The organism is Bradyrhizobium sp. SYSU BS000235 (assembly GCF_049747295.1).
Classification (GTDB): Bacteria; Pseudomonadota; Alphaproteobacteria; order Rhizobiales; family Xanthobacteraceae; genus Afipia.
Genome location: NZ_JBMHJM010000001.1, coordinates 4219523 through 5124656 on the forward strand (window position 1 = coordinate 4219523; position 905134 = coordinate 5124656).

At 60.3% G+C, this 905134-nt stretch carries 867 protein-coding genes, 8 tRNA genes and 9 pseudogenes (1 of these 884 only partly in view); 573 read left to right on the forward strand and 311 right to left on the reverse strand.

The features are described 5' to 3' along the window. On the reverse strand, positions 1-956 hold a 956-nt coding region (locus ACP0KA_RS19715; protein WP_424630415.1), incomplete at its 3' end, for an MFS transporter. Positions 957-1265: 309 nt separating this feature from the next. Here ACP0KA_RS19715 and ACP0KA_RS19720 point away from each other — a divergent pair. Then, the gene (locus ACP0KA_RS19720) at positions 1266-2147 is read left to right on the forward strand and encodes an AraC family transcriptional regulator (protein WP_424630416.1); all 882 of its coding nucleotides are present in this window, start codon (positions 1266-1268) and stop codon (positions 2145-2147) included. Between the two features lie 83 nt (positions 2148-2230). On the opposite strand, the gene ACP0KA_RS19725 is transcribed toward ACP0KA_RS19720, so the two are convergent. After that, positions 2231-3715 (reverse strand): FAD-dependent monooxygenase, encoded by a 1485-nt coding sequence (locus tag ACP0KA_RS19725; protein ID WP_424630417.1) that lies wholly within the window; start codon positions 3713-3715, stop codon positions 2231-2233. Between the two features lie 319 nt (positions 3716-4034). Here ACP0KA_RS19725 and ACP0KA_RS19730 point away from each other — a divergent pair, with 319 nt between their 5' ends. Next, on the forward strand, positions 4035-4679 hold the full coding sequence (locus tag ACP0KA_RS19730; protein ID WP_424630418.1) for a glutathione S-transferase family protein: 645 nt from the start codon (positions 4035-4037) through the stop codon (positions 4677-4679). Between the two features lie 6 nt (positions 4680-4685). On the opposite strand, the gene ACP0KA_RS19735 is transcribed toward ACP0KA_RS19730, so the two are convergent. Then, positions 4686-4970 (reverse strand): hypothetical protein, encoded by a 285-nt coding sequence (locus tag ACP0KA_RS19735; protein WP_424630419.1) that lies wholly within the window; start codon positions 4968-4970, stop codon positions 4686-4688. Between the two features lie 228 nt (positions 4971-5198). Between ACP0KA_RS19735 and ACP0KA_RS19740 the strand changes: the two genes are divergently transcribed. Continuing rightward, the gene (locus tag ACP0KA_RS19740; RefSeq protein WP_424630420.1) at positions 5199-5522 is read left to right on the forward strand and encodes a hypothetical protein; all 324 of its coding nucleotides are present in this window, start codon (positions 5199-5201) and stop codon (positions 5520-5522) included. Positions 5523-5611: 89 nt separating this feature from the next. On the opposite strand, the gene ACP0KA_RS19745 is transcribed toward ACP0KA_RS19740, so the two are convergent. The 3 genes from ACP0KA_RS19745 to ACP0KA_RS19755 all read right to left on the reverse strand — a co-directional run bounded on the left by ACP0KA_RS19745 (position 5612) and on the right by ACP0KA_RS19755 (position 7845). Beyond that, the gene (locus tag ACP0KA_RS19745) at positions 5612-6127 is read right to left on the reverse strand and encodes a GNAT family N-acetyltransferase (RefSeq protein WP_424630421.1); all 516 of its coding nucleotides are present in this window, start codon (positions 6125-6127) and stop codon (positions 5612-5614) included. A 142-nt stretch (positions 6128-6269) separates the two neighbouring features. Next, entirely contained in the window at positions 6270-6701 is a 432-nt protein-coding gene (locus ACP0KA_RS19750) for a hypothetical protein (RefSeq protein ID WP_424630422.1), read from the reverse strand. Then, positions 6694-7845 (reverse strand): ImmA/IrrE family metallo-endopeptidase, encoded by a 1152-nt coding sequence (locus tag ACP0KA_RS19755; protein ID WP_424630423.1) that lies wholly within the window; start codon positions 7843-7845, stop codon positions 6694-6696. The genes ACP0KA_RS19750 and ACP0KA_RS19755 overlap by 8 nt, the downstream gene beginning before the upstream one ends. 23 nt (positions 7846-7868) lie before the next feature. On the opposite strand from ACP0KA_RS19755, the gene ACP0KA_RS19760 reads away from it, so the two are divergent. The 3 genes from ACP0KA_RS19760 to ACP0KA_RS19770 all read left to right on the forward strand — a co-directional run bounded on the left by ACP0KA_RS19760 (position 7869) and on the right by ACP0KA_RS19770 (position 10452). Then, positions 7869-8384 (forward strand): hypothetical protein, encoded by a 516-nt coding sequence (locus tag ACP0KA_RS19760; protein ID WP_424630424.1) that lies wholly within the window; start codon positions 7869-7871, stop codon positions 8382-8384. Positions 8385-8657: 273 nt separating this feature from the next. Then, positions 8658-9626: a Bug family tripartite tricarboxylate transporter substrate binding protein gene (locus ACP0KA_RS19765; protein ID WP_424630425.1), complete on the forward strand. Its 969-nt coding sequence runs from the start codon at positions 8658-8660 to the stop codon at positions 9624-9626. Positions 9627-9741: 115 nt separating this feature from the next. Next, a complete protein-coding gene (locus tag ACP0KA_RS19770) occupies positions 9742-10452 on the forward strand; it encodes an HXXEE domain-containing protein (protein ID WP_424630426.1) in 711 nt (236 codons plus the stop codon). A gap of 212 nt (positions 10453-10664) precedes the next feature. On the opposite strand, the gene ACP0KA_RS19775 is transcribed toward ACP0KA_RS19770, so the two are convergent. Next, the gene (locus ACP0KA_RS19775) at positions 10665-11225 is read right to left on the reverse strand and encodes a cupin domain-containing protein (protein WP_424630427.1); all 561 of its coding nucleotides are present in this window, start codon (positions 11223-11225) and stop codon (positions 10665-10667) included. A 389-nt stretch (positions 11226-11614) separates the two neighbouring features. Next, on the reverse strand, positions 11615-11854 hold the full coding sequence (locus ACP0KA_RS19780) for a hypothetical protein (RefSeq protein ID WP_424630428.1): 240 nt from the start codon (positions 11852-11854) through the stop codon (positions 11615-11617). A 347-nt stretch (positions 11855-12201) separates the two neighbouring features. Between ACP0KA_RS19780 and ACP0KA_RS19785 the strand changes: the two genes are divergently transcribed. The 4 genes from ACP0KA_RS19785 to ftsZ all read left to right on the forward strand — a co-directional run bounded on the left by ACP0KA_RS19785 (position 12202) and on the right by ftsZ (position 15668). Then, a complete protein-coding gene (locus tag ACP0KA_RS19785; protein WP_424630429.1) occupies positions 12202-13398 on the forward strand; it encodes a TAXI family TRAP transporter solute-binding subunit in 1197 nt (398 codons plus the stop codon). Between the two features lie 19 nt (positions 13399-13417). Further along, positions 13418-14047 (forward strand): hypothetical protein, encoded by a 630-nt coding sequence (locus ACP0KA_RS19790; protein WP_424630430.1) that lies wholly within the window; start codon positions 13418-13420, stop codon positions 14045-14047. 194 nt (positions 14048-14241) lie between these two features. Continuing rightward, complete coding sequence (locus ACP0KA_RS19795) at positions 14242-14373, forward strand: hypothetical protein (protein WP_424630431.1); 132 nt, start codon at positions 14242-14244, stop codon at positions 14371-14373. Between the two features lie 8 nt (positions 14374-14381). Next, positions 14382-15668, forward strand: a complete 1287-nt coding sequence (gene ftsZ / locus ACP0KA_RS19800) for a cell division protein FtsZ (protein WP_424630432.1) — start codon at positions 14382-14384, stop codon at positions 15666-15668. Between the two features lie 97 nt (positions 15669-15765). On the opposite strand, the gene ACP0KA_RS19805 is transcribed toward ftsZ, so the two are convergent. The 3 genes and pseudogenes from ACP0KA_RS19805 to ACP0KA_RS19815 form a co-directional block, all read right to left on the reverse strand. Then, positions 15766-16053: a hypothetical protein gene (locus tag ACP0KA_RS19805; RefSeq protein ID WP_424630433.1), complete on the reverse strand. Its 288-nt coding sequence runs from the start codon at positions 16051-16053 to the stop codon at positions 15766-15768. Positions 16054-16098: 45 nt separating this feature from the next. Next, positions 16099-16344, reverse strand: a pseudogene (locus ACP0KA_RS19810) (type II toxin-antitoxin system HicB family antitoxin); the annotation flags it as partial. 48 nt (positions 16345-16392) lie between these two features. Then, positions 16393-17049 carry a S24 family peptidase gene (locus ACP0KA_RS19815; protein WP_424630434.1) on the reverse strand — a complete coding sequence of 219 codons (657 nt, stop codon included), beginning with the start codon at positions 17047-17049 and terminating at the stop codon, positions 16393-16395. A gap of 83 nt (positions 17050-17132) precedes the next feature. Here ACP0KA_RS19815 and ACP0KA_RS19820 point away from each other — a divergent pair, with 83 nt between their 5' ends. The 5 genes from ACP0KA_RS19820 (at position 17133) to ACP0KA_RS19840 (ending at position 20406) form a co-directional block, all read left to right on the forward strand. Next, a complete protein-coding gene (locus ACP0KA_RS19820; RefSeq protein ID WP_424630435.1) occupies positions 17133-17456 on the forward strand; it encodes a hypothetical protein in 324 nt (107 codons plus the stop codon). 73 nt (positions 17457-17529) lie between these two features. Further along, positions 17530-18162, forward strand: a complete 633-nt coding sequence (locus ACP0KA_RS19825; RefSeq protein WP_424630436.1) for a helix-turn-helix domain-containing protein — start codon at positions 17530-17532, stop codon at positions 18160-18162. Positions 18163-18322: 160 nt separating this feature from the next. Beyond that, complete coding sequence (locus tag ACP0KA_RS19830; RefSeq protein WP_424630437.1) at positions 18323-18904, forward strand: hypothetical protein; 582 nt, start codon at positions 18323-18325, stop codon at positions 18902-18904. A 102-nt stretch (positions 18905-19006) separates the two neighbouring features. Further along, entirely contained in the window at positions 19007-19444 is a 438-nt protein-coding gene (locus tag ACP0KA_RS19835) for a DUF6932 family protein (protein WP_424631666.1), read from the forward strand. After that, positions 19441-20406 carry a hypothetical protein gene (locus ACP0KA_RS19840; protein WP_424630438.1) on the forward strand — a complete coding sequence of 322 codons (966 nt, stop codon included), beginning with the start codon at positions 19441-19443 and terminating at the stop codon, positions 20404-20406. Before ACP0KA_RS19835 ends, ACP0KA_RS19840 begins: the two co-directional genes overlap by 4 nt. Positions 20407-20425: 19 nt before the next feature. Here ACP0KA_RS19840 and ACP0KA_RS19845 read toward each other — a convergent pair whose 3' ends face one another. Then, on the reverse strand, positions 20426-20941 hold the full coding sequence (locus tag ACP0KA_RS19845; protein WP_424630439.1) for a hypothetical protein: 516 nt from the start codon (positions 20939-20941) through the stop codon (positions 20426-20428). Between the two features lie 116 nt (positions 20942-21057). Further along, positions 21058-21969: an HNH endonuclease gene (locus ACP0KA_RS19850; RefSeq protein ID WP_424630440.1), complete on the reverse strand. Its 912-nt coding sequence runs from the start codon at positions 21967-21969 to the stop codon at positions 21058-21060. A 98-nt stretch (positions 21970-22067) separates the two neighbouring features. Between ACP0KA_RS19850 and ACP0KA_RS19855 the strand changes: the two genes are divergently transcribed. From ACP0KA_RS19855 to ACP0KA_RS19880, 6 genes are all read left to right on the forward strand, one after another. Beyond that, positions 22068-23027, forward strand: a complete 960-nt coding sequence (locus tag ACP0KA_RS19855) for a hypothetical protein (protein ID WP_424630441.1) — start codon at positions 22068-22070, stop codon at positions 23025-23027. Positions 23028-23178: 151 nt separating this feature from the next. After that, on the forward strand, positions 23179-23472 hold the full coding sequence (locus ACP0KA_RS19860) for a DUF3551 domain-containing protein (protein WP_424630442.1): 294 nt from the start codon (positions 23179-23181) through the stop codon (positions 23470-23472). A 241-nt stretch (positions 23473-23713) separates the two neighbouring features. After that, positions 23714-24004 (forward strand): DUF3551 domain-containing protein, encoded by a 291-nt coding sequence (locus ACP0KA_RS19865; protein WP_424630443.1) that lies wholly within the window; start codon positions 23714-23716, stop codon positions 24002-24004. A 206-nt stretch (positions 24005-24210) separates the two neighbouring features. Next, positions 24211-24468 carry a DUF3551 domain-containing protein gene (locus ACP0KA_RS19870; RefSeq protein ID WP_424630444.1) on the forward strand — a complete coding sequence of 86 codons (258 nt, stop codon included), beginning with the start codon at positions 24211-24213 and terminating at the stop codon, positions 24466-24468. Positions 24469-24642: 174 nt separating this feature from the next. Further along, complete coding sequence (locus ACP0KA_RS19875) at positions 24643-25137, forward strand: nucleoside 2-deoxyribosyltransferase (protein ID WP_424630445.1); 495 nt, start codon at positions 24643-24645, stop codon at positions 25135-25137. 90 nt (positions 25138-25227) lie between these two features. Beyond that, on the forward strand, positions 25228-25626 hold the full coding sequence (locus ACP0KA_RS19880) for an LIC_13387 family protein (protein WP_424630446.1): 399 nt from the start codon (positions 25228-25230) through the stop codon (positions 25624-25626). 91 nt (positions 25627-25717) lie between these two features. Here ACP0KA_RS19880 and ACP0KA_RS19885 read toward each other — a convergent pair whose 3' ends face one another. Beyond that, a complete protein-coding gene (locus tag ACP0KA_RS19885) occupies positions 25718-27793 on the reverse strand; it encodes a C1 family peptidase (RefSeq protein ID WP_424630447.1) in 2076 nt (691 codons plus the stop codon). Between the two features lie 423 nt (positions 27794-28216). On the opposite strand from ACP0KA_RS19885, the gene ACP0KA_RS19890 reads away from it, so the two are divergent. From ACP0KA_RS19890 to ACP0KA_RS19900, 3 genes are all read left to right on the forward strand, one after another. Next, positions 28217-28366 carry an XRE family transcriptional regulator gene (locus ACP0KA_RS19890; RefSeq protein WP_424631667.1) on the forward strand — a complete coding sequence of 50 codons (150 nt, stop codon included), beginning with the start codon at positions 28217-28219 and terminating at the stop codon, positions 28364-28366. Between the two features lie 328 nt (positions 28367-28694). Beyond that, positions 28695-28889 carry a hypothetical protein gene (locus ACP0KA_RS19895; RefSeq protein ID WP_424630448.1) on the forward strand — a complete coding sequence of 65 codons (195 nt, stop codon included), beginning with the start codon at positions 28695-28697 and terminating at the stop codon, positions 28887-28889. Positions 28890-28900: 11 nt separating this feature from the next. Then, the gene (locus tag ACP0KA_RS19900; RefSeq protein WP_424630449.1) at positions 28901-29611 is read left to right on the forward strand and encodes a zeta toxin family protein; all 711 of its coding nucleotides are present in this window, start codon (positions 28901-28903) and stop codon (positions 29609-29611) included. Positions 29612-29673: 62 nt separating this feature from the next. Here ACP0KA_RS19900 and ACP0KA_RS19905 read toward each other — a convergent pair whose 3' ends face one another. The 3 genes from ACP0KA_RS19905 to ACP0KA_RS19915 form a co-directional block, all read right to left on the reverse strand. Then, positions 29674-30609, reverse strand: coding sequence for an antibiotic biosynthesis monooxygenase family protein (locus tag ACP0KA_RS19905; protein WP_424630450.1), 936 nt, complete (start codon positions 30607-30609; stop codon positions 29674-29676). 203 nt (positions 30610-30812) lie between these two features. Next, positions 30813-31154, reverse strand: coding sequence for a low affinity iron permease family protein (locus tag ACP0KA_RS19910; RefSeq protein ID WP_424630451.1), 342 nt, complete (start codon positions 31152-31154; stop codon positions 30813-30815). Between the two features lie 145 nt (positions 31155-31299). Then, the gene (locus ACP0KA_RS19915; RefSeq protein ID WP_424630452.1) at positions 31300-32256 is read right to left on the reverse strand and encodes a dienelactone hydrolase family protein; all 957 of its coding nucleotides are present in this window, start codon (positions 32254-32256) and stop codon (positions 31300-31302) included. Positions 32257-32595: 339 nt separating this feature from the next. Here ACP0KA_RS19915 and ACP0KA_RS19920 point away from each other — a divergent pair, with 339 nt between their 5' ends. The 5 genes from ACP0KA_RS19920 to ACP0KA_RS19940 all read left to right on the forward strand — a co-directional run bounded on the left by ACP0KA_RS19920 (position 32596) and on the right by ACP0KA_RS19940 (position 38222). Further along, complete coding sequence (locus ACP0KA_RS19920; RefSeq protein ID WP_424631668.1) at positions 32596-35931, forward strand: CHAT domain-containing protein; 3336 nt, start codon at positions 32596-32598, stop codon at positions 35929-35931. A gap of 47 nt (positions 35932-35978) precedes the next feature. After that, positions 35979-36440, forward strand: coding sequence for a hypothetical protein (locus ACP0KA_RS19925; protein ID WP_424630453.1), 462 nt, complete (start codon positions 35979-35981; stop codon positions 36438-36440). 176 nt (positions 36441-36616) lie between these two features. Further along, positions 36617-37240 (forward strand): hypothetical protein, encoded by a 624-nt coding sequence (locus tag ACP0KA_RS19930; RefSeq protein ID WP_424630454.1) that lies wholly within the window; start codon positions 36617-36619, stop codon positions 37238-37240. 2 nt (positions 37241-37242) lie between these two features. Beyond that, positions 37243-37446: a hypothetical protein gene (locus ACP0KA_RS19935; RefSeq protein WP_424631669.1), complete on the forward strand. Its 204-nt coding sequence runs from the start codon at positions 37243-37245 to the stop codon at positions 37444-37446. 11 nt (positions 37447-37457) lie between these two features. Continuing rightward, a complete protein-coding gene (locus ACP0KA_RS19940; protein WP_424630455.1) occupies positions 37458-38222 on the forward strand; it encodes a hypothetical protein in 765 nt (254 codons plus the stop codon). Between the two features lie 18 nt (positions 38223-38240). Here ACP0KA_RS19940 and ACP0KA_RS19945 read toward each other — a convergent pair whose 3' ends face one another. The 5 genes from ACP0KA_RS19945 to ACP0KA_RS19965 all read right to left on the reverse strand — a co-directional run bounded on the left by ACP0KA_RS19945 (position 38241) and on the right by ACP0KA_RS19965 (position 43439). After that, on the reverse strand, positions 38241-39380 hold the full coding sequence (locus tag ACP0KA_RS19945; protein ID WP_424630456.1) for an HlyD family secretion protein: 1140 nt from the start codon (positions 39378-39380) through the stop codon (positions 38241-38243). Beyond that, on the reverse strand, positions 39377-39565 hold the full coding sequence (locus ACP0KA_RS19950; protein ID WP_424630457.1) for a hypothetical protein: 189 nt from the start codon (positions 39563-39565) through the stop codon (positions 39377-39379). Before ACP0KA_RS19950 ends, ACP0KA_RS19945 begins: the two co-directional genes overlap by 4 nt. Positions 39566-39567: 2 nt before the next feature. Next, on the reverse strand, positions 39568-39954 hold the full coding sequence (locus ACP0KA_RS19955; protein ID WP_424630458.1) for a DUF3302 domain-containing protein: 387 nt from the start codon (positions 39952-39954) through the stop codon (positions 39568-39570). A 47-nt stretch (positions 39955-40001) separates the two neighbouring features. Beyond that, positions 40002-41597, reverse strand: a complete 1596-nt coding sequence (locus tag ACP0KA_RS19960; RefSeq protein ID WP_424630459.1) for an arylsulfatase — start codon at positions 41595-41597, stop codon at positions 40002-40004. A 219-nt stretch (positions 41598-41816) separates the two neighbouring features. Next, a complete protein-coding gene (locus ACP0KA_RS19965) occupies positions 41817-43439 on the reverse strand; it encodes an arylsulfatase (RefSeq protein ID WP_424630460.1) in 1623 nt (540 codons plus the stop codon). Positions 43440-43895: 456 nt separating this feature from the next. Between ACP0KA_RS19965 and ACP0KA_RS19970 the strand changes: the two genes are divergently transcribed. The 5 genes from ACP0KA_RS19970 (at position 43896) to ACP0KA_RS19990 (ending at position 48843) form a co-directional block, all read left to right on the forward strand. After that, complete coding sequence (locus ACP0KA_RS19970) at positions 43896-46208, forward strand: arylsulfatase (protein WP_424630461.1); 2313 nt, start codon at positions 43896-43898, stop codon at positions 46206-46208. 268 nt (positions 46209-46476) lie between these two features. Next, positions 46477-46875, forward strand: coding sequence for a hypothetical protein (locus tag ACP0KA_RS19975; protein ID WP_424630462.1), 399 nt, complete (start codon positions 46477-46479; stop codon positions 46873-46875). A gap of 49 nt (positions 46876-46924) precedes the next feature. Continuing rightward, positions 46925-47257 carry a hypothetical protein gene (locus ACP0KA_RS19980; protein WP_424630463.1) on the forward strand — a complete coding sequence of 111 codons (333 nt, stop codon included), beginning with the start codon at positions 46925-46927 and terminating at the stop codon, positions 47255-47257. 254 nt (positions 47258-47511) lie between these two features. Then, entirely contained in the window at positions 47512-48276 is a 765-nt protein-coding gene (locus tag ACP0KA_RS19985) for a hypothetical protein (protein WP_424630464.1), read from the forward strand. Positions 48277-48540: 264 nt separating this feature from the next. Then, positions 48541-48843, forward strand: a complete 303-nt coding sequence (locus ACP0KA_RS19990; RefSeq protein WP_424630465.1) for a hypothetical protein — start codon at positions 48541-48543, stop codon at positions 48841-48843. 54 nt (positions 48844-48897) lie between these two features. On the opposite strand, the gene ACP0KA_RS19995 is transcribed toward ACP0KA_RS19990, so the two are convergent. Both ACP0KA_RS19995 and ACP0KA_RS20000 read right to left on the reverse strand, forming a co-directional pair. After that, a complete protein-coding gene (locus tag ACP0KA_RS19995; protein ID WP_424630466.1) occupies positions 48898-50145 on the reverse strand; it encodes an MFS transporter in 1248 nt (415 codons plus the stop codon). 426 nt (positions 50146-50571) lie between these two features. Then, positions 50572-51783: an OpgC domain-containing protein gene (locus tag ACP0KA_RS20000; RefSeq protein WP_424630467.1), complete on the reverse strand. Its 1212-nt coding sequence runs from the start codon at positions 51781-51783 to the stop codon at positions 50572-50574. Between the two features lie 339 nt (positions 51784-52122). Here ACP0KA_RS20000 and ACP0KA_RS20005 point away from each other — a divergent pair, with 339 nt between their 5' ends. From ACP0KA_RS20005 to ACP0KA_RS20020, 4 genes are all read left to right on the forward strand, one after another. Then, positions 52123-52269 carry a hypothetical protein gene (locus ACP0KA_RS20005; protein ID WP_424630468.1) on the forward strand — a complete coding sequence of 49 codons (147 nt, stop codon included), beginning with the start codon at positions 52123-52125 and terminating at the stop codon, positions 52267-52269. A 309-nt stretch (positions 52270-52578) separates the two neighbouring features. Further along, positions 52579-54039, forward strand: a complete 1461-nt coding sequence (locus tag ACP0KA_RS20010) for a cytochrome c peroxidase (RefSeq protein WP_424630469.1) — start codon at positions 52579-52581, stop codon at positions 54037-54039. 336 nt (positions 54040-54375) lie between these two features. Beyond that, positions 54376-56175: an alkaline phosphatase family protein gene (locus ACP0KA_RS20015; protein WP_424630470.1), complete on the forward strand. Its 1800-nt coding sequence runs from the start codon at positions 54376-54378 to the stop codon at positions 56173-56175. Between the two features lie 556 nt (positions 56176-56731). Next, positions 56732-57922 (forward strand): serine hydrolase domain-containing protein, encoded by a 1191-nt coding sequence (locus tag ACP0KA_RS20020; RefSeq protein WP_424630471.1) that lies wholly within the window; start codon positions 56732-56734, stop codon positions 57920-57922. A 100-nt stretch (positions 57923-58022) separates the two neighbouring features. Here the strand turns inward: ACP0KA_RS20020 and ACP0KA_RS20025 are convergent, their stop codons facing one another. The 4 genes and pseudogenes from ACP0KA_RS20025 to ACP0KA_RS20040 all read right to left on the reverse strand — a co-directional run. After that, positions 58023-59084, reverse strand: a complete 1062-nt coding sequence (locus tag ACP0KA_RS20025; RefSeq protein ID WP_424630472.1) for a class I SAM-dependent methyltransferase — start codon at positions 59082-59084, stop codon at positions 58023-58025. A gap of 146 nt (positions 59085-59230) precedes the next feature. Further along, complete coding sequence (locus ACP0KA_RS20030; RefSeq protein ID WP_424630473.1) at positions 59231-60046, reverse strand: class I SAM-dependent methyltransferase; 816 nt, start codon at positions 60044-60046, stop codon at positions 59231-59233. Between the two features lie 289 nt (positions 60047-60335). Then, positions 60336-61256, reverse strand: a complete 921-nt coding sequence (locus ACP0KA_RS20035; protein WP_424630474.1) for an MBL fold metallo-hydrolase — start codon at positions 61254-61256, stop codon at positions 60336-60338. 631 nt (positions 61257-61887) lie between these two features. Continuing rightward, positions 61888-62820 (reverse strand): annotated as a pseudogene (locus ACP0KA_RS20040) (alpha/beta fold hydrolase); the annotation flags it as partial. Between the two features lie 477 nt (positions 62821-63297). Between ACP0KA_RS20040 and ACP0KA_RS20045 the strand changes: the two are divergent. Further along, positions 63298-64122 (forward strand): outer membrane protein, encoded by an 825-nt coding sequence (locus ACP0KA_RS20045; protein ID WP_424630475.1) that lies wholly within the window; start codon positions 63298-63300, stop codon positions 64120-64122. Positions 64123-64218: 96 nt separating this feature from the next. Here ACP0KA_RS20045 and ACP0KA_RS20050 read toward each other — a convergent pair whose 3' ends face one another. Next, complete coding sequence (locus ACP0KA_RS20050) at positions 64219-64575, reverse strand: hypothetical protein (RefSeq protein ID WP_424630476.1); 357 nt, start codon at positions 64573-64575, stop codon at positions 64219-64221. A gap of 274 nt (positions 64576-64849) precedes the next feature. Here ACP0KA_RS20050 and ACP0KA_RS20055 point away from each other — a divergent pair, with 274 nt between their 5' ends. Continuing rightward, complete coding sequence (locus ACP0KA_RS20055; RefSeq protein WP_424630477.1) at positions 64850-65719, forward strand: class I SAM-dependent methyltransferase; 870 nt, start codon at positions 64850-64852, stop codon at positions 65717-65719. 87 nt (positions 65720-65806) lie between these two features. On the opposite strand, the gene ACP0KA_RS20060 is transcribed toward ACP0KA_RS20055, so the two are convergent. Both ACP0KA_RS20060 and ACP0KA_RS20065 read right to left on the reverse strand, forming a co-directional pair. Then, the gene (locus ACP0KA_RS20060; RefSeq protein WP_424630478.1) at positions 65807-67219 is read right to left on the reverse strand and encodes a peptidase M15; all 1413 of its coding nucleotides are present in this window, start codon (positions 67217-67219) and stop codon (positions 65807-65809) included. 244 nt (positions 67220-67463) lie between these two features. After that, complete coding sequence (locus ACP0KA_RS20065) at positions 67464-67622, reverse strand: hypothetical protein (RefSeq protein ID WP_424630479.1); 159 nt, start codon at positions 67620-67622, stop codon at positions 67464-67466. Between the two features lie 4 nt (positions 67623-67626). Here ACP0KA_RS20065 and ACP0KA_RS20070 point away from each other — a divergent pair, with 4 nt between their 5' ends. Continuing rightward, on the forward strand, positions 67627-69141 hold the full coding sequence (locus tag ACP0KA_RS20070) for a L,D-transpeptidase (RefSeq protein ID WP_424630480.1): 1515 nt from the start codon (positions 67627-67629) through the stop codon (positions 69139-69141). Positions 69142-70210: 1069 nt separating this feature from the next. Here ACP0KA_RS20070 and ACP0KA_RS20075 read toward each other — a convergent pair. Then, positions 70211-70579: a response regulator transcription factor gene (locus tag ACP0KA_RS20075; protein ID WP_424630481.1), complete on the reverse strand. Its 369-nt coding sequence runs from the start codon at positions 70577-70579 to the stop codon at positions 70211-70213. A gap of 206 nt (positions 70580-70785) precedes the next feature. Then, a complete protein-coding gene (locus tag ACP0KA_RS20080; RefSeq protein ID WP_424630482.1) occupies positions 70786-71445 on the reverse strand; it encodes a response regulator transcription factor in 660 nt (219 codons plus the stop codon). Positions 71446-71845: 400 nt separating this feature from the next. On the opposite strand from ACP0KA_RS20080, the gene ACP0KA_RS20085 reads away from it, so the two are divergent. Both ACP0KA_RS20085 and ACP0KA_RS20090 read left to right on the forward strand, forming a co-directional pair. Then, entirely contained in the window at positions 71846-73711 is a 1866-nt protein-coding gene (locus ACP0KA_RS20085; RefSeq protein WP_424630483.1) for a PAS domain-containing sensor histidine kinase, read from the forward strand. Between the two features lie 394 nt (positions 73712-74105). Further along, on the forward strand, positions 74106-74558 hold the full coding sequence (locus tag ACP0KA_RS20090; RefSeq protein ID WP_424630484.1) for a universal stress protein: 453 nt from the start codon (positions 74106-74108) through the stop codon (positions 74556-74558). Positions 74559-74649: 91 nt separating this feature from the next. Here ACP0KA_RS20090 and ACP0KA_RS20095 read toward each other — a convergent pair whose 3' ends face one another. From ACP0KA_RS20095 to ACP0KA_RS20115, 5 genes are all read right to left on the reverse strand, one after another. Further along, positions 74650-75309, reverse strand: a complete 660-nt coding sequence (locus tag ACP0KA_RS20095) for a L,D-transpeptidase (protein WP_424630485.1) — start codon at positions 75307-75309, stop codon at positions 74650-74652. Positions 75310-75418: 109 nt separating this feature from the next. After that, positions 75419-75910, reverse strand: a complete 492-nt coding sequence (locus ACP0KA_RS20100) for an RlpA-like double-psi beta-barrel domain-containing protein (RefSeq protein WP_424630486.1) — start codon at positions 75908-75910, stop codon at positions 75419-75421. 385 nt (positions 75911-76295) lie between these two features. After that, positions 76296-77615: a DUF2254 domain-containing protein gene (locus tag ACP0KA_RS20105; protein ID WP_424630487.1), complete on the reverse strand. Its 1320-nt coding sequence runs from the start codon at positions 77613-77615 to the stop codon at positions 76296-76298. Positions 77616-77796: 181 nt separating this feature from the next. Further along, entirely contained in the window at positions 77797-78060 is a 264-nt protein-coding gene (locus tag ACP0KA_RS20110; RefSeq protein ID WP_424630488.1) for a hypothetical protein, read from the reverse strand. Between the two features lie 164 nt (positions 78061-78224). Next, on the reverse strand, positions 78225-79172 hold the full coding sequence (locus ACP0KA_RS20115; protein WP_424630489.1) for an alpha/beta fold hydrolase: 948 nt from the start codon (positions 79170-79172) through the stop codon (positions 78225-78227). Between the two features lie 275 nt (positions 79173-79447). On the opposite strand from ACP0KA_RS20115, the gene ACP0KA_RS20120 reads away from it, so the two are divergent. From ACP0KA_RS20120 to ACP0KA_RS20145, 6 genes are all read left to right on the forward strand, one after another. Beyond that, entirely contained in the window at positions 79448-80242 is a 795-nt protein-coding gene (locus tag ACP0KA_RS20120; protein ID WP_424630490.1) for a class II aldolase/adducin family protein, read from the forward strand. Positions 80243-80396: 154 nt separating this feature from the next. Then, positions 80397-80786: an MAPEG family protein gene (locus tag ACP0KA_RS20125; RefSeq protein WP_424630491.1), complete on the forward strand. Its 390-nt coding sequence runs from the start codon at positions 80397-80399 to the stop codon at positions 80784-80786. A 532-nt stretch (positions 80787-81318) separates the two neighbouring features. Then, complete coding sequence (locus ACP0KA_RS20130) at positions 81319-82779, forward strand: acetamidase/formamidase family protein (protein WP_424630492.1); 1461 nt, start codon at positions 81319-81321, stop codon at positions 82777-82779. Positions 82780-82849: 70 nt separating this feature from the next. Further along, positions 82850-83770 (forward strand): metal ABC transporter substrate-binding protein, encoded by a 921-nt coding sequence (locus ACP0KA_RS20135; protein WP_424630493.1) that lies wholly within the window; start codon positions 82850-82852, stop codon positions 83768-83770. Continuing rightward, the gene (locus ACP0KA_RS20140; RefSeq protein ID WP_424630494.1) at positions 83767-85026 is read left to right on the forward strand and encodes a metal ABC transporter permease; all 1260 of its coding nucleotides are present in this window, start codon (positions 83767-83769) and stop codon (positions 85024-85026) included. The genes ACP0KA_RS20135 and ACP0KA_RS20140 overlap by 4 nt, the downstream gene beginning before the upstream one ends. A 115-nt stretch (positions 85027-85141) precedes the next feature. Next, the gene (locus ACP0KA_RS20145; RefSeq protein ID WP_424630495.1) at positions 85142-85852 is read left to right on the forward strand and encodes an SDR family NAD(P)-dependent oxidoreductase; all 711 of its coding nucleotides are present in this window, start codon (positions 85142-85144) and stop codon (positions 85850-85852) included. Positions 85853-86125: 273 nt separating this feature from the next. Here ACP0KA_RS20145 and ACP0KA_RS20150 read toward each other — a convergent pair whose 3' ends face one another. Next, positions 86126-87130, reverse strand: a complete 1005-nt coding sequence (locus ACP0KA_RS20150; RefSeq protein ID WP_424630496.1) for an AI-2E family transporter — start codon at positions 87128-87130, stop codon at positions 86126-86128. 226 nt (positions 87131-87356) lie between these two features. On the opposite strand from ACP0KA_RS20150, the gene ACP0KA_RS20155 reads away from it, so the two are divergent. Next, on the forward strand, positions 87357-88187 hold the full coding sequence (locus ACP0KA_RS20155) for an LssY C-terminal domain-containing protein (protein ID WP_424630497.1): 831 nt from the start codon (positions 87357-87359) through the stop codon (positions 88185-88187). Positions 88188-88542: 355 nt separating this feature from the next. Here the strand turns inward: ACP0KA_RS20155 and ACP0KA_RS20160 are convergent, their stop codons facing one another. Next, positions 88543-89445, reverse strand: coding sequence for a VOC family protein (locus tag ACP0KA_RS20160; RefSeq protein WP_424630498.1), 903 nt, complete (start codon positions 89443-89445; stop codon positions 88543-88545). A gap of 478 nt (positions 89446-89923) precedes the next feature. Between ACP0KA_RS20160 and ACP0KA_RS20165 the strand changes: the two genes are divergently transcribed. From ACP0KA_RS20165 to ACP0KA_RS20200, 8 genes are all read left to right on the forward strand, one after another. Further along, positions 89924-90103, forward strand: coding sequence for a hypothetical protein (locus ACP0KA_RS20165; RefSeq protein ID WP_424630499.1), 180 nt, complete (start codon positions 89924-89926; stop codon positions 90101-90103). Positions 90104-90336: 233 nt separating this feature from the next. After that, complete coding sequence (locus ACP0KA_RS20170; protein WP_424630500.1) at positions 90337-92583, forward strand: TOMM precursor leader peptide-binding protein; 2247 nt, start codon at positions 90337-90339, stop codon at positions 92581-92583. A gap of 94 nt (positions 92584-92677) precedes the next feature. Then, on the forward strand, positions 92678-94102 hold the full coding sequence (locus ACP0KA_RS20175) for a SagB/ThcOx family dehydrogenase (RefSeq protein WP_424631670.1): 1425 nt from the start codon (positions 92678-92680) through the stop codon (positions 94100-94102). Between the two features lie 224 nt (positions 94103-94326). After that, complete coding sequence (locus ACP0KA_RS20180) at positions 94327-94947, forward strand: ParB-like protein (RefSeq protein ID WP_424630501.1); 621 nt, start codon at positions 94327-94329, stop codon at positions 94945-94947. A 112-nt stretch (positions 94948-95059) separates the two neighbouring features. Beyond that, the gene (locus tag ACP0KA_RS20185) at positions 95060-95869 is read left to right on the forward strand and encodes an MIP/aquaporin family protein (protein WP_424630502.1); all 810 of its coding nucleotides are present in this window, start codon (positions 95060-95062) and stop codon (positions 95867-95869) included. Between the two features lie 48 nt (positions 95870-95917). Continuing rightward, positions 95918-96418: an ion channel gene (locus ACP0KA_RS20190; protein ID WP_424630503.1), complete on the forward strand. Its 501-nt coding sequence runs from the start codon at positions 95918-95920 to the stop codon at positions 96416-96418. A gap of 149 nt (positions 96419-96567) precedes the next feature. Beyond that, entirely contained in the window at positions 96568-97641 is a 1074-nt protein-coding gene (locus ACP0KA_RS20195) for a PAS domain-containing sensor histidine kinase (protein ID WP_424630504.1), read from the forward strand. 152 nt (positions 97642-97793) lie between these two features. Then, positions 97794-98414, forward strand: coding sequence for a response regulator (locus ACP0KA_RS20200; RefSeq protein WP_424630505.1), 621 nt, complete (start codon positions 97794-97796; stop codon positions 98412-98414). 184 nt (positions 98415-98598) lie between these two features. Here the strand turns inward: ACP0KA_RS20200 and ACP0KA_RS20205 are convergent, their stop codons facing one another. Both ACP0KA_RS20205 and ACP0KA_RS20210 read right to left on the reverse strand, forming a co-directional pair. Then, positions 98599-99012, reverse strand: coding sequence for a cupin domain-containing protein (locus ACP0KA_RS20205; protein WP_424630506.1), 414 nt, complete (start codon positions 99010-99012; stop codon positions 98599-98601). 366 nt (positions 99013-99378) lie between these two features. Beyond that, the gene (locus ACP0KA_RS20210; protein WP_424630507.1) at positions 99379-100833 is read right to left on the reverse strand and encodes an acetamidase/formamidase family protein; all 1455 of its coding nucleotides are present in this window, start codon (positions 100831-100833) and stop codon (positions 99379-99381) included. A gap of 597 nt (positions 100834-101430) precedes the next feature. Here ACP0KA_RS20210 and ACP0KA_RS20215 point away from each other — a divergent pair. The 4 genes from ACP0KA_RS20215 (at position 101431) to ACP0KA_RS20230 (ending at position 106028) form a co-directional block, all read left to right on the forward strand. Further along, positions 101431-102207: a DUF4239 domain-containing protein gene (locus ACP0KA_RS20215; protein ID WP_424630508.1), complete on the forward strand. Its 777-nt coding sequence runs from the start codon at positions 101431-101433 to the stop codon at positions 102205-102207. Positions 102208-102407: 200 nt separating this feature from the next. Continuing rightward, a complete protein-coding gene (locus tag ACP0KA_RS20220) occupies positions 102408-103727 on the forward strand; it encodes an amidohydrolase family protein (RefSeq protein ID WP_424630509.1) in 1320 nt (439 codons plus the stop codon). A 12-nt stretch (positions 103728-103739) separates the two neighbouring features. Next, positions 103740-104279 (forward strand): DUF1097 domain-containing protein, encoded by a 540-nt coding sequence (locus tag ACP0KA_RS20225; protein WP_424630510.1) that lies wholly within the window; start codon positions 103740-103742, stop codon positions 104277-104279. Positions 104280-104483: 204 nt separating this feature from the next. Next, on the forward strand, positions 104484-106028 hold the full coding sequence (locus tag ACP0KA_RS20230) for a gamma-glutamyltransferase family protein (protein WP_424631671.1): 1545 nt from the start codon (positions 104484-104486) through the stop codon (positions 106026-106028). Positions 106029-106183: 155 nt separating this feature from the next. On the opposite strand, the gene ACP0KA_RS20235 is transcribed toward ACP0KA_RS20230, so the two are convergent. Next, entirely contained in the window at positions 106184-107452 is a 1269-nt protein-coding gene (locus tag ACP0KA_RS20235; RefSeq protein ID WP_424630511.1) for an ABC transporter substrate-binding protein, read from the reverse strand. 359 nt (positions 107453-107811) lie between these two features. Between ACP0KA_RS20235 and ACP0KA_RS20240 the strand changes: the two genes are divergently transcribed. After that, a complete protein-coding gene (locus ACP0KA_RS20240) occupies positions 107812-109590 on the forward strand; it encodes a Spy/CpxP family protein refolding chaperone (protein WP_424630512.1) in 1779 nt (592 codons plus the stop codon). Positions 109591-109908: 318 nt separating this feature from the next. Beyond that, positions 109909-110775, forward strand: a complete 867-nt coding sequence (locus tag ACP0KA_RS20245) for a DUF2306 domain-containing protein (protein WP_424630513.1) — start codon at positions 109909-109911, stop codon at positions 110773-110775. A 129-nt stretch (positions 110776-110904) separates the two neighbouring features. On the opposite strand, the gene ACP0KA_RS20250 is transcribed toward ACP0KA_RS20245, so the two are convergent. Together ACP0KA_RS20250 and ACP0KA_RS20255 are read right to left on the reverse strand one after the other, a co-directional pair. Continuing rightward, on the reverse strand, positions 110905-111900 hold the full coding sequence (locus ACP0KA_RS20250) for a Bug family tripartite tricarboxylate transporter substrate binding protein (protein ID WP_424630514.1): 996 nt from the start codon (positions 111898-111900) through the stop codon (positions 110905-110907). A gap of 356 nt (positions 111901-112256) precedes the next feature. Further along, a complete protein-coding gene (locus tag ACP0KA_RS20255; protein ID WP_424630515.1) occupies positions 112257-112841 on the reverse strand; it encodes a DUF308 domain-containing protein in 585 nt (194 codons plus the stop codon). Positions 112842-113011: 170 nt separating this feature from the next. Between ACP0KA_RS20255 and ACP0KA_RS20260 the strand changes: the two genes are divergently transcribed. The 3 genes from ACP0KA_RS20260 (at position 113012) to ACP0KA_RS20270 (ending at position 115445) form a co-directional block, all read left to right on the forward strand. Next, complete coding sequence (locus ACP0KA_RS20260) at positions 113012-113473, forward strand: MarR family winged helix-turn-helix transcriptional regulator (RefSeq protein WP_424630516.1); 462 nt, start codon at positions 113012-113014, stop codon at positions 113471-113473. A 140-nt stretch (positions 113474-113613) separates the two neighbouring features. Further along, complete coding sequence (gene oxlT / locus ACP0KA_RS20265) at positions 113614-114924, forward strand: oxalate/formate MFS antiporter (protein ID WP_424630517.1); 1311 nt, start codon at positions 113614-113616, stop codon at positions 114922-114924. Positions 114925-115196: 272 nt separating this feature from the next. Next, a complete protein-coding gene (locus tag ACP0KA_RS20270) occupies positions 115197-115445 on the forward strand; it encodes a hypothetical protein (protein ID WP_424630518.1) in 249 nt (82 codons plus the stop codon). 208 nt (positions 115446-115653) lie between these two features. Here ACP0KA_RS20270 and ACP0KA_RS20275 read toward each other — a convergent pair whose 3' ends face one another. Beyond that, positions 115654-118860: an Ig-like domain repeat protein gene (locus tag ACP0KA_RS20275; RefSeq protein ID WP_424630519.1), complete on the reverse strand. Its 3207-nt coding sequence runs from the start codon at positions 118858-118860 to the stop codon at positions 115654-115656. A gap of 349 nt (positions 118861-119209) precedes the next feature. Here ACP0KA_RS20275 and ACP0KA_RS20280 point away from each other — a divergent pair, with 349 nt between their 5' ends. From ACP0KA_RS20280 to ACP0KA_RS20335, 12 genes are all read left to right on the forward strand, one after another. After that, positions 119210-119386 carry a hypothetical protein gene (locus ACP0KA_RS20280; protein ID WP_424630520.1) on the forward strand — a complete coding sequence of 59 codons (177 nt, stop codon included), beginning with the start codon at positions 119210-119212 and terminating at the stop codon, positions 119384-119386. 307 nt (positions 119387-119693) lie between these two features. Further along, the gene (locus tag ACP0KA_RS20285) at positions 119694-121157 is read left to right on the forward strand and encodes an amidase family protein (RefSeq protein ID WP_424630521.1); all 1464 of its coding nucleotides are present in this window, start codon (positions 119694-119696) and stop codon (positions 121155-121157) included. Then, positions 121157-121726, forward strand: a complete 570-nt coding sequence (locus tag ACP0KA_RS20290; protein WP_424630522.1) for a TetR/AcrR family transcriptional regulator — start codon at positions 121157-121159, stop codon at positions 121724-121726. Before ACP0KA_RS20285 ends, ACP0KA_RS20290 begins: the two co-directional genes overlap by 1 nt. Positions 121727-121881: 155 nt before the next feature. Continuing rightward, entirely contained in the window at positions 121882-122439 is a 558-nt protein-coding gene (locus tag ACP0KA_RS20295) for a DapH/DapD/GlmU-related protein (protein ID WP_424630523.1), read from the forward strand. A gap of 855 nt (positions 122440-123294) precedes the next feature. Continuing rightward, the gene (gene kaiC, locus ACP0KA_RS20300) at positions 123295-125010 is read left to right on the forward strand and encodes a circadian clock protein KaiC (protein ID WP_424630524.1); all 1716 of its coding nucleotides are present in this window, start codon (positions 123295-123297) and stop codon (positions 125008-125010) included. Beyond that, positions 125000-125320 carry a circadian clock KaiB family protein gene (locus tag ACP0KA_RS20305; RefSeq protein ID WP_424630525.1) on the forward strand — a complete coding sequence of 107 codons (321 nt, stop codon included), beginning with the start codon at positions 125000-125002 and terminating at the stop codon, positions 125318-125320. The genes kaiC and ACP0KA_RS20305 overlap by 11 nt, the downstream gene beginning before the upstream one ends. Then, the gene (locus tag ACP0KA_RS20310; protein WP_424630526.1) at positions 125317-125631 is read left to right on the forward strand and encodes a circadian clock KaiB family protein; all 315 of its coding nucleotides are present in this window, start codon (positions 125317-125319) and stop codon (positions 125629-125631) included. Before ACP0KA_RS20305 ends, ACP0KA_RS20310 begins: the two co-directional genes overlap by 4 nt. A 7-nt stretch (positions 125632-125638) precedes the next feature. Then, the gene (locus ACP0KA_RS20315; protein WP_424630527.1) at positions 125639-127753 is read left to right on the forward strand and encodes an ATP-binding protein; all 2115 of its coding nucleotides are present in this window, start codon (positions 125639-125641) and stop codon (positions 127751-127753) included. Between the two features lie 194 nt (positions 127754-127947). Further along, the gene (locus ACP0KA_RS20320) at positions 127948-128373 is read left to right on the forward strand and encodes a GFA family protein (protein WP_424630528.1); all 426 of its coding nucleotides are present in this window, start codon (positions 127948-127950) and stop codon (positions 128371-128373) included. A 257-nt stretch (positions 128374-128630) separates the two neighbouring features. Beyond that, the gene (locus ACP0KA_RS20325; RefSeq protein ID WP_424630529.1) at positions 128631-128774 is read left to right on the forward strand and encodes a hypothetical protein; all 144 of its coding nucleotides are present in this window, start codon (positions 128631-128633) and stop codon (positions 128772-128774) included. Between the two features lie 226 nt (positions 128775-129000). Next, entirely contained in the window at positions 129001-129360 is a 360-nt protein-coding gene (locus ACP0KA_RS20330; protein ID WP_424630530.1) for a hypothetical protein, read from the forward strand. 363 nt (positions 129361-129723) lie between these two features. After that, positions 129724-129894 (forward strand): S26 family signal peptidase, encoded by a 171-nt coding sequence (locus tag ACP0KA_RS20335; RefSeq protein ID WP_424630531.1) that lies wholly within the window; start codon positions 129724-129726, stop codon positions 129892-129894. A gap of 42 nt (positions 129895-129936) precedes the next feature. Here ACP0KA_RS20335 and ACP0KA_RS20340 read toward each other — a convergent pair whose 3' ends face one another. The 4 genes from ACP0KA_RS20340 to ACP0KA_RS20355 all read right to left on the reverse strand — a co-directional run bounded on the left by ACP0KA_RS20340 (position 129937) and on the right by ACP0KA_RS20355 (position 132170). After that, positions 129937-130182: a hypothetical protein gene (locus ACP0KA_RS20340; RefSeq protein ID WP_424630532.1), complete on the reverse strand. Its 246-nt coding sequence runs from the start codon at positions 130180-130182 to the stop codon at positions 129937-129939. A 119-nt stretch (positions 130183-130301) separates the two neighbouring features. Then, positions 130302-130949, reverse strand: coding sequence for a hypothetical protein (locus ACP0KA_RS20345; RefSeq protein WP_424630533.1), 648 nt, complete (start codon positions 130947-130949; stop codon positions 130302-130304). A 72-nt stretch (positions 130950-131021) separates the two neighbouring features. Then, on the reverse strand, positions 131022-131951 hold the full coding sequence (locus tag ACP0KA_RS20350; protein WP_424630534.1) for a LysR family transcriptional regulator: 930 nt from the start codon (positions 131949-131951) through the stop codon (positions 131022-131024). A gap of 9 nt (positions 131952-131960) precedes the next feature. Next, entirely contained in the window at positions 131961-132170 is a 210-nt protein-coding gene (locus tag ACP0KA_RS20355) for a hypothetical protein (protein ID WP_424630535.1), read from the reverse strand. Positions 132171-132253: 83 nt separating this feature from the next. On the opposite strand from ACP0KA_RS20355, the gene ACP0KA_RS20360 reads away from it, so the two are divergent. The 3 genes from ACP0KA_RS20360 to ACP0KA_RS20370 all read left to right on the forward strand — a co-directional run bounded on the left by ACP0KA_RS20360 (position 132254) and on the right by ACP0KA_RS20370 (position 137183). Continuing rightward, positions 132254-133897 (forward strand): tannase/feruloyl esterase family alpha/beta hydrolase, encoded by a 1644-nt coding sequence (locus ACP0KA_RS20360; protein ID WP_424630536.1) that lies wholly within the window; start codon positions 132254-132256, stop codon positions 133895-133897. A 69-nt stretch (positions 133898-133966) separates the two neighbouring features. Beyond that, positions 133967-135985 (forward strand): 3-hydroxybutyrate oligomer hydrolase family protein, encoded by a 2019-nt coding sequence (locus ACP0KA_RS20365; RefSeq protein ID WP_424630537.1) that lies wholly within the window; start codon positions 133967-133969, stop codon positions 135983-135985. A 214-nt stretch (positions 135986-136199) separates the two neighbouring features. Continuing rightward, the gene (locus ACP0KA_RS20370; RefSeq protein ID WP_424630538.1) at positions 136200-137183 is read left to right on the forward strand and encodes an alpha/beta hydrolase family protein; all 984 of its coding nucleotides are present in this window, start codon (positions 136200-136202) and stop codon (positions 137181-137183) included. Positions 137184-137192: 9 nt separating this feature from the next. Here the strand turns inward: ACP0KA_RS20370 and ACP0KA_RS20375 are convergent, their stop codons facing one another. From ACP0KA_RS20375 to ACP0KA_RS20385, 3 genes are all read right to left on the reverse strand, one after another. Next, complete coding sequence (locus ACP0KA_RS20375) at positions 137193-138047, reverse strand: transglutaminase domain-containing protein (RefSeq protein ID WP_424630539.1); 855 nt, start codon at positions 138045-138047, stop codon at positions 137193-137195. A 152-nt stretch (positions 138048-138199) separates the two neighbouring features. Further along, on the reverse strand, positions 138200-138721 hold the full coding sequence (locus ACP0KA_RS20380) for a Spy/CpxP family protein refolding chaperone (RefSeq protein WP_424630540.1): 522 nt from the start codon (positions 138719-138721) through the stop codon (positions 138200-138202). Positions 138722-138859: 138 nt separating this feature from the next. After that, positions 138860-139243 carry a hypothetical protein gene (locus ACP0KA_RS20385; RefSeq protein ID WP_424630541.1) on the reverse strand — a complete coding sequence of 128 codons (384 nt, stop codon included), beginning with the start codon at positions 139241-139243 and terminating at the stop codon, positions 138860-138862. Positions 139244-139693: 450 nt separating this feature from the next. On the opposite strand from ACP0KA_RS20385, the gene ACP0KA_RS20390 reads away from it, so the two are divergent. Both ACP0KA_RS20390 and ACP0KA_RS20395 read left to right on the forward strand, forming a co-directional pair. Then, on the forward strand, positions 139694-143944 hold the full coding sequence (locus tag ACP0KA_RS20390) for an autotransporter domain-containing protein (protein WP_424630542.1): 4251 nt from the start codon (positions 139694-139696) through the stop codon (positions 143942-143944). 75 nt (positions 143945-144019) lie between these two features. Then, complete coding sequence (locus tag ACP0KA_RS20395) at positions 144020-147379, forward strand: autotransporter domain-containing protein (RefSeq protein ID WP_424630543.1); 3360 nt, start codon at positions 144020-144022, stop codon at positions 147377-147379. 293 nt (positions 147380-147672) lie between these two features. On the opposite strand, the gene ACP0KA_RS20400 is transcribed toward ACP0KA_RS20395, so the two are convergent. Further along, entirely contained in the window at positions 147673-147906 is a 234-nt protein-coding gene (locus ACP0KA_RS20400) for a hypothetical protein (RefSeq protein ID WP_424630544.1), read from the reverse strand. Between the two features lie 1283 nt (positions 147907-149189). On the opposite strand from ACP0KA_RS20400, the gene ACP0KA_RS20405 reads away from it, so the two are divergent. Next, a complete protein-coding gene (locus ACP0KA_RS20405) occupies positions 149190-150872 on the forward strand; it encodes a phospholipase C (RefSeq protein WP_424630545.1) in 1683 nt (560 codons plus the stop codon). 7 nt (positions 150873-150879) lie between these two features. Beyond that, positions 150880-152232 carry a cytochrome-c peroxidase gene (locus ACP0KA_RS20410; protein WP_424630546.1) on the forward strand — a complete coding sequence of 451 codons (1353 nt, stop codon included), beginning with the start codon at positions 150880-150882 and terminating at the stop codon, positions 152230-152232. A gap of 36 nt (positions 152233-152268) precedes the next feature. On the opposite strand, the gene ACP0KA_RS20415 is transcribed toward ACP0KA_RS20410, so the two are convergent. From ACP0KA_RS20415 to ACP0KA_RS20425, 3 genes are all read right to left on the reverse strand, one after another. Further along, positions 152269-152487 (reverse strand): hypothetical protein, encoded by a 219-nt coding sequence (locus tag ACP0KA_RS20415; RefSeq protein WP_424630547.1) that lies wholly within the window; start codon positions 152485-152487, stop codon positions 152269-152271. Between the two features lie 201 nt (positions 152488-152688). Continuing rightward, positions 152689-152910, reverse strand: coding sequence for a hypothetical protein (locus tag ACP0KA_RS20420; RefSeq protein ID WP_424630548.1), 222 nt, complete (start codon positions 152908-152910; stop codon positions 152689-152691). Between the two features lie 71 nt (positions 152911-152981). Further along, positions 152982-153878: a helix-turn-helix transcriptional regulator gene (locus ACP0KA_RS20425; RefSeq protein WP_424630549.1), complete on the reverse strand. Its 897-nt coding sequence runs from the start codon at positions 153876-153878 to the stop codon at positions 152982-152984. A gap of 533 nt (positions 153879-154411) precedes the next feature. Between ACP0KA_RS20425 and ACP0KA_RS20430 the strand changes: the two genes are divergently transcribed. The 3 genes from ACP0KA_RS20430 (at position 154412) to ACP0KA_RS20440 (ending at position 156379) form a co-directional block, all read left to right on the forward strand. After that, positions 154412-155011: a hypothetical protein gene (locus ACP0KA_RS20430; protein ID WP_424630550.1), complete on the forward strand. Its 600-nt coding sequence runs from the start codon at positions 154412-154414 to the stop codon at positions 155009-155011. Positions 155012-155267: 256 nt separating this feature from the next. Beyond that, positions 155268-155813 carry a class I SAM-dependent methyltransferase gene (locus ACP0KA_RS20435; protein WP_424630551.1) on the forward strand — a complete coding sequence of 182 codons (546 nt, stop codon included), beginning with the start codon at positions 155268-155270 and terminating at the stop codon, positions 155811-155813. Between the two features lie 80 nt (positions 155814-155893). Beyond that, positions 155894-156379 carry a methylglyoxal synthase gene (locus ACP0KA_RS20440; protein WP_424631672.1) on the forward strand — a complete coding sequence of 162 codons (486 nt, stop codon included), beginning with the start codon at positions 155894-155896 and terminating at the stop codon, positions 156377-156379. 273 nt (positions 156380-156652) lie between these two features. Here the strand turns inward: ACP0KA_RS20440 and ACP0KA_RS20445 are convergent, their stop codons facing one another. Further along, positions 156653-156811: a hypothetical protein gene (locus tag ACP0KA_RS20445; protein WP_424630552.1), complete on the reverse strand. Its 159-nt coding sequence runs from the start codon at positions 156809-156811 to the stop codon at positions 156653-156655. A 279-nt stretch (positions 156812-157090) separates the two neighbouring features. Here ACP0KA_RS20445 and ACP0KA_RS20450 point away from each other — a divergent pair, with 279 nt between their 5' ends. The 3 genes from ACP0KA_RS20450 to ACP0KA_RS20460 all read left to right on the forward strand — a co-directional run bounded on the left by ACP0KA_RS20450 (position 157091) and on the right by ACP0KA_RS20460 (position 162565). Then, positions 157091-158185 carry a DNA topoisomerase IB gene (locus ACP0KA_RS20450; protein WP_424630553.1) on the forward strand — a complete coding sequence of 365 codons (1095 nt, stop codon included), beginning with the start codon at positions 157091-157093 and terminating at the stop codon, positions 158183-158185. A gap of 100 nt (positions 158186-158285) precedes the next feature. Next, positions 158286-158783: a ferritin-like domain-containing protein gene (locus ACP0KA_RS20455; RefSeq protein ID WP_424630554.1), complete on the forward strand. Its 498-nt coding sequence runs from the start codon at positions 158286-158288 to the stop codon at positions 158781-158783. 506 nt (positions 158784-159289) lie between these two features. Continuing rightward, on the forward strand, positions 159290-162565 hold the full coding sequence (locus tag ACP0KA_RS20460; RefSeq protein ID WP_424630555.1) for an autotransporter domain-containing protein: 3276 nt from the start codon (positions 159290-159292) through the stop codon (positions 162563-162565). A gap of 8 nt (positions 162566-162573) precedes the next feature. Here ACP0KA_RS20460 and ACP0KA_RS20465 read toward each other — a convergent pair whose 3' ends face one another. Continuing rightward, on the reverse strand, positions 162574-163752 hold the full coding sequence (locus ACP0KA_RS20465; protein ID WP_424630556.1) for a YihY/virulence factor BrkB family protein: 1179 nt from the start codon (positions 163750-163752) through the stop codon (positions 162574-162576). Continuing rightward, on the reverse strand, positions 163752-164264 hold the full coding sequence (locus ACP0KA_RS20470) for a hypothetical protein (protein ID WP_424630557.1): 513 nt from the start codon (positions 164262-164264) through the stop codon (positions 163752-163754). Before ACP0KA_RS20470 ends, ACP0KA_RS20465 begins: the two co-directional genes overlap by 1 nt. A gap of 290 nt (positions 164265-164554) precedes the next feature. Here ACP0KA_RS20470 and ACP0KA_RS20475 point away from each other — a divergent pair, with 290 nt between their 5' ends. The 3 genes from ACP0KA_RS20475 (at position 164555) to ACP0KA_RS20485 (ending at position 166330) form a co-directional block, all read left to right on the forward strand. Further along, a complete protein-coding gene (locus ACP0KA_RS20475; RefSeq protein ID WP_424630558.1) occupies positions 164555-164743 on the forward strand; it encodes a DUF3606 domain-containing protein in 189 nt (62 codons plus the stop codon). A gap of 290 nt (positions 164744-165033) precedes the next feature. Continuing rightward, a complete protein-coding gene (locus tag ACP0KA_RS20480; protein ID WP_424630559.1) occupies positions 165034-165435 on the forward strand; it encodes an EF-hand domain-containing protein in 402 nt (133 codons plus the stop codon). Between the two features lie 601 nt (positions 165436-166036). Continuing rightward, entirely contained in the window at positions 166037-166330 is a 294-nt protein-coding gene (locus tag ACP0KA_RS20485; protein ID WP_424630560.1) for a hypothetical protein, read from the forward strand. 93 nt (positions 166331-166423) lie between these two features. On the opposite strand, the gene ACP0KA_RS20490 is transcribed toward ACP0KA_RS20485, so the two are convergent. From ACP0KA_RS20490 to ACP0KA_RS20500, 3 genes are all read right to left on the reverse strand, one after another. Then, positions 166424-166702, reverse strand: a complete 279-nt coding sequence (locus ACP0KA_RS20490) for a hypothetical protein (RefSeq protein ID WP_424630561.1) — start codon at positions 166700-166702, stop codon at positions 166424-166426. 478 nt (positions 166703-167180) lie between these two features. Continuing rightward, positions 167181-167564: a cupin domain-containing protein gene (locus ACP0KA_RS20495; RefSeq protein WP_424631673.1), complete on the reverse strand. Its 384-nt coding sequence runs from the start codon at positions 167562-167564 to the stop codon at positions 167181-167183. A gap of 107 nt (positions 167565-167671) precedes the next feature. Next, a complete protein-coding gene (locus ACP0KA_RS20500; RefSeq protein ID WP_424630562.1) occupies positions 167672-168334 on the reverse strand; it encodes a VOC family protein in 663 nt (220 codons plus the stop codon). Positions 168335-168757: 423 nt separating this feature from the next. Between ACP0KA_RS20500 and ACP0KA_RS20505 the strand changes: the two genes are divergently transcribed. From ACP0KA_RS20505 to ACP0KA_RS20520, 4 genes are all read left to right on the forward strand, one after another. Beyond that, entirely contained in the window at positions 168758-169186 is a 429-nt protein-coding gene (locus tag ACP0KA_RS20505) for a CBS domain-containing protein (protein WP_424630563.1), read from the forward strand. 71 nt (positions 169187-169257) lie between these two features. Then, the gene (locus ACP0KA_RS20510; RefSeq protein ID WP_424630564.1) at positions 169258-169752 is read left to right on the forward strand and encodes a ferritin-like domain-containing protein; all 495 of its coding nucleotides are present in this window, start codon (positions 169258-169260) and stop codon (positions 169750-169752) included. A gap of 252 nt (positions 169753-170004) precedes the next feature. Beyond that, entirely contained in the window at positions 170005-170400 is a 396-nt protein-coding gene (locus tag ACP0KA_RS20515) for a hypothetical protein (protein ID WP_424630565.1), read from the forward strand. 519 nt (positions 170401-170919) lie between these two features. Then, complete coding sequence (locus tag ACP0KA_RS20520) at positions 170920-171102, forward strand: hypothetical protein (protein WP_424630566.1); 183 nt, start codon at positions 170920-170922, stop codon at positions 171100-171102. Positions 171103-171425: 323 nt separating this feature from the next. On the opposite strand, the gene ACP0KA_RS20525 is transcribed toward ACP0KA_RS20520, so the two are convergent. The 3 genes from ACP0KA_RS20525 to ACP0KA_RS20535 all read right to left on the reverse strand — a co-directional run bounded on the left by ACP0KA_RS20525 (position 171426) and on the right by ACP0KA_RS20535 (position 173402). Then, on the reverse strand, positions 171426-171848 hold the full coding sequence (locus ACP0KA_RS20525) for a DoxX family protein (RefSeq protein WP_424630567.1): 423 nt from the start codon (positions 171846-171848) through the stop codon (positions 171426-171428). A gap of 70 nt (positions 171849-171918) precedes the next feature. Next, complete coding sequence (locus ACP0KA_RS20530; protein ID WP_424631674.1) at positions 171919-172320, reverse strand: tetratricopeptide repeat protein; 402 nt, start codon at positions 172318-172320, stop codon at positions 171919-171921. A 104-nt stretch (positions 172321-172424) separates the two neighbouring features. Continuing rightward, positions 172425-173402 carry an MBL fold metallo-hydrolase gene (locus ACP0KA_RS20535; RefSeq protein ID WP_424630568.1) on the reverse strand — a complete coding sequence of 326 codons (978 nt, stop codon included), beginning with the start codon at positions 173400-173402 and terminating at the stop codon, positions 172425-172427. Positions 173403-173642: 240 nt separating this feature from the next. Between ACP0KA_RS20535 and ACP0KA_RS20540 the strand changes: the two genes are divergently transcribed. Then, positions 173643-174437, forward strand: a complete 795-nt coding sequence (locus ACP0KA_RS20540) for a sigma-70 family RNA polymerase sigma factor (RefSeq protein ID WP_424630569.1) — start codon at positions 173643-173645, stop codon at positions 174435-174437. After that, positions 174434-175234, forward strand: coding sequence for an anti-sigma factor family protein (locus tag ACP0KA_RS20545; RefSeq protein WP_424630570.1), 801 nt, complete (start codon positions 174434-174436; stop codon positions 175232-175234). Before ACP0KA_RS20540 ends, ACP0KA_RS20545 begins: the two co-directional genes overlap by 4 nt. On the opposite strand, the gene ACP0KA_RS20550 is transcribed toward ACP0KA_RS20545, so the two are convergent. Beyond that, the gene (locus ACP0KA_RS20550; protein WP_424630571.1) at positions 175226-176977 is read right to left on the reverse strand and encodes an adenylate/guanylate cyclase domain-containing protein; all 1752 of its coding nucleotides are present in this window, start codon (positions 176975-176977) and stop codon (positions 175226-175228) included. The two genes, ACP0KA_RS20545 and ACP0KA_RS20550, sit on opposite strands and share 9 nt — an antisense overlap. A 267-nt stretch (positions 176978-177244) precedes the next feature. Here ACP0KA_RS20550 and ACP0KA_RS20555 point away from each other — a divergent pair, with 267 nt between their 5' ends. Continuing rightward, on the forward strand, positions 177245-178273 hold the full coding sequence (locus tag ACP0KA_RS20555; protein ID WP_424630572.1) for a class I fructose-bisphosphate aldolase: 1029 nt from the start codon (positions 177245-177247) through the stop codon (positions 178271-178273). Positions 178274-178535: 262 nt separating this feature from the next. Then, entirely contained in the window at positions 178536-178745 is a 210-nt protein-coding gene (locus ACP0KA_RS20560; protein ID WP_424630573.1) for a dodecin family protein, read from the forward strand. Between the two features lie 109 nt (positions 178746-178854). Here the strand turns inward: ACP0KA_RS20560 and ACP0KA_RS20565 are convergent, their stop codons facing one another. Then, positions 178855-179409 carry an NYN domain-containing protein gene (locus tag ACP0KA_RS20565; protein ID WP_424630574.1) on the reverse strand — a complete coding sequence of 185 codons (555 nt, stop codon included), beginning with the start codon at positions 179407-179409 and terminating at the stop codon, positions 178855-178857. Positions 179410-179633: 224 nt separating this feature from the next. Here ACP0KA_RS20565 and ACP0KA_RS20570 point away from each other — a divergent pair, with 224 nt between their 5' ends. From ACP0KA_RS20570 to ACP0KA_RS20590, 5 genes are all read left to right on the forward strand, one after another. Beyond that, the gene (locus ACP0KA_RS20570) at positions 179634-180608 is read left to right on the forward strand and encodes an AraC family transcriptional regulator ligand-binding domain-containing protein (RefSeq protein WP_424630575.1); all 975 of its coding nucleotides are present in this window, start codon (positions 179634-179636) and stop codon (positions 180606-180608) included. Positions 180609-180946: 338 nt separating this feature from the next. Next, the gene (locus ACP0KA_RS20575; protein ID WP_424630576.1) at positions 180947-181180 is read left to right on the forward strand and encodes a hypothetical protein; all 234 of its coding nucleotides are present in this window, start codon (positions 180947-180949) and stop codon (positions 181178-181180) included. A 159-nt stretch (positions 181181-181339) separates the two neighbouring features. Next, positions 181340-181561: a hypothetical protein gene (locus tag ACP0KA_RS20580; protein ID WP_424630577.1), complete on the forward strand. Its 222-nt coding sequence runs from the start codon at positions 181340-181342 to the stop codon at positions 181559-181561. Between the two features lie 292 nt (positions 181562-181853). Then, positions 181854-182609 (forward strand): outer membrane protein, encoded by a 756-nt coding sequence (locus ACP0KA_RS20585; protein ID WP_424630578.1) that lies wholly within the window; start codon positions 181854-181856, stop codon positions 182607-182609. Positions 182610-182931: 322 nt separating this feature from the next. Next, positions 182932-183402 (forward strand): ion channel, encoded by a 471-nt coding sequence (locus tag ACP0KA_RS20590; RefSeq protein WP_424630579.1) that lies wholly within the window; start codon positions 182932-182934, stop codon positions 183400-183402. 644 nt (positions 183403-184046) lie between these two features. Here ACP0KA_RS20590 and ACP0KA_RS20595 read toward each other — a convergent pair. Continuing rightward, positions 184047-184577 carry a hypothetical protein gene (locus ACP0KA_RS20595; protein ID WP_424630580.1) on the reverse strand — a complete coding sequence of 177 codons (531 nt, stop codon included), beginning with the start codon at positions 184575-184577 and terminating at the stop codon, positions 184047-184049. A gap of 301 nt (positions 184578-184878) precedes the next feature. Here ACP0KA_RS20595 and ACP0KA_RS20600 point away from each other — a divergent pair, with 301 nt between their 5' ends. From ACP0KA_RS20600 to ACP0KA_RS20615, 4 genes are all read left to right on the forward strand, one after another. Continuing rightward, positions 184879-185919 (forward strand): c-type cytochrome, encoded by a 1041-nt coding sequence (locus ACP0KA_RS20600; protein ID WP_424630581.1) that lies wholly within the window; start codon positions 184879-184881, stop codon positions 185917-185919. A gap of 152 nt (positions 185920-186071) precedes the next feature. Next, positions 186072-186668: a peptide deformylase gene (locus tag ACP0KA_RS20605; protein ID WP_424630582.1), complete on the forward strand. Its 597-nt coding sequence runs from the start codon at positions 186072-186074 to the stop codon at positions 186666-186668. Between the two features lie 998 nt (positions 186669-187666). Next, positions 187667-188404, forward strand: coding sequence for an MBL fold metallo-hydrolase (locus ACP0KA_RS20610; RefSeq protein ID WP_424630583.1), 738 nt, complete (start codon positions 187667-187669; stop codon positions 188402-188404). 88 nt (positions 188405-188492) lie between these two features. Continuing rightward, positions 188493-189254, forward strand: a complete 762-nt coding sequence (locus ACP0KA_RS20615) for a hypothetical protein (protein WP_424630584.1) — start codon at positions 188493-188495, stop codon at positions 189252-189254. 65 nt (positions 189255-189319) lie between these two features. Here ACP0KA_RS20615 and ACP0KA_RS20620 read toward each other — a convergent pair whose 3' ends face one another. Both ACP0KA_RS20620 and ACP0KA_RS20625 read right to left on the reverse strand, forming a co-directional pair. Further along, complete coding sequence (locus tag ACP0KA_RS20620; protein WP_424630585.1) at positions 189320-189757, reverse strand: DUF1330 domain-containing protein; 438 nt, start codon at positions 189755-189757, stop codon at positions 189320-189322. 9 nt (positions 189758-189766) lie between these two features. Next, positions 189767-190387, reverse strand: coding sequence for a DUF2239 family protein (locus tag ACP0KA_RS20625; protein WP_424630586.1), 621 nt, complete (start codon positions 190385-190387; stop codon positions 189767-189769). A 154-nt stretch (positions 190388-190541) separates the two neighbouring features. Here ACP0KA_RS20625 and ACP0KA_RS20630 point away from each other — a divergent pair, with 154 nt between their 5' ends. After that, complete coding sequence (locus ACP0KA_RS20630; RefSeq protein WP_424630587.1) at positions 190542-190877, forward strand: GIY-YIG nuclease family protein; 336 nt, start codon at positions 190542-190544, stop codon at positions 190875-190877. Position 190878: 1 nt separating this feature from the next. Here ACP0KA_RS20630 and ACP0KA_RS20635 read toward each other — a convergent pair whose 3' ends face one another. Then, complete coding sequence (locus tag ACP0KA_RS20635) at positions 190879-191280, reverse strand: DUF1398 domain-containing protein (protein WP_424630588.1); 402 nt, start codon at positions 191278-191280, stop codon at positions 190879-190881. Between the two features lie 214 nt (positions 191281-191494). On the opposite strand from ACP0KA_RS20635, the gene ACP0KA_RS20640 reads away from it, so the two are divergent. The 3 genes from ACP0KA_RS20640 (at position 191495) to ACP0KA_RS20650 (ending at position 193391) form a co-directional block, all read left to right on the forward strand. Continuing rightward, entirely contained in the window at positions 191495-192565 is a 1071-nt protein-coding gene (locus ACP0KA_RS20640) for an endonuclease/exonuclease/phosphatase family protein (protein ID WP_424630589.1), read from the forward strand. 131 nt (positions 192566-192696) lie between these two features. Then, a complete protein-coding gene (locus tag ACP0KA_RS20645; protein ID WP_424630590.1) occupies positions 192697-193029 on the forward strand; it encodes a hypothetical protein in 333 nt (110 codons plus the stop codon). Further along, the gene (locus ACP0KA_RS20650; protein WP_424630591.1) at positions 193026-193391 is read left to right on the forward strand and encodes a hypothetical protein; all 366 of its coding nucleotides are present in this window, start codon (positions 193026-193028) and stop codon (positions 193389-193391) included. The genes ACP0KA_RS20645 and ACP0KA_RS20650 overlap by 4 nt, the downstream gene beginning before the upstream one ends. Positions 193392-193485: 94 nt before the next feature. Here the strand turns inward: ACP0KA_RS20650 and ACP0KA_RS20655 are convergent, their stop codons facing one another. Further along, a complete protein-coding gene (locus ACP0KA_RS20655) occupies positions 193486-194544 on the reverse strand; it encodes a ketopantoate reductase family protein (RefSeq protein ID WP_424630592.1) in 1059 nt (352 codons plus the stop codon). 1226 nt (positions 194545-195770) lie between these two features. Here ACP0KA_RS20655 and ACP0KA_RS20660 point away from each other — a divergent pair. The 3 genes from ACP0KA_RS20660 to ACP0KA_RS20670 all read left to right on the forward strand — a co-directional run bounded on the left by ACP0KA_RS20660 (position 195771) and on the right by ACP0KA_RS20670 (position 197643). Next, positions 195771-196253 carry a DUF992 domain-containing protein gene (locus ACP0KA_RS20660; RefSeq protein ID WP_424630593.1) on the forward strand — a complete coding sequence of 161 codons (483 nt, stop codon included), beginning with the start codon at positions 195771-195773 and terminating at the stop codon, positions 196251-196253. Positions 196254-196387: 134 nt separating this feature from the next. Beyond that, complete coding sequence (locus ACP0KA_RS20665) at positions 196388-196981, forward strand: DUF1269 domain-containing protein (RefSeq protein WP_424630594.1); 594 nt, start codon at positions 196388-196390, stop codon at positions 196979-196981. A gap of 137 nt (positions 196982-197118) precedes the next feature. Further along, entirely contained in the window at positions 197119-197643 is a 525-nt protein-coding gene (locus ACP0KA_RS20670) for a hypothetical protein (protein WP_424630595.1), read from the forward strand. A gap of 25 nt (positions 197644-197668) precedes the next feature. Here ACP0KA_RS20670 and ACP0KA_RS20675 read toward each other — a convergent pair whose 3' ends face one another. Further along, on the reverse strand, positions 197669-199333 hold the full coding sequence (locus ACP0KA_RS20675; RefSeq protein ID WP_424630596.1) for an MFS transporter: 1665 nt from the start codon (positions 199331-199333) through the stop codon (positions 197669-197671). Between the two features lie 81 nt (positions 199334-199414). After that, the gene (gene glsA, locus ACP0KA_RS20680) at positions 199415-200407 is read right to left on the reverse strand and encodes a glutaminase A (RefSeq protein WP_424630597.1); all 993 of its coding nucleotides are present in this window, start codon (positions 200405-200407) and stop codon (positions 199415-199417) included. A 377-nt stretch (positions 200408-200784) separates the two neighbouring features. Here glsA and ACP0KA_RS20685 point away from each other — a divergent pair, with 377 nt between their 5' ends. Beyond that, entirely contained in the window at positions 200785-202575 is a 1791-nt protein-coding gene (locus ACP0KA_RS20685) for a metallophosphoesterase family protein (protein WP_424630598.1), read from the forward strand. A 169-nt stretch (positions 202576-202744) separates the two neighbouring features. On the opposite strand, the gene ACP0KA_RS20690 is transcribed toward ACP0KA_RS20685, so the two are convergent. Beyond that, positions 202745-203845: an AI-2E family transporter gene (locus ACP0KA_RS20690; RefSeq protein WP_424630599.1), complete on the reverse strand. Its 1101-nt coding sequence runs from the start codon at positions 203843-203845 to the stop codon at positions 202745-202747. A 438-nt stretch (positions 203846-204283) separates the two neighbouring features. Here ACP0KA_RS20690 and ACP0KA_RS20695 point away from each other — a divergent pair, with 438 nt between their 5' ends. After that, the gene (locus ACP0KA_RS20695) at positions 204284-204520 is read left to right on the forward strand and encodes a hypothetical protein (protein WP_424630600.1); all 237 of its coding nucleotides are present in this window, start codon (positions 204284-204286) and stop codon (positions 204518-204520) included. A 120-nt stretch (positions 204521-204640) separates the two neighbouring features. Here the strand turns inward: ACP0KA_RS20695 and ACP0KA_RS20700 are convergent, their stop codons facing one another. After that, positions 204641-205603 carry an aliphatic sulfonate ABC transporter substrate-binding protein gene (locus ACP0KA_RS20700; RefSeq protein ID WP_424630601.1) on the reverse strand — a complete coding sequence of 321 codons (963 nt, stop codon included), beginning with the start codon at positions 205601-205603 and terminating at the stop codon, positions 204641-204643. A gap of 399 nt (positions 205604-206002) precedes the next feature. Here ACP0KA_RS20700 and ACP0KA_RS20705 point away from each other — a divergent pair, with 399 nt between their 5' ends. The 6 genes from ACP0KA_RS20705 to ACP0KA_RS20730 are packed head-to-tail and all read left to right on the forward strand — an operon-like array spanning position 206003 to position 211416. Then, complete coding sequence (locus tag ACP0KA_RS20705; protein WP_424630602.1) at positions 206003-206953, forward strand: aliphatic sulfonate ABC transporter substrate-binding protein; 951 nt, start codon at positions 206003-206005, stop codon at positions 206951-206953. Positions 206954-206991: 38 nt separating this feature from the next. Then, positions 206992-207948, forward strand: a complete 957-nt coding sequence (locus ACP0KA_RS20710) for a sulfonate ABC transporter substrate-binding protein (protein WP_424630603.1) — start codon at positions 206992-206994, stop codon at positions 207946-207948. A gap of 2 nt (positions 207949-207950) precedes the next feature. Further along, positions 207951-209123, forward strand: coding sequence for an FMNH2-dependent alkanesulfonate monooxygenase (gene ssuD / locus ACP0KA_RS20715; RefSeq protein WP_424630604.1), 1173 nt, complete (start codon positions 207951-207953; stop codon positions 209121-209123). Continuing rightward, entirely contained in the window at positions 209120-209935 is an 816-nt protein-coding gene (gene ssuC / locus ACP0KA_RS20720; protein WP_424630605.1) for an aliphatic sulfonate ABC transporter permease SsuC, read from the forward strand. Before ssuD ends, ssuC begins: the two co-directional genes overlap by 4 nt. 8 nt (positions 209936-209943) lie before the next feature. Beyond that, on the forward strand, positions 209944-210792 hold the full coding sequence (locus tag ACP0KA_RS20725; RefSeq protein ID WP_424630606.1) for an ATP-binding cassette domain-containing protein: 849 nt from the start codon (positions 209944-209946) through the stop codon (positions 210790-210792). Positions 210793-210822: 30 nt separating this feature from the next. Further along, the gene (locus ACP0KA_RS20730) at positions 210823-211416 is read left to right on the forward strand and encodes a flavin reductase family protein (RefSeq protein WP_424630607.1); all 594 of its coding nucleotides are present in this window, start codon (positions 210823-210825) and stop codon (positions 211414-211416) included. Between the two features lie 2 nt (positions 211417-211418). Here the strand turns inward: ACP0KA_RS20730 and ACP0KA_RS20735 are convergent, their stop codons facing one another. Next, a complete protein-coding gene (locus tag ACP0KA_RS20735; RefSeq protein WP_424630608.1) occupies positions 211419-212348 on the reverse strand; it encodes a LysR substrate-binding domain-containing protein in 930 nt (309 codons plus the stop codon). Positions 212349-212687: 339 nt separating this feature from the next. On the opposite strand from ACP0KA_RS20735, the gene ACP0KA_RS20740 reads away from it, so the two are divergent. The 7 genes from ACP0KA_RS20740 (at position 212688) to ACP0KA_RS20770 (ending at position 218051) form a co-directional block, all read left to right on the forward strand. Then, positions 212688-213509: a class II aldolase/adducin family protein gene (locus tag ACP0KA_RS20740; RefSeq protein ID WP_424630609.1), complete on the forward strand. Its 822-nt coding sequence runs from the start codon at positions 212688-212690 to the stop codon at positions 213507-213509. A gap of 78 nt (positions 213510-213587) precedes the next feature. Beyond that, entirely contained in the window at positions 213588-214376 is a 789-nt protein-coding gene (locus ACP0KA_RS20745; RefSeq protein ID WP_424630610.1) for a class II aldolase/adducin family protein, read from the forward strand. A 158-nt stretch (positions 214377-214534) separates the two neighbouring features. Further along, positions 214535-215869, forward strand: coding sequence for an MFS transporter (locus ACP0KA_RS20750; RefSeq protein WP_424630611.1), 1335 nt, complete (start codon positions 214535-214537; stop codon positions 215867-215869). Between the two features lie 126 nt (positions 215870-215995). Then, on the forward strand, positions 215996-216475 hold the full coding sequence (locus ACP0KA_RS20755; protein ID WP_424630612.1) for a VOC family protein: 480 nt from the start codon (positions 215996-215998) through the stop codon (positions 216473-216475). Positions 216476-216567: 92 nt separating this feature from the next. Beyond that, positions 216568-216972: a VOC family protein gene (locus tag ACP0KA_RS20760; RefSeq protein WP_424630613.1), complete on the forward strand. Its 405-nt coding sequence runs from the start codon at positions 216568-216570 to the stop codon at positions 216970-216972. Between the two features lie 247 nt (positions 216973-217219). After that, complete coding sequence (locus ACP0KA_RS20765) at positions 217220-217654, forward strand: hypothetical protein (RefSeq protein WP_424630614.1); 435 nt, start codon at positions 217220-217222, stop codon at positions 217652-217654. 34 nt (positions 217655-217688) lie between these two features. Then, positions 217689-218051, forward strand: coding sequence for an HdeA/HdeB family chaperone (locus tag ACP0KA_RS20770; RefSeq protein WP_424630615.1), 363 nt, complete (start codon positions 217689-217691; stop codon positions 218049-218051). A gap of 119 nt (positions 218052-218170) precedes the next feature. On the opposite strand, the gene chrA is transcribed toward ACP0KA_RS20770, so the two are convergent. After that, positions 218171-219412 carry a chromate efflux transporter gene (chrA, locus tag ACP0KA_RS20775; RefSeq protein ID WP_424630616.1) on the reverse strand — a complete coding sequence of 414 codons (1242 nt, stop codon included), beginning with the start codon at positions 219410-219412 and terminating at the stop codon, positions 218171-218173. A 245-nt stretch (positions 219413-219657) separates the two neighbouring features. Here chrA and ACP0KA_RS20780 point away from each other — a divergent pair, with 245 nt between their 5' ends. Continuing rightward, positions 219658-220995 carry a multicopper oxidase family protein gene (locus tag ACP0KA_RS20780; protein ID WP_424630617.1) on the forward strand — a complete coding sequence of 446 codons (1338 nt, stop codon included), beginning with the start codon at positions 219658-219660 and terminating at the stop codon, positions 220993-220995. A 44-nt stretch (positions 220996-221039) separates the two neighbouring features. Here ACP0KA_RS20780 and ACP0KA_RS20785 read toward each other — a convergent pair whose 3' ends face one another. After that, complete coding sequence (locus ACP0KA_RS20785) at positions 221040-221933, reverse strand: LysR family transcriptional regulator (protein WP_424630618.1); 894 nt, start codon at positions 221931-221933, stop codon at positions 221040-221042. A gap of 98 nt (positions 221934-222031) precedes the next feature. Here ACP0KA_RS20785 and ACP0KA_RS20790 point away from each other — a divergent pair, with 98 nt between their 5' ends. Next, on the forward strand, positions 222032-222781 hold the full coding sequence (locus ACP0KA_RS20790; RefSeq protein WP_424631675.1) for an SDR family NAD(P)-dependent oxidoreductase: 750 nt from the start codon (positions 222032-222034) through the stop codon (positions 222779-222781). Positions 222782-222811: 30 nt separating this feature from the next. On the opposite strand, the gene ACP0KA_RS20795 is transcribed toward ACP0KA_RS20790, so the two are convergent. Continuing rightward, positions 222812-223594 carry an IclR family transcriptional regulator domain-containing protein gene (locus tag ACP0KA_RS20795; protein ID WP_424630619.1) on the reverse strand — a complete coding sequence of 261 codons (783 nt, stop codon included), beginning with the start codon at positions 223592-223594 and terminating at the stop codon, positions 222812-222814. 112 nt (positions 223595-223706) lie between these two features. Between ACP0KA_RS20795 and ACP0KA_RS20800 the strand changes: the two genes are divergently transcribed. The 5 genes from ACP0KA_RS20800 (at position 223707) to ACP0KA_RS20820 (ending at position 228909) form a co-directional block, all read left to right on the forward strand. Next, positions 223707-224963, forward strand: coding sequence for an aromatic ring-hydroxylating dioxygenase subunit alpha (locus ACP0KA_RS20800; protein WP_424630620.1), 1257 nt, complete (start codon positions 223707-223709; stop codon positions 224961-224963). Positions 224964-224973: 10 nt separating this feature from the next. Further along, a complete protein-coding gene (locus ACP0KA_RS20805) occupies positions 224974-225444 on the forward strand; it encodes an aromatic-ring-hydroxylating dioxygenase subunit beta (protein ID WP_424630621.1) in 471 nt (156 codons plus the stop codon). Further along, the gene (locus ACP0KA_RS20810; protein WP_424630622.1) at positions 225441-226430 is read left to right on the forward strand and encodes a PdxA family dehydrogenase; all 990 of its coding nucleotides are present in this window, start codon (positions 225441-225443) and stop codon (positions 226428-226430) included. The genes ACP0KA_RS20805 and ACP0KA_RS20810 overlap by 4 nt, the downstream gene beginning before the upstream one ends. Beyond that, entirely contained in the window at positions 226427-227458 is a 1032-nt protein-coding gene (locus ACP0KA_RS20815; protein ID WP_424630623.1) for a 2Fe-2S iron-sulfur cluster-binding protein, read from the forward strand. The genes ACP0KA_RS20810 and ACP0KA_RS20815 overlap by 4 nt, the downstream gene beginning before the upstream one ends. An 86-nt stretch (positions 227459-227544) precedes the next feature. Further along, positions 227545-228909, forward strand: coding sequence for an MFS transporter (locus ACP0KA_RS20820; protein ID WP_424630624.1), 1365 nt, complete (start codon positions 227545-227547; stop codon positions 228907-228909). Between the two features lie 91 nt (positions 228910-229000). Here ACP0KA_RS20820 and ACP0KA_RS20825 read toward each other — a convergent pair whose 3' ends face one another. Further along, a complete protein-coding gene (locus ACP0KA_RS20825) occupies positions 229001-229747 on the reverse strand; it encodes an SDR family oxidoreductase (RefSeq protein ID WP_424630625.1) in 747 nt (248 codons plus the stop codon). A 134-nt stretch (positions 229748-229881) separates the two neighbouring features. Between ACP0KA_RS20825 and gcvA the strand changes: the two genes are divergently transcribed. Further along, entirely contained in the window at positions 229882-230808 is a 927-nt protein-coding gene (gene gcvA, locus ACP0KA_RS20830) for a transcriptional regulator GcvA (RefSeq protein ID WP_424630626.1), read from the forward strand. Positions 230809-230902: 94 nt separating this feature from the next. Here the strand turns inward: gcvA and ACP0KA_RS20835 are convergent, their stop codons facing one another. From ACP0KA_RS20835 to ACP0KA_RS20870, 8 genes and pseudogenes are all read right to left on the reverse strand, one after another. Then, entirely contained in the window at positions 230903-232183 is a 1281-nt protein-coding gene (locus ACP0KA_RS20835; RefSeq protein WP_424630627.1) for a HEAT repeat domain-containing protein, read from the reverse strand. Positions 232184-232529: 346 nt separating this feature from the next. Then, the gene (locus tag ACP0KA_RS20840; protein WP_424630628.1) at positions 232530-233735 is read right to left on the reverse strand and encodes an NAD(P)/FAD-dependent oxidoreductase; all 1206 of its coding nucleotides are present in this window, start codon (positions 233733-233735) and stop codon (positions 232530-232532) included. A gap of 115 nt (positions 233736-233850) precedes the next feature. Beyond that, a complete protein-coding gene (locus ACP0KA_RS20845; RefSeq protein ID WP_424630629.1) occupies positions 233851-234681 on the reverse strand; it encodes an alpha/beta fold hydrolase in 831 nt (276 codons plus the stop codon). Positions 234682-234941: 260 nt separating this feature from the next. Beyond that, positions 234942-235155, reverse strand: a pseudogene (locus tag ACP0KA_RS20850) (AraC family transcriptional regulator); the annotation flags it as partial. Positions 235156-235302: 147 nt separating this feature from the next. Then, positions 235303-237087: an adenylate/guanylate cyclase domain-containing protein gene (locus ACP0KA_RS20855; protein ID WP_424630630.1), complete on the reverse strand. Its 1785-nt coding sequence runs from the start codon at positions 237085-237087 to the stop codon at positions 235303-235305. Positions 237088-237274: 187 nt separating this feature from the next. Next, positions 237275-238225, reverse strand: a complete 951-nt coding sequence (locus ACP0KA_RS20860; RefSeq protein WP_424630631.1) for a helix-turn-helix domain-containing protein — start codon at positions 238223-238225, stop codon at positions 237275-237277. A 157-nt stretch (positions 238226-238382) separates the two neighbouring features. Continuing rightward, the gene (locus ACP0KA_RS20865; protein ID WP_424630632.1) at positions 238383-239333 is read right to left on the reverse strand and encodes a helix-turn-helix domain-containing protein; all 951 of its coding nucleotides are present in this window, start codon (positions 239331-239333) and stop codon (positions 238383-238385) included. A gap of 128 nt (positions 239334-239461) precedes the next feature. Beyond that, complete coding sequence (locus ACP0KA_RS20870) at positions 239462-240364, reverse strand: helix-turn-helix transcriptional regulator (RefSeq protein WP_424631676.1); 903 nt, start codon at positions 240362-240364, stop codon at positions 239462-239464. A 570-nt stretch (positions 240365-240934) separates the two neighbouring features. On the opposite strand from ACP0KA_RS20870, the gene ACP0KA_RS20875 reads away from it, so the two are divergent. From ACP0KA_RS20875 to ACP0KA_RS20895, 5 genes are all read left to right on the forward strand, one after another. Beyond that, positions 240935-244186 carry a PAS domain-containing sensor histidine kinase gene (locus ACP0KA_RS20875; RefSeq protein ID WP_424630633.1) on the forward strand — a complete coding sequence of 1084 codons (3252 nt, stop codon included), beginning with the start codon at positions 240935-240937 and terminating at the stop codon, positions 244184-244186. Further along, positions 244183-244827: a response regulator transcription factor gene (locus ACP0KA_RS20880; protein ID WP_424630634.1), complete on the forward strand. Its 645-nt coding sequence runs from the start codon at positions 244183-244185 to the stop codon at positions 244825-244827. The genes ACP0KA_RS20875 and ACP0KA_RS20880 overlap by 4 nt, the downstream gene beginning before the upstream one ends. Then, a complete protein-coding gene (locus ACP0KA_RS20885; RefSeq protein ID WP_424631677.1) occupies positions 244824-245222 on the forward strand; it encodes a response regulator in 399 nt (132 codons plus the stop codon). Before ACP0KA_RS20880 ends, ACP0KA_RS20885 begins: the two co-directional genes overlap by 4 nt. Before the next feature lie 7 nt (positions 245223-245229). Beyond that, positions 245230-245904 (forward strand): response regulator transcription factor, encoded by a 675-nt coding sequence (locus tag ACP0KA_RS20890; protein WP_424630635.1) that lies wholly within the window; start codon positions 245230-245232, stop codon positions 245902-245904. Positions 245905-246131: 227 nt separating this feature from the next. After that, a complete protein-coding gene (locus ACP0KA_RS20895; RefSeq protein WP_424630636.1) occupies positions 246132-246479 on the forward strand; it encodes an MliC family protein in 348 nt (115 codons plus the stop codon). A 30-nt stretch (positions 246480-246509) separates the two neighbouring features. Here ACP0KA_RS20895 and ACP0KA_RS20900 read toward each other — a convergent pair whose 3' ends face one another. After that, complete coding sequence (locus tag ACP0KA_RS20900; RefSeq protein ID WP_424630637.1) at positions 246510-246698, reverse strand: hypothetical protein; 189 nt, start codon at positions 246696-246698, stop codon at positions 246510-246512. 280 nt (positions 246699-246978) lie between these two features. After that, positions 246979-248250, reverse strand: a complete 1272-nt coding sequence (gene lepB, locus ACP0KA_RS20905) for a signal peptidase I (RefSeq protein WP_424630638.1) — start codon at positions 248248-248250, stop codon at positions 246979-246981. Between lepB (ACP0KA_RS20905) and ACP0KA_RS20910 the strand changes: the two genes are divergently transcribed. The 3 genes and pseudogenes from ACP0KA_RS20910 (at position 248245) to ACP0KA_RS20920 (ending at position 250546) form a co-directional block, all read left to right on the forward strand. Further along, on the forward strand, positions 248245-248706 hold the full coding sequence (locus ACP0KA_RS20910; RefSeq protein ID WP_424630639.1) for a hypothetical protein: 462 nt from the start codon (positions 248245-248247) through the stop codon (positions 248704-248706). The two genes, lepB (ACP0KA_RS20905) and ACP0KA_RS20910, sit on opposite strands and share 6 nt — an antisense overlap. 712 nt (positions 248707-249418) lie before the next feature. After that, a pseudogene (locus tag ACP0KA_RS20915) lies at positions 249419-249541 on the forward strand (adenylate/guanylate cyclase domain-containing protein); the annotation flags it as partial. A gap of 291 nt (positions 249542-249832) precedes the next feature. Continuing rightward, the gene (locus ACP0KA_RS20920; RefSeq protein WP_424630640.1) at positions 249833-250546 is read left to right on the forward strand and encodes a response regulator; all 714 of its coding nucleotides are present in this window, start codon (positions 249833-249835) and stop codon (positions 250544-250546) included. 47 nt (positions 250547-250593) lie between these two features. Here ACP0KA_RS20920 and ACP0KA_RS20925 read toward each other — a convergent pair whose 3' ends face one another. Next, positions 250594-251427 carry a helix-turn-helix domain-containing protein gene (locus tag ACP0KA_RS20925; protein WP_424630641.1) on the reverse strand — a complete coding sequence of 278 codons (834 nt, stop codon included), beginning with the start codon at positions 251425-251427 and terminating at the stop codon, positions 250594-250596. A gap of 579 nt (positions 251428-252006) precedes the next feature. Here ACP0KA_RS20925 and ACP0KA_RS20930 point away from each other — a divergent pair. From ACP0KA_RS20930 to ACP0KA_RS20955, 6 genes are all read left to right on the forward strand, one after another. Continuing rightward, positions 252007-252396 (forward strand): hypothetical protein, encoded by a 390-nt coding sequence (locus ACP0KA_RS20930; RefSeq protein WP_424630642.1) that lies wholly within the window; start codon positions 252007-252009, stop codon positions 252394-252396. 313 nt (positions 252397-252709) lie between these two features. Next, positions 252710-254380 carry a methyl-accepting chemotaxis protein gene (locus tag ACP0KA_RS20935; protein WP_424630643.1) on the forward strand — a complete coding sequence of 557 codons (1671 nt, stop codon included), beginning with the start codon at positions 252710-252712 and terminating at the stop codon, positions 254378-254380. Positions 254381-254645: 265 nt separating this feature from the next. Continuing rightward, positions 254646-255629, forward strand: coding sequence for a putative zinc-binding metallopeptidase (locus tag ACP0KA_RS20940; protein ID WP_424630644.1), 984 nt, complete (start codon positions 254646-254648; stop codon positions 255627-255629). Further along, a complete protein-coding gene (locus ACP0KA_RS20945; RefSeq protein ID WP_424630645.1) occupies positions 255626-256654 on the forward strand; it encodes a D-alanine--D-alanine ligase family protein in 1029 nt (342 codons plus the stop codon). Before ACP0KA_RS20940 ends, ACP0KA_RS20945 begins: the two co-directional genes overlap by 4 nt. 110 nt (positions 256655-256764) lie before the next feature. Next, the gene (locus ACP0KA_RS20950; protein WP_424630646.1) at positions 256765-258366 is read left to right on the forward strand and encodes an ATP-dependent nuclease; all 1602 of its coding nucleotides are present in this window, start codon (positions 256765-256767) and stop codon (positions 258364-258366) included. Then, positions 258350-259423 (forward strand): UvrD-helicase domain-containing protein, encoded by a 1074-nt coding sequence (locus ACP0KA_RS20955; RefSeq protein ID WP_424630647.1) that lies wholly within the window; start codon positions 258350-258352, stop codon positions 259421-259423. The genes ACP0KA_RS20950 and ACP0KA_RS20955 overlap by 17 nt, the downstream gene beginning before the upstream one ends. A 21-nt stretch (positions 259424-259444) precedes the next feature. On the opposite strand, the gene ACP0KA_RS20960 is transcribed toward ACP0KA_RS20955, so the two are convergent. Beyond that, on the reverse strand, positions 259445-260746 hold the full coding sequence (locus tag ACP0KA_RS20960; protein WP_424630648.1) for a PQQ-dependent sugar dehydrogenase: 1302 nt from the start codon (positions 260744-260746) through the stop codon (positions 259445-259447). A 263-nt stretch (positions 260747-261009) separates the two neighbouring features. Between ACP0KA_RS20960 and ACP0KA_RS20965 the strand changes: the two genes are divergently transcribed. The 15 genes and pseudogenes from ACP0KA_RS20965 (at position 261010) to ACP0KA_RS21035 (ending at position 278191) form a co-directional block, all read left to right on the forward strand. Continuing rightward, a complete protein-coding gene (locus ACP0KA_RS20965) occupies positions 261010-262293 on the forward strand; it encodes an MHYT domain-containing protein (RefSeq protein WP_424631678.1) in 1284 nt (427 codons plus the stop codon). Between the two features lie 199 nt (positions 262294-262492). After that, positions 262493-263356: an FAD binding domain-containing protein gene (locus ACP0KA_RS20970; RefSeq protein WP_424630649.1), complete on the forward strand. Its 864-nt coding sequence runs from the start codon at positions 262493-262495 to the stop codon at positions 263354-263356. Positions 263357-263382: 26 nt separating this feature from the next. Then, positions 263383-263883, forward strand: a complete 501-nt coding sequence (locus ACP0KA_RS20975) for a (2Fe-2S)-binding protein (RefSeq protein ID WP_424631679.1) — start codon at positions 263383-263385, stop codon at positions 263881-263883. Beyond that, the gene (locus ACP0KA_RS20980) at positions 263880-266318 is read left to right on the forward strand and encodes an aerobic carbon-monoxide dehydrogenase large subunit (RefSeq protein WP_424630650.1); all 2439 of its coding nucleotides are present in this window, start codon (positions 263880-263882) and stop codon (positions 266316-266318) included. The genes ACP0KA_RS20975 and ACP0KA_RS20980 overlap by 4 nt, the downstream gene beginning before the upstream one ends. A gap of 2 nt (positions 266319-266320) precedes the next feature. Then, on the forward strand, positions 266321-267205 hold the full coding sequence (locus tag ACP0KA_RS20985; RefSeq protein ID WP_424630651.1) for an AAA family ATPase: 885 nt from the start codon (positions 266321-266323) through the stop codon (positions 267203-267205). After that, complete coding sequence (locus ACP0KA_RS20990; protein ID WP_424630652.1) at positions 267205-268395, forward strand: vWA domain-containing protein; 1191 nt, start codon at positions 267205-267207, stop codon at positions 268393-268395. The genes ACP0KA_RS20985 and ACP0KA_RS20990 overlap by 1 nt, the downstream gene beginning before the upstream one ends. A 9-nt stretch (positions 268396-268404) precedes the next feature. Then, positions 268405-269225 (forward strand): annotated as a pseudogene (locus tag ACP0KA_RS20995) (XdhC family protein). A gap of 29 nt (positions 269226-269254) precedes the next feature. Further along, complete coding sequence (locus ACP0KA_RS21000; protein WP_424630653.1) at positions 269255-269881, forward strand: SRPBCC family protein; 627 nt, start codon at positions 269255-269257, stop codon at positions 269879-269881. A gap of 183 nt (positions 269882-270064) precedes the next feature. After that, positions 270065-271279 carry an ABC transporter substrate-binding protein gene (locus ACP0KA_RS21005; protein ID WP_424630654.1) on the forward strand — a complete coding sequence of 405 codons (1215 nt, stop codon included), beginning with the start codon at positions 270065-270067 and terminating at the stop codon, positions 271277-271279. Between the two features lie 124 nt (positions 271280-271403). Then, positions 271404-272453 (forward strand): Bug family tripartite tricarboxylate transporter substrate binding protein, encoded by a 1050-nt coding sequence (locus ACP0KA_RS21010; RefSeq protein WP_424630655.1) that lies wholly within the window; start codon positions 271404-271406, stop codon positions 272451-272453. Between the two features lie 108 nt (positions 272454-272561). After that, positions 272562-273095 carry an RNA polymerase sigma factor gene (locus ACP0KA_RS21015; RefSeq protein WP_424630656.1) on the forward strand — a complete coding sequence of 178 codons (534 nt, stop codon included), beginning with the start codon at positions 272562-272564 and terminating at the stop codon, positions 273093-273095. A 93-nt stretch (positions 273096-273188) separates the two neighbouring features. Beyond that, complete coding sequence (locus ACP0KA_RS21020) at positions 273189-274163, forward strand: FecR family protein (RefSeq protein ID WP_424630657.1); 975 nt, start codon at positions 273189-273191, stop codon at positions 274161-274163. Between the two features lie 247 nt (positions 274164-274410). Further along, positions 274411-276726, forward strand: coding sequence for a TonB-dependent siderophore receptor (locus ACP0KA_RS21025; protein ID WP_424630658.1), 2316 nt, complete (start codon positions 274411-274413; stop codon positions 276724-276726). A 95-nt stretch (positions 276727-276821) separates the two neighbouring features. Continuing rightward, positions 276822-278000: a PepSY-associated TM helix domain-containing protein gene (locus tag ACP0KA_RS21030; RefSeq protein WP_424630659.1), complete on the forward strand. Its 1179-nt coding sequence runs from the start codon at positions 276822-276824 to the stop codon at positions 277998-278000. Beyond that, positions 277997-278191, forward strand: a complete 195-nt coding sequence (locus ACP0KA_RS21035) for a hypothetical protein (protein WP_424630660.1) — start codon at positions 277997-277999, stop codon at positions 278189-278191. Before ACP0KA_RS21030 ends, ACP0KA_RS21035 begins: the two co-directional genes overlap by 4 nt. On the opposite strand, the gene ACP0KA_RS21040 is transcribed toward ACP0KA_RS21035, so the two are convergent. Further along, entirely contained in the window at positions 278179-278958 is a 780-nt protein-coding gene (locus ACP0KA_RS21040; RefSeq protein ID WP_424630661.1) for a DeoR/GlpR family DNA-binding transcription regulator, read from the reverse strand. The genes ACP0KA_RS21035 and ACP0KA_RS21040 overlap by 13 nt on opposite strands. Before the next feature lie 623 nt (positions 278959-279581). Between ACP0KA_RS21040 and ACP0KA_RS21045 the strand changes: the two genes are divergently transcribed. Both ACP0KA_RS21045 and ACP0KA_RS21050 read left to right on the forward strand, forming a co-directional pair. Next, positions 279582-279887: a hypothetical protein gene (locus ACP0KA_RS21045; RefSeq protein WP_424630662.1), complete on the forward strand. Its 306-nt coding sequence runs from the start codon at positions 279582-279584 to the stop codon at positions 279885-279887. Further along, entirely contained in the window at positions 279880-284490 is a 4611-nt protein-coding gene (locus ACP0KA_RS21050) for an Ig-like domain-containing protein (protein ID WP_424630663.1), read from the forward strand. Before ACP0KA_RS21045 ends, ACP0KA_RS21050 begins: the two co-directional genes overlap by 8 nt. Before the next feature lie 98 nt (positions 284491-284588). On the opposite strand, the gene ACP0KA_RS21055 is transcribed toward ACP0KA_RS21050, so the two are convergent. Continuing rightward, positions 284589-285467, reverse strand: coding sequence for an outer membrane protein (locus ACP0KA_RS21055; RefSeq protein ID WP_424630664.1), 879 nt, complete (start codon positions 285465-285467; stop codon positions 284589-284591). Positions 285468-285829: 362 nt separating this feature from the next. Here ACP0KA_RS21055 and ACP0KA_RS21060 point away from each other — a divergent pair, with 362 nt between their 5' ends. Together ACP0KA_RS21060 and ACP0KA_RS21065 are read left to right on the forward strand one after the other, a co-directional pair. Next, positions 285830-286801: an AraC family transcriptional regulator gene (locus ACP0KA_RS21060; RefSeq protein ID WP_424630665.1), complete on the forward strand. Its 972-nt coding sequence runs from the start codon at positions 285830-285832 to the stop codon at positions 286799-286801. A 13-nt stretch (positions 286802-286814) separates the two neighbouring features. Continuing rightward, the gene (locus ACP0KA_RS21065; RefSeq protein ID WP_424630666.1) at positions 286815-287372 is read left to right on the forward strand and encodes an outer membrane protein; all 558 of its coding nucleotides are present in this window, start codon (positions 286815-286817) and stop codon (positions 287370-287372) included. 223 nt (positions 287373-287595) lie between these two features. Here the strand turns inward: ACP0KA_RS21065 and ACP0KA_RS21070 are convergent, their stop codons facing one another. The 3 genes from ACP0KA_RS21070 to ACP0KA_RS21080 form a co-directional block, all read right to left on the reverse strand. Continuing rightward, the gene (locus ACP0KA_RS21070; protein WP_424630667.1) at positions 287596-288588 is read right to left on the reverse strand and encodes a Bug family tripartite tricarboxylate transporter substrate binding protein; all 993 of its coding nucleotides are present in this window, start codon (positions 288586-288588) and stop codon (positions 287596-287598) included. Between the two features lie 317 nt (positions 288589-288905). Beyond that, a complete protein-coding gene (locus ACP0KA_RS21075) occupies positions 288906-289268 on the reverse strand; it encodes a hypothetical protein (protein ID WP_424630668.1) in 363 nt (120 codons plus the stop codon). Positions 289269-289298: 30 nt separating this feature from the next. Further along, positions 289299-290153, reverse strand: coding sequence for a LysR family transcriptional regulator (locus tag ACP0KA_RS21080; RefSeq protein WP_424630669.1), 855 nt, complete (start codon positions 290151-290153; stop codon positions 289299-289301). 103 nt (positions 290154-290256) lie between these two features. Between ACP0KA_RS21080 and ACP0KA_RS21085 the strand changes: the two genes are divergently transcribed. Beyond that, a complete protein-coding gene (locus ACP0KA_RS21085; protein WP_424630670.1) occupies positions 290257-290691 on the forward strand; it encodes an ester cyclase in 435 nt (144 codons plus the stop codon). 233 nt (positions 290692-290924) lie between these two features. Here ACP0KA_RS21085 and ACP0KA_RS21090 read toward each other — a convergent pair whose 3' ends face one another. After that, the gene (locus ACP0KA_RS21090; protein WP_424630671.1) at positions 290925-292688 is read right to left on the reverse strand and encodes a cytochrome c biogenesis protein DipZ; all 1764 of its coding nucleotides are present in this window, start codon (positions 292686-292688) and stop codon (positions 290925-290927) included. A 432-nt stretch (positions 292689-293120) separates the two neighbouring features. Between ACP0KA_RS21090 and ACP0KA_RS21095 the strand changes: the two genes are divergently transcribed. Together ACP0KA_RS21095 and ACP0KA_RS21100 are read left to right on the forward strand one after the other, a co-directional pair. Then, positions 293121-293900: a transporter substrate-binding domain-containing protein gene (locus ACP0KA_RS21095; RefSeq protein ID WP_424630672.1), complete on the forward strand. Its 780-nt coding sequence runs from the start codon at positions 293121-293123 to the stop codon at positions 293898-293900. 115 nt (positions 293901-294015) lie between these two features. Further along, complete coding sequence (locus tag ACP0KA_RS21100) at positions 294016-294825, forward strand: NAD-dependent protein deacetylase (RefSeq protein ID WP_424630673.1); 810 nt, start codon at positions 294016-294018, stop codon at positions 294823-294825. Positions 294826-294864: 39 nt separating this feature from the next. Here ACP0KA_RS21100 and ACP0KA_RS21105 read toward each other — a convergent pair whose 3' ends face one another. Next, on the reverse strand, positions 294865-295824 hold the full coding sequence (locus ACP0KA_RS21105; protein ID WP_424630674.1) for an AraC family transcriptional regulator: 960 nt from the start codon (positions 295822-295824) through the stop codon (positions 294865-294867). A gap of 122 nt (positions 295825-295946) precedes the next feature. Here ACP0KA_RS21105 and ACP0KA_RS21110 point away from each other — a divergent pair, with 122 nt between their 5' ends. The 11 genes from ACP0KA_RS21110 (at position 295947) to ACP0KA_RS21160 (ending at position 306249) form a co-directional block, all read left to right on the forward strand. Next, on the forward strand, positions 295947-296771 hold the full coding sequence (locus ACP0KA_RS21110) for an alpha/beta fold hydrolase (RefSeq protein ID WP_424630675.1): 825 nt from the start codon (positions 295947-295949) through the stop codon (positions 296769-296771). 126 nt (positions 296772-296897) lie between these two features. After that, positions 296898-297863, forward strand: coding sequence for an MBL fold metallo-hydrolase (locus tag ACP0KA_RS21115; protein WP_424630676.1), 966 nt, complete (start codon positions 296898-296900; stop codon positions 297861-297863). 146 nt (positions 297864-298009) lie between these two features. Beyond that, positions 298010-298948, forward strand: a complete 939-nt coding sequence (tehA, locus tag ACP0KA_RS21120) for a dicarboxylate transporter/tellurite-resistance protein TehA (protein WP_424631680.1) — start codon at positions 298010-298012, stop codon at positions 298946-298948. 67 nt (positions 298949-299015) lie between these two features. Further along, positions 299016-300290, forward strand: a complete 1275-nt coding sequence (gene soxC / locus ACP0KA_RS21125) for a sulfite dehydrogenase (protein ID WP_424630677.1) — start codon at positions 299016-299018, stop codon at positions 300288-300290. Then, a complete protein-coding gene (locus ACP0KA_RS21130; protein ID WP_424630678.1) occupies positions 300277-300822 on the forward strand; it encodes a c-type cytochrome in 546 nt (181 codons plus the stop codon). Before soxC ends, ACP0KA_RS21130 begins: the two co-directional genes overlap by 14 nt. A 64-nt stretch (positions 300823-300886) precedes the next feature. After that, complete coding sequence (locus ACP0KA_RS21135; RefSeq protein ID WP_424630679.1) at positions 300887-301288, forward strand: DUF302 domain-containing protein; 402 nt, start codon at positions 300887-300889, stop codon at positions 301286-301288. A gap of 180 nt (positions 301289-301468) precedes the next feature. After that, positions 301469-302074, forward strand: coding sequence for a sulfite oxidase-like oxidoreductase (locus tag ACP0KA_RS21140; RefSeq protein WP_424630680.1), 606 nt, complete (start codon positions 301469-301471; stop codon positions 302072-302074). Positions 302075-302082: 8 nt separating this feature from the next. After that, positions 302083-302829 carry an FAD-binding oxidoreductase gene (locus ACP0KA_RS21145; protein ID WP_424630681.1) on the forward strand — a complete coding sequence of 249 codons (747 nt, stop codon included), beginning with the start codon at positions 302083-302085 and terminating at the stop codon, positions 302827-302829. Positions 302830-302857: 28 nt separating this feature from the next. Then, positions 302858-304168, forward strand: coding sequence for an MFS transporter (locus tag ACP0KA_RS21150; RefSeq protein WP_424630682.1), 1311 nt, complete (start codon positions 302858-302860; stop codon positions 304166-304168). Between the two features lie 289 nt (positions 304169-304457). After that, a complete protein-coding gene (locus ACP0KA_RS21155) occupies positions 304458-305432 on the forward strand; it encodes a zinc-binding alcohol dehydrogenase family protein (protein WP_424630683.1) in 975 nt (324 codons plus the stop codon). 490 nt (positions 305433-305922) lie between these two features. Beyond that, positions 305923-306249, forward strand: coding sequence for a hypothetical protein (locus ACP0KA_RS21160; RefSeq protein ID WP_424630684.1), 327 nt, complete (start codon positions 305923-305925; stop codon positions 306247-306249). Positions 306250-306285: 36 nt separating this feature from the next. On the opposite strand, the pseudogene ACP0KA_RS21165 reads toward ACP0KA_RS21160, so the two are convergent. Continuing rightward, a pseudogene (locus tag ACP0KA_RS21165) lies at positions 306286-306891 on the reverse strand (helix-turn-helix domain-containing protein); the annotation flags it as partial. Between ACP0KA_RS21165 and ACP0KA_RS21170 the strand changes: the two are divergent. From ACP0KA_RS21170 to ACP0KA_RS21180, 3 genes are all read left to right on the forward strand, one after another. Then, positions 306881-307072 (forward strand): hypothetical protein, encoded by a 192-nt coding sequence (locus tag ACP0KA_RS21170; RefSeq protein WP_424631718.1) that lies wholly within the window; start codon positions 306881-306883, stop codon positions 307070-307072. The pseudogene ACP0KA_RS21165 and the gene ACP0KA_RS21170 sit on opposite strands and share 11 nt — an antisense overlap. Before the next feature lie 542 nt (positions 307073-307614). After that, complete coding sequence (locus tag ACP0KA_RS21175; RefSeq protein ID WP_424630685.1) at positions 307615-308058, forward strand: hypothetical protein; 444 nt, start codon at positions 307615-307617, stop codon at positions 308056-308058. A gap of 277 nt (positions 308059-308335) precedes the next feature. Beyond that, a complete protein-coding gene (locus tag ACP0KA_RS21180) occupies positions 308336-310150 on the forward strand; it encodes a hypothetical protein (protein WP_424630686.1) in 1815 nt (604 codons plus the stop codon). A 115-nt stretch (positions 310151-310265) separates the two neighbouring features. On the opposite strand, the gene ACP0KA_RS21185 is transcribed toward ACP0KA_RS21180, so the two are convergent. Next, positions 310266-310874: a hypothetical protein gene (locus tag ACP0KA_RS21185; protein WP_424630687.1), complete on the reverse strand. Its 609-nt coding sequence runs from the start codon at positions 310872-310874 to the stop codon at positions 310266-310268. 1713 nt (positions 310875-312587) lie between these two features. Between ACP0KA_RS21185 and lepB (ACP0KA_RS21190) the strand changes: the two genes are divergently transcribed. Further along, a complete protein-coding gene (lepB, locus tag ACP0KA_RS21190; RefSeq protein WP_424631681.1) occupies positions 312588-313352 on the forward strand; it encodes a signal peptidase I in 765 nt (254 codons plus the stop codon). Positions 313353-313464: 112 nt separating this feature from the next. Here lepB (ACP0KA_RS21190) and ACP0KA_RS21195 read toward each other — a convergent pair whose 3' ends face one another. The 3 genes from ACP0KA_RS21195 to ACP0KA_RS21205 all read right to left on the reverse strand — a co-directional run bounded on the left by ACP0KA_RS21195 (position 313465) and on the right by ACP0KA_RS21205 (position 317340). Next, positions 313465-314406 (reverse strand): S1/P1 nuclease, encoded by a 942-nt coding sequence (locus tag ACP0KA_RS21195; RefSeq protein WP_424630688.1) that lies wholly within the window; start codon positions 314404-314406, stop codon positions 313465-313467. A 390-nt stretch (positions 314407-314796) separates the two neighbouring features. Continuing rightward, entirely contained in the window at positions 314797-316563 is a 1767-nt protein-coding gene (locus ACP0KA_RS21200) for a GMC family oxidoreductase (RefSeq protein WP_424630689.1), read from the reverse strand. A 24-nt stretch (positions 316564-316587) separates the two neighbouring features. After that, the gene (locus tag ACP0KA_RS21205) at positions 316588-317340 is read right to left on the reverse strand and encodes a gluconate 2-dehydrogenase subunit 3 family protein (RefSeq protein ID WP_424630690.1); all 753 of its coding nucleotides are present in this window, start codon (positions 317338-317340) and stop codon (positions 316588-316590) included. A gap of 442 nt (positions 317341-317782) precedes the next feature. Between ACP0KA_RS21205 and ACP0KA_RS21210 the strand changes: the two genes are divergently transcribed. Beyond that, entirely contained in the window at positions 317783-318355 is a 573-nt protein-coding gene (locus ACP0KA_RS21210) for a DUF1127 domain-containing protein (protein ID WP_424630691.1), read from the forward strand. Positions 318356-318911: 556 nt separating this feature from the next. Here ACP0KA_RS21210 and ACP0KA_RS21215 read toward each other — a convergent pair. Continuing rightward, a complete protein-coding gene (locus ACP0KA_RS21215; RefSeq protein WP_424630692.1) occupies positions 318912-319646 on the reverse strand; it encodes a response regulator in 735 nt (244 codons plus the stop codon). 401 nt (positions 319647-320047) lie between these two features. Between ACP0KA_RS21215 and ACP0KA_RS21220 the strand changes: the two genes are divergently transcribed. Beyond that, a complete protein-coding gene (locus ACP0KA_RS21220; RefSeq protein WP_424630693.1) occupies positions 320048-321118 on the forward strand; it encodes a cytochrome-c peroxidase in 1071 nt (356 codons plus the stop codon). Further along, entirely contained in the window at positions 321115-323667 is a 2553-nt protein-coding gene (locus ACP0KA_RS21225; protein ID WP_424630694.1) for a two-component system VirA-like sensor kinase, read from the forward strand. The genes ACP0KA_RS21220 and ACP0KA_RS21225 overlap by 4 nt, the downstream gene beginning before the upstream one ends. Here the strand turns inward: ACP0KA_RS21225 and ACP0KA_RS21230 are convergent. Together ACP0KA_RS21230 and ACP0KA_RS21235 are read right to left on the reverse strand one after the other, a co-directional pair. Next, on the reverse strand, positions 323598-324380 hold the full coding sequence (locus ACP0KA_RS21230) for a hypothetical protein (RefSeq protein ID WP_424630695.1): 783 nt from the start codon (positions 324378-324380) through the stop codon (positions 323598-323600). The genes ACP0KA_RS21225 and ACP0KA_RS21230 overlap by 70 nt on opposite strands. A 75-nt stretch (positions 324381-324455) precedes the next feature. Next, a complete protein-coding gene (locus ACP0KA_RS21235; protein WP_424630696.1) occupies positions 324456-324809 on the reverse strand; it encodes a hypothetical protein in 354 nt (117 codons plus the stop codon). A 595-nt stretch (positions 324810-325404) separates the two neighbouring features. Between ACP0KA_RS21235 and ACP0KA_RS21240 the strand changes: the two genes are divergently transcribed. Together ACP0KA_RS21240 and ACP0KA_RS21245 are read left to right on the forward strand one after the other, a co-directional pair. Next, positions 325405-325602 (forward strand): hypothetical protein, encoded by a 198-nt coding sequence (locus ACP0KA_RS21240; protein ID WP_424630697.1) that lies wholly within the window; start codon positions 325405-325407, stop codon positions 325600-325602. Between the two features lie 24 nt (positions 325603-325626). Next, entirely contained in the window at positions 325627-325869 is a 243-nt protein-coding gene (locus ACP0KA_RS21245; protein ID WP_424630698.1) for a hypothetical protein, read from the forward strand. A 326-nt stretch (positions 325870-326195) separates the two neighbouring features. Here ACP0KA_RS21245 and ACP0KA_RS21250 read toward each other — a convergent pair whose 3' ends face one another. Then, entirely contained in the window at positions 326196-326402 is a 207-nt protein-coding gene (locus ACP0KA_RS21250) for a hypothetical protein (RefSeq protein ID WP_424630699.1), read from the reverse strand. Between the two features lie 351 nt (positions 326403-326753). Here ACP0KA_RS21250 and ACP0KA_RS21255 point away from each other — a divergent pair, with 351 nt between their 5' ends. From ACP0KA_RS21255 to ACP0KA_RS21265, 3 genes are all read left to right on the forward strand, one after another. Then, entirely contained in the window at positions 326754-329270 is a 2517-nt protein-coding gene (locus ACP0KA_RS21255; RefSeq protein WP_424630700.1) for a PAS domain-containing protein, read from the forward strand. A gap of 63 nt (positions 329271-329333) precedes the next feature. After that, the gene (locus tag ACP0KA_RS21260) at positions 329334-329504 is read left to right on the forward strand and encodes a hypothetical protein (protein WP_424630701.1); all 171 of its coding nucleotides are present in this window, start codon (positions 329334-329336) and stop codon (positions 329502-329504) included. Further along, positions 329504-330379, forward strand: a complete 876-nt coding sequence (locus ACP0KA_RS21265) for a hypothetical protein (RefSeq protein WP_424630702.1) — start codon at positions 329504-329506, stop codon at positions 330377-330379. Before ACP0KA_RS21260 ends, ACP0KA_RS21265 begins: the two co-directional genes overlap by 1 nt. Before the next feature lie 42 nt (positions 330380-330421). Here ACP0KA_RS21265 and ACP0KA_RS21270 read toward each other — a convergent pair whose 3' ends face one another. From ACP0KA_RS21270 to ACP0KA_RS21285, 4 genes are all read right to left on the reverse strand, one after another. Continuing rightward, entirely contained in the window at positions 330422-332842 is a 2421-nt protein-coding gene (locus ACP0KA_RS21270; RefSeq protein ID WP_424630703.1) for a PAS domain S-box protein, read from the reverse strand. 193 nt (positions 332843-333035) lie between these two features. Next, positions 333036-333929 (reverse strand): DUF6282 family protein, encoded by an 894-nt coding sequence (locus ACP0KA_RS21275; protein WP_424630704.1) that lies wholly within the window; start codon positions 333927-333929, stop codon positions 333036-333038. A 57-nt stretch (positions 333930-333986) separates the two neighbouring features. Continuing rightward, complete coding sequence (locus ACP0KA_RS21280) at positions 333987-334385, reverse strand: VOC family protein (protein ID WP_424630705.1); 399 nt, start codon at positions 334383-334385, stop codon at positions 333987-333989. Positions 334386-334516: 131 nt separating this feature from the next. Further along, positions 334517-335206, reverse strand: coding sequence for an MBL fold metallo-hydrolase (locus ACP0KA_RS21285; RefSeq protein WP_424630706.1), 690 nt, complete (start codon positions 335204-335206; stop codon positions 334517-334519). A gap of 176 nt (positions 335207-335382) precedes the next feature. Here ACP0KA_RS21285 and ACP0KA_RS21290 point away from each other — a divergent pair, with 176 nt between their 5' ends. Continuing rightward, positions 335383-336354 (forward strand): ATP-dependent 6-phosphofructokinase, encoded by a 972-nt coding sequence (locus ACP0KA_RS21290; RefSeq protein ID WP_424630707.1) that lies wholly within the window; start codon positions 335383-335385, stop codon positions 336352-336354. Here the strand turns inward: ACP0KA_RS21290 and ACP0KA_RS21295 are convergent. Then, on the reverse strand, positions 336351-336521 hold the full coding sequence (locus ACP0KA_RS21295) for a hypothetical protein (RefSeq protein ID WP_424630708.1): 171 nt from the start codon (positions 336519-336521) through the stop codon (positions 336351-336353). The genes ACP0KA_RS21290 and ACP0KA_RS21295 overlap by 4 nt on opposite strands. Before the next feature lie 206 nt (positions 336522-336727). Then, entirely contained in the window at positions 336728-337084 is a 357-nt protein-coding gene (locus ACP0KA_RS21300; protein ID WP_424630709.1) for a VOC family protein, read from the reverse strand. A gap of 286 nt (positions 337085-337370) precedes the next feature. On the opposite strand from ACP0KA_RS21300, the gene ACP0KA_RS21305 reads away from it, so the two are divergent. The 4 genes from ACP0KA_RS21305 to ACP0KA_RS21320 all read left to right on the forward strand — a co-directional run bounded on the left by ACP0KA_RS21305 (position 337371) and on the right by ACP0KA_RS21320 (position 342211). Next, on the forward strand, positions 337371-338654 hold the full coding sequence (locus tag ACP0KA_RS21305; protein ID WP_424630710.1) for a c-type cytochrome: 1284 nt from the start codon (positions 337371-337373) through the stop codon (positions 338652-338654). Further along, entirely contained in the window at positions 338651-339106 is a 456-nt protein-coding gene (locus tag ACP0KA_RS21310) for a (2Fe-2S)-binding protein (RefSeq protein ID WP_424630711.1), read from the forward strand. The genes ACP0KA_RS21305 and ACP0KA_RS21310 overlap by 4 nt, the downstream gene beginning before the upstream one ends. 9 nt (positions 339107-339115) lie before the next feature. Further along, positions 339116-341338, forward strand: a complete 2223-nt coding sequence (locus tag ACP0KA_RS21315; RefSeq protein WP_424630712.1) for a molybdopterin cofactor-binding domain-containing protein — start codon at positions 339116-339118, stop codon at positions 341336-341338. A gap of 390 nt (positions 341339-341728) precedes the next feature. Further along, positions 341729-342211, forward strand: a complete 483-nt coding sequence (locus ACP0KA_RS21320) for a phasin (RefSeq protein ID WP_424630713.1) — start codon at positions 341729-341731, stop codon at positions 342209-342211. Between the two features lie 360 nt (positions 342212-342571). Here the strand turns inward: ACP0KA_RS21320 and ACP0KA_RS21325 are convergent, their stop codons facing one another. Together ACP0KA_RS21325 and ACP0KA_RS21330 are read right to left on the reverse strand one after the other, a co-directional pair. Further along, on the reverse strand, positions 342572-343411 hold the full coding sequence (locus tag ACP0KA_RS21325) for a Crp/Fnr family transcriptional regulator (protein ID WP_424630714.1): 840 nt from the start codon (positions 343409-343411) through the stop codon (positions 342572-342574). 196 nt (positions 343412-343607) lie between these two features. After that, on the reverse strand, positions 343608-344663 hold the full coding sequence (locus ACP0KA_RS21330) for an NAD(P)H-dependent flavin oxidoreductase (RefSeq protein WP_424631682.1): 1056 nt from the start codon (positions 344661-344663) through the stop codon (positions 343608-343610). Between the two features lie 383 nt (positions 344664-345046). On the opposite strand from ACP0KA_RS21330, the gene ACP0KA_RS21335 reads away from it, so the two are divergent. Next, on the forward strand, positions 345047-345739 hold the full coding sequence (locus tag ACP0KA_RS21335; protein ID WP_424630715.1) for a type 1 glutamine amidotransferase domain-containing protein: 693 nt from the start codon (positions 345047-345049) through the stop codon (positions 345737-345739). Positions 345740-345838: 99 nt separating this feature from the next. On the opposite strand, the gene ACP0KA_RS21340 is transcribed toward ACP0KA_RS21335, so the two are convergent. Then, positions 345839-346639, reverse strand: a complete 801-nt coding sequence (locus ACP0KA_RS21340; RefSeq protein ID WP_424630716.1) for a hypothetical protein — start codon at positions 346637-346639, stop codon at positions 345839-345841. A 483-nt stretch (positions 346640-347122) separates the two neighbouring features. Between ACP0KA_RS21340 and ACP0KA_RS21345 the strand changes: the two genes are divergently transcribed. After that, positions 347123-347353 carry a hypothetical protein gene (locus ACP0KA_RS21345; protein ID WP_424630717.1) on the forward strand — a complete coding sequence of 77 codons (231 nt, stop codon included), beginning with the start codon at positions 347123-347125 and terminating at the stop codon, positions 347351-347353. 28 nt (positions 347354-347381) lie between these two features. Here ACP0KA_RS21345 and ACP0KA_RS21350 read toward each other — a convergent pair whose 3' ends face one another. Continuing rightward, entirely contained in the window at positions 347382-347651 is a 270-nt protein-coding gene (locus ACP0KA_RS21350) for a hypothetical protein (protein WP_424630718.1), read from the reverse strand. Positions 347652-347810: 159 nt separating this feature from the next. On the opposite strand from ACP0KA_RS21350, the gene ACP0KA_RS21355 reads away from it, so the two are divergent. Together ACP0KA_RS21355 and ACP0KA_RS21360 are read left to right on the forward strand one after the other, a co-directional pair. Continuing rightward, positions 347811-348887 carry an AI-2E family transporter gene (locus tag ACP0KA_RS21355; protein WP_424630719.1) on the forward strand — a complete coding sequence of 359 codons (1077 nt, stop codon included), beginning with the start codon at positions 347811-347813 and terminating at the stop codon, positions 348885-348887. A 141-nt stretch (positions 348888-349028) separates the two neighbouring features. Beyond that, positions 349029-349676 carry an HAD hydrolase-like protein gene (locus ACP0KA_RS21360; RefSeq protein ID WP_424630720.1) on the forward strand — a complete coding sequence of 216 codons (648 nt, stop codon included), beginning with the start codon at positions 349029-349031 and terminating at the stop codon, positions 349674-349676. Between the two features lie 74 nt (positions 349677-349750). On the opposite strand, the gene ACP0KA_RS21365 is transcribed toward ACP0KA_RS21360, so the two are convergent. Together ACP0KA_RS21365 and ACP0KA_RS21370 are read right to left on the reverse strand one after the other, a co-directional pair. Beyond that, the gene (locus ACP0KA_RS21365) at positions 349751-350101 is read right to left on the reverse strand and encodes a VanZ family protein (RefSeq protein ID WP_424630721.1); all 351 of its coding nucleotides are present in this window, start codon (positions 350099-350101) and stop codon (positions 349751-349753) included. A 42-nt stretch (positions 350102-350143) separates the two neighbouring features. Beyond that, positions 350144-350398, reverse strand: a complete 255-nt coding sequence (locus ACP0KA_RS21370) for a PilZ domain-containing protein (protein WP_424630722.1) — start codon at positions 350396-350398, stop codon at positions 350144-350146. 1234 nt (positions 350399-351632) lie between these two features. Between ACP0KA_RS21370 and ACP0KA_RS21375 the strand changes: the two genes are divergently transcribed. The 16 genes from ACP0KA_RS21375 to ACP0KA_RS21450 all read left to right on the forward strand — a co-directional run bounded on the left by ACP0KA_RS21375 (position 351633) and on the right by ACP0KA_RS21450 (position 364964). Continuing rightward, complete coding sequence (locus ACP0KA_RS21375) at positions 351633-351959, forward strand: hypothetical protein (RefSeq protein WP_424630723.1); 327 nt, start codon at positions 351633-351635, stop codon at positions 351957-351959. A gap of 503 nt (positions 351960-352462) precedes the next feature. Then, complete coding sequence (locus tag ACP0KA_RS21380; protein WP_424630724.1) at positions 352463-353449, forward strand: hypothetical protein; 987 nt, start codon at positions 352463-352465, stop codon at positions 353447-353449. Further along, entirely contained in the window at positions 353450-355663 is a 2214-nt protein-coding gene (locus tag ACP0KA_RS21385) for a portal protein (RefSeq protein WP_424630725.1), read from the forward strand. It begins immediately after the preceding gene. Then, positions 355660-355959 (forward strand): hypothetical protein, encoded by a 300-nt coding sequence (locus ACP0KA_RS21390; protein WP_424630726.1) that lies wholly within the window; start codon positions 355660-355662, stop codon positions 355957-355959. Before ACP0KA_RS21385 ends, ACP0KA_RS21390 begins: the two co-directional genes overlap by 4 nt. A 516-nt stretch (positions 355960-356475) precedes the next feature. Beyond that, the gene (locus ACP0KA_RS21395; protein ID WP_424630727.1) at positions 356476-357435 is read left to right on the forward strand and encodes a DUF5309 domain-containing protein; all 960 of its coding nucleotides are present in this window, start codon (positions 356476-356478) and stop codon (positions 357433-357435) included. A gap of 72 nt (positions 357436-357507) precedes the next feature. Then, a complete protein-coding gene (locus ACP0KA_RS21400; protein ID WP_424630728.1) occupies positions 357508-357873 on the forward strand; it encodes a hypothetical protein in 366 nt (121 codons plus the stop codon). A 1-nt stretch (position 357874) separates the two neighbouring features. Continuing rightward, positions 357875-358171, forward strand: a complete 297-nt coding sequence (locus ACP0KA_RS21405) for a hypothetical protein (RefSeq protein WP_424630729.1) — start codon at positions 357875-357877, stop codon at positions 358169-358171. Beyond that, on the forward strand, positions 358168-358497 hold the full coding sequence (locus ACP0KA_RS21410; protein ID WP_424630730.1) for a hypothetical protein: 330 nt from the start codon (positions 358168-358170) through the stop codon (positions 358495-358497). The genes ACP0KA_RS21405 and ACP0KA_RS21410 overlap by 4 nt, the downstream gene beginning before the upstream one ends. After that, positions 358494-359147, forward strand: a complete 654-nt coding sequence (locus ACP0KA_RS21415; RefSeq protein ID WP_424630731.1) for a phage adaptor protein — start codon at positions 358494-358496, stop codon at positions 359145-359147. Before ACP0KA_RS21410 ends, ACP0KA_RS21415 begins: the two co-directional genes overlap by 4 nt. Then, positions 359147-360571, forward strand: a complete 1425-nt coding sequence (locus ACP0KA_RS21420) for a hypothetical protein (RefSeq protein ID WP_424630732.1) — start codon at positions 359147-359149, stop codon at positions 360569-360571. Before ACP0KA_RS21415 ends, ACP0KA_RS21420 begins: the two co-directional genes overlap by 1 nt. Beyond that, positions 360571-361140: an SGNH/GDSL hydrolase family protein gene (locus ACP0KA_RS21425; RefSeq protein ID WP_424630733.1), complete on the forward strand. Its 570-nt coding sequence runs from the start codon at positions 360571-360573 to the stop codon at positions 361138-361140. Before ACP0KA_RS21420 ends, ACP0KA_RS21425 begins: the two co-directional genes overlap by 1 nt. A 333-nt stretch (positions 361141-361473) precedes the next feature. Continuing rightward, a complete protein-coding gene (locus tag ACP0KA_RS21430) occupies positions 361474-362946 on the forward strand; it encodes a hypothetical protein (protein ID WP_424630734.1) in 1473 nt (490 codons plus the stop codon). After that, on the forward strand, positions 362943-363251 hold the full coding sequence (locus tag ACP0KA_RS21435; RefSeq protein ID WP_424630735.1) for a hypothetical protein: 309 nt from the start codon (positions 362943-362945) through the stop codon (positions 363249-363251). The genes ACP0KA_RS21430 and ACP0KA_RS21435 overlap by 4 nt, the downstream gene beginning before the upstream one ends. After that, entirely contained in the window at positions 363241-363645 is a 405-nt protein-coding gene (locus ACP0KA_RS21440; RefSeq protein ID WP_424630736.1) for a hypothetical protein, read from the forward strand. The genes ACP0KA_RS21435 and ACP0KA_RS21440 overlap by 11 nt, the downstream gene beginning before the upstream one ends. Next, positions 363645-364511 carry a tail fiber domain-containing protein gene (locus ACP0KA_RS21445; RefSeq protein WP_424630737.1) on the forward strand — a complete coding sequence of 289 codons (867 nt, stop codon included), beginning with the start codon at positions 363645-363647 and terminating at the stop codon, positions 364509-364511. The genes ACP0KA_RS21440 and ACP0KA_RS21445 overlap by 1 nt, the downstream gene beginning before the upstream one ends. A 9-nt stretch (positions 364512-364520) precedes the next feature. After that, positions 364521-364964 (forward strand): hypothetical protein, encoded by a 444-nt coding sequence (locus ACP0KA_RS21450; protein WP_424630738.1) that lies wholly within the window; start codon positions 364521-364523, stop codon positions 364962-364964. Between the two features lie 2 nt (positions 364965-364966). Here ACP0KA_RS21450 and ACP0KA_RS21455 read toward each other — a convergent pair whose 3' ends face one another. Further along, positions 364967-365929 carry a hypothetical protein gene (locus ACP0KA_RS21455; RefSeq protein ID WP_424630739.1) on the reverse strand — a complete coding sequence of 321 codons (963 nt, stop codon included), beginning with the start codon at positions 365927-365929 and terminating at the stop codon, positions 364967-364969. On the opposite strand from ACP0KA_RS21455, the gene ACP0KA_RS21460 reads away from it, so the two are divergent. Then, entirely contained in the window at positions 365900-366967 is a 1068-nt protein-coding gene (locus ACP0KA_RS21460; RefSeq protein ID WP_424630740.1) for a hypothetical protein, read from the forward strand. The two genes, ACP0KA_RS21455 and ACP0KA_RS21460, sit on opposite strands and share 30 nt — an antisense overlap. Here ACP0KA_RS21460 and ACP0KA_RS21465 read toward each other — a convergent pair whose 3' ends face one another. Continuing rightward, positions 366968-367192 (reverse strand): hypothetical protein, encoded by a 225-nt coding sequence (locus tag ACP0KA_RS21465; protein ID WP_424630741.1) that lies wholly within the window; start codon positions 367190-367192, stop codon positions 366968-366970. Between the two features lie 212 nt (positions 367193-367404). Here ACP0KA_RS21465 and ACP0KA_RS21470 point away from each other — a divergent pair, with 212 nt between their 5' ends. Continuing rightward, entirely contained in the window at positions 367405-368406 is a 1002-nt protein-coding gene (locus ACP0KA_RS21470; RefSeq protein WP_424630742.1) for a tail fiber protein, read from the forward strand. Positions 368407-368492: 86 nt separating this feature from the next. Here ACP0KA_RS21470 and ACP0KA_RS21475 read toward each other — a convergent pair whose 3' ends face one another. Next, complete coding sequence (locus ACP0KA_RS21475; RefSeq protein ID WP_424630743.1) at positions 368493-369434, reverse strand: NAD-dependent epimerase/dehydratase family protein; 942 nt, start codon at positions 369432-369434, stop codon at positions 368493-368495. A 13-nt stretch (positions 369435-369447) separates the two neighbouring features. Beyond that, a complete protein-coding gene (locus ACP0KA_RS21480) occupies positions 369448-369837 on the reverse strand; it encodes a hypothetical protein (RefSeq protein ID WP_424630744.1) in 390 nt (129 codons plus the stop codon). 74 nt (positions 369838-369911) lie between these two features. Between ACP0KA_RS21480 and ACP0KA_RS21485 the strand changes: the two genes are divergently transcribed. From ACP0KA_RS21485 to ACP0KA_RS21500, 4 genes are read left to right on the forward strand one after another with little or no spacing between them, the layout of a single operon-like run. Next, positions 369912-370607, forward strand: coding sequence for a hypothetical protein (locus ACP0KA_RS21485; protein ID WP_424630745.1), 696 nt, complete (start codon positions 369912-369914; stop codon positions 370605-370607). Between the two features lie 9 nt (positions 370608-370616). Next, positions 370617-371033, forward strand: a complete 417-nt coding sequence (locus ACP0KA_RS21490) for a hypothetical protein (RefSeq protein WP_424630746.1) — start codon at positions 370617-370619, stop codon at positions 371031-371033. Positions 371034-371035: 2 nt separating this feature from the next. Then, a complete protein-coding gene (locus ACP0KA_RS21495; RefSeq protein WP_424630747.1) occupies positions 371036-371422 on the forward strand; it encodes a hypothetical protein in 387 nt (128 codons plus the stop codon). Positions 371423-371431: 9 nt separating this feature from the next. Then, the gene (locus ACP0KA_RS21500; protein ID WP_424630748.1) at positions 371432-371731 is read left to right on the forward strand and encodes a hypothetical protein; all 300 of its coding nucleotides are present in this window, start codon (positions 371432-371434) and stop codon (positions 371729-371731) included. Between the two features lie 11 nt (positions 371732-371742). Here ACP0KA_RS21500 and ACP0KA_RS21505 read toward each other — a convergent pair whose 3' ends face one another. From ACP0KA_RS21505 to ACP0KA_RS21535, 7 genes are all read right to left on the reverse strand, one after another. Beyond that, complete coding sequence (locus ACP0KA_RS21505; RefSeq protein ID WP_424630749.1) at positions 371743-372513, reverse strand: exodeoxyribonuclease III; 771 nt, start codon at positions 372511-372513, stop codon at positions 371743-371745. 305 nt (positions 372514-372818) lie between these two features. Further along, the gene (locus tag ACP0KA_RS21510) at positions 372819-373058 is read right to left on the reverse strand and encodes a hypothetical protein (RefSeq protein WP_424630750.1); all 240 of its coding nucleotides are present in this window, start codon (positions 373056-373058) and stop codon (positions 372819-372821) included. 102 nt (positions 373059-373160) lie between these two features. Then, positions 373161-373361 carry a hypothetical protein gene (locus ACP0KA_RS21515; protein WP_424630751.1) on the reverse strand — a complete coding sequence of 67 codons (201 nt, stop codon included), beginning with the start codon at positions 373359-373361 and terminating at the stop codon, positions 373161-373163. Between the two features lie 395 nt (positions 373362-373756). Beyond that, entirely contained in the window at positions 373757-373939 is a 183-nt protein-coding gene (locus ACP0KA_RS21520) for a hypothetical protein (protein ID WP_424631719.1), read from the reverse strand. 174 nt (positions 373940-374113) lie between these two features. Beyond that, positions 374114-374344 carry a hypothetical protein gene (locus ACP0KA_RS21525; protein WP_424630752.1) on the reverse strand — a complete coding sequence of 77 codons (231 nt, stop codon included), beginning with the start codon at positions 374342-374344 and terminating at the stop codon, positions 374114-374116. Positions 374345-374818: 474 nt separating this feature from the next. Then, positions 374819-375025 carry a hypothetical protein gene (locus ACP0KA_RS21530; RefSeq protein WP_424630753.1) on the reverse strand — a complete coding sequence of 69 codons (207 nt, stop codon included), beginning with the start codon at positions 375023-375025 and terminating at the stop codon, positions 374819-374821. A gap of 141 nt (positions 375026-375166) precedes the next feature. Continuing rightward, a complete protein-coding gene (locus ACP0KA_RS21535; protein ID WP_424630754.1) occupies positions 375167-375895 on the reverse strand; it encodes a Crp/Fnr family transcriptional regulator in 729 nt (242 codons plus the stop codon). A gap of 134 nt (positions 375896-376029) precedes the next feature. On the opposite strand from ACP0KA_RS21535, the gene ACP0KA_RS21540 reads away from it, so the two are divergent. Continuing rightward, positions 376030-376242 (forward strand): hypothetical protein, encoded by a 213-nt coding sequence (locus ACP0KA_RS21540; protein WP_424630755.1) that lies wholly within the window; start codon positions 376030-376032, stop codon positions 376240-376242. Between the two features lie 72 nt (positions 376243-376314). Here ACP0KA_RS21540 and ACP0KA_RS21545 read toward each other — a convergent pair whose 3' ends face one another. From ACP0KA_RS21545 to ACP0KA_RS21555, 3 genes are all read right to left on the reverse strand, one after another. Further along, on the reverse strand, positions 376315-376530 hold the full coding sequence (locus tag ACP0KA_RS21545; RefSeq protein ID WP_424630756.1) for a hypothetical protein: 216 nt from the start codon (positions 376528-376530) through the stop codon (positions 376315-376317). Next, positions 376527-376721, reverse strand: a complete 195-nt coding sequence (locus tag ACP0KA_RS21550) for a hypothetical protein (RefSeq protein WP_424630757.1) — start codon at positions 376719-376721, stop codon at positions 376527-376529. Before ACP0KA_RS21550 ends, ACP0KA_RS21545 begins: the two co-directional genes overlap by 4 nt. A gap of 123 nt (positions 376722-376844) precedes the next feature. Then, entirely contained in the window at positions 376845-377555 is a 711-nt protein-coding gene (locus tag ACP0KA_RS21555; protein ID WP_424630758.1) for a Crp/Fnr family transcriptional regulator, read from the reverse strand. A 446-nt stretch (positions 377556-378001) separates the two neighbouring features. Here ACP0KA_RS21555 and ACP0KA_RS21560 point away from each other — a divergent pair, with 446 nt between their 5' ends. Beyond that, positions 378002-379114: a hypothetical protein gene (locus ACP0KA_RS21560; RefSeq protein WP_424630759.1), complete on the forward strand. Its 1113-nt coding sequence runs from the start codon at positions 378002-378004 to the stop codon at positions 379112-379114. A 357-nt stretch (positions 379115-379471) separates the two neighbouring features. After that, complete coding sequence (locus ACP0KA_RS21565; RefSeq protein WP_424630760.1) at positions 379472-381148, forward strand: methyl-accepting chemotaxis protein; 1677 nt, start codon at positions 379472-379474, stop codon at positions 381146-381148. A 118-nt stretch (positions 381149-381266) separates the two neighbouring features. Here the strand turns inward: ACP0KA_RS21565 and ACP0KA_RS21570 are convergent, their stop codons facing one another. After that, positions 381267-381767, reverse strand: coding sequence for a lysozyme inhibitor LprI family protein (locus ACP0KA_RS21570; RefSeq protein ID WP_424630761.1), 501 nt, complete (start codon positions 381765-381767; stop codon positions 381267-381269). A gap of 245 nt (positions 381768-382012) precedes the next feature. On the opposite strand from ACP0KA_RS21570, the gene ACP0KA_RS21575 reads away from it, so the two are divergent. Together ACP0KA_RS21575 and ACP0KA_RS21580 are read left to right on the forward strand one after the other, a co-directional pair. After that, entirely contained in the window at positions 382013-382432 is a 420-nt protein-coding gene (locus ACP0KA_RS21575) for a hypothetical protein (protein ID WP_424630762.1), read from the forward strand. A gap of 170 nt (positions 382433-382602) precedes the next feature. Beyond that, entirely contained in the window at positions 382603-382791 is a 189-nt protein-coding gene (locus ACP0KA_RS21580) for a hypothetical protein (protein WP_424630763.1), read from the forward strand. A gap of 541 nt (positions 382792-383332) precedes the next feature. On the opposite strand, the gene ACP0KA_RS21585 is transcribed toward ACP0KA_RS21580, so the two are convergent. The 6 genes from ACP0KA_RS21585 to ACP0KA_RS21610 all read right to left on the reverse strand — a co-directional run bounded on the left by ACP0KA_RS21585 (position 383333) and on the right by ACP0KA_RS21610 (position 387512). After that, positions 383333-383668: a hypothetical protein gene (locus ACP0KA_RS21585; RefSeq protein WP_424630764.1), complete on the reverse strand. Its 336-nt coding sequence runs from the start codon at positions 383666-383668 to the stop codon at positions 383333-383335. A 63-nt stretch (positions 383669-383731) separates the two neighbouring features. Continuing rightward, positions 383732-384976, reverse strand: coding sequence for a DUF763 domain-containing protein (locus tag ACP0KA_RS21590; RefSeq protein ID WP_424630765.1), 1245 nt, complete (start codon positions 384974-384976; stop codon positions 383732-383734). 54 nt (positions 384977-385030) lie between these two features. Then, entirely contained in the window at positions 385031-385606 is a 576-nt protein-coding gene (locus ACP0KA_RS21595) for an alpha-ketoglutarate-dependent dioxygenase AlkB (protein WP_424630766.1), read from the reverse strand. Between the two features lie 82 nt (positions 385607-385688). Then, entirely contained in the window at positions 385689-385877 is a 189-nt protein-coding gene (locus ACP0KA_RS21600) for a hypothetical protein (RefSeq protein WP_424630767.1), read from the reverse strand. A gap of 466 nt (positions 385878-386343) precedes the next feature. Further along, complete coding sequence (locus tag ACP0KA_RS21605) at positions 386344-386550, reverse strand: hypothetical protein (RefSeq protein ID WP_424630768.1); 207 nt, start codon at positions 386548-386550, stop codon at positions 386344-386346. Continuing rightward, the gene (locus tag ACP0KA_RS21610) at positions 386550-387512 is read right to left on the reverse strand and encodes a Ku protein (RefSeq protein ID WP_424630769.1); all 963 of its coding nucleotides are present in this window, start codon (positions 387510-387512) and stop codon (positions 386550-386552) included. The genes ACP0KA_RS21605 and ACP0KA_RS21610 overlap by 1 nt, the downstream gene beginning before the upstream one ends. Before the next feature lie 268 nt (positions 387513-387780). On the opposite strand from ACP0KA_RS21610, the gene ACP0KA_RS21615 reads away from it, so the two are divergent. Further along, complete coding sequence (locus ACP0KA_RS21615) at positions 387781-388227, forward strand: DMT family transporter (protein WP_424630770.1); 447 nt, start codon at positions 387781-387783, stop codon at positions 388225-388227. Here ACP0KA_RS21615 and ACP0KA_RS21620 read toward each other — a convergent pair. Then, positions 388224-389822, reverse strand: a complete 1599-nt coding sequence (locus tag ACP0KA_RS21620; protein WP_424630771.1) for an ABC-F family ATP-binding cassette domain-containing protein — start codon at positions 389820-389822, stop codon at positions 388224-388226. The genes ACP0KA_RS21615 and ACP0KA_RS21620 overlap by 4 nt on opposite strands. 407 nt (positions 389823-390229) lie before the next feature. Between ACP0KA_RS21620 and ACP0KA_RS21625 the strand changes: the two genes are divergently transcribed. After that, positions 390230-390305: transfer RNA gene (locus ACP0KA_RS21625), tRNA-Cys, on the forward strand. A 414-nt stretch (positions 390306-390719) separates the two neighbouring features. On the opposite strand, the gene ACP0KA_RS21630 is transcribed toward ACP0KA_RS21625, so the two are convergent. Then, entirely contained in the window at positions 390720-390962 is a 243-nt protein-coding gene (locus tag ACP0KA_RS21630; protein WP_424630772.1) for a hypothetical protein, read from the reverse strand. Between the two features lie 486 nt (positions 390963-391448). Between ACP0KA_RS21630 and ACP0KA_RS21635 the strand changes: the two genes are divergently transcribed. From ACP0KA_RS21635 to ACP0KA_RS21665, 7 genes are all read left to right on the forward strand, one after another. Beyond that, positions 391449-394487: a GAF domain-containing protein gene (locus ACP0KA_RS21635; RefSeq protein WP_424631683.1), complete on the forward strand. Its 3039-nt coding sequence runs from the start codon at positions 391449-391451 to the stop codon at positions 394485-394487. A gap of 109 nt (positions 394488-394596) precedes the next feature. After that, on the forward strand, positions 394597-395517 hold the full coding sequence (locus ACP0KA_RS21640; protein WP_424630773.1) for a helix-turn-helix transcriptional regulator: 921 nt from the start codon (positions 394597-394599) through the stop codon (positions 395515-395517). A gap of 207 nt (positions 395518-395724) precedes the next feature. Further along, on the forward strand, positions 395725-398031 hold the full coding sequence (locus tag ACP0KA_RS21645) for a TonB-dependent siderophore receptor (protein ID WP_424630774.1): 2307 nt from the start codon (positions 395725-395727) through the stop codon (positions 398029-398031). A 42-nt stretch (positions 398032-398073) separates the two neighbouring features. Further along, entirely contained in the window at positions 398074-399204 is a 1131-nt protein-coding gene (locus ACP0KA_RS21650) for a PepSY-associated TM helix domain-containing protein (RefSeq protein ID WP_424631684.1), read from the forward strand. Continuing rightward, entirely contained in the window at positions 399201-399404 is a 204-nt protein-coding gene (locus tag ACP0KA_RS21655; RefSeq protein ID WP_424630775.1) for a hypothetical protein, read from the forward strand. Before ACP0KA_RS21650 ends, ACP0KA_RS21655 begins: the two co-directional genes overlap by 4 nt. A 95-nt stretch (positions 399405-399499) precedes the next feature. Beyond that, entirely contained in the window at positions 399500-400408 is a 909-nt protein-coding gene (locus ACP0KA_RS21660; protein WP_424630776.1) for a formylglycine-generating enzyme family protein, read from the forward strand. A gap of 166 nt (positions 400409-400574) precedes the next feature. Next, positions 400575-400895: an EF-hand domain-containing protein gene (locus ACP0KA_RS21665; protein ID WP_424631685.1), complete on the forward strand. Its 321-nt coding sequence runs from the start codon at positions 400575-400577 to the stop codon at positions 400893-400895. 13 nt (positions 400896-400908) lie between these two features. Here ACP0KA_RS21665 and ACP0KA_RS21670 read toward each other — a convergent pair whose 3' ends face one another. Both ACP0KA_RS21670 and ACP0KA_RS21675 read right to left on the reverse strand, forming a co-directional pair. Beyond that, positions 400909-401355, reverse strand: a complete 447-nt coding sequence (locus ACP0KA_RS21670; protein ID WP_424630777.1) for a PAS domain-containing protein — start codon at positions 401353-401355, stop codon at positions 400909-400911. 127 nt (positions 401356-401482) lie between these two features. After that, positions 401483-402385: a LysR family transcriptional regulator gene (locus ACP0KA_RS21675; RefSeq protein ID WP_424630778.1), complete on the reverse strand. Its 903-nt coding sequence runs from the start codon at positions 402383-402385 to the stop codon at positions 401483-401485. A 134-nt stretch (positions 402386-402519) separates the two neighbouring features. Between ACP0KA_RS21675 and ACP0KA_RS21680 the strand changes: the two genes are divergently transcribed. The 6 genes from ACP0KA_RS21680 to ACP0KA_RS21705 all read left to right on the forward strand — a co-directional run bounded on the left by ACP0KA_RS21680 (position 402520) and on the right by ACP0KA_RS21705 (position 406431). Further along, positions 402520-403218, forward strand: coding sequence for an RNA polymerase sigma factor (locus ACP0KA_RS21680; RefSeq protein WP_424630779.1), 699 nt, complete (start codon positions 402520-402522; stop codon positions 403216-403218). Between the two features lie 198 nt (positions 403219-403416). Continuing rightward, complete coding sequence (locus tag ACP0KA_RS21685; RefSeq protein ID WP_424630780.1) at positions 403417-403941, forward strand: DUF4142 domain-containing protein; 525 nt, start codon at positions 403417-403419, stop codon at positions 403939-403941. A 9-nt stretch (positions 403942-403950) separates the two neighbouring features. Beyond that, positions 403951-404268: a cupredoxin domain-containing protein gene (locus ACP0KA_RS21690; protein WP_424630781.1), complete on the forward strand. Its 318-nt coding sequence runs from the start codon at positions 403951-403953 to the stop codon at positions 404266-404268. A gap of 395 nt (positions 404269-404663) precedes the next feature. Next, positions 404664-406112: an L-lactate MFS transporter gene (locus tag ACP0KA_RS21695; protein ID WP_424630782.1), complete on the forward strand. Its 1449-nt coding sequence runs from the start codon at positions 404664-404666 to the stop codon at positions 406110-406112. 12 nt (positions 406113-406124) lie between these two features. After that, entirely contained in the window at positions 406125-406292 is a 168-nt protein-coding gene (locus tag ACP0KA_RS21700) for a hypothetical protein (protein ID WP_424630783.1), read from the forward strand. A 13-nt stretch (positions 406293-406305) separates the two neighbouring features. Then, a complete protein-coding gene (locus ACP0KA_RS21705; protein ID WP_424630784.1) occupies positions 406306-406431 on the forward strand; it encodes an MFS transporter small subunit in 126 nt (41 codons plus the stop codon). A gap of 21 nt (positions 406432-406452) precedes the next feature. Here the strand turns inward: ACP0KA_RS21705 and ACP0KA_RS21710 are convergent, their stop codons facing one another. Beyond that, complete coding sequence (locus tag ACP0KA_RS21710; protein ID WP_424630785.1) at positions 406453-407337, reverse strand: LysR substrate-binding domain-containing protein; 885 nt, start codon at positions 407335-407337, stop codon at positions 406453-406455. Between the two features lie 112 nt (positions 407338-407449). Here ACP0KA_RS21710 and ACP0KA_RS21715 point away from each other — a divergent pair, with 112 nt between their 5' ends. After that, on the forward strand, positions 407450-408139 hold the full coding sequence (locus ACP0KA_RS21715) for a peroxiredoxin-like family protein (RefSeq protein ID WP_424630786.1): 690 nt from the start codon (positions 407450-407452) through the stop codon (positions 408137-408139). A gap of 52 nt (positions 408140-408191) precedes the next feature. Here ACP0KA_RS21715 and ACP0KA_RS21720 read toward each other — a convergent pair whose 3' ends face one another. Both ACP0KA_RS21720 and ACP0KA_RS21725 read right to left on the reverse strand, forming a co-directional pair. Then, a complete protein-coding gene (locus ACP0KA_RS21720) occupies positions 408192-408401 on the reverse strand; it encodes a hypothetical protein (RefSeq protein WP_424630787.1) in 210 nt (69 codons plus the stop codon). Between the two features lie 97 nt (positions 408402-408498). Then, positions 408499-408891: a hypothetical protein gene (locus ACP0KA_RS21725; RefSeq protein ID WP_424630788.1), complete on the reverse strand. Its 393-nt coding sequence runs from the start codon at positions 408889-408891 to the stop codon at positions 408499-408501. A gap of 293 nt (positions 408892-409184) precedes the next feature. On the opposite strand from ACP0KA_RS21725, the gene ACP0KA_RS21730 reads away from it, so the two are divergent. The 6 genes from ACP0KA_RS21730 to ACP0KA_RS21755 all read left to right on the forward strand — a co-directional run bounded on the left by ACP0KA_RS21730 (position 409185) and on the right by ACP0KA_RS21755 (position 415276). Beyond that, the gene (locus ACP0KA_RS21730; protein ID WP_424630789.1) at positions 409185-409421 is read left to right on the forward strand and encodes a hypothetical protein; all 237 of its coding nucleotides are present in this window, start codon (positions 409185-409187) and stop codon (positions 409419-409421) included. 258 nt (positions 409422-409679) lie between these two features. Continuing rightward, positions 409680-410219: an RNA polymerase sigma factor gene (locus tag ACP0KA_RS21735; RefSeq protein WP_424630790.1), complete on the forward strand. Its 540-nt coding sequence runs from the start codon at positions 409680-409682 to the stop codon at positions 410217-410219. Between the two features lie 111 nt (positions 410220-410330). Then, entirely contained in the window at positions 410331-411308 is a 978-nt protein-coding gene (locus ACP0KA_RS21740; protein ID WP_424630791.1) for a FecR family protein, read from the forward strand. Between the two features lie 124 nt (positions 411309-411432). Beyond that, positions 411433-413928, forward strand: coding sequence for a TonB-dependent siderophore receptor (locus ACP0KA_RS21745; RefSeq protein ID WP_424630792.1), 2496 nt, complete (start codon positions 411433-411435; stop codon positions 413926-413928). Beyond that, positions 413922-415091 carry a PepSY-associated TM helix domain-containing protein gene (locus ACP0KA_RS21750; protein WP_424630793.1) on the forward strand — a complete coding sequence of 390 codons (1170 nt, stop codon included), beginning with the start codon at positions 413922-413924 and terminating at the stop codon, positions 415089-415091. Before ACP0KA_RS21745 ends, ACP0KA_RS21750 begins: the two co-directional genes overlap by 7 nt. Beyond that, complete coding sequence (locus ACP0KA_RS21755; RefSeq protein ID WP_424630794.1) at positions 415088-415276, forward strand: hypothetical protein; 189 nt, start codon at positions 415088-415090, stop codon at positions 415274-415276. The genes ACP0KA_RS21750 and ACP0KA_RS21755 overlap by 4 nt, the downstream gene beginning before the upstream one ends. A gap of 81 nt (positions 415277-415357) precedes the next feature. On the opposite strand, the gene ACP0KA_RS21760 is transcribed toward ACP0KA_RS21755, so the two are convergent. Continuing rightward, positions 415358-416335: a Bug family tripartite tricarboxylate transporter substrate binding protein gene (locus ACP0KA_RS21760; protein ID WP_424630795.1), complete on the reverse strand. Its 978-nt coding sequence runs from the start codon at positions 416333-416335 to the stop codon at positions 415358-415360. 314 nt (positions 416336-416649) lie between these two features. On the opposite strand from ACP0KA_RS21760, the gene ACP0KA_RS21765 reads away from it, so the two are divergent. After that, positions 416650-418503, forward strand: coding sequence for a putative bifunctional diguanylate cyclase/phosphodiesterase (locus ACP0KA_RS21765; protein WP_424630796.1), 1854 nt, complete (start codon positions 416650-416652; stop codon positions 418501-418503). A gap of 27 nt (positions 418504-418530) precedes the next feature. On the opposite strand, the gene ACP0KA_RS21770 is transcribed toward ACP0KA_RS21765, so the two are convergent. The 9 genes from ACP0KA_RS21770 to ccoN form a co-directional block, all read right to left on the reverse strand. Then, on the reverse strand, positions 418531-419724 hold the full coding sequence (locus ACP0KA_RS21770) for a GGDEF domain-containing protein (protein ID WP_424630797.1): 1194 nt from the start codon (positions 419722-419724) through the stop codon (positions 418531-418533). A gap of 343 nt (positions 419725-420067) precedes the next feature. Beyond that, positions 420068-420262, reverse strand: coding sequence for a cbb3-type cytochrome oxidase assembly protein CcoS (gene ccoS, locus ACP0KA_RS21775; protein ID WP_424630798.1), 195 nt, complete (start codon positions 420260-420262; stop codon positions 420068-420070). Beyond that, positions 420259-422535 (reverse strand): cation-translocating P-type ATPase, encoded by a 2277-nt coding sequence (locus tag ACP0KA_RS21780; protein WP_424630799.1) that lies wholly within the window; start codon positions 422533-422535, stop codon positions 420259-420261. Before ACP0KA_RS21780 ends, ccoS begins: the two co-directional genes overlap by 4 nt. Before the next feature lie 45 nt (positions 422536-422580). Beyond that, on the reverse strand, positions 422581-423378 hold the full coding sequence (locus tag ACP0KA_RS21785) for a DUF2189 domain-containing protein (RefSeq protein WP_424630800.1): 798 nt from the start codon (positions 423376-423378) through the stop codon (positions 422581-422583). Next, positions 423375-423629, reverse strand: coding sequence for a hypothetical protein (locus ACP0KA_RS21790; protein ID WP_424630801.1), 255 nt, complete (start codon positions 423627-423629; stop codon positions 423375-423377). Before ACP0KA_RS21790 ends, ACP0KA_RS21785 begins: the two co-directional genes overlap by 4 nt. Continuing rightward, positions 423626-424507: a cytochrome-c oxidase, cbb3-type subunit III gene (gene ccoP, locus ACP0KA_RS21795; RefSeq protein WP_424630802.1), complete on the reverse strand. Its 882-nt coding sequence runs from the start codon at positions 424505-424507 to the stop codon at positions 423626-423628. Before ccoP ends, ACP0KA_RS21790 begins: the two co-directional genes overlap by 4 nt. Then, positions 424498-424668 (reverse strand): cbb3-type cytochrome c oxidase subunit 3, encoded by a 171-nt coding sequence (locus ACP0KA_RS21800; RefSeq protein ID WP_424630803.1) that lies wholly within the window; start codon positions 424666-424668, stop codon positions 424498-424500. Before ACP0KA_RS21800 ends, ccoP begins: the two co-directional genes overlap by 10 nt. Positions 424669-424670: 2 nt before the next feature. After that, the gene (gene ccoO, locus ACP0KA_RS21805) at positions 424671-425402 is read right to left on the reverse strand and encodes a cytochrome-c oxidase, cbb3-type subunit II (RefSeq protein WP_424630804.1); all 732 of its coding nucleotides are present in this window, start codon (positions 425400-425402) and stop codon (positions 424671-424673) included. Positions 425403-425405: 3 nt separating this feature from the next. Next, positions 425406-427064: a cytochrome-c oxidase, cbb3-type subunit I gene (gene ccoN, locus ACP0KA_RS21810; protein ID WP_424630805.1), complete on the reverse strand. Its 1659-nt coding sequence runs from the start codon at positions 427062-427064 to the stop codon at positions 425406-425408. A 345-nt stretch (positions 427065-427409) separates the two neighbouring features. Between ccoN and ACP0KA_RS21815 the strand changes: the two genes are divergently transcribed. Together ACP0KA_RS21815 and ACP0KA_RS21820 are read left to right on the forward strand one after the other, a co-directional pair. Continuing rightward, positions 427410-427838 (forward strand): Rrf2 family transcriptional regulator, encoded by a 429-nt coding sequence (locus tag ACP0KA_RS21815; protein ID WP_424630806.1) that lies wholly within the window; start codon positions 427410-427412, stop codon positions 427836-427838. A gap of 26 nt (positions 427839-427864) precedes the next feature. Continuing rightward, positions 427865-428311, forward strand: coding sequence for a group III truncated hemoglobin (locus tag ACP0KA_RS21820; RefSeq protein WP_424630807.1), 447 nt, complete (start codon positions 427865-427867; stop codon positions 428309-428311). A 110-nt stretch (positions 428312-428421) separates the two neighbouring features. Here ACP0KA_RS21820 and ACP0KA_RS21825 read toward each other — a convergent pair whose 3' ends face one another. The 4 genes from ACP0KA_RS21825 to ACP0KA_RS21840 all read right to left on the reverse strand — a co-directional run bounded on the left by ACP0KA_RS21825 (position 428422) and on the right by ACP0KA_RS21840 (position 433831). After that, positions 428422-430686, reverse strand: a complete 2265-nt coding sequence (locus tag ACP0KA_RS21825; protein WP_424630808.1) for a YfbK domain-containing protein — start codon at positions 430684-430686, stop codon at positions 428422-428424. After that, positions 430676-431299 (reverse strand): RNA polymerase sigma factor, encoded by a 624-nt coding sequence (locus ACP0KA_RS21830; protein WP_424630809.1) that lies wholly within the window; start codon positions 431297-431299, stop codon positions 430676-430678. Before ACP0KA_RS21830 ends, ACP0KA_RS21825 begins: the two co-directional genes overlap by 11 nt. A gap of 373 nt (positions 431300-431672) precedes the next feature. Continuing rightward, on the reverse strand, positions 431673-433541 hold the full coding sequence (feoB, locus tag ACP0KA_RS21835) for a ferrous iron transporter B (protein ID WP_424630810.1): 1869 nt from the start codon (positions 433539-433541) through the stop codon (positions 431673-431675). After that, the gene (locus tag ACP0KA_RS21840; protein ID WP_424630811.1) at positions 433538-433831 is read right to left on the reverse strand and encodes a FeoA family protein; all 294 of its coding nucleotides are present in this window, start codon (positions 433829-433831) and stop codon (positions 433538-433540) included. The genes feoB and ACP0KA_RS21840 overlap by 4 nt, the downstream gene beginning before the upstream one ends. Positions 433832-433915: 84 nt before the next feature. Here ACP0KA_RS21840 and ACP0KA_RS21845 point away from each other — a divergent pair, with 84 nt between their 5' ends. Beyond that, positions 433916-434065 carry a hypothetical protein gene (locus ACP0KA_RS21845; RefSeq protein WP_424630812.1) on the forward strand — a complete coding sequence of 50 codons (150 nt, stop codon included), beginning with the start codon at positions 433916-433918 and terminating at the stop codon, positions 434063-434065. 343 nt (positions 434066-434408) lie between these two features. Here ACP0KA_RS21845 and ACP0KA_RS21850 read toward each other — a convergent pair whose 3' ends face one another. The 4 genes from ACP0KA_RS21850 to ACP0KA_RS21865 all read right to left on the reverse strand — a co-directional run bounded on the left by ACP0KA_RS21850 (position 434409) and on the right by ACP0KA_RS21865 (position 435615). Continuing rightward, positions 434409-434645: a hypothetical protein gene (locus tag ACP0KA_RS21850; protein ID WP_424630813.1), complete on the reverse strand. Its 237-nt coding sequence runs from the start codon at positions 434643-434645 to the stop codon at positions 434409-434411. A gap of 169 nt (positions 434646-434814) precedes the next feature. After that, positions 434815-435054: a hypothetical protein gene (locus ACP0KA_RS21855; RefSeq protein ID WP_424630814.1), complete on the reverse strand. Its 240-nt coding sequence runs from the start codon at positions 435052-435054 to the stop codon at positions 434815-434817. Between the two features lie 31 nt (positions 435055-435085). Then, a complete protein-coding gene (locus ACP0KA_RS21860; protein WP_424630815.1) occupies positions 435086-435265 on the reverse strand; it encodes a hypothetical protein in 180 nt (59 codons plus the stop codon). A gap of 41 nt (positions 435266-435306) precedes the next feature. Further along, positions 435307-435615, reverse strand: coding sequence for a hypothetical protein (locus ACP0KA_RS21865; RefSeq protein WP_424630816.1), 309 nt, complete (start codon positions 435613-435615; stop codon positions 435307-435309). A 463-nt stretch (positions 435616-436078) separates the two neighbouring features. Here ACP0KA_RS21865 and ACP0KA_RS21870 point away from each other — a divergent pair, with 463 nt between their 5' ends. The 3 genes from ACP0KA_RS21870 (at position 436079) to ACP0KA_RS21880 (ending at position 436949) form a co-directional block, all read left to right on the forward strand. Further along, positions 436079-436369 carry a hypothetical protein gene (locus ACP0KA_RS21870; RefSeq protein ID WP_424630817.1) on the forward strand — a complete coding sequence of 97 codons (291 nt, stop codon included), beginning with the start codon at positions 436079-436081 and terminating at the stop codon, positions 436367-436369. A 96-nt stretch (positions 436370-436465) separates the two neighbouring features. Continuing rightward, positions 436466-436687 (forward strand): hypothetical protein, encoded by a 222-nt coding sequence (locus ACP0KA_RS21875; protein ID WP_424630818.1) that lies wholly within the window; start codon positions 436466-436468, stop codon positions 436685-436687. A gap of 19 nt (positions 436688-436706) precedes the next feature. Further along, positions 436707-436949, forward strand: a complete 243-nt coding sequence (locus tag ACP0KA_RS21880) for a hypothetical protein (protein ID WP_424630819.1) — start codon at positions 436707-436709, stop codon at positions 436947-436949. A gap of 137 nt (positions 436950-437086) precedes the next feature. Here the strand turns inward: ACP0KA_RS21880 and ACP0KA_RS21885 are convergent, their stop codons facing one another. Further along, on the reverse strand, positions 437087-437794 hold the full coding sequence (locus tag ACP0KA_RS21885; protein ID WP_424630820.1) for a TetR/AcrR family transcriptional regulator: 708 nt from the start codon (positions 437792-437794) through the stop codon (positions 437087-437089). A 166-nt stretch (positions 437795-437960) separates the two neighbouring features. Between ACP0KA_RS21885 and ACP0KA_RS21890 the strand changes: the two genes are divergently transcribed. The 4 genes from ACP0KA_RS21890 (at position 437961) to ACP0KA_RS21905 (ending at position 442895) form a co-directional block, all read left to right on the forward strand. Then, a complete protein-coding gene (locus ACP0KA_RS21890) occupies positions 437961-438845 on the forward strand; it encodes an FAD binding domain-containing protein (RefSeq protein ID WP_424630821.1) in 885 nt (294 codons plus the stop codon). After that, the gene (locus tag ACP0KA_RS21895; RefSeq protein WP_424630822.1) at positions 438842-439345 is read left to right on the forward strand and encodes a (2Fe-2S)-binding protein; all 504 of its coding nucleotides are present in this window, start codon (positions 438842-438844) and stop codon (positions 439343-439345) included. The genes ACP0KA_RS21890 and ACP0KA_RS21895 overlap by 4 nt, the downstream gene beginning before the upstream one ends. Before the next feature lie 5 nt (positions 439346-439350). Beyond that, positions 439351-441732 carry a xanthine dehydrogenase family protein molybdopterin-binding subunit gene (locus tag ACP0KA_RS21900; protein ID WP_424630823.1) on the forward strand — a complete coding sequence of 794 codons (2382 nt, stop codon included), beginning with the start codon at positions 439351-439353 and terminating at the stop codon, positions 441730-441732. Between the two features lie 182 nt (positions 441733-441914). Beyond that, on the forward strand, positions 441915-442895 hold the full coding sequence (locus tag ACP0KA_RS21905; protein ID WP_424630824.1) for an aldo/keto reductase: 981 nt from the start codon (positions 441915-441917) through the stop codon (positions 442893-442895). Between the two features lie 92 nt (positions 442896-442987). On the opposite strand, the gene ACP0KA_RS21910 is transcribed toward ACP0KA_RS21905, so the two are convergent. After that, entirely contained in the window at positions 442988-444178 is a 1191-nt protein-coding gene (locus ACP0KA_RS21910) for an acetylornithine transaminase (protein WP_424630825.1), read from the reverse strand. Positions 444179-444483: 305 nt separating this feature from the next. Continuing rightward, positions 444484-445914 (reverse strand): aldehyde dehydrogenase family protein, encoded by a 1431-nt coding sequence (locus ACP0KA_RS21915; protein WP_424630826.1) that lies wholly within the window; start codon positions 445912-445914, stop codon positions 444484-444486. Positions 445915-446124: 210 nt separating this feature from the next. On the opposite strand from ACP0KA_RS21915, the gene ACP0KA_RS21920 reads away from it, so the two are divergent. Beyond that, a complete protein-coding gene (locus ACP0KA_RS21920; protein WP_424630827.1) occupies positions 446125-446499 on the forward strand; it encodes a winged helix-turn-helix domain-containing protein in 375 nt (124 codons plus the stop codon). A 13-nt stretch (positions 446500-446512) separates the two neighbouring features. Here ACP0KA_RS21920 and ACP0KA_RS21925 read toward each other — a convergent pair whose 3' ends face one another. After that, a complete protein-coding gene (locus ACP0KA_RS21925) occupies positions 446513-446893 on the reverse strand; it encodes a hypothetical protein (protein ID WP_424630828.1) in 381 nt (126 codons plus the stop codon). A gap of 318 nt (positions 446894-447211) precedes the next feature. Here ACP0KA_RS21925 and ACP0KA_RS21930 point away from each other — a divergent pair, with 318 nt between their 5' ends. After that, positions 447212-447820, forward strand: a complete 609-nt coding sequence (locus tag ACP0KA_RS21930) for a DUF2478 domain-containing protein (RefSeq protein WP_424631686.1) — start codon at positions 447212-447214, stop codon at positions 447818-447820. Here ACP0KA_RS21930 and ACP0KA_RS21935 read toward each other — a convergent pair. From ACP0KA_RS21935 to ACP0KA_RS21950, 4 genes are all read right to left on the reverse strand, one after another. Continuing rightward, positions 447813-448595, reverse strand: coding sequence for an ABC transporter ATP-binding protein (locus ACP0KA_RS21935; RefSeq protein WP_424630829.1), 783 nt, complete (start codon positions 448593-448595; stop codon positions 447813-447815). The genes ACP0KA_RS21930 and ACP0KA_RS21935 overlap by 8 nt on opposite strands. Next, positions 448592-449596 carry a FecCD family ABC transporter permease gene (locus ACP0KA_RS21940; protein WP_424630830.1) on the reverse strand — a complete coding sequence of 335 codons (1005 nt, stop codon included), beginning with the start codon at positions 449594-449596 and terminating at the stop codon, positions 448592-448594. The genes ACP0KA_RS21935 and ACP0KA_RS21940 overlap by 4 nt, the downstream gene beginning before the upstream one ends. Positions 449597-449605: 9 nt before the next feature. After that, the gene (locus tag ACP0KA_RS21945) at positions 449606-450658 is read right to left on the reverse strand and encodes an iron ABC transporter substrate-binding protein (protein ID WP_424631687.1); all 1053 of its coding nucleotides are present in this window, start codon (positions 450656-450658) and stop codon (positions 449606-449608) included. Positions 450659-450830: 172 nt separating this feature from the next. Continuing rightward, on the reverse strand, positions 450831-451868 hold the full coding sequence (locus ACP0KA_RS21950; RefSeq protein ID WP_424631688.1) for an LLM class flavin-dependent oxidoreductase: 1038 nt from the start codon (positions 451866-451868) through the stop codon (positions 450831-450833). Positions 451869-452220: 352 nt separating this feature from the next. Here ACP0KA_RS21950 and ACP0KA_RS21955 point away from each other — a divergent pair, with 352 nt between their 5' ends. After that, positions 452221-452718 carry a DoxX family protein gene (locus ACP0KA_RS21955; protein ID WP_424630831.1) on the forward strand — a complete coding sequence of 166 codons (498 nt, stop codon included), beginning with the start codon at positions 452221-452223 and terminating at the stop codon, positions 452716-452718. Here the strand turns inward: ACP0KA_RS21955 and ACP0KA_RS21960 are convergent. Together ACP0KA_RS21960 and ACP0KA_RS21965 are read right to left on the reverse strand one after the other, a co-directional pair. Beyond that, entirely contained in the window at positions 452713-454125 is a 1413-nt protein-coding gene (locus tag ACP0KA_RS21960) for an ATP-binding protein (protein ID WP_424630832.1), read from the reverse strand. The genes ACP0KA_RS21955 and ACP0KA_RS21960 overlap by 6 nt on opposite strands. Then, positions 454122-454787, reverse strand: a complete 666-nt coding sequence (locus ACP0KA_RS21965) for a response regulator (RefSeq protein WP_424630833.1) — start codon at positions 454785-454787, stop codon at positions 454122-454124. The genes ACP0KA_RS21960 and ACP0KA_RS21965 overlap by 4 nt, the downstream gene beginning before the upstream one ends. Before the next feature lie 102 nt (positions 454788-454889). Between ACP0KA_RS21965 and dsbD the strand changes: the two genes are divergently transcribed. The 11 genes from dsbD to ACP0KA_RS22020 all read left to right on the forward strand — a co-directional run bounded on the left by dsbD (position 454890) and on the right by ACP0KA_RS22020 (position 467109). Beyond that, a complete protein-coding gene (gene dsbD / locus ACP0KA_RS21970; protein WP_424630834.1) occupies positions 454890-456716 on the forward strand; it encodes a protein-disulfide reductase DsbD in 1827 nt (608 codons plus the stop codon). A gap of 31 nt (positions 456717-456747) precedes the next feature. Continuing rightward, positions 456748-457386: a DsbA family protein gene (locus ACP0KA_RS21975; RefSeq protein ID WP_424630835.1), complete on the forward strand. Its 639-nt coding sequence runs from the start codon at positions 456748-456750 to the stop codon at positions 457384-457386. A 302-nt stretch (positions 457387-457688) separates the two neighbouring features. Next, positions 457689-459737 (forward strand): BTAD domain-containing putative transcriptional regulator, encoded by a 2049-nt coding sequence (locus ACP0KA_RS21980; RefSeq protein WP_424630836.1) that lies wholly within the window; start codon positions 457689-457691, stop codon positions 459735-459737. A gap of 132 nt (positions 459738-459869) precedes the next feature. Next, the gene (locus ACP0KA_RS21985) at positions 459870-460988 is read left to right on the forward strand and encodes a helix-turn-helix transcriptional regulator (protein ID WP_424630837.1); all 1119 of its coding nucleotides are present in this window, start codon (positions 459870-459872) and stop codon (positions 460986-460988) included. 116 nt (positions 460989-461104) lie between these two features. Next, positions 461105-462994 carry an autotransporter outer membrane beta-barrel domain-containing protein gene (locus tag ACP0KA_RS21990; RefSeq protein ID WP_424630838.1) on the forward strand — a complete coding sequence of 630 codons (1890 nt, stop codon included), beginning with the start codon at positions 461105-461107 and terminating at the stop codon, positions 462992-462994. A gap of 326 nt (positions 462995-463320) precedes the next feature. Beyond that, the gene (gene secE, locus ACP0KA_RS21995) at positions 463321-463515 is read left to right on the forward strand and encodes a preprotein translocase subunit SecE (RefSeq protein ID WP_424630839.1); all 195 of its coding nucleotides are present in this window, start codon (positions 463321-463323) and stop codon (positions 463513-463515) included. Positions 463516-463534: 19 nt separating this feature from the next. Continuing rightward, the gene (gene nusG, locus ACP0KA_RS22000) at positions 463535-464068 is read left to right on the forward strand and encodes a transcription termination/antitermination protein NusG (protein WP_424630840.1); all 534 of its coding nucleotides are present in this window, start codon (positions 463535-463537) and stop codon (positions 464066-464068) included. Between the two features lie 173 nt (positions 464069-464241). Continuing rightward, entirely contained in the window at positions 464242-464670 is a 429-nt protein-coding gene (rplK, locus tag ACP0KA_RS22005) for a 50S ribosomal protein L11 (RefSeq protein WP_424630841.1), read from the forward strand. Between the two features lie 6 nt (positions 464671-464676). Next, positions 464677-465369, forward strand: coding sequence for a 50S ribosomal protein L1 (rplA, locus tag ACP0KA_RS22010; RefSeq protein ID WP_424630842.1), 693 nt, complete (start codon positions 464677-464679; stop codon positions 465367-465369). 92 nt (positions 465370-465461) lie between these two features. Further along, positions 465462-466412: a 2-hydroxyacid dehydrogenase gene (locus tag ACP0KA_RS22015; protein ID WP_424630843.1), complete on the forward strand. Its 951-nt coding sequence runs from the start codon at positions 465462-465464 to the stop codon at positions 466410-466412. A gap of 73 nt (positions 466413-466485) precedes the next feature. After that, entirely contained in the window at positions 466486-467109 is a 624-nt protein-coding gene (locus tag ACP0KA_RS22020; protein WP_424630844.1) for an FMN-dependent NADH-azoreductase, read from the forward strand. Between the two features lie 3 nt (positions 467110-467112). On the opposite strand, the gene sigJ is transcribed toward ACP0KA_RS22020, so the two are convergent. From sigJ to ACP0KA_RS22035, 3 genes are read right to left on the reverse strand one after another with little or no spacing between them, the layout of a single operon-like run. After that, positions 467113-468006: an RNA polymerase sigma factor SigJ gene (sigJ, locus tag ACP0KA_RS22025; protein ID WP_424630845.1), complete on the reverse strand. Its 894-nt coding sequence runs from the start codon at positions 468004-468006 to the stop codon at positions 467113-467115. Continuing rightward, a complete protein-coding gene (locus ACP0KA_RS22030; RefSeq protein WP_424630846.1) occupies positions 467978-468523 on the reverse strand; it encodes a hypothetical protein in 546 nt (181 codons plus the stop codon). Before ACP0KA_RS22030 ends, sigJ begins: the two co-directional genes overlap by 29 nt. After that, positions 468516-468893, reverse strand: a complete 378-nt coding sequence (locus ACP0KA_RS22035; RefSeq protein ID WP_424630847.1) for a hypothetical protein — start codon at positions 468891-468893, stop codon at positions 468516-468518. Before ACP0KA_RS22035 ends, ACP0KA_RS22030 begins: the two co-directional genes overlap by 8 nt. Positions 468894-469544: 651 nt before the next feature. On the opposite strand from ACP0KA_RS22035, the gene rplJ reads away from it, so the two are divergent. The 8 genes from rplJ to ACP0KA_RS22075 all read left to right on the forward strand — a co-directional run bounded on the left by rplJ (position 469545) and on the right by ACP0KA_RS22075 (position 486543). Beyond that, positions 469545-470063, forward strand: a complete 519-nt coding sequence (gene rplJ / locus ACP0KA_RS22040) for a 50S ribosomal protein L10 (RefSeq protein WP_424630848.1) — start codon at positions 469545-469547, stop codon at positions 470061-470063. A gap of 52 nt (positions 470064-470115) precedes the next feature. Then, the gene (rplL, locus tag ACP0KA_RS22045; RefSeq protein WP_424630849.1) at positions 470116-470493 is read left to right on the forward strand and encodes a 50S ribosomal protein L7/L12; all 378 of its coding nucleotides are present in this window, start codon (positions 470116-470118) and stop codon (positions 470491-470493) included. 398 nt (positions 470494-470891) lie between these two features. After that, complete coding sequence (gene rpoB / locus ACP0KA_RS22050; RefSeq protein ID WP_424630850.1) at positions 470892-475025, forward strand: DNA-directed RNA polymerase subunit beta; 4134 nt, start codon at positions 470892-470894, stop codon at positions 475023-475025. Between the two features lie 122 nt (positions 475026-475147). Continuing rightward, positions 475148-479347: a DNA-directed RNA polymerase subunit beta' gene (gene rpoC / locus ACP0KA_RS22055; protein WP_424630851.1), complete on the forward strand. Its 4200-nt coding sequence runs from the start codon at positions 475148-475150 to the stop codon at positions 479345-479347. 189 nt (positions 479348-479536) lie between these two features. Beyond that, a complete protein-coding gene (locus ACP0KA_RS22060; RefSeq protein WP_424630852.1) occupies positions 479537-480664 on the forward strand; it encodes a helix-turn-helix transcriptional regulator in 1128 nt (375 codons plus the stop codon). Positions 480665-481046: 382 nt separating this feature from the next. Continuing rightward, entirely contained in the window at positions 481047-482162 is a 1116-nt protein-coding gene (locus tag ACP0KA_RS22065) for a helix-turn-helix transcriptional regulator (RefSeq protein WP_424630853.1), read from the forward strand. Positions 482163-482325: 163 nt separating this feature from the next. Continuing rightward, positions 482326-484389, forward strand: a complete 2064-nt coding sequence (locus tag ACP0KA_RS22070) for an FAD-dependent oxidoreductase (protein WP_424630854.1) — start codon at positions 482326-482328, stop codon at positions 484387-484389. A 171-nt stretch (positions 484390-484560) separates the two neighbouring features. Beyond that, on the forward strand, positions 484561-486543 hold the full coding sequence (locus ACP0KA_RS22075; RefSeq protein WP_424630855.1) for an ABC transporter ATP-binding protein: 1983 nt from the start codon (positions 484561-484563) through the stop codon (positions 486541-486543). Between the two features lie 13 nt (positions 486544-486556). On the opposite strand, the gene ACP0KA_RS22080 is transcribed toward ACP0KA_RS22075, so the two are convergent. After that, entirely contained in the window at positions 486557-487726 is a 1170-nt protein-coding gene (locus tag ACP0KA_RS22080; protein WP_424630856.1) for an FAD-dependent oxidoreductase, read from the reverse strand. A gap of 251 nt (positions 487727-487977) precedes the next feature. On the opposite strand from ACP0KA_RS22080, the gene ACP0KA_RS22085 reads away from it, so the two are divergent. The 34 genes from ACP0KA_RS22085 to ACP0KA_RS22250 all read left to right on the forward strand — a co-directional run bounded on the left by ACP0KA_RS22085 (position 487978) and on the right by ACP0KA_RS22250 (position 510276). Then, on the forward strand, positions 487978-489108 hold the full coding sequence (locus tag ACP0KA_RS22085; RefSeq protein ID WP_424630857.1) for a GNAT family N-acetyltransferase: 1131 nt from the start codon (positions 487978-487980) through the stop codon (positions 489106-489108). Positions 489109-489239: 131 nt separating this feature from the next. Continuing rightward, positions 489240-489707 (forward strand): hypothetical protein, encoded by a 468-nt coding sequence (locus tag ACP0KA_RS22090; protein ID WP_424630858.1) that lies wholly within the window; start codon positions 489240-489242, stop codon positions 489705-489707. A 728-nt stretch (positions 489708-490435) separates the two neighbouring features. After that, positions 490436-490807 carry a 30S ribosomal protein S12 gene (rpsL, locus tag ACP0KA_RS22095; RefSeq protein WP_002712306.1) on the forward strand — a complete coding sequence of 124 codons (372 nt, stop codon included), beginning with the start codon at positions 490436-490438 and terminating at the stop codon, positions 490805-490807. 14 nt (positions 490808-490821) lie between these two features. Further along, complete coding sequence (gene rpsG, locus ACP0KA_RS22100; protein WP_424630859.1) at positions 490822-491292, forward strand: 30S ribosomal protein S7; 471 nt, start codon at positions 490822-490824, stop codon at positions 491290-491292. Positions 491293-491324: 32 nt separating this feature from the next. Then, positions 491325-493397: an elongation factor G gene (gene fusA / locus ACP0KA_RS22105; RefSeq protein WP_424630860.1), complete on the forward strand. Its 2073-nt coding sequence runs from the start codon at positions 491325-491327 to the stop codon at positions 493395-493397. Positions 493398-493434: 37 nt separating this feature from the next. Then, the gene (gene tuf / locus ACP0KA_RS22110; RefSeq protein ID WP_424630861.1) at positions 493435-494625 is read left to right on the forward strand and encodes an elongation factor Tu; all 1191 of its coding nucleotides are present in this window, start codon (positions 493435-493437) and stop codon (positions 494623-494625) included. A 111-nt stretch (positions 494626-494736) separates the two neighbouring features. Continuing rightward, a complete protein-coding gene (gene rpsJ / locus ACP0KA_RS22115; RefSeq protein ID WP_002712302.1) occupies positions 494737-495045 on the forward strand; it encodes a 30S ribosomal protein S10 in 309 nt (102 codons plus the stop codon). 49 nt (positions 495046-495094) lie between these two features. Beyond that, on the forward strand, positions 495095-495823 hold the full coding sequence (rplC, locus tag ACP0KA_RS22120) for a 50S ribosomal protein L3 (RefSeq protein WP_424630862.1): 729 nt from the start codon (positions 495095-495097) through the stop codon (positions 495821-495823). Continuing rightward, positions 495823-496443, forward strand: a complete 621-nt coding sequence (gene rplD / locus ACP0KA_RS22125) for a 50S ribosomal protein L4 (protein ID WP_424630863.1) — start codon at positions 495823-495825, stop codon at positions 496441-496443. Before rplC ends, rplD begins: the two co-directional genes overlap by 1 nt. Further along, positions 496440-496739 carry a 50S ribosomal protein L23 gene (locus ACP0KA_RS22130; protein WP_424630864.1) on the forward strand — a complete coding sequence of 100 codons (300 nt, stop codon included), beginning with the start codon at positions 496440-496442 and terminating at the stop codon, positions 496737-496739. The genes rplD and ACP0KA_RS22130 overlap by 4 nt, the downstream gene beginning before the upstream one ends. A 12-nt stretch (positions 496740-496751) precedes the next feature. Next, positions 496752-497585 carry a 50S ribosomal protein L2 gene (gene rplB, locus ACP0KA_RS22135; RefSeq protein WP_424630865.1) on the forward strand — a complete coding sequence of 278 codons (834 nt, stop codon included), beginning with the start codon at positions 496752-496754 and terminating at the stop codon, positions 497583-497585. Between the two features lie 12 nt (positions 497586-497597). Beyond that, positions 497598-497873, forward strand: a complete 276-nt coding sequence (gene rpsS, locus ACP0KA_RS22140; protein WP_012562838.1) for a 30S ribosomal protein S19 — start codon at positions 497598-497600, stop codon at positions 497871-497873. A gap of 19 nt (positions 497874-497892) precedes the next feature. Beyond that, entirely contained in the window at positions 497893-498279 is a 387-nt protein-coding gene (gene rplV, locus ACP0KA_RS22145; protein ID WP_424630866.1) for a 50S ribosomal protein L22, read from the forward strand. A gap of 15 nt (positions 498280-498294) precedes the next feature. After that, complete coding sequence (rpsC, locus tag ACP0KA_RS22150) at positions 498295-499005, forward strand: 30S ribosomal protein S3 (protein WP_424630867.1); 711 nt, start codon at positions 498295-498297, stop codon at positions 499003-499005. A gap of 34 nt (positions 499006-499039) precedes the next feature. Continuing rightward, positions 499040-499453, forward strand: coding sequence for a 50S ribosomal protein L16 (rplP, locus tag ACP0KA_RS22155; protein WP_424630868.1), 414 nt, complete (start codon positions 499040-499042; stop codon positions 499451-499453). A 5-nt stretch (positions 499454-499458) separates the two neighbouring features. Continuing rightward, on the forward strand, positions 499459-499668 hold the full coding sequence (gene rpmC, locus ACP0KA_RS22160) for a 50S ribosomal protein L29 (protein WP_424630869.1): 210 nt from the start codon (positions 499459-499461) through the stop codon (positions 499666-499668). Positions 499669-499677: 9 nt separating this feature from the next. Further along, a complete protein-coding gene (gene rpsQ / locus ACP0KA_RS22165; protein ID WP_002712292.1) occupies positions 499678-499926 on the forward strand; it encodes a 30S ribosomal protein S17 in 249 nt (82 codons plus the stop codon). Between the two features lie 38 nt (positions 499927-499964). Then, complete coding sequence (rplN, locus tag ACP0KA_RS22170; RefSeq protein ID WP_424630870.1) at positions 499965-500333, forward strand: 50S ribosomal protein L14; 369 nt, start codon at positions 499965-499967, stop codon at positions 500331-500333. After that, positions 500333-500647, forward strand: coding sequence for a 50S ribosomal protein L24 (rplX, locus tag ACP0KA_RS22175; RefSeq protein WP_424630871.1), 315 nt, complete (start codon positions 500333-500335; stop codon positions 500645-500647). Before rplN ends, rplX begins: the two co-directional genes overlap by 1 nt. Beyond that, on the forward strand, positions 500640-501197 hold the full coding sequence (rplE, locus tag ACP0KA_RS22180; protein ID WP_424630872.1) for a 50S ribosomal protein L5: 558 nt from the start codon (positions 500640-500642) through the stop codon (positions 501195-501197). The genes rplX and rplE overlap by 8 nt, the downstream gene beginning before the upstream one ends. Before the next feature lie 50 nt (positions 501198-501247). Then, complete coding sequence (gene rpsN / locus ACP0KA_RS22185) at positions 501248-501553, forward strand: 30S ribosomal protein S14 (protein ID WP_424630873.1); 306 nt, start codon at positions 501248-501250, stop codon at positions 501551-501553. A gap of 12 nt (positions 501554-501565) precedes the next feature. After that, the gene (rpsH, locus tag ACP0KA_RS22190; protein ID WP_424630874.1) at positions 501566-501964 is read left to right on the forward strand and encodes a 30S ribosomal protein S8; all 399 of its coding nucleotides are present in this window, start codon (positions 501566-501568) and stop codon (positions 501962-501964) included. A gap of 14 nt (positions 501965-501978) precedes the next feature. Further along, entirely contained in the window at positions 501979-502512 is a 534-nt protein-coding gene (gene rplF / locus ACP0KA_RS22195) for a 50S ribosomal protein L6 (protein ID WP_424630875.1), read from the forward strand. A gap of 11 nt (positions 502513-502523) precedes the next feature. Continuing rightward, positions 502524-502886, forward strand: coding sequence for a 50S ribosomal protein L18 (gene rplR, locus ACP0KA_RS22200; RefSeq protein ID WP_424630876.1), 363 nt, complete (start codon positions 502524-502526; stop codon positions 502884-502886). 53 nt (positions 502887-502939) lie between these two features. After that, complete coding sequence (gene rpsE, locus ACP0KA_RS22205) at positions 502940-503518, forward strand: 30S ribosomal protein S5 (protein WP_424630877.1); 579 nt, start codon at positions 502940-502942, stop codon at positions 503516-503518. A gap of 27 nt (positions 503519-503545) precedes the next feature. Then, positions 503546-503740, forward strand: a complete 195-nt coding sequence (rpmD, locus tag ACP0KA_RS22210; protein WP_424630878.1) for a 50S ribosomal protein L30 — start codon at positions 503546-503548, stop codon at positions 503738-503740. Between the two features lie 11 nt (positions 503741-503751). Beyond that, positions 503752-504237: a 50S ribosomal protein L15 gene (gene rplO, locus ACP0KA_RS22215; protein ID WP_424630879.1), complete on the forward strand. Its 486-nt coding sequence runs from the start codon at positions 503752-503754 to the stop codon at positions 504235-504237. Positions 504238-504347: 110 nt separating this feature from the next. Beyond that, positions 504348-505679, forward strand: a complete 1332-nt coding sequence (gene secY / locus ACP0KA_RS22220; RefSeq protein ID WP_424630880.1) for a preprotein translocase subunit SecY — start codon at positions 504348-504350, stop codon at positions 505677-505679. Continuing rightward, the gene (locus tag ACP0KA_RS22225; RefSeq protein ID WP_424630881.1) at positions 505676-506653 is read left to right on the forward strand and encodes an adenylate kinase; all 978 of its coding nucleotides are present in this window, start codon (positions 505676-505678) and stop codon (positions 506651-506653) included. The genes secY and ACP0KA_RS22225 overlap by 4 nt, the downstream gene beginning before the upstream one ends. A gap of 155 nt (positions 506654-506808) precedes the next feature. Then, positions 506809-507177, forward strand: coding sequence for a 30S ribosomal protein S13 (gene rpsM / locus ACP0KA_RS22230; protein ID WP_424630882.1), 369 nt, complete (start codon positions 506809-506811; stop codon positions 507175-507177). Between the two features lie 104 nt (positions 507178-507281). After that, positions 507282-507671: a 30S ribosomal protein S11 gene (gene rpsK / locus ACP0KA_RS22235; RefSeq protein WP_006021048.1), complete on the forward strand. Its 390-nt coding sequence runs from the start codon at positions 507282-507284 to the stop codon at positions 507669-507671. Positions 507672-507780: 109 nt separating this feature from the next. Further along, positions 507781-508812 (forward strand): DNA-directed RNA polymerase subunit alpha, encoded by a 1032-nt coding sequence (locus tag ACP0KA_RS22240; RefSeq protein ID WP_424630883.1) that lies wholly within the window; start codon positions 507781-507783, stop codon positions 508810-508812. Positions 508813-508921: 109 nt separating this feature from the next. Continuing rightward, positions 508922-509338 (forward strand): 50S ribosomal protein L17, encoded by a 417-nt coding sequence (gene rplQ, locus ACP0KA_RS22245; protein WP_424630884.1) that lies wholly within the window; start codon positions 508922-508924, stop codon positions 509336-509338. A gap of 143 nt (positions 509339-509481) precedes the next feature. After that, the gene (locus ACP0KA_RS22250) at positions 509482-510276 is read left to right on the forward strand and encodes an SDR family NAD(P)-dependent oxidoreductase (RefSeq protein WP_424630885.1); all 795 of its coding nucleotides are present in this window, start codon (positions 509482-509484) and stop codon (positions 510274-510276) included. A gap of 142 nt (positions 510277-510418) precedes the next feature. On the opposite strand, the gene ACP0KA_RS22255 is transcribed toward ACP0KA_RS22250, so the two are convergent. Next, entirely contained in the window at positions 510419-511432 is a 1014-nt protein-coding gene (locus ACP0KA_RS22255) for a zinc-binding alcohol dehydrogenase family protein (RefSeq protein ID WP_424630886.1), read from the reverse strand. Positions 511433-511544: 112 nt separating this feature from the next. Here ACP0KA_RS22255 and ACP0KA_RS22260 point away from each other — a divergent pair, with 112 nt between their 5' ends. Genes ACP0KA_RS22260 through ACP0KA_RS22285 form a run of 6 tightly spaced genes read left to right on the forward strand, consistent with a single transcriptional unit; the run spans position 511545 to position 517158 of the window. After that, on the forward strand, positions 511545-511940 hold the full coding sequence (locus ACP0KA_RS22260) for a winged helix-turn-helix transcriptional regulator (protein ID WP_424630887.1): 396 nt from the start codon (positions 511545-511547) through the stop codon (positions 511938-511940). Between the two features lie 41 nt (positions 511941-511981). Next, positions 511982-513373 (forward strand): DegQ family serine endoprotease, encoded by a 1392-nt coding sequence (locus ACP0KA_RS22265; RefSeq protein ID WP_424630888.1) that lies wholly within the window; start codon positions 511982-511984, stop codon positions 513371-513373. After that, a complete protein-coding gene (locus ACP0KA_RS22270) occupies positions 513370-514701 on the forward strand; it encodes a replication-associated recombination protein A (RefSeq protein ID WP_424630889.1) in 1332 nt (443 codons plus the stop codon). Before ACP0KA_RS22265 ends, ACP0KA_RS22270 begins: the two co-directional genes overlap by 4 nt. Continuing rightward, positions 514698-515960 carry an RluA family pseudouridine synthase gene (locus ACP0KA_RS22275; RefSeq protein WP_424630890.1) on the forward strand — a complete coding sequence of 421 codons (1263 nt, stop codon included), beginning with the start codon at positions 514698-514700 and terminating at the stop codon, positions 515958-515960. The genes ACP0KA_RS22270 and ACP0KA_RS22275 overlap by 4 nt, the downstream gene beginning before the upstream one ends. A 28-nt stretch (positions 515961-515988) precedes the next feature. Then, positions 515989-516369: a hypothetical protein gene (locus ACP0KA_RS22280; RefSeq protein WP_424630891.1), complete on the forward strand. Its 381-nt coding sequence runs from the start codon at positions 515989-515991 to the stop codon at positions 516367-516369. 15 nt (positions 516370-516384) lie between these two features. After that, entirely contained in the window at positions 516385-517158 is a 774-nt protein-coding gene (locus ACP0KA_RS22285; RefSeq protein WP_424630892.1) for an ATP12 family chaperone protein, read from the forward strand. 9 nt (positions 517159-517167) lie between these two features. On the opposite strand, the gene ACP0KA_RS22290 is transcribed toward ACP0KA_RS22285, so the two are convergent. Beyond that, positions 517168-517617, reverse strand: coding sequence for a hypothetical protein (locus ACP0KA_RS22290; protein ID WP_424630893.1), 450 nt, complete (start codon positions 517615-517617; stop codon positions 517168-517170). Between the two features lie 173 nt (positions 517618-517790). On the opposite strand from ACP0KA_RS22290, the gene ACP0KA_RS22295 reads away from it, so the two are divergent. From ACP0KA_RS22295 to ACP0KA_RS22310, 4 genes are all read left to right on the forward strand, one after another. Further along, positions 517791-519782, forward strand: a complete 1992-nt coding sequence (locus ACP0KA_RS22295; protein WP_424630894.1) for a flagellar hook-length control protein FliK — start codon at positions 517791-517793, stop codon at positions 519780-519782. Further along, the gene (locus tag ACP0KA_RS22300; protein ID WP_424630895.1) at positions 519779-520045 is read left to right on the forward strand and encodes an EscU/YscU/HrcU family type III secretion system export apparatus switch protein; all 267 of its coding nucleotides are present in this window, start codon (positions 519779-519781) and stop codon (positions 520043-520045) included. The genes ACP0KA_RS22295 and ACP0KA_RS22300 overlap by 4 nt, the downstream gene beginning before the upstream one ends. 118 nt (positions 520046-520163) lie before the next feature. Further along, on the forward strand, positions 520164-520556 hold the full coding sequence (locus ACP0KA_RS22305) for a nuclear transport factor 2 family protein (RefSeq protein ID WP_424630896.1): 393 nt from the start codon (positions 520164-520166) through the stop codon (positions 520554-520556). A 112-nt stretch (positions 520557-520668) separates the two neighbouring features. Further along, positions 520669-521325, forward strand: coding sequence for a carboxymuconolactone decarboxylase family protein (locus tag ACP0KA_RS22310; RefSeq protein ID WP_424630897.1), 657 nt, complete (start codon positions 520669-520671; stop codon positions 521323-521325). Between the two features lie 15 nt (positions 521326-521340). Here the strand turns inward: ACP0KA_RS22310 and ACP0KA_RS22315 are convergent, their stop codons facing one another. Next, complete coding sequence (locus ACP0KA_RS22315) at positions 521341-521643, reverse strand: DUF3303 family protein (RefSeq protein ID WP_424630898.1); 303 nt, start codon at positions 521641-521643, stop codon at positions 521341-521343. Positions 521644-521669: 26 nt separating this feature from the next. Beyond that, positions 521670-522083, reverse strand: coding sequence for a DUF4260 domain-containing protein (locus ACP0KA_RS22320; protein WP_424630899.1), 414 nt, complete (start codon positions 522081-522083; stop codon positions 521670-521672). 207 nt (positions 522084-522290) lie between these two features. On the opposite strand from ACP0KA_RS22320, the gene ACP0KA_RS22325 reads away from it, so the two are divergent. From ACP0KA_RS22325 to ACP0KA_RS22335, 3 genes are all read left to right on the forward strand, one after another. Further along, on the forward strand, positions 522291-523823 hold the full coding sequence (locus tag ACP0KA_RS22325) for an acyl-CoA carboxylase subunit beta (RefSeq protein WP_424630900.1): 1533 nt from the start codon (positions 522291-522293) through the stop codon (positions 523821-523823). 96 nt (positions 523824-523919) lie between these two features. Beyond that, entirely contained in the window at positions 523920-525119 is a 1200-nt protein-coding gene (locus tag ACP0KA_RS22330; RefSeq protein ID WP_424630901.1) for a CynX/NimT family MFS transporter, read from the forward strand. 54 nt (positions 525120-525173) lie between these two features. Then, positions 525174-525488: a hypothetical protein gene (locus ACP0KA_RS22335; RefSeq protein ID WP_424630902.1), complete on the forward strand. Its 315-nt coding sequence runs from the start codon at positions 525174-525176 to the stop codon at positions 525486-525488. 31 nt (positions 525489-525519) lie between these two features. On the opposite strand, the gene ACP0KA_RS22340 is transcribed toward ACP0KA_RS22335, so the two are convergent. The 3 genes from ACP0KA_RS22340 to ACP0KA_RS22350 form a co-directional block, all read right to left on the reverse strand. Then, on the reverse strand, positions 525520-525804 hold the full coding sequence (locus tag ACP0KA_RS22340) for a hypothetical protein (RefSeq protein ID WP_424630903.1): 285 nt from the start codon (positions 525802-525804) through the stop codon (positions 525520-525522). A gap of 171 nt (positions 525805-525975) precedes the next feature. Further along, positions 525976-526431: a hypothetical protein gene (locus ACP0KA_RS22345; RefSeq protein WP_424630904.1), complete on the reverse strand. Its 456-nt coding sequence runs from the start codon at positions 526429-526431 to the stop codon at positions 525976-525978. 135 nt (positions 526432-526566) lie between these two features. Then, a complete protein-coding gene (locus ACP0KA_RS22350; RefSeq protein WP_424630905.1) occupies positions 526567-526815 on the reverse strand; it encodes a GCG_CRPN prefix-to-repeats domain-containing protein in 249 nt (82 codons plus the stop codon). A 658-nt stretch (positions 526816-527473) separates the two neighbouring features. Here ACP0KA_RS22350 and ACP0KA_RS22355 point away from each other — a divergent pair. Next, positions 527474-527752, forward strand: coding sequence for a twin-arginine translocation signal domain-containing protein (locus ACP0KA_RS22355; protein ID WP_424630906.1), 279 nt, complete (start codon positions 527474-527476; stop codon positions 527750-527752). An 85-nt stretch (positions 527753-527837) separates the two neighbouring features. Here ACP0KA_RS22355 and ACP0KA_RS22360 read toward each other — a convergent pair whose 3' ends face one another. The 4 genes from ACP0KA_RS22360 to ACP0KA_RS22375 form a co-directional block, all read right to left on the reverse strand. Next, the gene (locus ACP0KA_RS22360) at positions 527838-528113 is read right to left on the reverse strand and encodes a hypothetical protein (RefSeq protein ID WP_424630907.1); all 276 of its coding nucleotides are present in this window, start codon (positions 528111-528113) and stop codon (positions 527838-527840) included. A gap of 41 nt (positions 528114-528154) precedes the next feature. Further along, a complete protein-coding gene (locus tag ACP0KA_RS22365) occupies positions 528155-529171 on the reverse strand; it encodes an alpha/beta fold hydrolase (RefSeq protein ID WP_424630908.1) in 1017 nt (338 codons plus the stop codon). Positions 529172-529282: 111 nt separating this feature from the next. Continuing rightward, positions 529283-530143 (reverse strand): hypothetical protein, encoded by an 861-nt coding sequence (locus ACP0KA_RS22370; RefSeq protein WP_424630909.1) that lies wholly within the window; start codon positions 530141-530143, stop codon positions 529283-529285. Positions 530144-530254: 111 nt separating this feature from the next. Beyond that, positions 530255-530944: an ArsR/SmtB family transcription factor gene (locus tag ACP0KA_RS22375; RefSeq protein WP_424630910.1), complete on the reverse strand. Its 690-nt coding sequence runs from the start codon at positions 530942-530944 to the stop codon at positions 530255-530257. A 76-nt stretch (positions 530945-531020) separates the two neighbouring features. Between ACP0KA_RS22375 and ACP0KA_RS22380 the strand changes: the two genes are divergently transcribed. Then, positions 531021-531326: an NIPSNAP family protein gene (locus ACP0KA_RS22380; protein ID WP_424630911.1), complete on the forward strand. Its 306-nt coding sequence runs from the start codon at positions 531021-531023 to the stop codon at positions 531324-531326. A gap of 77 nt (positions 531327-531403) precedes the next feature. Beyond that, a complete protein-coding gene (locus ACP0KA_RS22385) occupies positions 531404-532228 on the forward strand; it encodes an isocitrate lyase/PEP mutase family protein (RefSeq protein ID WP_424630912.1) in 825 nt (274 codons plus the stop codon). 95 nt (positions 532229-532323) lie between these two features. Here ACP0KA_RS22385 and ACP0KA_RS22390 read toward each other — a convergent pair whose 3' ends face one another. Further along, entirely contained in the window at positions 532324-532758 is a 435-nt protein-coding gene (locus ACP0KA_RS22390; protein ID WP_424630913.1) for a hypothetical protein, read from the reverse strand. Between the two features lie 72 nt (positions 532759-532830). Beyond that, on the reverse strand, positions 532831-533055 hold the full coding sequence (locus tag ACP0KA_RS22395; protein ID WP_424630914.1) for a hypothetical protein: 225 nt from the start codon (positions 533053-533055) through the stop codon (positions 532831-532833). A 402-nt stretch (positions 533056-533457) separates the two neighbouring features. Here ACP0KA_RS22395 and ACP0KA_RS22400 point away from each other — a divergent pair, with 402 nt between their 5' ends. From ACP0KA_RS22400 to ACP0KA_RS22445, 10 genes are all read left to right on the forward strand, one after another. Then, a complete protein-coding gene (locus ACP0KA_RS22400; protein WP_424630915.1) occupies positions 533458-536946 on the forward strand; it encodes an indolepyruvate ferredoxin oxidoreductase family protein in 3489 nt (1162 codons plus the stop codon). Between the two features lie 113 nt (positions 536947-537059). Then, positions 537060-538208 (forward strand): thiolase domain-containing protein, encoded by a 1149-nt coding sequence (locus ACP0KA_RS22405; protein ID WP_424630916.1) that lies wholly within the window; start codon positions 537060-537062, stop codon positions 538206-538208. Then, entirely contained in the window at positions 538208-538600 is a 393-nt protein-coding gene (locus tag ACP0KA_RS22410) for a Zn-ribbon domain-containing OB-fold protein (RefSeq protein ID WP_424630917.1), read from the forward strand. The genes ACP0KA_RS22405 and ACP0KA_RS22410 overlap by 1 nt, the downstream gene beginning before the upstream one ends. 29 nt (positions 538601-538629) lie before the next feature. Beyond that, a complete protein-coding gene (locus ACP0KA_RS22415; protein WP_424630918.1) occupies positions 538630-539490 on the forward strand; it encodes a MaoC/PaaZ C-terminal domain-containing protein in 861 nt (286 codons plus the stop codon). A 28-nt stretch (positions 539491-539518) separates the two neighbouring features. Then, on the forward strand, positions 539519-540391 hold the full coding sequence (locus ACP0KA_RS22420) for an SDR family oxidoreductase (protein ID WP_424630919.1): 873 nt from the start codon (positions 539519-539521) through the stop codon (positions 540389-540391). A 22-nt stretch (positions 540392-540413) separates the two neighbouring features. Beyond that, positions 540414-541346 carry a dihydrodipicolinate synthase family protein gene (locus ACP0KA_RS22425; protein ID WP_424630920.1) on the forward strand — a complete coding sequence of 311 codons (933 nt, stop codon included), beginning with the start codon at positions 540414-540416 and terminating at the stop codon, positions 541344-541346. Next, entirely contained in the window at positions 541343-542149 is an 807-nt protein-coding gene (locus ACP0KA_RS22430; protein ID WP_424630921.1) for an NUDIX hydrolase, read from the forward strand. Before ACP0KA_RS22425 ends, ACP0KA_RS22430 begins: the two co-directional genes overlap by 4 nt. A 103-nt stretch (positions 542150-542252) precedes the next feature. Next, the gene (locus ACP0KA_RS22435; RefSeq protein WP_424630922.1) at positions 542253-542993 is read left to right on the forward strand and encodes a DUF3750 domain-containing protein; all 741 of its coding nucleotides are present in this window, start codon (positions 542253-542255) and stop codon (positions 542991-542993) included. Positions 542994-543039: 46 nt separating this feature from the next. Next, positions 543040-543819, forward strand: a complete 780-nt coding sequence (locus ACP0KA_RS22440) for a cobalamin-binding protein (protein ID WP_424630923.1) — start codon at positions 543040-543042, stop codon at positions 543817-543819. 89 nt (positions 543820-543908) lie between these two features. Further along, a tRNA-Arg gene (locus ACP0KA_RS22445) sits at positions 543909-543985 on the forward strand. Positions 543986-544078: 93 nt separating this feature from the next. Here the strand turns inward: ACP0KA_RS22445 and ACP0KA_RS22450 are convergent. Next, entirely contained in the window at positions 544079-547054 is a 2976-nt protein-coding gene (locus ACP0KA_RS22450) for an autotransporter outer membrane beta-barrel domain-containing protein (RefSeq protein WP_424630924.1), read from the reverse strand. Between the two features lie 137 nt (positions 547055-547191). Continuing rightward, positions 547192-547734 carry a GGDEF domain-containing protein gene (locus ACP0KA_RS22455; RefSeq protein WP_424630925.1) on the reverse strand — a complete coding sequence of 181 codons (543 nt, stop codon included), beginning with the start codon at positions 547732-547734 and terminating at the stop codon, positions 547192-547194. 606 nt (positions 547735-548340) lie between these two features. Here ACP0KA_RS22455 and ACP0KA_RS22460 point away from each other — a divergent pair. Together ACP0KA_RS22460 and ACP0KA_RS22465 are read left to right on the forward strand one after the other, a co-directional pair. After that, positions 548341-549741 carry a hypothetical protein gene (locus tag ACP0KA_RS22460; RefSeq protein WP_424630926.1) on the forward strand — a complete coding sequence of 467 codons (1401 nt, stop codon included), beginning with the start codon at positions 548341-548343 and terminating at the stop codon, positions 549739-549741. 32 nt (positions 549742-549773) lie between these two features. Further along, the gene (locus tag ACP0KA_RS22465) at positions 549774-550514 is read left to right on the forward strand and encodes a class I SAM-dependent methyltransferase (RefSeq protein WP_424630927.1); all 741 of its coding nucleotides are present in this window, start codon (positions 549774-549776) and stop codon (positions 550512-550514) included. A 115-nt stretch (positions 550515-550629) separates the two neighbouring features. Here ACP0KA_RS22465 and ACP0KA_RS22470 read toward each other — a convergent pair whose 3' ends face one another. The 9 genes from ACP0KA_RS22470 to ACP0KA_RS22510 form a co-directional block, all read right to left on the reverse strand. Next, the gene (locus ACP0KA_RS22470; RefSeq protein ID WP_424630928.1) at positions 550630-550890 is read right to left on the reverse strand and encodes a hypothetical protein; all 261 of its coding nucleotides are present in this window, start codon (positions 550888-550890) and stop codon (positions 550630-550632) included. Positions 550891-550959: 69 nt separating this feature from the next. After that, positions 550960-552285, reverse strand: coding sequence for an MFS transporter (locus ACP0KA_RS22475; RefSeq protein WP_424630929.1), 1326 nt, complete (start codon positions 552283-552285; stop codon positions 550960-550962). A gap of 298 nt (positions 552286-552583) precedes the next feature. Next, positions 552584-558634, reverse strand: coding sequence for a DUF4082 domain-containing protein (locus tag ACP0KA_RS22480; protein ID WP_424630930.1), 6051 nt, complete (start codon positions 558632-558634; stop codon positions 552584-552586). 203 nt (positions 558635-558837) lie between these two features. Beyond that, positions 558838-558996, reverse strand: coding sequence for a hypothetical protein (locus tag ACP0KA_RS22485; protein ID WP_424630931.1), 159 nt, complete (start codon positions 558994-558996; stop codon positions 558838-558840). A 48-nt stretch (positions 558997-559044) separates the two neighbouring features. After that, positions 559045-560571: a magnesium-protoporphyrin IX monomethyl ester anaerobic oxidative cyclase gene (gene bchE, locus ACP0KA_RS22490; RefSeq protein WP_424630932.1), complete on the reverse strand. Its 1527-nt coding sequence runs from the start codon at positions 560569-560571 to the stop codon at positions 559045-559047. Positions 560572-560587: 16 nt separating this feature from the next. Then, a complete protein-coding gene (locus ACP0KA_RS22495; RefSeq protein WP_424630933.1) occupies positions 560588-561310 on the reverse strand; it encodes a di-trans,poly-cis-decaprenylcistransferase in 723 nt (240 codons plus the stop codon). 33 nt (positions 561311-561343) lie between these two features. After that, entirely contained in the window at positions 561344-561724 is a 381-nt protein-coding gene (locus ACP0KA_RS22500) for a transcriptional regulator (protein ID WP_424630934.1), read from the reverse strand. After that, entirely contained in the window at positions 561711-562331 is a 621-nt protein-coding gene (locus tag ACP0KA_RS22505; protein ID WP_424630935.1) for a hypothetical protein, read from the reverse strand. The genes ACP0KA_RS22500 and ACP0KA_RS22505 overlap by 14 nt, the downstream gene beginning before the upstream one ends. 431 nt (positions 562332-562762) lie before the next feature. Beyond that, the gene (locus tag ACP0KA_RS22510) at positions 562763-563122 is read right to left on the reverse strand and encodes a hypothetical protein (RefSeq protein ID WP_424630936.1); all 360 of its coding nucleotides are present in this window, start codon (positions 563120-563122) and stop codon (positions 562763-562765) included. Between the two features lie 434 nt (positions 563123-563556). On the opposite strand from ACP0KA_RS22510, the gene ACP0KA_RS22515 reads away from it, so the two are divergent. Together ACP0KA_RS22515 and ACP0KA_RS22520 are read left to right on the forward strand one after the other, a co-directional pair. Beyond that, a complete protein-coding gene (locus ACP0KA_RS22515) occupies positions 563557-564006 on the forward strand; it encodes a hypothetical protein (protein ID WP_424630937.1) in 450 nt (149 codons plus the stop codon). A gap of 88 nt (positions 564007-564094) precedes the next feature. Beyond that, positions 564095-564601 carry a YbhB/YbcL family Raf kinase inhibitor-like protein gene (locus ACP0KA_RS22520; RefSeq protein WP_424630938.1) on the forward strand — a complete coding sequence of 169 codons (507 nt, stop codon included), beginning with the start codon at positions 564095-564097 and terminating at the stop codon, positions 564599-564601. Positions 564602-564699: 98 nt separating this feature from the next. Here the strand turns inward: ACP0KA_RS22520 and ACP0KA_RS22525 are convergent, their stop codons facing one another. Next, positions 564700-565827 carry an S-(hydroxymethyl)glutathione dehydrogenase/class III alcohol dehydrogenase gene (locus tag ACP0KA_RS22525; protein WP_424630939.1) on the reverse strand — a complete coding sequence of 376 codons (1128 nt, stop codon included), beginning with the start codon at positions 565825-565827 and terminating at the stop codon, positions 564700-564702. Positions 565828-565931: 104 nt separating this feature from the next. Between ACP0KA_RS22525 and ACP0KA_RS22530 the strand changes: the two genes are divergently transcribed. After that, the gene (locus ACP0KA_RS22530) at positions 565932-566834 is read left to right on the forward strand and encodes a DMT family transporter (RefSeq protein ID WP_424630940.1); all 903 of its coding nucleotides are present in this window, start codon (positions 565932-565934) and stop codon (positions 566832-566834) included. Here the strand turns inward: ACP0KA_RS22530 and ACP0KA_RS22535 are convergent. Next, positions 566831-568294, reverse strand: a complete 1464-nt coding sequence (locus tag ACP0KA_RS22535; RefSeq protein ID WP_424630941.1) for a cryptochrome/photolyase family protein — start codon at positions 568292-568294, stop codon at positions 566831-566833. The two genes, ACP0KA_RS22530 and ACP0KA_RS22535, sit on opposite strands and share 4 nt — an antisense overlap. 146 nt (positions 568295-568440) lie before the next feature. Between ACP0KA_RS22535 and ACP0KA_RS22540 the strand changes: the two genes are divergently transcribed. Then, positions 568441-570177 carry a methyl-accepting chemotaxis protein gene (locus ACP0KA_RS22540; protein WP_424630942.1) on the forward strand — a complete coding sequence of 579 codons (1737 nt, stop codon included), beginning with the start codon at positions 568441-568443 and terminating at the stop codon, positions 570175-570177. Positions 570178-570236: 59 nt separating this feature from the next. On the opposite strand, the gene ACP0KA_RS22545 is transcribed toward ACP0KA_RS22540, so the two are convergent. Continuing rightward, positions 570237-570896: a peroxiredoxin gene (locus ACP0KA_RS22545; protein WP_424630943.1), complete on the reverse strand. Its 660-nt coding sequence runs from the start codon at positions 570894-570896 to the stop codon at positions 570237-570239. A 381-nt stretch (positions 570897-571277) separates the two neighbouring features. Between ACP0KA_RS22545 and ACP0KA_RS22550 the strand changes: the two genes are divergently transcribed. Next, the gene (locus tag ACP0KA_RS22550; RefSeq protein ID WP_424630944.1) at positions 571278-571868 is read left to right on the forward strand and encodes a hypothetical protein; all 591 of its coding nucleotides are present in this window, start codon (positions 571278-571280) and stop codon (positions 571866-571868) included. 97 nt (positions 571869-571965) lie between these two features. Here the strand turns inward: ACP0KA_RS22550 and ACP0KA_RS22555 are convergent, their stop codons facing one another. After that, on the reverse strand, positions 571966-573819 hold the full coding sequence (locus tag ACP0KA_RS22555) for a nucleotide pyrophosphatase/phosphodiesterase family protein (protein WP_424630945.1): 1854 nt from the start codon (positions 573817-573819) through the stop codon (positions 571966-571968). A 177-nt stretch (positions 573820-573996) separates the two neighbouring features. On the opposite strand from ACP0KA_RS22555, the gene ACP0KA_RS22560 reads away from it, so the two are divergent. The 3 genes from ACP0KA_RS22560 to ACP0KA_RS22570 are packed head-to-tail and all read left to right on the forward strand — an operon-like array spanning position 573997 to position 577203. Continuing rightward, a complete protein-coding gene (locus tag ACP0KA_RS22560) occupies positions 573997-576012 on the forward strand; it encodes an acetyl-CoA carboxylase biotin carboxylase subunit (RefSeq protein ID WP_424630946.1) in 2016 nt (671 codons plus the stop codon). A 10-nt stretch (positions 576013-576022) separates the two neighbouring features. Further along, the gene (locus tag ACP0KA_RS22565) at positions 576023-576889 is read left to right on the forward strand and encodes an isocitrate lyase/PEP mutase family protein (RefSeq protein ID WP_424631689.1); all 867 of its coding nucleotides are present in this window, start codon (positions 576023-576025) and stop codon (positions 576887-576889) included. A 14-nt stretch (positions 576890-576903) separates the two neighbouring features. Continuing rightward, entirely contained in the window at positions 576904-577203 is a 300-nt protein-coding gene (locus ACP0KA_RS22570; RefSeq protein ID WP_424630947.1) for an acylphosphatase, read from the forward strand. A 16-nt stretch (positions 577204-577219) separates the two neighbouring features. On the opposite strand, the gene lipB is transcribed toward ACP0KA_RS22570, so the two are convergent. Next, positions 577220-577954 carry a lipoyl(octanoyl) transferase LipB gene (gene lipB / locus ACP0KA_RS22575; RefSeq protein WP_424630948.1) on the reverse strand — a complete coding sequence of 245 codons (735 nt, stop codon included), beginning with the start codon at positions 577952-577954 and terminating at the stop codon, positions 577220-577222. 38 nt (positions 577955-577992) lie between these two features. Between lipB and ACP0KA_RS22580 the strand changes: the two genes are divergently transcribed. Next, positions 577993-578256 carry a FliM/FliN family flagellar motor switch protein gene (locus tag ACP0KA_RS22580; RefSeq protein ID WP_424631690.1) on the forward strand — a complete coding sequence of 88 codons (264 nt, stop codon included), beginning with the start codon at positions 577993-577995 and terminating at the stop codon, positions 578254-578256. A 109-nt stretch (positions 578257-578365) separates the two neighbouring features. Continuing rightward, positions 578366-578450 (forward strand) — tRNA-Leu (locus ACP0KA_RS22585). 129 nt (positions 578451-578579) lie between these two features. On the opposite strand, the gene ACP0KA_RS22590 is transcribed toward ACP0KA_RS22585, so the two are convergent. Next, on the reverse strand, positions 578580-578993 hold the full coding sequence (locus ACP0KA_RS22590) for a YybH family protein (RefSeq protein ID WP_424630949.1): 414 nt from the start codon (positions 578991-578993) through the stop codon (positions 578580-578582). A gap of 232 nt (positions 578994-579225) precedes the next feature. On the opposite strand from ACP0KA_RS22590, the gene ACP0KA_RS22595 reads away from it, so the two are divergent. The 3 genes from ACP0KA_RS22595 to ACP0KA_RS22605 all read left to right on the forward strand — a co-directional run bounded on the left by ACP0KA_RS22595 (position 579226) and on the right by ACP0KA_RS22605 (position 583713). Then, complete coding sequence (locus ACP0KA_RS22595; RefSeq protein WP_424630950.1) at positions 579226-581436, forward strand: DUF3141 domain-containing protein; 2211 nt, start codon at positions 579226-579228, stop codon at positions 581434-581436. Between the two features lie 100 nt (positions 581437-581536). Continuing rightward, the gene (locus ACP0KA_RS22600) at positions 581537-582496 is read left to right on the forward strand and encodes a phosphate acetyltransferase (RefSeq protein WP_424630951.1); all 960 of its coding nucleotides are present in this window, start codon (positions 581537-581539) and stop codon (positions 582494-582496) included. Between the two features lie 5 nt (positions 582497-582501). After that, positions 582502-583713, forward strand: a complete 1212-nt coding sequence (locus ACP0KA_RS22605; RefSeq protein ID WP_424630952.1) for an acetate/propionate family kinase — start codon at positions 582502-582504, stop codon at positions 583711-583713. Between the two features lie 59 nt (positions 583714-583772). On the opposite strand, the gene ACP0KA_RS22610 is transcribed toward ACP0KA_RS22605, so the two are convergent. The 3 genes from ACP0KA_RS22610 to ACP0KA_RS22620 all read right to left on the reverse strand — a co-directional run bounded on the left by ACP0KA_RS22610 (position 583773) and on the right by ACP0KA_RS22620 (position 586142). Next, complete coding sequence (locus ACP0KA_RS22610) at positions 583773-584438, reverse strand: helix-turn-helix domain-containing protein (protein ID WP_424630953.1); 666 nt, start codon at positions 584436-584438, stop codon at positions 583773-583775. 237 nt (positions 584439-584675) lie between these two features. Then, positions 584676-585287 carry an invasion associated locus B family protein gene (locus tag ACP0KA_RS22615; RefSeq protein ID WP_424630954.1) on the reverse strand — a complete coding sequence of 204 codons (612 nt, stop codon included), beginning with the start codon at positions 585285-585287 and terminating at the stop codon, positions 584676-584678. Positions 585288-585305: 18 nt separating this feature from the next. Further along, positions 585306-586142 (reverse strand): alpha/beta hydrolase family protein, encoded by an 837-nt coding sequence (locus tag ACP0KA_RS22620; RefSeq protein WP_424630955.1) that lies wholly within the window; start codon positions 586140-586142, stop codon positions 585306-585308. A 275-nt stretch (positions 586143-586417) separates the two neighbouring features. Here ACP0KA_RS22620 and pflB point away from each other — a divergent pair, with 275 nt between their 5' ends. The 5 genes from pflB to fabI all read left to right on the forward strand — a co-directional run bounded on the left by pflB (position 586418) and on the right by fabI (position 593206). Next, positions 586418-588688, forward strand: coding sequence for a formate C-acetyltransferase (gene pflB, locus ACP0KA_RS22625; protein ID WP_424630956.1), 2271 nt, complete (start codon positions 586418-586420; stop codon positions 588686-588688). A 12-nt stretch (positions 588689-588700) separates the two neighbouring features. After that, positions 588701-589528, forward strand: a complete 828-nt coding sequence (gene pflA, locus ACP0KA_RS22630) for a pyruvate formate-lyase-activating protein (RefSeq protein ID WP_424630957.1) — start codon at positions 588701-588703, stop codon at positions 589526-589528. Between the two features lie 29 nt (positions 589529-589557). Further along, positions 589558-591162, forward strand: a complete 1605-nt coding sequence (locus ACP0KA_RS22635; protein ID WP_424630958.1) for an aspartate:alanine exchanger family transporter — start codon at positions 589558-589560, stop codon at positions 591160-591162. Between the two features lies 1 nt (position 591163). Beyond that, entirely contained in the window at positions 591164-592099 is a 936-nt protein-coding gene (locus ACP0KA_RS22640; protein ID WP_424630959.1) for a formate/nitrite transporter family protein, read from the forward strand. A 324-nt stretch (positions 592100-592423) separates the two neighbouring features. After that, on the forward strand, positions 592424-593206 hold the full coding sequence (fabI, locus tag ACP0KA_RS22645) for an enoyl-ACP reductase FabI (RefSeq protein WP_424631691.1): 783 nt from the start codon (positions 592424-592426) through the stop codon (positions 593204-593206). 76 nt (positions 593207-593282) lie between these two features. Here the strand turns inward: fabI and ACP0KA_RS22650 are convergent, their stop codons facing one another. Continuing rightward, a complete protein-coding gene (locus tag ACP0KA_RS22650; RefSeq protein ID WP_424630960.1) occupies positions 593283-594245 on the reverse strand; it encodes an AraC family transcriptional regulator in 963 nt (320 codons plus the stop codon). 200 nt (positions 594246-594445) lie between these two features. Here ACP0KA_RS22650 and ACP0KA_RS22655 point away from each other — a divergent pair, with 200 nt between their 5' ends. Beyond that, positions 594446-595492, forward strand: a complete 1047-nt coding sequence (locus tag ACP0KA_RS22655; RefSeq protein WP_424630961.1) for an SDR family oxidoreductase — start codon at positions 594446-594448, stop codon at positions 595490-595492. Between the two features lie 35 nt (positions 595493-595527). Here ACP0KA_RS22655 and ACP0KA_RS22660 read toward each other — a convergent pair whose 3' ends face one another. Further along, on the reverse strand, positions 595528-596187 hold the full coding sequence (locus tag ACP0KA_RS22660) for a hypothetical protein (protein WP_424630962.1): 660 nt from the start codon (positions 596185-596187) through the stop codon (positions 595528-595530). Between the two features lie 46 nt (positions 596188-596233). Further along, a complete protein-coding gene (locus ACP0KA_RS22665; protein WP_424630963.1) occupies positions 596234-597178 on the reverse strand; it encodes a LysR substrate-binding domain-containing protein in 945 nt (314 codons plus the stop codon). A 139-nt stretch (positions 597179-597317) separates the two neighbouring features. Between ACP0KA_RS22665 and ACP0KA_RS22670 the strand changes: the two genes are divergently transcribed. Further along, positions 597318-597839, forward strand: a complete 522-nt coding sequence (locus tag ACP0KA_RS22670) for a hypothetical protein (protein ID WP_424630964.1) — start codon at positions 597318-597320, stop codon at positions 597837-597839. A 101-nt stretch (positions 597840-597940) separates the two neighbouring features. Here the strand turns inward: ACP0KA_RS22670 and ACP0KA_RS22675 are convergent, their stop codons facing one another. Then, positions 597941-598390, reverse strand: a complete 450-nt coding sequence (locus ACP0KA_RS22675; RefSeq protein ID WP_424630965.1) for a MarR family winged helix-turn-helix transcriptional regulator — start codon at positions 598388-598390, stop codon at positions 597941-597943. 146 nt (positions 598391-598536) lie between these two features. Between ACP0KA_RS22675 and ACP0KA_RS22680 the strand changes: the two genes are divergently transcribed. The 7 genes from ACP0KA_RS22680 (at position 598537) to ACP0KA_RS22710 (ending at position 606249) form a co-directional block, all read left to right on the forward strand. Then, positions 598537-599709: a substrate-binding domain-containing protein gene (locus ACP0KA_RS22680; RefSeq protein WP_424631692.1), complete on the forward strand. Its 1173-nt coding sequence runs from the start codon at positions 598537-598539 to the stop codon at positions 599707-599709. 296 nt (positions 599710-600005) lie between these two features. Next, a complete protein-coding gene (locus ACP0KA_RS22685) occupies positions 600006-601544 on the forward strand; it encodes an amidase (protein WP_424630966.1) in 1539 nt (512 codons plus the stop codon). Between the two features lie 80 nt (positions 601545-601624). Continuing rightward, positions 601625-602878, forward strand: coding sequence for an ABC transporter substrate-binding protein (locus ACP0KA_RS22690; protein ID WP_424630967.1), 1254 nt, complete (start codon positions 601625-601627; stop codon positions 602876-602878). A gap of 58 nt (positions 602879-602936) precedes the next feature. Continuing rightward, positions 602937-603791 (forward strand): branched-chain amino acid ABC transporter permease, encoded by an 855-nt coding sequence (locus ACP0KA_RS22695; protein ID WP_424630968.1) that lies wholly within the window; start codon positions 602937-602939, stop codon positions 603789-603791. Between the two features lie 7 nt (positions 603792-603798). Further along, positions 603799-604836, forward strand: a complete 1038-nt coding sequence (locus tag ACP0KA_RS22700; protein WP_424630969.1) for a branched-chain amino acid ABC transporter permease — start codon at positions 603799-603801, stop codon at positions 604834-604836. Further along, positions 604829-605551, forward strand: coding sequence for an ATP-binding cassette domain-containing protein (locus ACP0KA_RS22705; protein WP_424630970.1), 723 nt, complete (start codon positions 604829-604831; stop codon positions 605549-605551). The genes ACP0KA_RS22700 and ACP0KA_RS22705 overlap by 8 nt, the downstream gene beginning before the upstream one ends. Beyond that, complete coding sequence (locus ACP0KA_RS22710) at positions 605548-606249, forward strand: ABC transporter ATP-binding protein (RefSeq protein WP_424630971.1); 702 nt, start codon at positions 605548-605550, stop codon at positions 606247-606249. Before ACP0KA_RS22705 ends, ACP0KA_RS22710 begins: the two co-directional genes overlap by 4 nt. Before the next feature lie 16 nt (positions 606250-606265). Here the strand turns inward: ACP0KA_RS22710 and ctaD are convergent, their stop codons facing one another. Next, complete coding sequence (gene ctaD / locus ACP0KA_RS22715) at positions 606266-607873, reverse strand: cytochrome c oxidase subunit I (protein WP_424630972.1); 1608 nt, start codon at positions 607871-607873, stop codon at positions 606266-606268. Between the two features lie 328 nt (positions 607874-608201). Between ctaD and ACP0KA_RS22720 the strand changes: the two genes are divergently transcribed. After that, a complete protein-coding gene (locus tag ACP0KA_RS22720) occupies positions 608202-608330 on the forward strand; it encodes a hypothetical protein (protein WP_424630973.1) in 129 nt (42 codons plus the stop codon). Between the two features lie 60 nt (positions 608331-608390). On the opposite strand, the gene ACP0KA_RS22725 is transcribed toward ACP0KA_RS22720, so the two are convergent. The 4 genes from ACP0KA_RS22725 to ACP0KA_RS22740 all read right to left on the reverse strand — a co-directional run bounded on the left by ACP0KA_RS22725 (position 608391) and on the right by ACP0KA_RS22740 (position 611149). After that, positions 608391-608687 (reverse strand): hypothetical protein, encoded by a 297-nt coding sequence (locus ACP0KA_RS22725; protein ID WP_424630974.1) that lies wholly within the window; start codon positions 608685-608687, stop codon positions 608391-608393. Positions 608688-608692: 5 nt separating this feature from the next. After that, complete coding sequence (locus ACP0KA_RS22730; protein ID WP_424630975.1) at positions 608693-608995, reverse strand: hypothetical protein; 303 nt, start codon at positions 608993-608995, stop codon at positions 608693-608695. Positions 608996-609112: 117 nt separating this feature from the next. After that, positions 609113-610276, reverse strand: coding sequence for a polysaccharide deacetylase family protein (locus ACP0KA_RS22735; RefSeq protein WP_424630976.1), 1164 nt, complete (start codon positions 610274-610276; stop codon positions 609113-609115). A gap of 93 nt (positions 610277-610369) precedes the next feature. Then, positions 610370-611149 (reverse strand): polysaccharide deacetylase family protein, encoded by a 780-nt coding sequence (locus ACP0KA_RS22740; protein WP_424630977.1) that lies wholly within the window; start codon positions 611147-611149, stop codon positions 610370-610372. 127 nt (positions 611150-611276) lie between these two features. On the opposite strand from ACP0KA_RS22740, the gene mgtE reads away from it, so the two are divergent. From mgtE to ACP0KA_RS22765, 5 genes are all read left to right on the forward strand, one after another. Next, positions 611277-612707 (forward strand): magnesium transporter, encoded by a 1431-nt coding sequence (gene mgtE / locus ACP0KA_RS22745; RefSeq protein WP_424630978.1) that lies wholly within the window; start codon positions 611277-611279, stop codon positions 612705-612707. A 431-nt stretch (positions 612708-613138) separates the two neighbouring features. Beyond that, the gene (locus ACP0KA_RS22750) at positions 613139-613537 is read left to right on the forward strand and encodes a hypothetical protein (RefSeq protein ID WP_424630979.1); all 399 of its coding nucleotides are present in this window, start codon (positions 613139-613141) and stop codon (positions 613535-613537) included. A 110-nt stretch (positions 613538-613647) separates the two neighbouring features. Beyond that, the gene (locus ACP0KA_RS22755; RefSeq protein ID WP_424630980.1) at positions 613648-613956 is read left to right on the forward strand and encodes a helix-turn-helix domain-containing protein; all 309 of its coding nucleotides are present in this window, start codon (positions 613648-613650) and stop codon (positions 613954-613956) included. Between the two features lie 106 nt (positions 613957-614062). Beyond that, positions 614063-614881: an aldo/keto reductase gene (locus ACP0KA_RS22760; RefSeq protein WP_424630981.1), complete on the forward strand. Its 819-nt coding sequence runs from the start codon at positions 614063-614065 to the stop codon at positions 614879-614881. 49 nt (positions 614882-614930) lie between these two features. Next, the gene (locus ACP0KA_RS22765) at positions 614931-615782 is read left to right on the forward strand and encodes a YdcF family protein (protein ID WP_424630982.1); all 852 of its coding nucleotides are present in this window, start codon (positions 614931-614933) and stop codon (positions 615780-615782) included. Between the two features lie 6 nt (positions 615783-615788). On the opposite strand, the gene ACP0KA_RS22770 is transcribed toward ACP0KA_RS22765, so the two are convergent. After that, a complete protein-coding gene (locus tag ACP0KA_RS22770; protein WP_424630983.1) occupies positions 615789-616076 on the reverse strand; it encodes a DUF3253 domain-containing protein in 288 nt (95 codons plus the stop codon). Between the two features lie 50 nt (positions 616077-616126). Then, the gene (locus ACP0KA_RS22775; protein WP_424630984.1) at positions 616127-616807 is read right to left on the reverse strand and encodes a DUF599 domain-containing protein; all 681 of its coding nucleotides are present in this window, start codon (positions 616805-616807) and stop codon (positions 616127-616129) included. 122 nt (positions 616808-616929) lie between these two features. On the opposite strand from ACP0KA_RS22775, the gene ACP0KA_RS22780 reads away from it, so the two are divergent. From ACP0KA_RS22780 to ACP0KA_RS22800, 5 genes are all read left to right on the forward strand, one after another. Beyond that, positions 616930-617586, forward strand: a complete 657-nt coding sequence (locus tag ACP0KA_RS22780) for a glutathione S-transferase family protein (protein ID WP_424630985.1) — start codon at positions 616930-616932, stop codon at positions 617584-617586. A 92-nt stretch (positions 617587-617678) separates the two neighbouring features. After that, the gene (locus tag ACP0KA_RS22785; RefSeq protein WP_424630986.1) at positions 617679-618047 is read left to right on the forward strand and encodes a YidB family protein; all 369 of its coding nucleotides are present in this window, start codon (positions 617679-617681) and stop codon (positions 618045-618047) included. Between the two features lie 427 nt (positions 618048-618474). Further along, positions 618475-618666: a hypothetical protein gene (locus tag ACP0KA_RS22790; RefSeq protein WP_424630987.1), complete on the forward strand. Its 192-nt coding sequence runs from the start codon at positions 618475-618477 to the stop codon at positions 618664-618666. Positions 618667-618886: 220 nt separating this feature from the next. After that, entirely contained in the window at positions 618887-619933 is a 1047-nt protein-coding gene (locus ACP0KA_RS22795; RefSeq protein ID WP_424630988.1) for a hypothetical protein, read from the forward strand. Between the two features lie 47 nt (positions 619934-619980). Next, positions 619981-620418 carry a DUF1489 family protein gene (locus tag ACP0KA_RS22800; protein WP_424630989.1) on the forward strand — a complete coding sequence of 146 codons (438 nt, stop codon included), beginning with the start codon at positions 619981-619983 and terminating at the stop codon, positions 620416-620418. 5 nt (positions 620419-620423) lie between these two features. Here the strand turns inward: ACP0KA_RS22800 and panC are convergent, their stop codons facing one another. Next, complete coding sequence (gene panC / locus ACP0KA_RS22805; protein WP_424630990.1) at positions 620424-621278, reverse strand: pantoate--beta-alanine ligase; 855 nt, start codon at positions 621276-621278, stop codon at positions 620424-620426. 194 nt (positions 621279-621472) lie between these two features. On the opposite strand from panC, the gene ACP0KA_RS22810 reads away from it, so the two are divergent. From ACP0KA_RS22810 to ACP0KA_RS22820, 3 genes are all read left to right on the forward strand, one after another. Continuing rightward, positions 621473-622393 carry a division plane positioning ATPase MipZ gene (locus tag ACP0KA_RS22810; RefSeq protein ID WP_424630991.1) on the forward strand — a complete coding sequence of 307 codons (921 nt, stop codon included), beginning with the start codon at positions 621473-621475 and terminating at the stop codon, positions 622391-622393. A gap of 362 nt (positions 622394-622755) precedes the next feature. Next, positions 622756-623604 (forward strand): alpha/beta fold hydrolase, encoded by an 849-nt coding sequence (locus ACP0KA_RS22815; protein ID WP_424630992.1) that lies wholly within the window; start codon positions 622756-622758, stop codon positions 623602-623604. A 202-nt stretch (positions 623605-623806) separates the two neighbouring features. Further along, positions 623807-623986, forward strand: a complete 180-nt coding sequence (locus ACP0KA_RS22820) for a hypothetical protein (protein WP_424631720.1) — start codon at positions 623807-623809, stop codon at positions 623984-623986. Between the two features lie 11 nt (positions 623987-623997). Here ACP0KA_RS22820 and ACP0KA_RS22825 read toward each other — a convergent pair whose 3' ends face one another. Next, the gene (locus tag ACP0KA_RS22825; RefSeq protein WP_424630993.1) at positions 623998-625299 is read right to left on the reverse strand and encodes a hemolysin family protein; all 1302 of its coding nucleotides are present in this window, start codon (positions 625297-625299) and stop codon (positions 623998-624000) included. 172 nt (positions 625300-625471) lie between these two features. Here ACP0KA_RS22825 and ACP0KA_RS22830 point away from each other — a divergent pair, with 172 nt between their 5' ends. From ACP0KA_RS22830 to ACP0KA_RS22840, 3 genes are all read left to right on the forward strand, one after another. Beyond that, positions 625472-626209 (forward strand): VWA domain-containing protein, encoded by a 738-nt coding sequence (locus tag ACP0KA_RS22830; protein WP_424630994.1) that lies wholly within the window; start codon positions 625472-625474, stop codon positions 626207-626209. Between the two features lie 150 nt (positions 626210-626359). Further along, positions 626360-627094, forward strand: coding sequence for a DnaJ domain-containing protein (locus ACP0KA_RS22835; protein WP_424630995.1), 735 nt, complete (start codon positions 626360-626362; stop codon positions 627092-627094). Positions 627095-627697: 603 nt separating this feature from the next. Continuing rightward, the gene (locus ACP0KA_RS22840; protein ID WP_424630996.1) at positions 627698-629362 is read left to right on the forward strand and encodes a phospholipase C; all 1665 of its coding nucleotides are present in this window, start codon (positions 627698-627700) and stop codon (positions 629360-629362) included. 225 nt (positions 629363-629587) lie between these two features. Here the strand turns inward: ACP0KA_RS22840 and ACP0KA_RS22845 are convergent, their stop codons facing one another. Further along, entirely contained in the window at positions 629588-631615 is a 2028-nt protein-coding gene (locus tag ACP0KA_RS22845; protein WP_424630997.1) for a serine hydrolase, read from the reverse strand. Between the two features lie 397 nt (positions 631616-632012). Here ACP0KA_RS22845 and ACP0KA_RS22850 point away from each other — a divergent pair, with 397 nt between their 5' ends. After that, positions 632013-632354, forward strand: coding sequence for a phasin family protein (locus ACP0KA_RS22850; protein WP_424630998.1), 342 nt, complete (start codon positions 632013-632015; stop codon positions 632352-632354). A 128-nt stretch (positions 632355-632482) separates the two neighbouring features. On the opposite strand, the gene ACP0KA_RS22855 is transcribed toward ACP0KA_RS22850, so the two are convergent. Next, positions 632483-633862 (reverse strand): pilus assembly protein TadG-related protein, encoded by a 1380-nt coding sequence (locus ACP0KA_RS22855; RefSeq protein ID WP_424630999.1) that lies wholly within the window; start codon positions 633860-633862, stop codon positions 632483-632485. A 654-nt stretch (positions 633863-634516) separates the two neighbouring features. Between ACP0KA_RS22855 and clpS the strand changes: the two genes are divergently transcribed. Continuing rightward, positions 634517-634849, forward strand: coding sequence for an ATP-dependent Clp protease adapter ClpS (clpS, locus tag ACP0KA_RS22860; RefSeq protein WP_424631693.1), 333 nt, complete (start codon positions 634517-634519; stop codon positions 634847-634849). A gap of 141 nt (positions 634850-634990) precedes the next feature. Continuing rightward, positions 634991-637390, forward strand: a complete 2400-nt coding sequence (gene clpA, locus ACP0KA_RS22865) for an ATP-dependent Clp protease ATP-binding subunit ClpA (RefSeq protein ID WP_424631000.1) — start codon at positions 634991-634993, stop codon at positions 637388-637390. Positions 637391-637464: 74 nt separating this feature from the next. On the opposite strand, the gene ACP0KA_RS22870 is transcribed toward clpA, so the two are convergent. Beyond that, positions 637465-637836, reverse strand: coding sequence for a hypothetical protein (locus tag ACP0KA_RS22870; protein WP_424631001.1), 372 nt, complete (start codon positions 637834-637836; stop codon positions 637465-637467). A 305-nt stretch (positions 637837-638141) separates the two neighbouring features. Between ACP0KA_RS22870 and ACP0KA_RS22875 the strand changes: the two genes are divergently transcribed. The 4 genes from ACP0KA_RS22875 (at position 638142) to ACP0KA_RS22890 (ending at position 641760) form a co-directional block, all read left to right on the forward strand. After that, a complete protein-coding gene (locus tag ACP0KA_RS22875; RefSeq protein WP_424631694.1) occupies positions 638142-639188 on the forward strand; it encodes a transglycosylase SLT domain-containing protein in 1047 nt (348 codons plus the stop codon). Positions 639189-639649: 461 nt separating this feature from the next. Further along, complete coding sequence (locus ACP0KA_RS22880; RefSeq protein ID WP_424631002.1) at positions 639650-640390, forward strand: AzlC family ABC transporter permease; 741 nt, start codon at positions 639650-639652, stop codon at positions 640388-640390. Then, positions 640387-640731 carry an AzlD domain-containing protein gene (locus ACP0KA_RS22885; RefSeq protein WP_424631003.1) on the forward strand — a complete coding sequence of 115 codons (345 nt, stop codon included), beginning with the start codon at positions 640387-640389 and terminating at the stop codon, positions 640729-640731. The genes ACP0KA_RS22880 and ACP0KA_RS22885 overlap by 4 nt, the downstream gene beginning before the upstream one ends. Before the next feature lie 36 nt (positions 640732-640767). Further along, entirely contained in the window at positions 640768-641760 is a 993-nt protein-coding gene (locus ACP0KA_RS22890) for a Bug family tripartite tricarboxylate transporter substrate binding protein (protein ID WP_424631004.1), read from the forward strand. Between the two features lie 18 nt (positions 641761-641778). On the opposite strand, the gene ACP0KA_RS22895 is transcribed toward ACP0KA_RS22890, so the two are convergent. The 5 genes from ACP0KA_RS22895 to ACP0KA_RS22915 all read right to left on the reverse strand — a co-directional run bounded on the left by ACP0KA_RS22895 (position 641779) and on the right by ACP0KA_RS22915 (position 646066). Further along, complete coding sequence (locus tag ACP0KA_RS22895) at positions 641779-642204, reverse strand: HIT family protein (RefSeq protein ID WP_424631005.1); 426 nt, start codon at positions 642202-642204, stop codon at positions 641779-641781. A gap of 83 nt (positions 642205-642287) precedes the next feature. Continuing rightward, a complete protein-coding gene (locus ACP0KA_RS22900; RefSeq protein WP_424631006.1) occupies positions 642288-643379 on the reverse strand; it encodes an FUSC family protein in 1092 nt (363 codons plus the stop codon). A gap of 125 nt (positions 643380-643504) precedes the next feature. Beyond that, positions 643505-644722: a GNAT family N-acetyltransferase gene (locus tag ACP0KA_RS22905; RefSeq protein WP_424631007.1), complete on the reverse strand. Its 1218-nt coding sequence runs from the start codon at positions 644720-644722 to the stop codon at positions 643505-643507. A gap of 115 nt (positions 644723-644837) precedes the next feature. Beyond that, complete coding sequence (locus ACP0KA_RS22910; protein WP_424631008.1) at positions 644838-645593, reverse strand: glycerophosphodiester phosphodiesterase; 756 nt, start codon at positions 645591-645593, stop codon at positions 644838-644840. 5 nt (positions 645594-645598) lie between these two features. Continuing rightward, positions 645599-646066, reverse strand: a complete 468-nt coding sequence (locus ACP0KA_RS22915) for a RidA family protein (RefSeq protein ID WP_424631009.1) — start codon at positions 646064-646066, stop codon at positions 645599-645601. A 425-nt stretch (positions 646067-646491) separates the two neighbouring features. On the opposite strand from ACP0KA_RS22915, the gene ACP0KA_RS22920 reads away from it, so the two are divergent. Beyond that, the gene (locus ACP0KA_RS22920; protein WP_424631695.1) at positions 646492-647316 is read left to right on the forward strand and encodes a cell envelope integrity EipB family protein; all 825 of its coding nucleotides are present in this window, start codon (positions 646492-646494) and stop codon (positions 647314-647316) included. Between the two features lie 28 nt (positions 647317-647344). Here ACP0KA_RS22920 and ACP0KA_RS22925 read toward each other — a convergent pair whose 3' ends face one another. Together ACP0KA_RS22925 and ACP0KA_RS22930 are read right to left on the reverse strand one after the other, a co-directional pair. Further along, positions 647345-648559 carry a DNA polymerase IV gene (locus tag ACP0KA_RS22925; RefSeq protein WP_424631696.1) on the reverse strand — a complete coding sequence of 405 codons (1215 nt, stop codon included), beginning with the start codon at positions 648557-648559 and terminating at the stop codon, positions 647345-647347. Positions 648560-648636: 77 nt separating this feature from the next. After that, a complete protein-coding gene (locus ACP0KA_RS22930) occupies positions 648637-648921 on the reverse strand; it encodes a DUF3572 domain-containing protein (protein WP_424631010.1) in 285 nt (94 codons plus the stop codon). Between the two features lie 124 nt (positions 648922-649045). On the opposite strand from ACP0KA_RS22930, the gene ACP0KA_RS22935 reads away from it, so the two are divergent. The 3 genes from ACP0KA_RS22935 (at position 649046) to ACP0KA_RS22945 (ending at position 652660) form a co-directional block, all read left to right on the forward strand. After that, positions 649046-649411: a response regulator gene (locus ACP0KA_RS22935; protein ID WP_424631011.1), complete on the forward strand. Its 366-nt coding sequence runs from the start codon at positions 649046-649048 to the stop codon at positions 649409-649411. A gap of 10 nt (positions 649412-649421) precedes the next feature. Next, positions 649422-650795, forward strand: a complete 1374-nt coding sequence (locus tag ACP0KA_RS22940) for a PleD family two-component system response regulator (RefSeq protein ID WP_424631012.1) — start codon at positions 649422-649424, stop codon at positions 650793-650795. Between the two features lie 131 nt (positions 650796-650926). Beyond that, complete coding sequence (locus ACP0KA_RS22945; protein WP_424631013.1) at positions 650927-652660, forward strand: adenylate/guanylate cyclase domain-containing protein; 1734 nt, start codon at positions 650927-650929, stop codon at positions 652658-652660. Positions 652661-652663: 3 nt separating this feature from the next. Here ACP0KA_RS22945 and ACP0KA_RS22950 read toward each other — a convergent pair whose 3' ends face one another. From ACP0KA_RS22950 to ACP0KA_RS23005, 12 genes and pseudogenes are all read right to left on the reverse strand, one after another. Beyond that, entirely contained in the window at positions 652664-653965 is a 1302-nt protein-coding gene (locus ACP0KA_RS22950) for an NAD(P)/FAD-dependent oxidoreductase (RefSeq protein ID WP_424631014.1), read from the reverse strand. Between the two features lie 78 nt (positions 653966-654043). After that, positions 654044-654455, reverse strand: a pseudogene (locus ACP0KA_RS22955) (cupin domain-containing protein). Positions 654456-654465: 10 nt separating this feature from the next. Further along, positions 654466-655686: an NAD(P)/FAD-dependent oxidoreductase gene (locus tag ACP0KA_RS22960; protein WP_424631015.1), complete on the reverse strand. Its 1221-nt coding sequence runs from the start codon at positions 655684-655686 to the stop codon at positions 654466-654468. A 111-nt stretch (positions 655687-655797) separates the two neighbouring features. Beyond that, positions 655798-656361: an RrF2 family transcriptional regulator gene (locus ACP0KA_RS22965; protein WP_424631016.1), complete on the reverse strand. Its 564-nt coding sequence runs from the start codon at positions 656359-656361 to the stop codon at positions 655798-655800. A 193-nt stretch (positions 656362-656554) separates the two neighbouring features. Continuing rightward, the gene (gene rpmG / locus ACP0KA_RS22970; RefSeq protein WP_002712167.1) at positions 656555-656722 is read right to left on the reverse strand and encodes a 50S ribosomal protein L33; all 168 of its coding nucleotides are present in this window, start codon (positions 656720-656722) and stop codon (positions 656555-656557) included. A 106-nt stretch (positions 656723-656828) separates the two neighbouring features. Beyond that, positions 656829-658178, reverse strand: coding sequence for an LLM class flavin-dependent oxidoreductase (locus ACP0KA_RS22975; protein ID WP_424631017.1), 1350 nt, complete (start codon positions 658176-658178; stop codon positions 656829-656831). Positions 658179-658310: 132 nt separating this feature from the next. Continuing rightward, on the reverse strand, positions 658311-659216 hold the full coding sequence (locus ACP0KA_RS22980; RefSeq protein ID WP_424631018.1) for a cell envelope integrity protein TolA: 906 nt from the start codon (positions 659214-659216) through the stop codon (positions 658311-658313). Between the two features lie 270 nt (positions 659217-659486). After that, positions 659487-660224 carry an NUDIX hydrolase gene (locus ACP0KA_RS22985; protein WP_424631019.1) on the reverse strand — a complete coding sequence of 246 codons (738 nt, stop codon included), beginning with the start codon at positions 660222-660224 and terminating at the stop codon, positions 659487-659489. Continuing rightward, a complete protein-coding gene (locus tag ACP0KA_RS22990) occupies positions 660221-660697 on the reverse strand; it encodes a DUF983 domain-containing protein (protein WP_424631020.1) in 477 nt (158 codons plus the stop codon). Before ACP0KA_RS22990 ends, ACP0KA_RS22985 begins: the two co-directional genes overlap by 4 nt. Positions 660698-660714: 17 nt before the next feature. After that, positions 660715-663051 carry a ribonuclease R gene (rnr, locus tag ACP0KA_RS22995; protein WP_424631021.1) on the reverse strand — a complete coding sequence of 779 codons (2337 nt, stop codon included), beginning with the start codon at positions 663049-663051 and terminating at the stop codon, positions 660715-660717. Next, entirely contained in the window at positions 663051-665801 is a 2751-nt protein-coding gene (topA, locus tag ACP0KA_RS23000) for a type I DNA topoisomerase (RefSeq protein WP_424631022.1), read from the reverse strand. Before topA ends, rnr begins: the two co-directional genes overlap by 1 nt. Before the next feature lie 467 nt (positions 665802-666268). Beyond that, positions 666269-666724, reverse strand: coding sequence for a winged helix-turn-helix transcriptional regulator (locus ACP0KA_RS23005; RefSeq protein WP_424631023.1), 456 nt, complete (start codon positions 666722-666724; stop codon positions 666269-666271). Positions 666725-666824: 100 nt separating this feature from the next. On the opposite strand from ACP0KA_RS23005, the gene ACP0KA_RS23010 reads away from it, so the two are divergent. Beyond that, positions 666825-667598: an SDR family NAD(P)-dependent oxidoreductase gene (locus tag ACP0KA_RS23010; RefSeq protein WP_424631024.1), complete on the forward strand. Its 774-nt coding sequence runs from the start codon at positions 666825-666827 to the stop codon at positions 667596-667598. Between the two features lie 52 nt (positions 667599-667650). On the opposite strand, the gene dprA is transcribed toward ACP0KA_RS23010, so the two are convergent. The 4 genes from dprA to ACP0KA_RS23030 form a co-directional block, all read right to left on the reverse strand. Beyond that, the gene (dprA, locus tag ACP0KA_RS23015; protein WP_424631025.1) at positions 667651-668772 is read right to left on the reverse strand and encodes a DNA-processing protein DprA; all 1122 of its coding nucleotides are present in this window, start codon (positions 668770-668772) and stop codon (positions 667651-667653) included. A 101-nt stretch (positions 668773-668873) separates the two neighbouring features. Further along, positions 668874-669464 (reverse strand): glycerol-3-phosphate 1-O-acyltransferase PlsY, encoded by a 591-nt coding sequence (gene plsY / locus ACP0KA_RS23020; protein ID WP_424631026.1) that lies wholly within the window; start codon positions 669462-669464, stop codon positions 668874-668876. A 6-nt stretch (positions 669465-669470) separates the two neighbouring features. Continuing rightward, positions 669471-670772: a dihydroorotase gene (locus ACP0KA_RS23025; protein ID WP_424631027.1), complete on the reverse strand. Its 1302-nt coding sequence runs from the start codon at positions 670770-670772 to the stop codon at positions 669471-669473. A gap of 4 nt (positions 670773-670776) precedes the next feature. Then, positions 670777-671730, reverse strand: a complete 954-nt coding sequence (locus ACP0KA_RS23030; RefSeq protein WP_424631028.1) for an aspartate carbamoyltransferase catalytic subunit — start codon at positions 671728-671730, stop codon at positions 670777-670779. A 161-nt stretch (positions 671731-671891) separates the two neighbouring features. On the opposite strand from ACP0KA_RS23030, the gene ACP0KA_RS23035 reads away from it, so the two are divergent. The 5 genes from ACP0KA_RS23035 (at position 671892) to ACP0KA_RS23055 (ending at position 680894) form a co-directional block, all read left to right on the forward strand. After that, positions 671892-672647, forward strand: a complete 756-nt coding sequence (locus ACP0KA_RS23035; RefSeq protein WP_424631029.1) for a M15 family metallopeptidase — start codon at positions 671892-671894, stop codon at positions 672645-672647. 45 nt (positions 672648-672692) lie between these two features. After that, positions 672693-674339: an acyl-CoA dehydrogenase family protein gene (locus ACP0KA_RS23040; RefSeq protein WP_424631030.1), complete on the forward strand. Its 1647-nt coding sequence runs from the start codon at positions 672693-672695 to the stop codon at positions 674337-674339. A gap of 39 nt (positions 674340-674378) precedes the next feature. Further along, the gene (locus ACP0KA_RS23045; RefSeq protein ID WP_424631031.1) at positions 674379-675161 is read left to right on the forward strand and encodes a lysostaphin resistance A-like protein; all 783 of its coding nucleotides are present in this window, start codon (positions 674379-674381) and stop codon (positions 675159-675161) included. A 225-nt stretch (positions 675162-675386) separates the two neighbouring features. Next, positions 675387-676316 (forward strand): LysR family transcriptional regulator, encoded by a 930-nt coding sequence (locus ACP0KA_RS23050; RefSeq protein WP_424631032.1) that lies wholly within the window; start codon positions 675387-675389, stop codon positions 676314-676316. A gap of 282 nt (positions 676317-676598) precedes the next feature. Further along, positions 676599-680894: an autotransporter domain-containing protein gene (locus ACP0KA_RS23055; RefSeq protein ID WP_424631033.1), complete on the forward strand. Its 4296-nt coding sequence runs from the start codon at positions 676599-676601 to the stop codon at positions 680892-680894. A 132-nt stretch (positions 680895-681026) separates the two neighbouring features. Here ACP0KA_RS23055 and ACP0KA_RS23060 read toward each other — a convergent pair whose 3' ends face one another. Together ACP0KA_RS23060 and ruvX are read right to left on the reverse strand one after the other, a co-directional pair. After that, a complete protein-coding gene (locus ACP0KA_RS23060) occupies positions 681027-681953 on the reverse strand; it encodes an AEC family transporter (RefSeq protein ID WP_424631034.1) in 927 nt (308 codons plus the stop codon). A 3-nt stretch (positions 681954-681956) separates the two neighbouring features. Next, the gene (gene ruvX / locus ACP0KA_RS23065; protein ID WP_424631035.1) at positions 681957-682448 is read right to left on the reverse strand and encodes a Holliday junction resolvase RuvX; all 492 of its coding nucleotides are present in this window, start codon (positions 682446-682448) and stop codon (positions 681957-681959) included. Between the two features lie 54 nt (positions 682449-682502). On the opposite strand from ruvX, the gene ACP0KA_RS23070 reads away from it, so the two are divergent. The 11 genes from ACP0KA_RS23070 to ACP0KA_RS23120 all read left to right on the forward strand — a co-directional run bounded on the left by ACP0KA_RS23070 (position 682503) and on the right by ACP0KA_RS23120 (position 694353). Further along, positions 682503-682727: a hypothetical protein gene (locus ACP0KA_RS23070; protein WP_424631036.1), complete on the forward strand. Its 225-nt coding sequence runs from the start codon at positions 682503-682505 to the stop codon at positions 682725-682727. 276 nt (positions 682728-683003) lie between these two features. Then, positions 683004-683471, forward strand: coding sequence for a PAS domain-containing protein (locus ACP0KA_RS23075; RefSeq protein WP_424631037.1), 468 nt, complete (start codon positions 683004-683006; stop codon positions 683469-683471). A 172-nt stretch (positions 683472-683643) separates the two neighbouring features. Next, entirely contained in the window at positions 683644-683931 is a 288-nt protein-coding gene (gene gatC, locus ACP0KA_RS23080; protein ID WP_424631038.1) for an Asp-tRNA(Asn)/Glu-tRNA(Gln) amidotransferase subunit GatC, read from the forward strand. Positions 683932-683960: 29 nt separating this feature from the next. Beyond that, positions 683961-684149, forward strand: a complete 189-nt coding sequence (locus ACP0KA_RS23085; protein WP_424631039.1) for a hypothetical protein — start codon at positions 683961-683963, stop codon at positions 684147-684149. Continuing rightward, on the forward strand, positions 684146-685624 hold the full coding sequence (gene gatA, locus ACP0KA_RS23090) for an Asp-tRNA(Asn)/Glu-tRNA(Gln) amidotransferase subunit GatA (protein WP_424631040.1): 1479 nt from the start codon (positions 684146-684148) through the stop codon (positions 685622-685624). Before ACP0KA_RS23085 ends, gatA begins: the two co-directional genes overlap by 4 nt. Positions 685625-685906: 282 nt before the next feature. Then, the gene (gene gatB / locus ACP0KA_RS23095; protein WP_424631041.1) at positions 685907-687391 is read left to right on the forward strand and encodes an Asp-tRNA(Asn)/Glu-tRNA(Gln) amidotransferase subunit GatB; all 1485 of its coding nucleotides are present in this window, start codon (positions 685907-685909) and stop codon (positions 687389-687391) included. Positions 687392-688908: 1517 nt separating this feature from the next. Further along, positions 688909-689175 (forward strand): SEL1-like repeat protein, encoded by a 267-nt coding sequence (locus ACP0KA_RS23100; RefSeq protein WP_424631042.1) that lies wholly within the window; start codon positions 688909-688911, stop codon positions 689173-689175. A gap of 221 nt (positions 689176-689396) precedes the next feature. After that, positions 689397-689720 (forward strand): hypothetical protein, encoded by a 324-nt coding sequence (locus ACP0KA_RS23105; protein WP_424631043.1) that lies wholly within the window; start codon positions 689397-689399, stop codon positions 689718-689720. Further along, positions 689699-689790, forward strand: a tRNA-Ser gene (locus ACP0KA_RS23110). Before ACP0KA_RS23105 ends, ACP0KA_RS23110 begins: the two co-directional genes overlap by 22 nt. Before the next feature lie 75 nt (positions 689791-689865). Next, the gene (locus ACP0KA_RS23115) at positions 689866-692259 is read left to right on the forward strand and encodes a tetratricopeptide repeat protein (protein WP_424631044.1); all 2394 of its coding nucleotides are present in this window, start codon (positions 689866-689868) and stop codon (positions 692257-692259) included. A 531-nt stretch (positions 692260-692790) separates the two neighbouring features. Then, complete coding sequence (locus ACP0KA_RS23120) at positions 692791-694353, forward strand: porin (protein ID WP_424631045.1); 1563 nt, start codon at positions 692791-692793, stop codon at positions 694351-694353. Positions 694354-694498: 145 nt separating this feature from the next. Here ACP0KA_RS23120 and ACP0KA_RS23125 read toward each other — a convergent pair whose 3' ends face one another. After that, positions 694499-695401, reverse strand: coding sequence for an alpha/beta fold hydrolase (locus ACP0KA_RS23125; protein ID WP_424631046.1), 903 nt, complete (start codon positions 695399-695401; stop codon positions 694499-694501). A 270-nt stretch (positions 695402-695671) separates the two neighbouring features. Next, positions 695672-697909, reverse strand: a complete 2238-nt coding sequence (locus tag ACP0KA_RS23130; protein ID WP_424631047.1) for a transglycosylase SLT domain-containing protein — start codon at positions 697907-697909, stop codon at positions 695672-695674. A 231-nt stretch (positions 697910-698140) separates the two neighbouring features. On the opposite strand from ACP0KA_RS23130, the gene dapA reads away from it, so the two are divergent. The 4 genes from dapA (at position 698141) to ACP0KA_RS23150 (ending at position 700641) form a co-directional block, all read left to right on the forward strand. Next, positions 698141-699031 carry a 4-hydroxy-tetrahydrodipicolinate synthase gene (dapA, locus tag ACP0KA_RS23135; protein ID WP_424631048.1) on the forward strand — a complete coding sequence of 297 codons (891 nt, stop codon included), beginning with the start codon at positions 698141-698143 and terminating at the stop codon, positions 699029-699031. 31 nt (positions 699032-699062) lie between these two features. Continuing rightward, entirely contained in the window at positions 699063-699479 is a 417-nt protein-coding gene (mscL, locus tag ACP0KA_RS23140) for a large conductance mechanosensitive channel protein MscL (RefSeq protein WP_424631049.1), read from the forward strand. A 108-nt stretch (positions 699480-699587) separates the two neighbouring features. Next, positions 699588-700061 carry an SsrA-binding protein SmpB gene (gene smpB / locus ACP0KA_RS23145; RefSeq protein ID WP_424631050.1) on the forward strand — a complete coding sequence of 158 codons (474 nt, stop codon included), beginning with the start codon at positions 699588-699590 and terminating at the stop codon, positions 700059-700061. Positions 700062-700065: 4 nt separating this feature from the next. Further along, the gene (locus ACP0KA_RS23150) at positions 700066-700641 is read left to right on the forward strand and encodes a peroxiredoxin (protein ID WP_424631051.1); all 576 of its coding nucleotides are present in this window, start codon (positions 700066-700068) and stop codon (positions 700639-700641) included. Between the two features lie 58 nt (positions 700642-700699). On the opposite strand, the gene ACP0KA_RS23155 is transcribed toward ACP0KA_RS23150, so the two are convergent. Both ACP0KA_RS23155 and ACP0KA_RS23160 read right to left on the reverse strand, forming a co-directional pair. Further along, complete coding sequence (locus tag ACP0KA_RS23155; protein ID WP_424631052.1) at positions 700700-701398, reverse strand: uracil-DNA glycosylase; 699 nt, start codon at positions 701396-701398, stop codon at positions 700700-700702. Beyond that, on the reverse strand, positions 701376-702014 hold the full coding sequence (locus ACP0KA_RS23160; protein WP_424631053.1) for an NYN domain-containing protein: 639 nt from the start codon (positions 702012-702014) through the stop codon (positions 701376-701378). The genes ACP0KA_RS23155 and ACP0KA_RS23160 overlap by 23 nt, the downstream gene beginning before the upstream one ends. Positions 702015-702360: 346 nt before the next feature. On the opposite strand from ACP0KA_RS23160, the gene rpoZ reads away from it, so the two are divergent. From rpoZ to recO, 9 genes are all read left to right on the forward strand, one after another. Continuing rightward, entirely contained in the window at positions 702361-702753 is a 393-nt protein-coding gene (gene rpoZ, locus ACP0KA_RS23165) for a DNA-directed RNA polymerase subunit omega (protein ID WP_002712128.1), read from the forward strand. 190 nt (positions 702754-702943) lie between these two features. Next, positions 702944-705223, forward strand: a complete 2280-nt coding sequence (locus ACP0KA_RS23170) for a RelA/SpoT family protein (RefSeq protein ID WP_424631054.1) — start codon at positions 702944-702946, stop codon at positions 705221-705223. A 42-nt stretch (positions 705224-705265) separates the two neighbouring features. After that, positions 705266-706033: a pyridoxine 5'-phosphate synthase gene (locus ACP0KA_RS23175; protein ID WP_424631055.1), complete on the forward strand. Its 768-nt coding sequence runs from the start codon at positions 705266-705268 to the stop codon at positions 706031-706033. Continuing rightward, a complete protein-coding gene (acpS, locus tag ACP0KA_RS23180; RefSeq protein ID WP_424631056.1) occupies positions 706030-706449 on the forward strand; it encodes a holo-ACP synthase in 420 nt (139 codons plus the stop codon). The genes ACP0KA_RS23175 and acpS overlap by 4 nt, the downstream gene beginning before the upstream one ends. 368 nt (positions 706450-706817) lie before the next feature. Then, positions 706818-707576 (forward strand): signal peptidase I, encoded by a 759-nt coding sequence (lepB, locus tag ACP0KA_RS23185; protein ID WP_424631057.1) that lies wholly within the window; start codon positions 706818-706820, stop codon positions 707574-707576. Between the two features lie 35 nt (positions 707577-707611). Further along, the gene (gene rnc / locus ACP0KA_RS23190; protein ID WP_424631058.1) at positions 707612-708388 is read left to right on the forward strand and encodes a ribonuclease III; all 777 of its coding nucleotides are present in this window, start codon (positions 707612-707614) and stop codon (positions 708386-708388) included. Continuing rightward, complete coding sequence (gene era, locus ACP0KA_RS23195) at positions 708381-709304, forward strand: GTPase Era (protein ID WP_424631059.1); 924 nt, start codon at positions 708381-708383, stop codon at positions 709302-709304. Before rnc ends, era begins: the two co-directional genes overlap by 8 nt. Next, positions 709301-709708, forward strand: a complete 408-nt coding sequence (locus ACP0KA_RS23200; RefSeq protein WP_424631060.1) for a hypothetical protein — start codon at positions 709301-709303, stop codon at positions 709706-709708. The genes era and ACP0KA_RS23200 overlap by 4 nt, the downstream gene beginning before the upstream one ends. Positions 709709-709751: 43 nt before the next feature. Continuing rightward, positions 709752-710501 (forward strand): DNA repair protein RecO, encoded by a 750-nt coding sequence (recO, locus tag ACP0KA_RS23205; protein ID WP_424631061.1) that lies wholly within the window; start codon positions 709752-709754, stop codon positions 710499-710501. Positions 710502-710555: 54 nt separating this feature from the next. Here the strand turns inward: recO and ACP0KA_RS23210 are convergent, their stop codons facing one another. Then, positions 710556-710825, reverse strand: coding sequence for a hypothetical protein (locus ACP0KA_RS23210; RefSeq protein ID WP_424631062.1), 270 nt, complete (start codon positions 710823-710825; stop codon positions 710556-710558). 186 nt (positions 710826-711011) lie between these two features. Here ACP0KA_RS23210 and parC point away from each other — a divergent pair, with 186 nt between their 5' ends. Beyond that, complete coding sequence (gene parC / locus ACP0KA_RS23215; protein WP_424631063.1) at positions 711012-713264, forward strand: DNA topoisomerase IV subunit A; 2253 nt, start codon at positions 711012-711014, stop codon at positions 713262-713264. Between the two features lie 56 nt (positions 713265-713320). On the opposite strand, the gene ACP0KA_RS23220 is transcribed toward parC, so the two are convergent. Continuing rightward, positions 713321-714067 (reverse strand): hypothetical protein, encoded by a 747-nt coding sequence (locus ACP0KA_RS23220; protein WP_424631064.1) that lies wholly within the window; start codon positions 714065-714067, stop codon positions 713321-713323. 127 nt (positions 714068-714194) lie between these two features. Between ACP0KA_RS23220 and tsaA the strand changes: the two genes are divergently transcribed. The 4 genes from tsaA (at position 714195) to ACP0KA_RS23240 (ending at position 720227) form a co-directional block, all read left to right on the forward strand. Continuing rightward, positions 714195-714689 carry a tRNA (N6-threonylcarbamoyladenosine(37)-N6)-methyltransferase TrmO gene (gene tsaA, locus ACP0KA_RS23225; protein WP_424631065.1) on the forward strand — a complete coding sequence of 165 codons (495 nt, stop codon included), beginning with the start codon at positions 714195-714197 and terminating at the stop codon, positions 714687-714689. Positions 714690-714975: 286 nt separating this feature from the next. After that, positions 714976-716574 carry a calcium-binding protein gene (locus ACP0KA_RS23230; RefSeq protein ID WP_424631066.1) on the forward strand — a complete coding sequence of 533 codons (1599 nt, stop codon included), beginning with the start codon at positions 714976-714978 and terminating at the stop codon, positions 716572-716574. Between the two features lie 371 nt (positions 716575-716945). Then, on the forward strand, positions 716946-718580 hold the full coding sequence (locus tag ACP0KA_RS23235; protein ID WP_424631067.1) for a calcium-binding protein: 1635 nt from the start codon (positions 716946-716948) through the stop codon (positions 718578-718580). 267 nt (positions 718581-718847) lie between these two features. Next, on the forward strand, positions 718848-720227 hold the full coding sequence (locus tag ACP0KA_RS23240) for an Nramp family divalent metal transporter (RefSeq protein WP_424631068.1): 1380 nt from the start codon (positions 718848-718850) through the stop codon (positions 720225-720227). 69 nt (positions 720228-720296) lie between these two features. Here ACP0KA_RS23240 and ACP0KA_RS23245 read toward each other — a convergent pair whose 3' ends face one another. Both ACP0KA_RS23245 and ACP0KA_RS23250 read right to left on the reverse strand, forming a co-directional pair. Then, positions 720297-722354: a methyl-accepting chemotaxis protein gene (locus ACP0KA_RS23245; protein WP_424631069.1), complete on the reverse strand. Its 2058-nt coding sequence runs from the start codon at positions 722352-722354 to the stop codon at positions 720297-720299. A gap of 199 nt (positions 722355-722553) precedes the next feature. Next, positions 722554-722949 carry a winged helix-turn-helix transcriptional regulator gene (locus tag ACP0KA_RS23250; protein ID WP_424631070.1) on the reverse strand — a complete coding sequence of 132 codons (396 nt, stop codon included), beginning with the start codon at positions 722947-722949 and terminating at the stop codon, positions 722554-722556. Between the two features lie 101 nt (positions 722950-723050). Here ACP0KA_RS23250 and ACP0KA_RS23255 point away from each other — a divergent pair, with 101 nt between their 5' ends. Further along, positions 723051-723662, forward strand: a complete 612-nt coding sequence (locus ACP0KA_RS23255) for an FMN-dependent NADH-azoreductase (protein WP_424631071.1) — start codon at positions 723051-723053, stop codon at positions 723660-723662. 66 nt (positions 723663-723728) lie between these two features. Here the strand turns inward: ACP0KA_RS23255 and ACP0KA_RS23260 are convergent, their stop codons facing one another. The 3 genes from ACP0KA_RS23260 to hemB all read right to left on the reverse strand — a co-directional run bounded on the left by ACP0KA_RS23260 (position 723729) and on the right by hemB (position 726378). Then, entirely contained in the window at positions 723729-724502 is a 774-nt protein-coding gene (locus ACP0KA_RS23260) for an arginyltransferase (RefSeq protein ID WP_424631072.1), read from the reverse strand. 135 nt (positions 724503-724637) lie between these two features. Next, the gene (locus ACP0KA_RS23265) at positions 724638-725183 is read right to left on the reverse strand and encodes an RDD family protein (RefSeq protein ID WP_424631073.1); all 546 of its coding nucleotides are present in this window, start codon (positions 725181-725183) and stop codon (positions 724638-724640) included. Positions 725184-725310: 127 nt separating this feature from the next. After that, the gene (hemB, locus tag ACP0KA_RS23270; RefSeq protein WP_424631074.1) at positions 725311-726378 is read right to left on the reverse strand and encodes a porphobilinogen synthase; all 1068 of its coding nucleotides are present in this window, start codon (positions 726376-726378) and stop codon (positions 725311-725313) included. 281 nt (positions 726379-726659) lie between these two features. On the opposite strand from hemB, the gene ACP0KA_RS23275 reads away from it, so the two are divergent. The 11 genes from ACP0KA_RS23275 (at position 726660) to ACP0KA_RS23325 (ending at position 737217) form a co-directional block, all read left to right on the forward strand. After that, a complete protein-coding gene (locus ACP0KA_RS23275; protein WP_424631075.1) occupies positions 726660-727184 on the forward strand; it encodes a DUF6163 family protein in 525 nt (174 codons plus the stop codon). Between the two features lie 298 nt (positions 727185-727482). Continuing rightward, a complete protein-coding gene (ldtR, locus tag ACP0KA_RS23280; RefSeq protein WP_424631076.1) occupies positions 727483-727992 on the forward strand; it encodes a transcriptional regulator LdtR in 510 nt (169 codons plus the stop codon). A gap of 772 nt (positions 727993-728764) precedes the next feature. Then, complete coding sequence (glyA, locus tag ACP0KA_RS23285) at positions 728765-730066, forward strand: serine hydroxymethyltransferase (protein WP_424631077.1); 1302 nt, start codon at positions 728765-728767, stop codon at positions 730064-730066. Positions 730067-730093: 27 nt separating this feature from the next. Then, positions 730094-730594, forward strand: coding sequence for a transcriptional regulator NrdR (nrdR, locus tag ACP0KA_RS23290; protein WP_424631078.1), 501 nt, complete (start codon positions 730094-730096; stop codon positions 730592-730594). Positions 730595-730618: 24 nt separating this feature from the next. Continuing rightward, entirely contained in the window at positions 730619-731737 is a 1119-nt protein-coding gene (ribD, locus tag ACP0KA_RS23295; protein ID WP_424631079.1) for a bifunctional diaminohydroxyphosphoribosylaminopyrimidine deaminase/5-amino-6-(5-phosphoribosylamino)uracil reductase RibD, read from the forward strand. Beyond that, positions 731737-732345, forward strand: coding sequence for a riboflavin synthase (locus ACP0KA_RS23300; protein ID WP_424631080.1), 609 nt, complete (start codon positions 731737-731739; stop codon positions 732343-732345). Before ribD ends, ACP0KA_RS23300 begins: the two co-directional genes overlap by 1 nt. A gap of 137 nt (positions 732346-732482) precedes the next feature. Further along, positions 732483-732977 (forward strand): 6,7-dimethyl-8-ribityllumazine synthase, encoded by a 495-nt coding sequence (gene ribH, locus ACP0KA_RS23305; protein ID WP_424631081.1) that lies wholly within the window; start codon positions 732483-732485, stop codon positions 732975-732977. Beyond that, positions 732974-733480 carry a transcription antitermination factor NusB gene (gene nusB, locus ACP0KA_RS23310; RefSeq protein ID WP_424631082.1) on the forward strand — a complete coding sequence of 169 codons (507 nt, stop codon included), beginning with the start codon at positions 732974-732976 and terminating at the stop codon, positions 733478-733480. The genes ribH and nusB overlap by 4 nt, the downstream gene beginning before the upstream one ends. Positions 733481-733492: 12 nt before the next feature. Then, on the forward strand, positions 733493-734488 hold the full coding sequence (gene thiL, locus ACP0KA_RS23315) for a thiamine-phosphate kinase (RefSeq protein ID WP_424631083.1): 996 nt from the start codon (positions 733493-733495) through the stop codon (positions 734486-734488). 228 nt (positions 734489-734716) lie between these two features. Beyond that, the gene (locus ACP0KA_RS23320) at positions 734717-736840 is read left to right on the forward strand and encodes a sodium-translocating pyrophosphatase (RefSeq protein WP_424631084.1); all 2124 of its coding nucleotides are present in this window, start codon (positions 734717-734719) and stop codon (positions 736838-736840) included. Between the two features lie 224 nt (positions 736841-737064). Continuing rightward, positions 737065-737217: a hypothetical protein gene (locus ACP0KA_RS23325; RefSeq protein WP_424631085.1), complete on the forward strand. Its 153-nt coding sequence runs from the start codon at positions 737065-737067 to the stop codon at positions 737215-737217. Positions 737218-737303: 86 nt separating this feature from the next. Here the strand turns inward: ACP0KA_RS23325 and ACP0KA_RS23330 are convergent, their stop codons facing one another. Then, positions 737304-738302 carry a Bug family tripartite tricarboxylate transporter substrate binding protein gene (locus ACP0KA_RS23330; protein WP_424631086.1) on the reverse strand — a complete coding sequence of 333 codons (999 nt, stop codon included), beginning with the start codon at positions 738300-738302 and terminating at the stop codon, positions 737304-737306. A 156-nt stretch (positions 738303-738458) separates the two neighbouring features. Continuing rightward, positions 738459-738944: an outer membrane protein assembly factor BamE gene (locus ACP0KA_RS23335; protein ID WP_424631087.1), complete on the reverse strand. Its 486-nt coding sequence runs from the start codon at positions 738942-738944 to the stop codon at positions 738459-738461. A gap of 128 nt (positions 738945-739072) precedes the next feature. Between ACP0KA_RS23335 and ACP0KA_RS23340 the strand changes: the two genes are divergently transcribed. From ACP0KA_RS23340 to ACP0KA_RS23365, 6 genes are all read left to right on the forward strand, one after another. Further along, positions 739073-739615, forward strand: coding sequence for a ubiquinol-cytochrome C chaperone family protein (locus tag ACP0KA_RS23340; RefSeq protein ID WP_424631088.1), 543 nt, complete (start codon positions 739073-739075; stop codon positions 739613-739615). 12 nt (positions 739616-739627) lie between these two features. Next, entirely contained in the window at positions 739628-740218 is a 591-nt protein-coding gene (locus tag ACP0KA_RS23345; RefSeq protein WP_424631089.1) for a YceD family protein, read from the forward strand. 177 nt (positions 740219-740395) lie between these two features. Continuing rightward, positions 740396-741457: a phosphate acyltransferase PlsX gene (gene plsX / locus ACP0KA_RS23350; protein WP_424631090.1), complete on the forward strand. Its 1062-nt coding sequence runs from the start codon at positions 740396-740398 to the stop codon at positions 741455-741457. Between the two features lie 2 nt (positions 741458-741459). Beyond that, positions 741460-742428 carry a beta-ketoacyl-ACP synthase III gene (locus ACP0KA_RS23355; protein ID WP_424631697.1) on the forward strand — a complete coding sequence of 323 codons (969 nt, stop codon included), beginning with the start codon at positions 741460-741462 and terminating at the stop codon, positions 742426-742428. Positions 742429-742558: 130 nt separating this feature from the next. Continuing rightward, positions 742559-742891 (forward strand): integration host factor subunit alpha, encoded by a 333-nt coding sequence (locus ACP0KA_RS23360; RefSeq protein ID WP_424631091.1) that lies wholly within the window; start codon positions 742559-742561, stop codon positions 742889-742891. Between the two features lie 37 nt (positions 742892-742928). Beyond that, entirely contained in the window at positions 742929-743666 is a 738-nt protein-coding gene (locus tag ACP0KA_RS23365; RefSeq protein ID WP_424631092.1) for a MerR family transcriptional regulator, read from the forward strand. Positions 743667-743744: 78 nt separating this feature from the next. Here the strand turns inward: ACP0KA_RS23365 and ACP0KA_RS23370 are convergent. The 4 genes from ACP0KA_RS23370 to ACP0KA_RS23385 all read right to left on the reverse strand — a co-directional run bounded on the left by ACP0KA_RS23370 (position 743745) and on the right by ACP0KA_RS23385 (position 746075). Then, positions 743745-743822 (reverse strand) — tRNA-Pro (locus tag ACP0KA_RS23370). Positions 743823-743922: 100 nt separating this feature from the next. Next, complete coding sequence (locus ACP0KA_RS23375) at positions 743923-744147, reverse strand: hypothetical protein (protein WP_424631093.1); 225 nt, start codon at positions 744145-744147, stop codon at positions 743923-743925. A gap of 320 nt (positions 744148-744467) precedes the next feature. Then, entirely contained in the window at positions 744468-744776 is a 309-nt protein-coding gene (locus tag ACP0KA_RS23380; RefSeq protein WP_424631094.1) for a PilZ domain-containing protein, read from the reverse strand. Between the two features lie 219 nt (positions 744777-744995). Beyond that, the gene (locus ACP0KA_RS23385) at positions 744996-746075 is read right to left on the reverse strand and encodes a D-TA family PLP-dependent enzyme (protein ID WP_424631095.1); all 1080 of its coding nucleotides are present in this window, start codon (positions 746073-746075) and stop codon (positions 744996-744998) included. A gap of 240 nt (positions 746076-746315) precedes the next feature. Between ACP0KA_RS23385 and ACP0KA_RS23390 the strand changes: the two genes are divergently transcribed. Then, a complete protein-coding gene (locus tag ACP0KA_RS23390) occupies positions 746316-746813 on the forward strand; it encodes a hypothetical protein (RefSeq protein ID WP_424631096.1) in 498 nt (165 codons plus the stop codon). Positions 746814-746985: 172 nt separating this feature from the next. Further along, complete coding sequence (lptF, locus tag ACP0KA_RS23395; RefSeq protein ID WP_424631097.1) at positions 746986-748146, forward strand: LPS export ABC transporter permease LptF; 1161 nt, start codon at positions 746986-746988, stop codon at positions 748144-748146. Between the two features lie 42 nt (positions 748147-748188). Here lptF and gmd read toward each other — a convergent pair whose 3' ends face one another. Beyond that, positions 748189-749268, reverse strand: a complete 1080-nt coding sequence (gene gmd / locus ACP0KA_RS23400; RefSeq protein ID WP_424631098.1) for a GDP-mannose 4,6-dehydratase — start codon at positions 749266-749268, stop codon at positions 748189-748191. A 225-nt stretch (positions 749269-749493) separates the two neighbouring features. Between gmd and ACP0KA_RS23405 the strand changes: the two genes are divergently transcribed. Further along, positions 749494-750312: a hypothetical protein gene (locus tag ACP0KA_RS23405; RefSeq protein ID WP_424631099.1), complete on the forward strand. Its 819-nt coding sequence runs from the start codon at positions 749494-749496 to the stop codon at positions 750310-750312. A gap of 63 nt (positions 750313-750375) precedes the next feature. Here ACP0KA_RS23405 and ACP0KA_RS23410 read toward each other — a convergent pair whose 3' ends face one another. The 5 genes from ACP0KA_RS23410 to ACP0KA_RS23430 form a co-directional block, all read right to left on the reverse strand. Beyond that, complete coding sequence (locus tag ACP0KA_RS23410) at positions 750376-750915, reverse strand: DUF1236 domain-containing protein (RefSeq protein ID WP_424631100.1); 540 nt, start codon at positions 750913-750915, stop codon at positions 750376-750378. Between the two features lie 340 nt (positions 750916-751255). Then, a complete protein-coding gene (locus ACP0KA_RS23415; protein ID WP_424631101.1) occupies positions 751256-752506 on the reverse strand; it encodes an O-antigen ligase family protein in 1251 nt (416 codons plus the stop codon). Between the two features lie 13 nt (positions 752507-752519). Then, entirely contained in the window at positions 752520-754079 is a 1560-nt protein-coding gene (locus tag ACP0KA_RS23420) for an undecaprenyl-phosphate glucose phosphotransferase (RefSeq protein WP_424631102.1), read from the reverse strand. 114 nt (positions 754080-754193) lie between these two features. Next, a complete protein-coding gene (locus tag ACP0KA_RS23425; RefSeq protein WP_424631103.1) occupies positions 754194-755330 on the reverse strand; it encodes a glycosyltransferase family 4 protein in 1137 nt (378 codons plus the stop codon). Further along, on the reverse strand, positions 755330-755971 hold the full coding sequence (locus tag ACP0KA_RS23430; protein WP_424631104.1) for a polysaccharide biosynthesis/export family protein: 642 nt from the start codon (positions 755969-755971) through the stop codon (positions 755330-755332). The genes ACP0KA_RS23425 and ACP0KA_RS23430 overlap by 1 nt, the downstream gene beginning before the upstream one ends. Before the next feature lie 182 nt (positions 755972-756153). Between ACP0KA_RS23430 and ACP0KA_RS23435 the strand changes: the two genes are divergently transcribed. Beyond that, positions 756154-758316, forward strand: coding sequence for a GumC family protein (locus ACP0KA_RS23435; protein WP_424631105.1), 2163 nt, complete (start codon positions 756154-756156; stop codon positions 758314-758316). 14 nt (positions 758317-758330) lie between these two features. Here ACP0KA_RS23435 and ACP0KA_RS23440 read toward each other — a convergent pair whose 3' ends face one another. After that, positions 758331-759518 carry a GNAT family N-acetyltransferase gene (locus ACP0KA_RS23440; RefSeq protein ID WP_424631106.1) on the reverse strand — a complete coding sequence of 396 codons (1188 nt, stop codon included), beginning with the start codon at positions 759516-759518 and terminating at the stop codon, positions 758331-758333. 159 nt (positions 759519-759677) lie between these two features. Here ACP0KA_RS23440 and ACP0KA_RS23445 point away from each other — a divergent pair, with 159 nt between their 5' ends. Further along, positions 759678-760742 (forward strand): polysaccharide deacetylase family protein, encoded by a 1065-nt coding sequence (locus ACP0KA_RS23445; RefSeq protein WP_424631107.1) that lies wholly within the window; start codon positions 759678-759680, stop codon positions 760740-760742. On the opposite strand, the gene ACP0KA_RS23450 is transcribed toward ACP0KA_RS23445, so the two are convergent. Further along, positions 760733-760945: a DUF2842 domain-containing protein gene (locus ACP0KA_RS23450; RefSeq protein WP_424631698.1), complete on the reverse strand. Its 213-nt coding sequence runs from the start codon at positions 760943-760945 to the stop codon at positions 760733-760735. The two genes, ACP0KA_RS23445 and ACP0KA_RS23450, sit on opposite strands and share 10 nt — an antisense overlap. Positions 760946-761041: 96 nt before the next feature. On the opposite strand from ACP0KA_RS23450, the gene ACP0KA_RS23455 reads away from it, so the two are divergent. Then, the gene (locus tag ACP0KA_RS23455; protein ID WP_424631108.1) at positions 761042-762151 is read left to right on the forward strand and encodes a COX15/CtaA family protein; all 1110 of its coding nucleotides are present in this window, start codon (positions 761042-761044) and stop codon (positions 762149-762151) included. Between the two features lie 182 nt (positions 762152-762333). Continuing rightward, positions 762334-763155: an FTR1 family iron permease gene (locus tag ACP0KA_RS23460; RefSeq protein WP_424631109.1), complete on the forward strand. Its 822-nt coding sequence runs from the start codon at positions 762334-762336 to the stop codon at positions 763153-763155. An 87-nt stretch (positions 763156-763242) separates the two neighbouring features. Here the strand turns inward: ACP0KA_RS23460 and ACP0KA_RS23465 are convergent, their stop codons facing one another. The 3 genes from ACP0KA_RS23465 to ACP0KA_RS23475 all read right to left on the reverse strand — a co-directional run bounded on the left by ACP0KA_RS23465 (position 763243) and on the right by ACP0KA_RS23475 (position 766118). Next, entirely contained in the window at positions 763243-764523 is a 1281-nt protein-coding gene (locus ACP0KA_RS23465; protein ID WP_424631110.1) for an O-acetylhomoserine aminocarboxypropyltransferase, read from the reverse strand. A 163-nt stretch (positions 764524-764686) separates the two neighbouring features. Further along, positions 764687-765271 (reverse strand): CoA-binding protein, encoded by a 585-nt coding sequence (locus ACP0KA_RS23470; protein WP_424631111.1) that lies wholly within the window; start codon positions 765269-765271, stop codon positions 764687-764689. A 19-nt stretch (positions 765272-765290) separates the two neighbouring features. After that, positions 765291-766118 (reverse strand): enoyl-CoA hydratase, encoded by an 828-nt coding sequence (locus tag ACP0KA_RS23475; RefSeq protein WP_424631112.1) that lies wholly within the window; start codon positions 766116-766118, stop codon positions 765291-765293. A 149-nt stretch (positions 766119-766267) separates the two neighbouring features. Between ACP0KA_RS23475 and ACP0KA_RS23480 the strand changes: the two genes are divergently transcribed. The 5 genes from ACP0KA_RS23480 to ACP0KA_RS23500 all read left to right on the forward strand — a co-directional run bounded on the left by ACP0KA_RS23480 (position 766268) and on the right by ACP0KA_RS23500 (position 770445). Then, positions 766268-766699, forward strand: a complete 432-nt coding sequence (locus ACP0KA_RS23480; RefSeq protein ID WP_424631113.1) for a PaaI family thioesterase — start codon at positions 766268-766270, stop codon at positions 766697-766699. Positions 766700-766850: 151 nt separating this feature from the next. After that, positions 766851-767315 carry a 50S ribosomal protein L13 gene (rplM, locus tag ACP0KA_RS23485; protein WP_424631114.1) on the forward strand — a complete coding sequence of 155 codons (465 nt, stop codon included), beginning with the start codon at positions 766851-766853 and terminating at the stop codon, positions 767313-767315. Next, complete coding sequence (gene rpsI, locus ACP0KA_RS23490; RefSeq protein WP_424631115.1) at positions 767315-767791, forward strand: 30S ribosomal protein S9; 477 nt, start codon at positions 767315-767317, stop codon at positions 767789-767791. The genes rplM and rpsI overlap by 1 nt, the downstream gene beginning before the upstream one ends. A gap of 258 nt (positions 767792-768049) precedes the next feature. Then, on the forward strand, positions 768050-769297 hold the full coding sequence (locus ACP0KA_RS23495; RefSeq protein WP_424631116.1) for a GGDEF domain-containing protein: 1248 nt from the start codon (positions 768050-768052) through the stop codon (positions 769295-769297). A 128-nt stretch (positions 769298-769425) separates the two neighbouring features. Further along, a complete protein-coding gene (locus ACP0KA_RS23500) occupies positions 769426-770445 on the forward strand; it encodes an EamA family transporter (RefSeq protein ID WP_424631117.1) in 1020 nt (339 codons plus the stop codon). 52 nt (positions 770446-770497) lie between these two features. Here the strand turns inward: ACP0KA_RS23500 and ACP0KA_RS23505 are convergent, their stop codons facing one another. Continuing rightward, positions 770498-771892 carry a PLP-dependent aminotransferase family protein gene (locus tag ACP0KA_RS23505; protein ID WP_424631118.1) on the reverse strand — a complete coding sequence of 465 codons (1395 nt, stop codon included), beginning with the start codon at positions 771890-771892 and terminating at the stop codon, positions 770498-770500. A 239-nt stretch (positions 771893-772131) separates the two neighbouring features. Between ACP0KA_RS23505 and ACP0KA_RS23510 the strand changes: the two genes are divergently transcribed. The 11 genes from ACP0KA_RS23510 to ACP0KA_RS23560 all read left to right on the forward strand — a co-directional run bounded on the left by ACP0KA_RS23510 (position 772132) and on the right by ACP0KA_RS23560 (position 782091). After that, complete coding sequence (locus ACP0KA_RS23510; RefSeq protein ID WP_424631119.1) at positions 772132-772455, forward strand: NIPSNAP family protein; 324 nt, start codon at positions 772132-772134, stop codon at positions 772453-772455. Between the two features lie 67 nt (positions 772456-772522). After that, positions 772523-773419 carry an FAD binding domain-containing protein gene (locus ACP0KA_RS23515; RefSeq protein ID WP_424631120.1) on the forward strand — a complete coding sequence of 299 codons (897 nt, stop codon included), beginning with the start codon at positions 772523-772525 and terminating at the stop codon, positions 773417-773419. Beyond that, entirely contained in the window at positions 773416-774009 is a 594-nt protein-coding gene (locus ACP0KA_RS23520; protein WP_424631121.1) for a (2Fe-2S)-binding protein, read from the forward strand. The genes ACP0KA_RS23515 and ACP0KA_RS23520 overlap by 4 nt, the downstream gene beginning before the upstream one ends. After that, positions 774006-776399, forward strand: a complete 2394-nt coding sequence (locus tag ACP0KA_RS23525) for a xanthine dehydrogenase family protein molybdopterin-binding subunit (RefSeq protein ID WP_424631122.1) — start codon at positions 774006-774008, stop codon at positions 776397-776399. The genes ACP0KA_RS23520 and ACP0KA_RS23525 overlap by 4 nt, the downstream gene beginning before the upstream one ends. A gap of 9 nt (positions 776400-776408) precedes the next feature. After that, positions 776409-777386 carry an amidohydrolase family protein gene (locus tag ACP0KA_RS23530; protein WP_424631123.1) on the forward strand — a complete coding sequence of 326 codons (978 nt, stop codon included), beginning with the start codon at positions 776409-776411 and terminating at the stop codon, positions 777384-777386. A 9-nt stretch (positions 777387-777395) separates the two neighbouring features. Further along, complete coding sequence (locus ACP0KA_RS23535; protein WP_424631124.1) at positions 777396-777863, forward strand: SRPBCC family protein; 468 nt, start codon at positions 777396-777398, stop codon at positions 777861-777863. A gap of 3 nt (positions 777864-777866) precedes the next feature. Continuing rightward, on the forward strand, positions 777867-778688 hold the full coding sequence (gene pcaD, locus ACP0KA_RS23540) for a 3-oxoadipate enol-lactonase (RefSeq protein WP_424631125.1): 822 nt from the start codon (positions 777867-777869) through the stop codon (positions 778686-778688). A gap of 20 nt (positions 778689-778708) precedes the next feature. After that, positions 778709-779680, forward strand: a complete 972-nt coding sequence (locus ACP0KA_RS23545; RefSeq protein ID WP_424631126.1) for an ABC transporter substrate-binding protein — start codon at positions 778709-778711, stop codon at positions 779678-779680. Beyond that, positions 779677-780489, forward strand: coding sequence for an ABC transporter permease (locus ACP0KA_RS23550; RefSeq protein WP_424631127.1), 813 nt, complete (start codon positions 779677-779679; stop codon positions 780487-780489). The genes ACP0KA_RS23545 and ACP0KA_RS23550 overlap by 4 nt, the downstream gene beginning before the upstream one ends. Beyond that, positions 780486-781247: an ABC transporter ATP-binding protein gene (locus tag ACP0KA_RS23555; protein WP_424631128.1), complete on the forward strand. Its 762-nt coding sequence runs from the start codon at positions 780486-780488 to the stop codon at positions 781245-781247. Before ACP0KA_RS23550 ends, ACP0KA_RS23555 begins: the two co-directional genes overlap by 4 nt. 40 nt (positions 781248-781287) lie before the next feature. After that, positions 781288-782091: an alpha/beta fold hydrolase gene (locus tag ACP0KA_RS23560; RefSeq protein WP_424631129.1), complete on the forward strand. Its 804-nt coding sequence runs from the start codon at positions 781288-781290 to the stop codon at positions 782089-782091. A 36-nt stretch (positions 782092-782127) separates the two neighbouring features. Here ACP0KA_RS23560 and ACP0KA_RS23565 read toward each other — a convergent pair whose 3' ends face one another. Then, positions 782128-783174 carry a molybdopterin-dependent oxidoreductase gene (locus ACP0KA_RS23565; protein ID WP_424631130.1) on the reverse strand — a complete coding sequence of 349 codons (1047 nt, stop codon included), beginning with the start codon at positions 783172-783174 and terminating at the stop codon, positions 782128-782130. A 122-nt stretch (positions 783175-783296) separates the two neighbouring features. Here ACP0KA_RS23565 and ACP0KA_RS23570 point away from each other — a divergent pair, with 122 nt between their 5' ends. The 9 genes from ACP0KA_RS23570 to ACP0KA_RS23610 all read left to right on the forward strand — a co-directional run bounded on the left by ACP0KA_RS23570 (position 783297) and on the right by ACP0KA_RS23610 (position 791846). Then, complete coding sequence (locus ACP0KA_RS23570) at positions 783297-784625, forward strand: MFS transporter (protein WP_424631131.1); 1329 nt, start codon at positions 783297-783299, stop codon at positions 784623-784625. An 85-nt stretch (positions 784626-784710) separates the two neighbouring features. Then, positions 784711-785649: a ketopantoate reductase family protein gene (locus tag ACP0KA_RS23575; RefSeq protein WP_424631132.1), complete on the forward strand. Its 939-nt coding sequence runs from the start codon at positions 784711-784713 to the stop codon at positions 785647-785649. Beyond that, complete coding sequence (locus ACP0KA_RS23580; RefSeq protein WP_424631133.1) at positions 785649-786707, forward strand: tartrate dehydrogenase; 1059 nt, start codon at positions 785649-785651, stop codon at positions 786705-786707. The genes ACP0KA_RS23575 and ACP0KA_RS23580 overlap by 1 nt, the downstream gene beginning before the upstream one ends. A 127-nt stretch (positions 786708-786834) precedes the next feature. After that, positions 786835-787533, forward strand: coding sequence for a GntR family transcriptional regulator (locus ACP0KA_RS23585; protein WP_424631134.1), 699 nt, complete (start codon positions 786835-786837; stop codon positions 787531-787533). A gap of 232 nt (positions 787534-787765) precedes the next feature. After that, positions 787766-788755 carry a carbon-nitrogen hydrolase family protein gene (locus ACP0KA_RS23590; RefSeq protein ID WP_424631135.1) on the forward strand — a complete coding sequence of 330 codons (990 nt, stop codon included), beginning with the start codon at positions 787766-787768 and terminating at the stop codon, positions 788753-788755. A 110-nt stretch (positions 788756-788865) separates the two neighbouring features. After that, positions 788866-789249: a cupin domain-containing protein gene (locus ACP0KA_RS23595; protein ID WP_424631136.1), complete on the forward strand. Its 384-nt coding sequence runs from the start codon at positions 788866-788868 to the stop codon at positions 789247-789249. Between the two features lie 41 nt (positions 789250-789290). Continuing rightward, a complete protein-coding gene (locus ACP0KA_RS23600; protein ID WP_424631137.1) occupies positions 789291-790244 on the forward strand; it encodes an ABC transporter substrate-binding protein in 954 nt (317 codons plus the stop codon). A gap of 1 nt (position 790245) precedes the next feature. Beyond that, positions 790246-791061, forward strand: a complete 816-nt coding sequence (locus tag ACP0KA_RS23605; protein ID WP_424631138.1) for an ABC transporter permease — start codon at positions 790246-790248, stop codon at positions 791059-791061. Beyond that, positions 791061-791846 (forward strand): ABC transporter ATP-binding protein, encoded by a 786-nt coding sequence (locus ACP0KA_RS23610; protein ID WP_424631139.1) that lies wholly within the window; start codon positions 791061-791063, stop codon positions 791844-791846. Before ACP0KA_RS23605 ends, ACP0KA_RS23610 begins: the two co-directional genes overlap by 1 nt. An 85-nt stretch (positions 791847-791931) precedes the next feature. On the opposite strand, the gene ACP0KA_RS23615 is transcribed toward ACP0KA_RS23610, so the two are convergent. Further along, positions 791932-792405 (reverse strand): DUF983 domain-containing protein, encoded by a 474-nt coding sequence (locus ACP0KA_RS23615; protein WP_424631140.1) that lies wholly within the window; start codon positions 792403-792405, stop codon positions 791932-791934. Between the two features lie 47 nt (positions 792406-792452). Here ACP0KA_RS23615 and ACP0KA_RS23620 point away from each other — a divergent pair, with 47 nt between their 5' ends. Next, the gene (locus ACP0KA_RS23620) at positions 792453-793829 is read left to right on the forward strand and encodes a PLP-dependent aminotransferase family protein (RefSeq protein ID WP_424631141.1); all 1377 of its coding nucleotides are present in this window, start codon (positions 792453-792455) and stop codon (positions 793827-793829) included. A gap of 3 nt (positions 793830-793832) precedes the next feature. Here ACP0KA_RS23620 and ACP0KA_RS23625 read toward each other — a convergent pair whose 3' ends face one another. Then, on the reverse strand, positions 793833-794246 hold the full coding sequence (locus tag ACP0KA_RS23625) for a hypothetical protein (RefSeq protein ID WP_424631142.1): 414 nt from the start codon (positions 794244-794246) through the stop codon (positions 793833-793835). 30 nt (positions 794247-794276) lie between these two features. Between ACP0KA_RS23625 and ACP0KA_RS23630 the strand changes: the two genes are divergently transcribed. The 4 genes and pseudogenes from ACP0KA_RS23630 to ACP0KA_RS23645 all read left to right on the forward strand — a co-directional run bounded on the left by ACP0KA_RS23630 (position 794277) and on the right by ACP0KA_RS23645 (position 795355). Beyond that, positions 794277-794429, forward strand: a complete 153-nt coding sequence (locus ACP0KA_RS23630; protein ID WP_424631143.1) for a hypothetical protein — start codon at positions 794277-794279, stop codon at positions 794427-794429. A gap of 15 nt (positions 794430-794444) precedes the next feature. After that, positions 794445-794600 (forward strand): annotated as a pseudogene (locus tag ACP0KA_RS23635) (helix-turn-helix domain-containing protein); the annotation flags it as partial. A 113-nt stretch (positions 794601-794713) separates the two neighbouring features. After that, the gene (locus tag ACP0KA_RS23640) at positions 794714-794950 is read left to right on the forward strand and encodes a hypothetical protein (RefSeq protein ID WP_424631144.1); all 237 of its coding nucleotides are present in this window, start codon (positions 794714-794716) and stop codon (positions 794948-794950) included. 108 nt (positions 794951-795058) lie between these two features. After that, the gene (locus ACP0KA_RS23645; RefSeq protein ID WP_424631145.1) at positions 795059-795355 is read left to right on the forward strand and encodes an antibiotic biosynthesis monooxygenase family protein; all 297 of its coding nucleotides are present in this window, start codon (positions 795059-795061) and stop codon (positions 795353-795355) included. Between the two features lie 98 nt (positions 795356-795453). Here ACP0KA_RS23645 and ACP0KA_RS23650 read toward each other — a convergent pair whose 3' ends face one another. The 3 genes from ACP0KA_RS23650 to ACP0KA_RS23660 all read right to left on the reverse strand — a co-directional run bounded on the left by ACP0KA_RS23650 (position 795454) and on the right by ACP0KA_RS23660 (position 798661). Next, positions 795454-796599: an AI-2E family transporter gene (locus ACP0KA_RS23650; protein ID WP_424631146.1), complete on the reverse strand. Its 1146-nt coding sequence runs from the start codon at positions 796597-796599 to the stop codon at positions 795454-795456. A gap of 206 nt (positions 796600-796805) precedes the next feature. After that, a complete protein-coding gene (glnA, locus tag ACP0KA_RS23655; RefSeq protein ID WP_424631147.1) occupies positions 796806-798215 on the reverse strand; it encodes a type I glutamate--ammonia ligase in 1410 nt (469 codons plus the stop codon). A 107-nt stretch (positions 798216-798322) separates the two neighbouring features. Then, the gene (locus ACP0KA_RS23660; RefSeq protein ID WP_424631148.1) at positions 798323-798661 is read right to left on the reverse strand and encodes a P-II family nitrogen regulator; all 339 of its coding nucleotides are present in this window, start codon (positions 798659-798661) and stop codon (positions 798323-798325) included. 383 nt (positions 798662-799044) lie between these two features. Here ACP0KA_RS23660 and ACP0KA_RS23665 point away from each other — a divergent pair, with 383 nt between their 5' ends. Beyond that, positions 799045-800538 carry an NAD(P)H-hydrate dehydratase gene (locus ACP0KA_RS23665; protein ID WP_424631149.1) on the forward strand — a complete coding sequence of 498 codons (1494 nt, stop codon included), beginning with the start codon at positions 799045-799047 and terminating at the stop codon, positions 800536-800538. Positions 800539-800540: 2 nt separating this feature from the next. Here ACP0KA_RS23665 and ACP0KA_RS23670 read toward each other — a convergent pair whose 3' ends face one another. Next, positions 800541-801860, reverse strand: a complete 1320-nt coding sequence (locus ACP0KA_RS23670) for a multicopper oxidase family protein (RefSeq protein ID WP_424631150.1) — start codon at positions 801858-801860, stop codon at positions 800541-800543. A gap of 157 nt (positions 801861-802017) precedes the next feature. On the opposite strand from ACP0KA_RS23670, the gene ACP0KA_RS23675 reads away from it, so the two are divergent. The 8 genes from ACP0KA_RS23675 (at position 802018) to ACP0KA_RS23710 (ending at position 810323) form a co-directional block, all read left to right on the forward strand. After that, positions 802018-802102: transfer RNA gene (locus ACP0KA_RS23675), tRNA-Leu, on the forward strand. A gap of 152 nt (positions 802103-802254) precedes the next feature. Continuing rightward, positions 802255-803613: a trigger factor gene (gene tig / locus ACP0KA_RS23680; protein WP_424631151.1), complete on the forward strand. Its 1359-nt coding sequence runs from the start codon at positions 802255-802257 to the stop codon at positions 803611-803613. A gap of 213 nt (positions 803614-803826) precedes the next feature. Next, a complete protein-coding gene (locus ACP0KA_RS23685) occupies positions 803827-804459 on the forward strand; it encodes an ATP-dependent Clp protease proteolytic subunit (RefSeq protein ID WP_424631152.1) in 633 nt (210 codons plus the stop codon). Positions 804460-804644: 185 nt separating this feature from the next. Beyond that, positions 804645-805094, forward strand: a complete 450-nt coding sequence (locus ACP0KA_RS23690; RefSeq protein WP_424631153.1) for a hypothetical protein — start codon at positions 804645-804647, stop codon at positions 805092-805094. A gap of 543 nt (positions 805095-805637) precedes the next feature. Further along, positions 805638-806912 carry an ATP-dependent Clp protease ATP-binding subunit ClpX gene (gene clpX / locus ACP0KA_RS23695; protein ID WP_424631154.1) on the forward strand — a complete coding sequence of 425 codons (1275 nt, stop codon included), beginning with the start codon at positions 805638-805640 and terminating at the stop codon, positions 806910-806912. A 295-nt stretch (positions 806913-807207) separates the two neighbouring features. Then, positions 807208-809631 carry an endopeptidase La gene (gene lon / locus ACP0KA_RS23700; protein WP_424631155.1) on the forward strand — a complete coding sequence of 808 codons (2424 nt, stop codon included), beginning with the start codon at positions 807208-807210 and terminating at the stop codon, positions 809629-809631. 207 nt (positions 809632-809838) lie between these two features. Then, a tRNA-Val gene (locus ACP0KA_RS23705) sits at positions 809839-809915 on the forward strand. Between the two features lie 99 nt (positions 809916-810014). Next, positions 810015-810323 carry a YciI family protein gene (locus ACP0KA_RS23710; RefSeq protein WP_424631156.1) on the forward strand — a complete coding sequence of 103 codons (309 nt, stop codon included), beginning with the start codon at positions 810015-810017 and terminating at the stop codon, positions 810321-810323. Positions 810324-810351: 28 nt separating this feature from the next. On the opposite strand, the gene ACP0KA_RS23715 is transcribed toward ACP0KA_RS23710, so the two are convergent. The 4 genes from ACP0KA_RS23715 to ACP0KA_RS23730 form a co-directional block, all read right to left on the reverse strand. After that, a complete protein-coding gene (locus ACP0KA_RS23715) occupies positions 810352-811479 on the reverse strand; it encodes an acyltransferase family protein (RefSeq protein ID WP_424631157.1) in 1128 nt (375 codons plus the stop codon). 74 nt (positions 811480-811553) lie between these two features. Then, positions 811554-812831, reverse strand: coding sequence for an FAD-dependent oxidoreductase (locus ACP0KA_RS23720; protein WP_424631158.1), 1278 nt, complete (start codon positions 812829-812831; stop codon positions 811554-811556). Between the two features lie 42 nt (positions 812832-812873). Then, positions 812874-814121: a peptidase T gene (pepT, locus tag ACP0KA_RS23725; RefSeq protein ID WP_424631159.1), complete on the reverse strand. Its 1248-nt coding sequence runs from the start codon at positions 814119-814121 to the stop codon at positions 812874-812876. Between the two features lie 293 nt (positions 814122-814414). After that, positions 814415-814717: an HU family DNA-binding protein gene (locus tag ACP0KA_RS23730; protein ID WP_424631160.1), complete on the reverse strand. Its 303-nt coding sequence runs from the start codon at positions 814715-814717 to the stop codon at positions 814415-814417. A gap of 218 nt (positions 814718-814935) precedes the next feature. Between ACP0KA_RS23730 and ACP0KA_RS23735 the strand changes: the two genes are divergently transcribed. The 22 genes from ACP0KA_RS23735 (at position 814936) to ACP0KA_RS23840 (ending at position 835495) form a co-directional block, all read left to right on the forward strand. Continuing rightward, positions 814936-815012 (forward strand) — tRNA-Asp (locus ACP0KA_RS23735). A gap of 214 nt (positions 815013-815226) precedes the next feature. After that, positions 815227-816312 carry a tartrate dehydrogenase gene (locus ACP0KA_RS23740; protein ID WP_424631161.1) on the forward strand — a complete coding sequence of 362 codons (1086 nt, stop codon included), beginning with the start codon at positions 815227-815229 and terminating at the stop codon, positions 816310-816312. A 423-nt stretch (positions 816313-816735) separates the two neighbouring features. Further along, positions 816736-817101 carry an NADH-quinone oxidoreductase subunit A gene (locus ACP0KA_RS23745; protein WP_424631162.1) on the forward strand — a complete coding sequence of 122 codons (366 nt, stop codon included), beginning with the start codon at positions 816736-816738 and terminating at the stop codon, positions 817099-817101. Further along, positions 817092-817673, forward strand: coding sequence for a NuoB/complex I 20 kDa subunit family protein (locus tag ACP0KA_RS23750; protein WP_424631163.1), 582 nt, complete (start codon positions 817092-817094; stop codon positions 817671-817673). The genes ACP0KA_RS23745 and ACP0KA_RS23750 overlap by 10 nt, the downstream gene beginning before the upstream one ends. A 5-nt stretch (positions 817674-817678) precedes the next feature. Further along, positions 817679-818314, forward strand: a complete 636-nt coding sequence (locus tag ACP0KA_RS23755; protein WP_424631164.1) for an NADH-quinone oxidoreductase subunit C — start codon at positions 817679-817681, stop codon at positions 818312-818314. Next, positions 818314-819507, forward strand: coding sequence for an NADH-quinone oxidoreductase subunit D (locus ACP0KA_RS23760; RefSeq protein ID WP_424631165.1), 1194 nt, complete (start codon positions 818314-818316; stop codon positions 819505-819507). The genes ACP0KA_RS23755 and ACP0KA_RS23760 overlap by 1 nt, the downstream gene beginning before the upstream one ends. Beyond that, positions 819507-820475, forward strand: coding sequence for an FkbM family methyltransferase (locus tag ACP0KA_RS23765; protein ID WP_424631166.1), 969 nt, complete (start codon positions 819507-819509; stop codon positions 820473-820475). The genes ACP0KA_RS23760 and ACP0KA_RS23765 overlap by 1 nt, the downstream gene beginning before the upstream one ends. 20 nt (positions 820476-820495) lie before the next feature. Then, positions 820496-821116, forward strand: coding sequence for an NADH-quinone oxidoreductase subunit NuoE (gene nuoE / locus ACP0KA_RS23770; protein WP_424631167.1), 621 nt, complete (start codon positions 820496-820498; stop codon positions 821114-821116). Further along, positions 821116-821286 (forward strand): hypothetical protein, encoded by a 171-nt coding sequence (locus tag ACP0KA_RS23775; RefSeq protein WP_424631168.1) that lies wholly within the window; start codon positions 821116-821118, stop codon positions 821284-821286. The genes nuoE and ACP0KA_RS23775 overlap by 1 nt, the downstream gene beginning before the upstream one ends. Positions 821287-821305: 19 nt before the next feature. Further along, positions 821306-822634 (forward strand): NADH-quinone oxidoreductase subunit NuoF, encoded by a 1329-nt coding sequence (nuoF, locus tag ACP0KA_RS23780; protein WP_424631169.1) that lies wholly within the window; start codon positions 821306-821308, stop codon positions 822632-822634. A 5-nt stretch (positions 822635-822639) separates the two neighbouring features. Beyond that, the gene (gene nuoG / locus ACP0KA_RS23785; protein ID WP_424631170.1) at positions 822640-824715 is read left to right on the forward strand and encodes an NADH-quinone oxidoreductase subunit NuoG; all 2076 of its coding nucleotides are present in this window, start codon (positions 822640-822642) and stop codon (positions 824713-824715) included. A 10-nt stretch (positions 824716-824725) separates the two neighbouring features. Beyond that, entirely contained in the window at positions 824726-825796 is a 1071-nt protein-coding gene (gene nuoH, locus ACP0KA_RS23790; protein WP_424631171.1) for an NADH-quinone oxidoreductase subunit NuoH, read from the forward strand. A 7-nt stretch (positions 825797-825803) separates the two neighbouring features. Next, positions 825804-826292: an NADH-quinone oxidoreductase subunit NuoI gene (gene nuoI, locus ACP0KA_RS23795; protein ID WP_424631172.1), complete on the forward strand. Its 489-nt coding sequence runs from the start codon at positions 825804-825806 to the stop codon at positions 826290-826292. Between the two features lie 9 nt (positions 826293-826301). Beyond that, entirely contained in the window at positions 826302-826940 is a 639-nt protein-coding gene (locus ACP0KA_RS23800; RefSeq protein WP_424631173.1) for an NADH-quinone oxidoreductase subunit J, read from the forward strand. Continuing rightward, complete coding sequence (nuoK, locus tag ACP0KA_RS23805) at positions 826937-827245, forward strand: NADH-quinone oxidoreductase subunit NuoK (RefSeq protein WP_424631174.1); 309 nt, start codon at positions 826937-826939, stop codon at positions 827243-827245. Before ACP0KA_RS23800 ends, nuoK begins: the two co-directional genes overlap by 4 nt. A gap of 8 nt (positions 827246-827253) precedes the next feature. After that, positions 827254-829332 carry an NADH-quinone oxidoreductase subunit L gene (nuoL, locus tag ACP0KA_RS23810; protein WP_424631699.1) on the forward strand — a complete coding sequence of 693 codons (2079 nt, stop codon included), beginning with the start codon at positions 827254-827256 and terminating at the stop codon, positions 829330-829332. Further along, positions 829329-830840, forward strand: a complete 1512-nt coding sequence (locus tag ACP0KA_RS23815) for an NADH-quinone oxidoreductase subunit M (protein ID WP_424631175.1) — start codon at positions 829329-829331, stop codon at positions 830838-830840. Before nuoL ends, ACP0KA_RS23815 begins: the two co-directional genes overlap by 4 nt. 22 nt (positions 830841-830862) lie before the next feature. Then, entirely contained in the window at positions 830863-832299 is a 1437-nt protein-coding gene (gene nuoN, locus ACP0KA_RS23820; RefSeq protein ID WP_424631176.1) for an NADH-quinone oxidoreductase subunit NuoN, read from the forward strand. Then, entirely contained in the window at positions 832299-833105 is an 807-nt protein-coding gene (locus tag ACP0KA_RS23825) for a biotin--[acetyl-CoA-carboxylase] ligase (protein WP_424631177.1), read from the forward strand. Before nuoN ends, ACP0KA_RS23825 begins: the two co-directional genes overlap by 1 nt. Continuing rightward, a complete protein-coding gene (locus tag ACP0KA_RS23830) occupies positions 833105-834775 on the forward strand; it encodes a ribonuclease J (RefSeq protein WP_424631178.1) in 1671 nt (556 codons plus the stop codon). The genes ACP0KA_RS23825 and ACP0KA_RS23830 overlap by 1 nt, the downstream gene beginning before the upstream one ends. 19 nt (positions 834776-834794) lie before the next feature. Then, the gene (gene mce, locus ACP0KA_RS23835) at positions 834795-835199 is read left to right on the forward strand and encodes a methylmalonyl-CoA epimerase (RefSeq protein ID WP_424631179.1); all 405 of its coding nucleotides are present in this window, start codon (positions 834795-834797) and stop codon (positions 835197-835199) included. Between the two features lie 5 nt (positions 835200-835204). Beyond that, complete coding sequence (locus tag ACP0KA_RS23840) at positions 835205-835495, forward strand: DUF1467 family protein (RefSeq protein WP_424631180.1); 291 nt, start codon at positions 835205-835207, stop codon at positions 835493-835495. A 326-nt stretch (positions 835496-835821) separates the two neighbouring features. Here the strand turns inward: ACP0KA_RS23840 and ACP0KA_RS23845 are convergent, their stop codons facing one another. Then, the gene (locus ACP0KA_RS23845) at positions 835822-837864 is read right to left on the reverse strand and encodes a TonB-dependent receptor family protein (RefSeq protein WP_424631181.1); all 2043 of its coding nucleotides are present in this window, start codon (positions 837862-837864) and stop codon (positions 835822-835824) included. Positions 837865-838021: 157 nt separating this feature from the next. Continuing rightward, positions 838022-838402 (reverse strand): DUF2946 family protein, encoded by a 381-nt coding sequence (locus ACP0KA_RS23850; RefSeq protein ID WP_424631182.1) that lies wholly within the window; start codon positions 838400-838402, stop codon positions 838022-838024. A 179-nt stretch (positions 838403-838581) separates the two neighbouring features. Between ACP0KA_RS23850 and proS the strand changes: the two genes are divergently transcribed. From proS to lpxB, 19 genes are all read left to right on the forward strand, one after another. Next, positions 838582-839901 carry a proline--tRNA ligase gene (gene proS / locus ACP0KA_RS23855; protein ID WP_424631183.1) on the forward strand — a complete coding sequence of 440 codons (1320 nt, stop codon included), beginning with the start codon at positions 838582-838584 and terminating at the stop codon, positions 839899-839901. An 84-nt stretch (positions 839902-839985) separates the two neighbouring features. Beyond that, complete coding sequence (locus ACP0KA_RS23860) at positions 839986-841254, forward strand: lipoprotein-releasing ABC transporter permease subunit (RefSeq protein ID WP_424631184.1); 1269 nt, start codon at positions 839986-839988, stop codon at positions 841252-841254. An 8-nt stretch (positions 841255-841262) separates the two neighbouring features. Beyond that, positions 841263-841961 (forward strand): ABC transporter ATP-binding protein, encoded by a 699-nt coding sequence (locus tag ACP0KA_RS23865; protein WP_424631185.1) that lies wholly within the window; start codon positions 841263-841265, stop codon positions 841959-841961. 424 nt (positions 841962-842385) lie between these two features. After that, entirely contained in the window at positions 842386-845916 is a 3531-nt protein-coding gene (gene dnaE / locus ACP0KA_RS23870) for a DNA polymerase III subunit alpha (RefSeq protein WP_424631186.1), read from the forward strand. Between the two features lie 164 nt (positions 845917-846080). Beyond that, on the forward strand, positions 846081-848444 hold the full coding sequence (locus ACP0KA_RS23875) for a caspase family protein (protein ID WP_424631187.1): 2364 nt from the start codon (positions 846081-846083) through the stop codon (positions 848442-848444). A 207-nt stretch (positions 848445-848651) separates the two neighbouring features. Further along, the gene (locus ACP0KA_RS23880) at positions 848652-849644 is read left to right on the forward strand and encodes a 30S ribosomal protein S2 (protein WP_424631188.1); all 993 of its coding nucleotides are present in this window, start codon (positions 848652-848654) and stop codon (positions 849642-849644) included. A 129-nt stretch (positions 849645-849773) separates the two neighbouring features. Next, on the forward strand, positions 849774-850697 hold the full coding sequence (tsf, locus tag ACP0KA_RS23885) for a translation elongation factor Ts (protein ID WP_424631189.1): 924 nt from the start codon (positions 849774-849776) through the stop codon (positions 850695-850697). Between the two features lie 68 nt (positions 850698-850765). After that, positions 850766-851482 (forward strand): UMP kinase, encoded by a 717-nt coding sequence (gene pyrH, locus ACP0KA_RS23890; protein ID WP_424631190.1) that lies wholly within the window; start codon positions 850766-850768, stop codon positions 851480-851482. A 111-nt stretch (positions 851483-851593) separates the two neighbouring features. Then, positions 851594-852157, forward strand: coding sequence for a ribosome recycling factor (gene frr / locus ACP0KA_RS23895; protein WP_424631191.1), 564 nt, complete (start codon positions 851594-851596; stop codon positions 852155-852157). Between the two features lie 11 nt (positions 852158-852168). Continuing rightward, a complete protein-coding gene (locus ACP0KA_RS23900; RefSeq protein WP_424631192.1) occupies positions 852169-852927 on the forward strand; it encodes an isoprenyl transferase in 759 nt (252 codons plus the stop codon). Positions 852928-852950: 23 nt separating this feature from the next. Then, positions 852951-853778, forward strand: a complete 828-nt coding sequence (locus ACP0KA_RS23905) for a phosphatidate cytidylyltransferase (protein WP_424631193.1) — start codon at positions 852951-852953, stop codon at positions 853776-853778. A gap of 4 nt (positions 853779-853782) precedes the next feature. Then, positions 853783-855006: a 1-deoxy-D-xylulose-5-phosphate reductoisomerase gene (dxr, locus tag ACP0KA_RS23910; RefSeq protein ID WP_424631194.1), complete on the forward strand. Its 1224-nt coding sequence runs from the start codon at positions 853783-853785 to the stop codon at positions 855004-855006. Positions 855007-855047: 41 nt separating this feature from the next. Further along, positions 855048-856217: an RIP metalloprotease RseP gene (gene rseP / locus ACP0KA_RS23915; protein WP_424631700.1), complete on the forward strand. Its 1170-nt coding sequence runs from the start codon at positions 855048-855050 to the stop codon at positions 856215-856217. A gap of 150 nt (positions 856218-856367) precedes the next feature. Continuing rightward, positions 856368-858866 (forward strand): outer membrane protein assembly factor BamA, encoded by a 2499-nt coding sequence (gene bamA / locus ACP0KA_RS23920; protein ID WP_424631195.1) that lies wholly within the window; start codon positions 856368-856370, stop codon positions 858864-858866. 235 nt (positions 858867-859101) lie between these two features. Further along, positions 859102-860187, forward strand: a complete 1086-nt coding sequence (gene lpxD, locus ACP0KA_RS23925) for a UDP-3-O-(3-hydroxymyristoyl)glucosamine N-acyltransferase (protein WP_424631196.1) — start codon at positions 859102-859104, stop codon at positions 860185-860187. Then, positions 860187-860645 carry a 3-hydroxyacyl-ACP dehydratase FabZ gene (gene fabZ / locus ACP0KA_RS23930; protein ID WP_424631197.1) on the forward strand — a complete coding sequence of 153 codons (459 nt, stop codon included), beginning with the start codon at positions 860187-860189 and terminating at the stop codon, positions 860643-860645. The genes lpxD and fabZ overlap by 1 nt, the downstream gene beginning before the upstream one ends. Before the next feature lie 158 nt (positions 860646-860803). Continuing rightward, positions 860804-861634: an acyl-ACP--UDP-N-acetylglucosamine O-acyltransferase gene (gene lpxA, locus ACP0KA_RS23935; protein WP_424631198.1), complete on the forward strand. Its 831-nt coding sequence runs from the start codon at positions 860804-860806 to the stop codon at positions 861632-861634. Then, on the forward strand, positions 861631-862485 hold the full coding sequence (locus tag ACP0KA_RS23940; RefSeq protein ID WP_424631199.1) for an LpxI family protein: 855 nt from the start codon (positions 861631-861633) through the stop codon (positions 862483-862485). Before lpxA ends, ACP0KA_RS23940 begins: the two co-directional genes overlap by 4 nt. Then, positions 862485-863657 (forward strand): lipid-A-disaccharide synthase, encoded by a 1173-nt coding sequence (gene lpxB / locus ACP0KA_RS23945; protein ID WP_424631200.1) that lies wholly within the window; start codon positions 862485-862487, stop codon positions 863655-863657. The genes ACP0KA_RS23940 and lpxB overlap by 1 nt, the downstream gene beginning before the upstream one ends. A gap of 75 nt (positions 863658-863732) precedes the next feature. Here the strand turns inward: lpxB and gltA are convergent, their stop codons facing one another. Both gltA and gltX read right to left on the reverse strand, forming a co-directional pair. Beyond that, positions 863733-865037 carry a citrate synthase gene (gltA, locus tag ACP0KA_RS23950; RefSeq protein WP_424631201.1) on the reverse strand — a complete coding sequence of 435 codons (1305 nt, stop codon included), beginning with the start codon at positions 865035-865037 and terminating at the stop codon, positions 863733-863735. A 174-nt stretch (positions 865038-865211) separates the two neighbouring features. Then, positions 865212-866630 (reverse strand): glutamate--tRNA ligase, encoded by a 1419-nt coding sequence (gene gltX / locus ACP0KA_RS23955; protein ID WP_424631202.1) that lies wholly within the window; start codon positions 866628-866630, stop codon positions 865212-865214. 195 nt (positions 866631-866825) lie between these two features. Between gltX and ACP0KA_RS23960 the strand changes: the two genes are divergently transcribed. Both ACP0KA_RS23960 and ACP0KA_RS23965 read left to right on the forward strand, forming a co-directional pair. Beyond that, positions 866826-868502, forward strand: a complete 1677-nt coding sequence (locus tag ACP0KA_RS23960) for a glutamine--tRNA ligase/YqeY domain fusion protein (RefSeq protein ID WP_424631203.1) — start codon at positions 866826-866828, stop codon at positions 868500-868502. A 96-nt stretch (positions 868503-868598) separates the two neighbouring features. Beyond that, complete coding sequence (locus ACP0KA_RS23965) at positions 868599-870872, forward strand: ComEC/Rec2 family competence protein (protein WP_424631701.1); 2274 nt, start codon at positions 868599-868601, stop codon at positions 870870-870872. A 148-nt stretch (positions 870873-871020) separates the two neighbouring features. Here ACP0KA_RS23965 and lexA read toward each other — a convergent pair whose 3' ends face one another. From lexA to ACP0KA_RS23995, 6 genes are all read right to left on the reverse strand, one after another. Then, positions 871021-871731, reverse strand: a complete 711-nt coding sequence (gene lexA / locus ACP0KA_RS23970) for a transcriptional repressor LexA (protein WP_424631204.1) — start codon at positions 871729-871731, stop codon at positions 871021-871023. Positions 871732-871917: 186 nt separating this feature from the next. Further along, entirely contained in the window at positions 871918-873126 is a 1209-nt protein-coding gene (gene glp / locus ACP0KA_RS23975) for a gephyrin-like molybdotransferase Glp (protein WP_424631205.1), read from the reverse strand. A gap of 20 nt (positions 873127-873146) precedes the next feature. Then, entirely contained in the window at positions 873147-873662 is a 516-nt protein-coding gene (moaC, locus tag ACP0KA_RS23980) for a cyclic pyranopterin monophosphate synthase MoaC (protein WP_424631206.1), read from the reverse strand. A gap of 2 nt (positions 873663-873664) precedes the next feature. Then, positions 873665-874486, reverse strand: coding sequence for an indole-3-glycerol phosphate synthase TrpC (gene trpC, locus ACP0KA_RS23985; RefSeq protein WP_424631207.1), 822 nt, complete (start codon positions 874484-874486; stop codon positions 873665-873667). A 13-nt stretch (positions 874487-874499) separates the two neighbouring features. Continuing rightward, positions 874500-875513: an anthranilate phosphoribosyltransferase gene (trpD, locus tag ACP0KA_RS23990; protein WP_424631208.1), complete on the reverse strand. Its 1014-nt coding sequence runs from the start codon at positions 875511-875513 to the stop codon at positions 874500-874502. A 17-nt stretch (positions 875514-875530) separates the two neighbouring features. Beyond that, positions 875531-877438: a SurA N-terminal domain-containing protein gene (locus ACP0KA_RS23995; RefSeq protein ID WP_424631209.1), complete on the reverse strand. Its 1908-nt coding sequence runs from the start codon at positions 877436-877438 to the stop codon at positions 875531-875533. Between the two features lie 233 nt (positions 877439-877671). On the opposite strand from ACP0KA_RS23995, the gene tpiA reads away from it, so the two are divergent. The 5 genes from tpiA to ACP0KA_RS24020 all read left to right on the forward strand — a co-directional run bounded on the left by tpiA (position 877672) and on the right by ACP0KA_RS24020 (position 882641). Then, complete coding sequence (gene tpiA, locus ACP0KA_RS24000) at positions 877672-878427, forward strand: triose-phosphate isomerase (RefSeq protein ID WP_424631210.1); 756 nt, start codon at positions 877672-877674, stop codon at positions 878425-878427. A 187-nt stretch (positions 878428-878614) separates the two neighbouring features. Further along, positions 878615-878977 carry a preprotein translocase subunit SecG gene (gene secG, locus ACP0KA_RS24005; RefSeq protein ID WP_424631211.1) on the forward strand — a complete coding sequence of 121 codons (363 nt, stop codon included), beginning with the start codon at positions 878615-878617 and terminating at the stop codon, positions 878975-878977. 181 nt (positions 878978-879158) lie between these two features. After that, entirely contained in the window at positions 879159-880790 is a 1632-nt protein-coding gene (locus tag ACP0KA_RS24010) for a CTP synthase (protein WP_424631212.1), read from the forward strand. A gap of 137 nt (positions 880791-880927) precedes the next feature. Continuing rightward, positions 880928-881767, forward strand: coding sequence for a hypothetical protein (locus ACP0KA_RS24015; RefSeq protein WP_424631213.1), 840 nt, complete (start codon positions 880928-880930; stop codon positions 881765-881767). 61 nt (positions 881768-881828) lie between these two features. Beyond that, positions 881829-882641 carry a hypothetical protein gene (locus ACP0KA_RS24020; protein ID WP_424631214.1) on the forward strand — a complete coding sequence of 271 codons (813 nt, stop codon included), beginning with the start codon at positions 881829-881831 and terminating at the stop codon, positions 882639-882641. Between the two features lie 15 nt (positions 882642-882656). Here the strand turns inward: ACP0KA_RS24020 and ACP0KA_RS24025 are convergent, their stop codons facing one another. Beyond that, positions 882657-882992, reverse strand: coding sequence for a PAAR domain-containing protein (locus tag ACP0KA_RS24025; protein ID WP_424631215.1), 336 nt, complete (start codon positions 882990-882992; stop codon positions 882657-882659). 294 nt (positions 882993-883286) lie between these two features. Here ACP0KA_RS24025 and ACP0KA_RS24030 point away from each other — a divergent pair, with 294 nt between their 5' ends. From ACP0KA_RS24030 to ACP0KA_RS24045, 4 genes and pseudogenes are all read left to right on the forward strand, one after another. Continuing rightward, complete coding sequence (locus tag ACP0KA_RS24030) at positions 883287-883619, forward strand: NIPSNAP family protein (protein ID WP_424631216.1); 333 nt, start codon at positions 883287-883289, stop codon at positions 883617-883619. 23 nt (positions 883620-883642) lie between these two features. Beyond that, the gene (locus ACP0KA_RS24035; protein WP_424631702.1) at positions 883643-884515 is read left to right on the forward strand and encodes a VOC family protein; all 873 of its coding nucleotides are present in this window, start codon (positions 883643-883645) and stop codon (positions 884513-884515) included. 100 nt (positions 884516-884615) lie between these two features. Beyond that, entirely contained in the window at positions 884616-885467 is an 852-nt protein-coding gene (gene kdsA / locus ACP0KA_RS24040; protein WP_424631217.1) for a 3-deoxy-8-phosphooctulonate synthase, read from the forward strand. Positions 885468-885510: 43 nt separating this feature from the next. Then, positions 885511-886685: pseudogene (locus tag ACP0KA_RS24045) on the forward strand (MFS transporter). A 9-nt stretch (positions 886686-886694) separates the two neighbouring features. On the opposite strand, the gene queF reads toward ACP0KA_RS24045, so the two are convergent. Continuing rightward, positions 886695-887180: a preQ(1) synthase gene (queF, locus tag ACP0KA_RS24050; protein ID WP_424631218.1), complete on the reverse strand. Its 486-nt coding sequence runs from the start codon at positions 887178-887180 to the stop codon at positions 886695-886697. 150 nt (positions 887181-887330) lie between these two features. Here queF and eno point away from each other — a divergent pair, with 150 nt between their 5' ends. From eno to ACP0KA_RS24110, 12 genes are all read left to right on the forward strand, one after another. After that, positions 887331-888614 (forward strand): phosphopyruvate hydratase, encoded by a 1284-nt coding sequence (gene eno, locus ACP0KA_RS24055; RefSeq protein WP_424631219.1) that lies wholly within the window; start codon positions 887331-887333, stop codon positions 888612-888614. 132 nt (positions 888615-888746) lie between these two features. Continuing rightward, positions 888747-889874: a CaiB/BaiF CoA transferase family protein gene (locus ACP0KA_RS24060; RefSeq protein ID WP_424631220.1), complete on the forward strand. Its 1128-nt coding sequence runs from the start codon at positions 888747-888749 to the stop codon at positions 889872-889874. A gap of 136 nt (positions 889875-890010) precedes the next feature. Next, positions 890011-890562, forward strand: coding sequence for an NADPH-dependent FMN reductase (locus ACP0KA_RS24065; protein WP_424631221.1), 552 nt, complete (start codon positions 890011-890013; stop codon positions 890560-890562). A gap of 58 nt (positions 890563-890620) precedes the next feature. Beyond that, a complete protein-coding gene (locus ACP0KA_RS24070; protein WP_424631222.1) occupies positions 890621-890938 on the forward strand; it encodes an FtsB family cell division protein in 318 nt (105 codons plus the stop codon). 154 nt (positions 890939-891092) lie between these two features. Next, complete coding sequence (gene pdhA / locus ACP0KA_RS24075; protein ID WP_424631223.1) at positions 891093-892115, forward strand: pyruvate dehydrogenase (acetyl-transferring) E1 component subunit alpha; 1023 nt, start codon at positions 891093-891095, stop codon at positions 892113-892115. A 32-nt stretch (positions 892116-892147) separates the two neighbouring features. Beyond that, complete coding sequence (locus ACP0KA_RS24080) at positions 892148-893569, forward strand: pyruvate dehydrogenase complex E1 component subunit beta (RefSeq protein WP_424631224.1); 1422 nt, start codon at positions 892148-892150, stop codon at positions 893567-893569. A gap of 18 nt (positions 893570-893587) precedes the next feature. Further along, on the forward strand, positions 893588-894958 hold the full coding sequence (locus ACP0KA_RS24085; protein ID WP_424631225.1) for a pyruvate dehydrogenase complex dihydrolipoamide acetyltransferase: 1371 nt from the start codon (positions 893588-893590) through the stop codon (positions 894956-894958). A 17-nt stretch (positions 894959-894975) separates the two neighbouring features. Then, entirely contained in the window at positions 894976-895407 is a 432-nt protein-coding gene (locus tag ACP0KA_RS24090) for a hypothetical protein (RefSeq protein WP_424631226.1), read from the forward strand. Between the two features lie 98 nt (positions 895408-895505). Continuing rightward, the gene (gene lpdA / locus ACP0KA_RS24095; RefSeq protein ID WP_424631227.1) at positions 895506-896927 is read left to right on the forward strand and encodes a dihydrolipoyl dehydrogenase; all 1422 of its coding nucleotides are present in this window, start codon (positions 895506-895508) and stop codon (positions 896925-896927) included. A gap of 80 nt (positions 896928-897007) precedes the next feature. Then, a complete protein-coding gene (locus ACP0KA_RS24100; protein ID WP_424631228.1) occupies positions 897008-898489 on the forward strand; it encodes an aldehyde dehydrogenase in 1482 nt (493 codons plus the stop codon). A 428-nt stretch (positions 898490-898917) separates the two neighbouring features. After that, a complete protein-coding gene (ilvD, locus tag ACP0KA_RS24105) occupies positions 898918-900642 on the forward strand; it encodes a dihydroxy-acid dehydratase (RefSeq protein ID WP_424631229.1) in 1725 nt (574 codons plus the stop codon). Continuing rightward, entirely contained in the window at positions 900629-901441 is an 813-nt protein-coding gene (locus ACP0KA_RS24110; protein ID WP_424631230.1) for a tetratricopeptide repeat protein, read from the forward strand. Before ilvD ends, ACP0KA_RS24110 begins: the two co-directional genes overlap by 14 nt. 55 nt (positions 901442-901496) lie before the next feature. Here ACP0KA_RS24110 and xth read toward each other — a convergent pair whose 3' ends face one another. The 3 genes from xth to ACP0KA_RS24125 form a co-directional block, all read right to left on the reverse strand. Beyond that, positions 901497-902282, reverse strand: a complete 786-nt coding sequence (xth, locus tag ACP0KA_RS24115; RefSeq protein ID WP_424631231.1) for an exodeoxyribonuclease III — start codon at positions 902280-902282, stop codon at positions 901497-901499. A 256-nt stretch (positions 902283-902538) separates the two neighbouring features. Next, complete coding sequence (locus tag ACP0KA_RS24120; protein WP_424631232.1) at positions 902539-904053, reverse strand: amidohydrolase family protein; 1515 nt, start codon at positions 904051-904053, stop codon at positions 902539-902541. 57 nt (positions 904054-904110) lie between these two features. Further along, positions 904111-904797 carry a GntR family transcriptional regulator gene (locus ACP0KA_RS24125; RefSeq protein ID WP_424631233.1) on the reverse strand — a complete coding sequence of 229 codons (687 nt, stop codon included), beginning with the start codon at positions 904795-904797 and terminating at the stop codon, positions 904111-904113. A 284-nt stretch (positions 904798-905081) separates the two neighbouring features. Here ACP0KA_RS24125 and ACP0KA_RS24130 point away from each other — a divergent pair, with 284 nt between their 5' ends. Continuing rightward, on the forward strand, positions 905082-905134 hold the beginning of the coding sequence (locus ACP0KA_RS24130) for an MFS transporter (protein WP_424631234.1). 1225 nt of this gene lie beyond the right edge of the window; only the first 53 of its 1278 coding nucleotides appear in the window; the start codon lies at positions 905082-905084; the stop codon falls past the right edge of the window.

The window sequence follows — 905134 nt, forward strand, 5'->3', positions numbered from 1 at the left end:
AGGGCTGCGAAGCACAGCGCAAAGCCGAAGCACGCAATGGCCCAGATCGCTTCGCGCCCGATGCGATCCGACGCATGGCCGAGCACGATCTGTCCGGGAATGCCGAGAAGGCTGACGATGCCGAGCGCCCACACGCCGACGGTCGATGAATAACCGATATCTTTGAGATATTGCGTCTGGTGGACCTGCACGGCGTACCAGACATAAAGCCCGCTGGCGTAACCAAGTGCGATGAACCAGAACCGCGCGGTGTGCAGCGCGCGCGACAACGTCCAGTCGGTCGCAGCCCACACCGGATCGACAATGTTCGAGACCGGTTTGGTCTGCGCGTGCGCGGTCGCGCCGCCGCCATCCGGCTGCAGGCCGATGTCTTCCGGGCGCTTGCGCAAAAGGAGATTGATCGGCACGAGCACGATCAGAGCGAGAATGCCCATGGCCGTGCAGGCGGTGCGCCATCCAGAGTGATCGAGGGTGTATTGCACCCACGGCAGCAGCGTCACCGAGCCGATGCCGACGCCGCCGAACGCAATGCCGATCGCCAAGCCGCGCCGGCGCACGAACCAGTTCGGCAGGAACAACGATTGTCCGTAATAGCCGATGCAGTTGCTGCCGGAGCCGACCATGAAGCCGATGGTCGCGTAGAGATGCCATGGCTCGCGCGTCAGCGGCGCCAGCAGCAAGCCCAAGCTCATCAATATGACGCCGATCTCGATCACCACGCGCGGCCCGGCACGGTCCATCAGGCGGCCGATCAGCGGACTGAGAAAGGCGGAAACGAAGAAGCCGAACGAGAACGCGCCTGCGGTGATGCCGCGCTCCCAGCCGAATTCCGTCAGGATCGGCGGGAAGAACAGCGAGAACGCAGTGCGCACGTTCACCCCGATGGCCATGGTGACAAAGGTGATGGCGACGATGACCCAGCCGTAGAAAAAGGGGAGGCGCGATTTTGCGGTCATGAATGTCCAAAGAGGTTTTTGCAGGCGTGTTTTTGAATCGTTTTTAAGGTCTCGATCTTACGGCTCGGCGCGCACGGAGATCAATGACCTCCAAGGTAATCGATTGTCGGCATGGCAGGGGGCGCAGCGTCGCCATCGCACTCAGTCTATGCGCGGCGCGAGTGGTGATGCTTCGGTCCCCGTCGAAGGATGGGGGCGTGCCCGTAAACGGTCCTTGGCGACGTGTGCGACCCGTGACAAAACCGCAAGATCGGTCGAGCGCATGATGTCTGCGCGTGATGAGTTGGTGCTGCCACGGAGAACAGAACGATGAAGGCGGCGCTTCGCAACTACCATGCCCGGATGCAGCGGGTGCTGGATCACATCGACCGGCATCTGGACGAGGATCTGGACCTGGACGCGCTGAGCAGCGTCGCAGCCTACTCGAAGTATCATTTCCACCGGCAGTTTACGGCGACCTTTGGGTTGTCCGTATATCGCTATATCCAGCTCGCCCGCATGAAGCGTGCTTCATACCGGCTCGTCTACAGGGATGCCCAAAGCGTCACGGATATCGCGATGGATGCCGGTTACGAGGCACCGGACGCCTTCGCCCGTGCCTTTCGGGAATGGTTCGGGCAATCGCCTTCGTCGTTCCGGAAGTCTCCCGACTGGGAGTCGTGGTTTGCGGCCTTCGGGCCTCTCGACAACGCAAGGAGCAAACTCATGCAGAAGACCTTCACCACTGACGACGTGACGATACGTGATGTGCCGCCCACGCCGGTGGCGATCATGGAGCATCGGGGCGACCCGGCGACGCTTCCCGCCACCATCCAGCGCTTCATCGCGTGGCGCAAGGCCGCTGGCCTGCACCCCAAGACAAGCCCGACCTTCAGCGTCTGGCGTTCCGAGCGGCGTCCTGCGTCGCCTGCCGATTATAGTCAGGACCTTTGTGTGGGGACCGACCAGCCGATCGAGGCGAACGGCGAGCAGATCAAAGCCGGCGAGATCCCGGGCGGACGCTGCGCGGTGCTGCGCGTCGTCGGCAATACCGACAATCTGGAGCCCGCCGCGCTCTACCTTTATCGCGACTGGCTGCCAGCCAGCGGCGAGGAAGCGCGCGATTTCCCGCTCTATTGCCAGCGGCTGAGCTTCTTCCCGGAGGTGCCGGAGCATGAGGCGGTCGCGGAATTGTTTTTGCCGCTGAAATAGCGCCCTCCGACGGCGGCCTGTCCTGATCCGATCGCAAGAAACGAACAAGACACGGACAGGCCGCTCTCACGCAATCCCCCTCCTTATGGACTCACAGCCTCGTCACCGAACCAGACGCGCAGTGCATCGACGAGACCTTGAGAGTCTCCATCGCCCACCCACGCCACGTGCCCATCGGGCCGGATCAGCACGGCGGCAGGAGTTTCGACCGCGCCAATCACGGGAAGCTCGCACACGCCCTCACAACGCGCATCAAGCAGCTTGACGCGATCGCTCCATCCGTCGATGGCGAGCGAGTTTGGATTTGCAAAGCTGAGCAGCACCGGCTTCGCATCATGCAGCAACGCGAACACACGCGTGGACTTGCCGCCGACAACAATATCGAGATCGGGCATGCGGCGGCCGAGCAGGGGGTGTCCATCGCCAAGCTCATAACGAATGTCGAGGCCGCTCATCATGCCGGCGAAGTGCTTGCGCGGCTCGTCCATCGCGAGCAGTTCGGAGACGAACTCGCCAAGGATCGCCGTGCGTTCGCCAGGATCGCGCAGCAGGCTTTGCGCAAGGGTGGTGCGAAGCACGCGCGCAGCTACGGGAAAGCGCTCGGCGTGATACGTATCGAGCAGCGACACCGGTGATATGCCCTTCGCAACCTGCGCCAGCTTCCATCCCAGATTGATCGCATCCTGCAGTCCGAGATTGAGCCCTTGCCCGCCCATCGGGGAGTGGATGTGCGCGGCATCCCCCGCGAGCAGCACGCGGCCTTTGCGGTAAGTTTCCGCCTGGCGCGTCGCGTCGCTGAAGCGCGACATCCAGCTTGGCGCGTGCACGCCGAAGTCATGGCCGTAATTCGCTGTCAGCGCGCGAGCGAGATCGTGCAGCGACGGCACGCTCGTAGCGCGCGGATCCTGCCCGGCAATGACCACGCCCACTGTCTCACCGTCCTCCAGCATGGCCATGGCGTGGCGGCCCGATGAGGTCTCGTGAAAGCCGAGCTGCGGCGGCTGCGTCATCTTCACTTCCGCAATCAGCCAGCTGGTTGAAGCCTCCGTGCCCGGAAACGCGATGCCGGCCGATTTGCGCACCTGACTGCGACCGCCGTCGCACCCCACCAGCCATGACGCGCGCAGGTTCGCGCCTTGCGACATCGCGATATCGACAGCGCTCTCGTGGTCAACAACGTCCAGCACCTCCATGCCGCGATAGACCGGCACGTGGAGCTCGTCCACCCAATCCGCCAGCAGCCGTTCGATGTGTTTCTGGCGCAGCGCGAGCAGATAGTTGTGCCGCGTCGGAAAGTCGCTGATGTCGAGCGCAACGTGAAAGCCGACCTGGGGGTGGGTCTGCCCCTCGGCGAGAAACTGGCCGACGATGCCGCGCTGGTCCAGCACTTCGAGCGAACGCGCATGCAACCCGCCCGCGCGGGCGCCGTCGAGGTCCCTGGTCGATCGCCGCTCGACGATGGCGACATCCACGCCCGCAAGAGCCAACTCGCCTGCCAGCATCAGGCCGGTCGGGCCGCCTCCGGCAATGACGATCTCATGTTGGGACACCTGTTCCGGCATTTGCATGCGCCACCTCGCAGACTCGGGGAAGGGCGTGCCTTCTACGCTGGGACCGGGGGCTTGAAGCAAGAGGCTTGCGCCCCATATCTATGAAGTGGAAGGAGAGGCTTTTTTTTGCCGCCTTCTTATGTCGCTTCGCGGACACATCGCATCTCGATCGTTTTAAGCGTGAGTGTGGTCCTCCCAAAACCATTTCAATTCTGACGCACGAAGCGCCACTGCTCGTGACGCGCAGCCATCGCCCGGTCACCGAAGGCTCAGATAAAGGTTGCCGCGATGGCGATCGCGCTGAACAATGCGCACGCATAACCGCGAGAGTCGCACAATGGCCATCACCATCACCGCCTTTGAACGTTCACCCGATGGCGGCCAGGGACTGGCGCGCGATACGCGCGTGCGCTGGGCGCTGGAAGAAGTGGGTCAACCTTACGAGGTTCGCCTGGTGTCATTCGCTGCGATGAAGGAGCCCGCACATCTGGCGCTGCATCCGTTTGGACAAATTCCCACCTACGAGGACGGCGATCTCGCGCTGTTCGAGACGGGCGCCATCGTCTTCCATCTCGCCCAGCACCATGCCGGTCTGTTGCCGTCGGAACCCGCTGCGCGCGCACGCGCGATCGCATGGATGTTTGCCGCCCTCAACACCGTGGAGCCGCCGATCCTTGAACTCGTCACCGCCAGAATATTCGAAGGCGACAAGCCGTGGGCCGAAGCACGCCTGCCGCTGGTGAAGGATCGTGTGCGCGAGCGGTTGAAGCAACTTGCCGCGCGTTTGGGCGATGCCGACTGGCTGGACGGTGCATTCGGCGCGGGCGATCTGATGATGGTGTCGGTGCTGCTGCGCGTGAAGCCATCGGGCCTGCTCAATGAATTTCCGAACCTTGCGGCCTATGTCGCGCGCGGTGAAGCACGCCCCGCCTACAAGCGGGCATTTGCGGCACAGTTGGCGGTGAATGCCGCCAACGTTTGAAGCAATTCACTCGAACCGCGTCATCAGCCGTTCGATGTAGTCGTTGATGGCGTCGGCAAACTTCAACTGGTGCGGGGCGAAGACGCTGGCGCAATGGGCGTCGATGGCCGCGCGCACGTGATCGAGTGACGCCTTGTGCTGATCGGCCGGCGCCGCCGCCAGCATGTCATCGATCGCCTTCTCGGCATGCGGAATGCTGTCCGTCTCGCCCGCGTGGATCAACGGACGCAGCGTGGCGGTACATTTGTTGACGTGTTCCATGGCGGGATTATGCGATGGGGCGGGGGACATTTCCAGCCTGTTCGCTTGCTACGGGAATGTGAACGATACCGATGCCGCCATCACGATCGTGCGTTGTGTTGGAACGCCGGCGGCAGGGCGCCCCGGCCCGGTGCGGCTTCGTCACGTGAGAGCACCACGCATCTTCCTGAAATGAGACGTTGCGGATCGGCTGTCTTTGATGTCCGATAGAGGGCGAACAGTCGGGTCGAATTGCAGCAAGGAGGCGTGACGATGAGGATGGCGATCGTAGCTCTGGGAGCGGGTCTGGTCCTGTTGAGTACCGCAGCGCAGGCGCAGAATGGCACAGCCGTTCGTGAACCAAGGCGTGTCATCATCGCAACGCCACCGGCGCCGACGCCCTGGGATTACAATATCATCCCACGCTATCAGTTTCGACCCGGGGACGACCGGGTCGATCCATGCGGCGGGCCGGTGGTGCCGGTCATCAGATATGGGTCGCAGGAGGTGTATATTGCACCCTGGGTCGCGGCCGAATTGGGTCTTGGCCGGATCCATGGCCGGGATTGGCCGTGCGGAGGGCGCCGCGCACGCGCTTATTGATCGATTGCCGTTGATAGCAGCGCGCGTTCGCGCGGGATCGCATGGGTGTTTGTTGCCAATCGCGAAGCAAACGGCATCGCCGGTGAGCGTCAGCTTCGATCGATCACCCAGCGGTTGACCGCCTGGTGAAAGTTGAGCGGACCCGGAACGGTCATGTGTGTCTTGACGTATTTGAAGCCTGCCTTCTGCAGGGTGCGGTTCGGCGCGGCATTGAACGCATGCGGCTCGCAGAAGAGCTGCTTCAGCTTCAGAGTCTGAAAGTAGAGTTCGACGGTCTGCCTGACGCATTCCACGCCGCTTCCCTGCTGACGTAGCGAGGGATCAGTGATGTGAAGGTGCATATGTGCGTGCTGGCCGATGTTGATCTTGTCGGCGGTCGAGAACCCAAAAAACTTGCCGTCGAAAAGCCAGCTCACCAGCAGGCTGCGCCGTTGCTCGGCAGGCTGGTCGAACATCTGCTCATAAAGCCGCTGCCATTGCGAGACCGGCGGCAGGCGCGACGGATCGACCCCGAGCGTTTCCAGATGCTCTGGCGTCGATCCATGGAAGTAGTCAATGATCTGCGCAGTTTCCTGCAGGGTCATTGCACGAACAGTCACGGCCATTGGCCAACTCCTGCGAGCGATCGGCGGCGGGTAAAGCGAGTCATCGTCGCAAGTTTGAAAAATAGATGTGTTGCGGTTGCTGAGCAATTGGCGGGCGGAATGCGGTTCGTCTCGCCCGCGTGGATCAACGGGCGCGGCGTGCCTACACTTCGTGTCGATTCAAAAACTCATCAAACGTGATCGCAACAATGCCGTCTATTTTCGAATATCTCGTTTTTCCCCTTTCGTCGGTCACGACGATGAGGCCTTCACAAGAAGCGGCTCCAGCAATCTGCCATTCTACCGCTTTGTCATATGGCCCCTTAAGGCCAAATGTGGCTTGGGCCGATTCGGCTACAGCCAATATTGATTCCCGATGTTCTTCGGTGAGACTTTCTTTCTTGAATTTTATACCCTTGAGGTTCTTAGCCTCATCGTCATAGACTTTGCAGAATTCGTTATATGCGCAGCTAAAGACTCTCATACTTCCACTATCGATGTCGGCCTTGGCCACGGCAAATTGGTTGCCCGAAGATTTGCTCCAAGCCAACAGCCCTCTAACATCAAATGTGTAGGAGTCGAATGTCTCAGGCATCAACCTCGTCCTGAGCATCCTGTAACGAAGCTACCGGCGCGTTGAGCAAGTAGTCGCGTTGATATTTGGGCTTGATTCCGGACAGCCGATATAGCTCGTAATCGTCGATTTTCTCGTGATTAACGAGTTCAGAATAAATTTTGGCAAACTTGGTCCCGTACTTTGAAAGCTTATATTTCCATTCTTCTACCCGCCGTCCGCCTCGCTGCGAGCTAAAATCAGGATTATCATTTGATTTCAGGAAAGCTTTCCAACGTGCTACCTGATCTTCGCTATAGTGACCTGACTCGACCAAGCGAAACAGGCTCGAAGACATTGAGAGCTTTGTGAGGTTAGAGAAATTCCTCAATTCCTCGACGTCGAAATTAGACGTTCTTATCGTTTCTCTTGCTGCGCGCTTAACGAGACTGTCGGGTGCGAGGAATTTGGCGGCGAATTGATTGCAGCGCCTCTCGATGTCGTTCTTCACAATATCCGGATCTGACATCCCAGTCTGATTTAGCACGCAATGGTAAACTTCATGCGCTAACGTAAACAGCCGCCGGGACGAAATCTGACGGTTTGTATTGACAACAATCGAATTGTACGTGTCGCGGCTAGTAATAGCGAACCCAATTCCATCCTCGATCGGAAAGCTGAACTGAAACACCATCGTTTCTAGTTCTTCGATCTGCCTGCGTACGAATGCATAAAGAAGGCGTGAGTTTTCGAAATCAATCTGCCTTTGATCTGTTAGACCAATTGCTTCCCGTAGGGAGTTCGCACGCGCCTCAATGTTGTCCCCTTTGGTCGCAGAGTGTATGCTGTTATCAGCGGCGAACTTACCTCTTTCGCTTGCATCGTCTTGTACGTGCTTCGCGAATTCGATGGCCTTGATTGTTGCTCGTTGATATCCGCGACGCGTTGGTTTTGATTGGCGAAAATCAACAATCGTCTCTTCTGGCGTAAGCTCATCCGAAAAAAGAAAAAAATCAGGTACGACTAACTCGGTCGCGATCTCTTTCAGTTTGCCAGTTTTGCGCTTCGGGTCGGATAGAACCGTGTTAAGTTCTGAGCGTGACAGTTTTGTCCGCCTGCTAAGATCGGCCTCGGAAAGCCCTCTGGCTTTTAAAATCCGGTCAACGTTATTGCGGAGGGAAGGCACGGCGAATCCTGTGGGGCAAGGTAGTGAAGTTAAGCGATTTTTCGAGCGTTTTACAACTGGGAGTTGGTTTGCATGCAGGTACGGCCTTGCTGCAGTCAATTGCGGAATTTGCAAGCAGCCCTTTGTCGCACCGCATCAATCGATTGGTCAAAATTGCCGGGCTTCGCCGCGATCGAATATCCCGCGGCGGCAGCGATACTGCCTCTATCGAAGCGATTGAGAGCGACATCCTAGATACCCAAACCGCACTGGAGCTGAAGAAGCTCCATTTTTTTGTCGAGTATAAGTACGCTGCGGCGATGAATACGATCGTGGCGTTTTCCTTGTTTGGCTTGTTGGTTTGGGCAGCCGCTTGTGCTGAGTCCACTGTCTCGGACCAGCTTGCGTTCTTTCTCGTGTTCGTTAGTGCAGGGCCAGCCTTGATTAGCTTAGGTGTCCTGTGGTGGCGATGGGACGATAACACTGCTGGCATACGGACTTCCATTAAGGAGCATGAAGACAAACTCTTTGATCGAGGGATGACTGGGAACGCAAAATGATGCGGGAGTCTAATGAAGCCCTGCATGATTTGTTTTCGGGCATGACCTTCTCCCCGATTTTATCTTAAACAACCTATGTGCGACGCGTCGTGTCGCACCGATCTTCACGGTCCCCATCACACCCCACACCTTCCCAAATCAGTTCCGCCTGATGTAGCATCCGCAACACTCAAGCCCGACGTCGCGACACAAGCGGCGCGGGATCAATAAAACAAAAAGCAAAAGCCGCGGTGGCCGTCCGGCCAAAACTCGCGGTTCTGAAAGGAACGCTGCATGAAGTCCCTCGTCCGCGCGCTGGGCGCGCTGGTCATCATTTCCGCCTGCACGACTGCCGCATCGGCCCAGACCTGGCCGACCCGGCCGATCCGCATGATCGTGCCCTATACGCCCGGTGGCTACACCGACATGATGGCACGCCTTGTCTCCGAGAAGATCGCGGCCTCGCTCGGGCAGAGCATCGTCATCGAGAACAAGCCGGGCGCCAACGCGCAGATCGGCACCGATATCGTCGCCAAGGCCGCGCCCGACGGCTACACATTCGGGACCGTGATCGCCGCGCATTCGGTCAACCCGACGCTCCATCCGAAGCTGCCTTACAACACGGACAAGGATTTCACCTATGTCTCGCTGCTCAGCGTCGCGCCGCTGATCCTGATCGCGACGCCGTCGCTGCCTGCGAAGAACGTGAAGGAGTTCATCGCGCTGGCAAAGGCGAAGCCGGGCCAGCTCAATTTCGCCTCCAGCGGCGTCGGCGCGGCTGCGCACCTCACCATGGAGATGTTCAAGAACCGCGAAGGCGTCAATCTGCAGCACGTGCCTTATAAAGGCACGGCAGGCGCGCTGCAGGATACGGTGGGCGGCCAGATCAACGTCATGTTCGACATCATCGGCCCGCTGATGGAGCAGGTGCGCGCCGGCAACGCCCGCGCGCTCGGCGTAGCCTCAAAGGAGCGTGTGCCGGCGGCGGGCGATACGCCGACCTTCATCGAGCAGGGCGTGACGGATTTCGTCTCCGGCACCTGGGCGGGCTTCATCGCGCCGGCGGGCCTGCCGAAGGAGATCGCGGACCGCATGTCGGCGGAAGCCAAGAAGGCGCTGGCCGATCCGGACTTGCGGAAAAAGCTCGAGGCGCAGGGCATCGTCCCCATGGGCACCTCGCCGGAAGAATTCCGCGCGTTCGTGGGCGAAGAGATCGCGCGCTGGAAGCAGGTCATCACCGCAGCCAACATCAAGATCGAATAGCGCCATCAGTTCGCGTCAGAGAACGGGGTGAAGTGCGGGCGGCTGACTTCGATCAGTCGCCCGTGTTAGTTTGGATTGCGCCGCTGCGCGTGGCGGTGGGGCGAGGGTGAGGGCGATGACGTTCGGGTGGTTCGATCACAACTGGCCGTGGATTGGCTTGGCTGTCTCGGGATTGCTGCTGACGTTGCTGCTCGCGACGGACGTGTTTCGCAGCGACCGCAGCGTGTCGCGCTGGCGCGATCCGGTCTGGCTCGCTTGGCTGGCGCCTGCGGCCTACATGCTTCACCAGACGGAGGAATACGGGATCACCCTGTTCGGCCAGTCGTTCGCATTTCCGGATGCGCTCTGTACGACGTTGGGGCAGCCGCCTTATCCCGGCTGCATCATCCCGCCGCCGCTTTTCATGGCGGTCAATGTGCCGTTGATCTGGATCGCGGGGCTGTTCTGCGCGCTTCTCAGCCGGCGTCACCCTTTGATCGGGCTCGGGCTCTACGGCGTATTTCCTGCGAACGCGATCTCCCATATCGGCGCGTTTGTGAAGACGGGGCATTACAATCCGGGCCTGCTGACGGCTTTTCTCATTCAGGTGCCGTTTGCGATCTGGGTTGCCTACGCCATGTCCGGCGATCGCCGCGTCGGCAAGTCAGGCATCGCCGTGCTGTTTGCTGTGGGGGTCGGCCTGCATGCCGTGCTGCTTGGATCGCTGATTGCGTTCACGCGCGGCCTGATCAGGGCGGGCACAGTGGTGGCAATCCAGGTCGTCAATCCCGCCTGGTGCTTCATTCTTCCGTATCTCAAAGAACGATACGACGCGCGGAGAAAATGAAGCCGCGGACAATTGCGATCCGGACGCGGACTTCGCGTTTATACGTCCTTAAAGGTTTGCATGCGCCCGTAAGGCGAGGGGACGAGGGGCGAGACGCGCACCCGATGTCGGCCCAGAGCGGACATCGCGCGTGATTGCTGTGTCGGTGATGCGCCGGCCTTCATCGCGCAAGGCGTGACGGATTTTGCCTCTGACGTGTCGGTGGTGAACCGTTACGCGGTCAGATAGAGAGGCATTTCGGCGCTGATCTGGTCAGGCGTTAGAAATTGTACGCCGATCTCTGCGAATAGCTTGATCGTTTCCGTGAGGTCGATCTCCGCATAGGTCTCATCGGAATCGTTTGCCACATCCATCCGCTTGGCTGGCGCGTTCATCTTATTGATTGTTTCATTGAAGCCACCGGGCGTAATGAAGGTGAGGCACTGGACTTCCTCAGACGCCACCCGAAATGCATGGGGCGTGAGCCGGGGACAAAACATGCATTCTCCGGCGGTCACCAGAAAGACCTCGCCGTCGACATAAAACTTCATTTCACCCGAGAGCACGTAGAAGAACTCATCCTCTCGCGAGTGAACGTGAGGCGGCGGCTCGGTACCCCGCGTCAGCTTGCCAATCACGACATCAAACGCTCCATTATTATCGGCAGTTCCCGCCATCTCGCTCACAACAATGCCTTTATACGACCGCGAGTTACTCAACGCTGGCGATCTCTTGTAAGCCCGCACTGCGCTTGACTGTTCTCGTCCGACTGCATCTTTTTCGACGGTGCTCATTTCAATCTCCGGTTAGCAGGCGATAGCGATAGGGGGCAGGCTGTTACAGAGACATTTCAGGCTTCCGAGACTGTGTTACGTCGGTAATGTGAAGATTTGCATGCGCCCGTAAGCGCTTTCATCGTAAGACGATGGGGCGAACGCGCGGCCACGCGCGGGCTGATCAGGGCGGGCGCCGTGGTGGCGATCCAGGTCGTCAATCCCGCCTGGTGCTTCATTCTTCCGTATCTCAAAGAACGATACGACGCGCGGAAAGCATAAACCCGCGACGGCTCCGGTCAGCCTCACGAAGTTCTTCCGCCATAACAAAAAGCCCCGCTCTACGCGAGCGAGGCTTTGTTGTCATGATCTCGGGTTTGCAAGCCTGAGCGCTGCAAACCGCGCCGGCTTTAGCCTGCCATGCACTTCTTGACGAAGCTGGTCTTGGCGGCACCCGAGAGCGGCTTGCCCTCGGCGCTCTTGGCGTTGTCTTCACAGCACTTCTTCATATGGCTCTTCGCAGCCGCGCCGGCGAGCGGCTTGCCGTCAGCGCTCATGGCGGTGCAGGCGGCTCCTTGCGCCATCACCGGTGTGATGGTTGGCGCGGCGACGAACAGGCTTAACGCGAGAATGGCGACGAGATGTTTCATGGTGGGTTCTCCCGAGAGGGTTGGACGTTCAGCGTACCTCACTACCTCATTCTGGCAATGGCGCGATGAACGGAAGATGACCGGACTTTGCCCAGAGCGGACTTTCCCCGGACTACGACTTTCCCCAGACAGGGGGTGATCAGACCCGGTGACAGATCGGATCGACCGGGCGTCACCGCAAGGAACGCCAACAGGCTCAGGCGCGTTGGAACACGCGAGATCACCGGTCCCGGCTATGATCGTTTGGGCCAGTTGTTGATCGCGTTTGATTTTGATTGACGTTGACTTGCCAACCGGCGGACGCGCCGATCGGCCGAGATGATGCTTTGCGTCCTCGGGTTTGAGCCATGAGTATCTGCGTAGCGGTACGAGCAGGCTTGTTGTCGGCGTTGATGGCAGCCGCTTGGGCCGGCGTACAGCCGGAAGAGGCCCTCGCGCGGAAGCAGCCGTCCGCCGCCCGAAGCGAGCAGGCCCAGACCGGGCAGGCACATCCCGCTCCGCGCAAGCAGACGGATTCCGGCAAGGATGCTGCAACGTCGGCAAGTCACTTCACCATCGGGCTGGTCACCGGTTCGCCCCAAAGCACCGAGTTCGCCGTTGCGCAGGACATCGCGACCACGCTGAGCACCGGCCAGGAAACCGGGCCCCGCGGCGAAATGGCGTTGCGGGTGCTTCCGATGGTGGGCAACGGCGGCAGCCGCAACGTGCAGGATGTGCTCACGCTGGCCAATGCCGACATGACCATCGCACCCGTGGTGCTGGTGGATCGCCTCAGGGACGCAAAGACGTTCGGCGACATCCGCAACAAGCTTGTCTATGTCGCGCCGATGTTGCCGCAGGACTTCCATCTCATCGTGCGCCCCGAGATCACAAGCCTGGCGGATCTTGCCGGCAAGACAATCAATCTCGGCGAAGAGGGCAGCGCCGGCGCCGTGCTCGGCCTCGAAGTGCTGAACGCGCTCGACGTGAAGTTCGACGCGGCAAACCTCGGCCTGGATGCCGCACTGGACGGCATGCGGAAGGGCCAGATCTCGGCCGCGGTGCTGCTCTCCGCAAAGCCGGTGGAGGCTCTGGCGCGCTACGCCCAATTCAATGCCGTCCGTCTGCTGCCGATCCCCATGACGGCGGCGATGCGGCGCGACTACCAGCCCTCGACGCTTCGTCACGAGGACTATCCAACCATCCTCGGGGTCGACGAGACCGTGGACACGATCGCGGTCAAGTCGGCGCTGTTTGCCTACAACTGGCCGAGCCGCAGCGACCGCTATCGGCTGCTGGAGTTGTTCGTGCAGACGTTCTTCTCGCGCTTCTCCGAACTTCTTGGCGATGCCCATCACCCGAAGTGGCGTGAACTGAACCTGGCGGAGCCGCTGCCGGGGTGGAAACGCTTCGCGCCCGCCGAGCGCTGGCTCGCGCAGCAGGCGGGCCGCGACAAGCCAGACCGCTCGTCTCAGCCGCGTTCGACGACCGGTGCTTCGCCGGATCGTGGCGCGTTCGATGAGTTTCTGCGCCGGCGCGAACAGGACCGCAAGCAGGAGAGATAGCAACCTCGGGAGAACTGCGATGCGCAACCGCGTGACCGTCGCAACATGGCTTGTGTTGCTGCTCGGATTGATCGCCGGCGTCGAACAACCGGTGGCCCAGCCCGCTCCGTCGTTCGGCGTGCCACCACCTTACCTTCCCGGGTTTGGACCGCCACCGCAGCCGCCGCAGGTTGAAGCGCCGCCGGTCAGGAGAGTTGAACCTCCGCCGCTGAGAAGGGCTGAAGCCCCGCGGGCGAGGAGGGCTGTCGTCACGCCTCGCACGACGCAACGCAAGCCGCGCGTGGTGCGCCGCGCACAGCCGCAGAACCTGCGCAAGGTCGCCGAGGATAAAGGGTTCAAACGGGTCAGCGATCTCGTCAATTTTCCGAAGTTTTTTCCGGGCCTCGGCGTCCTCTTCGTGAAGCCCGACACGCTGCCGCTGGGGCCGTTCCTGTGCTTCGACCGCAAGGACCGCTTGATGGCGACCGTGTACATGGTGCCGATGACGGATTTGAACGATCACAAGACGCTGGAGGCGCCCGCGTTCGCAGGCCGCACCGACCATGTCAGCATCTACTTCAATGCGGGCCATCCCGGTGTCGAGATGCCGCACTACCATTTCGTGATCTGGCATGTGTCGAAGACAGACGAAGAGCGCGTCGCGAAGTGAGGGGCTGGGTCATCCGGGCGGGCAGCGGAATCGACGCAGGAATTGCCCGGCGCTCGGTGTGGCGTCATGGACAAGCGGCGCTGTTAATAATTCATTAGCTCTTAACACTCCGTTAACCAACGCGGCCTAGCGTCCTGTCATCGCCCGGTCATCATCAGCCGATTCCCGCCCGGTTCGTTCGAGGAGAACAGCCGATGTCCGTTGAAGCGCTGACATATGCCGCCCCGGTGTGGTGGATCAGAGGTTCGCTTGCCCGGCTGTTCCGGTTGGTTGATCTCGCTGACAAACGCGCACCAACGCCTTGCCATCATCTCAGCGACTTGTAGGTAGTAACATGACGAACCTCAGCGATATTCGCGAAATGAAGGCGCGCATCACCGTGTTCGGGGTCGGCGGCGCCGGCGGCAATGCCGTCAACAATATGATCGCGGCCGGGCTGCAAGGCGTCGACTTCGTCGTCGCCAATACCGATGCCCAGGCGCTCACCATGTCGAATGCCGACAGCATCATCCACATGGGCGCCAAGGTGACCAAAGGTCTTGGCGCCGGCTCGCAGCCTGACGTGGGGCGCGCCGCAGCCGAAGAGACCATTGATGCGATCCGCGATCATTTGACCGGCACCCATATGGTGTTCGTGACCGCCGGGATGGGCGGCGGGACCGGCACCGGCGCCGCGCCCGTCATCGCGCAGGCCGCGCGCGAGCTTGGCATTCTCACCATCGGGGTCGTCACCAAGCCGTTCACCTTCGAGGGGCAGCGCCGCATGCGCCTGGCCGAATCCGGCATCGCGGAATTGCTGAAGGTGGTGGACACGGCGCTGATCATCCCGAACCAGAACCTGTTCCGGGTGGCGAACGAGAAGACCACCTTCGCCGATGCGTTCGCCCTGGCCGATCAGGTGCTTTATTCGGGCGTGGCCTGCATCAGCGACCTCATCGTCAAGGAAGGCCTGATCAATCTCGATTTCGCCGACGTCCTCTCCGTGATGCGCGAGAAGGGTAAGGCCATGATGGGCAGGGGCGAGGCGTCCGGCGAGAAGCGTGTGCTCACTGCCGCGGTGGCCGCGATGTCCAATCCGTTGATCGAGGATCCGTCGATCAAGCGCGCCAGCGGCCTCATCATCTCCATCACCGGCGGCAAGGACATGATGCTGTACGAGGTCGACGAAGCCGTGACCCGCATCCGCGAAGAGGCCGACGCGGATGCCAACATCATCGTCGGCGCGTCGTTCGATGACAGCATGGACGGGATCGTCCGCGTTTCGGTGGTGGCAACCGGCATCGATAATCTCGATCAGGCAGCCCAGATGCAGCCGGGTGCAACCTCACTTACCGAACTCGCGACCAGGATGCGGAACGACAGCAACGCAGATCAGGTCGCGCGTACTGCGTCGCTGCCGCAGGTCGAGAGTCCTCCACTTCGCCCTGCCGCCCGCGCGTCCGAAGGGCGGCCGGCACGACCGATTGCGGACAATACGCGGCATGTCGCTCCACAAGGTCTTGCCGCGCCGCAGGGTCTTGAAGCGTACCGTCCCGATCCGCACCGCCAATTGTCCGTGCCCCATGCGATCGAGGACGACGTGCTGGATATCCCGGCCTTCCTGCGCCGCAAGGCCAACTGAGCGGTCGAAAAGAGTCAAGGCAACTCGTTTCCAAGTGTCTGCGATCAAGCGCAGAGTGCGCGCATCCAGCCGGTGCGTGCGCTTTCGCGTCATGTCCTTAGCGGATTGGCGTGATCCTGGCCGCTCGGTTCGGCACCAGCACGACGCGGTAGCGCGCGTCGCTGCAGGTCAGCACCCAGTCGGCGTGGTCGCGCCGCGAGCGCAGTCTGTCTTTCCGTGCGACCAGCGGCGTCTCACACGCATGACCTCGCGCCCGGACCTGGGCTGCCAGCGATTGCTTGGGAGTGGCGCGTGCGCCGCGCTGCGCGTGCGCCTGTGGGGAAAAGAGGGCCGCAACGACGCATAAGGACAACGATAGGCCTAAGAGCTTGAGTGCGTTTTGCATCACGTCAACCCTTCACACGGCGATCTCATCGAGGCTTTACGCCGCTGCGATCAAGACCGCGACGCTGTCCCTGTTCTCAGCATCGGACATGATCTCCTCGAGCGATGAAGGCTCGGGCACAGCCTCACCGTCCGCAATGAGTCCTTCAAGGTGCAGGGCGAGGGCTTCGGCTGCCATATCGCGCACTTCAATCAATGTGCCTCCTGCGGTGATCACGCCGGGAAGGTCGGGAAACGAAACGCCGTATTCGCTGTCGGCGTCCCTATGAATCAGAGCGATGTACTGGCGCATCTCATGATCTCCCAGACTTTTAAACTCATCTCAGCAGGGGGCCCATCCTCACCGTCTCCCCTTATACATCCCCACCACCTGATGGCAGATCGGCCAGTCGGCGCGGTGTTCGGAGAACGTCTTCGCGGGGTTGTATTGCTCGAGCTTCCATGAGCGGTCGTTGAAGCCTATGAGGCGCTTGATCATCGATTTCGCTTCGCCGGTTCGGTGGTCCTGGTCGTAGAGCACCACGTCGGTGTCGCGCTCGGGCGGGCGGCGCGGATGGATCAGCGCGATGTCGCCCGGGCGATACGCCGGCACCATGCTGTCGCCGACGATGAGCATGCCGTAGCCTTCGGGCACGCCCTCCAGCACCACCGGCCGCTTGGCATATTCCATCACGTCGGTGTGCATGATCATGTGGCCGTTGCCGCCCTGGGTCGCCGCATAGATCGGGAAGTCGCGCGCGCCGACCAGCAGATTGCCCGCAACGATCGACGGCGGCGAGGCGCCGCGCGGGCCTTCGTCCATCAGCTGCTCGACGCTCCAGTCCAGCGCCTGCGCCACCAGCGCGCGCTTGTCGAGGCGGATGGATTCCTTCCGCCCGTTGACGAAGTCGCGGATGTAAGTGCGCTCGAGCCCCACGCCGACCGCCGCCGTGATCGGCGAACGCCCGAGCTCGACCAGCCGGTTCTGAATGCGGGTGCGTAACTCATTGTCGCTCATGTGGAATATCTTCCACGATTGTTCTGTGGAAATCCAATAGAAAATCTTCTACTATTCTATTGCGTGGTGGGAAAATTTCTATCATGGTTACCCGCATGGACCATGATCTCAAACAACCTCTGATACGCGGCGCCACAGCGTTTGCTGCGCGGGATCGCGTGACCCCGCTGAACAAGGCCAATTTCCCGCAGCAGCATGTCTATCCGCGGCTGATGATCGGCGGCGTTTATCGCATGTCGTTGGCCAAATTACAGGAAGGACGGGGCCTTGCCGTCTATGCCCTGCCGGCGTGCGAGACATCCACCCGTCATCGGGCGCGCATCCGTGTGCGCTCTGCTTGCGAAGGCTTTCGGCAGAACGTCAACACATCCGGCGCGGACGGTTGCCCGCGCCACCATGAATCATGAGGCAAGAAAAAGAGCCAACGATCATGATGCCGGACTGCACGCGGCGGACCCGGCAAGACCGAGGGAGGCAGGAATGACGACCGAACAGCAGCGGCTGCACGAACAACACAAGGCGCGGCTTGCGCGCATTCAGAACAACGCGGTCCGGGCTCCCGAGCCTGTCAAGCCGGTAGTCACGTCGGGGGATAAATTCAACCGGATGGGCGCTGGATTCCCCCGAGTAGGAAACCGAGGGGCAATCGTAGGACGCGAAACCGCGGCCCCCGACGCCAGCCGCGCGGCACCCGTGGTCCAAGATGGCAACGCCGCGCCAACTCCATCCGCTGCTAAAAGGCCGTCGCCAGCCAGCTGGCTTCACATCGCCGGATCGCATCTCACCGTGCGCGACATTCAGGACGCGGTGATCGCGCATTTCCGCATGTCGCGGGTGGAGCTGTTCGCCAAGCGCCGCTCCAAGGCCACGGTGCGCCGCCGCCATATCGCGATCTATCTGAGCAAGATCCTCACCATCCAGTCGCTGCCGGAAATCGGCATGCGCTTCGGGGGGCTGGACCACACCACCATTCTGTATGCTTCGCGCAAGATCGAACGCGAACTGCCGAAGGATGCGGAGCTGGCGCGCGACGTGGCCGAGATCGAGCGCACGCTGGCGGCTCTCAACGAGGTCCGCGCAAACGCGGCCCAAGCTAACAAGGCAAACGCATGAGCCGCTGGTTTCGCCTAAACGCGCACCGCAAGCACAACGAACATCATCGCCGAACAATGCGCGCGACAGCGACGGTTCAAAAATCACAGCGCTGAAACGCAGAGTCCCTGACACGCGGTTTACCGCCCGCTCAACATCATAAGAAACGGAAGAGATTGAAATGGTGCAGATCGTCATCAACCGCCGCACGGGCCGCAAGCGCAAGACCAATGTGCGGCGCGACGCATCCGGCAAATCGCGCGGCGAGATATTGGATCTCAGCGTCATCTTCAATCAGCCGCACCGGCGCGGGCAGCGCAATCCAAAATCGGAATTGCTGGGCTATCCGCTCGGCCGGCTGCGGCATGAAGGGCTGATCGACGAGACGCAGCTGCAGGCGGGCAACGCGTGGGCGTCGATGGTGCGCGCCTATAGCCGGATGATCGGTCTGCGCATCGGCTCGCCGAAATCAGGCAGCCTGACGGAGGCTGTGGCCACCGGCTTTTATGTGTGGGAGGGCGATGGGGCAGAAAACGGTGAAAGCATCGAGCCGGAGGAGCAGGAGCGGCGGCGCAAGCGGCTGCGCGCAAAGTACGACCAATGCCACGACCGCCTGCACGAGGCCGGCCGCACGCTGGGGCCGGGCGCGGCGCTGCTCAAGGCGCTGCGCAAAGTCGCGATCGAGGAGCGTTACCCGGAGGAGGCGGAGCTGGGGAATTTACGGGTGGCGTTGAATACGGTGGGACGGGTGTTGAGGGGGTAGGGGGATAAGTTCGGTCCAAAGGGCGGTGGCTCTGTAAATTTGACGAAAATGTGGCCATGCAATACAACCCCCGGTATGCTCCCGCAGACGGATTTTCCTTCAATGTTTCCGCTTGGGTTCCATCATCTTACGATGGAAGACGTGGAGCAGTATTGCGTCGTTCCATTCGCTGGCATTTCGACAACGCGAGCGCCAATAATGGCTGGCTTGAAGCAGTTCGTTGAACGCCTCGTGAACGCCAATCTTACCGCCGAAGTCTGGATCGATCCGAATGACGTCGACGTAATCGTTCGCTGCGACGCCAATGAAATGTACGACTTCGGAACGGTTGAGCAACGCGAGGCGCTTGACTGGGTCATTGTTAACCAGAAATCGACGCTTAAATGCGACAGTTATACGCTCTTTGAGTACCCGCCTACCCACCCGCTGCATAAGGAGGGCCATTGGTGGTATTCGTATTGGCATGTAAAATGGGGTTTTAATCGAGCAGAGGACCCCAAGGGCATTGTTGTCATTTCTTTGGATGGTACGGCCCCATGAGTACTCTCGCGCAATTACAAAAAGATTTGCAGGATGCTTCTGCGGCAGTCGCTCACGCCGAGCGTACGCTTGCCTCTTATCCAAATGTGCCGTCCGTCCTTGCCACATTACGCACGATTCAAAATCGAAGAGCTTCGTTAGAAGAGCAGTTCCTTGCTGCAGCTGATGATCTTGGATTGGATGCGTGTGGCTACCGAATCGAAATGGAAGGAAATACAGCATCCATCGCTGGGTTAACTGCTGTTTTGGGGACGTTTCAGAAGATTTTCACAACAGTCTACGACGCGTTGGAGCGCGGTGCGAAAAAGAAAGCGGCCAAGAATACCGAGAAAGCAATTGCAGATACGACCTTAGGATTTGCGTACTCTTTCCCCGGATCGGTCGGCGTCATGATGACGCTTGCCAATGATCGCTTTCTCTTCGAGTCAAAGCTGGATGAGGCAATGGAAAAGACGTTCGATCTTATTCGTGCAAAGAAGCCGGAAGAAATTGAGGCGTTGACGGAATTGGTTGGTGTGCCTGCAATCCGCCTCGTCCATCAATGGGCGGAAGAGAACGTCAAAGCTGGATTCGGGGCAGATATAATCTGGCGTCGTGATGACGTGGTGAAAAAAGAGGTGCGAGTTCAGGCCGCTGAGATTGCGGCCAAAGCTGCAACGATAAAAGCCTTAAGTGCAAAAGAAACTGTGGTTGTGGTCGGTGAATTGTTGGACGTTGTCACGTCAGAGCGCACTTTCAAAATGCAACTGAAGGATAGAGTTATTAAAGGCACTTTTGATAAAGCAATCACGGCGCAGAATCCCGTTAAATTGCCTAAGACTTATCAAGCTACGCTCAATATCATTGAGAAAATTGTCATCGAGGAAAGTGGAGAGGAGCAGATCGACTATTTCCTCTTGCGACTCGATGAACCTTCTGATGCGGGTATTTTTCTAACTGATCTGTCTGAACGAGATGCTTGAGAGATTGCGCCGACATTAGCTATGCGCCTTCCGTTTCTGATCTGGCGTGAATTTGCCTGTCTTTGGAAACAGAGCCGGTTTCGATGATAAGGCCAGCTCTCAAATAGATCATGCAGTGCATTACACGTATACGAGGTGCGTTGGCGCCAAAGTCCTTTGGGAAGGGGCTCGCACTTGTCTTCCTCATATCTTGATAGCCGGCCACAATGTCCGCTTGCGCAAAGTCAGTAAACGACTTCGAAAACGCAGCTGCGTCCTGCGGCGTGATTTGGTAGTCCAGCCGGTGAGCGAAGCGATTTCGGATATTGCCCATCAGCTCTAGAGCCGGTTTCCATTTCGGGTGAAGACCAAGCGCGATGGCAATTCGTATTTTTTCTGAATATTCAAAGCCTTTCAAAGCATCAGAATTTGGGCATGATGCTCGGATGAATTCAGATAATTCATGCTCGATGTATATGTGTGACCGGATTACGGAGCCAAGCTCGTCCTCAGTCGTGATCGCCTCAACGAATTGTTCGTCGTTCTCTTTTCCCATTTTGCCCCACGTCGCATTAGATAAGTATGTTTTCTACTATGGCTACGAAGTAATGAAGTATATGTGCGGATCTCTCATCGGCGTAATGCAGTATCGAGTGTCAGCGCTTCTGGCGTTCAACGATATAGTCTTGCCATCGCATCGGCGACGTCCTTTATTGGGATTGGTGACAGCTTGTCCTTTGCCTTTGCATGTGCCCAACGATGACAGGTCGGGCAGAGTACTACGAGGTCATCAACTCGACTTTCTCTAATGCCGGCGGCAAGTGGCTGAAGATGATGTGCGTCGAACATTGAGCCTAGCGGATCGGAAAATTGACAAGCTTCACAAATAATCACGCCGCCATTCCTCGCGCGATTCAGTTCTTTTGCTTCTCTCTTTAGCTCGGGGGCCCGCTCAGCTTCTTGCGAAAGCTTCCATACGCGTTTGCCCTCGGCTGATTTGCTGCTCAGCTTGGGATACATAGACCCCGATCTCTGAACTTTTCCTGGGTCTCTGAACCCGGGCGGTGGTGTTACTTCCCATCGCCGCTCGATCGGCCAGTCCTTGAGAGCATCCCACAAGTGCCGAATTCGGCTTTCGTTTCGCATTACCGAATCGAATGCATTTTCGAGAATCCGCATATCCGGAAGGCCAAGTTCGCCCACTAAATGGGGCGCCCCCTTGATCGAGTAGATCTCGCTTATGACAATTGCTACCGGCCATCTGGCGAGTCTAGCTCTCACTTCCTCACTTTGAACAAATGCTGAAGTTTCGCCGTACACACCGGTTGCTCTGACTAGCTCGAGCGCGCGACCGCGCAGCGGATCAGGAACGTCGTGTCCTCCACCAATGGTGATGAAGTATGGGTGTTTAAGGGATTGTTCGGCGGTTCTTCGAGCTTGAGAGAAGTGCCCTTTGTCTTTTCGTGCTGCATCGCCGCGAGAACCAAAGCACATAACTGCTTCGCTTGATCGACCAAATACGGCCTTTACGCCCATGAGATCGTCAAGTGATCTCACGACATCCTTCAATGTGATAGTCGACAATCGGGTTTCCCTAAAGATTAGTATGAGAATCAGTTGAAGGTGTGGGCGACGAGTTAGTCAGTAGCGACGCGTGGCTAACTAGCTCTTGGAGTGAGGATATGGCGTTTGATCCTATTTTTCTTAAAAGATTTGAACTTATCGAAGATTCTGGTGGATGGAAGGGGGCTTCAATCAAGAGCTGGGAAAAAACGCCGGGCTATAAGTGCTTCTGCTCTTCTTTCGTTTCTTCTCTTTCTGCTCTCTTCTGCTCTCCCCCAAATTCGTATGACGATGATTTCGTAAGCAAGAAACTCGATCGATCCGATCTCAAAAAGCTGCGTGATGTTTTTAATGTCAGCACGTTCGATCTTTGCGTTGCAATTTTGATCTGGGGAGACATGCATAGACGTCACGCGAAATCTTTTCTCGATCACCGTGATTGTTGGCTTCCGGTCGCAGAAGATCTTCGCAAAGGCAACATCGAGCCTGAGGAGGCTTACCGACGGTTCTTTGAACTTTCTGTTTCGGGAAAAATGCCAGGATGCGGGCCTGCATATTATACAAAGCTAATTTTCTTTCTGCCTGCATCGGGTTCCGCGCGCGGGGTGATAATGGACCAATGGACATCAAGATCGATAAACATACTGACGCGGCGATCTGTCGTGCGACTGGATCAAGCGATCACTGTTGCTAAGAAGAATGACGAGAAAGTTTATGCTGAGTTCTGCAACCTTGTCGGAGAGCTCGCGAAACTGGCCTATGGAAGTTCGAGTCAGCGCAACGTGGAAAAAATTGAAAGACGTCTGTTCTCTGCCGGAGGGAGAGGCAAGGGATCGTGGCGTAGTCTGGTTTCTTCTACGACACAGAACGGGAGGCAGCACGAGATTAGCGAGGGCTTTGTAATCATTTTTGAGCCTCACCCGAACTCGTCGCTGGTTGGAGAGCGGCGCCTGAGTTCTCGGATCTTTCGCGAGTGGGAGGAAGCAAAGGCGACCGCCGATGAGTTCTGCCGGCAAGGCAAGGTTCTCGATATTGTCCGAATCGAGTGGGATGATCGCAAGGCGCTGAGCCCGTGGTGAAGGGGTACGTGTCTAACCCCCTGGGCTTCTCGAAAGGGAGCCCTAGTCAGCCCGCCCCCCATCACGACCTCTTGTTTGGGCTTCCTTCGGGAACACCTCCCACATATATCCAGACGACAGATTCGAAGTCTGATTGCCTCTGGAGGTCGTGATGCGAACGGTTCTTTTCATGCTTGCGGCTTTGGCGGCCAGCGTATTGTTTTCAATGTTCAACGTCAGAGGTGCGCAGGCCCGGGACTATCCATACTGCTTGCTGACCGGCCCCGGGCCGGGCGACTGCAAATACACCAGCTACGCGCAGTGCGAGGCCACCGCATCCGGCACCGGATATTATTGCCAGCCGAACTTCGCGCTTCACCAATCTTATGGCGAGCAGGGTTACGGGCCGGGTTATGCCCGCGCGCCGCGGGCCAGCCGCGCTTACGGTTACGGTCCGCAATACTGACGTGATAGGGGAGCAGCAAACGATGCGCGTCCTCGTCCGCGATTTGCGCGACACGTCAGCCGATCTTCTTTGAATCCAGACCGTGCCTATATCCCAACGACGGATGTTGTTCGGGCATGATCTCTTCGGAAAACCGCGCCACCCTTTTCCGGATTATGCTTGTTTGAGCATGATCTTTTCGCAAAGCCGCTGCACACTTTTCCGGATCATGCTTTTCGTCCGCCTTACTCGGGAGATTGCCATGCGAACCATACTTTTAGCTTTTGCCACTGTCGCCGCGGCCTCGGCGCTCAACGCCGGCGCGGCGCAGGCCCGGGATTATCCATTTTGCCTGGTCAGCGGCCCCGGGCCGGGAGACTGCAAATACGACACCTATGACCAGTGCCTGGCGACCGCATCCGGCACCGGCAAATACTGCCAGCCGAATTACTGGCTGCCGGAGAACCGTACGGGAGCGGGGTATGGCTACGGGCCGGGCGCCACCCCTGCGCCGCGTGGCGGCCGCGGCTACGGTTACGGTCCGCAATACTGACGTGATCCGTGAAGCGGCAGACGATACGCGTCATCGTCCTCAGGCCGCGCGATGCGTCCGCCAGACCTCTTTTGACGGATATTCTCGGAACCAAGGCGCGCGCCTATAATCCCGACAGCGGACGGTGTCTGAGCATGATCTTTTCGGAAAACCGCTGCACGCTTTTCCGGATCATGCTTTGAGTCCGCATCACGCGGGAGATTGTCATGCGTAGCTTACCTTTAGCCGCCGCAGTTGTGGCAGCCGCATCCGTTCTCGACGCCGGCGCGGCGCAGGCCCAGAACTATCCCTATTGCCTGAAGACGGGCCCCGGGCCGGGCAACTGCATGTACTCAACCTATCGGCAGTGCCAGGCGAGCGCATCCGGCACCGGCTATTACTGTCAGCCGAACTACGCGCTTCGCGGCGCTTATGCGCGCTACGGCCGCACGCCGCGGGCCCGTTATTATGGTCCGCAATACTGACGTTGATGCGTGAGCAGCGAGCGGCGTGGCCTCATGTTTTGCAAGCGCTCGGCCTTTGTCTTTGCCTTGGCCAGCGCGTCAGCTAATCTGTGCATCCGTCATCGCGATATCGCCTCACAGCGGTCTCGCGTGGACGTCATCCCGCTTGGTCGTCACGTGCGCAGGTAACCTTCCATGAAAATCTATCTGGCTGGTCCCCTCGGCTTTTCCGAAGCCGGGCGGGCGTTTCATCTCGAGATGGTGAAGCTGCTCGCGCGCGAAGGGCACGACGTGCTCGACCCGTGGGCGTTCGAGCCGAAGACGATCGCCAAGGTCTTGGCGATGCCCTATGGCGAGGCGCGGCGCGCAGCGTGGGCGAAGCTCAATCCTAGGATCGGGCTTGCGAACCAGAAGCTGATCGACAAGGCCGACGTGATCGTCGCCGTGCTCGACGGCGTCGACGTGGATAGCGGCACCGCTTCCGAGATCGGCTATGGCTTCGCGCGCGGCAAACGCATCATCGGCTATCGCGGCGACTTCCGCATCGCGGCCGAGAACGAAGGCTCCGTCGTCAACCTGCAGGTGGAATATTTCATTCGCGCCAGCGGTGGGGCCATCGTCACCGCCATCGCTGACTTGCCGAACGCGCTCAAGAAGGTGCTGAAGCCGCGCGGCCTCCGCAAGTTGTGATCAGGCTGCACTTACGCGATCCTTGCCAGTCCCTCGCTGTTTGCGCTTTGTCCCTTTCGAGGATCATCGCAACATCATCGCGGGGAAAACATGAGCGCGTCGTTGTTATACAGGGTGGCGTCCGTCTTGATCGTGCTGTTCGCGGCCGGCCATCAGTTCGGTTTCCGGAAGGTCAACCCGGCGTGGAAGGCGGAGACGCTGGTGTCGTCCATGCGGTCGCTGACGTTCGACGTCCAGGGCTTCACCCGCAGCTATTGGGATTTCTACACCGGCTTCGGCCTGTTCGTGACTGTGTTTCTGCTGCTGGCGGCGCTGCTCGCCTGGCAACTGGGCAATCCGGAGCTGGCGAAGCTCGCGCGCCCGCTCGCCTGGGGGCTGGTGCTGGCCTTCGCGGTCTCGACGTATCTGAGCTGGACTTATTTCTTCATCGCGCCGCTGGCTCTTTCATCCATCATCACGGTGGTGCTGATCGCGGCGGCGGTGGTCTAAAAAGCGTTGAAGTGAAAGCGGCGCGAGCTCCACGATGGCTTGCCGGTCGAGACAGGAGCGCCATCACCCGTCTCGCCCGGCCGTTGCGCCGTCAGTATCCTGTCAGTTCGTCGCTGCGCGGTGGAAATTTCGGAGCCTTGCCGAGGATGCGCTCCATGATGGTGGAGATTGTCTTCACGTCGTTGTCGAAGCCGCCATGGGAGACCGATCCGGTGCGGCCGTTGGGGGAATAATCGGTGAGGAGCTTCGCAAGCTTCGGCATCTTGCTCTTGAAGGTCTCCATTCCCGCGATCGGCATGTTCGGCGTGGTCTCGAACGCGCGGGACACCAGATAGAGCAGGGAGTGGCTGTACTGCGGCACCAGCGGAATATCCGCCGACACCGTGTCGTCGAGTTCGCGCGCGTCGATCAGGTTATAGAGATAGATCTTGTCTTCCAGGTTTTTCACGAACGGCTCGTAGTTCGTTTTGAAGAAGTCCACCGTGCAGGCCGGCGCCATCAGGTGAATGCTTTCGATATCGATGTTCTTCAGCTTGAAGCGGTCGAACGCCGAGAGCAAATTGCCGAGCACGATCGCGCCCGCGCTGTGCCCCACGAGATGAAGCTTCGGCCGCCGCTTCGCCTTGTCGAGGCCATCGAGCAGCGGCTTTAGTCCCTTATAGCCGCCGTCGTAATCCTGAACGTCCTGAAATGCCGCACGCGCATCCTGCTTCATGTTGCGCCAGGCACGGGTGCCCGCTTCCTTGCCCAGCCCCGCCTCGAACAGGAAATCCCAGTTGCCAATGCCGCCGACGCGGCCCGCAGGCGTTTCGGAAAACCGGCCGAACACTTCGTCGACGAAGCCGGAGCCCCACATCAGGTGGAAATTGTAGATGGTGTTGCGGCCCCAGATGTCCGCACGCTTCCAGGCGGCGATCCTGTTGGCCTCGTTGCCAAGCGTGTTGAGCCCGCCATGGGCATAGATCACGAGATGATCGTAGCCTTTCTTGCTGTTGGAGTCCGGCGCTGTCAGCCGGTTCACCGTCTCCAGCATTTCGTCCGGGGTGGGGGAGCCGTATTTGCCGTCGGTGACCAGCAGCCCGTCGTCGATGTTGATGAAGTGTCCGATGATGTCGGCGCGGGCGGCTTCATGGCCGAAGCTCGTCTGCGTTGCGCTGGACAGGCTGATGCGCGGCGCGGCGCCGAACGCGGTCGGTGCGCGCACGCCGAGCTGCAGCACCCACACATCCATGATGCTGTTGGCCCAGTCGGTATAGCTCCAGTGCGCGATCCCGGTGTCGCCCCAGCCCGATCCCCATGAGTTGAGCACGTAGAATCCGGTCTGGTCGTAGCCGACGATGGCGAAGGCGTGCCCGCCTGCAGGTTTGCCATCCGGCACGATGATGCCGCCCTTCGGATTGTCCCAATTGCTGTGAACCTCGGCCGACGCATAGATCACGCCGACATCGTTCAGCGCGACGTGGTAATCGGTCAGGTCCGGCTGCAGCCTGAAATAGGCGCCTAGGCGCGTTTCGCGTGCCTCCTTGGCCATCTCATAGGTCAGCGTCCATGGCGCGCCGTTCGGCTTGTCCGGCGCGGTCGCCTCAGTGCAGACGCCGTTGCGGAAAAATCCCTTGATCGCGCCGCGCAGGCTGGAGCCTTCGTAGTTGCTTCCGGCCCACTCGTCGTTCTTCTTTGCCATCTCGTAGAGCATGCGTGCGCTGGCGCGCTGCGGCGCCTGGGCATTGATGGTCCTGTGGCGGAGAAAATCGATCACATGCGCGAGCGAATATCCGGTGCAGCTCGAATCCTGCCCCTGATCGCGCACGGGAAAGGCGATGCTCGGATAGATGCCGGCCCGGAGCGGGCGTAGCTGAGGGATGTACGGCCGGTCGCGGATGTCCGGCATGTCGGGCAGGATATCCAGCTTCTTCTTGCCGCGCGCGGTGGCAAGCATTGTCGGATGCGCGAAGAAGCGGCGATTGCCGATCTGGATGTTGTTCAGTGCATGGTCGCCCGGCGCGCGCGCATCCGCCGGAACGGGGGGCGTTTCCCCCGTGATGTCATCTGCCCTGTGGCTCGGTGACTTGTTTCCGCCTTTAGCAGGGGTCTTTTTACTGCCTGTCTTTCCTCCAGTCTTTCCGCCTCCTGACTTTCGTCCTCCGGACGTTCCGGATTTCTTCGCCATGGTGAGCCCCCTTGATGCTTGCGTGATGAAATTCGGCGGCGCGCGCGGTGCATCGCGAACCGGTCAATATGCGAACTGGTCGATCTTTGAGCGTCCCGATGAGGGATGCCCGCTGTACGGATGCTTGGGTGTACGAGCGCGCATCAAAAGCGGCGCCCGGAAAACAAGGACTGAAAACAACGTCTGAAAAAGCAGCGACTGAAAATGATGTGCGGACGATCTAATCACTGCGCGTGCATTCGCGCAATCGCCAGTTGCGGTGATGGCTCGTTGCCCTTTGGGCTATGGCCGCCCTTCAAAGGTCATCGCGTACCGGTGTTTGCGATGCGGCAAGGCGCAGGGTTGTGTTGCGGCTCGTACTGCCATCAGCGCGATGATCGCGAAGCTTGATCTCACGCACGAGCAGGTCGCCACCCGCATGGGCTGAAGCAACCCGATGTTTCAAAATTGCTGCGCGGAAGGTTTGAGGGCTTTTCGCTCGAACGGCTGCTCTGCTTCGTTCGCGCGCTCGGATCTGACGTGGAGATCAAGATCAAGCCGGGCAACAGCGGCAAGAGGGCAGGCTTGTTGTAACCGCCTAGCGGGATGGCGCCGCCCACGCGTTTACCGCACGCGGTGCCTTCGTGAATCTCGTCGCCTGCGTTGACGCGCGGCGCGGTCGCGGCTTTCGAGGGCGTGCGACGTGCCTGGCATGCTATCCGGAAACCTGTCTCATGGCGGGGGACTTCCCCTTGAAATCATGGGAGAATCCAGGTTCCAGATTTTGTTAACCTACTGAAATGTCACTTGATTTTTGGAACGAACGTGCCAACATAGCGTTATTGGGCGTGACCCGATAAATGCTCGTGCGGGCGACCAAGTAGATCTTGAATCTTCCAGCTGGGCTTGATGTGGTGACGATATGAAGGCCGTCAAAGATCTCTCATTGAGCGAGCTAGATAAGCTTTTCCGTTCTGCGACCGCCGCAGCAAAGGAAGAGGCGGCCAAGCACGACCTTCCAAAGGTCGGGTTCGACAAGGACGGCAAGTTGTCGGTGCATCCGGACGACGATGCAAGCTATCATCAGAAGAAGTATAAAGGCCGCAACGTCGCATAACGAGCTTCCTTTTGTCGGAGGATGCAGCACCTTTTTGCCTATGCCTGGCAGGCCCCAACGGCAGCGGAAAATCGACCCTTACAAAGGGTCTTCGACAATTGCATGAGCTCGAGAACTGGATCGATCCCGACGTCGTCGCGTCGGAATTTGGCAAATCGAATCCTCACCTTTCCCCCGATGAAATTTCCAGGGAGGCGTTCAAGCTCGCGCGCAGCAAGCGGGTGGACTACGCGCAGGCCTTGCAGACCTTTGGTTTCGAGACTGTTTTTTCTCATCCATCGAACATTGAATTTTTGGATGCGCTGAAGACGCTCGGATACACCGTGCATCTTTATTTCGTTTGCACCGATGATCCTCAAATTAACGTCGGGCGGGTGAGAAACCGGCATGACTTGGGCGGCCACGATGTGCCGGAAGACAAGATCGTTGCGCGATATTCCCGCGCGATCGATGGTTTGCGACAAAGCGTTCGACTGTTTGATCGCGTCGTCCTGTTCGACAACTCCGAGGCGGACGGTTTGGGGAGGGCGATCGGTCAAATCGCCAACGATGGCGCCACAACGATCGAGTTGACTCCTTTGCCTTATCTTCCGGGCTGGGTGGTGTCCACGACCGGAGCATTCCAGCGTTCAGAACCTTTGCGGACAATGCGTGAAAGCAAACCCTTTCGGAACGACGATTGGATGCGCAGAATCTTTCTGAGGCGATTCTTGATTGATTGACGCGCGCGCCTCGAACGTTGCGATCATTGCGACAGGCGAAACCGAAGACGCGTGCGAAACTTTCACACCCGCTCAGTCCTCGCATTCATGCCGACGCGTTCTCCGTTGGCGGTGCTTTCGTGGATCTCGATGCCTGGGTTCAGCACGCAGCGCGGGTCGGCGTCCTCGCGGTCGATCTCTTCACCGCAATAGCCGTGGGTCTTGGCATAAACCCACAGCTTGTCTTCATCGGCGAACACATCGCTGACGCGGCGCTGGTCCTCGAGCGAGTAGAGATAGCAGTACATCGGCTCGGTCACGGTTTGCTTCGTGTTGTCTGTCATCGGCTTCTCCCTCGCCACGTCAGGGTAATATTGCGGCGCCTCGCGTCGGTCGAACTGGCCGTAGTCGCGCACGATGCGCACGCGCCGCCGCCGCGCACCCTCCGGCAGCGCCACGCGCTTTTCAAACGCGTCCGCATGCTCTTTCGTTCGCCATGACAGCAAAAGAATGACATCGCCCGGCGTCAGCACCGCTTCGAACACATCCCATGCGACGAGACCTTCGGCGCCGAGTTCGAGCCCGAGCGCGGTTGCGATCTCGGGTGCGTTCGTGGCCTTCACCCATTCGGGAGGGCGCGCAACATCGATTAGCGTCACCGTGGTGGCGTCGCCCACTTGCGTTTCGTCGAGACGTTGCTCCTGCACGCTGTGGCCCTGAGGCGGGCGCGTGTCGTCGGTGATCTCGCCGATGCGCAGGTGATAATCGCTGAACACATCGGTACGGCCCTTGTCCTGCACTGCATGGTGGCGCGCATGCACACGCCAGCGCACCATGGCTTTCTCATCGCGCCAGCCGGACATCGCCAACAGCCAGCCGTCGCGCGTCAGACTTCGGTAGCGCACATTGTCGATGAAGCCGTCGATCTTCTCCACCTCCGGCCGCAGCATCTTGGCGTAGCCCAAATAGGTGTCCGTCTGGCCCTGTTTGGGGTGAACCTCGAACAGCACTGCGAACATTCATTTCCTCCGGAGTCTTTATATTTACGCGATCAGATGGCGGTGGTGTGGCCGATATAGCGCATGAGCTTATTGTCAAACATCCCGATTGAAAACGGCGAACGGCGTCGTTGGTTCACGCCGCACCGCGTCGTGGCTCGTCCCTGGTCGCCATGATAAGCTTGACCGCCGCCGGATGGGCGGCGTTTTCCAGCTGTTGAAGTTCAATCGTTGGCTCGATCGCGTTGTTCTTCGATGTCTTCCGGTTCTTGCTTATCGATCTTGGCGAGCCCTGATCGGGCGCGCTTATCCGAGCGTAAGAGTTCATCGAGCTTGGCGTGAACAGCCTGGGTGTCGCGGTGTTCTGATCGTTGGATGAACAGCGTCATCATCCATGTCGCAAGCGTCGCGAAGGCATGCCAGTCAAGCGTCTCAGGCTCAAAGATGAGCCACAGTGCGGCGTAAACGACGACAATCAGAAACGCGACGGGGCTCGCGCTCAAGGCGCCAAGCCGCGTCAGGGCCGAGGAAAACGGATGGCTCCCGTTGCTTTCGGAATATGACATGTCCACCCATCCGATGAGTTGTGCGAGGTCTGGTATGAAGCGGCAGGAACGGGTTGGTTCCTCTACTTGAGACGCTATTTTGCCGCATCCTGCATTCTTGTGTGGCCCGGCCTCCCTCCATGTCCGCGCATCTCAGGCGCGGGCATCACCCCTTCGCCATCGTGCGCTTAAGAAATTCGAACATCCGCTGTCGCCCGTCTTTCGTGGCCTCAGGCGAGAAGCGGTATTCGACATGATGGCCGCGCACGTCGGTCTTGGATCGCCCGTCGAGACCGCGGCAATCCCAGCAATGCGTCGTCTTCGGATAGACGTGCCATTCCACGGTTGCGCCCGCGCGCTTGGCGGCCTCCAGCTTGCTCACGCATTCGCCAGACGGCGTCTCGGTGTCATCCTCGCCCATCAGCACCAGCAGCGGGCGCTTAATGTCGGGATTGAGGGTCTCAAAAGGCGGCCTGCCGTTCGGCGGGGTGATTTTGAAACAGCCGGGATAGAAACTCACCACGGCCGCAAACGGCGTCGCGTTCACCAGCGCTGCGGACGCGTAGTGTTGGCTCGCCGTCATCAGGCCGACCATCGCGCCCCACGAAAATCCCACCAGCGCAATGCGCGCCTTGTCGACGTAAGGTTGGTTGCGCAAATGCTCCGCCGCCTGCAGCGCATCGCGCACGCCGCGGAAGAAGTTCACGCCATTTTTCGGGCCGTAGCATACGGTTGTCACGCCGCGCGGCGTGAGGCTGTCGATCATCAGCACCACGTAGTTCTGCGCCACGGCTTCCCGCGCATTGGCCATCACCGCGCCATTAAGTCCCGCGCACTGGTGCACCATGACGATGGCGGGGAAGGGGCCGTCGCCTTCGGGCTTCATCAGCGTCATGCGCCGCTCAAGACCCGCGGCACCCGTCTGGGCTTTGTCCGGAAACGTCAGGTCGGGCGCGACTGTCGCCCCACGCATGATCGCCGCTGTGGGCCAGAGGACATCCGGCTTCACAGTATCTGGCTTGGCGGCGTCCGGGGTGCGGTCGTCCGCCAGCGCTGTGGTGCCGAAGTTGGCGGCGAGGCAGCCGATCATCAAGCAGACGATCGCGGTGGTTCGGGCTCTCATTGGATGGTTCTCTTGGGGGCGGCTCTCATGGCAGGAAACTCATTGGGCGGCTCTTACGGCAACGCTTTCTCATGGCGGGCTTGTTTTCACGAAACGGCTGTTGTTGTCACGAATGGCTCTCGCTCATGCTTTCGCGGGACGATGACAACGAGGACAAGACCCAGATGGGTCTTGTTATCGTGCGAAGTCTGCCGGTATTATCGCTTTTTTCGACATGTCAATTTTCATTGGGGGGAGATTATGCCTCTGGACGGATTGTCCTTTCCCGCAAGATGGCGTCGCGTTTTCTCCTTGAACAGCCCACTGCTTCCTTCGTTATTTGGCGCGCTCGCCGCCCTGATGGTCGCTGTTTTGGCCGCGCAGCCCGCCTTGGCCGAACTCTCCAAGGAAGCGGCCATCGAACAATGCCGCATGAGCGTCGGGAAGCCCATCGTGATGGGCTGCATGCGCGGCGGCGGCGGCAGCTTAGAAGCCTGCCGCGCCCAGGCCACGCCGAAGGTGAGGGCCTGCGTGATGGCGAAGCTGCAGGCCGCCAACCGCCGCGCCAATGTCGCGGTTGCCGTTCCCACCGAGGCCGCGCCGAAACTGGCGCCGGGCGTGGCGTTGCCTGCGGGCTTCGTCGCGCCGCCGCGGACGATTTCCGACATCACCGCCATTCTCGATAGCGAAAAGCCGGACCTGAAGAAGATCGAAGAAAAGAAAGCCGACGCCGACGAGCAGCCCAGCGGCAAGGAATCGCGGGCAGAGCTCGCGCAGTTCTATTATGACCGCAGCAACGCGCGCAGCGAACTCGGGCGGCTGGCGGAAGCCATCGCCGATTCCAACAAGGCGCTCGAGGTGGGCCAGGGTGCGATCTCGCCGGCCTTCAAAGGCCGTATCATCGTGCTTGCGGGGTTGAATTACCTCGCGGCGGGCGACCCCAAGAAGGCGCTCGAACTTTCTCAGCGCCAGTTGCGGGAGGTGGCCGGACAGCCGGGCGCGAAGGGCTATCTGTTCGGCGCCAACCGGCAGATCGCGGGTCTCTTGATCCAGATGGGCGATCTCGCCCAGGCCGATGCCTATGTGCGGAAGAACGCTGTCGCGATCCAGGAGGCGCGCACCAGTGGCCACCCCGCCTGGCGCGCCGCCTACGCCAAGCGCGGGCAGAGCTGGGAATCCGAGATCGAATTCGGCCGTGCTTTTCTGGCTGAAGCGCGCGGACAGTTCGCTGAAGCCGAAACCGCATACAGGCTCACCGAACAGCGCCGCCGCGCCGCCATGAAGGACCTGCTCGATTCAGAAAATGCCCCTTCCGAATCCGTGCTGTTGCAGGGCGTCGATTTCACCGTGCTGAAGCAGGCGCGGATGAAGGCAAAGCAGGGACGGCTCGCCGAAGCCGAGGCCGATGCGCGGCGGGCACTGCTCTCGCGCCTCAAGGACAATGGCAAGTATCACCAGCAAACGCCGCGTTATATTTCCGGCCTCGCCGCGATCCTCGTGGAGCAAGGCCGCTACCCGGACGCCGAAAAGTTGATGCGCGTGGCGCTCGAAATCAACGAGACGATGGGCATCGCACCGGACGCGCAGTCCAACGTTGACACGCTGGCTCAGCTTGCGGGCGTGCTGAACCTGCAGCGCAAGACCGCGGAAGCAGCACGCTTGTTCGACCGCATTGACCAGGCCATCGCGAAATGGGACCCGACACGTCGCCAGGTCTATGAACTCAATCCGGCGCGCATTCTCTCGCTGTACGCATCGGGGCAGGTCGAAGCCGGTGTCGCCGCCGCCGAGAAGCTGGTGAAGAACCTGTCGGCGCGGGTCGGCGAGAACCATTTCGACACGGCCTCCGCCCGCGGTGCGCTGGCCGCCGGCCTGATGCGAGCGGGCCGCGATGCGGATGCGGCGCGCGAATTCAAGGCCGCGATGCCGATCATGCTGACGGGCGCGCGCGAAAACGCCGACGACGAAAACACCACGGTGGTGGCGGCGCGCACGCTGCGCCTGCAGAACACGGTGGAGAGCTACTTCCTGCTGTTGACGCGGGACGGCGCGCCTGCGGGTGAGGTGGGCGAGGAGACCTTTGCATTGGCGGACGCCGTGCGCGGACATTCGGTGCAGCAGGCGCTGGCGGCATCGAGCGCCCGCGCCGCCGCGAAGGACCCCAAGCTCGCCGACCTCGTGCGCAAGGAGCAGGACCTCGTCAAGCAGGTCAACGCCCAGCTCGGCACATTGAACAATGTGCTCTCGCTGCCGTCCGGCGAGCGCGACGACAAGGGCGTGCAGGCGATCAATGCCTCGATCAATACGCTGCGGACCGAGCGCAACAAGGCGCGGGCCGAGATCAACCAGAAGTTTCCGGCCTATGCGGAATTGGTTTCGCCCAAGCCGCCGTCGGTCGCCGAGATCCGCGCGCTGCTCGCAGACGGGGAGGCGATGCTCTCGTTCTATTTCGGGCAGAGCGGCAGCTTCGTATGGGCCGTGCCGAAGAGCGGCAACGTTGCGTTCGCGCGGATCAAGGCGACCAGCGGCGAGATTGAGAGCAAGGTGCGCAAGCTGCGCGAGGCGCTGGAGCCGCAGGCCGCGATGATCTCGGACATTCCGCCGTTCGATCTCGCACTCGCCCATGAGCTTTATGCACTGCTGCTGCAGCCGGTGGAAAGCGGCTGGAAGGACGCGAAGAATCTCGTCGTTGTCACCAACGGCGCGCTCGGCCTGTTGCCGCTGTCGCTGCTGCCGACTGCGCCCGCAACCGTGAAGCAGGACGACGATCCGTTGTTCGCAAGTTACCGCAATGTGCCGTGGCTGGCGCGCACCCACGCGGTCACCACGGTGCCCTCAGCCGCGGCGCTGCGCACGCTGCGGCAACTGCCGCCCGGCAAGCCCGGCCGCGGCGAACTGGTGGCGTTCGGCGATCCGTACTTCTCAACCGATCAGCAGGCGGAGGCTCAGGACGAAGCCGCCAAAGTGCGCGTCGCCAGCACCGACACCAACACTATGCGTGGCGTGCCGCTCAAACGCCGCAGCAGTCCGAAGCTGGAGGGCGTGGACAGCGCCGAGATCGCGTTGTTGCCGCGGCTGCCCGACACTTCGGAAGAGCTGAAGTCGATTGCATTGGCCTTGCAAGCGGACCCGTCGCAGGTGCTGCATCTCGGCAAGGACGCCACGGAAAGCGCGGTGAAGACCATGAACCTGTCCGGCTTCAAGGTTCTGGCCTTCGCCACCCACGGCCTGGTGCCCGGCGAACTCAATGGCCTGACGCAGCCCGCGCTGGCGTTGTCATCGCCCAAGGTGACCGGTGAAGAAGGCGACGGCCTCCTGACCATGGAGGAGATCCTCGGCCTCAAGCTCGATGCCGACTGGGTCATTCTCTCGGCGTGCAACACCGGCACAGGCGCAGGCGCGGGCGCGGAAGCAGCCTCGGGCCTCGGCCGCGCGTTCTTCTATGCCGGCACCCGCGCGCTGCTGGTGACGAACTGGTCGGTGCATTCGCAGTCCGCCCGCGAACTGGTGACCGACCTGTTCAAGCGACAGGCGGCGGATGCCAAGCTGCCGCGCAGCGAGGCGCTGCGGCAGGCAATGATGGCGCTGGTGGATGGTCCGGGTTATCTCAATGCCGAGGGCAAGACCGAATTCGCCTATGCGCATCCGCTGTTCTGGGCACCGTACACCATTATCGGCGACGGCGGTGTCCGCTGACCCGTCAGCGCAAAAACAAACATAAGAGGACCAAGAGGAAGAACGTGATGAAATATGTGCAGAGCGCCGTTGTCGTGCAGAGTGTCTTTCTAGCCGCCACCATGCTGCTGGCCACGCCATTGCAGAGCCATGCCGGCCAACTCATCACCGCAGAGGAGGCGAAGCTGCCGCCGCCCAAGGGCGCGGTGGCGACGGAGCGGCGCGGCATCATGCGCGGGCCGAAGATCCTTTATACCGGGCCGAGCGATGCGACGAAGTCGCCGATCCGGCTTCAGCTCAAGTTCGAATCCTACGGCGACGCCAAGATCGACGCCAACTCCGTCAAGATGACCTACTTAAGGACGCCGAATGTGGACCTGACCTCGCGCGTGACGAAATACGTGCAGCCGAGCGGCATCGACATGCCCGACGCCGAATTGCCGCCGGGCGACTACATGCTGCGCGTGGATTTGAAGGACAGCGACGGCCGACCTGCCAGTACCAGCTTCACATTGAAGATTGCTCCTTGAACCCCGTTCGGTGCCGCAACGACCAATGGCGTCAGGTCACAACCGTATCCATGGGGCTTCGAACGCGCGCATCATGCGGATTGGCGCCACGCCCATGTACCTTTCAACGTGCGATCCAGCTTGAACCAAGCGCCTTAAACCAAGTCTCTTAAATCAAGTGTGACGCAATGCTTGTGATGTCCGATACAGCTAAATATGCAACCGTCATCCTGCTGCTGCTGGCAATATTGTTCGCATACATCAAAGGACGAAGCGCGGTCTCGGCAAACGGTCAGTCGCTCGCCTGGACGCAAGTTCCTCTGATTGCCGTCCTGATCGTTTGTATCGGTCCAAGCGTGGTCGCCACACTGATCTATCTTGGTACCAAACTCGGTCTGTTCCAGGCCGGACCATCCGGAGTTCGATTTTCGAGTTTCATCTATCTACAGCCCCTGGATTTCGCGATCATGAACTGGGGATTTGTTGTTTTGTATGTGACGTGTCGGCTGTTCCCGAATTTCGGCGCGCCCCGGTCTGCGATGTGGCTGTCCGCAACCTTGATGTTTCTTCTGAACGTGCCGCTGTTCTTCCTAGGCCCGGAGATGGTGTCCAACGCCCGCGATGCGGGGCAAGGCATCGGCATTGTTCTGGCCGTGCTCGGCATGCCGATGTGGTACCCGGGCTTTGTTGATCCCGAATCCAGCATTGGTCAGCTTCTCTGTGCGCCCCTGGCACCTGTGCCGTTCGCAGGCTTGATCGGCTGGATCGGCGGGCAATTCATCGGAAGGGCCACCAGCCCCGCAGAAAGGGAAACGGCGTGACGATGATCTGCCCCTACTGCCTGAAAGAGAACGTGGACGAGGTGCTGGTCTGCGTCACCTGCTCGCGCGACATCGCGGTGCCGGCGACGCTGATCGCGGAGCGCGATGATCTCATTGCCAAGCGCGACGCCGCCCGCGAGGAGCTGCAGCGGGCGATGGCGGAGCTTGCCATGTTCAAGACCCGAGAGAACAAAAGGTCTGCCTGAAAGAATTGCTGATGGAATGTCCGTTCTGCGCCGAGACGATCAGGGACGAAGCTATCGCGTGCAAGCACTGCTCGCGCGATCTGCGCGTGGTGCGTCCCGTCCTGCTTGAAATCGAGGGCCTCGTCGGAGAGCTCGAACGCATCCGCAGCGCGCTCGACCGCACCCATGCGAAGCTGGAGCGTTACCAGCATCCGCTGCGCTACTTCATCACCCATGTGGCGCTGTATGTGGCGATCCCGGTGCTGCTGCTGCTGGTCGCGCACGCTGTCGTCACCATCGTGCTCGATGTCTCGCAGCTTTATTTGCGCATCGCTTCCCTCGTCATCCCGCTGCTGTTCGGCCTGTTGAGCTTCCCGCTGCACAAGCTGCGCGCAGGCGGCGCGGCGTTGGTCGGCCTGCTCACCGCGGCGTTAAGTGTGTTCGGCATGCTCACGGTGACGGGACTGCACGATCACGTGCCGATACTGCCGGGGCCGTGGATCGAATGGCGCGAGGTGCTGGAATATTCCACCAGCATTTTCCTCGCCTTCATGTGCGGCAACATCATCGGCCTCATCATCTTCGATGTGCTGCCGAAGACGCTGGGGCAGGGCGGCAAACCCAACGCCGCCGCCTTCCGCGCCGCGCGCATGTTGGGTCAGCATGTGGGCGAAGAAACCCTGCGCCGCCGCGCGCGGCTGATCCAGGACCTGATGCAGACCGCCGGCCCGATGATCGGCGTCGCCGCCACCGCGATCGGCTCGGCCTATACCGGGCTGAAGGGGATTACGGGGTAGGGGCTCGACGCCAGACCCTCAAGACGAGAAGAACAGGTAGTTGAGCCAGCTGTTGGCGCGTATCACGGCCATCCGGATCACGCCCGCGATTTGCACGCGGCCGCTGAAGACGGCGGCGCTTCCTTGCGTTCCTGCCGGCAATCGCAGATCATCGCCATCGTCGAGCTTGATGCGGACGGCAAAGCGCGCGTTATGGGGCGCATCGATGCCGGGGAAAAGCCCGGTCGCCGTGAGCTGCCCTTCAGAAGCAAGATCGATGGCGGTCAGAACCTTTCCCGGAAAAACCTGCCCAGGATACATCGGAAATACGACCTCGGCATAAGCGCCGGGTTTGATGGATAGATAAGGCCCTTGCATGAAGGTTGCGACGACAACGCCGCGATTGGCGTCGTCGCGATTGCAGACGAACGGCATGACCGACGCTGTTGCGTTGACGACCGCGCCGGGCAGGAGCTGCAGGTTCGTGACGTAACCGTCGCACGGCGCGCGGACGGTGGCCTCGTCGAGATTATATTTCGCCTGATCGAGCTGCTGGCGTGCCTGCGCGACGGCGGTGTTCTCGTCTCCGATATTGGATTCATAGGCGAGGCGGGCCTTCATCTCCACAGCCTTCGCCTCCGTCACCGCCTGCTGGGTGGTCTCCAGGTTGCGCTGGAATTTGTCGAGCGCGGCCTGCGCGATGTCGCCCTTGGCAAAGAGTTGTTTCTGGCGATCATAGTCCGCCTCGGCCAAACCCGATTGCGCCTCCGCCCGTTCGACGCCTGCTGAGGCCTGTTCCACGGCCGCCTTCAATTGCGGGACCAGTTGATTGGCGGCCGCGACGGCAGCCTGCAGCCGATTGACCTCGAACTGGAACGGCCGTGGGTCGATCGTGAACAGCACATCGCCTTTCTTCAAAGGCGTGTTGGGTTGCACGATCACATTCTCGACGCGGCCCGGCACGGTGACGTGCGGCGTGATCTGCACGACGCGCTGGAATACGCGGGCATCGGTCGATGACGGATGATAATTGTTCATCGACAGGATGATATAGAAGGCGAACAGCGGGCCAACCGCGGCAAGCACGATCGCAATCGGCAGCGAGAGGCGTATCAGCTTGAGCCTGGCGAACACGAGCCAGATCAGCGCGGCGTAGCTTGCGAAGATAGCCGCCATCATGGCTTGCCACTCCCGCTGCCTGCGCCACCGAGTTTGCGCTCAAGTGCCGCGATCTCCGCGTTCAACGCAGCAAGCTCCGCCTCGATCGTATCGGTGGGGACGCTCGCGGGTGCAGGGATGTTTTCCGCATTCAGCTTGCGATAGAGGTAGATGACGAAGACTGAGCTTGCGATGGCCCACAGCATGTTTAGCTACCCGTGCGTTGCTGTGGCAGCCGGCCTTCAACCGCCGCAAGCCGCTGTCGTGCCTCGTGCAGCCTGGCGAGCAGGGTTTTGTCGTCGGCCTTCGCCGCGCCGCCGGTCAATGATTCGGACGGCGCGAGATAAGCCCACACCAGTGCCAGCGGCCACAACACCAGTGTGATGAGGCCCATCCAGCCACAGATGTTGATGGCGTCCGCCTGCGGATGGTTACGCGCGCGAGCTATCGCGCCCGGAAGGCGGCCGAGCCGGTAGATCACATAGGCGATCACAACGGGCATGATGCAGAGGATGATCAGCGTCAACCAATGCAGGAACGGTCCGACAGCCTGCAGCTTGAAATCCATGATGCCCTCCAGCGCATTGTCACTCAACTAACTTATCCGAGGCCGGGCAACTCGTTCTCCCCCGTCGATGTCCATTACTGCTCAAGGCCGACTTGTTTCGGCGGGTACTTCTTGAATGTCGCCGCCTCTGCCTTGAGTTCGGCGGCCATTGAAGCGAGCCAGGCGTTCATCCGATGACCGACCGGATATTGCTCTTTAGGGTCGATGTAGAGATTGAAGAGCCAGGGTGCCAAGCCGACGTTGCTGACGGTCGTCATGTCGATGTTCAGCCACTGCGCCTGTTCCTGAACAACCTTTGTCACGATCTTGTAGCCGTACATGCGCATGCCCGCGAGGTTGTGCTCGACCCAGATGAACACCTTCTCGCGGTTCGATTTGCCGTCGTTGGCCAGCAGGAACGAGGTCTGGTCGATGCCATCGATGTATCGATCGGCCGGAATCTTGTCAGCGGCATTCCCCAATCGGATCGACGTATTGAAAAGATCCATCAGATCGAACAGACCATTGCTTTCGCGCCCCGGCTTGATCACGCCTTTCCAGTACGCGATGCCCGGCACGCGCACGCCGCCCTCCCAGGGAGAACCTTTGGCGCCGCGGAATGGCGTATAGCCGCCATCCGGCCACGCATCGAGCTGCGGGCCGTTGTCCGACGTGATGAAGACAAACGTGTTGTCAGCAATTCCTGCTTCGTCGAGAGCCGCAACGATATCGCCTATCAGCGCATCGACTTCGACGACATTGTCTTTGTACTGATATTTGGATGTGCTTTTGCCGCGAAATGCCTTGCTGGGGTGATTGTCGGCATGCACCCGCATGAAATTGTGCGCGATGAAAAATGGCTTGTCGCTTTTCGCATCCTTTTTGATCTGATCGATCGTGAACTTCGCCAGCGTCTGGTCGGCTTCGGCAAATTGCTCGATGCTCGTGGTCTTTTCGACAACGCGCTCTTCCTCGCCTTTGCGCCCGTAGTACATATCGATCTTTCCACCGGCTGTTTTGATGCGGGTGACCATGTCCGGGTCGAGAACAAGATCGGGATAGCGGCGCGCATCTACTTGCTGGGTCAATTCCTTCTGTGAGGCGTAGTAGCCCTGGAATTCATCGAATCCGACGTCGAAGGGACGCATGCCCGGCAGCTCGCCGGTATGCCATTTCCCGGTCAGCACCGTGTGGTAGCCGGCACTCGAAAGAATGCTTGCGACGCTGATTTCACTGTCCCAGGGATTCACGCTCACTGTGTCGCCGGCCAGAATGGGTCTGGTAAGTCCGGTGCGCACGGGAAGCCGGCCGAGCATCATGGCTGAGCGAGTGGGTGTACACGTGGGCTGCGAATAAGTAGAGGTCAGCTTGAGCCCTTCACGGGCAAGGCGGTCAATGTTGGGGGTCGCAGCCCCGATGGACTCGCCACCGCCATAACAGCCCGGGTCGCCGTAGCCCATATCGTCAATCACCAGCCAGAGAATGTTCGGCCGTTTCTTTGTCGCAGCAAAACGCTCATCGAGTTTGCGTTGGGCGGCTTGTTCCTGCGCGGGGAAGGAGAGGGCGGGTTCGGAATGGTCGTTGACCCTCACCGCATTGCTGAGGGCTGATGTCTGTGCGTGCAACGAACCTGAAATGAGCGCGAGCAAGGCTGACAGCGCAGCTCCGGCCGCGAGATGGGAGCATTTCATTGCTATTGACCCCTTCCAACTGAATTATCACTCTAGGCAGAAGCAAGCGCACCCGCTGCGGTCGGGACGAAAAATTCTCGCCGATTCATGCTCTTCTCCATGCGCTGCGACTATTGGATCTTTCGCATCTGTGGAAGCTGGTAAGGCCCGTTCAGAATTTGCTCGTTGGAGTGATCGGGGCCTTACCATCGATGTTGGAGCAAATATCCCTAACGCTCGCTAGCGTGGGTCTCCACCTTCGCCGACTCCGAGCCCGATATCCTTCTTCGGATATTTGGCGAATGTAGCGGCGTGAGCCACCTGCAACTGGAGGATCGCGCCATAAATCCACTCATAGTCGCCGTTGCTCCGTGTCAGGCGTTCTTTCGGATCTCGGTAGATATCGAAAATCCAGGGAGCAACTCCGATCGGAGCGTAAGTTGACATGCTGATGTTGGAGAAGGGCTGATCGAATTGAATGACCTTGAAATAGCCTTTGAAGTTGCTCCAGCGAAGCGCGGAAAAATCCGCCTGATTGTACGAAAACACCGCCTGGCGGCAGGTGTCGCCGTCGTCCGTCAGAAGGAAGCTCTCCTGATTAATACCGTCGATGTAGCGTTCCGACGGAATCTTGCTCTCGACGCCTCCCAGAGCGAGAGACGTATTGAACAGGTCCATGATGTCGAACAACCCGTCGCTGATGCGTCCCGGCTTTATCATGCCGGGCCAATATGCGATCGCAGGTACGCGCACGCCGCCTTCCCAGGTTGTCCCCTTACCGGATTTGAAGGGCGTAAAACCGGAATCCGGATATGAGTCTTCTTCCGGGCCGTTATCCGAGACGAAGAAAACGAAGGTGTTGTCCGCTTGACCGGTTTCCTCGAGCGTCTTTTTGAGACGCCCGACAATGTCGTCCACTTCAACAACAGCGTCTCTGTAGGGCAGCTTCGCGGCGCTACGTCCCTGATAACCGTCGCCGGGATAATTATCGAAGTGGACCTTGGCGAACGCGTGGATCAGATAGAACGGCTTCTTGGCCTCCGTGGCTCGCTTGATGAAATCGACCGACCAGTTCGCAAAATCCTGATCGACATTTCCCATTTGTTTGGGCGTATCGAGCGGATAAACGACCCGCAGGTCACCACCTTTCTTGCCCTCGACAATGCCGTTGTATTCGCTGAGGCTCTTGAATGTTTTCAACCGTTCCGGGTCGAGAATGAGCTGCGGATATTTGGCGGTGTTCATGTACGCCGTATATTCGCTGACCACCGATAGAAAGCCGTGGAATTCGTCGTAGCCGATGTCTTGCGGCTGCATCCCCTTGGCTTCGCCGATATGCCACTTTCCGGACAAGCCGGTGACGTAACCGTTTTGACTGAGCAGTTTGGCGGCACTGACTTCGTCCGCCCAGGGGTTCTTCGTGGGCCGGTCGCTCGCAAGCAACGGACGAGTGAGGCCGCTGCGCGCAGGAATACGGCCTGTCATCAGAGCGGCGCGCGATGGCGTGCAGACCGGCGTTGCGTAAGCCGAAGTCAGTTTTAACCCGCCTGTAGCCAAACCGTCGATATTCGGCGTGGGAGCTCCAAGCATTGCTCCGCCGCCGAATGCGCCGGGGTCGCCGTAACCCATATCATCGACGAGTAGGATGAGGATGTTTGGTTTGCGCCCTGTCTTCGCCTCTAGCTGGCGCAGTTTATTCAGCGCTGACTGTTGCTGATCGGGATGCGGAATCGCCGGCTCCAAATGGTCGGCGACCCTGACTGTTCGATTCCATCCCTTGGAATCTTGTGCTCTTGCGGATGCGTTAACTAGAATGAGAGAGGCAGCGAGCGAGCAGAGCAAAAGGTTCTGGTGGGACTTCATTTCTGTACTCCACGACCTTGAAGATTTCTGATAAGCGCCCGATCAAACCGTCCTTGCAGATTTGGTATCTTGAAAATCAAAGAGGCGCCGACTAGGGCTGCCTCGATACATCGTATGCGGACTGCGTGAGGAAAGAGGCCGCATTTCGCGCTAACGCTCCTCAGTCCAAACAGTTCCCCCGTCATGCTGAGCGAACGGACTCACCGCCTCGTGCACTGTAAAAACCCGAACAGCCGTTGCCGTCCGTTTCTGGTGAAGGTGGGCATCGACACACGCTTCGCGGTGGAAGCGAATCCACGTCGATCGATCTCCTGCGCAACAGCGATCAACCGTCGATGGACGTGGCTCGCAATTTACGTCAAAGGCATTGACGTATCTCGCTGTCAGAAACTGTGTTTTCTTTCATTCATAAACGGAGGGGCGTCACTGCAAATTTCATAAAAAGGAGTGCGCGTTATGGGCGGATCGAAGCCGAATCCCGAGCGAACCTCTTCTGAAAGCGGCACACCCGAGATATTACCCCGGCCTGATTTTCACTTTCCCGGCGAGATTGGTCGCACCTACCTCGACTCCGATCCAGCGCAGTTCCCGAAGATGGTTGCGGCTCCCGATGGCGCGCCGAACATTCTGCTTATTCTGATCGACGATTGCGGCTTCGGTCAGTACAGCACCTTTGGCGGCGGCATTCCTTCATCCACAATGGACAAGCTTGCGGCCGAGGGACTTCGCTACAATCGCTTCCACACGACAGCGTTGTGCAGTCCCACGCGCGCCGCGCTGATCACGGGCCGCAATCATCATTCCGCAGCATTCGCCGGCATCACTGAACTCGCGACCGGCTACGATGGCTACACCTGCATCCTGCCGAAGAGCTGTGGCACCGTCGGCGAGGTGCTGCGTCAGAACGGCTATATGACTGCGTGGATCGGAAAAAACCACAACACGCCCACGTGGGAAACGAGCGCTGCGGGTCCGTTCGACCGCTGGGCCAACGGATTGGGCTTCGATTATTTCTACGGGTTCAACGGCGGTGACATGAACCACTGGAATCCGATTCTGTTTGAGAACAGGAATCTGGTCCCGGCATCGGATGATCCGAATTATCATCTCACGACCGATATAGCGGACAAATCCATTGCCTGGGTGCGACAGGCGAAGAGCATCGCGCCGGATAAACCATACTTCCTTTATGTCGCGACCGGTGCGACGCATGCGCCGCATCACACGCCGAAGGAATGGATCGCGAAGTTCGAGGGCAAGTTCGACGGCGGATGGGATGCGTATCGCGAAGAGACGCTTACGCGCCAGAAGAAGCTGGGCGTCGTGCCGCAGGACACCAAGCTGACGGTGCGCTCGAAAGGGCTGCCGGCCTGGAATTCATTGAACGCGGATCAGAAACGGCTCTACGCGCGTATGATGGAAGTGTTCGCAGGCTACGGGGCGCATTGCGACCACGAGCTCGGTCGGATCGTAGACGCCTGCAAGCAGCTTCCCGGTGCCGACAACACGCTGATCATCTACATCGCCGGGGATAACGGGGCGAGCGCGGAGGGCGGGCTGGAAGGCTCCCTCTGCGAGAATATGTTTTTCAACGGCTTCTCGGAAAAATGGCAGGACAACATCAAGGCGATCGATGACCTCGGCGGCCCGAAGCATTTCAATCACTTTCCGTCCGCCTGGGCCCACGCGATGAATACACCATTCCAATGGACCAAGCAGGTCGCCAGCCACTTCGGTGGCACGCGCAATCCAATGATCATTTCCTGGCCTGCACGGATCAAGGACAAGGGAGGATTGCGCGACCAGTTTTTGCACACGATAGATCTCGTGCCGACGATCTACGATCTGTGCGGCATCACCGCGCCGACGGATCTCAACGGCGTGAAACAGAAGCCGATCGAAGGCAAAAGCTTTGCCGCCACGCTTGACGATGCCATGGCGGACGCTCCGCGCAAGACGCAGTATTTCGAGCTCGGGTGCAACCGCGGTCTTTATCACGATGGCTGGATGGCATCGTGTCCATCGTTTGTGCCGTGGGATCCGAACCGCGATGAATGGGATCCGGACAAGGCGCCGTGGGAGCTCTACAACATCGAGGAGGATTTTTCGCAGGCGAACGATCTTGCCGCCAAACACCCGGAGAAGCTCAAGCAGCTCCAGGAGCTTTGGTGGATCGAGGCCGCCAAGTACAACGTGCTGCCGCTGGATTGGCGTGCAACCATTCGCATGAACGCGGAAGCGATGGGGCGGCCAAGCCTTGTGGGGCACCGCAAGACGATGACGTACTATCCCGGAACGATCGGCCTTCCGGACGGCGCATCGCCGCCGATGTGCAACAAGTCGTGGACGATCACAGCGGCGATCGACCTGCCGGATACCAAGACCGAGGGAATGATCGTGACGCATGGCGGCCTTGAAGGCGGTTACGGCTTGTATCTTCGCGATGGCAAGCCGGTCTTCGTCTACAACTTCCTTGGTGCCGAGCGGAGCACCTTTGCCGCCAAGGAGGCGTTGCCCAAGGGTAAATCCACGCTCGTCGTTGATTTCGCATACGACGGCGGAGGAATGGGCAAGGGCGGAACGATCAAGATGTCACGCAACGGTAAAGCATTGGCGGAGGGACGGCTGGAACGGACGATCCCAATTCAGTTCTCATTGGGTGAAGGTCTGGACGTCGGAATGGATGTAGGGTCGCCGGTGGATTTCACCTACAGGCTGCCGTTCGCATTCACCGGCAAGATCGAGAAAATCACGATCGATTTGAAGTAGCGCCCGTGAGTTCGTGACGGGTGAACGGAACGCATTGATTTGGATCACTAACTTGGATCATTGACCTGGATCAACGAAAGGTCCGCTCACTCGCCGCACTCATGCTGCGTAAGAGCGATATGAGAGACCGCGTCGGGGCAAAGGCCACGTCGGGGGTTATGCCTGTTCGTGCCGATGATATCGATTGGACGCATCCACGTCCGATCACACGTCCACGTCCGATCGAACGGGCTGGCGTCGCCTCTCGGCCAGTCAATTGGAGGGTTTCATGAAAGCCTTCAGTCCGGTGATGTTGTTCTTCCTGCTCGTGACACAATCGGCCTCGGCGCAGGTGGCGGATTTGAACGGAGCCTGGACGGTGGACGCCTCGGCCTGCGCTGCCGTGTTCACCGATGCTAATAACAGGCTCGCTTTCAAGCCGGATGCCGATCTCCACGCGGGCGGTCTCATCGTCCAGGGCAAGCGAATAACCGGCACAATGCAGAAATGCACCGTCAAATCGTTGCACGATGACGGGACGAACATGCGCGTGACTGCGTCGTGCTCGGACGGTGTCGCTTATTCGGACATGACGTTCGATGTGAAAGTCACCGGAGAGAACAAGATCACACTCAGCTCCAAGGAGCCGGTGCCGGTGGAAATGCAGTATTCCCGCTGCACGATGTGACGACCGCGCGGCGACGCAGTCCTGACACCTCGAACGAGGGGAGACACTTATGACACGTCTCACATTGGTTCTCGGAATGCTGGCCGCGCTGGCGGCGAATGATGCATCGGCGCAAGCGATCAATCTGACCGGCATCTATACATGCGTCGACAAGTGCCGGGGAGATCTGCCTGCCCAGATCACGCAGAATGGAGATCAACTGAATATCCTGACCGAGGCGGGCACGTCGTCACGCGCCTGGCCGGACTGGTTTTCGCCGACGAGCCGGATCTGGATTGATGCGTTAGAGGAAGGCGCGGTCTATTCGCCGGACGGCATTCGCATTCAGTTCGACAATGGCACCATTTGGGTTCGAGGCTTGCCGCCGCCTCTGCGACGGTGATCTGTCCTGATCAACATCTCCGGAAATGCTGAGCGCGCTGACTCGATTTGCGCGCCGCAAGCGATCGCGGCTTGAAACGGCGCGCGCAACGTTCCGTGCCATATTCTATGTCATGCGATGAGCGTTGACGGATAAGCCGATGAAATCATCAGCGCGGGTTCAGATGCCGGTAGTGTTAACAAAAGGTCACCAACTACGAGGTGTTGTATTACCTGCCGCTCAGTGACATTTTTCCCCGCGTCATGGAGATCACGATGTCGCTGCTGACCAATCAAATGGATCCGGCCGTGCTCGCTGCCGAGCTGGACGAAAAAGGCTTCGTTTGCATAGAGAATGCCATCGACCCGAACTGGATTGAACGCGCGCAGGCGCACGTCCACGGCCTGGTCGCGCAAAAAGGCAAACGATATTTCTCGTTGAACGATCTGTCGCGCTACCGTGGCACACCTCCGCAGGAACTGACCGACGATCCGCAGATGCGCCGGCTGATGCAGAGCCTCGTGCAGATCGGGTGTCCCAAGGCGAAGCTGGAAGACGACATCTATACCGGCCTGCGCGTCGTCGCGGGCAGTACCGGCGAAGAGCGCTCGCTGCTTCACCATTACGACCGGCACGTGATCACAGTGTTGGCGCCGATCCTGATTCCGGACGGGCCGAAGCGGCGCGCGGGTGAACTCATCGTGTTTCCGAACCGCCGCGGCTATCGCCGGTTCGCGCTCTTCAACGTCATCGAGAAGGCGATCGCCCACAGCACGTGGTACCGCAATCGCATCACGCGCAAGCTGGCGGCAGGCGACCTGCCGAACATCAAGTATCTAAAGCCCGGCAATCTTTATCTGTTCTGGGGATACCGCACGTATCATTCCAATTTTCCGGTCGATACGGACATGGTGCGGGCGACCATGTTGCTCCACTACGGCGATCCGCATCCGGACAGCCTGATTTTGAAGGCCAACACCGCGCTGCAGGCGCTCGACGAGCGCCGCATTCTCGCAAAGGCAAAGAAAGTCTCGGCCTGAGCGCTGCGGTTGCGGGGACATTGACTTCGTTCAGACGGCTGTTCCGCAAAGAGCGCCGCCGTTGGTGCGATGGCGATGCGCGACAGGGCGCACTCCGCCCGAGCGGTCCGGCCCTCATCTTCATGCCCCCAAATTCATGCCTCCAATTCATGCCCCCAGGTAATTTGTTCGAGGTATCGACAGAACGGATGTTTGGGTGGTCTTTTGGGTTGTTCTGCCTCCGGGAATGACAAGCAAAAGCCCCGAATACTTGGGGAGGCTGCGATGCCACAGGACACGCACACCCAACCTGATCTGTCCGCCGAAGATCGCCGCAAATTCCTGGCCTCGTGCGGCAAGTTCGCCGTCGTCACCCCGCCGGCCATTACGCTGCTGCTGTCGACATCGTTGAATTCGACGGCGGTCGCCCAGTCGGCGGGCACCACCGGCAACCATAGCGGCGGTATGACGGCAACGGAACTGGCCATCGCTGCAATTGCGGCCATCGCGGCGGCTGCCATTGCGGCGACTGCAACCACGGCCACCACGGCCGCCACGACAACGGTCGAACGGCTCCGGAAACGGTGACCACGGCAACGCAGCTTTGCGAGTTGTCCTCACTCGCCTCGCAGCGGACCTGCCTCATGCGGCAGGTGACGGCTGACGGATTTGTTTTTGAACGAAATACATCAGCACCACGGACACCATCGCAATCGCGATGACGATGATGCCGAGCCAGTTGAAATGCTGCAAAGCGCCGCTCGGTAACTGGACGATGACGAGACCGGCGATGGCGGCCGAAACACCGCCCGCCAATTGTTGCAACGAGGCGCTGATGGCGTTGAATGAGCCGCGCCTTGAGGGATCGGGGATCGCCGAGATCAGCGCCTGCGACGGGATGATGCGCGAGAAGATCCCCGCGAACAGCACCACGTTGACGACGATCACCCATGCGAGCGGGACGTGGCCGAGATTGGTCCAGACCGGGACCATCACCAGCGTCACCGCGCTGCCAAAACAGAATGTCGGAAACTTGCCGAAACGGTCGCTCGCCTTGCCGACCAGCGGTCCGACAAATATCGTGCAGATGCCGGTGATCAGATAGATCATCGGCAACACCTCGAACGTCAAGCCGATGTTGTTGACGATGTAGGCGGTGCCGAACGGCATCAGCATGTAGCCGCCGGTCGGCATCAGCATGATCAGGACGAAAGCCAGCCAATAGCGCCGCTCGGAGATGGTGTGCATCAGATGCACCAGCGGATTGCGCTCTTCGTTCAGCGCCAGATGATCCGCCACCGGCTTCATGAAGGTGAGGATGACGAGCCCAGCGGGCACCGCGACCGCGAGGATGGCGAAGAACGGCGCGTGCCAATCCCAATGATTGGCAAAGAACAGTCCCGCCGGCAGACCCAGCACCTGGCTTGCGGCGAACGCCGTCGAAATGATCCCCATCACCCGGCCGCGCATTTCGAGCGGGAAGAGATCCGTGGCGATCGCAAGCACGATCGAGCCGATCACGCCGCCGAACAGGCCGGTGACGATGCGAGCCATCAAAAGCATGTGATAGTTGGCCGCCAGCGCACACAGCAACGTGCCCAGCATGAAGCCGCAATAGAAAAACAGAAGCAGCCGTTTGCGGTCGAACCGGTCAGCGAAACCAGCCGCCAGGAACCCCGAGACACCCGCGCTGAAGGCATAGGACGACACCGCCCAACCGAACTGCTGCGGCGTGATATTGAGCGTCGGCATCATCATCGCACCCAGCGGTGAAATGATCATGAAATCCAGGATGATCGTAAACTGCAGGAAGGCCAGGATGCCGAGGACAAGCTTCTGGTAGCCCGTGAAAATCAGGCTCGGTTTGGCGAGGATTGCTGTGTTGCTCATGGCCCTCTGTCGCCCAATCCCGGTGGTTCCGTCAAGGCGCGGGACTTGCGATCAACCGCTCGTTTTCGCTTGATGGCGTGCCTTGCGCACGTCCCGCGGGGGCCATCCCAGTGGACGCGGCTTTTTCCGGCACAGCAACAGCAAGACAAAATGATGACCGCCGGGGAGGGGCAAGACGTCGTCGGAGATGCATCGTGAGGCGATGTATCTCAGAGGTGATGTATCTCAAAAGCGTTCGGTCGACGGCCGCTTCCGATCATTCGCTAGTCATGTTGCCGTCACCGTCTCGGTTGAGGAGCTGAAGGGCATTGTGGGGTGAGGGGGGATTGCCAGAGGCATGGGGCAAACTGAACAGCTCACTATTGTACGCAAGTGTGTGTAATGACGTTGCGACACATGCGTTCAGATCATCGTTGCGGCTCACGCTCACTCGATGCGCTGAACGCCGTCCGTGATCCGGATCACATGCGTTTCAGTGCCGTATAAAGTCGGCACGCCGCGGTACCACGTCGCGATCCACGCAATTCCAACGAGAAGACTGATGCCCGCGATGCCAACGAGTATCTGAGCGATCATGCCGCCTGCCACCTGCACCAGGATCCAGTGCGCAGCAAAGGATAATAGAACGCCTGTGCAAAATACCGGAAGCGAGCGCTGACCGCACAGGATCAGCGGGCGAAGCCAGCTCGAAGCGTAGCCCGGCGAGTAGGGAGGGAGCGCGCGGATTAAGACGACCAAGAGAGCAAGAAAATGGCTGAGGCGCAGGGGCGAGAGATTCGTCTTGTCGATCGGATAAATCATTTGATTCAGCCATTGCGGCACAAATCGCCCTAAAGCTGGAATGTGCCAGGTCATCACGATCAGGAATGCGAAGATAAGCCATGCGGCGGCGATGATCGTAATCGGACGGGATAATGCAGCTGTCCTCACGGCCGGCCCGCCACCAAAGCCACACCAGATTCCGAACACGAACAGCAACTGCCAGGCAAACGGATTGAAGTACCATTTGCCGCCAGGGAACGACGGAAAATTCCAGTCGAAGTGCCGCGCAAGCAAGTAGAGAACTGCAGAACAGACGAGCGCCCAATTCGGCTTGCGCAGAGCGCTCCACAAGACAAGCGGTGCGGCAAGCATCAACACGATGTAAAGAGGCAGGACATCGAGATCGACCGGCTTGAATTTGAGCAAGAGGGCTTGCCCGATCATGACATCGGCCTTGTCGAGAAACTGCGCGACGTTGAATTCGTCCTTGTACATCGGGTTATCAAACCGACGTGCCGTCCGGGCGATTTGAGCGGTAAGAAGCAGAAATAAAAGAATGTGAGCGACGTAAAGCTGCGAAGCGCGCGTCCATAGGCGCTTTGCCGCAGCTATGAACAGGCCAAATCGAACCGCCGGCCCATAGGAAAAACCAATCGAGTAACCGGAGATAAAGACAAATATCTCTGCTGCATCGCTGAAGCCATAGTTGCGGATGGTGAACCAGTTCAGAAAATCGTGGGGGATGTGGTCGAGGAAAACCATCCACTGGCCGATACCGCGCAACAGATCGAGCCGCAGATCACGTTTGCCAGGGCCGACCAGAGCGGCGGTGCGGGCCTCTTCGAGATCTCTCGTGAGGCTTTGACTGTTTCGCATGAGTCTGCCTCCTCACAGTTCGGTAAGGAGGCCCTTTTTTGGTGTTCCGTATTGATGGATATCAAGTCCTGCTGGAATTCAGCAGGAGGGGAGTTCGCGGCACGCGAATGGGCCGCTCACGGCTCGGCGTCCGGTCGAGCGCCTCGAGCCCGGTCGCGGCCCAGCAGAGGGCCAAGGAGACGGTCCAGCAGACGGCCCAGCAGACGGCCTAGGGGACCGTCGTGTGACGGGAGTGCGACAGGAGGGCGCACGGACGCGCGCCCCGCCAGCGGTTATCATCTTGGTGACGCGCGCCTGCAAAAGCAGGCGACAGCGGCAATCCAGGCATGAGAGGAATCCATGTACACGATTGATGAAGGGCCCGACGATCTGAAAGTGGTCTGTCTTTTGTGTGCTCTTGGCGTCGTGCTTTCGCTGGCCGTTATCCGCATGGTGCCCCCGGAGGCCCTGCACTGGATGATTGCGCTGGACGCGGCGGGACATTGACGGCGGAGAGCGGCGCATCTTCGGGGACGACTCCACGTCATCCGCATCCACTTCATCTTGTATGAACCAGCCCTTTGCTCTGTCGATCTCGCGCGGTGGTTGAGTATCCGCCGTCGTGCACATCTGGGTGTATCGCGTCACGATCAAACGTGACCCCGCACATCGAGCCGTCACAAAACAGCAATCGTACCATTGATAGAACGGCCTCGGCTCGAAGACGCCGAGGCGTGCTGCAGGCATCGTTTGATGTCGATGACACGTTGCGGCTCTGCTGAACTGCCAGGTGAAGCAACCCATCGTCGAGCAACAATGATCGAGCAGTTTGCGGGACCACGCTTTCGGCTCGCTTTTACATGTCGTTTTCTCGAGGGTGAGCCGATGTTCGTTCGCGTGTTTCTGTCGGCTGCGGCTGGCCTTGCATCCGTGTTGGTTTTGCAGCACGCGCTGGCTTTCCCTGTCGAGGGCGTGAACACGTCGCTTCCCGTCGGCACCGAGCTCGACGATGATGCCGTCGATCAGCCGCGCGAGCAGTTCCACTCCGAGGCAATCGAAGGTCAGAAATCATATCTGGTGAAGCTCGGAAACATGGCGTTCAACACGCCCGCCATTCTCGGCGGCACCGCGCTGAAGGGCGACGTCAGTTGCGGCACATGCCACATCAACGGCACTTCCAACGGGAAGCTGTTCATTCCGGGCTTGGCGATCCGGCCCGGCAGTTTTGATACGTCGAGCGCGCTGTTCAATCCGAAAGCCGAAAATTTCGTTCTCGATCCGGTTCGGGTGCCGAGCTTGCGCGGCGCGCGTTTTCTCGCGCCCTACGGCAACGACGGCCGAAAGGAATCGCTCCGCGACTTCGTCCGCACCGTGATCGTCGACGAATTCTCCGGCCCCGATCCGGCGCCTGCGGTGCTCGATGCGATCGTTGCCTATATCGAGGATATCGATTTTCTGCCCAATCCCCGCATCACGATCGGCGGAAAACTGGCGGTCGGCGCCAGCGCGTCTGAGCGGCGCGGGGAGGCCCTGTTCAAAAAGCCTTTCCCGCATGACGCGGAGCTGAGCTGCGCGGGCTGTCACATTCCCTCCGCCGCGTTCGTTGATAACAAGCGGCACGATGTCGGCTCCGGCGGGCTCTACAAGACACCGACGCTGCTGAACGCCAATTTCAACGCGCCTTACTTCCACGACGCCCGGTTCACCACGTTCGATCAGGTCGTCGATTACTTCGATCGTTCATTCACGCTCGGCTATTCGGCCCAGGACCGGACTGACATGGTCGCCTATCTGAAGGCGATCGGCGATGCGACGCAGCCTTATGAACACATCACCACGGCGATCCTGCTGCAGGATATCTTCGATTTCGCGAGCACGCTCGGCACCGCCATTCAGGCGCATGACAACGGCATTATTACTCTGACGGTCGCAGCCGTTGGCGGCGATCTGGGAGATTTGATGGACCGCATTCCGGAGCAGGGCGCTCCCGGCGTGTCAGGCGGCGAGAAAGAGCGCGACGCGGCACGCAATGCGCTCAAAGAAGCCGTCGCGATCCTGGAGCGGGTCGGCAGCAATGCCATTGCGGGAAAATACGACGAGGCGGCGCGCGAATATCAAAACTACAATCACTTTATAACTGTCGAGGTGCAGCCCGCTGTCAGCCGCGCCGAACCATGGTCGCTGCTCAATCCACCCGTTCATGACGCTCATTATGCAGCTTTGCGACAGCAACTCGTCGCGCATCACAGGCTGCCCGCCGAATCGGCAGCAAAATAACTGATCGAGTCACTTGCAAAGTCACTGAACGAGTCATCGATCAAGCAAAGCCGCGCGAAAGCGCGGCTTTTTTTAATCGCGCGCGGCTGCTTTCGTAACTCTCGCTTGCATTCGCGATACATCGCGCGCGTTGATCGTATCGTTATGCGATGAATTAAAGCGCGATGAGGAATTTGAAATCAAAAAGCGTCGCAATCTGCAGCGCGCGAGCGAACATTCGAGCAGCTTTGTCAAAATGTCGCACCCCTGAAATACGCGTCATCTAAATACCGGCTCGCCTTTTCTCGCGGTCTCTCAATTTCGAGAGTCGCTGTCTCGCGCATCTGGGGGTGTTTCATGCTACCGCGCAAACCTGTTCGTCATCTTCGTCAAATTCTTCTCTTATCTGCGGCATCGTTGGTGCTGTGCTCGTCTGTCGGTCTCGCCAAGAACGACAAGAACCAGGACAGCGATACGCAGACGCCGATCAAGCACATCGTCGTCATCATTCCTGAGAACCAGACGTTCGACCATTACTTCGGCACATATCCGTATGCTGCGAATAAGCCGGGCGAGCAGACCTGGGTCGGCGTTCCTGCGCCGCAATTCGTCGCTCGCAAGGGCACGCCAACAGCTAACACGCTGGCTGCGAATCCAAGCCTGCTGGTGAACAATCCGAACCGCAACATCTTCGGAGCTCAGGCCAATCCGACACGCTCCGGGCCAGCCGATGCCGTCACCTGCGACATGGGTCACGACTACGAGCCCGAGCAGAAAGCGCTCAATGGCGGCAAGGCCGACCAGTTCCCTGAGACCACTGCGGGCAAAGGCTCGGGTTGCCAGCCGGACGGCACAACCGTCATGACCTATTTCGACGGCAACACCGTCACCGCGATGTGGAATTACGCTCAGTATTACTCGATGAGCGACAACCACTTCTCCACGAACTACGGCCCGACCGTGCCCGGCCACGCCAACCTCATTGCGGGCACCACCCACGGCATCATCGTTCACGATCCATCAAACCCGACGAACCCCAACACTTCGGGCTTCTACGTCAATCCAGCGGACAAGTCGGTCACGCTCGTTGACGCGAACCTGCCGGGTTATCTCGACGATTGCGGTCCCGGTCGGACGTTTGAATTCACCGGCAAGAATGTCGGCGATCTGTTGAACGAGAAGAACGTGACCTGGGGCTATTTCCAGGGCGGCTTCCTGCCCAGCACGCCTGCGAAACTCGACGCGAACGGCAATGTGCTGACGCCTGCGTCCTGCAACACCACGCACCAAGCTCACCAGATGGACATCAACGGTCGCACCTACCTGGTGCAGAACCCGAGCGTCAACAACCCGGGCGTGGACATTCACGCGCTCGCCAGGGACTACAGCACTGGCGTTACGCCGTTCATGAAGTTCGCAAGCACGCGCAACCCGCACCATCTGCGGCCGACCTCGCCGGAGATGATCGGCAAGGCCGACCAAGCCAACCACATGTACGATATCTCGGACTTCTTTACGTCGCTGAACGCCGGCTCATTGCCGTCGGTGAGCTACGTCAAGGCGCCGGTCTATCAGTACGGCCACCCATCCAGCTCCGATCCGCTCGTGGAACAGGCCTTCGTCGTGCAGACCATCAACGCGGTCCAGCAGTCTCAATTCTGGAAGGACACCGCGGTCGTCATCGTGTGGGATGACTCCGATGGCTGGTACGATCACGTCATGCCTCCGGTCCTGACCCCGTCGGCGACCCCGCTCGACTTCCTGTTCGGACCCGGCAATTGCGGCACGCCGAAGCCCGGTGCTGAACAGGCGCGCTGCGGTCTCGGCCCGCGTCAGCCTCTGCTCGTGATCTCGCCATATGCGAAGTCGAACTTCGTCGATCACACCCTGACTCACCAGGCCTCGGTGCTTCGCTTCATCGAGGACAACTGGAAGCTCGGCTTCATCGATGGCCCGGTTGCTCCGCCGGAAGGTCAGGGCTCCACTGACCGCACTGCCAACTCGCTCACCAACATGTTCGACTTCAAGGCCAAGCCGAACCTGGTTCCTCTCATTCTTGACCCAGTCACCGGTACGGTTGTTTCGGGTGGCGACGTCGCGAGCAACGACAACGGCCAGGGCAAAGACAACGGCAAAGCCAACGGCAAGAACAAGTAACGATCACGTTCGTCACCACGAACGCGATCACTGAGACGATTGAACTCAAGACCATTGGCCCGCCGCCGGCATTGCCCGCGGCGGGCCTTTGCGTCGTTGGCCATTGCATCATCGACGGCGGCGATGAGTGCCAACGATCTCAGCCGACGATAATACGCTCGCTGGTACGAGCCCCTACGTCACAGATGAAGGATCAAGTGTCAGCACCGCTGACGTGAATTAGGAAAAAAAGATGTGGCGTGGTGCTTTGCAATTCAAATTGGGAAATGCCTAGCCGACCACAAAAAATCGGCCTACTCTCCATGACGCTCGGTCGAAGTTCGACACAGACTTTTCGAAAGAATTTTCGATAGATCTGGAGCCATCTCATGATCAAAACGCCAATCGCTATTGCTGTCGGGGCCGTGACGGGACCTTCGCTGTGCAACTGACGTTGGGACAAGCCAACTGGTGCCCAACACGTTGAAGCGGTTGCATCGTTCCTCGCGGACCGCGAGCGGCATGACGAGAGGAAGGAGGATCACAAACTTCGCCAACCTGAACGGGAGAAACGTCGATGGGTAACGACCTGAGAAGCACATGTGACGGGATTTTGCAGAGGACTGCGACCGGTGTTCCCGGCGTGGTGGCGATGATCACCGACCGCTCGGGTAACATCTACGAGGGTGCCGCCGGCAGGCGCAGCCTTGGCGGCAGTCAGCCAATGACGACCGATACCGTCTTCGCCATCTACTCGACCACGAAAGCAATCACCGGCACAGCGGTCCTGCAATGCGTCGAGGAAGGCAGGCTCGACCTTGATGCTCCGGCCAAAAACTACGCCCCCGACATTGGCAAGCTCGAAGTGCTCGACGGGTTCGATGCCGACGGGACGCCGATGCTCCGGGCGCCGAAGCGCGATATCACCACGCGCATGCTGATGCTGCACACCGCTGGTTTCGGCTACGACTTCTTCAATACGACGTACTTCCGCCTGGCGCAGGAGCGCGGCCAACCCAGTGTGATTACCTGCTCAAGGGCCTCAATGATGACGCCGCTGCTGTTCGATCCCGGCGACAAATGGGAATACGGCAGCAACATCGATTGGTGCGGGCAAGTCGTCGAGGGGATCCGCGGTAAGCGGCTGGGCGAGGTTCTGGCTGAGCGGGTCTTTGCACCGCTTGGCATCAAGGACATGTGCTTTTCATTGAACTCCTCGATGCGCGAGCGCCTCGCCACCATGCACCAACGCGAGGCCGACGGATCACTCACCCCACTTCCTGACATGCAATTGCCGGCCGAGCCGGAAGTCGATATGGGCGGTCACGGACTCCACGCTTCGATCGGCGAGTACATGAAATTTATCCGCATGTGGCTGAACGACGGAGCGGGTCCGGAGGGCCGCGTGCTCAACACAGAGACGGTCGAGGCTGCCGTCCGCAACGGCCTGCAAGCTCATCAGACCGTCACGGTGCTGCCCGGCGTGATTCCGAGCATATCGAACGATGCCGAGTTTTTCCCCGGCCTCAAGAAATCCTGGTCCTACACTTTCATGGTGAACGACGAAGATGCGCCGACCGGGCGACCGGCCGGAGCGCTCGGCTGGGCTGGGCTTCCCAACCTGTTCTACTGGATCGATCGAAAGAACGGGTTCGGCGGATATTGGGCGACGCAAATCCTGCCGTTCGCCGATCCGATCTCGTTCGGCGGCTACATGGATTTCGAGACGGCCGCCTATGGAGCACGGGAGGCGCGCGCAGCGGCCTAGAGCCGGTGAGTGCGCGGCCTTGGGTCAATAGGCGACATCAGTCCGGAGTGAGGGCAGGGCTCTCGCCATCCGGACTGATGCGCACCGTTGCGCTGATCGGTCACGAACGCGCTTCGAAGATCAGGTTGAACGGCGTCTCGGTCGCGCGGCGGAAGCGTCTGAAACCAGCTTCAGTGACCACCTGACGCAATCTTCCTTCACCCGCCTGCGCCCCAAGCCCCAGGCCTACGTCCTGAGAGAGTGATGCCGGCGTACAAATGAACGTCGAGGCGTGATAGAAGATGCGCCCGACCGGGTTGAGATTGTCGTTGAGATTGTCATGAGCAAACGGCTCGACGATCATCCACGAGCCATCCTTGGCCAGCGTTTCCTTGACGTGCTTGCCCGCACCCACGGGGTCGCCCATGTCATGCAGGCAATCGAAGAACGCCACCAGATCATAGTCTTTCGCCGGAAAATCCTTGGCGCTGGCCTGCATGAACGTGATGCGGTCTTCAACGTCCGCGTCTTGCGCCAGGACCTTCGCGCGTTCAAGCGAAGGCTTGTGGTAATCGAAGCCGAAGAACTCCGAATTGGGGTAGGCCTGCGCCATCACAATTGTAGAGGCACCGTGGCCGCATCCGACATCGGCCACCCTGGCGCCGGCCTTCAGTTTCGCTTCGACGCCTTCGAGCGCCGGAATCCAGTTCGAAACGAGATTGGCGTTATAGCCTGGCCTGAAGAAACGTTCGGTGCCGGAGAAAAGGCACTTCGAATGCTCGTGCCAGCCAACGCCTTTCCCGGTTCGAAACGCCTCGGCGACTTTGGGTTCGTCGAGATAGGTAGATTGCACAACATCGAATGCACCGGCAAAGAAAGCCGGCGATCCCTCTTCGGCGAACGCCATGGCTTGCTCCGCCGACAGCGAGAACGCATTTTTTTCGGGGTGGTAATCGATGTAGCCGGAGGCGGCCTGTCCGGACAGCCATTCGCGCACATAACGTTCGTGCAGGCCGGTCTTCTTCGCAAGCTCGGGCGGAGTGACCACGGCACCATCCGCCATCGCCTTGTAGAGCCCAAGGCGATCGCCGAGCAGGATGCTGGCGCCGCCAAGTGAGATGCCAAGGTCGCCGACTAGCTTTCCTACAAGCGCATTCAACTTTTCAAGGTTTGGTTCACGCATTGCAGCTTCCTCCACGACTTGAGAGAACGGCCCCATTGCTAGTTAAAGAAGTGTGGGACGATCGGCGGAACGCAAGTCTGCAGGGGGTCACGTTTCGCCGAATTGCCGTGCACCGCTCGATATCGGATTTGAATCAGCAGCCAATCCTACACGCGAGCCCAAGCACAATATTGGTCGGGGCCGACGATCTGTGCATGCGCCTCGGCAACCGCCGCATGGACGCGGGTCTCGAGGTTGTCGACCGTGATGTCGCCCGCTGCGATGAGGCCTAACTCCTGAGCGCGCGGCAGCACTTCCCGGAAGGTCGATGCCATCCACGCCATCATGGGGGTGGATTGGTGACTGCCTACCACACGCTCGCAAATCAGCGACGGCGCGCCGAGACCCGCTTCCTCAAACGATCCGGCAAGGCGCTGTGCGGCGTCCGGCGTCGTCACGATCCGGCGCATGACGCCCATCACGACGTTGGTGATCCGGTCCCACAACGGAACCTGCGGGACGCTCGACCCGCCGGTAAACTCATCGATCTCGTGGAACGCAACGACACCGCCGGGACGAACCAGCCGCGCCACATCGGCGATGAATTGTGCGGGCTCTTCCTGAAAGATGAGGACATACCGGCCGACCGCGAGATCGAATCCGTCACCGTCGACAAAATCGCGCACAGAGGCGTGATGCAGGGTGACGTTGACGGCGCCGGCCCGCCGGATGCGATCGCGCGCGGTCGCCACAGCCGTCTCCGAGCGATCGATCGCAACCACAGATCCGTCGCGCCCGACGAACTCGGCCAGCAACAGCGAAACGTCTCCCGCACCGCAGCCGAGGTCGAGCACCCGCATCCCCCGTGCAATGCCTGCCTCGCGGAGCAGGCGCTCTGTGATGGGACGCAACGCCTGAGCCTGCACAGTCAGGCGTTCAAGCTCGGTCGCGGCGTGGCCGAGAGAGTACGCTGGTTCACTCATGGCGGTTGTTCAAACTCTCTGCATCTATGTCGATGCAAGCAGATTTAGCCAGCGCGTTGTCCGCATGCCAAGGAGAACTCGGCTACAGCGGTAACAACCGGCGTTTTCCGAATGTCTCGCTGTGAAGGGGGATGTCTCGCGCGTCTCAAAATATCAAGGCGATGGGAATGGGTATCTGCCCGCGAATCTGCTTGCCAGTGGTCCGATTCCGAAGTTCGTGCAGGCTTACGGCTTGCTCGGATGCGAACTTCGGATTCGCGACACTCATTCATCCCCACGCAACGCTCACTCAATACTCCCAGACGGCCGGGACCCAACGAAAGGCATCGCCGGCGACCGCCACATGACAGACCGACGGGAACGGCAGGTGCGTGGCCACCAGCGGCTCGCGGTTGTCCGCCAACTCCCGCAAGAGACGGACGCGAACGCGGCTCGCTTCCTCGGGGTCGTGTTCGAAGCCGTTGTACCAGTCCGGGTGCTCGAACCCGACCGCGAACACGGCGTCGCCGGCGAACGTCAGCCGGTCGCCGCCGGACGCGAGGCGGACCACGCTGTGCCCGGGAGTGTGGCCGCCGGTGCGACGGACCATCACGCCCGGCACCACTTCGTAGGTCTCATCGAAGGGTTGCAGCTGGCTTTGATACTCGTTCATGAACCGCTTGGCGGTCGATCGAAGCGCGTCCGGGAATCCCGGCGGCATGGAGACGCGGGAGAAATCGGGCGCCGCCCAGAATTTGATTTCTTCGGCCGCCACGTGGATTCGCAGGTCTTGACGCAGCCGCTCCCGCACACCGTCGACGAGCAGCCCGCCAACGTGGTCCATGTGCATATGGGTGAGCACCACATCGGTCACGGACGAAAGATCGATGCCGGCTTCCTCCAACCGCTGGATCAACTTCCCGGCCCGCGGCAAGTGCAAGTCCGGGTCGGCCCCGAGCCCTGCGTCGACGAGGATGGTCCGGTCGCCGCTGCGCAGCACGACCACATTCAGCGCCCACTCGAGCACGTCCGGCGGCAGAAACTGCTCGTTCAGCCATTTTGCCCGGACGGCCGGGTCGACGTTGTGGCCCAACATCGCGCCCGGCAGCGTGAGCACGCCATCGCTGACCACCAGCACGTCAATGTCGCCGACCTTGAGTGCGTAGCGCGATGGAACCATCTCCTCAGGAGGGCCCGATCTCGCGGGGCGTCCGGCAATGTCCAGGCTCATGATTGTCTCCTGCTGATGTATCTCCTGCCGACCGTCCTTTCTGATGTGGTTCGTTCCTCCGTTTGCCATCAGCCGAAGGCGGGATGCGTCCAAAGCACGCATGTCAGGGATCGATGCGTCCGAAGCGAATGCCGCGGGAAGGACCGCAAGCGGATCGCAGGGAAGGACGCCATGGGCGTTTCCTTTGCGAGGTTCGAGGTTATTTGGATGCGGCGGCGACGAAGGTCGTGTCGCTCGGTCCCGTGCCGGTCAGCCGGACGACGGCGGGCTCGGCGCGGGTGAAGGCGAAGTGCGCGACACCGCCGGGCTCGGTGTAGAGGCCGCCCGCCGTCAGGGGCTTCACCGGCGCATCGCCGGGTTTAGCGCCATAGCCGAAGTACCAGACGCCGGAGATCACCGTGGCGAAGCGATCGTCGTGATGGGTGTGCGCTGCGATCACCGTGTTCGGCGGCACGTGGATCTCGAGTGCGTAGGGCCCTGGCTTGGCGGGATCACCCGAGATCAGCACCGTGCGGATGCCGCTCAGTCCGGAGGTGCCCGTGCCGGCGCCCGACGTCGGCATCGACTGGATCTGCTCGAGTGACAGGGCTGTGGCGCCGAGACCGTTCTTGGCTGCAGCGTTATGAGCCTTGTCGAGGAAGTCGTGAATCGCCGCCACCGTGGCGGCCGGTTGCTCTTCCATGAGCCAGTGCCCGGCGTTCGCGACGACCCGTTCCTCCACGTCGACGGCGCCCGCTTGCGCGACGACCGCCATCATCGGACCGAAGGATTTCTCGCCTCCGATCGCGAGAACCGGCATGCGGAGCTTGCCGTGTGCGGCGAGCCATGTGCGGTTGTCGATCACGTCCTGATCGAAGGCGGCGAATTGAAGGAAGCCGGCCCGCATGCGGCCCTTTGCGGCGTAGAGACTTGCGTAGTGCTCACGCGCAGCCTCGGGAAAGTTCGCGGGGGCGGCGGAGAAGTCGTTCCAGAAGCGGTCGAGGTAGATGCGCTCGCGGCCTGCGACGAGGCGCTCCATGTCGGGGCCGCCGAACCGGAAATGCCAGAGCAGCGGACTTTTCACGATCTCGTCCCAGGGCCCGACACCCGGCACCGGCGCATCCATCAGCACCAGCTTCGTCACCCGGTCCGGATATCGTGCAGCAAAGGCGTAGGCGACCATGTTGCCGATGTCGTGGGCCACCACATCGGCGCGCGGCGCCTGCAGCGCATCCATCACGCCGGCGATGTCTTTCGCCTCGTTCGCCTTCTCGAACCCGGTTTCCGCAATGGCCGAAAGGCCGAAGCCGCGCAGATCCGGGACGATCACCGTGTGATGCTGCGCGAGATCGGCTGCCAGAGGCGCCCACATGTCGCCGGTCTCGCCATAGCCGTGCAACAGAACCACTGCCGGCCCTGCGCCGCCGATACGGACATGGAGGGTCGTGCCGTTGGTTGCGACCTCTTGCGTGCGGAAGCCGCGCGGAAAGTCGAAGCTATCCGCGGCGCGGGTGGCACTGCTCATGAGCACTGACAACACAGCGCCGGCGAGTGCGAGCCGGCGAAAGAGGGGTGGGATTTTCATCGGGAGAGCTCCAGTTCATGCCTTTTGCATGGCGCGTAAATAGACACGTTCCGTCGTACGGAATAATTGGGGGTCATGCCAAGGAATTTTGATCGCGGCGCAAAGATGCCGGCCTCGGACAATAACGTTTCAAATGATGATCGCGCTAGGATCATTCACAAGATCATTCCCGAGATCATTCCAAGGCGAACGCCGGAATCCGCGGCCATGCCAACGTCAAGCGCGCGATTGGCAACAGCGGACGTTAAGCGAGAGACGGGGTTCGCACCTTGTGTCTTGCAGGTCACAGGTCGTTTGATTTGATGGCGAGTGCCGCCCAGTCCTAGTCAGATTACCGTCCAGACCAAGAAGTGTCCTTTAGATCAAACTACCGTTCCCCCTGGAATCGATCGTTCGGTTGAAGGTCAAGGCGATAGCGCTCAGCCTGATGGGTGAACCTGTTGCCCTTGCCGCCGATATTCGCGCGAGGAATGGACAGTGAAGATCTTGAGGATTTTTGGTTTCGCCGTGTTTGCCGTGCTGGGCATGACGTCGATCGCTTCGGCTGCGGATACCGGAGGCGCACCGAACTGGACCGGTTGGTACGCTGGCGCGAATGCCGGCGGAGGCTGGGGACGCGCTCACGCGGATGCCGTCTTCGATCCAAGATCGCGCTTCGATACGGCCGCGGTAGACTCGACCTCCAATACAATCAACGGCGCGCTGGGAGGGCTTCAGGCGGGATACAATGTGCAGAGCGGTGCTTTCCTGTTTGGTGTTGAAACTGACATCCAGGCCACCAGCCAGCAAGGTGACGCGCAATCGACTGTCACGCTCAGCAGCCGAAATTTATGTCTCTCGCCCTGCGTGGAGCCGCCGCCGACGATAACGAAAGCGCCCTTCGACACCGCGCAGAAGCTGCCGTGGTTCGGTACGCTTCGCGGACGGGTCGGTATTGCGCCGTCTGATGGTTGGCTGGTCTACGCGACCGGCGGACTTGCCTATGGTGAAATAAAGAGCAGCGCGACCTTTACGATTCCGCCAGGGAACGCTTGTCTCGCTCCGTGTACTCCAACGCCGGGCGGATCTATCACCGGCAATTTCAATCAAACCAGAGCCGGATGGGTCGCGGGTGCCGGTGTGGAAACGGCACTCGGTGGACATTGGAGCGGCAAGCTCGAATATCTCCACTTGGACTTCGGCGACATGAGCAACACTTTCGCAGCCATTGCTATCGCTCCCTTCTCTGGGACGTTGAGAACGAATGCCCGGTTGACGACCGATATCCTGCGCGTCGGTGTGAATTATCGTTTCGGCGGGTAAGTTCCGCGACAGACAAAACGCGACACGTGTGTCGATTGCCTATCTCAGGAATGCGCCGTTGTCGAAACCCGCAAACGCGTGTCGCGTTTTCAAGCTTCAATTCTGGCCATAGACGCACTTGGCAACCGAGCGCGTCGGCGCGCCGAACGGGTTGCGAACTTCGTAGTCGACGAACGCGTAAAGGCGTTGGGGAGGATGGCGGATGAGGCTGCCCGAGAATTCGGGGCCGCCGGCCAACACAAATCCATAGTCGAACATGATCGGCTGCGTCGATTCGATGATCTTGATCCGGCGATAGGCCGAAGGGTTCAGCAACCGCTGTTTCACACCTCGTTCGCACCACAATCCGAAGTCGGAGGCCTGCGCACTGAAAGTCGGGGCCAAAGACAGCACCACCACTGCGAGGGCTGACGCAATAAGAGATGACGCTGTGAGAGCGGATCTGGCTTTCATTTGCGACTGCTCCTCGTGCGAATGACAGCTCTTATTCAATCCCATGAACCGGGGTGAAATTGTGGTCGAGGCTTCGATCGAAAGGGCAAGGTCGGATCAGGCTTTCCGCTGTCACAAAAGAATATGACCCTATGGATAGTGTCCCGCTTCCAAGGAAAGTGAAGACGGGATTGCGCCGGGGTGTGCTCTTATCGCGAGCAGGTGAGTGGACCGTGCACACTCGTTGCATTGCGGTCCTGGAGACGGGAAGGGTCAGGGAGCAATGAGCAAAACCATGACAAGCATCACAAGGAGCCTTCTGGTTGTGGCCGGTGTCAGCGCGGGCCTGTTCCTCAGCGCTCACGTAGCGACGGCGCAGCAGAGCGGATCGCCGCTTTCCTCCGAGCAGATCGTCCAGATCGTGAAGAGCCCTGATCGCTCGGCGGCAGATCGCACCAATGACGCGCGGCGAAAGCCCGAGCAGATGCTGGGCTTCATCGGCATTCGTCCCGGCATCGTGGCGGTCGATCTCAGCGCGGATGGCGGCTACACCACGGAACTGCTGGCACGCGCGATCGGACCTTCAGGCAAGGTTTACGGCCAGAGCCGGCCGCGCAATCCCACCCCGGCACCCGCATCGACGGCAACGCCCGAGGGCGGAAGCAACCCAGCTGCGGCAATCGCAACGCCGGCAGGCGCGCCGAAGCCGTCCCCGGTTGCTCTTGCTGAGCGTGACAGCAATCTCCGCAGCCACGGCGCCCAGGCCGCTCCGATCGTCGCGGTCTCGCGGCCGTTCGAAGATCCCATGCCGCCCGAACTCGCGGGTGGCAGCGTCGATCTCGTGACCTTGATGTTCAACTATCACGACCTCGGGCACCTTGGCGTGGATCGTGCCGCGATGAACAAAGCCGTCTTTCGCACACTCAAGCCGGGAGGGCTCTATGTGATAGCCGATCACGCGGGGCGGCCTGGTACCGGCATTTCGGAATCGGGCACGCTTCATCGCATCGAAGAGGCGTTTCTTCGGCAGGAAGTTGAAGCAGCCGGATTTAAGTTAGCCGGTGAAGGCAATTTTCTCCGCAATCCGAACGATCCCAAGGATAAGAATACGCCGGACCCGCCGCAGCCGAAGGACGACTTCGTGCTCAAATTCGTCAAGCCGTGAGCGGGGCCGTGTCCGCATCAGGCGGGTCACGCATCGTGTTGATCATCCCGCGCGCCTGATATCCGGCCGGCGCGCCTCAGCTTGCTCTTACCTTTGAGCCTGCCGCAGTTGTCGGGCGTTCGCCGGACGTGGGGACACGCGCTTCGAGGGACGCGAGGCGTCGCGCATGATCACGAGGTTCGGCTTCTTCACGTTGATCTGTTTTGCTTTCGATGCCGCCAGTTTGGCGCTGGCCTTCTTCGCGTCCACTTTCTTCGCGTTCGCGGCCGCCACTTTGGTGCCGCGGCTGTGCTTGGCATATTCCTGGCCGTCGGTCGGGGCGACATGGGGCGGGTCGCGGCTGAGATAGGGACGCGCGATTCCGAACTCCTTGCCGTGCGCATCAACCCATTTCCACAGCTTGTCAGAGTTCGCCCATCGCTCGTTACGCGTGCCACCCTGGACACTCACGATATCCGCGGCAAGCCCACAGCCGTAGCCGCCGCGCAAGCTGCCGCCATGATACGACCTGTTGCTCGCAGCCTTCAGGCCGCTTGCGATCGACTGGCGGTAGTCATCTCGGAAGGCGCTGGTGATGCCGGGCGAAAGGCCTGCCACTTCTGCCGCACGCAGCATGCGAAACAGTTTTTTCTTGAAGCTGCGGTCCATGCCGCCGATCACATAGTCCATCATCGGCATGCCGGCGCGCTCCGCCGCCTTGGGGTCCTTCCAGGTGAAATCCTGATCGACAAGTTTGGTGAAGGCTTTCGACACGGTCACAGTGATCGTCTTGGTCTTGTTCTTTCCCTTGCCTTTGACCTTGACCTTGCGCTCGACGGTGACCTTCCTCCATTCGACCTGTTTGATGGTGTCTTCCTTGGGCGCACGTTGATAAAGCGCCCACAGATAGCGATCGATGCAGGTGTCTGTGGCTTGACACTCGTCGGGAATATCGATGGTCGTCGCAGCCTTGTTGGCGTCGCGAAGGATCCTGTTGGCGTCTCGAAGGATAGAGCCTGGTTCGTAGCCGGGCTCGCCATCCGCCGGATTGACGTTTGCCACTTGCACAGCCGCAGGCTCGGTGGGCGGAGCATGTTCGGCAGGTGGCGTTTGTTCAGTTGGCAGCGCTTCTTTGGCCGGCGGCGCTTCTTTTGCTGGCGGCGCCTGCGCCGCGATGGGGAGTGCTGGCTGCGCGGGAGCCGGGGCGGCGACCGCTTCAACGTCTCCCTCCGGCAAATTCAGAGTGATCGATACGTCGGTGCCTGCACTCGCAAGCGACGGTCCAGCCTTCGCCACATCGGTCGGCGCACGAGTCGGGCCACGGTCGTCTCCGGATGTCGCGCTTGCGCTGACAAGCTGCGTCGTAGCGGAGCCGGAGGGAGCGCTGATATCCGTCGGCGGCGCTGCGCCGGTGGTCTGGATACCTTCTGACCCCGTCGCGAGCAGGCCGACAACCCCGGCCGCGAGAGCGACGGATCGCAATACCGGTGTTGGCACTGTCGAAAGTCGCAGCGGGTTCATCATTCCAGCCTTATCGGAACCGGATTGCACAGCCGAGCATGCGGACGCCCACAATTGTTGTGACAAGGAAATGACCAAGCAATGGCGCAACCGGACAGGCTGTGTCCTTTTCCCGGGAGTGTTGCTTGTGCGCAACGGCGGGCGGAGGGCCTATGACGGGCCGCTTGAGCGGGTTGCGATCATCAGAAAGGGGCCTACGCGATGTCCGTTTTGTGCCAATTTCAACTGCGAGTATGATTCGTCGTCATGAGCTGTCGTATCCCGGTGATTGATCACGACGGCGGACGGGCGTTTGAACGGGGCGTGGAATGGTGAAGCGATTGGCATCGGCAAAGTCCACTTGGGTGAAATCCACTTGGGCGACATCCAAGGTGGCAATGCGCGGCCGGACGGCTTCGGCCATTGTGATGCTCACGGCGTTGGCCGCGCTCGCGATGCCGACCTCTGAGGCCATCGCTGCGAAAAAGGGCCGCCCCGCGCAACCAGCGGAGGCAACAGCGCCGCGTGAGGCAGGCGACCCGCTCATGGCCATCGTGTCGATCAAGAGCCAGCAGGTCACGTGGTACGATTCTGAAGGCTGGATCTATCGCGCGCCGGTCTCGACCGGCATCAAGGAGCGCGAAACGCCGGCCGGCGTCTTTGCCATCGTCGAGAAGGACAAGGACCATCACTCGACCATGTATGACGATGCCTGGATGCCGAACATGCAGCGCATCACCTGGAACGGCCTCGCATTGCATGGCGGGCCATTGCCCGGCTATGCGGCTTCGCACGGCTGCGTGCGCATGCCTTACGGCTTTGCGGAGAAGCTGTTCGACAAGACGCGGATCGGGATGCGCGTGATCATCTCGCCGGAGGATTCGGCGCCGGTCGATTTTGCTCACCCGACGCTTGCGCTGTTCGCGCCGAACGCGCAGGCCATCGCCGCTGCTCCGGCAAAGGCCGAGACGCTCGCCCGTGAAGCGACCGACGCCGCCACCGCAGCCGATGACGCCAAGAAGGCGGCTGCGGCGTTGACCCGCGAGACGGCGCCACTTACGGCGTCACTGCGCAAGTTGGAGAAGCTCAAGGCCCGCGCCGACGCCGATCTGGCATTCGCCGACAAGAAGCTGGCTGCTGCCAAGACCGATCAGGCCAAAGCGAAGGCCGAGGAGTTCAAGCAGAAGATCGCCGCCAAAGCCGCGGAACTGAGCACGCAGCTCGACACCGCCAAGGCGGACGCGGCATCGAAGCTCGACGCAGCCACTGCTGCAAAGGAAGCGGCCAAGACGACCCAGGCGAAGAAGACCGACACCGCCAAGGCAGCGCTTGATGCAAAGCTCGCGATGGAGCCGGTCTCGATCTACATCAGCCGCGCGACGCGGACGCTTTACGTCCGGCGCAATACCCACAAGCCTGCGCCGGACGGCGGCGGCGAAGTGTTCGATACCAGCATCGAGTCACCGGTCGAAATCCGCGATCCCGGCAAACCGCTTGGCACGCATATCTTCACGGCGGTGGCGCGCAATGACGCGGGCCTGCGCTGGACCGCTGTCACCATCGATCATGGCGATGAAGCCAAGAGCGCGCTCGACCGCATCACCATCCCAAAGGACGTGCTTGATCGCATCGGGCCGACCGCTTTGCCGCGCTCCTCGATCGTCGTCTCGGATGAGCCGCTGAGCGAGGAGACTAACTATCGCACGGAGTTTGTTGCGGTGCTGAGCGACCAGCCCCAGGGCGGCTTCATCACGCGCAAGCCTTCTGAGGTATTGGTTGCCGACGACAATGGCGGCTACGACAACGGTGGAGGCTATAGCCGCCAGAACGACAATATCTTTGGCTTGTTTTTCGGGGGCGATCCACAACCGCAACCGAGCGTGACGCGCCGGCGCGGCGGCCAGCAGTACGCGCCTCCACCGGTGCAACGGGGCTTCTGGTAAGGCGTTGCACGCTGCGTGATCAGACGGCTTCAAGTCGGCACAACCATCTGCGGTCGCTGTGTTGACGGGTCTTGAAGCGATTCAAGCACTCCTTTGAACAGAGGGCGGTCGACCAGTAGTAGTGTCGGATGAGGCCGAAACTTCGGTCACACATGGCGCAACGCTTCGCTGCGCCAGTCGACGGCTGTTGCTGCTTCCTGCACATTGTTGTCTCCTATGGCTGCAGCGGGCGTCTCTTGTTGGTATCGCACTGTTGTTCCGATGAACTGCGACGTTAAAAGCGTGGCCCGCCGAAGCAATCGTACGTAGGTACGCGTCCCGCATCGAAAGGGTTCGGAGGTGCTATACGAAAGTTTGTGTCGATTTTGTTCCGCATGGGCGGCGGCCTGGCGCGGCATTATCCGTCACCGCTGTCTTCCAGGCCGTAGCTTCAGCCGTCTGTTTTCCCGCAGATGAAAACGGCAATCCTCTTGCCGCTCATGCAATCCCCGCGGGCAAGCGCTTCGTCTGCAAAGTTCAGCAGGTTCGGACGCCGGAGGACTATTCAGGTTCACGACCGTCTGTAAGTAGTCACAGGAAAACGGAGAGAGACTTTGAAACGGCAAGGGCGTTTGATTGCCGCAACGACTTTCAGGTTGCGGCCTCCGCTTCCGTGTCCGATTTCATTCGCAATATCCAACGAATGTAACTTTCCTGCCCCTTAAGAAAACATGCGCGTCCGCAATAATGCTCATACGCAGGATTCCGGAGAGAGATAATTTTCGGTTCTTCACTGTCGCATTCGGCGCAACGAAGGACTATGCGCATGGCGACCTCCTTCTGAGGAATGACCATTTTGCGGTTGGAAGCTACTGCTTCATCTCGCCCTCGCGGTCCCGAGAGCGAGTGTGTTTTGAGTGTCCTGAATCCCGAAGTTTGCTTGATGGACCCGCTCAGAAAATGAAGCGAACGTCTGAGCCACCGTATGAGTTTCCTCCGCTCACCGTCCTTCATCAAGTTGTCTGAATGGTTGATTTCCTCATCCCTAGGTATAACCGCTCGCAGGGCGCAAATAGCGGTGGCTCAGTCCTCATCGATCTTGGCCAGGCCCTTCGAGAGCTGCGTCAATGCATTCGATCAAAGCGTCCGCATCGAAGGGCTTGGTCAGGAAGCACGTCGCGCGCACCTTGTGCGCTGACGCGCGGACGCTCTCGATGGGATAAGCCGTAATAAAGATGAATGGCATGTAATGTCCTTGGGCGAGTAAGTGAGCTTGCAGTTCGATGCCGCTCATTTTTCCCATCTGGACGTCTGCAATGACGCACGACGTGCCATTCAGCTCGCACGATTCCAGGAACTCTTCCGCCGATGCGAACGTATGGACGGTGTAACCAACCGACCTTACGAGATTGGAGGTCGCGGCACGAACGGATCCATCATCGTCAATGATTGAGATCACTGGAATTCTGGACAAAGCGGTCTTTCCCGTGGGCGCGAACGGAGCCCAAGTGCAGCCGTCCAGAGCAAGGGTGCGCCGCGAACAACGGGCGGAAAATCATACTTAGGTTTGTACGCGCGGGTGCCTTTTTCGAACGAAGCGATACCGGTCTTGAAGGAGAAAAGGCCGCGCGCGCCCGCGAGCTCAAATGAGCTAAGCTTCGCGGGCTAAGACTCCGGGCGACGAATTCCGAGCATCTCGGCCATCCTCACCAGATCAGCCACCGATTTCGCGCCCATTTTCTTCGTCACCTGACCGCGGTGTATCTTCACCGTAATCTCGGCAATGCCGATCTCCGCGGCTATCTGCTTGTTCATCAGCCCGGCAGCGACCAAAGTCAGAACCTCCCGTTCGCGAGGGGTCAGGGTCGCGAAAACTGCCTGCAAATCCGAGAGGGCCTTTGCATCAACGCGCCTCTTTCTGTCGCACTCGATCGCCGTCGCCACCGCGTCAAGCATATCCTGATCGCGAAACGGCTTGGTCAGGAAATCGACGGCGCCGGCTTTCATCGCCTTGACCGTCATTGGAATATCGCCATGCCCCGTCATGAAGATGATCGGAATGTGAATGCCAGCCTTCACCAAGTCAGTCTGAAAATCCAGGCCGCTCAGCCGGGGCAACCTGATGTCGAGGATGAGGCAACTGGCAATGTCAGGAAGCTTACTCTGCAGAAACTCGGGCGCCGAACCGAACACCTCGACCCGCAAGCCCACTGAGCGGAAGAGACTTCCGAGCGCGTCGCGAACAGAAGCATCGTCGTCGATGATGAAGACGATCGGCTCCTCGACGCCCGCGAGATCGCGAGCGGATGTTGGGCGCCCGGTCACAACGTATTGTCCTCCTTGGCGATAAGCCAAACGAAGCCAAGGTCAGCAATGCCCGTGGAGCGGATTCGACGTCGTAAACCGCTCCCGATCGCTTGAGCTTACCAGAGCAAAGCGTCATTCTGCCCACAAAATCGATAAGCCGTGCGAGCCAACCGCTGGTAGTGCGCGCGCCAGCTCACTCTTGTTCCGTTTCGGCCTGCGCCCGTTACTGCCGCTTTACTCACGGGAAAGACCGGGACAAGCTACCGATGCGGCAAAATGCGGTACTGGCTGCGGGAGCCGGCAGCTTGTGCTCCATTGCTCTCGAAATGAGTGTTTGCTTGTTGGATCGGCCGCACGACCGATGCGGACTTCGGAACCGCCACACTCGGCAACCGGCACGTCCTTGGCGAGGCGTGACATGGATACGGAACAGCAACACGTTGAAGATGTCGCGTCTTCGCCGGAAATCGTCACGCCGCGGGCTCTTGCGGTGATGAGCGCGGCCATCGTCGGCGCAGTCTTCATCCTGGACACAATGACCCCGGCAGAGAACGTTATCGCCGTGCTGTATGTGGGCGTCGTTCTGCTATCGACCAGGTTTCTTCAGAAGCGCGGCATTGTGCTGACGTCGCTGGGGTTAATGGGGCTTACGGTACTCAGCTATTTGCTGTCGGAGGACGATAACTCACCAGGCATCGCGTTTTCGAGCCTCCTTCTCAGCGTGGCGGCGATCGGCGCGACGGCTTTTCTCGCTGTGCAAACCCAATCGAGAGAAATGGTGCTGCGCGAGCAGGCCGGACTTCTCGATCTCACCCACGACACCATCTTCGTGCGCGACATGAACGATGTCATCGTCTACTGGAACCGCGGCGCCGAGGAACTGTACGCATGGAAAAAAGCGGAGGCCCTCGGCAAGGTATCTCATCAACTCATGCGGACGACCTTTCCCGCCCCGCTCGAACAGATCACGGCGGAGTTGCTCCGTACGGGCCGCTGGGAAGGCGAACTGGTCCACACGAAGAAAGACGGCACGCAGGCCGTGGTGGCGAGCCGGTGGTCGGTGCGACGGGACGCAGGCGGAGATCCCATTGCGATCCTGGAGACCAACAACGACATCACCGAGCGCAAACATGCCGAAGATGCGTTGCGGCGAAGTGATGCCTATTTGGCGGAAGCACAGAAATTAAGTCTCACGGGGAGTTTCGGTTGGAAAATCTCCAGCGGAGAACTCTTCTGGTCGGAGGAGAGTTTCCGAATTCTTGGATACGACCGCACAATCAAGCCTTCTCTCGAACACTTTATACTAAGATCCGACCCGGTCGATATCGCCCGCGTTCGGCAACAGATCGACCGCGCTGCACGCGACGGCAAGGATTGGGAGCTCGAACATCAACTCCTGATGCCTGACGACACCGTGAAGTGTGTGCATGTCGTGGCCCGTGCGGTCAGAGATGAATCGGGCGCAGTCGAGTTCGTCGGCGCAATCATGGATGTCTCCGCGACCAGGCGCGCGGAACATGAGTTGCGGCAGGCACAGGCGGAACTTGCTCACGTCACCCGCGTCACGACCTTGGGCGAGCTGACGGCTTCGATTGCTCACGAAGTCAACCAGCCCATCACCGGGGTGATCACCAATGCCGCCGCCGCCTTGCGCTGGCTGGGGGCTGACCCGCCCAATCTGAACGAAGTTCGCGATATCCTTGGCCGTATCGTCAAGGACGGCGGGCGTGCCGGAGATGTCCTTCACCGGATCCGTGCCCTCATCAAGAAAGCGCCCCCGCGCATGGTTCGGCTCGATATCAACGAGGTTGTCCTCGATATCATTGCGCTGACCCGAAGCGAATTGCAGAGGCATAACGTTTCGCTGCGGACAGAACTCGCCGCAGGCTTGCCGCTGATCGAAGGCGATCGCATCCAGCTGCAACAGGTCATTCTCAACCTGATCCTCAATGCGGTCGACGCCATGCGAGACGTCGACGAGGGTACGCGGGAATTGCAGATCAGCACGGGGAGGGAGGACGCGGACAGCGTGCTCGTCACAGTGCGGGATTGCGGTCCCGGCTTGGACCCGCAGAGTGCGGACCGCCTGTTCGAGGCGTTCTACACGACCAAGCCCGATGGCTTAGGCATGGGCCTGCCGATCTGCCGTTCGATCATCGAGGCTCACGGGGGACGGTTATGGGTTACCGGCAATGATCCTCGGGGTGCTGTCTTTCAGTTCACCCTTACTCTTGAACGGGATGACATCTTCGCCGCGGAGGAGTTAAAGGCCCAAGAGGGCTAGTCGTGAAGTGGTATGCGGGCGGCAAATGCAATTCACCGCGCGAACAGAAACCGTGCCGTTGATCGAGGATTCGGGAGAAAAAAACCGCGCTCCCTTGAGGCAGCTAGGGAGCGGGAGGAGCGCGGCCAAGTCCGGGATCGAGTTTCTGACAGGGACTTTACGCCACAACATAATCAGAGGGCATTTGATCAAACCATTACACGGAGGTTGATCCGCACGGTACGTTCGGCTGAGTGGAGCATACTTAGGTATGAGCATCCTCCTCCGGTGCGACGAGCTTTTTGGGAAGACGTGCCACGTCAGCGCGCTGGCCCCGCATCACAGACGGCGACGATCGGACCATATCTGGTAAGGTTGTTTTTTTAAAGTATTCGACCAACAAGGGAGGCTGCGAATGTACGCGAACATTCTCTTGAGCACGGACGGATCGGATGTCGCGAGAAAAGGCGTTGAGCATGGGATGGCTTTAGCAAAGGCGTTGAATGCGAAAGTGACAGTCATCACCGTGACGGAACCGCTTCTCACCGGATATGGCGGAGGGCACGGCGGATGGATTCCCCCGCAGGAAATGATCGACAGCTTCGACGCCGCCCACAAGGAACGTGCCGGCAAAGTGCTCAATGACATTCGAGCGATGGCGGAGCAGGCCGGGATATCCGCAGACGTCTTGCATGTTCCGAATACGCTCCACCCAGCCACTGCGATCCTCGAAGCCGCAAAGTCCAGAGGCTGCGACTTGATCGTCATGGCCTCTCATGGACATCGCGGCATCAAGAAGCTCGTGTTGGGGAGTCAAACATCGGAGGTCCTGGCGGACGGCGGCGTGCCGGTGCTGGTCGTGCGGTAATAGACGTCACCGATGTCGAAGCGATAGCGTTGCGCCTCGGCGACTGATGCCGAGGCGCACCAACATCATCACTCAAGATTAGGACCGAAGATCAGCTACGAAGCCTGCTCAATGCACCTTGACTTGGCGGCAGGACGACGACGGGAGCGCCCGTCCTGACCCGGCCGTATAAGTCAATGACGTCCTCATTGGTCATACGGATGCAGCCGGACGATATGGCCTGGCCGATGTATTCCGGCTGATTGGTGCCGTGGATGCGATACAGGGTGTCCTTGCCGCCTTCGTAAAGGTAGAGCGCGCGTGCGCCCAGCGGATTAGCCGCACCCCCGCGAACGCGGGCCGGGTAGGGGCCGAGCCGCTCCTGAATCTCCCGCGTCGGAATCCAATCCGGCCATTCAGCCATCCGGCCAACGGACGCAACGCCGGACCAGGCCAGCGCCTCTTCGCCGACCGTCACGCCGTAGCGGATGGCCTTGCCGTTCGGCAGCACGTAATAGAGATAGCGCGCATCGGTATCGACCAGGATCGTGCCCGGCGTCTCCCGGCGCGTGTAGTCAACGATGTGCCGGCGATAGGACTCTGGAATGGTCGCCTGCGCATAAGGTGGGTGCGCCAGCAACTGCCGGTCTCTCGATGTCAAGTTGGCATTGGACGACGGTGAGAGCGTCGCCTGCATGCAACCGCCGAGCATGAGCCCAAGCATTCCCAACAGCGCGCCCAAGCGCACCCATTGCACCCCGGACCTCGGCATTGTCGGACCCCAATCCGTTAGACTGGTTAATCTGCTGCTCGAAGTGTGCAGAAATCAAGGCAACTCGACAATTTTCAGGGCCGTACCATACTTCTTTCGCGTGTGTTGCTCAGCCGACAGGTCCCGGGGTCCAATAGTCCCCTAACAACGGCTTCACCGTTACGCTATCGATCACGCCGAGCTCTAAGCTCGGATCGAAATAGCGCATCGCACGCTCGTTCAGATCGATAATGCGGCCAGGCGTGAGCGGCCCCACGTCATTGATCTTGACGATGATCTTCTTGCCGACAGCTTCAACGAGCGCGTATTTCGGCCGCGCGCCAAATAGCACGCCACCGAATTTCTGACGCAGACTGGTCTTGATGGCAGCCGCCCAGGCTTTGGGATCATAGCGTTCGCCGGAGGCGGTGTTCGGGCCGCCCTCTCGCCATCCGGGCTTGAACGGATTGTACGTGGATGCTGCGCCAACGATCGCGGCTCCCGATGCGGCATCGACGACAGCGCTTGAATGAACGCCTGCAGCTTCACATCGCGCAAAGGTTACAGACATGGCAAGCACAACAAGGGCGCCGCAAAGTGCGGCGCTCGAGCGGAACAGCATTATGACTCCTCGACTACTTTGATTCGTCTATTTGATTGTTCAGTTCCCGACGCCGCAAAACATGGCTGAGCGAACGCGAAGGCGTTGATAGCTCGTGCCAATTGTTTGCGGATTGGTGCCAATGAATGGCGACGCAGAATGGCGGCGAACGCGTTGTGGGGAACCTCTGTGGGTTCTCACACAGTGTTTTTAGTTGTCGGCGATTAAAACAGAGAATGCGTCAGCAGCATGACAGTGCGTGAGAGGGAACAAGCGTCATGCCGATGTCCGTTTAGGATCAAAAGCCGCATCGCCAAAGGTCACCACTGTGGACCGACGAGTAACGGCGCGGGCCTGCGGCGGTTGACCTAGATCAAAGGCCTATTTCAAATTGGATTACCGGCACTCAAACCGACTGAGAATGAACGTGCTTTGCGCCGGAAGCCCCGCCCAATCCTTGCGTGTCACCGACAAGCGCGAGAGCGCGATCTTCTCCGTAAATGAACAATCGATCGACTTCACGGTCGAGCAGTGTCAGTTGCTCCAGCAGAGCGGGATGACGGTGCTTCGACAATGTTTCGATCAGGTTCTCAATCATCGCTCGCAATCGTCGCGCAATTTGGATGTTTTGCACCCCGCAAAGGCGGATTTCGGTCAACGCCAGTTCAACGAAATTCTCCCAGTTGGGTGTTCGACAGATAACCCGCAACTCACCTGTCGCGGCTAACACTTCATCCGTATGCAGGTTGCGATTTCCGACGCTGCGAAGGAGGCGGGCAAGCTGGTCGATCGCAATCACAGCGGTTGTCGGATCATTGATCGCAGGTGACAACGCCTTGAGGGCAATATCAATCACGATACGGAATGCAAAGGTCGGATCTTGCGCGAGCGTTCGTTCGGGTCCGAATGCGAGAGTCAATTTCAGCTCGGATTCGTCGAGCGACGTGGCACCGTCATACAGCCTGAAGAGCGGTTCGCTGGTCGCAACAAAATCGCCAAGCTGAGGCACGAGTTCGATGATGCCGTGCGATTGTTCAGCGAGCGACATGAGGTCCTTCAGATGAACTGCCAGAATGATCTCGGATTTTCCCGAGTGTTGAACAACACGGCCTGGCGGGCCAAGCGCCTTAAGCGATCTGGCAGTCTCACTCCCATTCAGGTTCGGATCAGGATAGACGCTCCGTATCACCCTAAGCCCCGCTTCTCCCACACGCCCGATGATGCTGATCGGCCGAAGGAGCCTTGACGCATAATCGATAAGAAAGAGGAATGCTGCGAAGCAGAGGACGCCGAGGCAGGCGGCGATAAATTCGACCAGTTGAAAAGCGGTTGTCTGAATTCTGTTGAGCGCGCTGATCGCGAACAGCAATGTGAAAATGAAAAGACCAGTGGTGTACCTGACGACATTGTCGCGCACCAAGATTGTCGCGATGATGCGCGGCGTCATCTGGCCGCTTGCGATCTGGAGCGCGACAAGCAGCGATCCAAACGTAAAAACAACAAAGCTGAGCGTCGCTGTTATGATCGCGTTCAGCATCCCCTGGGCACCGGAGACGCCGAGGTCGAGGAATGTCCAGCCAAGCCAGCTATCGAGACGATGGAGTATTCGGGTTGCCGCAAGCTCGATCGGGATAGCAATGAACGGAATCAACCATAGCGACGATCTCACGTAATCCCTGAGATGAAACAGGTGTTTCCAGCCCATCTGTCCTGCCTGCAGCAGCACTCAATCTCTATTCGGCTAATGTGATGTTCTACGCAATGCCTATCCGATCCATGAAGTCGTGACGTTCTCGCAGAGCGTCTCACACGTTCTCGCGACCGGTCGCCGCCGCTTAAACAATGTAGTGGGTCAGGAGCTTAGCTTGGCTCGTGCCTCTGAGGCTCGTGACCCGCAAACAAGCTCTCTACCGCCGCACGCCAACGCGATTAACGCCGCCATTTAAGTTGCCTCCGGCGTTATGACGGACGGCAGCACGTGCCACCGGCCGCGGCCGCAGCACGACGCCGGCCCTTGCGACGCAACCGGCCGGATAGCCAACGTATGTGCAGTACACGACTGCCGAAGCCGGTTCCGGGCTGAGAGTGACACCCGCAAGCCCCAACAGAGCGCTGGCTGCAATCCCTGTCAGTGTCACCGACTTGATTGAGAGATATTTGCTCCGATGCATGATGATCCTCCTCATCGCGCTTGCGAACTGAAGCAGGCGGGAGCCGCCTCAGTGCGGTCACCATAACGAGTGCGCCAGGGCGTAGTGACGTTGACGTAGATCAATGGGCGCGACGGCAAGGCCCGGTCGCCCAGTATCGGGCCATGCGACCCAGTGTCCGCGTTTCAATGCTTGCTGAGAAACGTAAGCACAGCTTCCCCGTAGGCATCCGGCTTCTCGGCGGGGACGGTATGCGAACTTCCGCTGATGATGATCGTCTCGCCGCTCGGCAGGCAGATCTTCAATTGATCGACAATGCGATAAAAGAACGCCGGGCTCCGCTCGCCATTGGACAGCAGCGTCGGAACAGCAATGGCCCTGGCCATCTCGCAGGTGAAGACCGGCCGCGGCCGCGTCGTCGTTGCATCGGCCTGGAAGGACGCCACGTTGTCCATGTTCATTTTCTTGTCTGCATCCGAGCGGCGATCATATGCGCCGGGTCCACTCACGGCATCGACGAAAAGCGGAATGGCGGCTTTGGTGTCGCCATTCTTCAGTGCTTCTCTCGCCGGCGCCATGTTCGCGGCCCAGGCTTTCAGCAAATCCGCGTGGTCCGGATTGCCGGCCAACAGGCCTGCGGCGGTCGGTTCATTCAGCGCGAGGCTGACGATCAGGTCCGGGTTCTTCGCGGCGAAGAACAGCGCGGCGTGAGCGCCGGCCGAATGAGCCACGAGCCGCACTTTAGACAGCCCAAGCGCGCGCACGAATGCAGCGAGGTCGTCACCGTGCAGGTCGGCGGCGCCATCGGGCATGCCATCCACACCGATGACGTTTGGAAAGTTGTTGCGGCGGCTATAGGCGATGGCGCGATAGCGCTCGGCGAATTTCGGAAGGTACGCGTCCCACATCCGATAATCCTGCAGGGCGCCGTGAACGAAAATCACCGCTTCGCCCTGGCCGGCTTCGATGTAGGCGAATTCGGCGCCGTTTGCCGAGATCCGCTTGACGTCGTTCGGCTTGACGTCATTCGCGTTGGCCATCGTGCCGGTCATGGAGTTCATGGCGTTGCCGATGACGAGTATACTGAACGCTCGCAGCAGACTGCGATGTATCATGCCGGTGTTCACGCCCATCACACGCTCCTTTTCATGCAAGCTGCAAGGAAATCCCCCGGTGGCATGCGGAGGAAAGCACAATTTGACGGCGAGATGCGTCAGGAGCTTTGACATGACATCGCGCGGCACAACGCCGCGTCGACGAACGGTTGGGCCGGCGTTGGGACCACCTCGGCAAGCCAATTCGCGGTGTCAACGTCGCCGTGGATTGAACGGCCGAGGAGGGGCGTTGACCGCTTGCCCATGAGGAGGGCGGTCACTAACCTGCAGTCAAATCATCAAGGGAGAAAGCTATGAATGCCGCCGTCAGTGCACCGGCCGTGAAGGTCATTCGATCGGTCCAGGAACAGGTCAGCCCTGAAGAATGGCAGTCGCGCGTCAATCTGGCGGCCTGTTACCGTCTGACCGCGATGTATGGCATGACCGAGCTGATCGCCAACCATATCTCATGCCGCGTGCCGGGCACGGACAACGAGTTTCTCATTAATCCGTATGGTCTGCTTTACGAGGAGATCGACGCCTCGAGCCTCGTCAAGATCGATGTCGACGGCAACGTCCTGTTCAACGCATCCGACTACGGCGTGAATGCTGCCGGGTTCGTTATTCACAGTGCGATCCACATGGCGCGCCATGACGTCGATTGCGTTGCGCATACCCACACCGTCGCCGGAATGGCGGTTTCGGCGATGGAATGCGGATTGCTACCGGTCGCACAGACCTGCATGCGTTTCCTTCACGTTGCCTATCACGATTTCGAAGGCATCGCGGACAATCCCGAAGAGCGCAAGCGACTCGTCGCTCATCTTGGTGATCACGAAGCGATGGTGTTGCGCAATCACGGGCTGCTCGTGGTCGGCAAGACCATTGCCGCGGCATTCAACGTTCTGTTTCGGATGGAGCGGGCTTGCCAGGTGCAGGTGGCAGCCCTGTCCTGCAACACCAGGCTGATCACGCCTCCGCAAGAGGTCTTGCAGCACACTTACGATCGCATGAAGCCGCGCGACAACGTACCGGGTCTCAGTGGTGAACTGGCCTGGCCCGCACTTCTCCGCAAGCTCGACCGGGCTGATCCGTCCTATCGGAATTGATGGAGGCATGAGCAGCCATCCCCGATGGCTGCTCATGACGGAACGCGGACATTGAACAGCCGAATTTTCGCTGGCCGCTTTGGTCGTCGTCACACGTTGGCTTCGGCTGGTTACATGCTATCGTGCCCGCGTAGCAATTGGCGCCACAAAAGCGATGACGCTCGAACTCAAGATGCTCGCCCTTAGCATCGGGCTTGGACTGATCCAAATCGTACTCGCCTCGCATGCTTCGAGCAGGCAACGCGGCTACGTTTGGACGGCAAGTGCTCGAGGCGAGCCCGTTCCGCCATTAACCGGAGTGGCAGGCCGACTGGAGAGGGCGCTCCACAATTTCGTCGAGACGTTTCCGTTGTTTGCCGCAGCTGTCCTCATGGCACACGTTGCAGCGAAGCACAGCTGGATGACTGAGTGGGGTGTTCAGCTCTATTTTTGGGGGCGAGTGACCTATCTTGCTTTGTACGCCGCAGGAATATTTCTTCTGCGCTCCCTTGTCTGGAACGTCGCAACGCTCGGTATCGTCCTCCTCCTGTTATCGCTGATTTGAATCTCAACACGACCGTCGAAATTTCGGGCTTGCTTAGGTTCCATTGTCTCCTAGGCGCCCCGAAATGCCTATGTTTGCTTCCCGGCCTGTTGCACCACACGTCGTCGAAAGAACTTGCTCTGCTCGCTTCCCGCGTCAAACCTGGTGCTCGCAGATGCGGGAGACACCAACAGCAGCGACGCCAGCCCGGACATCAACACGATGAAACGTTTGCCCATGACCCTGGAAAACCTTTCGACGAGAAATTGATGCAATCCGATAAGCGAAGGTACAAGAGCTTATCAGTCCTGAACCGTTAGTTACCGGCGCGACGCGGAGGTTCAATCCGAAAATGGACGCGATTGAGCTGATGGCTTTTTAAAAGCCCGGCAACGTCCGGTTTGTCGTTCGGCACGGATCAGACGCGACGTCCGACTTCTGATTTCCTTCCGACGTTGCTGCGGTGCTCGATTGTCAAGCCAAGCCAAGTTGGCCTAGGCTCCCTCAGGGCCATTCGGGACTAAAAAGAGTTGGCCTGTCAGGGGAGGAAAGCATGCCGTTAGGAGTGTTGCTGTCTCGCTTCTCGTTGGGTGCCGCCCCTGGCGGCAGGCTTAAAGTCAGGCTTAAATTCAGTCTTGGTGTCGGCGGCGCATTGATTATCAGTTCGCTCGCGCTCGCACAAACCACACCCGCACCTACAGCCGCGCCGGCTTCTGCCGCGCCGCAATATCCGCCGACTGCGACCATCACCACGCCCGGCTATCCGGCGCAAGCCCCCTCCGATCCGAAGTTGCGCGTGCTCAATCTGCAAGGCGGCAAGACCGTGCATGTGCTGCCGGCCACGCTCGAAACCACCCAATGGGGCTGGTTCGATAATTCCCAGCCGCCGGTGCTGCGGGTCAAGTCCGGCGATACCATCGCGCTTGAGACGATGATGCACAGCCACAATCAGGTGGTGCCGGGCGCGACCATCGAGCAGATCAAGAAGCTGCGCACCGACTTCCCCGGCCGCGGTCCGCACACGCTCACCGGGCCGATCTACATCGAGGAGGCGCAGCCGGGCGACGTGCTGAAGGTGACGCTGAACAGGATCGTGCCGCGCGCCTATGCGACGAACTTCAACGTGCCGGGGCTGTTCGGGCAATTCCCGACCGTCTTCGCCGACGGTCAGGTCAAATATCTCTATCTCGACCTCGACAAGATGCAGACCGAATTCCTGCCCGGCATCGTGTTACCGCTGCGTCCGTTCCCGGGCACGCTCGGCGTCGCGCGCAAGGAGCCCGGCCGCTATTCAAGCGTGCCGCCCGGTGAGTTCGCCGGCAACATGGATATCCGCGACTTCGTTGCGGGCACATCGCTCTATGTGCCGGTGTTCGTGCCGGGCGCGTTGCTGTGGACCGGCGACTCCCACGCCGGCCAGGGCAATGGCGAAGTCAATCTCACCGCGATCGAGACGGCTTATAAAGAGCTCAACCTCACGGTCGAGGTCATCAAGGGCAAGCCGCTCGACTTCCCGCGCATCGAGACCAAGAAATCCTGGATCACGATGGGATTTGACCAGGACCTGAACAAGGCGTGGGCGCAGACCAAGGCGCAAACGATCAAGTTTCTGGCCGAGCAGCGCAAGATCACGCCCGAACAGGCGGAAAAGCTGATGGCCAGCGTGTCCGATTGCCGCGTCTCCCAGGTCGTCAACATCAAGAAAGGCACCCACTGCCTGAATCCGAAGAACGCGAGCGACAAGGAAGATATGGAGCGTCCGACCAAGGAGACGTCGAAATATTACGTCTCGCACGCCAAGGACGCCGACCTGAACAAGGCGATGAACGACGCCTCCATGGGCATGATCAAGTTGCTCGAGAACGAGAAGAAGATCGCACGGTTAGATGCCTATGGTCTCGCCAGCGTGGCGATGGATTGCCGCGTCGGCACCGTCTCGGACACGGAGAAGAATGTCCACTGCCTGATGCCGAAGAGCATTTGGGTTGCGGACAGGCGTGCTGACAAGCGTTGATGGCAAACGGGGAAGCGCCGCCGTGCTTCCCCGTTTGATCGCACTTTCCTCGTTTTGAAAAAGGTTGGCGTTGCGTTTCGCTCTCATCGCCGCGTGGCTCGCGTGTGCAACGCTTTCGGTTGGTGCGACGTCTGGATTTGCGCAGGAGCGCATCCAGGTCGTCACCACCACGACGGATCTGCGCAGCATCACAGAGGCCGTGGGCGGGGAGCGCGTCGCGGTGGTCAGCCTCGTGCCGCCGAACATGGACGCCGAGGACTATCAGCCGAAACCGCAGGATGTGCTGCGGCTGAAGAACGCAAGCATGCTGGTGCGTGTTGGGCTCGACTATGACCTGTGGGCGGATCGCCTGCTCATACAGGCGGCCAAGCCCGAGATCAGCCGCGGTGGGGCAGGCTATGTTGATGCCTCATTCGGAATTGCGGTGCTTGAGCTGCGCGGGATGAGCGTCGGCTCCGGCGACGGCCATGCCCATGGCAGCGGCAATCCGCATTACTGGCTCGATCCCAAGAACGCGGAGATCATCACGGGCACGATCCTGGAAGTGTTGGCACGGATCGACCCGGCGGGTGCGGCAAGTTACGAGGCCAATCGCACGGCCTTTCTCGCGCGGCTGCAGGCCAAATTGACGGAGTGGGAGGCGAAGCTCGCACCGCTGAAGGGGATGCCGATCGTCGCCTACCACAACAACTGGCCGTATTTCGCGCGCCGTTTCCGGCTCGACTTCGTCGACTTCATCGAAACCAAGCCCGGCGTGCCACCAAGCCCCGCGCATCTCGCTGCCATCGTGCGCACCATGCAGGCGCGCAACGTTCGCATTGTCGTGCGTGAGCCGCACGAGCCGGAGCGTGACATCCAATTCGTTGCGGGGAAAGCCGCAGCGCAGGTGGTGGTGCTGGCCGCTTCCGTCGGTGCATTGCCGCGCGCGGCCGATTACATCTCGCTGTTCGACGTCAACGTCGAAGCGCTGACAGTGGCGGCATCGCAATGAGCGAGACCCTCGGCTTCCTGTGGCCGCCGTTTCTGGTGGCGGTGTGTCTGGTCGGCATTCACACCTATTTCGGCATCCAGGTGCTGGCGCGCAAAGTCATCTTCGTCGATCTGGCGCTGGCGCAGATCGCAGCACTCGGCGCGACGGTGGCGTTCATGCTCGGCCATCCGGCGCAAAGCCCCGCGACCTACTTCTATTCGCTCGCGTTCACTTTGTTGGCGGCGGTGCTGCTCGCCTTGACCCGGACATGGGGGGCGCGGGTGCCGCAGGAGGCGCTGATCGGCGTTATCTATGTGGTCGCGGCAGCGGCCGCGATCCTGCTGATTGACCGCGCACCGCAGGGCGCCGAGCATCTCAAGCAGATTCTCACCGGCAACATCCTGACCAGCGGACTGGGCGAGGTCGCCATCATCGTTCCGCTCTATGCTGCGATCGGTTTGATGCAATGGCTGTTGCGCAGCCGTCTGAGCGGGGGCGGATCGCTCATCTGGGAGTTCGTGTTCTACGCGAGTTTCGGCGTGGTGGTGACGAGCTCGGTCGCGATTGCCGGCGTGTTGCTGGTGTTTTCATTTCTCATCATTCCCGCCACCATCGGCGTGATGTTTGCGTCATCGGTCGGACGGCAACTCGCGATCGGCTGGATTGCGGGCATCGCCACCAGCGCCGCCGGGCTTGCGGCCTCGTTCGCCTTCGATCTGCCGACCGGCGCCGCCATGGTCTGTGCCTTTGGCGTGGCGCTCGCGGTCGCGGGGATGCTTTACCCGTTTCTGCGCGGCGATCGCCGCAACGCGTTCCGCGTCACGCTCGCAACCGTGCGCTGGGGGGCTGCCGCAATCTTTGCTGCGTCGGCCCTGCAGATCGCAATAGCGCCACGGGCCGATCAGCCGCTTCTCGACATGGCCGAGGTTGCGCTGCCGTCGCTGCGCGCGCTGTACTTGACGCGCACAGAGCAAGCGACCTTCACCGAGGCCGGCCAATACGCAGAGCGCTATCGTCGGGAGGCGGAGCAGCTCAACGAGCGGGAACGGCGCAACCGCACCGTGGGCGAAGCACTCGATGATGCGGCCGTCGCGCGGATCTCTTCGTTTTTGAAATCCTATGGCGAAATGCGCAAGGGCGAACAATTCGTCATGAACGAAGTGCGGGCGAGGGCGCGCGAACGGACCCGGTGGGGCATCAGTCTCGTCTTGCTCGCGTTCGCTGCGTTGCTGGCGCCGCTGCCTTGGCAACGGCTGGGGGCGAGGCAAGCGCGCTGAGGAAGTCTTTGGTTCACCTCCGGCGGACTTCAATCAGCGCTGCTATGCATCAGGCTGGATTGCGATCCGGCGACTGTTAGACTTGATAAGCCATAGATGATCAGCGGAGGCGATGATGAAAACAGCAATCGTGATTGGGGTGGGGCCGGAGCGCGGGCTTGGTGCGCAGCTATGTCAACGATTTGCGAACGATGGCCTCAAGGTTGTCATCGCTGGACGAACGCAGGCAAACATTGAGGCTGTCGCCGCAAGCATTACGCGAAGTGGCGGTCAGGCCGTCCCCGTGGTGACTGATGCGACCAGTGAAAGCGATATCGTCAAGCTGTTCGATGCCGCCGGTCCCGATCTGAACCTCGCGATCTACAACGCGGGCAACAACACGCCGGGAAAGATCGTCGATATGGAGGCCGGCTATTTCGAGCAGAGCTGGCGGGTCGCTTGCTTCGGCGGCTTTCTGTTCGGCAGGGAGGCGCTCCGCCGGATGCTGCCGAAGAAGGCGGGCACAATTCTCTTCACAGGCGCCAGTGCTTCGCTGCGAGGCAGGCCGAACTATGGCGCGTTCAATTCGGCGAAGGCGGGGTTGCGAACCCTGGCGCAGGCGATGGCGAAGGAATACGCCGAGGAGGGAATTCATGTTGGACACGTCGTCGTCGACGGCGCGATCGCTGGAGACAAGATCTTGAAACGCTTTCCCGACGCGGCCAGCCGGGAAGAGAGCCTGATCAGGATCGAAGCGATCGTCAGCGCCTTTGCGTTCCTCTATAGCCAGCCGTCCCGGGGATGGTCATTTGAACTCGATGTTCGGACGTCGCGGGAAAAATGGTGAGAGCGAACCGGCGCTCACGCTTAGCGCTTCGGCTGATCCTTATGCGTGGCGTTCGCTTTGGGAAGCATCATCCTGCCGCGTGACGCAGTGTGCCATCCTACATGGCTGACCAACTGACTTCTGGAGAGGCGAGGCGTTCGCCGCGGAGCAACTCGGCTGGCAATCAGTCCATCTTCTTGTCGGAAGGCGTCAATCTCACCGCATCTGTCACAGTTGCCTTCGGGATGGCCGTATAAAGGGAGCTTTCGTAATATCGTTGGAACGCGAAGCGCGTCAGCACGCGATGGCGGATGCAAGCGGCACAGCAATGAGGAGGCCGACGAATCCGAACAGGTAGCCGAATGCGAACAGCGCAAACATGATCCAGATCGGATGCAGGTTGACGCGCCGGCCGACGAAATAGGGCGACAGCAAATAATCCGACAGCATCTGGCCGATGAAGAAGATCGCGGGGACGATCCAGATGACAGCCCAATGCGGCCAGAACTGTGCAATCGCAACGCACATCGATATGACGAGCCCGCTGAGCGAGCCGAGATACGGCACGAAACTGATCAGTCCTGCCGCGATGCCAATCACGAGCCCATGCTTGAGCCCAAGCAAGGACAGCGTTGTCGCGTAGAATCCCGCAAGGATCAGGCAAAGCGTGCCCTGACCGATCGCAAAGCCGCGGATCGTGTCGTCGATGTCGCGGACAACAGCCCGGACGGTCTCGCGTTGCGCCGGCGGTATCCAGTTGTCGATAACCGCCACCATCTTCTTCCAATCATAAATGAGATAGCAGGCAATGATCGGGGTCACCACGAGAAGGGAGAACGCCGAGATCAGCGCCCGGCCTCCGGTCCAAATCGAATGCACAAAATCGCGGAACCAGGCTGTCGCCAACGTGGTAAGTTCGCCTATCGACTGCTCGGCGGAGGCGAGGCCTTCTCCGACAAGCTTGCTCAGCCATGGCCGATTTGAATCGGTGGCGAGCTCCTGCACCCTTTTGATGTAGAGAGGGAAATGATCGATGAAACGGGCGACCTCATCGACGAGGGCCGGGGCGATCAGAATGACAAGCGCGACCACACCGACAACGAACGCCCCGACGATGGTGAGCGTCGCGATGAGGCGATTCATTCCGAGCCGTTCCAGCCGGGTGGCGAGAGGATCAAGGAGATACGCCAGGAGTATACCCGCGACGAAAGGCAGCAGGACTTCACGCAACAGAACCACGGCGACGACGAACGCCGCCAATACCGCAATCCAGAATGCGACGGGCCGAGTGACGTTCATGGTTCAAGCTTACATCAAGCCGACCGCCGGGATATCCCGCAAACGTGTATGATCGGCGGTCGGACGTCTTTCGACCGGTCCGGCAGGGAGAGTATGGTTCGGCGGAGAAGTATTACTTTGTCAGTGATTTGCCTAATGACTTGCACGGTGACTTGCACATAGATGGCGACGGTCAATTGTCGCATCGCGATGAGGCCGCCGCGTACCTGCTTAAGGTGCCGAGATCATGCGTTTGCTTAGGCGTTTTTTGCAGCGGATGGTGATTTTTGGACTGGGCATCTTTTGTGTCTGGTTGATTGTCTTTGTCGTCTTTGAAACGGCGGACCATAGGCTACCTTGGATCCTGGCCGTGGCCGTCACCTATGGAATTGCTGCGTATGTGATTTTGCCTCGCGCCGTGCGCATGGGCTTGAAGATTCTCAAACACAAACGTGTGCCGAGTTACACGATTACGGGCGACGGATTGCCCGGCGACCCCGTGAATATTGCGCTCATAGGCACGCTGCAGCAGCTTCGCGCGGCCTTTGCAGCGCTCGGCTGGTCAGAGGCAGATCAGCTCGATTTTGCCAGCTCATGGGGCATGGTGCGTGCCTTCGTATTCAACTCTCCATATCCCAGCGCCCCGTTCAGCACCCTCTATCTTTTCGGACGCGGCCAGGACATCGGCTTTCAAAAGGCCATCGATAACAGCCCGCGAAAGCGCCATCACATCCGGTTCTGGGCGCTGAGCCCAACGCGTGCCCAAGACACCTGGGGAGCGGCAGATTTTTGGCAGACGTCCCAACGCCCGCCGGACAGTGAACGCGCGCTGTGGGTCGGAGCCGGCACGCGGGACACCGGCTTGTCGTTCACGCGCATGACTTTTCAGATCACCCACGCGACGGATGCCGATACGAATGCCGAGCGCGATTATATTGTCGGTGAGCTGAGGAGAGATCGATCTATCGAGGCGGAGCAAGTGTATCAGGCCGGGCAAGGTCTCCTCACCGAACACGTCAACCACTACATCACTGATGGCGAGGTGATGTTGGCGATCCTGGTGGTCAAGGGCGATTGACGCCGAGGTCAGATTTTGCCGTCGGTCTTCGTCTGGGCCGCTATCGACCTCAATGGGAGCTGAGCCATGACATGCACCAAGCGATCATCCGCCGCCATCTGTGTACTCATAACGGCGTCTCTTTCCTTGAGTGTTGGAAGCCTTAATGCGCGCGATGCCGATCGTGCGTCTGAAACGCTCGTGCGCGCTCAGACCGCTAAACAGCAATGCCTGAACAGCTGTCGTGCTCGCTATCGTACCTGTCTTCGTTTGAACCAGCGGCCATCGCTTGAGTGCCGGGGCGTCTACCAGGACTGCACGCAATACACGTGTACTGGTTCAGGACCGGGATGAATGCGCCGGCGCGCGCGCTTGCTTAGCGCTTCGGTTTAATGTTCGGCTTATCGTTCGGCTCGGACTTTGCTTTGGGCAGCATCATCCTGCCGCGTGACGCAACGTTCCCCCATTTGGCGGACCAAGTGACTTCAGAAGAGGAGGGACGCTCAATGCCGGCCTGCCCGGGACCCTGCAGCGCAAACAGCGCGCCTTGGGGATCGGCACATCGCACGATCCAACAACCGTCAGGCAATTCGATCGGACCCTGGAGGACATGGCCTCCGCCAGCATTGACGCGCTCGGCGGCCGCGCCGATATCGTCGACATTGAAGTAATAAAGCCAACAGGGCTGGGGGACGCTCGGAAGCTTGGTGAGCATGCCGCCGATCGTTTGCCCTTCGACCGAGAACAATTGATACAAGTCTGCTGGATCGGTTTCACTGTTGGCCTTCTGCCAGCCAAAAAGCTTGGCGTAAAAATCAAAAACCCTGTTGCGGTCTTCCGCCAGCAACTCGTGCCAGCCCACACACGCAGGCGCATCCAGCCCGCCGGCTTGCCGCTGGCCATAGGTCAGGCCACTGATGAGCGCAAACGTCGCCTTTTGCGGATCGGCGACGACTGAAACGCGGCCAATATTTGTGTCCGTTGGCGTCAGCAGGATCGCGCCGCCAAGACGCCTGATCTGTGTGGCCGTCGCATCCATGTCATCGACGGCGACGTAGCCGACCCATCTCGGCGTTGCTCCCGACCGCAGCCCTTCTTCCGGCAACTTCATCAGCCCGCCGACCGTAACGTCGCCTGCCGTCAACACCGTATAGGCCAGTTCCGGGGTCGAGGCGTCCTTCACGTCCCAGCCAACGACCTTGCGATAAAAGGCGCCTGCTGCCGCGAGGTCGGTGGTCAGGAGCTCATACCAGGCGAAGTGTCCAATCTGATCGACCACGCGAATTCTCCAGCACCTATTGCATTGCACGTGGCGGGTTCGGATCATCGACGCGATGGGCGACGTTGTGGTGCTGAATCTCGTTCATAAAGATGAACAATTTCAGCGCGCGTGCGGCACCACATTTTCGTGTATGCGAGATTCTTGCCTGCCTCATTTTGTGAGCGTAGGATTGTCCCCACGGAGATCCTTCTTACAACACTGGAGGATGCGACCATGCCGCGGGTGAAGCAAGCTTCGAAAAAGAAGCGCGTAACCAAAGCCGCCGTACCGGCGTTAGGCGCCGCCGGACTGACTTTTTCAATAGCAGGAAGCGCATTGGCGTCAGCTGTGCCGACGGGCGACGTTCAGCAGAGGCCAAATTTCGTGCCGAATTTTGTACCTGGCATGATGGCCACGCTTGGCGAAGAAGAGCTTACCGACGTCAGCCTCGCCACCTTCCATCTCTTCGACAACGAAAATTTCGATAGCGACTGGAATGGCGTGCAGCTCGCCCAGCGCGGATGCCGTGGGTGTCGCGGATGTGGTGGCGCGCGCGGCTGCGGTGGCTTCCGCGGATGCGGCGGGTGTCGGGGTTGCGGTGGTTGCCGCGGCTGCAGATCTTGCCGATGCGGCATCGGTATCGGATGCGGCGGGTGCGGAGTTGGCTTGGGCTTAGGATGGGGTTTGGGCGTCGGGTGCGCAGGTTGCTGTGCATCGTGGGGCAGCTGCCGTTGGTGCTAGTGTCCTGAGGCCGACGTTCGCCGCGCTTCCAGTCGCGCTCTCTGATTGTGTCTCGCGACGCCACGATTTCATTGGCCGGGCTGGTGATCAACCCGGCCACTTACTTTGTTGTTTTCGTTGCGGCGTTCGATTTGAAATGACAGGCAACAAAATCCGCGTGTTGACCCGATGACAGCCAATCGCAAGACGCGCGTTGCGAGCAAGACCCGCAAAGACGTTTTGCGGTTCGCGCCGAACTTCACTGCCTATGTCCTTCCGCCAGACGTGGTCTGTCTCTATTCCGAGAACCGCAAATTCTTCCTGCACGGCGAGCTCTATTGCGCGATTGCGACTGCAATCGGAAAAAATGGGAAGACTGCGCCGGAGATCGTTCGCCAGCTGTCGAAGAGCTTTCCCTCGGGCAAGATCGAGGAAGCGATCACGCGGCTGCTGGAGCGCCGATACGTCGTGACAGGTGCATCGCGCGCCTCAGTGGGCGCCGTCGCTGGATATTGGGCAAGCCTGGGCCTGCCTCCCGAGGTCGCCGAGCAAAATCTCCGCGATTGCCCGGTGCGGGTCGAGGCGATCGATGTCAAAGGCGCCAAAGAACTGACCGCGGCGCTGAGCCAACTCGGCGTTCAGATCGCCAAGCGTTCGCCCAAGCTCACGGTCACCCTGGTGAACGACTATCTCGACCGGCGGCTCGCCGAGATAAATCAGGGTCGCGTCGTCGATAAGACATCTTGGTTGCTGGTGCAGCCATCCGGCGTGTTTCCGCTGGTGGGACCCATTTTCAAGCCCGGCGAAAGCGCCTGCTGGACGTGTCTGTTCGATCGCATGATCCGCAATCGGGAGATCAAGGGATTTCTCGACCGCGGAGGAGCCCAGGCGGTCGCCGTCTCGCCCCTGGTCAACGACAGCGTTGGACAGACCTCCGTCCATTTCGCCGCCATCGAAATTGCAAAAGCGATCGCCACCGGCTTTCGCACCGATCTGCGCGACCACATTGCAAGTTTCGACCTGACCGGCGCGGTCATCGGCAAGCACTACGTCGCGAAACGTCCGCAATGTCCCACCTGCGGCAGCAGGAAGCTGCAGAGTCCGCGCCGCGCGGCAACGCCGGTCGAGATTGCCGAGGGCAGGGAACTGATCATGACCAGCGGCGGATACCGCACCGTGACGTCCCGTGCGACGGTCGCGCGCTTCCGCAAACATGTTAGCCCGTTGACCGGCGTGGTCTCGCGGCTGGAGCGGATCGAGGCCGATCTGCCGATGAACACCAATTTCTTCGCGCATCACAATTTCTCTGCGCCGGCCTGGAATGTCGATCAGCTGAGGTCTGGCCTCAGCGGCGGCAGCTTCGGCAAGGGCGCCACAGCGGAGCAGGGTGAGGCCAGCGCGCTGATGGAGGCGATCGAACGCTACTCGGGCATTTTCCAGGGTGACGAGGTCAGGATGGAGCGCCGCTTCACCGATTTCGAACCCGGCGACGCTTATCTCGCCAATGACGTTCAGCTGTTCAGCGAAACGCAGTTTCAAAACAGGAATGCCCCGCAAGCAGAGGATTCACATCCGGTTCCTGAGCCGCTCGATCCCTCGACCAAAATCGAGTGGTCGCCGGTCTGGTCGCTGCGCGACAAGCGTTTCAAATATTGTCCGACCGGCCTGCTGTACTTTTTCTATGGCCACTCGCCCACGGATTCCAACGGTTGCGCGGCCGGCAATACCCGCGAGGAAGCCATCGTTCAAGGTTTCCTCGAACTGGTCGAACGCGATGCCTATGCGATCTGGTGGTACAACCGCCTGCAGCGTGCCGAACTCGACCTCACACAATTCGACGATCCCTACGTGCGGGATTTCCAGAGCCAGTTTGCCGAGGCCGGACGCAGGCTCTGGGTGCTCGACGTCACCAGCGATCTCGGCATTCCCACGTACGTCGCGATCATGCACTGGATGCAGAATGGACACGAGAACATCGAGTTCGGATCTGGTGCGCATTTCGATCGCCGCATCGCGCTGATGCGTTCGCTCACCGAGCTCACGCAATTCATGTCGATCGGCATGATGGGCGGCGCCAGCGGCGAAAAGCCGACGCTGGACGGCGTCAATCCGCTGCGGTTGGAAGACTATCCGTTCCTCGTTCCAAGCCAGACACCGATCGTGCCACCGGCGCCCAGCTTGAAGGTTCACAACAACACGCGCGATCAAGTCAATGCCTGCGTCGAGATTGCGACCCACGCGGGTCATGATTTCCTCGTGCTCGACCAGACGCGGCCAGACGTCGAAGTCCCCGTCGTCCGCGTGCTCGTTCCGGGTTTGCGGCATTTCTATCGCCGCTTTGCGCCGGGCCGGCTTTACGATGTGCCGGTGAGGCTCGGACTGCTGGATCGTCCGCGGCTGGAAAGCGAACTCACGCCGTTCCTTCCCCACACCTGAGGGCTGCTCCTTCGTGCGCACGTCCCGGAAAAAGCGACCCGCGAAGATTGCGCCCATCATCGCCGCCCGATTGAACCGTCATTCCTCGCTTCAGATGCAGGGGGACGGACATATCGCCGCGTCTTCGGGCCACACGTCGCTCGGTCACTATTCAGTCAGTCTTGGACGGTTGAGCCGCGCCGCGGTGGAGCGCGTGCAACATCTGGCCAACGGCCTGCCGCTCGCGTCCTTTGCGGGCAAGAGCGCCGTCGCCAGGGAAGTCGACGCCCTGGTGCATCGACTAGCTCAGCAGGGGCTTCTCGAATACCGGCTCTTCGCTGCGCAGGACGAGCAGGATGTCGTGGTCATCGAGCCCCAGGTCGCCGAATATTGGCCGCGCCGCGCCAAGCTTGGTAGCCGCGATACCGTCGTGTTGTCGCGATTCGCCTATCTGCGCCGGCGCGGCAACGAGATGGTGCTGGAATCGCCGCGTGCCGGCGCGCTGTTCCGGATCTGCGATCCCGCCATCGCCGCCACGCTTGCGACGCTGTCGCGGCCTCACAAAGTCAGCGAGCTTCGACACGCATCCTCCGTCAACCTCGCGCTGCTTGAGCTGCTCGCGGATTGCCAGATCCTGCTCAAGCTCAATGCACAGGATGGCGATGGCCTTCGGGTGCATGAAGGCGACGGCCATCTCGTGCTTTGGGATTTCCACGATCTCGTGTTTCACACACGGAGCACCGAGGGCCGGCAATCCAACCCCATTGGCGGCGCCTACATGTATGCCGATGCGGTTCCACCGCTGCCGGTGGTGCGTCCGCGATGGTCGGGCAAGACAATCGATCTGCGTAAGTTCTCCACCTCAGAGTCGCACTCCCCCCTCGCAACGCTGTTGCGCGAACGGCATTCCATCCGCGATTTCGACGACCGGCATCCGATCACGCTCGCCGAACTCGCGCAGTTTCTCGACACCGCAGCCCGCGTGCTGTCGGAATGGAAGAGCGGCGATAACTTCGAAGGCCATCCTGAGACCACCTACAGCACAAGACCCTATCCGGCGGCGGGCAGCGCCTACGAACTGGAACTGTATCTGGCAGTCTCGAACTGCGAGGGGCTTCCACGCGGACTTTATCATTATGACGCGGGCGGCCACGCGCTGACGGCGATCGAGATCTCCGCACAGCAACAAGATCAACAACAAAAACACCTCGTGGCGCTCTCAGCTGCCGCCCAGTTCGCCATGGACGCACCCGGTCCGCCGCAGGTGCTGATCACCATCGCTGCGCGCTTTGGGCGGATCTCCTGGAAATACTCTTCAATCGCGTATTCGCTGATCCTGAAGGATGTCGGCTGCTTGATCCAGACATTCTATTTGACGGCGACCGATATGGACCTCGGCGGCTGTGCCATCGGCACCGGCAACATCGATCTCTTCGCAAAAATGACGGGACTCGAATTTCATGTCGAGGGTCCGGTCGGTCAATTCGCGCTCGGACGCGGCAAGAAAGGCGAGCCCAAACTAGAGCACGTTGCGGTTTGACCCAGCTCGCGTATGGACTCGGGTGCGGTACGATGGCGTGAACTCGGTCAGCAACCCTGACCAACCCGAAGCCGTGAAAATCTGCTACTTTGGAATGCGGGCGCTTCATTCTCGACGGTCTGAGGAAGGGAGTCGTCCTGGGGCGAAGCCTGTTCGTTGCTGATGAGGCGAACGGCGTCTTCTCCTGTAAGCGGACATGAGACTAGTGATCAAGGAGGTCGCAGATGTCGGTTCGCGAACCCATTCTCAAGCCCGTTGCGATTGCAGACCTGCGCCCAACCCAGATGACGGTCGGCATTCGGGAGGTCAAGGAGAAGCGCAAGCGCTGGCATGACGAGAGCAAAAGCAAAGGAGCCGAGTTTCTAGGCAAGCATATGATCCCGGTCGTGCTTGGCCCGGAGGACCGCCACTACGTTATCGATCATCACCACTTGGCGCGGGCGCTGCACGACGAAGGCGTCGAAGATGTACTGGTCACCGTGGTGAAAAACCTCAGGACGCTGGAGCCCGACTCGTTCTGGTTCGTCCTGGACAATTGCAGTTTGGTGCATCCTTACGACGACGAGGGCCGCCTGCGTCCTTACAAGGATTTACCGAAGACCGTAGCCAAGCTTGTTGACGATCCGTTCCGCTCGTTGGCGGGCGAACTGCGACGCGCCGGCGGATACGCCAAGGACACGGAGCCGTTCAGCGAATTCCTGTGGGCCGATTTTTTGCGTCGACGGGTCAAGCGCAAAACCGTTGAGACTCACTTCGAGTACGCCCTCGAGCAAGCTCTGGAATTAGCGAAAAACGATGAGGCAAACTACTTGCCCGGCTGGTGTGGTCCCGTCCTGGACGATTGAAGGCATGCCCGTCAGCGCGAGAAACGCGCAAGCGGACCGCGGACCAGACGAGCCGTGCTGGCCCGGTGAGAGGCTAACGGACGGCAGCATCGATGAGAGGAAAGAACAGCTCATGGCGCATGCAGAGGTCGAAGTAACGCTAAGCCGTCTGGATCGCGAACTCGTCGCGTCGCTGAACGATTTCCGCGATCCGAGCCAAGAGTGGCGCCGCCTCTTCTCGGAGCTGCTCGGAACGTTCTTCCTCGTCCTCGTGGCCGCCGGTGGCGGCATGATGGGGCAGGCGTTTCCCGGCACGATCAGCCGTGCCGCTGCGGTTGTCGCACCCGGTCTGATGGTGATGGCGATCATCCTCTTCATGGGCAAGGTGTCTGGCGCTCATCTCAATCCAGCGGTCAGTATCGCGTTTTCGTTGCGTGGTGACTTCCCATGGGAACGCGTGCCGGGATACATCGTCGTTCAGTTGATCGGTGCAACGCTCGCGGCACTGTTCCTGCACGCGGTGATCAACGTGTCGGCCAGCTACGGGTCGAACTATCCCGCGCCGGGATACTCCGCGTCTGCTGCGTTCCTCATGGAGGCCGTGCTGACCCTCGGTCTCGTCAGTGTCATTCTCGGCACAGCGTCCGGAGCCCAGAACATCGGGATACTCGGCTCGATCGGCGTCGGCGCGTACATTGCGCTCGCCGGGCTGTGGGGGAGCCCTATCTCGGGAGCGTCGATGAACCCCGCGCGCACGTTCGGTCCGAACTTGGTCGCGGCCGACTTCACGAGCTACTGGGTGTATGTCGCGGGCCCACTCGTGGGGGCGGTTCTCGCAGTGTGTGGAGCATGGGTGCTCCGCGGTGCCGGCGGCGGCCGCGCAGGCTCAGGTGCGGCACAGGGCGATCTCTACACCGAGATCGAGCACCCCGATAAGGCTTGAAGCGCTGGAAAATCAGGTTGTGTTGCCGTAAGGGGACTAAATAACCGCATGCCTGATCTTTCGTCACTCCTTGCCAAAATTCCAGATGATATAAAACCTTTGGCCGCGCTTGGCATCGGCGCAGTCATGCTGGTTTTTTTCGTGATGTTCCATGGTGCCGGTCTCCACCTTATTCTCGTGTTGCTTAAGCGGCGCGAACGACGGCTTCGTCTGGAACGGCCCCATCTGGTCGCGGCATTTCTCTTGTTCGGTTGGTCCGTCTTCCTCCTGCTCACACTGCATATCGCTGAGTTTATGATGTGGGCGTATACCCTCATGTACCTAGGTTTGATTGCGCGCGGTTACGACGCGATCTATTTTTGTGCGAACGCCTACACCACGCTCGGTTACGGAAGTGTCGACCTTGAACCGCATTGGCGGCTTATCAGCCCTATCATCGGCATTTCGGGACTGTTCAACTTTGCTTGGACCACCAGCGCACTGATCGATTTGGTGTCATCGCAGAAGCAACTCATCGATCGACTGGAAGACGAGCGCGAACGGAAATAAATCTGCGTTCCGCCCGCAGAAGCCAGCAGCTCGCTTTCGCAAGCATCCTCGCGACTTGTTGCTGGCATGGAATAACTCCCGTTCCTTTTTGCTAGCCGCCATGGCAACGGCTGTGGACGAGGCGACCGCGCTGAGGGATGATGCCTTTCATGAGAGATCATAAACAGCAGCAGCAGCGAGCGCTCCTCGACAATATTCCTGATATGGCGTGGCTGAAGGACCGGGAGTCGCGTTATCTCGCGGTCAACTCCGCCTATCTCGAAATCATTGGCCTGGATGAAAGCGTGGTTGTTGGCAAAGTGCCGCATGATATCTGGCCGGCCGAATTGGCCGACATTTATATGCAGACCGACCGCGCGGTGATCAAAAGCGGCCGGCGCCGGAAATACGAGGAAAGCCGGTCCGACCCCACCGGCAATGTTCTGTGGTTCGAAACGATCAAGTCGCCCATTCGTGACGACGAGGGCCACATCATCGGAACGGTCGGGATTTCGCGCGACATCACCGAGCGCAAGGCCGCCGCAGACGAACTGATCCATTCACGCGCGCAATTACGCGAGCTTTCGTCGTTTCTGCAGTCGGTACGTGAGGAGGAGAGGGCGCGCATTTCCCGTGAATTGCATGATGAACTCGGTCAGACGCTGACCGCGATGAAAATAGAACTGATCTGGCTGCGCGAGCACCGGGAATCGACGGACTTCATCCGGGGCCGCGTCGATCGGCTGGTTTCGATTGTCGATCGCTCGGTGACGGATCTGCGGCGGATCGCCGTCAATCTGCGCCCGATGATCCTTGATGAGCTTGGCCTAGTGTCGGCGATGAAGTGGCTGACGCAGAATTCCGCGGAACTTGGGGGGCTGGATACATCGCTGTCGTTCGACCGGGAAGATATCCGTTATGACAGCGAGGTCAGCACCGCCGCTTTTCGGATCGTGCAGGAGGCCTTGACCAACGTCATGCGGCATGGCGCTGCGACGCGCGCCAGTGTTGCGGCGCGGCATGAGAATAGTGAGTTGCAGATCGAGATCAAGGACAATGGCCGGGGCATCGATCAGAATGCATCGCAACAAAACAAGCTTGGTCTTGTCGGGATGCGAGAGAGGGCGCACGTGCTCGGAGGATCTGTGGAGATCAGCCCCAATCCTGAAGGCGGAACCATCGTTGCCGTGCGTTTGCCATTGATCGATCGAGATTCACCGGACAAACTAGTACCGCCGATTTGAAGTCCCTGCATCACTCTCGGAAAACGCGCGACAGGGACTTCAAGTCGAAAGCGGTACTAGAATCATAGTTTTGCTAGTACCCTTTGCTTTCCGAAGTTCGCAAAGCGGGTGCTGCGACGTGTTACGAACTTCGGAAAGCGGGTACTAGGCCAATGATCCGGCTCCTTGTTGCTGACGACCACGCCATTTTCCGGGAAGGCCTCAAGCAGATTCTTTCCGGGCATGAAGATTTGCAGATCGTGGGTGAGGCGACCAATGGTCAGCAGCTTCTCGATCTTCTTGCCGTGTCGCCGTGCGATATCGTGCTCTTGGATCTGTCGATGCCGGGTCGCAGCGGTATTGGCCTGTTGGCCGATGTCGTCGCGCAACTCGGCGAGGGCCGCCTCATCGTGCTGAGCATGCATGACGAGCATCAGTATGTGGTCGAGTCGCTCAAGGCCGGTGCGGCCGGCTATGTGACGAAAAGCAGCGCCAGCCAGCAGCTCATTCAGGCGATCCGAAAGGTTGCCAACCATGAAATGTTCATCAGTGCCACGGCCCAGCACGCTTTGGCGCAAGCAGTGTCGGCGGACGCGCCGCATGAGCGATTGACGCCGCGCGAACGCGAAATTTATGACCTGCTGGTCCAGGGCCGCAAGATTTCCGACATCGCCCGCAAGCTCGATCTCAGCATCAAGACCGTCAGCACGCACAAGACCAACATCTTGCAGAAGTTCGAGGCTGCGACTGTGGTCGATCTTGTGCATTACGCGTTGCGTCGCGGTCTGCACTAACTCGTCTGGGGCGCGGACTCATGAAGCGCGTAGAGGACCAACGTCCTCTCAATTCTGAACGGCGGCGCGGAGGAGCAGCCGCCCAACGACTTCAGTCTTCGCGGTGGCTACCTCCGGGAACACCTCGACTCACTGCGCGATCCACCCGCGCGTAATCACCAACGCGCGGGCCGCGATCTCGCCCTTAGGGGAACGTTATTCCGAAAGCCGCCGGGTCGGGCTGCTCGCCGTCCCGGGGGACGAAGAAGCGCTCCAGCCCACCCGGCACGAAGCTGAGCAGTAAGGTCGCCTGGTCTCCGACCACCTCGATCGTATGCGGCACATCGCGGGGAAGAGCCGCGTAGGCGCCCGGTCCCACTTCGACGCGGGTATCGCCGACCCGCGCGATCAGCTTCCCTTGTACCACGTAGATCAGCTCGTCTTCGCGCGAGTGGGTGTGCAGCGGCGGCTCCTCTCCGGCCCGCACTGTCCACAGGACAGCGCCATAGTCGCCTCCCGACTGGCTGCTCTCCACTTTCAGCTCGACGCGCGAGCCCCCGGGTGAGGTCACCGTCTGGCCGCCCTGGGGCGGCGTGAGAATTGGCTGCTTGACTGGCATTTGTCGTCTCCTGATCGTGGATCATCGATTGTCACGCTTGCCTGACGGCCAAGCAGGACCAAACCGCCTGATGCTGTGTGCCTCAGCACAGCGGCCCTAATCGCATACTGCGAATTTGGCTGGAGGATGCCGCCGTCGTCCGACAAAGGAAAATGCCGTGTGACTATTTATCCTATAACTATTTATCATGGACCTCAATTCGGGCACGATTGCATCGCGGCGGCCTTGCCTGCTGCGGCTGCCGTGGCCACCCGGTGCGCTAATCGCCATGCTCGCTGCGATGTCTTTGTCCGAGATTGGCCGGCCAATCTCGATATGCAGCGCGACGCGGCCGGCTCCTGCGAACGACCGCGTCGGTGTCAAGGATCAAGTCTCGCCGCCGGCGAAGATATCCTTCTTGATGACCGCGTGAACGCCCCAATTTCCATCAACCACTTGGGTGATGCCGAAGTCGACGCCGATCGTAATCAAAGAGATCGCTTCATCCTCGGTCAGCTTCTTGGTCGTCATCAGAAATTTGCGCATCTTCCGGAACGCATCGCGCAACGCGAGGTCAACCGATGATTTCGAGTAAATGTCCGACTGTGCTTTGTCTCCTAATTCGGTGAGATAGTTGGCGAAGCTGAAGCCGTGCACCAGCCACTCGTCCTTAGTTTCCAGCATCGGATAGTCCAGAGCTTCGAGCGCTGTACCGACGAGATCGGCCTTCTTGTGCAGGATGATCTGGAAGGTGCCGTTCAACGAGCATTCGATTGCCGTCCCGCACAGCTCTGAATCTCCCTGAGAAGCATGTGAATCGCCGACTGATAACAGGGCGCCTTCGACTGCAACCGGATAATACATCGTGGCGCCTTTGCCGATGCGCCAATTATCAATGTTGCCGCCGGTATAGCTCGGCGGAATCGAGTCGACGATATCCGCTTCCTTGGGCGCCAAGCCGATCACGCCGAAGTGCGGACGTATCGGAATGCGCACATTCTTCAGGATGCCGTGGTTTTCCTTGATCGTGGAGTGATCGACCGGAACGCCAGGATAGTCGATGGTTTTGTGAACGACGCCGGAGGGGTCGGTCTGTGGAGTCCATTGGAAATTATACACGGCCTTCGCCCAGTTGCGTTCGCCGGTGGCGTCGACTTCGTAGATTGTGATGACTTCGCGCGGCTTTGGCTCGGTGAGCAGGTCCTTATAGTGAAAGCCCCACCATGCGGCCGCGTTGCTGCCGAAAGCCTTTCCGGGATATTGCGGATTAGCGCAGGGCCGGGGCGTGACGTCGATGATGCGCAACTCGATCACGTCACCCTCCTGGGCGCCGCGTACGTAGACCGGGCCGGTGCAGATGTGCACGCCAAGGCCTTCGCCTGCGCCGCGCCCGAACAGCGAAGCATCCATCGGTCCTGCGCCGCGTCGGTTTACGCCCTTCTTCTCCTTGGTCCACAGGAACACGCTTTCAGCGCCGGGATCGCCCTTCACCATGCGCTCGGCGTCGTCATTGGCATGGTGGGTCAATGCCTCAATGGTGATGAAGTCGCCTGAATCGATCTCCACCTGCGGCTTCAACTTCTTGCTGAAATAGCCCCAATGCACAGTGTCGGCATTCGCCGGCAAGTGATGATAGGACCGCTTGGCCGGTTGGTTTCTCTCGGCGGCAGCCGCCATCTGCGGCGTCACCAAGGAAATGCCGCCCGCGGTCATCGCCGCTGCGCCGCCGGCCGCGGCGAAGCTGGACCTCAAGAACGACCGGCGTTCCCGATCGAGCGTTTCCTTGAACTTGCGGTGGTGCAATTCGAATTCCGGACAGTCCTTGTCGTCACCTGCGCACATTGGATCTCTCCTGGTTTGAACGTGTGTTTTACGCACGCCTTCATCCCATCGCAGTCCATTGGAGCAGTCAAACCCCGCGCATCATCCAACGTGAGTGTTGCACCACGAAAATCGCGTCACCGGCTAGCGAAGCCAGGGGATATGCGACGCTTGCTTATTGCTTGAGCAATGCGCGCTCAAACTTTGAGAAACATGGGCATTGTTTGAGCGCAACAAGTTCTTGGCGCTGGTGAACTCTCAAGATCGCGAAACAGAGCATTGAAGTTCTGACATTGATACCTCTGCGCGGCGATAGCGCGGTCCAATGATGGACAATGTCTGTCATTGGCCCATCGCGACGTTGCGCTGCCGCAGAACTCCGGCCGCTATTGCGGCAGAGCGGACGCAGTCTTCGCCGCATCAGGCCGCCGGGTTTATGGGGACACGGCCTAACCTTCCAGAACGACTGGAGGCGGCCGGGCGCCTACCTCGATTGAGAGTATTGATTTCAGGAACTCACCGTTGCCTATTGGCTGCGACGCCACCAGAAATAATCGTTCTCTCTAAGTGCCTTGAACGCATTCCGGAAAGGCAGGAGCAGCCAGCTCAGGAGGACCAATGTTGCATTGGGTTGAGTCCCAATCGATCCTCGGCATCACGCTTTTTATATTCGGCTTCTGCTACGTGTTGACGATGGTGATTTTTGGCGCAGCCGCAATCCTGTCCCGGCGCGCGGTGGCGAAGGAGCTGAAGGCGGCGTCGCCTGTGACGTTGACGCCTCTCGCGGTCATCCTGGCGCTGCTCCTCGCCTTCCTGTCCTCGCGTGTTTGGACCAATGTCGACCGCGCCGGGGGATATGTCGGTCAGGAAGCCAGTGCGCTGCGGCAGGCCGTGCTGCTCGCGGATGCCTTGCCGCCGGATGTCCGGAACAGTCTGCGCGAAAGCATCAAGCGCCACCTCCAGTTCATCGAAACGCATGATTGGCCGGCGATGGGCCGGGGCGAAGCCAACTTGCAAGTAATTCCGGGTGGATTAACCGACGCAATGGCGGCGATCCTTTCCTTTACGCCCGCACAACCCGCTCAGCAGCTGGCTCAGGAGCGCGCTTTGGTGGCTATCGAACAAGCGCTTGACGCCCGGCGAGACAGAACTCGGCTCAGCCAGGTTCAGATCGCGCCGGTCCAGTGGATAGTCATCATTGTCCTGATGGTGCTGATCCTCGTGACCATCGCGATGATCCATATCGATAATCGAACGGCGATGGCGGCGACTCTGTCGATCTTTTCAACGGCCGTCGCTCTGTGCCTCGTCCTTCTCATGATCTACGACCGGCCTTTTGCCTTCGGCGGCGTGACCATGGCACCGACGACGTTTCGAGAGGTCGCTGTGGAGTGACATCCTGGCAGTTCGCCCGCCGGCAGATCTATCAGTTCACGCCCTAGGAATATTCCTAGACCATCTTAGGACCCCGCCGATTTACGGTTCTCCATAAAGCCCGCTAGCTTCATGGTTAGCGAGTTACCAACGAGTCCCTCAACGGGACCGGGCCTGAAACACCCAAAAACAAGCTCGCATTTGCACGGGAGGAGTGCAGGATGGATATTGTTATCCGCAACGTCCGTATCGAGGACGGCAAGCCGCTTGTCGATATCGGGATCAAGGACGGAAAGATCGCCGCGATCGAGGAACGCCTCGACAAGACCGGCGATCAGGAAATCGATGCAGATGGCCGTGTGGCGTTGCCGGGTTTCATCGAACCTCATCTGCACCTCGACAAAGCGTTCCTTCATCGTCGCCTGCCGGCGCGTTTCGGAACACTGGATGAGGCGATCCGCGTCACCGGCATTCTGAAGGCCAAGCAGGAACGCGAGGATGTTCTCGCTCGTTCGCGTCAGGTTCTGGATATGGCGGTGCGGAATGGAACCTCCGTCATCCGCGCCCACCCCGATGTCGATCCGATCCAGGGCTTGATCGGTGTCGAGACGGCGTTGCAGCTGAAGGACGAATATCGCGATCTCCTCGATCTTCAGATCGTGGCGTTTCCGCAAGAGGGCATCCTGAAAACGTCGGGCGTGCTCGATCTGATGAAACAGGCGCTGGCGATGGGCGCCGATGTCGTCGGCGGCTGTCCCTACAATGAGTTGAGCTGGACCGACACCTGTGCCCACATCGATCAGGTGTTCGAGCTTGCCCTGAAGCAAGACCTCGATATCGACATGCACGCCGATTTTGCCGACGACACGCAGGACCAGCGTTTCGCCGCAGCCGAGTACATCGCCAGAAAGACCATCGCGACCGGCTATCAGGGCCGTGTTGCGCTCGGCCATATGACCAGCCTCGGGGCGCGGATCCCGGAGGAGGCGAAGCCCGTCATCGATCTGCTGCGTGAAGCCGACATTCACGTGGTGACGCTGCCCGCCACTGATCTTTATCTGGGCGGACGCAAGGACGAGGCCAAGCCGCGGCGCGGGCTGACGCCGGTGCGGGCTCTGCATATGGCGGGCGTCAACGTTGCCTATTCGTCCAACAACATCCGAAACGCATTTACGCCGTTCGGAAAGGCCGACCCGCTTCAGATCGGCAATCTGCTGGCGCATATCGTTCAGTTCGGTACGCCGGACCATCAGCTCGAAATTCTCAAGATGAGTACCGCGAACGCCGCGCGCGCCGTCGGATTAGCGGATCGCTACGGCCTGGCCGTCAGCAAGCAGGCCGACCTGATGATCCTCGACACGCATGCGGTCGCCGACGCGTTGCTGGATCTGCCGCCGCGGCTGTGGGTTCTCAAGCGCGGCCGCATCACCGTGGTCACCACATATGAAAGCAAGATTTGCCGGGAGTGCGGGCACGCCCACACCGCCGCGCATGATCACGCCGAACAAAATCAAAAGAAGAAGTCTGCAGCAACGCATTGAGGAGGAAACATCATGAGCAAATTGCCTGCTGAAATTGTAGCATCCGCACTCGCCGTTACGACGATTTTCATCGGTATGGTGTTTCATCTTCCGCCATGGGCGATCTTCATCACCTGGGCCGGCACGTTTGCCGCGGGTGGGCCCAGTGCGAGCGTTCTGAAGAAATTCTTCCCGACGATGGTCGTGGGCGGAATTTTCGCCTGTGCCATTGTGATGTGCTTCAAAGTGGCGTCGCAGTACTTTACCGGTACGCCCTACATCCTCGCGGAGTGTGTGATCCTGTTCACGCTCAATGCAACGATGATGTCGCTCGCCCGCTTTTTCCCTGCGCTCAGCTTCATCCCCGGCATGTTCTTCGGTTTCGCCTCGTTCTTCGCCACCTATTTCGGCAAGTTCGGTCCGGTGCCGGGAGATCCGCTGTTCGCGTTGGCTGCGTCGGTGTCGATGAACGCCGTGGGACCGATCTATGCATGGATCACTGCAAATTTCGGCGCGCATCATCATGCTCCGGAAGAAAGCGCGCAGGTTCGCGTTCGGGAAGCAGTGTCCTAACGTTCCGCATCTCGTGCGGTGGTTCAGAAGGATTGAATTTCTGAACCACCACACTGCACCTCTTACTCTAAGAGCAAGAAAAGAATTCCCTTCATGAGCCGGCCTTTCGATAGCGCGCTGAAGAACGATCGCACTCAGCGTTTCCCATCCGCATCAGAGGCGGCAACCGCAATCCATCCGGCACTCGCCACATCACGGCGCGGAATGGTGACGAGCCCGCACACGCTGGCGAGCGAAGCCGGAGCGAAGGTCCTGCGTGAGGGCGGCAACGCGATCGAGGCTGCCATCGCAATCGGCGCGGTGATTGCGGTGACCTATCCGCACTTTTGCGGGCTGGGTGGGGACGCGATCTGGATGGTCGCGGACAGGCAAGGCAACAACACCGTCTTTCTCGGCCTCGGGCAGGCCGCGCAGAACCTGCCGGCCTATACGGCACCGATTGCCACACGTGGCGCGCCATCGACCGTGGTGTCGGCGGGCGCGGTCGATTCCTGGCGGCAGGTGCATGATTATTCCCGCGATCGCTGGAGCGGCAGAACGAGTTTTGCGTCCTTGCTTGATCCGGCGATCGGCTACGCAGAGTTTGGGTTTCCGGTGACGCCGTCGCAATTGTTCTGGACATCGTTCCGGACAGACGAACTGGCGGACTGGCATCGCTTCGCAGATATTTTCCTGCCCAACGGCAAGGCGCCGGCACCGGGCGACCTATTCGTGCAAAGGGACCTGGCCCGCAGTTTGAAGGCGATCGCGAAGCACGGCGCACGCGAATTTTATGAGGGCGAACTCGCAGGCCGCATCGCGAAAGGCTTGCAAGTTGCCGGTTCTCCGCTTACCGCATCCGATCTTGCCAAGACCTTCTGCCGGCAGGAGAAGGCGGTGACGCTGGACTACCGCGGGTTTACGTTGCTTGCGCCGCCGCCGCCGACACAGGGCGTGACCACACTCCAGATCATGGGCATATTGAACGAGCTCGGCTTCGACGGGGTCGAGGAGGGCAGTGCGGCGTATTATCATCGCTGTGTCGAAGCCGTGAAGCAGGCCTTCCTGGATCGCGACGGCATCGCGGATCCCGACTTTGCGGGTGTGTCGACCGAGCAATTATTGTCGCCGCAGCGATTGGCACAGAAGGCGGCGGCGATCAGGCCGCAGGCGTTGCCGTGGCCACACGTCTTCAGAACGGGCGATACGGTCTACTTCGCCGCGACCGATGCGCAAGGCCGCAGCGTCAGCGTCCTGCAGAGCACTTATTTCGATTGGGGGAGCGGTGTGGTCGCCGGCGATACCGGCGTGCTTTGGCAGAACAGAGGTGCGGCGTTCTCCATCGATCCCAACAGTCCGAATGCGATCGCGCCCGGCAAACGTCCTTTTTATACGTTGAATCCTGGATTGGCTTTGAAGAATGGCAAGCCTCATGTTCTTTACGGGACACAAGGCGCCGACGGTCAGCCGCAGACGTTGACGGCGCTGCTGACCCGATTGCTCGATTACAAGCTCGATCCGTTGCAGGCCCTGTCACGGCCTCGGTTCCTGCTTGGGAAAACATTCTCCGACAGCCGCGATACGCTGAAGCTCGAAGAAGATGCCGGCACGTCGACGATCAACAGGCTTGCCGCATTGGGGCATGAGACGAGTGTCATCTCGTCGAACAGCCCGTTGGGCGGGCAGGCCGGCGCCATCGTGCTTCATGACGATGGTCTGATTGAAGGCGCGCACGATCCACGCAGCGACGGCCTGGCGATCGGGATCTGACCACGAAATCGCCGGCGATCGAAGGTTCGGCCTCGATTTCAAAAACGCGAAGCCCATTCGCTTCTTGTCTTACAAAAAAATGGCGCGCCCTCGAAAGACCGCGCCATCACTTCGATCTCCGATCGCTTCAACCTCAATCCGGTTGAGGGGCCCAATTACTTGCTCGGATGGGCGAAGCTCGGATATTTCACCTTGCCTTGGGCGATCTTGGCCGGCCAGATCGTGACCTGCTTGCCATCCTGCCACTGGAAGATCATGCCGCTGACGGCATCGGGCCCATAAACAAGACCGTGGGTGAACTGATCGTCTTTCCCGTAAAACTTCACGCGGCCGATGGTGCCGACATAGTCGGTCTTTTCCAGCTCAGCGACCATCTTGTCCGGATCGGTCGAGCCGGCGCGCTTGATCGCATCCGCGATGATATAGACCTCGTCATAGGCGGTGTAGCCGGTATAGGCGGGATCCTTGCCGAACTTTGCCTTGAAGGCGGCTGCGAAAGGGATGGTCTTCGGCGTCACGGCCGCGGTGGCGCTCGCAACGGCCAGCGATGGAATGCCGTCCGCAGCACCATTGGTGTCGGCCCAGAAGGTCGGGCTCAACGCCTGCGCGCTCACGCCGAACATCGGGATCGGCACCTGCTGGTTCTTCCACTGCACCGTCGGCTGCACGCCGACATGGGAGATGCCGGTGATGATGACGTCCGGCTTCTTGCCCTCGAGCTGGTTGAAGATCGGCGTGAAGTCACTGGTGTCAGGCGAGAAGCGAATGTGATCGACCACCTTCAGGCCGGCTTTCGGCAGGCAGGCCTCATAGCCTTCATCGAGCGGTTTGGTCCACGCTGCGTCCTCGCTCATGATGGCCGCAGTCTTCATCTTCATGCCGTCAACCAGCAATTCCTTGGCGGCGTCGCACACCGCCTGGGATTGCGCCGCCGACGTCAGATAGCCGTGGAAGGTGTATTTGTTTTTGTCGTAATTCGCGTGAACCGCCTTGGTGATCTCGTTGGATGCAGCACCGGGTGTGATCAGCGGCATCTTCAGCCGCGCCGCCCATGGCTCCAGCGCCAACACGACCTCGCTGATATAGCTCGCGATCACGGCGCTGACCTTGTCATCGGAGACGGCGCGCTGGAAGGCGCGGACCGAATCCGCGGACGAGCTCTTGTTGTCGTAGGAGACGATCTCGATCTTGCGTCCGTTGATGCCACCCTTGGCGTTGATCTCGTCGGCTGCGATCTGCGCGCCGCCCGGGGTTGCCGCGCCGGCAATCGACTGGATTTCCGCGATCACGCCGATCTTGATCGGGTCTTTCGATTGCGCGAAGGCCGGAAATGCGCAGCAGGCGGTCAAGGCCGCAATGGCGGTGGTCGCTTTCAGAAAATAGGAAAACTTAAGGTTGGTTCGAGCCAGGGTGGCTTGAGTCATGGACGTCTTCTCTCCCGTTAAGATCCGTCTTTGGTGACGGCTTGGGAGAAGTCCAACACAGGCGAAAGCCTAACGCAACGGTCTATTCGAGAGGGACCTATCGGACTACGATGCGTCACCGTTAGGCCCGGGCGAGCTCAAATTCCCGCTATCTCTTCGTCACCTTGGCCTTTACGTCTGCCCGGCGAGTGCGGACCGGATCGGTGCGAACTGTTCATCCTGTGCTGCTGGTGGACCGGATCGAAGCTTTCGACAAGCGAGCCATTCAATAGAGCGATCACACGCTCGCGCAACGGGGAACAATCTGTCTCGTATTGAGTTGAGCGGTGAGGGCCCTTGGTTGTGTGGGAGGGGGTGTGATGACGTCACCCGTGTTCAGTTTCAGGTCGAAATTTATCGCATGCGCAGCCGCGCTGGCATTGGCGATGGCGTTCTCCGCTGCGGCCTATGCGAGAGGCGGCGGCGGCTTCCATGGCGGTGGAGGTGGATTTCGCGGTGGTGGTGGTGGCGGTTTTCACGGCGGCGGCGGATTTCGCGGTGGCGGAGGCGGTTTTCACGGTGGAGGATTCCATGGCGGCGGTTTTCGTGGCGGTGGATTCCATGGTGGAGGCTTCCGGGCCGGCGGCTTTCGCGGCGGCGGCATGCATTTCGGCGGAGCACGCTTGGGCGGTGGCCGCGCGTTTGTAGGAAGATCTCATTTCGGCCCGCGTTCGTTTGGGCACCGTTCGTTTGCGGGTCGCTCGTTCGCGCGTCCGGGCTTTCACGGTGGACGTTCATTCGGCGGCCGTTCGTTCAACAACCGATCATTCGCCGGGCGCAATAATGCTCGCTTCAACAGGCGTGCCGCTGCGATAGGTGCAGGCGCTGGAGCCGGGGCCGCCGCGCTCGCGGGGCGTCGTGGCAATGTGGCGCGCAACGCCAACGTGACCCGCAATGCGCGCGCGGTGCAACGTTCACTGAACGCGCGCTCGGTCAATCGGGCCTTGCGCAACAATGCCGGGCTGCGCAATCCGCGCAACCGCGCGCTGATCACCGCGGGTGTGGCCACTGCGGCGTGGCATGGCGGCAATTGGCACGGCGGCAACTGGCATGGTGGCCGCAACTGGTGGTGGCGCCATCACAACGGCGGCTTCGGCTGGGTCGGCCCGGTGTTCTGGCCGTTCGCCTTCTATGACATTTACGACTACGCCTTCTGGGGTGCTCCCTATGATGACGGGTTCTGGGGCTATGGCTATCCGGACCTGTATGCCGGCATGTTCGGCCCCTATGGCTATGATGATCTGATGGCCTATGCGGGCTACCTTCCGCGCACCGCCAGCAGGGGCGGAGGCACTCGCGAGAGTTATGCCTACGCGCCCTCGAAAGGCGGATCGTCGAAAAACCGGACCAAGACAAGCCTGGCGCAAATGTGCGGTGACGATTCGAGCCGGCTGATCGGCGGGTTGCCGATCGATGCCTTCCAGAATGCGATCCAGCCGAATGAACAGCAGCGCGCCGCGCTCGATGACCTCGGCAACGCGTCGGTCAAAGCGGCAGGCATTCTTAAGGACTCGTGCCCCACCGAAGTGGCGCTCACGGCGCCGGGCCGCCTTGCAGCGATGCAGCAGCGCATTGAGGCGATGATCTCCGCGGTGCAGACGGTGCAAGGGCCGCTGGAGAAGTTCTACGGCCTGTTGAACGATGAGCAGAAGGCGCAGATCAATGCGCTCTCCACCTCGGGCGAGCGCCAGCGTTCGGCCAAGACTGCGTCACGCCAGACCGAGGCGAAAGCCGGTCCCGCTGGTGCAGCTTCAGCCGGAGGTGCCTGCGATGCGACGCAGCCTGAACTGACGCAGTGGCCGGCCGCGGCTATCGAGGACTCGGTCAAGCCGAACGAGCAGCAGCGCAAATCACTCGACGCGCTTCAGGCTGCAGCCGGCAAGGCCGCGGACTCGTTGAAAGCATCGTGCGTGAACCGGCCGGAGGATGCGCAGACGCCGCCGGCACGGCTCGCGGCCGTCAGCCAGCGGCTCAATGCCATGCTCGACGCCGTGAAGACCGTGCGCACGGCGATGAATGACTTCTACGGGTCGTTGACCGACGAGCAGAAGGCATCCTTCGACGCAATCCGTCCGCAACAGGCGGATGCGCGCCGATAAGTTCGCCGGCGTGAATAATAAGAGCGAATAAATTTGTGGAGGAATGCGTCCCGACACCCCAGCCGCACCGCGCGGCTGGGGTGTTCGTATGTGAAGGAGGAAACGCCCTCACTGTGGGCGTCATCGGCCTTCATAAGGCTGAGGGCATCTCACCTTCCACTCTGTGTCTCCCTAGGCGGACCTCCCATGGTTGTGCTCTGAGCGGCATACGAACAACTTTCGACCTCGTTCACATTGCACGGCGCGCAATGTGAACACGCGGTCGCGCGGTATTCTCTATTGTGCAGCGGCGGTGAAAGAAGGCGCGAAGGATACGCAGTGACGAGCAACGAGGCGGTCGACGCGACGACGGCGCAACCGACCATTCCGAAACACATGGCGAGGGGCGGGGCGGTTCGCATCACCAAGCTTGTGCTGGCCACGGTGGTCTGGATCAGCGCCATCCTGTTTGCCGCTTATATCTTGGCGCGGTACATCGGTGCCTTGGGAGACGGCAGGCTCGACGCCTGGAACAGGGATTTGCCGTTGCTTTATGAGGCTGGCAAGTCGGCGGCGACCACCGGCATCGGTGTGCATTTCGTCGCCGGGGCCATCCTGCTGCTGCTTGGTCCACTGCAATTCATCCAGGCGATCCGCGATCATGCTCCAGCGGTGCACCGCTGGATCGGACGCGTCTATGCCTCCGCGGCGTTGATCGCCGGCCTTGGCGGACTGACTTTCATCGCGCTCAAGGGCACCGTCGGTGGCAGACCGATGGATATTGGATTTGGGTTGTATGGCGCGCTGACGGCGCTGGCCGCCGTCATGACTCCGTATTACGCATGGCAACGCCAATTCGTGAAACATCGCGCCTGGGCGATCCGGCTTTTCGCGCTTGCCATCGGTTCGTGGCTGTACCGGATGGATTACGGCCTATGGCTGTCGTTGACGCACCGCCTCGGTCACACCAAGTCCTTCGACGGACCTTTCGATGTCATCATGGCCTACTTCTTCTTCGTCCCGAATCTGATCGTCGGGGAGATCATCATCCGTACCCCGATTGATCGGATGCAGCGCGCCGGCCGCGCAGTCACTGCCGCAGGTCTGATTGTCGCGACTGGGTTGGTCGTCCTCAGCACCTTCTACTTCACCACCTATCACTGGGGTCCGGATATCCTGGCGCGGCTGCGCAGTTTCACAATGTAGCGTTGGGCGGGCAGGGATAAAGCCCGCGAGGTGACCCGCGGGCTCGGTCATTTCCAGTTTCATTATCGCCTCCGATCAACGAGGCACATCGGCGGATAAGACGTTAAGGCGTGGCGATGCCGCAGTGGCTCAATCCACTTTCAGATTTGCGGCCTTGACCACTTTCTCCCACTTCGCGGTCTCATCCTCGATCATCTTGCCGAAGGCTTCCGGCGGCCCGATCAGCGGTTCGCCGCCGAGATCGGTCAACTTCGCCTTGATCGCCGGTTCGGCGAGCACTTCGTTCACAGCGGCATTGAGCTTGGCGATGATCTCCGGCGGCGTCTTCTTCGGCGCGCCCATGCCGAACAGGGCGCTGGCCTCGTAGCCGGGCACCGTCTCGGCTACGGTCGGGACGTCCGGCAGCAACGGCGATCGCTTGTCGGTGGTCACGGCCAATGCGCGCAGATTGCCCGAGCGGATGTGCTGGATGATCGAGGGCATGTTGTCGAAGATCAACTGGACCTGGTTGCCCGTCATGTCGGTGATCGCAAGCGCAGCGCCGCGATAAGGCACGTGCTGCATCTTCGCACCGGTCATCATCATGAACATTTCGCCGGACAGATGCACCGACGTGCCGTTGCCCGACGACGCCATGTTCACCTTGTCCGGATTGGCTTTCACATAGGCGATAAACTCGGCGACATTCTTCGCAGTGATCTGCTTGTTGACGGTCATCACATTGGCGGTGCGGTGGAAAGCGGCGACCGGCGCGATGTCACGCAAGAAGTTGAAGTTCAGCTTCGTATAGAGTGTCGCATTGATGTAATTCGCCGGATTGACCAGCAGCACGGTGTAGCCATCGGGCTCCGCATGCGCCACGGCTTCGGTGCCGATATTGTTCCCGGCGCCCGGCTTGTTCTCGATGATGAACTGCTGGCCCATCTTCTCCGACAGGCGTTGTCCGATCAGGCGTGCCAGAATGTCGGTGGCGCCGCCCGGCGGATAACCGACGATCCAGCGGATCGGCCGGTTCGGATAGTTGCTCGCATCCGCCAGTGCGGGCGCGACAGACGTGAGCGTAGATGCGGCAAACGCAGAAAAACCCAGCGCGATCAAACCGATCGCGGCACGACGTGACATCATATTTCGTTCCCTCCGGCTGCCGCGACTTGGCGCGCGGTCAGCGTGTGTTGAATTGACAACACCCGTCTGTAGCAAACAATTCGACTATCGACCATTGCGACACCCTGCGGCACCGCACCAAATGAACGCCTAAAGAGCGGGCAAGAGCTGCGCATTGGCTTGTCGTGCTGCGTGCAGCCATTCGCCGCCTTTTGCCGCGCTTCGTTGTCGATGCCAAAGTGCAGCGGTCCCGGTGAGCTGCCTTGCGCCAAGCGCGAAGTGAGCCGTCATCACGGCATCCGGGAACAGAGAGAGGGGAAGAGATCAGCGTGCCCGCTGCGGACACGCTGCCGTAGGGTAAAGGAGAGTTGCCGCGATCAGTGAGCGCGCCGGCGATTTGAGACCAGCAACACCACAGCGGAGATCAGGAAGTAAAACGAACCAAATGCTGCGTAGGGCGCCACATCCATGATCGTCGGGATATTCGCGTGGCTCACTTGCACCACAAAGAACGCGCCGGCCAGCATCGATTGGGCTCCGCTCAGGATCATCGCCCACTGTGCACCGAACATGCGCCAGCGGTGAACGCCTGTGGCCAGCTGCGCCAGTCCCGCCGCGATTGCCCAGATCCCGAACACTGCGAGCACCGCATTCATGCTCGACTGCAATGCAATCGCCACTGCGACCGAGGCGGCGAGGCTGACGGCCACATTCAGCGTCTGCGTCGGATTCGTTTTTAGACCACCGCTGCCTTGCGCATCGAGCCAGTTCGCCAACGCATCCCACGCAGGATAGCTGATGAGCAGGAGTGCTTCGGCCGTGGCAGATGATCGGCCGAGGACAGCCGCCGCCGCCACCCAGGCCGCGGCAACAATGGACCGCACAAGGTAATACCGCGCCAGATTTCCGGTTAATTCGGCGCGTACGCCGATGTTTTGCGGATTGGCTGTCGTCGTCGTCATTGCAAACTCCATCACCGAGTGAGTCAGGCCGCCGGCCGGGAAGGCTGGTGGTGCTTGTGTATATATTTCGCGATAATTATTGTCGCGATATGCATATGAAGCTTGATCGGGCGCGCGTCCAGAATTATTTATCGCGATATACGTTATTGTGATCAGCCCGAGGAACGGCCGTGGCCCCTGACGAACTCTTATTGGATCAGCAGCTCTGTTTTGCCCTGTACGGCGCCAGCATGGCGATCGGCCGTGCTTACAAGCCGCTGCTCGATGCTCTGGAGATCACCTATCCGCAATATCTCGTTCTGAGCACGTTGTGGGAAGGCGGCGCACAAAGCGTCGGTGATATCGCAGAGCGGCTGGCGCTGGAGTCGAGCACGATCACACCACTGGTGAAGCGGCTTGAACATGGCGACTTCGTCCTGCGCAAACGCAATCCTGAAGACGAGCGGCAAGTGGTGGTGAGCCTCACGGCGAAGGGAACGGCACTGCGCAAAAAGGCGCGCTGTCTGGGTGAGACTTTGTTTGCCGCAGCCGGCATGACGCCGAAGCGCTTGATCGACCTCAATCGCGAAGTCCGGGCCTTCCGTGATGCCGTGGCTGACTTCCTTGAAAAGAACGTTTCCACGGCGCCGTGAATTCCGCGATCCGGGTCTATTCGAGAAACGAGGCGCCGGCTCGCGGAACTTGATCACGTCTCGGGCATTATGGATTTCGAGAAATATCGCATTCCGACACAACTGCACCGCGCTGGACGCGAGGGCGAGGAGTGGCTCCCATGACTGCGATCTCACGAAGCGATCGGCCTGCCGAGCGAGTTTCCGACGCGACCCGCTGGACCCAGTTGATCCTCGGCATTCTCTGCATGGTGATGATCGCCAACCTCCAATACGGCTGGACACTTTTCACAATTCCCATCAGCCAGAAACATGGCTGGAATCTGGCGTCGATCCAGGTCGCTTTCACGCTCTTCGTGCTGTTCGAAACCTGGCTGGTGCCGGCCGAGGGTTACCTGGTCGATCGCTTCGGGCCACGGATCATGGTGTTCGCGGGCGGATGGCTCACGGGGATCGCCTGGATTCTCAACTCCTACGCCAACACGCTTGCGATGTTGTACCTCGCACAGATCATCGGAGGGCTTGGAGCGGGGGCTGTTTACGGCACCTGCGTCGGCAACGCCCTTAAATGGTTTCCTGATCGCCGCGGGTTCGCGACCGGATTGACCGCCGCGGGCTTCGGCGTCGGCTCTGCGCTCACGATCATTCCCATTCAAAAGATGATTTCAACGCATGGCTACGAGAGTACGTTTTTTACCTTCGGCATCGGCCAAGGCATCGTCGTAGTGGTGCTGTCCTTGTTCCTGTTCGCACCGCAGCCTGGACAAACACCGGAAGCCTCGACCAGCAAGCTCGTCCAGCAAAGTCGCGTGCAGTACGAACCCATGCAGGTGCTCAAAGAGCCGACATTCTGGGTCATGTATGTGATGTTTGTGCTGATGGCGGCGGGTGGATTGATGGCGACCGCGCAACTCAAGCCTATCGCCAAGGACTTTCAGCTCGGTACCATCCCGGTGACGTTACTTGGCATCACGCTGCCGGCCTTGACGTTTGCGTTGACGATCGATCGCGTTCTCAACGGGCTGACGCGGCCGTTCTTCGGCTGGGTCTCTGATTTCATCGGCCGCGAGAACACCATGTTCATTGCGTTCGTGCTGGAGGGCATCGGTATCTGGGCTCTGTATGTGTATGGGCAAAGCCCGGTGGCGTTTGTGCTTCTGAGCGGCGTCGTGTTCTTCGCCTGGGGTGAGATTTACAGTCTCTTTCCCACCACCTGCACCGATTGCTTTGGCGCGAAGTACGCCACGACCAATGCCGGCTTGCTTTACACGGCGAAAGGAACGGCCTCACTGCTTATCCCGTTCGCCAACGTGCTGGTGGCCGCGACCGGCGGCTGGAAGAGCGCCTTTATCATCGCCGCGCTCTTTAATGTTATCGCCGCCCTGATGGCGATCTTTGTTCTCAAGCCGATGAGGGCGAAGTTGATGACGCGCACGGGCGCAGCGTGGCCGGCCGGGGTGCAGCCCACCTGACGCATGTCGCTAGGAGCAGACGGGCTCGATACGCCCCGGACGACAGCTTCGTCGCCGCGCTAAGCGTGGCTCATCACCATTACCGAAACTGCGTGACATTGGGCGCGGGCGGATTTGGGTGAGAGCGGCCCCCGCAGGCGACGCGGACTGGAAGCCGCGTTACCCGTTCAAACGCCATGCGCCGGGCGCATTGTTGCGATGCAGTAAATTACATCGCACCGCAGCAATTCGCGCCTTAAGTAGCTCCGAGACTTCTTCCAGGAGCTACATCAATGAACAAAAAGACTTTAACGTTCGCCGCCGCCGTCATGGCGACCGCGGTCAGCACTGCCGCCTTCGCCGGCGAACTGCCGACCTATGAAGCCAATGGCTTCCCGATAACCCCGGTCCAGGTTGGTGTGTTGGGTGGTGCGCATGTCCAGCAGCAGGCAGCGGCGCCAACCGGCGTGCTCACCGCTCACCAGGCGAGCGTCCTGACGCCGCGAAAGACTAAGACCGCGACCGTCGGAACGGCGCAGTAAAGCGAACATCGCGACGGTCATTTCGACCGTCGCCTGATATGAACAATGGCGCGCCCGAAAAGAGCACGCCATTTTTTTATCTCCATTCAGTTGAGCGTGGCGGTCAGTCGATCGGCGGGGCAGGCCGGGGCTGTTGATCCGCATCGCGTTCTTTATGTCCGCAACTGACCCGCCGCTGCTGAATCTGTTCCTGATTAAAATGCGACGGTCAGAACGGCACCGAGGCGCGGGCGCGATAGATCCAGATACTCGCATTGCCGCCGATGCCGCTGAACTCAGTGCCGAGGGCGAGCTGTCCGCCATCGGCGAATTTGGCCGTCACTCCGCCGATGGCACGCGCGGAAAAGCCGTCGAGCACGACCGCACCCGGCAGTCCGGACACCGCTGCCGCCGCGAGTGCATTGTCGGAGTTGAAGTAATAATCGCCGTACAATCCGAGATAGGGCGCGATCGCGATCGTCGATGACCATGCGATGGGATAGGCGACCTTGAGGCCGCCGCTCGCGCGCCCGGTCGAGAAGTTGCGTTCAGTTTGCAATGTGCCGAGCGAGTCCGTATAGGCGTTCTCACGCTCCCATAGCGCATAAACGCGTGCGGAAGGTTCGATCTGCAGACCAAAGCCCCGATAGGTGCCGGTCAAGCCGCTGGACACCATCCAGCGTTCGCCACCGAAATTGCCGGATGCGGTGCCGGCGGTGCCATCATAGCCGATGCCGGAATAGGCCACCGCTGCATCGAAGCGAATGGTGTCGGTCAACTTCCAGCCGAGATAGGAGCCCACGGTCCAGCCGTTACCCGTCAGATGGCCCCGCAAGGCGTCGGACCGGTAGTCGAATGTCTCGTAGCCGCCGAGCACGCCGACCAGAAAATTCGGCGTCACCCGTCGCGTCAATCCGGCGATCATGTTGACCTGGCTGCCGTAGAGCATCGACGCGCCCGCCACCGTGCCGACCGCGCCGGTCCCGGCGCCCCAGTTGTTGAGCACGGAGAAACGCACTTCCGCCCAGCCCAGCCAGTCGCGTTGTTGGACATAACGCGGCGGCGCCTTGGTGAGCGCGGCATAGGCCAGCGCGCCGAAGGCATCGTTGACGCGCGAGGTTGCACTGTCGGTGTTGCCCGTCGACGGCTGTGCGGCAAAGCCACGCCCGGTCGATGTAAACGATCCGTTGGCGCTGGAGAACGGATCGGTTGAACGTGGCGCGCTGTCAGCCGGCTGGCTGTCGGGATCGGCGGCGAAATTAAAGCGAACGCCGCTGCCGCTCGGTGTCACCAGCGCGCCGCCGCCGCCGAAACCCTCGGAGATCGCGGCATCGACCGCACCGGAAATCGCTGCGCCGGAGTTCTGTGCAACCACCGGCGCCGCCAGTGCCTGCATCGCGCGTAGTTTCAGACTGTCCGCAGGCGCACCGACCGTCTGGTTCAGTGCCGCCGAGGTGCTGGTGTTGAACGATGCACTGCCGCCATAGACTGCGGTGATGGAGTGCGATCCGGTCGTCAGCGACGATATCGTGAACGTCGCAACACCGCCTCCGGCCAATGCCACACTGCCGATCGCAACGTCGCCGTCCTTGAACGTCACCGTGCCGGTGGGCGTGCCGCCGCCGCTGCTCACCGTCGCGGTAAAGGTCACGGATTCGCCTATCTTGCTCGGATTCGCCGAGGAGGACACGGCAGTGGTGGTCGCCAACAGGTTGACGCTTTGCGTCAGCGCCGTTGAGGTTGATGTCGCGTTGTTGCCGTCGCCGCTATAGACCGCGGTGATAGCGTGTCCGCCTGATGCCAACGCTGAAGTCGTAAACGTCGCGGTGCCGCCGGCAAGCGCGACGGCTGCGCCGAGGTTGGACGCGCCGTCCTTGAATTGCACTGTTCCGGTTGGCGAAGCGCCGGTCACCGTCGCGGTAAAGGTTACCGATTGTCCTGGCGCGCTCGGATTGACCGACGACACAACGCTGGTGGTGGTGCCCGACTGATTGACAGTCTGCGTCAGTGCCGACGAGGTCGACGTGCCGTTGTTGGCGTCGCCGCTATAGACCGCGGTAATGCTGTGGCCGCCTGTCGTCAGCGCCGAGGTGGTGAACGTCGCGGTACCGCCGGTAAGCGTCACCGCTGCGCCGAGATTGGAGGCGCCATCCTTGAACTGCACGGTGCCGGTCGGGGAAGTGCCGGTCACCGTGGCGGTAAAGGTCACCGATTGGCCTAACGCGCTGGGATTGAGCGATGACGTAAGGCCGGTGGAGCTCGCCGCTCCATTGACGTTCTGCGTCAATGCCGACGAGGTCGACGTCGCGTTATTGGTGTCGCCGCTATAAACTGCGGTGATGCTGTGGCTGCCTGACGTCAGCGCCGAGGTGGCCAACGTCGCGACGCCGCCGGCAAGGTTCACCGCGGCGCCGAGGTTTGAGCCGTTATCCTTGAACTGCACCGTTCCGGTGGGGGAATTGCCGCCGGTCACTGTTGCGGTCAAGGTCACCGATTGACCGAGCGTGCTCGGATTGGGCGAGGACCCAACGGTGGTGGTGGTCGCTGCCGCATTGACGGTCTGCGTCAGCGCTGACGAGGTGGACGTCCCGTTGTTGGTGTCGCCGCTATAGACCGCGGTGATGTTGTGGCTGGTTGTCGTCAGTGCTGAAGTGGTGAACGTCGCAGTGGCGACGGTCGCGCTGACGGCGGTCAGCGTGACTGCTGCGCCGAGATTGGAGCCGCCATCCTTGAATTGCACCGTTCCTGTTGGCGAGGAACCGGTCACCGTTACGGTAAAGATCACCGATTGCCCGGACGCGCTCGGATTGGGCGAAGACCCAACGGTGGTGGTCGTCGTCGCCACACTGACGTCCTGTGTCACTGTCGGCGATATTGACGATCCGTTGTTGCTGTCGCCGCTATAGAGCGCGTGGATGAAGTGGCTGCCGAGGGCGAGCGATGGGACGACAAGGCTCGCTTGGCCGCCGCTGACAGTACCTGTGCCCAGGGAGGTGGCTGACTCAAAGAACTCCACTGTTCCTGTCGGTGAGGCGCCGGTCACCGTCGCGGTCAACGTCACCGGTTGATTCGGCGCGCTGGGATTAGGCGAGGACACAAGGCTGGTGGTGGTCGCCGGCAGAACAACTTGTACCAGCACCGGCGAGGTGACACCGCCAAAAGACACGGTGATGTTGTGAGTGCCTGCGGTGAACGTTGAGACGCTAAGGGCTGCACTGCCGCCGGAGACAAAAACTCCGCCCAGGACGGTGGCTCCATCAAGGAACTGTAACTGTTGGCCTATCGGGACGACGCCGCCCGTATCCGTTGCGATTAACTCCACGTTATCGCCAACTGTGCCGGGATTTTTGACCGAGATAACGGATAGGGACTGCGCGGAGGCCGCACCGGTCCCGCCGACAAGACCAAACAAGACCGTGGCGAATATAAAAGCCACGCGAGCGAAAAAAATCCGCTCCCAAAACGCCAAGACCCTAAACAACTGCCGTCCCCTGCCGTGGCCGGAACGCTGCCGTTGCAATGGCTTGAGCAATTCCTATTCCCGGTTGAGGGGAGCATTCCCATACCTCACAACCGTTGACTATTACGGCGGTGCACCGGGTTCCTGTTTCTCGTTCCGGGTGTGTTTTTGATGCAACAAAAAGGGCGCGATTGATGCGCTCGCGAGCCGAAACGAGCTGTTACGGATCGTCGACCGGGGAGTGACTTTGCGCTGAATGAGAGTCCCAACACCAGCCGCATCGCGCGGCTGGTGCGTTCTCATGCGACGAAGAACGGCGTCGTCAATGATCACGCGCGATCTCTCCGGATTTTCATCCTCCCATGACCACAGGCTGTTTGTCTGGCCGGAGAGCCGCAAAGCGCAATTTCTCTTTGCTGGTGTTCTCGATGTAATTCCCCATCGCAAACGGGACGAGGCCGACATCACCCGCGCGATAGTTGAACGCCCGTGCCTGGCCTGAACTGCCGAACACGCCAATGTGCGCTTACGCATCATCATCTTGCAGCACGTGAAGTTGCGACAGCACATGCTCCAAGTGAACGACGATTTCAACACGCTCCTCCCGGCGCTGCGCGCATGTGAGGCTGGCATCTCCTCGGTCAATTGCTTGCCGCGACACGAGACGCGCCCGGCCAGCCGCGGTTCCGCGCAGCTTCGATCCCGAAAATCAGCAATTGAATTACGAACATAATTCAATATTATGATCGTAATCTTAAGATGCGTCCCCGAGCCACTCATGGGCTCTTCACAATTCAAGCGAGGCTTCCATGCAGGACCACGTTGCAAACCAGCGACCGGCACGACATCCGGATCATCTCGTGGCTCTCGGGGTTGCCGAGGCGGCTGCTGCCATTCGCGCAGGTGCGTTTTCGGCGGAGACCTACGCGGCAGCGCTTCTCAACCAGGCCCGAGAGCAATCTGATCTCAATGCCTTCATCACGATCGACGAGACGTCCGTGATGACTGCAGCCCGTGACGCCGATAAAGCCCGTTCCGCGGGTGCATCCGGTCCGCTGCTCGGGGTGCCCTTGGGAATTAAAGACAGCTATCTGACCAGCGGGCTGCGCACGACACTCGGCGTGAGTAACCTGAAGGATTTCATTCCCGATCAAGACGCCGAAGTCGTCAGTGCGGTCAAAGAAGCCGGCGGTATTATTCTTGGCAAGAACAACCTCGTCGAGATGTCCTACGGCTTGACCGGCAGCAACAGCCCCTATGGTCAGGTCAAGAATCCTCATGCGCGCAATCGCGTGACCGGCGGCTCGTCCAGCGGGTCTGCCGCAGCTGTCGCCGCCGGCATCGTGCCCGCTGCTTTCGGAGGAGACACGGTCGGTTCGATCCGCGTGCCCGCGTCTCTTTGCGGTGTGGTGGGATTCAAACCGACAACGGGCAGGTGGCCTCGAGCCGGCGTCGCACCGATCTCTCACATTCTCGACACGACAGGTGTATTTGCACGCAATGTCGAAGACTGCGAATTGATCGATCAAGTCGTGACAAAGGCCTCAGCTTCAACGCTCGACGCAGTCGGCCTGAAAGGAATCAAGTTCGCGTATGCTCCGAGGCAGTATCTTGATCTGGTGGAGGGCGAGGTTGAAGCGCGCTTCAAAGAGAGCGTTCGACAATTGCGCGACGCCGGAGCAGAGATCGTGGAAGTCGATCTCGGAGATGATTTCTTCGCGACTGCCGAAAGGACAACATGGAGCATCTTCTTCCATGACACGATGGAAGCGATCTCAGGCTTTCTGCGAGACAACAACATTCCATCCTCATTCGACGAGATTCATCATCACCTGAAGGAGCAGTTGAAAGGGGTCTGGCAGCACGCTGTCCGGCCTAACGGCCCGGGATCGATCTCTGCGGACGCATATGACGCGGCGCTATCGGCAGACCGGCCTGAACTCCAACGCCGATTCAACGCGGCATTTACAACCAGCGGCGCAGAGGCGCTTTTGTTTCCGACGACGCCTTGCACTGCACCGCTGATCGACAGCCAGTACCAGTTCTCGATCGCCGGCAAGGACGTCAACTACGTGGCACTCGCCAAGAATACCGTTCCCGCCAGCGGCGCCGGACTCCCGGGGATCAGCATTCCCATGGGCTTCAGCAGCACCGGACTTCCGATCGGCCTGGAGATTGATGCTCCGTTCGGTCACGATCGGAGACTGCTGGCACTTGCGCGCCGCGTGGAGGCGCTCGGTATATCAACAACGGACCAACAAGAGACACGTTGATGCGCTTTGAAAAGGGTCACAAGGAAAACACGCGGAAGCACATCATCGATGTGGCCTCGAAGCGTTTTCGCAAGGATGGTGCGGCAGCGTCAGGCCTCGCGGGGATCATGTCGGAGGCAGGCCTGACAAACGGCGCCTTCTACCCGCATTTCGAATCCAAGGACGCGCTCGTGCGAGAGGCGGTTGCGAGCGCCTTGGCCGATCAGCATGAAAAATTGCAGAAGGCCGGCGCGAAAGACAGCGTTGAGAGCATCATCCGCGGCTATCTGGACGTTTCTCATCTCAAGGGGCGCGAGAACGGCTGTCCTTCATCCGCACTCCTGCCGGAGATCGCTCGCCAACCCGGATCGACCCGCAAGGCGTATCAGGAGGGTCTGCTTGCCTATGTCGAAACCTTAGGCAAGGCTCTTCCGGCTTCGTCCTCGTCTTCTCAACGCGCCATGGCGATTTTCAGTCTGATGGTCGGAACCCTCCAAATCGCGCGAGCCGTCCCCGATGCGGCGCGTGCGGCGGAAATTCTGGAAGGGGGCATCCAGGCGGCGCTGACGCTGGCGAAGAGCGCGACCTGATTTTGAGCCTCGCGGGCGCACCGATATCGAAAGCTGAACTCAATTGGGGTGAGACGGCCGACCGGCTGTTATCATAAAGCCTTCGATTGCGTTACGGGGCGAGGAGACGTATCGCTTTGCGCCGAACGCTCGCTATCGCTGGCAGGAAATAACAAATGGCCAATGACGATCACACCATAATCATTCCCAAGCGAACGCCGGAATCGGCGGCGATGTCGGCCAACGTCAAACGCGCGATGGCGATCACCGCGACCCTGAACCGTTTGACGTTCAACGATGCGGCAGAGATTCGGGCCTTGTTCAGCGATCTGATCGGCAAGGCCGTGGACGACAGCTTCATCTTGATCCCGCCGTTCTACACAGCCGGCGGGGTCGATATCCGTGTTGGACGGAATGTCTTCGTCAATCAGAATTGCACGTTCTACGACCTTGGCGGGCTCGACATTGCCGACGATGTGATGATCGGGCCGAACGTGAGCATCATCACGACCGGGCATCCCATTGAACCTTCGAAGCGGCGCGACGCCGTAATCGCAAAGCCCATCGTGATCGAGAAGAATGTATGGATCGCAGCTGGTGCCACGATCATTGGCGGCGTGACGGTGGGCGAAAACTCTGTCGTCGCGGCGGGTGCCGTCGTCGCCAGGGACGTTCCTCCCAATAGCCTTGTTGGAGGAAACCCCGCGCGGGTCATTCGTTCGATCGCGGAGTAGTTGAACGCTAGCGCGGTTCCTTGGACGTATGTGGTCTGTTTTCGAATCTGCAGAGAAGCTGCCTTGAATCGGCTATGTCGGGAACTCGACACAGGTGCTAAACGGGCTCCATCACCGTTTCTTCTTGAGGCTGCCATCGGTGACTGAGAGACATTGCGCTCTCGCCTGACACTGCGGTGAGCTTATGTGCCAGAAGTGCGATGTTCTCACCAAGCAGATCCATCAGTTTCGGCGCGCACTGGCTCAACCGCTCGACGCTCTGACCGCGGAGCGACTGAGGAATGCGCTTGCGGACGTAGAACGTGAGACAAAAGCACTTCATCCGGGGAACGATTAGCGCGAGCTCACCTATGTCCGCTTCGCGACAGAAGTGGCGGACTGCGGGAGCCATAACTTGCGCATTTGTTCCGTTGTTTCCCAAAAACTTATCGCTTTGCGCCTGTATTGCTGAGGCATTACCTAAGCAATACGTCTTTGAGTGTGGCGTGGTTCAAAAGTCCGCATTATCTGTGCGGCAAGCGCGGAATGCGGACGTCTGAACCAGAGCCACACGAGATGAGTATCTGGCTAGTGTCCTTCGATTCCGACGGTCGCAAACGAAGGTGCAGCGGAGTCAAGCGAACTTTGGAATCGGGGCACGCGCAGGATCGCTCATGAAACAGCCAATCACGATCCGACTTGACCCTGAATTGCTCGCCACCGCGCGCATGAAAGCAAAGGAAGAAAACCGTACGCTGACGAATTTTCTCGAGACAGCGCTGAAGGAGCGCTTTGGCGGATCCGGGATTTCGCGTGCATCGGGTCAGTCATCCAGCAACAGTAAGCCCGCAAAACGTAATTCAAAGAGGTCATTCGTTGCCAAATCGTAGGGACCCTGCCACATCGCCTGCAGTCTCCGTGCATCTCCCAAAAACCCGGACTGGAATCGGCGGATTAGATGATCTGACGCTCGGCGGCTTACCGACGGGCCGGCCCACACTGCTGTGCGGCGCGGCGGGATGCGGAAAAACGCTATTTGGAATGACCTTCCTTGTGAACGGTATCGAACGGTTTGGCGAGCCCGGCGTCTTTATGAGTTTCGAGGAGCGGGAAAGAGATCTCGCGGAAAACGTTCATTCATTGGGTTTCGACGTTAAAGATTTTATTGCCAAGAAGAAGCTCGTCATCGACTACGTTCGGATCGAACGGGCTGAGATTGAAGAGAGCGGCGAATATGATCTTGAAGGACTGTTTGTCCGATTGGACCATGCGATCAAATCGGTCGGTGCGAAGCGCGTGGTGCTCGACACGATCGAGGCACTGTTCTCCGGTCTGGCCGACACGGCCATCCTGCGCGCCGAGCTTCGGCGCCTGTTCGGTTGGCTGAAGGACAAGGGTGTCACCGCGATCATCACCGCCGAACGGGGCGGGGGCCAGCTCACGCGCTTTGGCATCGAGGAATACGTCTCCGACTGCGTGATCCTGCTGGATAACCGCGTCCAGGATCAGGTCGTGACGCGTCGCCTTCGCGTCATCAAGTATCGCGGCTCCGCGCACGGCACCAACGAATACCCATTCCTCATCGACGATCAGGGCATCAGTGTCTTGCCCATCACGTCCGCCGGGCTGGCTCACGCGATCTCGGATGACGTTGTTCCGACCGGCGTCAAAGATCTCGACGCCATGTTGAGTAAAGGGGGGTATTTCAAAGGCTCAAGTGTTTTGATTTCGGGGCTTGCCGGAACAGGCAAATCGACCTTTGGCGCTGCGTTTGTCGATGCCGCCTGCATGCGGGGCGAGCGCAGTCTGTTTTTTGCATTCGAGGAGTCACCGGACCAGATCGTCCGGAATATGCGATCAGTCGGGATCGAGCTCGGCAGACACGTGAAGTCAGGGCTGCTTCGGTTCGAGGCAGCGCGACCGAGTCTGTTCGGTTTTGAAATGCATCTCGCTCGCATGAACCGCGACATCGAGCAGTTCGAACCGGCAACAATCGTTGTCGACCCGATATCGGCTTTCCGCGGTCCTTCGAGTGAAATTCATGCGACCCTCGTCCGGCTCGCCGATATCTGCAAGACACGGGGGATCACGGCTCTATTCACGAGCCTGTCGGGCGTTGCTGAGGGAATGAGCGAGAGCGAGCGAAGCGTTTCATCGCTGATGGACACCTGGATTTCTCTAGCCGACGTCGAAGCTGATGGCGAACGCAACCGCGTTCTACACGTTCTGAAATCGCGTGGCATGAGCCATTCGAAGCAGATCAGAGAATACGAACTGCGCGACGATGGCATTCACCTCATCATTCCGTATCTTGGTCCCGAAGGTGTGCTCACCGGGGCAGCGCGGCTCGCCCAGGAGGCTCGCGAGCGGGAAGCCGAGCGTGAGAAGAGCGAGTCGATGGAGCAGCGCAAGCGTCAAATGGCGCGGAAACGCGGCGCGCTCGAACGTCAGATCGCAGAGATGCGCGCCGCGCTCGATGCGGAGGAAACCGAGATTTCCGAGTTTGTCGATTATCAAAACACCCGAAGCGCCTCGGCGACGTCCGACCGCGCCGCGATGGCGAGGAAACGCGGAGTAACCGATGGACAATGAAAATTCCGAAATCGACGAATCCATAGAATATAATCTGCGCCTCTACGTCGCGGGTCAAACCCCGAAGTCGCTCGCCGCAATCGCAAATCTGAAGAAGATTTGTGAAGACAACCTGGCCGGCCGCTACAAGCTCGAAGTGATCGATCTCGTCGTGACACCTCAGTTGGCTGCGGGCGACCAGATTGTCGCCATCCCCACGCTCGTGCGCCGGCTTCCTCCACCGCTGAAGAGAATGATCGGAGATTTGTCCAACACGGAGAAAGTGATCGTCGGGCTCGACTTGCGGCCCCTCGGAAAGATCACATCATGACGGGGGAGGCAGGCGACAGACCGGCAGGCCATTACAAGCTGCGCCTGTTCATCACCGGTTCGACGCCGCGCTCCACACGAGCCATCGCGAACATGCGCAGGATCTGCGAGGAGAATCTGCATGGCCGTTACGATCTCGAGGTCGTGGACGTCTACGAAAACCCGGACGCGACCAAGGAATTGCAGGTGATCGCGACACCTACGTTGATCAAGATATTGCCGGAGCCGTTGCGCCGAATTATCGGTGATTTGTCAGACCAGGAGAAGGTTTTAGCCGGCCTGGATTTGAAACCCCTGAGATCCAGCGATTGAAAATCCGATGACGGATGATCAACATACACGCGGCAATTCCGGTGGCTACGACTCCCTTAGCGGTGAGGAACTGATCTCGCGTCTTCGCGAGGCTGAAGAGACACTGGAGGCCATTCGGGTTGGTGAAGTCGATGCCGTGGTCATCGCCGGCGCCAATGGCCAGCAGGTCTATGCCCTGGAAAATGCGGACCGGCCCTATCGCGTTCTGGTCGAGCAGATGCAAGAGGGCGCCGTTACGCTGTCCGAAGACGGCTTGATTCTGTACTGCAACAAGCGCTTTGCGACCATCGTCGGCGAGGCTCATGACAGCATCATTGGGGAAAACGTACTCAAATTCTTCGATGCAGGGCAACGAGCAGACCTTCTGAACCTGATCGGCGCGATCGTCCGGCCAAGCGCGGCCGGAGAGTTCACGATCATCGACAAAAGCGGTTTGGACATTCCCGTCAACATCTCGCTCATCGATCTCAAAGTCGAGAGCGGAATGCCGCGAATGGTCTGCGCTATCGTTACGGATTTGACGTTCAACCGCTTGCGATCGCGCGAACTCGGCGTGGCCAATGAACGGCTGGCCACTGAAATCGTGGAACGGCGCAAGACCGAAGAAAACCTGCAACTGACGCTTGACGCTGCCGAGATGGGAATATGGGAGCTTGATTTAACAAACAATCAAATCCGATGTTCCTCGCGCCACGATCTGATTTTTGGAAACGAAACACACTTCGCGTTTTTTGACCTTGAATTGCTCACACAGTGTTTTGTCCCGGAAGATCGGGCCAAGGTCACTGACGCATTCGTGCGCGCAAAATCAATCGGGACGATTGAGTTCGAACATCGGATCCGCAGGGCAAGTGATGGAGCAGTTCGCTGGGTCAGCGTCAAAGGCCGAACCTATTACGATGGCCCAAGTCCGATGCGCGTCACAGGCGTGACCGCTGACGTGACCAAACGGCGCGAGGTCGATGAGCAGTTGCGGCAAGCCCAGAAGATGGAAGCCGTCGGCCAGTTAACCGGCGGCATCGCGCACGACTTCAACAACCTGCTGATGATTATCGGCGGCAGCCTCGATATGTTGGGTCGGCGCATAGCTGATGACGCAAGGATTTCCAATCTGCTTGATGCGGCAAGGCAGGCTGTCGGCCGGGGAGCCAAATTGAACCAACAACTTCTGGCATTCTCGCGCCGGCAAGACCTGCGAATGGAAATCGTCCAGGTCAATGATCTGGTTTCGACGTTCGAGCATCTGCTCGATCGCGCCGTTGGCGAAACGGTGAAGTTGGAGTTCGTCAGAGATCCCGATCTCTGGGAATGCCGTACCGACCCTCATCAGCTCGAAACCGCTATCCTCAATCTGGTCATCAACGCGCGCGATGCGATGCCGGAGGGCGGGCGGTTGATCATCAAAACGTCGAATCGAGAAGCTGATCAGACGCTCTCAGCTCAATGGGGAGCATCGGCCGGCGATTACGTCGTTGTGTCGGTTGAAGACACCGGGATAGGAATGTCACCGGAGATTCTGAATCATATCTTCGAACCGTTTTTTACGACGAAAGACATTGGAAAAGGCACCGGTCTCGGTTTGAGCCAGGTCTACGGTTTCGCCAAACAGTCAGGCGGGTTTGTCACCGTCGCGAGCACGCCCGGAAAAGGAACGCTGATCGAGGTGTTCCTCAAGCGATCCCGTGAAGCACGCTCGGCAATTCATCCAACCTCAGCGATGAGCCCGGAGACCGGCACTGGAATTGTTCTCGTCGTCGAGGATGACGCCGCCGTGCGCGCGACGACGAGCGGAATGCTGGACGATTTGGGTTACCTTGTCGTATCCGCAGACACCGGAAACGCGGCCCTCAAAATCGTTCAGGACAACAGTGCGATCGACCTGGTCTTCAGTGACGTCGTGATGCCGGACGGCATGAATGGCGTCGAACTCGCGCGCAGGATAACGTCGTTGCGACCCGGCATGCCGGTGCTTCTGACCTCGGGCTACACGGCGCAACGCGCACTCCCTGAAATGCCCGCTGGGGGAGGATTGGCACTTTTGAAAAAGCCGTTCACGCAGGCAGAGTTGTCGATCGCTATTCGCGATATCATGGCCACTTCGGCAGAAAACGAACCTACATAGTCATCGATACCATAGGGTCGGCGGGCCGTACTCCAGACCGCATTTGCCGTGCTCCAGACCGCATTTCAAGCAACGATTGTCAGGCCGTGAATCCGGGAATTGAAAGTGGAAGTGGAACGCTCGCTTTGTTGATTTGCGAGAGAGAGCGCATTGCGCTGCTCTATCAGCGTTGAAGAGACGCTGGAGACCAGGCTATGAGCAGGATCGCGCACTGCAGTTGCGGCGCGTTGCGCGCGGAGGTGAGCGGCGAACCGGCGCTGGTGGCGGCCTGTCATTGCATCGCGTGTCAGCGCCGCACCGGCGCGCCCTTTGGTGTCACGACCTATTTCTTCAGAGACCAGGTGCGCACCGAGGGGCCGGACAAGGCTTACAATCGCGGCAGCGACGCGGGGCGAAACGTCGAATTCCATTTTTGCCTGGACTGTGGCTCGACGGTGTTTTGGTATGTGGAGTTTGACTCGAGCCTTATCGGCATTGCCCTTGGCACGTTCGCTGATCCGTCGATGCCGAGGCCAACGCTCTCGGCGTGGGAGACAACGGGCCATGCATGGGTCACGTTCGATCACGAGCTGCATCACCTCCCACGACAAGACCTGCCCGCAAACAAGGTCCGTGCGTGAGCACTCACCGTGCCGGCTGGTGCATGGTGCGAACCGCGGCTGGCTTCGCTCAAGTCGACGGGCATCTGACAAACCCATTGCGTCGCCCGATTTTCCACTCCAAACTGGAAAGATCGGTTTTTTTGGCCGAAGGCTGATACCTTTATTCTAGTTATTTATTGTGGTCATTTTTGTCAGTGAGTATTTCGATGAATTGCGGAGACCCTCCCGTCAACGACCGTCGTCGCATCACCAGACGAATTGCAGAGCTGGAAAAAATGCTTCGTTCCCTGCAGGGCACGAAGCGAAGCACCAAGCGTGTCCACACCATCGCTTTATCCAGTATCGCTCCATCCGGTGAGGTGCCGGCGGTTGCCGGCACGCTCTTGTCGGGACATGAGGCCACGATCAGCGAGGGATAGAGAGCTCAGGTCGCGCCTCCAGACAAGCGCCGGCGGCGCAAGGGCACTGCGCATCTGTTTTGCACAAGCTGGACGGCTACAGGTTGCGCAGCCCTCAACGGTGCGATAGTCCTACCTCTGTTTTGGGGCTTGGGCTTTTATGAATTGGTTGTTTCGGTCGCTTTCGTTGGCGACACTTGTGCTACTTGCCGGCTGCGCAACAGGCGGAAACACGCCATCAGCATCTGTGAACGGGGCGGCTAAGCGCCCGGTCGCGCCGGGTGAAGCCACGATTTCGATCACGCGATCGAAAGAATTCGTGGGCTCTCTCGCAACGGCTATTGTCGAGCTGAACGGCGCCAAGTTCGCCAGCCTCGGTAACGGTGAGAATTTGACAGGCGGCATCCCGCCGGGGCCGGTGGTGTTGTCCGCGACGACTTGGGACGCAATAGGGGCCACGCGCTATAGCTTCACTGCGCAACCGGGAAAAACCTATCGCTTCCTGGTCGAGCCGCGCGGTGAAAATATCGCCGCAGGCGTGATCGGAGGTGTCGTTGGGGTGGCGATCGAAGGCGGCGGACCTTTCGGGATCAAACCAGTGAACTAGGGCGGAGACGCCGGTCTGGTTTGCGATGCGTGCTCTGAGCGGCAAAGGCGCGGGGACTACATGTCGGTTGCGATCACATTTGGACCATGCTGCTTCTGCGGTCGTGACATTGAAAAAACCGAGACTGATCCGTGTCACGTGACCGTCCGAACGGCAGGCGGCGGATTACAGTTTTGGCAGTGCCATGGCTCGTGCTTCCGGAACAGGCTCACCGATCCGCCGGATGCTCCGGGATTGTTTGAGCCTGCCCATTTCTAACTGCGACGAATTCCAACAGCTTTCCTGTCGGAACCGCACTGACCAACTGCAGCGAAGCGAGGGCATTGGTGGTGATGAACCCGGAGGGCTTGGCATGTGTTCGTGATGGGAGACAATCGCGACAATTCGACGGACTGTCGCGTGCGGCCAGACTTTGGCACCATTTCGCTTAAAAGCGTGTTTGGCCGTGCGGGAATGATCTTTCTGTCGCGCGCACGCGCCCCCAATGGCGACAGCTCTCTTCTTTTGGAGCGAATAGGCAAGATTGTGCGCTGAATTGTTCGTGAACCTGAGGCATGCTTGCCGTCCGCGGACCGCTCAGGTGTTCGGCTGAAACCAGTCGAATATCGCAACAATAACGCATGCAACCAAAGCGATGATCCGAAAGCCGATCTGTATCCAGTACTTGACCGGCGTGGCATCTCTATGAATATCCGCATTCCACCAGTCCAGAAAATTGGAATTCCAGTATCTGATTTTTCTTTCGGCCAGGGCGTGCCGCAGTTTGCGGCTGCTATCGACGCACAGATAGATCGCGACGATGCGGGCGACGATTTCAACCAAGAAAAACTTCATGCACACATCCGTTCATCACACACGCATTCGATGACTGGGCTCTGGCCCATAAAATCCACGATCTCGCGTATCGATGTTGCGTGCCGGCTCGCGATCGTTCTCAGATATCAGGATTGGTGCGGCGCTTCACGCGCGTGATCCCAGAACGCCTGAACGGCGAACAGCATTTCGCCATGCAGCCGCTCGTAACGTTGTTCGGCTTCCGCAGAGAACACCGCTTGCCCTTCGTTGTTGCGCGGAACGGGCTCTCCGAGAGCAGCGGCCATATCGATGTAGAAATACGTCATATCGCCGTACGGACGCTTCAAATCCATCAACTCAATGAAAGTTTCCCAAGTGCGGGTGTTGAGATTCCGTATGAGGGTCAAATGCTCGCTTGTCACAACGAATGTGAATCTGGCCTCGGGCGGCACTTTGATCGGAGGCGAACCCCATGAATTGAGCTCGAGTTCGCCGTCTTTCGCGAGAGCGCGGTGATAATTGTCGAGTTCATACGGGCCGGGCGTCAGCTGATATGTTTCGATAAAATGATGTGCGAGCTTGCAGAGCTCGTCAGCCAGGCTTTCCCACTTGCCGTCTCCGCTGGCTGCTATCTCTGGAAACAGCGCGAGGAGATTGCCAAAGATCGCTCGATTGGCGTCCTCGTCGTTCATGTTTCCCATGAGCAAGATGCCGCCTGCCTCGGCCGCGACCCAATAGGGGTGCAACGATTTGCGCAGCGTTGTGATCAGCTTCGCCGTATCGGGATTGTTCATGTTGAATTGTGCCTCGGATCAGGAAGGGTCAGGCGTTTGACGCAGGCATCGCGGGACCGGTTCAATGCCGCCTCACTTCCTTCCCGGCGCATGGGACGCGCTGCCCGCCAGCGCGGTGGTGAGATTCTCCGCGAGGAATTGCGAGAATGCCTTCGCGATCGGCGGCAGCGTGCGGTTGGCCTTCTTGATCAGGTTGATCGGGCGCGAAAAATTGCTGTCATTGATTTTGCGGCTGCGCAAGGTTCGTTCCGCCGCGATTTCCCGCGCCGAGATCGGCAGGATGGCGAGGCCTATGCCGGCCTTCACCATGCCGATGGCCGTCATCATGTAGGTCGCTTCCGAGGCCGGGTTCGGCGCGGTGCCTGCTTTCCTGAACGCTGCATCGGTCACCGCCCGCACGCTCGTGCCTTGATACATCAGAATGAGCGGATGCTCGGCAAGCGTCGCCGCCGTCACCTTGGCCGCATTGGCGATGGCGTGGTTCTTCGGGTAGACCACCACCATCTCGTCGCGCGCGGCGAACAGGTTGGTGACATCGGGAAACCTGGTATCGCCCGCGGTCAAGCCGAGGTCGACATCCTCGGAGCGCACCATTGTCAACACATCGCGGGCAATCACGTCCTTCAGCACAAACGATACGCCGGGATAGTCCTCGCGGAATTGCTTGATGACATCCGGCAAGACGCCTGCGGCGAACGAGGGCAGGGCCGCGATGCGCACCACGCCGCGCCGTTCGGAGGCGATGTCCTGCACATCAAGCAACACCGAATCGAGATCCTGCAGCGCGCGCTCCAGCGCAGGCAGCAATTGCTGGCCGATGCGCGTGAGGTCCACCGAGCGAGGATTGCGGTCGAACAGCCGCAAGCCGAGCGTCTCTTCAAGCCGCTTGATCTGAACCGTCAGCGTGGGCTGGGAGATGTGAAGGGCGGAAGCGGCCTGCGTAAAACTGCGCAGCTTCGCGACCGCAACAAAAGAGCGTAATTGCCTGACACTGACATCCATAGAGGATCTCTATAGCTGCGATTGAATCATTTCAATTGCATAATATGCGGGCAGACCCTCAAGCTTTTTTGAAATGTCGCGACGTTCCTCGTGGTCGGGTTCACCGACATCGATCTTACCGATCACCAGAAGTTCTCGATTCCACTTCTGTTCGGCGCGCCGCTGATCATGACGATTGCGTGTGTAGCGTTTGGCGTCTTCACTTTCTAAAATGCGCAAGTAGCGGCTTCAGTCAGGCCGCCGTTCGTCAATTCGAGACAAGAAGCTCGATGTGAAACAAATGACAACGGGATGGAAACAATATGAACCGTCGCCTAACCCGGCACCTTCCGGCCGCGGGCCTTTGCTGCGCGCTGTTTGCGCCGTTCGTGATCACGCCCGCAGTGGCCGCGACCCACTGTGCCGAGCTTAAGGACTTCACGTCCGCGAACGTGCAGATCGATACGGCTGAGCCGGAGCCGGCCGGCCACTTCAAGATGCCCGGTGGTGTGGAACTTAAGGACGCGCCGGCGTTCTGCCGCGTGCATGGTACGGCGACGCCAGTTGCGGACTCGAAGATCGGTTTCGAGGTCTGGTTGCCGGCGACCGACTGGAACGGCAAGATCGAGATGTTCGGCAATGGCGGCTACAGTTCGAAGATCGCCTATGCCGCGCTCGGTGAACAACTCAAGCGCGGCTATGCGGTGGTCGGCACCGACACAGGCCACACCGGTGACGATCCGGACTTTGCCGTGGGCCATCCGGAATCGATCGTCGATTGGGGTCATCGCGCGGTGCATGAATCCATCGTCGCAGCAAAAGCGGTGGTCAACGCGTTCTATGGCGCCCATGCGAAATATTCCTATTTCGCGGGCTGTTCCACCGGCGGCCATCAGGCGTTCATGGAGGCACAGCGTTACCCGACGGATTTCAACGGCATCATTGCGGGCGATCCGGGGCATAACCGCACGCATCTCAATGCCGGCTTCCTTTGGCAGTTCAGCGCCAATCGCAGCAAGGCGCCCGGTGCGACGCCGATCATTCCGCCCGCCAAACTAGCGGTGGTCTCGGCCGCCGTGCTGAAGGCGTGCCGCGGGCACGATGGCGGATTGCCGACCGACAATTATCTCACCGCGCCGGAAGAATGCGGCTTCCAGCCGAAGGACATCCTGTGCAAGGCGGGCGACCAGCCGGATTGTTTGACGCAGCCGGAGGTGGATGCGCTGGCGGCGATGTACAACGGCGCGCGCAATCCGCGCACTGGCGAAGCGATCTATTATTCATGGCCCAAAGGCAGTGAGAACTCGGGGCAGGTGGTGAAGACGCTGCCGGGCTGGAGTCTCTATTGGGCGGACCCCAAGGACGCGAGCAAGCCCGCGCGCTCGAGCTTCTGGAAAGTGTGGGCGTTCAACAATCCGGAATGGGACTGGCGTGATTTCGACTTCGACGCCGGCATGAAAGCGGTGGACGACAAGCTCGCCGCGACCATCAATGCAATGAATCCGGACCTCTCGGCTTTCCACAAGGCGGGCGGCAAGATGATCCAATATCACGGGCTTGCCGATCCCGTGGTGCCGCCGCGCGACTCCATCGACTATTTTGAATCGGTCCAGCGCGACCAGGCGAAATCTGACACCGCGCCCGCGGACGTCACTGCTGACTACTATCGGCTGTTCCTCGCGCCCGGCATGGAGCATTGCCGCGGCGGCGCGGGCGCCAACGTGCTGGAGACGCAAGTCGCACTAGAGCAGTGGGTCGAGCACGGCAAGGCACCGGCACAGATCGCCGCCACGAAGTTCGTCAACAACAAGCGTGACGAGGGCGTCGAGTTCACGCGGCCGCTGTGCCCGTACCCGCAGGAAGCGCGTTACATCGGCAGCGGCGACACCAAGGACGCCGCGAACTTCACCTGCACCGATGGCCACCGCTATCCGAAGCCGCTGACTGCCGAGATCTATCGGCGCTGACACCCATCACCCTCTCGTCGCGGAGCCTCGCATCCGCTGCTTTCCCTTCTCATGAAACGGAACTGACCTATGATCCAGCTTCGCTGCCTCAAGCCTCTTGGTCTCGCTTCACTGCTCGTCGCTACCTCGCTTGTCGCTGCGCAGGCCCAGGACAAACCGTCATGGCTGCATGAAGGCGCGACGCTCCACACCGATGGGCAGTCGAACGATCTCGTCACCGCCGGCCTGGGGGCGGATGCGATGACCAGCAAGCCGCCTCCTTACGCGGACCCGGAGCATCCGACGGCCGCGGAGCTGCGCCGCGCATCGATCTTTGCCCGCCGCAGTGTGGGGCAGGGATATGGCCGGCTGTTTGGGCCCGCCGTCGATCAGGAAACCGGCAAACAATTCGGCGACAACGGCAAGATCGCGGGTGATGAAATCCTCGCCTTCGAAGACGATGGCAGCGGCAAGCAGAACGTCGCGATGCTGCTGCAGATTCCGCAGAATCTCAGCACCGAGCGGCGCTGCCTCATCGCCATTCCCGTCACCGGCTCGTCGAGCCTCTACCGCGACATCGTGGACCATGGCTATTGGGGGCTGCGGCATCGTTGCGCCGTTGTCTACACCGACAAGGGCCACGGTAACGGTTTCCATTTGCTCGAGCCCAACACGGTGAACGAGCTCGATGGTCGCATGGTGCCTGCAAGTGAGGCGGGCAAGTCCGCGCATTTCCGCGCCGATCTCGATGACGCCGCGCGGCAGGAATTCCTCGCAAAGTGGCCGCATCGCGTCGCCTTCAAGGCTGCGCATTCGAAACAGAACCCGGAAAGGGACTGGGGCGTGAACGTGCTCCATGCCGTGCAGTTCGCGTTCTTTGAACTCGCGAAGCGCGATCCTTCGTTCACCCGGGACAAGACCATTGTGATTGCCACCGGCAGTTCGAACGGCGGCGGCGCGGTGCTCTATGCCGCGGAGAAAGATACCTCGCATCTGCTCGATGGCGTGGTGGCGCGCGAGCCTCAGGTGCAGTTGAAGCCGGACGATCGCGCGGTGGTGAAATACGGTTCAGTGGAGCGGCGCGGCACCGGCCGCACGCTGCTCGACTATTTCTCCTTCGGCAATCTCTATCAGCCTTGCGCGGTGCTTGCGGTCGCGGATATTCCGCTGAAGGATCGGGTGCCTTATGCCGCGAACCGTTGCCAGTCGCTGCACGACAAGGGCCTGCTCAAGGCCGACACCGTCGAAGGCCAGGCGAAAGAGTCGCTGGAGCGAATGCACGCCTATGGCTGGGACCCGGAGACCGACATCGGCCATGCGTTCGGTTACTTCGTTGCGCCGGACGCCACGGCGACGAAGTACATCAACAATCACGGCCGCTTCGACGTGCGCGATCGCATCTGTGGCTATAGTTACGCAGCGACCAATCCCGAAGGACGGCCGATTGCGGTGCCCGCCGCGCAGGCTGCACAGAATTTCGCCATCGCACCCGGCGGAGCACCGGCCGGCCTGATCGATGTGGTCAACGACAACGATCCCACCGGTCCGCGCCGCAGCTGGCTGTCGGCTTCACCAAGCACGGGGCGGCAGGACTTCAATCTCGACGGTGCGATGTGTATTCGCGATCTCGTGGTCGGCAAGTCGGCGGAAGCGCAGCGCGTGCAGGCGGGTGTGAACGAGTTTGTTGGATCGGCCAAGCTCAACAACCTGCCGACCATCATCGTTCATGGCCGCAGCGACGACCGCGTGCCGGTCTCCTTCTCGTCGCGTCCGTTCGTGGCGCTGAACAACCTCACCGATGGTGCGGCGTCGCAGCTTCGCTACATCGAAGTGACGAACGCCGAACATTTCGGCACGGATCTGCCGGGCTTCGACACCCGCATGGTGCCGCTGGTGCTGTATCATCTGCGCGCGCTCGATCTGATGTGGGCGCATCTCACGGAGAAGGGCAACCTGCCGCCGAGCCAGGTGGTGCGCACCACGCCGCGCGGCGGTGAGGCGGGCAAGGCGCCGCCGCTCACGCTGTCCAACGTGCCGCCGATTTCCATGACACCGGCGGAGGGCGATGTGATCAGCGTCAAGAACGGCACGGTGACCATTCCGAACTGAGTGGACAGCGCAGCCGTTTTCAGCTTTCGCGCGCCGTCTCGCTACGGCGCTCCGAAGGCCTCCCTCGGCGCGACCCAAGGGAATCTCGCAAGCACGGCTTGGTCGTTTGGAAAGCCGAATGCGGATGGGCCTCGGCCTCCAGCCTCGTGTGTCGAGCGAGTCTGTGGTAAGCGGTTGCGCATTCTCAAGGGCATGTCGTCACAAGAGTGAAATGATGCGTCGGCTCTTCGTATTCGCCATCTGGTTTTTCTTTGCGGTTACTGTGGCCCAAGCTGCCGGGGTGAAGAACTTCGACATTCCCGCCAGTTCCGCGGGACCGGCGATCAGGCTCCTGGTTTGGACGCCTTGCGCGGAGCCGCCTCAGGAAATGGATGCGCGGGGAGCTACCTTTTTCGTCGTGCCCGGGTGTCCGGTCACCGGAGAAAAGCTTCCGCTCATCGTGATGTCCCACGGCCGGAGAGGGTGGTTCGGCGGTCACCACGACACGGCGGCAGCGCTTGCGGACGCTGGATTCGTCGTTGCCGCGCTCAATCATCCCACCGACACCATGCGTGACACGAGCGGCACCGACAGTCTTTCCGTGCTTGTCGAGCGGCCCGCGGATATGAAGCGGTTGGTCGACTACATGCTTGAGGCGTGGCCGGATGCATCACGCATCGATGAGAAACGGATCGGGCTGTATGGTTTCTCGTTTGGCGGGTACACCGGTCTCGTCGTCATCGGTGGCAATCCCGATTTGCGGAAAGGCTTGCCCAACTGCGAAACGTCGAGCCTGAGGGCTTGCAAACAGCTCGAAGGCGGCGAGCTTCCCGATCAGCCGATCACTCATGATCCGCGCGTCAAGGCCGCCGTCATCATCGATCCCTATCCGGTGTTCGTTTTCCCTGAGGAAAACCTGAAAGGAATAACAGTCCCGATCCAGTTGTGGAGTTCTGACCCGGCGCAAAAAGCCGACGGTCTATCCGGGTGCTGTGCTGCAGCGGTCAAGCAAAAGCTTCCGACGAAGCCGGACTACCATTTCGCAGAAAATGCCAAACACTTCTCTTTCCTCGCGACCTGCACTGCGGAGGAGGCGCAGGCAGCTCCTGCCATTTGTACCGACGCCCCGGGCTTCGATCGCGTTGATTTTCATAAAAAGCTTCACTCGGATATGGTCGCCTTCTTCCGCAAGCATTTCGCTGACAGCGCTCAGCCGTAGTGGGATTTATCACACCGCTCCGAAAGCATCCTGCGGAGGCGCGGCCCACGGGAATTGCGCAAGCACGGCCTGAGCAGCGTGCCGGTCGGGCGGGGCGGGATCGAGCGCCTGCGCCAGTGCGTCGATGTCCTGGGCCTGTTCCGGTGTCAAGCTGCGCGTCTCACGAAAGCCAATCGTTGGCCCCCAATTGTCCCACGGCAGACACTCGATGCCTGCAAGGGTGGCCGCATCGCGGATCACGCTGGACGCAATCCACCATTCGCCTTTGATGTCTGCGTAAGTCAGGCCGCATGTCGTTGCATCGATCTCGCCAGTGCGCACCGTTCGCCAGACCGATGGCGCCGACCGCCAGCCTGAAGATGGTACGTTGGCGACGTCGAAGGGAACGCGCATGCCGTCGCGCGCCCGCCGGCCGAGCTGGGCATCGAGCACCGCCCATTGTCCGTCGCGACGATATTCGCAGATATAGTGATCTTCCCAATGGCCCTTAGCGAAGTAGCTGGCGAAGCCCGCGCGCAGCCGCGCCGGAATACCCTGCGCGCGTAGCGCCGTGATCGCCAGCAGCGCGAAGTCGCGGCAGGTGACATAGAGGTAATCGGGAAGGTCGCGGTGAATGGAGAGCGGGCGCGCGTCGCGTTGAAGGAGCGTATCGAGCAGCAGTGCGCTGCGCCGCAGACTGCGGTCGTCCTCCGCATACGCCGGGACGGGAAAGCCGATCTGTCGCGCCACCGCATGGTGGATGACGAATTCTTCCAGCGCATCGGCAATTGCTGCGGGTTCTGATGGCAACTCGCCCAAACGCGCATGATGCGCGGCGGGATCGCTCCACTCTGTCTGCTGACTGTCCGCGGGGGTCCTGAGCATGACCGTACGCTAGCACGGATGCGGGATGATTGCGTGACAAGATCATTTGAGATTGATCGATTCCACAGCACAGGGCGTCGCCGGGCAATCATCTCGCCCACGCTCCCGCGTTATGAAAAAAGCAGGCTTCAGGCGCTCAACCGCGACAACTATCAATCATCGTCATAGTCATCATCGTCTTCGGCCTGCATCTGCCGCTCCTCGATGGCATCGCGCAGATCGCGAAGCACCACAATCGTCAGCAGAGCCATTCGCCGCTTCTGGTCCTGGGACAATGACGTGTAGAGGGGCTCCCACGCAGTCGCGAGTTTTCTTAAATCTGCGGAACGCTCGGCCAATGCATCGGCACGGCGATTTAGAAATTTCACAGGATTCCGGTCGCGGATGATCTCGATCGCGCTGCGGTCGCGGAATGCGGCGGCGCGCTCGCTCCACCGCTCCTGGCGATTTTTGGCGCGCGCGCGGATCGCGTCCTCCACCGCAGGCCAGAGTTTCTCCTGCTCGGGCGTGAGCTGAAGCGCGGCCTTGAGAATACCGATGCGCGCATCGGTCAGGGCCTTGCGATCTTCGGAACTGAACTTCATCCCGTTGTCGTTGCGCGGCGTATCCGCATAAGCACACGGTGACAGGGCAATGAAAAGTACGGTTGCGCCTAAAATGGCCTTGTTGATCATTGTGGCCTCCCAGTACGGCTGTTGAAAAACAACATGGGACGCCATGGGTAGCGGGGGGCAACTGCGCCGCGTTGACGCAAATCAACCGTCACGCATTGTGATCGTGAATGATGGCGAGGCGTGGGACGCGCTTGCGGCCTATTCTGCCGCTAAAGCAGCCGGTTTCTCTAGCTTGCGATAGAAACGCTCATAGAAGTCGTCGAATCCTTGCGCTGCGTGATGATGCCGATCGAGCAGGTCTTGTGGGGTCATCTGCTGCACAATCGTCTTCTCGCTCACGAGGCTGCGATTCAACGGGTTGGGAATAATTGCGACAATAGAGCCGCCGCGCAGGTGGTAGACATCACCGCATTCAAGGCAAATGATTTCCTGGCGGCACTTATGCTGCGCGATGAGTTCTGAGGCTTTCCAACGATAGCTCCATCCGCAATCGCAGCGAAATCTGAGCGTGTATTTTGGGCGGCGCCGGGGAAGGTAAGTGTCCAAGCATTTAAGCCAATGGGACAGTGTTGGCTCGTTCATGATTCCTCAACCAGTAGGCGAGGGAATCTTATGACGCTATGACCGTGCAAACGCAAATAAACGGTGCTCGTTGCTCAAAGGTGATCCGAGTGCTTGCTAAAGTCCTTGATATCTAATCGTTTTCCGCATGCGGGGGGCGCCGCATCGATGCTCGAACTCGCTTTGCGCAGCAGCAGCTCTGAACCGAAAACGGCGGGACCGGAACATCGCCGCAGCCCAACCGGTCCTTAATGAGGGGCGTCCCGACGGTATCCCGTCCCAGTCAGGGGCACATCAATCAGTTGTCATAATCCTCCCCGGCAATCGTTTGTTGCGCGGGGATCACACAGCGGCGCAATCTCGCTCACCCCGCCAAAATAACGCCCCGCGGACCAGCCCGGCGATGGTTCCATATCCCCCAGATAGGGTACGAAATCGGACATACTTTAGTGAAGCGCCGAGGCTGGTGTGGTGACGTTTGGAAGTGAAAAGACCGGGCAGGTCCAGCGCGGGGCATCTTCAGTTCAATCGCTGTTGGGAAGTACAGCGCTGGTGCTGGTTGCGGGCTTGATACTGGCGAGCGCATCGCCGGCCTCGGCGCAGCAGATCACCAAGGGCGGCGGTGACGGCGGCGGTTTCGTGGACGGTGTGGTCAGCGGCAGCGGCGGCATCGGCGGTGGCGGCGGGGGCAAAGACGTTTCGGGGGCAGGAGGCGGCGACGCGGCGTTGACCCCCGGCGGCGTAGCTTCGGATGGAAACGGCGGCGGCGGCAGCGGCCACGTCGGAGCGGCCGGCTCTCCCAATGGTGTTGGTGCCGGCGGCGGCGGCGGCGCCACCGGGCCCAATTCTGGCGGTGACGGCGGCGGAGAGAGCCTCGTCATTGGCGCTAACGGCGGCGACGGCTTCACCGGCGGTGGCGGTGGCGGTGGCGGCGCGGGTATTGTGGTTCCGAGTACGGATAACTTCACGACCAGCGGCGTCCCAACGGTTTCCGGTGGGGCCGGTGGCTTCGGCAAAGGCGGTGGCGGCGGCGGCGTCGGGCTGGTTTCGCTGGGTGGAGGGACAATTTTCGGAGCAGCCGGGACCACCATCATTGGCGGTAGCGGCGGCAGCCTCTCCGACTTCGGCGGCGGCGGCGGGGCCGGAGTCTTTCTCTATAGCGGCGGCGAGCTGCAAAACGACAGCACCATCCTTGGCGGTCAGGGTGGAGGTGGCCGTCTTGCCGGCGCTGGCGGCGCGGGCGTGCTGGCCAATCAAGCCGTCATCAGCAGCGCGGGCGCCGTCACTGGCGGCAGTGGCGGTAATGGCGTGGCGACCGGCCTTGGCGATGGTCACGGCGGGGCCGGCGGCAGCGGCATGGAGGTGTGGCAAAGCACCATCACGAACCTTGCCGGCGGCACCATCACCGGCGGCGCCGGTGGAAACGGAGCTTTCGGCGGATTTGGCACCGGCGGCGTCGGCGGGGCCGGCGGCGCAGGCGTGCTGGTTCGGAATGGCGGCGGCAGCCGGGTTGAGAACTATGGCGACATCGTTGGCGGCGCCGGCGGCGCGGATGATGGCAATGGCGGCCCGGCCGGCGTCGGCGGCGCGGGCGTCATTGGATCGGATCTCACCGTCATCAATGCCGGCAGCATCGCCGGCGGCGTGTCGGGCGATACGGTCTCACCAACGCAGGCCAACGCGATCACCTTCACCGGCGGCACCAACGTCTACGAAATGTGGGCGGGCTCCAGCACGAGCGGCAATGTGGTCGATCAGACCAACAACGGCACGCTCCGTCTCGGTGGCGATGTCACACCCGGCTCGGCTTTCGATCTTTCGCAGATCGGCGCGGCCGCCCAATACCAGGGCTTCAACAAATTCGAAAAAACCGGCGACAGCGTCTGGACGTTGAGCAACACGTCGACCCAGAGAACGGACTGGACGATTGGCGGCGGCACGTTGGCGCTGGGTGCGGGGGCCAGCTTCAACGCGGCGAGTACCGTTAATGTCAAAGCCGGGACGTTCGACATCAGCGGCTCCGGAGCAGACCAGACTATCGGCGCGCTTTCCGGCCTTGCGGGCAGCACAGTGGATCTCGGCACGCGCACGCTGATATTCGGCGGGACCTCGCAGGGGACATTCGCCGGCGACATCACGGGCAGCGGCGGAATCGTCAAGAACGGCGCCAACACCCAGACATTCACCGGCGCGAACTCCTTCACAGGCGATGTGACGATCAACGCGGGCACGCTCGCGTTGTCCGGCGCAGGCAAATTTGCGTCGACCGTCGGGGTGAATCTCACGGGCCCCGGTGCCGTTTTCGATATCGCCGGCAGCACATTGCCGAGCGTGACGATCGGCTCTCTCGCGGGCGGTTCAGGCACCACCGTGTCGCTCGGCGGGAATACGTTGGCCTTCGGAGACGGAGCGAACACGACTTACTCGGGCGTGATCTCGGGGTCGGGCGCGGGTCATCTCGTGAAGCAGGGCACCGGCGTCGCGACGCTGAGCGGCGCGAACACATTTGGCGGCGGCGTGTCGCTCAATGGTGGCGGCCTGCTCCTTGGCAACGCCGGAGCGCTCGGCTCCGGCACGCTGACCGTCAACAACGCTGCGTCGCTCGACGGTCTCTCCAACTACACGCTTTCCAACAACATCACCCTCAACGCAGACTTGACGGTGCCTGGCGCCACCGATTTGAGGCTGAATGGCGCGCTGTCCGGCGCGGGCGGCCTGATCAAGGACGGCGCGCAGACGCTGACGCTTGGCGGCACATCGAATTACACCGGCGCGACACTGGTGAGCCAGGGTCTGCTGACTGCGGGCGCCGCTCATGTGTATTCGTCCGGGTCGGCCTTTACGGTGGCGAACGGCGCGATGCTGTCGATCAACAATTTCGACCAGACCATCGGTTCGCTGGCCGGCGAAGGCACCGTCGTCCTCGGCGGCGCGACGTTGACGGCCGGCGCCGACAACACATCGACCACGTTCTCCGGTGAGATCGCCGGCGGCGGTGGTTTGACCAAGACCGGCACCGGCACGATGACGCTGTCGGACACCAATACCTATGTCGGCGCGACGACCATCGACGGTGGTACACTGCGGGTGAACAGCAGTGTGATGATGACAAGTGGTGTCACCGTAAACAGCACTGGCACGCTCGCCGGCAGCGGTCATTTGAATGCGGTGCAGGTGAACACAGGCGGCACCTTCGCGCCGGGTGACGGCGTCACGGCCGGTTCGTCGATGAATGTGGGAAGCCTCGCGTTCGCGTCCGGGGCGCAATACATGGTATCGCTCACGCCATCGACGTCGACCTGGGCCAATGTCTTTGGCAATGCGTCGCTGGGCGGTGCGACGGTTCGAACGAATTTCGCGAGTGGCGGCGTTTATGTGGAGAAGCGCTACACCATCCTCACCGCGGGTTCGATCACTGGTACGTTCGATCCTATCGTGGCCGGCCTGCCGCGGGTCTTCACGGCCACGCTCGACTACGATTTGAACAACGTCTATCTCGATCTGGCGATGAATATTCTTCCGCCGTCGCAGAGCGGCGCGAACATCAATCAGACCAACGTCGCCAACGCCATCACAAACTTCTTCAACGCTGGAGGGGCGATCCCGATCGCGTTCGGCAGTCTCACGCCGAATGGTCTGACACAGGCCTCCGGCGAACTCGGCAGCGCTTCGCAGCAGACGACGTTCCAGGCGATGAATCTGTTCATGGGCCTGATGACCGATCCGTTCGCGGCGGGGCGGGGTGTCGCGAACAATGGTCCCACAGCGTTTGCCGATGACAGCGAGAGCATGGCCTATGCGGGCCGTGCAAAGCCGAAGTCGCCGCGCGATGCGTTTGCTGCATTTACCAAGGCGCCCCCGGCTGCATTCGCGCAACGCTGGAACGTGTGGGCTGCGGGTTACGGCGGTTCGCAGACGACGGACGGCAATGCTGTCACCGGTTCGAACACCACGACCAGCGCAGTGTATGGTGCTGCCGCTGGTGCGGATTACTGGTTCTCACCGGATACCGTCGCAGGTTTCGCGCTTGCGGGCGGTGGCAGCAACTTCAGCGTTGCGAATGGTGGCTCGGGCCGTTCGGATATGTTCCAGGCGGGCGCGTTCGTCCGTCACAATTTCGATGCAACGTATCTGACTGCCGCAGTCGCCTACGGCTGGCAGGATGTCACCACCGATCGTTACGTGACTGTCGCGGGCGTCGATCACCTGCGCGCCAACTTCAATGCCAACGCTTACTCTGGCCGCCTTGAGTTGGGTCATCGCTTCCTGACGCCATGGTTCGGCGGGCTGGGCGTGTCGCCTTATGCCGCCGCACAGATCACGGCATTTGAATTGCCGTCGTATGCCGAGCGCGCGATCTCCGGCGCGAGCACCTTCGCATTGAACTATGGTGGAGACACCACCACGTCGTCACGCACTGAACTCGGTCTGCGCACCGACAAGTCGTATGCGCTCGATGGTGCAGTCCTCACGCTGCGCGGCCGTGCGGCATGGGCGCATGACTTCGATCCCGATCGTGCGGTCAGCGCAACCTTCCAGACGCTGCCCGGCGCCTCGTTCGTGGTGAACGGCGCGGCGCTTGCATCCGACTCCGCACTCACCACAGCTTCCGCCGAAGTGCGATGGATGAACGGCTGGTCCGTCGCCGCGACATTCGAAGGCGAGTTCTCCGACGTCACCCGCAGCTACGCGGGCAAGGGCGTGGTGCGTTACAATTGGTAAGACGTAAACATGATTGCCGCTAAACAAGTTTCAAAGATTGTGACCCGCCGTCATTCACTTTCAACGCAATCGCTGTTGAACAGCACCGCGCTCTTGCGCCTCTGCTGCGCCGGTGCGCTCGGGTTCACGCTTTCCGGCGCGCTGCTTGCGACGCCGGCATGGGCCGATTGCTCGCCCCAGGTGGCCGACGGCGTGACCGCGACCTGTACCGGCACCACCAGCAATCAAGGCGGCGGCGCACCCGGCACCAGCGCGGGCACTGACGGCTACGGTACTGGAGCTGAGACCGGTGTCACCGTCAACGTCAGCAGCGGCGCCGCCAACACGATCACTGGCGCCAATAATGGCATCAATCTCGGCGACGCGACGGTGATCAACGGTGCCGGCGCCAGCATCACCGGTGCCAAAGGAATCACCGCTAGTAGCGGCTTTGCCAATGTTACCAATTCCGGCACCATCAGCGGCACCGCGGGGGACGGCATTTCCGCCGCGACCGATGCGACGGTGATCAACACTGCCGGGGGCAGCATCACGAGTGGCGTCTTCGGAATTCACGCCACCTCGGGCTCTGCCGATGTCACTAATTCCGGCAGCATCGTCGGCACCGGCGGTTCCGGCATTGCCGCCAGCCTCAACGCAACGGTGACCAACAATGCCGGTGGCAGCATCACGGGTAATTTGGCAATTGGCACCAGCTCGGGTTTTATTAATCTCACCAATTCCGGCACCGTCACCGGCACCTTGTTTCAGGCCATTTCCGCCGCCACCGGCGCGACGGTGACGAACAACGCAGGCGCTAGCATCACAGGCGGCCAGTACGGAATCCAGGTTTTCTCGGGCTTTGCAGACATCACCAATGCCGGGATCATTACCGGCACCACCGACACCGCCATTTCGGCCAGCACTAACGCGACGGTGATCAACGCTGCTGGCGGCAGCATCACGGGTGCCGCCAGTGGAATTGTCGCCAGCTCGGGCGCTGCCAATGTCACCAATTCCGGGATCATTACCGGCAGCAGCGACATGGGCATTTTCGGCGCTACGAAGGCGACGGTGATCAACAATGCCGGCGGCAACATCACCGGCGGCAATTACGGCATCCTCTCCAGCACTGGCTCTGTCAGTGTCACCAATTCCGGCAGCATCACCAGCACGGCGGGCAGTTCCGCCGCCATTTTCGCCGGCACCGTTGCGACGGTGATCAATAACGCCGGCGGCAGCATCACAGGCGACACCTACGGAATCATCGCCAACGCAGGCTCTGCCAATGTCACCAATTCGGGCAGCATTACCGGCACCAACGGCTTCGGCATTAGGGCCGACACCAGTGCGATCGTGACCAACAATGCCGGCGGCAGCATCACGGGCGGTATTGCAATTGTCGGCCTCGGCGACGGTTCTTCGATCTTTAACGCCGGCACCATCAGCGGCGATGGCCGCGGGATCCGGTTCCTCGGTGGCGGGTCTTCGATCTTCAATGCGGGCACCATCAGTGGCGGCACTTCCTTTGCGATCCAGTTCAGCGGCACTGACAACACGCTCACGCTGGCGCAGGGCTCGGTCATCCACGGTGACGTGCAAGGCACCGGCAGCGATACGTTCCAGCTCGGCGGCACTGCTGCTGCGACGTTCGATGTCAGCGCACTTGGCGTGCTTGGTGGCACCGCGCAGTATCAGGGCTTCAGCACCTTCAACAAGATCGACAGCTCGGTCTGGACGCTGACCGGCACCAGCAGCTTTACCGGCGATGTGAACGTCAACGCCGGCACGCTGGTGGTGAACGGCGATCTGTCGGCGGCAGGCCCGCTGCTCGTGAATCCGGGTGGCACGTTGTCAGGCACCGGTACCGTCCCGTTCACGCTGCTCGATCACGACGCAACGCTCGCGCCGGGCCCACTCAACGACACCGGCACGCTGACCATCATGGATAGCCTGAGATTCTGCGACTGCAGCACGTATGCCGTGAAGGTGTCCGGTGCCAACAGTGACCGCGTCAACGTTGTCGCCGGAGGCTTCGGTCCCGGCGATGCCGATCTTGTTGGATTGGTGCGGGTGAGTTCGCCGACCGGAAACTATCGCTTCAACTCGGCCTATACAATCCTGACCACGCAAGGTGGATTGGGCGGCACGACATTCGACACGCTGGCAACGCCGAACGGCATCAGCGGCGTGCTCAGCTACACCAGCAATGACGTGTTGCTGACGCTGACCTCGCAGCTTGGGCAAATCGCAGGATTGAACGGCAATCAGCAAAAAGTCGCGACGGTGCTCGACACTGCTTTCAATGCGCCCGGTGGTAGCAGCGGCAGGCTCGGCGCGATCTTCGGCGATCACGTCGCGCAGAATCTGACGCAGGCCTCGGGCGAACTCGGCACGGCTTCGCAGCAGACGACGTATCAGGCCATGAATCTGTTCATGGGCTTGATGACCGATCCGTTCTCGGCGGGGCGCGGCGTCGCGCAAAATGGCCCGACGGCGTTCGCGGATGAGAGCGAGAGCTTGGCCTATGCGGGACGCGCGCAATCGAAGTCGCAGCGCGATGCGTTTGCGGCTTTCACCAAAGCACCACCGGCAGCCGCGTTCGCGCAGCGCTGGAACGTGTGGGCAGCGGGTTACGGCGGATCGCAGACCACCGATGGCAATGCCGTCACTGGTTCGAACAATACCACCAGCGCTGTTTATGGCGCTGCGGCCGGTGCGGACTACTGGTTCTCGCCGGATACCGTTGCAGGTTTCGCGCTTGCGGGCGGCGGCAGCAACTTCAGCGTCGTCAATGGTGGCTCGGGCCGTTCGGATATGTTCCAGGCCGGCGCGTTCGTGCGCCACAACTTCGATGCGACGTATCTCACAGCCGCAGTCGCCTATGGCTGGCAGGACGTCACCACCGATCGTTATCTGACTGTCGCTGGTGTCGATCATCTGCGTGCCAACTTCAACGCCAATGCCTACTCGGGCCGCCTTGAGTTGGGCCATCGCTTCCTGACACCATGGTTCGGTGGGCTTGGCGTCTCGCCGTATGCCGCTGCACAGATCACCGCATTCGAACTGCCGTCCTATGCCGAGCGCGCGATCAGCGGCGTTGGCACGTTTGCACTGAATTACGGTGGAGACACTACGACCGCGTCACGCACTGAGGTTGGTTTGCGTTCAGACAAATCTTATGCACTCGATGGCGCGGTTCTCACGCTGCGCGGCCGCGCGGCGTGGGCGCATGACTTCAATCCGGATCGTGCGATTGGCGCGACATTCCAGACGCTGCCCGGCGCATCGTTCGTCGTGAACGGCGCGGCGCTCGCATCCGACTCCGCACTCACGACGGCCTCCGCCGAAGTGCGCTGGATGAATGGCTGGTCCGTTGCCGCGACGTTTGAGGGTGAATTCTCTGATGTGACGCGCAGCTACGCCGGCAAGGGCGTGGTGCGCTACAATTGGTGAGGCTGCCGCGGAATCGCTGCCGCTTCTTGATCTGACATCTGAAGACAGCAGGTCAGGAGAAGAGGGGCTGCGTTGCGGCACAAAGGTTACCGGCCGGCCAAAAGCTTTGGAAAGAATGGCCAGCCGGTCCTGAGAGTCATCCGCTGTGATCAGGGTCTAACATCCTGATCGCCGCATCCGACGAACAGCCAACCGGAAGCTTTTACGCACGTTCCAAAAAATCCCGGCCAGTTCTGCCTCGCACCGGCCGGGCAGTTTCGCGTGTCGCTTTTCCGCGTGGTCGGTCGTTTCACTTATTCCAGCCCTAGCTCGCGGCGAATCTCAGCCTCGCGTGCACGCTGCCGCCGCTTCGCGATCCGCTTGTCCGTAAACGGAAAGCCGGACTCCTTGGCTTTGATCTGCACAGACGTCGCCGTTCGCCTGAGACGAGCCGCGGCTCGTAGCGAAGAAGCTCCGGCCTCGACGAGCTTTCGCAGTTCTTCAACGTGCTCGGATGTCCAGCTTCGATTGGTCAGATGAGATCTCATTCGATTTTTCCATGGGGGGCTGCAGTTCTGTCGAGCTGATCCAGCCTTCCATCACGGCTGAACTTTCGAGCCCCTCGGCTTGCCGCAACAAGCCATCCCGCGCGCGCCCCCGCGGAAGCGTGTCTGCTTCAATTCGAAGCTGTGCAGCCAGGCTGCGTAATTGAGCTTGGTACGTTGATTGGATTCTGGTCATTGGACTGCTCCGCTGTGCGAGACAGGCGGGAGCACGATCGGTCTCTCTGTTACCGGCGCCCTTGAGGTTCGTGCCGGCAATGGCCGATGATGCGCCTTAATCCCTTCGGCGACTACTCAAAAGATTCTTTGAGGCGCCGGAACAAACGTATCTGGCTGGTTGAGCATCCTCTCGATTGCGCGGTGAAGAATAGATCACAGGCGTTGACCCGCTTCACTGCTTTAGCGGTCCCCGCCGGAAATCTCGCTATGTCATCTCCATGAGATCGTCTGGTCACAGACTTTGCGCATGTTGTGTGATGCGTGCCTGAAACGATCATGACATCGGCTTGGCATGGTGAGGCGTGGAGTGCGGCCTACGTGCCTGCGTTCGAGCCACTTGGAACTAATCGAGCGGAATTCGACGTAGTTGCCATAGAGCGCGGGCTGCAGCGGGCACGTCCCGGTTATCTCTCCAGCAAGAGTCCGGTCGCAGCGATAAACGCGAGAAAATGACGATCGTCATCTGAATCTCGAGAAGATGGGCCTTGTCGACAAGCGAGCTCGCCGCGTGGATCTATGTCCAAGCGCTATTGTCCAAGCTTTATTTGTCCAAAAGTCATTGCCAAGGCGTGTTGCGATGCCGCGTTGCGACTTCTCGTTGCTCCCGGGCGCGATGGTGTCGTCCAAGAATTCGCGCTTGCAACGAATAGAGCATCGTAATGCGACATAAAGAGACGAATCTCGTCTTTGGAAGCCCGGTGTCTTTTTTCTGAAATCAAAGCTTCGCAATTCGCAGCGAAGAATACCAGGCGCCGTCGATCATCAACGGCATGCGGGCGCTGGGTCCTCGCAGTCAAAGCGATTTCGTCGCGCGCAAGTCTATGTCCAGGAGTCTTGCTGAGGCGGTTGCCGGGGTTATTGCCAAGCCTGTCGCCAAGACTCGCTGTGATGTCGCGCGGCCGATTCTCGTTGCTCTGAAGCGCGCCGGCCTCTTCGAAAAGATGCGCTTGCTGTGAGCGGATTATCGTAATGCGACATGTTGACACATGACCGTCATTGCCGCCGGTTAGAAACGCGCCGCGCTAAGCCCATCTCTTTTCGAGGACCAGATGAAAAAGATTCTCCTGTCCACCGTCGCGATCATTGCTGTCGCGGCTGGAGTCAGCGGCTCGCTTGCCGCAAAAAATGATACCCAGGTCAGCCCGCAGAACGCGGCCAAGACCGCGACGCCAATCAAGCATCTCGTCGTGATCTTCGGCGAGAACCGCTCGTACGATCATTATTTTGGCACTTACCCGCATGCGACCAATCCGCAGGGCGAGCCGGCCTTCCAGGGCGCTGCGAACACGCCGAAGTCAAACAATTTCATCGCGAACCCGACGCTGCTGTCCATGAACGGCAATTCCTCGCCCGCGCTGAACGGCTCCGATGCCGCCAATCCGTTCCGCCTCGATCGCTCGCAGGCGAACACTCAGTCGCAGAACCATGCCTATACGGCTGAACAACAGGCCTACGACAACGGCAAAGCCGATCTCTTCCCGAAGTTTACCGGGCGTGGCACCAGCGGCAGCGCCGGCGCGTTCGGCACCAAGGGCCAGGTGATGGGCTACTTCGACGGTAACACCGTGACCGCGATGTGGAATTACGCGCAGAAGTTCGCGATGAGCGACAACGCGTACACCGACGGCTACGGTCCATCGACAAACGGTGCGATCAACGTGATCTCCGGCCAGACCAACGGCGTGCAGTTCATCGTCGGTTCGTCGCCGTCGAACGTCATCGCTGACGGAGCGGGCGGCCAGACGCTGATCGGCGACATCGATCCCGGTTTCGACGTCTGCTCGAGCAAGACGACCGCAGGCATCCTGACGGGCAAGAACATCGGCGACCTGCTGAACGCTGCGAACCTCACCTGGGGCTCGTTCATGGGCGGCTTCAGCCTCGTTGCTAAGAACGCAAACGGCACCACCGACTGTAAGCGCTCGACATTCAACGCTGTCACCGGCTCCAGCCCGGCTGACTACATTCCGCACCACGCCTGGTTCCAGTATTATGTGTCGACCGCCAATCCGACGCATGCTCGTCCGGGTTCGATCGAAGCTGTCGGTTACACCAAGCTGAACGGCGCCGTCGATCCGGCCAATCACGGCTACGATCTGCAAGACTTCTACGATGCAGTGAAGGCCGGCAACTTCCCGTCGGTCTCGTACATCAAGATGCCGGCTTACCAGGATGCCCACGCTGGCAACTCCGACCCGCTCAATGAACAGTTCGGAAACGTCGAGCTGATCAACTTCCTGCAGCAGCAGCCGGATTGGGAAAGCACCGCCGTCATCATCACCTACGATGACTCCGACGGATGGTACGATCACGCTTATGCCACCCCGACCACGGCGTCCTACGATGCAACTGCCGATCAGGTGAACGGCCCCGGACAGTGCGGCCGCGGCATCAATCAGCAGCCGCTGCCGATGGGCGTTAACGGCAAACCGGTGAACGGCCGCTGCGGTCCCGGCACCCGCGTGCCCTTCATCGTGATCTCGCCTTTCGCGAAGCAGAACTACATCAGCCACGCCCGCATTTCGCAGGCGTCCGTCGTCCGCTTCATCGAGGACAACTGGCTGAACGGTCGTCGTATCGGCGCCGGCTCGCTCGATGCCCAAGCCGGCTCGATCCTGGACATGTTCGACTTCCAGAACGGCAATGGCCACCGCGCCCCCGTGCTCACGCTCGATCCGTCGACCGGCGTTGAGACGGCGGCGGCGAACAACGGCCTCGCTCGCGGCCACTGATTGCAGCATGATGCAACACAGCCGCATCGTGTGGCTCCTTGGCGCCGGCCTTAGTCTGGCCGGCGCCGTCTTCGCCGCCGAACCTCAAGATTCGGTCGGCGAGAACCCACACCCGATCCAACTCGTCCGTCCTCACGCCGCGCCCTTGTCTGCGATGGCGCAGCTCGGCCAGAAGGTTTTTTACGACGCGAACCTGTCCTCTTCGGGCAAGCTGTCCTGCGCGTCGTGTCATAGCCCGGAGCATGCCTACGGTCCGCCGATAGACGGCCCGGCCATGTTCGGCGGCCCCACGCTGTCGCGCCAAGGCGCGCGCGCCGTTCCTTCGCTCACCTATCACGAGCGGGAGCCGAGCTTCAGCATCGGCCCTGAAGAGGAAGAGAACGACGAGCCGATGGCCTTGGCGCAGAAGGCTGCGATCGGTCAGAAGTCCAGGCGCGCGAGAAAGACCGCGACACAGACGGCACAATCCGCGGTCAACATCGTGCCGCAAGGCGGCCAGTTTTGGGACGGTCGCGCCGATACATTGCAGGCGCAGGCCAGCCTCCCGCTGCTCGATCCGCGCGAGATGGACGGCGGCAGTATCGAGCTGGTGGCGACGAAGCTGCGCGATTCAGCTTACGCGAAACGCTTCACCGAACTGTTCGGCGAGAGTGTTTTCAAGAGTCCGCAGCTGTTGGTCTCCGAGGCGATGTTTGCGGTTGCGCGTTACCAGATCGAAGAGCCGAGCTTCCATCCCTACACCAGCAAGTACGATTACTGGCTGGAAGGCAAGGCGCGCCTTAGCGCAAGCGAAATGCGCGGTTACAACTTGTTCAACGATCCGGACAAAGCGAACTGTGCCGGCTGCCACGTGAGCAAGCCGAGCAAGGACAATCTACCGCCGCTGTTCACTGACCATCAATACGAGGCGCTCGGCGCGCCGCGCAATACGGCACTGGCCGACAACAAGGATCCGGCTTATTTCGATCTCGGCGTATGCGGGCCCTTTCGTACCGATATCGCGGACCAGAAGCAGTATTGCGGCATGTTCCTGACGCCGACGCTGCGCAACACCGCGATACGACACGTCTTCTTCCACAATGGCGTGTTCCGCACCCTGCAGGAAGTGCTCGATTTCTATAATTTCCGCGATACGAATCCGGAGAAGGTCTATCCGCGTGCGGCGGACGGCTCGGTGCAGCAGTTCAACGACATTCCCGTGCAATACCACGCTAATGTCGATGTGATCGATCCGCCGTTCGATCGTCTCCTTGGCGAGACGCCGGCGATGACGGGGCAGGAGGAGGCCGACATCATCGCGTTCCTGCAGACACTCAACGACGGATACAAGCCCGGCGGCGGAGACAAGGCAGAGAAATGAGGCGGGCGCCGGCCTCGCGGCTTGTATGGCGTGCGGTCAACGTCTCGACGCGTAAGGCTTATGGCATCCATCGCCCCGCGACAGGTCGACGTCCTTAACTATTGCAACGTGGTAACCGGCTGAGATAATCCGATCTTCGTCATCGGGTATTGGGACGTCGGTAACCAGCCCGTCGATGAGAGCAGCCTCCCAGACCTCCTTTTCCGTCCCGAAGGCGGAGCCGATCTGCTTGTGGTCCTTAAAGAGTGCGTACATGCGAGCCTCCTCAAGCCCGGCCTCTTCAATCCTATGCGCTTCTCAAATTAAAACCCCGCCAGTTACCGAAGTAAGCTGACGGGGCTTAGTTGCTGATACTTCGGTCGGATTTCTCCCTGATCATACCAGCAATTATCAACGTCTATGCGGAGTGCTCGTTCCTGCGCAGACAGCTTTTTTTGATAGGACCAAAGTCGGCGCTCAGACGAGCATGAGGTGCGGGCGCAGCTCTTCTTCCGCCTTTCTCGCAAGACGATAGTCCTCGAGAAACTCGATGTTGGTGTAGGCGCCTTGCTTCGCGAGCAGGTGATAGATGCGTCCGATATGGCGCAGCCAAAATCTGGAAGGGCCGGGCGGAAGGGCGCGGGCTTCCATGATCGTCCGTCTCGCGTGCGCCAGCAGATAGTCGGTTGAATCTGACATACGGAGCCAACGTGCGGGCTCCGCACACGTTCCTGGGGTTCCCGGCGGAACCAGCCCTCCGAACGGGGGTGTTACCGCATGCCCTCCAAGCCGTGCGCGGCGGCATCAGCACGCGACAAAAGTGGGGCAGGCAATTGGTCGGTCCGCTCGAATGCCTGGCAGTCGTGATCAAGAACGGTTGTTCGGAAAAGCTGCTGCGGAGTCTGTCCGACAATGGCGTCGAAATCGTTGATCATGTGTGCCTGGTCGGCAAAGCCGCAGGCATAAGCGATATCCGCCCAGGCAAAGCCTGCCTGCCGCATCGTCAGAATCTTCTCGATACGTGCGACGCGTGCAAACTGCTTCGGACTAGCCCCAAACATCGCCCGAAAGCAGCGCGACAAATGCCGTTCACAGACATCCAATTGCGCCGCAAGGCCCCGCACGCGCAGTGAGGGGGTGCGTCGCAAACATTGTGCAGCCTTGCATACGACGGCGTCCGCCCGGGACTGGCGTAGGTTTTGCAGCAAGAAACTTTCCATGCGCGCAAAGCGCGTGGCGCTGTCCGGAGCTTCCATCAGCATCTCTTCCAGCAGCGACACCTCGCTCGCCTTGAAGACATCGCCCAGATCAATCTTTTCATTGATGAAACCCTGCAGCTCGCAGCCAACGAGGCGAGCGGTGGCTTCCGGCTTGAGGCGAACGATGACAACGCCGAGCGGGCCGCATGGCCGTACCGTTACGACGCCGGTCTCGAGCGCGGTCATCACGTGCCCGTACCGTCGATGCCGATAACCGGCGGAGCCGAAATGCCGGTCCGACCGTATCGGCACGCGATATTGCGCGATGAGATAGGGGGTGGTGCTGGGCAATGCCCTGGGCCTGAATGCGCGCGCCACTTTTTCATCGGGAACGTCCCAATCCAGGATCTGCTCGACAATATCCGCCAACGCGGGATGTGCCTGGATGAGCTTGTGAGGTTTCGGCATTTGGGGCTGCTCAACGGTGGCGCCCGATTTCTCCCCGTGTTGCGGACAACGCATTGGTCGCGGTGCAGACTGCTCCTGCCACGCCGATAATGTCATGTATCCCTCCTGGCTGGTCCACAGTTCGGGTTTGGCTGTCTCTGACCGGCGTGAGACGCTCCATCATTCGCGTGAAGCGCGCCGAGCCGATGCCGAGCTCTCCTTCACGGACCAAGACTTGTTGCTGACGACGATGTTCTGAGAAAGGTGATCTAACCCGATCCAGTTTCGGGGAACGCGGTTACACGGCGACTACCGAACGCGTGGATTTCGATTACAGGCGAAACCGGCGGATGGCGACATTGCGGCAGCCCAAAAGGGCGAGAACCAGCCGCGGAGAGCCCAACCGGGAGTCCGGTTTTTTCAATCCTTCCGCTTTCTGCATCCGTAGAACTTCGCACAACAACGGACCGGATGCGATTGCGCTGGAGTGGGACGTCGTCTCCCTCGTGATTGACGCCACGACGCTCCGTCACTGAGTTGCGGGAACAGCACACATGGTCCAGCCATCGGAAGCCGAATTCAAAAGCGGGCAGGGCGACGGCGTGGAAGCATCTGAGACGAACGTCACTCGCCTGCTGGTGCGGCGAAGCGCGAAATCGCGCGGTGCAGAAGCCGTTCTCACCATGCTTTTCTCGGCGGTGTTTCTATTCGTCGCGACCAACGTTTCGAGCGGCTCCGACCCCAACATCATTTTCGGTATGCATGACGGAAACTCGGCCACCGTCACCTCCGGGCTTCCTCCCGATCACCCTGTGGGGACAAAGGCAACTGTGGCCCTTCTATCGTTCAAGCGGACAGTTCATCTGCATGAGCCATGTCTTTCGGCGTTCATTGTCGACTATCTCCCGGGCGGTTCGGCGGTTCTGCATCGATCGCCGACCGCGGGATATGTCCTGGTTCACGTGCTGTCGGGCGAGATTCGCGCGCAGGCCTGGGACGCGGGGATGGGCACATATCGTCCCGGTCAAACATGGGTTGAGTCCGCCATCGCAAACAATATCGTCACCAAGAACGCCAGCACTGTCGCACCGGCGCGGGCGCTTGTCGTTCTCATGACGAATGAGACAAATTCTCAGAGATCAGAGGATCGCTAGCCGATGCAGAGCGGCGCGGCGCGTCGTCACCGTTGGCTCAACGACAACGCGCCACTTACTGCATCTGCGAGTCTGATTTTTCCAATCTATCCGCAACCGGATGACCTAGAAACAAGGACGGCGGCTTTAGTGCCGCTGCCGGCGCCGAGGAATTGTCGCTCGCTGCGCCGGCCAGAATGGAAGTTCTCAAGCGTTCGTCGCTGTTCAAGGTTCGAAATTGAAAACTGAAGCCCATCCCAAATCGAATGAGAAGCCAATGCGTAAACTCTTCAAAAAGTTCGATATGCAAGTCGCAACAGTCAACGCTGCTGCCTCGAAGCTGAGTGATCCTGAAGTTGGTACTCCCGGAGTTGAAGTGACGCCCGCCGGACTTCGTGTCATCGCGGCGGTGAATCTTGGCGAAGACGTTTTGAAACGATGCGGTATTGAGCACGGCATGCGTGTCTTCGATCTCGAATGCGGAGTCGGTGATGCCTCGCTTGCGATCGCGGACCTAGTTGGTCCGGCCGGTCTCGTGGTCGGAATCGACCAATCGGCGGCAGCCATCGACATCGCAGAAAGGCGCGCGACAGTCGCCGGTCAATGCTACTGGATGCGCTTTGTCACTGCCGATCTCAACACCTTCGTTCCCCCTGAACGGTTCGATGCCGTGGTTGTTCGGCTGAGTCTCTTTCGCCAAGGCGTCAGCACCAGCTTGTTGCGGCTCGCCGCCTACGTCCGTCCGTACGGCGTCATCGTGGTCGCTCCGGACACGTCGACCGAAGATGCCGATTTGATTCTTTCCCGGATTGGCTCGCGATGATCCTGGATGTGGCGGTGAGTTGTATTGATTGAGTTGCATGGATGTTCGACCGGAGGCAAATGATGCAAAAGACCATTGCGATGCCGAGCAGGAAGACGATTGCCTTAGTCGCACACGACAACAAAAAGGAAGAACTGGTCGCGTGGGCAAAGTTGAACCGCAAACTATTGGCCCGACACTCTCTGTATTCCACATGGACGACCGGTCAGTTGCTGAAGACGAGGCTCGGGCTGAAAGTGACGCTGCTGGAAAGCGGGCCGTTGGGAGGAGATCAGCAGATCGGCGCCCGAATCGCGGAAGGCCAAATCGACTTTGTGGTTTTCTTTTCAGACCCTTTGCAGTCTCACCCGCACGACGCCGATGTGAAAGCGCTCCTTCGCATCATCGTGGTGTGGAATATCCCAGTCGCCTGCAATCGCGCGTCCGCCGACTTCATCGTTTCTTCGCCACTGATGGCGACGGAATATGAGCGCCTGGCTCCCGACACATCGAGACACCGCGTCCGCCTGCCGCTCAGCGCCGCCCTTTCGGTGGCAGCAGATCATGCGCATTTAGCCAGCCCTTGATGCGCGTCATTGGCGCGGGATTTATGGGCGCGGGGTTCAGTGTCGGCTTTTTGGTCTTGATGCGGGAGATGGATGATTTCTCGCGAAAGGATAGTGCGAATTCGCGCAGCCGTTCACGAAGCGGCGATTGAAATTGATTTTTCATGGCGCACCTCCGCTTGCTGGGGGCGGGAGCGACGGCCGCACCGAACGGCCACGAGCCCGCTGGACACGCAAATTCTTGCAGGGGTTGATTTTGAAGTCGAGTGGAAAAATTTCGGACGGACACGGGAACTATCGGAGCAGATTGCGCGCGAGCCACCATCGCGCTTGCGGCGCCATCTCATCTGCCGATGCCGCCAGCTCTTGTCGCTGCCGCTCTTCGAGCTGTTCGACCTGTGCCCCGCAAATCAGGATCAAGCCAGCTAGCGTCAGAAGACAAAACTCAAGCATCGCTGGCACTCCCAATGTCATTTCGCGCGGGATGCTAGGTCTCGGTCAGATCGTGCACAACACGCGCTGAAAAGATTTCCCGTCCTATGTTGGGACGCTTGAAAAATCATCGAAAACTTGAACGAACTCGAAAATTGAATGCAAGAACGAATGTAAGAACCGAATGCATCACCGTGCCACGCAGCCCGTGCGTGTTCAAGTCACTGAATTATCTCGCCTGAGGGGCGAAGGAACCAAGATGGCTTCTCCTCGCTTGTCATTGGCAGAGGTCAAAACACCATGGACGGGCAGTCATTCCGCGCGCAAGCGCATGAAATTGCAGAGAGCGACGCCCGCGAGGTCGTGTATCCGGCCGGCGTCATCAGGCTGGCGAAAAAGCTTGGGCTCACGCTCTGCCATCAGAGCACGCTTTCAATCCGGCGCGTGAAGCGCGGCAGGAGCTTCTCGTTTGTGACCTCGGACGGGCGCGCGATCCGAAAGAAGACCATTGTCGCGCGCTTGAATGCGCTGGCCGTCCCTCCCGCTTACATCGAGGTGCGCTATTCGAGCGATGCCATGACGCATCTGCAGGCGGTCGGCCGCGATGCTGCGGGCCGCTTGCAGTACCGCTATCACCCGGACTGGGAGAAGGTGCGGGAAGCGCGAAAGGCAAGGCGGCTGGCGAAGCTCGTCGATGCCCTGCCGCGGATTCGCCGTGCGGTGGCGCGCCATCTCTCCGGCGACGCGCCGACAAAGGAATTCGCGCTCTCTGCCGTGATCGAGTTGATCGCGCGCACCGCCATTCGGCCGGGAAACGAATCTTACGCACGGATTCACGGCACGCGCGGCGCCACCACCTTGTTGAAGTCCAACGTGTCGATCGAAGACGATTGCATTGTGCTGTCGTTCCGCGGGAAGGGCAACAAATCGGTGCGCAAGGAATGCGACGCAACGCGTCTCGTTCGCGCCATCGATATCCTGAAGGGACTGCCTGGGCGACGCATGTTTCAATATCGCGACGAGGAGGGGCAGGTCCGGCAGGTGAATGCGTCGCAGGTCAATCAGTTCCTGCGGCAGCTCGCCGGGATCAACATCTCGCTGAAGGATTTCCGCACCCTGATGGCATCCGCCGCCGTTCTTGAATCCTTGGCCCGCGTCGTGCCGGCGGAGAGCGCACGCGGGCGTCGGCGTCAGGTGCTCGACGCCGTGCGCGCCGCGGCAGACGAACTCGCCAACACGCCGGCGATCTGTCGGAAGAGCTACGTTCACGAGACCATCGTCTCGGCTTTCGAAGACGGCCTGCTTGAGCGTTTCTCCTCGACGCTGAAAGGGTGCCGGTCACTCGCGCGGCGGGAACAGGTGCTGGCCAAGGTGGTGGCGACGGCGGCGCTCTGACGAGCCCCGCATCAGCGGCCGTCTGCGACAAGTTTTCAGGCACAGGAACACCATCGCGTCTTCGTGATTATGCGAAAGTCCCTTCCAACAGGAGCTTTCCATGACCAAGACAAAGACCCTTCAGGATCTGTTCCACGATACCCTCAAGGACATCTACTTCGCCGAAAAGAAGATCATGAGCGCGCTGCCCAAGATGGCCAAGGCGGCACACAGCGCGGAACTTCGCGCGGCTTTTGAAAAGCACCTCGAGGAAACGGAAGGTCAGGTCGAGCGGCTGGAGGCCGTGTTCGAGGAAATCGAGGCGCGGCCACAGGGCAAGACCTGCGATGCCATCATGGGCATCCTCGACGAGGGCAAGGAGATCATGTCCGAGTACAAGGGCGCGCCCGCGCTCGATGCCGGGCTGCTCGCGGCGGCACAGGCGGTGGAGCACTACGAGATCTCGCGCTACGGCACGCTGATCACCTGGGCCGACGAACTGGGGCTGACCAATGCCAGCAAGCTTTTGAAGGAAACGCTGGCGGAGGAAAAGACCACCGATCAGACGCTGACGAAGCTCGCCAAGACCGCAGTCAACGCCGAGGCGCTGGCGGCGTGACACTCATTGACGAACCCGCCGTCCTGGACGAGGCGGCGGGTTCGTCGATGTGCGATCTTGGAAGGCTTTTTCTAACTCAGTGCCGCGCGGTGGGGTAGAATCGGGGGACACGCGACCCATTAAATAGATAGGAGGGCGCCCGGTCTCGCTCCTGATATCTTCTGAAATTTCCTGATGTCTTTTGATGCTTGTCACAAAGACTCTCACTTAGCGCAAACAAACCCTCTCATTCCGTGCAAACGGAGTGTATCGCCGCCACACTCGTCTGGATTCGTTACAACCGGGCGGTGATAACGCGATCGGGACCGCACTTGGCGTAGCTTGTCGAGTGTCACTCGGCTACCACACACACCGTGGGACCATGTGGATGGGCCTGATTGGAATGAGCCGATGGGGTCAAAGACGACCCATACGGTGAGGCGGTTCGGGGCGGCGCTGTGACGTTTGGAAGTCGGAAGGTCGGGACATTGCACGCCCGGCAGCATGCATTTTCTTTCTCATCCCTCATGAACAGCACGGCGCTGCTGCGCCTCTGCCGCGCCGGGTGCCTGAGCGTTGCGCTGACGAGTGTGCTGCTGGCGATGCCGGCTCTCGCCGATGGCGGCCGCGGCAGCGCCGAGGAGGGGAGTATCGTCGGAGGAACGGATTCGATCACGGGCACCGGCGGGAATGGTGCGCCAGCAGACCTCGGTGATGCCAGTGACGGTGCCAGGTACGGCAACGGCGGCAGCGGTGGCGGTGCGGGCGCGACCGGTGGTCAGGGCGGTACCAATACGCAAGGTGGCACGGCAGCGGGCGGTAGCTCACCGGGAGCTGCAGGTGCGGATGCTTTCGCAAGTGGCGGTGGCGGCGGCGGTGCGCACGGCTGGGTCGACTCCATTCTTCCCGGGATGGCAACGACAGGGGGCAACGGCGGCAGAGGCGGCGATGCCAGCGATATGATCTATCCGTCGTTTGCCGCAGGCGGCGGCGGCGGTGCCGGCGGATATGGCGTGGTCTTTACCGGCTTGGCCGGTACGTTATCGGCTTCGGCCAATGTAACCGGCGGCAACGGCGGCGATGGCGGTGATGCGGAGTTGAACGTCGGAAACGACCGCTCCGGCAGTGGCGGCTCCGGTGGTGTTGGATTGTACGTCGTCGACGCCGCAACATTGATCCTCAATGCGGAGATCAAGGGCGGGCGGGGCGGCGCAGGCGGTACTGCGCTAACGGGATTTGCTTCTGCCATTGGTGGCGCAGGAGGGACAGGCGGCGCAGGCATATCGGCTCAATCCGGCGCGACGCTGACGATCAATGCCGCGGTCATGGGCGGCGCAGGCGGCGCAGGCGGCGCAGCATCTGCTCCGGGCAATTCGCAAAACGCCTTCGCCGGAAATGCTGGTGACGGAGGCGCCGGTGTGCTGGCTCAGTCCGCCACGGTGACGATCAACGCGGCGGTCACCGCCGGTGGTGGCGGCGCAGGCGGTGCGGCTGCAAGCCATCAGGCTGAAGCCCGGGGAGGAACCGGAGGCGCCGGTGCCGCCGGGGTTTCGGCGCAATCCAGCACAGTGACGATCAACGCGGCGGTTACCGGCGGTGATGGCGGCGCAGGCGGTTCGGCTGTAACCGATGATTGGGGTTTAGCCCACGGCGGAGGCGGAGGCGTTGGGGGCGCCGGGGTTTCGGCGCGGTCTGGCACGGTGACGATCAACAGCGTGGTCACCGGCGGTCATGGTGGCGCCGGCGGTTCGGCTTCCGGAGGTTTGAACGGAGGTGGCAACGGCGGCGACGGCGGCGTCGGCATCATCGGCCCGGATATCACCGTCGTCAACAACGGCAGCATCAGCGGCGGATTGGGCGGTGACGGCACCACACGCGCGAATGCGGTGACGTTTACCGGCGGCAACAACGTCTATGAGATGTGGGCGGGTTCAAGCGTTACCGGCAATGTGGTGGGCACCGGCAGCGACACGTTCCAGCTCGGCGGCACGGTGAGCAGCACATTCGATCTCACACAGCTCAACACGAGCCAGTATCAGGGCTTCTCGCATCTGTCGAAGAGCGGCTCGTCGACCTGGACCTTGACCAATAGCAGCGGCTGGACCAGCGATGTCGCGATCAGCGGCGGCACGCTGTTCGTGCAGGACTCGTTGGCGAATGCGTCGCTGATCACCGTGAGCGGCACGGGCACGCTTGCGGGCACCGGTCCCGCGAGCACCGTGCACGTGAATGCAGGCGGCACGTTCGCACCGGGCAACGGCACGCCGGGCAATGGCACACTGGGCTCGTCGATGATGGTGGACAGCCTCGCGATGCAGTCGGGTGCGTTTTATAAAGTGTTCCTCAATCCAACGACATCGAGCTTTGCCAACGTCACCGGCTCGGCGACGCTGAACGGCGCAACCGTCAATGCCAACTTCGCCAGCGGCAGTTACGTCGTCAAGCAGTACACCATTCTGACCGCGGGCAGCATCACCGGCGAGTTCGACGCTGCGGTGATCAACACCAACCTGCCGTCGGGCTTCAAAACCTCCCTGAGCTATGACGTGGCCAAGACCAAAGCCTATCTCGATCTGGCGCTGGACATCATGCCGCCATCGTCGGGCGGGGGGAACAACGGGTTACCCGCCAACCAGAGTAATGTCGGCAACGCCATCACCAATTACGCCAATAGCCACACCGGCATTCCGATGGCGTTCGGTGGCCTGACGCCGCAAGGGCTCACACAAGTCTCCGGCGAAATCGGTGGCAGCGCGCAGGGAACGAGCGCGCAGGCCTCGACGCAGTTCATGAATATCATGAGCGATCCGACCGCGGCAGGTCGCGGCGGCGTGAGCGGTGGTGCTGGTGCGAGCGGCTACGCCGACGAAGCGATGGCCTATGCAGCTAAGCGTTCGAACAATCCGCGCGATGCGTTTGCGTCCTTCACCAAGGCGCCACCGCAGTCCTTTGTTCAGCGCTGGAGCACATGGGCGATGGGCTATGGCGGATCGCAGACCACCGACGGCAATGCAGTTGCTGGCACCAATACGTCGTCGAGCAACATCTATGGTGTTGCGGTTGGCGCGGATTACAATTTCTCGCCGGATACGATCGCAGGCTTTGCTCTGTCGGGCGGCGGCACGAATTACTCCGTTGTCAACGGCGGCACCGGACGCTCGGACATGTTCCAGCTCGGCGCCTTCGTGCGGCACAACATCGGCGCGACGTATCTGACGGCATCTGCGGCTTACGGCTGGCAGGATGTGAAAACGGATCGTTACGTCACGGTGGCGGGCGTCGATCATCTCAAGGCCGAGTTCAACACCAACAGCTACTCCGGCCGCCTTGAAGTCGGTCATCGCTTCCTGCAGCCGTGGTTTGGTGGTCTCGGTGTGTCGCCTTATGCCGCTGTGCAAGTCACCGCATTTGAACTGCCGGCCTATGCCGAACAGGCGGTCACCGGCAACAACACCTTCGCGTTGGCCTACGGCGCGAACACGTCCACAGCAACACGCAGCGAGCTGGGTCTTCGCACCGACAAGTCTTATGCGCTCGATGGCGCAGTGCTCACCCTGCGCGGCCGCGCGGCCTGGGCGCACGACTTCAATCCGAACAGTGCTGTCAGTGCCACCTTCCAGTCGCTGCCCGGTGCTTCGTTCGTCGTGAACGGCGCAGCGCTCGCGCCTGATGCGGCTCTTACAACTGCGTCTGCGGAAGTGAGCTGGATGAACGGCTGGTCGGTGGCCGCGACGTTCGAAGGCGAGTTTTCCGACGTGACGCGCAGCTACGCCGGCAAGGGCGTGGTGCGGTACAATTGGTAAGGTGTGGCTTATGACGAAGGCGCGGGGGCGACCGAATCCGCCGCGACAGCACCGCGGGTGCCGAGCGGCTTTGCGCGGCCTTCGGTGGTGTCGGCCGCTGTCTGATGCTCGATTTCCGAATTGAGCTCGGCGCCGCTCAGAACGATGATCGCCGACATCCACATCCACATCATCAGGCCGATGACCGCGCCGAGCGAACCATAAGTGGCGTTGTAGTTTGCGAAGTTCGACAGGTACCACGACAGCAGCGCAGAGCCTGCGAGCCACAGCACCGCGGCCAGCGTTGCGCCGGGGCTCAGCCATTCCCATCGCGCTTCGGTGCGGCTCGGCCCGAGCCGGTAGAGCACGGCGAGTGCGACAAGCAGGAGCACCACGATCACCGGCCAGCGACTCCATCTGACGATGGCCTCAGTCTGTGCACCAAGACCCAACCGCTCCAACGCGAGCGGAATTGCGACCACCGCGCCGACCATGATGAGCAGCGAGACGATGGCGCCGATGGTGAGCAGCAGCGATGTTGCGTTGAGCCTGAAGAAGCCGCGCTTCTCGCGTTCGTCATAGACCACATTCAGCGCTTCGATCACCGCTTTCATACCTGCGTTCGTACTCCACACTGCAATCGCAAGGCCGATCGCGAACGACACCCCAAGTCGTGATGGCGCCTGCGCCGTCACGCGGCTGATCTGATCCTGCACGATGCTGAAGGTGCCTTCTGGCAGCATTACCGCAAGGCTTTGCAGATTGGCGGAGATCGTCGACGTGTCGGCGAACAGTCCATAACTCGACACCAACGCGGTGATCGCCGGGAAGATCGCGAGCAGTCCATAGAACACCACGCCTGCGGCCGTCGCCAGCAAGCGGTCTTCGTCGATCTGCTGATAGGTCCGGACGAAAATGTCGCGCCAGCCGCGCAGTGGAATCTGCCATGGCCGCGTGGCATGGCGTCCGCGATCGGACGTCGATGATGCGGATTGGGATGACCCGGACGCGCGGGACGCCCGCTCCGGGGAGATCCGTTCGACGTTCAACTGCGCGGCATCGGGCAGCCTCGCAGGGATGACGGCCTTAGCGGGGAGGGCGATGAGGACTGATCCCGCCAGGAAATGGCGATAAGCCGCGGCGAGCGCGAGGATCGACGAGGCTGTCAGGAGCACCTTTCCGGGGAGGCGTGAGCGTTGCCGAACCATCAATCATTCATCCGTGACGATCGGCGCCGCGCCTTGAACAGCCAGCCGGCAAGAACGGCGGCGGCGGACCCTGCAAGCAGCGTTGTCAACGCGTCGGGGCGGCTGGAGGCCCGTACCGAGATGATGCGCGCGGTGCGATCCGCGGTGGCGTTGACGGTTGTTGAGAGTGCGTGCATCTGCTGTTCGCCTTTGGGGAAGGCCGGTGTGCGGCGCTTGAAGGTCATCAATCCCGTGACCACGGCGACGACGCCGACGACGAACAGTAAGCCGAAGACACCGCCATAAGCGTACACCTCGCCATAGTTGAGTTCGAGCCATCGGAACAACGCGGCCAGTGCCACAGCTAATGCGCCGAGAATGGCTATCGCGCCTGCGAAGACGAACGCGGTCCCCAGCGCATATTTCGTCGAAAGGCGACCGAGCCAGCCGCGCACATCCGAACTGTAGGACCCCAGCAGCGCCGCGATGAAGCCGAGCGGTCTGCGTGGTAGAAGGGAAGGTGATCTCGCCATAACGCTTCGCTCTCCGCCGCTGCTCTTGCCGGTCCGCATGTCAGATAAAAACCCGTGTAAGGCCACGTCGTTCCGCCGACCGTGCACGCCGCACCGCGGCTGACGTCTGCTCAGGTTCGGGCCGAGATCTAATCGCGATGTTGTGTGCAAATTGGCGTGTGCGTCAGTCAAGGCTGCGCGGAACGGATAAACCCCATCGTCGTTTTGAATTTCAGATGGATGCACCGCGCGAATGCGGCGGACAGAAAACAAACGAGTGCCGTTTCAACACAGCGTGGAGGATGTCAAGGATGGACAACCGGGACAAGAGGGGCCAACCGGACCGCAGCCGGATCAATCTCAGTGAAGACTACGAGGTGAAGTATTGGACGAAGCACCTCGGCGTCAGCCGGGAGCAGTTGGCGAAAACGGTGGAGAAGGTGGGAAATTCCGCCGCCGCGGTCCGGAAGGAACTCGGTCTCATGGGTACCGCTCATTGAGGGACGTGCAATGAGGGAGGTTCAGGGGCGCGCGGCCTGCGGGCGATTGAAGCCGAGGCTGCGCGCTGCCTTTCTGCCCGCGGCGGATCATGTGTCAGTGATAATCCCGCTCCGTCAAGACCACAGCCGTCATGACCGTCGCAAATCATCCCGCCACACGCCTTGGCCTCGGGAATCGTCAGACCAGCTGTTGTCGTCGATCACAGTTGCGTGGGCCAAAGCCGTGATGGATCAAACTCACGCATGCGGAATTGGTCGAACCGGGGTGCCTGCTTTCTCAGGAGGCTCAAATGTCTACGCGCGTTCTCAAACTCACGATATCCGCTCTCGTTCTGGCGTACGGCGTTGCCGGTGCGACCGCGCAGGACCGAATGACACCGCAAGGCGATGAGCAACACATGCAATTCGATCCGATGGGTCCGGGAGGCCCGCGCACGATGGGACAAGCGGGCACGATGGGCCGCGGCATGGGCGGGCCTATGATGGCGCACGGCATGATGCACGGGAATCCGATGGGAACGCCCTTTACGATGCGTATGATGTTCGCGCTGATGGATGCCGACGGTGATGGGACTATCTCGCTGCAGGAGTTTCAGGCAGCTCATGAACGGATCTTCAAGGCAATGGACGCCAATCGAGATGGCAAGCTGACCCCGGAGGAAATGAAAGCGTTCATCCACGGGAGCAAGTGATTTCTACCGCGGGGATGGCGCCTTGTCGTGTGCCATCCGCTCCCGCAAGCGCCGCTCTGTCCGAAAATACATCGGGCCCAACTTCTGATCCGCGAAGCGGGAATATGACTGGCCACAACGGCTGACCGGTCTGCGGGGCATTCCGATTGATCTCAATCAAGACTGAACCGATCTGCACTGTCAGAGCGTACGATCTCCTCCGCAGGAGGCAACGCTTGACGGGCTATCGCTGCGATTTTTGATCCAGATCAATCCACCAGGACTGGATGCGTCAAGCAATCTCACCACGGGTTCTACCCAGCTTGTATTGTCCTTCAAGAATGGAGCAGGTCGTGTGGGTTCTCATATTTATTTTTTCTTACTCAGTCAGTCCGGCAGCAACAAGCGATAAGGCCGAGTGGAGACTGCTCCCCAGTGTCGTTTTTCAAGAATTCACAACGGAAGAACGATGCGAGGACGCCAAGTCAAAAATTGAGGTCACGCTGAAGCATGCGGGGGACAGGCTGCGAGCCGGTCTCGAGGATCTCAAGAAGACGGGTACCGGTGATCCGGCCCAGATCATCATCGCATACAACGTGGAATGCCTTCCGAAGTGAATATCATGCAGATTGAGCCGCGTTCTGCCGTGTGCAAGCCTTCCGTTCTGTTGTTGGCCGCTTCCGTTGTCCTTTGCAACATCCGCGACGGCAAAGCGGTGCCGTTGACCCCGTTTCGCTACGAAGCCCAGGCGCAACGGCATTGTCCCGGCGATACGGTGGTTTGGCTCGATTTTCAAAAGAGGCGCTATTACCTCAAGGGACAGAGGCGCTATGCGTTGGGTCCTACCGGCAGCTTTGTTTGCAGAAATGAAGCGCGTGGCAGCGGCTATCGCCGCTCGTTGTGGGGCTTGAGATAGCCGTCCGCACGGACGGCGCGCATGCGTCGACAGGCGCAAAAAATAAAACCCCGGCGAACCGGGGTTTTGGTTGTCAGGCCTGCGGGAGCGCCATCATTTCTTCATTGTCTTTCTGCGTTTCGGCGCTTTCTTCGCGGCCTTCTTTTTCATCGTTTTCTTCGAAGCTTTCTTTACAGCCTTCTTCGCTGACTTCTTGGCGGCCTTCTTCTTTCCGGCCTTCTTGGTCTTTTTAGCGGAGGCCTTCTTCGCGGGCATCGCCGACGCGGCGGCTTTCTTCACCCTCTTGGCGGCGCGCTTGGCCACTTTCTTCGTCGCCTCTGCAGCGCCCGACAGCACGTCCGTCACCTGTTCCATGATCGGTTGGTCGTCCATGTCACCCTCCAGTTTCCCAGCCACTTGAGGCTAACCGATTCGCGAAAGCCGCAAAGCGGATTCAACAGTTTTGCAATGGTGTTGGAGGATGTTCGAGCGCAGCCGTGTCTTCTCCACATCGGGGAGGAGGGAGTTTTAAAAAGCCCGGCCGGCGCAATACGAGTTGTCGGCCGGGCTCGAGTTTCCGCCGCCGGTTCCACGAGCAGCAGCGGGTCCCAAAGACACCAACAAAAAACAAAAATATCGACTGTCCCGCCGTTGCCGGGCGGGCTTACGCGACGCGAAAGGACATGCACCTGTTGGAATACGCGATGCTCAGAACAAGGTAGGCCCCGGGCGAACCCGGGTATGGTTAACTGCCACAAGAGCGCGCGCGATGGCGAGTACCGCAAACGAGTTATGGCGACGATACAAAATGTATCGTCCCACGTTTGCTGCAGATTTTAGCAAGCGTTTTCAGTGTTTCACTTCGCGCGCTTCACTTCGCCAGGGTCACAAGCGGCTTGCCCTTTTCCACAACGTAGGTGGCAAGTTCGCTTGCGCGCACGGTGCCGTTGTTCTTCGCCGCATGGACCGTGCCCGCAGGGATGAAGAGCACATCGCCGGCCTTCAGGGTCATCGGCGGCTTGCCTTCGATGTCGTATTCCAGCGTGCCTTCAAGAACGTAGATAATTTCTTCGCCGAAGTGCGTGTGTTTGGGGAAAGCCTTGCCGGGATCGATATCGACACGCACCTGGATCGCCTCGTGCCCCGGCACGCTGAGATCGTGCCGCTGCAGATCAGTGCGTTTGATGCCTTCCTGTTGGGCCTGCGCCGCGGGCAACGTGAACGCGGCTGCGCCGATCACCGCCGCCAGTGTCATGCCGTAGATTTTTGTCACGCGTGCACTGCTCATATCGAACTCCTGAACGTTGGTACTGCTGACTCGTGGAAAGCGTCGTTTGCCGTGTGGCGGCCGCGTGGCCGCATTTAGGTTGGCAGTTCATTGCCGCTTTGCTCGCGGACCATGTACTCGGCGTACCACTCCGGCCAATTGTCGTCGTGCTTGCCGAGCTTCTTCTCGTGCTCGCCATGGGCGGTCGCCGCGCGGCGCAGTGTCGCCGCGAGGTCGGTTGCGGAGGTGAATGTCGTGTCGGCCGCGACGCGCCCGGGCAAGCGGGCAGTGATTTCCTGAAACAACCAGCCGTTGCCGTCCGGATCGCTGAAGGATGCGAACGAGCGATAGCTGCCGCGCTGCGGATCGCGGCCGTTCACGCGCTGGGTGCCGAACAAATAAGCTTCGTCCGTGCCGATGTGCGCGTTGCCCGCATGAAAGGTTTCGCTGACGGTGATGCCGCGATCGATCAATTCTTTTCGTGCCACTTCGATATCGGAGACGATGAGATAGAGCCCTTTCGCGGAGCCGGGTGTGGCGCCGGTGACGTTTTTGCCGAAGATGATCGAGCACCCGGAGCCCGGCGGGGTGAACTGGATCACACGATAATCATCGGGCCCTGCGAAGTCCGCGTCCAGCCGCCAACCAAGACTGCTGTAGAAATCCTTCGCGCGATCGACATCCGACACCGGGATGACGACGATCTCGAACTTCATGTCGACGGTTGAGGCTTTCGGAGTCTTGGTCGCAGGTGCCATGGTTTTCTCCTCGACGGTGCTGAAAACGAGCGCGCGATGTGCGATATCTTCTCAAGATCGATGAACGCAAGGCTGAGCAGCTTGGCGCGAAAAGGCATAAATTCGACGGCACGTGTGGGTCACGTTACTATGAAAAAGCGGAAGGTGCGCCTGCACAAGCGGGTGATGAGTGTGGCCCGATAAATGATGCAGGGCCGGACGCGGCGGGCGGGGCAGGCCGGTGCTGTCGCGGGTCAGCGACGGTATGTTCCGCCAGCCGGATGGTGGCGGACTGCTCACAAAACCTCCCCATCCCGCCGTGGAACGCGCGCGGGCTGATCCGAGTTATCAGCTGCACATCGCCGGTCTTTGCGCACGCCGTGCGACGGTGCGCCGATAAACCCACTGCATCTGGCGCGAGAACGATCCTCAAAGGAGAGTCCCATGAAAGTCGGAAGCTCGATGACGTCGGACGTGAAGATCCTGAGCCCTGACGACACGATCCGGGCGGCAGCCGAAATCATGTCCAATATGGATATCGGCCTGTTGCCTGTGAGTGAGAATGACCGGCTGGTCGGCATGATCTCCGACCGTGATATCGCAGTGCGCGGCGTGGCGGCAGGAAAGGGGCCGAATACGCGGATCGGCGAGGTCATGACCTACGACGTGAAATACTGCTTCGACGATCAGGATATCGATGAGGTTCTGGAAAATATGGCCGATCTTCAGGTCCGCCGTTTGCCGGTGCTGGATCGCGCGAAGCGTCTGATCGGTATCGTCTCGCTGGGCGATCTTGCGCGCCGGGGCAGCATGACGGCGGTGGCGCTGGCCGGCATCTCACGCCCGGGCGGCGAACACACACAGACGCAATGAGGCATGGAGTCCTCAGGGACGAGTCCGAGGGGCGTCCTCGCAGCTTGAGGACGCCCGAACAGGAGTTCGACATGATCGTCGATCATTTCAAGGAAATGTATATCGCTGAACTGCAGGAACTACGCTCAGTGGAAGATCAGTTGACCCGCGCTCTGCCGAAGGTGGCGGACGAGGCGCATCATCCCGCGCTGAAGGAAGCCTTCAAGAAACATCTGGCCGAGACCTGCGCGCAGCTCGATCGTCTCGACCGCATCCTGGCCAAGGAGGGTGTCGAGCCGCGCGAACACGAAGACGAATCGATGTGGGGCATCATCCACGAGGCCGATCGTTGGGCGAAGATGGTCGGCGATGCGGGACTGCGCGATGCCGCTATGATCGCATCCGCGCAACGGGTCGAGCATTACGAGATCGCGGTCTATGGTACGCTCGCGACATGGTCGAAAGGGCTCGGCCGCGAGGATGACTTGAAGGACCTGCTGGAAAGCTTGCAGCAGGAAAAGCACTCGGATGAAGTCTTGAGCGCACTCGCCAAGCAGGTGGTCAACCCGGAGGCATTCAGGGTGTGAAACCTCGAGCGTCTCTCGTCTCATGGTTGATCGATGACCCGCGTCGCGAGTCTCCATGCAGAGCCCGGAAAGCCTTGCCCAACAGGCGGCAAATCTTGCCAGCTAGGTCAGCCAGACAACGTGCAGCTCGGCGGCGCTGAGAACGCCAACTCCCAAAAAGCCAAGCGCTTTCGCGCGTGCACGTTGCATGTAAAGGATGGCACAACGCTTGCACGGCAGCCAGCGGAAGATTGTTTGAGGAGTTGTATGCCTATGATCGGATCGATCTCGCTGTTCGGGACTGGAAACACTTACCAAGGTGTAAACGCCAAGAGCATTGGCAGGACCATCGACAAGAACACTGAAGCGTCCAGCACCTTGACGGAGTCGCAACGGTTCACACAGCGACACGCCGGACTATCCGCGTCGGACTACATTTCCTCCTATCTGGAATTCTCACAACAGAGATCCGCGGAGCTTCTTAAATCCGGTCAGGCCACTGACACATTCTCAGTGCGATTTGAGGGCCGCACGTTCTCGCTCGCAGGCGAGAGGTTGGGCGGCTTGAATGTCCAGGCCGCGACGCTTGCGGACGTGCTCAAGGTGCCGGTTGCTCAAGCGGGAGATGTTCCGCAGGCGCCGAGCTCAAGAGTCGATATGACGGCGTAAGCCCCGGAGCCACGCTGCGTCTCGATATCAATTCAGGGATTGATTGAAAGGGCGCGCGTCGCGAGGGCAGGCAGGGCGTTTGCGACTTAGTAGAAATACCGGCACGCCCTGCGGTCGATGAACGTCGTGCCCAGCGGCGGGCGGAAGATGAAATACCACCAGCCCAACAGGCAGGAGCAGAGTGCGATGGCGGTCATCATGGCTTCTCGTCACAAATCCTTCGGGCGATACATGCTGCGACGCAGCTACAAACACAAGTTGCGTTCGCGTTCTGACTTAAGAGAGATCAAAGCGGATCCTTAAAATTTGAGAGACCGCGTCACATCGTTATCGAACGTCATTATGCGCGATGTTACACAGGTATCCGAGTGAGTGAGAAGTTGTCCTGACGACGAGGGGACTGTCTGAGTGCTGAAGAAGCGAGTCATGAGATCGTTCACGCCTGATCCGATCGCAATACCGTTGTGAAAGCGCTCGTTAAGACGGTGGAACAAATTTGCAACATCCGAGTTGTTGAGGATGACAAATTTATCTCAAAAAGCACCCCTCACTCCCGAACAACGGCGACAACGCGACCGTGAACGCGCAGAAGATGCGACGCGCGCCATGCAGGAGCATCGCGAGGCGGAGAGAGCGTTTTATGCCAATCGAGATCGGCTGAAAGCTGAACGCCTTGCGCGAGAAGCCGAGGTTGAGAGCTAGGCGCGATTCTGCAATACGTGGGACGTTCGCTCTCAAATTGGCGCAGGATGGCGCTACGCCGTTCCGGGAAAATTTTCTGGTACCGAATAGTCACGCCGCGACGTTCATTGTTGGGGAGCGATTGACGGTCGAACGGTAATTCCCCAGTTTTCCGGTGCCAGTACGGAAAGCGGCGGCGACACATCGTCATGGCGGCCTGCGCTCGATGTGTGTCGCTACCCGAGATTTCGCTATTCCTCCGGGCTCTTCTCAGACTGATTTTGAAATTAGTTCGTCGGTGCGCGATCCAAGGCCGGTGATCCGGTGAGGGCGCTTCATCCCGTTCAGGTTGCCGCCTTTCGCGGCCATAGCCCGTCGATGGACCAGCCGCCGGGACCATGCACCATCAGGACGAACATGCCGCCGGCGATCGCGAAATCCTTCTCGAAATGCAGCAGTTCGTTGCGACTGGCAAAGTTGGTGTGAAACAAAACGGCGGTCGCAAGGCAAAACAGTCCTAGCGCCAGCGCGCCCCATCGCGCATGCCAACCGGCCGCGATCGCAAAGCCCGCAATCAGCTGCAGCGCGATCGTCGGGATGAAGAGAAACAGCGGCACACCAAGCTTGGCCATGGCCGCGGAGGTGGGACCGAAATTCGCGACCAGAAACGCGCCCTCATGCAGAAAGATCGCCGCAAGCAACAGCCGGCCGATCAGCATGACGGCATCCTGAAACATCGCGCGTTGTGTGCTGCTCATGGCGTCCATGGCATCTGCTCCCAAGTCGTTACTATGAAAGAGGGGGCGATCTCGTCGCCCCCTTCACACCATCTTGTGACTAGTTGCTGGCGGCCTTTGCGCCGATGGCTTTCTGCAGATCTTCGCGCTCCTCGCAGCCGCCGGGGCAGAGCTTCACCAGGATGGCGAGTTGCTCCTTCGCCTTGTCCATATTTCCGGTTTCGACATAGAGCTCGCCGAGATATTCGCGGGCGGCCTTGTGATCCGGCTGCAGTTCAAGCGCCTTGGTGTAATAGGTCAGGGACGTCTTGTAGTCGCCGGTCTTGCGAAGCGTGAAGCCGAGCAGATTGTAGACATCCGCCTGCTGGACGTCCTCGGCGAGATCGCGCAACTCGGTCAGAGCGGCGTTGTAGTCCTTGGCTTTGATCTTGGCGCGGACCGACGTGAGGTCGGGCGCGTCGGTCGACGACATGTTGTCAACCGCATAGGCAGACGTCGACATCAAAAGCGGGGCGAGGCCGATGCGGACGGCAAGCGCAAGGGTGCGAAGGGTTTTACGGGTACTCATGGTTCAGTCTCCTCGGTTCGATTTGGGCCTGTCTTGAGTTAGCCGACAGTCACGGGGGTGAAGGCGTAGGCGTCGCCGTCCTTGACGAATGTGCCTAAGCCGGGGAACGGGAAGTGGGCGCCGCAGATCATCATCTTGTCGGCAATGACGCGGTCGACGAGCTTGCGGCGCGTGGCGATGGCGGTTGGTCCGTCCTGGTCGTAGGCGCCTTGCCAATCCGGATGCGGCGCCAGCAGGGCGGGCACATACATCATGTCGTTCGACACCAGCAGTTGCTCTTTGCCGGAGGTGACGAGGAAGGCGGAATGACCGGGCGTGTGACCGGGTGCCGCGAGGAGCCGGACGCCGGGCGCGACTTCGGCGTTGTCCCCGACCAGCTTCCAGTTTTTCCACGTCGGGAAATTATCGGCGATCCGTTTGCCGGCGGCCCTGCGGCCCTCCGCCAGTTTTTCGACCCGGCCCGGCTCCGTCCACCAGTTGTATTCGGCGCCGTTAACGATGAGCTCGGCGTTGGGGAATACGGCCGCGTTGGTGCCTTTCTCCATCAACCCCCAGACATGGTCGGGATGGAAATGCGAGACCAGGATGGTGTCGATCTGGTTGCGGTCGATGCCCGCCGCCTTCATATTGGCCGGCAGGTGTGTTGCATTCGCCTGCCATTGCCCGACACCCGATCCGGCATCGACCATGATATGCTTGTTACCGATCTTGAGGACGATCACTGTCAGCGGGATCGGCATGAAGTCCGTGGTCAAACCTGCTTTGGCAAGTGCCTCCTTGGTTTCCTCGACAGAGGCATTCTTGATGAAGGTTGGATCATGGGGTTTGCGCCAGATACCATCGTAGACGGCGGTTACTTCGATGGACCCGACTTTGTATTTGTAGAAGCCGACCGTCGGCTCAAGCGGCGTTTCGGCGTAAGCCGGATGAACGAAAGTCAGCTTCCTGTTGTTCAGCCCGAAGGCAGCAGCCATTGCTGCTGATGCCAGGACACCCCGGCGGGACATGGTCAACATTGATGCTCTCCAGAATTCGGTTGGATGACGAGAGCAAAGTTCGGAATGAACGATGCCTCCAACCACGGAGACCTTCAGTGCTCGCCGTTTATTCTCGTTCGAATGATTTTTTTGAAAGCCGCATATTTTTTTGAAGAGGTGGGAATAAACCGGACGGAACGGCGGTCTACCCAATACCGGGGTACTCCCTGACGTCTTCGCTATTTACGTCTTCGACATTGACCGAGGCAGCCAGCCAACATGATGCAACAGGTGTACATCACAAGCGCGTCACGGGTGATCGACTGCAGAACCCAGCGATCTTTCGCGGATATGATGATCAAATATCTGGCGGAGAAGATCTCCAGCGTCTGGGATGTTGGCCTTGCATCCATCATGGCCGGCCGTCGCCGTGTGCCGGCGCTGGTCGCGGCCTCCATGACGTCGGCGGCAAGTCAGCTTGATGATGTGGCGCGAACCCGGCCGGCCAACGCGACTAACACGCATGCCAGGTTTCATCGCGATATCGTCCCGCAATTGGATGCGGCCTACAATTTCGCGCGCTTTCTCTCAAGGGATGCGGATGCTGCGCAGGACATCGTCCAGGAGGCTTTTCTTCGCGCCTATCGCAGCTTCGAGGGCTATCAGGGCGGCGATGCGCGCGCCTGGATCTTCGCCATCGTGCGCAACTGCTATCACAACTGGCTGCTCGAGCGCCGGCGGAAGATGCGTGTGGAAGCCGACGCTCCCAGCAACGGCACAAAAGACGATCCGGCCTACGATGTCGCCTCGGACGATGACGATCCGGAAATGTCGCTGCTGCGGAGAACCGAATCCGACGCGGTTCGTCTGGTCCTCGGCAAGCTGCCGCGGGCGCTGCGCGAGATGTTGGTTTTGCGCGAGCTGGAAGGATTGTCCTATCGCCAGATCTCGGAGATTGCAGAGGTGCCGATCGGGACGGTGATGTCACGGCTGGCACGCGCGCGGACGCAATTTCAGACGGCATGGCGCCACGAAATCAATGATCACGAACTCAGCGCTCGGGAGGCAATGTGACTTCTTCCGACACCAAGCCATGCGCCGAATGGGAGTTGATGCTTCACGGCTTCATCGACGGTGAACTCGATGCGTCGCATTCGTTGCGCTTTGAACAACACCTTGCGTCCTGTCCACATTGTTCGAACCAACTCGAAGGGTTTCAGGCATTGAGAAAGACTGTCGCGCAAAAGGGGGTACGCTGGCAAACGCCGGAGCATGTGCGTGCTCAAGTTCTTGCGGCCATTGCGCGCGAGGCCGCGATGCAGACGCGATCGCCGGTCGCGGCGGCAAGCGGGGGGATGTTCAGGATCTTTGACCGCGCGAAACAATGGCTGTTCGTGCCGTCGCTGGCGGCGCTTGCTGCAAGTCTTTTCATTGTGATGTCGCCGATGCGGGATCGCTCATCAATTGAGGACCAGATCGTTGCAAGCCACGTCCGCTCTCTGCTGGTCGATCATCTGACCGACGTCGCGACCTCCGATCGCCACACCGTCAAACCATGGTTCAACGGCAAGATCGATTTTTCACCGCCGGTGGTGGATCTCGCGCCGCAAGGATTCCCGTTGGTCGGAGGCCGCGTCGACTATATCGGCGGCCGTGTGGTCGCGGCGTTGGTCTATCGGCGGCATGGGCATTTCATCAATGTGTTTGTCTGGCCGGCACCGTCTGCCACCGAAACGACGGCAATGCGTGACGGTTACAACATGGCGAACTGGACCAAGGATGGATTGAATTTCTGGGCGGTCTCGGACGTCAATTCGGACGACATTGCGAAGTTTCGCGACGCGTTCGTCAAACAGACTTCGTCAGGATAACGGCTGCCCGGCGAGGACAGCAGCTCCTGATGAGGACAACGTCCTTGCATCCGCCACAATGCGAACGGCCAAAGGCTCGGCGCGTCCGCGGATCGCAAGTTCCTGCGCCGGCAACACGTCAACCGGTAGATCCGCTGTCTTGTAAACCTCCTCAGACAGGATGACCTCGCAGGCGAGACCCTTCGTCATGTCCTGCAGACGCGCTGCGACGTTGACGGCGTCGCCGAGCGCGGTGAACACCTGATGATCGCGATAGCCGATGTCACCGACGATCACCTCGCCGCCATGGATGCCGATGCCGAAACGGATCGGCTTGGCGAGGTCATGGCCGAGAAATTGATTGAGCTCATCGATGTTCGCAGCAATGTGCGCAGCGGCCTGAAGGGCCTGCCGGCAGGCGGTCTGCGGGTTCGTGGTAAGGCCGAAGAGCGCCAATGCTCCGTCGCCGACATACTGGTTCGGTTGACCGCCACATGCGATCACCGCCTGGGAGACTGCGCTGAGGAACCGGTTAACGATAAAGACGGTATCGAACGGCAGTCGCTGCTCTGCAAGTGTAGTGGATCCGCGCATGTCCACGAACATGCTGACCAGATAACGTTCCTGGCCGATGCGGGCAGAACCTGCTTTCGCGAAGGAAGCGGCTGTGACGTCGGGCCTGAAAATCTGGAAGAACGACAGGTCAGTGGTCGGACGCAACTGGCAGGCGAGGCGAATGGCCGGATCGCCCCCGGCGCCGACACGGTCGAGCACGAAGGCTTCCCGCTTTGACGGTGGCGGCAGCGAACTGCAATCGCCGATCACCCGAATGCGACAGGTCGAGCATCGGGCGCGACCGCCGCATACGCTGGCATGCGGTACGTCGTTACGCAGACTGGCTTCAAGCACGCTCAAGCCTCTCGGCACACGCACCGTCCTGCCGTTGCCGTACGACAGGTTGATCATGCCGCCGCGCCGCTCATTCAACGTGCGCACGCCACGCGCCATGATAGCGATCCCGATCAGCCCGGCATAACCGACCAGAAAGCCGTCGATGATGCGGTCGATGATGGCCTGCTCCGCAGGGGTGCCGACCTGACGCGGGGAGAGATTGTCCGCCTTCCACTGCGTAGTGCGGCTGTCACGTACAACGCTCCGTCCGCCTTGATAGAGCCCGAGCATGGCGAGCGTCGGAATCAGCACCGCGGCGGCCAGTAGAAGCGGCGCCGCGGTTTTGAAGAACGTCTTCATGCGGAGCCAGAAGTACAGCCCGATGCAGCCGTGGATCCAGGAGACGATCAGAACCGTGAACATCAGCCACATCCTGGATGGCGATGCGACCCAGTATGCATAAAGCACCTGCGGATAGAGTTTGTGATGCTGGAACAGGGCATCGTCAATCCGCACCCCGGCGAGATGGGTGACGATGAGGGCAGGGATGCTGAGACCCAGCACGAGTTGAAGCGGCTCGATCGCCTTCCAGTGAAATTGACGGCGCTGGTAAAGCGCCCAGATCCCGAGACCGGCATGGGTGGTCGCCGCGGTATAAAACACCATGGCGACTGGAGAGCTTCTCCAAAACGCCATGTGATATCTGACACCCGTGCTCAGCGCTTCCATCGAAATGTTGCCGAGCGCATGGTTGATGAAATGGCTGAGCAGGTATGTGAACAGGATCAGCCCGCACGCCAGACGGATCTGCCGGATGCCGACGCCGCGGACGGCTTTGTGAAAGTTTGCGGAATTGAGCTTGGTTATCTGCATCAGTCCAACAGTCGCAGGAACAAATCGAGAGACACCAGAGGGGGCGGTCAATGATGAGACCAGACCAGCAGCCGTTTTATTCCGGTAACGGCATCCTGAACGTCATCCATTTGAGCAACTGTCTGACTTGACCTTTTCCCGGGTCTCGATCTCGGCTAGGTTTTGACGTGCTGCTCACTAGTCCGATGCGGCCGGCGATGTTCCGTCCATGTGCCGACGTGTGGGTGACCTTTGAGAAAGCCGCATCGGACTCACGCGGAGGCTGAGATGAATCTCGCTGACCTCAACAGGGTTGCTGAGGCCCTCGTTTCCCCGGGCAAGGGCATTCTTGCCGCCGACGAATCGTCCGGCACGATCAAGAAACGTTTCGATGCAATCGGCGTGGAGTCCACTGAGGACAACCGTCGCGACTATCGCGAAATGATGTTCCGGGCCGAGGATGCGCTGTCGAAATATATCTCTGGCGTCATTCTCTATGACGAGACCATTTGGCAGAAAAGCAGGGATGGAACGCCCTTGATCAAATTGATCGAGCAGGCAGGCGCGATTCCCGGCATTAAGGTGGACGAAGGCACTCAACCGCTGCCGGAGTGCCCTGGCGAGTTGGTGACCGTCGGCCTCGATAAGCTCTCGGAACGTTTGAAGAAGTATTATGCGCAGGGTGCACGTTTCGCGAAATGGCGCGCGGTCATCGATATCGGCAAGAGCATCCCAAGCTATACTGCGATCCACACAAATGCGCATGCGCTCGCGCGCTACGCGGCGCTGTGTCAGGCTGCGCAGATCGCACCGATCGTCGAGCCGGAAGTGTTGATGGACGGCGATCATGACATTGATCGCTGCTACGAAGTGACCGAGTTCGTTCTCAAACAAACATTCCAGGAGCTCTATGCTCAAAAGGTCGCACTTGAGGGCATGATCCTGAAGCCTAACATGGTCGTGTCCGGCAAGAAGAATGCAAAGCAAGCCTCCGTTCAGGAGGTCGCGGAAAAGACCATCAGGCTGCTGAGGAATTGCGTGCCGTCAGCGGTGCCGGGCATTGCATTTCTGTCCGGTGGTCAGTCTGACGAGGAAGCCACCGCGCATCTCGACGCCATAAACAGGATCGGCCATCAGCCGTGGAAATTGACGTTTTCATATGGGCGCGCGCTACAGAACGCGCCACAGAAGGCCTGGTCGGGCAAGCCAGCAAATGTGCAAGCGGCGCAGCAGGCCTTCACCCATCGCGCGCACATGAACTCGCTTGCGAGCAAAGGTGAGTGGAAAGCAGATTTGGAAAGCAGGCGAGCGGTGTGACCTTTCTTGTTACAATCGGCGCGACGTCTTCTGTTCTTCGCTGGAATTTTGCTGTGCGTCGCTCGTGAAGAGTCGAGGATTTGGTGACTTGGGTCGTCTGCGATCCGGCCCGATAACAGGCTTTTGCCGCCGGGGCACATCGTTGGCCCTCTTTTGATCAAGCTATTCGGATATTGTTCTGGACGAGGCCGTTGCTCTCGATATCATCGGACCGTCGCCGCAAGCCTGCTTTCTAGACAACAAGATAGAACAGGAGGACGATATGGCTGAGAGTGTTTACAAAGTCATTGAGTTAATTGGTACCAGTACAGATTCTTGGGAAATGGCAGCCAAATCAGCAGTCGATAGGGCCGCAAAATCGCTTCGTGATCTTCGCGTTGCTGAGGTTGTCGAGCTTGATTTGCAAATGAATGACGGAAAGATCGAAGCGTATCGAGCGAAGCTCAAAGTCTCGTTCAAATTCGAGGGTTAGGGCCTCGAAAATTCGAACATAAACTCGCTTCTCGTTCTCCACGGTTGTTCGGTCGGCATCCGCCGCGTTCAGGATTCGAAACCTCTCTGCGGCTGGATGCTCTCCGATTTCAAGCCTGTGGCGCACGCGCAGCCGCGTTGCGGCCGAGTTTGAGCCGGAGCGAGGCGAGGTCGATGAAAACATCAGCCTGCCGCCTTAACTCGTCGGCAAGCATTGGCGGATGGATCGACATTGTCGACACGACGGTCACCCGCACGCCGCGCCGCTGCACGGCTTCGACCATCGCGCGGAAGTCGCCGTCACCTGAGAACAACACCATGTGATCGAATTTGCCTGCGAGCGCCATTGCGTCCACCGCCAGTTCGATGTTCGTATTTCCCCTCGTCCTGCGCTGGCCACTTTCGTCGATGAAGTCCTTGGCTGTCTTGGCGATGACCGTGTAGCCGTTATAGTCGAGCCAATCGACCAGCGGACGGAACGAACGTTGCGTCTGATCCTCGGAGAGGGTCGTGTAGTAGAACGCACGCCACAGCGATCCGAGGCATTCGAATTGCGACAGAAGGCGCTTGAAGTCGATGTCGAAGCCGAGGGCTTTGGATGTTGTATGGAGATTGGGACCATCGATAAACAGCCCGACCCTGGGCGATGGCTGAGACACTGCCATTTACTTCCTCTGTAAATTTTTTAAGGTGATGAAGTCCCGATCAAATCGGGTGCGTCGATGGCAACTTTGAGGAAGGTGCCGTGTCGCATGTTGTGATCTTGAGCCAATTGCTTGCGTTTTCCTGCCTAAATTGCGCCACTCAGACAGAGCGGTAATCAGGCATGGGTTTTCTCGGAAGATCACCGCTATCGGCAGTTCCAAGCGCGGCCGGAGCCGCCACGCGCATGGCTTGCGCAAATCTGCGCGCGGCGGGATTGCCGTCGGCACCCCTGTTGGAGAAGGCCGGTCTGGCTGCCGATGACGTCGAAGACGCCAGCCGCTGGATCGAGGTGTCGGCCCAGGTCAAGTTCTTGAAGATTGCAGCCGAGGCGCTGCAAGACGATCTTCTTGGATATCACCTGTCTCAAGGCTTTGATCTGCGCGAGACTGGGCTGCTCTATTATGTCCTGTCGTCGTCCGACAGCTTCGCGGATGCCATGCACAATGGCCAGCGCTACACGCGGATCGTCAACGAAGGCATCAAGATCAAATTCGACCTCAACCGCGCGGCCATCACCATCGATTGTGACGGCGTCGAGCGCTTATCCGACCGGCATCAATTCGAGTTCTGGATGTTCTCGATCGTCCGGATGTGCCGGCAAATCACTGGATCGCGAATAGCGCCGCGGCAATTTTGCGTCAGGCATATCCGTGAGGCGACGCCGCCGGAGTGCCGCGCGTTTTTGGGGTGCGAGGTGACGTACGGCGCGGATGTTGATGAAATTGCTCTCCCTGCGCTGGTGAATTCGCTTCCGCTTATCGGCAGCGATCGATATTTGCACGAGATGCTCGTGCAATACGCAGACGAAGCCCTGGCGAACCGGACGCCGGAACGATCGAGCGTTCGCTCGAAGGTGGAGCATGTGATCGGTCCGTTGCTTCCGCATGGAAAGGCCAAGGCCTCAACCATTGCGAAAGAACTCGGCGTCAGCCATCGCACCCTTGCTCGCCAACTGGCGGCGGAGGGGCAAACTTTCTCCGGGATCCTGGATCAGAGCAAGGCCGATCTTGCGAAGTCGTATCTGACTCATGGCGATCTCTCGATTTCCCAAATCGCATGGCTGTTGGGTTACCGCGAAGTCAGCGCATTCACCAACGCCTTCAAGCGCTGGTATGGGGTTAGTCCGACGGAATTGCGGGCGAATGGGAATGCGAGCTGATGGGGTCGAGGGGTTGCCACGCGACACTTTGAGCGCTGCGTATTTGCGGGCGGGACAGCCGTAAAAGTGGACGCCGGGCCGGCATCGTCTTTGATCTATCTCGAATTCCTCAATCTCCAATGGCTTCCTCTACGATGAGTTCTCTTCTTCTCCATTTTCGCCGGGCTTGCGGGCCGCAAGCGACCACAATGACGTTGGTGATGTTCGGGTGCTGCTGACGATGTGAGGGTAAGATGAGGTCCGCCATAAGGGTCCTGTCTTTGTTTGCAATGTTTGGGATCTGCGTCGAAGTGCAGGCGGCACCGTGCTCGTCCTATTACATAGCGGAGATCACTGTCGTGTCGCCCGCTGACACCGAGGCCGGGCATGTGCAGACTTTCGTTGGCTTTGGGGCGTCAAAGGAGGTGGCAGAGCAGAACGCTCTCGGATCCTGCTCGCATATCAAGCTTGACCTGCAGACGTGCCTGGAGTCAGATCGTCTTCTCGGTCGCAATACCCTTTCGGATGCTGCCGGCGATTCCCTTCACCTGAAGTACATGAAGGCCGCCAAGCGCATTACCGGGTGTGATTAGTTGACTAACTAAGCCTTATCTCAACGTCATCTGTCCAGACCTGCTCGCGTGATGATCCGCCGCTCACAAGGCTTCCAACGTCTACGGAAGTCTCGATAGACGGGTGAACCAATGGGGCACACTTGGTACGTGACCTTTCAGGTGCAAAGGCGAGGGACGTTGCCAAAGGCTCGGCACCCCCGGCTCACCAGGACTTTCGCAACAGAAACGGAAGCCAAGCATTTTGCCCGTGAGAAATTCGATCAGGGCCTGGTGGTGACGGCGGGCACTCTTAATCCTTTCTCGCCCAAGCAGATTATTCCGCCAAGCAACATCTCGACATGGCTCGAAACCGGGCAAAGCGGGGACGATGAGCCGCGCGACCTCAACCGCGCATCCTGAACGATCGAGGTCACATCTCCGTCAAGGGATTGTCTATGGTTGTTGCCATTTTGATACAGGGCCCTTTGGGACGCCTCATTAGCATCCCTTACCAGTGTGGTGATTCAGGAGTTCGCCCGGTCGCTCCCAGCGGACGTCTGAACCCGAACCACATCAGGACCATGGATCGACGAGTGCCTCTCGAATCCAAAGTTTGCGACCAAAGAAGCTAATTTTGGATTCGGAGCACTGGAAGCGAAGACCGCGTCCGCACTCAGTTTGCATTTGATAAACGTGACCAAGGGGACAACTCATGAAGAAGTTTCTAGTGACTGCTGCCCTGTTGCTCGCGAGTGGCGGGATTGCCCCGGCACTGGCTGCCGACATGGCGGTAAAAGCACCGCCGCCACCTCCACTTCCGGTGATGTATAACTGGAGCGGTTTCTACATCGGCGCCAACGGCGGATGGGGCGACAGCCACAATTGCTTGAATTTCGACGCTGTCGTTGGAACCGCATTCGACGACGGTTGCCGGAATCGCTCGGGAGGCGTTGTCGGCGGTCAAATCGGCTATCGCTGGCAGAGCAACCAATTTGTGTTCGGCCTGGAAGCGCAGGGCGATTGGGCTGATCTCAGCAACACGCGCATAAGTCTGCTGGATCCAACGCTGTCGACCCGCGTGAAAACTGACGGCATCGGTCTTTTCACGGGCCAACTCGGCTGGGCATGGAATGCAGCGCTCCTTTACGTCAAGGGCGGCGCGGCAGTAGCCGGCAACAAGTTCGAAATCCTCGACACAGCCAGCGGTATAGGTCTCGTTTCAGCGAGCAATACGCGCTGGGGCGGTACGCTCGGTGTTGGCTTTGAATATGGCTTTGCACCGAACTGGTCGATCGGCGCCGAGTACAACCATCTCTGGATGGGCGACGCCAACAACTCCTTCACGGTCGTCGATCCGCGTCTGATCGGATTTACCGGCAATCGAATCGACCAAGACATCGATATGGTCACGCTGCGCATCAACTATCGTTTCGGTGGTTACTCTCCACCGATTGCGGCGCGATACTGATCGATCATCCTGATGCGGCAGTTGAGCCCCGGCTTGTCCGGGGCTTTTCTGTTGCCGTCTCTTTCCATGATGGTCTGGCCGTTGACTCAGATGAAGGGACCCCGATCAGCGGTTTTGGCAAAATCGGGATCGTGCCTGTCAAAGGACGGTCCCATGCGCGATTTGAGACGCGAGTACAGTGATCGGCTTCTGACATTGCTCGCGATCTTGTTCGCATTCACGATTTTTGTCTTCGCGCCTCTACAGGCTCTTGGCGTCTTTGCGTTCCAGGCCTTTGCATTGTTGGCTTTGCTGGCGATCATCGGCAGCATGCTGATCCGTGATGTCAGTCGCGTTCGCCGCCAACGTGACGGTATTTTTTGTGCGGCTAGTCTACACATGGCCTTACAACCTTCATGTGCTGGCTGCCGCCTGGTTTGCAATTTCCATCACGCTTGGGGCCGTGGTCGCGCAAGCTGTCTTCAGGTCATGCCCGGTCAGCTACCATCGAGTCGTTGGCGGGATTCTGCTTTATCTGCTCGTCGCGATCATGTTCGGGACGCTCTTCATCTTTGTCGGGCTGTTGCTGCCGGACGCGTTCAAAGGAATTACGTTCGCAGATGACAGGGGCCTCGCCAGCGCAGTGTTCTACTTGAGCTTCGTGACCCTCACGTCGATTGGCTACGGCGATATCATCCCGGTCCATCCGATCGCCCGCAGCCTGTGCAATCTCGAAAGTGTCATCGGACAGTTTTTTCCGGCCACGCTTTTAGCCAGGTTGGTGTCTCTCGAAATGAGAGGACGCGGTGCTTAGCGAGTTGCCGCAACCTTCTTCCGCCTAGGATAAAGCGCCTTAGTTCCTCACACTACAGCGCCGCACAGAGCCGCAGGTCGAAGGGCGGTCAACTTTGGTGCTGCAATCGTATCTGCAGACTTCAACCGGTTTGGTGCAGCGCGAATTTCCCGCACCGTAGCAAGCGAAATTTGGAACGCTTACCGTGCAGGTGCTACCGCTCGCCGCCGCGCATTTGCAATAGCACAGTGCATGCACGCGTGAGGGGACCGTCACCGCAAGCAACGACAAGAGCGCAAGGAGGTATGCATTCAAAAATGACATTGCACCTCTAAAGATATTCATCGAGGCGGCGTTTACGAACCAAGTTCGCAACGGTGGCCGCCCCTCTGTGGGATCTTCAGGACGCGATCAGCTTTTCGCAATTGTTCTTGGTGAGCTGACTCTGCTTTTGATCCGCTCGCTTGCTTCTGGGAATTGTGCCGGTCAACCTCGGACGAATCCTACAACTTCAAGCCGCTGGCGCCAACAGCAGCGTCGGGCCCGGTGCGTGGTTGGAGTTTCATTTCGCATGATACACGGTTGACGGAAGCGAAGACCATCAACCGGCTTAAGTGAAGTGGTGAGGTGAGGCGGCGCCTCGCCGCCTCACCTCCGGATGGGGCTTACTGACAAGTGTACATCCGACCGTCATCAAGCTTGGTCAAACTACCCGGCCTGCACTTGATCGAGTTGCGTGCCGCGTAATCATCCCATCCGCTGTAGCCGTACCACGGAGCACCTCCGTAATGGGCCGTTACTGCATAGTGGGGCGTGCCAAGGCCCGGGATATTCCATCCGCCTGATGGGTAACCGCCATACTCTGCTCTGGCTCCCAGAACACCTTGTCCGTAGTAGGAATTACCTCCCCAGCCCAAAGGCGAGGTAGCCGCTGCTGCCGCGGCGGTGCCGACTGCCGCCGCTGTGCCGACGCCAGCGCCGACGACACCTGCGCCATAGCCGTACGCGGCTCTCCGGTTTTGTCGGCGTGCGACACCAGCAACGCTCACTGGGGTCAAGGGACGACCGACACGCGCCTGAGCACTGTCGATCGACAGTGAGATGCCGGTTCGCTCGGACCAGCTGAAGGAGAAGAGTGCCACACCAGCGACGGTCGAGGCTGCTATTGCAGCATTTCTCAAAGTCATCTGCATCATGGGTCTACTCCACCGTTACCTGCCCTAGATTGGACGATGCGTCGGCCCATTGCAAAAGCATTGCGTTAGATCAAGCATTTTTCAGCTTTCCGCCTAGGTAGATCGACGCGCGAAAGCCAGAGTCACCCATTCTGCACGAGGCAGATGAAGCCGGAGAGGTTAAGATACCGCTTTAGGCTTAGCCTTCCCTGTACGCACACCCCGCAGTACCGCTATCATCCAACCGTCGGATTCTGGTTTGCTTGATTGTTTGCCGTGAGAGAATTTTGAGGACTGCTGGCATTCGAGGTGAGGGGGCGATATGTCATTTCAAGAACGATGGTTCTCTCTGGTTCGTTTCTCTCTGTTTCGCGGAAGCTTCATTCTTGCTGCTGTCGTAGTCGGATTAACGATATCCAGTCTGGCCCGCGCACAGACAGCGGCGTCAACTTCCGCGTCAACACCGGCGTCGAAGATCTGGACGGTGCCGGAGGTCGGCGCATTACCGAACGATGCTTTCGGCGCTCAGGTGCGGCGCGGGCGTGATCTCATCACCGCGACATACGCTCATATCGGGCCCGAAGTGTCCGATGCCGCCAAACGCTTTGCCGGCAACAATCTCGCGTGCAGCAATTGCCATCTTGAAGCGGGGACCAAGAAGTTCGGCTTGCCGATTTTCGGTCTGTTCGAATTGTTTCCGCAATACAGCTCCCGGCTCGGTGCTGAGATCACCATCGAGGATCGGGTCAATTCCTGCATGGTCCGCAGCATGAATGGCCGCGAGCTGCCGACTGATGGTCCCGAGATGCAGGCCATCGTCGCCTACATCAAGTTTCTCTCGTCGGGCGTCGCGCCCGGCCAGAAACTGCCCGGCCTCGGTGCCGGGGCCATGCCTGAACTGAAACGCGCGGCCGACCCCGTGCGCGGCAAGGCGATCTACGTGAATTCCTGTCTGGCCTGTCACAACACCGACGGCTCCGGCATTCGCCGCAGCCTGCCGACCACCGATCTCGGCTATATGATGCCGCCGTTATGGGGATCGGATAGTTTCAATGACGGCGCGGGTATGGCGCGGTTGATCACCGCCGCCAATTTTCTGCATTTCAACATGCCGCACGGCGCGGATTATCTGAACCCGCAGCTGACAGTGGAGCAGGCGTGGGACGTGGCGGCCTTCGTCGTCTCACAGCCTCGCCCCAAGAAGGCGGGGCTGGACAAGGATTTTCCCGATCTGTTGAAGAAGCCGGTCGATGCCGCGTATGGCCCCTATGCCGACGGCTTCAGCGAGCAGCAGCACAAGTATGGACCGTTCGCACCGATCCGCGCTGCCATTGCGAAAGCGAAGGCAAAGAAGGGGCCGTGAACATCTGCGTGAGGCCGCGGGAGCGTCCTTGGGGCCGTTTGCCGCTGTCTACAAATCGCTTATCTCTTGTGGCATGACAATCATGGTTTGGCTGATTGGGCACGCGTGGCCCGTTTCGCCTTCGAGAGAGATCAAATCCGGATCACATGACAATGAACAGCGCGCCGCGATCGGCGGAAATCATCAAGATCGGTCATCCCGTCCTTCGCGAGGGCACGCGACCAGTCTCACCCGAACTCTTCGGTTCGCATGCGCTCAATGAGCTCATCGACGTGATGCGGGTGACGCTGAACGGCAAAGGCGTCGGTTTGGCCGCGCCACAGATCGCCGTGCCGTTGCGTCTCTTCGTCATCGAAGACACGGAAGATCGCATGCAGCATCTCAGCGTCGAGCAGCGGCGTGACCGGCATCGCCATCCGCATCCGTTCGAAGCGGTGATCAATCCAACCTGGCGCGCCACGTCTGCGCGCATCGCGATCGAGCCGGAAGGCTGCCTGAGCATCCCGGGTTTCAGGGCTGATATCCCGCGGTTTTGGGCGATCGAGGCGGAGGGCTACACCGCCAAAGGCGAGCGCAAACGATGGTCCCTCGAGGGATGGCCGGCCCGCATCTTCCAGCATGAGATCGATCATCTCGACGGCCTGCTCCTGACCGATCGCATGCTGGCGCACACGCTGGCATCCACCGAGCCGTTCGGGACCGGCGTTGACGCTGAGCTTTTGGTAAAGCTTGGTGTGAATGGGCATTAGCGCGTTGATCGAGCAGCAGAGCCCTTGCTCGTTCATCCCGGGACGATCTATGCGCAGTGCATTGGCACTTAACGAGTTGCTTTGTAGCAGTGCCCGCCGCCCTTGTGCCTGACGCGGGCACGGCACGCATCCAGCGTCGAGAAAGAGCAGTTGGGCTTTCCCATTTCTGACGTGCCTCTCAACTTGGCACAGTACCTGGCAGCATCGGCGGTGTCTTGAGGATAAAAAACAAAGCCTATCGAAAGAAGTATCATCAGGGCGATCGGCGCCAACATTGAACGCAACATATCGAGCCTCCCTCGTGCGAGTTTGCCAAGAGATATGCCCCCACTTTGAGGTTGCCCGCGCGGCACATGTTGTCTGGTGCAAGTTGCGCGGTGATGAGCTGCCCACGGGCGAGCCTGCCGGTTGAATATAGCACGGAAGCGCAACTGCCGGATACAGCGGCTGCAGCGCGGAACCGGTCGCGATTGCTAATGGGATCAGGGTAAGGGAAATCGCCGATTGCGCCGGGCGCCTGGTCGGCTGCGTGTTCTGCCATTTGGCCAATGTGACGATGCGGCTCAAGCACTATGTAGCTATGGGGCAAATCGATTGGAGGAAATGCAATGCGTTTCGCTTTGGCATTTTGTCTTCTGATTGCGCTCTGTACTTGTGCCGACGCCGCCGCGAGAGCACGGCAGGGCAAATCCCGGCATGTCATCGTCCGTCCCAGCCAAGCCGTGATGCCAGGCTATGCCAGTCCAGCCTACGTTTCTCCAAACGGTGTGCGCGTCTTTCGCGACGACTCCGCTCCGGGTGGTTTTCGAACCGACCATGATCCTCCTGTTTCCTACGATGATCCATCCAAGTATGGCGGGCCGTAACGCGGCATCATTCCAGTTACGCCGATTCTCTCTTAACATAGGAGGCGGTAGCTGCCGGCGTCGCTTGGCGCGCCAGCACCGCGCTCGCACTGATAGCAAGCAACAAAGAACAAGACCCCAAGGACCTGCGGCATGAAGTTCAAGTTTCTCGGCAGCGGTGATGCGTTCGGCACCGGCGGCCGCTTCAATACCTGCTTTCATATCGCACGAGAGCGAGGCGGGCTCTTGATCGACTGCGGCGCGTCGAGCCTTGTCGCGATGGGGCACTTTGGTGTCCATCCGAATTCGATCGACACCATCATCATCTCGCACGGCCATGGCGATCATTTCGGCGGGCTGGCGTTTCTGCTGCGTGCGCTGCGCCTTGTGCACCAACGCGATCGCCTGCTGACGATCGCGGGGCCGGTCGGCATCGGCAAACGTATCGATGACTCGCTGGAGGCGGCGTTTCCCGGCGCGGTCGCCCACGGCACCAAGTTTCCGGTGAAGATCGTCGAGCTGGAGGTCGGCGTTGCGACGCGGCTCGACGATGGCTTGTCGGTCTCGGCATTCGAGGCCGTGCATCCGAGCGGTACGCCGACGCTGTCGCTGCGCGTGACATGCGATGGCCGTGTTATCAGCTATACCGGCGACACCGAGTGGACCGACGCGCTTGTCGATGTAGGCAGGGATGCCGACCTGCTCATCTGCGAATGCTTCTGGACGCAGCCGCGCCATCGCTATCACCTCGATCTGCAGACGCTGCGCGAGAAGCTGCCGCGCATCTCCGCCAAGCAGGTGGTGCTCACCCACATGTCCGAGGAGATGCTGACAATCGCGGATGATATCCCCGAGACCACCGCGTTCGATGGCATGGAGATCGAGCTGTAGGCGAACGAACCCTGCGGATCTTAAATCAGCGTTTTGTCCCCGATAGCGCCGTGCGAGGCGGCAGTCATTCAATCGTTGCACGACAGTTGTGGATATCGCACGCGTGAGGCTTCCAAGGCGGCGTGTATTTCGGAAATCTACAACTGCCGGCGGGGCGCCGGATTCTTTTGGGGGTTTTATGAAATTTATTTCGCTAGCCGCTTTAGCGGTCGCTTCCGCGTGCCTTGGCGGCTGTTCTTATCAAAACATCGCTGAAAAAGCCTTGGGGCAAGGTGCGATAAAGGTTTCATCGGCGCCGGTTCAGCGCGTATTGACGCCGGGAATTTACAAGATTGTCCGAGTCGATCCATCACGAGGCTATGAACTCGCACGCGTTTGCGCCAACGACTTCCTCAAGCAGAATGCATTGAAGGTTCTGGCAACGGAAACCCAAGCCGCTGAGGGCACGATCGAGGACGACAACCTGGCGAAGAACTTGAGTTTGACGGTTCCTTCATTCGGGATCGGCCCCGCGGTGGTGGGAGGAACGGTCTCACCTCAGGTTACGGTCGATCGCGCCACCAAATACAAAGTCGTACGCATTGGTGGTGGATACACCGGCTCGCTTGCGGACTACATGATCAGCAATGTCGCCACCAATTGCGCGAAGAACGTGTTGCATGGCGATCTGATATTTGTCGGCGCTTCAGCGAATGCCGACAGTCTTTCGCGTGTTATCAGTGGTGGCGCCAGCGTCGAGGCCTCTGTGGGACCGATCAAGGGCAAATACGACAATAGCGGCGAAAAGGTAGGGCTTATCGGATCGAACGTTACCTTTGGTGTCGCCGGCGAGCACAGGAACATTCCGTAAATCGGATATTTCTTGTCGAGAGTGAGCGGAGGGAGCCGAAACATCGGCTTCCTCGCGCTGAGTATTCATATCGGCTGCGGTAACGGGACAAGCGGCAGCAGCCGTGAATCTTCGATCGCAGCGTCGCGATGACCGAGGCCGTTGAGGTAAGCCTCGTTCGTGGCAAACGCCATGAAAGAGGCCACGCTGCTCTGGCGCACCAGCATGGCGCGGTCCCACCGTTCACTCTCCGGACCGATCAGAAACGACCCGCCGTCGCCCATGAAGATCAGCTCGCCGCCGCTCTCGCGCAGATACGGCAGCGTATGCGCGATATAGCGGTCGAAGGCTTGTGCGCCGCTGATCGGTGTGTCGGGCATCAATTCGGGGTGCGCCGCATAATCCGCGATGGCGCGAAAGCGCAACAGGTTGAGCATGACGACGTCGCCTTCGATCGCGCGCATGAAGAGGGCGCGGGCGGCGGCCTCGGTCGGCTGCAGGTAAGTGATCTGTTCCGTGGCCATGGCGCTCACTCAACCGTAGGCGAGGCGAATGGCGTGCGCGGCGATGTCCTGCGGCCACTCTGTGATCTGTTGTTCAAGGCGTGGGCGATCATTGGCAAACAACGCGCGGATCGCGTCCTCGTAGTGCGGAAGATTGCCCGCCATCGCCAGCATGAAGTGATAGGCGCGCTCCTGCGCGGTGCGTGTTTTCTGCGCAGCGCCGCCGTTGCGCCGCGCGTCATCCACCAGCTTGCGAAGCGCGACGGACGCGCCGCCCGGCTGCACAGCCAACCATTCCCATTGCCGCGGCAGCAGCGTCACCTCGCGCCCGATGACGCCAAGCTTGGGGCGGCCGCGCCCGCGCGCTTCTTTCGGCGCGTCTGCGTCGTCAGCCGCATCGGTTTGCGGTGAGGGGGCTTGATCGGCGCGCGTGGGCTGCGGCTGTGAAAGTCGCGCGATGATCTCCGCTTTCGAGCCGCGCAGGTCGAGGTCGATCACGCGCCCCGTCGCGTCGTCGAAGGTGAGGATCGGGTCCGCAGCCTCCCACGCCATGGCAGCTTTGACGGCGAGGGCCACCTCGATGAGGGGACCGGACAGCAACAGCCGGCAGCCTTCGAAGGCCGTGCACGGGCGGAGGAGGGCGTCACTCATTATAATGATACCTGCGAGGGTCGAACTAAAGGATTTATACCCTGATAAAAATCGTTGCGTCAATAATACCCGGATAATATTGTTTGCGGGAGGGGCGCCTCGTGCGCCGCGGCGCCCTCGGGAATCCAGACGAGGCAGGTCATCGAGGTAGGCCATGAAAGGTGAGGCACGAAAGGCAGCAATCGCCGCGTACAAGGAGCGCAAGGGCGCCGCCGGAATCTACGCGGTCCGCTGCACGGCGACAGGCGAGGCGTGGGTCGGGCAAAGCCCAAACCTCGACACCGTACAGAACCGTGTCTGGTTCACGCTGCGCGTCGCCGGCAATCTCAACCGCGCGCTACAGAAGGCGTGGGACGCTCACGGTGCCGAGCACTTCGCGTTCGAAGTTGTCGAGCGATTGAAAGACGATGATCTCGCTTACAGCCGCGACGCGCTCCTGAAAGAACGCCTCGTGTACTGGCGTGCGGAGTTAGGTGCGGCGGTGGTCTGACTCACTTCGGAAAATGCTCCACATGAATCTCGGCGGTGCGGCCGAAGTAAAGCACGCGGCGGCCGGAGAAGGAGACGATGTAGCCCGCGCAGCCGAGCGCCTTCACGTTCTTGCAGAACTTTGCGTAAGAATAGTCGGGCGGGTTGGCCTGCGCCCATTTGATCTGGGCAGCGATGCCCGGCTGGTCGAACTGTGGGGCCACAGGCTCCGTTGACGGGCGATTGTCCAGCATGATGCTGTCGCCATCCGGCAGATAGTAAGCCGTGGTGTTGCGGCGATAATCGACCATGTAGCCCTCGAAGCCGGCATCGATCAGAGTGCCGACGATGTCGGGGAACGCCATGCTCCCGTCATAGGCGGCATTCAGGCACCTCTCGGCGATCGCGGTTCGTTGCGTATCCATCGGTGCTCTCCATTTGCTGTTGTCAGGGCTTATCCTGCCCCGTACCTTCATCAGACTATCGCATACGCTTCATAAAATTCGATTGTGATGTCCCGCAAGGCCTTGTCTTTGCGGGCAGCGATTGTTCAACACCATCTCGCTTTGCGTCCTGACATTCATTCCAGCAGGGTTGCACCGCGCTCCGAGGATCGCGGATGCGATCGAAGGGGGCACAATGGTTCAATATTCCGGACTGCGTACTTGGGACGATTCCGCCGCGCGCAACCGCGCCATCGACCGGCTGTTGAAATTGAGAGCAGGGCTGTCAAAGACCGTCACGCCGAACAACAAGCTGGAGTCGTTTCATCTTGCCAGCTGGAACATCCGCGATTTCGGCGGGCATAAATTGAACCCGTCGCCGCGCTTGCCGGAGTCTCTGCTGTACATTGCGGAAATCATTTCGGCCTACGACCTCGTCGCGGTGCAGGAGGTCAACGAGGACATGACCGAATTTCAAACGGTGATGCGGCTGCTGGGCCCGCATTGGGATTACATGGTGACGGACCAGAGCGGCAATCAGGAGCGGCTCGCGTTCGTGTTCGATACCCGCAAGATCAGGTTTCGGCATATCGCGGGCGAAATCGTGCTGCCCTCGACCAAGGACAAGCAGGCTATTCAATTCAACCGCACGCCTTATCTGGTCGCGTTCCAGGCCGGGTGGTTCAAGTTCAACATCTGCACGGTGCATATCTACTACGGCGACGCCTCGGATACGGCGCCGCGCAAGCGCGAGATTGCCGATATCGCGGAGTTCTTCACCAAACGGCAGAAGAAGGATGGCGAGACCTACATTCTGCTCGGCGATTTCAACATCCTCAATCCGCAGGATCCGCTGATGAACGCACTGCTGGGCGGAGGATTTGAAGCGCCCGCGGAGTTGCGCAAACCGACTGCGCTTGCAAGCGCCAACTACTACGACCAGATCGCACTTCGCACCCAGGACAAGCTGGTCGAGATCAAAGCCGCCGGTGCCTTTGCCTGGCAGGATTATGTGTTCGGGGAGGATGACTATGAGATCTACAAGCCCTTGATGCCGACCAAGACCAAGACCGGCAAGGAGGCGAAGACGGATCTCGCCGCTTACAAGAAGTGGCGGACCTGGCAGATGTCGGACCATCTTCCGCTGTGGACCGAAATCAAGATGGATTTCACCAACGCCTATCTGGAGAGCCTGAAAACCAGCGAGCAGCCGCTCGCCAATTTCACGCCTGTTGCAGGGGAGCGCCCGGCCGCGCGGGTGGGTTAAGTGTGGCGCCAAAGCGTAGCAGCCGATCTGTGCAATTTTAAATAATGCGTTGGTGTTCTTATAGGTGGTCGCCGCGTAACCTCGCCTACCAGTGTCGATCGCTTAAGTCGCGATGAAAATCGTGAGGACAAATGACCGTGGTTGCGACGCTCGCCGTCATCTGGATTGTGGTGTTCGGAATTCTCGTTCTGCCGGCGTGGCCGGCGGGAAGGTGGCTGGCCAAGAATGGCAAGGGACCGATTAGCCTGCTCATCAACATTGTCTCTTGCGCGATGCTTGCGTGGCTGGTGGTCTTGATTGGCTTGTTCGTTTTGATCGTTTGGGCGCAGGATCTATTTCCTCACGTAAAAGACGATCCGCTAGGATTCGGCAAGGTCTTTGCCACCGTCCTGCTATTCGTGCCCTCCTTCCTCGCATTTTTGGTGGGTTACTTGAGAGCGCGAGAGACCGTTGAAGCGCAATGACTGTTCGTGATCAGATTCTTTTTGGCTTATTCGCCGTGACCGGCTTTGCTTTGGTGCTGATAAAATACAAGCCCGTGCGCTTTTTTGGTAGAAGATTGTCGCTCAATGAATCTGTCGGCGTCTGCTGGATCGCATTCTCGATCTATATTGGCGCGGTGCTTGGCTATTACGCACTCAAGTTATTGTTCGGATTCCCACACGCAACGAACGGTCCAGCTACGGCTATAGCTGCCTGCGTATCGATGTTGAGTATTCTGTACTTAGGCCGGATTCAGCCTGATTGGGAACGCGCGGTAGCGAAGTCTCTCATCGGGCTCTTTAGCTATATTGTGCTGGTCTGTGCTGCCATCCTATTGCGTTGACGCGTCGTGAGTAAAATGTCACCGCCATGAAAAAAAGAAAAACCCCGCCGAAGCGGGGGTTTGAGTGTTTATGCAACTTGGATCGATGAGCCGATCAATCCGCGCCGCCGCCGCCTTCCGCGACGTTCAGTTTGTTGTCCACCGTGTCAACCGTGCGGTCGATCTCGGCATTTGGCATGCCGATCTGATGCGAGATCAGTTTCACCAGCAGGTCGACGCGCTCGATGAAGGGCGCGCCGCTGGCGACTGCACGCGCGGCTGATGACGGCTTGAGCAGGCTTTCCGCAGCCTTGGCGTATTTCTCGAACGGCACCTGATCTGCCGGATCGGCGCCAAGCTTCTGCGCCACTGCATCGACGTGGTCGTAGATCGATTGCGAGAGCTTGAGATCCTTATGAACGGCATCGCGGATCGAGACCGGATCGTCCGGCGTGATGCAGCGATAATTGCCGGTCAGCAGCATCGACCACTTCGCCAGCGGCACGAACAGGGAATCGAACACCTTCAGCTTCACCGGCACGTCCTGGCCGTCGAGCTTTACCGCGTCGATGTCGGCTTCGAGCTCGCGCAACACTTTGTTGTGCGCCTCGTCGGCAAAGGCGGCGGCCTTGAAATTCGTCGGCAGGCCCACATGAAGTACGTTCGCAGCTTCCTCCGGCGGACGGAAAGCCTGCGGATCGGGCGAACACAGCGTCACCAGACCGGGCTTGAAACGCTCCCACACGGATGCGTTGGTGTAAGCCTCTTCGAGATCCATACCGTCCAGCTTGTCGATGCGCTTGAGATAGGCCAAAGGCGGCATGTTCATGATCGACAGGCACGGCAGATTGGCCGCGGCGATCTTGACCATCAGCGTGCGAATGGTGTGGTTGGTGTATTGTGGCTCCTGCATCGCAAGGCCGACCATGTCGTAACGCGACACATCGACGTTCTGCGGCGGCATGGCGTCGAGCTTGCCGGGCAGGTCGCGCGAGAAGATGGAGCGGTGTTTCGGCTCGTCGCGCAGCTTGATGCGGACTTCAGTGCCGTCGCGGTTGATCAGGTCGGCCGTCTTCTGCCGGCAAACCAAGGTCACGTTGTGACCAGCCATCAACAGCTTCGTTGCCAGCAACGAGCCGTATGAAGCTCCAAGAATGAGAATGTTGCGCGCCATGCTCCCTCGTCTCCAGATCGCGCTTTTGCGCTCAGTTGATTGTGTCGCCCGCTGGGGCGCGATTTAACGCGCCACGCGGCCATGAGTTTCAAAAAGTCTCAGGATTGAAAACGGTGTCAATAGGTCCTGGATTTCCGGAGGCGTCCGTCTCCGGAGTCGCCAGCAGAAGCCAGTTTTAATCGCCGCAAGCAAGACTTTTCTTGTCTGTTCAATCACTTGCGTTCCGCTCAGCGAAATTGTCGCGCTTATTTTCGGGTGATTGCGGCTTCAACCATGGGGCCTGAAAGTCACTGGGACGCTAACTCAAAATGAACATCAAGAATGGTGAGGCGGCTTTTTGTCTCAAAGGGCCGCAGCGCCCGTAGATGTCTGCATTCGACAAGATCGAATAGGCCTACACAGAGACTATCTTGAAATTTCTCTCTTGATCGGCATCGCTGCGAATTGGCACTTCATTTTCGAGACTGCAGAGTGATCGCAAAGTGAAATGCAGTTTGATTCAAGTTCGAAGTTGTCCGCCGAACTGATGATCATTCAAGGGACCTCGCATTTGTGAACTCACGCCGTGATCTTCGGGTCTTGTTGTCGGCATATAGTTCGTGCGGAGGCGGCATTTGTAGGCTACTATTCTTGTGATGCTTGTCGTGGCGATGTTCCCGGCAAGCGTTTGTCGGAGACGTCAATTAGAGCTGCTCAAAAAGAAAACTGACGCATGATCAGGAGGCTGCGCGATGTATCGTGTCCTGAGCTCTTGTCTTCTCTCTGCGGCCCTCATTTATTCTATTGATCTCGCCGTGCTGACGTCGTCCGCGCGAGCGGGCGTTTCTGAAGCGATGCCACAAGCGGCATCTTCCGAAGGGATTTCAGATTTTAGTGCGCAGCGTGGGCAGGGCAATCGCCGGCCGGGTGCGGGGCGGCCAGGGGCGCGCCCGCCAGCAGCGCATCGCCCCCGGCCGGGTCGTCCCGGTGCGCATCGTCCGGGCGTGCGTCCGCGTCCGCCAGTCGCACATCGTCCCTGGGCTCGTCCGCGACGTTATTCCTGGCGTCCGGGTGGCGCGATCGCGGCCGGCGCCGCATTGGGATTTGTCGCTGCCGCTAACGCTGCTCGCTGGGGCGGACGGCCACCATCACCAGAGCTTTGCTGGTACTACACCAACCGATCTCGTACCCGGGGATTCTGGGACGTCTGCCCGTAAGCGCTGAACACTCAATCGTTGGAGGTTCGAATGCGCAGAGCGAGTCTACTCGGTGCTTTGGGCGCGGTGGTGCTCGGTTGTGCCACCACGTCGCCGGCTGACGCCCAATTGTTTCGGGCAGGGCGATTGCTGTGTTTCTCCAGCGCGCGTGTGGGATTGATCGTCGGCTCAACGCAATCGCTGCGTTGTGAATTCCACGCGACCACAGGTCAGCGATACATCTATACGGGCCGGATCAGACGTGTTGGGCTCGATATCGGCGCCACCGCAGGCGGCGTGTTGTCGTGGCTCGTCCTTTCAAAGAACTCACGGATTGGTCCCGGGACCTTGCGGGGAACCTATATCGGCGCCGGTGGAAGCGTTGCTTTTGGACCCGGGTTGGGAGCGAATGTCTTGATCGGAGGATCGCGACGAAGCGTTGCGCTGCAGCCGATCTCCATCGAGCGAAACATTGGCGTCAATCTTGCTGCGGGCGTCACGCGCTTGACGCTGGGGCCAAGAGGACGACGATGAGGAGGAACGCGTTAAAGCGGGAGGCGCTGAAAGCGAAGGTGCTTCTCAACTGAGCAGCGACGATCGCAAGACAAGTACGGGAAAATCAATTTCGATTGTGGGGGCGACATCGTTCACACCAAGGAGACTGTCCTATGTCTGATCTCGTCATCGTTGGTTTCGACAATCAGAATGATGCCGATCGTGTTTTGACCGATCTGACCAGATTGCAAAAGGAGTATCTGATCGATCTTGAGGATGCCGTTGTCGCCATTCGTGATGCCGACGGCACCGTTCGGATCAAGCAGTCCGTCAATCTCGTACGGGTTGGCGCGACCGCAGGTGGTTTGAATGGAGCTTTGCTGGGAAGCCTGATTGGTTTGCTGTTTCTCAATCCGCTCGCCGGCTTTGCCATGGGCGGTTTGATCGGCGCGGGATCGGGGGCCCTTTCGGGCAGCTTGATGGACTTTGGCATCAATGACGACTTCATCAAGAAGATCGGCGAGACCATCAAGCCGGATTCGTCCGCGTTGTTTCTCCTGATCCGCAAGGCGCAGCCGGAGAAGGTTCTCCAGGAGCTGCATCAGTACAAGGGACACCTCATTCGGTCATCGTTGTCGCCCGAGCAGGAAAACAAGTTGAAGGAGGCGCTCGAACGCGCGCAGGCGCCGAGCCCAAGTGCCGGCGTCGAAGGTGCTACCGCCGCGGCGCGACAGCCTGATTCAGGCGGAGCGCCTGCAACAGCTTGATGAATGGGCTCTGTCCGCTCATTTCCGGCGAACAGAGATTCTGTTCGGGCTGCGCGGGATGTTGATTTTGGAAGCGCGATTGAGCGATGTCTGCGTTTAGCGCGTGACGTCGTTCGCACGTTAACGAGGAGAGGCATATGGCTACTTCCTGCAAACGCGAGCGCAGTCTGCTGAGTCACGAGGAGTATGGTGTGATCCAGGCCTCGCATCATCCCGAGATCTACGATCTCGATCTTTCGGGCCTGGAGAAACTCCGCAGTCGGCTGCATCAGATGCGCGACAAGGAGAAGACTCTAGCGAGGCAGAAGCAGCGAGAGCAGCGCGGCAAGGCCGAACCACGCGGCGCCAGCTTTCCTGGAACGGCCGAGCAGCCAATGAAGCGCAAGCAGGTTTTTGCGAGCGCTCTGAAGCGCCTGAACAAGGAAATCAAGCGGACACGCTCTATCGAAGCCCGCGCGGCCAACGTTGATGCTGCTCGCCGTGCCCTTGCCATGCGGCGCGCCGCTAACTTCCCGGTTTACCAGGCGTCAGGCGACACCGCGAATGAGGGCATGAATCCGCGACCCAGCCGGCGTCGCATGACCAAGGTGCCGGGGCAGCGGATTGGCAGCATCTCACAAGCGGCGAAAGTCGCGCAGGCCAGGCGCGATTCCCGACGCTGACCGAGCGCCGTCAAGTCGAACCCCGTCAGGTCGGTCTTCGCGCTGAGCCAGGCGTGTCCTCATCGACCACGTCCTCATCGGCCGGGATCTCGCCCGGCCGATAATTCGGTAAGCGGCTGGCCGGAAAAATCGCGAGCAGCGCCAGTCCGGCCATAATGAGCAGGCCGATCTTCAGCGCGCGCAGCCGCGCCTCGGTGTTGATCAGCACCGCTTCGTCCACCTGCTGCGGCGTGGCGGTGGTGCCTTCCAGCGTCGTGCGCAGCCGGTCGTTGCTGATGAAGGTGATGTTATCGAGGTTGACCTGACTTTGCAGATCCTTCGTCAAGATCGGATTCGTCGTGATCCTGCTGAGCGCGATGGTGCTGAGGAGGCCGACAAGCAGCGCGCCCGCCAGCGCCGTACCGACCGCGGCCGCGAGATTCTGCGTGGTGCCGCGCAACGATCCCACATCGCCCGCAAGCTCCTTGGGGGAAGACGTGACCAGCACATTGAACAGCAGGGTGACGAGCGAGCCCTGTCCGATGCCGAACAGCACGAGGCCGAACAGGACTGGAACTTCGCTCCAATCGTTGCGCACAACGAAAGCGAGCCATAGCAGCGCGATGGTGCACAGCGCGAAGCCCAATTGCGCAATGCGACGTGGTGTCAGTTTGTCATAGACGTAAACGATCAGCATGGCTGTAAAGAACACCGTCAGGTTGAACGGCATCATGGCAATGGCTGTTGCAAGGGGCGATCGGCCCTGCACGATCTGGATATAAAGCGGCACCGAAAAGTTCAGCGCTGCTTCCAGCGCGACAACGGCGAACAGTGCATAAACCGCGTGGCGCTCTTTCGGGGAATCGATCACCTCGAGCGCGAGCAGGGGTGTGCGGCCTGCGGCCCGGGCGCGACGTGTCCAGGCCAGAAACGCCTGGCCGATCACAGCGCCGATCACGATCAGCATGGGCGACGGCGAAAGCCCGAGCACGTTGAAGGGGGCATTGGCGGTCGCCACCAGGACGCCCCATCCGTTGAGATTGTTGAAGCCGAACACCATGGAGATGATAGCAGCCGCGGCCAGAATGACGCCGATGAAGTCGATCTTTACATCCGGCCGTCCATGATCAGGTTTCAGGCGGAAGCTCAGAACGAAAGCGAGAGCAGAGGCCGCGATGAGAACACCGAACGCCGGCCGCCATCCGATATAGGTACCGAGCACGCCGCCGATCACGAAGGCAAGCACGCCGGCCGCAGCCCGGGCAGAGCCGAGTGCCCCTACAGCGGTGGCCTGCTGCCGTCCGGTGTAGTTCTCGGCGATCAGCGCGACCAATGACGGCACGATTACCGCGCCGGCGGCGCCGCACAGCGCCTGCGCTGCGATCATGGTCGCTGCCGTCGGACTGAACGTCATGATGATCTGGGAAATGCAGAACAGGATGACGGCGGCGCGGAACACCTTCAAGGCGCCGAACCGCTGCGCCAGCTTGGCGCCGAGCATGACGAAGCCAGCCACCAGCATGGAGTAGGCGACGATACCCGTGGCCACCGTCGTTGGCGGAACGCCGAAGCTCTTCACCATGCCACCCATCGCCACCGGAAGCGATGCGACGTTGAAGGACATGATCATCTGTCCGAGCGCAATCGCGATCATCGGCAACCACGATGTCCGCGTTTCTTCGTGATAGGCTCCGGCTGTCATTGTTGTCATCGTGTCCTCCGATGGCCCGGTTTGTCGTGTCAGTCGAAAACAGAGGGGAGAAGAGGGGAGACAAGTGCTCGCGGCGCGCGCTTACTCTTCAGGCTGCGAGACGAACAGATCCATTCCTAGCTGCTGCGACAGGTATTTCGCCGCAAGTTGACCCTTGACGCTGTTGCCTGCGGCGTCGAGCGGTGGCGCGAAGGTGCCAAAGCCGCCCTTGCCGGGAGATACTGCAACAATGCCGCCACCGATGCCGCTCTTGCCCGGCAGTCCGATATCGTAGAGCCAGTCGCCGGATGTCTCGTACAGCCCGGCCGTGATCATCACGGCGAGCGCGTAATGGCACACGCCGGCATCGACGACACGTTCGCGGGTGATGGGGTTGACGCCGCCGTCAGCCAGCGTGGCGCCCATTACCGCGAGATCCCTTGCGCTCACGTTCAGCGAGCATTGCCGGGTGTAGAGGTCGGTGGCTTCCTTGGCATCGGAATAGATCCGGTCGTAGCTCTCCAGCAGGCGCGCGATGCTGCGATTGCGAAAATTGGTGTCCGACGCCGACTTATAGACTTCCTCGTTCAGCGGCAGCCTGCGGCCGGCAAAACGTGACAGTCCATCGTGAAGGAATTTCCAGCGTTCCTCGGCGGTCTTGCCTGTCGCAAGGCTCGTTGTGGCGATGGCGCCGGCGTTGACCATTGGGTTGGTGCGGCCGTCACCGCGCTCGATGGCCGAGAGCGAGTTGAACGGAAAGCCTGTGGCGTTGGCGCCGAGTTTTTTGCGGGCCTCTTCGGGGCCGATCGTTTCGCAAACCAGGGCGAACACGAACGGCTTTGACACGCTCATGATGGAGAATTCGTGATCGATGTCGCCCGCGCCATAGACGCGCCCGTTGGTGCTGACGATGCAGATGCCAAACAGGTCGCGCGGGACGCGGGCGAGTGCAGGATAGACTTGAGAGTTCTCGCCATCCTTGTTCGGCTTGAAACGCTTATGCGCGTCGTCGACGAGCCGCTGCACGCGCTCATCCTCGGGCAGATGCCCGGTCGAGACATAAGGCCGTTCTTCTGCGACCGACGGTAAGTCCATGGGACTCTCCATCTTACTGATGATCATGTCATGATCATCATTCGGCAACACAGCAGCTTGCTTCAGCGAGGGATCAGCACGGCGTCAGTGGTATGAGTAAACCCCCGTGGATACGTGAAGTCAATTGGATGAACTTTTTCGAGGAGCTCAATCACAACGGTTCGTGATGAGAGGACTTCCAAAGAGCACGTATGATACGTGCTGCACTGCAGTCATTTGGCGAGCTTCAAAGCGTTTTCATCCGATCTCACCAACGTTTATGATGTGACGTGATCACGCGATGATATTCGAAGACAAGTTGATTTATATCTTCGCGTATCGGCATTTGTCTTTTGTGACCAGTAGGCTGCCGTGTTGCAGAATGTGAGCACGATCCGATGACGCAATCCCACCCAACCATGGAGACGGAGTCGCGGGTACGCGAGGTGCTGTTGGTCGATCCGCGGCAAGGCGATGCAGAAGACGACCGCTCCGCCACCAAGCAACGATCTCTTTTCGCGATCGCGGGCAGTTTACTTGTCGAAATCAGTTTGCCGAAACTGCTGTTGGCCTGGACGATGTCGCTGGCGCTGCCTGCGGTGTTGCTCGGTCTTGCGCCTTTGGTGGCGACCGGCTGGGCCGCAACGGCAACCGCGCAGGCTCGCTACCTCACCGGGCTCGGCGCCGCATTGAGCTTGATGATTGTGTTGGCTGTGGGGTGGTTTGCCTGGCGGCCGCTGTTCCGGATGGCGGAAGTCAACTTCTGGTCGCTGAATGCGCTGGCGGTGCAGCCGGGCTATGTCTTCTGTCGGGAAGCGATACGGCATCTGGCCGAAGGATGGTTCGGCGCCAAGCGCTCCGCCCAAAGGCAGGCGCGGCTGCGCGCGGCAAGCTCCGCGGCGGCCGGCACGATCGTGTGCATCGTCGCTGTGCTCGTCGCCATCGCGGTGTGGCCATACACACGGTGGCTCGGCAGTGTGAGCGACCTCATGGTGCCGTACCGTCTGATTGTGCCGACCCTTGCCAACGCCGTTGCGCTGACGTCGCTTTATCTCGCTGCGGCTGCGCTTATCTGGGGCTTTGCGGACGCGAGCATGGACCAGCCCGTCGATATCGAGGCATTCGACGATGCGTGTCAGACCAGCCAGACGTGGCGCGTTGCACATCTGTCGGACGTCCATACGGTTGGCGAGCGCTACGGTTTCCGCATGGAAAGCGGGCGCGGCGGTCCACAAGGCAATGATCGGCTGGAGCGGCTACTCGCCCGTCTCGCAGCCATTCATGCCAGCGCTCCGCTGGATGCCATTGTTGTTACCGGCGATATGACCGATGCCGGCCTTGCGACGGAATGGGCCGAATTCCTCGACGCGACGGCGAAACATCCGACGCTTGTGGACCGGATGCTTATTCTGCCGGGCAATCACGACATCAACATCGTCGATCGGACCAATCCGGCGCGGCTCGATCTGCCGTTCAGTCCGGGAAAACGCTTTCGCCAGATGCGGACGCTCTCGGCGATGGCATTGATGCAGGGTGTGCGCGTGCGCGTTATCGAGGAGGGACCGGCGCAATCGACCCGGACACTCGATCAAAATCTAAACGCACACCGATCCCAAATCGCAGCGTTCGCGCAAGGCGGCGGGATCATGCGCGCCGCGAAGCTTGGGGATGTGTTCGATGACCAGTTTCCTATGGCGGTCCTGCCGCAGAGCGAGGATGGACTGGGAATTGTCATCCTCGATTCGAACGCACAGACGCATTTCTCGTTCACTAATGCGCTTGGTCTCGTCTCTGTGCAGCAGGCAAAACGTCTCGCGACAGTCATGAACGGTCATCCCAAGGCACGATGGATCGTCGCGCTGCATCATCACCTGATGGAATATCCCATGCCGGGCGTGAAGTTTTCCGAGCGGGTGGGGACGGCGCTCGTCAATGGAAGCTGGTTCGTTCGCAAGCTGAAGCCGTTCGCGCACCGCATCGTCGTCATGCACGGTCATCGTCATATCGACTGGATCGGCACCTGCGGCGCATTGCGGATCATCTCCGCGCCGTCGCCGGTGATGAACGCGACTGATGATATGACTACGCATTTCCACATCCACACCTTCGCCAACGGTGCCGATGGCAGGCTTTGCCTGCTTGCGCCTGAGAAGGTCGAGATCGGCGGTGTGGCAAAGGTGGATGTCTGAGGGTCTCGTCAGCCTAGTGGTCCGATTCTAACATTCGCATCCCGTCTCAGCGACACCCTCTGCGAATGTTAGAATCAAAGGACCACTAACAAAATATCAATTCTAGTGGAGTTTTAGATTTGACATTCGCTTGACGAACTCGCAGCTAGGTGGCGAGCGAATGTCAAATCTACTCCACTAGCTTGTCGCCGAGGCAATCTTCCACATAGAGCCGCAACACCGCGATGCGGCCGATGGCCAGTAACGGCATGGCGAGCGCGATTCCCATCACGCCGAACAGCGAGCCGAACAGCACAATCGCTACCAATGTCCAGGCCGGCGGCACCTCGACGGCATGGCGCTGGATCAGCGGACCGATGATATAGCCCTCGATGGACTGGATGATCGTGTAAAGGCCGACGGCCCATATCAGTTTCGACGCACCGAGCGGCATGGCGACCAGCGCGATGGGAAACGCGGCGACGATGGGCCCGAGGTAAGGCACGAAGTTGGACACGCCGGCCTGCAGGCCGAGCAGAAAAGCACCGGGCACGCCGAGCAGATAAAGCGTGACCCAGACGCAGAGCGTCATGAGCAGGATGCGGAAGACCTGTCCGACGAACCAGTAGCGCAGCACGCCACCCATCTCGTCCATCACCTGCCGGACGCGGGCGCGGTAGGGAATCTTTACGAGAGAGACGAGACCGTCGCGATACATTCCCGGATTGAAGGCGAACAGCACGCCGAGAAACAGGATGACGAGCGCATTGGCGAGAAAGCCGGACGCCGTTCCGACCGCTGTCTGGGCGTGACCGAACAGCTTGGCTCGGTCAGGCAGCCATTGTGAAAAATCGCGGCCGCCATCGGGGCCGAACAAGTCGACGCCGACCGACTGCAGGCGCTGCTGCAGAACGTCGAGCTGCGTGTTCATGACCTGATAGAGCAGGCGGGTTTGCTCGGGCAGCTTGCCGGCACCCCAGACCAGGCCGAACGCGAGCAGGGCCATCAGGATGATGACGATCAGCGCGAGCCGCCAGGAATGTCCTGCGGGTACGATGGGTTGAAGCGCCCGCGCGCACGCATCGAGAAAAGCCGCGAACAAAACGCCGGCGAAGATGAGCAGCAGGCTCGACGACATCTGCCAGATCAGGAAAAGCCCGGCGGCCGCCCCGAGTAAAGCAATCCCGGTTTGCAGGCCGCTCAGCCGCCATCGGGCGCCGATCTCCCCGCTGCGATCGATGTGGGGAGCAGCCTCGCGAATACCCTCAGCGCCGACCTTCAGATCATCCACGCTTGACCTCGCGCGTTGTTGCTGCCGCCAGAATCCTGCAATCGTAACGCAGGCGCGATAAATGTCGAGGCGATGCTGTTCCGCGCACGCACACCGGCACAGCCTGATGATGCGGTGCGGATTCGCCCTATTTTATTGAATAAAATGCCCGCGAGTGTCCCGATTCCGAAGTTCGCCGGACGAACTGGCGGGGAAATGAAGCGAACGTCTGAACCACCACACTGGTCGCGCGATCGTGAGCGGCACCCAAAGCCGGAGAGCGTTTTTATGACGTCCAGTGACAAATGAACTCTTTGCGGACGTCGCAATCAAGGGATAACCTGACGGACGTGACGAGAGCGGGCTTGGCTGCCGGCGTTCGAATGCAAGAACTTTAGACAGGAGTGAATCCGGATAGTCCGTATAGTCCGCGCGCGTGAGAAAAAAGGAGTGATTGCTATGGCGACAGGTGATCCGTCTCTTCTCGGCAAAAAACTTGGCGGTCTTTTCTTGGTTATCCTCGGCTTGGTACTGATCGCCATTGGCGTGAGTACGGAATCAACAGGTCTAGTGGTGTTCGGAACGTTGGTTCTCGCGGTTGGCCTGATCCTTATGGTTCTCAAGATCATGCGGCGGAACGAGAGCGCTCCGATCAGTTCACCCCGAGCACCGCTGCATCACAGCGATATAGAATAGCGGTCGCCACTCACGTCCGGGCGTGAGCCGCAGCGGATCTGCGTTTCACGCGGATTTATGCCGAAGCGACAGTCGGCCTCGTAAATGAAGGCTGACATGCGCTTCGCGTGCACAGTGATCTCATGGTGCGTTCGGGGTCCAGATCCTGACGTCCGTGGTGTCGATCTTCTTCGGGATCAGCTTTTCCTCGACGAAGGCGTCGGCGATCTTCTGCTGCTCGGCGAGTCCTGACGGCGTTATTGCGTTGACGCCGTAGCTGCGATGGCTGTTGGCTTCCTCGACCGTCTCGGCATCGATGCCCCAGAGACCCGCGAGGAGCTTCGCGGCGTCCTTTGGATGCGCCTTTACCCATTTTCCCGTTTCGCGCAGTTTTGCGAAGACGATGTTCAGCACGTCGCTGCGCTTTTCCGCGAACGGCTCGGAGGCGAGATAGTAGCGCTTGTAGCTCGCAAGCTCGTTGCTTCCGTCGGCCAGGATCGCAGCGTTTGATTGCCTCTGTGCGCTGGTGAGAAACGGATCCCACACCACCCACGCGTCGACGTTGCTGCTGACGAAGGCGGCGCGGCCATCGGCCGGAGCGAGATAGGCGGGCGTGATGTCCCTGAACGTCAGTCCCGATTTGGCGAGCGCGGCGAGCAACAGATAATGACTGCCTGCGCCCTTGGTCACCGCGATTTTCTTGCCTTTCAAATCCGCCACCGTTTTGATCAAGGAGCCCGGATGAACGAGAATGGCCTGCGCGCCGGGTGAAGGGCTTTCCTCCGCGACGTATGCGAGCTTCGATCCGGCGGCTTGCGCGAAGATCGGAACGGTGTCGGCAACATCTGCGCCGAAATCGAGATTGCCGACGCCAAGCGACTCGAGCAGGGGAAGACCGCTGGAGAACTCATGCCAGGACACTTTAACACCCAGCGGCGCCAGCGCTTTCTCGAGTTCATCATTGGCGCGCAACACCGCGATCAATGTTGAGGATTTCTGCAGGCCGATGCGGATCCGGTCCTGTGCGAGCGATGTCGTCGCTGTGAAGAGAAGTGAGAACGCAGCGAGGGCAGCCGCTATGGAATTAAGAAAACGATTGGTCATGAATTGTCTCCAGTGCGGCTCTCGCCCGCGAAATGTGTTCGCGTGACACTAGAAAATGCGCTGGAGATTGAGTTGCCAAATTACAGGTGGATCGCGAGAAACGTTTTCTACGCTCGTCGCTCATCGTGAAATGATTGAGCGATGCGCATTTCTTGTGCAGTTCTGCGTCGAATCCATCGTTATGAATTCTCATAAAGCCACGTGAGTTAACGCATCATCAACGCAGTGAAATTGCACTTCGATGGCAGCTGTTTCGACAACGTTTGCGTCGCAAGAGTTGCGTAACGCAGTGCAGGCATCGCTATTTTTGCAGAGCACTCGACAGCCAAGCGTCTCGTGATCATCATCCATCATCACGAATGCAGCACATCGCTCGCGTTCCTGATGCAGGAGATGAGTATGGATCGCCGAACGTTTCTCATGCTGACTTCGCTGGCCACAGCAGCTTCCGCGATGACGCCGGCGGTGTTGCGCGCGCAGGGCGTGAATGAAGTCAGGATCGGCTATCAGAAGACGGGTCTTCTTGTCATCGCGCGTCAGCGGGGAGTGCTGGAGAAGCGACTCGGCTCAGAAGGCCCGCAGATCAAGTGGGTTGAGTTCACCTCTGGGCCGCCACTGCTGGAAGCTATCAGTAATGGCAGCCTGGATTTCGGCGCGGTCGGAGATTCGCCGCCGATCTTTGCCCAGGCCGCGAATGCCAACATCGTCTATGCCGCATCGTCCCCCATCAGCAACGGGCAAGGAATCCTTGTTTCTCAAGGCTCTTCGATCAAGGCGATTTCGGATCTGAGGGGCAAGCGCGTCGGATTCACCAAGGGATCGAGTGCAAACAATGTCGTTCTTCTGACGCTGGAGAAGGCGGGACTGACGTATGCCGACATCACGCCGGTTTATCTGACGCCGCCGGATGCAGGACCGGCGTTTGCCAATGGCAGCATCGATGCCTGGGCGGTGTGGGATCCGTATTTCGCCATCGGCGAGACAAAGCAGAACGCGCGCATTCTCATCAATGCGCATGAAGTCGGGAAGACCAATGCGTTCTTCATCGCCAATCGCGATTTTGCCAACAAGCGGCCGGGGCAGTTGAGCGATATCATCGCGGGGCTCGCGACTGCAGCGGAATGGGCGGAGAGCCATCGCGGCGATGTAGCGAAGTCGCTGCACGAGATCACCGGGGTTCCGCTCGATATCCAGACCGTTGCGGCGAACCGCGCGACTTTTGCCATTGGTCCCGTCACCGAAGAGGTGATCCAAACCCAGCAGCGTGTCGCTGACGGCTTCCAAAAACTCGGCCTCATTCCTCGCCAGATCAAGGTGCGCGACATCGTCTGGCGCGCGCCACAGACCTGATCATTCGCAATCATTTCCATTCACCAAAAGGATCGCTCATGACCGCACGTCGTTCATTGCTCAAAACCGTGCTCGCAGCCATCGCTGCTGTTGCACTGTCCTCAAGTTTCCTCTTCGCCGAAGCGCAGGAAAAGACTGTCCGCATCGGCTTTCAGAAATACGGCAAGCTGGTGCTGCTGAAGGGCAGAGGAACGCTCGAGGACAAGCTCAAGCCGCTCGGCTACAAGGTGGTATGGACGGAGTTCCCGTCCGGGCCGCCGCTGCTGGAAGCGCTCAACGTCGGCGCAATCGATTTCGGTGTTGCCGGTGAAACGCCGCCGATCTTTGCCCAGGCGGCGGGAGCACCACTGGTTTATCTGGCCTACGATCCGCCCGCGCCACAGGGCGAGGCGATCCTCGTTCCCAAAGACAGCAAACTGACGTCGGTCGCTGATCTGAAGGGAAAGAAGGTCGCGCTCAACAAGGGCTCGAATGTGCACTATCTGCTGGTGCGCGCACTCGAGAAGGCGGGTCTGAAATATACCGATATCCAACCCGTGTTTCTCCCGCCATCCGACGCACTTGCGGCCTTCACTCGCGGCTCCGTCGACGCCTGGGTGATCTGGGACCCCTATGAGGCGGCTGCGGAAGCCTCGACCGGCGCGCGCATTCTCGCCGACGGGACGGATCTCGTCGCGAACCACCAGTTCTATTTCTCGTCGAAAGCGTTTCTCAACACTGACAGCAAAGCCGTGGATGTTGTTCTGGAGGCGCTGAACGAAGCCGACGAGTGGGCCAAGAACAACATCGAGACCGTTGCGGAGCAACTCAGTCCATCGGTTGGCCTGCCTGCATCGGTGCTCGCGGCTTCTTTGAAGCGAGAGTCTTACGGCCTCAAGCCGATCTCCGATGAGGTGATCGCCAGCCAACAGCGCATTGCCGACACCTTTCACGAACTCGGCCTAGTGCCAAAGGCCATCAAAGTTTCCGACGTTCAGCGCAAGCCAGGATCATAGATATGACAAGCCACAATTCTCCCGCCGCCAACGTTCTCTGGTTTCTTCCGACCCATGGTGACAGCCGCTATCTCGGCACCACCACGGGCGGCCGCGAGGTGAACTTCAACTATCTACGCCAGATTGCGCAGGCCGCCGATCAGCTCGGCTACTACGGCGTGCTGCTGCCGACCGGGCGCAGCTGCGAGGACTCCTGGGTCGTGGCCTCCGCCGTCGCGCCATGGACTGAGCGGCTGCGCTATCTCGTTGCCGTGCGTCCTGGTCTGCAATCGCCGGCAGTTGCTGCGCGCATGACCGCGACGCTCGACCGCGTCTCTAACGGGCGTTTGCTGATCAACGTGGTCACGGGCGGTGATCCCGTCGAGAACAAGGGCGACGGCATCTTCCTCAGTCATGACGAACGCTACGAAGTCACGCGCGAGTTCCTGAACGTCTACAGTGATCTGCTCGCGGGCAAGACCGTCAATGTGAAGGGCAAGCACATCACCATCGAGGATGGCCGCCTGCTGTTCCAGCCGGTTCAGTCGCCGCGTCCGCCGCTTTATTTCGGCGGCTCGTCGGATGCCGGTATCGATGTCGCGGTCGACACCGTCGACAAGTATCTGACCTGGGGCGAGCCTCCTGCAGCAGTCGCCGAGAAGGTCAATCGCGTGAAGGCGGCGGCGGAGAAGCGCGGACGCAAGCTCTCGTTTGGTATTCGCCTACACGTCATCGTACGCGAGACCAACGAAGAAGCGTGGCGCGCGGCGGATGAACTCATCCAATACGTCACCGATGACACCATCGCCCAGGCGCAAAAGATATTCTCGCGCATGGATTCCGTTGGGCAGCAGCGCATGGCGCAGCTTCACGGGGGGCGCCGCGACAAGCTCGAGATCAGTCCTAATCTTTGGGCCGGTGTCGGGCTTGTCCGTGGCGGCGCGGGCACAGCGCTGGTGGGCGATCCGCAGACAGTGGCGGAGCGCATCAAGGAATATCAGGACGCCGGCATCGATACCTTCATCCTGTCCGGCTATCCGCACCTCGAGGAAGCGTATCGCTTTGCCGAACTGGTGTTCCCGTTGCTGACGCTGAACCAGTCGAGCAATGTCACGCCGCTGCGGGTCAATACGGGTCCGTTCGGCGAGACCATCGGCAACGATTATCGTCCGCAGAAGCAGGCATCATCCTCATGAGTGCGACGGAAACTCTCTCCACCGCCACACGTGCGAGTCGATTCAGGATTCCCGGCGCGGACGGCCTGACGCAGTGGATCGTGCCGCTGGTGATTTTGATCGTTTGGCAGGTGGCGTGCGCCACCGGCCTCGTGCCGGCGCGGGTGTTGCCGGCGCCGAGCGATGTGGCCCTCGCGGGGTGGAAGCTCGCGAAGTCCGGCGAACTGGCCCAGAACATCTGGGTCAGTTTCTGGCGTGCGGCGGTCGGCTTCGTCATCGGCGGCGGCATCGGCTTCGCCTTCGGTCTAGCCAACGGACTGTCAGAGCTTTCCAGCAAGCTCACCGACACGACGCTGCAGATGGTGCGCAACGTACCGCATCTGGCGCTGATCCCGCTGGTGATCCTGTGGTTCGGTATCGACGAGTCGGCGAAGATCTTCCTGGTCGCGCTCGGCGTGTTCTTTCCGATCTACATCAATACGCTGCACGGCATCCGCACCGTCGATCCGCAGCTGATCGAGATGGGACGCATTTACGGCATGACCAACGGCGAACTGTTCCGCCGCGTGATCTTCCCCGGCGCGCTGCCGTCGATCTTCGTCGGTCTTCGGTTCGCGCTCGGCATCATGTGGCTGACGTTGATCGTCGCGGAAACCATCGCGGCGTCATCCGGCCTCGGCTACATGGCGATGCAGGCACGCGAGTTCATGCTAATCGACGTCGTCGTGCTCAGCATTCTTATCTACGCCTTGCTCGGCAAGCTCGCCGACAGCATCGCGCGCGTGCTTGAGCGATTCACGCTGTCCTGGCATCCGGCCTTCCAGAAACATTGAGAGTGAACATGAACCAGGCGCTTCGATTTGCACCCGTCAACGCCAAGGCGGCGGACACCGCGGCGGATCTGATCCGCGAGGCGAGAGTGGCGCGCGGCGTGCGCGATCCGTCACGGGCGCTGTCGCTCACCATCAGGGGCTTGCGCAAGTCGTTCGGCACCAACGAAGTGCTGCGCGGCATCGATCTGCACATTCCGGCGGGGCAGTCGGTCGCCATCGTCGGCAAATCCGGTTGCGGCAAGAGCACGCTGTTGCGTTTGATCGCGGGACTTGAGCAGCCGAGCGCAGGCAGCATCGAGTTGGGTGATCACGAGGACAATACGCGCGATCATGTCCGCGTGATGTTTCAGGAGCCGCGGCTGCTGCCATGGGCACGCGTGCTGTCGAATGTCGAGGTCGGGCTTGGCCGCGACAGGAAGTCTGCGGACGCCAAGATCCGCGCAGACGAAGCCTTGAGGGAAGTGGGCCTCGACGACAAGCGTGGCCAATGGCCGTCGGTGCTGTCGGGCGGGCAGAAGCAACGCGTGGCGCTGGCGCGGGCGTTGGTCAGTCATCCGCGCGTGCTGGCGTTCGACGAGCCGCTCGGCGCGCTCGACGCACTGACGCGCATTTCGATGCAGCGGCTGCTGGAGGGGGTCTGGCGCGATCAGGGCTTCACCGCCATTCTGGTGACCCATGACGTCTCTGAAGCCGTGGCGCTTGCGGACCGGGTGCTGGTCATTGAAGAAGGCCGGGTGGCACACGATATAGATGTCAATCTGGCGCGCCCGCGCCAGCGCGGCTCGGCGGAGCTGGCCGCGCTGGAAGGCAACATCCTTCGCGAATTACTGAAAGAGACCGGCGATCTAGTGGTCTGATTTTGACACTCGTCGGGGCGTGAGGCTGTGATGAATTCGATGGTTCGTAATATTGAGAAGGCGACAACTACTCCCACGGTTTCGGCGGAGAGCTTTCGCGGCGCCATGCGGCATCTCGCCGGCGGCGTCAGCGTCATCACGGCGGGACAGGGGCCGGACATCAGCGGCATGACAGTGACGTCCGTGACGTCGCTGGCGGTGGAGCCTGCCACGCTGGTTGTCAGCGTCAATCGCCAGTCATCGTCATGGCCGCGCATCAGCGAGCTTGGTGCGTTCGGTGTGAACATTCTCGGCGCGGATCACGCGGAGATTGCGAAGCGTTTCTCGGGTGTGGGCGGCCTGAAGGGGGCAGCGCGATTTGAAGGCGCGGAGTGGGCCACGCTGGTGACAGGTGTGCCGCTGCTGTCCGGTGCGCCGGTCGCGCTCGATTGCGAGGTCGAGCACGTCGTCGAGCGGCATTCGCATATGCTCGTGATCGGCCGCGTGCTCGATGTGCTGGTCTCGGACGGCAAGGGCGGGTTGTCATATTGGCAGGGACAGTACATCCCGCACCATCCCGGGAAAGATGCATCGAATGTGGCAGGAGAAGATGTGCCGACCGCTCGCGCGCTGTGGGGCGTCTAACGTCACAAATCGCTGGTATCGGGGCGATGCTCCAACTCGGCGACGATCTCTTTCAGCCACCGCCGTACGGCCTTGATCTTCGGCGTGCTCGCATCTTCCTTCCGGTAGAGCAAGTGAAAGTCCGGTGCCTCAAGCAAGACGCGGGGCGGCAGCAGTGCGCTCAGGCGTCCGGAGGCCACGACCGTTGCGACCAGAGGAAACGGCGCCAGCACCGCGCCCACGCCGGACTCGGCCATTTGAATGGCGGCCAGCAGACTGTCACTCGACAGGTTGAGCTCCGTGAGTTTGATCTTGCGGTCGATTTTCGCGAACCATCGCTCCCACAACCCCGGAATGTTGTTCAGCTCAATCAGCGGCAGCCGCGCGAGATCCTTCGCGGATTTGACCGGGCCATGTTTCCTGCACAAATCGGGATGCGCCAGCGGCGCCAGTTTCGAACGAAACAGCCGGTGCGCGATAAGACCGTGGCACGGCAGCGTGCAAACCTGAATGGCGGCGTCGATGCTCTCGGTCTCGAAATCGACAGCGCTGTTGCGGGCCTCTAACCGGACATCGAGCGCCGAGTTGCTTATCTTGAAGCGTGCGAGATGAGGCAGTGCGGCGAGTGCTGCGAAACTCGGTGAGGCGCTCACGCGCACGATCTCGCGTCCCGCCTTGTTCAACAGCCCTTCACCGGCGCGCGACATTTCCGCAAAGGCTTTGAGGATCGAAGCGCCATAGGCTTCGCCGTCTTTGGTCAGCACCACCTTGTTGCCCTGACGCACAAAGAGCTTGCGATGAAAGTGCGCTTCCAGCGCGTTGATCTGGTGGCTGATCGCCGACTGCGTCAGGCTCAAGTCTTCCGCCGCCGATTTGAAACTGCCGAGCCTCACTGCCGCCTCGAACGCGCGAAGTGTCGATAGCGGCGGCAATGAAGACTTTGAGCGTTGCATGTGAATTCCATTCATCTGGCCGCAACGGAATTCATTTGCGGGCGGGTGGTGACCTCATCATGCTCGCACCAACGACCAGAGCAGGCAACGCGACCGCCAGAGAATGGCAGCCATGCACGCGCTCCGGCAATGCACCTGCAAAACAAGGTGGGGCAAGAGGATGCGAGGGAGATGTTAAAGTGACAACTGCAACGCGGCTGCTGCCGCCGGATGTTGGCGCGCTCGCATTGCCGCGGGCATTGCAACCCAAATCCACGATCAGTCTCGCAACCTCACCGTGTGACTGTCCGCTCGCGATCGGCCGCCCCACATGCATGTTTTTCATCAAAGGAGAGAGCAATGAACGCCCCACAGAAATTCAATGAACCGACGGCTGCCGCGAAGAAGATGTATACGGCGCTGCCGCAGCCACCGGTCTTTGCCACCCTCGCGGAGGAGCGACAGCACCGCAAGCAGCGATTGGCAGCGAGCTTCCGGCTGTTCTCCAAGTTCGGCTTCGACGAAGGCGTGGTCGGGCATATCACCGCACGCGATCCCGAATTTACCGATACCTTCTGGGTCAATCCATTCGGACTGCACTTCAGCCTGATCAAGGCGTCAGATCTCATTCGCGTCGGCCACGACGGCAAGGTGGTGGAGGGCGATCGCCCCGTGAACGCGGCCGCCTTCGCCATTCACTCCCGTGTCCATGCCGCGCGGCCGGATTCCGTCGGTGCAGCACATTCCCATTCGACCTATGGGCGTGCCTTTGCCGCACTCGGCCGCAAGCTGGATCCGATTTCGCAGGATGTCTGCGCCTTCTACGAGGACCATGGTCTTTATGATGACTACGGTGGGGTTGCCGTCGATCTCGACGAGGGCCAGCAGATCGCAAAGGCGCTCGGTTCCTACAAAGCGGTGATCCTCAAGAACCACGGATTGCTCACCGTCGGCCAGACAGTGGACGAGGCCGCATGGTGGTTCATCACCATGGATCGCTCCTGTCAGGTTCAATTGCTTGCGGAAGCGGCGGCTGCGCATTCGGGGCAAAAGCTTTCGTTCGTCTCCAAAGAGTCTGCAACGCAGGCGCGGCAAATAGTCGGGACGCCGTTCAGCGGCTGGTTCCAGTTTCAGTCGCTCTATGCGCGCATCCTGAAAGAGCAGCCGGACTTCCTTGACTGACGCGCTGGGCCGCGTGGGATGTGCTGGCTTCCCGCACGGCATTCTTCGCCACAATTAAAAAGTGAACGGGAGGCATCAATGAATCAACACGTCAAATCCGCGACGGGGATGAAGCAAGAGGTCGTCGGCGAGCGCCACGAGCGCGAGCAACTCGCCGCGTTCTATCGGATCTGCGCTCGCTTCGGCTGGACCGAGATCATCTACAATCACATCACCGCGCGCGTACCGGGGCCGGAGCGTCACTTTCTGATCAACCAGTTCGGGCTGATGTATCACGAGGTGACCGCGTCCAATCTCGTAAAGATCGACATCGACGGCAATGTGGTGGACGGCAGCGGCGCGAAGGTGAACGCGCCGGGCTTCACGATTCACTCAGCGATCCACATGGCGCGCGAGGATGCGCACTACATCGTCCACACCCACACCACCGAAGGCGTCACCGTTGCCTGTTCCGAAGGCGGGCTTTCGCCGCACAATTTCTACGGCGCGCAGCTCAGCGGACTGGTAGCCTATCATGACTTCGAGGGCATCTCTGTGGATCTCAGCGAGCGCGAGCGTCTGGTTCGCTCGCTCGGCGACAAGAACTACATGATCCTGCGCCATCACGGATTGCTGGCATGCGGCGAGACGGCCGCCGCTGCTTTCTTCCGGATGTATCAGTTGCAACGCGCATGCGAGGTTCAGGTCCATACCCTGCAGATGGGCAAGGAACTGAGACCGTTGTCGCAGGCCGTTCTCGATCGCACGGTGCAGCAAACTCAGTCCGCGGTTGCCAAGGGCTTCGATGCGAAGAGCACCTTCGGTCAGGACACCTATCAGGCCCTGATCCGACAGCTCGATGCCGAGGGCTCGACCTTCCGGCAATAGCCGCAAGCTCACCAGGACCACTCTACTCGTTCGACATCGGCTTTCGGGCGGAGCACATCGCTGCTCCGTCCGGCTGCGAACGGGCGCCTTCACGAAAGGATACGCGAAGAGGCGGAGGTCATCCGCCCGGTCAACCATCAACATCACGGGGAAGAAATATGAGTCAGAAAGCTGTCGATTCCATGCCCGACCTTGCCGCAAGTGACATCGAAAAATCGACCATTCGCGCAGTGTCATCGCGACTGTTGCCATTTCTCATTGTGGCTTATTTCACCTGCGTGCTCGATCGGGTGAATGTGAGCTTCGCGGCCTTGACCATGAATGCCGATCTCGGCTTCACGCCGCTGGTGTATGCGTGGGGCGCGGGCATCTTCTTCATCGGCTATTTTCTGCTCGAAGTGCCGAGCAATATTGCGCTTCATCGCTTCGGCGCGCGGCGCTGGATCGCGCGCATCATGGTCACGTGGGGCCTCATCTCAGCCGCGACCGCATTCGTGACAGGACCTTACGGCTTCTATACCGTTCGCTTTCTGCTCGGTGTCGCCGAGGCCGGATTTTTTCCCGGCATTATTCTTTACCTGACCTACTGGTACCCGGAGAAGTACCGCGCGCGCGTCATGTCTGCGTTCATCGTCGGTGCGCCGCTGTCCGCCGTGCTGGGTGGCCCGCTGTGCGGCTTTCTGCTCGAGATGCACAACATTGGCGGTTTCAAGGGCTGGCAGTGGTTGTTCATTGTCGAGGGTATCATGCCGGTGCTGCTCGGCCTCGTGGCTTTCTTCTATCTCACCGACAAACCCGCAAGTGCCCGTTGGCTGTCATCCGACCAGAAGACCTGGCTCGAAACAGAGCTCGCTGATGAACGGAGGACGAAGCACGGTGTGAATGCATTGACCTTGCGTGAGGCACTGAGTTCGCCAAAGGTGCTCGCACTGGGTTTCGTCTATTTTGGATTGCTGGCAGGGCTTTATGGAATCCAATTCTGGCTGCCGCAGATCGTCAAAGGCTTTGGGCTCACCAATATCCAGATCGGCTTCGTCAGTGCGGTGCCGTTCGCGTTCGGCACGCTTGCGATGCTGTTGTGGGGCCGACGTTCGGACAAGGCGAAGGAGCGCGTCTGGCACGTGGTGCTGCCGCTCTTTCTCACTGCGGCGGCCCTTGTGGCATCAGCCTATGCCAGCAATCTGGTGCTGACGATGGCGGCTTTGATCTTCGCCAGCATCGGCGGCTTCGCAGCCTTCGGATTGTTCTGGACGTTGCCGACAGCTTATCTCACCGGCGTGGCGGCAGCCGGGGGAATTGCCCTGATCAATTCGATCGGCAGCTTGTCCGGATTTGGCGGGCCATATCTGATCGGCTGGATCAAGGAGACGACGGGCAGCACGGTGATGGGCCTTCTCGTGCTTGCGATATTGCCTGCAGCTGCAGCGTTCACGGTGCTTGTGCTAGAGAAGGGCGCGCAGCCCGTGCGCAGCGAAGAGCCAGCCACTGCCTAGTTAAGGTGTGCATCAAAACTCGCGCCGGCCGGTTCCAAATGCGAGCCGGCCGTCGTCATGAAACGGCCACTTCTGAACACGGGAAAAGCAGGTTAGGTTGCGTCCGGAAATGAGGAAGGACACGCAATGACCGCACCTAAGAACACGATTTGCATCTGGTACGACAACGACGCCGAAGCCGCGGCGCGCTTCTATGCAGAGACCTTTTCCGACAGTGCCGTGAAGGCCGTTCATCGTGCGCCAAGCGATTTTCCCGGCGGTAAAGCAGGTCAGGTGCTGACGGTGGAATTCACGGTCGCCGGAATCCCTTGCATCGGTCTCAACGGCGGGCCCGTGTTCAAGCACAGCGAAGCGTTCTCGTTTCAGATCGCCACCGACACTCAGGAAGAAACCGATCGGTACTGGAATGCCATCGTCGGCAATGGCGGGCAGGAGAGCGCGTGCGGCTGGTGCAAGGACAAATGGGGCCTGTCTTGGCAGATCACGCCGCGCGTGCTGACCGACGCAATGGCGGCCGGCGGTGCGGAAGCCAAGCGCGCGTTCGAAGCCATGATGACCATGAAGAAGATCGACGTCGCGAAGATCGAAGCCGCGCGGCGGGGGTGATGTCTCTTAGTTGGCCCGCGTGATCAACACGCGAGCCACCAACCGCCTTGCGGTTCAGGAAGAGACGCGCTCTCGCCAAGACCTGGATAAACATGTTCGACCACATCGGTATTGTCGCGAAAGACTTGAAGGCGAGTGCGAGGCTTTACGCGCACATGCTCGCGCCGCTTGGCATCCGCATCGTGGAGAAGCATCGGCTCGCGGTGGATTCTGCCTGGGTCGTTCTCTCAACCGGGAAGCCGCAGTCGCCGTTTTTTGTCATCGCTGAGGGAAGGCCAACCTTCTGGTCTGAAACGGCAACGGCTTCCTCCAGTCCTCTTCATCTTTGCTTTGCTGCTTCGTCGCGCGAAGCAGTCGATCGTTTTCATGAAGCGGGCTTGCAACATGGCGCGCGCGATAATGGTGCTCCCGGCATTCGCCGCGCACCGTTCTACTGTGCGTTCCTGATCGACCTGGACGGCAACAACGTGGAAGCTGGCTGTTATCTCAGCGATTGAGCGGCGTGATCTCTCAACGCGGCACCAGCTTTGTCGACGTCTCCCAGAGAGAGCGAACGACCACGATATTGAAGCTCCAAGCCCATCGACCGCCTTGCAACAGAGCGGCGTCTCCTCCCGTTTTGTTGATCTCTGTCAAAGGTTCCTGCGGTCAGCCCGGGCACTGCTAGGCGGGCAGATTCCAATTGACCCCCGAAGCACCATGCGCCGCTTGCCGGCTCTGGTGCGCAACCGATGGAGATCGTTGATGAAAACCCCTTCCCTGTATGCAATTGCGTTGGCGGCGGTAGCACTCACGCAGGGCAATCTTGATCGCGCTTACGCAGATACGGGCTCCGTCGCTGTCGTCTTCACCAAAGGGGGGCTGATCCTCGGCATTGGAGGCGGCGAGGGCGTTCTGACGCTTCATGGCAAGCGATATCCCTTCACCGTATCTGGAATGAGTGTGGGCTTCACGATCGGGGCGTCGACCACAAAGCTGACGGGTCGTGCACTCAATGTCACGTCTCCCCGATCGATCGAAGGAAGCTATGGCATTCTAGGCGCTGGCGGCGCGGTTGTCGCCGGGGCCGGAGGCGTTCAGCTCCAGAACGCCAACGGCGTGATTTTGCAGTTGAGTGGCCCCAAAGTGGGAGCGGAGCTCTCCGCCGCTACGGGCGGTGTCACGATCCGACTGAAGTAGCTGAATGTTTCCTTTGTCAGAAAGGAGGCCGCCTATGAAACTACTTTTAGCTTCCGTAGCACTCGCGATCGCAGCCGCGACGCCATCCCAAGCCCAGGTTGAATTGAAGACCTACGCAAATCGCGACGGTTACATCGATGTTCAGACTCTCACATGTGCCCAGCTTGCCAACACATATCAGGAGGATGCCGATCATCTGACGGCTTGGTATAGCGGGTGGTATAACGGGCTCGCGAAGAAACACATGATGAACGTGGAGCGTGCCAAAGACCTGGAGCATCAGATCATCGAGTATTGCCAGGCAAATAAAGACAAGAAGATCATTCAAGCCATTGATGTCGTCTTCAAGGAACACAGGGCACAAAAAGGCATCAAGACGAAGAAATCAGAAAAGTAGGGCGCCTGGTGCTTGGCTGACTCGATAGACGGCGGACATCTTCGTCCGCCGATATCGTTGATATCAAGGCTATCAGTCTTGCGCGCGCGGTGCGCCTCGGCCGTTCATTAAAGCTGCCGCTAAACGAGCGCCATCGCTGTTCCGGCCGCGGCGCTGAAGGCAACGACGAGCAGCGGAGGGGCGCGCCAGACGATCAGCAAAACGAATCCCACCAGCGCGATGCCGAAATCCTTCGGCGCGTGGATGGTCGTGGTCCAGACCGGATCATAAAGCGCCGCGCCGAGTATCCCCACGACCGCGGCGTTGACGCCCCGCATCATCGCCTGCGCGCCTGCACGTCGTCGGAATGAATCCCAGAATGGCAGAACGCCAAGCAGGATGAGGATTCCCGGCAGGAAGATGCCGATGAGTCCCAACACCGCGCCTGCCAGCCCGTGCGGCTGCGGTTGGACGACGGTCCCGAGGTAGGCTGCAAATGTGAAAAGAGGGCCGGGTACGGCCTGAGCAGCGCCATACCCTGCAAGGAAGGCATCATCGCTGAGCCAGCCAGGCGCGACGAAGGCTTCGCGCAACAGCGGCAGCACCACGTGCCCGCCGCCGAAGACCAGCGCGCCGGATCGATAGAAGGCGTCGAACAACGCCATGCCGGACGATCCGGTGACACCGCGCAGCACGGGAAGTCCTGCCAACAAAACGAAGAAGGCACCGAGCGCGACGAGGCCGGCCTTGCGCGACACCGGCATATCCACATGTCCGGACGGCGCCGCGGCCTCGCTGCGACAGAGCCAGAGACCACAAATTCCACCCAGCACAATTGCCCCGATCTGAGCCGCCGACGATGTGCTAAAAAGCAGGATCAAAGCTGCCACCAGCGCGATCGATGCGCGCGTTCGATCCGGCGTGAGAGTGCGCGCCATGCCCCAGACCGCTTGGGCCACGATGGCCACCGCTGTCAGCTTCAGTCCGTGCAGCAATCCTGCGCCAACCGGGCCGCTCAGTGCTCCGGCGCCAAAGGCGAACAAGACGAGAAGCGCTGCTGAAGGCAGGGTAAAGCCCGCCCACGCCGCGAACGCGCCAAGATAACCGGCACGTGAAAGTCCAATCGAAAACCCGACCTGGCTGCTGGCAGGGCCCGGCAGGAATTGGCACAGCCCGACGAGGTCCGCAAAGGCGTGTTCGTCGATCCATTTCCGGCGCACAACGAACTCTTCGCGGAAGTAGCCGATGTGTGCGATCGGGCCGCCGAAGGAGGTCAACCCGAGCTTGAGAAAGACCAGAAGCACCTCCGCCGCCGATTTCGGACGAATGGCGCGCTGGTCGGATACAGCGTTCAACTCGGCCTCGGTGTCTTCGGTGTTCATGTGAGCTTCCAATCAGGGACTTTATCATTACCGGTTCCCGATAAAGCGTCATAGCTCAACATCAAATTGTTTTGTTTGTGCAGCTCTTCTGTCCGTCTGTCAGCACAGCGCCAATTGATGCAGATTAGCGCGAGGGCTGCAGACGGAGCGCGATGGTGGAGCTCGATCAGCCGGACAAAAGAACGCATTCTCTCATCAGTCGCAGAGGGCTCCTTCGCGGCGCGCAGGCCGGAGCAGTGTCTGTTGTGGCTGCGCGAACGCTCCCCATCGTTCGCGCGCAACCAGTGCCGAAGGAGACGGTCGACCACAAGATTAGGATCGCGCCGACCTCCATCGAGATTGCGCCAGGTAAGGTGATCAAGACTACGGCCTACAACGGGATCGTTCCCGGCCCTGTGCTCCGCATGAAGGAGGGCCGGCCTGTCCGGATCGAGGTGACTAATGATTCAGGCTACGCCAACCTGATCCATTCGCACGGCCTGTTTATTCCCTCGGAGCAGGATGGATCGACGGAAGAAGGCTCGCCGATCATCGCGCCGGGAAAATCGTTGATCTATTCGTACATCCCGAAGCCGACCGGGACACGCTGGTATCACAGCCATGCCATGGCGATGACCGATCTCACCAAGAGCACCTATTCGGGCGAGTTTGGCTTTCTTATCGTCGAGCCTGCCGCCGGAGATCCCGGCAGCTACGATCGCGAAGTGCTGCTCGCCGCGCATCACTGGGACGGCCATTGGGTCAGCATGCAGGATATCAAAAAAGGGCCGCCGCCGGATAACGGTCTCGAAGTGATGTATCGCGCGGCGACCTTGAGCGATCGCATGCTCGGCCACGGCGAGCCGATCCGGGTGCGGGAAGGGGAGCGCGTGTTGTTTCGCCTGCTCAACGCCAGCGGCAACATGGGCATCTCGCTTGCGCTGCCGGGACACCGCTTCAAGGTGCTGGCGCTCGACGGCAATCCGGTCCCGACACCGGCGTCCGTCGATGTGCTGGAGCTCGATGTTGCGGAGCGGGCCGACGTCATTGTGGAGATGAACAATCCCGGGGTGTGGGTGTTCGGCGCGACAGATGACGGAGATCGCAACATGGGGATGGGCGTGGTTGTCGAATATGCCAACCGCAGCGGCGAGCCGGTGTGGTCAGCGCCCGCGAATACCAAATGGGATTACACCATCTTCGGCGAGCCTCCGCTGCCAATTCCGGATCCTGACGAGACGATCAGTCTCTTATTCCAAAAGATTGCGGGCGGACGCGGCGGCTACAATCGCTGGACCATCAACGGTAAATCCTGGCCCGATACCAATCCTCTGTTCGCGGTGACCAAGGGCAAGCGTTATCGTCTTCTGCTGAACAATAACAGCGGCGACGACCATCCGGTGCATCTGCACCGTCACTCCTTCGAGATCACGAAGATCGGCGACAAGCCGACCTCCGGCGTCATCAAAGACACCCTCAACATGCCGCGCTTCTCAACGGCCGAAGTTGATTTCGTGGCCGACGATCCCGGGCCGACACTCTTTCACTGCCATCATCAGGATCACATGGACGAAGGCTTCGCGGGATTGATCGTGTATGCGTGATTGTCTTCAGCGTAGTTGGGTCGCTCCTCATGAATCCGCATCGTTCACACCAGATACGGCGCAATCTCCGTTGCCACGAAATCCATGAACAGCCGCGCGCGGAGCGGTGGTGTGCGGCCGAACGCGTGGAGGAAATGCAAGGGCACGCGCTCAAGCTCGCGTTGGGGCAGCACAACCTTCAGGCGTTTGGCCTTGATGTCCGCGTCGACCGTGCAGCGCAGAAGGTAGGCGATGCCGACACCGTTAAGCGCCGCCGCCCGCAGCGCAAAGCCGCTGTCGAGATCAAGGCGGCCTTCGGGCGCAACGATCGAGCCGTCCATGAATCGGATCGGTAACGGTTGGCCGCCGAGCATGTAGCGAACATGCGTTGCGCGGCTCAGGTCCTCGATCGTGCGAGGTGTTCCGTTGCGCTTTAAGTGCTCCGGCGAGGCGACCAAGGCTATCGGCAGTTCTCCGAGCGTTCGGACAGTGAGGTCGCTGTCCGAAAGCTTTCCCGCGCGCAACGCCAGGTCAAATCCCTCGCGGATGAGGTCAACGGAGCGATCGGTCATTCCGATGTCCAACTGGATCTCGGGATGTCGCGACATGAAGCCGTTGGTCAGAGCGTTCATCAATAAACGCCCGACCTCGCTTGGCATCGTGACTCGTAACTTGCCACGCGCTGTGGACGCGGGGCGGACGGCGTCTTCCGCATCGTCCAGGCCGCGAAGCAGAGGCACTGCGCGTTCGTAATATGCCGTGCCCTCAACTGTCAGGGTGAGCGATCGTGTCGATCGTCTAAACAGTTTGGCGCCCAAGCGCTGCTCAAGCCTGGCGACGCTCTTCGATATGGCGGAGGGCGTCGTGCCAAGCCGTTCGGAGGCCGCACTGAAAGAGCCCGTCTCCACCGTGGCGACGAACGCGACCAATCCCGCCATCTTGTCTGAGATGATTGTCATTCAAGACATCCCGGCACAAATCATATGCCAAAATACGATCTTATGTGCTGATTTGTCGAGCGTATATGGCTGTCGATCATTCAGGAAAGGCAGACATCATGGGTGTCCTCAACGGCAAAACGGCTCTGGTCACGGGCGGCAACAGCGGCATCGGGCTCGCGGCGGCAAAGCTGTTCGCGGAGAACGGCGCGCAAGTCATCATCACCGGACGACGACAAGAAAACCTGGACGCGGCAGTCGCAGAGATCGGCCATAACGCCCTTGCACTCCGTGGCGATGTCGCGGACCTCGCGCATCATGATCATGTTGCGAGGGAGGTGCGGGAACGGCTTGGCGCGCTGGACATTTATTTCGCCAATGCCGGCATGATCGTCACCACACATTCGAGCCAGGTCGGTGTCGAGGAATTCGACGCGCAGTTCGCGACCAATGCACGCGGCGTCTTCTTCGGTGTGCAGAAGATCGCGCCGCTGTTGCGTGATGGCGGATCGATTATCCTCACCAGTTCGATCGCCAGTCAGAAAGTGCTGGAAAACCACGCCGTCTATGCCGGTACTAAAGCGGCGATCGAGGCGTTTGCAAGAAGCTGGGCGCTGGAATTCAAAGAGCGCGGCATCCGGGTCAATGTGCTCAGTCCGGGACCGGTTGATACTCCGATCATCGGCAAGATGGGCGTAACCAAAGAGGTGAGGGCTTCGTTCGATGCAGAACTGGCAAAAGCCATTCCGCTCGGGCGGCTCGGCCGTGCTGAAGAACTGGCGCGCGCGGCACTGTTCCTGGCCTCCGATGCCAGCAGCTTTGTCACCGGTGCCAATATTCCCGTCGATGGCGGTATTGCGCTGACGTGAGACGGTCAAACCGCTGAGAGGTGTTGCGCCTTAGCGCAGCTCCTTCAGCGGCTGCGAGATCTGGTTTGCGCAGTTGAGCAACACAGGCAGCAGGCGCTTGCGCAGATCGTTGACTTTGACGCGGGCGGATGCCGCGCTCACGCTGACGGCGGCAATGATGTCGCCGTTGGCTCCGAACACCGGGACGGCCATGGCCCTGATGCCCGGCGCAAGCTCCTCATCGCTGATGGCGTAGCCGTTCTTGGCAGCGGTTCTGATGGCGGACAGAATATCCGCGATCGCGGTCAAGGTTCGTGGTGAACGCGCGACCATCGGATAACGGCTCAGCCGCCGTGCGATCTCGTCATCGGTTTGCCGGCTGAGCAGAACCCGACCTGTCGCGGAAGCATAGAGCGGCAGGGTAGCGCCGACCCGAACGCCGGTCTGGACGTAGTGCTCGGCTTGCGCGCGCGCAATGAACAGCGATTGATCATCGTCGAGGACTGCGAGCGAAATGGATTCCGTCACTTCGTCGCGGGCGCGCTCCAGCAGCGGCTGCGCGATATGCGCGAGTTTATCGCGCTCGGACATCATGCCGCCCAACCGGCGCAGCCGTGGCAGCGGGCGGAAGTCGCGTCCCGACAATTCCAGGTAGTTCAAGTCGACCAGGGTGAGAAGACAGCGGCGCGCTGCCGCGCGGGTGGCGCCTGACGCTCGCGCAGCATCCGCGACACTCATCACCGGATGCACCGAGAAGGCCTCAATAATCGCAAGGCCCTTCGCGAGCCCCGCCATTCCTTCCTGCTTCTTCTCTTTGGATTCTGCGATCGTCATGCGCGGAGCTCGCCTTGACAGCCGATTTAGAACGGCTCAAAGTGTTCGAAAATCAGATACATGTTCGATATTCGAACATATCCGAATTCAAGTCAAGCGTAAGGGAGCGCCGATGAATAAGATCGTTTTGCCGCCAGAAGCAGCGAATCCGGCTCCTTGGCCAGAAGGGCTTACCCGCGTTCCGTACTGGGTGTTTCAGGATCAGTCGGTTTACGCAGAAGAGCAGCGCAAACTGTTCCAGGGCCCGAACTGGCACTATCTCGCGCTGGAAGTTGAACTCGCCGAGGCCGGCGATTTTCTCACCACAAACATCGGCGATACGCCGGTGATCGTCACCCGCGACACCGACAACGAAATCTACGCATTCGAAAATCGCTGCGCCCATCGCGGCGCGCTGATCTGCCTGGAAAATCGCGGCAAGCATCGCAAGGATTTCAGCTGCGTGTACCACGCCTGGAATTACGACCCGCAGGGCAACCTGACCGGCGTCGCCTTCAAGGACGGCATCAAGGGCAAGGGCGGCATGCCCGATAGCTTCAAGATGGAGCAGCACGGGCCGCGCAAGCTGCGCATCGCCATCGTTCACGGCCTGATCTTCGGCTCATTCTCCGAGGACGTGCCGCCGATCGAGGAATATCTCGGGGAAGAGATCCTGAACCGCATCGAGCGCGTGCTCGGCGGCCGCAAGGCTGTGGTGCTCGGGCGCTTCACCCAGGTGCTTCCGAACAACTGGAAGCTCTATATGGAGAACGTCAAGGACTCTTACCACGCGAGCATCCTGCATCTGTTCTTCACGACGTTCGAATTGAACCGGCTATCGATGAAGGGCGGCATCATCGTCGACGAAAGCGGCGGACATCACGTCAGCTATTCGGCCATCGATCCCGAGGCGGTGAAGGATGTCGATTACGCCAAGCAGCAGCTGCGCTCCGAGAGCGAGTACAAGCTGGCCGATCCGACCCTGCTGGAAAGCTTCGACGAATACAATGACGGCTGTACGCTGCAGATCCTGTCGGTGTTTCCGACCTTCGTGCTGCAGCAGATCCAGAACGCCATCGCCGTGCGCCAGATCGTGCCACGCGCGGTCGACAAAACCGATCTGAACTGGACGTATCTCGGCTTTGCCGACGACACGCCGGAGCAACGCCTGACGCGCCTCAAGCAGGCCAATCTGGTCGGCCCCGCCGGTTATATCTCGATGGAAGATGGCTGCGTCGGCGGTTTCGTGCAGCGCGGCATTGCCGGCGCCAGCGAGGATCAGGCGGTGCTCGAAATGGGCGGCGCCGAAGCCAATAGCAGCGAGAGCAGGGTGACCGAGGCGTCGGTGCGCGGCTTCTGGAAGGCGTATCGCGCCAACATGGGAATCTAAGGACAGCGCCATGTACGGGAATTCTCTGCAATACATCACCAAGGCGCAGGCCGATTACGCACGCTGCATCGATGACGACCGTCTCGAGGAGTGGCCGAGCCTGTTTCACGGTCCGTGTCTTTACAAGATCACGACCGCGTCGAACTACCGCGACGGGCTCGAGGCTGGCATCGTGTTCGCCAATTCGCGCGGCATGCTGACCGATCGCGTCTCCGCGCTGCGGGAAGCCAACATCTATGAGCGGCAGACCTATCGCCACATCCTCGGCTTGCCATCGATCCTGTCGGAAGATGGCGCAAAGGTGACGAGCGAAACGCCATTCATGGTGGCGCGCATTCTGCAAGATGGCGACACCTCGATCTACGCCACCGGCCGCTATTTCGACACCTATGAGATCGTAGACGGCGCAGCGCAACTGAACGAACGCACAGTGGTGTGCGACAGTTCACGGATCGACACGCTGCTGGCGCTGCCGTTATGACATCGAAAGCCGTCGCGCTGACCATTGGCGATCCCAATGGCATCGGCCCTGAAATTGCCGTGAAGGCCGCGGTGCTGTGCGCGGAGGCACAGCCTGGCTCATCCCCGATTCTGGTGGGCGATGAACATGTCATCCGCTTCTACACGGACAAATTCGCACCCGGCCGCACGCTGACGCAGACCCACGCGGCCGGTGGTGAACATGTGCTGCTTTATCATCCCGTTGCAGCGCTTGACGCCGCAGCTTTCACGCCGGGGCAGGGTCGCGCCGAAGGCGGCCGCGCCACCGTTGCCTATGTCGAGGCGGCGCTCGACCTGATGAAGCAAGGGCGGGCCCACAGCATCGTGGCGTGTCCGCACTCCGAGACCAATGTGAATGCCGCCGGTATCAAGTTTTCCGGCTATCCAAGTCTGCTGGCACAACTGAAGAAGGTGCCGGAGGACGAAGTGTTCCTCATGCTGGTCGGCGCCGGCTTGCGCATCGTGCACGTGACTCTGCATGAGCGGCTTGCAGGTGCGCTTGAGCGGATCACGCCGACGCTGATCGAACGCGCCATCCGGACCGCGATCGACGCCTTGAAACATCAAGGCATTGCGCGTCCCCGGCTCGGCGTCTTCGGCATCAATCCCCACGCAGGCGAGGGTGGTCTCTTTGGCGATGATGACGACCGCATCGTTACGCCGTTAGTTGCGCGGCTGAAGGCAGAGGGCCTCGATATCGAGGGGCCGGTGGGGGCCGATCTGATGCTCGGCCAGCAAGGCTTCGATGCGTTCGTGGCGATGTATCACGATCAGGGACATATCCCGATCAAGCTGCTCGCGGGGCGCAATTCGGCGGCGATGTCGATCGGTGCCGGCCTGATGTTTTCGAGCGTCGGCCATGGCAGTGCCTTCGACATTGCAGGGAAGGGCATTGCCGATCCCATGCCGGTCTTGCGCTGCATCCAGCTCGTCGCAGGCGCCAATCAATTCAAGGAAACGGCATGACGCACACAATCGCGGTCGAAGACGCCGATATCAGCTTCACCTGCAATGACGGCGAGACCATTCTGGTTGCGGCCGAGCGTGCAGGCTACACGATGCCGTATTCCTGCAGGAAGGGCGTCTGCGCCTCCTGCGAGGGCTTTCTCAGCAAAGGCGATGTCAAGCAGCGCTCCAAGGAAATGACGGGGCCGGCCGGTAAAGTGCTGTTCTGTACGGCCACCGCCAAGAGCGATCTCACCATCCGGCCGCGGCGCATCTCGCGTCACGATCCGTTGGCGCGGAAGAAAATCCAGGCCCGGGTGTTCCGTATGTCCCGACCGGCCGATGATGTCGCGATCCTGCAATTGCGCTTCCCGGCCAGTATCCGTGCCAAGTTCAAGGCCGGACAGTATCTGCGCATCCGCACGCCGGACGGCGATGAGCGCAGCTTCTCGATGGCCAATGCGCCGCAGGAGAGTGACGGCGTGCAGTTGCACATCCGCCATGTGCCTGGCGGCGCGTTCTCCGAAAAAGTGCTGGCCTCCTTGCAGCTCGATGACAAGCTCGAGGTCGAGGTGCCGTTCGGCGATTTCCACCTGCGCGAGGAGGATCAGGCGCGTTACGTGTTCGTCGCCACCGGGACCGGCTTCGCACCGTTGAAATCGATGCTCGATGACATGATCCGGCGGCGGCTCAATCGCGAGGTGCGCTTCTATTGGGGCGGACGCAGCGAGGCCGATCTTTATCTCGCGGAAACCTGCGCAAAATGGGCGAAGCGTTATCCATGGTTCACGTTCATCCCGGTGCTGTCTGACGCGGACGCGGGGTGGCAAGGCCGCCGGGGGCTGGTTCACGCCGCGGTGCTCGAAGATCTGCCTGATCTGTCCGATCGGCACGTCTATGCCTGCGGCAATCCGATGATGATCGAAGCCGCGCGCGATGCATTCCAGACGCGTTGCGGCTTGCCGGGTGATCACTTTTACGCCGATGCGTTCATTCCGAGCGGATCGTCCGACACAACGCCGGTGCAAGTTCTGCAAGCCGTCGACTGATATTCCCGCACGTTGTCCGTGCCTGCAGCGCGACGTGATCGCCGCGCTGTTTCAAAGTTCAAAAAATCAAGTCGGACCAAAATAATTTGGCCAACAGAGGTGAGGAAATGAGTAGTACCGAGGCTGCCTTTGACGTTCCATCCTTCATTAATTCGCGTCGCACCGGCATCACGCAGTATGGAATTGTTTTGCTGTGTGCTCTCGTCATGTTTCTCGATGGCTTCGATACCCAGGCCATCAGCTACATGGCGCCGTCGATCGCAAAGGAGTGGGGGCTCACGCGGCAGCTTCTCGGGCCGATTTTTTCCTCGGCGCTGACCGGGTTAATGGTCGGTTATCTCCTTGTCGCTCCTTTGTCGGATCGTCTCGGTCATCGCAAGCTTGTGGTCATCTCGACGTTTGCTTTCGCGCTGCTGACGTTTGCGACAGTCTTTGTGAACAATGTGACTGAATTGATGGTGTTGCGCTTCATCACGGGCATCGCGCTTGGCTCAGTGGTGCCGAGCGCTATCGCATTGACGACCGAGTTCAGCCCCGCGCGTTTGCGCGCGACCTTCGTGCTGGCGATCTATTGCGGATTTTCGCTCGGCTTCGTCGCGGCCGGTGCGGTCGCGGCCTGGGCAATCCCTGCATATGGCTGGCGGTCGATGCTGTGGATCGGCGCCGCTGCGCCCATGGTCGTCGGGATCCTGGCGCTGATGTTCTTGCCGGAGTCGATGGACTTCCTGATCCGCACAAAGGCCAAGCCGGATGACGTCTGGCGCGTGGTGCGTCGTGTGGACGGCGCGTTGCCGGTGCAGGGGCCGTCGCAGTTCGTCACGGACGTGGCCGAGAAGCGCAGCGCGGTGGGAAGCCTGTTCTCCTCCGGGCGCGCGGCTGGAACGCTGGTGATCTGGGTCGTCTTCATGCTCAACCTGGCCGAGTTCTACGCCCTGCAGAGCTGGCTGCCGTCGATGCTGACCAATGTCGGCCATCCTCTCGGCATGGTGGCGCTTGCCACGACCATGACAACCGTCGGCGGTATCGTCGCCGCGTTCGCCATTGGCCCCGCGATGGATCGCATCGGGCCTTATGGCTCGTTGGCAACGGTCTATCTCGCCGGCGTCGTGTTCGTTCTGCTGTTCGGTTATTCGATCGACAAGCCGAGCTGGATGATGGTCACGGCTGCATTCTGCGCCGGCTTTTGCATCAGCGGCGGACAGAAGAGCGTCATCGCGCTGGCGGCGATTTATTATCCGACGTCGATCAGATCCACCGGCGTGGGCTGGGCGCTCGGCGTCGGCCGGCTTGGCGGCATCGGTGGCCCGCTGCTGATCGGCGCTTTGCTCGCGTATCACCTCAGCCCGCAGAATATTCTCTACGTGGCCGGAATTCCGATGCTGCTGGCCGGATTGCTCATTGCTCTGCTCGGATTCCTGTATGGGGGCAAAGCCGCGAAAGGCGAGGGGTGAGGTAGGGACTTCGCCACTTACTCCAGCGGTTGGTTGAGAACGACAACGGCGGCCGCTCCCTGGCCGCCGTTGTTGCGTTGTACCGAGACAATCAAAGTTGCGAGATCCCGCCATCGACGACCAGTTCCGATCCGGTCATGAAGGAGGCATCGTCGCTCGCGAGAAAGAGAGCCGCCTTGGCAATTTCCCGGGCCTCTCCGAAACGATGCAGCGGAACCTGATCCTCGATGGTCGAGGCCGCTTCGTTCAGCTGTTGCTCGGACAGGCCGAGCTTGCCGTGGAACGGCGTGCTGATCGGCCCGGGACTTACTGCATTCACGCGAATGCCCTGCGGTGCAAGTTCTGCGCCCAATGACCGCACCAGCGAACGAACGGCCGCCTTCGTGGCGGAGAGAATGGAAAGGCCGGGTGCGCCGACTTCGTTCAAGAACGATGTCGTCACAACGATGCTGCCGCCTTTGGCCAACAAAGGAGCCGCTTTTTGCACAGTGAAGAAGACGCCCTTGAAATTCACGTCGAACTGCGTGTCGATTTGATCCTCGGTGACGGCCTCCAAGGGCGAAGCCAGGCCCATCCCGGCATTGGCGAACAGGACGTCGATACGGCCGAACTTTTCGCGGATTTGATTGACGATGCTTTCAACCTCGGCGGGCTTGCTCACATCGCCACGCAGCGCGATTACGATGTCGCCGAGTTGATTTGCGGCCGCCTGCAATCGCGCCGTATTTTGCCCGACGATGATAACGGTGGCACCTTCTTCTCGAAACAATTTGGCTGCCTCGAGGCCGATGCCGGAGGTTCCACCTGTGACGACAACGATTTTATTCGACAGTTTCATGATCTTCTCCTGGTCCGAAGGTTGGGTTCGTAACCGGAGCGCGCGATCCGTGAGCAGCACCATGATCGTTGACCGGCGCGGCCACAACAGAGATGATCTTGGCTGGCGGCGTAGAAAAACTTGCGTGGAAATTCATGAGAGCGCCCAATCACTTAAACGCGCTTCGCGCTTTTGAAGCCGCAGCGCGCCACCTAAGCTACGTCGCTGCGGCAGACGAACTGAACGTGACGCCGGCGGCGGTGGGAAGCCTCGTGCGTGGCCTGGAAGCGATCGTTGGCGTCGAGCTTTTTCACCGGTCACCGGCTGGTCCCGCGCGACTGGTGCTGACCGAGGCAGCGCTCGCCGTCTTGCCTGAACTCCAGGCTGGCTTCGATCATTTGACCGTCGCCTTCGAGCGCCTGAAGGCGTCGCGGGAGCAAGTCACGCTCAGTCTCACAGTGCCCCCGGCCTTTGCCGACAAATGGCTGTTGCCCCGCGTTGAGCGCTTTGCGACCGCTCATCCCTTATACGACCTGCGGATCGATACCAGCGGCCGGCTGGTCGACTTCGCTGCCGAGCGAATGGACGTCGGCATTCGTTACGGTGGTGGCCGCTGGTCTGGCCTCGAATCCATTTTCTTATTGCGCGACGCGTTCTTTCCGGTGTGCAGCCCGGCCTTGCGCGACGGCGCAAACCCGCTGCGGGGTCCGCAGGACCTGAAGCACCACACCCTCATTCATGATCGCTCGATGACGTCGGAAAGCACATTCCCGACGTGGCGTACATGGCTGCAAGCGGCTGGCTTTCCCGATATGAACTGCGAGCGCGGGTTGCAGATCAACGACTCCGCCGCGGCCTACCAGGCGGCGATCAACGGCAGCGGTGTGGCCTTGGGCCGGACGACGTTGGTTGCCCTGGATTTGGCGGCGGGGCGCCTCGTTCGGCCTTTCGGCGAGGCGGTCGACTGCGAGCTTGCCTACTATCTCGTCCACCGGCCAAAAGCCGACAGCGATCCCGGCATCGCGGCGTTCAAGGATTGGGTTTGCACGGAGGCAAAAGCAGATGGCGCAAACGTCGGCTAATGGCGCAAGGCGGGTGTTCAATCAGATGGTTTCGTCGCCCGCATCCTCATGAAATAATGACAGCCGACGCGTCACTCGTATGAACGGCCACCTGCTAAAATCCCAATTTCTTTCTTGCCCATCCCGATTGACCAACGAGATCGTTGTTAACTTGGCCGCGGGTCAGTTGATTGAGGACGCCTGCCTTGGCGTCTGCGGGGAGCTGCTGAGTCGACTGTTGAATGATAAGAATTTGATTGGTCGCTTTGCTGTTATCGGAAGCATCTCGCGCCGCTTCAATGCTTGAAGGGACCGCGCGAGGGTCCTGCAAAAGATAGAGGAAGTTCGCCGCTTGCATGCGAATTGTTCTGTCATCGTCCGAGGCCGCTGCCACTAACAATGGAAAATCTTCGGTTTTCAACGCAGCCGAAATTTCCGTTCTTTGATCCGGAGAGCGTCGGATCATTGCGTCAAGCGAATAGAGTACGCCAAGCCGGACTCGGTAGTTGGATGAATTGATTCTAAAGGCATCCATCATTGGACCGATCGTTGCGTAGTCCTGCGTCGATAACGTGTCGCGTGCATTCCGGCGCTCGGACGCATCGTCACTTTTCAACTTCTCTATGAGGTCGTTCACATCAGCCGGCTGAGCTGTACCGCTACTCTGCGCGCGAGCGACGGATAGAAAGAAGCTGCCATTCAAGAGCGGGTTCAAAATGCCGGCATGCTGAGTTGAATTCAGCGCCCCTTCCAAGCTGTCGCGTTCGGAGAAAATGACATCGTGGCCATCTTTGACGACCCTGTTGCCGTAATCGAAGGTCCACTGAATCTGCTTATCACCGTCGGCCGTCTCGGAAAGATAGCGCTTCTGAATAAGGTCCGCGTCGCCGGTTAATTCGAAGAATTCGCGTCCTTCGCCCTTCTCCGTCGTGTCGACCTGAAGACTGAGCCGGCTGCTCTTGAGCTTTTTGTCCAGCAAAACAAAGCGAATAGAGGAGGTTGTTCGATCGCGATATCCGTACATCGGCTGTTCATCGACAATGCGAACGTCAGCAATTTTTGAAAGGTCGCCGCGAAGCTGACCTTTCTTATAAGCGGGCGGAGGTGGCTGATAGTGTTGCAGGACAAGAAATAAAGCGATCGCGATCGCTCCGGCGCCTGTCACGCTCCATCCTGCCCATGTACCTTTTGCATTCGATCCGAACGATGCCAGAACCAATCCGAGTCCGACGCATGTCATCAAGGCTGATAGCAGCGATCCGCGTCCAATCGAGAGAAGTCCAATTCCAATAAGGATCAAAGCGAAGCCAAAAGCCGCGCCTGCAAGAATGAAATTTGGTGAAAGAGGTGGGTTCGTCGGCTCACCATGCTCAGCGACACCAGGAGTCTTAGCCATAAGATTCCCCCAGACAGGTAAATGAGCTTGTATTCAACCTAGGATAGCAGGGCCGTTGGCCGGGTCAATTGCGCAGATGACAGATGGTCATCGCTTGTGTTCTGACGCAGTTAGATCCAAAGCCGTTCTTAATCACGCGGCCGCATTGCTCGTTTCCTGACTGCATAAAACACGACGGCCGGCCCCGAGGGGAAGGGCCGGCCGTCGTTGCGTGCCGGGCGTTGAGGGGGCAAACGCCGGGGCGCATCACCTCGCGTCATGGAGCGGGATGCGAGGAGTTGCAAATCTCGAAGGGAAGTGGGAGCTGCGCTCCTGTGCGGGACGCAGCTCGCGTCGCGCAAAGCGTTTACAGGTCGGTCACACGCTCCGGATCGGCGGAGGCGAGCGCTGCGGCGCGCTCGGCCTTCGGCGGATAGATCCACACCGTGTTGATCTCCTGCTTGGTCTTCTTCGCAACGTCGCCGACCATCTCCACCTTGCGGTCCCAGCCGCGGGTGAAGAGCGCACCGGCTTCGCCGAGATCGAGACAGGTGACGTAGGCCTTCTGGTGATAGGGCCGCGTCGACACGCCGAGCAGCTCGGCAGCAGCGTTGTTGCCGGCGAAGGCGCCCATGCGGGTGGCATGCTGGCACGACATCAGTGCGTAGTTACCCATGTCATCGCATGCGGCGCGAGCTGCGTCGCCGGTGGCGAAGACGCCGGGCACTGAAGCTACGCGCAGGCTGTTGTCGACGAGCAGCCGGTCGAAATTGTCACGCTCGGCTGGAATTTTCGTCGTCAGTGGATTGGCGCGAATGCCTGCCGCCCAGATCACCGTCATGGCGTCGATACGCTCGCCGGTGCTCAGCGTGATGCCGGACTTGTCCAGCGATGCGACACCTGCACTGAGCCGCGTCTCCACGCCGAGCTTGCGCAGGGCCTCCTCGATGATGGGGCGAGGACCTTCACCCATGTCCGGGGCGACGGCGCTGTTGCGGTCGACGATGATGACGCGCGGGTTGGCGTTCTTGCCGAAAATCGTTCGCAGGCGCGAAGGCAGTTCGGTGGCCGCTTCAATGCCGGTGAATCCGGCTCCCGCCACGACGAACGTATCGCGGGCGCTTGAGGCGGGCATCGTCGCAAGCTTGTGTAGATGGCGGTCGAGGGCGATGGCATCATCGAGACTGTCGACGCTGAAGCCGTATTCCGCGAGGCCCGGAATGTTCGGACGGAACAGCCGGCTGCCCGTCGCGATCACCAGGCGATGATAAGTGAGGGACTTGCGCTCGCCCTTGGGGTTGATGACCCCCACTGAACGCGCCTTGGTGTCGATGTCCTCGACGCTGCCTTGCACGTAGACGACGTTGACCGCGTCAAGCACGTCCTTCAACGGTGCTGTCAGGGTCTCGGGCTTCGGTTCATAAAGCCGCGGGCGGATCACCAGCGTCGGCTCGGGAGAGACCAGCGCGATTTCGAGTTCTTCCGGCGACACGCCTTCGATGTCGCGCAGGCGGGCGGCGGAAAGGGCCGCATACATCCCGGCGAAACCGGCACCTACAATAACGAGTCTCATGTCATTCTCCATGGGTTTGTAGTTTCAAAAGGCCGCACGTCACCGTTGCCGCTCCTGATGAGTGGCGAGGCACTTGATGATCAGTGACGAAGCGGATTGGTGAAGCGGACGTCGCTCAGGCTGTGATGAAAGTCAGGATATCTGAGTTGACGATGTCCGCATGGGTCGTGCAGATGCCGTGCGGTAGTTTCTCGTAGATCTTGAGCGTGCTGTTTTGCAGAAGCTTCGCCGACAGCGGTGCCGAGGCGCCGATAGGAACGATCTGGTCGTCATCGCCATGTAGCACCAGTGTAGGCACGGCGATGCTCTTCAGGTCTTCGGTAAAGTCCGTTTGCGAAAACGCCTTGATGCACTCGTAGTGCGCCTTCGCGCCGCCCATCATGCCCTGGCGCCACCAATTCCAGATGACGGCCTGCGATGACTTGCCGCCCGGCCGGTTGAAGCCAAAGAAGGGGCCGCTCGCGAAATCGAAGTAGAATTGCGAGCGGTTGGAAGCGAGTTCGCCGCGCAGGCCGTCGAATGCTTCGATGGGCAAGCCACCGGGATTTGCAGCCGTCTTCAGCATCAAAGGCGGTACAGCAGAAATCAGGACCAGCTTGGCGACGCGGCCCTTTCCGTGACGTGCGACATAACGCGCAGCTTCGCCGCCACCGGTGGAATGGCCGACGTGAATCGCGTTCCGAAGATCGAGATGCTCGGTCATCGCGGCGACGTCGGCAGCGTAGTGATCCATGTCGTGACCGTCGCTGACCTGGGTTGACCGGCCATGGCCGCGGCGATCATGGGCGATCACACGATAGCCTTTGCCGAGAAAGTAGAGCATCTGGTTGTCCCAGTCGTCGCCGCTGAGCGGCCAGCCGTGATGAAAGACGATCGGCTGAGCCGACTTGGGGCCCCAGTCTTTATAAAATAAATGAACGCCGTCTTTAGTGGTGATGGAGGTCATGGCATCAATCCTTTGTGTGGAATAGGTCGGAATATTTGCTTCATCGCCGGTCGCCGAAGTGAAACGGACAGTTGCTGAAATCGCGTACATGAAAGCTGTTATGAGCGCGCTCCGTTTCGATCGCCTCGCAATCAGCCTGATGGAGTTGTTCCAGACCATCCTCTGTCTCCGTAGGTCATTGGCATGGGCACAATGATGGTTTAGCGAAACAGGCCGGCGGCTGCGCCAGAGCGATTGACGCCATTGAAGAGAAATTGCGGTTAACGAAGGCGACGCCGCCAATCGCTCAGGGGGCGGCCGGCTTTCGCAATGCGGCAGATGTTGTCTGCGAATCATGACGAAGGCTTGCTGCGACCGTCGCGATCGAATTGTTGGGATCGCGCAGCATGATCCTCGCTTGTTCAAGCGGATACAGCGCAGTCGGTTATGCGGCGAAAGGCCGGTGCTTTCCTTGAATGCATGGCGAGAATGGAAATGCAGCCGCTCAGCAAAGCGAAACTCAATCTATTTACGGGGGTGGTTCTTCCCGTCCTCGCCGCCGTTACGGACGAATCGAGCATGCTCGCTTCGAGATCCACTGAGAGTCTTGCGACGGTGCCTGCTGTTGGCAGACTTCGCAGCTCAATCTGGGAGTCCGGCCTTTCGAAGACCATCGGCCAGCGTCGCGAGATCCTTCGGTCGGCGGATTGGGAGCCAATCCGCAAGATTGCGGAGGCGCAGGGTGGGGTCGAGCTGGCGAAAATGATTCATCGCCCGGTGGGCGTCGTCCTGACGGCCAGCAAGCGCATGGCTCGCGGCGAGGACGCCGACGACCATCAGGAAGCCGGGCAAATGCCTGAAGGCTTTCTCCGCCAAAGAGGACGCAGTATCGAAGCGTCCTGCAAACAGATGCGCCATCGCCATTCCCGCCTGCATTCGATACATCTCGGGGTCGAGGGGACTCAAACGCATCGCGCGTTCGAAGTATTCCGCAGCGTCGTCGGAGGCGCCGTTCCAAACTCTCAGGAAGCCGCCGAGAAACCAGGCAGACGCCAGATTTGGATTGAGCACGAGCGCCTTGTCGGTCAGGGCAACGCTGCCATCAAGGTCGCCAGCGAGGTGGCCGAGCGCATGGCCGCTTCGCGTGAGCGCGACGGCATCGTCCTCGCCCAGTTCGACGGCTCGACGAGCCAATCGAGCTCCTTCGGCCATCTCTTGTCGTCGATCAGTCATCCAACTGTTAACTTTGCGCCAGAAATGACACCATGCCGCCATCGCGTAAGCTGACGCAAAATTCGGATCAATCTGTAGCGCCTGATAGAATTGGCTCAGTGCCTCATCGGTCGCGTCCCTGGTCCCCCGATTCAAGCTTGCCCGTCCACGCAGATAGTAGTCGTAGGCGTCGAGGCTTTCGGTCGGCTTGCTCTTTGCGCGCTCAATCTCGGCTTGCTCCAGCTTCGGTGCGATTTCACCCACGACGCGCGCCGTGACCTGGTCCTGTAGATCGAAGATATCCTCCAGTTCGCCGTCAAAGCGCTCTGCCCAGAGATGTCCTCTTGTTGAGGCATCGATAAGCTGCGCCGTTATTCGAATGCGGTTCGCCGCCTTGCGCACACTTCCCTCGAGGACGTAGCGCACACCCAAGTCGCGGCTTACTTGCTCCACATCTACAGCTTGCCCTTTGTAGACGAACGACGAATTGCGCGCGATCACAAAAAGCTGACGGAATCTCGACAGTGCGGTGATGATGTCTTCGACTATTCCATCGGCAAAGTACTCCTGTTCAGGATCGCCACTCATATTTTGAAACGGGAGGACTGCAATCGATGGCTTGTTAGGCAATGACAACCCAGGCGCAGCAGGTGTGGAAGTTCCTCTGAACGCAGTCGTACCTGCAGGCGCACCTCCAAACTGAAGCGAATAGATGCGCATCGGCTCGGCGATGTTCTTGAGTTTGGTTTCACCAAGATCGCTGATTGCAAGATCGAGTCGCGACTTCACCTGCCGGTAAGCGTCTTCTGAAAGACATATAGCTCCAGGTTGAGCAACGCCCTCAAGACGCGCGGCGATATTGACGCCGTCGCCCATCAGGTCGCCATCGCTTTCCTCAACGACATCGCCGAGATGAATGCCGATGCGAAGCTCAATGCGCCGCTCCGGCGGCAAGCCGGCGTTGCGCTCGGTCATCGAACTCTGAATCTCGATTCCGCAGCGGACGGCTTCGACGACACTTCGAAATTCCACAATGGTGCCGTCGCCGGTCCACTTCACGACCCGTCCCTTATGGACGGCGATCGTCGGATCAATCAGGTCGCTTCGAAGTGCGCGTAGCCTGGCCAGCGTGCGATCCTCGTCCGCTCCGGTCAGCCGACTGAACCCGACGACGTCTGTCGCGAGTATCACGGCGAGTTTTCTAGACTCAGTCATGCCCATGCCCAATCGCGTATGCGGTCGTGGTCACGAGGACTTTCCGTCAAGATGGGGCGGCGCCCGATCGATTTACTGCAAACCATACTTTCGTCTCTGTCGTCATAGGCGTGGACGCAGTCATGGTTTAGCGAAACGGGTCTGAGGCTGCGCCAGAGCGATTGACGTGCTTGAAGAGAGATTGCGGTTAACTAATGCGCCGTCGCCAATCGCTCGGCGTCTCTCCGGTCAGCTTCCGGAATGCGGCGGCAAATGCCGTCTGTGAGGCGTAACCGAGGGCTGCGGCGACGTCCGCGACCGAATTCTTCTGGTCGCGCAGCATGTTCATGGCCTGTTCGAGCCGATAGCGGCGCAGCCAGTTATGGGGTGAAAGCCCAGTGCTGTCCTTGAAAGCACGGCAGAAATGGAAACGCGATAAACCGGAATCGGATGCGAGTGTCGCGAGAGAAACATCAGCGTCGCTGTCGGACCGCAATCGCTCGATAGCCCGGCGCAACACCGATGGAGACAGGCCGCCGTGCGCCGGTTGGTAGGAAGGGAGCAGGCCGGTATGGGCAGAGAGAAGCCGTGTCGCCAGGAGGTCGGTCAGCTGCTGCCTGAATAGGGTATCGAGCGTTTCATTCCCGTCGATAACGTCCGCTGCGCTTACGAGCAGGCGCGCTGTCACCGAATCGGGATGTCCCGTGCGCTCGGAAAGATTGATCAATCCGCCTTTGCCGGCCTCACTTGCAACGCGCTCCAGTGTGCCATGAGGAAGAAAAAGCTGGACGACATTGACGGACCCATTGATGTCCCATCGCGCGCTGGAGCCGGCGGGAATGATCGTCACGACACCGCTGCGCGCGGTGCCGCTTGCCAGCGATTTGCCGTTGCGCCGCTCCAGCCGCTGCACGGTGTCGATATAAGTCATGATGACGTGATCAGTCATCGGCTCGACGACATCATGCAGCGCGCCGTGATTCCAGTGGGCGATAGCGCCACCGGAAGGGTCTTTAGCCATGTGAAGCGGCGCGGTCCTGAGAACGCGTGACATCTCGTTCGCTGGTTGCTGGGTAGCAGCCGGCGTTCCATCCTGAGATGGGTTGGTGACCTCAGCCGGAGAGTCTTGAGAAAAATCGCAGAGACAAGGTTTGCTCATGATACTTTCCCGCGCCGTACGTGATGCTCCGGAAATTGCGAAATTTTCCGCAAGCTCGATACTGTACGAGTGGATAGCTTTTGAGGCAGCCGTGGGTCAGGCGGCATTAGTTGTTCGTCGAACGAGGCAAAATGACGCGCTTGAAGCGGGATTGTGATTAGAGGGCATGCCGCCGCCAATCGCTCGGCCTCTCTCCGGTTAGCTTGCGGAATGCGGCGGCAAAAGCCGTTTGTGAGGCGTAACCAAGGGCTGCGGCGACGTCCGCGACTGAATTCTTGCGGTCGCGCAGCATGTTCATGGCCTGCTCGAGCCGGTAGCGGCGCAGCCAGTTGTGGGGTGAAAGCCCCGTGCTTTCCTTGAAAGCACGGCAGAAATGGAAACGCGATAACCCGGAATCGGATGCGAGTGTCGCGAGAGAAACGTCCGCGTCGCTGTCGGACCGCAACCGCTCGATAGCCCCGCGCAGGACCGATGGCGACAGCCCGCCGAGCGTCGGTTGGTAGGCCTGTGGCTTGCCGGAATGTGCAGCCAGCAGGCGCATCGCCAGGAGGTCGGTCAGCTGTTGCCTGAACAGGGCATCCAGGGCTCCGTTGCCTTCCAGGACATCGGCCGCGCTCAAGAGTAATCGCGATGTGATGGGATCGGGCTGCGCCGTTCGCTCCAGGAGATCAATCGGTCCGGCGGTCGAGGCTTCATCGGCAACGCGCTTCAGCGTCGTGTGAGGAAGATAGAGCTGAACGACATCAACAGGTTTTGGAATATCCCACCGGGAGCTTGCTCCGGCCGGAATGATGACCACGACCCCGGGACGAAACGTTCCGGTCTCGACCGATCGTCCTGACCGCCGCTCCATGCGCTGGATCGAGCCGTTGTAAGCCATGATGACGTGATCGGTCATCGGCTCGACGACGTCATGTAACGCGTCGTGATGCCAGTGGGCGATGGCGCCGCCGGACGGATCTGCTGCCAGGTGAACCGGCGTGGTCCTGAGAACGCGTGACATCTCGTTCGCAGGTTGCTGGGTGCCAACCTGCGTCTCATTCTGGGATGGGCTGGTGATCTCAGCCGGAGAGTCTTGAGAAAAATCGGAGAGACAAGGTTTGCTCATCGATACTTCCCCGCGCCTTGCGTGTTGCGCGCGGGAAACTGCGGGATTTTTCGCCAGTGTACGAGGGGATAGTAGTGCCGATTATAAGCGAACTGAGGCGAAATGACGCGGTTGAAGCGGGATTGAGATCAGAGCTTATGCCGCCGCCAATCGCTCGGCGTTTCCCCGGTCAGCCGCCGGAATGCGGCGGCAAATGCCGTTTGCGAGGTATAACCAAGTGATACGGCGACCATCGCGACCGAATTATGAGGGTCGCGCAGCAGAGTCATCGCCTGTTCGAGTCGGTGCTGACGCAGCCAGTTATGGGGTGAAAGCCCCGTGCTTTCCTTGAACGCGCGACAGAAATGGAAGCGCGACAGTCCCGCATCAGCCGCGAGCGCCGCGAGAGAAACGTCCGCATCGGCGTCCGACCGCAATCGCTCGATGGTCCGGCACAACACCGACGGCGCCAGGCCGCCCTGAGCCGGACGGTATGCAGGGGGCATGCCGGTATGCGCAGAGAGAAGTCGGATCGCCAGAAGATCTGTAATTTGCTGCCTGAACAGGGCATCGAGCGCCGCATTGCCGTCCAGAACATCGGCCGCGCTCATCAGCAAGCGGGACGTAATCGGGTCGGAATGCGCCGTCCGCTCCATCAGATCACCTGGAGCGGAGATGTCGGCTTCGTTGGCAACGCGCTGGAGCGTTGCTTGCGGAAGATAGAGTTGAATGCAATTCAGAGGCTCGGGAATATCCCATCGGGAGCTCGATCCGGTCGGAACGATTGTCATAACTCCGGGGCGCGCCGTTCCTGTCACGAGCGATCGTCCCGTGCGCCGTTCGAACCGCTGTGAGCCGGTGGGGAAGGTCATGATGACATGGTCAACCATGGGCGCGACAACGTCGTGCACGGGATCATGTTGCCAATGGGTGATGGCGCCGCCTGACGGGTCCAAAGCCATGTGAATCGGCTTGGTCCTGAGAAGACGTGACATGACCTCAGTGGGCTGCTGGTCGGCAGCCGGTCCGCTGTCCTCGCGCGCTTCAGCCATTTCAGGAGGAGCGTCGTCGGAAAAATCGCACAAGCAGGGCTGGCTCATGGACACCCTCTCCCGAGAGCAGGTCTGGTCGCATTGGCTGGCGTGTGTGGTCTTGCGGGGTTTTTAGAAGAGCGGCCGGCGGGCCTCGAATTTATCGCCGAGGGCGGTCAGGATGTTCATGGGCGACAGTTTCGAATGCTTCGATCGATTGTCGACCTTGCTATGCATGACGTCCCCTAAGCTGCCGCGTGCGCCTTCGCGGCCTTATTCAAGCCGTTCAAGTGCCGTATGTGATGCAGGGACAAAATGCAGAATTTTTCGAGACGTCGACACTATGCCGCAGGATAGTTGCATCGACCGCGGGTCGCCGGGCCCTGAGCCTCGGCCAGGGAGTGTCACGGCGGCGACATGTCAGGCATTGCTTCCATGATCCGGTTGGGTTGCCTATCATGGATTTCCATGAGATGCCGCGAGGCCCCGCCATTGCTACGCTCCAGACGAAATCCCTGATGTGGGACGCGTTGCCAGGCTGATGGCGGCCGGTTGCCGAGGCATCGCGCTTTCGACGCCAGGAGCAGCCGAATGATGAAAGCAATGCCTTTGTTTGAACGCTTCGGCTTCGCGCTGGCAGGCTGCGGCATCGGGCTTGTTCTGATGCGGCTGGTCGACGAATCATCCGGTCTGCTGGCGGCGATTGCGGCCGTCTTTGGTGTCGCGATGATCGCCATCGGTGCGTGGCAAGGGCAGAAGCGCGTCAACAGGGAGAACAGCAAAGCTGAACAGGCCTTGCGTATTATCGAGAGCATGCCGGCCATGGCATGGTTTGCTGATGCGGACGGCAAGTTCCTCTATATGAGCCGCAGTCCGAGAGCATTCACAGGACTGCCCAAGGAGGATCTCGTCGCCACGACGGATGATGAATTCGGGCTTCGCAACGTCGTTCACCCGGATGACCTCGATCGGCTTCACGCAACGTGGCGGCGTAGCCTGCGCACGGGCGAAAACTACGTCTGTGAGCATCGCATGTGGCGTGCCGACGGCGCCTATCACTGGTTCCGGAGCTTCGGCTTGCCGGCACGGGATCGCGACGGCCGCGTCGTCGGCTGGTACGGCACCACGATCGACATTGATGAACTGAAGACGGCTGAAGCTGCGCTACGCGCGAACGAACGCGCGCTACAGCAATTGACCGACACGGTTCCGGTGCTGATCTGGTGCCTGTCGCCGCAGGGCAACCCGGTCTACTTCAATAAGCGGATGGTCGAATATACCGGCGAGTCTCTTGAAAAATTGAGCGCCACCGAAGCGGACAGGTTCGAGGCGGTGGTCAAGACCATCATACATCCGGATGATGCGATTGCTGTCCATAGCGCGGTTCACCGGGGGATCGCGACAGGCGAGCCCTATGGGTTGAGGCATCGCCTTCGCCGTTCGGACGGCGTGTATCACTGGGTCGATGCGCGGGCCGAGCCGATGCGCAATGCCGAAGGTGAGATCGTGCAATGGTACGGCGTCTGTCTCGACATCGACGCGCAGATGCTCGCTGAAGAATCGCTGCGGCAGAGCGAGCGGCAACTTCAGCAGCTTGTCGACACGGTTCCGATGCAGATCTGGTGTGTGACGCCTACCGGAGAGCCGTCGTACATCAGCAAGACCATGATAAACTACACCGGCATGGCGTTGGATGACTTCGACGCCGAAGGCGGTTTACGGGGAGCAATCGGGGACCTCGTTCATCCGGACGACAGAGATGCGCTGCACGGGGCGTTGAGCCATTCCTTCCGAACCGGCGAAACATTCGCCTTGAGATTCCGCAATCGCCGGAAAGATGGCGTGTATCGCTGGCAAGAAGGGCGTGCCGAACCGCTTCGCAACGAGAGCGGAGACATCATTCAGTGGTATGGCGCCAACGTCGACATCGATGATCAACTAGCCACGGAAGAAGCGTTGCGTAACAGGACGCGCGAGCTTCAGCAACTGATCGACGCTGTACCTGTCAACATTCTGAGCTTTGATCCTTCGACCAGAATTACCTCCGCCAGCAAGCGATATCTGGAACAGGTCGGTTCGGCGCCGGCGCACATCCAAGACTTTGAGGCGCTGGCCCGGTATCTGGCGCACCCCGAAGATCTCCCGGTCATGCTCCCAAGGGCATTAAATGGTTTTGCGACCGGAACACCTTTCGTGAACCGGTTTCGCCGGCTCGACAAGCGCGGCGTTTATACTTGGTCAGAGGCCCGTGCGCAGCCATTGCGTGATGCGGATGGTGCGATAGTGCAATGGTATATTGTTGGAATCGACATCGAAGATGAGGTGCGCGCGCTGGAGGCTTTGCGGAAACGAGAACAGGAGCTGTCGCAGCTTGTCGACGCCTTGCCAATCCACGTCTGGAGTTGGACGCCTGCCGGTAAGCTGGCCTACGTCAACAAGCGGTCTTTGGAAGAGCTAGGCCTTTCCACCGCGAATTTCGAAGATACCGCCAGAGTGGCGCAAGAGCTGGTCCATCCTGAAGATGCTCCTGAGGTGCTGCGTATCTCACACAACTGCCTCAAAACTGGCGAGCCCTTCTTGATGCGATATCGCCGGCGTTGGAAAGACGGCAATTACCGCTGGATAGAGGGGCGCTGTGAGCCTCTGCGCGATCGCGATGGAACGATCATGCACTGGTACCAGGTTTCCATCGACATCGACGATCAGGTGCGCGCGCATGAAGCGTTGCGGCAGAGCGAACGATCGCTTCGCCAGCTTGTCGAAACGCTTCCAGCCATGATCGATTGCGCAGCTCCCAATGGCGAGCCGATCTATCGCAGCCAGCAGCTGCGCGAATTCCTCGGTTATGAGCTTGAAGCGTTGGATGGTACGGGAAAGACCCGTTTGGACGGGACGCTCGATGCAGGTGTGCATCCCGACGACGTCGCCGGCGTCAAGGAGAGGTATGCGCACAGTCTTGCGACCGGCGAGCCGTATGCGCGGCGGCATCGGCTCCGGCGTTTCGACGGCGAATACCGCTGGGTTGAGACGCGCGCCGAGGCGATGCGAAATGCTGAAGGCGCCATCGTACAATGGAATGTGATGTGCCTGGACATCGACGGCGAGGTTCGGGCGCAAGAGGCGCTGCGTCTGTCGCAAGAGCGACTGGCGCGCGCAAGCCAGGCGGCGAGCCTTGCCGAGCTCTCGGCCTCGATCGCGCATGAAGTGAATCAGCCGTTGGCTGCCGTCGTTGCCAATTCGCATGCGTGCCAGCGCTGGCTGGCGGCGGAGCCGCCGAATATCGATCGCGCGCAGAAGACAGTCGAGCGCATCATCCGCGACGCCAACGCAGCGGCGGACGTGGTTAGCCGGATTCGCGCCTTGTTCAAGCAATCGGTGGAGTCGCGTATCTCGACGCTGCTCGATGGCCTCATCAGCGAGGCGCGTGAGTTGATGGCAGAGGAGGCGCTTCGGCGGTCCGTTCGGATGGAGTTCGAGGTCGAGAGCGGCTTGTCGCCGGTCGCGGCCGATCGCGTTCAGCTTCAGCAGGTTTTGATCAATCTCATGCGTAACGGCATGGAGGCGATGGACGCTCTCTCCAGCGATAAGGTGCTGCGGGTGCGTGTGCGTCGGGTCGAGGAGACGATCCGGGCCGAGATCAGCGATCGCGGCCGAGGTATCGAGCATCCTGACAGGATCTTCGAACCGTTCTTTACGACGAAAGAGCATGGGATGGGCATGGGACTCGCAATCTGCCGCTCGATCATCGAGTCGCATGGCGGAAAGTTATGGGCGGAGCCGAACGAACCGGCCGGTGCGACGTTTATCTTTACATTGCCAATCGGAACGAAAGACGCTGCATGACGGATGACGACGACATTATCGTTTTCATCGTTGATGACGATCCCCGCATTCGCGAAGCGCTCGGCGAATTGTTGGCGTCGCACGGGATCGCGGCGTTTTCGTTCGCGTCTGCCGGCGAATACGTCGATGCGGACAAGCCAAAGCGGCCGGCTTGCCTGATCCTCGATGTCGAACTGCCCGATATCAATGGCCTTGACCTGCAAAAGCAGATCGCGGAAGGAGATCATCCGCCGATCGTGTTCATCACCGGGCATGGCGATATCCCTTCGACAGTTCGCGCTATCAGGCATGGCGCCGTCGACTTCCTGACCAAGCCGTTCAGCGATGCGGCTCTCATGCAGGCGATCCGCACCGCGGCCGCGCAAGACAGAAAAGCGCACGCGGAACGCGCCGATATCGGGATTCTCAAACAGCGTTATCTCGATCTGACGCCGCGTGAACGCGAGGTTCTGCCGCTCGTTATCAGTGGGCTCCTCAACAAGCAGGCAGCGTCTGAGCTCGGCATCAGTGAAGTCACGCTTCAAATCCACCGCAGGAACGTGATGCAGAAAATGGCGGCGGCGTCGCTGGCCGATCTCGTGCGGATTGCAGAAAAGCTTCAGATCCCGGTGACCCATTCGCGCCGGACAGGAGAAGAATAAACGTGAATCGAAAACCTGTCATAGCGGTTGTCGACGACGATCCAAGGGTCCTTGAATCCCTGGAGAATCTATTCGAATCGGCCGGCTACACTGTTTCGACATTCTCATCCGCTCAATTGCTGCTGACGGCAGGCTTGTCGCGTATCGATTGTCTTATCACCGATATCGGCATGCCGGGCCTGGACGGCTTCGAGCTTCTCGACATCGTCAAGAAGGTGCGGCCGAAACTGCCAGTGTTTCTTTTGACCGGCCGTCACGAGATCGGCGATCAGCATCGTGCGACAGGTAAAGACATCAGCGGCTTCTTCATGAAGCCTTTCGGCGGGCAGGATCTGCTCGCGGCTATCGATCATACGCTGGACGACACCAATGTGGGGGGCGACAATGATCAATGATCCGATAATGTTGCGAAAGCCAGCTTCGAGAAAAGAACGGTCTGGAGCCGAGGCCGACCAGCCGCTTGTGATCGTTGTCGATGACGACGCCGCGGTGCGCGAGGCGGTCCAGGAGCTGATGCAGTCGGCCGGTATGGAATGCACCTGCTTCGCTTCGACACGAGAACTGCTCGAGACAGACGTGCTGGAGAGGCCCGGCTGCCTGATCCTTGATGTCCGGATGCCGGGATCGAGCGGCCTCGACCTGCAACTCCATCTCACGACGAGCGGCAACCCCAAGCCGATCGTCTTCCTGACCGGCCATGGAGATATTCCGATGAGCGTGCAGGCCATGAAGGCCGGCGCGGTCGATTTCCTGACCAAGCCCGTCCGCGATCAAACGTTGCTGGATGCTGTGACGGGCGGCATCAAGCGGGACCTTGCGCAGCGCGCCGACGCTCTGGCGATGAGATCGAATGTCGAGCGGCTGGAGACATTGACGCCGCGGGAGCGCCAGGTCTTGCGCGAGGTGGCGCGCGGCCGCGTCAACAAGCAGATCGCCTTCGATCTCGGCATTAGCGAGGTGACGGTGAAGCTCCACCGCAGCAATGTCATGCGCAAGATGCAGGCCGCGTCGATCGGCGAACTGATCCGCATCTGGGAATCGCTGCCCGTTCCGATGCGAGATGCATGTACGGTGTAGAACCTGGAGCAATGCGGTTGTGGTCCCGACCAGGACTCTCACGATTGTAGATCGTGTTCACCGCGTCGTGCCGCCTTGATTTGAAACCGAGGCGGACATGGCGGCCCCAATTAGCCTCTAAACGGCCTTCTTACCGGCCGCCCTCTTGGCAGATACGCGTTCGCCAAGGATAGTCATTGTGTTAACGTTAGCGATTGGTGTGCGCCGGATTTGCGAAAGGAATAGCCATGAGGATTTTGAGTTCGCATTGCTCGCGTCGTTTGACGGTGAAACTCGGCCCGGTTCTCGCCGCGGCAGCAATTGCTGCGATGGTTACGAGCGCCACCGCCCATGCCACCGAAGCCAGCTATAGCTGCAGCCGCGGTACCAAATTGAACGCCCAGTTCTCGGCGCCCGGCGTGTCACCCGGCCATGCGGTATTGACCTTTCGCGGGTCACAACGCCGGCTCGCCCTGCCGCAAGTGATGTCGGCAGATGGCGGCCGCTATGCCAATGATAAGGTCGAGTTCTGGATCAGGGGACGCGATGCCACGCTCACCCGCAATGGCAAGAGTGAAACCTGCACATCGCAATGATTCAGTAAGCTTACTCCCGACGACCGATCATCATGCCGCCTGCACGTAGGCGGTGCAGGTGTAGTAATCTTCAAGCTCGGACACCGCACGGTGCTCCCACTCTTTGGCCTGGCTCAGCAACGACCAGCTCTGGCTCGGACGAAACACAGCGGTTCGCCGATAGAGCGAGGCGATTGCTTGATACCGCCGAACGTTCGCCAGAATGGTTTCTGCTTTCATAATCCGCACTCCCCAAATTTCCCGTTGTTGATAAGGAATTTGAGCGAGAAAAATTTTGGATTCGTTACCGGGGAGTGCTGAGCCAGCACTGTGCGTTGGGATGGTTTGTGAAGTGTTGCTGAGGCGGTGAGGGTGGAGGCGCTATCGGCTCGAGCTGATAATGGACAGTCCACCTAATCGCTGATCACGTTGACTGATCTGTACAGCCATCGCATATGAACGTAATCGATCGGCGTGCGAATATAGACTGAGGGCGACCGTGAACAGAGACACTTCCCGCCTAGATCGCTTTAAAGATCCGATCCCATCTGATTCTCGAGAAAATGGTCCCATGAGTATCCTTCCTTGAGTACGCAACGAAGGATGCCCTCCCTGCAACGTCAGCTTGATTAATTTGAAGGGCAAATCCATTTGATCGCAGGTCATACATAACCCAGAACTTATCGGCCGCTACGGTAACTTCGGTCATAGTCTGACCAGCCTTGAGCGTGGCCGGGCCCAACGATCTATCCTTGCCGCAGGTCAGGGTCTGAAAGTGAATTCCTTCGGGCAAGGTATTGTCCTCGGGCAGGCATTCGAACGGAAATTTGAGTAATTCAGCTAGTTCTCCCTTGAAGAAGTCAGCCACGGGTTGCTGAACGATGGCAGTTCCGTTGAGGTAAACTGTGCCGTGCTCAATCTTCAGTCGGTCTCCAGGAAGGCCAACGAGGCGCGCGATCCCGTATCGTCCGGGAGGAGCGTCTTTGCCGTTAAGCAGGATGACATCGCCTCGCACTGGCGACGCCTTCGTTGTTAAAATGACATCGCCGACCCAAACGGTGGGGGACATGATGGGAGACGTTATCTCAATCGGTTTGAGGCCAAACGCGATCGCAAAGAAGTCGAGCAACAGAAAGGGGAAGAGAGAGACAACCAAAACCAGGATGACTCGATCGGATGTCGTACCCAACGCCGAAAGCCAGCGCCTGTAAGTCCATTCCTCAAGGCGATATCTGATGGATCTTTCCGGGAGAGTGAACGCGCTCATTGTTTGAGTCCGGTCCTCGTGTTCCAGCCGGGACGTTGCGATCACTGTTTCGATCAAAGGACGCAAGCGGTCTTCAGCCAGATCGTCGGCCTTGTATTGCTTGCAGTCGGTGCCCTTAAATCCGGCATAGATAAGCGCGCCGGATCGTTGGTATGGAGGAAGGTCCATCGTATGGGAGAGTTCGCCTCGAACGGCTTCCCATGTCTTCCTGTGTGAGCGGCCCAACACCTTCCGGATCACAGCCCCGATGCCCCAGTAGGTCGGCGGCATGATCCAGATGGTTTTGGGGCGCAACGACTCCGAGGCCGCGATTGCCATGATCTCGCGGCGCGTGCCGGGAGTCAGCGAAGGAATGATAAGGATCGCACGTGCCTTGTCCGCCAGATCGGCAAACAATTCCTCCCATCGCGTATCGTCCGTCTCGATTTTCGCGGCTCCAAGACTTCTCCCCTTCGTTCCGATCGCGACGAGAGGAGCAGTCTTTTCCAACGCGTGGGAAAAGGCATACTCGATGTCCCAGTGCATGCCGACCAGCAGCCGATCCAGAGTCCTCGGCATCGTGTTTCTCACGCGCAGCTTGTTGGCCGTGTTGAAGGATCTCAGGTACAAAACGAAATCCGACCCTGTCATTGTCAGTTCGATCGAGCGTTTGTTCAGCTCGGCCTGCTGCTTTCGACGGCGTCTGCGATATCCGGCTACGATCGTGCCGCCGAATCCGAGACAACTGTTGAAGAGCGGCGTCAGCGCTCCGCCCTCGACGCCGAGAATAAAAAGTCCCAAGTGATAGATGGCCGGAGTGGCAAACAGAGTAATCGCCATGGCCTTTTCGTTGGTCGTTGGTTTCAGCCACTCCGCGCGCAGCTTGGCGAGCAGGACCCCCTTTATGGGGGGCTGGGCTGGCGGCTCGATCTTTCGGCGAAGCCCAATACGAGCCAGAAGGTCGTCGAAAACGAAATAGTGAGGCAGCAAATCGAACGATAGGCGAATGCAGAAGAGGGAGGGGAGCCAGACCGGAGCGAAATTGCGCAGGCCGTCGCTCAGAAGGATTGCCGGAATGAGCGCTAAACCTGCGGCGGCCGCCCACTTCGTCAAGTTATTCCAACGCACGTTCAATCTCCTAAGGTCCGCCGGCGCCGCGGCATGATCGATGCGCGGTCACAGGCGGCGAAAAGCATGCTTCTGCTTGTGAGATGGCTAGGACAATCCGACATGCGATCTGCTTCGCATGAACGCCGCGACCGTCTGTGATGGAGCGCTCATTGGCGAGCAAGACCTGTTGATTTTCTTGGAAATCTCTGGAGCGGGGACAATATGCAAGAGCCAGACAATAAGACCGTCAGGATAGCCGAAACGCGCGTGACGTGTCCTGGTATTCCGCGCGGACCGCTTGTTTTCTAATACATTTTACGCGGCCGTTTTTGGCGGCGGGGCCGAATCGCGTCACAGATATTTCGTAAAACCTAAAAAGGGTGAGACAAACATTTGTTTGGCTTCAGCGTGCAGAAAGCCGCCTCAATTGGCGGCCTCTTTCGTGACGGGGCCGAGCGATGGCGCTCGGCTTGCCCATCTGTCCCAAAGGATAGGTCAACCCATTCGTTGAACCAGCGGGCCTAGATCGGCCCCCCACAATATTCGTGCGGCGGCGATCGGCATCGTCGCGGATGCGAGCGCCTTCACCCAGCTCGAACAGAATCACGCCACCGCCATGCCGGCCTTCGCAGCTCTCGTTGGCACGCACGCTGGTGATCCGCTCGCCAGCTATCATTTGCGGCGGCTGCTCAATGGCGCCAAGGGCGTGCGGATACAGGTGGGGTGACCAGCGTCGGGCATGAGCTGGACGCTTGTAACGCGCAGCCTTCGCCCGAGTGTTCACTTCCAGCCCACTGAAAGGGCGTCTCTGTCTCACGACATCAGCAGCCAGCTATTGCATCGTCGTAGTGTTGCGCGGCGTTTGGGCCAACGATCCTGACGCTTCGACGAAGCTATTTGGCATAAGCGAAAGTCAATTTCGTGTTCCTCGCATTTGAGGAGCGACTCCTGGGTCAGCACCGCTGCTCAACCGGTTGATGCCAACTGGCGCAGCGAGAAGTTAGAAACACGAGTGGATATGAGCGATATTGTTGTTGTCGATGATGACCAAGTCGTGCGAAAAATGTTGGCTGACTATCTTGCGGATCAGAATTTTCCTGCCCGATCTGCAGCTAATAGAGCTGAGCTCAATCGACAGCTCAGGGATATGCAGCCGAGCATGATTCTTCTGGATCTGGAGCTTGGTCAGGAAGACGGTTTGGATTTATTGCGGGAGATCCGCTCCCATTCTGATGTGCCGATCATCATCATGACGGGGCATCGCTCCGACGAAATTGATCGTGTCGTCGGACTGGAGCTCGGAGCGGACGACTACATTGTCAAGCCATTCGGCCTTAGAGAGCTGCTCGCGCGAATGCGTGCAATATTGCGTCGGCAGGAGATGGGACGAGCCGCGCGGGCTCGCGGGTCCGAAGGCGGCGGCTACAGATTTGCTGGGTGGCAGCTCGAACGCCGCCATAGAAAGCTCGTCGATCCCAACGGTGCGACTATCCGACTGAGCAAGGTGGAGTACGCCTTGCTCCTGGCATTTCTCGAGGCGCCTCAGCGACCCTTGACGCGCGAGCAGTTGCTGCAGGCGACGCGCGTGCACGACGATATTTATGACCGGGCGATCGACGCTCAAGTTCTGCGGCTGCGACGAAAGCTGGAGCTCGATCCACGCGTTCCACGCATCATTCAGACCGAGCGTGGAGTGGGCTATATATTCGCCGTCTCAGTTGAGCCTTTTTAAGCACAGACGATAAAGCCGCCGGTCTTATCATGCGTGCGCGAGCATCCTCATTGTGGAGGTCGGTTGCGCTTGATGTGCACCCCTGGGGAGTGTCCGAAGCGCTTCTGAAATTGCCTGGCGAAATTCGCATAATCACCAAAGCCGCTGGCGTAAGCGATCGCGCTGATGGGTTGGGTTGTGTTCAACCGCGCGCGGCGCTGCAAAAGACGCGCGGCGTGGTCCAGACGTACGGAATTGATGAATTCCGTATAGGTCAAATTCCGTACCGCAAACAGCTTCTGAAGGTAGCGGCGTGAAATCCCGGCTTCGGTTGCCACGTCGTCGGGGCCGACGTCTGGATCCGCGAAGTGGTCCGTGACAATATCGCAGACACGCTTGAAGAGCTTGTCGCTGCGGGAGAACGCCGCGGGGTCGGACGGTGAAAAGATAGCGCCGATCAAATCGTAGATCGCCAGCTGCATATAGCCTGTGCCCGATGCGGACATCGGTGTGTCGTCATCGACGCCGTCACGGACGAGTGAGAAAAGCACGCGTCCTGCAGACGTATCCCAGCGGACGCCGGGGCCGTGTTGCGGCTCGAAGCCCAGGTGAGACACCAATGATTGACGCGGTAACTGCAAAACGAAGCACTGCCGGTAGTTGTTTGGAGCGGTATCGGCCGCAAACATATTCGGCTGTTGATCTCTTCCATCGACGAAGGTCACAGACCTGGCCGAATCGAGCAGCAGTGCTTGACCATCGGTCAGTTCGACGGCGTGGCCGTTCTGGATCACCGTCACGGTGCCTGCCACCGAAAACAGGGCGTAGTAGTGGTCCATGCCGTCAAGGCGAGCGTCTCGTTGCGTGCGCTCCACGCGGATGGCACTTGGCATCAGATGCATCGCCGGGAATCCAAACAGACTCTGCGCGCGTACCTTCGCGATAAATGCCTTGGGATCGCTGGCCGCCGGCTGGTACCGGCCCCAAGTCGAGCGGAGCGTGTCGTGCCACGCCTCGGCATCCAGGGCCGGTGCATGGCGAAAAACGTCTCCCCAACGCGTCATCGGTTCTGCGGATGGCAGGAATTCGTGCGCCCCTACTGAAGTTGCCTCTGCAAACGTGGGACTCGTTCTGGTCATCGGTCGGACCTTTTCGCGTCGGATAGACATTCCATTTGATATCGCTTTTCCCTCCTAACCATCGGGCGTCACGGAAAGGTGAACGCATCGGAGGTAGCCCGTATTGCGGTAAGCGGGGCGGGATTTTCGCTTTCTACGTGCGATACGATCCATAAGCGCACTCTGAAATCGATCGATGAAGGTAAGTGCACCTCAGTCCTGCTGATGGTGCACCGTAGACGCACGACGATCGCCACCCCGTGTTCTAATCTCTGCTGCCGTACCACAGTGGACGTGCGCAGCGGTCTTCGCGTAAGGAGCACTCAATTGGAGTCGATCAACCTCTTGCTTTGGATTCATATCGTGGCCCTCGTCGCAGGCGGTTCCAACGCCGTCGTCATGCCGATGATCGGCGCTGCGCTTCCCAAAGCTGACGAGCCAACCCGTGAGATGTTGTTTGGGATCGGCTTCCAAATGGCGACCGTAGGGAAAGTGGCTGGGGCGACCTTGCTGGTCAGCGGGCCTCTTCTGCTTTGGCTCAAATACGGTGGCTTGGGCGGGGCAACGCCGTGGTTCTGGGCGAAGATGGCGTTGATGGTGGTGATGTTTGCAGCGATCGTATTTGAGGAGACGAACTTCAAGAAAGCGGCCTTGGGCGATGAGGCTGCAGCGAGAAATTCGAAACTCGGCGGCATCATCGCAGCCCTGGCATTTCTCGGCGTTCTGCTTGCGGCCGTGCTTGCCTTCAATTGAAGCCTCTCTCATCGCTGCACTACCAGACTCAATGGCCTGATACGAAGGCTCGGTCAGAGGCGACCGCGAACGTCGGCACTTCCTTCAGGAAGATTCTGTTCCTTCATCGGTGCCACGTGAAGTTGTGGCTCAAGAAACAGCACTCGTGTGAGTGGATTGGTTGCACGACTGTTCCACGTCTGATGCGGTCGCGGACGCAATCGCACATCGCTTAAGTAAAATATTAGGCACTGCCAAATAATATCGTTCGTATTGTAGTGGAATTGGAATGGCGTCCGGTTCTTCGCAACTGGACCAGAGCCGGGGTTCAGGAATGCGCATTGCAACAATCACAAAATTATCGCTCGCCGCTACAATCGGTCTCTCCGTTGTGGCAGGAATATTTATCTGGCGGGAACATGTCGCCGTCGACGCAGAGCGCACGGCGTTCGTCCGGCAGGCTGAATTCAAGCAACTCGGCCTCGATCTTGCGGGCGCCTCCGATTACCTGACCGATGAAGTGCGCCGCTACGCGGTCACGGGTGACAAAAAGCATTACGACAATTATTGGCGTGAAGTGAACACGACCAAGAGCCGTGATCGCGTCATCACGCGATTGAAGGCGCTTGGCGCTCCTGCCGATGAGCTGGCCTTGATTGATCAAGCGAAAGCCAGTTCCGATACGCTCATCAAGCTCGAAGAAAAGGCTATGAAGGCTGTCGCTGACGGCAACCTCGACAGCGCCCGCGGCCACGTCTTCGGATCGGATTACGATATTGGCAAGGCCAAGATTACGGGCCTGGTTCAGTCCTTTCAGGACAAAATGAACAATCGTGCGACAGCAGAGGTGGCTGCGGCGCGACAATCGGCGTCCACGATGACGATCCTGGTCAATATCCTGCTTGCTCTGACTGTCACCAGTTTTATCTGCATTCTGTATCTTGTGTTCGACCGGCGCACGGTGCGGCCGATCGTCGAGACGCAGGAAGTTGTGTCGCGCCTCGCCAAGGGCGATTACAGCGTCGAGGTCCCGTACCGCGACCGTCAGGACGAGATCGGTGACATGGCGCGCGCTGTCGTGGTGTTCAAGGACAACGGCATCGCCAACGAGCGGATGCAGACCGAGCGCGGCCAGTCGCAGGCCGAGCGGGAGCAGCGTCAGGGGCGGGTTGATCGCCTGATCCAGGAATTCGAACAGATGATCGGCGAACTTGCCGAGTCACTGTCGTCATCGTCCACCGAGCTTGAGGCTGCGGCCGACACGCTCACCGCGACCGCCGACAGCACCGGCAAAAACTCGGGGACTGCCGCCGGTGCATCGCAAGAAGTTTCCAACAGCGTACAGTCAGTTGCCGCCGCGACCGAGCAGATCACGACCTCAGTCGCCGAGATCGGCCGTCAAGTCCATGAATCCAGCCGCATCGCCACTGAGGCCGTGCGCCAGGCCCAAACGACCGACGTCAATATCACCGAATTGTCGCAGGCCGCGGCGCGCATCGGCGACGTCGTCAAGCTGATCACCGCCGTAGCCGAGCAGACCAATCTTCTCGCACTCAACGCAACCATCGAAGCGGCGCGTGCCGGCGAAGCCGGCCGTGGTTTTGCCGTGGTGGCTGCCGAAGTGAAGGCACTGGCGGCGCAGACCGCCAAAGCCACCGACGAGATTTCGGCGCAGGTCGCCGGCATGCAGCAGGCAACGCAGGACTCGGTCTCGACCGTCAAGCAGATCGGTCAAACGATCGGGCTGATCTCGGAGATTTCCTCCACCATCGCGGCCGCCGTGGAAGAGCAGGGAGCCGCCACCCAGGAGATCGCCCGCAACGTGCAGCAGGCGGCGCGACTGTCCAGCGACGTCGCAGGCAATATCATGGACGTCAGCCGTGGCGCCGGCGAAACCGGTACGGCCTCGGGTCAGGTGCTCTCCGCCGCGCAGATGCTGTCCAAGGACAGCGCCCGTCTCAAGATGGAGGTGCAGAAGTTCCTCGGCAGCGTGCGTGCGGCGTAGACGGAGCGTGATTGCCCAATCTGAGACCGCGCCTCGACGTGGACGATGACGACGCCGTGTCCCGGGTGCTGCCTTTCCAAGTGACCGGGATCTTCGCGTTGGCTTAGCGGCGCGAAGAGCGCGCGACGCAGGTGGGTTGGGCTCAAAACGCACATAGTTGTTGTGTGCGACATCCTGTGACACACTCCGAGGGTCGATGTTTCATGGCCCTCGGAGTTCTATGCCCCGCCGGAAATTTGCCTGGGAAGATCTATCGGACGAGGAGTTGCTGACGCGCCGCCTCAGCAGTTTGAAGGTTGGAGTCAAAGGCACCTGGCTCGAGGATTGTCTCGCCACGCTGCATGAAGAGCTCGAGGAGCGGGCGATCCGGCTGCGGCCGCACGCATGGATTTCGAGCGAATGGTTCAGTCCGGCAAACACGCCCGGCATCGCCATTCCGTTCTATCTCGCGCATCCCCGCCTGATGAAGCTCGAGAAGAAGATGATGCTTGAGGTCGAAGGCGGCGCCTGGTCCCAGTGCATGGCCATCCTCCGCCATGAGGCCGGCCATACCGTGCAGCACGCCTACCAGTTGCAACGCCGCCGGCGCTGGCAGCAGCTGTTCGGCCCGTCCTCGAAACATTATCCGCGCTACTACCGGCCCAATCCGGCCAGCCGGCATTATGTCCAGCATCTTCGCCTCTGGTACGCGCAGAGCCATCCGGACGAGGACTTCGCCGAAACCTTCGCGGTGTGGCTGCGGCCGCGTTCGAACTGGCGGACCCGCTATGCGGGCTGGCCTGCGTTGAAGAAGCTCGAATATGTCGACGAGCTGATGGGGGAGATTGCCGGAAAGAAGCCGCTGCTGACGACGCGGGAGCGGGTCGATCCCCTGAACGAGCTCAGCCAGACGCTTGCCGAGCATTACCGGAAAAAGCAGGCGTTCTACGCTTTCACGCCACCGAAGACGTACGACCGCGATCTTTCCCGGCTGTTTTCCGCCGACCCGCGGCATCATCGCTCGCGACTGGCGTCGAGCTTCATCCGGAAGCACCGCGCCCGGATCCGGGAATTGGTGGCGCGGTGGACCGGCGAGAACCAGCTCACGCTCGATGCCGTACTGGATGACATGATCTCCCGCTGCCGCGAGCTCGATCTGCGTGCTGTCGGTCCCGAGCAGAAGCTGGTGACGGATTTCACCGTGTTGTTGACGGCCAAGACGATGCACGCACTATTTGGTCCGTCGCGACGCAAATGGATCGCGCTATGAGACGCCTGCGTATCCTCGTGCTGATGCATCCGGACTGTATGCCGCCGGACTCGAGCGATGGATACGCCGCGGAAGAAATCAATAAGTGGAAGACGGAATACGATGTCGTCAGCACCTTGCGTGCGGCCGGCCATGATGTTCATCCGCTCGGCGTGCAGGAGGAAATCAAGCCTGTGCGCGACGAGATCGAGGGTTTCAAGCCGCATGTGGTGTTCACGCTGCTGGAAGAGTTTCACTACCAGACGGCGTATGATCAGCACATCGCAAGCTTTCTCGAATTGATGAAGGTGCCTTATACGGGCTGCAATCCACGCGGTCTGGTGCTCGCACGTGGCAAGGATCTATCGAAGATGCTTGCGCATCATCGCCGCGTCGCGGTCCCGGCCTTTGCCGTGTTTCCGATGCGCCAGAAGGTCAAGCGGCCGCCGCGTCTAGCGCTGCCGCTGATCGTCAAGAGCCTGAACGAGGATGGTTCACACGGCATCTCGCAGGCGTCGATCGTCGATACCGACGAGAAGCTCATTGAGCGCGTCGCTTTCATTCATGAGCGGATCGAAACCGCCGCCATCGCCGAGCAATACATCGACGGACGTGAGCTGTATGTCGGCGTGCTCGGCAACAATCGGCTTAAGGCGCTGCCGGTGTGGGAATTGCAGTTCGGCACCATGGGCGGTGCGCGGCAGATCGCCACGGAGAAGGTCAAGCACGACACTCGTTACCAGGAGCGCGTCGGAATCGTGGACGGGCCGGCCGAGGACCTGACGCCGGAATTAGCCGAGCGCATTCAACGAACGGCGAAACGCATTTACCGGACGCTCGGGCTCGATGGCTATGCGCGCATCGATTTTCGCCTCGCGTCCGACGGCACGCCGTATTTCATCGAAGCCAATCCCAATCCCGAAATCGCCAAGAGTCAGGAATTCGCCACCGCCGCGCTGCATGACGGCCTCGATTACCCCGGTCTCCTGCATCGCATTGTGGCGCTCGGAATCCGGCGGGCAAAGGCAGGGGTGTCGGTGGGGTGAGGGGAGCATCTCCCTTGCTGCTTGCGAAATCCGCAATCTCCGGTTGAAATGCGGCGTTTCCTTCGACAATCTCGAACTGTACCCATCACCGCAACGCCTTATCGATTCGCATGCACATTACGAAAGCAAAAATCCGAAACTACCGCTCGCTCGACAGTTGCGACATCGACTTCCGAGCCGGTCTGAACATTCTGGTAGGTGATAACGAAGCCGGCAAATCCACGCTTCTAGAGGCGATAAGCCTCGCGCTGACGGGATCGCTCAATGGGAGACCCATTGCCCAGGAATTGCACCCCTATCTCTTTTCCGCAAAAGCGACGCGCGCTTATCTCGATGCGCTGCACAACGGTAAGCCAGCGCATCTCCCAGCGATTACCATAGAGCTTTTCTTCAGCGACATTCCCAAACTCGCTGCCTTCCGAGGAGACAATCATTCGGAGAAATCTGCGGACATTCCAGGCATCCTTTTCTCGATTGAGTTCAATGATGCCTTCAAGGACTCCTATTCGGATTATATCGCGGAACCGTTGGATGTCCGCTCCATACCCGTCGAATACTATCACGCTGTGTGCCAATCTTTCTCCCGCAAGCCTATTTTGTCGCGCGATATACCGTTGTCTACCGTTGTTGTTGACGCAAGCCGCATCACGACCATCACCGGTGCCAATCGCTATGTGACTGGTCTTATCCGAGAGGCCCTTCCTCGGACAGAGCAGGTCCAGCTCTCCGTGGCATATCGCAAGCTACGCGAGCTTTTTCTTGGAGATGCCAGCGTCGGACAGATCAACAAGGAGCTTGCTGACAGGCATGGCGACATTTCCGAGAAAACACTCACGATGACGCTCGATCCCACTGCCCGTGGCGGGTGGGAGGCGGCAGTGATGCCCAGCTTAGATGACATTCCGATTACCCTTGTAGGAAAGGGCGAGCAGAACACCGTCAAGATCAAGCTTGCGCTCGAGAACGGCTCGGGCGCCAACGTCTTTTTGATTGAGGAGCCCGAAAATCATCTTTCCTATTCGCGGTTGCATGGTCTCATCAGTGCGATTACCAAGAAAGCCGGGGGGCGCCAGCTTATTATCACCACGCATTCAAGCTTTGTGCTCAACAAGCTCGGCATCAACAATGTCATCTTGTTCAAGAACGGCAATTCCATGCGGCTCGACGCGCTTTCGCCGGACACGTATGAATATTTCCGGAAGCTGCCGGGTCACGACACGCTTCGGCTTCTCTTGAGTGATCGAAGCATTCTCGTGGAGGGCCCGTCGGACGAGCTCGTTGTTCAAAAAGCGTTCATCGAAAAACACGGCGTTAGCCCGCTCGAAAAGGGCGTCGATATCATTTCCGTTAGGGGGCTTGCGTTCAAGCGCTTTCTTGAAATCGCGCGGCTGCTCGGGATCAAGACGGACGTGGTGACCGACAACGACGGCGATGTAGGCGCGCTCCAAGAGAAGTACGCTGATTATCTCGGTGGTGGTGCGATCAACATCCGCTACGACCTCGACGAAGATTATAAAACCCTCGAGCTGCAGATGCTGAAAGCAAACAGCCTCGACGCGCTTAACAAGGTACTGGGTACCGATCACCAAGACCCCGACCAGCTCATCAAATGGATGACGACGCCCTCCAACAAGACGGATGTCGCGCTGAAAGTATTCGATACCACCGAAAAGCTTGCTTTCCCCGCTTATATCAATGCCGCCGTCGAATAAGATCGTCTTCGCCTCCGCGGGCGCCGGCAAGACAACCGAGCTTGTGATGGAAGCGTTGGCGATGCGCCAGCGACACGTTGCGATCACAACGTTCACGCTTAAGAACGTTGAGGAAATCCGCCGGAAAATCGTGGAACTGAATGGCTGCGTGCCGAAAGAAATCACGGTCTATCCCTGGTACACGTTTGTACTTCACGAATTGGTGCGGCCGTACCAAGGTCATGTGCACGCGGCGCGGGTCGCAGGCGTTCACTTCGCCAACGGCGCGACACGCACGCGCGTCCGCAAAACCGACGTTGCCCGATATTACTGCAACGGCGACAACAATGCGTACTCGGATCGCCTCGGGGATTTCGCGTTACTGTGCGAAGCTGCAAGCGACGGCAAAGTCATGCGCAGGCTGGCCGATATGTACGCGCATATCTTCGTGGACGAGGTTCAGGATCTCGCCGCGTTCGATATCGACGTGCTGGAGCTTTTACTTCGCTCGCCCATCGGCGTGACCTGCGTAGGCGACATACGGCAATCGACCTTTCGCACGAGCCACGCCCCGAAGAACAAGAAGTTCTGCGGACGAGGCTTCGTCCTCAAAGCTGACGCCTGGAAGAAGGCTGGTCTTTGCGACGTGACGTTCATGGCGCGAAGCCGTCGATGCATTCAAGCGATCTGCGATGTTGCTGACCGCATATTTCCCGATCTTCCAAAGGCGCAATCCAACAATCAGCGACAAACTATGCACGATGGGGTCTTTGCGGTTCGCTCGACCCACGTTGAGGAATATTGTCGCCGTTACGAGCCGAAAATCTTGCGCCTCAATCGCAAGTTCAGCAGCGACCTGTCGGCTGAAAACTTCGGAATGGTGAAGGGCCTCGGCTTTGAGCGTGTCTTGATTGTACCTTATGGCGGTATCACCAAATGGCTCTTGACGGGGAACGAGAGCTACGTGGCAGGCTCTGCCGATGAGGTCTATGTCGGGATCACGCGAGCTTATCAAAGCGTCGCGTTTGTTCACGACAGTGATGTGGCCGTGCCGGGCGTAACCGTGTTTCAGCCGTAGTTTAGTGTCTGCAATCCGCCCTCACACCCCCGTCACGCGCCAGATGCAGTTGCCGACATCGTCGGCCACCAGCAACGAGCCATCAGGACCGAGCGTGACGCCGACGGGACGGCCGTACGAATCCTTCTCATCATCCGAGAGGAAGCCCGAGAGAATGTCGCGCGCGGGGCCTGACGGGTGGCCGTTTTCGAACGGGATGAACACCACCTTGTAGCCGCTTAGCTTGCTGCGATTCCATGAGCCGTGCTGGCCGATGACCATGCCGTCCGGAAAGCCGGGCAGGGTGCCGGCCGGCATCCAGCACAGGCCGAGCGAGGCGGTGTGGCCGCCAAGCGCGTAGTCCGGCTGGATGGCCTTGGCCACCATCGCTGCATCCTGCGGCACGCGATCGTCGACGATTTTGCCCCAGTAGCAATACGGCCAGCCATAGAAACCGCCGTCGCGCACGGAGGTGAGATAGTCCGGCGGCGTCTCGTCGCCAAGGCCGTCGCGCTCGTTGACCACGGTCCACAGCACATTTGTCGTCGGCTCCCACGCCATGCCGACTGCATTGCGTAGCCCGCTTGCGAAAATGCGGCTGGTGCCTTTGACGAGGTCGAGTTCGTAGATTGCAGCACGGCCCTCTTCGGCTTCGAAGCCGTTGTTACCGATGTTGGTAAGCGAGCCGACGCCGGCATAAAGCTTGGTGCCGTCCTTGTTTGGCAACAGGCTCCGCGTCCAGTGACCGCCGGGCTTGAACGTGGTCACCCGCTTGCCCGGTGCGGTGATGCGATCCGCATTCGGCGTGTAGGGGAAGGCCATCACGCCATCGGTGTTGCCGACATAGAACGTGTCGCCGAGCAGCGCCATGCCGAACGGCTGGTTCAGGTTTTCCATGAACACCTGCTGCGTCTCGGCGACGCCGTCGCCGTTCCTGTCGCGCAACAGCGTGATGCGATTGGCGCTGACGCCGAGCGCTGCCGCGCGTCGCATGGTGGCCTGCATGGCGTAGCTGAACAGGTTCTTCGAAGTGGTGGCGATCTGTAATGCTTCGGCGGCGAGCACGTCGCCATTGGGCAGTATCTCGATCCAGCGCGGATGCTTCAGCCCGCCCGCGAACATGTTGACCTTGAGGCCGGATGCGACGACCGGCTTTTCGCCTTCGTGCCAGCCGCGCGCGGTCGGCATTTTCAACGTCGGAATGGTGCCTTGCGGTTTCGCGGCGGGAAAATCCGGCATGGTGCCCCAGGCCGGGGCAGGCATCGGCCCCTGCTGGCGCCGCCACAGCACCGCGGACGCGCCGATCAACGCAACGATGCGGGCAAAAAAGGCCGAAAAGCTCATGGGAATTCCTTCATTGAAACGTGGCCGCACCATGCAACGCAGCGCAGCATTCGACAAGCGCGACGGGCGCGCTTGATACCTGCGATCAACGCAAGGCAGTCGTCAGCGGACTGCCATGAAAGGACTGCCCATTTCGCCGGCGTGATCGATTGTGAGTGGCTGTGTCCGGTGCGGACACTGCCGTTGGCAACCGCGTGCGAAACGGTTTAGATTCGTTCTTAGGGAGGAGCGCACCCGTGATGACAGGTGCGCCAAACAAGGTCATGTTCGAGGGACACGATCTCTTTCTCGTCGCCTTGTCGGTGGCGATTGCCATATTGGGCGGCTACAACGGATTTGCGCTGGCGGCGCGCATTCGTGGCCGGCCCGATGCGAGCCATCGTGTCCTGCTCGCAGGTGCAGCGGCCTTTCTCGCGATCGGCATCTGGACCATGCATTTCATCGGCATGCTGTCGGCGCCGCTGCCGCCCGGCACTGCTTATCTGGTGCTGCCGACCATCATCTCGTTTCTGATCTGCGCGCTGGTGGTGGGCGTGTCGCTGTTCCTCGTCAGCATCTGCGAACCGACCTGGCAACGGTTGACCGGTTCGGCGGTGTTGCTCGGCCTCGGCATCTGCAGCATGCACTATGTCGGAATGCATGGCCTGTCCGGTCATTTCGAAATGCAGCACGATCCGCTGTTCGTCGTGCTGTCAGTGGTGATTGCGGTGGGCACCGCCTATGGCGGGCTGCGCGCGTTCCTGGCGCGGCAAGGCGGCATCCAGCTCGTGCTCAGCGCGGTGGCGTTCGGCCTTGCGGTCTCGGGCATGCACTACACTGCCATGGAGGGTCTTCACTTGGTGCCGGTCAGCGGTATGCACCATCACATGGAAGGGCTGGTGGCGTCACAGCAAATCCTGTCGATCGTGGTAGCGCTGCTGTGTTTTGTGGTCGCAGCCGGTTTCCTGCTGCTGCAGGTGCCGGACCCGCGGCTCAAGCCGGCGCCGTTGGCAATGGCCGGCGTGAGGCCGGGCATAGAGGAGGCTGCCCTGGCGTTCGATGCGCGAGAGCTTCCGACCAAGAGTCCTGCCAAGGCTCCGACGTTGACCCCGGTGGCTGAGGCTTTGCCTCCTGTCACGCCTGCCGAGGAGGCTCCGGCTGCATCGGCGTTGCCCGGTTCAAGAAGCGCGCCGCTTGGCGGTCTTGGTCAGCCGCGTCGCCTCACGGCATCGCGGCTGCCGGTCGAGGCCGCGGACGGCACACACTTTATAGATGTCAGCGATGTGCGCAGCATTCGCGCTGATGCGCATTATACCCGGATCCACGACGGCACCCGCGAACGGATGTGTCCGTGGTCAATTTCGGAAGCCGAGACACAACTCGACCCTGAACGGTTTCTCCGGGTGCACCGCAGCCACATTGTCGCGCTGTCGCATGTAACTTTTGTGCGCCGCGAAGGCGACGGCGCCGTGATCGAGTTGGATGGTGCGGCGCAACGCGTACCGGTCAGCCGCGCCAAAATCTCCGAGGTGAAGATGCGGCTCGGACTCATTCGCGGGACTGCATAAAACGCTTTTGGTGTTCTCGCTCCAACAAGAATTAGGTTAGGCCCGCTGACGCATTTCGTGCGCGCTGTGCCGCCGTTCGTGCGAAAATCCTCCGTTGGTGCTGCATCCGTGAGCGACTTCTTGTGAAACATCAGGAGTCGCACCAAGCCTTCCTCAAGTCCGCTTAGAACACTTCCAGACGGACAGGAGGAGACAGACGATGATCCCGGGCCCGTTCACCTATCACCGGCCGGCCGACCTCAATGAAGCGGTGAAACTTTTGGCCACGCTGGACGGCGAAGCCCGTCCGCTGGCAGGCGGCCACAGCCTTATTCCCATGATGAAGTTGCGGCTGGCGACGCCGGAACACCTGATCGACCTTCACGGCATCAAGGACCTGCGAGGAGTCCGCCGCGACGGCGACAGGATCGTGATCGGCGCGATGACCACCCAGCACGACCTGCTGGCGTCAGACGAGATCGCCAAAGCGCTTCCGATCCTGCGCGAGACGGCGCTGGTGATCGCCGATCCGCAGGTCCGCTATTGCGGCACGCTCGGCGGCAATGTCGCCAACGGCGATCCCGGTAACGACATGCCGGCGCTGATGATGACGTTGAACGCGACCTATCAGCTCATCGGCCCGGGCGGATCGCGCGAGGTCGCGGCGACCGACTTTTACCAAGGTGCGTATTTCACCGCGCTTGAGCCTGGGGAAATCCTCACCGGCATCTCCATTCCTGCGCCGCAGGCGGGGCACGGCTACGCCTATGAGAAGCTGAAGCGGAAGATCGGCGATTACGCCACGGCCGCCGCCGCGGTGGTGCTGACCATGTCCGGCGGAAAGGTCGCGACCTGCCGCATCGGCCTGACCAATTTGTCGGAGACGCCGCTGCTGGCCGAAGACGCCGCCAAGGCGGTGATCGGCACCAGCCTCGATACCGCGTCGCTGCAAAAAGCTGCGGCAGCGGCACAAACGATCATGGCGCCGGCGGGCGATGGCCGCGGGCCTGTTGAATACCGCCGCTATGTCGGCGGCGTGCTGGTGGCGCGTGCGCTGCGCCGCGCGGCCGAACGCGCAGCGTGAGGGAAGGGCCCATGACAAAAACTAAAATGGCAAAGACCCATATTACAATGAAGGTGAATGGCGAGGACGTGGAAGGCCTGATCGAGCCGCGTACGCTGCTCGTGCATTTCATCCGCGAGAATTTGCAGATGACCGGCACCCATATCGGCTGCGACACCACCCATTGCGGCGCGTGCACGGTCGATATCGACGGGATGTCGGTGAAGAGCTGCACCATGTTTGCGGTCCAGGCCCAGGGCTCGGAGATCCGGACCGTCGAAGGGCTCGCCAATCCCGACGGCACGCTGTCGGCGCTGCAGGAAGGCTTCCGGATGATGCACGGCCTGCAATGCGGCTTCTGTACGCCGGGCATGCTGATGCGCGCCCATCGCCTGCTGCAGGAGAATGCGAATCCGACCGAAGAGGAAATCCGCTTCGGCATTGCCGGCAATCTGTGCCGCTGCACCGGCTACCAGAACATCGTCAAAGCGATCCAGTACGCCGCAGCCAAGCTGAACGGCGTCGAATTCCAGGAGGCCGCAGAATGAACGACATGACCCCGACGAGAGAGGAACGTTCTGCGCGCCTGGAAGGCATGGGCTGCAAGCGCAAGCGCGTGGAAGACATCCGCTTCACCCAAGGCAAGGGCCAGTACGTCGACGATGTGAAACTGCCCGGCATGCTGCACGGCGATTTCGTGCGCTCGCCTCATGCCCATGCGCGTGTCAAATCGATCAACTCCGAGAAGGCGCTCAAGGTACCGGGCGTGCTTGCGGTGATCACCGCGGAGACGCTGAAGACGGTGAACCTCGCCTGGATGCCGACTCTGGCCGGTGACGTGCAGATGGTGCTCGCCGACGGCAAGGTGCTATTCCAGAATCAGGAAGTCGCCTTCGTGGTGGCAACCGATCGCTACGCCGCGGACGACGGCATCGCTGCCGTCGAAGTCGAGTACGAGGCGCTGCCGGTGTTGGTCGATCCGTTCAAGTCGATGGATGCAGATGCGCCGGTGCTGCGTGAAGACATCAAGGACAAGACCGACGGCGCGCACGGCCCGCGCAAGCATTACAACCACATCTTCGAGTGGACGGTGGGCGACAAAGATCTCACCGACGCGGCCTTCAAGAAGGCCGACGTCACCATCAAGGAGCTGATCTCGTATCAGCGCGTCCATCCGTCGCCGCTGGAGACCTGCCAGTGCGTCTGCTCGTTTGACAAGATCAAGGGTGAGCTGACGATTTACGGCACCTTCCAGGCGCCGCACGTGATCCGCACGGTGGTGTCGCTGATCGCGAAATTGCCTGAGCAGAAGATCCACGTAATCGCGCCGGATATCGGCGGCGGCTTCGGCAACAAGGTCGGGGCCTATCCGGGCTACATCTGCGCGGCGGTGGCGTCCATCGTCACTGGCAAGCCGGTGAAGTGGGTTGAGGATCGCATGGAAAACCTCACCACCACGTCGTTCGCGCGTGATTACCACATGACCACGGAAATGGCGGCGACCAAGGACGGCAAGGTGACAGGCCTGCGCGTGCATGTGCTTGCCGATCACGGCGCGTTTGACGCCTGCGCCGATCCGTCGAAGTGGCCGGCCGGGTTCTTCAACATCGTCACGGGCTCCTATGACTTCCCGACCGCGCATCTGGCGGTGGACGGCGTCTACACCAACAAAGCGCCGGGCGGCGTGGCTTACCGCTGCTCGTTCCGGGTGACAGAGGCCGCGTACTGCATCGAGCGGGCCATGGACATCATGGCGCAGAAGCTCGGCATGGACCCGGCGGAATTCCGCATGAAGAACTTCATCAAGGCGGAGCAGTTTCCGTATCACTCCGCGCTCGGCTGGGAATATGATTCCGGCGACTATCACACCGCCATGACGAAGGCGATGGAGACGGTGCAATACGCCGAGCTGCGGAAAGAACAGGCAGCGAAGCGCGAGGCGTTCAAGCGCGGCGAGACCCGCGAGATCATGGGCATCGGCGTGTCGTTCTTCACCGAGATCGTCGGTGCAGGCCCGTCGAAGAACTGCGACATTCTTGGCATTGCGATGTTCGACTCCTGCGAGATCCGCATGCACCCGACCGGTGCCGGCATCGCACGCATGGGCACCAAGAGCCAGGGGCAGGGTCACGAAACGACCTGGGCGCAGATCATCGCCACCGAGATCGGCATTCCGGCCGACAACATCATGGTGGAAGAGGGCAACACCGACACTGCGCCGTACGGTCTCGGCACCTACGGCTCGCGGTCGACGCCAGTGGCTGGAGCTGCGATCGCGATGTGCGCGCGCAAGATCAGAGCGAAAGCGCAGATGATCGCGGCTTATAAACTCGAAGTCCACGAAGACGATCTCGAATGGGACATCGACGGCTTCCGCGTGAAGGGCCTGCCAGAGAAGTTCCTCGGCATGAAGGACATCTGCTGGATCGCCTATAACTCGCCGCCGCCGGGCATGGAGCCGGGGCTTGAGGCGGTGAGCTATTACGATCCGCCGAATATGACCTATCCGTTCGGTGCCTATATCTGCGTGATGGACATCGATGTCGATACCGGCGTGTACAAGGTCCGCCGCTTCTATGCGCTCGACGATTGCGGTACCCGCATCAATCCGATGATCATCGAGGGGCAGGTGCACGGCGGATTGACCGAAGCCTTCGCCATCGCGATGGGGCAGGAGATCCATTACGACGAGACCGGCAACGTGATGGGCGGCTCGTTCATGGACTTCTTCCTGCCGACCGCGGTCGAGACACCGCATTGGGAGACCGACTTCACCGTGACGCCGTCGCCGCACCATCCGATCGGGGCGAAGGGCGTGGGTGAAAGCCCGAATGTCGGCGGCGTGCCGGCCTTCTCCAATGCCGTCAACGATGCGTTCTCGTTCCTGGGCGCAGTGCATATCCAGATGCCGCATGATCACTGGCGCAACTGGATGGCGGCAAAGAAGCTCGGGTTGATCAACGAGGCGGCTGTCGCTGCGTAGTCATGAAGAACCGGAAAGAGATCGCCGAACGTCTGGCCGCCACCGGCTACATTGCCGACAACGAACTGGCGACGGCGATCTCATTGATGCAGGCTCTGAAGCGGCCGTTGTTGTTGGAGGGGGAGGCGGGCGTCGGCAAAACCGAGGTCGCGAAGGCGCTCGCCTCAATCCACCAGACCGAGCTGATCCGACTGCAATGCTATGAGGGGCTCGATCAATCGGCGGCACTTTACGAGTGGAACTATCAGCGGCAACTGCTGGCCATTCAGGCGCATCAGGTCCAAGGCGCTGATAAAACCGCAGATGGCATCGAAGACCGGATCTTCTCCGACAAGTATCTTCTGGAGCGTCCATTGCTCGCAGCCATCCGACGCGAGAAGGCGCCGGTGTTGTTGATCGATGAAATCGACCGCGCCGACGACGAGTTCGAAGCCTTCCTGCTCGAACTTCTGTCGGACTTTCAGGTTTCCATTCCTGAGCTCGGCACCGTCAAAGCCACATCCATTCCGCATGTGCTCCTGACATCGAACGGCACGCGCGAACTCTCCGACGCCCTGCGCCGCCGCTGCCTTTATCATTACATCGATTATCCCGATGTCGATCGCGAGGCGCGCATCATTCTGGCGCGTGTAGAGGAGACTGGCGCCACCCTCGCGGTGCAGATCGCGCGCATGGTGGAGAGCATCCGCAAGGAGGATTTGCGGAAAGTTCCGGGCGTCGCCGAGACGCTGGACTGGGCCGCGGCGCTCGTCGGGCTTGGCGTCAAGGATCTGCATGATGATCCCGAGACGGTGCACGACACGTTGATGTGCCTGCTCAAGACCCATGAGGACAAGGCGCGCTTCAAGCCGGAAGTGACCGCGAGGTTGCTGGGGAGGGTCGCATGATGAGCGGCGCACCCATCGCCAGTGTAGACGAGCGCGTCGCATTGCGGCTCGCGGGCTTTCTCGCGACCCTGCGTGACAATGCCTTTGCCATCGGTCCGCGTGAGGGCGAAGACGCGATGCGGCTGATGGCGTCCGGTTATGCCGAAAAGCCGGCACTGCTACGCTCGGCGTTTAAGCATCTGTTCTCGGCACGGCGATCGGACTGGGAGAAGTTTGACGGCATTTTTGACGCGTTCTGGCTCGGCAAGCGCGTCAAGTCGCGCTCGAAGATCATGGGCGCATCTTCCAAGCCGGCCAATACGCCGTCGCTGAAGAGCATTCAAGACCGCAACGAGCAGCGAGCCGGTGGCGCGGAGGCGACGGATCAGGTGCCGTCGCCGGATGAAACCGGTCATGATCGCAGCGGCGAGGGGCGCATGGAAGGTGCGTCCAACGCGGAGAACATCGCGGATGTGGACTTCCGCAAGCTGAGCGATCCCGAGCAGATTGCGGAAGCGCACGCCGCCGCCGCGCGGCTTGCGAAGGCCATGCGCACGCGGCTGACGCGCCGGGACATCGTGCGGCGGCGCGGTGATCGGATCGACATGCGGCGGACGATCCACGCCAACATTCATCACGGCGGGGTGCCGATTGACCTTGCCATGCGGAAGCGAAAAGAGAAGCCGCTGCGCCTCGTGGTATTGCTCGATGCCTCAGGCTCCATGAGTATGTACACCAGCGTCTTTATTCGCTTCATCCACGGCGCGCTGGATGAATTCCGCGAGGCCGAGGCGTTTTTGTTTCACACCCAGCTCGCGCATGTCTCCGACGCCATGAAGGAGCGCGATCCGGCGCGCGCGCTCGACCGGTTGTCGATGATGGCACAAGGGGCGGGCGGCGGCACCCGCATCGGGCTCAGCCTGCAGACGTTCAACCGCTGGCATGCACAGCGGGTGATTCATTCGCGCACCTGCGTGATGATCGTGTCCGACGGCTACGAGACCGGGGATGCGCAATTGCTTGGTCGCGAGATGGCGGCTCTGGCACGACGCTGCCGGCGGATCGTCTGGCTCAACCCGATGATGGGGTGGGAGGGCTATGAGCCGGCGGCGGCTGGCATCAAAGCCGCACTGCCCCATGTCGATCTCTACGCGCCGGCCAACACGTTGAACAGCCTGCTTGCGCTCGAGCCTTATCTGGCGAAGCTGTAGGAGGCCATGATGACAGCGCATGCCGAAGTGATCGATCTTGTCGCCCAGTTGCGGAACAGCCGTTCGCGCTCGCCACTGTGGTGCGCACGGTGTCGGTGACCGCGGCGAAGGCCGGCGCCAAGGCGATCATCCGGCCTGACGGGACGATCACCGCCGGATGGATCGGCGGTGGTTGCGCGCGCGGCGCGGTGCTCAAGGCGGCGCGCGAGGCTCTGCTGGACGGCGAGCCGCGCATGATTTCGATCCAGCCGGAGAACCTGCTGACCGAACTCGGGGTGAAGCCGGGCGACAACCGCGCCGGTGTGCGCTTCGCCAAGAATATGTGCCCGAGCCAGGGTACCATGGACATTTTCGTGGAGCCGGTCTTGCCGCATCCCTCGCTGATCATTCTCGGTGCCAGTCCTGTCGCGCTGTCGTTGGCGGCGCAGGCGCGAACATTGGGCTTTCACGTGACGCTCGCTGCACCTGCCGCGGACCTCACCGAGCAGCCAGACGCGGATGTCACGGTGGATGGCTTTGCGCCGGGCTACCTCAACGAAGCGAAGCGCTTTGTCGTGGTCTCGACCCAGGGCAAGGGCGACGAAGCAGCATTGCGTTCGGCGGTGGGGATCGATGCGGTCTACATCGCGTTTGTCGGCAGCCAGCGCAAGATGACGGCGCTGCGCGACAAGCTTTCCCACGAAGGGATTTCCGTCGACGTGCTGGGGAGGATCAAGGCGCCGGCGGGTCTCGATCTCGGCGCCATTACGCCGGAAGAAATCGCCATGTCGATTCTCGCCGAGATCACCATCGAGCGGCGGCGCGGTCAGCGCGCATCTACGCAATCATAACACCCAAGATCGCTTCAAGGATCATCACCATGGAAATGAACGACAGCCAGCGAATTCCCGCCGCAAAAGAGAAAGTCTGGGCTGCGCTCAATGATCCCGAGGTGCTGAAAGCCTGCATTCCCGGCTGCCAGTCGCTCGAGATGACCGGACCGAACGAGATGAAGGCCACGGTGGTGTTCAAGGTTGGTCCGGTGCGGGCGACCTTTGGCGGCACGGTGTTGCTGTCGGAGATCGACCCGCCCAACAGTTACCGGATTTCCGGTGAAGGCTCGGGCGGCGTGGCTGGCTTCGCAAAAGGCGGCGCCGCGGTGCGCCTCGAGGCGGAAGGCGACGATGTCACCATCCTGCATTACACCGTCGATGCCCAGGTCGGCGGCAAGATCGCACAGCTCGGCGGACGCCTGATCGATTCCACGGCGAAGAAGCTCGCGGGTGAATTCTTCGAGACGTTTGCCGAGAAGGTCAGCGGGGTGGCTCCGGCTGAAGAGGGGGCGGACAAGCCCGGCTGGTTCGCCAAGTTCACCGGCACGTCCGCTGTCGTTGCCCTGCTTGCGCTGTCGGGTGCCAACTGGTGCTGCGTGACGGGCGGGCATCATCATGCACAGGTCATGCCGGGCCCGATCTGCAGTCATGTGGTGACAGCGGATCGCGGGTGAGGGGTCTCTGACCCAATAATGACATTGTGAATTCTGCCGGACGGCCCGACGGCGGCCAGAATTGCAATTCTTGCAGCTCTGGTTCGCTGCTGTGGCTCATTTCGTTTGGGTCCCTGTTTTGCCATAACATTCCTCAAACGGAGGTCATTCTCCGGCAATCAAAGACTTTGCGGAGGAAACGTCATGAAGCGGCTATGTCTGGCCCTTGCTGTCGCCATGTCATGCGGATTGTTGGTTCAGCCTGCCGAAGCGCAAAAGCGCTACGACGCCGGCGCGAGCGACACCGAGATCAAGGTTGGCCAGACGGTGCCTTTCAGCGGGCCGGTCTCGGCCTATGCCACCATCGGCAAAACCCAGGCGGCCTACATCCGCATGATCAACGATCAGGGCGGCGTCAACGGCCGCAAGATCAACCTTATTCAGTATGACGATGCCTACAGCCCACCCAAGGCGGTCGAGCAGGTCCGCAGGCTGGTGGAGGGCGACGAAGTTCTGTTGACGTTCCAGATCATCGGAACGCCCTCGAACGCGGCTGTACAGAAATATCTCAATCTGAAGAAAGTGCCGCAGCTCTTTGCCGCGACGGGGGTTGCGAGGTTCTCCGATCCCAAGGCCTTTCCATGGACCATGGGGTTCAACCCGTCCTATCTCACGGAAGGCCGGATCTACGCTCAATACATTTTGAAGGAGCACCCCAACGCGAAGATCGGCGTGCTCTATCAGAACGACGATCTCGGCAAGGACTATCTCAAAGGTCTGAAGGCGGGGCTCGGCAATAAGGCTGCATCGATGGTCGTGGCCGAAGCCTCGTATGAGGTGGCCGACCCGACCATCGACTCGCAGATCCTGAAGATCAAGGATTCCGGGGCCGATCTCTTCTTCAGCGCGACGACGCCGAAGCAGGCAGCGCAGGCCATCAGGAAGATCGCCGAAATCGGCTGGCATCCTGTCCACATCGTCGACATCAATGCGAATTCGATGAGCGCCACGCTGAAGCCGGCCGGGCTTGAGGCCTCGAAGGGCTTGATCAGTGTCAACTATGTGAAGGACCCCGCCGACACGGCGTGGGCGAACGATCCCGGCGCGCAGCGTTATCTCGCATTCATGGCGAAGTATTATCCCGATGGCGACAAGAACTCGAACCTCAACGTCTACGGCTACATCACCGCGCAGCTTCTGGTGCATACGCTCAAGATGTGCGGCGATACGCTGACACACGAGAACGTCATGCAGCAGGCCTCGCACTTCACCAATGTCGATCTCGATCTGTTGCTGCCCGGTATTTCCGTCAACACCACACCGACCGACTACCGCGTCAATAAGCAGTTTCAGATGATCCGATTTGATGGCGAGCGGTGGCTGCCATTCGGCTCCGTCATCACGGACGGTAACGAATAGCTGGGGGCAGGGTGCGCGCAGGGCCGAAGCGAATCGCGGTCCTCGCGAATAAGGCTTGGCAGCCGAAAAAAGATCGGTCAGGCTCCCGTGCAAACAGAACGCAACTGTTCCACGGGAGAGACGCATGACCGCCTTGAAACGTGCCGTAGCGCAACCAAAGATTTTCTCGCGACGGCAGATTCGGCTGCAACGGCAAGCCCCGTCGCGGCGGCAGGTTCTGATCGGCGGCGCTGGTGCAGGTGTGCTTGCGCTCTCCGGCGGCTCTGCCAGTGCTGCGGGCGAGTGGCCGTCGCGCGTGGTGAAGATGATCTCGCCTTATGGCGCGGGCGGCTCCAACGACATCTCGCTGCGCATCTTAAGTGAATATATTGGCCAGCGGGTCGACCAGCAATTTGTGGTCGAGAACAAGCCCGGCGCGGGCACGCGCATCGCCAATGAATTCGTCGCGCATGTGGTGCCCGATGGCTACACGTTTCTCTATGCAGCCGCGCCGTACATCACGGCTGAGGCGTTGTTCGGCAAGCTCAACTATGAGCGCAAGGAACTTCGTCCGGTCGCGATGGCGGTGCTCGCGCCGCTGTTCTTGATTGTGAATGCGGATACGCCGTTCAAGACGGTGCAGGACCTGATCACCTACGGTAAGTCGAAGAAGGACGGGCTGACGTTCGGTTCGCCCGGGCCGGGCTCACAGCCGCATCTCGCCGCCGAACTCTTGTTCAAGGAAGCAAACGTGAAGGGTCTCAACATTCCGTTCCGCGGTGACAATCCTGCCTATACCGAGCTGCTGGCTGGCCGCGTCGATGCCACGCTCACGGCGATCAGCGCCGCGCTGCCTCACATCGATAGCGGCAAGCTACGCGTGCTCGGCACGGCGTCGGAAGAGCGCAGCGCGATCTATCCGTCGGCGCCGACACTGCGCGAGCAGGGGCTGAGCAAAGTCATCGCCGCGGGCTGGTTCGGTTTCATGGCGCCGTCGGCGACGCCGGAACTGGTCGTCGATCGGCTGCAAGCGGAAGTGATGCGCGCACTTGCCGATGACACGGTGAAACAAAAACTGCTCGCGCAGGGGCTGGAAGCCTATCCGAAATCGGGTGCGGACTTCGGCGCGTACATCGATCGCGAGACTGAGAAGTGGGGCGGGCTCATTCGCGAGGCAGGTCTCAAGGGGGAGTGAGGCGCCTGTGGCCGGGGTCTTTATAAAGGCTCTAAATGAATTCCTTTGCGGCGTCGTCATCCGCCCGATACCAATAGCAGGAGTTTTCGACAGTTTTCCTGCGATGAAATGACGATCCCTGGTTCCCACGCCTCCACAAGCGAGATCGATCTCGATGCGCTGTTTCGGCGATATGCGAGCGAACTCCATCAGCACGCCTTTCGCCGGTTGAACGACCGCGAGGCGGCCGCTGATATCGTTCAAGATTCCTTCCTGCGCTTTCTGATCTGGAAGCAGGATCGGGCCCACGCGTCTTTCCCCTATGGGCCGCGTTCATTTCTGTGGAAGATCGTCGGCAATCTCAGCATCGATCTCATTCGCCGCAATCGCGTTATCGGACCGATGGCGTCGCTGGATGATGCGCTGGAGGCCGTGGACCCGAGCCCGACGCCGGATCGCTATCTCGAAGCGCGTCAGCAATACCGCCTCCTGAAGCGTGCGCTGGACGAACTTCCGCCGCGCACCCGTCAGGCGCTGCTGCTCAACAGGGCCGAGGGGCTCAGTCACGCGGAGATCGCGGTCAGGCTCGGCGTATCGTCCAGCATGGCGACCAAATACATCATGATGGCACTGGCCCACTGCGCCGATCGGATGCCGGACTGACGAAAATATTTTCCAAAATCCACTGCAGTCTTTCGCGGCCCGTTCGTTTTAACTCGTAGTGGCCGGATTCAATCTCATCGCAGTCTCCATTTCATGATGCTTCCTCCCAAACCTCCGAACCCGCTTCCACCATCGGAGCGGTCCAAGGACCCCTTGCGGGACGAGGCGTTGGCGTGGATCGCGCATCTGCATTCCGGCAACGAGACGGAGGCGGATTGGGCCTCCTTCGACGCCTGGCGCAAGTTCGACGCGACCCATGCCAAGGCGGCGCAGAAGGCGGAGAAGATCTGGGAGCAACTCGGCCCTGCGCTGACACAGGGGCGGCGGCGCAACGCGATCATCACCAGCATTCTGGTCGCGGTGGTTGCGCTGTCGAGCCTGGCGTTTGCCTCCGGACTGTTCGGTCCTTCGGCAGCGTATTTCGCGGACTTCAGCACATCCGTCGGCGAGATCCGCACCGTCACGTTGAAGGATGGATCGCGGATCGATCTCGACACCGCAACGAGTTTCGACGTGGATGCCGATCAGCGGCACATTGTGCTGCACGCAGGGCGCATCTTTGTGCAGGTCGCGCCGGACCCGCTCCGGCCGTTCTCGGTGTCGTCGGGCGACACGACGGTGCGTGCGCTCGGCACCGCGTTTGTGGTTCGCCGGGACGATGATGCAACGACTGTCGCTGTGACGGAGCATGCCGTCAGCTTCTCCAACCGGCGCGACAGTCTGCGCGTGCCGGCGGGCCATGCGCTGACGTACTCGGTTGCTAAAGGATTCGAGCAGACCCGTGCGATCGATGTAGACACCTTAACATCGTGGCGCCGCGGCGAGCTGGCGTTCGGCGACCGGCCGCTGAGCGATGTTGTAAGGGAGATCGAGCGTTATCACCGCGGCAAGATCATCATTCTTGGCGATGCAGTGGGGCGCCTGCCGGTGAGCGGCGTGTTCGATGTCAGAGATACCGATACATTGTTTGCATCAATCGAACTCGCGCTTCCGGTGCAGGTGATCCGGTTGCCTGGCGTCGCCATCCTGCGGTGGAACTCGTCACGCGCGCCTCCGCCGCGAGGTTAGAGACGTTCTAGGCCGTTTCGTTGTCATGTTTTTTGCCCCGTCCGTTTCATCAAAAGGGGGGCGGCTTGAACAAGCCCCGATGATTGAACAGGGGCTGTGCAGGATGCATTTGGGTTGGGGCAATACTTTTCCGTCGTCGCGTGCGCTCAGGACGCTGCTTTTCTGTACGTCTGCGCTCGCGACTGTATTGCCCGAAACGGCATCCACGGCTCAGGGTCCTGCAGAGATATCCGCGTCACGTGGACGCATGGCATCGGTGCTGGCGTTTGAGATCGCGCCCGGCAGGCTCTCCGATGCGCTCACGCTATGGGCCAAGACGTCTGGCCTCAAGATTCTGGCGCCCACTGACAAGATCAAGCATGTGCAGACGACGGGCGCGACCGGGCGTCTCACAGCTGCGGATGCGCTGCATCAGTTGCTGTCCGGCACCGAGCTTGATTACCGCATGACCAATGAGCGTCACGTCACGATCTTCGATCCGAAGGTGGTGCTCAATGCCCATGCCCAGGCCGCAGGAACGCTTCCGACAGTAGAGGTCACCGAGACCAAACCGAATGACGCCCGTGACTTGCCGCCGGCCTATGCCGGCGGGCAGGTGGCGAGCGGTGCGGGGCTCGGCATTCTCGGCAATCGCGGCGTCATGGACGCGCCGTTCAACGTGACCAGCTATACCGCGAAGACGATCAAAGATCAGCAAGCGCGTACGGTCGCCGACATCGTGCAGAACGATCCGTCGGTCCGCAACACCTGGGCTGATGGTGGCTACTCCAATCAATTCTTCATTCGCGGCTTTCCCCTTGGTGCATCTGAAATCGCGATCGGCGGACTCTACGGCATCGTGCCGTATCAATTGGCCGGCACCGCGTTCGTCGAACGCGTGGAAATCCTGAAAGGGCCCGGCGCCTTCCTGAACGGCATGGCGCCGCTCGGCGGCGTCGGCGGCACCATCAATCTGGTGCCGAAGCGCGCACCGAACGATCCGCTGACGTCATTGGCGCTCGGCTACATCTCCAACAGCCAGTTCGGCACCGCGCTCGATGTGGCACGGCGGTTCGGCGACAACAAGGAGTGGGGCGTGCGTGCCAACGGCGCCTACACCAACGGCGATACGCCGGTGCAAAATCAAACCTCCGAACTCGGTCAAGCCTCGCTCGCTGTCGACTATGCGGGCGAGCGATTCCGCTTCTCGGCCGATCTTAACTATCAGAAGATCCACAGCGACGATCCCACGCGCCCTGTCTACTTCAACACAGGATTTCCCATTCCGTCCGCGCCGAAAAATACCTCGAGCCTCGGGCAGCCGTGGTATTTCGCTGACGGGCAGGACACCTTCGGCATGGTCAAGGCGGAAGTGGATGTCACCGACGACGTCACGGTGTTCGCGTCGGCTGGCGGCCGGCACAATAACTTCCTCGGCGTCTACAGCTTCCTGACAATCACCGACGCGCTCGGCAACGCGTCCGGAAGACAGTATGTCCAGCCGACCTATGCCGACGCCATGACCGCTCAAGGCGGCGTTCGCGCCAAGCTGACCACAGGGGCGGTGCGCCACGAGTTCACCCTCAGTGCGACGGGGTTGACGAGCGAGATGGGGGTTCTTGCTCCGTCTACGACGTTCAGCACCAATATCTATAATAATCCTGTGCTGCCTGAGCCAAACCTCTCCAGCTTCGCGACAACGGCGCCGAAAACAAACCAGACGGATCTGGCGAGCTATTCACTCTCCGACAGCATGTACATGTTTGATGACCGGGTTCAGCTCACTGTGGGCGGCCGGTACCAGAAGGTCAACATCGCGAACTATGCCGCGGCGACCGGTGCACTTTCGTCCCTCTATGACGAGGGCGCGGTGACGCCTTTTGTCGGCGCTGTGGTGAAGCCATGGCAGAACGTGTCGCTGTATGCGAACTACATCGAAGGTTTGACCTCGGGCGGCATTGCGCCTGTCACCGCGACGAATGCGGGAACGGCGTTGCCGCCGGCGAAATCGAAGCAGATTGAATCGGGTGTCAAGGTTGACTTCGGTCGCTTCACCACGACGGTCGGGGTATTCGAGATCACGCAACCGCTCGCGATCACGCAAAACGGGACGTATATGCTCGGCGGCGAGCAGCGCAACCGCGGTGTCGACGTCAATGTGTTCGGCGAGGTTCAGCCGGGCCTTCGCATGCTCGGCGGCGTGACCTTTATGGAAGGCACTCAGACCAAGACGCTGAATGGTGCGACCAACGGCAAGGAAGCGGTCGGCGTGCCGGACGTTCAGGTCAATCTAGGGGCTGAGTGGGACACGCCGTTCATTCCGAACTTCACGCTGACGGGCCGCGTCATCTACACCGCCGCGCAGGTCGCCAACGCTGCGAACACCCAGACCATCCCCGAGTGGACGCGCGTCGACCTCGGCGCACGCTACGTCTATTACCGCGAGAACGGGAAGCCCGTCACGCTTCGCGCCAGCGTCGAGAACGTATTTGACGAGAGCTACTGGTCAGCGGTCTCGGCAAACTACGGCCTCGCGCGCGGCGCGCCTCGGACGTACCTTTTGTCCGCGACGTTTGATTTCTGACGACGCGTGAAGAAGACCGCCTCGCGATCGGGGCGGTCACTGCGTTGAGGAGAACGAATGGAACTATCTCCGATGACGGCGAGAGGCTGTCAGGCATGACAAGGGCGGGTTTTCGCCGATGGTGCTGGGTACACAAGTGGTCGAGCGTGATCTCGACCGCTTTTCTGCTTGTGATCTGCGTCACTGGGTTCCCGCTCGTCTTCAAGGAAGAGATCGGCGATTTTCTCGAAGGCCCGCTGCCTTATGCGGATCTTCCTGCCGAGACCCCAAACGCCAGCCTCGACCGGGTCGTCGCGATCAGCAAGAATCTTTACCCGGAACACATCGTGGTGGCGGTTTTCATCGATGACGACGAGCCGAAGATGGTCGTCACCATGGCGCCGTCGTGGCACGCTTTCAACACCAACCGCAATTCCAAACACCTGATCACCTTCGATGCCCGCACCGCGGAGGTGCTCAAGCAATCGAAGCCGCTGGAGCAGGAAAGTCCGACATTTCTGGGCGTGATGCTTAATCTGCATAAGGATCTGTTCGCGGGGCTTGCGGGCGAATTGTTCATGGCCGTGATAGGGCTGCTGTTCCTGATTGCCATTGTCTCTGGCGTCGTCGTCTACGGCCCCTTCATGCGGAAGCTTGATTTTGGGACGGTACGGAACGGCCGCTCCGTGCGATTGCGATGGCTGGACCTGCACAATCTGCTCGGCGCAGTCACGCTCGCATGGGCGCTCGTCGTGGGTGCGACCGGCATCATGAACGAATTGACGATTCCACTGTTCAAACTCTGGATGAAAAATGACGTGCGGGCCATGCTCGCTCCCTACAAGGGGCCCGCGATCGCTGATCAGTCCGAACTCGGATCGCCACAGGCTGCGGTGGAGAGGGGGCAGACCACGCTGCCGGGACGCAATGTCTTCAGCATCGTGTTTCCCGGCGCCGAATTCGGTTCGCCGTTTCATTATCTGATCTGGACCAAGGGATCGGAGCCGCTGACATCGCGTCTGTTCACGCCGATGCTGGTCGAGGGCAAGAGCGGAGCTGCGAGCGGCATTGTCACCATGCCGTGGTATCTCACCGCGCTGCAGGTCTCCCGGCCGCTGCACTTCGGTAACTATGGCGGCTTGCCGCTCAAGATCATCTGGGCGCTGCTCGATCTCGTCACCATCGCGATTCTCTGCAGTGGGCTGTATCTGTGGCTGTCGCGCCGCAAATCGTCACCGGCTGCGACCGAGGCTGAATTGATCGAAAGTCATGCAGCCTCCGGGGCCGCCGAATGACGGCGCATCACACCTTATGGATGGTCTGGCGCTGGCCGCTCCTGCTTGCCGCATTGACGGTGTTCGGTCTGTTGGCCGCGCTGATCGGGCAGAGCGGCCTCTGGTGGCCGGCATCCTGGATCGCACTTGCGATGCCGTTGATCGTGATCGTGCGGGCCGTATGTGCAGCATTCCGCCCTCACGCCGCCTGAAACTGATCCTCGTTCACGATGAACGTGCGATCGGCAAACTCACGCAGCAGCGGCTGATACTTCGCCAGCGGTGGGCGGTCGATAAAGATGTGATGACATTCACCGAAGTGGCCGCCGCGGACGGTGGCGTTGCGGCCGAATTTGGTGGCGTCGACCACCAGCACCGCAGTTCGGCAATTCGCCGCGATCGCCTGGCGCGCCTGCACTTCGCCAACCTGGAAATCGAGCAGGCTCCCGTCTTCATCGATGCCGCCGACGCCGAACACGCCGAAGTCAGCCTTGAAGCCGGAGAAGAACTGCGCGGCCGGGTCGCCGATGATGTCGCGGTCATGGGGGCGCAGCGTTCCGCCCGCCATGGTGATTTCGATATCCGGGTTGCCCGCCAGTGCAACGGCGGTGTTCAGGCTGTTGGTGAGGATACGCATGTTGGTGCGCGCAGAGAGCGCCAGCGCGACGCATTCCGGCGTCGTGCCGAGCCCGATCATGACCGATGCGCCTTCGGGAATCAGATTGGCGACGGCCTTTGCGATTTTCTGCTTGGCCTCGAGGTTGAGCTTCTGCCGGCTCTGATAAGCGAGGTTCTGGAACGAGACGGGAAGGCCGACACCGCCATGAACACGGCGCAGCAGCCCTTGCTCGCACAGCGGATTGACGATGCGCCGGATGGTCTGCTGGGTCACGGCAAAATGCGCCGCCAGTTGTTCGATTGAGGCGGAGCCGACCTCGCGCACCATTTCCAGGATCTGGGCTTGCCGTCCGTCTGTCATCAAACCGTCTCGAAGTAAGTCCTGTGAGCCGACCGGCGCAGACCTCGCACCGATGTTCATATGAACTTTGAATGCTTTAGCGCTGAGAAGATCGCAAACAGGACTAGTCGTCGACGCTTACCTTGCGCGGTGGACGCTGATTCTGAAAGTCAGAATCGCGGTCCTGACGTCGCAGTCACATCACGATCATGAACACGATCTGCCATCCTTCCGTCATGTGACGAGGCACGGGGACTGCACTTTCTGTCCGGACCTGCCTGCCGCGCCATCTGAAGGAAGAGGGCGAAGGCTTCATAACAGCCTTTATTTGAAGGTTAAATGACATTGTTGTGTAACGCCGCATGTGACGCGCGGTTCGATTCACGGCAATCGCCACTTTATTAGTGCGTTCGCGCGGTCTTCGATCCCGCATCTGAACGACGACGCGACGCGCGCCGTATGAGCAACCGCGCCCTTCATCCACAACGATTCAATCCGCGATCCGATTTTTTCTCACGCGTCATTTGCGCAAGGGTCGTGGTGTCGCGTGCACGTCATCATAACCATGTAACTGAACGTAGCGCGTGATCATATGAACGCGATTTTGTTGATTTGGACTCCATCGAAGTTGATTTGACGTTCATATGAACATTTGGCGAAGCAAACAGCAGGGACATCGCGCGGATCACCGCATAACGGCGAAGTATTTCGCCCAGGTCTCTTGTCATTTGCCCAGGCTCGCCCGCGTGCAGGCAATGTATCGCCACCCGACGCAACACCCTCACGACATCATCGAAACTGCCGGAGAGGCGCCGAGCTTCGGCGCGCCTCGTCCGGCCTTTTCATCCATTCGCGAATTTTCATCACCGGCCGGTCACGGGCATTCGTCCGTGACCGGCCGATACATCAACATCCTCAACATCTCAATGCTGGAGAATGAACATGACTGACATCACCCTTTACGGTCATCGTGGCGGTGGCGATCCTGCTCCGGATTCGACGCTGGAATCCTACGTCAACGGCCTGAACTGGGGGGCGGATTTCGTCGAGCCGGATTGCTATCTGACGAAGGATGGCGTGCTCGTCGTCAGCCACGACAACATTGCCGGCGGCTTTGCCAATCTTACCTACGCGCAGGCAATGGCCCTGAATCCGAAGCTCCTGACCCTCGGTCAGGTCATCGATCTCGTGAAGGATTACTCGCTCCAGACCGGCCGTGACATCGGCATTATTCCAGAGACCAAGAGCACCGACTACGCGACCAGCGAAGCGATGGTCAAAACGTTTGTTGAGCATGGTTTCACCGATCCGAACCGGGTCGTCATCCAGAGCTTCAGTGCAACGAACCTTCATCAGCTGCACGACACCATCATGAAGCAATATGGCGTCGATTTTCAGCTGGCTCAGCTCGGGAGCGGCATCTCCAATCCTGATGATCTCGCAGAGTATGCAGACATCATCGCGCCTTCGGTCGGCTCTTTCACCAAGGCGGATGTCGACGCCGCCCATGCGGCCGGCCTCAAGGTCGTCGCGTGGACGATCAACGGCGCGGAGACTGACATCCAGAAACTCATCGATATGGGCGTCGACGGCGTTTTCGTCGACAACATGCATAACGCCCGCCCGGGCGAAGCGGACATCAACGGCCTGCACGTGACCTACGGCTCGACAGATGTCGATCACGTCACGACCGGCTCCGGCAACGACGAGATTTACGGCATGGCTGGTGATGACGTCATCATCACCAAGGGCGGTGACGATGTGATCTGGGGCGATGCCGGCAACGACGCGCTGTTCGGCGGCGCAGGTAACGACCATCTCACCGGCGGTGCTGGAGCCGACTTCCTCTCCGGTGATGACGGCGCCGACGTGCTTACGGGCAGCACGGGCAACGACGTGATCGTTGCGACCGGCGATCAGGTGATGTTCCGTGCGGGCGACGGCATCGATCTCGTCTCGCTCGATCACACCAGCACGATCAAGTTCTCCGATATCAAGTCGACAGATATCAGCGTCATTCGGGACGGCCACGATCTCATCATCCGCGCCGGCGACGATGCGGTGGTGATTCATGGTGGTGCAGACGATGCGGCTCATCAGCCTGGGTCCGTCACTTTCTCCGACGGTGTGTCGATCACCGGCGACCAGCTTGCACATATGGCCCAGGACGGTCACGACGCTGCTGTCGAAGCGGCGCTCCCGGGCCTCGAGGACACGCTGGCCAATGCACCAGGGCTCGCGGTCGAGCAGCCGGTCGCAATCGGCACCGATCTCATCGTCAATGGCGGCTTCGAGGACGTCGCCGGTCTTTCCGTTGCCGGCAACGGCTGGGGCTGGCTCAGCGAGAGCGGCTCAATTCCGGGTTGGTTCGATCGGGGCGGCAACCGCGCCGAAGTGCACAAGGATGTGCAGAACGGCGTAGGCGCCAAGGAAGGCACCAAGTATCTGGATCTGGACGGCAACGGCCATAACGGCACCTTCGTTCAGCAGGTGGCACATGTCGAGGACGGCGCGACCTACAAGCTGACGTTCTCGATCGCCGACGCTGACGGGACCACCAACGACGACGGCGTCCGCGTGCTGTGGAATGGCCAGGTGATCTATGAAGGCGTTCCAGACGCGAGCTGGAATACGATGAGCTTCAATGTCGTTGGCGGCATCGGCGACGGCTCGAACGAACTCATCTTCCAGAGTACGGAGATCAATCAGAATTGGTACGGCGCGGCGCTCGACGACGTGCACCTCGTCAAGATCGCCGATGCCGGAGCGCCCCCGGCGAACCACGCGCCGGATGCCGTCGACGGCACCGCTGAGGGCACTAACGACACCGTCCTCACCGGCAAGCTCACGGCAACTGACCCCGATGGCGACGCCCCGCTGACCTTCGGTCTTAAGGATGGCGCCGCTCACGGCACCGTCGTGGTCAACGCTGACGGCACCTATCAATACACGGCGAACTCCGGTTACACGGGCACTGACACGTTCACCTTCACGGTGAGTGACGGGCACGGCGGCACGGATGTCGCGACCCAGCACGTGAAGATTGATCCGGGTGCGCCAGCACCGGTCAACCTGATCGTCAATGGCGGCTTCGAGGATTTGACCGGCGCGGACAATGCCGCCGATTGGGGCTTCCGGAATACGAGCCCGGCAGGCGTCATCGCCGGTTGGGTCAACGTGGCCGACAACCGTGCCGAGGTCCACAGGGATACCGTCGGTGGCATCAAGGCCACGGAAGGAACCTATTGGTTCGACATGGAAGGCGCTAACAAAAACGCCAAGCTGGTTCAAACTGTCGCCGGCGTCGAGAAGGGCGAGACCTATCAGCTCAAGTTCTCCATTGCGGATACCGACACCGCGCAGACCAATGACACCATCCAGGTCTGGTGGGGCGGTAAGGTCATTTACACGGGGACCCCGCAGGCTGCATGGCAGGAGATCACCATCGATGTGGTCGGCGGTGACGGCGATGGAAAGAACCAACTGGCGTTCGAGAGCATCACACCGAACTCGAACGGTGCCGGCGTGGCGCTCGACAAGGTCTCGATGGTTCACGTCGACGAGAACCCGAACCTGATCGTCAACGGCAGCTTCGAGGATCTGACCGGCGTCAACGACGCGGCTACCTGGGGCTGGAGGAACGACAAGCCTGCCGCGATCGCAGGCTGGACCGACATCAACACCACCAAGAAAATCGAACTTCACGGCCCACACGCTCAGGACACGGTGAACAACCCTGTCGATGCGGCGGACGGCAAATACTATATCGACACGGTCGGCAGCACCAACGGCTCGAACATCAAGCTCGCCCAGACGGTTCAGGGTGTCGAGGCCGGCAGGACCTACAAGCTGACCTTCTCACTCGCGGATGGTGACAAGGCGAATACCGACCAAGGCATCAACGTCTACTGGGGCGGCAAGCTTGTCTACAGCACGTCTCCGGGCTGGGATCCGGAGACCGGCACGATCACGGCGGGCGCCGCGGCGGGCCAGGCGACACCTGTGAACGGACAGACCTGGCAGGAAATCACTGTCTACGTCACGGGTGGTGAAACTACGAATGGGGGCACTGCCAACCAGCTCGTCTTCCAGGGGACCGGAAATGCGCACGGCAACAACGGCGCCGAGCTCGATAACGTCTCGCTTCGGGCGGTGAATAGCGCACCGGTTGCAGTCGCTGATACGCTTGCGACTGTGAATGCAGATGACCACCCCATCCTCATCAAGGTCGCAGACCTGCTCGGCAATGACACCGATGCGGATCACGATGCGCTCACCATCACTGCTGTGAGTTCGGCTATCGGCGGCACCGTGACGATGGACAAGGACGGCATCCACTTTGTGCCGGCCACGGGCTTCACCGGTCAAGCGTCGTTCCAGTATACGATCTCGGATGGCGAGGGCGGTACGGCGACGGCTCACGCTTCGTTCGATGTGAACGGCGTGCCGGTTACCGTCAATGACAGTGGCGAAGTCCATCTGCGCGATACTGCGACGTTCGATCTCGTGCACAACGATACCGACGTCGAAGACGGCCGGCCGCACCTGACGGGCTTCACCGTCACCGGCGTGGACGGCGTCAACGTCAGCACCGATGCGGCGACCTCGGCGTTCCACATCGTCAACGGTCAACTCGTGTATGATGGCGGCGATATCTTCTCGTCGCTGCCCGATGGGCAACAGGCCACCGTGACCATCACCTACACGGCGTCGGACAATGACGGCGGCCACTCGGACGGCCAGTTTGTTTTGACCATCGACGGCCTGCACCAGGTCAGCGGCACTAACGGTGGGGACGTCTTGTCCGATACCACGGCTGCGGACCACATCACCGCGGGCGACGGCAATGACATCATCTTCTCGTCCTTCGGGAATGACGTCATCGATGCCGGCACCGGTAACGATACGGTCATGCTCCAGGCCGGCGACAAGATCGTCAACGCGGGTGACGGCAACGACACCATCAACGGCGGCACCGGCCACAGCGTGCTGAACGGCGATGCCGGCAATGACACTATCATCGGTGGCTCGGGCAACGAGACCATCAATGGTGGCGACGGCAACGACACGCTGATGACCGGCGCCGGCAATGACACCGTCTCTGGCGGCGAAGGCAACGACACCATCAATGGCGGCACCGGCAACAGCGTCCTCAACGGCGATGCGGGCAACGACACCATCAACGGTGGTCTCGGCAATGAGACGATCAATGGCGGTGCGGGCAACGACATGCTGTTGGGTGGCGCCGGTAACGACGTCATCGCGGGCGGCGCGGGCACCGACCAGCTCTTTGGTGGTCTCGGCAGCGACACCTTCGTCTTCAAGGCCGGCGACGGTCATGACACGGTGTTCGACTTCCAGGCGCAGGGAACGGGGCACGACGTGATCGAACTCGATCACAATGTCTTCGCCGACTTCAATGCGCTGATGGCCTCCGGCGCCGTGCACGATGCCGTGGGCGGCGTGGACATCACTTACGGCGACGGCTCGACGCTCACGCTGACCGGTGTGACCAAAGCGAGCCTGAAGGTGGACGACTTCCACTTCGCATAAGCGGGGCGGATTGAGGGGCGGGAAGGAGGCATCGCGAGATGCCTCCTTTTTGTTTTTCAAGCCGAAAATAGAGAGTCGCTATATTTCGCAGCCCTGACTCAAAATCGGAAGTTCATACCCGCGCGAACGATGTCGTAAGCGTTGCTGAACCTGGCGTTGACGAAGCCGTTGCCGGTGGTTGGGCTTTGCACCGTCAGCACCACGTTCTGGTCGCCGAGGTCGATGTGCAGGTATTCGCCCTTGATGGTCACGTTCGGGAGCACAGCATATTCAAGGCCGCCGCCGGCGGTCCAGCCCACTGAGGTCTGTGACGAGGCGCCCGCGAGACAGGTGGTGAAGCCGTTGCAGAAAATTTGTGTGGCGGGAGCTCCGACATTCCAGGCCGAGGCATTGATGATTGAGATGGAGGCTTGCGATTTCGTGCCGCCATATGCAAGGCCACCGGTGCCGAATGCGAGGAAGCGGTCGGTGATCAGGTAGCCGATGCGGCCGCGCACCGTGCCGAACCAGTCGAGCTGATGGGAGGAGGCGGCTGAGAGCTGGACGCCGGGGGTATCGGGCGCGTTGAATAGGGCGCTGCCCTTGGCGTTCGCGTATTGTAGGTCGGCCTCGAAACCCGCGACCCAGTTGCGATCAATCTGCCAATTGTAACCGAATTGCCCGCCGCCGACGAAACTGGATGCGTTGAGAGGCTGCTGATAGGGCTGATGGACCAGGCCATTCCCTGGCCCTTGTTGCGATATCTGCACCAGGCCGTCCGTAAACACGGTGCCTGCGCCAATCAGCGGATTTGTAACGACGTCACCGGTAAAGGCCGCGTTCTTGTCTTGCCAGCCGTAGCCGGCATTCACGCCGCCATACCATCCGGTCCAGCTATAGACAGGGACCGGATTTGCCTTCACGGGCAGGTCGGCACCGAATGCTGGCGACAGCATCGTGCTTGCAATGACAACAGTGGCTGCGCTCAATTTTCTCATGCTTAAAAACCCCAAGTAAGTCCGTCGCTAACTTCCTGAATCCGAAGGTTCGTTTGAAAGACTCACCAAAAAAAGAAACGAGCTTCTGAACGACCACACCAGGAATAACTACTGAGTCGCTTCCGGACCGTCTTGTCCGGGAACGTACTGGGATTGATCCAAACGGCACGATCTTGGAATCCGCGGCGCTGTGGTTTGGGCGCAACGGTCTGCGCCGCGACGTTTTGAACCGGACGGCTCTGAGCTTGACCTATCGGGCACTGCGGCCCGCTTTTGCATCACACTGATGGAAAGGTAAGTGGATGCCATTCGTGCGGCAGCCATGATACGAATGGCGCAGGTGCGCGGGGTCATGGACGGATATGCCGAAGATCGAGTTTTCATCGGATCAGCTTCCCTCTCATTTGAATGACAGGGCGCGATTTCGGCTGTGGCACGAGATCTGGATGGAGCAACTCGGCAACGCTGAAATGAAGCACGCCGAAGACAAGCCGTTTTTTACTGCGTCCACGAACGTCCTGCTTGGCGAGTTGAGCGTCAGCAAGTTCGCCACGACGACGGAGCACTACGTGCGCACGCGCAAGCACGTGGCTCACGACAGGGATGATATTCTTCTTGGCTTTTATCGCAGCCCCCAGCCGCAATTATGGACCGCTGGAAATCAGGGGTTTGAGATGAAGCAAGGGAGTGTCCTGGCTTTCAACGTCGCCCAACCGGTTTCGAGTTTTACGAATGGGGTCACGGCATGGAATTTGGCGTCCATTCCACGCGCGCAAATTTTGAAACTCGTCCCGCATGCCGATGACCGTTCGGCGATGTTGCTCGACCCGGCCAACCCGGCAGTGCGGCATCTCGAACGCACGATCAAATTCCTGCTCGACGCCGATGAAGTTCACGAAACGCCGGAATTGACGCAGCACGCGACCACGATGCTGGGCGACCTGATCACGTTAGCGCTGGGTGCGCGTGGCGAAGCAGCGGAGATCGCCGCAGAACGTGGCTTACGCGCCGCGCGGCAGCGCGAATTGATTGCGATCCTCGAGCGGCGGTTCGCCGAGCCATCCTTATCCATCGGCATGCTTGCAGGTCATCTTGGATTGTCTCCTCGTTACGTTAGCAATCTTCTTCTTGAGACGGGGACCACGTTTTCAGACCGTATCCTTGAACTGCGGCTGCAGAAGGCGCGGGCCATGCTGTCCGACGTGCGGTATGACTTGACGAAGGTCAACGACATCGCCTTCGCATGCGGGTTCAATGCAGTGTCCTATTTCAACCGCCGCTTCCGCGCCCGCTTCGGCTGTTCGCCAACACAATATCGCGGCGGGCACGTATAGAGGCGCGCTCTTCATGTTTGCCTCAGACGCCGAGGCCGTTGGCGCGCCCATCGGCGGCGGGCTTGGTTCATTGAACCTGAGGTCGAACGGATTCATCGGCGGTGCCCAGATCGGTTACAACTGGCAGTCCGGACAGTTCTTGTATGGTCTTGAAGCCGATATCCAGGGCGCGGATGTGAAGAGCAACCTTTCGCTTGGCGTCGGCGCTCCTGGCGACGTCGGCACGACGTTGGATTACTTCGGTACCGTTCGCGGTCGCATTGGTGTCATGCCATGGGAGCGCTCGGTTGTGTACGCAACGGGCGGTCTTGCTTATGGACAAACAACGACCAGCTTCCTTCTTCCTCTTGGAGAGAAGACCAAGGTCGGCTGGACCGTTGGCGCCGGCTTCGAGTACATGATCGCCCAGAATTGGTCGTTCAAGACCGAATACATGTATGTTGACCTCGGCAAGGACGACTTGGACCTTGGCGCATTGGCCGCCCTCGGTGCCCCCATTCCTGCAGGCGTCTCGTTCACCGAACAGACCCACATGCACGTCGTGCGCGCCGGCGTGAACTATCACCTCTAAGGCTTATCACCTTTCAAGCCTCTGAGGCTTGGAAGGCTGACTTGGAAAGCAAGACGAGAGGGATTCCAGCGATGGAATCCCTCTCTTTTTTTGTGAGTCCCGCTTCGTCCCGAAGTACCGGACGAAAAAAGAGGAGGCATCGAAAGATGCCTCCTTAGTCTTCAGAGAGAACGGTGAACGTCGGGGCAGGCATCGACTCGATGAGTGCTTGTCCTGACGAAGTTCAGTTGATCTGCGCGCCGGAAGCATCCACCACATGACCCCAGCGGGCGTAGTCGGTACGGATGAGCTGAGCATATTCTTCCGGTGTATTGGTCTTGACCGTCAGGCCCTGCGCGCCAAGGCGTTCCTTCACATCCGGCAGATTGCCGATACGCACGATTTCCGCGTTCAGCCGCTGGACGATGTCGGTCGGCGTGGCCGCAGGCACGACGAGACCGAACCATGACTCGACTGCGTAATCGGGGAGACCGGCCTCAGTTGCGGTCGGTACGTTCGGAAGCAGCGGCGAGCGTTCACGGCTGCCGATGGCAAGGCCCTTCACCTTGCCGTCGCGGATTTGCGGCGCGAGCACGGTCAGCGTGTCGAAGGCCAAATTCACCTGATCGCCGATCAAGGCATTGATGGCCGGTGCGCTGCCCTTGAACGGCACGTGCAATAGGTCGGTGCCGGTCTGGCTTTTGAACATCTCACCGCTGAGGTGGCACATCGTGCCGGGCCCGCACGACGAATAGGTCAGCTTGCCGGGGTCCTTCTTCGCAGCCGCGATCAGCTCTTTCACGTTCGCAATCGGCGTGTTCGGGCTCGCCGCGATCACATAAGGAACGGAGGCGAGGAGAGAGACCGGAGCGAAGCTCTTGAACGGATCGAAGCGGATGTTGCTGTTAATGTGCGGCAGGATGGCGAGCTGCGCCGCCGGCGCAAGCGCGATGGTGTAACCATCGGGTTCGGCTGTCGCGACGTATTCAGCCGCGATCGCCGTGCCGGCGCCGGGCTTGTTATCGACCACGACGGGCTGCTTCAGCGCTTCGCTGAGTTTGTCGGCATAGACGCGCGCGATTGTGTCGGTGGCGCCACCTGCCGGGAACGGAACGATGAACTTAATGGTGTGGGCCGGCCACGCAGCCCCTGCGAGCGATGCGGTGCTGGCGCCAACGAGCATGCCAGCCGCCACGAGAGACGCCGAAACCAACTTGGAGAGCCTGAAGGAACGCATTGAGGTATTCCTTTTCTTAAGGACAAGTCATCCCATTCGCGCGTCATGCGACCGCGCGAGAGAACGAAATTCTATTTTGGAAGGCGTGCTGGAGAGCCCGTTCGCCCGTCAATTCTGTTCCGTCAGCAGCAAGCGATGCGCTGACAGTGCTTCAGAAAATGGCTCTGAAAGGTGTGCACTGCAATGAAATGCTATTGCGAATGCATCTGGGCGCGTAGTGCTTCCATCTCGCGCCGGTTTCAGGCGTAGAAAATCGTTCTTTTCGGCGGCTTTGACGACACGGAAAGCGGGAATTAGACCCCGGGCGGGAGGAGATTTTACTCCGATCCGAGCCCCATCGTGCCGGTAACTTTCAGGCGCGAGGACTTCACCCAGCCGGTCACGATGTCGCCGGTCCTGGGGTTTGAGTACATCACGGACGACCAGCCGCTATCGGACTGGCCATAGGCGATCAAGTGATCGTTCGGGATCACGAACACGCCGCTCATCGCACAGTCGGCATTCGGCGCCGAATAAAATTGCAGACGTCCCTTGCCGATGACCACTTCGCCGAGCGGCGGCGAGAACATCGGAACGCTGTTGGTGCCGATCTCCGGCTCCTTGCAATCGGCTAGCGCCGGAGCGGAGAGTGACATTACAACTGCAAAAGCGAGCAGGGTGGCTTTAGCCGGCATGGTCATCTTCCTCATCTCCACCTCAGTCCGATTTGGTCAACCTAATCGGCTTTTCAGAAAATCCCGGATGCCGGTGACGACAGTCCGGACGGGAAGTGAGCTTTTCAGATCGCTGTGATAGACCAGCCAGACCTCGCGCCGCGCCAGTTCGTCGGGGCGCGCGCGGACAAGGTTCGAGGCCTCCCTCACAATAAAATCCGGAAGCACGGCGACCCCGCCGCCGATGCGCACCAGCGCAAGCTGCATCTCGATGGTGGAGGCGCGCAGGGCAATCCCTTTCTTGCCGGCGAGGCGGCGCAACGCGGCCTGCTGCGGTGTCTCATCGAGCGCCTCATCATAGCCGATGAAGCTCCAGCCCGATGGCGCGGTTTCCTTGAGATACGCTTGGCTGGCATAGAGGTGAAACGCGAGCGCGCCGACCTTCGTGGTGATGAAGTCGCCCTTCGCGGGACGCCCGAGCCGGACCGCGACATCGGCCTCGCGCCGGTCGAGCGAAGCATGACGCGTCTCAGCCAGCAGGCGAATGGAGAGCTTCGGGTAGAGCCTGTGCAATTCCACGATCGGCTCAGCCAGCATCGCGGCGGCGAGACCAGGTGTGGCTGCGATGGTGACCTGACCGGCCAATTCGGTCTGCTGGCTTCCGGCCGTGCGCGCGACAGCGGTGGCCTGTGCATCCATCTGCGCCACCAGTTCAGCGATGCGTTTTCCTGCCGCGGTGAGCACGAGCCTGCGGCCGCGACGATCCACCAGCCGCGAACGCAGCTCGCTCTCCAGCGCCGCGATGCGCCGCGCGACGGTGGCGTGCTCGACGTTCAACTCGCGGGCAGCCGCAGAGAGCGTGCCGAGGCGCGCGAGGGCCGCGAAATGTTTGAGGTCTTCCCAATCCGGCATTGTGCAGAAATTCACATATGATGGGAAATCATAGCGAATTTCAAACATCCTGTCAGCGGCCCCATATAGCGGGTAACGGAAATCAAGTCACATGGAGGATCAAATGACCAAACGTGACAGCGTCGCGATCGTCGAGAAATTCTGGAACGAAGTCTGGAAGCGGCCGCATAACCCTGACGCCATCGACGAGCTGGTGGCGGAGGATTTTGTGATCACGTCAGGCGGCAACGATGTCGTCTCGCGCGAGGCTTTCAAAGCATGGGTCGTGGACTTCCAGTCCAAAGTCTATGACATGCAGTTCGAAAGCATCGACACGTTTCAGAACCAGGACGGCAGCCGCGTGGCGTCGCGCTGGCGTTTCACGGGGCGCAACAACGGCATCATGTGCACCGAGCCGAACGGCGTGCTATTCGAAATGACCGGCATCGCAATCTGGGAAGTCGGGCCTGACGGACTGCTGCGGCACAATTGGGTCGAGCGCAATGCGTGGGAAGTCCACGGCAACATCCATGCCGCCAAAGCAAAGAATGTCTTCTAGATGAAAGCGAGCGTGGCATGAGACGCGCCATGACGAAAGGAGTCTTTACAAAAGAATTTTTGGCAACAACGATGATGTCGCTCGCGTCCATAACGGTGGAGTACGCGCAAACCGCGCTGTTGGCCGTTGTCGCCGCCATCGCCAAGCAGCCGGTCCGCCGTTCGGACGTCAATGCGGTGATCAGACGGCTGCGGGCGGCGGGGCGGCGGGGCGGCGATATCTCTCATGAATTGCTATCCAAACGTGAACGCGTAAGCCTGCACGCCGGGATCGAGAAAGCGAATCTCGAATGTATGATCCGCGATCGGGCCGTTTTGCCGGATGAGCTGATAAAGCCGCTGTTCGGTGATGACGCCGCTGCCGTCGGCTGCGGTGTCGGTGCCGTGATTGTCACCCGGCGCGGCGCCATCGATGGTCACGCGATAGCGCACCGGCTTGCCGTCCACTCCGGGGCCGAGCACGAGATGCAGGTCGCGTGCGTGGAAGCGGAAGGTGATGCCGCCATCGGCCGCGTTCAGTGCGGCGTGCTCCTCGTGCACCGTCCAGTTGCCGGTCAGGCCCCATTGGTTCAACTCGGGCTTGCCGACGTCGTAGTCGTGCCCGGTGTTGTGCACCGCCCCGCCGGGTGAAATAAAGTTCTCGGCACGGTCGTAGCCGATATACGTCTCGGGTGACTTCACGCGGCTGAGGTCGGCAGATGCTTCCGCACCCGACGCGCTGACATTGACGATGTTCGACGCGACATTCTTTTGTCCGGCTTCTGCAAGGAGCTTCTGAATGACGCGCTCGGACTCCTCGTAATTGCCTTCGCCGAAATGATGATGTCGCACGCGGCCTTGCGCATCGATGAAGTAATGTGCCGGCCAATACTCGTTCTCGAATGCACGCCAGATCTTGTAGTCATTATCGATCGCCACGGGATACGTGATCTTGAGATTAGCAACGGCCTTCTTCACGTTGGCGATGTTCTTCTCAAAGGCGAACTCCGGCGCATGCACGCCGATCACCACGAGGCCCTGATCCTTGTACTTGTCAGCCCAGGCACGCACGTAAGGCAGCGCGCGAATGCAGTTGATGCAGGAATAGGTCCAGAAATCCACCAGCACGACCTTGCCGCGTAGTGCCTCCACCGAGAGGGGCGGCGAGTTCAGCCACTGCACCGCGCCGTCGAAATTCGGCTTGGTATCTTCGACCGGCAGGGCATTTCCACCGGACGGCGATGTTTTTTGCATCATCGCCGGTGCGCCGGTCATGCTTGCCGTCTTGTCCTGCACAGGCGGATGGAAGCGATTGAGCAGGCTCTGTTCGAACGCTGTCGTGCTTGCGAGTGATACGTTGGTCAGGAAACCGGTATCGAGACCGAGTGCGATGGCAATAACGGCCGCAATCACGGCCCCGCCCAGTCCGCGCCGGATCCATTCACCGACGCCGAGCGAACGCTTCATGGCCGCAAACAACCGCCCGCCGACCAGCAGCGCAAGAGCGAGGGACGTTGCCGCACCTACCGCATAAGACAGGAGAAGGAAGGTGGTTTGTGCATTCGCCCCCTGGAGTGCGGCGCCGGTCAGGATCAGGCCGAGCACCGGGCCGGCACAGGGTGCCCACAGCAGGCCCGTCGCAACGCCGAGCACCGCCGATGACAGAATCCCCGAACGATTGGGATCATCCGCGGATTGCGACAGCCGTCCACCGAGGGCGACGAGCGGCTGCGTCAGCCGATCCGAGAGCGAGGGAAACAGCAGCGTGAGGCCGAAGAAAGCAAGCAGGACGGCTGCGACCCAGCGTCCGTACTGATTGGCGGCGACGGCCCAGCCGCCCGCGACCGCTGCAAGCGTACCGACAATCGCGAAAGTGAGCGTCATGCCGATCAGCATCGGCAGTCCGTTGCGCAGGAAGGGCCGGTCGGCACGGGCGAACACGAAGGGCAGCACCGGCAGGATGCATGGGCTGAGGATGGTCAGCATTCCGCCAAAGAAGGCCAGAACAAGCAGGGTCATTAAATCGCTCGTGAAGGGACAGACGCGGGATCGTTACACCAAATACGCGATGGCCGCAGATTTGTTACTCCACAAGATGGTGTCACGTGCACGTGACCGCCATCGTTCGCCGGCTGATCAAGCGCGCTGGATGTCGCTTTCAGACAACAGGCTTTCTCGCCAACGAGAGCCGAATTGCCAGTGCGAATTCACGCACCTATGTCGCTTTGAAGGACAAGCGGGTTTAAATCGAGGAGAGGGAGATGCTGGATGATCCGCAGAAGCCTCGCCGCCGGGATCGTGCCGGCTGAGCTCGACAAGAGCGAGGCCAATCCTCGCGGGCGCTCAGCTAATGAGGCGCGGCTGCGCTACGCATTTCGGGCAGAATTGACTTCCAGCGTCGCAAGTTCGACTTTGATGCTCCATTTGCGACAATGAGATAGGGCTTGAACCTTGAAATTGCTGCCGTTCGTCGCCGCTCTGGCGCTCATCTTCATACGCGCGGACGTAGCTGCCGAGGCTCGGACGCTGAACGCCATTGAAGCCGCCCGCACGTTGCGAGTTGGGTTGACGGGCGACTATGCGCCGTACGCGCGCCGCGCGCCGGATGGCAAATTTCATGGAGCGGATGTTGCGATGGCGCATGCATTGGCGACGTCGCTCGGAGTGGCGCTCGAGATCGTACCGACGACGTGGAAGACCATGGCAGCGGATCTTCAGGCGGATCGTTTCGATGTCGCCATGGGAGGCGTCAGCGTCACGCCGGATCGTGCAGCCATCGGCGATTTCTCCGTCACGGTGTTGCGCGACGGCAAGCGCCCGATCGTGCGCTGTTCGGACGCGGAGCGCTACACGTCCGTCGCGGCGATCGACCGTGGCGATGTGCGTGTCGTGGTCAATGTCGGCGGCACCAATGAGCTGTTTGCTAAGGCGAACTTCCCGCAGGCGCAGCTGGACGTGCGCAACGACAATCGTACTGTGTTCGACGAGGTGGTGAACAATCGGGCCGACGTCATGGTCACCGATGGCGCCGAGGTCGATTATCAGGTGCGACAGCATCCGGGTGTTCTGTGCGCGGCAAAGGTGCCCGCGCCATTCGATCATTTCGACAAAGCTTATTGGATGATGCGTGACAGCGCCTTGAAGGCGGCCGTCGATGGCTGGCTGACAAAGGCACTCGGCGCAGGAGACTATGACAAAGCATTGGCTGCTGCCGGGAACGACAGGTTCTAGGTTCGAAGGCGAGTCCTGACTGGGTCTGGGGGACAAGCCTGCCGGAAGTCTTGGTTTTGCGTGCCGGGTCTCCCACATCTGGAAATCGGGTTTGAAGTGCCCTAGATGATGGGGCATGTCGGACCGCCGCGCTCTCGAAGATTTCATCCATCAGCATCGACGTCTTTTCGTGCTCACTGGGGCAGGGTGCAGCACGAATTCCGGGATTCCCGATTATCGCGACAGCCACGGCAACTGGAAGCGTACGCCGCCGATCACTTACCAGTCCTTCATGGGCGCGGAGGCCAACCGGCAGCGTTACTGGGCACGGAGTCTGATCGGCTGGCGGCGTTTTGGACGTGCGCAGCCGAATGGCGCGCACCGCGCACTCGCCAATCTCGAGGCAAGAGGCGATTGCGAGATTCTTCTCACGCAGAATGTCGATCGTTTGCACCAGGTGGCCGGCCATCGCGATGTCATCGATCTGCACGGCCGGCTTGACAGAGTCCGCTGCATGGCGTGCGGAGAGAAGAGCGCGCGGGACGAATTCCAGACAGACCTCGCGCGTTCGAACGGCGCATGGCTTGAACTGGACGGACACGATGCGCCGGACGGCGATGCGGACCTGGAGCATGAGGACTTTTCGTCCTTCCACGTGCCGTCGTGTGGGTCATGCGGTGGAATTTTGAAGCCGGATGTGGTGTTTTTCGGTGAGACCGTTCCGCGCGAGACGGTGGAGTCCGCAAAGGCGCATATGGAAAACGCCGACGGCTTGTTGATCGTCGGTTCATCGCTGATGGTCTATTCCGGCTTCCGCTTCGTGCAGATGGCGGCTCAGCGAAATATACCGATCGCGGCGGTCAATCTCGGCCGCACCCGCGCTGACGATTTGCTATCGTTAAAGGTGGAAGATCAGTGCGAGGCCGCGCTGTCGTTTCTGCTGTGAGATTGTTTTTGCCGACCATCGGACGGTGGCGACGGCACATCAGCGACTGTTCGAGACGCGGGCACCGGCGCGGGCTTCTCCGGGGCGCATGCCGTAACGAAGCTGAAAAGCGCGACTGAAGGCGCTCTCGGATTGATAGCCGACTTCCGCCGCGATGCCCGCCAAGGGACGCGACGATCCCGATATTTTTCTCCGCGCGAGCTCAAGCCGCATTTCGGACAGAAAAGCGAGCGGCGACACGTGCGCCGTCTTGCGAAAGATTCTGACAAGATTTGCGCGCGACGCATTCGCGAGTGCGGCCAGCTCATCAAGTGTCCAGGACCGGCTTGGGTCGCTCAGCATTGCGGCAACAGCGCGACCGGCCTGCGGATGACTGAGCAACGCCAAAATGCTCTCAGAAGCGACCTCAGATTCGAGATACACACGAACCGCCATGACGAGAAGCACGCTTGCCAGATCGGCTGCGATGGCTGCCGCGCCGGGACGGGCTTCGTCGAGCTCCATCTTGATCAGAGCAATGAGGCGCTGCATGTGCTGCGTGTCTTGCCCGGACGCGGCGGAAATGACGATGGCCTCCGGCAGCGCTGCCAGAATCAGATTCTGTCCCGCGTGTTCGAACTTGAGCCTGCCGCAGACGAGCTGCGTATCGGGCTCCTCGTCGGTGTTTGATTTGAGCAGGATCGCGCGCGTTTCACGGCTTTGTATGCCGAACGGTCCACAATTCTGGGGCGAGGTCGCTTCGCTATGCACGACGTGAGCGCTTCCGTGCGGCAGAACGACGACATCTCCGGTCCCGAGCCGAATGGAGCGGCCGGGCTCCGTCAGATGCAGCACGCACCTTCCGTCGGTCACGATGTGAAATGGTGCCCAGGAGTAGCGCTCGCGGGCGTGGTCAGACGCCCATTGCGAGCCAAAACGGCAGATATATTGCAGTTCCGGGCGTACCCGCAGCAATGGCGCCAAACCACTCAGGGCATCCGATGCGGAGCTCTCACCCATTCGAAGTACTCACCGATTCAATGATCCGCACGGGCACAAGGCTGAGCCTAGCAAGCATTTGCCCGGCGGCCATCCGGAAATAGCGTGCCTCATGGAGATGCTATCCTCAGGAGGAACATCAGATGCCTATCATCAAAACCACCGACGGTATCGAGATTTTCTACAAGGACTGGGGGGCTGGGCAGCCCATCGTTTTCAGTCATGGTTGGCCGCTCTCCGCCGATGACTGGGATACGCAGATGCTCTTCTTCTTGAGCAAAGGCTTCCGCGTTATCGCTCATGACCGGCGCGGCCATGGACGGTCGACTCAGACCGGCGATGGTCACGATATGGACCATTATGCCGACGATCTCGCTGCACTGACAGCCCATCTCGATCTCAAAAATGCGATACATGTCGGCCATTCAACCGGTGGTGGTGAGGTCGTGCGTTATCTTGCACGGCATGGTGAGGACCGTGTTGCAAAGGCAGCCATCATGAGTGCTGTGCCTCCGTTGATGGTGAAGACCGCCGACAATCCCGGCGGCCTGCCGAAAGACGTTTTCGACGATTTGCAGGCGCAACTCGCCGCCAATCGTTCTCAATTCTATCGCGACGTGCCGGCGGGGCCGTTCTACGGCTTTAACCGGCCGGGTGCGAAGCCCTCAGAGGCTCTGATTCAGAATTGGTGGCGGCAGGGCATGATGGGTGGTGCGAAGGCGCATTATGACGGAATTGTTGCATTCTCACAGACCGACTTCACCGAGGACCTCAAGAAGATAACGGTCCCCGTTTTGGTCATGCACGGCGACGACGACCAGATCGTGCCATACGCAGATTCCGCACCACTCAGCGCCAAGCTTCTGAAGAACGGCACGTTGAAAACCTACAAGGGATTTCCGCACGGCATGCCGACGACGGAAGCCGCAATCATTAACGCAGAGCTGCTGGCGTTCATCAAATCGTAAACGAGTGCACGCGGGGCGAAGCTCCGCGCGAAGAACGGGTCTGTCCATTTTCGCTCTCCGCGAATTGGCCGCCAGATAGACGAAATAGCTTCACCCTTGTTTCCAGCTTGAATCGGAGGGACGACGATGTCCACACCCACACGCCATCAACTTTCACGACGCGGTTTTTGCCTGTGCTGTCTTGGTGCCACGGCTGCTGTGGCCGGCGGCTGGCTCACGCCACGGGAAGTTTTCGCTCAGGCGAGCGGCATCGTCGACATGATCCGTGGTGAGGCCGCGAAAGCGAAGATCACAGTCCACAAGTTGCGCGGAAACGTCAGCGTGCTGGAAGGCTCCGGCGGCAACATCGCAGTGCTGACGGGCTCAGATGGCAAACTCCTTGTCGATGCCGGAATCACGGCCTCGAAGCCGCGCATCGTTGAAGCACTGGATAGTCTCGATGCCAAACCGATCAAGCGCCTGATCAATACGCACTGGCACTTCGATCATTGCGACGGCAACGAGTGGCTCCATGCCGCGGGGGCAACCATTCTCGCCCACGACAATACACTGAGGCATCTGGCTTCGACGCAGCGCGTCGAAGACTGGAATTTTAATTTTCCGCCGGCCCCGGCGGGCGCGCTGCCAACCGAGCTCACCGCCACTGACAAAACGCTTCACCATAACGGGGCGACGATTTCCCTCAAAGTCCATCAGCCTGCTCATACCGACGGCGACATCTCCGTATACTTCACCGAAGCCGATGTCCTGCATACCGGCGACATCTGGTGGAATGGGATCTACCCCTTCATCGATTATTCCACCGGCGGCAGTATTGACGGCACAATCCGCGAGGCTGACGCAATCATCGCGATGACCACCGACAAGACCATCATCGTGCCGGGCCATGGCCCGATCGGTAACCGCGCGCAGCTTGTGGAATTCAGGGACATGCTGGCTGCCATCCGCGGCAACGTTGCCGCGCTCAAGGCCAAGGGACTTTCATTGGACGATATTGTCAAAGCCAAGCCGACGGCCGCATTCGACGCGAAGTGGGGGCAATTCGTCGTCAATGGGGCGTTCTTCACCCGGATTGCATACGAAGGGGTTTGATCGCCAAAGCGATAGCCCCGCGCTGCGCTGATCCAGGCATCGCAGGCGTGCTCAAGGTCTCATGAGGAACGGCCATGGAAGCAGTATTGACTACGCAGAGTTCTGCGAAAGACGCATCGGGCCGTTTCACCGAAATTGTCGGTAATATGCCGGCCAGCTATTTCGGCATCGTGCTGGGGCTGGCCGGTCTTGGAAGTGCATGGCGCGCGGCCTCACGCGCCTGGCAACTTCCAGGCGTTGTCGCGGAATGGATCTATGCTTTCGCCGGCGTCGTCTGGGCGCTGCTCGTCATTCTGTACATGCTCAAGGCGGTCCTCGCGCCGACGAAGTTGGTGGAGGAAGCTGCCCATCCCGTTCAATGCTGTTTCATTGGATTGGCGGGCGTCGCGACCATGCTGATCGCTGGTGGTCTCGTTCCTCATTTTCGCTTGAGTGCTGAAATTGTGTTTGCGGTCGGCTTTGCCTTCACGCTTATCTTTGCCGTGTGGCGCACGGGCGGGCTTTGGCAGGGCGAACGCGACCACGCTGCTACGACAGCTGTCCTTTATTTGCCGACCGTTGCCGGAAGCTTCGTTTCGGCGATCGTCGTTTCCGCGCTCGGCTATCCGGATTGGGGGCAGCTAGCCTTCGGCGCCGGCATCTTCTCGTGGCTTGCGGTGGAATCCGTGTTGCTGCATCGGTTGCTGACAGGTCCGACGAAAGCAGCGCCGTTGCGTCCTACACTGGGGATCCAACTTGCACCTGCGCCAGTTGGAGCCGTCGCCTATATCGCTATCGGCGGCGGCGTGCCGGACATCTTCGTCCACGCGCTCATCGGCTACGGCATCCTTCAGCTCTTGGTCATGGCGCGGCTTTCTCACTGGATCGCGCAAGCAGGTGCAGTCCCGGGACTATGGGCGTTCAGCTTCGGAGCGACGGCGATCGCCACGGCGCCCGCACGACTTATCGCGCTGGGTGATCACGGCGCAATTGCCGTCCTGGGACCGCTGCTCTTCGTGATGGCCAATGTCGTTATCGTCTGCCTGACCGTCATGACGCTCTTCCTGCTGTTATCGGGAAAAATGTTCTCGTCTCCGCGGAAATAGATGCGTGAAGAAATGCGCATCGCAGAAAGCCTGAGTTAATTGAAACGCAAACGTTGGATATGCCAACATGTTGACTGAAACCAATATCCCTGTCGAAACCACGAGTACCAACCGCAGTCTGTCACGCAGAAACTTTATCGCAGCCTCGACCGGTCTTGCGGGAAGTCTCGTCGCAGGACAGGCGGCTGCCGACTCCGTTGCTGATGTCCCGCCCCGTGAGCCCGGGGCCGATCTCGGCGGAACCAGCGAGCGATCGAAATACGTCAAGCTCGCGCGCATTCCTGAATCCACCCCGGGCAAGCGGAATGTCGATCCGGGCGACGCGATCAACTCGAAGACGCCGCTCGACAAGCTGTTTGGCGCCATTACGCCGTCGGATCTGCACTACGAGCGGAGTCATTCGGGCGCGCCCGATATCGATCCGGCCAAACATCGTCTGCTCGTGCACGGCATGGTGAAGAAGCCGCTGGTCTTCAATGTCGAGGACCTCAAGGCGATGCCATCGATCTCGCGCACGCTCTTCATCGAATGCACCGGCAACGGCTGGGAAAACTGGAAGAAGGCCGACGAGAACGTCACCGTCCAGAATACGCACGGTCTCGTCAGCACCAACGAATGGACCGGTATTCCGCTCAAATTCCTGATCGACCTGGTTGGAAAGGACCGCAATTCGAACTGGATGCTCGCCGAAGGTGGTGATGCGGCCGCAGTCGCGCGCAGCATTCCGCTCACCGATGAAATCTTGAACGAGGCGTTTGTGGCCTTCGGGCAAAACGGGGAGCCGCTGCGCCCGGCACACGGCTTTCCGATGCGCTTGGTGATGCCGGGCTTCGAAGGCAATCTCAACATCAAGTGGCTCCGCCGTCTGGAATTCGGCGACAGGCCCTGGATGACGCGCTGGGAAACGGCGCGCTACACCCAGCTTCAAGCCAACGGCAAGGCCATCCAATTTCAGCTTCGGATGGATACAAACTCCGTGATCACGACGCCGTCCGGGACGATGGTCATCAAGCCGGGGTACAATCGCATCACCGGGCTGGCCTGGAGTGGCCATGGCAAGATCACCAAGGTGGAGATCTCCACTGACGGCGCGAAAACCTGGAAGACCACACAACTTAATCTTCCGGCACTGCCCAAGGCGCAGACCAGATTCCAGATGGACTGGGTGTGGGACGGCAAGCCGACCAAGATCGTCAGCCGCTCGACCGACGACAAGGGCAACGTCCAACCGGACCGCAAGTCCTTCATCGCCAAAGTGGGGACCAACGCGCTGTTTCACTACAACGCGCAGCAGACCTGGAGCATCGACGAGACCGGGAGGGTTCGCAATGTCCTCGATTAACAAAGCATTGTTGGCCGGAGCAATGGCCCTGGCTTTTATCTCTCCGGTTCTCGCCTATGATTTCGGCCGTCCCGCGACGCCAGACGAGATCAAGCTATGGGATATCGATGTCAGGCCCGACGGCAAGGGACTGCCGCCGGGTAGCGGGACCGTGGCGCAGGGCAAGCAGCTCTTCGCCGACAACTGCGCGGTCTGCCACGGCGATAACGGTGTCGGCGGTATCAAGGATCGCCTGGCTGGCGGGCAGGGAACGCTGGCGTCGAACGCACCAGTGAAGACCGTCGGCAGCTACTGGCCTTACGCCACGACGTTGTACGACTACATCCACCGGGCGATGCCGTATCAGGCCCCCGGATCGCTGAGCAATGACGATTACTACTCCCTTGCTGCCTACATCCTGAGCTTAAACGGCCTTCTGCCCGACGACGGCAAGCTCGATCGGGAGAGCCTGCCGAAAATCAAAATGCCGAACCGCGACGGCTTCGTGCCGGACCCGAACTTCGATCCGGCCAAACTGTTCAGGAAGAAGTGAGATGAAAATCGCAAAAGCCCTCATTGTCGCGTTAGTCGCGCTTACTGTATTAGGAGAGCATGCCATGTCTGCAGATGGATTGATCACGACACGCAGCAGCTTCGGACCGGAAGAGACCATGAAGCGGTTCGAGGCTGAGGTGAAGGCCAAGGGCATGACGGTCTTTGCCCACATCGATCACGCCGCCGGCGCGACCGCCGTCGACATGAAGCTGCGGCCGACCGACCTTTTGATCTTCGGTGCCGCCAAGGGCGGGACGCCCTTGATGCAATCGGTCCAGACCATCGGCATTGATCTGCCGCTCAAGGCGCTGGTCTGGCAGGACGAGGCCGGCACGACGTTCTTGTCCTATAACGATCCGGCTTATCTCACCCATCGGCATGGTCTGGGCGACTCCGCCAAGCCTATCGTCGAAGCGATGTCGAACGGACTGAAGGCGATTGCAGCCAAGGCGACGACTCCGTAATCGGTCCGGGCCGAAACCGGACAGAACACACCAACAGGTGCGAAGCGCACATTCAGCGGCGCTCGCACCTGAACGATCAAATGAAACAATTCTCGTAACCGTCGCTGGAATACTCACCATTCCCGCTTATCTTTGTGCAACACATTCAGTGTATTGGCACGCGGATGAGAGGAGACCAGCATGGCGACGACCCGAGGCTTTACCGGCCGTCCGCGGGCGACGGATCTGAGCAGCCGCATTCCACCGGGACAGCATCTCGAAAAGGACTTCCCGGTATTGAGCGCGGGCCCCACGCCACGCATCCGCATCGCCGACTGGACGTTTACCCTGAAGGTCGGACCGCGGCCGGTGAAGCGCTGGAGTTGGACCGAATTCAACGCGCTGCCGATCACGCAGATCACCCGCGACATCCATTGCGTCACCACCTGGACCAAGCTCGATACCGTGTGGGAGGGGGTGTTGGTGGACGACATCCTGAAAGCCGCCGGCATCGAGGCGCCGACGCCTTACGTGCTGGCGCATTCGTTCGACGGTTATTCCACCAACGTGCCGATGCAGGATCTTGCCGGCAAGGCGATGGTGGCGCTGCGCTTTGACGGCGAGCCGCTGGACAGCGATCATGGCGGCCCGGCCCGGCTGTTGGTGCCGCATCTTTATTTCTGGAAATCGGCCAAATGGCTCAACGGTCTGCAGTTCACCGAGCGTGACGAAGCAGGTTTCTGGGAGCTTCGCGGCTATCACATGTATGGTGACCCCTGGCGCGAGCAGCGCTACTCGGGAGATTGAATTCACGCATGTCCGAAGGTCCCGTGCGCTGGCAGACCGCCACCGTCATCGATATCGTCGTGCGCACGCCGCGCATCAAAAGTTTCTTCCTGTCGCTGGAGCACCCGTTTGAATTTCAGGCGGGGCAGCATGTCGATATCCGGCTCACCGCGCCCGACGGCTATCAGGCGATGCGCAGCTACTCCATCGCCTCCGCACCGGAGCATGGCACCAGTATCGAGCTCGCTGTCGAACGGCTGGACGATGGCGAGGTTTCGATGTTCATGCACGATGTCATCGTGCCGGGCGATGACATCGAGGTGAGGGGCCCTCTCGGCGGACACTTTATATGGTCGGTCACCGATGGCGGCCCGTTATTGCTATTGGGCGGCGGATCGGGTGTCGTGCCGCTGGTGTCCATGGTGCGTCACCTGAAGGCAGCGGATCTCGCAGGCTCGACCGTGCCGGTGCTTCTGCTGTTGTCGGCGCGCACCTGGGACGAAGCGCTGTTCCGCGACGAGCTGCAGGACTTCAACAAAGAGATGAACGGTTTCACTTTTGTGTTGAATCTCACCCGTGAAGCCAGTGTTCGCGGGCAGGATTTCGGACGGCGCATCGATGAGGCGATGGTGGCCGATGTGGTGAAACGTTTGCCCGGTCCGCCCGTTCATGTGTTTGTCTGCGGGTCGAATGCGTTCGTGAACGCGGCCGCGGATGGCGCGCTGGCGGCGGGCATCCCCGCGGATCTGATCAAGACCGAGCGCTACGGCGGCTGAAGACGGTTGGAATGGGAGCAACGATAGAATGACAGAACAACCTGCTCCGACAGTCGATGAAGCGCCGCTGCCGTCGCCGGCCCGGGCCACGCTTGCCGTCACCATCGGCAATATGCTCGAGTTCTATGATTTCATCACCTACAGCTTTTTCGCGATCCAGATCGGCCGCACGTTTTTCCCGACGCAGGGCGAGTTCGGCAGCCTGATGCTGTCGCTGGCGACCTTCGGCGCCGGCTTCATCACCCGGCCGATCGGCGCGCTGGTGCTCGGCACCTATTCGGATCGCGTCGGCCGCAAGCCCGCGATGGTGCTGAGCTTCACCATGATGGGATGCGCCATCATTCTGCTGGCGCTGACGCCGTCCTATGAGAGCATCGGCATTGCGGCACCCATCCTCGCCATCATCGCGCGCATGGTGCAGGGCTTCTCGCTCGGCGGTGAAGTAGGGCCGACGACGGCTTACCTTTTGGAAACAGCAAAGCCCGAGAGGCGAGGGCTGGCGGTGTCATGGCAGCCGGCGAGCCAGCAGATTGCGGCGACGATTGGTGCGCTGGTGGGCACGATCCTGTCGGAAACCATGAGCAGTGCCGCGCTCGATGCTTACGGCTGGCGCATCGCGTTCCTGCTTGGCGCGGTTTGTTTGCCGTTTGGCTTATGGATGCGGAAGGGACTGCCGGAATCGCTGCATCTGCCGGAGACCGGGTCGATCTCGCCAGAGGCGGCGCGCAAGCCGGCTGGCGGAGTGCGCAAGCATCTCCGTCTCCTGATCCTCGGCCTGCTCGTGCTCGCCAGCGGCACGATCATCACTTACGTCACGCAATACATGACGACTTATGCGGAGAACACGCTGCATGTACGGCCGGGGCTCGCGTTCGGCACCACGGTGGTCAGCAATGCACTTGGCCTCGCTGGTGTGCTTTACGGCGGCTGGCTTGCGGACCGCTATGGACGTTGGCCGATCATGGTGTGGCCGCAGCTTGCGGCACTTGTACTCACCTATCCGGTGTTCCTCTGGATCGTGAACACGCACAGTGCATGGGCGCTGCTCGGCGGCTTCGGCGTGTTGTCGCTGATCGGTAGCATTCCCTACAGCGCGTTCTATGTGGCGCTGGCGGAAGGATTGCCGAAGCATATTCGCGGCGGCGCCTTCGCCGTGATCTATGCCGTTGCCATCGCCGCCTTCGGCGGCACCGCGCAACTGGTGGTGACGTGGCTCATTCACGTTACCGGCAATGCGCTCGCACCTGCGTGGTATCTGCTTTTTGCCACTGCCGTCGGCCTCGTTGCCATGGCGCTGATGCGTGAAACGGCGCCAGGACAATCCGCGCCGTCTGTTTGATTGCTGCCGGCAAGCGGCGAACGATTTCCTGAAATTTCCCAATCGGATGCCAGCCGGTTTTCCGGTTGGATCGCGTTTCGCAACCAAAAGTTGGGCGGCGCCGCTCCCGGCCGAGCGGCGATTCACTATCATGCATAACCTTATTGATTGTCATTGACAGGTTACGACTTGGTTTGATAACCATCTAATTGCCATTAAAGAGGTTATGTAATCCAGGCATAGACCTCGGGCGTTTTGCCCAGTCATCTCGATCGCCGTGGAGCGGCGACATGTTTCAAGGAGAGCCCACATGCGTGCCATCGTTCTCGAGAAGTTCGGCGGCCTCGACAGCCTGGTTTACAAGGACATCCCCAAGCCGGAGCCGAAGGCTGGCTACGTGGTGATCCAGATCAAGGCATTCGGGCTCAATCACGCCGAGTTGCACATGCGCCGCGGAGAGTGGGCGGAAGCCGCCGAAGTGAGCGGCATTGAATGCGTGGGTATTGTCGACTCTTGTCCCGGCGGTGAGTTTCCTCTCGGTGCGAAAGTGGCGGCGCTGATGGGCGGCCTTGGACGCACGATCAACGGCAGCTACGCGGAGTATACGCGCGCGCCTGTCTCGAACGTTGCGCTGATCGAATCCAACTTGCCGTGGGCTGATCTCGCCGCCCTCCCGGAGACATACGCGACTGCGTGGACCTGCCTGTTTCGCAACCTGGATCTCCAGAGGGGGCAAACGCTCTTAATCCGCGGTGCGACGTCGTCATTCGGGCAGGCTGCAGTGAATCTGGCCGTGAACGCAGGCGCGCATGTCATTGCAACGACACGAAATCCCGACCGGTTTGGCATGCTCGAGGCACTGGGAGCGCGCCGTGCCGAGCGCGAGAGTGCCGATTTGGTGAAGCGCCTTCCCGAGGCCAAGCAACTCGATGCGGTGCTCGATCTGGTCGGCAACAGCACGATCATGAGTTCGCTCGATATGCTCAAGCGCGGCGGCAAGGCGTGTCTGGCCGGCTGGCTCGGCGGTCTCGCGCCGATCCCTGATTTCAACCCGCTGCTACAGATGGCGAGCGGCGTGTACCTGACATTCTTCGGCAGCTTCGTGTTCGGCACGCCGGGCTTTCCAGTCTCCGACGTTCCGCTCGGTGATATCGCGCGTCAGGTCGAGCAGGGCCGCTTCAAGGCCAAACCTTCACGCGTGTTCGATTTCGAGGACATCCGCGAGGCCCATCGCGTCATGGAGGCGAATGAGGCCGCCGGCAAAATGGTGGTCGTGCATCGCTAATCGGTCACGCAGAGACGAGCCCTTGTCATGTATTTCGATGTGGTCACATGGGGTTATTACGTCGCAGTCCTGATCCGCTTGCGGATCAGCGCGGTGGTCCTGGGGGCGGCACGCCGCTGCAACCGATGCTTGCGCGAAACTGGTTCCCAAGCTCACGCCATCGTGATCTCGAGGCGCGGGTGGATGGAGCCTTGTATCCATGCATCGGATTAAAGTGTTCGAGGCCGGGCGTTGGAGACGAGGAAAGTACTCATCACCAAAAACCGTATGAATAGATTTAGATGAGGCTGTGACCAACTAAGCTCCGATTACGAGGACTAACTTTGTAACCCAAGGAGTACTAGTGATGGTGAAGCCACTAGATGGACAAGTCTTGGACTTGGTTGATTTGGAAAGAGAGATTGAAGCGCAGGTTCACAATTTTTTACCGGTACGTGAGCCGCGTTCTTTGAATGTCGTGTCTGCCAAGAGCGGAATGCCGGGACGGGCAATGCCGGATTATGTGGAGCATTGCGATGGAGCCACGGAAATCGGCAAATTGTCGGCGGAGGCCGTGGTCCGCGAATACGAAGCCGCGGCGAAAGAAATCGAAGGAATGGGCGCCGAGCTGATCGAACGCGTCAAGCAATGCGAGACGATGACCAAGAACGCGTTTGCAGCGACTGAGGAGATGAAGGAAACGGCAGCGAAATACCGCGAGGAGGCAAAGCGCATCTTCATGGAGATCGAAAACTGCACGCGGATGACGGAAGAGGTCCGCAAGACCTGCACCGATCTGAAGGAAAAGATCGCACAGCCAACGCCAGCTCCCGCTTGAGCTGTGGTTGCCGTTTAAGCTGCCGTTATCAAGTGCTTACGCTGCGGTCTTGATCCGTTCGCGGATTTGCGCAGCGTCCTTGGCAGGCGGCAGGCCGAAGAAGCGGGCGTATTCCCGGGTGAACTGCGACGCGCTTTCGTAGCCGACGTCATAGGCGACGGATGACGCATTCATCGCTTGGGAAATCAGCAGCTGGCGCGCCTGCAGCAGGCGGATGCGTTTCTGAAACTGGATCGGGCTCATCGCGGTCACCGCCTTGAAATGACGGTGAAAGGCGGAGGCGCTCATCGAGGTCATTCGCGCAAGCTGTTCGACTTCCACGGTTTTCGCGTAATGCGTCCTGATCCAGTGGATCGCCGCGCGTATCTGTGACAGCGCGCTGTCCGGCGCTGCGATGTCGTGCAGCATCCAGCCCTGTGGTCCCTGCAACACGCGATAGAGGACCTCGCGCTCATAGGCCGGCGCCAGCGCGGCAATGTCTGCCGGTCGCGTCGTCAGCCGCAGCAGTCTGAGCCAGGCATCGAGCAGTTCAGGCGTGACGGTGCATACCGAATAGCCGCTGCGCCGGCTTGCCGTACCGGGCTGCGCCGGAACGTCCATCTACAGATCTGCGACGCGGGCAGGGTCGAGGGTGAGAGCCACAAGCCCGGTGCCGACGAGACCTGTGCGGGAAATCCAAGATGCAGGTGGCAAGGCGGTTACGCTGGCGCTCGACGTCGGCAACACGTCGTGCTTTCCAGGCTTTGTGGCAGAGGTTACGCGGGTGCTGCGTGACAAGTTCGAGCGGCCATCCTTCGATTATCTCGTCAACAACGCCAGATGATCGCGTCGCTGCTCTCGGACGACAATGCGTGGGTCAATGCGCAGACCATCGAGGTTGGCGGTGGTTACATGATTTGAGGGCTGCATGATCTGATGATCACGGTGGCGCTTTCGCCGTCACCTCGATCAGTTGCAATGGCGCAGCGGCGATGGTATCGATTCACGATGCAATCGCTCGCCGCTCACCATCTGATACGTCGCTCCCGCTAGTTTGCCGGGGCAGCACGGGTGTGCGGGAGGGTCTTATACCCCCTTAATTGGCAGCAGATGGCTGTTCGCGGGTCGGTTCGAGTCCGTCGCCCCGGACCATTGTCGGTCGCAGTTTATGCATAATTGATCGACATACGATTGATCGGTCGGCTTGAGTCGTCCAGCGGCCGCGAGAATGTGCTGTGTGATCCGCAGAGTGAAGATGAGGCGTTTTCCTGAGGCCAACCCCAGGGCGAGCAGCTCGGGTATGCCGACTTTGTTATTTCAAAGCGTGAATTACGAGCCGGCGGTACCGAAGACACGCAATCCTTTTCAGACTCGACCAGCGACAGGATGGTCAAATTGCCCGCTTCAGCGCTCATCAACCGCATCGCACCGGCCTTCTTGCATTGGGGAAGGCTACCGGCCCGGCATCACAAGCTTCAACGCTTCAGCTTCATCATCCTGGGAATAGAGATATCGATCTTGCTGGTGATAGTCGCGGCGGGCTCCTTCATCGTCCCGGAAGCCTTCAGCCCGGTCGTCGGCATATCCTCTTTATTGGCTTGCGCGTGGGTGTTGTTACTGGTGGCCTTCGCCATCCGGCGCGCTACGGCGGTCTGGCCGATCGCGTTGCTGCAAATGACAGTCATCCTTGTGATTGTGGGGCCGGCCATCTATCTGGTCGATCATCTCGCGCTGCGATGCTTTTACGTGATCATGACAGCCCTTACGCTCGCCAATGGGCTGGCCAAGCTCGCAGCAAGCAGCGATCGGTTCAGGACGGGCCGCGCCTGAAAATGACAGCCGCATTACAGGGCCGGATGAACGTCGCCATTCCGGAGCGCACGAGGGCACATAAGGAGCGCCTCGTCAGGCCAGGGCTTTGAAAATGGCGAGACAAGCACTGGCCGTTATGCCAATCTGCGCGCTGTATTTATTGATTTTCTCTCAAGGGCGTCGTTGCGTCACGTCAGGCGCTCGGTGAGATTTCCAAAACAGCGCTTCGTGAATGACCGCCCCTTCCAATCAAACTCCCGATAAAATTTCCAACAAGGGTCCCAACAAAACGCCCATGACCTTTCGCGTGGGCGTCACCGGGACGCGGGCTATTGCCTCGGATGCCGAAGCTTCCGTTCGCGTCGAGGTCTCGCGCATTCTTCAGCTTGTCAGCCGCGAGTTGGGGAGGCTTGCCGAAACACCTGCGTGCAAGGCCATCTATGCGGAGATGCCGGGCACGGGCCGCCTCCCATTGTTGCGGCTGGTGTCGCCTTTGGCGGCCGGCAGCGACCGGCTCGTTGCAGAGGAGGCGCTGAAGGCTGGCTACATGCTCCACGCTCCGCTTCCTTTCGCGCAGGCCGAGTACGAGCAGGACTTCCCTGAATCGGTCGACGGATTTCGCGCGCTGCTGGCGAAGGCGGATGTGCTCGAGCTCGACGGCACACGTGAGTTTGCGAACGAGAGCTACCGGGAAGTCGGGCGGTTCGTCGTGCGTAATTGCGATCTGCTGATTGCCGTATGGGATGGCGCGAGCGAAAGAGGGCCCGGCGGGACCGCAGAGATTGTCCGCTTCGCGACGAACGTGAAGGTGCCGGTCTGGTGGATCGATGCCTCCGGAAAATCAGCGCCACTGTTTGCAGACGATCCGCGAAAGTTACGTTTCGGTGGCGAGCGTGGTGCGGGCGACACGAGCCGTGATGAACTCGTCAGATACCTCGAGCGGGCCGTTACGCCTCCGAAGGTCGCTACTGTGGAACATGCCGGGGCCTTTGGGCGGCTGGCGCGGCGCTTGTCTCTTGCTCTGCGGGGCGAAAAAACGCCCTTGGATGATTATCTCGACGAAACCAGCCTGAAGACGAGAGGAATCTGGCGAGCCTATGCGATGGCCATGAAGGCGCTCATTCCAAAGTCGGCACCCGCCCGGCCAATGGAATCGCCGTACTTCACCCCATCCAACGAAAACCAGTGGTGGTTTGGATACTTCCAGCCTGCGGACCAACTTTCTGAGGCTTATGGCAACCGGTATCGTTCGTCTTACGTGTTGATTGCGGGCCTTGCCTTCATCGCTGTCGCGTCTCCGCCAATCGGCAGCCTTCTTCCGCATCACTTCGAAATCTTCGTGGGCGCGATAGAGGCTGTGACACTGGCGGCCATCGCCGCTCTCGTGATGACAAACTATTTCTATCGCTGGCATGAGCGATGGATTTCCTACCGGTTGCTGGCAGAGCTGTTCCGCAAACAGGCTATGTTGTGGACGATCGGAAGATCCCTGCCTGCGCAAGAGGTCCTGCGGTCCGCGCTGACCTCGGAAGAGCATGAGGACGCGCAATCGTCGGGATTGCCGCGCGACGCCTGGATTGCGTGGTACTTCGCAGCCGTCACGCGTTCCGCGCCGGCGCTTACCGGCAGCCTCGACGTCAAAAAGGATAAGGCGGCCGCGAGCGCCAAGGCTCTGATCAAAGAACAGATTCAGTATCATCGCTGGCGGGCGGGCAGCACCAGGGCTGCGGCATCGAGCATCGAGCGGGCGGGCGAGATGTTCTTTTTCATCACCGCCGCGGCCGGGCTAGTCAAAATGGTGCTCTTGTTCATGGGGCGCACCGGCACGCCCATCGAATGGCTGACGACATTCGGGGCTTGTCTCTCCGCTTTGTCGGGATCGTTTGTCGGTCTGAGGGCCTATTCGGAATTGCCTCTGCTGCAGCAGCAATCATCCATGATGATCAAGACTCTCAAGAACGCCGAGGCCGAACTGGAGGCCGTCGAAGTCCAGGGCCCTGCTACGTCATGGGAGTTGGGGCATTCCATGAATGCGCTGGCGCTTTCGATGATGCAGGACGTCACCGGATGGATGCAGCTCTTCCGCATCAAATCGATCGAGGCCGCGTAGTTCGATGCGCCGGGGTTGGGGCCGTCTGCTGGTGGAGAGGCCGCTCATCCGCAGGCTTACTGGCGGCAATGGTCCGGGTGAATTATCCGGGAAGGTGCGCCACCTGCGCCGTTTTCTATGGCCCTTCCTGATTGCCGCGGTGGTCTATCTTCTCGCCGCTGCTGGCGTCGATCTGCTGTATCCGGAATACGTGGCGGAGTTGCAATTCCGTCGGGCGGAGACTGGCCAAGCCGAGCAACGACCGCCCCAGGCTGATCAGCCGCTCATTCATCACGATACCCTGACTCAGATTCAGCTCCTGTTGTCCCGCGAGGTGGCGGCGGAGGTCATCAAGAAGGACAAGCTGGGGGATATTCCTGAGTTTGATCCGGTTTTGCTGCGCTCTCCGACGGGATTGCTCTGGTTTCGCCTGCGATTTGGGATCGACGCGTTCAGTGTGACGCCTTTGGCCCGGGTTTTCCTTGAGTATTACGATCGCCTGGATGTCACACAAATTCCGAACTCGGATGTCCTGAAAATCGATTTCCGGGCCGGCGATCGAGAGTTCGCGGCAAAAGTTCTTCGCTCGATCGTTGAGGCTTACCTTGGAAAGTATCGGGAAAACCTTGGCTTCACGCCGGCGCCTATTCCTGATCCGGTGACGCGCCGGACGTTCTTCGTGTCGAGAAGCCTGCCGTTGGCCAAGGTGTTGCTGATCTGTGCAGTCATCTTCGTTGCCGGGCAAATCATGAAATTGCCGGCCATCCGGAAAATCATGCGGCGCTATCGGGGCTGGGTTGTAGCCACCGGGGTATTGACTTGCATTCTGTTCGCGCTCGCCAAAATTAGCTTACCACCGAAATACGTGTCTGACGTCGCCATCGTACTTGACGGCAGCAAAGGCGTGTCGCTCAAGGGAGGCGAAGCTGGTCCTCTGAAAGAGAGGGATTATCAAGAACAAGTCCTCCTGATCGGATCACTGAAATTTGCCCGAACGATCATTGCAAAGGAGAAACTCGACGAGTTGCCGGAATTCGATCCTGCGCTGAGCGCGCATGATGTGCAGCCCCAGACAGAGAGCCGCAGCGAGCGTGTTCTACGAGCCTGGTACAAACGCCTGCATGTTTCTTTCGTCGCTCATTCCAGAATTCTGGTCATCGAATTTTCCTCCGATGCTCCTGACCGTGCCGAGCGCATCGCGCGATCGATCGCGGAACTCTATCTTGCAATAAGAGCAGATACATACAAGCAGCAGCGCGCGAAAGCCGCTTTAGCGCTCCCTGACGACCATTTGTCAGATCAGATTGTCTCGCAAGCGTACGTGAGCGATCGGGACGTCTCTCTAGAATCAATCTTGATATTTATAGGGTCAATGGGGCTCTCCATTGTCGTCATAGGGAGTGTCGCTGCGCTCTTTCTGTTGGTTAGGGCAGTCATTCGGCTGGTCAGGGCGAGTCTGTCGCGAAATCCGAAATTGGCTGGATACACTGGCGGCGAGTCTCTGGCATCCGCACGCAAGCAGTCGCTCAAGCCCAACCTTCAGGAAAAGACGGCGGTATCCTTTTTTGTAGTCGTTCCGTTCGTTACGGGCGAAGCCGTCAAGGTTGTCCTCCGCGCCAATGAAGCAGTGCTGGGCCTAGTGAATTTCGGTGTCCTTGTCTGCCTGTTGGTTGGATTCGGTATCTTGTCGCGTTATCGACGGCGTCGTCGGGAGCTTCAATCCTCGCTAAACCAGCAAGCAATAAGCCTCACAACTCAGGGAGAGGACTATATTCTCTATCTGAGGTCGTTCTTTACAGCGGGGAAGCTGTTGGTCCGCAACCGGATGCCGCGCTTGCTCGATCGCTTGCTGGTGGGGCCTTATTGGGATGTCGAATTCGCATTGTCGTTTGCATTTGAATCCACGATGCCGCTTGTCGCCATCGGAACGAAAGGCGACAGCATCGGAGCGGCAAAGATCACGTCCAGCGACCGGGATTGGCAGGCCACATTCGGCCAGATTTCCTCCACGGCGAAGATCATCATCATCGTTCCGACGATTTCACCCGGAACGCTGTACGAGATATCCACGCTCGCCAATGATCCTGTCTTGCTGCGCAAGACGATCTGGCTAATGCCGCCGACATATTTGCAACTGAGCTGGGTGCTCAAGGCGCTCCTCGGAATCTCTCATGGTCAACGATGGCGAAAGGCACGGCGTGAACTGGCCCGCAACAACATTGAACTCCCGCCGTATCGGCGGAGCGGCGCGCTGGTTATTCTTGGGGCGGACAGGACGCCATGGAAGGAATTTAAGACCGACGATCTCTCCGAAGATCGCATTCGCCCCGTCGTGCAAACCCTGATCGAGGCGACGAAGGGGGCCTCGGATGATGAGTATAGAAGCACACTTCAAGCGCTGCAATTTCCCAAGCGCGACTGGACATATCACATCGCGGAATGGGGATTCCGCAGATGGCTGGATAAACGTCTTGCAGGCTTTTTATCGAAGACTGTCACCACGTTGTTCGTCGCACTTTTTATAAGGACATTTTTGTTTCAGCCGTTCAATATACCGAGCGGGTCCATGAAGCCGACGTTGCTTGTTGGAGACTATGTTCTCGTCTCGAAGCTTTCGTACGGATATACACATTACTCTATTCCTTTTTCGCCGAGGTTGTTTTCTGGACGCATCTTCGCAACGCCACCTGAGCGGGGCGATGTGGTGGTCTTCCGGTTGCCGAAGGATGACACCACAGACTACGTAAAAAGGGTTATTGGTCTGCCGGGCGACCGGATCCAGATGAAAGAGGGCGTCCTCCACATCAATGGTGTGCCCGTGAAGCAGGAGCGTATCGAAGATTTCGTTGGAGGCGAACCGTGCGGAGAGGAGCTCGGCGCAAATGTGCGCACCAAGCAGTGGAAGGAAACGTTACCGAATGGCGTCAGCTATCGCACCTTGGATTGCGTCCCAAACGGATTTTACGACAACACCAATCCCTACAGAGTGCCGCAGGGGCATTATTTTCTCATGGGCGACAACCGGGACAACTCCACCGACAGCCGGGTTTTGTCCGCTGTCGGCTACGTGCCCTTTGAGAATCTGATCGGCCGGGTGGAGGTTATCCACTACTCCAGATACCCTGGTTCTACCGATTTGTTCACTGGAGCGCGCTGGGATCGGATGCTCACAAGCCTCAGGCCACATCGATCCGACGCGTCGGATGACGGGCATGGTTCTTAGGAATTATTGGGAACAGCCTCGAATAGCCGCCCTTATTTACAGGAAGCACATTGAGGGCTGAAATTGTGATGCGGCTCTTCGTACGTACTCGCATGATGTCGCTGCCTCACCCTCACTTCAGCGTATCGTTGAGCACCCGCGCCAGCCGGGCGGCTGCAAGAGCGGCCTGAGCGCGGCTGATGTTGCGCGCGTTGGTCTCGTAGTCGCGCGTCAGCATCACGCTGTTCTTGCCGGGGCTGACCGGCGCAGCGTAGGCGTATTGCCGCGCCAGTTCGGCGCTTTCCTCGATCCAGGCTTGCGGATCGGACACCGCGGCCGAGATCTTGTTCACTCCAAAACTTGAGAGGCCGTCCTTGTCGTCGGCGTCGAACATCGCGCCAAAAGGCGACGCGTAGCTGCCGAACCTGCGATCCCAATAGGCATGCAACGCGATGGCTTCGCCCGTGGCGGGGATCACGCTCTCGGCATTGCCGCCGGTGTCGCCGCCGGGAAGCTGCTTGGTGAAGCGGCCGACCGCATGAAGTGGTTGATGCGCATCACCGACCAGATGCAGAAGCCAAACGAGATCATAGGAGCGCACGTCATCGGTCGCACCGGAGGAGGGCGGCAGCGTCGCGATCATGAGCTTGAGTTGTGTGACGATATCTACCGGATCGTTCGGCGGCAGCGGCACGCCGTCGGGCGTGAAGTTGATGTCCTTGAAGTGCCAGTAGGCGTGCTGGTTGCGGTCGGCATAGCCGATGTTCTGGCCGGCGGTGGCGCTGTTCGCATCATCGCGCTTGTAGTCGTAGTCCTTGCCCTTGATGTCGTCGGCCCAGGTAGCTGCGTGAATGAACGCGTAGAGTTTGGCCGTTTTTTCGTCCGGCGTGCCCGCGGTCCACTTCGCATAGTCGGGATTGAGTTTCAGCAGTGCGTCGACCTTGTCCTTCACCGGCGCGTGGAGATGCTTGTAGGCGACGTAGGCGATCTGCATATGGCCTTCGTCCCACCAGGCGAGCGCCGGGCTGAGCGGCACGGCGAGACAAGCAAGGAGCGCTGAGATAACGCGACGCATCGGCGAAACTCCCATGGCGTGGATGTGCCACGAGACTAGCGCCCGCAATTAAGAGGAATGTGACCGGCGGATGAGCCGTCACATTCCTCAATGCCGAAAAGGTGACGTGAGGTTCTTTATTCAGCCGCCAAATTCTGAATGCCTTGCACGCGCGTGACCGGCGGTGGATTCCATTTGCCTGTCAGGGCCTCTGACCTCGGCGCGTCCAAACGCAGCAGCAGGTTGAACGCGTTTTTCGGTGCGGGAAGCCAGTTGGCCTCTCGAATCCAAAATTTGCATCAGAGCGCGCGCTGCGCGATGAGGCAAATTTTGGATTTTCGGGACACTAGCGCGCCAATCGAGGCAAGATTGGCGCGCTGGGGAGCGTGATCGGGGAGGAGTCGATGACGCTCAGGTGTGGACCAAGCGGCCAGGGGATTTCAGATACTTCTTTGTGATCGCATCGGCGGCCCAATAGGCGAGGGCTCCGACAGTGCCCGTCGGGTTATGCGAGGGATTTTGCGGGAAGGCGCCCGCGCCCATGACAAATACGTTGGAGACATCCCAGCTTTGCAAATAGCGGTTTACGGCGCTTGTTGTTGGGTCGGCTCCCATCATGGTGCCGCCGGTGGTGTGCGTCGTCTGGTAGGGGACAATCGAATAGGGGCCCTTTCGATAATTGATTCCCATCTTGTCCGGGTTCATGTGCTTGGCGATGTCGGCAGCACGATCGGTGCAGTACTTCGACATATCCAAATCGTTTTTACTGAAGTCGAACGTCATCCGCAGCAGCGGATTGCCGAAGCCGTCCTTATAGTTCGGATCAAGGTCGAGATAGTTGCCTCGCTGGGCCGTGACGCTGCCGAAGGCGGCGATCACGAATGTGCGGTTGTACCAGTGGGCAACCGACTGCTTCCAGTTCTTGCCCCAGCGCGGCTCGCCGGGCGGCAGGTTGCGGAAGTCGATCGGTCTCTGGCCTTTACTCTCGACACAGAGGTAAGAGCCTCCGACGAAGCCCAGCGGCCCGTGATCGAAGTTGTCGTAGTTGAAATCGTCCATGATCATGGCGCACGCACCGGCTCCCATGAACGGATTAAAGATCTTGTCGTTGAAGTGCGCCGTCACACTGCTGGACATCTGGTAGGCGTAGTTGCGCCCGACGCCGCCTTTGCCGGTCTTCGGGTCGTAGATGCGGCCGATGCCCGACAGCATCATCAGGCGTGAATTATGCAGGACGAAGGCGCAGAGCAGCACCAGGTCGGCCGGTTGTTCGAACTCGCGACCTTGCGAATCGACATAGGTGACGCCCGTCGCCTTCTTGCGCGTGGAGTCGAGATTGACCTTGGTGACGTGAGAAAGGGTGCGCAGTTCGAACTTCGGATCTTTCAGCAAAAGCGGTAGCAGCGTCGATTGCGGGCTCGCCTTAGCTGACATTTCGCAACCGAAGCGTTCGCAGAACCCGCAGTAGACGCAGGAGCCCATGTCCACGCCTTCGGGATTGGTGTAGGGCTGCGTGACGTCGGACGATGGCTGGACATAGGGGTGGAATCCCATCTCCCGCGTGGCATCTTCGAACAGCTTCATCTGAAAGGAGCGTTTCATCGCCGGATTGGGATATTCGCGGGCGCGGGGGCCCTCGAATGGATTGCCGCCTTGCTGAATCACGCCTTTGATGTTTCCAGCTTTGCCGGCTGTGCCGCAAAGATATTCAAAACGGTCGTAATAAGGTTCGAGTTCGTCGTAAGTAACCGGCCAATCCTGAATCGTCATTCCTTCAGGAATGAATTTCTTGCCGTATCGTTCTTGATAGTGGCTGCGGATCTTGAATTCGCTCGGCGCGAACCGATAGTGCTGGCCATTCCAATGCACGCCGGCGCCGCCGACGCCGTTTCCGGGCAGGAACGAGCCCCAGCGCCGGATCGGAAGTGCGGTCTGGTCCACATTGTTGCGGAAGGTGAGGGTTTCGCGCGATGCGTCCTGCATCAGGTCGTGCCGAATAGCGAAGCGGAGTTCGTCATGAATCATCGGCGCGGAAAATTCCGGCGTCGTGTTGCGCATTCCGCCACGCTCGATCGCGACCACGTTGAGGCCTGCCTTCGTCAATTCCCTGGCCAGTACCGCACCGGTCCAGCCAAAACCAACAATGACCGCGTCGACGGATTTCAATTTCGTCGCCATCGGAAATGCTCCTTCGATTTGAGATCAGCTTAAGTCAGCGATGCTTTGCGGTTCTTCGGTGTAAGGCTTGTTGTAAGTCGTCTCGATGAGGTCGACGAAGTTGCCGGTCGCGCCGGAGTAGCCGATCATCTTCCACGCAGCCTTGTCGCGATTGCCGCCATAGGCAGGATCGCTGAAGAAGCCTTCCATCACGTTCTGATAGAGCAGGTCGAGAAAGAGCCCCGCAGGGAGCGGGCCGGAATCGACCTTATCCGTGCTAAGGCCGTTCAACACTTCATCGCGCTGATCTTCTGTGATCGATGCAAAGTCCTTGCCGTATGTCTTCGTGCAATACGCGTTGATCGCAGGTATCGCGGCACGATAAGCCTCCGCAGGCGGGAGGCGAACCTGCCACCCTTGCTGCGGAGTACCCGGATGCCACGGACCCTGCATAAACATCTTGCCGCCTTGCCCGAAACCGCCAGCCAATTGCTGGTCGATGAAATAGGCGACGCCCAGATCGACCCCGCCCGCGGTCAATTCATCCGCCGGAATCATATGATTGACGGCGGCCTCGACCCAGGCGGCCTCATCCGGGTTGAGAAAAGTGTAGGTGCGTTTCTGGGGTTGTGCGGATGTCGCTGTTTGTGCGGAGGGTGATGCTTGCGCAGCCTCCTTTTTGCCCATCGGCATCGCATGTTGTGCTGATGCTGGTTGTGGAGCGATCGACCCGCCAGTTACGCTGGCAACACCAAGGACACCGGCTCCGACAACGAATTCACGACGCTTGATCGTCATGGCCGAACTCACTTTTCATTTTGAGACGGACTTCCCGGATCCGAAGTTCGCTTCATCGCGACGCTCTGGTGCGAACTTTGGATCAGAGAGGCACCAATAACTTTATGATTCTAGTGTGGTTTTGATTCAGACGTTCGCTGTAAGGACGCGGGAAAGATAGAGCGAGCTTCTGAACCGCCACGCTAGTTTGCAAACGTTCTGGCGTCGCGGAAGTGAAATGCTCGCAAGGTGGAAATGAATGAGCTTCAACTTCGACGAAGCGAATAAAAGGCTCCGTATTGCGCGACAGTGAGATGACAGAGCAGTGACATGACAGAGCAGCGAGATGGCAAAACGATGACTGCTGCATTGCGAGCGTAACCATATTTCCCGCACGCGTGACCACGACGTAACACCGAGCCTGCACATTCTCTCCCGCACCTAGCCTTATGGGAGAAGACTGATGCAACAGGAGTACTCGTCTGAAACGTTGCTGAAGCCTGCAACGCTTTACTTCGCGTTCGATGGCAAAGAGACCGCCGCAGTAGGACATCGATATAGCACCGCGCGCAGGGACGTGTCGCGCGTAGCGCTGCATCTCGCTTACATCAATTCGGATAATACGGCGGTGACACCGAAGACAGAGCCGGACCGTAAGACGGTGTGGTCAAAGGTGTTGGATTTCATTCTCGAAGGCTTTTCCATAAGCGGCGTATCGCTGTGCCCCGTGGATGATTTTCTCGATGATGAACGTTGGTCGGAGACGAAGCATCGGCCACAGGAAAAGATCTCGCCAAATGGACAGCGCGTGATCGGGATGCTTCCCGCGCCGTCGCCGATGGTCGCTCCACGTTGGAATTGGTTGGCGTCGTCACGAGACGTTGCGACGGCGATCAGTGAGCATCTGCGCAAGGAGAGGGACATCAAACGAGCCGTCGATGCGCTCTCCGAACTCGATGACAAGACGTTGCATGACATCGGCATTCCGCATCGCTCGCGGATCGAATACGTTGTGAGGTACTGTCATGATTGCTGATGTGATCAGCGTCTCAGTCACGGGATTCGAAATGTGGCGGGGAGCCTGTGCGACCTCCGGAATATCGGAGGCGGCGTCCCAGGCTCTGTGCTCGTTCAAGTTACTCGTGCACGGCGCTGCGCCTGGCGTGGTGGTTCAGAAGTTCGCTCAATCTTTCCTGCAAATCCTTCCTGCAAGTCCTTCCAGCGAACTTCTGAACCCAAACCACACGAGTGCTGCGGATTTGAAATCTTTCCGCGTGAGGCATCGATGAAGAACTTCAGATCCAAAAGCGGCAGTCAAATTATAGGGTTGCCAGTGTCAGGTTGATTTCGAGGTTCGCATCCGAGCAAGCCGCCAGCCTGCGCGAACTTCGGAATGCGGACCCTCGGAGTCGCAAATTTACGAGCGTCCTCTCGAATTCAGGTTTGCACCAGAGCGCGTTGCGCAATCAGGCGCCCCTTGGATTTGGGACACGAGGCACGAGCCCGCTTGTCATGCGCGGGCGTGCAGCGGCGATGACGGCCTCCGGTGTCCGGCCCGGGGGCGTCATCGCCGCTTTATTACGAGGGTAGGATCAGAACGGTTCTACGGCGAGGGTGAACATATAGCCGATGCCGCGCGCCGTCTGAATGACGCGCGGTGCGCGGGGATCGGTCTCCAGCTTGCGCCGCAGCCGCAGAACCTGAACATCGATGCTACGGTCGAAGATGTCGTCGTGAACGCGCGTGGCCTGCAACAGGTGTTCGCGGGTCAGCGGCCGCTGCGGTGCTTCGAGAAAAGCCAGCAGCAACGCGTACTCTCCCTTGCTCAAGGTGACGGGCTGTCGCTGCGGATCGAGCAGCCGGCGATCGCGCCGCTCAAGCCGCCATCCGTTGAAGCGGTATCCGCCGCGGTCGGGATCGCGGGATCGTGCGACACGGCCAAGCTCCTGCCGCCGCAGGATCGCCCGCACGCGGGCCAGCAGCTCGCGCAGGCCGAACGGCTTGACCAGATAATCGTCTGCTCCAAGTTCGAGGCCGACCACGCGGTCGATCTCGTCGATGCGATGGCCTGTCATGATGATCACCGGCACATCCGAATGCGACCTGAGTTCTCTCAACAAGTCCAATCCGTCGTCATCGCCGAGTCGCAAATCGAGCAACACCAGGCTTGGCGGTGCTTTGGCGAAGTGGCGATTGAGTTCGTTGCGGTTCGACGCCGCACTCACGGGAATGCCTTGCTCTTCGAAGTAACCGATCACCATGTGTCTGATCGCTTCGTCGTCGTCGACCACGATGATGTGGCCAAGCTTGTTAAGCTCGTCGCTCATATCGTCGTTCGTTCTCCCAGCATCGGGGAGAGTCAGGACAGAGGTCGCGGATTTCATGACGGCTCCAGTCACGCTTCACCCCAAGCGCGTGATATCTCGTGATATAGTCATCGCGCTATCGATAGCAGCGCGACATTTGAATGATTCTGACTTTCACTGATTGCGGCTGCAAACGATGTAATGCGTGCACGCCAGGCGGGTGACATTGAGAAAATCAGCTAAAGCAATGGCGAAAACGTGACGGTGACCGTTACAGCCGTAACATTGGCGCGCCTTTAAGTGACGATGCTGTAACGGGGGGCATCATTGTCTGATGTTGGCAGTATGCGCGGGAGCGTGGGCGACCGTACTCGTGCGCCGTCATTAGTATCCCTGCCATGCGGTATGGAAGTCTAGAGCCATTGCGGGCTGGCGCCTATATCCTCACCACCACCAGAATGAGCGGCAGGGTGACCCCAAATCCTATCGATAGCGATGAAAACGTCCCATCGTGGACGCCTGCGCGTTTTGGCGTGCGCAGCGTAGCTGTGGTGGTGATCGTTGGTCTGCTTTCAATCGTAGGATCCCTCTGTTCTTTTTCGCTTTGCCCGGCGCAATCCGTTACGCCGATGCCGGAGGCAAGTACGGCCGCCAGTGAACCGATTACGCCCATTCCCGATCCGCCGGCGATAGATCCGTTGAAGGTGTCGCTGGGCAAGCAGCTGTTCAACGATCCGAGGCTCTCACGCGGCAACAGCCATAGCTGTGCGGCCTGCCATGACGTGCAGACCAATGGCGCCACCAAGCAAAGTCGTGATTTGGGTCTCGATGGATCGTTGCTGCAGTTCAATACTCCGACCGTATTCAACGCCGCGTTGAATTTTCGCTTCAGTTGGAGGGGAAAATTCCCGACATTGCAGGCCGATGCGTTAGCTTCGCTGGCGTCTTCGCATATTATGAGCATCACGCTGGGCGATGCGGCGGAAAAATTGCGCGCAGATCCGAGCATGCGCCGAGCATTCATTGAAGCTTACGCAACGGGTCCGGACGCGGATAATATTGTGGATGCTATCGTCAGTTATGAACGCACACTGGTAACGCCTAACAGCAAGTTCGATCGCTGGCTGAAGGGCGATGCGACGGCGCTCTCGGAGCACGAGTTGAAAGGCTATCGTCTCTTCAAGTCGCTCGGCTGCGTTTCCTGTCACCAGGGCATGAATGTCGGCGGAAACCTGTTCGAGCAGCGTGGTGTGTTCACTGCACCGCCGTCGAGCCCACCGGACGTCTTCCGCGTACCAAGCCTGCGTAATGTTGCGGTCACGCCGCCGTATTTTCACAACGGCAGCGCGCCGACACTCGATGAGGCGGTACGTCGGATGGCGCGCAGTCAGCTGAATACGGCTCTTCCTGACGCGGATATCAGTGCGATCGTTGCTTTTTTGAATACGTTGACGGGGGAGTATCAAGGTGCTCCCGTTCGGGCCGCGCCATGAAGGCGAGCTATTATACAAGCGGCGTTGTCCTTGTATTGCTGGGTGCTCTGACCTGGCTGCTGATGAGCGGGTTGAATCTGAATTCCGCCCGTTATGACCAGGAGATGCGCGCGCTGGATGATTTCTTGCGCTTCGAGCGTGGGCTCCACCGTGAAGTGCTGACGGCTCGGGCGGGTCTGTCGCGCAACTACGATGCGCTGGTGCGCATGAGCGGTGCAGTTGAGGACGCACTTCAAAGGCTGCGTACGGCGGCAGGTCCGAACGCCCCCGAGATCAGGCCTATCCAAAAGCTTGAGGCGCGCGCGGAGCGGGAGTTCGGCTTGATCGAGCAGTTCAAGACCAAGAATGCGCTGCTGCAGAACTCAGTTGCCTATTTCGGCCTGCTGACCGCGCGTTTGGTAGCCTCCGACAACAAGCCTGTGGCCGGTGCTGCGACGCGGCTTGCGGGTGCGATGCTGCTGCTCACGATCGATACGTCGCCAACGGCGATGGATGACGTGCAGGATCGCCTCAACGAATTGTCCACCATCCAGTGGCCGGCGGGTGACCACGATGCCATCGTCGCCATTCTGGCCCATGGCGGAATGTTGCGAAAGCTCCTGCCGGACATCAACACGTTGCTGAGGGCGCTGGTCAGCGAGGCGGATAACCGCCAACAGGATGTCGTGCGGGCCCTGATCGTGAAACGTCAGCTTGCGGCGAGGGCGTCTGCGCGGACATATCGCGTATGGCTCTATGCAACGTCGCTGCTGCTGGTGGTCTTCCTGGTGATCCTTGGACTGCAGCTGCGCAAGCGCGCGGTGGCGTTGGAGCGGCAAGCCGCTTTCGAGCGTACGATCACCGATATCTCCATGGGCTTCATCAGCTCGCAGCATCATGAATTGACCGCGTCCGTCGAGCGCGCATTGCGCAGGCTCGCGGAATTCATCGACGCGGATCGTGCTTACTTCGTGCTGGCGGAGCCCGCACATGCTTATCAATGGACGCGCAAGGGTGCGGAATTCCCGAAAAACTGGTCGGCGCCGATGCTGGACCATGCTTTTCGGATCGATGCGGGCAAGGACGGCATCATCCGTACCTCGGGCTTCACGCCGACGCACGCGCCGGAGAGAGACGTCCTGGCGGCGTGCGGCCTTCAGAGCTGGCTCTGCGTCCGCAGTGTCGGCAAGCGGGCGGACGCGATCCTGGGCTTCGATGGTCTGAATGCCCGGTCGCTCGGCTGCCGGGATGATCGTGCATTGTTTCGCATGGCGTTCGATGCGATCGCCAACGCCGTAGACCGGGCGCTGCTCGAACAGGAGAAAGAGAAGCTGGAGGCAAGCCTGCAGCGCGCTGAGCGGATGGAGACGATCGGCACTTTTGCCAGCGGCATTGCTCACAACTTCAATAATATCGTGGCTGCGATCCACGGTTACACGGAAATTGCGGAGACGCGCGTCGCGTTGGGTAAGGACCCGGGCAAGAGCCTGATGGAGATCCATCGCGCCAGCGAGCGGGCGCGCGAACTGGTCGAGCAGATCCTGCGTTTCGGCCGCCGCGGCGAGGGCAAGCGACAGACGGTGTCTGTCAAGGCCGTTGTCTGTGAGGCGGCATCGCTTCTCAGGGCCTCGCTGCCGCGGCATATTTCTCTCTCCGTCACGGATCTGTCCGATACAGCGGTGCTGTCGGGAGAGGCAGCGCAGCTGCAGCAGGTCATTCTCAATCTTTGCAACAATGCGGCCCAAGCGATGACGGCTCCGGGCACCATCGGCATCCGTATCGCGGCCGAAGAGCTGACGCAGGCACGTCAGATCGCGCGCAAGTGGCTGCCGCCGGGCCGCTTCACCACGGTTGAGATTTCCGATCCGGGAAAGGGCATGGATCAGGCCACTATGGAGCGGATCTTCGAGCCATTCTTCACGACACGTTCCGACGGCAACGGCCTCGGCCTTGCGACGGTACGGGAGATCGTTGAGGACCATCGTGGCGCCGTCGAAGTGCAAAGCGCCCTCGGGGTGGGAACGCGCTTTACGCTGTGGCTCCCCTCCACCGGCGCGCCGCATGTGATCGCGCCGTCCGCACAGCACGCAGTATCCGATGCTGATTTTGGCAAGACCGTGCTGGTGCTTGATCTGGATCCGGAGCGCCTGTTGCGTCACGAGGAAATCGTGGCGGCGCTGGGTTTCGAACCCATCGGCTTCACGACATGCCAGGATGCTGAAGAGGCCTGCCGGTCGGGCAAGATGCATTTCGATGCGGCGCTGGTGTTTCATGAGGCAGGCAACGCTGCTCTCAAAGGGGCGGCAGTCGTGCATAGTGCCGCGCCGCAGCTGCCGATTATCTTGGCAACTGCATCGACACGCGATCTCGATGCATCACAGCTTGCGTCCTCCGGCGTCGCGGAGCTGGTGCGTTATCCGCTGACATCTACGGAGCTGGCCAATGCCCTGTCGCGTTGCCTGCCTCCGTCGCCGAGCGAATTGGTGTGGCTCAGCCGTGATCACCGCGCCTGCAGGAGCCAACTGATGACCACTGCCAAACCGCAGATCACCGCAGCGATCCAGAAATGAAGCGCCTCGCGCCTCTGCCGCTCCGGTCCGAGCCACTTGGCGTCGAGATCTGCATTCATTCGCGCGAAGGCGTCGGCATAGGTGGGACTGCGTAGCGCATAGGTGCGCTTGACTGTCGCAAAGGGTGATGAATCGTCGTCACCGAAGTCGAAGCTCCGCGTGATGCTGGTTTGCGGCGGGATGCGGCGATACCGGTTCGTGCTCCAGCTGTTGCGGAAGCAGGCATAGGCGCCGAGCAGAAACAGCGCAGAGACCCCGAGCAGTGCCACCCCCACTTTGGTCGATAAGGCTTGCGTATGTTTTAACAATTGCGAGCCGAGCAAAAGGCCGGTCGCCAGCATGCTGTAAGCCGCGAGCGCCTGTTCAGTGACAAACAGGCTTTTCATCTGTTCGCCGAGGGTGGGCGGTTGCTGTTCGGCGCGGTGCCGTAATGCGCAGGCGCCGCAAAACAGGGGAGTAGCACGCGTGATCCTGACACCGGATGGCGTATCGTCGGTGTGGGTGTAACGAAACACCTTCTCGATCGGTAGCTGCTCGGCAGCGGCCGCGCCGCAATGGGGGCAGAGCGCAGGATATTTCAGTTCATCGATCGGGCCCGCAATCGCAACACGCTGCGCGTGCGACTGCAGGCCTTCATCGCCGGATTGAATCTCGATAATGGCCATGATCAGGGAAAGGGGAATGAATTCCCCCGATGTGTGGCGGCAAATCATGACAGCGCTGTTACAGGGCCGGGGTCAGCCATGAATTCGTCGGAAGCTTCAGGCCAGAGAATGCCGGCGATCCGTTCAGGTGGAGGGTTTTGATTCGGCGCTCGTAACGTCGATCAGGGTTTGCCTTAATCGATTAAGGTCTTCTTGAAGCGCGTCTATGCTTTGTTCAATTTGCGGAAGACGTACGACGCCAATGGGTGGCGGTTCGCCCATAACCCAACGACCCTGTTGCTCACCGGGCTTGCCTTGGTTTTCGGGCTGACCTTGGTTGTGATCTTCGCTTTGCCTTCTAATCTTTTCCATCTCAGCGATCTGAGTTTGCTCAGCCTGCTTCTGTCGTTTCAGTTGCAGGTTGCCAATGACAACAACGGCAATTGCGATCACAACGATGGCCAACGGACTGAAAATTGCGATCGTTTGAAGCGTCATCATTCGTATCCGTTGAGGCTTAAGCGTCCAGCCGCGTGTGCCAATGCTCCGGCGACCAAAGACGTGCCGATAACAAGGTACACCGTATCGGAGTTGGACGGAACATTGAGCAATAACGCCGCCGATGGCGCGAAAGCACCAACCGACATAACGCCTGTTCCAATGTTGTTAAGCCAAGTCGCCTGAAGTTTTCGGACTTCGTTCCGTTGCGCTGCTGTACTCAATGTAAGTGCCTATAAAAATAAGTGTCAGTGAAAACTAAAAAAGTAACGATGTATGGGCGCATAATGCGCGATGATGCCCCAACTGGAACAAAAGTCGAGGAAAAGTTCCACGCGCAGCCCGAGAGCTGCCGCTTTTGGAATGGGATGTCAGGAATGCGATCCTATAGATTGGGCCGGTACGGCAGCGCCTCTCGCAAGACATATGTGATGTTGGCGGATCCTCTACCGAGTTACGTGTCCGGTGCAACCGTTGCTGTCACAGGTGGCCGGCCCATTATCTAAGTCTCTGCATCTGCTTCGGAACGTTGCGATCTTTATACCGTTCTCCACATGAACACATCGCCAGCTGAACATCGCAAGGGAGGCGAGATATGGGATTGGCGAGCTATGCCATCGTAGAGCATCACGGCACTTGGGTGATCTTGCACGATGGTGAGGCGGAAGGTGATTTCGAGACCAAGGAGGCTGCATTTGAATCGGCGATGTCAGCGGCGTCTCTTGCCGTCCGGCAAGGACACGAGGTTCACGTGAGCGTGCCGGGTCGCGAAACAGCACTCGGTTCGCACTAACCGCTTCCACGAAAGAGACGCACATTGCTTGGCTACGGCTCAGAACGGATGGCCATGCTGTTTGAGGATTCGCTGCAAATAGCATGGGACTATTTGGAGAGACTTGGGGAGATCGATGAGCCCGCACTCGCGGCGCGCTATCTCTCTGATGCCATTGAGCGACGGTTGCGCTCCGGCGAAGATCACCGAATCTTGTTGTCAAACCACGCGATCAATGACTACCGGCGGTTCGTTCAGGACAGACGCCGCCACGGCGATCGTTTGTAAATCACCCATGCCGCGATCGATATTCCGATCCAGGTGACCGCAGCGCCGAGGAACACAAGAGGCGCATTGGCCTGCCAAGTCTCAAATGGTTTGATCGAGGTATGTGGATGACGCGCAGCATCAGCTCGCTGCGACGTCGCGTGCCGGTTTGATGATGTCTATTAGACGGGTCCGGTGGCCGGTCAGAATCGCATTTGGATTGCGACTCTCGACCGGCCGACCCTTGCCGCGCGATCCGAGGGACAGGCGGCAAGCCCTCTTATTGTGAGTTGCCTTCAGAGCTGGCCAGACGTCGACGCTATCGCCAAGCTTCTATGCAAAAGCCACTACAGGTGAGGACGTGTCATTCCCTGTTGACCTTCCAGCTCCGCGGAAGTTAACCAGCCTTGAATTTTCGCGGTGAGTTCGAGCCGCGTCAAACGCTGCAGCATGGCATCGCGAGCCCGTCCATGAGGCAGGCGTTCGGCCTCGGCACGCAACTGCTCGGCTTCGCGACAAAGCTGAATTTGATATGCATCTTGGATCTTTGACATGGGTCCGCTCCGTCCCTCTTAGGCGGGCGGGATCGTCAACCTGACTGTCGCCACGGACTCGCTCAGACCGATCTCGCAACGAGCTCATTATACGCTGACCATGTCGCAGAACTCACATTACATTTTGGGACATTTTGTCGGAGGGAGACAAAGAGAGGTCGCGAAGATCAACTTTGGATGGTTCTGCCTCCGAAGCGGGGCGGAGAGCCGATCCGCTGCCGGGCAGTTATTTAGTTTCACCGGTGGAACCAGAGGCGCAATGTCGTTGTTTCATCTAATGGTGTGTCGTCGGGGGACCAGTCACTCGGCAAATGCCCAGCCTTCCAGCCCTTACACCGGCATCGGGTTATTATGAGCGTGGTCGCGACGGATGATCTGACTGAAATCTTCCCGGGCGACAGCATCATGGCGCGTCTGATGCGTCAGTGGGATTGGAACCAGATCAAGCTGGGCGATCCGCGGCAATGGCCGGACGGACTCAAGATTCCGCTTCGGATGCTGCTGACATCCCGCTTCGAGATGTGGCTCGGGTGGGGGCCGGACCTGCTCTTTTTTTATAATGACGCGTACATTCCGACGCTGGGGCTCAAGCATCCGTCTATGCTGGGCAAACCGTTCCGCGAAGTCTGGGCCGAAGTCTATGCCGAGGTCGCAGGCCAAGTAGAGCGTGTGCGCGCCGGCGAAGCGACCTGGAATAAGGCGCTGCTGCTGCTGCTCGAGCGCAGCGGGTATCCCGAAGAAACCTATCACAGCTTCTCTTACAGCCCGCTTTACGGACAAGGGCCGTCGGTCGAGGGCATGCTGTGCGTCGTCAGCGAGGAGACCGAGCGTATCATCAGCGAGCGCAGGATCGACATGCTGCGGCATCTTGGTTCGGAATTGGTGGGCGCTTCAGATCAACATGCGGTGCGCCAGGCGGTGTGTTCTGTCCTTGGCGCCAACCGGCGGGACTTTCCATTTGCACTGCTCTATCTCGGCAATGAAGGTCACGCCTGTACGGCGGATGCCGGGTCGCTCCTGAATGAACCCTGGCCGTTGCAGGATCGCCAAGTCCTCAAAAATGGACGGGTCATTCAACTGCGCGAAGGACCAGCCTATCCAGTCGGTGAATGGCGGCGGCCGCCTGTCGAGGCAATCATGGTGCCTGTCCCTGGGGCACACGGCCACGATGCATTCGGCACGCTCATTCTTGGGCTCAATCCCCATCGTCGTCATGACCCGAATGTGATGGACATTGCGCGCCTTGTCGCGGGACAGGTCAGCGGCGCCATGGCCAATGTCGGCGCTCTGCAATCGGAGCGGCGGCGCGCTGACCGGATATGGAGCCACGCCCGCGACCTCATGGTGGTGGTTGGGGCCGACGGGATCTATCGTTCCGTCAGTCCGGCGTGGACGCGTATTCTGGGCCATCCCCTCGAAGACGTGATTGGTCATTCGTTCCGAGAGTTCGTTCTCCCGGACGATATCCTATCCACCGCGGATGGATTGCAGCAGGCTGCCACCGAGACCGATCTCACCGGATTCGAAAATCGTCTGCGGACCGCGGACGGCAGTTTTCGCTGGATTTCCTGGCACACGGCGATGGAAGAGGGGCTGGTCTTTGGTTACGGCCGGGACATCACTGAACAGAAAGCCAACGAAGCCGCGCTGATGGCGGCGGAAGACGCGCTTCGTCAGGCGCAAAAGATGGAAGCGGTCGGTCAGTTGACCGGCGGCATTGCGCATGACTTCAACAATCTGCTCACCGGCATCATTGGGTCGCTGGATTTGATGCAGCGGAGGCTCCCGCGCGAGGGCGGTTCCGATTTGCGACGCCTCGTGTCTGTCGCGACAGCCTCCGCCAATCGTGCTGCCGCGCTGACACAGCGACTGCTGGCGTTTTCACGACGGCAATCCCTCGATCCAAAATCCATCGATGCCAATGAGCTCGTGCATGGCATGGAAGATCTTATTCGCAGGTCCATCGGCGAAGCGATCGATCTCAAGATCGTCACCCGTTCGGATCTGTGGCCGACCAAATGCGATCCAAATCAGCTGGAAAGCGCCATTCTCAACCTGGCGATCAATTCGCGTGACGCCATGCCGAATGGCGGTCAGCTCGTGATCGAAACCGGACATGCGTGGATCGATCGCCATCACGTCAAACACTATCACGGCGCGGCTTACGGCGATTATGTCGTCATCTCCGTCATTGATACGGGCCACGGCATGTCCCAGGAGATCGCGTCCAAGGCCTTCGATCCGTTCTTCACGACCAAGCCGATCGGGCAGGGAACGGGACTTGGTCTGTCGATGATTTACGGTTTCGCGCAGCAGTCGAACGGCTTCGCCGAAATCGAGAGCAAGGAAGGACAGGGGACCACTGTCCGGATCTTTCTTCCACGCAATGAGGAAGTCCACCAGCTCGAGGTTTACGCGGATGTTGAGCGATCTGATGGCCGATCACACGGCGAGGAAATCGTACTGGTGGTGGAGGATGAAGCTGCGGTGCGCGCCTTCGTGATCGATGTGCTGCAGGAGGTGGGTTATCGTACGCTTGAAGCCGCCAATGGCGCGAGCGGGCTTCAACTTCTTGAGTCAAACATCCACGATATCGATTTGCTTCTGACGGATGTGGGCCTTCCAGGCGGGCTCAACGGACGGCAACTCGCCGACGCCGGGCGCGTGCTGCGGCCGGATTTGAAAGTGCTGTTTATGACCGGTTACGCCTTCAACGCAGCCGTTGGTAACGGCTACCTCGAACCGGGGATGGCGATCATCACCAAGCCGTTTGCGGCCGACAAGCTCGCGGGCCACGTCGAGAACATCATCAAGAGGAAACTTGTCGCGCCTGCGACACAAGCTGAGAGCCGCTTGCCTGGGCCCTAGCAGCGCGGAAGAGCTTTATCGCCGATCGCTGCATGAGGATCCCGCATCGCGGTGCATCCAAGGGTGTTCGCTGCCACAATTCCAGCGAACGTTCGGGAACATGACAACCATCCCGCGATTAACGCATCGAGTGTGCAGCAGAATTCGGGAGGAAGTTCCATGAACGGCATTATCTATCTCATTGGTCTGATCGTCGTCATCATGGCGATCCTGTCATTCCTGGGGCTGCGCTGATGACGATCCCCGCGGACGTGGACGTGATCGTTGCGTCGGATGAGATCGACGCACCGTCATCATATGTAAGCTGGACGCCGGTCGTTATCGGTGCGCTGGTGGCCACGGCGCTTTCGTCGATCATGTTGGCCTTTGCCATCAGCGTTGGCCTCGGCGTCTCATCCGCCGCGCCGACGTGGCGAGATACGTCGGCGTCACTGGCGCTGTTATCAGGGCTTTACCTCATCATCCAGGCAGTGATCAGTTTCGGTGTCGGCGGCTATATCGCAGGCCGGGTCCGCACCGGCGTCGTCTCAACGCTCGATCCGGACGTCACGGAGCGCCGTGATGGCTTGCACGGGTTAGCGGCCTGGGCGCTTGCGGTTGTGTTGGGAACAGCACTTGCTGCACTGGTAGGCAGCGCGGTGTTGCCTCGTTCAAATGCGGCTCCTGTGACGCTGTCAAGGACGAGCGCAGCCGAGACACTGCTGAGCCTTGACCTCGACCGGATGTTCAGGCCGGCACGTCGCCCGGCCAATGTGGATATGACGGAAGCACGAGCGGAGGCCGGTCGCATCCTTCTGACAACATCGAGCCACGTTGGAATGACGGCGGAGGATCGGGCGTATCTGATCCAGCTCGTGACAAATACCACTGGTCTGGCCGGTCCGGATGCAGAACGACGCGCCGATACCGCGATCGTCAACGCAAAAACAGCCATCGCGCGATCGCGACGCAGCGGGGTCATCGTGGCGTTCTCTGTCGCGACCGCGCTGTTGATCGGAGCGGCAGTTGCCTGGGCTGCGGCGGGTATCGGAGGCCGTCACCGCGACGGTGAGCCGCTGCCGGACTGGATGAATTCGGGAATGACGGCGAGAAAGCGCGGAATGCCGTAAGTGGACGCTTGCAGGTGTAACGCGCCCCGTTCCACGACGCCGTCACGTCGCCATCGCGTGACCATGTCGCGCGGTGGCGATGGCTTTACGCAGCACGCGGGAGAGGCCGTCGACGGAATACGGTTTGTGCACCAGATCGAAGCCGTGATGGGCATTTTCTGACAGCACGTTGCTGAAGCCGCTGGTGAGTACGATGGGCAGGCCCGGAAAATTCTCGCGCACGAACGTGCCGAACTCGATCCCATTCATGCCTGGCATCACGATATCGGAAAACACTACGTCGAATGCGAACTCGTCTTCCGAAATCATGGTCAGCGCCTGCTGCGCGGTGGTGACCCACTCGACCTTGTAGCCGAGGTCCTGAAGCATCTCGCGGGTGAAGCCGCCGATGCCTTCGTTGTCTTCCACAATCAGCACGCGATGTCCCTTGCCGGAGACGGGCCTGATCGCCGCGCTGTTCAATGTGTCATCGCTCACCACAGGACTTTCAGGCAGGTAGATCGTGAAGGTGGAGCCGGCACCGATGACGCTGTCGACCATGACTTCGCCGCCGGATTGTTGCGCGAAGCCTAGCGCTTGACTGAGACCCAGCCCCGTGCCGCGGCCGACTTCCTTGGTGGTGAAGAATGGCTCGAAGATGGTATCGAGATGATCCGCAGGAATGCCGACACCGGTATCGGTGACCGAGACGGTGATGAAGTCACCGGTGCGCATCCCGCGATCGCGGCTCGGCGGAATCTGAGTGGCGATGCCAACCGTGATGGTCAGGCGGCCATCGCCTTTCATTGCGTCGCGCGCGTTCACCGCGAGGTTGATGATCGCGGTCTCGAATTGAGCGACGTCGGCGAAGGCGAACAGCGATTGATCGGAATTGGTGACGTCGACCCGCACGGACTTTCCGACCAGGGGGCGGAGCAGCTGAACGATGGAATTGACAGTGGCGTTCACATTGAACGACTCGGGCTTGAGCGCCTGCCGCCGGGCAAAGGCCAGCAGTTGCTTGGTCAGCTTGGAAGCCCGATCCACCGTTTCGGAAATGGCATCGACGTAACGATTGCGCCGCTCGTCTGGCAGATCGCGCCGCCGCAGAAAGTCGGTGGCGGATCGAATGATCGTGAGGAGATTATTGAAGTCGTGCGCGACGCCACCGGTGAGTTGGCCGATCGCCTCCATCTTCTGCGACTGGCGCAGTGCTTCTTCGCTGCGCCGTCTCTCGGTGATATCGACAGCCTCGGCAATTGCGGCAGTCACCGCTCCGTATTTGTCGACCACCGGACGCAGCGTGAGATCGAACGTGCGTTTGCCGATGGGGAGCTGTGTTTCCATCTCTGCACGGACATTGCTACCGGTAATCGCGTTCTGAAACGCGGTGCTGATCGTCTCCGGCGCGCCCGACGTCTCGGTGAACCATGGCGTCTCCCAGAGAAGCCGACCGAGGACATCGTCGATCGTAGCCCCTAAGCCGGAGAGGGCGGTAGTGTTGGCATAAAGCACCTCGCCGTCGAGGTTGAGCAATGCCTTGTACTGATGGCTGGTCTCGAAGATCGCGCGCATCTGTGCTTCGCGCGATTCGATTTCCGATGTGCGCTCGCTGATGCGCTGTTCGAGCGTATTGTTGATCGTACGCAGGTGGATCTCGGCTTCCTTGGCCGCGGTAATGTCATGCGCAACACCGATATAGCCCGCGTGCTGGCCACTGGCATCCCATCGCGGTTGCGACTCGGATCGCAGCCAGCGCCAGTCGCCGCCCGCACTGCGGTAGCGTGCTTCCAGCACGAAAGGCTCAAGCGAGGATTCACCCGCGATCTGTTCCTTCAAGATTCTCGGCAGGTCGTCGGGATGCAGCACCTTGCGCCAGTCGAATACCAGTGCCTCCTCATAAGGTAGGCCAAGGAAATCGAGATAGGCGCGATTGGCGAAGGAGCGGGTGCGATCGAGCTTCGTCACCCAGATCGGCACCGGCGCGCTGTCGGCGATGAGGCGAAAGCGCTCTTCGCTTTCTCGAAGCGCTCGTTCGGCTAGCTTGCGTTCGGTCACGTCGGTGTGGGCGCCGATCAGCCGGGTGGCGCGGCCGTCGGCATCGCGTTCGATTTTCGCGATCACGCTGATCCAGCGCGTTTCGCCGTCGCTGGGGCGGATGATCCGGTATTCCTGCGCGAAATCTTCGGACGTGCCTGCCAGCGCGTTCTCAAAATGCGAGAGGGCTCCCGCGCGATCTTCAGGATGGACGCGATTGACCCAGTCTTGGTGGGATTCGTTCGCTGCATCCGGCGGCAGGCCGTGGATCATGAGATATTCGGGAGAGCGCCGATTGCGGTAGCCGTCGGTGAGATCGACCTCGACGCCGCCGACGCCTGCGATCCGCTGCACAAGCGCCAGCTCAGTCTCGCGCCGCTTGAGGAGAATTTCTCGGTTGGACTGGGGAGCGGAAGGGGCTGAAAGGTCGTTCGGCACTAAGGTCATTTCGGCACTGCGGCGGCTTCTGACTTGCGATGAAGAAGTGTGCACCGCCTTTTATAAGGAATTCAATTTATTCGACGGCAAAGCGCCGGCTTATGTTCGTAAAATTGTGGGAACGGACTTAACCGGAAGAATGGAACCCGCATCAATTCCCGGGGCCGTGCGAAAGTTCCATCTGTTTGGCTGCCTTTGGGCATCAGGCGACCAAATCGAGCAGGGTCAGCTGGTTGTCGCGACAAATGGTCTGCAGGGTCTGCAGCGGCATGCCGGAATCGTACATGCTCTGAATGACAATGCGCAGCGCCTCGTGCGGCGGTGGGTTGAACGGCTGGCCGCCGTCACTGGACAGGATCGCGCGGGCAGGCGTGACCGCGTCGATGGCTTCCATCAATCCATCGAGTGAGAGACAATGAAATTTCGGGAGCAGGTTCACCGCGCAGAATTCCATGGTCGCGCCCATGTTAGCGAGCTCCACCATGGTCGGGATATCAAGATTGGGCGTTGCAAGTTCCGGATGGGTGATGACGACGCGCTTCAGCCCAATACCGCAGGCATAGTCCGCCACCGCGAATATCTCACGCCGTGAGACGTGCCCGGTGCCGAGGATCGCGCCGTAATCATGCACGAGGTCGACCACGTCCTTCGCCTCAGGTGTCAGTTTTCCGTCCGCATCAAGCACCGACAGGAGCGGCGACGGGCGATTGCGGCGCGAGGTGAGGGTCATGGCCTTGAAACCATAGGTGCCGCCGGAGCCATAAGCTTCGGCATGAGCAGCCGCATCAAGGGTCGGTAGCCAAACCACCTTGGCGCCCTGTTGCAGGGCAAGTTCGACCGCGCCCGGATTGACACCGCCAACGCCGCGGTTGAGCGCGATGCTTGAATAGATCCTGAAGTCGGGATTCGTTTCCGCCAGAGCGCGGCGCGCGTGGTGGACCTTGGACACCGTGCTCTCAAAATGGCTCTTGATGACGATTCCCGCCATGCCGGCGTCGGCACACCATTGCGCGATATCGATGGAGTCTCCGATCCGCACGAAAGGAGCAGGCGCGGAATGCATGTGCAGGTCGAAATAGCCGTCGAGCTTGAGCATGGTGGGAAACCTCAATCGCTGCGTCGAGACCTCGGTTGGGGAGCCTTGCCCGTAGGGCTAGGGCAAATTGATCTGCCAGGACACGCCGAACCGGTCCGCCACCCACGCAAAGAGTGTGCTGAAGCCGTAGTTGGCGATAGGCATCAGCTCGGCGCCGCCTTCTGCAAGCGTTGTTGCGAGCCGTCTCAACTCTTCTTCTGAACCGGACTCAACGAACAGCGAAATGGAGGGGGTGAAGTTGAATCCGTGCGCGATGTGAGTGTCGTGCAACAGGATGGTCTGACCTGCGATGGTGAGACGCGCCATTTTGAGCGAGCCCGGTGGAGGGCCGTCTCCTTCGCCGTAACGCTCGACGGAGTCGAGCTTCGCATCCGGAAAGACCGACTGATAGAACTCGAGCGCGGCAGAGCCGACATTGCCTTGAAACATCAAAAAGGGGCGAACCGAATTGGCCATCACATCCTGCCTGATTATGAGCGCTATATTTGATCCCGAGAAAGCGTGTGCCGAAAAACTCCATTCAACGATAGCAGCGCAAGCCGAACATCTGTCAGATCTGTCTTGCGTGCCGATGCCTCGTGATCTCGTTAGCGCATGATGATCGGCAGCTCCATAGTACCATCCCATGTAAAGGTGCCGTCTTGCTTGTACATTTCCATGTAGTGGCCAGGAATGATGCGATCGCCGAGGGTGAGGAGGTGGCGAATGGTCTCCGCCGCGCGCTCTTGCGTGTCGAAGGCGTGATCGGCTCTGCGGTTCAGTGCTTCCTTCGGAAACTTGATCGCGTCCTGCGCGACGACGACATTGCCGTCCTTGGTCTTCAGCACCAGTGCGTAGCAGCCCGGCGTGTGACCAGGCGCGGGGATATAGCGGATCTCGCTCTGGAATTCGCCAGGGCCATCGAGCAGATGAAGTTTGTATTTGGCGAGTTGCTCGCGGACCATCCACGGAATCCATGGATCGTCCGGATGCGGGTTTGCGGCATATTCATATTCGGCCCGGCTGACGAAGATCTCCGTGGTGTAAGGAAACAGATCGATATTCAGCACGTGGTCGATGTGCAGGTGGGAGAGAAACACGCGCGGGATGTCGGAAGGTGTCAGGCCGCGTTTGTCCAGCTCAGCCACAAGACCCTGACGGTTCACGGTGTGTCCGACATCCACCAGCATGGGCCCATCGTTGCTCTGGATCAGCGTGAGATTGGTCATGGCGAGGTATCCGGTCTGGAGACGGAGGTTGTTTCCCTTGACCAGGATTTCGTAAGTCACATCGGGCACGTGTTTTTCTCCGGGAACCTGATTGCCGCGAGGCCGTTGACAGCGTGACGCGGGTTTGCGTCCTTCGCAAGACTGTACAGATTTCATGGTATTGCGCAAAAGCGGTTTGACGCAAAAGAGGTCTGAAGGCGGCGAGGGTTCACAAGCCGAATGTGGGGCCGGTATAGTCATCACACATGAAAAGCATTGCGATCATCACCAGCGGCGGGGATGCGCCGGGCATGAATGCCGCCATCCGGGCCATCACGCGAAGCGCGCTCGACCAGAATATGGTTGTCTACGGCGTGCGCCAGGGGTGGCAGGGCCTGATCGAGGATCAGATGATCCAGCTCAGTGCCCGCGAAGTCGGCGGCATCATGCACATCGGTGGCACATTTCTCGGCAGCGCGCGCTCCGCCGAGTTTCGCGAGGAGGGGGGGCGCTCCAAGGCGCTGCGCAATTTGTCCGGGCGCGGCATCGATGGCCTGGTCGTGATCGGCGGCAACGGCTCGCAGACCGGCTCGCATAGGCTGAGCCAGATGGGCTTTCCGGTGGTCGGCGTGGCGTCCACCATCGACAACGACCTGTTCGGTACGGACATCACCATCGGCTGCGACACCGCGATCAACGTCACGCTGGAAGCCATCGATCATTTGCGCACCACCGGCTCGTCGCATAACCGCGCGTTTCTGGTGGAGACCATGGGGAGGAATTGCGGCTACCTCGCCATGATGTCGGGGCTTGCGGGTGGCGCGGAAGTGATCTCGACGCCCGAGGCTGAGGTGTCCCCCGCCGAGATCGCGGAGCGGCTGCGCGCGGCTTACGAGCGCGGCAAGACCCACGCCATCGTTGTCATCGCCGAAGGGGTCAAGGACAACTGCGAGAAGATCCTGAGCTTCTTCGAGCATGACCGGCGCATGGTCGGCTTCGAACTGCGGGCCACGACGCTGGGGCATGTGGTGCGCGGCGCGCCGCCCACCGCCTTCGACCGCATTCTCGCGACGCGGCTCGGCGTCAATGCCGTCACTGCGCTGAACGACAGAGACTACGGCGTGCTGATCGGTCAGCAGAAAGGACTGGTGACCCGCACGCCGCTTGGAGAGATTGCTGGGCTCACCAAGCCGATTGACACCGAGTTCGTCGAGCTCGCACGCATGCTGGCGCGCTAATCCAGCACGAGGTGAACTAGCGTGCGCATGTTGCTCCAGTCGAAATAGTACGCGATGCAGATCAGCAAGGCCGAAATGACAAGACCGGACAGCACGCCAAGAGCGACGCCCTTGCTCATCGCCCAATCGTCATGCTTCACGTCTTTATTTTCGTCCGGAGACAACATGGCCGGCCTGGAAATTTACGCGATACTGTCAGTTCAGTGTGGTCGTTCAGACGTTCGCTCCATTTCTGCTGCGAGCCCTTGCAGCGAACTTTGGATCCGGGACACTGGCGTCACTGGGTATCCGAACGTCGGATGAACCGATGCGTTCCCGTGCAATAGGCGAGAGTCCCGTGACATGCCGCCGCGCTATGTCTGCTTGCGGGTTATTACAACTGTAATGGACGCGCGAAGCTGAGTTCGTGGCCGTCGGGATCATCGAGGTGGAAGAAGCGCTCACCCCATTCCGCGTCACGCGGCGCGGTGGCTGGCCGGTAGCCGGCAGCGATGGCACGCTCATACATCCTGTCGACATCCCGGACATAGAAAATCGCGCGGCCCCACCACGACCAATGCTTCTCGGGCGCTTCGGCAGTAATGTTGAGAAAACCGGCGCCGGCACGGAAGCTGGTGAACGGCGATGTCTCGCCGCCGTGCACGACCTCGAAGCCGAGTGTCTTGTAGAAAGTCACGGCCCTTTGCATGTCGTGCGTGGCGAGGGTAACGGCGCTGAGACCTTCGATCATGACGGGAGCCTTTCTCGCAAAAGCGCTGACCGGACCATCGACCGTTTGGCAAATCATCTTTTCGTGCGCATCTTGCATGCCTGTCGGGTGAACCATTTTTCGCTGACAGCATTAAGGCCGATATCGATGACACGTCGAGGTGCGGCTGCTCCTCGGTGTGTTTTGTTATGCGTTATTCTGCAGTGCGGGAATTGGATCCATTCGCGAACAATGCTTCCGGCCACAGCGCGAACGGCGTAAGGTAGCGACGTAGTACTTCCCTGGATATGCCTCGGAGCAGTACGGAATGAGCTTCCGTCGTGTTGTGTACACAGTGGTGACTGTGTGCGTCGTTGTCGTCCTTGCCGGCCTTGCATGGGTCTGGCGCCCCGCCATTTCGCCGATCTCTGCGAACGCAAAGCCTGCTTTTGATCGTAAAGCGATCAATCGCGGCGCCGAACTGGCTCTGATCGGCAATTGCAGCGATTGTCATACCAAGGAGGGTGGTGCGGCCTATGCCGGGGGGCGCAGCATTCCGACCCCGTTTGGCACGATCTATGCCAGCAATCTGACGCCCGATCCGGACACTGGCATCGGCACATGGTCGGAAGAGGCCTTCGGCCGGGCCATGCATGAGGGCGTCGATCGCGAAGGCCGCCAGCTCTATCCGGCCTTTCCTTATGACCACTTCACGCATGCGACGAAGGACGACATCCACGCCCTCTACGCGTACTTCATGAGCCTGACGCCGGTGCGCAGCACCATTCCCGCCAACGAACTGAATTTCCCGTTCAACTATCGCCCGCTGGTCGCGGGCTGGAAGCTGTTGTTTCTGAGCCGCGGCAATCTCGCGCCCGATGCCAGCAAGAGCGCCGACTGGAATCGCGGGCGCTATCTCGTGGAAGGACTCGGCCACTGCGGCTCCTGCCACACGCCGCGCAATGCGCTCGGCGGCGAGAAGAAGGACAGCGCTTATACCGGCGGCGTTGCGGAAGGCTGGAATGCTCCGCCGCTCAATGCGTCGCTCGTCGCCGGACATCATTGGACGGTGGATCAACTTGCGGAATATCTTTCCTCCGGCTGGCATCAGCTTCATGGTGCCGCCGCGGGTCCCATGGCCGACGTGACCAAGAATCTCGGTCAGGCGTCCAAGGAAGACGTTCATGCCATGGCGGTGTACATCGCAAGCCTCTCGGGCGCAGGCAACGAAACCCCGAAGGCCTCGCCGGCTTTGGTCGATGCGGGTAATGCCGCCAACGCACGCCCGGAGATCGTTGCGATCTACAACGGCGCCTGCGCGAAATGCCACAACGACCGCAACACCGTGGGGCCTTCGAAAGCCCTGCCGCTGTCGCTGAGCACGGCGATCCATCAGCCCGAGGCGACGAACACGGTGCAGGTGATCCTCAACGGAATCCAGTCGTACCGCGCCGACGGCGGGCCTTACATGCCCGCATTCGACGGCATGTTGACCGACGATCAGATTGCCGCGCTCGCGCAATACGTCCGCACCCGCTACAGCGGCCAACCGCCATGGACGGATGTCAGGGCGATGATCGCGAAAGCAAGACAGCAAGGAGCCCAGCCATGACGATGTCGCTGAAGGTCAATGGCAAGTCGCAACAGGTGGAGGCCGATCCGTCGACTCCGCTGCTATATGTCCTGCGCAACGATCTCGGGCTGCACGGGCCGAAATTCGGCTGCGGGCTCGGCCAGTGCGGCGCTTGCATGGTGCATGTGGACGGCAACGCCACGTTTTCCTGCGTGCTGCCGATTGCGGCGGTGGGTAACCGGGAAGTCACCACGCTGGAGGGGCTGCTGGAAAACGGCAAGCCGAACAAGCTGCAGCAGGCTTTCATCGACGAACAGGCCGCGCAATGCGGCTACTGCATCTCCGGCATGGTGATGCGGGCGCAGGTGCTGTTGAAGGAGAAGCCGCATCCAACCGATGATGAGATTCGTCATCACATGCGGACCAACCTTTGCCGCTGCGGCACCCACGCCGCCATCATGCGCGCCATCAAGCGCGCCGCCGCGGCATAGGAGGTCATCATGAACGCTCCGTTCCATACATCGCGGCGTGATCTGCTCAAGGCAGGCGGCGCGCTGGTCGTGGCTTTCTCGATCTCCCCGCGCATCGAGTCCGCTCTGGCGCAGGATGCGGCAGCCGTTGCAAAGCCCGTCACCCTTGATCAGGTCGAGTCGTTCCTGGCGATCGATGCCAAAGGCGCGGTGACGCTCTATGCGGGAAAGGTGGATCTGGGCACCGGCGTGCGCACGGCGCTTTCGCAGATCGTTGCCGAAGAGCTGGATGTGCCGCTTGCGAGTGTCACGGTGGTGGAGGGCGACACCGCACTGACGCCCGATCAAGGCGCGACCTACGGCAGCCAATCGATCCAGACCGGTGGCGTGCAGATCCGGCAGGCGGCGGCAACGGCACGCAATGCGCTGCTCGAGCAGGCAGCGCAGCGCCTCAACCTCGACAAAAGCGAATTGTCGGTCAATGAGGGGAAGATCAACGCCAAATCCAATGGCGCCGGCGTCACCTATGCCGAGCTGATCGGCGGCAAAACCTTCGAGTTGAAGGTCAACAAGGATGCGCCGATGAAGGCGCCTGCCGACTACAAGATCGTCGGCAAGCCGATCGCGCGCATCGACGTTCCGGACAAGCTGACCGGGCGCTTCACCTACATGCACGATTTCCGCGTGCCCGGCATGCTGCATGGAAGCGTGGTTCGTCCGCCGGCCATCGGTGCTACGCTGGAGAGCGTGGACGAAGCTTCGATCAAGGACATTCCCGGGATCGTGAAGGTTGTTCGCGAGGGCAACTTTCTCGGCATCGTCACTGACAACGAGTGGTCGGCGGTGCGTGCGGCGCGCGAGCTCAAAGCGACGTGGTCGAAATCGCAGACGCTACCCGACGAGAAGAAGCTGTGGGAGCATGTGCGTGGCACAAAGATCGTCAAGGACGACGTCACCAGCAACATCGGAGATGTCACCACCGCGATGGCAGGCGAGGGACGTACCCTCAAAGCCACCTATGACTTCACCATCCACACCCACGGTTCGATTGGACCGTCCTGTGCCATCTCGGAATTCAAGGACGGAAAACTGACGTCATGGTCAGCCTCGCAGGCGACGCACAATTTGCGCAAGCAGCTCGCCAAGATGTTCGGTATGTCGCTCGACGACGTACGCTGCATTTATGTGGATGGTGCGGGCTGCTATGGCCGCAACGGCCATGAAGATGCAGCGGCGGACGCTGCCATGCTGGCCAAGGCCGTTGGCAAGCCGGTGCGCGTGCAATGGTCACGGGCCGACGAACACGGATGGGACCCCAAGGGGCCGCCGACGCTGATCGACCTGCGCGCCAAGCTCGATGACAAGGGCAACATCGTCGTATGGGATTCTGAGTTCTTCATTCCGCAAGGCGCGGCCGGTACAGTCGATCTCGTGGCCGCAACCTTGAGCGACAAGCCGGTGGACGGCATGCTCTCGCCGGGTGGCATCATCGGCGACTCCGCCATCGGCTATAAAATTCCGAACATCAGGACGGTCTGCCATCGTCTGGAGACGACACCGTTCCGGCCCTCCTGGATCAGGACGCCGGGGCGCATGCAAAATACGTTTGCCAATGAATGCTTCCTGGACGAAATCGCGGCGGCACTGAAAGTCGACCCACTGGAGTTACGCGTGCGTTACACCGATCCGGCAGACGAGCGCGGGCTGGATATTTTGGATCGTCTCGCCAAGCTATCGACGTGGGATAAGCGCCCTTCGCCACGCAAGGATGCTTCCAGTAACATCGTCATCGGGCGCGGCGTCAGCTACGTCAAATACGAACTCACGCGCACCTATGTCGGCGCAGTGGCTGAGGTTGTCGTGAATCGCACCTCAGGCGATGTTCGTGTCACCAACGTTTATGTGGTGCATGATTGCGGGCAAGTGATCAATCCGAACGGCGTCAAGGCGCAGATCGAAGGCAATGTCATTCAAACGGTCAGTCGCACACTGAAGGAAGAAGTCACCTTTGACCGCAGCAATGTCACCTCGCTTGACTGGGCAAGCTATCCGATCCTGCGCTTCCCAGAATTGCCGGAGATCGAGATCGAACTGATCGATCGTCCCACAGAAAAGCCTTGGGGCGCAGGAGAGCCAACCGCTGCAGTTATTCCTGCCGCAGTCTCCAATGCCATCTTCGATGCCACCGGCGCGCGGCTGCGCTCGGTGCCGTTCAAGCGCGAGAAGGTGAAAGCTGCGCTGCGCTCGGTGTAGTGGGGCGGTTCAGGCATGCGCTCCATTCTTTTTTAACGAGTTCTTTTCGCGATGGAGCGCATCGCATGATGAGGCGAACTCTGGATTCAGGGCGCTAGCGAGCGGTCACTTCGGACCGACTGGTCACTAATCGATCGATCAATGTTCTCGCGCGTTCTGAAAGCAAACGTTCTCAAAAATAATTGAGCGAGAGTCAGAAAGCGAACGGAAGCCCGCTCGCTCGTCAGGCATATCCAGATCAGACGGGTGCAAAGCGGTTGTCCGTGATGCGCTCACGGCGGGGAAATTGAGACACTGTTCTTAACTCCGTTTCTGACGTGCCTCGAAAAGTTCTCGGTGCACGTGGCAATGACTGTTGATGGCGTTTTGTTTGAAAAAGGATGATGACCTGTGAACGATTCTGCTTTGAACGTCGACGTGAATGGCACTCAGCCGAATGCAAATCTCCGAACCAATGGGCAAGGCTTCGACTTATCGCTTTTCCCGCTACCAGGAATTTTTCGCGGGCTCGCCGAACAGAACGTCGGGCGGGTGAGGGAAAACTGCGACAAGATGAAGGCTGCCTCAGAAGAGATCGCCGACAGTCTGCGGGAAGCCTATGCGAGTAATGCAAAGGGCGCAGCAGACTACGGAGCCAAGGTTATCGAGATCTCGACCGTCAACACTCAGTCTGCTTTCGATTTTCTCAATGGCCTGATGGCCACGAAGTCGCTATCGGACATCATGAACCTCTCGGCCACTCAAGGCCGCAAGAATCTCGAAATCGCATCCGCACAAAACAGGGAGCTTTGGGAGTTGGCCCAAAGAGCCGCAGCGGAGACAGCCGAGCCCATCAAGAAGAGCTTCACCAAAGTCCTGCAACCAGTTTCCTGAATCATTTCGGAGACCACCAAGAGCGGCTGGACCAAGCGCCTCCGGCAAGAAGAGGTACGGTCCAGCCGAGGGCTGGGAATGAAAGCGTCGTCGCTACAGACGCGAAAACAGGGAGCATCAGGATGGGCGTCGTTATGATCAAATGCCCGCAGACGGGACACGAAATCTCGACAGGTCTCAAAGCGGACCGGGACCGATTTCGATGCAGTGCGGTGTTTTTCGCACGCACTTATTGCTCAATCTGCCAAACCAATCACGAATGGTTCGCCAGAGAAGCGTGGGTTTACGAACCGCGCGCACGGCTAGCGCCGGGGACTTGCTGAGCGCGACACAGAGTCCGCTTTGCGATCCCTCACCCCCTCAATGACCTCGCGGCCGGTGGCCGGGTACGCCCTGCGGTCGCGAGTATCCCGTTTTTTCATCCGCCGGTGCGTGAGGCCGCTCGGGCGGGCGTGCAGTCTTGTGGGCTGGCTGGGCAGCCCAGCGGGATTTCATCGCTTCAGGTGAAAGAATTCGATCGATTTCGCGGCGCATAACACCGTAGCAGTTGCAGGTCGAAGCCTCGAGCATTGGCCTATCGATCTCGATCAAACCGCGCTGATTGGACCGGATCGCGCCAGATTTCCGTAGCTTACATACGGCTTGCGTGACGGTCGGCCGACGTGCACCAATCAATTCGGAGAGCACCTCTTGCGTCAGCGGCAGCTGGTTGTGGTGAACGCGATCGTGGATGTGGAGCAACCAGCGGGCCAAGCGCGATTCAACCGAGTGGAGTGCATTGCAGGCGGCGACATGCTGGAATTGTACCATCAGCGCGATCGTATGCATCTGGACCGCATGTCTCAGGGCAGGGCTGTGGCTGAACGTCGAAAAGAAGCGCGCCGGAGATATTTGCAGCGCGGTGCCGGGCGAGTGCACCACCGCCGTGATCGGCGAGCGGGAGGGGCCGAGCGCCAACAGAATACCAACGGCGCCTTCATTGCCCATCATCGCTGTGGCGACGGTTTGGCCGTCCGGCATGTCCTGCATGAAAGAAATAGCGCCGCTGCGAGGAAAGTAGATTTGCTCAACCCGGTCTCCCGATCGGACCAGTATGCTGCCGCGTTCAAGGGTTACCTTCCGGAAGTGAGGCGCAAGCAAATCAAATTCTGCCGGCGGTAAAGCAGCGAGGAGGCGGTTACCCAGCTTGTGTTCCATCATGGGAAAGCTCCTTCCCTCGACGGATGCGTGGCTCTCACAAACTATATCTGGCGCGAAATGATTGCGCCTGGGATCGAAACAGGCTTTATCGCATAAGGTTCCGTTGGCCGCGCTTGGCGGGTTGAATATTACCGCCCCACGCCAGATGAACTACCGCGGGGCGTCCGACGTCACTTCAACTCAGGCGCGTGGGGCGTCAGTTACCTTCCATCAGATAGCGCGTGAGCTGCGCACTCGACATTTCGCGGACCAGACCGGCGGCCTGGCCTGACCACATATTGCTGAAGTCTGAGGAGTTCGCTTTCTCCGTCACGGCACGGAGCGGCGCGAGCGCGCTGCCGGCGGTGGGAAAGGCCGGCGCCTTATCCGAGAGCGGGCCGATTTCGCGCATCAGGCGGTTGAGAACGCTGCGTGCGGGCCGCCCGGTGAAAAGATTGGTCAGTGCGGTGCCGTCGTCGCGTCCAACCTTCAGCGCTTCGCGATGATAAGCGGTGACCTTCGCTTCCGGCGTGAGCAGATAGGCGGTGCCCACCTGCACGCCCGATGCGCCGAGCGCGAAGGCCGCGCGGACGCCGCGCGGATCGCCGATGCCGCCCGCTGCGACCACCGGCAGATCGATCGCATCGACAATCTGCGGCACTAACGCGATTGTCCCGACCTGGGTAGACATGTCGTTGGTGAGGAAGTTGCCGCGATGGCCGCCGGCTTCATAGCCCATGGCGATCACCGCATCGATGCCGCGCTCGGCCAACCACTTTGCTTCAGCAACCGTCGTGGCGGAGGCAATGATTTTCGCGCCGGTGCGCTTGACGCGGTCGAGCAGCGCGGCCTCGGGGAGGCCAAAATGAAAACTTACAACCTCGGGGCGGTACGCCTCGACCACAGCGCAATATTCCGCGTCGAATGGTGCGCGGCCCGTCGTCGGCACAGGCGCCGCGGGATCCAGCCCATGCTCGACAAAGTAGGGTGCGAGTGCCGCGCGCCACGCCATCTGGCCGGCGGGGTCCGTTTTCGGGGAAGTATGAGCAAAGAAGTTCAGGTTGATCGGCTTCTTGGTTGCCTTGCGGATCTGGTCGAGCGACGCCTTCATCTGTTCGATCGACAGCATTGCGCCGGGTAGCGAGCCCAATCCGCCGGCTTCGCTGGTTGCGATCACCATTTCGGGAGTGGTGGCGCCGGCCATGGGGGCCTGGATGATGGGGAGGTCGATTCCGAAAAGGCGCGTGATGCGATTGTCCTGCCAGTTGCTCATGGCTTTCTTTCCATCGTTCATTGCATCGGGAACAGCGAGGAACCCTCGTTCATTCATACCGAAATGTCCTCCCGCGCGGCAAGCTGCTTTCCATTCGGGGACGGGGAGACTGCTGACGTTTCAGGAGACTATTTCCACTGCGCTGGGCCTCGCGGAAGCTTCCGGCAAGGAGCTTCGCCAGACGAGGGATGCCGCCAGATCTTATTTCGAACTAATATGCACCTGCGACTTCACGCCGTTCGACATCCTTGCCAAGCGACAATCTCGTGCTGCTGGGCTTCAACGAAGGCTGGCGCGTCGTCTCAAAAGCCTGTCACCGCATCGATCACTAGGCGCGGCCGTGCTGCTATCCATACGTCGCAATCAACTGAAAGGAGTTCGTTATGAAAATCCTGATGGTTCTCACGTCCCACGACAAGCTCGGCGACACCGGCAAGAAAACCGGATTCTGGCTGGAAGAGCTGGCCGCGCCTTACTACGCCTTTAAGGATGCAGGCGTCGAGATCACGCTCGCTTCACCGAAAGGTGGCCAGCCGCCGCTGGACCCGAAGAGCAATGAGCCGAATTTCCAGACCGACCTCACGCGGCGGTTCGAAGCCGATGCGGATGCGAAGAAGCAATTGGCTTCGACGGTGCGTCTCGACACCGTGAACGCCAAAGACTTCGACACGGTGTTTTATCCCGGCGGACATGGCCCGATGTGGGATCTCGCCGAAGATAAAAATTCGGCCAAGCTGCTCGAAGACATGATCGCTGCCGGCAAGCCTATCGCGCTGGTCTGTCACGCGCCCGGCGCGCTGCGTCACGTGAAGGGCCAGGACGGCAAGCCGCTGGTCAACGGTAAGAAGGTCACCGGCTTCACAGACACCGAGGAAGAGGCGGTGGGCCTGACCAAGGTGGTGCCGTTCCTCGTCGAAGACGAGCTGAAGGCAACGGGCGGCATCTTCTCCAAGGTGGCCGACTGGCAACCTTATGTCGTCACCGATGGTCTTCTCATCACCGGACAAAATCCTGCATCATCCGGCCCCGCGGCGAAGGCTTTGCTCGAGCGTCTGGCGAGTGGCGCGAAGGCTTAAGCGCGATGCGATCGGGCGCTTAATCCCGGTCACCGAGAAGAAATGCGCAGGAGGATGTTCCTGCGCATTTTGCGTCGCGTGTTTCAAGTCCAGTCAGCGTCAGGATGATGGCCCGAGCTGACGATAAAGATCATCGATCCGCCTATTCAGTTCGTCACCGCGCAGAGAAGCGATATCGCTCACATCTTGCTGTGAGAATTGGATCAGTCGGTTAAGCGTAGCTAGCCCCGTCTGCTTCTCGGCCTCCGATGTTGGCACGCCGATCTCGTTGGTCTTAACCGAGCCGTCGTCACCATAGAAGTGATAGTAGAGGTTGCCGACTGCGAAACCTATCGAATGGTTGGGACCGGGGGCTACATAGCCACGGCTGCTCAGCAATTCCAGGGCGGCATCCTTGGCTTTGCCGGTTAATTCCTGCTGAGGCACAGGTTTCATACTCGAGAGCCGGTCGTATTCAGTCTGCCGTGCTGCGAGCTGGTCTTTTTGCCCCTCAAAGAAGCGGAGGAAACCTTGCAGCTTGATTTGATCGGACAAATACGCGGAATCAAGGCTTTGCCCTTCCGGCACTGTAATTCCGCGGCGGTCCGCGACCTCCTGCAACTTACTTGCGAAAGCCTTGGCAATCGAATCCTGAGCTTGCTCAGCGGAGGACCCGCTGCGCTGTTCGGAGGGCTGCGTAAATGCATCCATTGTTTGCCGCGCGGCGTCGGGATTCTGCTTGTGGTCAGCAATCAACTTATCTAGCGCCTCCTGCGACAATGACACCTGCGTGGCGGGGCCACGATCTGCGTCGTACGCGGTGACGTCAGGCGCTGCCTGCTTGGTAGCGTCGTCATCCGCTTGCGCTGTAGAGGCGAGAAGATTCAGTGTGGCGGTTTGGCTGGAAACGGCGCTGACCATGGCTTTTCTTCCTGATCCCTGTCGTCGATGGCGAGGACCAGAGATCGCTTCCTGCGATTCTAGACCCGCTCTCCTATTCGTGCATAAGTTGTATCAGGGATTGGCTAACGAAAGCTTTATAGAGGCCCACGATAGATGGAATCGTTTTGTTTTCGAGGGCAGTAAAAAGTCAATGCGTGCGGTACCTGTGCGGAATCGCAGCGGACAGCTTTGTGCTCGAACTCTATTTCATGCCTATTTTTACAGACTTTCGACGCGACTCATCCCCCGAACATTGCCGCTTTTGTGCGCCTGCTGAAAAAGCGTAAGGCTTCCAAGAGCATCGGAAGGGCCGGCAATGCTGTGCCAGCGCTCGGCGCGACGTCGCTCCTTCGTTTGTTTGTACCTATATTTCAGGTTGTGCTTCGGAACCCACGCAGAGCGCAAAATGGAACAAAACTGCGTGGCCCGCGTTCCCTCTCCATTGGAAGGAAAGGCGGCTGGATGAATGACATTGTGGAACGTTGTCTCAACACCTTCGGCATGATGCACGGTCTGACGAAGGATGATCTGGATGAGAAGCGGGTCGAATTGACCGGCTACATCGAGAAGCTGAATGCGGACGGCGAGGAGGACGCCAACCGGCTGGCGGTCAGCGGGTTGACCTACCTGCGCAATGGAATGAAGCGCCGTCCTGACATCCCAGGGACGCGGGTTTCCGAGCGATCAGTATGAGCGACGTGGGTGAAGCCTGCGCCATGCGCTAGCGTCGCCGGCCGACTGCAATCCCAAGGACAAAAGCTACCAGCAACGAACCGAGTGGGGCTTCCCGTGCAACATTGCTGAGAATGCTGAGCGGCATTCCCGGCTGCCTTGCAGTGTGGATCGCATTTTGAAGTGCATGGATAGCACGCGACACCGACTCACTCACCGATGCAACTCCCGATTTATCGCCGGGGAGTGCTCTCGGCTGCTCGCCGGGAATGTTGTCCGCGCCTTCGTAGATAAAGGGCGGATCTGGGAAGTCCGGCATCAGTGGTATCCTCTCACATGCGGTATGGATGTTGATCGCTGTGAGAAAACGTCGGCGAGCCGGGCATGTTCCGTGCGTCAGACGCGGCGAGAAGGCAGCCGAGACAATGGCGTGGGCGCTTCTGCGCGCCCAGATCAATAGATCGGCGGGAGCCTTGCGATGACCAGAGAAACCGGCGAGCGGCGCGGCTTCGAGGATACCACCTTTCTCTTGCTGGTCGTCATTGTCACCCTTGCATTCGGCTGGATTCTGCAACCGTTCTACGGCGCGATCCTCTGGGCAATCGTGGGGGCGGTGATCTTTGCGCCGCTTTACCGGCGGCTGCTGGGGTTCACTGAAAGGCCAAGCCTGGCTGCCTCGATCGCTGTGCTCTTCATCACGGCAATCGTGATCTTGCCGCTTGCAATGGTCACCGCCTCATTGGTTCGCGAAGCCACCGCACTCTATGCCAAGGTGCAATCCGGGGAGGTCAATTTCGGCAGCTATGTGCAGCAGGTGTTCAGCGCCTTGCCCGAGTGGATCAGAGGCTTGCTGGAGCGTATCAATCTCTCGGATTTTTCCGCACTCCGAGAGAACCTGTCGTCCGGCCTGATGAAGGGCGGGCAGGTGCTGGCGCCGCAAGCGCTCAGCATCGGGCTGAACACGTTCGACTTTCTGCTCGGCCTCGGCATCATGCTGTATCTGCTGTTCTTCCTGCTGCGCGATGGCGCGTATCTCGCGGATCGCCTGAAGCGCGCCATTCCGTTGCGCGAGGATCAAAAGTCCGTGCTGTTCTCCAGGTTCGCTGTGGTGGTGCGCGCCACGGTGAAGGGTGGGATCCTTGTGGCGATCGTGCAGGGCGCGCTTGGCGGATTGGCGTTCTGGTTTCTCGGCGTCCGTGCACCACTCTTGTGGGCGGTGCTGATGACTTTCCTGTCGCTGCTGCCTGCGATCGGCGCCGGCATCGTATGGATACCGGTCGCGATTTACTTCCTCGCCACCGGTTCGATATGGCAGGGCGTGTTCCTCATCGTCTGGGGCGTGCTCGTCATCGGTCTCGTTGACAATCTTCTGCGGCCTTTCCTGGTCGGGAAAGACACCAAGTTGCCGGACTACGTCGTTCTGCTGTCGACGCTCGGTGGCATCCAGGTGTTTGGCTTGAACGGCTTCGTCATCGGCCCCGTGATCGCAGCGATGTTCATGGTGGCGTGGGAGAACTTCGCCGCGTCACGGCAGGTGCCACTGGATGAAGGGTAAGATCTTTCGATCGCGCACTTGAGGTGCTCATGCCTGGATCAGCGCGCGAAACTGTGTCCGCCAAGGCGCATGACGCAAAATTGCGGGGCTGCGGCAGCCTGACCGGTTGATCGGTGTTCTCGTGCCTCGTATCAATCACCTATGCCCGCCACGATTTCTCCAAACATACGCAAATACAAGCTTGTGATCTTCGATCTCGACGGCACGCTACTCGACAGCTTTCCGTGGTTTCTTAGCGTGGTGAACGACGTGGCGGGAATGCACGGCTTTCGCCATGTCGCGCCTCATGAGGTAGAAGAGATGCGCGGCAAGGGCTCGCGGGAGCTCGTGGAGTTTCTCGAAGTGCCGTTCTGGAAGATTCCAGCAATTGCCCGGGACATGCGGCGCATGAAGACGGAGCGCCTCAAGGACATTCCGCTGTTCGCCGGCGTCGACCGCATGCTGCGTCAGTTTTCGGAGTCCGGTGTCGTCACCGCCATGGTCTCTTCCGACAGTGAGGACAATGTACGCGCAGCGCTGGGTGAGGCTACGCAACACATAGCGCACTTCGATTGCGGCGCATCGTTGTTCGGCAAGGCGGCTAAATACAAGGCCGTGCTCAAACGCACCGGCATTCCGGCATCGGACGCGATTTCGATTGGTGACGAGGTGAGGGATGCCGAGGCGGCGCAGAAGGCAGGGATCGCGTTTGGTGCGGTGAGCTGGGGCTACGCCACGCCCGCGGCGCTGGCAAAGACATCGCCCGCCCTGACATTCGCCAGCATCGAAGATATTTGCAGGTTGGTCTAAAGCGCTTTCGAGCGAAGTGGCTACCGGCGAAGTAGCTACCGGTTCGCGTGAAGAAAACGCGTCAAAACACGAATCTAGGCCGTCTTGAACACCTGCGAGAGATCGCTCAGCAGGCTGCCAAGCCACACGCCTGCGAGCACGCCCGCATCCTTGACGGCGACATCATGCAGTTCGGCATGCCGTCCAGCGAACAGCATCTGCAGCGCCTCGAACAGGCCAACGGCGCAGATGAGGAAACCTGTGATGAGCATCGCTTTCTTCGGATAGGCGACAACGAACAGAGCGGCAACGACGAAGAGTGCCGCGAACCGTTCGATGTTCGGGGAAAAATGTGTGACCGGACGCAGCCAGATGGGTGCATCGGTAAACAGGAATATCGCGAGAAGCGAACACCAGGCGAGCAGGCGAAATATTTTTTGAGGCATCCAGTATCGGTGGTGTGTGTGATTGCGGTGGCGGGTGTCGGCTCAGTCGAGAAACTTGACGCCGGTCATCGATCCGTTGCGCCAAACCATCTGACAGTGCTTGCCGGATGGTGCGGCGTTCCATCGCAGGGTAAACGTACGAGGCACCGCGCTTTCGCGAGGGACGACGAGCTTTGCGCCATGGGCGGACAGGTCGACGATTTTACATTCGGTCCTCTGTTCACGGTCCGGCGAGATCCACGCATCGATGTGGCGGATCATCCGACGGCCATTCCGTTTTGGCTTGGGTTTAAGCATGGTTTACCTGCGCATATCAGGCTTAATTGAGGCGCGGCATATTCAATCAAATTTTAACGATCTGCATTTTGGACCGGCGCGACCGCAAGAGAAGCGTGCACGAGAAATGAGAAAGAAAGAGCCAGCCGACAGGCTGGCTGAGATCCGAGCGAAGACAACGTCGCTGCTGTAAAATCATTACGTTCGTTTAATGCAACATCAAAACATGCGGCGTTGGCGGAGTCTGTAGCGGCCAGAGCACACTGGCGTTGTTCCACTCAGGATCGGATTGGAACCAGCGGCGTTTGTATCTCCGCTTGGGTCGCAGCACGGGCGCGACCGGATAGCCGAGCACTGATGGCGGTTGTGCGCCAATCATTGCGCTGCTGTCGCTGCGTTATGTTCGTTCGGAGATAGTGTGTTCTGACTGGCTGCTTCGCTGATCTTGGTCGATCCGCCGTGGCAGCAGTCGATTCAGAAGACTGCAGAACGAACGCGCCGTGCTCTCCGAAAGAGAGGTCAGGTACTGTGTGCCCACTTCTGCGAAATTGTCCTCATCGTTGTCCCAGACGATCCAGTTATCACAAGGGTCGGGAAACGCTTCGAAACGTTGATCAGGGATTTCCAACAACGCGCCTCTTCTTAACTGGGTGCTTGGAGTGGAAAACAGCGGGAAAAATTGGCAGGAGTTTGGCGCGTCCGAGTGGGTGGCAAGCCGCGCGCACACGAATCGCGTGCGATAATTCGCTGATGATCAATAAAGAATAAACGGAAGCGCATGACGATATCGTCATCCATCGGTCTCTCGCGTATACGGCAACGAACATAACAGCATCATATGACACGTCGTGTGATGCACGCGTTTCACATTCGCGCGCGCTAATCTTTCACAGTGATCCGTTTTCACGTTATTCAACGGCGTGCTGTGCAGTTCGTATTTACGCGAGTGGGCAAATGGCCTATTGGCGTAAGTGGATCGTGACAAGTTGCGCCCGACGGACATCCTGGCGGGCGCTTTTGTTTTGAGATGAAGTCCTGATCGTGCCTGAACATGGCGACTCAACGGGGTCGATGAAGCGCGCTTCACGTCGCGCTCTTTTTTTTCCGCGATGTGTTTTCACATTATCCAACGGCGTGCATTGCAGTTTGCGTTTACGCCAGTGGGCAAATGGCCTATTGGCGTAAGTGGATCGTGACAAGTTGCGCCCGACGGACATCCCGCCGGGCGCTTTTTGTTTGGAGATGAATTCAAAAAATGGCGCAGCGTGGAGCACGAAAAGGCGCGGCGCGTAAGACGAGCACTGGCAAGACAGCCGCGGCTCAGACCGGTTCCAATGCTCGTGTAACGAACGTCCGCAGGGCGATCAGGGATCTCTCGCCTGTCGATTACATGCTTTCGATCCTGCGCGACAAGACCCAATCGCAAGTGGACCGGATGGACGCGGCCAAGGCGGCCGCGCCGTATCTGCATGCGCGGCTGTCCGGCGTGAAGCACTCCGGCGAGATGGTCATGCGCCACGAGGACGCGTTGAATGAACTTGACGACGCGCGAAAGACGAATTCGCGAAAGACTTCGCGATGATTTCCCGTACTACGCGTCGAAATGCCTGAAGATCAGGTCGAAGTCCGGCAGGATCGAGCCGTTGATCCTGAATCGCGCCCAGCTTCACGTTCACGCGGAGCTGGAAACGCAGAAGGCGGCGACCGGGAAGGTCCGTGCGCTGATCCTGAAAGGTCGGCAGCAGGGCTGCTCGACCTATGTAGAGGGGCGTTACTATCACCGCGTCTCGCACGGCCGGGGCCTGCGAGCCTTCATCCTCACGCATGAGGACGCGGCAACGCAGAACCTGTTCGAGATGGTGACCCGCTATCATCAGCACTGCCATCCACTGGTGAAGCCGTCGACCGGATTGGCCAATGCCAAGGAATTGAATTTCGACATGCTCGACAGCGCTTATAAGGTCGGCACCGCCGGTACCAAGGGCGTGGGGCGGTCATCGACATTGCAATTGTTTCACGGCTCCGAGGTCGGCTTCTGGCCGCACGCGGACACGCATGCTGCCGGCGTGCTGCAGGCGGTTTCGGATGAACCTGGCACCGAGATCATTCTGGAAAGCGGCCAACGGCGTCGGCAATTTCTTTCATCGCAAGTGGCGCGATGCCGAGACCGGCAAGAGCGATTACATCGCGATCTTCATCCCGTGGTTCTGGCAGCAGGAGTACCGCAAGGCGCCGCCGCTGGATTTCATGCTGGACGAGGAAGAAAGCGAGTATGCGTCGTTCTACGGCCTCGACCATGAGCAGATGTGCTGGCGGCGGCACAAGATCATCGAGCTGAAAGACCCGGTGCTATTCAAGCAGGAATATCCGGCGACCGCCGCCGAAGCATTCCAGATGTCTGGACATGACAGCTTCATCCCGCCCGCGCTGATCGCGCGTGCGCGCAAAGCGCAATGCGAGGCGTCGGGCCCGCTGGTGATCGGTTACGATCCGGCATGGATGGGCAGCGATCGTCACGCGATGGCGTGGCGGCGCGGGCGGCGTGTGCTGAAAGTGGACACGAAGCAGAAGCTCGACACTGTCCAGGGCGCGGGCTGGGCCAAGGCTGTGATCGATCGCGACAAGCCCGTGAAGATGTTTATCGATGTCGGAGGGGTGGGTGCAGGCGTGTTCGACCAGATCCGGCACATGGGCGAGCCTTACGCCTCGATTGTCGAGGCGGTGAATTTCGGTGCCGCGCCCTACGAGCCGCCGCCCCTCGATGAGCGTGGCAGGCCCAGCGGCGGGCCGCTGAACCGGCGCGCGGAGATGTGGATGAAATCGAAGGAATGGCTGGAAGATCCCTCCGGCGCCCAAATCCCGGACAGCGACAGCCTGCAGGCCGACGCATGTGGGCCGACTTACAAATACGACAGCAACACGCGGTTGGTACTAGAGAAGAAGGAAGACATGCGGCGGCGCGATGCGCTCAGTCCCGATGAATGGGATGCGGTGGTGCTGACGTTCGCCAAGCCTGTCGCGCCTTCATCGTTCAGCCGTCCCATCAACTATCCACGGCAAGGCATCGCTTAAATGGCAAAAATGTCCGTATCCACGCTGCAGGCGATGCTTGCGGCGGAGAAGGCCGATGCGCTGGCTGCAACGTCGTCGGCAAGGCTGTCCATCGAGCGCGCCGCCGCGATGGACTATTATCTCGGCGATATGCGCAAGGACATGCCGCAGCTCGAAGGCCGCTCCAGCGCCGTCTCCACCGATGTGGCGGACACCATCGAAGGCCTGATGCCGAGCCTGATGGAGATTTTCTGCGGCTCGGATGAAATTGTCTGCTTCAATCCGGTGAGCGCGGAGGACGTCGCCGCCGCCGAGCAGGAGACTGATTACGTCAACCACATCTTCATGCAGCGCAACCCGGGATTTCTGATCCTGTATTCCTTCATAAAGGATGCGTTGCTGCAGAAGGTGGGCGTGGTGAAGGCCTGGTGGGAAACGCGCACCGAGGAAGAGCGCGAGACCTATCTGGACCAGTCCGACGACGCTTTCGCACTGCTGGCGCAGGCGGTGCTGCAAAGCGACGGCGCGCTTGCCATCGAGGCGCATACCCGGAAGGAAAATCCCGGTCCGGTCAATCCGGCCACCGGCCGGCCGTCGGTGATCGTCACCCATGACGTCACCATCGTGACCACGCGCAAGTTCGAGCAGGCGCGCGTTGAAGGCGTTCCTCCGGAAGAATTCGGCATCGAACGCAACGCGCGCTCGATCGCCTCCAGTAACTACTGCTTCCACAAGATCGTGACGCTCACCGAGGCCAAGCTGATCGAGCAAGGCTATGATGCCGCGCAGGTGAAGGCGCTGCAGACCTATGGCAATTCATCCAACACCGAGGAATTGAGCCGCGACAGCGTCGACGAGGAATATTGGGCCGACAGCAGCACCAATTCCGGCTCGCGCATCATCGAGGTGGTCGAGCACTACATCCGCATGGATTATGAGGGCAACGGACGGGCCTGTCTCTACAAGGTGACGACTGGCGGTGGCCTGGAGGAGATTCTTCTGAAAGACGGTCGCGAGGACATCGAACAAGTGGACGTGATGCCGTTTGCGGCCATGACGCCGGTGATCGTCACCCATCGCTTCTTCGGCCGCTCCATCGCGGACCTGGTGATGGACATCCAGCGAATCAAGACCGCGCTGGTGCGCGCGATGCTGGATGCGCAGTATCTGGCGAACAATCCACGCACCATCGTCTATGAAGGGCTCGCCAGCGAGAACACCATCGACGATCTTCTGGTGGCGCGGCCCGGCGGCATCATCCGTGCCAAGGGCCAAGGCGCCGTGGAGCCGTTCAAGCATCCGGCCATTGCCGGCGATGTGCTGCCGGTGATCGAATACATGGACGCCACACGCGAGTGGCGCACCGGCGTGACGCGGCAGGGGCAGGGCATCGACGCCAACTCGCTACAGAATGTGTCGGCCACCGCATCGGCACAAGGTTACAGCGCGGCCCAGGCCCGGATGAAACTGATCGCACGCATCTTCGCCGAGACCGGCATTCGCGATCTGTTTCTGCTGCTGCATGGCATCATCCGCAAGCATGCCACCCAGATCGACACCGTCGAATTACGCAAGCAGTGGGCGCCGATCGATCCGCGCGGCTGGAAGACCCGGAACGACATGACGGTGAAAGTCGGGCTCGGTTCCGGCACGCGACAGGAGCGAGCGGCCAATCTCACGATGCTGATGAACCTGCAGAAGGAAGCGTTGGTGGGCGGGCTGCCGGTGGTCACGCCGAAGAACATCTTCAATGCGGCGAAAGAGCTGTGCAAGGTCATCGATCTCAAGGATGTCAGCCCCTACATGACCGATCCTGATTCGCCGGAAGGCAAGGCGATGGCGCAGGCCTCATCACAGAAGCCTGATCCTGTGATGGCCGGACTGCAGATGAAGGCGGCGCTGGATGAGAAGGCCGATCAGCGCAAGGCGCAGATCGAGAGCGTCCAGGCGCAGGCCGACATCGAGACCCAGCGCGACAAGAGCCGGGCCGAAATGGCGCAGACCGAGCGGGACTTTGCGCTCAAGCGCGAGCTGGCGCTGCTGGAAGCCGAACTCGAGCGCGAGAAATTCAACCGTGAGGAAGCGCGTAGGGATCGCGAGCACGAACAGCGCATGGAGCACGCCCGCCAGATGCATGAGCATGCCATGGCGCAGGGGCTCTTCAACCCGGCTATCGGCGCCGAGGCGCATCAGCGGGGGATGGCGCGCAACCCGCACGACGGAGCCGACACGTGATCGATGAAATCAAAACCAACAACGAGATGTCGCGCGGTGCGCGGGCAAAAACGCTTCTCGACAACGAGCTGCTCAATGAAGCGTTCACCGCCCTTGAAGCCGCCTACATCGAGCGCTGGCGCGCAACCCATATCGATGACGAGCGCGGTCGCGAGCAGCTGTTCATCGCCGTGAACGTGGTCGGCAAGGTCCGTGCGCATCTCGCGGGCGTCGTGGCCAACGGTCATGTCGCCGCGAAACAGCTCGACGAGCTGGCGCGGGATGCCGAACGGCGGAAGCGGTTTGGGATTGTGTAAGTGCGCGACATGAATTTCACCGCAGGCGCCTCCGTGGCAGCCGCGGATTTCAATCAGTTTAGCCAGGAAGGCTGACGCCGCCCTTTCCGATTACTCTTATATTGAGAGCGATGGAAGCTCCCGGTGAGACGCAGGACAACGGCCCGGCGCTGTAGCGGTTCCCCGGATCGTCCGAGGTCTTGGACGAAGCAACGAACCGTGGATCGAACTCGACCGTGACGCGGAGACCTCCGCGATGCATGACAGCAAGGCCATGCGATCGTTCGCCTAAGTCACCACGAAGCCACTCACGGCACGAGGTCAGTTGACCCTGTGCAGGTGAGGGGGCCATGCGATGCGTAGCCCTTAATTTCTGACGCGTTTTCTTCACGCGAACCGGTACCCACTTCGCTTGAAAACGCTCTAGCGCGTCGCGAACAGTCCAAGAGCTTCACAACGTCTCAACTTAACGCCGGGAACGCCAGCGATGCATTCGTGCGTGCGGGATGCTGTCCGGCAAGAGAAGGAAATACATCCATGGCTATGCCATCCAATACCTTTGCCACCTATGAAGCGGTCGGCAACCGCGAAGACCTGTCGGATGAAATCTTCCGCATCGATCCGACCGACACGCCGTTCTTCACCATGTGCGCGAAGGTGAAGGCCTCCGCCGTCAATCACGAATGGCAGACGCAGGCGCTCGACAGCCGGGATACCGCAAACGCGGTGCTCGAGGGTGACGACGCCACGACCGACACCACCGTGCCGACAGTTCGGCTCGGCAACATCTGTCAGATCTCGGACAAGGTGGCGCGCGTCTCCGGTACGCAGCAGGCGGTCGAGCATGCCGGCCGGGGCGACGAGATGGGTTATCAGAAGATGCTGAAAGGCCTGGCGCTGAAGCTCGACATCGATGCCATTCTATGCGGCACCAACCAGGCCAAGCTGGTCGGTGACGATGCCACCGCGCGTAAAACCGCTTCGGTTCTCTCCTGGCTGAAGACCAATACGTCGAGGGGCACGGGCACTGCGGCGGACCCGGCGGCGGCGAACGGCACCGGCACCCGCACCGACGGCACGCAGGTGGCCTTCACCGAGGCGCGGCTGAAGACCGTTCTGCAGTCGTGCTGGACCAATGGCGGCAAGCCGAACGTCATCATGTGCGGCGGCTTCAACAAGCAGCAGTTCTCGACCTTCACCGGCCGCTCCACGCCGATGGAGGATGCGCGCTCGAAGAAGATCGTGGCGTCGGTCGACGTTTACGAATCCGACTTCGGCGTTCTGAAGGTGGCGCCGAGCCGTCAGGTTCGTCCGCGCGACGTGCTCGTCCTGCAGGACGATATGTGGGCCGTGGCGCACCTCAACAGCCGCAAGATGTTGGCCGTGCCGCTGGCCAAGACCGGCGACAGCGAGCGGGCGCAACTCTTGAGCGAATACGCGCTGGAAGCCCGCAATGAGAAGGCGTCCGGCGGCGTGTTCGACAACACCGCCGCATAACGCGTCTCCCTGCAATTCTCCCTGAATCTTCTGGGCGGCCTTCGGGTCGCCCATTCTTTTTGGAGGCTTTCCATGGCTCTCGCTAATCCACGCCCGCTCGACATCATCCGTGTGTTCGCGCACATGGCCGATTGCTCTACGCCGGGCAGTACTTTCACCGCCGCGCCGTGCCGCGGCAGGGTGATGAAGATGGGCTCCGTTACTCACGCGGCGGTGACCACGGCCGACAATGCCATTACGACCAGGATCAACGGCGCAGCTGTCACCGGCGGCGGCTGGACCATCGCGTTCACCGGCGCAGCAGCCGGCGACGTCGACACTGTCGTTCCCGCAGGCGGCAACACCGTCAACGAGAACGACAGCATCGAGTTCGTCTCCGACGGCGCCGGCTCCGGCACCGTTCCCACGACCTTCTTTGCCGACATCCGGATTGCCTGACATGACAGATTCATCTCGCATCGGCGTCACGCAAACCATCGGGTATGACGCATCCGCGGCCATCGCCAATGCGTTCGGACCGCAGACTTATCGTATCAGGCTGGTGTCGAATTCAGCCTGTCATGTCCGGATCGGCGACGGCGCGCAAACCGCCACCGTCGCCGATCCCTATCTGCCCGCAAACTGGGAGACCTTCGTCACTGTGACGCCAGGTCAGCGGATCTCAGTCATCAAGGCCGCCACCGGCGGCAGCAACACCGCGACGGCAGGCACCCTGTGGGTGACGGAACTGCAATGAGCGTTCACACCTCCCTCCACATCGATGCGAGCGCGAAGAGCTTCACGTTCCAGCGCTCGCAGGATGTGGAGGACATCATTGAAGCCAACAAGCAGGCGGCAGCATTGCCCCAGGCAAGCGACTGGGGACGGCATGTGGCGCGCATCCCCAATATCTTCCTCGAGCAGTGGCTGAACGAGGAATACGAGCGCGGCAACGTCAATTTGCGCCTGTTCACACCGGAATTCGACCGGCTGATTGCGCGCAAGCTGCAGGATCCTGACTGGCTGTTCCTGCGCGTGGATGCGCCGTCCATCCAGGCGGGCTGGCGGGGAGGGATATCGTGAGTCTTGCAAACTATGCCGATCTGCAAGTGGCCATCGCCGAGTGGCTCGGCCGCGAGACTGACGTCGCCATTCTTGCGCGCGTACCGGATTTCATTCGGTTGTGTGAGGCAAAGCTCAATCGCGACTTGCGCTCCAACAAGATGGAATTGAGGGCGACCGCGACCGTTAACATGGAAAGCGCTGAGCCCGAATTCATCACATTGCCCGGGGATTTTCAGACCATGCGGCGTGTGCGGCTGTCGAGCCTCGATCAAAAGCCTCGTCTTGAGTTCATGAACGGCCGGCAGGCGGATGAATTTCGTACCCGCTCAGGCAACGCGCCCGGGCGCCCGCAATTCTTCACTATCTTCGGCGACGAGTTGGAGCTGATCCGCACCCCAGATATGACCTACACGCTGGAGATGGTCTATCGGGCGAATATTCCCGCATTATCGAACGGAAATCCGTCGAACTGGCTGCTGACCACGTCACCGGACATCTATCTTTACGGCGCGCTGCTGGAGACCGCGCCTTACATCAAGGAAGACGAGCGTCTTTCCACCTGGGCCGCCGGTTTCAAATACGCACTCGACAGTGTCAATCAACTCGCGCGCGATCAGGCCTACAACGCAGGCCCCATGACCGCGCGCGTGAGCGGAGCAACGCCATAATGGTTCGCGTGTCGCACAGGAAAGTCTCCGGCAAGTCCCAGGGAAGCGATCCCACGCGGGTCTATGGCAACCATTGGGATGAAGACCATGTCGTCGAGGGTCTGGACATCGGATCGGATGTTCAGGCGCATGATACGACCTTGGACCAGTTGTCCCACAAGTCGCTGATTGGTGAAGGGGCAATCGTTCTGACTGATGGCGCAACTTTAAATGCGCCGCAGATCAATTCTCCGACTGGCATGACCAAGGACGATGTTGGTCTCGATCAGGTGGACAATACGAGCGACGCCGACAAGCCGATCTCCGATGCGGCGCAGACGGCGCTTGATGCGTTTGAGGGCGCAACGCAGGCCGCGTTAGCTGCGAAACAACCGCTTGATGCTGACCTCACTGCGATCGCGGCGCTTTCAGGAACAGGCGTCGCCCGGCGAACAGGGGTGGACGGGTGGTCGGTTGGCACGGCTGTCGCGAATTCCGAACTCGCCACAATGGCGACCGGAACGATCAAGGGAAATGTATCCGGATCGGTTGCTGTGCCATCTGATCTCACGGCGGCGCAGGTCACCTCAGCTCTGAACGTCGTCACCACGTCGGCAAAAGGGCTCGCGCCTCAGCTCCCAAACGATGCGACGAAGTTCCTGGATGGGACGGGCCACTACAGCACCCCGTCCGGCACGGGCGGTACATTCCTCGGCACCATTCAAGGCCTCAACACAGCGAACAATGCCAGCGATGCGAATAACGACATCGATATCGGAGTTGGTAGCGCGCGCGACACGACGAACACTTACGATTTAGTTCTTGCGAGCGGGATTACAAAGCGCCTCGACGCCGCGTGGGTTGCTGGCACCAATCAGGGCGGACTGGACACTGGCTCAAAAGCTAACAATACAAGTTATCATATCTTTCTAATCCGCAAGACTTCGGATGGATCGATCGATGCACTGTTTAGTACGTCGCCAACGAATCCTGTCATGCCAAGCGGATATGCGAAGAAGCGAAGGATTGCGTCAATCAAAACGGATAGCAGCGGGAATATCTACGGATATATCCAGAATGGCGGCTATATCACGTTAAAGGCCCCAGCATCGCAAACGATACCATCCGCAGGGCCGATCGCGCTTACCACCGCAACTCAGCTTCCGCTAGGAGTGAAGTTGCGCGCCCTGTTACTTATCGTGTCCGGGAGCACGTCCGGCGGTAGTGGTTATGCCATGATGCGCGATCCCGATCTTGGTGTTCCATCCACCGTTAATGCACTCACGGGCATTATTTATAAAGACCCATTGATAGGATCGATTTCAACCGTTGCCGAAGTGTGGAGCAGCGCATCAGCTCAATTTTATACGGGGAGCGCTTTTGCAAGCCCACTCATGTTCTTCGTTCTGCAGGGCTGGTTTGATTTGCGAGACGAGTATCAATAATGCAATACAAAACCATCGCCTTCTCTGGAACGAGCTTAACGAGTGGCGTTCCGTCAGCTGGGTGGCAAGCTGACGCCATTAACCGTTTACAGGTTGGCTGTCCTTCTGAATTACGCAACTTTGATCTAGGTGCGCCAGGCCGAACCTCCCAAATGGGGCTTGATGACGTCCAGCGTGTTGTAAACATGAGGCCTGATCTGGCTGTCATAGAGTACGCGATGAATGACGCGCTCACCTCGCTCGATATCAGCGTTGGTACTTTCAAGGGGAATATAGGCGCGATCGTCGATGTCATTGCGAGTGGTTCACCCGATACCATCATATTTTTGATGACTATGAATCCAGTAATCGCTCCTGGACTATCACTCATCCCACACGTTGAGAATTACTATCAGGGCTTACGGGATGTCGCCTCGGATAAGGGCGTAGGCCTGATCGACAACTATCCAGTGTGGGGAGCTCCAACTTCGGGTCAGATGCTCGCTGATGGCGTTCATCCTTCTCGGTCTGCGATATTGGACGTTCTGCTTCCAAATATTGTTTCAAGCTTATCGCCGTTTCTTAGCTAGTGCCGGGACCGTCTCACGATCCTTCTGTCGCCCTCCGACACTGCTCCTCCGGATAAAAAACTTGGCTTTAAGGCTGTTGATACCTCTGCATCTCGCGTCGCATGTGCAGGAAAAATGCGCGGTTTCGGGGGGGTGGCCAATGGGAGTCAATAAATGGGCCGGTCCCCTCACGCCTTTTCCTCAGATTTCGATCCTGAAGCTTTCGACGTGGCCTGGTTTAACGACGCCGCTGACGTTTCGGAAGGCTGGGTTGAGAAGCCAAAGCAAGCCGACATTTGGACGCCGGCAGTCCCACAAAACGAACCATGGACGCGCAACTACGATGAGTGACCCATGCCGCTGATCAAATACGGTGAATATCGCCCGGATGTGTCGGACTACGAGGGCGCGACGACGAAGAACATTCTCAACGTGCTGCCGCAAGGCGATGGCTATGGGCCGTTTCCTGATTTCACGAGCTACAGCGCAGTCTTGCCTGGCATGTGCCGCGGTGCCTTCTATGCTTTGAAAGGTGACGGAACGGTCGCCACTTTCGCCGGCACGGAAGACAAGCTTTATATTTTCGACAACACCACGTTTGCCTGGGTCGATGCCTCAAAGGGCGGCGGGACATATTCCGCACTGAGCGGGACGGCGCAATGGCGCTTCGCCCAGTTCAACAATCTGGTGTTCGCGACCCAGGCCAACAACGTGCTGCAGGTGTTCAATCTGTCGTCATCGACGCAATTCGAGGACGCGCAAGGCGAGCCGCCGCAGGCGGCTTACATCGAAGTGGTGGGGCGCTTTCTGGTGTTGTCCGGCCTGTTGTCCGCGCCTTATCGCATTCAATGGTCGGGATTGAACGACGTCAATTCCGCGAATTCATGGACCAGCGGCGTTAATTCGTGCGACTTCCAGGATCTGCCGGACGGCGGCATTGTGCGCGGTGTGGCAGGCGGTGAATACGGCACCATCTTTCAGGACCAGGCCATCCGCCGCATGATCTATGCGCCCGGTTCACCGGTGATCTTTCAGATCGAGCGCGTGACGCAGGATCAGGGGCTCTACGCGCCTTACAGCGTGATCCGCTCGGGCGATGCGATCTTCTTTTATTCGGCGAAGGGCTTTTACAAGATCGAGCCTGGCGGATTGCCGCAGCAGATCGGGCGCGAGCGCGTCGACCGCACGTTCTTCGCCAATCTCGACAAGGGAAATCTGCAGCTCTTCATCGGCGCCGCCGATCCGCGCGGTACACGGGTGTTCTGGGCTTACAAATCGGTGAACGGTGCAACGGGTTCATACGATACCATTCTTGGCTACGACCGCGCGCTGGATCGTTTCTTTCCGATCAGGATGCGCGGGCAATATCTGCTCGGCATCTCGCAAACGGGACTGACGCTGGAATCCCTCGACGATCTATCCGCCTCGATCGACGCCATGTCGGCCTCACTCGACAGCTATGCGACCTCCGTGACGCCGGAAATCTCCCAGTTCGACACCGCAAATGTGCTCGGCTTTTTTCGTGGCGGTAACCTCGAGGCGACGCTCGAGACGCCGGAGCAGGGGACGGACGGCACGCGCATCTTCATCAAAGGCTTTCGTCCGGTGACCGATGCCGCGCACGTTTTCGGGATGGCCTCGTTCCGCGACAATCAGCAGGCAGGCGTGACCATCACGCCGGAAGCGCTGATCAATCCGCGCACCGGCCGCTGCGACTTCCGCAAGGAAACGCGCTACTCCCGTTTCAGGACGCGCATCCCGGAGGGTGCTGCATGGTCGTTCAATGTCGGCATTGAACCCGATATCGTGGCGGCGGGAGCGCTATGAGCGTCGCCATCGTCCAGACTAACGAAAAGGATCTCACCAAGTTCGCGTTCGCTCTGCAGCAGCTTGCGCAAGGGCGATCCAACGCCGTGGGCGAGGTGACGCTGCGCGCCGGACAGACCACGACGACGGTGAGCAACCAGACCTGCGGGCCCGAGAGCATCGTGCTGCTGATGCCGAAGACGGCGAATGCGGCGGCCGCACTCGCGACGACTTACGTGATAGCGACGGCGCCAGGCACGTTCACGTTGACCCATGCAAGTGCAGCCTCGACAGACCGCACGTTCGGATATGTGAATGTCGGTTGAACTGATCTGTGTTGCTCCCGATCGCGTTCACGAATTCTGGCCACATGTCTCCTATCTGATCCATCGGGCCATCCGCCGCACCAATCTCTCGCATTCACAGGACATCGACTTCGATGTGCTGAATGGCGACGGTCTGTTGTGGATCGCCTGGAACGGCAGCGCGGTGGAAGCAGCCGCGACGACATCGCTGATCGAAACCGATACGGAGACGGTGTGCGTACTGACGGCGTGCGGGGGTGAGAACATGCGCCGCTGGCTCGGCCTGCTCGGCCGGATTGAAGACTACGCGAAAGCAGAAGGTTGTTCGCGCGTCCGCATCTTCGGACGCAAAGGCTGGATGCGTGTGCTTGAACGCTATCGCATCCGCAACGTCATCCTGGAGAAAGAACTCTGATGGGCGGTGAAAGCAAGCAGACCAACACACAGCAAAGCCAGACGCAGCCTTGGGAGGCGGCTCAGCCCGCGCTCAAGGGCATTCTGGATCAGCTCAACACTCTCATTCCGAACAGCGGGCTGTCGCAAACGTCGCAGAGTGCCATTAACCAGCTTCAGCAGAACGCGCAGGCCGGCAATCCCTATGCCGCGCAGATCGGAAACCTCGCGACGAACCTGCTGAACGGCGGCGACGCGACCGGTCAGTCCGGTGACGTCAACCAGGCGTATCAGGATTACGTTGCTCGTCTCGCGTCAACGGCGAACGGTGACAATCTCGATCCGACGAAGATCCCTGGCATGGGATCGTGGCTCGATACAATCAGGGATGATGTCACAAACAGTGTCAACGGCCAGTTTGCTGCGGCGGGACGGGATTTTTCCGGCGCCAACGTGCAGGCGCTGGCGAGAGGCGTCGCCCAGGGCGTCGCGCCGGTTATCACCGGACAATACAATCAGAATGTCGCCAACCAGAAGGCCGCGGCTGATGCGATTTACAACGCCGGCAACACCAATGCCGGTCTGCAGGCCGGATTCCAGCAACAGGCACTCGCCAATCAACAGCAGGGCGTGCAGACGGCGAACGACGCACTCGCTGCGCAAAACTACACGCCTCAACAGTTGCTGCAATTGGAACAGCTCAAACAGCAACTGCCGGCGCAGACGCTGGCCTTGCTGGCGCAGATCGGGGTGCCAATCGCGGGTCTCGGCCAACAATCGAACGGGACCAGCGAGACCACGAGCCAGATGTCCGGCGCGGAGCAGTTCGGAAAGATCGCGACGGGCATCAACAATTTGGTCAACCCACTGAAATTCCTGTTCGGTTAAGGTGCACTGATGGCCGGCCTCTTTGACGCCTTTCAAGACGATGTGCCGTCTGACTTCGGCGAGGGCGGTTTGCTCTCGCTGATCAAGGAGCAGGCGGCTTACAGGAAACCTGTTAGCCCCGAGGCGCAGCCGCCGCAGCAAGCAGAGCAGTTGTTCCCGTCCACGCCTCAGGACTTCGGTCGCCACTTGATCGCGGGGCTGAGCGGATTCTCGAACGGTGTGCGTAACGGCGGCATGCTCAGCGGCATTCTCGGTGGAATCAATGGGCTATCAACCGGTGTCCCACCTGAAGACAGGCAGCGAATGCGCCTGCCGGACGTGACGTTGATCCCCGGGTCGGCGCAAACCATCCCGCGGGATCGGGAGTTGATGCGCATCATGCTGCCCCGAATTCTCGGGCTTTCCGGCAAAGCGAGTGGCGTGCGCTCTGGCATCTCTTGGCGGGGTAAATAATGTCAGTATTTGATTTTGGCAGGGGCGAAGTCTCGGCCCGCGACGAGGCGAAATCTACGCCAGAGCAGATCAGGGCTATGGCGCAGAAACTTTCTGCATGGCTGGCTGAAAAGCCTGACCATCCGGTGGAGCTGGACAAGTATCGAATGGCCGCCCGCCAGGAAATTGATGATCGGAAAGCCAAGGGCGTCCCGCTCGCTACTGGATATGCGCGCCAGTTCGTTCACGGCTTGCTTATGAATGCGGACGATGAAGTCATGGCTGGCGCTATGACTCCCTTCGAAATGGTTCGGCGAGGAACCTGGAGTCCAGCGGAAGCCTATCGTTACGCCAAGGCACGAGAGGATGCGCTGCTGGATGATGCCCGCGAGGAAAATGGCTGGCTCGGAACGGGTGCCGAAATTGCCGGTGGCGTCGGTTCGGGGGCAGGTCTCGCAAAACAAGGAATCACGTTCGCTCGTTTGCTCGGAAAGAACTCTGGTGTAGCCGGCAGAGCTTTGGCGTCCGGCCTGGATGGCGTTACATCTGGCGCCGTCGCCGGCGCACTCGAAGGCAACGCGATCTCGGAGCGCGGCCATCACGCGTTGAGGGGCGGAGCACTTGGCGGGGCTGTCGGCGCCGCGATTCCCGTCATGGCCGCTGTTGCTCGGCCCGTTGTGAACATGGTCCGCGGGCAGAGGAATCCAGACGGCCTTGCCGAAAGCCGGATTGCAGAAGGTTTGATTTCGGGTGAATACACCCCGGAATTGATCGCGCGTGAACTCAAGGATGCAACTGCGGCGGGGCAGGGTGAGTATGCCGTAGTTGATGCCATGGGAGAGGAAGGTCGACGGATACTCGCAAGGACCAGGCAGGCAGCTGCCCAGGAGTTCGTAAAAGATCGTCAACCCGGACAAGGGCCACGGCTGTCGCGAGGAATCGATCGCGCCTTCGGCTTGGCGGATGATGCGCCACAAAGCGTTCATGAACTGGCGAGTATCGCCGAACAAAAGCTGCGGCCGATGCGGGAGGCAACTCTCGATAACCCGCCGGTCATCACGGATACGCTTCAGCAGGCCTTCGATAGCCCTGTGGCCCGAAAAGGTTTTGCTGAGGGTGTCAGACTGGAACAACTGCGAAATGGTCAAGCATTCGATCCGAGGCGCTACGGCATCGCGGGCTTTACTGACCGTGGTGAACCTGTTGTTTCAGGTCCACCGAACATCCGGGCTCTTGATCTCGTCAAGCAGGGGTTAGACAGCCTTCTTGAAAAGAATCCAAAAGCCTCGACCACTGAAGGGAGGCTGTATGCGAATGCTCGTCAGAATTTCCTCAAGGAACTTGGTGCGACCCATTCCGACTATACGAGAGTCAGAGAAGGTTACGATGGTTATGGATCGTTAGTCGATGCCGAAGCGATGGGCCGCGAGGCTGCCGCAACGCCGGGCAGATCAGAAAGCAATGCCCGCCGGTTCAGTGATTTGAATGACTTCGAGCAACACGCTCATCGGCTGGGTTTCGCGCGCGGAGCGGCTGAAGATCTGGGCTCCAGTATGATGGAGAACAAGGCGCCGGGATTGACTCTGCGTGGCGATATCCGTGCGCAATCGCTGCATCAGGGGCCGGTCAAGCCGGGAAGGCTCGATCCATTGCAGCGATATTTTGAACGTGAGAATGCGATGTACAAAACGCATGCCGCGCTCGATGGGATGCCAGCGGAAAAGCCGGAGGGGGTGGCAAAAGAACTCGGTGCCGCTGCGGTTAATGCCGCGAGTGGAAAATTGAGTTCAGCAGGTAGCTCACTCGTTAATACGATTAAGCTGCTCACCAGCGACAACGATACGGTTCGCCGTCGCATCGCGGAAAGACTTCTGTTGAACGGAGAGGCCATGGATCCGGCATCGGTTCTGGGGCTGAATGATGCCGTTCGGCGCATCGAGACAAATCGCCAGCTCGGCAACCTCGCGAGAGGAGGCATCTTGGGAGCGGTTGCCGTCGCCCCTTACGCGACTGGTGTGCGCTAGCTATTTCTGGCGAGACTCAACAGAGACGCCGGTCGCTGGTACCTGGGTGACAGGCGGCTTCGCGGAACCAAAAAAATAGAGGACTAACGCCAGCACGATGCCGCCGCCAATCAACTGCGTCACAAAATCAGAGAGGCCCGTCCCCCAGAAAGGTTCTTTTGGCTTTTCGCGATCTGACTCCCATTCGTGCGGCATTAAGTCGACAGGTTTGTCAGGATCGTTCATGGCAGATGACCCCGGTGAAAAGGACGGGCTGCGATGTTTAGTTCTTAGGTCTCATCCAAATCCTATGCAAGTCGCGGCGGGTCCCCAATTCTGAATAGTGCGTTGCGTGATGACCGTCTCGGCGTAGTGCTCGCATCAAGGTAGTCAAGACGATAGCCGGAATTCAAGCACGGCGGCTCTCTGGAGTCGTCGTTTTCTTTTGGAGATAATGCATGTCAGGATTCTATACGTGGTCCCGTACGGCATCGGCTAACGCGAGTGCTGATAACGCGGTCAATTGGGCTGAGGGGATGGCGCCGTCGGCTGTGAACGACAGTGGTCGCGGCATGATGGCGTCCGCCGCCAAATGGCGTGACGACATTGCCGGTGCGCTGGTAACATCCGGCTCGTCCACGGCCTACACGATCACAAGCTATCAGGGCTTTGACACGCTGGCGCATCTCGATGGCCAGCAGATCGCATTCACCCCGCATGACACCAATGGTGCGACGGTGACGCTGGCAGTGGATGGGCTCGGCGCAAAGCCGTTGCGCAGCGCGCCTGGCGTTGATCTGCCTGCAGCCATGTTGATCGCGGGCAGTCCCTATGTCGCGACCTACTACAGCGGGGCAGGAGAGTTCGTCCTGCAGGGCTTCTACACGCTTCCGGAAGTGATTCCTGTAGGTGGATGTATTCCTTATCTCGGCGCCACGGTGCCCAATAACAACTTTGCCTTTCCATTCGGCCAGACGTTCTCGCGAACGGTTTATTCGAAATTGTTCGCGCTTGTCGGCACGAAGTTTGGATCTGGCGATGGTAGTACGACGTTCAATGGCCCCGACATCCGCGGGCGCGCGTTCTTCGGGCTCGACAACATGGGCGGTGCCGCGGCGAACCGCATCACGTCCGGCGGCAGTGGAATTGCAGGAACGACACTCGGAGCGACGGGCGGGCTAGACTCGTACCCGCTCGCACGAAGTCAACTGCCAAACGTAACCTTGTCGTTGACTGCGGATGGCAGTACGGCGACGAATGTTCTTAGAAATGTGGGCCAGGTGAATGTATCGATTCCCTTCCCAGACGGTGGGATAGCTTCCCCGCCGCTTTTTAATCCTGGCTCGGTCGCAGTGTCTGTTACCGGCACAACCTCTTCAATTAATGGCAATGTGACGCAGGTGGTCACGAACAACATGCCGCCGACCTTCATCTGCCCGGTGATCATGAGGATCATTTAGGGTCGGTTATGCCCACACCTGCATGTTTCTTTTCCGCTGCTCATGAAATTCCTTTTGCTTCACCATTAGACGTCGCTCTGTGTAGATCATTCGAAGCTTCTGATGGTTTTTAACAAACCTTCTCTTGCTTCGACCGGAAAGCTCTGGATCTTCAGGGCGTCTTTTATCTTGTGATTGTCGACAACATAATTTTCGGTGAGCTTGCGCAGCCGATCCGTGTTCAATGGTAGGCGAAGTGTATCTCCTGCGCGCGCCGCTGTCTGAAGAAGCCGGGGAGGGAGGCTCCACAGACGAGACGTTCGGTGCAGTCCCTCCGCGATCAGCCGAACCACTTCCGTGGTGGACAACGCGTCGTCATCCGCCAGCTGATAAGGTCCGCCGGGAATCGAAGGGTGTTCCAGCAAGGCCGCGACCGCGAAACACAAGTTCTCAACGCTGAGGAACGAACGTTTGTTCTGAAATGCCGCGAGTGGATAAGGGATTCCGCTTCTCACAAATCTGTAGAGCAGATTAAGGTTTCCCCTGTTGCCCGGACCGTGGATCATACTGGGGCGCAGGATAAAGACGCGCTTCCCCGAAGGAAGTTGACGGCCGGCAATGTACTGTTCCGCAGCCAGCTTCGATCGCCCATAGGGTGTCTGAGGTGAGGGCTCAGCTGTTTCGTAAAGAACATCGGAGACCTCATCCGCAATGGCTTTCACGCTGCTGAAGAAAACGAAATCCCGCGCGGTGCTCTGCAGGAAAAGATCGAAGAGACGAGACGTCAGTTCGGTGTTGCTGGCGAAGTATTCATCTGCATTCGACGTGCCGCGGACATCATGCGCTTTGCCGGCCAGATGGATGACGGCCGTCGCGTCATTCAGGAAGTCTGTCGAAAGGTCATCCCACTGACAATAATCGTCTTGGCTGACCGCAGTGGAGGGACCACGTCCGATGGACGCCAGACGATATCGTCCCTGCAGATATCGGGCGAGGTTTTGGCCTACGAAGCCGCTTTTTCCGGTGATGACCAGTCGTTGCATTGTCATGTCGTTGAGTGTTCTACACGGGCCTTCTCGGCTCCGCAAAGCACCAATGCCCGGGCGATACGCGATACCTGGCACCGATGTGGCCTGACTCGATTGTGAATGCGACCACCGTTTCGGACAGACGGCCACCGACATCAGGGGTAGCGGCGGAAGCGCAACCTTCCCAATGCGCGCCGTTAAGGCGAGGCTTGGCGACCCTGAGGTCGGTCACATTGCCAACAAAGACGCTCGCGGGATTGGATCTCACAAGCTGGGCAACATCAGGCTCCGGATCAACCGGCGGCTGGTAGGATTCCTTCGCCCTCAGAGTGAATGGAATGAACTTGTCGGTGAGGTCGCTGGCGCCACAGCCGCTCAAGACGACGCTGAGAATGCACAGGACGATCAAGGTCTGAATTTTCATCGGCGGCAAACTATCGCGAATTTGCGCATCCGCAATCCCCCTCTCGCTGGCTGAGTTCACATTGGAGTTAGAATATGCCGGACCTCGCATTGCTGCAGGCGCGGAATGCCGCGCGCTGGCACAACGCAAAGCTGACGCGTGCTTCCGAGTTTGGGCCGGTTGCGGTCCGGCTAGTGGCTCCTCCCGCTAAGGCGCGGTACCGAGCCATCGAAGCTAGAACGGGGGTGCCGTGGTTCTTCATCGCCGTGGCACACCAACGGGAGTCTTCGCAGGATTGGTCGCGCAGCCTCGCGCAAGGCGATCCGTGGAATAGGACGTCGACGCATGAGCCAAAGGGGCGAGGGCCGTTTGCGTCATTTGAAGACGCTGCTGTTGACGCTTTAAAGAACTGTGCGCCCTATGCCGCGCGTAACACGGACTGGAGCATTGGCGGTCTGCTGACGATGCTTGAGCAGTATAACGGGCTCGGGTATTCCAATCGCGGATTGGCTAGCCCTTACATCTGGTCGGGGACCGATCAGTACCTGAAAGGCAAATATATCGCGGACGGCAAGTTCGATCCGACCGTCGTCGACAAGCAGCTCGGTTGCGCCGGGCTCATCGTCGCGATGATGCAAATCGAATCCAGCATCAAGTTCGGACCGGACGACGAGCCAGCCGTCGTTGCGATGAAGCCGCTGATCGCGCCATCCGCTCCGTCACCAGTCAAAGGCAGCATCAGTGCGGTGATCGCAGGATTCCTATCATCCATCTTCAAACGCGCGGCATAAGGAGACGACATGCTCGCAATCGCTCTACTCGTTTTAGCCATCGTTATTGCAGTTTATTTTTTCATCATTCGGCCGATCTTGAAAACCCAGCCGGCTTTCTCTGAAGCGTTCAGGGCAGAAGCGTCGTTCTTCGACAAGGTGCGGGCTAAGATCGTGGGTTGGCGCACGCACATCGCCGCGCGGCTGACCATGCTCGCGGGTTTGTTCGTCGGTCTGTATGATCAGGCGCTGCCGATTGTCACCGGGCAAGACTGGACACCGCTGACGGCCAAAGTCCCGGCGTGGGCCTTGCCGGTTAGCATGGTCGGTGTCGGCCTGCTGTTCGCATGGTTGCGAAAGATCACGGACAATCCGCCGCAGATCGTCACCCAAAAGGACGACAACGGTGTCGCTCGCGTTGTCGATGTCATCAAGCCGATGGCCTGATCATGTTTTGGTCCTGGCTCGGAAATTTTCTCGCGGGCCCGCTACTCGGCAAGGCACTTGATGCCTACAAGGCGAAGCTGGCTGCGGGCAGTACCGATGCCGGCATCGCGGCCGATCTCGCGGCGAAGGAGATTCTTCTTCAGCAGCGTGAAGCTGAATTGCAGACGCAATACCGCGTGGCCGAGATCGGCCATTGGTACGAACCCGACAAGATCATGGGGTACGCGGTGGCGATCTATTTCGCCAAACTCCTCATCGTCGACAAGGTGATGGGGTGGGGCGTCACCGATCCCTTGACCGGATTCGCAGAGACGACGGCCAACCTCATCGTCGCGTTCTATTTCGCCAAACGCGGGTTTGAGAACATCGCGCGGATTATCAAGCGATAGAGGGCGGCCATGCAGGACCATGAAGTCAGGGCCATCTTCACGGAAGTCCTCGCCGAACAGAAGCGGCTCTACGGCGCGGAAACGGAGGAGGCCGTCCAGCGCACGATCTCCACGATGCTGACGTCGTTCGGGATCGAGGAGGAGGACAGAGCAGAGTTGCGGGCGGACTTCATTCACCTGCGCAAATGGCGCAAGAGCGTCGAACAGGCACAAAGCCTGACCATCAGGGCGATGGTCACGATCATCGCTGCCGGGGCGGCCGGAGCCTTGTGGCTCGGGATCAAGACGATGCTGCAGGGGAAAACATAGCCTCGGCCCGCCTAATCCAGCGTGATCCAAGCCGGCGCATGATCACTTGCGCCCTCACGGCCTCGCACCTTGCGGTCGACACCCGCGTCAGACAGTCGGACGGAAAGGTCCTTGCTTAGGAGCAGGTGATCGAGTCGAAGGCCGTGGTCTTTCTCATAGCGTTCGCGCCAGTAGGTCCAGAACGTATAGATGCGTTTCTCCCCGCTGACATGACGCAGCGCGTCGGTCCACCCTTTGTCGAGCAGGCGAGCAAACGCCTGGCGCGGCTTGGGCTGTACAAGCGCATCCTTGTCCCATGATGTCGTCGGGTAGATATCGATTGCTGTCGGCACGACGTTGTAGTCGCCCGCCAGGATCACGGGCACGCGCCTTTTCTGGAGCGTCGTCGCGTGGCGGGCCAGGCGCGCGAACCACTGCATCTTGTAGGTGAACTTAGGCCCCGGCTGTGGATTGCCGTTCGGTAAATAGAGCGAGGCGACGATCATGCCCCCGACAGCGGCCTCGATATAACGCGCCTGGCGATCTCTTGGGTCGCCCGGAAGCCGGCGGCGGGTGACGATGGGGTCAGCCTTGTGTGCCAGGATCGCGACGCCGTTCCAGCTCCGCTCGCTTTCCCATGCGGCTCCATATCCCGCGCGCCGCAAGGCTGCTTCGGGAAAAGCAGATGGCTCGCATTTTAACTCCTGAAGGCAGGCAACATCAGGCTTGGCGGTCTTCAGCCACGCGAGAAGGAGCGGCAAACGCTTGTTGATATTGTTGACGTTGAATGTCGCAATCTTCATGCCGCGGTGAGGCTCAAAGCCTCACAGCACCAGCTCGAACATCAGGATGACGAGCGCGGTGGCCACCGCCCAGCAAAGCAAGCGATCTTCAGCAATAGCGTGGATAATTTTCATCGTTTCCAGCCCAAAACAATCAGCCCCAAATCAAAGCAGGCAATTCGGTGGCGGCAGTTCTGTTCCAGAATTTTGCATGTCGTTTACGCATGGAGGGTTGCATTTATGTCAGGCCGAGTCCGACCGACGTCAGACGGCAATCCCACACCAACGCCTTTCCGGCGGCTCCGACCATTAAACGGCCGATGGCATCACTCTGCCATGGGCAGTCCCAGAAACTTGCGGACGGCAGCCTGCTTATGCCGCTGCTCCGTCACCGCATCGCGGCAATCCGGAAAAGGAAATCCGGAAATTTGCGCATGCAGTTTCACGGCGTCGGGAGAACGCTTGAAGATGGCCGAGGCCCGCACCGGCGGCACGCCTTTGGCGACCAGCGTTCGCAGGAGTTCCGTTTGCTCAGGCTTCCAGGTGAGGCTTGTGATCTGCGTCATTCCGCGACCTCGCGATCGAACGTTTTGGCCAACACAACCCGGCAGCCCTTCAGACGTTCCGCGCCCTGCGACACTGCATCCCTTTTAGGCGACGCGGTGCGATCAGGCCGTGTGCGGGGGATTGACGTCAGGGGAGGTCTTCTTGGCTCGCTGCGGGGTCATCCGGGCGGGATCAGGTGCGCCCGGTATGCCACGAGGGCCGAGCAGGGCCCGCTGAATATCATCTTCACTCAACCTGGGCTTCCCGTCATCGATCTGTCCGCTGCCGCCATGACAAGGTTCGGAAGGGCTGGACCATCGCATGATGCGCTCTCCTGAATGTGAAGTGTCTGGGTTATCACGCGCGAGCATTCCCCGGGTTCCAAGGAACATATCTGCGGGCGTGCGGTTTTACGTCTCATGAGTAGCCACGATCACGATTACGACTGGAACACCAACGAACCGACCGACTGGGCGATTGCGCTTGGCGGGACGGTGGCTGCGATCACGTTGGTTTGGATCGCGCTGCTGTAGGTTTGTTTCTTCTGTTTGGCGTATCGCATCTTTCGCGAGACGCAAGAGGTGGGGTTGCGCGCCTCATTTGAGGATCACCTTTAAGAAATCGGAGTGCGAATAAAGCCGCAGTGGAATGCTGCGGCCTTATTCGTTGAAAACTGACAATGAAGATATTTGCACGCTCGATTAATGTTGCGATCGCGCTAGCAGCCGGGATCGTGCCTCGACCAACCGCCGCCAGAGCCCGCAACAGCCGCTGAGTTGAGAGACGTCGACAGCAACAGCGTGATTGCAGGTGGTGTCACGATCGCGAATTTGCCGCACGCGGCAAGAAACTTCCGGCGATCTTCTATCCCGTCAACTTCGGGTTCATTTGAGTTGGCCATGTTGAATCTCCTTTCGAGATCCATTCCGGCCCCCCGGGTACATCCTCTCGATTTTCGACGAATGAAGTCGCCGAAGTCAAAGCAATGATTATTACAGGTGTTCCTTACCTCAATAGCATGATGCTCATAGGGATGATCCTCGACAAGTGAAGCCGTGCGGTGCGCCGTTGAGGTTCAGGTCACTTCGGTGCTGTGATGGCCGTCGGTGCCGCGTCCGAAGACACCATAGTTGCTGGACTTCGACCCATCGGCAGTGATGCCCGTGGCGGCGAGGCCCATGCGCAGAAGCTCTCGAACCGCTGCAGCCCGTGTGGGCATACGGTGCTTGAAACGGAAGTCGTCGATCACAGCCAGTTCGGCGGGCGACAACATGATCTGGAGGCGTTCCTCACGCGCGGAATTCATGGTGTTCCTCGAAATTCATCAAATTGAGTAATCAACCAACGTTACTCAGTTGAGTAAGTTCCATGAGGCTGACACGGAGGCTCAGTTTGAGTGATAAACTCATTTAAAATCAACGGCTTGTGTAAATTTGTGCTTCGGGTCTGGTCCGGACAGGCGTAAAGTGCCTGCATGACGGAAAAATCTGACGCTCCCAAACCAGAGAAGAAGCCCAAGCCGACCAAGCGTATTTCCACGGAAGAGGAAGCGCGGCGATGGGCGGAAAGCCCCGGCCTGAGACCTCCCAAGCGGGCGTGAGCCGGATTCGCCGAGCCCCAACATACTCGGCCTTCATGAAGTCGGACGTTCGAACGGACCGATGTTTGTTGCGTTCGCGCATCGGCAGGTCACTGCTCACATGTAAATCGTGTTACGATAGAAGATGCGAACGAAAAAATGGCCCCGATGATCGGGGCCATTTTGCTGAGTCTATTTTACTTAGTCGTAGTGGTGATGACCATGCTTGATCACGACGACCTTCCTGCCATGGCCGTGATGCCACCCGCGATCCATGTGGCTGTGATGCCAGCCGCGGTCCATGTGATGATGCCCGCGCTTGATAACGACCGTTTCCGCGGAAGCGAGCGACGGCAGCGCGAAAGCAAGAGTCGAAACGGTGGCGAGAGCCAAAGCGATTTTCTTCATGCATGATCCTCCTCTTTCAATGCAAAGAGAGAACACGCGGTAGTGAGCTACGTTCCCGAAACGTAGTCGGGAATTTTCTGAACAAGCGTTCAGATTGAAGCAGGCCGTATTGCTCTCGATTCGAAATGATCGACGACGCAATCAAAGCGGTGGCTTCTTCAGATGAAGGTAACCCGGATTGAACTGGCCGATCTGTGCGAGCTTGCGCCAGTTCTGCACGGTGAGCGTGCCATGGCGGAAGTCCATGGTGCTTGTGGTGCGAAGCGTGTTGAGCGTGCGATTGACGGTGGCAATCGACATGCCAAGCGTTTCGCCCAATTGTGTGAGATCGATCGGCAGGTGAAAAGTGTTGTCTTTGATCAGGCTTGAGGCCCGCGCACGGTAAAACAATTCGCTGAACAGATGCGCCATCCGCGCTTCCATTGTTCTGGCGCTGTTGTTGGTGATCGCCTCACGAAAGATCGCGGCATCGATCAAGGTTTCTCGCCAGATCGCGAATGCGACAGGCGGCCTGCGATCGAACGCCCTGATAATTTCTTTGTGCGGAATGGAGGCGATGACGGCGAGCCCGATCGCACACACCGCATGGTCCATTTCGTCGATGAATAGCGCCTGGGCGTCAGGAAGGTCGCCGGCCATGTGAAAGGAAAGATATTGCCGCTGCCCGTTGTCGAGCATGTGATAGCGCGCCACCATACCGGAGACCACCAACGCCGAGACTTTTGGCACATCGCCCTGACGGATGAAGTCCTCGCCGGGCTGAAGGTGGCGGATCTGATAGCTGAACGCGTTGATTTCCGCGACGTCGGCGGTGGTAAGGCGCGAGTGTTCTTTCAGCTTGCGCAGCAGGATCTGGGGAGGGAGTTGCATGGCTCGTCACTCCGGTGGCGATCACGACGCCATTGTATCAAATGATACGGCGGTGAGATCTTATCGAAAGTAACTTCGCAGACGCTGGCAAGTTCAATCGCGGATGACCGCGCCGCCGGCCATTCGAGGTTTTCTTGCCTTACACCGCGTTGCTGTCGTTCATCCGCCGCCGCCTGTTTGCGTCCGCCCCGGCGGAGGGTCTCCCTGCGACTGTCTCGGAAGACGTGGCGGCATCGCCGATGTCGGATCGGGAACTGTCCCGTACGATCAAGGAGCTTCGCGATTCCCCAGTCGCCGGCGGCGCGTTCCGTCGCGGCAAGGCGTCGGGTCGAAGAGAGCCGAAATGATCACGGGTGTGGTGGTTCGGAAGTTCGCGACGAGGTATGCCGCACGATGAGGCGAACTTCGGATTGGGGACGTTAGAACCCGGTTTGAATTTCGCGCGCCTTGCGCTCGCGCTTCAACATGCGTTCATCGGGGAAGGGAAAGCCGAAGCGCTTTGCCTGCGCCTTTACGGACACGATACTACGGCGGAAGATCACGGCCGCGCGGGCGGCGGAGACGCCCGTCTCCACGAGATGCTTCAGGCGTTCGATATCGGCCGTTGTCCATGTCCGGTTGGTGATGTGGGTCATGCACGTTTGCCTTCCGGTCCGCGGAGACCCGGTGAATTAAGCCAGCCTTCAAGCCGCGCGGCCGCCTCGAGCTCATTCGCCCGTTCGAGAAGCTCGTCTCTCACGTGTCCTTGAGGGGCTTTGCGTGCCTGATCCCGGCACTGCTCCGCCAGTTTTCGCCATTTGGCCTGGGTTGCCTGGGTCTCGCTCATGAGCCACTCCTGTACGCCAAACGAAATCGTGAACGCGACGCAATTCGGAGTGATTCCACTCGTCATGTTCCACCTTGGAGAGGAGGTGGCAGCGTGTCTGTCCGATTGCCGACGCAGGCGCGATTAATTTTTCGCGACGCTGAGAAGCTTGCCTTCCAGCTCCTTGACCGTGCCGTAACACTCGCAGGTGGATTCTTTCATGCCTTCGAGGTTCACGATGCGGATATTGCCGCGGCTGTACTCGATCAGGCCCGCGGCCTGCAGCCGATGTGCGGTTACGCTCAGGGTGCTGCGCTGCACACCGAGCATCTGGGCCAGGAATTCCTGGGTCAGCGACAGCTTTTCGCTCCCGGCGAGGTCCCGGCACCGCAACAGCCATCGGCAAAGCCGCGCTTCGAGTGGATGCTTGGCAATACAGGCGATCGACTGCTGGGCTTGCAGAAACAGGATCTGGTCGTGCCGGTAAATCGCCTGGCGAAAGCCCGGACTTGCAGCGGCGATTTTCCGGGTAACACCGATGTCGAGAGCAAAGCCGGCACCGGACATCTGCACGACGGCGGTGTTCATCGCCATCGTATCGTTCAGCACAGCTGACGCGCCCACAATGCCATCATTGCCGACCATGCCGGCCTCGACGCCGTCGCCGCTGCTTAAATGGACGACGAAGGACATGATGCCCGACGTCGGGATGGTCAGTGCGCGGATCGGCCGCTCAGGGCCGTACAGCACATGCATCAGCGGCAGTTTGACCGCGGTCAACTCCGGCTGAATGGCGGCGAAATCCTGGTCGCTCAGGGCGCGCAGGAAGGCGTTGTTGGGCCGCTCGGTGGACATGCGGTTGTCCCTCCGGAAGAAGCGGAGGACTTATGCTGCGACATAAGCCCAGCCGACGATGGAATTGTGCGCCGAATGTGTGCGCGAAAGCGAGTCCTATGTATGCAGTGGTCACGCGCCTGTGACGCCGTAACATAGATCAGTCAATGGGACTGACGGATCGACTGCCCGCTGCGCCGATGTGAAGGCGGCGACGAGGCGGCATTACGGCAGTCGTCATCCAGAACAAACAGCGGGACAGCAGCTGAGAAGACTCGCTGTCTCGCCACGTCGCCAGGCGGTGATCGCCGCGAACGCCATCAACCTCGTCACACCTATCCCCTGAAAGAGATTCTCGATCTGCGCTGTCTTCGCGGCGCGCTGCACGTGCGTGCGCATTGAACGTCGCGCCGATCCAGAATCCGCGCCGGACGGTATCCGGCATTTTATAAGAGAGAGAAGACTTAATGACAGTCTCGACCTTCGTTCCCACTGCCGCTGGCAATCAGTCGGTCAATTCCTACACCGGTGCCATCGACGGAGACTTCTCCGTCCTGACGCGCCTCGGTGTCGCCTTCGCGCCGCATGCGCAGGCGATCCCGACCATGACCGTCGCGCTCGATGCCGGGCATATCTTCAACGGAACGGATCTGACGGAAGTCCCGCCGCAAACTACGACGGCGATCACCGCGCCTGTCACCGATCCGCGCATTGATCGCGTGGTGATCGATCGGCTCACCGGCGTCGTGTCGGTGGTCACGGGTTCGGAAAGCGCAGCGCCGGTGGCGCCAGCGTTTCCCGCCGGCACGGTGCCGGTGGCGCGCGTGCTGTTGCAGCCGGGGATGACGGTCATCACCAATGACGCGATCACCGATGAGCGCAGTCTCTACAGCCTTGGTTCGTCCGGCTCGACGGGGGGCGGTGGTCTGCTCAACGTGCAGGTGTTCTCGACGCCAGGTACGTACACCTACACACCGACGCCGGGTACGAACAAAATCATCGTGGAAGTGCAGGGTGCTGGGGGTAATGGTGGCAATGCCTCGTCGCAGACAAACAGGCCGGGGTGTGGCTGCGGGGGAGCGTCCGGAGCTTATGCAAAATCATTTCTGACCAGCGGTTTTCCGAGCGTCGCAGTTGTCGTCGGTGTGCCTGGTTTTGGTGGATCTTCCAGCTTTGGAAGCATCACCGCACCGGGAGGCTTTGGTGGTAACAGCGGCAATGAGACAAATCCGCCGACGTTGCCTCTCCTAAACTATTGTTCGCTTCCGCCGATAACGCCCGTTGCCACCGGTGGAAATATTGTGAATGCAAGTTGCGGCGTAGGGAGGCCCGGGTTTGTCCTTGGCCTAATGGAGAATACTGCGGCCGCTATGTGCCAGATTCAAGGAGGCGTGGGGGCCGCTTCGAAGTTTGGTCCGGGTGGGGATGCTGGCATCGTCGCAACCGGCCATCGCAATGGCCGGGACGCCGGGGCACCCGGCGCCGGGGGTGGCGGAGCAATCGCTCTTGCGTCCGAGCCCGGGACGTACCTCGGCGGCAAAGGAGCCAACGGCATCGTCATGGTCTACGAATATGCCTGATCGTCGCGCAGTCGTTTAAGCAAACGGCACCTCTCTACACATGCAGGCCGCGTCCGGATCATTCCGGGCGCTTTTTTTTGCTTTTCAGATTCCATTTCGAAGAACGGAGACAGTCGGCGCTCGGCTCCCGTCAGGGAGCGGTCGTGTCAGAAATCATCATCGTTCCATTGCGTGGAATATTTTGTGAATCTTGTGTGACAAATGAGGTGCTGTACACCGCGCCGCTTTGGTTATTCCGGGCGCGAGTAAAAATATTTTTGCGCTTATTGAGACGCACCCTCATTTTATTTAGCACCCGATTAATAGCTCGCGGTCATTTTCCGAGCTGTCATGCACAGGCATGATTTGGAAATTGGAATGAACATGATGCGCGTCACGTTGAAGACGTCCCTGATCGCAGTGCTCTCTTTGCTTGTCGTCATGATCGCGGGTGAGGGGTGGTACGGCATCACCCAGGTCGACAAGATCAATTCCTCTGCCCAGGACATCGACACCAACTGGATGCCGTCGATCAAGGCGCTCGGCGATTTGAAATACCTCGCCACGCGCATCCGCCTCGATGCAACGCATGTCGCGACCACGGAAGGCGAAAGCCGTCGCACGCGGGTCAAGACGCTGAACGAGCACATGGAAGCGATGGAACTTGCCGGCAAGCAATACGAGAAGCTCATCGCGAACGCCGATGAGCGAAAATACTGGACCGCTTTCAGCGAGAAATGGCAGGGCTATCTGAAACTGCAGCAGGAGGCGCTGTCGCAGGATCGCGACCAGCTGGGCAGCCTATTCAGCCCCAAAAACGGCACGACCTATCTCGATTCCCTGAAGCCGCTCGACGAGGACATTGCCTTCAACAACATCGCGGCGAAGCAGGCGACCAGCGGCGCCCAAGGCATCTTTGATAGTGCCCAGCGCTCCATGATCGGTCTGGCGGTGGTAGCGATCCTGATCGGTCTCTCGGCCATCGCCTTTGTGGTATTGTGGCTGGCCGCGCCGCTGCAGAAGCTCAACGACGCCTTGCAGGCGATGGCTGACGGCGATGTTCATTCGGAAGTCCCCGGCGCCTCCCGTAGCGATGAGATCGGCGATATCGCCAAGACCGTCACCATCATTCGCCGGAACGCCGAGAACGAAGCGCTCGCGAAAGCGGACGAGGCCGCCCGCGAAACCCTGGCCCGCGCGGCGCAGCGCAAGGCCGACATGAACGCGCTGGCGGATCGGTTTGAGGCCGCGGTAGGCCAGATCATCGATCGCGTCTCCTCGTCCTCGACCGAGCTGGAGGCCGCCGCGGGATCGCTGACCGAGATCGCCGGCACCACGCAGGGCCTTGCGGTGAATGTCGCCTCGGCCTCGTCGCAGGCGTCGAGCAATGTCCAGTCGGTGGCATCCGCCACCGAAGAGATGGCCTCGTCGGTGAGGGAGATCGGCCGTCAGGTGGAAATGTCGACGCGCATCTCGGCGGACGCGGTTCAGCAGGCGCAGGTCACCGATCAGCGCATTGCGGATCTCACGAAGGCGGCGGCGCGCATCGGCGACGTCAGCGAGTTCATCAAGACCATCGCAGGCCAGACCAACCTGCTGGCGCTCAACGCCACCATCGAAGCGGCGCGTGCGGGCGACGCGGGCCGGGGCTTCGCGGTGGTCGCGGCCGAAGTAAAAGAGTTGGCGGCGCAGACTGCCAAGGCGACCCAGGAAATCGCCGAGCAGATTGCCGGCATTCAATCGGCGACGAACGATTCAGCCAGCGCCATTCAGGATGTCGGCACCACCATTTCCAATATCTCGCGCATCGCCACCACCATCGCCGCGGCGGTGGAAGAGCAGGGCATGGTGACGCAGGAGATCGCGCGGAACGTGCAGCAGGCGGCTGCCGGCACCAACGATGTCGCCTCCAACATCAATCGCGTCAACGAAGGCGCGGCATCCACCGGCTCGTCTTCGGTTCAGGTGCTCTCATCAGCCAAGGCGCTGGCAGATGAGAGCAATCGCCTGAAGCTCGAGGTGCGGGAGTTCCTGCACACCGTGCGCGCGGCATGAGGAACAAGATGCTTCTAAAAAGAGGCCCGGCGCGAAGCCGGGCTCAAGTTCGCTGGAGAGTCGGATATTTGCTTCCAATTCAGCGGGCAGAGTTGGCGGCCCGGTTAAATGGCCGCCGTCATTTTCGTGGCGACATATCCTGAGCGAAGATGCGCAGATAAATCGCGCGCCGCGCGGTCTCGCGGTTGTCGCATGACGCCATCATAGGATTGGCCATCGAGCCCTGAAAGTAATCGTAGTAGAACGCGCAGCTCAGATCGCGGGTCTGGATCCATGAGCGTTGCATGGCTCTCAGCTTTTGCTGTTGCTCCGGCTCGAGGCCATCCATCATTGTCTTGTAGGAGTCGTTCAGGATCTTGTCCCAGACCGCCTGTTCGCGGTTGAAGCATTCGATCTGCTGAGCCGGCGGGACGCCGTCCTCATCGTCGTTCATGCAGGGACTGGCGATCTTCCTGACACAAGCCTCATAGGCCTCTTGCGGCGCGATGCCCTTGTCGAAGGACTGAAGGCAGGCCGTGATCGTCTTGATGTCGCGTGGGTCCGGCCCTTCAGCGCGGGCAGCATGGGAAGCCAGCAGGCACAGGGCGGATAGGAGGCCAAAGGCGAGGCGGCGGATCATGGTCGATGGTCCCGAAAGAAGAGGCGTCCTCTTCATAGTCGCGACCGGAAGCTTGCGGGTTCGCTGGTCCAGCCGCTTATTCGCTGATGCCAGGTGCGACGTGTAGGCCGGGCATGAGGGAGGCCGAAGATCACCCCCGGGTCCGATAACCTCCACGGAACAGGAACGCTTGCCGCTTGCGACGCGTTGGAACTGGTACGTTCGATTAAGGGATGCCGCTTGGCCTGCGTCAACAGGACGGAGTTATGAAACGCGCCGGCGCGATAGCTTTTGCCTTGGGCGGGGTCATCATAAGCTCGCCGGCTGGCGCTATCCCGGCGTATCGGGCTGATGCGTCCGGCGTGTGCGCCGATCTGCTCCAAGTCCAGATGAGTGGCGAGAGAAGCGGTGTCCATTCAGGCATCCGCCCCGGCATGCAGACCGGCATTCGTCCGGGATATCAGCCGGGCTACGCCGGCACCGGCGCGATTCCCGGCGGTTACGGCTTCGGACCGAACAGCGCCATCGCCTCCGGCGTGGCGCGCGGCGTTCTCCCGCCCTCGAAGACCAACCCGATGGTGGCGGGGCAGCAGCCCGCGCCGGGCTATTGTTGGTATTACACCAATCGGTCGCGCACCCGCGGCTTCTGGGATGTGTGCCCGGATCGCGCGCCGCGCCGTAATTGATGCGCCGCAATCATCAGCCTGTCTTCCTTCGCGTGTAGATTGCGAAAGTCACGAATGCGAATCGACGCTGTTGTAAACAGGCGGCGGCTTGTCCACCTTTCAATGCGCTTGTCGGCACCGCCGGACTCACCGTAACCAAGGTCACCTCACGACGTTGCTGGACTTACGACATGGTTCTTCATTCTCCTGATCTCCCCAAGACTGGGTATGCGCTCGAGATCGACGGTCGCATCAAGACCGAATTCAGCACCAAGGAAGGCGCCGAACGCGGTGCACTCGAGCTGAAGCGCCGTTTTCCGACGCTGCAGATCCGCGTGTACGATGCCGCAACGCAATTGCGGCACGACGTTCACGCGTAAAGCTTTTCTCTGGTGGCTAGCAAAATATAAGCTCCAGTGTCCTTTCGAATTCGAAGTTTGCTACGCTGTGCGCTGCAGTATGGGGCGACTTCGGATTCCGGGCACGAGTTCCGCTGACTACTCAGCGTTGCGCTGCCGCAAAATTCGTGGCGGCGCAATTTGAGAACGCTTGGGTTGGCCGTCACATCGCCATTGTTAACAGCGCTAATGCCTCCGCTGCTGCGCGCCTGCATGTGAGCAGCACAAAGCTGTGCTTGCAGCGTGTGCCGAGGAACGCTTAGACTTGGTCAACGTTGAAGAGCATCAAGCGGGGGTGCCTTCGGATGAAGCGACTGGCTCGGTGGTTCAAAATTTTCTTTCGCAGGGGACAGCGCCCGGTCTCCGATGATGATTTGCCGTTTACGAACGAAGAGTTTGCGCGGCTGATCGCAAGCGGTAGATCCGAGGACATGAAGATCCTCGCGCGCGGCTTGTCTCGCCCTAACCGCTCATCGCGTATTGAACTGGAATCGTCCTGATCGCGGTGTAAACGTGCGATCGCTCACAGGCGAAAGCGCAACTGGCGCCCGTGCCATGCATGACGCCGCATGAACTCATCAATCGAGACGTTCAATTCGCCTTCTACTTCGCCTTGGGCGACATCGATCAAGCTTTGCAGCTCCCGCGCAAATTCCTCCGAGACGTCGCGCGACCAACCTTCCTCCGGATTGAATGCATAGACGGCCACCGGCTTGTGGTAGCGCGCTGCGACCATGTCGTTGAGCACGTCATCGAAATGGGAATGTCTCACGTCTATTTCGCGGAGGACGTCGCCGTCGGAGGCCTGATCCCGAACAATGTAGAAGGTCTCGGAGGGGACGATCGACGGTGTACTCATGACGCAACTCCATACTAAGCGGAGTCAAATGCTCCATCGTTCTTTCGTTCCCGGCTTGGATTGTCAGGTTCCCGACGTCTTGCGGTCGACGACGTCCTTCTCCGAGCCGAACACCGATCGCCCGTCGAGCACGGGTGAAGCCGCGCGTTCGGTGGCGACGAAGGCGTCGAACGAAGGTCCCCGCGCGGTGCGCTCCAATCGCCTGGCCTGATCGTCGAGGCGCTTCAAGGCGTGCATTTCTTCGTCGCGCCCGAGCTTGGCGTTCTGGACAGCCGACTTCATGACGCGGATGGTCTCGTCATAGACCTTGAGCGGGACCGGGTAGGGATGCCGGTCCTTGCCGCCATGGGCCAGGGAAAACCGTGCGGGATCAGCAAAGCGATAGGGCGCGCCGTGCACCACCTCGGCGACCATCGCGAGCGAGCGCACGGTTCGTGCCCCGACGCCCGGTGTCAACAGCAGATCGGGAAAGTCCACGGGTCCGCGCTCGGCCGCGGCGGCAAGCGTTCCATGCAGGCGGCGGACGAAGACATCCTTCGAGCGGACCTCGTGATGTGCCGGCATGATGAGATGGGGGAGCAAGGCCTGCCTCGGCAGCCCGTCATTCAGCGCCTCGTATTCCGCCAGAATGCGATCCGGACCCAAGTCGCCAAGGAGTTCGAGTTGCGCGGCGCGGGAAGTCTCCGCGCGATGATCGGTGAGATTGACGATCTCGCCCTGCGCCGGGCCATCGATGGCGCTGTGCGGCTCGTCGACAAAACTCTTCAGATTTTCCGAGTGCCAGTGGTAGCGGCGCGCCTGCCGCTTATCTTCGTTCATGCCCTGCTGCACCACTGTCCACTTGCCGTCGTCGGTGACGAAGAAACCATGCAGATAAAGATCGAAGCCGTCCTGCACCGCCGCGCTGTCGACTTTTGCCACCAACCGGCTGGCACGGGTGAGTTTGGCTCCGTCAAAGCCGATGCGATCACCCAGTGCCTGAAGTTCGTCGGGCGTCTTTCGCGAGTGCCGGCCGCGGCCGCCGCAGACATGGATGCCGAGCTCACCTTGCAGGGGAGCGAGACCGCGTTTTAACGCACCGATCACACTCGTCGTAATCCCGGACGAATGCCAGTCCATCCCCATCACGGCGCCGAACGACTGAAACCAGAATGGGTGCGACAGACGCCGCAGGAATTCATCGCGGCCGTAGTGATGCACGATCGCCTGCGTGATGATCGCGCCGAGGGAGGCCATGCGCGTACCGAGCCATGGCGGAACGCGCCCGCCATGGAGGGGAAGATCGGCGCTGCCTGTGCGTCTGGCCATCTATACGTCTGGTTCCGAAGATGAATCGGCTGGATTATAGCAGAGTAGCTGGCCCTATGGCCTCTTAGCCATGGTGCGAAACATGATCGAATAGCGCGGGGCTTCGACGCCGGGAATGCTGTGCTCCCACACCTGTCGCGACTCGCCCGACATCATGTAAAGCGAACGCGGCGCTGCATCGAGTGTGAAGCGCTGCCACTTGCTGCCGTTCGGCTTGCGGAAGCGAAATTTGCAAGGCGAGCGCAGCGACAGCCCAAAGATCCGATCGAATTGCGGTTTGTCGCGATGCCAGCCGATGCCGACGCCGGTGCCGTATTCTATACACCCCACCTGCGCGATCCGCGTGCCTTCGCCACCGTGTGCTTCAACCTGCGCGACGATCGGAAGGAGCCATGGCGGGATCTGCTCGGCGTCCTCCAGCCGCTGTTTCGTGTAATCGTAGTTGAAGCCGAATGAAACTACTCGGCGCTTACCCTCGTAGATGCCGAACTGAAACGGCCGCAGCGGCAGTGCCGCGACCTGCGCGATCAGCTCCTGTTCGGTGGCTGATGAAATGAAGTCTTCCATGTAGTGCAGGCCTTCGGGCATATGCGACGGCGACGCTGCGAAGAGGGCGAGCTGGTCGGACAAGTTAGATCCCTAAATCCCGATGCGGGCGTGCGGCGCTGCGCGTCACGCGAAAATCACGCGTGCGCTTCGCACGTCGATACGTTCAGTTCGTTGATGGCTGCTTTTCGACTGATGCCGACGACTCGCCGTCAAGCCAGTCCTGCTCTTCGGCAAGGGCCAGCCAAGCTTCCGCCATGCGCAGGTAGCGCTTGCGTTGCGGCTCATCGAGCGCGTCGTCGGCGAGCCTGCGGCAGTTGTCGGAATTTTCGCGGTAAGTGTCGGATTGTTTCATGCATATAAGCTGGGGAGCGCATGCAGCATTGCAAGAGCCCTCGGAACCCCATCGAGCCTTGCATGTTAGTCCCACATCAAAACGATGGAGGATCGTGATGGGTTTAGGTCGAGGTGCACTGCTGTGGATTCTTGGTATTCCGCTTCCAATCATCATTCTGTTGGCATTGTTCTGGCACTAAGCGGAATGCTTTGATGGGACGATAGGCTGCAGGCAGAAGGGCTCCGCAAGGAGCCTTTCTTTTTTGTAATTGTTGGGTGAGGAACGAAGCCATTGCAGGTGCGTTAGAGGCGCATGAAGTGCCCCGCCTGTAATCTCGCGATGCGACAGATCGAGCCGCGTACTTTCGTTTGCGAACCGTGCAAAGAGTTCGTCAGGCTCTTTGATCTGAAACCAGCCCGCGCAAAGTTTGGGGAAGAGGCACCGCAGGAGCCGGAAGTCCAGCCGGAGTCCGGCTGAGTTCTCATCAACGCTTGCTTCGCTTCGGCTGAGCTTTGTCGGTAGCGCTGGCGGCGCGGCTGGCTGACGAGTTTGCCTTCTTCGCGGCGCTTGATGTCTTTTCACTCGCAATAAGAGCGGCCGGGGGCTCTTCCGGCTGCATTTCAGGCACCACGACCTTCACGCCGCTGGGGCGCCAGTTGCGATGCTCCTGCTTCCAGCGGTCGATCCCCATCAGCTTGCCTTCCTGCCGCGCGCCGTGGAGCGCTGCGGTTTCTCCGCCTGCTTCTCGGCTGTCTTCTTGCGCTCGCCGCCCTTGCCTGCGATGGGTAGCAGCATCTCGCGCTGACCTTCCACGCGCTTCTTGGCCCGCTTTGGCTTGGCAGCGGAAGTATCGGATTTTGCGGGAGCAGGGCTTTTGCCGCCCGCGAGACTTTTGCGCAAGGCGTCCATCAAGTCGACCACATTGCCTGCGGTGCGCGACTTCGCCGGCGCCTCGATCCGCTGGCCGTTCTTCTTCTTGTTAATCAGTTCGATCAGCGCCGTCTCATAATGGTCCTCGAATTTTTCCGGCTCGAACTCGCCGGATTTTCCTTCGACAATATGTTGCGCGAGATCGAGCATGTCCTTGGTGATCTTCACGTCCTGGATATCGTCGAAATATTCCTTTTCGTCGCGCACCTCGTAAGGGTAGCGCAACAGGTTGCCCATCAGGCCCTTGCCGAGCGGCTCAAGCGCGACGATGTGCTCGCGATTGGTCAGCACCACGCGGCCGAGCGCCACCATATCCATCTTGCGGATGGTCTCGCGGATCACGCCGAACGCGTCGTGGCCGATCTTGCCGTCGGGCACCAGATAATAGGGGCGGATCAAATAGCGCGTGTCGATGTCGGACTTGGGCACGAACTCGTCGATGTCGATGGTGCGGGTGGATTCCAGCGCGATGTTGTCGAGTTCTTCCTTCGTCACTTGGACGTAAGTATCGGTATCGACCTTGTAGCCCTTGATGATGTCGTCACTGCCGATCTCGTCGCCGGTCTCCGCGTCCACCTTCATGTATTTGACGCGATGGCCGGTGTTCTTGTTGATCTGGTTGAAGCTGATCTTCTCAGAGTCCGAGGTGGCCGGATAAAGCGCCACAGGGCAGGTCACCAGGGATAGACGCAGAAAACCCTTCCAATTGGCTCGCGGGGCCATCGGTTACTCCTACGCTGCACAACCGATGTTAAGTCTGCCGGACTGTGCGGGTTCCATCCTGAATCTGATTTCACTGTTTGTTCTGTGTCACGCTGTTCACAGTGATCGGCAGGACTTTTCAGCAAGCGTTGGAAAACTATCGGAAAGTCTTCGACAGGGGTGGCTCCAGGGCCTAGCGAAGGTGATGGGTTCCGCGAGCCGCGCGCGCCTCCCTTTAAATATGCGGCCGCAGGCCAGGAATGCCCAAGGAAAAGTCCAAGGAAAGCTCATGTCGAATTCGTTGATGCTGATGGTGCTGGCAGTCGTGTCAGGTGCGAGCATCGTTCTCCAGCAGGCGCTGAACGCCAATCTGCGCATGCTTCTGAACTCGGCGGCATGGTCCGGCTTTATGAGCTACTTCGTTGGCTTGCTGTGCATGATTGTGCTGGCCATTGCGTTACGCGATCCCATTCCCTCAATGAGCGTCGCGGCGCGCGTTCCGTGGTGGGCATGGAGCGGCGGCCTGTTCGGCGCGATCTTCATCGGTCTTGCGGTGGTGCTGGTGCCGAAGCTCGGGGCGGCGACTTTCTTTGCACTGCTGATCACGGGGCAGCTCGTCGCCTCGGTGGCGTTCGACCATTTTGGCCTGCTGGGTCTGGCACAGCGCTCCGTCGATCTGCCGCGCATCATCGGCGTGGCGTTGCTCATCGGTGGTGTTCTGCTCATCCGCCGTTAGATTTGCATTCGTGTCAACTCCAGCCGGCGGGTGATACCGATCGCCTCTAAGAAGGCATTGTCGTGGCTGACGACGAGCAGGGCGCCGTCATAAGCGCGCAGGCCCGCTTCCACAGCCTCGATGGCATCGATGTCCAGATGATTGGTCGGCTCGTCGAGGACCAGCAGCGGCGGCGGTGTTGAGCCGCCCAACACACAGGCAAGCCCTGCGCGCAGCATTTGTCCGCCGCTGAGTGTTGCGATGGTCTGTAGCGCAGCGTCGGCACGAAACATGAAACGCGCGAGCGCAGCACGGCAGGCGTTTTCATCCGCGTCGGGATTGATGCGCTGGAAATTGTCACGGATCGACACGGCCGGATCGAGCAGGCTGACGCGCTGGTCCAGCATCGCGAACGGCGTCATGGTCCGAACCGTCCCCGCCAAAGGCCGGAGTTGTCCGGTGATGACCGCGAGCAGTGTCGTCTTGCCCGCGCCGTTCGGTCCTGTGACTGCGATCCGTTCGGGGCCGGTGATGGCCAAGGAGAGGTCGCGGATGACCGGACGTTCCGAATGATAGCCCGCAGTCAGCCCATCGACTATCAGCACGGTCTTTCCCGCGGCCAGGCCGGTCGGCGGCACGATGACTGCAAGTGGCTGCAGCACTTCGATACGCTTGCGAGCGGTCGCTGCATCCTCAAGCGCCCGCGTGCGTCTGTGCTCGGCAAGTCGTGTATTGTCGCCGCCGCTGGCTTCGCTGCGGTCCTGCATGGCACCGAGCACGATGCGCGGCGTCCCGCCCTTGCGGCTTTGCTTTTTTCCTACGCTGTCCTTGCGCGTTTTGCGCTCCGCTGCTGCCTGAGCGCTGCGCGCGACCTCTGCCACGCGCTTCTCGGCATCGGCCAGATCATGCCGCGCGGCGGCAAGCTCCAATGCCTTCTGCTCACGATAGAGGCTCCAATTGCCGCCGTAGCGCGTCGCGCCGAGCGATGTCAGTTCGACAATGGCATCCATGGTCTCCAGCAACTCGCGATCATGGCTGACCACGATCGCGCCGGCGCGCCACTTTGCGAGCAAGGCAATCACCGCGTCGCGGCCGTCGCGGTCGAGATTGTTGGTAGGCTCGTCGAGCAGCAGGAAATCGGGCTGAGCAAAAGTCAGTGCCGCAAGGCTGGCGCGCGTGCGCTGTCCGCCCGACAATGTCGCGAGAGAGGTTTCGGGCTCTGCATCGAGACCAGCCTCGGTGAGCGCAGACGAAATCCGCGCCTCCAGCGTCCAGTCGGCGTCGGCAAGTTCATCGTTGCTGGCTTCGCCTGTCTCAGCGCGGTGAAGGACGGCGAGGGCCGTGCGGACGCCGAACAGGTCGGCGATGGTTTCGTCAACCGCCACCTGCACGCTTTGGCGCAGCACGCCGATCGTCCCGTTGACGGTGACGGTGCCTGCATGAGGAGGGAGCCCGCCCGCGATCAGCTTCAACAGTGTGGTTTTGCCCACACCGTTGCGGCCGACGAGGCCCGCGCGCTCGGCATTGAAGCTTAAACAAAGATCGGAAAAGAGTTGCCGGCCGTCAGGCGCGGACCAGGCAAGATGCGACAGTGTGATGGATGCAGATACGGACATGGATTTCCCCGGTGGCAAAGCGAACTGGCATTGCGGTCGGGTTGAAATCCATTGCTGCACACATCCTGTTGGAATTGATGCGCTCGTATAGGCCTGAAGCGGCGTGGGTGCAAGTCAGGTGCGTCGCGGCGCTCGGTGCAACACCAATCGCAGAGCGGTGTCTCATCTGTGTCAAAATAGAAAACCGAAAAAGGAGGGTGGCACACGCGGCCATCATCTCGGCTGTGGAGAAACAATCGCTATGCGATATTTTTTTAACATCTGTGCGGAATCCGACATTTGTCGTCGCTGCGCTGCAGTAACATCATCGTTCAGTGCTCTCTTTCTTTGCTGGATTTGGTTCCTCTTAACCAAAGTCAAAATGTGCCTTTGCCTTCGGGAATAATCTCGTGCAAGAAATTCGCATTGGCCCGGTGGCGGAATGTCTACGCGGGAGCGTCGCAAACGCTTCATATCCTGGTTCAAATCCAGGCTGGGCCTCCAACAATTCAAGGCTGAATTCAAAGCCCGGCAGCCTTACGGCTGCCGGGCTTTTTCGTTATCGCTTTCCATGCTGTGAGGCGCTCGCTCGATACCGATTGTGAGCACCGCATAGCCTGCGATCGCCATGAATGCGACTTCCCACCAGAACATCGGTCCCCCTGCCGATCCGGACAAATGCAATCGCGTTTAAGTTGTCCGAGGTGTGTTTGATGGCAGGGCGTTGCGCGTTCTCCAATGGTTGAAGAATTGTTGCCAACAGGCTGGAGAGCGCTTGCTTAATGTCCGGCAAGCGAAGAGGGAGCACATCGATTCAAATTTGAATGAGCTGCTGCGTCGCAATGTGCGGGTGTCTCGATCTGCTCATACATCCTGGCGCAGGCGGCGGACCCCGAGGTTTCGCCGGTGAGCGGATGATTAGAGCCGCGACACGCAGTCGTCGCAGCCGAACACGCCGATGATGCCGCTGAGGGTCCCGAGCGCGAAGGTCACTGCGGCAAGACATCCAATCGCAACGGACGAAGCGAACTCCAGCTCGCTGTCATCCGCGATAAGGGCTTCGGAGAGAACACATGAGGCCAGAAAGAGGAGCAGCGCGGCGACGATCTGAAATCGCCGCTTTCCCGCGCGCGGCTGTGCACCCAGTTTCAACGTGCTCATCAATCCGCCGAAGCGGCAGCTGCAGGGTGACGAAGCGCTGGTCTCCATTGGCCCCCCGAACGCTGTGATGCGGCGATCTCTGCCCGCGTTCGATCTTTATTGAAGCACGGATTTTGGGAACCGGAAAGGTATCGGGCAGTCGTATGGCTCGTGATGCGACATCTCTCGCCTGGCGTCCGGCAGAAGGTCGCCGACTACCGTACCGTCCGGGCGGTGTGCCGTTTAGACCAAGCCTCTGTGGATTAATCCTGCTTTATTTCAAGGGGATGGGAACCAATCCTGAGTTTACAGATTTTCAAGGATCACACCTTTGCCCCGAAGTGGGCAGCGGGCGCATTGGGGCGATGGGAATTGACTAAGTTACAGGGCAATACTGATTTTCTGACCGGTGATGGTGAACTGGCGGCTCTCATCGGGGCGCATGATTGGTCAGCTTCCCTCGGTCCCCCTGTATCTTGGCCGCAAAGCCTGAAAACCACGGTGGGCATGCTTCTGTGTTCACCCGTGCCGATCGTCCTGTTGTGGGGCGAGGACGGCATCATGATCTACAATGATGCCTATTCGATTTTTGCCGGAGGACGGCACCCGCAACTGCTCGGCAGCAAGGTGCGCGAGGGCTGGCCCGAGGTCGCCGATTTCAACGACAACGTCATGAAGGTCGGCCTGGCTGGTGGAAGGTTGTCCTACAAGGACCAAAACCTGGTGTTGTCCCGGCGAGGGCGCCCTGAACAGGCGTGGATGAATCTGGATTACTCGCCTGTCATCGACGAGAGCGGGCGGCCGGGCGGTGTCATTGCTATCGTGGTGGAGACGACCGAGCGTGTGCTCGCGGAGGCGCGGCGCAAGACGCTCGAAGATGCGCTCCGGGAGAACGAATCGCGGCTGCGCTTTCTCGATATGTTGGCTAAGGAAACCGCCAAGAGTGTCGATGCTGACGATATCCTGAGAACAACCACGAAGATGCTAGGGCGGTACCTCAAAGTCGCCGTCTGCGCTTATGCGGACATGGAGCCAGATCAGGACCACTTCACGATCCGCGGCGACTGGAATGCGCGGGGATCGGCGAGCATCGTCGGTTACTACAGCCTCGCCACCTTCGGGCAGCTCGCGGTGAAGAATTTGCGCGCGGGCCGTCCGCTCATTCTCAACAATATCGCTGTCGAACTCGTGCCTGAGGAAGCGCAGACTTTTCTACGCTTGGGACTGGCGGCGACGATCTGCATTCCGTTGGTGATCGAGGGCCGCCTGACCGCGCTCATGGCGATCCACGATAAGGTGCCGCGCAAGTGGAGCGACGATGAACTCGCGCTGTTGAGCGAGGTCACCGAGCGATCCTGGGCGCATATCCAGCGCGTGCGGGCGCAGCAGGCGGCGCTGGAAAGTGCGGACCGCCTCAATTTGGCGACGGAAGCCGCATCGATAGGAACTTGGGATTTCGATCCGGTCACGCATGTTCTGCGCTGGGATGAACGCTGCAAAGCCATGTTCGGTCTGCAGCCCGACGCGGAGGTCACCTACGATACGTTTCTGTCAGGTGTTCATCCGGACGATCGCGCGTCTACCCACGAGGCGGTGAAAACTGCACTGTCCGCAGCCTCGCGTGGGTCGTACGACATCGAGTACCGCACGATCGGGCTGAGCGATGGCGTCGAGCGCTGGATCGCCGCAACCGGAAATGCGATCTTCGATCACGGACACGCCACGCGCTTTGTGGGGACGGTGATCGATATCACCGCGCGGAAAAAGGCCGAACGCCATCTGCGCCTGCTGAACGATGCAGGTGCGGCAGTGGCGAAGGAGCTCGATCTCAACAAGATCGTGCAGATCGTCACCGATGCCGGTGTCGAGCTTTCCGGCGCGCAGTTTGGTGCCTTCTTTTATAATGTGCTCGACGAAAACGGTGCGAGCTATATGCTCTACGCTTTGTCGGGTGCGCCGCGCTCGGCGTTTGCGAACTATCCGATGCCGCGCTCGACGGCGGTTTTTGAGCCGACGTTTCTCGGCACCGGAGTGATCCGCTCCGACAATATCCTGAAGGATCCGCGTTACGGAAAGAACGCGCCGCGCAAGGGGATGCCGGAGGGCCATCTGCCCGTTCGCTCTTATCTCGCGGTGCCGGTGGTGTCGCGTTCGGGCGAGGTCCATGGCGGATTGTTCTTCGGTCATGCTGAAACGGGCAAGTTCTCGGTTGAACATGAGACCGCGCTGCTCGGCATCGCGGGCCATGCGGCGACAGCCATCGATAATGCCCGGCTGTTTCAGGCCGCGGAACGCGAACTGGCGGAGCGGCGGCGGGCGGAAGCCGCGCTTCAGGCGCTGAATTCCACACTCGAGCAGCGCGTCCGCGACGAAATTTCCGAGCGGCTGAAGACCGAGGAGCAGCTCCGGCAGGCGCAAAAGATGGAGGCCGTCGGTCAGCTCACCGGCGGCATCGCGCACGACTTCAACAACATGCTGGCGGTGACCATCGGTGGGTTGAACCTTGTTCAGCGCAAGCTGGATCGGGGAGAGACGGATATCCAGCGCTACATCGACAGCGCGATGGATGGCGCGAAGCGTTCCGCGAATCTGACGCAACGGCTGCTCGCGTTCTCGCGCCAACAGCCGCTCGCGCCGGAGACGATGAACGTCAACCGCATGGTTGCCGGCATGAGCGATCTTCTTTCGAGAACGCTGGGTGAGACGATCAATGTTGAAACCGTTCTCTCAGCGGGCCTGTGGCAGGTGAAGATCGATCCCGCGCAGCTCGAAAGCACGCTGCTGAATCTCTCCGTCAATGCGCGGGATGCGATGTCCCAAGGCGGCAAGCTCACCATTGAAACGACGAATGCCTATATCGATGAGAGATATGCGAAAGATTATGTCCTCGCGCCGGGACAATTCGTGCTCATCGCCGTGACGGATACCGGCACCGGCATGACACGCGACGTGATAGAGAAAGCGTTCGATCCGTTCTTCACGACGAAGGGAGTCGGCAAAGGCACCGGCCTTGGCCTCAGTCAGGTCTATGGGTTCGTCCGACAGTCCGGCGGCAACGTCAAGATTTATTCAGAGCCCAGCGTCGGGACCACGGTGAAGATTTATCTGCCGCGCCATCTCGGTGTCGCCGATGAGTACGTAGCAGTTTCTCCACAGAACAATATTTACGGCGGCCTCCACAGCGAGATCATCATGGTCGTCGAAGACGAGGAGCGGGTGCGGGCGATCTCCGTCGAAGCGCTACGCGATCTCGGCTACACCGTGGTCGAAGCGAGCCGGCCGACGGAAGCCATCCGCCTACTCGAGCAGGGGCAGCAGGTGCACTTGCTGTTCACCGACGTGGTGATGCCTGAGATGTCGGGGCGCGAGATGGCGGACATCTTGCGCAAGATGAAACCGAATCTGAAAATCCTGTTCACCACGGGCTATACGCGAAATGCGATCGTGCACAACGGGATCCTCGATGCCGGAACGCATCTCTTGTCGAAGCCGTTCAGCATTGATGCTCTGGCGGAGAAGGTGCGGACACTACTCGATCAACCCTAGTGTGATGGCTGAGTCGGCCGCATGGCTTTATTCCGCGTGTATTTTTCGAATTCATCTAAAGACATGCGCGATCTGTTGAGGCTTCAGACGCAGATCGTCATAGTGCCTTATGACTCACGTTTATGATCGAATTTTTGAGAATTACCGCGTTCTCGACGCCGAGAACCAGCCTATCGAAGACGTCTACTCAAAGCTCGCGTTCTGGCTGGAACCGCCTGGCTGTGTCGTCCAGCGCAGCGATTTCGCTTTGCCTGCGGACCTCCATTCCGACGGCATCGTCAAGCCCGGCCTATTTCTCTCCATCGTGCTCGAAGGAAAGGGGCGGGGAGGTACCAGCGACGGCGTCGACAGGCATTCCTATTGCGATAACCAGGTGCTCGCGATGGCGGTTCGCGAACCGACGCTGTGCAATGGCGATGTCGCTGGTGGCTCGCACATACGCGCGGTGGGCGTCGCGTTCCCGCTGCCGTCGATCCAGCGGCTCGGGCTGGAACGCGAATTCACCGAACTGTTCAGTATGACTGAGCGTCCCGTGTTTTCGATGAATATACCGGCGACGCCGCGCGTCCAGGCGCTGGCAGCGGACATGCTGTCGCCGACAATCGAGGGGCGGGCAGGCCAATTGTTGATCAAGGCGCAGGCGACAGAGCTGTTGGCGCGCTCGCTGTTCGCGCTACGCCATCATGCGGATATCGATCCGCCCTCTGGAAATAAGCGGGCGCGCCTGCAATCGGTGAAAGAGCTGATGGACGCCGATCCCAGCTATCCGTGGAGCATTGCGGAGCTGGCACGGCGCGCGGGATCGAGCCGCAGAACCTTCAACATCCAGTTTCGGGCGATCTATGGCGTCAGCGCCAATGACTACCTGAGAAATAAGCGGCTGGGCTTGGCGCGCGAAGCATTGGTCCACCAAAATCTGTCGGTAACGGAAGCGGCTTACGTTGCGGGCTATTCCAATCCCGCCAACTTCGCCACGGCCTTTCGCAAGTATTTCGGGGCTTCGCCGAGTACCTATCGCGCACAGCGGTAACAGGCTCCGCTAAGATTTCGCGCCAAGTTCGCCCAACGTACAGCGGCCGCGGAACAGAGCCTCCTTCGATAGCCTCGACAATCAATCAAAGATTTTCTGCGCAAGCGCAAAGGCGCCCCATTTCCAAATCTGCTTTTTCAAAGGCTTAGGCCGCAAGGCAGTGGAGATGGGGACTTTGTCATGGGGCTTACGGCTTCGAGAAGGATTTTGCGCGCCACATTCAAGGGCGCGCTTGGCATTGTGGTTTTCAGCGGCGGCTTTGAGGCGCCGCCATCGTTCGCCCAGTCTGCAGCACCGGAGCACGGAACGCAGTTGCCGGAAGTTCGCGTCACCTCCACGCGTAACCGTCCGCGTCAGCGTGTTGCGCCTGCTCCGGCGCCTGCACCCACGCAGACAACAGCTGCCCCAATCCCGACGCCCGAGAGTGGGACCGGTCCGGTCAACGGTGTTCTCGCGCACCAGAGCGTGACCGCGACCAAGACTGACACGCCGATCCTCGAGACGCCGCAGTCGATCTCTGTGATCACGAAGGATCAGGTGGCAGAGCAGGGAGCGCAAACGGTTCAGGAATCGCTGCGCTATTCGCCAGGTGTTGCTTTGCAGGGTTATGGCGCGAACGCATTCTTCGATGGATTCAAAATTCGTGGGTTCGACGCACCGCGTTATCTCGATGGTCTTCGGCTTCCGACCGACAGCACAACGTTCGCCATTCCGAAAATCGAACCGTATGGGCTTGAACGTATCGAAGTTTTGAAGGGGCCGTCATCGGGCCTCTATGGACAGTCAGATCCAGGCGGACTGCTGAACATGGTCAGCAAGCGGCCGACCGTGACGCCGCATTACGACTTCGAGACGACCTTCGGCAACTTCAACTACGAGCAAGGCGCGTTCGACATCGGCGGGCCAATCGATAAGAACGGCGAGTTTCTCTATCGCATTGTCGGCTTGGGCCGCTTGGCCGATACCCAGACTGACTTCATGCAGGACAACAAGCTCTTCATCGCGCCGAGTTTCACCTGGCGCCCGACCACGGATACGAGCTTCACGATCCTCTCGCAGTACCAGAAGATCGACAACAAGGGCTACCAGCAGTATGTGCCGGGGCAGGTTTCCTTCCTGCCAAATCCGAACGGCCCCGTTCCCTACAGCCGTTATCTCGGCGAGCCATCGGTTGACGGTTACAAGCTCGAACAGTCGATGATCGGTTACGCCTTCGAGCATCGTTTCGACAACAACATCCAGTTTCGCCAGAACATGCGTTACACGAAGGTCACCAACGATCTGCAGAGCACGCGCTCGGAGGGCATGGACCCTGTAAATCCCACACAGTTGGTGGCGCGATCCTATAACTACGTCAAAGCCGAGGCGGAGAATGTGACCCTCGACAACCAGCTGCAGGCGGATTTCAGGACGGGAATCTTGACGCACAAGGTTCTGGTCGGTGCGGACTATCTGCACCAGACCGGCAGCACGGATTACCGAACTCAGGGATCGATTATCTATTTTGACCCGGTATTCAACCCGACAAGCACCTTTCCCTCCATCAACGCATACAATCCGCGGTATGGCGCGTCGATCCCGCCATTTGCATCGTTGCCATCATTTATTTTGAGCGACAACAAGATCGATCAAGTTGGCCTTTATGCTCAAGACCAGATCAAGCTCGACCGCTGGATGCTGTCGCTGACAGGGCGTCAGGATTTCGTCAACACGGAGCTTGATGCGAAGGGAGTCTATCCGTTGCCTGGACTTTACCAGCGCTCGGACTCGGCGCAGACCGGCCGCGTCGGTTTGAGCTACCTATTCGATTTCGGACTCGCGCCTTACATCAGCTATTCAACGTCGTTCGTCCCGAATACCGGCGGCGGGCCTGATCTCAAGCCGTTCAAGCCGACCACGGGCGACGGCAAGGAGATTGGCGTCAAGTTTCAGCCCCTTGGCATGAACCTCATGGTCACGGCGGCTCTGTTTGAGATCAATCAGGATAACGTTCTGACTCCGGACCCGACGACGTTTGGCCTAACCTCCCTGCAGACCGATGCGGCGCGCTCACGCGGTTTCGAGATCGAGGCGAGGGGCAACGTCACGCGCGAGCTGGAGCTGATAGCCGGATTTACGACGATTGATCCCGTGGTCACGAAGAGCTCCGTGCCCGGCAAAACCGGCAAATATCTGCAGGGCGTTCCGCTTGATCAGGCATCGATGTGGGCGAAGTACACCTGGTTTGACGGAGGTCTCGCTGGCTTTGGTATCGGCGCCGGCGTCCGTTACGTAGGCCAGAGCTACGGCGATGACCTCAATACCTTCGTCATTCCGTCGTACACGTTGTTCGATGCCAGCGTCAGCTACGATCTCGCGTACTGGCGGCCGGACTTGAAGGGCTGGAAAGCACAGATCAACGCGACCAACCTGTTCGACAAGTATTACACGGTGTCCTGCCTGACAGGTCTGCCTTATTGCGGTTTGGGCACCTCGCGCACCGTCCTCGGCACGCTGAAATACGCGTGGAACTAGGAGGGCGATGTGACGAGCGGAGCGCTGCGCAAATGGGGCTGGGTGCACAAGTGGTCGAGCATCGTCTGCACGGTGTTCATGCTAATGCTGTGCATCACCGGCCTGCCGCTCATCTTCCATCACGAGATCGACGATCTGCTCCATGAGGAAGTCAAGGCAGCGGTGGTGCCCGAGGGGACGCCGCTGGCCAATCTGGACTCGGTGGTCGCCAATAGCCTCGCCAAGGAGCCGGGACATGTTCCTCACTTCCTGATCTGGGATGACGACGACCCCAATTCGCTGATGGTCAGCATCGGAAAGTCGATCGATGTGGACCCATCCACCAACCGCCTTGTGCGGGTGGATGCACATACCGCCGCCTATCTCGACGCGCCCGATGTCACCGGCCGCTTCACTTACATCATGCTGAAGCTGCACACCGACATGTTCGCAGGCCTGCCCGGCAAACTTTTTCTCGGCCTGATGGGCATCCTGTTCTGTGTCGCGATCATTTCAGGGATTGTGGTCTACGCGCCGTCGATGCGGAAGCTGAAGTTCGGTACCTATCGCAGTGGGCGGCCGCGCGTGGTGCGCTGGCTCGACATCCACAATCTCTCAGGCATCGTGCTGGTGATGTGGATGCTGGTGGTGGGCTTCACCGGTGTCATCAACACTTGGGCCGAGCTCGTCATCAAGATCTGGCAATTCGGCCAGCTCGCGGAAATGACGGCGCAATACAAGGACAAGCCGCCGCCGGCGCGTCCGTCGTCGATCGACGCCGCGGTGCAGGTGGCATTGCGGGCCGAGTCGAACATGAAGCCGGCGTTCGTGGCGTTTCCCGGAACCATCTTCTCGAGCAAGAGCCACTATGCCGTCTTCATGCGTGGCAACACGCCGCTGACATCGAAGCTCTTGAAGCCCGCGCTGATCGATGCCGAAACCGGGCAGATGACCGACAGCCGAGAGTTGCCATGGTATGTGTCCACTCTGCTGGTTTCGCAACCGTTGCACTTTGGCGATTACGGCGGCATGCCGCTCAAGATCATCTGGGCGATCCTCGACATCATCACCATCGCGGTGCTGATCACCGGCCTTTATCTGTGGTTACGGCGGCGCCAGTCGGGCGTGAGCATCGAGCACGCCGTTGTCAGCAGTGCATCGACACCCTCTGACCGTCCGGTGTTCACGTCATGACCGGACGACGGTTTCATTCGCCGCGGCGTCAGACACTCGGCCAGATCTTCCTGGTCCCGCTCGTGCTCGGTATTCTCAGCACCGTTGGCCTGATCTCGGCGCTGGTCGGCGACGGCGTGTGGGACGGCGTGTCATGGATCACGCTTGGCATTCCGATCCTGCTGTGCGCTTATTTTCTGCTTAAGCCGCGCCGCAGTTAAACACTGTTACGCGTGAAACCTACGTCATATGGGGTCTTTACACCGTTACAGCGACGTCTCACGCTTGGCCGAATGTTGAATCGGTGGAGGGGGTTATGTGCCGGACTTCAACGATATCGCAAGGCTTTGTCGCTGTGGTCGTAACGAGCTTTGCGGGCCTGTGCTGCCCGGCTGTTGAAGCGGTTGCTCAGAGCGCGATGAAGCAGCCTCGCAAATCCGAGCTGACCGTCCTGACAGCTCGAGCGGAAAAGGCGAGGGCCGCCAAACCGGGTTCGACGTTCAAGGAATGCGCGAAGGGCTGTCCGGAAATGGTTGTCATTCCTGCCGGTCAATTCACCATGGGCTCGCCGGCAAATGACCCCGACCGCGCAGACAGCGAAGGCCCGCAGCATAAGGTGGCCATCGCAAAGCCATTCGCCGTCTCCAGGTTCGAAGTCACATTCGACGATTGGGATGCATGCACGGTTGCCTTTGCCTGCGCACAGGTCCCCGATCATTGGGGACGTGGAAAAATGCCGGTCATCAACGTGAGCTGGGAAGATGCCAAGGCCTATGTCGTCTGGCTCTCGCAAGTCACCGGCAAGGACTATCGCCTGCCGACCGAGGCTGAATGGGAGTATGCGGCGCGCGCCGGCACGACTACGCGCTATTATTGGGGCGATGATGCGGCAGCCGGCGATGCCAATTGCGATGGCTGTGGCGGTGACTGGAAGCTGCAGCAGACCTCGCCCGTCGGAACGTTCAAGCCAAATGCGTTCGGGTTGCACGATATGGTTGGCAATGTTTGGGAGTGGGTCGAGGATCCATGGCACGAGACTTACGTCGGCGCGCCGACGGATGCCTCAGTATGGCTTCAGGATAGCGATCCAAATTTCCGTATGGTCCGCGGTGGCTCCTGGCGCAACGAGAGCGAGCGTGTCCGTTCGGCCAGTCGCGTCAGGCGCAACCGTCTTGTTGAGTTCGATACCCTCGGTTTCAGGGTCGCGAGGACGATGGCGCCCTGAACGGCGGCAGGAACCCAGCTGTTTCCATGGCGCCGGCGTGCTATTCTCGCGTTTCCATTTCCCTGCGGAGACATCGCCCATGATTACGCGCCGCGTTGTTGTTCAGATGTTACTTGCGGTTTGTGCCGTCGGCGTCGTCACACCCGTTCTCGCAAGGTCACGTCAGATGGGGCCGATCGGTCTGCTCGATACGGACAATGACGGGACCGTCGATCTGGAGGAGGCCAAGCGCGCGGCGTCTGCCGTATTCGATCGTCTGGAGAAGGATAAGGACGGCACGCTCGATGCGCGTGAGCTGAGGGGACGCCTGACCGCTAAAGAACTGACAGCCGCCGATCCCGACAACGATGGGACGTTAACGAAGGATGAATATCTCGCGGTGGTCGAGCAGCGCTTCAAGGCCGCGAATCCTGACAACGACGGCACCATCGATGCGAAGGAATTCAAGACCAGGGCGGGCCAGGCCTTGCTGCGGCTTTTGAAGTGATCTCTGAAGTCGTTCAGCTGAAAGGCGATAGATTGCAGCGAACTGATTCAGCGAGCTTGCGTTTCAGGTCGCGGATTTCCTCGAACCGATGCGTCACATCGCGCAACAGCGCCACCATCCCATTCGGGTTCTGCTCCGGATCATGCAGCATGGCGATGGTGAAATCGACCGAGATGCGTTTGCCGAACTTGGTCATGGCAGGGACCGACAGCGTTTCGCCCTCGCCATAGCGGCTGTGGCCGGTCACCATCACCTCGCGATAGCCCGCCCAGTGCCGCGTCCTCAAGTTCTCCGGGATGATGATGTCGAGGGATTGCCCAAGGGCTTCGTCCGCTGTGTAACCGAAGATGCGGACTGCGCCGGGATTCCAGAAGGTGATGAGGCCGTCGCGATCGGTCGCAACGATCGCGTCCGATTTCGTGGCGAGCAGGGCATCGACAATCGCCGATGAAGCAGTCATGGCAGGATCCAATAGTTTGACGAGGGAACTTCAATCGACACTGCGTCCGGGCTGGGCGGCTGACAAACGAGAAATACTACATTGATCTATCGAAGAAGCCGATAGGTCGGAATCCGCAATTCCCGTTCTAGCGCGCGATGCGGTGGGTGCGCTTGGCAGCGGCAGGCTTGGTTTTAGTGGCTGTCTTCAACGCCGCAAGGCTTTGCATGATGTCAATGGCGTTGGCGAAGACATCGCGCTCGCTGTCGAGCGGATAGATCACGTAGGCCGGCATGAAGAATTCTGGCGCCTTTTTGACCACATGGAGCGTCTTGGCGGCGAGATAGGGCAGCACGATCCGCATCGGGAAGTAGCCGGAGCCGCCATTCATCAGGATGTGTTGCAGCCCCAACCAGCCGATATTGGCGGTGAGCGGTGGGGCACCGAAGCTTGGAAAGCAGGCGCTGTGTCGCGCATAGAACTCCGGTCCCCAATCGACATAGACATAGCCGGCCTGCGGCTCAGGCGTGCTCGTGCGCGCGTTGGTGGACACCATGACGAGGCGTTCCTCGAACAACTGCTCAACCTTCAGTCCCGGACGACTTTGCGGGGTGTACATCACGCCAATGTCGATGCGGCCCTCGATCAGCCCCTGCATGATGTCCGGCTCCAGCCCGCTCTCGGCCCGGATCGAGATCGTGGGATGCTCCGCCTGCATGCGCGAAAGCCAGTGCACCAAGAATTCTTCCCACAGGCCGATGCGTCCGCCGACAGTGAGCGTACCGCTGAAGCCCTCCGGAATGCCGATATCGTGCCGGGCCTGTTCGACGGTTCGCACGAGAATAGAGGCGTGGCGCTGAAACTGTCGGCCTGCCGAGGTGAGATTGGTCCCGGCCTTGTTGCGCACGAACAGGATGCACCCCAGTTGCTCCTCCAGGGTATGAATGCGGGTGCTGACGGTGGACTGGCTGACGTGAAGCCGTTCAGCGGCGGTAATGAAGTTTCCCGATTCCACCACCTTGAGAAACGTGCGTGCCAGCTCGGTGTCCATGCTTGTTCCCGAAATTATCGACGTTCCCGATATCAAAGGCAGATCGTATTCGATTGTCAAAACCAACGAAGATGTGGATTTCTTGGGAACCTTTTTCGAGCCCGGCCATCTAACGGGCAACAGGAGAACCAGCCATGACCCAAGCCACGGGACTGCGCCCCCAGGAGCGGGCTGCACCATCGCCGGATACCGATCTGGTGCACCGCGCCATTGCCCGGGATGGCGAGGCGTTCCGCACGATCATTCAGCGGTACAACCAACGGCTCTACCGCATGGCGCGCAGCATTTTGAAAAATGACACGGAAGCGGAAGACGCCGTGCAGGAGGCCTACATCCGTGCCTTCACCCATCTCGAAAGTTTTCGCGGCGATTCCAGCCTCGGGACCTGGCTGTCCCGCATCGTGATCAACGAAGCGCTCGGGCGATTGCGGGCGCAGCGTCCCAGTGTCGATATTGACGCATTCGAGCAGCCGCGCGTGGCGGCCGAAATCATTCAATTTCCCCTCGCGACGAAACCCGATGACCCGGAACGAACCATGGCACAGCGCCAGCTTTTGCAGCTTGTGGAACAGGCAACCGATAACCTTCCGGAGGTGTACCGGATCGTTTTCACGGCCCGTGTCATCGAAGGTCTGAGCGTAGAGGACACTGCCGAAATCCTCGGCCTGCGTCCTGAGACCGTGAAGACGCGGCTGCACCGCGCGCGGCGGCTGGTGCGTGAACAACTCGACAAGCAAATTGGTCCGGTGCTGATGGATGCGTTTCCGTTTGCAGGAAAGCGCTGCGAGCGGATGACGGAGACGGTGATGCGGCGGCTCGGGTTTTCGGACTAACACGAGCTTTCGGGGCAGCGAGTTCGATGCGCGGCGTTGCCGGGGCGGGAGGGAGCATGCTTTCTCTATCCCATGTTCATCAGCGTTCGAGATGCACTTTTTTCAGAAACCTTTTTCACCGGCATCCATCCAACGCGGGTGAGTTCTCACCAACGCGGGCGCTGCAACGGTGTGCGCCTGAACGAAAGGATCGATGTCATGTTCGTCAAACTAAGTGCGGCGGCCGCCGCTCTAGCGCTGCTCACTGGAGGCGCGTATGCCCAGCAGGCAGCCAAGCCTACCGATCCGCAGATCGCGCACATCGCCTACACCGCCGGAGTGATCGATGTCACTGCCGCGAAGCAGGCGCTTTCGAAATCGAAAAACAAGAAAGTTATCGCGTTCGCGAATGACATGGTGCGTGACCATGAAGCCGTGAACAAGCAGGCCTTGGACCTCGTCAAGAAACTGAAAGTGACGCCGGAAGACAACGACACCAGCAAAGCGCTATCCAAACAGGCTGCGGAAAAGCAGACCGAATTGTCGAAGCTGTCAGGCGCTGCTTATGACAAAGCATATGTTGCCAACGAGGTTGCCTATCACAAGACGGTCGACAGCGCGTTGGAAACGACGCTCATTCCGTCCGCCAGCAATGCGGAGTTGAAGGATCTGCTGAAGACTGGGTTGAAGATATTTGAGGGCCACCTGAAACATGCCGAGCACGTTGCCTCGGAGTTGAAGTGAGACGCGGGTATGTCGCGTCGCATTTTCTCCTTTGCTTTCGTTGCAATGTCGGTGCTGTCGCTCTGTTCGGCGCGAGCCGACACCATTCATGTCGTCATCGAAAAGCTGGGATACGAACCAGCGCAAATCAATGCGAAGGTTGGCGACACCGTGGAGTGGGAGAACAAGGACGTAATTGCGCATACGGCCACCGTCCGCGGCGATTGGGATGTCCTGATTCCGGCGAAGAAAACAGCGAGCGTTGTTCTGAAGAAGGCGGGTGACGTTGAATATTACTGCCGCTTTCATCCCAACATGACGGCACATATCGCGGTCGCTCCGCGCTGATCGTTGCGATCGCTTTCATCAAGGCCAAAGACGCGCGATGTCACATCGCGCGTCGTTTTTATTGCGCGTCGTTGCGTCGAGAGTCGCCCAAAGGCTATGAAATCTTCATATCTGAAATATCGATATCAGCCTGCAGGATTATTCGTTTGTTCAAAAAGAACCGCATGGTTACCTTTTGATTCAAGGTGGCCGGCGAAGGCGTGGGATTCAGCAATTGTTTCTCCCCAAGGGACACGCAGGAAACTGTCGACGCCGGTCACCTCACCAATAAGGGTCGCACACAACGTGCAGACGGATGGGTGTGTTCATGTCTCGCCGCGATGTGCGGCTTGAGAGAGGGACGGCGCTGTTCGTGAGAAGCCCGAAAAAACATTCAGAAAAAGGGGAACACGTTTATGGCTGCTGTCGTCGATCACACCGAGACTTATTCCACGTCATGGCTTCCGTTTCTTGACCGCTCTCGGACCGTTGCAAAGCCGGGCTACAGCCGATGGATGGTGCCGCCTGCTGCTCTTTGCGTCCACCTGTGCATCGGTCAGGCTTATGCGTTCAGCGTCTTCAATCTGCCGATGACGAAGCTGCTCGGCATCTCGCAATCGGCGCCGGGCGATTGGAAGCTGACGGAGCTCGGCTGGATCTTCTCCATTGCGATGCTGTTCCTCGGTCTTTCATCGGCGGTGTTCGGGCGTTGGGTCGAGGAGGGCGGCCCGCGCAAGGCGATGTTCACCGCGGGGATCTGCTGGGCCAGCGGCTTCATGATCTCCGCGCTCGGCATTCATCTGCACAATCTTTGGCTGCTCTATATCGGCTATGGCGTCGTCGGCGGCTGTGCGCTCGGCATCGGCTACATTTCGCCGGTCTCGACATTGATGAAGTGGTTTCCGGATCGCCCGGGCATGGCGACCGGCATGGCGATCATGGGCTTCGGCGGCGGCGCGCTGATCGCGTCACCGTTGTCGGTGTGGCTGATGAGCAAGTTCGCATCGCCGACTGATGTCGGCGTGCTGCAGACCTTTATCGTGCTCGGCTGCATCTATTTCTGCTTTATGATGTTCGGCGCGATCATCGTGCGCGTACCCGCACCGGGCTGGAAGCCCGAAGGCTTTGTGCCTGCTTCCGCCGCTTCCAAGAAGATGATCACGATGAACGACGTCTATGTCTACGACGCGATCAAGACGCCGCAGTTCTGGCTGATTTGGGTCGTGCTGTTCATCAACACCACAGCAGGCATCGGCGTGTTGGGACAGGCGTCAGCCATGAGCCAGGAGATGTTCCCGGGGCATATCACGCCGGTCGCTGCTGCTGGTCTTGTGGGCCTGATGTCGCTGTTCAATATGGGCGGGCGGTTTAGCTGGGCGTCGTTGTCCGATTACATCGGCCGCAAGAACACGTACTTCGTCTACATGACGCTCGGCCTCATCATGTACGTGACGGTGCCTTACGCAGGCGGCCACGGTAATATCGCGCTGTTCGTGATCTGCTTCCTGGTCATCGTCAGCATGTATGGCGGCGGCTTCTCCACGGTGCCGGCCTACCTGCGCGACATGTTCGGCACACGTTACGTCGGCGCCATTCACGGTATCCTGTTGACGGCATGGTCCGCTGCCGGTGTCGCCGGACCGGTGCTGATCAATTACATCCGTGAGTACAATGTGACGCACGGTGTTCCGAAAGCACAGGCGTATAATGTCACCATGTACATCATGGGCGGGCTGTTCGTGATCGGCTTCATCGCGAACCTCTGCATCAAGGCGGTAGACAAGCGCTACCACATGGTGAAGGAGGTCGAGCCGAACACCACGGATGCAGCAGCACCAGCAGCCGCGGTGCCCGGGCGCGCATAGGGAGACTCCCTCATGTCGATCCAGAACACGACGCCGCATTCGCATCTGACCTTCTGGCAATTGGTGCTCGCCTGGGGCGCGCACCGTTTGTCGGAAGCCTTGGAAGCGAACAAGCTGAAACATTCGACGGACGAGATCGCTGCCCTCGTTGCCCGCAGCGGGAATCCGTCAGGCACATAAGGAATTTGTGATCATGCAAAACAACGAAGTATCGCAGACAAGCACATTGCAGTTGGTGTTGGCGTGGAGCATTGCCGGCATCCCGTTGCTGGCGGGCGTCGCGCAAACGCTCGTCAATGCCATGAAGCTGTTCCAGTAAGCCGAGGGAGAGCCGCCGCTTTCACTCCGAAATCTTTGACGCAAGATAATCGGAGAATGCTCGCACTTTCGATGAGGGGCGGCGGCCGCCTGGATACAGCGCGTGAACATCGACAGCGTCGAGTTCGTAGTCGGTGAGCACCGGCACCAGCGTTCCGGCTTCAAGTTCTGCCCTGCACATCCAGCGCGAGACGATCGCAATGCCGAGACTGGCTTTCGTGCAGGCGATCAGGCCTTCGGCTGACGCCACCCGCACGGGACCTTCCACCTCGATCGATGTCAGTGTGCCGGATCGTTTGAAGCTCCAGCCGCGCCGTCCCGAATGTCCGGGGCCTGTCAGGCAATCGTGTGCGGAGAGGTCAGTCAGCATCCGCGGCGTACCACGCGCGGCGAGATAAGCGGGGGAGGCCACCGCGAGGCGAGGGGCGCGGCCGAGCAGCCGTGCACCGAATGAAGAGTCCGTCAGCGCGCCGAGTCGAAGCGCCATGTCGGCGCCTTCAGCGACAAGATCCTCCGCGCGATCCGATATCTGCAGTTCGATCTTCAGTTTCGGATGCTGCGCAAGAAACGCGGGCAGATGCGGAATGACTTCGCGCGTTCCGAACGCGCCGGAGAGGGCGATGCGCAACAGGCCGCTCAGGCTGTCCACCCCGCGCGCGAGGTTCTCGGCCTCATCGAGATCGCCGAGCACTTGACGTGCACGTTCCAGAAATGCCGTGCCCGCGTCGGTCAGCGTGACCTGACGCGTCGTCCGTAACAGCAGCTTCACGCCGATGCGGGCCTCAAGCGACGCCACCATCCGCGACACGGAAGGCTGGGATACGCCGAATTCCCGCGCCACCCGGGAGAAACTGCCGGTTTCCGCGGCGCGGACGAAGGCGGTCAGTTCCTGCAGGCGATCACTCATACAGCATATGTATAAATGAGATGCATAATGACTGTCTACCCGCCGTACAACGTAGAAGTCATGTTCCCTCCCGCGGGCCAGCCACTTCGGCGGCCACAAACGGAGAGAAACAATGACCCAGCAAAGCCGCCTTCAAGACCGCCTTGATGCCTTCAAAGCCGACTTCGAAGCCGGCAAGCCGCCGTATAATGTGCCGCCGTCCGTGATCGAGATCATGCATCGCGCCACCGAGGAGCTGATCGCTTCGGGGCAGGCGGAACGCGCCAAGAAAGCAGGCGACGTCGCCCCTCAATTCGTCCTCAGCGATCCGGATGGCCGTCCCGTCAGTTCTGCCGACCTGTTGTCTCGCGGACCGCTCGTCGCCACTTTCTATCGCGGTGTGTGGTGTCCTTATTGCAATATGGAGCTCGAGGCGATCCAGGCGGCACTTCCGGACATCGAGGCGCGTGGTGCGAATGTCATTGCGATCTCGCCGCAGACGCAGCCAAACAGCCGCAAATCGACGCGCCAGAACAGCCTGACGTTCCCGATCCTCAGCGACACGTTGGGGCAAGTCGGCGATGCATTCGGTCTGCGCTTTGCGCTGCCTGATTATCTCGTCGAACTCTACAAGAGCCTGAAGAACGATCTGCCGAACTTCAACGCGGATCCGTCGTGGACGCTGCCGATGCCGGCTCGCTACGTGATTGGGACCGATGGCGTGATCGCTTATGCCGAGGTCAATCCCGACTACACCAAGCGTCCCGATCCGTCTGAGCTGCTGCCGGTGCTCGACAAGCTCGCTGCCCGCGCGGCCGCATGAATCGTCAAGGGCACGGCATCGCGCCGTGCCCCTTTTTTTGCGCGACTCCGCTTCAGCTGTGCGAGTTAGGGCCGTGAAGAATGATCTGATGGTTATCGTTGGCCGTTACGATTTCGCCGTCGAGCCAGTCCTGCTCGTTGGCTAATGCGGTCCATGCGCGAGCCATGCGGCGATACCGCAGGCAATCCTGCTCTCTGACTGCTCGTTCCGCGAGCCGCATGCAATTCTCTGCATTTTCCCTGAAAATGATCGACTGCCTCATCGTTCTGACTCCATGGTCGATTTGACAGCTACGGTCGCAAAGAGGCCCGTCATCATTCGCGGGCCGATATATCCGGATCTTGATTTCAAACGTCGTATCAGTGCTTTTTCGATTTTTGCCGATCTGCTCGAAGGTTTTGGAATTCGTCTGGTCCCTTGATCAATCGCCGCTTGCGATAGGCTTTATCGTCATTGGCAGTTGCATCGTCGATCATGTCATCGATCACCCTGCCGGCCATTTCGGACGCGCGGGCTTTTTGATCCGAACGTCGTGCTCGTTTGGCCGACTTGCCTTCGGTTACGGATTCATCCGCAGCCAGTCCCAACTCGACCAAGCGGCGGACAGCTGCTGAAATTTGGGGCGTATCCGGCTGTTTTTCGGCCCACTTCACGACAGCACCGCGCAGCTTCGTTGGAAATCGGATGGCCATGGTGGGGTCGCGGCCGACGTCCGGGCGGGTACTCGTTCGTTTGGAGAGTGGTTGTCCCATCAAAACTCCATCGGTCGGAAGAGTCGGTTACTTACTCCGGCATCGCTGCCGAATTGTTCAGATCGACTTGGTGGGCTCGTTTGACGACCTCCCGCCCATCAAGGGTGTAGAGGTGAGTCGTATGACGCACGTGACGGTGGACGTGCAGATATGCAGTTTTAACGTTGAAAAGGGCCGCGTGTTCCCTCAGCCCGTTTAAATGACGTCGTGTGACAGCATTTAAGAGTGGGGACAGTTTAATGGGGTGGTGGGATTTGCTTTGACTTAGGTCAGGGCATCGAACACAAGGCGTCATGGCCAAGAAACCCGGAACCAATCCCAAAGGCGAGTTTGCCTTCTTCGACGTCGTCTATGAGGATGGTTCACAGCGCTCGAACCGACGCGTGCCGGCAGAATTGCTAGGTGGTCTGGATAAGGATGAGCCTGCCCGAGCCTTCATCATGGAGCAGGATCGCGATATCGCCGAGAAATCCGGACGCCCGCCGCTTGCGATCAAGAGTGTGACGCGCACGGGCGCCAAAAAGAGGTAACGCAGCGGTCGCAATCAGACCTCCGGATGCTTCAACGCGAATCCGTGCCCCAACGCATTCCCCGTTGCCGGTCGGTGTATCGTCCCGCGTCCTTTGTTTTATTCCACGGCACAGCGGCCATTCACTTTAAAATCTCTCTAAGTCACTGTTTTCGCGGTGTTGCTTGGCGCCTGCACCGACTATTGGTGGGGAGCCGGGGCGGAATTCGTTGCGGCGTCGATCTGCGCAAGCCGAACCTTCAACCCCTGCGTTCCAACCATGTCGATTGCCGCGTCCAGCCTGCCAACCCAGCCTGTCGATCTGGATGTGCTGTTTCGCCAGTATCATGCGGAACTCAGCGCGTTCGCTTATCGCCGGGTCAAAAACCGCGAAACTGCTGCCGACGTAGTGCAGGATGCGTTCGTCCGCTATCTCGATTGCGGGCTGCCTGCGATTGCGCAACACACGCATCCGCGCTTCTTCCTGTGGCGTATTGTGGGCAACATCACCATCGATATCGCGCGCCGTGACCGCCGCCGCGGGGCGTTCACGCCAATCGACGATGTCGCCGAACAGATCGTCGATCCGCTGCCGACGCCATATGAGCGATTGGAGACACGGCAGCAGTTCCTGCAACTGAAGAAGGCGCTGAACGACCTTCCAGCGGCGCAAAGCACGGCCCTGGTCCTGAACCGGCTCGAAGGGCTGAGCCATGCGGATATCGCCAGCCGCCTTGGCGTGTCGTCGAGCATGGTGTCCAAGTACATTATGAGCGCATTGAAGCACTGCCTGCGGCGGATGACCCTGAGCGGTTTCTGACCGATTTTCGACACCCCGCAAATTTAATGACAATTCCGCTGTCGTTCGCGGCGTCTGCGTCGTCTTAACAGGTAGCAAGCCTCGTTCGATTCCACCTGCCGATCGTCTTTGATGTCCAAGCCACCGCCATTCAGCCCAAATTCTGATACTCCGCTCGATCCGCGGACGGAGCAGGCGCTGGAGAAGCTCGTCCACCTGCATTCCGGCGCCGAGACCGAGGCGGACTGGACCAATTATGAGGACTGGAAGGCGGCATCTGCCGAAAATCGGCACGCCGCCGATCGCGCCGAGACGCTGTGGCAGAAACTTGGACCCGCATTGGCGCCCCGGCGGCGGGCCAAACCGAAGTCGATCCCCATCATCCTGGTGCTTGTGTTGGCAGGATTGGCCGCGATGCTGGTCGCCAGCGGCTGGTTCGGTCCGCCGCGATATCTGTTCGCCGATCAGACAACGGCGGTGGGGGAACACAAGCACATCATGCTGGCTGATGGCTCGAAGGTTGAAATCGATAGCGACACCGCATTCGATATCGATGTCAGCCACTCGAAGCGCGAACTGACCCTCTATACCGGCCAGATCTTCGTCACGGTGACGCCCGACAAGACACGTCCGTTCATGGTCAAGGCGGGCAACGGCGTTGCGCGGGCGCTCGGTACGGCATTCGGAGTTCGGCAGGACCAGGACGGGACGCATGTCGTTGTGACTGAGAGTACGGTGCGGGTGTCCGGAACCGCATCCGGCCGGACCGTCGATGTCCATGCGGGCCAGCAAGTAGAGTATTCGCCGCAGCGCGGCTTAAGCGAACCGAAGCGTGCGGATCTCCGCGTCCTGACCGCATGGCGCAGCGGCCAGATGATCTTCGAGGGCCGTCCGCTGGGCGACGTCGTTGCCGAAATGGGGCGATACCGGTGGGGGGCCATCGTCTTCTCGGATGCCAGCCTGAAGCAGCTTCTGGTCACCGGCATCTTCGATACCGCCGACACAGACGGGCTGCTCAATGCCATTGCGACGGTTCTGCCGGTGAAGATCCACCGCGTGCCGGGCGTCGCACTGATCCAGCGCGATGCCGCCCGCGCGGTGGCTCGATAAAAAAATCGTTCGATCAGAAAAAATTGCTGTCGTTCCCGGGGCGACGTTCGTCTTCCAAAGTAAGGGGCTGCGTACACCGCAGCCGAGGGGGCGAAAAAGCCGGGCTTTGGGGGCGACTGTGACTGTGAGTGAGACGAGAGGGAACCGACCCGCCGGTCGGCGCAAGGCATTTTTCCTGAGTGCGACAGCGCTCGTGCTGGTGTGCGGCGCGTGGCCTGCGGCTGCGCAGACGGCCTTGGACACGGCGGCTGGTCGAGCCCCAACTGCCGCAACGCTCACAAACTTCGATATTCCCGCAGGCGATATCGGGCCGGCCCTGACAAATTGGGCAGCGCAATCTCATGTGCGTCTCGTGGCTTCGACCGACGCGCTCAAGGGCGTGAAGACGGACGGCGTCAAAGGTGTCTATGCGCCGGAGGAGGCGCTCGATCGCTTGCTCAGCAATACGGAGCTGCGTTCGAATTTTGCCGGCAAGCGAACCGTCACCATCCTTAGCCCGTCCTCGCTTGACGCCAATGCGCAGGCAGCGCTGCCGACCATCGATGTGACGGAATCCGGCAACAAGCAGGGCGCCGATAGTACTTATGTCCCCACCAACAGCCGGGGCGGCAGCAAGACCAACACGCCGCTGATCGAGATTCCGCAGACCATCAACGTCATCACGGCCAAGCAGATCAGCGACCAGGGCGCGCAGAGCGTGAGCCAGGCACTCCGCTACACGCCCGGTGTTCTGGCCGAGAGTTACGGTGGTTCGTCGCAGTTCGATGCGTTCACGCAGGTGCGTGGTTTCAAGGCCGACTTCTATCTCGACGGGCAGCGCTTGCCGAACGGCCTGACCAGCACCTCGTGGGCGAGTTCGGTGATCGAGCCTTATGGTCTTGAGCGCATCGATGTGCTGAAGGGGCCGGCATCGGCGCTCTACGGGCAAAGCACGCTCGGCGGCATCATCGACATGACCAGCAAGCGGCCGACCGAGACGCCGATCCATGAAATCCAGGTGCAGACCGGCAGCTACGACCGCAAGCAGGTCGCGGTCGATGTCGGCGGTCCGGTCGATAAGGACGGCAAACTGTTCTATCGCTTCACGGGGTTGGCGCGCGACGCCGGCACCCAGGTCGATTACATCGGCGACAATCGCGTCTACGTCGCGCCTGCGCTGACGTGGAAGCCTGATCTCGACACCTCGATCACGTTCCTCGCGAACTATTTGTCGGAGTGGGGTGGGAAGACCAGTTTCAACTATATGCCGTCCGCAGGAACGGTTCTGCCAAATGGCCCGTACGGGCGCATTCCATCCAACCGCTACATGGGCGATCCCTATTTCGACCGGTTTGACCGGCAGCAGGGTTCGATCGGTTATCTGTTCGAGCACCACGTCAACGAGGCGCTCACCGTGCGGCAGAACCTGCGCTACTACGAAGTGGACGCTGATCTTCGGGCGCTCAATCGCAGCGGCGACATGTTGCCCGGCAACACAACCATCAACCGCCGCGCGTTCGGCATCGACGCCGGTGCCAAATCGCTCGCTATCGATAACCAGGCCGAGATCAAATATCTGACCGGTCCTCTCGCGCACACCGTACTGGTGGGTGTTGATTATCGAACGGAGAACAATCATTACAACGTCGGCTGGACTCCGGGTCCGCAGTTGTCGCTGATCCCGCCGATCAATGTCTATAATCCGGTTTACGGTCTTCCCATTCCCGATCCCGGCACGACGAACAATACGTTAAGCTCCACGCACGAACAGCAGCTTGGCGTTTATGCGCAGGACCAGATCAAATACGGCTCGTGGGTAGCGACCATCGGTGGGCGCTTCGACGATGCTGATGCCGATACGCGCGACGGCATAAAGAATATCATTGGCCGGCAGCGCGACCATGCATTCACCGGGCGTGTCGGTCTGAATTATTTGTTCGACAACGGCGTCGCGCCTTACGTTTCCTATTCAACCGCGTTTCAGCCGCAGCCGGGCATGGATTTCAACAAGAACGTCTACAAGCCGACCACGGGTGAACAGGTCGAGGTTGGCGTCAAGTATCAGCCGCCTGGCACGAAGACCCTGATCACAGCATCGGTGTTTGACATCACCCAACAGAACCGGCTGACAGCCGATCCGGATCTTACGCACTTCAACAATTTCTTTCAAACGGGTGAAGCGCGGGTCCGCGGTATCGAGTTCGAAGCCAGGACGGAGATCAAGCCGGGTTTCAACCTGATCGCATCCTATGCGCACCTTGATCATGAGGTGACGAAGGCCGCGACACCGCAGGAGGTGGGACGGCGTTTGGCACAAGTGCCGCTGGATCAAGCTTCATTGTGGGCTCTGTATGAATTTCAGGAAGGCCAACTTAACGGCTTCGGCTTCGGCGGTGGCGTTCGCTATGTCGGCAAGACCTGGGATCTAACCAATGCCTTCGTCACGCCGGACTACACGGTGTTCGATGCCCGGCTGCAGTACGACTTCGGAAAACTCAATCCGCAGCTTAAAGGCACGACGCTGTCTATTAATGCGCTCAATCTGTTCGACAGATATTATGCGACGCAATGCACCTCTGGTCAGGGCTGTACGCTCGGCAATCGGCGCACGATCCTGGCGACCATGAGCTACAAATGGTGACGCCAAGCGTGGCGAGCCAGACGGTTGCGAAGGGCATCCATGCCCTTCGCGTCTGGTCGGCAATCCACAAATGGACCAGCCTGATCGCAACGATTTTCCTGCTCATGCTCTGCGTCACGGGCCTGCCGCTGATCTTTCATCAAGAGATCGACAACTATCTGTCACCACCGATGATGCCGGTCACTACCAAGCCCGGCGTAGAAGCCCCGCTCGATGCCATTGTTGCGGCTCAGCTGGCCAAGCATCCCGGCGACGTCATGGTGTCGTTCGGCTTCTTTCAGGATCGCCCGGCGGTGGTGGCGCAATCGGCCCCGACAGTGACGACGCCGTTCAATCAATCTCATCGCCAAAGCTACGATCTGCGGACGGGCGAGGCGGTCAACATGCAGCCGCAGGCGCGCAGCGCCTTCACTGCTTTCCTCAGAGATCTGCATACGGATCTGTTTCTCGGGCTTCCGGGTGCGCTGTTTCTCGGTGTCATGGCCTTGATCGTGATCGTGGCGATTGTGTCAGGCGTCGTTGTCTACGCATCATTCATGCGCAAGCTCGATTTCGGTACCGTGCGCGCCGGACGCAGCAACAAGCTGAAATGGCTCGATCTGCACAATCTGCTCGGCATTGTTACTGTGGCGTGGCTGCTCGGCGTCAGCGTGACAGGCGCCATCAACACGCTGCATGATCCGGTCGCGGCACAGGTGCGGATGGACATCATGAAGATGGCGAAGAGCCATGGCGGTGAGGTGCCGAAGCATCTGGTGTCCGTGGACGCCGCGCTCGCAACCGCTAGGAAAGCGCTTCCGGATGGCGCGCTGATTTCACTGTTCTTTCCGGGTGCCGGTTTCAGCACGCCGCATCACTACGCGGTGTTCGCGCGTGGCGCCCAGCCGATCACCGCGAAGCTGTTTTATGCCGCGTTGATTGACGCGGAAACCGGCCAGCTCTCGGATACGTTCGAGATGCCGCTCTATGCGAAGGCGCTGCTGTTGTCCCAGCCGCTGCACTTCGGCGATTACGGCGGCCTGCCGCTCAAGATCATCTGGGCTTTGCTGGACATTGCGACCATCATCGTTCTCGGTTCGGGATTATATCTCTGGCTGGCAAAGCTGCGGCGCCCTGCAATCACAGCATCGCAGCCAGCGTTGTTGCCGGAAAAGTCCCGATGAAAGCCGCAAAGAAGAACCAGCCGTTGGGCCGCATTTTTGCGATCCCGATCGTGCTCAATGTGCTTGCCGCCGCAGGTCTGGCAGCGGGTTTGTTCGGAGATGGCCTGTTCGATGCGGTGTCTTGGCTGCTGCTCGCTCTGCCGTTGATCGTCGCCGCGTGGTGCTTTCGGCTCCGTGCGCGATAACGGCGCGAAGCGGATAGATCAAATAAAAACGGCGGAATGCGATATCCGCCGTTTTGCTTTTGAGCTGAAGCAGCTGTGAACTTAGTCCACCTTGGCGCCGGCGAACTTCACCACCTTGGCCCACTTTTCGGTTTCGTCCACAAGCAGCTTGCCGAAATCGGCAGGTGATCCGGGGAGGACGAAGGCGCCGAGTTCAGTCAGCCTCGCCTTGGCTTTCGGATCCTTGAGGATTTCGTTGACCTCCTTGTTCAGTTTCTCCTTGATGTCGGCGGGCGTGTTCTTCGGCGCGCCGATGCCGTACCACGCGCTTGCCTCATAGCCCGGCAGGAAGTCGGCAACCAGCGGGAGATCGGGCAGTTGCTCCGACCGGACGGTGCTGGTGACGGCCAGTCCGCGCAGCGAGCCGGAGCGGATGTGCTCGATCGAGGTCGGGATGTTGTCGAACATCACCTGCACCTGGCCGGCCATCAGGTCGGTGAGTGCCGGTGCTCCGCCGCGATAAGGCACATGAACCATGTTGATGCCGGTGAGCATCTTGAACAGCTCGCCCGACATATGGATGGTCGATCCGTTGCCGGATGATGCCATGTTGAGCTTGCCGGGGTTCGCCTTGGCATAGGCGATCAGCTCGGGGATCGTCTTGATCGGCAGCTTTGGATTGACGACGACGACGTTCGGGAAGCGGATGATGCCGGCGACAGGTTCGATGTCTTGCAGAAAATTGAAATTGAGCTTGCTGTAGAGCGACGCATTGATGGCGTTGGCAGGCGCGACAAGCAATAGCGTGTAACCGTCCGGCTCCGCATGTACGACTTGCTCCGTGGCGATGTTGGTGCCGCCGCCGGGCCGGTTCTCGATCACGAACGGCTGGCCGAGCCGGTCCGACAACCATTGGCCCATCAGGCGCGCGGTGATATCGGCGGTGCCGCCCGGCGGATAGCCGACGATGACGCGAACCGGCCGTGTTGGATAGCCCTCGGCCCGTGCGATGCGCGACACTGCTGGCATCGCAACCGCACTGGCAGCCAGCGGCAAAAATTGACGACGAGATAATTTCATAATTCCTCCCAAACCGAACCGTCTTTGCGGCTCTGAGGAAAAGCTACACCGACTCTCTCGGCGCATTAAAGGCTAAAGGCCGCGCCTGTTCGGGCGGGATGTGTTGCGCTGCACACTTGGGGGACTGCGCGTGGCAATCATGAAAAGTTCACGGCGGCAAGAAACACAAGGAACTGTGTCGATTGCATCAATAACGGTCGTTTTTGCTGCATCTGTGCCCGAATTAACGAACCATTCAGCGCCTTTGCCAACGGCAGCTTTACCTGCGTTTGGTACATTTCCCGCCGAAAGATAAGAAACGGCGAGCGAAACAAGTGCTCCGGCTTCAGAACACCATTCTCGAGATGATTGCGCGGGGCGAGACATTTCGTCCGACAATTGAACGGCTGTGCCGCGAGATCGAGCAGATGCTGCCGGGCGTTCGGTGCTCCACTGCGACGGTCGAGCGCAACAACTGCATCGGCACGTGCATTGGCCCCAGCCTTCCCGAGGCTCTCAATAAAGGCTTTGAAGGAACACTCGTCGGGCCGGACGTTGGATCATGCGGATCCGCCGCTTACATGAGGACCCCGGTGTTCGTTCAGGACATCGAGCACGATCCGAAGTTTGCACCCGTCAAGGATTTCTTCCTGTCGCTCGGCGTCAGGGCCTGCTGGTCAGTGCCGATCTGCGACGAGAATGGCCGCGCCATCGCGGTGCTGGCATTCTATTTCCCGGAGATCCGCGGGCCGAGCGCTCGCGAGCGCCGCCTGATGGAAATCTTCCATCGTTTGTTTGTGATCGCATTTGAGCGGAATGAACGCTTCGTCGCGCGCGAGCGCCGCGCCTTCGTCGACTCATTGACCGGACTCTCCAATCGTGCAGCTTTCGATGCGGCGCTGTCCCGCGTGCCAAACCGTGGCCCCGGAAGCTGGGCGCTGTTGATGATTGATCTCGATAACCTCAAGATCATCAACGACACGTTCGGGCATCAGGCGGGCGATGCTTTGCTCGAGTCCGTTGCACACCGGATTTCGCAAGCAATGATGCCGGATGTCACATTCCGGCTTGGCGGCGATGAGTTCGCCGTGATCGTCCAACATCAGGAATCGCTTCGCGATCTCGCTGCCGCGGCCGAGCGGGTGCTTTCGGCGATTGCAGCGCCGGTGGATGTTTCCGGGCAGGTCATTGTTCCGCAAGCGACGATTGGCAGCGCGGTGTTCTCGGTCGAGGATGCCGACGCACAAGCCGTGCAGCAGAATGCCGATTTCGCTCTCTATCATGCTAAGGAAACCGGGCGGGGCGGTTATGTGCGCTACTGGCCCGGCATTGACAGTCGCATCAGCAATCGCCGCACCGCGATCAACGATCTGACGTCCGCGATTGGAGACAATCGGATTCTGGCTTACTATCAACCGGTGGTCAGGATCGACAGCCGCGAGATTGTCGGCTTCGAAGCGCTTTGCCGATTAAGAACAACGAGCGGCGCCATCGTGACTGCCGCTGCCTTTCAGGACGCGACGTCTGATGTACGCATCGCGGGAGCGCTGACCAACCGGATGATGTCGATCGTCAGCGCGGACATGCGCCGGTGGCTCGATGACGGGCTGTCGCTTCAGAAGGTCGGCGTCAACGTCACCACGGCGGATCTGCATGCGGGCGATCTGCTCGACAAGATAGCAGCGACTTTCGGCCAGAACGACGTGCCGCTCAGCATGATTACGCTGGAGATCAACGAAAGCGTCTATATGGGAAATCACGACCGCATCGTTGCCCGGGAAATTCAGAAGCTGCGCGACTTCGGCATCAGCATCTCGCTCGATGATTTCGGTACGGGCTATGCCTCGCTGACGCATTTGAAATCCATACCGGCCAACAACATTAAGGTCGATCGCTCCTTCGTCGCCGATCTCGCACCAGGAAATTCCTGCATGGCGATTGTCGAGGCAATCATCGGTCTTGCCGGTAAGCTCGGCATGCGTGTTGTCGCGGAAGGCATCGAGACGTTGGCGCAGGCGGCTCTGTTAGAGGCGGCAGGGTGTTCCCTCGGCCAAGGCTTCCTGTATTCGAAGGCGGTCGACCGCGACACGCTCGCAGGTCTTCTCAGCCGTCACGCACAGGGCATTGCAGGAGTTGTGCCGATGCCGGTCGATGATGTTGCCACTGATCGCAAGCCGATGGTTGCCTGATCGGCGCGAGCCTGCAAATCTCAAATATCAGGCGCGCAATTGCAGCACTTCAGCAGCAGGCTTGCCATTTGCGTCCAGGCCGGTCTTTGCGGAATAGACGACAACGCGGTTACGACCGCTGCGCTTGGCGTCATACAAAGCAGTATCAGCCTCGCGCAGAAGGCCGGCAAGATCGGGTTGCCCGTTGACGCTGTATGAAATGCCTGCGCTGACCGTATTGGTGAACGGACCTGCGGGTGACTGGAAACGCCATTCGGCAAAGCTCTGACGCATGCGTTCGGCCACCACGGTCGCGGCAGCGACATTCGCACCGGGCAGGATCACCGCGAATTCCTCGCCGCCGAGACGAGCGGCGATGTCGCCATCGCGGATACTGGCCTCCAGCAGTGCGCCGAACCGCTGCAGCACGACGTCGCCGATCTCGTGGCCATGGCGGTCGTTCACCGGTTTGAAGTGATCGATATCGAAAACGATGGCGGCAACGGGAGCCGGAAGGTTTTGGGTGCGGTCGAGCAGGGCGCGGCGGTTGGACAGTCCGGTCAGAACGTCGGTTTCGGCGTTGCGCTTGTGGCGTCGCGCATCGCGCACCTGATTGAGGCCGAGCGACAGCGCGCCCATGGATGCGATGCTGGCGAGGGAAACACCGAGATTGATGTTCTCCGCCCAGGTTTCCGGCGCATGCCCCATCACCCAGCTCTGGTCGTGAATCAGGACAACGGCGCACAACACGAACGAAAGGCCTGTCAGTGCGTAGAGGCCGGAGAGGGTGATGATCAGCAGCGGAGATTCCGCGCGCCAGCGCCAGTAATCCCATGACGTATAAAACAGGATGGCGGCCGCACCGAAATTGAACACGATGTAGGAGATGCCGTCATATCCCTGCAACATGGGGATCGCCATGACAGCAGTCGTCACGGAGGCGACAAACGCCATCGTTCCGAGCGGCAGAACGCCGGTCCGGAATTGATAGCCCGCGCCCATCAGGAAAGTGAGACCGGCGAGCAGCGTGCCAAAGGCCAGCACACCCACGGGCGGATGAAATTGCGTGACAAAGTGGCTGTAAATCAGAAGGCTGATCACGATCAGCAGTGCGCCGATGGCCCATGTCATCAATACACGATCACTGCGAGAGACCAGCCAGCTCACAAAGAATGTGAACGCGAGGCCAGCGCTGCAAAAACTCAGCGCAACAAGCAGGGAATTGTAGTCGATGACGATCATTTCCCAGTCGTACGTGAAGAGCTTAAAATGTCAGTGAAGACAAGTGTGGTGGTTCAGAAGTTCGCTTCATTTTCTCTGCACTTTCTCTGCGCGTCCTTAAAGCGAACTTCTGAACCTAACCCATACTAGAATCATAGATTTACTAGTGTCCTCTCGAATCCAAAGTCCTCTACGGAGCGCGCTGCACGATGAGGCGGACTTTGGATTCGGGACACTAGGGATTAAGGAGGGTTAAATACCCGTACCGGTCTTTATCGCCTTGTCAACCTTGTGCGCTTAGGCATCAACAGGCGCGAGCCGGAAATGTCCGATATCGGACGAAAATACGCGCGTGTGGGGCTGGTCAGGTGTGGTGAGACGGCTTGTCGCCGCGTGCAGGGGCCGTATCTCCCGGGCCATCGCGGTCTTCGAACAGGATGCGTTCTGCTGCGCCTGCGAGGTCGTCATATTGGCCGCTCCGCAGCGACCACATGAAGGCGCCGAGCGCGACGGCGCCGAGCGCGAGCGCAATGGGGATCAAGTAGAAGAAATCCGTCATCGGGCTTTCTCCATCGCAAGCGTTTGCGACGTGAGATCGATGGAAGACGTATCGGTGGGTTCCTTTCGAGAACGCCAGCCGTGAAGCCGCAGCGCATTGGCGATCACGAGCAGCGACGAGGCCGACATCGCCACCGCGGCCACCAGTGGCGTCACATGGCCGAGGATCGCGACGGGCACCGCGATGGCATTGTAGCCGATGGCAAGAATGAGGTTCTGGCGCACCAGCTGCCGCGCGTTTCGTGCCACTGCAATGGCCTGCGGCACGGCGAGAAGACTGTCGTGCAGGAAGACGAGATCGGCGGCATTGCGTCCGACATCGGCAGCGGTTGCCGGCGCCATGGAGGCATGCGCCGCGACAAGCGCAGGCGTATCGTTGAGGCCGTCACCGACCATCAGCACGCGCTGCCCAGCTTTCGTCAGGTCGACGATATGCTCGGTCTTGTCGGCGGGAGAGACGCCCGCGCGATAGGGAAGGCCGAGATCCGATGCGAGATGCCGCACCGGCTCGTCACGATCGCCTGACATGATCTCGACGCGGCATCTCTGATTGGAGATGGCAAGCACCGCCTCCCGGACATCGGGGCGCAGATCGCTGTCGAAACGGAACGCCGCGCGCAGCCGTCCGTTTTCCGAGAGCACAACACTTGCGGCAGCGGTTCCATCGCACGGATCGGTCAAAGCCCAATCAGCCCGGCCGAGCCGGTAGACCGCCGCGCCGATGGTGGCCTGTAGTCCGGCACCCGGTTGCTCTGACACCTCGTTCACTGTCACCGGTGTGATGGCATTGTCGCGTCCGGCTGCAGCGAGCGCGCGGGAATAGGGATGGCGCGAATGGGCGGCGATGGATGTCGCAATCGCCAGTGCGGCGGGATCGATAACATTGCGGTTGATGAGTCGCAGCCGATCCATGGTCAGCGTTCCGGTCTTGTCGAAGATCACTGTATCGACTTCTGCGATGCGCTCCAGTGCGCCGCCGTCCTTGACCATGACGCCGCTCTCGAACAGGCGCCGCGCAGCAACCACCTGCACCATCGGCACCGCAAGGCCGAGCGCGCAGGGGCAGGTGATGATCAGCACCGCAATCGCAATGGTTGCCGCGCGATGCAGGTCGCCTTCCACGATCATCCAGCCGATGAAGGTCAGCAGCGCCGTCAAATGCACGACCGGCGCATAGAGCCGCGAGGCGCGATCCGCGATGCGCCGGTAGACCGAGCGTCCGGTTTCGGCCGCTTCCATCATCCGCACCATTTCGGCGAGGAATGAGTCTTTCGCGGCGGCCGTGGCGACGATCGTAAGCGGGCCGGTCAGGTTCAGCGTGCCTGCGGACAGCATGGCGCCGGGTGCGACCAGCTGGGGAAGGCTTTCGCCGGACACCAGCGCGCAGTCGATCTCCGATTGTCCGGTCGCGACCTTGGCATCGACCGGAACGCGCTCGCCCGCTGCCAGAAGAATATGCATGCCGGGCTGGATCTCGTTGACCGGCAGATAAGCGTGGGTGCCGTCGTCCTGCACCACGAGCGCGCCGCGCGAAGACAGGCGCGCCAATCCCCGGACGGCAGTTCGGGCGCGCTCGCGCATCATGTAATCGAGGGTGCGGCCGATCAGCAGGAAGAACAGCAGCGAGATCGCCGCATCAAAATAAGCGTGCGCTTCGTGATGGACCGTCTCGTAGAGGCTCATGCCGAAGGCGAGCAGCACACCGATGGAAATCGGAACGTCCATGTTGGTCTGGCCATGACGTAAGGCACGCCATGCCGAGGAAAAGAACACGCGGCCGGAATAGACCAGCGCAGGGAAGGCGATCAGCGCCGAAATCCAGTGAAACAGGTTGCGCGTTGAATCTTCGGCACCGGACCAGATCGAAACCGACAGCAGCATGATGTTGCTGGCCGCAAATCCGGCGACTGCAAGCGCGCGGATCAACTCCGTCAGCGTGTTGTCCTTGTTGTCCGCGCTCGTATCGTAGAGATGCGCATCGTAGCCGATCCTGTTGAGCGCCTCCACGAACGGCGCGGGATCTTTATCCGCCTGCCAGCGGATCGCAACGCGCTTGGTGGAGAGATTGACGCGCGCGTTCTCCACACCGGGCAGCGCGCCGAGTGCGGCTTCAACTTTGCGGATGCAACCGCCGCAGTGAATCCCCGGAACGGAGAGGTCGGTCTGGCGGATGCCGTCGCCGACGGTGCGGCTCGCGAGCAGCACTTCCTCGCTCGCGGTCTGTGGATCAGCCATCGCGAGCGCAAGTTCGGCACCGGGCGCACAACAACTCATCGGGCTTCCGTCCTTCACGCGCCGGCAATCAACCGACGCGTACTTTTAGACTGCAGCTTCGTCCGCCACCGCGCGATAGGCGTGCCACGTGCCGTGTCCGAGCACGGGAAACACGATGATCAGGCCGAGCAATCCGGTGGCGAGAGAAAGCAAAAACAGCGCGAGCACAATGACGGCCCAGGTCAGCATCACCGGCAGGTTGTTCCAGACCAGCGCCGTGCTCGAACCCATGGCGGTGAGGGCATCGACGCGCCTGTCGAGCATCATGGGAACGGAAAACGCGCTGATGGCAAACGAGAACGCCGCGAACAGTCCGCCGATGGCACTGCCGACAATCAGCATGGCCCAACCTGTCGGCGTGGTGAACAGCATCGGCGCAATGTGCTCGAGGCCGGGGAATGGCACCAGGCCAAAGAACAACGCGTAGACGATCACCGCCGCACGCATCCACGTGATCATCAAGAGGCACAGCATCACGCCTGCGAACAGGATCTGTCCGCCCGACTGCGGTCTCACGAAAATCATATTGACGAGGCTGACGGGGAGGCCTGCTGCGAGGCGGCGGCTCTTCTCATACAGGCCGACAGCGAGGATCGGCCCGACCACCATGAAGCCTGCGAACGCCGGAAACAGGATATAATCCCAACCCAGGCGAAACATCCCGCCGACGATGGCGACGGACGCGAGGAAGATCAGCAGGCCATAGCTCAGGCTCGTCATCGGCTGCACGGTGAGGTCGTGCCAGCCTTTGGAAAGCCAGGCGAAGGCGTCGGCTGGCGCGAGCGAGCGGCGCCAGCGGTTTTTCGTCGGCAATGGAGGCATGACGTCCGGGAGAATGGTCATGTCGGTGACTCCACCTGCGCTTTGGGTGTGATGGATGGTTTCGACGAACACGATGACGTCGCTGCACTGAAGCTGGCCGTGCTGCGGCCTTCACCGCGTTTGACATGCGCGACACAATCCGGCTGCGATGACACGGCCACGTAAACCAGATGCGCGTTGGCGGCGACGAACACGATCAATCCGACGCCGACCGATAGCCAGACGATGGACTTTGTCTTCCATCTGCCATGGGATGCCGCCACGCCGCTCATGGGTTGGGTGTCCTCTGATCGACCAGATAGAGCGCCAGGATCTTGCGATCGAGCGGCGTCAGCCGGCCATCCCATGAGGGCATGTGGCCCTGCCGTCCGTTCCACACCGTGTTGGTGACGGTCTGCGTGTCGCCGCCATAGATCCAGAATGTGTCGGTGAGGTTCGGCGCACCCATGTCGCTCTTGCCCTTGGCGTCCTCGCCATGACATGCGGCACAGTTGGCGGCGAACACGTCCTTCCCGGCGTCGATATCGCCGGGTTTTACTGTCTTCGCGGAGGCCGGATCGGACAGCGACCGCACGAAGGCCACCACCTTGTCGACTTCGGCCGGCTTGATGATCCCGTCATGGCCGAAGGCAGGCATCTGCGAGGTGCGGCTGTCGGGATGCGGCGAGTTGATGCCGACGCGGATGGTCTCGGCAATGGCTTCCGGATCGCCGCCCCATAGCCATGAGGCCGTGGTCAGATTGGGGAAGCCGGAGCCGCCCTTGGCGTTGAGGCCATGGCACACGGCGCAATTGTCGCCGAACAGGGTGCGGCCGGTTGTGCGCACGGTCTTCATCAGCGCGGCGTCGGCTTGAATGTCCTGATAGCTCTTGGTCTCGATCTGTTTGGTCCACGCGCTGCGGCCGAGCGCTGCCTGCTTCAGCGAATCCTGCACGACGTTGCGCTGATCGAAGCCGAGCAGGCCCTTGGTGTAGCTGACGCCGATGGGCCATGCGGGCATCAGCACCCAGTAGCCGACCGAGTAGAGAAAAGCGATCAGCAGGAAAAAATACACCGCGCGCGGAACGGGCGTGTTCAATTCCTTGATGCCGTTCCACTCGTGCCCGGTGGTGAGATAACCGGTGTACTTGTCGCGTTCTTCTACCGCCATGGCCCATCCTCATTGCGCAGGATCGACTTCGCGGCGCGATCGAACGTCTTCTGGTTCGACGGCCAGTAGGCATAGACGACAACGATGATCGCGAGGGCGATCAGATAGAACAACCCGAACGATTTCGAGAACCACACCAGCATGTCGTGTTCGAGATCCATGATCACCTCGCTGCATCCGCGATGGATTTATGCGCCGCGTCGGTCAAGCGACCGAGTATCTGGAGATAAGCAACCAGCGCGTCCATCTCGGTCAGGTCGGCGGGCTTGCCGTCAAAGGCGCGAACCGTGGTGGCCTTGCCGTAGCGCTGGGTCACGCCATCGGCGAAGGGCGAGTCCGGAGCGGCCTGACCGTAGGCGTCCTTGCTCGCATTCGCGATCATATCGTCGGTGTAAGGTACGCCGACGGCGCGCTGGGCTTTCAGGTGCGCGCTGAGATCGTCGGTGCGCAGCGCTGTTTTCAGCAGCCACGAATAGGCGGGCATGACGGAGACGGGAAGCACATCGCGCGGATTGTTGAGGTGGGCGACATGCCATTCATCGGAATATTTGCCACCGACGCGTGCGAGGTCCGGCCCCGTGCGCTTCGAGCCCCACAACATCGGGTGATCGTATTTCGATTCAACGGCGAGGGAGTAGGGCCCGTAGCGTTCGACCTCGTCCCGTAGCGTGCGGATCATCTGCGAGTGACAGGCGTAGCAACCCTCACGGATGTAGATGTTGCGGCCTGCGAGTTCGAGCGGCGTATAGACGCGCATGTCGGGCGCATCCTCCACCGTCTGATGGATGGTGAAGAGCGGGGCGATTTCCACAAGGCCGCCGATGCTCGCCACGAAGATGATGCCGAGCGTGAGGCCGATGGCTTTGCGTTCCAGCCGATAGTGCAATCCGAACACGGCTTACTCTCCCGGTTGAAGGACGGGCCTGCCGCCGAGGACCGGCGATGGCATGTCGGCCGCGGATTCATGAACTTCACGGGCTCCGGATTTGATCGTCATCCAGATGTTGTAGGAGCCGACAATCGCGCCGATCAGGAACAGCAGGCCGCCAACGGCGCGTGCGATGTAATAGGGGTGCATCGCAATCAGCGAGTCCACGAAGGAATAGGCGAGCGTGCCGCTTTCATTGTAGGTCCGCCACATCAATCCCTGGATGATGCCGGAATTCCACATGGCGAAGACGTAGACGACGGTGCCGGCCAGGGCGAGCCAGAAGTGGACCTCGACAAGCCGCGGCGAATACATCCGCTCGCGTTTCCAGAGCCACGGCACGATGGCATAGATCGACCCGAACGTGATCATCGCCACCCATCCGAGCGCCCCGGCGTGCACATGGCCGACGGTCCAGTCGGTGTAGTGCGAGAGCGAATTGACCGGGCGGATGGCGAGGAATGATCCTTCGAAGGTGGTGATGCCGTAGAACACCGCAGCCACCATCATGAAGCGCAGCGTGGCGTCGTCACGCACCTTGTCCCACGCGCCGTTGAGCGTCAGCAGCGCGTTGGTGGCGGAGGCCCATGAGGGGATCAGCAGCATCAGCGAGAAGGTCATGCCGAGCGTCTGCACCCATTGCGGCAGCGCGGTGTAGTGCAGGTGGTGTGATCCCGCCCACATGTAGAAGAAGGTGATGCCCCAGAAGCTGATGATCGACAGCCGGTAGGAATAGATCGGGCGTCCGGCGCGTACCGGCAGGAAGTAATACATCATGCCGAGGAAGCCGGAGGTCAGGAAGAAGGCGACGGCGTTGTGGCCGTACCACCACTCGGTCATGGCATCCTGCACGCCGGAGAATAGCGAGTAGCTCTTGGAGCTGCCGAATGAGACGGGGACCGCAAGGTTGTTGACGATGTGCAGGATCGCCACCACCAGAATGAAGGCCATGTAGTACCAGTTGGCCACATAGATGTGCGGCTCCTTGCGACGCGCGAGCGTACGCAAGTAGAGGACAAAATAGGTGACCCAAACGACCACCAGCCAGAGGTCGACGTACCACTCCGGCTCCGCGTATTCCTTGGACTGGGTGATGCCCATCAGGTAACCGGTGACGGCCAGCACGCAGAACAGGTTGTAGCCGAGCAGCACGAACAACGGGCTGAGTTGATCGGGCAAGCGCGCGCGCGCGGTCCGCTGCAGCACATAATAGGACGTGGCAATCAGCGCGTTACCGCCGAAGCCGAAGATCACGCTGGTGGTGTGAACGGGGCGCAGCCGTCCGAAGCTTGCCCAGCCTGCGTCGAAGGTGAGATCGGGCTTCACCAAAAGCCACGCCACCCAGTCGCCGATGAAGAGGCCGAACACAGCCCAGACCATCGCCAGAATGACGCCGAGCCGTGTCGGATCATCGTAATAGCTGTTGAGACGTTCTTCGTCCGGCTCGGGATCGTAATAGACCGAAATGACCTTGAAGATTCCGGCAAGCGCCACCACCCCGACAAGTGCGCCGTGAATGCCCAGCGGATCGTCTTTGCCCGCCACGCCCAGTATCAGTCCGATCAGCGCCATCACCAGCAGGATCAACAGCGCGTACTGACGTTCGGATTTGGTCAGTTGTCCGATCATTGTCTTGCCGCCCCCAAAACCGGAATCATGATCCGGTCAGCATTGAAGAATGAAAGGTCAGGTCAAATCGATTGGACGAGATGTCCTAGCCTAGAGTTGTTGCCTGAAAGCTGAAAGTCTTCTTCATCGCGGTGCTCAAAATTCTTGCGACAATGCAAGTCCGTCAGTCTCCTGTGTGCGCGCAATGAGATAGATCAATACCCGTGGGAGGCCGCTTTGCTGCCCAATAACCCGCGCGGATTTTCAGAAACTCTTTGCCACCGATTCCTTGCTAAAAGAAGTATTCCATATATATCTTTTATACCGCTTTTTCCCCGCTGCGGATATCATCCGAAAGGATAGGGCATGCGACTGACCAACTTCTCCGACTATGCCTTGCGCGTGCTGTTGTACGCCGCAGCCCGTCGTGACGAGCTGATCACCATCGAGGAAACGGCGAAAGTCTACGGAATTTCAAAGGCTCACCTGATGAAGGTGGCCAATCAGCTGACCCGAGCGGGATACCTCAAGGCGGTGCGCGGGCGCTCCGGCGGGCTTTCGCTCGCCATGCGTCCGAACAAAATTCGCTTAGGGGATGTGGTGCGCGCGACCGAGCCGGACTTCGCGTTGGTCGAGTGCTTCACCGCTGACAATCAGTGCCGGATCACCCCGCGCTGCCGGCTGCGCGGGGTTTTGAAGGAGGCGCTCGGCGCCTTCATTGCAACGCTGGATCGCTACACCCTGGCGGACCTTGTGCTCCGCCCGGAGGAGTTTGGAATTCGTCCCGCGGCATGAGCCGCATGTGCATTGAGGATCGACCAATGACCGTTGCCGTAGAAGGTGGACCCGAGCGCCGCGCGCGCATCACCGCGGAACTGATGGACAAGACCGGCATCGACGAGCCGATGATCGAGCGTCTGGTCCGGAAGTTTTACGAGCGCATTCAGGCGGAGCCGGTGCTGGGCCCGATCTTCGCGTCCAAGGTCACCGACTGGGAGTATCACATCCAGAAGCTTTGTGCCTTCTGGTCTTCAGTCGCGCTGATGACGGGACGTTACCACGGCCAGCCGATGCGGATGCATATCGGTTTGCCGGTAGATCGTTCCCATTTCGACCGCTGGCTCGCGCTGTTCGAAAAGACAGCGGCGGAGATTTGCCCGCCGGTCGCAGCCGCGCATTTCGTCGAACGCGCGCGGCGGATCGCGGACAGCCTCGAGATGGGAATAGCCACCACGCAGGGCAGGATCGTCGCGCCGCGTCATTCCTGACCGGGGGGCGCGGGACGAGTGGCGCGGCCCAAAGCGCACAAGAGCGCATGGCACCACGCCCGTGCCGGTTCATCGGTGGGCGTGGCGCCGCTTGGTTATCCTACGATGGGCTATCTGCTGCGTGCCTTGGCCATCTCCGCGGAGCGCACCAGGCTGACGAACTCAGCCCGATAGCCATAGGGGTCGGGCCCCTTGGCTGCATTGGCGAGGTCGATGATCCCTTCCAGCGTCATATCGCCCATCTGCGCAGAATTGCGCAGATATTCGCCAAAGCTTGCCACGGCCACCGCGAAGCGGGCGCTTTCCGGAGCCTGACTGATGTCGGCCACTTCGTTTTTGGGCGTGATCGGCTGGGCCATCAGCGTGCTCGTCTTCGCCTGCGGCAGCTTGTAGCGAATTTTGAGATAGGCATATTCGCTGGCTTGCGATGCCGCCTCGACCGGAGGCCGCGTCGCCTCAGGCTGATAGCGGCTGTCGTCCATCAGGCGCGGCGCTCCTTTTGGTACGATGTCGTAGATCGCCGTCACGCTGGCTCCGGCGCCGACATCGCCCGCATCGACTTTGTCGTTGTTGAAATCATCGCGATTGAGAAGGCGTGTTTCATAGCCGATGAGGCGATATTCAGACACCGTAGCCGGATTGAACTCGATCTGGATCTTCACATCCTTGGCGATCGGAAACAGCGTGGCTGAGGCCTGATCCACCATCACTTTGCGCGCTTCCGCCAAAGTGTCGATATAAGCGGCGACCCCGTTGCCGTTCTGCGCCAAAGCCTGCATCAGGTTGTCGTTGAGATTGCCCATCCCGAAACCAAGCACTGAGAGAAAGATGCCTTTGTCGCGCTTGCTCTCGACAAAACCTTTCAGTTCTTCCCGGTTGGTGATGCCGACATTGAAGTCGCCGTCGGTGGCCAGCATGATGCGGTTCACCGCCTTTGGATCGAAGTTACGTTCGGCGAGCCTGTAGGCCAGTTGCAGGCCTTCTCCACCGGCTGTCGAACCCCCGGCCTTCAGATTGTCGAGCGCTGTCAGGATCTGGTTCTTGTTGCTGACCGTTGTGGGTTCAAGAACGGTTCCCGCCGAACCTGCATAAGCGACGATGGCGACGCGGTCCTCGGGCCGCAAGGTATCGACCAGCATTTCCAGCGATTGTCTTACCAACGGCAGCCGGTTGGGCCCCTCCATCGAGCCTGACGTATCGATCAGAAACACGAGATTGGCCGGCGGCCGTTCTTCGGTCTTGATCTGATAACCCTGAATGCCGATGCGGATCAGCTTGCGCCCCTTGGCCCAAGGATTGGGCATGACGCTGACGTCGGTAGCGAAGGGCTCGTTGGCTGAAGCCGGACGGTGATAATCGTAGGGGAAATAGTTGATCAGTTCCTCGGTGCGCACCGCCTGGGGCGAAGGCAGCTGATAGCGCGTCAATTGCGATCGCACGACAGAATAAGAGGCCGTATCGACATCGATTGAGAAGGTCGACACAGCATCCTGCCTCACGTCCTTGAAGCCATTGACCGGTGCATTGGCAAATTGGTCGCGGTTTTCGACGGAGCGTTGATGAGACGGCGCGTAGCGTTCATTGCCGCCGACGCTGTCCTCCGGGGCTGTCAGGGGCCGCCTGTCGGCACCTGCCCCCGCATCGCGGGCGTATATTTCAGCCTTGCGTCTTTGGATCCATGCGCCCGGATCGCCAACCATCGCGGGAGCGGGACGGCTAAGAAGCTGCGGTGCGTTGCGCGCACTCGGCTCCTGTGCACGTGATCGCATGGCATAATTTTGTTGCGGAGCAGGAACAGGCTGTGGTGCGATCCCCGCTGGAGGCGTTGTAGCCGGGCTGGATCGATAGGCGAGCTCTGGCGCGCTCCGCTTAGCTGCTTGTGACGGAGCGGGATCGCCTTCGACGGTGTTCGAGCGACGTGTATCGAGCGTCAACGCGGCGCGTGAGCGCGGTTGAAAATTAGGTTGCGGCGCGTCGGGAGCAACCGGCGCGGGTGGAGATGCTGCGGCGGCGTTGGATTGCTCAACGAAATCTGGCGCTCCGTGCGCAACTCCTGGTGACGGCGCGGCTTTGTCATCGACGGTGCTCGGCTTATTCGCGATCGCATCAGATTGCTGGGACAACGGAAACCGCGTCAGTGAATAGAGCCAAGGAGATGCGACGACCAAGGCCAGTACGCTGACCGTCGCGAACTGCATCGCTGGCCGTCTGAACAAACCCGCCAATGAAAATCCGTGGCGCTGCGCGGTGGGCATCGCAGTTTGCCGGCCATGGACTTTTTGGTAGGCCGCGACTGCGTTGAAAACAGCTTGTTCGCGGGCACGGTTGGACGGAACGATGTCGGGAAGGGTTTCGAAGTTCTGATCAACGCTCATAGCGGACCACCTCGTCGGAAGGAGTGCTCAGGCGTTTGCGCACTTCATGCATGCGCCACGCCACGGTGTTTTCGGAAACGCCGAGTTGCTCAGCCGCTTCGCGGTGGCTCAAGCCTTCGCCGGCGACCAGCACGATGGTGGCGCGCAGCTTCGGATCGAGCTGGCTGAGAATGCTCGACAGCCAGCGGGATCGCATCGGATCAGGGGCTTCGCTCGCGGCCTCGCCGCTGCCGAGCCAATTGGCCAGGGCATGACGCGCCTGTCCAAAACGGGACTGGCCTCGGCGATGATCATGGCTGGCATTGATGGTGATGCCGATCAGCCAACTGGTGAACTTCGCCTCGCCACGCCATGTGGCCAACCGCTCAACGAGCTGCATCACGACTGTTTGGGCGATGTCCTCGGCATCGGCGCGATGGCCGGTCTGACGCCAGGCCACCCGGTGGATGAGATCATAGTGGCGGCGCACCAATCGTTCAAAAGAGGCGGCATCGCCTCCATTTGCTCTCTCCACGAGATCGCTATCGCTCTCGTCGGAAGGCGGCACGCGAGCCAGGAGTTCGCCCTCGGCAAGGCAGTAGAAGCGGGGCGCCGGCGCAGGCAGGATTGTCATTGCGAGAAAAAGTCCGTCCGGCCGTCCGCAATTCAATATGTTAGCGCTTGTTGCGACGGCCATCGCCTGCCTCTCTGTCCGAGGCGCGGCGCACCGGCCACTCCCGATTGACGTTGATTGTGCTCATCTTAGCTCCGTTGCCCGGTTGTGTTCGAGCATAAGACGCCGCCCGGACGGAAAACCTTGGCGCCGGATCAGGAATTTTTAAAAAAAATTGCTCAACGCCGGACCGATCCCTGAACGGAGCAGGTGACCAGCGCATCTCTCGTGATCGATGCGTTCTGATGTCGTTGGAATTGCGCGCTAAAAATCGCAAGGTTCGGCGCAGATGCGCCTCGCCGGGAATGATCAGGCTTTCCGTCCGGGTTATCGGCTAAAGCCCCGCCGCGCGTGCGATGTGGTACGTAATGAAGCTCGCGACATACGCCAGCGCGAACATGTAGAGGAACGTCACCACCATCCATTTGGTGCTGCCGGTCTCGCGCCGGATGACCGCAAGCGTCGAGGCGCACTGCGGCGCGAAGATGAACCAGGCGAGCAGCGACAGCGCTGTGGCCAATTCCCACTTCTGCGCGAGCACCTGTCCGATCTGGTCGGCGGCTTCCTTGCCGCCTTCGATCGAGTAGACCGTGCCGAGCGCCGCGACCGCGACTTCACGGGCCGCCATGCCGGGAATGAGCGCAACCGCGATCTGCCAGTTGAAGCCGATCGGCGCCAGCAGGGGCTCCAGCGCATGACCGATCATTGCGGCGAAGCTGTAATTGATCGCAGGGCCTTCCGCGCCGGTGGGCGCCTGCGGGAAGGAGGCGAGCAGCCAGATCAGCACCATCATCGCCAGAATGGTGGTGCCCGCGCGCTGCAGAAACATCTTGGCGCGGGTATAGACGCCAAGCGCGATGCTGTTGAGCCGCGGCAGCTTGTAATCCGGCAGTTCGAGCATGAAGGGGGCGGGCTGATAGTCACGCCACATGAAGAACTTCACCACGGAGGACACGGCGAGCGCGCTGGTGATGCCCGCAGCGTAAAGCCCGAACATCACGAGGCCCTGGAGATTGACCCAACCCCAGATGGTCTTCGCCGGAATGAAGGCGGAGATGATGAGCGTATAGACGGGAATGCGCGCCGAGCACGTCATCAGCGGCGCGATCAGGATCGTGGTCAGCCGGTCGCGGCGATTATCGATGACGCGCGTGGCCATGATGCCGGGAATGGCGCAGGCGAAGCTCGACAGCAGCGGAATGAAGGCGCGGCCGTGCAGGCCTGCGCCGCCCATGATGCGATCCATCAGGAACGCCGCGCGCGCCATGTAGCCGAAATCTTCCAGCAACAAAATAAAGAGGAAGATGATGATGATCTGCGGCAGGAAGACCACCACGCTGCCGACCCCGCTGATCAGGCCGTTCTGCACGAAGCTTTGCAGCAGGCCGTCCGGCAAATACGCGTGGACGAGTTCGCCAAGCGCTGCGAATGACGACGACAGCAATTCCATCAGCGGCTGCGCCCAACTGAACACGGCCTGAAACATCACGAACAGGATCAGCGCCAGGATCGCGAGGCCCGCGACGGGATGCAGCACCACGGCGTCGACGCGTGTGGTCATCGAATCCGGCTTGGTCGGCATCGTCACCGTCGCGCGGATGATGCGGTCAGCCTCGCGCTGCGCGGCTTTCAGGTCGGCGATGGTCGGCGGCGTCCATGGGCCAACGGCAGCCGGAGCGGGCGAGGTGTCGAGAAAAGCATCGGTGCGCTTCAGCAGGTCTTCGATACCGTGCTTGCGCACCGCAATCGAGGTCACGACGGGCAGGCCGAGCTCGTGGGAGAGCTTGTCGAGGTCGATGGTGACGCCACGCCGCTGCGCGATGTCGATCATGTTGAGCACCAGCATCATCGGTCGGCCGGTGCGCTTCAATTCAAGAACAAGGCGGAAGGTGAGACGCAGGTTGGTGGCATCCGCAACGCACAGCACGAGATCCGGAACGGCTTCATCGTGATAGCGGCCAAGCACCACGTCGCGGGTGATCTCTTCATCCGGGCTGCGGCCGCGCAGGGAATAGGTGCCGGGCAGGTCGAGCAGGGTGACGTTGCGGCCGACCGGCGTGACGAACGCACCGGATTTGCGCTCGACGGTCACACCGGGATAGTTGGCCACCTTCTGCCGGCTGCCGGTCAGGGCGTTGAAAAGCGCCGTTTTGCCGCTGTTCGGCGCGCCAACGAGCGCAAGGCGCAGGGATTCTGTTGTCATTCTACAAAGACAGCCGATTCTACAAAGACAGCCATGGCTTCGCTCCGGCGCAGTGCGATCGTGATGTTGTCGACGCGCACCGCAATCGGATCGCGTTTGATCGTCCCCTCGTGCAGGATTTCCACCCGGGCGCCTTCCAAAAACCCCATCTCGACCAACTGCCGCTCGAGCTCATGGGACGGCAGGGACGAGGCAGTCGTTGAGGCATCCACCCTCAGGATCGTCCCGACAAAACCTCGGTCCGCGTGCCCAAGCTGCAATTCCTTTGAAGAAACCAAATCATCGGTCATGCCGTCTTGTTGTGCAGCCGCCCGAGCCGGTCAAGCGATAGTCTTTCCAGTAACTTAGAACGATTAAAAAGTTGTTGGAGATGCGTGCTGCTGCCTGCCGGTGCAGATGCGCTGGATACCGGCGCGGTTTGCCTGCGCCATGATTTGCACCCCACAAGTGCCGGCTGGCTGAACAGTCAGGAGGGCAACGAACCGAAGACGCGGGGCGCAAGCCAAAACAATGGCGGTAAATAAGCTCGATCCACATACGCGCCGAAGGGAGCCGCTTCTTGTGATGAACTTTTTGAGGTCTCCGCTTCGCCGCGAAGTGGACATTATAATGAGTGAGCAAGATTGAGCTATGTGATCAGGAAAGTCGGCCCGACCAGCCCGTCAGGGTTGAAGGACCCGTACCGGTCGGGCCTAGCCAATGGACTGTCCCGCTCCGTTGGCCCTGAAATAATAGCAAAAATGCCACCAAGTTCCAGAGCGGGACCATCACGGCTCCGGGAAGTGGCTCCGGCGGTGCCTCACGAACTAGTGTGGTACCGCCAAAGTTCCTCACTCAGAAGGCGGTTCCCGCCAACTCCCGGTTGTTTCAATCCGCCGACCGCAGCCGTTTCATGGTGAATTCGATTTGGTCGCCCGGCAATTCGCGCCAGCGTTCGACTTCGCTCATATAAGCCGCTTTCGGATAGCGCGCGAAGAAGCCTTCCGCTCTTTTGCGTGCCTCTGGCCGGGGGAGCGTGAATGTCTCGCGAACGAATCCATCATCCACCTTGCGGCGATCCTGACGATCGCGCATGTGGTGGGCGAGGTCGCGAGGCGTTTTCATCGAATGATCCTCGGCAGTGCGCCAAAGCCGAACGTGAGCACCCGGCATATATAAGCCTGCTCCGTCGTTGTCGCTATCGCGCGTTTGCGAAAGTGTGTCGCAACGTCTGTGTGAGCATTGCTCAGCAGGATATGTCAGAGGTCGCGGGGCCAGCGGATGGACTTTGAGGCTACTGCTGCTGCTCGGCCAGTGCCTTGAGGCAGGACTTGCTGAGTTTGGCGCGGTTCTCCCGCAGGCAGCTTGCAATGGCCGCGTCGTTCTCCTTCATCACGGCGCGGCAATGGCGTGAGACGTCTTTCGAACAGGCCTGCTGTTGCTGGGCGCTGCCGCTGCGCTGAGCATCCTGGGCAAAAGCCCCCGAGATGCCAGCCGTCAATATTGCGGCGACTACAATCGTCACGCGGGGCATTGGCAATTCTCCGTTCGTTCAAATAAATAAATCACGACGTGTTGGACTCTCGCCATTTCTCCAAATCGATCTCGGGCGGATCCGGCTCTGATGGATTTTGCGATTGCTGGCCGGGACGCTTCCACGGCTGGTCCGTTCCCCTCCGCGGCGGCGTCTTCTCGTCAATGTTCTGTCGATGCGGCTTGTTCTGTGGTTCATTCCGGTTCGCCATCAGCTTCTCCTCGGGAATTGTCTCGAGCTGATTGCCGGCGGCTACGTCTTCGCCTCACCAGCCGGGGTTTTCGGAGGCAGGTCCGGCACCTCCGCGGTAGTGGGCGATGAGCCCTGACCTTGAGGGATCGGTTTGCGGGCGCTTGTCGTGATGGTCGTCACGACAATGCTCGCTGTGGTCGTCGCATGCTTGTGCCTGATGAGGCTGTCCTGGTTGCGGCAATCGAACCAGTGTCCGCACGTCGCACACAGCGTGAAGTAGTCGAACTCGTTATGCGCGATCCACCCTCGCGACTTCTGCGTATCCAGACCCGCCAGCAAGCTTCTCAATCCTTTGGTGGTGTCCCTCATGGTTCGCTCTTCGAAATCCGTTGGGGCGTCGTCTGGCTTTGTATCAATGCGACCATGCTGGCCTGTGCGTGAGGAACGTGACCAGTCCGCATGGCGGCGATCAACAATGTCTCGATGACGGCTTGCACAAATTCGGTCCGCCGTTCGTTATCGGGAAGCTTGAGAAGAAATTTTCTCGCGTCTGCCAGGGTCTGCAGAGGTTTTCCGTTCGGAACTTCGACAGGCGGTTGAAACCGCGCGGACCAGCACACGACGCCCCACTCCAAAACGAACGCTTTCAATTTCATCCAAGCAGGAAGGAATCCTTTTGTTCCGTATGTGCCGAGTTCTCACGAGGAGTTCATCCGAAGTTGATCAAACGCTTGCTGCGGGTGCGGCAGGCGAACGCCTGTTTCCTTGCCAGACCGGGGAACGTGATGATCTGCGCTGACTTAATCTAGCGGCAGGAATGCAAGGAGTGGAAATGATGAAGAAGTTACTGTTTGTCGGTGCTTGTGCTTTGGCTCTGTCCGCAACCGGTGCGATGGCGCAAACCCCCGAAGCCCAGAGCAGCAGCGCGCCGAGTATGCGCGGCGGGATGAAGCCCGGTGCTGACACGATGCATAAGGGGACGGGCAAGACGTCCGGCCAGACGACGGGTATGTCGCGTCAGGACCGCGCGACTGTTCCTGGTTCGAAGAATGCGGGTGGAACATCGCCGGCGGCGCCGAACACCGCGCAGCCGAATTCAAGTAAGACGGGTGGCAGCCAGTAGGCTTTGCCCGACGGTGGATCCGGTCGTGACGGCGGCCGGGTTTTCACCGTGACTCCCCGAAAGTCCTCTGGGCTCTTTGGAGCGGTGGACATTCCAATGAAGAAGCCCAGCAAAACAGCCGGAGAACTTGAGGCGTCGATCAAGGTCGAGATGGAGGACATCTGCGAATGGCCGACCGATATGGCGGTTGCGGTTCATCCTGACGGCGACAGTTGGCGCGTTGAGGTGATGCACGCCGGCCCCGGCGACCCCCGTCAGCGGGAGATGATCTTCCTGATTGCCGAGCGGCTTCGTTGTGAATTCGATCTGAAGCGCTGAGAAGACGCGGAGAGGGACAATGACCGACAATCCGAATATCGCTGAACGGGCTTCCGATACTCTGACGGACGTCAGGCAATCGGTGGACGCGGCTAGTGACAAGGCAGTGGATGCAGGGCGCAAGTTCGCGGCCGCGGTGCGCAGCGCAAACACCAGACCTATTCTTGACTCTGTCGAGGACTTCACCCGCAAGGCGCCACTTGCCATGCTGGGGATTGCCTTTATCGCCGGTGCGATGTTCGCTGCCGGCCGGCGGCGTTAGGCCCCGACGTAGCGATATCGCCAGCCTCACGCAGTTCTTGATCGCGAGACCCGGCCGAAGACGATATCGTCAGCGGGTTTTACCATCGCGGAGAAATCGCGCTGCCCGCTTGGGGCTATACTGGACTTTGATCGAATTCACGCATCTTGTAACTCGCTGAGAACCCGCCGCGTGCCCATGATGAACTGACGCACGGCATCGCTCACCACCACGGCACGCTCCTCGTCTGGCGGGATCGGCATGCGGTAAATGAACTTGCGAATTGCCATATAAAAAATCCGCCCGTGCAGGCCCCAGAACAATTCCTGCTCGCGCCAACCGATCGGTGCATCCGGGGAGGCGAATCCGAATTCTTCGCGCGCCTCCATCAGTGCCGGCGTGCCGACCGTCTTCATCACCATGACGAGGTAGCGTTCGCTGATGTCGAACGATTTCAGGCCGGCGAAAATGAAGATGCGGACCCAGTCGAACCGGAAAATATGGTCGATGTACTCGGAATAGAATTGAATGAGCCGGGCTTCCAGCGGTTGGCTTCTGTCCTGGATCAGGTCGCCCCAATGCTTCTGCCAACTTCCCAGATACACGTGTTCATAGACGCGCTCGACCAGCGCTTCCTTGCTCGGGAAGTGGCGGTAGATCGCTGAATGGGTGATGCCGATCCGCTTGGCGAGTTCGCGCTGCTGGCCCTCGAAGCCGTGTTCCGCGAAGAAGCGGATGGCGGATTCAAGGATGACCTTTTCGCGCTCGGCCGCAGGCATGTTCTTGCGTGTCCGCACGCTCTTTTTCGCCGTGGCCGACTTCTTCGGTCGGGCGGATTTGGTCGGCTTTCTTCCATTGTTTGGCATGTTCGGCACCCGGATCGTCACATGGTAGACGATCCTATCAATTTAAGTTGTTCCGATGGTTAAATACGAACAGACCAGTTGGTAATTTATATTGACACCAGGACCATCCGGTCCCAGTAGTGATTTGAGACCATCTGGTCACAAATGAAGAATTTCGGAGAATGGCATGAAAGCGCGTGCTTTCAAGTATGTTCGTGCGGAAACCCTCGAAAACGCTTTCGACGCCTACGCCGAGGCCGATGGCGATTGCGTCTATCTGGCAGGCGGACAGAGCCTGGTGCCGTCACTGTCGCTCCGGCTGCAGGCGCCTGCCGTTCTGATCGATATTTCCCGCATCGAGGCTCTGAAGGGCATTTCGAAATCCGCCGATGTGCTGCGTGTCGGCGCGCTGACGCGGCACGCCGAGATGCTGACGTCGCCCGATATCGCCCGATACGTTCCGCTGTTGCGCCGGGCGGCGCCTTACGTGGCTCATCCTGCCATCAGGAACAAGGGGACGTTCGGCGGGACGATCGCGCTGGCGGACCCGGCCGCCGAGTTTCCGGCGATGACGCTTACTCTCGATGCGGAATTCGAGATCGCCGGTCCTGACGGTATCCGAACCATGAAGGCCGACGGCTTCTTCAAGGATCTGTTCGATACGGGTCTTGAGCCGGGCGAAATTCTAGTCGCGATCCACATCCCGGTGTTCGGCGCCAATGACCGTTGCGTGTTCCATGAGCTGGCGCGGCGTCGCGGCGACTACGCGATAGTTGGATGCGGCATTCAGGGGACGTTCGACGGCGATCGGCTGCTGTCCGCACGCATCGCATTTTGCTCCGTGGCATCCACGCCGGTGCGCGCACGCCATGCGGAAGCGGCGATCGCCAATCAGATGTTGTTGCCGGAGGTCATTGCCGCGGCGCAGGCGGCGCTCGGCGACGATCTCGACCCGGAAGACAACGAAGAAACCAGCGCGGCGATGCGCATGCATCTCGCCCGCGTGCTGCTCGGGCGATTGCTCGGGCAGCTCAGCCGCGCCGACTGCATGCTTGAAGGAGTTCACGCATGAGCGAACATGTTCCCATTGCCCTTGAAGTGAACGGCGAAACCGTCGCCCGCTATATCGAACCGCGCATGTCGCTGGCAGACTTTCTGCGCGAAGAGCTGGAATTGACCGGCACGCATCTTGGCTGCGAGATGGGTGTTTGCGGTGCCTGCCTCGTGTTGCTGAACGGCAAAGCCGTGCACGCATGCCTGATGTATGCGGTGCAGGCCCACGGTGAACGCGTGGAGACCATCGAGGGACTGACACAGCGCAAGGCCATCGCCGACATCCAGGAAACCTTTCACAACAACAATGCCCTGCAGTGCGGGTTTTGCACCGCAGGCATGCTGGTCACCGCCCATGAATTGCTGAGCCGGGGCGAGATCCTGAGCCGCGAGGAAATCCGTGACGGCTTGTCCGGAAACTATTGCCGCTGCACCGGCTATCAGGCCATCGTCAATTCGATCGAGTCGGTTGCTCATGCGCGCGTTGCTGCCGGCGCTGAACCATCGAAGCCGGAATAGGTCGCATGGCCACTGAAAAGACGCTCAGCAAGCTCGACCGCCCCAACAGTTATATCGGCCGCTCTGTGACGCGTCCGAACGCCAAGCGGCTGCTGGCCGGTAAGGGACGCTACGTCACCGACATGAAGCTGCCGCGCATGCTGTATGCGGCGTTCGTGCGCAGCCCATATGCCCATGCGAAAATCCTCTCCGTCGATCCCAGCGCAGCGCTGGACATTGAAGGCGTTCATCTCGTCGCGACCGGTGAGGATCTGGCGAAGCTGTGCAAGCCGTGGGTCGGTACCCTCGATCACTTCCACAACATGAAGTCGACGCCGCAATTGCCGCTGGCGACTGACAAGGTGGTGTGGGCCGGGCAGGCGGTGGCTGCCGTCGTCGCGCGCACCCGTGCAATTGCGGAAGACGCAGCCGAACTCGTCAATGTGGACTACGAAGAGCTCCCGGTGGTCGCGGACATCGATGCCGCGCGGGAAGAGGGTGCGGACATCATCAATCCGGAGCTCGGGACCAATGTGTCATTCGTGCTGAAGCTGGATAGCGGCGATGTGGAGGCCGCGTATCAGGACAGTGCCGTCGTCGTGGATGAGACCTACCACTTCGGCCGGCATACCGCCGTGACACTGGAACCGCGCGCGATCATCGCCGACTACAACGCCGCCGAAGAGCAGCTCACGGTCTATCACGCAACCCAGACGCCATACCAATTTCAGGATCTCTACAGCCGTCACTACGGCATTGCCGAGTCGCGCGTGCGGGTGGTTGCGCCGGATATCGGCGGATCGTTCGGCATGAAGCTGCATGTCTATCACGAGGACATGGCGGTGGTCGGCCTCAGCATGATGGCGGGCCGGCCGGTGAAGTATTCCGCCGACCGCATGGAATCCTTTCTGTCGGACATTCACGCGCGCGATCATCGGGTTCACGCCAGTCTTGCGTCGGATGAATCCGGCAATATCGTCGGCATGAAGGTCGATGATGTGACGGCGATCGGCGCGTTCTCCAGCTTTCCGCGCACCAGCGTTGTTGAGGGCAATCAGGTGGTGCGTCTGATGGGTGCGCCTTATCGCTTCAGGAATTATCACGGCGAACTGAATGTCGTGTTTCAGAACAAGGTGCAGACCAGCCAGTATCGCGCGGTGGGGCATCCGATCGCATGCGCGGTGACCGAGGCACTGGTCGACGACGTCGCGCGTCGCGTCGGTCTCGATCCGTTCGAGATCCGGCGGCGCAACATCATCACGCAGGACATGTATCCCTATACGTCTCCCACGGGATACAAATTCGAGCGCCTGTCTCATGAAGAGTGTCTCAGCAAGCTTCATGAGATGATGGACTACCCGCAGCTCGTGAAAGAGCAGCAGGAGCTGCGCGAGAAGGGCATCTATCGCGGCATCGGCATTGCGATGTTCGTGGAGATCACCAATCCGTCGCCGGCATTCTATGGCGTCGGCGGCGCGCGCATCTCTTCGCAGGACGGCGCTATCGTAAAGATCACGCCGTCGGGCGAGGTGCAGTGCCTGATCAGCGTGGGTGAGCACGGGCAGGGCACCGAGACCATCGTCGGCCAGATCGTCGCGGAAAATCTCGGCGTCGACCGCGAGACGGTGCGTGTGATCACCGGCGATACCGACGTGACGCCACAGGGCGGCGCCAACTGGGCCTGCCGTGGCGCCGGCATCGGCGGCGAGACTGCATTCCAGGCCGCAAAGAAGCTGAAAGAGAATGTGCTTCACGTTGCGGGTGCCATCCTGCAGGCGAAGCCCGGCGATCTCGATATCCAAAACGCACAGATCGTCGATGCGGGGACCGGAAACATCCGGATGTCGCTCGCCGACGTCGCGCGCATTTCCTACTATCGCTCCGATACGTTGCCGTCCGACGTGTCTCCTCAGCTTACCGTCGCGCATCACTATTCGCCGCGCGGGTACCCGTTCGCCTTCACGAACGGCGTGCAGGGATGCTACGTGGAGGTCGATGTCGAGACCGGCTTCACCAAGATCCTCGGGGTCTGGGTGGCGGAAGATTGCGGCCGCGTCATCAACCCGATGCTGGTAGACGAGCAGGTCCGCGGCGGTGCGATCCAGGGGCTCGGGGCCGCATTCTTCGAGGAGTGCCGTTACAGCGAAACGGGGCAGCTCGAGAACGGCTCGCTGGCCGACTATCTCGTGCCGATGGCGTTCGAGATGCCGGATATCAAAATCGTCCATGTCGAGACGCCGACACGCGACACCGAGTTGGGCGCCAAGGGCTGCGGTGAGGCAGGCACCGCAGCGGCATCGGCCGCCGCCATCAATGCCGTGAACGACGCCATTGCTCCGCTGGGGGCGCACGTCTCGCAAATTCCGATGACGCCGCAGCGGCTGCTGCGGGCGCTTGGCCACGGCTGACAGTCGCCAGACCGGTTCGGCGGATATCGACACACGATAAGTTGAGCGGTGGGACGTTGCGCTGTTTCCGACAGGATACAGCGTCGCGCGACTTGCGTTTGACGATTGGCGAACTAGGCTGTCGGCCGCACCTTCGGCGCAACGCCGAACCTATCCGCCTTCGTTAGTCTTGGAGCCTATCAATGGAATACGTGAAATTCGGATCTACCGGCATGGGTGTGTCACGCATCTGTCTTGGATGCATGACTTTCGGCGAGCCCGACCGCGGTTCGCATAGCTGGACCCTGAAGGAAGACGCCAGCCGGCCGCTGATCAAGCAGGCGCTCGACCTCGGCATCAACTTCTTCGACACCGCGAATTCGTATTCCGACGGCACGTCCGAGGAAATCGTCGGCCGTGCACTGAAGGACTTTGCCAAGCGCGACGACATCGTGCTGGCGACCAAGGTCTTTAACCGCATGCGTCCTGGCCCGAACGGGGTAGGGCTGTCGCGCAAAGCGATCATGTCCGAGATCGACAACAGCCTGAAGCGGCTCGGCACTGATTATGTCGATCTCTATCAGATCCATCGCTGGGACTACGGAACGCCGATCGAGGAGACCATGGAGGCGCTCCACGATGTCGTGAAGGCGGGCAAGGCGCGTTACATCGGCGGATCGTCCATGCACGCCTGGCAGTTCGCCAAGGCGCTGTACGTCTCGCGGCTGAACGGCTGGACCGAGTTCGTCAGCATGCAGGACCATCTCAGCCTGCTGTACCGCGAAGAGGAGCGCGACATGCTTCCGCTCTGCATCGATCAGGGCGTGGCGGTCATTCCATGGAGCCCGCTGGCGCGCGGCCGTCTGACGCGCGATTGGAACGAGACCAGTGAGCGTCAGGAGACCGACCAGTTCGGCAAGACGTTCTATGGCCGTTCGTTGGAATCCGACAAGGTCATCATCGAGAAAGTTGCGGAGATCGCGAAGGCGCGGGGCGTGTCGCGGGCGCAGGTCGCGATGGCGTGGGTGCTGCAGCACGATGGCGTCACCGCGCCGATCGTCGGTGCATCGAAGGCCAACCACCTGACCGATGCGGTCGCGGCAGTGTCGCTGAAGCTGACAGATGATGAAATCGCCTCGCTCGAAGCGCCGTACGAGCCGCATCACGTCGCGGGCTTCGAATAAGGTCTGGCGCGATAGAAAATGCGGCTTCGAACGGATACCCGTTCGAAGCCGCATGTGTTTGCGATCAACATTCGCGGACTCAAGTTGTCACGCTAATGCGTCACCTCGGCGCCAAGCTTGGCAAGGATGGCATCGAGCTGTGAAATCATCTGGGCAATTTCGTACTGCGTGACGTTCAGCGCCGGCATGAAGCGCAGCGTCTCCGGGCGCGGTGCGTTCAGCAGGAGGCCATCTCGCAAGGCTTCCGCGACAATGGATGGTCCGATAGGGCGTTCGAGATCGAGGGCCAGCAATAGACCTCGACCGCGCACCTCGCCAAGTCCATGCCGCGCGGAAAGCCGTTCCAGTTCGTCCACGAAAAAGGCTCCGTTATCGACGACCTGTTGCAGAAAATCCGGCTGATCGATTTGTTGCAAAACGGCGAGGCCTGCCGCGCACATCAGCGGGTTGCCGTTAAAGGTGCCGCCCTGATCGCCGTATTCAAAACAGGAGGCGGATGTCGTCGCCAGCAGAACGCCGAGCGGGACGCCGCCACCGATGCCTTTTCCAAGCGTCATCACGTCGGGCGCGATGTCCGCGTGTTGGTAGTGGAACAGTTTCCCAGTACGGCCGATGCCGGTTTGAATTTCATCGACAATCAGCAGCAGTCCATATTGTCGCGTCAACTCGCGCAGCGCTTGCAGGAATTTATCAGTCGCAGGCCAGACGCCGGCTTCGCCCTGAACAGGTTCCAGCATCACCGCGACGGTCTTCCGGTTGATCAGCGCTTTGACCGAGTCCAGATCGTTGAGCTTGGCTTTCGGAAAGCCCGGCACTTTCGGCTCGAACAGCGGTTCGAATGCCTTCTTGCCGGAGGCCGACATCGCAGCCAAGGTGCGGCCATGAAAGGCGCCGTCGAATGTGATGATCTCGTAGGCGCCGTCGCGATGCAGCGCGCCGTATTTGCGCGCGAGCTTGATTGCGCCCTCGATGGCTTCGGCGCCTGAGTTGGTGAAGAACGCGTGGTCAAAGCAACTGCTGTTGACGAGCGCCTGAGCCAATTCGAGGCTTGGCGCGTTGTAGAAGGCTGGGCTCGGCGTCAAAAGCGTTCTTGACTGACGTGCCAAGGCCTCGGCGATTGCAGGCGGCGAATGTCCGAGGCAGTTCACCGCCCAGCCTTGCACGAAGTCCAGATAACGCTTGCCGGAACCGTCCCACAGCCAGTTGCCTTCGCCGCGAACGAATACGATCGGCGGGCGGGGCGTGATATCCATTAACGCGTCGTACGAATGTGCTGCAGTCATGCTGGGCTCCTGTGCTGGAAAGAAGCAGGCGGCCCAAACGCAAGGAGGCCGCACTGCGGGTGCGGCCTCCTTGAAGACATACTGATCTTTAAGCGTTCAGCATCGTCGTCGGACATGGCGCGACCCGGCATCGTCACAAGAGCGACGACGGAGTCCAGCGCGGAAGGTTGTCCGGTTGTTGTTCATGGCTGCATCCATACTGAGCAGCCGCGGTTCATGTCAATCGGCATTTCGAGCCGCATGCGCGGAATAAAAAAGCGGCCTCGAACGGACATCCGTTCGAGGCCGCTTTTGGCTTCTTATGATCAGGCGGCGTTGAAGCCGGCGATGGCCTTGACCTCGAGGTATTCCTCGAGCCCGAACTTACCCCATTCGCGGCCGTTGCCAGACTGCTTGTAGCCGCCGAACGGTGCGGTCCGTTCGTTCGGCACGCCGTTCAGATTGACGTTGCCGGCGCGCAGCTTGCGGCCGACCTTGCGCGCACTTTCGACGCTGCCGGCCGAGACATAACCGGCGAGGCCGTACGGCGTGTCGTTGGCGATCTTCACCGCATCGTCCTCATCCTTCGCGCCCAGGATCGAAATCACCGGCCCGAAGATTTCTTCGCGGGCGATGGTCATGTCGTTGGTGACGTCGGCGAAGACGGTGGGGCGGACGTAGTAGCCCTTGTTGACGCCCTCGGGCAGGCCGGGGCCACCGGCGACGAGGGTTGCGCCTTCGTCGATGCCCTTCTGGATCAGGGCCTGGATCTTGTCCCACTGGATGCGCGAGACCACAGGTCCGATGGTGGTGCCTTCGGCGCGGGGATCACCGGCCTTGGTCTTGTCGGCAACCGCTTTGGCAATGGCGGCGACTTCCTTCATCTTCGACTGCGGCACGATCATCCGGGTCGGCGCGTTGCACGACTGGCCGGAGTTGTTGAAGACGTGGGCCACGCCGCCGGCGACGGCTTTATTGAGATCTGCATCCTCCAGGATGATGTTCGGCGACTTGCCGCCGAGCTCCTGGCTGACGCGCTTCACGGTCGGTGCCGCGCGCTTGGCCACGTCGATGCCGGCGCGAGTCGAGCCGGTGAACGAGATCATGTCGATGTCGGGATGTTCGCTCATGGCGGCGCCGACCTCCGGGCCGAGACCGTTGACCAGGTTGAACACGCCCTTCGGCACACCTGCCTCGTGCAGGATATCGGCGAAAATCAACGCGGACGACGGCGTGAATTCCGATGGCTTCAGGATCATGGTGCAGCCAGCGGCAAGCGCGGGGGCCACCTTGCAGGCGATCTGGTTCAGCGGCCAATTCCATGGCGTAATCATCCCGATGACGCCAACCGGCTCACGCACGACCATGGCCGATCCGACCGGCTCTTCGAATTCATATCTCTTCAGCACCTCGAGCGTCGAGCTGAGGTGGCCGAGGCCGGCGCCGGCCTGCAGCTTCTCCGCCATTGGCAGGGGAGCGCCCATTTCGTCGGAGATGGCCGCACCGATATCCTTGATGCGGCTCTTGTAGACCTCGATGACGCGGGTCAGCAGCGCCACGCGCTCCTCGCGGCTGGTCTGGGAGAAGGTCTCGAATGCACGGCGCGCAGCTGCGACCGCCTTGTCCACGTCGGCCTTTGACCCGAGCGCGATGTCGTACATCGCTTCTTCGGTCGCCGGATTGACGACGGGGATCGATTTCTTCTCGACGGGATCGACCCACGCGCCGTCGATGTAGAACTGCATACGATTGACCATGACGTTTCCTCTTGTTTTACCGGATAGGATCCGGAGGGCGTATTGCTGCAGAAATAGGCGATGGAAATCAACCGGAATTGCGTGCGGAGGACTTCTGCGTGGCATGTCGGATGGTTGCTTTGCAGCGGATACAGACTATTGTTAGCTTGGCCGGTCCGAAGCCGTAACACATGGCATTGGGAACGCCGGTCGCGCGAGAGCCAGCGTGCAATGAAGAAACCATCCCAGACGCCTTCATTGAGTTTACGGATCGATCTCGATTCCGACGCCAGGATAGGTCCAGGCAAAATCCAGCTATTGGAAGCCATCCAGAGTTGCGGCTCGATCTCGGCCGCGGGCAGGGCGCTGAACATGTCGTACAAGCGCGCTTGGGATCTGGTGGATGAAATCAACACCATCTGTGGTCGTCCTGCGGTCGAACGGCAAACCGGGGGCAAGCATGGGGGCGGTGCGGCGCTCACGCCATTCGGCATCTCGCTGGTCGAGCGCTATCGGCGGATCGAGAAGGCGGCAGAGGCCGCGGCTCGCAAGGATCTCATGGCGCTTAAGTCCGATATCGGACGATCACGCCGCGCAGCCGGCTGATCGCCTGCGGTCATCAATTCATGAACTTTGCTTTGTCCGGCGCCGGGTAGGTCACCAGCGCTTCACCAAGCTCATGCTGCTGGCGCTGCCGCAACGAGAAGCTAACGCTGAAACCGTCGGTGGTGCTGAGCGTTACGATTCCTTGCGCATGATCCTGCGCGTGTTCGAATTTCCATGAGCCGAGCGGGTAAGTGTAGCGGAGTGTTTCGTCGCCGAATGAAACCTTCAGCGCTCGCTCAATCAGCGCGGGGAGGGTCATGGCAAGGGAACCTGCCTGTTCGATCGGAAAATGAATCGCCCGGGTCTGGCCACCGCTGTCGACAAATCCCAACGAGATGTTGCGGCCGTCGGCCGTGATGTCGCACGTCGTCAGGGTCTGACTTTCGATTTTCATGTCATCGAAACTCCACGATATATATACATAAATATAACGAAATCACGCAGGCCGTCCAGCCCGGTCCGGCAGGGAATGGTCGCGTTTCGGTTTTCGCGCGTTCTGTCTCACGGCATAAAAAATGGTCCAGCCTTGCGGCTGGACCATGAGGTGTCAAGAGAACACGCTGCGGGACGCCCCTCTTGCCGTGGAGATACCGCGCAAGTGCGCATGAAAAAGTGAAACGCACCTGCTTTGACCGATATACATAAAAAGATATAACGGTTCGGCCAGGTTTGTCAGCAGAGGAATGATGCCGTGGTGACTTATGCGCATGATGTGCCGGCGGAACCGTTCTCCCGTTCGCCGCAGTCGGGATGCGGGGTTTTCGATGCCCAATGCGATCTCGGTGCCCTGGTATACCAGCAGCATGAGACACCCGACGCATTACTCCGCGGTTTCGCGGATGATCTGATCGCACAAGGTCATCGCGTCGTCGGTCTCGTCCAGCTCGGGCATCACTGCACGGACGATGTCGAACTCTCTGTGATGATGCTGCACAATGGTGAGCAGCTTCAGTTGTTTCAGGACCTCGGCACTTGCGCGAGGGGGTGCCGTCTGGATGTTGACCGGCTGATGCGGGCCGGGGGCCAGATCGCGGATCAACTCGACGGCGCCGATCTGCTGATCATCAACCGGTTCGGAAAACATGAGCAGGAAGGCAAGGGGCTTCTGTTCCTGGTCGAACAGGCTCTCAGCCTCGACATTCCGGTGCTGATCGCAGTTCCAGACCTTCGCTTCCATCACTGGATCAAATTCTCCGGCGGCATGAGCGTGAAGTTGCCATGCCGGAGCGCCTCGTTGCATGCGTGGTGGAAGGCCGTGTCCAAGCACGCAGATATCTCTGCGAGCGATCAGCACCAGACGATATGTGAAGCGTTCAAATAGGCTGATGCTTTTTCCCGGGAACGACGACCGATCGTCCCGATGAGGTTTGCTCGATGGTGATCGGCAGGCCGTAAAGCCGCGACAACTCGTCTGAGGTCATCGTCGTTGTGGGGGCTCCCGTGACGAAACGATCGCGACCGAGAATCGCGACTTGATCCGCCACGAGGAAGGCGTGCTCGGGCTCGTGGGTGGAGAGTACGATGGTCAATCCGCTGGCGGACAGGTTGCTGATGGTGTCGAGCACAAGGCTGCGATTGCCGAGATCGAGGCTCGCGGTCGGTTCGTCCATCATGATGACGTTGGCTTGCTGGGCGAGGGCTCTTGCAATCAAGGCGAGCTGCCGTTGTCCGCCGGAGATGCGCGTTGAATCCCGTTCGGCAAGGGCGCCGATGCCGAGCAAATGGAGAGCGCGTGCGGCTTCGTCGTAGTCCGCTTTGCGCGGGGTGCCGAAGGCGCCGAGATAGGCGGTGCGTCCCATCATGACCAGATCGAGGACCGTGTAGGCAAATTCCGAAGGCGACGCCTGCGGGACATAGGCAATCTGGCGCGCGATCCGCTCCCGGCTCATCTGCGTGATGTCTTCACCGCCTGCGAGCACTGATCCTTTGATCGGCGGGATCAAGCCCAGCAATGTCTTGAACAGGGTGGTCTTGCCGACGCCATTCGGGCCGAGCAGGCATGTCACTGTGCCCGGAGCGAGAGCGAGATTCAGGTTGCTCGCGATTGTCGTCGATCCGTACCCGATGGCGAGGTTGCGCGCTTCGAGCGTCGTCATGGCACGAGCCTTTTGCGGCTACGCGCCAGCAGCCACACGAACAACGGACCGCCGATGGCAGCGGTCAGCACTCCGAGCGGGATCTCGATGCGCGCACCCGCCCGGGCGAGCGTATCGACGGCAATCATGAATGCGGCGCCAAGCGGGATCGATGCAAGCAGCAGGCGATCGAACCGTGGTCCGGTGAGAATGCGCGCCATATGCGGGATCATCAGCCCGACCCACCCGATGACGCCTGAGATCGCGACGACGCTTGCGGTCACCAGCGTTGCCGCGGCGATCACGATAACGCGGATGCGCTCGACGTTGACGCCGAGCGCGCGGGCTTCATCGTCACCGAGGGAGAGGACGCCGATCCGCCAGCGCAGCAGGATCAATGGTGCAAGGCCGATCAGAACAACCGGTACGGTGGCCGCCACATCATTGGCTTTCACGCCGGCGAGGCTGCCAAGCAGCCAGAAGGTGATGGCGGGTAACTGGTCGTAGGGGTCGGCGAGCACTTTCACGAGAGAGATCGCAGCGCCCGCGAGTGCGCCGACCACAATGCCGGCCAGCACAAGCACCAGCACATCACCGCTGCCGCGCAGCGTACGTGCCAGCGCCACCACGATCATCACGGTGACCATGCCGCCGGCAAATCCGAACAGCTGGATGATCAACACCGGCAATCCGAGCAGGATGCCGATCACCGCACCCAGTCCGGCGCCGGTGGAGACGCCAAGAATGTCAGGCGAGACCAGTGGATTGCGGAACAGGCTTTGATAGGCGGCACCCGCAGCGGCGAGCGCGGCGCCGACGAAACCCGCGGCAATCACGCGCGGCAGGCGGATGTTGAACAGAATAGTCGAGAGCGTCGCGTCAGCGCTGGTGCCGAACAGGCGATGGGTCAGCACATCGAGAACGGTCAGCGGTGCGATCGGGTAGGGGCCGATACCCGATGCGATCAACGCAATGGCGATGAGAAGAACGAAGAGGAGAACGATCGTGGTTGCGGTGCGCAAGGCTGCGTTTCAACCTCCTGAACCGTCAAGCAAGGTGTTGAGCGCCGCATCCGTCAGCTCAACCTGATAAAACAGTTTGTAGAAAGCCCGCGTGTCGTCGCGCAGATTACCTTGCGTCTTGTCGGGGTAGAGCTTGTAGAGCAGCCACGTCAGGCCGGCGAGACGGTTGATCGACGGCGGCGAGTCGATAAAGCCGTAGGGCAGGTTGGGCGCCACGAAGATGCGGTTTGAGGCAACAGCCGGGACCGGCTTCCACTCACTCTTCGCATGTACGGCCTTCTGGAAACGATGATCCAGCGTGATGATGGTATCCGGCGCCCAGGCGATCACTTGCTCGGGCGAGACGTTGACGATGCCGCCTTTCTCGCGCAATCCCTCGACAACATTGATGCCGCCGACGCGTTCGATGATCTCGGTGTTGATCGAGCCGCGCGATCCGCTCTCAAGCCCTTCGGGGCCGCGCGCGAGATAGACCCGCGGACGTTTATCAGCGGGGATTTCGGCGATGATCTTGTCGACACGCGCAAAGGTTTGTTCGGCGGCGTAGGCCAGTGCTTCACCACGTTCCCTCACGCCCAGTACACCCGAAAGCAGGCGCAATGCTGCGGGGGTGTTCTGGAAGCGGCCATCGATGAGCAGATAGGGAATGCCGGTCTGCGACTGGACGCGATCCGCGAGCGATCGATACGTGTCGTTGATGGTGCCGAAATCGATGATGATGTCCGGCTTCGCCGCCAGCAGCCGCTCGAGATTGAGCGTGTCGCCGCGGCCGGTCAGGCGCCCCAGTTCGGGAAGGTCCCGGACCGAGGGAAGCAGGAACGGCTTTTCGGCGTCGCGCGGGGGGCGGACCCAGCCGATCATTTTCTCCGGCGCCAGCACATAAAGAAGCGTCGAGGCCGGCGGCCCGGCTGCAAACACCCGGGAGATGGTGTCGGGGACATCGACCTGCCGCCCGGCGGAGTCGGTCACGGTACGCGCGAGCGCAGGCGCGACAGACAGGACAGACGCGATGCAGAGACTGACGAATAGGGCGAGCGAAATGCGTTTGATGGCCTGGACCATGGTTGGATCTTCTGCCTCGGGTAACTTGTGGACCCAATTCATACCGGGCAAGGCGCTATCCGGCAAATCGCGCAGGCGGCATTGCGATATAACCCGGCCAATATGACGCGGGTTTCAGCGATTTCACCGTTCCGTGAAACCCGCGTGGGATCAACCGGTTCGAGGAGGTGGCTTACGCAGTCACCGAGCGGATGGCAGGCGAGACCTTCTCGCCGAGCAGGGTAATGGCGGTAGCCATGGCCTCGTGATCGGCGGACGCCGTGCTCATCTGGAACGTGACCCGCGACAGGCCGCCGAGAATGGCGTTCGCGCGCATCAGGTTGGCGGCCACTTCATCCGGATCTCCGATCAGGAACGTGCCCTTGTCGCTGCGCATGACCTCGAAGTCGCGGCGGCTCGGTGCCGACCAGCCGCGCTCGCGGCCGATCACGGACATGATCTGCGCCCAGCCGGGATAGAAGATGTCTGCGGCTTCCGTCGATGTCGGGGCGACGAAGCCGACCGTATGCAATCCCACGCGCAGTGTTTCCGGCGGATGGCCCGCGCGCTGACCGGCTTCGCGATAAAGATCAACCAGTGGGCGAAACTGCTCGTAACGTCCGCCGATCACCGCCAGCATCAGCGGCAGGCCGAGCATGCCGGCGCGCACGAATGATTGCGGCGTTCCGCCGACGCCAAGCCAGATGGGCAGCTTGTCTTGCAGCGGACGCGGGTAGATGCCCTGTCCGTGCAGCGCGGGCCTGAACCGTCCGGACCACTCGATGCCGGTGGCGCCTCGCACCTTCAGCAGCAGGTCGAGCTTCTCGGCGAACAGATCGTCGTAGTCATTCAAGCTGTAACCGAACAGCGGGAACGCCTCGATGGAAGAGCCACGGCCGACAACGATTTCAGAGCGGCCCTTCGAGATCAGGTCGAGGGTTGCGAATTGCTGGAAGACGCGCACAGGGTCTGCCGCACCGAGCACCGTCACGGCGCTGGTGAGACGGATCGATTTTGTCCGTGCCGCCGCAGCCGCAAGGATGAGCGTTGGTGCGGAATCCAGAAACTCCGATCTGTGATGTTCGCCCAGACCGAAGATATCGAGGCCGACCCGGTCAGCGGTCTCGATCTCCGCAAGCAACTGCTCCATGCGCTCGGCCGCGGCAAGTCGCTGGTCACCCGGTTGCGGGCCCTGCGGGAGCATGGCGAAGCTGTCAATTCCAATTTCCATCGCGGGCATGTCGGGATCTCTTGTTGAGAAAAGTGAATCGCGGCGCGGGGACCGCATCGCGAACGTTCGATCTGTCGGTGAGGTGGAAGCTTAGATGTCGAAAAAGCGAAATCGTGCAAGAACGCACACGTGTGTCACTCGCGCACACGGGTGTTACTGTCTTGCACGGAGCGCATGTCTGCTCTCAGTATTCCTCTGCGGATTGTCATGGATAGGTCACGCGTCATTGAACAAGTGTGAGGCCGACGCATCATTCGCTTAAGTCTGCTTTAAGCTCGCATTGGTCCGGTCTTTGCGCCTGATCCCGTGATCCGGATCAGGCCCATCAATCCCGTCAAGACTGGACTCTCATATGCGCTCGCTTGTCACCCGCTACTACGCTCTCACAGCTTCACTTCAATCCGCCTGGTATCCAATTCCACTCAGGATGATCGTCGGCTTCGGTTTCATGCAGCACGGTTATGCGAAGTTGGCGCGAGGATCTGACTCCTTCGCGGGCATACTTCATGCGCTGCATGTTCCCATGCCCTGGATGATGTCGTGGCTGACGATTTTGATCGAGCTTGTGGGCGGCTTCGCCGTTTTCGTGGGCGCGTTGCTTCCGCTTGTCAGCGTTCCGATGGCGGTGGTCCTGCTGGTGGCGATTTTCACCGTGCATCTGCCGAATGGCTTCAGCTCGATCAAGCTGCAGTCCGTGACCGAGAGCGGCGCGCATTTCGGCCAGCCGGGATATGAGACCGATCTGCTTTATCTCGCGGGACTTGTTGCTCTCATCATGGGCGGAGCCGGGCCGCTGTCAATTGATCGGTTTCTCACCTCGCGTCGCAAGGCTGATCGATCGGTGCTATGACGCAGCCTTGAGGCGAAGCGTCGCGCTGTCATGGATATATTCGCCGGATGAATCGCTTTGCCCAACGGCGCGACTGATGGGCCAGATGATTTGAGCCCGCAAACCTGATCTGTCGCTTCGGTTTTGCAGGCTCAACCGTGCGCCGCTGGTTCTCACGGCGAGATCGACGATGGAGAGGCCAAGGCCGCTGCCGACGGTGCTTTTGTGGCGGCCGCGGAAGAACCGGTTGGTGGCGAGAGCGAGTTCATCGGACGGAATGCCCGGGCCTTCGTCTTCGGCAAAGATAGCCAGTTCGTCGCTGGTCGTTGCCGCTGACCAACGGATCACGCCGGTCTCCGGCATATGATGAAGTGCGTTCTCATGCAGGTTGCGGATGGCAAGCGTCAGGAGTTCGCGGTTGGTGTTGATCACTGTGCGCCGAAGCGATGGATCAACGACCACTTGAATGCCGGCACTCGTGGCGGGGAGAGCACTCACGATTTCATCCACCACGGCGCCTGCATTGATGTCCGCGTTCGGCTCTGCCTGTTGTACGGCGTCGAGCTTGGCGACGGTGAGAAGCTGGCGGACCAGCCGGGTGGTTCGATCGACCGCGATCACGATCTGCCGCAACGCTGCATCGCGCGTCGGCTTGTCAGACGCGGCCATCGAGATCTGCGCCTGCATCTTCAGGCCGGCTAATGGCGTGCGCAGTTCATGCGCGGCGAAGGCCGTGATTTCGCGCTCGTGCTGTCGTGCCGCCTGGACCTTGGCAAACAGGCTATTCATGGACGTCACGACCGGATGAATTTCCTTCGGGAGCGGTCCGACATCGACCGGGCTCATGTCGTCGGCGTCGCGTGCCTGCAGCCCGTCCGCCATGAGACGCAAGGGTCTTAGTCCGCGATCAAGGCTGACCCAGATCAGAAAGCCGAGCAGCGGAATCATCAACAGTGTCGGGGCCAGCAGGCCCTTGATCAGTTCTGCCACAAGATGGTCCCGCAAGCTCAATCGGTCGCCGACGAGAACGCGGATGCCTTTGGCGTGATCTTCGATGGTGTAGACGCGCCAGGTTTCGCCGTCGATCTTACGCTCGGAGAAGCCCGCGCGGGTGTCACTGAATTTCGTCGCGGGGGCGCCGCTGGACTTCGCGACAAGTTGTCCGTCCAGCGACCAGATCTGACACGACAATTGCCGCTCGTAGCTTGGAATGTCGACCACGTGGTTCGAGGTCGGGCCTTGTCCGGCGGACGGCATGCCGTTCGGCACCAGCGACGACACCATGCGCGCTGCCTCCTGCAGTCGCGCATCGAGAACCGTCTCGACCTCCTGCTTTGCGCCGACGTAGATCCAGCCGGCAGCGAAGAACCAGATCAGGCCGGTGGCGGCGACGAGAATGACAAACAGCCGGCTACGCAGCGAATTCATGCGGCGTCCAGTTTCATGCGGTAGCCGAGGCCGCGCACGGTCTCGATCCTGTGCTTGCCGATTTTTGCGCGCAGCTTGTGAACGTGCACTTCCACGGTGTTGCTTTCGATCTCTTCCTGCCAGCCGTAAAGGCGCGCTTCGAGATCGTCCTTTGAGATGACTGCGCCGGGGCGCCGCATGAGAGCAGCGAGGATTGCAAACTCGCGGCGCGACAGCCGGATCTGCTCGCCACTCACACTCGCCGCCATCTGCGCGGGATCGAGCACGATGCCGTCATGGGAGAGAAAAGGGGAAGCACGACCCGTTTGTCGGCGACCGATGGCGCGCACCCGCGCGGCCAGTTCGTCGAGGTCGAAAGGTTTGCCGAGGTAATCGTCGGCGCCGGCATCGAGGCCCTTCACGCGATCGGCGGTCTCGTCCTGCGCGCTCAACAGCAGCACCGGTGTCCGGTCGCCATCCGCGCGCATCTCCATCAAGAGATCGAGCCCCGACCCATCGGGGAGCATCAGGTCGAGAACCAGCGCATCGAACTCGCTCGATGCCACCGCTGCGCGGCCGTCGGCGCAATTCGACACGACATCAAGGGTCGCTCCGAATAGCCCAAGGCCGGCACGCAACCCGTCGGACAGCACTGGATCATCTTCGACAACGAGAATTCGCATGAACGGTTAATCCCCAACCGGGGGCTCAGATGATGTTCCAGGCTTAAGGCTGGCTTAAGGTGGACAATTCACATGGCGCCCGTCATTCACAGAAGGTACGCCATGCCATACGTGCGCACGCTGCGGTTTGTTACGTTCATTGCCTTGATATTTGCGCTTGTTTCCCGTGCTGCATTCGCCGCCGGCCCCCGCCCGGCGGACGAGGTTTTCAAGCTCAGCGTTCAACTCGACGAGGAAACCGGGATCGAGCTCAACTGGTCGATCGCACCGGGCCATTATTTGTACCGGGAGAGGATCGGTGCGACACGCGACGGTAAGCCGTTAAAAATGACCTTGTCCCGTGGGGATATGAAGGATGATCCGACGTTTGGGCTGACCGAGGTCTATCACGGCATGGCAACGGCGACCGTTGCCATGGAGGATTTGCCCAAGAGTGGAACAATCCAGGTCACCTATCAGGGATGCGCAGAGAATATCCTCTGCTATCCGCCTATTACAAAAGCGATCGATCTCGAAACGCTGGCGGTGACCGATCCCTCCGAAGCCGAACACAATGGCGTGAGCACGCGCCCCGTCGAGTATGAATCCGCAGGAGCGGTGCCTATGGCAGCACAACCTGAAACGGGAGGCGAATCTGGCACCGCAAGCATCAGCCTCGACGGCGGATATATTCCCATGATCGCGGCGTTCTTCGGGTTCGGCCTGCTGCTATCGTTCACCCCATGCGTGTTTCCGATGGTGCCGATCCTGTCGGGTATGCTGGCCCGCACGGGCGGTGGTTTATCGATGGGGCGGAGCCTGGTTCTGTCGGGCACCTATGTGCTGGCGATGGCTGCGGCCTACGGCATGCTCGGCGCCTTCGCCGCGTGGTCCGGGGAGAACCTGCAGGCGGTCCTGCAGACGCCATGGGCCATTCTGCTGATGAGCCTGATCTTCGTGGTGCTGGCGCTCTCCATGTTCGGGCTGTTCGAGTTGCAGCTTCCCCAAAGCTGGACGACGAGGCTCGCCGGGGCGGCAGGCAATCGCGGGTCGGTTAGCGGAGCAGGGCTGCTGGGATTTGGATCGGCACTCATCGTCGGTCCGTGCGTCACGCCACCGCTTGCGGCTGCGTTGATCTATGTCGCGCAGACCGGAAATGTTCTCCGTGGCTCGTCGGCGCTGTTTGCCCTCGGTGTGGGAATGGGAATTCCGTTGCTCGCGTTCGGCATTCTCGGCGCGAAGGTGCTGCCGCGATCCGGGCCGTGGCTCGCGCATGTCAAATCCGCATTTGGCTTTATCTTTATCGGTCTTGCCATCTGGATGGCGTCGCGCGTGCTGCCGATCGCGGCGGTGGCCGCGGCGTGGGGCGCGTTGTTCATTGCAATCGGCTTTGCGCTTGGCGCGTTGAACATTTTCAAGTCGAGATGGACCACGCCGCGCATGGCGTTCCGAACGGCCGGTGTCATCGCCATGCTCTACGGCTGTGTGTTGCTCGTTGGTGCTGCGAGCGCGCGGTATCAGACGCTGCGTCCGCTGGATGCGGTGGGTCTTGTTACGCGGCCCCAGGTCGCCGGCGCGGACAACAGCCATTTCCAGACGGTTTCCAGCGAAGCCGAGCTTGATCGTGCAATCGCAGTGGCCAGCAAGCAGGGCCGCATGATCATGGTCGATTTCTCGGCGGAATGGTGCGTCGAGTGCAAGGTCATGGAGCGTAACGTGCTCTCGGTGCCGGCGGTGCTGCAGGAGCTGCACAATGTTGTCCTGATCCGCGCGGATGTGACCCGTGTCGATCAATCCAGCAAAAAGCTGATGCAGCGGTTCGATGTAGTGGGTCCGCCGACCATTGTTTTCCTCGATCCGGAAGGATCGGAAATTTCAAATGCGCGTGTGATCGGCGCCGTCGGAGTCAATGCTTTCCTTGCCCAGGTCGCCAAGGCGCTGCGCGCTTGAACCATCATCTTTCGTTAATTGGAGACTTCAAATGGAAAACCTGATTTCACGCGCGTCCTTCCTGCGCCTCGCCGCAACGTCGTTGCTGATCCTGCCGTCGGTTGCTTTTGCAGATGACAACGAAATTTCGAAAGACGACATCCTGCATGACCCGGAAGCGCCAACGGCAGGCAATCCGAATGGCGATCTGACGATCGTCGACTTCTTCGACTACAATTGCCCGTTCTGCAAAAAGGCGGCGCAAAATCTCGAACGCCTTGTGAAAACCGATGGAAAGATCCGGCTGGTCTACAAGGACTGGCCAATCCTCGGGCCGACGTCGATCATCGGCGCGCGGATTGCGTTGGCGGCGAAGTATCAGGGGAAGTATCTCGACGTTCATCATGCGCTGATGAGCATCCCGGGCGAGGGCATTTCGCAGGAGCGCATGATCGAGGAGGTGCGCAAAACCGGTATCGACATGGATCGGCTCGACGCGGACATCAACGGGCATGCTGAGGAGATCGGCAAGCTCCTCAAGCGCAACATCGCCATGGGCGCAGCCATCGGCTTTCTGGGAACACCCGGCTTTCTGATCGGGCCCTATAGGGTCAACCAGGCTCTCACTTACGACGGCTTCGTACACGCCGTTGCCGATGCGCGGGCCAAGCAGAAAAAGCAACCAGGCTAAAAGCTGCTGTCTGTAGACTCATTTCTGCGTCAGGAACATAAGGAGGAAACCGGACATAGCGGGATGACTGGCGTTCCCGTGATGTGATCAAACCCGCCGTCGCCACTGGATCGTGCTCGGGTATTATAATACACACGGACTCGGCCCGCTCTTTTTGAAATGCAATGATAATGGCGCCGACGGAAACGCCTCGCGATCACGCCCTTTTTGAAACGGGCGCCCCCTTTGAGTTGCGCGTATTGGGCAACTTCGAACTGGTTAGTCGGCAATCGGGTGCGTCACTCCCGGTGTCGAGCGCGAAGATGCGCGCCTTGCTGGTGTATCTCGCCGCTGCGCCACGCTTCTCGGAATCCCGCCGCCGCCTTGCTTCGCTGTTGTGGGGCAGCAGTGCCGAAGAGCAGGCCCGCCAAAGCCTGAGGCAGTTGCTCAGCAATTTTCGCCGCTTGCCCGAACAGGCCGGTAAGATCATCGTCTTCGACGACGAACAGGTCAGACTCGATCCTGAAGTTGTTGCCGTCGATCGAGATCGGCTGATCAACGTACCGGCGGATGCCGATGTCTCCGAGGTCGCGCAACTGGCGGCGCTCTATCGCGACGATCTGGGAACGGGGCTCGATATCGGTGAATCTGATTTCGATGCGTGGTTGCATCAGGAGCGGGCGCGCTCGCGCGACACCGCGATTTCGGTTTTCGATCGCTTGATTCGCGGTCTCGCTCAGCTCAACAGACATCAGGAGGCTCTCACTTTCGCAAATCGTCTCGCCGCGATTGATCCGCTGCGTGAGGAAACGCATCGGCTGGTGATCGAGGAGGAAGCGATCGTGTCCGGCCGCGCATCCGCGATGATGCGGTATGAGCGTTTTCGTGTCCTGTTGCGGGAGGAACTCGGCGTTCATCCTGAACCGGCGACGTTGCGTCTGATCGATCAGCTTCGTCAGGCATCAAAACCATCCATACAAGAGCCGGACACTGCGCAACCTGCTGCATCAGTCGTGCCGGAGGAGACACGTGTTGAGCCGTCGCAAGTTTCGCGTAAATCCAAGACGCGATGGCGACCGGCGCTCGCGGCGGCAATCATGGTCGGCCTCATCGTGGGAGGCGGCTGGATCATCGCGCAGTCATGGAATACCGCCTACGGGCCGGTCTCATATGTTGGCGAGGGCAATGGGCGCGCGTCGGTCGTGGTGCTGCCGTTCGAAAGTTCGACGGGGCAGGGCGATCTGAATGATCAAGCCCGTGCTTTCGAATCGGAAGGACGGCTGGCCGTTGCGCGTAGCAATCGCCTGTCCATCGTTGATTTTCCTGAAAACATGACATTGCGAAATCCGGCTGCGGTCGGCAGGGCATTGCGTGTGAGGTACGTAGTAAAGACACGCCTCGCGCAAACAGCGGACGGCCTTCATGCCGATGTCAGCCTGTTTGACTCTGAAACCAGTGTCAGCGTCTGGTCTGCGCCGATGATGTTGAGCGGTCAATCGACCATCAAGTTCGCCCGCGAGTTTTTCCGCTCGATCTATGCGGAAATCGCCATTCATCGCGCCAAGGCGCTCACATCCACGCAGCCGGATTCCATCCCGGCGCTGCTATGGCGGGCCGAAGCGTCGCGGATACGGACACGCGTCGGCGAGAGTGATCCCGCCGAGATCACATTGTTCGAGGCGGTCCTCGCGCGCGATCCCGACCAGCTCTATGCGTTGCTGGGCTTGTCGGACTGTTTGATCTTGCGGGTTGCGCGCGTCCAGAGTCCCGACCGGAAGGCCGACATCCAGCGGGCCGAGACGCTGCTCACACGGGCGCGGGAGCAGGCGCCCAATCTCGCCGAGGTCGCCTTCAGCCGAGCCATGCTCAACAAGCTGCAGGGACGGTTCGAGCAGGCCGCGCCTGACTTCGAACGCGCGTTCTATCTGGACCGCACGCACTGGAATGCGGCCGCGCAGTCCGCCCACGTCAAGATCTTCCTCGGCAGGTTTGACGAGGCTTATGAGCAGATGGAGGCCGCGGTCACCAACCTGCTCCCAGACATTGGCGCCGCGGAGACCGCCTACATCGCGGGTGAAACCGCATTGGTGGCCGGGCATGCCGATCGGGCTGTGGCCTATCTCGATATGGCGATTGCCGGGAACGGAACGATCTCCCGAATTCACGCCCTATATGCCGCCGCGCTCGAAATGGCTGGACGGCATCAGGAGGCGCACGCGGCTGCAGTGCTTTCCCAGCAGTTGAAGCCGGTCTTCACCGTGGAGATGATGGCGCGGCGAGGGGGCCCGTCCACCAGCCCGCTCTACAAGGCAGCGCGCGACAAGTATGTCGCCGCCTTCCGAACCGCTCTGGTACCATCTTCAGCGTATTGAAAATACAGCGAAAAATCCGTGTGTGACGAATTTCACGGAGGCTTGACGACGCGTTGACGGTCCCGATGGTCAGGTGGCGGACAACATCGATTTCCAGGATAGCCGCGTGACGGTTGTCCGGCGCCAGGCCGAATGCGACTTCATTCCTCTGACCTCGAAGCCCTCAGCCGCAGCCTCATGGAGGCGGCGCTCGATCCCTCGTTATGGGGGAAGGCGATGGACGATATGGCGCGCCTCAGTCATTCGACCGGGGCGGCGCTGATCCCTGTTCTTGGCCGGATGCCAAACCTCCCGCATTCGAGTTCGCTCGCCGAAGGGTTCGGTGAATATTTCCGGGACGGCTGGCATCTCCGCGATCAGCGGGAGGGAGGGCTGCCCACCATGCGGGCCAAGGGCTATTTCGTCGATCAGGATTTTGCGTCATCCGGCGAGTTGCGGTCCTCCGACTATTATCGCGGATTTCTCGCGCGCTACGACTGCAACTGGTCGATGGGGATCGGTGTGAACACCGGCGAGGACGAGTGGTGCCTCATTCTCCAACGCGGAGACCGTCCGGGGTTGTTTGATGAGTCAGAACAGAAGCAGCTTATTCAACTGGCGGCTCCAATGAACCAAGCCGCGTTGCTGTCACGTCATCTTTCCTTCGGCCGGGCGGCTGGCATGAATGAAGCATTCGCGCTTCTTGGCTGCGCCAGCATTCTTCTCGACCGGTCGAGTAAGGTCTTCCAGTTCAACAAGGAGGCCGAGGCCTATATCGGCGACCGCCTTCTGCTCAGCCGGGGCGATCTGTCGTGCTTTAAGCCTGAAGAGACTAAGGAACTGCGCAAGCTGATTCATGAGTTGTGTTTCGCCACCGATGAATCGTTCCTCAAGCATCCGCGAAGCGTCATCATCAGTGGACGGTCGAGCACGCCTCTGGTGATCCAGGGCGTCAGGTTGCGCAGCGCGGTGACCGAGGTGTTCAATTGCGCAAGCGCCTTGCTGTTCATTGTCGACCCATTCCGCGACAGACCGCCTGCGCCGGCCGATGAAGTGCGTCAGGTGCTCGGACTAACCAAGGCCGAAGCAAGCCTTCTTGCACTTTTGGAAGCTGATACGCCTTTGCCGCAGGCGGCAGATCGCCTTGGGGTGTCGTACGAGACGGCGCGATCGCAGCTCAAGCAGATCTTCCGCCGGACCGGCACCAAGCGTCAGTCCGAGGTTTTGAATCTCGTGCGGCGAATGATTCTGCGGCTCAAGTCGGGCGGCTGACGCGCGCGGATTTTCTGCCACAAATAAATTCGCCAACGATCACCCAATCGGGGGATGGCCCGAATCCCGGACTGCCACACGGTCCGCCACAAGGAAATCGTTGAGGGGACGTGGGCGTGGTGGGGAATGGGTGGCAACGGGCTGGTTCCGTTGCGGGGGTGGCGAGGTCGCTGATCGTTGCGCTGTGCGCCGTATTTATTGTGTCGTCTGCAAAAGCCCAGACCTTCGACCAGTTCATCGGCATTGGTCCGAGCAACATCGACAGCGGGTACTTCAAATACAACAATCAGGGCGACTTCCACTTCGCCGCCGCGCGGGCGAATGGCGGGGCCATGACGCCGTCGACCGGCTTGATGAACTCCGATTTCCTGGCGGCCTATTTCGGTCTGACGGCGCGTCCGTTCAATGCACCGGGCGGCGGCACCAACTATGCGGTCTCGGGAGCTCGCGTCAGCGGTGCAAATACTCTCGCACCGGCAAGCCCATCCATTCTCCAGCAGTTCAGTCTGTATTTGGCCTCGACCGGCGGCGTCGCCAACCCAAACGCGCTTTATCTCGTCAGCGCGGGAAGCAACGATATCAGCTTCGCGACCAATACGTTCGGCTTTCAGACGCCGGCGTACTTTTCATATTTGAAGACGCAGGCTGATGCGTTCACTGCGGCCGTGATCAATCTGCACGACAAGGGGGCGCGGTACATCATCATCCCGAATATCTCGGGTGATTTCATGAACAAGGAAATCTACGGTCAGCTCGCGGCCGCAGGGGTTCAGTTCATCCCGGCTGACTTCGTCGCTATGCGTGCGGCGGTCATGGCCAATCCGCAGCGTTTTGGGTTTATGTCCGCGCTGCCGGGCACTCTGACGTCTCCGTCTCCATCCGCGTGCCAGCCGCCTCCGGGAGCTTATTCGGGATACGGTCTCTATTGCATCTCAAGCACGACGCCGACACCATCCGTGGCCAACCTGGCATCCGCGAATGCGCAGCAAACCAGCTTCTTCTCGGACGACCTGCACCTGAGCATCGCGGGACAGAAGATTCAGGCTGACTACTATTACAGCCTTCTGGTCGCCCCAAGTCAGATCTCGTTTCTCGCGGAGAATGCGATCCAATTCCGGCGCAGTGTCGACGGCGGCATCCAGCAACAGATCGATCTGTCGATGCAGCGCGCCACGCCCGGCTTCAATATCTGGTTCAACGGCGATATGTCGTCGCTGAAGATCGATAACCGCTCCGGATTTCCCGGCGATCCGAGCACGCCGATCTCGGGCACGTTGGGCGCCACCTATACATGGGCGAGCAATGCTCTGGTTGGTGCCGCGCTTACCCTCGGCGATCAGTCGCCGACGTTCTCATCCGGCGGTGGCTTTAAGGAGAGGGAGGTTGCACTCAGCGTCTATGGCGCAGTGCGCGGCGGGCCGGTCTGGGCCACTGCCGTGCTCAGCTATGGCTTCCTGAACTACGACGTGCATCGTGTCGTGCCGCTCGGCATTGCGTTCGACAATAATCTTGCGAAGGCAAGCGGTGGGAACTTCTCCGTCGCCGGCATGACCGGCTATGACTTCACGATCGGTGCGATCACGCACGGCCCCGTCGCGGGTATCGAATTCCAGACGGTTCGGATCAACGACTTTGTCGAGAGCGGCGGCAGCTTCACCGGTCTTGCCTTCAGCAACATCGGACGCGAATCGGCCGTGACGTCGCTCGGCTATCGCGCGGCGTTCGACTACGGCATCTGGCGGCCGTTTGCGCAGGTGACATGGAATCATGAGTTGATCGACACGTCCGCGAAGACAGTGACCGCCGCGCTGACGACGGGCGTCTTTCCGGGCTATGCGATGCCGATCGTCCAGCTTGGGCGGGACTGGGCTACTGCGACGGTTGGGACGACAGTTCATCTCGATGCGCGCCTGACGGGCCTCGCGGCAATCACCGCGCAGGCGGGCCAGGACAATGTCGTGGTTTATGGTGGGCGTGTCGGTTTGAACTATGCGTTCGGTGGCTGAGGTGTCTCAGTCAGTGGACGCGTCGTTGGGTGGGTTGCGCGTATATAGTAATGTCGGGCTGAGGGGCGGGGGGCGGTTCAAGGACTATATTCCGCCCTGCGGCGGTCCGATACCTTGACCTTCTACCGGTCCCGCAGTAGATAACCGACACCTGCTGCTGGCCCGTTTCGGATTTCCAGCGCGGCATTACATCCCCGGACAATCGAGCCCGCTTGACGGCTCATCCTTCAAAAGAGGGTTGGGCGCACGAGAGGGCTGTCCGGATTCCTGACATTGGCTGACGCCTGGAACACGATTTCGGGCACTACGGACGCGGATCAAAGACGATGGCTACCAGCCCGTTCAAATTTCTGCAGGAAGTGCGCTCGGAGACCTCGAAGGTCGTCTGGCCGACCCGCCGCGAGACCATGATCACCACGGTGATGGTCTTCATCATGGTGGCGGCGTCGTCGATCTTCTTCTTCGTGTCGGACCAGCTTATCCGCCTCCTTATCACCTACATTCTTAGCATTCACGGCTAATGCGCGCAGGACCTGACCAATGAGCATGCGCTGGTACATCGTTCACGCCTATTCGAACTTCGAAAAGAAGGTCGCTGAATCCATTCGCGAGCAGGCCAAGCAGCGCGGGCTGGAAGAATTGTTCGAGCTGGTGCTCGTTCCGACCGAAAAAATCACGGAAGTGCGCCGCGGCCGCAAGGTCGACGCCGAGCGCAAGTTTTTCCCGGGCTACGTGCTGGTCAAGATGAACCTCACCGACGAGGCGTTTCATCTGATCAAGAACACTCCGAAGGTGACGGGCTTCCTCGGCGCGGAAAACAAGCCGATGCCGATTTCCGAATCTGAGGCCATGCGCATCCTGCATCAGGTGCAGGAAGGCGTAGAGCGCCCGAAGACCTCGGTCACATTCGAGGTGGGCGAGAACGTGCGCGTGGCCGATGGCCCGTTCGCGTCGTTCTCGGGCGTCGTGGAAGAAGTCGACGAGACGCGTTCGCGCGTGAAGGTTGCGGTGTCGATCTTCGGCCGCGCGACCCCTGTGGAACTGGAATTCGGTCAGGTCGAAAAGGTCGTCTGATCGCGTGTGCCGATTTTGTGATGGCCGGATCCTGTCCGGCCATGCAAAAAGGGCGGCTGGCAAGCTTGCCCCAAGACCCGTGGAAGGAGGCCGATGATCGCCAGTCATCTGCCGAACCGCACCACGGTCCCTGAAAGGTCCGGAATGGTCCGGGCCGCTTAGAGGAGTTAAGTATGGCAAAGAAAGTGACCGGATACCTGAAGCTTCAGGTGCCGGCCGGTGCGGCCAACCCGTCGCCACCGATCGGTCCAGCGCTTGGTCAGCGCGGTCTCAACATCATGGAATTCTGCAAGGCGTTCAACGCCCAGACGCAGAAGGAAGAAAAGAACACCCCGATTCCGGTGGTGATTACGATTTATGCGGATCGTTCCTTCACCTTCGAGATGAAGACGCCGCCGATGTCCTACTTCCTGAAGCAGGCGGCGAAGATCCAGTCCGGCTCCAAGGCTCCTGGCCGCGACAAGGCGGGCAAGGTGACTTCGGCGCAGGTGCGCGAAATCGCCGAGAAGAAGATGAAGGATCTCAACTGTGACACCGTCGAGTCGGCCATGCGCATGGTCGAGGGCTCTGCCCGTTCGATGGGTCTGGAAGTGGTGGGGTAAGCGGTCATGGCTGTTGGCAAGAAACTGGTCAAGGCCCGCGAGGGTATCGATCGCGAGAAGCTCTATCCGATCGCCGACGCGGTGAAGATGGTGAAGGAACGCGCCAAGGCGAAGTTCGACGAAACCATCGAAATCTCGATGAACCTCGGCGTCGATCCGCGTCACGCCGACCAGATGGTTCGTGGCGTCGTCACGCTGCCGAACGGCACCGGCCGCACCCTGCGCGTCGGCGTGTTCGCACGCGGTGCGAAGGCTGAAGAGGCGAAGGCTGCCGGTGCTGACGTTGTCGGCGCTGAAGACCTCGTTGAAAAGGTGCAGGGCGGCAACATCGATTTCGATCGTTGTATCGCAACCCCCGACATGATGCCGCTGGTCGGCCGTCTCGGTAAGGTGCTCGGCCCGCGCGGCATGATGCCGAACCCGAAGATCGGCACAGTGACCATGGACGTCACCTCGGCCGTGAAGGGTGCCAAGGGCGGTTCCGTCGAGTTCCGCGTCGAGAAGGCCGGCATCGTGCAGGCTGGTATCGGCAAGGCGTCGTTCTCGGAAGAGAAGCTCGTTGAGAACATCAAGGCACTGGCTGACGCGGTGGTGAAGGCCAAGCCGGCCGGCTCCAAGGGCACCTACGTCCAGCGCGTGGCGGTTTCGTCCACCATGGGCCCGGGCGTCAAGGTCGAGCCGAACAGCGTGATGTCCTGATCACCAGGCAGCGCTAGGTAAATGAATGCAAAGGCGGAGCAGGCAAAACCTGGTCCGCCTTTTTCTTTTAAAGTTCTGCTGGAAGTTGAGAAATGCCTGAGCAAGTCCTGATCTATTCGCGGTTTCCCAAGGCTCAACTGGTGCGCATCGGCGAGCACTACGACCTGCTGGACGGCATGGGAAAGCCGCCCATCGAGACGTTTTCTGCAGCCGAGCTTGCAAGCGTTCGCGCCTTGATTACCGCCGGTGGCCAGGGCCTTTCGCCCGCGGTGCTGGACTCGCTACCGTCGCTCGGCGCGATCATCTGCTACGGCACCGGCTATGACGGGGTAAATTTCGACGAGACGAAGAAGCGTGGCATCGTCGTCGGCAACAGCCCTGCGGCGAATGCGGCGTCGGTCGCTGACCTCGCCATGACGCTGATGCTGGCGACAACCCGCCGCCTGCTGCCGGCGGATGCCTATGTCCGCGACGGGCGATGGTTCAACAAGCAGCCGTCACCGCTGATGAGGCCACAGCCCGGCATGACCGGCCGCAAGATCGGCGTCTATGGCATGGGCGAGATCGGCCGCAAGATCGCTGTGCGCTGCGCGGCATTCGAAACGGAAGTGGCTTATTACAGCCGCAGTAAGCACGACGTGCCGTACGCGTACCATTCGAGTCTCGCCTCGCTGGCCGAATGGGCCGACATCCTGATGGTCGCCGTGCGTGCCGGTGCCGACACCAAACACGTTATCAATGCGGACATCCTCAAGCTGCTCGGTCCGCAGGGGACCATCGTGAACATCTCGCGCGGATCCGTGATCGATGAGAAAGCGCTGGTCGCAGCGCTTGAAAACAATGTCATCGCGGGTGCCGGTCTGGACGTTTACGAGACCGAACCCCACGCGCCGGATGCGCTGACGAAATTCCCGACAGTCGTGCTGACGCCGCATGTCGGCGGCCACACCATCGAATCCCACGTCGCGATGCAGAGCTGCGTGCTGGCCAATCTCGATGCGTTCTTTGCCGGCAAGGCGCTGCGCTACCCGGTGAACGTCTGATTGAATCAGATGGCGCGATGAATCGGTGGTTCGGCGATCACGCCGTCCACCAGGGCGGTTGAAAGGATTGAAAGTGCGGCTTTTGAGCATACTGACCTCTCCGAGGTCGGATTCCGTGTCGACAACGATCGTCGAGACGTTTCTCTCTGCATACCGTCAACGGCGGGCCGATCTGGTCGTCGATACGTTGAACGTTTGGAATGAGCAGCTTCCGGAGTTCGACGCCGAAGCCATCGGCGCCAAATACAAGGGCGTGTCCGGCACTCCGCTGTCGGATACTGAACAGGAGACGTGGGACAGCATCCAGCGCCTCGCGTCACGCTTCAAGAACGCGGACCGAATTGTCCTCGGCGTCCCGATGTGGAATTTCTCATACCCTTATAAATTCAAGCAGCTTGTCGATCTTTCCTGCCAAAGGAACATGCTGTTCACCTTCGATGGGAAGAACTACGGACCATCGTTGGCGATCGATAAGGCCCTCGTTGTGTATGTCCGCGGGCAAAGTGATGACGCGGGAATTAGCCATCTCGATCAACCCGGATTCGCGCACGTGAGCGACTACGTCAGCTTCTGGCTGAGGTTCATTGGCGTTCGGGACGTCGTCACGCTCAGCGTGGAGCACACGTGGGATGGTCGCGCCGTCGATACGGTTGCGGCCGCCAAGATCAGAGCCGCCGAGCTGGCGGATGCGTTCTGACTTCTAATGCTCTGGCGTTGCCGGGACATGCTGCAGCTTGTCAGGGTTCCGCACGAGATAAATGGCGGCGATCCGCTCGCCGTCCACCGCAAGCGTGAGCGTGTGATCGAGTTCGCCGTCGAGATAGACGAGGGCACCGACCGTGCCGTTGATGATCCGGGGGTCGACGCGCAGATCGTGACCGCCAATCTTCGACGCGAGCCCGATGAAGAAGCGTGCAACCTTTTCGGCGCCCATCACCGGGTTGAGGGCCGCGGTCTTGCGTCCGCCGCCGTCGGTGATGGCAATCGCGTCTTCACGCAGGAGCGCAGCAAGGCGGCTGACGTCGCCGCTGCGCACTGCCTCACCAAAGGCCTCAAGCAGTCGCGCATGAGTGTCAGGCGTGGCGACCGGAGCGGGGCGCTCGTCCCGCACCGCGCGCCGGGCACGTGCCGCGAGCTGACGGCAGGTTGCCTCGTTACGCTCGAGGACGCGCGCAATGTCGACGAATGGCGTGTCGAACACGTCGTGTAGCAGGAAGGCCGCGCGTTCCAGCGGCGACAGCCGATCGAGCGCCAGCAGCAGAGCGAACGACAGGTCGTCTGCAAGTTCTGTCGCTGCATCGGGCGCCAGGCCCTCGGTGTCGAACACAGGTTCGGGCAGCCATGGTCCGACATAGATCTCGCGCCGGGCGCGCGCGCTCTTCAAGCGGTCGAGGCAAAGGCGGGTAACGATCGTAACCAGAAACGCCTCGGGGTTCAGGACGCCCTGCGCGGTCGCAAACCGGAGATAGGCGTCCTGCACGACATCTTCGGCATCGCTGTGGCTGCCGAGCATACGGTAGGCGAGGCCGAGCAGGCGCCCGCGATAGGGCGCCATCGGATCGGCGTCACGCTGCCTGTTTGATGACGTCGACATTGTGCCCTTCCACCCTGATGCGCCGGCAGAGCGCTGCATATCCGAGCCCGGCCTTCAGCATTGGGAAAACCCGCGAAATGGTCAGCGCAAGGGTCAATTCGACGACGCCCTTATCGCTCCATTCGGCACGCACGACGTCGCGATATCCGTCTGCGTCGAGGGAGCGCTGCACTGTGGCACCGGCGAAGTGGAATGCGATAGCTGTCGGCCCGGTCATGGCTGAAACATCACCGCGCAATACCGCTTCTACCTGGTTGTTCGGCATGCCTGCTTCCAGCGCCATGTCGACCACGAGCTGCACGCAGGGACCGCAATCCTCTTTCAATGCGCCGACGAGCTTGGCCGCAAAGTAGGCTTCAACGGGAACGATCTCGCGATGCCGCGAGACAGCTGCGATCTTTGCAAACTTGAAGAACGCGGAGGGCGCCTCGTCCAGCATCAGCTCCAGATAACCGGCATCGTAATTGTAACGCTTGCTGAAGGCGCGCAGCACACGGCGCATAATGAATCTACGCAAGATGAACTCCTTTGTCGGGAATGGCGCAATAGAGAGCGAGGGCGGACGGAATGACAATCGCCAGAAGATCGAAGGTGGTGTGATGGCTATGGCCCGAGGCGATCGCCACGAGATGGATCAGGCCGTGCAGGGCGATGAAGGCCGCGCCCGTCACCGCAGCCGGCCAGTAGGCCGGGCGCCAGGTGCCGACCCCGAGGGCTATTCCGGCGACGAGAAACGCCGCGCCGATATCCAGGACAAAGTGCGGGTTATAGGGGCCGGTGTCGGTGACCCCCGGAAGGCTCGCGTACCAAAGCGGACCATTGACGAGCATGACCACTCCGTTCAGGGTGGTGGTGATCGCGAGGATTATTGCTATCAGTCGCTTCATGAGGACCTCCTGCGCCCAAGACGAGCCACGGGCGGGGAATGTGACGTCGGAAGCGAAAAAATCCGGCTGGGACGCCAAAAAACCTCCCGGGTGGCCCGAAACCTGCTTTCGGAACCCAGAATCCTCTTGGCAACGCCGTTCAGACTCGTTAAACAAGCCTTTCCGGGCGTGCTGGCTATCGCTGGCGCGTCCGTGCTCGTTTTCCGAAAATCAGGCCAATAGGAGACCATTCCTCGTCGATCATTCCGCATGGACTGCTCACAGGAACGGAAAACTTTGGCTTGGGATGACGAAAGCGAGTGGGGAGTCCCTCGGTTTTAAAAGGCCGGGACGGCTCCAATCCTGTCCAAGACTGCAGGTGCCGTCCTTCATCCTTCGGGATCAGAGGTCGGCTTAATTCCCTGCACAGACGGGTGAAAACCGGATTTCGTGATCCCGCCTCATGTTTTGTGGTGGGCTGCGGATTTGGTTCGAACCTCGACACCTCGTCGGAACGTGCCGCAAGGCCGGTCAGGCGAGAGGGCAGGCTTCCGAAATGTCGTCGTGCCCGACGTGTTGAGAGATGAATGTCTCGAGGCCAGGCGGGTGGGACGATCGGTGCAACCCGGCGGTCCTACCTCAAGGTAGATCGCCAACCGGAAAGAGCTTGCTGTGGAACGAGCGGCAAAAAAAGAGGCGGTCGAGTCGCTGAACGGGGTCTTCAAGACCACCAGCGTCGCGGTCGTTGCTCATTATTCCGGCCTGACCGTTGCCCAGATGCAGACCCTGCGCAAGCAGATGAAGCAGGCTGGCGCCTCGGTGAAGGTCTCGAAGAACCGTCTCGCCAAAATTGCTCTTGAAGGCACGGACGTCGTGTCCATCGGCTCCCTGTTGAAGGGGCCGACCGTGATCGCAACTTCAGACGATCCGGTCTCGGCGCCGAAGGTTGCCGTCGAATTCGCCAAAGCGAACGACAAGTTCGTCATCCTTGGCGGTGCGATGGGAACCACTGTCCTGAATCCCGACGCGGTGAAGGCTCTCGCCTCGCTGCCGTCGCTTGATGAACTGCGCGCGAAGCTCATCGGCCTCCTTGTGGCGCCGGCGACCAAGATCGCTCAGCTCTCCACCGCGCCTGCTGCGAAGCTGGCCCGCGTGGTTCAGGCATATGCCTCAAAGGGTGAAGCGGCGTAACGCTATTCACTATCTCAACTGGTTCGAACTAATACGCTGAAGGAAAGTTAAAATGGCTGATTTGCAGAAGATCGTAGACGACCTCTCGAGCCTCACGGTTCTCGAGGCTGCTGAACTCGCAAAGCTTCTCGAAGAGAAGTGGGGCGTTTCGGCTGCTGCCGCTGTTGCGGTGGCTGCTGCTCCGGGTGCCGGCGGCGGTGCTGCTGCTGCTGAAGAAAAGACCGACTTCACCGTCGTTCTCGCTTCGGCTGGCGACAAGAAGATCGAGGTCATCAAGGAAGTCCGTGCGATCACCGGTCTTGGCCTCAAGGAAGCCAAGGACCTCGTCGAAGGCGCGCCGAAGCCCCTCAAGGAAGGCGTTGCCAAGGACGAAGCCGAGAAGATCAAGGCTCAGCTCGAGAAGGCTGGCGCCAAGGTCGAGCTCAAGTAAGACGACGATATTTGTTCCGGCCGGTCATTCTCGATCGGCCGGACACATTAATGTGTGACGGTTCGATGATTGACCCCCTCGAATTGTTACGAAAACCGCCCATATAGGCGGAGGCACGAAAGGACGAATCGCCCTTTGATACCGGGACCGAGATCAAGGCGCGACGTTGGGAGACGAGCAATTTCGGGCTTTTGCAGTCCGTACAGTTTGTTTTGACGGGCAGGGCGCTACAGCGCCCCGCGCGTCATTTTGCGTCTTGGAATTCGGATCGGAACATTATTCCGCCGGGAACCGCAGGCGCCTGAAGTTTGGACGATTTGACAATTCAACCCGGGGGGCGGTGCCCATCGCACTCCGGAAGATGCCGCCACCCAGAGGCGGCGAAATGAGAGGCCACGATGGCGCAGCAGACGTTCACCGGTCGCAAACGCGTTCGCAAGTTCTTCGGACACATCAAGGAAGTCGCCGAGATGCCGAACCTCATCGAGGTTCAGAAGGCGTCCTACGACCAGTTCCTGATGGTTCAGGAACCCCAGGGCGGACGACTGGACGAAGGCTTGCAGGCAGTTTTCCGTTCGGTGTTCCCGATCAACGATTTCTCCGGCACCTCGCAGCTCGAGTTCGTCCGCTACGAATTCGAGCAGCCGAAGTATGACGTCGACGAGTGCCGCCAGCGCGGCATGACCTTTGCTGCGCCGCTGAAGGTGACGCTGCGTCTCATCGTGTTCGATATCGACGAGGAAACCGGCGCCAAGTCGGTGAAGGACATCAAGGAGCAGGACGTCTACATGGGCGACATTCCGCTCATGACGATGAACGGCACCTTCGTGGTCAACGGCACCGAGCGCGTCATCGTTTCCCAGATGCACCGTTCGCCCGGCGTGTTCTTCGATCACGACAAGGGCAAGACCCATTCGTCGGGCAAGCTGCTGTTTGCTGCGCGCGTGATTCCATACCGTGGTTCGTGGCTCGACATCGAGTTCGACGCCAAGGACATCGTGTTCGCGCGTATCGACCGCCGCCGCAAGATTCCAGTGACGTCGCTGATGTTCGCCCTCGGCCTCGACGGCGAAGAGATCCTGTCCACGTTCTACAAGAAGATCCAGTACAAGCGCACCAAGGAAGGTTGGCGCGTGCCGTTCGACGCGAACCGTTTCCGCGGCTACAGCACGATCAACGACCTGATCGATGCCGACAGCGGCAAGGTTGTGCTCGAAGCCGGCAAGAAGCTCACCGTTCGTGCCGCTCGCCAACTCCAGGAAAAGGGCCTCAAGGCGCTGCGTATGGTCGACGATGAACTCGTCGGCATGTACCTGGCCGAGGACCTCGTCAATCCGAAGACCGGTGAAATCCACGCCGAAGCCGGTGAGGAAATCACCGAGAAGCTGCTCAAGGCGCTGAACGAGGAAGGCTACAAGGAACTTCCGCTGCTCGACATCGACCACGTCAATGTCGGCCCGTACATCCGCAACACGCTCAACGCCGACAAGAACATGACGCGTGAAGACGCGCTGTTCGACATCTATCGCGTGATGCGTCCGGGTGAGCCGCCGACGCTCGATTCCGCGCAGAACATGTTCCAGTCGCTGTTCTTCGACGCAGAGCGTTACGACCTCTCGGCCGTCGGCCGCGTGAAGATGAACATGCGTCTCGAACTCGATGCGCCGGACACCATGCGTACGCTCCGCAAGGAAGACATCCTTTCGGTGATCAAGACGCTGGTCGATCTGCGCGACGGCAAGGGCGAAATCGACGACATCGACCACCTCGGCAACCGCCGTGTGCGTTCGGTCGGTGAGTTGATGGAGAACCAGTACCGCGTCGGTCTGCTGCGCATGGAGCGCGCGATCAAGGAGCGCATGTCGAGCGTCGATATCGACACCGTCATGCCGCAGGACCTGATCAACGCGAAGCCTGCTGCTGCCGCGGTGCGCGAGTTCTTCGGCTCGTCGCAGCTCTCGCAGTTCATGGACCAGACCAATCCGCTGTCGGAAATCACCCACAAGCGCCGCCTTTCGGCACTTGGACCTGGCGGTCTGACCCGCGAGCGCGCCGGCTTCGAAGTCCGCGACGTGCATCCGACGCATTATGGCCGTATCTGCCCGATCGAGACGCCGGAAGGCCCGAACATCGGTCTGATCAACTCGCTCGCGACCTTCGCGCGCGTGAACAAGTACGGCTTCGTCGAGACGCCTTACCGCAAGGTCAAGGACGGCCGCGTCACCGATGACGTGGTCTATCTGTCGGCGATGGAAGAGGGACGGCACTACGTCGCGCAGGCGAACGTGCCGCTCGACAACCGTGGCCGCTTCACCGACGACCTCGTGATCTGCCGTCACGCCGGCGAAGTTCTGCAGGTCACGCCGGATCGCGTCGACTACATGGACGTGTCGCCGAAGCAGCTTGTGTCGGTCGCCGCGGCGCTGATCCCGTTCCTCGAGAACGACGACGCCAACCGCGCGCTGATGGGCTCGAACATGCAGCGTCAGGCCGTGCCTCTGGTGCGCGCCGAAGCGCCGTTCGTCGGCACCGGCATGGAAGGCGTCGTGGCCCGTGACTCGGGCGCTGCGATCGCCGCACGCCGCACCGGCGTCATCGACCAGATCGACGCAACCCGCGTCGTTATCCGTGCGACGGAAGATCTCGATCCGACCAAGTCGGGCGTCGATATCTACCGCCTCATGAAGTACCAGCGCTCGAACCAGTCGACCTGCATCAACCAGCGTCCGCTGGTGAAGGTGGGCGATCACGTCAAGAAGGGCGACATCATCGCTGACGGTCCGTCGACCGATCTCGGCGAGCTCGCGCTCGGCCGTAACGTGCTCGTCGCGTTCATGCCGTGGAACGGCTACAACTTCGAAGACTCGATCCTGCTCTCCGAGCGGATCGTGAAGGAAGACGTCTTCACCTCGATCCACATCGAGGAATTCGAAGTCATGGCCCGCGATACCAAGCTGGGTCCGGAGGAAATCACGCGCGACATTCCGAACGTGTCGGAAGAAGCGCTGAAGAACCTCGACGAAGCCGGCATCGTGTACATCGGTGCGGAAGTCCGCGCCGGCGACATCCTTTGCGGCAAGATCACCCCGAAGGGCGAAAGCCCGATGACGCCGGAAGAAAAGCTTCTGCGCGCCATCTTCGGTGAAAAGGCCTCCGACGTTCGCGATACGTCGCTGCGCGTGCCTCCGGGCGTGCAGGGCACGATCGTGGAAGTGCGTGTGTTCAACCGTCACGGCGTCGACAAGGACGAGCGTGCGCTGGCGATCGAGCGCGAGGAAATCGAGCGTCTTGCCAAGGACCGCGACGACGAACAGGCGATCCTCGACCGCAACGTCTTCGGCCGTCTGGCCGAGTTGCTCGAAGGCCGTCAGGGTATTGCCGGTCCGAAGGGCTTCAAGAAGGACACCAAGATCACCCGTGCGGTGCTGGATGAATATCCACGGTCGCAGTGGTGGCAGTTCGCTTCGCCGAACGACAAGTTGATGTCCGAAATCGAAGCGATGCGGAAGCAGTACGACGAGTCGAAGAAGGGGCTTGAACAGCGCTTCCTCGACAAGGTCGAAAAGCTCCAGCGCGGTGACGAACTCCCGCCCGGCGTGATGAAGATGGTCAAGGTCTTCGTCGCGGTGAAGCGCAAGATTCAGCCCGGCGACAAGATGGCCGGCCGTCACGGCAACAAGGGCGTGGTGTCGAAGATCGTTCCGATCGAAGACATGCCGTTCCTTGAGGACGGTACGCATGCTGACATCGTGCTGAATCCGCTCGGCGTGCCATCGCGCATGAACGTCGGGCAGATTCTCGAGACGCATCTCGGCTGGGCCTGCGCAGGCCTCGGCAAGCGGATCGGGCAGGCGGTCGATGCCTATTACCATGGCAGGACCGAGGGCAAGGCCGACATCAAGCCGCTCAAGGAGACCTTGAAGAAGGTCTACGGCGAGGACGAGACCATCAAGACGCTCAACGATCAGGAGCTGGTGGAGCTCGGCCGCAACCTGCGCGCCGGTGTGCCGATCGCGACGCCGGTGTTCGACGGTGCGAAGGAAGCCGATATCGAGCAGATGCTCGAGTTGGCCGGCCAGAACAAGTCGGGTCAGTCGACCGTCTATGACGGACGCACGGGCGACCAGTTCGACCGCAACGTGACGGTGGGCTACATCTACATGCTGAAGCTGCACCATCTCGTGGACGACAAGATCCACGCACGTTCGATCGGCCCGTACTCGCTCGTCACCCAGCAGCCGTTGGGCGGCAAGGCGCAGTTCGGCGGACAGCGTTTCGGCGAAATGGAAGTGTGGGCGCTCGAAGCTTACGGCGCGGCTTACACGCTCCAGGAAATGCTGACCGTGAAGTCGGACGACGTGGCCGGCCGTACCAAGGTGTACGAGGCCATCGTGCGCGGCGACGACACGTTCGAAGCGGGTATTCCGGAATCCTTCAACGTTTTGGTCAAGGAAATGCGTTCGCTCGGCCTCAACGTCGACCTGCACAATTCCAAGCTGGGTCCGGCGCCGACGTCCGAGGCTGCTGAGTAATCAAGATTCCATGCCCGGCTTTTCAGCCGGGCATTCCACCCTGCGGGAACGTCACGCGAGGTGGGACGACAGGCGAATTTCGAATTTGCTGCCGATGACGATCGGCACGCGAGGAGAAGACGATGAACCAAGAAATTATGAATCTCTTCAATCCGACGACTCCGGCTCAGGTCTTCGACCAGATCCGCATCTCGATCGCGAGCCCTGAGAAGATTCTGTCGTGGTCGTACGGCGAAATCAAAAAGCCGGAAACCATCAATTACCGCACGTTCAAGCCCGAGCGTGACGGTCTGTTCTGCGCGCGCATCTTTGGACCGATCAAGGACTACGAGTGTCTTTGCGGCAAGTACAAGCGCATGAAGTACAAGGGCATCATCTGCGAAAAGTGCTCGGTCGAAGTGACGTTGTCACGCGTCCGACGCGAGCGCATGGGCCACATCGAACTGGCGGCGCCGGTTGCGCACATCTGGTTCCTGAAGTCGCTGCCCTCGCGCATCGGCCTTCTGCTCGACATGACGCTGAAGGATCTCGAGCGCATTCTGTATTTCGAATACTACGTCGTTCTCGAGCCGGGTCTGACCGCGCTCAAGGACCGTCAGCTGCTGTCGGAAGAAGAGTATCTCCGTGCGCAGGACGAATACGGCCAGGACAGCTTCACCGCCATGATCGGCGCGGAAGCTATCCGCGAGCTGTTGAAGGGTCTCGAGCTTGAGAAGCTCGAAGGCCAGCTTCGTGCCGAGATGGCGGAGACCGATTCCGACATCAAGCACAAGAAGCTCGCCAAGCGCCTGAAGATCGTCGAGGCATTCCGCTTTTCCGGTAACAAGCCGGAGTGGATGATCATGACCGTGGTGCCGGTGATTCCGCCGGACCTGCGTCCGCTGGTGCCGCTCGACGGCGGCCGCTTCGCGACCTCCGACCTCAACGACCTGTACCGCCGCGTCATCAACCGCAACAACCGCTTGAAGCGGCTGATGGAGCTGCGCGCGCCGGACATCATCATCCGCAACGAAAAGCGCATGCTGCAGGAAGCTGTGGACGCGCTGTTCGACAACGGCCGCCGCGGCCGCGTCATCACCGGCGCCAACAAGCGTCCGCTGAAGTCGCTCGCCGACATGCTGAAGGGCAAGCAGGGCCGCTTCCGTCAGAACCTGCTCGGCAAGCGCGTCGACTACTCGGGCCGTTCGGTCATCGTGGTCGGGCCGGAGCTGCGTCTGCATCAGTGCGGTCTGCCGAAGAAGATGGCGCTCGAGCTGTTCAAGCCGTTCATCTACTCGCGGCTTGACGCCAAGGGTCTGTCCACCACTGTGAAGCAGGCGAAGAAGCTGGTCGAGAAGGAGCGTCCCGAGGTTTGGGATATTCTCGACGAAGTCATTCGCGAGCATCCGGTGCTGCTGAACCGCGCGCCGACGCTGCATCGCCTCGGCATTCAGGCGTTCGAGCCCGTGCTGATCGAAGGCAAGGCGATCCAGCTTCACCCGCTGGTCTGCTCGGCGTTCAACGCTGACTTCGACGGCGACCAGATGGCCGTGCACGTTCCGCTGTCGCTCGAAGCGCAGTTGGAAGCGCGCGTCCTGATGATGTCGACCAACAACATCCTGCATCCCGCGAACGGTCAGCCGATCATCGTGCCGTCGCAGGACATCGTGCTTGGTCTGTATTACCTGTCGATCATGCGCAACGGCCTGAACGGCGAGGGCAAGGTCTACCGCGAGATGGCGGAGATCGAGCACGCGCTGTACTCGAAGGTCATCCACCTGCACACCAAGATCAAGTATAGCTGGACCGGTCTCGACGAGGACGGCAAGACCGTCACTCGTTTGTACGACACCACGGCCGGCCGCGTGATGCTCGGCCAGGTGTTGCCGAAGCACGAGAAGGTGCCGTTCGACGCCGTCAACAAGCTGATGACCAAGCGCGAAATCTCGGGCGTGATCGATCAGGTGTACCGTCATTGCGGTCAGAAGGAGACGGTGATCTTCTGCGACCGCATCATGGCGCTCGGCTTCCACAACGCCTTCAAGGCGGGCATTTCGTTCGGCAAGGACGACATGGTCGTGCCGCACAGCAAGTGGAAGATCGTCGACGACACCCGTTCGATGGCGAAGGAGTTCGAGCAGCAGTACAACGACGGCCTGATCACTCAGGGCGAGAAGTACAACAAGGTGGTCGATGCCTGGTCCAAGGCCAGCGAGAAGATCGCCGAAGAGATGATGAAGGAAATTTCCTCCGTCAAGAAGAACGACCAGGGTGCCGACTCGCAGATCAACTCGATCTACATGATGTCTCACTCCGGTGCGCGTGGTTCGCCGGCGCAGATGCGTCAGCTTGCCGGTATGCGCGGCCTGATGGCGAAGCCGGACGGTTCGATCATCGAAACGCCGATCGTGTCGAACTTCAAGGAAGGCCTGACGGTGATGGAGTACTTCAACTCCACCCACGGTGCCCGTAAGGGCCTCGCGGATACGGCGTTGAAGACTGCGAACTCCGGTTACCTCACGCGTCGTCTGGTGGACGTGGCGCAGGACTGCATCATCAATGCGGATGACTGCGGTACCAACCTCGGCATCAAGATGCGTGCGATCATCGACGCCGGTACGGTCGTTGCCTCGCTCGGCTCGCGTATTCTCGGCCGCACCGCGGGCGAGGATCTGCGTGACCCGACAACCAACAAGGTTGTCGTCAAGCGCGGCACGCTGATGGAGGAGACGCATGTCGACGCCATCCATCAGGCCGGTATCCAGGAAGTGAAGATCCGTTCGGCTCTGACCTGCGAACTGGTCAACGGCATCTGCGCTCAGTGCTACGGCCGCGATCTTGCTCGCGGTACGCCGGTCAACCACGGTGAAGCTGTCGGCGTTATCGCCGCGCAGTCGATCGGTGAACCCGGCACGCAGCTCACGATGCGTACGTTCCATATCGGCGGCGCCGCTCAGATTAACGAGCAGTCGTTCGTCGACTCGAACTTCGACGGTAAGATCGTCATCAAGAACCGTGCGATCGCCACCAACAGCGAAGGCGCCACTGTTGCGATGGTTCGCAACATGGTCGTCGCGGTTGTGGATCCGGACGGCACCGAGCGTGCAACGCACCGCATTCAGTACGGCGCGCGCATGCGGGTCGACGATGGCGATATGATCAAGCGCGGCCAGCGCATCACGGAGTGGGATCCGTATACACGCCCCATCCTGACGGAAGTCGAAGGCACGATCGGTTTCGAGGATCTGGTCGAAGGCCAGTCGATCTCGGAAACGCTCGACGAATCGACCGGTATCGCCAAGCGCGTGGTTATCGACTGGCGTACGACGGGCCGCGGTGCGGACCTGCGTCCGGCTATCGTGATCAAGGGCAAGGACGGCAAGGTGCTGAAGCTGGCACGTGGCGGCGACGCCCGTTACATGCTGTCGGTCGACGCCATTCTGTCGGTCGACGTCGGTGCAACGGTGAAGCCGGGCGACATTCTTGCGCGTATCTCGACCGAGAGCGCCAAGACCCGCGACATCACCGGCGGTCTGCCGCGCGTTGCCGAGTTGTTCGAGGCCCGCAAGCCGAAGGATGCCGCGATCATCGCGGAAATCGCCGGCACGATCCGCTTCGGCCGTGACTACAAGAACAAGCGCCGCATCTCGATCGAGCCGCTCGACAAGACTGAGGAGACCCGCGAGTACCTCATTCCAAAGGGCAAGCACATCCATCTGCAGGACGGCGACATCGTCGAAAAGGGCGATTTCATCGTCGAAGGCAATCCGGCGCCGCACGACATTCTGGCGATCAAGGGCATCGAGGAACTCGCTGCCTACCTGGTCAACGAAATCCAGGAAGTCTACCGGTTGCAGGGCGTGCTCATTAACGACAAGCACATCGAAGTGATTGTCCGTCAGATGCTGCAGAAGGTGGAGGTCTCCGACCAGGGCGAGACCGACATGATCTCGGGTGAGCAGGTCGATAAGATCGAGTTCGATGCGCTCAACCTGAAGGCGAAGGACGAAGGCAAGAAGCCTGCGACCGGAACGCCTGTGCTGCTCGGCATCACCAAGGCCAGCTTGCAGACGCGGTCGTTCTTCTCGGCAGCGTCGTTCCAGGAGACCACGCGCGTGCTCACCGAAGCTGCCGTCAACGGCAAGGTGGACCCGCTCGAAGGCCTCAAGGAGAACGTCATCGTTGGCCGTCTGATCCCGGCGGGCACCGGTGCATCGATGGCGAAGATCCGCGAAGTCGCAAGCAAGCGCGACCGCCTGATCCTCGACGAGCGCGAGAAGCAGGCCGCGATTGTGCCGAACGCTCCGGAGCCGGAGCCGTTGGCACTGCCGCCCGCGGAATAGTTCCGCCGCGCAAGGCGCGCATCACTCATGCTGAAAAGGCCGTCCTTCGGGGCGGCCTTTTTTGTGGGATGGTGAAACCGTCGGGGACATTTCCTGCGCGGTTCCCCGTAATTGCCCGAGGTCACGGCGACGGGAGACCATGTTAGTTCACAGCCTCGGTCTGTTTTTTTGCACGCAGTTGGGGATCACTTGGAACACCACGACACGGTTATCGCAGCGATTGAATCGATCTACATCGCGGCCGCCGAGCCAACCCATTGGCCCGTGACGTTGCAGGCGATTGCGGATTGCTTTGACGATGTCGGTGCGATCCTCATTTACGGAAGGGACGATGGCAGCTTCGGCGTCATTGAATCGCCATCGCTTGAACCGGTGAACGCCGAGTACGCGCTGCACTGGAGCACGCGCGACATCCGCGCACTTCGCTCACGTGAGCGGGGCTATTTTCTCAAGCGCGATGTCATCACCGACCGCGACATTCTCACTGCCGATGAGATAGAGACGGACCCGTTTTACAGTGATCTGCTGCGGCGGCATGGGCTGAAGTATTTTGCGGCGGCGATTGTGTCGCCTGATCCGCGCATCGAGGTTGCTTTAAGCGTCCAACGGGCGCTCGGCAGGGCGGAGTATTCCGAAGATGAGCTGAAAATCCTTGAGCGGCTGGCGCCGCATGTCGAGCGATCGTTGCGGCTCAGCATCCGCCTGATGGACGCGCAGTCCGTTCAAACGGGCCTCGCTGCCGCGCTGGCCCGCATCGGCATTGGTGTCTTCGCGCTGGACTCGCTCGGACGTATCGTCTTTTCCAACGCGGCATCTGAGGTGCTGCTGGGCGATGGACTTAACATTGTGCAGGATCGTCTGGTGCTCGCGAATCCGTCGACGAGTTCGGACGCTGTTGCGGCGATCCGCCGGGCGCTGGATGGGGCGCCCAATACGCTGTCGTGGGACACGACGCCGGTTCTCGTTCATCGCCAGCCGCCAAAGCGGCCACTTGTGCTTCACGTCCTGCCGTTGCCGCCGTCCAAGCAGCCATCTAACGAGTTTCTTGCCAGCGCGCGGGCCATCGTTCTGGTCAGCGATCCGGTGGCGACGGGCGTCGCCGATCCGGCGCTGATCCGCGATGTCCTGGGTGTCACGCTTGGCGAGGCGCGGATCGCGTCTCTGATCGGTTCAGGGATTTCGCCCAAGGAAGCTGCGGAAAGACTCGGGATCGCCGAGGAGACCGCCCGGTCAGTTTTGAAGCGCGTGTTCTCGAAAGCCGGCGTCTCGCGTCAGAGTGAACTGGCCGCCCTGATCTCGCGGCTTGCCTCGAAATAGCGGTAGGACAAGTTGCCGCAGAGGTCATATTGCACTGCAGGATCACCCATTTGGGGGATGTGACTTTTTGACAGCGTTTATATGCTGCACCTATTCTTTGACCGAGCCGATATTGTGGACGCATTGGGGCAGGCTATTGAAACTCATCTGATATTGGACCGCCATTGAACACGATCGTCTCGCGGCGATTATTTTGGTGTTCGTGGCTTCGCATAGCGGGAGAGACCTCCGGCAGGTCAGCGCAAGCTGGCCTGTTTTTTTACGGCGGGTTTGTCCGTCCGTCTGATTCAATGACGATCAACTTGCAAACGTTACTGTCGTTTTTTGCAACCCTGGCTATTCTGGCTCTTGAGGACAGCGACGATGCTCCAGGGTGGTGCGCGTGACGAACCTGTTCGATGAAACGCTGGCGGATCGCATCTACGAAGCGGCGGTGGTGCCGGAAAAGTGGCCGGCCGTTCTCGACGAAATGTCGGTCGCCGCTGATGGCGCCGGCGGGGTTTTGTTGACCGCCAACGTCAACCACATCATCGGCATCACGTCGCCCAATCTCAGATCCCTCTTCGAGGAGTTCGTGCGCGACGGCTGGGCGGAGAAGAACACACGTCCCGTCCGGTTGGCTGCCGCGAATTATCCAGGTTTCGTGAGCGAGTACGATCTCTTCACGGACGAGGAGCTGGATAACGACCCGGTCTACCGCGACTTCTACCGAAAGCATGGCCTCGGATGGGGGACAGGCACGATGGTCGAAACGCCGTCCGGCGACTCAATCATCTTTTCATTCGAGCGGGCCTATCACAAAGGACCGGTCCCCGCCGCGACGGTGAAGCAATTTGACGACCTGCGCCCGCATCTCGTGCGCGCGGCCTTGCTATCATCGCGTCTCGGACTTGAACGCGCGGTCGCCACCGCCAATGCGCTGCAATCGATCGGATTGCCGGGCGCGGTGCTGTTTCGCGGGGGCAGGCTTCTGGCCGCCAACCATCTGTTCGAACAATTGATGCCGACGCTGTTTCAGGATCGGCGCGACCGGCTGGTTCTCGCTGATACCGCGGCGGATGCGTTGCTCGCAGCCGCTCTTCGCGAGGGCCTGCTGACGGCCGGGCGAACCGCAGTGAGCTCAATTCCCGTTGCAGCAACCGAGAGGCATTCGCCGCTGATTCTCCATCTGCTGCCCGTGTGCGGCGCGGCGCACGATGTCTTCACGCGCGCCACCTCGCTGCTGGTGGTGACGCCGGTGGATCGGGCGATCGTGCCCAAGGCGCAGGTGCTGCAGGGGTTGTTCGACCTGACGCCGGCCGAGGCGCGGGTCGCACGAGGTATCGGCGAGGCGCAATCGATCGACGCGATTGCAGCGTCGCTTGGCGTGTCGAGCGAGACCGTACGCACCCAGCTCAAGGCGGTGCTGTCGAAAACCGGTCTGTCGCGGCAGCAGGAATTGATCAGCCTGCTGGCCGGAAAGGCGCTTCCCGTGTCCGAACCGCCAACGGGCTCCTAATCGGCGCAAAAGGCGGGTAAATGCCGTCTTTCTCGCTATTTTTGACATTTTTCACTGTCAAATCCCGCTTTGTTCATCTTTCCTTCAGATGGAAAAAGCTTTTGTTTAATTTGAGTTAGACCGTGTCTTCACCCGAACGGGGGACCGGCGGGCGAAGGACATCATGCTCGATCTTGCGATTGTTGGCGGCGGCCCTGGCGGCCTCATGAGTGCGTGGTATCTCAAGAAGAAACTTGGGACCCTCTGCCGCATAACCATTTATGAAGCGTCGGATCGCTTGGGCGGGAAGATCCTGACCAAGACGTTCGACACCGCGCCTGCGATGTATGAAGCGGGTGTGGCCGAGATCTACGATTACTCGATGACCGGCCCGGATCCTCTGCGTGAGTTGATCCAGCATTTCGGGCTGCAGACCATTCCGATGGATGCCGAGCAGGTGCAGCTTGACGGCGAGCTGCTCGATGACGTGCCCGGGATGCGCCGCAAGTACGGCCCGCAGACCGCGAAGGCGATCGAGGACTTCCGCAAGCAATGCGCCAAGATGGTGTCGCCGATCGAATACTACGAAGGCATCGGCGCGCACGACAACGAACACCCTTGGGCCTTTATGAGCGCTGAGGAACTGCTCGACCAAGAGGTCAAGGATCCGGTCGCCAAGCGTTTTCTCAAGGTGATGGCGCGCTCCGACATTGCGACCGAACCGCACAATACCAACGGCCTCAACGCGCTGAAGAACTTTGTGATGGATGTGGACGGCTACATCGGCCTCTATTCGATCCAGAACGGCAATGAGCAGCTTATCCACGGCCTGCGCAGCGAGATCGACGCCGACATCCAGTTGAACCACCGCGTGCTCAAGGTCGGCAAGGCCGACTCCGGTCGCTACGCCATCAACATGATGAATGGCAAGGGACCGATCACCAAGGAACACGATCTGGTGGTGATGTGCCTGCCGCACTCGTGGCTGGCCACGATGCGCTGGGACGGTGAATTGCTGCGCCACTCGATGGTCAAGCACGTCGCGTACTTCGATCGCCCCGCGCATTACCTCCGGGTCTCGATCCTGTTCGACGAGCCGTTCTGGGGCGACAAGGTTCCGGGCGCATGGTGGATGTCCGAGGCGTTCGGCGGTTGCTGCGTCTATGTCGAAGGCGCGCGCCACGATGTCGGACGGCATGGCGTGTTGAACTGGTTGATCCCTGGCTCGGATGCGCTCGCATTCGCCAATCTGAGCGACAAGGAACTGATCGACGCGGCGCTGAAGTCGCTGCCGGCGTCTTTCGGCAATGCCCGCGAGCACTTCCTGGAAGGCAAGATCCACCGCTGGCTGTCGTCGGTCAACGCAATCCCCGGCGGACTGCCGGCGCGTGACGTGATGACCAACCATCACCCCGAGCCGTATGAGCATCCGGGCTTCGTGGTGGTCGGCGACTATCTGTTCGACTCCACGTTGAACGGACTGCTGGATTCGTCGGACGCCGCGACCGACATCATCGTCACGCAGATGATGAAGCTGCGCTATGAGCGCGGCGATACCGGCAATGTGCCGTCGGACAAGATCGACCGCGCGTATTTCGAGAATTACCGCAACGTCGGTCCGTATGACGAGGTCTGGAGCCAGTTCACCGATCCCGACTATCTGATGAACCTGATCAAGATCGTCTGGGGTCGCGCGAAGGGCTACAAGTTGCTGGTCGCAGGTTCCGCGAGCGGCGAACTCGTCGGTGCGCTACGCGAACGCGGCATCGATGCCTGGGGCGTGGAAAACAACCGCTATATCCATGGCAAGACGCCGAAGGCGCTCAAGAAATACAACAAGCTCGGATCGGTGACGAAGCTGCCCTTCAAGAACGGCGAATTCGATTTCGTGTTCGAGACGAGCTTGTGCCATGTTACCCCCAAGCAGGTGTTGCGCGGGGTGCGTGAACTCAATCGCGTAGTGAAGAGCGGGGTCGTGTTCGGCTCGGTGACCAGCGACATGGTGCCGGCGGTGATCGACCGCTACGATCTGCTGCGCGGGGTGAAGAAGCTCGGGACCTGGTGGGAATGGTCCGAACTGTTCTTCGGCAACGGCTTCGATCTCTCGATGCACCGTCGCGACACCACCGACGCCGTCTGGGAAGCGACGCTGGCGGCCAAGAAGGGGCCGGGCGACTGGTACGCGGACGCCGACAGCCTGCGTTATTCGTTCTTTGACAAGGTCAACGACGACGAAGACGACGACTGATCGCGCGCCACATCGCTGACGGTTTGGCGAATGCGGCGGGCGTCGCTATAGTGGCTGCGCGGTGAGCGAGTGGTGGATTCGCTTGTGCTGGCCGCGTTCGGGGGCGGCGGCATATCCAGCCATCGCAATCAATTCTGATACGAACGTCAGATCCAGCGCGACGGTTACTTCATGCCGACCAATCCTTTCTCCAAAAAGAATGACAAGCCTGTGAAGGGCAAGCCGCTCGATGAGGAGGAGGCGCGCCTGGCGGCTGTGGAGGAAGAGCTGCCTGAGCCGCCGGCCATCGACGATCTCGACGACGATGACGACGACGAGGAACTCGTCGCCTATACCGCGAAGGAAGCCGCGGGCGCGTTCGCGACCGTCTGGCGCTTCACCAAGCCACATCTGCAGCACTACCGGATGTGGTGCGCCTTCGTGGCGATCGGTCTTTTCATCGAGACGCTGTTCAACGTCATCATGCCGTTGAGCTTGAAATACCTGATCGACGACGCGCTCGGTGAGGAAGATTTTCATGCGCTCTACGTGATCCTGTCGGTGCTCGCGGCCGCAGGCATCATCACATCCATTGTCGCCGTCTGGTACGAGCGCTGGGACGCGCGGCTGACCGCCTCGATGATCGCGGACGTGCGCACGCGATTGTTCGATCACGTGCAGAACTTGCCGGCTTCCTATTTTGGACGCACCAAACGCGGCGAAATCCTGTCGCGCTTTTCAGTGGACATGGCGGGCTACGAATCCTCGGTGAAGCATTTCGCGAACAGCGCCGCGTTGCCGTTCCTCGAGCTGATCGCCGGCATCGGGCTGATGATCTGGCTCAACTGGCAGCTTGCGGTGGTGGCGTTGCTGGTGTTCCCGATCACATTGATCGGTCCGCGCATTTTGACGCCGAAAGCCGTCAAGGCCAATTACGAGCAGAAGGTCAACGAGGCGGCCATTCTCGGCGTGGTGCAGGAAAACGTCGCCGCTCAGATGGTCGTGAAAGCTTTCGGCCTGCAGCGCAAGGCGTTCGGCTGGTTCGCCTTCCGCAACCGGGGGGCACGCCACTCCATGGCGGAGGCGACGTTTCTCTCGACCATGGTGGAGCGCACGGTCACGGTGTCCGTGCTGCTGCTGCATCTCGTCGTGCTGGCGATCGGTGCGTATCTCGCAACCATCGGCAAGATCACGGTCGGGACGTTCGTCACCTTTGAGAGCGCGTTCTGGGAAATTTCCTACAACATCGCGCATCTCATGCACTTCATTCCGGTGGCCATCCAGGCGTCGGCCTCAGTGCAGCACATGGAAGAGCTATTGGATGAGCCGACCCGAGGCGCCGATCGTCCGGGCGCGCCGGACCTGCCGCGCATCACCAACGACATCACCTTCGACCGTGTCGTCTTCAAGTACGATGGCAGCGACACCGCGGTGATCGATGGGCTCTCGCTCAAGCTTGCGGTGGGGAAGAAGATTGCAATCGTCGGGCCCAGCGGTTCGGGCAAGAGCACGCTGCTCAACCTGATCCTGCGTCTCTATCCGCCGAACGAGGGCAGGGTCACGATCGATGGCGTCGACATCCGCAAGGTGACGCGCGACTCCCTGCGCAAGGGCATGGCCGTCGTGTTCCAGGAGAACATGCTGTTCAACATGTCGATCCGCGAAAATATTCGGCTCGGCAAGGAAGGCGCGACCGATGCCGAGGTGGTGGAAGCCGCCAAGAAGGCCGAGATCCACAACTACATCATGACGCTGCCGCAGAAGTACAACACGGTGGTCGGCGAGCGCGGCGATACCCTGTCGGGCGGACAACGCCAGCGCATCGCCATTGCGCGCGCCATCGTGCGCAATCCGTCGATCCTGCTGCTGGACGAGGCGACGTCCGCACTCGATCAGACCACGGAAGCAGCTATCAACCGCACACTGTTCAAGGTTGCGGAAGGCCGAACCATGCTGTTCTCCACCCATCGGCTGACCTCGGTGGTCGAGATGGACGAAATCATCGTGATCAGCGGCGGCAAGGCCATCGAGCGCGGCTCACATGCCGAACTGCTCGCGGCCAATGGCACCTATCGCAAGCTGTGGGACGATCAGCTTCATAAGTCGCACGAACCTGTCGGTGACGACGATGATGAAGACGATGACGATGAGGATGATGACGACGACGAGGATTGAATCCTCGTTACTGTTACGGCTGGGCAGTCCGTCTGACCGCCGTCGTCTCGCGCAGGCTGCGCAGCAGGCCCATGCCAAGGCGCACGGCGAAGCGTATCCAGCGGCGGACGTGCCACGACAATCCGGTATCGATCGACATGGAGCGCAGATTGTAGGCCTCCCGCGTGGATTCCTCGTCGCAGGCCCGCTTTTCCGGATCGTCGTAGAATTGTGAGATTTTCAGCAGGCCCATACCCGGCGTCTTGAGCCATGCGGGAATGTAGACGTTGCAGAGCCGTTCCACGTCCGTGAACACCTTGCCCGTACCGGTGCCGGCTGCAGGGCAGGAGGTCGCAAAGGCATCACCGACCAGCACGATGCCGGCCTGCAGATGTCCCTTGGTGACATAGAGATCCGCCGGGCGGATCTTGATGTCGCCCTCGACTTTGAAATCACCGGTCAGCGCGCGCAGATGCGGCATGATCTCGTGCAGGGCGTCTTCCGGTGTCCGGCGCATGCGGCGCAGCCACGGATCTTCCATGGTCCGATAGACCATCAGGTTCGCGCGCATCACAGAGCCAATCGGAAACAGCGTCAGGTATGACATCTGCGCGGCGGAGTTTTCCGTAAAATAGGTCAGAGCCGGGAATTCGAACTTGTCGCGGCCAACCGGCGTAAGATTGAAGCCGACGGTGATCGAATGGCACGGGCTGGTGATTTCGCGCTCGATCCCAAGCGAATGACGCAGGCCGATGTTCAATCCGTTGGCGAGCACGACCAGCCGCGTGATGATCTCTTCGCCGTTGGACAGCGTCAGTGTCTGCCGCTCCGTGCTGGTCTTGATCCCCGTCACCTTGGCTTCGATGAATTCGATGCCGGCAGGAATCTCGTTGCGCACGGTGTTGACGAGCGTGTCGTAGAAAATTCCGTTCTGGTCGCTGGGGCGGCGCTTGTCGAGCAGGCGGCCAAGCCGGGCAACCCAGACGTTGTTGTCGAGCGTTGCTGCACGCAGCACGGGTTCAGCGAGACCGGTCTTGCGTAAAATGCCGACCTGATGGCTGTCGAGTTTTTCGCAGCGGAAGTCGGGCGGATAAACGTTGTGCGGATCGATCAGGATCGCGGAAATGCCTGCGCGGCCAAGCATGGCCGCTGCCGTCGACCCGGCCAGTCCGCCGCCAACGATTGCAATATCCGCCTGTCGCATGAAACGCCTCTTTCCCGATAGCGTACCATTGCGACTGCAACTTCGACTAAAGCTTGAATGAAACAGGGTGAATCGCCGGCGAGGTTAATGCTGAGAAAACGCGTTTATTAACGCTTTAATTGTTTGCTTCTTGCCTGCGTTAGGCTGCCGCAGCATTAATGCTTACGTAGCGCGTATTAGCGCGTCGCATTGCCTTCACGGTACCGCAATCCGACGGCGATAGTTGTTTCAAGGCGTCGCGGGTCCTTTTTATGATTTCGGTTACGATCGCATCGCCGGATAAGGATTTTAAGGCGCAGTGGGATGATCTCATTGCGCGTGCGCCCGGCAACGTCTTCATGAATCCTGTGGCGCTGAAGGCGGCCCTCGACACCATGTTCGCAGTGGTTCACGTGCTGCTGGCGTGGGAAGAGGGCGTCGAGCCTGCGCGGCTCGTTGGCCTATGGGCCCTGCAACAGCGCAGCGTCATGTTCATGTGGCCGGCTTTGCTTGAAGCACGCCCGTACAACTACGCATTCCTCTCGACCCCGGTGATCGATCCTGCGTTTGCCGGCGAGGTGATCCCGGCGTTCTTCGCCGCGATCCGCAACAATCGGGCGCTGCCCAATGTGGTCAGTCTTCGGGAAATGGATGCGGAGTCGCAGGCGTACGCGGCCATTCAAAAGACCATCGCCGATGAACATCACGCGCATGTGATGCTCACCGAAAGCGCCCGCCCGTTCGTATCCCGTGAGCGCGGCGTGAAGGGTTCGGGTTCGACGCGCAAGAAGCTGCGTCAGGACTGGAACAGGCTGTCCGCGCTCGGCAAACTCGAGGTCGTCAATGAACGGTCCGGCGATGCTGCGCGCGCCGCGTTCGAGCAGTTTCTCGATCTGGAGCGGCGAAGCTGGAAAGGCGCGGAGGGGACCGCCATCCTCTGCGACGATCACGACGCACAGTTCACGCGCAAACTGATCGGCGATCTCGCGGACGACGGAAACGCGTCGGTGGCGCTGTTGCGTCTCGACGACCGGCCGATTGCAGCGCAGGTGGTGATGTATTGCGGGACCACGGCTTACACGTGGAAGATCGCATTCGATTCCGAATTCGCGAAATACTCGCCAGGGTCTCTGCTGGTCGACAAGCTGCCCGAACAGCTTTTCAGCTCCAGCAATGTGCAGGTGATCGATTCCTGCTCGGCGGAAACCAGCTTCATGGCGCAGCTGTGGACCGGCCGAAAGACGATGGTCGACATGGTTGTCGATGTCGGCTCGCGGCGCTCGCTGGTGTTCTCGATGGAGGCCGCGCGGCAGTTCGGCTACGAGAAGCTGCGGACGCTGCGTGACCGGCTGCGCGCCATGTCACTGTTGCCGGCGAAGCGCCGGCTTGCCCCGTCGCAATAAGCTCGCGCTTTGGACTCTCATAAGATCAAGCGTGTGCGCCTCGCTTTGAACGTTTCCCGTCAGCTCGCGACCAAGCCGTAAGGGCGGGCGACGGATGTCGGCCTTTCTGCTGTTCTGAAAGGCGAGGTTGCGTGAGATTCTGGTACATCCCATTCGCGATTCTGATCCACTGTTTGGCCAGCCTCGTCATCGCGCCCTCGATCGTGTTCCTGGTATCGGACACGTTGGTCGGCCAATGGACGACCAATCTCGCCATGCTGAGGCGCGGCCTGCTTGATGATGCGCTGCGGCCTTACATGCTGTCGGCGTGCTTTGCCTTCGCGCTGGCGCCAGGGCTTGTCGGCGTGTGGTCGGGCAGGGAGCTGATTCTGGGCCGGGCACTGGGAGCCAAAAGCGCCGCGATTCTCGCGGCCATCTCGGGGGCGCTCTCGGTTCTCCTTTACCTCGTGCTGCTCCACGTCTTGCGGGCATCTGGCCATCGCGTCTGGCCGTCCTGGCCTCGTTCGGGATTCGGCACACGGTCCCCTTGGTCATCGCGCTCTGGGCGCTGCTCCAGCCGGATTGTCCGCGCAATGGGGCGAAGAGACGCACTCCGCTAGACGCCTCCACTAGAATTAGGGTGCGGTCGATCTTCTAAGATATTGATTTTAAAACAAAATATCCCATATGGGGAGAGCGGCGTGTCCTGGTGGGATGTTTCCCGTGCATGGCTTGGCGCAACTGAGAGGCATCGGTTTCGGCGTTGTGGGCGGCTCAGGAATCGCTTCGAAGCCGCGAGTGGACGATTCGACCGTGCAGCGCAAAAAGCGTTGCCACTGTCACACTCAGAGTGCGAGAAGTGGCTCTGCCGCTTGCGTTTTTGCGATGTCGTTTGTTCTTGACTTAGATCGGCATGGCTTATACAAACCGGCCACTTCACGACAGGCGGTGAGCTTCTTCACGTCGGAACGGACCACCATTTCAGCCTTTGCCTCGCCAAATTGGCCTCGCCAGGATGAAACGGCACCAACCTCGACGAATGTCGCTCAGACGCTGTCGGCACTAGCCAGGCAATGCCAGGACATTATTGGTCTCAAGAGCGACTGCTCAAGGGGTCAGTCTCGGATGCATGACCCCGGTCTGTCTCAGGTGAAAGCCTGACGAGCCGTGGTCCTCTGTGGCGTCCAAGCGCTTTCCATTCAGTGATGAATGGGTGGCGCGATTTCGTTTTGCGTGGATGAACGCGCGGGATGAGGTCGATGGGCCGACGTGAAGCGAGTGGGGCGGTTGCTCCTAACGAATTTGCGAAGCCGATGAGGTTTCGCGCGAACAAGGGTGAAGGCGAACGATGCCGACGATCAACCAGCTGATCGCAAATCCACGCGAAGCGCAAAAGTCGCGCAAGAAGGTTCCTGCTCTGCAGCAGTCGCCGCAGAAGCGTGGTGTTTGCACTCGCGTCTATACGACCACTCCGAAGAAGCCGAACTCGGCGCTTCGTAAGGTTGCAAAGGTGCGCTTGACCAACGGCTTCGAGGTCATCGGCTACATTCCGGGTGAAGGCCACAATCTTCAGGAGCACTCGGTGGTCATGATCCGCGGCGGCCGCGTCAAGGACTTGCCGGGCGTTCGCTACCACATCCTCCGCGGCGTTCTCGATACGCAGGGCGTCAAGAACCGCAAGCAGCGTCGTTCGAAGTACGGCGCGAAGCGTCCGAAGTAATCGGGGATTTATCGATGTCTCGTCGCCATTCTGCTGAAAAGCGTGAAGTGAACCCGGATCCGAAGTTCGGGAGCATCGTCATCACGAAGTTCATGAATTCGATCATGTACGACGGCAAGAAGTCTGCCGCCGAAAATATCGTGTACGGCGCGCTTACCACGATTGAAGCCAAGACCAAGCAGAGCCCGATCACGGTGTTCGAGCAGGCTTTGGAAAACGTCATGCCGACCATCGAAGTGCGTTCTCGCCGTGTTGGCGGTGCGACGTACCAGGTGCCGGTCGAAGTTCGTTCGACCCGCCGTCAGGCGCTCGGCATTCGCTGGCTGATTACGGCTGCACGCGGCCGCAACGAAAAGACAATGACTGAGCGGCTCTCCGCGGAGTTGCTCGATGCGTCAAACAACCGGGGGAACGCGGTCAAGAAGCGTGAAGACGTGCACAAGATGGCGGAAGCCAACCGTGCATTCTCGCATTATCGCTGGTAACGGCGTCTCGAACCGGAATTAAGGACAGACCCATGCCCCGCCAACATGCCATTGAGGACTACCGTAACTTCGGTATCATGGCGCATATCGACGCTGGTAAGACCACGACGACTGAGCGCATCCTCTATTACACCGGCAAGAGCCACAAAATCGGCGAAGTGCACGAAGGTGCTGCGACGATGGACTGGATGGAGCAGGAGCAGGAGCGCGGCATCACCATTACGTCGGCCGCGACCACCGCGTTCTGGAACGGCAAGCGTCTGAACATCATCGACACCCCCGGCCACGTCGACTTCACCATCGAAGTCGAGCGTTCGCTGCGCGTGCTCGACGGCGCCGTTTGCGTTCTCGACTCCAACCAGGGTGTCGAGCCGCAGACCGAGACCGTTTGGCGTCAGGGCGACAAGTATAAAGTTCCACGTATCGTCTTCGCTAACAAAATGGATAAGACGGGCGCGGACTTCTACAAGTGCCTTCAGGACATCATTGATCGCCTCGGTGCGAAGCCGGTTGCGATTCAGTTGCCGATCGGCGCAGAGAACAATTTCAAGGGCCTCATCGATCTCGTTCGCATGAAGGCGGTCGTCTGGAAGGACGAGGCGCTCGGTGCGAAGTACGAGGACGAAGAGATTCCGGCTGACATGGCCGACAAGGCCAAGGAATACCGCGAGAAGATGATCGAGGCCGCCGTCGAGCTCGACGACGATGCGCTCACCGCATTCCTGGATGGCGTCGAGCCGGACGAAGCAACGCTGAAGAAGCTCCTCCGCAAGGCGGTGCTGACCGGTGCATTCTATCCTGTGCTTTGCGGTTCGGCGTTCAAGAACAAGGGCGTACAGCCGTTGCTTGACGCGGTGGTTGATTACCTGCCGTCGCCGATCGACGTGCCTGCCATCAAGGGCACCGATGAAGACGGTAACGAAGTCGTTCGCAAGGCGGACGACAAGGAGCCGCTGTCGCTGCTCGCGTTCAAGATCATGGACGACCCGTTCGTCGGCACCATCACGTTCTGCCGTATCTACTCGGGCGTGCTGATGAGCGGCACCGGTGTCATCAACTCGACCCGCGAGAAGAAAGAACGTATCGGCCGCATGCTGTTGATGCATGCGAACAACCGTGAAGACATCAAGGAAGCCTATGCCGGCGATATCGTCGCGTTGGCTGGCCTCAAGGAAGCTCGCACCGGCGACACGCTGTGCGATCCGGACAAGCCGGTCATCCTTGAAAAGATGGAATTCCCGGAGCCGGTGATCGAAATCGCGATCGAGCCGAAGTCGAAGGCCGACCAGGAAAAGCTCGGCGTCGCGCTGGCGAAGCTTGCTGCGGAAGATCCGTCTTTCCGTGTGTCGACCGATCACGAGTCCGGTCAGACCATCCTGAAGGGCATGGGCGAACTCCATCTCGACATCAAGGTCGACATTCTCCGTCGCACCTACAAGGTCGATGCCAACATCGGCGCGCCGCAGGTTGCGTTCCGCGAGAAGATCACCAAGCCGGCAGAGGTCAAGTATACCCACAAGAAGCAGACCGGCGGTACGGGCCAGTTCGCTGAAGTGTCGATCGTGGTCGAGCCGACGGAGCCGGGTGCCGGCTTCCAGTTCGAGTCCAAGATCGTCGGCGGTGCTGTTCCGAAGGAATACATCCCGGGCGTTGAAAAGGGCCTGAACAGCGTCATGACCTCGGGCGTGGTCGCCGGCTTCCCGGTGGTCGACGTCAAGGTTTCGCTGGTGGACGGCAAGTATCACGACGTCGACTCATCGGCGCTCGCCTTCGAAATCGCTTCGCGCGCTGCTTTCCGCGAAGCGCTGCAGAAGGGCAAGTCGGTCCTCCTCGAGCCGATCATGAAGGTCGAGGTGGTGACGCCCGAAGATTACACCGGTTCTGTGATTGGCGACTTGAACTCACGTCGCGGTCAGATCCAGGGCCAAGACATGCGCGGCAACGCCAACGTCATCAATGCGATGGTGCCGCTCATGAACATGTTCGGTTACGTGAACAACCTGCGCTCGATGAGCCAGGGTCGCGCGACCTTCACGATGCAGTTCGATCACTACGCTGAAGCTCCAGCGAACGTGTCGGCGGAAGTCCAGAAGAAGTTTGCTTGATTTCTTTGGCGTAAGTCAAAGTTGAACGGAGAACGTCATGGCTAAAGAGAAATTTGAACGTAAGAAACCCCACTGCAACATCGGCACCATCGGTCACGTCGACCATGGCAAGACGTCGCTGACGGCGGCTATCACGAAGGTTCTGGCCGAAGCTGGTGGTGCTACGTTCACGGCTTATGATCAGATCGACAAGGCGCCGGAAGAGAAGGCCCGCGGCATCACCATCTCGACCGCACACGTCGAGTACGAGACCGCGAACCGCCACTATGCGCACGTCGACTGCCCCGGCCACGCCGACTACGTGAAGAACATGATCACCGGCGCTGCCCAGATGGACGGTGCGATCCTTGTCGTGTCCGCTGCTGACGGCCCGATGCCGCAGACCCGTGAGCACATCCTGCTCGCTCGTCAGGTCGGCGTTCCTGCGCTCGTCGTGTTCATGAACAAGTGCGACATGGTCGACGATCCGGAGCTCCTGGAGCTCGTGGAAATGGAAGTCCGTGAATTGCTCTCGAAGTACAACTTCCCGGGCGACGACATTCCGATCATCAAGGGTTCGGCGCTTGCCGCTCTCGAAAACTCGAACCCGAAGCTCGGCCACGACGCCGTTCTCGAGTTGATGGCTGCTGTTGACTCCTACATTCCGCAGCCGGAGCGTCCGATCGACCAGCCGTTCCTGATGCCGGTTGAAGACGTGTTCTCGATCTCGGGCCGCGGTACCGTTGTGACCGGTCGTGTCGAGCGCGGCATCGTGAAGGTTGGCGAAGAAATCGAAATCGTCGGTCTGAAGGCCACCCAGAAGACCACGGTGACCGGCGTCGAAATGTTCCGCAAGCTGCTCGATCAGGGCCAGGCTGGCGACAACATCGGTGCTCTTCTCCGCGGCACCAAGCGCGAGGAAGTCGAGCGCGGCCAGGTTCTCTGCAAGCCGGGTTCGGTCAAGCCGCACACCAAGTTCAAGGCTGAGGCGTACATCCTCACCAAGGAAGAGGGAGGTCGTCACACCCCGTTCTTCACCAACTACCGTCCGCAGTTCTACTTCCGCACGACCGACGTGACGGGCGTAGTTCACCTGCCGGAAGGCACCGAGATGGTGATGCCGGGCGACAACATCGCGATGGAAGTGCACCTGATCGTGCCGATCGCGATGGAAGAGAAGCTCCGCTTCGCTATCCGTGAAGGCGGCCGCACCGTCGGTGCAGGCGTCGTCGCAAGCATCATCGAGTAATAAACGATCCGTCGACGTGCCCGGCTGTAACAAGCCGGGCACTCACGACCCCTCTGAGTAAACGTGGATGGCCGGGCTGACCGGTCGCGACGGACAAGAAAGACAACGGCAATGAACGGCCAGAATATTCGCATTCGTCTCAAGGCGTTCGACCATCGAATCCTCGATACGTCGACCCGCGAGATCGTGAACACGGCGAAGCGTACCGGTGCTCAGGTTCGCGGACCTATTCCGCTGCCGACCCGCATTGAGAAGTTTACCGTCAACCGTTCGCCGCACGTCGACAAGAAGAGCCGCGAGCAGTTCGAGATGCGCACTCACAAGCGCCTTCTCGATATCGTCGACCCGACCCCGCAGACAGTCGATGCTTTGATGAAGCTCGACTTGGCCGCAGGTGTCGACGTCGAAATCAAGCTCTAAGAATTTTGTAAGTCCGCGGTGGCGGACAGAAAGAACAGGAAGCACGCCGATGCGCTCCGGAGTGATCGCACAAAAGGTCGGGATGACACGGGTCTTTACGGAGACCGGTGAACATATCCCTGTGACCGTGCTCAAGTTGGGCAATTGCCAGGTTGTTGGCCATCGCACGACCGAGAAGAATGGTTATGTCGCTCTGCAGCTCGGTTCGGGCTCGCGCAAGAGCGTTTACATGCCGAAGGCTGAACGCGGTCAGTTCGCGGTCGCCAAGGTGGAGCCGAAGCGCAAGCTTGCGGAATTCCGTGTCACTGAAGACGCGTTGATTCCGGTCGGCGCCGAGATCCAGGCAGACCATTTCGTCGTCGGTCAGTTCGTCGACGTGACCGGTACCTCGGTCGGTAAGGGCTTTGCCGGCGGTATGAAGCGCTGGAACTTCGGCGGTCTGCGCGCCACGCACGGCGTGTCGGTCTCGCACCGTTCGATCGGTTCGACCGGCGGCCGTCAGGACCCGGGCAAGACCTTCAAGAACAAGAAGATGCCCGGTCACATGGGCGTCGATCGCATCACCACGCTGAACCTGCGCGTTGTCCAGACGGACGTCGAGCGCGGCCTCGTGCTCGTCGAAGGCGCCGTTCCTGGCTCCAAGGGCGGCTGGATCACCGTGCGCGATGCCGTCAAGAAGCCGCTGCCGAAGGAAGCAGTGAAGCCGGGCAAGTTCAAGCTCGCTGGCGCCAACGACCAGGCAGCTCCGGAAGCTGCTGCTGAGAAAGAGGGTGCGTGATGGAATTGCAAGTCACAACCCTTGAAGGCAAAGCTGCTGGTTCGGTTCAGCTCTCGGACGAGATCTTTGGTCTCGAGCCGCGCACGGACCTCATCCAGCGCTGCGTCAACTGGCAACTCGCCAAGCGCCAGGCCGGCACGCACAAGGCCAAGGGCCGTGCGGAAGTTTGGCGTACCGGCAAGAAGATGTACAAGCAGAAGGGCACCGGCGGTGCTCGTCACGGTTCGGCACGCGTGCCGCAGTTCCGTGGCGGTGGCCGCGCGTTCGGTCCGGTCGTGCGCAGCCATGCCCATGACCTGCCGAAGAAGGTCCGTGCGCTCGCTCTGCGTCATGCTTTGTCTTCGAAGGCCAAGGACGGCGGTCTCGTCGTGCTTGAGAACGCCGAGATGAAGGATGCCAAGACCAAGGCGCTGATCGGTCACTTCTCGGGCCTCGGTCTCACCAGCGCGCTCATCATCGACGGTGCCGAGCTCAACGCCGGTTTCGCGATGGCCGCGCGCAACATTCCGCACATCGACGTGCTGCCGATCCAGGGCATCAACGTCTATGACATTCTGCGCCGTCAGAAGCTCGTTCTGACCAAGGCCGCTCTCGATGCGTTGGAGGCGCGCTTCAAATGACCACTCAGGATGCGCGTCACTACGACATCATTGTTGCACCGGTGATCACCGAAAAGGCGACCGTCGCTTCTGAGCACAACAAGGTTGTGTTCAAGGTTTCGGCCAAGGCGACGAAGCCGCAGATCAAGGACGCGGTTGAGAAGCTGTTCGACGTGAAGGTGAAGAGCGTCAACACGCTGGTCCGCAAGGGCAAGACGAAAGTCTTCCGCGGCCAGTTCGGTTCTCAGTCGGATACCAAGCGCGCTGTCGTGACCCTCGTTGAGGGCCACCGCATCGACGTGACCACCGGCCTGTAAGGTTCAACGACCATGGCATTGAAAACATTCAACCCCACGACGCCAGGCCAGCGCCAGCTGGTGATGGTCGATCGTTCGGCCCTCTACAAGGGCAAGCCGGTCAAGGCATTGACCGAGGGCAAGAACTCGTCGGGCGGCCGTGGCAACACCGGTCGCATCACGGTTCGCTTCCGCGGCGGCGGCCATAAGCAGTCGTACCGCATTGTCGACTTCAAGCGCACCAAGCTTGACGTGCCGGCGAAGGTCGAGCGCCTCGAGTACGATCCGAACCGCACCGCGTTCATTGCGCTGATCAAGTACGAAGACGGCGAGCAGGCCTACATTCTGGCTCCGCAGCGTCTGGCTGTTGGCGACACCGTCGTTGCCGGCAACTACGTCGACGTGAAGCCGGGCAACGTCATGCCGCTGGGCAACATGCCGGTCGGCACGATCGTGCACAACATCGAGCTCAAGATCGGGAAGGGCGGTCAGATTGCCCGTTCGGCCGGTACCTACGCTCAGATCGTTGGCCGCGACCATGACTTCGTGATCGTTCGTCTGAATTCCGGCGAGCAGCGTTTGGTTCACGGCCGCTGCGTCGGCACCATCGGTGCGGTGTCGAACCCGGATCACATGAACATTTCGATCGGTAAGGCCGGTCGTAAGCGTTGGATGGGCCGTCGTCCGCATAACCGCGGCGTCGTCATGAACCCCGTCGATCACCCGCACGGCGGCGGTGAAGGCCGCACCTCGGGTGGCCGTCATCCGGTTACTCCTTGGGGCAAGCCAACCAAGGGCAAGAAGACACGGTCGAACAAGTCGACCAACAAGTTCATTCTCATCAGCCGCCACAAGCGGAAGAAGTAAGGATCGCCGGACATGGTTCGTTCAGTCTGGAAAGGCCCGTTCGTTGAAGGCTCTCTGCTCAAGAAAGCAGATGCCGCGCGCGCGTCCGGCCGTCACGACGTTATCAAGATCTGGAGCCGCCGCTCGACGATCCTCCCGCAGTTCGTGGGGCTCACCTTCGGCGTCTACAACGGTCAAAAGCACGTTCCGGTTGCCGTGAACGAGGAAATGGTTGGCCACAAGTTCGGTGAGTTTTCGCCGACGCGGACCTTCCATGGCCACGCAGGCGACAAGAAAGCCAAGAAGTAAAGGCTTGAAGGACTAAGTCATGAGCAAACCAAAGCGCGAACGGGTTCTCCCGGATAACGAGGCCAAGGCCGTCGCCCGCATGCTTCGGGTCAGCCCTCAGAAGCTGAACCTGGTCGCACAGCTGATCCGTGGCCGGAAGGCTTCGGCGGCGCTCGCCGATCTGCAGTTTTCGCGCAAGCGGATCGCGGTCGACGTCAAGAAGTGTCTGGAGTCCGCGATCGCGAACGCCGAAAACAACCATGATCTCGACGTCGACGCGCTGGTCGTCTCCGAGGCTCATGTTGGCAACGGCATTGTGATGAAGCGTTTCGCACCGCGCGGCCGTGGCCGTTCGGGTCGTGTTTTTAAGCCGTTCTCGCAGCTGACGATCGTCGTTCGTCAGGTCGAGGCCGAGGCTGGCGCCTAAGGGCGGGAGAGAACGATGGGTCAGAAAATCAATCCAATCGGGCTGCGTCTGGGCATCAACCGGACCTGGGATTCCCGTTGGTTCGCCGGCAAGACCGAGTATGCGAAGCTCCTCCACGAGGACATCCGCATCCGCGAAATGCTGATGAAGGAACTGAAGCAGGCGGCTGTCGCGCGCATCGTCATCGAGCGCCCGCACAAGAAGTGCCGCGTGTCGATCCACTCGGCGCGTCCGGGCGTCGTGATCGGCAAGAAGGGCGCGGACATCGACAAGCTGCGCAAGAAGGTTGCCGAGATCACCGAGTCCGACGTGGTGATCAACATCATCGAAATCCGTAAGCCGGAGCTCGATGCGACCCTGGTGGCTGAATCGATCGCGCAGCAGCTTGAGCGCCGCGTTGCATTCCGCCGCGCCATGAAGCGCGCCGTTCAGTCGGCGATGCGTCTGGGTGCCGAAGGCATTCGTATCAACTGCTCGGGCCGTCTGGGCGGCGCGGAAATCGCGCGCATGGAATGGTACCGCGAAGGCCGCGTGCCTCTGCACACGCTGCGCGCCGACATCGACTACGGCGTGGGTACGGCTTTCACCACGTTCGGTACCTGCGGCGTCAAGGTCTGGATCTTCAAGGGCGAAATCCTCGAGCACGATCCGATGGCGCAGGACAAGCGCATGGCTGAAGGCGAGAGCGGCGGCGGCAGCGGGCGTCCGCGTCGCGATGCAGCCTGATCAATTTTTAGGAAAAGGTTTGAGGGCGTAAGCCATGATGCAACCAAAGAAGACAAAGTTCCGCAAGGCGCATAAGGGCCGTATCCACGGCGTTGCCTCGTCGGGCGCGACGTTGTCTTTCGGCCAGTTCGGCCTGAAGGCGATGGCGCCAGAGCGCATCACGGCGCGTCAGATCGAAGCCGCTCGTCGCGCGCTGACCCGTCACATGAAGCGCGCCGGCCGCGTCTGGATTCGGGTATTCCCGGACCTGCCGGTGTCGAAGAAGCCTGCCGAAGTGCGAATGGGCTCCGGCAAGGGGGCGCCTGAATTGTGGGTGGCACGGGTCAAGCCCGGCCGCATTCTGTTCGAGATCGATGGTGTTACCGATCAGACGGCGCGTGAAGCGCTGACCCTGGCGGCCGCCAAGCTTCCGATCAAGACGCGCTTTGTTGCGCGCATCGCGGAGTAAGAGAAATGGCTGATATGAAGGTCGAAGATATCCGCGCAATGAGCGCCGATCAGATGGAGGACGCGATCCTCAATCTGAAGAAGGAGCGTTTCAACCTGCGCTTCCAGCGCGCCACCGGGCAGCTCGAGAACACCTCGCGCCTGCGTGAAGCTCGCCGCGACATCGCACGCATCAAGACCATTGCTGCGCAGAAGCGCGCGCAGAACAAGAAGTAAGGGGCAAAGATGCCGAAGCGTACTCTCCAGGGCGTCGTCGTCAGCGACAAGCAGGACAAGACCGTTGTCGTGCGTGTTGACCGCCGCTTTACCCATCCGATCTACAAGAAGACGATTCGTCGGTCCAAGAACTACCACGCGCACGATGAGAACAATCAGTTCAAGGCGGGCGATACGGTTTGGATCGAAGAAAGCAAACCACTCTCGAAGTTGAAGCGCTGGACGGTTGTTCAGAGCGACGCAAAGAAAACAGCTTAAGCGCAAATAGCGCATCAGAAAGAGGACGAGGTGCATCAATGATTCAGATGCAGACCAACCTCGACGTGGCCGATAATTCCGGCGCGCGCCGTGTCATGTGCATCAAGGTTCTTGGAGGCTCCAAGCGCCGGTATGCAACCGTTGGCGACATCATTGTCGTGTCCATCAAGGAAGCCATCCCACGCGGGAAGGTGAAGAAGGGCGACGTGATGAAAGCCGTCGTCGTTCGCGTGAGCAAGGATATCCGCCGCGCCGATGGTTCCGTTATCCGTTTCGACCGCAACGCGGCTGTGTTGATCAACAACCAGTCCGAGCCTATCGGAACGCGTATCTTTGGACCGGTGCCACGTGAGCTCCGCGCCAAGAACCACATGAAGATCATTTCGCTTGCGCCGGAGGTGCTGTAATGGCTGCCAAGATTCGCAAGGGCGATAAGGTCGTCGTGTTGTCGGGCCGCGACAAGGGCCGCACCGGCGAGGTGTTCGAGGTACGTCCGTCCGAGAACCGCGCGCTGGTGCGTGGCGTCAATATGATCAAGCGCCACCAGAAGCAGACGCAGAACCAGGAAGGCGGCATCATCAACAAGGAGTCGCCGATCCACCTGTCCAACATTGCCGTTGTCGGTAAGGACGGCAAGCCGACCCGTGTCGGTTTCAAGATTCAGGCAGACGGCACCAAGGTGCGTGTCGCCAAGCGTTCGGGAGCTGAGATCGATGGCTGAGACCGCATACGTTCCGCACCTGCGCACGAAGTTCGACAAGGAAATTCGTGGCAAGCTGGTCGAGCAATTCGACCTGACCAACCCGATGCAGGTTCCTGCACTCGAGAAGGTCGTGCTCAACATGGGCATCGGCGAAGCCGTCAACGACCGCAAGAAGGTCGAGCTTGCTGCAGGCGATCTCGCTCTGATCGCCGGTCAGAAGCCGATCGTCACGCATTCGCGCAAGGCGATCGCGACCTTCAAGCTGCGCGAAGGCCAGGCCATCGGCGCGAAAGTGACGCTGCGCAAGTCGAAGATGTACGATTTCATCGATCGTCTTGTGAACATCGCTCTGCCGCGCGTTCGCGACTTCCGCGGCCTCAATCCGAAGAGCTTCGACGGCCGTGGCAACTATTCGCTCGGCCTCAAGGAGCACATCGTGTTCCCGGAAATCGACTACGACAAGTCGGGCGAGTCCTGGGGCATGGACATCACAATCTGCACCACCGCGGCTGACGATGAGCAGGCGCGTGCGTTGCTGAATGCTTTCAATTTCCCGTTCCGGCAGTGAGACACTGAGTTACAGCGTCTCAAACGCGGAAAGGTATGGAGACTACTCGTATGGCTAAGAAGAGTTCAGTCGAGAAGAACAACCGTCGTCAGAGGATGACGAAGAACGCTGCGGAAAAGCGCGCGAAGCTGAAGGCGATCATCGCCGACAAGAACAAGCCGATGGAAGAGCGCTTTGCTGCGACCATCAAGCTGGCCGAGATGCCGCGTAATTCGTCGGCGACTCGCATTCGCAACCGTTGCGAAGTCAGCGGCCGGTCGCGCGCGGTTTACCGCAAGAACAAGATGAGCCGCATCGCGCTTCGCGAGTTCGGTTCGAAGGGGCTTATTCCCGGCCTCGTCAAGTCGAGCTGGTAAGGAGGGGCGGATATGTCAACGCACGATCCGATCAGCGATCTCATCACCCGCATCCGCAACGCACAGATGCGCAACAAGTCCAAGGTTTCGACCCCGGGCTCCAAGATGCGTGCCAACGTGCTCGAGGTGCTGAAAACCGAAGGTTACATCCGCGGTTATGCCGCAGTTGAGCATGCCGGCGGTCACAACGAGCTCGAAATCGAATTGAAGTATTTCGACGGCGAACCGGTGATCCGCGAGATCGAGCGGGTGTCGAAGCCGGGACGTCGCGTCTACGCTTCGGTCAAGAACCTGCCGCGCGTGCGCAACGGTCTTGGCATCTCGGTGCTGTCGACGCCGAAGGGAATTATGGCTGACCACGACGCGCGTGACGCGAATGTGGGCGGCGAAGTTCTCTTCACGGTGTTCTGAGGAAGGAACAGAATATGTCACGCGTAGGCAAAAGGCCCGTCGCGATCGCCTCAGGCGTTACCGCGAATGTCGAAGGGCAGACCGTCAAGATGAAGGGGCCGAAGGGCGCTCTTCAGTTCATCGTCCATGACGACGTTTCGGTCGAAATGAAGGACGGCAAGATCTCGGTTGCGCCGCGCTTCGAGACCAAGCGCGCGCGTTCGCTGTACGGCACGGCTCGTGCCCAGATCGCGAACCTGGTTGAAGGCGTCACCAAGGGCTTCGAGAAGAAGCTGGAAATCACCGGCGTTGGTTATCGCGCCGCGTTGCAGGGCAAGAACCTGCAGCTCGCGCTGGGCTACAGCCACGACGTGATCTATGCGATCCCGGAAGGGATCACGATCACCGTGCCGAAGCCGACGGAAATCACCATTGCCGGTAACGACGCCCAGCGCGTCGGCCAGGTGGCTGCCGAGATCCGCGGCTATCGTCCGCCGGAGCCCTATAAGGGCAAGGGCGTGAAGTACGAAGGCGAATTCATCTTCCGCAAGGAAGGCAAGAAGAAGTAACGGAGCCGGTCATGTCGAAACTCAAGGTCACGAATGCCCGGCGCAAGCAGCGTGTGCGTCTTTCGCTGCGCCGGACCGCCAACGGACGTCCGCGTTTGTCGGTGTTCCGTTCGTCGAAGCACATCTATGCGCAGGTCATCGACGACGTGAAGGGCGAGACGCTCGCTTCTGCATCGTCGCTCGAGAAGTCCATGCGCGACACCGGCAAGACCGGTGCGGACATCAGCGCGGCAAAGGCTGTCGGCAAGTTGCTTGCCGAGCGCGCCGTGAAGAAGGGCGTCAAGGACGTAGTGTTCGATCGTGGTGGTTATCTCTACCACGGCCGCGTCAAGGCGCTCGGCGATGCCGCGCGCGAGAGCGGACTGAATTTCTGATTTAACCGGATACAAGAGCAGGGGTCTTTGCCCCTCAAGGATTGGAAAAGACAATGGCAGCTGAACGCGAACGCGGTGGACGCGAACGGGGCGGTCGGGATCGGGAAGAGCGCGATAGCGAGTTCGTTGACAAGCTCGTCCACATCAACCGTGTGGCGAAGGTGGTCAAGGGCGGTAAGCGCTTTGGTTTCGCAGCCCTGGTCGTCATCGGCGATCAGAAGGGCCGGGTCGGTTTCGGCCACGGCAAGGCGCGCGAAGTGCCGGAAGCCATCCGCAAGGCGACCGACTCTGCGAAGCGCAACCTGACGCGCGTCGCTCTGCGCGAAGGTCGCACGCTGCATCACGATATCGCCGGACGTCATGGTGCGGGCCGCGTTTATCTGCGTGCCGCGCCTGCTGGTACCGGTATCATCGCGGGTGGCCCGATGCGCGCCGTGTTCGAAACGCTCGGCATCCAGGACGTGGTGGCGAAGTCGGTCGGTTCGTCGAACCCCTACAACATGGTTCGCGCAACGTTCGACGCGCTGAAGCACCAGGATTCGCCGCGCTCGGTCGCCAACCGTCGCAACATCAAGGTCTCCACGCTGCAGTCTCGCCGTATCGGCGGCGACGCGGAAGCGGCGGCGGACTAATTCACGCGCCTTTTTGGAGTTAAGACAATGGCCAAGGCCGCAAAAACCATCAAGGTCGAGCAGACCGGCAGCGCGATCCGCCGCCATGAATCGCAGCGCGCGACGCTGATCGGCCTGCGTCTCAACAAGATCGGTCGCGTCTCTGAACTTCAGGATACCCCTGAAGTTCGCGGCATGATCAACAAGGTCAAGCATCTCGTTCGCGTCGTCGACGAGAAGTAAGGAAGAGAACGATGAAGCTCACCGATCTCGCCGACAACCCCGGCTCGCGCAAGAAGCGCATGCGGGTTGGCCGTGGCATTGGCTCCGGCAAGGGTAAGCAGGCAGGCCGCGGCGGCAAGGGCCAGACCGCGCGCTCGGGCGTGCGCATCAAGGGTTTCGAAGGCGGCCAGATGCCGCTGCATCGTCGCCTGCCGAAGCGCGGCTTTAACAACATTTTCCGTCTCGATCTGACGGAAGTGAACCTTGATCGCCTGCAGGAAGCCATCGATTCCGGCAAGATCGACGCCAAGGCGACGATCAACGCCGAAGCGCTGGTGAAGTCGGGCATCCTCCGTCGCGCCAAGGACGGCGTGCGGTTGCTGGGTCGTGGCGAGCTCAAGGCCAAGGTCACCATCGAAGTGTACGGCGCGACCAAGACCGCTATCGAGGCGGTTGAGAAGGCTGGCGGCTCGGTGAAGATCCTGGCGCCGAAGAAGGACGAAGGCGAGGCCGCCTGATTCAGTTCCCGGGCTTGTGAAGGGCACCCACGACGTTACTTCCTATATTGGCGTTTCGGACGTGGGTGACCGGGTAACCGGTACTAAGTGCTAAAGGATCGGAGCCTCGAATGGCCTCTGCAGCGGAACAATTAGCGGCAAATCTCAACTTCTCGGCGTTCGCAAAGGCTGACGAACTCAAAAAGCGCATCTGGTTCACCCTGGGTGCGCTGCTTGTTTATCGGCTGGGCACCTACATCCCGCTGCCGGGCATCGACCCGAATATCTGGGATCAGGTCTTCAAGTCGCAGGCCGGCGGCATTCTCGGCATGTTCAACATGTTCGCCGGCGGTGGCATTCACCGCATGGCGATTTTTGCGTTGAACATCATGCCGTACATCTCGGCATCGATCATCATCCAGCTTCTGACCAGCGTGTCGCCACAGCTCGAAGCCCTCAAGAAAGAGGGGGAGGCGGGCCGCAAGACCCTGAACCAGTACACCCGTTATCTGACCGTCGTTCTCGCGGCGTTCCAGGCTTACGGTATTGCCGTTGGCCTCGAAGGGGCCGGCAACGTCGTGGCCGATCCGGGCATGTTCTTCCGTCTCTCGACGCTGATCACGCTGACCGGCGGCACCATGTTCCTGATGTGGCTTGGTGAGCAGATCACCTCGCGCGGCATCGGCAACGGCATCTCGCTGATCATTCTCGCCGGCATCGTCGCCGAACTTCCGTCAGCCGTCGCCGGAACCCTCGAACTCGGCCGTCAGGGCGCATTGTCGACGGTCGTGATCCTTGCGATCATCATCATGGCCGTTGCGGTTATCATGCTGATCGTGTTCGTGGAACGCGCACAGCGCCGCCTGCTGATCCAGTATCCGAAGCGTCAGGTCGGCAACAAGATGTTCGAGGGCCAGTCCTCGCATCTGCCGCTCAAGCTCAATACCTCTGGCGTCATCCCGCCGATCTTCGCGTCGTCGCTGTTGCTGCTGCCGACCACCATCGCAAGCTTCAATGCCGGCAAGGGACCGGAGTGGTTCCAGTGGATGACCACCCAGCTGGCACACGGCCGGCCGTTGTTCCTGGTGCTGTATCTGGCGCTGATCGTGTTCTTCGCGTTCTTCTACACGGCGATCGTGTTCAATCCGGTCGAGACCGCGGACAACCTCAAAAAGCACGGCGGCTTCATTCCCGGCATTCGGCCAGGTGAGCGAACTGCAGAATATATCGATTATGTGCTGTCGCGTATTACCGTGATTGGTGCAATCTATCTGGCGGTCGTCTGTCTGATTCCAGAGATCCTGATTTCCTACGCTTCGGTGCCGTTCTATCTCGGAGGCACGTCACTGCTCATCGTCGTCAGCGTGACGATGGATACGGTGGCGCAGGTGCAGGGCTATCTGCTGGCGCATCAGTATGAAGGACTGATCCGGAAATCGAAATTGAGGGGCCGCCGTAAATGAGATTGATACTTCTCGGGCCGCCGGGGGCGGGCAAGGGAACACAGGCACAACGGCTAGTTCAAAAACACGGTATCGTTCAGCTCTCCACGGGAGACATGCTGCGTGCCGCTGTTGCAGCCGGAACGCCGATCGGTCTCAAGGCAAAGGACATCATGGCGAACGGCGGGCTTGTGCCCGACGAGGTCGTTGTGGGAATCATTGCTGATCGCATCGATGAGCCGGACGCTAGGAAGGGCTTCATTCTCGATGGCTTTCCGCGCACCGTGCCGCAGGCCGAGGCGCTGGATGAGCTTCTGAAGAAGAAGCACGTCAAGCTCGATGCGGTCGTTGAACTGCGCGTCAATGAAAGCGCCCTGATCGCACGCGTCGAGACGCGGGTCGCTCAGATGCGCGAGCGCGGCGAGGACGTCCGTGTCGACGATACGCCGGAGGTGCTGACCAAGCGCCTCGCGAGCTATCGCGCCCAGACCGAGCCGCTGGTGCATTACTATTCCGAGAAGCGGAAGCTGATGACCATCGATGGCATGATGACCATCGAGCAGGTGACCGGCGCCATCAACCGCCTGTTGGATGCCATCGGGGCCACCGAATCGGTTCCGGCAGCCAAGTCCGTCAAGAAGGCGGTCAAGAAGACCAGCCGTAAGGGAACCGCCAAGAAGGCGGCGGCGACGGCCAAAAAGGCGACCAAGAAATCGGCAAAGACGGCTAAGAAATCGGCCAAGAGTGCCAAGGGCGTCAAGGGTGCTGGCAAGGCAGCTGCCAAGAAGGCAGCCAAAAAGCCGGCAAAGACCGCCAAGAAGGCCGTCAAAACGGCCCGAAAGGGTGGTTCCAGGGCCTCTACAGCCGCCCCAAAGCGGCCTGCAGCGGCGAGAGGCCGGGGCGGCGTGGCAAGAGCCGCGCAGACCCGGAAGGTGGCCAAAAAGGTCACTAAAAAGCGAGCTAAGACCGTCAAACGGTTGACGAAACGCCGCTGAATACATTAATAAGCCCGCATCCAGTCGGATTGTTCAGACGATGCCGGGCCCCGAAAGCGAAGTGGGGAGGGCGTCGTGTTCGCGTATGTGAACACCCGCCCGACAAACAGAAATAACCAGCCGATCCCGAATGGACGGCGACAGGAGCGAAGACCGTGGCCCGTATTGCAGGCGTGAACATTCCGACCAACAAGCGCGTGCTGATTGCGCTTCAGTATATCCATGGCATCGGCCAGAAGAATGCCGCTGACATCATCGAGAAGGTCAAGATCCCGGCAGACCGCCGTGTCTCGCAGTTGACCGACCAGGAAGTCTTGCAGATCCGCGAAATGATCGACCGCGACTATCTCGTCGAGGGCGACCTGCGCCGTGAAGTCGGCATGAACATCAAGCGCCTGATGGACCTCGGCTGCTACCGCGGCCTGCGTCATCGTCGTGGCCTTCCGGTGCGTGGTCAGCGGACCCACACCAACGCCCGCACCCGCAAGGGTCCGGCGAAGGCCATCGCCGGCAAGAAGAAGTAAGCAACGAATTGAGCGGGGAGTGGCGAGCTATCATGTTCGCCGCTCCTCGTTTTGGTGTAGCCGCTGGCACTACGGCGGCGTTGAGATCTTAAAAAGGAACTATAATGGGTAAAGAGGCCACTCGCGTCCGCCGCCGTGAACGCAAGAACATCGCATCCGGCATCGCTCACGTGAATTCGTCGTTCAACAACACGACCATCACCATCACCGACGCGCAGGGCAACACCATCGCCTGGTCGTCGGCTGGCACAATGGGCTTCAAGGGATCGCGCAAGTCGACACCGTATGCGGCGCAGGTTGCTGCCGAAGACGTGTCGAAGAAGGCGCAGGAGCACGGCATGCGCACCCTCGAAGTCGAGGTCGCAGGTCCGGGTTCGGGCCGAGAATCGGCTCTGCGCGCACTGCAGGCTGCGGGCTTCACCGTGACATCGATCCGTGACGTCACCACGATCCCGCACAACGGTTGCCGTCCGCGCAAGCGTCGGCGCGTCTGATTTTTTACTGCCGCGGGTGACTTAGCTTCACCCGCGTTTTTGCTTATTAAAATGCGATGACGCGGTTGATCCGCGCCGCCATTCCTCCAACGCCAAGAATTCGAGTGGCATGGGTGAACAAGTGACGATCCAAAAGAATTGGCAAGAGCTCATTCGTCCGAACAAGCTGAACGTTCAGCCTGGCTCGGATCCGACCCGTTTCGCGACCGTTGTTGCTGAGCCGCTCGAGCGCGGTTTTGGCCAGACGCTCGGCAACGCGCTTCGCCGCGTGTTGCTGTCGTCGCTGCAAGGCGCTGCCGTGCAGTCGGTCCACATCGACGGCGTGCTGCACGAGTTCTCCTCGATCGCCGGTGTGCGCGAGGACGTAACCGACATCGTGCTGAACGTGAAGGACATCTCGATCAAGATGCAGGGCGAAGGCCCGAAGCGGATGGTCGTGAAGAAGCAGGGACCGGGCGTGGTCACCGCCGGCGACATCCAGACCGTCGGCGACGTCGTCGTTCTGAACCCCGATCTGCAGATCTGCACCCTCGACGAGGGCGCTGAAATCCGCATGGAGTTCACCGTGAACTCCGGCAAGGGCTACGTTGCCGCTGAGCGCAACCGTCCTGAGGATGCGCCGATCGGCCTGATCCCGGTGGACAGCCTGTTCTCGCCGGTTCGCAAGGTCTCGTACAAGGTCGAGAACACCCGCGAAGGTCAGATCCTCGACTACGACAAGCTCACGCTGACCATTGAGACCAACGGTGCGATTTCGCCGGAAGACGCGCTCGCTTACTCGGCGCGCATCCTGCAGGATCAGCTCAACGTGTTCGTCAACTTTGAAGAGCCGCGCAAGGAAGTTGCGCAGGAGATCATTCCGGATCTCGCCTTCAATCCTGCCTTCCTCAAGAAGGTCGACGAGCTCGAACTGTCGGTTCGTTCGGCAAACTGCCTGAAGAACGACAACATCGTCTACATCGGCGATCTGGTGCAGAAGTCGGAAGCCGAAATGCTCCGCACTCCGAACTTCGGCCGCAAGTCGCTGAACGAAATCAAGGAAGTGCTGGCCCAGATGGGTCTGCACCTCGGCATGGAAGTGCCGGGCTGGCCGCCGGAGAACATCGACGAGCTCGCCAAGCGCTTCGAGGATCACTACTGAGTTTTTCGATGGCGGGTTGAACCCCGCCATCGTCTTTCGGGCGAACGCAGGCAGCCCACCTGAGCAAAGCGACGAACCGTCGCGACAATTGAAACTGAGGACTTAAGTTATGCGTCACGGCAAGGTTCATCGTAAACTCAACCGCACCGCAGAGCATCGTCGTGCGATGTTCGCCAACATGTGCGCGTCGTTGATCAAGCACGAGCAGATCGTCACCACTTTGCCGAAGGCAAAGGAATTGCGTCCGATCGTCGAAAAGCTCGTCACCCTCGGCAAGAAGGGCACGCTCGCCCATCGCCGTCAGGCGATCAGCGAGATGCGCGATGTCGATCAGACCAAGAAGCTCTTCGACGTGCTTGCTGCGCGCTACAAGGACCGCCAGGGCGGCTACACCCGCATCATCAAGGCTGGCTTCCGTTACGGCGACAACGCGCCGCTCGCAGTGATCGAATTCGTCGATCGCGACGAAGACGCCAAGGGCCAGGATTCGGGTCCGGTGCAGGCAAAGGAAGCAGACGCAGCGTAAGCGTCTCTCCATCGAGATTTCGAAAAGCGGCGCCTCGTGCGCCGCTTTTTTTGTTTGCACGGCGTCATGAATATTTCGTCATAGTGTCGGTGGCATTCGCGGTGTGAGCCGCCATATGGAGCGCCATAACAAAGGAGCTTTCTATGAAAATCGATTTGTCGGGTAAAACGGCAGTTGTGACGGGGTCTGGCAGCGGCATTGGTCTTGCCATCGCGAGGGGACTTGCCGGTAGCGGTGCGAGCGTTGTTGTGAACAGCCGCACGCAAGCCAAGGCGGACGAGGCGGCCGCGTCGATCGTGAAGGCGGTCCCGGGCGCAAAGGTGCGCGGTGTCGCTGCGGATGTATCGAGCGCGGCAGGCTGCGCCAAGCTGGTCGATGCGGTGCCAAGCGCCGACATTCTCATCAACAACACCGGTATTTACGAGTCGAAGGACTTTTTCGATATCACCGATGAAGACTGGACGCGTTACTTCGAGACGAATGTGATGTCGGGCGTGCGCCTGTCGCGCGCTTACATGAAGGGAATGCTTCAGCGCAATTGGGGCCGCATCGTTTTCATTTCGTCGGAGTCGGCGATCAACATCCCGACCGAAATGATCCAGTACGGCACGACCAAGACCGCCCAGCTCGCCATCTCGCGTGGTCTTGCGGAGCTGACCAAGGGCACGGCCGTCACCGTCAATTCCGTACTGCCGGGACCGACCATGTCCGAAGGCGTCGAGGTCTTCGTGAAAAATCTCGCAAAACAGAATGGTCAGCCTGAGGATGAAGCTGCGGCGCAGTTCATCAAGCAGCATCGTTCGACATCGTTGATCCAGCGCTTTGCCAGCGTCGATGAGATCGCCAACATGGTGGTCTACGTCAGTTCGCGCGAAGCTTCTGCAACCAACGGCGCAGCGCTGCGTGTCGAAGGCGGCATTCTTCAGACCATCTTCTGAGTGTGCTTTGCGCCAGATCTCGTTGCGAGTTTCAAAGCACTAAATCTCTCAGCGCCCCCGTCGGCGCGAAAGGAAAGGGGTCGTCGAGCTGACGACCCCTTTTGTTTTCTGTGCTTCAGCGCGCGAAGCGTGTCTTTCGAGATTACCAGCCTTCCAGGACGAGCTTACCGGTGGAGCGTCCGCTCTCGAGCTCGGCGTGGGCCTGCTTGAGGTTGGCGGCGTTGATCTTGCCGAGCACCTTGCCCAGCGTGGTGCGCAGCACACCGTTGTCGATCAGGTTCGCGACATCTTCGAGCATGTTGTGCTGGGCGATCATGTCGTCGGTCTGGAACGTCGAGCGGGTGAACATCAGCTCCCAGTGTAGCGACACGGACTTGCCCTTGAGCAGGTTGACATTGAGCGAGGCGGGATCGTCGATCAGTCCGATCTTGCCCTGCGGCGCGATGATCTCGGCGAAGGAGGCGAAGTGCTGTTCGGTGTTGGTAAGGCCGGTGATCAGCGCGACCGGCGGCACCTTGAGCGCGTCGATCTGCGCCTTCATCGGCTTGGAATGATCGATGACATGATGTGCACCGAGATCAAGGCACCATTTGCTGGACTCAGGGCGCGACGCGGTCGCGACAATGGTCAATCCGGTCAGGCGACGGGCGAGCTGAATCAAAATAGAACCGACGCCGCCGGCACCGCCGACGATCAGCAGCGTGCGCGGATCGACGCTCTTGCCGGGAACGACACCGAGGCGGTCGAACAGCAATTCCCATGCGGTCACGGATGTCAGGGGCAGGGCAGCAGCCTGCGCAAACGACAATGTCTTCGGCTTGTGACCGGCGATGCGTTCGTCGACCAGATGGAATTCCGAATTTGTGCCCGGCCGCAGGATCGTGCCGGCGTACCAGACTTCGTCACCTGGTTTGAACAGCGACACGTCGGGCCCCACTGCGTCGACAACGCCGGCCGCATCGAAGCCGAGAATCTTGATTTCGCCCTCGGGCGGCTCGGCGCGTTTGCGCACTTTGTAGTCGACGGGATTGGCGGAGATCGCCTTCACCGCGACACGAATATCGCGTCCCTTCGGTTCCGGTTTGGGGGCTTCGAAATCGATCAAGGATTCGGAGGCATCGATCGGCAGCGATTTCTTGTAACCCACGGCTTTCATATGAGGCTCCATTTACAGCATCTCGCCGCTTACCTGTCTCGCTCCGTCGTGAATTGCAAGTACTGTCGTTTCGGGGATATAGTCACCGTTCGGATACTATTGGAAATGACCGATGAAACGTAAGGATTTCGGTTGCGGTCCCGGTTGCCCGGTCGAGGTGACGCTGGACCTGATCGACGGCAAATGGAAAGGCGTGATCCTCTATCATCTGCAGGAGGGCCGCCTGCGCTTTGGCGAACTGCGCAAGCGCCTGCCCGGGATCACCCAGCGGATGCTTACCAAGCAGCTGCGTGCTCTGGAGGAGGATGACCTGATCACCCGCAAGGTGTATGCCGAGGTCCCGCCACGGGTGGATTATGAACTCTCCGAGACCGGCTTGCGGCTCCGGCCGGTGATCGATGCGCTGAAAGCGTGGGGCGAGGACCATCGCGCCCGGCTTGAAGGAAAGAAGGCAAAATCGCAATCCGGAAACACCACGCGTCAGGCGCGGCAGCCGCAACCGGCGTAACCCTCACAAATTTCAATTTGGCCTAAGCTCAGGATGTTTTCATGACCGCACTCCGCGCGCTCGTTGCGCTTCTCGTCTCAACCGTCGTCGTGGCTCCGGCAGTCGCACAGGATCGCTTCGTTCCCACGCAGGGGCAGTTGCGCGCGTCCTACGCGCCGATCGTGCAGCACGTGCAGCCGGCCGTGGTCAATGTCTACGCCGCCAAGATCGTGCAGAATCGCAATCCCTTCCTCGACGATCCGATCTTCCGCCGCTTCTTCGGCGCGCCGGGCCAGCAGCCGGAACAGATGCAGCGTTCGCTTGGCTCGGGTGTGATGGTCGATCCGTCGGGTCTTGTCGTCACCAACAACCACGTGATCGAAGGCGCGGATCAGGTGAAGGTCTCGCTCTCCGACAAGCGCGAGTTCGAAGCTGAAATCGTGCTGAAGGACAGCCGCACCGATCTCGCCGTGCTGCGGCTGAAGGACACCAAAGAGAAATTCCCGGTGCTCGACTTCTCAAATTCGGACGACGCGCAGGTGGGCGATGTCGTGCTCGCCATCGGCAATCCGTTCGGCGTCGGCCAGACCGTGACCCACGGCATCATTTCGGCGCTGGCGCGCACGCAGGTCGGCATCACCGACTATCAGTTCTTCATCCAGACCGACGCGGCGATCAATCCGGGCAACTCCGGCGGTGCGCTGGTGGATATCACCGGAAAGCTCGTCGGCATCAACACTGCGATCTTCTCGCGCTCCGGCGGTTCGCAGGGCATCGGTTTCGCGATTCCGGCGAACATGGTGCGCGTGGTCGTGGCGTCGGCAAAGGGTGGCAGCACCGCGGTGAAGCGGCCATGGCTTGGTGCGCGTTTGCAGGCGGTGACGCCCGAGATCGCCGAAACACTTGGCTTGAAGCGTCCGACCGGTGCGTTGGTCGCCAGCGTTGCCAACAATAGCCCGGCAGCAAAGGCAGGGCTGAAAATTTCCGATCTGATCGTCTCGATCGAAGGTCAGCCGATCGACGATCCCAATGCGTTCGATTACCGCTTCGCCACACGTCCGCTCGGCGGTACCGCGCAGGTCGAAGTGCAGCGCGGGAACAAGATCATCAAGCTGGCTGTGCCGCTGGAGACCGCGCCGGATACCGGCCGCGACGAGATCACGATCAAGTCGCGCTCTCCGTTCCAGGGCGCAAAGGTCGCCAACATTTCGCCGGCGCTGGCTGACGAGATGAAGCTCGATAGCAGTGCGGAGGGCGTGATCATCGTCGGCATTTCGGACGATGGGCTTGCAAGCAACGTCGGATTCCAGAAGGGCGATGTCATCACCGCTGTGAACGGCAAGCAGATCAAACGCACCAGCGATCTCGAAAAGGTGTCGAGCGAATCCGCGCGGCTCTGGCGCATCACCGTCGTTCGCGGCGGCCAGCAGATCAACGTCACGTTGGGCGGATGAACGCGAAACGCCCACAACAATCGCCGAACCTGTTCGCTGCCGCGGGGCTGGAGCAGGGCGCACCGCGTCCGCTGCCGGAGAAGCTGCGGCCGCGGACGCTCGCCGATGTTGTCGGTCAAGACCACGTCCTCGGTCCCGATGGTGCGCTGACCCGCATGCTGGAAACGCGCACCCTCGGTTCGCTGGTGTTCTGGGGACCGCCGGGCACCGGCAAGACCACGGTGGCGCGGCTTCTGGCAGACGCCACCGAACTCGAGTTCGAGCAGATCTCGGCGGTGTTCTCCGGTGTTGCCGACCTGAAGAAGGTATTCGATGCCGCGCGGGCCCGCCGCGAGATGGGCAAGGGCACGCTGCTGTTCGTGGACGAGGTGCATCGCTTCAATCGCGCGCAGCAGGATTCCTTCCTGCCGGTGATGGAGGACGGCACCGTGGTGCTGGTCGGCGCCACCACGGAGAATCCGTCGTTCGAACTCAACGCCGCTCTTTTGTCGCGGGCGCGCGTGCTGGTGTTTCAGTCGCTCGATACGGAAGCGGTCGAAAAACTCTACGCGCGCGCCGAAGATGTCGAAGGCAATAAGCTTCCGCTCGATGCCGAAGCGCGCGCCGTGCTGGTGCGGATGGCTGATGGCGATGGCCGTGCCGCGCTGACGCTGGCCGAGGAAGTCTGGCGCGCGGCGCGGACGGATGAAGTTTTTAACGCTGCGCAGTTGCAGGAGATCCTGCAGCGCCGCGCGCCGATCTATGACAAGTCCGCGGACGGCCATTACAACCTGATCTCGGCACTCCATAAGTCCGTGCGTGGCTCTGATCCGGATGCCGCGCTGTATTATTTCGCGCGCATGCTGGACGCGGGCGAGGATCCGTTGTTTCTGGCGCGTCGCATCGTGCGGATGGCGGTGGAGGACATTGGTCTTGCGGACCCGCAGGCTCTCGTCATCGCCAACGCGGCCAAGGACGCCTATGATTTTTTGGGAAGCCCGGAAGGTGAACTGGCCATCGCGCAGGCGGTGATCTACGTCGCAACCGCGCCGAAATCCAACGCCGCCTACAAGGCGTTTGGCACGGCCAAGCGGGTGGCGAAGGAGGGCGGCTCGCTGCTGCCGCCGAAGCACATCCTCAATTCGCCGACCAAGCTGATGCAGTCGGAAGGCTACGGGGCGGGCTATCAATACGATCATGACACGCCGGACGCGTTCTCGGGACAAGACTATTTCCCGGAGGCGCTTGGCCGCCAGTCGTTCTACAATCCACCGGACCGCGGCTTTGAACGCGAGATTCGCAAGCGGCTCGATTACTGGGCCAAGTTGAGAAAAGAAAAATCATCATGAGCCGCCGGTTCAGAAAACCTCTCGCGAAGAAGTCCGAACGCGGCGACAAGCGCGGGCCTGGAAAGCGTGGTCCCGCCGAAAAACGTGCCGTCGGCAAACGCGCCCCGGCACAACGGGCCGATCAGCGCGGCGCGGAGAAGCGCGCAGTCGAGAAACACTTGTCCGAGAAGCGGCGACCCGCAGGCGAGTTTGCGCGTCCGGTGAAGCCTGTGCGCGAGCCGCGGCCTGAACCGGTCAGGGAAGAGGTCAAGGTCGCGGCGCCGCTGCCGACCAAGGTGCAGACCGTCGTCGTCACCGCGGACGAAGACAACATGCGCGTGGACCGCTTCCTCGAGCATCGGTTTCCGGGGCTGTCGTTCTCCCATATCCAGCGCATCGTCCGTAAAGGCGAGTTGCGCATCAATGGCAAACGCGCCGACAGCAAGGACCGGCTGGAAGAAGGCCAGAGTGTCCGCATTCCGCCACTGAAGCTCGATGCGCCGAAGGTTGTCGGGCAATTGTCGGACGCCGAGACGAAAGCCCGCGATGATTTGCAGTCCATGATCCTGTTTGAGGATGCGGACGTGATGGTGCTGAACAAGCCGGCGGGCCTGGCGGTGCAGGGCGGCTCGGGATTGTCGCGGCACGTGGACGGCATGCTGGAGACGATGCGCGACGCCAAGGGCCAGCGGCCGCGGCTGGTGCATCGCCTCGACCGCGAGACGTCCGGTTGTCTCCTGATCGCCAAGACCCGCTTTGCCGCCTCGACGCTGACCGGCTCGTTCCGGCATCGTTCGGCGCGCAAAATCTACTGGGCGCTGGTGGCCGGGGTGCCGAAGCCGAAGCAGGGGCGCATTTCGACCTACCTCGCCAAGGAAGAGAACGAGGAAGACTCGATCATGCGCATCGCCGCCCATGGCGACGAAGGCGCAAGCCACGCGGTGACGTACTACGCCGTGGTCGAGGCCTCGGCGCAGAAGCTCGCCTGGGTGTCGCTGAAGCCGGTCACGGGGCGGACCCATCAGCTCCGCGCCCACATGGCTCATATCGAGCACCCGATCGTCGGCGATCCAAAGTATTTCAATAAGGAAAACTGGGAGTTGCCGGGCGGTATTCAGAAGCGGCTGCATCTGTTGGCGCGGCGAATTGTCATCCCGCATCCGCGCGGGGGCGTGATCGATGTCACAGCGCCGCTGCCGCCGCACATGCTGCAATCGTGGAACCTTTTGGGGCTCGAGCACGAACGGTTCGACCCGATCGAGAATGCACCGGAAGAGTGATCTTGCCGTCACAAAGCGGGATCACGATATGGGAGTGATGCGCACGATTCTCGCAGCATTCCTGATTGGACTGACCGTTCCGCTGGCAGGCGCCGCGTACGCGCAGGTGGGTTATCAGCCGCCGGGTATGCAGCCCGTCATTCCGTATCCGACCGCGCCGGCGCCGATCCCGCCGCCACGCATCGAGGTCCCGGCCGTGCCCCAGATGAGCAACCCGCCACCGTTCGCGTTGCAAAACACCACGCCCGGCGTGGTGACGCAGGACAAACCGCCGAAGCAGGTGCTCAAATCGTCCCGCCGGCGCAATTCGTACGGTGATCGCGTCGCGCGCTGTCTCGACGAGGCGGCGGCATTGGGATATGGCCCCAACGGGCGCGCGGCGTATTCGCGCTCATGCGCAAATCAATGATTTTTGGAAAAGCTGATGCGTGAATTGTTCGACGAGGTTGCGGGAAAATCTCCGCTCGACCCACGGGAAGCGTCGCGATTGTCGTCGCGCACGCCGCTGCGCAAACGCTTCTACACCGCGGCGGAAGTCGCTGAAGGGCCGGATGGTTTTGCGATCACGCTGGACGGCAAGACGGTCCGCACGCCTGGCAAGCACGTGTTGGCCGCGCCTGTCCGTGAGATCGCCGAGGCCATCGCAGCCGAGTGGAACGCGCAGAAAGAGCTGATCGATCCGATGTCGATGCCGCTGACCCGGCTCGCCAACAGCGTCATCGATGGTGTGGCGTGGAACACACGCGCTGTGATCGACGATGCCGCGAAGTATTTCGAGACAGACCTGCTGCTCTATCGCGCAGGTTTCCCGGACGCGCTGGTGGCGAAACAAGCCGAGCACTGGGACCCGGTGCTGGGCTGGGCCGCCGATGAGCTTGGTGCGCATTTTATTCTGGCTGAAGGCGTGATGCATGTCCGTCAGCCTGACAAAGCTATCGCCGCGGCGCTGGCAAAGATGCCGGTGGACCCGTGGTCGGTGGGCGCATTCCATCTGGTGACGACGCTGACCGGCTCCGCGCTGCTGGCGCTGGCGTTGAAGCTTGGCGCGCTCGACAAGGTGCAGGCCTGGACCGCCGCGCACGTGGACGAGGACTGGAATCGCGAGAAATGGGGCTCGGACGATGAAGTCGAAGCCCGCCGCGCGTCGCGCCTGCTCGATTTCGAGGCGGCGGCCATGGTGCTTAACGCAATCCGCTAAAGCTTTATCTCAAAGCAACTCGTGCTCCTTCATCGCCTTCTCTTCATCGGGGGCGATGCAGGCGAAGAGTTTGGGCGATCCTTCGGCGAAGTTCAGGAAGTACAGGTTCTGAAACCGGATCGTGCCCGTGCCGCCATCCTTCGGGCGCTCATAGGCAAAGTCCCAATGCACGCGCGCCATCACGTTGACGTCGTCGAGTTCGACGATCTCAACCTGCGATATTTCAAACCGTTTGCCGCCGATCTTGCGGTAGCGCCTGAAGCCTCGGGGAATGGCGCGGCGGAAGAAGTCGTCGTTGGCGCTTCCGACCACGCCCTTTGGGCCGGCTTCAACGAAAAAGCGGGCGAAGGCGTCGCCAAGATCGTCGCCAACATCCTTGGTCGGCGATTGGAGCGCCTGGTTGCTGCGTTCGCTGTAGGTTTTGAAGAATTCGAGCGCCTGATCTTTCAATCCCGTCATGCGCGCCTCCCGTGATGCGGGCATCGACTGCAACGGCTGATTCAGCCGGATGGTTCCCGGAAAATATTGATCGGATATTCGCGGCGTATTCCCCCGTCTGGTGAGCATTCGGTTAAGGAGGAGTTTACGACGTTTGGCTAACTTGCCGCTTCAGGGAGCGTTGAGTTTGAGTCATGTCGTTCGCGATTAATCCCGTCTTTCCGGTCATTTCCGCTTCGGGCGCGACGGCAACCACGCTGTTGCAGCCGGGGACGACGATCCGCGCGCAAGTGCTGCAGCAGCTCGACGCCAATCGCGTCCGTATCGCTATTCCCAACCTCACGATTGAGGTGTTGTCGGAAGTTCCGCTGCAGCCCGGGCAGATCCTGCAGCTCGCCGTGTCGCAGACGCCGCAAGGCGTGCGGCTGCAAATCGTGCCGCAAACCGATGGGCAACCTGCAACTGCCAATGCCCCTGCGGCTGCATCCGCGAGCGCCGAGGCGACAATTCTCGATATCCTCAGCACGGCGAAACCCGCGCCACCGCCGGCTTCGACCAACGCTTTGGTATCCACCGCCACCGACGCGACACTGCTGGATATTTTGGAGACGGCGCCCAAGACTGGCACTACGGCTGGCGCATCGACAACGACAGGCGGAGCCGCTGCCGCCGACGCCGGCCTCGATGTGACCGGCAACGTCCGCGTCGAGACACCGACGGCTGCTGCTGCGGCAGGCCGTCCGCTGACAAATCTCGAAGCGTTGGCGGTCTCCGCCGCGGTCCAGACTGCCGCGGCCAAGCAGGGCAGTCTTGCGCCATTGTTTGCGAATTTGAGCGCGGCGCTGGCATCAGGGAAATTGCCCCAGACCTTGCAGGAGGCGGCTGCGCAACTGCTGTCGCTGCGGCCGAAGCTCAACGAGAAGCTCAGCGGTGAGGATCTCAAAACGGCTTTCCGCAATTCGGGCCTGTTTCTTGAACAGTCGATGCCGAATGCGGGCGGCGCATCGCAGTCCATGGCCGGCTCCCCGGATATGAAGGCGGCTTTGGTGGTCTTCCGCCAGATGCTTGGGTCGTGGCTCGAGACCGACGCTGCACAGGAGGCTGCGAAGCCACAAGGGCAGGGCTCGACGCAGGGGGCGACCTCGCAGACCGCTGCCTCCCAAAATTCAGCGGCGCAAGGTTCAGCGTCGGCAGGCAAGGCATCGCAAGGTGCCGCGGCTCAAGGCGCGACTGCCCAAGGTGCCGCGGCCCAGCTCGGCGCACAATCGGCGTCACAGACGGCGGCCTTGCCCGGCAAGGCAACGCTGTTGCTGCCGGGGGGAAGCCCGTCGCTGGCGCCGGAGATCGATGCCGACGAGATTTTTATGCCGCGGTCGCCGATCCGGCCCGGTGCTGAAACCATCGAAGCCGAACCGAAGATGCGCATCTTCGCGCCGAACGAACCGCTGCAGGCCGCAACGGTGCGGCTGTCCGCAAGTGCTGCCGGGCTCGCCTCGCTTCAGGAGGTGCTGGACGTGTTTCCGAAGGGCGTCCGCGATGCCGTGAAGGCGCTGCTCGACGCGGACGCGTTCTATTCCCATACCGTCGCGCCGAAAGGCGATGCTCCGGCCCAGACTCCGCCGCCGCCGTTTCGTGGCGCCGCGCCGTCGGCGCAGGCGATGGCCCGGGCGACGCTCGGGGCGGATGATGCGCCGGATGCCGTCGCGCGGCATCTGATGAAGGATACCGATGCCGCCATCGCGCGGCAGACCTTGCTGCAGGCTGCGTCGCTGCCGGATCGTGTCGACCTGCCGGGCCTGCGCACCGACGCCGGACAGCCACGCTGGAATTTCGAAATTCCGTTCGCCACACCGCAAGGCACGGCGATCGCGCAGTTCGAGATTTCACGCGACGGCAATGGCGTCGAAGTCAGCCGCGCAAGCAAGACGTGGCGCGCGCGCTTCTCGTTGAACGTCGAGCCGACCGGCCCGGTGCATGCCATCGTCACGCTCAGTGGTGAGCGAACATCGGTGCGCATGTGGGCAGAGCGTCCCGCGACCGCCGCGCAACTGCGCGCCAATGCCGACCAGCTCACCCATGCCTTGCGTGAAGCCGCTCTCGAGCCGGGCGACATCGTGATCCGGGACGGCACGCCGCCGCCGCCTGCGCCGCCGCCTGCCGGCCAATTCCTGGATCGTGCATCATGATCACGCGCGCTGAAGGCCTGCTCGCCGTCGCGCTGCATTACGACAAGAAGGGTGCGCCGCGCGTTGTCGCCAAGGGCAAGGGCACCATCGGCGAGAAGATCGTTGAGATCGCGAAAGAGCACGACGTTCCCATCGAGGAAAACGAAGTGCTCGCGGGCGCGCTGTCGCATGTCGAACTCGGCGACGAGATTCCGGCAGAGCTTTACAAGGCCGTGGCGGAAGTTCTGATTTTCGTCATGAAACTATCCGGCCGCTTGCGTTGACGCCGTCATCTTCGCGGTGAGCATGCCTGTTCGGCATCCGGACCGTGCGACGACTGGCGGGTTTCGCAATGGCACGGACATGCTAGGCTCTCTCTCACTCAAGTACAGGGAGCCCAGGATGTCATCAGCAGTCCCGTCATGGAAAGACCTCGCCACGCGCTACAACGCAGCGTGGAACGCGCACGATGTGCCGGCCATCATGGCCTTTCATGTGGATGACACCAGCTACCAGCGTCACGGGATCCCAAAAGTCTATCGCGGCAAGGAAGCGGTGGCCGAGCAGTTCGCCAAGGATATCTCCGGTCTGCCTGGCATCCATTTCGAGCCGGTTGCGCTGTACGGCAGCGACGATCATTTCGTATCAGAATCCATCATCACCGCCACCACGGCCAACGGCGAGCCGGTGCGCATGGAGCTGGTGGACGTGATCACGTTGCGCGACGGCAAGGTGGTCAGCAAGTCCAGCTACTTCGTCACGAGCCGTCCACCGCGCGATAAGGCGGCAGCCTGATCAGCCGTTATGATTATTTGCCGTGGTGCGTCGGCGATGGCGGCCATAGGCAGGCCGTGCGCGACGCGTCTATCCTTGTTGCTTAAACAAACAAAAGCAATGGAGGAAACAGATGGCATCACGATCGCTCTGGCTGTGTTCGCTGGCGGTAGCAGTAGGCGTGGGCTGGTTCGCGGCCACCGCATTTTCACCCGCCGCCACAAGCAAGGAGCCGCGCTTTCCGCTGCTGACCATGGATCAGCTCACCGACAAGCAGAAGCCGCTCGGCGAGCAGATCATGAAGGTGTCGAGCGTCGGCATCGGTGGGCCGTACAATCCGATGATGCGCAGTCCCGTGCTCGGACAGCGGCTGTTCGATCTGTATCACTATCTGCGCTGGGAAACGTCGGTCCCGACCAAGCTCAATGAATTCGCCATCCTGATTATCGGGCGGCAGTGGCGCTCGCAGGTGGAGTGGTACGCGCATGCGCCGCTCGCGGCGAAGGCGGGCCTCTCGCCGCAGATCATCGCGGACCTGAAGGCCAACAGGCGTCCGGCCAACATGTCGGAAGAGGAGGCGGTGGTGTACGATTTCGTCACCGACCTTTCCACCAAGCATGCGGTGTCGGACGAACTGTTCGCCAAGGCCCGCAAGCATTTCAACGATCAGCAGCTCGTCGACCTGACCTCGGTGGCGGGCGCCTATGTCTCCGTCGCCATGCTGTTGGCCATGGCCGAAGAAACTACGCCGCCCGATAAGGAAGCACCGTTCAAGCCGGGCGAGCCGTAGGCGGGGCCGCTTGGCTTACGTGCCTTGCTTCGCGGCCACCTGGGCTGCGAGCATTTGTTTGGTGGCTTCGAGGTCGACCAGCGGATAGGTGTCGAAATGGGCGGGGATCATGTCCGCCCATTCGTTCAGGATCCGGTGCAGCACCTCGTTGCTTTCCACATCGAAGATCGCGACTGCACCGCGGCCGACGCGGGGATAGATGTGTTTGCAGATGCCCTTTGCCTGGTAACCGGCCATCCACGGCCAGAAGTTCTGGCGGGTGGCAGCCATGTCGGAGGGCCGCTCGGGCCGGGGCGTTGAGATGACACAAAACAGCACTGTCTGATCCCTCGTGTTGCGCGCGTTTAAGTCTTCGCATCCCGGCCGATGCGTCCGAGGTGGGTGTAGCCGAATCCGGCCCGGTATTTCAGCCCGTAGCCCAGCGCACGGTCGAGCCCGATATGCGCCAGCCAGATCAGCGCGATGGCCAGCACATAAGTGTGGGCGGCGAAGACGTAGCCGAGGATGACCAGCAACAAGGGGCCTAAGGTGTCGTGGGCGAGGTTGTAGACCACGGCACCGACACGCGGGCCGGCGAGATAGCCGAGGAAGCTTAAGTCGGGGGCGAAGAACATGATGGCGAAGGCTGTCCAGGACAGGCCCGAATTGCCGTACAGCAGCAGGCACAGCGCAAACAACCCCAGTCCTTCCAACCGCAGTAGGATGCGGACACCCCCGGTGACAGCGCCGGCGGTGTCAGTCGTCATGTTGTCAGTCATTTAGCGGATTCCCTTGAAGTCCTATCGTGCAGTGCAATGCAGCCCCGACTGGCCGTTTTCATGTCCGCCGGGGCGTTTTCTCCCGGCCAAATCGCGTGCTAGAAAGTCCGCCAGAACGAACAAGGCGGCGCCAGCTGCCGAAACAACCAATAGGCGGTAACAGTGGGGTGGATCTGACCACTAGCCGCCAACCCGGGATGATTTTCCATGAAGCATATCCTCGAAGCACTCGATGAGCGGCGCGCGGGCGCGAAAAAGGGCGGCGGCGACAAGCGTATCGAGGCGCAGCACGCCCGCGGCAAGCTGACCGCCCGCGAGCGCATTGAGCTGCTGCTCGATAAGGGCTCGTTCGAGGAATTCGACATGTTCGTCGAGCACCGCTCGGTCGAGTTCGGCATGGAGAAGAACAAGATTCCGGGCGATGGCGTCGTCACCGGCTGGGGTACGGTCAACGGCCGCAAGACGTTCGTATTCGCCAAGGACTTCACGGTGTTCGGCGGCTCGCTGTCGGAAACCCACGCGCTGAAGATCACCAAATTGCAAGACATGGCGATGAAGGCGCGGGCGCCCATCATCGGCCTCTACGACGCGGGCGGGGCGCGCATCCAGGAAGGCGTCGCGGCGCTGGCCGGTTATTCCTATGTCTTCCGCCGCAACGTGCAGGCCTCGGGCGTCATCCCGCAGATCAGCGTCATCATGGGCCCGTGCGCGGGCGGCGACGTCTATTCGCCGGCCATGACCGACTTCATCTTCATGGTGAAGAACACCAGCTACATGTTTGTCACCGGCCCCGATGTGGTGAAGACCGTCACCAACGAAGTGGTTACCGCCGAAGAACTCGGTGGCGCGTCGGTGCACGCGACGAAATCTTCCATCGCCGACGGCGCGTTCGAAAACGACGTCGAAACGCTGCTGCAGATGCGCCGGCTGATCGACTTCCTGCCGTCCAACAACACCGCAGGCGTGCCGGAATGGCCGAGCTTCGACGACATCGAGCGCACCGATGACTCGCTCGACACGCTGATCCCGCAGAATCCGAACCAGCCCTACGACATCAAGGAATTGATCCTGAAGGTGGTGGACGAGGGGGATTTCTTCGAACTCGCCGACACTTTCGCGCGCAACATCGTCACCGGTTTCGGCCGCATCGCGGGCAAGACGGTGGGCTTCGTCGCCAACCAGCCGATGGTGCTGGCGGGCGTGCTCGATAGCGACGCCTCGCGCAAGGCCGCGCGCTTTGTCCGCTTCTGCGATGCGTTCAACATTCCGATCGTCACCTTCGTGGACGTGCCGGGCTTCCTGCCGGGCACCGCGCAGGAATACGGCGGGCTGATCAAGCACGGCGCGAAGCTGTTGTTCGCCTACAGCCAGTGCACGGTGCCGCTGGTGACAGTGATCACCCGCAAGGCCTATGGCGGCGCGTTCGACGTGATGGCCTCGAAGGAAATCGGCGCGGATATGAACTACGCCTGGCCCACGGCGCAGATCGCGGTGATGGGCGCGAAGGGCGCGGTGGAGATCATCTTCCGGCAGGACATTGGGGACGCGGAGAAGATCGCAGCGCGCACCAAGGAATACGAAGACCGCTTCCTGTCGCCGTTCATCGCGGCCGAGCGCGGTTACATCGACGACGTCATCATGCCGCATTCGACCCGCAAGCGCATCGCGCGCGCGCTGGCCATGCTGAAGGACAAGCATGTGGAAGCGCCGATGAAGAAGCATGATAATATACCACTATAAGTGGTAATTTAACTCTACTATAGGTAGAAATAGACGCGGGATCAGTATTCGATTCGCGCAATTGCTCTGGTGGTGCCGTGAACTCTCGGGGGACGAGTGTCGAGTCCGATTGCTGAAGAGAGACCGGCGCCGTTTCTGTCGCAGAGATGGCAGATCCTGCTCGTGCTGTATCTGGCCCGCAGCTCGATGGCCTTCCAGTTTCAGTCCGTCGGCTCGGTCGGGCCGTTTCTGATCGACGGCTTCGGGATTGACTTCACCTGGCTCGGCACGCTGATCGGCCTCTATATGCTGCCGGGCGCGGTGGTGGCGCTGCCGAGCGGCCTGATCGGCCAACGCTTCGGCGCGCGGCGGGCGGTGATCTTCGGCCTGTTCCTGATGTTTGCCGGCGGGCTGATGACGGCATCGAGTTCATTCAACATCGTCCTGGCCGGCCGCCTGATCAGCGGCGTCGGTGGTGTCATTCTCAACGTCATGATGACCAAGATGGTCACGGACTGGTTCTCGGGCCGCGAAATCGTATTCGCCATGTCGGTGTTCGTGTCGAGCTGGCCGCTCGGCATTGCGCTGGGATTGATGACGCTGCCGCTAGTGGCCGGCGCCTGGCATTGGCCGGCGGCCATGGTCTTGTCGGCGGTTCTCTCGCTGGCCGGGCTTGTCCTGATGGTGATGTTCTATCGCGACCCGCCGCGCGATCTCGACGAGCCTGTCGCGAAATTCAGCATGGCGATGGACAGCCGTGAGTGGCTGCTGGTGTCGATCGCCGGTTTGATCTGGGGTGTCTGGAACGTCGGCTATATCGTGCTGGTGAGTTTCCTGCCTGAACTCTTCACCTCGCGCGGCTACAGCCACGAGGATGCATCGCGGATTGTGAGCCTGCTCGGTTGGGCGCTGATCATCGCCGTGCCGGTGGCGGGCTACATCGCCCAGCGCGTCAATCGTCCCAACCTTCTCATGACGTTCGGCTTCGGCTTCGTGGGGCTTGCCGCGCTTGCGCTGCCCTTCATCAGCGCGTTCATGACGACGTTTCTCTTGATCGCACTTTTCGCCGGTCTGCCCGCAGGGCTGATCATGTCGCTGGCATCGCAGGCGTTGTCGCCGCAGCATCGCGCCATCGGCATGGGCGTGTTCTATGCGTTCTATTACGCGAGCATGGCGATCTTGCCCGCGCTCGCGGGACACGTGCGCGATCTTTCGGGAAGTCCCGCATCGCCGTCGCTGTTCGCATCAGGAATGATGTGGCTGTCGCTGCTGGGGCTGATTGCGTTTCGCGTGGCGCAGAGGTGGAAGGCGGGGTGATTGGTTTGGATCGTTGTAAGTAAGACAAAGAACGTTTGAACAGGTGAGGAAAATATGCCCCGTCACATCTTCATCGTCCGTGCCACTGTCCCTGAAGCCGCCGAGCGCGAGGCATTCGACAAATGGTATTCGCGCGAGCACTTGCCGGATGCGGTGAAGTCGTTCGGCTGCAACAAGGCATGGCGGTTCTGGAGCGCGGTGGATCCGTCGCAGCATTCGGCGATGTATGAATTCAATGATCGCGAGACGCTGGACCGCGCCGCCACGGGCGAGGAGATGAAGCGGCTGATCCGCGACTTCGATCGCGACTGGCCAGCCATCAAGCGCACGCGCGACATTCTCGTGCAGTCCGAAGAATTCGGCGCTTAACCGTCAGTCTTTCGCTGTCAATCTTGAGCTATCAGTCTTTCCACGGCCGCAGCTCGCGGGTGGTGCCGGGGCGCAGCCCCGTGTGGCGCTTGATACTGTCATAGGCGCGGTCGGTGGTCTTGTAGGTCTGGGTGCTGTCGTAGGGCTTGCCGTCCGCCGTCCGTGTCAATTGCAGGATGATGGTGCCATCGCTTTCCATGCGCGCGGTACCGAAATACGGCATCGAGGGGCGCGCGTCATTCGAAGGCTGCACGTCGTCGGCCAGTGCGCTGCCCGCCATGCACAGCATCAGGATGGTCAGGATTGTCTTGATCATTCGGTGTCTCCAGACGACCAGTCTGCGGCGGCATTCCGGCGCAAATATGTGGGGCGTTATTGCAGCTCAAACGAACCGTGTTGAGCGCGGGAGCGCGGAATGATGACCAGAGCGTTTTCGAGCGAAGTGGTCTTCCGGTTCGCGTGAAGAAAACGCGTCAAAAAAACGCTACTAACAGAGATGCCGTCGCGCGCTGATGCCGGCGACGATCTGCATGATGCCGCCCACCAGCCAGCAGATGCCGAGGATGATGGTCGAGCGCGTCGAGGGGTTGGCATCGAACACGATGATGTAGACCGACAGGAACGCGGCGAGGGTTGCGAGAAACGTGCCGATGGCGCTGAACAGTTCGACCGGGTCGGTCGCCTCTGAATGGTTCACGTCGTTCCCTGCGGAGCTATGGGGTGGGATGTCGATGCCGAGATAGAAGCCGACCGCGCCGAGGATCATTAGCCCGAAGACGAGTGCGACCGAGCCGAAGGCCTCGACGCGCGAACTGGCCATATGGGCGGCCACGAACAATCCGCAGGAGCCGCCGGCCATGGCAAGGCCGATCCGCTCAATGATGTGGGCGGCTTTGCTGGTCCGGGAGCGGGTCGCAGGTCGCGGAATGCTGGTTTCGGCCATCCTCTACCAAGCGCGGAACTGGAAAAGGTTTCATGGCTGTTGGAATAAATTTTTTTGGCTGAAGTGGAATAAAATCTCGTTTCGAAAAAGAAAAACCCCGCCGAAGCGGGGTTTTGGGTAGCGATATCAGGAAGCTCAGTACCAGGTGCGGCAAACAGCGCGGCCAGGGCCCCAGACGCGGCAGCGGCGGACAGCCGGACGCACGACAACGACGCGGTTTGCGCGGCAGCCGCCACGTGGGCCGCGGTGGAAGCCAGGGCCGCAACCGCCGGCGACATGAATCACTTCGGACGAATGGCTAGCGGGGGCGAGCGGCATCGCGCCGGCTGAACCGAAGCCGACAACGGTGGCGGCGAAGAGGGCAGCTGCAAACAATGTCTTCATGGGATTTCCTTCCAATTCCGAATGTGACGCGAATCAAAACGCGCGCCATGAGTCCTTTTCAATCATGGCAGCAAGGAGTCTGTATGAACGCCTTGCATGCTGTGACAGGCTATCAAGAGCCTATTAGTCATGAATGTTGAATGAACGAATTTGAAATGCTGCGGCGTGAAGTTTTTTTGCATCGCCACACGACCAATTCGCGGAAACGCTAAATTAATTTTTGGAGGCGCGTGATTCGAATCGATTGGCATATTGATTGCTTTCTTCGCGATCAGCCCGGCCTTTGCCGATGTGCCGGCCGTCTGCAAGCCAGTGTGGTGCTTCAGACGTTCGCTCTATTTTTCCCGCGAGTCCTCCTCGCGAACTTCTGAACCTCAACCGCACTAGATGAAGACGATGACGCGGATTCAACGCGTACAGAAGCAAGCTCAGGAGCTTCTCAACCAGATGAAGAAGAAATGACGTTCATCGATGCGATGTGATGTTTGTTGGGCGTGCAAGCAATCATCATGCCGCGAATGACCGATGAGCAAGCGCTGGCAAAGGAGCGGGCATGCATCATGTCGCAGGGTGGAACCAAAGCGATTCACATTGCGTTCATCGATGGTGCGAAAGAGTTGCGGTGTTGCAACCTCGCTCACGAAGAGGAAATTGGAATATGGAACGTCGTAACTTTCTGAAGTTCGCCTTCGGCCTTGCCGCTGGCGCTGGTGTTCTCGCCGCGGCAAGCGCCAACGCAGCACCGATGCTCGCTCCCCAATCGCAGATGACCGGTCCGCTTCCCCAACCCGAATTGCCTGCACAGCCTGCTGTGGTCGATCAGGATGAAGTCGCGCATCTTAAGCCCGAGCAGGTCCACTGGCGCCGCCGCCATTGGCATCGTCATCGCCGCTGGCATGGTCATCGTCACGGTCATTGGCATCGCCGCCGCTGGTAAGCGCGCGCTGCCGCTCAAAAATGAACCCCGGTTCGAGAGTATCGAACCGGGGTTTGTTTTTTTCGTCATATCTCGCTGACGGGTGTCACTCGCGGCGGCATTTGCCGAGCCAGTTGCGGCGATAGCCGAGCGGGCATTTGCGCGCGAATATCCGCATCAGGGCAGGGCCCTTCGGCTGCGGCCGGCATGCGCCGCCGGGCACGCGCTCGAAGCCGACGCCGCATCCGTCCTTCACCACGATGACACCATCAATCGAGAAGGAGCCAGTCGAGATGGAAAGAGGCGCAAGCGGCGCCGCGCGAACGGCGTCGACCTGAAACAGCAACGCGGCGAAGAGGATTGCTGCACAAAGCGTCTTCATCGAATGATCCTGTTTTCAATGCTGGCGCCGCTTACTTTGCACTATTTTGCGAGGAAGCCGAGCATCAATTCGTTGAATTTCGGCGCTGCCTCGAGAAATACGAGGTGGCCGACATTCGGGAGCACTTCGGCTTTCGCATCCGGCATCTTGGCGGCGAGTTCCTTTGCGAGATCGCCGTTGTGGCCCATCTTCGGCCGCAGCGCTTCTGGGGCGTTCGGTTTGCCCGGCGCATTGTGGTCGTCCTCACCCATGATGAACAGGGTCGGCCGCGTGATCAGCGGGATCTCATGCGCCACCGGCTCGCGGTAGATCATCTGCGCCGAGCTGACGTACGCCTTTAGCCAACGGGGATAGTCAGCCGCGCCCTTGATACCGAACCGCGCATCGACGAACGGCGTGATCTGGTCCGGCGGCAGCTTCAGCGCGTAGTTGGTGATGAGCTGCTTGCGATAGCCGTCCGCGGTGAGCTTGTCTTCATGTTCGAGGATTTTCTCGGTCGGCGTCGGCGGCACATAGAGACGGTAGTCCTCAAGGCCGATCGGCGCTGCGAGTAGCAGGTGGGAAACGCGATCCGGATACGCGCGGGTGATCCGCACCCCCAGCATGCCGCCGAGCGAGTGCGCGACGATATCGACCTGCTTGAGCTGTAGATGATCGAGCAGGGCGACGGTGTTGCGCGCGAGAATATCGAAGTGCAGATCGAAGGTCGGCTTGGACGATTTGCCGAAGCCGATCTGATCCGGCACTACCACACGATAGCCGGCCTCGGTCAGCGTCTTGATGACGGGTGCCCAGTAGCTCGACGGGAAGTTGCGCCCATGCAGCAGCACGACAGTGCGGCCGTTCGGCGTCGCCGGTGCGACGTCCATATACGCCATGCGCACCTGTTCGCCCTCGTTGGTCAGCGGCAGCATGTGCACGGGATAGGGGTATGGAAATCCCTCCAGCCCGATACCGTAGGGCTCCTTCGTGACCGGTGCAGGGGAAGGTTGTGCGTGTGCTGCTGACACCAATGCCAGCGAAGCGAGTGCCGACAGGGCAATGGAAAAGCGGTTCATGAAGGTCTCCTGAATCTCATGCGGCTCTGCGTATAGAGCGTCAGGAGTCACGCGGCCATGACAATGCCGTGACCTCAAAAAGACGTGTAGCGAGTCGCCTAAGACTTGCGCTCAGAGCTTCGGCGCGTTGCTTGGCGTGGTGCTGTGGACCGCGGCATCTTTCTCGGCGGCGAACGCTTCAGCATCGATCTTCGCTGAACTCACGATCTGCTTGAAATCGATCAGCGTGAACTCTGCCTTGCCGACGCGATCCTGCGCGACGCCGGAAGAAAGTTCGACGGTGAGGAGGCCATCGCAATTGGCGGCCTTGGCGTCATCGAGAAGTTTGCCGAGCGATTTATCTGAAGCCTGCGCGTGCTTGAACATCGCGACACAGCTACCGCGGCCATTGGCATCGTTCAGCGCAATCGCTGCCTTGGGATTGATCGGCGCGTTGAGGGCTTCGAGCGCGGAGGCGGGATTGTACTTCTGTTTCACGGAGGCGATCTTGCCGCCCTTGTAAAAGTAATAGAGGCGGCCGTCGCCGATCGCGGTGGGCTTGTCGCCATACTTCGCCATCACCTGCTGGATCATGTCCGACTTGGTGAGCTGTTTGTCGTTGGCAAAGCCGAGCGTGCGAGAGACGTAATAAGCGCGGTTCGCGCTGGCGGGCGAGGAGAAGGCGACGAGCATCGACTCGCCCGCGCGATTGCCGCTGGCGGGCGATGTGAATTTCATCGATGTGACATAGGTCACATTGGTGCGACCGAACTTCTGTAGCGTGGGCTCCGGCTTCACCCCGGGCAGATCCTTCAGATACGCCTCGAACACGGACGCCGCCTTGCTGCCTTCGGTCGCTGTCGAGAGGCCAACGATGTCCGGCTGCAGCTTGCCGGAGAATGCCGTCTCAGGTGACTTCGGCTTGATCTCGTAGGCTGAAGCCGCAGCAGGAAGAACCACTGCCAGAAACGCCACCAAACCTGTGCGGAACATCGATCACCTGTGCAATATAAAACGGTAAATGACGGAAAACGCGGCGGATTACGCCAATCTTGCCGCGCCGATGTCAACAGCGGAGTTCAGCGTTGGATTCGGTCACGGGGTTCAGTCATTTGGCGTGCCGAACAGCGCCTTGAACTGCAACTCGCCCTTGGGCGTAAACGCGACGACGCGGCTTTCGGTTCGGCGCTTGGCCCATTTCAGTTCATAAAGCCGGTCGAGAATGGCGGCGCCGAGCGCGCCGGCAAGATGGCTGCGCCGCACGCTCCAGTCGAGGCAGTCCTTGCACAGTGGGCGCCGCGATCCGGTCAGTGCAGCGAGATCGATGCCGAATTCGGTCATGAAGCGTTCGCCGTCCGGGGTGAGGGTCACGGTTCCCTTGTGGCGGCGGATGAAGCGTTTCTCGGTCATGGTGTCGAGCATGCGCACGCCGAAGTCTCCGGCGAGGTGGTCGTAACAGACCCTGGCCCGGCGCAGTTCCGGGTCCGATGGACCGGTGCGTGTACGCAGGTGCCCGGCGCGCGCAGCGAGCCCCATCAGACCCTCCAGCACAGCCGCGACGTCGGGGCCACTGAGACGGTAGTAGCGATGGCGGCCTTGTTTCTCCGGCAGGATGAGGCCGCCGGCCTCTAACTTCGCGAGGTGCGAACTCGCTGTCTGCGGCGTGATGCCGGCTTCCTGCGCAAGCTCGGTTGCGGTGAGGGCGCGACCGCTCATCAGCGCGGTGAGCATGTTGGAACGCGCGGGATCGCCGACAAGCGCGGCAACCATGGCCATATCCGGTCCTGCTTTCATACTTCGATACTAATCGAAGCATTGTCGTAAGACAATGCGATAGTATTTGCGCAGTTCAAAATCGGAGGAGGCACGAATGATCACGGTCTTCATTCGCTACCAGATCGATCCGTTCAAGAGTGCTCAATTCGAGGAGTATGCCAAGCGCTGGCTCGACATTATCCCGGCATGCGGCGGTGACGTGCTCGGCTATTGGATGCCGCATGAGGGGACGAACAACATCGCGTTCGGGCTGATTTCGTTTCGCAGCCTTGCGGATTATGAGACCTATCGCGCGCGGCTGAAGGCGGACGACGCAGGGAAGGCCAATTTCAATTTTGCGCAGGAGCATAAGTTCATCCTGGCGGAGGAGAGGACCTTTCTGCGGCAAGTGAAGCTCTGATGGGTCCTTGTTGATTTTGCATCGTTCCCGCTGCATCGTTTGCAACGCACGCAGGTCGTATGAAATGGAGAAGGTAGATGTCAGTCTCGGTCGCTCAGAAGCGGGCGGAATTCCGCAAGTTGCATGAAAGCGGATGTTTCGTGCTGCCCAATCCGTGGGATATCGGTAGTGCGCAGTTGCTTGCGGGCATGGGTTACAAGGCGCTGGCGTCGACGAGTTCGGGCTTTGCGTGGTCGATCGGGCATCGCGACAACGATGTGACATGCGATGATGTGATTGCGCACCTCACGACACTCTGCGCCGCGACCGATCTGCCGGTGAATGCCGACTTCGAGGGCGGCTTCGCACACGATCCCGCCGGTGTCGCCGCCAACGTCACGCGCGGCGTCGCGACCGGCGTTGCGGGATTGTCGATCGAGGATTCCACCGGGGATGCATCAAAGCCGCTCTATGAGATGTCGCTCGCGGTCGAGCGCATCCGCGCGGCGCGCAAGGCCATCGACGACAGCGGCGCCGATGTGATGCTGGTTGGCCGTTGCGAGAGCTTCCTGGTCGGGCAACCTGATCTCAACGCGACGATCACGCGGCTCGTTGCATACGCGGACGCCGGTGCCGAATGTCTTTATGCACCAGGGATCAAAACGAAAGAGCAGATCGTTGCGGTGGTGAAGGCCGTTGCACCCAAGCCGGTCAATCTGTTGGTGGGGGCGCCGGGACTGACGGTGCGCGAAGTGGCGGACATGGGTGTCCGGCGCATCAGCGTCGGCGGCGCCCTGGCACGTGTGGCGTGGGGAGCCTTTCTCCGTACGGCCCGCGATCTCGCCGAAAACGGATCATTCGCCGAATTCGCGCACGCGGTGCCGCATGCGGAGATCAATGGCGTGTTCGCGAAGAAGGCGTGAACAATCGAAATCTGTTTAAAACATAAATGAGGACGAGCGCTGGTCGGTGCTCGTCCTCATTTTAAGCAATCTCAAACAAGAGAAGTACTGCAAGCCTACTGCTTCGCAGGCGCGCCGGTTGACGGTGCTCCGTTATTCGCCGGAGGCGCTGCGGGAGCCGTATATTGCGGCGGATTGTTTGCGGACTGACCAGCGGGTTGCTGCGGTGTTGCCGCTGAACCCGTCGTCTGTCCTGCGGGCGCCTTCGCACCCGTAGTGGCCGGCGTCGACTGCTCAGCCGTCTTGGTCGTATCGTTCGGATTCATCGAGCCGTTATTCAAACCGTAGAACACCACGCCGAGGATCGCGACGACCGCAATCGCAAACAGCGCAATTCGGCCGCCGCTGGCCGGACCTTCTGCGAGTTCAGGGTCTGCCTGAAGCTCGTTGTCGCGAAGCTCATTTTCCAGCCGCTCGGCGCGTTGCCGGATCAGTTCTTCGTTGGTCGGAGTGGTCCGATATGGTTCGTTAGGGTTGTGCTCAACTGCCATAAGCCGTTCCTCCAGTTGTATATGAAGACAATCTCGGAGCGGCGGGGTTGTTCCTTGGCTTCCCGCTGAGGCTTAGCTGGCCGGCGTTGATATGGGTGGCGGGTTTTGGATCTCGTGGGGGACCGGATTCATGCGCGCAAGGATCAGCGCGAATGCAACGAGCAAAGCCACACCGATCATGGCTTTCAACGGCTTGTTGCGCTGCGTGAAGTGGAAGTCCTCGTAGATATCAGGCGCGTCCGCGTATCCGCGTTTTTCCTTATCGGACGCCCACCTGTTTCCCGAAATCAGGGCCATTTAGAAATCCTCCGACTATCTTGGATTTTCCGGTTCTACATGACCGGTTCGACGTCTGTTTGACGTTCACTCGGTTTCTTACAAAGTCTAATGGCCAGAGGGAGGCGCCGTTCCGAAAAAGCCCTGCGCCTGGCTCGGGGCAGCATTGCGGAACATTCGACCGATTGAACGGTCGCTGGATGGTGTCCGCCCGAACTGGACGTTTCAGCCATTTGTTTCGAGGCAGGGCATCGCTGCGACATAACGCGTCAACGGGGTAGTGATCGGAGACGTAAAATTGCCGTTAGATAACAACGCGCTGGCGCACAGAATTATGATGCACTGGAAAGGAAAAGCGACATAGACTGGTTCTAAGTGGACTTGTCCAAACGCGACAACGCCCGTCAAAGAGGCAAAGTGAAAATGGGAATCAACCAAGGGCCTATCAGTCTCGACCAGAAGTACACCCAGGCGTCGGGACATGTTTTTCTGACCGGCATTCAGGCCCTGGTGCGCCTGCCGATGGCGCAGGTCCGGCGAGATCGCGCCGCAGGTCTCAACACAGCAGCGTTTGTCACAGGCTATCGGGGTTCGCCGCTGGGCGGCTACGACCAGCAGCTCTTCGCAGCGCGCAAGCACCTCGACCAATACGGCGTCAAATTTCAGCCGGGCGTCAACGAGGACCTTGCCGCCACCGCGATCTGGGGTTCGCAGCAGCTCAATCTCTCGCCCGGTGCCAAGCATGATGGCGTGGTGGGCATCTGGTATGGCAAGGGCCCCGGTGTGGACCGCTGCGGCGACGTCTTCCGCCACGGCAATGCCGCGGGTTCGGCGAGAAACGGCGGCGTGCTGTGCCTCGCCGGTGACGATCACGGTGCGAAGTCCTCGACTGTGCCGCATCAGTCCGACCATGCCTTCATCTCCGCGCTGATGCCGTATCTCTACCCCTCGAGCATCCACGAGATGATCGAGATGGGGCTGCTCGGCATCGCGATGTCGCGCTATTCCGGCTGCTGGGTCGGCATGAAGGTCATCACCGAAACCGTGGAGACCACGGCCGAGATCGATCTCGCTGACGAAATGAAGCCCTTCATCATTCCGACCGATTTCGAGATGCCGCCGGGCGGCCTCAATCTGCGCTGGCCCGATGACCGTTTCGCGCAGGATCGCCGCCTGCAGGACTACAAAGGTTTCGCTGCGATCGCGTTCGCGCGCGCGAACAATGTCAACCGCATCACTATGGATTCGCCCAAGGCCCGCTACGGCATCATGGCGTCGGGTAAGAGCTACGAGGACATTCGGCAGGCACTGCGCGAACTCGGAATTACCGAGGAGGTCGCGGCGAAGATCGGCCTGCGGCTCTACAAGATCGGCATGCCATGGCCGCTTGAGCCGGAAGGCGTTCGCAAGTTCGCCGTCGGCCTTGAAGAAATCCTGATCGTCGAAGAGCGCCGCGAGATCATCGAGAATCAGGTCAAGCAGGAACTGTTCAACTGGCGCGACGACGTGCGTCCGCGCATCGTCGGTAAGATGGATTCCCATGACAAGCGCTTCCTGCCGTTCGCCGAAGAGCTGAGCGTTGCATCGCTGGCGACGTCGCTGACGGAGCGCCTGCTGCAGCTCGATCTCAATCCTGAAATTGTCGCGATGCTGCGCGCCAAGGCCGACTGGTTCAATGGCCGGCAAGCGTCGCAGGTGCAGGCTGTGGCGCCAGTGACCCGCACGCCGTATTTCTGTTCGGGCTGTCCGCACAACACATCGACCAAGGTACCGGATGGCAGCCGCGCGCTCGCCGGGATCGGCTGTCACTTCATGTCGCTGTGGATGGATCGCAACACCGAGACCTTCACCCACATGGGCGGCGAGGGCGTGCCATGGACCGGCATCGCGCCGTTCACCAACGAAAAGCACATCTTCGCCAACATCGGTGACGGCACTTACTTCCACTCGGGAAGTCTCGCGATCCGCCAGGCCGTCGCTTCGAAAGCGAACATCACCTACAAGATCCTCTATAACGATGCCGTCGCCATGACCGGCGGCCAGAAGCATGATGGCGATCTCTCGCCGCAGCAGATCACCTTCCAGTTGCACAGCGAAGGTATCCGCGAGATTTATCTCGTGTCGGAAAATCCCGATGCGTATCCCGCGAACACCATCGCGCCCGGAACGAAGCTCGCCCATCGCGATGAACTCGACCAGGTGATGCGCACGGTACGCGAGGTGCCGGGATGCTCGGCCATCGTGTTCGTGCAGACCTGCGCAGCAGAAAAGCGCCGCCGCCGCAAGAAGGGCATTCTGGAAGATCCGTCACGGCGCGTGATGATCAATCCCGCGGTCTGCGAAGGTTGCGGCGATTGCTCGGTGCAGTCCAACTGTATTTCGGTGGAGCCGCTGGAGACCGAGCTTGGCCGCAAGCGCGTCATCAATCAGTCGAGCTGCAACAAGGACTATTCTTGTGTGAAGGGCTTCTGCCCGTCGTTTGTCACCATCGACGGGGGCGCATTGCGTAAGCGTGCGCCGGTCGATCTCGGCGATCTCGGTGCGCTGCCTGAGCCGGCGTCAAAGCCAGCGCTGGATCAGCCCTACAACATAGCGGTCGGCGGTGTCGGCGGCACGGGCGTGCTGACCATCGGCGCGCTGCTCGGCATGGCCGCGCACATCGAAGGCAAGGCCAGCATGATCCTCGACATGTCTGGCCTTGCCCAGAAGGGCGGCGCGGTGCTGAGCCACGTGCGGCTGTCGCAGCACACGGCCGATGTGACATGCTCGCGCATCGTCACCGGCACAGCGGACCTGCTGATCGCGGCGGACGAAGTGGTGGCCATTGCCAAGGAGACGATTTCGCTGTGTGAATCGTCCCGCACCCACGGCATCATCAATACGCACCTGATCCCGATCGCAGACTTCATCATGAACCGCGATTTCGACTTCCAGCGCGGCAAGGTCAATCTCGTGCTGGAGAACGCGCTACGCAAGGATTCTGCGTTCCTCGACTTCACCAAGCCCGCTGAAGCGCTGCTGGGCGACTCCATCGCCACCAACATGATGATGATGGGCTACGCCTATCAGAAGGGATTGCTGCCGGTCGGCGCGGAAGCGATCGAGCAGGCCATCGAGTTGAACGGCGTCGCGATCAAGATGAACACCCAGGCGTTCCGGCTCGGCCGTCTGGCTGCGATCGATCCTGCGCGACTCGCGAAGATGATGAGCGGCGACGAACCCGAGGCGCCGAAGACCCTCGACCAGATGTCGCTCGATGAGATCATTGCCCATCGTACCAAGCTTCTGACCGACTATCAGAACGAAGCCTATGCGGCGCGTTATGTTCACCTGGTCGAGCAGGTGCGCAGGGTCGCTTTCGACAACGGTTACGGCGAGGCGGTGCCGCGTGCGGTAGCGATCAACTACGCCAAGCTGCTCGCCTATAAGGACGAGTACGAGGTGGCGCGCCTGTTCACGGACAGCAAGTTCATGGACAGCGTCAACAAGCAGTTCGACGGCAATTTCAAGATGAGCTTCAATCTTGCGCCACCGATTCTGCCGGGCAAGGACGTCTCAGGTCGTCCGCGCAAGCGTTCGTTCGGTCCGTGGATGATGCCGGTCTTCGGACTGCTCGCCAAGATGCGCTTCCTGCGCGGAACGATCTTCGATCCGTTCGGCCACACCGAAGAACGCAAGCTCGAGCGCGATCTGATCAAGGGCTACGAACAGGATGTGGTCACGGCGGTCAGATTGCTGTCGCCGCGAACCCATGACATCGCGGTCGAGCTGCTGTCGCTGCCGGATCAGATCCGCGGCTATGGTCTGGTGAAGGACGCGTCGGTCAAGAAAGTGAAGGCGCGATACGAGCAGCTTGCGAAGGACCTTGTCAATCCACCGGAGCTCACGCCTCAGCCCATCGCCGCAGAATAGAACGCGCGAAAGCGCGTTCGTTCGCCCTGCGAAATTGAAGGTGCTTGCCAATCGCGTGTTGGCGCGCGAAAAATTCTGCTGGGAAGAAAAAAGAACTGCCAGCGGAGACTCGTTTGACCATCAAGGGAAAAGCCTACATCGCCGGGATCTACGAACACCCAACCCGGCACGCACCTGACAAATCCACCGCACAACTGCACGCTGAATGCGCCAAGGGCGCATTGGAGGATGCGGGCCTGACAAAGGCCGATGTTGACGGCTATTTCTGCGCTGGTGACGCGCCCGGCGGCGTGATGCCGATGGCCGATTACCTCGGCCTCAAGGTGCGCCATCTCGATTCCACCGAAACCGGCGGTTGTTCTTACATCATCGCACTGGGCCATGCGGCGGAAGCGATTGCCGCGGGCAAATGTTCCGTCGCGCTGATTACGCTCGCCGGCAAGCCGCGCACGGGGCCGATGCCGCCGCGCGCAACAGGACCAGAACTCGATTTTGAAGCGGCTTATGGTGCAACAACCCACAACGCATATGGCATGGTCGCCATGCGACACATGCATGACTTTGGCACCACCAGCGAGCAGCTGGCCTGGGTCAAGGTCGCAGCGTCCCATCACGCCCAATACAATCCGCACGCGATGCTGCGCGACGTGGTCACGGTTGAGGACGTGCTCAACTCGCCGATGATCTCGGACCCGCTGCACCGTCTCGATTGCTGCGTCGTCTCCGACGGCGGCGGTGCGCTGGTGGTGACGACGCCGGAGATTGCCAAGTCGCTGAAGCGTCCGCTGGTGCGCCTGACCGGACACGGCGAGTCATTGAAGGGGCCGAACGGTGGCCGCAATCTCGATCTCACTTACTCCGCAGGCGTGTGGAGCGGTCCGCCCGCGTTCGCCGAAGCGGGCGTTACGCCGAAGGACATCAAATATGCCTCGATCTACGACAGCTTCACCATCACCGTGGTGGTTCAGCTCGAAGACCTCGGCTTCTGCAAGAAGGGCGAGGGCGGCAAGTTCGTCGCCGACGGCAATCTGATTTCGGGCGTCGGCAAGCTGCCGTGGAATACCGACGGCGGCGGGCTCTGCAACAACCATCCGATCAATCGCGGCGGCATCACCAAGATCATCGAAGCGGTGCGTCAGCTCCGCGGCGAGGCGCACCCGAAGGTGCAGGTGCCGAACTGCGATCTCGCCCTTGTCCATGGCACCGGCGGTTTGCTCGGTGTGCGTCATGCGGCTTCGACCGCTGTTCTGGAGCGCGTGTGATGACCGATAAACCAAAGTATCCAGCCCCTGTCGGCAATCCGGAAACCGCGGAATTCTGGGAAGCCGCAAAGCAGGGCAAGTTCCTCATCAAGCACTGCACGACCTGCGGCGAGCGTCATTACTTCCCACGCTCGATCTGCCCGGTGTGCTTCTCTGACAAGACCGAATGGCAGGAGAGCAAGGGCGAGGGCGTGATCTACAGCTACAGCCTGATGCGCAAATCGCCGACCGGCCCTTACGCCATCGGTTACGTCACCCTTGATGAAGGCCCGTCATTGCTGACGAACTTCGTCGACTGCGATCTCTCAGCCTTGAAGATCGGACAGCGCGTGAAGGTGGTGTTCAAGCCGACAGACGGCGCGCCTTTGCCGTTCTTCACGCCGGTTGGCTAATAGCAAAAAGAAAAGAGCAGCGAGGACACATGCCGATCAAGTACGATGAGGTGATGGCACTCAAGAATGTCGGCCAGGCATATTCCTGGACCGACCGCGAGGTGATGCTCTACGCGGTCGGGATCGGCATGGGCGCTGATCCGATGGACCAGAAGGAGCTTTCGTTCGTCAACGAAGGCTACTTCACACCCCGTGAACTGAAAGTGGTGCCGACCTATGCGTCAGTGGCCGCGTGGGGCGCGAGCGCCGGGCACATCGACGTCAACCGCGTGATGGTGGTGGACGGCGAGCGCGACATCACCTTCCACAAGCCGCTGCCGGTGAAGGCGAACATTACGGCGGACTCCAGCATTCTCGGCGTGTTCGACAAGGGCAAGGACAAGGGCGCGGTGATCCTGCGCAAGACCGTGCTCAAGGACGAGAAGGGCGAGGCGCTTGCGACGTTGATCGCCTCGCAATTCGCACGCGGCGACGGCGGCTTTGGCGGTCCGTCCGGCGGCCAGCCGGAGCCGCACAAAATTCCCGAGCGTGCGCCGGACTTGACGGTGGATATTTCCACACGACCGGATCAGGCGCTGGTCTATCGCCTCTGTGGTGATCGCAACCCGCTGCACAGCGATCCGGAATTTGCCAAGCGTGCAGGCTTCGACCGGCCGATCCTGCACGGCATGTGCACGTATGGTTTGAGCTGCCGCGCCGTGCTGCAGACCTACGCCGATTACGATCCGCTGGCGTTCAAACAGCACGTTACGCGGTTTTCGTCGCCGGTGTTTCCGGGCGAGACCGTGTCGTTCGATCTGTGGAAGGACGGCAACGTCATTTCCATCGAAGGGCGCGTCAAGAGCCGCGGCGTCACGGTGATCAGGAACGGCAAGACCGTTCTCGCCTAAAACAACACAAGATGACTCGGAGGGACCAATGGGTTTGCTCGACGGCAAGGTTGCGATCATCACGGGTGCGGGCGGTGGCCTTGGCGAGGCCTATGCCAAACTGTTTGCGCGCGAAGGCGCGGCGGTTGTCGTCAACGACCTCGGCGGGCCGCGCGATGGCAGCGGCTCCGACAAGGGCATGGCGCAAAAGGTTGTGGAGGCGATCAAAGCCGAGGGCGGGCGCGCTTACGCCAACACGTCTGATATTTCCACCATGGCCGGTGGACAGTCGGTGTTCGATGACGCCATCAAGCAATTCGGCCGCGCCGACATCCTCGTCAACAATGCCGGCATCCTGCTCGACGTCACCTTCGCGAAGATGACCGAAGGGCAGTGGGACAAGGTGATGAAGGTGCACCTCAAAGGCACCTTCTGCGTCACCATGCCGGTGTTCAAATGGATGCGGGACAACGGCGGCGGCGTCATCGTCAATACGTCGTCGACCTCCGGCCTGATCGGCAATTTCGGCCAAAGCAACTACGGCTCCGCCAAGGGCGGCATCTGGGGCCTGAGCAATGTGCTGGCCATCGAAGGCCGCAAGTACAACATCCGGCTGTGGACGCTCGCCCCCGGCGCGCTGACCCGCATGACCGCCGACCTGCCGCGCTACAAGGAGAACCCGGGTGCGGCCATGGGGCCAGACGAGATCGCGCCGGCGGTGCTCTATATGGTCAGTTCCCTGTCAGGAGAGCAGACCGGCAAGACGCTGGGCGTCTCCGGGCCGCGCGGCGTCCGCGAGATGAAAATGCTCGAAATGGAGGGGTGGAAGCCCGGAGGACCCTGGAAAGCGCAGGATATCGTCACCCACGCGAAGGAGATTTTCTTCGACGAGGGCGATAAGATGGCGGCCCGCAGATTCTAAAAAAGCGAAAGATTTGATCGACATGAAGCTGACCCATGAGGCGAGCGGCACCATTGCTATCGCGCCGACCCCGTTTTTCGACGATGGCCGCATTGACTACGACTCGATCGATCGGCTGACCGACTTCTACGCGGAGGTGGGCTGCATCGGCGTCACCGTGCTCGGCATTCTCGGCGAAGCGCCGAAGATGGAGAGCCATGAGTCGCTCGAAGTCGCGACGCGCTTCATCAAGCGCGCCAAGGACAAGCAGATCATCGTCGGCGTCTCGGCGCCTGGCTTCGCTCAGATGCGCTCGTTGGCGCGCGCGTCCATGGACGCCGGTGCCGCCGCGGTCATGATCGCGCCGCCGCCGCATCTGCGCACTGACGAACAGATCTTCGCGTATTTCCGGCAGGCAACCGAAGCCATCGGCGATGACGTGCCGTGGGTGCTGCAGGATTATCCGCTCACGCTCACCGTGGTGATGACGCCGTCGGTGATCCGCAAGATCATCATGGACAGCCCGTCCTGCGTGATGCTCAAGCATGAAGATTGGCCGGGATTGGAGAAAATCTCGGCGCTGCGCGGCTTCCAGAAAGATGGCTCGCTGCGGCCGCTGTCGATCCTGACCGGCAACGGCGGCACTTTCCTCGACTTCGAAATGGAGCGCGGTGCGGACGGCGCCATGACCGGCTACGCCTTCCCCGACATGCTGGTGGATGTCGTCAATCTGTCCAAGGCCGGCAAGCGCGATGCCGCCCACGATCTGTTCGACGCGCATCTCCCGCTGATCCGCTACGAGCAGCAGCCGGGTGTGGGTCTTGCAGTCCGCAAATACGTGCTGAAGAAGCGCGGCAAGCTGACATCGGATGCCCAGCGCAAGCCGGGATCGGCGATGAGCACGACGGCCCGCAACGAGGTGGAGTATCTACTCTCGCGAGTCGCGAAGTTCGACAAGCGCGCCAACCTCGGATGAGCGCTCAAGGATCAGACAACAAGAAGGCGCTGCGAACCGCCGCCACCGTGCTGCTGCTGCGGGACCGCAGTGGCGGCATGGAGATCTTCATGGTGCAGCGGCACCACGAGATCGAGTTCGCCTCCGGCGCGCTGGTCTTTCCGGGCGGCAGTCTCGACCCGGACGATCATGTGATCGCGGCAGACGCTGCGCTCGTTCCGGATCGTTTCGGACTCGACGTTGAGACCGTGGCGATCCGCGTCGCCGGGGTCCGTGAAACGTTCGAGGAAAGCGGCATCCTGCTGGCGCGCGGGAAGGGATCGTCCGCGATCATTCCGGCCGCGCAGCTCGCCGATATCGAGCCGCTACGCGTCGCACTGGACGAAGGCAAAATCAGCTTCGCGGATATTCTGCGCCAGCATGCGCTCACGCCGGCGATCGATCTGCTGGTGCCGTTCGCGCACTGGATCACGCCGGTCAATATGCCGAAGCGTTTCGATACGCACTTCCTCCTGACGCTCGCACCTGACGATCACGTCGGCAAGCACGATGGCAGGGAGTCCGTGGATTCGCTCTGGCTCTCGCCAAGAGAGGCGCTGGACGGTGCAGAGTCCGGCCGCTTCACGCTGCCGTTTCCAACCGTTCGCAATCTGACCAAGCTCGACAAGCTCGGCACGGCAAAAGCCGCGCTCGAATTTGCCAGGGCGACGCCGGTGGTGACCGTGTTGCCTGAGGTGACGAAGCTGGAAGACGGCGGCCGTCAGCTTCGTATCCCGCGCGAGGCGGGGTATGATGGTGAGGTATTCGAGTTTCGAGGTCGTTGATCCGGTCAATGATCAGCGACATCGTCGCCATAATTGTTGCGCGGTTTCACGATAGTCAGCAGACGCGCGTTCAACGAGACTTCCATCGATGAGATCGTGGAAAATGCTCCTGCTGATCTTTCTTACGCTTCTGCTCGTTCCCATCGGCATTTCCGCAGCCTCCTATTTTCTCAGTGACCGCGCCTCGGCGAACTGGCAGGCCGCGGACCGCTCAAGCGCGGGCGTCCTGCCGGAAGCGTCAGAACATTCCGATGCTGTCGTGAGAATCTATGCCGCGCGCACCGTGCGCTGGCGTGGCATTGTCGCCGTTCACAGCTGGATCGTGTTCAAGGAGCAGGGCGCCTCCCGCTACAGCCGTTACGATTACACGGCGTGGGGCGAACCGATCCGCGTCAATGGCTTCGTCGCGGATGGACGATGGTTCGGTCAATTGCCGGAAGAAGTGTTTCGCGCGGACGGTGAGCGCGCGGCGCAGCTCATTCCGAAAATCGGCGCCGCCATCGAAAGCTATAAATATCGCAATCTCGGCGACTACCGCGCCTGGCCCGGGCCGAACTCGAACACCTTCGTCGCCGCGATCATCGATGCCGTCCCAGAAATGGGAGCGGTGTTGCCGCCTACCGCCATCGGCAAGGATTTTCCCTTTGATGGCGCGTGGTTCGGCCGCACACCATCCGGCACCGGCGTGCGCATGACGCTCGGCGGCTATCTGGGTCTGACCGTCGGCTGGCTCGAGGGCATCGAGCTGAATGTTCTCGGTGCCGTTCTCGGCCTCGATATCCGGCGGCCCGCGATCAAGATTCCCGCCATCGGACGGATTGGCATGAGCGCCGCATCGGCGTAGTCACGTGTCCGTAGACGCACGGTCGCGTCGCCCGGAAGCTCTCAAAATGCGTGCATTTCCTCCCAGCCGAATTGTCTGCCTCACGGAAGAGACCGTCGAGACGCTTTATATGCTCGGCGAACAGGATCGCATCGTCGGCGTGTCGGGCTACGCGGTGCGGCCGCCGCAGGTGCGTCGTGAGAAGCCGCGCGTATCAGCGTTCATTTCAGCAGACATTCCGAAGATCATGGCGCTGCAGCCCGATCTCGTTCTGGCGTTCTCCGATCTGCAGGCGGACATTGTGGCCGATCTGGTGCGGGCAGGGGTGGCGGTGCACGTATTTAACCAGCGCGATGTCGCCGGCATCCTTGCGATGATCCGCACCGTCGGCGGCCTGATCGGCGAAGCCGCGAAGGCCGACCGTCTTGCGGCGCAGTTTGAGGAGCGTATCGCCACCGTGGCGGCGAATGCGAACGGCGGCGCGCGGCCGAAAGTCTATTTCGAGGAGTGGGACGATCCCTTGATCAGCGGTATCGGCTGGGTGTCCGAACTGATCAACATCGCGGGCGGTGAGGATGTCTTTCCGCAACTCGCAAAGGAAAAATCCGCCAAGGACCGCATCATCGCGCCCGAAACGGTCATCGCTGCGAAGCCCGATGTCATCCTCGCATCGTGGTGCGGCAAGAAGGTCGTGCCGGAGAAAATCCGCCAGCGGCCAGGGTGGGGGGAGATTCCCGCCGTCCGCAACGGCCGCATCATCGAGATCAAATCACCGCTCATCCTGCAGCCGGGCCCGGCCGCCCTGACCGACGGGCTCGATGCCGTCGTGGCGGCGTTGCGGCTGTAAGTTATTGTTCCGTAGATCTAAAAAAATCCAATTCCACACGCGTTTTGGGGCTGGCTTTCGGAGGCTGCTTGGCTATTGTGCGCCCTCACGCGCTCCTAGCTCAGCTGGATAGAGCATCGGATTTCGATTCCGAGGGTCGGGAGTTCGAATCTCTCGGAGCGCGCCACTGCACACAAAACTGCGAAGATCAGTCGCAGAGCCGCTTTTTCCTGCAATGTTGCGATCATGTTGAACGTGGCCTGCCCCGGTCGGCGCCTGATCAGAATTGCGCGCGGAGCCTGACGTTGCCCTTAAGGATATAGCTGTTACCGAAACCACGGAACGGCGTGTTGCCGGAGAATTCGGTATAAAGAGTGAGGTTCTTGCGCCAAGTCACGCTGGCACCGAGGCCGAGTTCGCCCCACAGCCGCTCGTCGGCATTGATGAGGGGCGTGCCGGAAACCATCGTACGCATGCCATCCATCCATTCGTAGCTGACATTGGCGATGCCGTAGATGCGGCTGCGGCCACCTTCCCAGGCGCTCTGATGATCGAATGCAACGCCCCAGCGCGTCTTGAAGCTGTCGTTCCTGTCGGCCGCCACGTCAGCGCCCGACGGATCAGTGAAGCGATCAAACCGAACGTTGGAATAGACGACTTGAAACTGCGGCGTGATGCCGAGCTTGTCACTGAGCGCGATCCGCTTGCCGGCCTCGATGCTGAGCGCTTCGCCGCGGCCAATATTGTCGGGGGTGAGCGAGCCGCGAAGTTCGGAATTGAGATTGCTGCTGTAACGGCTGACCTGCGCCTGACCGTCGACATAGAAGCCGGTGAGGCCATACCAGGTCAACGTCGCGCCAAGGCCGTAACCGTCAGTCTTCACCGCGCCGTTGCCGAACACTGAGTTGATCCGGCTGTTGGCATTGCCATAGGAGACGTTGAGGCCCGCTACCAGACGCCCGCTCGCGTTGTCGACAAACACCCGATCGGCGCCCGCCTGCATCTTCCAGGTATCGATGCTTTGATCCAAACCGGTGGTCGAGACTGCAGGATTGAAGCGACCGTGGGTATTTTCCGCGCGGCCCCAAATGCCGTTGCCGTCGCCATTGGAGCCAGCGCCCCAGATGCGGTTGCCGACGCGCTGCTGCAACGTCGGCAGCGTGTTGAGGGTCTGCAGATTGGCGCCATAGGATTCGTAGACCGGCACGCCGGGCTGATAGAGCGGTGTCGAGGCGGGACCGCCCGGTCCACTCGGCGGATTGAGCAAATCAGAACGCAGATACCAGTCGCCGTCCGCGGGCGTGGAGACGCCGCCTTGATAGAGACGATAGGCATAGGCGCCGGCGATCACCGCCGGCGCGCCCTGGAAAACATAGGTGCCGTTGAGCACGAAAGTGCCGCTGGATGCGCCCACGACATCGACGATCTTGATGCCGTTCACCGTTTGCGCGCCAAGGCCGCCTTGGTTGATGATGTTGACCTGCGTACTGCCTGAGGTGTTGCCGTTGACCACGAGGCGGCTGGTCTGCGAACTGTCGTCACCGAGAACAGTCGCGATCTCGAGACGGCCGCCATTGCCGGCATAGTTGCCCTGGACGGTGAGGGTGCCCATGGCCCCGCCATAGCCCGGCGCGACGACGCCTTTATTGACGACGTTATGATTGATGACGTCGTTACCCACGATGCCCGTGCCCGCGAGCCGTCCAAGCGTGTCGACCAGCATGTTGCCGCCCAGCACGCCGTTCACGGCGAGCGTGCCGGCTGACACGGTCGACATCCCGGCAAAGCCGGAGCTGTCCCCGGTCAGCGTCAGTTGGCCGAGGCCCAGCTTGTTGAAGGAGGTTGTCGACGAACCGGAAAATTTGGTGTCAATGCCGATGTCGAAGCCGTTGGTATCGAACGAGGCGGTAGTCACGGTCAGCGCCGTGAAGCCGTTCAGGAAGTTGGCTTCATTTCGGTTCGCACGCAGAATACCGCCGTTGAGGTCGAGGGCAGTGGTGGTGCCGAATCCCTTGATCACCGAGCCGGTCTCGAGCACGCCGCTTCCGGCCACGGTACCATCGCCGTTGAGATGGAGCGTTCCACTGCTCCCCGTGTTGTCGCGGCCGATGTAAACATCGTCGCGGACGCTCACGAAGCCGCCGTTTCCAACGGTCATCGTTCCGGTGCCATCGTGACCGACCTCAATGCTGCCACCCACAGTCAGGCTTGAGACGTTGCCGGTGGTGCTCGAGATAGTGACCGTGCCCGTGCTGCCGACGTCGTAGCCGATATAGACAGAGGCAGAGCCGCCCCCAACTGCACTGACCACCGCGCCGCCGTCCTCGATGTTGAGCGTACCGTCGCCCGAGTTACCCACGTAGATATTGCCGCTGTTCCAGGTCGAGGCATTGCCGTTGGCATCGCGGCCCGAAACGGTGACAGTGCCCTTGCTGCTGCCGCTGAAGGTGACGTCGCCGATGGTGGCTGCTCCACTGTTCACCACCCCGCCGTTCAGGATGTCGAGCTTGTTGTCGTTGGCGTCGCCGCCAATGGTGAGATTGCCGGTCACGTTGAAGGTCGAAGCGTGGCCGTTGATGTCGCGGCCCGTGACCAGGACCGAGCCAACGCCATTGTGCGAACCATCGCTGTCGAGGCCGATAACGGCGTTCGCCTGAGTGTTCACCACCCCGCCATCCTGGATGATGAGATTGCCTTTGCCATTGTCGCCGATGTTGAGCTGACTGGTGCTGGTCCAGGTCGAGGCATTGCCGCTGGCGTCGTGGCCCGAGACGATGACATCGCTGTGGTCGTTGACGCCGATCCCGGTGAACTCGGCGCCGATATAGCCGGTCGCATTGGTGACCTGGCCGCCACCGAGGATATTGAGCGTGCCGTTGCCGTCCTGGCCGACAACGAGGTCGCCGTTATTGGTCCAGGTCGAGGCATGGGTGCCGTCGGTGCCTGAGACGGTGACCGTCGCTTGGCTGCCGCCATCGTAGCCGATAAAGCCGGTGGCGTTGTCCACTGCGCCGCCGTTCAGGATGTTCAGCGTGCCGCCGACGCCAGGACTGTCATTATTAATTTTGAGATCGCCTCCCACAGACCACGGGTTTGCCGGACCAGTGAACGGATAAGTTAAACCAGTACCTGTGACCGATTGCGCGGACGCCGGCTGCATGCCGGCCATCGCAGTGACGAGTGTGACAATCGCCGTCGTCAGGAAAAGGGATCGACGGTAGCTGACGGCATTTGCGCCGCCTGTTGCTCTTGCCATTTGCGGCAGTCCTCACCAGCCAGGCACGCGCCGATTGGGGAAGGGCAGTCACCCGCCTAAGCTCCGCCATCAAGACGCGACGCGCATCCGGCCAAGCCCCGAGTCAATGACAACTCGAAACGTTGCCTTTGCTTGATTCATAATTGATCAAGGTTAATCCTTGGTTGCCGGCGTGATTGTTTTCGACCGGAGCGAGTGGCCAGGTCATGTCTTCGCTGTGGATTGTATCGATCAGCGCGCCAAGCTCGGCAATGCAGCGCGCGGCACGATCCATCAATGCCAGCAAATCCTCGTCCTCGCGTGCAACTGCGATCCCGAAGCTGGCCGTTGGACTGATGTTGGGAACCAGGCGCCACGTCCTTGAATGCGGAGCGGGGTTCTTCGGCCAACGCGTGCGCAGCGATAGCCTGCCCCGGTGGAAGCAGCACTGCGAATTCCTCGCCGCCGAGGCGGGCGATGATCGCATCCCGAGGAGCTTTCTCCTTGAGAACGTCGGCGAATCTTCGGATGATTTTATCGCCGCTGATGTGTCCGAAGCGGTCGTTGATCGACTTGAAGTGATCGAGGTCGCCCAGGATCATCGCAACCGGTGCGCTGGTGGTTTGCCGCGCCAGCGCGTCGAGCGCCCGGAGTTCAAAACCCCGGCGATTGAACAAGCCCGACAACATGTCGACTTGCATCGGATCAACGGACGTATTTTTCGTGAGAGCGAAGTCCAGGCATTGCCGCCTCGTTAGTGAAGCGCGACTCGATTGATGGCAGTTGAACCTGGATCAATTGGCCGACATCGTTGTGATGATGTCACAATCGGGCGGCAAGTTCGACGGGCGGCAAGTTCGAAACTCCCGGAGCGCGCCGAAACGCCACCATTCAGAACATAACCGCGATCATTGCCGATACTTTTTGTGACGTCGTCGGCGCTCTCGATCGAAGCGGACGTCGGACGCGAGCAGATTGGATGAAGAGTGATCTCGACAGATCGCAGCCATCTGCGTCGCATTCGCGAGCTCGAAGAGATCGCCCTACAAACTTCAGAAAGTCTTTTCGGGAGTTCGACCGAAATTCTTGTTTAAAATTGTTTTCATCGAATTTGTATCGTCTGTCGCCACACAAGCGCCCTGACTTGCTCCTTGTATAGGTGTCGAGGCCGCATCGTGCGACGTCGCGCGCGCTGCGTTGGGCGAGACTTCGAAATCTTCGGAAATCGGGATGCAGGTATCACGCCCGCCCGGGTCGTGTCTGGATTCTCGAGCCGGACAGTGGTGGCTTAGGACTAAGAGTAAGTGATGCTGTGGACAGCTCCGTACTGGTCGATACGTCTGCTTTTTGTGCTCGCGGCGGCCGTCTCCTCATTCCCTGCCACTGCTCAGGTGAGCAAAACCAATCCTTCTGCCTCGTCAACCAAAGTCACGTTAGGTGCCATTCGTTGGGATAATTGGAGTCTCGACAGCCCTTATGGGCAGGTCCTGGCCGATCCAGGATTACGCGAGCGCGTTCCGTATTACACAGAACGTCTGCCGAATGGACATCTGGGTTTTCCCGGAAACACCGAAAGAGCCCTCAATGCCGATGTGCACTACGCGAAGGCCGCAGGCTTGGACTATTTCATATTTGGCTATTACCTGGAGAGTGCGTCTTGGGGACGTAATCCCAATAGTGCCGTAGCGCTCAATCGGGCGCTCACGAATTTTGTCAGCCTCCCGGACAAGCTCGGCATCAAGTACGCTCTGAATTTTAATCTGTCATTCCCGTCGCGTGATGTGCCGATGGTGAGTGCTGCAATCAGCAAGGCGCTCCTTGGGCCCGATTACATGCGGACGAGCGACGGCTCGGCCCCGGTGTTTTTCCTGGTTGGGACAATGGAGCCATGGCTCAAAGGTCTGGGCGGCGAGGAGGGCGCAAAAGCAGCCCTGAACGATATGCGGAATCGCGTAAAGAACGCCACCGGTCAAAATCTCTATCTGGTTGCTTTGCTCTTCAACCTGCCTGAGACGGGCCCCGTTGCTCACAGGCTGGGATTCGATGCGACGAGTACATATGCGACCGCGCTTGGGGCGAGTGGAAAATCTCTATCGTACGCCAGTTGCGCCGCCCTCGCACAGAACGCATGGCAAGCTGAAGCCAAAGACGGCGCGGGAGGTTTCCTGCCAACCGTTACGCTCGGGTGGGATTATCGTCCGGCGTTGCGCGATCCTCACGAAAAGAAAAGTCGCAAACCGAATCCTGATTGGTGTCAACCTGCCACCGATGGGGAATGGATACAGCAAATCCGTGATGCAATAGAAGAGGCGGCGAACAATCCGCGCAACGATCGCTTCCAGAGTGTGGTGTTATATGCCTGGAACGAAAGTTCCGAAGGTGGCTGGATTCAGCCAACGCTATCTGAGGGCGTGCGACGGCTCAAAGTGATAGCAAACGCGGTAGATCGACACCCGACAATTCCGCCTTTCAAGCTCACGTGGCCGACCCAAATTGATCCAAAGACGTGTGCCGTTGGCTCGTCATCGATATCAACTGCAACGGCAGATGCCGGATGCAAATCGCCCAGTGATGCGATGACGATTGCGTGGCCATGTCCGCCAGGTACGCAGATTGCCAGCGATGAATTGCGCCAAGGACCGTCAGAGGAAGGGGAAAAAATACAGCCTATCTGGCAGGAGAGGCTTTGCGTTCCACAGGAAAGATGACAGCGACGATTCCATAGTGATTGGGGGTTCCAATGAATGAAGTCTGGAGTGACGAGAATAACTTCGCGATCAACGGCATGAAGTTTTGTCTGATTAGGCAGAACTTCAATGACGCCAGGACGACAAAGGATACCATCGCGATCATCAAGAACCGCGGGATGATTGATCGATACAAGAGCCTCATTCGCGAGAACGCGGTGACCAATATCCTGGAGTTTGGCATTTTCGAAGGTGGCTCAGCTTTGCTTCTTGCCGCAATCGAGGAACGCGTCAAATTCGTTGGTATTGATATTAGACCTCCCAGCCCAGCTGTTCTCGGCCTGATACGGGACCATGGTCTCACGGACCGCGTAAAATTATATTACAACACATCACAGGGCGACACCGCGCGTGTTCAGACAATCATCAAGACGGAGTTTCCCGGACAACGAATAGATATGATTATCGACGACGCCTCTCATCAATACGAACTCTCCCGAGCAAGCTTTGAGGCGTCCTTCCACTATCTCAAGAATGAAGGTCTCTATCTCATCGAAGATTGGGCCTGGGCTCATTGGGAGGAGCCTTATCAGACGCAGCTATGGGCTGATATGCCGGCACTTACCAACCTCATCTTCGAGCTCGTCATGCTCTGTGGGAGCAGGCCGGACATCATATCGGAAATGAGTGTGCAAAAGGCGATCGCCATTTTCCGCAAGGGCGGACAAGAGGTCGGAAATTTCAGCCTGTCAAAGCTCTACCGCCATCGTAACAGATGGACCCCCGCACTGTAGGACGCCATCTCTCGTCGTGGATCGAAGGCCGACGTCAGTGCGCCATTTCCCGGAAAATTAGCGAACATCGAGCGTGCGGTTTCGCCGCTCTCTTTCGCTGAATTGCATCCCGGAATTAACGACGTCCGACGCGATTGACGGGGCCGCCGCGGTTCATCGGCGTTCCGGGCCGGACCGCCTCGCGGGCCGCTGCGCGTGCGACTGGGCGTGGCCTCAGGACGACGCCTGGTCGTGCGACGCAGCTCGGGGGATAGCCAATGTATTGGCAGTAGACGACGGCGCCCGCTGGCTCGCTATTCACGATCATTCCCGTCGAACCAAACAGGGCACTCAGTGCCAGTCCGGTGAATGTCACTGACAATCGAAGTCGACGCATGACTTCCTCCCATGGGTTGTTCTGCATTCAGCGGCATCAAAGAGGCTTCGGCCGACTCTCACCTCGGCGTCACTCGTCATATTCCCTCGAAATATCCCTCCCGGTGTAGTCAGGCATCAGCGATGCCGCCGCAAGGCTCACGACCGCGCAAGCCGCGATGTAGATCGCGATCGCGTAGCCGGAATGATACGCGGCGAACAGCGCTGTCGCGATGAGGGGAGCTGGGCCGCCGGCAATGATTGACGCGAGTTGGTAACCGAGCGATGCGCCGCTGTAGCGCAACCGCGGCGTAAAGGCCTCGGCGATGAGCGCCGCCTGCGGTCCATATTGCATGTTGTGCGGGATCAGCGACAGCACGATCGCGATGAACACCAGCGATGGAATCGCGGTATCCACCAGTCCGAAGTAAATGAAGCCGAACACGCCGACTGTGGCCGCACCGATCAAGTACATTTTCCTGCGCCCGATGCGGTCGGAGATATGACCCGACAGCGGAATGGTGATGAACGAGACGCACGAGGCCACCAGCACTGCGCTCAGGATCAGATCGCGCGAGAGGTGCAGCGTGTTGACGGCATAAGCGAAGATAAACGCGGTGAAGATATAGAACGGCGCTTGCTCGGACATTCGCAGCAACGCCGACAGGAGGATCTCCTTCGGATGCTTCCTGAAGACCTCGACAATGGGGGCTTTCTCAACTTTGTTTTTATTCAATACTTCTTGGAAGACCGGCGTCTCAAGGATGCCGAGGCGAATCCAGAGTCCAACGCCGACGAGGACGATCGACAGTGCAAAGGGAATGCGCCATCCCCAGGTCATGAACTGGTCACCCGACCATTGACTGACTGCGAGAACCACGAGGTTCGAGAGGAACAGGCCGCACGGCACGCCGAACTGCGGCCAGGATGCCACAAAACCGCGGTGACCATAGGTGCGTGACCACTCCATGGCGAGCAACACCGATCCGCCCCATTCACCGCCGACGCCGATTCCCTGAAACATCCGCAACACCGTCAGGATGACGGCGCCCCAGATTCCGATCGAGGCATAGGTCGGCACGAACGCGACGAGGAATGTCGCAATACCCATGCATAGGAGCGTGGCAATAAGTGTTGCTTTGCGGCCGATGCGATCACCGAAATGGCCGAAGATGGCAGCACCGATCGGGCGCCCGACAAAGCCGATGAAGTAGGTGCCGAACGCAGCCAGCGTTCCGGTTAACGGATCTTCATTGGGAAAATAGAGCTTGCCAAAGACGAGCCCGGCAGCAGTGCCGTAGAGGAAGAAGTCGTACCATTCGATCGCGGTGCCGATGGTTGCTGCGACCACCGCCTTGCGTAACTGTGCACTATGGTCCGACGGGGACAGGTTTGCATGCGTAACGAGAGTAGCCATGGCACTTCCCCTGATTGGTTGTTGCCCCCCAGGGTCAGGACCGGCTTTGAGCCGTCCATTATCAGTAACATCTTACTCCTGGCGCGGCGTGACTGAAAGCTGTGCCTCGCTCAGGTTGAATTATCTTCGCGGGAAAATATGCGGTCTGAGGCGGAACAACGCGACGACATGTCCGTTCGCAACCAAAGGTGCCAGACTGAAGAGCCCCAATGAAGCATCACGCAAAGTCGCGGGCTTCCGTCGCCGCTACCTTCGCCACTCTTAGCCGCATCGCTTCAGTCTCCACCTCATCCTCTCTTCACGCCGCCAGCTGCGGTCTGAACACCACATCCGAATAGTAGTTGGACGCACCGAAGGTGCTGGTCGGGAAGAGACCGGTGGTGCCGTTGCCGCCATATCCATAGACGCCGTTGCCGCCGGCCACGCCGGTGGTGGATGGCGCTGTTAGTGGGCCGCTGGTGAGCGGGCTGGTGAAGAAGTTGTTGGTCGCCGCATAGGCGCCGTTGGTGTGGTAGGACGTGACGTACGTGGTGTTGGCGTTGATGTTCACCGGCGTCGCTAGCGTCACGGTCTGCCAACCGCTGGCAGATGTGTTGCTGAAGGTCGCACTCGCAAGCTTCGTTCCCGTCGAGGTCCACAGGCTGAGCAGGTCGGAGCCGGTATCGCTCGGGCTGCGGTAGAATTTCAGTGCAGTGATCTGGCCGGCGGTGGACGAGGTGAACTTCATCCCGAGCTCGATTGGCGTGCCGTCGGTGAGGCTGGTCTGGGTCGGTGTGGTCGTGGCGCTGAAGAAGCTTACCGGGCTCGGCGGTGGCTGGGTTGATGTGGTCACGTTGAGGCTGACGTTCGCTGTCGCGGTGCCGCCGCGTCCGTCCGAGATCGTGTAGCTGAAGCCCGCCGCGCCGGTGTAGCCGGTGTCCGGAGTGAAGGTGATGGTGTTGTTCTGCGTGTTGAGTGCGGCGGTGCCGTGGCTCGTTGTGGTTGTGTTCGCAGCGGTAATCGTCAGCGGGTCATTGTTCGGATCGCTGTCGTTGGCGAGCAACGATGCCGCAGAGATCACGACGGGCGTGTTGAGCGTCACCGCAGGCCCGGCATCGTTGGCCGCCACCGGCGGCTGGTTGGTGTTGCCGGTCGAGCCGTTGAACACCACGTCGACCCAGTAGTTGGCTGCGCCGAAGGTGCTGGTGGGGAATACGCTGGTGGTGTTGTTGCCGCCGTAGGAATAGACGCCGTTGCCGCCCGATGTCGATGTGGATGGCGCCGTCAGCGGGCTGCTGGTGATAGCGGAGGTAAAGAAGTTATTGGTCGCCACATAGGTGCCGGCGGTGTGATAGGACGCGACATAGGTGGTGTTGGCATTGATGTTGACCGGCGTTGACAGTGTCACCGTCTGCCAGCCGCTGGCAGATGTGTTGCTGAAGGTCGCGGTCGCAAGCTTCGCCCCTGCGGACGTCCACAGGCTGAGCAGATCCGGGCCGGTGTCGCCAGGGCTGCGATAAAACTTCAAGGCCGTGATCTGACCTGCACTCGACGAGGTGAACTTCATTCCAAGTTCCAGTGGCGTGCCGTCGGTGACGCTGGTCTGTGCCGGCGTGTTCGACGCGCTGAAGAAACTGACCGCGCCGGGTGGCGGAGGCGTTGACGTGGTCGTCACGCCGATGCTGAAGGTCTCGCTGGTGGTGAGGCTGCCGAGATCGGTGGCCGTCACTCTGACGTTGAGCGTGCCGACGTTTGCAGCCGCCGGCGTGCCGCTGAATGTGCGTGTGGTGGCGTTGAACGCCAGCCACGCGGGAAGGGCTGCGCCACTGGCGAGCGTCGCCGAATAGGTCAGCGTGTCGCCGTTATCGGGGTCGACGAAGGTATTCGCAGGCAGCACCAGCGAGAACGCCGAGCCGACCACCGCGTTCTGGTTGGCGGTTTGCGTCGCCAGCGCCGGCGCGTCATTTGCACCGTGGATGGTGACGGTGAGCGTCGTGGTGGAGGTGGCGCCGGCGGTGTCGCGCACGGTGTAGCTGAACACATCGGTCAGCGTATTAGTCGAGAGCCGCAGCGCCTGCACGGCGGTCAATGTCTCGTTGACCGTGTAGGTGAAGACCCCCGAAGCGCTGAGCACGAGGCTTCCGAATGTGCCGTTGAGCGCAGAGCCAAGCGTGCCTGCGGTCGAACCGAAGCTGACGGCGCTCACCGTCTTGGTGTCGCCTGTATCCGGGTCGGTATCGTTGGTGAGCACATTGCCCGTGGCGGATGAGCCGCCAGAGCCGTTGGCCGTGCCGCCGCGTTCGGTGGCATCAGCCGTGTCGGCAACGGCGGTCGGTGTCGTGTTGGTGCCGCCGCCGGTCGAGCCGTTGAACACCACATCGATCCAGTAGTTGGCCGCGCCGAAGGTGCTGGTTGGGAAGACGCTGGTGGTGTTGTTGCCGCCATAACTATAGACGCCGTTGCCGCCGGCTGCGCTGGAAGAGGGCGCTGTCAGCGGGCCGCTTGTGACCGCGGAGGCAAAGTAGTTGTTGGTCGCCGCGTAAGCGTTGCTGGTGTGATAGGAGGCGACGTAAGTGGTGTTGGCATTGATATTCACCGGCGTCGGCAGGATCACGGTCTGCCAGCCAGTTGCCGCGGTGTTGCTGAAGGTGGCGCTTCCCAGCTTCGTGCCGGTTGAGGTCCACAGGCTGAGCAGATCCGGGCCGGTGTCGCTCGAGCTGCGATAAAACTTCAAGGCGGTGATCTGACCGGCGGTGGAGGAGGTGAACTTCATCCCGAGTTCCAGCGGCGTGCCGTCGCTGAGATCGGTTTGTGCCGGCGTATTCGCCGCGGTGAAGAAACTCACGCCGGTAGGGACTGGCGTAACGTTGAGGCTGACATTGGCCGACGCCGTGCCGCCGCGTCCGTCGGAGATGGTGTAGCTGAAGCCGGCCGCGCCGGTGTAGCCGCTCTGCGGTGTGAATGTGATGGTGTTGTTCTGGGTATTGAGTGCGACGGTGCCGTGGCTGTTCGCGTTTGTGTTCACTGCGGTAATCGTGAGCGGATCACCGTTCGGATCGCTGTCATTGGCAATCAGGGATGCCGCCGCGATGGTGAGAGGCGTGTTCAGCAGCACTGAAATCCCGGTATCATTGGCGGCAACGGGCGGAACGTTGCTGGTTCCGATCGACGGGTTGAACATGACGTCGACCCAGAAGTTCGTCGACTGGAAGGTGTTCGTCGGGAATTGACTGTTGCCATAAGCGTAGACGCCGTTGCCGCTGGCGGGCGCGGTGAGCGGGCCGCTGGTGACATTCGTCGTGAAGTAATCCTGCGTGTTGGAGTAGTGGCCGACATTGCTGTGATAGGACGCGGTATAGGTCGCGCCCGGTGTGATTGTAATCGGAGTGGCGAACCTTGCCGTCTGCCAGCCGGTTGTCGTTTCATTGCTGAATGTCAGCGTGCCCAGGGCCGCGCCGGTGCTCGACCATAGTGTGCCGGTGTGAACGCCGGTATCCTGGTTGCTTTTGTAGTAGCGAATGCCGGTGATGGTCCCTGCAACAGACGCCGTGAACTTTACCCCGAGTTCAACCGCGCCGTTATCGACCGTATTCAAAACCTCGGGCGTTGCCGAGCCGGGGAATAGGGTCAAGAAGTTTGCCGGGGCGACGCTGAGCGTGCGCCCAGCGGAAGGTGATTCCAGATTGATGCTGTCGTCGACCGCGCGGGAACGGATTGTGTAGTTGCCGGCGACTTGCGGCGAGAATGTATATGTCCATGTCTCGTCGCCGGTCGCTGGATGCCAGCTCGCTCCGTTGTCGGTCGAGACCTCGACGCCGGCAATCACACCGCCACCGGCGTCGGTGGCGGTGCCGGAAATCGTCACGCGATCTGTCGCGGCCACGGAACTGGGCGGCGTATTGATGGTGGAGGTCGGAGCGGTATGGTCCGTCGAAGCCTGGCCGGTGATGAGCCCTGATTGCAGCGTTGCCGGCTGGATGCCCATGTCGGCAAAAAGGTTGACCATCGCCTGCTGGACACGCGGATCGGAGGGCGTTCCAGTATCCCCGTGGATATTGTCGCCGTCGTGGCTGTCGCTCAGACCCCATGACCAGTAGACCGTGCCTGCGCCGAAGACCAGCGCGCCGCTTGGTGCACGATAGAGGGTGAGGTTGTGCGTTGCCGTGCCCGGGCCGACGGTGTTGCCGTAATCGAGCAGATAGAAACCCTCCGAGTCGAGGGTCGTCGACGAGAGGCGAACCAGGCCTGCGGGATCGAATCCGTTGTCGGGCGCTTCGTCCCACTCATAGCCGAGATAGTTCTTGGTGAGCGCCGCCGTCTGGCCCGGCTGCAGATTGGCGACACTGGTGTTGCGCCAGAAGCGTAAGTTAGCGTCATCGAACGGGATCCGGATCGACTCGAGAGTGCCGCCGCCGTCAACCTGGAAGATCGTGCCGGTCAGCGCGTTCTCCGGACTTCCACCGCCGATCGCCGGCGGACTGAAGCGCGGGTCCCGGAACGTCCCGGTCCATTGGTTCGTTGGATCGATGCTCGAATTGGCCCAGGTCTCCTTGTAGGAAATCAATGTGCGATACGGCGTGCCGTCGCTGCTGATCGCGTTGCCCCAGCGGGTGCGCCAGTAGACCTCGTTGCCGCTCCAGAACTGCAGATTGACGCCGGCGTCGCGCGCCGCCTCGACATTGGCGCGCTGCTGGCCCGACCAATATTCGTCGTGGCCGACGTCGAGATACATCTTGTGGTTCAAGAGCAGGCTGCCGAAACGGTCGACATCGACGCCTGCCATGTATGAGACGTCGTAGCCGTTCTGCTCCAGCCACTGGATCGCCGGGTACTCGGCCGCAAAGAGATAGTCCTGCGGGCCGGAGGCAAAGCCGATGCCGCCCCGGGTCACGATCGGCCGGTTATAGCTCACGGCAAAGGCGCGTCCTGCGCCCTGACCTGTCGCGGGGCCGTTGCCGCCGTAGAAATTCGCTCCGCCCCATCCGTTGTAGGCTTGCCATGTCTGGTCCGCGGTCTGGAAGATGATGTCGCTCTGGCTGCTGTCGTCGCGCACGATGAACGGGATGTGGCTCTCGCCTGAGACGCCATCCTGACGCGTCAGCTTGGCGAAGTAGACACCGGAGACAGCATCTGCCGGCACGGCCCAACTGGCCGAGACAGCCCAGTTGCCGGCGTCCACCAAGCCGGTGGTTGCGTCGCGCAGCGGCGCCGGCTGGTTCTGCACACCGGTGTGCTGGATCGTCGTAACCTTACGCGCGCCCATGCCGCCGTAGTAGCCGACCCGGTAGATATCGATGCGGTAATTGTTCGAATTGGTGTTGATCTTGAAGTTGATCGTGGTGCCGTGATTGACGCTGATGTTTGTCGCGAAACCCTCGATGTTCGAGTCGCCCGAGCCATCAATGCCCCATTCGCTTTCGGGATTTCCGGGTTTCTGGTTCTCAAGCACGATGGGATTCGTCACCGCCGCTGCCGCGAGCAGGTTAGGTGCAGCTAGTGTTCTGGCTTGGGCTTGGGCTAGCGCTTGAGCCTGGACTTGAGGAGACGTGACGGAACCGCCCAGGATACCGAACCCCTTCGAGTTCGGTCCTGTCCCGGTCTCACCGCCGCCGGGCAGTTGCCCGTTCGAGGCGATCACGGGCGCGATGTTCCAGTCCGTTATGGGCGTGACGTTTCTCGACAGCATCGGGTCGCTCATCGAGGCGCCGAGCGTACCGCTCCGGCTCATCACCGCATCAGCTTCGCCAGGCGATCCACTCCCGAGCACTTGGCCGGTCAACTTCGTCGTAGCCGCTTGAGCCATCGCCTGCAGTGGACAATTGATGTAGCCGCACGATCCGCAACACGGGCTGACGTTAAGCCCTGTGGGCTGTGATGGTGCAGGTGTGGAAGAGCCGGTAACCGTCGTGCTCAAAGTCATCGAGGCAGGGGCGAGAGCATCCGCCCCCGACGTGCTCTGGGCCATCGCCACCGCCCTCGACACGTCGTCAGCCGCCAGTGGCGCGGCGCTGTCATCTTTGATGGAGGGAATTGCGCCGATGCGGAAATCGCCGGTTGTGGTCGTTGCCGACTGCTCTGCAGTCGAGTCCGCAGCGTCATCCGTAGGCTCCGACGGCAGTGGATGCGCGACGGCGTCTGAGGCTGCGATGAACGCACTCTGCAGAAGACCCTGCGATGAGAGATCACTGAACGCATTGCTGTTGGCTGCGATGCCGTCATCCGCTCGGTCGCTCGCGCTGCGTTTCCTCCCGGCGGGATCGCCGGTCCGGGATGAGAGGGGAGCGTTAGGACGCACGGTCGCGAATGTTTCGGAGAGCCATTGCGCGATGCGCGAGTGGACGGTGGAACCGCTGCTTTCTGAAAAACTCATAACGCCGCTCCCGCACGACGAGGCTTGACGGCAGAGGTCGAATTAAATGTACGGGGTACGAATATTTAATTTAATTTAAATCCATTTAATTGGTAAGTCAGTACACAAATCAATCCGTCTGGATCATCCACTTGGCTGATGGCGCGGTGCCAGCCTGCGGGTTCCAGTTGTTGATCCAACTCAGCGACTGCGAAGCCAAGAGTTCAACCACCCACCAATGGCGGTGAAAAGAAGCTGTTCAGAACTCCAAGCCAGTATGGGTGGATGTTGAGCATGAGCCACACGACCCCGATGATCGTAAGCCAGATGCCGGTGATCCATACACTCATGCGGAATTGTCTCTCGAGATCTTGCTCGCTCATGGCTCATTCCTTTCGTGCCCAAGGCGGTCCGTTTGCTGCCACACTGGCCTACGCTGCTTCGCGTGTGTGGGGTTGCCGTTCAGGATGCAATGAGGACATCGATTCCTCTTCCGCATCTTGAGGAGCGCCCCAGAACTGCGCCACTGTGGGGCCGGTTTTCAGTCGACGATCACGAAGGAAATTGATGATCTCGTATGGCCAGACCCTGCGACCCATTTTGGTGTACCAACGCATCGCGTGACGCAGGCCGGCATCGGGATGAAAGAGAATGCGCCAGATCGCTTTCGGCCGGGTCTGAAGGACCATTTCTGTAAACTTGAACCAAAGCAGCACGCGCCACGGCGCCATGTGACGCGTCGCGAGGACCTGATGCTTGTAGTCCCAGCGGCGCCGGTCGGTTTGGATGACCTGCCGCTCGGCGGCAAATTTAAAGTACGGCGTCCAGCGGTGGGGCGTGACGTAGAGCATCTGAATCTGGTCCGGGTCGTACGACAACAATTGACGCAACCCACGCCAGTGATCGCGATCGGTGTCTTCTTCGAAACCCACGACCCATGTCGCCATGGACAGAATACCGTGCTGCCGCATCAAGCGAATGGCTTCACGGTCCGTGGTGGTTGTTGTTCCTTTCCGGATGAGATCGAGCGTTTTTTCGTCAGTGGTTTCCATGCCGAGCAGGAAGCGAGCCCAACCGGCTTTCTTGTAGAGATGCAGAATATCCGCATCCCGCACGATGTCGTCGGCGCGTGTCGATCCAACAAGTATGAGATCGACGCTCTCCGCGATCAGGGCTTCCAGAAAGACACGCCAGACCTTTTTTGAAACCGTCGGGTTCTCATCGGCGAAGTTGATGACCTTGACACCGTGTTCGCGATGGAGGCGCGCCAATTCCTTTGCGAACAGGACCGGGTCGCGATGACGCCAGCGCGTCCAGAATCCGCGTTGTCCGCAATAATTGCACAGATGAGGACAGCCTCGGGAGAACTGCACGACAACCGCCCGGAGTCCGCCCCAATAACTGTAACGCGCGTGGTCGATGAGCTCCCAGCCGATCCGGTAGGCATCGAGATCGCGGATCACGGCGGCAGGCCGGGTTGCCTTGGGACCATCAACCCCACGGTAAGCAATGCCCGGAATGTCGCTGAGAGGCAGGCCATGCTGCAGAGCGCTCATCAGGCGCCGCGCAGTTTCTTCGCCTTCGCCGCGGACAATCGCGGTGACGTATGGTTCGTCCGCGAGAATCTCCCGCCAGTGATAGGTCGGAAAGACGCCGCCATAGACGATGTGAGCATCGGGGATTGCCGTCGCGATAGCACACGCGGTTTCCGCGATGACCGGGTGTCCGGATGTCGAGCCGGAATGGCCGAACAGCACCGCATCAGGACAGAAGCGAACCGCGTCGGCGACGATGGCTTCCATCGTCATGGGACCGAACTCACCATCGATGAGATAGACGTCGTGTCCGTCGTCGAGCAACGGTCCACCCACCGCGAGGAGGCCGAGCGGCGGGAGATGGTCGTCAGGAATCCGGCTTCCGATGGCAGGATGCGGCACGTTGATCAGGAGAATGCGCATGGCGAAAACCGGCGGCTTACGAGGTCAGAGCCAGTTCGGACGGCGCCGCTTGCAATCCGCCAAAGCGGCGCTCGCGCAGGTGATAAGACCTCAGGGCCTCAGCAAGATCTTCCGCGTCAAACTCGGGCCACATCCGTTCAGTGAAATGCAGTTCGGCATACGCGCTTTCCCACAACAGGAAGTCAGATAGCCGTTTCTCGCCGCTGGTTCGGATCACCAGGTCGACGTCGCGGAATTCCGCTTCACCGGTGATGAGTTCCGCGAAACGCTCTCGCGTCAGGTCAGTCAGTTGGGAGGCCTGTGTTGCTGCTCTCAAGATGGCATCGCGGGCCGAATAATCGATCGCAACGCGCAGATGCAGGCGATGTCCGCTCTTCGTCGCGATCTCCGCGTCTTCGATAGCGGCGGCGAGGCCATCGGGAAGACGATCGCGCCGGCCGATGACCGTGAGGCGTACACCGTTACGACGCAGGCTTTCAATTTCGTTTGCCAGATATGATCGCAGCAAAGCCATCAGCGCGGAGACCTCCGCCTTGGGCCGTCTCCAGTTGTCGCTCGAGAATGCATAGAGCGTCAGCGTTCCGACGCCTTGCTGCGGTGCTGCCTCGACCACACGACGGATGGCTTCAACGCCCGCTTCGTGTCCTCGCAGTCTCGAGAGCTTGCGGCGCGAGGCCCAACGACCGTTGCCGTCCATGATGATCCCGATGTGTAGTTTAGAAGAGAGAGTGCTTTGCATTGCAAAGTTTCCTTTCAAAAAAAATAGGCCAGTTCAGGTGGGGGAGAGCCCCAGGCGAGGTGTGACTGGGTCCTCTTTGCCGGCGGCTTTGGCTGCGTCATGAACGAGCCGTTCAAGGACCGAGAGGTAGTCAAGGAAGCGGCGGCGGCCAGTTTTGGTCAGGCGACAACTGGTGTGCGGGCGATTGTTTTCATAACCCTTCGTGACTTCAACCAAGCCCGCTTCCTGCAGCACCTGGAGATGCCGGCTGAGATTGCCATCGGTCAGGCCGCACAGATGTTTAAGATCGGCGAAAGCCAATCCTTTCGGATGCGCCATCAGCGACGTCATCAAGCCGAGACGAGCCTTCTCGTGAATGACACGATCGAGGCCATCATAAGAGAACGGCGCGTTCTGTGCGTCAGTCTTCGGCATCGATTTCTTCTCCGGACGCAAAATGCAAGAGGGTTGCCATGAGCAACTGACCAATGACGAACGGTACGCCCATCACGAAGGGCGACAGCGCATGACTTCCACTCGTCAACACGAGGCTGGTAAAGCCCGCCACAAAATACCAGGCGCCTGCAAGTGCAACGACGCGGGGCAGCGAGCGGGCAGACGAGAATATGCCGAGACTCACGAGTATCTGCCAAAGCCCGGGCAGCATCCACATCGCTTCCGGAGCAAATTTCCAAAACACCAGTGCGAGAAAAATACCTGCCGCACCAGCCGGGAGGAACTGCTCGACGGCTTGATAAATCATTGCATCAGCGAGGCCCGAGTGATGCCGGCGTGACCTTGCCCGCATCTCACTCCCGATCATTCCCGCAGCAACCACTGCCGTGGCAGTCCAACCGGCGAAGAAGGTCAGGGGAATGCCGGTCGGATCCTCAAGCCAGATGAACTGGAGCAAGGTGGTCAACAAAGCGAGGCCGCCGGTCGCGGCGATCGCGACCGGGCCATAGCCGCGAAAGGCTGTACCCGCGGCAAGCTGACTCCGGATTGCGATAATATCGGCTAATGCTTTGTCGAGGTCGCGCATCAGTCACCTTTACTTTACATCGCAAAGTATACGCGTGCGTAAAGTAAATGCAAGCCCGTTCTCGTCACGCCGTGGTGATCGGCTTCCGTGTCGCGTTAAATCGTGTTTTCGATCGTGCCATCACTTCTGACTGGGCGCTGCTTTGCGGGTTGAGGAGCTGAGCGATGTTCGCATCGCTCAGGAGCGGGTTATAGGGGCCGTTCCCGCACCTTCGACGTCGCACACGAGCGAAGCGTCGACAGGTGCGAGTACGTGTGTGGTGGTTCAAAAGTTCGCTCAATCTTTCCTGAGAGTCCTTCCAGCGAACTTTTGAACCTAAACCACACTCGAATCATAAATTTACTAGTGTCCTCTCGAATCCAAAGTTCGCTACGGAGCGCGATGAGGCGAACTTTGGATTCGGAACACTAGCCTTCCACTATGTCAGAACATCAACGGACGCGGCGACCTCCGCCGCGATAGACCCTTCCGCCACCACCACGATATCCTCCGCGATAGCCATATCTGCCACCGCGATAGACACCGCCACGATAGGCATATCCGCCGCGGTAAACGCCGCCGCGATATACGCCGCCGCCGTAGTACCCCGGCGCGCCGTAAACACCGTAGTTCAAGACGCAGCGGCCGAGCGCGGGGCTGAAGTGCCGGCCGCCACCGCATCCGTCGCGGACTTGAATCAGATCATCCTGGATTGTTTGTGATGGTGCGGGCGCTGCCGGCATTGCTTGAGCGCCTGTTCCCAAGAGCAGTGCGCTGGCGAGAACAGTAGCCCCAATGACATGCTTCATCATGGAATCACCTTTCCCTAATGGGGTGGTTCAGAAGTTCGCTCGATTTTTCGGCGGGTCCTTCCAGCGAACTTCTGAACCTGAACCCCACTAGAATTATAGATTGGCCAGTGTCCTCTCGAATCCAAAGTCCGCTACTGACCGAGCCTCACACAATGAGGCGGACTTTGGATTCGGGACACTGGCGGGCGGGAAAACGGCCCAATCGCCCAACAGGACCGCTCTCGATTTGTTCCCGTATCGTGCTGCCGAGTCGCTTGGGTGCTCAAAATTACACAAATATTTCATTGGCTTGCTCGGCGGTGCGTCAAATCGCTTCCCCCGCACCGAAAAATGCTTAACGATTTTCCAACACAGTAACGCCAGAGTCTTGGTGCTGATGGGAGGCACCAAGATCGTCGCCATCAACTCCTGACCTGCGGATTGCTGACCCGCCTATGCGAATCCTTGTACTGCTTGCATGCCTTCTGCCGATGCTGGCTTCCGCGCCGGCGCGGGCGGATTTGCGCATCACGCGGGACCACGGCGGCTATGTCGAGGAGTACAAGGCGAAGTACGAGCGTATCCGAAAGAGCGGCGAGCGTGTCATCATCGACGGCATCTGCAATTCGGCCTGCACGCTGGTGTTCGGCATCGTGCCGTTGAACAAGATTTGCGTGACGCCACGCGCCAGCGTCGGGTTCCACCAAGCCTATTACGACAAGTCCTACACATTCGGCATCAAGGTCACGAGTGCAGAGGGCACGTCGGATTTGATGTCGTATTACACGCCGCCGATAAAAGCGTGGATCGCGCGCAATGGCGGGCTCACGCCTCAAATGAAGAAGCTCAAGAACGGCGTGGATTTGTGGAAGGTCGTCGATCCTTGCCCGGAAGAATTCTTCTGACGTGTGACCGCACGCTGCGGAGGTCGACATTTCGTTTGTAAGTTTCATCGGGCGCACGCTTCACCGGATCAGAGCGGGTGAAGCAAAGTTGGCGTGGAACCATCCTGCGGCTGCCTCCGCGCCTGCGATCATCCGTCTGACAAGTTCGGCGTTCACCGATGGAGGTCCCATTCCACTGCGCTATGCAGGCGCGGGGGTGGGCGAGAACGTGTCGCCGTCACTCGCATGGACCGGGCTGCCGCCGCGAACCGTTGAACTCGCGCTGGTGATGGAAGATCCCGACGCGCCGCTGCCGCGCCCGTTCGTGCATCTTGTGGTGACGGGCATTCCGCCAATGCTGGAAGGAATTGCGGAAGGCGTGCTCTCGGAGGGAGCGCATCAATTCGTGATGGGGCGCAACATGCTGCGTCAGACGACCTATGCCGGTCCGCGTGCGCTGCCGGGACATGGACTGCATCACTACGTGTTCGAGCTGTTTGCCCTCAACCGCAAGCTCAGCTTTCAGAAGCCGCCATCGCTGACCGACCTCACGTCAGCCATGGCACGCGCTGTGGTCGCGCGCGGGCGGTTTGAAGGCACATTTCAGCGAACGTAATTCGCGCATCCAGTTCGATCCCGCCGTCTGAGGAATTGCACCAGGCGGCAGGACGATTGTCGTATTTGTGAGCGCAAGGCTCACGGCGATTGCCGCGCTTAGAACGTCACCACGCCCCGGATCGACTCGCCGCGCTTCATCAGGTCGAACGCCTTGTTGATGTCGTTGAGCGGCATCACGTGGGTGATCATCGGATCGATCTGGATCTTGCCGTCCATGTACCAGTCGACGATCTTCGGCACGTCGGTGCGGCCGCGGGCGCCGCCGAATGCGGTGCCTTTCCAGACACGTCCGGTGACCAACTGGAATGGACGGGTCGCGATCTCAGCGCCGGACGGTGCGACGCCGATCACGATCGATTGGCCCCAGCCGCGATGGCACGCTTCCAGCGCCTGCCGCATCACCGTGACGTTGCCGGTGCAATCGAACGTATAATCTGCGCCGCCAATCTGGTCTTCCTTGGTCTTGGTCATGTTGACGAGGTGAGGGACGAGATCCTTGCCGACTTCAGTCGGATTGACGAAGTGCGTCATGCCGAAGCGTTCGCCCCAGGCCTTGCGCTCATTGTTGATGTCGACGCCGATGATCATGTCGGCGCCCGCCAGGCGCAGGCCCTGCAGCACGTTGAGGCCGATGCCGCCGAGGCCGAACACGATGGCCTTGGCGCCTTGCTCGACCTTCGCGGTGTTGATCACCGCGCCGATGCCGGTGGTGACACCGCAGCCGATGTAGCAGACCTTGTCGAACGGCGCGTCCTCGCGGATTTTCGCCACCGCGATCTCCGGCAGCACGGTGTAGTTCGCGAATGTCGAGGTGCCCATGTAGTGGTGGATCGGTTTGCCGCCCATCGAGAAGCGCGAGGTGCCGTCGGGCATCAGGCCCTGACCCTGAGTGGAGCGAATCGCGGTGCAGAGGTTGGTTTTGCGTGACAGGCAGGAGGGGCACTGGCGGCATTCCGGCGTGTAGAGCGGGATCACGTGGTCGCCCTTTTTGACGCTGGTGACGCCCTTGCCGACGTCGACGACGATGCCCGCGCCCTCATGACCCAGAATGGCGGGGAAAAGACCTTCCGGATCGGCTCCCGACAGGGTGAATTCGTCGGTGTGACACACGCCTGTCGCCTTGACCTCGACCATCACTTCGCCTTCGCGAGGGCCTTCCAGTTGCACCGTGGTGATTTCGAGCGGTTTTCCGGCAGCGATGGCAACGGCGGCGCGAACATCCATGAGGGCTTCCTTTCAGGTGTATTTTTGATCTGCGTTTTTGGGTGCGCGGCTCGGCGCATTTGACGATTGCTCGATAGCATATGATCGGGCAATCAGTCGCGCAAATGAGCACGCCTTCCAATTCTTCGTCATCAGAATCCATCGCTGCACGCGCGGCGCCGGCGCTGTTCGTGCTGCTGTGGAGCACCGGCTTCATCGGCACGAAATACGTGCTGGGCGGGGCCGAGCCGCTGACCTATCTCACCACGCGGATGATCTTTGTCGTTCTGCTGATGGCGATCATCGCCGTCATCGCGCGACCGAAATGGCCGGACCGGGCCGGGGTCATCCATAGCGCCGTCGCCGGGCTATTGGTGCATGGCTTTTATCTCGGCGGGACATCGGTGGCGATTTTCCATTCGGTGCCGGCAGGGCTCTCTGCGCTCATTCCGGGACTGCAGCCGATCCTCACGTCCACATTGGCCAATCGCTGGCTGGGGGAGCGCGTCACGCCACTGCAGTGGACCGGCCTGCTGCTCGGCCTCGCCGGAACGCTGCTTGTTTTGCACAACCGCTCGACGGCGGGCGCCGAAGGATGGGGATGGTTCGCATCGGGCGTCTCATTGCTCGGCATCACGTTCGGCACGCTGTACCAGAAGCGGTTTTGCGGCGGCATCGACTGGCGCGCGGGCAATCTGATTCAATTCGCGTCAGCAGGCGTGTTGTTCGCAATCTGCGCATGGCTGTTCGAGACGCGCACGATCGTGTGGAGCGAGCAGTTCGTCCTGGCACTGATGTGGCTCGTCGTGGTGCTGTCGGTGGGATCGGTCGGATTGCTGTACTGGCTCATCCGCCGCTCGGCAGCGACCAGCGTGGCGAGCCTGTTCTATCTGGTGCCGGGGGTGACGGCATTGATGGCGTATCTCTTGTTCGACGAACGGCTGGATACTATCGCCATCGCCGGAATGGTGATCTGCGCCGCAGCTGTTCTGCTTGTGAACAAGGGCAGGGCTCCTGCCAAGAGCTAATCGCTGCGTGTCTTCTTGTAAGCTGCGAGCGCCCGTTCACGCGCGGCTTTGTGATCGACGATCGGCTCCGGATAGGTTTTGCCGAGAACGACGCCGGCGGCTGTGAGTTCAATGGGAGTCGCGTCCCACGGGTGGTGGATCAGCTTCGCAGGCAGCTGCGCCAGTTCGGGCACCCACTTGGACACATACGCGCCTTCGGGATCGAACTTCTCGCCTTGAAGCACGGGATTGAAGATACGGAAGTAGGGCGCAGCATCGGCGCCCGAGCCCGCGACCCATTGCCAGCTTGCGGGATTGTTGCCGGGATCGGCATCCACCAGCGTGTCCCAGAACCATTGTTCGCCATCACGCCAGTCGATCAGCAGATGCTTGACCAGAAACGAGGCGACGATCATGCGAACGCGGTTGTGCATGATGCCGGTGTGCCAGAGTTCGCGCATCCCGGCATCGACGATCGGATATCCGGTCTCGCCGCGCTGCCAGGCCCGCAGCGCTTTGGCGTTCCGCTTCCACGGAAATTCATCGAAGGACGACTGGAGATTTTTCTTCGCCAGTTGAGGAAAATCGAACAGCAGGTGACGCGAAAACTCTCGCCAACCAAGCTCGCTAAGAAACTTTCCGACGTCGCTGGCGACAGCAGGCCGTTGCGCAGCGGCGAAGTTCGCCGCGTACCAGACCTGCCGCGGGCTGATTTCGCCGAAGCGCAGATGGGGCGAGAGCCGTGACGTGCCGTCGCGGTCAATGCGATCGCGCAACGTTGTGTAGCCCTTGATGTTGTGCTCGAGAAAGTCCTTGAGGCGTGTCTGCGCGGAGGCTTCGCCCGGTGTCCATGTCTCGCGCAAGCCGCAAGCCCAATCCGGTTTCGTCGGCTCAAGATTCCATGTGGCGAGGTCGTCGCAGGCGATGGGTGGCCCCGCTTTCAATGTTCTGGGGGCGGGCAGAGGCTTAGGCGGATCGCCAAGGTTCAAGATGCGCTTCCAGAACGGCGTGAAGACGCGCAGGCCGCGCCCTTCCTTGTTGCGCACGCTGGAGGGCTTGGCGAGCAGGTCACTCGGAAAGGCGCAGCCCTCCACGCTGATCGCTTCGAGCGCCTTCGTCACCTCGCGTTCGACCGATGCATCGCCTGCGATGTCGCTTGCGATCCAGTTCACCCGCGCTGCCTTTGTTTCCCGCGCCACAGCGGCGATGACGTCGGCGGCCCGGCCTCGGCGAAGCACCAGGCTCTGTCCCAGGCGCTGCAGGCTTTCGTCCAGCGCGCGCAGCGATTGCACGAGCCACCATCGGGACGCCGCACCAAGAGGGCGTCCATGGGGAGGGCGGGCGCCCGGGCTGTCCTCGTCCAGCACGTAGAGGCAGACCACCGGCGCGCCGCTCTGTCCGGCATCGGACAGAGCTGGATGGTCCGACAGCCGCAGATCTATACGGAACCAGACGATGGTTGGCGCGGAAGGAGGTGTCATTGCGATACGGCCCATGCTGAAGAGAAGCGAAGATGCCAGCAAAATCTCCGGGCCGGCAGGCGGGATGAAGCTTTAATGAGACGTTAAATATAACCCGTCATGTTTCAGCATTTCATATCGCAAACTTATTTTCGGGACCTCTCACCATGGCATTCGGTTGGAATAAGGGTTCGCCTTCATTTTTCCGATTTAAGCTCGGCCCCAAGGCTGTGATTTCCGCCGCGTTTTTAATCGCAACCACCACCGCCATGGTGATTGGCGCAGCGTATTGGTCGCTGAGCAGTGAATTCGATGCCCGCGCCAGAGCTGACCTTGAAGTCGATCTGCGTACCCTCGCGCTGACATTTGCGGAAGTGTATGGCGATGCGAAGGTCACCATCAAGGATGGCAATGTCGATCGGGTCGAAATTCCCGCGATGCCCGATTTCAAGGACCACAAGACGGTGGATCGCGCGACAAGCTATGTCGGCGGAACCGCCACGATCTTCGTCTATGATGACGCCACGAACCAGTTCGTCCGGCGCACCACGAATGTGAAAAAGGAAAACGGTGATCGCGCCGTCGGCACCCACCTTGCAACGGATCATCCAGGACAATCGGTGGTGCGCTCAGGCGTAGCGTACAAAGGGCCGGCGGTTTTGTTCGGCAGTCGCTTCATCACCGCATATCAGCCGGTGTTCAACACCACCGGAAAGGTCATCGGCATTCTTTATGTCGGGTTTGCAACGGCGCCGCTGGACTCGATGCTGACCCATGCCATGGAGATGATGACGATCGCAGCGGTGCTGGGCGCGTTGTTGGTGCTGCTGCTGACGATGGTGCTGGTCAAACTCGTGACGCGCCCGTTGCGCTCGGTGACCAATTCGTTGACCTCGCTGGCGGAGGGCAATCCGCACATCGAGATCGGCCATACGGAGCGCTACGATGAGATCGGCGAAATCGCGCGGACGCTCGGCGTGTTCAAGAACAACTCCCTGGAGCGCCGCCGGCTGGAAGCGGAGCGCAAGGCCGCCGAACAGCAGGCCGTCGAACAACGCAAGGCGGAACTGCGGACATTCGTCGATGACTTCCAGGCCAATGTGGGCGGGATCATCGATAATGTCCTGAATTCATCCGGGCAATTTGAAACCGCCGCGAAGCACTTGACGGAAACCGCGCGGACGACGGCGCATCTGTCCAAAGACTCTGCCGTCTCGTCTGAAAAGGCCTCGGAGCACGTGCGTAACGCGGCAGCAGCCTCGGAGGAGCTGTCGAGCTCCATCAACGAGATCAGCCGGCAGGTGCAGGAATCCAACGGTATTGCCGCGAACGCCGTGCAGCAGGCGGCACAGACCGATCAGCGTATGGCTGCGCTGTCGGAGGCTGGAGAGCGCATCGGCGACGTCGTGAAGCTGATTACGACCATCGCAGAGCAGACCAACCTCCTTGCCCTCAACGCCACCATCGAAGCCGCGCGGGCGGGCGACGCAGGACGGGGATTTGCCGTGGTGGCGCAAGAGGTCAAGAATCTTGCCGGGCAGACGGCGAAGGCGACGGATGAAATCAGCAGCCACATCGTCAACATGCAGTCGGCGACGCAAGAGTCCGTTTCGGCCATCCGGGCCATCGGACAGACCATCGGGCGCATCAGCAGCATCGCCACATCCATTGCGGCTGCGGTGGAGAAGCAGGGCGCGGCCACCCAGGAGATCGCGCGCAGCGTGCAGGCGGCGGCCAAGGTGACGACGGACGTTGCGGCCAATGTCGGCAACGTGGCGCGCGGCGCAAACGACACCGGGCAGACGTCGGATGAGATCTTCAAGTCGGCGAAGGTGCTGAGCGACGACAGCCTGCACCTCAAGGCCGAGGTCGGCCGCTTCCTCGATGGTGTGAGGGCGGCCTAAGGCTGCTGGAAATAAAAAAGGGACGCGATGCGCGTCCCTTTTTGTTGTGGTGAAGCCGCTTACTTCGGCTGCGGAACGATCCGGATGTAAGGCTTCGGCGACTTCCAGCCGCCGGGATAGATCGTTTTGGCTTCGTCGTCGGAAACGGAGCCCGCGATGATGACGTCTTCGCCTTGCTTCCAGTCCGCCGGTGTGGACACACGATGCTTGGACGTCAGTTGCAGCGAGTCGATGACGCGCAGGATTTCATCGAAGTTGCGTCCCGTGGTCATTGGGTAGACCAGTACCAGCTTGATCTTCTTGTCGGGGCCGATGATGAAGACGTTGCGCACGGTGGCATTGTCGTTGGGTGTGCGGGAGTTCGCATCGCCCGAAGCGTCGGCGGGCAGCATGTTGTAGAGCTTGGCGACCTTGAGATCGGTGTCGCCGATCATCGGATAGTTCGGTGCGAAGCCCTGGGTCTCCTTGATGTCCTCGGACCACTTCGAGTGCTTGTCGACGGGGTCTACGCTCAATCCCATCAGCTTGACGCCGCGCTTGTCGAATTCGGGTTTCAGGCGGGCAAGCACACCGAGCTCTGTGGTGCAGACGGGGGTGAAATCCTTCGGATGCGAGAACAGCAGCGCCCAGCTGTCGCCGATCCAGTCATGAAAGCGGATGCGTCCCTCGGTGGTGTCTGCTTCGAAGTCGGGGGCGACCGCGCCGATTTGGAGTGTCATAGTCCTGCCTCACTGGTTTACGGGGACGGAATAATTTTTGCCAAAAAGATATAGCGAGCGGATGCCTCGAGCGGAACAGGGGGGCGAAAAGGACAAGATTTTTTTCTGCCCGGAAGGTCCTGCGAAATCCTGTTCTGCGTCTGGCTCCTTCTCGAAAAGTTGTGTCTGCAGCCTTTTCCTTCACGTTTCCGGGATGCCCCGAATTTGACGTGGAGGCGCCTAACCGCCGCCGAGTCCCGCTGCCAATTCCATCGAACCTCGCAGACGTCGGCGGCGACTAATCTGCAACGGTTAACGATGAATGTGACTCAAACTGACGTCGTTAAGGCTTCGTTCACGTCCGCATGGAAATGGTGCGGTACACAGCAAGAGAAAAGTAACATGTCTGCCCCTTCAAGTTCCAGAACCAATCTCTCCGATCTGATTCGTGACATCGAAACGTCCGCCAGCGCGGACCGCGATCTTGCGGCCCGAGCGCTTGGTATTGTCCGTGATGGCGTCATCACGGGAGAGGGACCTACCACTGAAGGCCGCGTTCACTTCTCGCGTGCCATTGATGCCGTCGACGTCGCATGGTGCATGCGCATCCTGAACGCAATGGCCGTCGCCGACCTGCCGGTCAGCCGGGCGGAGGCTGAGACCCTGTTCCAGATCAATGAAGCGGCCTCCGAGCGCAACGACGACGGCCGTTTCGACGACTTGTTCGCGAAGGCGATCGTGCATCATGCCGCTTCGGCGTCCGGTTTGCCCGTGCCGCCGCGTTCGGTCGCCCTGTCACCCGATACCGCCATTGAGAGCTGGGCGCCCACGCAGGCGATCGGCGTCAATATCGAAGTGCTGGAATGGATCGCGGCGCAGATGCGCGGCAAGCGCCGCAGCAACCGCAAGCTGATGGCGCTGGTCGCAACCCTGATCGGTGCCGCAACGCTGCCGTTGATTGCGCTGCCAAACGTCTTCGACCTCGGAATGTAATTCCTAAAATCAAAAAGCCTCGGTTCTGAGACATCAGAACCGAGGCTTTTATTTTCACGCGTTTTCTCCGCTCGAAAACGCTCTCAACCGGCAGGCGTTACTTCGCGCCTGCCGTTTTCTTGTTCGCTTCGAGGCCGACCGTCCGTCCCGGGAAGCCCGCCACATCGAAGTAGCGCTGCTCCAGGACGCGCTGGAACTGCAGCACCGTGCGCAGGCCATTGGCATCCGGCTTCGAGGTGAGGGTGCCGGTATAGGCCTTCGGCGTCGCACCGTTCGGCATCGCTTCGCTCATCACACGGCCGATCAGTTTGCCGTTGGCCTTGCGGCTGATGCCGATCAGCTTGGCGGCCGTCATGCCGACGTCGGCGTTGCTCACCGGCAAAGTATCGACGTAACCGGCTTTGAAGTCCGGTCCCATCGCCGCCATGAAGTTCATGGTGTCGCCGCGGCTGAAGCTGCCATGCATACCCTGACCCTGACGAAGCACCGTGTCGGCGATTTCAACCGAGCACAACACCGGCTCGTCGCAGCCGACCGCGTAGGAGCGGAAGTTGACGACGATGGACGGGTGCGGCGTGACCGAGCGGCCGTTCAGGTTGAGGGCCGACATCGGCAGCGCACCGGGGAAGCGGCCCAGGTTATCGTCAACGAAGATGCCGCTGACGTAATCCTGCTCGAGCAGCGCCTTGACGGTACGGCCCGCCAGCTTGCGGTCGTTGCTTGGAATATAGATCAGGTCGGAGCCGCCGTTGGTGGCGACCACCAGCTCCGGCTTCGTCGGATCCTTTCCGAGAACGCCGTTGCCGGCCTTCGGATAGGCGTTGTCGCCGACGCGTGCGTTCTTGTCGTTCGGGTCGAACAGCGGCAGATCGAGCGCCTTCGCGAGGTCGAGCGCAAGGAAGCCGAGCGGCAGGAAGCCTTCCGGCGTGTCGGGATAGGTTCCCTTCACGGTCGGGCTAGTCTTGCTCTCCTTCGAGATCGTCGAGAAACCGTGGTCGGCGGAGACGATGATGTTGGTCGAAGCCGAGAGCCCGAGATCGTCGAGCGTCTTGCGCAACTGCGCGAGGTTGTTGTCGGCGTTCTTGATGGCGGCCAGCGAAGCCGGTCCGTTGATGCCGGGTGTCAGCTTGTTCAGGCTGTCGCCCTGGTTGTGCTGGGTGCCGTCGGGATCGCGTGACCAGAACACCAGCACGAACGGCTTGTTGCGCGCCTTGAACATCGGCAGCACGACATTGCTGGCGACGTCGGCGAAGTAGGCCTGTTGGTCGATATTGGCGACCACCGTGCCCGGTGTCTTCATGTTGCCGGACTTGCCGTTGTCGCCGCGCCCGGGGGCCTTGAGGGGCAGGTTGGCCGCGTTCAGCGCCGCCTTCATCTCGTCGGACAGCGGGATACCGATCAGATTGCCATCTTTCCCCACCGCGCCGGTCTGATCGTCGACGGTGATGGTCTTGGTGCCGGTGCGCTCGGTATGGTCGAACAGCAACGTCGGGCCGAGCTTGCCCACGGCAGCGGTGCTGTAACCAGCCTGGCGCGCGGCCTTCAGTAGGGTCTCTTCGTCGAGATAGTCGCCGCCGAACTGTTCGTCGACATCGCGGAGAACCTGGTCATGCTCGAGGAAGGGCACCACGCTGCCGTTCTGGGCGGCGGCCGGATGGCCGGTATAGATCGAGTTGCTGAAGGTGCCGGTGTCGCCGAGATAGTGACCGGTCGACATGCCGGAGGCGTTGGCCATCGTGAACGTCGGAAACAGGGAGTGTGAATTCTTGAAGTTTACGCCCTTATCTCGGATTTCGGCCATGGACGGCGCGGTTTCCGGCGTGACTTTGAGGGCGCGCAGACCGTCTGGAACGAACAGAATCAGGTTGCGAGGCTGGTTGTTTTGGGCGAAAGCCATTGAAGACGATAACGCCAGAAAAGCTAGGGAAACGACCGGGATGGTGCGGCGCATAAGGGACTCGCTTTTGAAAGATGGGCTAACAAGCAGTGCAGCTATGCCGAACGGTATGTTGGTGTAGTTTTTGTCTGCGACAGAATTGTTACAACCCGCCGTGCATGGCAAATTGCTCCTGCCAGCTCTGACAAGCCCGGCGCCCGCCCTCGACATAAACAGATCAAGAAATAACGCATGTTCAAAAAGATCCTGATCGCAAACCGCGGCGAAATTGCCTGCCGTGTCATCAAGACCGCGCGTCGCATGGGCATCAAGACGGTCGCCGTGTACTCGGAAGCGGACCGCGATGCGCTTCATGTCGAGATGGCGGACGAAGCGGTGTTCATCGGGCCGCCGCAGGCTGCCGAAAGCTATCTGGTGATCGAGAAGATCGTCGAGGCCTGCCGCCAGACCGGCGCGGAAGCGGTTCATCCGGGCTACGGATTTCTCTCGGAGCGTGAGGCTTTCCCGCGGGCGCTGGCCGCGGCTGGCATCGTCTTCATCGGCCCGAACCCCGGTGCCATCGCGGCGATGGGCGACAAGATCGAGTCCAAGAAGGCGGCTGCCAAGGCGAACGTTTCCACAGTGCCCGGCCACCTCGGCGTGATCGAGGACGATGGCCATGCCGTGAAGATTGCCGATGAGATCGGCTATCCGGTGATGATCAAGGCGTCCGCAGGCGGCGGCGGCAAGGGCATGCGTATCGCGCATTCGAAGGCTGAGGTCGCGGAAGGCTTCAACCTCGCCAAGGCCGAGGCCAAGTCGTCGTTCGGCGACGATCGCGTCTTCATCGAGAAGTTCATCGTCGATCCGCGCCATATCGAAATTCAGGTGCTTGGCGACAAGCACGGCAACGTCATCTATCTCGGCGAACGCGAATGCTCGATCCAGCGCCGCAACCAAAAGGTGATCGAAGAGGCGCCGTCGCCGCTGCTCGACGAGGCCACCCGCCGCAAGATGGGTGAGCAGGCGGTCGCGCTGGCGAAGGCTGTGAACTACGATTCCGCCGGCACGGTCGAATTCGTCGCCGGCCAGGACAAGAGTTTCTACTTCCTCGAGATGAATACGCGTCTGCAGGTCGAACATCCGGTGACCGAGCTCATCACCGGCATCGACCTTGTTGAGCAAATGATCCGCGTCGCGGCCGGCGAAAAACTGACCATCGCGCAGAAGGATGTGACGCTGACTGGCTGGGCGGTAGAATCCCGCGTGTATGCCGAAGACCCGTTCCGCAACTTCCTGCCGTCGATCGGGCGTCTTGTGAAATACCGGCCGCCGGCCGAGACCAAGACCAACGACATTACGCTGCGTAATGACACAGGCGTCCAAGAAGGCGGTGAGATCTCGATCTATTACGATCCGATGATCGCCAAGCTGGTGACGCATGGTCCGTCGCGCGCAGCAGCCATCGAGGCGCAGTCGCACGCGCTCGACGCGTTCTATGTCGACGGCATCCGCCACAACATTCCGTTCCTCTCGGCGCTGATGAACCATCCGCGCTGGCGCGCGGGCAATCTCTCCACGGGCTTCATCGCCGAAGAATTCCCGAAGGGTTTTGGTCCGCGTACGCCGGAAGGCGATGTGGCGCTTCGCATCGCTGCGGTGGGCGCCGCGGTCGATCACATTTTGGGCGAGCGCAAGCGGCAGATCTCCGGCCAGATGCAAGGCCGCGCCGTATCACGTGAACGCCGCCGCGCGGTCTGGCTCGATCGCAGCGAGCTCACGCTCGAAGTCGGGCGCGAGGGCGAGGGCATTGCCGTCCGCTTCCTGGGCACGGATGGAGAACTGGGCCAGCCCGTCGAGCTGATCTCAAACTGGACGCCGGGCGACGTGGTCTGGCAGGGCACGGTCGGTGGTCATCCAATAGCCGTGCAGGTGCGGCCGATGCCGAACGGCTTCCGCCTCGCATACCAGGGTTATGAAGTGCCGGTGCAGGTCTACACCGAAACCGAAGCGATGGCCGCGCGCCTGATGCCGGTGGGATCGCAGGCGGATAGCGGCAAGAAGGTGCTGTGCCCGATGCCGGGTCTCGTGGTGTCGATTGCCGTCACCGAAGGGCAGGAGGTGAAGGCGGGTGAAACGCTCGCCGTTATCGAGGCGATGAAAATGCAGAACGTGTTGCGGGCTGAGCGCGACGGCACCGTGAAGAAGATCCACGCGGCGGCCGGCGCGACGCTGGCGGTCGATGCACTGATCCTCGAATTCGCGTGAGGCCCTAATGATGGTGCCGAAGCAAAAGCGTGACGCGTTTCGGGCCATCCTCAAAGGCGAGAACGTCATTCGCCCGGGTTCGGTCTATGATCCGATCTCGGCGCGGATTGCCGAAGACCTCGGCTTCGAACTCGGGCTTCTCGGCGGATCGGCGGCGTCGCTGACGATCCTGGGCGATCCCGATCTGCTGCTCATCACACTCTCTGAACTCGCCGAGCAGGCGCGGCGGATTTGCCGCGCGGGCAACATCCCCGTGCTGGTCGATGCGGACCATGGCTATGGCAATGCGCTGAATGTTCGCCGCACCGTGCAGGAACTCGAGGCGGCCGGCGTCGCTGGATTGACCATCGAGGACACGCTGCTGCCGCAGGCCTACGGACAGGCGAAACCGCAGTTGATTTCCCTAGAAGAGGGCGTCGGCAAGATGAAGGCAGCGCTCGGCGGCCGTCTTGATTCATCTCTCGTGATTGTCGGCCGCACGGGAGCGGCCTCGATCACCAACATCGATGATGCCGTCGCACGCGCCAAAGCTTACGAGGCCGCCGGCGTCGATGCGTTATTCTTCACCGGGGTGAAGACCCGCGCCGAGCTGAACGCAATCGCGTCAGCTACGACGCTGCCCATTATTCTTGGCACCTTCGATGGCGAATTGTCGGACACCGTGTTTCTCGGCATTCATCGTGTCCGCGTCGCCAACCAGGGACACGCGCCGATCGCCGCCGCGACGCAAGCGGTGTACGAGACCTTGAAGGCACTGCGCGAAGGCGTGTCGCCCAAGGAACTGAAAGGGCTGCCGTCCACTGAGCTGACCCATCGCGTGATGCGTGAGGCCGATGTCAAAGCGCGCAGCGCGGAGGTTCTGGGACTTAAGCGTTAATCGAGAAACCGACCATGAGCGACATCGTCCGTCATATCTTCGTTCGCGGCCGGGTCCAGGGCGTCGGGTACCGGGCATGGATTGAAGGCGAGGCGAGTGCACGCAACCTCGAAGGCTGGGTGCGCAACCGCAAGGATGGATCGGTAGAGGCCGTCTTCGCCGGTCCGCTCGACACGGTGGAAGCCATGATCGCGAAATGCCACTATGGGCCTAGCACGGCCCGCGTGGATGCCATCGACGACAAGATCGATGGCCGTGATGCTCTGCATGCGCGGCATCCGGGCGAACGGTTCTCGGTGTTGTCGACGATTTGACGGCAAATCGTATGTCTCAAGTCACAGCTTCGCGCAGGTCTGCATCCGCCGAGCCGAAGATCTCATCGAACGCTTGCCGAAGCGCGACGTCGACATCCTCCATCGTCACGGGCAGACCGAGATCGACCAGGCTGGTCACGCCATAGCGCGGGTCCTCGACGCCGCACGGCACGATGCCCGTGAAGTGGGTGAGGTTGGGGTCGACATTGATCGCAAGGCCGTGCAGGGAGACCCAGCGCTTGAGGCGCACGCCGATCGCCCCGATCTTGTCCTCGTGGGCCGGTCCCTTTTCCGGCCGCGCCACCCAGACGCCGACCCGGTCCTCGCGCCGTTCGCCCCTGACATTGAAGGCGGCAAGGGTCCGGATCATGAGTTGCTCGAGGCTCGCCACGTAGGCCCGTACGTCCGGCTGCCGGCGCTTCAAATCGAGCATCAGGTAGACCACCCGCTGGCCGGGGCCGTGATAGGTGAACTGGCCGCCGCGCCCTGTGGAAAACACCGGGAATCGGGCGTCCAGCAGATCGCCGGCCTTGGCGCTGGTGCCAGAGGTATAAAGGGGAGGATGCTCCAGCAGCCAGACCAGCTCGGGCTCATTCCCGGCGGCGATGGCGGCGGCGCGCGATTCCATGGTCTCGAGCGCCTCCGGGTAAGGAACCGGCGAATTTGAGATCCGCCATTCGACGGGAGGGCCGGAACGGGCGGAAAAGGGTGTCAAAACAAGGCTTTCACGCCGGTAGGACGTATTAACCATTGGGTAACCATAAGTATGATGATCTGCCGTCATCATTCATGTGCGGATTCAGGATCAAAGTGGCAACCCTCGATAACGTCTCGGTCGATTTGATGGTGGTTCTCGGAACCACGACCATGCCCGTTCACCAGGTTATGCGGCTCAGCCGCGGCGCGATCATCGAACTCGACGCCACGGAGCAGGACGAGGTCAAGGTCCACGCCAACAACCTGCCGGTCGCCAGCGGCGTGGTTGTGGTCAATCGCAACCGTATCGCGGTGGAAGTCAAGCAGATGCTCCCGCGGACGCCTGATCAAAGATAGTTCGTAAGGCCTGTGACAAGGTCTCTCGGAGGCCTTGTCCCCCCATCTTCGATTTGTTACATGGGCGCACCAAGACGTGGCCCGGTACGAATCCGGAGCCGGTTTTCCAGCGCTCGTGGCGGAATTGGTAGACGCGCTGCCTTGAGGTGGCAGTGAGTAAAATCGTGGGGGTTCGAGTCCCTCCGAGCGCACCAAACTAAATTTCCTCAGAAAAATTGATCGGTTGAACCCGGCCCCTCACGCATCGGCGGAGCGGGGCAGGCCGGCGCGGGGGCTCCCTCGTACACTCAGGGTTTGCATTGGCCTGTCTTGCGTTACTTAGACTAGTCGTTCGCAGGTATGGAGTGGTGCTCGTGCGCGATGCGCCAGTCGCCGTCGACCTTGCGCAGGCCCACGGTCAGACGAAATTGAAAACCCTCTTTGTCCGCTGGATTGCTGGACGAGTCGGGACCGCAGCGCATGATCGCAACGGCGAACGCGACGTCCTGGCCTGCGGTCACGGAGAGCTCTTGGATGTCGAAGGCTGTTCCGGGCTGATGATAGCGGAAAAGCAGGTTCCAGGTCCGTTCGTACGCTTCGATCCCCCTGCATTGCAGAGGTGGCGGCAAGTCGAACATGACCATGTCCGGCTCATGATGAGCGAGAATGGCGGGAACATCGTGCCGGCGGACCGCGTCCGCCCAGGTTTCGAGAAGGGCCTTGATCCGGGTCTCTTCAATGTTGGCGTGTTCAGACATGGTCTAGGCTCCTTGTGCTCTTAGAGAGGCCCGAATCCGACGTGGGAGTGGTCGTGCGACTTGGGACGTGGGAGCGAAGACGGCGGCGCGGCGGACGCGAATATTGAAACTGTAGGTGGCGGAAACGTCCAGCATTCTCGCGATTTCAACCTCCTGCGCGCGACGCTTGAGCTAAATCAAGCCTCTCGATCCTCCAACCGCCAGATTAGCGTGGAGGCGAGGATCACAGCAGATGTCCGATCGATCGGAAGTCTCCCGCGAAAAGAATCCAGGAATCTTCGCGTCCGCCATCGAATACCTCGTGGACTGCGGACAGCGCAGCGTCCTGTTTCTCGACGTGATGCGCAAGCGTGGCGTGCAGTATCGAGAGCATCTCGCGGAAACGGCGCCTCACGTTCTTGATTACTCCATTGAACTGGTTGCGGATGGAAGGAAGTTTCCGCGGCCAGTGAATTATGCGCTTGTTCGCATAGCGCCGCCGGCCAATGTGGAATTAGACCCGAAGCGCCGACCCTTTGTCGTTGTGGATCCTCGCGCCGGCCATGGTCCAGGCATCGGAGGATTCAAGGCTGACAGTGAAATCGGCGTGGCGATGAAAGCAGGCCATCCTTGCTACTTCATCGGCTTCTTGCCGGAGCCTATACCCGGGCAAACCATCGAAGATATTGCCCGAGCCGAGGGGGAATTTCTCAAGCAAGTGATCGCGCTGCATCCGGATGCCGAGGGAAAGCCTTGTGTCATCGGCAACTGCCAGGCCGGCTGGGCAGTGATGATGCTTGCGTCAATCCAACCAGATCTGTTCGGACCGATTATTGTCGCCGGCTCGCCGCTGTCCTACTGGGCAGGCGTGCGCGGCCAGAACCCGATGCGCTACCTCGGTGGGCTGTTAGGAGGAAGCTGGCTCACGGCGCTTTACAGCGATCTTGGTGGCGGAAAATTCGACGGCGCATGGCTGGTGCAGAACTTCGAAAGTATGAACCCATCGAACACGCTATGGACGAAACAGTACAATGTTTACGCGAACGTCGACACCGAAGCAGAGCGGTATCTCGAGTTCGAGCGCTGGTGGGGTGGCCATGTCAACCTCAATGCAGCGGAAATTCAATTTATCGTCGATGAGCTTTTCGTCGGCAATAAACTCGCTGCCGGTCGTATCAAGACGTCCGACGGTAAGGTTGTGGATCTGCGGAATATCCGGTCGCCGATCGTGGTGTTCTGCTCCAAGGGTGACAACATCACTCCGCCTCAACAGGCATTGGGTTGGATCCTCGATCTTTATGAAGACGTCGATGAAATAAGGTCGTACGGACAGACCATCGTCTACACGGTACATGAGACAGTAGGGCACCTCGGTATCTTCGTGTCGGGAGGTGTCGCTCGGAAAGAACACAGCGAGTTCTCGAGCAACATCGACCTGATCGATGTGCTTCCTCCCGGCCTCTACGAAGCGACCTTCGAGGCGAAATCCGATCAAACAGCGAATGCCGATTTCGCGTCCGGGCAATGGGTCATGCGCTGCGAGCGGCGGACCCTCGATGACATCCGCGCCATGGGAGAGAACTCGCCGGAGGACACGCGTCGCTTCGTAACGGCAGCCCGTGTATCCGAAATAAACCTGGCGGCCTATCGAAGTTTCGTTCAGCCCTGGGTGAAGGCGATGATGGCCCCCCAATACGCCGAATTCCTGCGCAATCTGCATCCCTTGCGCCTGCAGTACGATCTGTTTGGTGACGATAATCCGGCAACGAGAACCGTCGCCGAAGCTGCGGACAATATTCGGGACCATCGCAAGCCGGCAGCAAGGAACAATCCCTTCCTCGCTCTGCAAGAAAGCTATTCAAAAAGCGTTGTCAGCGCGCTGGACGCCTGGCGCGATCTGCGGGATGCCACCAGCGAGTCGCTCTTTCTCGCGATCTACGGATCGCCCGCGCTTCAGGCGGCGGTCGGCGTAGATCCTAATTCGGCACCTGCTTCCCGTCCCAAGATGACGGAAGAGCATCGCAGGGCGCTCGATACGCGCATCAAAGAGCTGAAATCGAAGATCGAGCACGGCGGGCTACGCGACTGCATGATCCGCGGATTGCTCTATGTCGGTATGGCGCGAGGCATGGTTGATGAGCGCAGCCTGGAAGCCTTGCGCCGGGTCCGGCTGAACGATCGCAGCTCAAGACTCTCTTTACCGCAATTCAAGACGTTGGTGCGGGAGCAATTCTTCATGCTTCTGCTTGAGCCGGACGCCAGCTTGAATGCTATCCCGAAGTTATTGCCGAAGAGCGTCGAGGATCGGCGTCACGGTTTCGCAGTCATTCGCGACGTGCTGTCGGCAAGTGCCGAAATATCCGGTGAATCGGCCAGGCGCCTTCGCAAGATCGCGCAATTGTTTGGTGTCGACGAGAAGGGCGAGGGAGGCGTGCCCGCCGGCAGGAAGGCCAAAGCGTCCTAGTGTTTTCGGGTTCGGAAGTTCGCAGCAAGGATTCGCAGGAAGGATCGGGCGAACTTTCGAACCACCACACTGGCCTGATCATTTCGATTGGAGGCGAATAATGAGCGTAGTGTCAGGTGAGAGCCGGCCCCATACCAAGTACGATCGCTTGATTGCCGCGGCGAAAGCCATTCCGGCTACAACAACTGTTGTTGTGCACCCCTGCGACGAAAGTTCGCTGAGAGGCGTCGCCGACGCTGCCGCCGCCGGAATCATCACGCCGATCCTGGTGGGACCTGTCGCGAAGATCTCCAGCACTGCCGCCGCGCACAATATCGATATCAGCGGCTATGAGCTGGTCGATGCGCCGCACAGCGAGGCTGCTGCCGCAAAAGCGGTCGAATTGATCCACGCCGCGAAGGGCGAAATGTTGATGAAGGGAAGCCTTCACACCGATGAACTGATGCGCAGCGTGACCGCGAAGACGGGGCTGCGTACGGATCGGCGAATTAGCCACGTATTCGTGATGGACGTGCCGGCCTACACAGAAACTGTGTTCGTCACGGACGCCGCCATCAACATCGCTCCAGATCTCGATTGCAAACGCGATATCATTCAGAATGCGATCGATCTCTACAACCAGGCTGGGTTCGGTACATCGCCGCGGGTCGCCATTCTTTCGGCCGTCGAGACGGTGACGTCGAAAATTCCGTCGACCATCGAAGCTGCCGCACTTTGCAAGATGGCGGATCGCGGACAGATCACCGGTGGGCTCCTCGATGGGCCGCTCGCCTTTGACAACGCGGTCGATAAGGAGGCCGCAAGGATCAAGGGGATCAAGTCCGAAGTTGCGGGCCGCGCGCAAATCCTGGTGGTGCCTGATCTCGAAGCCGGCAACATGCTGGCAAAGAATCTTTCCTACTTTGCGCACGCGGATGGAGCGGGAATTGTCCTCGGTGCGCGGGTTCCCATTGTGCTGACGTCACGCGCGGACACGGCGAGGTCGAGAATGGCGTCTTGCGCCGTTGCGACCCTTTATGCCGATGGTCGCCGGCGTCGGGCAGCAACTGTCGCCGCGTGACTCCCATGGATACGATTTTGGTGGTCAACGCAGGTTCGTCGAGCGTGAAGTTTCAAATCTTCGCGGTGGATTCCGATGGCAATCCGCGCCGGCAGATCAAAGGACAGATGGATGGAATTGGGAGCCGTCCCCGCCTGCGCGCGACCAATGCGAAGGGTGAGGTTGTCGCCGAGCGGGTCTATCCCACCGAGAATGTTCGGGACGTGTCGGCTGCGTTGGCAATCGCTGGCGATTGGGTGCGTGACGAGCTACGCGTTGCCCCCATTGCGGTTGGCCACCGTGTGGTTCATGGCGGGCCAGCCTACGATAGGCCGACTTTGGTTGATCCCGGGGTTGTCAATCGGTTGGAGGAGCTGATCTCGCTCGCGCCGTTGCACCAGCCGTACAATTTGGCACCTATCCGTTCATTGCTTGCAAAGTTTCCGGACCTGCCTCAAGTCGCGTGCTTTGATACGGCATTTCATCGCAATCATCCAAAGGTCGCAGACTATTTTGCGATTCCTCAGCAATTGTCCGACGAGGGCGTGCGCCGCTATGGATTTCACGGCCTCTCTTATGAATATATCGCCAGCGTCCTTCCCGAGCGTGCGCCTGAGATTGCGATGGGGCGCGTGGTTGTTGCTCACCTCGGCAGCGGCGCTTCCATGTGCGCTCTTTCGGGAGGACGCAGTGTCGAATCCACGATGGGATTCACGGCCCTCGACGGGTTGCCGATGGGAACGCGTCCGGGCCAGCTGGATCCCGGCGTCGTTTTGTATCTTCTGACAACGAAGGGAATGTCGCCGTCGGAGGTGCAGAATTTTCTCTATAAAGACTGCGGATTGAAGGGCCTTTCCGGCGTCAGCAACGATATGCGCGAACTGCTCAACAGCAGCGAGCCTGGCGCCAAGTTCGCGATCGATTACTTTGTTTATCGCGCAGCGCTCAGTGCCGGGCTTCTGACGGCCGCCATGGAAGGCATCGACGCCTTCGTATTTACGGCCGGTATCGGTGAGAATTCGTCCGCCATCCGGATGCGGATTGCCGAGAAATTGGGTTGGCTCGGCATCGATCTCGATTCGGCGGAAAACGCTAAACACGCCGTCAAGATTTCAGGCTCGGGGAGGACGCCCGTTTACGTCATACCAACGGACGAGGAGTTGATGATCGCCAAGCACACGCTGTCGATATTGCAGAACACCAGCCAACCCGTTGTTGTGCAGACGAGGGCGTCGTGAACGCGTTCGCGCGCGCCCGCCAACGGACGGTTCCGTGCCACTCGGATTTTGCGAGCTAGCTAAAGGTCGAGTTCTGCGAGTTGCCCTCTGTTGAGCAATACAATCTGTCGTTGGTTTTGACCGATGAATCCGAGGACCTTCTTGTCATTAAGGTAGGAAAGCACGCGGGAGACGGTTTCCAAAGTCAGTCCAAGGTAGTCCGCGATATCGCGGCGGCACATGGGAAGCGCCATGATCCCCGCCGCGGTGAGGCGACGGTCCATTTCAAGGAGGAACGCGGCGACGCGCTCAAGGGACGTCTTCCGCCCCAGCAGCAACATATGGTCCTCGGCGTGCTGGAGGTTCGTCGTCGTCATATTGAGAAGACTGTGCGCGACGATGAGATCTTCTTGTGCGACATGTTCAAGGCTGACTCGCTTGACGAGTCTAACCGTGGTGTCGACGATGGCTTCCGCCGTGAAGCGATGAACATCGTCGTTCTCAAGGCCAAATATATCGCCCGCAAGATGAAAGGCACCGATTTGGCGCCGTCCGTCGGAAAGCAGCTTGTAACTCCGGACGGCCCCATCGATGACTTGGTAGACATAATCTGCAGGCTCTGCTTCGCCGTAAATCTCAGTGCCTTTGCTGTACTTAAACTCGCTTGGCGTAATTTTTGTTTCGGAGGGGCTAAAGCCGAGAATAGGCTGGCTCTTGGTGGTGGTGGTGTGGAGGTCGGCAAACATGGATCGACTCCCTGTTTGAACGCATGACTCTCATCTGCCGGTCGGGAGATGATGACCCACTTTTCCCGATATTCATCTATAATGGAGGCTGATCTTGCGGCTATTGGCCCAAGAGCCATTGTCCAAATGGCCATTATCCAAAAGGATTAGCCTGTTGCTTGTCTGGCGCTTGACGGTGCGAGCGAGAAGCTTGCTCAGCTCATGAGATTGCTCAAGCCATCTCTTTTAAGAATGAGATCATTCGTCGATCGCCTGTTCGAAGATCTTTGTCGGCGCATTGCGCCGGGTGGTCGCGAAATCTTTCAGTGAAATCTCCGTGGTGACCGAAATTATGCTTGTATCGACGATGCGCAGCAGGAGGGTTTGTCCTGTTTCCATTTCCTTCACAAGCGAGGCGTCAGCCACGTCCGCCGCGATGCACCCATTGGTCAAGCACCAGACAAATGGAAGCTGATAGGCGGGGCCTTTGTCGACAGTCAGACTCGCCGGCGACTTTAGATATATGCCAACGGGTAGAAAGAGCTGAAGGCGAGCGGTGTTTTCACCATCGCGCTCAACAAGATCGACGCGGACCGCTGTTTGGCCTGTTTCGAATGTACCGCTGATGGTTGTCCGGCATACCGCGTTCGTTCCGGCGGGCTTAAAGCAGAATTTTTGCCAGGTACCATATTTGATATCCCGGGCGATGCGCTGCCCGCGAGGTGCGAACTCCCCGGAACCGGGCGCTCGAACATCGGGGGCAGGCGATGATTGGCTGCTCGCGGAATGCGGCTGCACGACAACTGATGCGACAGCGAACGAGAACGATAGGGCGAGAGACACCTCCTTTCGCCAGAGAGATAGGGCCATCGTTGTCATCCTTTCCGGCTATCGATGACGATCGAGGAACTGACTTACAAGCGGCTCCCAAAGCGGAATAGCGTCGCGTGACCCGATCAAAAAGTGGCCTTCATCACCAAATGGAGGAAGCATTTGGTATTCGGCCAATCCTCCGGCGCCGGTGTAAGCATCGTGCATGCGTTTTGTGAGCGCCGGACCAAAGAATGTATCGTTCTCGGAGTAGATCCACAGGGACGGAATTCGTGCGGTCCGGCCGAATTCGCCGGTGGCTTCGACCAGCTTATCGGGCGCGCAGTTGTTGTTCGGCTTGCCATCGACCCGCCCGCCGCGCCCCGCAGCGAAGGTGATGATTGCCCGGATCTCTGGTGGATTTCTGCTCGAAAGAGCAATGGCCGCCCATCCGCCGGCAGATTGGCCTACGACGATGACATTCCTGGGCTCCGTCATCTTTTGAGCGGTCATGTAATCGATGATCCAGGTGTCGACCAAAGCGACGGCAAGTCCGGCATCGCGGAAGTTGGGATTTTGGCAGTTTCCTATCCTTGAAAAGAAGGGGCTGTATACGCCGCGCTCGGGAATATCGTGTGCGGTAGCGCCGTAAGCTGAACCCACAGGTGCGACGACCAGATGACCGCGGCGGGCGAACCACATCGCCGCGTCCCTGAACTCCACCAGCGGAAAGAAGGCGCGCTCCCTGGCTTGAAGGGCGACGCCGTGATTCATGATGACCAGCGGAAAGGGACCCTCTCCGACGGGCCGAACCACATAAGCGAACATCGGTAAGGGAAGGGGCAGTGCCCAGATTTCCTCCTGAATTTGCGTCGGAGTGGCCCGGTCGTCATCGGGATAGGCCGGCAGCGTCATGACTGATGTCACGAACAGCAAGGTGATCCCGATGGCGGTGGTAAAGCGTATGCGCATTTTGCGCCTCCGCTGACGGTCGCGTCAGAGTCGAAGGTAGCGACGTCCTTGATTGGAGTCGCACAGCGCGCAAATTCACTCTGACGTTGTGTTTGCTGCCTTGAGTTAAATCAAGGGTCGAACCACCCACAGTCCAATAATGAGGCGGCAGAGTTGCCTGCTGCGAGGCTGCCGTAGCGCGCGTCGGTCATTGGTCATCTGTCGCTGGGAGAACGGTCATGAGGGCAAGCACGGCTTTGAGGAAGGAAGCGGAAACCGGCGATTGCTGGAGCGGCTTCCGACCAGGGGACTGGCAAAATTCAATCAATGTGCGTGACTTCATCATCCGAAACGTAACTCCCTATAGCGGGAATGAAGATTTTCTGGTCGGGCCATCGCAGCGCACCAAGGCTGTTTGGGACAAGCTGCAGCCGTATTTCGCGGAGGAAAGAAAGAAGGGCGTCCTCGCGGTTGATGCTCAATCGCCCTCTACAATGCTGGCGCATAAGCCCGGCTATATCGATCGTGAGAACGAGATCATTGTCGGTCTTCAGACCGATCAGCCCTTCAAGCGCGCGATTTTCCCGTTTGGCGGACTGCGCATGGTCGAGGCCGGATTGAAGGCCGCGGGCTTCGAGCCGGATCCGGCTGTGCATGAAACCTTTACGAAGTATCGCAAGTGCCACAACGATGGTGTCTTCGATGCCTATACGCCCGAAATCATGAGTTGCCGGCGGTCCGGTATCATCACGGGGCTTCCCGACGCCTATGGTCGCGGCCGTATCATCGGCGATTACCGTCGCGTGGCGCTCTATGGTGTCGATCGGTTGCTTGAGGAGAAGCGGGCGGAGAGGGCGCAGATCGACGATATGTGGCCGACCGACGACATCATCCGGCAGCGCGAAGAATTGTCGGAACAGATGCGGGCGCTCGAAGATCTTGCCGCGATGGCGCAACTTTACGGTCTCGACATCTCGAAGCCGGCTGAGAACGCGCAGCAAGCCTTTCAATGGACCTACCTGGCGTATCTGGGTGCCATCAAGGAGGCAAACGGCGCGGCCATGTCCATCGGCCGCATCTCGAGTTTCCTGGATATCTATATCGAGCGCGACATGAAGGCCGGAATCCTCGATGAGGCCGGCGCACAGGAGCTGTGGGATCAGCTCGTGCAGAAGCTTCGAATTGTCAGGTTCCTCCGCACGCCGGAGTACGACGCGCTGTTCAGCGGCGATCCGTACTGGGCCACCGAATGCGTCGGCGGCATGGATCTCGACGGTCGCGCTCTGGTGACGAAGAGCAGCTATCGCATGCTGCATACGCTCTACAATCTCGGTCCTGCGCCGGAGCCGAACATCACCGTGCTCTGGTCCACTCATATGCCGGAGCCGTTCAAACGGTATTGCGTGAAGGTCAGCAAGGATACGTCATCGTTGCAGTACGAAAATGACGATCTGATGCGGCCGTTCTGGGGTGACGATTACGGAATTGCCTGCTGTGTCTCCGCGATGCGGCTCGGAAAGCAGATGCAGTTCTTCGGCGCGCGCGTCAATCTCGCCAAGGCGCTTCTGTATGCCATCAATGGCGGGCGTGACGAAGTGAGCGGTGATCAGGTCGCTCCGCGCACATCGCCGGTCACGGGTGATTTTCTCGACTACGATGACGTGATGTCGAAGTTCGACACCACGATGGAGTGGCTGGCGCGAACCTACGTGCATGCGATGAACTGCATCCATTACATGCATGACAAGTATTTCTATGAACGCCTGGAGATGGCGCTTCACGATCGCGACATCCTGCGGACGATGGCATTCGGAATTGCGGGATTGTCCGTGGTCGCCGACAGTCTGGCCGCCATGAAATACGGGAAAATTCGCGTCACGCGTGATGCGACGGGATTGATCGTCGACTATCAGAACGAAGGCAACAAGGCGACGCCGCAGTTCGGCAACAATGACGACCGTGTTGATCGGATCGCGTCGGATATCGTCACGAGCTTCATGGAGAAGATTCGGAAACATCCGACTTATCGCAACGCGACCCACACCCAGAGTGTGCTCACGATTACGTCGAACGTTGTCTACGGCAAGGCGACGGGAAATACGCCCGATGGTCGACGGAAGGGCGAGCCGTTCGGGCCGGGAGCGAACCCGATGCACGGCCGCGACAGTCATGGCTGGCTCGCGTCCTGCCTGTCCGTTGCGAAGCTTCCTTACAAGGATGCCCAGGACGGCATCAGCTACACCGTCTCGGTGGCCCCGCAGAAAGCACACATGTCTGAAGGGCAACTTCTTGATGAGGCGGTCAAGGCATTCGACGTCTATTTCGATCGCGGCGGATTCCACATGAACCTGAACGTGATCGACAAGGAGACACTCGAGGATGCGATGAAGAATCCCGACAAATATCCGCAACTCACCATCCGGGTTTCGGGGTATGCCGTGAACTTCGTTCGCCTCACGCCGGAACAACAAAGGGATGTGATCAGCCGCACTTTCCACGGCCAAATTTAGCCTGGTGCTGCAATGTCGACTGTGCAGGCGCTTGAGCCCGGAAGTCGTTACGACCTCCGGGCAGGCATTTCGCCCGACGCCCCCGACGAGGGGGACGTGAGGGATGAAGAGGGGGCATTCGGCTATTGCCATTCCTATGAGACGTCGTCTCGCTACGATGGGCCGGGGCTGCGCGTGGTCTTGTTCGTGTCGGGATGTCTCTTGCGCTGCACGTATTGCCACAACCCGGATACCTGGCACCTCAAAGACGGCACCTATGTCTCTGCCAGCCACGTGCTCCGTCGTCTTGGTGACTTCGCCCCGGCGCTTCACGGTCTTGGTGGAGGGCTGACGATATCGGGCGGCGAGCCGATGGTGCAGCTCGCCTTCACGCGGCGGATCTTCGCGGGCGCCAAGGACATGGGGCTGCACACGGCGATTGAGACGTCGGGATTCCTCGGTGACCGGGCGGACGAGTCGTACCTGTCCGTGATCGATCTGGTTCTGCTCGATATCAAAAGCTCGGATCCCGCAACTTACCGCAGAGTCACCGGCCGGGATTTGGCGCCTACACTGCGCTTCGCGGAGCGGCTGGCCTCGCTTTCCAAACCAGTCTGGGTCCGATTCACGCTCGTTCCGGGAGAAACCGACGATCCGGCGAATGTCGAAGGCATCGCTCGGTTCGTGGCCCCGATGAAGAATGTCGAGTGGGTGGAAGTGCAACCGTTCCACCAGATGGGGGCCTTCAAGTGGAAGTCCTTGGGGCTCGACTACAAGCTGCTTAACAGGCCGTCTGCCGGCAAGGATTTGGTGGAGCGTGTCATTGGACAGTTTCAGGCTGCGGGGTGTCGCGTGCGCTGAAGGAGAGATCAGACGTCGGGGAGGAAGACATGTTGGACCTTGCTCGCGAGATTATCGGCAGCCAGCCGATACTGACGGCATTTCTGGCAATCGGACTTGGATATCTCGTTGGTCAGATCAGTATCGGCGGCTTCTCTCTCGGTGTTGGCGCTGTTCTCTTCGTCGGGCTGGCACTCGGGGCTTTCGCGCCGAAAGCTCAAATTACGGGCCCGATCGGTTTGACTGGGCTGGTCATGTTTCTCTACGGGATCGGCATCCTCTATGGCCGTCAGTTCTTCGAGGGCATGGTGGGGGCAGGGCAGAAATATAATCTCCTCGCGCTGGTGGCGTGTGTGGCAGGCCTGTTCGTCGCGCTTGGTTTGGGCCACGTCTTCGGCATCAAAATCGGCCATACGCTCGGCATCTATGCCGGATCGATGACGAGCACAGCCACGCTGCAAGCGGGACTGGACGTCATGAAGAACAAGGATCCATCGATCGGTTACTCGGTCGCGTATCCCTTCGGCGTCATCGGCCCGATCCTCTGCATCTATTTCATGACACGCATGGTGAAACCGAAATTCCCGCCCAAGGCGCAGCGCTTTCACATGGGAGAAATTTTGATCGGGGAAAGCTTCGCGGGCCACCGGCTCGGCGACCTGACGAAGGACGAACTGCAGGGTTTGCAGGTGACCATGATCCGAAAGGACAACCACAATTACGTGCCGACGCCGGATACCATCCTTTCTCCCGGCGATGCGGTGCTGGTGGTGGGTGACCGCCAGGATGCGATTGCAGCCGCGGCCGCGCGGCTCGGAAAACTGGAGCCCGGCCGCTTGGCCAGCGACAGAACCGATCTCGATTATATCCGCGTCTTCGTCGGCAAAGCTGGTGCCGTCGGCATCCCGCTGTCGCGCCTCCAAATGCCCGCGGGCTATCCCACACATATCCTGCACGTCCGCCGTTATGATGCCGACCTGATCCCGACCGATGATCTTATGCTGGAATTCGGTGACCGGGTCGGCGTGCTAACGCCTCCCGATAAAAAGGAGGAAATCCGCAAGCACTTTGGTGACAGTGTCAAAGCGACAGCGGAATTCAGCTACGTTTCGTTGGGACTAGGGATGGTGCTTGGCATTCTACTCGGCCTCATTCCAATCCCGATCCCTGGTGTCGGCACCGTGGCGCTTGGAATCGGCGGCGGCCCGCTGATCGTGGCTCTCATCCTTGGCAAGTTACGGCGCACCGGACCGTTGCTGTGGACCATGCCGTTGCCGGCCAACATCGTGTTGCGAAACTTCGGGCTTGCGATGTTCCTGGCGACCGTCGGTGTCAACGCCGGGCAGCCGTTCGTCCGGACCGTCACGGAAACCGGACTGACCATGCTGTTCATCGGTGTCGCCGTGTTGCTGACGACGGTTCTCATCGTCTTGCTCGTCGGTCACTACGTGATGAAAATTCCCTACGATGACCTTGTGGGTGTCGCGTCCGGGGCGACAGGAAACCCTGCCATTCTGGTCTACTCCACCAAGATGGCGCCGACCGAACGTCCCGACATCGGCTACGCCATGATCTTCCCGTCGATGACCATTGTGAAGGTTGTGGCGGTGCAGATTATCGGTCTCTTGGCGATCGGTGGGAATGCGGGGCAATGACGTGAGAGACGCCCCCTTACATCGTATTGAACCTTTGCCGCCGCCGCAGGTTGTCACCTTTGAGGCGGTGATGCCTGCGGCGATGGCTCTGCGCGCTGAAGAGAGCGGAATCAAACGCGCCGAACTCGATCCGCTGGTTGCCTTCGTCCTGAGCGTTCTGGCTGGTGCATTCGTTGCGTTCGGAGCCATTTTTGCCACCACCGTATTGGCAGGCACAATAACGACCTTCGCTCCCAGTGGCGCTTTAGAATCGACGGGGCTCTTGCCTTACGGAGTCACGCGGTTGCTCAGCGGTCTGGCGTTCTGCGTTGGCATCCTTGCTGTGATCATCGCCGGTGCAGAGCTCTTCACCGGCAACAATCTCCTCGTCATGGCCTGGGCGAGCCACAAGGTGTCGACACGGGCGCTCCTCTACAACTGGATTCTCGTTTTTGTTGGAAACTTTGCCGGCGCGTTCTTCATGGCGTGTCTGATGTTTCTGACCACGCAGTACACGTTCGGCGGCGGCGCGGTTGGGTTGGCCGCGTTGAACACGGCGAATGCGAAGTCGGCGCTGTCTTTCGTCCCGGCATTCACGCTCGGGATTCTCTGTAATGCCCTCGTGTGTCTTGCGGTCTGGATGTGCTTCAGCGCTCGGACCAATATCGATCGGGTGGTGACGGCGCTGCCACCGGTGACGGCATTCGCCGCCGCCGGATTCGAGCACTCCATTGCGAACATTTATTTCCTTCCGATGGGCTTGTTCATCAAAGCCGGCGCTCCGGAATCTTTTTGGAAATCCATCAACAGGACGCCGGCGGATTTTCCAGACCTGACCTGGGCTAACTTCGTCGGCAATCTTATTCCCGTGACACTCGGAAACATCGTCGGCGGCTCGGTCATGGTCGCAGCGGCTTACTGGTTTGTCTACCTGCGTCACCGTTCAACCGGGGAGTAACGGTGGCGCCGGCGCTGATCGAGGGATGGCCAAAGCAATGGAGTGATCGTCATGCCGTCAAACTCGGCAACTTGGGAAACAAACAAGGACTTGCCCGTCGGCAAGGGAGCCACTGTGCAGCAATTCTTTGCCGATGTCGGAAAGGATCGTCTCGAGATCAACGTTGCTCCTTGGGGCGAGGGACAGTTGACAGTGAACGGCCGGGAAATCGCGCGGACCGCTGAGGCGAAGGATCGTCGCGAGGCGTTCTCGAGTTTGAAGCAGGCTGCCGAGCAATATTTACGAGGCGAGCCGATCGGTCTGTCACTGAATGGAAAGCGCCGGCTGATCCCGGCGGTGAAGGCGAAACTCCTCGAAGGCAAGAAGGGACTGGTCGTCGGTATCGCCAACGACCAGTCGATCGCATGGGGATGTGCCGCCGCATTTCGTGCTTTAGGAGCAGACCTGGCCGTCACCTATCTCAACGACAAAGCAAAGAAGCACGTCGAACCACTGGCGCGTGAGCTCGACGCCAAAATCGTGATGCCGCTCGATGCGCAGGTGCCGGGGCAGATGGAGGCCGTGTTCGAGCGCATCGCGAAGGATTGGGGAAGGCTGGATTTTGTCGTCCATTCGATTGCCTTCGCACCCAAGGAGGCTTTGCATGGCCGCGTGGTTGACGTGTCTTTGGAGGGATTTCTGACCACCATGCAGGTGTCGTGCTGGACATTCCTGCAGATGGCGAAGCTGGCGGAGCCTTTGATGAAAAAGGGCGGCACGCTCTTCACCATGACGTATTACGGAAGTCAGACGGTGGTGAAGAACTACAACATTATGGGGGTGGCAAAGGCCGCTCTTGAGAGCGCCGTGCGGTATGTCTCGGCCGAGCTTGGACCAAAAGGAATCCGTGTCCATGCGATATCCCCGGGGCCGCTCGCGACGCGGGCCGCGTCCGGCATTCCGGAGTTTGATAAGCTACTTGAAAAAGCCAAGGCCAAAGCGCCTGCACGAAGTCTCGTGAAGATCGAGGACGTCGGAGCCGCCACCGCCTTCCTGGCGCATGACGCGGCGCGGCTTATTACGGGCGATACGATCTACATCGACGGCGGCTATCACGTCGTAGACTAATTTGGAGAATGAATCGCACTCCTTCAAGTCATCTTTGTAAGCCGGCATGCCGCGACCGACGGGCCGGGAACGGCGCCTACAACATAGTCGTGTTCGATCTCACCCCGGAACTCTCTAGGTCGGACGTTCGCGACGCATTTCGATAGGCCTTGGGTGAATTGCCGGTCACACGCTTGAAGGCGGTGCTGAAGGCGCTTTCCGATAAATAACCAAGCGATTGGGCGATCTTCGCCACGGTGGTGGATTCGTCCCGTAAGGCACGTTCGGCAAGGCGCATGCGCCATTCCGCCAAATAGGTCAGGGGCGCGACGCCCGCGACCGCTTTGAAGTGGGACGCCAACGTTGATCGGGACATGGCGCAGGCCTTGGCGAGTTCATCGAGATGCCAGGAGCGGCTGGGATCGCCATGCATCAAGCGGAGCGCGGGAGCGATGCGCGGGTCGGCAAGAGCCCGCAGCCATCCAGCGGGCATGACATCCGCTGTTTTGAGATGTGCACGCAAAATCTGAATGAACAGGAGTTGGGCGAGCTGCGCGGACGCAAGCTGCGCGCCGGGCTGCTCGGCAGATCGTTCCTCAACGAGTTGCTCAAGAAGCCATCGGAAAGCCACCGCCTGCGGTGAGCCCGCCGGGACGTGTATCCACGGCGGTAGAACATTCGCCAGCAGCCGTCCGCTCGCCGGATCAAGCAGGACGTGGCCGCCGATATGGGCAAAGTCTTCGCCATTACCGATCTGTGTCGTCGATCCGCCGGTGCCGGAAAAGAGCGCCATCGCGTCGACGGGGGGGACACTCGGGTCACTTGCCAAAATGAAAGACCGCTTGGCCGTCAGCAAGCCGACATCGCCGGCTTTGAAATGCAGCGGCTCGGCCTCGCCATCGATGCAGACCCAGCAGTTGCCCTTCACGACGGCAAAGAACTTGATCTTGTCGGGGGCCGGAAAGCGGATTGCCCAGAGGCCTCCTGCCGTGAAACCGCCGGTGACGAGCGATTCAGCATTCGTGAATTTGAGAATATCGGAGAAGGGGTCCACGCTCATTCCTGGACTATCGCGCAAGGAATATGGACTTTCAAGCATTCACAGTCCGAGCATCCAAGCCTACGTCAGGGCAGTTCGCTAAACACCCTCCGCGCCGACGCTCTCCGTCGGTATTTCGCGGAGATGCCGAAGCGCGACAGGCCTTAGGCGCCGGCCTCGATCTGACGATCGTCCGCCGAGCGGCCAATCTGGAGATCGACATGAGCAACGAATTGGTACTCGTCACCGGCGGAACCGGCTTTATTGCCCAGCACTGCATGATCGCGCTGTTGAATGCTGGATATCGCGTGCGCACCACGGTCCGCTCACCATCACGGGAAGCAGAAGTCCGGGGAAATCTCAAAGTTGGCGGAGCGGAGCCGGGCGATCGCCTGTCGTTCGTCACAGCCGATCTCAGCGCTGACCGAGGATGGGCCGAGGCGGCTTCCGGTTGTCATTTCGTCATGCACGGCGCTTCACCGACGCCATCGGGCGATCAGGTTCGCGAGGAGGATTGGATCAAGCCTGCTGTCGAGGGAAACCTGCGGGTGCTTCGCGCCGCCCGCGATGCCGGCGTGAAGCGCGTGGTCCTCACGTCTGCCTTCGGCGCCGTTGGCGTTGGACATAAGCCAAGTTATCCGCGGCCGTTCAAAGAAACCGATTGGAGCGATCTGACGGGTAATGTCGCGCCCTATCAGAAATCGAAGACGCTTTCCGAGCGGGCCGCCTGGGATTTCATCGCGCGAGAAGGGGGCGGACTTGAACTGTCTGCCGTCAATCCGACGGCTGTCCTCGGCCCCGTTCTCGGTCCGGACTATTCGCACTCAATCCGGACGATCAAGACCATGATGGACGGACAGCCGGGCTGTCCGAAGATCAACTCCGGTTTCGTCGATGTTCGCGATGTCGCTGACTTGCATCTTCGCGCGATGACCAATGCTGCCGCCACTGGTGAACGATTTCTCGCGATCTCCGGCGAAAGCATGTGGATGGTGGATGTCGCCAAGGTTCTGCGGCTTCGCCTGGGTGTCGTCGCAAGCAAAGTGTCTACGCGGGTGCTGCCCAACTGGTTGATGCGGCTTACGGCCCTGAGAAATCCAGCGCTCAAAGGGGTCTTGCCGCTGCTCGACTACAACATGAACGCGACGAGCGAAAAAGCACGACGGGTGCTCGGCTGGGCGCCGCGTTCGCGGGAGGATGCGATCGTTGCGACCGCCGAGAGCCTGATCCAGCTTGGTTTGCTGGAAGGTTTGAAAGCGGCGGCGTAGCATCGTCGCGTGGAAGCGGGAAGAGTGGCTGCACTCTACGCGCGATGATCGGACGATGAGGGGTCTTCGACATCGAAGCCCGTCCCGAGCCCTGAACCCATACCGCCACCCATTCCCATTCCACCGCCGCCACCTTTTCCGCCGCCGCCTTGTCGGGAGTCTTTCTCTCCACGCTCGCCCTTGCCGCGGCCGCCGGAGTTTGAGGGACGTGCAGGGCCCTGCATTGGAATCGCAAGGTCAGCCGGGATCGGATCGAGATCGAGGGCGTCGCGAATGAAAGCACGGAGTGCGACGACGAGGTCATGCACATGCACGGGGCGCCCGGCAACCAATTCGCGCGCGGCGCGTTCAGCGAGGCGGACGTGTTCTTCGGTCCCCAGCAGGATGATGTCCGACAAAGCCGCCTCGACCGCGTCGCGGATGCGTCGCCGGCGGTCTGATCCCTCAGCACTGCCATTGGACAGGTCCACGGGTTCAATGACCTCGGTCTCCGCAGTGGGCTCGCCTGTACGGCGCAGATCACGCAGGTGTGTCGGATCGACGGCGAGATTGCCGGTGAACGAGCCGCCTAACGTTTTGTAGGCCGCGATCAGTGTCCGCAGCCGCTCGTTGATCTGGCGATTCATGCGTTCGCGGCGTTGCTGAATCGTGAACATCGCCAGCAGACGGATGCTGACGCCGATGAGCGTGAACAACGCCAGGCCGATCAACGTCGCCAGCAGGCTCTGCCACGAACTAAAATCAATATTGCGCAGGGGAGCCTCCCTTGTCGGTAGCCGCCGAGTGGCCTTTCACGTGATCGATGAAAGCGCGTAGCTTCGGCAGAACCTGGCGCTTGCCGGGATGGTAGAGGAAGACACCCGGCGCCATCGACGCGAATGGCTCCAGCACGTGTACCAGTCTTCCGGCAGCCACATGTTCGGCGGCGATCGGCTCAGGGACTTGCGCAAGGCCGACGCCTTCGAGCGCCGCGCCAAGCACGGTGGGAAAGTCGTTGGCAATGAGCGGGCCTGAGACGGCAATCTCGATGGCGCGTCCGTTGTCGTTGAGCGGCCATAGTGCGAGCGCGCCGCTGGAACGCCGCCATCGCACGCAGGAGTGCCGGCGCAGATCGTCCGGCCGCTCAGGCCGGCCGTTCCGGGCGAGATAGGCGGGACTGCCGACAATGATGAAGCGGAACGGCGGCGTCAGCCGCACCGTGACCATGTCGGCGGCGATGAACTGGCCCATCCGCACACCGGCATCAAATCCTTCGGCCGCGAGGTCGATCAGTTCCTCGCTCGCTGCGATCTCCACTTCCACTTCGGGATAGGCCTGGCAGAAGGAGGCGATCAGCGGCTCCAGCAGGATCGGCACCACGGCGCGCGGCACCGAAAGGCGCAACAGTCCAGCAGGCCGCTGTCCGAGGTCACGGGCCGTTTCGCTGGCTGCGATGAGTTCTTCGAAGGCGGGCTTGGCGCGCGACAGGAAACGCTCACCGGCCTCGGTCAGGCCGACGCTGCGCGTGGTGCGAATGAACAGCGCCGCACCAACGCGCGACTCCAGCGCGCGTACCGCCTGGCTGATGGCTGACGGAGTGACGTTGAGTTCGACGGCGGCCTTGCGAAAACTGCGGTGCTCGGCAACCCGCAGGAACGCCTCCACGCCGTCGAGTGCACCCTGCCTGACTGTGAAGTTCTGCTTCATGGCTCGTCCACATTATCGCGGATAGTCGCCTGCTGGAAGCAGCCGTAAATCTTGTGATGCAAAGTCGGTCGACGGTTGAGGAGAGGCTTCATCCCGCCGGGTTCGCTGCCGCGTCAATCAACGCCTGATGGGAGATCACATGTCGCCGGGAATCATCTTCCAGATCCATCTCGTCCTGGGTTACGTCGCGTGGTCGCTTTGCTTAGGCGCGTACATCTGGCCAAGGCTGAAAGCGATGGACCACACCGAAGCGCACCGCGCCATTGCCACGTTGCACAGCTTCCGCTTCTTCGGGCTCGTGTTCATGCTCCCGGGCGTGGTCGGCGCCAATTTGCCCGCGCATTTTGCCCATTTCGCCGCGACCTATGATTTCGCGACCGGTGTGCTGGCCATGCTGGCGCTGATCACGGTCAGGATACGGCCGCTGTTTTGGCTGTTTGTCATAGCCTTCAATCTCGTAGGGTTGGCCGACCTCGTCCTCGACTATACTCACGCTGTCCAGGTTGATCTGCCCGCGCATGCAGGGGAGTTAGGTGCTGCCTACGCGATCCCGATCCTCTTCGTGCCGACGCTGATGATCACGCACCTCATCGCGTTCTATTTGTTGGCACGTCGTCAGTTTGGCGCGAGGCAGGAGCTTGCGGATGCGGCTGCATCCTAGATCCGCAACATCGTCTCGCCGCTGAACGACAGGATCCGAGGAAGAACTTCGAATTCGTGACATCGCCTGCAGACAACTGCACGGGCCCACAGCCAGAAAAATCAGGTCGACATCGCTCGCTCAATCAACGAGCCGAGCAGCCGCTTGAGCTCATTCGTTGATTTGTCGCCGTAGTCCTGCATGATGCGGGCTTCGTGACTTTGGACGAGGGGCTTTATCCGTTTGGCGAGTGCTTTCCCTCGATCGGACAAATACAGCAGGACCTTCCGGCGATCCTTTGGATCCTGCGCACGGTAAACCAGCGCATCGGAAACCATTCGATCAACCATTTTCGTGAGAGTGGGATGGTGGAGGAGAACGGCCTCGGCAAGCTCCCCCATCGACAGACCTTTATCGCCCGAGAGGATGGTCAGGATTCGCGATTGCTCGACAGGAACACCTTCCTGCCGCAAGCGCTCATCGAGCTGCCGCGAAATCTCGCGGTTTGCCTGGGCCAGAAGGTAGGCAAGATGCTCGGTGATGGGCAGGTCACTTGAGGCTGATTTGGCCACGGCGGAGCCTCTAAATTCAACGCGGATCGCCGTGCTTTATGCACGGGGAAAGTTGAAAATTCAACATTTTGTCCTAAAATATCTCGTGCTGGATGGCCTTGGGGGCAACACAGCGTCGGAATTGATGAGGAAAAGTGTTGTCGGCAATAGCTGAATGCAGGCCTGCCGCTTTTGCGCCAAAGCCTTGGCAGTCTCTCAATGGTTTCGCGTCTCGGGCTTCGACGTCCGGACTTGGCACCGAGCCGGGCCATCTTCCAAGGCGTCGTGGTCGTCACGACAAGCTTCGCATTGCCAACTTCGTCGCGCTGTCCGGCTCGCCTGGCATATGGGCTCCTTCTGCGATGAACAGCACCATGCTGGCGGCATCCGAGATCAATGCCCGGGGTGGCATTCTCGGGCGGGAGATCGAGCCGATTTTTCTCGATGCAAGCGGGACTGTCGAGCAGATTACGCGCCGTGCGAAGGATGTCATTACCTCTGAGGAGGTTGATGTCATTGTCGGCTCGCACACGAGTTCGGTGCGCGTCGCGCTACGTCGACACATCGCCGGGCGGATCCCCTACATCTACACCACGGTTTACGAAGGCGGTGAGCGGACACCAGGAGTGATCGCGATTGGCGAGACCCCCCGCAATCAATGCCGTCCGGCGATCCATTGGCTAGCCAACACCAAGAAAGCGTCGCGCTGGTATCTGATCGGATCCAACTACGTGTGGCCCTGGCTCTCCCATCAGGCGATGAAAAACTATATCGCCGAAAGCGGCGGGCAGGTTGTCGGCGAAGAGTTCGTTCCTGTCGGCGAGGATGATTATGCACCGCATGTTGCACGCATCCGTGCGGCAAATCCCGATGTCGTGCTCGTTTCCCTGATCGGAGCCGACAGCATCACGTTCAATCGCTCATTTGGAGAGCACGGACTCGCGCCGAGGATCCTGCGGCTTGCGAGTGCTTTCGATGAGACTGTTTTGCTGGGGATAGGGGCGGACAACTCCGACAATTTGTTTTGTGCGTCCGGCTATTTCAACTGTGTGCACTCTCAAGATACAGAGTCTTTCGTTTCGCGTTACGAGGCGGCGTTCGGCGCCCACTCGGCACCTGCAGGCTCAGTAGGCCAATCCAACTACGAAGGGCTGAAATTGCTCGAGGCGGCGGCGCTGCACGCCGGATCGGTTGCGCCGAAACCCTTATTGGCGGCAGCCAGCAATATGATTTACCGCGGCGCTCGGGGACCCATTGTCCTTCGCCAAGGCCACGCTGCGATGCCGATCTATCTGGCCCAGGCCGATGGAATAGAATTTCGCGTCATCGAGACGTTCTAGTGTCTCGTTCAGAAGGCTGCCTCTCATCCTGAGGGTCCTTCGAGCGAACTTCGAGACCTCAACCGCACGACGGTCGCGGATTTGAACTCCTTCCCAGTTAAGTCGCCAGCCTGAGCGATCTTCAGCGTCGCGGCACTCGCTCATTGCGAAATAATGCTTGAAAATGAAAATATTTCATTTTCTAATGTCATCAAAGGATCGCTCTCGCGCGTGCTCCCTGGCGCGCGGAGATTGATTGCTTTCATGACCAAGGGCGCGCAGACGCCTTTTTCAATTCTTGTCGTGAGGAAATATCATTGTCCAAGGTGTCTCTTCCGCTCGATCTCATCGAGCTGACCATCGAGCAAATTCAAGAGGCCTTTGCGAAAGGCAGCGTGACGTCCGAGGCATTGACGCAGGCGTTTCTCGACCGGATCGCGAAGGTCGATCCGCAGTACAACGCGATCGTCTTTCTCAATCCTGATGCTTTGGCTGATGCGCGCGCGAGCGATCAGCGCCGCGCGTCCGGCAATGTGATCGGACCTCTCGACGGCGTACCCGTCGTGGTCAAGGAAACCTGCGATATGGTTGGTTTTCCGACGACCATGGGATGGACGCTTCTTTACTCGAAAACGGGCGGTGTCGACTTGATGCCGGGCACCGATTCACCGGTCGTGGCCCGGATGAAAGCGTCTGGCTCGGTCATTCTGGGGAAGACCAATGTGCCCAGCCTCAGCCATTCCGGCAGTCACGCCAATGACAGTTGGGCGGGGCCAACGTTCAATTCTGCGGGGCGCCAATTTCTGCCGGGAGGCAGCAGCGCCGGCACCGCGACCGCGGTCGGCGCCAGCCTTGCGGTGCTGGGTCTGGCCGAGGAAACCGGCGGGTCAATTCAGAACCCGGCATCGGCTCAAGGCCTTCCCAGCGCCAAGCCGACTTTCGCGCTTGTGCCGAACGCCGGCGTTGCGCCGCTGTCGGGCAACCGTGACGTTGTCGGCCCGATCGCTCATTGCGTGCGCGACGTTGCACTGACGCTCGATGTGCTGGCCGGCTATACAGCCGAAGACCCAAAGACGATCGCCGGAGTAGGGCATCGCCCGAAGGGCGGGTATGCATCCCGGCTCAACAAGGACGCGCTCAAAGGCAAGCGGATTGGGCTCTACGGCTTCGGCTGGCGGAACCTGCCGCTGTCCGACGAGGCCACGCGGCTCTACCAGCGTGCCCAAGGTGAATTGAAGCAACTCGGTGCCGAACTCGTACAGGATCCCTTCAGAGGCTCCGGTTTCGCTGAGTTGCGTCAGCCGACGCCTCCGATGAAGGAGTTCGACGCGCGTGGGATGGAGTCGGTGCCTTACGACCTCGACCAGTATTTGCGCCGCCTGGGGCCCAATGCAGCAATCAAGAGCTATGCCGAATTTGCCGAGGCGATCAAAACCCAGGACCCTTTCGCGAAGGGAGGCGTTCTCCAATACATGCCGAACCTGCCGGACTTCAACGCGTGTCTCGCCGATCCGAGCAAGCCGCCGCGGTTGACCGATTTCGTTGCGGCGAGGGAAGCCTATCTTGAGACCTTCAACGACGTGATGGACCGCGAAAAGCTCGACGCGCTGATCTTCCCGCAGATGCGCGGCGAGCTTCCTCCGATCAAGGGCCCCGAGACGATCCTTGAGACCACCGTTTGTGAAATCAATATCGCCGGTCTCCCAGGTGTAACGGTGCCTGCGGGATATTATGCATCCGGATCACCATTCTGCCTGATCGTGGTGGGACGCTTATGGAGCGAGGCCGATATCCTGGCTTACGCTTATGCCTACGAGCAGGCGACCCATCATCGGCGGGCACCGAAGCTCGATTGAAAATTCAAGCGGTAGCGACGCTGATCGAGCCGATCAACGTCAGCAGCACAACAATGGCGATATAAGCCAAGTGAGGAAACATGAATCATTCTGACAAGAAATTTGGTGGCTACGCTCCTTCACGTCGTTCTTTCCTCAAGGCGACAGGGGCGGGCGTCGTCACACTCGCATCGCCGGCCTTGATGAGTTCTGCTTCCGCTGCGGGTCCGATACGAGTAGGCGTCATTTCGCCACTCACCGGAGCGTGGACCGTTTACGGTAAGGCGCACATTTCCGGCTTTCAACTGGCGGTGGATGAGATCAACGCCGCAGGCGGCGTTCTCGGTCGCCAGATCGAAATCGTGATTGGCGATTCCAAGACTGAGCCGCGCATTGTTGTCGAGCAGGCGAACAGACTCATTCGCCAGGAACGCGTCGACTTCCTGGCCGGAACGTTTTCCAGCGCAGAGCGAAACGCCGCCGGTCCCGTGGTGAAGTCCGCGGACAAAATTCTTCTCTATCCGACTTTCTACGAGGGGCAGGAAAAGAAGTACGCTCCTGGCGTCTGCAACTCCAACATCTTCATGTTTGGTCCTGAACCGACCCAGCAGGTCTGGCCGCATCTCGAATACATGACCAAGAAGTACGGCAAGAAGTTCTTCATGATCGGCTCCGACTATGCGTGGCCCCGGGTGACCAACGAAGTGACCAAGCAGAAGCTGAAGGAACTCGGCGGCGAAGTGGTCGGTGAGGTGTACATCCCGTTCAACACGCCGCAATACGAGTCTGTGTTGCGCGATATTCGCAGTTCCGGCGCCAACGTTATTTTCCACTCGTTGACGGGAAGCGACACTGTCAATTTCCGGCAGCAGTTCGCAGCGGCTGGCATGCAAAAGGATTTCGTGATCTGGACGGTGGACGACGAGGAGGTTGTCACCTCCGGTCTCGGACCTAAGGTCTCGGCCAATACTTACGTCAGCTTCGATTACTTCATGTCGATCGATGCTCCCAACAACAAGGTGTTCCTCGACAAGTTCAAAGCGAAGTTCGGCCAGAATGCGCTCGTGAACACCGTGGGGGTCGGCATGTATAACGCCGCGCACATGGCGGCGCTGGCGATCACCAAGGCCGGCGAGGTGAGCACCAAGGCATTGCGAACAAATCTGAAGGGACTGACCTTCGACAAAGCGCCGCAGGGCACCGTGACGATGCGTGAGCGGGACAATCAGGCGATCGTTCCCTCATACCTGATGAAAGTGCGTGACAACTGGACCGGTGTGAACGATATGTTCGAGAAGGTTCAATCACTGGATCGCGCGGTGCCGCTTGATGCGCGGTGTGATCTTCCCCTGTAACGATTGCGGCCCGGTTCAAGGCGCAGGGCTGTCTTTCCATTCGATGTGAGCGCAACCGATGCAGACTGCCATAAGCGTAGGTATTGACGCCGCGCTTATCACTTTTTCGCTTGCGCTCGCAGCGTTCGGATTGGCGATCATCTATGGCCTCGTTGGTGTCATCAACCTTGGCCATGGAGCGATGCTGACGCTGGGCGCGTATCTGGCCTGGTACGCGGTTGAGAGCGGGGCACCATTCTTCGTCGCCGTGTTGTTTGCGGCTGTCGGCGTGGGGCTGATCGGTCTCGTCTTCGAGCATCTTGTCATCCGCCATTTTTATCACCGGCCGTTCGACACGTTGCTTCTGACGTGGGGTTTCTTTCTGATCTCCACTGAGCTGATCAAGATCATGTTCGGGACATCGTTCCGCAGCATCCCGAGCCCGTTTCCATCCGCTATTCACACCCCGTTCTATGATCTGCCCGCCTATAAGACGTTCGTCGCGGGACTAACGGTCGTGCTGCTGCTCGCAACCGCTCTGGTTCTTTTGAAAACCTCGATCGGCATCAAAATTCGAGCCCTCATCCAGAACCGTGAGATGGCGAGCCTGCTCGGTCTCAACATTGCGGCGACCTATAAGCTGGTCTTTGGTTTCGGATGTTTCATGGCCGGGCTTGCGGGAGCGCTTCTCGCGCCGATGCTGAGTATCGATCCCTATATCGGCAACGTCTTTCTCATTCGCTCGTTCTTTGTGGTCATCGTGGGAGGCATTGGACAGCTTCTCGGCGGTACGCTGCTCGGAAGTTTCTTCATTGGCGGAAGCGAGACAATTCTCGCACTCGTTTCGTCCCAGGTCGTTGCGCAGGTGGCGGTGTTCTTTATTGCGATCGTGATCTTGCGGTTCCGTCCGCAGGGCCTTTTCGGCGAGAAGTGAGGCTGTTGTGAAAGGTCAACTCGCCAATGTGTTTCGCGGCGAAGGCGCGGTTGCGCTCGCCGTATTTGTCTTGCTCGCTTTCTTACCGGGAGTGATCGACGGCTACCCGATTTATATTTTGCCGCAGTATCTTCTGTTCGGCGTGCTCGCCATGTCGCTGGGGTTGCTGTGGGGCTGGGTTGGCATTGTCAGCTTTGGCCAGGCGGCCTTTTTCGCGATCGGCGCCTACGGCATGGGACTGGCCATGCAAGCCGGGCTGGGCGGCTGGGGTGGCTATCTCGGCATCCTGTGCGGAGCGCTGGCCAGCGCATTGCTCGCGGCCATCGCCGGATACTTTCTCTTCAGTGCAGGTGTGAAGTCCACTTACTTCGTGCTGATCACTTTGGCCTTGTCTATCATTGTCGAACAGCTTGCCGTCAGCCAGTCCGAGATCACGGGCGGCTACAATGGGATGTTCGTCGACCGGATGGCATTGGCGCTGGGTCCGTTCGGCGAGATCCCCTTAAACGGCGATGTGGCCAGTTACTACGCGGTTCTCGCCGTCGTGCCGATCCTGTATTTCGGGTTGAAGGCACTGACGCAATCATCGTTTGGCAAAATTCTCGTCGGCATCCGCGAAAACGAGGAGCGGATGACGGCGCTCGGTTACAAGATCTCGCTGTACAAATCGGCTGCTTTCATGCTGTCGGGTGCTTTGGCAGGGTTTGCCGGCGCGCTATACGGAACCCATGCCGGTTTTGTCTCCCCGTCGCTCGCGGGCGTTACGTTCTCCACCGAGGTGGTTGTCTGGGTTGCGATCGGCGGACGGTTGTCGCTTTTCGGAGCGCTGATCGGTGGGTTGATCGTATCAGCGCTGTCAAACTATCTGAGTTCGATATCGCCACAGTATTGGCAGCTGGCGCTGGGCTTCATCTTCATTCTTGTGATCATGTTCTCTCGAGACGGCATTGCTGGAACGTTCGCAGCCATTGCGAACGGCGTCTCCCGAAGGCGGCGAAAGGAACAACAACTTTCGGGATCTCACGGGAAGGCATCCCATGGCTGAACTGTTGACGACCCAAGGTCTGACCAAGCGGTTTCGCGGATTGGTCGCCAACGAGAACATCGATTTCCATATCGATGTCGGCGAGGTGCGTTGCGTAATCGGGCCGAACGGGGCCGGCAAGACCACGTTTCTCAGCATGTTGTCCGGACACCAGTCGCCGTCGGCCGGCTGCATCACTTATAATGGTCAAGACATCACCGCTCTCTCGGTGGTTGAGCGGGCGCGGATTGGGATCGGCCGCAAATTTCAGACGCCGACAGTTTTCGATAATCTCACCGTCTACGAAAACATTGAGTTGTCTGTTCTGCGTGTTGAAGCGGACAGCAGCGCGCGCACACGGAAGATCGATATGGTCCTTGATGCGGTGCGTCTGGTCGATCTGCGCTCAACGCCTGCGCGGGAGCTTTCGCATGGCCAGCGTCAATGGCTCGAAGTCGGCTTGCTGCTCGGAAACGAGTCGCGTCTTTTGTTACTTGACGAGCCGACAGCAGGTATGACCAACGACGAAACGGCCGCGACCGGTCGGCTGATCCGTAATCTTGCGGACGAACGCGGCCTGACGATCATCATCATCGAGCATGATATTCACTTCATTCGCGATCTGCGGTCGCCAGTGACGGTTCTGCATCTCGGAAAGATCCTGATGGAAGGATCGTTCGAAGAGGTGGCATCGGATCCCACCGTCCGGTCGGTCTATCTCGGGGCGGACCTATGAGCATCGAGGTCGATGCAATTGATGCCGGTTACGACGGGATCGAAGTGCTGCGGAATGTATCCCTGTCGGTGTCGAGCGGAGAAATTCTCGGCGTGCTCGGTCGCAACGGCATGGGGAAGAGTACATTAATCCGCGCGATCTCCGGCCTCATTCCGCTCACGCGCGGTTCAATCAGGATCGAGGGCAAAGATGTCTCGAACTGGCCTGTGCACGCCAGGGCGCGAGCCGGCTTGACCACGATCGTGCAGGGGCGCGGTATGTTTCCCCAAATGACGGTGCGGGACAGCCTCAAAATGGGGCGCATCGCATCCGGACGCAGCACGCGAGATCGTCTCGACGAAGTGCTGTCCTATTTTCCGCGTCTCGGAGAACGGCTGGACCAGCCAAGCGGCTCGATGAGCGGCGGTGAGCAGCAGATGCTTGCGATCGGCCGCGGCCTGATGACTGACCCGAAGGTGATGCTCCTGGATGAGCCGTCGGACGGTATCATGCCTCTGCTGGTTCAGCAGATTGCTGCCACTCTCGCGGAGATTAACCGGCAGGAGGGGATGACCATTGTCATTGTCGAGCAGAATGTGCCGATGGTGATGAGTATGGCCAAGCGCTGCATCATCCTCGAGAAGGGCAGCATCGTTGCGAGCGGTCTGCCTGACGAGATCTCACGCGACGGCACCATGCAAAAGTACCTCGCGATATAGGGCGTGGCCGGATGGATCACTGAATTCGAGGGAGAACTTCGAATTCATGAAATCGCGGCGGCGACGACAGCGTCCATTCGAGCGTCGTCGCGCCAGGGCCCCATGGGTTGTCTGCAGCTCTTGTTTTGCGGACGAACGCTTGAACGAGACCGAAAAAGAAAACGACCAGGCCGGCGGCGGAAATATATGAGCCGATCGAGGAAACCAGATTGAACCCCGCGAACGCGTCCGGATAATCGGCGATCCGGCGCGGCATTCCTGACAGACCGAGGAAATGCATCGGAAAGAATGCAAGGTTGACGCCGATAAAGGTCAGCCAGAAGTGCAGCTTGGCCAGCGGCTTGGAATACATGTAACCCGTGAATTTCGGGAACCAGTAATACCAGCCGGCAAAGATCGAGAAGACAGCGCCGAGCGACAGCACATAGTGGAAATGCGCGACGACGTAATAAGTGTCCTGCAACACGCGGTCGACCGCCGCATTGGCCAGCACGACGCCGGTGACACCGCCGACCGTGAAGACGAAGATGAATCCGATCGCCCACAGCATCGGCGGCTCGAACGTCAGCGAACCACCCCACATGGTGGCGATCCAGGAAAAGATCTTCACACCCGTCGGGATCGCAATCACCATGCTGGCTGCAACAAAGTAGGCTTGGGCCTCGGAGGTCATGCCGACCGTGAACATGTGGTGCGCCCAGACAATGAAGCCGATGAATCCGATCGCGACGATCGCATAGGCCATGCCGAGATAGCCGAACACCGGCTTGCGGGAGAAGGTCGACACGATCTGGCTGATCATGCCGAAGCCGGGCAATATCATGATGTAGACTTCAGGGTGACCGAAGAACCAGAAGAGGTGCTGATACAGCACCGGATCGCCGCCGCCTTCCGGAGCGAAGAATGTGGTTGCGAAGTTCCGGTCAGTGAGAAGCATCGTAATGCCGCCCGCAAGCACGGGCAGCGACAATAACAACAGAAACGCTGTCACCAGCACCGACCACACGAACAGGGGCATCTTGTGCATCGTCATGCCGGGGGCGCGCATGTTGAAAATGGTGGTGATGAAATTGATTGCGCCAAGTATCGATGACGCGCCGGCCAGGTGAAGCGACAGGATGACGAAGTCGACCGATGGGCCGGGGTGTCCCGATGTCGATAGCGGTGCATAGAGCGTCCAGCCGGTCCCGGCCCCTAACGAGCCCGGCTCTCCCTCGACGAATGCCGAGATAACGAGCAACGTAAACGAGGCCGGCAGCAGCCAGAACGAGACGTTGTTCATGCGCGGGAAGGCCATGTCCGGTGCGCCGATCATCAGCGGCACCATCCAGTTGCCGAAGCCGCCCATCATGGCCGGCATCAGCGTGAAGAAGATCATGATCAGCCCGTGGCTGCTCACGAACACGTTGTAGGTATGGGTGCTCGAAAAGATCTGCAGACCGGGCTCTTGCAGCTCGGCCCGGATCGCAATGGAGAGGATTCCGCCAATCAGTCCCGCGCACATCGAAAACACGAAATACATCGTGCCGATGTCCTTGTGATTGGTCGATAAAACATAGCGACGCCAGCCAGTCGGATGGTCGTGTGCGTGGGGATGGGATGGGATCTCCTGGGCAACTGGCATTTTCGTCTCCTTGAGCTCAAGACCGTGAGTCAGGACGAATTCAGCGTCTCCCTGTTTCAACCTAGCAAACGCATCCCAGTGGCTCCATAAGGCAAAAGGATTGCTCAAGGGATCTGTTTGCGCTGCCGCAGCGAACGAATTGCTCCGTCACCATGTCGTTGGTCGGCGCGGTGTGCTGCCGGCCTCAGCAAAACGCCGACGTGTGGCAGCGAGCTTGGCCGGACATCCGCCGAAACATCCGGGGTGTGCCAGCGCCGTTACTGATCGGGCATGGAACCTTTGGGGCGAGACTGTGTTCTGGTCAGGCAAGGCTTGTTTGGAGGCTGCGATGGCTGACCACTGGCTTCACACGCGTGACCCGATCTCCGACGACGAGGGTGCCTATGGCACAGGATGGGCGATCGGCTTGGCGATCGTCTCAGCCGCTGTTTTGTTGCTCTGGCATTTCAACGTCTGATTATCCGGGCCCAATGGATTCTGGCGCCTCCTGGTAAAGCCGGGAGGACGGCCTTGTTCGCTATTTAGGCTTCGGATTGCTGGGAGGCTTGGGATCGCTGGGAGGCGTCCTGTCGCTGGGAGGCTTCGTGTCGCTGTCTTCGACATTGCCGCCGCTCTCGATGCATTTCTTATAGTATTCCCGCTGCACAGGCCCGGTGCCTTGGGCGCTGCCGGCTGCCGGATTGCCGGCCACGCGCGGCGGAAATTTCTTCGCGAGAAGCGCGTTGCATTTCTTCGCGACCTCAGCCGTCACTGCGTAGGCGTTCGTCGTGCCGAGCAAGAGCACGACGCATATCGCCGTTCGCAGCGGCTTCATCGGGACTACCAGCCGCGGCCGAAGTACGGCAGCAGATTTAAGTCCCTGTCGCAGTACTGATAGCAGGGGGGCGGCGGCGGATAGGGACGGTAGCCATCATAAGGCAGTGTCGCGCGATAGTAGGCGTATCGCCGGTGGTGATAACGCCGATGCCGCGCGCTGACATCGGTCGCGGCGCCTGCATCCTGGCGTTCGATCCGTGCTGTCGCCTGGTCCGCTGAAACTTGGTCCGCTGAAGCCTGTTCCGTCTGGACGAGTGTGCCGACACAAAGTGTCGTCACAACCATCGCGGCGATCAATAACCTCATTTCACTGCCCCTCATTCAGACTGAAAAGAGATAATTTTGGGCAGTCTAGGGGGGTGTAACGGATTCTACCAAGCGAATTCGGACGCTGCCGGACGGATGTCGCTTCCCCCGTTGCCGTTATCGCACACTTGGGGTTGCGGGTTGGTCCGTACGGCTTCCCGTCTTGACCGGACCGGTAAGGGGACGGAACGTCATGTCCCCAGCCGTGACCGGCCAGCTGCCGGGCAATGGCCGGTGCGCCGCGGTTTTCGGGGTTGGACCTGGCCGGCGCATCGCGCCGATGTCCCGATTGATCTGGAAACGGCCCTTCGCAGGCATCAGCACCGCGATGGTGGACGCGCGTGCACGCGGCGCGCGTTGGGCCAGCCACACCGAACGCACCGAGCGTGGTCCGCGTGCCGGGTTCTCGACTGCGCCGAAGGTAAATCCGGGGGCGGGGCCTTTGGCCCTCGCGACGGCACCATGCATCCAGTGCGGTATCCATTGTGCGGGATCGGTCACGGTCTTCGGCTGTGCAGGCGTTGCCGCGACCACGTGCACGATGCGGTAGCCGCGCGCCTTCAGTTCGCGCAAGATCACGGGAAGCGCGGCCTGCGTTCTCGCCTGAATATCGTGCAGCAGCAGGATGCCTTTGCCTTTGGCTTCCAGTCGCGACAATGCGTAGTGAACCACCTGTGCAGACGTGATGTGCCGCCAGTCGTCGGCGGGAAAATCTGCGCTCCACGTCATGATGCCGCGACTGCCGAGATAGGTCTCGACCGCGTTGGCGCGCCGCAGTCCGGGAATGCGAAAGAAAGGCGAGACCTTCGTCGGATCGCCGAGGGCGTTGCCGACATTGGTGATCGCGTCCTCGATCTCCGCGGTCATGCGCTCCGGCGGCAGGTCGCCGAAGCGAAAGGGATGGTTCTGACTGTGGGTGCCGATGCTGTGCCCGGCATCGTACACCCGGCGGACATCCTGCGGATAAACCTGGGCCATACGACCCACCATGAAGAACGTCGCCTTGACGCACTGAGCGGCCAGGATGTCGAGGATCGGATTGGTGTGGGCGGGCAGCGGGCCGTCGTCAAAGGTCAGGACGACCTCGTGGTCGTTCAGCGGCAGCGTCTCGTTGTATTGCATGGTCCCGATACGGGGATGCTCGGTGGGGTCGACCACGATGGTGCGGGAGGTGCCGAGCGCATCCGGGTTGCCGGGGCAATCTGCGGCGCTGGCCTGTGCGGAGCGGAGACCGGCGGATGCAAGCAAACAACCCAGCAGCAGCAGGGAGGGGCGTCTCATGGTCGGTCTGCGGTGCATCGGGAAACCATCATGGCGAGAAGAGCCATCGTTTTTATCGCCATGCCTGTGAATAGCGACTTAATTGCGTAGGAGTTACTGGTCGGGCGCCGGGCTTTTCGCCGGCTGTGCGGCCAAAATGTGGACGACCTTGTAGTTGTTGCGTCGGAGGTACTGCAGGAAAGCGGGCAACATTTTGGCGGTCTGAACCTTGGTATCGTGCATCAGGATGATGCCCTTGCCGGCATAATCGAGGCGCTCGGTGAGGAGCTGAAGCTGCTGTTCGGGCGTCATCGGATTCCAGTCGCTGGCCCACAGATCGGCCCCAAACACCGCGACGCCGCGCGATTGAAGGTTCGCCAGCAGCGCGGGCGTCGATGCAAAGCCGGGAAAGCGGAAGAAGGGCGTCGAGGGGACGCGGCTGGCCTTGCCGTGAAGGGCCATCTCGTCGGCTGCGAAGCCGCGGTCGATTTCCTGGATGGCCTCGGGCTGGCTGATCCGGTCGAGAATGCGGTGCGACCATGTGTGGCTGCCGATGCTATGGCCCTCGGCGGCGATCCTCCGGACCATGACCGGATTGGCTTCGGCGCTCTTGCCGATCAGGAAAAACGTGGCTTGGACGCATTCAGCGGCCAGGGCTGCGAGAACCCGCGATGTGGTCGGCGGGAACGGGCCGTCGTCAAATGTGAGCACGACTTCCTTGTCGGCGAGCGGCAACGTTTGCGGAAAGCTCTTGAGACCCACGCGGGGCGTGGCCTGCGGATCGACCATCAGCACGCGAGAGGTGCCAAGCGTGTCTTTTCGTGGGCAGTCGGCCGCATGAGCTGCCGTTGTGCAGACGACGAGCGCCAGCAGCGCAGACTTCAGTGGGAGCATCGTGAGTTTTCCGGGCGCTGTTTTAGCGCATCGCACATTTAGCATTGCGTTCTGCACAGTCGATTAGGTAATGCCTGAGAAGCACACAGAAATCAGCAAATCTCCCTTAACCCTGCGAGGCTCCGGCATGGCCGACGATCAAGACCTCGCCGAGGCGGAAAACACGGTTCACGATTCCGTGCTCGACCGTTATCCGATGCGGGATGAGGACGGGGAGATCCGCCCCCGGTTTGTGGGGATGATTGCGGATGCGGTTCAACGGGGTGACTCCGATTTCCTCTGCAAGATCGTCGCCGAGCTCCATGAGGCCGACCTCGGCAACCTGATCGAGGCGCTGGAGCCGGACCTGCGGCCGCGGCTGGTGGAGCTGACCAGCACGGACTTCGACTTCTCGGCGCTGAACGAAGTCGACAATGCCGTCCGCGAAGAAATCCTCGAAGAGCTCGAGCCGGCGACGGTCGCGGAGGGCGTCCGTGAACTGGAGTCCGACGATGCCGTCGAACTGCTTCAGGATCTCGACGAAGAGGACCAGGAGGAGATCCTCGAAAAGCTGCCGCTGTCCGAGCGCGTCACGCTGGAGCGCAGCCTCAAATACCCGGACAATTCCGCCGGCCGCCGGATGCAGACGGAGTTCATCTCCGTTTCCCCGGACTGGACCGCGCTGCAAGCGATCGAATACCTGCGCGATACGTCGGACCTGCCGGATCGCTTCTACGAAATCTACGTAGTGGACTACGCGCAGCATCTGCTCGGCGCGGTGCCGCTCGACGCGCTGTTGCGGGCGCACCGGCCGACGTCGGTCACCAAGCTGATCGACGAAGACCGCAGGCGCGTGTCCGTCCTGGAGGATCAGGCCGAAGTGGCGCGCATGTTCGGCAAGTACAACCTTGTCGCAGCGCCGGTGGTGGACACCCATGACCGTCTCGTCGGGGTGATCACGATCGACGACGTCGTCGACGTCATCGAGGAGGAGGCCGAAGAAGACATCAAGGCGCTGGGCGGTGTCGCCCGCGACGAAGAACTCTCGGACTCCGTGTGGACCATCGCCAAGGGCCGCTTCAACTGGCTGCTGGTGAATCTTGCGACCGCGTTCCTGGCGTCGGCTGTCTTGGGCTTGTTCGAAGGGCAACTTGAAAAGATGGTCGCACTCGCTGTGCTTGCACCGATTGTGGCGAGCCAGGGTGGCAACGCCGCAACTCAGACCATGACGGTCGCGGTTCGCGCACTTGCGACGCGTGAACTCGGCGCGAGTAACGCGTGGCGTGTGATCATGCGGGAAGGCCTGGTCGGTTTGGTCAACGGACTGGCCTTTGCAGTCATCACCGGCGTTGCCGCATCAGCCTGGTTTCAGATACCGGGTCTCGGTTTCGTCATCGGGCTTGCGATGATGTGCAATCTGATCGCCGGTGCGCTCGGCGGCATTCTTATTCCGATGGGGCTCGAGCGATTGAAGGCCGATCCCGCAGTGGCCTCCGGCACGTTTGTCACCACGGTCACGGACGTCGTTGGCTTCTTCGCGTTCCTCGGCATTGCGACAGCGTGGTTCGGGCTGAAATAGCCTGTTCGGTTGCACTCAAGCGTCAGTACACCCGTCGCCTCGCTCTAAAATTGTCACCTGATTGCCACATTGTGGCCCGTTCCGTGATGTGGAACTTGGGCTTCACCGGTTCGTCGATGCGCTCTTTTTTCCGACGATCCAGATTCAGTGTTCGCGATGCATGCACGTTTTGCCGTGCTGAGACATCCCGCTGATTATCTTCACTTGGAGTACAACAATTGGGACGAATATTTTGCGCCGTCATGGCGACGTGTGTGCTTTGTGCTGTCGCTGAAGCCCGCACGCGCGCACCAGCTATTTCTCCGGAATGCAATATTACAATGCCCTGCATCGGCGTCGGTCTCGGAACCGATGCTCCTCAACCCAAAGAACGACACGCATCACTCACGCCGAGCTATGAGGCTCAAACTCCGGCCACGGAAACTCCGGACGTGCGACCGACACGGCGTGCCCGCGCATCCGACACCTCCGATACCGGTGTCTCCGTCGCGGGGCTGGTTTCTCCGTTGGCTGCGAAGCTCGCCTCGATTGAGGCCGCGTGTCCTGGAACTCGTGCGATCTCGGGTGTCCGTCACACCCGCATCGCGGGGACGCGGCGCATGTCGCTTCACGCGCAAGGCAAAGCCGTCGATGTGCGCGGCCCGTACGGTTGCATCTATGGGCAGCTGAAGGGCTGGTCTGGCGGCTACTCGACCGATGCCGGACGGGTACAGCACATCCACATCTCCTATGACGATGCCGGGGGACGAGAGATGGGCCTGCGTTTCGCTCACGGGGGCGGCCGGCGTCATCATCACGCTTTCCGCAGCGCCTACGCGCGCATGCGATGAGCTAGATCTGAGCTGTCCGGAGGATTTTGAATTCTCCGGACAATTTGCCGCGTATTCTTAAGTCTTCATTTACCACGTGTCGCCGACTCTTGCGGACCGGGGAGATGACCATGCAGCGATTGCGTTTGAAGGCGGACGGCCGGATTGTTCAACTGATCGAAGGACGGGAGGCACCATTGGTGCCAGAGAGTGATATCGCTCTGCCGGATGAGATGTCGGCCACTCCGCCTGTGCGCGATCTGCGGCTCCGGGCAAAGCTGACGCAAGCCGAGTTCGCAGCGCGTCTCAGCGTCCCGCTCGAAACCATCCGAAACTGGGAACAGGGCAAGCGTTCGCCGCGCGGACCGGCGCGGGCATTGCTCGCGGTGATTGCCCACGCGCCGGACACGGTTTTCGCGGCCCTTGCGCGCCGCAGCTAAACATTCGTTACCGACTTCGAATAAGGAGGGCTGCTTGGCAATGTCCTTCACGCAGATCACAATGCCGAGGTGACTTTCCCGGTTTGCTCCCGCCACAGGACCCATCATGGAATTCGTTGAAGCAAATGGCGCGCGCATTCCAGCGATCGGACTTGGAACATGGGAGTTGAGCGGACGGACCTGCGCCCGCGTGGTCGAGCAGGCGCTTCGCCTGGGCTATCGCCATATCGATACCGCGCAGGTTTACGACAACGAGCGTGAAGTGGGCGAGGGCGTCCGTGCCGCCGGCGTAAGCCGTTCCGACGTTTTCGTGACGACCAAGGTTTGGACCACGCATTTCGCGCCCAACGATCTTTTGCGCTCAACCAAGGAGAGCCTTGCACGGCTGCGGATGACCGAAGTCGATCTGCTGCTGCTGCATTGGCCCAATCCTCAGGTGCCTTTGGAAGAAACGCTCAGTGGGCTCGCCGAGGCCAAGCGGCTTGGTCTTGCACGGCATATCGGCGTCTCGAACTTTACCGTGGCGCTGATCGAGCAGGCCGTCGCGATTTCGCCGGAGCCGCTGGTGTGCGATCAGGTCGAGTATCATCCATATCTCGACCAGTCGAAGGTGCTCGAGGCCTGCGCATCGAACAGACTGGCGCTGGTCGCTTATAGTCCAGTCGCAAAGGGGCGGGTAAAAAACTCCGAAGTGCTCATTCGCATCGGCCGCTTCTATCGAAAGACTCCCGCGCAGGTCGCTTTGCGCTGGCTGATCCAGCAAAACGTGGTTGCGATCCCGCGCACGTCGCGCATCGAGCGGTTGTCCGAAAACATCAATATCTTCGATTTCGAACTGACCGACGAGGAGATGGAAGAAATCTCCGCCATGGGGACACGAGAAGGCCGTATTACTGATTACGGCTTCGCGCCGAAATGGGATTGATCTGTCGGCGCTGATCGCCCATGCAGGCCTATCATCGGGTGCGGCGCTTATGATCTTTGTTCTCTCCAAGGTTGTGAATTTCTTCGCGTTACCATCGAACGCACTCATCATGATGTGCGTGCTTGGTCTCGTGCTGTTGGTCCTGACGCCATTGCGGCGAACAGCGACGTGGCTTCTCGGTGTCGGTCTCGGCTTGTATCTGGTGTTCGGACTGTCGCCGGCATCGAACTTCCTGGTGCTGCCGTTGACGGAAAGGTTTCCGGCCTGGAAGCCGGATGGCCGTGCGCCCGATGGCATCATCGTGCTCGGCGGCGCCATCAATGCCGAAGCGACCGTCTATCGCGGTTCACTTGAATTGGATCAATCCGGCGAGCGCATCATCGAAATGCTCAAACTGGCACGGCAATATCCGTCAGCGCGCATTGTCTTCACCGGCGGAAGCGGAAATTTGATCGCGCGTCTTGTGCCTGAAGCGCCCATCGTCGGGCAACTGCTTGAAGATTTTGGGGTCGCGAAGGACCGCATCATTCTGGAGAGCAAATCCCGCACGACGGCCGAGAATGCGGAATTCACCAAGCAACTGGTGTCGCCAAAGCCAGGCGAGCGCTGGCTGCTCATCACATCTGCGTTTCATATGCCTCGGTCGATCGGATCGTTCCGCAAAGTCGGCTTCGACGTCGAAGCCTATCCCGTCGACTGGCGCTCCCAGGGATGGGAAGACGCGTTCGATCCGTTCGATAAAATGAGCGCTGGTCTTTCCCGTGCCGACACCGCGATTCACGAGTGGACCGGGCTGATCGGCTATTGGCTGGCGGGGCTCACAAGCGAACTGTTTCCCGGCCCGCGTCAGCCGAGCGCGTGCAAGGGTGCGAAAACGGCTGAAGCTTGTAAGCGCGATTGACGAAGATCAATCGTGCCGTGGAAGTCCGAGACGATACACGCCGCGAAAATCCGTCGGGTCCACTGGCTTTCCTTTGCGATAGATCACAAGGCGTCCCGCCTGGGCGAGAGCGACGGCTGTACTGCGGATCGGGACCAGCAGGTCGTGCCAGTCGCCATCGGTCGCGATGGCATTGGCTATTTCCGGTGCGCTGAGAGTCTTGACGTCGGGGCGTGCCAGCACTTCCAGAATGGCGTCATCGAGTGACTTGGTCGCGGGGGATCTGGTGGATGAATTCGAATCGGAGCTGTTCATCGCAATGCCATGGCGCATTCACGACGGCGCGGCAAGGAAACTTCGGTTATCTACCCCGCCATCGCCCGATAAGAATCGGAATCGAACTGTCTGCGCCAGATCACAGTGACCACCGCCAGCGTCGTTGCGAACAGCACCCACGGGCTGATGAACCAGCCGAGATAACCGAGCGCAAAGAAAAAGGCGCGCTGACCACGATTGAAGTGACGGCCTGCCGACTGGAACAGCCGCGTCGTGCGCAGCACATGCGCCTGCGCTTCCGGGGTGTCTTTTCGCTCCGAGGGCGGTGTCGCGCCAAGCAGGATCGCGACGTAGTTGAACAGGCGATACGCCCAGGCGAACTTGAAAAAAGCGTAGACGAAAATCACGATCAGCCCGACCGATTTCACCTCCCATAACTCCGGGGAATTGCGGATGCCGAGCGGCAGGGTCGACAGGACCGACATTGCGGCATCGGTAGATCTCAGCAGGGTCAAGCCGCCGCCGATCGCAAGCAAACTCGTGGAGGCAAAGAACGCGGTGCCGTTCTGCAGCGAACCCATGATCTGCGTGTCGATGATCCGGACTTCGCGGTCTAGCATCCGCCGCATCCAGACCTCGCGATAGATATTCATGCGCGCGTTGAGGCTGTTGCGGCCGTGGGGCAGGCGTTCGAGGGTGATTGCGTAAAACGCCCAGGCAAGGACGAAGAAACCGATTGCGAAGATGTCGGGCAGGGTGAACAGAGTCACGAGAGAAGTCCTTGCGACGTGCTTTGCCGTTGATGCTGCCACGGCGTGATCGGCGCGGCAACGCCGGTTGCACGAGCGCGGCGTGCCATGTCAACATGTTCCTGCAAACGGAGTTTTGATCGATGGCGTTGACGCTGGTAATCGGCAACAAGAATTATTCATCATGGTCGATGCGGCCATGGATGGCGTTGAAAGCTTTCGGGATTCCGTTCAACGAAATCGTGATCCCGCTTTATACCGGCGACGCCGACAAGCGGCGTATCCTGGGCTTTACGCAGTCCGGCAAGGTGCCCGCGCTGATCGACGGCGAGATTACTGTCTGGGACTCGCTTGCGATCATTGAATACCTCGCCGAACGGTTTCCCGATGCGCATATCTGGCCGCAGGATCGCGCCAGCCGTGCGCATGCGCGGTCGATCTCGGCGGAAATGCACTCCGGCTTCATGGCGCTGCGCAATGAATGCGGCATGAACCTTCATCGGCCGGTCGGCGCGAAGCGGCTTTCGGACGAGGCCAAAGCCAATATCACGCGTATCCAGCAGATCTGGACGGACTGCCGTCAACGTCATGCGGGCGAGGGGCCATATCTTTTCGGTGCTTTCAGCGGCGCCGACGCGATGTATGCGCCGGTGGTCCATCGCTTCCAGATCTACGCGATCGAGGTGACGCCTCCGGTCCGCGAATACATGGACACCATGCAGGCCAACACGGCTTTCAAGGAGTGGACAGAGGCGGGCCTCGCCGAAACGCTTCTCATTGAACGGTTCGAGGTCGAATAATCTCGCGGAAATTTGCTTGGCCGTTCGCTTGACCGGCGAACGTGAAGCGGCAATGGCTCCAACGATATCGAATTTGGATCTGGGGACTGCACATGGGAATTTTCGATACGTTGACCAGCGTGATGGCTTCGAAGGCGGCCGGCGCGATCGAGGCCGCTGTCATTCCGGTTGTTCTGAGCGAAGTGCTCGGCAATGGCGGGGGGCAGGGCGGATTGTCCGCGATCGTCGCCAAGCTCGAGCAGGCCGGCCTCGGCGAGCAGGTCAAATCGTGGATCGGCACGGGGCAGAACCTTCCGATCAGCGCGCAGCAATTGCAGCAGGTCCTCGGCAGCGACGTGGTCAAGCAACTGGCGGGCCGCTTCGGCATTCCAGCGGACCAGCTCTCGACAGTCCTCGCTCAGGTTCTGCCGAACGCGGTGGACCACGCGAGCCCGTCCGGTACGCTTCCGCATACCGCCTAGTGGGTGGTTCAGAAGCTAACGTCGTTTTCGCCGCGCATCCTTCAAGCGAACTTCTGAACCGAGAACCACGGAGCTGCGGTGCTCATTCGAATCCGAAGTTCGCTTCGAGGTGCATTGCAGCACGAGGCAAATTTCGGATTTGGGACACGACGGCGGTCGCTTCCCAAGTCTCTGACTTTGCTTGCAGAACGCCGGGAACCCGGATTATGCGGGTTGCGCGCGGCTGGACCCTGCTTTGCCCCTCATGCAGGTCGCAAAATCGGACTTATCATGTTGTAAAATAAGAATATTTTCAGTTGGTGTGCGGTGCGATTTGTCTGGCCAAAAGCCGATCTTGCGTGCTATACGCCTGCCGGGCGTTCAAACGGGCCACTGCCGGGTCAACGGCAGGCCACCAAATGCGCGTATCGCGTGATGGAGCACGGTGTTGAAGCACAAATTCGGCGTTGGAGAGACTGTTTATTTCACGGCAAGCAATGTGGCGCGGCCAGCTGCAAGCGGTATGTATGAGGTCATTCGCCTCCTGCCCACGGATGGCGATGATTGCCAGTACCGGATCAAAAGCTCGACTGAAGCTTTCGAGCGCGTTGCCAAAGAAAGTCAGCTCGCTCAGACGTAAGGCCTCTGGTGTCCCGAATCCAAAGTCCGCCTGACCGTGTAGCGCGCTCTGTAGCGGGCTTTGGATTCGAGAGGACACCAGTAGATCTATGATTCTGGTGTGGTTTAGGTTCAGAAGTTCGCTGGAAGGACTCGCTGGAAAAACCAGGCGAACTTCTGAACCACCACACTAGCACGTGTAGCGCAGAGCGTGGTCTGGTTCGTCTCGAGGGATACCGCACATGAACCAGGCATTGCCTTCATCAATTGACCAGTTGTGGCATTCGCCGACCCTGCCGATGTGGCTGACGGTCGCGGCGGCCGGCTTCTTTGCGATTGTCCTTCTGGTGACGCTGTTCCGTGCTGAGCGATCAGTCGCGAACGGAGCGCTGACCGTCATCACATTGCTGGCGATCGGTATTGCCGTTGCGACCATGATGCGCGCCTCAGGCGATGGGGCCGCGCGACAGGCCGCAGGAATTGGGTCAGCGCTTCACTCGGCCGCGGCGCTGCCCGCGTTGTCGTGCCTTGATGGTCTGGCCGGGGAGAGCGTCGAGAACGCCTGCGAGAGGGCGTTGTTTGCGTCTGCCGATGCCGCCGCCGCCGCGGTGTCCTATACAGCCGCCCAAGTGACGAGGCTTGCAAGCTTTGGAAATGTCGCGGCCGCCGACAAGGTCATGACCCCTGAATTGAACGCGCTTCGGCGCACGATCGAACGCGACCGTTACGGCCTTGTCGCCCATGTGCTCACCACACGCGACGGCTGCAGCCTCTCGGCGCCGTGTCCCTTCTTTCAATCGCTGACCAATTCGGCCCAGATCTCCTCGAATATGACCGAGGACCTGTACGACGGGACCGTTGATCGGCACGCCGCCGCATGGGCTGCCGCGCCGGTTGTCGCCGGGACTGCTAACGCGCAAGGCGCGCCTCTGGCTGCGCTGGGAACCGTACCGCCGCCGGGACGGCCTGTCTCGGGAGACTTCCCGAGTGCCGCATCCATTCCGCCGGTCAGCATCATGAGCCCCGAGCCTTCCGGGCAGGGCTCGCAATCTGCGCCGCGTTCAGCGGAGAAATCGGAAAAATCAGCGGAGAAAGAAAAGGTCGAGACCATTGTCTCAACGCCCGCGCGGCCTTCACCCGGTGCAACCTTGATCCCGCCACCAGCGCCTGCTGCCGCGAAGCCACCGCCGGCTGCCAAGAAGCCCGCACCGCCGAAATCGCGTGCACAAGCACCAGCACAGACCCCGGTGCAGCTTGCGCCGCCGGCCGCGCAGAGCGAAGATAACTAACCCTCCATTTCTCTGAGATGCGTGATGCGTCTCTGTGATCGTCAGATATGTCACTTCACCTCATCAAGCTCAGCGTCGGTGCGACGTCCGTCAAGGATTTGAAGGACTGGATCGCCGAGCGCGTTCGTCAGGCCAAGGCAAAGGGACAGCCGGGGCGCCATATCCACGTCACGCGGATGACGCCGAAGCGCGAAGAGGAACTGCTCGACGGCGGATCGATCTACTGGGTGATCAAAGGTGAAATCGCCGCGCGCGAGAAACTCGTCGGCATCGAGCCTTTCCGTGACAGTGAGGGCATCGGACGGTGCCGCCTGATCATGGAGCCGAAGTTGATCGCGGTGTCGCCGCGGCCGATGCGCCCGTTCCAGGGCTGGCGCTATCTGAACGCGAAAGATGCACCGCCGGACCTTGGCAAAGCTGCCGAAGGCGTGGCGGCCATGCCGGAGCCGATGCGACGTGAACTGCGCGAGCTCGGTCTTCTTTAGGTTGCTCAGCCTTTGACGTTGTCGATCAGGCGGGTGGTGCCGAGTTTGGCCGCCACCAGCAAGCGGACGGGACCGTCATCCATCGTTGAAATCGGCGCCAGCGTTTCCGCGTGCCGCGCTTCAAGATAGTCGACCTCGGCGAAGCCGGCCTCCTTGATCGCGGTCACACCGTCCGCCAAAGCGATCTTGAAGTCGTCGCCCGCCTGCAGTCGCTTCGACGTCATCTTGAGCGTGCGGAAGAGCACCGGCGCGATGCGGCGCTCCTCCGGCGACAGGTAGACGTTACGCGAGGCCATCGCGAGGCCATCGCGTTCTCGGATGATCGCGCCGCCCACGATCCTGACGCCGAGGTCGAGATCGCGCGCCATGCGCGTGACCACTTTGAGCTGCTGAAAGTCCTTCTCGCCGAAGAACGCCATATCCGGCCGCACCTGTGTGAACAGCTTCGCCACGACGGTTGCGACCCCGCCGAAGAAATGGGGGCGGAAGCGGTCTTCCAGTCCAGCAAGGGCCGGACCTTCGGGAGCAACCCTGGTGGCGAAGCCCTCCGGGTACATCGTCTTCGCGTCGGGATTCCAGACGAGATCGACACCTTCCGCGGCGAGCTTGGCGATGTCCTCTTTCCACGTCCGCGGGTAGGAGCCGAGGTCCTCATGCGCCGCAAACTGCGTCGGGTTCACGAAAATCGAAACCACGACCTTCTTGGCGCGTCGCTTAGCCAGGCGCACCAGCGACACATGGCCGTCATGGAGAGCTCCCATGGTTGGGACAAGGCCGACCGTGGCGTTGCGCTTGCCGAGTTCAGTTCGGGCGCGGTGAAGGGATGAGAGCGTACGGGCAATGATGGGGGCGTGGGGCATTCGTGTCGCGCGATGTCCGGGCAATTGATCGTTAAGTGAGCGCCGACCTTAACAAAGGTCGCAGCAAGAGGCCATCTGCATCGCGTTCGCAAACACGCCATACGCGTCGGCCAGTTCACGATGAGCCAAATCGATCGAAGCATTTTGCTTGATTCTTTTTGAGTCTGACTGGAAGTATTGCGCGGGGGACGTTGATGCTGCTGCAGGCAACTCAGGGACGATCAGGTTCGGCGCATGTCGTTGTTCTTGGCAACGAGAAGGGCGGCTCGGGCAAATCCACCACCGCGCTTCACATCGCCGTGGCTCTCCTGAAGGCTGGACAGCGCGTCGCGACGATCGATCTCGATTCCCGGCAGAAAAGCTTCACCCGCTACATCGACAACCGGCGCGCCTGGGCCAAACGGACCGGCATCGACCTTGAACTGCCGCATCACTGTTGCGTCGCTTTGGGCGACAGCATGAAGATCGACGACAACGAGGTGTCCGAATTCGGACAATTCTCGGCGGCCATCAGCGCGGTCGAGAAAACCTGCGACTTCATCGTCATCGATACCCCGGGGACCGACAATTATCTCATGCGGTTGGCTCATTCGATGGCCGACACGCTAGTGACCCCGCTGAACGATAGCTTCCTCGATTTCGACGTACTGGGAACAGTGGACCCGACGACGTATTCGGTGATCGGCGAAAGCCACTACGCCACGATGGTGAGAGCGGCCCGCAAGCAGCGCCGCGACCTCGACGGCGTTACCACCGACTGGATCGTGGTGCGAAATCGGCTGTCGATGCTGGGCTCGCGCAACAAGCAACTGATCGCGGAGGGGCTCGATCAGTTGTCGTTTCGTCTCGGCTTCCGTCCCATCGACGGATTTGCCGAGCGGGTGGTTTACCGTGAGTTCTTTCCACGGGGACTGACAGCCCTCGACGACCTCAACGCGGCGACCCTGGGAGCCCGTCCCAATATGTCGCATGTCACTGCCCGTGAGGAGGTGACGGCCTTGTTGCGCCACCTGAAGTTGCCCATCGATGAGCGGGGGCGCCGACGGGCGGCGAACCGGGCCGAATGGTTCGCCCAGACCGACCAGCCGCTCGAGATGCACGATCTGATCGCATAAAGCGTTTTCGAGCGAAAACGCGTCAAAACAGGAATTCCACGCTTCGGCTCTAAGCCGAAGCTATGGGCATCAAAAAGCCTACCTAAAAGGCACACGCGAAAAAGTTCCGACTGGAACCGGCGATTTTTCATCAAAAACCGCGGACCTTTCGCCATTTGGCAAGGTTGTTCGTAAGTCTAAAATTGGCACGGTTGCTGCATTGCACCTAATACAATGGTGTTAGGGCAACATTGCCTCGATTTTAGGTGCTTTTGTCACGGGGATGTTACGAACTATATGGACAAGAGCGACGGATTCTAAAACACTCTCTGGGGCGCGGTCGGGTTCCTTCCAGCCGAGCCCTAAACCCCGGTGGGGACGATATGAAGCGTGGATTGATCATTCTGCTCGGCTTGTTTGCGGTGGCGACTGTCGCCTATTTCACCGCGAGCAAATGGGCTATTCGCCACGAAACCATCAGCTTCTTTGATGAGACCCGTCAACGTCCGGTCGACGTCGCGATTGCTGTTCGCCGCGACAAGGAAATGAAAGCCGACGCCGGAATGGGCGTGTTGCCGGTCGCCATCATCAATCACGGTAATACCGTCAAGTTTACTGAATACTCGTTCCTCGCCAACGTGCTTGCGGCGCGTGGTTACCTCGCGATCAGCATCCAGCACGATCTCGCGTCCGATGCACCGCTGGTGACGAAGGTGGGCGAACTCTATGTCGGCCGTCTGCCGGTGTATGAGCGTGGCGTGCAGAACATCGAGTTCACCATCGCGAAGATGAAGAAGATCCAGCCGAACGCGGATTACGATCATCTGACGATGGTCGGCCATTCCAATGGCGGCGACATCGCTATGTACTTCGCCAAGCTGCATCCGGAGAACGTGAAGAAGGTTGTCACGCTCGACAATCTGCGCGTGCCGTTCCTCACCGAAGGCAAGTTCAAGATCCTGTCGTTTCGATCGAAGGACCCTGTGTTCAAGGCCGACCCGGGCGTGGTCCCGAATGACGATATCTGCGAGCAGACCGGTATCACCGTGGTCAACACCGGCTTCCAGCACGTGGACATGAGCGATCGTGGTCCTGAAAACGTGAAGGAATCGATCCAGCAGACGCTCGACAAATTCCTCGCGGATGACAGTAAGCTTTCGCCGGTCGATACCCGCAAGATCAGCGTGCCGAAGCCGGGCCCTGTTGCGCAGGTCGCTCCCCCAGTCAATTAGTACCGCGGTCAATCAATTAAGAACCTCGTAGCATCTGCAGCGGCCCGTCTTTCCGAGACGGGCCCTTTTTCAAGCAGCTCTCTTAACGTTTCTGACGAGCACGTGAATTCGCGGAATTTGTCCTGTTACGTGCTTGATCCCGCCACATTCCATTGCTGCCATATCTCCCGCGACTACGGACATCGTATTTGTGAGGTGAGTGATGACCAGCTTCTCTTCTCCGTCTCCCAATCTCGTCCCTTCGATGGAAGATCAAGCGAGGCTCGCGATCAGCGACGATGAATGCATGGTGCGATTGGCGCGCGCGGTGGAACAGCACGACGATCGCAGGCTTCAGGAAGTTGCGCAGCTGATCGGCAGGCTGGCCATTACGATTGAATAGCGCGGATCCGGCTAAGCTGCACGTCGCGGCGACTTGATCCTGCTTGCCAACAACTTATCGATCCGGCGGCCGTCGAGGTCGACGACCTCGATGCGCCAGCCGTTATAGTCGAAGCTGTCGCCCACGTTGGGGATCGATCCGAAGTGCTGGAGCGTGAAGCCGGCAAGCGTGTGGTAGCCCCGCGAGGCGGGAATTGGAATTGACAGCAGGTCGCCGAATTCGTCGACCGGCATCCATCCTGACAACAGATACGATCCATCCTGCCGCCGCACCGCCGCCTGTTCCGCGGGGCCTTCCTCGGTGTGGAAGCTTCCTACGATGGATTCCATGATATCCGCCGTCGTCACAACGCCTTCAAAGCTTCCATACTCGTCATGGACCAGGCCCATGTGCACAGGTGAGCCTTTCAGAATTGTCAGCACGTCGCGCGCGTCCGCGGACATCGGAATGACCGGCGCCTCGCGAAGCAGGCTTTTGATGTCGGGGTCGCCGCCGGCCAGATAAGCGTCGAGCAGGTCCTTGGCCTGGATGATGCCGAGCGGGCGGTCGAGATCTTCTTCATAAACCGGAAGCCGCGAATGCGGGTTCTTCCGGAATGTCTCGCGTATGACCTCCGGCGGATCGGTGAGATCGATCATGTTGACTTCATGCCGTGGCGTCATCACCGCGCCGACAGGTCGATCGCCGAGGCGCAACACGCCGGCAATCATTTCCTTTTCGCCGGGCTCCAGAACGCCTGCGTTTTCTGCTTCGGCAATCAGGCTGCGGATTTCGTCCTCGGAGACCTTGTCGTTGGTGTCGCCATGTTGGCCAAGCAGGGCTAGCAACGCCTTGCCGGAGAGATCAAGCAACCAGACGACCGGCGACGAGATCTTCGCCATCAGGGTCATGGCCGGTGCAACGCGCACCGCAATCGCTTCCGGATCCCGTAGGGCAATTTGTTTCGGCACCAACTCGCCGATGATCAACGATCCATAGGTGATGGCGGTCACCACCAGACCGACGCCAATGGCATCGGCAAAGCCCGGCGAGACGCCAAGATCGAGCAGCCACTGAGTGAGGCGCTGGCCGAGCGTTGCTCCCGAGACCGCGCCCGACAAAACGCCGATCAGCGTAATGCCGACCTGAACGGTGGAGAGAAACTTGCCGGGATCGGAGGCCAATGCCAGCGCACGGCGGGAGCCAGTGACTTTTTTCTCGACCAGGACTGCCAGCCGCGCGGGGCGGGAGGAGACAATTGCCAATTCGGACATTGCCAAGAGGCCATTGATGACGATCAGGACAATGACCGTCGCAAGTTCGAAGGCTAACATGGCGTTGTCGTTCAACTCCGGGAACCGTTGTAAGACTAAATATATAGGCAGAAAGCACGAGATGGCATGGGCAAAGGGCTGAAATTGGCGAATTTGCCCTGATATCGCCCAGCTTCCCTTGCTGTCCCATCCGGCAATTCCCCACATGTATTGTGGTTCTAAGAGAGTTTCGATGACGCGCGACCCGACCATTCCGAAATCCGACGTCGGCCCGGCAGCCGCGACGCCGACCCAGGTCACGTCTTCCGCGTCCGACATCGCGGCGTTCGTCGCAAAGGCGCGGTCGGTGGCGCACACGCAGGCTCAGACCGGTAGGCTGATTTTCGCCCTCGATGCCACCATGAGCCGGCAGCCGACGTGGGATATGGCCTGCCAGCTGCAGGCGGACATGTTTCGCGAAGCCGGCCGGGTCGGTGGGCTTCATGTGCGGTTGGTCTATTTTCGCGGACTGAGTGAATGCCGCGCCAGCCCCTGGATATCCGACACCGCCCAGCTTGCCAGGATGATGGGCAAGATCCAATGCCAGGGAGGGCATACCCAACTGGGCCGCGTGCTGTCCGATGCAAGGCGCGAAGCGGTAGCCTCCGGCGTGCGGGCCGTCGTATTCGTGGGCGACGCGATGGAAGAACAGCTCGACGCTTTATGCGCCACGGCGGGGGAGCTTGGTCTGCTCAAGGTGCCATGTTTCATGTTTCAGGAGGGCCACGATCCGGCAGCGGAGACGGCTTTCCGTGAGATCGCGCGGCTGACTGGCGGCGCGTGGTGCCGTTTCGATATGGGCTCCGCGGCGCAGCTGCGGGAACTGCTGAGAGCCGCGGCCGCTTATGCCTCCGGCGGCCGGGATGCCCTGATGAGGCTCGCCAAAAATACATCCGGGGCGGCCATGCTGCTTGGGCAGATGAAGGCCTAGTGTCTCGAATCAAAAGTTCACCTGATCGGGCAGCGCGAGCCGGACGCGGCAAAAATTCGCAGATACCGACGCTTATCAAACCGCGCTAATGTGGTTGTTCAGAAGTTTGCCATCGGAAACGATGGTTCAATTTGAGAATGACCTGACCCCATGCCGACCCTGATCGCAGGTATTGTCGCTGTCGTACTGCTCTATACGGCCCTCAACGTCATCAAGGGTGCCGATCCCAAATGGCTGGCCAAGATCGTGAGGAGCGGTGGAGGCGTGCTTGCGCTTGCGGCTGCCGCATTCGTGGGAGCGAAGGGCGAACTCGCTGTCGCGATCCCGCTCGCCATTTTCGGCGCAGGTTTGCTGGGCTGGTCGCCGTTTGGTGCGCAGCTCGGTTCTGCCTGGGGCAATTACGGCCCGGCGGCGTGGAAGTCACAAGGGCAGAAATCCCAGGTACGATCCCAGTTTATAGAGATGACGCTCGACCACGACACCGGAGCGCTTCACGGGCGCATTATTGCCGGACCCGAAGCGGGGCGTGTACTGGACGAGTTCACGCTCGAAGAACTGATCACGCTGGCGAGGAGCTTCGACGGGGAGAGTTGGTCCCTTTTGGAAGGTTATCTGGACCGCCGGTTTCCCGCTTGGCGTGAGAACACGCAGGGCGCAGGGGCAGGCGGGCGTGGAAGCGAGGATCGCCGCGCGGCGCCGGGCGGCAAAATGACGGCGGACGAGGCTTATCAGATCCTTGGCCTGAAGCCCGGAGCGGGGCGCGAGGAGATCAGCCGCGCGCACCGAGGGCTGATGAAGAAACTTCATCCCGACCAAGGGGGCTCGACGTATCTCGCCGCCCGCGTGAACGAGGCCAAGGACACTCTTCTTCGCAATCATCGCTGACTCCAGCACGCAACACCATCACGCCACTCACTGCGAGCAGCCGATCCGCCTCTGTGCTGAAGTCCCCCTGTGGACGCCCGCCGTTGTCCGGCGTGATCAGTTCCACGATTAAGTTTTTAGAGACCAAATCTTGAAAAATGGTTTTCATGGCGATGCCGAAACGGCGTCCTTGGCGGCGAATGGGCCGCACGAGGCTCAATATCCGTCAGCCGTGCTGTCGTTATCGTGGTAGGCGGGTAGCGCTGCCTGTTCTGCGTGTCCTCGCTTGCACCTCAACTCCCTCACCATCGCGAGGTGGCTTCGGCTCTTGACCTCGATTCGATGCGGGAGCGGCCGCCGCGATAGAGCCGTTCAGCGCGCTTGGAGGCGGGGCCTTGGTCCAGTCGTGGTCACGGTCATCACCTGAGTCACCAAGCGCGTGATGCAGAGGCGACGATCGATACATTTTATATCGTGAAGCGATTGAATTGGACTCTTGTGCTGCGTTGTCTGGTGAAGAGGCGGGCATGGAAGTGGTTAGACGTAAAACAGACACAGGGCCGTCATTGACGCTGCTTATCTGTCCCGGCGCGCACTACGCACTCCTTTTTGCTCTGGGACAAAATGAAAAATCTGAAGTTCAAATCCACTTTGCTCTCTACCGCTGCATTCCTTGCTGTTGCGGCGACTGTCACGACCATCGGTCCAGTCTCCGCTCAAAACACCAACAACGTCACCGCCGCCGTCGACGCATTGCCGACGAAAACCCCGATCAAGCACCTCGTCGTGATCTTCAACGAGAACGTGTCGTTCGATCACTACTTCGGCACGTATCCGCGTGCCTCGAACGTGGAAGGCGAGCCAGCTTTCGTGGCCGCCAAACCGACCCCGGTCAGCATCAATAATTATTTGAGCCGCCCGACACTGCTCACCAACAATCCCAATCTGAATCCGCTGAACGGCGCGGGCGCGTCCAACCCATTCCGTCTCGACCGCTCGCAAGCCATGACCGCCGATCAGGCGCACGGCTTGGGCGCCGAGCAGAAAGCCTATGACGCCGGCAAGGCCGACCTGTTTCCGCTGAACACCGGCAAGGGGACCGCCGGCGGCGCCGGCACGTTCGGCACCACCGGCCAGGTGATGGGCTATTACGACGGCAACACCGTCACCGCTTACTGGAATTATGCTCAGAACTACGCCATGAGCGATAACGCCTATAGCGACCAGTTCGGCCCATCGACCCCCGGCGCGATCAACCTGTTCGCTGGCAGCACCAATGGTTTCGTCAAAGTCATCGGCAGCAGCGGCCTGCTCGCCGACGGGCAGGGTGGTTTCACGCTGACCGGCGATACCGATCCCGCCGGCGACGTCTGCTCGAGCACGACCGCGACGGTGAAGTCGACGGCGAATAACATCGGCGATCTCTTGAACGCCGCGAAAGTGCCGTGGGGCTCGTTCGTCGGAGGCTTCAACCTGCAGACCGTCAATGCCAACGGCACCACCGGTTGCAAGCGCAGCACCCGTAGTCCGGTGGTCGGCACCCAGGGCGACTACATTCCGCACCACATCTGGTTCCAGTATTTCGATTCCACGGCCAATCCGAGCCACGCTCGTCCGGCCTCGGTGCAGTCGATCGGGCTTACCAACAGCGCCGGCAGCAACACGAAGGATCCAGCCAACCATGCCTATGACCTCGACGATTTCTTCGCGGCGGTTGGGCAGGGCAATTATCCGGCGGTCTCCTTCGTCAAGCTGCTTGCCGTGCAGGATGGTCACCCGAGCAACTCCAGCCCGCTCGACGAGCAGACCGGCGTTGTCCAGCTGATCAATTTCCTGCAGGCACAGGGCGAGTGGGAGTCCACCGCCGTGATCATTGCCTATGACGACTCCGACGGCTGGTACGACCATCAGATGGCGCCGATCACGCACGGTTCGTTCTCGCCGTCCGATGCATTGAACGGCGCCGGCAATTGCGGCACTCCGGGCCTCACCCCGGTACCGACCGGCCTCAAGGGCTTGCCGGTCAAGGGGCGCTGCGGTCCCGGCACACGCCAGCCGTTCCTGGTGATCTCGCCCTACGCGAAAAAGAACTACGTCAGCCATGTGCTGATTTCGCAGGCCTCGATCCCGAAATTCATCGAAGACAATTGGCTGAACGGCCGGCGTCTCGGCGGCGGCTCCTTCGATGCCACGACCGGTTCGATCGTGGACATGTTCGACTTCCGTAGCGCGAGCAATTCGCAGAAGCTGATCCTCGATCCGACCCTCGGCACCGTGGTCAACAACTGAGAGTGAGTTTGATCAATCGCACCATCGTGCGGTTCCTCGGCGTCGGCCTTAGGGCCGGCGCCGTATTCGGGTGCAATCTGGACGGCGTGGTTTTCGCGGCACCCGCGTAGTCGGAGTCCAGAGTTCGCTGCACGGAACACGCAAGCAAAATCGGCCCAACTCACCAACTCGTCTTCGCTATCACGGCAGCAGACCGTTGATGTCAACCGAAGCAGGTGATCGCCATCAGTTCCTGATGGCGATGCAGGAAATTTCCGAGCGCTTCAGCGAGCGGCATGCGGCTTCAGCCGAATTCTGGCTGAGGCCCGCGAAGCGTGCGCGATAGAACGTTTTGCTGCCCTTCGAGACAGCCTCGGTGAACGGATCAGCGTCGGTCAGCAGCTTGCTGGCGCCGCGTGCGGTATCCAGGCGCTGACGAGCTTCGCTTTCGCTGTCGAGCGCGCCGACCTGGATGATCCAGCCGCTACGCACAACAGGTTTGGCAGGCGCGGGGCTTGGCTGTGCGACACGTGCCGGCTGCTGGGCGGGCTGCAGAGAGGTCTGCTGCTGAAGCGGCTGTTGTTGTTGGGGTTGGATCGTGCCGGTCTGGAGGGCCGCAGCCTGAGCCGCGAGAGTCGTTGGGGGGGCGCCGCGTGCAGGATCGGCAGGGGCCGCGGAGTGAGAGGGATGAACCGGCGCGCCGATGACGACTTGGCCAATTCCATTGTTGGTGGTTGGCGGAGCGGGAAGCGGTGCGGGGAATTCGGTTCGTGACTGGGCGGAGGCGACGGCCCATGGCTCAGAGCGACCTGGCTCGGAGCGGACTTCGGTCTTGCTCTCGGCCTTTGCGTCCATTCTGGCGTCGGTCTTGGCCGCAGCGGCGCGAAGCAGGGCAGCCCGTGCGGCCTCGGCCATGTCAGGCTTAGCAATGTCAGGCTTGGCTGGCATCGGAGCAGGATTGGTTGCGACTGGCGCCGGCACCGGAGCGTTCGGCGCGGCCGATGCGACCTTGGTTTGTCCCATGCGCACCTGAACCGTCTTCACGCGGACGGGCGTCATCGGCTCGGCAGAACCTGGAATGGCGCCGAACGACTGGGGTGAAATGACGCCGCTGGTGAGCGGAGCGGGAGCGGGCTTCTCGTTCTGAGCTTCGACCTGCGGAGCCGCTACAGGTTGGGCGGACGGTATGGGCGCGCGCGGTGTCGGCAGCGGAACGGGATCCGAGGTGGCTGCGGCCAGTTGCATGCCGCCTTGGGCTTGAGCAATCGGAGCAGGACGCGCTTGCGTGCGGGTGTTCACATCATCGTCGTCGTTTTCGGCGTCGTTGCTGCGCGCATCTGCGATTCTGGTTTCGCTGCTGCCACGTTCGGTGATGGCGGCAACGGTGCGGCGGGTCGCCCCTTCGTCGACATGTTCGGCGAGCAGGTTGCGCATGATGGCGTCGCGCGAACCGGCGCTGCGTCCGCCCATCACCACGCCGACCAGGAAGCGATTACCGCGCTTCATGGACGTCACGAGGTTGAAGCCGGACGAACGTGTGTAACCGGTCTTGATTCCGTCGACGCCTTCAACACGTCCGAGAAGGTGGTTATGGTTTCGGATCACCTTGCCGCGGTAAGTGAAAGCGGCCGTCGAGAAGTAGCGATAGTACTTCGGGAAGCGATCCTGGATCGCGCGGCCCAGCGTCGACTGATCGCGCGCAGTGGTAATCTGGGCGTCGTCGGGCAGACCGGATGCGTTCACGTACACGGTCTTGCTCATGCCGAGGGCGCGCGCTTTGCGCGTCATCATCTTGGCGAACTCATCTTCGCTTCCGCCGAGGGCTTCCGCGATTACGACCGCCGCGTCGTTGGCGGAGCGGGTGACGAGACCCTTGATGGCGTCCTCGACGCGAATGGTCTGGCCGGGGCGAAGCCCGAGTTTTGTCGGGGCTTGCTCGGAGGCGTGTTCCGAAACGTCCATCGGCGTGTCGAGCCTGATCTTGCCGCTCTCAAGGCGCTCGAACAGCATGTAGAGCGTCATGATCTTGGTGAGCGACGCAGGATGGCGCAAACCGTCGGCGCTGCTGGCCTGCAGTGTGGCACCGGAATTGGCGTCGACGATGATCGAAGAGAAGGCTGGGCTATAGCTCGATACGGCGGCGCGATGATGCCGGTGACGACGACGCGCATCGGCGGTATTGGTGGTGGCCATCACCGCCACCGAGATCGTGGCAACGCCGAGCAGGCACAGACGAAGCGTGCGTGATGACGCTGACGATTTGACCCCAAGCATAGATTTCCCCGTCCGATTCCCTGTTTATTCGCCCCGTTCTGAGGCCAAATTTGGTCCGGTTTGGCCCGAATTTCGGGGCAAAGACGGCCCATGCGAGATTGTGGCTCGGTGCTTTATCGCAGCGTTCTTTGCGATGCGGCTAAGGCTTTGGAGCTACGGTGCTTTTCGCGCCCCTTCTGAGAGCGCGATACAGCACAAGGAATCAAAGTAGGTCGGCCGGGTTTCCAAAAAGTTAAGTAACCGTTTCGGGAACCTGGGAGATTTGTCTCAGATTTAAGTCAGTTGTGCGACGCACAAGATTCTTGACGTTTATTGTGCGTTGCACTATATATGGAGTGTGGTTAGGGAGCCGGGATCCCCGGCAGGTCATTCCATCAAGTCTGGGAAAGGAAATACTGTGGTTAAAGTTGAAGAGCTTCAGCAGTACGGCAAAGAACAGTTCGATGCCGCCGTGGCGTCTGCCAATACCTTCTCGAGCGGGTTTCAGGCGATCGCGACCGCTTACAGCGACTACACCAAGAAGTCGTTTGAAGACACCAAGTCCTTTGTCGAGAAGCTTTCGGGCGTGAAGTCGTTCGACAAGGCTCTCGAAGCGCAGTCGGAATATGCCAAGACCTCTTACGAGACCTTCGTTGCGGAATCGCAGAAGATCGGCGAGCTCTACAGCGACCTGGCCAAGCAGGCTTACAAGCCTTTCGAAGGCCTCGTTGCCAAGATGACTCCGGCAGCTACTCACTAACGTACTAAAATTCGTTCGACGGCTCTCTGCCAGAAGAACAAAGCCCGGCCTTTCGGCCGGGCTTTTTTGTTTTTGTGTTCAGCGTCCGTCAGGCATCGGAGAATTGCTGGACGCTTTCGCTGTCGCGATTACTTCGCGATGCGCAGCTTGTTCAGAGAGGCGCCAATCTCGTTGAATGCCGCGGCCATATCCGACGTGGAGGTCGACAGAAAGTATTTGCCGCCATTGACGGCGCAGTCCTGCAAAACTTGAGACGTCTTGTCGTGGCCGGTGTTGACCTGAATGGTGTAGACCATCGTCGAACCGCCATTCCAAGCTTTAATATTCTGGCAGAGCAGTTCCTGGCGATCGTCAATTCTCGACTGCGTGCTGTACCATCGGTCCTGCGTATTCATGCCGTCCGAGAGCAGGATAATCACATCGGTATATTTATAGTTTGAATCCTTCGCCGGCGCGGGAAACGGGACTGTTGCGTCCAATTGAAGACTCATCCACGCGTGGTGCAAGCCGATGGCCTGGTTGGTGTTTCCGTTCGCTTTCAGGTTGTTGATCTTGCCCTTGATGGTGGTGTCGTCTGTGGAATCGTCGGCCTCCTTCGTGGTGTAGAGCGAGATCATCGGCAGGAGCGACGACGAGCAATCGGTGTAGTTTTGAGCCATGTACAAAGTGCCGGGTGTTTTAATGTTCGGCGACGTGTTCAGGGCGTCGTAGTTTACGTTCGGATCCTTGTCCCGGTCCCATACGCACCCTTTCCACTGGCTGACATTGTTAGCGACCCAGGTTTTTTTCGCATTCACACATGCGCTCTTCGTCTTGTACGACGGTGCGTTTTGGCAGCTGCCGTACGTGGTGTCCCAGTCGAGCCAGCTGGCGTTCTGATACGTTTTTCCGACGTTAACCATCACGTTGAAGGGAATAATGGACAGATAAACGTCGTCTTTGCTTTTGGCGGTCGACTTCAGCGTATCGACCAATTGCTTGGCCGCCGTCTTCATCGCGTCAAGCTTGCCGTCATCGTTCATCGAGCCCGTGATATCCAGCCCCATGGCGACCCGCAGCCTGGTGTTGCCCCAAACCACCGTGGACGAACTTGAGAAGTCCATCTTGTTCATGTTGGCAAGCTTCATGAACTCGGTCGGTATCGAGCCTGTGCCGTCCACTACGAGTTTATAGCCATCGGTCGCGTTGTAGGTATAGGTCGTCTTGATGTCGATGTTCTGCGCTCCAGGGAAAGTGTAAAGCGCGTTGAAGTATTTTTTGGCGAGGGCTGATACGTCGGATGAGCTCTGACCGGTTATGGTTTTGGAAAGCATAAGGGCTGTGGAATCCAGCGCTTCCTGCATGGCAGTCCGCGCCGCATTGGCACGGGTGTAATCGATCGCGCCGCCGGCAAACAGCAGGAGCGGCACCATCGAAAAAGCAAATATCACCGCGACGTTGCCGCCTTTGGCGCTGCGGAAATTTGCAGCGCGTCGCAGGATCCGATTCAAAAGCAATGCGTCACTCATAGTTTCACCGGAGGATGTGGTTCTGCCTCATGGCTAATGGGGAGGCATGAAGAGGTCGTAAAATGCGGTGATGAAACACGGGGGTGACGCTCGGCTCGGGCGCTGCAGGGCATGCAATGCGGTTTCATCGTAAAGAAGACGTTGAGGGACTATTGTTAATTGTCCCAAATTCCGGGCGGCATGCGGGAGGCGTGTTGCGGGGAGCACAAGCGCGGCAAACTTGCCGAGAGCGCGGCATTTGGAAAGGTTTTGCGTCGGAACGGTGCGCGGCGGCTCGCGGCAAATTTCGCCAATTTTGCCGCCAATCTGGATAAATTGCCCGGCATACGGCTCAATCCGGCCGCGGTCTGCCGAACGCGCTTAATGCAATCTGAACCAGATGAGGACGACTTCCGATCAATTGAACCGGCTCCGCTAACCAATAGGAGTAAGATGACCGCTCCTCAACACGCCGTTTTGGCACTTCGGTCATGCTTGCAGGCTGGGCGATAGCGACCCATATTGTGGAGGGTGACTTGGGGAGATTTGCCGCCCCGGTCATGCTTTTCCTGGGGAATTTTGACTTTCCAAGCCATGCTGAACGCGCATTTACAACTGGAACCGGTGGTGGCACCCCAAATGCCAGCCAGAAAACACGTGGAGTTCGCTCCGCGGATGAGCAAGGACGATGATCGGTCCGATGGACCGCCCGGTCCCGGCACGTCGGTCATCACGAAAGTCAAGCCGAAGACGAAACGTCCGAACCTGTATCGCGTTTTGATTCTGAACGACGACTACACGCCGATGGAGTTCGTCGTTCATGTTTTAGAAAAGTTCTTCAATAAGGACATTGAAGCTGCGACCAAGATTATGTTGCATGTTCATCATCACGGGATCGGCGAGTGCGGGGTATTTACCTACGAGATCGCCGAGACCAAAGTTACGCAGGTCATGGATTTTGCGCGCAAGCACCAACATCCTTTGCAATGCGTGATGGAAAAGAAGTAACCTCGTACGGGTGGGGAACCCGAACAGTCGTGTCAGGTGACAGTTGAAACGAGCGACGGATTGACTGGCCAGCAAAGCGACCCATCTAAGTTCTAGAGTTGAGTTCTAAAGTGAATTGGCGGGGGCCATTAAGGGACGCGAATGCCGACTTTTTCTCAGAGCCTTGAACAATCCCTGCACCGCGCACTTGCAATCGCAAATGAGCGTCATCATCAGTACGCGACACTGGAGCATCTCCTGCTGTCGCTGATTGATGACTCGGACGCAGCTGCGGTCATGCGTGCGTGCAGCGTTGATCTCGACAAGCTGCGCGGCAGTCTGGTCAACTACCTCGAAACAGAATTTGAAAATCTCGTTGCGGACGGCTCGGATGATGCCAAGCCGACGGCTGGTTTCCAGCGCGTGGTGCAGCGTGCAGTGATCCATGTGCAGTCCTCGGGCCGCGAGGAAGTCACAGGTGCAAACGTGTTGATCGCGATCTTCGCGGAGCGCGAGAGCCATGCGGCTTACTTCCTGCAGGAGCAGGATATGACCCGCTACGATGCGGTCAACTACATCAGCCATGGCATTGCCAAGCGTCCGGGTGTCTCCGAGGCGCGTCCGGTGCGTGGTGTCGATGAAGAAGCCGATACCAAGGGCGGCGACGACTCCAAGAAGAAGGGGGAGGCGCTCGAGACCTATTGCGTCAACCTCAACAAGAAGGCGCGTGACGGCAAGATCGATCCGGTCATCGGCCGCAACGCGGAAATCAACCGTGCCATCCAGGTGCTGTGCCGCCGTCAGAAGAACAATCCGTTGTTCGTCGGTGAAGCCGGCGTCGGCAAGACCGCAATCGCTGAGGGACTTGCCAAGCGCATCGTGGATAGCGATGTGCCGGAGGTGCTCTCTGCCGCGACGGTGTTCTCGCTCGACATGGGCACGCTGCTCGCGGGAACCCGCTATCGGGGCGATTTCGAAGAGCGCTTGAAGCAGGTCATCAAGGAACTGGAAGCGCATCCGAATGCGATCCTGTTTATCGATGAAATTCACACGGTGATCGGCGCGGGAGCGACCTCCGGCGGCGCGATGGATGCATCGAATTTGCTGAAGCCGGCTCTGGCTTCGGGCGGCATTCGCTGCATGGGCTCGACCACCTACAAGGAATACCGCCAGCACTTTGAGAAGGATCGCGCGCTGGTGCGCCGGTTCCAGAAGATCGACGTCAACGAGCCGTCGGTGGAAGATGCGATCGGTATCCTGAAGGGCCTCAAGCCGTACTTCGAGGACTATCACAAGCTGAAATACACCAACGACGCCATCGAGGCGGCGGTGAATTTGTCGGCGCGCTACATCCATGACCGCAAACTGCCGGACAAGGCGATCGACGTGATCGACGAATCCGGTGCGGCGCAGATGCTGGTGCCCGAGAACAAGCGCAAGAAGACCATCGGCATCAAGGAAATCGAGACCACCATTGCGACGATGGCGCGCATTCCGCCGAAGTCGGTGTCGAAGGACGATGCCGAGGTGCTGAAGCATCTCGAGACGACGCTGAAGCGCACGGTGTTCGGGCAGGACAAGGCCATCGAGGCGTTATCGGCTTCGATCAAGCTTGCCCGCGCGGGCCTGCGTGAACCTGAGAAGCCGATCGGCTGCTACCTGTTCTCCGGTCCGACCGGCGTCGGCAAGACCGAGGTTGCCAAGCAGCTGGCCGCGTCGCTCGGTGTCGAACTCATCCGCTTCGACATGTCGGAGTACATGGAGCGTCACACGGTCTCGCGCCTGATCGGCGCACCTCCGGGCTATGTCGGCTTCGATCAGGGCGGCTTGCTCACGGACGGCGTGGACCAGCATCCGCACTCGGTCGTGCTGCTCGACGAAATCGAGAAGGCACACCCGGATCTTTACAATGTGCTGCTGCAGATCATGGATCACGGCAAGCTGACCGACCACAACGGCAAGTCGGTCAACTTCCGTAACGTCATCCTGATCATGACCACCAACGCGGGTGCGGCTGATCTGGCTCGCCAGGCGTTCGGCTTCACGCGCTCGAAGCGGGAAGGCGACGATCACGAGGCGATCAATCGTCAGTTCGCGCCTGAGTTCCGCAACCGTCTCGATGCGATTGTATCGTTCGGTCATCTCAACACCGATGTCATCGGCATGGTGGTCGAGAAGTTCGTGCTGCAGCTCGAGGCCCAGCTTGCGGATCGCGACGTGACGATCGAACTGTCGGAGCCTGCGAAGTCGTGGCTGATCAAGGAAGGCTACGACGAGCAGATGGGGGCGCGGCCGATGGCCCGTGTCATCCAGGAGCACATCAAGAAGCCGCTGGCCGACGAAGTGCTGTTCGGCAAGCTCAAGGGCGGCGGTCATGTTCGCGTCATCCTCGTCAAGGACGAGGCGGTTGCGGACAAGGAGAAGATCGGCTTCGAGTTCGTCGAGGGCCCGGTCACGCCGAAACCCGAGAAGCTGCCGGGCGCGCGCAAGCGTGCAGCCCCGCGCAAGCCGAAAGGGGACGATGGACCGAAAGGGCCGGCCAAGCCGCTCGCGAAGGTCTAAGCGTCTCGTCTGGAAATCAAAAACCCGGCAATCGCAAGATTGCCGGGTTTTTTGTTGGGGGATGCCAACAGAGATCAAAGACGTTTGAGGGCCGTGACGATTGCGGCGAACTTCTCATTGATGAGATGAGAAGCGTGATGAGCCACGGTCACGGCGGCACCGGCAGCCAGTGCGGCAACGATCACGTATTGCGCCGTGAGGAGTGCGATCAACGGTTTGATCACGCCGCGCGTGACGGGCCGGAAGCGGGCGGGCGCTTCTCGTTGCGCTTGAGGAGCAAGATCCCGCGTGATCTCGTTGATATCAGGCGCGGATACGTTGTCGGTTTCCACGTCTGCAGTTTCAGCCGGAGAGCGGCGATTCATATCCTCGTCGAAGAGAGCGTCGTGCTCCGCGTCGAGGACGATATTTGTCGGCAGGTACATCAGTCCGCTGGATACGATCACGAGACACAATCCGATGATTTACTAATCGCTAACCCTAGTGCGTTGGGTGGAACCGCGCCATGCGGCGTGATGGAAAGACATTTTTAAGGTAAACGCAGCCGGTGCGGCGGATGGACCGCCAAGGCGCTCGACCATTTGATCAGGACAGTCAACCACGCCTCACTGCCATCGGTACTTTAAGCCCGCCTGCGCGCTGCGGCCTTGTGCCTACACATTTGTCGCCAACTTCTGGGCTATAGAGGAGTGCAACACGGTGGTGTTCCATGACCTGGCATGTGCGGCTTGCGGTTGTTGTGGCAATCGCGATGAGCGTTTCCATCGCGTGGGCTGACGACGACAAGCCCGCGACGGCACCAGTTGCGCCGCCGGCCGCGACATCGGATTCTTCCAAGCCTGCTGAAGTACCAAAGCCAGCGGATGAATCTCAGCCCGCAGAGGTATCCAAACCAGCAGCGTCCAAGCCCGCGTCGGATGGTCAATCAGCGCCTCAGTCCAAAACGCCCGCGGAAAGTGCGCCGGCGCCACCGCCCGCAAAAGATGCGAAGAACGTCGATACCCGCGAAGCCATGTGCCTGATGATCGAGTCGGCGGCTTCCGCGCACGGATTGCCGTTGGAGTTCTTTGCGCGCGTCATCTGGCAGGAGAGCCGATTTCAGCCCGATGCCGTCGGACCGATGACGCGCAACGGCCAGCGCGCGCAGGGCGTGGCGCAATTCATGCCCGGTACCGCGAGCGAACGGCGTTTGCTCGATCCATTCGACCCGGTGCAGGCGCTGCCGAAGTCAGCGGAGTTTCTCGCTGAGTTGAAGGAGCAGTTCGGCAATCTCGGGCTCGCTGCCGCGGCCTATAATGCCGGTCCCCGTCGTGTGCAGGAATGGATCGCGGGGACGGGATACATGCCCTCTGAGACGCGCAACTACGTCTATGCCATTACCGGATCGACGGTGGAAGAATGGTCGGCGGCCGGCCGAAACGGGATTGCAAAAGAGCGTAAGCCCCCCGCGGGCTGTCGCGAGTTGATGGCCATGCTCAAGACCGCGCCAAACCCGTTCATTGCCGAGCTTGAACATCGTGTGGTGCTGGGCGCCGCCATGCCATGGGGCGTTCAGCTTGCGGCAGGCTTCTCGCGCGACAACGCGCTGGCGATGTACGCGCGATCGATGAAACATCTCAGCTCGATCATCGGCGATCGCGATCCGAGCCTCATCAGCTCGATCTTCCGCAGCCGCGGCACGCGGCCGTTCTACCAGGTGCGGATCGGAACAGATACGCGACCTGCCGCCAACGATCTCTGCAACCAGATCAGGCGGGCAGGGCAGGCCTGCATTGTCCTCAAAAACGGACGCGGCTGAGCAGTCTGCTTTGAATTGCGCACGTTTCTCGCGCGAGGGTTAACGCGGGAGGTTTCATGCGGCATTTGAGAAAACCAATAAAATCAGGCATTTCTTGCAGTCGGAAGCGGACTGTTATCGTCAATGAAGTCCTAATTCGATTGTGCCAATTCACCGCCGGATTTTCATTAAGTTTTACGTAACACTTTTCCAATCACCTGATCCGGCGACTGAATGGTTGAGATCATTCACGGTTGGAGCAGGGACATGACGTTCGTTTTTATCGGTTGCGGGCTGCTCGTGTTGTGCCTTTGCGCGACGATGTGCCCGTCGGCGCGTGAGCCATCCATTTGAATGTTTGGCGATTGCAGCTCTGCATTGGTCGGAGCCCTGCATCACGCAAATAGCGGCTCGCGTCCCTTGACGGCGAGGTAAAATCGGCCGCGTGATGGAATTCATTCGACTCACCGGTTTCTCTTTCCTTGGCGCTTCCACCCCTCGATTCATCAGATTGGCATAGCGGGTCCAGAGCATTCCTGCTCGGCGCACGCTCGGCGATGTCGTCGATTCTGGCGCTGGTCCTGTTCGGAACCTTCATCGGGATCGGTGCCTTTGCGCATGATTCCGGGTTCACACTGGGCTGGGTCGTCGCCAGTACGGTCCTGGTGTGGGCGGGACCGGCACAGGTCATCTTGATTTCCACCTCCCACGCGGGAGCCACGCTATTTGAGTCCGCGCTCGCGGTGACCTTGAGTGCGATCCGGCTGCTGCCGATGGTGGTATCGGTCCTGCCGATGCTGCGCTCGCCAAAGACGAAAATGCGCAATTTGATCCTGCCTGCGCATCTCGTGGCGGTCACCGTCTGGGTGGAAAGTTTTCGCCTTTTGCCGCATGTGCCGCGGGAACGCCGCATCCTGTTCACCAATGGGCTTGGGTGCACGCTCGTTGCGCTGAGCGTGATCGCGACCGTGCTCGGCTATGGTCTGGCGGCGAACCTGCCGCCGATCCTGGCTGCCGCGGTGCTGGCACTGACGCCGCTGACGTTCCTGCTTTCGACCGCGCGCAACGCTCGCCAAACGGTGGACAAGCTCGCGCTCGCGCTCGGTCTTGCTCTCTATCCGCTGGTCTCGATGATGCAGACCGGTGTCGACATCCTGATTTCGGGGTTGGCTGCCGGCAGCATCGCCTTCGGCGTTCATCTGGTCCGGAAGCGCATCGCATGAGTGAGCTGTTTGGAAGCCCTCAGGCGATCGTGCTGCTGCTGGTGGCAGGCTTCCTGTCGAATGACATCTGGCGATTTTTGGGCTTGCTGATCGGCGGCGGGATCGATGAGAAGTCCGAACTTCTCGTCTGGGTGAGGGCGGTCGCCGCCGCCATTCTGGCGGGAGTCATTGCGCAGATCATGATCACTCCGCCCGGCGCACTGGCGAGCGTGCCGGGCAGTGTCCGTTTTGGCGCGATGGTCGTCGGCTTTGCGGCTTATCTGGTGGCGCGCAAATCGGTTTTCGCAGGCGTGGTCGCCGGCGAGATCGTCGTGCTTGCAGGAAAATGGTGGCTTGGTTAGCCTCTCTCCAACAAAATAAAAGTTCGGGAGAGACGCGTGCAAATATCATGGTGCCGGGCGGTTGCCCGGTGGTTCGTGCTGACTGCCCTGGCCGTTGTTGTCACGATCGACTATCCGTTGGCAGCTGATTATCCGACACGTCCGGTCAAACTTGTGGTGCCCTATGCCGCGGGTGGCCCGACCGACATTCTCGGGCGGGCGGTGGCGGAGTTTCTGTCCAAGGACCTGAAGCAATCCGTCGTCGTCGAGAATAAGCCCGGCGCGCAGGGTTCGATCGGGGCCGAGATGGTCGCCCATGCCGATGCGGATGGCTACACGCTGTTCGTGGCGTCCGGTTCGATCGTCATGATCAATCCGATCCTCTACAAGAAACTGCCTTACGACCCGATCAAGGACTTCCGGATGCTGTCATTGATCACGCAGGTGCCCGTGGTCATGGAAGTCAATCCCAAGATCCCGGTCAAGACCGTCGCCGAGTTCGTCGACTACGCAAAGAAGAACCCCGGCAAGATCAACTACGGATCGTCGGGCATCGGCAGCACGCTGCATCTGGCAGCCGAGATGTTTAAGCACGAGGCGGGCGTCGACATGACGCATGTGCCTTACAAGGGCGTCGCGCCCGCACTGACCGATCTGCTATCGGGCCAGCTCGACGTGATGTTTGATACCATCAGCACGTCGCTGCCTCATATCAAGGCCGGCGCGCTCCGCCCGCTGGGCGTCACCACCCCGGAGCGGTTCGCCGATCTGCCCGACGTGCCGACAATCGCCGAAAGCGGTTATCCCGGTTACCGCGTCATTGTCTGGTATGGAATTTCGGCGCCTGCGAAGCTGCCGGACGATATCGCCCAGACGCTGACTGCCAGCCTGAACCGCGCGCTGAATGATCAGGCATTCCGTGCCTCGCTGGAGAAGATCGGATATGTGGTCTACCGGCCTCAAGGTCCGGAAGCGATCACGAAATTCATCGACGATGATCGTGACCGCTGGGTGCGCATCATCAAGGCACAGAAGATCACGATCGACTGATAGGGAGATCGCTGGCGTCTACGTTGCCAGTGCCGCGATCAGCCGTGTGGCATGGTCTTCGAGCACCTTGACGTCTTCTTTGCGGGTCGCCGGCGGCAACAGCGCAACGCCGTCGACACGCGGCATGACGTGCATATGAAGATGGAAGACGACCTGGCCGCCGGCCGTTTCGCTGAACTGCTGCAGCGTGATGCCATCAGCTTGAAATGCCTTCTTACCGGCGATGGCGATCTTCTGCGCCACGCGCACCACATGCGCCAGATCGTCCGGCTTGATGTCGAGAATGTTGCGGGCCGGAGCTTTCGGGATCACCAGCGTATGGCCTGGCGACCGCGGCATGATGTCGAGGAAGGAAAGGGTGTGCTCGTCCTCATGGACCTTATGACAGGGCAATTCGCCACGCAGGATCTTCGCGAAAATGTTGTTGTTGTCATAGGTTGTCATCAGTCATCCTCATCTCCGAATGTCGCGACAATCGCCGCCCGTGGGATGCGGGTCAAGCCGTGGTGCGCGCATGACAGGGAGTGTCACAAAGGCGCTGCCTGTTCGGGCTTTCCGTCCGCAATCTCATTGATGCGGTCGGCGAGGTCGCCAAGGTCGCGGTGCAGGCGTTCCAGTGTGAAGGCCAGGCCGAACACGCGGCCGGCTGCATCGAAGTCGAGCGTCCGCGTGACGCCCGCCTGTCGCAATTTGTCGAACGCTTCGGTGAAAGCGATATAAATTGCCGAGACGTTCTCGCGCGACACGGCCGTGCTATCGTTCAGTCCCGTTGCACAATGGCCGATGAATGCGGCTTCGGCGCGAAGCAGGTTCGCTGCCGCAGGCGCGAGGTTTGAGAGGATCGCCTCGGGAAGCGGCTTGTTCAGCACACTGCCGACATGGACGAGGTCGTTCCGTATTCTCCACAGCGTACGTGGAATGGACGGTGGAATGGTGTGACTGGCAAGGCGCGACGCGCGCTCGCGTTCCGCATCTTTCATCGCCTGTTCTACCGACGTCAGTGCCTGTCGGAGGGCCGGATGTTCGTTCGAGGGCGGAAGCGCTTCGCCGCGCTCGATGGCATCGGCCTCGGATTGGAGCAGGTGCTGAATGCGCCTGAGCACTTCGACGGAGCGGGCGATCACCACGCCGTGCGAGCGGGCAGGGAAGATCAGGACCGTGGCCAGCACACCGATGACGCCGCCCAGTGCGATCTCAATGATCCGGTCGACGACAAAGGTGTGGACCGGAACTCCTGGCGGAGCGCTGAGCAGCATGATGGCGGCGGTCACAGGCGCGATCCGCAGTTGCGGGCGTACCGCTGCGCCCCAGACACCGACGCCTGTCACAATCACGAGCGCGATGCCGAGGTTGACCGCGTTACCGTCGCGCACGGCTGCCGCGATCCCGCCAAGGATCGCGCCGGCGAGTGTCCCGATCATGCGCTCGGTCGCAGCACCCAATGTCCCGCCGATCGAGCCCTGCATCACGATCAACACCGTGAAGATGGCCCAATAGCCCTGCTGCAGGTTGAGGAGCTTGTAAGCAACAAATGCGGCACCTGTCGCGACGATGACGCGAAAGGTCTGACGCAGCTCAGGCGCCCGTCGTGTCCAGAAGGTGTTCGGTTGCTCTGACATCGATCCGATGGTGTTGGTCTTTCGGCGGCCCGAAACAAAGAGGACGAGACGCGAGCTTAAGCGCGGGATGGCTCGCCGACAACGCGGTCTCTCTCAGCGCCTGACCAGGATGGAGGCGGCCTGCGTCACTCGTCTGTTTCGGTTTTCCGGAAGGGGCCGGCATCGGTGAGATCTTCGACCGCCTCCTGCACATAGGCCCGTTCGTGCTTGAGGTAGTCGCGGACGGCGCGGCGCAGGGCCGGGTCGGCGATGTAGTGGGCCGAGTAGGTGGTCTGCGGCAGGTAGCCGCGTGCGATCTTGTGTTCGCCCTGCGCGCCGGCCTCCACACGCGTCAGGCCGCGCTGGATGGCGAAGTCGATGGCCTGATAGTAGCAGACCTCGAAATGCAGGAACGGATGATGCTCGATGGCGCCCCAGTGGCGGCCGAACAGCGCGTCCGATCCGATGAAGTTGATCGCGCCCGCGATCCACCTGCCGTCGCGTTTCGCCATCACCAACAGCACATCGTCGGCCATGGTCTCGCCGATCTGCTGATAGAACGCACGCGTCAAATAGGGGCGGCCCCATTTGCGTGAGCCGGTCTCCATGTAAAATTCGAAGAAGGCGTCCCATGCGTCCGGCGTGATGTCACGCCCGATCAGGTGATGAATGGTGATGCCGTTCGCCACGGCATCGCGCCGTTCGCGGCGGATGGCCTTGCGGTGACGCGAGGCCATCGTGCCGAGAAAGTCGTCGAACGTCGCGTAGCCTTCATTGCGCCAGTGAAACTGTCGGTCGGTCCGCTGCAGGAAGCCGTGCTCACCGAGAAATTCCCACTCATCCTCAGGCGCGAATGTCATGTGAACCGATGACGCATTCACAGCATCGCAAAGGCCGACAAGTCCGCCGGCCAAAGCCTTGCGGACGCGCGCTTGATCGACTCCGTCGCGCACCAGCAGGCGTCGCCCCGTGGCGGGGGTGAAGGGAACACTGGCCTGCAGTTTCGGATAGTAGCTGCCGCCGGCGCGTTCATAGGCGTCCGCCCAGCCATGGTCGAAGACGTATTCGCCCTGGGAATGGTTCTTCAGGTAGCACGGAACAACGCCGACGGCCTTGCCGTCCATGCGTGCCACCAGATGGCGCGCGCCCCAGCCGGTACGGGCGACCGCTGAGCCTGACTTTTCGAGGGCGGAGAAAAAGGCGTGCGATATGAAAGGGTTATAGGCGTGATCTTGGGAGCATTGTTCAGCGTCGGGAACGGCCGAAACTTCGCGGGAAGGGTTGGCGCACGCGTCCCATTCGTCCGCTGTGATCTGGCCGATCGAGGAAACTGCTTCGAGGGTGATGTCGGAGGAATCCGTCAAGGGGCAGGGGTACCGTGGCCGTGAGAAACGCGATGACGATCAGCACTATAGATCGTCGCTTGCACGGCTGACTTCAAGTGCAAAGCAGTTTTAAGTGACCGCATTGCGCCGTGGCTTAGTCCGGTACGAATCCTTCAAAGATCATCTGATCGGCGTGTTGGGTCGCGCGGGTGCGTTGCTCCGGGGTTCGCACGGTCCATGTCAACAGCGCGCAGCCAAAGACGTTGCGTGCGATCCAGGGCGCGGGCGCAGGCAGATCGTTGACCCAGTACGCCACAAAATGCGGCCGGGTGCTGAGCGCGTGACGCAGGCCCATCATCCCGCGGATCTTCTCGGGAGGAAGCTGCTTCCACTCGCCATCTTCATAGTGGCGTTCGGCGACGATGCCGCGGGGGATAAAGGGCAGCAATTCGCGGATGGCCACAACCTGATCGGGATCGAAAGACATCGCGACGACCGGATTGCGGTAGGACTCCAGAACCTGCGCCATGCGGCCGACCAGCTTGCGGTCCCCGTTGAAGCGGCTCTTGACCTCCAGCACCAAAGGGACGCGTCCACCGACGCGTTCGCAGAGGTCGCTGAGCGTCATCATGCGTTCCGGTGTATGCTTGAACGCAACCTGCTTGAGTTCGTCCGCCGTGAGTGAGAGCAGTTCACCGCTGCCTTGCGTGAGGCGGCCGAGCTCATAGTCATGGTGCACCATCGCTTCGCCGTCTGCAGAAAGCTGCAGATCGACTTCGATGGCGAAATTGCCGGCGATCGCGGCATCGATCGCCGACGGCATATTCTCGATGATGCCTTGCGCGCGATCGTGCAGGCCGCGGTGGGCAACTGGCCTTGCGGTCAACCAGTCGGGCGCTCGTGAGGCCATCGGAATCAAGACACCTCGAAGATTGCTTCAACTTCCACTGCAGCGTCGGAAGGAAGGGCGGCAACGCCAACCGTGGTGCGGGCATGGCGGCCCTTGTCGCCGAAGACTTCGACCATCAGGTCAGATGCGCCGTTGAGCACCTTCGGTCCATCGAGGAAGTCGGGAGTGGCGTTGACGAAACCGCCGAGGCGCACCACGCGCACGACCTTATCGAGGTCGCCGAGAGCCATCTTGACCTGCGCCAGCAGGTTGATCGCACAGCCGCGAGCGGCGGCGACGCCTTGTTCCATCGTCACGCCGGCGCCCAGCTTGCCCTTGGCGATGAGCTTGCCTTCAGGACTGTTGCAAACCTGCCCGGAGACGAAGAGCAGATTCCCGGTGCGTACAAATCCGACATAGTTCGCTACCGGAGCGTTGGGCTGATGCAGTGTGATGCCCATCGTGCTCAGTTTCTGCTCGATCGTTCCCGCCATATTGACCTCAATGCTCTGAAATGTTGACCCGATCGAACTGTGTCGGTTTCGCGCCGATTGTGGATCGGGGGAACCATATTTCGCCCATCGTGCCGGCACATGCAAGCTAGTGTGGTGGTTCAGAAGTTCGCTCGATTTTCCCAGCGGGTCCTTCCAGCGAACTTCTGAACCTAAATCACACTAGAATCATAAAGTTGCTAGTGTCCTTTCGAATCCAAAGTTCGCTACGGAGCGTGCCGCACGATAGGGCGAACTTTGGATTCGGGACACTAGCTAGCCATTGAGGTTTTCAGGGCTGACAGGATTCTGGAGCCAGGTCCGCCCCGGTTGCGGCGCAATGTTGCGACTATTATTGTTTCGAATCTTATCTTTAAGGAGATGTCATGCGTCGCGCGCGCGGAATTTCAGCAATTGGTTTGCCGGTCATGGTGTCTGTCATAATGCTCGCGCCGGGGGCGGGGCGGAGCGTGGCACACGCGGCGCCCAACGTGTCCTTTCTGGCGCATCAGGCCGTGTACGACCTGAGCCTGAAAAGGACCCGCGGCAACGCCAACGTCAACAGTGCGCGCGGGCGGATCCTGTACAACTTCTCCGGTAGCGCGTGTGAAGGGTACACCACGGAATTCCGGCAGGTGTCGCAGCTCGATACAGGCGAAAACAAGACGACGCTGAGCGATTTGCATTCGATCAGCTGGGAGGACGGCGCGGGTAAGAAATATACCTTCAAGGTCGACACCCGCATGAATGAAGGCGATACCACTTCGGTGGATGGCGTCGCGGAGCGCAAAGGCAATACGGTCACGGTCAAGCTGAAGCAGCCGAAGGCGAAGACCTTCACCATTGAGGGAGCTGTATTCCCGACCGAGCAGGTGAAGCGGATCATCGAAGCCGCGCGTGAAGGCAAGTCGCTTCTCGAACTCGTCGTTTATGACGGGTCGGACGACGGCGAGAAGGTCTACAACACGCTCGCGGTGATCGGTCAGCCAATCCCCGGCGACAAGGCGCCCGCGGTGCCGGACGCCACGACCAACAACGACACCTTCAAGTCGCAGACGCGTTGGCCGGTCACGGTCAGCTATTACGACCGGGCGACGAAGCCCGCGTCTGGTGAGCAGACACCGGTCTATGCCATGTCATTCGAGCTTTATGAGGACGGCGTCTCCCGCGCGCTGACGCTGGACTACAACGACTTCGTCATTGCCGGTGCGATGGACAAGATCGACATCAGACAAACCAAGCCCTGCAAATAGGGCCAAGCCCTACACGAATGCTTGGGGATCACTCCGCCTTTGCGGGACCTTCGTAAGCAATGCCGCGGATAACAGCGGCATTGCCAAATTTCTTCCGTACACTGTCCATGGCGCGTTCGGCGTGCGCCGAGCGGCGATCGAGCAGATTCTGATCATCTGCTTCCGCTCCCGGCCGCAAGGCGCTGACGCCGGCGCCGATCAGGCGGAAGGCCGTGCCGTCGATCTCGCGGCTCAACATTTCGCGGGCCATGCCGAAGATACGATTGGCAAGCTGTGTCGGCACCTGAATCGATTGCGAACGGGTGCGCTGGCGGAAGTCGGCGGTCTTGAGCTTCAGCGTGATGGTCGTACCGGAGAGATCGCCGCCCTTGAGGCGGTCTGAGACTTTTTCGCAGAGCCGCCACAAGATTTTTTCCAGTGTCGCGAAATCCCGCACGTCGGTTTCCAGCGTGGTCTCGTTGGAGATCGTTTTTGCGCCACGGTCGGGCACGACCTTGCGTTCATCCATGCCGCGCGCAAGTCGCCATAGCCGCCGTCCCTCGGGACCGAACTGCTTCATCAGGTCGGTCTCTTCCGCACGTTGCAGATCCTTGATCAGGCGGAACCCGCGTTGCGACAATTTTTCCTGTGAGGCGGGGCCGACGCCATAGATGAAGCCGACAGGCTTGTCAGCCATCATTGCGGTCGCTTCCTCCGGATCGATGGCTGCGAAGCCGCGCGGCTTGTCGAGATCGGAGGCCATCTTGGCCAAGAACTTGTTCACTGACAGTCCGACCGAGATGGTGATGCCAATATCGCGTTCAATCTGGGTTGCGAAGCGTGCCAGCACCTTGGCCGGGATCATGCCGTGTAGAAGCTCGGTCCCGCTCAAGTCGAGGAACGCTTCGTCGATGGACAGCGGTTCGACCAGCGGCGTGAGCGCCAGCATCGCATGGCGGACTTCACGGCCGACGCGAACATACTTGGCCATATCGGGCCGCACGACGACGGCGTCGGGACAGAGGTCGAGCGCCTTGAACATCGGCATCGCCGAGCGCACCCCATAGGTGCGCGCGATGTAGCAGGCCGCGGAGACCACGCCGCGCTTGCCGCCGCCGATGATGACCGGCTTGTCGGCGATGTCCGGATTGTCGCGCTTCTCGACGGTGGCGTAGAAGGCGTCACAATCGATATGGGCGAGGCTCAGCGCGCGCAGTGTGCGGTGTCGGACAAGACGGGGTGAGCCGCAGGCATGGCAACGCATGGATCGTGCCGTGGCGTCGGTAAGACAGTCACGGCAGAACGCTTGCGGAGCGTCTGCGGGCCGGTCGGTCAAGCGCGTTACTCCCAGCGCGGGTCCAGCACCTCGCGTGCGTTTGCGATGGCCTCAGGGGTTAGCTGGGAGACCCCCGCAAACGCCTGCACCGTGGCGTCGTCACGCATGATGAAATCGAGAATGCCTGCCAGGAACTTCGGGTCAGAGGCCGAGGCCCGCAGGGTCTGTGGGCCGATCCCGGTCTCGGTCAGGAACATTCCCAGTCGCTCAGGATCCGACGCGAGGAAGGAGAGGGCCTGAATCGCAACGATTTCAGCCACTTCCTGCGGGTTTGGTGAGCCCTTTTTCATCGAGAGTGTTTGCCTTTCCGTAACTTCTGGTCTCTATTTTAAGCCATCATGCCCGAGTCATCACGGCGTGGCGAATTCTATTGGATTTTTACTCGTACGGGCATTTTGGGGACGGGAGGGCAGGATGGCGAAAACCGTCCTGATCGTGGAGGACAACGAGCTCAATATGAAGCTCTTTCGCGATCTGTTGGAGGCCCATGGATATGCGACGGTCGGCACACGCAACGGAGTTGAAGCGGTGGGCCTTGCGCGCGCGCATCGTCCTGATCTGATCCTGATGGATATCCAGCTTCCCGAAATTTCTGGCCTCGACGTCACACGCTCGATCAAGGCAGATGCTGAACTGCGCGCCATTCCAGTGGTCGCGGTGACGGCGTTTGCGATGAAGGGCGACGAAGAACGTATCCGCGAAGGCGGGTGCGAGGCCTATCTGTCCAAGCCGATTTCGGTCGGCAAGTTCATCGAGACCGTTCGGCGGTTCATCGGTTGAGGGAAGTGCTATGTCTGCGCGTGTTCTGGTCGTCGACGACGTTCTTGCCAACGTCAAGTTGTTAGAGGCTCGTCTGTCGGCCGAGTATTTCGATGTGGTGACTGCAAACTGCGGGACGCAGGCGCTCGAGATTTGCGAACGTGCGGAATGCGACATCGTGCTGCTCGACGTCATGATGCCGGATATCGACGGCTTCGAGGTCTGCCGGCGGCTGAAGTCGAACCCGAAGACGCATTTCATTCCGGTGGTGATGGTCACCGCGCTCGACAGCCCGTCGGATCGCGTCCGCGGGCTGGATGCAGGGGCGGACGATTTCCTGACCAAGCCGGTGTCCGATGTGGTCATGATCGCCCGGGTGCGCTCGCTGACGCGCCTGAAGATGATGACCGACGAACTGCGGATGCGCGCGATCACGTCGCACGAAATCGGCGTTCAGGCGCCCGAACGGGAAGCAATTTCCGATACCGGCACCGGCGGTCGCATTCTTCTGGTCGATGACCGGCCGTCGTCCTACGAGCGGTTGGCGCCGGTTTTGGCGACCGAGCACAGCGTCGATGTCGAGCCCAACCCTGCGGAAGCGCTGTTTCACGCGGCTGAAGGCAACTACGATCTCCTGATCGTGTCGCTAGGCCTTGAGAACTTCGACGGCCTGCGGCTCTGCAGCCAGGCGCGTTCGCTGGAGCGGACCCGCAGCGTGCCCATTCTGGCGATTGCCGATGCCGACAATAATTCGCGACTGCTGCGCGGTCTTGAAATCGGCGTGAACGACTACTTGCTGCGCCCGGTGGACAAGAACGAGTTGCTTGCCCGCGCCCGCACGCAGATCCGCAGACGCCGCTATACCGATCATCTGCGCGACAATGTGCAGAATTCCATCGAGATGGCGATCACCGATGGTCTCACGGGGCTGCACAACCGCCGTTACATGGAAACCCATCTTGCCACGCTCGCGGACCAGGCGGCCACGCGCGCGAAGCCGCTGGCGCTGATGATGCTGGACATCGACTACTTCAAGTCGATCAACGACCGGCATGGCCACGATGCCGGCGACGACGTGTTGCGGGAATTCGCGGTTCGCATTCGCAAGTCGATCCGGGGCATTGATCTCGCCTGCCGTTATGGTGGCGAAGAATTCGTCATTGTCATGCCCGAGACAGATTTGCACGTGGCCGGCATGGTGGCCGAACGGCTGCGCCGTTCCATCGCCGGCGAACCGTTTTCCATTGAGAAGGGCACGAAGCGCCTTGATGTGACGATCTCCATCGGCATTGCCACGCTCGAGGTCAAGGGCGAGGCGATCAGCGATGTGCTGAAGCGCGCCGACCAGGCGCTCTATCGGGCCAAGAACGATGGCCGTAACCGCGTGGTTGCGGCTGCGGCGTAAGTCAGCTTTGATTTGACGATTGGTTGGTCGCGTATCTGGATACGGATATGCGGCAAGCTGGAATACTGTAGTTTTTCGATACCAAGACCATTTCGGCCACGGGCGTTTTAAGACGTCAAAGGCACTGACCAATGATCCGTCAGTCGATCAAAAGGCAAATCGTCGGCATCGCGGTGGGATTGATCATCCTGATGGCGATCACATCAGTCTTGTCGATGGTGATGTCGGCGAGGGTGGCGCATTACCTTGACGAGCTGACCTCACAATACGTTCAGGCCTACGGGAATCTCGCACGGATGAACGTCCGTTCGCTGGAGCAGGCGCTGGCGCTGCGTCAGATGATCATCGCCAAGATGCAGTCGCCGCCCGATGAGGCTACGTTTGCCGATCGCAAGAAGGTCTACGACGCCAAGAGCATTGAAGTCGGGCGCGAGGCGAGCGAAGCGCGGTCGCGGATCAACGCGATCATTGCCGATCAGTCCACGACCTCGGACAACGCCACGCTGGCACGGCTGGACGCCCGCATCGAGTCCGCGAGCACGGATCTCCGTCGCTATCTCGAACAGGAGTATGACCGCTTCTTCCAACTTCTCGATCGCCGCGATCCTGAAGAACTGAAGCGGTCGCTTGCTCGGATCGATGGACTTCGCGACGATTTTACTGCGAAGGTCGAAGCGATCCGCGCCGACATGCTGACGCAGGTTCGCGAGGACTCCGTCATCACCATGGGCCATCAGCGGCAGGCGATCATCATCTCCGCGATCATGACCGCGCTGGCGGCCATTTTGGGCTTGGTGGTGTCCATTCTCGTCAGCACCGGTATCACACGGCCGGTACGGCGGTTGCTCGACGGCACGCGGGCGGTGGAGGCGGGGCAGCTCGAGGGAACAATCGATGTCACGACGCGGGACGAAATCGGCGAATTGACCGGCGCATTCAACCGCATGGTCGAGCAGTTGCGTCACAATGAACGCATTCGCGAGACCTTCGGCAAGTACATCGATCCGCAGGTGGTCAAGGGCCTGATCGATCGTCCGGCGCTGACGGCTTCCGAGGGGCAGCGGCGGGTGATGACCGTGCTGTTCTGCGACATGAAAGGCTTCACGAGCCTGAGCGAGGGCATGACACCGCAGGGGCTCGTCAAGGTGATGAACCATTACCTTTCGACGGTCACCGCGCCGATCCGGAGCCATCGCGGCATCATCGACAAATACATCGGCGACGCCGTCATGGCCTATTGGGGGCCTCCGTTCACCGAGGAAAACGAACAGGCGCAGCTCGCGTGCCTCGCCGCGCTCGACATGATCGATCAGATCGGCGTCTTGCGGAAGGAAATCCCCGAACTGCTCGGCGTTCGTCAGGTGTCCAATCAATGCGATCTGCGCATCGGCGTCGCAACCGGCGAGGTGGTTGTCGGAAGCATCGGTTCCGAATTCATGATGAGCTACACCGTGATGGGCGACACGGTGAACTTGGCCTCCCGTCTCGAAGCCGCCAACAAGATTTACGGCAGTCGTTCGCTGGTGTCGAAGGCAACTGTCTCGGCGGCCGGTGATACGATCGAGATGCGTGAGATCGATTTGCTGGTGCTGGTGGGCCAGACCATTCCGCAACTGGTGTTCGAAATCATGGGGCGCAAAGGCGCACTCACGCCGGAACAGCTTCAACTCCGAACGCACTACGCACAAGGGCTCACCGCCTATCGCGCCCGGCAATGGGACGAAGCGGCTCAGGCCTTCAATGCCGCGCTGGAAGCTGTTCCGGGCGACGGACCATCGATGGCGCTCGCGGCGCGCGTTGCCAGCTTCCAGGCCAACCCGCCGGCCCACGACTGGAACGGCGCCTGGCAGCTCGATCATAAATAGTCATCAACCAGGCTTCTTCGGCTCCATGGCACCGCGGCCCTGCGTGATGAGCCGCGCGCTACGCTGATCGCGCGTGTAGATCCACAGCCAGCTGATGGCGACGCTGAGCCGGTTGCGCACACCAATCAGGAAGTAGATGTGCGCGATGCCCCATATCCACCAGGCGATCGAACCGCGCAGCTTGATCCAGCCGAAATCGATCACCGCGCGCCGCTTGCCGATCTGGGCGAGGCTGCCATCGTGTTTGTACTGGAAGGGGCCGGGCGCCTTGTCTCCGCTCAGACGTGCCTTGATGACCTGCGCCACGTAGCGGCCCTGCTGCTTGGCGGCCGGCGCGATGCCGGGCACCGGTTTGCCCTCTGGGTCATTGACGCTCACCGTATCGCCGATGGCGAAGATCTCCGGATGTCCGGGCACCGTGAGATCGGGTGTGACGATCACACGTCCGGCGCGGTCGAGCGGCACGCCGAGCCATTCCGCGGCAGGTGACGCTCTCACGCCGGCCGCCCAGATGATGGTTCGGGAGGCGAGCTGTTTGCCCCCGCAGATCACGCCGTCGGCCGAGCAATCGGAGACAGCCTGGTTCAGCACGACTTCGACGCCGAGCTCTTCGAGCGAGCGCTGCGCATAGGCCGACAGGTCTTCGGCAAAGCCAGCCAGCACGCGCGGTCCTGCTTCGATCAGAACAACGCGCGCTGTTCGTGTATCGATGTTGCGGAAGTCGGGCGGCAGCGTCACATGCGCCATCTCCGCGATCGTGCCCGCAAGTTCGACACCGGTGGGACCGGCACCGACGATGACGAATGTCAGGTACGCCGCGCGGCGCTGCGGATCGCTTTCACGCTCCGCACGCTCGAACGCATAAAGGATACGGCGGCGGATGGTTGTCGCGTCTTCAAGGGTCTTGAGGCCCGGCGCGAACGGCTCCCATTCGTCGTGGCCGAAATAGGCATGCCGCACGCCGGTGGCGAGCACCAGCGTGTCGTATGGCAGGGTACTGCCATCCTCGAGCGCCACATGACGCGCCTCGGTATTCACGCCTGTCACGGTCGCCAGCAGCGTCGTGACCTCCTTCCGGCTGCTCAGCAGGTGCCGGATCGGCCATGCGATCTCCGACGTCGCGAGCGAGGCTGTCGCGACCTGATAGAGCAGGGGCTGAAAGAGGTGATGATTGCGCCGGTCGATCAAAGTGATGTCGGCGGACGCGCCGGCGAGGCGGTAGACCGTCTCCAGGCCGCCAAAGCCAGCACCGACGACCACGATCCGGTGACGTGGCGTGGTGACTTTTCCGGAATTCGAAACCATTCAGAACTCCTCTTGTAAGCGGTCCCAGCGTCGCCGTCGGAACAGCTATCGCGGGACCGCATGATCAGCATCGATCCATCATTTGTCGATGGTCGTCAGTTCCTTATCGTTTGTGTCCACCACAAAAATAGCCAGCAGTTTTGCCGGTTCGGTGGCGCTGGCGTTCTCGCTGACGGTGTGGCGTGCGCCGGGTTTCTCGGACCAGCTTTCGCCCGCGTGGAACACCTGGACCGGGCCATCGTCCACTTGGCTGCGGATCGCGCCGGAGAGGACGTAAGCTGTCACACGCCGAGCGCGCATGGTGATGCGAGGGTGTCTTGCCGCCGGGCGCATAGTCGACCGTCACGGCAATCAGGCTTTTGCCGGGGATGTTGCTGATCTGTTGGTTGAATGCCGGCTTGACGCTGTCCGCGGCCAGCGCCGCGCTTCCGCTTAGGGCCGCAACAACCAGTGCTGCCGCCGTAGTTTGAGTAAAGCTTCGCATCTTCATAGCTTGTCTCCTAGCTTCTGGGTTGAACAATAGTTTGCAGCGGATCCGCGGCCGCAAGCGCCTCGGCGCGATTGGCGCGGGGTGGGTAAATTCGCTCCGTATTGATCCAGCGTTTCCGCTGCTTGGCTTCAGCGCCTGTGAGCTTGACCGCGCGATCCCACCCTTCGGTGTAGACCGCGCCCCATGGACCGAGATCGAGACAGGTCACGTATCGTGTCTGGGTGTAGGGGATGGCGCCGAGGCCGAGCAGGTCCGAGGCGACGTTGTTGCCGGCATAGCGGCCGAGGTTCATCGCATGCTGGCACGACATCAACGCGTGGTTGCCGTCATCGTCGGTGGCGGCATACGCGACATCGCCGGTGGCGAAGACGTTATCAAGGCCAATCACGCGCAGACTGCGATCGACGTGCAGCCGGCCCAAGCGGTCACGCTTGGCCGGAATCTGCTCGGTGAGGGCGCTGGCGCGCGCACCGGCTGTCCAGATCACCGTCTTGCTGTCGATCCGTTCGCCATTGGATATCTGGACGCCGTCGGCATCGATGGCCGTCACGGCTGTTTCGACGCGCCATGATACGCCCAAGTCTTGCAGTGCTTGCGTGATAACGGGTCGCGGGCCCGACCCCAGATCGGGACCGATATGCGCGGCCTGCTCGATGATAGTGACATTGATGTCGGCGCGATGACCGAGTGCCGCACGCAGGCGCGCGGGCATCTCTGCTGCCGTCTCGATGCCGGTGAAACCGCCGCCCCCGATCACGACGGTGTTGCGTCCCGGCGTATCGGGGAGGCTCGCAAGATTGTTGAGATGCGCTTCGAGCCTTACGGCCTCAGTCAGCTGATCGACATTGAAGCTGTGCTCGCGCAAGCCGGGAATGTCCGGCGTGAACAAGCGGCTTCCCGCGGCCAGCACGAGGCGGTCGTAGTGCATGGTCGAAGTGTGCCCATCATGGTCAAGCACATCGACTTCATTGTCTGCGGTGCGGATACGCGTGACGCGGCCATGAACGAAGCGAACGCCGGCTTCATCGAACATCTCGCCGAGCGGAGCCTTCATGCCGGCCGGGCCACTCTCATAGAACCGGGGGCGAAGATGCAGGACGGGCTCCGGGGCAATCAACGCGATCTCGATCAGACCATCTGCTTTGTTTTCATTGTCGAGCACGCGGGCCGCCGCGAGTGCGCTCCACATTCCAGCGAAGCCGGCTCCTATGATGAGTATGCGCTGTTTCATGGTCGTTTCTCTTTTTCTTTCGCACGCAGTCCTTCGTTCCGCGCATGCAGGCATGACGGGGCGTTCCGGCATTAAAGCCGGCATGAGGTGTTCAAGGTTCTTGACGGCCGCTTAGGGCGTTTCGCGTTTCCGCGTTTCTCGCGGTGGGCCGGTCGAATGCCCGCGTGCATCGGCGCGCGCGCTCATCCGCCCGGAAAACCAGTTCTGTACGGTCGCCGGAAAGTCCGGCGGCATCTTGCTTTCAACAGTTGCGGCAAGGAAAGCGAGGGTGGTGCGCGCAAGCTCGTCGCGCATGCTCTGTTCGGCGCGCAGCATGACCGCATGAATGGCGCAGATGCCGCCTGTCGTGGCAGCCGGTCGCTTGCCGCCATACAGCGTGCACAGGCCGCGGACTTCCTTGCAGTCGAACAGGGGCTTCTTCCCCTCGATGGCGTCCACCACGTCCAGCACCGTGATGTCGCTCGCCGGGCGCCCCAAGCGGTAGCCGCCACGAACGCCTTCCGACGCCGCGACGATGCCAGCCTTCTCCAGCCGGGGGAAAATCTTTGCAATGAAGGACGGGGAGACGCCCTGCAGCTCCGCGAGGTCGCGGCTGCTGGCCGGCCCGGCCATGGGGTCTACGAGCCAGAGCAGGCAGTGGAGACCGTATTCGACGCTGCTTCCCAGATGTGCCATCGCGAGCCTCGTTCCTAACTCAGACTATATTGGTCCGAGTTCTGGAATGCAATCCCGCCGGGAAGCGGAACCTCAAGCACATACGCGTGAGCTCTGCTGGCTCGCTTGGAAATTGCAGGGCCGTAGGGGCAGTCCTAAAACAAAACGGAGCCCAAAGGGCCCCGTTGCGACGTCATTCAACGTATTGAATTCGTTACTTGATCTTCGCTTCGCGGAACTCGACGTGCTTCTTCGCGACCGGATCGTACTTCTTCTTGACGAGCTTGTCGGTCATCGTGCGCGAGTTCTTCTTGGCGACGTAGTAGAAGCCAGTGTCAGCGCTGGAAACGAGCTTGACCTTGATGGTGACCGCTTTGGCCATGTTCAGAACCTCAAATGTCTGGAATCACGAGCAGGCCCAACAGGTCGAGCCGCATTTGGCGCGCAACCTACCGCCGAACGCCCCAAAGTCAAGGTTTCGGGGGTAATTATTCGGCTGCGTCAGTGCTTTCCTGTTCCTCAAAGAAACGGTTCACGGGGCGGGGCAAGCCAAGATTTTCGCGCAGGGTTCGGCCTTCATATTCCGTGCGGAAGATGCCGCGCCGCTGAAGCTCGGGAATGACGCGGTCGACGAAGTCATCCAGTCCCTGCGGCAGGAAGGGGAACATGATGTTGAAGCCGTCACAGCCGTCGGTCATCAGCCATTCCTCCATCTGATCAGCGATGGTGGAGGGCGTGCCCACGAATGACAGGCCGCCATAGCCGCCCACCCGCTGAGCAAGCTGGCGGACCGTCAGGTTGTTTTTCGCGGCGGCTTCGACCATCCGCTGCCGGCCGCTCTGGCTGGCATTGGTCTCCGGAATTTCGGGCAGCGGGCCGTCGGGATCAAATTTGGAGGCATCCGTGCCAAGAATCACGGAGAGCGATGCGACGCTGCTGTCGTAATGAACAAGGCTGTCGAGGTGCGCGCGCTTGGCCTTCGCCTCATCCATGGTGTCTCCGACCACAACAAAGGCGCCGGGCAGGATTTTCAGGTGATCGCGGTTGCGGCCAAGTTTGTCCATGCGGCCCTTGATGTCGGCATAGAGCTTCTGTCCATCGGCCAGGCTGCCGCCGCTGGTAAACACAGCTTCCGCGGTTTCGGCGGCGAGCTGCTTGCCGGCCTCCGATGCACCGGCCTGCACGATCACCGGCCAGCCCTGAACAGGCCGGGCGATGTTGAGCGGCCCGCGCACCGACAGGTATTTTCCCTTGTGATTGAGGATGTGCATCTTCGCGGGATCGAAGTAGAGGCCGCTCCCCACGTCGCGAACGAAGGCATCGTCCGCAAACGAATCCCACAGGCCCGTCACCACGTCGAAGAATTCCCTCGCACGAAGGTAGCGCTCGTCATGCTCCATGTGGTCGTCGAGACCGAAATTCAGTGCCGCGTCGGGATTGGATGTGGTGACGATGTTCCAGCCTGCGCGGCCGCCGCTGATATGATCGAGCGACGCAAAACGGCGTGCCACGTGATAGGGCTCGTCAAACGTGGTCGAACCCGTGGCGATCAGGCCGATATGTTCGGTTGCGCCCGCCAGAGCAGACAACAGCGTGAACGGCTCAAACGAAGTGACGGTGTGGCTGCGCTTGAGCGCGTTGATCGGCATGTTCAGCACGGCAAGATGATCTGCCATGAAGAAGGCGTCGAACTTGCCGTACTCGAGTTTCTGAATAAAGCGCTTGAGATGCGCGAAGTTGAAGTTTGCGTCGGGATATGAACCGGGATAGCGCCACGCGCCTGTGTGAATGCTGACCGGGCGCATGAATGCGCCGAGGCGCAACTGCCGTGAGCTCATCGCGATAGTCCTTGAGATGACTTCGAAGTGGTATGCACCAGTAATTTAGGTGCAGCATCGCATGCAACGCTACGGAAGAATTTTGTCTTTTGTTTCGCTGACGGGGAGAATTCTTCCAGCCAAAACGCGGCATCAGCCGCCGAAATCCCGCGGTGTGTAGGTGAGGTCGACGCTGCGCCATTCGTTGTACTTGTCTGCCGGCAGCATCGTATAGGGCTGACAGGACTGCAGGCCGCTGATCGCGCCCTGCAGCAGGGCCAGAACCTTCGGGCTCGGTCTGGGGCCCTTGATCAGCATTGGATCATTCGCGAGACGTCCGTCGGGCGTGAAGGTCACGCGCAACACGATCTGGATGTCATCAGTCCGAGAAACATCCTTCGGCAGCGGCGTGCACGTCTTCAGGTGCGCCCGGAGCGCCGCAATCATGTTGGTGGAGACATCGGCGGCCTGGGTCGCCTGAGCGTCGAAATCGCCTGTGCCGGCGCCCGGCATGGTGAACATCATGCCGAACTTTTCGGTGATGTCAGGCTCGGCGCGCGGCACGGCTTGCGGTGATGGCGGCACGGCCTGTGGCGGCGGCGGGGTGGCCGCAGCCTGCGGAGGCGGAGGTGTTGCCGGCGTAGCCTGAGGGGCAGGCGCGGGCGGTGGAGACGCCGGTGGCGGGGCTGACGCTTCCTGCTTTGGCGGGTCCGCAGGCTTGGCCTTTTCCTTTGGAGGCTTTTCTTCGGAACGCTTTTGTTCTGGGGCCTTTTCCTCAGGAGGCTTGGCCTCCGGCGGCTTTTCCTCAGGAGACTTGGCTTTATCGGAGATTTCGGGAAGCGTTAGCGGCTCCGGAGGCTTCGGTGCCTCCTGCGCGGGCTCCTGCTTCTTCGGCTGAGGAATCTCGTCCGGTGTCACGATATCGACGGCGATCGCCTCTACAGGGTGCGGTTCGAACGGATGCGCGCCCGCAAAGAAGATCACCCAGACGAGAAGCAGCACATGACCGGTCACCGAGACCGCGATGCCTGCGCGTGTGAGCAATTCTGACGACAACATTTCCGGTCAACGCTTCTCGTACCGCCTTTGCCTGCTAGTGTCCCGAATCCGAAGTTCGCCTCGCCATGCAGCGCGCTCTATCGCGAACTTCGGATTCGAAAGGACACTAGCAAGTCTAAAATTCTAGTGTGGTGGTTCAGAAGTTCGCCGGAAGGACTCGCAGGGGAAATCGGGCGAACTTCTGAACCACCACACTAGCAACATAACCTGCTGGCAGGGCGATGTGGTTGACCTTTTTCACAACCCCCGGGGATTTGGCTGGGAAAGGGGTCAGATCGTGTCCCGTTGCATCTTGCCGCCGTAGAAGTGGAAAAACGGCACTTCGACATTATGCGACAAGGGGCCGGTGGCGAGGCGCTGCTCCAGCTCACGCAGCACCATTTTCGTCATCATGTGCGCATCAGCGAGCGGCTGAGAGCCCAGTTCGACCCAAACCAGTTCGACGAGCTCAGCGTCCGCGTGAACCACACCTTCAACCTGATGGGCAATAGACGATGCATCCGCCGTGAAGAAGCGGGTGTCGAACCTGCGCACGCGGCCGGGCGGCGTGATCGCGCGCGCGATCAGGAAGAGACCGGACGGATCGGGCAGCAATCCGGCTTCCGCGAACGGCTTCCATTCGCCCGTCAGCTTTGCAGCCGCGCCATTCATGCGCGCGACCTTCTTGCCCAGACAAAGACCGGTTTCTTCGCAAGCCTCACGGATGGCCGCAATCGTCAGCGCGCGGGCGCGGGCCGGCGCGATCTTCGGGCTTCCGCTGATCAGCTTCTTTTCCAGCGCCTTTGGAATTTCCGCGGCGACAGGAATCTTGTTGTCGGTCGCATCGACGCGGCCGCCTGGAAACACGAACTTGCCCGGCATGAAGACAACCTTGTCATGCCGTTTGCCGACGAGCACTTTGGGTACGCTGCCGCTGCGATCGACCAGGATCAGTGTGGCGGCATCCTTGGGGCGGCGATAAGGATGACTGTCGTCTTCCTTTTCTTCTTTTTCTGGGGTGGTGTTCATTTCAGCGAGTTCACATTCAACTTGGCCAGGGTGCCTTCTTCTTCGTCTTCAGGACGCGTTTCATCGAAGCCGTGCATGCGGAATGCCCACTGCAGCGCGACGACAGCACCTTTCACGGGTTGCAGCAACAGCAGCGACGAGATCAGTGTCACAGGCAGGTAGAATGCCAGTTGCAAAGCGACAGGTGGCGAATAATTGGTCTCAATCCACAGCGCGATCGGCACCACGATGTGGCCGACAATGACGATCACGAGATAGGCGGGGAGATCGTCGGCACGATGGCCGCTGAAATCCTGGCCGCAGACGGAGCAATTGTCGGCGACCTTTAGGAATGCACGGAAGATCTTACCTTCACCGCAGTTCGGACAACGGCAGCGAAGTCCGCGCGCCATCGCCTGCCAGACGTCGCGTTTCGGCGGCGTGGCAGCGTCTCGCGTCCATGTGGCTGCGGGCAGTGTCGTCCGGCTTTCCATCATCGCTCCTTTGAAGGTCAGCCCTTCTTCTTTCCCTTGCGCGCCTTTCGCGACAGCTTCGGCGGCTTCTTTTTCTTGCTTTTCTTGTCGCGTTTGAGGTGCGCCTTGACGCCCCCCTTTGGTTTCGGGCCGCGGCTCTCGTGCTTGCGACCGCCGCGCGGGGCGACGTTGCCGTCCGAGAGCAGTTCGAACCGTAACGCTCCCGCCACCGGGGCTGCTTCTACCAGACGAACCTCCACCACGTCACCTAACCGATGCATGGTTCCGCTGCGCGAACCGATCAGCGCGTGGCGGGTCTCGTCATAGTTGTAGTATTCGCTGCCCAGCGTGCGAACCGGGATAAGGCCGTCGGCGCCGGTTTCGGTCAGCTTGACGAACAGGCCAGCGCGCGTAACGCCGGAAATCCGGCCGGTGAATGTTGCGCCCACGCGGTCGGCGAGATGATGCGCGATCAGGCGATCTACGGTTTCGCGCTCGGCCTTCATCGCCCGGCGCTCAGTCAACGAAATCGCCGCGGCAACTTCGCTGAGCGTTTCGAACGATTCATGTTCCGGCAGCGCGCCTTCGCCGAGTCCGAGGGCGCGGATCAAAGCGCGATGCACGATCAGGTCGGCATAGCGCCTGATCGGCGAGGTGAAGTGGGCGTAGCGGCGAAGATTGAGGCCGAAGTGTCCGTAGTTGTCTGCGGAATATTCCGCCTGCGCTTGCGAGCGCAGCACCACTTCGTTCACAAGCGGTTCTGAATCGTGGCCATGGACTTGCGCGAGCACGCGGTTGAACACGGCAGGGCGCAATGCGCCGGCCTTGGCGAACGGAATGTCGAGGGTCTTCAGGAACTCCTGAAGGTTGTGAACCTTCTCGACAGTCGGCTCATCATGCACGCGATAGATCAGCGGCAGCGCCTTCTTCTCAAGCGTTTCCGCCGCCGCCACGTTGGCGAGGATCATGAACTCTTCGATCAGGCGGTGGGCGTCGAGCCGCTCCGGGATGATCACGCGATCGACAGTGCCGTCAGGTTTCAGCACAATCTTACGCTCGGGCAGATCGAGATCGAGTGGATCGCGCTCGTCGCGCGCGCGTTTCACCAGCGCATAGGCGGCATAGAGCGGCTTCAGGATCGGATCGAGCAGAGGGCCTGTGACATCGTCGGGACGGCCATCGATCGCCGCTTGTGCCTGCGCGTAATTCAATTTGGCTGCCGAGCGCATCAGGACACGGTGGAACGTGTGCGAGCGCTTCCGCCCATCCGGTGCGATGACCATGCGCACCGCCAGCGCGCCGCGGGGCTCTCCGGGCTTCAGCGAGCAGAGGTCGTTCGAAATGCGCTCCGGCAGCATCGGCACGACACGGTCGGGGAAGTAGACCGAGTTGCCGCGGTTCAGCGCTTCGCGGTCAAGGGGCGAGTTCGGCCGGACATAAAACGCAACGTCGGCGATGGCGACGTTGACGATGTAGCCGCCCTTGTTGTTCGGGTCGGTGTCCGGTTCGGCGTGGACGGCGTCGTCGTGATCTTTCGCGTCTGGCGGATCGATGGTGACCAGCGGGACATCGCGCCAGTCTTCACGTCCGGCGAGCGTTGCCGGCTGCGCCGCCTCCGACTCGCGGATGACGTCGTCCGGAAATTCCTGCGGGATGTCGTGGGCGTGAATGGCGATCAGGCTGACGGCCTTCTCGGTCTTCAGCGAACCAAGCCGTTCTTTCACGCGCCCTTGAGGCAAGCCAAACCCACGCGCGCGCATCAGTTCGACGCTGATCAGATCACCGTCCTGGGCACCAGAGCTATGGGCTGCGGGGATCGCAAGCTCACGCCCGGCCTGCTTCTTGTCGATCGGGATCAGGCGGCCGTCGCCATTGGGCAGCGCACGGAAGATGCCGAGCACGCGATGCCGCGTCTTGTCGAGCAGCTTGATGACGCGCCCGCGATACGCGCCGCGCTCGCCTTTGACTTCGGATTTCTCGACACGGAGCAGGGCGCGGTCGCCGACGCCAGCCACGGTGCCGGGCTTGGGCCTGCGCGGCACGTCGATGCGAATGACGGGAGCAGGGCCATCGACATCTTCGAGCCACTCCGCGGGCGTTGCGAGCAGTTCGCCGTCCTCGTCGCGGCCGGTAACGTCGGCGACGAGTGTCGGCGGCAACGATTTCGCTTCGTGAAGCCGTCTGCCGTCTTTGGCAATGATGCCTTCATCGGTGAGGTCGCGCAGCACGCGTCGCAGTTCAGCACGCGCTTCGTTCTTCAGGCCGAAATGGCGGGCGAGTTCACGCGTGCCCACGTCGCCCGGTTGCGAGCGAACGAACGCGACAATGCTATCCCGATCAGGAAGTGCTGTTGTCGCGTCGTGTTTCTTCGTCATTATCCGCGTGCTTTACCAGCGCTCTTCGTGGCCGCGACCTTGGTGGTTTTCTTGGCGGCAACCTTCTTCGGTGCAGCCGCTTTCTTCGCAGCGCGTGGTTTCGCAGCCGTGATCGGCGTCACCTCGGCACCGGCGTCGTCATCCGCCTTGGCAGCAGTCTTCGAGGATTTCTTCGCCGCGGCTTTCTTCGCAGGCTTCTTGCTGGTTGCAGCTTTCTTCGCCGCGCGCTTGGGCTTGCCGCCGCCCTTCTTCGCGCGGTCCTCGATCAGCGCAATCGCTTCTTCGAGGGTCAGCTTTTCCGGCTCCTTGTCGTCCGGAATGGTGGCGTTGATGCCGTCGATGGTCACGTAAGCGCCGTAGCGGCCCTTCTTGAGCATGATGGTGCCGCCGCGTGCAGGATATTCGCCGACGGCCTTGCCGGGATCGGCGCCGAAGCGCCGGCTCGGGCCCTTGGCGATCTTCTCTGCAATGAGCGTGACCGCGCGGTTGAGACCAACGTTGTAGACGTCGTCGCCCGCCTCGAGGCTCGCATAAGTCTTGCCGTGACGTACGAAGGGACCGAACCGGCCAATGCCGGCAGTGATGATTTCGCCATCCTCGGGATGCGGGCCGACGTCACGCGGCAGCGCGAGCAGCTTGATCGCAAGTTCAAGTTCGACATCCGCGGGCGACATGTTCTTCGGAATGCCGGCGCGCTTGGGCTTCTGGTCCTCGCCGTAGTCCTTCGGTTCGCCAAGCTGAATGTAGGGACCGAAACGTCCGGCTTTCACCGCAACGTCGAGATTCGTTGCCGGATCCTTGCCGAGCACGCGGTCGCTCTGGCCGCTGGAGGCGGCGAGAGGGCGGGTGTAGCGGCATTCAGGATAGTTCGAGCAGCCGACGAAGGCGCCGAACTTGCCGGCCTTGAGATTGAGTTTGCCAGTGCCGCAGCTCGGACATTGACGGGGATCCCCGCCATCGGCACGCGGCTCGTAGATGTGTTCGCCGAGCATCGCATCGAGCACGTCGAGCACTTCGGACACGCGCACGTCCTTGATGCCGTCGACCGCGCCGATGAAGTCGGTCCAGAAATCCTTCAGGACCTGCTGCCAGGCGACTTCATTGTTCGAAATCTTGTCGAGCTTCTCCTCGAGATCGGCGGTGAAGTCGAACTCGACGTAACGCGCGAAGAAGTTCTCCAGGAACGCGACGACGACGCGGCCCTTGTCCTCGGCGGACAGGCGCTTCTTTTCGAGCTTCACATAGCCGCGGTCTTTCAGCACCTGGAGGATCGACGCATAGGTCGAAGGCCGGCCGATGCCGAGTTCTTCCATGCGCTTGACCAGCGAGGCTTCCGAGAAGCGCGGTGGCGGCTCGGTGAAATGTTGCGTGACGTTGAGGCTCTCGCGCTTCAGCGCTTCGCCTTCGCTCATGGCGGGCAGGCGGCGGCTCTCTTCATCATCGGGATCGTCGTCACGGCCTTCCTGATAGACGGCCAGGAAGCCGTCGAACTTGACGACCTGACCGGTGGCACGCAATTCGAGGGTGCGAGCGCCTGCCTTCGCCGTGATGTCGACAGTGGTGCGCTCGAGCTCGGCCGATTCCATCTGGCTTGCGATGGTCCGCATCCAGATCAGTTCGTACAGCCGCGCCTGATCGTTATCGAGGCGGCTGCGCAAGCTGGCAGGACGGCGGGAGAGGTCGGTCGGACGGATCGCTTCGTGCGCTTCCTGCGCATTCTTCGCCTTCGACGAATACTGGCGCGGCGCATCGGGGACGTAGGTCTTGCCGTATTCCTCGCCGATCACCTTGCGGGTCTGCGTCACGGCTTCAGGGGCAATCGAAACGCCGTCGGTACGCATATAAGTAATGAGACCGGTGGTCTCACCGCCGATATCGATGCCTTCGTAGAGGCGTTGTGCGATGCGCATGGTGTGCGCAGGGGCAAAGCCAAGCTTGCGGCTGGCTTCCTGCTGCAGCGTCGAGGTGGTGAAGGGCGCCTGCGGATTGCGTCGCGCGGGCTTGGCCTCGACCGTGGTGACGGTGTAGTTGGCCGCTTCCAGCGCCTTCTTGAAATCTTCGGCTTCCGCGCCGCTGCCGATGTCGAGGCGCTGGATCTTCTTGCCGTCCGCGCCGACGAGGCGGGCCTCAAACGTGTCGCCGCGCGGCGTCGCGAGATTGGCCAGCAGCGACCAGTATTCGCGCGGCACGAACTTTTCGATTTCGAGCTCGCGGTCGCACACCAGCCGCAGCGCCACCGACTGCACGCGGCCGGCAGAACGGGCGCCGGGGAGTTTGCGCCAGAGCACGGGGGAGAGGGTGAAGCCGACGAGATAGTCCAGCGCACGCCGCGCCATGTAGGCGTCCACCAGCGCGCCATCGATCTGGCGCGGGTGCTTCATGGCTTCGGTGACGGCCTGCTTGGTAATGGCGTTGAAGACGACGCGCTCGATCTTCTGGTCCTTGAGGGCGCGCTTCTGCTTCAGCACCTCGAGCACGTGCCAGGAGATCGCTTCGCCTTCGCGATCAGGGTCGGTTGCGAGGATCAGCTTGTCGGCGTCCTTGACGACGCGGGCGATGTCATTGAGGCGACCGGCGGCTTTCGGGTCGACTTCCCAAATCATCTGAAAATTTGCGTCAGGATCCACCGATCCATTCTTGGCGGGAAGGTCCCGGACATGCCCATAGGAGGCGAAAACCTCGTAGGAGTCGCCCAAATACTTGTTGATCGTCTTGGCCTTTGCAGGCGACTCGACAATGACGATATTCATATTATTCCAATGGCTTACGGGGAAAACACACGCCGGAATCGGAGGATTCACCCTGGGTGGCTCGTCCGATACATGGGTAAAAGGACCCCCGCTGTCAAATCGCCTGCTGGTGATCGGCCTTGGGATAGCGTGAAAATTCACGCGATGGTTGTGTATTTTTCAATTCCAGATTGTGATTTGAGGCCGCTGCTTAACCTTGGCGAGGGCCATGGTGGGGGCTGCCCCGGTATCCAGTTGCAGCCAAAAAGGGCAGCGCGCGGCGGTGAACAGTGACGCATTTCCGAGAGAACTTCGCCGACGGCATCGAGCTGAGAGAGCGCTCACTTTATAATGGGTCACACCGCGATATCGTGTCGGACTGAAGCGCTTTCGTCTTATGAGCAGGGCGAACTAAGTCCCTTTTATTTCTGGGGATCGTCAGGCGCCGAGTTGCTTGGCCGCGGGCCGTCACGAGATGTGCACTGGCCTCAAGCTTGAGCGCCCGCGAGGCGGACCGTGGTCTCGGTCTGATTCAAAACGCGGCCATCCTCGGCGCGAATCTCCAGCTTCCGAAGGGGCTTCCCGTGTCTCTTGTCGAGGAGCTTGGAGAAGTCTTCGTTAGGCTTAAACGAAAATTCCTCGCCCCACTGCCGCAGCGCGACCAAAACCGGGAACAGTGCCCGGCCTTTGGGGGTGAGCACGTAATCTTGATAGGCGCTGCCGTCGGCGGCGGGCTGCACCTCCAAAATCCCCTCCGCGACGAGGGTGCGCAGGCGCACGGTCAGGATGTTCTTGGCTACGCCGAGATCTTTCTGAAAGGCGCTGAAACGCCGCGTGCCGAGCATGGCGTTGCGGACGATCAACAACGACCACCAGTCGCCGATGACGTCCAGCGCCCGTGCGATGGGGCACATATCCCCCTGAAGACTCTTGCGTTTCATCAAGCTGCCCTTCGATCACGCGATTGTGGTTGCAATATAGGACTGGATCGACTAAATCGCAAGCATGGTTTCATTATGAAACCAGATTGGACAGGAGAGTTCCATGCGATTGAAGGGGAAGACCGCGCTGATCACAGGCGGCAACAGCGGCATTGGCCTGGCAACGGCAAAGCTGTTCGTGGCGGAGGGAGCGCGCGTCGCCATCACAGGACGCAACAAGGCGACGCTCGACGCCGCCGCAAAGGAGCTTGGCGCCAACGCCATTGCGATCGCAGCCGACGCCAACGACGTCGCTGCGACAGAGCGCGCATTCGCGCAGGCAGCTGAGACATTCGGCAAGTTCGATATCGTGTTCGCCAACGCCGGCATTCCGGGCAACACGCCTGTAGGGCAGACCACGCTCGAGATGTTCGAGAGCGTCATTAAAACCAATCTCACGTCGGTCTTTTTCACCGTGCAGGCAGCGTTGCCGCACCTCAATGACAACGCCTCCATTATTCTCAATGGATCGGTGATCAGCGTGCTCGGTAACCCGGGTTATTCCGCCTACGCAGCCACCAAGGCCGGCGTGCGTGCCATGGCGCGCGTGATGGCGAGCGAACTGTCGCCGCGCGGTATCCGCGTCAACGTCGTGGCACCGGGCGCCGCGCGTACCCCGATCTGGAATGGCGCTGCTCCCACGGCGGAAGCATTTGCCGTACTTGAAAAGCGCATCGCGGGTATCACTCCGCTCGGACGTATCGCAGAGCCAGACCATATCGCGAAAACGGTTCTTTTCCTGGCATCGGACGATGCCGCGCATGTGCAGGGGCAGGAAATCTTTGTCGATGGCGGCGCCACCGCATCGCCCGCCGGTGCTCCGGTGTTTCGCGGATAACAATGGGCTACGACTGGCTCAGAACAGAAACTGAGCCAGTCGATGTCGCGTTTTAAATCAGCGAGACCATGCCGCCGCCATGGCGCTCCAGCCGTCCCGCGAGTTCGAGTTCAAGCAGAACAGTGCGCACAACAGCGGGCGTGACGCCGGTCAGGCGGATGAGATCGTCGATGCTGACGGGGGCGGGGCTCAGCAGGTTGATGACCTGCGCCCGGTCGCCACCATGCGGTTCATCGTCAACGAAATCGTCTGCGTCCTCACTGAGCAGCGGCTCGACCGGACGCCCCATGATGGGGCGCACGGCGTCCACGATATCGGCGGCACTCGTGATCAGCGTCGCCCCTTGCTTGATGAGATCATTCGTTCCCGCCGCACGCGGATCGAGAGGTGAGCCCGGCACGGCAAACACTTCCCGGCCTTGCTCGTTGGCGAAGCGCGCGGTGATGAGCGAGCCCGAACGATGGGCCGCTTCGACGATCACGACGCCGAAGGCAACGCCCGAAATCAACCGGTTGCGGCGAGGGAAGTCACGTGCACGCGGACTATGGCCGAGCGGCATTTCCGAGATCGCACCGCTGCCTGCATCGATGATCGATGCGAGCAGCTCGTCATGTTCCGGCGGATAGATTCTGTCGTGACCGCCTGCCAGCACAGCAACGGTGCCGGTCTTGCAGGTCACGCGGTGGGCGGCGGCGTCGACGCCCCGCGCCAGTCCCGACGCGATGACAAAGCCTTGTTCGGCGAGGTCGCTCGCCAGCATCTGCGCGAATTTAAGGCCGGCGCCGGATGCGTTGCGCGAGCCGACGATACCGATCATCGGGCGCATTTCCACATCGTATGAACCGCGGACACCGAGCAATGGCGGCGCATCGTCGATCAGCGCGAGGCGAGGCGGGTAACCGGTCTCGCCGGGCGCCAGCAGCGCGACACCAAGCCTGAAGCCGGCAGCGATCTCCCGCTCGGCGTCATCCACAGTGCAGATGCGTCCCGGCCTGCCGGCGCCGCCGCGCAGTGCAAACTCCGGCAGCCGCTCCAGAGCGTCGCGCGCACTGCCGAAATGGTTGAGGAGGGAGCGGAAGGTACGCGGTCCGACATTCTCGCTGCGGATCAGCCGCAGCCAGTCGATGCGCTGTGCGTCGGTCAGCTTGAGTGTGTCGTCTTGCTGTATGCTCAACGGCGCCGCCCCCAAGGGACACTAGCGGGCAGCATTGCGCAACTTCAGGCGGTCTTCAACCGTCTGATGAAGATGAATACGAGAGCCGAGCGTTGTTTCGGCTAGCTCTTCTTCCCGATCTTGCCTTCGGCGCCTTCACGCAACCGCTTGATGTTGGCGCGGTGCATGATCCACAGCATGGCGGAGAGAACGGCAAACAGCGCGGCGAGGTTCTGGTGCTGCGACCAGAACAGCAGCAGCGGTGTGACAGCGCTTGCAACGAGGGCCGCGAGCGACGAGTAGCGGAAGATGAAAGCGACCGCGAGCCAGATCGCGCAGAACGCCAGCGCGGCCGGCCAGAACAGTCCGAGCAGGACGCCGATGTAAGTGGCGACGCCTTTGCCGCCCTTGAACTTCAGCCAGATCGGGAAGAGGTGGCCGAGAAATGCGCCGAGGCCTGCCGCAATGGCGGCGTTCGGTCCTGCGAACTGGCCCGCGACGATGACTGCCACGGTGCCCTTCAGCATGTCGCCGATCAGGGTTGCCGCAGCGAGGCCCTTGTTGCCGGTGCGCAGCACATTGGTCGCACCGATGTTACCCGAGCCGATCGAACGCAGGTCTTGCGTGCCGGCGAGCTTGGTCAGGACCAATCCGAACGGGATCGAGCCGCAGAGATAACCAAAGACGAGAGCGAGCAGGAGGGTGCCAATCATGCGTCCTCACACATGTTCATAAACGGTGCGGCCGCCGACAATGGTGCGGGCGACGCGGCCTGAGAACCGCGCCTCGTCGAACGGCGTGTTTTTACACTGCGACTTGAGATCGGCGGGATCAACAATCCACGGTGTGTCGAGGTCGATCACAATAACATCCGCAGGTGCGCCCGCACGCAACGTGCCGCCGGGCAGGCCGAGCAGTTCGGCCGGGCGGGTCGACATCGCGCGGATCAGAGCCTTCAGCTCGAGGTCGCCGGAGTGAACAAGGCGCAGACCCGCGGGCAGCATGGTCTCGAGGCCGATGGCGCCGGGGGCTGCTTCCGCAAACGGCAGGCGCTTGACCTCGACGTCCTGCGGATTGTGATCAGACATGACCACGTCGATCAGCCCCGATGCGACGGCGGCCACCAGCGCCCTGCGATCCTCTTCAGTGCGCAGAGGCGGTGACAGTTTCAGGAACGTGCGGTACGGGCCGATATCGTTTTCGTTCAGCGTCAGGTGATTGATCGAGGCCGACGCGCTGACGTTGAGACCCGCGTCACGCGCAAGCTTCAGGATTTCGAGGGACTCGACGCAGGTCAGCGACGCCGCGTGATAGCGTCCGCCGGTCAATGCGACGAGGCGCATGTCGCGTTCGAGCACGATCGCTTCCGATGCCGTCGGAATGCCCATCAGGCCGAGGCGGGAGGCGAATTCGCCCTCGTTCATGACGCCTTCGCCAATGAGATTGGGATCTTCGGTGTGCTGCACGATCAGCGCATCGAAATCGCGGGCATAGGTCAGCGCGCGGCGCATCACCTGCGCGTTCATCAGACTCTTGTCGCCATCGGTGAAGGCGATGGCGCCGGCCGCCTTGAGCAGGCCGATCTCGGTCATCTCGTCGCCCTTCAGGCCCTTGGTGAGTGCGGCCATGGGGTGAATGTTGACGATCGCGGTGTCACGGGAGCGACGCATGACGAAGTCGACCGTCGCCGAATTGTCGATCACCGGATTGGTATCTGGCTGGCAGATGATGGTGGTGATGCCACCGGCGGCGGCGGCGAGACTCGCAGACGCAAAGGTCTCGCGGTGGCCTGCGCCAGGCTCGCCGACGAAGGCGCGCATGTCGACGAGGCCAGGTGCGACGACCTTGCCGGCGCAATTAATAATGTCTGTGCCTTCGGGGACACCGGCAGCGCCGATGCCGCGGCGGGCATCGCGAATGATGCCGTCGGCGATCAAGACGTCACCTGGACCGTCGAGGTCGCGCGACGGGTCAATCAGGCGGGCGTTGGCGAGCAGGATGGGGCGGCGTTCTGTCAGCATGGCGTCACGCGTTCGGCAGGTTGCGGGCCAGTGCTTCGAGCACCGCCATGCGAACCGCCACTCCCATTTCGACCTGTTCACGGATCAGCGACTGCGCGCCGTCCGCCACGATGGAGTCGATTTCGACACCCCGGTTCATCGGGCCCGGGTGCATCACCAGCGCATTCGGCTTGGCGTAGGCAAGCTTGTTCTGGTCGAGGCCAAAGTAGTGGAAATACTCGGACGTTGAAGGCACGAACGAGCCGTTCATCCGCTCGCGCTGCAGCCGCAGCATCATGACGATGTCTGCGCCGTCGAGTCCCTCGCGCATGTCGCGCGCGACTTCCACGCCCATCCGTTCGATGCCCGGAGGAAGCAACGTGGAGGGCGCGACGACGCGGACGCGCGCGCCCATGGCGTTCAGCAGAATGATGTTGGAGCGCGCCACGCGCGAATGCAGCACGTCGCCGCAGATCGCGACCAGCAGGCCGTCGAGATGACCCTTGTTGCGGCGGATGGTCAGCGCATCGAGCAGCGCCTGGGTGGGATGCTCGTGGGCGCCGTCGCCGGCATTGATCACGGAGCCGTCAACCTTGCGCGCCAGCAGTTCCACCGCGCCGGAGGCATGATGGCGCACCACCAGAATATCCGGATGCATGGCGTTCAGGGTCACCGCCGTATCCATCAGCGTCTCGCCCTTCTTGATCGAAGACGAGGAGACGGACATGTTCATGACGTCGGCGCCCAAGCGCTTGCCGGCGAGTTCGAAGGAGGACTGCGTTCGGGTGGAGGCTTCGAAGAACAGGTTGACCTGGGTGCGCCCCCGAAGGTTGGTGCGCTTCTTGTCCACCTGCCGATTCAGTTCGACATATTCTTCGGCGAGATCCAGGAGGCCGGTGATGTCGGCGGCGGAAAGCCCTTCGATGCCCAGCAGATGCCGGTGCCCGAGGACAAAAGACGATTTCGATGCAAGGGTCATTAAAGCAAGAGCTATAGGCAGACTTGCGCGGCCGGGCAAGGCGGATTCGGCGGCTGCGGAGTTTTCCCCTGCCGATGGGGGCCGATATCCGGAACATTTTTCGTATTTTCGCCGCCGTTGCCGGGTTTGTCCCGGAAGTCACAAAAATCGGGGGCGGCCTCATGAAACTCATAACTGCGCTATTGGTTGCCGCTCTCGGCAGCCCCGTCCTCGGCGCGCATGCCGCAGCGCCGCTGCCGGGCGATTTCGTGTTTCTGCGCGACGTCGATCCGACCATCATCCAGGACATCCGCTATGCCACCGCCAACAATTTCGTCGGGCGCCGGCTGCGCGGTTACGACGCGGGGGAATGCATTGTCACACGCAACGTGGCGACCGCTCTGAAGCGTGTGCAGCAGAATCTTAAGCCGCAGGGCCTCTCGCTGAAAATGTATGACTGCTATCGCCCACAGCGAGCGGTCGATGACATGTATGCCTGGGCGCAGGATGGCCATGAAACGCCCTCACAGCATCTCTACAATCCGAAGATGCGCAAGGAGGACTTGTTCCGTCTCGGTTACATCGCGAAGCACTCCGGTCATTCCACCGGGAAAGCCGTGGATTTGACCCTCGTGAAATTGCCGGCCGCACCGTCGGCACCATTCGATCCGCAGGCGGCCTACGCCGATTGCACGGCCCCGGCCAACCTGCGCGCACCGGACAGCAGCGTCGATATGGGAGCGGGCTACGACTGCTCCGATGAGAAGGCCCATACCAACTCGAAAGCGATCTCACCGCAGCAGCGCAAATGGCGCGATACACTCGTTTCCGCCATGGCGAAGCAAGGTTTCGTCAACTATCGGCTGGAATGGTGGCATTTCTCGCTGGCGGGCGGCGGGAACACGGCCTTCGATTTTCCGGTCGTGCGGCCGCGCTGATATGATGGGGCAGGAAACCCTTGGGCGAGAACACGGGAGACACCAATGACGCTCGTCAGACACGACACCCGTGAGGTCTTCAATCAGTCCCCGCCGTTCGAGGACGTGGATCTGTTCGCGTTCGACCAGCCGCTGGTCGACGCGGTGGCTGCAAACGGTGGCGGCGAGGCTGCGGCGGAGCTGTCGGAGTTCGGCAAACATTGGGGCTCGGCTGCGATGGCGGAGCGCGGCCGACTTGCCAACGAGAATACGCCGAAGCTGAAACTGTTCGATGCGCGGGGCTATCGCCGTGACGAGGTCGAGTTTCATCCGGCCTATCATGAGTTGATGGCCTACAGCGCCCATGCGGGCATCCACAATTCGACATGGACTGAAAACGGAGAGGCCGCCGGTGGCGCCGCCGAAGTCGTGCGCGCAGCGCGGTTCTTCATGGCATCACAAGTCGAGACCGGTCATCTCTGTCCGATCACGATGACCCGCGCGGCGGTCGGTGCGCTCGCGACCGAGCCGGCCTTGCGCGCCAAAATCATGCCGGTCCTCGGCACGCGGTCCTACGATCCGGCGTTTGCTCCGTGGTGGCAGAAGCGCGGCATGACCATGGGCATGGGCATGACCGAGAAGCAGGGCGGTACCGATGTGCGGGCCAATCTGACCCGTGCCGAGCGCGACGGCGACGCCTATCGCATCACCGGGCACAAATGGTTCATGTCGGCGCCGATGTGCGACGCGTTCCTGGTGCTGGCACAGGCGGAAGGCGGATTGACCTGCTTCTTCATGCCGCGCTTTGCGCCGGATGGCAGCGTCAACGGCATTCATTTTCAACGGCTGAAGGACAAGCTCGGCAATCGCTCAAACGCGTCATCCGAAGTCGAGTTCGACAATGCGTATGCATTACGGCTCGGTGAAGAGGGGCGCGGTGTCCCGACCATCATCCAGATGGTCTCGCTCACACGCCAGGACTGTTCGCTTGCCTCCGTCGGCCTGATGCGCTCGGGGCTCGCTCACGCGCTCCATCATGCGCGCCATCGCAGCGTGTTTCAGAAGCATCTCGTCGATCAGCCTCTGATGAAAAACGTACTGGCGGACATGGCGCTGCATGTGGAGGCCTCCACCGCGCTGGTGATGCGGCTGTGCCGGTCGTTCGATCTCGCGCCGACTGTACGGGGGGAGGCGGCCTACATGCGTCTGCTGACGCCGGTGGTGAAATACTGGACCTGCAAGAGCGCACCGGGATTCCTCTACGAGGCGATGGAGTGCATGGGCGGCAACGGTTATGTCGAGGAGGGCATCCTCGCCCGGCATTATCGGGAGTCTCCGGTCAACGCCATCTGGGAAGGCTCCGGTAACGTCATGTGCCTCGATGTGCTGCGGGCCTTGTCGCGCGAGGCGGATGCCGCCGCCGATGTCCTGCGCACGCTTGTCGATCAGACCTCAGGCGTGCCGGGTGTGGTCGAGGCCGTGGCCTTCATTGCAAAAGCGTTCCGGCAGCCGGATGCGGAACGGATCGCGCGCCTTGCGGTGGAGAAGCTGGCGCTGGTTGCTGCGACCGCTGCGCTGAACGCAGTTGCGCCAAAGCACGCCGAACTGTTCGCGGCGACGCGGCTGGCTGCCGGTCACGGGAATCTCTATGGCGCGGTTGATCTGCCGGACGACAGCCTCCGCGGTTTGCTCGATCGTGCGTTGCCGGCCTGACCTGTTTGAGAACGACTTAAATTTCTTATCGGAGTTGTCATGAGCATTGCTGAAGGCCCAACAGATCTTGCGCCCGTTTCGCCGTCCGGCAAAAGCCGCGAACCACGGGTGTGGAAATTCTTCGGCACCAGCGTGTGGGGGCTTGTGCTGTTCGCGGCGATGTTCGCGGGGCAGATCGCGGGCGTGGTCTACTTCCTCGTCGTCAACGGCGATCCGTTCAACCTCAATTCCATGATGAATCTGGCTGCGAACGGCCGGGTGATTTCCCTGTCCGTCATCATGGGATTGCCGGCGATATTGCTCGTGCTGTGGGTTGCGACGCGATGGTCTGGGGTGGGGTTCGCCGATTATCTGGCACTGCGCTGGCCGTCGTGGCGGATGCTTGGGGCGGGTGTCGGCGGACTTGTCCTTTTGCTGCTGGCCTGGGAGGTCATCAGTCGTCTCGCGGGCCACGAGAGTTCACCGGGCTTTATGATTGACGTGCTCAAGACGGCCCAGAACGACGGTGCGCTCTGGCTGCTGGTCATTGCTTTTTGCGTCGCTGCACCGCTGACGGAGGAATTGCTTGCGCGCGGGTTTCTCTATCGCGGATGGTCGGAATCGTTTCTGCGGCCGTTCGGCGCTATCCTGCTGTCGTCAGCGGTATGGACCGCGATGCACATGCAGTACAACTGGTTCTTCCTCGCGCAGGTGTTTTCGATCGGCTTGCTGTTTGGCTATTTGCGCTATCGCACCAATTCGCTCTGGCTGACGGTGATCCTACACGGGATCAACAACCTGGCTGCGACGATCCAGACGCTCTGGCTTGCATACTATTCGTGAGGGGCTACCGACCTTGGAGATTCGTCCGGGTCCAAGTTCAATGCCCCTGTCGATCCGGATCTGGTGTTTCCCAACGCTTACACGAACTCCAGTGTAACGCCGGCTCAGCGTAACTGTTGTGTCAATCATCGAGTTGTTCATTCTCCGTCCTCGCCGGGCGTCCGACGATGCTTTTCAGATATGCGATGCACCGCACTGGCGATGCATCCATGAGTGCGCTTACAATTGGCTCGACCCGTCCTGGGGATCGATCAGGGGCTGATCATGGAAATGCACCAGATACGCTACTTCCTCAAAGCGGGGGAGACGCTGAATTTCACGCGCGCCGCCGAGCAGTGTGGCGTGAGTGTGCCCTCGCTCAGCCGCGCGATCCGGCAATTGGAAGAAGAGTTGGGCGGGCAACTCTTCCGGCGCGAGCGACACCTGACGCATCTGACCGATCTCGGCCGCCTGATGCTCGAGCATTTTTCTGTCATGAGCAGTGCCGCCGACGCGGCTAAACGCGAGGCCAGGGATTATACCAGGCTCGCGGGTTCGCGGTTGAAGCTCGGGATATTTGCATCGATCGGCGCAAGCGTGCTGACCGGCTATCTCACCGCTCTGCGGGATCAGGCGCCCGATCTCGAACTCCACATCTGGGAAGCCAATTGCGAAGAGCTGGAAGGTGCGCTGCTCAGCGGAGAAATCGACATCGCTCTGACCAGTTCGCCTGAGTTGGACGAGCGAATCCGTGTGGTGCCGCTGTTTCGGGAGGCATTCTATATCTCGTTTGCTGCCGGCCACCGCTTCAGCGAAATGACAGCGGTGTCGATGCGCGAGCTTGAGGGCGAGGATTACATTAAGCGGCTGCACTGCGAATTTCCCTCGAACCTTGCCCGGCTTGGCGTCGCCAAGCCCTATAATGCCGTGAACGTGCGCTATGTCGGCGAGCGCGAAGACTGGATCCAGTCGCTGGTCCGGGCAGGACTCGGTTGCGCCGTGATGCCTGAAAACCTGCCGCTGTTGCCGGGGCTCGAGATGCGCCCACTGGTCGATCCGGAAGTATTCCGGCAGATCAGCATGGCAACGGTCGCGGGCCGGCCGCACAGCCCCGCAGTCGCGGCGGCTGTTGCAGCTACTCAGCACTACCGTTGGCCGGATTGCCGCGCCGGTTAGAGCTCGACCACCTGAGTGCAATGGTCCGCGTTACGCGCAAGCTCATGACTTGTTAGCCAAACAGCGGCTGTCCGGGGGCGACAGGAAACCTCAATCTCCCTATCAAGCGCCGCCTTCGGTTCGCCGGGCAGCGTAACCGTAAATATCGCTCTGCCTTCGGGACCTTGGCTTTTGCCACGGGTGTCGGCGAGCGTGGACTTGTTGCGCGCGAGCGACTGCGAGAGGGGTGAAATGCGGGGAGAGACAATCCTTCTTCGGGGGGGTATCGGGTTGTCAAAAGGAATGCTCTGGACGACAAGCTCATTTGTCATATTTCCGGGGAGGCTGGCGGCCTTCGCGCTTGCCGTCGCTCTTGCGCTGCCGTCCGGCGCAGCGCGTGCGCAGGATGCGACCTGGATCGGCGGCGTATCCGGCGACGTCAGCGACCCTGCCAACTGGGCGGGCGGAGCCGTTCCGACCGGAATGGCTTATTTCGGCGCGTCGGGTAGTACAAACCTGTCGTCATCCTTGCCCTTTGGCACTCTTACTATGCGGGGCTGGACGTTCGATGCCAGCGCGCCGAACTACTCCTACGACGTGACCCTCCCTGTCTCCCTGCTTCTCTCCGGCGCCGGTATCATCAATAACGGAAGCAACACCGTTACCCTCAGCAATGATTATTTTCTGACCTTTTCGAACGCCGCGACGGCGGGGAATGTCGTCATCAACAACAGCGGCAACGGTGCTGTCTCCTTCGAGTCGCACTCAACCGCCGATAACGCCATAATCAACAATCTGACATCCACGGCTGTTGTCGGCTTCAATGCCAGCCAGCTTGGCCACGCCGCCATCGTCAATGACGGCACCCTCGATATTGGAGGGGGGAGCAACGCTGAAAACGCCAGCATCACCAACAACCATATCGTCAATTTCACCGGCAGCAGCACCGGGGGCGACGCGACGATCCAGAACAACAACGGGGGTGTCATCAATTTCGGCAACACCAGCACGGGCGGCAACGCTGTCATCACGAACAATGCCGGGGCGGTCGTCGACTTCTCGGGGAGCAGCGGCCCGAATAGCGATCACAAGCTCAGCATTGGCGCGATCATCGGCGACGGCAATGTCTATCTGGGCAGCAATGCGCTCTCTATCGGCGGCAACAACCAGGATACGACGCTGAGTGGTGCCGTCAGCGACTGCGGCGCGAGCGGGAACGATTGCCAGAACGCTGGCGCCGTCGGCGGATCGTTGGTCAAGACCGGAACAGGTACGCTGACGATCACGAGCGCCAACACCTATACCGGCGGCACGACGATCAGCGCGGGAACGGTGCAGATCGGTGATGCGATGACGGCTGGCAGCATCGTCGGCAGCGTGAACGTCGGAAGCGGGACGACGTTCAGCGCCGTCAACGGGAACCTGAGCGGGATTCAGCGTATCAATAATTCCGGTGTCACGGAGTTTCACGGCAACACGAATCCCATCAATGCTTTCATCACGAACGATGCGGGCGGCGTGGTCGATTTCGCCGGGAGCACGGGTCCCGCAGGTGACGGTAAGCTCAACGCCGCGAGTCTTGCGGGCGCCGGCAATTTCTATCTGGGCAGTAATACCCTCACGCTCAACGATGGCTTCAACACGACGGTCAGTGGCGTCATCAGCGATTGCGGCGCAGGCGGGACCGCTTGCAACACGCCCGGAGCGACCGGCGGCGCGCTGGTGAAGGCGGGAAGTGGCGCGCTGACGCTCATCGGCGCCAACACCTACACCGGCGGCACGACGGTCAATGGCGGATTGCTGGTGCTGGGGGATGCCACGGCCAAGGGCAGCATCGTCGACAACGTGACGGTCGGCCCAGTCGGCACTCTTCAACTGATCAACACCGATCTGGGCGCGGTGACCAGCATCGACAATGCAGGTCTTGTGTTCTTCAGAAATAGCACCAGCGCCAGCAATGTCGCCCTGAACAACAGCAATTTCATGTCGTTCCTGGACACGAGCACTGCGGGCAACGCAGCGATCACCAACAGCGGTATGCTTTTCTTCAGCAACACCAGCACGGCCGGCAATGCAGCGATCACGAACAATGCAGGTGGTAAGGTCGATTTCTCCGCCAGCAGCGGACCCAACGGTGACCACAAGCTGAGCGCCGGTTCGATTGCGGGTGCCGGAGACTTTTACCTCGGCGGCAACGCGTTGACTGTCGGTGGCAACAACCAAAGCACGGTGGTCAGCGGTATAATCAGCGACTGCGGTGCGGGCGGCAACGCGTGTTCCGCTTCCGGGGCGACTGGCGGCATGCTCGTCAAGGCCGGGACCGGCGACCTGACGCTGTCCGGCGCCAATTCTTATAGCGGCGGCACGTGGGTCGCCGCGGGGACATTGAGTCTGGCGAATAACGACGCGCTTGGGACCGGGGCCGTGATGCTCGATCCCAACACGACGCTGCACCTTGCGGGCGTGCAGATTGCCAACACCGTCAATGTCTGGGGCGATCCGAATATTGCCGTCACCGGCGCGAACTCGCTGAACAGCATTGCCGGCTCCGGCGACATCAACATCCTTGGCACATCCGCCAGTGCGACCACAGACGTGCTCACGCTGAACGGCCCGAACACCTACACCGCGGACACCTTCGTCGGCAATGGAACGGCGAGTGCTGCGGCGACCTTGAAGGGCGGCGGAGCCAATGCATTGAGTGCCAATTCGACGACAACGGTGACGGCGAACAGTGTCCTGGACCTCAATGGCTTCGATCAGGCGATCGGCGCGCTGGCTGGAGCCGGGACGGTCACCAACGGCGGTGGGAGTGCGGCGACGCTGACAGCCAACGGCAACAACAGCTCAACGATCTTCAGTGGTGTTATTGAGAATGGCAGTGCGCCGACGGCGTTGACCAAGGCTGGCACCGGCACGCTGGTGCTCTCGGGCACCAACACTTTCACCGGTGCAACGACGGTCAACGCTGGACGCTTGATGATCGATGGCTCGATCGTGTCGTCAAGTGGAGTCCAAGTGAACGCGGGCGGATCAGTCGGGGGCTCAGGTTTTCTCCCGTCAACGGTAGTTGCCGGCGGTGGCACGCTGGCCCCCGGCAGTACCACCACGGCTCTGACAGTGAATGGCAATCTGATGTTCGACACCGGCGCGACATACGCCGTACAGGTTTCGCCGACAGCAGCCGGGCACACGGACATCACCGGGACGGCAAACCTCGCCGGCACCGCCTATGTCAGTTTTGCTTCCGGAAATTATACGAAGGGCAATTATACTCTTCTTTCTGCGGCTGGTGGATTGGGCGGCACGACATTCGATACGCTGCAGACAAGCATGCCAGGTTTCGTCACCTCGCTCGGTTACACGGCCAACGACGCGGTGCTGATGATCTCGTCGGCGGTTCTCGGCGCAGGGCAGGGGCTTGGGCGTAACCAGCAGAACGTCGCCAATACGATCAATGATTACTTCAACAACGGCGGTATGCTGCCCCCCAGTTTCTCCAATTTCTTCAGTCTCAGCGGGAGCCGTCTTGGCGATGCGCTGTCGCAGGCTTCAGGAGAGGCGGCAACGGGCGCGCAGCAGGGCGCATTCCAGCTCATGAACAGGTTTTTCGGGGTCATGCTCGATCCCACGGTGGGCGGCACGGGACAGGCCGGCGGACCGGCGCTCGGTTTCGCCGCGGAGCGCGACATGTCGCCTGATGTTGCTCGCGCTTATGCTTCCGTGTTCAAGTCAGCGATCAAAGAACCGCAATCCTTCGAGCCACGGTGGAATATATGGGCTTCCGGCTTCGGCGGCTCCAGCAAAACCGGCGGAGATATCGCATCCGGCTCGCATGATAGCACTGCGCGTATCTATGGCTCTGCCGGCGGAGCCGACTATCACTTCTCGCCTGACACCGCCGTGGGCTTTGCTTTTGCCGGAGCTGGTACCAGCTGGGGGCTTGCCGGTGGGCTCGGTGGCGGCAAAAGCGATGCCTTTCAGGCGGGGCTCTACGGTTCGAGGCGATGGGGAAGCGCCTATGCGTCCGCCGCGTTCGCATTTGCCAACCACTGGATGTCGACCGACCGTTATGCATTGGCCGGCGACCATCTCACGGGAAACTTCGGTGCGCAGAGCTACGGCGGGCGGCTGGAAAGCGGCTATCGCTTCACGACGCTGTTTGGTGGTATCACGCCATATGCCGCCGTGCAGGCACAGGCTTTCCACACCCCGGGCTACAACGAGACGGATGTCGCTGGTGGAGCGCTGGCATTGTCATACGGTTCGCGTGACGCAACCGATACGCGGAGCGAACTTGGCATGCGCTACGATCGCACGATGCTCCTCAACTCAAATGCGTTGCTCACGCTCCGCAGTCGCCTCGCATGGGCTCATGACTGGGTCAGTGATCCATCGCTGACGGCGGCCTTCCAGTCGCTTCCCGGCTCGGGCTTTGTTGTCGGTGGGGCAGTGCCGGCGAAGGACACGCTGCTCGCTTCGGCCGGTGCCGAGTTATTCATGACACCTGCCTGGTCCGTGCTCGCCCGGTTTGATACCGAATTGTCCGGAAACTCCCAAACGTATGCCGGAACGGGCACGTTGCGTTACACTTGGTAAGTAGACGGAACCTCTGCCCCCTAGCCGCAAGAGAGTTCGCTAATTGCAAGACGCCACTCGAGTGGGGCGGATTTGACATTCGCTCCCACGCGGTCGCGAGTTCCTCAAGCGAATGTTGGAAGCAAAGGACCGCTACTTCACGAGCGCAATGGCGATCGGCATGGTAATGATGGCGAGCACGGTCTGGAGGGTCAGGGTTTCCGCCACCAACGGCGCATCGCCTCCCATCTGGCGCGCAAGTAAATAGGCGCTCGATGCGGTCGGCACCGAGGCGCAGCATGCGACGATCGCCAGGCTCGCACCTGAAAGTCCGAACGCGATGCCGAGCGAGATGGCGAATGCCGGCATCACGATCAGTTTGAGAAAGCAGCCCAGCAGCGCCGGTCCGTCTGGACGCAGTACGCCCTTGAGCTTCAGACCCGCGCCGACGACAAGCAATCCCAGCGCGAGTGACGAACGTCCCAAGGCGTCGAGAAATTCATTCGCCCATAAGGGGAGCGCGAGACCGGACAGGTTGAACGCCATACCCACCGCACACCCCCAGATCAACGGGTTTTGGGCGATCGCCAAAAGGATGCGGGGCCAGGACAGCCGCGTGGGTGAGGCATAGCGAGCCAGCACCCAGACGGCGGTGATGTTGAGAACCGGAATCATCGCGACGATCGCCACCGAGGCGAGGGTGAGGCCGACAGCGCCGTAAAGGCTGCCCGCGACCGCGAGCCCTACATAGGTCTGCCAGCGGCAGGAACACTGAAAGATCGATGTGAAGGTCGGTCCGCTGACGCCGAGCCGCTTCATCAACAGTGGCCGCAGCGCCAGACACAGCGCCACCATCAGGAACACTGCAATGAGCAAGGCTCCTGCGACGCCCGCGAAGGGGACTTCCGCAAGCTTGGCCCGGGCGAGGCTCTGGAACAGCAGTGCCGGAAACAGCACGTAGTAAACGAGCCGTTCGGTGCCGCTCCACAATATGTCTTCCTTGAGCAGGATACGACGCAGGACGAAACCCATCACGATCAGCAGAAATATGGGCACAATGGCCACGACCACAGGCAGCATCGGTCACTGATCTCCAGCCGAGCGGCCCAGTGCCGTCAGGCGATCGAGCGCACCCTGCAGGATGAAGATCGCTGCGTGCTCGTCGATCACTTTGGCGCGTTTGGCGCGGCTCATATCCATTTCGATCAACTCGCGCTCGACGGCGACGGTCGACAGCCGCTCATCCCACAAGCCGATCGCGAGGGGGGTGAGCTTTGAAAAATTGCGGGCGAAGGCGCGGGTCGACTGAGCCCGAGGTCCTTCGCTGCCATCCATGTTGATGGGAAGTCCAAGGATGAAGCCTGCGACCTTGCGCTCGTTGGCCAGTTCAAGCAGCCGGGCGGCATCCGCGGTAAAGGTCTTGCGGTGAATGGTTTCTATACCCGTTGCCAGTCTGCGGTCCGGATCGGACACGGCGACGCCGATGGTCTTGGTGCCGAGATCGAGCCCGATCAGGGCGCCTCGTGATGGCCAGTGCGCAACGGCTTCGATCAGCGGTAATATCAAGGCGGGCATGTTGTCGCATAGCATGTGCGGTACAAGCGTTGCAAAGCGGTGAGGGGATCGGCAGTGGACGGGTTGACGTTATTCGGGCTGTTTGCCGTGACAGCAATGCTGGTCTGCTATGCCCTGGAAGATCGCAGCCCGTGGTTCATCTTCGGATTCGCCGTGGCTTGCGCGTTGGGATCGGCCTACGGTTTTCTCCAAGGGGCATGGCCCTTCGGTGTGGTCGAAGCCATCTGGGCGCTGGTGGCGTTGCGGCGCTGGTTCGCCAAGCAGCGGACGGCGACATAACGCGGAAAAACGGAATGGCGAGGGTTCCGGTCTACGCGTCTCATCGCTCGCGGCTACGCCTGGCTTGGTCAGTTTCGCAGCAACCCGAGCAGCCAGGCTGTTCCGCGATTTGCCCTGCGCTAAAAATAATCCGCCATGCACAAGTTATGGTTGTGATTTGACGAGAGTCGGCGCATTCATCCACCGCCTCGCCCGCACTGGATTCTCCCTTTGACCAATCAGGATCAAACCGACTTTTTCGGTCGTGACCGTATTCGCTGTGTTCAGCAAATCGGTATGCTTAAGCTATGGGACCGCTCGAAACGGGGAGAGGTGCTGCCGCTTGCATCCGCCGTTCACGATGAAGATCTCGCCCGGTTACGCGAGAAGCTGTTGTTGCTCGATGTTGAGCGGCAGGACGGTGAGCCCCGCTACTTGATTCGGTATCAAGGCTCCGACATCGATCGCATGAACAATCGCAATTGCGTCGGGCTTTATCTGAATGACGTCATGGAGCCGTCTATTCGCGAAAGAGGGTTGAAAACCTACCGTCGCGTGGTCGATCTGCGGTTACCTGCGTTCAATTCGACCGTTGTCCAAGACGAAAACGGCGCAAGCGTGCAGTATGAACGGCTGCTGCTGCCTTTCACGCGCTCCGGTGATCGGGTTGACCAGATCTACAGCATTGTCACGCTGTACACCGAAGACAACCAGTCGCCATTCGAGACACTGAAAAACGCCGTTTCCCGGAACGAGCAGCCCTGATCCCGGCGAATTCCGGATTCGGGACACCAGGGCTGGGTCGCACAACCTTTTGAAGTTTCTGCCATTATTTCCCGGCGTCCTGATCGCCCGGGATCATTTGACGTTGGCGATCCGCGCCAAAATGCTCTATAGGGCGGGCGGAACAGAGCAGTCGCCCCGGAGTCTCCTGGATATGTCAGTCGATACCGCCACCGTCCGCCGGATCGCGCATCTTGCGCGCATTGCCGTCAAGGATGAGGAAGTGGCCCATCTGCAGGGCGAGTTGAATGCTATTCTGGCGTTCGTCGAACAGCTGTCGGAAGTGAATGTCGACGGGATCGAGCCGATGACCTCTGTCATGCCGATGGAGATGAAAAAGCGCGCGGATGTCGTCAATGACGGCGAAATCCCCGACAAGGTGCTGGCCAACGCGCCGGTGACCGAAGATCATTTCTTTCTGGTGCCGAAGGTTGTCGAATAACTCCTCCACCATACTCGTGAGGCAATGCCATGTGCCTGCTGTGCGATGACGAAAAGTCCTATGCCGCCTACCTGCAATATCTCGATGCAATGGAGCGCGCGGGACAAGTCGCCGATCCCGACAAGGCGATGGATATGCTGATCGAAGAAATCCAGAAGAGCGACGCCGAAAAGCTCAAGAACAAATCCCCCTTTTCCTGCGACCCGGTTGATGAATGACTGATCTGACTTCGCTGACGCTTGCGGATGCCCGTGAGGGCCTCACGCAGAAATCCTTCACCGCTCTGGAACTGACCGATGCGCATCTCGCCGCCATGGAGAAGGCGCGGGCGCTCAACGCGTATGTGCTCGAGACACCGGATCAGGCCCGGGCTCAGGCGCGCGAGCAGGACGCCAAGATCGCAAAGGGCGAAGCCGGTCCGCTTGCGGGTATTCCACTCGGGGTAAAGGACTTGTTCGCCACCAACGGTGTGCGCGTCACGGCATGTTCGAAGATTCTCGGCAACTTCATCCCGCCCTATGAATCCACCGTCACCTCGCAGTTGTGGCGCGACGGCGCGGTGATGCTCGGCAAGCTGAACAACGACGAGTTTGCGATGGGCTCGTCGAACGAGACGTCGGCATTCGGTCCCGTCATCAATCCCTGGCGGCGGGAAGGTTCGGACACGAACCTCGTTCCGGGCGGTTCGTCCGGTGGTTCGGCGGCCGCGGTCGCGGCCAATCTCTGCTTCGGTGCCACGGGGACAGACACCGGCGGTTCGATCCGCCAGCCCGCCGCGTTCACCGGCATTGTCGGAATCAAGCCAACCTATGGCCGCTGCTCACGCTGGGGCATCGTCGCTTTCGCCTCATCGCTCGACCAGGCCGGACCGTTCGCGCGCACGGTGCGCGACACCGCGATCCTGATGCGCTCGATGGCAGGTCATGACCCCAAGGACACCACGTCGGTTGATCGGCCGGTCCCGGACTATGAAGCCGCGATCGGCAAGTCGGTGAAGGGCATGAAGATCGGTATTCCGAAGGAATACCGCCTCGATGGCATGTCCGGCGAAATCGAGAAGCTGTGGGGGCAGGGAGCGGACTGGCTGAAGGCGGCAGGCGCTGAACTTGTGGAGGTGTCACTGCCTCACACGAAATACGCTCTGCCGGCTTATTACGTGGTGGCGCCGGCGGAAGCGTCGTCCAACCTGGCGCGCTACGACGGCGTGCGCTACGGTGCTCGCGTCAATGGCCGCACCATCATCGACATGTACGAGAACACCCGCGCCGAAGGTTTCGGCCCGGAAGTGCGCCGCCGTATCATGATCGGGACGTATGTGCTGTCGGCCGGCTATTACGATGCCTACTACCTGCGGGCTCAGAAGGTCCGCACGCTGATCAAGAAGGATTTCGAGGATGTGTTCGCGCAAGGCGTGAATGCGATCCTGACACCGGCAACACCGTCCGCAGCGTTCGGCATCGGCGAGAAGGGTAAGGCCGATCCGATCGAGATGTATCTCAACGACATCTTCACGGTGACGGTGAACATGGCGGGATTGCCCGGCATCGCCGTGCCTGCCGGCAAAGACGGGCAGGGGCTGCCGCTCGGCTTGCAGTTGATCGGCCGTCCGTTCGACGAGGAGGCATTGTTCTCGCTCGGCGCAGTGATCGAGCAGGCTGCCGGAAGCTTCACCCCAAAGCACTGGTGGGCCTAGCCCGTTAGAAGCCCCCGCGGGCGCCAATCCGGCTTTCCGGAAATCCGCCGCAAGCCTATGAGCTAGTGCGGTGGATCTGATGTTCGTATCGGTATAACCGCTGGTCCATCATACGAACGTCAGATCCAAAACCGCACTAGATTCATATTCTTGCTAGTGTCCCTTAGGTTCTGACATTCGTAAACGAGCTAACCGCAAACTCATACGAATGTCAGAACCGGGCCACTAGAATTGAAAATTCCAGGGGTTTTCTACCCCGCGCGCGCGGGGTAGAAGTGCCTCATGAACGCACCTGTCAAATCTTCAAAGCTCCTCAAGGGCCACACCGGCGATTGGGAAATGGTCATCGGCCTGGAAGTCCACGCCCAGGTGACCTCGAATTCCAAACTGTTCTCCGGCGCCTCGACCGAATTCGGCGGCCAGCCGAACGATCACGTGTCTCTGGTGGACGCGGCGATGCCCGGCATGCTGCCCGTCATCAATGAGGAGTGCGTTGCGCAGGCGGTCCGCACCGGCCTCGGCCTGAAGGCGCAGATCAATCTGAAATCGACCTTCGACCGGAAGAACTATTTCTATCCGGATTTGCCGCAGGGTTATCAGATCAGCCAGTACAAGTCGCCGATCGTCGGCGAGGGCGAGGTGATCGTCGACACAGGTGACGGGGAAAGCATTTCCGTCGGCATCGAGCGGCTGCACCTCGAGCAGGATGCCGGCAAGTCGCTGCATGATCAGAACCCCACCATGTCGTTCGTCGATTTGAACCGATCCGGTGTGGCGTTGATGGAGATCGTCTCCAAGCCGGACATGCGTTCGGCCGAACAGGCGCGGGCCTACGTCACCAAGCTGCGCTCCATCCTCCGCTACCTTGGCACCTGCGACGGCGACATGGAGAAGGGCAACCTCCGTGCGGACGTCAACGTCTCCGTGCGCAAGCCGGGTGAACCATTCGGTACGCGTTGCGAGATCAAGAACGTCAACTCGATCCGTTTCATTGGGCAGGCCATCGAGTACGAGGCTCGAAGGCAGATCGATATTCTCGAAGACGGCGGCGTCATCGAGCAGGAAACCCGGCTGTACGATCCCAACAAGGGAGAGACGCGGTCGATGCGCTCCAAGGAAGAGGCGCACGACTACCGTTACTTCCCCGATCCGGATCTGCTGCCGCTCGAATTCACGAGCGCCTTTGTCGAAGAACTGAAGGCGAAGCTTCCGGAATTGCCGGATGAGAAGCGTGCACGCTTCATCGAGGAATTCGGGCTAACGCCTTATGACGCCAGCGTTCTTGTCGCCGAACGGGAGAGCGCCGACTTCTACGAAGCCGTGCTCGCCAAGCTTACCGACAAGGCGCGCGACGGAAAGCTGGCGGCGAACTGGGTGATCAATGAGTTGTTTGGCCGTCTCAACAAGGAAGGCGGCGATATCGCGACCTCGCCCGTTTCCGCGAGCCAGCTCTCGGCGATCGTCGATCTGATCGGAGAGGGAACCATCTCCGGCAAGATCGCAAAGGACTTGTTCGAGATCGTCTGGACCAAGGGCGGCGATCCGAAGTCGCTGGTCGACAGCCTCGGCATGAAGCAGGTCACCGACCTCGGCGCGATCGAAAAGGTGGTCGACGACATCATCGCGGCCAATCCCGACAAGGTTGAGCAGGCGAAGGCGAAGCCTCAACTGGTCGGCTGGTTCGTCGGTCAGGTGATGAAATCATCCGGCGGCAAGGTCAATCCGCAGGCGGTGAACGACATCCTCAAGACCAAACTTGGTCTCTGAACATCACTGACACCGCGCATCATGCAACGATGCGCGATGTCGTTTGCCGCGTCGACGGGCACTCTCTCGCTCTGATTTTCGTCTCGACGATGACCGTCTTTGGACCTTGGACGCGCCTCAAAGGTCTCCGCCGCAGAGAGCCGGTGTGCGAATCGGCTTCCCCGGACTCGCCCAAAAAGGGCACCCTTGCGAGCAATCATCGCGCGAAAAGCAGTTTTTCACGAAAATATTTTCGTTGCCAAAAAACGCGACTCAGAGTTCGCGCGAGGTACTTTTTGTCTGTTGAAACGTTTTGCATTTGCATTCGATCGCGCTCGCATCGTTTGCATCGCGATGAAAGAAACCGCTGGGGCACAGTCACTTCTTTGATGTTGGATGCGTCGTCGTATTTGCAATTCAAGTGAGATGCTTGTTGTCTTGCATGCGCGTCGAAGAGTTCGCACGACGTGCTTGCGTTGGGAGTTGTGCCTCGGGCGTAAACGTTTCCTTAAGCGGGACGCTGTTTTTTTGATCGCGTTGGTGTAATCCGATTGAAGTGCATTTCGATTCCCGAGTGCACACAGCGATTAAGCCATCTCACTCATTTAGGAGGGCAACATGGCCAAGAAAGCGAAGAAGGCGAAGAAGACCGTAAAGAAGGCAAAGTCGGCAGTGAAGAAGACTGCCAAGAAGACCCGCAAGGTCGCCAAGAAGAAGAAGTAAGGCTTCGCCTTATGGAATAAGTCGGCAGGTTGATGCCGGCGACGTCACAAGAGCCGCCGAGCTTGTTCGTCCATAAGGACGAAACTTAAAGCGGTGGTTCTGGTCGACGAAAGAGGGTGTCGGCGAGACATCCGGCGAGACGGTCTGATCAGGGTACGGAGGGGGCATGACCTTCTCAACGGACGGATCAGGCAGAGGAGCTCAAGCGGCTCTTCGTTTGTTGCGGGTTCTCCGCATTTTCGTTGGCAGGGTGCTTCGGCAACCTGCATGACGAAATCTCGACCCGGGTGTGTTCACCGACGCCCTCGTCTTATGAGTGGCAGCACCTACGAAGTGCAGTTCCTGTGAGGCGCGGTTCCTCAAGAGCTCCTCTGGCCCGTCGGGCCAACCTCTCAACTCATACTTCCCATTAGGCTCATCTCTGCGGACGTCACGCGACGTCGTGGTCTGGCTGCCGGCATGAAGCCTGGCCAGCTTCCGCAATTTGGCGAGCTCCGCCGATGGTTATCGGTTCGCCAACCGTCACGGTGAATCGATGTTTACGGCTTTCAAGAAACCCCTGAAAAACGGGCGTTTCTGCGATTCCTCGGCGCAGGGCCGGTTCCCGCGTTCAGATTCCGTTCATCGCGATACTTAAACTGCTCTTCAAATTTTACGGGCCATATTTGCCTCAACAAGCCGGCAAACGGCGAGGGGCTTTCGCGGCGACGGACAACCGGACAACGCGAAAGAAATGTCAAACGGACTAAGGACAGGGGCCGCGCTCGCTGCGGCTGATCTTAACAGCCGCACGCGGCGGGACACGGAGAGGCAGGATGTTTCAGGGAACGATCAATGTCGGCACAGCGATGCCGGTGGAAGTTGATGCAAATGGCGATGCGCTGTTTGATCTCGGCATGCTCTATTCGAGCGGTCGCGGTGGTGAGGTCGATCTGATCGCCGCCCACAAGTGGTTCAACCTTGCAGCGCTCAAGGGACGCACGGACGCCATCCCGCTGCGCCGTGAGGTCGCCGAGTTGATGTCAGACGCCGACATCGCAATCGCTCAGCGCGAAGCGCGGGCCTGGATGACGGCGCACTGAACGGACGGACGTCGCAGAGCAGTTCGCCCGGTGAGAGGTCGTCGGATCGCGGGGATGCCTCGGGGGCATCTCAGCACGTTGAGACCGCGTGCACCGCTTCGCTCTGCGGAGCACCGATCTCACAGGGCTCATCAGCAGGCGCGAGCCTCAAGCGCATCACAGGCCATCCGGCGGGTTTCTCTGTGGCCCAAGAAGCGACTCCACGATGAACCTCCTGCCGCTTGACGCGATCATCCGTCGTCCATGCCGCCACGAAGAAGCGGCGATCTGATGACGCAACGATCGTCTTCGAACTTGTCGGGGGCGTCATCGCGACGCGTGTCGTTCTCGCTGAAGATCACATTGCGCAACCAGGGCTTGATCTGTCCGACGTGCCGGCAGGCACAAATCGTGCGAACATTCGCGTTCCGCCCGTCATGCTGGTGCCGATACCGGAGCGGGCGATCACCTTAAACAAGTTTGTGTTCGATGGTGACCTTCAGGCTTGCAGCGCCGGGCAGGGTGAGGCATACGGGACGTCGCAGGAGACGTGGCCGAGCGGCTGAAGGCACTCGTTTGCTAAATGAGCATACCTTGAAAAGGGTATCGAGGGTTCGAATCCCTCCGTCTCCGCCACTTTTGCTAAACTTTTGAAAATATTAGATTATTTTCCTGGAGCCATGTTGGCCTCCTCATTCGCGGCAGCTGCATTTGTCGGCTCAGGAGAAATTCAGGCAGGGGCTCACCGCCCACCAACAGGGGCGCCTTCGCGAGGCAGAGGCCCTGTACAAGCAGGTCCTCAAATCCGAGCCGAACCACTTTGATGCTTTGCACCTGGCCGGCGTGATTGCGCTGCAGACCGATCGTGCCGAACGCGGCATCGAACTGATCCAAAAAGCGCTCGCGCTTGATCCGGCCGCGGTCTCTGCGATCGGGAATCTCGGAGCGGGTTTCTATAGTCTGGACCGTTTTGAAGATGCGCTCGCCTGCTTCGACAAGGTGATTGCGTTGAGGCCGCGGGATGCCGGGGCCCACTGCAATCGTGGGAACGCGCTCAACGGCCTCAAACGTTTTGGTGACGCGCTCGACGCCTACGACAAGGCACTCACCATCGAACCCCGATTGACGGAGGCGCATGTCAGCCGCGGCAACGTTTTGTTCGATCTGGAGCGCTTCGCTGATGCGGTGGTTGCTTACGATGCAGCGATCAGGCTTGAGAACAGGGCCGTTGATGCCCTCAGCAATCGTGGCAACGCGCTGGCGCGTCTGGATCGATACGAAGAGGCCCTGGCGAGCTACGACAAGGCAATTGCGGTCGCGCCGGGCTACCCCGACGCCCATTACAACAGGGCGAAAACACTCCGGCACCTCAGCCGTCTTGAAGACGCTCTAGCTAGTTATGACAAGGCCATCGCCGCCAAGCCCGACTTTCGCGCGGCGCACATCAATCGGGGCGGTTTGCTGAACGACCTCGGACGCTTTCGTGAGGCGGTCGCGAGCTATGACACGGTTATTCACCTGAATGCGCGCGATGCTGAGGCGTATCTCGAGCGCGGCAAGACGCTGAGCCGGGCAGGTCTTCAGGACGATGCCGTTACAAGCTTCGATCGCGCTGTTAAACTCGATCCAAGGAATGTGGACGCGCTTGTCAGCCGGGGCAGCGTACTCGTCGGGTTGAAGCGTTTCGACGAGGCGGATGAAAGTTATTCGGCGGCGCTTGCCATCGATCCCGACTACGATTTTCTATTTGGGAACTGGCTGAGCACCAAGCTCTATACGTGTGATTGGACCGATTGGGACGCACGGGTCGCGGAACTCGAAAGCAGGCTGAAGGACGGTCGCAAGGCGTCGGCCCCCTTTAACTTGTTCGCACTGCTCGATGATCCGGATCTGCAAGGACGCGCGGCGGAGGCTTTCACGGCTGCCAGGGTTACGCGGAATTACGCTACGCCTGCCATCTCAAAGCTTCCGCGCCACGACGTGCTCCGCATCGGATACTTTTCCGCCGATTTCCGGATCCATCCGGTAGCGCTGTTGTGCGCGGAGCTGTTCGAGCGGCATACCCGCTCGCGATTTCAGGTCACGGCCTTTTCGTTCGGACCTGACACGCAAGACCCTATGAGAAAGCGGCTTGAAGCTGCCTTCGACAAATTTCTCGACGTTCGTGACAAGAGCGACGTTGCCATCGCCTCGCTTGCACGTGAGCTCGAAATCGACATCGCGATTGATCTGATGGGCATGACCCAAAGCAGCCGGCCCGGCATTTTCGCTGCCCGTGCTGCGCCGATTCAGATCAACTACCTTGGATATCCCGGCACGCTTGGATCGGATGACATCGATTATCTGATCGCGGACCGCGTGACGATTCCTGCGGCGCATCGTGCTTACTATCGGGAGAAGATCGTCGCGTTGCCAGGATCGTTCATGCCGCAGGATACGCAGCGCACGATCGCCGACAAACTGTTTTCGCGCTCGGAATTGGGATTGCCGGAAACGGGCGTCGTTTTCTGCTGCTTTAACGCGAGCTACAAATTCAATCCGCGCGTGTTTGATTGCTGGATGACGATCCTGAAGACTACGCCCGGCAGCGTGCTTTGGCTGGCCGATGGTAACTCGATGGCGACGGCCAATCTCAGGAAAGAAGCCGCCGCACGTGACGTCGATCCGTCGCGCTTGATATTCGCTGGCAGAACGGAAACCCTCGATGAACATTTGGCGCGGTACCGCGCTGCGGACTTGTTCCTCGATACGTGGCCTTATAATGCCCATGCCACCGCGAGTGATGCCTTGTGGGCCGGGCTTCCGGTGCTGACGCGTGCAGGAGAGGCATTTCCATCTTGTGTCGGCGCGAGCCTCGTCAACGCTGTTGGCCTCGACGAACTCATCACGACAACGAATGATGCGTACATCGCCGCTGCAACCGAATTGGCTGCACAACCGGACGAGCTTGCTGCGATGAGGCACAAGCTTTCTGTCAATCGGATATCGGGACAGCTCTTCGATATGTCGTCCTACGTGAAACATATCGAGGCGGCCTATCGCGCGATGTACGATCGATATCTGTCCGGTGCCGGACCGGAACACATCCAGATCGAACCTTTGTAGGCTCGTAGTTTCCGCACGCGTTGACAGCGCCCAATCATTAAGTCGCGATGATCTCAAATTGCACGCCGCTCTTCTTGACTGGGCCGTGAGTCAACGACTCTGACGCGTTTGATTCGCAGCACTTTCCCTCTAAGTGGCTGCTGCTTGCCTCAGTCTTTCCTCGGATACCTCCGCCGGCAGTGTTATGCGTCCTTGGAATACTTGTTTTATTTCAGGTGTTTACGAGAGGGCTGAGTGTGTCATCGCGTGTTCTTTGTGCAACACGTCTCCAAAAACGGCTGGAACGGCTCCGTTTCATGGCGCTCCTTTGTTGCGCGTTTATGAACCTTGAGTAATGGTCGACACAGCGACGTAGGGGGGCATCCCGAGGTCGTCCCGTTAGGTGGTTTCGCTTTAGTCGCTCGCGTTCATGCGGGAGCGTTGAGGGCGTGCGGCCACCAAGCGGCTAGCGGAGATTTGGAAGAACCACGCGGCGGGCGGCATCCGCGGCGTGGGGAAGTGCCAAGTCTCTCAAACAAACTTGGAGGTTTTATGAGCAAGATGAAGACCCTTATCCTGGGGTCTGCAGCGGGTATTGCTGCGATCACCGGGGCACAGGCAGCTGATCTTCCAGTCAAGGCGAAAGCCGTTGAATACGTGAAGATTTGCTCCCTTTATGGCGCCGGCTTCTACTATATCCCCGGCACCGACACCTGTATCAAATTCGGCGGCTACATCCAGGCCGACGCTAACTTCCTCGCCGGCAACTACAACAAGCCGGGCTGGGATCACGGCGGCGCTCCTGGTCAGTCCAATGCGACGGCGTACTCGAACGCCCTCGACACCGGCAGCCGGGACATGGATTACTTCACGACCCGCTCGCGCGCTCAGCTGAACATCGACACCCGCACCGCCACTGAATATGGCGTTGTACGTACTTACTGGTCGAGCAACTTCGAAAACTCGACGGGCTCCACTCCGTCGTCAGGCAACATCACTCTTGATTTTGCGTTCGTCCAGTTTGCAGGCTTCACCTTCGGTAAGGCGATCTCGGGCTTCCAGACGCCATGGGGTGCTTACGGTGGCAACCAGAACACCTCGTACACGATCGGCGGTTACGACAACGCGACGGGCATTACCCAGGCTGCCTACACCTGGCAGTTCGGCAATGGCGTGTCGGCGCAGATCGGTGTTGAAGACAACCGCGTGATCAACCGTGCTCCGTTGTTCAACTCGGGCCTTGCGATCACAGGTCTTGGCACCTTCTTCCAGGGTGCTCAGGGCGGCTCGGCATTGACGAGTCTCGGCGCAACCGGCGGCAACGTCGCTCCGGATATCGTCGGTAACATCCGTGTCGATCAGGCTGCGTTCACCTTCCAGTTCTCGGCTGCGGCACACAATCTTCATGCGTCCTACTATGCCAACCCGAACGGGACGACCGGCATCGAAACCAACGGCCATCCAGGTGACGAATGGGGCTTCGCAGTGTCGGGCGGCCTTCAGTTGAAGAACCTGATAACCGGCCCCGGCGACAAACTGTCGATCGATGCCACCTACACCGACGGTGCGCCTAAGTACGTTATCAGCGGCGTGACCGGCAACGGCTTCGACCACTTCAGCGGCGGCGATAACGGCTTCTACAACAGCCTCGCTTTCGCTGGCTTGTTCGACGGCGTGTTCGGCACTGGTACCAGCATCGAGAAGACCAAGGTGTGGGGCTTCCGCGGTGCGTTCGTGCACAACTGGACTCCGAATTGGGAAACCAGCGTGTTCGGCAGCTACACCAATGTCGACTACAACGGTGCGTCTTCGCTTTTGATCTGCAACCGTCTGGGAATCACTGCAGCTGCTGCCGGCGCGACGCCTACCGCCGGATTCTCCTGCAACCCGGACTTCAACATCTGGCAGGTCGGATCGCGTACAGCCTGGACCCCGGTCCGGAACCTGACGTTCTCCGGCGAAGTGATGTACACGGTGCTCGATCAGTCGAACACCGGTGGCATCAATCTGACCAGCACTCCGGGTATCCCGAACACGTTCAAGCCACCGGGTGCTTACGAGTTCAAGGATCAGGGCATCTGGTCCGGCAACGTCCGCGTTCGCCGCACCTTCTGATCGTGATCGCCTAAGGGCGGTGACAATCTGAATTGCTCACGGCCCTCGGCGGGAAACCGCCGGGGGTTTTCTTTGTCTGATATAGATTGTGCGCCGTTGTTGCTCCGCATGCGGCTGAAGTCATGCGGGGCGCAAAGAAGTACGCTTAAGAGGCGGATATATCCGTACGATCGCAGCGGACGCAGAACGATTTGATTCGATCAATCGTCGGCTTGTCCGCCAGCAGAGGCGCATGCCCTTGATCGGGCACCTCCACCAGATCGATATCGGGACGCAGCGATTGCATGTCCTGCACGCTTTGCCGCGACAGCAGGTCGGAGAGGCCGCCGTGAATGAGCATCAATGGAATACCCGCGAGCTTGTCGAACAACTCCCAGATCGCCGGCAGCGGATTGGCGGGATCGAGGTTTGTGAATCCTTGGGCGAGCCTCAGGTCGTAGGTCCGCTCCAGGCCGCTCCCGTCCGTCTTCTCGCGAAACGCGCGGTGCGCCCAGGCCATCCATTCGGCATCGGTGAGCGAGGGGAAGACACCGCCGAACAGGGTCTTCAATCCGCGCGCGGCTTCTTCCCAGGTTTTGCGCGGCGGCGGATCGGCGATGTAGCCCTTGATCTTCATCAGGCCGTCCATTTCCAGCGCGGGGCCGATGTCGTTCATGATGACGCCTGCCAGCAACTGCGGCTGTGTCGCCGCCAGCGCCATCGAGATCAGGCCGCCGCGGGATGTCCCGAGCACAATGGCGCGTGAGATGTTGAGCGAAGCCGCGATCGCCAGCACGTCGCCCATCTCGATCGGGACGGTGTATTTCGCTGGATCCGGATCGTGGTCGGACAAGCCACGGCCGCGGTAATCGATAGACACGACGCGACGCGGCGCGACCGGATCGAGAGCCAGTGCCCGGCCGATATCGTCAAAATCATCGGCTGTGCGGGTCAGGCCCGGCAGGCACAGCACGGGCAGGGCGGGGCTGGCTTCAGGGCCAATGGTCTTTGCGTGAAGCTTGAGGCCGTCGGCTGACTGGCAGAATACGTCATGGAATGGGTCGGACATCGGTTGTGAGCCTCGAGCAAATAGTGGGCTGGCGAGAAGGAAAGGCTTGTGGTCGGCGTGCAGCCGCAATCACGTCCTCACCATGAGGATTGAGCTTAACACCTGTAAGACGAATGGAAACTCGCGTGATGGGTTCAGAAGTCCGCCCGATTGCGTTTGCGAGCTCTTCCAGCGGCCTTCTGACGATTTCCCGGTGTCCACTCACATCCAAGGTCCGCGATGGAGCGCGCTGCACGATGAGGCGGACTTTGGATTCGGGACACTAGCGCGTTATTCGACCCCGGCGCCGCGGCGCAGATCCGCTTCGATCAGCAGCTTGTTGCCGCCGCCGAACCTGGCGCGATAGACCTGAACGTTTTCCATGATGCGCTGGACGTAATTGCGGGTCTCGGAAAACGGGATTTTCTCAACCCAGTCGACGGCATCCACATTCGGATCGCGCGGATCGCCGTAGCGTTCGATCCATTTGCGCACGCTGCCGCGTCCTGCGTTATACCCGGCAAAGGTCATGATGTAGGAGCCGCGATAATCGTCGATCAGCCCGCCAAGCTCGGCCGCACCGAAGGCCGCATTGTAGGCAGGGTCGTTTTTGAGGCGGTTAAAATCGAATGTCGTGCCGTATTTCTTGGCGACATATTTACCGGCGGCAGGCGTGACCTGCATGAGGCCGTAGGCTTGCGCAGGGGAGACCACGCGCGGGTTGAATGCGCTTTCCTGCCGCGCGATCGCGAACACGATCGGCTTTTCAACTTCCGGTCCGAAATCCTTGTAGGGCGGAATGCCGACCACCGGATAGGCGTAGTAGTCGAATGGCATGCCGCGATTGAGCGCGGCCTTGCCGACCAGCAGCATGGCGCGAGCATCGTTGTGACGCTGGGCCAGTTCGCACAAGCCCAGAAGGCCGTCCATGTCTGCACGCTCGCCCATGTCGGCGAGGATGGGAATTGCGATTTCGCGCTCATCGAGTGCATAGAGCATTTCGACCGCTCGGACGATCTCCAACCGTTCGCCGCCGCGTGACCGGCCCGGAGCACTGTTGATGGCGATTTGCGGCAAGCGCAGCTTCGCGCGTGCGAGTTGGCCGTAATAGCTGGTCGAGTGCGCGGCCGCAGCTTCATAGGCTGCACGGGCTTCTCCGGAGCGTCCTGCGGCTTCCGCCGCGCGGCCTTGCCAGTAGCCTGCACGTGCCAGCGCTGTCGGGTTGACGGTGTTGACGCCAATGCGGGCGAAATGCTGTGCGGCAGTATTGGGATCGTTGAGGAAGCGGAGCGCAATCCAGCCCGCGGTGAATTCCTGCTCGGTCTTGTAGATGTCTCGGTTGGGGAGCGCCGCATCGCGGGCGATGACATAGGCCGAACGCGGCTCGTTGTTGTCGAGCAGCTTGCGTGCGACCAGACGCCGCTCGATCCACCATTCGTCGAGATCGAACAGACGCGCCGGATCGCGCGGTGCGGCCATCATCAGCTGCGCGGCTTCGGCAATTTTGTCCTCGCGCCGCAGATACTGAATGCGGCTGAACATGTAGCCGGGATCGCTGTGCAGTTCGCGAGGCACCGCATCGAGCAGCGCCTTGGAATTTGACGCCTTATGGTTGACGGCGATCCGCGCCTTGGCGAGTGCCACATAGGCAGGGCCGAGCCGCTTGGCAGAACGCAGTGCCGCTTCCGAGCCGTCCTTTTCGTAGAGCAGCATGTCCATGCGGGCTTTGTAGTCACCGGCCGTCAGCAGCGGTCCGAACTGCGCGAGAGCCGCTTCTTCGGTGTCGGATCCGAACTGGTCGCTGCGCCATGCTTCACGTACATAGCGTTCAGCGCTGTGCCGATCTCCGCGGGCGAGCAGCGCGCGCGCCAGCATGAAGCGTCCTTTGGACGTCGTGGGCTGATCACCTCCGAAAAAGGCAAGGACTGTCGCGTCGTCGCGCTTGTCGTCCCACAGCGCTGCCTCCGCGCGGCGGCGAAGAAAGACCTGGCTAGGCCAGGTCGGATTCTCGGTGAGGAAGGCGCGATAGCGCTCCATTGGCGCGCCGTTGTTGTCGCTGCGCAGGATGAGCCATTCAGCGAGCTTGCGCGCGACCGGGTCGGTGAGCGAAGCCTCGAGCTGCGTGGCGTCGGTTTGTTTCTTGTTTCGGACCAGCTCGATGACCTGCTCGAGCGTTTCCATATCCGCCCGAGACGTCGACGACGTCGATGACAGGGCAAGGGATATGGATGGCTTTTTCGGCGGCGGCGCCACAGGCCGCGTTGCCACGGTGCGTTCCGGGCCTTTGGGCGCTGCGGGGGCGGGCTGGGTGTGCGCGGTGTGTTGTAGCGATTGCGGCGGGGCCGTGTGGGGCGTCACGCTGCGGGAAATTGGCCGGGGCTTCGGCAGTGGCACGCCTGCTGATGCGCCCTGTGATGCCAAAACCGCGACGGCCGCACCCAGCACGAACGTGCTGCGCAGCGCTGCCAGGACACCGGAGGACGGGGCAAGAAACGATGTCACTGCAAACCTGGGTGGCGAATCATGCAATGCCGCGCGCCTTCAAGTCTATTGGATTGATTATGTGGACAAAACATCAAATGTGTTAGAACCGGTACCCTGCCGCAACACCACGGCAAAATCGCGGCTGATGCGACCGATCCGGGGGCTTCCCGGGTCAGCCTGAGCCCATGACCCTTTCATCATGGGCTGGGACTCGTTATCAATCGGTAACCTTTTTTCTTTTCAGAATAAGAAGCGACACGCGTTCGGAGACAGACAATGGCAACCAAGACGAAGTTCCAGGGATCCTATGCCGCCTTGGTGACGCCATTCAAAAACGGCGCCGTGGACGAGGCTGCGCTGCGTGCGCTGGTGAACTGGCAGATCGAGCAAGGATCGAGCGGTCTGGTTCCGGTCGGCACCACCGGCGAGAGCCCGACGTTGAGCCACGCAGAGCACAACAGGGTCGTCGAGTTGTGCATCGAGGAGGCCAAGGGCCGCGTGCCGGTGATTGCCGGTGCGGGTTCGAATTCAACACGCGAGGCGGTTGATCTTGCGAAGCACGCGGAGAAGGCAGGCGCTGACGCCGTGCTGGTGGTGACGCCGTACTACAACAAGCCGACCCAGGAAGGGATGTATCAGCATTTCAAGGCGGTGAATGATGCGATCGGGATTCCGATCTTTATCTACAACATCCCGCCGCGCTCGGTCGTCGACATGTCGGTCGAGACGATGGCCCGGCTGTTCGAGCTGAAGAACATTGCGGGCGTGAAGGATGCCACCGCCAATCTCGCGCGCGTCTCACAGCAGCGTCACGCCATGGGACCGGACTTCATCCAGCTCTCCGGTGAAGACATGACAGCGCTCGCCTACATGGCGGCGGGCGGTCACGGCTGCATTTCGGTTGTTGCCAACGTGGCGCCGAAGCTCTGCGCTGATCTGATGTCGGCGGTGCTGAAGGGGGACTACGCGACGGGACTTCACCTCCAAGACCGGCTGGTGCCGTTGCATGATGCCATCTTCAAGGAGCCGGGGCTTGCGGGTGCCAAGCACGGCCTGAAGCTGCTGGGCCGCCTCGAAGAGGAAGTTCGTCTGCCGTTGGTGCCCGTGACGCCGCCGACCGGCAAAGCCATCCGCGATGCAATGGTTCACGCGGGGCTGATCAACTGATCCGCGCCAATGCGGGAAGGGGAGATTGCCGATGCTTGAGGAGTTCAAGAAGTTCGCCCTGAAGGGCAATGTTGTCGATCTGGCTGTCGGCGTCATCATCGGCGCAGCGTTTGGCGCGATCGTCAACTCCTTGGTCGGCGACGTGATCATGCCGATCATCGGTGCGATCACCGGCGGTCTCGACTTCTCCAACTACTTCACGCCGCTGTCGAAGGCGGTCACGGCGACCAACCTCGCCGATGCCAAGAAACAGGGCGCAGTGCTGGCATGGGGAAGCTTCCTCACCCTGACGCTGAATTTCATGATCGTGGCTTTCGTCCTGTTCATCGTCATTCGCCTCATGAACCAGCTGAAGGCCAAGCAAGAGACTGCGCCGCCAGAGCCAGATAAGATGTCAAAAGATCAGGAATTGCTCACCGAGATCCGGGATCTTTTGAAATCGAAGTAAAATGACTATCTAGAAGCCAGATGTCCTGACAGCCCGTCAGTCTCAATCTGAAGGATTGCGTTCTCACGCGAGCCTGTTTTCTTCGCCTGACTACGCACCGAGGCACCGATGGCTGAAAAGAAAGAGCGTCCGATCAAGGTCGTGGCCGAGAACCGCAAGGCGCGGTTCAACTACGCCATCGAAGACACCGTCGAGGCGGGCGTCGTGCTGACGGGGACCGAGGTCAAGTCGGCGCGTAATGGCAAGAGCACGATTGCGGAATCGTACGCAGATTCCAAGGGCGGCGAGATCTGGCTCGTGAACGCCAACATTCCAGAATATCTGCAGGCCAATCGTTTCAATCACGAGCCGAAACGGTCGCGCAAACTTCTGCTGCACAGGAAGCAGATCAACAAGCTGATCGGCGCGATCGAGCGCGAGGGCATGACGCTCATTCCGCTCAAGATGTATTTCAACGAGCACGGCAAATTGAAGCTTCAACTCGCCCTGGCGAAAGGCAAGAAGCTGCACGACAAGCGCGAGACTGAAAAGAAGCGGGACTGGTCGCGCGAAAAGGGCCGCCTGCTGAGGGCAAGAGGATAACACGATGAATCAGCCGAATTTGATGGGCGTCGACTGGAGCACGATTCCGGCGCCGGTCGACGATGGCGCGGCCAAGCATCTCAAGGGCACGGCGATTCCGGCGGTTGCCTTGCGCGCGACCGACGGCAGTTCGGTCACGCTGTCATCGCTGTCAGGGCGGGTGGTGCTGTTTGCCTACCCGCGGACGGGAGAGCCCGGCAAGATCGGCCTGGTGGATGACTGGGATATGATCCCCGGCGCCCGTGGATGTACGCCGCAGACCTGCTCGTTCCGCGATCTGTTCAAGGATTTGAAAGAAGCGGGCGCTCAGCATGTGTTCGGCATCTCGACGCAGGACACCGATTATCAACGCGAGATGGTCGAGCGGCTGCACGTGCCGTTTCAGGTGTTGTCCGACAGCGACCTTGCGTTGACGCGCGCACTCAATCTGCCGACGATGGACGTTGCCGGGCTGACGCTGATCAAGCGTCTGGCGCTGATCATCGACAACGGCAAGATCACCCATGTGTTCTATCCGGTGTTTCCGCCGGATCGGAATGCGGGTGATGTGCTGGAGTGGCTGCAAGCCAACCCGGCTTAGAGCGTTTCGCCAAAATAGAATTGAGAGCTCCAGTTCTGATTCAATCAGGACTGGAGTTCTATTTTGCCAGATCGGCCAGCACCTTTGCGAACACGCTCTTGAACATTTTGGGCGTAAGGACGCCGGTGTTCGTGTTGTAACGCGAGCAATGATAGCTGTCGTAGAGCTTGAAGCGTCCCGCGTCGTGGATGGCGCCGTGGGCAAAGGGCGCACTTACCGCGCGGATGCCGAGCGCTTTCAGCGTGGTGTCATGGGCGATGCGGCCTAACAAGACAACCGCGCGCACGTTCGGCATGTCATCCAGCGTGGCATTGAAAAATGTGCGGCAGGTGTTGATTTCCGCGGGCAGCGGTTTGTTCTGCGGCGGCACGCAGCGCACGGCGTTGGTGATGCGGGCGTTGACCAGCGTCATGCCATCATCCGGGCGTTTGTCGTAAACGCCCTTGGCAAAGCCGAATTCAAGCAATGTTTCGTAGAGCAGGTCGCCGGCATAATCGCCAGTGAAAGGGCGGCCGGTGCGATTGGCGCCTTGCATGCCCGGCGCGAGGCCTACGATCAACAGAGCTGCCTCGCGGCTGCCGAAGGAGTCGACCGGTCCGTTGAACCAGAGCGGTTCGCGAGCCTGATTGGCGTGACGGAAAGCTGCAAGCCGCGGGCAGAGGGGGCAGTCGTGGTCGGGGACGGAGTGATTGGCGGCAGCGGCATTGACCTGCTGCTGCCGCGAACCTTTTGCTTTAGTCGTCGAACTCTTCGTCATCGCCTCGTGGTGCAATCGTACTGGTGCTTCGCTGCAGGAATTGCGGCGTATGCTGACGCGGCTCGCGGGGCTCCCGAGGAGCAGGGCGTTCATTCGGGTCGCGGCCGAGCTTTGCTTGTAGCTGTACCAGATCAGTAAAGACATCCGCCTGACGACGCAATTCGTCGGCGATCATCGGAGGCTGGCTGGCGATGGTGGAAACAACAGTGACGCGCACGCCGCGCCGCTGCACGGCTTCAACGAGCGAACGAAAATCTCCATCGCCGGAGAATAGAACCATCTGGTCGATATGTTCGGCGAGCTCCATGGCATCGACGGCAAGCTCGATATCCATGTTGCCCTTCACCTTGCGGCGACCGCTGGCGTCGATGAATTCCTTGGTGGCCTTGGTGACGACGGTATAGCCGTTGTAGTCGAGCCAATCGATCAACGGCCTGATGGACGAGTACTCCTGATCCTCGATGATCGCGGTATAGTAGAACGCCCGCACCAACGTACCGCGGCTCTGAAATTCAAGCAGAAGCCGCTTGTAGTCGATGTCGAAACCAAGCGTCTTGGCGGTGGCATATAAATTGGCACCGTCAATAAACAGCGCGATCTTGTTAGTGGCAGGCATCAGTTTGTTCTCGCATAGTTGTTGTTGTGTAGCATTTTTGGCGGCGTTGAAAACGCCGCGTGTTGTTCCTTCAGATTTCAGCTGTTCGCCAAGCGGTTGTAAGGAAAAACGGGTCGTAATATCAGATCGACAACCGTCAGGAGCGACCGGGGTAGACTAACACCTTGGGCAGCCAATAAGCCGATTTCTTGTCCATGGACCAGATTGTTCCTTTCATTTGCCAAGAAGTAACCTTGTGAAAACCCCGATTTCCCGGGCATTTCAAAATTGCTACTTGCGAAAAGGCCTTACTCGCTATACCTAACGCGTATAGCGAGACATTTCTGACTACTTGGAGCGACAGCCGATGGCGCGTGTCACCGTTGAGGATTGCATTGATAAGGTCGATAACCGGTTCGACCTCGTGTTGCTTGCCGCGCACCGTGCGCGGATGATTTCGTCGGGATCTCCTCTTACCGTCGATCGAGATAATGACAAGAATCCGGTGGTTTCGCTACGCGAAATCGCCGACACGACCATTTCTCCTGAAGATTTGCGCGAAGAGCTGGTCCATTCGCTTCAGAAGTTTGTTGAAGTGGATGAGCCTGAGCCCGATACCGTTCCATTGATCGGCTCTGCCGGAGCTTCCGTTGACGCAGACGACACCGAAGTCGCTGTCGAGCGCATGACGGAAGAAGAACTTCTGAAGGGCCTCGAAGGCCTCGCACCTCCCGAAGAACAACCTGAAGAAGACGAGTAAAACTCATCTTACTTTGTACATGAAATTTTCGTAATCATTCAGAAGGCCCGGAGAGATCCGGGCCTTTGCGTTTTTCCGGGCCTTTGCGTTTATTGACTTTTTGTGCGTCTTCCTTGCGATCACCAGCGAACGCGGTGATATTGTGATTGGCGTTCCTTTAGGGACTTTCGCCAATCGAGGAAGCGTTGCAATGGCGATCGGGCGCCAAAATCATCATCAAATGCAGGCAGCGGCCGACGTGGGCGTGGCTCAGGCTGACGCGTCAGCGGCTGCGAAAAAGCCGGCTCGCCCCAAGATGATGCGGCAATACGATCTGGTCGATCGGGTTCGCGCCTACAATCCGAATACTGACGAAGACTTGCTCAACAGGGCCTACGTCTATGCGATGATGGCGCATGGCGAGCAGAAGCGCGCCTCCGGCGATCCTTACTTTTCGCATCCGCTCGAAGTGGCAGCCATCCTGACCAGCCTGAAGCTGGACGATGCAACCATCGTCGCGGCTCTGCTGCACGACACCATCGAGGACACCGAATCGACCCGTGCGGAAATCGACCAGATCTTCGGCAAGGAGATCGGCGCCCTGGTCGACGGGCTCACCAAGTTGAAACGACTGGAGCTCGTCTCCCGCGAAGCCAAGCAGGCCGAGAATCTTCGCAAGCTGCTGCTCGCCATTGCCGACGATGTGCGCGTGTTGCTGGTTAAGCTCGCGGATAGGTTGCATAACATGCGCACGATGGAGTTCATGCCTCCAGCGTCGCGACGGCGAATTGCCGAAGAGACCCTCGATATCTATGCGCCGCTCGCCGGCCGCATGGGTATGCAGAAAATGCGCGAGGAGTTGGAGGACCTGTCGTTTCGTGTGCTCGATCCCGACGCGCATCTGGTAGTGGAGCAGCGGCTGGATGCGCTCGAGGAGCGCAATCGCAACTTGATCGGCGAGATTGAGTCGCAGTTGGTCGCCAAGCTCGCCAAGAACGGCATCACTGCGCAGGTGAAAGGCCGGCGCAAGCAACCGTTCTCGATCTGGGTGAAGATGGAGCGGAAGTCGATCGGCTTTGAGCAGCTCTCCGACATCTTCGGATTCCGTGTAGTCGTGAAGAGCCTCGAGGAGGTGTATCGCACGGTCGGTATCGTGCACACCACGTGGCCGGTCGTTCCGGGGCGCTTCAAGGATTACATCTCGACGCCGAAGCAGAACGATTATCGCTCCATCCACACCACGGTGATTGGCCCCGGCAAACAACGCGTCGAATTGCAGATCCGCACCGAGGAGATGGATCGCGTCAACGAATTTGGTATCGCCGCGCATGCCTTCTACAAGGACGGCATCGGTTCTCCGACTGAAATGCTCAACCGCGAGTCCAATGCGTTTGCGTGGCTGCGGCACACGATCGAAGTGCTTTCGGAAAGTTCGAATCCCGAAGAGTTTCTCGAACACACCAAGATGGAGTTGTTCCACGATCAGGTATTCTGCTTTACGCCGAAGGGAAAACTCATCGCGCTGCCGCGGCACGCCAACGTCATCGACTTCGCTTATGCGGTGCATACCGACGTCGGCAACAGCGCGGTCGGCTGCAAGATCAACGGCAAGTTCGCGCCGCTATCATCCGAGCTTGAAAACGGTGATCAGGTCGAAGTGCTGACGTCGCAGGCGCAGTCGGCTCCGCCGAGTGCATGGGAAGCGCTTGCTGTCACCGGCAAGGCGCGTGCCGCGATCCGCCGTGCGACGCGAGCCGCTGTGCGGGATCAGTACGCCGGGCTCGGACGGCGCATCGTCGAGCGCCTGTTCATGCGCGCGAAGATTGTCTATGCCGACGACAAGCTGAAAGGCGCGCTGCCACGGCTGGCGCGGTCTTCCATCGACGACGTGATGGCTGCGGTCGGGCGTGGCGAGATGAAGGCCTCCGATGTCGCCCGCGCGATGTATCCCGACTACAAGGAAGAAGCGCGCATCGCGGCAAAGAAGGTTGTCGGATCGGCTCCCAAGACGAAAACGCCTGCTGACAGCAAGGCATCAACCGCGATTCCAATTCGTGGCATCAATTCGGACCTGCCGGTGAAATTCGCACCCAATGGGGGTGCGGTGCCGGGTGACCGCATCGTCGGCATCGTGACGGCGGGTGAGGGGATCACGATTTATCCGATCCAGTCTCCGGCGCTGAAGGATTTCGAGGAAGAGCCGGAGCGCTGGCTCGATGTCCGCTGGGACATCGAGGAGATGGCGCCGCAGCGTTTTCCGGCGCGATTGCATGTGCAGAACGTCAATGAGCCGGGAAGCCTTGCTCAAGTTGCCGGTGTCATCGCCGAGCACGACGGCAATATCGACAATATCAGCATGAGTCGCCGTTCGCCTGATTTTACTGACCTGACCATCGATCTGGAGGTCTATGACCTCAAGCATTTGAACGCTATCATTTCTCAGTTGCGTGCAAAGGCGGTGGTTGCCAGCGTCGAGCGCGTCAACGGCTAAACTCAATCGTCATCCTTCTGTCATCTGGTTTTGGATTTTCCCATGGCGACAATTCCTCCGCTCCGTCTCGGGGTCAACGTCGATCACGTGGCTACGCTGCGCAACGCGCGCGGTGGCCATGTGCCTGATCCGGTGCGCGCCGCTCATCTTGCGATCGAGGCGGGCGCTGATGGCATCACCGCTCATCTGCGTGAAGACCGTCGCCACATCCGCGATGACGATATGGCGCGGTTGAAAGCGGAGATTTCAAAGCCGCTCAATTTTGAAATGGCTGCGACTGCCGAGATGCTGCAGATCGCGCTGGCGACCAAGCCGCATGCGGCGTGTCTCGTTCCGGAGCGCCGCACGGAAGTCACCACTGAAGGCGGGCTCGACGTGGTCGGTCAGCGCGATGCGCTGGGACCGTTCATTGCCAGGCTTAACGATGCGGGCATCCGCGTCTCGTTGTTCATTGCGGCCGATCCGAACCAGATTGAAATGGCGGCGAAATTGAAAGCGCCGGTCATCGAAATCCACGTCGGCGCATGGTGCGATGCTGTGGTCGAGGGACAGAAGGACAAGGCCGAGCACGAATGGCAACGCATTGTCTCGGGGGCGGAGATGGCACATTCCGCAGGCATCGAGGTGCATGCCGGCCACGGCCTCGACTACAAGACCGCGCAGACGATTTCGACCCTGCCTCAGATCGTCGAACTGAACATCGGTCATTTCATGATGGGCGAGGCAATGTTCATCGGCCTTCCGCAGTGTGTGCGCGACATGCGCGCCGCGATGGACAGGGGGCGCAAGCTGATCCGGGTCCACGCATGATCATCGGGATCGGTTCGGACCTCATCGATATCACGCGCATCGAGAAGGTGATTGGGCGGCACGGGGACAGGTTCCTGGACCGCATCTTCACCGACGCGGAGCGCGCCAAGGCCGAGCGACGGGCCAAGGCGCCGAAAATGGTCTGGGCGACCTATGCCAAGCGGTTTGCCGCCAAGGAAGCCTGTTCCAAGGCTTTGGGCACTGGAATCCGGCAGGGCGTCTGGTGGCGGGACATGGGGGTCATCAACCTGCCAGGCGGGCGTCCCACGATGAAATTGACGGGCGGGGCCCTCGTACGGCTCGAATCTCTCACGCCAGAGGGCTTTGAGGCCCGGATCGACCTGACAATCACCGATGACTGGCCGCTGGCGCAGGCCTTCGTCGTCATCTCAGCGGTCCCGGCCGTCAGAAGCTAGCTCCCGTCGTTCCGGACAGCGAAATACCCCTAGTGTGGCGGTTCTGAAGTCCGCATCATTCGTGCGGCGAGTCCGGAATGCGGACTTCAGAACCAAAGCCACACTAGAACAATAACTTGCTAGAGTCCTTCGATTCCGAAGTTCGCAGACGAGTGGGTGGCGGAATGATGCGAACTTCGGAATCGGGACTCTAGAATCTAAAATTCATTGATTTGTCAGACCATTAGCAAGTTTTCATGCCGCGCTTCATTGCGCCCCCTGCGACAACAGTTTAAAACCCGCGCGGGTGATTTGGCTGGCTTTCCGGTTCGGCGGATCACTTGCCGGCGGGGGCCGCAAGCATCTCAAACCCAGGACCTGAAAGAGCAATGAGCGTGACATCTCCGGCGAAATCCGAAGGCGGCGTTGGTGAAACCATTCGCGTCGTCATTCACGCGCTTATCATTGCGCTTGTGATCCGCACCTTTCTGTTTCAGCCCTTCAACATTCCGTCCGGATCGATGAAGGCCACCTTGCTGGTGGGGGATTACCTTTTTGTCTCGAAGTATTCGTACGGCTACACTCACTATTCGATCCCGCTGTCGCCGCGACTTTTCTCCGGCCGTATTTTCGGTTCTGATCCTAATCGCGGCGACGTCGTTGTATTTCGCCTGCCGAAGGACGACACAACCGATTACATCAAGCGCGTGATCGGATTGCCGGGTGATCACATCCAGATGAAAGAGGGACTCCTCTACATCAACGACAAGCCAGTTGAGCGCAAACGGTTGCCGGATTTCATCGGCGAGGATCCGTGCGGATCGGATGCGACGGCCCGCGTCAAGCAGTGGCAGGAAACGCTTCCGAACGGTGTGACCTACAAGACGCTCGACTGCGTCGATAACGGTTTTTACGACAACACCAATGTTTACACCGTGCCGCCCGGCCATTTCTTTATGATGGGTGACAACCGCGACAACTCGACAGACAGTCGCGTGTTGTCTGCGGTGGGTTATGTGCCGTCGGAGAATCTGATCGGCCGCGCGCAGATGATTTTCTTCTCCATTGCTGAAGGCGAACAAGCCTGGCAATTCTGGCGCTGGCCGACGGCCGTGCGCTGGAATCGCATTTTCTCCTTCGTGCGATGAACGGCGACACCACACTCACGAATCTTTCTCCGACGATGGATGACGCTGCGGGCGGTGGCTCCGGCGATGCACCGCCCGTGAAGAAGAAAGCGGTACGCAAGCCCAGCGCGAAAGCTGCCGCCAAGATCGTCGAGGAGCGCCTCGGCCATACGTTCGCCGATCCGTCGCTGCTCGCGACCGCGTTTACTCACGTGTCCGCGTTGAAGTCGGCGCGTAATCGCACCGACAGCTATCAACGTCTCGAGTTTCTAGGCGATCACGTGCTCGGGCTGATCGTCTCGGATATGCTTTACCAGGCTTTTCCGAAAGCCGATGAAGGCGAGTTGTCCAAGCGCCTTGCCGATCTGGTTCGCCGGGAAGCCTGTTCTGATGTCGCCAAGTCGCTCGGCCTGGACGAGGCGATCAAGCTCGGTTCGGTTGGCGCGGGCGCGAGCGCACGGTTGCGCAATTCGGTGCTCGGCGACATCTGCGAAGCTGTGATCGGTGCGGTGTTTCTCGATGGCGGATATGCGGCTGCGGCGCAGTTTGTCGAACGCAACTGGACCGAGCGCATGCGCAAGCCGGTTCGACCGTTGCGCGATCCTAAAACTGTCCTGCAGGAGTGGGCGCAGGGCAAAGGCTTGCCGACGCCGGTTTATCGCGAAGTGGAGCGGACCGGCCCGCATCATGATCCGCAGTTCCGCGTAGCCGTGGAACTGCCTGGCCTCGCGCCCGCGGAAGGCATTGGCGGTAGCAAGCGTGCCGCGGAAAAAGTCGCTGCCACGGCGTTGTTGAAGCGCGAAGGGGTAACAGGCGGAAGCAACGATGGCTGAACAAGAGACAACGATCGCCCCCGAGACGCGCTGCGGCTTCGTCGCGCTGATCGGAGCGCCCAATGTCGGCAAGTCGACGCTGGTCAACGCACTTGTCGGCTCGAAGGTCACGATCGTGTCGCGCAAGGTGCAGACCACGCGCGCCTTGATCCGCGGCATCGTTGTCGAAGACCACGCTCAGATTATTCTCGTCGATACGCCCGGTATCTTCGCGCCGAAGCGGCGCCTCGATCGCGCGATGGTCTCGACCGCGTGGAGCGGCGCCCACGATGCTGATCTCGTGTGTGTGCTGCTCGACGCCCGCGCCGGTATCGACGATGAGGCGGACACGATCTTCACCAAGCTTGAAAGCGTCAATCATCCGAAGATCCTTGTGCTGAACAAGGTGGATCTGGTGCAGCGGGAGAAGTTGCTGGTTCTCGCCCAGAAGGCGAATGAGCGCCTGAACTTCTCGCAGACATTCATGGTGTCGGCGCTCAGCGGTGACGGTGTCGACGACTTACGCCGGGCGCTGGCTCGCGCTGTCCCGCCCGGTCCGTTCCATTATCCCGAGGACCAGATGTCGGATGCGCCGATGCGGCATCTGGCTGCCGAAATCACCCGCGAGAAGATCTACCGCCATCTGCATCAGGAACTGCCGTATCAGTCGACAGTCGAGACCGATACCTGGACCGAACGCAAAGACAATTCCGTACGCATCGAGCAGACGATCTTTGTCGAGCGCGACAGCCAGCGCAAGATCGTGCTCGGTAAGGGCGGGGCGACGATCAAAGCCATCGGCGCGGATGCCCGCAAGGAACTTGCGGAAATCGTCGGCCAGCCCGTGCATCTGTTCTTGTTTGTGAAGGTGCGTGACGGCTGGGGCGACGATCCGGAGCGCTACCGAGAAATGGGCCTGGAGTTCCCGAAAGAATGACAGCGTCTAACGTCGCAGTTCCAAAGCACATCTTCTATTTCGAGGTGCTGCTTTATCTGTCGCTCTTGCTCGATTCACTCTCGATGGTGTTTCGTCGCGACACGTTCAGTGATGTCGGCGAGATAACGCCTCCGGAAGCAAAGCTGGTTACGGCGGTGCTTCTGTTGTTCTTCGTTTATCTGGTCTGGCTCGCGGCCCACCGGCGGCAGAACTGGGCGCGAATGGTTCTGCTGGTCTCGCTCGTGATGTCGGTGATCTCGGTTGCCGCGATGATCAACGAGACCGGCTGGCAGTTGGAGACCTTCGTCGATTTCATTTCGGCAGCGCTCACGGGGGCCGGGCTGTTCTTTTCCTTCACTGGCGATGCGCAAGGCTGGTTCGCGCCATCGAACGGACGGCGTTAGAAGCCTCTGAATCGATCCGCGGTTTCGTGTAAGCTCTGAAGTCATGGAGTGGACGGACGAAGGCATCATCTTGGGGACACGGCGCCATGGCGAATCGAGCGCCATCGTCGAGTTGATGACGCGTTCCCATGGCCGGCATCTTGGGCTGGTGCGTGGCGGCGCGGGGACGCGGATGCGGCCTCTGCTCCAGCCCGGCAACACCGTGAACGCTGTCTGGCGCGCAAGACTCGACGAGCACCTCGGATACTACGCCCTCGAGGGAACGAAGCTTCGCGCAGCAACGATGTTTGGTTCGCCCCACGCCGTCTATGGCCTGACGCATCTGGCATCGCTGGTGCGGCTGTTGCCGGAGCGTGATCCGCACGAAGACATCTACGAGACGGTCGAGGCCATTCTCGATGATTTCGAGAATGCGGGCGAGGCGGGCGTTCATCTGATTCGATTTGAACTGGCTATGCTCACGGAACTCGGCTTCGGCCTCGATCTGTCCGCCTGTGCAGCCACGGGGACGATGAACGACCTCGTGTATGTCTCGCCGAAGTCGGGCGCAGCGGTGTCGCGACAAGCGGGGGAGCCATGGCGGGATCGCTTGCTGCGCTTGCCGCCATTCCTTCAGGAAGGAAGCGCGGGCACCAACAGTTGGACAGGTCAGGATCTGGAGGACGGCTTCCGGCTGACGGGGCTGTTCCTGCTGCGGAATGTTCTGGAGCCACGGGGGCAGGGACATTCCGATGCCCGCGATGGGTTTATCGCAGCTGTCACGCGGCCTCGCGCCCGCGCGGTTGAGGGCTAAAGCAACGAGCCGGAATCATCCAGCCCGCTTCGCGGGGTACGGAGGGGTGTGCGCTCAGTAATAATAACGCGGCCGATAGTAGCGGCGGCCGTAATAGCCGTGATAGGGGCGCGAGCCGTAATAGCGCGGATAGGTGCGATAGCAGGTGCGAACCCAGGCATAGCCGTTCCAGACCGGGTTGCAGACCAGCGCAACCGTCTCTGCCTGGCCTGCCGCGGCGCCGGACAAGCCTGCCAGTGGCATGGCCTCGGCCCCGGTGCCGGCGAACGAACCGGCGCCGGCCAATGTGACGGCGGCGATCGCTGCCAAAATCAAACGACGCATGTCTTCCTCCTCAAAAGGCCAACGAGATGCCGGAAAAGTCCGCCACATTGCACGCGCCGCAGCGCGGGCGTACGGGCGCCAAGCCACCCCGTCAACGGGCAAAATTATGGCGGAACAATTACGAACAGGCGATGTCCAAATAATTCGCCGGTTGTTCATTTTGCTCGGGAGAGTTAACCCCTAGCCATGGGAAAAAGACTGATTCCGCCAGAACCGATGGACATCCAGGAGGTCGCCCTCCGTGAGGCGCTCGAGGAGCGTTACCTCGCCTATGCGCTGTCCACCATCATGCACCGGGCACTGCCGGACGCCCGTGACGGCCTGAAGCCCGTTCATCGCCGCATTCTTTATGGGATGCGGTTGCTGCGGCTCGACCCCGGCACGCCGTTCAAGAAGTCCGCCAAGATCGTCGGCGACGTGATGGGTAGTTTCCATCCGCATGGCGACCAGTCGATCTACGACGCGCTGGTCCGTCTCGCGCAGGACTTTGCCTCGCGCTACCCGCTGGTCGACGGGCAGGGCAACTTCGGCAATATCGACGGCGACAACCCGGCCGCGTACCGCTACACCGAAGCGCGTATGACGGAAGTCGCGCGGCTGCTGCTGGAAGGCATCGACGAAGATGCCGTCGAGTTCCGCGCCAATTACGACGGCCAGTCGAAAGAGCCAGTGGTTCTGCCCGGCGCGTTTCCGAACCTTCTGGCGAACGGCTCTCAAGGTATTGCGGTCGGCATGGCGACCGCCATCCCACCGCACAACGCGGCTGAACTCTGCGACGCCGCGCTGCATCTGATCGACAAGCCTGCGACCAAGACACGTGGCCTGCTGCGCTATGTGAAGGGTCCGGACTTTCCGACCGGCGGCATCGTGGTGGATTCCCAGGAGGTCATTGCAGAGGCCTACACCACCGGACGTGGCGCCTTTCGTGTGCGCTCGAAGTGGCACAAGGAAGAAGGCGCTCGCGGCGCCTGGAATATCGTCGTCACCGAAATTCCGTGGCTGGTGCAGAAGTCGCGCCTGATCGAGCGCATCGCTGAACTGCTCAACGAGAAGAAGCTGCTGCTGGTTGGCGATATCCGCGACGAGTCCGCCGAAGACGTCCGCATCGTCATCGAGCCGAAGACGCGCAACGCTGATCCTGAAGTGCTGATGGAGACGCTGTTCAAGCAGACCGAGCTTGAAAGCCGCATCTCGCTCAACCTCAACGTCCTGGTGAAAGGCCGCATCCCGAAGGTCCTCGGCTTGGCCGAGTGCCTGCGCGAGTGGCTCGATCATCTGCGCGACGTGCTGCTGCGCCGCTCGAACCATCGCAAGGGCCAGATCGAGCATCGCCTCGAAGTCCTCGGCGGCTATCTCGTCGCGTATCTCAACATCGACAAGGTCATCAAGATCATCCGCACCGAGGATGAGCCCAAGCCGGTCTTGATGAAGACCTTCAAGCTGACTGAAATCCAGGCGGAAGCCATTCTGAACATGCGGCTGCGCAGCTTGCGCAAGCTGGAAGAGATGGAAATCCGCGGCGAAGACCGGGAACTGCGTGCCGAATTGAAAGGCATCAACGCTGTGCTCGCGTCGGAGGATGAGCAGTGGAAGAAGGTTGGCGAAGGGGTCAAGAAGGTTCGTGACCTGTTCGGGCCGAAGACGCCGCTCGGCAAGCGCCGCACCCAATTTGCGGACGCGCCTGAGCACGATCTTGCTGCCATCGAGGAGGCCCTGGTCGAGCGCGAGCCGATCACGGTGGTCATGTCCGAGAAAGGCTGGGTGCGTACGCTGAAAGGCCACGTCACCGATCTTTCGAGCCTTGCGTTCAAGACGGACGACAGTCTGGGCTATGCGTTCTTTGCCGAGACCACATCGAAGCTGACGTTGTTTGCAAGCAATGGCCGCTTCTACACGCTCGATGCCCAGAAACTGCCGGGCGGTCGCGGTCATGGCGATCCGGTCCGCATGATGATCGACATGGAAGGCGATGCCGATATCGTTTCACTGTTCGTGAGCAAGGGCGGCCGCAAGTTTCTGGTCGCGAGCCAGGACGGGCAGGGCTTCGTCGTCAATGAGGATGACGTCGCCGCCAACACCCGCAAGGGCAAGCAGGTTCTCAACGTAACGGCGCCGAACAAGGCTGCGGCGATTGCCACGGTCAATGGCGATACCGTCGCGGTGATCGGCGAGAACCACAAGATGGTGATCTTCCCGTTGGACCAGATCCCGGAAATGGCTCGCGGGCGTGGTGTGCGTCTGCAGCGCTACAAGGACAAGGGATTGTCCGACGTCATGACCTTCATCAACAAGGAAGGCATGACCTGGAAAGACACCGCGGGCCGCGAGCAGAGCCTGACGTCGAAAGAACTGAACGACTGGCGCGGCAATCGGGGCGATGCGGGGCGGCTTGCCAACGGTTTCCCGAAGTCGAACAAGTTCGGCAAAGTGATCGAATAATCCGATCGGTGAGAGTTGTGCTGAAATTGACAATGGGCCCGCCAAAAGCGGGTCCACTAGCTTTTGTAGGACTGCTTCAATCCGAAAGTCAGGATCAGCAATGTGATCCAGAGTCGGAGCATTGCGAAGCTGAAGATAAAGACGAAGAAGACGAGGTTCTTGAGAAACTGACTGTCGGATGAGGTTTGCCAGTACATCCGGATGGTGTCGCGGACCAGTCCTTGCACGAAACTCAAGCCGATATAGACCGCGCCGAGAAACAGGATCGCGGCACAGAGCCAGACCCAGCGTCGTCCAAATTCGGCGATAGCCGCGAAGAAACGAACCTCGCCGTCGTTTGCGTCCGCCCCGACGATCATGAGCAGGACCAGCGTGGCGACAGTGGCGCTCCAGAATTTTGCAGCGGTGTTGAATTGATCGAATGCCATGCCATCCACGCCAACCAATGAAATGATGGCGTAGGATGCTCCGCCGGCAGCCGCTACTGCGGCACACGCCCCAATCATCAAAAGCAGTGTTCGGCCAAATATGGCCCGCGCCAATCGGAACTGCTCCAGAGGCCCCAGCGAACCCAGATTGGTTTGACCGTGAGCGAGTTCAATCGAGCGACGCGCGACCAGGATGAATGCCTGCAGTATCGCGATATCTGCGCACACGATCGCGACGATTGACAGTAGCCCGCCGCGAAAGGCGATGACACGCAGGGCCGCAGCCAAGATCAGCCACGGCAACGCTTCGACAAAGCGCAGCGGGCCAAAGGATGTATCCGGCTTTACAAGTTGCTTTCGGAGCGCGATGGACATTGGTGCATGATCACAGGCAGCGATAAATGCTCCGTGCGCGTTTAGAGTAAAATTGAGTGAAAATTATCAGAATGTGAGCGCCTGTTGCTCTATGATGCTGATGTGCAGTGTCGAAGGAATGCAGAGCATGGTCCGCTACAACGAAATCCGCGAAGGTGAAGTTGCCATCGAACCGCCGGCGCCGACCGATGCCGGTCTGGTGTTTATCGGCCGCATTCGCACGCCATGGACGGACCGCATGATGACGCCGCGACAGGGCAGGCACGATGGTCCGATCTGCCGGATCGAGATTTTTGAGCCTTGGGTGCAGGCGTTGCAGGGGCTTGATCAGTATAGCAAGGTCGAGGTGCTGTACTGGCTGCATCAGTCGCGCCGCGATTTGGTGCTGCAAAGTCCGGCGAGTGACGGCACAACACGCGGGACCTTCTCGCTCCGCTCGCCTGTCCGTCCAAATCCGATCGGCACATCGGTTGCTAAATTCGTCGGGATCGAAGGAGCAACGGTGCTCGTGCGCGGCCTCGATTGTCTCGACGGCACGCCGTTGATCGATCTCAAGCCTGATCGCTGTCAGTTCACCCCGATCGCTCCGCCGCAGGCAGGCGATTTTGAAGTGGAAGCCTGATCAGCTTTCAGCGCCGAGCGAATGACATCGCCATGAAGTCTTCAAGCGAAATAAACTTCGCTCGGATCATATTGGCTGGCACATTCTCTACATGAATTAAATCGTGAACGTTGACCCGCGAACTGGGTATTGACGGGACTCTATGTGTCAATTTAATCAGGCTCTGTATTTAATTTATTATTTTCAGGCGGACGCCTTATTTAATTCTTGGGAAGAATGAGGCGGATGAATTGGATCTTTGTTGGTTCAGGAGCTGGTTGCGCAGCAATTTGCCAAGGAGAAAAACATGGCCAATTCCACAAAGAGCCAAAGCGTTCAACAATTGATCGGGGTTGATGATTTTTTTAGCACTCAAGACTTTGACTGGCTTTCTCTCATCAATCCCATCAACAATTTGATTGTCGGCACGCGGCGCGACGACGTTCTCAGCACAGGGGGCGACGGTGACATCGTCTTCGGGCTTGGCCGCAATGATCAGTTAAGCAGCGCGTTCAATCGCACTGCGCTGCTCGGCGGCACTGGTCACGATACGCTGACGACCGAGGTTCTCGTCCCAACGGCCGGCACTGATCCGATTCATGGCCTTGCTGTTCAATTCGGCGGATCCGGCCACGACAGCCTCGATGCAACGGTGACGTTGCAGGGTGCGAGCGGCGCGCCCGGCGGTAGCCGAGCCGTTATCGCGGAAGTCCTGCAAGATGGCGGAGGCGGCAACGACACCATCAATGCAACAGCGCATATCTCGCCGGCGCTTGTGTTCGGCGATGTCACCACACAAACCCATGTTCTCGGCGGCACTGGAAACGATACGATAAATGCCGTTGCCGACGCGCAGGGCGCGATCGACATCAGCACCGCCATCAACGAGGTCGATGGCGGCTCCGGTAACGACCACATCACGGTTCATGCTGTAACGGAGTTGAATGCGTTCCGCGGCAGTGCCAGCAACACCGTTTACGGGGGTGACGGCAACGATGTTGTGGACGCATCCGCAGTGGGCCAATCCCAGAACACGGGACTGGTATCAAACGAGCTTCATGGCGGACGCGGCGATGACATGTTGACCGCCTCAAACTTGACGGACTCCAATTCGCGCGCGCCGATTGGTGTCAACAACCTCTGGGGCGATGAGGGCAACGATGTTCTGGTCGCAACCCATACCACCGACGGCGAGAATCGGGTTACCGACGTGACCAACCATCTCGACGGCGGGACGGGCAACGACAGCCTGACAGCCAGCTCCACTGCGCTGTCAGCCCTTGGCGCCGTTACTGCTCTCAATCAACTCGACGGAGATGATGGGCGCGATAGCCTCACGGCGACAATCAACGCGGATTCAGGTGTCGGCGAGTACCACGTCTCGAACGTCTTGAACGGCGGCGCCGGCAACGACAGCCTGACAGCTTTCCTGTCCACCGGGCCCGCTGCGAATGCCACGGCTAACTCCACGGCGGAAAATCATCTCGATGGTGGCGGGGGCAATGACGTTCTCACCGCAACGGTCGCGCCGGGCTCGCTTGGGACGAGTTTCCTCAATGGTGGAACAGGCAATGACCAACTCACGGTCATCGGCGGATCGGACAACGAACTCCATGGCGGTGACGGCAGGGATGTCCTGACCGGCGGCATTGCCAACGATCATATGTTTGGAGACAGCGGTGCGGACCGGTTCGTGTTTGCGGCCGACAGCGGCCACGACACCGCCGACTTCACCAAGGGCGACAAGATCGACGTGACGGCGTTGGCCTCGGAGGGCATCCACAATATCGGTGATCTCGATATCGAGATCACCGGCGGCAACACCGTTGTTCACTTCGATGCCAGCAACGACGTGACGATCGCCGGCGTGAAGAGCCTCACAGCCGGTGACTTCTGGTTCGCGTGAGGCGTTTCAGCCTCATGCGGTGAGGGGGAGGTTTCAGCCTGCAGATTCTCGCCGGGCTGGAAGCCTGAAAGATAGCCGTGATTGCGCGTGCGATCGGGGGTCCAAAAACCCCCATCGCCGCGTTTAAATGCGCCCATCCAATTTTCCCGAACTGAATTAAATCGTGAACGCTGGCCCGTGAGGCCGGTATTGACGGGCATTTTCCGGGCGGTGTAATCAAGGGTTGTGTAATCAGGGGTTGTGATTTTGATTTATTATTATTATTCGGCGAGGCCTCTTATTTAATTCCTTAAGGGTGGTTGGCCTCGCGCGAGTTGGAATCCTGTTGGTTCAGACACTGGTCACTTAGCCATTTGCCAAAGGAGGAAAACATGGCCCCCAGGAAAAGCCAGAGCGTTCAATCATTGACTGCCGATGATCTTTTGAGTGCTCAAGATTACGATTGGCTGTCTCTCATCGATCCCATCAATAATTTGATTATCGGAACACCACACGACGATACCCTCAGTGCGGGCGCCGAGGGCGATGTCGTCTTCGGACTTGGTCGCAATGATCAGTTGAGTAGCATCTTCAACCGCACCGCACTGATCGGCGACACCGGTAGCGATACGCTGACAACCAATGTTTTGGTTCCTACTGCCAGAGCGCCCGGGCAGGGCAATGATCCGATTCATGGGCTTGCGGTCCAGTATGGCGGAGCCGGTGACGATAGCCTCGACGCCACTGTAACCTTGCAGCGCGCAATGAGTGGATCGCCGACCGACAGCAGGGTTATCACCGCCGAAGTCCTGCAGGATGGCGGAGCAGGTAACGACACCATCAATGCAGTGGCAAATATCTCGCCGGCTGCCCCGCAATCGGCGGTGTTCGGCAATGTCACGGCCACAACCCACGTTCTCGGCGGTGCGGGCGATGACACCATCAACGCTGTTGCGGATGCGCGTGGCGCGCTCAACATCAGCATTGCTATCAACGTCGTGGATGGCGGCTCAGGCAACGACCATATTACCGCTCATGCTGATACAGACATCGTCGCGTTTCGCGGCAGTGCGAGCAATACTCTGTTCGGCGGCGACGGTAGCGACGTTTTGGACGCATCTGCTGAAGGCCGCTCCCTCACTACGGATCTGGTATCGAATGAGCTCCACGGCGGGCGCGGCGACGACATGCTCACCGCATTCAACTACACGTCCTCGAATTCACGCGCACCGGTTGGTGTGAACAACCTGTGGGGGGATGAAGGCGACGATGTCCTAGTGGCGACCCATGTTGCGCGGCTTGACAACTCGATCTCGAATGCGACCAATTTTCTCGATGGCGGCACGGGTAACGACAGTCTGACGGCGAATTCCACGCTGCAGGGTGGTGTTATTCGCGGCCTCAATCAACTCGAGGGAGGGGATGGGGGAGATAGTCTCACGGCGCATCTCGACGCTTTGGCTCGCGGCGGCCCCGGCGCCTCGGGTGATCTCTACCATGTCTCGAACGTCCTGAACGGTGGGACCGGGAATGACAGCCTGACGGCTTTCCTGTCGACCGCGCCTGCCACGAGCATCACCGACAACTCCACTGCAGAAAATCATCTCGATGGCGGTGGTGGCAGCGATGTGCTCACCGCAACGGTCGCGTCCGGTTCGCTGGGGACGAGTTTTCTTGATGGCGGAGCAGGCAATGACCAACTCACCGTCATGGGCGGATCGAACAACGTGCTTCACGGCGGCGACGGCAGGGACGTCCTGACCGGCGGCGTCGGCAATGACCAACTGTTCGGCGATGCCGGAGCGGATCGGTTCGTGTTTGCGGCCAGCAGCGGTCACGACACCGCCGACTTCACCAACGGCGACACGATCGATCTCACGGCGTTGGCCGGCGAGGGCATTCACAATATCGGCGATCTGGATATCGAGATCAGCAGTGGGAACACCGTTGTTCACTTCGATGCCAGCAACGACGTGACGATTGCCGGGTTGAAGACCCTCACAGCCGGTGATTTCTGGTTCGCGTAGGCGTTGTGAGATCGGCGGAGGTTAGCCGCCCAGCCAGCTTCGGCGGGCTGGACGCTTGAAGATAGCCGAAGACGGCGCGTGCGACGCGGGATTCCAGCGCTTGGGAATCCCGCTCACCGCGTTCACCCGTCGTGCCTGACATCCCTGTGGCGATCGCAATGATCCGAGGTGCCGATCGAGGTGACGGCGAGCTGGAACTCGGACTGGTTACTTCTTTGCTCTTGCAAGTCACTTGCAACTAGATCTTGATCTGTGCATAGTGCCGGCATGGATGCAAAGACCCCCTTGAAGCCCGCGCCCGTGACAAGTGGCGCCAGTGAAATTTCTGTGGCCGGTGGCTGGCGCAACGCGCGAGGCGAACCGTCGCTGAGCGGCATGTTCGCCTCGGTCCGGATTGCGAAATCCGGTTCGTTTTGGCGCAAACTGGCGGCGTTCCTGGGACCGGGGTATCTCGTCGCCACAGGCTATATGGACCCCGGCAACTGGGCGACGTCGCTCGCCGGCGGCTCCAAGTTCGGCTATGCGCTGCTGACGGTGGCACTGATGTCCAACATCATGGCCATCATTCTGCAGGCGCTGTGCGCGCGGTTGGGTGTCGGGGCCGGGCGCGATCTTGCCCAGGCGTGCCGCGATGCTTTCCCCAAGCCGTTGGCCTGGCCGCTTTGGCTGCTCGCTGAAATCGCGATTGCCGCAACAGACCTCGCGGAGATCATCGGCACCGCCATCGGCCTCAATCTCCTGTTCGGCATTCCGCTGGAGATCGGTGTCCTGATCACTGCCCTCGACGTCTTTCTCATTCTCGCGCTGCAGGCAGCGGGCTTCCGCTGGGTCGAGGCGTTCATTGTCGGCATGCTCGGGATTATCTCGGCCTGCTTTGCGATTCAGATCGCCATGGCCGATCCGGACTGGGGCGAGGTGATCCGCGGTTTTGCGCCGACAACGGAGATTATCCGCAATCGGGAGATGCTCTACCTCGCGCTCGGCATTCTCGGCGCGACGGTGATGCCGCACAATCTCTATTTGCACTCCGGACTCGTGCAGACGCGGAATTACGGACACAGCGTTCCCGAGAAGAAAGAAGCCATCAAGCTCGCGACGATCGACTCCACCGTCGCGTTGTGTCTTGCGCTGCTGATCAATGCCTCGATCCTGATCCTTGCGGCCGCGACCTTTCACAAGGCCGGCAAGACCGACGTCGCCGAGCTTGAACAGGTGCACTCATTCCTGTCGCCGCTGCTCGGATCGGCATTGGCGCCAAGCCTGTTTGCGATTGCTCTGCTGTGCTGCGGCTTGAGTTCGACGGTGACGGCGACGCTGTCAGGCCAGATCGTGATGGAAGGCTTCATTAACATCAAGGTGGCGCCGTGGCTGCGACGCTTGATCACGCGCATGGTGGCGATCATTCCGGCGGCGTTGGTGACGATCTGGTACGGCGAGAGGGGGACGGCCCAGCTCCTGATCTTCAGTCAGGTGGTGCTGAGCCTGCAGTTGCCTTTTGCAATCATCCCGCTGGTGATGTTCACGGCAAGCAAGGCCAAAATGGGCGAGTTCGTTGCCCCGCGCTGGCTGACGGTGTTGGCTGCGCTGATTGCCGCGCTCGTCGTGACACTGAATCTGAAGCTGCTGATCGACTTCGTCAGCGGATAAGGCGGTCGCCTTAAAGAAAAGGAGCGGGCGCGTGGCACCCGCTCCGAAGATTGTCGCGTCAGCGGGGTGTTACGCCACGCGCAGCGAGCCGAGGAACGCGCCCACCTGTTCGTGCATGGCGTTGCCGCGCTGGCTCAGCGCATTGGTCGCTTCGTTGACCGCATCAGCCGTGGAGCGGGTACGGCCCGCACCCTGACGCACGGACTCCGCGTGACGCGCGGCGTCCTCGACGCCCGCAGCGGCGCGCTTCACCGCATCCGCGATGCTTTGCGTGGCCTGGCTCTGTTCGCTGGCTGCGTTGGAGACCGCCGCCGTCACACCTTCGAGCCGGGCAATCGTCTCGGTGATGTTGTGGATCGCTCCCACAGCCGTGCCGGTCGCGCCCTGCATGGCGCTGATCTGGCGGACGATCTCTTCAGTCGCCGTTGCCGTCTGATGGGCGAGCGCCTTCACTTCGCCGGCGACCACCGAGAAGCCTTTGCCCATCTCACCGGCACGGGCGGCCTCGATGGTGGCGTTGAGGGCGAGCAGGTTGGTCTGGCTGGCAATGTTGCGGATCAACTGCACCACATCGCCGATGCGCTGGGCCATGTTGGAGAGTTCCTGCACCGAGGTGTCGGTCTCACGCGCTGCCGCAGATGCGCTCTCTGCGATTTGCGCCGCATCGGCGATACGACCATCGACGTCGGCAATGCTGCCCGCCAATTGGGTAATCGCCGTCGCGACCAGACGCACGTTTTCCAGGGCGATCGATGTTGCGGCAGCGACGGCGTCCGCCTGCGAATTGCCGGCGTCGGCGGCGCCGGTGAGGGTCGCGCCGGCGCTTTCAAGTTGCGCGGTGGCATGGGAAACGGCGCTCAGAGCGGCGTTGATTTGCGTCTCGAAATCACGCGCCGAGCTCTCCAGCGTGGCGCCGCGCGAGGCACGCGCCTGTTGCTCCGCCAGTGCATCCTGTCCCGCGGCATCGGCCTGAATGGCGTTGCGGCGCAGCGTCTCAATCGCCTGTGCCATCTGGCCCAGCTCATCGGTGCGGCCTTGCAGCGGCACCTCGACGTCGCGGTTGCCGTTTGCCAGAGCGAGGATCGTTTCGGTGATCTGGCCCGTCGGCGTGACCACGCGGCGATTGAACCACCATGTGCCCACCGCTGCCGCACAAATGGTCAGTGCGACGAGGCCAAGAGCGAGAGCGAACTTGATCCACAGCACGCTGATCATGGCTGCACTCTGGCGCATGGCTTCCGCAAGCGCGGCTTCACGGAGCGGCAGAACGTTATCCAGGATCGGAATGATGAAGGGGAGGAACTTGTTGGGCTCGAGAGCGAGTGGCTTGCCGTGGTTCGGCAGGACATACGTCGCGTAAGCTTCGCCGCCCTTGCCCCAGAACGCGCGGTCCACCTCGGCAAACGTCGCCGAGACCGACGGGCTGTTGATGTCTTCAACCGTCGAGCGGATAGTGGACCAGATCTGGTCGATGCGCCCCTTGAAGCCCGACAGCACCTCCGCCTGTTCACCGTCCATCGGCAACTTCATGGTCATGTAGCGGATCATGGTGCTCGATTGCCGTCCGGCCCAGTCGCGCATGTCCCAGGCAAGCTGTGCAAGACGCGCGGACTGTCCGACATCCGGATTGCCGGCATTGATGCGGCGCTGAACAGCCGCGCCGAACGCGCGCGCCGTTTCCTGGATGGCGAACATCTGCGGCAGGTAGTTGTCGACGACATTCTTCGGACGCTCCGTGAGCGGCACTTCAACGGCGGCGAGAACGCCCTTGCGGACCTTGGCGAGGCCGTCTTCCAATTCGCGAAGTGCGGTGACATCGCTGTCGAGCACGGCCTGACTGCGGGCGTCCGCGAGAATCGCGTCAAACCCGCTCATCTTGGCCTGCACCGGCGCCTTCTGTTGCGCCGTGATCGGCGTCGGCGTCACCAGAGGAGGGTTCACGAAGGCGCGTTCGAGGTTCAATGCCTCCGGCAGGCGTAGCGCACTCGCAAGCAGTCGGACGTCGTGATCGACGTTCCGGGCGGTCGAAAGTGCCGACCATTGCTGGGTCGCGAACAGAACAGTAGCGAAGAGACCCACCGCCGAACCAAGGGCGATGGACAACAGAAAAACTTGCCGGATGCGCATTGCAGTCTTTGCCTTCGAGAGCGCGCCGAAGCGCTGAAATCACGATTGAAGCGGACTGCATTCGTTTATCGGGTGATCACCCAAAAATTTGTTAAGCAACGCGGCAAAGTTGCAGCGCTTTTTTGTCACAAGCCTGACATCGAAGGTGCACGTTCAACATCTGATGGATGTGAGCGTTGATGTTCGCGGTCGAACGCGATCACGCGTCCTTCGAATCGAACTTGTCCCGCGCGGTTTTGATCTCGGGCAGATTTTCAAAGGCCCATGTGCCGAGATTTTTGACAGGGTCACGAAGCGAGCGTCCCAGTTCGGTCAACTCATAATCCACGCGAGGCGGGATCGTCGGGAACACCGTGCGGGTGACGAGCCCGTCACGCTCGAGGCCGCGCAACGTCAACGTCAGCATGCGCTGCGAAATGCCCCCGACCATGCGCTTGATCTCGTTGAAGCGGCGCGGCTGGTCGCCGAGCAGCATGATGATCAGCACGCTCCATTTGTCGCCGATACGAGCGAGGATGGTGCCGACTTCGCGGCAGTCGCTTGGCAGGTGCTGCTGCTCCGGCGGCGCGGTTACATCGGTGTTCGCGGGTGCCATGGGTGTGCTCGAGTTCAAGAAATGTGCCTTCTTGCGCGGTTTATCAAAGGTCACTTATAGCGTCTAGGTATAAATTTGATACCAACGCTAAAGGTGATCCCATGAAACTTCTCCACATCGACGCCAGCATCCTCGGCGGCAACTCGGTTTCCCGGCAGGTTTCCGCCGCGGTGGTCGACCGCCTCAAGGCGACCATTCCACATCTCGACGTCACCTATCGCGACATCACGTCCGCGCCACTCTCACACTTGAGCGGAGCGCATCTGGCTGCGGCTCAGGGGGCGACGCCGGAATCCGCCGAGGTTCAGGCGGATATCGCTGCGAGCTCCGCGGCGCTGGACGAATTCCTCGCGACCGACATCGTGGTGATCGGTGCGCCCATGTACAACTTCACGATCCCAAGCCAACTCAAGGCCTGGATCGATCGCATCCTCGTGGCGGGCAAGACGTTTAGATACACCGAGAAGGGCCTTGAGGGCTTGGCCGCGGGCAAGCGCGTGATCATCGCGATCTCGCGCGGTGGCTTCTACGGCGCAGATATGCCGTCGGCGGCCGGCGAGCATCTGGAAACCTACCTGCGCTGGGTGTTCGGCTACATGGGGATCCCGAACGTGGAAATCATCTCCGCGGACGGAGTCCAGATGGGGCCCGAGCACCGCGAAAAGGCGCTGGCCAGTGCGATGCAATTGGCGACCGGGCTCCAGGCAGCGTGAGATTGCAGACAGCCGGGCATCGTGTATCCGCACGATGTCCGGTTGAAACAGCCGTCGGGAATGAACTTAGTCCTGAGGTTCTATGGCCGGGCTGGCAGCATCGACGCGAACCCAGCCGCTCGGAGCCAGCCGCTGCTGCGGCAGGAAGCGGGCCTTGTAGTCCATCTTCTTCGAGCCATCGATCCAGTAGCCGAGATAGACGTAAGGAAGACCAAGCCTGCGCGCACGGGCGATGTGGTCGAGGATCATGAACGTCCCGAGCGAACGGCTTTCCTCGCTCGGTTCAAAGAACGAATAGACCATCGACAGGCCGTCGCTGAGGATATCGGTCAACGCCACCGCAATCAGGTCGCCGCCTTTGCCGGTGATGCCGCTGTCGATGGTGCGCCGCCGGTATTCGATGATGCGGGTTTCGACGTGGCTGTCTTCGACCATCATGGCGTAGTCGAGCACGGTCATGTCGGCCATGCCGCCGTCGCGATGCCGCGCATCAAGATAGGCGCGGAAGATCGAATATTGTTCGGACGTCGGAACGCCGCTGCGCTGCTCGCTGATGATGTCGGCGTTGCGCGCCTGAATTTTCCGGAAGTTGCGCGAGGGGCGGAATTCGTTCGCGATCACGCGCACCGAGACGCAGGCGCGGCACTGGTCGCAGGCGGGACGATAGGCAATCGATTGGCTGCGGCGGAAGCCGCCATGGGTAAGGAGATCGTTGAGGTCGCCGGCCTTGTCGCCCACCAAATGCGTGAACACTTTGCGCTCCTGCTTGCCCTCCAGATAGGGGCAAGGCGAGGGAGCCGTCAGATAGAACTGCGGCGTGTTGCGCGAGTGTTGGGTCACGAGGTCCTGTTTGTCTCCAGACTGTACGATTCTGCCTCTAGTGCAGCGGAATAATGCAAACTTCGGAATCGGGACACTAGCATCGCGCTGAGCAGTCAGGTGGTCAAGTTTGGCCACCATCCAGCTAATTTGGCGTTAAACGCGGCTGGTTTGTACCACGTTCGGTGCCGGGACGTTGGCGTTGATGATCACCGCGCCGAGCACAATGTCGTGCAGCAATCGGCGGCGATCATTGAGCAGGCCGACCACCAGGACGAGCGGCGTCAGGACCGAAACCGACACCCAGTACAAGACGGCGTGAACCACGCCGAGCAGGAAGTAGGGCCGCTCGCCGCTCCAGGTCCGCATCTGGATATCCATCGTCCGCATGCCGATGGTCGCGCCGTGAGCGCCGCCGAGCGACATGCCGTAGTAGATCAGCGCCCAGATCACGGAGAACGGCGACACCAGCCAGAACAGGAACCAGCCGAGGCCGAGGGTCACGATACCGAACAGCGTGATGAAGATGACGGCCAGAATGATCGGAATCGACAGCACCAGCAGGTCGATCAGAAACGCGAAGAATCGCTTGGTCAGCACGCCGCGGAACAACTCGGGCTGCGCCCACGGATCGTACGCACTGGAGCTGGCTGACGGATTGTTACGCCAAGTCGCTCCACCGGTGTTTCTCGTGTCAGACATCGCTTAACCCCTCCGGAACCGGTCTTAAGGGACCAGCTTGCACGCACATGGCCCCGGTCATGCAACGCTGCAAGACTGGATAGGCTCACATGGAGAAAAAGATATCCGGTCAGGATGCGGCGAGGTCTTAGCGCTGGCCCTTTAGCTTCTCGGCCGCTGCCGGGGCGAAGTAGGTCAGCACGCCATCGGCGCCGGCACGTTTGAAGGCGACGAGGCTCTCCATCATGGCGCGCTCGCCGTCGATCCAGCCATTGTTGGCCGCGCCCGCGATCATCGCGTACTCGCCCGACACCTGATAGGCGAAGGTCGGCATCGCGAACGTGTCCTTCACGCGGCGGACGATATCGAGATAGGGCAGCCCGGGTTTTACCATCACCATGTCCGCGCCTTCGGCGATGTCGAGTTCGACTTCGCGCAAGGCTTCGTCGGAATTCGCCGAGTCCATCTGGTAGGTGCGCTTGTCGCCGGTGAGTGTTTTCGATGAGCCGATGGCATCGCGGAACGGACCGTAGAATGCGGACGCGTATTTCGCCGCATAGGCCATGATCTGCACATCGAGGAATCCGGCATCGTCGAGCGCTTCGCGAATGGCGGCGACGCGGCCGTCCATCATGTCCGACGGCGCGATGATGTCACACCCGGCTTCCGCCTGGACCAGCGCTTGCTGGACGAGGACAGCGACGGTCTCGTCGTTGAGGATCCTGCCATCGTGCAGCAGGCCGTCATGGCCGTGGCTGGTGTAGGGATCGAGCGCGACATCGCACAGGAGGCCGAGCTCAGGGAATTCTTTCTTGATTGCACGGACGGCTTCGCAGACCAGATTGTCGGCGTTGAGCGCTTCCGATCCATTGTCATCGCGCAGCGACGGGTCGGTGTACGGGAACAGGGCAAGGCAGGGGATGTCGAGCTTCATGGCGCGTTCGGCATCGCGCACGCATTGATCTACCGTCAGGCGCTCGACGCCGGGCATCGATGCGATGGGCGTCCGCGTGTTGTTGCCGCCGACCACGAACAGCGGCCAGATCAGATCGTCGGTGGTTAGCACGTTTTCCCGCACCAGACGCCGCGCCCATTCCGATTTCCGGTTGCGGCGCATGCGTGTGCTGAGATCGAGGGAGGGGGCTGCGGCGGTCCGAGGATGATTGCGCGTGGCATCGTCACGCATTTCGATCGGACGTCCGAACTTGATTGCCATTTTGAAGCCACTCCCGTGCGCAGATAGTCTGCTGCCAGTTGTAGCATCGGCAAATCGCCCCGTCACTGCACCTAGTGGAGTTGATTTGACATTCGCTACCTACTAGGCCGCGAGTTCGTCAAGCGAATGTCAAATCCAAAACTCCACTAGAAACTTATATTTGCTAGTGTCCTTTCGTCTCCGAATAACCGTGCGAACGCGCCGCAACTGGGGCGGTTATTCGGAGACGGGACACCAGCTGTGCATTGATTTTGTCGGCCTGAGGGACCAAACAGGGGGCCATGAGCAAGAATCCCCTGCAATCACTCGCGGCAAAGTTGGGCCGGTCCGCAGCGAACGATGACGTCGTTCCACCGGAGCGCGAGCACGGCAATCGTGATCAGGTGAATATGGTCACCGCGATGCCGCCTCCGGATACGGAGACCGGCGACAACACCTGGACGGGCCGGCTTGTTCTCTTCCTCAGAGTCATGGCCGTGCTGTCCATGATCAAGGGGCTCTATCATTGGGCGCAGATCACCGGCTTCATCGGCGGTGAAGACGGCTCGTTCGAATACCAAACAACGCAGTGGCAAACCGCGACTGTCTATTTCGCCGTGATCGAACTTGTTGCTGCCGTCGGGCTCTGGCTCGCCACGCCGTGGGGCGCGGTGGTGTGGTTGACGACCATTGTTTCGACTGCAGTGATCGAATTGATGTTTCCCACAATCTACGGCGGCAATCTCTTCGCCGTTCTCGTCGCGGCAATCCTTCTTTTGGCTTATCTCGCGCTCGCCTGGATGGCTGCACGGGAGCGGCCGCCATAGATCCCATGAGGGCGGTTCGCCACGATGCTTGACGGAATCTTTCAAATTTGAACGGTCGCTGTTCTGGAATGCGACACCGGGCGTGACGAAGCGTGAACATCGCCCGATTTCGGTGAATCAAACCTAACAAAAAGCCCTTATTTCATAGGCATAACGTATGATTTACCGTTTTAAATAAACCCTCTCTTCATGCTGTTATTTAAGCTGATCTTCAAACGCATCCCTTAGTTTGCCCCTATCAGACGAGACAAAAGTTTCGTCGAATAAGTCGTAAAAAACGACAACAGGGGAAAGTGTCATGATTAAAGCCGCTACTTCGGCGATTGAACCCGCGCGCGAGAATGCTGCTCCAGTACAGCCGCTCTATCTCGAAGCTTTGACTCTCGTTGAACGGCTGCATCGCCGTTTGCTCGACGTCATCAAGGACGAATTCGACCGTCGCGGTCGCTCGGATATCAACTCCGTGCAAGCGCTGCTGCTCTACAACATCGGCGACAAGGAATTGACCGCCGGTGAGCTGCGCACACGCGGCTACTATCTCGGCTCGAACGTCTCGTACAATCTGAAGAAGCTTGTCGAGATGGGCTTCCTCGATCATCAGCGTTCGCGCGTTGATCGCCGCTCGGTCCGCATTCGTTTGACCGCGCAGGGCCAGGAAATCCGCCACATCGTTGACGCGCTGTATCAGAAGCACGTCAAGACGGTGGAGCAGGTGGGTGGCATTTCGAACGCCGAGTTCGCAACGCTGAACAAGTCGCTGCATCGTCTCGAGCGCTTCTGGACCGACCAGATCCTGTATCGGCTCTGATTTCAATTTAATCGGGAATTGCGAGGCAGCCGGCGGAAGATCGGCGCCTCATGATCACCCGTCGGGTTTTTCGGCCAGTCCCTCCACTGGCAACGCCGAAGTGCGCGCAAGACGCACGCGGTTCCGACTTCCGTCGCCGAAGCGTCCAGAAGAGACGTGCGGTTAAATTCTAGCGAGAATCCCCCTTGCAGAATGCGGCAAGGCGCCTTCGGGCGCCTTTTCGCGCTGGGGAAAAGGAATCGACTCGTAAACGAGACCTGAATCCGGCCCGGCTTCCCTCGAAAATATACCTCGGGACTCTTCGCCGGAGACTTCCCATCATTCAATCTATGAAGACGATTCTCAAAACCGTTGGCGATCGGGTGCAGGTGGCATTGACCCTTGCACTGCTCGTGGCGTGCTCGCTGAACGTGATGTTCCTCTGCGTGCGGCTTTAAGACCCCAAGCGCCGGACGTTGAAGGGGCGCAGGCCGTCCGCCCGGACCCTGAGGGTGGTCACGGGTGCTGCCCGCAGGCTGGGTCCGGGAGGTCGCTGGTTGCCCTTTACCCCCGCGAGTAGACGGTTTTTCGCTTTTTGGCCGGTTTTGCGGACGTTTTGACCAAGGAAAGACGGTCTCGGTTGCTGCGCCCGGCACCCTGCCTAAATATCGGCCCGAGCAGCCAGAACTTGGCCGTTTGCCCCAGATATGGTATCTCGCCGCTGCCGCCCTTAGTACCACCCAGAGCCGTCCGCACTCGTTTTTGAGGTTGCGGCGGTGGAGACATTTTATCCATGAGCTCATCTGCCAAAACTGCGTCCACGCCCGACACGTTTTTCACGGCCTCGCTTGCCCAGGCCGACCCGGAGATTGCTGCCGCGATCAAGGGTGAACTCGGTCGTCAGCAGCACGAGATTGAGCTGATCGCCTCGGAAAACATCGTCAGCCGCGCCGTGCTCGAGGCGCAGGGCTCGGTGATGACCAACAAGTACGCCGAAGGTTATCCGGGCGCGCGTTATTATGGCGGTTGCGAATTCGTTGACGTCGCCGAGACGCTGGCGATCGAGCGCGCCAAGAAGCTGTTCGGCGCGAGCTTCGCCAACGTGCAGCCGAACTCCGGCAGCCAGATGAACCAGGCTGCGTTCCTGGCATTGCTGCAGCCGGGCGATACGTTCATGGGCCTCGATCTCGCAGCCGGTGGCCATCTCACCCACGGTGCGCCGGTCAACATGTCCGGCAAGTGGTTCAAGCCGGTGCACTACACCGTGCGCCGCGAGGACCAGATCATCGATATGGATGCGGTCGCGAAGCAGGCCGAACAGGTCAAGCCGAAGCTGATCATTGCAGGCGGTTCGGCTTACTCGCGCGCCTGGGACTTCAAGCGTTTCCGCGAGATCGCCGACAGCGTCGGTGCCTTCCTGCTGGTGGACATGGCACATTTCGCGGGCCTCGTTGCCGGCGGCGTGCACGCTTCGCCGGTGCCGTATGCCCACGTGACCACCACGACGACGCACAAGTCGCTGCGCGGTCCACGCGGTGGTCTCATTCTCACCAACGATGAGGCGATTGCGAAGAAGATCAATTCGGCGATCTTCCCTGGACTGCAGGGCGGCCCGCTGATGCACGTGATCGCCGCGAAGGCTGTTGCATTCGCCGAGGCGCTGCATCCGGACTTCAAGGTCTACGCGAAGAACGTGGTCGAAAACGCCAAGGCGCTTGCGGAAACGCTGCGCTCCAACGGCTTCGAGATCGTCTCCGGCGGCACCGACAACCATTTGATGCTGGTCGATCTGCGGCCGAAGGGTCTCAAGGGCAACGTCTCCGAGAAAGCGTTGGTGCGCGCGGGCCTGACCTGCAACAAGAACGGCATTCCGTTCGACCCCGAGAAGCCGTTTGTCACCTCCGGTCTTCGCCTCGGCACCCCCGCGACCACGACGCGCGGTTTCGGCGTCGCGGAGTTCAAGCAGGTCGGTGCGTTGATTTCGGAAGTGCTCAATGCCGTTGCGCAGTCGGGCGAGGGCAGTGCGCCGCTCGTCGAAGCCTCGGTCAAGGAGCGTGTGAAGGAATTGACCAGCCGCTTCCCGATTTATCAATAAAGGGAATACTAGGAAGGCAAACCACGCATGCGCTGCCCAAGCTGCAACAGTCTCGATACGCAGGTGAAGGACTCACGGCCGACGGAAGATTCGTCCGTGATCCGCCGTCGGCGCGTGTGCATGGCCTGCAACTTCCGCTTCACCACCTTCGAGCGGGTGCAGCTGCGCGAACTGACGGTCATCAAGCGCAACAGCCGCCGCGTGCCGTTCGATCGTGACAAGCTCGTCCGCTCGGTGCAGATCAGCCTGCGCAAACGCCCGGTCGATCCGGAGAGGGTCGAGCAGATGGTCTCTGCCATCGTGCGCGAGCTTGAAAGCGGCGGTGAGTCCGAGATCTCGTCGGAGGTCATCGGCGAGACGGTGATGGAGCATCTGCGCCAGCTCGACGACGTCGCCTATGTGCGGTTCGCCTCGGTCTATCGCAATTTCCGCGAGGCCAAGGATTTCGAAGCCGTGCTCGGCGAGTTGAGCAGCGAGGACGAGACGCCGCCCCCCGCAGCGCCGCGCCCGCTTGTCATGCGCAAATGATCTTTGCGCGCCGCGACCTCGAAGATGCAGTCTCAATCAGTGCCGGCTTCTGACCAACGCTTCATGCGCCTGGCGCTGGAGCTCGGCCGGCGCGGGCAAGGGCGGACGTGGCCGAACCCGGCGGTCGGCGCGGTCATCGTCAAGGACGGCGTCATCGTCGGCCGCGGCTGGACCCAGCCCGGTGGCCGCCCGCACGCTGAACCCGAGGCGTTGCGGCGCGCGGGCGAAGCGGCACGGGGGGCGACGCTCTATGTCACCTTGGAGCCTTGTTCGCATTTCGGCCGGTCACCGCCGTGTGCCGATGCGGTGATCGCGGCCGGCATCGCCCGCGTTGTGTCCGCGATCGAAGATCCCAATCCGGATGTTGGCGGGCAGGGGCATGCCCGGCTGCGCGCTGCGGGCATCGAGGTCGATGTCGGGCTGTTTGCCGATGAAGCTGCACGGGATCACGCCGGACACTTCCTACGGGTCAGCGAGAAGCGGCCCTATACCATTCTCAAGCTGGCGTTGTCCGCCGACGACAAGATCGCGGCCGCAGGCTATCGCCCGCTCGCCATCACTGGTGACGTATCGCGGTCGCGCGTGCACCTGTTGCGGGCCCGCAGCGACGCCATCCTGATCGGGATCGGGACAGCGCTCGCGGACGATCCGCTGCTGACCTGCCGCCTGCCGGGCATGGAAGACCTCTCACCCGTGCGGGTAGTGCTGGACCGCGCGCTGCGGTTGCCCGGCGACAGCCGGCTGGTTCATTCCGCACGCCAGCACCCGCTCTGGGTCATGACATCCGATCTGGCGGAAGCGCCTGCGGCTGCCAAGCTCGGCGGCGCTGGCGCCCACATCATGCGCGTCCCGACGATTGCCGGCCAGCCCGGGCTTGATCTCAAGGCCGTGCTGCATGCGCTGTCCGACAAAGGCATCACACGGCTGCTGGTTGAGGGCGGGGCACGGGTGGCGTCGTCGTTTCTCGCTGCGGATCTCGTGGACGAAATCTGGCTGCTGCGCGGACCAGCCGAGATCGGTTCCGGCGGGATCGCCGCCCTCGACGCGCAGCCGGTCTCCGTGATCACACATTCGCCCCGCTGGCAGGCGCGTGCTACTGAGACGTTGGATCAGGATACTCTCACAATTTACGAGCGAGCTTAATGTTTACCGGTATCGTCACCGACGTGGGTGAAATTGTCAGTGCCGCGCCGACGGCGCAGGGGCAGCTGCATCGGCTGCGCATCGCATGCCGTTACGATCAAACCACAATCGTGGATGGCGCATCGATCGCCTGCAACGGCGTGTGCCTCACGGTGGTCGCCTCCGGCGTCGATCAGGGCAAGACGTGGTTCGATGTCGATGCCGCCGCCGAAACATTGCGTCTGACCACAGCGAAGCACTGGGGCAAGGGAGCGCGGCTCAATCTGGAGCGTGCGTTGAAGATCGGCGATGAACTCGGTGGCCACATCGTAGCCGGACACGTGGATGGCATTGCCACCATCGTTGCGCGTGAGGATCTGCCGGATATGGCACGATTTGAACTGCGCGCGCCTCGCGAACTCGCAAAGTTCATCGCGGCAAAGGGCTCCATCACGCTCGATGGCGTCTCGTTAACGGTCAATACCGCCGTTGATGACAATTTTTCCGTTCTCATCATTCCCCACACCCTGCAAGTGACCACGCTGGGCACCTGGCGTGAGGGCTCCGAAATCAACATCGAAGTGGATCTGATGGCGCGCTACGCCGCGCGTCTGACGGAAATGAAATAGCAGCTATACTCCAGGTCTTTAACGGCTTGGCATTGTTATGGGCTGCCGTTACAAACGCTGCGTCCCGAAATGTTGACAGTTCTAGTCAATAGAAATTGTCAACGAAATCAGTCCCTACTTGCTAATTGGAACGAACGATGGCCGAACCGCGCCGCGCAGAACTGAAAGACGAAACCGACATCAGCGGCTCGCATGTCGTGATCATCGAGGCTCGGTTCTATGATGATATTCAGGATGCCTTGTTGACCGGTGCGACCAATGAGCTGGACGCCGCCGGCGTTGGATATGACGTCATCAGCGTTCCTGGTGCGCTGGAAATTCCGGCTGCGATTGCGATCGCGCTTGATGCATCGAAGAAGAACGGCAGGCCCTATGATGGCGCGATTGCGCTCGGCTGTGTGATCCGCGGCGACACGATCCATTTCGAAATCGTGTCCATGGAATCGTCGCGCGCGTTGATGGATCTTTCGGTCGCACGGAGCCTTCCGCTCGGCAACGGCGTTATCACGGTCAATACCACCGAGCAGGCATGGGAGCGTGCACGGGCCGATAAGCTGAACAAGGGCGGCGATGCCGCCCGTGCCGCGCTGACGATGATGCGTATCAAACGCCGTCTGGCAAAACCGCTATGAACGACACGAAGAAAAACGCAGACAGGAATTCCGGCGAGAAGAAAGCCAACCGGCGCGGCGCGGCTCGGCTCGCAGCGGTGCAGGCGCTTTACCAGATGGATATCGCAGGCGCCGGCATCAACGACATCTTCGCGGAGTTTGAGAGCCACTGGCTCGGCAACGAAGTCGAAGGCGATACCTATCTGCCCGCTGAAGCCGCATTCTTCAAGGACGTGGTCGCCGGCGTTGTTCGGGATCAGGCCAAGCTCGATCCGTTGCTGGACGAGGCGTTGACCAGGGGCTGGCCTCTGAAGCGCATCGACGCGATCCTGCGCGCGACCTTGCGCGCCGGGGCTTATGAACTCGAACATCGCAAGGACGTTCCGGCTCGCGTCGTCGTCAAGGAATATGTCGACGTGGCCAATGCGTTCGTCGATCGGGATGAGACCGGTCTGGTCAATGCGGTCCTTGACCAGATCGCCCGGCAATTCCGCGCGGACGAGTTTTCGCGCTCGAGCGGTTAGGTATTTGGCGTCATGACAGCGCGTGGTCACAGTGACTCCGGTGAGGACAATCTGATCGCGCGTTACTTCCGGCCGCTCGCGACCGATGCGGGGGCGCTGGGGCTCATCGACGATGTGGCAATCCTGGCCGCAACCGGTCAAAATCTCGTGGTGACCACGGACGCCATTGTCGAAGGCGTCCATTTTCTTCCCGACGATCCGCCCGACACGATCGCGCGCAAGGCGCTGCGAGTGAATTTGTCGGATCTTGCTGCCAAGGGCGCGGCGCCTGCCGGGTTCGTGCTGACGCTTGCGCTGCGCGACGCTGGCGAAGGGTGGCTCGCACCATTTGCCGAAGCGATTGGCCGTGATGCGGCTGAGTTCGGCTGTCCGCTGTTAGGCGGCGATACGGTGTCGACCCCAGGGCCGTTGATGATCTCGATCACCGCTTTCGGCCATGTTCCCGTCGGGAAGATGGTTCACCGGAGTGGGGCGAAGGCCGGAGACAGGGTCGTCGTGACCGGCACCATTGGCGATGCCGCCCTCGGCTTGCGGATCTTGCGGGGAGATATCCCACGCGAAAGCCTCGATGCGCCATCACGGGAGCAACTGGTCCAGCGCTACCGCATCCCACAGCCCCGGAACGCGGTCGCGCTCGTGGTTCGCGAGCATGCCAGTGCGGCCATGGATGTTTCGGACGGTCTGGCCGGTGACCTCGCCAAGCTGTGCGCGGCATCCGGCGTCTCCGCGGCCATCGACATCCCGGCCATCCCGCTGTCGGAGCCGGCGCGCATCATGCTCGCCGAGGCGCAGGTGAACCTGGAAAACATCGTTGCCGGCGGCGACGACTACGAAGTGCTTTGCACGGTTCCAGAGAACCGGTGGGATGCGTTCTCTGCCGCAGCGCTTGAGGCGAATACGCTGGTCACAAGTATTGGCAGGGTTGTTGCGGGTCAGGTGGCGCCCCGGTTCGTCGACGGTGACGGGAACCCTATCATCCTGAAACGCCTGTCCTACAGCCACTTTTGATCTTTCTGCACCGCAACAGCTACACGGGGACACATTCAAAAACGCCAGCGTGATCAAACCGCTGGCGACGTTGCGTCGCGAATATGATTTTGGCATGCTTCATTCCGAATTGAGGCTGCTCCTCTGTTCTCTCGGGGTTTGCCTCGTTTTACGTCCTGACCGCTTTTTGCGGAGCAATAATAATTTGGGGCGTTGGGGAAACACACACGGGATCTGAGGCAAAAATAGATGACAGCTTTGTGGTTGATAGTGCTCGCAGGGGCGCTTTCCATTGTCTACGCCGTCTGGGCAACGTCTTCGGTGCTCAGTGCCGACGCGGGTAATCCGCGGATGCAGGAAATTGCCGCGGCGGTACGCGAAGGCGCGCAGGCCTATCTCAAGCGCCAATATACGACGATCGGTATCGTCGGCATCGTGATCTTCGCGCTGCTGGCTTACTTCCTCGGAATCCTTGTGGCGGTGGGCTTCCTGATCGGTGCCATACTCTCCGGCGCAGCAGGCTTCATCGGCATGAACGTCTCGGTTCGCGCCAACGTGCGCACTGCGCAAGCGGCGACCAAGTCGCTGGCAGGCGGTCTCGAACTGGCGTTCAAGGCAGGTGCCATCACAGGATTGCTGGTTGCAGGCCTCGCGCTTCTCGGTGTCACGCTTTACTTCGGCTATCTCACCCAAATGCTCGGGTTGGCGCCGAACAATCGCATCGTCATCGACGCGCTGGTGGCGCTCGGCTTTGGCGCCTCGCTGATCTCGATCTTCGCCCGTCTTGGCGGAGGCATCTTCACCAAGGGCGCGGACGTCGGCGGCGATCTCGTCGGTAAGGTGGAAGCGGGCATTCCGGAAGACGATCCGCGTAACCCGGCAACCATCGCAGACAACGTCGGTGACAACGTCGGCGACTGCGCCGGCATGGCCGCAGACCTGTTCGAGACCTACGCCGTGACTGCAGTTGCGACCATGGTGCTTGCCGCGATCTTTTTCGCGGGTGCTCCAGCGCTTCTGCCCAACATGATGATCCTGCCGCTGGCCATCGGCGGCATCTGCATCCTGACCTCGATCATCGGCACCTTCTTCGTGAAACTCGGTGCCAGCCAATCGATCATGGGGGCACTCTATAAGGGACTGATCGCAACGGGTGTGCTGTCGCTGTTCGGCGTGGCGTTCGCCATTCACCAACTGGTCGGCTTCGGCCCGCTGGCGGGCGTGAAGTTCACGGGGCTCGCGCTGTTCGAATGCGGCATCGTTGGTCTTGTGGTGACCGGCCTGATCATCTGGATCACTGAATACTACACCGGCACGGACTTCCGTCCGGTGAAGTCGATCGCGAAATCGTCCGTCACGGGTCACGGCACCAACGTGATCCAGGGTCTGGCGATTTCGATGGAGTCAACGGCAGGTCCTGCCATCGTTATCATCGCGGGCATCCTGGTGACCTACAGCCTTGCCGGCCTGTTCGGTATTGCGATTGCAACCACTACCATGCTGGCGCTGGCCGGCATGATCGTGGCACTCGATGCCTTCGGTCCGGTGACCGACAACGCCGGCGGCATCGCGGAAATGGCGGGCCTTCCGAAGGAAGTCCGCAAGTCGACCGACGCTCTCGACGCGGTCGGCAACACCACCAAGGCCGTGACGAAGGGCTACGCCATCGGCTCCGCGGGTCTCGGCGCCCTGGTGCTGTTCGCGGCGTATAATGAAGATCTCAAGTTCTTCATCGCCAACGGCGCGAAGCATCCGTACTTCAACGGTGTCGTTCCGGACTTCTCGCTGAACAATCCGTACGTCGTGGTCGGCCTGCTGTTCGGCGGCCTGCTGCCGTATCTGTTCGGCGCGATGGGCATGACGGCGGTTGGCCGTGCGGCCGGCGCGATCGTCGAGGAAGTGCGCCGTCAGTTCCGCGAGAAGCCCGGCATCATGCAGGGGACCGACAAGCCGGACTACGGCAAGGCGGTCGACCTTCTGACCAAGGCTGCGATCAAGGAAATGATCATTCCATCGCTGCTGCCGGTGCTGTCACCCATCGTGGTCTATTTCGTGATCTACGCGATTGCAGGCGGCGGTGCGGCGGGTAAGTCGGCTGCGTTCTCGGCGGTCGGTGCGATGCTGCTCGGTGTGATCGTGACGGGTCTGTTCGTTGCGATTTCCATGACGTCGGGCGGCGGCGCATGGGACAACGCCAAGAAGTACATCGAGGACGGCCACTACGGCGGCAAAGGATCCGACGCTCACAAAGCTGCGGTGACCGGCGACACCGTCGGCGACCCCTACAAGGATACGGCCGGTCCCGCCGTCAACCCGATGATCAAAATCACCAACATTGTCGCGTTGCTGCTGCTGGCGATCCTGGCGCACTAATACGGCGAGATGGACAGAAACGAGACCCCGCGGCGCAAGCTGCGGGGTTTTTCTTTGGAGCTTTTTCGAGCGAAGCGACTGTCGGTTCGGTGATTCGTCGCGAATTGATGACAATTGGATGCAGCTGAGCCGGATATATTTTCGCCCGAGTGCGGAAACCCGCCTCAGTTGCCGCGTTATCTGCGTTCGATGAGAAAGCAAGCCTCCAACGAGGGAGCGAAGCTATGGCAGCCGATGATGGAGACCCGTTTGAGCAGGGAAAGCTCGCCCGGTTCAACAACGAGCCGCACGAGAATCCCTATCCGAAGAACACTGAACAGCACGATCGCTGGGAGGCTGGCTACAGGTTCGTGGAGCACGGCCTGACGGCGGTGTGATGGATCGGTCACCGCGAGAACGGCCGTCTGAACGACGGCCGTATTTTTTTTGACGCATCGATGTCGGCAAGCGAATGCGATGTCCGTCAATTAACGTCCATCTTCAGGCCTTCCTTGTCGATGATGCCGGCAAATTTTTTGATCTCATTATTGATGAAGCCGGTGAACTGCTCGGGCGTTCCATAGTCGGGGACGGCGCCCATCTGGCTGATGTTCTTCTTGATGTCATCGCGCGCCAGCATCTTTTTGATTTCGCCATTGAGCGCATCCACCACAGGCCTTGGCGTGCCTTGCGGCAGAAACACGCCGAACCAGGACGACACGTCAAAGTTCGCAAGCTCGGGTGCGCTTTCCCGCATGGTCGGAACGTTGGGCGCCATGAAGCTGCGCTCCGGCGTGGTGACGGCCAGCGGGACCAGCTTGCCGTCCAGCGCCTGAGGCAGCGTGGGGAAGAGATTGTCGAACAGGATCGAGATGTCACCTCCTAACGCCGCCGTCAGGGCAGGGCCTGCGCCGCGGAAAGGAATGTGCGTCATCTTCAAGCCGGTCAGTTGCAGAAACCAGACCGCGGTGAGATGCGGGCTTTGACCCACGCCAGACGAGCCGTAGTTCAGTTTGTCCGGATTGGCTTTGAGGTAGGCGATCAATTCCGGAATCGACTTGATGCCGCTCGATGGATGAGCGGACACGATGTTCGGAATGCGGATCGCGTTGCTGACGGGCTGCAGCTGATCGGGTTTATAGGGTAGGGTGCGGAAGATGCTGTAGGCCACCGCGTTCGGTCCGGGATTGCCGATCAGAATCGTGTGTCCGTCAGGCTTCTGCCGGACGAAATCGGCAGTGCCGATAGTGCCGCCTGCGCCTGACTTGTTGTCGACGACCGCCGACTGCCCCCACGCAGCCTGAAGATGTTGCGCGAGGTAACGGCCAATGACGTCGGTGCTGCCGCCGGGCGCTGCAGGCACAACGATGCGGATGGTTTCGGTCGGGCGCCAGTCGGCCTTCGCGCCTCGCGGCCAGAATGGAATTGTGGAAAAAGCGGCACCACCAGACAGCAGGGTGCGGCGAGACAGCAGACGCGTCATCGATATCCTCCCATGTCTATCTCTTTGCGAGATTTTATCGGGAGAGCGTACCGGTCACATTTCTACGCGGCAAGACGATCACACGCGCGAACGTTGGCGCAACGCAAAAGCCCCGCAGCAATGCTGCGGGGCTTTCATTATTCGATGTGCGACCGATCAGCGCGGGCTGAGAAGTTTGAACAGCGGCGTCAGGTAGCTCATTTCCTGACCGCTGGTCGGGGTGGTGCGGCTGATGAAGTCGAAAATCTTACCGTCCTTGAGTCCGTAATTGGCGATGCGCTGGACGGTGCGGTTCTTGTCGAAATAGATCGCAATCACGCGCTGATCGACCACATGCTGCGGCATGAAGGCGACCTTACGTTCCGAGCGCTGGGAGATGTAGTAGAACACCTCGCCGCTCAGGGTGGCGACGGTCGAGGGCGTGCCCATCACGATCAGGACCTGATCCTGGCTGGCGCCGATCGGGATTTGCTCCAGCGCGCCTTCCGGAAGGATGTAGCCCTTCTGGAATTGTTCGCCCGTGCAGGCGCCGAGGACACCGCAGACGACAGCGACCGCCGCGATTGCGCGCAATTTCCGCCAGCCGGCAACAAAGCCGTGCCGGCCTTTGGTCGCAGGACCAGCTTGACCGGTAACAGTCATACTTGGGATTGACCTTCCTCTTGCATCGACCGAAGCGTTGACGTACCGGGCAGGGCTTCCGATTTCAACACTCCAGAAGCCACGGGTCTCCTAATAAGTCCCTAAAGGCCTCAAGCGCGGAACCAAAAATGCTCTGGCCCTTCAATCGCTTCAAAAATTCCCACGCCCCGTCGCGCGGCACCATTGAAGCCATCTATGGCATGATCGTGGCGCAGGCACGAGAACCGGCCTTTTACGCCAGCTTCAACGTGGCCGATACGGTTAACGGCCGGGTGGATATGCTCATTCTCCATCTGTGGCTGGTGCTGCGCCGCCTGCGATCGGTCGCGGGAGGGGAGCAGCTGGCACAGGCCCTGTTCGATCACTTCTGCAACGATATGGACGACAATCTGCGGGAAATGGGCGTCGGTGATTTGACGGTGCCGAAACGGATGCAGGCCCTCGGCGAGGCTTTCTACGGCCGATCCACCGCCTACGATATGGCGTTTGATGCCGGGGATGAGGAACTGAGCAAGGCGCTCATGCGCAATATCCTCAACGGCGAATTTCCGGACAGCGCCCGCGCTCTTGCGGGCTATGTCCGGCAGGTCAGTGCTGCTCTCGATGCTTCAGAGGTCAAGACCCTGTCTTCGGGGACGTGGACCTTTCCCAAGCCGATGCTTAACTCCTGAAGGGTTGATGGCATGAGCAAAGCGGGCGAAATGGCTGACAAGAAGATTCCCTGGAGCTTCCCATTCGCGGTGGCCCAACTGCCCGAGCAGGGCTCGCAGCAGGTTTTAGAGACCACGGCGGAGCAGCGCGCTGCAATTGCGGCCCTCGGAAATTTGCCTGCAGTGATGGAGGCGAGGGCAGAGCTCGATCTAGCCCACGCTCCGGGCGGCCAGGTCCATGTCACGGGCCGTGTCAAAGCCCGTGTCGAACAGACCTGCGTGGTCAGCCTCGATCCGGTCGAGAACGCTCTCGATGAGCCGGTCGACATCATGTTTGCGCCGCCCTCGCAGATTCCGGTCAGTGCGAAGGTCGTTCAGTCGGAAGAGGGTGACGAGTTCGAGATCCCGGACCCGCCTGAGCCCATCATCAACGGCTTCATCGATCTGGGCGCGGTCGCAACCGAATTCCTGTTTTTGGGACTGGATCCCTATCCGCGAAAGCCCGGGGCGGAGTTCGTCCCGCCGGAAGTGGCTGTGGACCCGGAGGAACATCCGTTTGCCGCCCTGAAGGCCCTGAAGGACGCTCCGGCGGCTCCCAAGGGCAAGAAGCCAGGGAAGAAGTGAAGAAACCGGGTATAGGGCCATTGACCGAACCGGTCCGCCCGGTCAAGGCGTTGTATCAGACAACGAAAACGCTATTGTCGCTGCCCGGCTGGGGGCCTGTACCGCGTTGGTCAGCCTTTGCCTCACGCCCAACCCGCGGTTCTTCAAGGCCGCAAGAATCAGGTTTCCAGGACGCCCATGCCGCAAAAGGTTCGAATCGCGCTTGACGCCATGGGCGGCGATTTCGGTGCGTCGGTGGTTGTCCCTGGGGCCGCCCTGGCGCTGACGCGGCATCAGGATGTGGAATATCTGCTGTTTGGCGACAGCACCCTGATCAATGCCCAGCTGGCCCAGCATCCGGCACTGAAGGCCATCTCCCGGGTGGTCCATGCCGATATCGCCATCAGCATGGACGAGAAGCCGAGCCAGGCGCTTCGGCGCGGCCGCAAATCCTCGTCCATGTGGCTGGCGATCGATGCGGTCAAGAAAGGCGAGGCGGATGTTGCCGTCTCGGCTGGCAATACGGGTGCCCTCATGGCCATGGCCCGATTGAACCTGCGAATGCTGCCGGGGATCGATCGCCCGGCGATCGCTGCAGTCTGGCCGACAGTGCGCGGTGAATCGGTGGTGCTCGATGTCGGCGCCTCCATCGGAGGGGATGCACGTCATCTTGCTTCGCTTGCGGTCATGGGCGGCGCCATGGCCCAGGTGCTGTTCGATCTGGAGCGTCCGACCGTGGGCTTGCTGAATATTGGCGTCGAGGAAGTGAAGGGCGTCGAGGAAGTTCGCGAGGCCGCGGACCTGCTGCGCGCCATGAACCTGCCTCAGCTTGATTTCATCGGTTTCGTCGAGGGCGACGGCATCGGCAAGGGGGCGGCCGACGTCATCGTGACCGAGGGGTTCACCGGCAATATTGCGCTCAAGACCGCTGAGGGGACCGCGCGCCAGATCGCGGAATATCTGCGCAGCGCGATGAGCCGGACCTGGCGTTCCAAGCTCGGCTATATTTTTGCACGCGGCGCCTTCAATGCACTGCGTGACAAGATGGACCCTCGCAAGGTCAATGGCGGCGTATTTCTTGGACTGAACGGGGTGGTCATCAAGAGTCATGGCGGCACTGATGCGGAGGGCTTCGCCTCCGCTGTCGATGTCGGTTACGACATGGTTCGTTACGATCTCCTGCCAAAAATCAATCATACACTTAACCGCGACGGCAACGCGCTTTCCCAGATGCCGAGCGCGCAGGAGGCTGTCTCGTGACTATGCGTTCCGTTGTGCTTGGCTACGGCGCTTATCTGCCGGAGCGCATCCTGACCAATGCCGAACTGGCGACGATGGTCGATACGTCTGACGAATGGATCGTCCAGCGTACTGGCATCAAGCAGCGTCATATGGCGGCGGAAGGAGAGTTCACTTCGCACCTCGGGCTCAAGGCCGCGCAGGCTGCGATCGCCAAAGCGGGGATCGATACCCAGTCGATCGATCTGATCGTGGTTGCGACCTCGACTCCGGACAACACGTTTCCGGCGACCGCAGTTGCGATTCAGAACGGGCTCGGCATCAACCATGGTGCCGCGTTCGACCTTCAGGCGGTCTGCTCGGGATTTATCTTCGCGCTGGCGACGGCTGACAACTTTCTCAGGAGCGGGGCTTTCAAGCGCGCGCTGGTGATCGGCGCCGAAACGTTCTCCCGCATTCTGGACTGGAACGATCGCGGCACCTGTGTGCTGTTCGGCGACGGAGCCGGTGCCGTGGTCCTGGAAGCGCAGCCGCAGGCGGGAACTTCAGCCGATCGGGGCATCCTCACAACTCATTTGCGCTCGGACGGCCGCCACAAGGATAAGTTGTTTGTGGACGGCGGCCCCTCCACAACCCAGACGGTAGGACATCTGCGCATGGAAGGCCGCGAGGTGTTCAAGCACGCGGTGGGTATGATCACCGATGTGATTGTCGACGCATTCGAGGCCACAGGGACCACTGCAGAGGACATTGATTGGCTGGTCCCCCACCAAGCCAACAAGCGGATCATCGATGCCTCGGCGAAGAAGCTGCATATTGCACCGCAGAAGGTCGTGCTGACGGTTGACCGCCATGGCAACACGTCTGCTGCGTCGATACCACTTGCGCTTGCAGCGGCCGCCGACGATGGACGCATCAAGCGGAATGACCTCGTGATGCTCGAGGCCATGGGCGGGGGCTTTACATGGGGCTCGGCGCTGCTGCGCTGGTAGACATTGTGTAAAATGCCGAACGTATTTTACTTATAAACTTCATGCCGTTGCATTGATGAGCAAGGTTGACCCTCGCTCACTAAGCTCATAATTTCAGAATAGATTTTTTTCGCCGTGAGTGGGGCGGGCGATGACCGGAACCGGAAAGACAGTCACACGCGTGGACCTGTGCGAAGCCGTCTACCAGAAGGTAGGGCTATCGCGCACGGAATCCTCTGCGTTCGTCGAATTGGTGTTGAAGGAAATCACTGATTGCCTTGAGAAGGGCGAGACGGTGAAGCTTTCATCGTTCGGTTCGTTTATGGTGCGTAAGAAGGGCCAGCGAATCGGCCGCAATCCAAAGACGGGAACGGAAGTTCCCATTTCTCCGCGTCGCGTGATGGTGTTCAAGCCTTCGGCAATCCTGAAGCAGCGGATCAACGGCAATCACAGCGCCGTAAGCGCCAATGGTTCCGACGACTGACTGAGCGTTAGGACGGCCCTCAGCAAGGAGTGTGCATTTGGACAAGGCGCCGGATGCATTTCGGACGATCAGCGAAGTCGCCGATGACCTCGACGTGCCGCAGCACGTCCTGCGCTTCTGGGAAACCCGTTTCACTCAGATCAAGCCAATGAAGCGGAGCGGCGGTCGCCGCTACTACCGCCCCGACGACGTCAACCTGTTGCGCGGAATTCGCCGGCTGCTCTATGGCGAGGGGTATACGATCCGTGGCGTCCAGCGCATCCTGCGCGAGCACGGGGTCAAATCAGTCCAGAACCTGACCGATGGATCGCAGCGGCCTCCGGCGCTGTTCGATGGGTCGGCTCTTGTCGAGACACTCCATGACGAGGATCCCGCGTCCGAGGAAATGGACGGCGTCGAGGATGATGATGTCGAGGGCGAGGAGGGCGACGTCGAGGACGAGGAGAGCGAGGCCGAGGACGAAGGCGACGAGGACCACGGCGACGATGCGCCCCCGTCCGTGCCGCATCAGGAGCGCGGGACCCCGCTGCGTCGGGCCAATGCGGTCGCCTATGGTCCTGCTTTGCCCGCCCCGGTCATTGCCAAACCGGTCCAGCCCGGTCCGTTCAGTAACGGGCCGTCCGGGCCGACGGCCTACGCGCCGCCCAGCATCCGCAACAGCAGCAGTGCCGGCAACGGCAATGTGCGGCCGACCGACCGGGGTAAGCTGCAGGCTGCGCTCGATGATCTGATCGGGGCACGCGCTCTGATCGATGAGGTTCTCAAAGAAGGGTAGGGCTTGGAAGGCGGGTACCACTACGGTCGCTTGATGGTCCAAGCGATATTCCAGAGCGAGTTTCCTTAGTGAGATCAATGGTCGGAGCGAGAGGATTCGAACCTCCGACCCCTAGTCCCCCAGACTAGTGCGCTAACCGGGCTGCGCTACGCTCCGAACCTTTGCCAACGGCATCGCTGCTGTACCGTCGTTCGACCGTTCGCGCAAGAAGGCTGGTGCGCGCTTTTCGCGACCTGTGCATGGACGCAGAGGGGGCCTAATCCAGGTCCGACCGCTTCCGCGACCGAAATTCCGGCGGGACAGCCTCGGGAAACGACATTTCCTCGATCCGCGCGGCATTCGTGATTTTGCTGACCCGGTGACGGAATTCGGGGGCCGGAGTGTCACGACTGAGCTCCACAAGGCCGTGCTTGTTCGCCAAGGAGTTGATGAGGTCGAGTTCCAGATCGAAGACGACGATGTCGGTGTTCTGCAATTTCAAACGACTTTGCTCCCCGAAGCCCACGAGCATTGGCCAGGCAGCAAACCGACAGATACGGATTCACTTCAGCGACCACACCTCGTAATACACCAGGTTGAGGAGGTTCCATCCCACAATTGGGTGATGTATCCCCCTTTTTTTGGGGGCACTGACGCCGTGATGGCAGATAAGGCAGATCTTGGTAAGGCAGATCTTGGTAAGGCGGGTCTTGATTAAGACAGGTCTTGCTTAAGACAGGTCTTGGGATCGGTGAGAGTGCGGGGCTTCGAGATTTATGCCACGGCGGGGATTTCTCGGATCTTAAATCGTGGGCATCCGGTCTAAATCGCGAATTTTATCCGTGCCGACTTTTTTTTGATTTCGGGCTTTAAAAAGCGTGCGGCGATTTGATTGCCGTTCAGCCGCACCATTTGACAGCGGCGATAGGCAAGACCGGTCGAGGAGAGCAACAGGAAAAATTCTCTGATATCCAGCCCGGTAATTGGATCCTTTACGACTAAAAGAACGCCCGAAGCGGACACGTCTTTCATCAGGCACTCGCGACGCCAAGTGCCGTCGATCGCCATGATGTAAACACCAATGCCACTCTCAAAATCGACGCGCGTAGCAACTCGCCGTTCGATGCCCATTCCCAGACCCTCTGCGGTGCCGGCTCAGGCGTTGCGTACAGTCCCGGCCAAACGCCGGGTGCAGCAATTTCAATAACAAACTTCACGAATTAAATTGGCGTCCGCTTATGGATCGACGCCATGAGCCGTACTTAAAAATTAAATCGATTCATTCTACCGAAGGATATTGAAAATCCATTAATAGCGCCTGCGGCGATATATCTTGGCCGTGGATGAAGCTTAGCGGAGTTTTCCCCGCGCCGCGACCGGAAGGGTGCCGATAATCTCGTCACCGCGAACCATCACGACTTCATCAGCCATGTTGACGACGACGCAGACGTGATTGGGCACAATGCGCACCACATCACCGATCGCGGGCCGGCTGTTGGTTTTCGAAAGATCAAGAAAGCCGTGCTCTTCGGCAAAACGCGCGATCCTGGCTTCTGGATGTTCAAGGATCAATCCATAGCCATCAAGGCCACCTGAATCCGCAGTCAGCGTTTTGGAGCCGGCGTCGAGAATCCCTCGCTCCGGCGCGGCACGGCTGACAACCGTGGAATAGACGTGCAAGGCGCAGTCGTCCCATGTGGCAACACCGGCGGCCACCTGCATGCGATCATTGTAGATGTACGTGCCGGGGCGATGTTCAGTCGCACCATCAAGGTTGCCGACGTTCTTTAAGTTCGGTGAGCCGCCGGTCGATACGATGGTTGGGTTAAGTCCCAATTGGCGGACGCCGCCCAAAGCATCGTTATAAAACCGTTGCGCCTCCTGCCATCCCGTCTCGGTCGGATACAGCATGAAGCCTGCGAAAGAGAGACCGGGCGTGCCGGCAATTTGCTTGGCGAGATCAATCGCCTCTGCGGGCGTTTCGACGCCTGCACGCTTGCGGCCGGTATCGCACTCGATAACAACGGGGAGCGGGCGGCCGGCGGAGATCCCGGCATTCGATAGTCCCGCGATCACGACGGCATTGTCCGCCGCCACAGTGACATTCGTCCTTGCCAGCAAGGCACCAAGGCGGGCGACTTTTTCCTCGCCGATCAAGTTGTAGCTGATCAGGATATTGTCGAGGCCGGCGTCGGCCATCACTTCGGCCTCGCCAAGCTTCTGGCAGGTGATGCCCTGAGCTCCGGCTTGTATTTGAAGCTGCGCCAGGAAGGGGCTTTTGTGCGTCTTGATATGCGGCCGATTGGCGACGCCGGCCGTGTCGCAGATGGCCTGGATGCGCGCAATATTCCGCTCGACGCGGTCCATATCGATGACGAGTGCAGGCGTGCCGTACTCTCTGGCAATTTTTGCGGCGAGCGGGGTGGTCACGACCTCTCCTTATCTTTCACGGCATCAGCGGCTTGCGGTCCTCGCCGCCGGACCAAAACGTATCTTCATTCGCGAACCGATTGAAGCCCGCCCCAGCGAAAACTGCCACACTGTCCTAAATTCCACCTTCATTCTGAGCCGATCATGTCAAGGAGTTCGGCACCTCTTTAAAAGTGAAGAGCTGTTCTTAAATTTATCCCGCCTGTGGATGGTGCAGGCCTTGGCAAATATGAGGCACAGATGTTTTCGTTTGGATCGGTCGGAAAGAGTGCGGCAGCGATTGCTGTTCTGGGATTGTCACTGGTTGCCACCGAATCTATGGCGCAATCTTCTCAGCCATTCGCGGGTATGTCGGGCGTCTGGTCGGGAAGAGGCACCATTTCGCTCGAAGGGGGAGCCCGCGAAGCCATTCGTTGCCGCGCGACTTATGCCGTGAGAGGCGATGGCAATGGCCTGCAGCAAACCCTGCGATGCGCGAGCGACAGCTACAAAATCGAGCTGTCGAGCAACGTCATCGCAAATGGCGGCAGACTGTCGGGGACCTGGAGCGAAGCAACGCGCAATGTCAGCGGCGACCTTCGCGGGACGACATCAGGCGGTCGTTTTCAAGTGACCGTCAATGCGGGGACGTTTTCTGCGGATCTGACGATGACAACCCACGGCAATTCGCAAACCGTGGTGATCCGCTCCGATAGCGGCGAGTTCAAGGGCGCCAATATCAAGTTGTCCCGCTCGTAGACGCTCACGACTTGATGAATTGATTGCCATGAGGGACGCTGGCTAGGTCAACTTGCCAGCGTCGTTCTTTGCCGTACGACTGAGGTTCGGCATAAAATATCTATACAATTCAGCGATATACGGCGGTTCGTTGCCTTGACGGTCTCCCGTCGGGGCTGTAACCGGGTGGCAGATGAAGGCAATCGATACCTACACCATTCGGACGACGCTGCTGGCGTTCCTGATGGTCCTCGTCTCGCTGACGGGGATTATTTGGGTGACACAGGCGTTGCGCGGTATCGATTTGATGACCGGGCAGGGGCAATCGGTCCTGGTCTTCCTCGGTGTGACGGGTCTGGCCATTCCGCTTCTTGCCATGATCATTGCGCCGATCGCGCTGCTGATCGCGGTGATGCATTCGCTCAACAGGTTCGCCACAGATTCCGAAATCATCGTGATGAATGCCGCCGGGCTATCCCCGACGCAGTTTCTTCGACCGTTTCTGATCGCGACATGCGCGGTGAGTGTGCTGGTCGCCTCGCTCTCGATCTACATCGCGCCGGAGTGTCTGCGCGCACTCAGGAGGTGGCAAACCGAAATCGGCGCCGATGTCCTCACCAATATCCTTCGTCCCGGCGAGTTTACGAAACTAGGTCCTCTCACGATCCGCGTCGATGGTCGGCAGCCCGGAGGCGTTTTGGTTGGTATCTTTATCGATGACCAGCGGAATCCGGCAGAGCGAATTGACATCCTTGCCGAGCGGGGAACCGTCCAGAAAAATGAAAGAGGATCGTTCCTGGTCTTGCAGGACGGCAATCTTCAACGGTTCGAGGCTGGAAAGCGTGATCCCGCACTGGTCGCGTTCAAGAGTTATGCGTTCGACCTGTCGCAATTCTCAAATGTGGCTCAGAACATTACGTACAGTGCCCGTGAACGGCCGTTCAGTGAACTTCTTTCGCCGCCTAAGGACGATCCAATGTTTCAGCAAAGGCCGGGCGAATTCCACACGGAACTGCATGACCGGATCATCGCGCCGATCTATCCGTTTGTCTTCGTGCTGATGGCCTTTGCAGCTCTCGGTGCGCCGCGCACCAACAGACAGAACCGCAACTTCGCGATCGCGGTTCTCATCGTCGGCATTCTTGTGGTTCGTATCGCAGGTTTTGGCTTTTCGACGGTGTCAGCAAAGCTTCCGACCGCGGTCATAGGTCAATATGCCATGCTCGCGCTTGTTTGCGCGGGAAGCATCTGGCTGATCGTGCGGGGAGTGATCATCGATGCTCCCACCAATCTGATCGCGTATGTGCAACGGCTGATCAGTCGCTTAATACCAGCACGGGCGCGGACATCCTAGATCAGCACGCCTGACTGCCAGACGGCTCCGATTGCGCGGTCTTTATTCGTGATAGTTATAGGCGGTGAAACCGGCGCTCTGGACCAGGTGGTCGCGCTGGGCTGCGGTGAAGTCTTCCTTGACCATTTCGGCAACGAGCTCTTCGAAGCTGATCTTCGGTGACCAGCCGAGCTTTTCATGTGCCTTGGTCGCGTCACCGAGCAGGCTTTCGACTTCCGCCGGCCTGAAGTAACGTGGATCAACGGCGACCACGAGTTTTCCGTTGGCGTCATAGCCTTTTTCGTCGACGCCTTTGCCTTTCCAGGTCAACTCGATGTCGAGCATGCGGGCCGCGACCTCGACGAACTGGCGCACGCTGTACTGCACCCCGGTCGCAATGACGAAATCCTCAGGGTGAGCCTGCTGCAGCATCAGCCACTGCATCTCGATATAGTCTTTCGCGTGCCCCCAATCGCGCAGGGCGTCGATGTTGCCGAGATACAAGGTGTCCTGGAGCCCAAGTTTGATACGCGCCAGCGCCCGCGTGATCTTGCGCGTGACGAACGTCTCGCCGCGCCGCGGCGACTCGTGGTTGAACAGGATGCCGTTGCAGGCATAGAAGCCATAGGCCTCACGGTAATTGACCGTGATCCAGTACGCGTAAAGCTTCGCGACGGCATAAGGACTGCGGGGATAGAACGGCGTTGTTTCCTTCTGCGGGACTTCCTGCACCAGTCCGTACAGTTCGGAGGTCGAAGCCTGATAGAACTTGGCTTTGTCCTTGAGCTTGAGGATACGCATGGCTTCCAACAGCCGCAGCGTCCCCAGCGCGTCGGAATTTGCGGTGTATTCCGGCTCTTCAAACGACACCGCGACGTGGCTTTGGGCCGCAAGGTTATAGATTTCGTCAGGGGCGACGTCTTCCATGATCCGGATCAGCGAGGAGGAGTCGGTCAAATCGCCATGATGAAGCACGAAGTGCCGATGCTTGACCTCGGGGCCTTCGTAGATGTGGTCGATGCGATCGGTATTGAACAGCGACGTCCGGCGCTTGATGCCGTGCACTTCATAGCCTTTGCCCAGCAGGAATTCGGCCAGATACGAGCCGTCCTGTCCGGTCACACCGGTAATGAGTGCTTTCATATGGTTCGGTCCCTAAGCCAGCAACGCCGATGTGCGGCGAAGACTGATGATCGCCGGGAATGGAATTTTGCCACCCGTAACGGCTTGGGGCGGCGAAGGCAAGCTGCGGAATTGACCGGGTTAACGCAAAAAATGGGGCGACTTCGCTGCTTTTTCCGAACAAAATGAGGTTTGCCGCGTTACTGGAACATGAGCACCAATCTCTCTGGTTCATAACGAGCGGGTGTGGATTTGCTGCGACGCAAGAGCTTCTCCATCGGACTAGGGATGTTGGCGGTGGTTGCCGCTGGAAGCCTTGTTGCCGGCCAGACAGTTCAGGCGCCGGCAACCCAGAACAAGCCGGGGGAGTTACAGGATGCCGCGGCGGACGCCACAGCAAGTATTCCGCCGTCCACAGCAGCCGCTAAACCTGCTGATACCGCCAAACCTGTAGAAGCTGCCAAGCCTCAGGCATCGGACGAGCCATCGGATCAGAATTCCTCAGATGTTTCGAAGACGGCAGAGACGTCAGCCCCGCCGCCCCTCTCGCCGGCCGAGCAAAAGGCCGCGGAAGCAAAGGCTGCGCTCGATCGGCTGTTGGCTGAAGCCGGGGCCTTGAAGGCGAGTTACGAAGACTACAAGCGCGGCCGGAGCAAAACCCCGGTGTCGCTGTCCGCTTTCCGCAGCATGGAATTGAGGTTGATGATGGCGGCTGCAGCGGATCCCACAAACACCCAGGCGCGGGACATGGCAGGCGCCATGCGCATGGCGCAGTTTGAAATCCTCCGGCCCTCCATGCAAATCGCCGCCGTGGCCAACCGCCAGCTCTATGCACACGAAATGGGAGAGCGGATGCGCGACGACGGCATGAAGGTCGAAGTGTCTGGCCGCGACAACAGCACCGTGCGTTTCGTATCGCCCCATATGACCAAGCAAATGGCCATGCACTTGGCCGACAGCGCGAAGATTCCCGAGCAGGCCAAGTCGCTGCAGTTTCGCCGCGTGGTGTTCAGTAACGGTCGGCGGGTGTGGACATACAACGTTCGCAGAGGACGACTCCGCTAAAATCTTCTCTCAAGAAAAAAAGCCGGCCCGCAGGCCGGCTTTTTAGTGAGATCACGACGCCGTTTATGCGTCGAGAACCGCGACGATCTCAAGGGTCCGCGGATTTACCACGACGATCTGCTCGTGGACGACGAAGAATTCATAGCCGCGCCAGTCCGGATAAATCGTGACGACTTCCGCAGGAAGCGTGTGGAATTCAACGCCGCTCCGCGGAACGCGGGTGCCAACCGAGATCGAGAAGTTGACGTTCGTAACCGACTTCACATTCTGCTTTGTGATGACGCTGCGAACCTGCGTTCGTTGCTCAGTCGTGAGCTTGGCTCCCGATGCGGCTTGTCCAGTGGTCGATCCGCTCTTCGCGTTGTTGTCGGTGGCGTTCTTCTCGTTCTTCATGCTGTCCTTGGAACGATCCATCGACGTATCGGAGCGACCTTTCTGATCATTCCGCATGTTGTCCTGAGCGCTCTTACCGGTTTCCCGTTCGTTGTCGCGCGCACTCTTGCCGGATGCCTTGTCGTTGTCCTGAGCGTTCTTGCCGGGTGACTTCTCGCCGGACTTCATGTGGTCGGTCTGAGAGTCCCGCATGCCGCCTTCAGACTTCATGCCAGTCTCCGAACCGCTGCGGCCGGTGGCCTGACCAGTGGTCTCTCCCCGATTCATCTGACCGGCGCCTGAGTGCCCAGCGCCAGAAGGCGTGGCAGATGGTGCTGATTGCGACGCGCCTCCTGCGCTCGGTGCGTTACCTGGAGATTGAGCGGAAGCGAAACCTGTCGCGCTGATCAACGCGGCGGCCGCAACCGAGATAAGAAGATGCTTCCTCATTCTGTCCTCCTCAATGTCTGCCCGAAGTTCAACGGGAATTGACAGGTGCCGTTCCGCAAATGTCAGCTTTATTCGCTGAATGATCATTCATCGTGGAACAGAGGACGTCGGAGTGTGCGAACTAGATCATTCGCGCGTGTTGTTGCTTGTATTGATAGGCGTGGACCGCTGCGAACATCGCCCACATTGCACCCAACATCATCCAGAAGTGGCGCCAGTGATCGACGTCGATGATAAAGGCTTCAGCAACAGTTCCAAGGAACGCGGAGAAAAGTGCAAGATATGTTCGCTGCCATGGAACGCGCACGAAGATCAGCTTGAATCCGCGGATCACGGTCATGAAGACGAGGGCAGGGAAACAAATTCCTGCAATCCATCCACCCGACATGAAGGCGTTCAGAAACGAATTGTGGGTATCCTCAGGGAAGTATTTCGTGAATTGAAGCGGTCCGATTCCAAGCGGCATTTCAAGAGCCATCTGGAAGCCGAGCACATGTCGCCCGAATCGGCCGAAGCGGCCGCTGTCGTAGGTTTGATGGAAGCTTGCGCGCTCTTTGAAGAGATCGCCGATCGAGCTGAACGACAGAAGGACCACCATCAGGACGATCGCTAGAACGACAGCGATAATCGCCATGGTTACGATGCGCTGGCGTTCCTTGGTTGATGGGCTGGTCAGATACATCAGGATCAGCATGAATGCCGAGCAAAGGATGAGCTGGCCCCATGATGCGCGAGAGAAGGCTAGCAGCACGCCGAGGCTGATCGTGCCTAATGCAAGTACACTGCTGAACGATTTCCGCAGCGGCTCAGTAACGACAATCTGCAGCGAAAACAGCGCGGGCAGGATCAAAAACGCCGCGAGCACGTTGGGGTCCTTGAAGGTTCCGCGCGCACGGCTGTAGAGCGTCAGCAGGTCATAGCCACCCGGCACCAGATGAAAGTAACCGGCGACGCCGGACGCTGATGCAATCACGGCTCCGATGATCAGGCCGCGGCGAAGATAGTCGAGCCTGTTGGCTGTGTCCTCGGCCAAGACCATCGCGAAGAACAGCACCGTAATCGCCATGTACCAGGATGTGAGAATCCAGTTCATGATCGCCTGATTTTCCAACAGATACGCGGCGCAAATGGTGTAGCCGAGGTTCGTCAGAAACAGCAGGATCAGAAGCGGAATGAAAACGGGCCGCATCCGCAACCCGGTCGCAAAGAAAAAGATCAGTGCGACCAGCGTTGCGAACTCATAGGGACTCGGCTCGATGAAGACGATGGCGCCGCCGGCGCCAACAGCCCACATCAGACCGCGTTGAATCGACGCGATACGCGGCGGCGTCGCCGAACTCGGGAGAGCGTAATCTGCCGCCGCCGATGCCATCTGAACCGCTACACTAATAGGCGTTCTCACCCTTGATCAGGGCAAACGGAGTCTTGAAAAGGATGTAAAGGTCGAAGAACACCGACCAGTTCTCGATGTAATAGAGGTCGAACTCGACGCGTTTCTGAATCTTCTCTTCGCTGTCGACTTCGCCACGCCAGCCGTTGATCTGGGCCCAGCCGGTAATACCGGGCTTGACGCGGTGGCGCGCGAAGTAGCCGTCGACCGCTTCGTCGAACAGACGGCTTTGCAGCTTGCCTTGCACGGCGTGCGGCCGGGGGCCCACAAGCGAAAGATTGCCCTTGAACACCACATTGAACAGCTGCGGCAGTTCATCGAGGCTGGACTTGCGAATGAAGCGCCCGACACGGGTGACACGCTTGTCGCCTTTGGTGACGACCTTGGACGCCAGCGGATCGGCCTGATCGTGATAGAGCGAGCGAAACTTGAAGACGTCGATCCGCTCGTTGTTGAAGCCATAACGCTTCTGCAGGAACAGCACCGGGCCGGGACTGTCGAGTTTAATGGCGAGTGCGATCAGCGCCATGATCGGCGAGACCAGAATGAGGATGATTGCGCCGACCACGCGGTCGAACACCGATTTCATCACCATGTCCCAGTCGGTGATCGGCTGTTCGAACACGTCCAGTGTCGGCACTTCACCGAGATAGGAATAGGAGCGGGGCCGAAAGCGCAGCTTGTTGGTGTGCGCGGAGAGCCGGATATCGACCGGGAGCACCCAGAGTTTCTTGAGCATTTCAAGAATGCGGGTTTCCGCTGAAATCGGCAGGGCGAAGAGCACCAGGTCAATGCGGGTTCGGCGAGCGAATTCGGGGATGTCGTCGATCTTGCCGAGCTTCGGCGCGCCGGCGCAGGTATCCATCGCTCGCGAGTCGTTGCGATCGTCGAACACGCCGAGAATCTGGATGTCGGAATCGCTCTGTGCGTTGAGGGCACGGATCAGATTCTCGCCATTCTGATCCGAGCCGACGATGATCGTCCGCCGGTCAAGGCGCCCGTCGCGGGCCCAGCGCCGCACGAGCGAGCGCAACGCCAAGCGCTCTGCGATAAGAGCGGCAAGGCCTACGAAGAAGAACGCCGCGAGCCAGACGCGAGAGACCGCGTCACCCACCTTTGCGAAGAACGATGCGCCGATGAACAGAAGAAAAACGAAGGCCCACGACGATGTGATCCCCGTCATCTGGCGGAGCTGACCGCGAAATACCTGCAGGTCGTAAATGTCGGCGGCCTGGAAACTGATCACGGCGACCAGCGCAATCAGAAGGATGGCTTCGATGTACTCCCAGGAGAAGGAGAAACCATCCAGCGGCATCACGTATGTCAGATACAATATGATGCCGATGGTGCTCAGCAGGAGAAAGTCGACGGCGCGAACTGCGCCGGTAATGACGATGGCTGAATATGCGCTCGGAACTTTCCGGTCGGCGACCGCCAGCGCGGCGGGAGAGAGTCTTTTGCGACGTTCCACGCGCGGAGCGCCGCCGGCTGTGTTCGCGGTGGCTGCTGCCGCCGCGGCTGCATTCATCATCGAGCGAGCGTCGATCGGTTCCACGAATGAACTTCCGTTGTTGCACGTCAGGTAGCCACGGAATGGGGAGCGTGAAGCCCCATTGCGCCTGCCTTAGCGAACAAATCGGAAGATTTGGTTATCGTTGGTAAAGACCGGTTAACGCGAATTAAACGCGTCGCGATACCCGTTCATGACGCCATCGACCATGGCGTTTTGTGAAAAGTGCATGAAGATCCGTTCCCGAAGTTCTTTGGCGCGGGCATGGGTGGCGCTCATATCGGCGAGGGCCGTTTCGATTGCGTCAGCCATTGCGCCGGCATCGTTCCGTGCAAACAGCCCCGACGTGTGTGGTCCAAATATCTCCGGGATGCCGCCGACATTGGCGGCAAGCATCGGAACGCCCGCGGCCGCGGCTTCGATCACCACATAGGGCATGGAATCCCCACGGGATGGAACAATCAGAAGCTGCCCCTTGGAGAATCCGAATCTGGCCTTGACGTGCCCGATGAAACGGATCACGTCCTCCAGCTTCAATTTCTTGATCAGTGCCTTCAGTTTTTCGGTCTCTTCACCATCGCCGGCGAGGGTGAGGGTCACAGACCGGCCGCGAGACCGCAGCCGCCCGACGGCTTCGATCAGCAGATCGGTGCCCTTGATTGCGCGGAATTCCCCGACATACACCAGATCCGTCGCGTCTTCTGCCGGCTTGACCGCATCGAATTCAGACGCGGTCACACCGTTGAAGACACAGCGAACAAGACCCTTGGTCGGCTTTCCGATCACACGCTCGTAAGTGTCGCAGGCAAAGCGGCTCTCAAACAGAAACAGCTCCGTCCGGTCCATCAGCGCTCGCTCCATTTTTGCATAGAGCGCGCCCTTCAGGGTATTTGGCGGATAATGCAGGGAGCCGCCATGGGGCGTGTAGACGCGAATCGCGTTCTTGGATTTGCCCTTAAGGCGCACATAGACTCCGGCCTTTGCACCGTGTCCGTGCAGCACATCCAGATTGAGCGACTGAGCGATCTTCAAAAACTGCATCGCAGCTGTGGTATCCGCGGGATGGGGCTCTCGCCGAATCGCAAGCCGATGAACGCCGAGTTTTAATCTTGGCGCTATCTCCTTGAGGGCTGCCTCGGCGCGGTCGCCGCCGGTGAGGCTGTCGGCCAGAATTCCGACGGCATGACCACGTTCCGCCTGTCCAACGGCGAGGTCGAGGATATGGCGAAAGATGCCGCCCACAGGTGCGCGGACCGCATGGAGAATGCGCAGCGGAGAGTTCGCCATTTCAGGCATCAGAACCACCGCTCGGTCACAACCACTGTATCGCCGGGTTTGAGGACCGTGCCGGGCGGCACGGTGGCGCGCTGTGTGCCGGCTTCGCCCGTGCGTGTGAGTTGGACGTCGTTGCGATGGGCGCGGGGCGTGTAGCCACCGGCGATGGCGACGGCGCTTTCAACCGTCATGTTCGGAACGTAGGGATACTGCCCGGGGGCGGTCACTTCACCGAGAATAAAGAAGGGCCGGTAACTTTCGACTTCGGCTGCGACATATGGCTCGCGCAGATACCCTTTCTTCAGCTGTGCTGTCACGGCGGCCGCCAGTTCCGCAGGCGTCAAGCCGCGCGCGCGGACTGCACCTATCAGCGGCATGGTGATCGAGCCGCTGGCGCCAACCGTATAGGTGTTGGTCAGCCCCTCCTGACCATAGACAACGATGCGCAGCCGATCGCCGGCATCCAGGCGATATGGCTCGTCTTGTGGTGCATAGGCATACGAGGCAGGGACCGTGACGTTGCGCGGCCGGTAGGTGCCGTCATAGGCAAGGGAATCCAGGCTGGGATTGGGGACGGCTGCCGCTGGGCCAGGGGTCCGCATACAACCCGACACCGCGAGCGCGAGGAGGAAACAGGCGAATAACGCTCGGCAGCGCTGCATGGGAATAATCCAGGAAAAGTATCGATTCCGATTAACTCCTTTCATGGTTAACAAAGTGTGACGTTGGGTGACTGCGTGCCGAAATCTGGCCTCAATTAACCGGGCAGCAACCTTAATCAACTGTAATCGCCTCCATCGATCGGGTTTTGAGTCCGCAGTAAGTGGTCGGTGGAGAGAGTTACATGCGTTTCGCGTTTCCGCGTGGATGGGTGAGCAAGACCTGGTCGAAGACCGTTGCGACAGTCGCGCCGCCTGTTGAACCTGCGCCAGCCCCGCGATCAGCCTCTTCATCGGAATTAGGCGACATCGACCTGCGCGCCATTTGGCGGGAACTGGTGCGCAAGCGGGCCTGGGTGATTATCCCGACCGGGGCTGCGCTGCTGCTTTCGCTGATTGCCGTGAACATGATCACGCCGCGCTACAAATCAGAGGCGCGAATTCTGATCGACGGCCGTGAGAACGTCTTCCTGCGCCCCAATGGCGAACGCAATGAAGAGCGCGGCACCATCGACGCAGAAGCGGTCACCAGCCAGGTTCAGCTCATGCTATCGCGTGATCTTGCACGAGAGGTCATCAAGAAGAACAAGCTGGCTGACCTCGCCGAGTTCGATCCGGTGCTGCATGGCATTTCGCCGCTGAAGACACTGCTGTCGCTGTTCGGCATTGGCAGAGATCCGTTCAAGATGACCCCCGAGGAGCGGGTGCTTCAGGCTTATTCCGAGCGATTGACCGTGTATCCGGTCGAAAAATCGCGCGTCATCGTCATCGAATTCCAGTCGCGCGATCCCGACCTTGCAGCGCGCGTGGCGAATTCCGTCGCTGACGAATACCTCATCTTTCAGCAGGCTGCCCGGCAGGATCAGGCGAAGTCTGCATCACAGTGGTTGCAGGTCGAGATCGAGGGGTTGCGCAAGAAGGTCGCGGAAGCAGAAGCGCGGGTCGAGGAATTCCGCTCGAAGTCCAACCTTTTCATCGGCACCAACAGCACAACGCTGTCCAACCAGCAACTTGGTGAGTTGAATACCCAGGTCAACAACGCGCGCGCGTTGAAGTCCGATGCGGAGTCAAAGGCTCGCTCGATCCGGGAGATGCTGCAGAGCGGCCGCCCCATTGAGGCGTCCGAAGTTCTCAATTCCGAACTGGTTCGCCGCCTGTCGGAGCAGCGCGTGACATTGCGCGCCCAGCTTGCCGAGCAATCCTCGACGCTGCTGAGCGGCCATCCGCGCATCAAGGAACTGAGGGCGCAAATCGCGGACATCGACCGCCAGATCAGGGAAGAGGCGAGCAAGATTTCCCGCTCGCTCGAAAACGATGCAAAGATCGCCAGTGCCCGGGTCGACGGCCTGAACGGAAGTCTCGACCAGTTGAAGCGTCAGGCGACATCGACCAACGGCCAGGATGTGCAACTCCGCGCGCTTGAACGTGAAGCCAAGGCGCAGCGTGATCTGCTGGAATCCTATCTCGCCAAATATCGCGAGGCGACCACACGCGAGAATATCGACGCGGCGCCGGCGGATGGCCGCATCATTTCCCGCGCCATCGTATCGAACACGCCGGCTTTCCCGAAGAAGTTGCCGATCGTGCTGATCGCCACGCTGGCGACGTTCATGCTGAGCGCCGGCTACATCGCGACGGGTGAGTTGCTGCGGATGACAGCGCCGCGTGTGCTGGGCGATCGCGCGCCGCCTGTGTCTTTGCGGGAGACGATGTTCCACGAAACGAAGTCGCAAGCGCCCGAAGTCCCGGGTGAGATGGAGTGGGTTGCCAATTCACTTCGAGCCGGTGGGGATACCTCGCGAAAGATCACGGTCATCGGGGCTCACCAGAATGAAAGCGTGACGTTGACGGCCTTGACCCTGGCGCGGTTGCTTGCCCGCACGTCCAAGGTTGCTTTGGTCGATCTGTCGATCGCCTCGTCGACGCTGACTGCGATCTCGTCCGATCCCGCCGCACCGGGGCTGACGGACCTCATGCAAGGTGCAGCATCGTTCGGCCAGATCATCACCAAGGATCGGCAATCGGGTCTTCATCTGGTCGGTGCGGGCCGGGATGTGGCGCAGCGGTCTCTTCTGCAGTTGCCCCGCGTGAATCTCGCGATCGACGCATTGTTGCGCGCCTACGATCATGTGGTGCTTGATGCCGGCACCGCGTCGGATCTGCCGGCCGCGCTGATCGCGTCGCAGGCTCACGCCGTTATCATTCCGGATCCCGGCATCACTGCGCAGGGCCGGGATACGATGCGCAAGCAGCTGCTGGCATCGGGCTTCGTGAATGTGACGATTCTGAAATCCGCCGTGCAGTCGGCTGACGTCGCAGCTTCCGGCGAGCGGATCGCTGCGGCCTGAGATACTTTCCTGGATTAGCGGTGGATGGCGTTGCGCAACAGTTGCGCCATCTGCATGAGTGCCGGGTTCTGCTTCACGAGGCGCTTGGCGTGCGTCAATGACGACATGCCCAAGGCAGCCAGTCTGCCGCGCGCAGTGAGCGGAATGAAGCTGTCGAAGATCGGCTCGTCTTCCTTGCAATACGTCATTTTGTAGTCGTCTGAGCCTACGCCGAAATCGAGCGAGCTGTAGCCGAGCCCGCCGTAATGATCGATCATGTCGCGCAGCAGGATCAGACCCGGGCTGTAGCGGGCATTCTCGGAGATCGTGTAGGTGTTGAACATGGTCGAGAATCGCTGGCCATCGGCCACGCACGCGAAGATCGCAATGATCTCGCCGTCGCATTCCAGGGCATGCATGACGATGGCGCGTTCGCCATTCGGCAGCTTCCTCAAGCAGGCTTCGCGAATAAAGGCCTGCGTGGCGGCATCGGCAAAGACGTTTGGAAGTTTCGAAAGCGCCATGCGTTGCGGCTTGATGATGAAGAAGCCATCGAGCAGGCGATTGATTTCCTCGTCGGTCGTTGCCACAAAATAGCGATAGCCGGGCAGCGCCTGGAGCTTGCGCTCCTTGTTCCGCAAGCGGCGGCGCGTCGAATTGCTCACCCGCTCTTCGGGCTTGCAGCCCGGCACCATCGTCATCAGCGGGCATCGATTGGTTGATGGTTGTCCGCCGAAGTGCCCGAACGGATTGATCACCCCCTGCCATTGTTTGGGCTGCTGGGTGAAGGCAAGCACATCAGCGCGATTGCCGATCCCTGCAATGAGGGTATCGAGATCGGCCTTGGTTGCGGATACCGCGAAGTCCCGCTGCCACAGGCCCATGTTGAATGTGGGGTGCTTGCCGCCGATGAAGCGGGCCACCAGTGCGCCGTTTTCGCGGCCAACCGTGAGCGGCAACAGCAGCAGCGGCTCGTCCTTTTCGCCATAGGCGACGACGATGAATGGATCGGTACCTTCATCCTGTCCGACCGTTTTCTGCCAGGCGTCGAGCAGTTCGAACCGCTGGTAGGGGGTGGACAGGACGTCTGGGTCTTCGAACTGACGCCAGATGGCTTCGGCATCCGCCATGTCGCGGATGACATCGACACGGGCGATGCGAGGGGCGCCGGAGTGCGACTGGCCATGTTCTGTTTGGCTTTGAAGCGCGGCAGCCATGGTCATACGGACCTTAACTCGTGGATAAAAACCTGCGTCGGCGAACGCGACGTAAATTGGTCGGTTATTCGGAGACGGGACACTGGCGCGACCTTATTCAAACAAATGTCAACAAAGAGTAATGACAATGCCGCTCCACAGGTGGTGGCGGGCAAGGATTGATCTGTGTTGTCCTGGAAGCGGGCGCTGGCGAATGCCGGGCTGGAAGTCGCATATGCCAGTGGTCTGGCGCGTCTGGCGGAGAGGAACGCACACGGCTGTGGTGTGATCCTTAAATTCGAACATGTCCGGCCATCCCACCGCGATCCGTTTCAGCCATTGCGATCCCATGAGATCACCCCAGAATTCCTCGACCGCGCCATCGAGGCGTTAAAGCGCTGGAAGTTCGACGTCCTGTCCATCGACGAGATTGCAGAACGCGCACAACAGCCGATCGGGACGGAGCGCTACATCGCTCTGACGTTCGACGGTGCGTATTGCGATTTCATGACATTCGCGTATCCGGTGTTGTCGCGTCATCGCGTTCCGTTCGCGATCTATGTCCCGACCGGCTTTGTCGACGGCATCGGTCAGGCATGGCAGCTTGCATTGCGCGATGTCGTGGCGAAGACCACGCGTATCGCGCTGGTCATGGATGGCGATGAGAAGCGCTTCAACGTGTCCGACCGCGCCAGCAAGTACGAACTCTATGATGTGTTGCATGCCTGGTTGTTGTCATTGCCGCCGGATGATCTTGGCGTGGCGATCGGCGACCTATGCCGGCGTTACGGCGTTGATCTTTCCTCGGTCTCTAAGAACATCACCATGACATGGCAGGACCTCGCGGTGCTTGCGCGAGATCCGCTGGCAACGATCGGCTGTGCAACGGTGAACTATCCGAATTTACGCCAGACCAAGGGGACCGCGGTGCTGCGGGAAATGGCCATGGGGCGCAAGGTTCTGGAAACGGCGCTCGGGATGTCATGCCGGCACTTTGCCTATCCCTATGGGGATCGCGATAGCTTTACGCCGCGGGATGTGATGCTGGCGCGGGAATCGGGCTTTGCGACAGCCGTGTCTTCCGAGGCCGGCTTCATTGGCCGCGATGGTCAGCCGGACCTCATGCGGTTGCCTCGTATTGCCTGGGACGGACGCAGAACGTCGCTGCGTGCTTTCCGCGCGGTTCTTTCCGGTATTACCGTACGTCGTGAGGAGAGGCGGGAGGTGGAACCCGCGATCAATTACGGCTGAGGATCGGGCCGCGACATCCAGGAAATGAGCGGCATAGCGGGGAGAACCCAACCGAGTCCCGCAACCACATAAAAAATCGCCTGCGCGAGCCTCGATGAGGCGAGCAAGGGGGTCTGCGCAATCGCCATTCCGGTCAGCGACCAAATGACCACCAGCACGAGAAGTCCAATAGTTCCAAGTAGTTTGCGGGTGCGGATGGTCATAACAGGTTTGTGCGGATCGTAGCCGGAGCGCAGCTTGCGCGATAAAGTGCCGGGACTATAAGGTCCGCGCGAATTCATTCAAGGCTGTGTTTTTAAATGCTCTCTGCTGTATCCGATCGACCAGAAAAGCCCGTGGCAAGCCTGCGCGGCGTGCGCATCTGGCTGGTTTGCGTGGCCGCGCTTATCGTCTGCACGCTGCTGGTCGGCGGTGCGACGCGGCTGACGGAATCAGGCTTGTCGATTGTCGAGTGGAAACCTGTCACGGGGACCATTCCCCCACTGACGGCCGCGCAGTGGAACCAGGAATTCGAAGCCTACAAGACCATTCCGCAGTATCGCGAGATGAATGCGGGCATGTCGCTGTCCGACTTCAAGACGATCTTCTTCTGGGAGTGGGGACATCGGCTGCTGGGACGCCTGATCGGCGCGGCTTTCCTGTTTCCGTTCCTCTGGTTTCTCTGGAAAGGCGCCTTTAACAACTCCGAGGGACTGAAGCGCAGGCTCTGGATCATCTTCGCTATGGGCGGGCTTCAAGGGGCCGTTGGATGGTGGATGGTGAAGTCTGGCCTGACTGATCGCGTCTCGGTCTCGCAGTACCGGCTCGCGGCGCACTTCATGCTGGCGCTGTTGATCTTCTCCGCCATCGTCTGGACGCTGCGGCGGCTCGGGAAACCTGAGCCGATTGTCGCGGCGGCGCGGGTGAAATTCACCAGCCGGCTGTTGCTGGTGCTGGTTTTCCTGCAGCTCTACTTCGGAGCGCTGGTGGCGGGCTTGCGCGCCGGCAAGGTGTTCAACACATGGCCGCTGATCGACGGCGGCTTTATCCCCTCAGCCGAACGGTTGTTCTTCGAACAGCCGTGGTGGCGCAACTTCTTCGACAGCACGCTGACGGTTCAGTTCACCCACCGCATGATCGCCTACACGCTGCTCGTGGTGGCTGTTTTGCATGCCATCGATGCCGTCCGGTCGCGCGCAAGCTCGGCCGTCGTAAGCGGAGCCATATGGTTGGCCGCCGCGATGCTCGTCCAGGCATCGCTCGGCATCATCACACTGCTTAACCAAGTGCCGATCGACCTCGGTCTGTCGCATCAGGCGATGGCGATCGTGGTTCTGACCATGGCCCTGTTTCATGCGGAGCGGCTCGGCGCACGACTGCCTGCAACCACGTCCGCCAAACTCAGTCTCGTGGTCAGCAATCCGAGCTAGGCCGGAGAGCGATTAAGTTGAGCTATTCTAAAGTATCAATGCCTGAAAGAAATGCCCGATTTCCGGGCGTTTCTATCATCACCTGAGCCCTTCACAACTTAGTGCGTGGCATCCCCGCTTTCACTGCAGGAAGGCGAGGAATAGAACAACGTCATCAAACTGTGATGTCATCGAGTCCCGTTATGTCGAACGCATTTGTCCAGGCCGCCGTCATTCTGCTGCGCGAAGGGCTGGAAGCCATGCTCGTGATTGCCGCGCTGGCAGGCTATCTGCGCAAGGTCGGCGGCGGACATCGCATCGCTGCGCTTTACGGAGGTGCGCTTGCGGCGATTGGCTTCAGCCTTATAGCCGCATGGCTGTTTGCGATCTGGAATTCCGGCGAGCACAGCGATGTGCTGGAAGGATTCATCATTCTCATCGCGGCAGGCCTGATGCTCTACGTTAGCGGCTGGCTCATGGTGAAGCAGGATCCTCGCGGCTGGCAGGATTACCTGGCCGCGAAGGCCAGTAACGCACTGGCGCAGGATACGTCGTGGGCAGTAGCGATGCTTGCGTTTTTCGCGGTCTTCCGCGAAGGGGCGGAGACAGTGCTGTTCATCAATGCGCTCGCCACCACGTCCGGCGGCTGGAGTGTTGGACTTTTCGCGGGGCTCGGCGCGGCGACGCTCGGCCTTGTCGTGCTGTTCTATTTCATCAACCTGATCGCAAAGCGCATTCCGCTGCGGCCGCTGTTCGTCGTCACCTCTGCATTTCTGTTCGCGATGGGCATCAAGTTCATCGGCGAGGCGGTTCAGGAATTCCAGGAGCAAAGCATCTTGCCGTTCACCGAACTCAAGAGCTTCGGATGGCTTGGATCACTCGGTCTCAATCCCACCGTCGAGGCGTTGTCGGCGCAATTGCTGGTGGTCTTGTTTGCGCTCGCGACCTATTCGATTTTCCAGCGCAATGCGCGCCTGAGCCGTGCGGACAAGGCGTCCACGTCACTGCGGACCTCAAAACCTTAAGTTTTCATAAAAGTCCATTTGCTCTGTAAACTAAAAACGCGGCGCCAATCCCCGGCGCCGCGTTTGCTTTTGATCGATTGACAGTCGTCAGGCCTTCAGCGCCTGATCGAGGTCGGCGATCAGATCTTCCTTATCTTCCAGACCGATCGACAGACGCACCACATCAACGCCTGCGCCGGCCTGAGCCTTTTGCGCGTCGCTGAGCTGGCTGTGGGTGGTCGATGCCGGATGAATGATCAGCGACCGGGTGTCGCCGACGTTGGCCAGGTGCGAGAACAGCGTGACGTTCGAGACGAGATTGATGCCCGCGTCGTAGCCACCCTTGAGACCGAAGGTAAACACCGCTCCTGCACCCTTCGGCGCGTATTTGCGGGCGAGGTTGTGATAGCGGTCGCCGGGCAGGCCCGCATAATTGACCCACGCCACTGCGGGGTGGGTCGACAGGAATTCCGCGACAGCTTTGGCGTTATCGCAATGTCGCTGCACGCGCAGCGAGAGAGTTTCGATGCCGGTCAGGATCAGGAACGAATTGAAGGGCGAGATTGCCGAACCAATGTCGCGCAGCGCAAGCACGCGGGCTGCGATGGCGAAGGCAAAGTTGCCGAAGGTCTCCTGCAACTTGATGCCGTGATATTCCGGGCGCGGTTCGCTCAGGGCCGGGTAGCGGCCATCGCGGGACCAGTCGAAGGTGCCGGCGTCAACGAGGATGCCGCCCAGCGAGTTGCCGTGGCCGCCGAGAAACTTGGTGAGCGAGTGCACGACAATATCGGCGCCATGTTCGATCGGGCGGATGAGATAAGGGGAAGCGAGCGTGTTGTCGACGATCAGCGGGACGCCAGCGTTGCGGGCAATCGTCGCGATGGCCTCGATGTCGGTCACCGTGCCGCCCGGGTTGGCGATCGACTCGATGAAGATCGCCTTGGTCTTGGGCGTCACCGCGCGCTGGAAGCTCTCCACGTCGTCGGTATCGGCCCACACGACGTTCCAGCCGAAATTCTTGAAGGCGTGGTTGAACTGATTGATCGAGCCGCCGTAGAGCCGCCGTGCCGCGATGAATTCATCGCCTGGTTGTAGCAGCGTGTGGAACACCAGCATCTGGGCGGCGTGCCCGGACGCACATGCCACGGCAGCGGTACCGCCTTCCAAAGCCGCCACACGCTCCTCGAGCACAGCCGTCGTGGGGTTGGTGATGCGGGTGTAGATGTTGCCGAAGGATTGCAGGCCGAACAGGGAGGCTGCGTGATCCGCGTCGTTAAAGACGTAAGAAGCGGTTTGGTAGATCGGCGTTGTCCGCGCGCCGGTGGTGGGATCCGGCTGCGCACCGGCATGAATGGAGAGCGTGGAAAATCCCGGCAAGCGGTCAGTCATGTGAAATCCTTCATTGCGTGCCGTGAACCGGCACTCCACTAGATTGGAATCCTGCGGGCGGACGCAAAATCAGTCAAGCGGCCCGCTGCGATCGGCGTTAACACGAAAAGGAGATTGGTTCGTTTCGCCGCAGCGAAGACAAATATGCTCCAAAATCACGACGTCATGAAACGTCGTTCTTGTCCTTGGCGACACGATCCGCCGCAGTGGTTGCACCACCACTGACGCTCGCACGATTGAGTGACAAGCGCATGCTGCTGGTGGGAGTCGGCGCGCGTTTGGAGCTCAGGGTGCGCGAATTCACACCCATCCACTGGATCTCTGACGTCAGGCGGCCATATTCGATTTTCGGGCAGCGGTTCATCACGACTTTGATGCCGGCGGCTTCCGCCTTGGCCGCTGCGGCGTCGTTACGCACGCCAAGCTGCATCCAGATCACTTTCGGCAACGTCGGAAGCTCCAGGATTTCGTCGACAACCTTGCCCGCGTGATCGGAGTTGCGGAAGATGTCGACCATGTCGACCGGGCGCCCGATCTCTTTCAGGGAGCCGACGAAGGGTTTGCCAACGAGGCTTTTGCCGACCTGTCCCGGGTTGATCGGAATCATGTCGTAGCCGCGCTCGGCCAGATATTTGAATGCGAAATAGCTCGGACGAACGTTGACCGGGGAGGCGCCGACCATGGCGATGGTTTTGACCCCGGTGAGAATGCCGCGGATGTAAGCGTCTTCGTATGCGTCGTGATTCATCTTGAATTTTCCGCCGGCGTTACCGGTCTTCCCACTTGGGCGCGCGCTTCTCGATGAAGGCGCCGATGCCTTCCTGCGCGTCGCGCGCCAACATGTTCTCGGTCATCACCTGTGCCGTATAACGATAAGCATCCGCAAGGCTCATTTCGGCTTGCCGGTAAAACGCTTCTTTGCCGACCTTGAGCGTGTAGGCCGATTTCAGTGCGATTTTCTTCGCAAGTCCGATCGCGGCCTGCCGCTCCTCGCCGGCGGCGACGACCTCGTTGACGAGTCCAAGTTCCTGAGCGCGCTGTGCCGAGACCGGCTCGCCGGTCAGCAGCATATGCATTGCGTGTTTGCGTGGAATGTTACGCGTCAGTGCGACCATCGGCGTGGAACAGAACAGTCCGATGTCGATGCCCGGCGTGGCAAATGTTGCTTTGTTGGAGGCGACCGCAAGGTCGCATGTCGCAACAAGCTGGCAGCCCGCGGCCGTCGCGAGCCCCTGCACGGCGGCAACGACGGGCTTGGGGAGGTTCACGATGGTTTGCATCATGGTGCTGCAGGCCGTCATGATCTGCGCAAAGTAGGCGCGTCCATTGTCCGCATCGGCGCGGCGCGCGGTCAATTCCTTGAGATCATGGCCGGAAGAAAACGCGGGGCCATTCGCGGCAATGACAACGGCACGGACCGCGTTGTCCTCGCGGATCGCGTCGAGTTGCGCCTGCAGCGAAGCGAGCATCGCTTCCGACAGCGCGTTCCGGGATTTCGGTAAGTCCAGCGTCAGCACGGCAATGCCGTTGATCGTCTCGCGCAACAGAGGCGATGGTAAGTGAGCCGATGGGGCCGTTGCAGCCTGGATCGTCATGACGATGTCCGTTGTCGTGCCTGGAAGGCATCACGTGTGCGCCGTTTGTAGGCGAGGGCGAGGCCTATGTGAAATCTGTTTCCACTTTTGCTGATCGTTCCGTGTGTTACAAGGCCGTCATATAAGCGATGAGGCAGGGCAGACCACCCATGAATAAAGCTAAAATGACCGTGGCGGAGCTCCAGGCGTTTCTCCACAAGGAGTTTCCACAGGCTTTTGCCAGCGGTGAGATCCTGATCGAGAGCGCGGACGGTGCCACCAGCCTGCTGCGCCAGCCCTACAACGCGCGGATGCTGCGGCCGGGTGGAACGGTTTCAGGGCCGACGCTGATGGCGCTGGCTGATTTCGCCATGTACGTCGTGCTGTTGTCGGCCATCGGTCCCGTCGGGCTCGCGGTGACCACCAGCCTCAACATCAATTTCCTCCGAAAGGGGCAGCCGGGGCAGGACATCGTTGCGGCCGCCAAGCTCATGAAGCTCGGCAAACGCCTCGCGGTCGGTGAAGTTCTGCTGCTATCCGGCACTTCGCCGGACCCGATCGCGCATGTGACGGCGACCTATTCCATTCCGAATGCTCAATGATTTCGCAGGTATCAAAATACCATATTTGTAAGTATCTGATTTTAAATATCTATTTCTCATGATGGGACGTTGACGTGTGCGGCGCGGTTATTTAGAAACCGCGTCAGCTTTGGCGATTTGCGCCGAACACCAAATTTCACGGATCCCTCAAATGAAGACGTTTTCGGCCAAGCCAGCCGAGGTCAATAAGAAGTGGGTGCTGATCGACGCCAAGGGTCTGGTCGTCGGCCGTCTCGCTACTTTGGTTGCCATGCGTTTGCGCGGCAAGCACCTCCCGACTTACACGCCTCACGTTGATTGCGGTGACAATGTCATCATCATCAACGCTGCTCAGGTCGTCCTCACCGGACGCAAGCGTGACAACAAGGTTTATTACAAGCACACCGGCTTCATCGGTGGCATCAAGGAGCGCACTGCAAAGTCGATCCTCGAAGGCCGCTTCCCGGAGCGCGTTGTTGAGAAGGCTGTCGAGCGCATGATCCCGCGCGGACCGCTGGGCCGTGTCCAGATGGGCAATCTGCGTGTCTACGGAGGTGCCGAGCACCCGCATGAAGCACAGCAGCCCGAAGTTGTGGATGTTGCATCGATGAACCGTAAGAACACGAGGGTTGCGTAATGTCCGATACCATGCAGTCCCTCGACCAATTGTCGGCGCTCAAGACCGCGACCGCCGAAGGTCCAAAGTACGTCAAGAAGGTCGACAAGCTCGGCCGCGCCTATGCCACCGGCAAGCGCAAGGACGCGGTTGCCCGCGTCTGGATCAAGCCCGGCTCCGGCAAGATCGTCGTCAATTCCCGCGAAGTCGAAGTTTACTTCGCTCGTCCGGTGTTGCGCATGATGATCCAGCAGCCGATCGTCGCCGCTGCCCGTCAGGACCAGTACGACGTTTACTGCACCGTTGCAGGCGGCGGTCTCTCCGGTCAGGCCGGTGCTGTGCGTCACGGCATTTCCAAGGCTCTCACCAATTTCGAGCCGGAGTTGCGCGGCGTCCTCAAGAAGGGCGGCTTCCTGACCCGTGACTCGCGTGTCGTCGAACGTAAGAAGTACGGCAAGGCCAAGGCCCGCCGCTCCTTCCAGTTCTCGAAGCGTTAATCGCTGCGATCAAATTGTCCGCAACTGCGGATTGGTTTCAAAGGGCGCCCCTCCGGGCGCCCTTTTTGTTGGTGCTCCGAAACCGAAATTTGCCCGATCCCGACCGCCGCGCGAGTTCCAGAAGTTGCAGAATTGCGGATAATTTTTCGCGAAAATTGTGTGACGAGTGCAAACGGAGTCGGAAGAAACCCTCGTTAGCCTTTGATTTGGCTGAGGGGGCTATTCCGGCTCCGTCTTTTTTCAAAGCGCTCTATTAAGATGCCCGCTGGATCTCATCTGTCGCTGGACATTTCCACGCTTTATCTCATTGCCACGCTAGCCGCCGCTCTTCTCGGGATGATGCTGCTGTTCTTCTGGCGGCAGGAAAAGATCCCGGCGCTCGGATGGTGGGGAGCCGCCTATCTTATTGGGGCTGCGTCCATTGCCTTGTGGATCGCTGGCGGTGATCACCTGGGCAAATGGTTGTCGGTGGCCGTCAGCGCCGTGGGCTTCTTCGCCTGCGGTCTGGTCTGGGACGCCGCGCGGGTCTTTCACGGTCGCCACCCGAATTGGATTATCGTTCTCGCCGGTCCGGCGCTTTGGGCCGCAGCGATGCTTGCGCTTGATCCGCTCGATCCGGAAAAGCGCATGATGCTGAGCGCCGGCATCGTCGCGGGCTATGCCGCGCTGACGGCGAGCGAGTTGTGGCGCGAGCGTCGCAAGAGCTTGCGCGCCCGCTGGCCTGCGATCATCGTTCCGCTCTTGCACGGCGCCGTTCTGGTCATGCCCATCGTGCTCGGCGATCTGATGCGAGCGACCGGTGGCACCATCGGGGCGGGTTGGGTTGCGATGTTTGCCGCAGAGCTCGTGCTCTATGCCGTGGGCACGGTGTTCATCATCTTCCTGCTGGTATCTGAGCGAACGGTCAGTGCCCACAAGACCGCAGCGTCGATCGATCCGCTCACGGGCCTGCTCAACCGCCGCGGCTTCGGCGAGGCAACGTCACGCATGATCGAGCGCGAGGCCAAGGCGGGACGTTCGGTGACCGTGATGATCTTTGACATCGATCACTTCAAATCGGTCAATGACCGTTTCGGTCACGCGGCCGGCGACGACATCTTGAAGGTCTTTGCGCATTCCATCACCACGTCCTTGCGCATCACTGATCTCGTCGGTCGGGTCGGCGGCGAAGAGTTTGCCGCGCTTCTGCCATGTGCCATGGACGAAGCGTTGCTCGCGGCCGAGCGCGTGCGCGAAGCTTTCGAGGCATCCGGCGTCTGCGTCGATGACGAGCCGTTGGCAACGACGGTAAGCATCGGTGTCGCCGGTGGCCCAGCGAACACCGAGCTCGAGGTGTTGATGGCCTCAGCCGACACCGCGCTCTATCAAGCCAAGCGCGGCGGACGTAACCGCGTCGAAGCGGCCGCCGAGCAACGTCCGCTGTCGCTCGGCGAGACGCGCCGCAAGATGGCTGGTGCATCGCACCATGACGTTCATCCAACTCCTGCGATGGAAATACGCATTTAAGCCTGCGGATCATCTGAGAAGAGGGCTGCAACAAACGTCGATGCGGCCCGCAAAAGTGCGGCTGGTACTTTCTCCGGAATGGCCTAAAGCTGCCGCTCCCTCACGATGAGAGGGCGGGGACTTCGTTAATGCTCGGTGCAATTTATGCGGCGTTAGCCGCGCTCACGTTCGCCATGAACAACACGGCGATGCGCCGGGGTGTGCTGACCGGCTCGGTCACGCAGGCCATGGCGCTCACGGTGCCGCTGGGCGGATTGGGCTTCCTGATCATGGCCGCGGTCTCGGGCCAGCTCAGTTCTTTGTCCTCGTTCCCTCTTATCGCGGTGTCCTGGCTCGTCGCTCAGGGCTGCCTGCATTTTCTGGTCGGACGGTACTTCAACTATCAAGCCAACAAACTGGTCGGGGTGAACATCTCGGCGCCGGTGGTGCAGCTTCAGGTCCTGGTGACGATGCTGCTCGCCGTAGTGCTGATGAAGGAGCCGTTTACTGTGCTCCAGTTGTCCGGCACGATTTTGATGCTCGCTGGATCGTTCGCGACGCAATTGCACTCGACATTTGGCAAGCGCATTGGTCGATCTGAAAAGGCTGTGGCCGTAGAGGCCGCGCCTCCATCGGACAAGCCTGCATTCAAGCCGCAATACCTGCCGGGATTTCTCACCGCATTGGGAGCGGCCACATGCTACGGCATTTCCCCGATCATGATACGCATGGCCTTCGAGAGCATGCCGGTCAAAAGCCCGCTGGCGGGAGGGGTGATTGCTTACACCGCTGCCACCATCGTGCTGTGTTTTTTGATCCTGCCTTCCGCCTCGATTCGTAAGGATGTTCTTTCACTGAACCGCAACAACGCCATGTGGTTCATCGGATCGGCTATTCTCGTGGCGATGTCGCAAGGCTTCGTCTACGCGTCGCTCGCCATTGCGCCGCTGATGGTGGTGACGCCGATCCTGCAGTTGTCGCTGGTTTTCCGCCTGTTCCTGTCGCAAATCATCAATCGCGAGCATGAGGTGCTGAATACGGCGGTTGTCGTCGGCGCATTGGTGACAATCGTCGGATCGGTCATCGTGTCGCTGGACACCAATTACGTGCTCTCGCTGCTCGATTTGACGGGCGGTGTTGCTGACGTTCTGCGCTTCCGGCTGGATTGATCGTCATCAGACGGCGCAATGCGTGCCGGCGAGGTGATTGCGTTTAAGCGCCTCAGACGAACGAAAGCTCTTCCGCCGATTCCAGAATGCGCCGCAGCTGGGTGAGGGCGCGCCTCAGATCGTTGTCTGTTTTCGGATGGCCGAGACAGATACGCACGCCCAAGGTACCGCGATCGACCTGCTGCAGGGCGCCGGGCGGTGCCAGCGTGATACCTGCCTGCGCGGCTTGTGCAACAAGGGCGATCAAGGTGCGTCCGGCGGGGATCGGCAGCCAGCGATGGAAGCCGGGCGTATCCGAGATAATTGGAAGCCAATTGCCCAACACTTCGTCGGCAATCGCATTGCGGCGCACGGCTTCCGCACGCTTGAGCTGAACCTGCCGCAACAGATCGCCGCTGTGAATGAGGCGGACCACCACTTCAGCCATGATGGGAGAGGCCATCCAGCCGGTAGCGCGAACCGCATTGATACAGCGGTCGCGGAATTGCTCCGGTGCAATCATTGCAGCAATGCGCAGGCCCGGTGCCAGGCACTTGGCGAAGCTGGTGACGTAAAAACTCCGCTCGGGCACCATCGATGAAATCGGCTTCGGCGGCGTGGTGAACAGGAACGCGTAGGCGTCATCCTCCAGCAGGAAGCCGTCATGCTTGCGGATGATGTTCGCAATTTCCTGCCGGCGTTCGTTGGGCATCACCGTGCCGGTCGGTGTTTGCAGGGTCGGCGTGACAAACAACGCGCGGGCGCCGGTTTCTGAAAAGGCGCGGTCCAGCGCGTCCGGCAAAAGGCCATGCCTGTCGCCGGCGACACCGTGCAGTTGATAGCCGTTCATGGCGGAGAGCGCGATCATCCCCGAATAGCTGAAGCGTTCGGTCAGTACGGTATCTTTCGGGGCCGCGACCATGTTCAGCGCAATAGAGAGCGCATGCTGGCCGCCGTGCGTAATGAACAGATGATCGACGTCGGTGACGATGCCGAGCTGGGCGAGCCATTCGGCCATTACGCTGCGATGAGAGGGAAGTCCTTGATGCGGCAGATAGCCGAGCAGCGGCTTCAAAGCATTATCCGCAACGACTTCCTCCAGAACGGACGCAATCAACTCGTCTTCGCCTGTGGACGGAGGCACGTTCAGCGCGAGGTTGACCGTCGTGTTGACCGGACCGCCATTGGCATTCTGCGCGTGATGGCGCCGCCGCTGCACGAATGTGCCGCGGCCGACTTCGCCAGAAATGAGCCCGCGCGCTTCAGCCTCCGCATAGGCGCGCGAAATCGTGCCGACACTCAGTCCGAGTTGGGCCGCCATGTCCCGTTGCGGCAGCAGACGCGCGCCCGGCTTCAAGGCACCGGATTCGATGTCGCTCTCCAGCGAGTGGACGAATGCGAGGTAACGCGGCCCCGCCGTGTTGGCGAGTACAGGAATCCACTCAGGTGATGCGGTGTCTTGAGACACGGGAATATCCTCAAATCGGGTTGGTCACCGAATAGTACAATTATGACATTGCTGCAATCGCTTGGATCGGCGAAGCGATAAATTGTGGAGAAAACCCAGAAACCATTCGGTTTTGTCGCCGTTTTCGAAATTGCTGCGGTGCAATCTGAGATTTTTGCCTAATTGAACTATAATAAGTTTGACAATGCTTCGATGTTTGATTTTATCGCGCTCCAAAGCTGAGCATGAAGGAGCCTGCATTGATCTACGAAATTCGTGTGTATGAAGCCGCTGAAGGCAAAGCCGAAGCAATGAGGGCTCGCTTCAAGACCGAGGTGGTTCCAAGGCTCCCGAAACACGGAATTGAATTGCTCGGCGTGTTCGAGGCGCCTGCTGAAGACGGTCGGCTGACTTATATGACCCGTTTCAAGTCCGAGGACGATCGGACGAAGGCATGGGCAGGTTTCGGTGCTGATCCCGAATGGCGTGCCATCAAGGCGGCCAGTGAAACAAATGGACCTCTGCTGAAGAACCAGACCGTGTCGGTTCTGTCGCCGAAGGTCGCCGGGTTGCTCCTCGGATAATTCGTTGTCGTCTCGGGGCGGCGGGGGCCGCGCTGAGGCATGTGTCACACGTGAAAGGCAGAGCATTATGAAGCCAGCCCCTTTCGAATATGTCAGGCCGGAATCCATCGCGGAGGCTTGCACATTGCTCGCAGCCGATGAGGATGCGCGCATCATCGCGGGCGGGCAGACCCTGATCCCGATGCTGGCGATGCGGCTCGCGCGTCCGGCAAAACTGGTCGATATCTATCGCCTGGCTGACTTGAACGGAATTCGAACCGAAGACGGATTTGTCGTCATCGGTGCGACGACGCGGCAAGTGCAGGTGGAGAACAGTGCAACGACGCGCAAGGCGCTGCCGCTGCTGGCGAAGGCGTTGCCGTGGGTCGGGCATCCTCCGACCCGCAACCGCGGCACGGTTGGCGGCTCGGTGTCCAATGCCGATCCGTCCGCGGAGATTCCACTTGTTGCGGTGACGCTCGGCGCCGACATCGAGATCACCAATCCCGATGGTGTGACCACGATGCCGGCCGATGACTTCTTCATTGGCCCGATGCTCACGTCAGTCATGCCGGGCGATTGCGTCAGTGCCGTGCGTTTCCCGGTCTGGTCTCACGCGAAGGTGGGGACCGGCTTTCACGAAGTCAGCGCGCGCAAATCGGATTTCGCCTTTGTCGCGGCTGCTGCGCAGGTCGCGCTCGATGACGACGGACGCTGCCTCGATGTCGCGCTCGGCATCGGTGGCGTTGGCGATCGTGCCATTCGTCTCGATGTCTCGGCGCTGATTGGCGGCAATCTCGACAAGGCCTCGATCACCGATGCTGTCCACGAGGCAACGAAAGTGTTGGAGCCAACAACGGATCTGCACGCGTCGGCGGAGTACCGCATGCGTGTTGCCAATGTTCTCGGAAGCCGTGCGCTTGAGGATGCGATTGCCGACGCCAAGTCGCCGGAAGCTCGGAGCGCTGCCGGAGTCGTGCAATGAAAGTGAATCTCAAAGTCAATGGCCGTTCGCGGACGGTCGATGTCGAGCCGCGCAAGACCTTGCTCGATACGCTGCGGGAAGATCTCTCGCTGGTCGGAAGCCACACCGGTTGTGAGCACGGCGTGTGCGGTGCCTGCACCATTCTGCTCGATGGCGCTCCGGTGCGCTCCTGCCTGATGTTCGCGGCTCAATCTGACGGCTATGAAATCACGACCATCGAAGGGTTGGCTCCTGCAGCTGGAGAGCTCGGCATCATCCAGGATGCGTTCTGCGAGACCCATGGTCTGCAATGCGGCTACTGCACGCCGGGCATGATCCTGACGGCTCACGCTCTGCTCGAGAAGACCGACAACCCGTCGCGTGAGGATATCGTCGAGGCGATCTCCGGCAACATCTGTCGCTGCACCGGATACGGCCAGATTGTGGAGGCCATCGAGTTTGCCGCCGACCGCCTGCGCAAAGCCAATTCGCCGCGCCACATCAAGCACGCCAACGAGCCGGTGAAGGATCCGAACGCGAAAACCGACGCGCCGCAGGAAGGCATCCTTGAAGCCGCTGAATCGGACACGCCCCATGGAGGACGCCCATGAGCGGCGAACCGACCACGCTGAAATTCGTCTCGTCCAACCGGCGCGTTCGTGAAGACCGTCGCTTCGTCGCCGGTCATGGCCGCTATGTCGCGGACATTACGCTGGACGACATGCTGCATGTGGCCCTGGTGCCGTCGCAGCATCCGGCTGCGAAGATCAAATCGATCGACACCAGTGCGGCGTTGAAGATGCCGGGCGTGGTTTACGCGCTGACCGGCGAAGAGCTGGTCAAGGCTGTCGACCCTCTGATGAACGGCCTCGATACGCCGAAGGTGCGGCGTTTCCCTCTGGCTGTGAACCAGGTGCGCTATGCCGGTGAGTGGGTCGTGGCCGTGGTCGCGGAAACCCGCGCACAGGCCGAAGACGCGACGGAAAAGGTGAAGATCGAGTACGAGCCGCTCCCGTATGTCATCGATGCGGAAGAGGCGATTACCGACGCAAGTGCCAAGGTTCACCCCGAACACGGCACCAACGTGCTGCTGGATAAGCTGTTCGTCTGGGGCGAAGTCGACAAGCATTTCGCCGAGAGCCCGCGTCATCTCTCGTTCCGGGTGGTCTGGGGCCGCAATTCGACGGTGCCGATTGAAACCTTCGGCGTGGTCGCGAAGTGGGATCCGTGGCGCGAAATGCTCGACGTCTGGGCCTCGATCCAGATGCCGAAGTATCCGGATCAGATCTCCCGGGCACTACGCATCCCGACCAACAATGTCCGCGTGCATCAGGACGTCGACGTCGGCGGCAGCTACGGCGTCAAGCGCGGCATCAAGCACACCGTTCTGGCGTCGCATCTGGCGCGCATTCTCGGTCGTCCCGTGCGGCTGATCGAGGACCGGCTCGAAAACATGCGGGCAGGGGACGCCCATGGTCCCGAGCGCATCTTCGATGTCGAAGTTGCGTTCAACGACGATGGCATCGTCAAGTCGATGAAGATGCGGGCGCTGGACAACGTCGGCGGTTATGCCGGCCGCTCACCGTTCCAGCTCGGCAAGCCGATCGGCGCGATCGTCGGTCCCTACAAGATCGAAAGCGTGCAGTACCGCGCGATGGCCACCATGTCGAACAAAGCGGCCCAGGAGGCGGTGCGCGGGTTCGGCCAGGCGCCGACCAACTACGCGATCGAAACCGCCATCGACAAGGTGGCTGCTGCGGTTGGTCTTGACCGCCTTGAAGTCCGCCGCCGGAATTTCATCCGCAAGGAAGAATTCCCTTATCTGATCCCGAGCGGAACGCATTACGACAGCGGCGACTATCACACCGTCGTCGACAAGGTGCTCGCGACCGCGGACTACAAGGCGATGGTCAAAGAGCGTGATGAGTTGCGCGCATCGGGCATGATGGCGGGTATCGGTATCGCTGCCTGCCTCGAACCGAGTGGCGGAAATTCGTCATTCGAGCCGTTGCTCAACGAGAAGAACACAACGTCGACGTGGATGGAATCCATCCGTATCAATGTCGACGGCGTTGGCTTCGTCACCGTGACCATTCACACGACGTCGGCTGGTCAAGGCCATGAAACGCTTGCGGCGACCGTCGTCGGTGAAGTGCTCGAAATCGATCCCGACAAAATTCGGGTCGTGCGTCCGGATTCGCTAGCGAGCTTGCCGGGGAATACGCCGGTCGGCAGCCGCATGGCGATCATGATGGGCGGCGCGTGCTATCACGCAGCCCTCAAGCTCAAAGCCAAGCTGATGAAGATCGGTGCGCATCAGTTCGGCGTTACCGAGAACGACGTCGAGTATGCGGCCGGCGGCGTCACTGACCCGAAGTCGAAGAAGTCGCTGTCCTGGGCCGATCTAGTGAACATCGGACACCGCCATTTCCATGCGTTGCCCGAAGGCATGGAGCCGGGTCTCGAAACCACGCACGTGATGCAGGTGCCGACCGGCACCAAGCTGCCGGAGAACGGCCGCGTTCAGATGTATCCGTGCCACTCGTTCGAGTTTCACCTCGTTCTGCTGGCATTCGATCCGCAGATCGCGAAGCCCGAGATCCGGCGCTATCTCATCGGTCATGACTGCGGCACGGTGATCAACCCGCACATCGTCAAGGGGATGACCCTTGGCGGTATCGCTCACGGGATCGGTGCTGCGCTGCTGGAAGAGTTCGCTTATGACAGCGAGGGGCAGCTCCTGACCCAGAGCTTCATGGACTACCTGCTGCCGTCGTCGCACGAAGTTCCGCATGTGGATATCGTGCACCACTGTACGCCATCGCCCTTCACGGTGTTCGGCCAGAAGGGCTCGGGCGAGAGCGGTTATCTCGGTTCGCCTGCGGCGATCTCCGGCGCGATCAACGACGCGGTGTCGCCGCTCAACATCTCGTTCTCGAAGCTTCCAATCCGTATCGCGGCGATCAGTGATGCCATCGCTGCGGCACAATCGACCAAGTAAGGACCAAGAATGATCATCGATTGCCACGCCCACCTTGTGCCTCCAAGCCTGCTTGACGCGATCCGCGCGGAGAAGGCGAAGTTTCCGTCGATCCGCCTGATCGAGGAGGGTGGCAGCATCGGCTTCTCGTTCGCCGGCAACAAACCGACGCGCCCGGTGTCGAAGCCGCTCAGCGACATCGCTGGCCGTCTGCAGTGGATGGACACCAACAAGATCGAGAAGCAGGTCGTCGGCGGTTGGCTCGATATGTTCGGCAACGAGATCCCTGCGGAAGAGGGCACGCAGTGGGCGCGGTTGATCAACACCCATCTTGCTCAGATCGCGAAGGAACAACCTCGCTTCATCCCGCTCGCGACCGTGCCGCTGCAGGACGGCGCTCGCGCTGCCGAAGTGCTCCGTGAAGCCCATGGTCAGGGTTTCAAGGGCGTGATGATCGGAACGCAGCCGAAGGGCAAGGGCGGCGTGCTCGACGATCCGACGCTGACCCCGTTCTGGGAAGCTGCCAATGAGCTCGGTTCGATTATCTTCATTCATCCGGTGTTCGAGAGCGGCGATGATCGCGTGCATGACTACGGCATGGCGAACGCCGTCGGCCGCATCACCGACACGCTGATCGCGATGTCGCGTCTGATCTATGCGGGCCACGTCACCCGTTATTCCAACATGAAGGTTGTTGCAGGCATTGGCGGCGCGGCGCTGCCTTACGTGATCGGCCGTCTGCGCCGCAACTATTCACTCGACAAGGAGAAGCTGGGCAATCCGGATGCCGCGCTGGCTGCGATGTACTACGACACCATCGTTCAGGATACGCGCGCGCTGCGCTATCTCGCCGATGTCGTCGGCGCGAACCGGATCATGATGGGCTCCGATATGCCGTTCCCGATCGGTGACCTGGCTCCGCTGAACATCGTCAAGGAAACCTCGTTCTCCGACAGCGAGCGCGCGTCCATCAATGGCGGTCTCGCCAAGCAACTGTTCGGTCTCTGAGGAGGCAATATGAAACTCGATATTGGCGGCAGCGAAACAGTTCCGGCATCCGTGCAGCAACTCTGGGTGGCGCTCAACGATCCCGTTGTGCTGACCCGATGCATTCCGGGCTGCAAGACCATGACGGAGACAGCTCCGGATTCGTACAAGGTCGAGATGCAGCTTCGCGTCGCGGCGGTCGGCGGCTCGTTCGAAGGTGAGATCGCCCTCTCGGACAAGGAAGAGCCGAAGTCGTGCAGCATCAAGGTGTCAGGAGCGGGGACGCTCGGACACGGCAATGGCACGGCCCGCTTCGACATCGAGCCGGACGGGGACGGTTCGTCCAAGCTCATCTACAAGGGCAATGGTGAGATTGGCGGTCTGGTCGCGGGTGTCGGCCAGCGCATCCTGTCCAGCGTGTCCAAGCATCTGATCGGCCGCTTCTTCGTTGCGCTTCGCAAGGAGTTCGAGGCGCCGGTGCATGGAGCCGCGGAGTAACGGATGTCAGCGGCGTCATCACGCATCGAACGAATTGAAGTCGAGCCGGGTGTGCGGCTGGCGGTGGAGGTTGCTCCGCCGTCCAGCAAACCTGTCGTGTTGCTGAGCAATTCGATTGGCGCCAGCATGACCATGTGGGACGAGTTCGTCGAACGCATGTCCGGCCAGCTTCGGATCATCCGTTACGACACCCGTGGCCATGGCCAGTCGGATGTTCCGGCAGGGCCTTACTCGATTGACCGGCTCGGTCAGGACGCAGAGGCGATCCTTTCTGCGCTGGATATTCAGAGCGCCGTGTTTTGCGGCCTGTCGCTCGGCGGACTGACAGGGATGTGGCTTGGTGCCGCACGTTCCAAGCGCGTAGCCGGGTTGATCCTCGCCAACACCGCAGCCAACTTTCCTCCCGCAACGATGTGGCAGGAGCGGGCAGCCGCGGTGCGGGCGAACGGCATGCAATCACTTGTCGGAGCGACGCTCGAGCGCTGGTTTACCAAGTCATATCAGACGAAGCATCCCGATCGTCTCGCCGCGTTAGGGCGAATGATCGGAGCAACGCCCGCGGAAGGTTACGCTGGATGTTGTGAGGTGTTGGCCATGGCGGATCTGAAACCACGTCTCGCGAACGTTGCTTGTCCAGTTCGCGTGATTTGCGGGCAGCACGATCCTTCAACCCCTCCGGCACGCGGGGAAGAAATCGTGGCTTCGATCGCAGGTAGCGACATGGTGGTTCTTGATGCGGCTCATATCTCAGCGGTTGAAGCGCCGGACGCGTTCGCTGAAGCGGTGAGCCAGTTCCTTTCCCGCACGTTAAGCGCGGCAACATAATCATCGGGAGGAGACGTACTGTGAAGAAAATTGCACTTGCATTCGGATTGCTTTCTGCGGTCGTAACTGCATCGCCGCTTGCCGCTCAGGATCTGCCAAAGATCTCGATCGTAGTATTTGGGGCGCCCTCGCTCGGTGCCTTCCTGCCGCCTGTCATCAGAGCGCAGAAGCTCGACGAGAAAAACGGCATCTCCATCGATTTCCAGGAGCGAACGCCTGACGCTTACACCGCCCAGTTCAACTCCGGCGAGTTTCAAGTCGGCGGCAGCGCCGCGCTACTGACTGTCGGCCTTGCTGATGTTCGCGGCGTCAAGGTCACGTACCTCTTCAACTTGTTCGACTTCTGGGGGGCCGTGGTCACATCGCGTCCCGAGATTAAATCCATCAAGGACATTGAGGGCAAAGACCTCGCTGCTGCCAAGGGAACGACGAACTATGTTATGTTCGACTGGTTTGCCCGGCAGCTTGGCGCGGATACCAGCAAGTTCTCGGTCGTCAACACCGCCACGCCAGGTCTCGTCGGCTATGCATTGGCTGACCGCGCAACAGCCGTCCAGCTCTGGGAGCCGGCTTACACCACATTGCACTCGAAGAAGCCCAGCATCCGGTTGCTTGATCTGAAAATCGCCGAGAACTGGAAGAAGTTTACGGGCAGCACCAACATTCCATATCTCGGCGTTGCCGCTCACGTTGCCTGGGCTGAAAAGAACAAGAACCTCATTCCAAAGCTCTACGCCACTTACAAGCAAGCGGCTGAGTGGGTTGCAAAGAACCCCGACGACGCAGCCAAGCTGATTTCTGCCAAGGGGACCGACGATGACCGCAAGGCGATTGCCGAGCTGATCCGGGCTAACGGCCGTCTTGGAATGAATGTCCGCACCGCGGCGGAAGTGAGCAAGGAAATCAAGTCCGTCTACGAAGCCGGAAAGTCGATCGCCTTCCTGCCTTCGGATCCAGCAGCGTCAACGATTTACGAAGGGCCGATGAAATGACGGCATCCGCGACACAAAACGCATTGGGGCTGGCGAGCTTCGGCTCGTCGGCATTGCGAAAGATAGGAACATATATCCTGCCTTTCGCAGTTCTTGCCGGGTTGTGGCAATTCGCTTCGCTGTTCTTCCCGCCGTTCCTGTTTCCATCACTGGTGGACGTCTTCTGGCGCTTCATCGGCATCGTGACGGATTGGTCCCAATTCGTCGACGTTGTCGCCACCGTCATGCGAATTCTCGCAGGGCTTGCCGGTGCGTTCACGATCGGCGCGGTGCTGGCGGTGATCATGGCGAAGTCGCGTGCGGCACACGACTTTCTGTCGCCGATCTTGACGCTGTTTCAGGGCATCCCGGCGCTGTCCTGGGTGGTGTTTGCGATCATCTGGTTTCATGGCATCGAGCCTCGCATCTTCTTCATCATGGTGATGACGACGCTTCCTGCTTTTGCGTTTCAGGTGCTGGGCGCGCTGCAGGCCATGTCGCGCGATCTGACGGAAATGGTGATGAGTTTCCGTCCGACCCGTTACAAGTTGCTCAAGTCCATGATCTTCCCGGCTGTCCTTCCGGACATCCTGACCGCCTGGAAGGTCAACCTCGGTAACGCATCGCGCGTGGTGGTGGTGGCCGAACTCGTCGGCGCCACCGGCGGCGTGGGTTACGAGCTGCTCCAGCAGCAGCAGGTGTTCGATATGGCCGGCGCGCTCGCCTGGGCACTGCAACTGGTGCTCTTCGTTCTGATCGTTCAGGCCATCCTGTCGTTCATCGAGAAGATCGCCTTCCGCTATCGTGCTGTTTCGGAGCGAACACTATGACCAACGAAACGAAAACTGCGATCAGCCTTGAGAAGGTCTCCAAGATTTTTGGTAAGGCCAAGTCCGAGGCTTCGTACGTCGCGGTCGACAAGCTGAACCTTCAGGTGGCGCAGGGGCAGATGCTTGCGCTGCTCGGCAAGACCGGCTGCGGAAAATCGACGATCTTCAACATGATCGCAGGATTGACCGAGCCGACCGAAGGAAAAGTGAGCGTCGACGGCCGTGACCCGTTCCGCGAGTTTGATGCATTTCGGGGCAAGATGGCGATCGTATTCCAAAACGATCGGCTGTTGCCATGGCGTACAGCCATCGAGAACGTCGAGCTTGGGCTGGAAATGCTGAATACGCCGGCAGAGGAGCGCAAGGCGACCGCGCAACGCTGGCTCGAGACGCTGGGTCTGCGTGGCCACGAGCATGACTATCCACACGCATTGTCGGGTGGCATGAGGCAGCGCGTGTCGATTGCGCGCGCTTTCGCCACCAACGCCAATATCCTGCTGTGCGACGAACCGTTTTCAGCACTCGACGAAATGACCGGCAAGAAGCTGCGCGCGGAGTTCGTCAAGCTGGTGAAGGAAAACGGCAAGACGGCTGTCTTCATCACACACTCGATCAACGAAGCTCTGGAGATCGGGGACCGGATTGTCGTGCTGAAGCGGCCGGCGAACATCGCCGTCGATATCCCGCTGACGTCAACGACGACAGCGGAGAACAAGGAAGTGATCCGCGGGCAGATCCAGGGCGTCCTGGCTGCCTGAGATTGAACAAAATCGAAAAATTAATTTGGGGGAGTGAAGCATGACGATCAGGATGACGCGCCGCGGCGCGATCGCGGCGGGCATGGTGGGTGCGACCATGGCGGCAACCGGACTTGAGACGGCGAACGCGCAGCAGACGGCGAAGACATTCGTGCTGGTGCATGGAGCGTGGCACGGAGGATGGTGCTGGCGGCACGTGGCCGACTTGCTCGAAAAGAAGGGACATAAGGTGTTTGCACCGACGCTCACCGGGCTTGGCGAGCGCTCTCATCTCCTGACCAAGGATGTCAATGTCAGCACGCACGTCACCGACATTGTGAACGTCTTGAAGTGGGAAGATCTCAAAGACGTCGTGCTGGTCGGCCACTCCTACGGTGGATTGGTCATCAGCGGCGTCGCCGAACAAGCGGGGGACAGAATCTCATCGATCATCTTCCTCGATGCGTTCCTGCCGGAGAATGGCGACAGTCTGCTCGAGAAATCGTCTCCGGCGTTCAAGTCGGCTATCGAAGCGGCGCTTGGCCGCAATGAAGCCTCCTTCAAGGCCCCTCCTGCCGCAGCATTCGGTGTCACCGATGAAAAGGATCAGGCCTGGGTGAACTCCAAGACGACGCCGCAGCCGATCGGGACTTACGGCGAGAAGGCAACGTACACCGGCGGCCGGGACAAGATCGCCAAGAAGGCCTATATCCGCGCCGAGGGATACAAGAGCCCGACCTTTGACGCAAACGTCGCCAAGGTGAAGAGCAAGCCGGATTGGAAACTTGCCGAGATGAAGACCGGGCACGACGTGATGGTCATTGCGCCGGATCAGCTTGTGACAATGCTGCTGCAGTTTGCGTAACGCTTATCTTCTGCAGCCTCGCCGCGGAAGGTTCATTCAAAACACCGACACAGGGACCTCATACACGCAGTTTCGCGCGTGTGTGAGGGGCTGGGCGTGTCCCGCGTGGTCGACGGCGCGGGACATCAGCACATGCTGGCCCGGCGATGGCGGCGTCCAGGCCAACTCGAACCTTTGCCAGGATCTGTTGACGGCGATCTCCACGTTGGCCGCGGTCCAACTTCGCCCGCCGTCAGTGCTCACGTCTACACTTTGAATGCCGGCATCTGCCCAGGCCCAGCCCCAGATCAAGAGCGTGCCGGGCCGCAGCTTCGCATTCGCGGCCGGTGAAACGATCACCGACTCCGGAGCGATCTCCCAGACAGGCTTTGTTATCCCATTGGGATTGTCGGGCGTCGGCGCAGCGATAACGTCGTTATAGTATGTCGTGGTGAAGGGGCTGTCGGGACGGCGGTCGGACAACTCTAGCCGATAAAGCCATTTAACCGCGTTCGTGCCGTAGAAGCCGGGAATAATCAGGCGCAGCGGAAAGCCGTGCTCGCAATCGAGCGGTTCGCCATTCAGTTCATAGGCGAGGAGCACGTCGCCGCTGGCGAGGCGGTCGAGGGGCATGTCCTTCAGATAGACGTGCGAATGGATATCCTCGAACGCCCCCTGATCGAGACCGTAAGACCAGAGATAGCGCGCTTCCGCACGGATGCCTGCAGTTTGCAGCATCGAAGCGAGATCGACGCCGCCCCATGTCACGTTGGCATAGCGGCGCGTGGCGATATGCGGGGCCTTTGGAAAACCCGCGCACTCGTGCAGCGCCGTGACTTTGCGCTTCGGCATGCGGAGGATGTCGTCGAGGGAGAGTCGCAGCGGCCTGTCGACGAGCCCGGCGATATCAAGCCACCAGTCCTCGGCGCGGGCGCGGGGAATGCCGACGTGGGCCAAGACGAACGTATCCTTCGAGGGCGTGATCCGTTCCGTGTATTGGTGCGGTGCCAAAGGAACATAGCGCACGGTTTTTCGCGGGATCGTTTCGATCACCGGAGGTTGCTCATGACCGACCGATGGTTGTGCTTTCCTGGAGCCGGACATCATCGCCTCGAAATAAAGCACGTCTTGTGCGCAAAAGAAGCATGTTAAACTGACATATTAGTTTGACACCCAAGTTTTCTCCTGTCTAGATTTTCCTCGTCAACACAGAGGAGACTGTCGCGATGAGTGCAATCGACAATGTCGTAAGCGGTCAGGTGACGGACAGGCAGCGGTTGCTGGCGGTGCTGGCATCGTGCTTCGGCTGGTCACTGGATCTGTTCGATCTCTTTATCCTGCTTTACGTGGCTCCTATCATCGGCAAGCTGTTCTTCCCGTCGGATCATGCGACGCTGTCGCTGGCTGCCGTGTACGCCTCATTCACGGTGACGCTGTTGATGCGGCCGGTCGGATCGGCGATCTTCGGAAGTTACGCAGACCGCCACGGCCGAAAGGCGGCTATGTTCGTAGCTGTCTGCGGCGTTGGCATCGTCACCGCCGCGTTCGGTTTGCTGCCGACGCTGGCGACCGCCGGCATCATTGCGCCGATCGCGTTTCTTGTGCTGCGGCTCATCCAGGGCATCTTCGTTGGCGGCGTGGTCGCGACGACGCATACGGTCGGTACGGAGTCGGTTCCGCCGCAGTGGCGCGGTGCGGTGTCCGGGTTGGTCGGCGGAGGCGGTGCAGGCCTCGGCGCCTTGATGGCGTCGGTGGCCTTCTGGATCGCGTCGACGCTCTATCCCGGGCAGGAATTCGAGGCCTGGGGCTGGCGCTTCATGTTCTTTTGCGGAATCATCAGTTCAATCTTGGGGCTCTTCATCCTGAGATATCTCGAGGAATCTCCAGTCTGGCTGGCTGCGAAAGCCCGGCGTGCGGCTGCCGGCCCGGCGGATACGCGATCTCCCGTTTCGCAGGTGCTCGGCGGAGCACACCGCAACGTCTTGCTGGTCAATTTGCTCATAACCGGCGGTGCAGGGGCTGCCTATTATGTGACGTCCGGATATTTGCCGGCGTTCCTGAAGCTCATCAACAAGATCCCGAATACGTCGGCTTCGATGATCCTTGTCGGCTCGGCCATCGTCGCAACGATCAGCGGACCCTTTATCGGCTATCTCAGCGACCGGATCGGCCGGCGTGGCGCATTCCTCGCGGTCGGCCTGCCGGCTCTCGTGCTGCTGCCGTTGATGTACATCTCCATGGCGGCGACGCAGAATATGTCGGCAATTGCGTTCTATGCCTTCGCGATCTCGTTCTTCGGGAACGCGGTCCTTGCCCCCGTGCCGATCTTCCTGAATGAGCGTTTTCCGACGGTGTTGCGCGCGAGCGGGACGGGACTGTCGTGGAATATCGGCTTTGCCTTCGGCGGCATGATGCCCACCTTTGTGTCTCTGGCCGCGGGCGAGCCGGCCAATATCCCGGTGACGCTTGCGGCCTTCTGTTTCGCCGCTTGCTTGCTCTTTGTCATAGGAGCGATCGTGGCGGGAGAGACGAAGGGCACACAGCTTCATGGCTGATCTACAGGCATGTCAAATTGACATGTTAATTCGGTTGACGTAGGACCGATCCACAACGATTTTCTGCGAATTGAAGGAGCTGTGAATGCGCATTCTGTGTCTGGGAGCGGGCGCCATTGGTGGTTATTTCGGCGGCCGCCTCGTCGAAGGCGGCGCCAATGTTGAATTCCTGGTCAGGGAAAAGCGGCAAAAGCAGCTCCGCGCGGACGGGCTGCGCATCGAGAGCAAGTATGGCAACGTTCATGTGCCTGTGACCGCTGTCACGGACAAGGAAGCGAAGGGGCCCTACGACATCGTTCTGTTGACCTGCAAGGCGTATGACCTTGCCAACGCGATGGCGACGATTGCGCCCTTCGTTGGCGAGAAAACCGCTGTGCTGCCGTTGCTGAACGGTGTCGCCCATATCGAGATCCTCAATGCCAAGTTCGGCAAGGAGCGGGTTCTGGGCGGCGTTGCCAAAATTGCCGCGACGCTGACCCCGGACGGTCTGATCAAGCATCTCAATGATTGGCGATACATCACCTTCGGCGAGCAGAGCGGCGAGATGTCTCCCCGCGTCGTCCAGTTGAAGGAGGCGTTCGACAAGACCTCGGTGATTGCGTCGGCGGTGCCGAACATCATGCAGGCGATGTGGGAGAAGGTGGTCCATCTGTCGACCGTCGCGGGCATGACGTGCACCATGCGGGCAAGCGTTGGCGATATCGCTCGGACGCGTGACGGCAGCGAACTGATGATCGAGTTCCTGGAGCGCAATGCCGAGATCGCCGGCCGCGAGGGGCATCGGCCATCGGATGCGTTTCTTGCCGAATACCGCCAGCTGTTCAACGACAAGACGTCAACCTACACCGCCTCGATGCTGCGGGATATCGAACGCAATGGTCCGGTGGAAGCCGATCACATTCTCGGATTCATGCTCGATAAGGCCAAGCAGCACGGTGTTGATCCAACGTTGCATCGCTTCATCTACGTCCATCTTCAGGCCTATGAGCAGCGTCGCGCCGTCGCGCTGGCAAAGGCAGCGTGATGAGCAAGGTTCATCGGATCGCGGTCATTGCCGGGGACGGTATCGGCATGGAAGTGATGCCGGAAGGCATCAAGGTGATGGAAGCCGCTGGAAAGCGCTTCGGAATTTCATTCCAGTGGGATGAGTTCGACTGGTCCTGCGAGCGTTTCCAGAAGGCCGGTCGCATGATGCCCGAGGATGGCCTCGATCGTATCCGCAGCCACGACGCGATCTATCTCGGTGCGGTCGGGTATCCGGGGGTTCCGGATCACGTTTCCCTGTGGGGGCTGCTGATCCCGATTCGTCGCGAATTCAATCAGTACGCCAATGTGCGTCCGGTCAAGCTGATGCCGGGCGTGAAGAGCCCGCTGGCAGGCCGGACCTCAAAAGACATCGACATGCTTATCGTTCGTGAGAACACCGAGGGTGAGTATTCAACCGTCGGCGGACTTCGGGACGAAGGCACGGAGACCGAGCGCGCGGTCCAGGAAAGCGTCTTCACTCGTAAGGGTGTTGATCGCATTCTTCGCTACGCCTTCGAGGCGGCGAAACACAGGCGCGGGCACGTCACGTCCGCAACCAAGTCAAACGGCATTGCGATCACGATGCCGTACTGGGATAGCCGGTTCGCTGCGTTTTCAGCGGAATATCCGGACATCAAAACGGCGCAGTATCACATCGACATTCTCACTGCGCACTTCGTCCGTAATCCGCACTATTTCGACGTCGTGGTGGGATCGAACCTGTTCGGCGACATTCTCTCCGATCTCGGACCGGCCTGTGCAGGCACCATCGCCATTGCACCGTCCGCCAACATCAATCCAGAGCGCGAATTCCCCTCGATGTTCGAGCCGGTTCATGGTTCGGCGCCGGACATCTACGGGCGCAAGATTGCAAACCCCATCGGGCAGATTTGGTCCGGCGCCATGATGCTGGAGCACCTGGGTTACCCCGAGGCTGCGGCGGCGGTCGTAAAAGCGATCGAGCAGGTCTTGCTCGAAGGGCCTCATAACCCTGATCTGGGCGGGAGGGCCGCCACTGACGAGGTCGGGTCGGCCATCGCGGCGGCGGTCAAATGAAGAGGGCACTTCCCGGCTGCATCGCGTTGGAATACCTTGCAGGAAACGCGGACTCGTTTGTCCGGGAATTTGCTTTCTAATGGCGGCTTGTGCCTGACTAGCGCCGGGCCCACAGGATTTCAAAAGTATGTTGGAGCGGACACCTCAAACGGAGAAAGAGCTTTCTGCGGCCGACATGGCCTATGGCGGGATCATCGATCTCGTCCTGAACAGCGAACTGAGGCCGGGAGAGCGCACGTCAGTCAACTTGCTCGCCGCGCGCCTTGATCTCGGCCGTACGCCGGTCAAGGAGGCGATCACTCGTCTTCAGACGGAAGGCTTGTTGTCCGTGGCTGGCCGCAGCGGCACCATGGTCAACCGTATCGATCATGCTCAGACGGAGCAGCTGTTCGCGCTGCGTCGCGCGCTCGAGGATTTCGCCGCGGACTTCGCTGTTCAGAACGCGACGGCGAAGGATATACAGCAAATCAAGAAGTGCCTGCAGAAGTTGGGGCGATCCAATTCGACATCTGAATTCGTCCGGGCGAATGTCGAGTTCCACTCGCTGATTGTTGCCGCCGCAGGTAATCCGTTTCTGATCCGCTTCTATGGCCAGTTGCAGATCCAGCTCCAGATCGTGACGTATCTGGTTCGCCGCGGTTTCGATCCGAAGGCCGCCGATATCCGGCAGAAGGAACATGCCGCGATTGTGCGGGCACTCGAAAAGCGCGATGCCGCGGCATTGAAGAATACGCTCCGCACCCACGTTCTGACGACGGAGCGGGCGATTTTGGCGACGTTGAGTGCCGACAATGAACGGCGAGAGAAATTGGTGCGGCGCAAATAAGCGCCTTTCTACTGTCCTGAATCCGAAGTTCGCCTCATAGCGCAGCACGTCCCAAGGCGAACTTCGGATTCGAAAAGGACACTAACAAGCTATGATTTTAGTGTGGTTCAGGTTCAGAAGTTCGCTTGAAGGACTTGCCGAGAAAATGAAGCGAACTTCTGAACCAACACACTAGCTGAATTGACATGTCAGGTTGAGATGTTAGGATTTTTGATACAAGCGGAGCTGATGAATGGCTGGTGACGATCTTAGAAATTTGGGTAAGCTCGATGGACCGTCCGAGCCGAAATATCTCGCAGCCTGTGTGCAAGCGGCACCTGTGGCGTTTGATCTGCAGGCAACCCTTGAGAAGACGCGGGATCTGGCTGCGGATGCCGCGCGACAGGGCGCCAAGCTGATCCTTTTTCCCGAAGCATTCATTTCGGCCTATCCGCGCGGAACGAGTTTCGGTGCGACCATCGGCGCGCGGTCACCGGAAGGGCGCGAACTGTTCCGCCGCTATCATGCGTCATCGATCGACATTCCCGGACCTGCTATCGATGTTCTAGGGCAGATCGCCAAGCAGAGCCGCGCTTATCTCGTCATCGGCGTCATCGAGCGCGACGGCGGAACGCTCCATTGTGCCGTCGTGACGTTTGGACCCGATGGCCGTTATCTCGGCAAGCATCGCAAGCTGATGCCGACAGGCTCGGAACGTCTGGTGTGGGGCTACGGCGATGGATCGACGCTGCCGGTGTTCGATACAGACATCGGCAAGCTCGGCTCCGTGATTTGCTGGGAAAACTACATGCCGATGATGCGCGCGGCGATGTATGCGCAGCGCATCCAGGTTTATTGCGCGCCGACTGCCGATGGTCGGCCGACATGGCTGCCGTCGATGCAGCATGTCGCACTGGAAGGGCGCTGCTTCGTGCTGTCGAGCAATCAGTTCTGCACGCGCAGCGACTATCCGGAGGACTATCCCTCGGATCTTCCGAGCGCGCCCGATGCCATCGTCTCGCGCGGCGGAAGCTGCATTGTCGATCCGCTCGGCAACGTTCTCGCCGGTCCGCTCTGGGACAAGGAAGGGATCATCACTGCGGAGATCGACATCGCGCAGGTGGCAAGAGCGCAGTACGATTTCGATCCGGTCGGACACTACAGCCGTCCCGACGTGTTCTCGCTGACGGTGGACAAACGCGAGAAGCGCGCGGTCAACTCATTGATCGCAGGGATCGATTAAGCCGCAAAGCGGCATTGCCTCGAAAGCGGGCCCATGATGCCCGCTTTATCGGCTTGAATGCTGACATGTTACATTGATATGGCAGAAGTCTAGGGAAAACGGAGCACACAATGAACGATCAAGTTTTGGTTTCGGTGAAAGATATTTTCGCTGCAGTTGCCGCCGGGGCGCACGGCAACTGCTCGAAGGCGGTGCTGCATCAGGTGCCGGAGTCGGAGACGAGCCTCTTCAGCGTCCATCCCGGACAAAAGCTTGCTCCCCATATCCATACAAAGACATGGGATCTGTTCGTTGCGGTCTCAGGTAACGGCGAGATCCGTTGGAAAGGAAAGGAAGGCGAGGGAGCTGTTCCCATGCCGACCCACGCTTTCTGTGCAATGCCTCCCGGATACGAGCACGAAGTCTGCAACCTGAGCGATACCGAGCCGTTCAGCTTCATTCTCATTCACGCGCCTTGGACCGGATACGACTTCGTCAAGACGAAGAAGAGCTGATCCGCAAGACTGGGTCCCCTAAAAATTGGAAGGTGACTGTGATGAAGCGACTTTCTTCTCTGCTTGCTATTGCCTGTTTTTCCTTTGGTGCCGCACACGCTGAACCCGTCAAGCTCACAATCCCGACGCTTCCGTCTCCCTCGCTCGGAGCGTTCATGGGGCCGGTCATCAAATCGCAGAAGTTCGATGAGCAGAACGGCCTCGATCTGACGTTCGTTCAGAAGCCGACGGCCACCTACAGGACGGACTTCGCTGCAGGGACCGATCAGCTGGGCGGCAGCGGCACATTGCTGGCCGACGTGGCCCTTCTCAAGGTGAAGGGCCTCGACGTCGTCTATTTGTTCAACGTGTTCGATTTCTGGGGAACGGTTGTCGTGCCCCAGAACAGCGACGTGAAGACGGTTGCGGATCTCAAGGGGAAGACGCTTGCAGCTTCTCTGCCGACCGCGAATTTTCCGATGTTCCGCTATCTCGCGAAGCTCGGCGGGCTGGACGTGAATACGGTTCAGCTGCGGAATTCCGACTCCTCGGGATTGGTGCCGCTCGCGAAGAGCGGACGCACGGATGCGGTGCAGTTGTGGGAGCCGTCGTACTCGATCCTCGTTCACGGCAACAACGACTTCCGCAGCATCGATGTGATGTCGAAGTGGCGGCAGACCACGGGGCAGTCGGCGTTTCCCTATCTCGGAATTTCTGCACAGCGCGCCTGGGTTGAAAAGAACAAGCCGCTGATCCCGAAGCTGTACGCCACCTATGAAAAGGCGGCTGCCTTCGTCAAAAGCAATCCGAAGCAGGCGGCGGCAGTGATTTCCAAGGACCTCAACATCCCGGAGGCCGTGACACTCGATCTGATCTCGTCGGATCGTCTGCAACTCAACCTGTATTGGGCGGGTGCCAACAAGAAGGCAGCGGAGGAGGTTTTCAAGGCCGCGCAGGATTCCGGCTATCTGAAGACTTCGCCGGGCGATGGGGTGCTCTATGATCCAGGAGCGTAATATGACTGGAGAGAGCGTGGCGCCGCCGGTTAAGCCGCGCGCCGGCCGATCGCTCTGGCAACGGATCAGGGAGCATCAGCCGATCATCGTCGACCTGATCGGCGTTGCGGTTCTCTGGCAGATCTCGACCTACTTCTTTTCGCCGGCGATCGTTCCTCCTCTCGGAGACATTGGCGAAGCGATCTGGAAGATCTTTTCGCAATGGTCGAACCTGGTCAGCTTGCTCGTCACCTCGATCCGCGTGCTGGTTTCGCTTCTCCTTGCATTCGTCCTGGGAACGATGCTCGGCGTGATGATGGGGCTCTTCAAGGGCGTGCGGACCTACGCGCGTCCGCTGCTCCATATGATCCAGGGCGTACCGGCGCTGTCATGGGTGGTGTTCGCCGTCATCTGGTTCGCTCAGGTCGAGGTCCGCATTGCCTTCATTCTGTTGATCGGCACGCTTCCGGCGTTTGCGTTGTATGTCGATAGCGCTGTTCAGTCTGTCAATCTGGATCTCATTCATCTCGGACAAGCGTTCCGCGCGAGCCGGCTGCAAAGCTTCACCAAGATCATTTTTCCGGCGATCGTGCCTGAGATCATGAGCGCGTGGACGGTCAATCTTGGTAACGGCGTTCGCGTGGCGGTGATCGCGGAGTTGATCGGATCGACAGTCGGGGTCGGATTCCAGCTTCTTCAAGCGCAGTCCGTTTTCGACATGGCGGGTGCTGTCGCATGGACGCTGAGCCTGGTTGCAGTGCTGTTCGTCTATCAGGGCATTATCAGCTTCGTTGAGAGTCAGCTCTTGTCATGGCGTCCGAAAAGTGAGGTTGCGTGATGACCGAACAACCCGTTGTCGCGTTTTCAGGGGTCACGAAGACCTTCCAGAGAGATGGCGCTCCATTCACGGCCTGTTCGAATCTGAACTTCGACGTGCAGGCTGGAGAAGTGGTTGCCATCGTCGGCGAAACCGGATGTGGCAAATCCACCGCGCTGTCCCTGCTGCTGGGATTGCAGGAACCGAGCAGTGGATCGGTCCGTGTTCTCGGCAACGATCCGTTTGCGCAGTTTCAGTCGCTGAAGGGCCGGGTCGGCATCATCTTCCAGAACGACCGGCTGCTCCCATGGCGATCCGCACTGGACAACGTCGCCTTCGGTCTGGAAATTCTGCATGTTCCGAAGGCCGAAAGGCTGGAGAAGGCCCGCTTCTGGCTTGACCGCGTGGGACTCTCTCGTTTCATGAACTCCCATCCGCATCAGCTTTCGGGCGGCATGCGGCAGCGCGTGTCGATCGCGCGGACGTTCGCGCTCAATCCGCCGTTGCTTCTGGCGGACGAAGCATTCTCCGCGCTCGACGAGATCACGGCGGCTGCGTTGCGGAGCGATCTGCTCAGCTTGATCGGGGAGGAGAAGAAGACCACGATCTTCATCACCCACTCGGTGACGGAAGCGGCCGAGTTGGCGGAGCGTATCCTGGTGTTCGGGAAGCCGGGGCGGGTGGTCTCCGAGATCAAGGCCAAGGACATGCTGACGCGGGGGCAGTCACGGGCGGATATCGCTGCCGAGATCCGCGATGGTCTGAAGTCGGCGCGGTCGCCGCAGAGCTATTCCATGGCGTCGTAATCGCGCAAACAAAAAAGGGCCGCCTGACTGAGGCCGGCCCTTCTCCGCTCGCGGTGCGGGATAGTGTTTTATCCTGTTGCCGGGATCAGTGCGTCAGGCAAGGAACCGGATTATTTGCAGCGGCTCCGGTCGCCGCTTCCTTCAGCCGCCGCAGTTTTGCAGCTTCGAAACCGTGCATTCCTGTTTGCCATTGAAATCCGACCACCATGCCTTTGGTCGGTTGCAGAAGCGCCAGTGAACTGAACAGGGTCAACGGCAGCCACATCGCGAATTGCAGCCAGTAGGGCGGTGCGTAAGCCGTCTCAACGGCGAGGATCAGCGGCACAATGATGTGCCCCACCACGACGATCACGAGATAGGCCGGGAAATCATCGGCCTGGTGATGATGGAACTCTTCGTTGCACACCTCGCAGTGGTCCGCGACCTTCAGGAATTTCCCGAACAGATGTCCCTTTCCGCAGTTGGGGCACTTGCAGAGAAAGCCGCGCCATAGAGCTTGAGAAAGGGAAACGCGATCCTGGCCGTTCATGTCTGGCCTCCTTGACTGTGTGATGTCCATACAATAGTTGTTTGTATGGAAACATCAAAGGAAAGTCGGGGAATTGCATGGATTGGGTCCCTACAATTTCAGACGAGGCCGGCCCCGTGTACCGGCAGATTGCCGATGCCATCGAAGCCGATATCGCAAGTGGCCGCCTCCGGCGCGGGCAGCAATTGCCGACGCATCGCGCTTTGGCGCAGGCACTTGGGATCGATTTGACGACTGTCACCCGGGCTTACAGTGATGCGCGTCACCGTGGCTTTATCGATGCGCGTGTGGGGCAGGGCACGTTCGTGTCCGAGACCACGACCCGCGCAACGGTGGACGTTCCGCTCGCGGTCAAAATCGATTTGTCGATGAATGTGCCGCCGCAGCCGGTCGAGGCCAGCCTGGATGTGCGGATCGAACGCGGACTGGCATCCATACACAGGCACGCCGGGATATCCTCATTTCTCAATTACCAGCAGCCGGGCGGAAGCGAAGAAGATCAGCAGGCCGTTGCGAACTGGTTGCGTGCGCGGATGTCGAATGTCCCGTCCGAGCAGATCGTCATCTATCCCGGCAGCCAGTCGGCCATCTTCAATATTCTGCTGTCCTTCGTCTCTCCAGGCGACGTGGTTCTTACGGAGGCACTGACCTTTCCGGGCATTAAATCCGCCGCAGAAAAGCTCGGCATTCGCCTCATGGGCGTTGCGATGGACGAGCAGGGCATCTCGCCCGATGCACTGTCGAAGGCCTGCAAGCAGCACAAGCCAAAGGCCGTGTATCTTACGCCGACGATGCATAACCCGGCGACCGCGACCATGGGACGACAGCGCCGGAAGGATGTTGCCGATGTTCTGCGCAAGGCCGGTACGTTTCTGATCGAAGACGACGCGTATGGTGCGCTTGATCCGTCCTTGCCGTTGCTGGCGGAACTGTTACCTGAGCAAACGTTTCTCACCATCAGCCTCTCGAAATGCATCGCGCCGGCACTTCGGGTTTCGTTTCTTTTGGCGCCTGATATGTCGGCCACGCAGTTGCTCCGGCATAGCCTGCAAGCGACCACGCAGATGGCGCCGCCTCTCATGAGCGCTCTCGTGATGGACTGGCTGCGCACTGGTACCGCGGATCAGATCATCACCGCGATCCGGAACGAAGCGATTGGGCGCCAGCAACTCGCGGCGCGAATTCTGAAAGGTTATTCTTTCGCAGCCCATCCGAAGGGGCATCATTTGTGGCTGCCCTTGCCCAGCCAGTGGAACAGGCTGGATTTCGTCAGCGAATTGTTTCGGCAGGGACTGGCGGTCGTCAGCAGCGAGGCGTTTGCCGTGGATCAGCGTCCGCCGCATGCGGTTCGCGTTTGCCTTGGTGCAGCCCGCAACCGAGCAGAGCTGGGCAAGGCATTGCAGTTGCTTGTGAAGACGCTTGGCACGCCGTCGGCAGCGAAGCAGGTCGTCTAGGTCTCATGGCCGTCGCGCTTCGATCGTCTCTGTCGATACCTTGCCGCTGCTATCTGCCGGACCGCTTTTCGCTGTTAGGACTTCAATCGAGTTTCCGGAGATCTTGACGTCACCCTGCCAACGGTCTCCCAGAGACACGTCACGCACGGTGGTCAGGTTGAGGCGGTCGTAAACCTTTCCTTCCGAGTCGAAGGCCTTGCCCGGCGCGAGATCAAGGACGTGCAAGGTGTAGAAGGTTCCGGAACCACCGCCATTATAGCTCGTGACCACAACAAGGAGATTGTTGGTTGTCGACCCGATAAAGCGGTATCCGGATTGCTCCCAGCCATTGAGTGTCTCCTTGTTCTCCTTCTTCTGGATGATCCACTCATCGGATTTTCTGATGTCTTCGTAATAGCGGTTGGGAGCGATTCCCAACTTCGCAAAGTCAGCGTTCGAGCGGCCCGCATGCGTGCCATCAAGTCGGATATCGCAGCCAACCTGCGCAGTCGCCAATTGACGATCAACACCATTGCCGCGCGTCACGGAATTTCCGCCAGATACATCCGCGAATTGTTCGCCGACGAGAGCACGACATTCACCGACTATGTGCTCGGTTGAAAGCTCGAGTACGCACATCAGCTTCTGACGGATCCGAGGTTCGCGGACCACAACGTCAGCGCCACCGCATTCGAATCGGGATTCGGCGACGTGTCTCACTTCAATCACACATTCCGCAATCGGTATCAGTCAACGCCGACCGGTGTGCGGATTGCGGCGTTGAAGCGTTAGCGCAGATATTGCGGCACTGCTTTAAGCGCAGACCCTTCGGAAAACACGCAAAAGAAAATGTGCATCCACGTTCGCTAACCATCTGTTTACCATTCGGGCCATAGCATCCAAGCATGTCCACTACACGCATTCACGATTCAAAGACTGAGATCAGCGCTCTTGAAGCGGCTGCCGCCACGGCTCGTGCAGGGTTCGCCTGCATGTTCTCCACGTCCGATGAATACGAGAGCGCCTTGATCGCAGCACGGCGTGCTGAAGGCCGTTATCAGGCGCCATTCGACTGGCAGCCGGTGGCATTGGTCGGTGGCGTCTTCATTTTATCAGGACTATTGCTGATGGCTCTGGTCTGAACCGGCGGCCAGCATGCGTTATGAGCAGGGCGCTTCGACGCCCTTTGTCTTTTCCTGTGCATGCTTTTGCGCTAGAGCCTTTTCACACTTAGAAAAGGCGGAAACACCATGATCACCGAAATTGCACAGATCGAGATCAAGCCGGGCAGCGAGAAGGATTTCGAGGCCGCCATCGTCAAGGCTGAACCGATCTTCAAGCGTTGCAAGGGTTGGAAGAGCTTCGAGCTGCATCGCTCGATCGAGAAGCCGTCGCGCTACCGGCTGCACATCAAGTGGGAAACGCTGGAAAACCACACGGTCGATTTTCGCGAGTCGGCGAATTTCACCGAGTGGCGCGCACTCGTCGGGCCTTTCTTCGCATCGCCCCCCGAAGTCGAGCACACCAACACCACGGTCAATTTCTAAAAGCTTGTCAGACGCCCGTTCAAGAAAGGCGCCCAATATGGGCGCCTTTTCGTTTTCCAGCACTTGTTGGTTAGGTGGTAGCCGGTATTCCCGATGGCTCAAGCCACCTTGAATTCCTGCGGCTTCTCTTCTTCCTGGCGCGCAAAGTCGATGATGACCTTGACGATCGCCATGAGGGGGAGCGCGAGCGCCAATCCCCACAGACCGAACACCACGCCGAGCAAAATCTGGAACGCGAACAGCGTTGCGGGCGGGATATCGAGCGCCTGCCGCTGGATGATCGGCGTCAGGATATAGCTCTCAAGCGCGTGGACGCCGAGAAATAGAACGAAGGCGCTTGCTGCGGCGACCCAGCCGGAGGCAAGGCTCGCCAGTACGATGATCAAACCGCCGATCAGCGCGCCGACCGTGGGGATAAAGGCGAGCAGGCCGGCCTGAATGCCCAGAATGAATGAGCTCTGGATGCCGATCACCGAGAGGCCGATCCAGGTCACCAGAAAGACCGCGGCCATGGTGATCATCTGGGCGATCAGCCAGCGCTCCAACGTATCCCCGATCCGGTCCACCACGGCGGTGACATTGGCGCGGTGACGCACAGGGGCCATGTGCAGCAGCCCCTTTCTGTAGACGCTCGGCTGAGCGGCGAATGTAAGACCCAGAAACAGGACGATAAAGAAATTGCCGACGGCGCTGACGGTGCCGAGCAGCAATTTGAGCGTCTGGCTGACGATGGCGCCGCCGCTGGAGGCCAGCGCCCCCGCGCTCGGAAGGTTGCGTGGCGCCAGGGAGGAGGCCGGCGCGGCCGTATCCGACGATGTCGTGGTTGCGTTGGCCGGGGCCGGCGTAGTGCTGCCAAGCTCGAGGTAGCTGGTGTCGACGCCGTGTTTCTCAAGGAAGGCTTTGACGTTGACCAACTGCGATTTGAGCGTGTTGCTCAGGACATTCGCCTGCTGTGCGATGGTGGATCCGCCAAGGAAAACGACACCGCCGAGAAGGCCGGCGAGGATGACGCAAACAAGCGCCAACCGCAGGGGATGGGGGCCGCCGATCACCCGCTGCAGCAGATGGGTCATGGCGTTGAGAGCGACGCCCAGCAGGATGCCGGAAAAGATCAGAAACAGCGTCGCGGCGAAGTACCAGGCGAAGACCAGGAAGGCTGCAAAAGCCACCACGCCGATGCCGCCCACGGTGATCGACCATGCCAGATCGCTGCGGGTCTGAATTCGGTTCTCGGGAAGTGTCACAATAGGCCCCTGTCGCTAACGGCGATGGAGCACTCTTTCCCGAAAGACCGGGCGGGATCAAGAGAGGTCATGGCGCGAGTCCCCGAGACCGCCTCGCCTCGTGGCGGAATCTGAGGCGGTCGTCAGGGTACGGATCAACAAAAAAGGCGTCCCGTGAGGGACGCCTTTGATGGTTTCGATGCAATGCGTCATCAGGCGCGGGGACATCAGAGCGAGTAGTACATTTCGAACTCGACCGGATGCGGGGTCATTTCGAACCGCTCGACTTCCGTCATCTTCAGCTCGATGAAGCTGTCGATGAAGTCGTCGTCGAACACGCCGCCGGCCTTGAGGAAGGCGCGATCCTTGTCGAGGTTTTCGAGCGCTTCACGGAGCGAGCCGCAAACGGTCGGGATGGTCTTCAGCTCTTCCTTCGGAAGATCGTAGAGGTCCTTGTCCATCGCCGGACCTGGATCGATCTTGTTCTTGATGCCATCGAGGCCGGCCATCAGCATCGCGGCGAACGCAAGGTACGGATTGGCCATCGGGTCGGGGAAGCGGACCTCGACGCGCTTGGCCTTCGGGTTCGTGGTGTAGGGGATGCGGCAGGAGGCCGAGCGGTTGCGCGCGGAGTAGGCGAGCAGCACCGGCGCTTCGTAGCCCGGAACGAGACGCTTGTAGGAGTTCGTCGACGGGTTGGTGAAGGCGTTGATGGCCTTGGCGTGCTTGATGATGCCGCCGATGTAGTGGAGGCAGGACTCGGAGAGGTCGGCATACTTGTTGCCGGCGAAGGTCGGCTTGCCGTCCTTCCAGATCGACTGGTGCACGTGCATGCCCGAGCCGTTGTCGCCGTAAACCGGCTTCGGCATGAAGGTGGCGGTCTTGCCGTAAATGTGCGCGACCTGATGGATGCAGTACTTATAGACCTGCATCTGGTCGGCCATGTGGGTCAGGGTGTCGAACTTCATGCCAAGCTCGTGCTGGGCGGAAGCCACCTCGTGGTGGTGCTTCTCGACCTTGACGCCCATGCGGGCCATTGCGCCGAGCATTTCCGAGCGCATGTCCTGCACCGAGTCCTGCGGAGGCACGGGGAAATAGCCGCCCTTGTTACGGATACGGTGGCCGAGGTTGCCGCCCTCATACTCGGTGTCCGAGTTGGTCGGCAGTTCCGACGAGTCGAGCTTGAAGCCGGTGTTGTAAGGGGTGGTCTGGAAGCGCACGTCGTCGAACACGAAGAATTCCGCCTCGGGGCCGACGAAAACCGTATCGCCCACGCCCATGGACTTCACCATGGCTTCGGCCTTCTTGGCGATACCGCGCGGATCGCGGTTGTAGGGCTCGCCGGTGCTCGGCTCGAGAATGTCGCACACGATGACCATGGTGGTCTCAGCGAAGAACGGGTCGATCGTCGCCGTGGTCGGATCGGGCATCAGCGTCATGTCGGATTCATTGATCGCCTTCCAGCCGGCAATCGACGAACCGTCGAACATGGTGCCTTCGGCGAAGATGTCCTCGTCGATCATCGACACGTCGAAGGTGACGTGCTGCCACTTGCCGCGCGGATCGGTGAAACGCAGGTCGACGTACTTTACGTCGTTGTCCTTGATGGATTTGAGGACGTCCTTAGCAGTCTTCATGAATACCCCTTATGTCTTCTAGGTCTGGTCGTTAGGTCTGGTCGTTGGTCGTTCGTGGTCGATGTTCTCGCCGCAATTGGTCAGGCAAGGCGAAAAGCGGTCACTGGTTAAATGGCGTCGAGCCCGGACTCCCCGGTTCTGATGCGGATGGCTTCCTCGATATTCGAGACAAAGATTTTACCGTCACCGATGCGGCCCGTCTGGGCGGCGCGCCGGATGGCATCGATGGCTTTTTCAATAATGTCGTCACCGACAACGATCTCGATCTTCACCTTGGGAAGGAAGTCCACAATGTATTCCGCGCCGCGATAGAGCTCGGCATGGCCCTTCTGGCGACCAAAGCCCTTCGCCTCGGTCACGGTGATGCCTTGGATTCCGACTTCCTGGAGCGCTTCCTTTACCTCGTCGAGCTTGAATGGCTTGATGATGGCCTCGATTTTTTTCACTGAACGTCTCCCGGCACTTCGAATGCGGCTGGCTGCACTTTTACTTCCGTTTGCGCGTTGATGCGCGGCTCAAGTGGTGTCGTCTAGGCGATTAACGTCTCGATGTGATTTCTCAACAGGTCAATCGCCGCCAAAGAGGATGATCGCGGTGTGTGCCCTAATTGCGTTGGTCGTCACAGCGCGTCCATGTCAGCGCCCTAAAAGCAGGGTCCATGCCAGTTTTCGAGGTGGTGCAATTGGTGAACGTTGTCAGGTTATTAATGGCAGAAGTCGAGATCTTTGATGAGATCCGGCAGAAATCGCCAGGCTACAAAGTAGGCAATTGAACAAAAGATAGGCAGATAAATTGCCTCAGGATGAGGCGGAACGAACAGGTAATCGGCATGGAAGTCCTGACAGTCGACGAAATGCAGCGGGCCGATCAGGCGACGATCGCGAAGGGCACCAGCGGTTTTGCATTGATGGAACAAGCCGGGCGGGCTGTTGCCGAGGTGGCCGATGTGCTTGCCGAGGCGGGGCCAATCCTGGTGGTCGCCGGTCGCGGCAACAATGGCGGCGATGGCTTCGTTGCGGCGACCGAACTGGCGGCGCGCGGGCGTGAAGTCTCCGTGATCCTGCTCTGTGACCGGACGACGTTGAAGGGCGACGCTGCGCTTGCGGCTAAGCAATGGAAGGGTCCAGTCCTGCCATGTGTTCCCGCCGCGATAGGCTCGCCCGCGCTGGTCGTCGATGCGCTGTTTGGTGCAGGTCTCAACCGTCCCGTGAAAGGCGATCCTCACGTGATGATAGAGGCAATGAACGCAAGTGGCGTTCCGATCCTCAGTGTTGATCTGCCGAGCGGCGTCAACGGCGACACTGGAGAGGTCATGGGTATGGCCGTGCAGGCCTCGGCCACGGTGACGTTCTTCCGCCGCAAGCCGGGACACCTGCTGCTGCCGGGACGGGTCCACTGCGGCGAGATCCATGTCGCAGACATCGGAATCGCGGACGACGTGCTCGATGACATCGCGCCGCGGATTTTCGAGAACATTCCGGACCTGTGGGCCGACGTCTTCCCCGTCCCGCAGATCGATGGCCACAAATATGCGCGCGGTCATGCGGTGGTGATGTCCGGCGATCTGGCCTCGACCGGTGCGGCACGGCTTGCCGCGCGCGGCGCGCTGCGCGCCGGAGCGGGACTGGTCACGCTGGTGTCGCCCCGTGACGCGCTGGCGGTCAATGCGACGGCTTTGACTGCCGTCATGGTCCGCGCCGTCGATACGCCGGAGCAATTCAGGGACTATCTCGCCGACAAGCGCCTCAATGCCTGCGTGATCGGGCCGGGCGCCGGGGTCGGCGGGCGCACCCGCGCGTTTGTGGAGGCGGTCGTCGGGGTAGGCCGCTCGGCGGTGCTCGATGCCGATGCTCTGACGAGCTTTGCCGATGATCCGGATTCTCTTTTCCGGGTGATCAAACAGAGCGACGATCCGCAGATCGTGCTCACGCCCCACGAGGGCGAGTTTGCGCGCCTGTTCAAGTCTTTGCCGGAAGGATGTTCCACGAAGCTTGAGCGGGCCCGCTTTGCCGCGCAGGAGTCCGGCGGCGTTGTCCTGCTGAAAGGTGCGGACACGGTGGTGGCATCGCCCGATGGCCGTGCCGCCATCACGGCCAACGCGCCGCCGTGGCTCGCAACTGCTGGCGCCGGCGACGTGCTGGCCGGAATGATTGCGGGCATGCTGGCGCAAGGCGTGCCGGCGTTCGAGGCCGCCTGCATCGGCGCATGGATGCATGGCGAAGCGGCCCAGGAGTTTGGTCCCGGACTGATTGCGGAAGACCTTCCTGACGCTTTGCCTGCCGTGTTCCGCAATCTCTACGACGAACTCGATATCGCTTACTGAGGTTAGTCCACCGCGTACCAGCGAACGAGGCGCGGGGCGGCCCAGTCGATCGGGATCGCTTCCATCAGCCACTTGCCGCCATGCTCGGCGGCAAAGGCGATGCGCTGGGTCTGACCGGGCGTCACCAGCAGTGTATCCAGCCAGAACGGCTTCCAGCCATCGTCGAGGCGATCGAGCAGACGGAAGTGATGGCCCTGCAGGCGGAAGGTCACCGGTGCGGATGTCGGATTGCTGATGGCCAGGACCCCGGTGCGCCCTCGCTTGATCCGGCAGGCGGGCGTTGACGTCGCCGCAAACTCGGCCGGCGTGGTCCATGACGCTTTGGGATCGAGCGACACGTCCGCGCGCGTTGCTCCCTGAAGGGCGATGCGGTCGGGCAGGCCGTTGGACGGCAGCGGTCCTGCCGCCGGCAGCCGCGCCGGACGAAGTGGGGCGTCCTTCGAAATGGTAAACTTGGCAATGGGTTTCGTGGCTGTTCCGTCGTGAAGGATGATCGATGAACTGGTGCCCGGCGTGCCCATCACGTCGATAAAGATATCGACACGCGAGCTTGGCGGCAGCACCACCTGACCGTCCCGTGCGGAGAACGGTTCAGCCGGCTGGCCATCGATGGCCAGGACGCGCACGTCCTGGTTCTCAACCTTGAGGCCGATCGGAGCACGCGGGCAACCGTTGATGAGCCGCAGGCGCAGCCGTTCGTTCACCTTCGCGGTGAGGTCCAGGGTCGGACGACCGTTCACGGTGTAGGTCACGGTGGTGTCCTGAGCTGACGTCCCGGGCGCGACAGCGCGCCCATCGCCTTTGACGCGCCAATCCTCGATCAGCAGCACCTCGTCGCGATCGACCGCGACCTTCTCGGCCTCATCCACGATCAGGGCGCAGGCCGGTGACGGCCGCTCCTTGCCGTCCCCGAGCAGCCGGGGCTCCACCAGAAACGTACCGGCATGGCGCAGCGGGATGGTCAGGCTGGCACGCCCGCCGGCCGGGACCGGGCCTTGGGCCACCAGCGGCGTTGCCGCCTGCACGCCGTCGATGCCGGCCCAGTTCAGCGCTGCCGGGACGGGAAGGTCGTTCGCAAAAGTCACCTGAAGTTCGTCGCCTCTCCTGAACCGTAGGGGTGTGTTCGGCGTTCCTGCATCAAATGCCCAGATCGGGCTGTCGGGGAGATTCGGCGCGAGCTTCGCCGTTTCGGGGCGAAGCCGCAGCGAAACAGACGGACGGCCCTGGGCGGCGGCGGGAAACCGCAGCCCCGCCGTGATGACGAGGCCGCCCAATCCGGCCAGGACCCCTCGTCTCGGAACCAAAAACGGCTGATTTGTCATGCTTTATGCCGATCATTTTCCAATTAGGATGTCCAGCGGGACACCTGGTCGCTGCGCTCTAAGATCGCGTTGCAAAAGCCATTTTTTTGCTGCGAACCGGCCGCCCCATGCTATAAGCCCGCCGCTCGCGGCTGTGCCGCCTGACGATGAGCGCTGCGCGGGCGTGGCGGAACTGGTAGACGCGCTGGGTTTAGGTTCCAGTGACGAAAGTTGTGGGGGTTCGAGTCCCTCCGCCCGCACCAGCGCGATCTTCGTTTGCGCAAAAGATTTTGGAGGGCGCGTGCCATTGCCGGGACGCTTCCGCCGCACCACAGGCGTATGCTGAACGGCATCGTCCAACACATTGACAACGACCCGGCCGCCGGCCGGGCCAGACCGGAAGAAGATTGACGCCATGCAGGTCACAGAAACCCTCTCCGAGGGATTAAAGCACGAATTTCAGGTCAGCGTTCCAGCATCCGATATCGATGCCAAGGTCGATGCTCGTCTTGTCGATATGAAAGACAAGGTTCGCTTGAACGGATTTCGTCCCGGCAAGGTCCCCGTCGCGCATCTTAAGAAGGTCTACGGCCGTTCGGTGGCTGCTGAAACCGTCGAGCAATTGATTCGCGACACCAACGCAGGGATCTTCTCTGACCGCGGCTTCCGCCTGGCGTCGGAGCCGAAGGTCACCATGCCGACGGAAGCGACGGAGATCGAAGCGATCCTCGAAGGCAAGTCCGATCTCAACTATTCGGTCGCGATTGAAGTCGTGCCGCCGATTGAACTTGCCGATTTCAAGACTTTCGACGTCGAGAAGCCTGTCGCGGCAGTGACCGACGCTGACGTGGATGAAGCGCTGAAGCGCATCGCTGACCAGAGCCGTCCCTATGCGGACAAGGGCGAGGGCGCGAAGGCCGAGTCCGGTGACCGCGTCACCGTGGCGTTCAAGGGCACCATCGACGGCGTGGCGTTCGATGGCGGCACCGGCGAGGGCATCCAGGTCGTGATCGGCTCGGGCACGTTCATCCCGGGCTTTGAAGATCAGCTGATCGGTATTGCTTCCGGCGAGACCCGTACCGTGAAGGCGTCGTTCCCGAAGAACTACGCCGCTCCGAATCTCGCGGGCAAGGATGCCGAGTTCGAGACCACCGCGAGCCTCATCGAGGCGCCGCAGGAGTCAAAGGTCGATGACGAATTCGCCAAGACCCTCGGCATGGAATCCCTCGACAAGCTGAAGGAAGCGATGCGCGAGCGGCTCGTGATCGAGTTCAACGGCGCGTCACGCCAGCGCGTGAAGCGCATCCTGCTTGATCGTCTCGACGAGACGCATCGCTTCGATGCGCCGCCGTCGCTGGTCGAGGAAGAGTTCAACCTGATGTGGAACTCGATCAAGGCCGAGATGGATTCCACCGGCAAGACATTCGCCGATGAGGACACCACCGAGGAAGCCGCGAAGGAAGAGTATCACAAGATCGCCGATCGCCGCGTCCGCCTGGGCCTCGTGCTCTCCGAGATCGGAGAGAAGAACAAGATCTCCGTGACGGATGACGAGGTGAGCCGCGCTTTGATCGATCGTGCGCGTCAGTCGCCGGGCCGCGAAAAGGAAGTCTGGGACTTCTATCGCAACAACCCGCAAGCGCTCGCCCAGCTCCGTGCGCCGATCTACGAAGACAAGGTCGTCGACTTCATCCTCGAACTCGCCAAAGTGACCGAGAAGCAGGTCACACGCGAAGACCTGATGAAGGAAGAGGACGACAAGACGGCTGCCTGATCTTGATTCCGCGTTAACGATACGATCCAAATGAGCGAAGCGGATGTACCGCTTCGCTTTCCGGGCCAGATCGAATCAGCTTCAACTGGTGCCGCTTCGAGGCCTTGCTGGATCGGGTTGACCGGTCTTGTGGCCGGGCCATCGGCGCATATCTGTAGTGCCCACACGTTTTGCATCACAAGGCGTTCGTTTCCGCCAACCTTCAGGTGATAAATGCGCGATCCCGTTGAAACCTACATGAACCTCGTGCCGATGGTGGTCGAGCAGACCAACCGCGGCGAGCGGGCTTACGATATCTTTTCGCGCCTTTTGAAAGAGCGCATCATCTTCGTGACCGGTCCGGTCGAAGACGGCATGTCGACCCTTATCGTCGCACAGCTGTTGTTCCTCGAGGCCGAAAATCCGAAGAAGGAAATCTCGATGTACATCAACTCGCCTGGCGGCGTGGTGACATCGGGTCTCGCAATCTACGATACGATGCAGTTCATCCGTCCGCCGGTCTCGACACTGTGCACCGGTCAGGCGGCGTCGATGGGCTCGCTTCTGCTTGCGGCCGGTGAAAAGGACATGCGCTTCTCGCTGCCGAATTCGCGCATCATGGTCCACCAGCCCTCCGGTGGTTTCCAGGGGCAGGCAACTGACATCATGTTGCACGCTCAGGAAATCCTGAACCTGAAGAAGCGTCTCAACGAGATCTACGTCAAGCACACCGGTCAGCCCTACAAGGCGATCGAAGATGCACTTGAGCGCGACAAGTTCCTGACCGCCGAGATGGCGAAGGAGTTTGGCCTCGTCGACAAGGTGATCGACAAGCGAGCTGAGGAAGCGGCGCCAAAGGCGCCTTAAAAACTCTGCTGATACGTGAATGTTTAAAGCGAACGCCGGATCGGCGTTCGCTTTTTTATTTCCGTCGGGTGATTGATCGTCGGTCACGGTAATATGGGACCATCCGCGCGGTTACGGACACGCCTTGTCTCGATGGGAACGCGCTGTGCTATATCTGCCTCGTTGCGGGGCAGGAGATTTCAAAAATGGGAATTTTGCGTGCGGGCGGTCTGGTTTTGGTCGCCGGATTCATGTTCACGATGTCAGCTCTCGCCTACGCCAACGATGTTTTGATCACCGACGACGAAGCCAAACTGCCTCCGGTTAAAGAGTCATCGGAGAAAACGCGTGGAATTACGCGCGGGCCGCGCATCGAATACCTCGCGGATGGCAATGCGGCGCATTCTCCCATTCATTTCCGCGTGAAGTTTCAGTCGTTCGGAGGGGCCAGGATCGATACCGAAAGCCTGAAGGTGACCTATGTGAAGAATCCAACGGTGGATCTCACGCCTCGCGTGAAACCATTCACACAGCCGACGGGCATCGATATGCCGAATGCTGTGCTGCCGCCCGGTAATCACGTGTTGCGTATCGATCTCAAGGATTCGGACGGGCGCACGGCAGCGACAAGTTTCACGCTGAAGATCGTTCCATGAGTGGATATCGATAGCGCGCGCTGCGGACCTCATCGCGGCTCCCATGCTGAGACGACTTGTCGGCGACGGGCAACTTCGGCGCTGTGTGCGCATTACCCAGGACCGGTGGTTCGCACCGGGTATGGTCCGGAAGTGTAATGGCAAAGGCCCATCGCTCCACTACATGACGGACAAGAGGGACGCGGGCTCCCGACATCGACTAAAGGGTTAATCAAGAGTTCCGAGGGCAGGGAACACGTGTCATTCTCGCAACGCTGCAATGAATTCGCCAGGGTCTGGCCGTGAAAATGCACGAAATCAGGCTCATATCCTGAAGTTTAATGTCCCGGCGATTAGCGAATTCTTGATAGTCGGATGGCACCATGATTGGCTAAGCTATGTAAGTTTCGATGATCGCGGGATTCGGCAGGCCTGCGATTCGGACGACAACTGGAGTGACGGGTCTTTTCTGGTATGGTTTTTGCTCCTATCTACACGTCATTGCCGGCGTGTGCCGGGATGGGGCAATCCCAAGATTGAGATCTGCGGCGGACGGAGACAGGAATGAGCAAGGTGGGCACGAGCGATTCCAAGAATACTCTTTATTGCTCGTTCTGCGGGAAGAGCCAGCACGAAGTCCGCAAACTGATCGCGGGCCCGACGGTCTTCATCTGCGATGAATGCGTTGAATTGTGCATGGACATCATTCGCGAGGAAAACAAATCCTCGCTGGTGAAGTCGCGCGACGGCATTCCTACGCCAAAGGAAATCTGCAAGGTTCTTGATGATTACGTGATCGGTCAGCAGCACGCCAAGAAGGTGCTCTCGGTCGCGGTTCACAATCATTACAAGCGCCTCAACCACCAGACCAAGCACAACGACGTTGAGCTCGCGAAGTCGAATATCCTGCTGATCGGTCCGACCGGTTCGGGTAAGACGCTGCTCGCGCAGACGCTCGCGCGTATCCTCGATGTGCCGTTCACGATGGCGGACGCGACGACGCTCACTGAAGCGGGCTACGTCGGTGAAGACGTCGAGAACATCATTCTGAAGCTGCTGCAGGCGGCCGACTACAATGTCGAGCGTGCGCAGCGCGGCATCGTCTACATCGACGAAATCGACAAGATCTCGCGCAAGTCCGACAATCCGTCGATCACACGCGACGTGTCGGGTGAGGGCGTGCAGCAGGCCCTGCTGAAGATCATGGAAGGCACCGTTGCTTCGGTTCCTCCGCAGGGTGGACGCAAACATCCGCAGCAGGAATTCCTGCAGGTGGATACGACCAACATCCTCTTCATCTGCGGCGGTGCGTTTTCAGGTCTCGAGAAGATCATCTCCTCGCGCGGCCGGACCACGTCGATCGGCTTTGCGGCCAGCGTGCTCGCTCCCGAAGATCGGCGCACCGGCGAAATCTTCCGCGAAGTCGAGCCGGAGGATCTGTTGAAGTACGGCCTGATCCCGGAATTCGTGGGACGTCTGCCTGTGGTTGCAACGCTTGAGGACCTCGATGAGGCTTCACTCAAGAAGATCCTGGTCGAGCCGAAGAATGCGCTGGTGAAACAGTACCAGCGTCTGTTCGAAATGGAGAACATCGAGCTGACATTCGCCGACGAGGCACTTGGCGCGGTGGCCCGCAAGGCCATCGAGCGCAAGACCGGCGCGCGTGGGTTGCGTTCGATCCTTGAAAGCATCCTGCTGGAGACCATGTTCGATCTTCCTGGCCTTGAAGGCGTGGAAGAGGTCGTGATTTCCCGCGAAGTCGTCGAGGCGACGGCCCGTCCGCTGTATATTTATGCGGATCGGTCTGACCGCGCTTCAGAAACCAGCGCCAGCGCCTGATTGCAGGTCCTGGAGGCCCATAGGTTCCGTTCAAAAGGCTGCCGGATCAACCGGCGGCCTTTTGTTTTTTGAGGAAGTTGTGGGTGGAATAACCCTTCATTCATTGGGGTTTCTCGTTTACTTGACACCCCGCCACGCCATAGCCACCTAATGTCAGGCTGCGGAGCTTGGGTTTTCGAGATTCGCAACAAACCTACCCGGGAGCTCTTTCTTTTCCGGCACACACGGCACCTTGTGGCGGTTGCGTCTGAACGGCGGACTGCGTGCAAGGGGGCGCAACATAAGGAAAATGGGCATGACTGCCTCAAAGCCTCGTCCAACCATCGTTCACGGCGAAAGCCATTCCTACCCGGTGCTGCCGCTTCGCGACATCGTCGTTTTCCCGCATATGATTGTGCCGCTGTTCGTCGGCCGCGAGAAATCGATCAAGGCGCTCGAAGAGGTGATGAAGAACGATGCGCTGATTTTCCTCGCGACGCAGAAGAATGCGTCCGATGACGATCCGACGCCGGATTCAATTTACGAGATCGGCACGCTCGCCAGCGTGTTGCAGCTCCTGAAGCTGCCTGACGGCACCGTCAAAGTGCTGGTCGAGGGCTTGGAGCGCGCGAAGGCCGGCAAGTATTCCGATCGGACTGATTTCTATGAAGCCAGCGCGGTGGCGCTTGCCGACGTCGATGCCACCAGCGTCGAGGCGGAAGCCTTGTCGCGTTCGGTCATCTCCGACTTCGAAAGCTATGTGAAGCTGAACAAGAAGATTTCCGCCGAAGTGGTGGGCGTCGTTCAGCAGATCACGGATTTTGCCAAGCTGGCGGATACGGTTGCCTCGCATCTCGCGGTGAAGATCTCCGATCGTCAGACGATCCTGGAAACGTTGTCCGTCTCCCAGCGCCTTGAGAAGGTGATGGGCTTGATGGAGAGCGAGATCTCCGTGCTGCAGGTCGAGAAGAAGATCCGCTCGCGCGTCAAGCGCCAGATGGAGAAGACCCAGCGCGAGTACTATCTCAACGAGCAGATGAAGGCGATCCAGAAGGAGCTCGGCGACGACGAAGGTCGCGACGAGTTGGCCGATCTGGAAGAGAAGATCGCCAAGACCAAGCTCTCGAAGGAAGCTCGCGAGAAGGCTCAGCACGAGTTGAAGAAGCTGCGGCAGATGTCTCCGATGTCCGCCGAGGCAACGGTCGTGCGCAACTATCTCGATTGGCTGTTGTCGATCCCATGGGGCAAGAAGTCCAAGGTCAAGAAGGACCTCGTTGCCGCGCAGGAAGTTCTCGACAGCGATCACTACGGGCTTGAGAAGGTCAAGGACCGCATCGTCGAGTATCTCGCCGTGCAGTCCCGCGCCAACAAGTTGACCGGTCCGATTCTGTGTCTCGTCGGCCCTCCGGGCGTCGGCAAGACCTCGCTTGGCAAGTCGATCGCGAAGGCGACCGGACGTGAGTTCGTGCGCGTGTCGCTGGGTGGTGTGCGTGACGAAGCGGAGATCCGTGGTCACCGCCGCACCTATATCGGCTCGATGCCCGGCAAGATCATCCAGTCGATGCGGAAAGCGAAGACTTCGAATCCGCTGTTCCTGCTCGACGAGATCGACAAGATGGGGTCCGATTTCCGCGGCGATCCGTCGTCGGCTTTGCTCGAGGTTCTCGACCCTGAGCAGAACGCGACGTTCAACGATCACTATCTGGAGATCGACTACGATCTGTCGAACGTGATGTTCATCACCACCGCGAATACGCTGAATATTCCCGGGCCGTTGATGGACCGCATGGAGATCATCCGGATCGCCGGCTACACGGAGAACGAAAAGGTCGAGATTGCGCGCAAGCATCTCATCCCGACGGCGATCTCCAAGCACGGTTTGAACTCGAAAGAGTTCTCGATCGATGACGACGCGTTGTTGCTGATGATCCGCCGCTACACCCGCGAAGCAGGTGTGCGTAACCTCGAGCGTGAACTCTCGACGCTGGCCCGCAAGGCGGTGAAGGAGTTGATGATCTCGAAGAAGAAGTCGGTGAAGGTCACCGAGGAAGTCCTCGAGGAATTCCTCGGCGTGCCGAAGTATCGCTACGGCGAGATCGAGAGCGATGATCAGGTCGGTGTCGTGACCGGTCTGGCGTGGACGGATGTCGGCGGCGAGTTGCTCACCATTGAAAGCGTCATGATGCCCGGCAAGGGCCGCATGACGGTGACGGGCAACCTGCGCGACGTGATGAAGGAGTCGATCTCGGCTGCTGCGTCTTACGTCCGCTCACGGGCGATCACCTACGGCATCGAGCCGCCGTTGTTCGATCGTCGTGACATCCACGTGCACGTGCCGGAAGGCGCGACGCCGAAGGATGGCCCTTCGGCCGGTGTCGCGATGGCAACCACCATCGTCTCGGTCCTGACGGGCATTCCGATCCGGCATGATGTCGCCATGACAGGCGAGATCACGCTGCGGGGCCGCGTGCTGCCGATTGGCGGTCTGAAGGAGAAGCTGCTTGCTGCTGCCCGTGGCGGTATCAAGACGGTCTTCATCCCTGAGGACAACGCCAAGGACCTGACGGAGATTTCCGACGCCATCAAGGGCGGACTGGAGATCATCCCGGTCTCGCGGATGGACGAGGTTCTGTCCAAGGCATTGGTGCGGGCTCCGACACCGATCGTCTGGGAAGAGGACACCTCTGTTCCGACCAAGTCCGACACGTCGGACGAGGCCTCAGGTCTGACCGCGCACTGACGCGGACAAAGGATTGAACGGAAACGGCGCCTTCGGGCGCCGTTTTTGTTTGTCTGGCGAAATGCTTTTGAGCGGCCTACTCGAAGAACCCGTTCGCAGCGCGATGTCTGTTCCGGTTTGACGCATCTTTATTGCGGAAGGTTCAGTTATGTTTTGGCCGAACGGCTTGCATCGGCAGCCATTGCAGGGCAAATAGAGCGCCAGAGAGGGCGGTTAGCTCAGCTGGTTAGAGCATCTCGTTTACACCGAGAGGGTCGGGAGTTCGAATCTCTCACCGCCTACCATTCTCTGTCACGGCTCCGCCATTTTAACGACCTAGACATCCTCGCCCGGCAATGCGGCGGGCAACTTTCATTTGTCCTAAGTCAGCATGGTTGCGTCCGATGAAGTATTTCCTGTGCCGTTTCGTTCCGCCTGCACCTGATTTCATCAGGACCATGACGCCGGATCAGAAGTCACTCATGAAGGAGCACGGGGAGTTCCTGCAGGCCTTGTTGGACAAAGGAAATCTTGTTGCGCATGGACCGGTGGCTGATCCGTCCGGCGGCTGGGGCATGTCGCTGTTCGTTGCGAACGATGATCAGAACGCCGAGGATGTGCAGGCAACTGTTTCCGACGACCCCATGATCAAGGCCGGCATCGGCGCCCGGTACGATGTGCTGCCCATGCTCCAGTTGCGGATGCGGGCCTGACGAAATTTATCTGCGCTAGCGTGCTTCGTCAGCTCGCGGAAGCGGGCACCGGCGTGATCGGTTTTGGCGTGCGATTGATCAAAAGCTTTGTCAGGAAGCGCCGGCTTGGATTTTCGACAAGCCGGAAGGATAGGCGGCCGACGATCAGGACCAGCAGCGAGGCGCCAAGCGCCAACAACACCTGCGCGGGAACGCCGATCGATTTCGAGATGCTCGAAATCAGGATCATGCCGACTGCGTAGTGAAACAGGTAGATCGAGTAGCTGCACTCGCCGATCCAGACCAGCGGCTTCGATTGCAGGACGTTGATCTGTCCATCCCTCGCGACCAGCAGCCAGAACGTTGCAATGAAGAGCAGCGCAATGGCACTCGCGACCACCGGGTTTCGGCTGATGATTGCATAGTGGGTGCTGGTGATGCAGATCGGGATGAACACAGCCACAAGCATGGCGAAGGCGAGTTGCTGTGAAATCCTGTTTTGATACAGTTCATAGAACAGCGCGCCCGCCGCGAACCATGGCATGAATTCAGGCACCAACGCCGTGTCGTAAAGCTCCCCCCCGTGCGGTGACACGAGCCTGAGCAAGAACCAGATGCAGCAGTCCAGCAGCGCGAAGATCGTCAGGTTGCGCGCGAAGTTCTTGCCGGAAAGTCCCCAGAACAGGATGGCCGCGATCAGATAGAAGCGGATTTCGACCACCAGCGACCAGTAAACTCCGGTGACGAAATCAACATTGGGAAAGGCGCCGGACCACAGCATGGTCGGCGTCAACGTCAATGACGGGAGGAAATTCGGCCACATCTGCCGGCGGGTGAGCGCGAACGGTGCATCGGACCAATTGAGCAGGAAGAACGTGACGACTGCGGAGAATAAAAGCGCGGGCCAGATCCGGACGAAGCGGCGAAGCAAGAATTCGAGCGGTGAACTGGATTTTTCCAGCGTCAATGCGATCACGAATCCCGAGATGATGAAGAACAGCTCGACGCCGAGATAGCCGTATTGAAACAGCGGAATTCCGGCGAAGGTCTCTCCGTAGGGATAGAGGTGAGATTTGTAGTAGGCGGATTCCAGATGATAAAAATAATGGAATCCCATGACCAGCAGGATGGCGACGCCTCGCAAGCCATCCAAGGCATCTAAACGTTTGTCAGTCATAACTCACCCACCGCAATCGGCCGCAGCCGACTCAATTTAGCATCGCGACCGCGAAAGTTAAGCAACGCAGGCCTTCACGAGACGACATTGTCCCATTCCGCCGTTGCAGAGCGGGCCCTCACGGGAAGGGAGCCACCTTTGAGGCCAGCGATGGCTGCAGGCGTGGCGTGACTGAACGGGCCGGTCTTCAGGCCTGCCAGCGTGCGGACCATTTCGCGTTCCAGATAAGGGATGAGTTTCAAGCGGTTGAAAATCACGTCTCTGAGTGCCGAAAATGTGAGGGAGTCGGACTGAAAGAACGGCGTCATCACTGTACTGGCCATTTGATAGAAGCGGACGTGGCGACGGCGTGTTTGCGCATACGATGCCAACGCGGCATCAAGATTATTTTGATTGGCAATCGCGTCACTCAACGCGACTGCATCGAGCAAACCATTGTTCGCGCCCTGGCCGAGCTGGGGCGATGTCGCGTGAGCGGAATCGCCTGCGAGGACGATGCGCCCCTTGAACGGATGGCGCGCGGTGAAGTGTGTGTAGCTTGCCAGCGTGAGATCGTCGGGACCGGCAAGCCTCGTGATGATCGGCTCTAGTTCAGGCCAGAGCGCGACCACGTGGTCGCGCCAGTGCTCGAAGTTGTCTCGCCAAGTCTGATAGTCGGCCGGTTTCAGGCTCCAGAACAGCGCCGCGAGCGGCGGACCATCATCCGTCACGCGGCCAATCGGCAGATAGCCCACCATCTCTCTGGCCGCGACATAGCGCTGGGACAGGCAGCCCGGCGCAAGGCCGATGTCGGGGATGCTTGCCCAGACCGCGCCATAAGCGAACTGGCGTGCCGAGGCAGCGCTGACAAACGTGCGGAGCGCCGAATTTGCTCCGGAGGCATCGATGACAAGATCGAAGGTGCCGTTGACGACGCCCGAATTGGTTTTCAGTTTGACCCTGGAATCCAATTGTCGCTCGAAGCCAGTGATCGTCCGCCCGGTTTCAAGGGGCGCTCCGCAAGCCTTGAAGTTTTCCCAAAGCACGCCGTGCAGCAAGGCGCGATGAACGGCGACCGCGTAATGCGCAGGGTCAAGGTCTGCATAGGCCAGATCAAAGATCTGAGCGCCTGTGTCGGTCACGCCATACAGGCGCTCGATGCGATGGCCGAGCGCTTCGATCCTTTGCCGCAGGCCCATCCGTTCCAGGACGGCGAGGCCCGTGGGCTGCAGCATCAACCCGGAGCCGAGCGGCAGCGAGGTGGAAAACCGTTCGAAGACGATAACATTGTGCCCGGCACTCTTGAGCATCGCCGCAGCTGCGAGCCCGGCTATGCCTGCGCCGACAACCGCAATGTCAAACGGTCGGTGCATGCACGCCTGCGCTGTGAGGGATTGGACCCCGCATTCCCGAGATCACGCCCGCTCTTCCCAAACCGTCGCCAGATGCACGATGGTCCGCACCGCCGCTTCCATGTCCTGGACACTGACCCATTCAAGCCGCGAGTGAAACGCGTGCTCGCCGGCAAAGATGTTCGGGCAGGGCAGGCCCATGAAGGACAGGCGGGAGCCGTCGGTGCCGCCGCGAATGCTGCTTCGGATGGGCGTGATGCCCGCGCGGCGGATCGCTTCAATGGCGTTCTCGACCACCTCGGGATGGCGGTCCAGAACCACCTTCATGTTGCGGTACTGCTGCTTGACCTCGAACCGATAGGACGACCGCGGAAAGTCGCTCATGACGTCCCGGACGATCTGTTCGAGCAGGGCTTCCTTCTGCTTCAGACCGTCTTCAGTGAAGTCGCGCACGATGAGTTGTAGCGTCGCGCTGTCGAGACCGCCGTTGAGGCCGGTCGGATGGAGAAAGCCCTCGCGTCCCTCGGTCGTCTCAGGAGCGAGGTCTTTCGGCAGCCGGTCGACGATGCGCGCAGCGATCTTGAGCGCATGCTCCATTTGGCCCTTGGCGAATCCGGGGTGAACGCTGACGCCCTGAATGGTGATGATCGCAGCATCAGCGGAGAACGTCTCGTCCTCCAGGTGACCCGCGCTTTCGCCATCCATGGTGTAGCCGAATTGGGCGCCGAGCTTCTTCAGATCGACTTTGTCGGCGCCGCGGCCGATTTCCTCGTCGGGCGTGAATAGGATCTTGATGGCGCCGTGCTTGATCTGCGGATTGGCGAGCAGGAATTGCGCGGCATCCATGATCTCGGCCACGCCCGCCTTGTTGTCGGCGCCAAGAAGTGTGGTGCCGTCGGTCGTGACGATGTCGTTGCCGATCTGGTCGGCGAGGGCGGGATGCTCGGCCGCCCGGATGATCTGGGTCGGATCGGCCGGCAGGACGATGTCGCCACCCTGATAGTTACGCACCATCTGGGGCTTCACATTCGTGCCGGTGCAGTCCGGCGCGGTGTCCATGTGCGAGCAGAAGCAGATCACGGGAACGGACTTGTCGGTCGTCGCCGGGATGGTCGCATAGACGTAGCCGTGCTCATCCATATGGGCATCGGCGAGTCCGAGGTCCTTCAACTCCTGGGCGAGCAGCCGGCCGAGATCCTTCTGCTTCGCGGTGGAGGGGCAGGTGGGCGATTCCGGGTCGGACTGGGTGTCGATGCGGACGTAGCGCAGGAAGCGCTCGGTGACGCCGTGTGTGAATGTGATGGAGCTCATGGGGACATCATGCTGACGGACAGAGACATTTTTTCACAGCGCCGAGCTGGTCAGGCTCCGTGATCCAAAGATAGCCTATCCTCGGCGCTTGCGTTGGAACAGGGCTATGGAAGCTTGTGACGGCCGCAAAGAGCGATCCGATCAGTGGGCGGATCATCGAAAGAGCCCGATGTCGTCGGTCAGCAGGCTCGTCTCGAACACGCAGATTCGGAGCGTCGCGTGCAAATGAAAACGCCACCCCGACCGTGAGGGCCGGGATGGCGCAAAATCGGGAAAGCCTGAGATCGAGACGATCAGACAGCTTCCTTCAGCTCCTTGGCAGCGCGGAAGGCGACCTTCTTGCTGGCCTTGATCTGGATCTGTTCGCCGGTGGCGGGATTGCGGCCCATGCGGGCAGCGCGCTTGCGGACCTGAAGGATGCCGAGGCCAACGATGCGGATGCGCTCGCCCTTCTTCAGGTGTTTGGTGATTCGGGTCACGAGGTCGGTGAGAATCGCCTCGGAGGCCTTCTTCGACAATTCATGATCTTCAGCGAGCGCGGCGGCAAGGTGCTTCAGGGTGATAGTGGCTGGGGTAGCGGTTGCTTTCTTCGCCATATTTGGCTCTCCTCGGTGGTGCTGGCTCAAGAAAATACGATGTATCAGGGCTTAGTTGATTCTGGCGCCATCTGACTACGCTGTTTTGCCCGTAAACAGCCCGTTAATGGCATCAACAGGGAAAAAGGCCCCCGCATGCAAGGTGTTTCTCAACGTCCTTGACTTGCAATGTTCAGCCCTTTAAGTCCCACCTCCTGTGCGGATCACATCCGATCTGTGCGGGAGTAGCTCAGTTGGTTAGAGCGCCGGCCTGTCACGCCGGAGGTCGCGGGTTCGAGCCCCGTCTCTCGCGCCACTTACGCGATCATCCCCAAATTCAGAGACTTAGGATCGGAACTCGCCGCAAGGTGGGACTACCGGCGTCTGGGTTTGCGTTCCCGAATTCACGGGCGCTTCCTCGCCATTCCCCCTTTCAGGTTCGGCGGCCAGTCCTGTAAAGCTACGGGGCACCCGTGACCCGGGGCGCACTCAACAGCAACGAGAATCAGCTTCAGGCGAGGGACGACCGTATGTCGACGAACAAAACCAACAGAACCTACAGACTTGCGGTGATCCCCGGCGACGGGATCGGCAAGGAAGTCGTGCCGGAAGGGCTGCGCGTGCTGGAGGCGGCGGCGAAGAAGTTCAACTTCAACCTGCAGCTTGATGAATTCGACTTTGCCTCCTGCGATTACTACCAAAAGCACGGCAAGATGATGCCGGACGACTGGAAGGCCCAGATCGGCGGCCACGACGCCATCTTCTTCGGCGCCGTCGGCATGCCCGCGATTCTGCCGGACCACATCTCGCTGTGGGGCTCGCTGATCCAGTTTCGCAGGGAGTTCGACCAGTACGTGAACCTGCGGCCGGTTCGCCTGATGCCGGGCGTCAAGTCGCCGCTGGCGGGACGCAAGCCCGGCGATATCGACTTCTTCGTGGTCCGCGAGAACACCGAGGGCGAGTATTCCTCCATTGGTGGCCGCATGTTCCCCGGCACCGAGCGAGAGGCCGTGATCCAGGAAACCGTCATGTCGCGGGTCGGCGTGGACCGGATCCTGAAGTTCGCTTTCGAGCTGGCCCAGAGCCGCCCGAAAAAGCACCTGACGTCCGCCACCAAGTCGAACGGTATTTCCATCACGATGCCCTATTGGGACGAGCGCGTGGAGGAGATGGCCAAGAACTATCCCGGCGTGAAGTGGGACAAGTATCACATCGACATTCTGGCCGCGAACTTCGTGCTGCACCCCGACTGGTTCGACGTTGTCGTCGGCTCCAACCTGTTTGGGGACATCCTATCGGACCTCGGCCCCGCCTGCACCGGCACCATCGGTATCGCTCCGTCCGGAAGCCTCAATCCGGAACGGAAGTTTCCGTCGCTGTTCGAGCCGGTCCACGGGTCGGCGCCGGACATCGCAGGGAAGGGAATCGCTAACCCTGTGGGGCAGATTTGGTCTGCGGCCATGATGCTGGATCACCTGGGTGAACCGGAGGCCGGCAAGGCCATCGTCGCTGCGATCGAAACCGTTCTTGCTCAGGAGAAGTTGCGGACGAGGGACCTCGGCGGTCAGGCCGATACGGTCGGCTGCGGTACCGAGATCGCGCGCGCCCTGTCATAATCTTAGAAGCCATTTTGGCTTGATTTTACGGGTTCCGGTTCATGCTAGTGTCCCGTCTCCGAATAACCGCCCCATTTGCGGCGGGCTCGCAAGGTTATTCGGAGGCGAAAGGACACTAGCAAGCCTATAACGCTAGTGTGGCTTGGTCTCGCAATTGCCGATTTAGGGGGCGCCGCAAAACAGATCGGCAATTGCGAGACGCCACACTAGGACCCGTTCCATTTTCAGCCCCCGGACGTCATCGGCCGCGCGCGGGGACCCTGCTCGACGACGGAGGGATGGCCGCTATGCAGGATGGTGGAGGGCGCAAAAACGTTAGAATACCTTGGCTTGCTCTAGCTGTTGCGCTGCGCTATGCCCTCAGAACCATTCCAAACTGGCGCGAATCTTCGCAGGCCGATTGGACAGGATCGAGGGTCGCCGATGGGCGGAATCTTACAGAACTATCTGCCACTTGTGGTGTTTATTGGGGTAGCGACCGTCATAGGTCTTGCATTGCTGGTGGCGCCTTTCCTTGTCGCCTACCAACAGCCCGACCCTGAGAAACTTTCAGCCTACGAATGTGGCTTCAATGCATTCGACGACGCACGCATGAAGTTCGATGTGCGTTTTTATCTGGTCGCCATCCTTTTCATCATCTTCGATCTTGAGGTGGCGTTCTTATTTCCCTGGGCAGTCGCATTCGGAAAGCTCGGCGCGGCCGGCTTCTGGTCGATGATGGTGTTCCTCGGCGTGCTCACCATCGGATTTGCTTACGAGTGGAAGAAGGGAGCCCTCGAATGGGATTGAGCCCCGTGCTGCAGCCTGCTGTTTCGCAGCCGTCCACAGGAATCATCGATCCGCGGACCGGTCAGCCGATCGGCGCGGACGACAAGTTTTTTCTCGAGGTGAACAACGAGCTGTCCGACAAGGGCTTCTTCGTCGCCGCCGCCGATGACCTGATCACATGGGCGCGCACCGGTTCGCTGATGTGGATGACGTTCGGTCTCGCATGCTGCGCGGTCGAGATGATGCAGGTGTCGATGCCGCGCTACGACGTCGAGCGATTCGGCTTTGCGCCGCGCGCGTCGCCGCGCCAGTCGGACGTCATGATCGTCGCCGGCACACTGACCAACAAGATGGCGCCCGCGCTTCGCAAGGTCTACGACCAGATGCCGGAGCCGCGTTACGTGATCTCGATGGGATCGTGCGCCAATGGTGGCGGCTACTATCACTATTCGTATTCGGTGGTGCGCGGCTGCGATCGCATCGTGCCCGTCGATATCTATGTCCCGGGCTGCCCGCCCACGGCGGAAGCGCTGCTGTACGGCGTCCTGCTGTTGCAGAAGAAGATCCGGCGCACCGGAACGATTGAACGGTAATCCTCATGGATGACGCGAAACTCGACGCTCTCGGCCAAACGATTGTTGCCGCCTTGCCCGGCGCGGCACTCGGTCATGCCGTCGCGTTCAACCAACTGACCATCAACGTCAACATCGAGAAGATCGTCGAGATCGTGCGCGCGCTGCGCGACGATCAGCGATTTCGCTTCGTGAATTTCACGGATGTGACCGCGGTGGATTATCCCGGCCGCGAGAACCGGTTCGACGTGATCTATCACTTCCTGTCACCGGTCCTGAACACCCGGCTGCGGCTGCGCGGAGAGGCGAACGAGACCACGCAGGTGCCGTCGATCATCGGCGTGTTTCCGGGGGCCGACTGGTTCGAGCGCGAGACCTATGATCTCTATGGCGTGATGTTCATCGGACATCCGGATATGCGCCGCCTGCTGACCGATTACGGCTTTGAAGGTCACCCGCTGCGCAAGGACTTCCCGACGACCGGTTTCGTCGAGGTCCGCTACGACGACCAGGAAAAGCGTGTGGTGTACGAGCCGGTCCGGCTCAACCAGGAATTCCGCAAGTTCGACTTTCTGTCGCCTTGGGAAGGTGCGGATTACCCGCTCCCGGGAGACGAGAAAGCGAAAGCCGACGCGAAGCCTGCGCCGAAGGTGGGTGGCTGATGAACGAAGCACCGGGAATGCGCAATTTCACGATCAACTTCGGACCACAGCATCCGGCGGCGCACGGCGTGTTGCGCCTCGTGCTGGAGCTGGACGGCGAGGTGGTTGAACGCGTCGATCCGCATATCGGCCTGCTTCACCGCGGCACCGAGAAGCTGATCGAGCAGAAGACCTACCTGCAGGCGATTCCGTATTTTGATCGGCTCGACTACGTCGCGCCGATGAATCAGGAGCACGCCTTCTGCCTCGCAGCGGAAAAGCTGCTCGGCATCGCGGTGCCGCGGCGCGGACAACTGATCCGCGTGCTGTATTGCGAAATCGGCCGCATCCTCTCGCACATCCTCAACGTCACCACGCAGGCGATGGACGTCGGTGCACTGACGCCGCCGTTGTGGGGATTTGAAGAGCGCGAAAAGCTGATGGTGTTCTACGAGCGTGCCTCCGGCTCGCGCATGCACGCCGCGTTCTTCCGTGTCGGCGGTGTCCACCAGGATCTGCCGCCGCAACTCATCAACGACATCGAAGCCTGGTGCGATCCGTTCCTCAAGGTCGTCGACGATCTGGAGACGCTGCTCACCGACAACCGCATCTTCAAGCAGCGCAACGTCGACATCGGCGTGGTGACGCTGGAGCAGGCGTGGGAGTGGGGCTTCTCCGGCGTGATGGTTCGCGGCTCGGGCGCTGCCTGGGATCTGCGCAAGGCGCAGCCCTATGAGTGCTACGACGAGATGGAATTCGATATTCCAATCGGCAAGAACGGCGACTGCTACGACCGCTACTGCATCCGCATGGAAGAGATGCGCCAGTCGGTCCGTATCATGAAGCAGTGCATCCAGAAGCTGCGTGAACCGGAAGCCCAGGGGCCGGTCTCGTTCCAGGACAACAAGATCGTTCCGCCGAAGCGCGGTGAGATGAAGCGTTCGATGGAAGCGCTGATCCATCACTTCAAGCTCTACACCGAAGGCGTCCACGTTCCGGCCGGCGAAGTTTACGCGGCTGTGGAAGCGCCGAAGGGCGAGTTCGGCGTGTTCCTCGTCGCGGACGGCACCAACAAACCGTACAAGTGCAAGATCCGCGCGCCCGGTTTCGCGCATCTGCAGGCAATGGACTTCATCTGCAAGGGCCACTTGCTGGCAGACGTGTCGGCCATTCTCGGTTCGCTCGATATCGTGTTCGGCGAGGTGGATCGCTGATGCCTCAGCCGCCGATCCATTTCGACCGTGTCACCGGTGACATGCGCGGGGCCACGCCCTGGGAGCGCAGCATCGGTTTCGCGCTGTTGGCTGGGTCGAAGGTCGGCGCCTACATTTCGCATCGCGGCTATAACAGCTGCGCCAACCTGCTGAAGACGTTGCTGCCCGAGCGTGACATCAACATCATGCTCAATCCGGACGCGACGTTTTCGTTCCCGTATGGCGACGGCTACTGGAGCAAGCTGCTCAATCGCACGTTCAAGTATGAAGACGAGCTCGAACTGCTGCTACTCGACTCGAAGGACGTCGACTACACGTTGATCGATTGCGGTGCCAACTACGGCTACTGGTCGGTGATGGTCTCGAGCAAGCGTTTCGGTTCGCACAAGTCGATCGCGATGGAGCCGTCATCGAAGAATTTTCCGCGTCTCGCGCATAACGCCAAGATCAACGGCGATCGCTTCGAGGCTATCAACGCCGCGATCGGCTCGGCGCGCGGGACGGCGCGGTTGTCCGGCAACCGTCACGAAGCGTTCAGCATCGCAGGTGGTCCTGATGCCGGCGGCGAAGAGGTCGCGGTGCTCGCCCTCGATAACCTGATCGAGGACGGCAAAATTCCGGCGCAGGGGAAATATCTCGTCAAGCTCGACGTCGAAGGCGTCGAGATCGATGCGATGAAGGGCGGCAAGCGGATCCTCGAGACCGACTCCGTGGTGATCTGCGAAGAGCACGGCAACGATCCGACCCACGCCGTCTCGCGCTATATCCTCGAACACACGCCGATGAAGGCGATCATTCATGATCCGGCAACGGATCGCTTCGAGCCGCTGACGCAGCTTTCGACGCTCGACCGGATCAAGGTCGCGTCGCACGTCGGCTACAATGTCTTCGCGACCTCAAGTGCGTTCTGGGAACAGCGCATCTACGGCTTGAATTCTGGCAACACGCGCCGCGCGATGGCGCAATGAAAGATTGAGAGACGTCTCCGATGGCTGTTCGCCGTTTGGCTCCGAAAGAAAAGCAACCTGCCAGCTTCACCTTCACCGAGGAAAACCTCGCGTGGGCGAAGAAGCAGATGGAGAAGTATCCGCCGGGCCGTCAGGCGTCGGCCGTGATTCCGGTGCTGTGGCGGGTGCAGGAGCAGCATGACGGCTGGGTCTCGGAAGTTGCGATCCGCGCAGTCGCCGACCTGCTCGGCATGCCCTACATCCGCGTGCTTGAGATCGCGACATTCTACACGATGTTCCAGCTCGAGCCGGTCGGCAAGAAAGCCCACGTGCAGGTTTGCGGCACCACGCCGTGCATGCTGCGGGGTTCGAAAGACCTGATCGACGTCTGCAAGCATCGCATCCATCACGATCCTTTCCACGTCTCTGCTGACGGCAATTTCAGCTGGGAAGAGGTCGAGTGCCTCGGCGCGTGCGTCAACGCACCGATGGTCATGATCTGGAAGGACACCTACGAAGATCTGACACCCGAGACGCTGAACAAGGTGCTCGACGGCTTCGCATCCGGCAATCCGCCGAAGCCCGGTCCGCAGATCGACCGCCAGTACGCTGCTCCGGTTGGTGGGGCACGCGTGCTGAAGAAGCAACCGGGAGGCGCGTGATGACGGGAGAAATCATTCGCTACATGGTGCTGCATGCGGCCGGTGCGGCCGCATTCATCTTCATTCTCAACTACTTCATTCTCAAGACAGAGCTTCAGTCTGCGGTGTTCTGGGCCATCGGGTTCGGCGCCATGGCAGCCGGGCTCGCTTACCAGCAATCCAAACGCTGATCCTCAGGACGCGACTATCATGCTCGACGACAAGGACCGCATTTTCCGCAACCTCTACGGCCTCGAAGACTGGGGTCTCGAGGGCGCGCGCCGTCGCGGCGCCTGGGATGGCACCAAGGCGATTATCGACAAGGGCCGCGACTGGATCATCAATGAGATGAAGGCGTCGGGCCTGCGTGGCCGCGGCGGAGCGGGCTTTCCGACCGGTATGAAGTGGTCCTTCATGCCGAAGGACAATGCGGACGGACGCCCGAGCTATCTCGTGGTCAACGCCGACGAGTCCGAGCCCGGCACCTGTAAAGACCGCGAGATCATGCGGCATGATCCGCATCTGCTTGTGGAAGGCTGTCTGATCGCCAGCGCCGCCATGGGCGCGCATGTTTGTTACGTCTATGTTCGCGGCGAATTCATCCGCGAGCGCGAGCATCTTCAGGCCGCCGTCGATCAGGCTTACGAAGCCAAGCTGATCGGCAAGGATAACGTCCACGGCTATCCGTTCGATCTTTACGTCCATCACGGCGCGGGCGCGTATATCTGCGGCGAAGAGACGGCGCTGCTTGAAAGCCTGGAAGGCAAGAAGGGCCAGCCGCGGCTAAAGCCGCCGTTCCCGGCCAACGTGGGCCTCTACGGTTGCCCGACCACGGTGAACAACGTCGAGTCGATCGCGGTTGCACCGGACATTCTGCGCCGCGGTGCTGCATGGTTCGCCAGCATCGGCCGTCCGAACAACGTCGGCACCAAGCTTTACGGCATCTCCGGTCACGTCAACACGCCCTGCGTCGTCGAAGACGCCATGAGCATTCCGTTCAAGGAGCTCATCGAGAAGCACGGCGGCGGCATTCGCGGCGGCTGGGACAATCTTCTCGCGATCATTCCCGGTGGCGCATCGTGCCCATTGATCCCGGCAGCGGATTGCGAAGAGCTGATCATGGATTTCGACGGCACCCGCGCCGTCAAGTCGAGCTTCGGCACCGCCGGCGTGATCGTCATGGACAAGTCGACTGACGTCGTCGCCGCCATCGCCCGCATCAGCTACTTCTTCAAGCACGAGAGCTGCGGTCAATGCACGCCATGCCGCGAGGGCACCGGCTGGATGTGGCGCGTTCTCAGCCGCATGGTGGAAGGTCGGGCGCACCGTCGGGAAATCGACATGCTGCTTGAAGTCACCAAGCAGGTGGAAGGCCACACGATCTGCGCGCTTGGTGACGCCGCGGCGTGGCCGGTTCAGGGCCTCGTCCGTGCTTTCCGGCCGGAAATTGAACGACGTATCGATGCGTTCTCACGCAATGCGGTCAAGGATGACATGGGCATTCTCGATCCCGCTCACATGGTCGCTGCGGCGGAGTGAATGCGATGACCAAGATTCTGATCGACGGAAAAGAACTCGACCTGCCGGCGGAATACACGCTGCTTCAGGCGTGCGAAGCCGCGGGCGCTGAAATTCCGCGCTTCTGCTACCACGAACGGCTGTCCATCGCGGGCAACTGCCGTATGTGCCTGGTGGAAGTGGCCGGTTCGCCGAAGCCGGTCGCAAGCTGTGCCTGGAACGTCCGCGACTGCCGTCCGGGGCCGAACGGCGAACTGCCGTCGGTCAAGACCAAGTCACCGATGGTGAAGAAGGCACGCGAAGGCGTGATGGAGTTCCTGCTCATCAACCATCCGCTCGATTGCCCGATCTGCGACCAGGGCGGCGAGTGCGACCTGCAGGATCAGGCGATGGGCTACGGTGTCGACACCAGCCGCTTCGCTGAAAACAAGCGCGCCGTCGAAGACAAGTACATTGGAGCGCTGGTCAAAACGTCGATGACCCGCTGCATCCAGTGCACCCGCTGCGTGCGCTTCACCACGGAAATCTGCGGCGTGCCGGAGATGGGTCTGACCGGTCGCGGCGAAGACGTGGAGATCACCACCTATCTCGAGAGCGCCTTGACCTCGGAGCTGCAGGGCAACCTCGTCGACATCTGCCCGGTCGGTGCGCTGACCTCGAAGCCCTATGCGTTTGCGGCGCGTCCCTGGGAGCTCGGCAAGACCCAGTCCATCGACGTGATGGATGCGGTCGGCTCGGCCATCCGCGTCGATACCCGCGGCCGCGAAGTGATGCGCATCCTGCCGCGCGTCAACGAGGCGGTGAACGAAGAGTGGATTTCAGACAAAACGCGCCATGTGGTGGACGGTCTGCGCACGCAGCGTCTCGATCGCCCCTACATCCGCGAGAACGGCAAGCTGCGTCCCGCAAGCTGGAACGAAGCCTTTGCGGCCATCGTCGCCAAGGCTGGCTCGGTGAACGGCAAGCGGATCGGCGCGATTGCGGGCGATCTTGCCGCCGTCGAGGACATGTTCGCGGTGAAGGACCTGCTGGCGAAGATCGGTTCGGCGAACCATGCCACGCAAAACGGCGCGGCGTTCGATCCGAAGGCGGGCCGCGCGTCTTACATGTTCAATCCGACCATCGTCGGCATCGAGCAGGCCGATGCACTGCTGATCGTGGGTTCCAACCCGCGCAAGGAAGCGACCATTCTCAACGCGCGTATCCGCAAGCGTTGGCGCACTGGTCAGCTCAAGATTGCGGTGATCGGCGAGAAGGCCAATCTGACCTACGATTACGACTATCTGGGCGCGGGCACCGACACGCTGAGCGATCTCGCAGCCGGCAAGCACTCGTTTGCCGACGTTCTGAAGAACGCGAAGCATCCGATCGTGCTGGTCGGAGCAGGTGCCACCAGCCGTCACGACGGCGCGGCGGTTCTGTCGATGGCGGCCAAGCTCGCGTCCGATATCGGCGCGATCAAGGACGGCTGGAACGGCTTCGGCGTGCTGCACAGTGCGGCATCGCAGGTCGGCGCGCTGGATCTCGGCTTTGTGCCGGGCGAGGGCGGCTTGAGCGCCGCGGAAATGACCGCGTTCGGCACGCTGGATGTGCTATTCTCGCTGGGCGCGGATGAGATCAAGGTGCCGGACGGCACGTTCGTGGTCTATATCGGCACCCATGGCGACCGTGGCGCCCACCGTGCGGACGTGATCCTGCCGGGCGCGGCCTATACCGAAAAGTCCGGTATCTACGTCAATACGGAAGGCCGGGTGCAGATGGCCAACCGTGCCGCGTTCCCGCCGGGCGAGGCCCGCGAGGACTGGGCGATCATCCGTGCCTTGTCCGAGGCCTTGGGTAAGAAGCTGCCTTACGACTCGCTCGGCGCCCTGCGTCAGGCGATGTTCAAGACGGCGCCGCATCTGATGCGGATCGACCAGATCGAGGCCGGCGACGTTGCAGGGGTGAAGGCTCTTGCGGCGCGCGGCGGAACGGTCGAGAAGGCTGCATTCAAGAGCCCGGTGGAAGACTTCTATCTGACCAACCCGATCGCGCGGGCGTCCGCCATCATGGCGGAATGTTCGCGACTGGCGTCCGGGCAAATTCTGACGGCGGCGGAGTGAGCGTGATCCGATGACCGAATTCTTCGCAAGCACATTCTGGACCGGCTTCCTGTGGCCATTGATCATCATGGTCGCACAGAGCGTGTTGCTGCTCGTCGTGCTGCTGATCGCGATCGCTTACATCCTGCTGGCGGATCGCAAGATCTGGGCGGCGGTGCAGATCCGTCGCGGCCCTAACGTGGTCGGCCCGTGGGGCCTGCTGCAATCCTTCGCGGACCTGCTGAAGTTCGTACTCAAGGAGCCGATCATTCCGGCGGGCTCCAATAAGGGCGTGTTCCTGCTTGCGCCGCTGGTGAGCTGCGTGCTCGCGCTGGCGGCCTGGGCGGTGATCCCGGTCAACGTCAACTGGGTGATTGCGGACATCAACGTCGGCATCTTGTACATCTTCGCGATCTCGTCGCTGTCGATCTACGGCATCATCATGGCCGGCTGGTCGTCGAACTCGAAGTATCCGTTTCTCGCTGCGCTCCGTTCGGCGGCGCAGATGGTGTCCTACGAAGTCTCGATCGGCTTCGTGATCATCACCGTTCTGCTCTGCGTCGGCTCGCTGAATCTCACGGCAGTCGTCGAGGCGCAGCACACGCGGGGACTGGCGAGCCTGATCGGCTTGCCGTGGCTGACGTTCCTGAACTGGTACTGGCTGCCGCTGTTGCCGATGTTCGTGGTCTTCTACGTCTCGGCCCTCGCGGAGACCAACCGTCCGCCGTTCGACCTGGTCGAAGCGGAATCGGAACTGGTCGCGGGCTTCATGGTTGAGTACGGCTCGACCCCGTATTTGCTGTTCATGCTCGGCGAATACGTTGCCATCACCACGATGTGCGCAATGGGCGCGATCCTGTTCATGGGCGGCTGGCTGCCGCCGGTGGATCTGCCGCCCTTCAACTGGGTGCCGGGCGTCATCTGGTTCGTGCTGAAACTGTTCTTCATGTTCTTCCTGTTCGCGATGGCGAAGGCGATCGTGCCTCGCTACCGCTACGACCAGCTGATGCGGCTGGGCTGGAAGGTTTTTCTGCCACTCTCGCTGGTGATGGTCGTACTTGTTGCCGGCGTACTGCAATTCGCGGGGCTTGCACCGAAATGAGGACGTCATGGGAATAGCAAGCACAGCCAATTCGCTTCTGCTCAAAGAGTTCGTCTCGGCGTTCTTCCTCGCCATGCGCTACTTCTTCAAGCCGAAGCCGACCCTGAACTATCCGTTCGAGAAGGGGCCGATCTCGCCACGCTTCCGCGGTGAGCATGCGCTGCGCCGTTACCCGAACGGTGAAGAGCGCTGCATCGCCTGCAAATTGTGTGAAGCGATTTGCCCGGCGCAGGCCATCACCATCGAGGCAGGCCCGCGCCGCAACGACGGCACGCGCCGCACGGTTCGCTACGACATCGACATGGTGAAGTGCATCTATTGCGGGCTTTGCCAGGAGGCGTGTCCGGTGGATGCAATCGTCGAAGGCCCGAACTTCGAATTCGCGACCGAGACGCGCGAGGAACTGTACTATGACAAGGCCAAGCTGCTCGCCAATGGCGACCGCTGGGAGCGCGAGATTGCGAAGAATATCGCACTCGACGCGCCGTACCGATGAGGTGAGGGCATGATCGGTCCCGCACTTTTCTTCTATCTCTTCGCCTGCATCTGCGTGGCGTCCGCGATCATGGTCGTGACCGCGCGCAACCCCGTGCACTCGGTGCTGTTCCTGATCCTGGCGTTCGTCAATGCCGCCGGGCTGTTCATGCTGCTCGGCGCCGAATTCCTGGCGATGATCCTCATCGTGGTCTACGTCGGCGCTGTCGCGGTGCTGTTCCTGTTCGTGATCATGATGCTCGATGTGGACTTCGCCCAATTGCGGCAGGGCTTCATCGAATACCTGCCGGTCGGCCTTCTGATCGGTGCGGTGTTCCTGGCGGAATTGCTGCTGGTCGCAGGCGGCTGGGCGATCAACCCGGCTATCACCAAGGCGATCACGGCGCCCATTCCGGGCAACATCAGCAACACCGAAGCGCTGGGCCTCGTGCTCTATACGAAGTACCTGCCGTACTTCCAGCTGGCCGGCCTCGTGCTGCTGGTCGCCATGATCGGCGCCATCGTGCTGACGCTGCGCCATAAGCCGAGTGTCAAGCGCCAGAGCATTCCGGTGCAGAACGCGCGGACCAAGCAGGCCGCGATGGATGTGCGCCAGGTGCCGTCAGGGCAGGGCCTTCAGGATGCGGATGCCGGGGAGTGGGTGCGATGACGATCGGTCTTGGTCACTATCTCGCGGTCGCCGCCATCCTGTTCACGATCGGTATTCTCGGTATCTTCCTGAACCGCAAGAACGTCATCGTCATCCTGATGTCGGTCGAGCTCATCCTGCTCGCCGTGAACATCAATCTCGTGGCGTTCTCGTCGTTTCTCAACGACATCGTCGGGCAGGTCTTCGCGCTGCTCGTGTTGACGGTTGCTGCCGCAGAGGCCGCGATCGGACTTGCTGTGCTCGTGGTGTTCTTCCGCAATCGTGGATCGATCGCGGTTGAGGACATCAATCTGATGAAGGGCTGATGGGGACAATGATTCAAGCTATCGTTTTCCTGCCGCTCATCGGCGCACTGATCGCAGGTGCGGTCGCGCTGATCGGCGCACATGGCCGCAACCCGAGCGGCGACGAAATGGATCATGCCCATGGGCATGATGGCCACGCTCACGCCCACGCCGCACACGATGATCATGGCCACGGCCATGACGACCACAGCCACGACGATCACGGTCCGGTCGAGCCGCCGGCCATGGGCTCGCGCGCCGCTGAAATCTTGACCACGACGCTGCTGCTGATCTCGGCGGCGCTGTCGTGGATGACCTTCGTCGACGTCGGCTTCATGCATCATGATGCCCGCGTCCAGCTGTTCCAGTGGATCAGCTCCGGCGATCTGGTCGTGAACTGGACCCTGCGGGTCGATACGCTGACCGCCGTCATGTTGGTGGTGGTGACGACCGTGTCGTCGCTCGTTCACCTCTATTCGATCGGCTACATGCACGAAGACCCGAACCGTCCGCGGTTCATGGCCTATCTCTCGCTGTTCACCTTCGCGATGTTGATGCTGGTGACGGCAGACAACCTCGTGCAGCTGTTCTTCGGTTGGGAAGGCGTGGGTCTCGCGAGCTACCTGCTGATCGGGTTCTGGTTCCAGAAACCGTCGGCCAACGCCGCCGCCATCAAGGCGTTCGTCGTCAACCGCGTCGGTGACTTCGGCTTCGCGCTCGGCATCTTCGCGATCTTCATGCTGGTCGGTTCGACCGACTTCGAGACCATCTTCGGCAGCGCGCCGGGCCTCGTCGGCAAGACCATCCACTTCTTCCGTTGGGATGTGGATGCTTTGACGCTGACCTGCCTGTTGCTGTTCATGGGCGCGATGGGCAAGTCCGCGCAGTTCCTGCTGCACACCTGGTTGCCGGACGCGATGGAAGGCCCGACCCCGGTGTCGGCCCTCATTCACGCCGCGACCATGGTCACCGCCGGTGTGTTCATGGTGGCACGTCTGTCGCCGCTGTTTGAGCTCGCACCGAACGCCAAGGCTTTCGTGATGTTCATCGGCGCGACCACAGCCTTCTTCGCGGCCACGGTCGGTCTGGTCCAGAACGACATCAAGCGCATCGTTGCTTACTCGACCTGTTCGCAGCTCGGTTACATGTTCGTGGCGATGGGCGCGGGGGCTTACTCCGTCGGCATCTTCCATCTGTTCACCCACGCCTTCTTCAAGGCGCTGCTGTTCTTGGGCTCCGGCTCGGTGATCCACGCGATGCATCACGAGCAGGACATCCGTAAAATGGGCGGCCTGAAGGATAAGATCCCGTACACGTTCGTCGCGATGACGATCGGGACACTTGCCCTGACGGGCTTCCCGCTGTTTGCCGGATATTTCTCCAAGGACGCGATCATCGAGTCGGCGTTTGTGGCGCATAACCCGTTTGCGCTTTATGCGTTCCTTTCGACGGTTATCGGGGCTGGCCTGACTGCCTTCTACTCATGGCGTCTGGTGTTCAAGACATTCTTCGGCGAGCCGCATGATCACCATCACTACGAGGCTGCACATGAGAGCCCGTGGACGATGATGATCCCGCTTGCCGTGTTGTCGGCGGGCTCGATTCTCGCAGGTTTCCCGTTCAAGGAGCTGTTCGCGGGGCATGGCATCGAGGAGTTCTTCCGGGACTCGATCAAGATGTCCCCGCACATCATCGAAGAGATGCATCACATCCCTGAGACGATTGGCTTCCTGCCCACCGTGATGATGGTGATCGGCTTCTTGGTGTCCTGGCTGTTCTACATCCGCCGGCCGTATCTGCCGGTCGAACTCGCGAACCAGCATCAGGGCCTGTACCAGTTCCTGCTGAACAAGTGGTACTTCGACGAGCTGTACGATGTGCTCTTCGTGCGGTCGGCGAAGTGGCTCGGCCGCTTCCTGTGGAAGAAGGGCGACGGCATGATCATCGACGGCCTCGGCCCTGATGGCATCTCGGCCCGCGTGCTCGACGTGACGCGAAACGTCGTGCGGCTGCAGACCGGTTATCTTTATCACTATGCCTTTGCCATGCTGATCGGCGTCGCCGGCCTGATCACCTGGTTCATGTCTGGTCTTGGGGGCCAACAATGACAACCTGGCCCGTTCTCTCTGTTGTCACCTTCCTGCCGGTTGTCGGCGCTCTGCTGGTCTATCTTCTGGCGCGGGGCGGGGACGAAGCGGCTGCACGCAACGCACGTTGGATCGCGCTCTGGGCCACGATCGTCACCTTCGCGGTGTCGCTCATTCTGGTCATGCGGTTCGATCCGTCGCAGACCGGCTTCCAGTTCGTCGAGAAGGCGCCCTGGCTCGCGGGCACGATCAACTACCACATGGGCGTCGATGGCATTTCGCTGCCATTCGTGATCCTGACCACCGCGTTGATGCCGTTCTGCATCCTGGCGAGCTGGAAATCGGTTCAGTTCCGGGTGCGCGAATACATGATGGCGTTCCTGTTCCTGGAAACGCTGATGATCGGCACGTTCTCCGCGCTCGATCTCGTGCTGTTCTATCTGTTCTTCGAAGGTGGCCTTATTCCGATGTTCCTGATCATCGGCATCTGGGGCGGTCCGCGCCGGGTCTACGCGAGCTTCAAGTTCTTCCTCTACACGTTCCTTGGCTCGGTGCTGATGCTGCTGGCCATCATGGCGCTGTACTGGAACGCGGGGACGACCGACATTCCGACCCTGATGCAGACGGCCGTGCCGCGCAGCCTGCAGACGTGGGCGTGGCTGGCGTTCTTCGCCTCCTTCGCGGTCAAGATGCCGATGTGGCCAGTGCACACCTGGTTGCCGGACGCGCACGTCGAGGCGCCGACGGCGGGCTCGGTTGTGCTGGCGGCGATCCTGCTGAAGATGGGCGGCTACGGCTTCCTGCGCTTCTCGCTGCCGATGTTCCCGCTGGCGTCGCATGATTTCGCACCGCTGGTGTTCACGCTCTCCGCAATTGCGATCGTCTACACCTCGCTCGTCGCGTTGATGCAGGAAGACATCAAGAAGCTGATTGCGTACTCCTCGGTCGCGCACATGGGCTTCGTGACCATGGGCATTTTCGCGGGTACGACCCAGGGCGTTGCGGGCAGCGTGTTCCAGATGATCTCGCACGGCATCGTGTCCGGCGCACTGTTCCTCTGCGTCGGCGTGGTCTACGACCGGCTGCACACACGCGAAATCAAGGCCTATGGCGGCCTGGTGAATCGCATGCCGCTGTATGCGTGCGTGTTCCTGGTGTTCACGATGGCAAACGTCGGCTTGCCCGGCACCTCCGGCTTCGTCGGCGAATTCCTGACACTGCTCGGCACGTTCAAGACCAGCATTCCGACCGCCACGATTGCCACACTCGGCGTGATCCTCTCGGCGGCCTACGCACTGTGGCTCTACCGCAAGGTCGTGTTCGGCGTGCTGGACAAGCCGTCGCTGGCCAGCATCAAGGACCTGACGCTACGTGAGGTGGTGATCCTCGCTCCATTCGTGATCCTCACCATTCTGTTCGGGGTCTATCCGAAGCCGGTGCTGGATATGTCGGCCGCGTCGGTGCAACACGTCGTCACCAATTTCAATACAGCAGTGACCGCCGTGAAGGCGGCGGCGCTGGTTCACTAAGCAACGGGCAGGACAGGACGTTATGACTTTCGACGTTTCAGGCTACTCGCTGCTCCCGGTCATACCGGAACTGGTGCTCGCGATCGGCGCGATGGCGCTGTTGATGCTCGGCGCGTTTCGCGGTGAACAGACGACGCCGATGGTGACCGGCATCGCGGTGATCCTTCTCGTTGTCACGGGCCTTCTTGAGCTGTTTTGGCTGCCTGCCGGCAAGCTCACCACGTTCGGCGGCAGCTTCGTTGTCGATGACTACGCACGCTTCCTGAAGGTCCTTGCGCTGATCGGTTCAGGCGTCACGCTGATCCTGTCGCGCCGGTTCCTCGAGGAGCAGGCCAAGATCTTCGAGTACGCCATCCTGGTCCTGCTCTCCACCGTCGGCATGATGGTGCTGATCTCGGCGGCCGACCTGATCATGCTCTATCTCGGCCTCGAGCTGATGAGCCTGGCACTGTACGTCGTAGCCGCCAGCCATCGCGACAACACCAAGTCCACGGAAGCCGGCCTGAAGTACTTCGTGCTCGGAGCCTTGTCCTCCGGCATGCTGCTTTACGGCGCGTCGCTGATTTACGGCTTTACCGGTACGGTCAGCTTCGCCGGCATCGCAACGGAAGCGAAGACCGGCAGCATCGGCATCCTGTTCGGCATCGTGTTCCTGCTCGCGGGCCTCTGCTTCAAGGTCTCCGCGGTGCCGTTCCACATGTGGACGCCTGACGTTTACGAGGGCGCTCCGACCCCTGTGACGGCGTTCTTCGCCTCGGCTCCGAAGGTCGCCGCACTGGCTGTGTTCACGCGTGTGGCGCTGACCGCATTTCCCGGCGTCGTGTCGGAGTGGCGGCAGATCGTCGTCTTCGTGTCGATCGCATCCATGGCGCTCGGATCGTTCGCCGCCATCGGCCAGCGCAACATCAAGCGCCTGATGGCCTATTCGTCGATCGGCCATATGGGCTTCGCGCTGGTTGGTCTGGCCGCGGGCACCGAGCAGGGCGCGCAGGGCGTGCTGATCTACATCGCGATTTATGTGGCGATGACGCTGGGCACGTTCTCCGTCATCCTCGCCATGAAGCGCAACGGTCAGGCCGTTGAGACCATCAGCGATTTCGCGGGCCTTTCCCGCACCAATCCGCTGCTGGCATTCGTCTTCGCCATGCTGCTGTTCTCGCTGGCCGGCGTTCCGCCGCTCGCGGGCTTCTTCGGCAAGTTCTACGTCTTCCTGGCTGCGATCCAGTCGGGCCTGTTCGCGCTCGCCGTGATCGGCGTGCTCACCAGCGTGGTGGGTGCGTTCTACTACTTGTCCATCGTCAAGGTGATGTACTTCGACGAGCCGGCAGGAGCGGTCGAGCCAATGGGCGTCGAGTTGCGCACGGTGCTGACGGTCGCGGGCGTATTCAATCTGTTGTTCTTCGTCTATCCGGGGCCGCTGGTCAGCGCGGCCAGCGTCGCGGCAAAGTCCCTGTTCTGATGGCATTTGCGCTCGGTCCACGGGCTAAGTCTCAAGGATATCGTTTCACGGCGTTCGATAGTATCGGTTCGACCAATACCGAGGCGCTGGAACGGGCGAGAGGCGGAGAACGCGGACCGCTGTGGTTGGTGACGGACCTGCAGACGGCAGGCCGTGGTCGCCGTCAACGGGCCTGGGTATCTCCCCGGGGGAATCTCGCGGCAACTGTCCTGGAAACCATGGACGTACAGCCCTCTGTCGCGGCAACATTGGGTTTTGCCGCAGGACTCGCGCTTGAAGCGGCGTTGCAGGCGGTGAGCTTGGAATCCGTGATGCGCTCGGGTGGATCAGCAGTCAGTTATCGTTTGAAGTGGCCCAATGATGTCCTCGCCGGTGGCGAGAAGCTGTCCGGCATTTTGCTGGAGGCAGAGACGATCGGCGGCGGACTGGCGGTCGCGGTCGGCATGGGCACGAATATCGTAGCGTCGCCGGAAGGGACACCGCACCCCGCAACGTCTCTGTCGACGCTTGGGGTCAATGCCAGCGCAGGCGATCTGTTCATGGCCCTGTCCGACTCGTGGGCCGAACTTCGCGGCATTTGGGATAACGGACGTGGGTTTGCCGACATTCGACGCATGTGGCTGGAGCGCGCAGCCGGCATTGGAGAGACGGTTTCGATCCAGTCGAATGACACGATCATCGAAGGCACCTTCGAGACCATCGACGACACGGGCTGCATGATCGTGGTGGACCATAATGGCAGGCGCAGGCCTATTGCAGCGGGGGATGTCTATTTCGGCTCCGCCAAATCATCCGGAGCAGCTTGATGGCGCGACCTGACGAATTGATGTTCGCGCCGCTCGGCGGCATTGGCGAGATCGGCATGAACCTGTCGATCTACGGTCTTGGCAATCGCCAGCAGCGTAGCTGGCTCGCAATCGATCTCGGCGTCTCGTTCGGCACCGAAGAACATCTCCCCGGTATCGATGTGATGATGCCGGATATCCGTTTCCTGGTGAAAGAGCGGAAAAATCTCATGGGTCTCGTCCTGACCCATGCCCACGAGGATCACTTCGGCGCCATCATCGATCTGTGGCCGCAACTGCAGTGTCCGATTTATGCGACGCAATTCAGCGCGGCCTTGTTCGAGGCGAAGTGCGCTGCTGAGCGCAATCCGCCGAAAATTCCGGTGACGATTGTGCCGTCCGGCGGCCGGGTGGACATTGGTCCGTTCAACGTCGAATTCGTCCCCGTCGCGCACTCCATTCCGGAGTCGCATGCGCTTGCGATCCGCACCCCGGTCGGAACGTTGCTTCACACCGGCGACTGGAAAATCGATCCGACGCCGATCATCGGCAAGCCCACGGATGAGAAGCGCCTGCGCGAGATCGGCGACGAAGGCGTGCTGGCTCTGATCGGAGATTCGACCAACGCGGTTCGCGAGGGACGTTCACCGTCGGAGCGGGAAGTCGCCAAGACCATTGAAGAGCTGATCAAGGCCGCGCGCGGACGCGTGGCCGTGACAACGTTTGCGTCCAACGTCGCACGCGTTCGTGCCATTGCAGAAGCCGCGAAAGCCGCCGACCGTGAGGTCGTGCTGGTGGGGCGCGCGATGGAGCGCGTGGTCCAGGTCGCGCGTGAAACCGGCTATCTGGACGGCGTGCAGAATTTCCGCGGCGCGGATCTCTATGGACATTTTCCGCCGGACAAGGTGCTGGCGCTGTGTACGGGAAGCCAGGGCGAACCTCGCGCCGCATTGGCGCGCATCGCCAACGATGATCATCCGCTGGTGACGCTCAACAAGGGCGACACGGTGATCTTCTCCTCGCGAACCATTCCCGGCAACGAGAAGGCGGTCGGATCGATCATCAACAAGCTGATCATGCAGGGCGTCGAGATCATCACGGACCGCAACCACCTTGTGCACGTCTCCGGACACCCGCGGCAGGATGAGTTGCGCGACATGATCTCGTGGGTGCGGCCTCAGTTGCTAATCCCGGCCCATGGCGAAGCGCTGCATTTGTCCGAGCATGCCAAGCTTGCGCGCGCTTGCGGCGTGCCGAAGGTGCTGATCTGCAAGAACGGCGATCTGGTCCGGCTGGGACCGGGAGATCCGGCAATCGTCGACCAGCTTCCTGCTGGCCGGATCTACAAGGACGGCAATCTGCTCGAGGACGAGAATGCGCGCGCGGTCGTCGAGCGGCGGCGCATGGCGTTTGCAGGCTGCGCCTTCGTGGCTATCGCCATGACGGACAAGGGCGAGCTGGCCGACGATCCGGAAGTTGATCTCGCGGGCGTTCCGGAAAAGAATGCGGACGGCGCGGACATCGCCGACGAGATTTTCGATCTCGTGGTCTCGACCGTGGAGAATTTGCCGCGTGCGCGGCGTCGCGATCCTGACGCGGTCGCGGAGTCCGTGCGGCGTGCAGTCCGAGCCGGGATCAACGAGCAGTGGGGCAAGAAGCCGCTTTGCTATGTTCACGTATTGATGGTTTGAGTTCGCGCGGAGGACAACCATGCTGGGCCGGCTTAATCACGTTGCGATCGCAGTGAAGGATGCCGAGAAGGCTGCGCAGATCTACGGCACGGCATTCGGCGCGGATATTTCGGACGCAGTGCCGCTGCCCGAGCATGGTGTGATCACCGTGTTTGCCACGCTGCCCAACACCAAGATCGAGTTCATCCAGCCGCTCGGCGACAACTCGCCGATTGCAAAGTTCCTGGAGCGCAACGCCGACGGCGGCATTCATCACATTTGCTATGAAGTTCCGGACATCATCGCCGCGCGCGACACATTGATTGCGGAAGGTGCGCGCATCCTCGGCGATGGCAATCCGCGGATCGGTGCGCACGGCAAGCCTGTGCTGTTTCTTCATCCGAAGGATTTCTCCGGCGCGCTCGTCGAAATCGAACAGGCCTGAACACCATGGCCTATACAATCTCAACCATGTTCGCGATCTACTTCGTCATGTGGTGGGTCGTGTTGTTTCTGACGTTGCCGTTCGGCGTGCGCAGCCAGCACGAAGACGGCGAGGGCGCGCCCGGCACCGATCCCGGCGCGCCGGTGATGCCGCGCATGGCGCGGAAGCTGCTCTGGACCACGATTATTTCGGCGACTCTTTTCGCCGCTGCCCTGGCAGCGCAGAAAGCCGGCTATTTGAATGTCGATCGCCTCACCGATCTGATGGGCGTTCCGATCCCGTCACGCTACAATTGACCGCAAAAAAAAAAGCAGGGCCAAAGCCCTGCTTAAAAATTGTGTCGACCCTATTTCCCCGAATTAGTTGGATCTATCCTTGATTAACCGGGGCGACGCCGCTTGTGCGCGCCAGGGACTCCTCCCGAGACTTGGACCACCAGATGATGCGGCGAAGAGCGCACCTGTCTGACATCAAATTTGTAACTCAGTGATTTTGAGTTGTCACCTTTTTCGGCAATAAATGTCCATTTTTGTGGCGCTGCACAATTTCGCAAAAATCGCGAAAACCCCAGCAAACGAAGGGTTTTCGCAAGATATCTCTGGCATGCCAGCGAAAGATTTTCTCACCATCGAACTTTAATTCCTGCGTAGACCGCGCGACCGTTGCCGGGCTCGAACAGCGGAGAGTTCAGATTCGCCTGGTTGATGATGCTGGCGCTGGCGATATACGCCTTGTTCGCGATGTTGCGGGCCTCGAGATAGAACGAATATTTGCCGTCATCGATACCGGCTTTCAGCCCCCAGATCGCATAGGCCTGCGTGGCGAGCGTGTTCGCGCTGTCCACGTAATAGGCCTGCGGCACCCATTCGATGTTCGGACCGATGTAGAAGCCGTTCGGGTGCTTGTAGAGTAATTCGGCACGGAGGAAATGACGCGGCGCGCCGGGTATCTGGTTGTTATGGTACGTCGGATCGTTATCGAAGCGGAAATCGTTGAACGTGTAGGCGAGGTTGACCCAGAGTTTGTCGGCACCATCGCCCTGCACGAAGATGTTCTTGACGATCGCAGCACCGAGGCCGGCTTCGATGCCTTGATGGACGGTGCGGTCCGCGTTGGTGACGTTGCAGTTGCCGAAGGTGTTGTAGAAGCACAGCAACTCGTTGCGGATGTTGGCGCGATAGCCGGTCAGTTCCCAGGTCAAATCAGGGCGTTTGCCGCGTGTTCCGATCTCATACGTCGTGGCGGTCTGCGCCTTGATGTCGAAGAAGGGAATGGTCGGAAAGGTCGGATTTTGAAAGTTCGGTGCCACGCTTTCGCCGAAGCTCGGCACCTCGGCGCTGCGCGAGATGTTGCCGAAGACCTGCCAGGTCGGATCGACGTCCCAGAGGAAGCCGGTCTTCGGGCTCCACAGGCTGAAGGTGCTGCGGCCGTTGACGTCGCCATTGAGGGAGAAATTCACCTGCTGATCGCGGACGGCAAACAGGTATTGCGTGCCTGCGATGAGCGCGACGTTCGGCAAAACGTAGAACGAATTCTCCGCATAGCCGGAATAGTTCTCCGGCTTCTGCAATAGCGACGACACAGGCGTGCCCTTGTAGCCGCCAACGTTCGCGTACTGCCTCGCGTCAATCGTGCCGTCGAGGATATTGATGCCGGCAACGAACTTGTTGCGGTAGCCATTGATGACGCGGTCGTCGGTCGCCCGCACGAAGCCACCGTAGTCGTGGTAGTGGTAGTCGAGCCACTGATAGATCGGGTGCATCAGATGGCGGTCGACCCCGAAGGCGCCGAACTCGACCGTTGTGTTGTCGAACCGCATTGTCGTCTTGTTGGCGATGCGCACGGTGTCGATGTTACGCTGCCAGTCATTGGCGACGTTGACGGGCGCTGCAGCCGCCGGGTCTGTCAGCGCCGATGTTCGGGTGACTGAGCCCGGGATGCGCTGACGCACATCGTTGGCATCGATGTAGAAGCGCGTCTCGAAATCGGGCGAGAACTGATAGCCGATATTGCCGCTGGCCCGCGTATCATGGCCGTAACTATGGTCGCGGAAACCCTGCGATTGCTGATTGGAGGCCGTGAAGAACCCGTCCCACGGACCGTTCGCGCCGCCGACATTGCCCTGGAAGCGGCGGTAGCCGAACGCGCCCATATCGATGCCGGCGCTGTTGATATTGGCGTCCCGGCCGGTCGGGGTCACGAAGTTGATCGCGCCGCCCAGCGAGTTCGCGCCGAAGCGCAACGCATTCGCGCCTTTCCAGACCTCGACGAATTTATATGCCGTCGGATCGATTTCCTGGAAGTCGCCGTACCCATCGGACGTGTTGATGGGGATCCCGTCCATGAAGAGCTGGACGCCCCTCAGATGAAAGTTGCGCGAGAGGCCGGACCCGCGGATGGAGAGGCGGGTGTCGTCGCCGAATTTCGGTTGGGCGAAGACGCCGGGAACATAATCGAGAATGTCCTTGATGGTGCTTGCCACCGAGTTGTTCTTGTAGGCGTCCGCCGGCACCACCGCGACGCCGCCGGGCGTCTGCTGGATTTGCTGCAAGGCCTGTTCGGCGGTCTGCACCGCGAGCGACGGCGGAACGGACGAACTCTGCTGCGAGGTTTCGACGTCGATGGTCGGCAGAGTCTGAGTGGCGGTTTGTGCGGTCGCGGACATGACCGAGGCCAGCAATATGGCGGACGCGCACGAGAGCCGTTGTGCTGTTGCTTCGTTGTGCGACGCTACGCGCCGCAACCGTGGATACACGGGTAACATGGATTAGTTTCTCACCAGGCGAATTGACGGAAAAGCGGGCGCACGAAGGCGCAAATCGTCAACCGAGGTGAGGAGGACCGCGAGGCTGGTGCTCGTTGACCGTTAGCGGAGCAACGAAATGCTCTGCGGGTGGAAACTCGTAAAAGACGTTGAACGCGATCCGGATCGCAAGGGCCGGAGGTGGCGGGGGCAGATCGGCCATCGCCGCGCCGGATACGCATAACGGACAATGGATGATCGGCTTGGCCGGATTGCCGCTGTCGTCAGTGGTTTGACCCGACGAGGTGCCATTCAGGCAGAACTCATGGATGTCGTTCAGCTTCTGTGGAGAGATCGAGGCGAGAAGCGCGCTGGTCAGCATCACATTGAAGACGAGCGCATAGGCTGCGACGAGCGCCGCCAGCCGACCGATCCTCTTGATGCGTGCCGAAAAGGTCACAAGTTCAACCTCAAGCCTATTCGTCTGTTAGCATGACGGCGGGGGGGCGGATAGCCAGATTTGACCCTATAACTGCCCGGGCCGCCCGCTTTCACTTGTCTTTTCACAGCCGATCCGGTTTGACTACCCACCCAACTCCACCTCGATTCCACCAGTTTCAAGCCAGTCAGAGTACACCCATGCGACTCACGCGCTTCTTTTTGCCCATCCTCAAGGAGACGCCGAAGGAGGCCGAGATCGTGTCGCATCGCTTGATGCTGCGCGCCGGCATGCTCCGTCAGGAGGCCGCGGGTATTTATGCTTGGCTGCCGCTCGGCTTTCGGGTGCTCAAGAAGATCGAGAAGATCGTTCGAGAAGAGCAGGACCGGGCAGGCTCCATCGAGCTCCTGATGCCGACGCTCCAGCTGGCGGATCTGTGGCGGGAGAGCGGGCGCTATGACGCCTATGGTCCGGAGATGCTGCGCATCCAGGATCGGCACAAGCGCGAGCTGCTGTACGGGCCGACCAACGAGGAAATGATCACGGAAATCTTCCGGGCTTACGTGAAGTCTTACCGGAGCCTTCCGCTCAACCTCTATCATATTCAATGGAAATTCCGCGACGAGCAGCGTCCGCGCTTTGGCGTGATGCGTGGCCGCGAGTTTCTCATGAAGGATGGCTATTCCTTCGACGTGGACGAGGCCGCGGCACGCCTGTCCTACAACCGGATGTTCGTGGCTTACCTGCGCACGTTTGCGCGGATGGGCCTCAAGGCGATCCCGATGCGAGCAGAGACCGGCCCGATCGGCGGGGATCTCTCACACGAGTTCATCGTGCTGGCGGAGACCGGCGAGTCGGGGGTGTTCTGCAATAAGGACGTGCTCGATCTTCCGGTCCCCGGCGAGGATGTCGACTATAGCGGCGACCTCACGCCGATCATCAAGCAGTGGACCGAACTCTATGCGGCGACTGAGGATGTCCACGATCCGGCGCGCTATGACCGCGAGGTCCCGGAAGAGAAGCGGGTGCAGACCCGCGGCATCGAAGTGGGACAGATCTTCTACTTCGGCACCAAATACTCGGACACCATGAAGGCGATGGTCAACGGTCCGGACGGCAGCGAGCAGCCGATCCACGGCGGTTCGTACGGTGTCGGCGTCTCGCGTCTGGTCGGCGCGATCATTGAAGCCTGCCACGACGAGAACGGCATCAAGTGGCCGGAGGAAGTCGCGCCATTCCGCGTTGCGATCCTGAACCTGAAGCAGGATGACGCAACGACGGGTGAGGCCTGCGAGAAGATCTACAAGGCACTGACGGCCAAGGGCGTTGATGTTCTCTACGATGACACCGATCAGCGGCCGGGCGGCAAGTTCGCCACCGCCGACCTCATCGGCATCCCATGGCAGGTGTTGATCGGTCCGCGCGGATTGGCTGAAGGCAAGGTCGAGATCAAGCGTCGCAGCGATGGCTCGCGCGAGTTCATGAGTCTCGACGACGCAATCAACCGTTTCATGCACTGATTTAATCTTGGTGCTGTCGCAGTTGGTGAAGCACCTGACTAGAATTAGCCCGATTCGTGTGAAAATCCGGACCGTGGAACAGACATGAGCGAGCCAGTTCGGACCCGACCTTTTGCGCCCTTCGAGTGGTTGCTCTCGACCCGTTATCTGCGGGCGAGGCGCAAGGAAGGGTTCATTTCAGTCATCGCAGGATTTTCATTTCTCGGCATCATGCTCGGCGTCGCGACGCTGATCATCGTGATGGCCGTGATGAATGGCTTTCGCAAAGAGCTGCTCGACAAGATTCTCGGCCTCAACGGACACTTACTTGTTCAGCCGCTGGAATCGCCGCTGACTGACTGGCGCGACGTCGCCGAGCGGATCGCAGCGGTCGATGGCATCCGGCTTGCGGCGCCGATCGTCGAAGGGCAGGCGCTTGCATCGTCGCCGTTCAATGCCTCCGGTGTTCTGGTGCGCGGCATCAGGTCCGCCGACCTGAACAAGCTCACGTCGATTGCGAAGAACATCAAGCAGGGCACGCTGGAAGGCTTCGATGAAGGGCAGGGGGTTGCCATTGGCCGGCGCCTCGCGGATCAGTTGTCGCTGCGTGCCGGCGATAGCATCACGCTCGTTGCGCCACGGGGCGCGATCACGCCCATGGGCACCACGCCGCGGATCAAGCCCTACAAGGTGGCGGCGGTCTTCGAGATCGGCATGTCCGAATACGACTCGTCGTTTGTCTTCATGCCGTTACCGGAGGCGCAGGCCTACTTTAATCGCGCCAACGACGTGACCTCGATCGAGATATACACCGACAATCCCGACAAGGTGGATACCTACAGGAAAGCCGTGACGGAGGCGGCGCAGCGGCCGATCTTCCTGATCGACTGGCGACAGCGCAACTCGACCTTTTTCAATGCGCTTCAGGTCGAGCGGAACGTGATGTTCCTGATCCTGACCCTGATTGTTCTCGTCGCCGCGCTGAATATCGTCTCCGGCCTCATCATGCTGGTGAAGGACAAGGGCAGCGACATCGCCATCCTGCGGACCATGGGGGCGAGCCAGGGGTCGATCATGCGGGTGTTCCTGATTACGGGCGCCGCCATCGGTGTGGTGGGGACCTTGGTCGGATTCATCCTCGGTCTCGTGATCTGCCTGAACATCGAAAACATCCGGCAGTTCATTTCGTGGTTGACCAACACGGAGCTGTTCTCGCCCGAGCTTTATTTCCTCTCAAAGCTGCCCGCCGAGGTCGACTTTGGAGAAACCGCTGCGGTCGTGATCATGGCGTTGACCCTGTCATTCCTGGCAACGCTCTACCCATCATGGCGGGCGGCTCGTCTCGATCCCATTGAAGCTCTCAGGTACGAGTGAGCACGGGGATGGAGCAAGACGAGAAGGAAGTCCCGGTCGTTTACCTGCATGACGTCCACAGACGCTACAAGCAGGGTGAGGACACGCTGACGATTCTCGATGGCGCAACGTTGGCGCTGTGGGAAGGGCAGTCGGTTGCACTGGTCGCGCCGTCCGGCACCGGAAAGTCGACCCTGCTGCACATCGCCGGTCTGCTCGAGCATGCCGACGAAGGCGAGGTCTATATCGGCGGCGCGGCCACATCGAGCTTGTCCGACAAGGAGCGCACCCAGATCCGCCGCACCGACATCGGTTTCGTTTATCAATCGCACCGGCTGTTGCCGGAGTTCTCCGCGCTTGAGAACGTGATGATGCCGCAGATGATCCGCGGCTTGTCCCGCAAGGAAACGGTGAAGCGCTCGCAGGAGATCTTGTCCTATCTCGGTCTGTCCGAGCGCGTGACCCACCGGCCCGCTGAACTGTCGGGTGGCGAGCAGCAGCGCGTCGCGATCGCGCGCGCCGTTGCCAATGCGCCGCGTGTCTTGTTTGCGGACGAACCCACAGGCAACCTCGATCCGCAGACGGCTGATCACGTGTTTCAAGCGTTGATGCAACTGGTGCGGGCGACAGGGGTGGCGATGCTGATCGCGACCCACAACATGGAGCTGGCGGGGCGCATGGACCGCCGTGTGTCCATTCAGCACGGCAAGGTCATCGAGCTCGACTGAGCGGGGCGAATTTCGAAAATCCGCGATCTTTCAGTCGCTTAGCTCTCGTTTAAGAATTTATTAAGTGAGTCGTCGCGCGGCGTTTCCGGCTTGCTTGACTCCTAGAACAAAAATAGAACAATGTTCCTATTATGTTCTTGGTGGAGTCGATCCATGTTGAAGACATTCGTTGAAGAAGCTGCAGCGCTGGCCTCTGTTGTGCTGTTCGTCGGAATGATCGCGATCTGGGCGCAGGTCATTCCTCAGCTCTAAGGTCCCTGTTCCCGGATGAGGGACTGGGGAAAAGGAAGATGACTTTGCCTGTCAGCGTCATGAGCGTGGACACCTGCAGGTCGAGGTCCCACCATCGGCCCTGCTGAGTCGCTCTGTTCCATCGCCGCCTTAAGGTGAGGGAGCAGGGTCCTTTCCAAGATTGCAGGTTGCCATGTCGAACGTCGCATCACCGAAATTGGCCGGATCGGACGCCGGATTCGTGCATCTGCACGTCCATTCCGCTTATTCGCTGCTGCAGGCTTCGCTCACCGTCCCCAAGCTGGCTGAACTGGCGAAGGCCGATCACCAGCCGGCGCTGGCGTTGACCGACAATGACAACATGTTCGGTTCGCTGGAGTTCTCCGAGAAGCTGGCGGCCTCCGGTATCCAGCCGATCACGGGGTGTTCGCTCGCGGTTGATTTCGGTGACCAGGACCCCAATGCCCGCAATGCATTGGCTCCAGCTCGTATCGTTTTGCTTGCGATGCGCGAGGAAGGCTATCGCAGCCTGATGCGGCTGAACTCCCGGGCGTTTCTTGAAACGCCGGTCAACGAGACCATCCACATCAAGTTCGAATGGCTCGAGGGCGAGAGCGAGCACCTGATCGCACTCACGGGCGGGCCCGATGGTCCGATCGCCCAGGCCATCAACGCCGATCAGTCCGCCCTGGCGGACACAAGATGCGAACGGCTGATCAAGCTGTTCGGCGACCGCCTCTACATCGAGCTGCAACGTCACGGCCTCGACAGCGAACGCAAAAGCGAATCCGCATTGATCGATCTCGCTTATGCCAAGGGTCTGCCCTTGGTGGCGACCAATGCGCCGCACTTCGCCAGCACCGACGATTATGAAGCTCACGATGCCTTGCTCTGCATCGCCGGCGGTAGGCTGGTGTCGGAAACCGATCGCAACCAGCTCACGCCCGACCACAGGTTCAAGTCACGCGCGGAAATGGCCGTGCTGTTTGCGGATCTGCCTGAAGCGTTGGCGTCGACCGTTGAAATTGCTCGACGCTGCGCGTTTCGCCCGCGGACACGCAAGCCGATTTTGCCGCGCTTTACGGTCGGCAGCGACAATGCGGCGGATGCGGAAGCGGCCGAAGGCGCCGAACTGCGCCGTCAGGCCGAGGAGGGATTGAAGCGCAGGCTCACCACCCATGGTCTGTCGCAAGGGATCACCGAGGAAGACTACAGCAAGCGTCTCGCCTTCGAACTCGATGTCATTACCCGAATGAACTACTCGGGTTACTTCCTGATCGTGTCGGACTTCATCAAGTGGGCCAAGGCGCAGGGCATTCCTGTCGGACCGGGCCGCGGCTCCGGTGCAGGCTCGCTGGTGGCCTATGCGCTGACGATCACGGATCTCGATCCGATCCGCTTCGGGCTTCTGTTCGAACGCTTCCTCAATCCTGAACGCGTGTCGATGCCGGACTTCGACATCGATTTCTGTCAGGACCGGCGCATCGAAGTGATCCGCTATGTGCAGGAGCGCTACGGCCGCGACCAGGTCGGGCAGATCATCACGTTCGGTACGCTGCAGGCGCGCGGCGTGCTGCGCGACGTGGGCCGCGTGCTGCAGATGCCTTATGGACAGGTCGATCGGCTGACGAAGCTCGTGCCGCAAAACCCGGCCGCGCCGGTGACGCTCGCGGCCGCCATCGAGAGCGAGCCCAAACTCCAGGCATTCCGTGACGAAGATCCCGTGGTCGCACGCGCATTCGACATTGCGCAGCGCCTCGAAGGATTGACGCGCCACGCCTCGACCCACGCCGCCGGCATCGTGATCGGCGACCGGCCGCTGAGCGAGCTGGTGCCGATGTATCGCGATCCGAAATCGGACATGCCGGTCACCCAGTTCAACATGAAGTGGGTTGAGCCTGCCGGGCTGGTGAAATTCGACTTCCTCGGCCTCAAGACGCTGACGGTGCTCGATGTCGCCGTGAAGCTGCTGAAGCAGCGCAATGTTCACGTCGATCTGGCGACGCTGCCGATCGACGACAAAGACAGCTACGAGATGCTGGCACGCGGCGAAGTGGTCGGCGTGTTCCAGGTGGAAAGCCAGGGCATGCGGCGCGCGCTCATCGACATGCGCCCCGACCGTTTCGAGGACATCATCGCGCTGGTGGCGTTGTATCGCCCGGGCCCGATGGCGAACATCCCGACCTATTGCGCGCGCAAGCATGGCGATGAAGAACCCGAATACCTGCACCCGATTCTGGAGCCGATCCTGAAGGAAACCTTCGGCGTCATCATCTACCAGGAACAGGTGATGCAGATCGCGCAGGTGATGGCCGGCTACTCGCTCGGCGACGCCGACCTGCTGCGCCGGGCGATGGGTAAGAAAATCCGTGCGGAAATGGAAAAGCAGCGCGCGATCTTTGTCGCCGGCTCGGTCAAGAACGGCATCCCCAAAGCGCAGGCGGAGACGATCTTCGAATTGCTCGCGAAGTTCGCCGACTACGGCTTCAACAAGAGCCACGCGGCCGCCTACGCGCTGGTGTCCTATCAGACCGCGTACATGAAGGCGCACTATCCGGTGGAGTTCATCGCGGCGTCGATGACGCTCGATATGAACAACACCGACAAGCTGTCGGAATTCAGGGCAGAGGCGCAACGTCTCGGCAAGAAGGTTGAGCCGCCGTCGATCAACCGCTCCGGTTCGACGTTCGAGGTCAGTGGCGATACCATCTACTACGCACTCGCGGCCCTCAAAGGCGTCGGCAGCCAGGCCGTGGACATGATCGTCGAAGCGCGGCGGGAGGGCATGTTCACGTCACTCGCGGATTTCGCCTCGAAGGTGAATCCGCGCGCCATCAACAAGCGCGTGCTCGAAAGCCTCGCCGCGGCTGGTGCCTTCGACACCCTCGACACCAACAGGGGACGCGTGTTTTCAGGCGCCGACGCAATCCTCGCCGCGTGCCAGCGCAGTCACGAGGCCTCCACGTCCGGGCAGAACGATATGTTCGGCGGCATGGCGGATGCGCCGAGCATCGTGCTGCCGAACATCGAGCCTTGGCTGCCGGCGGACCGGCTGAGGCGCGAATATGATGCGATCGGCTTCTTCCTGTCGGGCCATCCGTTGGATGACTACGAAACCGCACTGAAGCGTCTGCGCGTGCAATCGTGGAGCGAATTCTCACGCGCGGTGAAGAGTGGTGCGACGGCTGGCCGTGTTGCGGCCACCGTTGTGTCGCGCATGGAGCGCCGGACCAAGACCGGCAACAAGATGGGCATCATCGGCCTGTCCGATCCGACCGGGCACTTTGAAGCGGTGCTGTTCTCGGAGGGCCTTGCGCAATATCGCGATGTGCTGGAGCCGGGGTCCGCAGTGCTGATGCAGCTTGGCGCCGAACTGCAGGGCGAAGACGTGCGCGCGCGCATTCTTCATGCAGAGCCGCTCGACGATGCGGCGGCGAAAACCCAAAAGGGGCTTCGCATCTTCGTGCGCGATGACAAGCCGCTCGACTCCATCGCCAAACGGCTTGAGAGCCACCAGACATCGACGGCAGGCAGTTCGAACGGAATTCCGACTGTGAGGTCCGCGCCGCTACAATCCGGCGGCGACGGCGAGGTGACGCTGGTCATGCTGCTCGATCTGCAGACCGAAGTGGAAATGAAGCTGCCGGGCCGGTTCCGCGTTTCGCCGCAGATCGCCGGCGCCTTGAAGGCTGTCACCGGCGTGGTCGACGTTCAAACGCTTTAGCAGCGGCCTTCCGTAATCGCAGGCGGCGAAGTCGCAAACGCTCTCGCGCTTGCGACATTGCGTCGCGACATGAAGCGGTGATCTGTTGCGTCTCTGTTTCGTTCAACCTCTGTTCATGCGAAGAGGAATTCACTTGTCGCACTCGTTTGGACAGGACTCGTGTGATGCGCAGGTTTGCCAGGTTTCTTGGTGTCGCGGCACTTCTTCTCTTTGTTGCCGGTATTTCTGCATCGCACGCACAAGAGCAGCAGCAAGAGAACCGTATCGCGCTGGTGATCGGGAACGGCAACTACGCGAGTTCACCTTTAGCCACCGCTGCAAATGACGCCGGCCTGATCGCGCAGACACTGCAGGCGGCCGGTTTTGATGTCGTCGGCGCGCGCGACCTGGATGGCGAAACGTTGCGCCAGACGTTCCGTGACTTCATCCAGAAGGCGCAATCGTCGGGACCCGGAACCGTCGCGTTCGTCTATCTCGCCGGATATGGCGTGCAGCTTGCGGGCGAGAATTATTTCATGCCCGTTGACGCCAATGCGCAGCGCGATACCGACATTCCGGTCGAAGGCCTGCGCGTCGGCGACTATATGCGCCAGCTCTCGGCATTGCCCTTGAAGGCCACGGTGTTCGTCCTCGATGCTGCGCACGCTCATCCGTTTGCGAAAGAAGGCCAGCCATTGGCAGGTGGCCTTGCGCTGATCGAGCCTGAGCCCAAAAGCCTCGTGGCCTTCAACGCCACGCCCGGAACCGTCGGGCCGAACGAGACCGGATCTTACGGCGCCTATGCACAGGCGCTCGCCGAAATGATCCGCGCCGGCGGCATCGATCTGCCGGAGGTGTTCAACCGCGTGCGTCTGCGCGTGAACGAAGTGACCAAGGGCGCCGAGGTGCCATGGGATGCGCAAAAGCTGGAAGGACAATTCCTGTTCTTCGAACGCGCGTCCGATGCACCGGCGGTTGCTGCGGATCAGGACGCGGCTCAGCGCGCGAAGTCCATAAAGGACATGGACGCGAAGGATGCGTACACCGCAGCGCTCGAACGGGACACGCTCGCTGACTACGAGAGTTTTCTCGCGGCGTATCCGGACGATCCGATGGCGAAGCGGGTGAGGGCGATCGTGGCTGCGCGCCGCGAAGCCATCACGTGGCGGCGAACCTACAAAGCGGACACGTCGCAGGCCTATTGGTCTTATTTGAAGCGTTATCCGCGCGGCCCGCACGCCGCCGATGCACGGCGCCGGCTTGCGATCATTGCGGCTGCGACTGAACCGCCGCCGACCTTTGACGAATATGCCTATGACGTGCCGCCACCGCCGCAGGACGAACTCGCGTACTTCGATCAGCCGGTCCTGATGTTCGGTGATCCGGTCTATGATTTTGCGCCGCCGCCACCGCCCGCCGTGTTTTTCCTGCCGCCGCCGCCGGATGATTTTGTCACCCTCGATCCGCCGCTTGTGGTGGACACCGGCTTCTTCTATCTGCCGCAGCCGGTGTTCGTGCCGATCCCGGTCTATGTGCGTCCGCCGGTCTACGTGAGGCCACCGATCAACCGTTTTCTGTTCCGAAACATCCATAACAGGTCGGTCATCAACGACATCATCAACCGCAGGCCGCCGCCGGGGGCGGGTGGTCCCAATCGTTTCCGGCCGGGGTCGCGCGGGAATGCCGCGACCGCCCTCCAGCGGCCCGCTTTTGCTCCGGGCCTGCCGCCTTCGGCAACGCGCCGGGCCAATCTGTTCCGTCAGGGCCGGGTGACTGCACCGGCGGGGGTGGTACCCGGCCGCGGTCGGCCGAGTGGCCCGGGTCAACCCGCAGCGATCGGCACTCGGCCGGGCCAAGCACTCCCGGGCCAGCCGGGGGCCGCTGGCGCGCGGCCCGGTCAGGTACTCCCAGGGCAGCCTACGCCAAACGCCAATGTGAGGCCTGGTCAGCCATTGCCGGGAGCCAATCGGCGAGGTGCTCCTAGAGCGAATACGCTGCCGGTTCCAGGTGTCGAAGGCACTCCGCCCGCTGCAGGTCAGCCGCCTGCAGCGGCGGGACGTGAGGGGCCTGGAGGTCAGCGTTTCAATCGTGGTGATCGCGCCCCCGGCGCGGGCACGAGCCCCGGTTCCAGACCCGATGTGCAGCAACCGGATCGACGTCGCGGTGGGCCGGACGGCCGGCCTTCGCCCCAGATTCAGGCCCGGCCTCAGATCCAGCGCCCGGCTCCTCAACGCCCTCAGGCCGCCCCGCGTCCCCAGTTCCAGCGTCCGGCGCAAGCAGCAAGACCCCAGGTGGCGCCAAGACCGGTCGCGCCAAGGCCGCAGCCGCAATTCCAGCGTCCTGCGATTCAGCCGCGGCCGCAGATGGCGCCACGGTCTCAAATGGCACCTCGACCGCAGGTGGCACCACGCCCGCAGATGGCGCCCAGACCCCAGATGGCCCCACGGCCCCAGATGGCTCCGCGCCCCCAAATGGCGCCGCGGCCGGCTCCTGCGCGGCCCGTTCCTGCACGTCCGGCTCCGGCGGCGAGAAAGCTGCCGGGGCAGTAGAAAGGGCTGGGCAAACGGGGAACGGAGAGGCTCAAAAGCCGCTGGAATCGCTTGCTTAACAGCGGGCGGATGAGTATAAGCCGCGCATCTCACACGGAAACATGGCTCTCAAAGGCCGTCCGGTGGCAAGCCGGCCGCAAGGCAATTCTGCTTTGAAGGTGCGTCTTGCTCACACGTTTCCGGAGGAACCAACCGGAGAATATCTCTATGGCGCTACCTGAATTTTCCATGCGTCAGCTTTTGGAAGCTGGCGTGCACTTTGGTCACCAGTCTCACCGATGGAATCCGAAAATGGCGGATTACATCTTCGGTGCCCGCAACAACATTCACATCATCGATCTCGCGCAGACCGTGCCGATGCTTCATCGCGCGCTGCAGGCTGTCAGCGATACGGTCTCCAAGGGCGGTCGTATTCTGTTCGTCGGCACCAAGCGCCAGGCTCAGGACGGCGTGGCGGAAGCCGCGAAGCGTTCCGCGCAGTACTTCGTCAACTCGCGCTGGCTCGGCGGCACGCTGACCAACTGGAAGACTGTGTCCGGTTCGATCAAGCGTCTGCGTCAGCTCGACGAGATGCTCAACTCCGGTGAGAGCGCTCAGTACACCAAGAAGGAGCGCCTGACGCTGCAGCGCGAGCGCGACAAGCTCGACCGCTCGCTCGGCGGCATCAAAGACATGGGCGGCTTGCCCGACCTGATCTTCGTTATCGACACCAACAAGGAAGACATCGCGATCCAGGAAGCCCAGCGGCTCAACATCCCGGTCGCGGCTGTCGTCGATACCAACTCCGATCCGAAGGGCATCACCTATGTGATCCCGGGCAACGACGACGCCGGTCGTGCGATTTCGCTGTATTGCGATCTGATTGCCCGCGCAGCCATCGATGGCATCTCGCGCGGTCAGGGCGACGCCGGCATCGACATCGGTGCTCTGTCCAACCCGACGCAGGAAGCGGTGTCTACGAAGTCTGACGGCTTCCAGGGCCTTGCCGGTCCGCGCGGTGTTGCTGACGATCTCAAGAAGCTGACCGGCGTGTCCGGTGCGATCGAGAAGAAGCTGAACGATCTTGGCGTCTTCCACTTCTGGCAGATCGCCGAGCTCGACCACGCGACCGCTCACAAGATCGGCGACGAAGTCGGTCTTCCCGCACGTGTCGATGGCTGGGTCGCCCAGTCCAAGGCACTTACCGCAGAAGCGGAATAAGCGGAAAAGCAATCTCGCGGCCGGTCACCCGGCCGCGATATTTCCAGAGTAGAAAATCCTGCGCGTCGATCCCGGCATGCCAGCACATCGCTGCGCCGCACGGCCCGCACAGGCAAAGGACATCCGACGATGGCAACGATCACAGCAGCAATGGTCAAGGATCTGCGCGAGAAGACCGGCGTAGGCATGATGGATTGCAAGCAGGCTCTCAACGAGAACAACGGCGATATGGAAGCGGCGGTCGATTGGCTGCGCAAAAAGGGTCTTTCGAAGGCCGCCAAGAAGGCTGGCCGCGTTGCTGCAGAAGGTCTGATCGCGGCTGTGGTGTCCGGCACCAAGGGCGTCGTCGTCGAAGTGAACTCCGAGACCGACTTCGTCGCGCGTAACGAGCAGTTCCAGGGCCTCGTCAAGATGATCGGTCAGGTCGCCATCAAGGCCGGCGACGATGTTGAAACCATCAAGGCTGCCAAGGTCGGCGACATCACTGTCGAGCGTGCCATTCAGGACGCGATCGCAACCATCGGCGAGAACATGACGCTGCGTCGCGCGGCTTCGCTGTCCGTCAACGACGGTGTGATCGCCAGCTACGTCCACAACGCGGTCATCGACGGCCTCGGCAAGATGGGCGTGATCGTCGCCCTCGAATCCACCGGTTCGAAGGACGAACTCGCTGCGCTCGGCCGCCAGATCGCGATGCACGTTGCGGCTTCCAACCCGCAGGCTCTCGATGCCGCGAGCCTCGATCCGGAAGTGGTGCGCCGCGAAAAGGACGTTATGGCTGACAAGTACCGTCAGCAGGGCAAGCCGGACGCGATGATCGAGAAGATCGTCGAATCGGGCCTGAAGACCTACTACAAGGAAGTGACCTTGCTGGAGCAGGCATTCATCCACGACAACGCCAAGAGCGTTGGCCAGGCCGTGAAGGACGCTGAAGGTAAAGTTGGCGCGCCTATCAAGCTTGCTGGATTTGTGCGCTATGCTCTCGGCGAGGGAATCGAGAAGCAGGAATCGGACTTCGCTGCTGAAGTCGCGGCCGCTGCCGGGCAGGGCTGACGACACGGCGCATCGGCCGGAACGCTGCTCTGGAATGCGCTCAACTCGAGAGATAGGGCGATCGCATTATGAGTGAACCGGCTTACCGACGCGTCGTTATCAAGCTCTCCGGCGAATATCTCGCCGGAGATCAGGCCTTCGGTATTCATCAGCCGACCATTGACCGCATTGCCGGCGACCTGATCAAAGCGCGCGAGCTTGGCGTTGAAATCGCGGTCGTTGTCGGCGGCGGCAACATCTTTCGCGGTGTCGAAGTCTCGTCCCGCGGCGTGTCGCGGACCACCGGCGACACCATGGGCATGCTCGCCACGGTAATGAATTGTCTGGCGCTGGAGTCTGCATTGGGCCGGAAGGGCCAGTCCGCGCGCGCGCTGTCAGCATTCGTCATGCCGCAGGTCTGCGAGTTGTTTACGCGGGGCGCCGCGCATCGATACCTGGCCGAGGGCCGGATCGTTTTGCTCGCCGGAGGCACCGGCAATCCCTATTTTACCACGGATACGACGGCGGTTTTGCGCGCGGCAGAGATCGGCGCGCAGGCGGTCCTGAAGGCGACCAACGTTGACGGCGTCTATAGCGCGGACCCCAAGAAGGACAAGACCGCGACGCGGTTCGAACGGCTGAGCCATTCGCAGGCCGTCGAAGGCGGCTATAAGGTGATGGATGCGACGGCCTTCGCGCTTGCCCGGGAAACGTCATTGCCTATCATCGTGTTCTCGATTGCCGAGCCAGGATCGATCGGCGCGATCCTGAGCGGGAAGGGCAAGGGAACGATCGTCGCCGGTTGAGACATTACACGATCTCCGAGGCGACCTCGGAAAAGATCGTGAGCGAACAAGAAGATACACGACATAGCTCATCCTTGATCAGCATGTCGGACGAAGAAGGAGCATCATCGCATGACGGCTGGGAATTTTGATCTCAACGATTTGAAGCGTCGCATGGAAGGCGCGGTCGCCTCGTTGAAGCACGAACTGGGCGGATTGCGGACCGGGCGTGCAGCAATTTCGATGCTCGAACCGGTGCAGGTGGACGCGTATGGCAGCCACATGCCGCTGAATCAGGTCGCGACGGTGAGCGTACCTGAACCACGGCTGTTGTCGGTTCAGGTCTGGGACAAGTCGATGGTGAAGGCTGTCGAGACCGCGATCGTCAATTCCAACCTCGGCCTCAGCCCGGCCACGGAAGGACAGGTGATCCGGCTGCGCATCCCTGAACTCAACGAGGAGCGCCGCAAGGAACTGGTGAAGGTCGCGCATAAGTATGCGGAGGCTGCACGCGTTGCGGTTCGTCACGTTCGTCGTGACGGTCTTGATGTCGTCAAGAAGCTCGAAAAGGATCACAAGATCTCCGAGGACGACCAGGAGCGTCATTCGGGTGAGGTCCAGAAGGCGACCGACGCCACCATCGCTGACATCGACAAGCTGCTGGCCACCAAGGAAAAAGAAATTCTCACGGTTTAAGAGCTTCCTCGATGTCCAATGGCGCCATGCCCAACAGCGATGGACCGGCTAGATCCGGCGGGCCGCGGCATGTCGCGATCATCATGGACGGCAATGGCCGATGGGCCGCGGCGCGCGGATTGCCGCGAGCCGAAGGTCATCGGCGCGGGGTTGAAGCCCTGCGGAGGGTCGTGCGCGCCTCCCATGAGCTCGGCATTTCGTACCTGACGATTTTCTCGTTCAGTTCGGAAAACTGGTCACGGCCCGCAAGCGAGATCGGCGATCTGTTCGGCCTGTTGCGGCGCTTCATCCGCAACGATCTGGCCACGTTGCACAGTGATGGTGTGCGCGTGCGGATTATCGGCGAGCGAGCAGGTCTCGAGCCTGACATCTGTTCGCTGCTGAACGAGGCCGAGGATCTCACCCGCAACAACAGCCGACTGACACTTGTTGTCGCGTTCAACTACGGATCGCGGCAGGAGATCGCGAGCGCGGCGCAACGGCTCGCGCGCGAAGTGGCAGAGGGAAAACGTGATCCGTCGACGATCACGGCCGAGGCGTTGGGACAACATCTCGATGCGCCGGACATTCCAGATCCGGATCTGATTATCCGCACCAGCGGCGAACAGCGTCTGTCGAATTTCCTGATGTGGCAGGCTGCCTACAGCGAGCTGGTGTTCGTGCCTATTCATTGGCCGGATTTCGATAAGGCGGCGCTCGAAGGTGCGATCGCCGAATACGCGACACGCGAGCGCCGTTTCGGTGGCTTGGTCGCGAAGACCGGATCGTGAGCGGCGTGACGCCGGACACCCCAATGACACCAGACGTTCCCCGGGGCGCGAGCAATCTGTTCATGCGTGTTGTCGCAGCACTCGTGCTCGCACCGCTGACCATTGCGATCGCCTGGTTAGGGGGCTGGCTCTGGCTTCTGCTGGTGATGGCCGCGGCTGCCTTGCTTTATTTTGAATGGTTGATGATCGTCGGCGCCTCCCGCAACTGGCCGGTTGTCGGGGTCGGAGTGGCTGCGCTGGTGGCAGCCGGTCTGTTACTTGCGCTTGGGAAGCCCGGGTTGATGCTGGCGGCTTTTGCCGTCGGCGTTGTTTTGGTGGCGCTTCTCGCGCAGGAACAGCGTTGGTGGACATCGAGCGGATTTGCTTATGCCGCCGCGGCACTCGTCGCGGCGGTGCTGGTGCGTTTCGATCCCGGCATGGGTTTTGTTGCGCTGATGTTCGTTTTGCTCGTGGTTTGGGTGACTGACATCGGCGGTTACTTTGCCGGTCGTGGCATCGGCGGCCCAAAGCTTTGGCCACGGGTCAGCCCGAAAAAGACCTGGGCCGGAGCCATCGGCGGGCTGGTTTTAAGTCTGATCATTGCTGCGGCGTTTGCGCTTCTCGGCTTTGGCCGAATGTTTCCGCTGCTGATGCTCGGAGCAGTGTTGTCGGTGGTGTCACAGCTTGGCGACCTGTTCGAGTCCGCGATCAAGCGCCGGTTCGGCGTCAAGGATTCGAGTCAGATCATTCCCGGTCACGGCGGATTGCTGGACCGGCTCGACGGTTTCGTTGCGGCGATTGTTTTTGCTGCGTTGATTGGCTTTACGCGTGGCGGGCTCGACGGTGTCGGCCACGGTTTCATGATTTGGTGATGTGATGAATGCAGTTCCCCTCAACAAGAATCAACACGCGCTCACGAAGGATCGTGTTGTCACTATTCTCGGTGCGACAGGCTCCATTGGTCAGAGCACGGTTGATCTGGTGCGCCGTTCGTCGGGCAAGTTTCGTGTTGAGGCGCTGACCGCGCACAGCAACGTCGGCGAACTGGCCAAGCTCGCGCGCGAACTCAACGTCAAGTTCGCAGCCGTCGCCGATGAAAAATGTTACGCCGATCTGAAGGACGCGCTTGCAGGCTCCGGCATCGAGGCGGGGGCAGGCGAGAGCGCGCTCGTCGAAGCAGCACTTCGTCCGGCCAACTGGGTGATGGCCGCGATGAGCGGGGCCGCCGGGCTGAAGCCGGCCATGGCCGCTGCCGGCCGTGGTGTGGTGGTGGCGCTGGCCAACAAGGAATGCCTTGTCTGCGCCGGCGAAGTTTTTATGCGTCACGCCGCGGCCAATGGCGCGACGGTTCTGCCGGTCGATTCCGAGCACAATGCATTATTTCAGGCCATGGGTGCCGGTCGTCGTGAAGATCTCGTGCGAGTCATTCTGACCGCATCGGGAGGGCCGTTCCGTTCGGCGACGCTGGCGCAGATCGAAAACGCGACTGTCGAACAGGCACTCAAGCATCCGAACTGGAGCATGGGGCGGAAAATCACCATCGACTCCGCCACCATGTTCAACAAGGCGCTCGAAATCATCGAAGCGTACCATCTGTTCGAGTTGCGGGCTGACCAGATCGACGTGCTGGTGCATCCGCAATCGATCATCCACGGGCTGGTCGAGTTCTCCGATCGTTCGGTGGTCGCACAGATGGGAGCCCCCGACATGCGCACGCCGATCGCGCACTGTCTGGCGTGGCCGGAACGGATTGATGGTCCGGCCAACCGGCTCGACCTTGCGCAAATCGGCCAATTGACCTTCGAAGCGCCGGATCCGGTCCGTTTCCCGGCGCTTCGCCTTGTGCAGGAAGCGTTGGTCGCGGGCGGTGCTGTCCCGACCATCCTGAATGCCGCAAACGAGGTGGCAGTGGCTGCCTTCCTGGACCGCAAAATCGGTTTCGGCGGTATTCCGCTGTTGGTCGAGGCGACGATGAGCGCCATGGCTCGCCAAGGCAACAACAAGGCCCCGGCCAGTGCGGACGAAGCACTCAATATTGACTATAATGCTCGAAATGTAGCGGCGACTCTTGCGCCTCAATTAGCCTTAAAGGCATCGTAGACGATTGGGGACCGCGTTTAGATTGGCCGGTGAGGGATACAATTGTGGACTTTTTACTCCATAGTTTCAGTACGTTAAGTCATGGCCTGATCGGCTACATCGTCCCATTTTTGTTCGTTCTGACCATCGTCGTCTTCTTCCACGAACTCGGGCATTTCCTCGTCGCGCGTTGGGCCGGCGTGCGGGTGTTAACGTTCTCACTCGGGTTCGGGCCGGAACTCGTCGGGTTCAACGATCGCCACGGCACCCGTTGGCGGATCTCCGCGATTCCGCTTGGTGGGTACGTCAAGTTTTTCGGCGACGACTCCGAGGCGAGCACGCCGTCCTCCGACGCGCTGACGAAGATGACCGACGAGGAACGCAGCGTCAGCTTCCATGGCAAGAAGGTCGGTCCGCGCGCGGCGATTGTAGCTGCCGGGCCGATCGCGAATTTCCTTTTGGCCATTGTTATTTTTGCGACGCTGTTCACGTTCTTCGGCAAGCCGAACCAGAGTGCGCGTGTCGACACCGTTCAAGAGAACAGCGCGGCGGCGACCGCCGGCTTCAAATCCGGCGACGTCGTGACGGCGATTGACGGTAACGCCATCGAGAACTTCACCGACATGCAGCGGATCGTGAGCTCCTCCGCGGGAGTTCCCATGACCTTCACGGTCAAGCGCGCCAATGGTGCGGTGACCCTGCACGCGACGCCGGAACTGCGAGAGGTCACGGACAATTTTGGCAATAAGCACCGGATGGGGGTCCTCGGCATCACCCGAGCGACATCGCCTGAGGATGCCGCGGCCGTTCAGCGTGTCGATCCCGCCACCGCAGTCTGGCTGGGGGTCAAGGAAACCTGGTTCGTGGTGGACCAGACCCTGTCATATATCGGCAAGGTTCTGGTGGGACGCGCCAGCACCGATCAGATCGGCGGCCCGGTGCGAATCGCTCAGATCTCGGGACAGGTCGCGACCCTTGGCCTGGCGCCTCTCATCCACCTTGCAGCGGTGCTTTCCGTCTCTATCGGCTTGTTGAACCTGTTTCCCGTGCCGCTTTTGGATGGTGGACACCTTTTGTTCTATGCGGTCGAGGCGCTGAAAGGCACCCCAATGTCCGACCGTTCGCAGGAATTCGGCTTCAGGATTGGGCTGGCGCTGATTCTGATGTTGGTAGTCTTTACGTTTTACAATGATGTGCACCAGGTTCCGTGGTTAAAGAGCCTGCTTGGATAAACGTGGCCGATCAGCAACGTCTTGTTGGGAAATTGGAATTGCGCTGCGAAAGGACGTTTGCCCGCTGGTTAAAATTAGCTACAAGCAGGCAACAAGTGGGAATCTCCCGACTGGAATCAGTCGGCAAGGAATGACAAGGGCGCCTGGCGCATGATGTTTGGATTGCGAGTGCTACGGGGTGGCTTGGCCGCCGCCCTCATCATGTGTGCGTTGCCAATTGCGGCAGTGACGACAGTGTCGTTTGTGTCGTCCCCAGCGTCTGCTCAGACCGTTTCATCCATCGGTGTTGAGGGGAATCGGCGTATTGAGGCCGATACCATCCGCTCGTATTTCAAGCCCGGCCCTAACGGTCGCCTCGACAGCGTTCGAATCGACGACGGGCTGAAGGCCCTGATCGAGACCGGCCTGTTCCAGGACGTGAAGATCAACCAGGCCGGTGGACGTCTGGTGGTTGTGGTCGTCGAAAACCCGGTGATCAACCGCGTCGCCTTCGAAGGTAACAAGAAGGTCAAGGACGAGCAGCTCCAGGCTGAAGTTCAGTCCAAGGCCCGTGGAACGCTGTCGCGCGCGATGGTTCAGTCGGATACCCAGCGTATCTCCGAAATCTATCGCCGGAACGGGCGTTATGACGTTCGTGTCGAGCCAAAAATCATCGATCAGCCCAACAACCGCGTCGACTTGGTGTTTGAAATCACCGAAGGCCCGAAGACCGGCGTCAAGGTCATCGAATTCATTGGAAATCAGGCTTATTCGTCCTACCGCTTGAAGGACGTGATCAAGACCCGTGAATCCAATTTCCTGAGCTTCCTCGGCGGCAACGACGTCTATGATCCGGACCGGATCGAGGCGGATCGTGACGTTCTGCGTCGTTTCTACCTGAAGAACGGCTATGCCGACGTTCAGATCGTCGCCGCACTGACTGAATATGACCCAGCGCGTAAGGGCTTCATCGTCAGCTTCAAGATCGAGGAAGGCCAGCAGTACCGCGTGGGTTCGGTGGATTTCCAATCCTCCATTCCAAACCTGGATGGCAACTCATTCCGCAGCCTGTCGCGTGTCAGCGTCGGATCAATCTACAACGCCGAGGCGGTTGAGAAGTCCGTTGAAGAAATGACGATCGAGGCTTCGCGTCGCGGCTATGCGTTCGCGACGGTGAAGCCACGTGGCGATCGCAACTTCGAGGCGCACACCGTCTCGATCGTCTTCGCCGTGGAAGAGGGACCGCGCACTTACATCGAGCGCATCAACGTGCGCGGCAACACTCGTACCCGCGACTACGTGATTCGCCGCGAGTTCGACATTTCGGAAGGCGATGCCTACAACCGCGCGCTGGTTGACCGTGCCGAACGCCGCCTCAAGAATCTCGACTACTTCAAGACCGTGAAGATCGGGACAGAACCGGGCTCTTCGAACGACCGCGTTGTTCTCAATGTGGACGTTGAAGAAAAGTCGACCGGTGACTTCTCAGTGTCGGGCGGTTACTCGACTGCGGACGGTCTCCTGGGTGAAGTCAGCGTGTCCGAGCGCAACCTGTTGGGACGCGGCCTGTTTGCGAAGGCGTCGGTTCAGTACGGCCAGCGTACGCAGGGTTACGCGCTGTCATTCGTCGAACCGTATCTGCTGGGCTATCGCGTGGCTCTGGGTCTCGACCTGTATCAACGCAAGCAGCTTGCCTCGAGCTACGTTTCCTATGACTCTTCGACGTTGGGCTTCAGTCCGCGCCTCGGCTTCCAGCTGCGTGAAGACCTGAACTTGCAGCTGCGTTATTCGATCTCGCAGCAGAAGATCACGCTGCCGTCTTATCTGACGAATTGTAACAACAATCCGGCAAACCCAAACCTGCCGTTTTTCCCGACACCGGCTAATATCATCCAGAATGGTACTCCGGCTGGGGACGGTTCCTTCAATTTGGGTGGATTTAACAGCGTAAGCAACAACTGCTTCAGCGACGGCGAAGCCTCGCTTGCAGTTCGTAAGGAGCTGCAGAGCGGCGCCGCTCTGACCTCGGCGGTTGGCTATTCGCTCGCCTACAACACCCTCGACAACAACAAGGATCCAACCACCGGTATCCTCGCCAGCCTGAACCAGGACTTCGCGGGCGTTGGTGGTGATGTGAGCTACCTCAAGACCACCGCTGACATTAAGGCCTATACGCCGATCGTCGCTGATATCATCGGCTTGCTGCACTTGCAGGGCGGTATTCTGAACCAGACCGGCAAGGACATCCGCATGCTGGATCACTTCCAGATGGGTCCGAACCTCGTTCGCGGTTTTGCTCCGCTCGGCATCGGTCCGCGCGATATTACGCCAGGTACCTATAATGACGCACTGGGTGGCACGAAGTACTGGGGCGCATCGGTCGAAATGCAGATGCCGTTCTGGTTCCTGCCGAAGGAAATTGGCTTGAAGGGCGCTGTCTTCGCCGATGCCGGTTCGCTGTTCGACTATAAGGGGTCGACCTGCTGGGCCGCGACCGCTGAATGTCTGACGGTCGGCGCGGATGATGGCTTGGTTCGTACATCGGTTGGTGTCGGCTTGATCTGGCAGTCGCCGTTCGGACCGCTGCGCTTCGACTACGCGATCCCGGTTACGAAGAGCAAATACGACCAGGTTCAGGAATTCCGGTTCGGCGGCGGAACCTCGTTCTAAGCCGGCGGATGGAGTTGAAAGCGAAGCGGGTACTGGCTCAGCCGGTACCCGCTTTGTTGTTGTATAATCAGGTTTTTTGCCCAACTAGGCTCGTCTTGGGGGCGGAAAAGCCTTACACCGAAGACACAAGCCTTGCTGATGTGACAGGCTCAAATCAGCGGGACTTGGCATTTTCCGTCTGCGAGTCGAGGATCACGTCGCGGGAAAGTGGTTTTCCCTCATCGCGGCGGGTGAAATGACGCAGCCGACGTTCTTTAAACGCCCTCAGCCCACAACGCTGGCGGATTTAGCAACGCTGACCGGAGCACAGCTGGCCGACCCTTCGTTCGGAGGGCGTGTGGTCCTTGGAACAGCTGCGCTCGACCGGGCAGGGCCAATCCATCTGACGTTCTGCGAGCAGAAGAAATACGCCGACCAGTTGGGGCGAACCCATGCGGGCGCCTGTCTGGTGAATGAGCTGTTGGAAGCCTCCGTGCCGTCCCATGTGGCCGTCCTGCGGGTTGCCAACCCGTACCGCGCGTTTATCGCGGTGATGCGGCAGCTTTATCCGGATACGCTGCGGCCGGCCTCTTCGTTCGATAACAGCCAAATAGCTCCCTCGGCCGTGGTCCACCCCACCGCCTGGCTTGAAGAGGATGTGGTGGTCGATCCGCTCGCGGTCATTGGACCGGACGTCGAAATCGGTTCGGGAACGGTGATCGGGGCCGGTGCCGTGATCGGAGCAGGCGTCCGCATCGGCCGCGATTGCAGCATCGGGGTGTCCTCAACGGTCCTTTGTGCGCTGATTGGCAACGAGGTCATCATTCACCCGGGCTGCCGGATCGGGCAGGACGGGTTTGGCTATATGCCCGGAGCCAAGGGGCACGTTAAAATCCCGCAGACCGGACGGGTGATCATCCAGAACGCCGTCGAGATCGGCGCCAGCTCGACGATCGATCGCGGTGCCTTGAACGATACGGTAATCGGGGAAGGTAGTAAGATCGACAATCTGGTTCAGATCGGCCACAACGTGATCATTGGGCGGAATTGCATCGTCGTCAGCCAGAGCGGCATCGCGGGCAGTTCCATCCTTGGCGACGGTGTCGTTCTCGGCGCGCGCATCGGAGTGAGCGACCACGCAACAATTGGCGAAGGTGCGCAGATTGCTGCGCGCAGCAGTGTCGTCGGTGAGGTGCCCGCCGGAGCGAAGTGGGGCGGGTCGCCGGCCAAGCCGATCAAACAATTCTTTCGCGAATTGTTCGAGGTCGAACGCCTGGGCCGGGAAGGAAGTCAGAAAACGAAATCGAAGCCGTCCGCTGCGGGCGACAAGGGGCAGACATAATGGAAGCGCAGGCGCCGATCACCATCGAAGCGGTAGACATCGCAACGATTCTCAAGACGTTGCCGCATCGTTATCCGTTTTTGCTCATTGATCGGGTGATCGATGTTCGCAGCGATTTCAGCGGCATCGGCATCAAAAACGTCACGATCAACGAGCCGCAGCTCGCCGGTCATTTTCCGAATCGTCCGATCTATCCGGGCGTCTTGATGATTGAGGGCATGGCGCAAACGGCCGGCGTTATTGGAATGCTGTCCACCGAGACGGATCGGCCGACGGCCGTGTATTTTCTGACCGTCGACAAGTGCAAATTCCGCAAGCCCGCAGGGCCTGGCGACGTCATCCACTATCACATGAACCTCATCACGCGCCGCAAGGAGATGTGGTGGTTTCATGGAGAGGCGCGCGTGAACGGCAAAGTCGTCGCTGAAGCCGATGTCGGCGCCATGCTGGCGGATTAAGCATGTATCGAACGATGATGGTCAGTTGGTCATCATGCGTAACAATTCATGACCACACAGATTGCCCGCCATCGCCTAAGTGGAAGAGATAACCGAAGGCGTCATATCGATATTACGATGCGGGCTCGCCCGCATGGCAAGTGTCTGAAGAGGAGCTGATGACGAAGATTGATCCCACGGCACGGATTGAAGATGGTGCCGTGATTGGAGATGGCGTTTCAATCGGTCCTTATTGCGTTATCGGGCCGAATGTGACGATCGGCTCCGGCACCAAGTTGGTGTCGCACGTCAACGTCGCTGGTCATACGACCCTCGGGGCTGAGTGTGTCGTCCATCCGTTCGCTTCGCTGGGGGCGCCGCCGCAAGATCTGGGCTATCGGGACGAGCCAACCAAGCTTGAAATCGGCAACGCGTGCGTCATTCGTGAAAGCGTGACAATGAACGTCGGCACGGTGAAGGGCGGCGGAATTACGCGCGTCGGCAGCCGCGGTTTCTTCATGGCCTACTCACATGTCGGACACGACTGCGTGGTCGGCGACAATGCGATTTTCGCCAACAGTGCAACGTTGGGCGGCCATTGCGAGATTGGCGATTTTGTTTATTTCGGCGGATTGTCCGCGGCTCACCAGTTCGTTCGTATCGGAAGCCAGGTCATGATCGGCGGCGTTTCCGGCGTTCGCCATGATGTCATTCCATACGGTCTTGCGAATGGTCAGGTTGCTCACCTCACGGGCCTGAATGTCGTCGGCATGCGACGCCGAGGTTTTACGCATAAGCGGCTTCAGGTGGTGCGGGAATTTTATCAAAAACTCTTCCACGGCGGCGGAATTTTCGCTGAGCGACTCGAGGCTCTTCGTCCAATGGCAGATGCAGATCCGGCGATCGCGGAGATTTTGACCTTCATCGGAGGCGGCGTTAAGCGCCCGCTCTGCATGGCCCACAATAATCCCAACAAGTCCACAGAACGTTCCAACCTCAATCCGCCATGACCACGGCTTCCGCGCTTTCCGCAACTGTTGGCATTGTCGCCGGAAGCGGCGCCTTGCCGTTTTCAGTAGCGGAATTGCTGAAGGCGCGGGGAATCAAGCCGTTTGTCTTTGCGATCCGCGGTTTCTGCGATCCTGCTCAGGTCGAGCGCTTTCCCCACCACTGGGTGGCACTTGGCCAGGTCGGACGATTGACACGTCTCATGCGTACCGAAGGGTGCCGGGACATCGTGTTTATCGGCGGTCTGGTGCGGCCTGCGTTGTCGGAAATCCGCCTCGACTTCGGAACATTGCGCGCGATACCGGCGATCGCCTCAGCACTGCGCGGCGGGGATGACCATCTGCTGTCTGGCATCAGCGGCATCCTTGCACGCCACGGTTTTCGCGTCGTCGGCATTCAGGACGTCGCCCCGGAATTGCTGATGCCGGAAGGCAGCATCACGCGCCGAACACCAGATGAGGGTGAGAAGGCGGATATCGCGAAGGGACGCGATCTGATGGGCGCTTTAAGTCCGTTCGATGTCGGTCAGGCCGTCGTGGTTATCGACGGTCATGTCGTTGCGATTGAAGATATCGAGGGCACCGATGGCTTGCTCGCACGGGTCGCGCGTCTGCGCACGGAGGGACGCATACGCGCCAAGCCAGGACGAGGCGTGCTGGTCAAGATGCCGAAAATTACCCAGGATCTGCGCTTCGATCTTCCGACCCTCGGGCCGAAGACCATCGATGGGATTATCACCGCCGGACTTGCAGGCATCGGGGTCGTCGCCGGACGCACGCTTGTCGCTGAGGCCGATGTGATGACCGCAAAGGCCGATCAGGCAGATGTTTTTGTGATCGGGCTGCCTGCGTGATGCTGGATCGCACAACCGCACCACGACGCGTATTTCTGATTGCGGCCGAAGAGTCAGGCGATCGGCTTGGCGCCGGCTTGATCAAGGCCCTCCGCGCTCGGCTCGGTTCAAATGTCGAGTTTGCGGGCATCGGCGGTCATCGCATGGCCGAGCAGGGGGTGGCCTCCCTGTTTCCGACGGACGAGTTGTCGATCATCGGTTTCGCTGCGATCCCAAAGCGGTTGCCGGCGATCCTGCGCCGCATTCGCGAGGCGACGGACGCTGTGCTGAGCGCACATCCCGATGTTCTGGTGATCATCGATAGCCCCGACTTTACCCATCGCGTGGCGCGCCGTGTCCGCACCCGTGATCCATCAATTCCGATCGTCGACTATGTGTCACCCACGGTATGGGTCTGGCGGCCGCACCGCGCCAAGGCGATGCGGGCTTATGTCGACAGCCTGCTGGCGGTCCTGCCGTTCGAGCCCGAGGTTCACCGCAAGCTCAACGGACCGCCGTGCACCTACGTCGGTCATCCGCTTCTCGAGGACATTGATGTCCTCCGCCCTGATACGAATGAACTCGAGCGTCGTTCGGCATCGCCTCCGCTGCTGCTGGTGCTGCCGGGAAGCCGCCGCAGCGAGATCAAGCGCAACATGGTGGCGTTCGGCGAAACGCTGCGATTGCTCCGCTCGCAAGACATCGCATTTGAACCGGTCTTGCCGACTGTGCCGCATCTGCTCGAGAGTGTCCGTGCCGCTGCCGCGGATTGGCCCGTTCAGCCGAAGATCGTGGTCAGCGACAGTGACAAGAAGGCTGCATTCCGCTCGGCCCGCGCGGCGTTGGCGAAATCCGGTACCGTGACATTGGAGTTGGCACTCGCCGGCGTTCCGATGGTGACGGCTTATCGTGTGACGCCGATCGAAGCATTCATCGCGCGCCGCGTGATCCAGACGTCGTCGGTCATTCTTGCGAACCTGATCCTGGGCGAGAACGTCGTTCCTGAATTCCTTCAGGAGGATTTCACGCCGGAGAATCTCGCCAAGGCTTTACGAGACGTTTTGGCTGATACGCCGGCGCGTCAACGCCAGATCGATGCATTCGCTCGTCTGGAGGACATCATGTCCACTGACGGAAAGCATCCCAGTGAGCTTGCAGCAGAAGGGGTGATCGCATCCCTGCGATCTTCTTGATAGCGCAATTGGATCATCCAAAAGAAAAGGCCGGTGCGGTGCACCGGCCTTTTTTGTTTTCCAGATACAGATCGATTACTTGCGCTTGTCCGTCGGCACGTAGTCGCGGCGGGTTTCGCCCGAGTAAAGCTGGCGCGGACGGCCAATCTTCTGCTGCGGATCCTGAATCATCTCGCTCCACTGGCTGATCCAGCCGACCGTGCGGGCGACGGCGAACAGCACGGTGAACATTGAGGTCGGGAAGCCCATCGCCTTCAGGGTGATGCCCGAGTAGAAGTCGACGTTCGGATAGAGCTTGCGCTGAATGAAGTATTCGTCGTGCAGCGCGATCTTCTCGAGCTCCATGGCGACCTGGAGGAGCGGGTCGTTCCCGTGACCGGTTTCCGCCAGCACCTTGTGGCACATCTGCTGCATGATCTTCGCGCGCGGATCGTAGTTCTTGTACACGCGGTGACCGAAGCCCATGAGGCGGACGTTGCTGTTCTTGTCCTTCACCTTGGCGATGAATTCAGGAATCTTGTCGACCGTGCCGATCTCCGCGAGCATCTGCAGCGCGGCTTCGTTGGCGCCGCCGTGAGCGGGTCCCCAAAGACAGGCGATGCCGGCGGCGATACAGGCAAACGGATTTGCGCCCGAGGAGCCAGCGATACGAACCGTCGAGGTCGACGCGTTCTGTTCGTGATCGGCATGAAGGATGAAGATCTTGTCCAGGGCTTCCGCCATCACCGGATTGATCTGGTAGTCCTCGCAAGGCACCGCGAAGCACATGTTCAGGAAGTTGGCCGCAAAGCCGAGCGAGTTCTTCGGATAAACGAAGGGCTGGCCGACATTGTACTTGAAGGCCATTGCCGCAAGGGTCGGGATCTTGGCGATCATGCGCATCGACGCGATCATGCGCTGGTTCGGGTCGGAGATGTCCGTCGAGTCGTTGTAGAACGCGGCAAGCGCACCAACCGATGCGACCATCACGGCCATCGGATGCGCGTCGCGGCGGAAGCCCTGGAAGAAGCGGGCCATCTGCTCGTGGACCATCGTGTGACGGGTCACACGGTTATCAAAGTCTTCCTTCTGCGCCTTGGTCGGCAGCTCGCCGTACAGCAGCAGATAGCAGGTCTCGAGGAAGTCACCCTTCTCGGCGAGTTGTTCGATCGGATAACCGCGATAGAGCAGGACGCCTTCGTCACCGTCGATGTAGGTGATTTTCGACTCGCAGCTTCCTGTCGAGGTGAAGCCGGGATCGTATGTGAACATTCCTGTCTGGGCGTAAAGCTTGCCGATGTCGATGACATCAGGCCCAACGGTGCCGCTCAAGATCGGGAAATCGACAGTCTTTCCTTCGACCGTCAACGTTGCTTTTTTGGTGTTGGTTTTTGCATCCATCGTGAAGTCCCCGATGAGAGTGTTGGCAGGGCCTGCACCTACGCACCATATGGCGACGCAGGCGCTTTATTCCAGAATTGACGCCCGAATGGGTAGCTTATTGCCGTGTGCGCTGCAAGATCGCCTGTACCCCACCAAAGTTCGGGCAGCCCTGCATCGTGCGTTTATTGCCCTTTAAGCTTGGTCTTGTAGGCGATTCAGACAGGTCTCCCGGCCAAGGACACCGAGAACGTCAAAAATACCCGGAGAAGTGGTGCGTCCTGTCAAAGCCACACGTAGCGGCTGGGCGACAGCACCGAGTTTGAGGCCGTTTTGTTCCGCGAATTCGCGCATGGCGGCCTCGGTGGTCGTGGCATTCCACGGATCGACTGTTTCAAGCGCTGTACGGAGCTTCACGATCAGTTGACGCGTTTCAGGTGTCAGCACTGCAGCAGCCTTTGGCTCGAGCTCCAGCGGGCGATCGGCAAAGATGAACTTTGCGCTGTCGATGAGTTCGATCAGCGTCTTGGCGCGCTCCTTGAGACCCGGCATGGCCTGGAGCAATTGGGCTCGGGTTTGGTCATTTAGCTTGGCCTGGATCGCCTCGCCTCCGGGCAGAAACTTCAGCACATCCTCGAAGCTTGCCAGCAGCGCCTTGTCGTCGGCATGCCGGATGTAATGACCGTTCAGGTTCTCCAGCTTCGCAAAATCGAAACGCGCGGCGGAACGACCGATGGCAGGCAGGTCGAAGGCCTCGATCATTTCCTGCGTCGAGAAGATTTCCTGATCGCCATGGCTCCAGCCGAGCCGAACGAGATAGTTGCGCAGCGCCTCGGGCAGATATCCCATCGCACGGTAGGCGTCGACGCCGAGGGCGCCGTGGCGCTTGGACAGCTTCGATCCGTCGGGACCATGGATCAGCGGGATGTGGGACATCACCGGGACCTCCCATCCGAGCGCGTCGTAGATGTGCTTCTGGCGCGCGGCGTTGATGAGGTGGTCGTCCCCGCGGATGATATGCGTCACGCCCATGTCATGGTCGTCGACCACGACTGCGAGCATATAGGTCGGGGTTCCGTCCGAGCGCAGCAGTACGAGGTCGTCGAAATTCTCGTTCTGCCAGACCACGCGGCCCTGGACCTGATCGTCGATGACGGTTTCCCCGGTCTGAGGGGCCTTGAGGCGGATCACCGGTTTGACATCGGCGGGAGCCTCGGAGGAGGGGCGGTCGCGCCAGCGTCCGTCGTAGCGCATCGCGCGTCCCTCGGCCTTCGCCGCGGCGCGCATCTCTTCAAGCTCCTGCTGACTGGCGTAGCAGTAATAGGCGTTGCCCGCGGCGAGCAGTTGTTCGGCGATTTCGCGGTGCCGCGCGACGCGGGCGAACTGATAGATCGTCTCACCGTCCCAATCGATGCCGAGCCACTTCAGGCCGTCGAGAATGGCGCCGATGGCGGCTTCGGTGGAGCGCTCGCGGTCGGTGTCCTCGATCCGGAGCAGCATCTTCCCACCCCGACCATGCGCATAGAGCCAGTTGAACAGGGCCGTTCTGGCGCCTCCGATATGCAGGAATCCGGTCGGGGAGGGCGCGAAGCGGGTGACAACGGGTTGGGTCATGGACTGGTCAATCGGCCTTTCAGGAGAGCTTTTGCGCGCGTGTATCACAACGGCAGAAATCCGCCACGAGAATGGTGGCCTATACAGACATGGGCCGAGCCGGCCGTGCCGGAACCGGCGGCCGAAGGTACCGGTAGCCGGTACTTGGCGTAGCCCCCCAGATTTGGCACATAGAGCCAACTCGAAAGGTAAACAATGACTGACGAATCGGTGCTCGACGAAGGCCGCGATTTCATCCGCGACATCGTCGCTGCGGACTTGGCTTCCGGCAAACATAGCGGTGTGGTGACGCGCTTTCCGCCGGAGCCGAACGGCTATCTGCATCTCGGCCACGCCAAGTCGATCTTTCTGAACTTCGGCCTCGCGCAGGAGTTCGGCGGACGCTGCCATTTGCGGTTCGACGACACCAACCCGGCCAAGGAAGAGCAGGAGTATATCGACGCGATCGAACGCGACGTGCGTTGGCTGGGCTTCGACTGGGGGACGAACCTCTTCTACGCGTCCGACTATTTCGAGCAGCTTTATGCCTGGGCGCAGGACCTGATCCGCTCCGGCAAGGCCTATGTGGACGACCAGTCCCAGGCAGAAATCCGGCTGACCCGCGGCACGCTGACCGAGCCCGGCCAGAACAGCCCGTTCCGCGACCGCTCGGTGGAGGAAAATCTCGACCTGTTCGCGCGGATGCGCGCCGGCGAGTTTCCAAACGGCACACGCGTGCTGCGCGCCAAGATCGATATGACGTCGGGCAACATCAACATGCGAGACCCGGTGCTGTATCGCATTCTGCACGCGCATCACCCGCGGACGGGGCGGGAGTGGAATATCTATCCGAGCTACGATTTCGCCCACGGCCAGTCGGATGCCATCGAGAACATCACGCACTCGATCTGCACGCTGGAGTTCGCGGATCACCGGCCGCTCTACGACTGGTTCCTGGACAATCTCCCGGTCCCGTCCCATCCGCGGCAGTATGAGTTCGCGCGTCTCAACGTCACTCATACGCTGCTGTCGAAGCGTGTCCTGACCCAGCTGGTCCGCGACGGGCATGTCTCGGCGTGGGACGATCCGCGTATGCCGACACTGGCAGGCCTGCGCCGCCGTGGCGTGCCCGCCGAGGCTTTGCGCGAATTCGTCAAGCGCATCGGTGTGGCCAAGGCCAACAGCACCGTCGACATCGGCATGTTCGACTTTGCCATCCGCGAGACCCTCAACAGGACAGCACAGCGCCGCATGGCGGTGCTGAAGCCGTTGAAGGTGGTGATCGAGAACTATCCGGAAGGTCCGTCGGAATTGCTTGAGGCCGTCAATCATCCTGACGATCCATCATTGGGCGTGCGCCAGATTCCTTTCGGACGCGAGCTCTACATCGAGCGCGACGACTTCATGGAAGATCCGCCGAAGAAGTTCTTCCGTCTCGCACCGGGGCGCGAAGTGCGGCTGCGCTATGCGTACTTCATCACCTGCAAGGAGGTGATCAAGGACGCGAATGGCGAGGTCGTCGAGCTGCGCTGTACCTACGATCCTGCCACGCGGGGCGGCAACGCGCCGGACGGGCGCAAGGTGAAGGCGACGATCCACTGGGTCAGCGCGACAGAGGGCGTGCCCGCGGAGGTGCGGCTCTACAGTCTGCTGTTCTCAGCGCCGCAGCCGGACGCCGCGAATTTTGCCGAGCAGATCAATCCGGAGTCGCTGGAAGTTCTCACCGGATCCGTGGTCGAACCGGCGCTCGCAGGCGACAATGACCCTGCCGCGATGCAGTTCGAACGGCAGGGCTATTTCTGCCGTGACCGCGACTCCACGCCGGGCAAGCTCGTGTTCAACCGCACAGTGGGCTTGCGCGATACCTGGGCCAAGGTTGCTTCTGAAGGATAAACGGATTCCGCATCCGTTCACGGTTCGCTTCGCCACATCCTCGGGTAGCATTCTTCTCCAGGACTACTCTTCGGGTAGGGTGGCGTGGTGTCCAGGTTGGCTCAGGATGAGCGGCACGCGCAGGGCCGGGTAACCACCTGGCCCACGCACAATCCAGTATTGCCCGTCTCGGCTGGTCCTTCCGGCCTCAGTCTTTGGAGCCATGTCGGATCGGCGCTCAGCACCTGGGTTCGCGCTGAGACTGGGCCGGGCCGCGTGTTGCCCTGGGTGCCGATCGCATTCGGCGCAGGGATCGCGGCCTATTTCGCCGCAGAGCGCGAGCCGGTGCCGTCGGTTACCGCAGCTGTGGCGATCGCGCTCTGCGGAGCGGCTTATCTCGCGCGCAAGCATCGTGCCTTTGCAGTGATGGTTCTCGCCGCAGCGGTCGCTGCCGGCTTTGCCACCGCCACGCTTCGGACAGCGCGCGTCGCGCACGAGGTGCTCGCGGCTCCCGCATTCTCCGTGGCCATCAAGGGATTTGTCGAAACCCGCGAGGAGCGCGAACGCACGGATCGGTTCATCCTGCGCGTGGAAGCGATAGAGGCGCCGCGCAATCCAACCAGGCTTGAGCGTGTGCGATTGTCCGTCAAGAAAGGCACGGCGCCTGCGGTCGGCAGCTTCGTCGAACTGAAGGCGCGGCTGTTGCCGCCATTGTCGCCGTTGCGGCCAGGCGCTTACGATTTCGGACGCGACATGTATTTTCAGGGGATCGGCGCGTCGGGCTTTGTGATGGGCGCGATCAAGACGGTCGAGCCGCCGCGCGCGGGCGGGGCGTATCTGCGCTACGCGACCGCGATGCAGAACATGCGTGACGCGATCGATGGCCGGATACGGACCGTGCTGAGCGGTGACTCGCGTGCCATCGCGACAGCGCTGCTGACGGGGCGGCGTGATGCGATCTCTGGGCCGGTGAATGACGCGATGTTTATTTCCGGCCTCGGGCACGTGCTGTCGATTTCCGGCTATCACATGGCCGTTGTCGCCGGCGTCGTGTTCTTCGCCGTGCGTGCGCTGCTTGCGCTGTTTCCGTCACTGACCGTCACATTTCCAATCAAGAAATGGTCTGCGGCTGCGGCACTCGCCGCCGCGGCCTTTTATCTGCTCTTGTCGGGGGCTGAAGTTGCCACACGACGATCGTTTTTCATGACCGCGGTGGTGTTGATCGCCATCATGGTCGATCGCCGCGCGGTGACGTTCCGGACCCTTGCCGTCGCCGCGATGATTGTGCTGGTGGCGTCGCCGGAAGCGCTTGTCCATCCTAGTTTTCAGATGTCGTTTGCCGCCACACTCGGGCTTGTTGCGCTGGTGCAGGTCGGCATGCCCAACCTGTTTGCTTCGCCGGACAATTCACGCGTCGCGCGGGCTGCCTTGTGGGGCGGGCGCGAACTAATCGTGCTGATGCTAGCGTCGCTGATCGCGGGGCTTGCGACGATGCCTTACGCGGCATTCCATTTTCATCGCATCACACCCTACGGCGTGCTCGCCAATCTCGCGGCGATGCCGGTGGTCTCGGCACTGGTGATGCCAGCCGGATTGCTCGGATTGATCGCCATGCCATTTGGATTTGATGGCATGTTCTGGCGGATGATGGACTTCGGCATCGGCTGGATGATCACGGTATCGCAGTGGGTGGCAGCGCTTCCGGGCGCCATCGGCCATATGGCGGCATTTGGGACCGGCCCGTTACTGGCCATGAGCGCCGGCATCATCGCCATGGGATTGCTGCGCTCGCCGTTGCGCTGGACGGGGGCGGGACTTGTGGTGATCGCCGCTGTATGCGCCGTGGCGGCACCGCAGCCGGATATCCTTGTCTCGAGTGACGGCCACAGTGTGGGCGTTCGCGGCAAAGACGGGCAGCTTCGCTTGATGCAAACCCGCAAGGACGCCTTTCTCGTGCGGGAATGGCTGACCGCGGATGCCGATGCACGGACCGCAGGTGAAGCTTCGACAGCGGATGGCGTGTCGTGTGACGACGCCGGTTGCGTTGTTCAGGCCGGCGATGGCGCCTTTGTTGCGCTGAGTAGATCACCAGGAGCTTTTGCAGACGACTGTGGGCGCGCCGCCGTCATCGTGACCACACGGCAGCCGCCATCGGACTGCAAGGCATTGGTGCTCGAGCGGAACGTCCTGCAACGGCAAGGAACGCTTGCGCTCTACAAAACGCAAAACGGCTACAGCATCACCGCATCCAAACCGCGCGGCACGGATCGCCCGTGGTCGCCTGCTGTGCCCGAGGCGGAGCTGGATGCTCAACCCTCAAGGGCAACCTCAGGTCGACCTGCGCCCGTCGATGCCACGCCGGCAGAGACCGATCTGCAGCCGGATGACTGACCCCGGCTCACAGTATTTCCGTTAAAGCCGCCTTCGGCGAACGCGCGCCGCGGCAGTCTTCCGGTCGGCTGCGCCAGGGTGTCACGCGATCGTCGGGAAGACCGCTCATGGCGGTCATTCCGGGCGCGCGTGGACCCGGAAACCCAGCTTAGTACTTCCGGTACAGCCCGATCAGCTTGCCCTGGATGCGGACGCGGTTCGGCGGCAGGATGCGGACCTCGTAGGCGGCGTTCGCCGGCTCCAGTGCGATCGAGGCGCCGCGACGCCGGAACCGCTTGAGCGTGGCTTCTTCCTCATCAATGAGCGCCACGACGATGTCGCCGGTGTCTGCGCTTTCGTTGCGCTGGATGAGCACGGTGTCACCGTCGAGAATGCCTGCTTCCACCATGGAGTCGCCGCGGACTTCCAGAGCATAGTGCTCGCCGGAGCCAAGCATGTCCGGCGGGACGCTGATGGTGTGGCTGCGGGTCTGCAGAGCTTCAATCGGCGTACCGGCTGCGATCCGGCCCATGACGGGCACGGCCACCGGGAAGCTGGTGTCGTCCTCAGTGGTCGACGGTGTGCTGGTGCGGATCTTCCCGAGGTTGCCCTCGATGACGCTGGGGGTGAAGCCGCGACGCGCGTTGCCGCCGCCGTTGGCGCCCAGCTCAGGCAGCTTGATGACTTCGATGGCGCGGGCGCGGTTGGCGAGGCGCCGGATGAAGCCGCGCTCTTCCAGCGCCGTAATCAGGCGGTGGATGCCGGACTTGGAACGCAGATCCAGCGCATCCTTCATTTCGTCGAAGGAGGGAGGAACCCCGGCCTCTTTCAGCCGCTCATTGATGAACCGCAAAAGCTCATACTGTTTGCGCGTCAGCATCTAAATGCTCCCCAAATATCCCGGTGATCGGAGTGGCTCGTTGTTCTTTATTTCAAGCGAGTCACTCGAAACAAATCATGAACGAACACTATATGTTCCATATGTGTTCTGCAATCGTTAATTTTAGGTCAACAGACTAAAGAACCCATCCGGCACGGAGCCAGAATCTGTCGGGCGCTTTGCAGATCAGCCGGGAAGCCTGAGCACGGTGCAGGGCGATCCCTTCGCTGCAGGAGCAGCAAACGGAGGCCTGATGATCAGTGCATTGGCCGACGACAGATTGGCGACGAGCGAGCTGTCCTGATGGCCGACTGCGACCGCGGTGGACATACCGGAGCTGTCTGTCGTGAGTCGGGCGCGAAGGTAGTCTTGCCGTTTGTCGTTGGCAGCCAGCTCGTGACCCAGCGTCGCCGTCTCGAAGTGATGATCGACCATCGCGCGGCCGGAGAGGGCACGGATGAGCGGCACCAGGAATAGATACGCGCAGATGTAGGACGAGACCGGATTGCCCGGCAGTCCTAACACGCGCATCGCGCCGAGCCGGCCGTGCATCATCGGTTTGCCAGGGCGCAAGGCGATTTGCCAGAAGGCCATGTCGGTGCCCTCGAGCTCAAGGGCGCGCTTGACGACGTCGTGATCGCCAACGGACGCACCACCTGTGGTGATCAGGACATCGACACCCTGATCCCGCGCACGGCTGATGCCTGCCGTGGTCGATTCGAGTGTGTCGTGCGCGACGCCCAGATCAATCGCCTCGGCACCTTCGCTGCGAACGAGCGCACGCAAAGCGAAGCCGTTCGAGTAGACGATCTGTCCCGGAGCAAGGGTTTCACCCGGCATCACCAGTTCGTCGCCGGTGGCCAGGATCGCCACTTTTGGACGGCGCCGCACCGGAAGCTTTGGATGATTCATACTGGCAGCCAGCGACAGATCGCGATCCGTAAGCCGTGCACCGCCTTTCAGCAGCATGTCGCCTTCGCGGAAATCGATGCCGGCCTTGCGGATATTCTTGCCCAGTTCGATCGCTTCGTTGATCGTGACGAGGTCGCCATCGCGGGCGGTGTCTTCCTGGATGACGACGGCATCGGCGCCATCCGGTACAACGCCACCCGTGAAGATGCGCGCGGCTTCGCCTGCGGCGAGCGCTCCTTCGAGCGGCCGCCCGGCGGCGACCTCGCCAATGACCTTGAGACGAGCGCCGAGCACGGCGTCGGCGGCGCGCACGGCGTAGCCGTCCATCGCCGACATCGCGGCCGGTGGCTGTGTCCGCAGGGACGGCAGGTCGCGCGCCAGCGTGCGGTGGTGAGCCTCTTCAAGTGGCACGAGTTCTTCTGGAAGTGCGTCGGCGCCCTTGAGAACGGCTGCATACGCATCGGCGACCGGCATCAGTGCCATTATGAAATCCTCACGTCCGGCTAGTGCGGTGACACCAGGTAATGGCCGGACTTTCCGCCCTTTTTCTCCACGAGGTGGATGCCTTCGATTCGGATCCCTCGCTCGACCGCTTTGACCATATCGTAGATCGTCAGGCATGCGACGGAAACGGCGGTCAGTGCTTCCATTTCGACACCGGTCGGGCCTTTGACCTTCACTGTGGCGCGAACGTGACAGCCCGGCAATTTGGCGTCGGGCTCGATATCGAGCACGACTTTGGACAGCGCGAGCGGATGGCACAGCGGAATGAGTTCGGAGGTGCGTTTCGCAGCCATGATGCCGGCGACGCGGGCGGTGCCGAGCACATCGCCCTTGGCCGCGTTGCCCTTGACGATCAGGTCAAGGGTTTTGCGAGTCATGATGACGCGGCCTTCGGCGACGGCAACGCGCTCGGTGTCCGGCTTCGCCGAAACATCGACCATGCGCGCTTCGCCTTTGGCGTCGATATGGGTGAGGCCAGAGCTCTTCTTAGACGCTTTGTTTGACGCCTTGGCCACGTTCAGCGGGTCCCGGTTGCGCGTTGGGCGGTGTCGCGCGCGAGCAATGTCTGCGTCGCCGCGGTGACATCGGTCTGACGCATCAGGCTTTCACCGACGAGGAACGTCGACATGCCGACCTTCGCGAGCCGTGACAGATCTTCCGGTGTGAAGATGCCGCTTTCGCCGACCATGATCCGCTCTTTCGGGATCATCGGAGCGAGTTGCTCGCTGGTGGCAAGCGTGGTCTCGAAGGTCCGGAGATTCCGGTTGTTGACGCCGAGCAGCGGCGACCGGAGCTTCAGCGCGCGGTCGAGTTCTTCCCTGTTGTGAACCTCGAGCAGCACATCCATGCCGTGAGCGAACGCTGCATCCTCGATATCCTTCGCGGCCGCATCGTCAAGAGCCGCCAGGATGATGAGAATGCAATCCGCGCCATAGGCGCGGGCTTCCGCCACCTGATAGGTGTCGTACATGAAGTCCTTGCGCAGCACAGGCAAGGACACAGCGGCACGTGCGGCCACCATGAAATCGAGATGCCCCTGAAACGATGGCGTATCGGTCAACACGGACAAGCACGTTGCACCACCGGCTTCGTACGCCTTGGCCAGCACCGGAGGATCGAAGTCGGGACGGATCAAGCCCTTCGATGGAGACGCTTTCTTGATCTCGGCGATCAGCGCGTACTCGCCCTGTGTGTGCTTCTTGCGGATGGCATTGACGAAACCGCGTGGCGGAGGCGCCGCCTTCGCACGGGCTTCGACCTCTGCGAGTGGATGCGCGCGTTTTGCAGCTGCGATTTCCTCGCGTTTGTAGGCTTCGATCTTTGTCAGGATATCGGACAAGGGGAGTTGCTCCTCAAGCATTCGAGACAGCGATGAGGCGCTTCAGCTTGTCAGCCGCCGCGCCGCTGTCGAGAGACTTTGCACCAATTGCAACGCCTTCCTTGAGGTCCTTCGCCTTTCCGGCAACCACAAGGGCGGCGGCGGCATTGATTAGAGCGACATTGCGGTAAGCGCTGGGCTTGCCTTCGAGAACACCGAGAAGTGACTTCGCGTTGGCGTCCGCATCGCCGCCTTTGAGCTCCGCGCTGGTGGCGCGCGGCAGGCCTGCATCTTCGGGCGAAACTTCGAACGAGCGGATGTTGCCGTTCTCAAGCGCCGCAACGAAGGTGGGACCGGTGAGGGTGATCTCGTCGAGTCCGTCCGAGCCGTGGACGACCCACACGGATTCCGCGCCGAGGTTCTTCAGCACTTGCGCCAGCGGTTGTACCCAGTGCTTTGAAAACACGCCGACCATCTGCCGCTTGACGCCGGCAGGATTGGAGAGTGGTCCGAGCAGATTGAAAATCGTGCGCGTGGCCAGCTCGGTACGGGTCGGGTTGACGTTCTTCATCGCTGGGTGGTGCGTCAGAGCGAACATGAAGCCGATGCCGGCTTCTCGGATGCAGCGCCCGACTTCATCAGGCGTGATGTCGATCTTGACGCCGAGAGACATCAACACATCCGCCGCACCGGATTTGGACGACAGGGCGCGATTGCCGTGCTTGGCGACGGGCACGCCGGTGCCGGCGAGGACGAACGATGCACAGGTCGAAACATTGACGGATCCGGAGCCATCGCCTCCGGTCCCGACGATGTCGACCGCATCGCCAGGGGCCTTTACCGGAAGCATCTTGGCCCGCATGGCCGAAACCGCGCCGGTGATTTCGTCGACCGTCTCACCGCGGACACGCAAGGCCATCAGCAGGCCGCCCATCTGGGAGGGCGTCGCCTCGCCGGACATCATGCAGTCAAAAGCTATCGCCGCTTCGTCACGAGACAATACCGCGCCAGTGGCGACCTTTCCGATAATGGCTTTGAAGTCGTTCATGTGACTTTCACTTGAAGCTATTGCGCGGATGCTGCGCCGGTGGCTACGGCGAATGCGTTCTGATTGATCGTCGTGCCAACTTCCGATTCAAGGTGGGTCACAAACTGCGTGATCTGCTCCTCGCTCAGGGCGCGCTGAAGCGTCTCTTTCAGTTTCTTCACGTCATCCGACGCCATGTCGACGGTGGGGGTGATTACGTCGGTGACCCTGAACACGATCCAGTCGCTGCTGTTGGCGCCTTCGGTCTGGCCAACGCCATCCTTCGGGGTCTGGAAAGCTGCGGCGATCAGGCGTTCCGGCACACCCTTGATTTCGGCGTCGCGCTTGAAGGCGGCCGCCGTTTCAACCTTCACGCCCAGCGCAGCGGCTTCGGCATCAAGCTTGGCGCCCTTGTTGAGCTTCTCGATCATCTCGGTTGCCTTGGCGCGGAGACGCTTTGAAACTTCTTCGGCGTGCCAGCGCTTCTCGACCTGATCCTTGACTTCTTCGAGCGAGCGATCCCGCGATGGGGTGACACCCAACACATCGAACCAAAGCTCGCCGCCGTTGAACTGCACCGGATCGTTTTCGACACCGACATTGCTTGCGAAAGCCGGGGAGATGACGTCGACGCCTTGCGGCAGGCCAGTGACGGGCTTGCCGTCCAGGCCGCGGCCGGAGCGATCGACGGCTTCGATCGTGATCGCCTTCAGTCCCAGCTTTTGCGCGGCTTCGGCAATGTTGGCACCGCCACCGCGTTCGTCTTCGATCTTGTTATGCAGATCCTGAAGCTGCGCTCGGGCGCGCTCCATCGCGATCTCGCGCTTGATGACATCCGCAAGGCTTTCAAAGCTCGGGTTTGCGCCGGGCTCGACCTTGGTGACTTTCAGCAACGCGGTCACCAGCGCACCTTTCACCGGGTCGCTCACGGTATCGGGCGCCAGCGAAAACGCAGCATTGGCGATGGCAGGATCGCCCATCGCAGCCTTGGTGACGGTGCCGAGATCGATATCCGAGGGCGTCAGCTTGCGTTCTTTCGCGATGTCCTCGAACGATGTGCCGGCCGCGATCTTCTCGCGGGCAGCCTTGGCTTCTTCCATGTTCGGGAACGCGATCTGGTAGACCTGACGGCGCTCCGGCGTGGCGTAGCGCTCGCGCTGTTGCTCGAAGACCTTCTTGGCGTCCTCGTCGGACACCGTGATCGATTTCGCGAGTTCGTCAGGGGTCAGCATGAGTACGGCGAGCTTGCGATATTCCGGGGCGTGGAACAGCGCCTTGCGGTCCTCGAAATAGGCAGCCAGTGCCTCAGGCGAGGGGGGATCGATCGTTCCGGCTTGGGCCTCGGTCAGGTTGACGTACTCGACTGAACGCTGCTCGTTCTGGAAGCGGATCAAGGCTTCGAGCTGGGTCTTTGAGGGCTCAGCGCCGCTTGCCACCGTACCGGTCAACTGCCGGCGCAGGGATACGCGCCGCTGCTCTGCGATATAGCGCTGTTCGTTGTAGCCGAACTGCCGGATCAATGCATTGAAACGGTCTGGATCGAACTTGCCATCGAGGCCCTTGAAATTCGGATCCGCGGAAATGGCGCGGACAACCTCCGCATCGGATTGTCCCAATCCCATGCGGCGCGCGCCTTCGTCCAGCGCTGCTTCAGCGATCACCTGCTGCAGCACCTGACGGTCCAGGCCGAATTGGCGGGCCTGCTCTGAGGTGATCGGCCGGCCGAACTGGCGGCCGATCTGCTGCAGCTTGTCGGTGTAGAGATTACGGAATTGCTCCGTGGTGATTTCGGTGTTGCCGATCTTGGCGAGGCTCGATTGTCCGAACCCCTTGAAGATATCGGCGATACCCCAGATTCCGAAACTGACGATCAGGATGCCGAACATGACAGACATAATCGTCTTGCCGAGCCAGTTCGATGAGGCTTTGCGCATTCCTCGGAGCATGGGGCCAACTTGCTTGATGTTTCAGGGAGAGGAGCGGTTCGCCAACATCACTGAAGGGCGTTACCGCATTGTTCTGCCAACGTATAAAACGGTGACTGTTCCCTAGCAACCTTGCTGACGGCGACGGTTCAGCGCGGTTAACAGTCGGCAATGTGGAAACCGTCTTTGGAACTGGTGTCGCGCCGCCCCCTCTGGTAGGTCGCAAAAGACGTTAATTGCGAGTGAGATCAATCATGACCGACAAGCGCCGCCCGCTGATTGCTGGGAACTGGAAGATGAACGGGCTGAAAGCCTCCCTGAACGAACTGGTGGCGATTGGTCAGGGGATGGGTGACATCTGGCAGAAGGCCGATCTGCTGATCTGCCCGCCTGCGACTCTGGTGTTCAGTGCCGCGGCGGCTGCGATCGGCTCAAAAGTTGCGATCGGAGGGCAGGATTGCCACCCCAAAGCATCGGGCGCCCATACCGGAGATATTTCCGCCGAGATGCTGGCAGATGCCGGGGCGACCGCCGTGATCGTTGGGCACTCGGAGCGACGGACCGACCACCACGAAAGCGATGAATTGGTGCGGCTCAAGGCGCAAGCAACCTGGCGCGCCGGGCTTATGGCCATCGTCTGCGTCGGTGAGACGCGGGAGGAGCGGGATGCCGGCCGAGCCCTTGATGTGATCGGGACCCAGGTCGCCGGCTCGCTGCCGGATGGTGTGACCGCGTCCAATACCGTTGTGGCCTATGAACCGGTCTGGGCGATCGGCACCGGACTGACCCCGACAACCAAAGATGTCGAGGAAGTTCATGGGTTTATCCGGGGCAAGTTGCGGGAACGCTTTAGCGGTGATGGCGACAAGATCCGCATCCTCTACGGCGGTTCGGTGAAGCCCTCGAATGCGGCGGAACTGATGGCAGTCGCCAATGTGGACGGCGCCCTGGTCGGCGGTGCCAGCCTCAAGGCTGCGGACTTCCTTGCGATCGCGGCCGGGTGCCCTTAAATCCCTGATAACGCTAGCGTCCCGAATCCCGGGAAAATCGGGCGAACTTCTGAACCATCGGACTGGACGCGGTTCGTCAGGGGTGACAATCACCCCCGCAATCGTGTACAGACCGCGCAACTTCAACCCCCGCAGGCCTCAATGCGTCCGGCTGCCCGGCGCCGATGGCTTGTGACGGAAGGTCACGATGCAAACCGTCATTATCGTCATCCATCTCATGATTGTTGCCACCCTGATCGGAGTGGTGCTGCTTCAGCGATCCGAAGGCGGGGGGCTTGGCATTGGCGGTGGCGGCGGCTTCATGTCGAGCCGCGGCACGACCAATCTGCTCACACGGACGACGGCGATTCTGGCTGCCGGCTTCTTCGCAACGAGCCTCTTCCTGTCGTGGTGGGCAAGCTATGAGCGCAAGCCCGTCTCGATCATCAACACCACCAGCCCGGCGCCGATCTCTCAGCCAGGGACGCCGCCGGCGCCATCTGGCGGACTTTTGGATTCTCTGAAGAAGCCGGAAGCGCCTGCTGCACCGCAGGCCCCACAGTCCAAATAACACCTATGCGGAATAAAGATTTGCAGATATGCGCGGAATGCTTATCTGCAAATCTCAAGGTGTTCTCCCAACTCATTGACTGACTTCGATTTTTGAAGTCACCCACAGCGTCACGAGATGTCGGCGTGCGCTTGGCGTTTAGTTTTGCGAATCGGTCCGGCGGCGTTAAAGGTTGATTCCCATGGCGCGGTATATTTTCATCACCGGCGGCGTGGTCTCCTCGCTCGGCAAAGGTTTGGCATCAGCTGCACTCGGTGCATTGCTGCAGTCGCGAGGCTACAAAGTCCGTCTTCGTAAGCTTGATCCTTACCTCAACCTCGATCCGGGGACGATGTCGCCGTATCAGCACGGCGAAGTGTTCGTCACCGACGACGGTGCCGAGACCGATCTCGATCTCGGGCATTACGAGCGGTTCACCGGCCATCCGGCGACGAAGGCCGACAACATTACGACCGGCCGAATCTATCAGGACATTCTCACCAAGGAGCGGCGGGGCGATTACCTCGGTGCGACCATCCAGGTCATTCCTCATGTGACAAATGCCATTAAGGACTTCATCCTCAATGGCAACGACGGCTACGACTTCGTGCTGTGCGAAATCGGCGGCACGGTCGGCGACATCGAAGGCCTGCCGTTCTTCGAGGCCATCCGCCAGATCAAGAACGACCTGCCGCGCGGCGACGTGATCTATATCCATCTCACGCTGCTGCCCTACATCCCGAGCGCAGGCGAACTGAAGACCAAACCGACGCAGCATTCGGTCAAGGAACTGCGTTCGATCGGCATCCAGCCGGACATTCTGCTCTGCCGTACCGACCGCGAGATTCCGAAGGAAGAGCGCCGCAAGCTGGCGCTGTTCTGCAACGTGCGCGAAAGCGCGGTGATCGAGGCGCGGGACGTCGACAACATCTACGCGGTCCCTGAGGGGTATCACGCCGCCGGCCTGGACGACGAGGTGCTGGCCGCATTCGGCATCAAGCCGAAGACGCCGCCGGCTCTGGACAGCTGGCACGTCATCAACGAGCGGGTCCGCAATCCCGAAGGCCAGGTGACCATTGCCATTGTCGGCAAGTACACCGGCATGAAGGACGCCTACAAATCGCTGATCGAGGCACTGTCCCACGGCGGCATCGCCAACAAGGTGAAGGTCAATCTCGACTGGATCGAGTCGGAGGTTTTCGAAAACGAAGACCCGGCGCCGTTCCTCGAGCACGTCAACGGCATCCTCGTGCCGGGCGGGTTTGGTCAGCGCGGGGCCGAAGGCAAAATCAGGGCAGCGCAGTTCGCACGCGAGCGCGACGTGCCGTATTTCGGGATCTGCTTCGGCATGCAGATGGCGGTCATCGAAGCCGCACGTAATCTTGCAGGCATCGCCGATGCGAATTCCACCGAGTTCGGGCCGACCAAGGAGCCTTTGGTTGGACTGATGACGGAATGGCTGCGCGGCAACGAACTTGAAAAGCGCAGCAGAGCCGGTGACCTCGGCGGCACCATGCGGCTTGGCGCCTATCCGGCGACCCTCAAGAAGGGGAGCCGGGTGTCGAAGGTCTATGGCGATGCGCTGGAAATTTCAGAGCGCCACCGTCATCGCTATGAAGTCAACACGGCCTATAAGGACCGGCTCGAGCAGCATGGCCTGCGGTTCTCGGGGATGTCGCCGGACGGCGTGTTGCCGGAGATCGTCGAGTACGAGGATCATCCGTGGTTCATCGGCGTGCAGTATCATCCCGAGTTGAAGTCGCGTCCGTTCGAGCCGCATCCGCTGTTTGCGTCGTTCGTGCAGGCTGCGATGGTGCAAAGCCGCCTGGTATAGTGTTGCGATAACGGACGTTCTTTTTATTTCTGCCATCAGTTTGGTGGATAATTGTGCTTTCAAGGTCTTTCTTGAGAAGGCGCTTTCTTGCGTCGGTATGTGCTGTTGCATCGGGTATTATTTTCCAGAGCGCATTGATGGCGAATGCCGAACAGCCGGCTCCTCAACAAACAGCTGCGGTGACTTTCCCATGGAAGAGTTCGCCGGACGATGAAATCAGGGCAAACCTGGCCATCGGCAGTTTGCGCGATTCTCTTCTGATGTGGCTCAAGACCGAGCGCGGAGTTCACGCGGAAACGCTTCTGGTCTCGATCGGCGCGCTTGCGGGCTATTCAGCGCAAAGCGCGGTGTGGGCGCGGGTTGCCAAGCGCGATGTTCCTATGCCCAACGCCGCGGCCGCAGCGCCTGAAGCCCTGAGTGAGTATTTGCGCAGCAACGGACTGCTCGTCATCGCGACGACGAAGTCCGGTGAGAACCTTTATTTTGGCGATCTCATCAACGGCTATCTGGTGCCGCAGGCGGTGAGTAGATATCCCGACACCTTATGGGGAAGGGTCGCTGCGGGTGCGGTGGCGAATGGCCTGCCGCAAAGTGACCTGCCGGATATCCATCCCATGTTCAGGCATGTTTCTGAAACGGTAGGGACACCGGAATTCGGCATCCCGACAGTCGGCAAGGAGCATCAGCCACACATCGCGGCCCGCGAGTTGCTCAACATGTTTTGGCCCCGTGCGAGATTTATTTTCACGCGGACCGACGGGCCGGGACCCGCCAACGGCCACAGCGTTCCGCCCGAGTATTGGCCGGTGATTTGCGAGGAAGTTGCCGATCAACTTTTGCGGCAGACCAAAGATACACTCGATCCACGTATTGGTCTGAAGCTGGTGATGGAATCGGCCATTGCGATGTCGAAGGTCGATCCCAAATCAGTTCCAAAAGAGCTTCCCGAAAAAGACAAATCTCAGGATCATCGGTAGTTCAGGGTAGGGTTGATCGCCGGGTCGCATGCTGCCGGAGATCGTCGAATACGGGTCAGTTATGAATCGCGACAGCAGATTTGAAGCGGACGCACCGCTCCGGCCCTGGGGCCAGCCGCCCGCTGAGCAATCGCCTCAGGAGCCTCGCGAGGTACCGCCCAATGCACCTGGCCGGCGTAGCCTCTTCAACCGCAGTTCTCTGGTTTCCCTTCTTTTCGCGATTGCGATCATCGGCCTTTATGGCGGTCGCGCTTATCAGGATCTCTCGGCACCGCAGGCGTGGGCCTATTGGAAGGACCTGTATTTCTCCCACTCCCTGACGACGTCAGTTGTGACGATTGATGCTCTGGGACCATCCAACCGCGCGCTGGCGGTGAAGGGGGAAATCGGAGCGGCATCTGCCAGCGTGTTTCGCACCGAACTGGACGAGGCCAAGCTCGTCGCGGGCGACACCGTGATCCTCTCGTCACCGGGCGGCCGGGTTGATCAGGCGCTCATCATGGGTGAGATCATTCGCTCGCGGGGGCTGAGAACGCTGGTCGGCTCGGTGAGCTCCGACGGACGCCTCAAACCCGCTTATTGTGCCAGCGCCTGTGTCCTGACCTATGCAGGCGGAACGGCCCGCGCCCTCGTGCCGGGCTCTCGATTAGGCGTGCACCAGTTCACCGCGGAAGTGTCGAAAGAGGATGCTCGCAATTGGGACGGCGTCGCCTATGCGCAGAAGACGTCGGGCATGATCCTCGAATACATGACCCGGATGGGCGTCTCACCATCCATCCTGCAACAGATGTCCGCGAGCAAAGACATTCGCTGGCTCAGTGAAAAAGACGCAGCCGATCTGAACCTTGTCACCAAGCGCTTGGGGTCTGGTTGAGCTGATCTGGCCCCATTATCGCGGACATCCCGAGGTTTGGTCACCGCTACGGGCGGCTGGCTTGCCGTTGATGAACACGTTGCCGCCACCGCCGACCACCACACCACCGCAACTGGTCTTGCCGTTTGTGACGGCTGCGGGTTTGCCATTGATGAAAACGTTCTTCGAGCCTTCCACAACCACATTGCCGCCGGTGGTGGTGTCGCCCTGACGCGCGGCGGGTTTTCCTCCGATCGATACGCTCTCGCTGCCCCTGTTGACCACGCCTGGCGTGCCGGGGCGTTCCTGGGCTGAGGCGGGAAACGACGACGTGGCAATCAGGGCGAGAACGAGACCAGACAAGATTCGCATGGGTGACCTTCAGCGCAGGAACCTGTTGATGCGGACGCTTGATCAGCCTGCGGCTCGGCCACTATACCCTAGTGTGGCGGTTCAGAAGTCCGCATCACTTGTGCAGCGAGTCTGGAATGCGGACTTCTGAACCAAGGCCACACTAGATCAATAATTTGCTAGTGTCCCGATTCCGAAGTTCGCAAACGAAGACGCCTCGCAATGATGCGAACTTCGGAATCGGGACACTAGATACGCGAAACTGGCATACGCGGTCACTGCCAAGGACTGCGGACAAGAAAATCAGGGGGATCGATGAGCAAGGTCTACGAAATGCGGGTGTATCGCTGTGTCCCGGGGCGGCTGCCCGATCTGCTCAAGCGCTTCGAGACGTATACGCTCACTATCTGGAAGAAGCACAACATTCGCCCGGCGGGCTTTTTCACCACCCTGGTCGGCGAGTCGAACCAGGAATTGACCTATTTTCTGGAATGGGACTCGATGGCCGAGCGCGAGCAGAAGTGGAACGCCTTCCAGGCCGATCCGGAGTGGATCGCGGCCCGTGCGGAGACGGAAAAGGACGGCCAGATCGTCGGCAACATCACCAGCCAGCTTCTGGCGCCGACGGCATTCTCGTCGGTGAAGTGAAGGGCGCCCTGGCGCGTTGAATGATGCCTCGTGGTCTTGATCATATCGTCCACGCCGTTCGCGATCTTGATGCCGCGGCGGAGTTCTATCGTCGCGCAGGCTTCAAGGTCGGGGCGCGCAACAAGCATCCCTGGGGCACGCACAATCACGTCATCCAGTTTCCCGGATTCTTCATCGAAATTCTGACCGTCGCTGAACCGGAGAAACTCATCGGCGAGGGATTGCCGAAGATCTTCGGCGTCGCCAATCGCGATGCGATCGCGCGCGGCGACGGCTTTTCGATGCTCCTGCTGGAAAGCGTGGACTCTGAGGCAGATGTCGCGGATTTTTCGCGCCTTGGAATAGGAGCTTCGCCTTCGCTGCCGTTCTCGCGCGAGGCCACGCAGCCGGATGGCAGTAAGGTGACTGTCGGTTTCTCTTTGGCTTTCGCGCGCGATGCGCTGTCACCGCACACCGGCTTTGCGACCTGCCAGCAGCAAAATCCCTCGGCCTTCTGGAAGCCCGATTACCAGCAGCATCCCAACGGCGCGAGCGGTGTTCTTGGCGCGGTGATGGTCGCGGACAATCCGACCGACCATCATATCTTCCTCAACGGTTTCACCGGTGTGCGCGAACTTCGTTCAAGCTCGATGGGCGTCACCGCGCCAACGCCGCGTGGCGATGTCGAGATTATCGAGGCGATTGCATTCCGGGATCAGTTTGGCATCAAGCCGAAGGTGGACGGAGAAGGTGCGTCGCTCAAAGGCTTGCGGCTATTGGTTCCATCGCTCGATGAGGTCGAGCAGCACCTGCGCAAGAACGGGATTGCATGTCATCGCCACATCGGGCGCCTGATCGTACCTCCAGAGGTCGGCTTCGGCGCAACCCTGATATTCGAGCCTTCAACCAATACTTGATCCCGCAACGCCAGACCGGCATGGTCATTGGCATCTATAGGACGATGTTCGTCGGAATCCCGACGTCGTCCGTGTAACTGCTTCAGATAAAGGATAAGCCTTGAACGCTAAGCTCTCTGCGGCGCCGGTGGTGTCTGCCGGTTCAGTGAAATTTGGCAACGCGCTGCCGCTGGCGGTGATTGCCGGACCATGCCAGTTGGAAAGCCGCGCGCACGCGCTTGAAACAGCGTCAGCCCTGAAGGAGATCGCCGCGCGGCTCAAGATCGGGCTCGTCTATAAGACGTCCTTCGACAAGGCCAATCGCACCAGCGCGTCCGGCGCGCGGGGGCTCGGGCTCGACAAGGCGCTTCCCATTTTCGCCGAGATTCGCTCTACGCTCGGAATGCCCGTGCTGACTGACGTCCACGAAATCGAACAATGCGCGCAAGTGGCGGACGTGGTCGATATCCTGCAGATCCCAGCGTTCTTGTGCCGTCAGACGGACCTTCTGCTGGCTGCAGCGGCGACCGGCAAGATCGTGAATGTGAAGAAGGGCCAGTTTCTTGCGCCGTGGGATATGGCCAATGTCGTGGGCAAGGTCACCGGCGGCGGCAATCCCAATGTGCTGGTGACCGAGCGCGGGGCCTCGTTCGGCTACAACACACTGGTGTCGGACATGCGGGCGCTGCCGATCCTGGCGCGCACGACCGGTGCGCCGGTGATTTTCGATGCGACACATTCGGTGCAGCAGCCCGGCGGCAAGGGGACCTCATCCGGCGGCGAGCGTGAGTTCGTGCCGGTGCTGGCGCGGGCTGCCGTCGCCGTCGGCGTGGCCGGCGTCTTCATCGAGACCCATCCCGATCCGGACAATGCCCCATCCGACGGCCCCAACATGGTGCCGCTCAAGGACTTCGAGGCGCTGGTCAAGAATTTGATGGCGTTCGATGTGCTCGCCAAGGGCGAGACGCGCTGATGATCCCATCGGGAGCGGCATTTGAGGAGCGATCAGCCTCCTGATGCTCCCGATCCTCAATGTGATCGCTGCAACGACATTCGCAGCCGCGCTGTCGTCGCGTTCGATGGAGCCGGTTCTGCCGCTGGTCGCAGACGATCTCGGCGTGACGATCGCAACGGCTGCAAGTCTCTCGGCGGCCGTCGCTCTGACATTTGCGATTGTGCAGCCGATCCTGGGCGCCGCGGCCGATATGTTCGGCAAGGCGCGGTTGATGATTGTGTGTCTCGCGACACTTGGGGCAGCCAACATCATCGGGGCACTCGCGACGTCCTTCGAGATGCTGTTCCTGTCGCGCGTGCTGTGCGGCATCGCGGCCGGCGGGACGTTTCCAATTGCGATGGGGCTGACGAGCGATCTCGTCCCGACCTCGCACCGGCAGATTGCGCTCAGCCGTGTGCTGGCCGGCGCGATGACCGGCAATCTGCTCGGCTCCTCGGCTGCCGGCGTCATCGGCGATTTTCTCGGCTGGCGCGGGGTTCTGACGGTCCTGGGCCTGTTGGTGATCGCTGCCTCGATCGCCGTCTGGGTAGGATTTCGCCGTGGCGGCGTCTCCATCCGAGGCAGGGCGTGGACTTCAGCACGCTGAAGCACGGCTATCGCACGATCCTGAAAAATCCCAACGCGCGTGTCTGTTTCTCGGCAGTGTTCGTCGAGGGATTTTGCGTCCTGGGCCTGTTTCCGTTCGTTGCGGCGTTTCTGTTCGAGCTCGGCGAAACGCGGTCGTCGATTCCCGGTGTGGTGATTGCGGCGTTTGCCGTGGGTGGTCTGCTCTACACCATGAGCGTATCGCGTTTGCTGCCGCGCGTCGGCACCAAAGGCCTGATGGTCGGCGGCTCCGTCGTGGTCGGATCGCAGATCGTGGCGATCGCGTTCGGTCCCCGCTGGGAAGTGCAGGCGCTGTGCTTCCTGATCATGGGCTGGGGATTTTATTGCCTGCACGGCTCGCTGCAGGTGTTTTCAAGCGACCTGGCTCCCGAGGCACGCGCATCGGCGCTGTCGCTGCACGCGTTTTGTTTCTTCATGGGGCAAGCGGTCGGTCCGATCATTTACGGCTTCGCGTTGTCCCACGCCGGCAAGTTGCCGACGTTGATCGTGAGCGCGGCGATGATCATGGTGCTTGGGTCTGTCGCCGCACGCCTGCTCAATCGAAAGCCGATGAAGCTCGCCGGGACGTGAGGTGAGCCGCTAACCGCGCCCGCGATAGGGCGGGACGCCCTGATCCGGCACCCATACGGTCGCGGGCAGTTTTCCCGCCTGCCAGAACACGTCGATCGGCATGCCGCCGCGCGGATAGAAATATCCGCCGATCCGCAGCCAGCGCGGGGCCAGCAGCTTCACCAGCCGCTTGCCGATGGACACGGTGCAGTCCTCGTGGAACGAGCCGACGTTGCGGAAGCTGTTGAGGTAGAGCTTGAGGGACTTCGACTCGACCAGCCATTTGTTGGGCACATAGTCGATCACCAGAATGGCGAAGTCCGGCTGTCCGGTCACCGGGCAGATCGAGGTGAATTCCGGCATCGTGAAGCGTGCCACATAGTTTGTGTCCGAATGCGGGTTGGGCACGCGGTCGAGCTGGGCGCGGTCCGGCGACAGCGGCATCTCGACATGCTGGCCGAGTTGCAATGGGGCAGGTGCAGGCGCCGTAGACGCCTTGCGAGGCTTTCGTGACATGGGTTTCTCCGTTGGCGCCCCTGATAGCCAATCTGGTGGTCCGATTCTAGCATTCGCGTCGCCAGCCTGGTGCGCCCGTGGCCTTTTCCCCTCGCGAGGCTTCCTGTAGAAGCACCCCAATTGTTGACCCGTAGAAGTGAAGGGACCGTCATGACCGCTATCGTTGACATCATCGGCCGCGAAATTCTCGACAGCCGTGGCAATCCGACCGTCGAAGTCGATGTAGTGCTCGAAGATGGTTCGCTCGGGCGGGCCGCGGTGCCGTCAGGCGCGTCCACCGGCGCCCACGAGGCCGTCGAACTGCGAGACGGCGACAAGAGCCGCTATCAGGGCAAGGGCGTGCTGAAGGCGATAGAGGCCGTCAACGGCGAGATCTTCGACGCCGTCGGGGGTATGGAGGCCGAACAGCAGGTCCAGATCGACGAGGTCATGATCGGCCTCGATGGAACCCCGAACAAGAGCCGCCTGGGCGCCAACGCGATCCTCGGTGTCTCGCTCGCGGTCGCCAAGGCTGCGGCGGAATCGCTTGGCATGCCGCTGTATCGCTATGTCGGCGGAACCTCGGCGCGGACCCTGCCGGTGCCAATGATGAACATTATCAATGGCGGCGTACACGCTGATAATCCAATCGATTTTCAGGAAATCATGATCATGCCGACTGGCGCGGAGAGCTTCTCCGAGGGGCTTCGTTGCGGCGCCGAGATTTTCCACACCCTGAAGTCGGAACTGAAGAAGGCCGGCCACAACACCAATGTCGGCGACGAGGGCGGCTTTGCGCCAAACCTGCCGTCCGCCGATGCCGCGCTGGATTTTGTCATGGGCGCCATCGCCAAGGCTGGCTACAAGGCCGGCGACGACGTGATGCTCGCGCTGGACTGCGCTTCCACTGAATTCTTCAAGGACGGCGCGTACGTCTATGAAGGGGAAAAGAAAACCCGCTCGCGCTCGGAGCAGGCCAAGTACCTGGCCGACCTGGTCTCGCGTTATCCGATCGTGTCGATTGAGGACGGCATGGCGGAAGACGACATGGACGGCTGGAAGGAACTGACCGACCTGATCGGTCGCAAGTGCCAGTTGGTGGGTGACGATCTGTTCGTGACCAACGTGAAGCGCCTCGCGGAAGGTATCAAGGCCGGCCGCGGCAATTCGATCCTGATCAAGGTCAATCAGATTGGGACGCTCACCGAGACCCTGGCTGCCGTCGAGATGGCGCACAAGGCAGCCTACACGGCAGTGATGTCGCATCGCTCCGGTGAGACGGAAGACGCCACCATCGCTGACCTCGCTGTTGCGACCAACTGCGGACAGATCAAGACCGGATCGCTGGCGCGTGCAGACCGCACGGCGAAGTACAACCAGTTGCTGCGCATCGAGCAGGAACTCGGTTCGCAGGCGATTTACGCTGGCAAGGCTGCGCTCAAGGCGCTGGCGTAAAAGCAGCCGCGCCGGAAGGCTCACGGCCACATTTCTGGTCTTCGTTTTCGTGCGGGGCACATGCTTGCCCCGCCGCTACTTCGCGGTTTGACTGCCCGTCAACGGAATCAATCGTGATGGGAGCGAAGCGAAATGGACGGGCCCCTTAAAGGCATCAGGGTCATCGAGATCGGGCAGGCACTGGCCGGTCCGTTGGCCGGTGCGATCATGGCCGACATGGGCGCCGACGTCATCAAGGTCGAGAAGCCGGACGGCGGCGACGATGCACGCGGGTGGGGACCGCCGTTCATCGAAGAAGCTTCAATCATGTTTCATGTCACCAACCGCAACAAGCGGTCGGTGACGCTCGACATGAAGAGCCCGGACGGCGTCGCGAAGCTGAAGGACCTCGTGCGCGATGCGGACATCCTGATCCAGAATCTTCGCTCGGGTGTCGTGGCTGCTCTTGGCATCGGTCCGCAGGATATGACCGCGATCAATCCGCGCCTGATCTACTGCTCGATCTGGGCGTTCGGTCCGAGCGGTCCGCTGTCGAGGGCGCCGGGTTTCGATCCGCTGCTGCAGGCTTTTAGCGGCGTGATGATGCAGACCGGCCGCCACGGCGATCCGCCGACCTTCTGTGCGCCGGCGATCAACGACAAGGCCACCGCGCAATGGTGCGTGATCGGGGCGCTCGCCGCGCTTCAGCAGCGGCATGTCACGGGGAAGGGATGTGTGATCGACACCTCATTGCTGGATAGTGCCGCCGCATGGGTCGATACGTCGCTGGCGACCTACCACGTGACGCAAGAACTCTCGCCTCGAACAGGCACTGCGGCATCCGCGATTGTGCCGTATCAGGTGTTCGAGACCGCTGACAGCCCGATGGTAATCGCTGCCGGTTATGATCGGCTGTTTCACAAATGCGCGGCTGTCCTTGGATATCCCGAGTGGGCGACCGATCCGCGCTTTGCGCGAGGACGGGACCGGTTTCTCAACCGTGACGTGCTGATCGATCTCATGTCGGTCGTGCTGCGCACGAAAACCCGTGGGGAATGGATATCCGCTTTTGAAGCGGTCGGGGTGCCATGCAGTCCGGTCAACACCATCGTCGAATTGTCACAGACCGAGCAGTTCAAGGCCGTCGATCTGGTCCGGACACTACCCGGCAGCGGCTTGCCGGTGATCGGGTTGCCGATTTCGTTCGACGGGCAGCGCCCGCATCCGCAGTCCGGCGCGCCGAAACTCGGTGAGCATAATGACGAGGTGTTGGGTGGATGATGTCATCGCGTCGCTCGCGGAAACGCGACCCAAATGCACGGCTCTAATGGAATCCATGAATTGAATGCACTTGCATCTTTTCGAGGGCGCGGCTAATTGCGACCGATAGTTTATTCCGTCCTGAAAGGATCGTTTCGTGGCCCACACCGTTTCCGTCATTGTCGGCAGCCTTCGCAAGGAATCGTATTCGCTCAAGATCGCCAATGCGCTCACGAAGCTGGCGCCAGCTTCGCTCAAGCTCAATGTGGTGACCCTCCACGGTTTGTCGTTCTTTAATCAGGACCTCGAAGCCAATCCGCCGGCGGACTGGGTCGCCTTCCGGGAAACACTGCAGAAGTCGGACGCGGTCCTGTTTGTGACGCCCGAATACAACCGCTCGATCCCCGGCGTGCTGAAGAACGCGATCGATGTGGGCTCGCGCCCGTATGGCAAGAGCTCGTTCAACGGTCGTCCGGCCGGCATCATCAGCAACTCGCCAGGCCCGCTCGGCGGCGTCTGCGCGGCGATGAACCTGAAGCAGATTCTTCCGGGATACACCGGCCCGATCATGCAGCAGCCGGAGACCTACCTGGTTGGCGTTGGCGATGCGTTCGATGACAAGGGCAACCTCACCAAAGAGGCGCTTGAGAAAGTGCTGAAGCAGTATCTCGACGCGTTCGCCGCGTGGGTTGAGCAGCACCGCAAATAATTGCCGCTTCCGATAGCCCGGTTAGCATTCAATTAACCGGGCTGTCGCATCGTCTGGAATGGTTTCACGCTCCCGACTTAAAGCTATTATGACCGGCCTCGCGTTGTACGCGATTGCGGCCGCGATGATCGCCTATTTCGGCGTCAATGCGTACACGGGCAAATATGGCCTGAATGCACAGCAAGAACTCGATCACGAGATCGTGGCGCTGACGGCGGAGCTGGCGCGGCTCAAGGCCGAGCGTACGGCTGCCGAACAGCGCGTGTCATCCCTTCGTTCGGACCGAGTCGACCCCGACATGCTCGATGAGCGTGCGCGCTATCAGCTCGATTATGCACACCCGCGTGATCTGGTGCGCATGATCACCCCGAACTGAGTTTCAAATTTCAAAAATCATCGCGTTTAGATTTTAAAATTGCGTACGCTGCATTGCGTCATAAGCGCGAGATTTCGTAGCGCACGCAATGCTTTCATGGCGATGTGAGTTGGAGTAGAGAGGATCGATATCCGCTCTCTCATTCGGACCCGTCATGGCATCAGCGAAGAAGACCGCAACGCAGGAAGCTGGCAATGGCTCCCGCCATCCATCGAATTTTGCTTTCACAAAAGAACAAGAGCTTCATGCGTATCGCGAGATGCTGCTGATCCGCCGTTTCGAGGAAAAGGCTGGTCAACTTTACGGCATGGGCGCTATCGGTGGCTTCTGCCATCTCTATATCGGCCAGGAAGCGATCGTGGTCGGCATGCAGCTCGCGCTCAAGGATGGCGATCAGATCATCACCGGTTACCGTGATCACGGCCACATGCTGGCCACCGGCATGGATCCGAATGGTGTGATGGCCGAACTGACCGGGCGCGCCGCTGGCTATTCGAAGGGCAAGGGCGGCTCCATGCATATGTTCAGCAAGGAGAAGGCCTTCTACGGCGGGCACGGCATCGTTGGTGCCCAGGTGCCGCTCGGAACCGGTCTCGCTTTCGCCAACCGTTACCGCGGCAATGACCACGTCAGCGTGGCTTACTTCGGCGACGGCGCGGCCAACCAGGGCCAGGTCTACGAGAGCTTCAACATGGCGGAGCTTTGGAAGCTCCCCGTGATCTACGTCATCGAAAACAACCGCTACGCCATGGGCACGTCGGTGACGAGGTCATCGGCACAGACCGACTTCTCCAAGCGCGGCGTGTCGTTCAACATTCCCGGCGAGCAGGTCGACGGCATGGACGTGCGAGCGGTGAAGGCTGCCGGCGACAAGGCCGTGAAGTGGTGCCGCGAAGGCAACGGTCCGTACATCCTGGAGATGCAGACCTACCGCTATCGCGGTCATTCGATGTCCGATCCCGCCAAGTACCGGACACGTGAGGAGGTCGAAAAGGTTCGTCATGATCAGGACCCGATCGAACAGGTCCGGCTGCGCTTGCTCGACATGAAGGTCAGCGAGCAGGAGCTCAAGGCGATCGACGCAGAGGTGCGCGACATCGTCAATGCATCGGCTGATTTCGCGCAGCGCGAGCCGGAGCCCGACGTGTCCGAGCTCTACACCGATATTTACCGTTAAGCGCAGATACATAGTTTTAGTCCGGAGCGATCATGCCGATTCAAGTTCTCATGCCTGCGCTTTCGCCAACCATGGAGAAAGGCAATCTTTCGAAATGGCTGAAAAAAGAGGGCGAGACCATCAAGTCCGGCGATGTCATCGCCGAAATCGAAACCGACAAAGCCACGATGGAAGTCGAGGCGACCGATGAAGGGACGCTCGGCAAGATCCTCGTTGCCGAGGGGACCAATGACGTTGCCGTCAATACGCCGATCGCGACCATCCTGAGCGACGGTGAAAGCGCGGACGATCTCGGCAAGGCACCCCCGCCGGCCGCAGCCAAGGCACCGGCTGCCGCGCCGAGTGTTCAGCAGGAAGTCCAGGAATCTCGCGCGCCGGTCGGTGAAGGCAAGCCGCAGATCAGCGCCCCGCCGGCTGTTGCTGCGTCTGCAGCTCCGGTCGAGCCTGATCCCGAAGTGCCGCCCGGCACCGAGATGGTGAAGATGACCATGCGCGAAGCGCTGCGCGATGCCATGGCCGAAGAAATGCGCCGCGATGGCGACGTCTTCGTCATGGGCGAGGAAGTCGCCGAGTATCAGGGCGCCTACAAGGTCACGCAGGGGCTGCTGCAGGAGTTCGGGGATCGGCGTGTGATCGATACGCCGATCACCGAACATGGTTTCGCAGGCGTTGGCGTTGGTGCCGCAATGGCGGGCTTGAAGCCAATCGTGGAGTTCATGACCTTCAACTTCGCCATGCAGGCGATGGACCAGATCATCAACTCGGCAGCCAAGACGCTTTATATGTCCGGCGGCCAAATGGGCTGTTCGATCGTTTTCCGCGGCCCGAACGGCGCGGCGGCTCGCGTCGCAGCCCAGCACAGCCAGGATTATTCGTCCTGGTATTCGCAGATCCCGGGTCTGAAGGTGGTCTCGCCTTATTCGCCGGCCGACGCGAAGGGCTTGCTCAAGGCGGCGATCCGCGATCCCAATCCGGTGATCTTCCTCGAAAACGAAATCCTCTACGGTCACACCGGTGATGTGCCGAAGCTCGATGACTATGTCATTCCGATCGGCAAGGCCCGCATCGTTCGCTCGGGTGGACATGTCACGTTGATCGCGTGGTCACACGCTATGACCTATGCCCTGCAGGCGGCGGACGAACTCGCCAAGGAAGGCATCGAAGCCGAAGTCATCGACCTTCGTACGCTTCGCCCGATGGATACCGAAACGCTGGTCGAGTCGGTGAAGAAGACCGGCCGCGCTGTGGTGGTCGAAGAGGGCTGGCAGCAGTCCGGCGTCGGCGCCGAGATCGCGGCGCGGCTGATGGAGCATGCGTTCGATTACCTCGACGCCCCGGTGGCGCGCGTCTCAGGCAAGGACGTGCCGATGCCTTACGCAGCCAACCTCGAGAAGCTTGCGTTGCCGACGGCGGCTGAAGTCGTCGCCGCAGCCAAAGCTGTTACCTATCGCTGAGAAAGCAGGGCCTGGATCATGCCGATCAACATTTTGATGCCCGCGCTTTCACCCACCATGGAAAAGGGCAACCTCTCCAAGTGGCTCAAGAAGGAAGGCGACAAGGTCAAGTCCGGTGACGTGATCGCCGAGATCGAGACCGACAAGGCGACGATGGAAGTCGAAGCCGTCGACGAAGGAACGATTGCCAAGATCCTGGTGCCGGAAGGCACGCAGGACGTTCCGGTCAACAACGTCATCGCCGTGCTCGCCGCTGACGGCGAGGACGTGAAGGCTGCTGGAGCCGGCGCCGCATCCGCCGCGCCGGCCAAATCAGAACCGCCGAAGTCGGAAGCTCCGGCCGCAGCGCCCGCACCGAAAGCGGCGGCTCCGGCTCCTGCTGCGACGCCGGCCCCGACACCAGCGCCTGCCGCGCCAGCGCCCGCACCATCGGCATCGCCGAAGGCTGCACCCGCTGCGGCCAGCAACGGTGCTCGCGTGTTCTCGTCGCCGCTTGCACGTCGTCTGGCGAAGGAAGCCGGCATTGAGCTGTCGCGGGTGAACGGATCCGGTCCGCATGGCCGTGTGGTCGCGCGCGATATCGAGCAGGCGAAGTCGGGGCAGGGCCTCAAGCCTGCCGCGGCTGCGGCTGCACCCGTTACTGTTGGTCCGTCGGATCAACAGATCCGCGCGCTGTTCAAGGATGGCGAGTACGAGGCCGTTCCACACGACAGCATGCGCAAGGTGATTGCGCAGCGCCTGTCGGCGTCGGATCGCGACATCCCGCAATACTATCTCACCGCGGATTGCGACATCGGCAAACTCGTCGCCGCGCGCGAAGAGATCAATGCGCTCGCACCGAAGGACAAGGAAGGCAAGCCGGCCTACAAGCTCTCGGTCAACGACTTCGTCATCAAGGCGCTGGCGATGGCCTTGCAGCGCGTGCCGGACGCCAACGTGACCTGGACCGACGAAGCGATGCTGCACCATAAGGTGTCGGACATTTCCGTCGCGGTCTCCATTCCGACCGGACTGATCACGCCGATTATCCGCAACGCGCACAGCAAGTCGGTGTCGCAGATTTCCGCCGACATGAAGGATCTCGCTACGCGCGCCAAGGCGCGAAAGCTGAAGCCGGAAGAGTATCAGGGCGGCTCCAGCGCGGTGTCGAACCTCGGCATGTACGGCATGAAGCAGTTCACCGCCGTGATCAATCCGCCGCAGACGTCAATCCTAGCGGTCGGCATGAGCGAAGAACGGGCTGTGGTTCGCAACGGCAAGATCGAGATCGCCAACATCATGACGGTCACGCTCACCTGCGATCACCGCGCAATGGATGGTGCGCTCGGCGCACAGCTCCTGAGTGCGTTCAAGCTGTTGATTGAAAATCCGGTGATGATGGTGGTGTAACCAGGCGGGACGAGGCCGTGCGGCTCTTTCTCACGGCATTAGCTGCTGTGGTCGCGTCCCTGTTCGTCGGATTGGGAGTCATGCTCGCAGGCGCGGCGCTCGAGCCCTGTGGCAGCGATCTCCCAGGCTGCGAAGTGGTCACCGCCTTTCAGGCGCTGATCATTCCGGTGGAGGTTCTGATCGTTGCGGTTGCCAATGTCATATCCGCGCTCAGGCGTCAGCGAGAGCTGGCGCTTTGGCGCTGCTTCCTAACCCTGATGCTGGTTCCGGTCTGTCTGCTCGTGCTGGCTATTGTTTCCGATCTTTCAAGCGGGCGGCAAACCCAGATGGCGGATGTGCTTGCCTCATTGCAAGGCACGTTGCCGTTCTGGACGATCGTGCTCGTGCAGTGGCTGCTGTTTCGCGGCATTCTTGCCGGGCAGGCGAGTGCGAAGGCGCAGGCGGGATGACCGGGATGAAATTGCACGTTCGATCGTTTGCCGCGGACAGTTCGCACGAACAGATAAGTATTTCTTGAGAAAGCGCCGCTCGGCGCACGGAGCGTTACATGGCTGATACATCTTTCGACGTTGTTGTCATCGGTTCGGGACCAGGCGGCTATGTCACCGCGATCCGCGCCGCGCAGCTCGGCTTCAAGACCGCGATTGTCGAGAAGGCTTATCTCGGCGGCATCTGTAACAACTGGGGCTGCATTCCGACCAAGGCGCTGCTCCGCTCGGCCGAAATCTATCACTACATGAAAAATGCCAAGGACTACGGACTGTCCGCGGACAACGTCTCGTTCGATCCGAAGGCGGTGATCGCGCGCTCGCGTGGCGTGGTGAAGCGCCTCAACGGCGGCGTCGAGTTCTTGATGAAGAAGAACAAGATCACGATCATCTGGGGCGAGGCCACGATTGAGGCTCCCGGCAAATTCAGCGTGAAGAAGTCTCAGGCCGAAGCGCCCAAAGGTTCGCTGGGCGAGGGCAGCTATCAGGCCAAGCACATCATCGTCGCCACCGGCGCCCGTCCGCGCGTGCTGCCCGGTCTTGAGCCGGACAAGAAGCTGGTCTGGACTTATTTCGAAGCAATGAATCCGGACAAGATGCCGAAGTCGCTGCTGGTGGTCGGCTCCGGCGCGATCGGCATCGAGTTCGCTTCGTTCTATCGCACGATGGGCGCGGATGTGACCGTGGTCGAAGTGCTGCCGCAGATCCTGCCGGTCGAGGATGCCGAGATTGCAGGTTTCGCCCGCAAGCAGTTCGAGAAGCAGGGCATCAAGATTCTGACCGGCGCCAAGGTCACCAAGCTCGACAAGAAGGCCGACAGCGTCACTGCCACCATCGATGACGGGAAGGGCGGCACGCAGTCGCTGACCGTTGACCGTGTGATCTCGGCGGTGGGTGTCGTCGGCAATATCGAGGGCTTCGGGCTCGAGAAGCTGGGTGTGAAGACCGACCGCGGCTGCATCGTGATCGACGGCTACGGCAAGACCAACGTGCCGGGCATCTACGCCATAGGCGACGTCGCGGGTCCTCCGATGCTGGCGCACAAGGCGGAGCATGAAGGCATCATCTGTGTCGAGGCGATCAAGGGCATGCACCCGCATCCGATGGACAAGAACCTGATCCCGGGCTGCACCTACTGTCATCCCCAGGTCGCTTCGGTTGGGCTAACTGAAGCCAAGGCCAAGGAAGCGGGCAAGGAGATCCGCGTCGGACGCTTCCCGTTCGTCGGCAACGGCAAGGCCATCGCGCAGGGCGAGGACCAGGGCATGGCGAAGGTCGTCTTCGACAAGAAGACCGGCCAGTTGCTCGGCGCCCATATGGTCGGCGCCGAGGTCACCGAACTGATTCAGGGCTTCGTCGTGGCGATGAACCTGGAAACGACGGAAGAGGAGCTTTTCCACACCATCTTCCCGCATCCGACCATCTCGGAAACCATGAAGGAAGCCGTGCTCGACGCCTATGGGCGTGTCCTGAACATGTGAGAGCGGCGCTTTGGTGCGGGCTGGCATCTAGCCCGCCCGCGTCGTCGTCAGGATAGTTGCAGGCTACATTGGAGAGTATCGTGAAGACCTATCAGCTTTTCATCAACGGCCAGTATGTCGACCCTGCCAACGGCGAGTGGTTCGATTCGATCGATCCCTATCGCGGCGAGCCTTGGGCGAAGATTCCGCGCGGATCCAAGGCCGATGCAGACAAGGCCGTCGAGGCCGCCAATGACGCGATGTGGCGCGGCCCGTGGTCGAAGATGACGGCGTCGGCGCGCGGCAAGGTGATGCGCAAGCTCGGCGATCTGGTCGCAGCGAATGCGGAACGTCTCGCCGAGATCGAGGTGCGCGACAACGGCAAGCTCATGGCAGAGATGCTGGGCCAGCTTCGCTACCATCCGGAATGGTGGTGGTACTTCGGCGGACTCGTCGACAAGCTGGAAGGCGGCCTGGTGCCGATCGACAAGGCCGACACCTTTGCCTACACGACGCATGAGCCTGTCGGCGTCGTCGCGGCGCTTACCGCCTGGAACTCGCCGCTGTTGTTCGTCGCGTGGAAATGCGCCGCGGCGCTCGCCGCCGGTTGCGCCGTTATCGTCAAGCCCTCGGAATTCACCTCGGCCAGCACCCTGGAATTCGCCGCGCTGACGAAGGAGGCCGGGATTCCCGATGGAATCTTCAACGTGGTGACGGGCTTCGGTCCTGAAATCGGCGCCGAACTGATCTCGCACCCCGGCGTCGCCAAGATCACCTTTACCGGATCGGATACGACCGGCGCGAAAGTCTACGAGACCGCCGCGCGCAGCATGAAGCGGGTGTCGCTCGAGCTCGGAGGAAAGTCCCCTAACATCGTTTTCGAGGATGCCGATCTGTCCGCAGCCGCGGCCGGCGTGATCTCCGGCATCTTCGCGGCGACGGGCCAGACCTGCATCGCCGGATCGCGTCTCCTTGTGCAACGATCGATCAAGGACAAGTTCGTGGAGCGCCTGCTGGAGCTGGCGCGCTCCGCCAAGATCGGCGATCCCATGAAGTCGGACACCAATATCGGTCCGATCACCACACCCGCGCAGTACAAGAAGGTGCTGGACTATATCGATATCGCGAACGCGGAAGGCGCGCGCTGCCTGCTCGGCGGCAAGCCGGCTTCCGGCGACGGCATCACGGGCGGCCAATTCGTGGAGCCGACCATTTTCACCGACGTCGACAACACGATGCGGATCGCGCGGGAAGAGGTCTTCGGGCCGGTTCTCTCGATCATCGCCTTCGACACCGAGGAAGACGCCATCCGGATCGCCAATGACACCATCTACGGTCTCGCGGCGGGGATCTGGACGCGTGATCTTGCGCGCGCCGTGCGCGTGCCGAAGCAATTGCGCGCCGGAACGGTGTGGGTGAACACCTACCGGGCCATCAGCTACATGATGCCGTTCGGCGGCATGAAGCATTCCGGCGTCGGCCGCGAGAGCGGCATCGACGCAGTCCGCGAATATCTGGAGACCAAGAGCGTCTGGATATCCACAGCGCAGGACGTCCCGGCCAATCCGTTCGTGATGCGCTGACCGCGGCGTTGAGGCCGCCCGTCAGGGCGGCTTCGTCGCGAAACGAGGTCGCGTAAGTCGCGATCTGCGGTGTCCTGTGCACGCTGATTTCAGCTTCGATCGGTGCTATCCTGACTTTGCTTGCAGGCGCTCCTAAGGGCGGCCAGCGCTAAGGCCGGTCAGTCCTTCGTCTGGCTTTCCGAAAGGGAGTGTGTCGAAGAGCGACACTTTCCTCGTTGCTTTGCAGCAACGGATGTGGCGAGGTCGCAACACTTGGTGAACATTTAACCGTCGCCGCATGTAGCTCTTGCGTGCGCCGCGATTTGGCCACACGCCTCAATGAAATCATATCTTCGTAAGTACAGGGCCGCAGCGCTCGCGAAGATACTGGAAATCCCGGTCTTTTGGAGATTTCGGTTTTGGCGGGTGGCTGAAGGCAAAGGTTCACAATGGACGCGAAGACCAACCTCAAAGGCAGACTGCCAAGCCGTCACGTAACGGAAGGGCCGTCGCGCGCGCCACACCGGTCCTACCTCTATGCTATGGGCCTGACCACCGAGCAGATCCACCAGCCGTTCGTCGGCGTGGCGTCCTGCTGGAATGAGGCTGCTCCCTGCAACATCTCCCTGATGCGCCAGGCCCAGGCCGCCAAGAAGGGCGTTGCCGCCGCCGGCGGGACCCCGCGCGAGTTCTGCACCATCACCGTGACCGACGGTATCGCCATGGGCCACGAGGGGATGCGGTCCTCGCTGCCGTCGCGCGAGACCATTGCTGACTCGGTCGAACTGACTGTCCGTGGCCATGCCTATGATGCGCTGATCGGCCTCGCCGGCTGCGACAAGTCGCTGCCGGGCATGATGATGGCTATGCTGCGTCTCAACGTGCCGTCGATCTTCATCTATGGCGGCTCGATCCTGCCGGGCAATTTCCGGGGCCAGCAGGTCACCGTCCAGGACATGTTCGAGGCGGTCGGCAAGCATTCGGTCGGGCAGATGTCCGACGAAGACCTCGACGAAATCGAGCGAGTGGCGTGTCCTTCGGCAGGCGCCTGCGGTGCCCAATTTACAGCCAACACGATGGCGACGGTTTCCGAGGCTATCGGACTGGCGCTGCCTTATTCAGCCGGTGCGCCTGCGCCTTACGAAATCCGCGACGCTTTCTGTGCGGCGGCGGGCGAAAAGATCATGGAATTGATCGCGTCCAACCTCCGCCCGCGCGACATCGTGACACGTAAGTCCTTGGAAAACGCGGCTGCCGTGGTGGCGGCGTCCGGCGGTTCGACCAACGCGGCCTTGCATCTGCCTGCGATGGCGCACGAATGCGGCATTGAGTTCGACCTCTTCGACGTGGCCGAAATCTTCAAAAAAACACCGTATATCGCGGATTTGAAACCGGGCGGCCGTTATGTCGCCAAGGACATGTTCGAGGCTGGCGGCATTCCGCTCTTGATGAAGACGTTGTTGGATCATGGCTACCTGCACGGCGACTGCATGACGGTCACCGGCCGCACGATCGCCGACAATCTCAAAAACGTGAAATGGAATACCCATCAGGATGTAGTGCGCTCCGCCGATAACCCTATTACGTTGTCGGGTGGCGTGGTGGGAATGAAGGGTAATCTCGCGCCAGACGGCGCGATCGTGAAGGTCGCTGGTATGTCCGTCCTTAAGTTCACTGGACCTGCGCGTTGCTTCGATTGCGAAGAGGATGCGTTTGAGTGCGTGAACAACAAAACCTACAAGGAAGGCGACGTCATCGTGATCCGCTACGAGGGCCCCAAAGGTGGCCCCGGCATGCGGGAGATGCTGCAGACCACCGCTGCGCTGACCGGTCAGGGCATGGGCGGCAAGGTTGCCCTCATTACCGATGGACGTTTTTCCGGAGCCACCCGTGGCTTCTGCGTCGGCCATGTGGGCCCCGAAGCTGCCGTCGGCGGCCCGATCGGCCTGATCCAAGACGGCGATATCATCGAACTTGATGCTGTAAATGGCACACTCGACGTCAAATTGACGGATGCCGAGCTTGCTGAACGCAAAAAAGCCTGGAAGCCACGCGAGACGCGGGTTGGATCAGGCGTGCTCTGGAAATATGCCCAGCAGGTAGGACCGGCGGTTAAAGGCGCCGTGACCCATCCCGGCGGGTCGGCCGAGAAAACCTGTTATGCGGATATCTGAGCGCATCGCTGTTGTTGCTGCCCTGGCGGCCGCGGTTTTCGTGGCGGCGCCGGCCGTTGCCTTTGACGGGGTGACGCCTGGTAGTCAGGGAGATGCAGCCTTGCCGGTGGTTGCGGCGCCGACCGGTGTCGCGATTGTCAGGAAGCCGGCTGCGCCGTCAGATCTTCCATCATCGTTGATGGCTCTTGCCGATGGTGGCCATCCGGTCGCCCAGTGGAAGCTGGGCCGCATGTACGCCAATGGTGACGGCGTCGCGCAGGATGACCTCCGCGCCTACGATTACTTCAGCAAGATAGCCAACGCCCATGCCGAGGACAGCCCGTCGGAGCCTCAGGCGGGCATTGTGGCCAACGCGTTCGTGGCGCTCGGGAAATACTATGTCTCAGGCATTCCCAATACCCGCGTCAAGGCTGACCCTGAGCGGGCCCGGGAAATGTTCTCTTATGCGGCCTCGTATTTCGGCAACGCTGAGGCGCAGTACAGCCTGGCCAAAATGTATCTCGACGGCGTGGGCATGCCACAGGATGTCAAATACGGCATTCGCTGGCTCGGTCTCGCGGCCCGGAAGGGACAGCATCAGGCTCAGGCTCTGCTTGGCCAGATGCTGTTCAATGGCGACAAGTTGCAGCGGCAGGCGGCACGCGGCCTGATGTGGCTGACCCTTGCGCAGGACAGCGCGTTGCCCAACGAGACCTGGATCAAAGACAGCTACAAGACCGCGCTTGCCAAAGCGTCGGATGACGACCGGGCGATGGCGCTGAAAATGCTCGAGCGCTGGGTTCAGGGTCGCCGCGACTAAGAGGCGAGGGAGCCGAAAGCCCGGTTGAGCGGCGACGCCATCTCCGGGCGAGTTCCTATTTCAGGTCGAGATCGATCCACACGGGCACGTGGTCGGACGCCTTTTCCCATCCCCTGACGTGTCGGTCGATGCCGACATCCACCAGCCGGTCGGCCGCCTGCGGCGAGAGCAGGAGGTGGTCGATCCGAATGCCATTGTTCTTCTGCCAGGCGCCGGCCTGGTAATCCCAGAATGTGTATTGGTTCGGCTGATCCGACACCGCACGGAAAGCATCGGTCAGCCCGAGATTGAGCAGGGCGCGAAAGCGCTCGCGGGTCTGGGGCAGGAACAGTGCATCGCCCTGCCAGGCGACAGGGTTGTGAACGTCATCCGGCGTGGGGATCACGTTGAAATCGCCCGCCAGGACGAACGGTGTCTCGCTCTTCAATTGCTCTTTTGAGTAATTAAGAAGCCTGTTCATCCAATTGAGTTTGTACGAATATTTGTCGGTATTCGGCGGGTTTCCGTTGGGCAAATAGAGGCACGCGATCCGCAACGATCCGCCGCTGTGGGACACAACGCCCTCAAGAAAGCGGGCGTGGAGGTCTTCAGGATCGCCGGCGAGGCGCGGGGTCGTTTCGTCAAACCGGTAGCGCGACAGCAGCGCAACGCCGTTGAATGTCTTCTGGCCGTGGGTCACGACGTTGTAGCCGAGCGCTTCGAGCGGCTCGCGTGGGAAGGCCTCGTCCACACATTTGATTTCCTGCAGGCAGACGATGTCCGGCGAGGTCTCTTTGAGCCACGTTTGCAGATGGTCCAGCCGCTGCCGGACCGAGTTAACATTCCACGTCGCTATCCGCACTGGCTCATTTTCCCTTTGTTCCGGGGGCTTTTTGACTTGGTAGCAAAAAATACCCCCAGACGTACCCCCAGCTTGGAGATGCCCTCAGAAATCTAGACCCGCTTTTCGATCCCTGTGTACCTCCCGCCACTTCATCCGGCTTCTGGCGCGGATGCGGCCGCGCAAATTTGCACCGAATTGATTGGAATACGACGTCTGATTGGGCTCTGACAAACGCGCTCATTCGATCCAACAGACCCATAACGAGATCACTCGTTCATTTGCCTCGATTCAAACCCGTGCGGAGCGAGAACCGATCGAATTCGAGCGGATATCGGTTTGCCTGTTCGTAGGCACCGAGGATATCCGGGAGGAGTTCAGCGTTCCGTGCTCTGATGTTTGTGAGGTGGGGCGCCAATTCGTCGCGAGCACGCTCCGCCCGAAGCTTGAGACCTTGGAGGGTTGATGATGTCAGCCGTCCGCCGTCGACAACGACCTCGCCGTCAACCATGACCATGCTGATAGACCTGCCGGTCTCACCGTAAACGATTTGCCTGATCGCGCTATTGAGTGGCCTATAATTTGGCTGCGAAGCATCGATCGCGACGAGATCAGCTCGGTAACCTGGGCGGATCAGGCCAATCTTATCACCCAGTCCGATTGCGCTTGCGCCACCAATAGTGGCGGCTTTGAAAGCCTCTTTTGCAGCGGACGTTTGATCGTAACCCGAATACATGCCCCACATGAGGGCGAAAACCTTCATGGCTTCGAAGAGGTTCTGGGAGTCGTTGCCACTGCAGTTGTCGCAGCCAAGACTGACCGTCACCCCTGACGTCGCGTATGTGGTGACCGGTGCAAAACCGTTCAATAATTTTAGATTGCTGATTGGATTGCACGCCAGGCTAGCTCCGGCCGCTGCAAGTCGCGCGATCTCCGGTTCGGTGATCCACACGCCATGTGCAATGGTGAGCCGGTCATTGAGCAATCCATTGCGATCCAGGTGCTCAATCAACGAGCCTTGCGGATACTTCAATCTCGCCAGAACCGCTTGCGACCGCGCTTCATAAGCATGCGTGAAGACTTGAAGTTTATGAGCGGAAGAGAGCTGTGCGATCCTCGCAAGCATTTCGGCGGAGCACCGTTGAGGAGCCGAAGGGCCCAATCCCCAGCTCACAAGGTTCGAACTCCGATCGAGCGCGCGTTCTACAAATTGAAGCTGCGCGGTTGAATCCGGTGCGGCAGGCAAGCATCGGAGCGTCCGGTCTGGAAGCGAATCCCAAAATGCGACGCAGTCACAGCCGGCACGATCAGATATCTGAATCGCGACAACGGCGCGCATCTTCGCCGCTTCATAGGACTGCAGAAGCTGCTCGACATGGCCCTGATCGTAGCCTGCAAGTGAAACCATATCCTGGGTCGTGGTGATGCCATTCAACAGGCTTTCGGCGGCGCCAAGCAGCGTGCGTGTCTCAATCATCTCCTGCGAGAAATGTGGAAACTGGCCGGGTCCGCTGTAAAGCATCCAAGCATCCAACGGCAGCTGTTCGAACAGCCCCCGCAGCAAGGTGTCGTGCGAGTGATAGTGAGCGTTCACCAGGCCGGGAATGAGGAGCAGATCCGTTGCGTCAATGACATGGACATCGTCACCCGTCGCAGTGCTTGCAGCAGGACCGACGGAGCAAATTGCTCCTTGATCAACCAGAATATCGAGCTGAGGCGGTTGGTCTAAGTCTTCGTCGAGATCGAGTAGGCGGCCACCCTTGATCAGGGTTTTTCTTGTTGCGTTCTGCATTCTCGCATTTCTTTCGTTGGACCGTGCATAGGCAGGAAGAGATCGTCACATCGATCCTCAGCGGTCCATCAGTTTCGTCACCTTGCCGACGTTGGCCATCCCGTGATTTCTGACTTCTTGCTCAACTTCATCCGGCTGTCCGCCGATCAGAACATCGATGATCCGTTGATGCTCGAAACCTGGAATCTCCAGCTCGTGGTTCGCTGCATGATGTTCACGGAAGTACGGCCGAAGCATCAGCCGCATCTTTTTGGTCTGCCTGGTCAGCAGTGGCCGGCCACTGAGTGACGTAATGTAATTGTGGAATGCGTCATGGTGCACGATCCACTGACCCAGATCATCGGCAGAGCGGTCCATTCTGCTTTGAAGATGGCGAATCTCTTCCAGCTCCCGCTGCGTAACATTCGGAATTGCCAGGCGGGCACCCAAGCCTTCGAGCACCGCGCGCATCTCGACAAGTTGGATTACCTCGTCTTTCGAGTATTCGGCTACGGTGGCGCCGCGGTTAGCGTAAATCGTAATCGCGCCATCTCCCTCGAGGCGCCGAAGTGCGTCTCGCACAGGCATGCGACTGATACCTAGGCGCTCCGCCACGGCTTCCGTCGGGATGCGCATACCGGGAGCAAGCTCTCCGGAAAGAATGCTCTCCAGGATGAAGTTGTAGGCCTGCTCCAGGGGCGAGAGGGTTCGCTCGCTCGCCCAATTTGCTGAGACGTCGACGGACATCGGCTTGGCAGGACTCACCGGTAGCACCTCCCAGTGATTGGTACGTGGTGTGTCTTAACTTTTGTCATGCCCCCTCCCAAAGCGGCGCCATTGCACAACATAGCGACGCGGCTCCCCCGTTTCCGCGCGACGCGCGAGAATCAGTCGGGTTTGATGAAATCCTGTGCATTAAAGCTTGCAATTGGACCTAAATTTCATCTTGCTGTATTATTGGATACAACGATACTATCATCCAAATATCCAAGGGACAATGGGCCTGGGGTCTGTCCGGTGGATTAGGTCAACGACGGGGGAAGGCACAAATGGCGAATACCGACGAGGCGGGAACTTTACCGGTAAGCGAGCCGGATTCGAT

Excerpts from the sequence above, each read along its gene's own strand:
- ACP0KA_RS19720 (WP_424630416.1), top strand. The coding sequence starts at position 1,266 with ATGAAGGCGGCGCTTCGCAACTACCATGCCCGGATGCAGCGGGTGCTG.
- ACP0KA_RS19725 (WP_424630417.1), bottom strand. The coding sequence starts at position 3,715 with ATGCAAATGCCGGAACAGGTGTCCCAACATGAGATCGTCATTGCCGGA.
- ACP0KA_RS19730 (WP_424630418.1), top strand. The coding sequence starts at position 4,035 with ATGGCCATCACCATCACCGCCTTTGAACGTTCACCCGATGGCGGCCAG.
- ACP0KA_RS19735 (WP_424630419.1), bottom strand. The coding sequence starts at position 4,970 with ATGTCCCCCGCCCCATCGCATAATCCCGCCATGGAACACGTCAACAAA.
- ACP0KA_RS19740 (WP_424630420.1), top strand. The coding sequence starts at position 5,199 with ATGGCGATCGTAGCTCTGGGAGCGGGTCTGGTCCTGTTGAGTACCGCA.
- ACP0KA_RS19745 (WP_424630421.1), bottom strand. The coding sequence starts at position 6,127 with ATGGCCGTGACTGTTCGTGCAATGACCCTGCAGGAAACTGCGCAGATC.
- ACP0KA_RS19750 (WP_424630422.1), bottom strand. The coding sequence starts at position 6,701 with ATGCCTGAGACATTCGACTCCTACACATTTGATGTTAGAGGGCTGTTG.
- ACP0KA_RS19765 (WP_424630425.1), top strand. The coding sequence starts at position 8,658 with ATGAAGTCCCTCGTCCGCGCGCTGGGCGCGCTGGTCATCATTTCCGCC.
- ACP0KA_RS19770 (WP_424630426.1), top strand. The coding sequence starts at position 9,742 with ATGACGTTCGGGTGGTTCGATCACAACTGGCCGTGGATTGGCTTGGCT.
- ACP0KA_RS19775 (WP_424630427.1), bottom strand. The coding sequence starts at position 11,225 with ATGAGCACCGTCGAAAAAGATGCAGTCGGACGAGAACAGTCAAGCGCA.
- ACP0KA_RS19780 (WP_424630428.1), bottom strand. The coding sequence starts at position 11,854 with ATGAAACATCTCGTCGCCATTCTCGCGTTAAGCCTGTTCGTCGCCGCG.
- ACP0KA_RS19785 (WP_424630429.1), top strand. The coding sequence starts at position 12,202 with ATGAGTATCTGCGTAGCGGTACGAGCAGGCTTGTTGTCGGCGTTGATG.
- ACP0KA_RS19790 (WP_424630430.1), top strand. The coding sequence starts at position 13,418 with ATGCGCAACCGCGTGACCGTCGCAACATGGCTTGTGTTGCTGCTCGGA.
- ACP0KA_RS19795 (WP_424630431.1), top strand. The coding sequence starts at position 14,242 with ATGTCCGTTGAAGCGCTGACATATGCCGCCCCGGTGTGGTGGATCAGA.
- ftsZ (WP_424630432.1), top strand. The coding sequence starts at position 14,382 with ATGACGAACCTCAGCGATATTCGCGAAATGAAGGCGCGCATCACCGTG.
- ACP0KA_RS19805 (WP_424630433.1), bottom strand. The coding sequence starts at position 16,053 with ATGCAAAACGCACTCAAGCTCTTAGGCCTATCGTTGTCCTTATGCGTC.
- ACP0KA_RS19815 (WP_424630434.1), bottom strand. The coding sequence starts at position 17,049 with ATGAGCGACAATGAGTTACGCACCCGCATTCAGAACCGGCTGGTCGAG.
- ACP0KA_RS19820 (WP_424630435.1), top strand. The coding sequence starts at position 17,133 with ATGGTTACCCGCATGGACCATGATCTCAAACAACCTCTGATACGCGGC.
- ACP0KA_RS19825 (WP_424630436.1), top strand. The coding sequence starts at position 17,530 with ATGACGACCGAACAGCAGCGGCTGCACGAACAACACAAGGCGCGGCTT.
- ACP0KA_RS19830 (WP_424630437.1), top strand. The coding sequence starts at position 18,323 with ATGGTGCAGATCGTCATCAACCGCCGCACGGGCCGCAAGCGCAAGACC.
- ACP0KA_RS19835 (WP_424631666.1), top strand. The coding sequence starts at position 19,007 with ATGTTTCCGCTTGGGTTCCATCATCTTACGATGGAAGACGTGGAGCAG.
- ACP0KA_RS19840 (WP_424630438.1), top strand. The coding sequence starts at position 19,441 with ATGAGTACTCTCGCGCAATTACAAAAAGATTTGCAGGATGCTTCTGCG.
- ACP0KA_RS19845 (WP_424630439.1), bottom strand. The coding sequence starts at position 20,941 with ATGGGAAAAGAGAACGACGAACAATTCGTTGAGGCGATCACGACTGAG.
- ACP0KA_RS19855 (WP_424630441.1), top strand. The coding sequence starts at position 22,068 with ATGGCGTTTGATCCTATTTTTCTTAAAAGATTTGAACTTATCGAAGAT.
- ACP0KA_RS19860 (WP_424630442.1), top strand. The coding sequence starts at position 23,179 with ATGCGAACGGTTCTTTTCATGCTTGCGGCTTTGGCGGCCAGCGTATTG.
- ACP0KA_RS19865 (WP_424630443.1), top strand. The coding sequence starts at position 23,714 with ATGCGAACCATACTTTTAGCTTTTGCCACTGTCGCCGCGGCCTCGGCG.
- ACP0KA_RS19870 (WP_424630444.1), top strand. The coding sequence starts at position 24,211 with ATGCGTAGCTTACCTTTAGCCGCCGCAGTTGTGGCAGCCGCATCCGTT.
- ACP0KA_RS19875 (WP_424630445.1), top strand. The coding sequence starts at position 24,643 with ATGAAAATCTATCTGGCTGGTCCCCTCGGCTTTTCCGAAGCCGGGCGG.
- ACP0KA_RS19880 (WP_424630446.1), top strand. The coding sequence starts at position 25,228 with ATGAGCGCGTCGTTGTTATACAGGGTGGCGTCCGTCTTGATCGTGCTG.
- ACP0KA_RS19885 (WP_424630447.1), bottom strand. The coding sequence starts at position 27,793 with ATGGCGAAGAAATCCGGAACGTCCGGAGGACGAAAGTCAGGAGGCGGA.
- ACP0KA_RS19895 (WP_424630448.1), top strand. The coding sequence starts at position 28,695 with ATGAAGGCCGTCAAAGATCTCTCATTGAGCGAGCTAGATAAGCTTTTC.
- ACP0KA_RS19905 (WP_424630450.1), bottom strand. The coding sequence starts at position 30,609 with ATGTTCGCAGTGCTGTTCGAGGTTCACCCCAAACAGGGCCAGACGGAC.
- ACP0KA_RS19910 (WP_424630451.1), bottom strand. The coding sequence starts at position 31,154 with ATGTCATATTCCGAAAGCAACGGGAGCCATCCGTTTTCCTCGGCCCTG.
- ACP0KA_RS19915 (WP_424630452.1), bottom strand. The coding sequence starts at position 32,256 with ATGAGAGCCCGAACCACCGCGATCGTCTGCTTGATGATCGGCTGCCTC.
- ACP0KA_RS19920 (WP_424631668.1), top strand. The coding sequence starts at position 32,596 with ATGGTCGCTGTTTTGGCCGCGCAGCCCGCCTTGGCCGAACTCTCCAAG.
- ACP0KA_RS19925 (WP_424630453.1), top strand. The coding sequence starts at position 35,979 with ATGAAATATGTGCAGAGCGCCGTTGTCGTGCAGAGTGTCTTTCTAGCC.
- ACP0KA_RS19930 (WP_424630454.1), top strand. The coding sequence starts at position 36,617 with ATGTCCGATACAGCTAAATATGCAACCGTCATCCTGCTGCTGCTGGCA.
- ACP0KA_RS19935 (WP_424631669.1), top strand. The coding sequence starts at position 37,243 with ATGATCTGCCCCTACTGCCTGAAAGAGAACGTGGACGAGGTGCTGGTC.
- ACP0KA_RS19940 (WP_424630455.1), top strand. The coding sequence starts at position 37,458 with ATGGAATGTCCGTTCTGCGCCGAGACGATCAGGGACGAAGCTATCGCG.
- ACP0KA_RS19945 (WP_424630456.1), bottom strand. The coding sequence starts at position 39,380 with ATGATGGCGGCTATCTTCGCAAGCTACGCCGCGCTGATCTGGCTCGTG.
- ACP0KA_RS19950 (WP_424630457.1), bottom strand. The coding sequence starts at position 39,565 with ATGCTGTGGGCCATCGCAAGCTCAGTCTTCGTCATCTACCTCTATCGC.
- ACP0KA_RS19960 (WP_424630459.1), bottom strand. The coding sequence starts at position 41,597 with ATGAAATGCTCCCATCTCGCGGCCGGAGCTGCGCTGTCAGCCTTGCTC.
- ACP0KA_RS19965 (WP_424630460.1), bottom strand. The coding sequence starts at position 43,439 with ATGAAGTCCCACCAGAACCTTTTGCTCTGCTCGCTCGCTGCCTCTCTC.
- ACP0KA_RS19970 (WP_424630461.1), top strand. The coding sequence starts at position 43,896 with ATGGGCGGATCGAAGCCGAATCCCGAGCGAACCTCTTCTGAAAGCGGC.
- ACP0KA_RS19975 (WP_424630462.1), top strand. The coding sequence starts at position 46,477 with ATGAAAGCCTTCAGTCCGGTGATGTTGTTCTTCCTGCTCGTGACACAA.
- ACP0KA_RS19980 (WP_424630463.1), top strand. The coding sequence starts at position 46,925 with ATGACACGTCTCACATTGGTTCTCGGAATGCTGGCCGCGCTGGCGGCG.
- ACP0KA_RS19985 (WP_424630464.1), top strand. The coding sequence starts at position 47,512 with ATGTCGCTGCTGACCAATCAAATGGATCCGGCCGTGCTCGCTGCCGAG.
- ACP0KA_RS19990 (WP_424630465.1), top strand. The coding sequence starts at position 48,541 with ATGCCACAGGACACGCACACCCAACCTGATCTGTCCGCCGAAGATCGC.
- ACP0KA_RS19995 (WP_424630466.1), bottom strand. The coding sequence starts at position 50,145 with ATGAGCAACACAGCAATCCTCGCCAAACCGAGCCTGATTTTCACGGGC.
- ACP0KA_RS20000 (WP_424630467.1), bottom strand. The coding sequence starts at position 51,783 with ATGCGAAACAGTCAAAGCCTCACGAGAGATCTCGAAGAGGCCCGCACC.
- ACP0KA_RS20005 (WP_424630468.1), top strand. The coding sequence starts at position 52,123 with ATGTACACGATTGATGAAGGGCCCGACGATCTGAAAGTGGTCTGTCTT.
- ACP0KA_RS20010 (WP_424630469.1), top strand. The coding sequence starts at position 52,579 with ATGATCGAGCAGTTTGCGGGACCACGCTTTCGGCTCGCTTTTACATGT.
- ACP0KA_RS20015 (WP_424630470.1), top strand. The coding sequence starts at position 54,376 with ATGCTACCGCGCAAACCTGTTCGTCATCTTCGTCAAATTCTTCTCTTA.
- ACP0KA_RS20020 (WP_424630471.1), top strand. The coding sequence starts at position 56,732 with ATGGGTAACGACCTGAGAAGCACATGTGACGGGATTTTGCAGAGGACT.
- ACP0KA_RS20025 (WP_424630472.1), bottom strand. The coding sequence starts at position 59,084 with ATGCGTGAACCAAACCTTGAAAAGTTGAATGCGCTTGTAGGAAAGCTA.
- ACP0KA_RS20030 (WP_424630473.1), bottom strand. The coding sequence starts at position 60,046 with ATGAGTGAACCAGCGTACTCTCTCGGCCACGCCGCGACCGAGCTTGAA.
- ACP0KA_RS20035 (WP_424630474.1), bottom strand. The coding sequence starts at position 61,256 with ATGAGCCTGGACATTGCCGGACGCCCCGCGAGATCGGGCCCTCCTGAG.
- ACP0KA_RS20050 (WP_424630476.1), bottom strand. The coding sequence starts at position 64,575 with ATGAAAGCCAGATCCGCTCTCACAGCGTCATCTCTTATTGCGTCAGCC.
- ACP0KA_RS20055 (WP_424630477.1), top strand. The coding sequence starts at position 64,850 with ATGACAAGCATCACAAGGAGCCTTCTGGTTGTGGCCGGTGTCAGCGCG.
- ACP0KA_RS20060 (WP_424630478.1), bottom strand. The coding sequence starts at position 67,219 with ATGAACCCGCTGCGACTTTCGACAGTGCCAACACCGGTATTGCGATCC.
- ACP0KA_RS20065 (WP_424630479.1), bottom strand. The coding sequence starts at position 67,622 with ATGGCCGAAGCCGTCCGGCCGCGCATTGCCACCTTGGATGTCGCCCAA.
- ACP0KA_RS20070 (WP_424630480.1), top strand. The coding sequence starts at position 67,627 with ATGCTCACGGCGTTGGCCGCGCTCGCGATGCCGACCTCTGAGGCCATC.
- ACP0KA_RS20085 (WP_424630483.1), top strand. The coding sequence starts at position 71,846 with ATGGATACGGAACAGCAACACGTTGAAGATGTCGCGTCTTCGCCGGAA.
- ACP0KA_RS20090 (WP_424630484.1), top strand. The coding sequence starts at position 74,106 with ATGTACGCGAACATTCTCTTGAGCACGGACGGATCGGATGTCGCGAGA.
- ACP0KA_RS20095 (WP_424630485.1), bottom strand. The coding sequence starts at position 75,309 with ATGCCGAGGTCCGGGGTGCAATGGGTGCGCTTGGGCGCGCTGTTGGGA.
- ACP0KA_RS20100 (WP_424630486.1), bottom strand. The coding sequence starts at position 75,910 with ATGCTGTTCCGCTCGAGCGCCGCACTTTGCGGCGCCCTTGTTGTGCTT.
- ACP0KA_RS20110 (WP_424630488.1), bottom strand. The coding sequence starts at position 78,060 with ATGCATCGGAGCAAATATCTCTCAATCAAGTCGGTGACACTGACAGGG.
- ACP0KA_RS20115 (WP_424630489.1), bottom strand. The coding sequence starts at position 79,172 with ATGGGCGTGAACACCGGCATGATACATCGCAGTCTGCTGCGAGCGTTC.
- ACP0KA_RS20120 (WP_424630490.1), top strand. The coding sequence starts at position 79,448 with ATGAATGCCGCCGTCAGTGCACCGGCCGTGAAGGTCATTCGATCGGTC.
- ACP0KA_RS20125 (WP_424630491.1), top strand. The coding sequence starts at position 80,397 with ATGACGCTCGAACTCAAGATGCTCGCCCTTAGCATCGGGCTTGGACTG.
- ACP0KA_RS20130 (WP_424630492.1), top strand. The coding sequence starts at position 81,319 with ATGCCGTTAGGAGTGTTGCTGTCTCGCTTCTCGTTGGGTGCCGCCCCT.
- ACP0KA_RS20140 (WP_424630494.1), top strand. The coding sequence starts at position 83,767 with ATGAGCGAGACCCTCGGCTTCCTGTGGCCGCCGTTTCTGGTGGCGGTG.
- ACP0KA_RS20145 (WP_424630495.1), top strand. The coding sequence starts at position 85,142 with ATGAAAACAGCAATCGTGATTGGGGTGGGGCCGGAGCGCGGGCTTGGT.
- ACP0KA_RS20150 (WP_424630496.1), bottom strand. The coding sequence starts at position 87,130 with ATGAACGTCACTCGGCCCGTCGCATTCTGGATTGCGGTATTGGCGGCG.
- ACP0KA_RS20155 (WP_424630497.1), top strand. The coding sequence starts at position 87,357 with ATGCGTTTGCTTAGGCGTTTTTTGCAGCGGATGGTGATTTTTGGACTG.
- ACP0KA_RS20165 (WP_424630499.1), top strand. The coding sequence starts at position 89,924 with ATGGCGTGCAGCTCGCCCAGCGCGGATGCCGTGGGTGTCGCGGATGTG.
- ACP0KA_RS20170 (WP_424630500.1), top strand. The coding sequence starts at position 90,337 with ATGACAGCCAATCGCAAGACGCGCGTTGCGAGCAAGACCCGCAAAGAC.
- ACP0KA_RS20175 (WP_424631670.1), top strand. The coding sequence starts at position 92,678 with ATGCAGGGGGACGGACATATCGCCGCGTCTTCGGGCCACACGTCGCTC.
- ACP0KA_RS20180 (WP_424630501.1), top strand. The coding sequence starts at position 94,327 with ATGTCGGTTCGCGAACCCATTCTCAAGCCCGTTGCGATTGCAGACCTG.
- ACP0KA_RS20185 (WP_424630502.1), top strand. The coding sequence starts at position 95,060 with ATGGCGCATGCAGAGGTCGAAGTAACGCTAAGCCGTCTGGATCGCGAA.
- ACP0KA_RS20190 (WP_424630503.1), top strand. The coding sequence starts at position 95,918 with ATGCCTGATCTTTCGTCACTCCTTGCCAAAATTCCAGATGATATAAAA.
- ACP0KA_RS20195 (WP_424630504.1), top strand. The coding sequence starts at position 96,568 with ATGAGAGATCATAAACAGCAGCAGCAGCGAGCGCTCCTCGACAATATT.
- ACP0KA_RS20200 (WP_424630505.1), top strand. The coding sequence starts at position 97,794 with ATGATCCGGCTCCTTGTTGCTGACGACCACGCCATTTTCCGGGAAGGC.
- ACP0KA_RS20205 (WP_424630506.1), bottom strand. The coding sequence starts at position 99,012 with ATGCCAGTCAAGCAGCCAATTCTCACGCCGCCCCAGGGCGGCCAGACG.
- ACP0KA_RS20210 (WP_424630507.1), bottom strand. The coding sequence starts at position 100,833 with ATGTGCGCAGGTGACGACAAGGACTGTCCGGAATTCGAATTGCACCAC.
- ACP0KA_RS20215 (WP_424630508.1), top strand. The coding sequence starts at position 101,431 with ATGTTGCATTGGGTTGAGTCCCAATCGATCCTCGGCATCACGCTTTTT.
- ACP0KA_RS20220 (WP_424630509.1), top strand. The coding sequence starts at position 102,408 with ATGGATATTGTTATCCGCAACGTCCGTATCGAGGACGGCAAGCCGCTT.
- ACP0KA_RS20225 (WP_424630510.1), top strand. The coding sequence starts at position 103,740 with ATGAGCAAATTGCCTGCTGAAATTGTAGCATCCGCACTCGCCGTTACG.
- ACP0KA_RS20230 (WP_424631671.1), top strand. The coding sequence starts at position 104,484 with ATGGTGACGAGCCCGCACACGCTGGCGAGCGAAGCCGGAGCGAAGGTC.
- ACP0KA_RS20235 (WP_424630511.1), bottom strand. The coding sequence starts at position 107,452 with ATGACTCAAGCCACCCTGGCTCGAACCAACCTTAAGTTTTCCTATTTT.
- ACP0KA_RS20240 (WP_424630512.1), top strand. The coding sequence starts at position 107,812 with ATGACGTCACCCGTGTTCAGTTTCAGGTCGAAATTTATCGCATGCGCA.
- ACP0KA_RS20250 (WP_424630514.1), bottom strand. The coding sequence starts at position 111,900 with ATGATGTCACGTCGTGCCGCGATCGGTTTGATCGCGCTGGGTTTTTCT.
- ACP0KA_RS20255 (WP_424630515.1), bottom strand. The coding sequence starts at position 112,841 with ATGACGACGACGACAGCCAATCCGCAAAACATCGGCGTACGCGCCGAA.
- oxlT (WP_424630517.1), top strand. The coding sequence starts at position 113,614 with ATGACTGCGATCTCACGAAGCGATCGGCCTGCCGAGCGAGTTTCCGAC.
- ACP0KA_RS20270 (WP_424630518.1), top strand. The coding sequence starts at position 115,197 with ATGAACAAAAAGACTTTAACGTTCGCCGCCGCCGTCATGGCGACCGCG.
- ACP0KA_RS20280 (WP_424630520.1), top strand. The coding sequence starts at position 119,210 with ATGATCACGCGCGATCTCTCCGGATTTTCATCCTCCCATGACCACAGG.
- ACP0KA_RS20285 (WP_424630521.1), top strand. The coding sequence starts at position 119,694 with ATGCAGGACCACGTTGCAAACCAGCGACCGGCACGACATCCGGATCAT.
- ACP0KA_RS20290 (WP_424630522.1), top strand. The coding sequence starts at position 121,157 with ATGCGCTTTGAAAAGGGTCACAAGGAAAACACGCGGAAGCACATCATC.
- ACP0KA_RS20295 (WP_424630523.1), top strand. The coding sequence starts at position 121,882 with ATGGCCAATGACGATCACACCATAATCATTCCCAAGCGAACGCCGGAA.
- ACP0KA_RS20305 (WP_424630525.1), top strand. The coding sequence starts at position 125,000 with ATGGACAATGAAAATTCCGAAATCGACGAATCCATAGAATATAATCTG.
- ACP0KA_RS20310 (WP_424630526.1), top strand. The coding sequence starts at position 125,317 with ATGACGGGGGAGGCAGGCGACAGACCGGCAGGCCATTACAAGCTGCGC.
- ACP0KA_RS20315 (WP_424630527.1), top strand. The coding sequence starts at position 125,639 with ATGACGGATGATCAACATACACGCGGCAATTCCGGTGGCTACGACTCC.
- ACP0KA_RS20320 (WP_424630528.1), top strand. The coding sequence starts at position 127,948 with ATGAGCAGGATCGCGCACTGCAGTTGCGGCGCGTTGCGCGCGGAGGTG.
- ACP0KA_RS20325 (WP_424630529.1), top strand. The coding sequence starts at position 128,631 with ATGCTTCGTTCCCTGCAGGGCACGAAGCGAAGCACCAAGCGTGTCCAC.
- ACP0KA_RS20335 (WP_424630531.1), top strand. The coding sequence starts at position 129,724 with ATGGGAGACAATCGCGACAATTCGACGGACTGTCGCGTGCGGCCAGAC.
- ACP0KA_RS20345 (WP_424630533.1), bottom strand. The coding sequence starts at position 130,949 with ATGAACAATCCCGATACGGCGAAGCTGATCACAACGCTGCGCAAATCG.
- ACP0KA_RS20350 (WP_424630534.1), bottom strand. The coding sequence starts at position 131,951 with ATGGATGTCAGTGTCAGGCAATTACGCTCTTTTGTTGCGGTCGCGAAG.
- ACP0KA_RS20360 (WP_424630536.1), top strand. The coding sequence starts at position 132,254 with ATGAACCGTCGCCTAACCCGGCACCTTCCGGCCGCGGGCCTTTGCTGC.
- ACP0KA_RS20365 (WP_424630537.1), top strand. The coding sequence starts at position 133,967 with ATGATCCAGCTTCGCTGCCTCAAGCCTCTTGGTCTCGCTTCACTGCTC.
- ACP0KA_RS20370 (WP_424630538.1), top strand. The coding sequence starts at position 136,200 with ATGCGTCGGCTCTTCGTATTCGCCATCTGGTTTTTCTTTGCGGTTACT.
- ACP0KA_RS20375 (WP_424630539.1), bottom strand. The coding sequence starts at position 138,047 with ATGCTCAGGACCCCCGCGGACAGTCAGCAGACAGAGTGGAGCGATCCC.
- ACP0KA_RS20380 (WP_424630540.1), bottom strand. The coding sequence starts at position 138,721 with ATGATCAACAAGGCCATTTTAGGCGCAACCGTACTTTTCATTGCCCTG.
- ACP0KA_RS20385 (WP_424630541.1), bottom strand. The coding sequence starts at position 139,243 with ATGAACGAGCCAACACTGTCCCATTGGCTTAAATGCTTGGACACTTAC.
- ACP0KA_RS20400 (WP_424630544.1), bottom strand. The coding sequence starts at position 147,906 with ATGAGATCTCATCTGACCAATCGAAGCTGGACATCCGAGCACGTTGAA.
- ACP0KA_RS20405 (WP_424630545.1), top strand. The coding sequence starts at position 149,190 with ATGAAAAAGATTCTCCTGTCCACCGTCGCGATCATTGCTGTCGCGGCT.
- ACP0KA_RS20410 (WP_424630546.1), top strand. The coding sequence starts at position 150,880 with ATGATGCAACACAGCCGCATCGTGTGGCTCCTTGGCGCCGGCCTTAGT.
- ACP0KA_RS20415 (WP_424630547.1), bottom strand. The coding sequence starts at position 152,487 with ATGTACGCACTCTTTAAGGACCACAAGCAGATCGGCTCCGCCTTCGGG.
- ACP0KA_RS20420 (WP_424630548.1), bottom strand. The coding sequence starts at position 152,910 with ATGTCAGATTCAACCGACTATCTGCTGGCGCACGCGAGACGGACGATC.
- ACP0KA_RS20425 (WP_424630549.1), bottom strand. The coding sequence starts at position 153,878 with ATGCCGAAACCTCACAAGCTCATCCAGGCACATCCCGCGTTGGCGGAT.
- ACP0KA_RS20430 (WP_424630550.1), top strand. The coding sequence starts at position 154,412 with ATGGTCCAGCCATCGGAAGCCGAATTCAAAAGCGGGCAGGGCGACGGC.
- ACP0KA_RS20435 (WP_424630551.1), top strand. The coding sequence starts at position 155,268 with ATGCGTAAACTCTTCAAAAAGTTCGATATGCAAGTCGCAACAGTCAAC.
- ACP0KA_RS20440 (WP_424631672.1), top strand. The coding sequence starts at position 155,894 with ATGCCGAGCAGGAAGACGATTGCCTTAGTCGCACACGACAACAAAAAG.
- ACP0KA_RS20445 (WP_424630552.1), bottom strand. The coding sequence starts at position 156,811 with ATGCTTGAGTTTTGTCTTCTGACGCTAGCTGGCTTGATCCTGATTTGC.
- ACP0KA_RS20450 (WP_424630553.1), top strand. The coding sequence starts at position 157,091 with ATGGACGGGCAGTCATTCCGCGCGCAAGCGCATGAAATTGCAGAGAGC.
- ACP0KA_RS20455 (WP_424630554.1), top strand. The coding sequence starts at position 158,286 with ATGACCAAGACAAAGACCCTTCAGGATCTGTTCCACGATACCCTCAAG.
- ACP0KA_RS20460 (WP_424630555.1), top strand. The coding sequence starts at position 159,290 with ATGAACAGCACGGCGCTGCTGCGCCTCTGCCGCGCCGGGTGCCTGAGC.
- ACP0KA_RS20465 (WP_424630556.1), bottom strand. The coding sequence starts at position 163,752 with ATGGTTCGGCAACGCTCACGCCTCCCCGGAAAGGTGCTCCTGACAGCC.
- ACP0KA_RS20470 (WP_424630557.1), bottom strand. The coding sequence starts at position 164,264 with ATGGCGAGATCACCTTCCCTTCTACCACGCAGACCGCTCGGCTTCATC.
- ACP0KA_RS20475 (WP_424630558.1), top strand. The coding sequence starts at position 164,555 with ATGGACAACCGGGACAAGAGGGGCCAACCGGACCGCAGCCGGATCAAT.
- ACP0KA_RS20480 (WP_424630559.1), top strand. The coding sequence starts at position 165,034 with ATGTCTACGCGCGTTCTCAAACTCACGATATCCGCTCTCGTTCTGGCG.
- ACP0KA_RS20485 (WP_424630560.1), top strand. The coding sequence starts at position 166,037 with ATGCAGATTGAGCCGCGTTCTGCCGTGTGCAAGCCTTCCGTTCTGTTG.
- ACP0KA_RS20490 (WP_424630561.1), bottom strand. The coding sequence starts at position 166,702 with ATGGACGACCAACCGATCATGGAACAGGTGACGGACGTGCTGTCGGGC.
- ACP0KA_RS20495 (WP_424631673.1), bottom strand. The coding sequence starts at position 167,564 with ATGACACTGGCGGCGGTGATCGGCGCAGCCGCGTTCACGTTGCCCGCG.
- ACP0KA_RS20500 (WP_424630562.1), bottom strand. The coding sequence starts at position 168,334 with ATGGCACCTGCGACCAAGACTCCGAAAGCCTCAACCGTCGACATGAAG.
- ACP0KA_RS20505 (WP_424630563.1), top strand. The coding sequence starts at position 168,758 with ATGAAAGTCGGAAGCTCGATGACGTCGGACGTGAAGATCCTGAGCCCT.
- ACP0KA_RS20510 (WP_424630564.1), top strand. The coding sequence starts at position 169,258 with ATGATCGTCGATCATTTCAAGGAAATGTATATCGCTGAACTGCAGGAA.
- ACP0KA_RS20515 (WP_424630565.1), top strand. The coding sequence starts at position 170,005 with ATGATCGGATCGATCTCGCTGTTCGGGACTGGAAACACTTACCAAGGT.
- ACP0KA_RS20520 (WP_424630566.1), top strand. The coding sequence starts at position 170,920 with ATGACAAATTTATCTCAAAAAGCACCCCTCACTCCCGAACAACGGCGA.
- ACP0KA_RS20525 (WP_424630567.1), bottom strand. The coding sequence starts at position 171,848 with ATGGACGCCATGAGCAGCACACAACGCGCGATGTTTCAGGATGCCGTC.
- ACP0KA_RS20530 (WP_424631674.1), bottom strand. The coding sequence starts at position 172,320 with ATGTCGACGTCTGCCTATGCGGTTGACAACATGTCGTCGACCGACGCG.
- ACP0KA_RS20535 (WP_424630568.1), bottom strand. The coding sequence starts at position 173,402 with ATGTTGACCATGTCCCGCCGGGGTGTCCTGGCATCAGCAGCAATGGCT.
- ACP0KA_RS20540 (WP_424630569.1), top strand. The coding sequence starts at position 173,643 with ATGATGCAACAGGTGTACATCACAAGCGCGTCACGGGTGATCGACTGC.
- ACP0KA_RS20550 (WP_424630571.1), bottom strand. The coding sequence starts at position 176,977 with ATGCAGATAACCAAGCTCAATTCCGCAAACTTTCACAAAGCCGTCCGC.
- ACP0KA_RS20555 (WP_424630572.1), top strand. The coding sequence starts at position 177,245 with ATGAATCTCGCTGACCTCAACAGGGTTGCTGAGGCCCTCGTTTCCCCG.
- ACP0KA_RS20560 (WP_424630573.1), top strand. The coding sequence starts at position 178,536 with ATGGCTGAGAGTGTTTACAAAGTCATTGAGTTAATTGGTACCAGTACA.
- ACP0KA_RS20565 (WP_424630574.1), bottom strand. The coding sequence starts at position 179,409 with ATGGCAGTGTCTCAGCCATCGCCCAGGGTCGGGCTGTTTATCGATGGT.
- ACP0KA_RS20570 (WP_424630575.1), top strand. The coding sequence starts at position 179,634 with ATGGCTTGCGCAAATCTGCGCGCGGCGGGATTGCCGTCGGCACCCCTG.
- ACP0KA_RS20585 (WP_424630578.1), top strand. The coding sequence starts at position 181,854 with ATGAAGAAGTTTCTAGTGACTGCTGCCCTGTTGCTCGCGAGTGGCGGG.
- ACP0KA_RS20590 (WP_424630579.1), top strand. The coding sequence starts at position 182,932 with ATGTCAGTCGCGTTCGCCGCCAACGTGACGGTATTTTTTGTGCGGCTA.
- ACP0KA_RS20595 (WP_424630580.1), bottom strand. The coding sequence starts at position 184,577 with ATGATGCAGATGACTTTGAGAAATGCTGCAATAGCAGCCTCGACCGTC.
- ACP0KA_RS20600 (WP_424630581.1), top strand. The coding sequence starts at position 184,879 with ATGTCATTTCAAGAACGATGGTTCTCTCTGGTTCGTTTCTCTCTGTTT.
- ACP0KA_RS20605 (WP_424630582.1), top strand. The coding sequence starts at position 186,072 with ATGAACAGCGCGCCGCGATCGGCGGAAATCATCAAGATCGGTCATCCC.
- ACP0KA_RS20610 (WP_424630583.1), top strand. The coding sequence starts at position 187,667 with ATGAAGTTCAAGTTTCTCGGCAGCGGTGATGCGTTCGGCACCGGCGGC.
- ACP0KA_RS20620 (WP_424630585.1), bottom strand. The coding sequence starts at position 189,757 with ATGGCCACGGAACAGATCACTTACCTGCAGCCGACCGAGGCCGCCGCC.
- ACP0KA_RS20625 (WP_424630586.1), bottom strand. The coding sequence starts at position 190,387 with ATGAGTGACGCCCTCCTCCGCCCGTGCACGGCCTTCGAAGGCTGCCGG.
- ACP0KA_RS20630 (WP_424630587.1), top strand. The coding sequence starts at position 190,542 with ATGAAAGGTGAGGCACGAAAGGCAGCAATCGCCGCGTACAAGGAGCGC.
- ACP0KA_RS20635 (WP_424630588.1), bottom strand. The coding sequence starts at position 191,280 with ATGGATACGCAACGAACCGCGATCGCCGAGAGGTGCCTGAATGCCGCC.
- ACP0KA_RS20640 (WP_424630589.1), top strand. The coding sequence starts at position 191,495 with ATGGTTCAATATTCCGGACTGCGTACTTGGGACGATTCCGCCGCGCGC.
- ACP0KA_RS20645 (WP_424630590.1), top strand. The coding sequence starts at position 192,697 with ATGACCGTGGTTGCGACGCTCGCCGTCATCTGGATTGTGGTGTTCGGA.
- ACP0KA_RS20650 (WP_424630591.1), top strand. The coding sequence starts at position 193,026 with ATGACTGTTCGTGATCAGATTCTTTTTGGCTTATTCGCCGTGACCGGC.
- ACP0KA_RS20655 (WP_424630592.1), bottom strand. The coding sequence starts at position 194,544 with ATGGCGCGCAACATTCTCATTCTTGGAGCTTCATACGGCTCGTTGCTG.
- ACP0KA_RS20660 (WP_424630593.1), top strand. The coding sequence starts at position 195,771 with ATGCGCAGAGCGAGTCTACTCGGTGCTTTGGGCGCGGTGGTGCTCGGT.
- ACP0KA_RS20665 (WP_424630594.1), top strand. The coding sequence starts at position 196,388 with ATGTCTGATCTCGTCATCGTTGGTTTCGACAATCAGAATGATGCCGAT.
- ACP0KA_RS20670 (WP_424630595.1), top strand. The coding sequence starts at position 197,119 with ATGGCTACTTCCTGCAAACGCGAGCGCAGTCTGCTGAGTCACGAGGAG.
- ACP0KA_RS20675 (WP_424630596.1), bottom strand. The coding sequence starts at position 199,333 with ATGACAACAATGACAGCCGGAGCCTATCACGAAGAAACGCGGACATCG.
- glsA (WP_424630597.1), bottom strand. The coding sequence starts at position 200,407 with ATGGACTTACCGTCGGTCGCAGAAGAACGGCCTTATGTCTCGACCGGG.
- ACP0KA_RS20685 (WP_424630598.1), top strand. The coding sequence starts at position 200,785 with ATGACGCAATCCCACCCAACCATGGAGACGGAGTCGCGGGTACGCGAG.
- ACP0KA_RS20695 (WP_424630600.1), top strand. The coding sequence starts at position 204,284 with ATGGCGACAGGTGATCCGTCTCTTCTCGGCAAAAAACTTGGCGGTCTT.
- ACP0KA_RS20700 (WP_424630601.1), bottom strand. The coding sequence starts at position 205,603 with ATGACCAATCGTTTTCTTAATTCCATAGCGGCTGCCCTCGCTGCGTTC.
- ACP0KA_RS20705 (WP_424630602.1), top strand. The coding sequence starts at position 206,003 with ATGGATCGCCGAACGTTTCTCATGCTGACTTCGCTGGCCACAGCAGCT.
- ACP0KA_RS20710 (WP_424630603.1), top strand. The coding sequence starts at position 206,992 with ATGACCGCACGTCGTTCATTGCTCAAAACCGTGCTCGCAGCCATCGCT.
- ssuD (WP_424630604.1), top strand. The coding sequence starts at position 207,951 with ATGACAAGCCACAATTCTCCCGCCGCCAACGTTCTCTGGTTTCTTCCG.
- ssuC (WP_424630605.1), top strand. The coding sequence starts at position 209,120 with ATGAGTGCGACGGAAACTCTCTCCACCGCCACACGTGCGAGTCGATTC.
- ACP0KA_RS20725 (WP_424630606.1), top strand. The coding sequence starts at position 209,944 with ATGAACCAGGCGCTTCGATTTGCACCCGTCAACGCCAAGGCGGCGGAC.
- ACP0KA_RS20730 (WP_424630607.1), top strand. The coding sequence starts at position 210,823 with ATGAATTCGATGGTTCGTAATATTGAGAAGGCGACAACTACTCCCACG.
- ACP0KA_RS20735 (WP_424630608.1), bottom strand. The coding sequence starts at position 212,348 with ATGCAACGCTCAAAGTCTTCATTGCCGCCGCTATCGACACTTCGCGCG.
- ACP0KA_RS20740 (WP_424630609.1), top strand. The coding sequence starts at position 212,688 with ATGAACGCCCCACAGAAATTCAATGAACCGACGGCTGCCGCGAAGAAG.
- ACP0KA_RS20745 (WP_424630610.1), top strand. The coding sequence starts at position 213,588 with ATGAATCAACACGTCAAATCCGCGACGGGGATGAAGCAAGAGGTCGTC.
- ACP0KA_RS20750 (WP_424630611.1), top strand. The coding sequence starts at position 214,535 with ATGAGTCAGAAAGCTGTCGATTCCATGCCCGACCTTGCCGCAAGTGAC.
- ACP0KA_RS20755 (WP_424630612.1), top strand. The coding sequence starts at position 215,996 with ATGACCGCACCTAAGAACACGATTTGCATCTGGTACGACAACGACGCC.
- ACP0KA_RS20760 (WP_424630613.1), top strand. The coding sequence starts at position 216,568 with ATGTTCGACCACATCGGTATTGTCGCGAAAGACTTGAAGGCGAGTGCG.
- ACP0KA_RS20765 (WP_424630614.1), top strand. The coding sequence starts at position 217,220 with ATGAAAACCCCTTCCCTGTATGCAATTGCGTTGGCGGCGGTAGCACTC.
- ACP0KA_RS20770 (WP_424630615.1), top strand. The coding sequence starts at position 217,689 with ATGAAACTACTTTTAGCTTCCGTAGCACTCGCGATCGCAGCCGCGACG.
- chrA (WP_424630616.1), bottom strand. The coding sequence starts at position 219,412 with ATGAACACCGAAGACACCGAGGCCGAGTTGAACGCTGTATCCGACCAG.
- ACP0KA_RS20785 (WP_424630618.1), bottom strand. The coding sequence starts at position 221,933 with ATGACAATCATCTCAGACAAGATGGCGGGATTGGTCGCGTTCGTCGCC.
- ACP0KA_RS20790 (WP_424631675.1), top strand. The coding sequence starts at position 222,032 with ATGGGTGTCCTCAACGGCAAAACGGCTCTGGTCACGGGCGGCAACAGC.
- ACP0KA_RS20795 (WP_424630619.1), bottom strand. The coding sequence starts at position 223,594 with ATGACGATCGCAGAATCCAAAGAGAAGAAGCAGGAAGGAATGGCGGGG.
- ACP0KA_RS20800 (WP_424630620.1), top strand. The coding sequence starts at position 223,707 with ATGAATAAGATCGTTTTGCCGCCAGAAGCAGCGAATCCGGCTCCTTGG.
- ACP0KA_RS20805 (WP_424630621.1), top strand. The coding sequence starts at position 224,974 with ATGTACGGGAATTCTCTGCAATACATCACCAAGGCGCAGGCCGATTAC.
- ACP0KA_RS20810 (WP_424630622.1), top strand. The coding sequence starts at position 225,441 with ATGACATCGAAAGCCGTCGCGCTGACCATTGGCGATCCCAATGGCATC.
- ACP0KA_RS20815 (WP_424630623.1), top strand. The coding sequence starts at position 226,427 with ATGACGCACACAATCGCGGTCGAAGACGCCGATATCAGCTTCACCTGC.
- ACP0KA_RS20825 (WP_424630625.1), bottom strand. The coding sequence starts at position 229,747 with ATGAAACTGTCGAATAAAATCGTTGTCGTCACAGGTGGAACCTCCGGC.
- gcvA (WP_424630626.1), top strand. The coding sequence starts at position 229,882 with ATGAGAGCGCCCAATCACTTAAACGCGCTTCGCGCTTTTGAAGCCGCA.
- ACP0KA_RS20835 (WP_424630627.1), bottom strand. The coding sequence starts at position 232,183 with ATGGCTAAGACTCCTGGTGTCGCTGAGCATGGTGAGCCGACGAACCCA.
- ACP0KA_RS20840 (WP_424630628.1), bottom strand. The coding sequence starts at position 233,735 with ATGAGACTCGTTATTGTAGGTGCCGGTTTCGCCGGGATGTATGCGGCC.
- ACP0KA_RS20845 (WP_424630629.1), bottom strand. The coding sequence starts at position 234,681 with ATGACCTCCATCACCACTAAAGACGGCGTTCATTTATTTTATAAAGAC.
- ACP0KA_RS20855 (WP_424630630.1), bottom strand. The coding sequence starts at position 237,087 with ATGACTGAGTCTAGAAAACTCGCCGTGATACTCGCGACAGACGTCGTC.
- ACP0KA_RS20860 (WP_424630631.1), bottom strand. The coding sequence starts at position 238,225 with ATGAGCAAACCTTGTCTCTGCGATTTTTCTCAAGACTCTCCGGCTGAG.
- ACP0KA_RS20865 (WP_424630632.1), bottom strand. The coding sequence starts at position 239,333 with ATGAGCAAACCTTGTCTCTCCGATTTTTCTCAAGACTCTCCGGCTGAG.
- ACP0KA_RS20870 (WP_424631676.1), bottom strand. The coding sequence starts at position 240,364 with ATGGCTGAAGCGCGCGAGGACAGCGGACCGGCTGCCGACCAGCAGCCC.
- ACP0KA_RS20875 (WP_424630633.1), top strand. The coding sequence starts at position 240,935 with ATGATGAAAGCAATGCCTTTGTTTGAACGCTTCGGCTTCGCGCTGGCA.
- ACP0KA_RS20880 (WP_424630634.1), top strand. The coding sequence starts at position 244,183 with ATGACGGATGACGACGACATTATCGTTTTCATCGTTGATGACGATCCC.
- ACP0KA_RS20890 (WP_424630635.1), top strand. The coding sequence starts at position 245,230 with ATGTTGCGAAAGCCAGCTTCGAGAAAAGAACGGTCTGGAGCCGAGGCC.
- ACP0KA_RS20895 (WP_424630636.1), top strand. The coding sequence starts at position 246,132 with ATGAGGATTTTGAGTTCGCATTGCTCGCGTCGTTTGACGGTGAAACTC.
- ACP0KA_RS20900 (WP_424630637.1), bottom strand. The coding sequence starts at position 246,698 with ATGAAAGCAGAAACCATTCTGGCGAACGTTCGGCGGTATCAAGCAATC.
- lepB (WP_424630638.1), bottom strand. The coding sequence starts at position 248,250 with ATGCACTGGGACATCGAGTATGCCTTTTCCCACGCGTTGGAAAAGACT.
- ACP0KA_RS20920 (WP_424630640.1), top strand. The coding sequence starts at position 249,833 with ATGAGCGATATTGTTGTTGTCGATGATGACCAAGTCGTGCGAAAAATG.
- ACP0KA_RS20925 (WP_424630641.1), bottom strand. The coding sequence starts at position 251,427 with ATGCATCTGATGCCAAGTGCCATCCGCGTGGAGCGCACGCAACGAGAC.
- ACP0KA_RS20935 (WP_424630643.1), top strand. The coding sequence starts at position 252,710 with ATGCGCATTGCAACAATCACAAAATTATCGCTCGCCGCTACAATCGGT.
- ACP0KA_RS20945 (WP_424630645.1), top strand. The coding sequence starts at position 255,626 with ATGAGACGCCTGCGTATCCTCGTGCTGATGCATCCGGACTGTATGCCG.
- ACP0KA_RS20950 (WP_424630646.1), top strand. The coding sequence starts at position 256,765 with ATGCACATTACGAAAGCAAAAATCCGAAACTACCGCTCGCTCGACAGT.
- ACP0KA_RS20955 (WP_424630647.1), top strand. The coding sequence starts at position 258,350 with ATGCCGCCGTCGAATAAGATCGTCTTCGCCTCCGCGGGCGCCGGCAAG.
- ACP0KA_RS20960 (WP_424630648.1), bottom strand. The coding sequence starts at position 260,746 with ATGAGCTTTTCGGCCTTTTTTGCCCGCATCGTTGCGTTGATCGGCGCG.
- ACP0KA_RS20965 (WP_424631678.1), top strand. The coding sequence starts at position 261,010 with ATGTTCGAGGGACACGATCTCTTTCTCGTCGCCTTGTCGGTGGCGATT.
- ACP0KA_RS20970 (WP_424630649.1), top strand. The coding sequence starts at position 262,493 with ATGATCCCGGGCCCGTTCACCTATCACCGGCCGGCCGACCTCAATGAA.
- ACP0KA_RS20975 (WP_424631679.1), top strand. The coding sequence starts at position 263,383 with ATGGCAAAGACCCATATTACAATGAAGGTGAATGGCGAGGACGTGGAA.
- ACP0KA_RS20980 (WP_424630650.1), top strand. The coding sequence starts at position 263,880 with ATGAACGACATGACCCCGACGAGAGAGGAACGTTCTGCGCGCCTGGAA.
- ACP0KA_RS20985 (WP_424630651.1), top strand. The coding sequence starts at position 266,321 with ATGAAGAACCGGAAAGAGATCGCCGAACGTCTGGCCGCCACCGGCTAC.
- ACP0KA_RS20990 (WP_424630652.1), top strand. The coding sequence starts at position 267,205 with ATGAGCGGCGCACCCATCGCCAGTGTAGACGAGCGCGTCGCATTGCGG.
- ACP0KA_RS21000 (WP_424630653.1), top strand. The coding sequence starts at position 269,255 with ATGGAAATGAACGACAGCCAGCGAATTCCCGCCGCAAAAGAGAAAGTC.
- ACP0KA_RS21005 (WP_424630654.1), top strand. The coding sequence starts at position 270,065 with ATGAAGCGGCTATGTCTGGCCCTTGCTGTCGCCATGTCATGCGGATTG.
- ACP0KA_RS21010 (WP_424630655.1), top strand. The coding sequence starts at position 271,404 with ATGACCGCCTTGAAACGTGCCGTAGCGCAACCAAAGATTTTCTCGCGA.
- ACP0KA_RS21015 (WP_424630656.1), top strand. The coding sequence starts at position 272,562 with ATGACGATCCCTGGTTCCCACGCCTCCACAAGCGAGATCGATCTCGAT.
- ACP0KA_RS21020 (WP_424630657.1), top strand. The coding sequence starts at position 273,189 with ATGATGCTTCCTCCCAAACCTCCGAACCCGCTTCCACCATCGGAGCGG.
- ACP0KA_RS21025 (WP_424630658.1), top strand. The coding sequence starts at position 274,411 with ATGGCATCGGTGCTGGCGTTTGAGATCGCGCCCGGCAGGCTCTCCGAT.
- ACP0KA_RS21030 (WP_424630659.1), top strand. The coding sequence starts at position 276,822 with ATGACAAGGGCGGGTTTTCGCCGATGGTGCTGGGTACACAAGTGGTCG.
- ACP0KA_RS21035 (WP_424630660.1), top strand. The coding sequence starts at position 277,997 with ATGACGGCGCATCACACCTTATGGATGGTCTGGCGCTGGCCGCTCCTG.
- ACP0KA_RS21040 (WP_424630661.1), bottom strand. The coding sequence starts at position 278,958 with ATGACAGACGGACGGCAAGCCCAGATCCTGGAAATGGTGCGCGAGGTC.
- ACP0KA_RS21045 (WP_424630662.1), top strand. The coding sequence starts at position 279,582 with ATGAACATTTGGCGAAGCAAACAGCAGGGACATCGCGCGGATCACCGC.
- ACP0KA_RS21050 (WP_424630663.1), top strand. The coding sequence starts at position 279,880 with ATGACTGACATCACCCTTTACGGTCATCGTGGCGGTGGCGATCCTGCT.
- ACP0KA_RS21055 (WP_424630664.1), bottom strand. The coding sequence starts at position 285,467 with ATGAGAAAATTGAGCGCAGCCACTGTTGTCATTGCAAGCACGATGCTG.
- ACP0KA_RS21060 (WP_424630665.1), top strand. The coding sequence starts at position 285,830 with ATGCCGAAGATCGAGTTTTCATCGGATCAGCTTCCCTCTCATTTGAAT.
- ACP0KA_RS21065 (WP_424630666.1), top strand. The coding sequence starts at position 286,815 with ATGTTTGCCTCAGACGCCGAGGCCGTTGGCGCGCCCATCGGCGGCGGG.
- ACP0KA_RS21070 (WP_424630667.1), bottom strand. The coding sequence starts at position 288,588 with ATGCGTTCCTTCAGGCTCTCCAAGTTGGTTTCGGCGTCTCTCGTGGCG.
- ACP0KA_RS21075 (WP_424630668.1), bottom strand. The coding sequence starts at position 289,268 with ATGACCATGCCGGCTAAAGCCACCCTGCTCGCTTTTGCAGTTGTAATG.
- ACP0KA_RS21080 (WP_424630669.1), bottom strand. The coding sequence starts at position 290,153 with ATGCCGGATTGGGAAGACCTCAAACATTTCGCGGCCCTCGCGCGCCTC.
- ACP0KA_RS21085 (WP_424630670.1), top strand. The coding sequence starts at position 290,257 with ATGACCAAACGTGACAGCGTCGCGATCGTCGAGAAATTCTGGAACGAA.
- ACP0KA_RS21090 (WP_424630671.1), bottom strand. The coding sequence starts at position 292,688 with ATGACCCTGCTTGTTCTGGCCTTCTTTGGCGGAATGCTGACCATCCTC.
- ACP0KA_RS21100 (WP_424630673.1), top strand. The coding sequence starts at position 294,016 with ATGTCGGACCGCCGCGCTCTCGAAGATTTCATCCATCAGCATCGACGT.
- ACP0KA_RS21105 (WP_424630674.1), bottom strand. The coding sequence starts at position 295,824 with ATGGGTGAGAGCTCCGCATCGGATGCCCTGAGTGGTTTGGCGCCATTG.
- ACP0KA_RS21110 (WP_424630675.1), top strand. The coding sequence starts at position 295,947 with ATGCCTATCATCAAAACCACCGACGGTATCGAGATTTTCTACAAGGAC.
- ACP0KA_RS21115 (WP_424630676.1), top strand. The coding sequence starts at position 296,898 with ATGTCCACACCCACACGCCATCAACTTTCACGACGCGGTTTTTGCCTG.
- tehA (WP_424631680.1), top strand. The coding sequence starts at position 298,010 with ATGCCGGCCAGCTATTTCGGCATCGTGCTGGGGCTGGCCGGTCTTGGA.
- soxC (WP_424630677.1), top strand. The coding sequence starts at position 299,016 with ATGTTGACTGAAACCAATATCCCTGTCGAAACCACGAGTACCAACCGC.
- ACP0KA_RS21130 (WP_424630678.1), top strand. The coding sequence starts at position 300,277 with ATGTCCTCGATTAACAAAGCATTGTTGGCCGGAGCAATGGCCCTGGCT.
- ACP0KA_RS21135 (WP_424630679.1), top strand. The coding sequence starts at position 300,887 with ATGTCTGCAGATGGATTGATCACGACACGCAGCAGCTTCGGACCGGAA.
- ACP0KA_RS21140 (WP_424630680.1), top strand. The coding sequence starts at position 301,469 with ATGGCGACGACCCGAGGCTTTACCGGCCGTCCGCGGGCGACGGATCTG.
- ACP0KA_RS21145 (WP_424630681.1), top strand. The coding sequence starts at position 302,083 with ATGTCCGAAGGTCCCGTGCGCTGGCAGACCGCCACCGTCATCGATATC.
- ACP0KA_RS21150 (WP_424630682.1), top strand. The coding sequence starts at position 302,858 with ATGACAGAACAACCTGCTCCGACAGTCGATGAAGCGCCGCTGCCGTCG.
- ACP0KA_RS21155 (WP_424630683.1), top strand. The coding sequence starts at position 304,458 with ATGCGTGCCATCGTTCTCGAGAAGTTCGGCGGCCTCGACAGCCTGGTT.
- ACP0KA_RS21160 (WP_424630684.1), top strand. The coding sequence starts at position 305,923 with ATGCCGGATTATGTGGAGCATTGCGATGGAGCCACGGAAATCGGCAAA.
- ACP0KA_RS21175 (WP_424630685.1), top strand. The coding sequence starts at position 307,615 with ATGGTCAAATTGCCCGCTTCAGCGCTCATCAACCGCATCGCACCGGCC.
- ACP0KA_RS21180 (WP_424630686.1), top strand. The coding sequence starts at position 308,336 with ATGACCTTTCGCGTGGGCGTCACCGGGACGCGGGCTATTGCCTCGGAT.
- ACP0KA_RS21195 (WP_424630688.1), bottom strand. The coding sequence starts at position 314,406 with ATGCGTCGCGTTATCTCAGCGCTCCTTGCTTGTCTCGCCGTGCCGCTC.
- ACP0KA_RS21200 (WP_424630689.1), bottom strand. The coding sequence starts at position 316,563 with ATGGCGACGAAATTGAAATCCGTCGACGCGGTCATTGTTGGTTTTGGC.
- ACP0KA_RS21205 (WP_424630690.1), bottom strand. The coding sequence starts at position 317,340 with ATGACGATCAAGCGTCGTGAATTCGTTGTCGGAGCCGGTGTCCTTGGT.
- ACP0KA_RS21210 (WP_424630691.1), top strand. The coding sequence starts at position 317,783 with ATGCAACAGGAGTACTCGTCTGAAACGTTGCTGAAGCCTGCAACGCTT.
- ACP0KA_RS21215 (WP_424630692.1), bottom strand. The coding sequence starts at position 319,646 with ATGAGCGACGAGCTTAACAAGCTTGGCCACATCATCGTGGTCGACGAC.
- ACP0KA_RS21225 (WP_424630694.1), top strand. The coding sequence starts at position 321,115 with ATGAAGGCGAGCTATTATACAAGCGGCGTTGTCCTTGTATTGCTGGGT.
- ACP0KA_RS21230 (WP_424630695.1), bottom strand. The coding sequence starts at position 324,380 with ATGATTTGCCGCCACACATCGGGGGAATTCATTCCCCTTTCCCTGATC.
- ACP0KA_RS21235 (WP_424630696.1), bottom strand. The coding sequence starts at position 324,809 with ATGACGCTTCAAACGATCGCAATTTTCAGTCCGTTGGCCATCGTTGTG.
- ACP0KA_RS21240 (WP_424630697.1), top strand. The coding sequence starts at position 325,405 with ATGGGATTGGCGAGCTATGCCATCGTAGAGCATCACGGCACTTGGGTG.
- ACP0KA_RS21250 (WP_424630699.1), bottom strand. The coding sequence starts at position 326,402 with ATGTCAAAGATCCAAGATGCATATCAAATTCAGCTTTGTCGCGAAGCC.
- ACP0KA_RS21255 (WP_424630700.1), top strand. The coding sequence starts at position 326,754 with ATGAGCGTGGTCGCGACGGATGATCTGACTGAAATCTTCCCGGGCGAC.
- ACP0KA_RS21265 (WP_424630702.1), top strand. The coding sequence starts at position 329,504 with ATGACGATCCCCGCGGACGTGGACGTGATCGTTGCGTCGGATGAGATC.
- ACP0KA_RS21270 (WP_424630703.1), bottom strand. The coding sequence starts at position 332,842 with ATGACCTTAGTGCCGAACGACCTTTCAGCCCCTTCCGCTCCCCAGTCC.
- ACP0KA_RS21275 (WP_424630704.1), bottom strand. The coding sequence starts at position 333,929 with ATGCTCAAGCTCGACGGCTATTTCGACCTGCACATGCATTCCGCGCCT.
- ACP0KA_RS21280 (WP_424630705.1), bottom strand. The coding sequence starts at position 334,385 with ATGGCCAATTCGGTTCGCCCCTTTTTGATGTTTCAAGGCAATGTCGGC.
- ACP0KA_RS21290 (WP_424630707.1), top strand. The coding sequence starts at position 335,383 with ATGAAAAGCATTGCGATCATCACCAGCGGCGGGGATGCGCCGGGCATG.
- ACP0KA_RS21295 (WP_424630708.1), bottom strand. The coding sequence starts at position 336,521 with ATGTTGTCTCCGGACGAAAATAAAGACGTGAAGCATGACGATTGGGCG.
- ACP0KA_RS21300 (WP_424630709.1), bottom strand. The coding sequence starts at position 337,084 with ATGATCGAAGGTCTCAGCGCCGTTACCCTCGCCACGCACGACATGCAA.
- ACP0KA_RS21305 (WP_424630710.1), top strand. The coding sequence starts at position 337,371 with ATGAGCTTCCGTCGTGTTGTGTACACAGTGGTGACTGTGTGCGTCGTT.
- ACP0KA_RS21310 (WP_424630711.1), top strand. The coding sequence starts at position 338,651 with ATGACGATGTCGCTGAAGGTCAATGGCAAGTCGCAACAGGTGGAGGCC.
- ACP0KA_RS21315 (WP_424630712.1), top strand. The coding sequence starts at position 339,116 with ATGAACGCTCCGTTCCATACATCGCGGCGTGATCTGCTCAAGGCAGGC.
- ACP0KA_RS21325 (WP_424630714.1), bottom strand. The coding sequence starts at position 343,411 with ATGATGGAACACAAGCTGGGTAACCGCCTCCTCGCTGCTTTACCGCCG.
- ACP0KA_RS21330 (WP_424631682.1), bottom strand. The coding sequence starts at position 344,663 with ATGAGCAACTGGCAGGACAATCGCATCACGCGCCTTTTCGGAATCGAC.
- ACP0KA_RS21335 (WP_424630715.1), top strand. The coding sequence starts at position 345,047 with ATGAAAATCCTGATGGTTCTCACGTCCCACGACAAGCTCGGCGACACC.
- ACP0KA_RS21340 (WP_424630716.1), bottom strand. The coding sequence starts at position 346,639 with ATGGTCAGCGCCGTTTCCAGCCAAACCGCCACACTGAATCTTCTCGCC.
- ACP0KA_RS21345 (WP_424630717.1), top strand. The coding sequence starts at position 347,123 with ATGAATGACATTGTGGAACGTTGTCTCAACACCTTCGGCATGATGCAC.
- ACP0KA_RS21350 (WP_424630718.1), bottom strand. The coding sequence starts at position 347,651 with ATGCCGGACTTCCCAGATCCGCCCTTTATCTACGAAGGCGCGGACAAC.
- ACP0KA_RS21355 (WP_424630719.1), top strand. The coding sequence starts at position 347,811 with ATGACCAGAGAAACCGGCGAGCGGCGCGGCTTCGAGGATACCACCTTT.
- ACP0KA_RS21360 (WP_424630720.1), top strand. The coding sequence starts at position 349,029 with ATGCCCGCCACGATTTCTCCAAACATACGCAAATACAAGCTTGTGATC.
- ACP0KA_RS21365 (WP_424630721.1), bottom strand. The coding sequence starts at position 350,101 with ATGCCTCAAAAAATATTTCGCCTGCTCGCCTGGTGTTCGCTTCTCGCG.
- ACP0KA_RS21370 (WP_424630722.1), bottom strand. The coding sequence starts at position 350,398 with ATGCTTAAACCCAAGCCAAAACGGAATGGCCGTCGGATGATCCGCCAC.
- ACP0KA_RS21375 (WP_424630723.1), top strand. The coding sequence starts at position 351,633 with ATGGCGCAGCGTGGAGCACGAAAAGGCGCGGCGCGTAAGACGAGCACT.
- ACP0KA_RS21380 (WP_424630724.1), top strand. The coding sequence starts at position 352,463 with ATGAACCTGGCACCGAGATCATTCTGGAAAGCGGCCAACGGCGTCGGC.
- ACP0KA_RS21385 (WP_424630725.1), top strand. The coding sequence starts at position 353,450 with ATGGCAAAAATGTCCGTATCCACGCTGCAGGCGATGCTTGCGGCGGAG.
- ACP0KA_RS21395 (WP_424630727.1), top strand. The coding sequence starts at position 356,476 with ATGGCTATGCCATCCAATACCTTTGCCACCTATGAAGCGGTCGGCAAC.
- ACP0KA_RS21400 (WP_424630728.1), top strand. The coding sequence starts at position 357,508 with ATGGCTCTCGCTAATCCACGCCCGCTCGACATCATCCGTGTGTTCGCG.
- ACP0KA_RS21405 (WP_424630729.1), top strand. The coding sequence starts at position 357,875 with ATGACAGATTCATCTCGCATCGGCGTCACGCAAACCATCGGGTATGAC.
- ACP0KA_RS21410 (WP_424630730.1), top strand. The coding sequence starts at position 358,168 with ATGAGCGTTCACACCTCCCTCCACATCGATGCGAGCGCGAAGAGCTTC.
- ACP0KA_RS21420 (WP_424630732.1), top strand. The coding sequence starts at position 359,147 with ATGGTTCGCGTGTCGCACAGGAAAGTCTCCGGCAAGTCCCAGGGAAGC.
- ACP0KA_RS21425 (WP_424630733.1), top strand. The coding sequence starts at position 360,571 with ATGCAATACAAAACCATCGCCTTCTCTGGAACGAGCTTAACGAGTGGC.
- ACP0KA_RS21430 (WP_424630734.1), top strand. The coding sequence starts at position 361,474 with ATGCCGCTGATCAAATACGGTGAATATCGCCCGGATGTGTCGGACTAC.
- ACP0KA_RS21435 (WP_424630735.1), top strand. The coding sequence starts at position 362,943 with ATGAGCGTCGCCATCGTCCAGACTAACGAAAAGGATCTCACCAAGTTC.
- ACP0KA_RS21440 (WP_424630736.1), top strand. The coding sequence starts at position 363,241 with ATGTCGGTTGAACTGATCTGTGTTGCTCCCGATCGCGTTCACGAATTC.
- ACP0KA_RS21445 (WP_424630737.1), top strand. The coding sequence starts at position 363,645 with ATGGGCGGTGAAAGCAAGCAGACCAACACACAGCAAAGCCAGACGCAG.
- ACP0KA_RS21450 (WP_424630738.1), top strand. The coding sequence starts at position 364,521 with ATGGCCGGCCTCTTTGACGCCTTTCAAGACGATGTGCCGTCTGACTTC.
- ACP0KA_RS21455 (WP_424630739.1), bottom strand. The coding sequence starts at position 365,929 with ATGAACGCTTTGTGGCGCATCATCCGCCAAGCCGAAGGCGCGATCGAT.
- ACP0KA_RS21465 (WP_424630741.1), bottom strand. The coding sequence starts at position 367,192 with ATGAACGATCCTGACAAACCTGTCGACTTAATGCCGCACGAATGGGAG.
- ACP0KA_RS21470 (WP_424630742.1), top strand. The coding sequence starts at position 367,405 with ATGTCAGGATTCTATACGTGGTCCCGTACGGCATCGGCTAACGCGAGT.
- ACP0KA_RS21475 (WP_424630743.1), bottom strand. The coding sequence starts at position 369,434 with ATGACAATGCAACGACTGGTCATCACCGGAAAAAGCGGCTTCGTAGGC.
- ACP0KA_RS21480 (WP_424630744.1), bottom strand. The coding sequence starts at position 369,837 with ATGAAAATTCAGACCTTGATCGTCCTGTGCATTCTCAGCGTCGTCTTG.
- ACP0KA_RS21485 (WP_424630745.1), top strand. The coding sequence starts at position 369,912 with ATGCCGGACCTCGCATTGCTGCAGGCGCGGAATGCCGCGCGCTGGCAC.
- ACP0KA_RS21490 (WP_424630746.1), top strand. The coding sequence starts at position 370,617 with ATGCTCGCAATCGCTCTACTCGTTTTAGCCATCGTTATTGCAGTTTAT.
- ACP0KA_RS21495 (WP_424630747.1), top strand. The coding sequence starts at position 371,036 with ATGTTTTGGTCCTGGCTCGGAAATTTTCTCGCGGGCCCGCTACTCGGC.
- ACP0KA_RS21500 (WP_424630748.1), top strand. The coding sequence starts at position 371,432 with ATGCAGGACCATGAAGTCAGGGCCATCTTCACGGAAGTCCTCGCCGAA.
- ACP0KA_RS21505 (WP_424630749.1), bottom strand. The coding sequence starts at position 372,513 with ATGAAGATTGCGACATTCAACGTCAACAATATCAACAAGCGTTTGCCG.
- ACP0KA_RS21510 (WP_424630750.1), bottom strand. The coding sequence starts at position 373,058 with ATGACGCAGATCACAAGCCTCACCTGGAAGCCTGAGCAAACGGAACTC.
- ACP0KA_RS21515 (WP_424630751.1), bottom strand. The coding sequence starts at position 373,361 with ATGCGATGGTCCAGCCCTTCCGAACCTTGTCATGGCGGCAGCGGACAG.
- ACP0KA_RS21520 (WP_424631719.1), bottom strand. The coding sequence starts at position 373,939 with ATGGCCAACTCAAATGAACCCGAAGTTGACGGGATAGAAGATCGCCGG.
- ACP0KA_RS21525 (WP_424630752.1), bottom strand. The coding sequence starts at position 374,344 with ATGAATTCCGCGCGTGAGGAACGCCTCCAGATCATGTTGTCGCCCGCC.
- ACP0KA_RS21530 (WP_424630753.1), bottom strand. The coding sequence starts at position 375,025 with ATGAAGAAAATCGCTTTGGCTCTCGCCACCGTTTCGACTCTTGCTTTC.
- ACP0KA_RS21535 (WP_424630754.1), bottom strand. The coding sequence starts at position 375,895 with ATGCAACTCCCTCCCCAGATCCTGCTGCGCAAGCTGAAAGAACACTCG.
- ACP0KA_RS21545 (WP_424630756.1), bottom strand. The coding sequence starts at position 376,530 with ATGACCCACATCACCAACCGGACATGGACAACGGCCGATATCGAACGC.
- ACP0KA_RS21550 (WP_424630757.1), bottom strand. The coding sequence starts at position 376,721 with ATGAGCGAGACCCAGGCAACCCAGGCCAAATGGCGAAAACTGGCGGAG.
- ACP0KA_RS21555 (WP_424630758.1), bottom strand. The coding sequence starts at position 377,555 with ATGTCCACCGAGCGGCCCAACAACGCCTTCCTGCGCGCCCTGAGCGAC.
- ACP0KA_RS21560 (WP_424630759.1), top strand. The coding sequence starts at position 378,002 with ATGACAGTCTCGACCTTCGTTCCCACTGCCGCTGGCAATCAGTCGGTC.
- ACP0KA_RS21565 (WP_424630760.1), top strand. The coding sequence starts at position 379,472 with ATGAACATGATGCGCGTCACGTTGAAGACGTCCCTGATCGCAGTGCTC.
- ACP0KA_RS21570 (WP_424630761.1), bottom strand. The coding sequence starts at position 381,767 with ATGATCCGCCGCCTCGCCTTTGGCCTCCTATCCGCCCTGTGCCTGCTG.
- ACP0KA_RS21575 (WP_424630762.1), top strand. The coding sequence starts at position 382,013 with ATGAAACGCGCCGGCGCGATAGCTTTTGCCTTGGGCGGGGTCATCATA.
- ACP0KA_RS21580 (WP_424630763.1), top strand. The coding sequence starts at position 382,603 with ATGGTTCTTCATTCTCCTGATCTCCCCAAGACTGGGTATGCGCTCGAG.
- ACP0KA_RS21585 (WP_424630764.1), bottom strand. The coding sequence starts at position 383,668 with ATGAGTACACCGTCGATCGTCCCCTCCGAGACCTTCTACATTGTTCGG.
- ACP0KA_RS21590 (WP_424630765.1), bottom strand. The coding sequence starts at position 384,976 with ATGGCCAGACGCACAGGCAGCGCCGATCTTCCCCTCCATGGCGGGCGC.
- ACP0KA_RS21600 (WP_424630767.1), bottom strand. The coding sequence starts at position 385,877 with ATGAAACAATCCGACACTTACCGCGAAAATTCCGACAACTGCCGCAGG.
- ACP0KA_RS21605 (WP_424630768.1), bottom strand. The coding sequence starts at position 386,550 with ATGGGGATCGACCGCTGGAAGCAGGAGCATCGCAACTGGCGCCCCAGC.
- ACP0KA_RS21610 (WP_424630769.1), bottom strand. The coding sequence starts at position 387,512 with ATGGCCCCGCGAGCCAATTGGAAGGGTTTTCTGCGTCTATCCCTGGTG.
- ACP0KA_RS21615 (WP_424630770.1), top strand. The coding sequence starts at position 387,781 with ATGTCGAATTCGTTGATGCTGATGGTGCTGGCAGTCGTGTCAGGTGCG.
- ACP0KA_RS21620 (WP_424630771.1), bottom strand. The coding sequence starts at position 389,822 with ATGTCCGTATCTGCATCCATCACACTGTCGCATCTTGCCTGGTCCGCG.
- ACP0KA_RS21630 (WP_424630772.1), bottom strand. The coding sequence starts at position 390,962 with ATGAGCACGTTGAAACTGGGTGCACAGCCGCGCGCGGGAAAGCGGCGA.
- ACP0KA_RS21635 (WP_424631683.1), top strand. The coding sequence starts at position 391,449 with ATGCTTCTGTGTTCACCCGTGCCGATCGTCCTGTTGTGGGGCGAGGAC.
- ACP0KA_RS21640 (WP_424630773.1), top strand. The coding sequence starts at position 394,597 with ATGACTCACGTTTATGATCGAATTTTTGAGAATTACCGCGTTCTCGAC.
- ACP0KA_RS21655 (WP_424630775.1), top strand. The coding sequence starts at position 399,201 with ATGACCGGACGACGGTTTCATTCGCCGCGGCGTCAGACACTCGGCCAG.
- ACP0KA_RS21660 (WP_424630776.1), top strand. The coding sequence starts at position 399,500 with ATGTGCCGGACTTCAACGATATCGCAAGGCTTTGTCGCTGTGGTCGTA.
- ACP0KA_RS21665 (WP_424631685.1), top strand. The coding sequence starts at position 400,575 with ATGGGGCCGATCGGTCTGCTCGATACGGACAATGACGGGACCGTCGAT.
- ACP0KA_RS21670 (WP_424630777.1), bottom strand. The coding sequence starts at position 401,355 with ATGACTGCTTCATCGGCGATTGTCGATGCCCTGCTCGCCACGAAATCG.
- ACP0KA_RS21675 (WP_424630778.1), bottom strand. The coding sequence starts at position 402,385 with ATGGACACCGAGCTGGCACGCACGTTTCTCAAGGTGGTGGAATCGGGA.
- ACP0KA_RS21680 (WP_424630779.1), top strand. The coding sequence starts at position 402,520 with ATGACCCAAGCCACGGGACTGCGCCCCCAGGAGCGGGCTGCACCATCG.
- ACP0KA_RS21685 (WP_424630780.1), top strand. The coding sequence starts at position 403,417 with ATGTTCGTCAAACTAAGTGCGGCGGCCGCCGCTCTAGCGCTGCTCACT.
- ACP0KA_RS21690 (WP_424630781.1), top strand. The coding sequence starts at position 403,951 with ATGTCGCGTCGCATTTTCTCCTTTGCTTTCGTTGCAATGTCGGTGCTG.
- ACP0KA_RS21695 (WP_424630782.1), top strand. The coding sequence starts at position 404,664 with ATGGCTGCTGTCGTCGATCACACCGAGACTTATTCCACGTCATGGCTT.
- ACP0KA_RS21700 (WP_424630783.1), top strand. The coding sequence starts at position 406,125 with ATGTCGATCCAGAACACGACGCCGCATTCGCATCTGACCTTCTGGCAA.
- ACP0KA_RS21705 (WP_424630784.1), top strand. The coding sequence starts at position 406,306 with ATGCAAAACAACGAAGTATCGCAGACAAGCACATTGCAGTTGGTGTTG.
- ACP0KA_RS21710 (WP_424630785.1), bottom strand. The coding sequence starts at position 407,337 with ATGAGTGATCGCCTGCAGGAACTGACCGCCTTCGTCCGCGCCGCGGAA.
- ACP0KA_RS21715 (WP_424630786.1), top strand. The coding sequence starts at position 407,450 with ATGACCCAGCAAAGCCGCCTTCAAGACCGCCTTGATGCCTTCAAAGCC.
- ACP0KA_RS21720 (WP_424630787.1), bottom strand. The coding sequence starts at position 408,401 with ATGAGGCAGTCGATCATTTTCAGGGAAAATGCAGAGAATTGCATGCGG.
- ACP0KA_RS21725 (WP_424630788.1), bottom strand. The coding sequence starts at position 408,891 with ATGGGACAACCACTCTCCAAACGAACGAGTACCCGCCCGGACGTCGGC.
- ACP0KA_RS21730 (WP_424630789.1), top strand. The coding sequence starts at position 409,185 with ATGGCCAAGAAACCCGGAACCAATCCCAAAGGCGAGTTTGCCTTCTTC.
- ACP0KA_RS21735 (WP_424630790.1), top strand. The coding sequence starts at position 409,680 with ATGTCGATTGCCGCGTCCAGCCTGCCAACCCAGCCTGTCGATCTGGAT.
- ACP0KA_RS21740 (WP_424630791.1), top strand. The coding sequence starts at position 410,331 with ATGTCCAAGCCACCGCCATTCAGCCCAAATTCTGATACTCCGCTCGAT.
- ACP0KA_RS21750 (WP_424630793.1), top strand. The coding sequence starts at position 413,922 with ATGGTGACGCCAAGCGTGGCGAGCCAGACGGTTGCGAAGGGCATCCAT.
- ACP0KA_RS21755 (WP_424630794.1), top strand. The coding sequence starts at position 415,088 with ATGAAAGCCGCAAAGAAGAACCAGCCGTTGGGCCGCATTTTTGCGATC.
- ACP0KA_RS21760 (WP_424630795.1), bottom strand. The coding sequence starts at position 416,335 with ATGAAATTATCTCGTCGTCAATTTTTGCCGCTGGCTGCCAGTGCGGTT.
- ACP0KA_RS21770 (WP_424630797.1), bottom strand. The coding sequence starts at position 419,724 with ATGATCGTCATCGACTACAATTCCCTGCTTGTTGCGCTGAGTTTTTGC.
- ccoS (WP_424630798.1), bottom strand. The coding sequence starts at position 420,262 with ATGACGGATTTCTTCTACTTGATCCCCATTGCGCTCGCGCTCGGCGCC.
- ACP0KA_RS21780 (WP_424630799.1), bottom strand. The coding sequence starts at position 422,535 with ATGAGTTGTTGTGCGCCCGGTGCCGAACTTGCGCTCGCGATGGCTGAT.
- ACP0KA_RS21785 (WP_424630800.1), bottom strand. The coding sequence starts at position 423,378 with ATGACCATTCTCCCGGACGTCATGCCTCCATTGCCGACGAAAAACCGC.
- ACP0KA_RS21790 (WP_424630801.1), bottom strand. The coding sequence starts at position 423,629 with ATGAGCGGCGTGGCGGCATCCCATGGCAGATGGAAGACAAAGTCCATC.
- ccoP (WP_424630802.1), bottom strand. The coding sequence starts at position 424,507 with ATGGCGGTAGAAGAACGCGACAAGTACACCGGTTATCTCACCACCGGG.
- ACP0KA_RS21800 (WP_424630803.1), bottom strand. The coding sequence starts at position 424,668 with ATGGATCTCGAACACGACATGCTGGTGTGGTTCTCGAAATCGTTCGGG.
- ccoN (WP_424630805.1), bottom strand. The coding sequence starts at position 427,064 with ATGATCGGACAACTGACCAAATCCGAACGTCAGTACGCGCTGTTGATC.
- ACP0KA_RS21815 (WP_424630806.1), top strand. The coding sequence starts at position 427,410 with ATGCGACTGACCAACTTCTCCGACTATGCCTTGCGCGTGCTGTTGTAC.
- ACP0KA_RS21820 (WP_424630807.1), top strand. The coding sequence starts at position 427,865 with ATGACCGTTGCCGTAGAAGGTGGACCCGAGCGCCGCGCGCGCATCACC.
- ACP0KA_RS21825 (WP_424630808.1), bottom strand. The coding sequence starts at position 430,686 with ATGAGCGTTGATCAGAACTTCGAAACCCTTCCCGACATCGTTCCGTCC.
- ACP0KA_RS21830 (WP_424630809.1), bottom strand. The coding sequence starts at position 431,299 with ATGACAATCCTGCCTGCGCCGGCGCCCCGCTTCTACTGCCTTGCCGAG.
- feoB (WP_424630810.1), bottom strand. The coding sequence starts at position 433,541 with ATGACAACAGAATCCCTGCGCCTTGCGCTCGTTGGCGCGCCGAACAGC.
- ACP0KA_RS21840 (WP_424630811.1), bottom strand. The coding sequence starts at position 433,831 with ATGACCGATGATTTGGTTTCTTCAAAGGAATTGCAGCTTGGGCACGCG.
- ACP0KA_RS21850 (WP_424630813.1), bottom strand. The coding sequence starts at position 434,645 with ATGAAAACGCCTCGCGACCTCGCCCACCACATGCGCGATCGTCAGGAT.
- ACP0KA_RS21855 (WP_424630814.1), bottom strand. The coding sequence starts at position 435,054 with ATGCCCCGCGTGACGATTGTAGTCGCCGCAATATTGACGGCTGGCATC.
- ACP0KA_RS21860 (WP_424630815.1), bottom strand. The coding sequence starts at position 435,265 with ATGGCGAACCGGAATGAACCACAGAACAAGCCGCATCGACAGAACATT.
- ACP0KA_RS21865 (WP_424630816.1), bottom strand. The coding sequence starts at position 435,615 with ATGAGGGACACCACCAAAGGATTGAGAAGCTTGCTGGCGGGTCTGGAT.
- ACP0KA_RS21870 (WP_424630817.1), top strand. The coding sequence starts at position 436,079 with ATGATGAAGAAGTTACTGTTTGTCGGTGCTTGTGCTTTGGCTCTGTCC.
- ACP0KA_RS21875 (WP_424630818.1), top strand. The coding sequence starts at position 436,466 with ATGAAGAAGCCCAGCAAAACAGCCGGAGAACTTGAGGCGTCGATCAAG.
- ACP0KA_RS21880 (WP_424630819.1), top strand. The coding sequence starts at position 436,707 with ATGACCGACAATCCGAATATCGCTGAACGGGCTTCCGATACTCTGACG.
- ACP0KA_RS21885 (WP_424630820.1), bottom strand. The coding sequence starts at position 437,794 with ATGCCAAACAATGGAAGAAAGCCGACCAAATCCGCCCGACCGAAGAAG.
- ACP0KA_RS21890 (WP_424630821.1), top strand. The coding sequence starts at position 437,961 with ATGAAAGCGCGTGCTTTCAAGTATGTTCGTGCGGAAACCCTCGAAAAC.
- ACP0KA_RS21895 (WP_424630822.1), top strand. The coding sequence starts at position 438,842 with ATGAGCGAACATGTTCCCATTGCCCTTGAAGTGAACGGCGAAACCGTC.
- ACP0KA_RS21900 (WP_424630823.1), top strand. The coding sequence starts at position 439,351 with ATGGCCACTGAAAAGACGCTCAGCAAGCTCGACCGCCCCAACAGTTAT.
- ACP0KA_RS21905 (WP_424630824.1), top strand. The coding sequence starts at position 441,915 with ATGGAATACGTGAAATTCGGATCTACCGGCATGGGTGTGTCACGCATC.
- ACP0KA_RS21910 (WP_424630825.1), bottom strand. The coding sequence starts at position 444,178 with ATGACTGCAGCACATTCGTACGACGCGTTAATGGATATCACGCCCCGC.
- ACP0KA_RS21915 (WP_424630826.1), bottom strand. The coding sequence starts at position 445,914 with ATGGTCAATCGTATGCAGTTCTACATCGACGGCGCGTGGGTCGATCCC.
- ACP0KA_RS21920 (WP_424630827.1), top strand. The coding sequence starts at position 446,125 with ATGAAGAAACCATCCCAGACGCCTTCATTGAGTTTACGGATCGATCTC.
- ACP0KA_RS21925 (WP_424630828.1), bottom strand. The coding sequence starts at position 446,893 with ATGAAAATCGAAAGTCAGACCCTGACGACGTGCGACATCACGGCCGAC.
- ACP0KA_RS21935 (WP_424630829.1), bottom strand. The coding sequence starts at position 448,595 with ATGACGACGCTCGAAGCGCGCAACCTCGCCATCGGGTACGGATCGACG.
- ACP0KA_RS21945 (WP_424631687.1), bottom strand. The coding sequence starts at position 450,658 with ATGGTCCAGGCCATCAAACGCATTTCGCTCGCCCTATTCGTCAGTCTC.
- ACP0KA_RS21950 (WP_424631688.1), bottom strand. The coding sequence starts at position 451,868 with ATGGAAATTGGAATTGACAGCTTCGCCATGCTCCCGCAGGGCCCGCAA.
- ACP0KA_RS21955 (WP_424630831.1), top strand. The coding sequence starts at position 452,221 with ATGCGCTCGCTTGTCACCCGCTACTACGCTCTCACAGCTTCACTTCAA.
- ACP0KA_RS21960 (WP_424630832.1), bottom strand. The coding sequence starts at position 454,125 with ATGAATTCGCTGCGTAGCCGGCTGTTTGTCATTCTCGTCGCCGCCACC.
- ACP0KA_RS21965 (WP_424630833.1), bottom strand. The coding sequence starts at position 454,787 with ATGCGAATTCTCGTTGTCGAAGATGATCCAGTGCTGTCCGACGGGTTG.
- dsbD (WP_424630834.1), top strand. The coding sequence starts at position 454,890 with ATGCCATACGTGCGCACGCTGCGGTTTGTTACGTTCATTGCCTTGATA.
- ACP0KA_RS21975 (WP_424630835.1), top strand. The coding sequence starts at position 456,748 with ATGGAAAACCTGATTTCACGCGCGTCCTTCCTGCGCCTCGCCGCAACG.
- ACP0KA_RS21980 (WP_424630836.1), top strand. The coding sequence starts at position 457,689 with ATGCGCGCCTTGCTGGTGTATCTCGCCGCTGCGCCACGCTTCTCGGAA.
- ACP0KA_RS21985 (WP_424630837.1), top strand. The coding sequence starts at position 459,870 with ATGCGACTTCATTCCTCTGACCTCGAAGCCCTCAGCCGCAGCCTCATG.
- secE (WP_424630839.1), top strand. The coding sequence starts at position 463,321 with ATGGCTACCAGCCCGTTCAAATTTCTGCAGGAAGTGCGCTCGGAGACC.
- nusG (WP_424630840.1), top strand. The coding sequence starts at position 463,535 with ATGAGCATGCGCTGGTACATCGTTCACGCCTATTCGAACTTCGAAAAG.
- rplK (WP_424630841.1), top strand. The coding sequence starts at position 464,242 with ATGGCAAAGAAAGTGACCGGATACCTGAAGCTTCAGGTGCCGGCCGGT.
- rplA (WP_424630842.1), top strand. The coding sequence starts at position 464,677 with ATGGCTGTTGGCAAGAAACTGGTCAAGGCCCGCGAGGGTATCGATCGC.
- ACP0KA_RS22015 (WP_424630843.1), top strand. The coding sequence starts at position 465,462 with ATGCCTGAGCAAGTCCTGATCTATTCGCGGTTTCCCAAGGCTCAACTG.
- sigJ (WP_424630845.1), bottom strand. The coding sequence starts at position 468,006 with ATGTCGACGTCATCAAACAGGCAGCGTGACGCCGATCCGATGGCGCCC.
- ACP0KA_RS22035 (WP_424630847.1), bottom strand. The coding sequence starts at position 468,893 with ATGAAGCGACTGATAGCAATAATCCTCGCGATCACCACCACCCTGAAC.
- rplL (WP_424630849.1), top strand. The coding sequence starts at position 470,116 with ATGGCTGATTTGCAGAAGATCGTAGACGACCTCTCGAGCCTCACGGTT.
- rpoB (WP_424630850.1), top strand. The coding sequence starts at position 470,892 with ATGGCGCAGCAGACGTTCACCGGTCGCAAACGCGTTCGCAAGTTCTTC.
- rpoC (WP_424630851.1), top strand. The coding sequence starts at position 475,148 with ATGAACCAAGAAATTATGAATCTCTTCAATCCGACGACTCCGGCTCAG.
- ACP0KA_RS22070 (WP_424630854.1), top strand. The coding sequence starts at position 482,326 with ATGCTCGATCTTGCGATTGTTGGCGGCGGCCCTGGCGGCCTCATGAGT.
- ACP0KA_RS22075 (WP_424630855.1), top strand. The coding sequence starts at position 484,561 with ATGCCGACCAATCCTTTCTCCAAAAAGAATGACAAGCCTGTGAAGGGC.
- ACP0KA_RS22080 (WP_424630856.1), bottom strand. The coding sequence starts at position 487,726 with ATGCGACAGGCGGATATTGCAATCGTTGGCGGCGGACTGGCCGGGTCG.
- ACP0KA_RS22085 (WP_424630857.1), top strand. The coding sequence starts at position 487,978 with ATGATTTCGGTTACGATCGCATCGCCGGATAAGGATTTTAAGGCGCAG.
- rpsL (WP_002712306.1), top strand. The coding sequence starts at position 490,436 with ATGCCGACGATCAACCAGCTGATCGCAAATCCACGCGAAGCGCAAAAG.
- rpsG (WP_424630859.1), top strand. The coding sequence starts at position 490,822 with ATGTCTCGTCGCCATTCTGCTGAAAAGCGTGAAGTGAACCCGGATCCG.
- fusA (WP_424630860.1), top strand. The coding sequence starts at position 491,325 with ATGCCCCGCCAACATGCCATTGAGGACTACCGTAACTTCGGTATCATG.
- tuf (WP_424630861.1), top strand. The coding sequence starts at position 493,435 with ATGGCTAAAGAGAAATTTGAACGTAAGAAACCCCACTGCAACATCGGC.
- rpsJ (WP_002712302.1), top strand. The coding sequence starts at position 494,737 with ATGAACGGCCAGAATATTCGCATTCGTCTCAAGGCGTTCGACCATCGA.
- rplC (WP_424630862.1), top strand. The coding sequence starts at position 495,095 with ATGCGCTCCGGAGTGATCGCACAAAAGGTCGGGATGACACGGGTCTTT.
- rplD (WP_424630863.1), top strand. The coding sequence starts at position 495,823 with ATGGAATTGCAAGTCACAACCCTTGAAGGCAAAGCTGCTGGTTCGGTT.
- ACP0KA_RS22130 (WP_424630864.1), top strand. The coding sequence starts at position 496,440 with ATGACCACTCAGGATGCGCGTCACTACGACATCATTGTTGCACCGGTG.
- rplB (WP_424630865.1), top strand. The coding sequence starts at position 496,752 with ATGGCATTGAAAACATTCAACCCCACGACGCCAGGCCAGCGCCAGCTG.
- rpsS (WP_012562838.1), top strand. The coding sequence starts at position 497,598 with ATGGTTCGTTCAGTCTGGAAAGGCCCGTTCGTTGAAGGCTCTCTGCTC.
- rplV (WP_424630866.1), top strand. The coding sequence starts at position 497,893 with ATGAGCAAACCAAAGCGCGAACGGGTTCTCCCGGATAACGAGGCCAAG.
- rpsC (WP_424630867.1), top strand. The coding sequence starts at position 498,295 with ATGGGTCAGAAAATCAATCCAATCGGGCTGCGTCTGGGCATCAACCGG.
- rplP (WP_424630868.1), top strand. The coding sequence starts at position 499,040 with ATGATGCAACCAAAGAAGACAAAGTTCCGCAAGGCGCATAAGGGCCGT.
- rpmC (WP_424630869.1), top strand. The coding sequence starts at position 499,459 with ATGGCTGATATGAAGGTCGAAGATATCCGCGCAATGAGCGCCGATCAG.
- rpsQ (WP_002712292.1), top strand. The coding sequence starts at position 499,678 with ATGCCGAAGCGTACTCTCCAGGGCGTCGTCGTCAGCGACAAGCAGGAC.
- rplN (WP_424630870.1), top strand. The coding sequence starts at position 499,965 with ATGATTCAGATGCAGACCAACCTCGACGTGGCCGATAATTCCGGCGCG.
- rplX (WP_424630871.1), top strand. The coding sequence starts at position 500,333 with ATGGCTGCCAAGATTCGCAAGGGCGATAAGGTCGTCGTGTTGTCGGGC.
- rplE (WP_424630872.1), top strand. The coding sequence starts at position 500,640 with ATGGCTGAGACCGCATACGTTCCGCACCTGCGCACGAAGTTCGACAAG.
- rpsN (WP_424630873.1), top strand. The coding sequence starts at position 501,248 with ATGGCTAAGAAGAGTTCAGTCGAGAAGAACAACCGTCGTCAGAGGATG.
- rpsH (WP_424630874.1), top strand. The coding sequence starts at position 501,566 with ATGTCAACGCACGATCCGATCAGCGATCTCATCACCCGCATCCGCAAC.
- rplF (WP_424630875.1), top strand. The coding sequence starts at position 501,979 with ATGTCACGCGTAGGCAAAAGGCCCGTCGCGATCGCCTCAGGCGTTACC.
- rplR (WP_424630876.1), top strand. The coding sequence starts at position 502,524 with ATGTCGAAACTCAAGGTCACGAATGCCCGGCGCAAGCAGCGTGTGCGT.
- rpsE (WP_424630877.1), top strand. The coding sequence starts at position 502,940 with ATGGCAGCTGAACGCGAACGCGGTGGACGCGAACGGGGCGGTCGGGAT.
- rpmD (WP_424630878.1), top strand. The coding sequence starts at position 503,546 with ATGGCCAAGGCCGCAAAAACCATCAAGGTCGAGCAGACCGGCAGCGCG.
- rplO (WP_424630879.1), top strand. The coding sequence starts at position 503,752 with ATGAAGCTCACCGATCTCGCCGACAACCCCGGCTCGCGCAAGAAGCGC.
- secY (WP_424630880.1), top strand. The coding sequence starts at position 504,348 with ATGGCCTCTGCAGCGGAACAATTAGCGGCAAATCTCAACTTCTCGGCG.
- ACP0KA_RS22225 (WP_424630881.1), top strand. The coding sequence starts at position 505,676 with ATGAGATTGATACTTCTCGGGCCGCCGGGGGCGGGCAAGGGAACACAG.
- rpsK (WP_006021048.1), top strand. The coding sequence starts at position 507,282 with ATGGGTAAAGAGGCCACTCGCGTCCGCCGCCGTGAACGCAAGAACATC.
- ACP0KA_RS22240 (WP_424630883.1), top strand. The coding sequence starts at position 507,781 with ATGGGTGAACAAGTGACGATCCAAAAGAATTGGCAAGAGCTCATTCGT.
- rplQ (WP_424630884.1), top strand. The coding sequence starts at position 508,922 with ATGCGTCACGGCAAGGTTCATCGTAAACTCAACCGCACCGCAGAGCAT.
- ACP0KA_RS22250 (WP_424630885.1), top strand. The coding sequence starts at position 509,482 with ATGAAAATCGATTTGTCGGGTAAAACGGCAGTTGTGACGGGGTCTGGC.
- ACP0KA_RS22255 (WP_424630886.1), bottom strand. The coding sequence starts at position 511,432 with ATGAAAGCCGTGGGTTACAAGAAATCGCTGCCGATCGATGCCTCCGAA.
- ACP0KA_RS22260 (WP_424630887.1), top strand. The coding sequence starts at position 511,545 with ATGAAACGTAAGGATTTCGGTTGCGGTCCCGGTTGCCCGGTCGAGGTG.
- ACP0KA_RS22265 (WP_424630888.1), top strand. The coding sequence starts at position 511,982 with ATGACCGCACTCCGCGCGCTCGTTGCGCTTCTCGTCTCAACCGTCGTC.
- ACP0KA_RS22270 (WP_424630889.1), top strand. The coding sequence starts at position 513,370 with ATGAACGCGAAACGCCCACAACAATCGCCGAACCTGTTCGCTGCCGCG.
- ACP0KA_RS22275 (WP_424630890.1), top strand. The coding sequence starts at position 514,698 with ATGAGCCGCCGGTTCAGAAAACCTCTCGCGAAGAAGTCCGAACGCGGC.
- ACP0KA_RS22280 (WP_424630891.1), top strand. The coding sequence starts at position 515,989 with ATGGGAGTGATGCGCACGATTCTCGCAGCATTCCTGATTGGACTGACC.
- ACP0KA_RS22285 (WP_424630892.1), top strand. The coding sequence starts at position 516,385 with ATGCGTGAATTGTTCGACGAGGTTGCGGGAAAATCTCCGCTCGACCCA.
- ACP0KA_RS22290 (WP_424630893.1), bottom strand. The coding sequence starts at position 517,617 with ATGACGGGATTGAAAGATCAGGCGCTCGAATTCTTCAAAACCTACAGC.
- ACP0KA_RS22295 (WP_424630894.1), top strand. The coding sequence starts at position 517,791 with ATGTCGTTCGCGATTAATCCCGTCTTTCCGGTCATTTCCGCTTCGGGC.
- ACP0KA_RS22300 (WP_424630895.1), top strand. The coding sequence starts at position 519,779 with ATGATCACGCGCGCTGAAGGCCTGCTCGCCGTCGCGCTGCATTACGAC.
- ACP0KA_RS22305 (WP_424630896.1), top strand. The coding sequence starts at position 520,164 with ATGTCATCAGCAGTCCCGTCATGGAAAGACCTCGCCACGCGCTACAAC.
- ACP0KA_RS22310 (WP_424630897.1), top strand. The coding sequence starts at position 520,669 with ATGGCATCACGATCGCTCTGGCTGTGTTCGCTGGCGGTAGCAGTAGGC.
- ACP0KA_RS22320 (WP_424630899.1), bottom strand. The coding sequence starts at position 522,083 with ATGACTGACAACATGACGACTGACACCGCCGGCGCTGTCACCGGGGGT.
- ACP0KA_RS22325 (WP_424630900.1), top strand. The coding sequence starts at position 522,291 with ATGAAGCATATCCTCGAAGCACTCGATGAGCGGCGCGCGGGCGCGAAA.
- ACP0KA_RS22335 (WP_424630902.1), top strand. The coding sequence starts at position 525,174 with ATGCCCCGTCACATCTTCATCGTCCGTGCCACTGTCCCTGAAGCCGCC.
- ACP0KA_RS22340 (WP_424630903.1), bottom strand. The coding sequence starts at position 525,804 with ATGATCAAGACAATCCTGACCATCCTGATGCTGTGCATGGCGGGCAGC.
- ACP0KA_RS22345 (WP_424630904.1), bottom strand. The coding sequence starts at position 526,431 with ATGGCCGAAACCAGCATTCCGCGACCTGCGACCCGCTCCCGGACCAGC.
- ACP0KA_RS22350 (WP_424630905.1), bottom strand. The coding sequence starts at position 526,815 with ATGAAGACATTGTTTGCAGCTGCCCTCTTCGCCGCCACCGTTGTCGGC.
- ACP0KA_RS22355 (WP_424630906.1), top strand. The coding sequence starts at position 527,474 with ATGGAACGTCGTAACTTTCTGAAGTTCGCCTTCGGCCTTGCCGCTGGC.
- ACP0KA_RS22360 (WP_424630907.1), bottom strand. The coding sequence starts at position 528,113 with ATGAAGACGCTTTGTGCAGCAATCCTCTTCGCCGCGTTGCTGTTTCAG.
- ACP0KA_RS22365 (WP_424630908.1), bottom strand. The coding sequence starts at position 529,171 with ATGAACCGCTTTTCCATTGCCCTGTCGGCACTCGCTTCGCTGGCATTG.
- ACP0KA_RS22370 (WP_424630909.1), bottom strand. The coding sequence starts at position 530,143 with ATGTTCCGCACAGGTTTGGTGGCGTTTCTGGCAGTGGTTCTTCCTGCT.
- ACP0KA_RS22375 (WP_424630910.1), bottom strand. The coding sequence starts at position 530,944 with ATGAAAGCAGGACCGGATATGGCCATGGTTGCCGCGCTTGTCGGCGAT.
- ACP0KA_RS22380 (WP_424630911.1), top strand. The coding sequence starts at position 531,021 with ATGATCACGGTCTTCATTCGCTACCAGATCGATCCGTTCAAGAGTGCT.
- ACP0KA_RS22385 (WP_424630912.1), top strand. The coding sequence starts at position 531,404 with ATGTCAGTCTCGGTCGCTCAGAAGCGGGCGGAATTCCGCAAGTTGCAT.
- ACP0KA_RS22390 (WP_424630913.1), bottom strand. The coding sequence starts at position 532,758 with ATGGCAGTTGAGCACAACCCTAACGAACCATATCGGACCACTCCGACC.
- ACP0KA_RS22395 (WP_424630914.1), bottom strand. The coding sequence starts at position 533,055 with ATGGCCCTGATTTCGGGAAACAGGTGGGCGTCCGATAAGGAAAAACGC.
- ACP0KA_RS22400 (WP_424630915.1), top strand. The coding sequence starts at position 533,458 with ATGGGAATCAACCAAGGGCCTATCAGTCTCGACCAGAAGTACACCCAG.
- ACP0KA_RS22410 (WP_424630917.1), top strand. The coding sequence starts at position 538,208 with ATGACCGATAAACCAAAGTATCCAGCCCCTGTCGGCAATCCGGAAACC.
- ACP0KA_RS22415 (WP_424630918.1), top strand. The coding sequence starts at position 538,630 with ATGCCGATCAAGTACGATGAGGTGATGGCACTCAAGAATGTCGGCCAG.
- ACP0KA_RS22420 (WP_424630919.1), top strand. The coding sequence starts at position 539,519 with ATGGGTTTGCTCGACGGCAAGGTTGCGATCATCACGGGTGCGGGCGGT.
- ACP0KA_RS22425 (WP_424630920.1), top strand. The coding sequence starts at position 540,414 with ATGAAGCTGACCCATGAGGCGAGCGGCACCATTGCTATCGCGCCGACC.
- ACP0KA_RS22430 (WP_424630921.1), top strand. The coding sequence starts at position 541,343 with ATGAGCGCTCAAGGATCAGACAACAAGAAGGCGCTGCGAACCGCCGCC.
- ACP0KA_RS22435 (WP_424630922.1), top strand. The coding sequence starts at position 542,253 with ATGCTCCTGCTGATCTTTCTTACGCTTCTGCTCGTTCCCATCGGCATT.
- ACP0KA_RS22440 (WP_424630923.1), top strand. The coding sequence starts at position 543,040 with ATGCGTGCATTTCCTCCCAGCCGAATTGTCTGCCTCACGGAAGAGACC.
- ACP0KA_RS22450 (WP_424630924.1), bottom strand. The coding sequence starts at position 547,054 with ATGGCAAGAGCAACAGGCGGCGCAAATGCCGTCAGCTACCGTCGATCC.
- ACP0KA_RS22455 (WP_424630925.1), bottom strand. The coding sequence starts at position 547,734 with ATGCAAGTCGACATGTTGTCGGGCTTGTTCAATCGCCGGGGTTTTGAA.
- ACP0KA_RS22460 (WP_424630926.1), top strand. The coding sequence starts at position 548,341 with ATGCTGTGGACAGCTCCGTACTGGTCGATACGTCTGCTTTTTGTGCTC.
- ACP0KA_RS22465 (WP_424630927.1), top strand. The coding sequence starts at position 549,774 with ATGAATGAAGTCTGGAGTGACGAGAATAACTTCGCGATCAACGGCATG.
- ACP0KA_RS22470 (WP_424630928.1), bottom strand. The coding sequence starts at position 550,890 with ATGCGTCGACTTCGATTGTCAGTGACATTCACCGGACTGGCACTGAGT.
- ACP0KA_RS22475 (WP_424630929.1), bottom strand. The coding sequence starts at position 552,285 with ATGGCTACTCTCGTTACGCATGCAAACCTGTCCCCGTCGGACCATAGT.
- ACP0KA_RS22480 (WP_424630930.1), bottom strand. The coding sequence starts at position 558,634 with ATGAGTTTTTCAGAAAGCAGCGGTTCCACCGTCCACTCGCGCATCGCG.
- ACP0KA_RS22485 (WP_424630931.1), bottom strand. The coding sequence starts at position 558,996 with ATGAGCGAGCAAGATCTCGAGAGACAATTCCGCATGAGTGTATGGATC.
- bchE (WP_424630932.1), bottom strand. The coding sequence starts at position 560,571 with ATGCGCATTCTCCTGATCAACGTGCCGCATCCTGCCATCGGAAGCCGG.
- ACP0KA_RS22495 (WP_424630933.1), bottom strand. The coding sequence starts at position 561,310 with ATGCAAAGCACTCTCTCTTCTAAACTACACATCGGGATCATCATGGAC.
- ACP0KA_RS22500 (WP_424630934.1), bottom strand. The coding sequence starts at position 561,724 with ATGCCGAAGACTGACGCACAGAACGCGCCGTTCTCTTATGATGGCCTC.
- ACP0KA_RS22505 (WP_424630935.1), bottom strand. The coding sequence starts at position 562,331 with ATGCGCGACCTCGACAAAGCATTAGCCGATATTATCGCAATCCGGAGT.
- ACP0KA_RS22510 (WP_424630936.1), bottom strand. The coding sequence starts at position 563,122 with ATGATGAAGCATGTCATTGGGGCTACTGTTCTCGCCAGCGCACTGCTC.
- ACP0KA_RS22515 (WP_424630937.1), top strand. The coding sequence starts at position 563,557 with ATGCGAATCCTTGTACTGCTTGCATGCCTTCTGCCGATGCTGGCTTCC.
- ACP0KA_RS22525 (WP_424630939.1), bottom strand. The coding sequence starts at position 565,827 with ATGGATGTTCGCGCCGCCGTTGCCATCGCTGCCGGAAAACCGCTCGAA.
- ACP0KA_RS22530 (WP_424630940.1), top strand. The coding sequence starts at position 565,932 with ATGAGCACGCCTTCCAATTCTTCGTCATCAGAATCCATCGCTGCACGC.
- ACP0KA_RS22535 (WP_424630941.1), bottom strand. The coding sequence starts at position 568,294 with ATGACACCTCCTTCCGCGCCAACCATCGTCTGGTTCCGTATAGATCTG.
- ACP0KA_RS22540 (WP_424630942.1), top strand. The coding sequence starts at position 568,441 with ATGGCATTCGGTTGGAATAAGGGTTCGCCTTCATTTTTCCGATTTAAG.
- ACP0KA_RS22545 (WP_424630943.1), bottom strand. The coding sequence starts at position 570,896 with ATGACACTCCAAATCGGCGCGGTCGCCCCCGACTTCGAAGCAGACACC.
- ACP0KA_RS22550 (WP_424630944.1), top strand. The coding sequence starts at position 571,278 with ATGTCTGCCCCTTCAAGTTCCAGAACCAATCTCTCCGATCTGATTCGT.
- ACP0KA_RS22555 (WP_424630945.1), bottom strand. The coding sequence starts at position 573,819 with ATGCGCCGCACCATCCCGGTCGTTTCCCTAGCTTTTCTGGCGTTATCG.
- ACP0KA_RS22560 (WP_424630946.1), top strand. The coding sequence starts at position 573,997 with ATGTTCAAAAAGATCCTGATCGCAAACCGCGGCGAAATTGCCTGCCGT.
- ACP0KA_RS22565 (WP_424631689.1), top strand. The coding sequence starts at position 576,023 with ATGGTGCCGAAGCAAAAGCGTGACGCGTTTCGGGCCATCCTCAAAGGC.
- ACP0KA_RS22570 (WP_424630947.1), top strand. The coding sequence starts at position 576,904 with ATGAGCGACATCGTCCGTCATATCTTCGTTCGCGGCCGGGTCCAGGGC.
- lipB (WP_424630948.1), bottom strand. The coding sequence starts at position 577,954 with ATGGTTAATACGTCCTACCGGCGTGAAAGCCTTGTTTTGACACCCTTT.
- ACP0KA_RS22580 (WP_424631690.1), top strand. The coding sequence starts at position 577,993 with ATGTGCGGATTCAGGATCAAAGTGGCAACCCTCGATAACGTCTCGGTC.
- ACP0KA_RS22590 (WP_424630949.1), bottom strand. The coding sequence starts at position 578,993 with ATGTCTGAACACGCCAACATTGAAGAGACCCGGATCAAGGCCCTTCTC.
- ACP0KA_RS22595 (WP_424630950.1), top strand. The coding sequence starts at position 579,226 with ATGTCCGATCGATCGGAAGTCTCCCGCGAAAAGAATCCAGGAATCTTC.
- ACP0KA_RS22600 (WP_424630951.1), top strand. The coding sequence starts at position 581,537 with ATGAGCGTAGTGTCAGGTGAGAGCCGGCCCCATACCAAGTACGATCGC.
- ACP0KA_RS22605 (WP_424630952.1), top strand. The coding sequence starts at position 582,502 with ATGGATACGATTTTGGTGGTCAACGCAGGTTCGTCGAGCGTGAAGTTT.
- ACP0KA_RS22610 (WP_424630953.1), bottom strand. The coding sequence starts at position 584,438 with ATGTTTGCCGACCTCCACACCACCACCACCAAGAGCCAGCCTATTCTC.
- ACP0KA_RS22615 (WP_424630954.1), bottom strand. The coding sequence starts at position 585,287 with ATGGCCCTATCTCTCTGGCGAAAGGAGGTGTCTCTCGCCCTATCGTTC.
- ACP0KA_RS22620 (WP_424630955.1), bottom strand. The coding sequence starts at position 586,142 with ATGACGCTGCCGGCCTATCCCGATGACGACCGGGCCACTCCGACGCAA.
- pflB (WP_424630956.1), top strand. The coding sequence starts at position 586,418 with ATGAGGGCAAGCACGGCTTTGAGGAAGGAAGCGGAAACCGGCGATTGC.
- pflA (WP_424630957.1), top strand. The coding sequence starts at position 588,701 with ATGTCGACTGTGCAGGCGCTTGAGCCCGGAAGTCGTTACGACCTCCGG.
- ACP0KA_RS22635 (WP_424630958.1), top strand. The coding sequence starts at position 589,558 with ATGTTGGACCTTGCTCGCGAGATTATCGGCAGCCAGCCGATACTGACG.
- ACP0KA_RS22650 (WP_424630960.1), bottom strand. The coding sequence starts at position 594,245 with ATGAGCGTGGACCCCTTCTCCGATATTCTCAAATTCACGAATGCTGAA.
- ACP0KA_RS22655 (WP_424630961.1), top strand. The coding sequence starts at position 594,446 with ATGAGCAACGAATTGGTACTCGTCACCGGCGGAACCGGCTTTATTGCC.
- ACP0KA_RS22665 (WP_424630963.1), bottom strand. The coding sequence starts at position 597,178 with ATGAAGCAGAACTTCACAGTCAGGCAGGGTGCACTCGACGGCGTGGAG.
- ACP0KA_RS22670 (WP_424630964.1), top strand. The coding sequence starts at position 597,318 with ATGTCGCCGGGAATCATCTTCCAGATCCATCTCGTCCTGGGTTACGTC.
- ACP0KA_RS22690 (WP_424630967.1), top strand. The coding sequence starts at position 601,625 with ATGAATCATTCTGACAAGAAATTTGGTGGCTACGCTCCTTCACGTCGT.
- ACP0KA_RS22695 (WP_424630968.1), top strand. The coding sequence starts at position 602,937 with ATGCAGACTGCCATAAGCGTAGGTATTGACGCCGCGCTTATCACTTTT.
- ACP0KA_RS22705 (WP_424630970.1), top strand. The coding sequence starts at position 604,829 with ATGGCTGAACTGTTGACGACCCAAGGTCTGACCAAGCGGTTTCGCGGA.
- ACP0KA_RS22710 (WP_424630971.1), top strand. The coding sequence starts at position 605,548 with ATGAGCATCGAGGTCGATGCAATTGATGCCGGTTACGACGGGATCGAA.
- ctaD (WP_424630972.1), bottom strand. The coding sequence starts at position 607,873 with ATGCCAGTTGCCCAGGAGATCCCATCCCATCCCCACGCACACGACCAT.
- ACP0KA_RS22720 (WP_424630973.1), top strand. The coding sequence starts at position 608,202 with ATGGCTGACCACTGGCTTCACACGCGTGACCCGATCTCCGACGACGAG.
- ACP0KA_RS22725 (WP_424630974.1), bottom strand. The coding sequence starts at position 608,687 with ATGAAGCCGCTGCGAACGGCGATATGCGTCGTGCTCTTGCTCGGCACG.
- ACP0KA_RS22730 (WP_424630975.1), bottom strand. The coding sequence starts at position 608,995 with ATGAGGTTATTGATCGCCGCGATGGTTGTGACGACACTTTGTGTCGGC.
- ACP0KA_RS22735 (WP_424630976.1), bottom strand. The coding sequence starts at position 610,276 with ATGAGACGCCCCTCCCTGCTGCTGCTGGGTTGTTTGCTTGCATCCGCC.
- ACP0KA_RS22740 (WP_424630977.1), bottom strand. The coding sequence starts at position 611,149 with ATGCTCCCACTGAAGTCTGCGCTGCTGGCGCTCGTCGTCTGCACAACG.
- mgtE (WP_424630978.1), top strand. The coding sequence starts at position 611,277 with ATGGCCGACGATCAAGACCTCGCCGAGGCGGAAAACACGGTTCACGAT.
- ACP0KA_RS22755 (WP_424630980.1), top strand. The coding sequence starts at position 613,648 with ATGCAGCGATTGCGTTTGAAGGCGGACGGCCGGATTGTTCAACTGATC.
- ACP0KA_RS22760 (WP_424630981.1), top strand. The coding sequence starts at position 614,063 with ATGGAATTCGTTGAAGCAAATGGCGCGCGCATTCCAGCGATCGGACTT.
- ACP0KA_RS22765 (WP_424630982.1), top strand. The coding sequence starts at position 614,931 with ATGATCTTTGTTCTCTCCAAGGTTGTGAATTTCTTCGCGTTACCATCG.
- ACP0KA_RS22770 (WP_424630983.1), bottom strand. The coding sequence starts at position 616,076 with ATGAACAGCTCCGATTCGAATTCATCCACCAGATCCCCCGCGACCAAG.
- ACP0KA_RS22780 (WP_424630985.1), top strand. The coding sequence starts at position 616,930 with ATGGCGTTGACGCTGGTAATCGGCAACAAGAATTATTCATCATGGTCG.
- ACP0KA_RS22785 (WP_424630986.1), top strand. The coding sequence starts at position 617,679 with ATGGGAATTTTCGATACGTTGACCAGCGTGATGGCTTCGAAGGCGGCC.
- ACP0KA_RS22795 (WP_424630988.1), top strand. The coding sequence starts at position 618,887 with ATGAACCAGGCATTGCCTTCATCAATTGACCAGTTGTGGCATTCGCCG.
- ACP0KA_RS22800 (WP_424630989.1), top strand. The coding sequence starts at position 619,981 with ATGTCACTTCACCTCATCAAGCTCAGCGTCGGTGCGACGTCCGTCAAG.
- panC (WP_424630990.1), bottom strand. The coding sequence starts at position 621,278 with ATGCCCCACGCCCCCATCATTGCCCGTACGCTCTCATCCCTTCACCGC.
- ACP0KA_RS22810 (WP_424630991.1), top strand. The coding sequence starts at position 621,473 with ATGCTGCTGCAGGCAACTCAGGGACGATCAGGTTCGGCGCATGTCGTT.
- ACP0KA_RS22815 (WP_424630992.1), top strand. The coding sequence starts at position 622,756 with ATGAAGCGTGGATTGATCATTCTGCTCGGCTTGTTTGCGGTGGCGACT.
- ACP0KA_RS22820 (WP_424631720.1), top strand. The coding sequence starts at position 623,807 with ATGACCAGCTTCTCTTCTCCGTCTCCCAATCTCGTCCCTTCGATGGAA.
- ACP0KA_RS22825 (WP_424630993.1), bottom strand. The coding sequence starts at position 625,299 with ATGTTAGCCTTCGAACTTGCGACGGTCATTGTCCTGATCGTCATCAAT.
- ACP0KA_RS22830 (WP_424630994.1), top strand. The coding sequence starts at position 625,472 with ATGACGCGCGACCCGACCATTCCGAAATCCGACGTCGGCCCGGCAGCC.
- ACP0KA_RS22835 (WP_424630995.1), top strand. The coding sequence starts at position 626,360 with ATGCCGACCCTGATCGCAGGTATTGTCGCTGTCGTACTGCTCTATACG.
- ACP0KA_RS22840 (WP_424630996.1), top strand. The coding sequence starts at position 627,698 with ATGAAAAATCTGAAGTTCAAATCCACTTTGCTCTCTACCGCTGCATTC.
- ACP0KA_RS22845 (WP_424630997.1), bottom strand. The coding sequence starts at position 631,615 with ATGCTTGGGGTCAAATCGTCAGCGTCATCACGCACGCTTCGTCTGTGC.
- ACP0KA_RS22855 (WP_424630999.1), bottom strand. The coding sequence starts at position 633,862 with ATGAGTGACGCATTGCTTTTGAATCGGATCCTGCGACGCGCTGCAAAT.
- clpS (WP_424631693.1), top strand. The coding sequence starts at position 634,517 with ATGAGCAAGGACGATGATCGGTCCGATGGACCGCCCGGTCCCGGCACG.
- clpA (WP_424631000.1), top strand. The coding sequence starts at position 634,991 with ATGCCGACTTTTTCTCAGAGCCTTGAACAATCCCTGCACCGCGCACTT.
- ACP0KA_RS22875 (WP_424631694.1), top strand. The coding sequence starts at position 638,142 with ATGAGCGTTTCCATCGCGTGGGCTGACGACGACAAGCCCGCGACGGCA.
- ACP0KA_RS22885 (WP_424631003.1), top strand. The coding sequence starts at position 640,387 with ATGAGTGAGCTGTTTGGAAGCCCTCAGGCGATCGTGCTGCTGCTGGTG.
- ACP0KA_RS22895 (WP_424631005.1), bottom strand. The coding sequence starts at position 642,204 with ATGACAACCTATGACAACAACAACATTTTCGCGAAGATCCTGCGTGGC.
- ACP0KA_RS22900 (WP_424631006.1), bottom strand. The coding sequence starts at position 643,379 with ATGTCAGAGCAACCGAACACCTTCTGGACACGACGGGCGCCTGAGCTG.
- ACP0KA_RS22910 (WP_424631008.1), bottom strand. The coding sequence starts at position 645,593 with ATGGCCTCACGAGCGCCCGACTGGTTGACCGCAAGGCCAGTTGCCCAC.
- ACP0KA_RS22915 (WP_424631009.1), bottom strand. The coding sequence starts at position 646,066 with ATGGCGGGAACGATCGAGCAGAAACTGAGCACGATGGGCATCACACTG.
- ACP0KA_RS22920 (WP_424631695.1), top strand. The coding sequence starts at position 646,492 with ATGGTGTCTGTCATAATGCTCGCGCCGGGGGCGGGGCGGAGCGTGGCA.
- ACP0KA_RS22925 (WP_424631696.1), bottom strand. The coding sequence starts at position 648,559 with ATGCGTTGCCATGCCTGCGGCTCACCCCGTCTTGTCCGACACCGCACA.
- ACP0KA_RS22930 (WP_424631010.1), bottom strand. The coding sequence starts at position 648,921 with ATGAAAAAGGGCTCACCAAACCCGCAGGAAGTGGCTGAAATCGTTGCG.
- ACP0KA_RS22935 (WP_424631011.1), top strand. The coding sequence starts at position 649,046 with ATGGCGAAAACCGTCCTGATCGTGGAGGACAACGAGCTCAATATGAAG.
- ACP0KA_RS22940 (WP_424631012.1), top strand. The coding sequence starts at position 649,422 with ATGTCTGCGCGTGTTCTGGTCGTCGACGACGTTCTTGCCAACGTCAAG.
- ACP0KA_RS22945 (WP_424631013.1), top strand. The coding sequence starts at position 650,927 with ATGATCCGTCAGTCGATCAAAAGGCAAATCGTCGGCATCGCGGTGGGA.
- ACP0KA_RS22950 (WP_424631014.1), bottom strand. The coding sequence starts at position 653,965 with ATGGTTTCGAATTCCGGAAAAGTCACCACGCCACGTCACCGGATCGTG.
- ACP0KA_RS22960 (WP_424631015.1), bottom strand. The coding sequence starts at position 655,686 with ATGAAACAGCGCATACTCATCATAGGAGCCGGCTTCGCTGGAATGTGG.
- ACP0KA_RS22965 (WP_424631016.1), bottom strand. The coding sequence starts at position 656,361 with ATGGCACATCTGGGAAGCAGCGTCGAATACGGTCTCCACTGCCTGCTC.
- rpmG (WP_002712167.1), bottom strand. The coding sequence starts at position 656,722 with ATGGCCAAAGCGGTCACCATCAAGGTCAAGCTCGTTTCCAGCGCTGAC.
- ACP0KA_RS22975 (WP_424631017.1), bottom strand. The coding sequence starts at position 658,178 with ATGAGCTCACGGCAGTTGCGCCTCGGCGCATTCATGCGCCCGGTCAGC.
- ACP0KA_RS22980 (WP_424631018.1), bottom strand. The coding sequence starts at position 659,216 with ATGTTGTCGTCAGAATTGCTCACACGCGCAGGCATCGCGGTCTCGGTG.
- ACP0KA_RS22985 (WP_424631019.1), bottom strand. The coding sequence starts at position 660,224 with ATGAACACCACCCCAGAAAAAGAAGAAAAGGAAGACGACAGTCATCCT.
- ACP0KA_RS22990 (WP_424631020.1), bottom strand. The coding sequence starts at position 660,697 with ATGGAAAGCCGGACGACACTGCCCGCAGCCACATGGACGCGAGACGCT.
- rnr (WP_424631021.1), bottom strand. The coding sequence starts at position 663,051 with ATGACGAAGAAACACGACGCGACAACAGCACTTCCTGATCGGGATAGC.
- topA (WP_424631022.1), bottom strand. The coding sequence starts at position 665,801 with ATGAATATCGTCATTGTCGAGTCGCCTGCAAAGGCCAAGACGATCAAC.
- ACP0KA_RS23010 (WP_424631024.1), top strand. The coding sequence starts at position 666,825 with ATGCGATTGAAGGGGAAGACCGCGCTGATCACAGGCGGCAACAGCGGC.
- plsY (WP_424631026.1), bottom strand. The coding sequence starts at position 669,464 with ATGATTGGCACCCTCCTGCTCGCTCTCGTCTTTGGTTATCTCTGCGGC.
- ACP0KA_RS23025 (WP_424631027.1), bottom strand. The coding sequence starts at position 670,772 with ATGCTGACAGAACGCCGCCCCATCCTGCTCGCCAACGCCCGCCTGATT.
- ACP0KA_RS23030 (WP_424631028.1), bottom strand. The coding sequence starts at position 671,730 with ATGACCCTTGCATCGAAATCGTCTTTTGTCCTCGGGCACCGGCATCTG.
- ACP0KA_RS23035 (WP_424631029.1), top strand. The coding sequence starts at position 671,892 with ATGAAACTCATAACTGCGCTATTGGTTGCCGCTCTCGGCAGCCCCGTC.
- ACP0KA_RS23040 (WP_424631030.1), top strand. The coding sequence starts at position 672,693 with ATGACGCTCGTCAGACACGACACCCGTGAGGTCTTCAATCAGTCCCCG.
- ACP0KA_RS23045 (WP_424631031.1), top strand. The coding sequence starts at position 674,379 with ATGAGCATTGCTGAAGGCCCAACAGATCTTGCGCCCGTTTCGCCGTCC.
- ACP0KA_RS23055 (WP_424631033.1), top strand. The coding sequence starts at position 676,599 with ATGCTCTGGACGACAAGCTCATTTGTCATATTTCCGGGGAGGCTGGCG.
- ACP0KA_RS23060 (WP_424631034.1), bottom strand. The coding sequence starts at position 681,953 with ATGCTGCCTGTGGTCGTGGCCATTGTGCCCATATTTCTGCTGATCGTG.
- ruvX (WP_424631035.1), bottom strand. The coding sequence starts at position 682,448 with ATGCCCGCCTTGATATTACCGCTGATCGAAGCCGTTGCGCACTGGCCA.
- ACP0KA_RS23075 (WP_424631037.1), top strand. The coding sequence starts at position 683,004 with ATGCTTAAGCTATGGGACCGCTCGAAACGGGGAGAGGTGCTGCCGCTT.
- gatC (WP_424631038.1), top strand. The coding sequence starts at position 683,644 with ATGTCAGTCGATACCGCCACCGTCCGCCGGATCGCGCATCTTGCGCGC.
- ACP0KA_RS23085 (WP_424631039.1), top strand. The coding sequence starts at position 683,961 with ATGTGCCTGCTGTGCGATGACGAAAAGTCCTATGCCGCCTACCTGCAA.
- gatA (WP_424631040.1), top strand. The coding sequence starts at position 684,146 with ATGACTGATCTGACTTCGCTGACGCTTGCGGATGCCCGTGAGGGCCTC.
- gatB (WP_424631041.1), top strand. The coding sequence starts at position 685,907 with ATGAACGCACCTGTCAAATCTTCAAAGCTCCTCAAGGGCCACACCGGC.
- ACP0KA_RS23100 (WP_424631042.1), top strand. The coding sequence starts at position 688,909 with ATGTTTCAGGGAACGATCAATGTCGGCACAGCGATGCCGGTGGAAGTT.
- ACP0KA_RS23120 (WP_424631045.1), top strand. The coding sequence starts at position 692,791 with ATGAGCAAGATGAAGACCCTTATCCTGGGGTCTGCAGCGGGTATTGCT.
- ACP0KA_RS23125 (WP_424631046.1), bottom strand. The coding sequence starts at position 695,401 with ATGTCCGACCCATTCCATGACGTATTCTGCCAGTCAGCCGACGGCCTC.
- dapA (WP_424631048.1), top strand. The coding sequence starts at position 698,141 with ATGGCAACCAAGACGAAGTTCCAGGGATCCTATGCCGCCTTGGTGACG.
- mscL (WP_424631049.1), top strand. The coding sequence starts at position 699,063 with ATGCTTGAGGAGTTCAAGAAGTTCGCCCTGAAGGGCAATGTTGTCGAT.
- smpB (WP_424631050.1), top strand. The coding sequence starts at position 699,588 with ATGGCTGAAAAGAAAGAGCGTCCGATCAAGGTCGTGGCCGAGAACCGC.
- ACP0KA_RS23150 (WP_424631051.1), top strand. The coding sequence starts at position 700,066 with ATGAATCAGCCGAATTTGATGGGCGTCGACTGGAGCACGATTCCGGCG.
- ACP0KA_RS23155 (WP_424631052.1), bottom strand. The coding sequence starts at position 701,398 with ATGACGAAGAGTTCGACGACTAAAGCAAAAGGTTCGCGGCAGCAGCAG.
- ACP0KA_RS23160 (WP_424631053.1), bottom strand. The coding sequence starts at position 702,014 with ATGCCTGCCACTAACAAGATCGCGCTGTTTATTGACGGTGCCAATTTA.
- rpoZ (WP_002712128.1), top strand. The coding sequence starts at position 702,361 with ATGGCGCGTGTCACCGTTGAGGATTGCATTGATAAGGTCGATAACCGG.
- ACP0KA_RS23170 (WP_424631054.1), top strand. The coding sequence starts at position 702,944 with ATGGCGATCGGGCGCCAAAATCATCATCAAATGCAGGCAGCGGCCGAC.
- ACP0KA_RS23175 (WP_424631055.1), top strand. The coding sequence starts at position 705,266 with ATGGCGACAATTCCTCCGCTCCGTCTCGGGGTCAACGTCGATCACGTG.
- acpS (WP_424631056.1), top strand. The coding sequence starts at position 706,030 with ATGATCATCGGGATCGGTTCGGACCTCATCGATATCACGCGCATCGAG.
- lepB (WP_424631057.1), top strand. The coding sequence starts at position 706,818 with ATGAGCGTGACATCTCCGGCGAAATCCGAAGGCGGCGTTGGTGAAACC.
- rnc (WP_424631058.1), top strand. The coding sequence starts at position 707,612 with ATGGATGACGCTGCGGGCGGTGGCTCCGGCGATGCACCGCCCGTGAAG.
- era (WP_424631059.1), top strand. The coding sequence starts at position 708,381 with ATGGCTGAACAAGAGACAACGATCGCCCCCGAGACGCGCTGCGGCTTC.
- ACP0KA_RS23200 (WP_424631060.1), top strand. The coding sequence starts at position 709,301 with ATGACAGCGTCTAACGTCGCAGTTCCAAAGCACATCTTCTATTTCGAG.
- recO (WP_424631061.1), top strand. The coding sequence starts at position 709,752 with ATGGAGTGGACGGACGAAGGCATCATCTTGGGGACACGGCGCCATGGC.
- ACP0KA_RS23210 (WP_424631062.1), bottom strand. The coding sequence starts at position 710,825 with ATGCGTCGTTTGATTTTGGCAGCGATCGCCGCCGTCACATTGGCCGGC.
- parC (WP_424631063.1), top strand. The coding sequence starts at position 711,012 with ATGGGAAAAAGACTGATTCCGCCAGAACCGATGGACATCCAGGAGGTC.
- ACP0KA_RS23220 (WP_424631064.1), bottom strand. The coding sequence starts at position 714,067 with ATGTCCATCGCGCTCCGAAAGCAACTTGTAAAGCCGGATACATCCTTT.
- tsaA (WP_424631065.1), top strand. The coding sequence starts at position 714,195 with ATGGTCCGCTACAACGAAATCCGCGAAGGTGAAGTTGCCATCGAACCG.
- ACP0KA_RS23230 (WP_424631066.1), top strand. The coding sequence starts at position 714,976 with ATGGCCAATTCCACAAAGAGCCAAAGCGTTCAACAATTGATCGGGGTT.
- ACP0KA_RS23235 (WP_424631067.1), top strand. The coding sequence starts at position 716,946 with ATGGCCCCCAGGAAAAGCCAGAGCGTTCAATCATTGACTGCCGATGAT.
- ACP0KA_RS23240 (WP_424631068.1), top strand. The coding sequence starts at position 718,848 with ATGGATGCAAAGACCCCCTTGAAGCCCGCGCCCGTGACAAGTGGCGCC.
- ACP0KA_RS23245 (WP_424631069.1), bottom strand. The coding sequence starts at position 722,354 with ATGCGCATCCGGCAAGTTTTTCTGTTGTCCATCGCCCTTGGTTCGGCG.
- ACP0KA_RS23250 (WP_424631070.1), bottom strand. The coding sequence starts at position 722,949 with ATGGCACCCGCGAACACCGATGTAACCGCGCCGCCGGAGCAGCAGCAC.
- ACP0KA_RS23255 (WP_424631071.1), top strand. The coding sequence starts at position 723,051 with ATGAAACTTCTCCACATCGACGCCAGCATCCTCGGCGGCAACTCGGTT.
- ACP0KA_RS23265 (WP_424631073.1), bottom strand. The coding sequence starts at position 725,183 with ATGTCTGACACGAGAAACACCGGTGGAGCGACTTGGCGTAACAATCCG.
- hemB (WP_424631074.1), bottom strand. The coding sequence starts at position 726,378 with ATGGCAATCAAGTTCGGACGTCCGATCGAAATGCGTGACGATGCCACG.
- ACP0KA_RS23275 (WP_424631075.1), top strand. The coding sequence starts at position 726,660 with ATGAGCAAGAATCCCCTGCAATCACTCGCGGCAAAGTTGGGCCGGTCC.
- ldtR (WP_424631076.1), top strand. The coding sequence starts at position 727,483 with ATGATTAAAGCCGCTACTTCGGCGATTGAACCCGCGCGCGAGAATGCT.
- glyA (WP_424631077.1), top strand. The coding sequence starts at position 728,765 with ATGAGCTCATCTGCCAAAACTGCGTCCACGCCCGACACGTTTTTCACG.
- nrdR (WP_424631078.1), top strand. The coding sequence starts at position 730,094 with ATGCGCTGCCCAAGCTGCAACAGTCTCGATACGCAGGTGAAGGACTCA.
- ribD (WP_424631079.1), top strand. The coding sequence starts at position 730,619 with ATGCAGTCTCAATCAGTGCCGGCTTCTGACCAACGCTTCATGCGCCTG.
- ACP0KA_RS23300 (WP_424631080.1), top strand. The coding sequence starts at position 731,737 with ATGTTTACCGGTATCGTCACCGACGTGGGTGAAATTGTCAGTGCCGCG.
- ribH (WP_424631081.1), top strand. The coding sequence starts at position 732,483 with ATGGCCGAACCGCGCCGCGCAGAACTGAAAGACGAAACCGACATCAGC.
- nusB (WP_424631082.1), top strand. The coding sequence starts at position 732,974 with ATGAACGACACGAAGAAAAACGCAGACAGGAATTCCGGCGAGAAGAAA.
- thiL (WP_424631083.1), top strand. The coding sequence starts at position 733,493 with ATGACAGCGCGTGGTCACAGTGACTCCGGTGAGGACAATCTGATCGCG.
- ACP0KA_RS23320 (WP_424631084.1), top strand. The coding sequence starts at position 734,717 with ATGACAGCTTTGTGGTTGATAGTGCTCGCAGGGGCGCTTTCCATTGTC.
- ACP0KA_RS23325 (WP_424631085.1), top strand. The coding sequence starts at position 737,065 with ATGGCAGCCGATGATGGAGACCCGTTTGAGCAGGGAAAGCTCGCCCGG.
- ACP0KA_RS23330 (WP_424631086.1), bottom strand. The coding sequence starts at position 738,302 with ATGACGCGTCTGCTGTCTCGCCGCACCCTGCTGTCTGGTGGTGCCGCT.
- ACP0KA_RS23335 (WP_424631087.1), bottom strand. The coding sequence starts at position 738,944 with ATGACTGTTACCGGTCAAGCTGGTCCTGCGACCAAAGGCCGGCACGGC.
- ACP0KA_RS23340 (WP_424631088.1), top strand. The coding sequence starts at position 739,073 with ATGCTCTGGCCCTTCAATCGCTTCAAAAATTCCCACGCCCCGTCGCGC.
- ACP0KA_RS23345 (WP_424631089.1), top strand. The coding sequence starts at position 739,628 with ATGAGCAAAGCGGGCGAAATGGCTGACAAGAAGATTCCCTGGAGCTTC.
- plsX (WP_424631090.1), top strand. The coding sequence starts at position 740,396 with ATGCCGCAAAAGGTTCGAATCGCGCTTGACGCCATGGGCGGCGATTTC.
- ACP0KA_RS23355 (WP_424631697.1), top strand. The coding sequence starts at position 741,460 with ATGCGTTCCGTTGTGCTTGGCTACGGCGCTTATCTGCCGGAGCGCATC.
- ACP0KA_RS23360 (WP_424631091.1), top strand. The coding sequence starts at position 742,559 with ATGACCGGAACCGGAAAGACAGTCACACGCGTGGACCTGTGCGAAGCC.
- ACP0KA_RS23380 (WP_424631094.1), bottom strand. The coding sequence starts at position 744,776 with ATGGGCATCGAACGGCGAGTTGCTACGCGCGTCGATTTTGAGAGTGGC.
- ACP0KA_RS23390 (WP_424631096.1), top strand. The coding sequence starts at position 746,316 with ATGTTTTCGTTTGGATCGGTCGGAAAGAGTGCGGCAGCGATTGCTGTT.
- lptF (WP_424631097.1), top strand. The coding sequence starts at position 746,986 with ATGAAGGCAATCGATACCTACACCATTCGGACGACGCTGCTGGCGTTC.
- gmd (WP_424631098.1), bottom strand. The coding sequence starts at position 749,268 with ATGAAAGCACTCATTACCGGTGTGACCGGACAGGACGGCTCGTATCTG.
- ACP0KA_RS23410 (WP_424631100.1), bottom strand. The coding sequence starts at position 750,915 with ATGAAGTCTGAAGGCGGCATGCGGGACTCTCAGACCGACCACATGAAG.
- ACP0KA_RS23415 (WP_424631101.1), bottom strand. The coding sequence starts at position 752,506 with ATGGCATCGGCGGCGGCAGATTACGCTCTCCCGAGTTCGGCGACGCCG.
- ACP0KA_RS23425 (WP_424631103.1), bottom strand. The coding sequence starts at position 755,330 with ATGCCTGAAATGGCGAACTCTCCGCTGCGCATTCTCCATGCGGTCCGC.
- ACP0KA_RS23430 (WP_424631104.1), bottom strand. The coding sequence starts at position 755,971 with ATGCAGCGCTGCCGAGCGTTATTCGCCTGTTTCCTCCTCGCGCTCGCG.
- ACP0KA_RS23435 (WP_424631105.1), top strand. The coding sequence starts at position 756,154 with ATGCGTTTCGCGTTTCCGCGTGGATGGGTGAGCAAGACCTGGTCGAAG.
- ACP0KA_RS23440 (WP_424631106.1), bottom strand. The coding sequence starts at position 759,518 with ATGACCATGGCTGCCGCGCTTCAAAGCCAAACAGAACATGGCCAGTCG.
- ACP0KA_RS23450 (WP_424631698.1), bottom strand. The coding sequence starts at position 760,945 with ATGACCATCCGCACCCGCAAACTACTTGGAACTATTGGACTTCTCGTG.
- ACP0KA_RS23455 (WP_424631108.1), top strand. The coding sequence starts at position 761,042 with ATGCTCTCTGCTGTATCCGATCGACCAGAAAAGCCCGTGGCAAGCCTG.
- ACP0KA_RS23460 (WP_424631109.1), top strand. The coding sequence starts at position 762,334 with ATGTCGAACGCATTTGTCCAGGCCGCCGTCATTCTGCTGCGCGAAGGG.
- ACP0KA_RS23465 (WP_424631110.1), bottom strand. The coding sequence starts at position 764,523 with ATGACTGACCGCTTGCCGGGATTTTCCACGCTCTCCATTCATGCCGGT.
- ACP0KA_RS23470 (WP_424631111.1), bottom strand. The coding sequence starts at position 765,271 with ATGAATCACGACGCATACGAAGACGCTTACATCCGCGGCATTCTCACC.
- ACP0KA_RS23475 (WP_424631112.1), bottom strand. The coding sequence starts at position 766,118 with ATGACGATCCAGGCTGCAACGGCCCCATCGGCTCACTTACCATCGCCT.
- ACP0KA_RS23480 (WP_424631113.1), top strand. The coding sequence starts at position 766,268 with ATGAATAAAGCTAAAATGACCGTGGCGGAGCTCCAGGCGTTTCTCCAC.
- rplM (WP_424631114.1), top strand. The coding sequence starts at position 766,851 with ATGAAGACGTTTTCGGCCAAGCCAGCCGAGGTCAATAAGAAGTGGGTG.
- rpsI (WP_424631115.1), top strand. The coding sequence starts at position 767,315 with ATGTCCGATACCATGCAGTCCCTCGACCAATTGTCGGCGCTCAAGACC.
- ACP0KA_RS23495 (WP_424631116.1), top strand. The coding sequence starts at position 768,050 with ATGCCCGCTGGATCTCATCTGTCGCTGGACATTTCCACGCTTTATCTC.
- ACP0KA_RS23500 (WP_424631117.1), top strand. The coding sequence starts at position 769,426 with ATGCTCGGTGCAATTTATGCGGCGTTAGCCGCGCTCACGTTCGCCATG.
- ACP0KA_RS23515 (WP_424631120.1), top strand. The coding sequence starts at position 772,523 with ATGAAGCCAGCCCCTTTCGAATATGTCAGGCCGGAATCCATCGCGGAG.
- ACP0KA_RS23520 (WP_424631121.1), top strand. The coding sequence starts at position 773,416 with ATGAAAGTGAATCTCAAAGTCAATGGCCGTTCGCGGACGGTCGATGTC.
- ACP0KA_RS23525 (WP_424631122.1), top strand. The coding sequence starts at position 774,006 with ATGAGCGGCGAACCGACCACGCTGAAATTCGTCTCGTCCAACCGGCGC.
- ACP0KA_RS23530 (WP_424631123.1), top strand. The coding sequence starts at position 776,409 with ATGATCATCGATTGCCACGCCCACCTTGTGCCTCCAAGCCTGCTTGAC.
- ACP0KA_RS23535 (WP_424631124.1), top strand. The coding sequence starts at position 777,396 with ATGAAACTCGATATTGGCGGCAGCGAAACAGTTCCGGCATCCGTGCAG.
- pcaD (WP_424631125.1), top strand. The coding sequence starts at position 777,867 with ATGTCAGCGGCGTCATCACGCATCGAACGAATTGAAGTCGAGCCGGGT.
- ACP0KA_RS23550 (WP_424631127.1), top strand. The coding sequence starts at position 779,677 with ATGACGGCATCCGCGACACAAAACGCATTGGGGCTGGCGAGCTTCGGC.
- ACP0KA_RS23555 (WP_424631128.1), top strand. The coding sequence starts at position 780,486 with ATGACCAACGAAACGAAAACTGCGATCAGCCTTGAGAAGGTCTCCAAG.
- ACP0KA_RS23560 (WP_424631129.1), top strand. The coding sequence starts at position 781,288 with ATGACGATCAGGATGACGCGCCGCGGCGCGATCGCGGCGGGCATGGTG.
- ACP0KA_RS23565 (WP_424631130.1), bottom strand. The coding sequence starts at position 783,174 with ATGTCCGGCTCCAGGAAAGCACAACCATCGGTCGGTCATGAGCAACCT.
- ACP0KA_RS23570 (WP_424631131.1), top strand. The coding sequence starts at position 783,297 with ATGAGTGCAATCGACAATGTCGTAAGCGGTCAGGTGACGGACAGGCAG.
- ACP0KA_RS23575 (WP_424631132.1), top strand. The coding sequence starts at position 784,711 with ATGCGCATTCTGTGTCTGGGAGCGGGCGCCATTGGTGGTTATTTCGGC.
- ACP0KA_RS23580 (WP_424631133.1), top strand. The coding sequence starts at position 785,649 with ATGAGCAAGGTTCATCGGATCGCGGTCATTGCCGGGGACGGTATCGGC.
- ACP0KA_RS23585 (WP_424631134.1), top strand. The coding sequence starts at position 786,835 with ATGTTGGAGCGGACACCTCAAACGGAGAAAGAGCTTTCTGCGGCCGAC.
- ACP0KA_RS23590 (WP_424631135.1), top strand. The coding sequence starts at position 787,766 with ATGGCTGGTGACGATCTTAGAAATTTGGGTAAGCTCGATGGACCGTCC.
- ACP0KA_RS23595 (WP_424631136.1), top strand. The coding sequence starts at position 788,866 with ATGAACGATCAAGTTTTGGTTTCGGTGAAAGATATTTTCGCTGCAGTT.
- ACP0KA_RS23600 (WP_424631137.1), top strand. The coding sequence starts at position 789,291 with ATGAAGCGACTTTCTTCTCTGCTTGCTATTGCCTGTTTTTCCTTTGGT.
- ACP0KA_RS23605 (WP_424631138.1), top strand. The coding sequence starts at position 790,246 with ATGACTGGAGAGAGCGTGGCGCCGCCGGTTAAGCCGCGCGCCGGCCGA.
- ACP0KA_RS23610 (WP_424631139.1), top strand. The coding sequence starts at position 791,061 with ATGACCGAACAACCCGTTGTCGCGTTTTCAGGGGTCACGAAGACCTTC.
- ACP0KA_RS23615 (WP_424631140.1), bottom strand. The coding sequence starts at position 792,405 with ATGGACATCACACAGTCAAGGAGGCCAGACATGAACGGCCAGGATCGC.
- ACP0KA_RS23620 (WP_424631141.1), top strand. The coding sequence starts at position 792,453 with ATGGATTGGGTCCCTACAATTTCAGACGAGGCCGGCCCCGTGTACCGG.
- ACP0KA_RS23630 (WP_424631143.1), top strand. The coding sequence starts at position 794,277 with ATGCGTGCCATCAAGTCGGATATCGCAGCCAACCTGCGCAGTCGCCAA.
- ACP0KA_RS23640 (WP_424631144.1), top strand. The coding sequence starts at position 794,714 with ATGTCCACTACACGCATTCACGATTCAAAGACTGAGATCAGCGCTCTT.
- ACP0KA_RS23645 (WP_424631145.1), top strand. The coding sequence starts at position 795,059 with ATGATCACCGAAATTGCACAGATCGAGATCAAGCCGGGCAGCGAGAAG.
- glnA (WP_424631147.1), bottom strand. The coding sequence starts at position 798,215 with ATGAAGACTGCTAAGGACGTCCTCAAATCCATCAAGGACAACGACGTA.
- ACP0KA_RS23665 (WP_424631149.1), top strand. The coding sequence starts at position 799,045 with ATGGAAGTCCTGACAGTCGACGAAATGCAGCGGGCCGATCAGGCGACG.
- ACP0KA_RS23670 (WP_424631150.1), bottom strand. The coding sequence starts at position 801,860 with ATGACAAATCAGCCGTTTTTGGTTCCGAGACGAGGGGTCCTGGCCGGA.
- tig (WP_424631151.1), top strand. The coding sequence starts at position 802,255 with ATGCAGGTCACAGAAACCCTCTCCGAGGGATTAAAGCACGAATTTCAG.
- ACP0KA_RS23685 (WP_424631152.1), top strand. The coding sequence starts at position 803,827 with ATGCGCGATCCCGTTGAAACCTACATGAACCTCGTGCCGATGGTGGTC.
- ACP0KA_RS23690 (WP_424631153.1), top strand. The coding sequence starts at position 804,645 with ATGGGAATTTTGCGTGCGGGCGGTCTGGTTTTGGTCGCCGGATTCATG.
- clpX (WP_424631154.1), top strand. The coding sequence starts at position 805,638 with ATGAGCAAGGTGGGCACGAGCGATTCCAAGAATACTCTTTATTGCTCG.
- lon (WP_424631155.1), top strand. The coding sequence starts at position 807,208 with ATGACTGCCTCAAAGCCTCGTCCAACCATCGTTCACGGCGAAAGCCAT.
- ACP0KA_RS23710 (WP_424631156.1), top strand. The coding sequence starts at position 810,015 with ATGAAGTATTTCCTGTGCCGTTTCGTTCCGCCTGCACCTGATTTCATC.
- ACP0KA_RS23715 (WP_424631157.1), bottom strand. The coding sequence starts at position 811,479 with ATGACTGACAAACGTTTAGATGCCTTGGATGGCTTGCGAGGCGTCGCC.
- ACP0KA_RS23720 (WP_424631158.1), bottom strand. The coding sequence starts at position 812,831 with ATGCACCGACCGTTTGACATTGCGGTTGTCGGCGCAGGCATAGCCGGG.
- pepT (WP_424631159.1), bottom strand. The coding sequence starts at position 814,121 with ATGAGCTCCATCACATTCACACACGGCGTCACCGAGCGCTTCCTGCGC.
- ACP0KA_RS23730 (WP_424631160.1), bottom strand. The coding sequence starts at position 814,717 with ATGGCGAAGAAAGCAACCGCTACCCCAGCCACTATCACCCTGAAGCAC.
- ACP0KA_RS23740 (WP_424631161.1), top strand. The coding sequence starts at position 815,227 with ATGTCGACGAACAAAACCAACAGAACCTACAGACTTGCGGTGATCCCC.
- ACP0KA_RS23745 (WP_424631162.1), top strand. The coding sequence starts at position 816,736 with ATGGGCGGAATCTTACAGAACTATCTGCCACTTGTGGTGTTTATTGGG.
- ACP0KA_RS23750 (WP_424631163.1), top strand. The coding sequence starts at position 817,092 with ATGGGATTGAGCCCCGTGCTGCAGCCTGCTGTTTCGCAGCCGTCCACA.
- ACP0KA_RS23755 (WP_424631164.1), top strand. The coding sequence starts at position 817,679 with ATGGATGACGCGAAACTCGACGCTCTCGGCCAAACGATTGTTGCCGCC.
- ACP0KA_RS23760 (WP_424631165.1), top strand. The coding sequence starts at position 818,314 with ATGAACGAAGCACCGGGAATGCGCAATTTCACGATCAACTTCGGACCA.
- ACP0KA_RS23765 (WP_424631166.1), top strand. The coding sequence starts at position 819,507 with ATGCCTCAGCCGCCGATCCATTTCGACCGTGTCACCGGTGACATGCGC.
- nuoE (WP_424631167.1), top strand. The coding sequence starts at position 820,496 with ATGGCTGTTCGCCGTTTGGCTCCGAAAGAAAAGCAACCTGCCAGCTTC.
- ACP0KA_RS23775 (WP_424631168.1), top strand. The coding sequence starts at position 821,116 with ATGACGGGAGAAATCATTCGCTACATGGTGCTGCATGCGGCCGGTGCG.
- nuoF (WP_424631169.1), top strand. The coding sequence starts at position 821,306 with ATGCTCGACGACAAGGACCGCATTTTCCGCAACCTCTACGGCCTCGAA.
- nuoG (WP_424631170.1), top strand. The coding sequence starts at position 822,640 with ATGACCAAGATTCTGATCGACGGAAAAGAACTCGACCTGCCGGCGGAA.
- nuoH (WP_424631171.1), top strand. The coding sequence starts at position 824,726 with ATGACCGAATTCTTCGCAAGCACATTCTGGACCGGCTTCCTGTGGCCA.
- nuoI (WP_424631172.1), top strand. The coding sequence starts at position 825,804 with ATGGGAATAGCAAGCACAGCCAATTCGCTTCTGCTCAAAGAGTTCGTC.
- ACP0KA_RS23800 (WP_424631173.1), top strand. The coding sequence starts at position 826,302 with ATGATCGGTCCCGCACTTTTCTTCTATCTCTTCGCCTGCATCTGCGTG.
- nuoK (WP_424631174.1), top strand. The coding sequence starts at position 826,937 with ATGACGATCGGTCTTGGTCACTATCTCGCGGTCGCCGCCATCCTGTTC.
- nuoL (WP_424631699.1), top strand. The coding sequence starts at position 827,254 with ATGATTCAAGCTATCGTTTTCCTGCCGCTCATCGGCGCACTGATCGCA.
- ACP0KA_RS23815 (WP_424631175.1), top strand. The coding sequence starts at position 829,329 with ATGACAACCTGGCCCGTTCTCTCTGTTGTCACCTTCCTGCCGGTTGTC.
- nuoN (WP_424631176.1), top strand. The coding sequence starts at position 830,863 with ATGACTTTCGACGTTTCAGGCTACTCGCTGCTCCCGGTCATACCGGAA.
- ACP0KA_RS23825 (WP_424631177.1), top strand. The coding sequence starts at position 832,299 with ATGGCATTTGCGCTCGGTCCACGGGCTAAGTCTCAAGGATATCGTTTC.
- ACP0KA_RS23830 (WP_424631178.1), top strand. The coding sequence starts at position 833,105 with ATGGCGCGACCTGACGAATTGATGTTCGCGCCGCTCGGCGGCATTGGC.
- mce (WP_424631179.1), top strand. The coding sequence starts at position 834,795 with ATGCTGGGCCGGCTTAATCACGTTGCGATCGCAGTGAAGGATGCCGAG.
- ACP0KA_RS23840 (WP_424631180.1), top strand. The coding sequence starts at position 835,205 with ATGGCCTATACAATCTCAACCATGTTCGCGATCTACTTCGTCATGTGG.
- ACP0KA_RS23845 (WP_424631181.1), bottom strand. The coding sequence starts at position 837,864 with ATGTCCGCGACCGCACAAACCGCCACTCAGACTCTGCCGACCATCGAC.
- proS (WP_424631183.1), top strand. The coding sequence starts at position 838,582 with ATGCGACTCACGCGCTTCTTTTTGCCCATCCTCAAGGAGACGCCGAAG.
- ACP0KA_RS23860 (WP_424631184.1), top strand. The coding sequence starts at position 839,986 with ATGAGCGAGCCAGTTCGGACCCGACCTTTTGCGCCCTTCGAGTGGTTG.
- ACP0KA_RS23865 (WP_424631185.1), top strand. The coding sequence starts at position 841,263 with ATGGAGCAAGACGAGAAGGAAGTCCCGGTCGTTTACCTGCATGACGTC.
- dnaE (WP_424631186.1), top strand. The coding sequence starts at position 842,386 with ATGTCGAACGTCGCATCACCGAAATTGGCCGGATCGGACGCCGGATTC.
- ACP0KA_RS23875 (WP_424631187.1), top strand. The coding sequence starts at position 846,081 with ATGCGCAGGTTTGCCAGGTTTCTTGGTGTCGCGGCACTTCTTCTCTTT.
- ACP0KA_RS23880 (WP_424631188.1), top strand. The coding sequence starts at position 848,652 with ATGGCGCTACCTGAATTTTCCATGCGTCAGCTTTTGGAAGCTGGCGTG.
- tsf (WP_424631189.1), top strand. The coding sequence starts at position 849,774 with ATGGCAACGATCACAGCAGCAATGGTCAAGGATCTGCGCGAGAAGACC.
- pyrH (WP_424631190.1), top strand. The coding sequence starts at position 850,766 with ATGAGTGAACCGGCTTACCGACGCGTCGTTATCAAGCTCTCCGGCGAA.
- frr (WP_424631191.1), top strand. The coding sequence starts at position 851,594 with ATGACGGCTGGGAATTTTGATCTCAACGATTTGAAGCGTCGCATGGAA.
- ACP0KA_RS23900 (WP_424631192.1), top strand. The coding sequence starts at position 852,169 with ATGTCCAATGGCGCCATGCCCAACAGCGATGGACCGGCTAGATCCGGC.
- ACP0KA_RS23905 (WP_424631193.1), top strand. The coding sequence starts at position 852,951 with ATGACACCAGACGTTCCCCGGGGCGCGAGCAATCTGTTCATGCGTGTT.
- dxr (WP_424631194.1), top strand. The coding sequence starts at position 853,783 with ATGAATGCAGTTCCCCTCAACAAGAATCAACACGCGCTCACGAAGGAT.
- bamA (WP_424631195.1), top strand. The coding sequence starts at position 856,368 with ATGATGTTTGGATTGCGAGTGCTACGGGGTGGCTTGGCCGCCGCCCTC.
- lpxD (WP_424631196.1), top strand. The coding sequence starts at position 859,102 with ATGACGCAGCCGACGTTCTTTAAACGCCCTCAGCCCACAACGCTGGCG.
- fabZ (WP_424631197.1), top strand. The coding sequence starts at position 860,187 with ATGGAAGCGCAGGCGCCGATCACCATCGAAGCGGTAGACATCGCAACG.
- lpxA (WP_424631198.1), top strand. The coding sequence starts at position 860,804 with ATGACGAAGATTGATCCCACGGCACGGATTGAAGATGGTGCCGTGATT.
- ACP0KA_RS23940 (WP_424631199.1), top strand. The coding sequence starts at position 861,631 with ATGACCACGGCTTCCGCGCTTTCCGCAACTGTTGGCATTGTCGCCGGA.
- lpxB (WP_424631200.1), top strand. The coding sequence starts at position 862,485 with ATGCTGGATCGCACAACCGCACCACGACGCGTATTTCTGATTGCGGCC.
- gltA (WP_424631201.1), bottom strand. The coding sequence starts at position 865,037 with ATGGATGCAAAAACCAACACCAAAAAAGCAACGTTGACGGTCGAAGGA.
- gltX (WP_424631202.1), bottom strand. The coding sequence starts at position 866,630 with ATGACCCAACCCGTTGTCACCCGCTTCGCGCCCTCCCCGACCGGATTC.
- ACP0KA_RS23960 (WP_424631203.1), top strand. The coding sequence starts at position 866,826 with ATGACTGACGAATCGGTGCTCGACGAAGGCCGCGATTTCATCCGCGAC.
- lexA (WP_424631204.1), bottom strand. The coding sequence starts at position 871,731 with ATGCTGACGCGCAAACAGTATGAGCTTTTGCGGTTCATCAATGAGCGG.
- glp (WP_424631205.1), bottom strand. The coding sequence starts at position 873,126 with ATGGCACTGATGCCGGTCGCCGATGCGTATGCAGCCGTTCTCAAGGGC.
- trpD (WP_424631208.1), bottom strand. The coding sequence starts at position 875,513 with ATGAACGACTTCAAAGCCATTATCGGAAAGGTCGCCACTGGCGCGGTA.
- ACP0KA_RS23995 (WP_424631209.1), bottom strand. The coding sequence starts at position 877,438 with ATGCTCCGAGGAATGCGCAAAGCCTCATCGAACTGGCTCGGCAAGACG.
- tpiA (WP_424631210.1), top strand. The coding sequence starts at position 877,672 with ATGACCGACAAGCGCCGCCCGCTGATTGCTGGGAACTGGAAGATGAAC.
- secG (WP_424631211.1), top strand. The coding sequence starts at position 878,615 with ATGCAAACCGTCATTATCGTCATCCATCTCATGATTGTTGCCACCCTG.
- ACP0KA_RS24010 (WP_424631212.1), top strand. The coding sequence starts at position 879,159 with ATGGCGCGGTATATTTTCATCACCGGCGGCGTGGTCTCCTCGCTCGGC.
- ACP0KA_RS24015 (WP_424631213.1), top strand. The coding sequence starts at position 880,928 with ATGGCGAATGCCGAACAGCCGGCTCCTCAACAAACAGCTGCGGTGACT.
- ACP0KA_RS24020 (WP_424631214.1), top strand. The coding sequence starts at position 881,829 with ATGAATCGCGACAGCAGATTTGAAGCGGACGCACCGCTCCGGCCCTGG.
- ACP0KA_RS24025 (WP_424631215.1), bottom strand. The coding sequence starts at position 882,992 with ATGCGAATCTTGTCTGGTCTCGTTCTCGCCCTGATTGCCACGTCGTCG.
- ACP0KA_RS24030 (WP_424631216.1), top strand. The coding sequence starts at position 883,287 with ATGAGCAAGGTCTACGAAATGCGGGTGTATCGCTGTGTCCCGGGGCGG.
- ACP0KA_RS24035 (WP_424631702.1), top strand. The coding sequence starts at position 883,643 with ATGCCTCGTGGTCTTGATCATATCGTCCACGCCGTTCGCGATCTTGAT.
- queF (WP_424631218.1), bottom strand. The coding sequence starts at position 887,180 with ATGTCACGAAAGCCTCGCAAGGCGTCTACGGCGCCTGCACCTGCCCCA.
- eno (WP_424631219.1), top strand. The coding sequence starts at position 887,331 with ATGACCGCTATCGTTGACATCATCGGCCGCGAAATTCTCGACAGCCGT.
- ACP0KA_RS24060 (WP_424631220.1), top strand. The coding sequence starts at position 888,747 with ATGGACGGGCCCCTTAAAGGCATCAGGGTCATCGAGATCGGGCAGGCA.
- ACP0KA_RS24070 (WP_424631222.1), top strand. The coding sequence starts at position 890,621 with ATGGTTTCACGCTCCCGACTTAAAGCTATTATGACCGGCCTCGCGTTG.
- pdhA (WP_424631223.1), top strand. The coding sequence starts at position 891,093 with ATGGCATCAGCGAAGAAGACCGCAACGCAGGAAGCTGGCAATGGCTCC.
- ACP0KA_RS24080 (WP_424631224.1), top strand. The coding sequence starts at position 892,148 with ATGCCGATTCAAGTTCTCATGCCTGCGCTTTCGCCAACCATGGAGAAA.
- ACP0KA_RS24085 (WP_424631225.1), top strand. The coding sequence starts at position 893,588 with ATGCCGATCAACATTTTGATGCCCGCGCTTTCACCCACCATGGAAAAG.
- lpdA (WP_424631227.1), top strand. The coding sequence starts at position 895,506 with ATGGCTGATACATCTTTCGACGTTGTTGTCATCGGTTCGGGACCAGGC.
- ilvD (WP_424631229.1), top strand. The coding sequence starts at position 898,918 with ATGGACGCGAAGACCAACCTCAAAGGCAGACTGCCAAGCCGTCACGTA.
- ACP0KA_RS24110 (WP_424631230.1), top strand. The coding sequence starts at position 900,629 with ATGCGGATATCTGAGCGCATCGCTGTTGTTGCTGCCCTGGCGGCCGCG.
- ACP0KA_RS24120 (WP_424631232.1), bottom strand. The coding sequence starts at position 904,053 with ATGCAGAACGCAACAAGAAAAACCCTGATCAAGGGTGGCCGCCTACTC.